The organism is Streptomyces sp. WMMC1477, from assembly GCF_027460245.1.
Lineage (GTDB): Bacteria > Actinomycetota > Actinomycetes > Streptomycetales > Streptomycetaceae > Streptomyces.
In genome coordinates, this window is sequence record NZ_JAPZBD010000003.1 from 1929541 (window position 1) to 2835161 (window position 905621).

A 905621-nucleotide genomic window follows, 5' to 3' on the forward strand; every position below is an offset into this window, starting at 1 on the left:
GCTGCCCGCCGTCGGCAACAGCGACGCCCACCGCGAACCCCAGGTCGTCGGCCTGCCGCAGACCGTCGTCCACGCCGACGACCTCAGCCGCCCCGCCGTCCTGGCGGCCCTGCGCGCCGGGCGCAGCTACCTCGCCGAGTCCGCCGCCGTCACCGTGCGGCTGAGCGCGGCGGACGAGCGCGGGCGGTACGCCGGCATCGGCGAACGGCTCCGCGTCCGCGACCCGGAAGCGCCCGTCACCGTGCGGCTCGACGTCGAGGGCGCGCCCGGGGACGCGACGGCGCGGCTCCTGACGGACCAGGGCGAGCTGCGCTCCGGCCCGGCCGGAACCCTGGAGTGGACGACGACGGCCTCCCTGGCCACCTATGTCCGCGCCGAGGTCCGCCGGCCCGGTCCCGGCGGCGGCCTGCCCGGCCCCATGGTCGCGATGACCAACCCGCTCTGGCTGACGGCCGACTGACGGCGTCCGCACGCCCCGCCCCCGCGTACGGATTCGGTCACGTCCACGCGGGGGCGGGGCAGCGCGGACGGGCAACTTCTTGTAACTTCGGTCAGTTGGGGTACCGCGTGCTCAGCCCATGCCACAGCGTGAGGAGTTCGAACCGGCCACGGCGGCTGGGACCGAACTGCCCATTCCGTGCCGGAGAAGGCACACTGTGGTTCCACGCGGCACCGAAGGACGGGAAACTGAGGGGGCACGCATGGTCGCCGACCCGGGCACGGGGCTGCGCTTCGCAGTGCTGGGGCCCATCCGCGCCTGGCGCGACGGAGAGGCGCTCGCCACCGGCTCACCGCAGCAGAAGGCGCTGCTCGCGGCGCTGCTGCTGCGCGGCGGACGTACGGCCACGGCCTCCGAGCTCGTGGACGCGATCTGGGGCGAGGAGCCGCCACAGCAGGCGCTGGCCGCGCTGCGCACCTACGCCTCGCGGCTGCGCAAGGTCCTCGGCGCGCAGACGCTGGTCAGCGAGTCCGGTGGCTACGCCATCCGTACCGGCCCCGCCGCCCGCGTCGACGCCGACGAGGCCGCACGGCTGGCCGCCGACGCGGAGAAGAGCGCCCACTCCGGGGACCGCCGGCGGGCCCGCGCCCTCTACGCCGGGGCGCTGGACCACTGGGACGGCGAGCCCCTCGCCCACGTCCCCGGGCCCTACGCCGCCACCGAGCGCACCCGGCTGGAGGAGTGGCGGCTCACCCTGCTCGAACACCGCCTCGACCTGGACCTGGAGACGGGCTGCCACACCGAGGCCGTATCCGAGCTGACGGCGCTCACCGCGGCCCACCCGCTGCGCGAACGGCTCCGCGAGCTGCTCATGCTCGCCCTCTACCGCAGCGGGCGGCAGGCCGAGGCGCTCGCCGTCTACGCCGACACCCGGCGGCTGCTCTCCGACGAGCTGGGCGTCGAGCCGCGCGCCGAGCTGGCCGAGCTCCAGCAGCGCATCCTGCGCGCCGACGAGTCCCTCACCGCCCCCGCCACGGAACCGGCCGCCCCGGCCTTCGTCCGCCCGCACCAGCTGCCCGCCACCGTGCCGGACTTCACCGGGCGCGCGGCCTTCGTCCAGGAGCTGGGCGCCCAACTGGGCAGCGCCGAGGGGCGGGTCATGGCCGTCTCCGCCGTGGCCGGCATCGGCGGCGTCGGCAAGACGACGCTCGCCATCCACCTCGCCCACGCCGCCCGCGAGCACTTCCCCGACGGCCAGCTCTACGTCGACCTCCAGGGCGCCAGCCCCACCCCCGCCGACCCCGAGGCCGTCCTCGGCGCGTTCCTCCGCGCCCTGGGCACGACGGACTCGGCGATACCCGAGGGCGTGGAGGAACGCGCGGCGCTGTTCCGCTCGACGCTCGCCGGACGGCGCGTCCTCGCCCTTCTCGACAACGCGCGCGACGCCGCGCAGATCCGGCCACTGCTGCCCGGCACGGAGGGCAGCGCGGCGCTGATCACCTCGCGCACCCGCATGATCGACCTGGCCGGTGCCCACCTGGTGGACCTGGACGTCATGAGCCCCGAGGAGGCCATGACGCTGTTCACCCGGATCGTCGGCGCGGAGCGCGTGGAGTCCGAGCGGGACGCGGCGCTGGACGTGGTGGCGGCCTGCGGCTTCCTGCCGCTGGCCATCCGCATCGCCGCCTCCCGGCTCGCCGCCCGCCGCACCTGGACCGTCAGCGTCCTCGCCCGCAAGCTCGGCGACGAACGCCGCCGTCTGGACGAGCTCCAGGCCGGGGACCTCGCCGTCAAGGCCACCTTCGAACTCGGCTACGGCCAGCTCGACCCCGAACAGGCCCGCGCCTTCCGGCTGCTGGGCCTCGCCGACGGCCCCGACATCTCCCTGGCGGCCGCGGCGGCCCTGGTCGACCGCGACGCGGACACCGCGGAGGAGCTGCTGGAGTCGCTGGTCGACATCAGCCTGCTGGAGTCCGCCGCCCCCGGTCGCTACCGCTACCACGACCTCGTCCGGCTCTACGCGCGTGACTGCGCCGAGCGCGACGCCCCGGCGGGCGAGGGCGAACCCGCCCTCGCCCGGCTGCTGGACTTCTACCTCGCCACCGCGACCAGCGTGTACCGCATCGGCCGGCCCGACGAACGCCTGGTGGACTTCCTGGAGAGGACCCGGTGCGACGGCCTGGACTTCCCGGACCGGAGCACGGCCATCGACTGGCTGTTCGCCGAGGCTCCCGGCATCCTGGCCTGCGCGCGCCAGACGGGGACGGGCGGCACCCTCCGCAGGGCGACGGACCTGCTGGTGGTGGCCCGCGACCTGGCCGAGTCGGGTTCGCACGTCCGCCAGTACGAGCTGGCGGCGCTGCTGCTGAACGGCCAGGCGGAGAAGCAGCGGGACGCCTGGGCGGCCGGCCGCTGCCACATGGTCCTCGCGGCGCTCCACATCCATTCCGGCCAGTTCGACACTGCGACGGAGCAGGCGCTGGCCGCCACCGAGCTCGGCCAGGCCGCCGACGACCCGCTCACCGTCTCCTACGGCCTGAACCTCTCCGGCATCTCCGCCAACTACCAGGGCCACTCCGACCTGGCCCGGAGCTACCTCAGGCCGGCCCTGACCGTCTTTCAGAGCTACGGCAACACCACCTCGGCCGCGAGCGCCATGTGCAACCTCGCCCGCGCCGAACTGAGCGCGGGGAACACGGACACCGCGGTGAAGCTCGCCCAGGACGCCGTGGCCATCTACCAGCGTTCGACGGGGTCGATGCGCCTGGCGAACGGCCATTACACGCTGGGGCTGGCACTCGCCGACGCCGGGCGCCTCGGCGGGGCGAGGGAGGAGTTCGCCGGGGCACTGACCATCTTCCAGGAGTTCCGCCAGCGCCTCTGGGTCGGCATGACGCACTACCGGCTGGCGGAGGTGAGCTTCCGGCTGGGAGAGGCACCGGCCGCCGCGGGACAGGCCGAGCAGGCTCTCGCCGTCCTACGGGGTATCGGCGGCGCCTGGCGCCGGGCCAACGTCCTGACTCTGCTGGGCCGTTCCCTGGAATGCATCGGCCAGCACGGCCGTGCGGCGGCCTGTTGGCGCGAGGCCCTCGCGACCTACGAGGCCGAAGGCAGCGCCGAGGCCGACGAGGTTCGTCGACTGCTGGCCTCGGTGGCTGCCTGACCACGGAGTTCGAGCGGACCGGGCCGCGCTGAAACGACGTTCATCGTTCGTTTATCGCCCCCCGCCATGCTGAGTGTGTCGATCCGGTCCGCGGGGGGCGGAGCGGATCACGGGGAAGGTCGCATCGAGACGGCGGGCATCCCTCGCCATCGGTCCAGCGGCCGGCGGGGGAGCCGCTGGACAGCGACCTTGAGCACCACCAACGGGAGGAACTGGTCATGGTCACCGACGAACAACAACAGGACCGGGGCGGCGCAAAGCTCCGGGATCACCATCAGACGGGGGAGCCGCTCCAGGTCAGCGAAGACCAGGAGAGCGGCGAGATGGTCGCCCTGGGTGACCACCACCAGACGGGCGAACCCGCCCGCTAGTCCAACCGCCTCGGGGGAGGCTGAGGGCCCGCACCGGCGACTGAGAGGGGGAGTTGCCGGCGCGGGCCCTCAGGCATGTGGACGGTACCGGTCATATTCGATCGCTGTTTCAGCCAAAAGGCCGTCAGGAAAACCAGCAAGGCCGTAACGTTTCTGTTGTTTTGTCCTCTCCGATGAAGGGCTGTTCATGACCTCCCTCAAGAAGCCGCTCGCCGCACTCGCCATAGCCGCCGGCGCGGTGGCGTTCTGCGCCTCACCCGCCCTGGCCGAAGACGTCCAGACGGCGCCGCCGGCCGAGGACGTCCAGACGGTCGTGCTCGCCGAGGACCACCAGACGGCGCCGCCGGCCGACAACCACATGACCGTCGCGCCCGCGGACAGCCACGTCGTATGACGTCTGCCCGTCCGGCGGGCTGAAGGAGAACGGGGGTGCCGTCACCACGGTCAACGTGGTGACGGCACCCCCGTTCTCGTTCGCCGTCAGGCGCTCTGCTGGCGGGTGCCGCGCTCGGCGTCCAGCGCGTAGACGCAGCGGTCCTTGCTGCACGCGTACACCACACCGCCGGAGACCAGCGGGGAGCCGGTGACCTCGCCGCCCGTCTCCAGCTTCCAGCGGAGCTGCCCGCCCACGGCGTCGAGGGTGTAGAGCGACTGGTCGACGGAGCCGAAGTGCACGCGCCCCTCGGCGGCCACCGGGGCACCCACGAGGTCGCCGTGCGCCTCGAAGCGCCAGCGGCCCGTGCCGGGGACGGCGTCGATGGTGTACAGGGCACTGCCGCTGGCCACGTGGACCAGACCGTCGGAGACGACGACGGGGTCGATGGAGTTGCGGGCCTGGGTGGGGATGCGCCAGCGGTCGTGCCCGGTGGCGGCGTCGATCGCGTAGACGACACCCCGGTAGTCGGCGACGTAGAGCCCGCCGCCGGCCACCGCGGCGCCGGGGGCGAAGGCGGGCGGGCTGAGGAACGCGTCCGGGGAGTGGAAGCGCCAGCGCTCGGTGCCGGTGGCCGCGTCGAGGGCCAGGATGCGGGCCCCGGCGCAGACGTAGACGGCGCCGTCGGGCGCGGGGAGCAACCGGAGGGGCACGCCGCCCGTGGCGGACGAGTCGCCCACGGGGTACGTCCAGCGCTCGGCGCCGGAACGGGCGTCCAGGGCGTACAGGAGCCCGTCGGCCCACAGGTAGACGGTGCCCTGGTGCAGGAGCGGCCCGGCGTCGGCCGTCTCGAAGTCCGCCTGGGCGCCGGTCAGTTCCCACAGCCGCTCGCCGTCGACCGCGGACCAGGACTGGACGGCGCCACCGCGGGTCGCGGTGACGACGACGCCGTCCCCGGCGCTCAGCGCGTACACCCAGGCGTCGACGGCGACCTTCCAGCGCTCGCCGCCGTCCCGGGCGTCGAGGGCGAAGAGGCTCGGGCCGTCGGAGGCGTGGACGCGGCCGTCGGCCACGGCCATGGACCAGGCCACGTCGCGGGTCTTGAAGCGGCGGCGTCCGGTGGTGGTGTCGAGGGCGTGCACCTCGAAGGACGTGACGTAGAGCAGGTCCCCGGCGACGACGGGGGTGCCCCACACGTCGTTGGACATCCGGAACCGCCAGGGCCGCCAGCGCCGGGGCTCGCCGGCGCCGCCCCCGGGCGCCGGGGACGGGGACGCGGACGGTGCGGAGGTGGGCGGGGGCGAGACGGCCGACGGGTGCGCGACGGGCGCCGAGGACGGCGCGGGCGGTGCCGCGACGGCCGAGGCGGAGGCGCCCGCCGGCGGGCTGACCCAGTGCGTGCCGGGGACCGGGGCCACGCCGTGGACGTCCCGGCGGCGTGGCCCGGGGCCGATGGGCGCCGGGGCCCCGGCGAGGCTCACGGGCGCGCCGTCCGCCGCGGGCGCGCCCGCGTGCACGGGGACCGGCGCGGGCTCGGGCGAGGGCGCGTGCGGACCGGGCGCGGGCCGCACGGGGACGGGCCCGGGCGCCTCCGAGGAGGGGGCCGGAGCGGGGGCGAAGGGCGCCGGGGCGGCGTGCGCGGGGGCGACGGACGCGGGAGCCATCGGGGCCGGGGCGGAGGGCGCCGCGGGGGCGGCGTGCGCGGGGCGTGCCGGGGGCCGGTTCCGCCCGCCCCGCTTGCGTTCGATCAGCTCGACCGCGCCGCCCGGGAGCCAGGCCGAGGCCGTGCCGCTGTCGTCGTTGCCGGAGGAGAACAGGTGCGGGGCGAGCTGGGCCTGCAGGTCGGCCGGGCTGGGCCGCAGCTCGGCCTCCATGTTCATGCAGGACTCGATGAGCGGGCGCAGCTCCTCGGGCAGCCCCTCCACGTCGGGGCCCTCACGCAGCAGCATGAACACCGTCTCGACGGGGTTGGCGCCGTGGTAGGGCGCGTGCCCGGTGGCGGCGTAGACGAGGGTGGAGCCGAGCGAGAACACGTCGCTGGCGCCGGTGACGCTGCGGGAGTCCCTGGCCTGCTCGGGGGACATGTAGGCGGGGGTGCCGACGGCGACGTTGGTCATGGTCAGCCGGGTGCTGGAGACGCCGGAGGCGATGCCGAAGTCGATGACCCGGGGGCCGTCCTCCACGACGAGCGCGTTGGACGGCTTGAGGTCGCGGTGGACCAGCTGGACGTTGTGGATGGACTGCAGGGCCTCGGCGATCCCGGCCGCGAGCCAGCGCACGGCCTGGGGAGGCAGCGGCCCGCACTCGGTGACGATCTCCTCCAGCGAGGGCGCCGGGACGTAGGCGGTGGCGAGCCACGGGATGGCGGCGCGCGGGTCCGCGTCGACGACGGCGGCGGTGTAGAAGCCGCTGACCGCCCGCGCCGCCTCCACCTCGCGGGTGAAGCGGACGCGGAAGAGCTGGTCCTCGGCCAGCTCGGTGCGCACCGTCTTGATCGCCACACGGCGGCCGGAGGCGGACCTGGCCAGGTAGACCAGCCCCATACCGCCCGCTCCCAGGCGTCCCAGGACCTCGAACGGACCGATCCGGCGCGGATCGTGTTGCGTCAACTGATCCACCATGCTCCTGCCACCTCCCCGTAGGGGCTCATCGTCTTCGCCGCCCCCCAGCACCTTCTCACCGTTGCCGTGTGGCACCGGTCCCCCGACAGATTCTTCCTGCCGGAGCCCTCCGAGGCGAACCCGGGGGCGGTTCGGCCGTGTCCGCGCGCGATCCGCACAGTCCGTCGACCCCTCCGTCGCCCGTGCACACCGGAGCCCCACACACCGCACCGGGCTCTCCCCACCCGGACGGCGCGGCTCCGGAGCGGGCCGTCCCGGACGCCCGGGCCGGACGGTGTGTCACTCCGGCTCGGGCCGTGCTGTGGGCTCCTCCGAGGCCGCGCGGGCGGGCTCCCCGGGGGCCTCCCGCGACGGCTCCTCCCCAGGGTCAAGGACCGCGAAATCGGCTCCCTGGTTGTCCGTGCACACCGCCCAGCGTCCGTAGGGGCCGAGCTCGGGCGCGCGGCGGAGGCGGCCGCCGAGCCGTCGCACGGTCTCGACCGCCGCCTCGCAGCCGTCCACGGCGAAGTAGACGAGGAAGTGCGCGGGCAGTTGGGGCGGGGTGCCCTCCTCCATCAGACAGCGGGCGACGACGGCGTGCGCCTCGTCGGCGGGGCGCCCACGCGGGGCCCAGACGAGGAGGGAGGGATCGTCCCCCTGCGCGTCGGGGTCCCGGACTGCGGCGGCGCTCAGCGGCCGGTAGCCGAAGACCTCGGGGTAGAAGGCGTCGACCTCGGCGGGGCTCCGGGTGTGCACCTCGGTCCAGATGTAGGAGCCGGGCTCGCCCCACCGCCCGAAGCCGGTGTGGGCCCGGGCCTCCCACAGCCCGAAGACGGCGCCGCCCGGGTCGGCGGCGATCCCCATGATCCCGGCCGGGCCGGAGCCGACGGGGCGCGGGGCCCCGATCACCTGACCGCCGGCGGCCGCGACCCGCCCGGCCGCCGCCCGGGCGTCGGAGACGGCCAGGTAGACCGTCCACACCGTCGGCATGCGGCCGTCCGTCTTGCGCATCAGCCCGGCCACCACACGGCCGCCGCTGCGGGCCGCCGTGTAGTGACCCTGGGCGGCGGGCGCGGGCTCGTCGAACGTCCAGCCGAAGAGCTCACCGTAGAACCGTTTCGCCGCCGCCAGGTCCGACACCATGACGTCGGCCCAGCAGGGTGTGCCCTCCGGCGGACCGCCGCTCGCCCCCTCGTCCGGGGGCACACCGACGGCTTCGTCCGGAGCCTCGCGCGGGGGCTCGCCCCGGGCCTCACCCCGGCTCTCGTCCGGGCTCTCGCTCCCACTCTCGTCCGGGCCCTGCCCCGGACCCTCACCCCGGCTCTCCGCCGGAGCCGCGCCGGGCTCCGGCTCCGGCGCCGTCCCCGCCCCGGTCGTCGCGCGGTCGGTTCCCCTTCCCCGCGCACCGCCTCGTGCGACCCGCTTCCACCCGTTCCGCACCCGCATCGGCCTCCCGGTTCGTACGCTTCACAGCGGCGTTCTGCCCATCTGCCCTGTTCACCGCATTTTCCACCCGCGTCCGGTTTCCCGCGCCCCGTGGAGCGGCCGGGAGTACCGGACGGGGAGCCACCAGAGGGCCCCTCAGAGGAGGCGACGTCAGGAATACACCGGGAACCGCCACCGACTCGATCACGGTGGTCCACAATGGACTAGACAACCCGTTTGCCCTTGGCCGGATGCATCCGCCCCCGACGTCGCTAAGCTGACGATATGGCAGGAAAAGTTCGAACTGTTGACGGCCGGGTGGCCGGACGGCGCGGACAGGCGACCCGTCTGAAGCTGCTCGACTGCCTCAGCGACATGCTCAGCTCGTCGCCCTACCGCGATGTCAAGGTCATCGACGTCGCCCGCAAGGCGGGGACCTCGCCGGCGACCTTCTACCAGTACTTCCCCGACGTCGAAGGCGCCGTCCTGGAACTCGCCGACTCCACGGCCAAGGAAGGCAGCGGCGAACTGAACGCGCTCGTCGCCGACCGGTCGTGGACGGGCAAGGCCGGTGCACAGACCGCCGAAGACCTGGTCGACGGGTTTCTGACGTTCTGGCGGCGCAACGAGGCGATCCTCCGCGTGATCGACCTGGCCGCCGCCGAGGGGGACAAGCGCTTCACCAGGCTGCGAACGAAGCTGCTCACCTCTGTCGTCGGCTCGCTCACCGAGTCGATCAAGGAGCAGCAGGCCAGGAAGCGCGTCGACCCCGACGTCAGCGCCGCCGCCCTCGCGGGCTCGCTGGTCACGATGATGACCGGCGTCGCCGGGCACCAGAAGAGCTTCTCGACCTGGGGCGCCAGACAGGCCGACCTCAAGCCCGGGCTCACGCTGCTGGTGCACCTCGGCGTCACCGGCCGCAAGCCCGCGGCCTGAACGGGGCCCGGGGCCGGAAGACCGGCCGCAGTCCCGCCGCGTCCGGACGCCGGACGCGGCGGAGCGGGCGCGCGTGCGCCGCGACGCGCCGGAGCGGTTCGGCGTGCGCCGGAGCGGGCCACGACGCCCGCTCCCGGCGGCCCGCGCGAGCACCCGCGAGCCGCTCCCGGAAGCCTCGGACGACGGAAGCCCCGGACGACGCCGGGCGCGTCCGCACGCGCCCGCACGGACACACGGCCGCCCGCGCCCGCCCCACCGGACCTGTCACCGGTCGGGGCGCGGCGCGGGCGGCCGGACGCCGTCAGGCGCCTCCCGCGGGGCGGGGCTCAGCCTCGGCTGTAGACGAGCCGGTCGGGCGAGCCCGCGAGGCCGGTGAGGACCCCGGTCGTCGCCGCGTCCAGGAGAGCCGTCGTCACCGTCGCGGGGCTCGCCGCCGGATGGTCGGCCAGGTACAGGGCCGCCGCGCCCGTGACGTGCGGCGCGGACATCGACGTCCCGCTCTTGGTCGCCGTCCCGGTGTCCGAGCTGTGGCTCGCGGAGGCGATCGAGCTGCCCGGGGCGAGGACGTCCACGCAGGAGCCCCAGTTGGACCAGCTCGTCCGGGCGTCCGTCCAGGTGCTGGCGGCGACCGTGATCACCGAGGGTTCGCGCGCGGGTGAGCGGGTGCAGGCGTCCTGGTCGCTGTTGCCCGCGGAGACGGCCACGGTGATGCCCGCCTCGACCATCTCCCGGACCGCCGCGTCCTTGGTGTCGCTCGCGCTGCCGCCGATGCTGACGTTCGCCACGGCCGGCAGGGTCGCGTTCTGGGCCACCCAGTCGTATCCGGCCAGGACGTCGGCGGTGGTGCCGAGGTTGTCGCAGTTCAGCACCTTGACGGCGACGAGCTCGACCCCCTTGGCCACCCCGTACGACGAGCCGCCGAGGGTCCCGGCGACGTGGGTGCCGTGGCCGTGGCAGTCGGAGGCGACCGTGTTGTCGTCCACGAAGTTGTAGCCGTAGGAGGCGCGGCCGCCGAAGTCGTCGTGGCTGATGCGGATGCCGGAGTCGATGACGTAGGCGGTGACGTTGGACGCCGTCGTGTCGTAGGTGTAGCTGGCGCTGAGCGGCAGCTCGCGCTGGTCGACCCGGTCGAGCCCCCATGCGGGGTCGACCTGGGTGCCGTCGCCCCGTTCGAGGCGGTTGGGCTCGACGTAGGCGACCGCCGGGTCGGCCGCGAGCCGACGGGCCGTCCGCTCGGAGGCGAGGACGGAGAAGCCCTCGACGGTGTCCGTGTAGGTGTGGTCCAGCCGTGCGCCGTGCTCCCGCGCGAGGTCCTCGGCCCGCTCCCGCACCTCGGCCGCCGGCTCGGCGCCCCGGTCCTCCATGACGACGATGTACTCGCCCCGGACCACGGGCCCGACGCCCGCGTCCCTGATCGTGCCCAGCGGTTCCGGCTCGACCGCGCCCGCGCTGCCGGCGGTCAACGTGACGACGGCCAGCAGGGCCACGCTCGCCGCACCCGCCCCCCGCCCTATCCGTATGCGCACGTCCATGTGCCCTTCTCTTGAAGTGAGAATCCCCTCAGTGGGTGTCGTGCCGAACCCGCACACGACGTGCGCACTTAGTGCTGATCGGGTGAACGGGACCCGGTTCGAACGGTGGACGAAGCGAATTGATCGTGTGTTACCGCCGTCGGGATCCGCCCACGGCACGCGCCGTACGGGGCTAAGCTCGTGGGCATGCCCATGTCCGATCACCGTATGACTTTCCCGGTGCACGTCGTCGGCGCCGGCCCCGCCGGGCTCGCGACGGCCGCCGCCCTCACGGCACGGGGCATCCACACCGTCGTCCTGGAGAAGTCGGACCGCGTCGGGGCGGCCTGGCGCGCCCACCGCCCCGGGCTCCGGCTGCACACCACCCGCCGCTGGTCCGCGCTGCCGGGCCTGGCCGTTCCGCGCTCGGCCGGCCGCTGGGCGAGCCGGGACGCGTACGTGAGCTATCTGGAGCGGTACGCCGAGCACCACCGGCTGGAGATCGCCACCGGCGTCGAGGTCAGCCGCATCGAGCGCCTCGACGAGGCCGGGGGCGCCGGGAACGGGGGCCGTTGGCTGCTGCGCGCCAACGGCGGACGCGAACTGCGCGCCGACGTCGTCGTGGTGGCGACCGGCCTGCACCACACGCCGCGCCTGCCCGAGTGGCCGGGGCGGGACGACTTCCCCGGCCCGCTGCGCCACTCCGCCGACTACCCGGGCCCGGAGCAGTGGGCCGGGCTGGACGTGCTCGTGGTCGGCGCGGGCAACACCGGAACCGAGATCGCCACGGAACTGGCCGCCGGCGGCGCCGCCCGCGTGCGGCTGGCGGTGCGGAGCGCGCCCCACCTCGTCCGGCGGTCGACGGCCGGCTGGCCCGCGCAGGCCGGCCACGTGCTGCTGCACCGGCTGCCGATCCCGGTGACGGACCGGGCCGCGGCCCTGTGGCGCCGGCTCACCGTGCCCGACCTCGCCGCCCAGGGCCTGCCGCAGCCGGACGCCGGGCTGTACACCCGGGCCAGGGAGGGCAGGCCGCCGGTGGTGGACTCGGGCTTCGTCCGGGCCGTGCGCCGGGGCGAGGTGGAGCCCGTGGCGGCCGTGGAGTCCTTCGAGGGGGAGAAGGTGCACCTGGCCGACGGCTCGACGATCGCGCCGCAGGCCGTCATCGCGGCGACGGGGTACCGGAACGGGCTGGAGGAGCTCGTGGCCCACCTGGGGGTGCTGGACGGCCGGGGCCGGCCGCTGCCGCCGGGGCGCGGCTCCACGGCCCCCGGGCTGCACTTCACCGGCTACACCGACCCCGTCGGCGGGCCGCTGCGGAGGCTGGCCAAGGAGGCCGGCCGCCTCGCCGCGACGGTGGCCGGGGACCGGTGAAACGGCGTCGGTGACACGGCACCCGGGACCATGATCCACTGAGGCCATGCAGGCACTCACGGCGATCATCGCGGTGCTCGGCACCCTCTTCGGCTCCTCGCTCACGTATCTCTTCCAGCGCCGCATCACCGAGCGGGCGCGGGAGTTGGAGGAGCGGACGCGCGTGCGGCAGGAGCGGCTGGACGCCTTCGCCGCCTACGCGGGCGCCCTGTTCAACTACCGGCGGCTCGCGGTCCACCGCTGGTTCGTGGTGAACGAGCGGCCCGGCTCGGAGGACGTCAACGCGCTGACCCGGGAGATGTACCAGCTGCGCACGGAGGCCGTGGAGGCCGAGTTCCGCGTCCAGTTGCTCACCGACGACGAGGGGATACGGCAGCGGGCGAGCGAGGCGATGCGGTCGATCACCGAGCTCCACGACGTCTGCAACAGCCGCGAGGTGATGGACGCCGGCCGGGGCAGCTCGCGCAGCGCGATCAACGCGTTCGTCACGACGGCCCGGCCGCTCGTGCGCGGCACCGTGCGCTGAGCCGCGCCGCCGACAACGCGTCAGCACACGCGGGTGACCGCGCACCGGGCGGAGCTGTCCGCCGGGCGGGGCTACGCGCTGAGCGGGCGGGCGGAGACGTCGGTGGCGGCGTCGAGGTCGGGATAGCAGGCGAAGAGGCGCCGCACGCCGAGCGCGGCGAGCACCCGGTTGACGTGCGAGCCGTCCACGGCGCCCTTGGCGGGCAGGATCAGCCGGAGGCTGCCGGTGCAGGCGTGCATGAGGCGACGGGCGGCGATGAGCACCCCCACCCCGCTGGAGTCGCAGAACTGGACGCTGGACAGGTCGAGCACCACGTTCAGTCTGCCGTCGGCCACGGCGTCGTGCACGTGCTGGCGGACCGCTGGAGAGGTCACGAGGTCGAGCTCGCCGGACACCCGGAAGACGGTCCACTCCCCCCGCTCTTCCTCCATCACCTTCAACGACACGTACTCGAAGCCCTTCCCTCGACCCGCCGGAATCGACCCTTCCACGGCTCGGCTGCCCTCGGTGACAGCCCATGAAACGAACTGGTTCTCCCCCGACCCTAAGCCCATGGCGGGCGACAGTGGCCGCACATGCCCGGCCGCTGTGCCCAACTCGACACCGGGACTCCCCACTTTCCGTCACATAAAGGACAGAATCTCACCCGACGTGGACACCGGTACGAGCGTACGGTGACACCGCGGCCACCCCGTGGAGTCGTGCGATGTTGACGCATTGCCGCAAAGAGCCGCACGCTGTCGGCGCCTTCACCTACATTCGACCTACGCGAAGGGCTGGGGGCGAGACCATGGCGCAGGACACACCACCGCGTTGGGACCGCAAGATGCAGCAGCGCCTCGTGCGCGGCGAGGCCGCGGCGCTGGGCGAGCTGTACGACCGGTTCGCGTCGCTGGTGTACGGGCTGGCCCACCGCGTACTGCAGGACGAGTCAGCCGCCGGCAGCGTGACGCGGGAGGTGTTCGCGCACGTCTGGGAGCATCCCGACACCTACCGGCCGAAAGAGGGCACGATGCGGTCGTGGATGGCCGGGCTCGCGCAGCGGCACGCGGTGCAGCAGCTCCGCAGGCGGCACCGGGAGGCGGACGACCCCGAGGAGCAACTCGAACAGCAGGTCCGCGCGGCCTCCGCCGCCGCCCGCGCCGACTACATCGTCACGGCCATGCCGACGTCCCTGCGGGCCGCCCTGGAACTGGCCCACCGGGAGCGGCGCACCTACCGCGAGGCGGCCCGGGATCTCGGCGTCACCGAGGACGAGGCGCGGCGCAGGCTGCGGCTGGGGCTCCAGCTCCTGTCCACCGCCACGCCCGCCACACCGCCGTCCCCCGGGCCCGCGGGGCAGGGCGGCGAGCTGTGAGCGGCCCCCGGCAGCCGGGCGCGGACGGCGTACCGGGAGACGGCCGCGAGGAACCGCCGCGCATACCGCCGCCCCGCAGCGCCGCGGACGACCAGGAGCCCGGCCCGCACGTGCCCGGCCCCCGGGACGGATCGGCCTGCCCGCCTCCGCCGCCCACGGGCCCGGACGCCGCCCGTCCCGTCCCCGTCACCGAGGATCCCGTGGCGCCACTCGACCACAGCACCCTGAAGTCCCTTCTCGGCGCCTGGGCGCTCTCAGCCTGCCCGCAGAACGAGACGACCGCCGTCGAGGAGCACCTGACCGACTGCGCGGCCTGCGCCGAGGAGGCGCTGCGCCTGCGCGACGCCGTGGGGCTGCTCCAGCACGAGGAGAACCTGGACCTCGACCCGCTGCTGCGCGCCCGCGTCCTGGAGGGCTGCCTGGACCGCCGCCCGGCCCGCATCCCCGTCCCGCTGTGGGCCGCGCCCTACGACGCCGAGACGGCCCGGCTGGACGCGCTCCTGCGCGACATGGGCTCGGGCGAGTGGGGTGCCGAGGTCAGATGGCGCTGGTTCGACGGCGAGCAGCAGCGTTCCCGGACGACGACGGTGGGCCGGGTCATCGGCCGGCTCACCGCCGTCGACGGGGTGCTGGCGGCCGCCCTGGGCCTGCCCGACCCCGTGCCGGGCGCACCCGCCGCCCCGGGCCTGGAGCGGGAGGAGGCGTACTGGCGCACCCTGGCCGGGCGCTCGCCGCGCGCGGTCCACACGCCCTGGCGCGAGCAGACGCACAGTCTGGTGCAGGCCGCGTCGTTCGCGTCCGGGCGCACCGGTCTCGTCGTCCCCGGGTCGGGGCGCCCGCTGCCCGACGCCTTCCTCGACCGCGCCTTCGCCTGCTGGGTGCACGCGACGGGCATCGCCGAGGCCGTCGACTACCCGGCCCAGCGGCCGGCCGCCGCCCATCTCCACCGGCTGATCGACCTCGCCGCCCGGACGCTGCCGACCGTGCTCGCCGACCGCCGCAGATCCGGCCTCGCGGCCCCGGCCCGCGGGCTCTCCCCTGCGGGCGCGGCCGGCCGCTCGCTGCACCTGGAGATCGAGGGCCCGGGCGGCGGCCACTGGCACATCCCGCTCGACTCACCCGGCACCGAGGGCACCGAGGAGACGTCGGTGGCTCATGTGGCGCTCGACGGGCTGGAGTTCTGCCAGCTCGCCGCGGGGCACGTGCCGCCGCTGGAGGCCGCCGCCGGGGCCGAGGGCGATCCGGAGGCCGTGCGCGACATCCTCCTCGCGACGGCCTCGCTCTCCCGTCCCTGAGCCCGTGAGCCCGTGAGTGGACTCCCGGCCCCGGGCCCCGGGCTCGGCCCCGGGCCCCGGGCTCGGGCTCAGGTGAAGACGACGGTGCGGTTGCCGTTGAGCAGGACGCGGTGCTCGCTGTGCCACTTGACGGCGCGGGCGAGCGCCTGGCACTCGACGTCCCGTCCGATCGCGACGAGCTGTTCGGGCGTGACCTCGTGCCCGACCCGCTCGACCTCCTGCTCGATGATCGGCCCCTCGTCGAGGTCGGCCGTCACGTAGTGGGCCGTCGCCCCGATGAGCTTCACGCCCCGCGCGTGCGCCTGGTGGTAGGGCTTGGCGCCCTTGAAGCTCGGCAGGAAGGAGTGGTGGATGTTGATGATCCGGCCCGAAAGCTCCTTGCAGAGGTCGTCGGAGAGAACCTGCATGTAGCGGGCCAGCACGACCAGCTCCACGCCCTCCTCGCGGACGATCCTGAGCAGCCGGGCCTCCGCCTCGGCCTTGGTGTCCTTCGTGACCGGGATGTGGTGGAAGGGGACGCCGTAGGAGCCCGCCAGCTCGGCGAAGTCGGTGTGGTTGGAGACGACGGCCGCGATCTCCACCGGGAGCGCCCCGATCCGCGCGCGGAACAACAGGTCGTTCAGGCAGTGGCCGAACTTGCTCACCAGGAGCACGATCCGCATCCTGGCCTCGGCCCGGTGCAGTTCCCAGTCCATCTGGAAGGAGTCACCGACGGCGGCGAAGCTGGCCCGCAGCTTCTCCAGGCTCACCGGCGGCTCCGCGCTGAAGTGCACGCGCATGAAGAACAGCCCGGTGTCGTGGTCCCCGAACTGCTGGCTGTCCTCGATGTTGCAGCCGGTCATGAAGAGATAGCTCGACACGGCGTGCACGATGCCCTGTTTGTCCGGGCAGGACAGCGTGAGGACGTACTGTTCGCGGGCGGCGGCGGGCGGCGACGGGCTCATGGCACCAGGGTGGCACACCGGTGGGAACCCTCAGACCGCTCGCAGCACGATGGCCAGCACATCGAGGGACTTCGGCGGTTCGTCCGCGTCCTCCCCGTCGTTGCCCGCGAGCAGGACGTGCGCGGCGCGGGCCGCGCCGCACGCCTCCGCCCAGCCCGGGTGCTCCAGGTAGGCGGCGACGGGGGCGTCCGCCCCGACCTGGTGCAGAATCCGCAGGACCCGCAGCACCGCGGCGTCGACGGCCGCGGCCTCCTCGGCATCCCGGAACACGGAGCCGACGTACTTGTCCGCCGACCAGTGATCGAGCCAGGTGTCCTCCACCAGGCGGTAGACGGCGTCCGTCACGTCCCCGTAGCCGGGGCGGGCCTCCAGCCAGTACGTCCGCTGGAAGACAGGGTCGGAGAGCATGTGCAGCGCCGAGCGCACGTTGGTGCGCCAGCGCCACCACGGCATGTCGTTGACCGGCATGCCGCCCATGGTGCGGGACCGACGGCCGCGACGGGAAGAGCTGTCCTGAGCTTGCACGGTTCACGATCGTACGTTCGCCCACCGACACCGCCGGTGCCGCCCCCGTTCTTCACCTGCACGATGCTCACCGTTAGGAGAGCATCACTCGGGTGTTACACGCGGCCCGCCAGGGTCGATGGTCATGACCGCCTCGCGCGTCCCCCGTACGCAAAGCCTCAGACCCCGATTCCGCTCCGTCGCCGCCGCGGCTCTCGCCGCCGCAGCGGTGGGCTCCTCTCTCACCGGCTGCGGCATCGCATCGGCGGAATCGAAGGGCCCGATCACCGTCATGACCTGGGCCCCCGCCGACACCAAGGCCACCAACATGCCCGGCATGACGGCCATCGCCTCCGCCTACGCCCGCTGGGTGAACGACAACGGAGGCGTCAACGGCCGCGAGTTGAAGGTCGTCACCTGCAACGAGGGTAACGACAGCGTGCGGGTCGCGGCCTGCGCGCGCAAGGCCCGGGACGTCGGCGCCGTCGCCGTCGTCGGCTCCTACACCACGCACGCACGCACCGCCCTCCCCTCCCTCGAGGTCCACGGCATTCCCTACCTGGGCGGCTACGGGCTCACCGAGGAGGAGTTCTCCAGCCCCTACTCCTTCCCCGTGAACGGCGGCCAGCCCGCGCTCGTGGCGGGAAGCGGACGGCAGCTCGCCGACCTGTGCGACGAGGTCGCCCTCGTGCGTCCCGACACCATCGCCGGGGACGAGCTCCCCGGCGTGTTCGACGCGGGCCTCGGGCGGAAGAGCGACACCGAAGCGGTGACCGACGTCCCCGCGCCGGAGGACTCCGCCGAGTACACCACCGAGGCACGCGCGGCCCTGAAGGCCGCCGGAGTCGGCCTCGCCCCGGAGGAGGACGCCGAGACGGGCCCGGCCACCGCCGAGGACGCCTACGCGACCGCCGACGGCAGCGCCGAGGACGCGCCCTGCGTGGCCGCCGCGCTCGGCGGGCGCACCGGCACCTTCCTCGACTCCTTCACGCGCCTGCGGGACCGGGGGGAGAGGGTGACCTTCGCCTCCGTGCTCGGCAGCGTCGAGCAGTCCCTGGTCAACCGCACCGGCGGCGCGGCCAGCATGCTGGAGGGCTCCTACGTCACGAGCTGGTACCCCGCCAGCCAGGAGCCGGAGTGGGACGAGATGCGCTCCGTCGTGCGGGAGTACGCCTTCGGCGACAACCGCATCGACCCGGCCGACCCCGGCGTGCAGACCACCTGGGTCGCCTACACCGTGCTCCGCTCCGTGCTGGAGGGCATGGACGGCCGGGAGATCAGCGCCCACAGCGTGTACAAGGCGCTCGACGACTCCGGCCCCATCAGCACCGGCGGCCTCACGCCCGACCTGAGCTGGCAGTACGAGGACCTCCTCGGCTTCCCGTCCTACCCGCGGATCGTCAACTCCATGGTCAACTTCCAGAAGGTCCGCGGCGGGCAGCTCGTCTCCGCGCGCGAGGAGCCGGTGGACATCGGCGAGACCCTCAACCGGCTGACGGACGGCTGACGGACACCGGGGGACGGCCGGCGGGGGACGGCAGGCCGTCCCCCGGCCCGGTCGCCGCCGGAACGGGACAGCGCGGGCAGGGCCCGGCCCTGCCCGCGCCGTCGCGCCTCAGAGCTGCGTCGGCTTGCGCTCCGTCAGCCCGTGCTCGCGCGCGACCGGGTTCCACAGCGCGGCCGCGTCCTCCTTCGCGGACGTCGCGTCGCCGCTGGCCCGGTGGCCCTTGCGCAGCGACTCGGTGGACTTCGCCTCACCGTCGTCGCAGCCGTCCTTCCCCGCGACCTGGTCGGCCCAGTCCGCGTAGTGCTCGTCGGCCTCGGCGGAGGCCTTCCAGGCATCCTCCAGCCGGCCGCTGAGCTTCTCGTGGTCCGGCAGCTTGTCGAGGCTCAGCTTGCCCAGGCGCTCCACCAGACCGTTGCGCTGTCCCGCGGCGTCCCGCAGGTCCTTGGCGGACTTGCCGAGCTTCTTGCACTGCTTGATGTTCTCGACCGAGCTGATGACGGAGTCCCGGCTGTTGTTGCTGTCCGCCAGCAGCTCGTCCAGCGCCTGGGCCTGCTCCTGTGCGGTGTCCCCACCGGCCGTCCCGCCGTCGGTGCCGGGCTCGGCCGAGGGCTCCGAGGTCTTCGCCTCCTCCGGCTGCGGCTCGTCACCCCCGCTGTTGAGCGCCGCCCCGCCGGCCAGGCCCGCGGCGACGATGGCCAGCGCGGCCACGGCGACGATCAGGACCGGGTTGCGGCGCCGGCCACCCGCGTCGTCCGGCTCCTCCGGCTCGTACCCGTAGCCGTCGTGACCCTCGTTCCCCTCATAGCCGCCATAACCGCCGTGGCTGCCATGGCCGTGCGGGGGGCCGGGGTCTCCGGGGTGGCCGCCCGGGTGCGGGGCATGCGCGGACCGCGCGGCCTGGGAGCCGTGCGGATAGCCGTAGCCGCCCTGGGCCGGCCCGGCACCCGCGTCGGGAGCGGGCCGGAAGAGGCTGTCGAACTCGGCCGGCGGCTGCCGCTTCTCCGGGGTGCCGGGCCGGATGTCGAACGGCTTCCCCTGCGGCTGCTGCGGCCGCCCGTCCTCCTGCGCTCCCGCGCGGCGCCTTCCCGGGACACGGCGCAGCTGCTGAGTGCTCTCGGGGTTTCCGTGGGTGGGGGGCGACGGCGGCATCCCCCCGGGCGCCGGGCCCGCCCCCTGGCCCCCCAGGGGCCCGGGCCCGGCCTGCGGCGGCAGGAGCTGCGTCTCGTCGGCCGACGCCCCGTGGTGCGGCGGCATCGGGCCGCCGTAGGGCTGCGGGGGCCCGGGCTGCTGGGGCGGGAGGAACTGCGTCTCGTCCGCGGCCCCGGGCAGCGGCGGTACCTGCGGAGGGCCCACGCCGGGCTGCTGGGGTGCCGCGTTCACGTGCGGGGGCGGCGGCTCGGACAGCGGGTGTGGCGGGAGGAGCTGCGTCTCGTCCGCGGGGGCCACGCCGGGCCCGGACGGCAGCCCCTGCACCGCCTGCGGGGGGAACGTCGGCTGAGCCTGCGGGGGCGGAGCGGCGGGCGCGGGCGGGGCCTGCGGCGGTGCGACGGCGGGAGGCGGCGGTGCCACGGCCGGGGGCTGCGGGGCCGAGGCCCCGAAGGCCGGGGGCTGGGGTGCCGGGGGCTGGGGTATCGGGGGCTGGGCGCCCGGGAGCTGAGCGGTCGGCGGCTGGGTGGCCGGCGGCTGCTGGGGGGCGGCCGTCGGCGGCTGGGGGGCGGTGGCCGGCCCCCAGGGCTGACCCCAGGGCTGACCACCGGCCGGCGGCGCGGACTGCTCCGCTTCCTCGGGCCGCTGCTCCCACGGCTCTCCGTTCGACGGCAGTACAACACCCTCGCGGGGCTCGTCGCCCTGCCCGCTGTGCGCTGTCACCGACGGACTCCTCACACCTCATGCGCCCTGCACCGAAAGCGCCACCCGGCCTAGGCGGATGGCCTGTTGACCGTCCTCCGCGCGGGGGACGGCAGCGGGCTCACGCTACCCGGTTGCCCGCGCGCCCGGCCACGACGTCCCCCGTTACCGGCCGCGGCCCTGATCAGCCCTGGTCCGAGTGGTCCGGGCGGGCCCCGCGGTCCTGGCGGCCCCGGCGGTCCGGGCCGTCCAGCCGCGCGGTGAACGCCCGCACACACGGTTCGGTGGCGAAGGGCTCGATCCGCTCCCGGAAGGCGGACAGATACTCCTGCCCGCGCCGGGAGCGGATCGTGTCGAGCAGTTCGACGGCCCGGCTGGCGGTGTGGCAGGCCGCCTCGACGTCCCGCTGCCCGGCCAGGGCCTCGGCGAGGAGCAGCAGATCGATCGCCCGTCGCCGGGTCCGGCCCTCCGGGTGCAGGGCGAGGGCCTCCTCGGCGTGCCGCCGGGCGGCGTCCGCCTGCCCCAGGTCCCGCTGGCAGTGGGCCAGTTCGTCGGCGAGGTAGGCGGCGTCGAAGTGCGCGATCCAGGGCGGGTCGTCGCCGCTGCCCCCGGACCCCGACTCGGCCCGTTCGAACGCGCCGAGCGCCCGCCCGGCCGCCAGCCGGCAGGCCGCCCGGTCGCCCTGGAGCGCGTGGCCGCGGGCCTCGGCGGCGTGGAACAGGGACTCCGTGCGCGGGGTGGCCCGCCCCCGGGCGCCCTCCTGCGCGGCCCGGGCGAGCTGGGCGACCTCGTGGGGGCTGCCCAGGGAGGCGGCCAGGTGGCTCATGCCGGCGGCCAGAACGTAGCCCCCGTAGGCGCGGTCGCCCGCGGCCTGCGCCAGCCGCAGGGCCCGCACATAGTGCCGCTGGGCCAGCGCCCGCTGCCCGGTGTCGACGGCGGTGTACCCGGCCAGTTCGGCCAGGCGAGCGGCGGCGGCGAACAGGGCGCGCCCGACCTCGTCCCGGTAGGAGCCGCCGAGCAGTCCGGACACGACGCCGGCGAGGTAGTGCACGAGGACGGGCCGGACGTGCCCGCTGCCGAAGCGGTGGTCGAGCTCGGCCAGGGCCCGGGTGGTGGCCCGCACCGCCGCCACGTCCGCCATCCCGACCCGTGGCCCGGCGGTGCGCGCGATCACCTCGTCGGGCGGGCTGATCAGCCAGTCGCGGCTGGGTTCGACGAGCGCCGTCGCCGTGACCGGGCGCCCGGCGAAGGCCTCGCGCCCCGCCGCGTCGCAGCGCCACAGCTCACCGGTCTGCTCCACGGCGTCGGCGACGTGCGGCTCGTAGCGCAGTCCCAGGTCGGCGGAGGGGCTGCGGGCGGCGGACATCCCCACGTCGTCCAGGCTGACGGGGTGGCCCAGCTTCCGGGCCAGCGCCTCCGCGATGAGGGCGGGGGCGCGGCCCCGGGGTTGCTGGCCGCGCAGCCAGCGGGCCACCGAGGTCTTGTCGTAGCGCAGGTCGAGGCCGTGTTCGGCGCCGATGTCGTTGACCCGGCGGGCGAGCCCGGCGTTGGAACAGCCGGCTTCCTCGATGAGCACGGCGAGCCGGTCGTTGGGGCGGCGCGGGGTCAGGTTGCGTGGGGGGTGCGGTGCGGCGGCTGCCATGGCGGTCCCCTCGGTCCGACGGCGGGCACCGCTGGTGGCTACCCAGGACCGGGGCCGGACCCGGCGTTGCGCCCCCGTCCGTGCTTCGGTGCGCCCCGCGGTACCGCCGCGTGCTCCGACCGGGCGGGGTGCTGTGACGATGCGCCGGCGGCAAGCGGACGACGAACCGTAACCGTTGCCGGACGGTGGAGTTGTGATCTGCGTGGAAGAGACGATCGCAGTGCCCTCGGCGGGTGAGAAGACCCCGCAGCCGTCCCGGCAGGTCCCCCGACAGTCGGCGCCGTCGAGCGGCGGCACGCTACTCGACCACGCGGTTCGCTACGCCGGGGAGCGGCACTGGGACGTCCTGCCGGGCACCTGGCTGGAGATCGTCGACGGGGTGCCGCGCTGTACGTGCGGCGTCCCGGACTGTCCCTCCCCTGGCGCACACCCCCGGGAGCCGGGCTGGGCCGCGCACGCCACCGGGAGCGGCACCGCGGCCCGACGGCTGTGGGAGCGCTCGCCGTTCGCGTCGGTGCTGCTGCCCACGGGGCGGACGTTCGACGCGGTCGACGTGCCGGAGGTCGCCGGGTGCCTGGCGCTGGCCCGCATGGAGCGGATGGACGTCCCGCTCGGCCCGGTCACGTGCACCCCGCAGGGCCGGATGGTGTTCTTCGTGCTGCCGGGCGCGGCGGCGAAGGCCCCCGACCTCATCCGGGGGCTCGGCTGGTCGCCCGGCGCGCTCGACCTGACGACGCACTCCGTCGGTTCCTGGGTGGCCGCCCCGCCCACCCGGATCGGGGTGCGCGGCTCGGTCCAGTGGGTGCGGCGTCCGACGCCCGTCAACCGCTGGCTGCCCGACGCCGACGAGTTGCTCCCGCAGTTGGCGTACTGCTGCGGCCAGGAGGCCGCCGCGGCCCGCCGGCGCTGAGGGCTTGCACCGCCTGACGCGCCACGCTGCCGACCCGCCTGACGGCGCGTCCGGTGTCCCCTGTGCGGGGTGCGCTCCGGCCCTCCGGCGGCTGCCTCAGGAGAGAGCCGAGGCGAGGAACGGCTCGACGGCGGCGCGCCAGGCCTCGGGCTGGTCGTAGTGGACGAGGTGGCCGGCGTCGGCGACCTCGGCGTACTGGCCGTTGGGCAGCACGCGCACCATCTCCTGCGCCTCCGCGCGCCCCAGTTCGCCGTCGATGCCGCGCACGACGAGGGCCGGGCAGCGCACCTGCGCCAGCTCCTCCCAGTGCGCGTCGAGCACCCACGCCTCGCGGGCCAGGAGCATCTGGCGGCGGGAGAAGACGGGCCGCCATCCGTCGGCCCGCTCGGCCATGACCTCGGCGTAGAACTCGCCACGGGAGCGGCTCGCCCGCTCCTGCGTCGGGTCGCCCTCGCTGAACCACGCGCGGACGTCCGCGAGGGTGGCGAAGGGCAGCGGCCACGAGCGGTACCAGGACTCCCACTCGCGCTGCGACCGTTCGCCGAGGGCGGACGCCCGCATGTCGCAGACGACGAGGGCGCGGACGAGGTCGGGGCGGCGGGCGGCCAGCTGCCACCCGGTGAGGGCGCCCATCGCGTGCCCGACGACCGCGACGGGGCCGAGGCCCAGCTGCTCGATGGCGGCGGCCGCGTCGGCCACGTACGCGTCCCGGTCGTACGGGCCGTCGGCGGGCTTGTCGCTGCGGCCGTGGCCGCGCTGGTCGAGCCCGACGGCGCGGTAACGGCCGGAGAGCCAGCGGGCGGTGGCCGCCCAGTGCGAGGCGCGGCCCATCAGCCCGTGGAGCAGCAACACCCCGGGCGGTGGCGCGGCTCCGGGCGGGACGGCTCCGGACGCCGGGGCCGGATGTGCGTCCGGGCCGACGGGCGGGGGCTTGGGCCCGTCGGCGAACTCCCAGGCCGCGAGTCTGAGCCCGCCCGTACCGGTGACGTCGATGCGTCGCACCATGTGACCCGACCCCCACATCCGGAAACTGGCTGGAAATCCGCTCTGTGTCGTGTGCCGCCTGCCGTGACGCCGCGTCGCGTCGCGGACCGGACCGCAGGCCGCCCCGCAGGCCGCCGCCCCTGTGCACCCGCGGCGGCCGGGCGGCCGACGTGGTGCCGCCCTGGCCCCGCCCGGCCGCGACCGGCTGATCCCCGCCACCGAAGACCGTCGGCCGATCCACCTCCACGGTATCGAACGACTATTCGAACACGCGGAGTTCCAGCGCAACTTCCCTCAATCGAGTGACAGCCGATCACGGTTGACGTTCTGTCCGCCGGGGAGAGTCGTACCGGGAGGCGGGCGCCGCACAGAAGCGGGAGGTATCGGGCGCCCGCGGAGGGCGGCCCGGAACGCTCGGGGATCCGGGCCGCACCACCCAGGGGGGCACGGGAAAGCGGGGCCCCGGTCGCACATGCCACCGGGGCTCTCGCGATGAGCCGATCCCGCACGGCGGCTACCCCCTTCGACGCGACAGCGTCAGCCCAGGGTGTCACGCCCCGCACCCGGTCGGATGCATTCCGGTCAACTCGAGGACGAGAACCCCTTGTCGACGCCGCGTCGGCAACCGTGCGGGGAGCCGCCACCGGAGGCTCGCAGCGGCCGGAACCGCCCGGCCGCGACGGCGCGACCACGACGGCGAGCGTCCGGCCACGGCCCCGACGGTCTCGCCCCGGCAATCCCGACGACCGCAGCGTCCCGACGGCTGCGGGCATCTCGACCGTCCCGGCATCCCGATGGCTGCGGGCATCTCGACCGTCCCGAGCAGCGCGTTCGGCCCGACCGGCCGTCAGGCCTCAGCGCTTGGCGACGAAGACGTGCGCCGCGATCTCCTGCTGCAGCTCGGCCGCCTCGCCGCCGCTGCCCACGTGGATGCCACCGCCCGGGCCCGGCGTCACCGTCACCACGGAGCCGGGCTGCACCCCGGCGCGGCGCAGGGTGTACATCAACTGGGCGTCCTTCTGGATGGGTTCGCCGATGCGGCGGACGACGACCGTCTTGCCGTCCGGCCCCGGCGCCAGGTCGGCCAGGCTCACCATCGCGTCGGCCAGGAACGGCTCGCCGTCGCCCGCGTCCCCCAGCTCGTCCAGGCCCGGGATCGGGTTCCCGTACGGGGACTCGGTGGGATGGCGCAGCAGCTCCAGCACCCGCCGCTCCACGGCCTCGCTCATCACGTGCTCCCAGCGGCAGGCCTCGGCGTGCACCTGCTCCCACTCCAGGCCGATGACGTCCACCAGCAGGCACTCGGCCAGCCGGTGCTTGCGCATGACCCGGGTCGCGAGCCTGCGCCCGTCGGCCGTCAGCTCCAGGTGGCGGTCCCCCGCGACGGTCAGCAGCCCGTCGCGCTCCATCCGGGCCACGGTCTGGCTGACCGTCGGCCCGCTCTGGTCCAGGCGCTCGGCGATGCGGGCACGCATGGGCACGACGCCCTCTTCCTCCAGCTCCAAAATGGTGCGGAGATACATCTCGGTGGTGTCGATGAGTCCTGACATCTGGTGTACGTGCCCCTCGTCAGCTGTGCGGTGGCCCTGCACCCAATTCTGACCCATCCCGAGGACAACCGTCGCACGCCGGGTTGACCCGGGCTTTACCCAGGGCCACCGCGTACGCCCTCTGGTCCAGACCACTCCTCTTCCTCTAGCGTGAGCGCCATGAGCGCGAGCGATCTTGCGGAACGGTTCCTCGACGGCGCGATCGGCCTGCTGGAGCAGGTCAGGGAGGGGGAAGCGGAGTCGATCACGGCGGCGGGCACGCTGCTGGCCGACGCCGTGGCCGAGGGCCGACGGCTCTTCGCGTTCGGCGCCGGCCACTCCGCCCTCGTCGCCCAGGACGTGGTCTACCGGGCCGGCGGGCTCGCGGTGGTCAACCTGCTGGCCGTGCCCGGGCTCGTCGGCGTCGACGTCCACCCCGCGCCGCTGGGCAGCGCCCTGGAGCGCGTGGACGGGCTGGCCACCGCCGCCCTGGACGCCTCACCCGCCCGCGCCGGGGACGTCCTCGTCGTCGTCTCGCTCTCCGGGCGCAACCCGCTGCCCGTCGAGATGGCCCGGCACGCCCGCTCCCTCGGGCTCGGCGTCATCGGGCTGACCTCGACGGCCTACGCCTGCGAGACGACCCCCCGGAACGCCTCCGGCACCTTCCTCAAGGACCACTGCGACGTCGTCCTCGACAACCGCGTCCCGGTGGGCGACGCGACCCTCACCCACCCCGACGTCCCGGCGCCCTTCGCCCCCGCCTCCACCGTCGTCTCCTGCGCCCTCATCCAGGCCGCCGTCGCGACCGCCGCCGGCGTCCTGGCCGACCGCGGGCTCACCCCGCCGCTCCTGCGCTCCGGCAACGTCGACGGTGGGCACGCCTGGAACGAGCGCGTCATGACCGAGTACGCGGACCGGATCTTCTACCGCCGCTGAGCGCCGCCCCGCACGGGCTCTCGGAGCCGCCCCGGGGGGCTACCGGCCCGTCGCGGGCGGCACTCCGCGACGGCGCTCGCCGCGCACCGCCTGCGCCAGGTCCACGGCGGCGGCGATCCGCACCGCGACGTCCTGGGCGTACACGGTGTCCGCCCGGTCGAAGTTCCGCCGCACCGGGCCCCGCAGGAACGTCACGACGCCCAGCGTGCGGCCCCGGCTGCGCAGCGCCGCGCACAACCCGTACGCCGTCCCCTCCGGCCAGGAGCGCGCCGCCGCCCACTCCGGGGACGTGCTCCCGCCCGCCCCCGCGCGCACCGGTCCGCCGTGCTCGAACGCCTGCAACGCCGGATGGTTCACCATGTACGGCACCGGCAGCCCGCTCTCCGGCGCCGGGTGCCAGGCCGAGCCCCCCGGCGCGTGCCCGGCCCGCACCAGCCGGGCCCCCGCGGCCAGGTCCAGCAGCGCGTGGTCCGCGAACCCGGCGAGCGCGAAGTCCAGATGGGCGGCGGCGGCCTCCATCGGGTCGTCGCACTCGGCCGCCGCCCGCGCCGCCCGGTGCAGCTGGCTGTCCCGGAACCGCAGCCGGGCCGCCTGCTGCTCGGTCAGCTTCGCGTCCGTGACGTCGTGGAAGACCCAGGCCACCCCCAGCGGCACCGGCTCCTCGGCCATCGGTGAGGACAGGCGCAGGAACCCGCTGCGCCAGCACCGCCGCAGCGGCGGGTCCACCGGGCCGTCCCCGCTGGGCCGCAGCGTCACCCACAGGTCGGCCGGGGCGGGCGGCGTGCCCTCGGCCAGCACGTGCTGCAGCGCACTCTCCAGCTCCTCCAGACCGTTGCTGATCACATCGCCCAGCGGGCGCCCCAGCAGCGTCGACCGCCGCACCCCGAGGGCCCGGGCCGCGTGCCGGTTGACGACAGCGGGGCGCAGGTCCGCGTCGATCAGCACGACGCCCCAGGAGGCGTCCTCGAACAGCGCCTCGCTGAGCGCGATCGAACGCTCCAGATCGATCTGGGTGTGCACCTCGCTGAACGCGCAGTACACCCCGGCCGACTCCCCGGCTGCGTCCCGCACCACCGAGGACTGCGTGCGCACCAGCACCCGCCCGCCGTCCTTCGTCACGAGCGCGAACTCGTGCACCTGACGCCCCGGCCCGGTCATCGCGCCCAGCAGCCGGCTCTGCACGTCCTCGGCGTCCGCCGGGCGCACGGCCCAGCCCGCCAGCCCCCGGCGCCCGACGGCCTCCCGTGGGCTCCAGCCGAGCATGCGCTCCGCCTCGCGGTTCCAGTGGGTGACGACGCCGTCCGCGTCCAGGGCGAAGAGCGCGGCGTCCATGCCGTCCAGCAGCGCCGCCAGCAGCGACTCACCACCGGGACGGTGCGCGGTCTGGGGGTCGCCCTCACCGCCGTCGGCCGTGGCTTCGGAGTGGGTATCGGGTTGAGCGGACATCTGCACCCCCGGGCGGCCGGGCTCGTGACCGTGCCGCTCTCTGCTGCGTCGAAGCGGTGTGTGCGCGTACGCACGCGATCCGTACGTTTACGTGCACGGTGCATGCACGCCTATTCAACTCCAGCGTGACGCAACGCACAGGAGCTTCGGCGAAATCGTTGCGGCCCCGAAATTTCGTTGCCCCGCCTCCGGGGGCGGAGTTAGCGTGCGAGGACACGAGAGAGGAGGTGATCCGGAGCATGTACGACCACCGGACGCGTGAGGTGACTGCGGCCTGACCAGGCCAGTCGTCGCTCAGCGAAGGCCGGTCTGACCGGCTCATATCCACGCAGTCACCCGGCCCGCGGGTCGCCGGTTCGTCCGACCGGCTCCCTCTCCGCCGCCGCGGAGGGGAAGACCCGCGGGCCGTTCCCGTGCCCGGGAGGCCCGTGCCGAAGACACGGGGCTCGGCAGGCCCGGGGCCTCTCTGGCCCCGGGCCGGGTCTCCGCGGGGCCGTCAGGGGCACAGGCGGTCGACCGCCCAGCCCTCCCCCGCCCGCCGGTACCTGAGCCGGTCGTGCAGCCGGTTCTCCCGGCCCTGCCAGAACTCCACCGTCTCCGGGACGACGCGGAAGCCGCCCCACTGCGGCGGCACCGGAACGTCCTCACCCTCCGGATAGCGTGCGGCCAGCCCCGCGTAGAGGGCGTCCAGCTCCTCCCGGGTGGCGAGCGTCGAGGACTGTTCGCTGGCCCAGGCGCCCAGCTGGGAGCCGTGCGGGCGCGTCCGGAAGTACGCCGCCGTCTCCGCCCGTCCCGTCCGCTCCGCCCGCCCCTCGATGATCACCTGACGGGCGACGCCGTGCCATGGGAAGAGCAGCGACACCCGCGGGTTTCCCGCGATCTCCCGGCCCTTGCGCGAGCCGTAGTTCGTGTAGAAGACGAAGCCCTGCGCGTCATACCCCTTGAGCAGCACCGTGCGCGAGCTGGGCCGGCCCTCGGCGTCCGTGGTGGAGAGGATCATCGCGTTCGGCTCATGCAGCCCGGCCTCCTCGGCCGCGTGGAACCAGCGGTCGAACTGCTCCACCGGGTCCTCGGCCAGGTCCCCCTCCGCCAGCCCCGCCTGCCGGTAGTGGGCGCGCATGACGGCCGGGTCCAGTGCGCGGCGAGCCCGGGAGGCGGCGGCCTCGGCGGCGTTCGCCGCGGCCTCGGCCGCACTCGCGGCGGCCTGCGCGGCGAAGGCGGCCTCGATGGACGGGTCGGTGCTGTGCGGGTGATCCTGGGCGTCAGTCACGCCTCCATCTTGCAGCAGCACCCGCCGGTGGTGGACGAGTGTTCCCCCTCTTCGGCGTTCGTACACCTGGGGGAACCCGATCGCGCTGTGTGCCACTTCTCACGCGTGTCCCGGAGGTGACGAACCGGCGGAAATCCCCGACTGTGAAGGTGTCGCGTGCATAAAGCGCGGCTATGGTGATCGATCGCGCCCGAGGCGGGGGGGACCACCCGCCCGCGCACCATCCTGATCTCGGCGACGGACCGCCGCCCCACGGGACAGTGGGCGACCCAGCCGTCCCGACCCATCGCGAGGAGCCGCCTGATGTCCGATTTCGTTCCTGGGCTCGAAGGAGTCGTCGCGTTCGAAACGGAGATCGCCGAACCCGACAAGGAGGGCGGCGCTCTCCGCTACCGCGGGGTCGACATCGAAGACCTGGTGGGGAACGTGTCCTTCGGCAAGGTCTGGGGCCTGCTGGTGGACGGCAGCTTCGCCCCCGGCCTGCCTCCGGCCGAGCCCTTCCCCATCCCCGTGCACTCCGGCGACATCCGGGTCGACGTCCAGTCCGCCCTGGCCATGCTCGCCCCGGTGTGGGGCCTGAAACCGCTGCTGGACATCGACGCCGAACAGGCCCGCGAGGACCTCGCCCGCGCCGCCGTCATGGCGCTCTCCTACGTCGCCCAGTCCGCCCGCGGCCAGGGCCTGCCCATGGTGCCGCAGCGCGAGATCGACAAGGCCGACACCGTCGTCGAGCGGTTCATGCGCCGCTGGCGCGGCGAGCCCGACCCCAAGCACGTCGCCGCCGTCGACGCCTACTGGACGTCCGCCGCCGAGCACGGCATGAACGCCTCCACCTTCACCGCCCGCGTCATCGCCTCCACCGGCGCCGATGTCGCCGCCGCCCTCTCCGGGGCCGTCGGCGCCATGTCCGGCCCCCTCCACGGCGGCGCCCCCTCGCGCGTCCTCGGCATGATCGAGGAGATCGAGCGCACCGGCGACGCCACCGCCTACGTCAAGCGGCAGCTCGACAAGGGCGAGCGCCTCATGGGCTTCGGCCACCGCGTCTACCGCGCCGAGGACCCCCGCGCCCGCGTCCTGCGCCGCACCGCCAAGGAGCTCGGCGCCCCCCGCTTCGAGGTCGCCGAGGCCCTGGAGAACGCCGCCCTGGCCGAGCTCAAGGCCCGCCGCCCCGACCGCGTCCTCGCGACCAACGTCGAGTTCTGGGCCGCGATCGTCCTGGACTTCGCCGAGGTCCCCGCGCACATGTTCACCTCGATGTTCACCTGCGCCCGCACCGCCGGCTGGTCCGCGCACATCCTGGAGCAGAAGCGCACCGGCCGCCTCGTGCGCCCCTCGGCCCGCTACACCGGCCCCGGCCGCCGCGGCGTCGAGGAGATCCCCGGCTTCTGACCCTCCCCGGGCCCGGGCGCTCGCGCCCCGGGCCGTGGGGAGGAGCCCCGCTCCTCCCCACGGCCCGGCGTTACGGGCTGTCCCTACTGGCCCACGCGGCCGTCGACGCGCTCCCGCAGGAGGTCGGCGTGCCCGCAGTGGCGTGCGTACTCCTCGACGCGGTGCACCCACAGCTCCCGGATCGACGTACCGTCCTTCCCCACCCGAGCGCCCAGGTCCGCGTACTCGGCCAGCACCGCGTCCGTTGCCGCCTGCTCCCGCTCCAGATCGGCGAACGCCCCCTCGACCAACGCCTGATCGGCCACGGCTCCGTCGAAGTCCGCGTCCCGCACTCCGTACAGCTTCGGCGCCGGGTTCTCCGGCACCACCCAGTTGCGCCAGTCCCGCTCGACCTCGGCCAGATGCCGGACCAGGCCCAGCAGCGACATGGTCGACGGCGGAACCGACCTGCGCGCCAGTTGCTCCGCGTCCAGCCCCTCACACTTCATCCGCAGGGTGAGGCGATAGTTCGTCAGGAAGTCCTGCACTGTCGCCAGCTCACCGTCCTGAGTGGTTCCCTCGCTCTCGCGCGGATCTTCGCCCGGGTCCGCCCACATGTCGGGATAGATGTTCGCCTGGGTCCACCGCTCGGGTACGTCGTTCATTCCGCGCACACTGCTGGCCCGACGGCCCCGAGCGCAAACGGATAACCCGGTGAGGCCGCCTGCTCCGCGCACCGGTCAGGCTGTGGCCGCGGTGCGGACGGCCGCATGAACGGCCCGGGCCAGACGAGCTCCCCACAGGGAGCGGGGTCCGGCGAACGCGTGCGGATCCTCGCCCCGGCGCGGGGTGTACGCGGCGATGCAGACGGCGTCGGTGGGCGTGCCGGAGCAGTCGAGGCCGACGTCCAGCAGTGCCTGCACCTTGGCCTCGGTGGCGGTGGCGACCGCGTTGACCAGTGCCGCGTCGGTCAACGCCACCGGCAGGGCGACGATGACGTTGATCGTGCCCGGCGCCGCCGCCCGGTCCGTACCCGGCGCGGGGGTGGCGGCCCAGCCGCGTACCCCGAGCCCTGCCGTGGCGACCGCCTCCACGCCGCTGTCACACGCGCGGGCATGGGCCCGGACGTCGGCGGCGGTCATGAGGCCGACCCCAGGTCCGTGGGCACCGGCGTCACGAGCGAGGTCCGCCAGGTGCTGGTCCGGGTCGGTGCGGCGGTAGCCGTGGGAGACCTGGGCGTTCAGTACCCAGGCCCGCTCTCCGATACCGCCGCCCAGCACGGCACTGCTGATCATCCGCCAGCCAGGCCCGGCACGCCACAGCAGCGCGTGCAGCCGCTCGCCGTCCTCCGCACGGGCCAGCGACTGAAGCGGCACCACGCTCGGGGGGCGGGACGGCGGTACGACGGTCACGGGGCAGAACACCTCTTGGTACGAGAACCCGGTGATCCTACACACGGCCTCCTCGGTGAACCGCCCCGCTTCCCGAACGCCCGAGACCGGAGCCGAACCAGCGCCGCACGTCGACCGGCGGCCGACCACGGTGGCTCGCCGCCCGCGTCCACGGCACGTCGCGGTGCCGTGGTGGCACCCCGCCCAGGCCGCGGACGAAGCCCGGTACGACGTCGCGGTTCCGGGGCGTCAGGTCCGGGCCCGAAGCCGCCGCGCCAACGGGACGAGGAAGCCCAGCCCGGCGGGGAGCGCGAGAGCCAGGTACAGCGTCGTCGGCACCGCCAGCTGACTGCCGGTGTCCGTTCGGCCCTCCCCGACCGCGAACACGTGGTCCCCGATCCACGGGTCCTCCACCAGCCGCGCCGGATCGAAGACCCGCCCCTCGTTACGGACGGGTTCCGCCCGCTTCACCTCCGGCGACCCGTCCTCTTCGTCCACGGCTACAACGGCAGCGGCGGCAACTGGGACGCCACGGCCGACCGCTTCAGGCCGACGGCTGGCCGGCTTCCCGCCTGCACCAGTGGTCCTACAACTCGTGGCAGTCCAACCGCACCACCGCCGAGGAGCTGTCCGCCGAGGTGGACCGTCTGCTCGCCGCGACGGGAGCCGCTCAGGTCGACATCGTCACCCACTCCATGGGCGGGCTCTCGTCGCGCTACTACCTCAAGAACCTCGGCGGGACCTCCAAGGTCGACTCCTGGGCCTCACTCGGTGGCCCGAACCACGGCACCGACATGGCCGAGGCCTGCTTCAACACGTCCTGCTTAGAGATGCGGGGGGCTCCGACTTCCTCACCGCCCTCAACTCGGGCGACGAGACCCCCGGAACCTCCCGCTACGCGACCTGGTGGTCCCCCTGTGACGCCGTGATCAGCCCCGACAGCTCCGTGTCGCTGTCCGGCGCCGACAACACCAGGACGTCCTGCCTCAGCCACTCGGACCTGCTCACCGACGCGACGGTGTACGCGGAGACCTGGGACATGGTCAACCGCTGACCCGCACCCCCGGTCGGAGGAGGCCACGCCCCCACGGTGGCCCCTCCGACCCGGCTCTGCTCCCGCACGACGTGGAATCCCCGAACCCGCCCTCGTCGCCATGGATCTGCACGCGGTGATGTGCTGTGCGCTGTGCACGGTGACCTGTACGCGTTGCTGGGCTGCACTGTCTGAGGGGAGTCGAACCCCGCGCTGCCCTTCGCGCGCCAGGAGTGAGCCGGATGAACCGCCGGCTCTCGGTGTGTGCACGCCTCCACGACGACTACCTGCTCCACATCCCGGCTCCTGCCCAGTCTCTCAGTCCAGCAGGTCGGTCCCTTCAGGTGCCCTTCCCACCGCCAGGAGATGGGAGCTCGCTGCCAGCAGCTCGGGATAGGGCTCCGCCAATCGCGCGGCCGTCAGAACCGAGTTGAACAAGTCGTCGGAGGGCGGTCTCCCCGACTGCTGCTCTACTGCCTTGAGAGCGGACCATGCCGGGCCCTCGATGCCGTAGACGTGCACGTCCACGAGCCCGGCGCCCCGGAGTTCTTCCGCAAGCTCTTCCGCACGGTGGAAGTACGCCAGAGTGAAACCGCGTTGCCCGTCGTACACGGCCGTGCGAAGGATGCCCGCAATCGAATCCTGCAGACGCTCGGTATGCAGATGCGCATAGGTGACATGCTCGAACAGTGACGCGTATCGGTTGATCGCCGCTGCGGCCACAAGCCCGCCGGGCTTCACCACACGAGCCGCCTCGGACAGCGCCGACTGCCGGTCCTTGGCATCGGGCAAGTGGTACAAAGGGCCGAGCACCTGGACCACGTCGTACGTGGCGTCCGGGGCGACGAGGTCCCGCGCGTCGCCGAGTGAGGCAGAACACAGCTCTGCCGCCTGTTCCACGTGCCGGGGCACGGGATCGATGAGGTCGACCTCATAGCCATCGGCGATCAACCATCGTGCATGCACCCCGGTGCCGCCGCCAATGTCCAAGACCCTGGCGGGCGCTGCCGGAAGGAACCGGCGCAGGAGCTCCTGCGTACGGAGCAGTTCGAGGCGGCCATCCGCCGACGCACTGAGCCGGGCGTTCTCGTCGACGACGTTGGAGTAGAAGTGCTCGACCTCAGGCGCGAACGGTGGCTTCGACATGGTCGAAGTATCCTGCGCACCGGTGGACCAGTCCAGCGACAGTGATCGAGCGCGGGGAGCCATGGCACTGCTCAAGTACGAGGAAATCGCCGAACATCTACGCTCTCGGATTGCCGCGGGAGAGTTCGGGCCCGGAGAACTTCTTCCGTCCGGTCGTGATCTTGCAGAACGGTGGTCCGTCTCCCGCGCTACGGCCATCAAGGCCATGGACGTTCTCCGTGCCGACGGCGTGGTGGAGGCCCGCCAGGGCACGGGGTTCGTAGTCACGGAAACTCCTGTCGCCAGGCCGGCCGGAGGACGTCACGCAGGAACAACGCGCGTCACCGGCAGCATGCCTTTCCTGCGCGTGGGAGTGCCTGAGTGGACAACCCCTCCGCCACATATCGCTGAGACGCTGAGGTTGGACGCCGGAGCTCAGGCGTTGCGTCGTGCACGTCTTTTGCAGCTACCAGACGGCGGCCAGCACAGCTATGTCGTCGCCTGGTTCCCGCCCGATGTAGCAGAAACATCACCGCGACTGGCACAGTCAGCCCCGATCGCGGAGGGCACAACGCGCTACGTCCGCCGTCAGACTGGCCGATTCCCTGTTGAAGGAGTTGATGTCACGGCCGTGCGCATGGCCACGGACGTGGAAGCGGACCAGTTGGGCCTAACGGAGAGAACCGCCGTAGTCGTCGTTCTGCACACGGCGTACGACCAGGCAGGACGCCCGCTGGTCTGCGAAGAAGGCGTCACTCCCGGTTCGATGTATGAGCGAGTGGACACCTACGCCATGTAGTCGCAGATGCTTCACCAAGCACTTCTCTCGCAATCCTCGACATGACATTCCGTCAACCAGGCGTGACCGTACGGGTTGACTGGACCGGTCCACCGGTCCAGTATGCCTACTGAGGAGATCGCCCTTCCGGCAGCCACTGCGCGGCTGAGCTGTCGTCGAGTACAGGCATGCGATCGGTGCTTCGACCCCGAAGCCCAGAAAAGCGAAGGAGAGAGCCATGAGCGGGTGTGTGGAGTGTGTGCGGTGGCGGCGGGGGGAGGAGGAGGCGAGGCGGCGCGGTGATCACTCGCGGGCGGCGGACTGCCGGGTGCTGCTGCGGCGTCACCGGGCCGCCGGGTGCCCCGGTGGGCGGGGCGCCGAGGGGCGGAGGAGTGGCCGGTGAGGGGGATCGGGGCCGGTGTGGCGCCTGCGCGGCGGGGCGTCCTCGGGGACGCGTGGGCCTGGGAGTTCACGGCGTCGGCGCGGGGGATCGCGCGGCGGCGGCGTGAGGTGGCAGAGGCCGTGCGGGCGTTGGGGGGTGACGTGGAGGCCGTGGCGGTGGCCCGGCTGGGGGTGTCGGAGCTGCTGAGCAACGTGGTGCGGCACGTGCCGGACACGCGGTGCCGGTTGGAGGTCGAGCGGGTCGCCGACGACGTGTGCGTGCGGGTCGTCGACCGGTCGGCGGAACCGCCCGTCGTCTCGGAGCCGGACTGGGACACCGAACGCGGCCGGGGGCTGTGGCTGCTGCGGGAGATGGTCACCGGGTTCGGGCACGCCCGGGCCGGGGGCGGCAAGGCGGTGTGGTTCCGGTGCCCGCTGGACGGAGGCCGGGCGTGAGGAGGGTGTGGGCGTACCGGGCGGAGCTGGTCGCCTACCAGAGCGGGCCGGAGGCGCGGATGTACCACCTGGGCGACGCGTTCGCCCTGCGCCCCGACGAGGTGCAGGGCTGGGCGCGCGAGCGTGCCCTGTGCGTCGCGGAGACGCTGGGCACGGGCGACGACGCCGAGGCCTTCCGGGCCTGGAGCGGTGAGGCGGTGCGGCAGGAGACGCGGCACCGGCTGGAGCGCGGCGAGCCGCTGTTCCGACACCACGTCGGCCGGGACTGTGCCTGGGAGTTGACGCTGCGGCCGGTTCCGGTCGCCGCACGCGAGAACGACGCGACACGGCACGGCACGACACGACGAGAAGGGACACGTCATGGCATGGGGAACGGGTAAGGGCGGCAGTGGCGGCGAGGGCCGGCATGCGGGAGGCAGGGACCCGGGGACGGGTGGAACGCGGGGCTGCTGGCTCACCGGCTGGGCTCGTCGCTGGTCACGTCGGTGGAGGTGGACGAAGGGCTGGCCGCGCGGGCGAGGGGCGCCCTGGCCTCGGTCGGCGTGGAGCCACGGGTCGTCACGGGGGACGGCTCCGTTGTGGTGACGGACGGTGTGGACCGGCTGCTGGCCACGTGCGCGGTGCGGCGCGTGCCGGAACGCTGGCTGTCGGCGGTGGCCCCCGGCGGGGTCGTCCTGACGCCCTGGGAGTCGCCGTGGCTCTGCTTCGGGCTGCTGCGGCTCACCGTACGAGGCGACGGTTCGGCCGACGGACGCTTCCACCCGCACGCGGCGTTCATGCTGATGCGGGGGCAGCGGACCGATCTGCGGATCTTCCGCGACGTCGTCCGCGACGGGCACGTCCCGGAGGAGTCCGCCACGCGCCTGGCGCAGTGGAGCGTGACGGGGGAGCACTGGGCGGCGCGGTTCGCCGTCGGGCTCCAGCTGCCGGACGTGTGGTGCGTCTGGCAGCACGACCCCGGCGTGCCGGGGGTGCGCTCCCGCCTGTGGGTGGCGACGACGGACGCGACGTCCTGGGCCGCGGTCGACGACGCGGGCGCGGCCGCGGGCCCGGCCGGGAGCGCGTTCACGGTCTGGGAGCACGGCTCCCGGCGCCTGTGGCGGGAGGTGGAGTCCGCCCACCGCTGGTGGAGGGAGGCGGGCGGGCCCGGGCCGGGGGATTTCGGCATGACCGTGACGCCGGACGGCCGCCACACCGCCTGGCTGGGTCGCCCCGGGCGGCGGGTGCCGCGTGCCGCGTGACGGGCGGCCGGGGCGGCGCGTTGGTCGGTTGGGCGATCCGGTCGGCGGAAGGAGCGGTGTGGTGGACGACGAGCCGTTGGAGGAGTGGGCGGAACGCCGGGACCGGCGCGTCGGGCGCCTGCGTGCCGTGCACGCTGTCACCGGGGAGGGCCCGCAGGGGGCGCACGTGGATCCCGAGGCGCCGCGCGTCATCGAGCGGTGGAACGGCTACGCGTGGGAGCCGCATCTGTTCGCGGCGAGCCTCGCCGAAGCGAAGGCCGTCCTGTATCCGCCGGCGCAGGAGGCGCCCTCGGGGCGGCCGGAGCGGGGGCCGGAGCGGCAGTCGGAGCGCGGGCCGGAGCCGGGAGGGAGGCCGCTGCGGCCCGGACGCGGAAGGCATCGCAAGCCCCGGCCCGGGGAAGCGGAGGGAGGGCGCTGAACGGGGGCGGAGGACGAGAAGGGCTCAGTAGGTCTTGATCGTCTTCATGGGCAGGTGGGATTCGAGGCGGAGGACGGCGGGGAGGCCGCTGAGCTTGCCGGTGAGGAAGGCCTCGTAGGCGGCGTGGTCGGCGACGGTGACGCGGATGAAGTAGTCGGGGCGGCCGTACATGCGGCGGAACTCGATGACCTCCTCGTAGGCGGCGACGGTGTCCTCGAACTCCTCGACCGTCTTGCGGTCGTTCGCGTAGATCTCGACATCGATGAGGACCTCCAGGCCGCGGCCCAGGGCGGCGGGGTCGATGACGGCGCGGTAGCCGGTGATCACACCGCTCTCCTCCAGCCGCTTGACGCGGCGCAGGCAGGGCGGGGGCGTGAGGCCGACGCGCTTGGCCAGCTCGACGTTGGTCAGCCGACCGTCCTGGCGGAGATGGAAGATAATTTCTCGGTCGATGGCATCGATGCTGATTTCCTTGCTCACATGGCCACCCTAGAGGCATTTTCGGTAACCATATGAGCCGAGATTTTTTCTAAAGTGTCGGCATGGGAGTAAGCACCGCTGTTGTCGACCCGCCGGCCGGTCTCAGCCCTGCGGCACCCGCGTCCCGGGGACGGTCGGAGGCACGGCGGGCGTTCGAGGAGTCCGCCGCCGTCGGCCTCGGGTTCATCCCGCTGGGGGTGGCCTTCGGGGCGCTCGTGACGCAGTCCGGGCTCGACTGGTGGTGGGCGGGCCTGTCGGCCGCGCTGATCTACGGCGGCTCGTTCGAGTTCCTGCTCATCGGCCTGGTCAGCGCCGTCGCACCGCTCACGACGGTCGCCGTCACCGCCTTCCTGGTGAACGTCCGGCACGTCTTCTACGCCCTCTCGTTCCCGCTGCACCGGGTGCGGGGGCGGCTGGGCAAGGCGTACAGCACGTTCGCGCTCACGGACGAGGCCTACGCGCTCACCGGCACGGCGGGGGCGCGCGCGTGGTCGGGGAAGCGGGTGCTGTGCGTGCAGCTGTTCCTGCACCTGTACTGGGTCGGGGGCGCCACGGCGGGCGCGCTGCTCGGGGCGCTCATCCCGGACGGCGTCGTCGGCCTGGAGTTCGCCCTGACGGCGCTGTTCACCGTGCTGGCCCTGGACGCCCTGCGGGAACGGCGGGGCGACCTGCCGACGCCGCTGCTGGCCCTGTCGAGCGCGCTGCTCGCATGGCTGGTCGCACCGGACCAACTGCTGCTCGTGGCCTTCGCGTTGTTCACCGCCGCCCTGCTGGCCCGCCGCGTCGCGCACCGCCGGGAGGCCGGCCGTGCCTGACACCGGATACGCCGTCGCGGCGGTGCTCGTCGCGGCAGCCGTGACCTGGGCCCTGCGCGCCCTGCCGTTCGCGGCCCTCGCTCCGCTTCGGGCGAGCGGCACCGTCCAGTACCTCAGCACCCGGATGCCCGCCGGGGTCATGGTGATCCTCGTCGTCTACTGCCTGCACGACGTCGAGGTCGCGCAGGCCCGCGCCCTCGCCCCGCTGACGGCCCTGGCCGTGACGGTCGCGCTGCACGTGCGGTGGCGCAACGCCCTGTTGAGCATCCTCGGCGGCACGGTCGTGCACGTCACCCTGGCGAGCACGCTGTTCGGCGCCTGACCCGTCTCCGACCGGGCGCGGGACGGCCTCGAAAGGGAGCGGGCACCGCGCGCCGAACGCGAACGCGACCGGGTGTTGCGCGAGGTCTTCCCGCCCTGATGACCGCGGTGACCTGGTCCTACGCGAGGCGTCACCGGACGCGGGGCGGGCCCATCCCGAAGCCGAGCTGACCCCGGCCCGGCCGGTGACAAAGCGATGGCGGGAGCGCGTCAGGGGCCGGTACGGTCCCGCCATGCCCCGAACAGCCGAGCCCGGCCTCTCCAGTACCCCTGTCACCGCCGACGACGTCGACCTCGTCGTACGACTGGCCGTAGCCGCCCTCCGCGACGTGGCCCCGACCGCGTGGGACGGCAAGGCGGGTTCGCTGGAGTGGGACTGCTGGGAGACGGTCGAGCACCTCAGCGACGACCTCTTCGCCTACGCCGTGCAACTGGGCCCGAGGACACCCCCCGTGGACAGCGAGGTGCCCATCGCGTGGGAGAGCCGACGACCAGGCGGCCCGGAGACGACGATTCGCGTGAACCGGGAGGCGGGAACCGCCGGCCTGCTCCAGGCGCTGGAGGCGAGCGGCGCGCTGCTGGCCGCCATGGTGCGCACGGCACCGCCGCAGACCCGCGCGTACCACGTGTTCGGCGTGTCCGACCCCGAGGGATTCGCGGCGATGGGCGTCGTGGAGACCCTCGCCCACGTCCACGACCTGGCGCAGGGGCTGGAACTGGCCTGGACGCCGCCGGCCGAGCTGTGCGAGCGCGTGCTCACCCGCTTGTTTCCCGAGGCGCCCCGGGACACGGAACCCTGGCCAACCCTGCTGTGGGCCACCGGTCGCGCCGAACTGCCCGGGCGGCCTCGCCTGACCAGCTGGCGCTGGAACGGAACGCCCCGCGCGTAGAAGGAGACGTCGCCACTCCGCCCGGTCTGGCCGAACTCGCCGTGCCTCTCTCCGAAACAGGGCCAATCCGTCGAAATCGCTAACATGGGCCGCATGACGGACAACCCATCGGAGAGGCCACGACTGCTGTCGGGCGGCAATCCGCAGATCCCCAAGGGTGACGGGGACGAGGTCGTGCGGAGCTATGTCGAGGCGATGCCGGGCTGGAAGCGCGGGGTCGGCCGCCGTCTGGACGAGCTCGTCGTCCGCACCGTGCCGGGCGTGCGGAAGGCGGTCCGGTGGAACTCACCGTTCTACGGTGTAGACGGCAACGGATGGTTCCTCAGCTTCCACTGCTTCACCCGCTATGTGAAGGTCACCTGGCTCAACGGCTCCTCTCTGGACCCGCTGCCCGCTGGCAGGTCCAGGCACGAGCACGTGCGTTACCTGGACATCCACGAGGACAGCGACATCGACGAGGGCCTGCTGACGAGCTGGATCCGCCAGGCCGCCGCCCTTCCCGGCGACGATCTGTTCTGAGCCGACCGGCCAGGCGTGGCGATGCGGCCCTACCCGCCTTCCCGGGGACGGCCGACGCTGCCTCGACCGGCGTCCCGGCCCCGCCGCCGGACGCCGGGACGACGACGGTGGCGTGGGCCTCGGGCACGATGACGGTCCAGGACATCGGTCCGCTCGCCCGGGCAGCGCCGGGCGCGCTCGCCCGGCCCCGGGGCCGGCGGGCCGCGAACGCACGGGCGAGGACGGGAAGACGCGCATGAACGCATTCACCCTGCATCCGATCGGGCATGTCGAGTCGGCGCTCAAGGACCGGGCGGCGGCGCCGCGTCAGCCCGACGAGGGCGCCCCGGACGCCTGGCTCGTCTTCGACGACGCCTACCTCCCCGCGCTGGACGGCCTCGTCCCGGGCACCGACGTGCTGCTGCTCACCTGGCTCCACGGCGCCGATCGCCACACGCTCACGGTCCGTCCACGCGACGAGGCCACCCGTCCGCTCACGGGGGTCTTCGCCACCCGTTCCCCCGACCGCCCCAACCCGATCGGCCTGCACCGAGTCCACATCCTGTCGGCGGCGGGTTCACGCGTCCACGTCCGGAACCTCGAAGCCATCGACGCGACCCCGATCCTGGACGTCAAGCCTCTCCTGACCCGCGACCGCTGAGACGTGCCCCAGGGGGCATGCCGCGGAGGACACAACTACGGCGTACCGGCCGGTAGAAGGTCCCGGCGTCAGTATGTTGAGCGGCGCTCCAGCTCAACACGCTGACAAACAGGGGACTTTCTTGCCCAAGCGCCACTGCCTCATAGCCGTTGCCGCCGTCCTCGGCCTGGCCGTCACCGCGTGCTCTCCCGAGGAGACCGACACGGGGCCGTCGTCCAGCCCGAGCGCCACGACGTCGGCCAGCCCCAGCCCGGTCGGCACGCCCGACCCGACGCCGTCACCCGCGTCGACGATGCCCAAGCTCATCGGTCTTGAGTTCGGGGAGGCCGAGGACCGGGTCGAGTCCCTTGTCAGTACCGCGCTCGAAGCCCACAGCGCCTACAGCGACGTCGATCTCCCGGCCGAGCACCAGGACTGGACGGTCTGTTTCCAGAGCCCGGAGGCCGACACGCCGCTGAACGCCGACTCCTCCAGCGCCGAGGTGCACCTGGTCGCGCCGGAGACGGACTGCCCCGGGGACAAGGGCACCAGGCTGCACTCCCCGACGCCCACTCCCGTCGAGAGCTCCCCGTCCTCCGACAGCTCGTCCACCGGTTCCTCCTCCGGCGGCTCCGGCGGCTCCGGCGGCTCCGGCGGCTCCGGCGGCTCCGGCGGCTCCGGCGGCTCCGGCGGCTCCGACAGCGCTTACTACCGGAACTGCGACGCCGTGCGCGCGGCGGGAGCCGCCCCGCTCCACCGGGGAAGCCCCGGCTACCGGGCGGGGCTCGACGCCGACGGGGACGGCGTCGCGTGCGAGCCGTACTGGTCCTCCTCCGGCGGCTCGACCTCCGGCGGCTCGACCTCCGGCTCCGGCGGGGGCGGCAGCGTGTACTACGAGAACTGCTCGGCCGCCCGGGCCGCGGGCGCGGCACCGGTGTACGCCGGACAGCCCGGGTACGGGCGCCACCTGGACCGGGACGGCGACGGCGTGGGCTGCGAGTAGCGGTCGGGCCGCCGCGTCGTCGCGTGACGGGAGCCGGTGCCCGGGGGCACGGCTCCCGTCAGCGCGCGGCCGGCTCGGCGGCCAGGGCTTGGTCGAGGAGGGTGGCCCACTGGGTGACGACACGGGCGCGGCGGGCGCTGTCGTCGGTCAGGAGGTTGGCGAGGCCCAGGCCGCGGGCCATGTCGAGGAGGCCCTGGACGGTCTCGCGGACGCCGGGGACGGACTCGTCGGCGCCGAGGACGTGCAGGGCCATGCGGTGGGTCTCGCGGCCGATGCGGGCTTCCAGATCGGTGACCCGGGGGCGGAGCTGGGGTTCGTTGGACGCGGCGACCCAGAGGTGGAGGGCGGCGCGGAAGAGGGGGCCGGTGTAGAGGCCGACGAGGGCGTCGACGGCGGCGTGGGTGCCGCCCCGGCCGGGGCGGTCGTCGTCGCCGTCGCCCGTCAGCGCGCGCAGTTCGGCGGAGCGCTGTTCGGCGACGTACTCGACGGCGGCGGTGAAGAGGTCCTCGCGGGTCGGGAAGTGGTGCTGGGCGGCGCCCCGGGAGACGCCGGCGTGCTCGGCGACGACGGTGACCGTGCTGCCCGACCAGCCGTGCTCGGCCAGGCAGGTCACGGCCGACTCCAGCAGGCGCTGCCGGGTGGCCCGGCTGCGGTCCTGCTTCGGTGTCGTCACTGCGCCCATTCCGGGTCCCGTCGTTCGAGGAATGCCGTCATGCCCTCGCGGGCCTCGGCCGAGCCGAACAGCCGCGCGGACAGCTCTGTGAGGCTACCGGCATCCCGGTCGAAGGCGCGCAGCACCTCGGCGGTGACCAGCTGTTTGGCGGCCGCGAGGCCCTGGGGGGAGCAGCGGCGCAGGGAGTCGAGGACGGGGGTGAGGGCGGCGTCGACGTCGTCGGCAGCCTGGGTGACCAGGCCCATGCGGGCGGCCTCGGCGGCGTCGAAGCGTTCCCCGGTGAGGTAGTACCGGGTGGCGGCACGGGGTTCGAGGCGGGGCAGGAGCGGGAGGGAGATGACGGCGGGGGCGACGCCGATGCGCACCTCGCTGAAGGCGAAGGAGGACGACGGGGTCGCGGCGCAGGAGATGTCGCAGGCGCCGAGGAGGCCGAGCCCGCCGCCGCGCACGTGCCCGGTGACGCGGCCGAGGACGGGCTTGGGCAGCTCGACCAGGGCGCGCAGCAGCGCGACGAGGTCCTCGGGGGTGCCGCCCCGGCCGCTGAGGTCGGCGCCGGAGCAGAAGGTGTTGCCGGTGTGCGTGAGGAGGACGGCGCGGACGGTGGCGTCGGCGGCGGCCCGCTCAAGGGCCTGGCGCAGCTCGGTCATCAGGGGGAGCGAGAGCGCGTTGCGGTTGTGGGGTGAGTCGAGGGTGAGGATGCGGACCCCGCGCTCGTCGGCGCTGAGCACGAGGTCCTTCTCGTCGGCCCGGGAGTTCATGGAAGGGGGCTCCTCAGTAGGACTTGGGCAGGCCGAGGGACTGGTGGGAGACGTAGTTGAGGATCATCTCCCGGCTGACCGGCGCGACGCGGGCGACGCGGGCGGCGTTGATGAGCGCGGCGAGGCCGAACTCGGTGCTGAGCCCGTTGCCGCCGAGGGTGTGGACGGCCTGGTCGACGGCCTTGATGTTGGCCTCGGCGGCGGCGTACTTGGCCATGTTGGCGGCCTCGCCGGCGCCGACGTCGTCGCCCGCGTCGTAGAGGGCGGCGGCCTTGGTCGTCATGAGGCGGGCGAGTTCGAGCTCGATGTGGGCCTGGGCGAGGGGGTGGGCGATGGCCTGGTGGGCGCCGATGGGCTGCTTCCAGACGCTGCGGCCCCGGGCGTACGCGACGGCCTGGTCGAGGGCGAAGCGGCCCATGCCGAGGGCGAAGGCGGCGGTCATGATGCGCTCGGGGTTGAGCCCGGCGAAGAGCTGGAGGAGCCCGGCGTCCTCGTCGCCGACGAGCGCGTGGGCGGGCAGCCGGACGTCGTCGAGGACGAGTTCGAACTGCTTCTCGGGCGCCTGGAGGTCCATGGGGATGAGGTTGCGCTGGAAGCCGGGGGTGTCGCGGGGGACGACGAAGAGGCAGGGCTTGAGCTTGCCGGTGCGGGCGTCCTCGGTGCGGCCGACGACGAGGGTGGACCCGGCGATGTCCACGCCGGAGACGAAGACCTTGCGGCCGGTGAGCAGCCAGTCGCCGGTGGCCTCGTCGCGGCGGGCGGTGGTGGTGATGCGGTGGCTGTTGGAGCCGGCGTCGGGCTCGGTGATGCCGAAGGCCATCTTGGCGCTGCCGTCGGCGAGTCCGGGCAGCCAGCGGCGCTTCTGCTCCTCGGTGCCGAAGCGGGCGATGACGGTGCCGCAGATGGCGGGCGAGACGACCATCATGAGCAGCGGGCAGCCCGCCGCGCCCAGTTCCTCCAGGACGGCCCACAGTTCGCGCATGCCGCGGCCCCCGCCGCCGTACTCCTCGGGAAGGTTGACGCCGAGGAACCCGAGCTTCCCCGCCTCGGCCCACAGTTCGTCGGTGTGCCGGCCCTCGCGGGTGACGGTCTCGAAGTACGTCCGGCCGTAGCTCCGTCCGAGGGCGGCTACGGCGGCTCGGAGGTCCGTCAGCTCCTGCGACTCGACCAGTGCGGTGTCCATCAGGGCTTCTCCTCGGGCTCATGGGGTGGCGCGGGCTCCGGTGCGTGGCGCTGTTCCTGGGGGTCCTGGGGCTCCTGGGTCTCCTCGGGGTCCTGGGGCTCCTGGGTGAGGACGGCGAGGAGCGCGCCGACGTCGACCTGGCGGCCGGGCTCGGCGTGCAGGGCGGTGAGCGTGCCGGGGGCGGGGGCGGTGACGAGGTGCTCCATCTTCATGGCCTCCAGCCACAGCAGCGGCTGCCCCTCGGCGACGGCGTCCCCGACGGCCAGGCCCTCGGCGACGCGGACGACGGTGCCGGGCATGGGCGCGAGGAGCGAGCCGGGCTCGGTGCGGGCCGTGGGCTCGGGGAAGCGGGGCAGGGCGGTGAAGGCGTGGGCGCCGAGCGGGGAGTCGACGTGGACGGTGTCCCCGTCGGTACCGGGGTAGGCCGCGACGTCGAAGGGCCGCCGGACGCCGTCGACGTCGAGCACGACCCGTCCGGGTTCGGCGTGCAGCAGCCGGACGCCGGGGAAGCCCTCGGCGCGCGGCCCGTCCCGGGTGGGCAGGTAGGCGATCTCGTGCTCGGTGCCGTCCGCGCCGACCCGGTAGGTCTTGCGCTGCGGCTGCGAGGGGACGTTGCGCCAGCCGCCGATGCCGAACCGGCCGCCGGCGCCGTCGGCGAGGGCGGCGGCGAGCGCGGCGAGGGCCTGGCCTGTGCCGTCGTCCTCGGGGGCCGTGAGCTCGGCGAGGTGGCGCTCGTAGAAGCCGGTGTCGAGGTGCCCGGCGGTGAACTCGGGATGGCGCAGGGAGCGGACGAGCAGCTCCCGGTTGGTGACGGGGCCGTGGACGCGGGCCCGGCCGAGGGCGTGGGCGAGAGCGCGGGTGGCCTCGGCGCGGGTGGGCGCCCAGGCGATCACCTTGGCGAGCATGGGGTCGTAGTGCGGGCTGACGACGTCGCCGTCCCGCACGCCGGTGTCGAGCCGCACGCCGGAGTCGCCGGGGCCGCCGGTTCCGCGCTGGGCGGCGCCGGGGACGGCGAGGCGGTGCAGGGTGCCGGTCTGGGGCTGCCAGCCGCGGGCCGGGTCCTCGGCGTAGAGGCGGGCCTCGACGGCGTGGCCGCGCGGGGCCGGGGGCTCCGGCTCCAGCGCGTGCCCTTCGGCGACGCGGAGCTGGAGGGCGACGAGGTCGACGCCGTGGACGGCCTCGGTGACGGGGTGCTCGACCTGGAGGCGGGTGTTCATCTCCAGGAAGCAGGGCCGCCCGTCGGGGGCGAGCAGGAACTCGACGGTGCCCGCGCCCACGTACGCCACGGCGCGGGCGGCCTCGACGGCGGCGGTGTGGAGGACGCCGCGCAGCTCCTCGGTGAGGCCGGGCGCCGGGGCCTCCTCGATGACCTTCTGGTGGCGGCGTTGCAGGGAGCAGTCCCGGGTGCCCAGCGCCCAGACGGTGCCGTGGGTGTCGGCGAGGATCTGCACCTCCACGTGCCGGCCGCGTTCGACGTACGGTTCGACGAAGACCTCGCCGTCCCCGAAGGCGGCCGCGGCCTCCGCGCGGGCGGCGGCGATCGCGCCGGGCAGGGCGTCGAGTTCGCGGACGACGCGCATGCCCCGGCCGCCGCCGCCCGCCGCGGCCTTGACGAGGACGGGCAGGTCCGCGGCGGTGACGGCGGCCGGGTCGAGGGGCTCCAGCAGCGGCACTCCGGCGGCCCGCATCAGCTCCTTGGCGCGGGTCTTGGAGGCCATGGCCTCGACGGCCTCCGGCGGCGGCCCGACCCACACCAGCCCGGCGTCCGTGACGGCGCGGGCGAAGTCGGCGTTCTCGGAGAGGAATCCGTAGCCGGGGTGGACGGCGTCGGCCCCGGCGGCGAGCGCGGCCTTGACCACCAGGTCGCCGCGCAGGTACGTCTCCGCCGGGGTGTCGCCGGGCAGCCGGACGGCGGCGTCGGCCTCGCTGACGTGCAGGGCTCCGGCGTCGGCGTCGGAGTGCACGGCGACGGTGGCGACGCCCAGCTCGCGGCAGGTGCGGAAGATCCGGCAGGCGATCTCGCCGCGGTTGGCGGCCAGCAGTGACGTGACGGTCATCGTCTTCTCCACAGCCCTCACACCCCTCACATCCGGAAGACGCCGAAGCCACCGCGCGCGCCCTCGACGGGCGCGGTGTGGATGGCGGACAGGCACAGCCCGAGGACGGTGCGGGTGTCCCGGGGGTCGATGACGCCGTCGTCGTAGAGGCGCCCGGACAGGAACATCGGCAGCGACTCGGACTCGATCTGCTGCTCGACCATGGCGCGCAGGGCCGCGTCACCCTCCTCGTCGTACGGCCTGCCCTTGGCCGCCGCCGACTCCCGCATGACGATCGACAGCACCCCGGCGAGCTGCTGCGGCCCCATGACGGCGGACTTGGCGCTGGGCCAGGCGAACAGGAACCGGGGGTCGTAGGCGCGGCCGCACATGCCGTAGTGCCCGGCGCCGTAGCTGGCCCCGAGGAGCACGGAGAGATGCGGGACCCGCGAGTTGGACACCGCGTTGATCATCATGGCCCCGTGCTTGATGATCCCGCCCTGCTCGTACTCCCTGCCGACCATGTAGCCGGTGGTGTTGTGGAGGAACAGCAGCGGGACGTCGCGCTGGTTGGCCAGCTGGATGAACTGGGCGGCCTTCTGGGACTCCTCGCTGAACAGCACGCCGCGCGCGTTGGCGAGGACGCCGACGGGGTAGCCGTGCACCCGCGCCCAGCCGGTGACGAGGCTCGGCCCGTAGCGGGGCTTGAACGCGTCGAAGTCGGAGCCGTCGACGACGCGGGCGATGACCTCGTGCGGGTCGAACGGCGCCTTGAGGTCGGCCGGGACGAGGCCGAGCAGCTCCTCCCCGTCGTACTTCGGCGGCTCGGCGGGCGGTGGGTCGGCGTGTGCCTTGCGGTGGTTGAGGCGGGCGACGACGCGCCGGGCCTGGCGGAGGGCGTCCGGCTCGTCCTCGGCGAAGTGGTCGGCGAGCCCGGAGACGCGGGCGTGCATGTCGGCGCCGCCCAGCTCCTCGTCGTCCGCGACCTCGCCGGTGGCCATCTTGACCAGCGGCGGCCCGCCGAGGAAGACCTTCGCCCGCTCCTTGACCATGATGACGTGGTCCGACATGCCGGGGATGTAGGCGCCGCCCGCCGTCGAGTTGCCGAACACGACGGCGACGGTGGGGATTCCGGCGGCGGACAGCCGGGTGAGGTCCCGGAACAGGGCCCCGCCGGGGATGAAGATCTCCTTCTGGCTGGGCAGGTCCGCGCCGCCGGACTCGACGAGGCTCACGCACGGCAGCCGGTTGGCGTGGGCGATCTCGTTGGCCCGCAGCGCCTTCCTCAGCGTCCACGGATTGCTGGCGCCACCGCGCACCGTCGGGTCGTTGGCGGTGATCAGGCACTCGACGCCCGCGATGACGCCGATGCCGGTGACGAGCGACGCGCCCACGGTGTAGTCGCTGCCCCAGGCGGCCAGCGGCGAGAGTTCGAGGAACGGTGTGTCGGGGTCGACGAGCAGCTCGACGCGCTCGCGGGCCGTCAGCTTGCCGCGCTCGCGGTGCCGGGCGACGTACTTCTCGCCGCCGCCCGCGACGGCCTTGGCGTGCTCGGCGTCCAGCTCCGCCAGCTTCTCCAGCATCGCCGCGCGGCGGGCGGCGTACTCGGGCGCGGCGGTGTCGAGCGCGGTGGGCAGGACGGTCACAGCAGCACCTCGGGTATCTCCAGGTGGCGGGCGCGCAGCCACTCCCCCACGGCCTTCGCCTGCGGGTCGAAGCGGGCCTGCGCGGCCACACCCTCCCCGAGCAGACCGTCGACGACGAAGTTGAGCGCCCGGAGGTTGGGCAGGACGTGACGGGTGACGGGCAGGCCGGCCGTCTCGGGCAGCAGGGCCCGGAGGCGTTCGACGGTCAGGGTGTGGGCGAGCCAGCGCCAGGCGTCCTCGTCCCGGGCCCACACACCGACGTTGGCGCTGCCGCCCTTGTCGCCGCTGCGGGCCCCGGCCACGGCGCCGAGCGGGGCCCGGCGGGTGGGCAGCCCGGGCGGCAGCGGCGCGGGTAGCGCGGGCTCCGCCACGGCGGCGGCCCGGTCCTCGCGCACCGGTGGCGCCGGGACCGCGACGCGGGAGCCGTCCGGCAGGACGGCGGTGTGCGGCACCTCGGCGGCGGGCAGGAAGGCTGCCTCGAAGACGCCGTAGGGCGCGCCCCTGCCGGGCGGGGCCGTCAGATGGAACCCGGGGACGCTGGCGAGGGCCAGCTCCACGGCCGCCCCGCTCACCGCCCGCCCGACCGCCTCCGGGCGGCGGTCCCGGAGCACCAGGCGCAGCAGCGCGCTCGCCTCCTCCTGGACGTCGGCGTCGGCCCGGTCCGTGCGGGCCAGGGTCCAGCTCACGTGCTCGGGGCGGGCCCCGGCCCGGTCGAGGGCTGCCTCCAACTGCTCGCGGACGGCGGCGGCCTTGGCCTCCACGTCGAGCCCGGTGAGCACGAAGACCACCTCGTTGCGGTGCCCGCCCAGCCGCGTCAGACCCACCTTGACGGTGTCGGGCGGGGCCTCGCCCCGTACCCCGTCGATGCGTACCCGGTCGGGGCCGTCCGCCGTGAGCCGTACCGTGTCGAGCCGCGCCGTGACGTCCGGGCCGAGGTAGCGCGGGCCCGCCGTCTCGTAAAGCAGCTGCGCGGTGACGGTGCCCACGGTGACGCCGCCCCCGGTGCCGGGGTGCTTGGTGATGACGCTGCCGCCGTCCGCCGCCACCTCGGCCAGCGGGAAGCCGTAGGGCGGTCCGCCCGGCAGTTCGCGCCAGAACGCGTAGTTGCCCCCGGTGGCCTGGGTGCCGCACTCCAGCACGTGCCCGGCGACCACGGCTCCGGCCAGCGCGTCCAGCTCCTTCGGGCCCCAGTTGTGGTACCAGGCCGCCGCCCCGCTGACCAGGGCCGCGTCCGTCACCCTCCCGGTGACGACGACGTCCGCTCCGGCCCGCAGGCACGCGGTGATCCCGGCCCCGCCCAGGTAGGCGTTGGCGGTGAGCACGCCCTCGCCCCACCCCCGGCCCAGGACGTCGTCCCCCTCGACGTGGGCGACCCGCGCGGGCACCCCCACCCGTTCCGCCAGCTCCCGTACGGCGCCGGCCAGCCCGGCCGGGTTGAGCCCGCCCGCGTTGACGACCAGCCTGACCCCGCGCTCCCGGGCCAGCCCGAGCCCGTTCTCCAGCTGCCGCAGGAACGTGCGGGCGTAACCCCGGTCCGGGTCCTTCAGCCGGTCCCGGCCGAGGATCAGCATCGTCAGCTCGGCCAGGTAGTCACCGGTGAGGACGTCGAGCGGGCCCCCGGTGAGCATCTCCTCGACCGCGTCGAACCGGTCCCCGTAGAAGCCCGAAGCATTGCCGATCCGCACCACGCGGCTCTCCCTCCCTGAAGGCATCGCCAGCGTGGCAGCCCGAGGAGAAACAAGCAAGCATGCTTGCTGGATTTTCTCACCGCCACCACCACGGAAATCGCGTTGCGGACCGGAACGGCACTCGGGTAGACCTGACGCCCGGAACCCCGCCACGCCACCAGGGCCGCGGGCACGACAGCGAGAGGAAGGGCGAACCGATGACCGCCATGACCATCACGCCCGTCTCTTCCCGGAGCACCGACCACCGCTGACAGGGGAGCGGACGGGCACCCTTCACCGGAGCATGCATGACCGTGGAACGCCACGAACTGACCCTGCGCCCGATCGCCGGACGCGAAGAGCTCGACCTCTTCAACCAGCTGCCCTACACCCTCAACACCGGGATCGCACACGACCTCACCCAGGGGCGCCGACGGCCAGGGTGGTTGTGGATCGCCGAGCGCGGCGGCCAGCTGCTCGCCAGGCTCGGCTGGTGGAGCCGTCCGGGAAACGACACCCCGTTCCTCCTGGACATCCTCGACGTCGACGACACCCTGCCCGGCCCGGAGCGCGTGGCCGTCGGCACGAAGCTGCTACGCACCGCGATGGCCGCCACCCTCCCGCCCGGGGCCACCCCGCCCGAGTACACCCGCTTCGTCCCACCGGGCTGGCAGGACGACCCCGCCGCCCGGCGGACCGTCCAGGACCGCATGGCCGTCGTGGCGGACACGGGCGGCCGGCTGTTCGTCGAGCGCATCCGCCTGGAGTGGCTCCCGGACGCCCCGCCTCCCGCCCCGCGCGGACGCCTCAACTTCCGCCAACTCCGGGACACCGAGGAACTGCTGACGCTGATGACCTCGGCGCTGGAGGGCACGCTCGACGCCCACAGCCGTGAAGACCTCACCCGGATGTCCGCCCGCGCGGCGGCCGTCAGCCACTACGAGGACGAGCTCGCGCGCTACGACAGCCCACGGGACTGGTGGCGCGTGGCCACCCTGCCCGACGGCACGCCCGTCGGCTTCGTCCTCCCCGCCCACAACGGCTACAACCCGATCATCGCCTACCTCGCCGTCCTGCCCGAGCACCGCGGCGACGGCTACATCGACGACGTCCTCGCCGAGGGCACCCGCGTCCTCGCCGGGCAGGGCGTCCCCCGCGTCAGGGCCTCCACCGACCTCGGCAACACGCCCATGGCGAAGGCCTTCCAACGCGCCGGATACGCCGCGTTCGAGCACGAGCTCAACATGACCTGGCGCTAACCACCCCCGGGGCGGGGCGCCCCCAGCGAGGGCGCCCCACCCCGGGAGGGGAGAACTCCTAGGCTGCCGCGCGTGATCGAACCCGAGACCGCAACTTTCCCCCAGCCCACCGACAGCGAGTACGCGGAGTGGCCCAACACCCGCCGATGGCTGGAGCGCAGCCTGCCTCCCGGCGACCGCATACGGTCCGCCACGGCGCTGCGCGGCGGGTGGACCTCCCGGATGCGCCGACTCGACATCGAGGGGCGCCGGGGCCCGTACGCGCTGGTCCTGCGCTCGTTCGTGAAGCCCTTCTTCGTGCGGCACGCACCGGGCCTGCTGACGCGCGAGGCCGACGTGCTCCGCCTGCTCGCGGACACGGATGTGCCCGCGGCGCGGTTGCACGCGATCGACGCCGCCGCGGAGCACTGTGACCACCCTTCCCTGGCGATGTCGCTGCTGCCCGGGGGCATCCGGCTGGACGAGGACGACGTCGACCTCCGAGTCACCCTCCTCACACAGCAGTTGGCCGCCGTGCACCGCGTGGACGTACCGGAGGGGGCCCGGCCTCGTCCGTACCAGGCGTGGACCAGCCCCGAAGGGGTCGCGGTCCCGGAGGACACCGCGCGGCCGGAGCTGTGGCGACGGGCCGTGGAGGTCATCCGCCGCGAACCCCCCGCCCACCGGCCCTGCTTCCTGCACCGCGACTTCCACCCGGGCAACGTCCTCTTCACCGGACACGGCCCCGACCTGAGGATTACCGGCGTCGTGGACTGGGTGGAGACGTCGTGGGGACCGGCCGACCTGGACGTGGCCCACTGCTCCACCGCCGTCGCCCTGCTGCACGGCGTGCCCGCGGGCCTGCGGCTCGCGGACCACTACCTCGCGGCCGGGGGCGCCCTCAGCGAGGACCCGGCCGACCACCTGTACTGGCGCCTTCTCGACGCCCTGGCCGTCGCCCCGGGCGCCGAGAAGGTCGCCGTCCCGTGGCGCGAGCTCGGGCGCGCCGACCTCACCCCGGCCGTCCTCACCCGGCGCCTGGAGGAGTACGTCGAGGCCCTGCTCCACCTCTACGCCTGAAGCGCGGGGACGCGTCGGGTGGACTTCGGAATATGTTCCGAAGTAATCTCGGCGTATGACGACTCCGACCGTGCCCTTCTCCGACCTGTCGAAGCACTCCAAGCGCGTGGCCGAGACGGTGGAACGCGCCCAGCGGGTACGGGTCACGCGACGCGACGGTGAGGGCCTCTACCTCACCACGGAGCGACACGACCAACAGCGGGAGGAGACCGCGGACGTCACGTCCCGCCTGTTCACGGCCCTGATGAGCCATGACGAGGGTGCTCGGGCCGTTCTGATGTCCCTGCCCAGCGTCTTTCCGTGGGTGCGGCATCTGTCGGCCGAGGAGGTGCGCGAGTTCGTGGTCGACCTCATAGACGCGACCCGCGACGCGGTGGAGCTGGACGTGCACACGAACGTCCACCGAGTCGTGACCGAGTGGCGGGCCACGGCGAGGATCCTGGCCGACCCCGACCTCGCCGCCCAGCTCACCACGCCCCTCCCCGACGAGGATCACGGAGAGGTGCCCGCACCGTGACACCGAAACGCGGTGACGATGTCCCCGCACCGCCCGTCGGCGACGAATGGCGGTTACGGTTCGCCACGAACGAGGCTGCCAAGGGGTGGGTGGACCTGTGCGCCTCGGCCGCGGCGAACACGCGTCGCTGTTACGAGGCGCTTCGCAGTGACCCCCGGCGCATGAGCGACCCCGACCGGCAGCACCGGCTGCGCGGCCGGCTCGCCACCGGCGCGATCGGCGGGAAGACGTATCCGCAGTGGGAGTACGAAGTGACGGCGGGCGGCAGGGTGCGGTATCTCGTGGACGAGGAGCGACGCACCGTGCACCACGTCCAGGCGTCCACCCGGCACCCCAAGGACACGGATACCTGACGCCTCGCCCCCGCCCGGGCGGAGTTGGCCGAATGGTGCTGGGGCCGGTCGCCGGGCTGGAGCCGGCCTAGGGCTCCTCGCTGAGGGCGGTGAGGGTCCCGTGAATGAGGGCGGGGCCTTCCCGGTGCCGGCCTGTGGCGAGCAGTTCACCCAGTCGCATGCTGGCGTCCGCGACCGCCCGGACGCGCGGGAGACGTCGCGCCTGGTAGGCGGCCAGGGCCTCGGCGACGTCGGCATGCTCGGCGGTGAGGGAGTCCGCGAGCACCTGGGCGTCCTCCAGGCACATCGCGGCGCCCTGGGCTAGCGTCGGAGGCATGCAGTGGGCGGCGTCCCCGGCGAGGGCGAGCCGTCCCGTGTGCCAGCGCCGGGCCACGTAGTGGGTGAAGCGCGTGTGGTGGATCTCGGCGCCCGCGAGGTGGCCGCGGATCTCCTTCCACACCGGACCGCCGTAGGCGGCGGCGAGCTCGTCCACGTGCCGCGCGTAGTCCTCGCGGCGCGGCTCGCTTGCGACGGGCGGGGCGTCGACGACGAACATCGTGTAGCCGGTGTCCGCTCCCATCGGGGCGAATCCGGCGATGTGGGCGACCCCGCCGTAGGCCAGACAGGTGCGAGTGACGTCGGCGGGACGGGGTATCAGGGCCCGCCAGACGGCCCACCCGGTGGGTTCGGGGACGCCCGGGTCGACGAGGCGGCGGAGGCCCGAGTGGGCGCCGTCGGCCGCGATGACGACGTCCGCGTGGAGTCGCCGACCGTCGGCGAGTGCGACGCGGACGCCCTCGGCGCCCTGCTCGACCTCCTCGACGCGCTGCCCGAGGTGGACGCGGACCCCTGCCTCGGTCACGGCCTGGGCCAGGATGCGCTGGAGCCTTGGGCGGGTGATGCCGCAGACGGGGGGCAGGTCCGGCCCGCCGCTGTGCAGGTCGGGCTGTTCGGTGAGGAGCGAGCCGTCGGGGCGCAGGATGCCCAGGGAGGCGAAGGGCGTGCCCGCCGCCAGGACGGTGTCGCAGACGCCGACCGCCCGCAGCACCCGCAGCGCGTTCCCGTGCAGCAGCACTCCGGCTCCGAGAGCACCGAAGTCCGGCCGGGCCTCGACGAGTTCGACGTGCACCCCGCGCCGCCGCAGCAGCACGGCCAGGGCGGTACCCGTCGTACCGCCGCCCACAATCGTCGCGCTGGAGATCTCCATGCCGAGAACCTATCGACGCGCGGCTGAGGCACGGTCGAATCCGGCTGGCGGAACGGTTCCGGAAGCGGTTCTTCTGGAATCGGTGCGGCGGTGCGGCGCGCCGTCGCACTGGCCTACAAAGGGACGCACCCGGGCGATGTGCTTCGCTCCTGGTCAGAGCGGAGGGGGCGGTGGGCGCACGGGTCGGCGTCCGGCGCGCCCGCTACGGAGGGGCGCGGACGCGGGGCTTCCGGTGGCCGGCTTGCGCGCTCGGCCACCGGAAGCCCGCACGGCGCCGCAGCGGCGGCACCGCGCATAACGGGCTACGGCCGGGGGCGGACGCCGAGGACGTCGAGGAGGGCGCGGGTGGCGGGGGTGGGGTTGAAGCGGCTCCAGGCCAGGCACTCGACGCGGCGCGGGCCGTCGACGACGGGGACGAGGGCCAGCTCCGGGTCGTCGGCGGCGAGGGGTCGGATGAACGCCGAGGGCAGGAGGCCGACGCCGAGCCCGCGGCCGATCAGCCGGGTGATGAGTTCGGCGACGCCCGCCTCGTAGGCGACGTCGCGGGTCAGGCCGGCGGCGGTGAAGGCCTGGTCGGACTGGGTGCGGGCGGGGGTTCCGTCCATGAAGTCCACGAACGTCTCCTCCGCGATCTCCTCCAGCGTGACCCGGGGCGCGCCCGCGAGCCGGTGGCCGGTGGGGACGACGAGGACGTGCTGGTCGTGATCGAGGGCGAGGGTCTCCACGCCGGTCGGCAGCTCGCCCTCGGGCAGGCCGAGGAAGGCGATGTCCAGTTCGCCCTTGCGGATCGCCGCGGCGAGCTCGTAGCTGCCGCCGGCGCGCAGGAGGACGCGGACGTCCGGGTAGCGGGCGCGGTAGCGCTGGAGCAGCTCGGGGACGTCGACGGCGGCCGTGGTGACGATGACGCCGACGGCGAGCCGGCCGCGGACGACGCCGGTCGCGGCGGCGGCGTCGACGACCGCCCGGTCGGCGGCGGCGAGGCACTCCCGCGCGCCGGTGAGGAACGCCTCGCCCGCGTCGGTGAGTTCGACGCGGCGGCTGGAGCGGGCGAACAGTTTGACACCCAGTTCGCGTTCGAGCGCGGCGATGCGGTGGCTGAGCGAGGACTGCACGACGAAGCAGCGCTCCGCCGCGCGCGTGAAGTTGCGCGTCTCGGCGACGGCGACGACGTAGCGGAGCTGTTGGAGGTCCATCCATTCATGGTTGCAGTTCATGGCTTGCATCGCAAACATGCGTTGGATTCATGGCCGTTTCCCGCCCAGACTTCACCCCATGCAGACCTTGACCACACGGCACGGGGCCACCGTCGCGCTGACCGCGATCGCTCCCGCGGCCTGGGGCACCACCTACGCCGTGACCACCGAACTGCTGCCGCCCGGGCACCCGTTGTTCGCCGGGCTGATGCGGGCGCTGCCCGCCGGGCTGCTCGCCCTGGCCATCACCCGCGTGCTGCCGCGCGGGGACTGGTGGTGGAAGGCCGCCGTGCTCGGCACGCTCAACATCGCCGCCTTCTTCCCGCTGCTGTTCCTGGCGGCCGAGCGGCTTCCGGGCGGTGTCGCGGCGACGCTCGGCGCCGCCCAGCCCCTGCTGGTCGCGGGGTTGGCCATGGCGGTCCTCCGCGACCGGCCCACCGGCTGGCGGTGGGCCTGGGGCGTGCTCGGCGTGCTCGGCGTCGGGCTCGTCGTCCTCGGGCCGGGGGCCGGGCTGAACGCCCTCGGCGTGCTCGCCGGGCTCGCCGGTACGGCCACCATGGCGACGGGACTCGTCCTCACCAAGCGCTGGGGCCGCCCCTCCGGGGCCGGCCCGCTGACCCTGGCCGGCTGGCAACTGGCCGCGGGCGGGCTGCTCCTGCTGCCGTTCACGCTCATCGTGGAGGGGGTGCCGCAGCGGCTCGACGCGGGTGCGGTCGGCGGCTACCTGTGGCTCGGCAGCGTCGGCGGGCTGATCGCGTACGCGCTGTGGTTCCGCGGCATAGGCCGGCTGCCGGTCGGTGCGTCGGCGCCGCTGGTCCTGCTGTCGCCCCTGGTCGCGGCCGTCGTCGGGATCGCGCTCGGCGAGTCGCTGAGCCTGCCGCAGGCCCTCGGCTTCGCCCTCGCCCTGGCGGCCATGCTCGCCGCGCAGCTCGATCCCCCGAACCTCTCCGGCCGCCTCGCCCGCAGCCGGGCCGCCTGACCACCGACATGCCGACGTCCAGGGAGGACACGCAGATGACGACGCAGACGGCTCAGCAGACGACGCCGCAGATGACGATCGCCGTGCTCGGTGCCACCGGGATGGTGGGCAGCCGGGTGGCCACCGAGGCGGCCGGACGCGGGCACCGGGTACTCGCCCTGTCGCGCAGGCCCGCGGGCGACGAGCCGGGCGTGACGCCGGTCGGCGTCGACGCGGCGGACGCCGGCGCCCTGCGCCGGGCCCTGTCCGGCGCCGCACCGGACGCCGTCGTGCTGGCGGTGCGCACCTTCCCCGCCGACCGGGAGTTCCTCGTCGGCGCGACCCGTACCGTGCTGGACGTCGCCGGTGAGGCGGGGGCCCGGGTCCTCGTCGTCGGCGGTGCCGGGGCGCTGCGCAGCCCCGGGGACGGCGGGCCGCTGGTCGCCGACGACCCCGCGTACGTGCCCACCGAGTGGCGGGACGTGGCCACCGCCGGGGTCGCCCAGCTGCGGACGTGCGAGGCCCACCCCGCCGCCGACTGGGCGTATCTGAGCCCGCCCGCCCTGCTGGCGCCCGGCGACCGGACCGGCCGCTACCGGCGCGGCGCCGACACCCTGCTGACCGCCGCCGACGGCCGCTCGTGGATCAGCGCCGAGGACCTGGCCGTCGCCACGGTCGACGCGCTGGAGGCGCCGGGCCCCGACCGCCACTTCACGGTCGTCCACGCCGACGGGATCCCGTCGGCGTGACGGCACAGGCCGGGCCGTCGGTGCGGGCCGGTGACGGCAGGTGCGCGGCCAGGACCTCGGCCAGGTGCTGGCCGCGGACGCCTGCGAGCTGGGTGAGCTGGGTGCGGCAGCTGTAGCCGTCGGCCAGGATCGCGGCGTCGGCGGGGGCCCGGCGGACGGCGGGGAGGAGCTGGTCCTCGGCGCAGGCGACGGAGACGTCGTGGTGTCCGGCCTCGAAGCCGAAGTTGCCGGCGAGGCCGCAGCAGCCGCCGGAGAGCTCGCCGGTGAGCCCGGCCCGGTCGCGCAGGCGCCGGTCGGCGGCGTCACCGAGGACGGCGTGCTGGTGGCAGTGGGTCTGCCCGGCGACGGGCTGGCCGACGACGGGCGGGGTCCAGGTGGGGGCGAGTTCCTCCAGGGTTTCGGCGAAGGTGCGGACGAGCCCGGCGAGCCGGGCGGCGCGCGGGTCCTCGGGCAGGAGCTCGGGCAGGTCGGTGCGCAGGGCGGCGGCGCAGGGGGGTTCGAGGACGGTGACGGGCAGCCCGGCGTCCAGAGCGGGGGCGACGACGTCGAGGGTGCGGCGCAGGACGGCGCGGGCCTGGTCGAGTTGGCCGGTGGAGACGTAGGTGAGGCCGCAGCACACGGGCCTGGGCGGGACGGCGAGCCGGAGCCCGGCGTCGTGGAGCACGGCGACGGCGGCGGTGCCGGCGGCCGGGGAGAGGTGGTTGGTGAAGGTGTCGGGCCACAGGACGGCGGTGGGGCCGGAGGGCTGGGCGGTGCGGTCCTGGCGGCGCCACCACCGGGTGAAGGGCTCGGGGGCGAGGGGCGGGATGTCGCGCTCGGGGGCGAGCCCGGCGAGCCGCTTCGCGGCCCGCGCCAACGGGCGGACGGAGGCCGCCGCGTTGAGCAGGGGCGCGGTGCGGGTGAGGGCGGCGAGGCGCAGCCACCGCGGCAGGCGGCCCATGGCGTAGTGGGCGGCGGGGCGGCGGCGTCCGGCGTAGTGGTGGTGGAGGAACTCGGCCTTGTAGGTGGCCATGTCGACGCCGACGGGGCAGTCGGTCTTGCAGCCCTTGCAGGACAGGCACAGGTCGAGCGCCTCGTGCACCTCCTCGGACTGCCAGCCGTCGGTGACGAGTTCACCGGCGAGCATCTCGTGCAGGAGCCGGGCCCGGCCCCGGGTGGAGTGCTGTTCCTGGCCGGTGGCGCGGTAGGAGGGGCACATGACGGTGGCGCCGGAGGCGGTGGTGTCGCGGCACTTGGCGACGCCGACGCAGCGGCGGACGGCGGCGCCGAAGTCGCCGTCGTCGTGCGGGTAGGCGAAGGCGGTGGGCACGGGTTCGCGGGGCAGGACGGCGAAGCGGAGGTTCTCGTCGAGCCGGTGCGGGCGGGCGAGCACGCCGGGGTTGAGGCCGCCGTCGGGGTCCCAGGCGTCCTTGAACCGCTCGAAGAGGGCGACGAGTTCGGGCCCGTACATGGCGGGGAGCAGCTCCGCGCGGGCCTGGCCGTCGCCGTGTTCACCGGAGAGCGAGCCGCCGTGCTGGACGACGAGCCGGGCGAGGTCCTCGGAGAAGGCGCGGAAGCGGGCGATGCCGGGCGGGCTGAGGAGGTCGAAGTCGATGCGGACGTGGATGCAGCCGTCGCCGAAGTGGCCGTAGGGCAGGCCGCGCAGTCCGTGGGCGCGCAGGAGGGCGCGGAAGTCGGCGAGGTAGGCGCCGAGGCGGGCGGGCGGGACGGCGCAGTCCTCCCAGCCGGGCCAGGCCTCGCTGCCGTCGGGCATGCGGGTGGCGGTGCCCGAGGCGTCCTCGCGGACCCGCCACAGGGCGCGCTGGGCGGCGGGATCGACGAGGAGGAGGTGGTCGGTGGTGCCGGTGGCGGCGGCCTGGCACAGCCGCCGGGCGGCGGCCTCGGCGTCGGCCGGGGTGTCGCCGCCCACTTCGGCGAAGAGCCAGGCCGCGCCGCGGGGCAGGGAGGCGCGGGCGGCGGGGGCGACGAGGTCGGCGGCCATGCCCTCGACGGTGAGGGGCGCGTGCGGCAGGAGGCCGACGGCGGCCTCGGCGGCGGCGCTCTCGTCGGGGTAGCCGAGGACGGCGAGCACCCGGGCGCCGGGCGCGGGGACGAGCCGGACGGTGGCCTGGGTGAGCACGCCGAGGGTGCCCTCGCCGCCGGTGAAGGCGCGGGCCCAGTCCTCGCCGTGCTCGGGCAGGAGGGCGTCGAGCGCGTAGCCGGAGATGCGCCGGGGCAGTTCGGGGAAGCCGGTGCGCAGGCGGGCCAGCTCGCCGTGGACGAGGGCCCGCACTGTGCTCCGCAGCGGCTCGGGTACGTCGTGGCCGCCCGGGGCGAGGTGGGCGGGGGTGCCGCGGTAGGTCAGCACGTCGAGGGCGTGGACGTTGTCGGCGGTGGTGCCCCAGGCGACGGAGTGGGAGCCGCAGGAGTTGTTGCCGATCATCCCGCCGAGGGTGCAGCGGCTGTGCGTCGAGGGGTCGGGACCGAACGTCAGCCCGTGCGGGGCGGCGTGGGCGCGGAGGGTGTCGCAGATGACACCGGGCTGGACGACGGCGGTGCGGGCCTCGGGATCGACGTCGAGCACGGCGTTCATGTGCCGCGTGAAGTCGAGGACGACACCGGTGCCGGTGGCCTGCCCGGCGATGCTCGTGCCCGCGCCCCGGGGGACGACGGGGACGCCGTGCTCACGGCAGACGGCGAGCGCCGCGGCGACGTCCTCGGCGTCCCTGGGCGCGATGACGCCCACGGGCACGCGGCGGTAGTTGGAGGCGTCCATCGTGGTCAACGCCCTGCTCGCGGCGTCGAACTCGACGTCTCCCCGTACGGCTTTCCGAAGCTGCCCTGCCAGTCCCATGCCCTCCAGCGTGCACCCCTCAGGCCTCCAAGGCGAAGACATCCGCCCCTCGCCGTTTCGGGGACGCACGAGTACGGAGGGCCCGCGGGGGACAGGCGTCGCCGGGGACGGTCCCGGGACGCCCCGGGGTCACGTCTCGACGTCGTCGTTCTCCGGTTCGGGCTCTGGCTCCTCGTCGAACTCCGCCGAGATGATGTTGAAGATCCTGGCGCTGAGCTCTTGGGCGAGCTTGTTCAACTGCTGGGCGTCGTCCTCGGACCCCAGCAGGCTGAGCGTTCCCGTGGCCGGGTCGTTGCGGATGTTCTGCAGAGCCTCCAGTGCCTGACGGGCGTCGGTCAGGTGACCGCGCAGCCTGCGCTGCTGTTGCGCGAGCAGTTCCGCCACGTCGGGCTCGCGCGAGCTGCGGCCGGCCTCCCGACGGTTCACCTCCTCCCGGGCGGCGCGCTCGGGGTCGGCGATCCGGGTGACCTCGTACTGGGTCAGAGGCCGTTCCGCGAGGCCCCCGGGATCGCGGCGTATCCGGTCCGGCTGGGCCAGGTCGACGTCGGGAATGACGTACATGCCCTTGGGTCCGACGGCCTTGAGCTGCTTGTCCGTGTAGGAGTTCTGCGCCTTGCCGTCGGCCTGGAAGCGCGCGGCCGCGAGCGCCAGCAGCCACAGTCCCTCCGGGTTGTCCCGCCGCCCCAAGTCGGCCACCACCGCGTTGACGTCGGCCCGGTAGGGGACGGTGCGGCCCACGGCGGAGCCCACGTTGCGGGTGAGTAGTTTGTCGGCGATCAGGGCGATGCCCCCGGCGGTCACGAGCGTCAGCCGGGCGTTGTCGTCCCCTTGGAGGGCGGGGCCGACGAGGGCGGTGAAGTCCTCGTGCGGCGTGGGTTGCCACTCGCCCCGTACTTCGTCCGTCAGGACTCCGCCGTTGGCCCATGCGTTGCGCGCCTGCCTCAGGAGGTTACGCTTGGCGGCCCGCCACGGCAGGTCCACCATGGGACCCAGCAGCTCCGCGTAACCGGCGTTCGTCATCCGTTTCGTGCCCTTGATGTGCTTGGCCTCGGCCTTGACCCTCCCGAAGACGGCGGGTCGCGTCAGGGCGTGCACGAGGTAGACGGCCCGCCACAGCGGCGTCGCGGGGATGTCGGTGTCGAACACGTCGGCGAGATCCCGGGGCCCTCTGCGTCCCAGGGCGAGGTCCACCACGTCGCTCAGGTCCGCGCCGACGCCGTGCCGTCCGGCCGAGCCGGCCCACTGAACACGCTTCAGCGCCCGGGAACCGACCTCGACGTTCTGGGCCGCGTCCTCCCAGGGAGAGAACTCCACGTGAACGGACGCGAGAATGCTGCGCACAGCATCGTCGAACACCTCTTTCGCGGGGAGCCCGTTCACCTCGTGAGAACGGACTCCCACGGTGATCTGAGCGGGGACCGTGAGAGTCTGCCCGAGCCGGACGGAACGGTCGGCCGGATGGTCCGACAGAACGCCCCGGGAGAACGCCTCGTGCATCTCCACCAGTTTTCCCTGCCGGCCCACCGCCATCTGCTGGCTCAGGGCTTTCGACGCGACGCCGCGGCGCGTGGGCTTCTGGGCCAGCAGCACCTCACAGGACGCCTCAGCGATGGTTTGCGCGTCCGCGCCGTCGGGAGCCAGCAAGGCCCATGAACTCGTCAGCCGCGTGATGCCGTCTCGCACCAGCATCACGTGGACGGGTTCGGTTCCGTCGTCGAACTCCAGTCGCCCGGGATGGGCGAGAACAGCCCGGGTGATGCGCCGGGCGAGGATGGAGTGATCGTACTTCTGGCGGTTCAGTTCCCGAGTCTGCGCGATGGTCTGCCGCAGATGGTCGCGCAGATGCTCCTGGCTTCTGTAGCGATACACCGTCGTAGCCGCGGGAACAGGTCCGTTCAGGGCGCCCTCGACCGTGGGGTCGGGCACCGGAAGGGCCTCCTGCCCCGTACGCGGCTGGAGGCCGGGGAAGAGTTCGGTCAACCAGGTCCTGGCGTAGAGGGAGAAGAGGGTGGCTCCGTTGACGTGTTCCTCGATCATCGCCGAGGGCAGCGTGGACTGTGATCGCAACTGCGTGGCCAGACCGGAAGGGGAGACAGCCGCTCGCGCCACCGCGTGCCAGGCGTCCTCGGTGAGGGAGGTGAAGCGGTCGGCCAGGCCCGCCCTGACGAGCTTCATCCGGTCTCCCGCCGAGGCGACAGACGGCAACCGCCGCTGAAATCCGCTGACCGTCACCTCTTCCGAATCATATCGGAAACTGACCGCCTCGGCGGGCATTCCCGTGGCGTCACGGTAATCGAGAGAACCGTGGAAATCCGGTTCGGAGAATTTCGATTCAGCAGGCACGGATTACCCTCTTCCTGGGGAAACGGATCAACGGAGAACGGGAATGATCGCCATTGCCTGACCAGGGCTCGGCGTGTAGCCTGGTGTCGCGGTCCGGGCCGTGCATCTCGCGCGTGCCAGGTCTGCTCTTCACGAGCCCCGGCTTCCGAGCCGGGGCCTCGTCATGAATCCACCCCTCCGTCACAGCCTCACCGGCTCTCCCGCCTTCGGCAGGTAGCGGGTGTACCAGCCCCACATGTGCTGACGAGCCGGCCGACGCGCTACGGCCTGAAACGCCGTGTAGGCGACGAGGTCGGCCATCTGGAGCCAGTCGCTGGACGCCGAGGACTCCTGGGTGAGCGGAATCGGCAGACGAGGAGGGGAGAGACTCTGCCAGGTGGCAGCGTAGAAGGCATCGGTTCCGTCACCGTCGACCACCACGTGCCCGTACTCACCGGACCGCGCCAGCCGCCGGTCGATCGCACGCAGAGCACCACCGAACGCGCGCTCGCGAGCCTCCCGCCACGCCCCGGGCTCGTGGGCGTACACCGTGATCACGTCAAGCGCGGACGCGGCGCCGATGACGTCGAGGGCTGCCTGCGCGAGGAGCCACCGCTCAATACGTGGAAGATTCCGGCCCCCGGGGCGACCACGGCCGGGAATCAGCTTGTTCGCATGGAGCTCGTAGTCGGCCGGAACACCGTGCTCGACTTCCCATGACCTGCGGTGTTCACGCCAATTCCCCTCGATCGCGGCCGTCTGGTCGCACGGCACACCGATGGCCGAGTAGAACACCATCCCATCGCCGGGGGTGCCGGAATCGTCGATGTAGTAGACCCGGCTCGGCGGGGGCGGATGCGGGTTCATGCGGGGAATCACTCTCCCTACAACTGGACAGGGCGGATTGCGGCTGCATCGCCGACTCGACCCCGACGCACATTGCGGGAAGTGCTGCGATACGCGCTGCGTCATTCCGGCGCCCCGTCGACCCGCCCCCTGGCTCGGCCGGACCGGAGTTCACGCTGAACCCGATCCACCAGCCACGGCCCATTCCTGGGAGCCGGGGCACTCCCCGGCCGCAGAGTTCCGGTGCACCGGAAGGCTCGTACGCGCCACAGCATAGGCCATTCAGCTGACACATCGTCATGTTCTCTGATTCTCCACTGATTACCGGCGGTGCGAAGCCTTCGAGAACGGCTTCGAGGGGTGTCGGCGGTCCGGGCGGAGACAGCGCCCACCAGCCCCTCACGCATACCGGCTCGGCCCTGACACGCGCGTGCCCGACTTCGCACTGGGCCACGCGGAACCGACGGGTGAGCAGGCCGATGAGGACGCCGGGGTGAACCGACCCAGGACCCCGCCTCTCGCGACGGAGCCGATGCGGGCGGAGCGATGGGCGTCGCCACGACGGCCTGCGGTTGCCGCCCTCTCGCGGCCGCGGGAGTGGCCGGGCTGGCGGCCGGCGAGGCCGGCGATGAGGCGGCGGGGCGTCAGCGGTGGCGCCCGTCGGCCTTCCCGGGGGAGTCCGCGGCCTCGCCCGGGGCCGGCGAGGGGTGCTGGGCGGGGCGCCCGGAGGGCTCCGGGGCTTCCGGGCCGGACGGCCGGGCGGCGCGGCGGATGGCGGCGTCCCGGGCGCGGACGTAGAGCAGGCCGACGAGGCCGAGGCCGCCCCCGGCGAGACAGCTCCACAGCCACCACGTGTGGCCGTTGTCGGCGAACCAGCCGTAGAAGGGGAGCTGCGCGAGGAAGAGCACGAACCACAGAGCCGTGCCGACGGCGACGGTCAGCACGACGTTGCCCTCCAGCGGCTCCGGTGCCTCCCGGTCGTCGTCCAGCCAGGTCCTCAGACGCATCACGTGGCCAGCCTATCGCTCGCCTACACGGCGGCGTGAGGTGAGTCGCACCGCAGCACGGGCGGGGGATTCGCGCTCACCGGATTCATTTGTTCATACTGCAACCACCCCCGTTGAGACGACGCAAGTCGTAGTTTCCTCCAAGAGGTATGTGCCTGATGTCCGCTCCGGCTGCCGCCGCCACCGTCGGCGATTCCCCCACGCCGCCCCCCCCCCGCCGGCCCGCTCGACCGCTTCTTCGGCGTCACCCGGCGCGGCTCGACCTACGGCCGCGAGATACGCGGCGGACTGGCCACGTTCTTCGCGATGGCCTACATCATCGTGCTGAACCCGATCATCCTCGGCGCCGGAACGGACAAGTACGAGCAGCAGCTCGACAACGCCCAGCTCGTCACCGCCACGGCCCTCATGGCCGGACTGACGACGATCCTCATGGGGGTGATCGGCAACGTCCCGATCGCCCTCGCGGCGGGACTCGGCATCAACGCCGTCGTCTCGCTCCAGCTCGCCCCGCGGATGAGCTGGCCGGACGCCATGGGCATGGTGTGCCTGGCCGGGCTGGCGCTGCTCATCCTGGTGGCCTCGGGGCTGCGGGAACGGGTCATGGACGCCATCCCCGGCGGGCTGCGTCGGGCCATCGCCATCGGCATCGGGCTGTTCATCACGCTCATCGGCCTGGTGGACTCCGGCTTCGTCACCCGCAACCCCGACGACGCGCACACCACCGTGCCGCTCGCCCTCGGGCAGGGCGGGCAGCTCCAGGGCTGGCCCGTCGTCGTCTTCGTCGCCGGACTCGCCCTGATGGCCGTGCTCGTGGTGCGCAGGGCCCGCGCTGCGATCCTGCTGAGCATCGCCGTGACGACGGTCCTGGCCGTGGCCCTCAACTCGGTGACCGCGATCCCCGACGAGGCGTGGGGCCTGGCCGTGCCGAGCCTGCCGGACCAGGTCGTGAGCATGCCGGACTTCGGGCTCGTCGGCGAGGTCAGCCTCTTCGGAGGCTTCGCCGAGGTCGGCGTCCTCACCGGCTGCCTGTTCGTCTTCACGGTCCTGCTGTCCGGGTTCTTCGACGCGATGGGCACGATCATCGGCGTCGGCGAGGAGGCGAAGCTGACGGACGAGGACGGCCGGCTGCCCGGTATGGGCCGCATCCTCATGACGGACGGCATCGGGGTCGTCGGCGGCGGCTTCGGCTCCTGCTCGGCCAACACCTGCTTCGTGGAGTCCACGGCCGGCGTCGGCGAGGGGGCCAGGACGGGCCTGGCCAACCTGGTCACCGGCGGGCTGTTCCTGCTGGCCCTGGTCTTCACGCCACTGGCCACGGTGGTGCCCTCGCAGGCGGCGACGCCGGCCCTCGTCGTCGTCGGCGTCCTGATCATGGCGGCGAACGTCAAGGAGATCGACTGGAACGACCTGACGGTCGCCGTCCCCGCCTTCCTGACCATGGTCGCGATGCCGTTCACCTACAGCATCACCAACGGCATCGGCATCGGCGTCCTGGCCTTCATCCTGCTGCGCGCCGGAACCGGGCGGCTGCGGGAGGTCCCGTGGCTGCTGAACGCCGTCGGGGCCTGCTTCCTCGTCTACTTCCTCCTCGACCCGATCGAGCAGCTCCTCGGCCTGCGCTGAGCCCGGCCCGCGGCCCCGGCCGCGGTCAGCGCAGCAGGTGCCGGCGGGCGAGGCGCATGACCTCTTCACGGCTGCGGCCCCGGTGCTCGGCGGCGACGAAGGAGGTGCCGATCCGCAGGGAGAACGTGATGAGGGAGCGCACCTCGGCCTCGTCCGCGTCGCCGCAGATCGCGTCGAACAGCGAGCGCAGGTAGTCCATGCGCCGGTTGTCGACGCGGCGCAGCCGTTCGGCGACGCTCTCGTCACGCCGGGCCCAGTCGCGGATCGCGAGTTCGACGGGCGCGCTCCTTCGTCGGGGCGTCGGCGGCACCCCGCGACGCCCCGACCTCGCCGACGCCCCCTTCACCTCGGTCTTCCAGACCCACGACGAGCGGGCCGCCGAGGTGGCCATCGCCCACAACGCGCGCATACTCCTCTGCCCGCTCCCCCTGCGCATGCCAGGGGCGTCCTCGACCCCTTCGCCTTCGTCGGCGACAGCGCCTCACCGGTGGCGCAGACGCGGGGCCCTCCCGCTGCTCACCTCCACCGCGTGCCGCCACGGCTACGGCGTCGACGTCCGCCGGTCGGCCGCCGTCGTCGTCAGGAGTTGGATGCCCTCCCTCCGGCCGCTGCCGCTGTGGGCGCGGTGAGTGACGCGTTGAGCCCGGCTCGGTCAGGTGCCGTAGAAACGTTCCGTCTTCTCGACGCAGACCCGGAAGCGCTGGTCGAAGTCGTCGCGGACCAGGGTGCGCAGGACGTAGTCCTGGAGGGTCATGCGGCGTCGGGCGGCGTGCTGGGCGAGACGCCCCAGGAGCTCGTCGTCTATGCGGAGGGTCAGGACGCGTGACGTCATGCCGACCACGGTCGGGCTTCGACCGATGTGATCGTCCGGCTTTCCTCGCCATCTCACCCGTTCGTGTGATGAAGGGAACGGCAAACCCACTACTTGTTAGTTCAGGTAATGAGTTAACCTAAACACCATGCCGGATCTGTCCAGCGGTGCCGACGCCGCAGCCGTGAACGCGCTCCGTTCCTCGGTCATGCGGCTCTCCCGCCGCCTGAAGCACCAGCGGGTCGACGAGTCGCTGAGCCCCACCGAGATGGCCGTCCTGGGCACCCTGGCCCGCTGCGGCTCGGCCAGCCCGGGCGAACTGGCCCGCCGTGAGCACGTCCAGCCGCCGTCCATGACCCGCATCGTGGCCATGCTGGAGGCCAAGGGCCTCGTCCGGCTGGACCCGCACCCGGAAGACCGGCGACAGAAGATCGTCACCCAGACCGAGCGGGCGGAGTCCATGCTGGAGGACGCCCGCACCCAGCGGAACCGCTGGCTGGCCGAGCTGGCCGGCGGGCTCGACGAAGACGACTGGGCGAAGCTGCGCGAGGCCGCGCCCGCACTGGAGAAGCTCGCGCATCTGTAGGACGCACACCCAGCGAGGAGGCGAAGCACCTTTGAGTACGGGACCCGGAGCAGACTCCGCACCCGCACCGAACGAACACCACCACCATCACACCACCGCCACCGGCGCCACTAACGCCACCACCGGTCACACCCCGAGAAGCGGACCGACCGGGGCGGCCGGGCCGACGCGGGAGGTCCCCGTCCCGGCCGAGACCGGCCGTACCGCCACCGGAGCCCGTACCGGGGCGGCGCCCCGCTCCGGCGCCGACGCCGAGCCCGACACCGAGCCCGCCGCCAAGCCCTCGATGTTCAGCTCCCTGCGGGTGCGCAACTACCGCCTGTTCGCCTCCGGCCAGCTCGTCTCCAACACCGGCACCTGGATGCAGCGCATCGCCCAGGACTGGCTGGTGCACAGCCTCACCGGCTCCGCCACGGCCGTCGGCCTCACCGTCGCCCTGCAGTTCCTGCCCATGCTGCTCTTCGGCCTCTACGGCGGCGTCATCGCCGACCGGTGCGCGAAGCGACGGCTGCTGCTCCTCACCCAGTCGACGATGTCCCTCACCGGGCTCGCGCTGGCCGCGCTCACGCTCAGCGGCTCGGTACAGGTCTGGCACGTGTACGCGCTCGCCTTCGCCCTCGGCCTCGTCACCGTCGTCGACAACCCGGCCCGGCAGACGTTCGTCGCCGAGATGGTCGGACCGGGCCAGCTACGCAACGCCGTCTCGCTGAACTCCGCGAACTTCCAGTCCGCGCGGCTCGTCGGGCCCGCCGTCGCCGGCGTCATGATCACCGCCGTCGGCAGCGGCTGGGCGTTCCTGATCAACGGCCTCTCCTTCCTCGCGCCGATCGCCGCCCTGCTGCTCATGCGCCAGGCCGAGCTGAGTCCCGTCGAGCCCGTCCCACGGGCGCGCGGGCAGCTCCGCGAGGGGCTGCGCTACGTCCGCGGCCGGCCCGAGCTGCTCTGGCCGATCATCCTCGTCGGCTCCATCGGCACCTTCGGCCTCAACTTCCCCATCTGGCTCACCGCCTTCACCGAGCACGTCTTCGACCAGGGCGCGGGCGTCTACGGCCTGCTCAACGTCCTGCTCGCCGCCGGCTCCCTGGCCGGTGCCCTGCTCGCCGCCCGCCGCACCACCTCCCGCATGCGGCTGCTCGTCGGCTCCGCCGCCGCCTTCGGAGCCCTGCTCGGCGTCGCCGCCCTCACCCCGTGGTTCTGGGTCTTCGCCGGGCTGATGGTGGCCGTGGGCATCATGGGACTGACGTTCAACGTCACCGCGAACTCCAGCATCCAGCTCGCCACCGACTCCGCGATGCGCGGGCGGGTGATGAGCCTGTTCATGATGGTGTTCGTCGGCGGCACCCCGATCGGAGGCCCCGTCATGGGCTGGATCACCGACACCTACGGGCCGCGCGTCGGGCTTCTGGCCGGCGGCCTCGTCTCCGTCCTCGCCGCCGGCCTCGTGGCGCTGGCCCTCGCCCGGACGGCCGGGCTGCGGCTGAGCATGAACCTGCGCCGGGGCAGCCGCCTGGTCGCCTTCGTCCCCCGGGCCCCCGAATCCGCGGCGCGGTCCGGCCCCGACGGGCGCGGCAGCGCCGGCCACGGCTCCGCCGGGGAACCGGTGGCCTCGACGCCCGCGGCCGCCCCGGCGAAGGCCTCGGCCACCGCCACGGCGGGAGCGGCGTCATGAGGCTCTTCGCCGCGCTGCTGCCGCCACCGGACGTCGTCACCGCGCTGAAGCGGCGGGTCGCGGAGCTGGCCGAGCTGCCCGAGGCCGAGGCCCTGCGCTGGACGAGGCCGCCCGGCTGGCACCTCACCCTCGCCTTCTACGGCGAGATCCCCGAGGACGTCGCACCCGAGCTGGCCCTCCGCCTGGAGCGCGCCGCGCACCGCCGCGCACCCCTGGCGCTGCGGCTGCGCGGCGGCGGGCACTTCGGCGATCGCGCCCTGTGGGCCGACGTCGCGTACGGGGACCCCGGCCACCGCACGCACCTGCGCCGGCTGGCCGGCTCCGCGGCGGCGGCGGGCCGGCGCGTGGGGGCACCCGAGGCCGAGCGCCCCTTCCACCCCCACCTCACCCTGGCCCGGGGCCGTCCCCGGCGGCCGACGCCGCTGGCCCCCTTCGTCGAGGCGCTCGCCGACTTCACCGCTCCCCCGTGGCCCGCGGAGCGCGTCAGCCTCGTCCGCAGCCACCCGCCGCGCTCCGGCGTGCCGGGTGAGCAACCCCACTACGAGGAGCTGGCCTCCTGGCCGCTGGGCGGATGAGCCGGGCCGCTACCGTGGACAGCGTGAACGCCAAGATCAGAACGCGTGTGGTGACGGTGGGCCTCCTGCTGATGTTCGCCGTGGTCGCGGTGGCCGCCGCCCTCGGCCGCTGACGTCCGCGCGGCGCCCGGGACGCCGGGGCGCCGGGGCGTCACCAGGACGCCGATGACGCCCCGGTGACGCCGCCGCCCCGCCCCGGGGGGCACACCGGCGCGGGACCACCGTCCGCCGTGCACCGGTCCCGGGTTCTCGTGTTCCCGCCTGTACCGGCACCTCGCGGACGGACGGCGGTGCGTGGTGCTCTTGCCTGGAGCGGACTCGAAGCAGTTGGCTGTTGTCCATGGAGTACACACAGCTCGGACGTACCGGACTCAAGGTCAGCCGACTCGTGCTCGGCACGATGAACTTCGGTCCGCAGACAGACGAAGCGACCAGCCACGGCATCCTGGACGCCGCCCTCGACGCGGGTCTGAACTTCGTGGACACGGCCAATGTGTATGGGTGGGGCGAGAACAAGGGCCGCACCGAAGAGATCATCGGGAGCTGGTTCGCCGGAGGTGGTGGCCGGCGCGACAGGACGGTGCTCGCCACCAAGGTCTTCGGGAACATGGCGGCGGACGGGGAGGTCTGGCCCAACCACGACAAGCTCTCCGCGGTGAACATCCGCCGAGCCGTCGACGCCTCGCTCAGGCGGTTGCAGACCGACTACATCGACGTCTACCAGTTCCATCACATCGACCGGTCGACGCCGTTCGAGGAGATCTGGCAGGCGATCGACGTCCTGGTCCAGCAGGGGAAGATCCTCTACGCGGGGTCCTCCAACTTCCCCGGCTACAAGATCGCCCAGGCCAACGAGACCGCCGCCCGGCACGGCCGCGTCGGCCTGGTGAGCGAACAGTGCCTCTACAACCTCGCCGAGCGCCGCGCCGAGATGGAGGTCATCCCCGCCGCGCGGGACTACGGCCTCGGCGTCATCCCGTGGTCCCCGCTGCACGGAGGGCTGCTCGGCGGCGTCCTGAAGAAGGAGGCCGCCCAGGGGCGCCGCGCGAGCGGCCGCGCCGCTGACGCGCTGAAGGACGCGAGGACGCGCGAGCAGATCCAGGCGTACGAGAACCTTCTCGACAAGCACGGCCTCGAGCCGGGCGAGGCGGCGCTCGCCTGGCTGCTCACCCGGCCCGGCGTGACCGGCCCGATCGTCGGCCCCCGCACGCCCGGGCAGCTGGATTCGGCGCTGCGCGCCCTGGAGCTGGAGCTGAGCGAGGAGCTGCTGGCGGCCCTCGACGAGATCTTCCCCGGCCCCGGGCCGTCTCCCGAAGCCTTCGCCTGGTGAGGTAGCGCGCCCGTGCCGAGGGGCCGTCGCCTTCCGCTCGCGTACGAGGCGAGTCGGAGGCGGCGGCCCGCGGCCGTCAGTCGCGGGAGAAGTCGTCCGTGGTGAGGATCAGGCCGACGGGGGTGTCCTTGAGGTTGATCTCCGTGCCGAAGTCGACCGTCAGCTCGCTCGCGGAGTCGCCGTCCCTGGGCAGCGTGAACACCCGGCACCGGCCGACGTAGGGGTCGACCACGAGGTAGACGGCGACCTTGGCGGTCGCGTAGGCGGCCTTCTCGGCATGGCGCTCCCCTCCGCCGACGCGGGGTCGCGGTCGGCCGCGCGGTACACAGATACGCACGGCGCGAGGTCACCTCAGGGGATCGCCGCGGGCTCGGCGGTGTCGGTCGGGGCGACGGCGTAGGGGGCGCCGAGGGCCCAGGCGCCGTGGAGGGCGGCGGCGAAGGCGGCGGCCAGCCGGTGCTCGCCGGGTGCGGCGGGGTGGGTGCCGTCGTACGTGTCGCGGGCCAGGTCCCAGTCGGCGGGGGCGGCGGCCAGGACGAGCGGGGAGGCCGGTGTCGACAGCTCGGCCGCGGCGACGGTCAGCAGGGCGTTGAAGCGGGCGACCTCGGCCGCGAACGGCGGGTCGTGCGCGGCCCGCACGTTGGGGATGACGGGCAGGAGCACGGCCCGTGTCGCGGGGTCGGCGCGGCGGGCCTCGGCGAGGAAGCGCCGGACGTTGGCCGCGGTCTGCCCGGCGTCGGTGTAGAAGCCGAGGTCGATGAGGCCGAGGGAGACGAGGAGGACGTCGGGGCGGTGGGCGTGGACGGCGTCGGCGATGACGTCGGCGTGGTGCAGCCAGCCCTCGCCCCAGCCCGCGAGGTGGCCGCGGTCGGCCGCCGGGAACGCCGGTTCGCCGTAGTCGTGGGAGCCCTCGTGGAGCGCGTCACGGGGACCGACGAACTCGGCGGGCACCGCGGCCGCGCGCAGATGGGCCCACAGCCGGTAGCGCCAGGTGTAGTCACCGGCGCTGCCGATCGTCATCGAGTCTCCGACGCACATGAAACGCACCGGCATATTCTGCCGGTAACCGACTCTGACCTGCGGCGTGATAACGCTCACGCCGTCGCGTGGGATGCCGGTACCGGGAGGGTCGAGCCCGCGCCCCGGGCCCGGGGCGTACATTCGGATCATGCTTCGACAGTCGCCGGGCCGGTGGTGGCAGATCATCGGCGTCGCCCACGCAGCCATCGGAATCCCCCCGCACCGCGAGGAGTTGCGCGGGATCGTGCGGGACGGGCTCGTCGACACCGTGCCGGGCCACGACTGATGCGGAAGCGGACGGCGGTCCTCGGCGCGCTGCTGGCCCTCGGCCTCACCCTCCCAGTCTCACCGCTCGGTGCCGGGCTCGCGACCGCCGCCGAGGAGCCGGGCTTCACCGTGCGGGACCCGCGGATCACGGAGGCGAGCGGGCTGGCGGCCAGCCGGGCGCACAAGGGCGTGTACTGGACGCACAACGACAGCGCCAACAGCGCCGAGCTGTTCGCGGTGGACGGCGAGACGGGCGAGACGCTGGCCACGATCACCCTGGCCGGAGTGGAGGGCCGGGACCTGGAGGCCGTCTCGGTGGGCCCGGACGGCGACGTCCACGTCGGGGACATCGGCGACAACCTCGGCGGCACCTGGCCGCACGTGTGGATCTACCGGTTCGCCGAGCCCGCCGAACTGGCGGACGCCACCGTCGAGCCCACCGTCTACCGGGTGCGGTACGCGGAGGGCGCGCGGGACGCCGAGTCACTGGCCGTGCACCCGGGCACCGGGCGGGTGTACATCGTGGGCAAGACGGAGGGCGGCGACGGCCTGTACGCCGGTCCCGAGGAGCTGTCGGCGGACGGCGTGAACACCTTCACGCGGATCGCCGACATCGAGCTGTGGGCCACGGACGCGGCCTTCTCCCCCGACGGCAGCCGGCTCGCCGTGCGCAGCTACTTCGGCGGGCGGATGTACGCCTGGGAGGACGGCGCGCCCCGGGAGGTCGGCCGACTCCCGGTGCCGATGCAGCGGCAGGGCGAGTCCCTTGCGTTCGCTCCCGACGGGCGGACGGTGCTGTTCGGGAGCGAGGGCGAGGGCGAGGAGGTCATCGCCCGGGAGCTGAGCGGCGAGCTGCTCCCCGAGAGCGCCCGGCAGGGTGACGACGGGAAGGACGGGTCCGGCTCCGCCGGCGGGCCGGAGCCGGGTGCCTCGGGCGACGGGGCCGGGCGGGACGTCGACGGGGACACGCTGGCGCTCGGCGGCGCGGGGATCGCCATCGCCCTCGCCGTGTGGCTGGCGTTCCGGGGCGGCCGCCGCCGGGCGTAGCACGGGTGCGGAACACGGGGACGGGCCCGGCCGCCTGGCGGCCGGGCCCGTCCGGTCCGTCACGTGCGGACTCGCCCAGGGATCAGAGGCGCTCGATGACGTGGTCGACGCACCGGGTCAGGGCCTCGACGTCCGTGGGCTCGACGGCCGGGAACATCGCCACCCGCAGCTGGTTGCGGCCCAGCTTCCGGTAGGGCTCGGTGTCCACGATGCCGTTGGCCCGCAGCACCTTCGCGACGGCGGCGGCGTCCACCTCGTCCGCGAAGTCGATGGTGCCGACGACCTGGGAGCGCTGCGCCGGGTCCACGACGAACGGGGAGGCGTACTTGGCGGCCTCGGCCCAGCCGTAGAGGGCGCGGGCGGAGGCCGCGGTGCGGCGCACGGCCCAGTCCAGGCCGCCCTGGCCGTTGATCCAGTCGAGCTGGTCGGCCAGGAGGAAGAGGGTGGCCAGCGCCGGGGTGTTGTACGTCTGGTTCTTGCGCGAGTTGTCGATCGCGGTGGCCAGGTCGAAGAAGGCCGGGATGTGGCGGTCGCTCGCGGCGATCCGCTCGGCGCGCTCCAGGGCGGCCGGGGAGAAGACGCCGAGCCACAGGCCACCGTCCGCCGCGAAGGACTTCTGCGGGGCGAAGTAGTAGACGTCGGTCTCGGCGATGTCCACCGGCAGACCGCCGGCGCCGGAGGTGGCGTCCACGACGACGAGCGCGCCCTCGTCGGCGCCCTCGACCCGCTTCAGCGGGGCCGCGACACCGGTGGAGGTCTCGTTGTGGGTGAGGGCGTAGACGTCGACGCCCGCCTCGGACCGCGCCTGCGGGTGCGTACCGGCCGGGGACTCGACGACGCTCGGCTCGGCCAGCCACGGCGCGAGCTTGGCGGCCTTGGCGAACTTCGAGGAGAACTCGCCGAAGGACAGGTGCTGCGACCTGGTGTCGATGAGCCCGTGGGTCGCGATGTCCCAGAAGGCGGTGGAGCCGCCGTTGCCGAGGACCACCTCGTAGCCCTCGGGCAGGGAGAACAGCTCGCGCACGCCCTCGCGGACCCGGCCGACGAGGTTCTTCACCGGAGCCTGGCGGTGCGAGGTGCCCAGCAGCGAGGTGCCGGTGGCGGCCAGGGCGCTGAGCGCCTCGGTCCGCACCTTGGAGGGACCCGATCCGAAGCGTCCGTCGGCGGGCTTGATGTCAGCGGGAATCTGGATCTCAGCCACGTGCCGAGCCTAACCGCTCGGTAGCCCGGCAACGGGGCTGTCCGGCCCGTGAGACGGCGTGCGTCTCACGGGCCGGGTGCGCGGCGTTTCCACGACCGGATCAGTCGAACCAGCGGTCGACCGTCAGCTCGTCCGCGCGCTCCGGGTCCTCCAGCAGCGCGGCGGCCTCGAAGCGCCGGGGCCAGGCCCCCGCCGCCCAGGCCAGCCCGGCGGCGAGGCCCTCCAGCGTGGCGGCGTGCAGGGCGCCGTCCGGCCCGAGCCGCCAGTCCAGCTCGACGCCCTCGACGACGAGTTCGTCATGCTCGGTGTACGACGTCGGCGTGTCGGGGCCGAGCAGGTCGCGGACCTCGCCGGGCACCTCGCGGAGGGCGCCGCCGCCGGGGGCGGGCGCGGGCACGGCCTCGCTCAGCAGGCCGACGTCCAGCACGGCGGCCAGCCGCGCGGCCCGCTCCGGGCGCACCGGCAGCAGGGCGCGCCCCGCCGCCAGCGGCAGCAGGTCCGGCGCGTCCGCGACGAGCGCGCCCTCGGCGTCGACCACGCGGACCCGGCCGTCCACGACGGCACGGACCTCGTCCGGAAGCGTCACCTCGTCCGGGTCGAGCTCGGCCAGCAGCGAGTAGAGCCCGTGGAGCTGGGCGGGGCCGACGGGTAGTTCGGCGTCGGCGAGCCGTCCCAGCAGCTCGGCGGCGCCCCCGGGCTCGTCGAGCAGGGCGGCCGCCGAGGTGCGCACGCCGAGGGCGTGCAGCAGCGCCGGGTCGTCGAACCCGCTCGCGTCGGCCTCCTCGTAGAGTCCCGCCAGCAGCGGGTCGCCGCCGGCGGCGCGCAGCCCGGCGGGCCGCCGGCCGTCCAGCACCGGATGGCCGCGCAGCCACCACGCGGTGTACGAGCGCACCGTCTCGGCCGTGCCGTCGGGCAGCAGAACCCGCACCGGCGTGGTCAGCGCGTCCCGCAGCGGGGGCCGGGCCAGCAGCGCGAGCGCCTGCGGCCAGCAGTCGTCGTCGACGAGGTCGAGGTCGCGGACGGCCAGCAGCTCGGTGGCCACCGGCGGCACCGGCGTGTCGGGGAGCTGGTCCAGGACGTCCTCGCACCACACGTCGACGGCGTCGAGCAGCCCGGCGTCGTCCGGCTCGGGGTAGTCGGTGTCCCGGGGTTCGAACTCGTCCGGGTCGAGGACGACGTCGGCGGCGCGCACCAGCGGGAAGTCAGCCAGCACGCCGACCGCCGTGAGCGTCTGCTCGCCCCAGCGCTCGGCCAGCTCCCGGTCGCACAGCGGCAGTTCACCCTCGCGCAGCACGGTGGCGAACGGGCTGCCGGGGTAGGCCAGCTCCCCGGCCGGCACCGGCTCCCCGTCCTCGTCGGGCAGAGCGAGCGCGGCCAGCCACGGTTCGTCGCCCGGCGCGAGCCCCGCGTCCCGGACGAGGCCGAGCACGAGGTCCGTCAGCTCCTCCGGGTCGAGCGCGGAGCCGTCCTCGTCCCACACCTCGTCGGCGTCCAGTGAGGCGGCCACGGCCCCCCGGACCTGTGGCGTCGTCAGGACGGCGCGCGGCGTGGCGGGGACGGCGCCCAGCTTCTCCAGCAGCGGGTGCGCGGCCTCGGTGTAGGCGACCTTCAGCCCCAGCCGGGCCAGCCGCTCCGCTCCGGCCAGGTCGGGCAGCGGCAGCAGGACGTGCCGCGGACCGATCGTCGTGCGGCCGTCCGCGAGCGGCACGGGCAGCCCCGTGAGCCGGTCGGGGTCCACTCCGGCCAGCGAGTCGTACAGCCGGCGCCACCACGCGGGATCGCGCTCGATCCCGGCGAGGCGGTCGATGACCTCGCCGAGCGGGATGCGCGGCACCTCCAGCGTGCGCAGCTCGGTGCGCCGCTCCAGCCCCGCGGGCAGCAGGCTCGGGAACAGCTCCGCCAGGACGGCCACCGTGGCCGAGCCCGCGCCCTCGGCGATCTCCGCGTCCCGTGGACGCAGCGCCAGCGGCCCGCCCTCGGCTCCCACGCGCCCGTCGGCCCCCTCGGCCCCGTCCGGCTCGTCGGCCGGGGCGGCGCTCGGCAGGAACGGCACGCCCGGCAGCCGCTCCAGCAGCCGCGCCCGCAGCGCCCCGTCCAGCTCGCCGCGCCCGAGCGGGCCGGGGACGAGGTCGATGACCCCCGGGCCCACCGGGTGCCAGTCGCGCAGCAGTTCCGTGTACGTGTCGGCGGCCCGGTCCAACAGGAAGTCCGTCAGCGGGCCCGGCGCGGTGTGCCGCCGCGTCGACTCCAGCGGGAAGCTCGCGATGAGCAGCGCGGGCACGCCCAGCGGCTCGTCCGTGGGCGTGGGCGCGTGCACCACGGACGCCGCCTCCGGCCGGACCGGTGCCCCGGAGCCGTCCACCGGCACCGCCCACGTCACCGTCCAGACCGGACGGCCCCGCTCCTCCACCGGACGGTCGGCCAGCAGCGCCGGATCGGTGACACCGTGCGCCGACGCCACCCGCCAGCGCCGGTCACCGATCACCGTCCACGGCCCGTCGGCCCGGCGCGTCAGCGTGCGCTCGCCCTCGGCCGTCTCCACCGTGACCTCGGACAGCCCCGGCAGGGCCAGCAGCAGCGCGTCGTCCACCCCGGCCAGCAGCCGGTCCGCCAACTCCCGCGCGGCCGCGTCCCGCAACGGCAGCACCACGGCCGTGTCGTACCCGGCGGGCGCGGCCCCCTCCGCGGCGAACGGCAACCGGAGCAACGGCACGTGGCCGTCCCGGCGCCGCAGCTCCTCCGCCAGCCCTGGCACCGCAGCGGCAAGCTCCCGAGCCTCCGCCAACGACCAACGCACACCTCCGCCATGGCTCACCACGGCCGGTTCGTCGCTCACCGTCAGCACGGCGGCGAACCCGACGCCGAACCGGCCGACCGTCGCGTCCTCGTCCCGCTTGGCCGAAGCCCGCAGCGTGGCCAACGACTCCACCCCGGCCGCGTCCAGGTGGGCCCCGGTGTTCGCGGCCACCAGCGTGCCGTCGCGCAACGTCAACCGCAGCCGCCCCGGCACCCCGGCCCGCGCCGCCGCGTCCGCCGCGTTCTGGGCCAGTTCCACGACGAGCCGGTCCCGGTAGCCCCCGAGGGCCAGCTCCTCCTCGGCGTTCGCGTCCTCCCGGAAGCGGGCAGGCGAGGCCGTCCACGCGTCCAACACTCGCCGTCGGAGTTCGCCGACTCCGAACACATCACCGTCCATGCGGCCGACGGTACCGCTCCCCCCGGGCTCCCCCACCACCGGAACGCCCCCGGGACGGCCCCGGGGCGGCCCCGCGGCGGCCCCGCGGCCGGCCTGCGTCACCCCCAGACCGGTCCACCGCCCCGTCCGGACCTTGGCGCGCCCGGCACCTGTCCGACCCGTTACCTGTCCGGCGACGGTGGGACGGTGGGGGCAGGCCCTTCCTCCTCGGCCGCGTCCCGGAAGTCCAGTTCGTTCCGGCACCCGAAGCCCTCAGCCGCTCTCTCTGCCGAAACACGGAGCAAAGACGCATGGCCGTACATGGCCATGAGATCCACCTGGTCCCGAACGCGACCCTCAACCGTGCGCGGCTCGTCTCGACCCGCCACCTCGCAGGGGAAACGGATCTTCATAGTGCCCGCCTCAGGTCCTCTCACCACGCCGATGAGCTCGTAATACTTCGAGCCCTCATAGAGAAACTCCGAGTCTGACCCTTGACTACTTCGGATTTCTGGCGGCCTGTACGCGTCTCCTGTGCCAGCCCAATCATAGTTGAGATCGAACTGCCGAGAATCCTCACCGGGCAGACGAAGACGACAGAAGTTTCCTGGGTATCGAGGGCTCGCTTCAGTTTCATCCACTATCCGCTCCGGCGGTGCAATCCCTTTGACTCCGGGCTCATGGAATTCTACCTCCGCGAACACTCCATGACAGAGCGCATCATAGTCGGCGGACTCACCTGCCTCCGAAACCCCTAGACCGCAACCAACGAGGGCACCGAGCAGGGCAGAAGTCACCAGCGCTCGCCTCACGTGTCAGTCTCCATCCGCGCTGTCAGTGATCTGCATCCCGCGCATGTAGGCGCTCGCAGCCCCTCCATCCATCGCCAAGTCCTTCACGCCGTGCAGCTCCTGGTACGCGTACCCGTTACTCCAGGACATTCTTTGACCGTGACTAATGATTTTCTCGGACTCGAGCCCCGCTTCGATCAAGTTGTTCTTCTCTCCCGCTTTGAGATCCTCGGACATCTCGTTCCCGAAATACGTGTCGAATGCCTTGGCACCTGCGTCCACGGCAACCGGAACGGCGACTGCGGCGGCAACCCCGGCGGCTGGGTTCGCCGTCGCCGCCGCCACCCCTAGGAATGCAGCTCCGCTCACTCCAACGCTGACGCCGTACTTCTTCCAGGACGCGGACTCCTCCCGGGCCCTGTTCACCTCGTCCGCCTTGCCCTTGAAGCCCTCTTCGATCTGCGACGTCCTCGCCTCGTCGAGGATTCCGTGGTTGTACGCACCTACGTTCTGAGCCTTACTCGCCATACGCACGTCGTCCCCCTGTGCCTCCATGAGAGTCGCGGTATAGGCGTGCTGAGCAGCCGAGAGAGTTTCGTAGCCGCCAGGGTGTTGACCGACGCTGAAGAGAAATCTCCGAGCCGCGTCTTCACCCAGTGAGATGTGGCCGCCACCCTCTCGGTCGAACATATTCCTGTGATCCTCAGCGTCCATTGGACCGGCGTATGGCGCAACACCCCACGACAGGTCGTCTATATACCCCGCTCCCATTTCGGCTAGGCTGTTGAGCACACCTGGCCGCTTGCCCGAGAAATCGGGATCATGGGCCACGGCGATAGCCACCTGCTCCATGACATTGGCCGTGACATCGTCACGCTGGAGGCCCACCTCGCGGTAGGGGACTCCCAGCGTGGCGGACTCCAGGGCACGGCCAAGCTCATCGTACGCAAACCCTCGCCTCGAGTCTTCGCCCTCCACCGGGTCATGAGGCCAGTCGCGCTCGAGAAGAAGGTACTTCAGATCTTTGTCAAGGTATTTATCCCATTCACCGGGATCGTAATTATCCCAATTGCCGGATTTAAAGAATCCCTTGGATGCTTCCGGGTTATTTCCCAGGGCCGTCAGGAAGCCCGCCATCGGGTCGTTGCCCTTGTCGGTACCGCCGATGTTCAGGTAGTGGGGCTCGACGCCCAGGGTCCAGATGTACCTGCTGCCCCCCTTCTTCTCGAAGTCGATGAGTTCCCGACCATAGGTCTGGAGGAAGTCGGGGTCGAAGTCTCCCTCGTGCAGGAGGCTGCTCAGGACCTGGAATCCGTACGGGGTCCGGGCCTTGACTGGCTCGGCACCCGGGTTGGTCGGGGCGACGACCCGCTCGCCACCGAGTTCGATGATCTCCTTCTTCCACTGCCGCATCTCCGGGCTCTGGGAGTGCGAGGCCGTGGCCAGGGTGTGGCCGAGTGAGTCCTGGAGTCGTGTCAGGATCGCTGTCTGCTTCTTGGTCCTGTCGTGGTCGGCGGTGACGCCCGCCCAGAACTCCAGGACGCCGTTCGGGCCGGCCTTGAGGGCGAACCGCTCGGCGAAGTACGGGTCGCCTTCGCGTCGGGCGAGCACCCTGTTGAGGGTCCGCAGGTCCGCGTAGTCCGCCCCGTGCCCCTTCGCGAGGATGCGGGTCGTGGTGTCGGCGTCCTCGGCGGCCTGCCGTCTGCCCTCCGCCGCGGCGTCGACGCTGGCGTACATGCCCGCGTTGAAACCCTGGTCGCGACCGTTCCTGTCCTGCGTCAGAGCCCACTTCAGGGCCTCGTCCGCGTCCGTGGCGTCGTTGACCGCGCTCCGGATCCGGGTGTTGTAGCCCGTGATCGTCTCGACGTAGAGCCTCTGCCTGCTGCCGTCCTCGTCATCGGTCGCGGAGAAGGTGACGACTCCCTCGGAGGAGATGCTGAGGTTGCGGTCCTCCTCGACCTCGGTGCGGACGGCCCGCGCGCGCTTCTGGGCGGACCGGAAGGCCTCCAGTGCGCTTTCGAGCAGGCGGTGGATCGCGCGTGCCTCGTCCTCGGCGGAGAGGAACTGGCGGACGACCGCGTCGAACTTCGTGAACGCCGCCTCGGCCGTCTCTCCCCTCCAGTCGGAACCGCGCAACCCCTTGATGACCTGGCTGTCGAAGTCGCGGCTGACCGTGTTGAACCGGCCCGGCAGGCTGCGCCACCTCACCACCGCCTCGTCCAGCGGGGTGAGGTCGGCGCTCATCAGGTTGTGGTACGTGACCATCTCCGGTCCCCCCGGTGAGTTACTTGACGTCCTTGGGCACGTCGATGTCCCTCGCCTTGTCCGCCTGGTCGAGGTCCTCGACGCGCAACAGCCCGGCGGCGTTGCGGAGGGACTGGGCCACTCCCCGGCCCAGCAGGCCGTCCATGAAGGTCATCTGTTCGCGCCAGCGCTCCTGGAACACCGCGAAGGCTCCGGCGGAGCCGAAGCCCGTGAGGCCCTTCGCGATCTCGCCGGTCTCCTTCATCGTCTCGTCGTCCGCCTTACGGAAGGCGGTGCGGACGGTCTCGGCCTCGCCTGCCCGGTTCTCCAGCAGGGAGGGGGTGACCTTCAGCTGCGGTCCGGGGATTCCGCCCCCACCGTCGATCGGCGCCACCCCCGCGAGCCGTAGCCCCGCCCGCTCCTTCAGCTGGGCCCACTCCTGGTCGAACGACACCGCTTCCCCACCCTCTCCATCCCCCCGTTCTCCGCGTGCGTGATCAGCCCGCTACACAACGTTCGAGCGTCACTGTAGCCCCGGAGGGCGAGCGCGTTCGGCGGAACGCGTCGCTTCGGTTGGGTGGGGGGTGAGGAGGGTCAGGAGGCGGGCTCGTCCGACTCCGGGTGGGCGGCCGGGGAGGGAGCCTCGGCGTCGTGGAGGGGGAGGGTGTCGACCTTGGTCTCGTCGATGACCGGAGGCGGGGGCTGCGGCGGCTGCGGCATGACGGCGGCCTCGGAGTGGGCGCCGCAGCCGTAGCCGAAGGAGACGACGCGGCCGTCGGCGGGGGCGTACTCGTTGGCGCAGACGCCGAAGGCCTGGCGGAGGGAGCCGGCGAGGGGGACGAGGAAGCCGCAGGTCTGGCAGGAGGCGGGGGCGGCCTGGGCCATCGGGGTGCGGGGGCCGAAGTCGTCCTCCCAGCGCTCGGCGGCGAGGTGGAGGCCGAGCCGGGACAGGACGCGGGGGCGGCGCATGCCGAGCTCGTCGGCGACGGCGCCGATCTCGCCGGTGCGGGGCAGCGGGCCGGGCTCGTGCTCGGCGTGGGCCTCGGGGGTGGCGGAGTTCGGGGGCGGGGCGTCCTCGCCGGAGAAGCCGGGTTCCAGGCGCAGGTCGTCGGGCTCGGTGGGCAGGAGGTCGCCGGTGCCGAGGTCGCCGGGGCGCAGGCGGTCGCTCCAGGGCACCCAGACGGGGGCGAGGACGGCCTCGGGGCCGGGCAGCAGCACCGTCTCGTCGAGGGTGACGACACGGGCGCGGGAGGCGCGGGCGACGGTGACGGCCCAGCGCCAGCCGCGGTAGCCGCGCTCCTGGCATTCGAAGAGGTGGGTCACCACGCGGTCGCCGTCGGCCACGGCTCCGAGGTAGTCGCCGACTGTGCCGGGGCGGGCCGCGTCGACGGCGGCCTCCCGGGCGAGTTCCACTGCCTCGGCGCACAGCCGGTCGGGGGTACGGCTTCGCATCGCAGCACTCACAGCAATCGTCTCTTCCCTACGCCATGTCGCGCCTGCGCGCACGACAGGTGGCCGGGTGGTCGCCGTGGGGGACGGAGCGGACCGTTGGACCGCTGCGACGTAACCCGCACCGGGAACACGGGGGACGATGCCGTACGGGGCGCGCTGTGCTCCCACGCTACCCCACGGCGACGTGCCGCAACCGACCGAGGCGGGTGCGGAAGGAGGAGTTCGGCTCGCGGCGGGTTCCGGTGCCGGTCGGGCTTCGATGCCGTTGAAACGGGTCAACCTGGGGCACACTGACGGGGTGACCGACGATGTGGAAGGCGGGCGCCTGACGGGCCCGTCGGGGCGCCCGGGGCGCGGCGGCGGCCGTATACGGCCGGGTGCCGCCACGCCGGGCGGCGCGGCGGTGTCCGGGGGCGTGGAGCCGTGGGACGAGGGTGTCGGCCGGCCGGGAGGACGCCCGGGGGTGGCGCGGCGTGTCGCGCGGGGCGTGGGGCGTGCCGTGCACCGGCCGCCGAGCGCGCTGGGACGGCGTATCCGCCGGGCCACGCACGCGCAGGGTGCCGGCGAGTCGGGGCTGGGCAAGCTCATCGAGCTGCACATGATCAACTCGGCCGGCGACATGCTCATCACGATCGCCCTGGCCTCGACCATCTTCTTCTCCGTCCCCACCGGTGAGGCGCGCGGCCGGGTGGCGCTGTACCTGGCGGTGACGCTGGCGCCGTTCGTCCTGCTGGCGCCGATCATCGGCCCGCTGCTGGACCGGATCCCGCACGGGCGGCGGGCCGCGATGGCGGGCGCGCTGCTCGCCCGGGCGCTGCTGGCACTGGCCCTCTCGGGCGCGGTGGGGGACGGCGGGCTGGAGCTGTATCCGGCGGCGCTGGGCGTGCTGGTGGCGTCGAAGGCGTACAACATCGTGCGCTCGGCCGTGGTGCCGCGGCTGCTGCCGCCACGCATCTCGCTGGTGAAGGCGAACTCGCGGATCACGCTGGCGGGTCTGCTGGCGACGGGTGCGGCGGCACCCGTCGGTGCCGGGCTGCATCAGATCGACCCGGAGTGGCCGCTCTACGGGGCGTTCGCGATCCAGATCGTCGGCATGTTCCTGGCGTTCAGCCTGCCGCACCAGGTGGACTCGGCGAAGGGCGAGCACCGGGCGCAGCTCGCGGCGGCGCGGGGTGAGCCGGAGCCGTGGGTGGCCAAGCACACCCCGGGGCACCAGCACCGCGCCGAGCACCGGCCGGGGCTGCGGACGGTCGGCGCGTCCGTGCTGAACGCGCTCATCGCGAACTCCTCGGTGCGGGCGCTGTCCGGGTTCCTGACCTTCTTCCTGGCGTTCCTGTTGCGCGAGCATCCGATGGACGGGCGCAGCGCCGCGTTCTCGCTCGCGCTGGTGGCGGTGGCGGCCGGTACGGGCAACGCGCTCGGCACGACGCTGGGGGCGTGGCTGAGGTCCCGCGCCCCGGAGTTGATCATCGCCACGGTGCTGGTGGTGATCTTCGGCGTCACGCTGGTGGCGGCCGTGCGGTTCGAGGCGGTGACGGTGACGGCGGTCGCCGGGTGCGCGGGCGTGTGCCAGGCGCTGGCGAAGCTGTCGATGGACGCGCTGATCCAGCGGGACGTGCCCGAGCAGGTGCGGACGTCGGCGTTCGCCCGCTCGGAGACACTGGTGCAGATGTCGTGGGTGGCGGGCGGCGCGGTGGGGATCGTGCTGCCGCTGTACGGAACGCTGGGCATGGCGGTGGGCGCCACGCTGATCGCGGCCGGTGCGCTGGCCTCGGTGCGGGGGCTGTTGGCGGCGGCCAGGCGCGGCACGCCGCACCCCCGCGTCGCCTGAGCGGACGGGGGCGATAGCCTGCCCCTCATGACCAGCATGCCCTCCCGGCTCCGGGGCCGTCACACCCGGGCCGCCGTTGCGGCCGGCACCGCCGTCGTCGCGCTGTTCACGCTGTCCGCGTGCGGCGAGAAGCCCACTCCGATGACGACGGTCACCGTCGGCTCGAACAGTGTCTTCGCGGAAGCCGCCTGCTACAACGACGGCGACAAGCTGAGCGACAAGACCCTCGAGAAGTGCGGGGACGAGGCGGACAAGGTCGACAAGGACCAGACCATCACCCTCGACCGCGACGAGAACCTCAGCGTCGGCGTCGAGCCGGAGGTCGCCGAGCGCGGCTGGTTCGTGCTGCTCGACGGCCGTCCGCTGGGCGAGTTCCGCAACTACCACGACACGACGTACCAGTCGTTCGAGGTCAGCGACATCTTCGACGGCGTCCAGCAGCTGGGCATGGAGCAGCGCGACAGCGTGACGCTGACGATCCTGGAGACGCCGGAGCCCAAGGCTGACCAGAAGGAGCAGCCGGGCGTCTTCGGCGTCTGGAACTTCAAGCTCAACCTCGACTGACCCACCGGTCCCCGTGCGCGTCCTGGTCGTCACCGCCGTCCCGCACGAGCGGGACGCGGTGACGGGTGCCGCCGGCTGGCCGCCGAGGCCGGTCGGGCTGCCCGGCACGGCGGAGGCGCACCGGGTCGTGCTGGACGGTCCGGAGGGCGCCGGCGCCGAGCTGGACGTCCTGGTCGCGGGTGTCGGCCCGGCCGCCGCCGCGGCCGGTGCGGCGACCGCGCTGACGGCGGCCGACCTCGCGGGGGCACCGTACGAGCTCGTCGTGTCGGCCGGTATCGGTGGCGGCATCGGTGTCGCACCGGGCCGGATCGTCGTGGCCACCGCGCTCGTCGCCGCCGACCTGGGCGCGGAGACGGCCGAGGGCTTCCGGCCCGTGACGGGGCTGGGCTTCGGCACGTCGGTGCACCGGCCGCCCCCCGAGCCCGTGCGGGAACTGGCCGAGGCCGTGGGCGGCGTGACCGGGCCCGTGCTGACCGTCTCCACCGTCACCGGCACCGCGCGGGGCGCCGCCGAGCTGGTCCGGCGTCACCCGGGGGCGGTGGCGGAGGCGATGGAGGGCTTCGGGGTCGCCGAGGCCGCGGCGGCCTTCGGCGTCCCGGCGCTGGAGGTGCGGGCCGTGTCGAACGCGGTCGGCCCGCGGGACCGCGCGGCCTGGCGGGTTCCCGAGGCGCTGGCCGCGCTCGGGGACGCGTTCCGGGCGGCGGCGCCGCTGCTGGAGACGTGGACGAGGTCCCGGACGAAGTGGAGGACCACTCATGGCTGACGTACCGCGGGGGGCCGGGGACGGCACCGTCTCGATCGCGTACTCGCCCTGCCCCAACGACACCTTCGTCTTCCACGCCTGGGCGCACGGGCTCGTGCCGGACGCGCCCCCGGTCGACGTCACCTTCGCCGACATCGACGTGACCAACGGGCTCGCCGAGCGCGGCGCCGACTGCCCGTTCGACGTCCTGAAGATCTCCTACGGGCAACTGCCCTACGTATTGGACGAGTTCGCGCTGCTGCCGTGCGGCGGGGCGCTGGGCACCGGCTGCGGCCCGCTGGTGCTGACCCGCGAGCCGGGGCTGTCGCTGACGGGCCGGACGGTGGCCGTGCCGAGCGAGCGCTCCACCGCCTACCTGCTGTTCCGGCTGTGGGCGGCGGCGGAGGTGCCCGGCGGGGTCGGGGAGATCGTCGTCCTGCCGTTCCACGAGATCATGCCCGCCGTGCGGGACGGCAAGGTGGACGCCGGTCTCGTCATCCACGAGGCGCGGTTCACCTACCGTGGGTTCGGCCTGCACCGGCTCGCGGACATGGGCGAGCACTGGGAGCGCACGACGCGGCTGCCGATCCCGCTCGGCGCGATCGTCGCGCGCCGCTCGCTGGGCGCGGAGCGGCTGACGGCGCTGGCCGGGGCCATCCGGGCCTCGGTGCGGATGGCCTGGGACGAGCCCGAGGCGTCCCGCGGGTACGTGCTGGAGCACGCGCAGGAGATGGACCGCGCGGTGGTGGACCAGCACATCGGCCTCTACGTCAACGAGTTCACCGCCGGTCTGGGCGAGGCGGGCTACGCGGCCGTGCGCGGTCTGCTCACCCGGGCCGCCGCCGAGGGCCTCGTGCCACCGCTGCCGCCGGACGCGCTGCGGCCCGTCTGAGCGCGCCCGGCCGGGGCTCCGGCCCGGTGCCGTCCGCGCGGACCTGCCAGACGCGTGCCCCCGCTCAGGCCAGCTGACGGCGGACCAGGTGGTGGAAGGGGCCCTCGGGGCGGGCCAGGAGCTCGGCGGGCGTCCCCTGCTCCACGATCCGCCCCGCGGACATCACCAGCACCCGGTCGGCGTCCATGATCGTGGAGAGCCGGTGCGCGATGACGAGCCGCGTGCAGCGCAGGGCCCGGGTGCTGTCGATGACGGCGCGCTGGGCCTCGTTGTCGAGGGCGCTGGTGGCCTCGTCGAAGAAGAGGACGCGCGGGCGGCGGATGAGGGCCTGCGCGATCATGAGCCGCTGCCGCTGGCCGCCGGAGATGGTGCCGCCGCCGGTGGACAGGATCGTGTGCATGCCCATCGGCATGGCCTCGATGTCCTCGGCGAGCCCCGCCATCCGGGCGGCTTCCCAGACCTCCTCCAGGGTGAACTCCTCGGCGCCGCGGATGGCGTCGAGGATGGAGCCGACGACGGGCTGCGCGTGCTGGAGGACGACGCCGCACTGGCGGCGGACGGCGGCCCGGTCGAGGGCGGCGAGGTCCTGGCCGTCGTAGAGGACGCTGCCGTGGTCGGGGGCGTCGAAGCCGATGAGCATGCGCAGCAGCGTCGACTTGCCGCAGCCGCTCGGTCCGACGACGGCGACGAACTCGCCGGGCGTCACCTCGACGGAGACGTCGTCGAGCACGAGGGGGCCGTCGTCGGTGTAACGGAAGGACAGGTTCCGGGCTTCGACGCGACCGGTGAGCACGCCGGGGTGCGCGCTGCCGCCGGGCACCTCGGGGAGTTCGTCCAGCACGGGCCGGATCTGCTCGAACAGCGGCAGCGCGGAGGCGGCGGAGATGAACGCGCCGGTGATCTGGGTGACCGAGGTCAGCAGCATCGTGACGGCGGTGTTGAAGGTGAGGAAGTCCCCGGCGGTGAGGGTGCCGCGCGCCGGACCGGCGAGCAGCATGAACATGATCAACGTGGTGAGGGGCAGGTAGACGGTGCTGAGCCCCGTGGTGACGTTCTTGATCCGCCCCACCCGCTGCTGGATCTCCCGGCTGCGGGCGAACTCCCGGGCCCAGGCGGCGTAGGCGAAGCTCTCCGCGGCGGCCACCCGCAGCTTGGGCAGCCCGCGCAGGGTCTGGAAGGCCCGGTTGTTGAGCCGGTGCGACAGCTTCGTCAGCCGCCGCTCCCAGCGCACCTGCCACAGGCCCAGCACCAGGAACGTGCCGCAGACGACGGTCAGCAGCCCGAGGGCGGCGAGGGTCAGGGGAACGCTGTACCACAGCAGCAGGACCAGGCTCATCGCCCCGACCGTGCTCGACTGCACCGCGACCGGGCCGACGCCGGACAGCACCCGCCGCATGTGGCTGACGCCCAGGGCCGCGCTGGCCAGCTCGCCGGTGGACCGGCGGGTGAAGAACCGGGTGGGCAGTCGTAGCAGCCGGTCCCACACGGCCGGCTGGAGCGTGCTCTCCACCCGCCCTTCGAGCCGCAGGACCGACAGGTTCTGCAGCAGCATGAACGCGGCCGCCACGATGCTGGAGACCATCACGGCCAGCGCCGCCTGGACGATGAGCCCCGTCTCCGCGGCCGGCACGTAGACGCCGAGGACCCGCCCGGTGGCGATGGGCACGAGGGCACCCAGCGCGACGGCGACGAGGCTGCCCAGGGCCAGCGTCCCCAGGTCGGGGCGGGTGCCGTGCAGGCAGAACCGGGCGAGCCGCCAGGCGCCCACCGGACGGTCCGGCAGCGGCCGGTAGAGCATGACGGCACGCGGCGCGAACCGGGCCGCGACTCCCGGCGTCCCGATCCGCGTGCGGCGCCCCTCCGCGTCCACCGCCTCGTACCGGCCGCGCCGCCACAGCAGCGCCACCGGGTGCCCGGTGAACGCCTGGCGGCCGACGAGCGGGCCCACGTTCTCCCGCCACCAGCGCCCGCGCAGCCCCACGCCCCGGGTGCGGATGCGGGAGGCCAGGGCGATGCGCTCGATCGGGTCGGTGCGTTCGTCCAGCGGTGACGCCCCGGCCGCCGGGGCGGTGAGCGTGATGCCGGCGGCGCGGGCCACCGTGCGGCAGACGGCGAGGGTCTCGTCGTCCGTCGCCTCGGCCTGGATCCCCGCGCCGCGCCCGCCGCGGGTGCGGATGGACGCCAGCAGCGCCTGCTCCGCCTGCGCCTTCACCGTCTCCCCCGCGGCGATGCCGGCGGCGGTGCGGTCCTCGTGCACCTGCTCCAGGTGGTCGATCCAGCGGTCGAGGGCGCAGGTCAGCCGGTACTGCTGGTTGACCAGCCGCTGCCACAGGGCACCGTCCACCAGCAGGTCGGCGGCGGCGTCCGCCCCGTACTCGGCCCCGTACCGGACGCTGCCCGGCGGCACCCGCACCCACAGGATCTCGTCGTCGTCCGGGGCCGCGAGCAGGTCCTCGGCCGAGGGCGGCGGCTCGGCGCCCCCGTGCCCCTGGCGCGGCGCCTCCGACAGCACCCGGAGGCCGTGGCCGACGCCGACCGCGAACGCGTGCTCCAGCGGGCTGGGCCCGTACGCCTGCTCGACTCCGTACCCGTACTCGTGCCCGCCGTGCCCGTGGCCGTAGGCGTCGTGGCCGTAGCCGTGGGCGTCGTCGGCGTAAGGGTCCCGGCCGTAGGGGCCGTGGCCGTAGCCCTGGTCGTACTCCGGCCCGTAGCCGGTGCCGTCCCCGGCGTGGGGCGGGGGCGTCTGCGGTTGCAGCTCGCGCAGCCAGACGCGCCGCAGCGCGCAGCCGCGCAGCGGGCGGCCGACGAGCGTGTGCCGCGGGCCCTCCACCGGGCCCAGCAGCAGGGCTCCGGGGCCCAGTCGGCCCAGGAAGTGCCAGTGGCCCTGCTGGGCGGCGTCGACGGCGAACAGGTCGAGCGCGCCGGCCTCGACGAGCCACAGCACGTGCGGCCCGTCCAGGGCCATGCTGCGCAGCCCCGTGCAGTCGACGGGCTCGCCCAGGGCGCCGACGGCGGCGAGGACGGGATCGTACGGCTGGTCGTCCGCCCCCGCCGCCGACGCGGTGCCGTGCGGCGCCGGGGCGGCGTCGTACGGCGCGAAGCCGGCGTCGTCGGGATGCGGGACGGCGTCGTGGAGGAAGGCCAACTCAGTGCTCCATGACCAGCTGTGCGTAGGCGCCCCCGGCAGCCATCAGCTCCTCGTGGCGGCCGCGCTCGACAACGGTGCCGCCGTCGAGGACGAGGATCTCGTCGCTGTCGCGCACGGTGCTCAGCCGGTGGGCGATGACGACGCAGGCGCAGCCGCGGCGGCGCAGGTTGTCGATGATGACCTGCTCCGTCTCCGCGTCCAGGGCGCTGGTCACCTCGTCCAGGACGAGGATGCTGGGCCGCCGCACGAGGGCGCGGGCGATCTCCAGCCGCTGCCGCTGGCCGCCGGAGAGGTTGCGGCCGTCCTGGTCGACGGGGCTGTGGACGCCTCCGGGCCGGCCGAGGAAGACGTCCTCCAGCGCGGCGTCCCGGAGCGCGGCCGCGACGGCCTCGTCGGTGATGGAGGGGTCCCACAGGGCCACGTTGTCGCGGACCGTGCCCTCGAAGAGGAAGACGTCCTGGTCGACGAAGGACACCGAGGAGGCGAGCGCCCCGCGCGGGATGTCGTCCAGCCGCTGGCCGTCGATGCGGATGACGCCCTCCCAGGGCGTGTAGAGCCCGGAGATGAGCCGGGACACGGTGGACTTGCCGCTCCCGGAAGGCCCGACGAGCGCCACCTGCTGCCCGGGGCCGACGGTCAGGGAGAACTCCCGCAGCAGCGGCTTGTCGAGCGGGCTGTACCCGAACGAGACGTTCTCCAGCGTCACGTGGCCCTTCAGCCGACGCGTGTCGGCCGGGGGTTCGCGGCGCGAGTAGAGCTGGTCGACGGGGAAGTTCTCGACGTCCTTCAGCCGTGCCACGTCGGCCGCGAAGTCCTGGACGCGGCCGACGACGCCGTTGAGCCGGGTGATCGGCGCGGTGAAGCGCACGACGAGGGCCTGGAACGCGACGAGCAGGCCGACGGAGATGTGTCCCTCGACGGCCCGGGTGCCGCCGATGAGCAGGATGGCGGCGCTGTTGAGCGTGGCGAGCGTGGGCGCGACGACGGCGAGCGCGGCGGTCGGCACGCCGAGCCGCTGCTGTTCGTCGAGGGTGATGGCGTGCTGCCCGGCCCAGCGGCGGAAGTAGCTGTTCTCGCCGCCGGTGGCCTTCATCGTCTCGATGAGCTGGAGCCCGCTGTAGGAGGTGTTGGTGAGGCGGGCGCTGTCGGCCCGCAGCTTCTGGGTGCGGGTGGCCCGCAGCCGGACGACGACGCGCAGCGCGACGACGTTGAGCAGCGCGATCCCCACCCCCACGAGCGTGAGCTGCGGGTCGTACGTCCACAGCAGCAGCGCGTAGAGGATGACGACGACGGCGTCCACTCCGGCGCTGGCCAGGTCGCGGGCCAGCGTCTCGGCCACCGTGTCGTTGGACTGGAGGCGCTGGACGAGGTCGGCCGGGCTGCGCTGGGTGAAGAACGTCACCGGCAGCCGCAGCAGGTGGCGCAGGAAGCGGGCGCTGCCGAGCGTCGAGGAGATGATGCGCCCGCGCAGCAGGTTGGCCTGCTGGACCCCGGTGAGGACGGCCGTGAGCACGACGGAGGCGGCCATGGCGGCGAAGAGCACGCCGAGCAGCGAGGACTGGCCGCCGATCAGGAACATGTCGATGTAGGTGCGGCTCAGCGCGGGGACGGCGGCGCCGACGCCGACGAGCAGCAGGCTGGCCAGCAGCGCGGCGAACATCGTGCCGGACATGCCGCGCAGCCGGGTCGGCAGCGAGCCCAGCACGCCCGGCCTGCGGCCACCGGCGCGGAAGCCGGGGCCGGGCTCGAAGGTGAGGACGACGCCGGTGAAGCTGGTGTCGAAGTCCTCCAGGCTGACGAAGCGGCGGCCCTTGTCCGGGTCGTTGACGTAGACGCCGCGGCGGCCGAAGCGCCGCCCGGGGCCGTCGTAGACGACGTAGTGGTTGAACTCCCAGAACAGGATGGCCGGGGCCGCCACCTCGGCGGCCAGCGCGGCGGGCTCCATCTGCATGCCCTTGGCGGTCAGCCCGTAACCGCGGGCCGCCTTCAGCAGGTTGCTGGCCCGGGAGCCGTCGCGGGAGACGCCGCAGGCGATGCGCAGCTCCTCCAGGGGCACGTGGCGCCCGTGGTGACCGAGCACCATGGCCAGCGCGGCGGCGCCGCACTCCACCGCCTCCATCTGGAGCACGGTGGGCGTGCGCACGGTCTTGTGCCGGCGTGCCGTGGGCACGGGCTCCCGTCGTGCCCGGGGGGCGGGCCCGGGCCGGTGCCGGCGCCGGGTCGCGCCGCCGCGTTGCGCACCACGCTGCGCCACGCGCCCGGCCTCGGGCCGCGCCCCGCGCTGGGCTGCCCGTCCGGCCCCGCGCTGGCCTCCGTGCTGCGGGGCTGGGGCGCGTCGGCGGCTCATGCGAACAGCCAGTCGACGGGACGCTGGTCGGGCAGGTGCACGGCCGCGTCGGTGAGCGTCATCGCCTCGACGGCGAAGGGCGGCCCCTCCGAGCGGGACCACCGGTAGCCGGACTCGCCCCGCGCGGACCGCTCCAGGGTGACGGTCACCGCCACCGGGCCGCCGAGTGCGGCGAACTGCTCGGCGAGCGTCGCGTCCCCGAGGAACCCGGCGAGCTGCTGCACGGTGCGCGGGGCCCGTCCGACGGCGGTGATCCGGCCGCGCAGCACTCCGAACTCCTCCCGGGGAACGGACCGTACGGCCAGGTCCACCCGGGCGCCGTCCGGAATGCCGGAGGCCTTCCCACCGGGCACGTAGAGGACGGCGACCAGCGGCTCGTCGGGGCTCTCGACGCGTTGCAGGGTCGCCACGTCCCGCCCCGGGGTGACGACGGCTCCGATCTCGGCGGTGACGGCCTGCACCCGGCCGGGCGCCACGGCGCGCACGACGTGCTCGCCCTCGGTCGTGCGGACCCGCAGCAACGGAGCGTCGCCCCGCAGCAGGTCGCCCTCCTCCGCCAGCACACCCGTCACCTGACCGCCGACCGGGCTCTGGAGCACGTAGGCGCCCCGGGCATGGGTGAGGACGCCGACCGCGTCCAGCTTCGCGGAGACACTCCCCGTCATGCCCCACACCGTCGCACCGACCATCATGGCGAGGGTCACCAGCAGCACGAGAAGGCCCTGCGGACGGGCGAAGCGCACCGGGAGGTCCAACGCCTCGGGCGCCTGGAACTTCGCATACGCCTTTTGCCTGAACTGCACGATCCAACCTCTCGCCGACCCGGCTCTCCCGATCCGGCCGAATTTCTTCTGCGGAAAGGCGTGCGCGGTGCGGGGCATCGGGTCCGGCAGCCGCGAATGAATAAGCGAATGCGCGGGCCACACCTTTCCGTGGCCACCCCCTGTAGGCCCCGGGACTGATGTCCCGGGGCCTACAGGGGGAATATTTCCGCGAGTCTCAGAGACCGGCGGACAGGCTGCCGGTGACGGCACCGGCGACGCCACCGGTCAGACCGGCGACCGGGGCGGCCAGACCGGCGACCGGAGCGGTCAGGCCCGCCACGGCACCGTCGACGTCGGCCATCGCGGTGACGTCCAGCACGCCACCGGCGTTGGCGGACACACCGGCGACGCCACCGGCGACGTTGTCCAGCTCGGCGTCGTCGATCTCGCGGGTCTCGACCTGGGGGGCGAAGTCCATGGTGGAACTTCCTTCCGTTAGCAAAAGGATCACTGATTGGGGGGACCGACTCAGCACACGCTGAACCAATCAATTCCACGGCCGTCCGGCAGTCGAGACTGGCGGCGACGACTGCCTGACTCCGCAGGGAGGACGATGACATCACATCGTTCTGTCATCACACCAATGAGCGCCCGCAGAGCGTCCCCGATACTTCGCCGTAGCGGCCGGGAATGTGCAGGGAATGTAACAAGAACCCCTTCCCCCTTCACAGGAGGCGGCGACCCACCGCCGGGAAGAAGACATCCTCTTGACCGTTTTTGCCGGACATGGCGAGAAAACCACGCGGCGCGGAATTGTGGAGAGGCCGTGAGCGGGTCAGGGGCAGGGACACCAGGGCGGGCCATGCTGTGAAGATTCCACGACGGAAGGTGACCTTCCGGCCCAACGCCCGCTTTGGCCCAGGCCAGCCTCGCCTGGACGGGGTTGAGCCTCCGTCACCCTCACACTCCGTCAGCACCCCGGCGGGCCCGGAGGCCGGGGGCCGGGGGCCGGGGAGGGCCGAGCAGGCCGAACAAGAAGTGCGGGCATAGCGAAGGGACCGGGCGCCGGAGAGCGGCGCACGGCCCCTTGGAGAAGAACCCCAGGAAGGGAGGGGACAAGGAGGCGGAAGCCTCGGGGAACGTCAGACGTCGAGCTGGTCGGCGACGGCCCGCAGCATCCCGGCGATCTTCGACCCGTGCTGCTTGTCGGGGTACCGGCCGCGCTCCAGTTGCTGGGAGACGCCGTCGAGCAGCGTGGTGAGGTCCTGCACGATGGAGGCGAGCTCGTCGGGCTTGCGGCGCTGGGCCGCGGCGACGGACGGCGCGGGGTCGAGCAGGGTGAGGGACAGCGCCTGGTCCCCCCGTTGCCCGGCCACGACTCCGAACTCCACTCGCTGGCCCGGCTTCAGCGCGCTGACGCCGCTCGGGAGCACGGAGGAATGGACGAAGACGTCACCGCCGTCGTCGCGGGAGAGGAAGCCGAAGCCCTTCTCGCTGTTGAACCACTTGACCTTGCCGGTAGGCACGTCTGTCCTGTCCTCGCACTCGTATGGTGGCCGGATAACACTCCGGCGGGCCGCTCTCGACCCGCCGTACCCAAGATTAATCTCCCCGGGCCCGGTGACAAGGGGCCACCGAACCGACGGAGGCGCCCAGGACCGCGCACCCGTTCACCCCGTCTTACCCTGGACGGGTGACCCCTACACCCACCCCCGCCGAGCAGTCCCCCGAGCCGGGCGCCGAGCCGGGCGCCGCCCCGGCCGAGGAGCCCCGCCCCGGCGACGTGCTGATCCGTATCGGGATGGTCGTCTTCACGCTGGGCGCACTGGCGACGGTCATCACGTTCGTGCCGCTGTTCCTGGGCACCGACCCGTTCCCGTCGGCCGCGTACTTCCTGTCCATGCTCATGGGCCTCGGCTTCGCCCTGGCCGGAGCGGGTTTCCTGCGGTCGGTGGCGGCCCAGCGCCGGGCCGTGCGGCGGCAGGCTCAGGCGGCGTCGGGGCGGTAGCCGGTGAGCCAGCCGGGGAAGGCCCGCAGGTCCCCCAGGACGACGTCGGCGCCCGCCGCCCGCAGCTCCCCGGCCGGGCACGGCCCGGTGGCGACGGCCACGGAGAGCGCACCGGCGGTCCGGGCGCCCCGGACGTCGCCGAGGTGGTCGCCGACGTAGACGGCGGCCCCGTGCTCCCGCAGCGCCTCCGCCTTGGCCTCGGCCCACAGCCCGCCGGCCAGTGCGTCGGGGACCAGCCCGAGGTGGTCGAGGTGGAGCTTGGCGTGCTGCTCGTTCTTCGCGGTGACGACGAGGGTGCGTCCGCCCGCCGCCCGGACGGCGGCCAGCGCCTCCACGGCGCCGGGCAGAGCCGCGCACGGGGCGATCGCGTGGTCGGGGTACAGCTCCCGGTAGCGGGCCGCGGCAGCAGGCACGGCGGCGGCCGGGAACCAGTTGGCCAGCTCCGTCTCCAGCGGGGGCCCGAGCCGGCTCACGGCGAGGGCGCTGTCGATGGGGACCCCGGTCTCGGCTGCGAGCAGATCGTAGGTGGCCTTGATGCCGGGGCGGGTGTCGATGAGCGTCATGTCGAGATCGAAACCGACCGTGAGCGAGGCGGGCGGCGAGGCGGGCGGCACGGCGGCCGGACGGGTTTCGGGCATGCGCACTATTGTGCGATGCCTCCCGGGGGTGCCCCGCAGGGACGCGGGGACCTGCGCGAGCGGCCACAGCGCGGCCACGGACCGCGACGCACAGCCGGGCGCACCCCGGGCCGGCCGGTGACCGGACCTGCGGGCGGCAGCGGAGGCGCGGGCGTCAGCGGACGCGCCGGGCCCGCCAGACCAGGAACAGCGCGGAGGCCAGGGCGGCGGCGCGGACGCACCAGGGGTAGGTGTCCTGGACCGCCTCGCCGAGCGCACCCTCGGGGATGGGCTCGCCCCAGTGCCCGGCGAGCCTGCCCCACAGCCAGGCCGTCCCCGCGCCGACGACGGCGCCTGGCACGCCGAGGACGGCCCACTTGCGCTCGGTCAGCGGCAGCCGGGGGGACCACCAGGCGAGCAGCCACCCGGCGGCCAGGGCGAGCAGGGAGCCGAAGACGGTTCCGGCGACGAGGGCGAGGGCGGCGAGCAGCTCGACGGGGCCGCCGACCCGGGCCAGTCCGGGCTCGCGGTGCCGGGGGCCGGCCAGCCGGCGGACGCGGGCCCAGCGCCCCGGGGGCGACGCCTCGGCCTCGGGGGCGGGCGCGTCCCCCTTGAGCGCGGCCCCGGCGCCAGCCCCGGCCCCGGCCCCCGCGCCGGCGCCGGCCGGCACCTCGGGCCCCTTCGTGAGGTCGACCGCCGCGCCGTCCTCCGCCGCGTTCCCGGCCCCGGACCCGGCGGGCTTCCCGTCGTCCTCCTCGGTCTCCGGGGGCGGCATCAGCATCTCGGGGATCTCGATGCCGCCGACGAACCCGGCCACCTGGCCGCCGGTGGGCTGGATGACCGGCCCGCCCTCGCCGCGCCACCACTCCGGGTCGGCGGCCTCGGGCGGCAGCTCGTCCATGCCGACGAGATGCGGCGGGGTGGGCCCGGGCGGCGGGCCGGGCTCCGGTTCGGGGGGCCGGCGGCGCCGTGGCCGGAGTCGCTCGCCGCGTCCCGGGCGCGGGCCCTCGCCGTCCCGCCCGGGTTCCGCGGGGCGGGGGACGGGAACCTCCGCACCGGAACCGGCGGCCTCGACGACGTCCTCCGGCCGGCCCAGCCGGCTCAGCAGCCGCCGAACCTCGGCCACCGACTCGGCGCCGCCCGTGGCCCGCGCGCGTTCGATCCCGGCCCGCAACTCGCCGATGAGGCGCGCGCGTTCGGCGGCCGTCATCGTCGTCCGGTGCGCCAGGTCGCCCACCCGGCTCAGATAGTCGAAAACGAGCTTCTCGCTGTCGATCCCCACGCCCCGACCGTACAGCGCCGAGCCCGGTACCGTGGGTGGGATGACCCGTGAGACCGCCGCGCCGCGCACCCTCGCCGAGGAGCTGCGCGCCAGGCCCGACGACGCACTCACCGAGCTGCTGCGGGCCCGTCCCGACCTTCTCTCACCGGTCCCCGGCGATGTGACGCAGCTGGCCACCCGCGCCGCGACCCGCGCCTCCGTCGTCCGGACCCTGGAGCGGCTGGACCGCTTCACCCTCCAGACCGCCCAGGCGCTGGCCGTGGCCCCCGATCCCTGCTCGCCGAAGGAGTTGGCCGCGCTGCTGCCCGGCGGGGAGGAGGCCCTGCCGGGCGCACTCGCGGCGCTGCGGACGCGGGCGCTGGTGTGGGGCCCCGACGAGCGGGTGCGCCTGGTGCGGACGGCCCGCGAACTGCTCTCCCCCTCGCCCACCGCGCCCTCCCCCACCGGTCTCGGGCCGACCCTCGCGGAGGCGGCGGCCGGGATGTCCCCGGGGCGCCTCCAGGAGATCCTGGCCAACGCCGGGCTGCCCACCACCCACGACCCGGTGAGCGCTCTCACCGCGCTGACCGGGCTGTTCACCGATCGCGCGCGGCTGGCCGCGCTGCTGGAGCAGGCGCCCGACGGGGCCCGCGCGGTGCTGGACAGGCTGACGTGGGGGCCGCCCTTCGGTACCGTCGGCGGCGGCCGGAGCGGCAGCTCGGACGGCGGCGCCCCGGGCCCGTCGGTGACGCCTCCGGTGCGCTGGCTGCTGGACCGGGGGCTGTTGCTGCCCACCGGCGCCCCGGCCGGACCCGACGGCGGGCGGACGGTCGTCCTGCCCCGCGAGGTGGCCCTGCACCTGCGCGACGGGCGGGCCCACCACGAGCTGGAGCCCAACGCGCCCGAGGTGGCCGCCCGGCGCACCCACGCCCCCGCCACGGTGGACGCCACCGCAGCCGGGCAGGCGTTCACGGCCCTGGGCACGGTCGACGAACTGCTGACGGCCTGGGAGGACGCGCCGCCGCCGGTCCTGCGCGCGGGCGGCCTCGGCATGCGGGACCTGAAGCGGACCGCCGTCAGTCTCGACCTGCCCGAGCCGCTGACCGCGTTCTGGCTCGAACTCGCCTACGCCGCCGGGTTGCTGGCCTCCGACGGGGAGCCCGACGAGCGCTACGCGCCCACGCCGGCCGCCGATCTGTGGCGCGACCTGCCGCCGCAGGAGCGCTGGGCGACGCTGGTAGCCGCCTGGCTGCCCGGCACCCGGGTACCGGGGCTGGCCGGGGCCCGGGACGCCAAGGGCCGGGCGCTGGCCGCGCTGGGCCCGGGGCTGGACCGGGCCCAGGCTCCCGAGGTGCGCCGCCGCGTGCTGGAGCTGCTGGCCGAGCTGCCCGAGGGCGGCGTCCCCGGCGAGGAGGACCTGCTCGCGCGGCTGCGCTGGGAGCGCCCCGCGCGCGGCGCCGAGGAGCTGCGCGAACGGCTGTGCGCGGCGGTGCTGCGGGAGGCCGAGCTGCTGGGGGTGACGGGCCGGGGCGCGCTGGCCGGGCCCGCCCGCGGGCTGACCGCGGCCCGGACGGCGGCGGAGGTCACGGCCGCCGCGGAAGCCGCGGCGGCCCGGCTGGCGCCGCTGCTCCCCGAGCCGCTGGACCACGTCCTGCTCCAGGCCGACCTGACCGCCGTCGCCCCCGGCCCGCTGGAGCGCCCGCTGGCGGAGGCGCTGGGCGTGCTGGCCGACGTCGAGTCCAAGGGCGGGGCGACGGTGTACCGCTTCACGCCGGACTCGGTGCGGCGGGCGCTGGACGCCGGGCGCACCGCCACCGATCTGCACGCCTTCCTCGCTGCGCACTCCCGCACCCCGGTGCCGCAGCCGCTGACGTATCTGATCGACGACGTGGCGCGGCGGCACGGCAGGCTCCGGGTGGGCGCGGCGTCCTGCTACGTACGCTGCGACGACGACACCCTGCTCGCGGAGATCCTGGCGGACAAGCGCTCGGCCCCCCTCGGCCTGCGGCTGCTCGCGCCGACCGTGCTGGCCGCCACCGCCGACCCCGGGCACCTGCTGGAGAAGCTCCGGGAGATGGGGCACGCCCCGGCGGCCGAGTCGGCGGAGGGGGACGTCCTGATCGCCCGGGCCGCCGCGCACCGCACCCCGCCGCGCAGCGCGCCCGAGCCCGTCCCCGACGGCCCGCCGCCGCCCGACGCGACGTTGCTCGCGGCGGCCGTGCGGGCGATCCGGGCTGGCGACCTGGCCGCCACCGTGCCGCACCGCGAGCGCGTCGGGGAGCCGGCGGCGCCGGGCGGCGGGCCGCCGCGCACGACCGCGGCCGACACGCTGGCCACGCTCCAGAGCGCGGTGCTGACGGGCACTCCGGTGTGGCTGGGCTATGTCAACGCGGACGGCGCGGCCAGCCAGCGCGTCATCGCGCCCGTGCGGGTGGAGGGCGGCTTCGTGTCCGCCTACGACCACACGGCCGAGGAGGTCCGCACGTTCGCCCTGCACCGGGTCACGGGCGTCGCCGAGCTCGACGAGGAGCTGCGCGACCGGTTCGCCGACGGCTGACGGAGCGCCGGGGGATCGCCGACGGGGAGCCGGCGGGCGCTCAGGACGTGCCGGTCAGCAGGTCGTAGCCGAGCGCGCCGAGCGGGCTGCGGCGGCTCCAGCTGCGCGCGGCCAGGACGGCGACGGCGGTGCGGGTGGCGGGGTTGAAGCCGAGGAACGCCTCGTGCCCGGGGGTGGCGCCCGGGTGGTAGAGGGCGTCGCCCTCCTGGAACCAGGTGAGGGTGTGGGTCTGGCGGGGCTTGGCACCGCGCCGCAGCACGGGACGGGTCACCTCGCGCAGGGCCGCCGCGAGCGGGGTGGCCCCGGGCGTCAGGTGGGCCTCCAGGAAGGCCAGCAGGTCGTGCGGGGTGGCGCGGACGGCCCCGGCCGGGGCGAAGGCCCGCATGACCAGGGGCGGCACGGGGGTGGAGCCGTCGCGGCGGTGCCCGGGGGCGTCGCGTCCGGGCACGCCGGGGTGGAGCCCGGTGTTGCCGAGGCCGAGCGGGCCGAGGACGTGGTCGGTGAGGAGGTCGGCGTAGGGCGTGCCGGTGGTGTGGGCGAGGGCCTGGCCGAGCAGGGCGGCGCCGAAGTTGGAGTACCACCAGCGTTGTCCCGGTGGACGGCGCGGCCGGGTGCGGGCGAAGGCGTACACGAGGCGCTCGGTGTCGTAGCGGGCGTAGGGGTTGGTGCGGTACGCGGCGGCGAGCTGGCGCAGGAACACCGGGTCGTGCGGCAGCCGGGGCAGGCCGGAGGTGTGGGTGGCGAGGTGGGCGAGGGTGATGGCGTCCCGGTGGCCGTCGGGCGGGGTGGCCGGGAGGTGGGCGGTGACGGGGTCGTGCAGGCCGACCGGGCCGAGCGCGGCCAGGCGGGCCGCGAGCAGCACGGTGTACGTCTTGGAGGCCGAGCCGATCTCGTACCGCAGGTGCTCGCGCTCGGCGGGCGGGGTGGGCCCGTCGCCCCCGGTGTGGACGTGCCGCTCGCCGTCCCGGCTGACGGCGACGACGGTGTCCGGCCCGTCGAGCGCCTCCGCCGCCTCCCGCACGGCGTCCCGCAGCCGGGGGCCGGTGGGGGCGGCGGCGTCCCGCAGCCCGGCCGTCACGCGGTGCTCCCCGGGAGGGCGGCCAGGGACCGGGAGGTGGCCATGACGGAGGCGAACGCGGCGACGAGGGTGGGGTGGTGGAGCTGGTCGAAGAGGGCGGCGTCGTCCGGGGCGTCGGGCATACCGCCCTCGACGGGCATGGCGCCGCCGCGGTCCTGGGCCGCCGCGTAGGACCGCCACGCCGCCTCGTCCAGCGTGGGCCGCGGCAGGCAGGCGTCGACGACGAGGAGCTCGCCGAGCAGGTCCCAGTGCCCGCGCTCGGCCCAGTCCTCCAGCCACGCGGGCAGCCACAGGTCGAGGTACGCGGCCAGGCCGGGCGGGAGCGCCTCGGGGCGGGCGCCCCAGCGGGTGAGGTGGAAGACGGCGTGGGTGACGTCGTAGGCGAGGTGGAAGCTCAGCGTCCACGGCTCGGGGGTCTGACCCAGCCAGGTGCGGCGGGTGGCCTCGGCGACGTCGAGGGAGGGCGGGTGGCCCGCGCGCTCCTCGGTGACGCTCAGGCCGAGCCGCCGCGTCGGCTGCACCTCCAGGGCGGCCCAGCTCGCCAGCGAGCGGGTGGCGGCGGCGCGGCGTTCGACCTCCGGGTTGCGCAGGCCCAGCTCCTTGAACGGTGTGTACACCTCCAGGGGCATCGGGCTGAGCGGTTCGTCGCGCTGGATGCGGGCCAGGGCCGCGCCGCCGTCGAGGACGTCGCGCCAGGCGAAGTCGAGGAGCTCCCGGGCCAGGGCGGACTGGCGGCTGCCGGCGACGCCCTCGCGGAACAGCGCGCTGCCGATGACCGCCAGTTCCCCGACCGGCTTGAGCCGGGCCAGGTCGAGGGCGTCGTCCTCCGTGAAGCGGAACCGGAAGTGGTCGCGGTGCGCGGCCAGCCACTCCAGGGCGCGGACGCCGACGTCGTGCGGGATCTGCGTGGGGATCACGGTTGGCCTCCCACGGCGGCCTCGAGGGGCGCCGGCCGGCGGTCGACGGTGAGCGCGGCGGCGAAGGCCGCGACGAGCGTGGGGTGATAGCAGGCGAGGAAGACGTCCTCACCGGTGCCCGTGGGCGCGGGCCCGCGCGGCGCCACGACGCCGTCCGGGCCCTGGGCGGCGGCGTAGTCCCGCCAGGCGGCGTCCGTGTCGCGGGACGGCTCCGGCAGGCACGCGGCGACGGCGAGCAGCTCCCCGGCCAGGTCCCAGGACTCCTCCTCCAGGCAGCTCCGCGTCCAGGCGGGCAGCCACGCCGCCAGATAGTGCCGGACGTCGGCGGACAGCAGCTCAGGCGCCTCCCCCCACCGGGTGACGTGGAAGACGTGGTGGGTGGCGGCGTACCCGGCGCGGGTCTCGAACGCCCACGGCTCGGGCAGCCCGCCCAGCCACGTCGCGGCCGTGGCCGCCCCCGGATCGGTGTGCGGGCCGAGACCGAGCCGCCGCTCGGCCTCCAGGACGGCGAGCGCGCGGGTCGGTTGGCACTCCGTCGACCGCCAGGCCCGGGTGCCCGCCCCGAACCGCGCGAACGCCTCGAAGCCGCGGTGCCTGCGGCCCGTCGCCGCGAAGGCCGCGTACATCTCCAGCGGATAGGTGGCGTGCGGCTCGGCGAGCGCGAGCGTGTGGAACAGCTCCCCGCGGCCTGCCGCCTGCCACGCGAACTCCAGCAGCTCGCCGGCGCGGGCGTGCTCCACGCTCCCCGGCTCCGTGCGCCGCCGCACCCGGGCCATGAGCTGCCCGAGCTCGCCCAGCGGCTTGACGACGCGATCCGGCGTCGCCCGCTCCCCGGCGTCGTCCGGCGGACGGAACGCCTCGCGGTGGGCGTCCAGCCAGGCGAGCGCGCGGCGCAGCACCGCGCGGGCGGGTGCCTCGGCGGTCATACGGTCGCTCCCCGCACCGGGGCCGTCACCCGGATGAGCTGCGCGGCCCGGACGTGCAGCGCCACCCGGGCGTCCTCGGCCGCGCCCAGGTGCCGCACGAACTCCAGCCCGGCGTCGAGGCCGAGGGAGGCGGGCACACCGGGGACGAGGGCCAGCCAGCGGCCGACCCCGGCGGCCTGGAGCCAGTCGCGGCGGCGGACGGCCCGCACGAAGCCCCGCCCGAGGTCCACCGGGCGCTTGGCGGCCCCGGTGGCGAGGGCCGAGTCCAGCCCCGGCGAGGCGAGCGGGGCGAGTTGCGCCATGCGGTGCGCCAGCCGGGGCCAGGGCTCTCCGGCGACCCAGTCGGCGTCCGGCTGCGTCTCGCGGACCCCGTGCCCGGTCAGCGTCCGCAGGGCCTCCGCCAGCCCCCAGTGGCTCCAGGCGGTGGCGGCCGGGGCGTCGGACTGCGGCGGGTAGCCGTCGCGCGCGGCCTCGGCAAGCGCCACGTCGGCCGGGGCGGGCCGGAGGTCGTACAGCAGGGCGGGGGCGAGCGCGTCGGCGCCGAGCACGCGCACGCAGGCGACGAGCAGCGGGTCGTCCGCGGACAGCGCGACGGACCCGGCGAGATCGGGTACGGACAGGCGACTGCCTCCGCCGTCGAGGGCGGAGGCAATCACCGAAGCGGTGTTCTGCACCGCGGCCGGGAGACCGGACGCGGGCCCTTGTGCTTCGGCCACGCCGGTCAGCTCACCCCTTCTTCGGACGCGGGGCCGGGGGCGCGAGCAGTGCCGCGCCGGCGAAGATCAGCAGGGCGGCGCACTCGCTGGTGTCGCGGAACGTACCGTCGGCCTCGGTCGCGTTCAGGGCGGCGTCCACGTCCTGGGCGAGCGCCTCCCGCGTGGCCTGCTCGGTCAGCGGTTCGTTGAGCGGCAGCATCGGATCATTCCCTTCCCTTTTTCCCATTTGCACCTTGACTCCATTTACGCCTCACGCGTCACTCCTCGCAACACGGCCACGGCGATCAGGGACCATAGGAGGGGCGCCCGGCCACTCCGGCGGGCCGCCACCGGAACCGTGGAGGGTGTACGTGTCCTGCCTGATCGTCCAGAGCGACAAGACGCTCCTGCTCGAAGTCGACCACGAGCAGGCCGACGCGTGCCGCGGCGCCATCGCCCCCTTCGCCGAACTGGAGCGGGCCCCCGAGCACATCCACACCTACCGGGTGACCCCGCTCGGCCTGTGGAACGCGCGCGCCGCCGGGCACGACGCCGAGCAGGTCGTCGACGCCCTGGTCACCTACTCGCGCTACCCCGTGCCGCACGCGCTGCTCGTGGACATCGCCGACACCATGGACCGCTACGGGCGGCTCACCCTCTCCAAACACCCCGCCCACGGGCTCGTCCTCCAGACCACCGACCGCCCGGTGCTGGAGGAGGTGCTGCGCTCCAAGCGGATCGCCCCGCTCGTCGGCGCCCGCATCGACGAGGACACCGTCGCCGTCCACCCCTCCGAGCGCGGCCAGATCAAGCAGGCCCTGCTCAAGCTCGGCTGGCCCGCCGAGGACCTGGCCGGGTACATCGACGGCGAGGCCCACCCCGTCGAGCTGGCCGAGGACGGCTGGGCCCTGCGGCCCTACCAGCGGCAGGCCGTCGAGGGCTTCTGGCACGGCGGCTCCGGCGTCGTCGTCCTGCCCTGCGGCGCCGGGAAGACGCTCGTCGGCGCCGGGGCCATGGCCCGCGCCAAGGCGACCACGCTCATCCTCGTCACCAACACCGTCTCCGCCCGGCAGTGGAAGCACGAGCTGGTGCGCCGCACCTCGCTCACCGAGGACGAGATCGGCGAGTACAGCGGCACGAAGAAGGAGATCCGCCCGGTCACCATCGCCACCTACCAGGTGCTGACGACCAAGCGGAAGGGCGTCTACCCCCACCTGGAGCTGTTCGACTCCCGCGACTGGGGACTCATCGTCTACGACGAGGTGCACCTGCTGCCCGCGCCCGTCTTCAAGTTCACCGCCGACCTCCAGGCCCGCCGCCGCCTCGGGCTGACGGCGACCCTCGTGCGCGAGGACGGCCGCGAGTCCGACGTCTTCTCCCTCATCGGCCCCAAGCGCTTCGACGCGCCCTGGAAGGAGATCGAGAACCAGGGCTACATCGCCCCCGCCGACTGCGTCGAGGTCCGCGTCAGCCTCACCGAGTCCGAGCGGCTCGCCTACGCCACGGCCGAGACGGAGGAGAAGTACCGTTACTGCGCGACGACCCCGTCCAAGCTCAAGGTCACCGAGGCCCTGGTGCGCCGCCACGCCGGCGACCAGACCCTCGTCATCGGCCAGTACATCGACCAGCTCGACGAGCTGGGCGAACGGCTCGACGCCCCCGTGATCAAGGGCGAGACGAGCAACGCCCGGCGCGAGAAGCTGTTCGACGCCTTCCGGCGCGGCGAGCTGTCCGTGCTCGTCGTCTCCAAGGTCGCGAACTTCTCCATCGACCTGCCCGAGGCCACCGTCGCCATCCAGGTCTCCGGCACCTTCGGCTCCCGGCAGGAGGAGGCCCAGCGCCTCGGCCGCGTCCTGCGCCCCAAGGCCGACGGCCACGAGGCCCGCTTCTACTCCGTCGTCGCCCGCGACACGGTCGACCAGGACTTCGCCGCGCACCGCCAGCGCTTCCTCGCCGAGCAGGGCTACGCCTACCGCATCGTCGACGCCTCCGACCTCCCGGACCCGGACGCCCCCGGGAAGGACGTCCCCGACGAGGTGTGACCTTCGGCCGTCGCCGGGGCCCCGCGTGTACACACCTGCGCGTACACTCGGTCTCATGGCTGACAACGTCTCCGTCCGTGACGCCCGGGCCCACCTCGCCGACCTCCTGGACAAGGCGGCACAGGGCGACCCGACAGTGATCACGCGCGCGGGTCTCCCCGTGGCGGCCGTCGTGTCGATAGAGGACCTCACAGCGCTCGAGGACGCCGCCGACGAACTCCTGGCCCGAGAGGCGACGCAGGCGCTGGCCGAGGAGGGCGACGGCCCGACGTACTCCATGGCCGAGGTCGTCGCGGACATCTTCGAGGGCCCCGACCGCAGCCGGGTGGCATGAAGTACGCCTTCCGCTGGCTGCCCCGGGCCCGGCGGCAGCTCCGTGCCATCGACCGCACGTCGGCCATGCGCATCCTGCAGGCGCTGACCGCTCTCGGAGACGATCCGTACCAGTGCGACGGCGACGTGAAGAAGCTGTCGGGGGAGCACGAGATCTACCGGCTTCGAGTCGGCAACTTCCGCATCGCCTACCGCATCGATGACGGCGAACTCATCATCCTCGTCGTCGCGGTCGGCAACCGCCGTGACGTCTACCGCAACCTGCGCGACTGACTCGGCGCCGACACGCGGTTCCGCGCGTGACGGCGGCCGGAGGGGGCGGAACCGGGCGGGAGGCGGGGGCGTCAGAGCGGCATGGGTCTCGCCAAGGCGTCTTCGACGGAACCGGGTTACTGGAGACGGGCCGCGTTCGGCCTGCTGATCGTGCCGCTGGCGTTGCCGCTCGCGGCCTGTGCGAAGGAGGCCGAGTCAGGCCCCGGGCGCGGCGAGCCGGAGTGGAGCGAGCCGTCGGACTACGCGTACACCCTGACGCAGTCGTGCGGCTTCAACGTCCTGGCGGGCACCTTCCGGGTCACCGTCACCGAGGGGCGCGCCACGGAGTGGGAGCCGGTCGGGGAGAACCCAGCCCCTGGGAACGTGGAGGTGCCGACGATCGGTGGGCTGCTGGAGAAGGCCGAGAAGGCCGAGCGGAACGGGGCGGACTCCGTCGAGGTCGAGCGGGCCGACGACGGGCGCCCGACCCTGATCGAGATCGACCGCTACGCCAACGGCATCGACGACGAGGTGTGCTACGAGATCACCGGCTTCGAGTCGGCGGGCTGACCACGGCCCCGGCCGCCGCCCGGAGGCGGTCGGCGGCCGGGGCCGGGCGTCAGGCGGGCTGCGCCAGCTCCGTGGGCAGCGGGGCGGCGTGGACGACGGTGAGGGCGGTGACGGCTCGGGTGAGGGTGACGTAGAGGCGGCGCAGACCGGTGCGCGGGTCGGGCTCGCCGTCGACGATGGCCGCGGGCTCGTCGAGGACGACGGAGTCGTACTCCAGGCCCTTGGCCAGCGAGGCGGGCACGAGGGTGAGGCGGACGTCGGGGCTCGTCTCCTCGCCCGGGGCCAGGCGGGGAAGCCCGGCGGCGTCGAGGGCGGCGGTGAGCTCGGGGAGGCGGGCGTCGGCCGCGATGAGGCCGACGGATCCCTCGCGTTCCAGGGCCTCGCGGCAGGCGGCGACGACGGCGTCCGTCAGCGTGCCGGGGGCGACCGGGCGGACGGCGAAGTCGCCCGGTGACTCGCGGATCGAGGTGGCGGGGGCCAGCTCGGGGGCGATGGCGGGCAGCAGCCGGGAGGCGTAGGCGATGACCTGCCGGGGAACGCGGAAGCCCCGGGTCAGCTCCTCGACGGCGGCCTCGGGCTTGCCCAGGTGGGCCAGGGCCTCGGCCCAGGACGCGGTGGACCAGGGGGTGGTGCCCTGGGCGATGTCGCCGAGGACGGTCGCGGAGCCGGTGGAGCAGCGGCGGCCGACGGCCCGGTACTGCATGGGCGAGAGGTCCTGCGCCTCGTCCAGGACGACGTGGCCGAGGGAGGGCGTCCGGGTGACGAGGTCCATCGTCTCGTCCACCAGGACGGCGTCCGCCGCCGTCCACGGCGCCGACTTCACTCCGCGCCCGGGCCTGGCCCACAGCACCGCCTTCTGTTCCTCCGGGTCGAGGACGCCGTCGGCGTGCTCGGCGAGGAAGTCGGCGTCGGAGAGGAGCCGCAGGACGAGCTTGGCCGGGTCCACGGGCGGCCAGACGGCCTTGACGGTGGCCTTGACGGCCGCGTTGCGGGCGACGGCGTCCTGCACCCGGTCGTCGGGGGCCTCGCCGCCGCGTTCCATCCGGACGAGGACGGCGTGCGCGATCCGCCGGGGCAGGGCCTCGCGGGCGGCGCCGTAGCGGACGCCGCGGGCCTTCAGCTCGGCCGCGAACCCGGCCACCTCGTGCGCGGGAACGCGCCAGCGCCGCGAGCCGCGGACGACGACACAGGGCTCTGTGGGCTCGGTGACCTGGGCCCACACGGCCCGGCGCAGCACTTCGGCCATGCGGGCGTCGCCCTTGACGGCCGCGGCCCGGGCGTCGTCCGTCGCGCGCACCGGGACATGGGCCACGAGCTCGTCGACGGTGGCCTGCTTGACCTCCAGCTCGCCCAGTGCGGGCAGCACCTGCTCGATGTAGCGCAGGAAGGACGCGTTCGGCCCGATGACGAGGGTGCCGGTGCGGGCCAGCCGCTCGCGGTGCGCGTAGAGCAGGTAGGCGACGCGGTGCAGTCCCACCGCCGTCTTCCCGGTGCCGGGCGCGCCCTGGACGCACACGCTGCCCTCGATCCCGGCGCGCACGATCTCGTCCTGCTCGGGCTGGATGGTGGCGACGATGTCGCGCATCGGGCCGACGCGGGGACGCTCGATCTCCCGCTGGAGGAGGGCTCCGGCCGGCTCGTCGGCGGCCTCGGGGTCGGTGAGGTGCTCGTCCTCGTAGGCGGTCAGCTCGCCGCCGGTGTAGCCGAAGCGGCGGCGGAGCCCGACGTGTTGGGGATCGTGCCGGGTGGCCCGGTAGAAGGGCTGCGAGACGGGGGCCCGCCAGTCGATGACCATGGGGTCGCCGACGGTGTCGTGGACGTGCCGCCGTCCGATGTAGTAGCGGCGGTCCGTGTGGTCGCCGCTGTCGTAGTCGAGGCGGCCGAAGAAGAGCGGGGTGTCGGCGAGGTCGGCGAGCGAGGTGATGCGCTGGTCGATCTGTGCCTGGAGGACTGCGGCGTTCACCCAGTTGGCGGTGACGTCGCGGATGTCGAGGGCTTCGACGTCCGCGCGCATGGCGCGCAGGGCGGAACGGGACGCGGCCAGGTGGGCGCGCTCGTCGTCGAGCGGTCCCCCGGCAGGGGCGGGCGCGGGCACGGCAGAGGCCTCCGGTGACTCTCGGCTGCGGGTCCGGCACCGGCGCGGCGCCGTCGGCGCACGTCGGCGCGGCGATGGCCGGGCCTGGGCGCGGGCGGACTCCCGGGCGTCGAGGCGCCGGGATGCCGTGGCGTCGGGATGCCGTGGCGCGTCGCGACGGACGGAGCGCGTCGGTGTCGGAGGAGGGCACAGGACGCCATGGGGCGCCCCTGAGCGGCCGGTTCCGACCGGCCGCGGTCCTCCCCGGTCCGGGAGGCGGCAAGGCGGGAGAGTGTACCCGCGCGTCACCGGGCGGTCGACCGGATTTCAGCCCGCCGTCGCCGCGGCCCGCGCGGGGGCCTTTCCGGTAGGGACGTCCGGCCCCTCGGCCCCTACTCCTCCGGGCGGACACGGGCCAGTCGGGAGACGGGCCTCTCGGCCGATGCGGGCCGCGCGCGGGGCCCGCATGCTGGGGGTATGAGTACCGCATCCGCGACTCCCGCGATGGGCGGACCGGGTGACGGCGGCGGACGGCCGTCCCGTGCGCCGGGCGCCACCGCGGTCGGCCCCGTCGGGCGGCACGGGCCGCACCGGCTCGGGAACGCCCTCCGCGCGGTGAAGGTCTTCGTGGTGACGGCGTTCCGGGTGACCGTCCTCGGTGACCCGGGCGACGGCCGGCCCGGCCGCCGTTCCCCGGGCGGGGAGCCCCGCCGCCGCGGCGACTGACACGCGCGCGAGCGCCGGGCGCCCCGCCCGGCGGCGGGCGCCCGCGCCCCGGAGCCCGTGCCGGTTCGGTTCGCGTCGGCCCGGAGCCCGCGTCGGCCCGGCACCCGTGCGCCAGGGCGTCCCCGGCCCGCTCAGGTGTCCAGAGCGGTACGCCACTCGCGGACGGCCGTCTCCGCGACGGGTGACGTCCAGCCGTCGAGCCGGGCGGCGCCGCCGATGTGGAAGGCGTCGATCCCGGCCGCGCGCAGCACCGGCACGTGTTCCAGCCGGAGCCCGCCGCCCGCCATGATCCGCGGCTCGTAGCCCGGCTCGCCCGCCGCCGCCCGCGCGGCCTCGTCGCGCAGCACGTACAGCCCCTCCCCCACGCCGGCCGCGGCCCCGGCCGTCAGATAGGTGTCGAGGCCGGGCAGTTCGCCGACCGCCTTGCGCAGGGCGGCCCGGTCGGGGGCGTGGTCGATGGCCCGGTGGAACGTCCAGCGACAGGTGTGCAGGACGTCGAGGAGGGAGCGGAGGGCGCCCAGGTCGGGGCCGGCGGTCGGATCGAGGAAGCCGAGGACGAACTCGTCGGCCCCGGCGGCCCGCAGGGCGGCGGCCCGGTCGCGCAGGGTGGCACGGGCGGCGGCGTCACCGGCCGCGAAGCCGTCGGCGGCCCGCAGCATCACCCGCACGGGAAGCCGGACGGCCTCGCGGACGGCGGTGAAGGTCTCCAGCGACGGCGTCAGCCCGTCCGAGGCCATGTCGGTGACCAGTTCGAGACGGTCGGCCCCACCCGCTTCCGCGGCCACCGCGTCGTCCACGCAGAGCGCGATCACCTCAAGGATTGGTCTAGACATATCCTCAGGGTGCCACATGACATGCGCGCGGCGTAACTCCCCTCCCGCCCTCGGTGGCGCGATCCGCAGCGACGCGTCGCCGTCCGCCCCGGCGGCGCAGCGGGTGCCGAACTCGCGGCCGGTCCGGTCGAGCAGCGCCCGCACCCAGGCCCGGTCCGCGGACGAGGCGTGCCACAGCCGGAGCCGCCGGGCCCGCAGCGGGACGATCCGCAGCTCCGTCAGGCGTCCCGTGGCCCGCGCGACGGAGGCCAGGTACAGCAGCCGCAGGTCGTCCCGGTACTCCTCGTAGCCGGTGATGCCCTCGTAGTCGTTGACGAAGTCGCCGCAGCCGTAGAGGACGAGCCGGCCCTCGTACACCTCGACGGGGCGCGGATGGTGCGAGGAGTGCCCGTGCACGACGTCGACGCCGCCGTCGATCAGCGCGTGGGCGAAGCGCCGCTGGTCGCGGGAGACGCGGTAGCCCCAGTTGGAGCCCCAGTGGACGGAGGCCACCACGATGTCGCCCGGCCGCCGGACCCGCCGGACACGCTCGGTGACGGCGCGCGCCTCAGCGTACGACGTGTCCGGGACGAGGTCGACCCCGGGGCGGTCGGCTGTCGCGGCCCAGCCCGGCGGGATGCCGCTGGTCGGCATCCCGAAGGAGACCACCAGGACCCGGCCGCCCGGCTCCTGGCCCGGCCGGGTGGGCCGGCCCCGGCCGGCGAGCGGGACGGCGGCGGGCCGCCGCGCCTCGTCCGCGTCCAGCCCCGCGCCCACCCCGCGCAGGCCCGCCGCCGCCAGGGAGTCCAGCGTCTCCCGCAGGCCGGACCGGCCGAAGTCCAGCACGTGGTTGTTGGCGAGGGCGCAGACGTCGGGCCGGACCGCCGCCAGGCACGGCAGGTTGGCCGGATTCATGCGGTAGTTCACGCCCTTGGCGAGGTCGAAGTCGTCGCTGCGGGTGACGCTCGTCTCCAGGTTCAGCACGCGCACGTCCGGGGCGGCCTCGTCGAGCACCTCCAGCGCGTCCCCCCACGGCCACGCGAAGTCCACGGGACGCGGTACGGCGCCGTTCGCCGTCTCCGCCAGCTCGACGTACGCCCCGGCGTCTCGCACGTACCGCTCGCGCAGCCCGGGGTCGCCGGGGTGCGGGAGGACGGCGTCGACGCCACGGCCGAGCATCACGTCGCCGCAGAGGAAGAGGGTCGCCACCTCGCCGCCCCGCACACCTCCAACGCTAGTCCGTCACCGGCGGGCGAGCCCGCCCACGTCCGGGGGCCGGGGCCGGGGCCGCCCGGCGACAATGGGGCCATGCCCGAGCCGCACCCCGCCCACGCCGACCTCCTCGCCCGCTGGAACACCCTGCTGGCCAGCGCCCGCGAGAACGCCCCGGGCCCCGATCCGGAGCCCTACGGCCGCGACCTGCTCGCCCGCTGGGCCGAGCCCCACCGCCGCTACCACACCACCGACCACCTCCTCGCCGTCCTCGGCCACCTCGACGCCCTGGCCGACCACGCCACCGACCCCGACGCCGTCCGCCTCGCCGCCTGGTTCCACGACGCCGTCTACCGGCCCGACCGCAGCGAGAACGAGGAACGCAGCGCCTCCCTCGCCGCCCGCGCCCTCCCCGAGGCGGGCGTCGGCCAGGCCCGCACCGACGAGGTCGTCCGCCTCGTCCGGCTCACCGTCGGCCACGACCCCGCCCCCGGCGACACCGACGGCGAGGCCCTGTGCGACGCCGACCTCGCCGTCCTCGCCGGCTCCCCCGAGGCCTACGCCGCCTACGCCGCCGCCGTCCGCGCCGAGTACGGCTTCGTCCCCGACGACGCCTTCATCGCGGGCCGCGCCGCCGTCCTGCGCCAACTCCTCAACCTGCCCCGGCTCTTCCGCACCCCGCACGGCGCCGCCCGCTGGGAGGCCCCCGCGCGCCACAACCTCACCACCGAACTCGCCCTCCTCGACGCCCGCTGAAGATCATTCGCCGCCCGGTGTCCGGGACATCTACGCTGAGCCGCAACGCGCTGTATGAATGCTGGAGGCAGTCCCCGATGCTCACCAGACTCGAGGTCCACGGGTTCAAGAACCTGATGAACCTGGCCATCGACTTCGGGCCGTTCACCTGCATCGCCGGGGAGAACGGCACGGGTAAGTCCAACGTGTTCGACGCCGTCCAGTTCCTCTCCCTCCTCGCGGACAAGTCGATGATGGAGGCGGCCCAGGAGGTGCGCGGTGTGCACGGCGAACGCCACGGGGACCCCCGCGACCTGTTCTGGAAGGGCTTCAGCGGCGCCCATTACCGCATGAGCCTCGCCGCCGAGATGATCGTCCCGCTGGAGGTCGAGGACGACTTCGGGCGCGTCACACATCCGACGACCTCGTTCCTCCGCTACGAGCTGGAGATCGGGTATCAGGAGCCTTCGGGCCTCGATCGCTTCGGCCGGCTGACGCTCCTGCGCGAGGACCTCCGGCATATCACCAAGGGCGCGGCGAAGAAGCACCTTCGCTTCCCCCACAGCGCGGGTCAGTTCCGCAATGCCGTGATCGTCGGTCACCGCAGTGGCGCGCCGTTCATTTCGACCGACACGGACACCAGCTCCGACGAGTCCATCGTCAAGGTCCACCAGGACGGCGGAAGCCGCGGCCAGCCCAAGCCCGCCGCCGCCTCCAGGGCACCGGCGACGGTCGTCTCCACCATCACGTCCAGCGACGACCAGACCATCCTGGCGGCCAGACGTGAGATGGAGTCGTGGCGGCGACTGGCCCTGGAGCCCTCGGCCCTGCGCAGCGCAGATCGTTTCATCGACCCGCCGACGATGGGCGTCGACGGCTCGCACCTGCCCGCCGCCCTGTACCGAGTGGCCCACACTCCCCCTGCCGAAGGCGAGCCGGACCCCGCCAGAGTCTTCGCCCGCGTCGCGGGGCGGCTCTCGGACCTGACCGGCGTGCAGATCCGCGACCTCGCCGTGGACCAGGACGAGGTGCGACAACTGCTCACCGTCCAGGTCCGAGAAGCCGACGGGATGATGCTCCCGGCTCGCAGCCTTTCCGAAGGAACCCTGCGCTTTCTGGCCCTCTGCGTTTTGCTCGAGGACCCCACCGTGCGCGGCATGGTCTGCATGGAGGAACCCGAGAACGGCATCCACCCCGCCAACCTCGTCCCCATGGTGGATCTCGTGAGGGACCTCGCCGTCGACCCCGCAGTAGCCCCGGCGCCGGACAACCCCTTCCGCCAGGTCCTGATCAACACCCACTCGCCCGGCGTCGTGCAGCTCGTGTCCCCCGAGGAACTGCTGTTCGCGGACACCGCCCTGCACCGGCTGAGCGACGGCTCCACCGTTCGCGCCCTGCGGCTCCGTCCGCTGGCAGACACCTGGCGGGAAGCCGGAGGCCGCCGCGACTACGTCACCAAGGCCGACATCCTGCCTTACCTGACCACGCCGCCAGGTGCGCAGACCACCCTGGACCTGGGGGTCGCGTGACACTCCGCATTCTGTTCACAGGCGAAGGCACCAGCGACGCGGGGCTCAAGCCGCACATTGAGGCGGTCGCGGCCCAGAGCGGCAGGTCCGTCACGGTCGCAGCGCCCGAGCTGGGACGACTCGGCGTGGGCTCGTGCCATTCCATTCCCGAGAAGCTACACGTGCTCAAGGAGCTCGGAGACGTGTACGACATCGTCATCGTGCACCGTGACGCCGACCGGGGGACACCGGCCGAGCGCGAGAACGAGATCGCGGAGGCAGTGGCAGCGCAGTGGCCCGGCCGGCCCCACGTGGCCGTAGTCCCTGTGCGCATGTTGGAGGCTTGGCTGCTTCTCGACGAGTCGGCGATCCGGCACGTCTCGGAGAACCCGAACGGGAGGGTCCGGCTCGGTCTGCCCAGGGGCAAGGCCGTGGAGACCGTGGCAGACCCGAAAAAGCTGCTGAAGGACACACTTGCCCGGTCCAGCGGATACCGGGGCCGACGGTTGGTCAATTTCCAGAAGCGTTTCCCGCAGCACCGGCACAAGCTGCTGGAACGACTCGATCCCTGTGGCCCGGTGGCCGCTCTCCCCTCATGGCAGGCGTTCACCCACGACCTTCGGAACGCGTTGAGCCGGGTGTGAGTCGCTTCCGGGCCGGGAGCCGACACGAGCGCCTTCGTCCCACCCTTCAAAGGAACCGGTGGCACGCTCGGGGCATGGAACTCCTCACCGCGTTCGACCGCGCCCTCCACACCTTCGACCAGCACGTCCACCAGGTGCGGGACGAGCAGTGGGCGGCCGGGACACCGTGCACCGCATGGTCCGTGCGGGACCTGCTCAACCACGTCACCAGTGAGCACCTCTGGGCGCCCTGGATGCTGCGCGGCGCCACCCTGGCCGAGGTCGGCGACCGGTTCGACGGCGACGTCCTCGGCTCCGACCCCGTCGGCGCGTGGGCCCGGGCCGCCGCCGCCTCGGGCACCGCCTTCCACCGCCCGGGCGCCCTCTCCGGGAACGTGCACACCTCGTCCGGGCCCACGCCCGCCGAGGAGTACGCCTGGCAGATGATCCTCGACCTGGCCATCCACGGCTGGGACCTCGCGCGCGGCATCGACGCCGACGCCCGCATGGACCCCGGGCTGGCCGCCACCCTCCACGACCGCCTGGCCGCCAGCATCGCCGCCTGGCAGGGCGTCGGCATCTTCGACCCGCCCGTCGACGTCCCCGCCGACGCCCCCGTGCAGGACCGCCTCGTCGCCCTCACCGGCCGCCGCCCCTGAGCCCGGGCAGCCCCGGAGGGGCCGTGGGTCATGCGTCGTAGTGGATCGTGCCGTCCTCGTCCATGGTCGGGTGCATCCGCATGGGGCCGTAGTCGTCCACGTCCGAAGGGCGTGCGGGCTCCGGCCCGTCGCGGCCCATGCGGACCATCCGCTCGGTGCGGCAGATGCGGAACAGCCGGTCGTCCACCCGGGCCTCGTCGGCCCGGTCGGCCGCCCTGAAGGCCTCGGCCGCCTCCACGTACCGCGCCTTCTTCTCGTCGTCGAACTGGTAGAGCAGCGGCCAGCTCTCGGTCATCGCCTCGTGGAGCATGCGGCGCGCCGCGTGCGGGGTCGGCCGCAGCCCGCCGCGCGGCCGCCAGCCCTTCCCGCCGCGCTCGACCACGCCGAACCCGACCGGTAGCAGCACGACCTGGGGATGGGTCTCGGCCGCCCGCCGGGACTCCGCGCACATCCGCTCGGGAAACCGGGGGCGGAGTAGACGAAGCCCCGCAGGGCCAGTTTCATGGCACCGGCCATCAACCCGTCGTCCCGGTCCGGCTCGAGGACGAAGCCCTCGTCCGACGACGTGTCCCGGTCCCGGCCCTCCCAGGAGCGCTCGGCCGGTTCCCGGTCCGTGGGCCGAGGCGGTTCCAGGGTCCCGTCCTCGTCGCTGCGCGCGAACTCCTCCCCGCGCACGACGCGGTACCGCACGCCGAGGGCCTCCACCTCGTTGACCGGCTCCTGTTCGAGCACGGCCACGGCCGCCAGCAGCTCGCGCCGCACCTCGGGGTCGTCGGTGCCGTCCTTCGCCGTGAACCACAGATGGGAGTTCAGCGCGTCGCGGGCCTGCTGCGGCATCCCGTCCACCAGCGGCTTCAGCAGCCGCCACCGCGGCCCGACGGCCGGGTCCTGTACGGCGATCCCGAAGACGGGGCCCCTGACCGCGACGTGCGGATAGCGTCGGGACGCCTCCACCGCGTCGGCTTCCGTCACCCAGGCTGTGGGGTCGTCACGGTGCACGAGCTCCGAATGGAGCGCGTCGAGTTGTCGCTTCCAGTCATCGGCCATGTGCACATTGTGGTCGTCGGCCGCGTGTCGTGTCGCCGTTTCACTCGATCAGGTGCCCTCGTCCGGGCGCAGGGCGTCGAGGACGAGGGCGAGGCCGAAGGTGAACTCCTCCGCGTAGTCGTAACCGGGCTTGAGGGCATGCTCGGTGACGAGTTCGGCGAGGTGCGGATAGGCGTCGACGGGCATCGCGCGCAGGATGGCCTCCCCGACCTCCTCCAGCTCCGCCGGGCCGCTGAACGGCAGGCTCGACTCCTGGATGACGAAGCCGTACACGTAGCTGTCGATCAGCGAGACGGCGTGCGCCGCCATCGGGACCGAGAACCCACCGGTGCGCAACGCCCCGAGGACGGCGTCGTGGTGACGCAGCGTCGCGGGCCCGGGCTGAGCCCGGGAGTCCAGCAGCGCGACCGCCCACGGGTGACCCCGGAGCACGGCGCGGGCCGAGGCCGCGCGGTGGCGCATGGCGCTCTTCCAGTCGGCGTCGCGCGGCGGCAGCTCGATCTCGCCGAACACCGCGTCCACCATGCCGTCGAGCATGTCCTCCCGGCCCGCGACGTGGTGGTACAGCGACATCGCCTCCACGCCGAGCTCCTTGGCCACGGCCCGCATGGTGAGCGCGGCCGTGCCCTTCTCGTCCGCCACGGCCATCGCCGTCCGGATCACCCGCTCGCGGCTGAGCGGGGTGCGTTCAGCCGCCCCGCGCCGGGTCCTGCCTCCCCCGGGCATCCGCTCTCCCTTCCCTCGCCTTGACCACCTTACGACGTAAGGCTACCGTGCCTTACATCGTAAGGTTGACACGGCGGTGAAAGGGCTGCGCCATGGGCACGGGTCAGAAGAAGAAGGTCTGCGTGATCGGAGCTTCCGGGAAGCTCGGGCAGTACATGGTCCGGCACGCGCTGGAACGCGGCCACGAGGTCGTCGGCGTGTGCCGGGAGAGCAGCGTGCCGAAACTCGCCGAGTTCGAGGGCCGCATGACGATCGTCCCCGGACCCACCAACGACCCCGGGGTGATCAAGCGCGCGGTCCAGGGCTGCGACGGCGTCCTGACCGTGCTCGTGCCCTGGGGTGTGCAGCAGTACGCGTCCGGCACCGCGCAGGCCGTGCTCGACCACGCCGAGCCGGACGCACGCCTGGTGTTCTCCTGCGGCTGGCACATCACCCGCGACGGCCAGGACACCTACCCCTGGACCTTCAGGGCGGGCCTCCGGCTCGCCACCCGGCTCGGCAAGCTCCTGCGCTACGTCGAGATCGACGACCAGGTCGAAGCCTGCCGCCGGATCTTCGCCAGCGACGCCCGGTGGACCGTGGTGCGCGGCAGCACGCTGGAGGAGGGCGGAAGCCAGGGCCTGCCCGTGTGGAGCCGGCACGTGGGCGACCCCGTTCTGGCCAGCGACCTCACGCGCCGTGTGGACTTCGCCCTGTTCATGGTCGAGGCCCTCACCGACGACACCCTCGTCCGCGAGACCCCCGCGATCGTCGGCCGCCTCACCCCCAGCGCCCTCGCCCACGCGGGCGCCCGCGCCGCCTGAGCCCGCCTACGGCGAGAACTGGCCGAGGACGAGCATGGTGAGGGACAGCGCGGCGAGGAGGCCGAGCCCGCAGGCCGCGACCCGCGCGCCCCGGCGCGACAGGACGGTGCCCAACGCCGTGGCCACCGACACGACCGGCACCACCGTCTGCGCGATGAAGACCAGGGCGTCCCCGAACCGCTGCGGCCGGACCACGTCCTGGCAGGACTCGCAGGATATGGCGAACAACGGCACCAGCACCATGACGAAGAACCCCACGAACAGGACCGCCACCGCGAGCAGGGCGAGGCCGAGGCGCCGCATCGGTCCGCGGAGGTCCTTCCGGTCACCGACCGAAGAGCCGGTGGCCTCGGGGGCAGGGGCGGGTGCGGTTTCGATGTCGCTCATGCCCCGCACGCTACGAACGGCGGTTCGCGGACGGTATCCGTTCCCGTACTCAGTGCGCTGAGCGCGAGAGCTCATGGTTGTGCCCCTGCGGTGTGACACCGCAGGGGCACGAGCATCGGCGCGATGACGTCAGCGACGCCCCTCGGAGGCGAAGCCGACGAACGCGGCCCAGGCGGCGGGAGCCATGGAGAGCGTGGGCCCGGACAGCCGCTTGGAGTCACGGACGTGCACCGTCCCCGGGCACTCCGCCACCTCCACGCACTCACCGCCTTCGCCACTGCTGTAGCTGCTCTTGTGCCAGCTCATCGCCACCTCGACACACTCTCCGCCAGCTCCCGTGCTGTAGCTGCTCTTGCGCCAGCTCATCGCCACCTCGACACACTCTCCGCCAGCACTCCCGCTGTAGCTGCTCTTGAACCATGCCAGCTCACATGGCGCAATGTTCCTCTTCGTCATGTCTCCCCTAGCAGCTTCTCGACCCGGGCCAAGGACTCACGCGGGCTCAGCGCTTGCGCCCGCAGAATCCCGTACTGCTCTTCATACTGCCGGACTTCCGACCTCTCCCTAAGGAGACGGCTCCGGGCGTGCGCCTCCAAGTAGGCGAACCGACGGCCTTCACGCGTCTCGATCAAGGTGAACGGGCCGTCAAGCGCGGGATGCTCCTCACACTGCGTCGGCATCACCTGGATCACCACGTTGCGGTTCTGCCCATACAGCAGGATCTGCTCAAGTTGCCCGCGCATGACGTGGCGCCCACCGAAGCGGCTACGCAGCACCGCTTCCTCGATGACAAAGCTGATGATGGGCGGGGGCTTCCGCGAGAAGATCCGCTGACGAGCGATGCGGGCTACGACTCGCTCCTCGACAGCGGGCTCATCAAGCAGAGGACGCGCCATGGCACAGACCGCGCGAGCGTACTCCTCTGTTTGCAGAAGCCCCGGCACAGCCTGGGTCGCGTAGACATGAAGCTCAACCGCTTCGGACTCCAGCTTCGCCGCACCGCGGAAGAAAGGGGGATACTGGGCTCGCTCAACCGCTCCCTTCATCTCCCGCAGAACACCCGCCGCGTCCAGGACGTCGTCCGCCTGGTCGATGAACGTCAGCGGCGGGATGCGGCGGCCCTGCTCGTAGGACGCGATGGTGGACGCGGAGTAGCCGGTCGCGTCGCCCAGTTCGGGGCGCTCCATCCCCGCTCTGACGCGGAAGCGCTTGAGTTGGCGACCGAAGACGGACACCGCGCCCGTGCTCGGTTCGCCGTCGGTGCGGACCGCGTCGTCTTCCGGGTGTTCGCTCATCTACGCCACCTCCACAGCCGCCAACGCGGCCCCGCGCGGCAGGTCACGCCGCACGTCTCGCACAGGAACCCCGTGTGCACGTACCGCCGCTCTCGGTAAGCGCGCCTCCACTCGCCAAACTAGGTGAAGCGGTCCGGGAATTCCCAAGAACCGGCAAAGTGGCCTGTTGAGGGGGTGGTTCCGGTTCCCTTCCGGCGCACGCGTGGGTACACGCGCCCGTGCCGCGCGTACCACTACCGACGGTGAGCGCGTCGGGCCTCGCCAACGCCAGCCCGAGACCGGAACGTTGACCGTATGGAGAACGCGAATGCCGCCGCGAGCACGGCGGTCGGGGAAGACGAAGGCCCGGCGCGGGGCCGGACGTTCGGGATGAGGTTCACCTCGACGCCGCGCGGGGCGCGGCTCGCCCGGCGGTTGGTGTCGCACCGGCTGGACGAGTGGGGGCACGACTACACGCACCCGGTCAACGAGGCGGTGACGGCGATCGCGGCGGAGCTGGTGAACAACGCGGTGCGGCACGGGCACGTGCCGGGGCGGGACTTCCACCTCCTGCTCCGCCGGGACGCGCGGGCCGTCCGGGTGGAGGTCACGGACGCACGGGGTGAGCGGGTGCCGGGGACGACGGACGTCGAGGAGCCGCCCGGAGACGCGGAGAGCGGCCGGGGACTGCTGCTCGTCTCGCGGCTGGCGACAGCGTGGGGCGTGACACCGCGCGTCGCCGCTCCGGGCAAGACGGTGTGGGCGGTGCTGGAGGTGGCGTGAGGGTGTGCCGGACCGGTGGTCGCCGGACCGGCACACCCTCAGGTGATGGGGTTACGCCTGCCTCACTGCGCGAAGCAGAAGGCGCTGGTGCCGAAGCCCCAGCACTGGATCTGCCGGGTGGCGGTGTCGCTGTTGCCCGCCGCGTCGGTCACCGTCAGCTGCGCGGTGTAGTTCTGCTGCGCGACCGGGTACGCGTGCGAGACCGTCACCCCGCCGCCCGTCCCGCCGTCACCGAACGACCAGGCGTAGGAGGCGACGTCACCGTCGGCGTCCGTGGAGCCCGAGGCGTCGAAGTCGCACACGTTCTGCATGCAGAACGCCGTGAACGCGGCCCGCGGCGCCTCACCGGCCGGCGGCGCACCCGCCCGCACCGAACGCGTCACACTGTCGCTGTTGCCCGCGTCGTCCGTCACCGTCAGCGTCACCTCGTAGGAACCCGCCGCCGCGTAGGTGTGACTCGGGTCCACCCCGGTGCCGGACTCACCGTCACCGAAGTCCCACGCGTAGCCGGCGATCTGTCCGTCCGGGTCCGAGGACCCCGAGGCGTCGAACGCGCACACCGGCTCCGTCTGCGAACAGTCCGCCGCGAACTCCGCCGACGGCCGCCCCGGCTCCGGAGCGTCCCCCAGCCCGGTGACGTTCAGCAGCAGGTTCGGCGAACCACTGCCCGGGTTCCCGACCACACCCTGCTCGGCCGCACCCACGACCGCGTCCCGCACCTCACCCGGAGACGCCGACGGGTTCCCCTCCAGGTACAGGGCCGCCGCACCCGCCGTGTGCGGGGTGGCCATGGAGGTGCCGCTCATGGTCTGCGAGCCGCCGCCGTTGCGGGTGGAGACGATGCTGCCGCCGGGGGCGAACAGGTCGAGGCAGCGGCCGTAGTTGGAGAAGCTGGAGCGGCCGTCGCCGGAGTCGGTGGAGCCGAGGGTGATGGCCTCGGCGACCCGGGCGGGGCTGGTGTTGCAGGCGTCCCTGCTGTCGTTGCCCGCGGCGACGGCGGTGGTGACGCCGGCGTAGATGAGCCCGCGGATGGCGTCGTCGACCGAGGAGTTGGCGCCGCCGCCGAGCGAGAAGTTGGCCACGGACGGGCCGCTGGCGTTCTCCGCGACCCAGTCGATGCCGGAGATGATCTGCGACCACTGGCCGGAGCCCTGGCAGTTCAGCACGCGCACGGCGACCATGTCGACGTCCTTGGCGACGCCGTAGTCCCGGCTGCCGACGGTGCCCGCGACGTGGGTGCCGTGGCCCTGGCAGTCGGAGGCGTCGCCGTCGTTGTCGATGAAGTCGTAGCCGCTGCTGACGCGGCCCTCGAAGTTGGGGTGGCTCATGTCGACGCCGGTGTCGACGATGTAGGCGGTGACGCCGGAGCCGGTGGCGGGGTAGGCGTAGACGTCGTCCAGGGCGCCGTCGACGCGGTCGATGCCCCAGGACGGCGGGTTGGGCTGCTCTCCGACGGGGCGGGCGACGCCGTCCGCCTCGACGTACCGCACGCCGGGTGCGGCGGCCAGGGCCTTGGCCTCGGCCTCCGTCGCGGTGACCGAGAAGCCCCGGAACGCCGCGGAGTACACCCGCTTGACCTCGGCGCCGTGCTTCCCGGCGAGATTCTCGGCCTGGGACCGGACCTCCGCCTTCGCTCCCGCCCGCACGGACGCTCCGCCGTTCAGGGCCACGATGTACTGGCCCTTGACGACGCCGGGCGCGTCCGCGTTGCGTATCGGGGCCTCGGCGGGGGCCTGGCCCGCCGGTGCCGCCGCGGCCGCCGCGGCCGGTCCGGCGAGGGCCAGGACCGTGGCCGTGGCCGTGGCCGTCGCCGCTCCGACGCACAGCGCGCCGAGCCGCCTTCTGCTTGTGCGCATACCTCTGCTCCTCCAGTGGGGGTGAACGGCCGGTGCCGGGGCCGCAGCCCCGGACCGGGCGGGCTCACCCTCCGTCGGAGCGGGGGCGCAAACAATCCGTGAATCGGTAGGTAGGACCTACGTATTCCTCCCGGGGCGGTCGCGCGCCGGGGGTCACGCGCCGTCGGCGGGGACCTCGTTGCGGGAGGCGACGCCGAGCTTGCGCAGCACCTTCGCGACGTGCTGCTCGATGGTGCGGGGGGAGAGGAACAGCACGTCCGCGATCTCCCGGTTGGTGTGCCCGAGGGCGACCAGCCGGGCCACCTCGCGTTCCCGGGGCGAGAGCGCGTCCCCGTAGCCGCGCCGGCCGCGCCGGGACGGCGTCACGACGCCGGTGCCGCGCAGCACCTGGCGGCAGCGGGCGGCGTCGCGGGTGGCGCCGAGGGCGGCGAACTCCTCGGCGACGTCGCCCATGCGGGCCGGGGCGTCCGCCGTACCGAGGGCCAGCGCGGCGCGGGCCGCGGCCTCGGCGGCGAGGGCCGCCGGGTAGGGGCGGGGCAGCTGCGCGTAGGCCGCGCGGGCCTCCTCGAAGGCGGCGAGGGCGCGGTCGTGACGTCGTCCGGCTGCCGCGAGGACACCCCGGCAGGCGGCGAGGGCGGCGGGGCCCAGGGGCACGTCGCCGTGGCCGAGCCCCGTCGCGAACTCCTCGGTCAGCGCCTCGGCTTCGGCTCCGAGGTCCGCCCGGACGAAGGCGACGACGGCCATCGGCACCAGCTCGGCGCCCCAGGCCCAGACGCCCTTGCGCCGGACGCGGGCCACCGCGCGCTCCGCCGTGGCGCGGGCGGCGCCCGGCTCGCCGCGGGCCAGCCGCAGCCTGACCATCGCCCCGCACGCCGAGGCCAGCACCGGGGCCGGGGCGTTGTCGGGGTCGGCGACCCCGGCCGCCTCCAGCCGGGCCGTCGCCTCCTCCCACTCCCCGCGCGCCAGGGCCAGCTGGCCCAGCACGAGCTGGGCGTCGGCGGCGACGGCGGCCACGCCGAGGGGTCCTTCCAGGAGCCTCGCCGACCGCTCGGCCAGGCCCTCCCAGCGGCCGCCGTGCCAGTCCAGCCGCAGCGCGGTGCCCGCGGCGATGCCCTCGACGAAGGTGGCCCCGTATTCGGTGGCCAGCCGTTCGGCCTCGCGGCGGTAGCGGTGCGCGAGCGCGTCGTGGCCGAGGTAGGTCGCGTAGTCGGCGAGGTTTCCGCAGCTGCGGGCCACGTGTACGCGCTGCTGGACCTCGCCCTGCTCGGCCCCGCGCACCAGCTCCTCGGCCTGCTCCCACACCGCCGGATCGCCCCGGCTGAGCCGCAGGGCCAGGTGGTTGCCGCGCACGGCGGTGCGCAGCCAGGCGTCGGCCCGGTCGTCCCCGACGAGCTCCTCGGCCCGCTCGATCCACTGCTCGTAGACCCGGTACGGCTGGTCGCTCCAGCTCGGCAGGGCCAGGGCGGCCATGCCGCGGGCGGCCAGCGCCGGGCGGTCCCGCAGCTCCTCCACGGCCAGCTCGGTGTCGACCCGGCCCTGCTCGTAGTCGCCCGCCTGGTTGTGCAGCAGCAGCCCGAGGTTGAGCCGGATCTCGCCGCGCAGCCCGTCGGGCAGCCGGTCGTCCTGCACGATGCGGCGCAGCAGTGCGGCGGCCCGCCGGTGCGAGACGGTGTTGACGGCCGCCCGGCTGAGACGGGTCGCCAGGCCGGCCCGCTTCAGCGGGGGCAGCGCCGGGTCCGAGAGCAGCTCCTCCAGCAGCTCGACGGCGAGCGCGAGGTCGCCCATGCGCTGGGCCGTCTCCGCCGCGCTCTCGCCGTAGTGGCGCCAGCGTTCCCGCTCCCCGGCCTCCCTGGCGTGGTAGGCGAGCTGGACGAGCGGTTGCGGCTCGGCCCCGCCCAGCGCCCCGACGGCCTCCCGGTGCAGGGCGCGGCGGGCCGGGCCCGGGATGCTGCGGTAGACGGCCTGCTGGGCGAGGGTGTGCCGGAAGCCGTAGCGGTCCGGGCCCAGTTCGTGCAGGACGCCCGCCCCGAGGGCCTCCCGGAGCGCGGCGCCGGCCCCCGGCACGTCGGTCCCGGCCACGGCGGCGATCAGCTCCTCCCCCGCCGGGATTCGCAGCACGGCGGAGGCCCGCACGCAGGCCGCCGCACGGGCGGACAGCAGCGCCATCCGGTCGGCCATCGCCTCGTGCAGGCGCGTCGGGACGCCGACGGCGTCCAGCGAGTCGGTGCCGCTCACCCCCTCGGGCAGCGCCCGCACGACCTCCTCCAGCACGAACGGGATGCCCGCCGTGCGGTCGTGCAGCGCCTCGGCCAGGGCCGCCGGGACGTCGGGGGTTCCGGTGAGGGCCGCCGTCATGCTGCGCACCGCGGTCACGTCCAGCGGCCCGAGCGGCACCAGCACGGCCGTCGTCCCCGGTGGCTGCCGGTAGGCCCGGCCCAGCGGCAGCCCGGCCCCCGGCAGCTCCTCGCGGCGGTAGCTCAGCACCGTGCTCAGCCCCTCGGGCGGGTCGTCCACGAGGAACCGGACCAGGTCGCGCGTTCCGTCGTCCGCCCAGTGCAGATCCTCGACGACGATGACGGCCGCCCCGACGCCGTCCAGCAGCGCCCGCACGGCGCGGAACAGCCGGTGCTGGTCGGCGCGCCGGTCCGCCAGGGGCTCGGGCGCGGGCGGGAGCCGGTCGGCCAGCTCCGGGAGGTAGGGCCGCAGGGCCCCGCACACCGGGTTCAGCTCCGTCGGCACCCGGCCCTCCAGCCGCCGCAGCAGCTCGAACACCGGCCCGTAGGGGAAGGGTTCGCGCAGCGGGTGGCAGCCGCCGACCAGCACCGTGGCGCCGCGGACCGAGGAGTGCCCCACCGCCTCCCGGATCAGGCGCGTCTTGCCGATGCCCGCCTCGCCCTCGACCAGCGCGACGGCCGGCGGATGCGTCACCGCGTCCAGCAGCGCGTGCAGCTCGCCCGTGCGTCCCACCAGCACCGGGGCCTCGGCGCGACGCAACACCGCATCCTTCATGCCCAACTCCGCGCTGTGGGGGGGGGTCGCGTGTGCCGCGAACCTAGCCCCGCGCCGGGTGCGGCGGCAATACCGGTGCGCCGGTCGCGTCCGCCGCCCGCCTCCGACCCCGCCACCAGGGCAGAAGCTGGGCGACGCAGGCCGAGGCCTCGACGGTGAGGAAGAACCACAGCACCCCGGTGGCGCCCTGCGTCAGCGCGTAGGCCTGCCACAGGGCGAACAGTGCGCGGGCGGCGCCGTCGAACAGCCCGTGCACCGGCAGCGGTCTGACGATCCGCAGCAGGGCCCAGACCACCACGACCGAGCCCAGCAGGTTCGCGTACAGCACCTGCATCGGGTCGGCCTCGGGCAGGCCGCCCACCCCGAGCGCCTCCCCCAGCGAGGTGAGGACGCCGTGCACCAGCGCGTAGGTCCACGGCGTGGCGAACCCCGCGGTGACGACCAGGTCGTACCAGGCGCTGGCACGGACGAGCCGCAGGTAGGAGGCGCGGCGGTAGGGCTCGGAGGGACGAGGGACACGGCTCACGGGAAGGCTCCTGCTGGTCGGTGGCAGCGGCGGACCTCACGCTAAACAGTGGAGTAAGCTCCAAGGTCAAGCCCACGAGCGACGGGGCACGTCCACGAGCGGCGGAGGGAAGCGTGCGTATCGGGGAGCTGGCCGCGCGGACGGGCCTGAGCAAGGACACCATCCGCTTCTACGAGAAGCTCGGTCTCGTCACCGGCGAGCGCCTGGCCAACGGCTACCGCGACTTCTCCCCGGAGACGGCGACCTGGCTCCACTACGTGCGTACCGCGCGGACGCTGGGCTTCTCCCTGGCCGAGATCGCCCAGCTCGGGGAGGAGCTGCGGGACGCGCCGGACACGGCGGAGGCCCTGTCCGCGCTGTTCGCGGAGAAGATCCAGCTCATCGACGCCCGCATGACCGAACTCGCCGAGCTGCGGGACGACCTCCGCGCCCGCGTCGGCACCGGCTGCCCCCTGCGCGCCGCCGCACCACCCGCCTGAGCCGCACCCCGCACCGGGCGCTCCGGGGGTTCCGGTAGAGATCACTTTCGCAACAACCCAGGTCGGGGCGCCGCCAGGAGCCCGGCCGGGCTATACGGTCGGCCCTGTCGAGGGACTGTGCACGCTGCGGGGGAATCTCATGGAGTTGGCTGACGACGTCCTGGCCCTCGTGCGGCTGGCCGGGCGTCCCGGTGCCGTCGGAGCCGTCCTCGCGCAACTCGCCCAGCGCGGCCGGGGGCCCGTCGCGATACTGGCCGAGGACGGCGACGTCCTGGCACAGCCGCCGGGCCGCGCACGCACCGGCATCCCGGCGTCGGCCGCGCGCGCGGTACCCGAACTGCACCGGCGCGCCGTCGCCTCCGCCATCCTGCCCGGAGAGCGGGACCAACGCGTACGCCTGCCGTCACTCGGCGACGGCGGCGGTGCGCCGTACCTCGCCGCCGTCGGGCCGGAGAAGCCGCAGGAACCGCAGGAACCCGACCTGCTGGCGCACGCCGCCGGAGTGCTGACGCTCAGCCGACGCCTGGAACGGGCGGAACGTGACTGCCGGCGACTCCGGGAGGCCGAGGCGCACAGCCGGGAGGCCGTGCTCCACCTGCTCATGGTGGGCGAGGTCGCCGCGGCCCACCGGATCGCCGCCACACTGCGGCCCCGGCTGGCCCCACGCGTCCGGGTCCTCATCGTGGAGTGCCCGAACGGACGGAGGGACGAGGTGGCCGAGCACGTCGTCGGGCTGACGCTCGGCTCGGCCTGGCTCGTCCCCTGCCCGGTGCAGCGCCGCCACCTCATCGCCCTGATACCGAGCGCCGCGCGGCAGCCCGCGGACTCCTGGGCCGAAACGCTGACGGCGGACCACCGCGTCCCGTGCCGGGTGGGCGTGAGCGGCGACGTGCCGCTGGAGCGGGTCCCGGCCGCCTACGAGGACGCCTTCCACGCCCTGGCCGTGGCCCGCGGAATGGCGGCCGGACTCGCGGCCCGCAGCGGCGGCCGGATCGGCGTCGAGCCGTTCCTGACCGCGCAGGGCCGCGCCTGGGCACGCCACCTGCTCGCCCCGTGCCGCCACCACACACCGCACCGCCGCGCAGACCCGGGCCCCTCGGAGCTCCTGGGGACCCTGTCCTCCTGGCTGACCTTCGGCAGCGCGGCCCACCGGCACCTCAAGGTCCACCGCAACACGCTCGCCGCCCGCCTCCGGCTGCTGGACACCCTCCTCGGCCTCGACCTCCACCGCGTCGCCGACCAGTCCGCGGCCTGGCTCGCCCTGCGGATCCAGGCGGCGGAGCCGCACCCCGACAACGCCTCCGAGACCCCGGCCCCCGGCGCGCTGGCCGACCTCCTGGCCACGCCCGCCGCGCGGGACTGGGCGCGCTCCCTCCTCGCCCCGCTGGAGCGAAGGCGGGGACCGGCGGCCGGCAGCACGACGGTCCGGGCCTGGCTGCGCGCCGACGCCCGCCTCACCGGTACGGCAGAGAGCCTGGGCATCTCCGTGGGCGCGGTGCGCAAGCGGCTGGTCAACGCGGAACAGGCCCTCGGGCTCTCCCTCCTGCACAGCCCCAGCGCCCGGCACGCCCTGTGGCTGGCGACGACGGCACTCGGCCACCGCTGACGTCCACCGTGCGAAGCGTCACCGGGCGGGCCCGTCAGTGTGCGGTCCGGCACTTCAACGGCGCCTCGACGGCGGGCCGGAACCGTGCACGCACGACGATACGAGCGGAGGCGGGGACTCCGCTCGCCGCGGGTCCCGACGTCAGCCTTCGGTGCGGGCCGTCCGGCTCACTCGGAGATCCAGCGGCGGATGGCGTCCAGCGTGCCGTCGGGCGCGGTGTTGAAGCACAGGCGGATCCCGGGGGCGGTCTCGGTGAGCACGTTGACCAGGCGCTCGAACGTGAGCGTGTGCTCGGGGAGCATGCGCACACCCCCGCCGATCACGGCCAGTCCGAACGACTGCTCGGCGAGGTGCTTGCGGACCGCGCTCTCGGCCGCCTCCGGCGAGGCGTCCTCCAGCAGACACAGGACGACGTCGTACCCCGCCTCGCGGAGCCCGGCGTTGCCCGCCTCGATGCGGGCGGTCAGGGTCTGCTCGTCGACGCCTTCCGGCATCCTGCCGAAGTCGAGGGCGCGCGGGTGGAACCCGATGGCCAGGACCCGGGTGTCGCGCGGCAGGGTGGCTGAGGGCTGAGTCTCGGGCATGGGCGGCTGCTCCTCGCTGCTCGGTCCGGTGTCCTTCCGGTGTACCACGGAACGGATATGTCACCGTTAAGTGAACGACCTTGTGCAGCTGGGCAGTTGAGGGGGCGGCGGGCCTTCCGCCGCACCACGGCCGCGCTGGCGGGGCGTGTCACACCCTCGCTTCCTACCGGCGAGTAGGGAATGATGACGGGCGACATCCCCGGCCGTGTGGAGGTAGCGAGATGAGCGGAACCCTGCCGACGACCGTGCACACCTTCGCGGACGACGCGCTGGGCGAGCACGACGCCGTCGGGCTGGCGGAGGCGATCCGGCGCGGAGAGGTGAGCTCGGCCGAGGTCGCGCGGGACGCGGCGGCGCGGGTGCGGGCGGCGGCGGCGCTGAACGCCGTCCAGGTGCACGTCGACGTGCCGCAGGACGGCACGGTGACGGGCGGCGCGTTCGCCGGGGTGCCGAGCTTCGTCAAGGACAACGTCGACTACCTGGGCCTGCCCACCGGACACGGCAGCGCGGCCTTCACGCCGCGCCCCGCGCTCCGGCACGCGCCCTTCGCCCGGCAGTTCCTCAGCACCGGCGTCACGGTGCTGGGCAAGACCCGGCTGCCGGAGTTCGGCTTCAACGCGACGACCGAGTTCGAGGACGCCGAACCGGTGCGGAACCCGTGGAACACCGCGTACTCGGCGGGCGGTTCCTCGGGCGGGAGCGCGGCGCTGGTCGCCGCCGGTGCCGTCCCCCTCGCCCACGCCAACGACGGCGGCGGCTCGATCCGCATCCCCGCCGCCTGCTGCGGGCTGTTCGGCCTCAAGCCGACGCGGGGCCGGACGGTAGCGAACGACATGAGCCGCAAGCTTCCGATCGACCTCGTCACGGACGGCGTCGTCAGCCGGACCGTGCGGGACTCGGCGGCGTTCCTCGCCGCTGCCGAGACGCACTGGCGCAACCCGAAGCTGCCCCCGCTGGGCCTGGTGGAGGGGCCGTCGGAGCGGCGGTTGCGCATCGGGCTGCTGCTGGAGTCGCCCACGGGTGTGCGGACGGACGAGGCCACCAAGGCCGCGGTGACGGAGACGGCCGCGGCGCTGGAGAAGCTGGGACACCGGGTGGAGCCGGTCCGGATTCCCGTCGACCCCCGGTTCACCGAGGACTTCCTGGACTACTGGGGCATGCTCGCCTTCCTCATCGGCCTCACCGGCCGCGGCCTCGGCGCCGGCTTCGACCGGCGCCGCATGGACGGCTTCAGCCGGGGCCTGCGCGAGCGCTACGTGCGGCACGTGCACCGCACCCCGGCCGTACTCCGCAGGCTGAAGCGCTCGCGGCTGGCCTACGCGACGGCCCTGCGCGGGCTGGACCTCGTCATGTCGCCGGTGCTCGCCCACACCACGCCCCGGCTCGGCCACCTGAGCCCGGACGTGCCGTTCGACCGGCTGCTGGAGCGGGTCGTCGACTACGTCGGCTTCACCCCGCTCGACAACGTCGTGGGGACGCCGTCCATGTCCGTGCCCGCCGCCGCGACGGCGGAGGGGCTGCCCGTCGGCGTGCTGTTCTCCGGCCGCCCGGGCGCCGAACGGACGCTGCTGGAGCTGGCGTTCGAACTGGAGGCGGAGCGGCCGTGGCGCCGCCTCCAGGACGCCGTCACCGACGCGGACGCGGAGCCGAGCGGCGCCTGACCGAGCGGCACGGAACCGAGCGGCACGGAGCCGGCGGTCAGGCCGCCCCGGCGGACCGGTCCACGTACTCGAACACGGAGCCGTCGGGGTGCCGGGCCACGAGCGCCCGGCCGATCGGCGTGGACTGCGGCCCGGCGACGACCTCGGCACCGACGGCGGCCAGCTCCGTCGCCGCCTCCTCCACGTCCTGCACGGCCAGGGTCGCGGTGATGCGGCGCAGCACGTCGATGTGCGCCTCGGGCCCGCTCATGAGGATGAACGGACCGACGGCGGCGGCCTCCACCGGTCCGTTGGCGAACCGCATGCCCTCGGCCCCGGTCAGCCGCTCGTACACCGGAACGGCGGCGTCCAGATCGTTCACGCAGACGCGCAGCGTCGTACCCAGAATCTCCATGCCACCGAGGCTAGGGCACACATACCGCCTACGTCGCACGGCAGTTGGTCATGGGCTGATGGCGCCGGTCCCGGGTCTGGGCGAGGTCTCCGGCACCGCACGGTGTGCAAGGCGACACCCTCCCCGCCGATCACCGTGCACATGGACACCTGCCGTCGCCGCGTTCGGTCACTACGTTGGTCGGCACGTGCCACGTCCAGTGGCGACCCCGGCGCCCCAGGGGGGCGGCGGCCGGGGTAGGGGGAACACAGGCCAGGGAGAGCGCGCCCGTCGGTTCAGGCACCGCGCATGCGGCAACCGCAGGCCGCTCCCCTGGCCCGTTGGGGCGGCCGACGCGACGGCCCGGCCCGCCCGCACAGCCCCGTACTCGCCATCTCCGGAACCCCCAGTCCGCCGGAGGTCTGGTCATCCAGGCGTCCCGCGTTGGCAGGCCAGTTGTCACGATCCGGCACCTGAGTACGCGTACTCATGAAATCCCCTGCCGGTGCGGGTCACACTGCTGCGCGGGCCACAGCCGGGGACCCGCTGGTCCACAGATCCGAAGGCTTGAGGTCCACAGCCTCGGCCACCCCTGACGGACGGAGGACGCATGACGTCAGACGCCATGCCGGACCCATGGCAGCCCCTCCTCGCCATGGCAGCCCCGTCGAGACCGGCAGCCGAGCCCGGGACCGACGGACTCGCCGCTCTGCAGCTCGCCTCGGCGAGCGGCGCGGGCCCCGAGCGGGACAAGCTCAAGCACTCCGCCGGCCCCTGGACCACCGCAGCGAACGATGCGGACGGGCTCAGGGACAGCATGCGCTCGGCCGTCGACAAGCTGGGCACCTCACATCAGCGCTTGGGTTCCGAAGGGGCGGGATTGGCCAGCGTCGTCCAGCTCGACTCCGTGCGTTCGACCTGGGAACGACGCCTGAAGGACGCCCGCGACGAGTGCGAGACGCTCGGCGACAGGCTGCGCAGGGTCGCGAAGGACCACGGCGAGAACGAGACGGCGACGGAAGCGCGACTCAGGCGCATGGGCGGTCGATGACCATGGAAAGCGGACTGACCTGGGGCGAGCTTCAGGATCTCGACCTGTCGGGAATCCGCGACGCGGCGGACGGCTGGGCCGAGGCGCGCGACCGGGCGGGCAACGCCCGCGACGACGTGGACAAGAAGATGGTCGCCTCGTTGCGGGACTCCCAGGAGGGGGAGTCGGAGAAGGCCGCCGTCGGGCGCCTCAAGCGGCTGGGCGAGAACTTCCACTACGTCTACGTCGAGTGCGGCCTGCTCAACACCGCACTCGACGGGCTGGCCACCGAGCTCACGCCCCACCAGCGTGCGGTACGGGAAGCGGCGGAGGACGCGCTCGCGCTCAAGTTCACCGTGCACGCGGACGGCTCTGTGACGTACCCGCCCGCTCCTCTGGTGCCGGGCGGGGAGGAGAACCCCGGGGGAACCGTGACGGGGGCGAACGGCTGGGCGGACGGCCTCCACGACTGGGGTCTGACCGCCCTGGACTTCAACCCGAACCGGCCGAAGGCCCAGGACATCGCCGACCGGATCAGTGATGCCGTCCGCAAGGCCAGGGCGATCGACAGCGCGTACGCCGAGGCCATCGCCCGCATGAAGACGAAGCCGGGCGTCGACGTGAGCGACGCCATGTGGACGGACGCCTACCGCGACTCCGAGGCGATGGGCACCGCCGCTGACGACTACCTGCCCGAGGGGCTCGGCCAATGCACCAGCCCGGAGCAGCGTAAGGTTTGGTGGGACGGACTGAGCGAGGACCAGCGCCAGCAGTACCTGACCCTGCATCCGGACGTCATCGGCAACCTCGACGGCATTCCGGCCGCGGTCCGGGACGAGGCCAACCGGAGTTACCTGCCCCTCTTGATGGGCAAGCTCGAAGCGACGGACACGGACGAGGCGCGCAACCAGCTGAAGGCACTCGAAGTCATCGACACGAAGCTTCGCGGAGAGAACGAAATCCCCATGTTCCTCCTCGGCATCGACGACGAGGGGAACGGCCGCGCGATCGTGAGCTACGGAAACCCGGACACCTCCAGAAACGTGTCCGCCTACGTGCCCGGGCTGGGCACCTCACTGGACGAGGCGTTCGCGAAGAACGACCTGCTGAGGGCGCAGCAGACCGCCGAAGGCGCCAGAGAGCTGGACCCGTCCAGCGCCTCGATCGTCTGGCTCGGCTATGACGCACCCCAACTGCCGGCAGAAGATCTCCTGGACAACGCGGACGTGATGAGCAACGATCATGCCGCAGCCGGCGCCCCCGCCTACAACAGCTTCATGAACGGGCTGGCCGCGACCAACGACCACGCTGACCCACACATCACGGCCATCGGGCACTCCTACGGATCACTCACGGTCGGCTTGGCGGCGCAGGAGCCCGGCGGGATTCCCGGCGCGGACGACATCATCCTGCTGGGCAGCCCGGGCGTGAACGCGGAGAAGGCGTCCGAGCTGGGGGTCGGAAGCGACCACGTCTACGTGGGGGCCGCCGAGAACGACCCCGTGACCCAGCTCCCGTCGAAGGGTGAGATCGCCGGCGGCGGAGGCGGCCTCGTCTTCGGCCCGCTCGGCTCCTACGTGGGGTACGAGCTCGGCGACATCGGCGATGACGACATCTGGTTCGGCAAGGACCCGGCGAGCGAAGCGTTCGGGGCCAACAGATTCGAGGTGGACGACGGCCCACGCCCCTTCGTCGACGGCGAAGGGGCCACCCCGGCACACTCGAACTACTTCAACCCGGAAAAGGACCACAAGTCCGCGGACAATATCGCCGCCGTTGTTGCTGGCCAACCCGAACTCGTCGTCCCTGAGGAGCACAGGTGAAGGCCCGCGCAGCAGCTCTCGCCCTCATGTCCATCCTTCTGACTGCCTGCAGCGTGATCGAGGGCAGCGGGGCAGGGGAACCGGAGATCAACGTGAACATGCAAGAGGCCGCAGATCAAGCGGACGCCATTCTGGACGAGACGCTGAACGCCATCAAACCCGAGGTCGAATGGGTTCACTTTCAGGGGAGCCACCAAGGGTGCACGGACTGGAAGAACGGCGAAACCGGAACCGGAGCCGTGTCACGGCGCCGTGCCGTGGTGACCGTCATCTCTGACCAGCGGCGTGGAAACTTCATCGGCAGCGTGGAGGACTACTGGAAGAAGCGCGGGTACACGATCTTGGACGTTGTGAACCGTGATCAGAACCCCGCCATCTACGCCGAGACGCCTGAAGGGTTTCGCGTCCGGATTCTCTTCGGGGCCTACGGCCAGGCGCACTTCAAGGCGTCGACGCCCTGCGCCATCGAGTCCGAGGTGTCGGACGTGGACTGGACGCGTTCCGAGGACGCGGTGCCGAGCGTGAAGTCCGAGTACTGGTCGGCGGGCGCTGACTGACCCGCCCTTACCCGCTCGGCTCACCGGCCCCGCGGGGCGGGGTGGGGCGGGCGGTGCTTGGGGCGGCGGAGGCCGGAGGCGGTGAGGAGGCGGACGATCTCGCGGCTGCCGACCTCGACGGCCCCGGCCCGGACGGCGTCGTCGTAACGGGAGGCGGGGACGTCGTAGTGGTCGCCGTCGAACGCGCGGGGCGGGCAGCCGACGGCGGCGGCGAAGGCGTGCAGCTCGGCGAAGGAGTCGTCGCTGATCAGGTGGGACCACATCCGGCCGTGGCCCGGCCACATGGGCGGGTCGATGTAGAGCGTCACGAGCGGCGCTCCCCCAGGCCGCCGACGGGGGCGACGAGGGCGCCCGTCTTGCCGCACGCCCAGTGCGGGTCCTCTCCGAGCGGCGGTTCGACGTCGAGGGCGTGCGGGTCGTCGTCCCCGCAGACGGGGCACAGGGGCCAGCGGCCGTACCGCTCCAGGAGGGCGTCCTGCACGTCCTGGGCGACGAGACCGGGAAGGTAGGCGGCGCCCTCCGGCCACTGCGCGACCCACCAGCGCCGGTGGACGACGGCGTCCTCGACCAGGGAGACGGTGTCGGCGCCGGTGACGTCGTGCGCCGCGAGATCGGCGAGGATGAGCGCTCGTGCCGTGTGGAGGGCTGCCTCGCCCTCGCCTGCGTCCTTGCTTGCCATGCCTCCATTGGACCGCATGGGAAGACGTGCTTCCTGCGGGGTTGACGCGACCCGGGTCCGAAAATATTTTCCGCCACATGAGAGGTGTCATGAAGGAAAATTTCGCCACTGCCCGGTCGACTCCCGGGCCCGGGCCCGGAAGCGGGAGCGGCAGCGGGGCGCGGAGAGCGGCGGGCCCACCGGCCGGCCGGACACAGAGGGCCCAGGGCACGCCGGGGCCCCAGAGCACACCGGGGGCGCAGGGCGCGCACCGGGCGCAGGGCCCCCCGCGCCCGGTGCAGCGCGAAGGTGCCGCTCCCCGCGGAGGCGCCACGCCCGGCGGGGGCCGTGCACCGGGCGGAGGCGGCGCACGCGGCGGGAGCCGGGCGGCGGGCCGGGGCGGGGACGCGCAGCGGCCCGATCCGGCGGCGCTCGCGGCGAAGGTGCGCACGCTGGGCCCGAGCATGACACGGTCCATGCAGCGCGTCGCCGAGGCGGTGGCCGGTGACCCGGCGGGCTGCGCCTCGCTGACGGTGACCGGGCTCGCCGAGCGGACGGGCACGAGCGAGGCGACCGTCGTGCGCACGTCCCGGGTGCTGGGCTATCCGGGGTACCGGGACCTGCGGCTCGCGCTCGCCGGGCTGGCGGCCCAGCAGGCCTCCGGGGCGGCGCCGGCCGTCACCGCGGACATCGCGGTGGACGACCCGATCGGCGACGTCATCGCCAAGCTCGCCCGCGAGGAGCAGCAGACCCTCGCCGACACCGCCGTCACGCTCGACCCGGCGCAGGTGGAGGCGGCGGTCACCGCGCTCGCCGACGCCCGCAGGATCGACGTCTACGGCAGCGGGGCATCCGGCCTCGTCGCCCAGGACCTGGTACAGAAGCTGCTGCGCATCGGGATGCTGGCCCACGCGCACGCCGACCCGCATCTCGCGGTCACCAACGCCGTGCAGCTCCGCCCCGGGGACGTGGCCATAGCCATCACGCACTCGGGCCGTACCGTCGACGTCATCGAGCCGCTGCGGGTCGCCTTCGAGCACGGGGCGACGACGGTGGCGATCACCGGGCGTCCGGACGCCGAGGCCACCCAGTACGCGGACCACGTGCTGACGACGTCCACCGCACGCGAGAGCGAGCTGCGCCCGGCGGCCATGTCGAGCCGCACGAGCCAGCTCCTCGTGGTGGACTGCCTGTTCGTGGGCGTCGCCCAGCGCACCTACGACACCGCGGCGCCCGCGCTGGCCGCCTCGTACGAGGCGCTGGCCCACCGTCACACGCCCCCGCACCGCTGATCCGAGGGCGTGTCAGCGCCCGCCGCCCCCCACACCCCCCACACACCCCCCACCCCGCGCCCGCCGTCCCGTCCGCCCTCGCACGGAAAGAGCCCTGAGCCGCATGACCTCCGACCGCGAGCTGCGCCGACAGCTCGACGTGCTCACCACCGAGGCGTTCCGCCCCGAGCTGGCCGAGATCGACAGGCTGCCGACCCTGGAGATCTGCGGTCTGATGAACGGCGAGGACGCCGGGATCCCCGCCGCGGTGGCCGCGAGCCTGCCGCAGCTCGCCGCCGCCATCGACGCCGTCGCCCTGCGCATGTCCGACGGCGGGCGCCTGGTGTACGCCGGGGCCGGTACCGCGGGGCGGCTCGGGGTGCTGGACGCGAGCGAGTGCCCGCCGACGTTCAACACCGCGCCCGGCCAGGTCGTCGGCCTGGTGGCCGGTGGCCTGGCCGCCTTCGCGACGCCGACCGAGGGCGCGGAGGACCGGCCCGAGCTGGCCGTCGCCGACCTGGACGGGCTGAAGCTCACGGCCGCGGACACCGTCGTCGGCGTCTCCGCCTCCGGCCGCACGCCGTACGCCCTCGGCGCCGTGGAACACGGCCGCGCCGTGGGAGCGCTGACGATCGGTCTGGCCTGCAACGCGGGCTCCCCGCTCGCCGTGGCGGCGGAGCACGGCATCGAGATCGTCACCGGGCCCGAACTCATCACCGGCTCCACCCGGTTGAAGGCGGGCACGGCGCAGAAGCTCGTGCTCAACATGATCTCGACGGTCACGATGATCCGGCTGGGCAAGACCTACGGGAACCTGATGGTCGACGTCAGGGCCTCGAACGCGAAGCTGCACGCCCGGTCCCGGCGCATCCTGGCTCTCGCGACGGGCGCCGACGACGAGGCCATCGAGGCCGCACTCGCCGCCACCTCCGGCGAGGTCAAGCCCGCCCTGCTCATGCTCCTGACCGGGGCCGACGCCGCGACGGCCGCCCGTCACCTGGCCGGCGCGCGGGGCCACCTCCGGCCCGCCGTCGACGCGGCCCGCCGCTGAGCCCCTCCGTCGGGCCATCAGCCGGTCCCGGTGCGCGGCTCGGTGGTGAGCAGACCGGCTCCTCCGCGCTCTCCGGCACCGGGCCTCGGCTCTGGCGGAGGCCCGGCTGCCCCTGGCGTCATGCCGACGGGTCGGGAAGCCACAGGTCGGGGCCGAAGACCTCGTAGCGGATCCGCTGTGCCGGAACACCGGAACGCAGCAGCCGCCCCCGGACATCGCGCATGAACGGCAGCGGCCCGCACAGGAACACCGTCGCATCGTCGGGCAGCTCGATGCCGTCGAGGTCCATCAGGCCCTCACGGGAGGCGGGTTCCTCACGGCTTGCCCTCTCGTACCAGAACACGGCCGTGGCCGCCGGCAGTCGGCGGGTCAGTTCGCTTGTCTCGGCGCGCAGCGCGTGGTCGGCCGGGGAGCGGTCGGCGTGTAGGACGAGGACCGGGCGGGTGGCGCCGATGCCGGCCAGATGGGCGAGGATGCCGCACATGGGGGTACCGCCGATGCCCGCCGAGACCAGGACCACGGGGGTGGAGGCGTCGGCGGGGTCATCGAGGAAGACGTCCCCGAAAGGGGCGGAGAGCGTCAGCTCGTCACCCTCGTGGACGTGGTCGTGCAGCAGGTTGGACACCTCGCCGTCCGGTGCCCCGGCAGTTCCCGTGACCCGCTTCACGGTGATGCGCCGGGCGGCGCCGCCTGGATCGGAGGACAGGCTGTACTGGCGCAGCTGGCGCACTCCGTCGGCCATCAGCACCCGCACGCTGACGTACTGGCCCGCCCGAGCCCGCGGCGCGGGGAGACCGTCGGCCGGCCGGAGTACGAAAGAGACCACGTCCGGTGTCTCGGCGTGGCGGTCGACCACCGTCCACGGCCGCCACACCTCGCCGGGTTCGACGCCGGCCTCCCGGTAGAGGCGGGCCTCACGGCTGATCAGGGCGTTGGCCATGAGCCAGTACACCTCGTCCCAGGCCGCGGCGACAGCCGGGGTGACGGCGTCGCCGAGTACCTCGGCCATGGCGCCGAACAGGTACTTGTGCACGATGGCGTACTGGTCGTCGGTGACCCCGACAGCGGCGTGCTTGTGGGCGATACGTTCCAGCAGCACATCCGGGCGGGTTTCCGGGTCGTCGAGCAGGGCCGCCGCGAACCCGGCGATCGAGCCGGCCAACGCGCGGCTCTGGGCACCGCTGGCCTGATTGCCGCGGTTGAACATCCCGTCGAGCAGTTCCGGCCTGTCGCGGAACATCTCGCGGTAGAAGACGGTCGTGATCTCGTCGAGCGCGCCGGATACGGCCGGCAGGGTGGTACGCACCACGGGGGCGGATTCCACGGACAGCATGAAGCCTCCCTGGCTGAGAGCGGGGGGTGGGTGCCGCAGCACGTCATGTCGGGCGGCGTCCCCTTGTGTAGCAGGCACGTCCGGCGTTTCGGCCCCGTTCCAGGGGCGCTGGGCGATGAGGGGACGAACGGCCCGGGTATCTGTGCCCCGACCGTCCCGGCCCGGGTGGCGTTCGGGGGACGCTCGGCGCCGCGAACGACCCGCGTCCGCCCCTGTCCGAACGGGGGTGCCGCGAGTTCGCCGCGACCGAGCGCGACCGCTCCCTCGGCGGCCGGTCGCGGTCCCGTCGCCGAGGGGGCGGCACCGGAGTGGGGCCGACCGGCCCTGGCCCTTCGGCCCTCGGTGGCGGAGCATCTCCGAGGGGGGACCGACCGGCCGCGCTTCCGTGGCCCGCGTCCGATGCCCCCGGAAGTGGCCAACGGAACAAGGAGCACTCGATGGCGGACGGCCAGCACCCCGGTCCCCACACCCCGGTCCGGGTCTTCCTGCTGGACGACCACGAGGTCGTACGGCGCGGCGTACACGACATGCTGGACGACGAACCCGACATCACCGTCGTGGGCGAGGCCGCCACGGTGGAACAGGCTCTGGCGCGGGTTCCCGCCCTGCGCCCGCACGTGGCCGTCCTGGACGTCCGACTGCCCGACGGCGACGGTGTGACGGTCTGCCGGGAGCTGCGCTCGCGGATGCCGGAGCTGGCCTGTCTGATGCTGACGTCGTTCGACGACGAGGAGGCGCTGCTGGATTCGGTCATGGCGGGGGCGGCCGGGTACGTCCTGAAGCAGATCCATGGTTCGGACCTGGTGTCGGCCGTCCGCACGATCGCCCGGGGGCAGTCCATGCTCGACCCCAGCGCGGCCGCCCGGCTGATGGCCCGGCTGCGCCAGGACCAGGAGCCCAATCCGGAACCGGAGGCGCTGCCGGGGCTTACGGACCGGGAGCGGGACATCCTGGATCTGATCGGTGAAGGGCTGACCAATCGCCAGATCGGTCAGCGGCTGTATCTGGCCGAGAAGACGGTCAAGAACCACATCTCCCGGCTGCTGGCGAAACTGGGGGTCGAACGCCGCGTCCAGGCCGCGGTGATCGCCACCCGGGCCCGGGACCGGCTCCGGCAGGAAGGCGCCTGAGCCACGCGGCCCGACCGTGCCGTGACCGGGCCCCGGGCTTGAGCGTTCGGTCCCCTGGTGGCCCTGCTGACCCCGGTCGACCAGGTCGGCTCGGTCACCGGCCTGGTCGGCGCCGCCGGAGGGCTGCGAGGGTTCCTTCCACCGCTGGTCATGGGTTCGCTGTACGGCGTGTACGGCACGTATGCGGCAAGCCTCGCCCTGCTGGCGCTCGTGGCCGCGGCCGCCCTGGCCCACACCTCACCTCGGTGCGCACCGCTCTCATCGTCATCCGACGGAACGGCGCCGTCCGCCACGGGCGGCTTCGCGCCCCGAGCCTCCGGTCGCCGCCCCCCTTCGGACCGAGCCGCTAACGTGACACGGGGCGGCACGACCGCCGGAAGGCGCGCGGGCATGGAGGATCAGCGGTGCGAAGCTCGGAGGGGACGGATGAGGAGGCCCGTGTACGGCTGCCCCAACTGCGGCTGGACGAACTGCTGGAGGAGTTGCAGGCCCGTCTGGACGCGGCACGCGGCACGCGGGACCGGGTGCACAGTCTGCTGGAGGCAGTGCTCTCCGTCGGGCGTGAGCTGAATCTGGAGGACGTGCTGCACAGCATCGTCGAAGCGGCGGCGGCCCTGGTGGACGCCGAGTACGCGGCGCTCGGGGTGATCGGCCCGGACGGCAAGCGCCTGTCGGCCTTCTACACGGTGGGCATCGACGAGGAACAGATCGAGCGCATAGGCCACTACCCCGAAGGACACGGCATCATCGGCGAGCTGATCCGCCGTCCCGAGCCGCTGCGCCTGCCGAAGCTCTCCGGGCACCCCGCCTCATACGGGTTTCCGCGGCACCATCCGCCGATGAACACCTTCCTCGGCGTGCCCATCCGGGTGCGCGACCACGTCTTCGGCAACCTGTACCTGACCGAGAAGCGGGACGGGCTCCAGTTCGACGAGGACGACGAGTCGGTGCTGGCCACCCTGGCCGTGGCGGCGGGTGTGGCCATCGACAACGCGCGGCTGTACGAGGAGTCACGGCTACGCGAACGCTGGCTCCAGGCGAACGCGGAGATCACACACACCCTGATGTCGGGCGCCGGGCAGCGCGACGTGCTGGCGCTGATCGCGGAGCGGGCGCGGGAGATCACGTCGGCCGCCCTCGGGGTGATCGCCGTGCCGGTGCCCGGCACCGACACGCTTGCCGTGGAGCTGGCGATCGGGCAGGGGGCCGAGACGCTCAGCGGCATGGTGCTGCCCGCACGGGGCAGCCTCGTCGGCCAGGTATTCGTCCAGGGCGCCCCCGTGAGCACACCGGACGTGTCCAGGGACGAGCGCGTAGCAGCCGGCTCGCCCGCCGGCCTGGAGGGCCTCGGCCCCGCGGTGGCCGCGCCCATCGGTTCAAGCGGGGGTGTGCGCGGCGTGGTCCTGCTGGCCAGCGAGGCGGGCCGGCACGAGTTCACCCAGCAGGAGACGGAGTCCCTCCAGGTCTTCGCCGCGCAGGCGGCCGTCGCCATGGAGCTGGCGGAGCGCCGCAAGGACGCCGAACAGATCGCGTTGCTGGAAGACCGCGACCGCATCGCCCGCGACCTGCACGACCTGGCGATCCAGCGGCTGTTCGCCACGGGGATGACGCTGCAGAGCGCCGGCCGCCTGATCGAGCACGAGGCGGCCTCCGCACGCGTGCTGCGGGCGGTGGGCGATCTCGACGAGACCATCAAGATCATCAGGTCGACGATCTTCGGCCTGCGCTCGCGGGGCGACGACATGGCGCCGGCCCTCCGGGCGCGGGTGGTGCGGGCGGTCGACGACGCGGCGCCTCTGCTGGGCTTCGCCCCCGGCGTCCGCATGGAGGGCCTGCTCGACACGCATGTCCCCCGGGCGACGGCCGACCACGTCATGGCCGTCCTGTCCGAGTCCCTGACCAACATCGCCCGCCACGCCCGCGCCGACCGAGCTGAGGTGGCGCTCGAGACCGACGGCAGGCTGGTCCGGCTCACCGTCACCGACAACGGCGCGGGCATCGCGCCCGGGGGCCGACGGAGCGGACTGCGCAACATGAAGGAACGCGCGCACCAGCTTGGTGGTGACATGCAGGACGGCAGCCGAGACGACGGGGGTACCCACCTCGTCTGGTGGGTACCCCTGGGGCAGTCCGGGCACGCGGAGCGAACGTGATCGCGGCGCGCCCCACCCCCGGAACCGGCACGTCGTCGGCGGCGGCCTGACTAGACGCTGACGGCCGGCTCCCGGACGACCGGCTCCTGGAGTTCGGTGACCCAGGTCGAGGGGTCGCCGTCGGCGGAGAGGTAGACCTCGCGGGGCGGGGCGGTCGTGCGGTAGCCGTTGGCCTCGATCCACCGGGCCAGGGCCTGCACGCTCGGCATGACGCCGTCCATCGAGCCGTGGTGCACGAGCGTGGCGGCGGACTCCAGCTCGGGCAGGGTGACGACGGTGAAGTCGTGGGCGTCGTCCGGCTCCACGGCCACCTGCACCCCGGCGTGCACGGTGACGGCACCGCCCTCCAGGGGCTCGTAGTAGGCCACCCCCGGACCGACGGGGGTGACCCCGGCGGCGGCGAGCCGCTGGAAGAGCTCGCGGTAGAGCGGCTGAATGACGGGGCTGATGTGGTCGGGTCCGAAGCCTTCGGCGGTGGCCGTCAGCTCCGCCACCCGGACGGCGGGCACCCGCTTGATCACGATGTCCTGGGACGACATGGTTCCCTCGCTCTCGATCGTCCGGAGCCTCGCCTCGACCTGCGTGAGCCGGGCCGCGTCCGCGGCCATGGCCGCCGCGAGCTCGGCGCGGCGCAGCCGCAGCATGCCGCGCAGCTCGCCCGGCTCGACCTCCTCGTCGAGCACCGCGCGGACCTGCTCCAGGGTGAAGCCGAGGTCCTTGAGCGCGATGATGCGGTTGAGGCGGGCCAGCTGGGCGGCGCCGTAGTAGCGGTAGCCGCTGTGCGGGTCGACGCGGGCGGGGCGCAGCAGCCCCACCGCGTCGTAGTGGCGCAGCATGCGTACCGACACGCTGCCGTGCTTGGCGAAGTCTCCGATGCTGAACATGTTGTCCTCAGCAGACGGCCTGACACCGTGTGAGGGTCAAGCGCCGGTGGCGGTGGCGGGTTCGGTGACGAGCAGCCCGGCGCGGCCGGTGCGGCGGGCCTCGGCCATGGCGGCGATGCGCCGGTAGCCGTCGGGCGGCATCAGGCGCTCCCAGGTGGCCCAGTCCTCGACGGCCCAGCGGTCGTGCTCGGCCGGGTCGAGTCGGATGCCGGCGATCTGGCGGTCGGTGAGGGTGCCGCCGTCGAAGCAGAAGCCGACCTTGGCCAGCGGCGCGTCCCGGGCCTCGGAGCGCACGTAGTGCATGAGCAGGAGCGGGCAGGGCCGGTCGACGCGCAGCCCGGTCTCCTCGTACGTCTCGCGGACGGCGGTCCTGAACGGGTCCTCCCCGGCGTCCATGTTGCCGCCGGGCAGCTGCCAGGGCCGGTCCCGGAAGACGGAGCGGAGCTGGACGACGCGGCCCCGCTCGTCGGTGAGGAAGACGCAGGCGTAGATGGTGGCCTTGGGGAGGGTGGCCAGGTAGTCGGCCTGCGGAAGCGGGAAGGGCGCTCCGGTGGCGGACTCGTCGCGTGTGGTCGTCATGGTCCCAGTCCTATATCGGGAACGGCCCGGCGCGCGCGCCGCTTCCCCATCCGTGCGATGGGGCGGACGCCCGCTGACGGCGGTGCGGGCGTTACGGGTTCGTTGTCGTGTCCACTGCGGTCCGTGTTCTCGATGATCTAGCGTTCGTGCAGTTCAGCACCGTGATCATCGAGGAAGACCGTATGACTGCCGCTCCGCCGCCCACCGACAACCCAGGCCACGAGGCCTCGCCGCCCGACGACGGGACGGCCTCGCCGCGGCGGCCCGGAGGCTGGCGGAACGGTCCCGCGTGGCGGGCCGGACGGTGGGTCGCCGGAGCGCTCGCGCTCGCCGCCCTCGGCACCGGATACGTCTGGCTGGACGGACAGGCCGGGCCTCCGGGCGACGGTGACGGCGCGTCGGCGCCGCTGGCCGCCGAGTCCGCGGCGCCCACGGCTGCCCCGAAGTACGGCTACCCGGAGCGTCCCACGCTGGACGACCCGTTCGCGGGCTCACCGGCGAAGCGATGGGCCGAGGGCGCCGAGGCGATCGTCCTGCCGGAGGCGGAGGCCGTCGGGAAGACGTCGAAGGAGACGGTCGCGTCGTCGCTGGTGCTGACCAAGGAGTTCCTCGTCGCCTCGCACCTCGACCGGGCGGTCCTCCGGGGCGGCCACCCCGAGGAGGCCCTCGCGCTGATCGACCCGCTGCAGGAGGACGTGCTCGACGGCATGCGCCGCGCTCTGGAGAACCCGACCGAGGAGGACAACCCCGTGTGGTGGTTCCCCCGGTTCGACCCGGAGAAGGTCGAGCTCGCCGGTGAGGTGATCAAGGTGCGCGGCCGGATGACCGTCGAGGAGGGGGACGACGGGTCCGCCGTGATCCGTGCCGACTACAGCTTCGTCTACCCGGTGACGAAGGCCGACCCCCCGCATGCCGTGGGCCGCTCGCTGGTCCGCCGGGTGCTGGAGGTGCACGTCGGCGAGCTGGACGAGTGGACCGGGACCGAGGGCAGACTGTGGATCCTGTACGACATCGCCGACATCACGAACACCAGGTGTGACGCCGCTCCCGGATACATCGAGCCGGAGTTCACCTGGTACGGCGAAGGCGACCAGGCCGAGCCGGGAGACGAGCTGACCGACCCCTACGACCGCCGCGGGGATCTCGAGGACCGGCCGGACGCGTGCGGGTTCGCCCGGCGCGTGTGACGCATCCGTGGACGACGGCGGCGGGCCTTCCCCGCCCGTCACGCGAACGGGCGGGGGGCGCCCCGCCGTGCGGGGTAGGCGGCGGGGTGGGCGGCGGCGCGCGGCGGGGCGGGCGGCGGTCCGGACCTATGGTGGTGGACCGCGCCAGAACCCGTGCTGTCGACGCTGATTCGGAGTGCACTGCTCGATGGGCCTGAACCCCGCACCCCCTCACGGTCGCCGCGGCGATGCCGCCCGGCTCGCGGCGGAGGTGGTGGAGCTGCTGGAGGTGGTGTGGGAGCGGGGCCGGGACGCGGTGTCGTCGTCACCGGTGTCCACCGCACAGCTGCGGGTGATGTACAGCCTGGACCGTGAGGAGGGCGTCAACCTGCGCACGCTGGGGACGCTGCTCGGGGCGGGTCCGTCGTCCGTGAGCCGGCTGTGCGACCGGCTGGAGGCGATCGGCTTCGTGGAGCGCTCGGTGAGCCAGGTGAGCCGACGGGAGCTGGAGCTGCGGCTGACGGGCGAGGGCAAGGCGTTCCTGCGCGATCTGCGGGTGCGCCGGGAGGAGGTGCTCTCGCGGGTGCTCGACGCGATGGCACCGGCGGCGCGCTCGGCGCTCGCGGAGGGGCTGCGCGGCTTCCGGGACGCGTTCGACGTGATCGACGCGTTCGGGGCCGTGGAGGCACCCGCGGCCCCCGCGCCGGGCGGGGCGGCGGGGAACGTCGGCGGGCGGGGCGTCTGAAGATGAGGGGCGGCCGGGATCGGGGCATGCTGGAACCGGGACGGTCGCGGGAAGCGGGGGTGTGGGGCGGGCGGGTACGGCACACTCCCGCGGACCGTCCGGGCCGTCCCCGTGACGGCCGGAGGCGGCTTCTCGGCGCCCGCGGCGATGTTTGCCGTCTTGCAACGGTTTACGATGAGTCCGACGGGCGAGGGCACGAGGGGAGGCGAAGAGCGGGATGTACAGCGACACGGACAGCATCAGCCTGACGGATGTCGCGCGGACCGAGGGCTGCGCGCTGGTGCGGGTCGCGGGCAAGCTCGACGTCTCCACCGAGCGGCAGCTCCAGGAGCACGCGGGGACGCTCGTCGACGCGGGCCACCACCACCTCGTGCTGGACCTGACGGCGCTCGGCTTCTGCGACTCGCGCGGGCTGAACTGCCTGCTGTCCCTCAACTGGCTGTGCCGCCGACTGGGCGGTCAGCTCCTGCTAGCGGCCGTCGGGAGCCGGGTGCTGCGCATGCTCACGCTGACCGGCACCCGCCACGTCTTCCACTGCTACCCCACGCCCGGCGCGGCGCTGGCGGCCGTCCCGTCGGAGCAGCGGCCGGTGTGGCCGCCCGCCGTCTGACCCCGGGCCCACGTCCGTCCCAGGCCCCGCCACCGGGCTCACGGAGCGACATACGCCCGGTAGTCCGGGCTGACCGACCGGTCCGGAAGCGGGTGCTCCGTCCAGGTCCGGGCGACGGACGGGGGCCGGCGGTCGCCGGCGACGAGCACGGCCACCGCGTGGCGGTCCGCCGCCTCGCGCAGTCCGGCGGGGGTGATGCTGCCGTCGTGCCCGGTGAGCTGGCGTGAGGCGCAGCCGGCCCGGTAGGCGACGCGGACGGCGTCGTGCCCCGAGACGACACAGGGCGGCCGGACGCCGAGACGGCGCAGCTCGGCGGCGACGCCGGCGATCTCCCGGGCGGCCCGCCCGCTGCGGTCCACGGCATCCCGCAGCACCCCGTACTGCACCGCCACGTGCCCCAGGAGCCCCACCACGACCAGCCCCGCGAGCAGTGGACGCCAGCGGGAGGGCCGGGTGCACAGCCGGACGAGGCACAGGGCGACGGGCAGGGCGAGCAGGGCGTAGGCGGGCAGCAGGAAGCGCGGGGCGGCGTAGTCGATGAGGAACAGGTAGGGCACGGCGACGGACAGCCCGGTGACGGTCGCGAGCAGCACGGGGGCCGACAGCCGCAGCCGTGCGGCGACGACGAGCCCGGCGATCAGCGGCAGCGGGAGCAGGAGGAACCAGAGGGCGGTCACCGGGTGCTCCCAGCCGATGGCGCACGGGCGGCACAGCGAACGGCCGGCGAGGGCGCGAACCTGGTCGTCGACGGCGAGGTTCCAGCCGAGCCCGCCCTGGATCTCCCCGGCCCGGTCCAGCCGGGCGAGGACGCCACCGTAGGAGAGGTGGGCCTCGACCAGCCACTGCGCCGCGCCGAGCACGGCGCCCGAGCCGAGCACGGCGACGGGCAGCGGGCGCCGCCAGCGCGGCACCACGAGCGCGGCGAGGACGAGCGGCAGGCCGAGCCAGGCGGCGTCCCCGGGACGGAGCAGGGCGACGCAGGCGATGCCGAGGCCGAGGCCGAGCAGGGCGCGGGGGTCGCGTCCCGGCTCGGCCTCGACGGCGCGCAGGAAGCAGCCGACGGTGGCCAGGGCCGCGAAGGCCACCCACAGGTTGGGCATGACCTGCGGGCCGTAGAAGAGGGTGATCCACAGCGAGGCGAACAGACCCCCGGCGAGGGCGAGCACCGGGGCGGGCAGGAGGATGCGCCAGACCCACAGGGCGAGGAACAGCGCGCCTCCGGCGAGGAGGGCCAGGTAGATCCGCAGCACCGTGACGGAGTCGGTCACCGCGGTGACGGGGGTGACGAGGTAGCTGATGCCGCGGGCCCGGGGCGCGCTGAAGAAAGCCCGGGTGGCGTCGGGGCCGCTCTGGCTGACGTAGACCGTCTCGTCCCAGCCGAGCCCGAGCCCCGGCACGACGAGGGCGAGCTGGACGGCGGTGAACGCGACGGCGACGAGGCCGAGCCACAGCGCGTGCCGTTCGGGCGCCGGGGCCTGGGCTCTCAGGGAGGCCAGGAAGTGGGCCTCCTGGCGGTCGGCCAGGGCGGGGGTGGATGTGCGCATGGGTGCCCTCACGCCTCGGGCGGGTGCGTTCCGTCCAGCGCACCCGGGTACGCCAACCCTCCGCGGAAGCGCCGGGCGCGGCCACACGGGTCCGCCGGACGGCGTACCCCGTGTCACCGCCCCCGGTGCACCTCACCGCGGCGCCCGGCCCGGACGCCGTGCGCCAGCAGGCGGTCGTCACGAACCGTGCAGACGACGCGGTGGTCACCGGCCCGCAGGCGCCGCTCCCCGCCATCCGAGCCGACCGGCGCCACGCAGCAGGTGTGGCCCGTGGGGATGGTGTACACCGTCCCCACGGGCCACACGATCGCTTCCCTCGGCCGGCCGGCCGTCTCAGCTCCGCGTGGCGGCGGACGCCTTCGCCGGAGCGGGCTGGTCCGCGGACCCGGAGCCGGGCTCGGGGGACCAGCACTCGACGCCGTGCAGGCCGGGGATCCGGTCGCGGGTGAAGACGGGGTCGAGCCCGGCCTGCCGCTGCTGCTGGTAGTCGCGCAGCAGCTTGAAGGCGACGGCGGACAGCGGCAGGATCGACAGCAGGTTGACCAGGGCCATCGCGCCCATGGTGATGTCGGCCAGGCTCCACACGATGCTGACCGAGCCCATGGCGCCGAGCACGGCGCAGCTCAGGACGACGACGCGGTAGCCGGTCATGACGGACCGGGAGCCGGTCATGAACTGGATGTTGGACTCGCCGTAGTAGTAGTTACCGATCATCGAGCTGAAGGCCAGCATGAAGACGATGAGGGTGAGGGCGTGCGCGCCCCAGTCGCCGAGGGTGGCGGCGAACGCGGACTGGGTGACGTCGGCCCCGCCGCGCTCGGCGAGGGACGGGTTGGCGCTCAGCACGACGAACGCGGTCATGGTGCAGACGACGAGGGTGTCGAAGTAGACGCCGAAGGTCTGCACGAGGCCCTGCTTGACGGGGTGCGAGGTCTCGGCGGAGGCGGCGGCGTTCGGAGCGGAGCCCATGCCGGCCTCGTTGGAGAACATGCCCCGGCGCACGCCCTGGAGGATCGCGGTGCCGATGGCGCCGCCGGCGGCCTCGCGGAGCCCGAAGGCGCCGCCGACGATGTCGCCCAGCATGCCGGGGATCTGGCCGGCGTTGAGGGCGACGATGACCGTGCCGAGGATCAGGTAGAGGACCGCCATCGCCGGGACGAGCGTGCTGGTGACCTTCGCCAGGCGCTTGACGCCGAAGAAGACGGCGAGGGCGAGCAGGCCGGCCAGGCCGAGGCCGAGCATCGGGGTGAACCAGCCGGACTCGACGCCGCCGAGCGAGCCCTCGACCGCGACGGCGATGGTGTTGGACTGCACGGCGGTCAGCACGAAGCCGAAGGTCAGGGTGACCAGGACGGCGAACAGGACGCCGAGCCAGCGCTTCCCGAGGGCGCGCTGCATGTAGTAGGCGGGGCCGCCGCGGTAGGTGCCGGGCTCCTTGCCGCGCGCCTTGTACAGCTGGGCGAGGACGGACTCGACGAACGCGGAGGCGGCGCCGACGAGGGCCATCATCCACATCCAGAAGACGGCGCCGGGCCCGCCGAGGGTGATGGCCGCGGCCACGCCGGCGACGTTGCCGGTGCCGATGCGGGCGGCGGCGGAGATGGTGAAGGCGCCGAAGGGGGTCACCCCGTCCGAGCGCTTGCCCTTGAAGACCCGCAGCATGTCCGGGACCAGGCGGAGCTGGGCACCCCGGGAGCGGAGGGTGAAGTAGAGGCCCGCGATCGCGATGAGCGGGACCAGCAGATACGTCCAGAAGACGTCGTTGACGTCGACGATGAGGGCGTCAAGCGAGCTCATGGGGGTGGTACGTCCCGTCCTCGTGAGTCGGGTGGAGCGGATGGTTCTGTTCCGACGGCGGCGGTACGGGTCGCGTACGTGGCCGTGCGGTTCACGGGAGGTTAACCAGCGTTCGCACGCACTGAACAGGGACGCCGGACGTGCTGATTCTCACAGGTATGACGTGGTATGCCCGATGCGGTCCGTCGCGCGGCAATCGCGGGCGGACGGGGGCGCGGTACGGCCACGAGGGCGGGCAAGCGGGCCGGGAGGAAGGGACAGGAAGAGGGACAGAGAAAGGGCGGCTCTCCCCGTGGAGGGGAGAGCCGCCCCGGGCCGGAGCGCTGGGCGCCCCGGCGGGAACCGCCGATCCGTCCGGATCAGAAGTCCATGCCGCCCATGCCACCGGTCGGGTCCGGCGCGCCACCGGCGGCGGCCTTCTCCGGCTTGTCGGCGATGACGGCCTCGGTGGTGAGGAACAGCGCGGCGATCGACGCGGCGTTCTGCAGCGCGGAACGGGTCACCTTGGCGGGGTCGATGATGCCCTCGGCGATCATGTCGACGTACTCGCCCGTGGCGGCGTTCAGGCCGTGGCCCACGGAGAGGTTGCGCACCTTCTCCACGATGACGCCGCCCTCGAGACCGGCGTTGACCGCGATCTGCTTGAGCGGGGCCTCCAGGGCCAGCTTGACGGCGGCGGCACCGGTGGCCTCGTCGCCCTCCAGCTCCAGCTTCTCGAAGACGCTGGAGGCCTGGAGCAGGGCCACGCCACCACCGGCGACGATGCCCTCCTCGACGGCGGCCTTGGCGTTGCGCACCGCGTCCTCGATGCGGTGCTTGCGCTCCTTGAGCTCCACCTCGGTGGCGGCGCCGGCCTTGATAACGGCCACGCCGCCGGCCAGCTTGGCGAGGCGCTCCTGGAGCTTCTCGCGGTCGTAGTCCGAGTCGGAGTTCTCGATCTCGGCGCGGATCTGGTTGACCCGGCCCTGGACCTGCTCGCTCTCGCCGGCACCGTCGACGATGGTGGTCTCGTCCTTGGTGACGACGACCTTGCGGGCGCGGCCGAGCAGCTCGAGACCGGCGTTCTCCAGCTTGAGGCCGACCTCCTCGGAGATGACCTGGCCACCGGTGAGGATGGCGATGTCGCCGAGCATGGCCTTGCGGCGGTCGCCGAAGCCCGGGGCCTTGACGGCGACGGACTTGAAGGTGCCGCGGATCTTGTTGACGATCAGCGTGGACAGGGCCTCGCCCTCGACGTCCTCGGCGATGATCAGCAGCGGCTTGCCCGACTGCATGACCTTCTCCAGGAGCGGCAGCAGCTCCTTGACGTTGCCGACCTTGGAGTTCGCGATCAGGATGTACGGGTCGTCGTAGACGGTCTCCATACGCTCCATGTCGGTCGCGAAGTACGCCGAGATGTAGCCCTTGTCGAAGCGCATACCCTCGGTGAGCTCCAGCTCCAGACCGAAGGTCTGGGACTCCTCGACGGTGATGACGCCTTCCTTGCCGACCTTGTCCATGGCCTCGGCGATCAGCTCGCCGATCTGGACGTCGGCGGCGGAGATGGAGGCGGTGGAGGCGATCTGCTCCTTCGTCTCCACGTCCTTGGCCTGCTCCAGCAGCGCGGCGGAGACGGCCTCGGTGGCGGCCTCGATACCGCGCTTCAGGGCCATCGGATTGGCACCGGCGGCCACGTTGCGCAGACCCTCGCGGACCAGCGCCTGGGCGAGGACGGTAGCGGTCGTCGTGCCGTCACCGGCGACGTCGTCCGTCTTCTTCGCGACCTCCTTGACGAGCTCGGCGCCGATCTTCTCGTAGGCGTCCTCGAGCTCGATCTCCTTGGCGATGGAGACACCGTCGTTGGTGATCGTGGGGGCGCCCCACTTCTTCTCCAGCACGACGTTGCGACCCTTGGGGCCAAGCGTGACCTTGACGGCGTCGGCGAGCTGGTTCATGCCGCGTTCGAGGCCGCGCCGCGCCTCCTCGTCGAACGCGATGATCTTGGCCATGTGAAGTGGTCCTCCCAGGACTGGGGTGGAGTGCTTCAGGACCGCGCTGGCGCCCGCGACGGACGGCCTGCACGACCTGGCGTTCCTTCCCGCCGGGCCGCGCGGACCTCACCGAACCGGTCCTACGTTGTCACTCTCATGTGCAGAGTGCTAAGCCCCATGATTAGCACTCGCCCCCTGTGAGTGCAAGCGCCCGGGCCCTGCCCCGGGCCGGATGTCCCGGCCTCCGCGACACCCGGGGCGACCGGGATCACGCGGCGGGACCGCCCACGGCGGAGCGCGGCGCACGCATGCGGAAAGCCCGAAGGGCCCGGCCATGGCCGGGCCCTTCGGGAGGTGGCGTGGACGGTCGTCGCTCAGGCGGTCAGGCGGACCATGTCCGCCTGCGGCCCCTTCTGACCCTGCGAGATCTCGAACTCGACCCGCTGCCCTTCCTCAAGGGTGCGGTAGCCGTCCATCTGGATCGCGCTGTAGTGGACGAACACGTCCGCACCACCGTCGACCGCGATGAAGCCGTAGCCCTTCTCCGCGTTGAACCACTTGACGGTGCCCTGAGCCATTCCTAACTCCCCTATTACTGGCCCTTTGCACGAGCCCGCACTCCGCGGACCCGGGTCAGAGTCCACCCCCTGGGTCGCGAGGGTGCTGTGCGCCGGAACGCGTCGACCGCCGCTGAATGTATCTGGACGAACGCCCTGTGCAACAGGTCAATCAGACGAGAAATCCACGGAGAACCGATCGCCCGATAGCGGCCATCCATCGATGAACCGGGACAGACCCGGCAGGACATAACAGGAGTCAACCGGACATAACTTTCTGCGCCACTTTCCGTGGCAGGCAGAACTTCCCGCATGAATCTCCGTCATGCGGGGTGCTGTCAGGGGGGTTTCGCATCTCACCCTACCGCTTCGCGGAAGCCGGAATGACCGCTTCCGCCTCTCTGGAGGGCCGCGAACACGCCGCGGCTCCGCCCCGGGGACGGGGCGGAGCCGCAACGAACTTACGCCGAGGGCGAAGTGACGGACCGTCAGTGCGTCCGTCGCAGGAACCGCCGACGCTCAGACCGCGCCGCCGGCCACGGCGGGGATGATGGAGACGCCCACACCGTCCGGGGTCGGCGTCGCGAGGCCCTCCGCGAAGCGGACGTCGTCGTCGTTGACGTACACGTTCACGAAACGGCGCAGCTTGCCCGTGTCGTCCAGCACCCGGGCGCTGATGCCGGCGTGGTTCTTCTCCAGGTCGGCCAGCACCTCCCCCAGGGTGGCGCCCTCGGCGGTGACCTCGGCCTGGCCGCCCGTGTAGGTGCGCAGGATGGTGGGAATGCGGACGTTGACGCTCATGGTGGGATCACTTTCGCGAGTCGTGGGTACCGGGTCCCGGGTACCCGAGTCGTAAGGGCGTGGGTCAGACGGGCCGCGGGACGCGGCTCACGCCAGGCCGGCGGCGCGGAAGGCGTCCAGCGAAGGGCGGATGACGGCGCTGGGGCCGGTCGTCGGCGCGACGGCGTCCAGCGTCTTCAGGCCGTCGCCGGTGTTGAGGACGACGGTGGTCAGCGCCGGGTCGAGCAGGCCGTTCTCGATCAGCTTGCGGGTGACGCCGACGGTCACGCCGCCCGCCGTCTCCGCGAAGACGCCCTCGGTGCGGGCCAGCAGCTTGATCGCGTCGACCACCTGCTCGTCCGTCACGTCCTCCACCGCGCCACCGGTGCGGCGGGCGATGTCGAGCACGTACGGGCCGTCGGCGGGGTTGCCGATGGCGAGCGACTTGGCGATGGTGTCCGGCCGCACCGGGCGGACGACGTCGCGGCCGCCCTTGAACGCCTGGGAGACCGGGGAGCAGCCCTCGGCCTGGGCGCCGAAGATCCTGTACGGCCGGTCCTCGACGAGGCCCAGCTCGACCAGCTCCCGCAGCCCCTTGTCGATCTTGGTGAGCTGGGAGCCGGAGGCGATCGGGACGACGATCTGGTCCGGCAGCCGCCAGCCGAGCTGCTCGCAGATCTCGTACGCGAGCGTCTTGGAGCCCTCGGCGTAGTAGGGGCGCAGATTGACGTTGACGAAGCCCCAGCCCTCACCGGCCGGGTCGCCGATCAGCTCGCTGCAGAACCGGTTGACGTCGTCGTAGGTGCCCTCGATGCCCACGAGGTCGCCCCCGTACACGGCGGCCATGACGACCTTGCCCTGCTCCAGGTCGTGCGGGATGAACACGCACGACCGCAGCCCGGCGCGGGCCGCCGCGGCACCGACCGCGCCGGCCAGGTTGCCGGTGGAGGAACAGGAGAGCGTGGTGAAGCCGAAGGCGCGGGCGGCCTCGACGGCGATGGCCACGACGCGGTCCTTGAAGGAGTGCGTGGGGTTGCCGGAGTCGTCCTTGACGTGCAGCTCACCGGTGACGCCCAGCTCCTTGGCCAGGTTGTCGGCGCGCACGAGCTTGGTGAAGCCCGGGTTCAGGTTCGGCTTGGCGGCGACGTCGGCGGGCACGGGCAGCAGCGGCGCGTACCGCCAGATGTTGTCGGGACCGGCCTCGATCCGCCGGCGCAGCGCCTCGGCGTCACCCCGGGGCAGCTCGTAGGCGATCTCCAGCGGGCCGAAACAGGCCACACAGGCGAAGCTGGGGCCCAGCGGGGTACGCTCGCCGCACTCGCGACAGGACAGCGCCACGGCGGGGCCGAGCGAGACGCCCGCGGCGGCGCTGCCGACAGCGGCGGCGGAGTTGGATTCGGTGCTTGAAACCGTGTTCACGGCCATGGAGGCGAGGCCCTTTCTCCTCATCTTCCCCACGACGGCTCTCGCCATGGGACGGAATTGGCACCTTCCCCACGGCGGCCTTCGCCTCCGGAATGAACCGGAATGACGCAATCGCGCGCGGGAGGGTTGCCGGGGCTTCTACGGGCCGTTCCCTCTGCCCCTCTGGATGAGCTCTATGACGCCGGGCGGCGTGTTTGTCGGTGGCGCCGGTGGGCGCCGGGTCCGTCCGCGACGTGCCCCGACATGCGGAGGTCACGTGCGCTGTTCAAGACTGTAACCGACGGCCGTGAGGGTGGATGGGGTCGTCCGAACCGCGAGACGCAGGCGTTCGCGGCTGATCGCTGGAGGCGGATACGTGCTGAACGAGGTCGAGAGCTGGCTGCACCGGCGCTCCTGGAGCGCATCGGACCGACCGCTCGCGCGGCTGCTCGCCGCAAAGCGGGCGGCGGGGGCGCACGGCAGCGTGAGCGTCGTGCTCCCCGCGCTCAACGAGGAGGCCACCGTCGGCGACATCGTGACCACGATCCGTGCCGAACTCATGACGCGGGAGGTCCCGCTCGTCGACGAGCTGGTGGTGCTCGACTCCGGCTCCAGCGACCGCACCGGGGACGTGGCGGCGGCGGCCGGGGCCAAGGTCGTCCACCGGGACTCGCTGCTGCCCCGGGTGCCGACCGTGCCCGGCAAGGGGGAGGTGCTGTGGCGCTCGCTCCTGGCCACCAGCGGCGAGATCGTCTGCTTCGTCGACGCCGATCTGCGGGACTTCCGCTCCACCTTCGTCTCCGGCATCGTCGGCCCACTGCTCACCGACCCGGAGCTGCACCTCGTCAAGGGGATGTACGACCGGCCGCTCGGGGACAGCCCGGCGGGCGGCGGCCGCGTCACCGAGTTGGTGGCACGGCCCGTGCTCAACCTGCACTGGCCCCGGCTGGCCGGGTTCGTCCAGCCGCTCGGCGGGGAGTACGCCGCCCGGCGCTCGCTCCTGGAGCGGCTGCCCTTCCCCGTCGGCTACGGCGTCGAGCTGGCGCTGCTGGTGGACTCCCTGCACGCCGTCGGGCTGGACGCCCTCGCCCAGGTCGACGTCGGCGTCCGCAAGCACCGCAACCAGGACGGCCAGGCCCTGGGCAGGATGGCGGCGGCCATCTACCGCACGGCGCAGCGGCGCATCGCGGGGGCGCCGCTCACCCACGCCGGGCTGACCCAGTTCGCCCGCGAGGAGGGCGGCGGCTTCGTCCCCCGCACGCATCCCGTGGACACCGAGGAGCGGCCGCCGATGAGCACGGTCCCGGAGTACACCGCCGCCCGCCACGCCGCGTAGGCCGCCCGTCGCCCGGTCGCGCAGCCCCCGGCACCGGGCCCGGCCCGGACACGGGGTGCCCCCGCACGCGCGTCGCGAACCGCGGGTCCGCCGCGGACGGTCGCGCGGTTCCCCGCGCCCCTCGCGGGGGCGGAACCGCACGGCCGTTTGAACGGCGGCCGATGCGGATACGCTCGCCGCATGGTCGCTGCGTCCCACGTGTCCCAGGTCCTGGTCGCCTCCAACCGTGGTCCGGTCTCCTACTCGTTCGCCGAGGACGGCTCGCTCGGCGCGAGACGCGGCGGCGGCGGCCTCGTCTCCGGGCTCTCGGCCGTCGGCCCCGGGACGGACGCCGTGTGGGTGTGCGCCGCGCTCGGCGAGGGCGACCGGGCGGCGGTCCGGCGCGCCGACGGGCTGCTGCCGGCGGAGGACACCGGCGGCCAGCGGGTGCGGATGCTCGACATCCCCGCCGAGACCTTCGCCCACGCCTACAACGGCATCGCCAACTCGGTGCTCTGGTTCGTCCACCACATGCTCTACCAGACGCCGCTGGAGCCGGTGTTCGACACCGGCTTCGAGGAGCGGTGGGCCGCCTACGAGGCCTACAACGCGGCCTTCGCCCGGGCGCTGGCCGACGAGGCGGCCGAGGGCGCCGTCGTCCTCGTCCAGGACTACCACCTGGCGCTCGTCCCCGAGTTGCTGCGCCGGCTACGGCCGGACCTGCGGACCGGCCACTTCTCGCACACCCCCTGGGCCCCCACCGCGTACTACCGGATACTCCCCGACGCGGCCGCCACGGCCGTGCTGCGCGGCATCCTCGGCGCCGACCGCGCCGCGTTCCTCACCCGGCGCTGGGCCGAGGCGTTCGCCGCCTGCTGCGCCGACGTCCTGGGCGCGACGGTGGAGCCGGCGGAAGCCTCTGCGGACGACGAGCTGCTGATCACCCACGAGGGCCGCACGACCCGCGTCGGCGTGCACGGGCTGGGCGCGGACGCCGCCTTCCTGCGCGAACGCGCCCACCGGGCGGACGTCGAGGAGCGGATGGCCGCGCTGCGCGAGCGGATCGGCGAGGGCCGCCGCACGATCGTCCGGGTGGACCGCACCGAGCTGTCGAAGAACATCGTGCGCGGCCTGCACGCCTACCGCAGGCTGCTGACCGATTTCCCGCACTGGCGGGAGCGGGTGGTGCACGTGGCCTTCGCCTACCCCTCCCGGCAGGACCTCGCCGTCTACCGCGACTACACGGCGGAGGTCTCCCGCCTCGCGGACGCGGTCAACGCCGAGTTCGGCACGGCCGGCTGGACGCCGGTGGTGCTGCACGTCGAGGACGACTTCGCCCGCTCGCTGGCCGCGTACCGGCTGGCGGACGTGGCCCTGGTCAACCCGATCCGGGACGGGATGAACCTCGTCGCCAAGGAGGTGCCCGTCGTCTCCGACCACGGCTGCGCGCTCGTCCTCTCCCGCGAGGCCGGGGCCGCCGCCGAACTGGGCGAGGACGCGCTGCTGGTGAACCCCTACGACGTCGGCGCCACGGCCCGGGCCCTGGACGAGGCCCTCTCCGTCGCGCCGGAGGCGCGCACGCAGGCCACCAAGCGGCTCGCCGCCGCCGCGACGGCGCTGCCGCCGCGCGCCTGGTTCCTCGCCCAACTCCGCGCGCTCAGCGAGGCGTAGGCGCCGCCCACGGCTCCGCGAGCGAGCGCAGCAGCGCGGCGACGCCCGCCGGCCCCGGGACGACGACGTCGGCCCGGGAGGCCAGCGCGGGCACCTCGGGGGCGGCGCTGACCAGGAGCACCGGCAGCCCCTCGGCGCGCCGCCGCTCCAGCGCGGCGAAGGCCGCCAGATCCCCCAGGTCGTCGCCGGCGTAGAGGGCGGGGCCCGCGCCCCGCTCCGCCAGATAGGCGGCGAGCGCCAGCCCCTTGTCCATGCCGCGCGGACGCAACTCCAGGACGCAGCGCCCCGGTTCGAGGTGCAGGCCGTGCCGCTCGGCCACGGCGGCCAGCGGCTCGCGCAGGACGGCCAGCGCGCCCTCCGGATCGGTGGACCGCCGGGTGTGGACGGCGACGGCCAGCCCCTTGTCCTCGACGGTGACGCCTTCGGGCAGGGCCAGGCTCCCGAGGAGGCCGGGGAGTTCGGCGCGGACGGCGGCCACCTCGGGGTCGGGGGGCGGCGTGGAGGCCTCGCCGGTGGCGGCGTCCCAGCGCTCGGCGCCGTAGCCGCCCAGGACGGTGAGGCCCTCCAGGCCCGGTACGTCGGCGAAGCCCCCGTACCGCACGGCGAGCTCGGCGGGCCGCCCGGTGACGACCGCGATCCCGGCCACATGGGGCGCGAGCCGCACCAGCGCGGGCAGCACGTCGGGGTGGGGGCGGGCGTCCGCCGGGTCGGGGACGATGGGGGCGAGGGTGCCGTCGAAGTCGAAGGCGACGACCGAGCGGCCCGGACCGGCCTGGATGGCCTCGAAGCCGGTGCGCCCGGCGGGCGTGATGGCGTGCGCGTCGAAGCGGACCATGCCCGTGACCCTACCGGCGCCGCCGCTGCGCGTCTCTGACGCGCCGGAGCCGGTTCACCGTCACCGGGTCGTGGGCGAGGGCCCGGGGGTCGTCGAGCAGGGCGTTGAGCACCTGGTAGTAGCGCGTCGGCGGCATGCCCAGCCGCTCGCGTATCGCCCGCTCCTTCGCGCCCGGCCCCGGCCAGCCCCGCCGCTCGACGGCGAGCACGGCCTCGTCCCGCGCGGACAGCTCCCGGGCGGGCCCGTCCCCGGGCCCGGCACCGGCCGTGCCCCTGGGCGCGCCCCGCGGCTCGTCCTCGGGCCCGTCCGTGCTCTCGCTCACCGTGTGCTCACCCCCGCCTCCGTCGCCCCGGCCAACGTAACGCGTGCCCCGGGGGCGGCCCCGACCCGGCCCCGGGTGCCCGGCTCAGCCCAGGGTGCGGTAGCGGCCCTGGAAGTAGGTGAGGGGGCCGCCGTCGGCTCCGGGCACGCCCGTCGTCAGGACGCGGGCCACGAGCAGCGTGTGGTCGCCGGCGGGGACGCGCTGCTCGGTGCGGCACTCCAGGTGGGCGAGTGCGCCGTGGACGAGGGGGGCCTCGGCGATGTCGCCCCGGGTGTGCGGCAGCTCCCGGAAGAGCAGCTCGTCGCTGAGCCGGCCCTTCATGGCGAAGCGCCCGGCCGTCTGCCGCTGGTTGTCGGCCAGCAGGTTGGCGGCCCACAGCTCGCGCCGGGCCAGCAGCTCGTCCATCCGGGAGCCGGTGCGGACGCTGAGGAGGACGAGCGGGGGGTCGAGGCTGACGGAGACGAAGGCCGTCGCCGTCATCCCGACGTAGGCGCCCCGGGCCCCCTCCTCGGGGTCGAAGGCCGTCACCAGGACCACCCCGGCGGCGAGCCGGGCCATGGCCGCTCGGAACTGCTCCTCGTTCACCCCTCCAGGATGGGGGACGGCGGCGGCGTCGGCGGGGTCGGCGGACGCCGTCCGCGCGGTGTCGGCGGCGGTATCGGTGCGGTGCGCTGCTGTCGGAAACACAGCGGCGACGCTAGCGAGCCGCCGGGCCGGGGCGCATCGGGCCCGGGAACCAGCCGGGTCCTAGGACCGGCACCAACCGCCCCGAACAGGGGTACGACGGCGCTCACCGGAGGGGAAATCCGCACCTCCAGAACCTCTTATTGTGACATGAGTCACAGATGAGATTTATTGCTGACCCTGTGTACCGGGGGTGGAGCAGCCTGTGATTCAGTGGCGGAAACACTCGGACGAGTGGCATTTCGGGCCGGCGACGAGCCACGAGGGGAGGGCGATGGACACCGATTCCGAGCCGTACGTCCGCCTCACCAGCCTGCGTCGCCTGCACCAGTCCGTGGCGCAGCTCAACACCGCCCGCAGCCTCGCCGACACCCTCCAGACGGTCGCCGACGGCATCGTCACCGGCCTCGGTTTCGAGATGGCCGCCGTCAACCTCGTGCGCCAGGACGGGGACCTCGTCGTCGCCGCCGTCGCGGGCAGCACCGGGGCCGAGGCGATGATGGCCGGCCGGGTCGGCTCCCGCGCCTCCTGGGAACGCCGGCTGGCCCTGGGCGAGGCCTGGGGAGAGCTGCGGTTCGTGCCCTACACCGAGGGCTGGGTGCTCGACGACGACGACGTCCCGCAGTGGCACTCGCCCGGTCCCGCGCCGCGCTTCCCCGACGAGTGGCACCCCATGGACCGGCTGTTCATCCCCATGTACACCTCCGACGGCGACCTCCTCGGCGTCATATCCGTCGACCGGCCGCGCAACGGCCGCCGCCCCGGCCCGTGGGGCTGCGAGGCCCTCCAGATGTACGGGTTCCAGGCCGCCATCGCCATCAGCAACGCCCGGCTGCGCGCCAACATGCAGCGCGCCCTCGTCCGGCTGGAGCGCGAGCAGCAGGCGCTGCGGGCGAGCGAGGAGAGCTTCCGCGCCGCGTTCGAGTACGCCCCCAGCGGCATGGCGATCGCCGAGATGGGCGGGGACCAGCACGGGCGGCTCATCAAGGCCAACGACGCGCTGTGCAGGCTGCTCGGGCGCTCGGCCTCGATGATGCGGCGCTATTCCTTCTCCGACCTCGTCCACCCCGAGGACATCGGCACCCTGCTGCGCACCGCCGCCGAGGGCGGGCGGGCCGAGCTGCGGATGAGCCGCCGCGACGGCTCCTACGTCTGGGTGTCCTTGCGGAACTCCGTCGTCGCGGACGTCGCCGACGGACCGCGCTTCCTCCTCACCCACGTCGAGGACATCGAGGAGCGCAAGCGCCACGAGCTCCAGCTCGCCCACCGCGCCAGCCACGACTCCCTGACCGGGCTGCCCAACAGCGCCGAGCTGCGGGCGCGGCTCAGTGCCCGGCTGTGCGAGCGCCCGGCGCTGACGTCGGTCCACGCGGGCGGGCACGCGAACGGGCACGGCGACGGCCACCGGGACGACCACGCGGGCGTGTACTCCGGCCACCCGGGCCCGGACGCGACCTGGGTCGACGCCTACGACTCGGGCGCCCTGTACCTCGACGACGCCCGCGCCCACGGCTTCAGCCCGGACGGGTACGACGTCGACGGCTTCAAGGCCGACGAGCCCGGAGCGGGCGTCCCAGCCGCGCCGCCCGCCGTGGGCGCCGGATTCGACCACCACGTCCACGTCACCGCGCCGCAGAGCGACGACCCGGCGGCCAAGGGGCTGGCGGTCCTCTTCTGCGACCTGGACGGCTTCAAGTCCATCAACGACCGCTTCGGCCACCACTGCGGCGACGCCGTCCTCGTGGAGGTCGCGCGGCGGCTCGCGGCGGGCGTGCGGGACAACGACACGGTGGCCAGGCTCGGCGGCGACGAGTTCGTCGTCCTCGCGGACGGGCTGGGCCTCGCCGACGCGGGCGACCTGGCGGTGCGGCTGCGCAACGCGATCGTCCCGCCGATCCGGGTCGAGGGGCGCCAGGTGCGGGTCGGGGCGAGCTTCGGCATCGGCTGGGCCTCCTGCGGCGAGTCGGTGGAGGAGATCCTCCAGTCCGCGGACCAGCGGATGTACGTCGAGAAGCGCTCCCGCTCGAAGGGCCACCGGCGGGCCGGGTAGCGGACCCGGGGGGGTATCCCACGCACAGGAGTACGCCTGCGCTGTCCCCCGAACGGGGTAGGCTGCCCGGGGTCAGCCGATGCCGTGTGAGGAGAACAGGGGATGACCGCCGGAAACAACGGTACGACGCCGCCGGAGGGGGACGACCCGTTCGGCTATCTGTACCGCCAGGAAGGCGGCGCGCCGGACCAGGCCCCGCAGCAGCAGGGCGTCCCCCGCACCTCGTACCAGCAGGTCCGCCCGGTGGGCGAGCGCCGCTACGGCGGCCAGCAGGCGCAGGCGGGCGGCTACGGCTACCCGCCCCAGGGCCCGCCGCCCCAGGCCCAGCCACCGCAGGGCCCGCAGGCCCCGCAGGGCGGCTACGGCTACCCGCCCCAGGCTCCCGCTGCCAACGCCTACCCCAACGCGCACTACGCGGCCCCGGAGACGCAGCCCGGCGGCCGTGCGGCCACCCGGGGGATGGCCGGCCCGGCGGGCGGCGGCCACGGCGCCCGCGGCTCCGGTCACGGCTCCGGCGGCGGACAGCGGCGCAACGGCCTGCTCATCGCGGCCCTGGCCGTGGTGGGCGCCGTCCTCATCGGCGTCGGCGCGGCCGTCGCCTTCTCCGGTGACGACGCCGGGGACCAGGCCCAGAACTCGGCGAGCAACGGCCAGTCCGGCGGCACCGACGGCACCGGCCAGAAGGACGACGAGCAGCAGGGCGAGGAGGAGAAGGACAAGGAGCCCGAGGACGTCGAGCTGCCCGGCGAGGACGCCTCCAGCCTCCGCCTCGACAACGGTCCCTTCGTCGCCGGGGACGTCCCCGGCTCCAAGGCCAAGGACGGCAAGTACGTGACGGGCATGAACAAGCCCGGCGCCACGGTCACCTGGACGACGAACGTCCCCGAGGCCGGCACCTACCGCCTGTACTTCGGCTACACCGTGCCGGGCAAGGACATGAAGCTCAGCCTCCTCGTCAACGAGGCGCCGAAGCCGCAGAACGTCAACTTCAAGAACTTCGCCAAGGGCCCCAAGAACGACTGGGAGAAGTCCTGGACGTACACCTACGGCCAGGTGACGGTCAAGGAGGGCGAGAACGTCTTCCGTCTGACCTGCGGCGCGGAGGACGCCTGCGACGTGGCCCTCGGCCGCGTGTGGCTCGCTCCGGCCGAGGGCTGAGACCCGGGCGGAGCCGGGCCCCGGCGGGGCCCGGACGGGCCGGTCTCAGGCGGGCCGGTCTCAGGCGGGACCGGGGGCGACGGCCCACGCGCCGCGGCGGAGTACGGCGCGGACGGTGAGGTCCGCGTCGAGGGCGACGAGGTCGGCGTCCAGCCCCGGACGGATCGCGCCGACGCGGTCGGAGCGGCCGAGCAGCCGCGCGGGGGTCGTCGACACGGCGCGCACGGCGTCCTCGATGCCGATGCCGTCCCGGGTGACGGCGCGGCGCAGCGCGGCGTCCAGGGTGAGCGTCGAGCCGGCGATCGAGCCGGGGCTGCCGTCGTCGGTGACGAGGCGGGCCACCCCGTCCACGACCTCCACGTCCAGCGGGCCGAGCCGGTAGCGGCCGTCGCCGAAGCCCGCGGCGTCCATGGCGTCGGTGATGAAGGCGACCCGGCCGGAGCCCGCGCGGTCGAAGGCCAGCCGCAGCGCGGCGGGGTGGAGGTGCGTGCCGTCGTCGATCAGCTCGACGGTGACGCCCTCGTCCTCCAGCAGGGCGGTGACGGGCCCGGGGGCCCGGTGGCCCAGCGCCGGCATCGCGTTGAACAGGTGGGTGGCCACGGAGGCCCCCGCGTCGATCGCCGCCCGCGTCTCCTCGTAGGTGGCGTCGGTGTGGCCGACGGCGGCGAGCACGCCCTCGTCGACGAGGAGGCGGACGGAGTCGAGCCCGCCCGGGCGCTCGGTCGCCAGCGTGCACATCACCGCGGTGCCCCGCGCGGCGTCGACGAGCTTGCGGACCTCGGCCGGGTCCGGGTCGCGCAGGAGCGCCTCGCTGTGCGCGCCCTTGCGGCAGGGGGAGATGAAGGGGCCCTCGAAGTGCACTCCGGCCAGCTCGCCCTGCTCGACCAGCTCGGACAGCAGCCCGGCCTGCCGCGCGAGCGTGTCGAGCTCGCCGGTGACGGTGGAGGCCACGAGGGTCGTCGTGCCGTGGACGCGGTGGGTGCGGACGGCCGTCAGCACGTCCTCGGCGGTGCCGGAGGTGAAGGAGGCCCCGCCGCCACCGTGGTTGTGGACGTCCACGAAGCCGGGCACCAGCCAGTGCCCGGCGAGGTCGACGTCGCCGGGGTGCGGTGCCGCGGGCTCCCCCGGCCCGGCCGCCGGCTCGACGGCGGCGATGCGGCCGCCCTCGACGGTCACCCGGCCACCGTCCAACACGCCGTCCGGCGTGACGACTTTGGCCCCGGCGAGGCTGAACTGCTGCGTCATCGGGTCGCGACCTCCGCGGTGAGTAGGTCCCAGGCGAGGAGCCCCGCGCCCAGGCAGCCGGCAGCGTCCCCGAGGGCGGCCGGAACGATCAGGGGCAACCGCTGGAACGTCACCTTGGCCCGGACGGCCTGACGCAGCGGCGCGAAGAGGGTGTCCCCGGCTTCGGCGAGGCCGCCGCCGACGATGAGCATGCGCGGGTCGAGCAGGGTGAGCGCGGTGACGAGGCCGGTGGCGAGGGCGTCCACCGCGTCCCGCCAGACGGCCTCGGCCCGGGGGTCGCCCGCGGCGACGGCGCGCGCCGCGTCGGCGGCCGTGCTCCGGGCGTCCCCGCTGGCCTCGGCCCAGGCGCGGCCCACGGCGGCGGCGGAGGCGAGCGTTTCGAGACAGCCGTGCTGGCCGCAGCCGCACGGCGGGCCGCCCGGCCGGACGACGATGTGGCCGATCTCCCCGGCGCCGCCGTGGGCTCCGGCCTCCACCCGGCCGTCGATGCCGATGGCCCCGGCGATGCCGGTGCCCAGGGGGACGAAGACGAAGCGGTCCACACCGGCGCCCGCGCCGATGCGCCCCTCGGCCAGGCCGCCGGTGCGCACGTCGTGGCCGAAGGCGACGGGCAGGCCCAGCCGCTCGGCGAGCAGCCTGCGGAGGGGGAGGTCGCTCCAGCCGAGGTTGGCGGCGAAGCGGACCACCCCCGCGGGCTCGTCGAGGATGCCCGGCACGGCGACTCCGGCCGCCCGGGGGCCGCGCCCGTACCGGTCGGCGCCGGTGCGGGCGAGGTCGGCCGCGAAGTCCAGGACGGCGGCGGTGACGGCGTCGGGACCCCGGCCGCGGCCGGTGGGACGACGGTCTTCGTGCAGGAGCGCACCGTCCGGGCCGACGAGGGCGGCCTTCATGCCGGTGCCGCCCACATCGAGGGCGATGACGTATTCCACGTCCACAGTCTCGCCCGAGATCCCCCAAGAGGTCTAGTCCACTGCCGGGGTTCGGCAGGAGTGTCCGGGACGACCCGGAGGAACCGTGAACATCGGGAAGAAACCACTCAGAGTGGCACGGAACCCTAGTCCCAGCCCTGCCCCCGACGGCCCCGCTTCACCTCGCCGCGCCGCTTCTTGTTGCGCAGCCGCCGCTCCACCACACCGCGCGGCACGCGCTTCTTCCTGCGCTCGGGCCGCGGCGGCGCCGTCGCCTCGGCCAGCAGCGAGGCCATCCGGACGGCCGCCGTCTCGCGGTTGCGCCACTGCGAGCGGTGCTCGCTCGCCCGCACCGTGAGGACGCCGTCGCGCAGCCGCTCGCCGAGACGGTCCAGCGCCCGCTCCTTCCACACCGGCGGCAGGGCGTCGGTGCGGGCCAGGTCGAAGCGCAGCTCCACCTGGCTGTCGCTGGTGTTGACGTGCTGCCCGCCCGGCCCGGACGAACGCGAGAACCGCCAGCTCAGCTCCGACTCGGGCAGGGCGACAGAACCACGGATGACGTAGGGACCGGACATGCGTCCATGATCTCCTCTCCCCCGGGCACCCGCACCGCCTTTTCCCCGGGCCCCCTCGGCGTCGGACCGCCCCGCAGCCACCCGGAAGCCGTCTCGGACGTGCGGCGAAAGGCGGGCCGAAACCGGGCCGAAACCCGTCGCCGGAACCTGCGCGTACCCGAGCAGCGTTGTGGGGAGTGAATGTACCGTCGTCGCATCTGACGAGAACCTTGAGAAAGGGACCCACCCCATGGCTGTGAGCCTGTCCAAGGGCGGCAATGTTTCGCTCTCCAAGGAGGCCCCTGGCCTCACCGCGGTGACCGTCGGCCTCGGCTGGGACGTCCGCACCACCACCGGCACCGACTTCGACCTGGACGCGAGCGCCATCGCGGTGAACGCCGCCGGCAAGGTGCACACCGACGGCCACTTCGTCTTCTTCAACAACACCGCCTCGCCGGACCAGGCCATCGTGCACACCGGTGACAACCGCACCGGCGAGGGCGGCGGTGACGACGAGCAGATCAACGTCAACCTGCAGACACTGCCCGCCGAGATCGACAAGATCGTGTTCCCGGTGTCCATCTACGACGCCGAGTCGCGCAGCCAGAACTTCGGCCAGGTGCGCAACGCGTTCATCCGCATCATCAACCAGGCCAACCAGCAGGAGATCGCCCGCTACGACCTCAGCGAGGACGCGGCGACGGAGACGGCCATGGTCTTCGGCGAGATCTACCGCAACGGCGCGGAGTGGAAGTTCCGGGCCGTGGGCCAGGGTTACGCGTCGGGGCTGGCGGGTATCGCTCAGGACTTCGGCGTTAACGTCTGAGACAGCCGTCGCGAAGGGGCCAGGCCATCGGGTCTGGCCCCTTCTGGTGCGCACGGCCGACCGAGACGTCCGGAACTGTCCGCTAACGAGGAGATAGACGTGCAGGGGAACGCAAGCGCCTGGGAAGCCTTCTGGCGGGACCGTCCGGTGGAGGACGGCGCGACGCTGTGGGACGTGGACCCGGCCGAGGCCGTGCACCGCCACCTGCCGCGGCTTCAGGAGTGGTACACGCCCGGGCTGCCGGTCGCGGACGTCGGCTGCGGGAACGGCCGTCAGACGGAGGCTCTGGCGGAACGTTTCGACAGGGTCGTCGGCTACGACGTCTCCGCCTCCGCGCTGGCCGCGGCGCGGCAGCTGCACCCCCGGGACAACATCGCCTACCGGCAGCTGGACCTGTCCGTGCCCGGCGAGGCGGACCGCCTCCACCAGGAGTTCGGGGACCAGAACGTCTACGTGCGCACCGTCATCCACCAGCTGCCCGAGGAGGCGCGGCAGTGGGCGGGCGACTCGCTCGCGACCCTGCTCGGCGAGCGCGGGCACGGCTACGTCATCGAGCTCGCCCCCGAGGCCGCCGTGCTGTTCGCCGCCTGGCCCCGGCAGGGCGGCCCGTCCAAGCTCGACGACATCATCCAGTCCGGGCTCGTACCGGCCCGGCTGGCCCCGGGCGAGCTGGAGGAGACCCTGGTCAACGCCGGCCTCGACGTCGTCGAGATGGGCAACTTCACCGGGCGCAGCGTCGAGACCGGGCTGGACGGCCCGCTGACGGTGCCGATGCAGTTCGCCCGCGTCCGGCGGGGGCGTTGACGATGCTCACGACGACGGTCGCGTACGGCTCCGTCGAGCAGATACGCGCCGTCCAGGCCGCCGACCCGCTGGGCGCCGACGAACTGTGCGCCAGGCTGCCGCGGATCAACCCCCGGGCCGATCTGTTCGCGCTGGCCACGGCACTGCGCCGCATCCTCCCCGATACGGCCGACGTCGGCGGCTTCTCCCGCGACGCGTGCCTGGCCGCCATGCGCGACATCGGGCTCTTCGCCGGCTCCATCAAGCGCCACGGCGCCGAGCCGGGCCGCGTGGTACCCGAACTCCTGCCCGTCCTGGAGGAGTTGGGGCGCCGCACCGACATGGTGCCGCGGGACACGGTGCTGCACTACTGCGTGTGGAACCCGACGGGCGAGCGGCGCCGCACCTACACCGGGGACGCGCAGGAGCGGGCCCTCCAGGACTCCGTGCGGCACGCGTTCCCCCGGCTGCACACGGCGCTGGAGCTGTGCGGGGAGCTCAGCCGCACCGAACCCTGGGAGCCGGGCTTCGCCCCGCTCGTGGCGGAGATCGGCGGGCACGCCCAGGTCATGGTGGAGTCGATCGACCGGGTGATAGCGGACGTCAGCCCCGAGTTCTTCGCCCGCGGCCTGCGCCCCTACTTCGAGGAGTTCACCGTCGACGGCACCGCCTACCTGGGTCCGGCGGCGGCCCAGGTGCCGCTGTGGCTCGTCGACGAGGTGGTGTGGCTCTCGGACGCCGGCGTCGACGCGTACGAGCGGTTCCTGCTCGACTCCGTGCCCTACGGCCTCCCGCGCTGGCGCGACCTGCACGCCGCCTGGCACGGCCGTCCGTCCGCCGTGGGCCGACTGCTGACGGCCGCCGGGGGGCCGCACGCGGGCGCCGTGCGGGCCGGGGCCGAGGCACTGGTGGAGCTGCTGCGCACCGTCACGACGTTCCGCGGCCGGCACCTGCGCATCGCCCGGCAGGCCTACCGCGAGGACGTGCGCCTCTACCCGCTCGGCAGCGGCGGCGGCAGCGTCGATCTCCTCCGGGAGGTCCTGCTGCTCACCCGGGAGAACGCCCGGATCGCGCGGGAGCGGGCCCACGCCTCCCCCACGCGGACACCAGCGGCGCGGAGAGCGTGACGAACCCGGGGTCGGCCAGGTCCGCCAGGACCTGGCCGAAGTCCTCCTCGCCGACCAGCCCGCCGGTCAGCAGCGGCTCCCGCAGCCGCCGGAAGGTGTGCCGGTAGAACTCGGCACCGGCGCTCCCCCCGCGCAGCGCCCCGCCGTCCACCACCGCGTCGACGCCGGTCAGCCCGCGCTCCGCGAGAGCGGACGGCAGCCGGTGCCCGAACCGGTTGTCGCAGCCCCGCCCGCCCAGCAGCGTCACGACCGCGTCGTGCACCCGCTGGAACCGCTCGGCCGCCGTGCGCGGCGCGGGCAGCGGCCCCGGCACGTCGATGTCGAACTCGGAGAGGACGACGAGCCCGCCCGGGGCGCAGTACCCGACGAGCCGGTCCAGCACCCTCGCACGCTCCGGCAGATGCGAGAGCACCATCCGCGCGTGCACGACGTCGAACGTCTCGCCCAGCGGCTCGTCGGCCAACAGGTCGTGCCGGCGTATCTCGACCCGCGACGGCAGCCCGGCCGCCTCCAGATGCCGGGTGTCGACGTCCAGCGCGACCACCCGGCCCGCGCCTTCCCCCACCATGCCGGCCAGCAGCCGGCTCACCGAACCGCCCCCGGCGCCGACGTCCAGGCAGGAGGCGCCCTCGGGCACGCCCGCCGCCACGAGCGCCCGGCGGGAGGCGGGCTCCCAGAACGCGCCCAGGTGTGCCAGCCGCGCCCGCTCCTCGTCCCACTCGGTCGCGAACGTGTAGCTCTCCCCGGTCACGAGCTCCCCGGTGCTGTGCTGCCCGGTCATGTCCTTCCCTCCCGGCGACGTCCCCATCCGCCCACCGGGAACCTATCGCGCGCCCCCGGGCCACTGCGCCGCACGTGGGAGCATGGACGCGTGATCGATCTGGGCTACTCGCTCTCCCGGAGGCTCCCCGACCCGCCGCAGACCGCCTACGCGCGGGCCGACGTGCGGGCCCTGCGGTACGACCTCTTCCGCGGCGACGTCTACCTCGCCGACGTGGACGCCGACCGGGAGCTGGCGACCGCCCTGGGCTGGGTGCCGGTGCTGGACTTCGCCTGGGCGCTGTGCGATGTCGTCGAGCACCTCGACCGCGACCCCCTGGGCAGCCGCGCGTCCCGGCCGCAGCGGGCCGAGCTGGACCTCACCGAGTCCGCCGACCGGCTGCGCTTCGTGCGCCGCTTCGGCTGGGTGGAGGTCACCGCCGACTGGGCGCCAGACGAACTCCCGCTCGCCTTCAGCCACTCCGCGCTGCGGCGGGAGGCCAGGGACTTCCTCCACGACCTGGTCGCCGACCTGGTGGACCTGCACGAGGACCTCGGCGACAACCCGCTGGTCTGGGACCTCCAGGCCCGCTTCCCCCGCGTCTAGGAGCCTGACCGGGTGCCCGGCCGGGTGTCCCCCCGGGCGCCCTGTCGCCCGGGCTCGTCGCCCGGCTCCCGGGACGCACCGCGACGCGGCCGGGCACGCACGTGCATCCGCTCCCCCTGGGAGCCGAAGAGGCTGAGGACCTCCACGGGCCCCTCGCCCGTGCTGCCGAACCAGTGCGGCAGCCGGGTGTCGAACTCCGCCGCCTCCCCCGGGCCCAGCACGAGGTCGTGCTCGGCCAGGACCAGGCGCAGCCGGCCGGCGAGCACGTACATCCACTCGTAGCCCTCGTGGCGCACCGGGTCCGGCGTCCGCTGTTCGGCGGACACCACCATCTTGTACGCCTGCAGCGGGCCCGGCTGGCGCGTCAGCGGCAGCACCGTGCGGCCCTCCAGGTGCCGGGGGACGAGGCGGACGCGCGGGTCTCCGACCTCGGGCGCGCCGACCAGCTCGTCCAGCGGCACCTGGTGCGCCTGGGCGATCGGCAGGAGCAGCTCCAGGCTCGGGCGGCGCTGGCCGGTCTCCAGCCTGGACAGGGTGCTCTTCGAGACCCCGGTGGCTTCCGACAGCGCCGCGAGCGTCACCCCGCGCCCGGTGCGCAGCCGTTTGAGCCGCGGGCCGACCTCGTCCAGGGCCCGGCTGATGGCAGTGGTGTCGTCCATGCGGCCCATTGCACCGCGACGTCCCGGAAACGGCAACAAAGTTTGCCGGAAATGCGAGGCAGCCCGCACCCTGGGCCTCCGCGGGGCGTGAACCCCGGACCGCACACCACGGAGGCGCACACCATGACGGGACACCACCACACGCAGGCCGGGCATCACCACGACCACGCGGACCTCGACTGGGACGCCATGGTCACCGAGCTGCTGCGCGAGGGCGAGCTGCACCTGCCGTACCTGGAGCGGGCGGCGGAGTGGCTCCGCGACCTGGCGTCCGCCGGAGCCCCCGTCGCTGCGTCCGCCGACGCGCCCGTCGGTGCGGGCGGCGACTCGGGCGGCGACTCGGGTGGCGCCCCGGAGCCGGCCGTCCGGCGCGTGCTGGACGTGGGCAGCGGCCCCGGGGTGGCGGCCTGCGTGCTCGCCCGGGCCTTCCCCGAGGCCGAGACGGTCGCCGCCGACCAGTCCGCAGCCCTGCTGGAGCACGCCGCCGAACGCGCGGCCGGGCAGGGCCTGAAGCTGACCACGCACCGCGCCGACCTGCCCGCCGAGTTCGGCACCCTGCCGCCGGCCGACCTCGTCTGGAGCAGCAACGTCGTCCACCACCTCGGCGACCAGCAGGCGGCACTCACCTCCCTCGCCGCCGCCCTCCGCCCCGGCGGCCTGCTCGCCGTCGCCGAACGCGGCCTGCCCCCGCGCTTCCTCCCGCGCGACATCGGGCTCGGGCGGCCCGGCCTCCAGGCCCGCCTGGACGCCGCCGAGGAGGAGGCGTTCGCGGCCATGCGCGCCGGGCTGAGCGGCACCGTGGACGTGGTCGAGGACTGGCCCGCCCTGCTCACCGCCGCCGGGCTCACCCCCACCGGGAGCCGGACGTTCCTCTCCGAGCACCCGGCGCCGCTGGCCCGGCCCGCGCGCGCACACCTGCGCGACCGGCTGGCCCGCAAGCGCGAGCGGCTGGCCGGGCTGCTGGACGCGGAGGACCTCGCGACGCTGGACCGCCTCCTCGACCCCGGGGCGGAGGCGGGTCTGCTGCACCGGCCCGACGCCTTCTACCTGCACGCCACCACCGTGCACACCGCCCGCGCGCTGCCCCGGGGGTAGGCACCGCCCGAGGAACGCCGCCGCGCCTCACGGCCGGACCCGGATGCCCAGGGAGGCGGCGAGCGCGGGAACGTGGTCGAGCAGCTGGGCCGGGGTGATCGTCGCCCCGGCCAGCCGCTCCACGCCCCGGCTGAGCGTGAACCCCGCCGTCTCCCGCAGATCGACGTCGACGAGGGTGGCGCCCGTCAGATCGGCACCGCGCAGGACGCAGTCCCGGAAGGCGACCCGGGTCAGCGTGGCGCCCGCGAGATCCGGCTCGACGAGGACGCAGCCCTCGAAGGCCACGTCGGTCAGCGTCGCCCCCCGCAGGTTGACGAAGTCCAGCTTGCCGCCCCGGAACAGGACGCGGGACAGGCTCGCCCCGTACGCCCGGACGCCGCCCAGCCGGACGTCCGCGCAGGTCACGTCCCGGAACCGGGCGTCGACGAGGTCGGTGCCCACGCCCCTGACCGCCTCCAGCGCGCAGTCGGCGAACCGGGCGCCGCGCAGCCCGGCCTCGTCCAGCGTGACGTCCCTCAGCGCGCAGTCGAGGAACCGCGCACTCGGCGCGTCCGCCCCCGTCAGGTCCAGGGAGGTGAACGCCAGGCCGTCGTAGTCCCCCTCGGGGGCGAGAGGGCCGGGGTGGGCGTCCAGCTCGGGCAGGGTGAACTCGGGGGGCCGGGGCGGCGCCGGACCCGCCGGCCGGGACGACGTCGGACGGGGTGGCCGGGGCGGCTGCGAAGGCGTGCGCGGTGTCATGACATCCAGCATGGGGGCCACCACTGACAGTCACCGACGCCGGGCGGTTGACTTGAACTTACATTCACGTTCGATGCTGGGTGCCCACCGCACCGCACGCGCCAGCCGCTGGGGGGGGAACCACCATGCACGCCGTACGACTGCACGCCTTCGGCCCCGCCGAGAACCTCACCTACGAACGGGTACCCGACCCGGTTCCCGGACCCGGCCAGGTCCTCGTCGACGTGGCCGCCGCGGGGGTCCACCTCGTGGACACCGCCCTGCGCTCGGGCCGGCAGCCCGGCCCGACGCCCACGGCCACCGAGCTGCCCACGATCCCCGGCCGGGAGGTGGCGGGCCGGGTCACGGCCCTCGGCGAGGGCGTCGGCCCCGAGTGGCTGGGCCGCCGCGTCGTCGCCCACCTGGGCATGGTCCCCGGCGGCTACGCGGAACGGGCCGTCACCGGCGTCGAACGGCTGCACGTCCTGCCCGGGGGCGTCGCCGCGCCCCAGGCCGTCGCCGTCATCGGCACCGGGCGCACCGCCATGGGCATCCTCCAGTTCATCGAACCGGGCCCGGGCGACACGGTGCTCGTCCTCGCCGCGGCCGGCGGCATCGGCTCACTCCTCGTGCAGTACGCCCGGCGGGCCGGAGCCCGGGTGATCGGCGCCGCCGGCGGCCCGGACAAGACGGCCGCCGTCCTCCGGCTCGGCGCGGACGCGGCCGTCGACTATCGCGAGCAGGGCTGGACGCGGCGGGTGCCCGGCCCCGTGACCCACGTGCTCGAGGGCGTCGGCGGCGACGTCGGCCGGGCCGCCGCCGACCTGCTCGCGCCCGGCGGCACCCACCTGTCCTACGGCTACGCCGCCACGTCCTTCGACCCCTCCGGGCAGGCCGTGCTCGACGAGGAGGAACAGCGCCGCCGCGGGGTGGTCTCCCGGTCGGTGCTCGGCAAGCCGATGTTCGACCGGATCGGCGGCGTGGAGAACCTGCGGGTGCTGGAGGAACGCGCCATGGCACGGCTCACCGACGGCACGTTCGACCCACTCGTGCACGCCTTCCCCCTGGCCGAGGCCGCCAAGGCCCACCGCGCCCTGGAGGAGCGCGCCACCACCGGCAAGGTCGTCCTCGTCCCGTAGCGGCCGTCCTCGTCCCGCGGGTGACGGTCCCGACGTCCGCCGGGCCGTCACCCACCGCCCGAGGCCCGGGCCGCGTGCTCCGTCCGCAGCCGGGCCACCCGCTCCCGCAGCCCGGGCAGGGCCTCGTAGAGCGCCTGGCCCGGGCAGTCCGTCGCATAGCCGTCCCGGTGCCCGGCGATCACGTCGAGCGTCACCTCCGCCCCCTTCGGGTACAGGCTCGCGTCGTTCGTCGACTCCATCCGCACCCGGCCCAGCGGGTCGGCCCCCGGGCTCAGCTTCCAGGCGGCCACGGCCGCGATCGCCGCCAGCATGCGGTCGGGCACCTCCTGGCCCGCGCCGAAGGTGCCGAGCGCCGCGATGCCGACACTCCGCTTGTTGAACCCCTTCGTGTGCGCCCCGAGCACCGTGCGCTCCTCGCTCCCGGCCCGGCCCTCGTAGATCGTTCCGCAGCGGTCGACGACGAAGTTGTAGCCCAGGTCGTCCCAGCCCCGCCCTTCGATGTGCTGCCGCTGCATCTCCCGCAACAGCCCCGGCACGTCCCGCTCGCAGTCGTAGGTGTTCGGGTGGTTGGTGTGGTGGACGAAGACCGCCTCGGCGGACGGCGTGCGCGCCGGGCCCTCCCGCACCGCCTCCTCGTCCGCGTGCCACACCGCCCGCCCCACCACCGGGGGCTTCGGCGCCGACGGGCGCGGCCCCGCTTCGGCCCCCGGCTCCACCACCGGGGGCCGCTCCGGGGCGCTCCAGGTCATCAGCAGTGCCAGCACCGGCACCGCCGCCCCCTGCGCCACCCTGCGCGGCCACATGCCTCCCACCCTGCGCCCGCCTCCGGCCCGCCCCCACCCGGTGACCCCCGTTCGGGTGACACCGCGCCCGTGGCACGCCCGGTGCCCGTCACCCGTCGGCCGGCCCCGGGCGCAGCAGGAGCAGGGCGATGTCGTCGATGCTCGGCGCGGACTCGCGGGCCCGGTCGACCAGGGTGTCGGCGAGTTCCTCCACGGGCCGGTCCCCCGCCCGTGCGAGATGGCCCGCGAGCTCGGCGGTGGCGTCCTCGATGTCGACGCCGGGAGTCTCGACGAGCCCGTCCGTGTAGAGGGCCAGCGTGGCTCCGGCCGGCAGGGGGAACTCCGCCGCCTCGTACTCGGCCGAGGGATCGATGCCGAGCAGGAGGCCCGGCGGCACGTCGAGCGTCTCGGTGCGCCCGTCGGGGTGGCGCAGCAGCGGGGGCGGATGCCCGGCGCTGGCCAGGCAGATCCGACGGCGCTCCAGATCGACGCGGACGTAGAGGCAGCTGGTGAACAACCCCGGGTCCAGGTCGGTGAGCAGGCGGTTGGTACTGGCGAGGACCTCGCCCGGCGGCGCGCCGGCGGTGGCGTGAACGGCGGTGCGGACCTGGCCCATGAGCGCGGCGGCCGTGACGCTGTGCCCCTGGACGTCGCCGATGGCCGCCGCGACCGCGGTGTCGTCCAGGCGGATGAGGTCGTAGAAGTCGCCGCCGATGTCCATGCCCGGGCCGGCGGGCTGGTAGCGCGCCGCCACGTCCAGCCCGGGGACCCGGGGCAGGGTGCGCGGCAGCAGGCCGGTCTGGAGGTGGTGGGCCAGCTCCTGTCTGGTGTCGTGGAGGCGGGCGCGGTCCAGCGCCTGGGCCACGAGCCCGGCGACGGAGACGAGGACGGCACGCTGCGTCGGCGGGAAAGGGCGGGGCCGGTCGTAGGAGAGCACCAGCGAGCCGACGGGACGGCCGGAGGCGATCAGCGGCAGGAACGCCCAGGAGGCCGTCCCCGGCAGCGCCGGACCGCCCGGGAACAGCCTCTCCATCTCCTCGGGGGCGGGGATGAAGCGGGGGACGCCGTCGCTGAGAACCTGCGCCGCCGGGCTCGGCGACGCCGACAGCCGGAGACCGTCCAGACGCTCCGCCGCCTCAGCGCTGTAACCACGCGAGCCCAGGATCCGCAGCCGGTCGTCCTCCGCCACGAAGAGGATCAGGCCCTGCGCCTCGAAGGCGGGCAGGATCTGGTCGGCGACCCCGTCGACCACGTCCCGGACCCCGACGGCCTCGGCCAGCGTGGCGGCCAGATGCGTCAGATGGGCCAGCACGCCGGCCCGGCTCGGCACGGCCGAGACCTCGGGACGCCGGCCTCCCGCCTCGTCCTCCGCCGGCTCCGGGTCCGTGGGGGCGATCCGGACGCTGATGCCGGTGGTGTCCGGGTGGAGCTGGAAGGAGAGCCACCGGTCCGGTGGGCGCAGCACGGTGAACGAGGTGGGCTGGTGGGTCACCACCGCGGACCGGTAGTGCTCCTCGACGAGCGGGTCGTCCAGCCACGGCAGCGTCTCCCACGGCAGCGTCCCCAGCAGCTCGGCGACCTCGGCGCCCAGGAGCTCGGCACCGGTGGCGGTGACGAAGGTGACCCTGCCGTCCAGGTCGAGTGCGCAGCTGCCGTCGGGCAGCCGTTCCGCGAAGTCGATCGCGGCCCGCTCCAGGTCCGGCCGGTGGGGCATGGTGCGGGACGGGGGCAGCACCCGCGGCTCGGAGCCGGGCAGCACCGGGTGCCCGGCCTCCTCGGCCCTGAGCAGCCGCAGCCCCAGGCGGCTGCGGGTGTGGTCGACCGCGTCGCGCTCGTGAGCGCTCAGCCGCGGCGTGTGCGCGCCCGGCCACAGCATCACCAGGCCGCCCCACACCGTCGTGTCGGTGGCGATCGGGGCGGCGGCCATCGTGAACGGGTAGGGCAGCACGAGCGCGATCCGCGGATAGCGGCGCGCCACCTCCTCCTGGCTGCCGAGCCACACCAGCCGGTTCCCCCGCAGGGCGTCGCTCACCGGGGTCGAGGCCCCCAGCTCCACCCGCGACCAGGGCACGGCGATCTCCTGCGACAGCCCGCTCAGCACGGCGAGGTACAGCGTCTCCTCGCCCGGCGGCAGCAGGTACACGGCGCCCGTGGTGGCGCCGGTGTCGCGCATGCCGTCGACCAGAGGACCGTCGAGCCACTCCAGGCCGGAGCCCGCCGCGGGCGCCGAGCCGCCGCCGTCCGCCACGCCCTCACTCCCTCCGGCCGGCCCCGACGGACGGGCGCCGAAGGCCCCGCCCACACGCCGACATATCCCTCATATACGGACGATACGTCCGACCCGCCGCCCCGCGCAGACCCGGCCGGGGCCCGGTCCGAGGGCCGGGCAGCCCTGGCCGGTCACCCTCCCGTCACACCCCCGGCTGCTGCCGGGAGCCGACGGCGGCAGATAGGGCGACCGGAGGCTCACGCTCGTCGCCCGGGTGCGCCAGGCCGTCGAAGGCCGGGCCCAGCTCGTGGTGGTCCGGGAACGCGTGGACCGAGGAGAGGACCGTGTCAGGCGGGCCGTCCAGCTGGACCCGCGCGGCGGCCGGCCGCTCCCGGGGCCGCCGCCAGCTCGCCGGAAGGGCCGCACGATCGTCGCTCACACCGACAGTCCGCCCCGCCCCGGCGGTCGCGCGGGGGCCGCGACGCGCGAGACCCCGGCCACCGCTGGGGTGGACCGGGGCCTCGCGTCGGAGCCGCCTGTCGGAGTCGAACCGACGACCTACGCATTACAAGTGCGTTGCTCTGGCCAGCTGAGCTAAGGCGGCGTGGACGCGGTCAACTCTACACAGCCGCCAACGGGCGGTCGCGAGTACTTCCGGCTACTGACAAAGCGGTCGGTCGCGGGTTAACGTTCGCGGAATGTCCACGGTCTCGTGGACGACTCCTCCCTTTACTCGGATCGTCCGGCACGTTCCTGCCGGTGAAGGAGACACAACAACATGGCCACGGTCACGTACGACAAGGCGACGCGGGTGTACCCGGGAAGCGAGAAGCCCGCCGTCGACCAGCTCGACATCGAGATCGAGGACGGCGAGTTCCTCGTCCTCGTCGGCCCCTCGGGGTGCGGGAAGTCCACGTCCCTGCGGATGCTCGCGGGGCTGGAGGACGTCAACGGGGGCGCCATCCGCATCGGCGAGCGGGACGTCACCCACCTTCCCCCGAAGGACCGGGACATCGCGATGGTGTTCCAGAACTACGCGCTCTACCCGCACATGACCGTCGCGCAGAACATGGGCTTCGCACTCAAGATCGCGGGCGTGCCGAAGGCCGAGATCCGCCAGAAGGTGGAGAACGCGGCCAAGATCCTCGACCTGACCGAGTACCTGGAGCGCAAGCCGAAGGCACTCTCCGGCGGTCAGCGGCAGCGGGTGGCGATGGGGCGCGCGATCGTCCGGGAGCCGCAGGTGTTCCTCATGGACGAGCCGCTGTCCAACCTCGACGCGAAGCTGCGCGTGCAGACCCGTACGCAGATCGCGAGCCTCCAGCGGCGGCTGGGCATCACCACCGTGTACGTCACGCACGACCAGGTCGAGGCCATGACGATGGGCGACCGGGTGGCGGTGCTGAAGGACGGCCTGCTCCAGCAGGTGGACTCGCCGCGCCGGATGTACGACAAGCCGGCGAACCTGTTCGTCGCGGGCTTCATCGGCTCCCCGGCCATGAACCTGGTCGAGGTGCCGATCACCGACGGCGGCGTGAAGTTCGGCAACAGCCTGGTGCCGGTCGAGCGGGAGGCCGTGGCGGAGGCCGCGTCCCAGGGCGACCGCACGGTGACCGTGGGCGTGCGGCCCGAGCACTTCGACCTGGTGAACGGGGACGGCGCGCGGGCGCTGGAGAAGGACGAGCCCGCCGGGCTCCCGGTGACGGTGAACGTCGTCGAGGAGCTCGGGGCCGACGCCTTCGTCTACGGCACGGCCCACGTGGGCGGGGAGGACAAGGACATCGTCGTGCGCGTGAGCGGCCGCGGTGTGCCGGAGAAGGGCTCCGAGATCCACGTCGTGCCGCGGGCCGGTGAGTCGCACGTGTTCGCGACCTCCTCGGGTGAGCGGCTCAGCGACTGACCGAGCGCACCGAGCGGAAGGGGCTCGCCCTCCGGGCGGGCCCCTTCCGCCGTCCGGGCGACGACGGCGCGGCAGGGACGGCCGCACTCGCGACGGCAACGGCAACGGCAACGGCAACGGCATGAGCGTGGGATGACTCGTCCGGGGCGCCAGGCGTCAACATCACGCCCGCGAAACCACTTTTTCTTCGCTCATCAGGGTGACCAATTGTCGCCATATCACTACCCCTCGCTACCATCGCTCCGGCAGCCCTTTTGTGGGCACCCGTTCCGCCCCTGGCGTCGCCGGGGAATCCCGTCGCGAGGAAGACACCAGTGAATCAGGCAGTGCGCCGTATCGGCAGAAGTCTCGCCCTTGTCCTTCCGGTCGTCCTGGTGCTGTCCGGGACGCTCGCCGTGGCCCGGGTGCCGTGGTCCGGGGCGCCCTCCGAGTCGCAGATGCTGACGGCGTCCACCGAGCGCGCGGCGTCCGGCCGTCAGGAGCCGCGGGCGCCGCACGAGGTGCTGCGCGACCGGCTGGTGGCGGAGCTGCAGGAGAAGGACCCGGGGGTCGCCCTCACCAGCCTCCAGCGCGCGGTGGACGAGAAGCCGTCGCTGGCCCGGCACTGCGTGGCGATCGCCCGGGCGCTCGGGCAGGCGGCCGTCCAGAAGTACGGCTCGCCGCAGCGGGCACAGCGCTTCGCGCGGCCGGTGTGCGACACCTCGTTCGCCTCGGGCGTGGCCGACTTCCGCTGAGCTTGCCGCGGATCGTCGGCCCCCGCCCGATAGCGTGCAGGCATGGCAGACGATCCGCGTGTTCAACCGACGCAGGCCGTGATCCTGGCCGGTGGCCAGGGCTCCCGGCTGCGGCCCTATACCGACGACCGGCCCAAGCCGATGATCGAGATCCCCGGGACGGGGACCCCGATCATCGGCTTTCAGCTGTCCTGGCTGGCGCACGAGGGCGTCACGGATGTCGTCGTGTCGTGCGGACACCTGGCGTCGGTGCTCCAGGAGTGGCTGGCGGCGGCGGAGCTGCCACTGGTCGGTGAGGGGCCGGAGGCCGGGCCGCTGCGGGTGACGACGGTGGTGGAGCCGGAGCCGCTCGGCCGCGGCGGCGGGCTGCGGTTCGCGGCGCAGGCGCTGCCGCGCACGGACGAGCCCTGGTACGCGACGAACGGCGACATCTGGACGCGCTTCCCGCTGCGGGAGATGGCGGCGTTCCACCACGAGCGGGCGGCGGTGGCGACGCTGGCGCTGGCCCGGCCGAGGATTCCCTGGGGCGCGGTCCGCACCGACGGCTTCGGGCGGGTGACGGACTTCATCGAGGCCCCGCCGACGACGTACGAGGTGAACGCGGGCGTCTACGTGTGCGCGCCCGAGTTCACGGACTTCCTGCCGGAGCGCGGGGACCACGAGCGGACGGCGTTCCCCCAGCTGGCGCGGGAGGGGCGATTGGCGGGGTTCCCGCTGCCGCAGGGGGCGTACTGGCGGGCCATCGACACGGCGAAGGACCTGTCGGAGGCCGCCCGGGAGCTGGCGGCCTCCGCCCAGGCCGAGCCGGAGCCGCCGGTGGAGACGCCGCAGTAGCGGGGGTGCCCCCGAGCGCGTCGTCTCCCTCTGACGGCGGCTCCGGCCCCGACGACCGGACCGACGACGGAACCGGCGACGGAACCGGCGACGGGACGGACCACGGCACCGATCACCGCGCCGCAGGGCACCCGGCGGCCCGGCGCGGGCGGGGAGACCACGCGCCAGGCCGGGCGGGCGGTGCCGCTAGCCGAGCAGGCCGCCGAGGGCGCCGCCGCCGGACGAGCCGTCCGTGGAGTCACCGGAGTCGTCGCCGGAGCCTCCCGTGGTGCCGCCGGTCGAGCCGTCCGGCGTGCCGCCGGAGGAGCCGTCGGTGGGCGGCTCCGGGGCGGGCGGCGGCGCGGGCGGTTCGGGGGCGGGGGGCGGCGCCGGGGCCTGGACGGTCTGGTCCTGGCTGGGGGCGTCGCCGGTGCCGTCGCTGCCGGTGGTCTCCTCGGCGGCGTCCGGGCTGGGCGTGGTGCTGGGCTCGGCGCTCGGCCCGGCGCTCGGGCCCGCCGTGGGGCCGGTGGTGACGCCCTGGCTGGGCCGGGAGGCCGGGTCCTGCGGGAGCGGAGAGCCGGGCTGGTGGTTGCGGAGGGGCTCGCCGGGTGCCGGGACGGTGGTCACCTGGGCGGAGCGGACGGCGCTGCCGAGCAGGGAGCCGACGAGCAGGGTGAGCCCGGCGACGACGGCCGCCATGAGGGCGCCGCGGCGCAGGACGCGACGGCGGAGGTCCCACAGGGCGACGCGGGGGCCGAGCCGCCGCCAGGCCTCGCTGGTGAGGCGGGCGTCGAGGGAGTAGACGGGGGCGCCCGCGATGACGAGGGGGGACCAGGCGGCGAGGTAGATGATGTCGGGCGCGTCGTAGACGGGGACGCTGCGCCAGCTCACGGTGACGAGCAGCGCGGCGGACAGGAGGGCACCGACGCCCGCGGCGAGCCGCTGCCACAGACCGCAGACGGTGAGGACGCCGACGAGCACCTGGAGGAACGCCACGGTCAGGCCCGCGCCGACGGGGTGGGCCACGGCGAAGCCGTGCAGGGGGGCGGCGATCGTCCAGGGCTCGAGGGATTCGAGCCAGTGGACCATCGAGCCGCGCTCGCCGCCCTCGAAGTAGACGGGGTCGGTGAGCTTGCCCATGCCGGCGTAGATGGAGATGAAGCCGAGGAAGATGCGCAGGGGCAGCAGGACGACGCCGAGGTTCATGCGCCGGCCGGGGTAGTAGGCGTGCCGTGCGCGGTCGGCGCCCTCGCGGGCGGGGCGGCGGTCGTCGCCGGCGAGCTCGTAGCGGCCGGCGTCGTAGCCCTCGTACCCGTCGCCGTCGGTGGCCGGGGTGCCGTGGGCGGGGGTGTCGTAGGCGCCCTCGGCGGGCCGTACGCCGTCCAGGAGCGGGCGCTCGTCCTGTGGGGGGCGCGGGCCCACGACGGACGGCGGGACGGTGAGGTCGGGGGTGACCCGCGGCAGGACCTGGGTCGAGCCGGCGGACCGGGAACGCTGCCCGTCCGCCTGCGGCGGCACGGTACCGAGGCCACCGGGGCGCACGGCGTCCAGCAGCCGGGTGGCCGCGGTGTCGCCGGGAGCGCTCTGGCCGCTCCACACCACGGGGGCGCGGCGCTTGACGGCGGTCGCCGCACCGGCCGCGGCGGCGGCCGGAACGGAGACGGCGGCGGGGGCGAGCGGGGCGGCTGCGCCGGCGGGGGCGCCCGGGAGCCGTTGGGCGGTGTCCGCCAGCGCGCGACTCTGCGGCGTCGGCGTGGCGAGCTTCACCCGGAAGCTCACGTTGTTGACAATCACCTGCGCCGGGTCGCTCGGCACCTTGACGGAGCTGAGGATCGGCTCATCGTCGAAGAAACCGCCCGGGCTTCCCCCGGTGGGCGTGCGGGGTGTTCTGGTGTCCACACTCATCTAACCGAGTGACGGACCGTTAGGACACTGCCTTGACCCCGCTGATCTGTCCGCGATCAGTCAAAGGGCGAGCCCGCGCCCCGGGGGCGCGCACCCCGGGCGCGCGCGGCCACCGTGCACGCCCCGGCACACCGCAGGGGCCTTTGGCCCGGGTTCAGCGGCGGCGCCGGGCCGCCTCGTAGAGCGCGACGCCGGCGGCGACACCGGCGTTGAGGGACTCCGCACCGCCCGGCATGGGGATGCGCACCCGGACGTCGCAGGATTCGCTGACGAGCCGCGAGAGGCCCTTGCCCTCACTGCCGATGACGATGGCGACGGGACCGTCGAGCAGATCGAGGTCGGTCAGCTCGGCCTCCCCGTCGGCGGCGAGCCCGACGACCATGAGCCCGGCCTTCTGGTAGGCCTGCAGCGCCCGCGTGAGGTTGGTGGCCCGGGCGACGGGGGTGCGGGCCGCGGTGCCGGCGGACGTCTTCCAGGCCCCGGCCGTCATCCCGGCGGCGCGGCGCTCGGGTACGACGACGCCGTGGCCCCCGAAGGCCGCGACGGAGCGGACGACGGCGCCGAGGTTGCGCGGGTCGGTGACGCCGTCGAGCGCGACGATCAGCGGGTCGTCGCCCTCGTCGAAGGCGGCGGCGGTCAGGTCCTCGGGGTGGGCGTACTCGTAGGGCGGGACCTGGAGCACGAGGCCCTGGTGGTTGAGGCCGTTGGTGATGCGGTCCAGCTCGGGCTTGGGCGCCTCCAGCAGGTGGATGCCGCCGCGGTCGGCGGCGAGCTTGAGCGCGTCGCGCACCCGGTCGTCACTGTCGATGAACTGCTGGACGTAGAGCGTGGTGGCGGGCACGCCGTCGCGCAGGGCCTCGAAGACGGGGTTGCGGCCGACGACGAGCTCCGCGGTGCCCTTCGGGCCACCGCGGCGGGGGGCGGGGCGCCCGGTGGCGCGGCGGGCCCGGGCCTGTGCCGCGCGCTGCTTGGCGTGCCCCTTGCGCATCTCGGCGGGCGGGGTCGGGCCCTTGCCCTCCAGGCCACGGCGACGCTGGCCGCCGCTGCCGACCTGCGCGCCCTTCTTGTTGGACGTGCGGCGGTTGCGCCGCTGGCTGTTGCCGGCCATGGGAGGGTCCTTCTTTCCGGTGGTACTGCGTGAGGTTCTGTGGTGTCGCCCGCGTCCATGGTGCGGGCGGCGTCGAGCGGCGGCACCGCGCCGGGGTGTTTGGCGCGCGGGCCCTGCCGCCCGGTCACCCGGCGCCGGGCCCCGCGCGGGGCCCGGCCTCAGTGCCCGGCGGCCGAGCCGAGCTCCCAGCGCGGGCCCTGCGGGGTGTCCTCGATGACGAGACCGGCCCGGGTGAGTTCGTCGCGGATGGCGTCGGCCGTCGCGTAGTCCTTGCGGGTGCGGGCGGCCTGGCGCTGGTCCAGGACGAGGCGGACGAGGGAGTCGACGACCTCGTGCAGCCGCTCGCCGCTCTCGTGGCCCGCGCCGTGCCAGTGGGCGTCCAGCGGGTCGAGCCCGAGGACGCCGAGCATGGCGCGCAGGTCGGCGAGGGCGGTGGCGGTGGCGTCCTTGTCGTCGGCGGTCAGGGCTGCGTTGCCGTGCCGGACGGTGCTGTGGACGACGGCGAGGGCCTGCGGCACGCCGAAGTCCTCGTCCATCGCCGCCGCGAACTCGGCGGGCACCTCGGCGGCGGGCTCGACCGGGCCGGTGCGCTCCACGGCCCGGTGGATGAAGCCCTCGATGCGGGCGAAGGCCGTCTCGGCCTCCCGCAGCGCCTCCTCGCTGTACTCGATGGTCGAGCGGTAGTGCGGGGTGCCGAGGTAGTAGCGCAGCACGATGGGCCGCCAGTGCCTGACCATCTCCGAGACGAGCACGGAGTTGCCGAGCGACTTGGACATCTTCTCGCCGCTCATCGTCACCCAGGCGTTGTGCAGCCAGTAGGTGGCGAACGCGTCCCCGTAGGCCGCGGACTGCGCGATCTCGTTCTCGTGGTGCGGGAAGACGAGGTCGACGCCGCCGCCGTGGATGTCGAACGCGGAGCCGAGGTACTTGTGCGCCATGGCCGAGCACTCCAGGTGCCAGCCGGGGCGGCCGGGGCCCCACGGCGTGTCCCAGTGGGGCTCGCCGGGCTTGACGGCCTTCCACATGGCGAAGTCGCGCTGGTCCCGCTTGCCGGTCTCGCCCTCGCCGGAGGGCTGGAGCAGGTGGTCGAGGTCCTGGTTGGACAGGGCCAGGTAGCGGTCGAAGGAGCGGACGTCGAAGTAGACGTTGCCGTCGGCCGCGTAGGCGTGGCCGCTGTCGATCAGGGCGCGCATCATCTCGATCATCTCCGGGACGTGCCCGGTGGCGCGCGGCTCGTAGGTGGGCGGGAGGCAGCCGAGGGCGCGGTAGCCGTCGTTGAAGGCCCGCTCGTTCTCGTAGCCGATCGCCCACCAGGGGCGGCCCTGCTCGGCGGCCTTGGTGATGATCTTGTCGTCGATGTCGGTGACGTTGCGGACGAAGGTGACGTCGTAGCCGCGGTAGGCGAACCAGCGACGCATGATGTCGAAGTTCAGGCCCGAGCGGATGTGCCCGATGTGCGGCGCGGCCTGCACCGTGGCACCGCACAGGTAGATCGAGACGCAGCCCGGGGTGAGGGGCTCGAAGTCACGGATCTGCCGGGCGCTGGTGTCGTACAGGCGAAGAGTCACCCGTCAAGGGTAGTAGAAGCCGGCGACTGCCCGGCGCGGTGCCGGGCGGTCGGGCCCGGCACCCCTGGGCGGGCGCGCACGGCGGGCGGGAGACGGACCGTGCGGCGGCGGCTCAGGCGAGGTTGCCCATGCCCACGACCCGCTCGGGCGTGATCCGGACGACCACGCGCTCCGGCTCCTGCGCGGAGGCCGGGTTGAACTCGCTGTACTTCTTGCCGACGTACTTCGTCGACAGCTCGTCGATCAGCTCCTGCCCGCCCTCGGTGGTCATGGTGGCGGTGCCGCGGATCTCGGCGTAGTTGTAGGGCGCGTCGGCGGGCTGGACGACGACGCTCACGCGGGGGTCGCGCCGCATGTTCTTCTCCTTGCGGCGGCCGACCGTGGTGGAGAACAGCACGTCGTCGCCGTCCCGCTTCACCCAGACGGGGGAGACCTGCGGCCTGCCGTCGGGCTGGACCGTCGCGACGACGATGAAGACCTTGCTGTCGAGGAGCTGCTTGAGGTTGTCGGACAGGGCGACTGCCACGGCGGGCCTCCCACGGGGGTGCGACGGATGGACGCGTTACCCGTACCCACCTCGATCACACCGCCAAGCCCGCCATCCGGGGCCCGGGCCGTGCCGGACGGCGGGTCGCGGCACGGGCCGCCCCGCTCGGGGCGGCCCGGCCGACGAACGGTGCCGGACGGTCGGGCTCGGGCACCGCCCGGCTCAGGGGCGCGGCGCCCAGACGAGGGCGGTGGCCATGGCGGCGAGGCCCTCGCCCCGCCCGGTGAGGCCGAGGCCGTCCGTCGTCGTGCCGGAGACCGAGACCGGTGCCCCGACCGCCTCGGAGAGCACCTTCCGCGCCTCCTCCCGGCGCTTGCCGATCTTCGGGCGCACCCCGATGACCTGGATCGCCACGTTGCCGACGACGAAGCCCTCGGCCCGCACGATGCGCGCGGCCTCGCCGAGCAGGCTGACGCCGGAGGCGCCGGACCACTCGGGCCGCGAGGTGCCGAAGTGAGCGCCCAGATCCCCCAGGCCTGCGGCGGAGAAGAGCGCGTCGCAGGCGGCGTGCGCGGCCACGTCGCCGTCGGAGTGGCCGGCGAGCCCGTCGCCCTCGTCCCACAGCAGACCGGCGCACCACAGCGGGCGCCCGGCCCCGAACGCGTGCACGTCGGTGCCGATCCCGACCCGGGGGATCGGCGGCGGTTCAGAAGCCATCGGTGGACCTCCGTCGGGCGAGTACGGCCTCGGCGAGCACGAGGTCCAGCGGACGGGTGACCTTGAACGCCTCCTCGTGGCCGGGCACGACGACGACGGGCCTGCCGAGCCGCTCCACCATCCCGGCGTCGTCCGTCGCGCCCTCGCCCTCGGTGGCGCTGGCGGCGTGGGCCTCGACCAGCAGCGCGCGGTCGAATCCCTGCGGCGTCTGGACGGCCCGCAGCAGGGCCCGCTCGGGGGTGCCGGTGACGGGCTCGGGCGTGCCGTCGTCGCGCGGCTCGACCTGCTTGACGGTGTCGGCCAGCGGCACGGCCGGGACGACGGCCGGTGCCCCCGCGCGGACGGCGGCGGCGACGGCGTCCACCGTCTCGGCCGGGACGAGCGGACGGGCAGCGTCGTGCACGAGGACGACCTCGATGCGCTCGGGCAGGGCCGCGAGGCCGAGGCGCACGGACTCCTGCCGGGTGGCGCCGCCGGGCACGACGACGACGTCCGTCGACTGCCCGGTGGACGGCAGCGGGTGCGCGTCGAGGAGGTGCCGGACCTCGGCCGCGCCGTCCGGCGGGGCGACGACCACGACGAGTGCGATGTCACGGGCCCGGGCCATGGCGCGGACGGCGTGGACCAGGATCGGGGTTCCGCCCAGCACGCGCAGCGCCTTGGGGGCCCCCGGCCCGAGCCGTATGCCCTTTCCGGCGGCGGGGATGACGACGGCCGTCCGGGCCTCGCGGGGCGCGGGACGCTCGTCGCCGGGCAGGTGATCAGACATTGGTTGCACGTTCAGGTTTGTGTCCTTGGCTGAGATGGGTATGGCCACAGCGTGCCGGGTGTGAGGCCTTGGTCGGTCCCTTCCGTGACAACCGACCAAGTCTGCCGCCCGGCCCGGCGTTCCGGCCTACGGGCGTGGAGCAAGGGCTGTGCCGGCCGTCCGGGGCGACGGAACACCGCTGCGCGGGGGCCGGAGGCCAGCGAAGCGCCCGGACGGCGACGCCGGCGGTCCTGGTGGTGACGCCGTCGGCAACAGCGGCTGACGCACAGCCGAACAACGTGAACAACGCACCCCTGAGCACCCGGGAAGCCGCGGGAGTCGGGGAGGCCGCGGGATACCCGGGAGACCGGGGCCCGCGAACAGCACAAATGCCGCAGCGCCCGAGCCGAGCGGCCCTCAGGCCGTCACTCGGGCACCGCGGCGTTTCGCACGTCATCGAGACGTCCGGCCCCTCCGGGATGACCCGTTCCGATACGCCGGAACGGGTGACGGAACGGTCAGGAGGCCAGGACCTCGTCGAGCAGGGCCTCCGCCTTGTCCTCGTTGGTGTTCTCGGCGAGCGCCAGCTCGCTCACCAGAATCTGCCGCGCCTTGGCGAGCATGCGCTTCTCGCCGGCCGAGAGTCCGCGCTCACGCTCCCGGCGCCACAGGTCGCGCACGACCTCGGCCACCTTGATGACGTCACCGGAGGCGAGCTTCTCCAGGTTCGCCTTGTAGCGACGGGACCAGTTGGTGGGCTCTTCCGCATACGGTGCACGCAGCACCTCGAAGACCCGGTCCAACCCATCCTGGCCGACCACATCACGCACGCCGACCAGCTCGGCGTTTTCCGCCGGCACACGAACTTCGAGGTCGCCCTGGGCGACCTTCAGAACCAAGTAGGTCTTGTCCACGCCTTTGATCTGACGAGTTTCGATGGCCTCGATCAGCGCGGCCCCGTGATGGGGATAGACCACGGTGTCGCCAACCTTGAACGTCATGTGACAGGTACCCCTTCCGTGGCTATCCAGGATAGCACGAGAGCGGGTCGTCCTGAATGGCATTTCCGCAGGTCAGGGCCCATCTCAGGGCTTGACAACAGCCCCCGCGCCGTGCTCGCCCCCCGCCACGCGAGCGGGTATTCGCAGGTGGGAGCCCCTCTGGCGGCACCCGGAAACACCGGCGAGACGGACGCGCAGACGTTTATCAGTGTCCGTTATGCCGGATTTTCTGGAAGGTCGTTCGACGCACGCCAATTGATCAACAGTTCCGTCCGAGTGTTGCGCCGACGCAACCGCGAACGGTCGGGAAGATCAATTCCCGACTTCGACCCGCATTCGGCGTCACGGAATCCGTGGAGACCGTCGGGACTCATTTCCTCCCCCGGACGGCTCCACACCCCGACCCGACCGCGAGGCGGGTCGGGTGCGGGGCCGTCACCTGGGGTGGGTACGCTGAGCCGCTGACAGACGCCTTCGTTCTTCACCGCTAGGAGATGCGCCGCCGTGAGCAGCAGCCGCAGCAGCCTTCGACGCGGCGCAGTCGCCGCCGCCGTTCTCGCGCTCTCGTCCCTCTCGCTGGCCGGGTGCGGGGCGGGGTTCGAGGCCGGGACGAGCCAGGTCCGCCCGGACACCCCCTCCGAGCAGGTCGGCGACATCGCGCTGCAGAACGTCCTCGTGATCACCTCGGAGGACGGCGAGGGCCCGGCCGGCGTGACGGCCACCATCTTCAACAACGGCGACAAGGCCGAGACGCTGCGCGGCATCACCTTCACCTCACCCAACGGCGACGGCTCCTTCGAGCTGTCCCCGGCCGAGGGTGACAGCCTCACCGTCCCGGCGGGCGGCCGGCTCGTGCTCGGCGGCGAGGGCCACGCGTCCGCCGTCGTCGAGAGCGAGGCCGCGCAGGAGATCCACGACGGCGAGGCGCAGCAGCTCACCTTCGAGCTGAGCTCCACGGGCGATATCGACATCAAGGCGCTCGTCTTCCCCTCGGGCCAGGACAACTACGCTCCCTGGGGCCCCTCGCCCGCGCCGGGCGCCGAGCAGGCCCCCGCCGGGGAGGAGACCCCCGCCGGGGAGGAGACCGAGGGCACCGAGGAGACGCCGGGAGGCGAGACCCCCGACGACTCCGAGGGCGAGCCCGCCGACGGCGAGGGCGAGGCGGGCACGCAGGACGAGGCGGAGTCCCCGGCCGTCGAGGGCGTCGAGGGCGTCGAGGGCAGCGAAGGCTCCGAGGGCGTCGCAGGGGTCGATGGCTCCGAGGGCACCGAGGACGTCGAGTCCGCACGCTGACCCGGTCGGTCCGTCGCGCCCGCCAGGCCGACGGCACCGCACACGCGTGGGACCCCCGGCCGTGCGGCCGGGGGTCCCACGCGTGTGTGCCCGCCGAGGGGAGCGCCCCGTGCGGGGGCGGGCCCGTCAGGGCTCGAACTTGTAGCCGAGGCCGCGGACCGTCACCAGGTACCGGGGGGCGCCCGGGTCCGGCTCGATCTTGGCGCGGAGCCGCTTGACGTGGACGTCGAGGGTCTTGGTGTCACCGACGTAGTCGGCGCCCCACACCCGGTCGATGAGCTGCATGCGGGTGAGGACGCGGCCCGCGTTGCGCAGCAGCATCTCCAGCAGGTCGAACTCCTTGAGCGGGAGGTCCACCTTGCCGCCCCCGACGGTGACGACGTGCCGGTCGACGTCCATCCGGACCGGACCGGCCTCCAGCGCGGCCGGGGCCGTCTCCTCCGGCTCCCCGCGGCGCCGCAGCACGGCGCGGATGCGGGCCACGAGCTCGCGCGAGGAGAACGGCTTGGTCACGTAGTCGTCGGCTCCTATCTCCAGCCCGACGACCTTGTCGATCTCGCTGTCCTTGGCCGTGACCATGATGACGGGGACGTTGCTCACGCTGCGGAGCTGACGGCAGACCTCGGTGCCGGGCAGCCCCGGCAGCATGAGGTCGAGCAGGACGAGGTCGGCGCCGTTGCGCTCGAACTCGTCGAGGCCGTCGGGTCCCGTGGTCGCCACGGCGACCTCGAAACCCTCCTTGCGCAGCATGTACGACAACGCGTCGCTGAACGATTCCTCGTCCTCGACGACGAGCACTCGGGTCACGGGAGGACCTCCGGGGCTGAGAGTTGATCCTGGGTGAAGGTCTCGTATGACCGTCCCCTGACGGTGCCTTCTGAACCGTCGGCGGTGTGGGGCCGCCGGGAACGGGGGCTGGGGGGAAGGGCCGCCCCGCCGCCGGGCCCGTCCATCGGGCTGACGGGCTTGGGTCGGCCGACCGGTTCGATCGGGCCGGTGGACTCCACGGGGTCGACGCTCTCGTCGCCCTCGGGGCCGTGGTAGTCCCCGGGCTCCTGGAGTGCGCCGCTGAGCCGGTTGCGGCTGCGGCGGTTCTCCTCGGCCCGCTCCCGGGCCTGCCCGGCCTCGGGAAGTCGCAGGGTGAACGTGGATCCCTGGCCTTCGGCGCTCCACACGGAGACCTCGCCGCCGTGGGAGGCGGCGACGTGCTTGACGATGGCCAGGCCCAGGCCGGTGCCGCCCGTCGCCCGGGAGCGGGCCGGGTCGACGCGGTAGAAACGCTCGAAGATGCGGTCGCGGTCCCGCTCGGAGATGCCGATGCCCTGGTCCGTGACGGCGATCTCGATCATGTCGCCGCCCGGCGCGGGCACCCGCCTCGCCGCGATGCCGACCCGGGTGCGCGGCGGCGAGTAGTTGACGGCGTTCTCGACCAGGTTGCCCAGCGCCGCAGCGAGCTGCCCGCGGTGCCCGAAGACGAACAGGCCCTCGATGCCGCCGGTGGCCATGGTGATCTGCTTGGCGGCCGCGCCCTGGCGGCTGCGGTCGACCGCCTCGGCGACCAGCTCCTCGACGGCGACCGGCTCGGAGTCCTCCATGGGGTCGTCGTTCTGCACCCGGGAGAGGTCGATCAGCTCCTGGACGAGGTTGGTGAGCCGGGTGGCCTCCTTCTGCATGCGCCCCGCGAAGCGCTCGACGGCCTCGGGGTCGTCGCTGGCGTCCATCACGGCCTCGGAGAGCAGGGAGAGCGCACCGACCGGCGTCTTCAGCTCGTGGCTCACGTTGGCCACGAAGTCACGGCGGATGGCCTCGATGCGACGCGCCTCGGTGAGGTCCTCCACCAGCAGCAGCACCAGCCGGGAGCCGAGCGGGGCGACGCGGGCGGAGACGGCGAGGGCGTCGCCCCTGCCTCTGCGGGCCAGCTCCAGTTCGACCTGCCGTATCTCGCCGTCCCGTCTGGTCTCGCGGGCCATCTGGAGCATCGGGTCCACGGCCAGCCGGCCTCCGCGCACCAAGCCCAGGGCGTACGCCGCCGAGCTGGCCTTGACGACGGCGTCGTCCTCGTCCAGAACGACCGCCGAGGACCGCAGCACCGACAGCACGGTGTCCACGCCCGGCGGCAGCACCGGCTCGGTGTGCAGGGAGGACCGAGTGGGCCGGGCCTGCTCGCGCTCGCTCCAGCGGAACGCGAGGACGGCGATGGCACCGGTGCAGACACCGGCGATCGCGGCCACTGCGGCAACCGCCGCGTTCACGTCCATGGCTTCAGACTAAGCGGGTCCGGGGAGCCCCTCCCAGACTTGCCCGGCCGGCTCGAACACTCGTCCCCCAGAGTTCACCGACAGGTCGGCACTGGTTCACTGAGGCGGGAACGAAAGCCGTGAACCGGCACACAACACCTGGCCGGCTCCCCGGACGAGGGCCGCGCCCCGCTCCTCCCCCGGCAGACTCCCAGAATTCACCCGAACGACCTGAGTGGTTCACTTGGCGGGGTCGACGCCGACGCATTCCCGGCGGACCGTGGCACCGTAGAACCCCGGCCGACACCCCGGGCGGCGGCACGGACAAGAGCGACGGAAGGACTGCCCCATGCGGGACGCTTACCACGAGGAGCTGGATGCGATAGGCGACAGCCTGGTCGAGATGGCCCGGCTCGTCGGCTCCGCGATCGGCCGCGCCACGACGGCCATACTCGACGCGGACCTGAAGCTCGCCGAGAGCGTCATCGCCAACGACGACAAGGTCGACGACCTCCAGCGCGGCCTGGAGACCCGCGCCATCCAGCTGCTCGCCCGCCAGCAGCCCGTCGCCACCGACCTCCGCATCGTGGTGACCTCGCTGCGGATGAGCGCGGACCTGGAGCGCTCCGGCGACCTGGCCCAGCACGTGGCCAAGGTGGCCCGGCTGCGCTTCCCCGCCTCCGCGGTCCCGGGCGACCTGCACGCGACCATCCTGGAGATGGGCCAGCTGGCGCAGCGCCTCATGGCGAAGGCGGCCGAGGTCATCATCACCAAGGACGTCGACCTCGCGCTCCAGCTGGAGACGGACGACGACAAGATGGACGACCTGCACCGCACGCTCTTCCAGCACCTCATGGACGACCGCTGGAAGCACGGCATCGAGACCGCCGTCGACGTGACGCTGCTGGGCCGCTACTACGAGCGGTTCGCCGACCACGCCGTCTCCGTCGCCCGCCGCGTGGTGTACCTCGTCACCGGGGACTACGCGGACGAGCTCGACCCGGCCGCCGTCGCCGCCGCCGCCGTCGTGGAGGAGCCGGCCTCCGACTGAGGCGTGCATCCACGCGCCGTTGATGCCCCCGCCCGCGCCGGGGTTTCCTGGATGGGCTGATGCTCAGCCCATCCTGAGGAGGGTGCCGTGCGCAACGTGCAGACCCCGGAGCCCGAGCGGAACTGCGGCTGCGGCCCCGGCTGCCAGTGCGGCTGCCAGGCCGGCGGCCCCTGCAACTGCGGCGGCGGCTGCGGCTGACCCCGCACCACCGCCCCGGCGGACACCGTGGCCCCGGCCCGCACCACGCGTGCGGACCGGGGCCACGCGCCGTACCGGCCTCCGGGGCTACTTCTTGCCCTGGTTCTTCACCGCTTCGATGGCGGCCTTGGCGGCCTCCGGGTCGAGGTAGGTGCCGCCGGGGTTGACCGGGCGGAACGCGGCGTCCAGCTCGTAGCTGAGCGGGATGCCCGTCGGGATGTTCAGGCCCGCGATGTCGGCGTCCGAGATGCCGTCCAGGTGCTTGACCAGGGCACGGAGGCTGTTGCCGTGCGCGGCGACCAGCACGACGCGGCCGGCGGCCAGGTCCGGCACGATGTTGTCGTACCAGTACGGCATCATCCGGTGGACGACGTCCTTCAGGCACTCGGTGCGCGGGCGCAGCTCCGGCGGGATCATCGCGTACCGCGGGTCCCCGCTCTGCGACCACTCGGCGCCGTCCTCCAGCACCGGCGGCGGGGTGTCGTAGGAGCGGCGCCACAGCATGAACTGCTCCTCGCCGAACTCGGCGAGGGTCTGCGCCTTGTCCTTGCCCTGCAGGGCGCCGTAGTGCCGCTCGTTCAGCCGCCACGAGCGGTGCACCGGGATCCAGTGCCGCTCGCAGGACTCCAGGGCCAGGTTGGCGGTGCGGATCGCGCGCTTCTGCACGGAGGTGTGGACGACGTCGGGGAGCAGGCCGGCGTCCGACAGCAGTTCGCCGCCGCGGATCGCCTCCGTCTCGCCCTTGTCGGTCAGGTTGACGTCCACCCACCCGGTGAACAGGTTCTTCGCGTTCCACTCGCTCTCGCCGTGGCGGAGGAGGATCAGCTTGTACGTCGCGTCGGCCATGGCGACCAGACTAATGCGTGCCCTCGCCGCCGCCGGATGAGCTTCCACCTGGCGGACCGCCCGCCGGCCCGCCCCGGGAAGCGCCGTGCGCGCCCCCGCCGGGCGCGGCGGTGAAGCGGGCGAAGAGGCCGGCGTCCAGGACGGCGGCGCCGCCGTGGTCGTTGTTGAAGTAGGCGAACACCTCGGCCCCCGGCGGCCAGGCGTCGGCGATCCGCTCGGCCCAGCTGCGCAGGGCCTGCGGGCCGTAGCGGGGCCAGGGCCGCGCCCGGCCGCCGTGGAAGCGGACGTAGCCCCAGTCGGCGGTGCGCCACAGCGGTGTCACGGGGCGGGAGGCGCGGTCGGCCCAGCACAGGGCGCACCCGTGGTCGGCGAGGACGGACCGGACCTCGGGCGTCCACCACGAGGAGTGCCGCGGTTCGACGGCCACCCGCACGTCCGGCGGGAAGGCGGCGAGGCAGGCGTCCAGGAGGGCCGGGTCGGCCCGCAGCGTGGGCGGAAGCTGGAGGAGGACGGGGCCGAGCTTGTCGCCCAGGGCCTCCGCGTGGGACAGCAGTCTGCGCACCGGTTCCTCGGGGTCTCTCAGCCGCCTGAGGTGCGTCAGGTACCGGCTGGCCTTGACGGCCATGACGAAGCCCTCGGGAGTGCGGTCGCGCCAGTCCGCGAAGGTCTCGGGCGCGGGGAGCCGGTAGAAGGCGTTGTTGCTCTCCACCGTGCGGAACTGCCGGGCGTACTCCTCCAGCCACAGCCGTCCGGGCAGCTCGCGCGGGTAGAGCACGCCGCGCCAGTCCCGGTACTGCCATCCGCAGGTCCCGACGACAACACCCATACCCCCAGCATGCGCTTCCCCCGCCGGACCGTGCCCGGGGTGGGGGTGAGCGGCATGTGCGACGGCGGAAGTATGGTGCGCGACCACATGGGCGCGTGACGTGGGGGTTCCTACGGTGTGGCCTGTCCCGTCCCCCCCCGCCCGGAAGTGGAGAACCATGGCTGCCGCGGCTTCCTCCCCGCCCGCCCCGCCCCCGCAAGGCCCGCTGAAGCGCATCGTCGCGGCGAGTCTGATCGGTACGACGATCGAGTGGTACGACTTCTTCCTGTACGGCGCCGCCGCCGCGCTGGTCTTCAACGAGCTGTTCTTCCCCGACTCCGATCCGCTCGTGGGCACGCTGCTGGCGTTCCTGACGTACGCCATCGGGTTCGCCGCGCGGCCGGTCGGCGCACTGGTGTTCGGCCACTACGGCGACCGCGTCGGCCGCAAGAAGCTGCTGGTGCTGAGCCTGCTGCTGATGGGCGGCGCCACGTTCGCCATCGGACTCCTGCCCACCCACGCCACCGTCGGCTCGCTCGCCCCCGTCCTGCTGACGACGCTGCGGCTCGTGCAGGGCTTCGCCCTGGGCGGGGAGTGGGGCGGCGCGGTGCTCCTCGTCTCGGAGCACGGTGACGCCCGACGGCGCGGCTTCTGGGCCTCCTGGCCGCAGACCGGCGCCCCGGCCGGCCAGCTGCTGGCCACCGGTGTGCTCGCGGCGCTGACGGCGACCTTGAGCGACGCCGCGTTCGAGTCCTGGGGCTGGCGGGTGCCGTTCCTGCTCTCGGGCCTGCTCGTCCTCGTCGGGCTCTGGATCCGCATCTCGGTGGACGAGTCGCCGGTGTTCAAGGCCGCGCTGGCCCGGGCGGAGGCCCGCAAGGCCGAGGACCGGAAGGCCGAGCAGCCGCCGCTGCTGGCCGTCCTGCGCCACCACTGGCGCGACGTGCTGGTGGCCATGGGCGCCCGGATGGCGGAGAACATCAGCTACTACGTGATCACCGCCTTCATCCTCGTCTACGTCACCGACCAGCTCGACCTGTCCAAGCAGAGCGCGCTGAACGCCGTGCTCATCGCCTCGGCCGTGCACTTCGCGACGATCCCGCTGTGGGGAGCCCTGTCCGACCGGCTGGGCCGACGGCCCGTGTACCTGATCGGCGCCGCCGGGGTGGGCCTGTGGATGTTCCCGTTCTTCGCGCTGATCGACACCCGGAACTTCGCGGCGCTGCTGCTCGCGGTCACGGTCGGGCTGGTCCTGCACGGGGCGATGTACGCGCCCCAGGCGGCGTTCTTCGCCGAGCTGTTCGCCACCCGCATGCGCTACTCCGGCGCGTCGATCGGCGCGCAGTTCTCCTCGGTGGCGGCGGGCGCGCCCGCGCCGATGATCGCCACCGCGCTGCTGGCCGACTTCGACAGCTCGGTGCCGGTCTCCCTGTACGTGATCGCCGCCGCCGCGCTGACCGTCGTGGCGATCCTGTGCGCGCGGGAGACGCGGATGCGGGACCTCTCGGACGGCGACGCACCCGCCCCGGGCGAGGACGGGGACGAGGGCGCGGGCGGGCCGGTCCCGCCGCGGCCCGCGCCGTCAGCGGCCGCCGGTGAAGGCGCCCGAGAGCCGGTGCAGCCGCAGCGCTAGCTGCACCTCCAGCACCCGCTCGGGAGACTGCCACTCGTCGCCCAGCAGCTTGGCCACCCGGTCGAGCCGCTGGGCGACCGTGTTGACGTGGACGTGCAGCAGGTCCTTGGCCCGCACCGGGCTCATGCCGCTGTCGAAGTAGGCGGCGAGGGTCTCGACGAGGTCCGTGCCGCGCCGCCGGTCGTAGGTGAGGACGGGGCCGAGGGTGCGCTCGACGAACCCGCCCACGTCGCGGGCGTCGGAGAGCAGCACCCCGAGGAAGCCGAAGTCCTGGGCCGCGCCGCCCTCGCCGCCCCGGCCCAGCAACAGCATGGCGTCCACGCAGCGGCGGGCCTCGGCGTAGGCGGCGGGGACACCCGACGGCCCGGCGACGACGGCCGAGGCGCCGACGGTGACGGGGGCGTGCACGGCGGCCCCGAGCTGGGCGGCGGCGCGGCGGGCCAGCTCCCCGGCGTCCGTCCCCTCGGGCAGCGGCAGCAGGAGCACGGTGCCGCCGTCGCGGGCGGCGGCCAGCCCGTGGGCGGTGGCGGCCAGGTGGGAGGCCGCGGCCCACAGCCGCCCGCGGCCGCTGCCGTGCCGGGCGGCGCCCTCGCTCTCGGGGGCGCCACCGCCGTCGGGGGCGTCGGCGTCCTCGGGAGCGTCCGCGTCGGCGGGGCCCAGGGCGGCCAGGACGACGTGCGGCGCGCCGAGGTCGGCGCCCAGCCGGGCGGCGCGCTGCCACAGCACCTCGGGGCTGCGTCCCGGGGTGTCCAGCAGGTCGTCGAGCAGCTCGCCGCGCACCCGCTGCTCGGCCTCGGCGGCGGAGCGTCGGGCAAGGAGCAGCAGCGAGGTGACCATGGCGGCGCGCTCCAGCGTGCGCTGGTCGACCGGGTCGAGCCGCGGCTGCCCGTGCAGGACGAGGGCGCCCAGCAGCTCCCCGCCCGCAGCGACCGCCGCCACCCAGGGCGCCCCGGCGTCCGCTCCCGCCCCGGCCCCGGTTCCCGCCCCGGCCCCGCCCGGCTGCCCCGCGGCCTCCCGGACGGCGTGGCCCGCGCGGGCCGAGCGCTCCACGGCCTTTGTCGCCGTCCCGGGCCCGGTGAACTCCACCCGGCCGCCGAGCACCTGGGACAGGGCGGCGGTCACGTCGTCGACGCCACCGCCGCGCAGCACCAGCGCGGTGAGCCGGTCGTGGACCTCTCCGGCCCGCTCGATGGTCTCGTTGGTGGCCTCCAGCGCGGCGAGCGCGCCGCGGGTCTCGGCGATGAGACGGGTCGTGTCGATCGCGACGGCGGCGTGCGCGGCGAAGGAGGAGAGCAGCGCGATCTGCTCGCGCTCGAAGACGCGGGCGCGCCGGTCTGCGGCGTAGATGACGCCGATGACCTCGCCGCCGAGCGTCAGCGGGACGCCGAGGATGGCGACGAGCCCTTCCTCCCGGACGCCGCCGTCGATGGGGGCGGTGTGCTGGAAGCGGGTGTCGCGGAAGTAGTCGTCGGTGACGTAGGGGCGGGCCGTCTGGGCGACCAGCCCGCCCAGCCCCTCCCCCATCCCCAGCCGCAGCTGCTGGAAGCGGGCGGAGACGGAGCCCTCGGTGACGCGCATGTAGGTGTCGCCGCGCTCGCGGTCGGTGAGCGTCAGGTAGGCGACCTCGGTGCCCAGCAGGGAGCGGGCGCGCTGCACGATGGCGCGCAGGACGGCGTCCAGGTCGCGCAGCCCGGCCAGGTCGTGGGCCGTCTCGATGAGGGCGGTCAGCTCTGCCTCGCGCCGCCGCCGTCCCTCCAGCTCGGCGCGCAGCCGCAGGGCGAGGACCCGTTCCGGCGTCGTCGGGCCGTCGAAGGCCTCGGCCGGCGCGCCGCTGACCAGGAGCTGGAGGTAGTCGGGCGGGGTGCGGGGCGGGTCGTACGAGGTGGCGGTCTCGTCGTGCATGGACGTCAGTGTGCCGTCCAGCCCCCGTCGAGCGGGAGGGAGCTGCCGGTGATCGCTCCGGCTGGCGGGGCGCACAGGTAGGCGACCGCCTCGGCGACCTCCTCCGGCTCGACCAGCCGCTTGACGGCCGAGTCGGCCAGCATGACCTCGCTGACGACCCGGTCCTCGGGGATGCCGTGGGCCCGGGCCTGGTCGGCGATCTGACGCTCGACGAGCGGGGTGCGGACGTAGGCGGGGCTGACGCAGTTCGACGTGACGCCGTGGGCCGCCCCCTCCAGGGCGGTGACCTTGGACAGGCCCTCCAGCCCGTGCTTGGCCGACACGTAGGCCGCCTTGTAGGCGGAGGCCCGCAGCCCGTGCACCGAGGAGACGTTGACGACGCGCCCCCAGCCCTGCCCGTACATGTGCGGCAGGGCGCCGCGGATCAGCCGGAAGGGCGCCTCCAGCATGACGGTGAGGATGAGCCGGAAGGCGTCCTGCGGGAAGCTCTCCAGGGGCCGGACGACCTGAAGCCCGGCGTTGTTGACGAGGACGTCGATCCCGGTGGCGGCCTGCTCGGCGGCGTCCAGGTCGGTGAGGTCGAGCCGGAGCGGCTCGACGGCGTCGGGGGCGGCCTCGGCGAGCGCGTCCAGCCCGGCCGCGTCGCGGTCCACGGCGCGCACCTTGGCTCCGGCGGCGGCCAGCCGCAGCGCGCAGGCCCGCCCGATTCCGCTGGCGGCACCGGTGACGAGCGCGGTGCGCCCGCCGAGGTCGAGGGTGACGGAGTGTGGCGTCATGTCCGCAGACTAGGCAGGGCCCGCGCCGCCCCCGATGTGTCAGCGGTCCACACTTGTCCGGCCGCCCGTGTATCCCTGGCACACCTCAACGTGGGCGCGGTGGACGGCGTCGGCGACGGCGGCCACGGCCGCCGGGGTGAGCACGGTCGAGTAGTGGTTGGTGTCCGGCAGCCGGTGCGCGGCGACCCGGCCGGGGTCGGGCCCGGCGGCGGCGAGCCGGGTCTCGTCGTAGAGGCCCTGCGGCTCGTCCAGCAGGCCGCGCTCCGCCCACAGCAGCGTCGCCCTGACGCCGGGCCGGTGGACGGCGGCCAGGACCTCGGGGCCGCGCAGCACGTCGGCGCCGTCGGCCCGCACGGCGTCGAGCACGCAGCTGCTGCGCAGGGCGGGCGGGTCGCCGACGAGGTCACGGTCGACGTACGCCTGGACGTGCGGGCCCCAGTGCGCGGTGAACGCGGGGTGCGAGCGGAAGAACGCGCGGTAGGCCGCCCGGTCGGGGAAGGTCATGCGCAGCCGCCGCATCGCCGGGCCTATGACGGCGTCGAGGAGGGCGTCGATGTCGGTGCCGTCCGGGGGCGGGAAGCCGAGCCCGCCGTCGACGAGGACGACGTGCGGGAAGCGCTCCGGGTGCCGGGCGGCGGCCAGGGCGGCGACGAAGGCACCCATCGAGTGCCCGACGAGCACGGCACGTTCACGGCCGAGGTGGCGCAGGAGCCCGAGCACGTCCTCGACGTGGGCGGCCAGCCCGTAGGGCCCGGGCAGGGCGGCGCTGTGCGCCCGGCCGCGCAGGTCGGGGGCGTGCAGGGGCAGCCGGGGGCTGAGCGCCTCCGCCAGCGCGGTGAAGGCGTGGCCGTTGGCGGTGATGCCGTGCAGCGCGAGAACGGGCACGTCGCCGGGGCCGGGGGCCTCGTCCGGAACGGGGGCCTCGCCGGGGACGTCGGCCGCCTCGCCGCGCCCGGGCCAGTGGGTGACGGCGAGGCGGCCGCCCCGCACCGGGACGGCGTACTCCCGGGCGGGGACGGGGGCGGGCTCGGTCACCGGGACCCCTTTCGGCGCGGGCGCAGCGAGCGCGGGCGCAGGGAGCGCGGGCGCAGGGAGGCGAGGCCGCCGGGGGCGGCGTAGACGGCGAGGACGAACAGAGTGCCCAGGATGAGCAGCGGTTCGACGACGTCGGCGACGGCGGCCAGCCGCTGGTCGAGGAAGGTGAACAGGGCGCCGCCCAGGACGGGCCCCCAGCGGGTGCCGCTGCCGCCGAGCACGACCATGACGAGCAGCGTGAGCGTGAACGTCGGGGTGCTGGAGTGCGGGGTGGCCCCGGCCGTGACGAGGAGGTGCACGGCGCCGCCGAGCACGGCGAGGGCGGAGGCGAGGACGAAGGCGCCCAGCTTGTACCGGAAGGGGTCGAGCCCGAGGACGGCGACGCGCGGCTCGTTGTCGCGTACGGCCTGCCACACCCGGCCGACGGGCCGCGCGGTGACCCACCAGACGACGGCGGCGACGAGCGTGAGGTAACCGAGCGCCAGCCAGTAGACGTTGACCGTGTTGGCGACGCCGAGGAAGGCGTCGGGCACCCCGGCGGTGTGCAGGGGCAGGCCCTCCTCACCGCCGGTGAGTCCGCCGGGGTTGCGGCCGACGAGGAGCGAACCGGCCTGGGCGAAGGCGAGGGTGACCATGGCGAAGCCGATGCCGCCGAGGGCGAGGGTGCGCAGCGAGACGGCACCGAGCACGACGGCGGCCAGCGTGCCCAGCACGAGGGTGACCAGCACGGCCGGGAGCAGGCCCAGTCCCCATTCCGTCATGGCCAGTTGGGTGCCGTAGGCGCCGCCGGCGATGTAGAGGGCGTGGCCGAAGGAGAGCAGCCCGGTGCGGCCGAACATCAGGTCGTAGCCGAGCGCGAGCCCTGCGAACACCAGGCACAGGGCGAAGAGTTGCAGCGAGCCGGGGGAGTTGACGGGGCCTTCCAGCAGGACCGGGATCTCCAGCGCCGAGTAGGGCAGGAGGGCGAGGACCAGCAGGACGGCGGCCGGGAGGGCGGCGGAGCGCAGTCCGCGGCGCCGGGCCGCGTCCCGGCCGCCGGAGGCGGCCGGGGGCGCGGTGGCGGCGGGCGGGGCGGACGTGACCGTCATGCGCGGCCTCCTTCGGTGCTGGCGGGGACGGCGGCGGACCCGGGAGCGGCGAGCCGCCGCAGCCGCTCCAAGGGGGTGGGCGCGCCGGGGACGGGGCGGGCCAGGACGACGACGGCGAGCAGCACGACGACGGCCAGGTCCCCGTAGCCGCCGGCGTAGTAGTCGGCGTACTGCTGGGTGAGGCCGACCGCGAGTGCGGCGAGCGAGACGCCGGTGATGGAGCCGAGCCCCCCGATGATGACGACGACGAACGCGAAGATCAGCAGCCCGGTGCCCTGGTGCGGGGAGAGGGAGCCGAAGTACAGCCCGCCGAGCACTCCGGCGAGCCCGGCGAGGGCGCCGCCGAGGGCGAAGACGACGGTGAAGGCCCGGGTGACGTCGATACCGAGGGCGGTGACCATGGCCCGGTCCTCGACCCCGGCCCGCACGACGAGCCCGTAGCGGGTGCGGTTGAGGAACAGCCGGACCGCGACGAGCACGGTCAGCGCCACGCCGATGAGCACGAAGCGGTTGACCGGCACGTTGGCGCCGAACACGCCGACCGTGCCGGCCAGCGACTCGGGCACGGGGAAGGTGCGGGCGTCCGCCCCGGCGAGGGTCTGCACGGCCGCCGGGACGGCGAGCGAGAGGCCGACGGTGACGAGGATCTGCTCCTTGGGCCGCCCGTACAGCCGCCGGATCAGCACGAACTCGACGACGACGGCGAGGGCGAGCCCGGTCGCGGTGCCGACGACGGCCGCGAGGAGCAGGCCGCCGAGGCCGGGCACGGCGTCGGCGGTGGCCCAGGCGGTGTAGGCGGCGACGGTGAGGAAGGCGCCGTGCGCGAAGTTGAGCACGTCCATCAGGCCGAAGATGAGGGCGAGCCCGGAGGCGATGAGGAAGTAGAGGGCGCCCAGGCCGAGTCCGGTGAGGGTGAGGAGGACGAACGTCTCCATGTCAGGCGGTTCCTCTCGGTGTGGCGGCCGGTGCGCCGTCGCCCGGCGCCGTGCTCGCGCCGCAACGCGCTCCGGGCTGCGGTCCGTTGTCCGGCCCGGCGTCCGGCCCGGGACCGGGTGGCCCGGGGCGGGCGCCGACGCCGAGCAGCGCGGTGGTCAGCTCCCGGTCGGCCAGGAGCGCCGCCGCGTCCCCGGTGTGCACGGTGCGGCCCGCGTCCAGGACGACGGCGTGCCGCGCGAGGCGCCGCACGACGGCCAGGTTCTGCTCGACGAGCAGCAGCGGCACACGCTCGGCGGCGCGTTCGAGCACCTCGGTCACCTCGGTGACGACGCGCGGCGCCAGCCCCTTCGTCGGCTCGTCCACGACGATGAGCCGGTTGTCGTTGAGGAGCGTGCGGGCGATGGCCACCATCTGCTGCTGCCCGCCGGAGAGCGAACCGGCGGGCTGGGCGCGCCGGTCGCGCAGTTCGGGGAACAGGTCGTGGACGAGGTCGTAGTGGTGGGCGGAGCCGGGCCGTTCGGCCAGGGAGAGGTTCTCGGCGACGGTGAGGTGCGCGAACACGCCTCGGTCCTCGGGGGCGTAGCCCACGCCGCGCCGCACGGTGCGGTGGGTGGGCTCGTCGGTGACGTCCGCGCCGTCCAGCGTGACGGTGCCCGCGGTGACGCGCCCGCCGTCCGGCAGCAGCCCGAGCACGGCCCGGACCGTCGTCGTCTTGCCCACGCCGTTGCGGCCGAGCAGCGCGGTGACGCCCTCGGCGGGGACGGCGAGGTCCACGCCCTGCACGATGCGGGAGCCGGCGATCTCGACGTGCAGCCCGCGCACGTCGAGCAGCGGGCTCGCCGCCTGCGGTCCGGGGGTCACAGCGCCTCCCCGACGTAGGCGTCCTGCACGGTCGCGTCCGCCATGACCGCGGCGGGGCTGCCGACGGCCAGCAGTCGGCCGTGGTGCATGACGGCGACCCGGTCGGCGAGGCCGAGCACGATGTCCATGTGGTGCTCGACCATGAGGACGGTCCGCCCCTCCTCGCGGTGCACCTCGCGGAGGACGGCGGTGAGTTCACCGGTCTCCTCGGCGGCGACCCCCGCCATCGGCTCGTCCAGCAGCAGCAGCCGCGGGCCCGCCCCGGCGAGGGTGGGTGCCAGCAGCATGGCCAGCTCCAGCTTGCGCTTGTCCCCGTGGCTGAGGCCGCCGGCCAGGGCGTCCGCCCGGTGTTCCAGCCGGACCCGGGCCAGCAGCCCGGCCACCCTGCGGCCGGTGACGCGGCGGGCCCCGGCCGCGCGGGCGGCCAGTTCCGCGTGCTCGGCGACGGTCATCGTGGGGAAGACGGACGAGGACTGGAAGGTGCGGGCGATCCCTCCCCGGGCCCGGCGGTGCGGGGGCAGGCGGGTCAGGTCGCGCCCGTCGAGCCTCACGGCCCCGGACGTCGCCCGCCGGACCCCGGAGACCAGGTTGAACAGGGAGGTCTTGCCCGCCCCGTTGGGGCCGATGACCGCCAGGAACTCGCCCTCGGTCACGGTGAGGCAGACCTCGTCCACGATGCGCACGGCGCCGACGTGCCAGCTCAGCCGGTCGAGTTCGAGGACGGTCCCGGCCGCGCCGCGGGCGACCCGCTCGCCGGTGGATCCCCCGCGGGCGGGCCCGCGCGCGGCCGCCGTCACGGCGCGACCCGGCCGGGCTCCAGCGTCCGGGTGACGGCGGGCAGGTCGCCGTCGAACCCGGCCTGGAACATGGGCTGGAGCAGCGCGTGGTCCTCGGCCCGCACCGTCTGCCGCCCCTTCACCCCGGAGAACGCGTAGCCCTCCAGCGCCTCGATCATGGCCTGGACGTCGCCGTCCGCGCCGCCCGCCTCGACGGCGCGCACCACCAGCTGGGCCGCGGTGAAGCCGTCCGGGCTGAACAGGTCCTCCTCCCAGCCCTTCTCCTCGAAGTAGGCGCGCATCGCCTTCGCCTCCGGCGTCCCCGTCGCGCCAGGCACGTAGTGGGCGAGCAGGGTGACGCGCTCGCGCGCCTTGCCGAACACCGGGTAACTGGCGCGGCTGTCCAGGCCGGTGACGACGGTGGCCTCGTCCAGGACGCCCTGCTGCTCCAGCGTGGCCCACATCGACCGGGCCGTGTCACCGGCCCAGGCCACGAAGACCATGTCCGGCTCGGCCGCCAGCACCTTGCGGGCGGTGGGCGTCAGGTCGGTGGCGCCGGGTGCGGCCAGGACGGACGTCACCGTGGTGCCGCCGGTGCCGAGCACCGACTCCACGGCGGCCACGTTGGCCTGCCCGAAGGCGTTGTCCTGGGCGAGCACGACGACCTTCCGGTCGCCCTCCCCGCCGCCCTCGGCCGCCAGGATCTCCCGGGCGGTCACCACGTCCTGGTAGGTCTGCCGGCCCGAGCGGAACGTGTGGTCGTTGATGCCGGTGAGGGCGTCGGTGGCGGCCGGCCCCGAGATGTAGAGGGTCTCGTTCTGCGCGGCGACGGGCGCGATCTGCGTGGCCACGCCCGAGGCCACCGTCCCGGCGACGATCGGAACGCCCTGGCCGATGCGCTTCTTGACCAGGGACACCCCCTTGGCCGGGTCGCCCGCGTCGTCGTCCTCCAGCACGGTGATGCGGACGCCGTCCACCTCGCCGGTGCCGTCCGTCGCGTAGTCGAGCCCGGCCTCGAAGCCGCGCAGGTACTGCTCGCCGTAGGAGGCGAGCGGGCCGCTGACGGAGGTGACGAGCGCGACCTTCACCTCGTCGGCGTCACCCCCGCCGTCCGCGGTGCTCCCCGGGCTCGCGCAGGAGGCGGTCAGCGCCGCGCAGGCCGCCAGCGCGGCGGCCGCGAGAACGGAACGGCGCCGGAGGGGCGCGGTGCCCCGGGCGGGTGCGGCGGACCGGATTCCGGCCCCGGGTACGGATCTGGGCATGGCGGCGGGCTCCTCGTGTGGTGCGGTGACTGCCCTGCTGCGGGCTTCGCTGAGACGGCAGCCTCCGCCCGCGGACGCCCCGCGGCAATGTGTCCCGCGGACACCAGCGGCGCGGGAGCGGTGTGCGCACGCCCTGTTCGGGCGGTCCGCGGCGCGGCCCTACCGTGCGGAACGTCCGGTCCCTCAGGCCAAAAGGACCCCACATGAGATCACCGCAACGGCTCCGCCGGGCGGCGGCGGCACTGACCGCCCTCGCCCTGCCCCTCCTCGCCCTGACCGGCCTCTCCCCCACGGCCGCCCACGCCGCGCCCCCCGCGCCCGCCGGTTCCTCCACCTCCCTGCCCGGTGACGTCACCGCCACGTCCGCCCTGGAGCGGATCACGGGCTTCGGCAGCAACCCCGGCGCCCTCACGATGTACCGCCACCTGCCGGACGGGCTCGCGTCCGGCTCGCCCGTCGTCCTCGTCCTGCACGGCTGCACCCAGGACGCGGCCGGGTACGTGGCGGGCTCCGGCTGGGCCGAGTACGCCGACGCCCGTGGCTTCGCGCTCGTCGCCGCCCAGCAGGAGACGGTCAACAACAGCTCGCGCTGCTTCAACTGGTTCGAGCCCGGCGACACCTCGCGCGGCCGGGGCGAGGTCCTGTCCCTGCGGCAGATGGTCGCCCACACGGTGGACGCCGCGGGCGCCGACCCGTCCCGCGTCTTCGTCGCCGGGTTCTCCGCCGGCGGCGCGATGGCCTCCAGCGTGCTCGCCGCCTACCCCGACGTCTTCGCGGGCGGCGCCGTCCTCGCCGGCGTCCCGCACGGCTGCGCGACGAACATGGTCGAGGCGTTCGGGTGCATGAACCCCGGCGAGACCCGGTCCGCCGACGCCTGGGGCGACCTCGTCCGCGCCGAGAACCCCGGTTACACGGGCCCCTGGCCCACCGTCTCCGTCTGGCACGGCACCTCGGACACCACCGTGCGCCCGGTCAACGCGACGGAGTCCGTCAAACAGTGGACCGACGTCCACGGCACCGACGCCTCACCCGACTCCTCCACCTCGCTGCCCGGCGGCGTCACCCGGACGACGTACGACGGCCCCTCGGGCACGGTCGTCCACCGGTACACGGCGACGGGCATGGGGCACGCCGTCCCCGTCCGCCCCGCCGAGGGCTGCGGGGCGTCAGGCAGCTACTTCGCCGACGTGCTGTGCTCCACGTCCGCCATCACCACCGACTGGGGCCTCGGCACCACCGAGCCCGGTGACCCCGGCGACCCGGGTGACCCGGACCCCGGCGACCCGACCTGCGTCACCGCCAGCAACTACGCCCACACCACGGCCGGCCGCGCCGTCGTCAGCTACGGCTACACCTACGCCGTCGGCTCCGGTGACGCGCTCGGCCTGTGGAACACCTACACCCACACGTCACTGGCCGAGACCTCCCCCGGCTGGTACGAACGCGTCGCGAGCTGCTGACCGCGCCCCGGCACCCGGCGCCCGCCCCCGACCCCCACCGGGCGGCGGGCGCCGCGCGCGGGCGGAGGCGCTCAGCCGAACGGCGGCCCGGAGCGGGCCACCTCGTGCTTGAACACCTCGGCGTGCCCGATCTCGACCGGTACCGACGGCTGCGGTGCCACCGCCCGCCAGGCGTCCAGCGTCTCCTGGGACTCCCAGTGCTCGAACAGGCGGACGCGCCCCGGGGCCGTGGGGTCCGCCGAGATCGCCAGGTCCAGACAGCCCGGCTGCCCTCGCCCCGCCACCACCAGTTCCCGGTGCGCCTCGACCAGCCGGTCTCGCTCCTGGGGGGCCACGTCCAGCCACCCCGCGATGATCACCGTCACGCCGCGTTCCTCCTTCTCCGCCGACGGCCTACGCGGGGTCAGACGGCCCCGTTCCCCGAAACTCATCGCTCCGGCCGTCCTGTCCACGCCAGGCCGCGCGTGGGCGAGGCCGTGGTCAGTTGGCTATCCTCACCGCGGTGATCTCAACGGCACGTCAGCGTCGGATGACTGACGGTGCCCTTCCTCTGGGGGACGCGGATATGCGGATACGGCAGGGTTGCGCGGCGGGGGCGGCGGCGGTCGCGGCGCTGGCCACGCTCAGCGGGTGCGGTGACGACGGCCCGATGTCGGGCATGGGCCTGCCCAAGGCGGGCGACATGGCGGCGATCGAGCAGTTCGTCAACGAGAACACCGGCTGCTACGGGCTGAAGGTCGGCTCTGGGGGCGGGACGATGGACGACGAGGCCCTGGACGCGTCGTGGGGGATCAAGGAGCGCGCGGTCTGCGAGGACCAGCAGGACCGCGACATCACCCTGCTGGCCATCGGGGACATGGAGAAGTTCCAGGCCGCGACGATGAAGGCCGAGGTCGAGGGCGACACCAAGCGCTTCCTGGTGGGGCAGGACTTCGCGGTCGTCCCGGAGGGCGACACCGCGGCGCGGGAACTGCACGTCGCCGGGCTGGTCCTCTTCACCTGCGAGAAGGGATTCGAGGTGCCGAGCGGCTACCAGCAGGAGAAGCCGCTCGTGGACGGCTGCACGCTGACCAACTTCGTCCCGTTCTGACGGGCGGCGGCCCGGATGATGTCGTCCCCGGTCGCCGTGGAGGCCGGCGTGGTGCTGCCCGAGCCCGCCCCGGGCGAGGTGTGGACCGTCGGCGCCGTCGTGGTGAACGGGCGCGGGGAGGCGTTCGCCCAGCGGCGGAGCGTCGACCGCCCGCTGTTCCCCGGCTGCTGGGACGTCGTGGGTGGCCACGTCGAGCCGGGCGAGACGCTGGTGGACGCCTTGGCCCGGGAGGTCCGCGAGGAGACCGGCTGGCGGCTCACCCGGCTGCGCAGGCTGCTGCGCGTGGACACCTGGGAGGGGGACGACGGACGCGGCGTCCGGCACGAGGCGGACTACCTCGTGGAGGTCGCCGGAGAGCCGAGTGCCCCGGCACAGCGGCCGGCCGAGCACTCCGGCCACCGCTGGTTCGCCCCGGCCGACCTCCCGGAACTGCTGGCGAGCGGCCACCCCGTGGACGCGTACGTCCACGGCCTGCTGGCCCTGGCGCTGGACGCCACGGCGGCAGCCTCGGAATAACCCCGGACGGGCCGGAGTTGGGCCGGATGCCGGCGCCCCGGCCCGCACGGGGGTCGGGCAGGGGACGCGTGGACGGAAGAGGGGGCCGGGCCGCGGTGCAGCGCGGCCCGGCCCCGGTGGGGGGTGGTTGTCGAGGTGTCAGGAGGACTGGGAGACGGCGGCCTCGGCCGGGTCCGGGGTGTTGGCCTCGCGGAGGAGGTCGCGGACGAGGCGGTTGGCCTCCTTCACCTCGTCCGTGCGCATCCGGATCTTGATCTTGCCGTTCTTCTTCAGCTCACCGGCGACCTCGTAGGTCTTCTCCTCGCCGGGGAGCGGGAGGCCCTGGCAGCCGGTGAAGCGGTCCCGCGGCGTGGTGCCGGTGAGGAAGTAGTCGATCACCGGGAGGTCGACGCAGGTGGTGCCGTAGGGGAAGAGGCCGTGGCTTCCCTCGTTGTCGACGCTGATCATCTTGGCGCCGGGGAGCTTCTTGCCCGTGGACAGGGCGCCCTCGTAGGCGGTGGCGGCGTCCAGCTCGGACTGGACGACGAGCAGCTCGGGGAACGTCTTCTGATACGCCTTGGGCATCCGGTTGCCGGTGGGCCAGTAGGCGCACAGCGGAGTGGAGTTGAAGGCCGCCAGCAGCGGGGCGTGGCGCTGCTGGCGTTGCAGCCACTCCTGCCAGTAGTTGAGGTTCTGGTTCCACTGGCCGTCCTGGCAGCGGATGGCCTCGAAGGCGGCGTCGAAGGTCGCCGTCTCGCCCGCGGCGCCCTGGCCCCGCTCCCTGGCCTCGATGGCCTCCAGCATGTCGGCCTTCGCGTCGGCGACGAAGGCACGCTGGTCGGCGTCGAGTCCGCCGTCGGCCAGGATGCCGTCGACCACCGTCTCGACGGCATCCTGGTCGGAGCCCTCCGCCGGGATGCCGGACTCGGCGATGACGGCGACGGCCGAGGCGGCGGTCGGGTACTGCGAGGTGTCGTACATGGCCGGGATGATGTAGTAGGCCATGAAGAGCTGGCCGATGAACTCCCGGGTGCCGCCGGCCCGTTCGAAGTGCTCGCGGATCTTCATCGGGTCGGTGCCGACGCCGTGGACGTCGTCGTGGCGGGCGACGTACGGGAGGAGGGCCTCCTGGAACTGCCGGTCACGGCTGGGCGGCTGGAGGTCCCAGGTGCGCTGGAGGGACTTCGTCGTGACGTCGGTGGAGGAATCCAGCAGGAAGCGGTGGGACTTGCCGGGGAAGGTGCCCGCGTACCAGGCGCCGAGCCAGGTGCCGTAGGAGTAGCCGATGTAGCTGGTCCGGTCCTCACCGAGCAGGACGCGGATGAAGTCCATGTCGTACGCGGTCTGCTCGGTGTTGATGTAGGGCGCGAGGCCGCCGTCCATGCAGCCCTTGACCTTGGCGCGGTTGACCGCGTCCGGGTCGTCCGGGTCGTCCGGGACGGTGTAGGTGCAGGTGAGCGGGGTGCTCTGGCCGACGCCGCGCGGGTCGAAGCCGATGAAGTCGTACTTCTCGGCCAGTTCGGGGGCGCGCTGGGCCATGGCCGCTCCCCAGGGCAGCCCGGAGCCGCCGGGCCCGCCGGGGTTGACGAGGGCGATGCCCTGACGCTCCGGGTCGCTCTTGTCGCTGGTGGCGGTGCGGGATATGCGCACGTCGATGGTCTTGCCGTTGCCCGGGTCGTGCCAGTCGAGCGGCATCGTGACGGTGGCACAGGCGAGGCCCTCGACGGTGCGGAGCCGGTCTGCCGTCTCCTGGGGCAGCCCCGGGAACGCGCAGGTCTCCCAGTCGATCTCCTGGTCGGCCAGGGCTCCGGCGAGCGCGGCCGTGTCGGGCTCGGCCGCGGCCCGGGACGTGGGCGCCGGTGCGGCGGACGCCTGGCTCGTGGCGAGCGGAGTGGCGAGCAGGGTGGCGGCGAGGGCGGTCGCGGTGGCGCCGAGCGCCCGGCGCGAGGCGAGACGTCTGGGAACAGACACGTGCGGGTCCTTCCGGTGACGAGGGGGGTCGCCCCGGCCCGGCAGCACGAACTGCCGGGCGGGAGCGTTGCATCACCCTGTCCGCCGGTGTCACCTGCGGGAAAGCCCGCGTACATGTCGGGTTCCCGTCATGGCGGGTTTCTGACAAAGGCCCCTGTCGTGTCAAAGCCAGCCCCGGCGCGCGGCCTGCACACCGAGCTGGAAGCGGGTTCGGGCGCCCAGGAGTTCCTGGAGCCGGCTGATCCGGCGGTGCACGGTGCGCTCGCTGACGCCCAGATCGCGGGCGATGGCCTCGTCCGTCGAGCCCGCGCTGAGCAGGGCCAGCAGCCGCTGGGTGTCGGGGCTGGGCTCGGTGCCGCCGGGCGCCCCGTCCCGCCCCGGCCCGGTGCCGACGGGGACGGCCAGCCGCCAGAAGGCCTCGAAGAGCCCGGTGATCGCGTCCAGCAGCATCGAGGGGTGGACGAGCAGCGCCATGACGCCGCCGCCCGATCGCTGCGGCACCGAGATGAGGGCCCGGGAGGCGTCGGCGATGACGAGCTTCATCGGGATGCCCGGGAAGACCCGGGCGTTCTCCCCGGCGCCGACGGCCGCCTGGAGGGAGCGCCGGCCGACGTCGGTCTGGAGGAAGGCCGCGTCGTAGATGACGTGGTAGGCCACGCCGCGTTCCATGGCGGGCAGCTGGGACGGGTTCGGGCCGACCTCCTCGGGCCGCAGGTAGGAGCCGCGCTCGAAGGCGCGGATGCGCTCCCGCGCCTCGGCCTGCATGGCCTCGAACGTCCCGACGACCGTCTCCCGGCCTTCGAGCACCTCGGCGATCTGCGCTCCCGCCCCCGAGTGGACGGCGTACAGGCGGGCGAGTTCGCCGGCGGTCTCCCGCGCCCGGACGGCCTCCAACTCGCGCTCGGCCGCCCAGCGCTCCAGGACGAGCCGGGGCGGCCTGGCACGCGGCACGCCCTCCGCGTCCCGCCCGACGAGGCCGAGCCGCTCCAGCTCCGCGAGCCGCCCGTCGTCCGGCCCGGCGGTATCCCGGGCGGCGGCGCCCTCCGCGACGCCGAGCAGCGCGCGGTACAGCGCTTCCGCTTCCGGCGTGAGCCCGGGCCCGTACGGGCCCGGTTCCGGCGCGTGGGACATGGGCAACCCCCGCGGTGTCTGGCGTCCTCCCGCGAGCCTACCGGCTGGCGGGCGCCGGGCCCCGGGCCCGCAGCACCGCCCGCCGCTCAGCGCCGCCCGCCCCGCCGGCGGGCGGCGACCAGGGTGCGGGTGACGAGGGGCGGCAGCAGGTCCACCGCGAGACGCCGGGCGACGCGGCGGGGGCGGCCGCCCGGGCGGGGCGCGGGCCTCGGCGCGGCGCGGACGGGCGTGGCGGCCGCGGGGTGCCGGGGGCGGGGTGCCGGGGCTCGGCCGCCCCGGGCCGCGGCTTGACGCGCAGCAGCCGGTGTCCGGCGACGGACTGCTCCTCGTGCCACAGCGCGGGGTTCCCGGTGAGCCACTCGGCCAGCTCCGCCCGCACCGGCTCGGGATCGCCCCAGGTGCCGTAGAACTTATTGCCGCTGACGCAGACGGGGTCCAGCCCGCCGTTCAACACGGCCTCCCAGGTGGCGGCGGCGACGCCGGGGCAGTGCTCGGAGCGGTAGTCGTCGAGGGCGACGATCCCGTGCGCGGCGAGCATGGCGCTGACGGCGTCGACGTCGCCGCGGCCCGGTCGCCGGCGGCCGCGAAGCTCTCGACGTCGGCTACCGGCTTCTCGTAGCAGACCTCTAGCCTCGATCTTGCGTGAGGGTCCGTCATCGAGTCCACCGGATCCCTCGCACCGATGTTGAGCTCGGATGCGGGTCCCTTCCGGCTGCCACTCCGCGGCCGGCTGCTGTTCAGGCGTACCGCGCGGTCGGGCTACCGGAGCCCCGGCGATGACGGCGGCCGGACGGCCGGGCGGCTACTCGCGGTCCTCGCCGGTCAGGCGGGTGAACGCGGCCAGGTTGCGGGTGGACTCGCCGCGCGAGGTGCGCCAGGCGTACTCCCGTTTGATGGCCCCGGCGAAGCCCAGCTCCAGCAGGTGGTTGAACGGTCCGTCCGCGTTCTCCAGGACGGTGCCGAGGATGCGGTCGATCTCGTCCGGGGTGACGGCGGCGAGCGGCAGCCGGCCCACGAGGTAGATGTCCCCGAGGTGGTCGATGGCGTAGCTGACCCCGTAGAGACGGGTGTTGCGTTCCAGGAGCCAGCGGTGGACGGCCTCGTGGTTCTCGTCCGGGTTGCGGATGACGAACGCGTTCACGGAGAGGGAGTGCGCGCCGACGATGAGCTGGCACGTGGTGGAGAGCTTGCGGGTGCCCGGAAGGGTGACGACGTAGGTGCCGGGCCCCGGCGACTCCCACTCCAGCTCGGCGTCGGCGAGCGTCTGCTCGATCACTGCGGCGGCGTCAGACATGCAGCGATCGTAGGCGACGGCGGCGCGCGGCGAGCGCGTCGGCGTAGACCTCCGCGGTGCGGCGGGCCGCCGTGGCCCAGCCGAAGCCGCGCGCGTGCTCGGCGGCGGCGGCACCCGTTCGGGTGACGAGGGCGGGGTCGGCGACGAAGCGGCGCAGCGCCCGGGCGTAGTCGGCCGGGTCGTGCCCGGCGACGAGGAAGCCCGTCACCCCGTCCCGGACGGCGACGGGCAGCCCGCCCACGGCGGAGGCCACCACGGGCGTGCCGCTGGCCTGCGCCTCGATGGCGACCAGCCCGAAGGACTCGCTGTGGGAGGGCATGACGAGCACGCTCGCCGCGCGGTACCAGTCGGCCAGGGTGTCCTGGTCCGCCGGGGGGCGGAACCGGACGACGTCGGCGATGCCCAGCTTGGCCGCGAGCTTCTGCAGGCCCTCGGGCTTGGCCAGCCCGGAGCCGGAGGGCCCGCCGACGACGGGGACGACGAGCCGGCCGCGCAGCCCCGGGTCCTCGTCGAGCAGGACGCGCACGGCGCGCAGCAGGACGTCGGGGGCCTTGAGCGGCTGGATGCGCCCGGCGAAGAGGGGAACGAAGGCGTCGTGGGGCAGGCCGAGGCGGGCGCGGGCGGCGGCCGGGCCGTCGCCCGGACGGAAGCGGGCCAGGTTGACGCCGGGGTGGACGACGGCGGTGCGGGCCGGATCGGCGTCGTAGTGCCGCTCCAGCTCGCCGGCCTCCTCGGCGGTGTTGGCCACGAGCCGGTCGGCGGCGCGCACGATCTGCGTCTCCCCGATGACCCGGGCGGCGGGCTCCGGCGTGTCTCCGGCGGCCAGGGCGGCGTTCTTGACCTTGGCCATCGTGTGCATGGCGTGCACCAACGGCACGCCCCAGCGCTGGGCGGCCAGCCAGCCGACGTGGCCGGAGAGCCAGTAGTGCGAGTGGACGAGGTCGTAGTGGCCGGGGCGGTGCCGGGCCCAGGCCCGCATGACGCCGTGGGTGAAGGCGCAGAGCTGTGCGGGCAGCTCCTCCTTCTTGAGGCCCTCGTACGGCCCGGCGTCCACGTGCCGCACCAGGACGCCCGGCGCCAGCTCCACCGTGGCGGGGAGCGCGGCGGAGGTGGCGCGGGTGAAGACCTCCACCTCGATGCCGAGCTCGGCGAGCTGGCGGGCCAGCTCCACGATGTAGACGTTCATGCCGCCCGCGTCCCCCGTGCCGGGCTGGTGCAGCGGCGACGTGTGGACGCTGAGCATCGCGACGCGGCGGGGCACCCTCCCGGGGAGACCCAGCCGCCGTCCGAGCCGCGTGACGTACGAGCTCACCTGTGCTCCCTTGGCCGGCGGTGTGTGCGGTGCGTGTCGTCTGGCGGTGTCCCCGGGCGGCAACGCCCTCCGCAGCCTCGCTCTTCCCGTCTTTGCCCAAACGTGACCTGTGCCTCGGCCCGTACGCTTGCCCTCATGCCCGCGTCGCCCCCCGCCCCCCGTGCCCGCCGCCCGGTGGGCGCGGTGACGCGGGGGACGACGAACCCGAACCGGCTGCGGCGCATGGACCGCTGGATCGCCGCCGCGCACGGGGCCGCGCTGCGCCGGGCCGACGACCCTCCGCTGGCGGTCGACCTGGGCTACGGCGCGGCGCCGTGGACGGCCGTCGAGCTGCTGACGCGGCTGCGCCGGGTGCGCCCGGACGTGCGGGTCACCGGGGTGGAGATCGATCCGGAGCGGGTGGCCGCGGCCCGCCCCTACGTCCGCGAGGGGCTGTCCTTCGTACGCGGCGGCTTCGAGATCCCGCTGACCGAGCGTCCGCTGCTGATCCGGGCCGCGAACGTGCTGCGCCAGTACGGCGAGGAGGAGGTCCCGGAGGTGTGGGCGCGGCTGTGCTCGCGGCTGGCGCCGGGCGGGCTGCTGGTGGAGGGCACCTGTGACGAGATCGGGCGCCGCCACGTGTGGGTGACGCTGGACTGGTCCGGCCCGCGCACGGTGACCTTCGCCGCCCGGCTGGCCACGCTGGAGCGGCCGTCCGGGCTGGCGGAGCGGCTGCCGAAGGCGCTGATCCACCGCAACGTGCCGGGCGAGCCGGTGCACGCGTTCCTGGCCGACTTCGACGCCGCCTGGGCGTCGGCGGCGCCGCTCGCGCCGCTGGGCGCACGGCAGCGCTGGGTCGCCGCCGTCCGGGCGCTCGCCGCGCGCTGGCCGGTGTCGGACGGCCCGCGGCGCTGGCGGCAGGGCGAGGTGACGGTGGCGTGGCCGGCCCTGGCCCCCCGGGCCTGAGCCGGATCGGCGCCCGCGGCGGAGCAGCCCGCGGGCGCCGATCCGGCTCAGCGGCCGAGGGCGGTGACGGCGGCGTCCAGCAGGTCGCGGTCGCGCGGGTGGGTCAACAGCAGCCGGGCGCGGCCGGGCGGCAGCCAGACGACGCGGTCCACCTCGCGGCTGGGCACGAAGCTCCCGGCGACGGCCTGGGCCACCCAGTAGTCGACCGTCTTCGGGCGCCCGGCCACCTCGTAGGTGAGCGTGGGCAGCCGGGCACCGAGCACGCACGTCATGCCCGTCTCCTCCAGCACCTCGCGCCGGGCCGCCTCGGCCGCGCTCTCCCCGGTGTGCAGCTTGCCCTTGGGATGCGACCAGTCGGCCCACTTCGGCCGGTGGACGAGCACGAAGGCGTAGGGGTCCGGCCGCCAGAGCACACAGCCGGCGGCGCGGATGACGCGCGCGGCGTCAGGCGTGGACGGGTGCATGGTCGGCACCTCCGGCCGGGTGCCAGACCCGGCAGAACGCGAGCCGGGCGGCTTCCACCTCGTGCCGCTGGTCGGCGTGCAGGACGCCGAGCGCGTAGGCCGTGGCCGGGGCGATGCGCGGGGTGCGCCCGGCGGTGGCGGCGGCCCCGGCTGCGTCGGCGGCCTCCCGGTGGCGCCGCAGGTGCCGGGCAGCGGTGCTGAGCGGCGGGCTCTCCTCTCCCAGCACCTCCTGGGCGTACCGGACGAAGCGCAGCAGCAGCCCGACCTGGTGCCAGGAGCCGTCGTAGCGGTCCTCGGCGGCGGTGAGGGTGTGGGCGAGGGCGCCGGGGCCGAAGGGCAGGGAGTCCACCGCGTCCACGAGCCTGCGATGGGCGTGCTCGGCGCTGGGCCGCAGCGCGGCGTGGGCGGGGCGGTGCCCGGCGGCGCCGGTGAGGGCGTCACCGGCGAGCGGCACCTCGGAGGCCAGGACGGCGACGGCGTCGGCGACGGCGTGGAAGCGGCCGGAGCCGAGGGCCTGGAGGGCTGCGGAGTGGGCCCGGGTGCGCAGGAGCGTGAGCTGGCGCTCCAGCAGGGCTCCGGCGCGGGCGGCGCCGACCCCGGGGCGTCCGGCGGCCCCCGCGCCGTCGGATTCCTCGGGCGCCGACGACAGCCGGTGCAGGGCGGACAGCAGCCGTTCGAGCCGGTTGGCGTAGTCGTACTCGCGGGTGAGCAGCTCGGAGAGCCAGTTCAGCTCGGCGGAGAGCTCGTCGGCCCAGGCGGGGTCGAGGAGCCGGCGGAAGGTGTGCAGGGTCGCGCTGATGCGGCGGGCCGCGCGGCGCAGCAGCCGGACGGCGTGGGCCGTCTCGGTGACGGCCTCCGGGCTGCCGGCCGTCTCCTCGTGCATCCGCAGGGCGCGCAGCAGCTCGGCGGCCTGGTGGTGCAGATATCCGGACAGCAGTTCGCCGGCGGTGCCGGCCACGGGTGCCGGTGGCGCTTTGTCTCCCCCCGTTCCGCCGGTGCCGAGCCGCGCCGAGCCGGCTCCGGCGGCGCGCGGCACCCTGGTGCGCGGTGCCGCGGCGGCCGACGGCCTGGAGCCGTCGGCCGTGAGGTCATGTCGTGGGGCCACGTCGGCGCCTCCGGGCGTCGATGAGCATTTCCTGTACGTTGCGCAACGGCCGGCCCTCGGGGTCGGTGGCCTGGCGGGTCCAGTCGCCGTCGGGGCCGAGGTGCCAGGAGGCGGTGCCGTCGTCGAGGCCCGTCTCCAGCAGCCGGTTGAGTGCCGCCCGGTGGGCGGGGTCGGTGACGCGCACCAGCGCCTCGATGCGCCGGTCGAGGTTGCGGTGCATGAGGTCGGCGCTGCCGAACCACACCTCGGGCTCTCCGCCGCCGCCGAAGGCGAAGATCCGGGAGTGTTCGAGGAAGCGGCCGAGGATGCTGCGGACGCGGATGTTCTCGCTGAGCCCGGGCACGCCGGGCCGGACGGCGCAGATGCCGCGGACCCACAGGTCGACGGGGACGCCGGCGCGGGAGGCCCGGTAGAGGGCGTCGACGACGGCCTCGTCGACGATCGAGTTGACCTTGATCCGCACGAAGGCGGGCCGCCCGGCACGGTGGTGGGCGATCTCCTGGCCGATGCGCGTGACGAGGCCGTCGCGCAGGGAGGTGGGGGCGACGAGGAGCCGCCGGTAGTTCTCGCGCCGCGAGTAGCCGGAGAGCCGGTTGAACAGGTCGGAGAGGTCCGCGCCGACCTGCGGGTCCGCGGTGAGCAGGCCGAGGTCCTCGTAGAGCCGGGCCGTCTTGGGGTGGTAGTTGCCGGTGCCGACGTGGGCGTAGCGGCGGAGCTGCTCGCCCTCCTGCCGGACGACGAGGGAGAGCTTGCAGTGCGTCTTGAGCCCGACGAGGCCGTAGACGACGTGACAGCCGGCCTCCTCCAGCTTGCGGGCCCACTTGATGTTGGCCTGCTCGTCGAAGCGCGCCTTGATCTCGACGAGGACGAGGACCTGCTTGCCGGACTCTGCGGCGTCGATGAGGGCGTCCACGATCGGGGAGTCGCCGGAGGTGCGGTAGAGGGTCTGTTTGATGGCGAGGACGTCGGGGTCGGCCGCGGCCTGTTCCAGGAACGCCTGCACGGAGGTGGAGAAGGAGTCGTAGGGGTGGTGCAGGAGGACGTCGCGCTCACGCAGGGCGGCGAAGACGTCGGGCGCGGACGCGGACTCCACCTCGGCGAGGTCGCGGTGGGTGCCGGCGATGAACTTGGGGTAGCGCAGCTCGGGCCGGTCGATCCGGGAGACGATGCCCGAGAGCCCGGAGAGGTCCAGCGGGCCGGGCAGCGGGTAGACCTCGGAGGCCGACACCTTCAGCTCGCGCACGAGCAGGTCCAGCACGTACGGGTCGATGGACTCCTCGACCTCCAGCCGGACGGGCGGGCCGAAGCGCCGCCGCATCAGCTCCTTCTCCAGGGCCTGGAGCAGGTTCTCGGCGTCGTCCTCCTCCACCTCCAGGTCCTCGTTCCGGGTGACGCGGAACATGTGGTGGGCCAGGACGTCCATCCCGGGGAAGAGCTCCTCCAGGTGGGCGGCTATCACGTCCTCCAGCGGCACGTACCGCTGCGGCGAGGCCTCCAGGAAGCGGGCCAGCAGCGGCGGCACCTTGACCCGGGCGAAGTGGTTGTGCCCGCTGACCGGGTTGCGGACGACGACGGCGAGGTTGAGCGAGAGGCCCGAGATGTAGGGGAAGGGGTGCGCCGGGTCGACGGCCAGCGGGGTGAGGACGGGGTAGATCTGCTGCCGGAAGAGCGTGAAGAGGCGGGCCTGCTCCTTCTCGGTGAGGTCGGCCCACCGGATGAGGTGGACGCCCTCGTCGGCCAGCGCGGGGGCGACGTCCTGCTGGTAGCAGGCGGCGTGCCGGGCCATGAGCTCGCGGGAGCGGGTCCAGATCAGCTCCAGCACCTCGCGGGGCTGGAGGCCGGAGGCCGAGCGGTTGGCGACGCCGGTGGCGATGCGCCGCTTGAGCCCGGCCACCCGGACCATGAAGAACTCGTCCAGGTTGCTGGCGAAGATCGCCAGGAAGTTCGCCCGTTCGAGGAGCGGGACGTTCGGGTCCTCGGCCAGTTCGAGGACGCGCTCGTTGAACGCCAGCCAACTGCGCTCCCGCTCCAGGAAGCGTCCCCGGGGGAGGTCACCGGCGTCCGACGCCGCGTCGTAGGAGTCCGGCTCGGAGTCGAGGCCCGGGTCCATGGTGGCGGACAGGGAGGCGCTGCCGAGCGGGTGGAGCTGCACGGCGTTCGGGCGGGACGCGGCGATGGCCCCCACGGACGGCTGCGCGGGCTCGGGCACACGCTGCGGGCCCCCGGAAGGGGTGCCGGACTGGGCGCCGGAGGGGGTACCGGACGGCTGGGTGGAATGCGCGGACTGGCTCATTCCCCCATTCTTCCGCTCTTCCGCCGCGGCGTGCCGCTCGGATGATCCGGACGATTCGGGCACACCGAGCCGAGCGGTCGACCGACCGGGGAAGCCCCCCGCGGCGACCGTCGGCCTTCGGTGCGGTTGCTGCATTCCGCGATGCTCGCAACCGAGTCTGAATCACTGGTTACGCCAACATGTCGGAGGAGCGTCCTCCGGGATGTCGGGCGCCGTGCGTCAGGTTTCCGTGCGGTACATCAGGTCGACGGCGTGGGTGCGGAAGCCGATGCGCTCGTAGACCGCGAGGGCCGGCGCGTTGTCGGCGTCGACGTACAGCATGGCCGCGGGCATGTGCCGCACGGCCGCCAGGTGCCGCAGGCCGGTCGTCGTCAGGGCCCGGCCCAGGCCGCCGCCCTGCGCCCCGGGGGCGACGCCGACGACGTACACCTCGCCGAGCTGCTCCTTCTCGTGCACCTTCGTCCAGTGGAACCCGACGATCTCCTCCGCCTCCACGGCGCCCTCGGAGCGGACGGCGAGGAAGAAGCCCTCCGGGTCGAACCACGGCTCGGCCTTGCGGTCGTCCAGGTCGCGCTGGGTCAGCGAGCCCTGCTCGGGGTGGTGCGCGAAAGCGGCGGCGTTGGCCTCCAGCCAGGCCGCGTCGTCCTTGCCCGGCACGAACGTCCGCATCGAGATCCCCGGCGGCAGCGCCACCTCGGGCAGGGACTCGGCCGAGAGCGGCATGCGCAGCTGCCGCAGCTCGCGGAAGAGCGTGAGGCCGAGGGTCTGGGCGAGGTGCCGGGCCGAGGCGTGGCCGCCGTGGGCCCACAGCCGCAGCCGCCGCCCCGAGGCCTCCAGCAGCGCGAGGCCGAGCGAACGCCCGTGGCCCTGCCCGCGGTGTGCGGGGTGGACGACGAGCTCGCCCGCCGGGGCCTCGACGGGGTCGGTCTCCTCCAGCTGCCCGTAGCCGACGAGCTCGCCGCCGGATCGGATCAGGAAGTGGGTGACGCCCGCCCGGTGGCCCCCGCGGAGCTGGAGCACTCCCTGCTCGGACACCGCGGACTGGCCGTCGGTACGGGCCGCCGCTTCGATGAGGGCCAGGGCCTCGCCCACCACTGCGTCGGACAGTCGGTCTGTCACCACCACGTCACTCATGTTTCCAGAGAGTACGCCCGCTGATGGCCACCGGGCCGTTACCGCACGGCTCCTGACACGCTACGCGCGTTGACCGTAGGCTGCCGCTTGCTCGGACACCCCGAGCCCCACCCACGTCGAACCTGACTCTCCGCGAAGGGGATACACCCATGTCCACACCCCCCGGCAGCACGTCCGGGCGCCGGTTCCCGCGCAGACTCGCCGCGACCGCGGCGGGCCTGGCCGCCGCCGTCGCCCTCGGCGCGGCCGCCCTGCCGTCCGCCCAGGCCGCGTCCGAGCGGCCCGGCGACCGCCCCGGCCACCCCGGCCACGGCCCCACCGTCGATCTCCAGGTGCTGGCGGTCAACGACTTCCACGGCCACCTGGAGCCGCCGTCGGGCTCCTCGGGCCGCGTCACCCGCGAGCACCCGGACGGCACGACGGAGCAGGTCGCCGCGGGCGGCGCCGAGTACCTGGCCACCGCGCTGCGCGAGGCCCGCGAAGGCGAGCGCTACACGATGACCGTCGCCCCCGGTGACGTCGTCGGCGCCAGCCCGCTGCTGTCCGGCCTCTTCCACGACGAGCCGACCATCGAGGCGATGAACGCCCTCGGCATGGACGTCGTCGGCGTCGGCAACCACGAGTTCGACGAGGGCCGGGAGGAACTGAAGCGCCTTCAGGACGGCGGCTGCCACCCCGTCGACGGCTGCTACGCCGACGGCCGGACGTTCGGGGGCGCCGACTTCCCGATCCTGGCCGCCAACGTGGTGCGCGAGGACACCGGCAAGCCGCTGCTGAAGCCCTACACCGTCAAGAAGATCCGCGGCGTCCGGGTCGGCTTCATCGGTGTCACGCTGGAGGGCACGCCGGACATCGTCTCCGCAGAGGGCATCAAGGGCCTGAAGTTCCTGGACGAGGCCGAGACCATCAACCGGTACACCGAGGAGCTGCGCGGCCGGGGCGTCAACGCGGTCATCGCCCTCGTCCACGAGGGCGGCTACCCGGCCAACCCCGCCTACAACGCGGACTGCGACGCCTCCGGCGGTGGCATATCCGGCCCGATCGTGGACATCGCCGCCCGCACGGACGCCGGCGTCGACGCCCTGGTCACCGGCCACACCCACCAGCCGTACGTGTGCAGCCTGCCGGACCCCGAGGGCAACGACCGCCTGGTGACCTCGGCCGCCTCCTACGGCCGGCTGTTCACCGAGCTGAACATGGCCTACGACCGGCGCACCCAGGACATCGTGCGCGCCTCCGTCACCGGCACGAACCACGTCGTGCACCGCGAGCAGGCCAGGGCGAAGGACCTCACCGAGCTCATCGCGGACTGGAAGGAGCTGGCCGCCCCCGTCGCCAACCGGCCGATCGGCCACATCTCCGAGGACATCACCGCGGACCGCTCGATCCCCGAGTCCCCCCTCGGCGACCTCATCGCCGACGCGCAGCTCGCCCACGCCCGCACCCAGGACGAGGGCACCGAGCTGGCTCTGATGAACCCCGGCGGCATCCGCGCCGACTTCACCTACGCGGCCTCCGGCTCCGAGGGCGACGGCGTGGTGACCTACTCCGAGGGCTACACCGTCCAGCCGTTCTCGAACACCGTCAACATCGTCTCCCTGACGGGCGACCAGCTCCTGGCCGTGCTGCGGGAGCAGGTCAGCGGCGCCAACGCGGAGTCGCCGAAGATTCTCCAGGTCTCCGAGGGCCTCACCTACACCCTCGACCTGACGCGCACGGGCGCGGACCGCGTCGTCGCGGACTCGGTGCGGCTGAACGGCGAGCCGCTGGCCGCCGACCGCGTCTACCGCGTCGCCGTCAACTCCTTCCTGGCCGGCGGCGGCGACGGCTTCGCCACCCTGGCCCGGGCCACGGACCCGCTGGTCGGCGGGGACGACCTGAAGGCGCTGGAGCAGTACCTGCTGGCCCACTCCTCCGCCGCGGCCCCGCTGAGCGCCCCGGCGGCGGACCGCATCACCGTCGTCCGCTGAGCGGCGGCCCGAGGTGACGAAGAGGGCGGCCCGGTTCTCCTGCGGGGAGCCGGGCCGCCCTCGGGCCGGGCGCCGCGCGCGCCCCGGCGCCGGACGCGGTCAGACCCCGTAGGGGCGGCGCTCGCGGGCCTCGCGCAACGCCTCGGCCCACCAGTCGAGCTGGCCCAGCAGCCCCTTGGCCGCCCGGGCCGACCCCTCGGCGTCCTTGGGCCGCCCGTCCTGCCCGAAGACGTCCCAGGCGTTGTGGAAGCTGAGCGCGTCCCGCACCGTCAGAGCGTGCATCTCCGCGAAGACCTGGCGCAGTTGCTCGGCCGCCCGGATGCCGCCGCTCTGGCCGCCGTAGGAGACCAGGCCGACCGGCTTGGCCTGCCACTCCTCCCGGAACCAGTCGATGGCGTTCTTGAGCGAGGCCGGGAAGCTGTGGTTGTACTCGGGGGTGACGACGGCGAAGGCGTCGGCCTCGGTCAGCCGCCGGGACAGCTCCCGCCGGTGCCGCACGGTCTCCGGGTCGGCCTCCCCGCCCCAGCCGGGCATGACCAGCGGCAGCGGGTGCTCGGCGAGGTCGACGACGTCCACCTCGAAGCCGCCGTGCTCCCGGGCCTCCTGTGCGAACCAGGAGGTCACGGTCGGGCCGAAGCGGCCCTCGCGGACGCTTCCGGTGATGACGGCGAGGCGCGGGGGCGCGGTGCTGGGCTTGGACATGACGGATCTCCCCGAAGTCGTCGGTGGCCGGTGGCGGCGTGTTCTCCGAACCGCTGCGTAGAGCCTCGTACTTCAACTTAAGTTGAGGTCAACTACTCTGTGGCGCATGACATCACCCTCGTGGAAGACACCGGAACTGAGCGTCGGTGAGGTGGCCGCCCGCAGCGGCGTGGCCACCTCCGCCCTGCGCTTCTACGAACGCAACGGCCTGATCCACAGCCGCCGCACGAGCGGCAACCAGCGCCGCTACACCCGCGACACCCTGCGCCGCGTCGCCTTCATCCGTGCCTCGCAGCGCGTCGGCATCTCCCTGGAGCGCATCCGCGCCGCGCTGGACCTGCTGCCGGAGAGCCGCACCCCCGGCCGGGCGGACTGGGCCAGGGTTTCCGAGTGCTGGCGCTCGGACCTCGACCAGCGCATCAAGCAGCTCCAGGAGCTCCGCGACGACCTGGACGACTGCATCGGCTGCGGCTGCCTCACCCTCGACCGCTGCGGGCTGGTCAACCCCAAGGACGTCGCCGCCGAGGCCGGCCCGGGCCCGCGCCGCTTCACCTACACGCCCTGCCCCTGACCCCGGCCCAGCACCGTGCCGGGCCCAGGGGGCCATGCTCGCCGGCCCCCGCCCCGGCGGGGGCCGCCCGGCCGCCGGCCCCACGGCGCCCCGGGTAGGCTGGAGGCTCCCCCCGCCAGCCCGATCCGAGCACAAGTTGGTCCGCATGCGGTTTCCGCCCAGACCCCGCCGGGCCCTCCTCCTCACCGCCCTCGGCATCGCCGTGCTCGCGCTCGGCGCCACGCTCGTCCTCGGCCGCCACTCCCCCGGGACGACCTACTCCGTCACCCCCGGGCCCTCCGCCGGGCACCCCCGCTGCGCGGACGTCCTCGCCGCGCTCCCGGACCCGCTCCTCGGCAAGGAGCGCGACCGGGCCAGCGGCACCGGGACCGCCGTCTGGGGCGACGCCTCGATCGTCCTCCAGTGCGGTGTGGAGCCGCCCCCGCCCACGACCGACCTGTGCCTGGACGTCGACGGCGTCGGCTGGGTGCTGGACGAGGACCGGATGAACGCCGACGGCACCCGCACCGTCACCACCTACGGCCGCGCCCCCGCCGTCGCGGTGACGTTCCACGGCCGCGCGGACGCCGTCGGGGACGCGCTGGTCGACCTGAACCGCGCGGTCAAGGACATCCCGCAGGACGGGGAGTGCCTCAGCGCCGAGGACGTGCCCCTGGCGGAGGACTGACGTCGGACGGCCGCCCGGGACTCACGGCGGACGGCCGCCGGCACGCGGTCAGCGGCAGCCGCAGCTGCGGCGGACGACCAGCGCCGAGGGGAACTGGCGCAGCCGCTCGCGCCGGTTGCCGAGCAGGCGGGGCGCCTCGTCCAGCACGAGGTCCACGGCGGCCCGGGCCATGCCGGAGCGGTCGGAGGCCACCGTCGTCAGCGGCGGATCGGTGAGCGCCGCCTCCTTGACGTCGTCGAACCCGGCGACGGCCAGCTCCCCCGGCACGTCGATCCGCAGCTCGCGCGCGGCGCGCAGCACCCCGATGGCCTGGTCGTCCGTCGCGCAGACGATCGCGGGCGGCCGGTCCGGCCCGGCCAGCAGCGTGAGGGCGACCTCGTAGGCGTCGTAGCGGTTGTAGGGCGCCTGGAAGAGGCGGCCCTCGGTGGAGCACCCGGCCTCCCGCATGGCGCGGCGCCAGCCCTCGACGTGGTCCGTGACCGGGTCGCCCACGACGGGCGTGGTCTCGACGCCGCCGAGGCAGGCCACGTACGGGTGACCGTGCTCCAGGAGATGCCGGGTGGCCAGGTGGGCGCCGCCCACGTCGTCGGTCACGACGGCGACGTCCTCGATCGCCTCGGGCCGCCGGTGCAGCAGCACGACCCGGGCGTCCCACGCCTCGATCTCGGCGGCGGCGTGCTCGCTGGGCCCCTGGCTGACCAGGATCAGCCCGGCCACCCGCATCCCGAGGAAGGCCCGCAGATAGTGGACCTCGCGCTCGTCCAGGTAGTCCGAGTTGCCGACGAGCACCATCTTGCCCCGCTCGGCCGCGGCCCGTTCGACGGCGTGCGCCATCTCCGCGAAGAAGGGCTGCCGGGCGTCCGGGACGATCATGCCTATGAGGTCGGTGCGGCGGGAGGCCATCGCCTGCGCGACCCGGTCGGGCCGGTACCCCAGCTCGTTGATCGCCGCGAGGACGCGCTCACGGGTGGCGGGCGCCACCGGACGGGGGCCGTTGTTGATCACGTAGCTGACGACCGCGGTCGACGTACCCGCCAGTCGTGCCACATCGTCCCGCGTCACCTTCGCCACGGCGGGCAGTCTACGCGGGGTGACCGGCTCTCCGGTCACCCCGTGTCCCGATCGTCACCGGGCGAGCACGGCGCCCTCACTTGGGCCCGGACCGCGCGGCGTCCTTCGCGACCCGCTCGGCCTCCTCCGCCACGCTGGACTCCCCGTCCCCGCCCTCGCGGCCGTGCTGCGGCTTCTTGTCGGTCTTCTCCGGGGTGACGAAGCGGTACCCCACGTTGCGCACGGTGCCGATCAGCGACTCGTGCTCGGGGCCGAGCTTCGCCCGCAGCCGCCGCACGTGGACGTCCACGGTCCGGGTGCCGCCGAAGTAGTCGTAGCCCCACACCTCCTGCAGGAGCTGGGCCCGGGTGAAGACGCGGCCGGGGTGCTGGGCCAGGTACTTCAGCAGCTCGAACTCCTTGAAGGTCAGGTCGAGCACCCGGCCCTTGAGCTTGGCGCTGTAGGTGGCCTCGTCGACCGAGAGATCGCCGTTGCGGATCTCCATCGGGCTGTCGTCCACCGTGAGCTGCATGCGGCCCAGCGCGAGCCGCAGCCGGGCCTCGACCTCGGCCGGTCCCGCCGTGTCCAGCAGGACGTCGTCCACCCCCCACTCCGCGGTCACGGCGGCGAGGCCGCCCTCGGTGACGATCAGCACCAGCGGGCAGCCCGGCCCGGTGGAGCGCAGGAGCTGGCACAGCGAGCGCACCTGGGGCAGGTCGCGGCGCCCGTCGACGAGGATGACGTCGGCCCCCGGGGTGTTGACCAGCGCGGGCCCCTCGGCGGGCGCGACGCGCACGTTGTGGAGGAGCAGCCCCAGGGCGGGCAGCACCTCCGTGGACGGCTGGAGGGCGTTGGTCAGGAGGAGAAGCGAGCTCATGAACGGTGAGTCCTTCCTCGGTCCCATCGACGGCGTGGAGCGGGGGCCCGAAAGCACGAAAAGGACCCGGAGGCGACGTTGCCCGAGTCCTTCTGCTCCGAAGAATAGCCCAAACCGACCCCGACGGCAGCGGTGTGTAGCGGATGCCACTTCGCGCGAACCAGGTGCGCTCCCGGTGCGCGGGATGCGCCTCCCCCGCCTCCGCGTGCGCCCCCACCCGCCCCGCGGGCCGTCGCGGGCCCCGGCGCGGTGGGCACTTCGCGGGGCCGGCCCCACGGCGGTGGCGGGCGCGGGAGCGCCCGTGACGTGCCCCATGATGGGGTGGCACATCACACACCGGGCCGGCACCGCTGGGAGTCACGACATGTCCGCACAGGGAACCATCCGCTACTGGGCGGCGGCGAAAGCCGCGGCCGGGCTCGCGGAGGAGGGATACGAGGCGGCCACCCTGGCCGAGGCACTGGACGCGGCCCGCGACCGGCACGCCGCCCGCCCCGAGTTCGCCCGCGTCCTGCGGCGCTGCTCGTTCCTCGTCGACGGCGACCCCGTGGGCACGCGTCCGCACGACGCCGTCCGGCTCACCCAGGGCGGCACCGTCGAGGTGCTGCCGCCGTTCGCCGGGGGGTCGCGGTGAGCCGGCCCAGCGACTCCCACGGCCACCGGCCCCCCCGGCCGCCCGCACGTCCCGCCCCCGCACCGGCCCCGGCCCCGGGGTCCACGACGGCCTGGGGCGTGCCCGCCCAGCCCGGCACCCCGGCCGCGGGGTACACGACTCCGGAGGCCGCGGCGCCGGAGGGCACGAGCGCGGAGGGCGCCGCACACCCCGCCCCGGCCCGGCCCGCGGGGAGCGGCGGGCGCGGACGGCGGCGCAGGCCCGGCTCCGGGCACGGGCCCGGCGGCGTCGCCGAGCGCACCGGAAACCCGATCATCGAGCCCGGCCTCCGCCCGGCCGCCCTCACCCTGGCCCTGGCCGTCCTGCTCGCCGTGGCCGCGCCGCTCGGCGAGTTCGCCGTCCTCGTCCCGCTGCTCCCGCTCCAGGCGCTCACGGCCGCCGGCTGGTACCGGCTCAACGGCATGTGGCCCGCACGGCAGGGCATCGCCCTCGCCTTCCTCGCCGGGGTCTCCGCCGACGCGGCCCTGCTCGCGGCCCGCGAGGAGCACACCGACACCGCGCTGCTGGGCACGCTCGGCATCTGGGTGCTGCTCGTCCTGCTGCTCCAGCTCCGCAACCGCAGCTCGGCCGACGAGCGGCTCCACGCCCTCACCGCCGGGGTCGCCGCCACCGTGCTCACCGTCTTCGCCGCGGGCTTCCTGGCCGCCGCCGACGTCCGCTGGGAGGCCGTGAGCATCGGTGCGGCCGCCGTCGCGGCGGCGGTCCCGCTGCGGGCGCTGCCGCTGCCCGGCCCGCCGTCGGCGGTCCTGGCGCTGCTCGCGGCGGTCGGCGCGGGGCTGGGCGCCGGCTGGCTCACGGACGTGGGCGACGCCGGGTTCGCCGCCCTCGTCGGCGGGGCGGCCGGGCTGTGCGCCCTGGTCGGGCTGCGCGCGGCCAGCTACGACTGGCCGTCGCGCTTCGTACACATGACGGCCGGGGTGAGCCTGCCGCTCGCGCTGGCCGCGCCCGCCGTGCACGTGCTGGCCTCCGTGCTGTGACCCGCCGTCCGGGCGTCCCCTGACGCCGCCGACGTGCGCCGACGCCGCCGACCGCGGCCGCGTGCCGCCCGACGGAGGGCACGCGGCCGCGGTTAGGATCGCGACAGTCGAACAGGGGGGCGTACGACCATGCCACGCGGACTGCGGATCACACTCATCGTGCTGCTCGTGCTGGGCGGCCTGTTCGTCGCCGTGGACCGGATCGCCGTCAACTACGTCGAGGGACGGATCGCGGACGAGGTGAAGGCCTCGCGGAACGCCGAGGAGGCCGAGGTCTCCGTGGGCGGCTTCCCCTTCCTGACACAGCTCGCGAGCCGGGAGCTGGACTCCGTCGACATCAGGCTGAGCGGCATGACGACCTCCAGCGGGGACCGCACGCTGGAGGTGCGGGAGTTCGACGCGCACGCCAGCGACATCGACCTCGCCGACGACTTCTCCGGGGGCGTGGCCGCCGAGACCACCGGCACCGCCCACCTCACCTACGAGGCCCTGAGCGCCGCCGCCGAGGAGGGCGTGACCATCGGCTACGGCGGCACGGCGGAGAACGGCGGCACCAAGGTGAAGGTGACGGGCTCGGTGACCGTACCGGTGCTGGGGCAGACGCTGGAGCACTCGACGACGAGCACGATCAGCGTCGAGAACGGTGACACCGTCCGGCTGCGCGCTGACGAGGTGCCCGGCGCGGACCTCCCGGGGGTGGAGGAGCTGGTCCGGCAGAAGATCGACTACACCCGGCAGCTCACCGGCCTGCCCTCGGGCGTCTCACTCACCGGCATCAAGGCGACGGAGGACGGCGTCGAGGTGACCTTCTCCGGTCGCCAGGTGAGCGTCACCGGCTGACCGGCCCGAACCGGCCGACGACCACGGGCCCCGGGAGGCCCCCGAACCCGGCGGACGCGCGGTTGTCACCCCGGATTCCGTGCCCCGGGGCGCCCGAAGCGGCCCGAGCGCGGACGAGGCGTCCAGCATGCGAGACGTCCACTGCGCGACGTCGAGACGGCGACCTCTCCCGCCCCTCGGGTCCCGCGCGGAGGCCGCTCGCGACCCGCACTTCATCCCACCAAGTGGTCGATCACGTCTCGCCATCCGGAACGCCGGTGACACGCGCCGCGCCCGTCCCTACGATCGTCCGCATGACCCGACAGGCGGACCTCACCAAGCGCCGGACAGTTGACCTGTGCCGCGTCGCCGCCATGCTCTGTCGCCCCACCGCCTGACGACCCGCCGTCGTCGGCCGGTTCCGGCCGACGGAGCGCGCGGCGTGCCGGACTCCGCCACCCCGCGCCGGGCCGTACCCGCCTTCCGAACCCGCACAGCGCCGTGCGACGCGCACCGGACCGCCGCCCGGCGAACGCGCCCGCACGCCCCGCCGCGCACCGCCACAGCCCCACGGCAGCACCGCCGCAGCGCGGCACATGCCCGCACCCGCTCACCGCACAGCAGCACCAACGCCCCGGAGGAGAACTTCATGAGCCGCAGTGACGTCCTGGTGGACGCCGACTGGGTCGAGGCCCGCATCGACGACCCGAAGGTGGTCATCGTCGAGGTCGACGAGGACACCTCGGCCTACGAGAAGAACCACATCAAGAACGCCGTCCGGATCGACTGGAAGCAGGACCTCCAGGACCCGGTCCGCCGCGACTTCGTCGACCAGGCCGGCTTCGAGAAGCTCCTGTCCGGGAAGGGCATCGCCAACGACGACACCGTCGTCCTCTACGGCGGCAACAACAACTGGTTCGCGGCCTACGCCTACTGGTACTTCAAGCTCTACGGCCACCAGGACGTCAAGCTCCTCGACGGCGGCCGGAAGAAGTGGGAGCTGGACTCCCGCGACCTCGTCGCCGAGGTGCCCACCCGCCCGGCGACCGAGTACCAGGCCAAGGCCCAGGACACCTCCATCCGCGCCTTCCGCGACGACGTCGTGGCCGCCATCGGCAGCCAGAACCTCGTCGACGTCCGCTCCCCCGACGAGTTCAGCGGCAAGCTGCTCGCCCCGGCGCACCTGCCGCAGGAGCAGTCGCAGCGTCCCGGCCACGTGCCGAGCGCCCGCAACATCCCGTGGTCGAAGTCGGCCAACGACGACGGCACCTTCAAGTCGGACGACGAGCTGAAGGAGCTGTACGAGGCCGAGGGCGTCGACCTGGGCAAGGACACCATCGCCTACTGCCGCATCGGCGAGCGCTCCGCCCACACCTGGTTCGTCCTGCACGAGCTGCTCGGCCAGGAGAACGTCAAGAACTACGACGGCTCCTGGACGGAGTACGGCTCGCTCGTCGGCGTGCCGATCGAGCTCGGCGCCGCCAAGTAACCCCCACCGTCTGACTTTCCCGATCCGAAAGAGGACATCCGACATGTGCGGAGCACAGGCAGGCGGCCCCGACGCCTCCACCATCAAGCCCGGCGAGACCACGATCCAGGGCCACGTGACGCGTGACGGCGAGCCCGTGACCGGCTACGTGCGGCTCCTGGACTCCACCGGCGAGTTCACCGCCGAGGTCCCCACGTCCGCGACCGGCCAGTTCCGGTTCTACGCGGCCGAGGGCACGTGGACCGTCCGCGCCCTCGTGCCGGGCGGCAGGGCCGACCGGACCGTCGTCGCCCAGCAGGGCGGTGTGGCCGAGGTCGCCATCGCCGTCTGACCTCTCCGCGTGCCCCTCGCGCTGGTCGGCCGCAGGCGGCCTCCCAGGCTTCGGGACACCGCGCCGGACTCCGTCCGGCGGTCGCGGGAGAGTCCGGTCGTACGAGACGGCCAAGGGCCGAAGGGCCGCACCCCGGGTTGGACGCCGAGGGGTGCGGCCCTTTGCCGTGCCCGTGACCTTGTGCCGTGCCCGGGGCACGTGGCCGACTCGTGCTCAGTACACGAGCGCCTGGGTGTTCGGCGCCATCGCCTCGGCCACGAAGACCTGGGCCCCGGCGATGCGCACGCCCTCCAGCACGTCCTCCTCCGTGATCTCCCGCCGCGCCGCGCACTGCGTGCACAGCGTGATCCGTCCACCGGCCTGGATACCCGCGATCAGGTCCGGCAGCGGGGCGGCGTGCGGCAGCTCGAACTCCGCCGCCCGCCCCGGCAGCGCGAACCACGCCGACTCGCCGGTCAGCCACAGCGAGACCTCCACCCCGCTGGCCGCCGCCACGGCCGCCACCGTGAACGCCTGCGAGCACCGCTCGGGGGCGTCCGCCCCCGCCGTCACCTTGATCACGAGCTTCTTCTCGTCCGTCATGCGCTCACCGTAGACCGGGCGGCACGCACCGGAGCGGCGGACCTCACAGCGCCGCCCCGCGCCGCGGCGACTAGACTCGGCTCCGGCCCACCGTCCACCGCCCAGCCGCGCAAGGAGCACCCCGTGCTTGAGGCAGCCTTCCTCTCCCTTATGGTCCTCGTCGTCATCGGGACCGGGGCATTCGCGCTCCTCACCGTCGCGAAGCTCTTCCAGGGCCAGCGCTGACCCCCGGCCCGCAGCAGCCCGACGCCCCCGAACCAGCGAGCGACTGAACCCTCCATGATCGAGATCCCCTCGGACCTGCACCCCGACCTCGTGCCCCTCGCCTTCCTCCTCGGCCGCTGGACGGGCGCGGGCGTGGCGGACTTCCCCGGCGCCGAGCAGTGCAACTTCGGCCAGGAAGTCGCCTTCACCCACGACGGCCGGGCCTTCCTGAGCTACACCTCGCACTCCTGGGTGCTCGACGCGGAGGGCAACAAGGTCCGCCCGCTGGAGTCCGAGACCGGCTACTGGCGCATCCACCCCGACCGCAAGGTCGAGGTCGTCATGGTCCGCGACCAGGGCGTCGCCGAGGTCTGGCACGGCGAGCTGGCGGACGGCAAGCCCCAGATCGACCTGGCCACCGACGCCATCGCCCGCCTCGCCTCCGCCGGCGAGTACAGCGGCGGCAAGCGGCTGTACGGCTACGTCAAGGGCGACCTCATGTGGGTCGGCGAGAAGGCCACCCCCGAGGTGCCCCTGCGCCCCTACATGTCGGCCCAGCTCAAGAAGGTCGTCGACCCGAGCGAGTGGGCCAAGGACATCAAGGACCTCCCCGACGACGGCATCGCCTTCTTCACGTAGGCCCCCCGAGCCCGTCGCCCCGGCCGCCGTCGGCCCGCGCGGGCTCAGCCGTCCTCCGGCAGCAGCCGAAAGGCCGTGTGCTGCGTCAGGGGCCGCATCACGCGGAAGTGACGGTCGGCCGTGAACAGATCCGCCGTACGGAAGTGAGCAGCCAGGGCGACGTTGCACCAGGTAGCCGCCGAGGAGATCGTTCACGACCAAGGCCGTCACCCCACACTGGCCACGCGCCGGATGATCCGGGCGCCAACGGCTCACGCCCTCCGGGGCGCACGTGCAAACACCCCAACTGACTCGCTGGACTGAGGGATCTCTGCTGCGTGCGGTGACAGTGACGTCACAGGGGAGTGCCCGCCCCATCCGCGCCGGGCTCGCGCACCTCGGCGATGAGCGCCGCGAACGCGGAACGGTTCACCCTCACCGCTCGCGCCGGGAACGCGCTGTCGCGCAGGGCTATCTGCCCGTCGCCACAGACGGCCACCTCAACGCAGTTGTTCCCGCCACCAGCGCAGTATGACGAGCGCTTCCATGCGTGAATCTCCACAGCCTTGCACCTCTCAGATCTCACGGGCGACTTCTCGGATGAAGCCCAGCGACTTGTCAGCCGACAGCGCCGACTGCTCCATAAGGTCCAGCAAAGCGCGGTAGTTGGTCAGAGGGGTTGGTGCATCCACGAAGTGAGCCCCGAACGATGTGTCGAGCTGGACAGTGTCGAGTTGTCGAACAGGGCCTTCCGCGTACAGGATCGACTGCCCTGCGCCATGGAATGCCCCAGCGCTGAAAGGAATCACCAGCAGGGTGACGTTCGGGCGTTCTGCTGCTTGGGCGAGGTACTCGAGCTGCTGACGGGCCACCTGGCGTCCGCCGAACTCGATCCGCAGGGCAGCCTCATGAATGATGCCCGTGTACGGAACCGCATGTTCCCCGTCGAGAACGGCCTTTCGACTCATCCTGTGCGCGACGCGTAGTTCCACGTCCAGGCGTGGCAGCTTCGGCACGGCCAGGTCGAAGATCGCTCGGGCGTGGTCCTCCGTTTGCAACAGGCCGGGAAGGTGCACGGTCTGCGCGGTTCGAATGCGACGGGCGTAGTGCTCCAGCTCCGAGACGTCCAGGTAGCCGTCCGGCAGCTTGCCTCGGTACTCGTTCCACCAGCGTGCGTCACGTCGGCTGCTCGCCACAGAGGCCAGCGCTTCGATCAGGTCTTCATCAGGGCAGTTGTAGTTGCATGCCAGTTGACGGATTCGCTCAGCGCTGACCGACGTGCGAGCCGCTTCGATGTTGGACACCATCGTCCGGTCACAGCCGAGCATCGCCGCGGCTTGCTGCACGGATACGCCTGCCTGCTCGCGCAAGCGGCGTAGCTCCATGGCCAGTCGGCGCTGCCGACCGGTAACTGGGCTCCGTGGCGCCATAGGTCCTCATCTCGTGTGCGCGCCGGTCAGTCTGACAGGCCGTAACTCCGCGGTCCAGTTACCCATGAAGTGATTCACCTCTTCGATAATATCGACTCACAGGTGAGTTGCAATGCTCTAATCTGTGAGCCGTACCACTCACCAGCCCGTGTCCGGACGGAAGCGCACCGGCGGCTCAACGCGGCCGCGCAACAGGGCCGTCGGCAAGGCCACCGTTGGACGTGAGAGCTGGTGAACGGCCTGACCAGCCGTACCGCACTGCGCAGGCACATCGACCGCCAACCTCCGCACCCTCTTGGAGTGCTGATGCAGCACGTGGACCCCGACCAACCGATCACCGACCCGTGTCCGCTCGCCTTCGGCGAACCCTGGTCGTACGAACTCCACTTCCCCCGCGACCCGCGTGGCCCTGCCATCGCCCGGACGACTCTGAAAGCCGTACTGTCGGCCCACGGGTTGGGCGATCTCATCGACCGGGCCGAGCTGCTCACGTCCGAGCTCACGTCCAACGCCGTGCGCTATTCGGAGGGCCCGGCGACGGTCCGCCTCCGGTGGGAGAACCCCGTACTGCGGGTCAGCGTGACCGACACGTGCCCTGACCTCCCGGTCAGGCAGCGGACCATCGGGCCGGATGCCGTACGCGGGCGCGGGCTCCTCATCCTCGACCTGTTCGCCGACGCCTGGGGCGGATGCGGCATCGGCGAAGCACTCTTCGGCGTCGGCGGCAAGAGCGTCTGGTTCGAGCTGGTCTTCGGGGACGGCCCACCGTTCCCATCAACCACGGCACTCGCTGCCTGACTGATGCCCCGCGACCCTCACCTCGCGCGTGCACGGGACGACCGGTGCCAGGTCCAGCCCGGCCGCTCCGCGCCCACACGGCTGCCGTTCCAGGGCCTCCCGCGCTTCCCCGGGGAGCGCGGGCGCTATCGGCCGCGCGGGAGGCGCTCCCGCCGCGAGGGGTCAGGTGTCACGCCGACCTCGCCGAGCCCCAGACGCCCGGTCTCCAGCCGAACGTAGGCGGGGAGCAGCTCACGCATCAGGTCGAGGTCCCCGACACGGTGCGACTCGATGACGAAGGCGACGTGATGGTGCGCATCCTGGTCCACGGAGACGAAGAACACGGACACATCGCCGCTGATCGATCCGTAGCCGGTCGGGTACCCGCCGTCGCTCCAGACCTTCGCCCCCGCGACCGATCGCCTCGAAGTAGATCCACACCAGGCGTGGATCTTCGATGGTGAGCCGGCACCACGGAGCGTCCGGGCCGTCACGTCCGGGCCAAGGCAGGGCTGAACCGGGCGATCCTCGACAAGGGATGGCACCGCCTCCAACTCGCACTCACCAGCGCAGCCCGGTCCACGGGCACGACGCTGGTGAAGGTCAATCCCGCATACACCTCGCAGCGTTGCCACGCCTGCGGGTTCGTCGCCGAAGGCAACCGCGAGAGCCAAGCGGTCTTCCGGTGCAAGAATCCCGAGTGCGGCAACATCGATCATGCGGACGTGAACGCGGCGAAGGACATCAAGGCGGCCGGGCAGGCCGTCTCAGCCGGTGGAGACCTCGGCGTCAGCCGGTCCGCGAAGCAGGAACCCGTAAGCCGGGCGACCGGCCGAACCCCTTCCCAGGGAAATCCCCGCTCACAGGCGGGGAGGAAGTCAAGTGAGCGGTTCAACACGCGTGCGACCTCCACGACGGCCCGTCTCCCGTGATGGACTCTGGCACGGGTCCGACGACGCACCCAGCGCTGGCCGTGCTGTGCGGCCCGCGGCGGGGTATGCGTGGTCAGGGCTCGTGCGTCACGTGAGCAACCCCCGGCCGTCCCGCACGCACGCGAGCCTCATGCCTTCACCCGACCGAAGGGACCGATGAGCCATGTTCCGCAAGGTGCTGGTCGCCAACCGCGGCGAGATCGCCATCCGCGCGTTCCGCGCCGGCTATGAACTCGGGGCGGGGACCGTCGCCGTGTTCCCGCACGAGGACCGCAACTCGCTGCACCGCCTCAAGGCCGACGAGGCCTACGAGATCGGCGAACCAGGGCACCCGGTACGGGCCTACCTCTCGGTCGAGGAGGTCGTCCGGGCGGCTCGCGACGCCGGGGCCGACGCCGTGTACCCGGGGTACGGCTTCCTCTCCGAGAACCCCGACCTGGCGCGGGCCTGCGAGGAGGCGGGCATCACCTTCGTCGGGCCGAGCGCGGAGACGCTGGAGCTGACCGGCAACAAGGCCCGCGCGGTGGCCGCCGCCCGGGCCGCGGGCGTGCCCGTCCTGGGCTCCTCCGAGCCGTCCACCGACGTGGACGAGCTGGTACGGGCCGCTGAGGAGCTGGGCTTCCCCGTCTTCGTCAAGGCCGTCGCGGGCGGCGGCGGTCGCGGCATGCGGCGCGTGGAGGACCCGGCCGCCCTGCGCGAGTCCATCAGGGCCGCCTCCCGGGAGGCCGAGTCCGCCTTCGGCGACCCGACGGTGTTCCTGGAGAAGGCCGTCGTCGAGCCGCGCCACATCGAGGTGCAGATCCTCGCCGACGGCGAGGGCAACGTCATCCACCTGTTCGAGCGGGACTGCTCGTTGCAGCGCCGCCACCAGAAGGTCATCGAGCTGGCTCCCGCCCCCGGCCTCGACCCCGAGCTGCGGGAGCGCATCTGCGGGGACGCCGTGCGCTTCGCCCGGCAGATCGGCTACCGCAACGCCGGCACCGTCGAGTTCCTGCTCGACCGCGACGGGAACCACGTCTTCATCGAGATGAACCCGCGCATCCAGGTCGAGCACACGGTGACCGAGGAGGTCACCGACGTCGACCTCGTGCAGTCGCAGCTCCGCATCGCCGCCGGTCAGACGCTCGCCGACCTCGGCCTGTCCCAGGACCGCGTCTACCTGCGCGGCGCCGCACTCCAGTGCCGCATCACCACCGAGGACCCGGCCAACGGCTTCCGGCCCGACACCGGCAAGATCAGCGCGTACCGCTCCCCCGGCGGCTCCGGCATCCGGCTGGACGGCGGCACCGCCCACGCCGGCACCGAGATCAGCGCCCACTTCGACTCGATGCTGGTCAAGCTGACCTGCCGCGGGCGCGACTTCGCCACCGCCGTCGGCCGCGCGCGCCGCGCCGTCGCCGAGTTCCGCATCCGCGGCGTCCAGACCAACATCCCCTTCCTCCAGGCCGTCCTGGACGACCCGGACTTCCAGGCCGGCCGCGTCACCACCTCGTTCATCGAGCAGCGCCCGCACCTGGTGACCGCCCGGCACTCCGCCGACCGCGGCACCCGGCTGCTGACCTACCTCGCCGACGTCACCGTCAACAAGCCGCACGGCCCGCGTCCCCAGACCGTCGACCCCGTGAGCAAGCTGCCCGGGCTGCCCGAGGGCGCGCCGCCCGCGGGTTCCAAGCAGAAGCTCACCGAGCTGGGCCCCGAGGGGTTCGCCCGCTGGCTGCGCGAGTCCCCGACGCTCGGCGTCACCGACACGACGTTCCGTGACGCCCACCAGTCGCTGCTCGCCACCCGGGTGCGCACGAAGGACCTCCTCGCCGTCGCCCCCGCCGTCGCGCACACCACGCCGCAGCTGCTCTCGCTGGAGTGCTGGGGCGGGGCCACCTACGACGTCGCCCTCCGCTTCCTCGCCGAGGACCCGTGGGAGCGGCTGGCCGCGCTGCGCGAGGCCGTCCCCAACATCTGCCTCCAGATGCTGCTGCGCGGCCGCAACACCGTCGGCTACACCCCGTACCCGACGGACGTGACCAACGCCTTCGTCCAGGAGGCCACCGCCACCGGCATCGACGTCTTCCGCGTCTTCGACGCGCTCAACGACGTCGGCCAGATGCGGCCGGCCATCGAGGCCGTGCGCGAGACGGGCAGCGCCGTCGCCGAGGTCGCCCTCTGCTACACCTCCGACCTCTCCGACCCCGCGGAGAAGCTCTACACACTCGACTACTACCTGCGGCTCGCCGAGCAGATCGTCGACGCCGGCGCCCACGTGCTGGCCGTCAAGGACATGGCCGGGCTGCTGCGGGCCCCCGCCGCCGAGAAGCTCGTCTCCGCGCTGCGCCGCGAGTTCGACCTGCCGGTGCACATCCACACCCACGACACCGCGGGCGGCCAGCTCGCCACCTACCTCGCCGCCGTCCGGGCGGGCGCGGACGCCGTCGACGGCGCCGTGGCCTCCATGGCGGGCACCACCTCCCAGCCCTCGCTGTCCGCGCTCGTCGCCGCCACGGACCACAGCGAGCGCCCCACCGGCCTCGACCTCCAGGCCATCGGCGACCTGGAGCCCTACTGGGAGAGCGTGCGCAAGGTCTACGCCCCCTTCGAGGCCGGTCTCGCCTCGCCCACCGGGCGCGTCTACCACCACGAGATCCCCGGCGGCCAGCTCTCCAACCTGCGCACCCAGGCCATCGCGCTCGGCCTCGGCGAGCGGTTCGAGGAGATCGAGTCCATGTACGCCGCCGCCGACCGCATCCTCGGCCACCTGGTGAAGGTGACGCCCTCCTCCAAGGTCGTCGGCGACCTCGCGCTGCACCTCGTCGGCGCCAGCGTCTCCCCCGAGGACTTCGAGGCCGAGCCGCACACCTTCGACATCCCCGACTCCGTCATCGGCTTCCTCCACGGCGAGCTGGGCAACCCGCCCGGCGGCTGGCCCGAGCCCTTCCGCACCAAGGCCCTCCAGGGCCGCTCCGCCGCCAAGCCCATGCGGGAGCTCACCGACGAGGACCGCGAGCTCCTCGACAAGGACCGCCGCGCCACCCTCAACCGCCTCCTCTTCCCGGGCCCGACGAAGGAGTTCGAGACCCACCGCGAGGCCTACGGCGACACCAGCGTCCTCGCCAGCAAGGACTTCTTCTACGGCCTGCGTCCGGGCCAGGAGTACGCCGTCGACCTGGAGCCCGGCGTCCGGCTGCTCATCGAGCTGGAGGCCATCGGCGAGGCCGATGAGCGCGGCCTGCGCACCGTGATGTCCACCCTCAACGGCCAGATCCGGCCCATCCAGGTCCGGGACCGCTCGGTGGCCTCCGACATCCCGGCCACCGAGAAGGCGGACAAGTCCGACTCCGGCCACGTCGCCGCGCCCTTCGCCGGCGTCGTCACCCTCGTCGCCAGCGAGGGCGACGCCGTCGAGGCGGGCGCCACGGTGGCCACGATCGAGGCCATGAAGATGGAGGCCGCCATCACCGCGCCCAGGGCGGGCACCGTATCCCGCATCGCCATCAACGCGATCCAGCAGGTGGAGGCCGGCGACCTGCTCGTCGAGCTGGCGTAACCCACCGCGCGGGACGACGAAGCCCCGGCCGGTCGAGCGTTCGACCGGCCGGGGCTTCGTCGTCCGCACCGTGAGGGGTCCGCACCGTGAGGGCGTCGGCGAAAGGCACGGCAAAAGAAAAGGCAAGGGGAAAACCCGCTCCTTGCCACTCTCAACGTATAGCGCACCGGGGGGCTTGCGGCAAGACCCCGGTTATGGCACAGAATCCCCACTCGAAGGCGGAACCCGCGGAAAGCGCGGATGAGCGAAGAACATGTGCTTTTACCCAGTGGGGGGATTCCATGACCGACGTGATCGTGGTCGGCGGCGGGCCGACCGGGCTGCTGCTGGCCTGCGAGCTGCGGCTGCACGACGTGGACGTGGTCGTGCTGGAGAAGCTGACCGAGCCGACGCGGGAGTCCCGCGGGCAGGGCCTCCACACGCGCAGCGTCGAGCTGATGGACCAGCGCGGCCTGCTGGGCCGGTTCCTCGACGTCAGCGAGACGTTCCGGGTGGGCGGCCTCTTCGGCGGCGTCATGAAGGCATGGCCCGAGCGGCTCGACACGGCCCACCCGTACGGCCTGGCCACGCCGCAGCCCGTCACGGAACGGCTGCTGAACGAGCGCGCCCGCGAGCTCGGCGCCGAGATCCGGCGCGGCCACGAGGTGGTCGGGCTGAGCCAGGACGAGGACGGGGTGACCGTCGAGCTCGCGGGGCGGGCGCCGCTGCGCGCCCGCTATGCCGTGGGGTGCGACGGCGGCCGGAGCCTGGTGCGCAAGCGGCTGGGGGTCGGCTTCCCCGGTGAGCCCGCGAGCGTCGAGACGTTGCTGGGGGAGATGGAGCTGACCGAGGACCCGGAGGCGGTGGCGGCGGTCGTCGCCGAGGTCCGCAGGAGCCAGCTGCGGTTCGGCGCCGCCCCCAGCGGGGACGGGGTGTTCCGGCTCGTCGTGCCCGCCGAGGGGGTGTCGGAGGACCGCACCGCCCCGCCGACGCTTGAGGAGTTCCGGCAGCGGCTCCGGGCCGTCGCGGGCACGGACTTCGGAGCGCACTCACCGCGCTGGCTCTCCCGCTTCGGCGACGCCACCCGGCAGGCCGAGCGCTACCGGGTCGGCCGGGTGCTGCTGGCCGGCGACGCGGCCCACGTCCACCCGCCCACCGGCGGCCAGGGCCTCAACCTCGGCATCCAGGACGCGTTCAACCTCGGCTGGAAGCTGGCCGCCGCGGTCGCGGGCTGGGCGCCGGAGGGCCTGCTGGACAGTTACCACGCCGAACGGCACCCGGTCGGTGCCCGGGTGCTGGAGAACACCCGGGCGCAGATCACGCTGCTCGGGACCGATCCGGGTGCGACCGCGCTGCGGGAGCTGTTCGCGCGGCTGATGGATCTGGAGGAGGTGAACCGCTACGTGACCGGCATGATCACGGCCGTCGACGTCCGCTACGACCTCGGAGAGGGCCACGCGCTGCTGGGCCGGCGGCTGCGCGACGTGCCGCTGAAGCGCGGACGCCTCTACGAGCTGACGCACCGGGGCCGGGGCCTCCTGCTCGACCAGACGGGCCGGCTCTCGGTGGACGGCTGGGCGGACCGGGTCGACCACGTCGTCGACGTCAGCGAGGAACTGGACGTGCCCGGGGTCCTGTTGCGCCCGGACGGCCACGTGGCCTGGGCCGGCGAGGACCAGCGGGAGCTGCACCCGCACCTCGCCCGCTGGTTCGGCTCCCCCGCCGGCTGAGCACGGGTACGCCGGTGCGGAGCCGTCCCCCACGCGTCGCCGGAGACGCGCTACGAGTCGCCGGAGACGCGGAGTGCGGCGGCGCGGAGGCGGGCGAGCAGGGGCAGGACGTCCTCGTCGGCCGCCCGGGAGACGGCCTGGATGAAGGCGATGACGCTGTGCGCCATGGCGTCCGAGGCCGCGTCGTCGGTGTGCGCCGCCCAGGCGGCCAGCGTCGCGGCGAGCACGTTGGAGACCCGCACGCTGGTCTCGTCCAGCCCGTGCGAGCCGGTCGTCATGCTGCTGATGACCTGCTGGCCGAAGACGGCGAGCAGGGCCGGCATCGGGCGCTCCGTCTCGTCGCGCCGGGCCAGCGCGCGCCGCGCGTCCTCGTCACCGCGCTGGGCGGCCTCCAGGTAGGCGACGGCCGCCAGCGCCTCGTCCGGCGTCAGCGGATCCTCGGTGTTCGCATCGCTCATGGGCACGTCCCCGACTCGGCGTTCCGGTCCCCGCACCGTAGTCCAACGGGGCCCGCCACGCCCGGCCGCGGCGAGCCCGGACCCGGACACGGCGGTCGGCGCGGCTCGCCGGGGGCGGGCGCGGTGTCAGCCGAGGAGGCGGACGTCGCGGACGGCGCCCTTGTCGGCGCTGGTGGCCATGGCGGCGTAGGCGCGCAGGGCCTGGCTGACCTTGCGCTCGCGGGCCTTGGGCGCGTAGACGCCGCCGAGAGCCTCGCGGCGGGCGGCCAGCTCGGCGTCGGACACCTTCAGCTCGATCGTGCGGTTCGGGATGTCGATGGCGATGCGGTCGCCGTCGTGGACGAGGGCGATGGTGCCGCCGGCCGCCGCCTCCGGGGAGGCGTGGCCGATGGACAGGCCGGAGGTGCCGCCGGAGAAGCGGCCGTCGGTGACCAGGGCGCACTTGGCGCCGAGGCCGCGGCCCTTGAGGAACGCCGTCGGGTAGAGCATCTCCTGCATGCCGGGGCCGCCCTTGGGGCCCTCGTAGCGGACAACGACGACGTCGCCCTCCTTGACGCGCTTGTTCAGGATGGCGTCGACGGCGTCCTCCTGGGACTCGACGACGACGGCGGGGCCCTCGAACGTCCATATGGACTCGTCCACGCCCGCCGTCTTCACGACGCAGCCGTCCTCGGCGAGGTTGCCGTGGAGGACGGCGAGGCCGCCGTCGGCGGAGTAGGCGTGGGCGGTGTCGCGGATGCAGCCGTTCGCCGCGTCCAGGTCCAGGGTCTCCCACTGCTCGGACTGCGAGAAGGCCGTGGCCGAGCGGACGCAGCCCGGGGCGGCGTAGAACATCTCGGTGGCCTCCGGGGAGGGGGCGCCTCCGCGGATGTCCCACTCCTTGAGCCAGTCGGCCAGGGAGGGGCTGTGGACGGCGTGGACGTCCTCGTGGAGGTGTCCGGCACGCTGGAGCTCACCCAGGATGGCGGGGATGCCGCCGGCCCGGTGGACGTCCTCCATGTGGTAGTTGCCGTTGGGGGCGACCTTGCAGACGCAGGGGACGCGGCGCGAGACGGCGTCGATGTCCGCCATGGTGAAGTCGAGCCCGGCCTCCTGGGCGGCGGCCAGCAGGTGGAGGACGGTGTTGGTGGAGCCGCCCATCGCGACGTCGAGGGCCATGGCGTTCTCGAAGGCGGCCCGGGAGGCGACGTTGCGCGGCAGGACCGTCTCGTCGCCCTCGTCGTAGTAGCGGCGGGCGACGTCGACGACGGTGCGGCCCGCGGCCTCGTACAGCTCCTTGCGGGCGGTGTGGGTCGCGAGGACGGAGCCGTTGCCGGGGAGGGCGAGGCCCAGGGCCTCGGTGAGGCAGTTCATGGAGTTGGCGGTGAACATGCCGGAGCAGGAGCCGCAGGTGGGGCAGGCGGCTTCCTCGATGCGCTCCAGGTCCTCGTCGGAGACGGTGTCGCTGACGGCCTCGGACATGGCGTGGACGAGGTCGAGATTGCTGCGCACGGTGCCGTCGACGAGCGTCGTCTTCCCGGCCTCCATGGGGCCGCCGGAGACGAACACGACGGGGATGTTGAGCCGCAGGGCCGCCATGAGCATGCCGGGCGTGATCTTGTCGCAGTTGGAGATGCAGATCAGTGCGTCGGCGCAGTGCGCCTCGGTCATGTACTCGACGGAGTCGGCGATCAGGTCGCGGGAGGGCAGCGAGTAGAGCATGCCGCCGTGGCCCATGGCGATGCCGTCGTCCACGGCGATGGTGTTGAACTCGCGCGGGACGCCGCCGGCGGCCTTGATGGCCTCGGAGACGATCCGGCCGACGGGCTGGAGGTGGGTGTGCCCGGGGACGAACTCGGTGAAGCTGTTGGCCACCGCGATGATGGGCTTGCCGAAGTCCTCGCGGGCTACGCCGGCGGCGCGGAGGAGGGCGCGGGCGCCCGCCATGTTGCGGCCGTGGGTGACGGTGCGGGACCTCAGCTCGGGCATTGGGCTCCACTCCCTGCGTCGGGTGATGGGTGACGGTGCCGGGTGACCCTGCGGTCACCGGCCTTCGAGCGTACGCCGCCCCGCCCATGATCCGGACACCGGCGTCACATGATGAGACGGTGCGCCGGGGCGGGACTCGGCCCCGCGGTGTCAGGGCCGGCGGGCGGCGGCGCCGAGGTGGAGACGGGTGAAGGCCAGCGCCTCCGCCAGGTCAGCCTCGCGTTCGGCGGAGGACATGGCCCGCCGCGTGTTGACCTCCACGACGACGTGACCGTCGAAACCGCTGGTCGCGAGGTGGTTCAGCACCTCGGCGCAGGGCTGCTCGCCCCGCCCGGGGACGAGGTGCTCGTCCTTGGCCGAGCCGGTGCCGTCAGCGATGTGGACGTGGCCGATCCGGTCCCCCATGCGGCCCAGCATGGCGAGGGTGTCGCTGCGGGCGGTGGCGGTGTGGGAGAGGTCGAGCGTGAAGTGCCGGTAGTCGTCGTTGGTGGGGTCCCAGTCGGGCGCGTAGGCGGCCATCTCGCGGTCGCGGTAGCGCCAGGGGTACATGTTCTCGACGGCGAAGCGGACGTCCGTCTCGTCGGCCATGCGCTCGATGCCCCGCACGAAGGCCCGCGCGTAGCCGCGCTGCCAGCGGAACGGCGGATGGACGACGACGGTGGAGGCGCCGAGCCGCTCGGCGGCCGCTCTGGCCCGCTGGAGCTTCGTCCACGGGTCGGTGGACCACACCCGCTGGGTGATCAGCAGGCAGGGGGCGTGGACGGCGAGCACCGGCACGCCGTGGTGGTCCTCCAGGCGGCGCAGGGCGTCCACGTCCTGGCTGACCGGGTCCGTCCAGACCATGATCTCGACGCCGTCGTAGCCCAGCCGTCCGGCCATCGCGAACGCCGCCGCCGTGGTCTCGGGATACACCGAGGCCGTCGACAGCGCGACCTTGATCCCGGCGCCGCCGGGTACGGCCTGATCGTCTCGCAGCACGCGCCCAGGGTACGGGGAGGCAGCCGGGGCGGGACGTGGCCTGGATCACGGTACCGCGCCGGGCCGCGGGCGGACGCGGCTCAGCCCCCACGGCGCGGGGCCGTGGGGGCTGAGCTCAGGGGTCACTCGCGGTGATCACCGCCGGGTGTCGCCGGGGCTGATCAGAACTGGAGGCTCCAGGCGTCGATGTAGCCCTGGTCCCACGAGTAGTTGTCGGTCACCCGGAGCTTCCAGGTGCCGTCCGCGGCCGAGGACGAGGCGTCCACGGTGTAGGTGGTGTTGATGTCGTTGCTGCTGCCACCCTCGCCGTGGTCCTTCAGGACGACGGCGGAGCCGTTCGGGGCGACGAGCTCGACCTTCAGGTCACCGATGTAGGTGTGCTTGATGTCCACGGCCACCTTCAGGTCGGCCGGGGCGTTGCCGCCGACACCGCTGACGGAGATCGGCGACTCGACCGTGCTGTGGTCGTTGATGTCGTAGTTGTTCGTGTTCTCGAAGCTGTCGCCCGGGTCACCGGGGTCGCCCGGGTCGCCCTCGCCGACCTGGAGCAGCAGGTTCGGGGTGCCCGACGGCACGCCGCTGAGCTTGTTCTGCGCGGCGGCGGACTCCAGCGCGGAGTCGACCTGCGTCGGGGTGTAGCCCGGGTTGTCACCGAGCAGCAGGGCGGCGGCACCGGCCACGTGCGGGGAGGCCATCGAGGTGCCGGAGATGGTGTTGGTGGCCGAGTCGCTGCCGATCCACGCTGAGGTGATGTTCGAGCCCGGGGCGAAGATGTCCAGGACCGACCCGTAGTTGGAGAACGAGGAGCGGGCGTCGCTGCTGGTCGACGAACCGACCGTCAGCGCCTCCGTCGTCCGCGCCGGGGAGTAGTTGGCGGCGTCGGCGTTGCTGTTGCCCGCCGCCACCGCGTAGGTCACACCCGCGGCGATCGAGTTGCGCACCGCGTCGTCGACGCTGGAGCTGGCGCCGCCACCGAGGCTCATGTTGGCCACGGCCGGAAGCTGCGCGTTGTCCGTCACCCAGTCCACACCGGCGATGACGCCCGAGTAGGAGCCCGAGCCGCCGTCGTCGAGGACGCGGACGGAGACGAGGTCGACGTTCTTGGCCACACCGTAGGTGGAGCCGCCGACGGTGCCGGCGACGTGGGTGCCGTGACCGTTGCCGTCCTCACCGTCCTCGCCGAAGGCGTCGAAGCCGAAGCTGGCGCGGCCGCCGAAGTCGTTGTGGCTGTGGTTGATGCCGGTGTCGATGATGTACGCCGTCACGCCGGAGCCGGCGGTGTTGGAGTACGTGTAGCTGTTGTCCAGCGGCAGGTCGGGCTGGTCGATGCGGTCCAGGCCCCAGGTGGGGTTGGTCTGGGTGTCCGCGAGCTGGACCTTGGCGTCCTGCTCGACCTTCGCGACGTGCGGGTTGGCCGCGAGCTTCTTCGCCTGCTTCTCGCCCAGCTCGACGACGAAGCCGTTGAGGGCCTCCTCGTAGACGTGCTCGATGTCGGCACCGTACTTCTTGGCGATGTCCTTGCCGGCCTTGGTCTCGGCGTCCGGCGCACCCGCCTTGAGGGTGACGATGTACTGGTCCTTGATCGCACCAGGGGCATCGGCGCCCATGATGACGCCCGTGGGCTCGTCGGCCGCGATCGCGGGGTAGGCGGCACCGACGCTGAGGGCGACGGCGGTCGCGGAGGTCACCGCGACCGCTGACCATCTGCGCTTGGGGGAACGCATGACTGTCATGAAGGGTCCTGTCCGTTCGAGGATGTAACGGGCCTGTCGACGCGGACATGTCATCCACGCAGCGCCGACCCTCCACCGGCGAACAGGCGTTAGGCAAGTGGTTCACATGAGTTTTTCCTCGCGGACACATGCCGCGAACCCGCCCCGCCGACCGCATCGCGGGGCCCTCGTTCCGATTTCCGGAGATCTGTTACTGCAGGTCATGCGGCGATCAAGTCGGCTTCACGCGCGGGAAGTTGACGCGCGTAGCGAGCCCCGCACGATCTTGAAGTTTTTTTCACCCCGAGCGGGCGCGAGGTGACGCCGCGTCAGCCGGAGCGGCACGCGGCGCACGCCCGCACGGCCCCGGCGGTGCGGGCGGCAGCCGTGCGGGCGGCGGCCCGGCGGGGGGGCGCGGCGGGCGGTGGGCGGCGTGGCCCGGCGGGCAGTGGGCAGCCGGGCGCGGCGGGCGGTCACACCGAGCGCAGCAGATCCAGCCGGCGCAGGATCACACCCTCGCGCAGCGCCCACGGACAGATCTCCAGCGTCTCCACCCCGAAGAGGTCCATCGCCCCCTCGGCGACGAGCGCCCCGGCCAGGAGCTGGCGGGCCCGGCCCTCCGAGACCCCGGGCAGCTCGGCGCGCTGCTCGGCCGTCATCGTGGCGAGCCGCGGCACCCACTCCTCCAGCGACGTGCGGCTCAGCTCCCGCTGGACGTACAGCCCCTCGCCCGAGCGGGCCGCCCCGCCGAGTCGGGCGAGCTGCCGGAACGTCTTCGACGTCGCCACGACGTGGTCGGGGGCGCCCAGGCGGCTGAAGGTGCCCACGACGCGGGCGATCTCGGTCCGGACGTGGCGGCGCAGCGCCCGCACGTCGTCCGGGTCCGGCGGGTCCCCCGGCAGCCAGGACGCGGTGAGCCGGCCGGCGCCCAGCGGCAGGGAGACGGCGGCGTCCGCCTCCTCGTCGAAGCCGCAGGCGATCTCCAGCGAGCCGCCGCCGATGTCGAGGACCAGCAGCCGCCCCGAGGACCAGCCGAACCAGCGGCGCACCGCGAGGAACGTCAGCCGCGCCTCGTCCGGGCCGGAGAGGACGCGCAGCCGGACTCCGGTCTCCTGCGCGACCCGCCCCAGCACGTCACCGTCGTTCGAGGCCTCCCGCACGGCGGAGGTCGCGAACGGCAGGAGGTCCTCCACCCCCATGTCCTCGGCGACCTCCAGCGCCTCCTTGACGGTGGCGACCAGCCGTTCCACGCCCTGCGGGGTGATGGCCCCGTCCTCGTCGAGCAGTTCGGCGAGCTTCAGCTCCGCCTTGTGCGAGTAGGCGGGCAGCGGACGGGCACCCCCGTGCGCGTCCACCACCAGGAGGTGAACGGTATTCGAACCCACATCGAGGACACCGAGTCTCATGAGGAAGAACGCTAACGCGCCGGCCCCGGTGGTCGCGCCCCGTGCCCGTACGCTGGAGTCGTGAGCAAGACGAACGCGAAGAAGTCGGGCAAAAGCCGGAAGGCCGGCGGGAACATCGGCGGCGAGCAGCGTCGGGCCATGGGCGAGGAGGTCGACCTCGACCACACGCGGGCCTGGGTGGAGTTCCCCGACCCGGCCGACGAGGATCAGGTCTTCCGCTGCGACCTGACCTGGCTCACCTCCCGCTGGGGCTGCATCTTCGGCAACGGCTGCCAGGGCATCCGGGCGGGGCGGGCCAGCGACGGCTGCTGCACGCTCGGCGCGCACTTCTCCGACGAGGACGACGAGCGCCGCGTCACCGAGCACGTCGAGCGGCTGACGCCGGAGGTGTGGCAGTTCCACGACGAGGGCATCCGCTCGGGCTGGACCGAGGTCGACGAGGACGGCGAGCGCAAGACCCGGCGCTACGGCGGGGCCTGCATCTTCAACAACCGCCCCGAGTTCCCCGGCGGCGGAGGCTGCGCCCTGCACCTGCTCGCGCTGCGCGAGGGGCGGGAGCCGCTGGAGACCAAGCCGGACGTCTGCTGGCAGCTCCCGATCCGCCGCGACTTCCAGTGGGTGGAGCTGCCGGACGGCGAGCAGAGACTCCAGGTCTCGATCGGCGAGTACGACCGGCGCGGCTGGGGCGCGGGCGGCCACGACCTGCACTGGTGGTGCACCGGGGCACCGGCGGCCCACCAGGGCGCGGACCCCGTCTACGTCTCCTACCGGGCCGAGCTGACCGAGCTGATGGGCAAGGACGCCTACGACCGGCTGGTGGAACTGTGCGAGACCCGGCTCGCCGCCCAGCTCCCCCTCGCCCCCCATCCCGCGGACCCGCCCCGCCCCTGACCGGCCCGAGCGGCCGGTCAGGCCGGGCCGCCGACCGCCGGGCCGCCGGCCCGGCGGTTCGGCACCGCGGGAGCCCGGCCACGGGAACCCGGCACGGGCGGAGCACCGAGCGGCACGAGAGGCGACGCCAGGCGCCATGCCCCCGGGGAGCGTCACGCGGAGCCGCCGGGGACCGGCGGGGTCTCGGCGAACCGCCGAGACCCCGCCGCCTCCCGCTCCCCATCCCTGCGAGCCATTCACCCCGAAAAAGCCTTGATGTCCGAATTAAAGCCATCGACTCCAGAGGCGGATGCCTGAATTCAAATGTCGGATTTGCCAGACTATGTGAATAGGCGTGGTGAGCGTCACACGGAAAGTCGACCGCTGGGCGCAACCACGTGGCGACCGCCATACGGCCTTCGACAACTCCCCGGAAAAAAGGCCCTCTTACACATCGCCCCTCACCTTCCCTCTCACACACGGAAAAGGCACAGACGCGTTCTGTTGCAGAATTCCTCATGATCGTCGGTTGGGCGCCAAATGTCGGTATCCCTGCTGCTTGTCCCCGGCGAAATCCCTGTGTTTATGTGTGTCCGCTCCCGACCCACCTGGGGGGAGTCCCGACCCGGACGCCGAATCCTGCCGCCCGGGCCATGGGGTAAAGCACCACGTCACCGCGGCAGGAGCGGGGGAACCAGGTAAGCCGCCGGACACGGGTTTCCGTGACCGGCTTGGGGTGAAGCCACGCCTCTCGAAGCGCCGTGCCACATACGGCACCAGCGGGCCCCGAGGGCCTTTCGAGGGAAATGGCCGGGCAACTCTCGCCCGAATCCGACAGCTCACCTCGCAGGCGTAGGAGAGGACACCCCTATGTCTCGTGGCCGCCACCGCCGCGCCCGCACCGCCCTCAACACCCGCAGCGTTTCCCGGCTTTCCCTCGCCCTGACGATCGGCACCGCGGGCTTCGCCATGCCGCTGGTCGCCGCCGGCACCGCGCAGGCCGCCCCCACCTCCGTCGTGCAGAAGCCCGCCGCCGCGCCGCAGGCCAAGGCCGAGGCCGAGAGCCACACCGTCGTGTCCGGCGACACCCTGCACGGCATCGCCACCGACCACGAGGTCGAGGGCGGCTGGGAGGCCCTGTACGAGGAGAACGAGGAGACGGTCGGCACCGACCCGAACCTGATCCTCCCCGGCCAGGAGCTGACCATCCCGCAGGCCGAGGCGCGCGGCACCGAGGACCGGGCCGACCGTTCCGCCGAGCGCACCGTCGCCGCCAAGAGCTACACGAACAACCTGGACGGCTGGATCCGCGAGGCCCTGGACATCATGGCCGAGCACGGCATCCCGGGCACCTACGAGGGCATCCACCGCAACATCATCCGGGAGTCCAGCGGCAACCCGAACGCCATCAACAACTGGGACATCAACGCCCAGCGCGGCACCCCGTCCATCGGGCTGCTCCAGGTCATCAAGCCGACCTTCGACGCCTACCACGTCGCGGGCACCCCGCACGACCAGTACGACCCGGTCGCGAACATCGTCGCCGCCTGCAACTACGCGGCCGACCGCTACGGTTCGATCGACAACGTCAACGGCCCGTACTGAGCCGACCGACGCGCACGCACGCTGCCGGCCACCGCCCCCGCGGTGGCCGGCAGCGGCCGTTTCCGGTCCCGTTGCCCGGCCGCGGCACCGGGCGTAGCGTCCAGACATGGTGGACGCCGTGCGCGAGACGGAACGCAAGTACGAGGCCGCCGACGACATCGAGCCCCCCGACATGCGGGTGCGCGGGGTCGGCTCCGTCGTCGACGCGGGGCGGCAGCGGCTCGACGCCGTGTACTACGACACCGCCGACGGACGGCTGGCAGCCGCCGGGATCACCCTGCGCCGCCGGACGGGCGGGTCGGACGACGGCTGGCACCTCAAGTTCCCGGTCGGGCCCGACGTCCGCGAGGAGATCCGGGCGCCGCTGGCCCCGGAGGTGCCGCGGGAGCTGATCGCGCTCGTGCACTCCCGGGTGCGGGAAGCGCCGCTCGTGCCGGTGATGGAGCTGGTCTCCGAGCGCCGGGCCCGCGGCCTGCGCGACGCCGAGGGCACGCCGCTCGCCGAGGTGTCGGTGGACCACGTCCGGGCCCGACGCCCCTCCGGGGCCGCCGGGCGCCCGGCGCGGTGGACCGAGGTCGAGGCGGAGCTTGCGGCGGACGGGCGGCCGAAGCTGCTGGACCGGATCGAGAAGCGGCTGCTGGCCGCCGGGCTGCGGCGGGCCCGGGCGGCCTCCAAGCTGGAGCGGGCCCTCGCGGAGACGGCCCCGGAAGAAGCGCCCTCCGGGAGCGCCCCCGAGCCTGCGGCGCCAGCGCCGGGGACGGCCGGGGCGTGCGTGCTCGACTACGTCCGGGAGCAGGTCGAGGCCCTGGTCGCGCTGGACCCGGCGGTGCGCCGCGACGTGCCCGACTCGGTGCACCGGATGCGGGTGGCCACCCGGCGGCTGCGGAGCTGCTTCCGCTCGGCCTCCCCCGTCCTCGACCGCGCCGTCACCGACCCGCTGGGCGAGGAGCTGCGCCGGCTCGCCGCCGGGCTCGCCCAGGACCGTGACCGCGAGGTGCTGGCGGAGCGGCTCTCCGGGCGGCTGGCCGAACTGCCGCCCGCGCTGCGGCTCGGTCCGGTCGCCGACCGCCTGCGGGCGGAGGACCGGGCACGGCGGGGCGGCTCACGGACCCGGGCGATCGAGGTCCTCGACGACCCGCACCACCTCGTCCTGCTGCGCGAGCTCGACGAGCTGCTGGCCGACCCGCCCTTGCGGCCGGCCGCCGAGCGCCCCGCACCCGAGGTCCTCGCCCGCGTCCTGCGGCGGGACGTCGAGCGGCTGGACGCCCGCGTCGGCCGGGCCCTGGAGCTCCCGCCGGGCGACGAGCGCGACCGCGCGCTGCACGAGGCCCGCAAGGCCGCCAAGCGGGCCCGCTACGCGGCCGAGGCGGCCCGTCCCGCGCTGGGCAGGCGGGCCAAGCGCGCCGCCCGGTCCCTGACGTCCGTGCAGAAGCTGCTCGGCGAGCACCAGGACAGCGTCGTGGCCCGGCGGGCACTGCGCGAGCTGGCCCTGCGGGCGCACACGGCCGGGGAGCCCTCGTTCACCTACGGCCTCCTCCACGCGCGGGAGGCGGCCCTCGCCGAGGGGTACGAGCGGGAGCTGCCACGGCTGTGGCGCTCGGTGCACGGGCGGCTGCCGGGCTGAGCCGCCCCAGCGCCCCGGCCGGGCTCGGCCCCGGCTCAGCCCGGGGTCGAGGAGGGTTCCGTCGAGGGCTCGCCGCTCGGGTCGCCGGAGGGCGGGGGGTCGCTCGGCCCGGGGTCCTGCGGGGGCTCGGAGGGCCCGGGGTCAGGTGCCGCGCCCTCCCCCTCGACGGTGACGACGGCGTCGGCCGGGGCGATGTGGATGCGGGCCGACCAGGTGCCGGCGGGCTCGGCGTCCCGGTCGACGGTCACCCTGACGGTGGCCGACTCACCCGGTCGCAGGGTTCCGGAGGTGTGGCTGAGCCGCAGCCAGGCGGCGTCGGTGGAGGCGGACCAGGAGACCGGGGAGCCGCCCGGGTTCCGCAGCGTGATCACCGTGGCCCCGTCCGCGGTGCCGGCCTCCACGGTGAGGCGGGAGGGCGCCGGGGCCGTCGTCGCACCGCCGTCCGGCCCCGGGGAGGGGGACGGCTCGGCGGGCGTGCCGCCCGGGTCAACGGGGTGGTCGGCGGCGTCCTCTCCGGGGTGCTCGCCCCGCTCGTCGGACGTCACGGTGACCGCGGGACGCCCGTCGCCGGAGCGGCCGCCCGGACCGAGGTCGCCGTGGGAGTGCTCCCCGTCCGGCGGGTAGCCGCGGGCGCCGTCCTCGTCCTCGGCCTCCACCGCCGTCACGGTGGCCTCCTCGCGGGCCTCGCCGGTCAGCGGGGCGCCGCGGTAGGCAGCCCACACGGCGAGCACGGGCGCGGCGATGACGGTCGCGACGACGGTGGTCGTGACGGCCCGGCTGCGCAGCTTCTCGCGGCGTGCGGTGCGGTCGCGGTCGGCGAGCGGGAAACCGCGGCGGTCGAAGCGGGGCGCGTGCAGCAGGCGGGCCCGCTGGGCGAGCAGCAGGGCGGCGTGGACGGCGGGACGCGGGGCCACCAGCAGCGGCAGGCTGCCGGTACCGGTGGGCGCGGTGCCGGGCCAGGGCCCATTGGCGGCGAGCCGTTCGGCGCTGCGGCGGCAGCCGGGGCACTCGTCGACGTGCCGGACGAGCTCCCGGCACAGGGCGGTGCTCAGGCGCAGCTCGCCCTGCCGGCTGCCGGCCGCGATCGCGGCGACGGTCGGGCAGCCGCCGGTGGCGACGACGGCGAGCGCGGCCCGGGTGCGCTCGACCTCGCAGGCCCCGCTGGACAGCAGCTCCCGGGTGACGGCGGTGGGGCGGGCGAGCACGGCGGCCACCTCGTGGACCGGCAGCCGGTGCCGGACGGCCAGCTCCAGCGCCTCGCGCTGCTCGGGTGCCGTGCCGGCGGCCTCCGGCCAGGCGAGCGCCCCCAGTTCGCGGCGCCGGCGCTCGGCGGCCCGGGGGGAGAGCGGCTCGGCCGGCACGGCGTGGGCGTTGGCGTTGAGCCGGCGCAGGCAGGACCAGCGGGCGAGGGCGTAGAGCCAGGGCCGGTGCTGCGCGGGGTCGGTGGGCGCGCGGTCGCGCAGCCGCTGGCGTTCGGCGACGGCGAGGGCCTCGCCGAGGGCGGCGGTGGCGGTGTCGTGCTCGCACATCACGGACAGGCAGTAGGTGAACAGCCCGTCCAGGTAGGCGTCGAAGTGCGCGGGCGGCCTGAGCCCCCTCCGCTCCCCGGATTCCCCGGGGTTCCCGGATTCCCCGGGCTTGCCGCGTTCCCGGGACTTCCCGCGCCCGCCGGGCCTTTCGGACCCCCCGGAGGCAGGGTCGGCAAAACGTTCGGCCGTACGCATCGGCATGGGCTCTCCCGTGCCCTCCCCGGCGCGTTTCCGCGCGGCCCGCTGCTCCCGCTGGGGGACGACGCGGTGGGCGCCCGTGCCGGGCCGTCCGGCGTGCCGGCCGGACGACGCGGCACGCCGGGCGCGCGGCGCGCTGCCGGTGTCGGGGTGCTGCTCGCGCCTGCTCGTCATCATCCGGCGACGGTAGGCGGCGCGCGGGGGCGCATTCCGCCCGCGCACCCGGGATTCGCCCGGACGAGTGACGATCTCACTCGAACGAGAACGGCCTCACCCGCCCGGGTCCCCCGCGTGCGGGACGCCTGGCCGGTCGGTCTGTCGGAACGCGCCGCTACGGTGAGCGCATGGCTGCCCGCAAGTCCTCCGCGAAGGACCGCCCCACCTACCGCTGCTCCGACTGCGGCTGGACGACGCCCAAGTGGCTCGGCCGCTGCCACGAGTGCCACGCGTGGAACACGATCGAGGAGACGGGCGCGGGCAGCGGCGGCGTCCGGACGACGGCTCCGGGCCGGGTGACGTCGCCGGCGCTGCCCATCGGCCGGGTGGACGCCCGCCAGGCGGCGGCCCGCTCCACCGGCGTGCCCGAGCTGGACCGGGTCCTGGGCGGCGGTCTGGTGCCGGGTGCGGTGGTGCTGCTCGCGGGCGAGCCCGGCGTCGGCAAGTCCACGCTGCTGCTGGACGTGGCGGCGAAGACGGCCTCGGAGGGCCGGCCCACGCTCTACGTCACCGGTGAGGAGTCCGCGGGCCAGGTGCGCATGCGGGCGGACCGCATCGGCGCGCTCGACGACCACCTCTACCTCGCCGCCGAGACGGACCTCTCCGCCGTGCTCGGCCACCTCGACGACGTCAAGCCCGGCCTGCTGATCATGGACTCGGTGCAGACGGTGGCCTCGCCGGAGATCGACGGCGCGCCCGGCGGCGTCGCCCAGGTGCGGGAGGTGGCCGGGGCGCTGATCCGGGCGTCGAAGGAGCGCGGCATGGCCACGCTGCTCGTCGGCCACGTGACGAAGGACGGCGCGATCGCCGGGCCCCGGCTGCTGGAGCACCTGGTCGACGTCGTCCTGCACTTCGAGGGGGACCGGCACGCCCGGCTGCGGCTCGTGCGCGGGGTGAAGAACCGGTACGGGGCGACGGACGAGGTGGGCTGCTTCGAGCTGCACGACGAGGGGATCACCGGGCTGGCGGACCCGTCGGGCCTCTTCCTCACCCGGCGCGACGAGCCCGTTCCCGGCACCTGCCTCACCGTGACGCTGGAGGGCCGCCGTCCGCTCGTCGCGGAGGTGCAGGCCCTCACCGTCGACTCGCAGATCCCCTCCCCGCGCCGCACGACATCGGGCCTGGAGAACTCCCGGGTGTCGATGATGCTGGCCGTGTTGGAGCAGCGCGGCCGGATCAACGCGCTGGGCAAGCGCGACATCTACAGCGCCACCGTCGGCGGAGTGCGGCTGTCCGAGCCCGCGGCCGACCTGGCGGTGGCCCTCGCGCTGGCCAGCGCCGCGATCGACACGCCGCTGCCGAAGAACCTGGTGGCCGTCGGGGAGGTCGGGCTCGCCGGGGAGGTGCGGCGCGTCACGGGAGTGCAGCGGCGGCTGTCCGAGGCCGCGCGGCTCGGCTTCACGCACGCCCTCGTTCCCTCGGACCCGGGCAAGGTGCCCTCCGGCATGCGGGTTCTGGAGGTCGCGGACATAGGCGAGGCACTGCGGGCGCTCCCCCCACGACGCTCCGAAGCCTGACGAACGGGGCCGCCGGTAGACTTTGCCCTGGTCTCGACCGCACGTACGCACGACCCGACGAAGGAACCGCCGGAACCAGGCACGACCGAAGGAGCGCCGTGGCACCCATCGACCGGGCCGGAGCGGCCGACAAGCTGCTGCGCGCCTCGCTGAGCGCGGTGGCGCCCGGCACCGCCCTGCGCGACGGCCTGGAGCGCGTCCTGCGCGGGAACACCGGCGGGCTCATCGTCCTCGGCATGGACAAGAAGGTCGAACCCCTGTGCAGCGGCGGCTTCGTGCTCGACGTCGAGTTCAGCGCGACCCGGCTGCGTGAGCTGTGCAAGCTCGACGGCGCGCTCGTGCTGGACAAGGACATCACCAAGATCGTGCGGGCCGGGGTGCAGCTCGTGCCGGACGCCTCGATCCCGACGGAGGAGACGGGCACCCGGCACCGCACCGCCCAGCGCGTGTCCATCCAGACGGGCTTCCCCGTGGTCTCCGTCAGCCAGTCCATGCGGCTCATCGCCCTCTACGTGGGCGGGCAGCGCCGCGTCCTGGAGGACTCCGCGGCCATCCTGTCCCGGGCGAACCAGGCGCTGGCCACCCTGGAGCGGTACAAGCTGCGGCTCGACGAGGTGGCGGGCACGCTCTCCGCGCTGGAGATCGAGGACCTGGTGACGGTCCGGGACGTCTCCGCCGTCGCCCAGCGGCTGGAGATGGTGCGCCGGATCGCCACGGAGATCGCCGAGTACGTCGTGGAGCTCGGCACGGACGGGCGGCTGCTGTCCCTCCAGCTCGACGAGCTGATCGCGGGCGTCGAGCCGGAGCGCGAGCTCGTCGCGCGGGACTACGTGCCCGAGCCCTCCGGCAAGCGCGTCCGCACCGTGGAGGGGGCGCTGACCGAGCTGGACAGGCTCACCCACTCCGAGCTGCTGGAGCTGCCCACCGTGGCCCGCGCACTGGGCTACAGCGGCGCCCCGGAGACGCTCGACTCCGCCGTCTCCCCGCGCGGCTTCCGCCTCCTGGCCAAGGTGCCGCGGCTGCCGGGCGCCGTCATCGAGCGGCTCGTCGAGCACTTCGGCGGGCTGCAGAAGCTGCTGGCCGCGAGCGTGGACGACCTCCAGACGGTCGAGGGCGTCGGCGAGGCCCGGGCCCGCTCCGTCCGCGAGGGCCTCTCGCGTCTGGCCGAGTCCTCCATCCTCGAGCGGTACGTCTGAGCCGTGGCCGAGCCGAACCCCGCCGGCCCCGCCTTCCTGCTCCTGCACGGCTGGCAGCACCACCGGCCCGAGGGCCACTGGCTGCGCCGGCTGGCGGACGAGCTGGCGGCCCTGGGCCACGACGTGGCCTTCCCCCAGCTCCCCGACCCGGACGCGCCCGACCCGGGCACGTGGCTCGCCGAGCTCGACCGGCACCTCGCCGCGGCGGCGGGCCGGGAGCGGGTCGTCGTCTGCCACAGCCTCGGCTGCCTGCTGTGGCTGCGGGCCGCCGCCCGCGGCCACGGCACGGCCCTGGCCCACCGGGTCCTCCTCGTCGCCCCGCCCGCCTCCGAGGTGGCCCTCGGCCACCCGGAGATCGCGGCCTTCGCCCACCCGGCGGTGACGGCGGACGCCGTGGCCGCCGCGGCCCCGCAGGGCACCCGCCTCGTGGGCTCCGACGACGACCCGTACTGCCCCGGCGGCGCCGCCGCCGTCTTCGGCGAGCCGCTCGGCATCGACACCGACACGCTGCCCGGCCAGGCCCACCTGGACCTCGACGCCGGCTACGGCCCCTGGCCCGACGCCCTGCGCTGGTGCCTGGACCCCACGGTCCGCCTCGGCCCCCGCCCGACCCCCTGACCGCCCACGACCGGACCGACCGCCCGGCACCAGCGCCGCCCCGCACCCGACCGGGCCGGGCACAGGATGTCGGGTGCGGCGCCCCGCGCCCTTCCTAGCGTGGTCGGCGCAAGGGAAGGAGATCGACGTGCTGGAGCGGCTGAACGAGGCGCTGGCGTACATCGAGTCGCGGCTCGGTGGGCGGATCGACACGGCGGAGGCCGCGCGGATCGCGCTGACGTCGGAGTACCACTTCCGGCGGCTGTTCTCGGCGCTCGCGGGCATGCCGCTGTCGGAGTACGTGCGCCGCAGGCGGCTCACCGTCGCGGGCGCCGAGGTGCTCGCCGGGGAGCGGACGCTGCTGGAGATCGCGGTGCGCTACGGCTACGGCTCGGGCGAGGCGTTCGCGCGGGCGTTCCGGGCCGTGCACGGCGTGGGCCCCGGTGAGGCCCGGCGGACCGGTGCGGCGCTGGCCGCCCAGCCACGGATGTCCTTCCGCCTCGTCGTCGAAGGGAGTGGCAGCATGCGCTATCGGATCGTGGAGAAGGACGGGTTCCGGGTCGTGGGCAGGAGGGCGCGGGTCCCCCTCGTGCACGAGGGGCCGAATCCGGCCATCGGCGCCTTCATCCGGAGCATCGGCCAGGAGACGCTGCGGGAGCTCGCCGCGCTGTCCGACCAGGAGCCGGCCGGGATCGTGGGCGTCAGCGACGGCCTGGACCCGACGCGGGCGGAGGGAACCGAACTCGACTACTACCACGGTGTGGTGACGGGGGCTCCGACTCCCGGGGGCTGCGAGGCGCTCACCGTACCGGCCGGGGCGTGGGCCGTCTTCGAGAGCTCCGGACCGTTCCCGCAGGCGCTGCAACACCTGTGGCGGGACGTGTTCACCCAGTGGTTCCCGTCCAACCCGTACCAGAGCCGTCCGGGGCCGGAGATCCTGCGCACGGAGCTGTCCCCGGACGCGGCACGGGCCGACGCCGAGCTGTGGGTTCCCGTCGAACGGGCGGCGGAGTGAGGCCGCGGGCTCAGTCCTTGGCGAGGACGAAGGAGGTCTGGGCGGTGCCCAGGCCGGGTGCCTTCACCTCGGCGAGGTAGGTGCCGGGGGTGGCGGCGTCGCGGGAGCTCTTCGGGCAGTCGGGGGCGCTTCCGCGGCGGTCCCACTCGATGGTGTGGTCGGCCTTGTCACGGGCAGGGACGCGTAGTTGGGCGGTGTCGCCGCCCTCGGCGCAGTGGTCGGAGGACCAGACCGTCTCGTCCTCGTCGCCCGCGAGCGTGATCGTGACCACGGCCTGCCCGGGGCCGACGGCGACGCGGCAGTCGGAGCCGCCGGAGTTGTCCACGGTGAGGCGCAGCCGGGGGCGCTCCCCGGGGGCGTAGGTGTTCTCGACGGCGACGAGGCTGAGCCGCACCTGGCCCGAGGTGCAGGCCGGGAGCCCGGCAGTGCCGCCGTTCCCGCCGCCCGAGGGGCCGCCGCCCGGCTCGTCGTCGCCGTTCTTGGCGCCGTCCCCGCCGGCGCCCCCCTCGTCGGGGCCCGCGCCCGAGCCGCCGTCGGAGCCCGAACTCTCCCCGTCGGAGCCGTCGTCGGCCTCGTCCCGGCCGCCGGGGCGGGTGTCGTCCCGGGACTCCGTGCTGCTCGGGCCCGGCGTGATGGAGCTGGCGGCGCGCTGGTCGTCCCGGCCGGTGTTCGCCTGGCCGCGGGTCTCGCCGTCGCCACCGCCCAGGTTGAACATCCACACGAGCAGCAGGAGGAGGAGCGCGACCACGGACGCCGCGACGACCCTCCGTCGCCAGTAGATGGAGGAGGGGAGCGGCCCGACCGGATTGCGCAGTGATCCCACGCCGGAAACCTTACGAGACATCAGCCGTCCGCCGGGACGCACCCGCCGCCCAGCACGTCAACTTTTCGTATCAAAGGTGGCCGGGCGCCCGTGTGCGCGCTCCCCCGCATGCCGCAAAGCGTTGCGCGGGTGGCGTCAACGCCGCGCGGCGTTTCCGGCACCGGGCCCGGCATGCCAGGATCGTGGGTGCCATGACTGCTACCACCGAGCACTCCGCGACCGTGCTGCACGGTCCCGTCATCGACTGGTTCGACGCCCACGCCCGGGATCTGCCCTGGCGGCGTCCGGAGGCGGGGGCATGGGGGGTGATGGTCAGCGAGTTCATGCTCCAGCAGACCCCCGTCAACCGGGTGCTGCCCGTGTACGAGCAGTGGATGGAGCGCTGGCCCCGCCCGGCCGACCTGGCGAGGGAGTCGCCGGGCGAGGCGGTGCGGGCCTGGGGGCGCCTGGGCTACCCGCGCCGGGCGCTGCGGCTGCACGGGGCCGCGTCGGCCATAGCGGAACGGCACGGCGGCGACGTCCCGTCCGAGCACGCGCAGCTCCTCGCGCTGCCCGGGGTGGGCGAGTACACGGCCGCCGCCGTGGCCTCCTTCGCGTACGGACGGCGGCACGCGGTGCTGGACACCAACGTGCGCCGCGTCTTCGCCCGCGCCATCAACGGCTCCCAGTACCCGCCGGGCGCGACGACGGCCGCCGAGCGGAAGCTGGCCCGGGCGGTTCTGCCGGAGAGCGAGGACGTCGCCGCGCGCTGGGCGGCGGCGACGATGGAGCTGGGCGCGCTCGTGTGCACCGCGCGCTCCCCGCGCTGCGAGCGGTGCCCGATCGCCGGGAACTGCACGTGGCGGCTGGCCGGTTCCCCGCCCCACGAGGGGCCGCCGCGCCGCGGGCAGACCTACGCGGGGACGGATCGCCAGGTCCGCGGCAAGCTGCTCGCCGTCCTGCGGGAGGCGCCGGGCGCGGTGCCGCAGGCGGCGCTGGACGCCGTGTGGGACGACGCCGTGCAGCGGGCCCGGGCCCTGGACGGGCTGGTGGCCGACGGGCTGGTCGAGCCCCTGCCCGGCCCGGCCTACCGGCTGCCGCGCGGGTGACCGACGGGGCCGCCGACGGGTGACCGACGGGCGGCGCCGGGGCCCGCTCCGGCGCTGTTACAGAACCGATGGGTGCCCGTGCGGCGGCCGTGCGGTCGTCAGCGGGGTGCCGCAACACCGTCTCCCTACCTTCGTGGCAGATCGGGGAAACCGATCGGCGAGCCGGCCACGAGGAGGCGACCCAGTGACGCTGCCCCCCGAGGAGACCTGCGAGTCCCCCGAGATCTCCGAGGTCCCCGAGTCCTTCGAGGCCTACGTGCGGTCCCGGCAGGAGGCGCTGCTGCGCAGTGCCCGCCGGCTGGTGCCCGATCCGGTGGACGCCCAGGACCTCCTGCAGACGGCCCTGGTGCGGACTCTGGGAAAATGGGACGGGATCGAGGACAAGTCGCTGGCCGACGCCTATCTTCGCCGTGTGATGATCAACACCCGGACCGAGTGGTGGCGGGCCAGGCGCCTGCAGGAGGTGCCGACGGACGCGCTGCCCGAGGTGGCCAGTGACGAGGACCGGTTCGGGCAGCACGCCGACCGCGCGCTGCTGATGGACATCCTGTCGGTGCTGGCGCCCAAGCAGCGCAGCGTCGTGGTCCTGCGGCACTGGGAGCAGATGAGCACGGAGGAGACGGCCGAGGCGCTCGGGATGTCCACGGGGACGGTGAAGAGCACGCTGCACCGGGCACTGGCCCGGCTGCGCGCGGAGCTGGAGAGCAGGGAGCAGGAGTGGCAGCGGGTTCGGGAGCCGCGCCCCGCGGTCTGCGCGGCCTGAGGGCGCCGGCCGCGTGGGCGGTCGTCACCCTGTTTCCGCTCGTCTTCGTCCTGAGCGGCTGCGCGGCCGGTGACGGGGTGCGGATCGAGGAGTCGGCCACGGCCCGGGAGGGCACGGAGGCGAAGGCCAGCCCGCTGCCCGCGGTGACGCCCCGGCCGAACGAGGCCGAGCCCGACGAGGCCTCACCGTCCGCACCGGACGCCACGCGGGACGGGGAGACGCCGACCGCCGGGGCGCCCGTCTCCCCGCCGGGGGCGCGGGGCGAGGTGGAGATCGTCTCGCTGCTGCGGGCGGACCCGGAGGTGAGCCACGACGTCAAGGCGGGGCTGGCGCCCTGCGTGGAGGACGCGTGGCCCATCCAGGTCACGTCCGCGGACCTGACCGACGGGGAGGCGGAGGACCTCGTCGTGAACGTCTCGGCCTGCGCCGACGGCAAGGGCGTGGGGGCGTACGTCTACCGGCAGGGGCGGGCCGGCGAGTGGGTCAACGTGTTCGCCGACGAGGAGCCGACCGTCTTCGCGGAGCCGACGAGGGAGGCGCTGCTCGTCCACACCCAGGTCTATCTGGACGTCGATCCGATGTGCTGCCCTTCCGGGGAGGACATCGCCACCTACGAGTGGCGCAAGGACGGCTTCGCCGAGCGGGACCGCACCTACAAGGAGTACCCGAGAGCCACCGAGAGCGGCGGCGACACGGGCGGAGAGGGCTGAGCGAGACGGTGGCCGAGACACACGTGCTGTTCGTCGAGGACGACGACGTCATCCGCGAGGCCCTGCAGCTGACGCTGGAGCGGGACGGCTTCGCGGTGACGGCGGTGCCCGACGGGCTGGCCGGGCTGGAGGCGTTCCGCACCAGGCGGCCGGACATCGCCCTGCTCGACGTCATGGTGCCGGGGCTGGACGGGGTGAGCCTGTGCCGCCGCATCCGCGACGAGTCCACCGTGCCGGTGATCATGCTGTCCGCCCGGGCCGACTCCATCGACGTCGTCCTCGGTCTGGAGGCGGGCGCGGACGACTACGTCACCAAGCCGTTCGACGGCGCCGTGCTGGTCGCCCGCATCCGCGCGGTGCTGCGCCGCTTCCAGCACTCCCGGGCCGCCGTCGGCGCCGCCGAGCCGCCCGCCGAGTCCGCGGACCCGGCCGGACCGGTGGACGGGATACTGCGCTTCGGCGACCTGGAGGTCGACACCGACGGCATGGAGGTCCGCCGGGACGGCGCACCCGTGCCGCTGACCCCCACCGAGATGCGGCTGCTGCTGGAGTTCTCCACCGCGCCGGGCTCCGTGCTGTCCCGGGACCGGCTGCTGGAGCGGGTGTGGGACTACGGCTGGGGCGGTGACACCCGCGTCGTCGACGTCCACGTACAGCGGCTGCGGGCGAAGATCGGCCAGGCCCGCATCGAGACCGTGCGCGGCTTCGGCTACAAGCTGAGGGGCTGACGGGCGGCCGTGCGTGCGTTCCGGGCCGGGCTGCGGTGGAAGCTGAGCGGCGCCATCGCCGCCGTCAGCGCGCTCGTGGCCCTGCTGCTCAGCCTCATCGTCCACAACGCCGCCCGGGTCACGATGATCAGCAACAGCCGGGACGTGCAGGACGAGCGGCTGCGCTCGGCGGAGCGCATCTACGAGCTCAACGAGCGGCTGGCGCTCGGCGCCCAGCTCAACGACCCGGAGCTGCCCGAGCCGCTGCGGCTCGCCGTCCAGGAGGGCGAGCGGGCCACGTACGTGAGCGACAACGGCGACGACGCCCCCGACGTGTGGGCGGCCACCGAGCTGCCCGGCGGCGGCGTCCTCTCGCTGCACTCCCGCTTCACCGACCGCTACTCGGTCCTGGCCGACCTCGACCGCACGCTGGTCGTGGGCGCCGGGACCGTCGTCGTCGGCAGCACGGCGCTGGGCGTGCTCGTCGGCGGCCAGCTCTCGCGGCGGCTGCGGAAGGCGGCCACCGCGGCGGGACGGGTCGCGGCCGGGGACGCGGAGGTGCGGGTGCGGGACGCCATCGGCGGCCGGGGCCAGGACGAGGCCGACGACCTGGCCCGGGCCATCGACGCCATGGCCGACGCCCTCCAGGCCCGGCTCGACGCCGAACGCCGCGTCACCGCCGACATCGCCCACGAGCTCCGCACCCCCGTGACCGGCCTGGTCACCGCGGCCGAGCTGCTGCCGCCCGGACGTCCCTCCGAACTGGTGCGCGACCGGGCCCAGGTCCTGCGCACGCTGGTGGAGGACATCCTGGAGGTGGCCCGGCTGGACGGTGCGGCGGAACGCGCCGAGCTGCAGGAGATCGCGCTCGGGGAGTTCGTCGGCCGCCGGGTGCGGGCGCTCGACCCCGAGGCCGTGGTCGAGGTCTTCGGGGACGCGGTGGTCACCACGGACCCGCGACGGCTCGAACGCATCCTGGGCAACCTGCTGGCCAACGCCGGGCGCCACGGGGCCCCGCCCGTCGAGGTCACCGTCGACGGGCGCCGGGTGCGGGTCCGTGACCACGGTCCCGGCTTCCCCGCCGAGCTGCTGGTGGAAGGGCCGAGCAGGTTCCGCACCGGTTCCACCGACCGGGCCGGACGGGGCCACGGGCTCGGGCTCACCATCGCCGTCGGCCAGGCCCGGGTGCTGGGCGCCCGGCTGACGTTCCGCAACGCCGAACCCGGCGCCTCCGCCACCCTGCACCTGCCCGCCAGCGCCCCCGTGGGCGGCGCCTGATGCGGCTACGCTGAGCTGGACCGGCCGAAGGCTCAAGGGAGTTGGCAAGGGGGTTGAGTGGAACCGACGACGCTCGGCATGCGGGTCGCCGCCGGTGCCGTCACACCGCTCGTGCGGAAACTGCTGGTGCGGCGCGGCCCGGGCGCGGGCCTCGTGGACCAGCCCGTCCGCATCGGCGGCTGGCTCTCCTTCCGCGGCGAGAAGCGCACCCTCGACCCCGGGGACCTGGCCCGGCTGGCCGAGGAGGTCGTCGCCCGGTACGCGAAGGCCGCGGGCCCGCACGACGCGCCCGCGCCGGAGGTGCGGCGGGAGGTCGCCGACGCCCTCGCCCACGCCCTGGGCCGCCTCGGCGAGCTGGACATGGACGACGTCCAGGCCGTCCGGCTCGGCCCCGGAGAGCTGGCCGCCCGCGTCGGCCGCCCGGAGCACCTCTCCGCCGGGGCCGACGCCCTGTTCGGGCCGCTCCTGCACACCGTGTGCCTGCACGTGCTGAACTTCTTCACCCAGAACTCCACGTTCGTCGCCCGCACCGCCGTCGAGCAGTCCGCCCGGCTCGACCGGATCGCCTCGACGCTGGAACTGCTCGCCGAACGCGTCCCCGACCGTACCGCCGCCGACGCGCGCTTCGAGGAGGAGTACGCCGCCCACGTCGCCCGTCGGCACAGCGAGCTGACGATCTACGGGCTCGACCTCCACCACACCCGCGAATGGCCCCTGGACACCGCCTACATCTCCCTGGAGGCCGAGGCGGGCGGCGCCCCGCTCCCGGCCGAGCGCGCCCTGCACGGCACCGAGCGGGTACTGCTGCGCGGCGCCGCCGGGTCCGGCAAGACGACGCTCCTGCAGTGGCTCGCCGTCACCACGGCCCGGCAGGACGGCGAACGGCTCGCCCGCCTCCCCCACCTCGTCGGCCGGGTGCCCTTCGTGCTGCCGCTGCGCCGCGTCCTACGCGACGGCCAGCCGCCCACCCCGGACCACTTCCTGCACGCGGCCGGCAGCAGCCTCGCCGGTGAGCAGCCCGACGGCTGGGCGGTCGGCGTGCTGCGCGCCGGGCGCGGCCTGCTCCTCGTCGACGGCATCGACGAGATCCCCGAGACCGAGCGCGGCGCCACCCGCCGCTGGCTGCGCGAGCTCCTGGCCGACTTCCCCGGCAACCTGTGGCTCGTCACCTCCCGCCCCTCGGCGGTGGAGAACGACTGGCTGGCCCGCGACGGCTTCGCGGAGCTGGCCCTCTCCCCCATGGGCCGCGCCGACGTCGCGGCCTTCGTCCAACGCTGGCACGAGGCCGCCGAGGCTCCGCCCGAGCTGGCCGACGCCCTGCTGGGCCTGGTCCGCACGACGTCCGACCTCGCCCGGCTCGCATCCAACCCGCTCATGTGCGGCCTGCTGTGCGCCCTGCACCGCGAGCGCCACGGCTTCCTCCCGCACAGCCGCAAGGACCTCTACGAGGCCGCGCTGTCCATGCTGCTGGAGCGGCGCGACGTCGAACGGGCCATCCGGGACGACGCGCTCAGGCTGTCCAAGGACTCCTCCGTCGTCCTGCTCCAGAAGCTGGCCCACTGGATGCTGCGCAACGGCCGCGCCGAGATGGACCGCGCCGACGTCGTCGCCCAGCTGGAGCGCACGCTTCCGCAGATGGCCCACATCACCGCCACGCCGGAGGGGGTCTACCGCCACCTGCGCGACCGCTCCGGGCTGCTGCGCGAGCCCGCCGCCGACCGCGTCGACTTCGTCCACCGCACCTTCCAGGACTACCTGGCGGCCAAGGCCGCCGTGGAGGAGGGCGACTTCCCCCTCCTGCTGGACAACGCGGACAAGACGCAGTGGGAGGACGTCCTGCGCATGGCCGTCGCCCACGCCCGCCCCGCCGAACGCGCCCGGCTGCTGCGGGGGCTGCTCAGCGGGCCACCGGACTCGGAGTACGCGGAAGATCACCACTACCGCGAGCTGCTCGCGGCGACCTGCCTCCAGGAGGCGACCGAGCTGGACCCAGCCGTGCGGGAGGAGGTCGAACGCCGCCTGCGTTCGCTCGTCCCCCCGCGCGACCTCGCCTTCGCCCACTGGCTGGCCGACGGGGTCGGCAGTCCGCTGGTGCTCGGGCTGCTGCCCGGCCCCGAGGGCCTGGACGACGAGACCGCGCTCAACGTCGTCATCACCGCTTCCAGCTTCACCGAGGACGCGGCACTCCCGGTGCTCGCCCGCTACCGGAGCCACCCGTCGCTGGGCGTGCGGCGCCAGCTCGCCTGGGCCTGGCACCGGTACGACACCCGGCAGTACGCGCGCGAGGTCATCGCGCACCTCGCCGAGGACGAGCTGTACTTCACGGTGGCCTCCGTCGAGCACCTCAAGGCCCTACGGGATCTCGGCGGCCGCTCCCGCGTCCATGCCGCGTACGTCCACGAGCCGGAAGACCTGGTGGCCCACGTTCCGGCGGAACGACTGACCCACCTGTGGCTCTCCACGGGGTGGTCCGCCGGGCTCGACATGTCCTGGCTGGGCGCCTTCCCCCGGCTGCGCACGCTGGTGGTGCCGGAATGGCCGCCGGAGGTCGTGGAGAGGACGCTCCCCTCAGCCCTCAAGGTGAAGGTGTCGCGCAACGTGGTCTCCCCGTAGAGCCCGCTCCCCGCGCCCCCAGGGGCGCGGGGAACTGCGCGAACGGCCACGACGCACCCGCAGCTGCGGTGCGCGTACAGGCGCGGGGTCCGGGGCGAGGCCCCGGGAAACGGCGAAAGGGTGGGGCTGGGGCCTGCACACCCGGCTCAACCGGACGAGGCGGCGGGAGCATAGGGGCGTAGCCCCGGGAACGCCGCGGCCCCGGCACGGGAACCGTGCCGGGGCCGGGCTGAGGAGCGCCGAGGCGGAGCCTCAGGTGTCCTTGGAGAGGTTGGGGCCGGCCTCGACCGGAGGCGCGTCCGGCAGCGGGGCCTTCTCCTCACCGCGGAAGGTGAACGTGGCGGTCTCGCCCTCGCCGTCCGTCTCCACGACCACGATGTGACCGGGGCGCAGCTCGCCGAAGAGGATCTTCTCCGAGAGCGCGTCCTCGATCTCCCGCTGGATCGTGCGACGCAGCGGACGGGCGCCCATGACCGGGTCGTAGCCGCGCTTGGCCAGCAGCTGCTTGGCCTCGCCGCTCAGCTCGATGCCCATGTCGCGGTCCTTCAGCCGCTCGTCCACCTGGGCGATCATCAGGTCGACGATCTCGATGATGTTCTCCTGCGTGAGCTGGTGGAACACCACGGTGTCGTCGACACGGTTGAGGAACTCGGGCCGGAAGTGCTGCTTGAGCTCCTCGTTGACCTTGGCCTTCATCCGCTCGTAGCCGGTCTTGACGTCGCCCCCGGCGGCGAAGCCGAGGTTGAAGCCCTTGGAGATGTCCCGGGTGCCGAGGTTCGTCGTCATGATGATGACGGTGTTCTTGAAGTCCACGACCCGGCCCTGGGAGTCGGTCAGGCGACCGTCCTCCAGGATCTGCAGGAGCGAGTTGAAGATGTCCGGGTGGGCCTTCTCCACCTCGTCGAACAGGACGACCGAGAACGGCTTGCGGCGCACCTTCTCGGTGAGCTGGCCGCCCTCCTCGTAGCCGACGTAGCCGGGAGGCGAGCCGAACAGCCGCGAGACGGTGTGCTTCTCGCTGAACTCCGACATGTCGAGGGAGATCAGCGCGTCCTCGTCGCCGAAGAGGAACTCGGCGAGCGTCTTGGACAGCTCCGTCTTACCGACGCCGGAGGGGCCGGCGAAGATGAACGAGCCGCCCGGACGCTTCGGGTCCTTCAGGCCCGCACGCGTGCGCCGGATGGCCTGCGAGAGCGCCTTGATGGCGTCCTCCTGGCCGATGACGCGCTTGTGCAGCTCGTCCTCCATGCGCAGCAGCCGCGAGGACTCCTCCTCGGTCAGCTTGAAGACCGGGATGCCGGTGGACGCGGCGAGTACCTCGGCGATCAGCTCCTCGTCGACCTCGGCGACGACGTCCATGTCGCCGGCCTTCCACTCCTTCTCCCGCTTGGCCTTCTGGGCCAGCAGCTGCTTCTCGCTGTCCCGCAGGTTGGCCGCCTTCTCGAAGTCCTGCGAGTCGATCGCGGACTCCTTCTCCCGGCGGACGTTCGCGATCTTCTCGTCGAACTCGCGCAGGTCCGGCGGGGCGGTCATGCGGCGGATGCGCATGCGGGAACCGGCCTCGTCGATGAGGTCGATGGCCTTGTCCGGCAGGAAGCGGTCGGAGATGTAGCGGTCGGCCAGGGTGGCCGCACCGACCAGGGCTGCGTCGGTGATGGAGACGCGGTGGTGGGCCTCGTAGCGGTCCCGCAGGCCCTTGAGGATCTCGATCGTGTGCGAGAGCGAGGGCTCGGCGACCTGGATCGGCTGGAAGCGGCGCTCCAGCGCGGCGTCCTTCTCCAGGTGCTTGCGGTACTCGTCCAGGGTCGTCGCACCGATCGTCTGCAGCTCGCCACGGGCCAGCATCGGCTTGAGGATGCTGGCGGCGTCGATGGCACCCTCGGCGGCGCCCGCGCCGACCAGGGTGTGCAGCTCGTCGATGAACAGGATGATGTCGCCGCGGGTGCGGATCTCCTTGAGCACCTTCTTCAGGCGCTCCTCGAAGTCACCGCGGTAGCGGGAGCCGGCGACCAGCGCGCCGAGGTCCAGGGTGTAGAGGTGCTTGTCCTTGAGGGTCTCGGGCACCTCGCCCTTGACGATCGCCTGGGCCAGGCCCTCGACGACGGCGGTCTTGCCGACACCGGGCTCGCCGATGAGCACCGGGTTGTTCTTCGTCCGACGGGACAGCACCTGCATGACCCGCTCGATCTCCTTCTCGCGCCCGATGACCGGGTCGAGCTTGGATTCGCGGGCGGCCTGGGTCAGGTTGCGGCCGAACTGGTCGAGAACGAGCGAGGTCGAGGGGGTGCCCTCGGCCGGACCGCCCGCCGTGGCCGTCTCCTTGCCACCCGAGTAGCCGGAGAGCAGCTGGATGACCTGCTGCCGCACCCGGTTCAGGTCGGCGCCGAGCTTCACCAGGACCTGGGCGGCGACGCCCTCGCCCTCGCGAATCAGGCCGAGCAGGATGTGCTCCGTGCCGATGTAGTTGTGGCCGAGCTGGAGGGCCTCGCGCAGCGAGAGCTCCAGCACCTTCTTGGCCCGGGGGGTGAAGGGGATGTGGCCGGACGGGGCCTGCTGGCCCTGGCCGATGATCTCCTCCACCTGCTGGCGGACCGCCTCGAGCGAAATCCCGAGGCTCTCCAGTGCCTTAGCGGCGACACCCTCACCCTCGTGGATCAGGCCCAGGAGAATGTGCTCGGTGCCGATGTAGTTGTGGTTGAGCATCCGGGCTTCTTCCTGAGCCAGGACGACAACCCGCCGCGCGCGGTCGGTGAACCTCTCGAACATCGTTAATCGCTCCTCAGAGCGGTCAGTCAGTTAGGGGTAGGTCCCCTCCCTGTCCTTCCGCAGCTTAGTCCCGCAACGGGGGACCGCTCATTCCAACTGCCGACACCCGCTCGCCGTCCCGTGCCACGGTGCGGGCGACACCAGTTCCAACCCGATGGTGCGAGACGATGTTCCCGCAGGCCAAGTCGATGCACCTGCATTCGCTACGCCGATGGCGAACGCCTCGTCCACGACACGTCGGGCCCCCCGGCGCCATCGCCCTTGCCACACCCCCGTCACCACTGGTGATGTCTTACCCCCCGCCGCCGCTGATCCATACCCCGGGGAGGGGGGTCATCCGCTACGGGCGAACACGGTTGCACCCCAGGTGGCCGACATGACAGTCACCCATTGCCATCTTTTCGTCACTTCCTGTGCCCGCATGCGCCGAGAGCAGTTGCTCACGGCAGACGCGGCGATCCCCCCGATGCCGACCGGGCCGCCGGGAACACGCGCCCCCGGCCCGCGCACCCCCGGGAGAGGGACGGCCCCCGCATGACGGACGCCGCCCCCACCGTCGCGACACGCACGGAAGGGGCGGCTCGTGTGGGGGTTGGCGCCGAACCGGGCCGGGAGGGCCCGGGACAGCACGGGAGAGGGCCGAGGGACTGCCTCCGCGGCCTCCGGGGGAGCACCCGGCGTGAAGCCGGGAGAACGGCGGCCCGGCACGGCGCCGGCGGGAACGCGCCCCGCCGTGCCGGCCCGGGCCCGGCCGTTCTCAGCCGTTGGCCTTCTCGTACGCCTCGCGGATCTCGGCCGGCACGCGGCCGCGGTCGTTGACGTTGTAGCCGTTCTCCTTGGCCCACGCGCGGATCTTGGCGGTGTCCTGCGAACCTCCGGACGAGCCCGTGCGGGCCTTTCCGCGACCGCCGGACCGGCCGCCGGTGCGGCGTCCCGCCTTGACGAATTCCGCCAGGGATTCCCGAAGCTTCTGCGCGTTGGCCTCGGTGAGGTCGATCTCGTAGGACTTGCCGTCCAGCGCGAACGTCACCGTCTCGTCGGCCTCGCCGCCCTCAAGGTCGTCAACAAGAAGGACCTGAACCTTCTGTGCCACCGGCTACTCCCATTCGTACTGCCTCCCCGTTCCCGAACAGGGGGCTATAAGCGAATACTGATATCGACAACCACAGCAAACCGCTTTTCTCCGGAAAACACAAACCCCGATCGAGGTTTGCGCGCGAACACACGACGCGGGGTCAGGATCTTTCGGACAAAGCAGCCCATGGTTGTGATGTCGCCGTGACAACGGTCAGAGATGCAAGAGCATGCGGCTGTTGCCCAAGGTGTTCGGCTTCACCCGCTCAAGGCCGAGGAACTCGGCGACGCCTTCGTCATACGAGCGCAGCAGCTCGCTGTACACATCGCCGTCGACGGGGGCATCCCCGATCTCCGTGAATCCGTGCTTGCCGAAGAACTCCACCTCGAACGTGAGGCAGAAAATGCGGCGAACCCCCAGTCGACGTGCGGTTTCCAGCAGCTTCTCCAGCAGCAGGTGCCCGACACCGGTGCCGCGGGCCACCGGGTCCACGGCCAGCGTGCGCACCTCGGCGAGGTCCTCCCACATCACGTGCAGGGCTCCGCAGCCGACGACCCGGCCGTCCGGGACGCGCTCGGCGACCCAGAACTCCTGGATGTCCTCGTAAAGCGTCACCGTCGCCTTGTCGAGCAGGATGCGGTCACGCGAGTAGGCGTCGATGAGGCGTCGCACGGTACGCACGTCCGACGTCCTCGCCCGACGGACCGTCACGGCGTTCCCGCTTATCTCTTCTGCCATGCCCGCACGCTATCGCTCGTCCGGGGCGGTCAGCCGCACCCCATTGAGTTGCACCACCCGCAGGGCGTCCCGCAGCGCATCGACCTGTTCCTGCGACATCATCCCGAAGAACGCGACGAGCGCGGCCGCGGCGTTGTCGCTGGCCGACCACGCCTCGTTCATCAGCGCGGCGGAGTACGCGGCCCGGGTCGAGACGGCCTCATATCGATAGGCCCGGCCCTCCTGCGTGCGGCGGAGCCAGCCCTTCTGATGCAGGTTGTCCATGACGGTCATGACCGTCGTGTAGGCGATCCGCCGTTCTTCCCGGAGGTCCTCGAGAACTTCCCGCACGGTGACCGGGCGGTTCCACCCCCATACCCGGGTCATAACCGCGTCTTCGAGCTCTCCCAAAGGTCGTGGCACAGGAAGAATGATAGGTCGCCGCCGCCCGGCCGCGCGGGCACCGGTTCCCGGGCCCGGCGGGAGCCGGGGCGGCCCGGGAACGGCAAAGGGCCTGCGGGAGAACCCGGTGGTTCTCCGCAGACCCTGGTCGTGCGCGCTTACCGACCCGTCAGGCGCGGGCCTCGCCTTCCGCGGTCGCCGCCTCGGCCTGGGCGTACGCCGCGTCGACGGCGGCGTCCTCCTTGGCCTTGTTGGCGCCGCCCTGACTCCGGACGATCGTCACGATGAGTGCGGTGAAGGCAACGGCCATCACCGCGGAAGGGGTGAGTGCGGCAATGTAGTCCATGGGCACGAGCGTAGGGCAGGCCCCCCGGCCCGCGCGGACCGACCCGGGCATGGCCTTCGCCACACCGCCCGATCGGGGGAGCCGCGCGGGGCGGCCCCCCGGCGCGGGGTCAGGCCGTGAGCAGCTCGCCCTCCGGCGGGCGGCTCTTGCGGCGCGGCGGGAAGACCTCGCCGGGCGTGGGGATGGGCCGGGAGGGCCGCTTCGGCTCCCCGGGGCGCTCCCGCTCCGGCTCGGGCTGCTGGGCGGGCTTCGGCTTCTCCTTGCCGGGCTGCTCCTCGCCGGGCTTGCCCGGCTCCTGCTTGCCCGGCTCCTGCTTCGCGGGCTGCTCCTTCGGCGCCCGGCGCTCCTCCTCGCCCTCGGCGGCGCGTCCCCCCGGGAGGGCCAGCAGGCGGGTGCGGGCGAGGGGCAGGGCGGCGCGGACGAGCAGCTCCGTGCGGCGGGCGGCCTCCCGGGGGCTGGCGGGCGCGGAGCAGAGCCGGCGGAGCGCGGCCACGTCCTCGTCCGTCGCGGTGTAGCCCGCGTCGAGCGCGTCGCGCAGGCGGCCGAGATAGCCGGTGGCCGAGCCGGGGAGGGCGGCCCGGTAGCGGTCCACCTCGGCGAAGAGGAACCGCCGGAGCCGTGCGGCTTCACGCGTCGCGTCGTCCACGGCCAGTGCGAGGTGGAGGCACTCCCTGATCTCCTGGGCCGGGAGCGCGGCGGACTGGAGGGCGGTGGCGAGGGCACGACGGAGCACGCTCAGCTCCTCCGTGCTGAAGGCCATACCGCCTCGGGAACCATGTGGCGTGGGCATAGTGTGACTTTAAGTGCTAAACGGACGAAATGCCCCCGTGACGCGCCCGCCGCCGCCCACCGGTCCCGCGCGTCACATCCGGGCCACGTTGCGCTCGTAGACCAGGCGCAGACCGATCAGGGTGAGCCACGGCTCGTGCTCGTCGATCACCGAGGACTCCCCCAGCACCATCGGCGCCAGCCCGCCCGTGGCGATGACGGTGACATCGTCCGGATCGCCGTCCGGGCCCGCCAGCTCCCGGGCCATCCGGTCCACGACGCCGTCCACCTGGCCGGCGAATCCGTAGAGGATGCCCGACTGCATGGCCTCGACCGTGTTCTTGCCGATGACCGAGCGGGGTCGGGCCAGCTCGATCTTGCGGAGCTGGGCCCCGCGCACGCCGAGCGCCTCGACGCTGATCTCGATACCGGGCGCGATCACGCCGCCGACGTACTCCCCGCGCGCGGAGATGGCGTCGAACGTGGTCGCCGTCCCGAAGTCGACGACGACGCAGGGGCCGCCGTACAGCTCGACCGCGCCGACCGCGTTGATGATCCGGTCGGCGCCGACCTCCTTCGGGTGGTCCATGAGGACGGGCACGCCCGTCTTCACCCCGGGCTCCACCAGCACGGCGGGGATGTCGCCGTAGTAGCGGCGGGTGACCTCGCGCAGTTCGTGCAGCACCGAGGGCACCGTCGAACAGATCGCGATGCCGTCGATGCCCTCGCCCAGCTCCACGCCGAGCAGCGGGTGCATGCCCATCAGGCCCTGGAGCAGCACGGCCAGCTCGTCGGCGGTGCGGCGGGCGTCGGTGGAGATCCGCCAGTGCTCGACGATCTCCTCGCCGTCGAAGAGGCCGAGGACGGTGTGGGTGTTTCCGACGTCGATGGTCAGCAGCATGACTCAGGCCTCGTCCCTCAGGTCCAGGCCGATGTCCAGGATCGGCGCGGAGTGGGTGAGCGCGCCGACGGCCAGGTAGTCGACGCCCGTCGCCGCGTACGCTGCGGCGTTCGCGAGCGTGAGCCGTCCGGAGGACTCCAGGGCCGCCCGCCCGGCGACGAGGCTGACCGCCTCGGCGGTCTCGGCCGGGGTGAAGTTGTCCAGGAGCAGCAGGTCGGCGCCCTCGGCCAGGACCGGCTCGATCTGGTCCAGGTCGTCCACCTCGACCTCGATCGGCAGCTCCGGGAACTCGTCCCGCACGGCCTTGAACGCCGCGGCCACGCCGCCCGCCGCGATCACGTGGTTGTCCTTGATCAGCGCGGCGTCCGAGAGGGAGAAGCGGTGGTTGACGCCCCCGCCGCAGCGCACCGCGTACTTCTCCAGCGCCCGCAGCCCCGGCGTCGTCTTGCGGGTGTCGCGGACCCGGGCCTTCGTGCCCGCGAGCGCGTCCGTCCAGGCGGCGGTCGCGGTGGCGATCCCGGACAGGTGACACAGCAGGTTGAGGGCGCTGCGCTCGCCGGTCAGCAGGTCGCGGGTGCGGGTGCGCACGCTCAGCAGGACGGTGCCGGGCGTCACCCGGTCGCCGTCCTCGACGTGCCGCTCGACCTCGAACTCGTCCGTGCACACCACCGAGAGCACCGCCTCGGCCACGCGCAGGCCCGCGATCGTCCCCGCCTCGCGGGCGGTGAAGTCGGCGGTGGCCACCGCGTCCTCCGGGACGGTGGCCACGGTCGTGACGTCCACGCCGTGGTCCAGGTCCTCCTCGATCGCCAAGTGGGCGACGTCCTCGACCTGGACGGGGTCGAGCCCGGCCTCGGCGAGGAGCTGGGCCAGCTCGGGGTCGAGGCCGCACTCCAGCGGATCGAGGTCCAGCTCCTCGTCCAGCTCGCCGCAGCCGCACGCGTCCCCGCAGCCGCCGGAGGCGGCCGTCGCGCCGGGGCCGCCGATCTGGAGCAGCGGCAGGTCCACCGGCTCGGGTCGGGTGCGGTCGTCAGGGGTCGTCACGGCTTCTCCTCGGATGCGGCGGGGATGACCGGCGGGAAGCCGGTGGTGTCGGTCGTGCGCAGGGTGAGCCGCGCCGCGTCGGCCGGCGCGTCGGGGTGCGGGGCGTCGGGGCGGCCCGGGCGCGGCTCGTCGGCCGCCGGGGAGGGGCCCAGGGTCACGACGAGGTGGCGGGCCCACCGGGCGTCGTCCCGGTCCGGGTGGTCCTCGCGCCAGTGGCAGCCGCGGGTCTCCGCCCGCCGCGCCGCGGCGGCGACGAGGACGGAGGCGACCAGGTGGAGGTTGGTGACCTCCCAGCTCTCGGTGCCCGGCTCGGCGGGCTTGCCCGCCGAGGAGCCCGCGGGCTCCTCGGCGGACCCGGCGTGGCGCAGGGCCGCCAGGGCGGCGGCCGTCGCGGCCAGGCCCTCGGCCGAGCGGAGCACTCCGGCGCCGCGGGTCATGATCCGCTGGATCTCGATCCGGGCCTCCGGCGGCAGCAGGGTCAGCTCGGGCGGCGGCTCGGCCGGGACCCTGGCCGGACGGGCCGCGGCGGCGACGTCGGCGGCGATGCGCTCGGCGAAGACCAGTCCCTCCAGCAGGGAGTTCGAGGCGAGGCGGTTGGCACCGTGGACGCCCGTGCAGGCCGTCTCGCCGCAGGCGTAGAGCCCGGGCACGGTGGTGCGGCCGTGCAGGTCGGTGCGCACGCCGCCGGAGGCGTAGTGGGCGGCCGGGGCCACCGGGACCGGCTCCCGCACCGGGTCGATGCCGTGCGAGCGGCAGGCGGCCAGGATCGTCGGGAAGCGCTCGGCCCACATCCGGGCGCCGAAGTGCCGGGTGTCCAGGTACATGTGGTCGGTGCCCTGCTCCCGGCAGCGCCGCATGATGCCCTTGGCCACGATGTCGCGCGGGGCCAGCTCGGCCAGCTCGTGGGCGCCGACCATGAACCGCACCCCGTCGGCGTCCACCAGGTGGGCGCCCTCGCCGCGCACCGCCTCGGAGATCAGCGGCTGCTGCCCCTCCGCCCCCGGGCCCAGGTAGAGCACCGTCGGATGGAACTGGACGAACTCCAGGTCGCTGACCTCGGCCCCGGCGCGCAGGGCGAGGGCGACGCCGTCCCCGGTGGAGACGGCCGGGTTCGTCGTCGCGGAGAAGACCTGTCCCATGCCGCCGGTGGCGAGCACGACGGCGGGCGCGTGGACGGCGCCGACGCCGTCGTGCTGGCCCTCGCCCATGACGTGCAGGGAGACACCGGCGGTGTGCCCCTCGGCGTCGCGCAGGAGGTCCAGCACGAGCGCGTGCTCGATGGTGCGGAGGCCGGCGCCGCGCACGGCCTCCACCAGGGCGCGGGAGATCTCCGCGCCGGTCGCGTCACCGCCCGCGTGGGCGATGCGGCGCCGGTGGTGGCCGCCCTCGCGGGTCAGCTCGATCTCGCCGGTCGCCGCGGCGGTGTCGAAGACGGCGCCGCTGGCGATCAGCCGCCGGACGGCGTCCGGCCCCTCGGTGACGAGCGTGCGCACGGCCTCCGCGTCGCACAGCCCGGCGCCGGCGACCAGGGTGTCGGCGAGGTGCTGGTCCGGGGTGTCGCCCTCGCCGAGCGCGGCGGCGATGCCGCCCTGCGCCCAGCGGGTGGAGCCGTCGTTCAGGTCGGCCTTGGTGACGATGACGGTGGCCAGGCCCGCCGCGACACAGCGCAGGGCCGCCGTCAGCCCGGCCACGCCGGAACCGACGACGACCACGTCGGCCTCGATGGCCCAGCTCGGGGCGGGCGCGGCGAGACGTATGCCGGTGGGCGCGGCGCCCCGGGCGCTCCCCGGGGTGGAGCCGGTCGCGGTGCTCATGCTGCGGCTCCGAACGGCAGGCGGATGTTGTCGATGAGGCGGGTGCCGCCGACGCGGGCGGCCACGGCCAGGACGGCCTCCCCCTCGAAGTCGTCGTCGACGTCGGTGAAGTCGGCCGGGTCGACGAGGGCGAGGTAGTCGACGTCCAGGCCGCGCGCCTCGTCCAGTACCAGGCGGGCGGCCGCCAGCGCGGCCGACGGACCGCGGGTGGCGTGGGCCAGCGCGTGCGCGTCGGCCGAGGCGCGGGACTCGCCCACCTTGGCGAGCGCCGCCGCCCGCCCTTCGCGGGCGGGGGCCGCCGCGGCCCGGGCGCGCAGCGCGGCCTCGGCCGTGAGCCGGTCCCGGGCGGCGAACAGCGCGCGGGAGAGGGCCAGCGCGACCCTGCGCTCGTACCGCGAGAGATAGCGGTTGCGGCTGGAGAGGGCGAGGCCGTCCGGCTCCCGCACGGTGGGCACGCCGACGATCTCCACCGGGAAGTTCAGGTCCCGCACCATGCGGGTGATGAGGGCGAGCTGCTGGGCGTCCTTCTCCCCGTAGAAGGCCACGTCGGGGGCGGTGAGGTGCAGCAGCTTCGCGACGACGGTGAGCATGCCGTCGAAGTGCCCGGGCCGGTGCTCGCCCTCCAGCCGCTCCCCCATGGGCCCGGCCGAGACGCGTACCTCGGGCTCCCCGCCCGGGTAGACCTCCTCGGTGGCGGGCGCGAACACCACGTCCGCCCCCGCCGCGGAGGCCACGACGCGGTCGGCGTCCAGGGTGCGCGGGTAGCGGTCGAGGTCCTCCCCCGCGCCGAACTGCAACGGGTTGACGAAGACGGTGACCACGACCTGCCCGCCCGGGCCCACCGCGGCCCGCGCCGTGCGGATCAGCTCCGCGTGCCCGTCGTGGAGGGCGCCCATGGTCATCACCACGCCCCGGCGCCCCTCGGCCGGGCGCAGCCGCCGCAGCTCGGCGGCCGTGTGCAGGAGGGTCATGGGCGTGCTCCGTCCGAGAGGACCTCCAGCAGGTCCTCCGCCAGCTCGGGCTTGAGGAGGCCGGCGGCCAGCGCCCGGTCGGCCGTGGTGCGGGCCATGGCCACGTAGCCGGACACCGCGCCCGGCGCGTGCCGCCGCAGCTCGGCGAGGTGCGCGGAGACGGTACCGGCGTCGCCACGCGCCACCGGGCCGGTCAGCGCCGCGTCGCCCGAGCGCAGGGCGTTGTCCAGGGCCGCCCCGAGCAGCGGCCCCAGCATCCGGTCCGGCGCGGCCACCCCGGCCGAGCGCAGGAGGTCCTGCGCCTGCGCGACGAGGGTGACGAGGTGGTTGGCGCCCAGGGCCAGGGCCGCGTGGTAGAGCGGGCGGGCCTCCTCGGGGATCCACTCGGGCTCGCCGCCCATCTCGATCACCAGGGCCTCGGCCGCCATCCGCAGCTCCTCGGGCGCGGTGACGCCGAAGGCGCAGCCCGCGAGCCGTTGGACGTCGACCGAGGTGCCGGTGAACGTCATCACCGGGTGCAGGGCGAGCGGCAGCGCCCCGGCCCGGAGCGCGGGCTCCAGCACGGCCGTGCCGTAGCGGCCGGAGGCGTGGACGAGGAGCTGGCCCGGGCGGACGGCGCCGGTCTCGACGAGGCCCGTCACCAGGTTCGGCAGCGCGTCGTCCGGCACGGTGAGCAGCACCAGCTCGGAGCGGGCCAGGACCTCGCGCGGCTCGACCAGCGGCACACCGGGCAGCAGCTCGGCCGCGCGGCGCAGGGAGGCGTCGGAGACCCCGGAGGCGGCCACCGTGCGGTGACCGGCGAGCCCGAGGGCCGCGGCGAGCACGGGCCCCACGCGCCCGGCACCGACCACGCCGACGCCCAGCCGGGCGGGCCGCTCGTGGGCGTGCCGGGCCGGCTGCGCGGACTGCGGGGAGGAGACCGGCCGAGGGGGCCGGGCGGGATCGTGTTCGTTCACGGGTTCGTTCACGCGGTTCGGGCCTTCCGTTCCAGTCCGCTGTATCCCGGTACCGGACGTCGGACCCATGCTACGCGCCGGGGCACGGCAGCGGGTTAATCGGTCGCGTCACACCCGGTGAGCGGTCGAGGATGCCCGTATGACGGACGACGACGAGCACCGGCCCGCGCGGGAGGTCACTCCGCAGGACGACCCGGGACGCGGCCGGGACGAGGCAGCCGACCGCGGCCCGCACGACGGACCGGAGGGCGGGTCCGGGGGCGTCGACCGGTGGCGGCGCCTGGTGGCCGCCGAGCGGGCCCGGCGCAAGCTGTCGACGGGGCCGGTGCGGCCGCTCGCCGAGCGCCTCGCCGAGGTCACCGGGGCCGTGGCCCGGTCCGGGGCCGAGTGGCCGGACTTCTACGGCGACGGCGTCGTCACCGAGCTGGAGGAACGCACCGCCGAGCTGCTGGGCATGCCCGCCGCCGTCTGGTTCCCCACCGGCACGATGGCCCAGCAGGCGGCCCTGCGCTGCTGGGCGGCCCGCACCGGGAACCCGCGCGTCGCACTGCACCCCGGGGCGCATCCGGTGCAGCACGAGCGGGACGCGCTGGAGCGGCTGAGCGGGCTCCAGCCGGTGCGGATCGGCGCCGCGCGCGCCCCGGTCACGGCCGAGGACGTGTACGGCCTCGACGAGCCCGTCGGCACCGTGATGCTGGAGCTGCCGCTGGTCGCGGCCGGGTACGCGCTGCCCACGTGGGAGGAGCTGAACCGGACCGTTGCGGCGGCCCGCGAGCGGGAGGCCGTCGTCCACGTCGACGGGGCACGGCTGTGGGAGTCCACCACCTGGTTCGGCCGCCCGCTGGCCGAGATCGCCGCCCTCGCGGACTCCGTCTACGTCTCGTTCTACAAGTCGCTGCGCGGGCTGTCCGGGGCCGCGCTCGCCGGTCCGGAGGACCTCGTCGAGGAGGCGCGGGCCTGGCGGCACCGCTACGGGGGCAACCTCGTCCAGCAGTGGCCGGCCGTGCTGACGGCCCTCGCCGGGCTCGACCGTGAGCTGCCCCGGCTGCCCTCCTACGTCACGCGGGCCCGGCTCGTCGCGGCGGAGCTGCGGGCCGCGTTCGACGCCGCGGAGCTGCCGTTCGCCGTGGTCCACCCGGAGGAGCCGCACACGCACCAGTTCGAGGTCTGGCTCGCGGGCGACCCGGACGCGCTGACGCTGGCCGCCGTGCGGCAGGCCGAGGAGACCGGCACCGCACTGTTCGGGCTCTGGTGGGCGGCGGGGCCGCCGGGCCTCGCGGCGACCGACGTCACCGTCGAGGCGCCCGGGCTCGACTGGACGGCCGAGGACGTCCGCGAGGCGGCCCGGACGTTCCTCGCCTACGCGGGCCGGGCTCGGGCGTAGGGGCGTGTCGTGCGGGTCAGCCGTGGCCCCCGGCGCGGACCAGGCCGTTCTCGTAGGCGTAGACGACGGCCTGGACGCGGTCGCGCAGCTCCAGCTTGGTGAGGATGCGGCCCACGTGTGTCTTCACGGTGGCCTCCGAGAGCACCAGGTGCGCGGCGATCTCCCCGTTGGACAGGCCCTGGGCCACGAGCAGCAGCACCTCGCGCTCCCGCTCCGTCAGCCGGCCCGCCTCCGGCGGCTCCTGCCCGCCCCCGGCCGCTCCGGGCAGCAGCGGCGAGAAGCGGTCGATGAGCCGCTTGGTCGTGGACGGCGCCACCACCGCGTCCCCGCTGTGCACCGCCCGGATCGCGTTCAGCAGCTCGGCCGGGGGGACGTCCTTGAGCAGGAAGCCGCCCGCCCCGGCCTTGAGCGCGGCGAAGGCGTACTCGTCCAGGTCGAAGGTGGTGAGGATGAGCACCTTCGGGTCGCCCGGCCCGCCCTGGCCCTCCTGGCAGATGCGCCGGGTGGCCTCGACGCCGTCCATCACCGGCATGCGGATGTCCATGAGGACCACGTCCACGGCCGTGGTGCGCAGGGCGTCCAGCGCCTCGACGCCGTTCGCCGCCTCGGCGGTGATCTCCATGTCCGGCTGGGCGGCCAGCACCATGCGGAAGCCGGTGCGCAGCAGCACCTGGTCGTCGACGAGCATCACGCGCACGGTCATGGGGCGGGTTCCTCTTCTGCGGGTTCTCTCGGGGCTGCTCGGGTCTCCGGGGCCGCTACCTCGCCCTCAGCCGTACGGCCAGCGTACGCAGCGAAACGCCCCACCGGGTCGGCCCAGAGGGGGACTCCCCGTCCCGCCCCGTACGGCGGAAGGTGGACAACCGTCCCCACGAGCAGCCCAGCCTGCCGCCCTCCCCGGCGGAGACGGGGCAGCCCGTGGGCCGCCACGACGCCCTATCCGGCCGCCGCCATGGGGAGACGTACGCCATGAATCACGTCCGGCCCGACATCGATACCGTCCAGGGCGAGAAGGAGCGCGTTCCGCCGCTGTGCCTTCACCTGGTCGAGCCAGGCGGCGGATTCGGCGATGACGACGTACCAACGGACGGGATTGGGCTCGCCTTCGACGACGTCTTGCGCGGAGCTCTCAGCGGCGTACGGGCTCCGGTGCGTGAGGGTGATCGGGGGCGGCTCGCCGGCGCCCTGCCACTCGCCCAGCGGCTCACAGGCCCACGTCGGCGGTCCCTCGTCGCCCCGGCGTCGGCGACCGGACGCGGGGAGGGTGAAGCGAAGCAGAGCATGAAGGCACGCCACGAAGGCGTGCGCGATAAGGTGGCGCACGTCGCCAGTCCTTCCAAGGGGTTGCTGGTGGCCATGCCCCGGGGCGTTGGCGCGCCGCCGGGGTCTTTCTTTGTGCGGTTGTGCCGCGAGATTAACACGGCACAACCGCCATGGAGTTGAATCCGTCAGATCGCGAATCGCCAGGCTCCGCCGGGTGCGACGAGGTGAGAGCCGTCCGGCGACAGTTCGGCGGTCATGGAGTGCAGTGGGAAGTGGTTCCCCTCTTCCCACTTCCGGCGTACGCGCTCCAGGTCGTCCCAGAGCCGACGGGCCCCGCCTTGATGGACCCGGCCCGGACCGGATTCCGGCTGCTCGGCGCGCGACCATGAGCCGTCAGCGGAGAGAAGCCAGACGCACCGCTGACCGTCGGGGTACGTCGCCGCGCGGGTTTCGACGCCGGGAGTGCCGAGTTCGTAGAGCCAACGAAGCGGCCATTCCTGCCAGAGATCCGGAAGAGGTCCGTCAGCCGCCCGGACCTCGTCCCCCTCGTCCTCACGGGCAGTCGCGAATACCTCATTCAGCTTCGGCGGATAGTCGGCTCCCCGGCGCGTCCCCATGAATGTTGCGGGGTCCGACTGGACGTTGCCGCGTGCGATGCCGTCGTCTCCCATGTCGGCGGTGATGAGAAGCGCCGTGTGGGCAATGGTGGTGACGAGCCGTCCCCCCGGGCGGAGGGCGTGAAGCCAGGTCTTCGGCACCGGACGGACGGAAACCGTTGCCATGATGCGGTCGTATCCCGGCTCCGGGAGTTCTCCGGTCGCGTCGATTGCTTCCATGCGCGGGTTCCTGCCGAACTCAGCGAGCCGGGCGCGGGCAGCCTGGACGAGATAGCCGTCCACGTCCACGCTCGTCACGTTCTCGTCTCCGAGTCGGTGTCCCATGAGCGCGGCGGAATAACCGGAGCCCGTTCCCACGTCCAGCACCTTGTGTCCAGGGCGCGCGTCAAGCCGGTGAAGCATGGACACAATGAGCCCCGGCAGGGTGGACGAGGACGTGGGACTACCGGTCGGCTTCTCGTCCGGCCGGGCTTCGTCGGCGTGCGTCGGGCCTACCCGGGTGACCAGGGTTTGGTCGCTGTAGGCGGCTGAGAGATGCGCCTTCGATGCGAAGTCCGGCGGTGCTCTGTTTTCCGCTTCTGCCGTCGTACTGCTTCTTTCGCGCCGACAGAGGCGGAGCTTTCCGCGGACATCCTCAGACTGCCGCGTGGACGAGTTCACCTGGCTTCCCGTCGGCCATGAAACCGACGGCGATGGGGCGCGCGGACAGCGAGTAGATGGCATCCACCCCTCCGGCGTTGACGCTGATGGGGCTGCCGGCTGCGAGGGTGGCCATCTGCCGTGCTTGATGGCGGGAATCTTCCGCCCACTCACGGAAGATCGATCCGGGGTTGGGGCTGTTCGGTTCGACTTCGTGAAGGCAGTCAGGCGGGAGGGGGCCGACGCCGGGCTTCGGGTCAAGGGCGTTGGCCAGGCGTACGGCCTGCCCACGGAACCAGCGAACGGCGAGCCGGGGAGAGCTCGCCCGGTATCCACCGAGCCACCATTCCCCGGACGCGTCGGGGCTTCGCGCGACAAGCTCGCACCAGTAGCCGTCTGCGGAAGACCTCATCGCCACTCCCCCGGGACAAGCCGGTAGGGAAGCCCCACCAGCATCCGGAACGTGCGGTGCTCACGTGCCTCTTTGTGATGGGCCTCCACCCACGAGCCCGCGACCTTCTGGGCTTCGAGCGCCGCCCTCCCCTGAGCTTCCGGGGTCTTCTCCTTCGTGGCTTCGACTGTGGGCCCCGTCTCGCCACACTCGACACAGTGAGCCTTTGCCAACCTGGGCTTTGAGCTGTCCAGTTGGCTCGACACAGGGGTGAAGCCCCTGGTAGACGGGTTCACGACCAAGATCGCCCGATACCCACCAGAGGCTTCACGTGCTTGTCTACCCGTGCGGGCTGGACGTGTCCAGTCGGTCCCTGACCTTCCTCGCCGCTCGTCTGCGCGAGCACCGTCGTCGGATCGGAAGCCGCTGGCGTCGGCTCACCGTCGGCCGTCAGGCCCTGCTGGTGCTGGCGCATCTACGCAACGGGACCACATATGCCCAGATCGCGGCGGGTTTCGAGATCGGCACGAGTACGGTCTACCGGTACATCAACGAGGCCGTCGAGCTGCTGGCCGCACTCGCACCGACCCTCGCCGAGGCGGTTCGGACCGCTTCGGGGAAGGCCTACGTCCTGCTCGACGGGACGCTCCTGCCGATCGACCGGATCGCAGCCGACCGGCCCTTCTTCTCCGGCAAGCACAAGAAACACGGGATGAATGTGCAGGTCCTCGCCGACCCCTTCGGCCGTCTGCTGTGGGCCTCACCGGCCCTGCCCGGCGCGGTCCACGACGTCCGCGCGGCCCGCGAACACGGCATCGTCGAAGCCCTCACCGAGGTCGGCGTCACGTGCTGGGCGGATAAGGGCTACCGGGGCGCCGGCGGCACAGTCCGCACCCCGTGCTGGGGACGGTGGGAGACCCTCTCCGCAGGTCAGAAAGCCGTGAACCGGTCCCAAGCGAAGATCCGGGCCCTCGTCGAGCAGGCCGTCGCCACTCTCAAGGCCTGGCGGCTCCTCCGCAGGCTCCGCTGCTCGACCATCCGCACCACCGGCCTCGTGCAGGCCGTCCTCGCCCTACATCTGGCCAGCTCAAAGTGAGGTTGGCAAAGGCTCAGTGCATCGTGGCCGTGATGGCTTCCGCGTCCGGCTCCCCGTCCGCCTCGACGTGGAATCGGCGGAACGCGTAGCTGTCGCGGGTCACTTCTTCCTCAGCCCTTCCAGATGCGCCGTGATCTCTTCCCCCAGCCGCGTAAGTCGGCTGTTCAGGTCATCCCCACCGGCTGCCTTCCCGCCGGGCTGCACCTCGGGCGCTTCCGGCCGCTCCTGGGGCTCGTCCGGCGGCCCTGGGGGCTCCGCGCTCACCGCTCCGCTCCCGTGGCCTCGTTGGCCCGGAGTGCGGCGACAAGGGCACGCGCCGTCTGGACGTGGCGGCGGCCCAGCTCGACCAACGCCAGCGGGTCAGGGCCGACGCACGACGGCACATCCAGCCCCAGTGACGGCAGGCGTACCCCGGCCCCCTTGAGAGCGTCGGCCAGCTCGCCACACGCCGACTCCGCGTCTCTGATCCTCTCGGCCGCCGCCCGCCGCCTGTCCGCTGTCGTCATGCTGGTTCTCCGTACACCGTTGCCTGTTCGCCCCTCGCGTGGGCGGGTACTTACGTTGTGTACTCCGAGCATCACCATGGGCGCTTACTCTCAACAGGTCTGGCGTCATTCCAACGGATATGGAATACCGAGGAGTTGAACGCGTGAGCGAATCCGGCGAGGTGCAGCGGCCCGTGAACGGCGCCACGTACTTCGGGGAGGAGGCGAAGGCGCTACGGGAGTCCCTGGGGCTGTCTCAGCCGAAGTTCGCTGACAGGCTGCACTACCAACAGGCGCAGGTCAGCAAGGTTGAGAACGGTACTGTGCTGGCCTCTGAGGCCTTCGCGGCAGCCATGGACCGTGTGGCAGGCACGCCGGGCGTATACGTGCGCCTCCGCGCGAAGCTGGGCAAGCAAGGGCACCCGGAATGGTTCATCCCGTACGTTGAGCTTGAGAAGAGTGCCGCCAAGGTTGAGGACTACTCGAACGCGTTCGTCATGGGCGCACTACAGACAGCGGAGTATGCCGATGCTGTCTACCGGGCAGCACACCCGCGTGAGACGGACGGGCAGATCAAGCGCCGCGTTGAGCTTCGGTTGCGTCGTAGCGAAGTACTCGAACGTGACCGTCCGCCGCTTCTGTGGGTGATCTTTCACGAGTCGGTCTTACGGACGGAAGTCGGTAGCCCTGCTGTCATGGTTGGGCAGCTTGAGCATCTGCTGAGGATGGCGAGCAGTCCTCATGTCTCCCTTCAAGTCCTACAGTTCACAGCAGGTGCCCCCGCTTCGGGGCTGCCGTTTACCCTGCTTACGCAAGCCGACGGGGCATCAGTCCTGTACTCGGAGACGACAGGGCAGGGGCATGTGAACGACTCCTTGACGGCCGTACGAAGCTGGACGGCCACGTACGAGCGGCTACGCGCTTCGGCCGAGTCTGAGGCCCGGTCACTGCGCCTTATCCACTCGATCATGAAGGAACACGCAGATGAGCAGCACACCAAACCCGGGTGAGACCCGCTGGGTCAGCAGCACATACAGCGACGGTCAGGGAGGCCAGTGCGTGCAGTGGGCTCCCGACCACGCGGCTACGCAAGGCGTTGTCCCCGTGCGTGACAGCAAGGATCCGAGCGGTCCGGCGCTTGCCTTCTCGGTGGACGGCTGGGGCGGCTTCGTGTCAGCCGTCAAGCGTGGGGAGCTGTCGGGCTGACCGGCTGGCCCTGCTGTTGCGGCGAGCCCGAAGCCCCGTCGCTCCGACCGGAGCGGCGGGGCGTTCTCGCGCTGAGGCCGGTCGCTCTGTGCAAGGCGCGGCTCTGATGTGTACGGGGCTGCCCGGGGCCGGGCCGCCGCGAGCGGCTCAGCTCTGGCCTGCCAGGGGGAGGCTGGCGCGGATGCGGAAGCCGCCGCCGGGGCGCGGGCCCGTCTCCAGCAGGCCGCCCACCATGCCCACACGCTCGCGCATGCCGATCAGGCCGTGACCCAGGCCGTCGGCCCCGCCCTCCTCGTACAGCTCCGCCTGGGCGCCGCGGCCGTCGTCCTCGGCGAGGAGGCTCAGCTCGTCGCTGCCGTAGGTGATCCGCACCGTCGCGCCCGCCTCGGGGCCGCCGTGCTTGCGGGTGTTGGTGAGGGCCTCCTGCACGATCCGGTACGCCGTCAGCTCCACCCCGCTCGGCAGCGGCCGGGGGGTGCCGTCCACCCGGAAGTCGACCGTCAGCCCGGTGCCGCGGACCTGCTCGACCAGCTCCGTGAGCTGCTCCACGCCCGGCTGCGGCACGTACTCGCCCGCCTCGCCGCGCTCGTCGTCCCGCAGGACGCCGAGCAGGCGGCGCATCTCGGCGAGCGCCTGCCGTCCGGTGCCGGAGATCGTCTCCAGCGCCTGCCGCGTCTGCTCGGGCGCGCTGTCCAGGACGTAGGCGGCGCCGTCGGCCTGGACGACCATGACGGACACGTTGTGCGCGACGACGTCGTGCAGCTCGCGGGCGATCCGCGCGCGCTCGGCCGCCACCGCGACCTTGGCCTGCGCCTCCCGCTCGCGCTCCAGCCGGGCCGCCCGCTCCTCCAGCTCGATGTAGTACGCCCGCCGGGTCCGCAGGGAGTCCCCCATGACCCAGGCCAGCAGGAAGCAGACGAGGAAGAAGACGAGCGCGGCGATGTCGCCGAACGTGCTGCCGTCCTCCTCCGCGAACCGCAGGGCGGCCAGCGGTGGCCCCACGAAGGCCCCCACCAGCGCGAGCCGGGACGCCCAGCGCACCTCTCGGCAGGCGACCGTGAAGACGATCACCAGCATCGCGAAGTCCGGCGGCACCGCGAAGACGTCGGTGGCGAGCTGGGCCAGGCCCGCGGCGACGGCGAGGAGCAGCATGGCCTCGGGCCAGCGGCGGCGCAGCCACACCACGACGGACAGCGCGACCGAGATGGGGACGGCCGCGAGGAGCTGCCAGTCCGAGAGCCGGCGGAACTCACCGGCCTCGGCCTCGGCCACCAGCCACACCGCAGCGATCAGCAGCAGGCAGACGGCCCAGAAGCCGTCCACCCACATGGGATGTCTGCGGAGGAACTCGTAGAGCCGATGCACGTCACCCAGCGTAAACACCGTGACAGCGGAACGGGTCAGCCGGAGGGCCGATCCCTGGGACCCCCGCCTACTCCCCAGGGTGGACACGTCCTGCGACCGCCGCGCCATGGCCCGCTGCCGCCGCTGCCGCGCGCGCCCTAGCGTGGTGCCGTGACCGAACATCCCGAACCCGAGCAGACCGAACCGGTCGAGGGCCACACCGGCTGGCGGGCCGCCGCCGAGCACGCGCTCTACGGCCCCGGGGGCTTCTTCCTCCGTGAGGCGCCCAGCGCCCACTTCCGCACCTCGGTGCACGCCTCCCCGCTGTACGCCGGGGCCGTGGCGGAGCTGCTGGGCCGGGTGGACGAGGAGCTGGGCCGCCCGGCCGAGCTGGCGCTCGTCGACGTCGGGGCCGGGCGGGGCGAGCTGCTCACCGGGGTGCTGGCCGCGCTGCCCGGTGAGCGCGTGCGGCGGCTGCGCCCGGTGGCGGTGGAGCGGGCCGCCCGCCCCGAGGGCCTCGACCCGCGCGTCGAGTGGCGGCCCGAGCTGCCGGAGGGCGGGCTGACGGGGCTGGTCTTCGCCAACGAGTGGCTGGACAACGTGCCGTGCGAGGTGGCCGAGACGGACGTGGCGGGGCGGTGGCGGCGGGTCCTGGTCCGGCCGGACGGGGCGGAGCGCCTCGGCCCGCCGGTGACGGGGGCGGACGCGGAGTGGCTGGCCCGGTGGTGGCCGTGCCCGGCGGGGCCGGACGGGCGCCCGGAGCCGGGCGGCCGCGCGGAGGTGGGCCGCCCCCGCGACGCCGCGTGGCGGGCCGCGGTGGGCGTGCTGGACCGCGGGCTGGCCGTCGCCGTCGACTACGGGCACGAGCGCGCCGCCCGGCCCCCGTTCGGCACGCTGACCGGCTACCGGGACGGGCGGGCGGTGCCGCCGGTGCCGGACGGGTCCTGCGATCTGACGGCCCACGTGGCCCTGGACGCCTGTGCGGGGCCGGGCGCCGAGCTCCTGCCCCAGCGGGAGGCGCTGACCCTGCTCGGGGTGCGGGCCGGCCGGCCGCCGCTGGGCCTGGCGTCCACCGACCCGGCGGGCTACGTGCGGGCGCTGGTCCGGGCCGGGGAGGCGGCCGAGCTGCTCGGCCCGGCGGGGCTGGGCGGGCACGTGTGGCTGGTGGAGCCGGTGGGGGTCCGCTGGGCGCGCCTTCCAGGGGTAGCTGGGGGAGTGCTGGGCTGACGGCCGGGGCGTCGGAGCCCGGGGGCGTCGGATCAGGTGAGCCAGCGCTCGGGGCGGGCGGTGCGCCGTCCGGTGCGGGATCGTTCCGCCTGCGCGGCGAGGATGTCCGTCGCCTCGTCGGCGTCCCGCAGCCTCGCCACGACGGCGGCGTTCGCGCCGTGGTCCACGTGGACGTCCGCGAGCCCGAGCCGGCGCGTCCACGGCCCCTGCGTCCGGCGCACGCTCTGCACCTTGGCGTGCGGCACCAGCTCCAGCACGCGCCGCAGCCGCCCGTGCCGGGTGACGAACACGGCGTCGGTGACCCCGTGGGCGTAGCCGCGCCACCACACCGGCACCGCGAACCGGGACCGCGGCGGCACGGGGCGGGCCGCGGCCACCGCCGCCGCCACGTCCACGCCGGGCAGCACCGTGGCCAGCACCCCGGCGGCCACCGCGCGCTCCGCCACGGGCAGCAGCACCGTGGGCGCCTCGCCCGCGGCGCCGCCCGCGACGGCCAGCTCCACCCGCACCCAGCCGCGACGCCGCCACAGCAGCGGTTCGAGGACGCGCACGGCCTGGACGCGGCCGGGCGGCACCGTCGCGTGCTCGCGGTTGAGCAGCCCGTGGTCCAGCCGGAGGCCGTCCGGGGACTCGGCGACCTTCCAGTCGTACTCGGTCAGATACCGGCCGACGGTGGACACCCACGCGCCGCCCAGCATCGGCAGCCCGGCCGCGATCGCCGCGGTGACGCTGCCGCTGAGCCACCACAGCGTCCCGGGGACGACGACGAGCGCGGCCAGCAGCCCCCAGCCGGTGCCCATGAGCAGCAGCGCGACGGTGAGCATGCCCGGTGGCACCCGCACCAGCTCGCGCTCCGGCGCCTCCCCGGCCTCCGGCGCCGCCTCCGGGGCGATCCCGGCGGCCCGGGCGAGCAGCTCGGCGCGCAGGGCGACGGCGTCGGACTCGCCGAGATAGGCCAGCTCGTCCTTCTCGTTCGTGCCGACGACGTCCAGCTTCAGCTTGGCCACCCCGGCGACTCGGGCCAACAGCGGCCGGGAGACGTCGACGGCCTGGATGCGGTCGAGCCGGATGTGCGCGACCCGGCGGAAGACGAGCCCGGTGCGGATGCGCAGCTCCGTGTCCGTCACCGTGTAGTGGGTGGCCCACCAGGACAGGAAGCCGTAGGCGGCGGCCGTCGGCACGACGACGGCGAAGGCCAGCACGAGCCAGCCCACCGTCAGCTCCTCGGCCCACGCCCGGGTGCGCTCGTAGTCCTGGACGGCGAAGACGACGATCGCCGCGATCGGCGCCCAGGCCCGCCGCCAGGGCGTGACGGGGTGCAGCCGCCGCCCCTTCCCGTCCACCGCGTCCGGCACCGCCCCGTCCGGAGCCGCCCCGTCCGGAGCCTCCCCGTCCGGAGCCTCCCCGTCCGGAGCCGTCTCGCCCTCGTCCGCCGCGCCCGGCGCCGCATCCGCCGCGTCCTCGCCCGGGCGTCGCTCGCTCGTCACAGTCCCGCCGATCGGGCCTCGCCCAGCTCGGTGAGCCGGTCGCGCAGCCGCTCCGCCTCGGCCGGGGTCAGCCCGGGGATCGCGGCGTCCGTGGTGGCGGCGGCCGTGTGGAGCTGCACCCGGGCGAGCCCGTAGCGGCGCTCCAGCGGCCCGGAGGTGACCTCGACGAGCTGCATCCGGCCGTAGGGCACCACCGTCGTCTCACGCCACAGCACGCCCCGGCTGATGAGCAGGTCGTCGGCGCGTTCCCGGTAGCGCCAGGACCGCCAGTTGCGGCCGAGCGCGTACCAGCCCCACAGGGCGAGCGCGGGCCACAGCAGCGCGGGCAGCGCCCACAGTGGGCCCACCAGGAGGAGGGGCACGGCCGTGGCGAGGGTCAGCACGGCGGCGGCCGTCAGCAGCACCGCGCGGCGCATGCGGAGCAGCCCCCGCTCCACGCCACGCCATCGCTCCGGCCGGTCCCGCGACGCGTCCCGTTGCCCCTGTTCCGCCCGCTGCTGCATGGCTCCAGCCTAGGCTCCGGCGCACACGGCGCGCCGGAGCTGTCAGACTTGGCCGCATGACGGAGACGACGGTCGGAATCGGAGGCGCGGCCGAGAGCACGGACATGGTGCTCAACATCGGCCCCCAGCACCCGTCCACCCACGGCGTGCTGCGGCTGCGCCTGGTGCTGGACGGCGAGCGCATCAGCGCGGCCGAGCCCGTCGTCGGCTACATGCACCGCGGGGCGGAGAAGCTGTTCGAGGCCCGCGACTACCGGCAGATCATCGTGCTGGCCAACCGGCACGACTGGCTGTCGGCGTTCTCCAACGAGCTGGGCGTCGTGCTCGCCGTCGAGCGCATGCTCGGCATGGAGGTGCCCGAGCGGGCCGTGTGGCTGCGCACGCTGCTGGCCGAGCTGAACCGGGTGCTGAACCACCTGATGTTCCTCGGCTCCTACCCGCTGGAGCTGGGCGGCATCACGCCGATCTTCTACGCCTTCCGGGAGCGGGAGGACCTCCAGCACGTGATGGAGGAGCTGTCCGGCGGGCGGATGCACTACATGTTCAACCGCGTCGGCGGCCTCAAGGAGGACCTGCCGGCCGGCTGGCCGGAGCGCGCCCGGGCCGCGGTGACGAGCCTGCGCTCGCGGATGGACGTCTACGACGACCTGGTGCTGGGTAACGAGATCTTCCGCGCCCGCACCAAGGGCGTCGGGGTGCTGCGTCCCGAGACGGTCCACGCGTACGGCGTCAGCGGGCCGATCGCCCGGGCCTCCGGGGTCGACTTCGACCTGCGCCGCGACGAGCCCTACCTTGCCTACGGCGAGCTCCAGGACACCCTGCGCGTCGTGACCCGCGACGACGGCGACTGCCTGTCCCGCTTCGAGGTGCTGCTGGCCCAGACGCACAACGCGCTGGAGCTGGCCGAGGTCTGCCTGGACCGGCTGGCCGAGCTGCCGCCGGGCCCCGTCAACCAGCGGCTGCCGAAGGTGCTGAAGGCGCCCGAGGGCGCGACGTACGCGTGGACGGAGAACCCGCTCGGCCTCAACGGCTACTACCTCGTCTCCAAGGGCGAGAAGACCCCGTACCGGCTGAAGCTGCGCTCGGCGTCCTACAACAACATCCAGGCGCTCACCGAGCTGCTGCCCGGCACGCTCGTCGCCGACATGGTGGCGATCCTGGGCTCGTTCTTCTTCGTCGTCGGCGACATCGACAAGTGAGCAACAACTCGGCCTCCGCCTGACGTCGCATCAGCGGCCGCTGGTCGCGACCTTCCTTGCGCGATGTCGAACGGGAGGGGACGCCGCGATGCGGGTCGGCCGCGAGCGGGGCCACCGGCCCACCGATGCGGGTGATCATCAGCCCGGTAGCCCCCGCCCGCGCACCGCAGTCGAAGCGGACGATCGCCTACCGCGTGGTCGGCTGAGGCCGCGCGCGCCGGTCGGCCGCGCGGCCGACCGGCGCGCGCTACGAGATGCGGCGGCGGCGCAGCCCCGACTCGACGGGGCGGGACTCCTCGGCACCGCGGTCGGCCAGGTCGATGACGTTGGCGGCCGGGCGCGGCGGAGCCGGCTCGGGGCAGCCCGCGGCGAAGTAGTCGAAGCCGCCGCCGGCGTCCGGGAGCCGGGCGCCCAGGGCAGCCTGAGCCTCCATCCGTTCCAGCACGGCGAAGGCCCGCTGGAAGGCCGCCGGGTCGAGCCGGGCGGCCGAGCGGCCCGGGGGCAGGGCCTTCGCCGGTTCGGCCGCGGTGATGGCCAGTTGACGGCGGCCCTCCAGCGCCGTGGCGCGGTCCGACTCGGCGTGGGCGTACCGGCGCAGGAGCGCGGCGTGCTCGGTGCGGAGCCGTTCGAACTCCGCCCGCTTGGCGCGCAGTTCCCGCGCCGACTCGGCGCGCAGCCGGCGGGACTCCTCCAGGTCCTCTTCGAGTTCGGCGCAGCGCTCCTCGACCTGCCACTCCATGCTGCGCCGCGCCGCCTGGGCCTCGGCAAGGCGGCGACCCGCCGTGCGGTCCCAGCGGCGCAGCAGCCCGACGCCGACGAGGGCGGTGGCGGCCGCCCCCGTGGCGAGGGCGCGCGGCAGCAGCCCGTCACCGGCGACCCAGGCACCGCCCGCGCAGGTCAGCGCGGTAGCGGCGAGGGCGGCCGGGGCGAGCATCCGGTGCAGGGGTGGGGCGTGCCGGTGACGTCCTCGTGGCATGGCCCGGAATTTACCCTGCGTGGCCTTCGTCCGGGAGGGCGCGTGGCGAATCGTTCCCAGGGGGTTATCCGACCGCGCACGCCCCCTTTGTCGCTTTGGCGCGGGGGCGCCGGGTTCCCGGCGCCCGTCCGCCCCACGATCCCTACAGCAGACCCTTGGACGTGAGGTAGTCGCGGGCGACGTCGGCGGGCTTGCGGCGCTCGGCGTCGACCTGACGGTTGAGTTCGGTGAGGTCCTCGGTGGTGAGCACCGCGGTCAGGGCGTTGAGCACGTCGGCGATGTCCTGGGCGCCGGCGTCCTCCGCGTTGACGACGGGCACGACGTTGTCGGCGTTCTGCAGCCCCTTGTCGTCCTCCAGCAGGACGAGGCCGAACTGCTCCAGCGTGGCGTCGGTGGTCGTGGTGAGCACCATGTCGTTGGTGCCGTCGGCGACCGACTGCTTGGCCTGCACCGTCCCGACGCCCTTGGGGTCGAGGGCGGCGATCTCGATGCCGTACGTCTTCTCCAGCCCCGGCTGGCAGAAGGGACGTTCGGGGCACTCGTCGCCGGCGGCGAGCTTGACCGCGAGGCCCTTCTCGCCGAGGTCGGTGAGCGTCGTCAGACCGTGCTCGTCGGCGAAGTCCGCGCTCACCGCGAAGGCGTTCTGGTCGACCGCGTCGCCGGCTTCGAGGACGGCGAGGCCGCGCTGCCCGGCGAGCTTCTCCAGCGCCGCCATCGTCGCGTCGACGTCGTTGCTCGCGACCGGCTTCGCGGTGGCCTTCTCGGCGCCGTTGACCTTGGCGTTCAGGAACTCCGCCAGGGTCGCCGCGTACTCGGGGACGACGTCGATGTCCCCCTTCTCCAGGGAGGGTTCGTACAGCTCGCGGTTGGCGACCTGCTGGACCCGGGTGTCGTAGCCGGCCTCCGCGAGGAGCTGGGCGTACATCCGGGCCATGATCTCGGACTCGGTGAAGCCCGCGGAGCCGACGACCAGGCTGCCCTTCTCCTGCTCGCCGGCCGTACCGCCCTCCTCCTCCAGGCTCTCGCCGCCACAGGCCGTCAGCCCGGCGGCGAGGACGGCCGCCACGAGGACGGCGGTGCCGCGCGCGGCACCTCGTCCGGTACGGGTGAATCTCACAGTGCTGCTCCTTCGGTCGGATCGGTGGCTGACTGTGTCGGGGGCGACGCGGGGGCCGCCCGGAGGGCCCGGCGGCGGCCGCGCATCGGGTCGAGGAGCCGGTCGGCGAGGACGAGCACGCCCTCCACGGCCAGCGCGAGGGCCGCGACGAGGAGCGCCCCGGCCACGACCTGCGGGGTGTCGTAGGTGCGGAAGCCCGCGGTGATGACGCGGCCGAGGCCGCCGCCGCCGGGCAGGGCTGCCAGCGTCGCCGTCGCCACGACCTGGACGGCGGCCGAGCGGACGCCCGTCATGACGAGTGGGTAGGCGAGGGGGAGTTCGGTGCGCCACAGCAGCTGCGGCCCCGACATGCCCATGCCGCGGGCCGCCTCGACCACGCCCCGGTCGGCCTCCCGCATGCCGACGTAGGCGTTGGTGAGCAGCGGCGGGACGGCGAACAGCACGAGGGCGATGACGGTGGGCCAGTCCCCGTGCCGCCCCAGCGGGGTGAGGCCGAGCAGGACCAGCACCGCGAAGGTGGGCACGGCCCGGCCGAAGTTGGAGATGTTGACGGCCAGGGCGCCGCCGCGCCCGATGTGGCCGAGCCACAGCGCGAGGGGCAGGGCGATGGCGCAGGCGAGCGCGAGGCACGCCACGGTGAGGAAGAGGTGCTCGCCGAGCCGCTCCCACACCCCGCCGGGGCCGCTCCAGTTGGCGCCGTCGGCCAGCCACGCCCAGGTGTCGGTCACGATGTTCCCCGCGGCCATGTCACACCACCCGCTCGGCTCGCCGGGCCCAGCGGACCGGACGACGGGGCCGGCGCTCACAGCCGGCGCGCTGCCAGGGCGTCAGCAGCCGCTGGACGCCGAGGAGGAGCACGTCGAGGAGGACGGCCAGGGCCACGCACAGCGCGGAGGCCGTCGCGACCTCGGCCTTGAAGAAGCTCTGCATGCCGCTGTAGACGAGGTTGCCCAGGCCGCCGTAGCCGACGATCGCGCCGACCGTCGTCAGGGACACGGTCGAGACGGTGGCGATCCGCACCCCGGCGAGCACCCCGGGCAGGGCCAGCGGCAGTTCGACGGCGAAGAGCAGCCGGACCGGCCCGTACCCCATGCCGCGTGCCGCCTCGCGGGTCTCCTCGGGCACGGAGGACAGCCCGGTGAGGATGTTCCGGACGAGGAGGGTGAGCGCGTACAGCACCAGACCGGTGACGACGACGGCGGCGGAGAGCCCGAGCAGCGGGAGCAGCAGGGCGAACATGGCCAGGGACGGGATGGTGTAGAGGACCGTCGTCAGGCCGAGGACGGGCCCGGCGGCGGCCCGCCAGCGACGCGCGACGAGCGCGAGCGGGAACGCGACGAGCAGCGCGATACCGACGGCGGCGAGGGTGATCCAGACGTGCTGCACCGTCGCATCGGTCAACTCCTGGCTCCGGGTGCGTACATACTCAGCACAGAACCAGTCGTTGGCGGCCAGACAGCTCTCCGTCCCGGTCGTCATCACCCCGAGACCCTAACCCGCACGAGTGACAGAAGGGTGGGAAGCGGTGACCGTAACGGGTGGCACAATGGCCGCCCCGACGGAAGGGTGGCCATGATCCGATTCGAACGGGTGACCAAGCGGTATCCGGACGGCACGGTCGCCGTGGACGAGCTGTCGTTCGAGGTGGCCGAGGGCGAGCTGGTAACCCTCGTCGGCCCGTCGGGGTGCGGCAAGACGACGACCATGAAGATGGTCAACCGTCTCATCGAGCCCACCTCCGGCCGCATCCTGCTCGACGGCGAGGACGTCGCCGCGACCGACCCCGTGAAGCTGCGGCGGCGCATCGGCTACGTCATCCAGCAGGTCGGCCTCTTCCCGCACAAGACGGTGCTGGACAACACCGCGACGGTGCCCGTGCTCCTCGGCGCCTCCCGGTCGGCCGCCCGGCGCCGCGCGGCGGAGCTGCTCGACCTCGTCGGCCTCGACCCGGCCGTCCACGGCGGCCGGTACCCCGAGCAGCTCTCCGGGGGTCAGCGGCAGCGCGTCGGCGTCGCCCGCGCCCTGGCCGCCGATCCTCCGGTACTGCTCATGGACGAGCCCTTCGGGGCCGTGGACCCGGTGGTCCGCGAGCATCTCCAGACCGAGTTCCTGCGCCTCCAGTCCGAGGTGCGCAAGACGGTCCTCTTCGTCACCCACGACATCGAGGAGGCCGTCCGCCTGGGCGACCGCATCGCCGTCTACGGGCACGGCCGGATCGAGCAGCTCGACAGCCCCGCCCGCCTGCTGGGCGCCCCCGCGACGCCGTACGTGGCCGAGTTCGTCGGGGCGGACCGCGGGCTGAAGCGGCTCTCGGTGACCCCCATCGAGCCCGGGGACCTGGAGCAGCCGCCCGTCGTCCGCCTCGGCGACCGGCTCGACCGGGCCACCGCGCGGCTGCGGGCCGAGGGCGCGCGCTGGGCCGTCGTCCTGGACGACGCCGGCGCCCTGCACGGCTGGGTCGCGGCCGAGGCGCTCGCCGAACCCGGCGCGACGGCGGACGGCACGGGGCCGGACGGAGCGACGGCGGACGGCGCGGCGGCGGACAGCGGGGCGGCGGACAGCGGGGCGGCGGACAGCGGGGCGGCGGACAGCGGGGCGGCGGACAGCGGGGCGGCGGACAGCGGGGCGGTACGGTCCCGGGCGCGCCGCATGGACGCCTGGCTGCCGCTGGGCGCCTCACTCAAGCAGGCCTTCGCCACGATGCTGCAGTACGACGCGGGCTGGATCGCCGTGCTGGACGGGGACCGGTTCGCCGGAGTGCTCACCCCGGCCCGGCTGCACGAGGCGCTGCGGCGGTCCGTCGCGACGGACTCCCCCGAGAACGCCGACGTGCCCCGCGACGCCGTCACGCTGGAGAGCGTCCACCGCTGAGCCCGACCGCCCACGACGGCGTCCGAAATCCGCCGGTCCGGGGTCGCGGGCCGACGCAGACTGGTGGTGTGAACACCTACGCGAACCGCACCCACACCGTGCTGGACTCTCCTCTCGGGCCCCTCACCCTCGTGGCCGAGGACGGCGTGCTGCGCGGCCTCTACATGACGGACCAGCGCCACCGGCCGCCCGAGGCGAGCTTCGGTGTGCCGGAACCGGAGGGTTTCGCGGACGTCACCGCCCAGCTCGGCGAGTACTTCGCGGGCGAGCGGACGGCGTTCTCCCTGCCGCTGGCCCTGGAGGGCACCCCGTTCCAGCGCACCGTGTGGGCAGCGCTGTGCGAGATCCCGTACGGCGAGACCGTCTCCTACGGCGAGCTGGCCGAGCACATCGGCCGCCCCACCGCCTCCCGGGCCGTCGGCATGGCCAACGGCCGCAACCCCGTCGGCATCATCGTGCCCTGCCACCGCGTCGTCGGGGCCTCGGGCAGCCTCACCGGCTACGGCGGCGGCCTGGACCGCAAGCTCCACCTGCTCGACTTCGAACGCCGTACCGCCGCCACCTGACCACCGGCCCCGCCCGACCGGGGCCCGGGCGGTTCAGGACGTGGGGGCGGGAGAGGCCGGGTCCTCGTCCTCCGGGAGGCGGCACACGTGCTGCAGCCACAGAGCGACGGCGACGATCGCGGCGGCCGCCACGACGGAGAGCCCGGCGTAGAGGGCCTGCTCGCGGCGGGCGCCGACCTGGAACAGGTCCGAGGTCAGCAGGTGGACGCCCATCCCCCCGTAGACCCCCGCGACCAAGGCGCCGACCAGCGCGCTCGCCTGGCCGAACAGCACGGCGCGGGCGGCCATCATCGGCTCCACCGCCTTGACGTCGGCCCGGCGCTCCCGCTGGCCCTTCAGCCGGCCACGCAGCGACAGCGTCGTGGCCAGGAGGATCGCCGCGATACCGGCCAGCACGATGGGCGCCGGCGCCGGAACGGCGGGCAGCGTGCCGAGGTTGTCCCACAGGCCGGACCCGGCCCAGGCGAGGACGCCGGTCAGGACGAAGACGCCGACCAGGGTGCGCAGGCGGAGCTGTTTGACCATGACTACTCGGGCAGGGCCAGCGTGAGGTCGGAGCGCAGCGTGACGCCCTCCCGCGGGACTCCGCGCAGCAGATCCGCCACGGTGCCCACGCCGGGGACCTCGGCCTCCGGGTCCACGTCGTGCCACGGCACGAGGACGAAGGCCCGCTCGTGCGCGCGCGGATGCGGCAGCGTCAGCCCCGGGTCGCCGGAGACGGTGTCCTGGTAGGACACGATGTCCACGTCGATCGTGCGCGGGCCCCAGCGCTCGGAGCGTTCCCGCTGGAACGCCTCCTCGATCGCCTGGCCGCGCTCCAGCAGGGAGGACGGCGGCAGTGTCGTCTTCACCAGGACGACGGCGTTGAAGTACGGCGGCTGGGACTCCGGGTCCACACCCCAGGGCTGGGTCTCGTAGACCGGGGAGACGGCCTTGACGCGGAGGCCCGGGGTCTCCTCCAGCGCGTCGACGGCACCCTGCAGGGTCTCCAGCCGGTTGCCGAGGTTGCTCCCGAGGGCGAGGACGGCGCGTTTCGGGTTGTGCAGCGTGGAATCGGCGGCGTCCACCTGGCGCACCACGGAAGCCGGTACCGGCTGCACGGTCGGGTCACTGTTCGGCGTCATGATCGGCTCCGCTTGATGGTGATGGTCACGTCGTCAAAGGGCACGGTGATCGGGGCCTCCGGCTTGTGGACGACCACCTCCACCTCGTGTACCGCCTCGTGAGTGAGGCACTGATCGGCGATCCGCTGGGCCAGTGTCTCGATGAGGTCCACCGGCTCCCCCGTGACGACGGCGTGAACCTCCTCGGCGACCACGCCGTAGTGCACCGTCTTGCCCAGCTCGTCCCCCGCGGCGGCGGCGCGGGTGTCCACCCCCATGTCCACGTCGACGACGAAGAGCTGGCCCTCGGCACGTTCGTGCGCGAAGACCCCGTGATACCCCCGTGCCCTCAGCCCGCGTACGGCTACGCGATCCACGCGTGCATCACCCCAATCGTCATGCGTGTCACGCCACCGTTCTGTGTCACTTCATCCGGTTCTGTCCTTTCGGCACAGCCGTCCCGGCCGCACCGGCGCCGCATCGAATCTACCCGCGCACACCGACAGCCCGTGCGCGCGGGGCCCGACCGCGCCGGACGGGGTGACGGATGACACGGACGGCGGCGGAGCGGCCCGAGGCGCGCCTACCCACAAGGCGCGGACCCGACGCCGGTATTCCCCCCGACGGCACTCCTGTGGGTGACGGGCGGACGCGCTCCCCGCGGCGCTCAGCCCTCCGGGCCCGTCGAACCCTCGCCGGCGTCGCCGTCCGGATCGGCGGCCGCAGCGTCGTCCGGCTCGTCGGTGTCCTCGGCGATGACGGGCGAGCCGTGGTGGGACCAGACCCGCCAGACGCCGTCGACGTCGCGACGGAAGACGTTGGTGGCCACCACCAGCCCGCCGATCAGCTCCCCCGCCGAGCCGTCGGCCTCGGAGGGGCCCCCGCTGAGGATGTTCTCCGTACACGTCACCAGCGCCGCGTCCCCGACGACGGAGACCTCCACGTCGGTCAGGAAGAACTGGATGTACTCCGTGTTGGCCATGATCAGCGCATACGACCGCAGCACCTCGCCGCGCCCGCGCAGCACCGGCCAGCCGGGGTGGACGACGCTCACGTCGCCGTCCAGCCAGAGCGCGGCCAGGGCCTCGTAGTCCCCCTGCTCCAGCGCGTCGTACAGCGCCCGGTTCGCCGCCTCGACCGCCGCGGCGGCGGCCTCGGTGTCGTCGCCGGAGCCGCCCGAGGTCATCGAGCGGCCTCCGCGACGGCCCGGGCGACCCGGACGGCGTCGGCGCTGGCCCGCACCTCGTGCACCCGCACGGCCCAGGCGCCGTCCCGCGCCGCCAGCGCGGAGACGGCCGCCGTGGCCGCGTCCCGCTCCCGGGCGGGCGGCGGGGCAGAGCCGGGCTCCCCTGCCAGCACGCGGCCCAGGAAACGTTTGCGGGAGGCCGCCACCAGCAGGGGGCGCCCCAGCTCGGCGTCGAGCTCTCGCAGCGCGGCGACCAGCGCGAGGTCGTGCTCGGCGTTCTTCGCGAAGCCCAGCCCGGGGTCGACCACGACGCGCTCGATCGCGATACCGCCCGCGACCGCCTGGTCCAGGGCGGACCGCAGCTCGTCGGTCACCTCGCGGACGACGTCCCCGTAGACGGCGCGGTCGTTCATGTCGACGGACTGCCCCCGCCAGTGCATGACCACGAACGGGACCTCGGCTTCCGCGACCACCGGCACCATGTCCGGGTCGGCCCGACCGCCGCTGACGTCGTTGACGAGCCGCGCCCCCGCGGCGACGGCCCGCTCGGCCACGGACGCGCGCATGGTGTCGACGCTGACGAGGACGCCCTCGCCGGCCAGCCCGCGGACGACCGGGAGGACGCGCCGCAGCTCCTCCTCCTCGTCCACCCGCAGGGCGCCGGGGCGCGTCGACTCACCGCCGACGTCCACCAGGTCGGCGCCCTCGGCCACCAGATCGAGGCCGTGTTTGACCGCCGCGGTGGTGTCGAACCAGCGGCCGCCGTCCGAGAAGGAGTCGGGCGTGACGTTGATCACCCCCATCACCCCGCAGCGCCCCCACTCCGGAAGGCCGTCAACGGTTCGCAAGGGACGATGGGTGGCGCTCATGCGTCCAGAGTAGGCCCCACCCGGGCCTCACTTCCCGGCCCGCCTCCGGTCTCCAGCGCAAGCCCGCCCCGCCTGGGCACGCCCGCCTCCGGCCTTGGGCAACCCCGACTCCGGCTCTGGGGGCACCTCCCGGCGTTAGCCGGGGGAGTCGACGACTGTCGACACCGCACCAAAGCGCCCGGCGGCGAACCGAGCACAAGAAGTCAGCGCGCCATGATGAGGCTCATGGCTTCGGAGCGGGTGGCGGCGTCGCGGAGCTGGCCGCGGACGGCGGAGGTCAGCGTCTTGGCACCCGGCTTCCGCACGCCCCGCATCGTCATGCACATGTGCTCGCACTCGATGACGACGATGACGCCGCGCGGCTCCAGGATGCGCATGAGCGAGTCGGCGATCTGCGTCGTGAGCCGCTCCTGCACCTGCGGGCGGCGGGCGAAGACGTCCACCAGCCGGGCGAGCTTGGACAGGCCGGTGATCTTGCCGCTGGTCGACGGGATGTAACCGACGTGGGCGAAGCCGACGAAGGGCACGAGGTGGTGCTCGCAGGAGCTGAGCACCTCGATGTCCTTGACCAGCACCATCTCGTCGTGGCCCAGGTCGAACGTCGTGGTCAGGACGTCCTCCGGGCGCTGCCGCAGCCCGGCGAATATCTCCTGGTAGGCCCGCGCGACCCGGGCGGGGGTCTCCCGCAGGCCCTCGCGGTCCGGGTCCTCTCCGACCGCGATGAGCAACTCGCGGATGGCGTTCTCGGCACGCTTCTCGTCGAATTCTCCGATGGCGTCGAACTCGCCGACCGCGCCCTCGCCTGCCAGACTCACCGGGTCGATCATGGGTTGCCTCGTTCCTTGCCTGTGCGCGTGCCTGCGGCCCGCGCCCACATCATCGCGGACCTCGCGTTCGAACAGCGTACGAAAGCGTCCGCGCCCCACAGGGTAGAACCCAGGGGGCGCGGACGGCATTCCGGGGCATGACGCCCCTCACAGGTCAGCTCTCGCCGCGCCGCTCGACGTCGACGGAGGCGTCGGCCGGGGAGTCCGCGGGGGCGTCCACCGGGCCGATCTCCTTGCCCTTCTCCAGCGACGGGGTGCCGGAGCCCGCGACGGCGAGCTCCTTCGGCGTGGATACCGGCGGACGGCTCGACGGCGTCCTGCGCGTCGACCCCGTCCACGCCGGGCGGGCCGGGCGCCGGACGACGTGCTTGAAGATCTCGGCGATCTCCTCCTTGCCCAGCGTCTCCTTCTCCAGCAGCTCCAGGACGAGGTTGTCGAGGATGTCGCGGTTCTCGACGAGGATCTCCCACGCCTCGTTGTGCGCGGTCTCGATCAGCTTCTTGACCTCTTCGTCCACCAGCCCGGCGACTTCCTCGGAGTAGTCCCGCTGGTGGGCCATCTCCTTGCCGAGGAAGGGCTCGGACTGGTCGGAGCCGAACTTGATCGCGCCGAGACGTTCCGTCATCCCGTACTTGGTGACCATCGCCCGGGCCGTCGCCGTCGCCTTCTCGATGTCGTTGGCGGCGCCGGTCGTCGGGTCGTGGAAGACCAGCTCCTCGGCGGCCCGGCCGCCGAGCATGTAGGCGAGCTGGTCGAGCATCTCGTTGCGCGTGGTGGAGTACTTGTCCTCGTCGGGCAGGACCATGGTGTAGCCGAGCGCGCGGCCCCGGGACAGGATCGTGATCTTGTGCACCGGGTCGGAGTTGGGCGAGGCCGCCGCGACCAGGGCGTGTCCGCCCTCGTGGTACGCGGTGATCTTCTTCTCCTTGTCGCTCATGATCCGGGTGCGCTTCTGCGGCCCGGCCACGACGCGGTCGATCGCCTCGTCCAGGAACTTGTTGTCGATCAGCTTGGCGTTCGAGCGGGCCGCGAGCAGCGCGGCCTCGTTCAGCACGTTGTTCAGGTCCGCACCGGTGAAGCCCGGCGTACGGCGGGCGACGGCCCCCAGGTCGACGTCCTGGGTGACCGGCTTGCCCTTCTGGTGAACCTTGAGGATCTCCAGGCGGCCCTGCATGTCCGGGCGGTCGACCGCGATCTGCCGGTCGAAACGGCCGGGACGCAGCAGCGCCGGGTCCAGGATGTCGGGGCGGTTGGTGGCGGCGATGAGGATGACGCCGCCCTTGACGTCGAAGCCGTCCATCTCGACGAGGAGCTGGTTCAGCGTCTGCTCGCGCTCGTCGTGGCCGCCGCCCATGCCGGCGCCGCGGTGGCGGCCGACGGCGTCGATCTCGTCGACGAAGACGATGGCCGGGGCGTTGGCCTTGGCCTGCTCGAACAGGTCGCGGACGCGGCTCGCGCCGACACCGACGAACATCTCGACGAAGTCCGAGCCGGAGATCGAGTAGAACGGCACGCCCGCCTCGCCCGCGACGGCGCGGGCCAGCAGCGTCTTACCGGTACCGGGCGGGCCGTAGAGCAGCACGCCCTTGGGGATCTTGGCGCCGACGGCCTGGAACTTGGCCGGCTCCTGGAGGAACTCCTTGATCTCCTGGAGCTCCTCGACGGCCTCGTCCGAACCGGCGACGTCCGAGAACGTGGTCTTCGGCGTGTCCTTGGTGATCAGCTTGGCCTTCGACTTCCCGAAGTTCATGACCCGGGAGCCGCCGCCCTGCATCTGGTTCATCAGGAACAGGAAGATCACGATGATCAGCAGGAACGGCAGGAAGGAGAAGAGCATGCCGACGAACGGGCTCTGCTCCTTCGGGGTGACGGTGTACCCCTCCGGAAGCTGGTCGTCCTGGAGCTTGGCCTGCAGCACCTGAGCGAGCTCATAGCCCTGCTCGTCGATGTAGCTGGCCTTGATCTTGTTGCTGTCCTCGATCTCGACCCCGTCCTTGAGGTCGAGCTCGACAGTCTGCTCGTCGCCCGTCGAGAGCTTGGCAGAGTCCACCTGGTTCTCGCGGATCGCATTGACGACCTGGCCGGTGTCGACAGTCTTGTAGCCCTCGGACGAGCCGACGAACTGCATAAACACGACCACAGCGAGGACGGCCAGCACGATCCACATGACCGGCCCACGGAAGTATCGCTTCACGTCCATCCATACGAGGCGGTGACGCCCCGTCCCTCCTGCCATCGTGAGTTGTAAAGACCGACCTTCGGACGGTACCCCAGCATTGTCCCCCGCCGCTCGCGGGCGTGGTAAAGAGAGCCGCCCTCACCTCTCCCAACGGAGACGGCGGCCCGCGTGTTCCCGCGGCCCGGAGGCTCAGCCGCCGTAGACGTGCGGAGCCAGCGTGCCGACGAACGGCAGGTTGCGGTACTTCTCGGCGTAGTCGAGCCCGTAGCCGACGACGAACTCGTTCGGGATGTCGAATCCGACCCACTTGACGTCGATCGACACCTTGGCCGCGTCCGGCTTGCGCAGCAGCGTGCACACGTTGAGCGAGGCGGGCCCGCGCGAGCCGAGGTTCGACAGCAGCCAGGAGAGCGTCAGCCCGGAGTCGATGATGTCCTCGACGATGAGCACGTGCTTGTCCTGGATGTCGGTGTCCAGGTCCTTGAGGATGCGCACCACGCCGGAGGACTGGGTGCCGGCCCCGTAGGACGACACCGCCATCCAGTCCATCGTGAGCGGGCTCGACAGCGCCCGTGCCAGGTCCGCCATGACCATGACGGCACCCTTGAGCACCCCGACGATCAGCAGGTCCTTGCCCGCGTACTCCGCGTCGATCTTCTCGGCCAGCTCCGCCAGCTTCGCGTCGATCTCTTCCTTGGTGATGAGCACCGACTTGAGGTCGGCGCCCATGTCCTTGTCGTCCACCCTGCTGCTCTCGCCTCGTCGTTCGCCAGTCACACGGCCGCCGTCGGGAATCTCCCGGCCCGGCCGGGGGAAACCGCTCGGCTCAGCTGTCGCTTCGCCGAATGACCAGTGTGCCACCCTGCCGCAGCGCCTCGACCCGGCCGGGCAGATTGAGGGCCCGCTGACCGCGCCAGCCGGTGATGAGCCGGTCCGTCTCCTCGACGTGCCGGGCGAACAGGGAACCGGCGGGCGCGCCGGCCTCGATGGCGGCCCGGCGCAGGACCCGGCGGCGCACCGCCGGTGGCAGCGCGGCCAGGCGTGTGACGTCCAGCACCACGGTCTGCCGCTGTCGCGTCGTGCCCGGCGGGCTGATCCGCGCCCGGCTCTCCGCCTCGGCGGCCCAGGCGTCCAGCGCGTCGGCGTCGTCGCGGGAGAGCTGGGCGGTGCGCGCCAGCGCCTCGGTGACGCCCTTGCCGAGCGCCTTCTCCAGGGTGGGCATGGCCTCGTGCCGCACCCGGGAGCGGGTGAAGGCCGGGTCGGCGTTGTGCGGGTCGTCCCACACGGGCAGGGACTGGACGAGGCACGCCTTGCGGGTCGTCTGCCGGTCGACCGCGAGGAACGGGCGGCGGTAGCGGCGCTCGGCCCCGGGCTCCCCGGTCAGCGAGCCGGAGACGGCGGCCATCCCGGACAGGGAGCGGGTGCCGGAGCCGCGGGCGAGGCCGAGCAGAACCGTCTCGGCCTGGTCGTCCCGGGTGTGGCCGAGCAGGACCGCGGCAGCCCCGGTGCGCACGGCGGCGGCGTCCAGGGCGGCGTAGCGGGCGTCGCGGGCGGCGGCCTCCGGGCCCGGGCCGCGGCCGACGGCGACCGCCACCGACTCGACGGGAGCGAGCCCGAGAGCGGCCAGGCGGTCGGCCACCTCACGGGCGCGGGCGGCGGAGCCGTCCTGCAGCCCGTGGTCGACGGTCACGGCCCCGGCGCGCAGGCCGAGCCGGGGTGCCTCGAAGGCGAGGGCGGAGGCCAGGGCCATGGAGTCGGCCCCGCCCGAGCAGGCCACCAGGACGAGGGGGGCGGGCCCGTCGGCCCGGAGGGACGGGGAACCGGGAACGGCGGCGGCGCCGTCCTGGTCGGGGGCGGGGCGTGCGGCCGAGTCGGCGAGCACGTCGTTCAGGGCGCGGCGGACCGCCAGGCGTATCGCGGCGACCGCGGGGTGAGGACCCATGTCCGTTCACTTCCTCAAGGCTCGTGGAGCGGCGGGACAGCGAGGTGCTGTCGAGCGTCGGAGACGTCCGCTTGTCACGCTGGGTGCGACGATGGTGACAGAAGCGGGCCGAGGCTCCGAGCATCGCACGCGGCCACACTCGGTCACGGTCCCTCGGACGGGTGATTTCCCGGCCGACCCGGCCTACGGGCGCCGCCCGTGTGCCGTCCGTCCGCCGCCCGGGGCGGCGTTCTCGCTGTTCAGGCGTCGGCCGAGCGGTGCACCCGGGCGATCCAGTCCGCCGGCTCGGCGATCTCGGACTTCGTCGGCAGCGTGTTCGGCGACGTCCACACCTTGTTGAGTCCGTCCATGCCCACCTGGTTCACCACCGTCCGCACGAAGCGGGCGCCGTCCCGGTACTGGCGCAGCTTGGCGTCCAGACCCAGCAGCCGTCGGAGCACGAGGTCGAGCCGCCCGGCCCCGGCCTGGCGGCGCTTCTGGAACTTCTCCCGGATCTCCCCGACGGCCGGCACGACGGCGGGCCCGACCCCGTCCATGACGTAGTCGGCGTGGCCCTCCAGCAGCGACATGACGGCCGTCAGCCGGTCCAGGACCTCCCGCTGGGCCGGGGTCTGCACCAGGTCGACGATGCTGCGTCCGCCGCCCCGGCCCGCGCCCTCCTCCTCGTCCCGGCTCCCGGCGAACGCCTGGCCCACCTCGCGCAGCCGTTCCAGCAGCGTCGAGGGGTCGACGTCGGTCTCGGCCATGAAGGCGTGGATCTCGCCTTCCAGGTGCTCGCGCAGCCACGGCACGGCGGTGAACTGGGTGCGGTGCGTCTCCTCGTGGAGGCTCACCCACAGCCGGAAGTCGTGCGGCGGGACGTCCAGCTCGCGTTCGACGTGGACGATGTTCGGGGCCACCAGCAGCAGCCGTCCCCCGCCCCCGCCGGGCGCGCCCGGCAGCTCGGCCGTCGGCGGCGCGAACGTCTCGTACTGGCCGAGCACCTTGGAGGCCATGAAGGACAGCAGCATGCCGACCTCGACGCCGGCGACCTTCCCGCCCACCGCGCCCAGGACCATGCCGCCGGGCGCCTTGGCCCGCCGCTCGTGCATCTTCTTCAGCAGCGGGACGAGCAGCTCGCGGAAGCCCGCGACGTTGGCCCGGATCCAGCCGGGGCGGTCCACGACGAGGACCGGGGTGTCGGCCTGCGGCCCCCGCGGCTCCAGGCCGGTGAAGGACCGCACGTGCTCCTCGGAGGCCTTCGCGTGCCGGCGCAGCTCGGCGACGACGGCGCGCGCCTCGTCCCGGCTCACCTCCGGCCCCTGGCGGACCAGGCGGGTGGCGGTCGCGGTCGCGAGGTTCCAGTCGACCATGCTGTCGGGGCTCAGCGGGTTCACAGGCTCTCCACCGTCCGGGGGCCGGGACTCGTCATGGTTTCACCGTACGGCGTCGGCGGTGACCGGCACAGTCCGATCCGGGACGCCGCCGGTCACCGGCAGCCGCAGCCCGCGAGGGCGGTGGCCAGACGGTCGAGGGCGGCGTGCGCGGCGCCGCGGCTCTCGGTGCCGTTGGTGAGGAAGGCGAACGCCAGCAGCCGCCCGTCGGCGTCCACCACGGTCCCGGCCAGGGCGTTCACCCCGGTGAGCGTGCCCGTCTTCGCACGCACGACGCCGGCCGCGTCCTCCGTCGCCTCCGTCCCGTACCGGCCGCCCAGGGTGCCCGTGAAGCCCGCCACGGGCATCCCGGTGAGGACGGGGCGCAGCTCCGGGTGGTCGGCGTGGGCGGCGGTGGCCAGGAGGGAGGCCAGAAGCGTCGCCGAGACCCGGCTGTCCCGGCTGAGGCCGCTGCCGTCCGCGAAGCGGGCGTGCCCGACGGGCAGGCCGAGGCCGCGCAGGACCTCCTGGGCCGCCGCCCGGGCGCCGTCGAAGTCGGCGGGCTCCCCGGTGGCGAGGGCGGTGTGCCGGGCCAGCGCCTCCGCGAGGTCGTTGTCGCTGTCGGTGAGCATGCGCTCCACCAGCCCGGCGAGCGGGGCCGAGCGGGTGGCGGCGAGCCGCCGGGCGTCCTTCGGCGCGCGGGCCCGCTCCGTCCGTCCGGCGGAGACCCCGTGCTCGTCGAGCAGTTCGGCGAAGCGGTCGGCCACCGCGGCGGCCGGGTCGGCCTCGCGCGGCGCCGGGCCCCGCCGCGAACCGTCCGTCCGGGCCGCGTTCAGCATGAGCGGGCTCAGCGGGGCGAGGTTGGGATTGACGCCGATGGGGTGCCGCAGGTCGCCGCTGAACCGCGAGACGTCGTACCCGAGCGCCTTCGGGTGCAGCCCCTGCTCCCGCAGCGCCTCGGCCGTGCCCTGGGCGAGGGCGGCGAGCCGGTCCTCGGTCAGCGTCGGGTCGCCGCCGCCGACGAGGAGGACCCGGCGCGAGCCGGGGTCCCAGACGGTACGCGTCTCCAGCCGGTGCTCGGGGCCGAGGGCGGTCAGCGCGGCGGTCGCGGTGGCCAGCTTGATGGTGGAGGCGGGAACGAGCGCCTTGTCCCCGCCCGACTCGTAGAGCACCCGCCCGGTGGCCACGTCCACGACGGCGACCCCGACCGTCCGGCCCAGGGCCTCGTCCTTCAGCCCGGCCCGCAGGGCCTGTGCGAGCCCGCCCCGGGTGGGGGCCTCGCCGGAGGCGTCGGCCGGGCGCAGCACGGGCGGGGCGCTCGGGGCTGGCTCCGGCGCCTCCCCGGGCTCGGGCCCGGCGGCGGAGCCGGGCCGGGCGTCGTCGGTGTGGCTCCCGCCACTGTCCGACTCCAGCGCGGCCGCCCGGGTGCGTTCGGCCGTACGCTGACCGTGGTCCCAGGGGCCCGCCGCGGCCACCGCGCCGAGGGACACCGCGAGGCCGACGGCGGCCGAACCCGCCGTCAGCCCGAGTGTCCGTCGCTGCGGGGGAAGCGTCCGCCAGCGCTGTCGGACGTGTCCGCTCCAGCGCGCTCCGGCCCGCCGGACCGTGTCACGGAACGTGTTGGTCGACCCGTCCCCGGCCGCATCGCGCACCTCGGACCAGCCCCTTTCGCGAGCACACATCTGCGTGGGGGACACTTAATCACCAGAGAATGTGTTGATCACGGAGGAGCCTCCCAGTGGAGTTCGACGTCACCATCGAGATCCCGAAGGGTTCGCGGAACAAGTACGAGGTGGACCACGAGACCGGGCGCATCCGCCTGGACCGCCACCTGTTCACTTCGACCGTCTACCCGGCCGACTACGGGTTCGTCGACGGCACCCTCGGCGAGGACGGTGACCCGCTGGACGCCCTCGTGCTGCTGGACGAGCCGACGTTCCCGGGCTGCATCATCAAGTGCCGCGCGATCGGCATGTTCCGGATGACGGACGAGGCCGGCGGCGACGACAAGCTGCTGTGCGTCCCCGCCTCCGACCCGCGGATGGAGCACCTGCGCGACATCCACCACGTCTCGGAGTTCGACCGGCTGGAGATCCAGCACTTCTTCGAGGTCTACAAGGACCTGGAGCCCGGCAAGTCCGTCGAGGGCGCCAACTGGGTCGGTCGCACCGAGGCCGAGGCCGAGGTCGAGGCCTCCGTCAAGCGGCTGGAGGCCAGCGGCGGCGCCCACTGAGGCCGCCCACGGCTCGTACGACGACGGGCGCACCCCGGGCCGGGGTGCGCCCGTCGTCGCGTCCGCGCAGGCGCCCCGCGCGGCTCAGAAGCCGCGGGTGCGCTTGGCGGCGCGCCGGCCCGGAAGCGGCGTCTCGACACCCGGCGAGCTGATGAACAGCCGTGCGAGCTCACCGCCGAGGTTCACCCCGATGGCGATGGCGAGCGCGAGCGCCACGGCCGTCGACAGGTTCGTGAGGCCGCCGTTGAGGTTGCCCTGCGCGATGTCGAGCAGTCCGTAGTAGGTGACGCTGCCCGGCAGCAGCGGCCCGATGGCCGCCGTCACGTAGGGCAGCGCGGACTCCCACTGGTAGCGGGACATCAGCTGCCCGAACAGGCCCACCAGCCCGGCCGCGACGACGGTGGCGAAGACGGGGTCGAAGTCGGCGGTGTCCGCGAGGGTCCCGTAGACGAGCCAGGCCACGCCCCCGTTGACCGTGGCCCACACGATCGTCGAGCGTTCCTGCTGGAGCAGCACGGTGAACGCCAGCGCGAGCAGGACGGCCGCCATGAGCTGCGTCGCGGGCCGTTCGACGCGGAACACGTCGACCGGCGGGAAGTTGCCCCCGAGCTGGTCGCCGATGTACAGGATGGTCAGCACGCCGCAGACGATGCCGACGACGAGGTACACCACTTCGAGCAGACGGGCCGAGGCGGTGATGTAGAAGCCCGTCAGCCCGTCGTGCACGGCCGCCACCAGCGCCCGTCCGGGGATCAGCGCGAAGAGGCCGCCGGTGACGACCGCCCCTTCCCGGACGTCGTCGAGCAGCGGGTGGTGGATCAGGACCACCGCGACGCCCATCGCCGCCGGGGGCATGGCGGCGGCCACGAACTGGTAGAACTCCGGCAGCCCCCGGCCGGAGGCGAACCAGGCGAGCCGGTCGCCGAGCATCGCGCCGATCGCCGCGAGGACGAACACCGTCGCGCCGCCGCCCACCAGCGTCGCCGCCGCCCCGGCCAGCACCCCGCTGGCCAGGGTGAGGGCGTTCTTGGAATAGGGGTGCCGGTTGCGGCGGATGTCGGCGAGCCGCCGGTAGGAATCCTCCAGGGACAGGTGGTCCGTCTCCGAGGTGATGTCGGCGACCAGCCGGTAGACGGCGCCCAGTCGTGTGTAGTCCGTCCCGCGGCGGCGCACGGTGCGGCTGAGCGTCACCGGGTCGTCCACGAGCGAGGGCTGGTGGGTGACGGAGATCAGCGTGAAGGTGACGGTGGGCTCGCAGCGGTCGAGCCCGTAGGCGTGGGAGATGCCGAACATCGCGGCCTCCACGTCCTCGGCGCCCTCACCGCCCGCGAGCAGCAGCTCCCCGATACGCAGCGTCAGGTCGAGCACGCGCGGCACCGGAACCGGCGCTTCCTCCTCGCCCCGGGGCCGGCGCTCGGGCGGCGCCGGACGCTCGGCGAGCGGGAGCCGCACCATGCTGCGCATCCGGTCCTGCCAGGGCGCGTTCCGCCGGGCCGCGATGCCGGGCACGGGAATCCCGGACGCCGGGGTGAACTGGCCGACGTCGGAGGGCCGCAACTCGCCGGGCTCGCTGAAGGCGCTGCCGGACGGCTCCTCGGCGGGCGGGCGGAACCCCTCGGGGAGGGCGAACTCGGAGGTGGGGTGCTCGCTCTCGGGCGGCACCGGGGGCAGCGGGACGCCGAGCGGCGGGGTGAAAGCGCTGTGCACCTCGTCCGGCCGGCCTCCGGAGCCCTCGGGCTCCTCGCCGTCGCCGGGGTGCCCGGCGTGCTCGTGCCTCCGGGAATCCGCGGCCACGTCCCTGTGTCTCCTCTGCTCCTTCCGGTCCTCCCCCAGCAGGATGGCACAGTCGGCCCGCGCGGTCCCCGGGGCCCCGCCCGCCGGGCCGGGTGAACCGGTGGGCGGCGACCGCCCGGCGGCGGTCCGACGCGGCGTCAGGCGGCCGGATACCCGTGCCGGGCCGCGTTGGCCACGATGGCGTCGCGAAGATAGGCCGCCATGCCGGGCCGGAACCGCTCCAGGTACGCGGTGAAGCGGGGGTCGGCGACGTACATCTCCCCCAGCCCGGTGTGGATCTCGAACGTGCAGTCGTAGCTCGTGCGGCACAGGAACCGCCGGTGCTCCTCGGCCAGCTCCATCGCCTCCGCCGTGCGGGGGTCACCGTCCTCGGCCATCCGCCCGGCGATGCGGCGGTGGATCGCGTCGAACTCGGCCATCGCGGCCTTCCACTCCTCCTTGGTCATGCTCGCGGCCCGGCGCTGGGACTCGGCCCAGGCGTCGCTGCCGCCCCAGCGGCGCTCGGCCTCCTCCGCGTACCGCTCCGGGTCGAAGTCCCCGAAGACCTCGAACTTCTCCTCGGGGGTGAGGTTGATGCCCATCTTCCGTGCCTCCATGGCGTGCTGGACGGCGGCGGCCATCTTCCGGAGCTGCTCCGCCCGATCGGTCAGCAGCGCGTACTGGCGCCGCAGATGCTCGTTCGGGTCGGCGTCCGGGTCGTCCAGCAGTACGGCGACCTCCTCCAGCGGGAAGCCCAGCCCCCGGTAGAAGAGGATCTGCTGCAGCCGGTCGAGATCCGCGTCGCTGTACCTGCGGTGCCCGGCGACGTTCCGTTCGCCGGGCACGAGCAGGCCGATCTCGTCGTAGTGGTGCAGCGTGCGCACGGTGACGCCCGCGAACCCGGCGACCTGACCGACGGAGTAGCTCACGTCCGCCTCCCTTGCTCGGTGTGTCGACGTCCACGCTGCCGCCTCACGTGACGTGAGGTGCAAGCCGATGGGCCGGGCGGAGGAGCCGAGCGCCGGAGGGGGTCAGGCGAAGGGGTTGGCGGTGCCCTCGGGGAGGACGGTGACCTCGCGTTCGCCCTCACCGGCCATCGTGTAGGCCCCCGCCTCCAGCCGGGCGACCAGGCCCCGGGTCCATTCGGCTCCGGCCGCCGCCGTGTGCACCCACAGCCCCATGATCTCGCCGATGTGGCCCTGCTCGCCGGGGGTGTCCCCCGGGGGCGTCCAGTGCGCGTCGACCTCCTCGCGCCATGTGTCCAGGGCCTCGACCCGCTGCTTCAGCAGGGCGACGGCCTCCGCCCGGGGCAGGTCCACGAGGAAGCCGACGCCGGAGGTGAGCAGGTCGGGCTTCTCGTCGACGGCGGTCAGGGCGTGCCGTAGCATCCGCAGGTACTCCGCGTCCCCCTCGGGCGTCAGCTCGTACTCGGTGCGCGGGGGGCCGCCCGCCGTGCTGGGGGCGGTGTCGTGCGCCCGCAGCAGGCCCTGTTTGGCGAGCTGTTTGAGCGCGTGGTAGATCGAGCCGGGCTTGGCGTTCGACCAGCGGTCGGCGCCCCAGAACTCCAGGTCGTTGCGGACCATGTACCCGTGGGCGCGGCCGTGCTGGCGGACGGCGCCCAGCACGAGGAGCCGGATGGCGGACACGTTCCCTCCCGGCCTGTTCCCCGACTGTCGTGACGCCGCCCAGCCTAGGCCCCAGCGTCAACTTTGACTACTCAGGGGACGGCTCCGTCGCGCCCCGTGCCGCGGCCTCCGCCACCAGCTCGAACGCGCCCTTGCCGTCGATCGTCTCCCGGATCACGTCGGCGTGCCCGGCGTGCCGGGCGACCTCCTCGACGAGGTGCAGCAGGGCCCAGCGCCACGAACGCGGCCCGCCGGCCGCCCAGGGGGCGTCGGGCAGGTGGAAGGTGTCGTCGAGCGAGGGCACCTCCCGGGCCGCCTTCTCCGTCGCCGCCGCGATCTCCTCGTACCGGGCCAGCACCGCCTCGACGGTGTCGCCCTCCTCCCGGTCGAAACTCCGGGCCCAGCTCGCCTGCACCGCCGGGTCGGCGAAGTCCTGCGGCCGGCCCGTCATCGTCCGCAGCCAGCCCTGCTCGGTCAGGGCGACGTGCTTGATGAGACCGGCCGTCGAACAGGCGCTCGCCGACGGCGCCGACCACGCCTGCTCCTCGGTGAGCCCGAGCACCGAGCGGCGGATGCCGCCGCGCTGGGCGTCGAGGTAGGCGAGGAGGGCGCCGCGCTCGTCACCGTGGGCCTCGGGAGCGACAGGAGTGGGCATGGCGTTCACCTTCCGCGGGGTTCACGGGCCAGCGGCCGAGCCCACCGCGAGGGGCACGGCCCTTCAACTCCCAGAAGCCTACGGGGCGTCACTGACAACGCCCCCGGCGCCGCAGCGGGGCGCCGGGGGCGTATGCCCTAGAACGGGAAGTCGCTGCGGCCGTGCTGGACGCCGACCCACTTCTCCACGGTGAACGCCTGCACGAAGTGGTCCCCGTTGAGCCGGCCGAGACCGGAGCTCTTCTCCCCGCCGAACGGGACGACGGGCTCGTCGGCCACCGTGCCGTCGTTCACGTGGATCATGCCGGTGTGGACGCGCCGCGCGACGCGCACGCCGCGTTCGAGGTCCGCCGTGTGCACGGCGCCGCTCAGCCCGTAGCGGGAGTCGTTCGCGACGCGGACGGCCTCGTCCTCGCCGTCCACCGTGATGATCACGGCCACCGGCCCGAACATCTCCTCGGTCAGCACCGGGGAGTCGGCCGGGACGTCGGTGAGGACGGTGGGGTGGAAGAGGTTGCCCTCGACCCGGCCGCGCACGAGGGCGGTGGCGCCGGCCTCGACGGCCTGCTCGACCAGCGCGGCGAGCCGGTCGGCGTGGCTGGCGTTGATCAGCGGGCCGACGACGGTCTCCGGCTCGCTCGGGTCGCCGACGGTGAGCGTGCGCACCTTGGCGGTGAACTTCTCGGTGAACTCCGCAGCGACCGAGCGGTCCACGATGATGCGGTTGGCGGCCATGCAGACCTGGCCCTGGTGGACGTACCGGCTGAAGACGGCGGCGTCGACGGCGTAGTCGACGTCGGCGTCGTCCAGGACGAGGAAGGCGCTGTTGCCGCCCAGCTCCAGGATGACGTGCTTGAGGTGGGCGGCGGCCACGGTGGCCACGTGCCGGCCGACGCGGTCCGAACCCGTGAAGGAGATGACGCGCGGGACGGGGTGCTCAAGGAACGCGTCGTCGACCTCGGCGAGGTCGGTGACGACGACGTTGAGCACGCCGCCGGGCAGCCCGGCTTCCTCGAAGATCTTCGCCAGGAGGGTGCCGCCGGTGATGGGCGCGTCCTCGTGTGGCTTCAGGACGACGCCGTTGCCCAGCGCCAGCGCTGGGGCGACGGACTTCATCGCGAGGAAGAGCGGGAAGTTGAAGGGTGCGATGACGCCGACGACGCCGACGGGCTCGCGGTAGAGGCGGTTCTCCTTGCCGTCCACGGGGGAGGCGAGGATACGCCCGTCGGCCCGGAGCGCGAGAGCGACGGCTCCCCGCAGGGCCTCCTTGGTGAGGTGCAGCTCGAAGGCCGCCTTGAGCCGGGTGCCCCCCAGCTCGGCGATGATGGCCTCCGTTATCTCTTCCTCACGGTCCTCGATGACGCGTATCGCCCGCTCGAAGACGAGCCGCCGCGTGTAGGGGTTGACGGCGGTCCAGCCCGGCTGGTGACGCTCGGCGGCGCGGTAGGCCTGATCGATCTCCGCGACGGTGGCCACGGTGATCGAGCAGAGCTTGTCACCGTTGTAGGGGTCGAGGTCGATGACGTCCCAGGAACCGCTCCCGGACCGCCATTCACCGTCGATGTACTGCTGCGCCAGGTCCGTGAAGTAGGGCATGTCGTTCCTTCGTGAGGTTCCTTACATGCTGAGGACATGCGGAGGGGGGAAAGCCTCTGATCTCACGTCATCGTACGTGCGGATCAAGCGAGTTGACGGATCTTGTGCAGATGGTCGCGGGTTTCCGCGGGTGAGAGGCTGCCGTCCTGGATCAGTCGGTCCAGGACACCGCCGTAAGCCGCGACCTCCTCGGGCTTGTCGAGGTAGAGGGAGCCGGTGAGCTGCTCCAGGTAGACGAGGTCGGGGATCTCGGGCTCGGGGAAGCGCAGCACCGTGAAGGCGCCGGACTCGGCGGGGTGCCCGCCCAGGTCGAAGGGGACGACCTGGAGGTGGATGTTGGGGCGCTCGGAGAGGTCGATGAGGTGCTGGAGCTGCTTGTCCATGACGGCGGCGCTGCCGAAGGGCCGGCGCAGCGCGGCGTCGTCCAGGACGCACCGCAGCTCGGTCGCGTCGTCCTGAAAGAGGATCTTCTGGCGCTCCACGCGCAGGGCGACGCGGCGCTCGATCTCCTCCTTCGACAGCCGCATGGACCTGTGCCCGCTGGCCACGACGGCGTGGGCGTACTCCTCCGTCTGCAGGAGGCCGTGGACGAACTGCACCTCGTAGGTGTCGATCTGGGATGCGGCGCCCTCCAGCCCGACGTAGGTCTGGAACCAGGACGGCAGGACGTCGCTGTAGCTGTGCCACCAGCCGGCGACGCTGGACGCCTTCGCCAGGTTCAGCAGGGGCTCGCGCTCCGCCTCGTCCGTCACGCCGTAGAGCGTTAGCAGGTCCGCGACGTCCCGCGCCTTGAAGCTCACCCGACCCAACTCCATCCGGCTGATCTTGGACTCGGAAGCGCGGATGGAATACCCGGCGTCCTCCCTGGTGACGCCCCGGGCCTCGCGCAGGCGCCGCAGCTGCGAGCCGAGCAGTATGCGGCGCACCATCGAGCCACTCGACCCACCCGTCCCATTTGTGACGCTTGCCACCGGAACACTCCTTATTTGATCAGACAAGCTCCCCGACCCAGGAGCCAGTCTGCCATCTTTGGGCTCCGTTGCGTGCCCAACTGGTTACACAGAATCGAAAGTTCCTCGTGCACGTGCATCTGCCCTTGCATCCGCCGCAAGCATTGGGAACCATGGGAGGAGCCCAAGTGCACTAAGTTCCAACAGATTTGGGTTCCCGCCGCCATCCGGGGACGCAATCGCCGTCACAGTCAGGGGGACCTCGTTCATGGGGACTGAAGGAACGACGGTTCTTGACCCGTTATGGCGAAGTCTTCCCCCACTCGACCCGGGGACACTGTCCGGATCGGCCTCCTGCGGCCTTCCACCGCACTTCGAAGCGGTGCGCACGGCGCGTGAGTTCACCCGTACCACCCTCGCCGGGTGGGAGCTCGACGACGCCTGCGAGAACGTCACCCTCGCCGTCTCGGAGCTGGTGACCAACGCCCTGCGGCACGGCCTGGCCCACACGGACGCCCCGCCGCTGGACCCGCCGGTGCGGCTGCACCTCATGCGCTGGGCCTCCCGGCTGGTCTGCGCGGTGCGCGACCCGAGCCGGGAGGCTCCCGTCTCCGGCAACCCGGACGCGTCCGGGTTCGACGAGAGCACGGCGGAGTCCGGGCGCGGGCTGTTCCTGGTCGACGCCTTCAGCGACAGCTGGGGCTGGCAGCCCCTGCACGGCACGCTGCCGGGCAAGGTCGTCTGGGCGCTCTTCCGCGTCGAGGTTCCCGCGTAGCCGCTGTGGCCGGCACCGCGAATCCCGCGGGGCCGGCCACAGCGGATCCCGGCACCGGGCGACGGGCCGCCCCCGTCCGCATGTCTGCGCGACCGGCCACGTCGTGACCGGTCGCGCGGTTCTCCCGCGCCTTTCCCGGGGCGCGGGCCCGTCAGTCCACTATCAGGTGGTCGAACTCGCCGTCCTTGACACCCAGGAGCATGGCCTCGACCTCGGCCGGGGTGTAGACGAGCGCCGGGCTGTCCGGAAAACGGGAGTTGCGCACGGCGATGTCGCCGCTGGGGAGTTTGGCGAACTCCACACACGTACCCTGGGAATTGCTGTGCTGGCTCTTCTGCCAGGTGACCCCCAGAAGGTCCGCTGCGGCCATGCCGTTGTACGCCTGCTGCATGAGGACTCTCCCGGGTCGGTCAATGCCGGTTCTGCGGTCAACTACCCCGGATCATAACGTCGTTCAATTGCACATGCATGTGCGGATGCACGTGCACGACAGTGGGTTGCGGCCCGGCTACCGGCTGATATACGAGGTGGGCACACTCTCCTCCGGCACACGCCCGGACGTGCGGGCGGACACCTCCCCCCACGCACCCGTAGACGCGTCGCGCGGCATTCGGGTTCCCCGCACCGGTCCGCACAAACCCGGCACTCAGCGCGAGCAGTAGGGCAACAGACCCATTTCCCGAGCGTTCTTGATGGCCCGGGCGAGCTGCCGCCGCTGCTGTGCGGTGACCCGCGTCACCCGGTGGCTGCGGATCTTTCCCCGGTCGGATACGAACTTTCTCAACAGGTCGGTGTCTTTGTAGTCGATATAGGTGATCCCGGCGGTGTCCAGCGGATTAGGGAGCGGACGGGCGGGCTTGCGCGCGTCCGCACGCCGACGGGGCATCAGCGGTCCTTCGGTCGGGATGGGCGGGGCCATCGGGGACGGGTTTCCAGGAGACCGGCGTTCACCGTGCGCTCGCGCGCGTCCCGGCACCTCGCGGCCCGGCACTCGCGGCCGGGGCGCATGGCCGGGGCTCGCGGTCGGGGCGACGCACGGCCCGGTGCTCGCGCGCGGTCAGCGCTCCTCGCGGAAGTCGACGTGACGTCCCACGACGGGGTCGTGCTTGCACAGCGTCAGCCGGTCCGGGTCGTTCCGCCGGTTCTTGCGCGTCACGTACGTGTAGCCGGTGCCGGCGGTGGACCTGAGCTTGATGACGTCGAGCTGGTAGCGGCCCGGCCGGCCGCACCGAACGTCGGGACGCGCGCGTACCGGGCCAAGGGGCCGAGCAGCCTCCCCACCCGGCCCCGGGGCCCTCGCCGTTCCGGCGAGTCCGCGGAAAAAGCTTGACCTCCAGCTTGGTTCACCTTCTAGCGTCGACCGTGTCGAGTCCGCCCGTCGCGCCGGAGGCCCCATGTCCATGCAGATGACCGCTTGGCACGCCCTGTACAACGCCCGCCACGCCGCCGAGGACCAACGCCCCTTCTCCAGAGCCACCCTCCGGCGCATCGCCCGGTTCGCCCGCCCCCACCGGCGGCTGATCGGGCTCTTCCTCGCCTTCAGCACCCTCGCCGCCGGGCTCGCGGTGGCCACGCCGCTGCTCGCGGGGCGGGTGGTCAACGTCATCGTCGAGGGGGAGGACCGCAGGGCCGTCGTGCTGCTGGCCGTTCTGATCGCGCTGATCGCCCTCACGGAGGCCGGGATCGGGCTGCTGACGCGCTGGCTGTCCGCCCGGATCGGCGAGGGCCTCATCCTCGACCTGCGCAGCGCGGTCTACGACCACGTCCAGCGCATGCCGGTCGCCTTCTTCACCCGCACCCGCACCGGCGCCCTGGTCAGCAGGCTCAACAACGACGTCATCGGCGCGCAGCGGGCCTTCAGCGACACCCTCTCCGGGCTGGTCTCCAACGTCGTCACCCTGCTGCTGACGCTCGGCGTGATGCTGCGGCTGTCCTGGCAGATCACGCTGCTCTCCCTCGTCCTGCTGCCCGTCTTCGTCCTCCCGGCCCGGCGCATGGGCACCCGGCTCGCCCGGCTCTCCCGGGAGGCGGCCGACCACAACGCGGTGATGAGCACGCAGATGACGGAACGGTTCTCCGCGCCCGGCGCCACGCTGGTGAAGCTCTTCGGCCGCCCCGAGGAGGAGTCCGCCGAGTTCCTGCGGCGGGCGGGGCGGGTGCGTGACATCGGGGTGCGGATCGCCATGCTCCAGATGTCCTTCGTCACCGCGCTGACCCTCGTCTCCGCGCTCGCGCTCGCCCTCGTCTACGGGGTCGGCGGCTGGCTCGCCGTCGGCGGCGGGCTCGCGGCCGGGACCGTCGTCTCGCTCGCTCTCCTCCTCACCCGCCTCTACGCCCCGCTCACCGCGCTGGCCGGCGCCCGGGTCGAGGTCATGACCGCGCTCGTCAGCTTCCAGCGCGTCTTCGAGGTGCTCGACCTCGAACCGCTGATCCAGGAGGCGCCCGACGCCGTCCCCGCGCCCGAGGGGCCCGCGTCCATCGAGTTCGACGCCGTCGACTTCTCCTACCCGGCCGCCGACGCCGTCTCCCTCGCCTCCCTGGAGGAGGTCGCGACGCTGGACTCCCGCGGCGGCGAGCGGGTCCTGCACGACGTCTCCTTCCGCGCCGAGCCCGGCCAGCTGGTGGCCCTGGTCGGCTCCTCCGGGGCCGGGAAGTCCACCATCGCCCAGCTGGCGGCCCGGCTGTACGACGTCGACGAGGGTGCCGTCCGCGTCGGCGGGGCGGACGTACGCGGGCTGACGGCCCGTTCGCTGCGACACACCGTCGGCATGGTGACCCAGGACGGCCACCTCTTCCACGACACCATCCGCGCCAACCTCCTCCTCCCCCGGCCCGAGGCGGCCGAGGACGAGCTGTGGGACGCGCTGCGCCGGGCGCGGCTGGACGAGCTGGTCGCCTCCCTGCCCGACGGCCTGGACACGGTCGTCGGCGAACGCGGCTACCGGCTCTCCGGCGGCGAACGGCAGCGCCTCACCATCGCCCGGCTGCTCCTCGCCCGGCCCCGCGTCGTGATCCTGGACGAGGCCACGGCTCACCTGGACACCACCTCCGAGGCCGCCGTGCAGGAAGCCCTCACCGAGGCGCTGGCCGGGCGCACCGCCGTCGTCATCGCCCACCGGCTGTCCACCATCCGGCAGGCCGACCAGATCCTCGTCCTCGAAGCGGGCCGCATCGTGGAGCGCGGCACCCACGACGAGCTGCTCGCCCGCTCCGGCCGCTACGCCGAGCTGCACCGCACCCAGTTCGGCGGCGGGGACCCGGGCGTGCCCGAGGCCCCGGGCACGCGGGAGACCCCGGACGCGCCGAAAGCATCCGGCACCCCGGCCGCCTTCGGCTCCTGACGGACCGGAGACACACACCCCGACGGCCGCGGCGGCGGCGCGAACCGACGCCTCGTCAGACCGCCGCTGGCCGATCGGGGTGGTGTCGTGATCCGTACGGCTCAGCCCCGCGCGCGGGGCCGCGGCGTCGCGCGGACGATAAGGGCACCTGTCACCTCGCGCGGGGAGAAAGAGCGCCGTGAACTTCAGCTACGAGCAACTGCGCCGCTGCACCGTCGCCGTCGACCTGGGCGCCGACCGGACCCGGGTCTACCTCCGGCAGTCCGGCGTCGTCGTGGACGAGCCCTCCGTCGTCGCCGTCGACACCCGTTCCGGCGCGCTCATGGCCGTGGGCACCCCGGCCCGGCGGATGCACGGCCGCACGCCCCCGCACATCCGGGTGGTCCGTCCCATCGCCGACGGGACGGTGCACGACGTCCGGATGGCGCAGCGCATGCTGCGGGCCATGGTCGGGGAGAAGGTCCGCCGGGCCTGGCGGCGTCGGCCGCTGCTGCGCGCCGCCATGTGCGTGCCGCACGACGCCGACCCGCTCGCCCAGCGCTCCGCGGTCGAGACCCTCACCGGGCTGGGCTGCCGGCGGGTGGAGCTGGTCGACACGCTCGTGGCCGCGGCCGTCGGCTGCGGGCTCCCCGCGGAGCAGCCCGAGGCGACGATGATCGTCCTGTGCTGCGCCGACACCACCCACGTCGCGGTGCTCTCGCTGGGCGCGATCGTCGCGGCGGGCCGGGTCGGCGTCGGCGGCGAGACCCTCTACACCGCCATCGGCCGCCACCTGCGCAACCACCACGGGATCACCGTCCCCTCGGAGACGGTGCGGACCCTGCACGCCGAGGCGGTGGCGGCGGAGACGGGCGGGCACTCGGGCGACGGGGACGGCCTCGTCGTCCACGGCCGCGACGCGGGCACGGGGCTGGCCCGGCTGATCCGCGTCGGTGCTCCGGACCTCCTCACCGCGACGCACGCCCCGCTCATGGCGGTCGTGGACACGATCCGGGGCATCCTGCACCGCTGCCCGCCCGACCTGGTGGCCGACCTCGCCGACCGCGGCATCATGCTGGCCGGCGACTACGCCGAGCTGCCCGGCCTCGCGGACCGGCTGCGCCAGTCGACATCCATGACCGTGGGCGTCGCCGAGGACCCGGCAGCCGGCGCGATCAACGGCGTGACGGCGATGATGGAGGGCGCCGCGCGCCCGCTCCTCATCCCCTCCCTGAACGCCCTGGACAGTCTCGACGGCCCGCGCTGACCACCGTCCCCGCCCGCTCGGGGCGGGGACGGGGCTCCCCGAGGCGGGGCTCCCCGAGGGCGGGGCTCCCCGGGGGCGGGGCTCCCCGGGGGCGGGCCTTCCCGGGAGTGGGCCGGGGCTTCCCCGGCGGGACGCCCGCGAACGGGCGGGCTATGACAGGGACCTGCTGCGGCTGAACCGTCGGCCGGCGAGCGCGGGCCGGGGCTGCGGCCCGATGGCCCCGGAGCCGGGGTCGAAGCCGACGTCCGCCGTCCCCTCGGTGCCGGTCAGCACCTCGTGGAGCCGCTGCACGTCCTCCGGCAGATCGCGGCGCCAGCCGAACGCCACCACCGGCCAGAGCGCGAGCATGCCTCCGGTGAGCCAGGACGTCACCTGCACGCCCACCCGGCAGCCCGCGCCCTGGGGCCAGAGGCGGAAGTCGTAGCGCGGGACCTGGCTGCCCAGGGGCGTCCACATGCGCTGCCCGAGGAAGCCGATCCTGCGGTACCGCTCGTAGGCGCAGCACTCGAGCCGGAAGTCGCGGTGCCGGCCGGGGAACCGGTAGCGGTACGCGCAGCCGTTCCCGTAGGCGGGGCCGAAGGGATCGGTACCGCGGATCTCGATGACGCCGGAGTGCCAGCGCGGCAGATTCCGCCCGTCGGCCAGGAAAACGAAGACCTCGTCGACGGGTAGCGGAATCGAGACGTAGACCTGCACCTGCGGCATCGCGGCACCTCCTGCGCACGGCACGCGCCGAAGGGACGCGCACCCGCTCCCGACCCGGGTGTACCTGTGTGCTTCCAGGCTGCGGTGCTACGGGTGCTGTGTCCCGTCTGGTTGACCCGTTCGGGCGACGCCCCCCGTGCCCCGCGTCCGGCCCCGTCCGCCGGTCCGCGCTCCCGCCCCGACGAGCACGCGAACGGCGGCACCGGGCCCGGCCCGGTGCCGCCGTTCGCGCGGGGGTGCGAGCGCCCCGCCCGGGCGCCCTGCCCGAGCGCCCCGCCTCAGCCTTCCGCCCCAGCTCTCCGCCTCAGCCCTCCGGCTCGGCCAGCAGGAGCGCGAAGCGCGACTCGGAGTCCGTCCACCAGTGGCGCAGGGCGAAGCCGGAGGCCGCCAGCTCCCGGGTCAGCTCCTCGCGGCGGAACTTCACCGAGATCTCCGTCCGCAGCTCCTCGCCCCGCTCGAACTCGACGGTCAGGTCCAGCGCGGGGACGGCGACCGACTGGGCGAAGCGGGAGCGCAGCCGCATCTCGATGCGAGACTCCTCCTCGTTCCACAGGGCTCGGTGGTCGAAGGCGTCCGTGTCGAACGTGGCTCCCAGCTCCCGGTTGAGGACCTCCAGGACGTTCTTGTTGAACTCGGCCGTGACGCCCTGCGCGTCGTCGTAGGCGGGGACGAGGACCTCGGCGGGCTTGACCAGGTCGGCGCCGAGCAGCAGCCCGTCTCCGGGGCCCAGTTGCGAGCGCAGCGTGGCGTAGAAGGCCCGGCGCCCGGCCGCGTCCAGGTTGCCGAGGGTGCCGCCGAGGAAGGCGACGAGCCGGGGGGCCTCGCCGGGCAGGGTGAGGTCCACCTCGTAGTCGGTGACGGCCGCCTCCACCGTCAGCTCCGGGTAGTCGACGGCGAGGACCTGCCCCGCCGCGGCCAGGGCGTCCTCGCTGACGTCCAGCGGCGCGTACAGCTCAAGGCCGCCGCGCGCGGTCAGGGCGTCCAGCAGGAGCCGCGTCTTGCTGGAGGAACCGGAGCCCAGCTCCACGAGCGTGCGCGCGGGCGCCGCGGCGGCGATCTCCTCGGCATGCTCCTCCAGGATCTCCTGCTCGGCGCGGGTGGGGTAGTACTCCGGCAACCGGGTGATCTGCTCGAAGAGTTCACTGCCGCGCCGGTCGTAGAACCACTTGGGCGGCAGCGTCTTCGGCCGGCCGGTGAGCCCCTTGAGGACGTCGGAGCGCAGGGCCTCGGTCTGGTGGTCGGCGGCGAGACGGCGGGTGAGGCTGAAGCCGTCGGGGCTGGTGGTCATGGCGTGCGTGTCCTCTCGAAGAGCTCCGGGGCGGCGACCGCGGTCTCCGGGACGCGGGCCGCGTCCCGTCCCGGCGCGGGGCCGACGGGCGGATCTGCGCTGAAGGGTCCGGTGAGGGAGGCCGCGCGGGCCTCGGCCAGCGGGGTCGTGCGGACCGCGGCGGGCGTGGCGACCAGCAGGGAGTCCTCCGGCACCTCGCACCAACCCTCGGCGGCGTCCGGCTCGGAGGCCACCGTCACGGCGTCCTCGCCCCGCCGGTACCACAGCGTGTCCCCGAAGCGGGTGGCCGTGACGGTGCGGCCGTCGGTGAGCAGGAAGTTGAGGCGTGCCGACGGACGGACGGCGGCCACGGCGAGGACCAGCTCCGCCAGGACGCGCCCGGCCGGCTGACCGGAGCGCAGCCGGGTGCGCGCCAGCGTCCACAGCAGTGCCGTGTCGCAGCGGGCCTCCATGGCGAGGAGGTCGGCGGGCGCCGGGCGCAGGGCGGGCTCGTCGGCGAGGCGGGTCCAGTCGGGGACGGAGCCGTTGTGGCTGAACAGCCAGGGGCCGTCCGCGTAGGGCGCCGCGGCGCTCTCGTCCTGCGTCGTCCCCGCGGTGGCGTCGCGCACGGCGGCGAGCACGGCGTGGCTGCGGATCGTCCGGGCCAGGTCCGGCAGGTTGCCGTCGGCCCAGATCGGGACGGCGCGGCGGTAGCGGGCGGGATGCGCCCCGTGCCCGCCTGGTCCGTCGGGGCCGCCCTCGCCGCCCGCGCAGTCCGGGCCGTCCGGGTACCAGCCCACGCCGAAGCCGTCGGCGTTGACGGTGCCGTGCCGCTGCCGGCGCGGCGCCCACGACTGCTCGTACAGGCCGTGCCTCGTCTCGGTGAGCAGCCGGGCCAGCGGCACCGGCGGTCCCAGATAGGCCAGATGACGGCACATCAGGAAGCTCCTTCCCCTGGCCCGGCGTCCCGCGCCGTGCGGAAGCCGGCGAAGATCTGCCGCCGCACCGGGTAGTCCCAGTTGCGGAACGTGGACCGGCAGGCGACGTGTGCGGTGCCGAACGAGCCGCCGCGCAGCACCTTGTACTCGGAACCGAAGAACACCTCCGAGTACTCACGGTAGGGGAAGGCCCGGAAACCCGGGTAGCCGGTGAAGTCCGAGGCCGTCCACTCCCAGACGTCACCGAGCAGTTGCCGGGCGCCGCAGGGCGCCTGCCCCGGCGGGTAGGCACCGGCCGGGGCAGGCTCCAGATGCCGCTGGCCCAGGTTGGCGTGGTCGGGGCCCGGGTCGGCGTCGCCCCACGGGTAGCGGTGCGAGCGGCCCGTGGCCGGGTCGTGGCGGGCGGCCTTCTCCCACTCGGCCTCCGTGGGCAGCCGACGCCCCGCCCAGCGGGCGTAGGCGTCGGCCTCGTACCAGCTCACGTGCACCACCGGGCGGTCCAGCGGCACCGGCTCGACGTGGCCGAAGCGGCGGCGCGTCCACCGGCCGTCCTCGTCGCGACGCCAGAACAGCGGGGCGCGCAGCCCCGTCCGGCGCACGTGGGCCCAGCCCTCGGGGTGCCACCAGCGCGGGTCCTCGTATCCGCCGTCGTCGATGAACGCGAGGTAGGCGGCGCCCGTGACGGGTGTGGTGTCCAGCCAGAAGGCGGGCGCGTCGACCCGGTGGGCGGGGCGCTCGTTGTCCAGGGCCCACGGCTCGTCGTCGGTGCCCATGGTGAACGGGCCGCCGGGGACGAGGACCTCGCCGGGCAGGCGCTCCCCGGCGGGCGCGGCCGGCGGCGGCTCGGCGTGCAGGACGGCGGGGCCGCGGCGCAGTTGGTGGGTGGCGAGCATCGTCTCGTCGTGCTGCTGCTCGTGCTGGGCGATCATCCCGAAGACGAACGCCGAGCGGGTCAGCGGCTCCGCCGCGTTCGGGTCGGCACCGGCGAGCACCGCGAGCGCCCGGTCGCGGACCTCGGCGACGTACGCGCGGGCCTGCTCCGGCGGCAGCATCGGCAGCGCCGGGCGGTCGGCGCGCGGGGTGCGAAAGGCGTCGTAGACGGGATCGAGGTCGGGCCTGATCCCCTGCCCGCCGCCCGCCTGGCGCAACAGCCACAGATCCTCCTGGTTGCCGATATGCGCCAGGTCCCACACGAGGGGGGACATGAGCGGGGAGTGCTGGGCGGTGAGCCCGGCCTCGTCCAGGCAGTCGACGAGGCCCAGCGTGCGGGAGCGGGCGGCCCCGAGCGCGTCGAGCGCGCGGCGGCGCAGGGCCTCGGGCCCCACGCCGGGTGGCGGCGCGGGGGCGACGGAGGCCCCCGGCGCGGGGGCGGTGCGCGGGCCCGTGCTCGCGGTGCCGGGGTTCGAGGGTGCGTGCGGCGTGGCGGACATCAGGCGGCTCCTCGGTGGACGTCGGCGGGGCAGCGGCCCCGGTCGGCGTAGCGCTCGGCGAACTCGGCGACGGCCCGGTGCGCGGCGCCGCCCGGCGCGCTCTTGGCGAGCGCGGCCTCGGCGGCGGCCACGCAGCCGCGCACCGCGGGCCCGAGCAGCGGGTCGGCCGGGCCGTGGCGGGCCGCTCGCAGCCACAGCCCCGGGCCGGGCGGCCGGGCGGCGAGCGGCTCGGTGACGGCCCGGGCCTCGGCCGCCGCGTCCGGGTCGTCGAGCAGCGTGGCGGCGACGGCGGTGGCCGCGATCCAGCCGTCCCCGGGCTGAGCGTCGATCATGCGCAGCTCCAGCCAGCCGCGCGGGCGCACCGGGGGGAAGAGGGTGCTGAGGTGGTAGTCCAGGTCGGCGCGGGTCGGGGGACGTTCGGCACAGTCGCCGCGCAGCCAGTCGCGGAACGTGAGGCGCGGTGGCGCCGTCCAGTCCGCGCCCGGCCCGTCGTGGCCCCGGCGCAGACACAGCAGGGGGGCGTCGAGCGCGTAGCGGGCCCACTCGGCACGTGGCGGGCGATGCGCGCTCGGCGGGCGGGTGCGCGGGGGGTCGGTGTGATACCAGATCCGCTGCCGGGTGGAGGCCCAGCCGGTGGGGCGGCCGTTCCAGCGCGGGGAGTTGGCGAAGGCGGCGACGAGGACGGGGCCGAGCCGGTGGACGAGCTCCCAGCGCTGCCGGTAGCCGGTGGGGCCGTCGCCGTCGTCGCCGGCGTCCAGGCTGATCTGGACGGCGGCGGTGCCGCGCATCATGGCCCGGCCCCAGGGACCGAGCCGGTCGAAGTGGGCCTCCATGGCCCGGTACCGCGGGTGGTCCAGCACCCGCGGTGGGGTGTGGTACGGGTTGACGCCGTGTCCGTGGAGGGTGGCGCCGGCGTCGTCGAGCGCCTCCCGGAGGACGGCGAGGTCGGTGGCGGTCAGGCTCACGCAGTCGGCCAGCGACTCCCCCGGTGGGCTGCTCAGTTCGAGCTGCCCGCCCGGCTCGCGGGTGAGGCGGCCGCCACCGGGCAGTCGTCCCGGGGTCCCGCCGGGCTGGAAGGGGGCGAGGGCTGCGTCGAGCAGCTCCGGGGGCGCGGCGCGGGCCGGGTCCTCCCGGTCGCGGACGTGCCACTCCAGCTCGACCCCGACGCGGCGGGGCGGGCCGGTCTTGAAGCAGATGCCGCGGACGTAGGCGTCGGCCTCGGCCTCGGTCAGCCCGGCGGTGTCGGAGGGCGGACGGCCCCCCGGTGGTTCGGTGTCGGCGCCCGCCCCCCGGGCGCGGTCCGCGGGCGGGGCCTCCGCGGTCGAGCCCGCCACGGGCGGGGACGCGAGGTTGGTCGGTGCGGCTGGGGTGGGACGGGGGTCAGGGCCGCTGTCGGCGTTCTGTACCACGGTGTCCACGGCAACTCCTCCCGGAACGGCGGACGATGGGGACCCACTGGGCACACAGTCACCCTTACTGCCCGCCGTGCCTGTCGGGTGAAACATCGGATACGCATGACCTGGGGTCGAAACGGGTAGGCACTCACGCCCGGCACCCGCCCGGCACGGCCGGGGGGCTCGCCGCCTAACCGGGCGGCGCACCGGCCCGGGTCTCGGCGTCGATGATCCCGAACACCGCGCCCTGCGGATCCGTGACGCTCGCCTGCCTGCCGTACGGGCTGTCCACCGGCCCCCGGCCCACCCGGCCGCCGAGCCGCTCCACCGTGGCCACGGCCTCGTCGACGTCGGCCACGGCGAAGTACACCTCCACCCGGGGGCCCGCCGCGGACGCCGCCGACGCGTCCTCGGCCACGCGGCGCCGCACGCCGACCGCCTCGCCCGCGACCTCCCACAGCAGCACGTCCTTCCCACCGTCCGCGCCGGCGCCCTCGGGACCCTGGGCACCCTCGGCGCCTGACCCGGCGTCGGGCGGGTGCCGGGGGGCGATGGGGAAGACGGCCGGGTAGAAGGCGTCGACCGCGGCGGGGTCCCGCGTACGGATCTCGCTCCAGGCGTACGCGCCCGGCACGCCCACCTTCGCGAAGCCGGGATGGATGCCGGCCTGCCATCCGCCGAAGACGGCACCGGCCGGGTCGCGCGCCACGAACATGCGGCCGTAGTCGGCGATGCTCGTGGGCTCCATCAGGATCTCGCCACCCTGTTCCCGCACCCGTGCCGCGGTCGCGTCCGCGTCCCGGACGGCGAAGTAGAGGCTCCACGCGACGGGCCACGCCTGCTGCCCGGGCAGTTGCGGCACGAGCGCGGCGACGACGTCGCCGTTCGACCGGGCCTGCGTGTAGTTGCCGAACTCGTCGGCGCTGCCCTCGAACGTCCAGCCGAACAGCGTGCCGTAGAAGTGCTCGGCCGCGTTCAGGTCGCTCACCATCGCATCGGCCCAGCAGGGGAAGCCCTCGGGACGTGCGGGCATGGTCCTGCCTTCCGCTCACCGGCCCCCGGGTGGAGAACCGCTTCCGGTCACGGTAACGGCGCCCCGGCGCGCCCGCAGGCCGACCGCCGTCGCCGCAGGGCCGTCCGGGTGTCCGCCCGCGCCGGGCACCCGCAGGGGTACGGCGCGCGCCCGCGCCGGTGCGCGCGGGCGCGCGCCTCTGGAGTGGGGGCAATCTTCCTGGTGTGTTCATGGAAATCGCGGGTATGCGACTCGCCGTCCACGAAGCGACCGGGGAGGGCATTCGTGAACATGAACGCAACCGCCTGGCAGTCGAAGAACGCGCGAGAAGGGTTCGTCGGGGTGGAACCGGCCCCGACACAGGAGATCGCGACGGCCGCAGCGGACGATCTTCCGCACTCGGGGGAGGCGCACGCCGTCGCCCCCGAGGACGCCCGAGCGCTCACCCGGCTGTTCGTCGAACGGCTGCGCACGCTGGATGAGGGTACGGCCGAACACCAGTACGTCCGCAACACGCTCATCGAGATCAACCTCTCGCTCGTCCGCTACGCCGCGCGCCGCTTCCGCAGCCGGGCCGGCGAGACGGAGGACATGATCCAGGTGGGCACGATCGGCCTGATCAAGGCCATCGACCGCTTCGATCCGTACCGCGGCGTGGAGTTCACCACCTTCGCCGTGCCCTACATCATGGGCGAGATCAAACGGTTCTTCCGTGACACGAGCTGGTCGGTCCGCGTCCCCCGCAGGCTTCAGGAACTGCGGATCGACCTCGCCAAGGCCGGGGACGAACTCACCCAGCGCCTCGGCCGGTCCCCCACGACGGCCGAGCTGGCCCGGCGACTCGGGCTGAGCGAGGAGGAGATCATCGAGGGCCTGGTGGCCAGCAACGGCTACACCGCGGGCTCCCTGGACGCCGGCGCCGAGGAACCCGGCGACCACCACGGCAACGGCCCGAGCATCGCCGACCGCATCGGGGAGCTCGACCCGGCGCTGGAGGGCATCGAGAACATCCAGGCGCTCCGGCCGCTCATCGCCCGGCTCGGCGAACGCGAGAAGCGCATCCTGTGCATGCGCTTCGGCGAGGAGATGACCCAGGCGCAGATCGGCGCCGAACTCGGCCTGTCCCAGATGCACATCTCCCGGCTGCTGTCCCGCACCCTCGCCACCCTGCGCAGAGGCCTCCTGACCGAGCGCTGACCGTCCCCCGGGGCCTGCGCCGACGTCCCGTCCCCCGTCCCCTGCCGGCGCCTGCAGCGCCGTAGTGCAGAACTGACACAGGGTCGGAACCTCCGCCCGTGTCGGGTCAACTACAGTAACTGCGCGGCCGGCAGGGGAACGGCTCGGGGGAGTTGGGGACGGCTCCACCTCAGAGAGGCACTTACGGGGGAGATTTGGACACCAGTCTCTACATCGGTCCTGAGTCGGCACCGGACCGCTACCGGCTTCTGCGCTCCATCGGACGCGGCGGCGAGGCCGTGCTGTACCTCGCCGAGATCCAGCTCGGCGGCGCCGCCGAACCGGTCGTGGTCAAGGTGCTCGACACCCAGGAGACCATGCGGCCGCAGGAGTTCGCGAAGATCAGCTCCCGCTGGAGCGAACAGGCCGAGCTGCTGCGCTTCGTCCACCGGCTCGGGGTCGTCGGCATCCGCGAGCACTTCGAGGGCATGCCGCCGCATCAGGCCGGGGAGGCCGGCACCCCGCCCGGGCGGGCGCTGTGCCTGGTCATGAACCACGTCGAGGGCCTCGACCTGCGGGACTGGCGCGCCGAGCACACCCTGGAGACCCCGGCCGAACGCCGCGACGCCCTGCGCTACCTGGAGCAGCTCGCCGAGGTCCTGGACTGGCTGCACCTGGGCAGGGGAACGCCCTCCGGGCGCGTCGTCGTGCACGGCGACCTCTCCCCCGGCAACGTCATGATCGACGCCAACGGGCAGGCCACGCTCGTCGACTTCGGGCTGAGCAAGCTCACCGCCGAGCACCGCACCGCCGAGGTCTGGTTCACCCCCGGCTTCGCGGCGCCCGAGGTGTTCGACGGGCGCCGCACCCCGGCCACCGACCGGTACGCGTTCGGCGCCATCGCCTACTTCCTGCTCTCCGGCGAGTCGCCCGCCAGCACCCCCGAGCAGCTACGGCGCCAGTTCCGGGACCTGCCCGCGCTGGCGGCACAGGACGACGAGGCCCGCGACGAGGTGCTCGCCGTCTTCTCCGCCGACCCGGCGGCGCGCCCCGACAGCCTCTCCACATGGATCAAGCGCCTCCGCCAGGCGGTGTTCTCCACCTCGGCCTCGTCCACGTCCCGCGCAGCGGCGGCCGGCGCGGCCACTGCGGGCGCTGCCGGTGCGGCGGGCGCCGGTGCGGCCGTCCCGGCCAGGCCCGCGGTTCCGCCGGCGCCGAGCGCCGCCCCCGCGCCGGCCAGGCCCGCGGCACCCCCGCCACCGGCCCACACGCCGGCACCCTCGGCCCCGCCCGCCGCCGCGGCCCCCGGCCCGGACGGCACCGGCGAGGTGCCCGCCGCCCCGCAGGACGCGGCACCGCAGCCGTCGGCACCGCAGCCGTCGGCACCGCAGGACGCGCCGCCCCCCGACGCCGCCTCCGAGAGCGCGGCGCTCCAGGACGCCCCGCCGGGCGGCCCCGCGTCCTCCCCCGCAGCACCGGCACCGGCCGCGCCGGCGGCTCCCACGGCGCCGGACCCGCACCCCGCCCCGGCCCCCGGTCCCGGACCGGCCGCCACCCCCGCGCCGGCGCCGCGCCCGGACAACCCGACCTTCGCCCTGGGGACGCCCGTCGCCCGGGAGAACGCCACGCACCCGGCCACCCGGCCCGACCCCGCGCAGCCACCGGCTCCCGGCTACGGCTATCCGGCGGGCGGCGCCGGGTACCAGCACGCGGGACCGTACTCCGGGGCGGCGCCCGCCCCGCAGCCCTACCCGTCCGGCTATGCGGCGACGGCGGCGCCGGCCCCCACCGCGCCGCAGCCGAAGAAGAAGCGCCGCCGCGGCGTCCTCATCACCGGTGTGGTCCTCGCCGTGGCGCTCGTGGCCGGGGCCGGCACGTACGCGGCGGGCCGCTTCCTGGACAACGGCGAGCCGACGACCGCTGCCGAGGACAAGCGCACCGGCGAGAGCGCGGAGCCGAAGCCGGACGAGAGCGACACGACGGACCCGGCCGAGGACCCGACCCCGATGCCCACACCGGCCCCTGACGAGAACCCCGCGCCGGACCTCCCGACGGACCCGTCCGGCAGCGAGGAGCCGCCCGTGATTCCGGAGGACCGCGACGAGATTCCGCTGACCCTCCTCCAGTCCGTCAAGAACGAGGGCGACTACAAGCAGGGCACGGCGACGATCGACACCACGTTCTACGCCGACGCCCTCGTCACCCAGGACTCGTGCGGCTCCGTCATCGAGTACGACCTCCAGCGGAAGTGGAAGACGCTGACCTTCGTCGCCGGCGTCACCGACACCTCCACCGCGGGCCGGGACATGCGGCTGACGATCAGCAACGCCCAGGGCAAGCAGCTCGCCACCCGCGCCGTCACGCTCGGGCGCCCGGCCGAGATGAGCGTCGACGTCACCAACGTGCTGCGCATCCGCATCCACATGGACCCGGACGGGTGTGACAGCTCGCTCGTCGGCGCCATCGCGGAGCCGACGCTGAAGAAGTAGCCCTCCACGTGCCGCACGGTGTGGTCCCACGGGTTTCGCGGGACCGCACCGTGTTACCCGGCCGGGTGAGTCCCGGAGCCGCCGGGGCGATCCGAAGGAGGCGAGATTCATGGCCACCCCGGCCAAGGACATGCTGGAGACGTACCCGGCGTCGCTCGGCGACGTCGACCGGGTCGCGCTCGTCCGCTGCATCGAGGAGTGCTTCGCCTGCGCCGAGGCGTGTACCTCCTGCGCGGACTCGTGTCTGTCCGAAGAGCGGGTCGCCGAGCTGCGGAAGTGCGTCCGCACCAACCTCGACTGCGCGGACGTCTGCGACACCACCGGGCGGGTGCTGTCCCGGCACACCGGCTACGACGCCAACATCACGCGCGCCGTGCTGGAAGCCTGCGCGACGGCCTGCAGGGCCTGCGCCGACGAGTGCGAGCGGCACGCCGCCGCGCACGCGCACTGCCGCGTGTGCGCCGACACCTGCCGTCGCTGCGAGACCGCCTGCCGCGAGCTGCTGGCCAAGATGGGCTGACGCTCGCCGAGGAGGAGTGGACGCACGTCCGCCCCGGGCCGGTGTTCGGCCCGGGGCGGACGTGTGGGCGGTGACGTCAGAAGTCGATGCAGACGTTCCCGCCGGACAGGTTGATCAGCCCTTCCTGCAGGCCGATCGAGTTGCAGGCGTTCACGACGGTCGTCGTCTCGTTGCCGTGCTTGTCGCCGCCCCGGTCACAGGCGGCGGCAGTCCCGGCGCTCGCCATGAGCCCGAGGGCGGCGATGGCAGCAGCGGCGGCCACGGTACGCATGCGCGTCATGCTCTCCTCCAAGGAGTGAGGGAAAAGTGATCGCATGACGTTTTTCACCTGATCTTTCTTTTCACACCTTTCCTGCTCCGAACGAGGGGCACGGGGCGAAGTGCCACCCCGTCGGGCCAGACGCGGCCGTCAGGCCCTATTCCCCGGGGCGGACGTAGGGCCGGGTCAGGATCTCCATGTTGTGGCCGTCGGGGTCGTCGAAGTAGGCGCCCCGGCCGCCGAACAGATCGTTGGTGCGGCCCGGTTCGGTGTGGCCCGGATCGGCGTAGTAGGTGACCCCGGCCGCCTCCAGCCGCGCGATCACGGCGTCGAAGCGGGCCTCGGGGACGAGGAAGGCGTAGTGCTGCGACTGGACGGGCTCGTGGCCTGCCTCGTAGTAGTCGAGCGTCACGCCGTTACTGAGGTCCACGGGCAGAAAGGGCCCGAACGGGGCGCCGACGCTCAGCCCGAGGATCTCGGCGAGGAACTCCGCCGACCGCCGCCGGTCACGGGCGTGGACGATGGTGTGGTTGAGCTCGACGGCGTCGGCGGGCCGTTCGGCGGCGTGCTGGTGCTGGGTTTCGTGCGGCATCGGTGACTGACTCCGGTCCCGGGTTCGTTGGAGGGGGCGCCACGCGCGGCGGGCGCCGGGGTCGCGGACACGGAGGACGCGGCGGGGCTCTGGCCCACCGGGCGGTCATGCCGGAGCCGGGCACCCGATACGTGAGCGGCGCACGCCGGACCCGGCAGTCACGCTCCCGACCGTAACCCGTGCCGCCGCCCGGCCCGAGGGTTCCGGGCCGGACGCCGCTTGGCCCACGAGGGTGAAGCGGGCGGGCCGGGGGCCGGACGCTCCCGGCGGCGGCGCCGGGCGGACGCCATGGTGGGGCTGGCGTGCCGGTACCCCCGCGGGGAGCGCCGGACCGCCGCCTCGGTGCCCGTCCCGGAAGGGGAAAGCGATGTCTGTGGCCCTGAACTTCCTCGTCGAGGTCCTCCACGAGACCTTCGGCCTGCCCCGGATGAACCTCCACCCGGACGCCACCTTCGCCGAGCTGGACATGGACTCGCTCACCCTCACCGAGCTGAGCACCGTCATCGAGGAACGCACGGGGCTGCGCATGGACCGCTTCCCCGTCACCTGCAACCTGACGGAGGCCGCCGACCTCCTCGACCGGGCGGCGGACGCCCTTGTCGAGGCACGCGAGGCACGCGAGGCCGGTGCGGCCCGCGAGAGCGCGTGACCGTGCCGCGGGCCGCGGGCAGACCCAGGGCACGGCGCGGCACACGGCACGGCTCGCGCACGGCGACCGTCACCGCGCGGGCATCGGCTCCGGCTTGAGGAGCACGAAGTCGGCGCCCGAGCCGTCCACGACGACGGCCAGCCGGCCCACGCCCTCGGCGTCCTCGGGGCCCATCTGGACCGTGCCGCCCTTCTCCCGGGCCCGGCCCAGGGCCGCGTCCACGTCCTCCACGGCGAACACCGGGTGCCAGTAGGCCCGGCCGCCCGTCAGCTCCAGGGCCTCGGCGGGCAGTTCCATCAGGCCGCCGTGCATCCGCTCCTCCGGCTGCCCGGCCGGGGTCAGCATGGTGTACGTCCCCTCCTGCCCGCCCGGCATCGGCATGTCGCTGAAGCTCCAGCCGAACAGCTCCCCGTAGAACGCTCTGGCCCCGGCGGCGTCCGGCGTCATCAGCTCCGTCCAGCACAGGCTGTTGGACTCGTCCACGAGCTGAAGGCCCGACGAGCCGTCCGCCCCCGGCTGGAAGACGGCGAACTGGCCGCCCTGCGGGTCGGTGTACTGCGCCATCCTGCCCTCCCCCGGAATTTCCGTCGGGGGGACGCGCACGGTGCCGCCCAGCCGCTCGACGGCCCGCGTCGTGGCCTCGGCGTCCGCGGTGTGGAAGTAGAGCATCCAGGCCGAACGGGCGTCCCTCTCCTCCAGCTTGCCGATGGCGCCGACGTACTTGCCGTCCTCCTTCAGCATCACGAACCCGACCTCCCCGTCGGGCCCCTCCATTCCCTCGGTGTCCCAGCCGAAAACGGCGGCGTAGAAGGCGGTGTCGGCCTCGATGTCGGGCGCGCCCAGGTCGAGCCAGCACGGCGAGCCGGGTACGTAGTCAGTCGTGATCATGGTGTGGTTTCCCTGTTCCTCTTCGTTCCTCTTCGCGTCGGTCCCCGCTCCCGCCAGGCTTCCACCGGGCACCGACAACCGCCTCCCGGCTCACCCGTCCGACGGAGGGCGGGCCGGGAGGCGTCGGTGCGAGCGCGGGCGGCTCGCGGCACCGCCGGTCAGGCGAGGATGTGGACCAGGAACCAGGCCGCGAAGCCCGTCCAGGCCACGGCGAAGAGCGCCCGGCCGGGCCGGGTGTGGACCCGGAACCACGCCCGGACCCGCTCGGAGAGGGTGTCCCCGCGTCGCGTGCTGCGCAGGGCGAGGATCTCGTAGACGAGGCCGGCCAGCAGGAGGCCGCCCCAGATCAGGTTGGCTGTCATCGCTCCGCCTTCCCTTTCCACGGTACGTACCCACGGCGCCATCACCCTGACCCTCCGTCAACCAGTCGCTCGCACAGCCGTGCAGCCGCGGAAGAACGGACGAGGCGAAGGAGATACGGGCGCGCCCGACCCCACCCGATCGGATGACGTCCCGCGCGTCGCGCCCGCCGCCGGACGCCTTCGGGTAGGAAGGCGTTCCCGCGGCGCTTCAGCAGGCCGGGACCGCACGTCAGGGATAGGTCGGACGCACCCATGCAGGCAGAGATCACCAACTCCACCGACACACCGTTCGCGCGTATCACGGGAGTCGGCGCGTACCGGCCGCGTCGCGTCGTCGACAACGCGGAGGCGTGCCGGTTCATCGACTCCTCCGATGCCTGGATCCGCTCCCGGACGGGCATCGTCACCCGGCGCTGGGCGGACCCCGGGGAGTCGCTCGGCGTCATGGGCGAGCAGGCCGCCGCCAAGGCCCTCGCCGCCGCCGGGCTCGACCCCGCGGACCTCGACTGCGTCATCGCGGCCACGTTCACCCACCTGCGGCAGACGCCCGCCGTGGCCGCGGAGATCGCCCACCGGGTCGGCGCGGTGAACGCGGCGGCGTTCGACCTCGCGGCGGGCTGCGCGGGCTTCGTGCACGGCGTCGTCCTCGCCGCCGACGCCGTCCGCGGCCGGGGCGGCCACGTGCTGGTCGTCGGCGTCGAGCGCATGACGGACCTCATCAACCCGGCCGACCGGGCCACGGCGTTCCTCTTCGGCGACGGTGCCGGAGCCGTCGTCGTGGGCCCCTCCGCCGCCCCCGGCATCGGACGCGCCGTGTGGGGCGCCGACGGCTCGCAGGCGGACGCGATCGCGCAGACCGAGCCGTGGAGCGTCCTGCGGGACGCGCCGGGCCGCGAGTTCCCGTGGATGCGGCAGGAGGGGCAGCGGGTCTTCCGGTGGGCCGTGTACGAAATGTCGCGCGTGGCGGAACGGGCGCTGGCCGCCTCGGGGGTGCCCGTCGAGGCGCTGGACGTCTTCCTGCCGCACCAGGCCAACGTCCGCATCATCGACGCCATGGCCAAGCGCATCGGGCTGACGGAGCGCACCGTCGTCGCCAAGGACATCGTGACCTCGGGCAACACGGCCGACGCCTCCATCCCGCTGGCCATGGACGCCGTCCTCGCCGCCGGTGAGGCGCGGCCCGGGGACACGGCCCTGCTCCTCGGCTACGGCGCCGGGCTCTCCTACGCGGGAGTCGTCGCCACGCTGCCCTGACGGCCGACGACGAGCCGGACGGCGCCGCCCGTGGGGCCGAGGCCCCCGCCCCTACGCCCCAGCCGCTCGCCACGGCTCCGGGCGATCCGGCGCACGTCCCGCGGCGCCTCCGCCGTCCGCTCGACGACGTGGCGCAGTTGCTCGGCCGTCGCCCGACGGTCGGCGAGCAGGTCGTCCACGGGGCCCAGCAGCTCGTCGGCCATGGCGAGCCGGACGCCCTCCACGTGGTCGGCCACCCGGCAGATACCCGTCCCCCACGACGCAGCAGGGCCGCCCCTCCGGCCCGCTCCACGGCAACAGCCGTGCGGGCCCGCCGGTGTGCCGCATCAGCCCCTCATCTCGGTCCCGTCCTGCGCCATGTCCCGTTCGTGCGCGACGGCATACGGCCGGACGAGGGCGCAGTCCTCACCCCGCAGACACACCTCCGGGGGCCGCTTGGGCCGCGGCGGCACCCTCAGCGCGGGCGCCACTCTGAAGTGGTCCGGGCTGCGCTGACCAGGGGTTCGGATGTGACAGCGCACTGGCCACAAGGGAGTTGACGATGAGCAACAACTACGGGGTGTGGTCGAAGGCGCGACGAGAAGCGTCGTCTCCCCGCCGCCTGGGCAGCGATCGTCGCAGCGATCCCGGGCGGGGACGCGGCGAACCCCGGGGCAGTGGGCTGACCCGGGGTTCGTGGGGACCGGACCGCGTCAGAGCGGGCTGGTCTGGAGTTGGCGGCAGGCGGTGACGAAGGAGATCAGCTCGTCCACCTTGTCCGACCTGGCGTCCACCGCCCGGTTGACGACCTTGACCAGGTGGTCGTACGCCTCGGTGTGGTCGTAGCGGGCGGTGTCGGCGATCTTCAGGGCCCAGCGCCAGTACCCGCGGATGGTGTCCGCGAGCGGCATGCGGAACTCGGCGATGACCTCACGGATGGGATCCACGACGGCGTCGCCGTAGCGTTCCAGGTACAGCCGGACCATGTCGGCGAAGAACGAGAAGTGCCGGGCCTCGTCCTTGCTGAGCCGGACCAGGATCTCCTTGAGCAGGGGATCACCGACCGCCTGGCGTAGGTGCTGGTAGTAGATCTGGGTGGCCTTCTCCTGGACCAGGGGGTAGGTGAAGAACTGCACCGCCTCGTCGTGGGGGAGCTGGAACTGCTTACGGCCCTCCTCGGCGAGGGAGTCCCACAGGGCGTCCCGCTCGGCCAGGCCCGCGGACAGCTGGTATCTGGCCAGGGCCCGGGCGTGGGTGTCCTCCTCCTGGGCCCAGCGGACGGTGAAGTGGTACAGCTCGCGGTTGTGGATGTAGGTCTCGCGGTCGACGCTGTCGTCCACGGGGAAGTTCTGCTCGTAGAGGGCGAAGTAGCCGGGCAGGTGGTCCTCGATGATGGTGATGAACTGCACCGCGGACCGTTCGCCCTCGGTGAGCCGGCCGGCGTCGGCCTGCGCCCAGTCGAAGCTGAAGTCGACGTCCCAGCGGAGCGTGGGCGGCGAGGTGCGCAGGAACGCGCCGACCGCCGTGTCCACGTCGGCGGCGGGCAGCAGCGGGCCGCCCACCTGGGCGATCCGCCGGGTCGGGGTGACGGAGTCGGTCATCGCTCCCCCTAACGCGACTTCTGCAGGGTGAGGGCGTAGTGCTTGGTGGTGAAGCCCCATCCCGCGTTGGCCGTCTTGAGATAGCGGGTCAGCTGGTCTGAGAGCCCCGGCTCGATCGCGTCCAGCCGCTCCGCGTTGCGGGCGACGTTGGCGAGCCAGTCCTCGATCGTCCGCCAGTAGTTCTCGGTCAGGTCGTCCACGGCGACGACGGTGAACCCGGCGTTCTCCGCACCGCGCACCAGGTCGGACAGGGGCCGCATGTCGCCCCAGCCGAAGATGGAGTCCCGGACGAAGACGGAGTTCTCCCGCTCGCCGAACTCGGCCCGCCGGGCGGCGTTGCGGTAGCAGCTCTCGGAGACGTACATCCGGCCGCGCGGCTTGAGCGCCGCGTAGGCCTTGCGGAAGACGCCGTCCAGGTCGGGCATGTGGACGATGGACCCGAGCATGCTGATGGCGTCGAAGGAGCGCGGTTCGGGTTCGTGCTCCTCGAACTCGCCGATCCGGGTGGACACCTGGTCCGAGAGGCCGGCCGCGGCGGCCTGCTCGGCGATGTAGGCGTGCTGGTTGGGCGCCGGGCTGATGCCCACCGTCGTCGCGTCGTACTCGGCGGCCATGAAGAGGATCAGCGAGCCCCAGCCGCAGCCGATGTCCAGGATCCGCTTGCCCGGCGCCGCGCCGAGCCGGTCGGCGACGTAATGCAGCTTGTTCTGCTGCGCCTGGTCGAGGGTGTCCTCGTCGGTGCGGTAGATCCCGGCGCTGTACTTGCGGGTCCGGTCGAGGTAGAGCTCGAAGACCCGCGGGTCCTGGTCGTAGTGCTGGTTGGTCCTCGCCTCGGCAGTCACGGGTCAGCCCCGCTCGGCGATCAGCTTCGCGACGGCGTCCGCCACGTGGTTGATCGTCTTGAAGCCGAAGACCTGGTCGTCCTCCAGCTCGATGTCGTAGGTGCGCTCGATGCGGGCGACGGACCGCAGCACCTTCACCGAGTCGGCGCCCTCCACCGCGCTCAGGTCGAGGTCGGGCGTCAGCTCCTCGACGGGGCGCCCGAACTCGGCGGCGACCAGTTCGGTCACGGTGCGGATGATCTCGTCGTTGCTCGTGCTCTCGGCCATGTCGGTGTCTCTCCTCGCTGGTGGCAGTGCGGTCGTGCGGTCAGTGGGAGCGGAGCTCGGCCAGCGCCTCGTCGACCAGCCGAGCCTCGCGCTCGGACATGGCCATGCGCTTCTTGGCCTGCTCCTCGGTCACGGGCTGGTACGCGCCCGTGGCGAAGACGACGGCGTTCCCCCCGGCGTCGGTGATCTCGGCCTGGGCGTGGTGCGGGCCCGCGTCCCCCGCCACCGCCTCGGTGCTCGCCGTGCAGCGGTAGGACGCGCCGATCGCCAGGGGCTCGACGTAGCGGGTGCGCATGCTGGTGGTGAAGACGGAGACGCCCAGGCGCAGCACGAGCAGGTTGCCCATGATCTCGTCGCAGATCGTCGTGGACATCCCGCCGTGCACGACGCCCGGATAGGACTCGAAGGCGCGGTCGAAGCTGAAGGCGCACTCGATGCCGCCGTCGGCGGTGTGGACGAACCGCAGCCGCAGGCCCTTGTCGTTGGCCGGCGAGCAGCCGAAGCACTGGTAGTCCGGCAGTACGCGCCAGGGCAGCTCGACCGGCTCGCCGAGAGGGCCGTCCGTCGCCTCGGTGCGGGCCGTCATGCGGCGATCACGTCGGCGAGGGCGTGGCGCACCTTGCCGTTGGTCGACAGGTCCATCTCGACGATGCCGCCGAAGACGCGGCGAATCTTGTGCTGGAGCTCCTTGAGCTCGTCGGCGTCCGCCACCTGCTCCAGGAACAGCTCGAAGGCGGTGTCGATGGTCTCGTGGTCCTCCAGCTCGGTCAGGTTGCTCTTGAACAGGCCGACGGGGTGCTTGATGCGGGAGTCGGAGGTGTAGACGTAGAGCGTCTCCAGGACCGAGGCCTTCTCCTCGGGGTGGCGGGCTAGCCGCTCCCGGCAGAAGTGGATGAACTCCCGGGCGTGCGCGGCCTCGTCCCGGCTGGCCTTCAGCAACAGGTCGTGGAGAACGGGCTCCTCGACGGCGTGGGCGACGCGGCGGTAGATGTGGTTGACCGTCAGCTCGGAGATGATGTTGGTGGCCAGCGTCGCCGAGGGGGTGGTGCCCGGGTCGTACGGGGCGCGCATGGCCGCCACCGCGCCGTCGTCCACCTTCTCCCCGACGGCGTCCAGCCACGCCTTGAACATGTAGTGGTGCTGGACCTCCTGGTTGCCCCAGACCACCGCGAAGGTGGAGAAGTCGTAGTCCTCCACGAACTCGTTGAGGAAGCCGTGCACCGCGGCGATCACGTTGGACTCGCCCATCACGGCGCTCTTGGCGATCGTGACGTACTCGGGCTGGACGAGATCCTTGCGGACCGCGGAGAAGTCGACGTCCGTCAGCTTCCAGTGGTTGCGTTCGTACTGCGTGAACACGTCGTAGGTGTGCATCAGTTGCCCCTTTCGGCCTGATCATCCGCGAAGGCCCGCTTCGCAGTGAGTCGTTGGAGCTTTCCGCTGGTCGTACGAGGGAGGGAGTCGGGAGCCGCGAGGACGACCCGCAGCTCGTCGAGCCCGAGCGCCGAGCGGACCCGGTGACGCAGCCGCGCCGCCAGTTCGGGGTGCTCGGCCTCGGGACGGCTGGTCTCCGCGACCAGCACCATGTACTCGTCGTGGCGGTCCCCTTCGTCCGCCTGGTGGACGAAGGCCACGCAGCGCCGCCGGTGCACGGCCTCGTCGGTGCGTACGGCGCTCTCCACGTCGTCCGGGTAGAAGTTGGTGCCCCGGAGGATGAGCATCTCCTTGCCGCGCCCGGTGATGTACAGCTCGCCCCCGGCCAGGTAGCCCAGGTCGCCGGTGCGCAGCCAACCGTCCGCGGTGAACGGCTGGTCCAGGGTTCCGGCGTCGTCCACGTACCCCGCCGTGACGGACGGGCCGCGCAGCTGCACCTCGCCGACCACCCGGTCCCCGGCCACGGCGCGCCCCTCGGCGTCGGCCACGCGCAGCCGCATCCCCAGCACGGGGCTGCCGACGCCGACCACCCCGCGCGCACCGGGCGCCGTCCGCTCCACCGGCACGGCGGCGCCGCGCTCGGCGAGCGCCGCCCGGTCCACCCAGTCCCAGCGCGGCTCCCGTTCCAGCGGCGGGAACGTCACCGCGAGGGTCGCCTCCGCCAGGCCGTAGACCGTCAGCATCGTGCGGGGGTCGAAGCGGGCCGGGGCGAAGCGCCGGAGGAAAGCCTCCAGCGAGTCCACGGCGATCGGCTCGGCGCCGTTGAACGCCACCCGCCAGCGGGACAGGTCGTAGGACGCGGCCTCCTCGGCCGGTACCGCGTCCACGAGGTAGTCGTAGGCGAAGTTGGGCATCGGGCTGATGGTGTAGCCGCCGTCGGCGAACTGCCGCAGCCAGCCCGCCGGGTCCTTGACGAACGCGGACGGGCGCCAGATCGTGCACGGGACCCCGGTGAGGATGCCGGTCAGCGTGCCGAACAGGCCCATGTCGTGGAAGAGCGGCAGCCAGCTGGAGTTCCGGTCGGCGGGCGTGAGCCTGATCCCGTCCCGGATCGCCCGCAGGCAGGCCAGCACGTTGGCGTGCGTCAGCCGGACGCCCTTCGGGTAGGAGGTGCTGCCCGAGGTGTACTGCAGGACGATCTCGCGGTCCGCGTCCACCTCGACGCCGTCCACCTCGGCGTCGCCCTCACCGTCGGTCAGGACGTCCGCGGCGCCGAGCACGCGGCGGCCCGGGACCGCCTCCTCGATGAACGGCAGCATCGGGGCCAGCCGCCCGGAGACCAGGACGTCCTTGATGCCCGCGTCGTCCAGGACGCTGACGAGCTTCGCGGTCTCGGCCTCCCGCGTGTTCATCGGCAGCGGGCAGACGCACGCCCCGAGCCGGCTGAGCGCGAAGAACAACAGGAGGAAGTCGGGTTCGTTGGTGGAAAGGGCGCCGACCCGGTCGCCCTCACGGATGCCCAGCCCGCGCAGGCGCGCCGCGATCCGGCGCGAGCGCGTGCTCAGGTCGTTCAGGGAGAGCGCGGTCCGCTCGGCGGGGAAGTCGACGGTGACCTCCCCGTGGTCGGCCACGACCTTGTCCAGCGAGCTGTGCAGTGTCGGTTCGTCCATGCGTTGGCCCCCATCGCGCTGTCAGTCGGACGTCGATATCTCCGGAAGTCCCGCCGTGGAGGCGGTCGGGTGCAGTGACCAGCGGCCGTCGGCGTGCCGGGGCGCCCACCGGGTCAGGCGGACGACCCGGGGCACGGCCTCGGCGGTGACCGCCAGGTGACGGTGGCCCAGGTCGACGGCGCGGGTGCGCAGCCCCGCCGCCGAGCCGCGCCAGGTGACCTCGGCCCAGGACCGGCCGGGGTGAGCGGTGAAGTGGATGGTGGCGAGCCCGGCGCGCAGCCCCAGGCCGAGCGCCTTGGCGACGCTCTCCTTGGCCGCCCACAGCAGCCTGGCCCCGCCCGGCCCGGCGAGCAGGGGCCGGTCCTCGGCCCCGCAGAAGCGGTGGGCGACCTCGCGCAGCTCGCCCTCCGGCGCGTCCTCGACGTCGACCCCGCAGCGGCCGGCCCCCTGGACGAGGGCGAGCAGCCCGGAGTCGTGGCTCACGTTGAGGTGCGCCCGCCCCGGGGCGCGCCGCCGGACGGCTCGGGCCAGGACCCGGGACGCCTCCGCCTGCGTGCGGCGGCGGCCCGGCGCGTACCGGCCGTGCAGCGCCGCACGCTCCGGCCCGGGCAACGCGGCCGGCAGCTGTTCCGCCGCCGCGTGCACGACGGACAGCTCGACCAGGTGTAGGTGAAGCTCAGCCCCCGTTGTCGTCTTCATGGACGCCCGGCTACGGTCTTCCGGTCGTCGCGGGCAGCGTGGCCAGGCCGCGGAACTGCAGGTTGTCCGCGCGCCACCGGTACGGACGCTCGGGGTCGAGCGCCAGCCCGGGGATGCGCCGGGTCAGCTCCCGCAGCGCGTAGGCCCCCTCGACCTTCGCCAGCCCGGCCCCGATGCAGTAGTGCACCCCGGTGCCGAGCGCGACGTGGCCCGTCTCCGTGCGGGTGACGTCGAGCCGGTCCGGGTCGGCGAACTGCGCCGGGTCGCGGTTGGCCGAGCCCCGCACGAGGTAGGCGAGCTGACCCTGCCGGATCGTCGTCCCGTGCAGCTCGACGTCCCGCGTCACCAGCCGGTGGGTGAGCTGCACCGGGCCGTCCCAGCGCAGGATCTCGTCCACGGCGGCCGGGATGCGGTCCGGCTCGGCCCGGAGCAGCTCCCACTGGTCGCGCTCGGCCAGCAGGCCGCGCAGGCCGTTGCCCAGCATGTCGACGCTGGTCTCGTACGTGGCCACCAGCAGCAGGAGCAGGTTCGAGCACAGCTCCTCGTCGTCGAGCCGCTCGCCGTTCTCCTCGGCCTGCGCCAGCCGGGATATCAGGTCGTCGCCCGGGGCCCGGCGCCGTTCGGCGATCACCTCGCCGAGGTACGCCATCATCTGCCGCAGCGACTGGGCCGCCGGACCGTGCGTGCCCAGCAGGTCGGGCGCGCCGCCGAGGAACAGCTTCATGGTGTCCGCCCACTCGGTGAGCATCGGCCCGTCCTCGTCCGGAAGGCCGTAGAGGGCGAGCAGCACCCCGATCGGCACCGCGCGGCTGAGGTCGGGGATGAGGTCGAAGCTGCCGCGCTCGATCAGCCCGTCGACCAGCCGGGCGACGATCCCCTCCACCCGGGGCTCCACCTGCCGCACGTCCCGGGGGCTGAAGCCCTGGGACATCAGCTTGCGCACCCGGGTGTGCTCCGGCGGGTCGAGCATCCACATCCACTGCGAGGCGAGCTGGATGAAGTGCCGCATCGCCGGGGACGGGTCCGCGCCGCCGCGGGCCGCGAGCAGGCCGATGCGCCGCGAGGAGAACGTCTCGTGATCGCGCAGGGCGCCGTACACGTCGTCGTACCGCGTCAGCAGGAACCCGTTGAGCTGGTCGTCCCAGTGCACGGGAGCGTGCTCGCGCAGCAGCGCGTACGTCGGGTAGGGGTCGACGAAGACTTCATGGCTGAGCAGCTTCAGCTCGCTCGTGGGGCCGGGTGTCGTCACGGCTCATCTCCCGTCTCTGGTCTGCTCGTCGAACAGCGCGCGGGGGACCTCGGCGACCCCCGTACCGGCCAGGACGGGCGCGCCCTCGGCGTTGACGACATTCACCTCGCAGTCGAGCAGGACGCGCCCGGCCGGCGCCTCCCCGCCCTCGGTGGCGGAGAGACTCGCGGTGACCGTGTCCCCGGCGAAGACCGGCGCGAGGAAGGTGAAGGAGAGCTCCCGCATGTGCACGCCCGGCTCGGCGAGCAGCGGCACCGCGGAGAGCGTGAGCGCGCCCTGGGCCATCCGGCGGTCCCCGAGGCCACCCATGTGGTGTGCGCCCAGGTCCCCGGTCAGGCGGGCGCAGACGTCGATCTCCTGTGAGTTGAACGTGTGCGTAGCGGTTCGGGTGATGCCCATGGCAGCCAATCTCCTCAGACGCCGACGATGAAACCCTTGCTGCGGCCGGTGATGACGACGTCGTCCCCGCACCGGATCCGGGCGTTGAACGCGATCTTCGTCATCCCCTCCGTCGGCTCCAGCCGGGTGACCTCCAGCTCGGCCGTGATCTCCTCACCCCGCCCGACCGGCCGGGCCACGGACCAGTCCATCTTCTGGGAGAGGTAGTCGAGGTCCCCGCCCAGCTTGGTCAGCGGTGCGACCGCCAGGATGTAGGGCAGCTCCTCCGGCAGCGGATCGACGGGGTTGCCGCTCAGCTCGAAGAAGTCGCGGACCTCCTGATCGGTGTACCGCTTGGTCCAGGACAGGACGGTACCGACGGAGATGTCCCCGTGAACGGCGTTCTTGACAGTGGTCGACAACAGCCCCTCCAGGACGGGAGATGCGGCGCGGGGGAAGACGGCGGCGTAACGGTCGACTTGCTACCTACTAACGGGTATCCGCTCGGAATCATGCCGCACGGGACCGCGGAAGGAACACAGGAGCACCAAGTGTGTCTCACGTCACAGTTCCATGCTCCCGTCACACACCTGCCGCCCCAACACCCGTGCAAAACAAGAGATGTGACGTGCATTCACTTCTTGACGTCGCCCGAAGCCAAGACCGTGCCACGCCTGCCGCACCGGCCTTCCGAGCTGACGGGCCGGCCTCGGCACGGGGCACGCCGTCACACGGCACCACCGGCTCTCCCTGACGCGTCGTTGCTGGTCAGTAACCTGGGACGTCCCGGCATCACCGTCAGCCGCAGCACCGTCACGTGCCACCTGCACCAGCTCAGCTCTTCCGCCGTCGCAGGGCCCCGCCCCGGTGTTTTCCACGGGCGCGGCAGCGAGAAGGGCCCGGCCGTCGGCGGCTTCTCCCGACTTCCCTGCGCCGAGGCGCTTCCGGACGAGAGGGCCGCCACCGCGATCGGGGTCTCCGCTCCCGAGCCTTCCTCGCCGCCCACGGCACTTCGGCCGTCGCCTTCACCCCACGACCGGCGTGCTGTGCGAGTGATTCCTCTGCGAGTACCTGGCCGGGGGGCCACGAACAGCGACGAGGCCATCGACGTGGTGCGGGTTCCCGGTAACGCGGTACCCCGCTTCATCTCCGTCGGTACCGTCTTCCCACCCGTTCCGGCCGTCCTGGAGGAACAGACGTGACGAACCGGAAGACGGACGAGCACCCGGGGTATCGCGGCGGACGAGGAGTAGCGTGGGAAGAGCAAGGCGATTCCGTGATCGTGTCGGATCCCGAACGGGTGATCCTCATGACCGACCCCGACGCACCCACCGGCTCGCGTCACCTGCCGACGGGCTCCCACTGGCGGATACGGCCGGGCGGAGCGCTGCTCCGGCTGGAGACGACAGCATCGCGTGAGGGCCGCCTGGACGGAGCCTGGTGGCCGAGGTCCCGGGACATCGGGGCGGAGTTGCCAGCGCTGTTGAGCGCCCTCACCGACCACCTCGGCCCCCTGACGCGCGTCGGCCTGGACGCTGCGGCCTGGGAGGAGCTGCCGACACGGGTCGTCGTCGACGGCATGGTGGTGCACGTCGACTCCTTCCCGGTGGGTGACGACACCGTCCTGATCACGCGAGGCGCCGAGGACCATTTCGCCCTGCTGGTGATTCCTCCGGACGCGACGCCGGAGGCAGCCCACGCGGCGATGGCCCAGGCCGTCCTGGCCGACAACCCCAGTACGGCCGAGCAGATCCTCATCGACACCGGAAGCGGCTCGGCGTCGTAGCGAGGACGGCCCCCTTGGCCGACCACGGGGCACCGGATCTCGCCCGGGCGTGCTCACCCGCGAAGTCGCCCGTCCATGGCGGAGCGTTGCGGCAGTCGGTGCGACAGACAGGAAAGCCCAGGCCAGAATTGACTGACCTGGGCTTCTCGCGGAGCCGCCTAAGGGAATCGAACCCTTGACCTACGCATTACGAGTGCCCCAAGATCATCTCGGCCACTGCCGGTCGGTGTCGCCACATCCCGTTTCCCTTGCTCAGCGACGTGCACCCTTGTCTGGCCATGCCGCCGAGTCCGCCTTGTGCCACCCCGTCCGCTCACGCATCGCTCACGCAGGCTCGTGAACCGAAGCTGCGTCGCCGCAACGAAGCTCGCGGCGATCCATGCCCACTCAGGCCCGACGGCATCGAAGCGCCTGCCGCTCCGGGAGGAGGCATGTGGGCGGTCGCCAAGGGGCCGGCCACGCGGACACTGGTCTGTGCGATGAGGGCAGCATGCCGCAACAGCAGTTGCACTTATTTCGACTGTTGCGGATAATGCACTTATGGCACCTTGAAGCGATCCTTGCCGCAGCACGAAGGGACGGTCACATCATGAGCGCCTCGACTGCTCCACCCACCCCCCCGTCGGGAGCCAGCGCCGATTTCGCGGCGCGAGCTCTGCCGCCCGTGAAGAAGTCCCTCGCTCGTTCGCCCGACGCTGAGCGGATCCACTTCCGAATCGAGGAAGGCGAAGCCGATCTCGAGCTGCCGCGCGAAGCAGTGGAACTGCTGGCCATAGTGCTGAGCCACATGGCGGCAGGCCGCGCCGTCTCCATCGTTCCTGAGCACGCCGAGCTCACCACACAGCAGGCAGCCGACATGCTCAACGTGTCCCGGCCGTTCCTGATCGGGCTTCTGGAGGCCGGTGAGATCGACTACCGGAAGGTCGGCACTCACCGCAGGATCAAGGCACAGTCACTCCTCGATTACCAGCGCCAGGACGACCAGAGGCGCCGGCAAGCAGCGGACGAGCTCACCGCCCTGAACCAGGAGATGGGACTGATCTGACCCCGTGGCGTTCACTGTCGTCTACGACGCCTGCGTCCTGTACCCCAGCACCCTGCGCGATCTGCTCATCCGCATAGCCCAGGCGGGACTCGTACAAGCGAAATGGACGGATCGGATCCTGGACGAGGTCTTCACGAACCTTCATACGAACCGCCCAGAGCTCAACCCGGCGAAGCTGGCCCGAACACGCGAGTTGATGATGCGCGCTGTGCGGGATTGCCTCGTCAAGGACCACGAACCTCTGGAGTCGGCGCTGCAACTGCCCGACACGGATGACCGCCACGTGCTCGCCGCCGCGATCAAGGCGCAAGCTCAGCTCATCGTGACCCACAACCTGAAAGACTTCCCTGAAGAGGCACTGGCGCTGTGGAACATCGAGGCCGTCTCCGCCGACGACTTCGTCCTCGCCCAGATCGATCTCGACCGGCAGCGCGTCTTCGCTGCCGTGCAACAGATCGCCGACTCCTGGAGGAACCCACCCGGCACCACGGGGGATGTGCTCGGCCGCTTGGAGCGAGACGGACTCCTCGAGGCCACCGCGGCCCTCCGCTCCGGCCAGTAGCCCGTGCTCTACTCCTGCACCGCGCCCGCTCACTGGTCAACCGCGTAGCCACCAACCCGATTCCAGCACGGCTGCCGTGGCAACCGGCCGACCGCAGGGTGTCATCGTCCGCTCACGCAGGCTCACACACGGCGCTGCCCAGCGAGAGAAGCGGACCCAAGTCAATGCCACCAACGTGGAAAAGCCCAGGCCAGAATTGACTGACCTGGGCTTCTCGCGGAGCCGCCTAAGGGAATCGAACCCTTGACCTACGCATTACGAGTGCGTCGCTCTGGCCGACTGAGCTAAGGCGGCGTGCCGTGGTGTGCAGCGCGGTTTAGTTTACACACCTCGGCGGGGTGCTCGCGCCGGGGTTCAGCAGCGCTTTCCGTCGGCGGGCACGGTGCCCTTGAGCAGGTAGGCGCCCACGGCGTCGTCCACGCAGGGCACGCCCTGGCCGTAGGCGGTGTGGCCGTCGCCGTCGTAGGTGAGCAGGCTCGCGGAGTCGAGCTGGGCGGCCAGGCCCTCGGCCCAGACGTAGGGGGTGGCCGGGTCCCGGGTGGTGCCGACGACGAGGATCGGGTCGGCACCCTCGGCCTCGATGCGGTTGGCCTCGCCGGTGGGCTCCGCGGGCCAGTCGGCGCAGACCAGCGTGTAGTAGGCGAAGTTCCGGCCGAAGACGGGCGAGGCCTTCTCGAAGGCGGGGAGCGCGGCCTTGACCTCCTTGGCGTCGGCGAAGGGGGCGGGCTGGTCGAGGCAGTTGACGGCCGCGTTGGCGTACATGAGGTTGCCGTACGAGCCGTCGGGCGAGCGTTCGTAGTAGGTGTCCGAGAGCGCGAGGAGGGCGGCCCCGTCGCCGTCCTGGGCGTCGGCGAGGGCGCGGCGCAGGCGGGGCCAGTACTGCTTGGTGTACATGGCGGTGATGACGCCGGTGGTGGCGAGCGACTCGGTCAGCTCGCGCTCCTCGCCGGTGGGCAGCGGCTCCTCGTCGATCGCCGAGAGGAGGGCACCGAGCGTGTCGCCCGCCTGGGCGGCGTCGGTGCCGAGAGGGCAGTCGGAGCGGTCGGCGCAGTCCTCGGCGAAGGCGGTGAAGGCCGTCTGGAAGCCGGCCGTCTGGTCGCGGTTGAGATCTTCGGCGGGCAGCGACGGGTCGATGGCGCCGTCCAGGACGAGGCGGCCCGAGCGGGAGGGGAAGAGGCCCGCGTAGGTGGCGCCGAGCAGGGTGCCGTAGGAGTAGCCGAGGTAGGTGAGCTTGTCGTCGCCGAGGGCCGCGCGCAGGACGTCCATGTCCCGGGCGGCCTCGATGGTGGAGACGTGGCCCAGCAGTTCCCCGGCGTCCTCGGCGCAGCCGTCGGCGAAGGAGTCGTTGGCCCGCTTGAGGGCGGCCGTCTCGGCGGCGTCGTCGGGGGTGACGTCGGCGCTGGTGTAGGCGTCCATGGCGGTGTCGGAGAGGCACTCGACCGGTTCGCTGCGGGCGACGCCGCGCGGGTCGAAGCCGACGACGTCGTACTCGGCCCGGACGGGCTCGGGCAGGCCGAGCCCGGCGAAGTCCTGCACGAAGTCCACCGCGGAGCCGCCCGGCCCGCCGGGGTTGACGACGAGGGAGCCCGCGGGCTCGCCCGAGCCGGCGGATCGGGAGCGGACGACGGCCAGCTCGAGGTCCTGGGCGGGGGCGGGGGCGGGGGCGGGGGCCGAGTAGTCGAGCGGGACGGTGAGCTCGGCGCACTGGAAGCCCTCGGGGCCGCAGTCGCGCCAGTCGAGCCGCTGGTCGTAGTAGGGGCGCAGGTCGTCGGGGATCTCGGCGGGGAGGGGCCGCAGGACGCGGTCGACGCCCCGGCCCGCCGCGTCGGACGCGTTGCCGGGCGGGGCCGACGACGCCCGGCCGTCCTCGGCCGTGCAGCTGGTGAGGAGCAGTGCGGCCACTGCCGTGAGCGTGCCGGAGGTGCGGAGCAGCCGCCTGGGGTCCATCGGTCACCTTCGCCGGGTCGAGTCCGTGGGTCCTGCCGTGGGGATCACCACGGAGCGTATATCCCCGGACGCCGTCAGCCCGCGCGCAGCGCCAGCGTCATCGCCTCGACGGCGAGGAGCGGGGCGACGTTCCGGTCGAGGGCCTCCCGGCACTCCAGGATGGCCTCCATGCGCCGCAGGGTCTGTTCCGGGCGCGAGGACGCGGCCAGCCGGCCGACGCTCTCCGCCGCGGAGAGGCCCAGGTCGGGGCCGGTGGGGGCGGAGGCGGCCCCGAGCTGCTGGGCCAGCACGTCGCGGTAGAAGGCGGCGAGGTCGGTGAGGGCGAGGTCCAGCGAATCCCGCTGCGTGCGGGTGGCACGGCGCTTCTGCCGGTCCTCCAGCTCCTTCATCGCCCCGGCGGTGCCGCGCGGCATCCGCTTGCCCTCGGTGCCGCCGAGCGCGGCACGCAGATCCTCCGTCTCCCGGGCGTCCAGCTCCTCGGCGACCTGCTTGGCGTCCTCGGTCGCGGCGTCGATCAGCTCCTGGGCGGCGCCGAGGCAGCCGCCGACCGTGTCCACCCGGGTCGGCAGCTTCAGGACGGCCATGCGCCGGGCCCGGGCCCGCTCGTCGGTGGCGAGGCGACGGCTGCGCTCGATGTGGCCGCCGGTGGCCCGGGCGCAGGCGGCGGCGAGGGCGGGCTCGATGCCGTCCCGCCGGACGAGGAGCTCGGCGACGGCGTCCACCGGCGGGGTGCGCAGGGACAGCAGGCGGCAGCGGGAACGGATGGTGGGCAGGACGTCCTCGGTGGAGGGAGCGCACAGCAGCCAGACGGTGCGCGGAGCGGGCTCCTCGACGGCTTTCAGCAGGACGTTGCCCGCGCCCTCGGTGAGGCGGTCGGCGTCCTCCAGGACGATGACCTGCCAGCGCCCCCCGGCCGGGGAGAGCTGGGCGCGCCGCACCAGCTCGCGGGTCTCCTTGACGCCGATCGTGAGTTGATCCGTACGGATGACGTCGACGTCGGCGTGGGTGCCGACGAGCGCGGTGTGGCAGCCGTCGCAGAAGCCGCAGCCGGGGACACCACCCGAGGCACGGTCGGGGCTGACGCACTGGAGTGCGGCGGCGAAGGCCCGGGCCGCCGTGGCCCGGCCGGCGCCGGGCGGGCCGGTGAACAGCCAGGCGTGCGTCATGGACGAGCCGGCGGCGATCGCCGACTCGGCGGCGGTGTCGGCCGGGGTGTGGGCGGCCTCGGCGGCGGTGCCGGCGGCGGCGTGGGCGGTGACGAAGGCGTCGGCGTCCCGGGCGGCGGCCGCGAGCTGGGCCACCACCCTCTCCTGGCCGACCAGGTCGTCCCACACCGCCATGGCTGCCCTTCCGCCGCCGTTCTCGTTCGGTCGATCCCGCTCGCCCGTCGGTACGTCCCACTCGACGTACCCCGGCCGTACTCCGGCGTCCATTGTCGTGGATGGCACCGACAGCGTCGGCACTGCGCCGGGCGGGTGAACTCCGGTGACGTTCCGGGGCTCGACCGGCGACGCCCGGCTCGCTCCGACTAGTCATATGACATGGTCACCATGCAGCCTCGGGCCGGCCCTTCCCCGACGGCCGGCCGGGAGCTCCCTCCTTGCCGGACTCCAAGGACGCAAGGGAACCGCCCGCACCGCCTCCGCTTCCGCGGAACGCGCGGGCACCGGCACCGCTCGTACCGGCCGTGGGCTGCGCGGCGTCTGGGCCGCGGGGGCGGCCCAGACGCCGATGACCGGCCAAGAGCCCCGGGCGCGCTCCCGACCGCAGCCGGATCAGCGGCGTCGGCCGCGCTCGCCGCCATGGGCCCCGTCGGCCTCGGCGTCCCCGTCCTCGCCCCCGTCTCCGTCCTTCGCGGCCGCGGGCTCCTCGTAGGGACCGAGCAGCTCGTCCGCCAGGGTCGGCAGGTCGTCCATCGGCGTCTCCTCGGCCCAGGCGGGACGGGGCCGGGCGCGGTCCGACGGCTCTGACGCCGGGGGAGCCGGAGGAACCGGGGGAGCCTCGGAGGCCGCGGGAGCGTCCGGCCGAAGCGGGAGCTCGCGCGTGACGTCGTCAGGGTCGCTCCCGCGCGGGGCGCCGCCCCCGGCCTCGCCCCGGGCCGCGTCGTCGGGGACCTGCGGCAGCACCTGCGTCTCCCCGTCGGACGCGCCGGCGGGAGGATCCTGCGGCACCCGGGGCACCTGCACGGTGTCCTCCTCGGAGCCGCCCACCGCGCGCTCCTGCTCGGCCTGCTGCGCCGCGCGGTTCCGCTCCGCCCGCAGCAGCGCCTCCTCGGCCTTGCGCTGCTTCTCCACGCGCCGGGCCGCCGCCTCCTCGCGCAGCCGCGTCTCCTCCTCGCGCTGGCGGGCGAGACGTTCCTCCTCCGCTCGCCGGGCGGCCTCCTCGGCCTCACGGCGCTCCCGCTCCTCCTCGGCGCGACGGCGCAGTTCCTCGGCCCGGCGCCGGGTCTCCTCGGCGAGCCGGGCCTCGGCCGCACGGCGAGCGGCCTCGGCCTCCTGGCGGCGCCGCTCCTGCTCCCTGGCCTCCTCCTCGGCCCGCAGCCGGGCCAACTCCTCCTGGCGCTCCCGCTCCTGCCGGGCGAGCTCCTCCTGGCGCTCCCGCTCCAGGCGCTCGGCCTCGGCCTTGCGAAGCTCCTCCTCCTCGCGGCGGGCGGCCTCCTCGGCCTCACGGCGCTTGCGCTCCTCCTCGGCGCGCCGCCGGGCCTCCTCGCGCTCCTGGATCTCCTGCTCCGAGAGCGGCAGCACCTGGTCGAGCCGGTGCCGGACGACGCCGGTGACCGACTCCGGCTCCTGGCCCGCGTCCACGACGAGGTAGCGGGCCGGGTCGGCGGCGGCGAGCGCGAGGAACCCGGCGCGCACCCGCTGGTGGAAGCCGGACGACTCCGACTCCAGCCGGTCCGGGGCCTCGGTGAAGCGCTCCCGGGCCGTCTCGGGCGAGATGTCCAGCAGGACGGTGAGGTGCGGGACGAGGCCGTCCGTCGCCCAGCGGGAGATGCGGGCGATCTCGGACGGCGACAGCTCGCGGCCCGCCCCCTGGTAGGCGACGGAGGAGTCGACGTAGCGGTCGGTGATGACGACGGCGCCGCGCTCCAGGGCCGGCCGGACGACGGTCTCCACGTGCTCCGCGCGGTCGGCCGCGTAGAGCAGCGCCTCTGTCCGGTCGGACAGCCCGGCCGAGGACACGTCCAGCACGATCGAGCGCAGCCGCTTGCCGAGCGGCGTGGCGCCCGGCTCCCGGGTGACGACGACCTCGTGTCCCTTGCCGCGTATCCACTCCGCGAGCGCCTCGGCCTGCGTGGACTTGCCCGCGCCGTCCCCGCCCTCCAGGGCGATGAAGAAGCCCGTCGTGGCCGTGGCCTGCTCCGGGTCGCCGCCACGGACGGCGTCCAGGAGGTCGCGGCGCAGCGGCACGCCCTGCCGGTCGTCCACGCGGGTGAGCACCAGCGCGGCGACGGGCAGGAGCAGCGCGCCCAGCAGCATGAGCACGAACGCGGCGCCGCCGTGAGCGAAGACGAACTTGCCGCTCTCCACCCGCTGGGTGCCGATGAGCGCCGCGAGCAGCGGGGCCAGGATGGCCGACAGCGCGATGCTCAGCCGGACGACGGCGCCGAGGTGCTCCGTCATCCGCGTGCGACGGGACTCCTCGGTCTCCTGGTCGAGCACGGTGTGGGCGGCGCGGGCGGCGACCCCGGCGCTGAGCCCGGTGAAGAGCCCGGCCGCCAGCATCGTCGCCGTGTCGGAGACGAGGCCCGTCAGCAGCAGGGCGGCCCCGGTGACGATCAGGGCCAGGGCCAGCACCCGGCGCCGGGAGAGCGAGGGCAGCACGTGCCCGGCTCCGCGGATGCCGCAGGCGGTGCCGCCGGTGAGGCCGAGGACGAGGAGGGCGAAGGTGACCGGCCCGCCGCCGAAGTCCGCCGCGTGCAGCACGCTCACCGCGACGGCGCCCCCGACCGCGCCGGCGACCGCGGCGGCGACCGTGACGAGCAGCGGGACGGCACCCGTCCGGCCCCGCTCGGGACCGGCGGCGGTGCGCGGCCTGCGCAGCCCCTCCAGCGGGGAGCGCGGGCGGGGCGTCGAGGTGGCGGGCAGGGTGAGGAAGACGAGCAGGGAGATCGACGCGGCGAACAGACCGGCCGCGACGTAGGACGCCAGGGCCGCCTGGTGGTCGGTGAACCACACGATGCCCGTGCCCAGCAGATTGCTGAGCAGGGTGACGACGAGCAGGACCGCTGCGGCGGCCGGGAAGGCGAGGAACGAGCCGCGCACCCACAGCCGGCGCAGGGCCTCGTGCTGGTCGGGCAGCGGGCGTATGGCGGCGCCCTCGGGCGGCGGCTCGGGCAGCAGGGCCGGGGCCGCGCTGTCCTTGGCGACCGTCCACAGCCGCTCGGCCGCGCCCGCGAGGAACACGGTGCCGAGGAGGAAGGCATAGGAGCTGTCCGGCGTCCACGTGATCCACAGCGGCGCGACGATCAGCAGCGCGGCCCGCAGGCCGTCGGCGCCGATCATCGTCCAGCGGCGGTCGAGCGGACCGCCCGGGGCCACGAGGGAGGAGACCGGGCCGAGCAGCACGGCACCGCAGAGCAGGGTGGCGAGCAGGCGGGTGGCGAAGACCGCCACGACGGCGAGGGCCACCCCGCGGTAGCCGCCGCCGAACAGCGTCTCACCGCCGGTCAGCGCCACGCCGATGACGGCCTGGACGGTGAGGAGGGTGAGCACGAGGAGCCCGAGGGCGTCCCCGATTCCGCTGACGTAGGTGGCGCTCCACAACCGTCGCAGCGGTGCGTAGCGCACCAGCGCGCGCACCGCGCGCTCGCGGGAGTCCGCGGCGAGGGCTTCGGAGGCGGAGTCGCCCGTCATTGGCTGCTCTGCTCGCGTCATACGGGCAGCGTATCGAGTGCGGCCGACACCGTCGGCCCGGACCCGGAGATCGGGCCGCGCGCGAGCGGATCCGGCAGCTCCGGTCCGGACGACGGACGGCCGGACGACGGACGGCCGGACGACGGACGGCCGGACGGCCAGGCGGCCGGACGGCCAGCCGGCCCTCCGGTCGGGAACGGCAGCCGGTACGCGTGATCCGCCTCGCCCGCCGCCCGGGAGCGCGAACGAGCGAGGCCGCCTCCCCCGGGCGGGGGCGGCGGCTCGTGCTCTCACTCGGTGGCGGGCCCCGGCTTCGCGGCGGCGGTCTTCTTGGCCGCCGACTTCTTCGCCGTGGTCTTCTTGGCCGTCGTCTTCTTGGCGGCCGTCTTCTTCGCCGTGGTCTTCTTCGCCGTCGTCTTCTTGGCGGCCGTCTTCTTCGCCGCCGCCTTCTTCGCCGTCTTCTTGGCCGGGCCCTTGGCGCGCTTCTCGGCGAGCAGCTCGAAGGCGCGCTCGGCGGTGATCGTCTCGACGTCGTCGTCGCGCCGCAGGGTGGCGTTGGTCTCGCCGTCCGTCACGTACGGGCCGAAACGACCGTCCTTGACGACGACCGGGCGGTCGTTGAAGGGGTCGGCGCCCAGCTCCTTCAGCGGGGGCTTGGCGGCGGCCCGGCCGCGCTGCTTCGGCTGTGCGTAGATGGCCTGCGCCTGCTCCAGCGTGATGCTGAAGATCTGGTCCTCGCTCTCCAGCGAGCGCGAGTCCGTGCCCTTCTTCAGGTACGGGCCGTAGCGGCCGTTCTGGGCGGTGACCTCCTGCTCCGACTCCGGGTCCACCCCGACGACGCGGGGCAGGGACAGCAGCCGGAGGGCGTCGTCCAGTGTGACCGTGTCCAGGTCCATCGACTTGAACAGGGACGCCGTGCGCGGCTTGACGGCGTTCTTCCCGGTCTTCGGGGTGCCCTCGGGCAGGACCTCGGTGACGTAGGGGCCGTAGCGGCCCGACTTCGCGACGACCGGGTTGCCGCTGCCCGGGTCGGTGCCCAGCTCCCGCTCGCCGCTGGGCTTGGCGAACAGCTCCTCGGCCAGCGCGACGGTCAGCTCGTCCGGCGGCAGGTCGTCGGGGACGTCGGCCCGCTGGCCCGTCTCGCCCTCGGGACCCGGCTTCTCGACGTACGGGCCGTAGCGGCCGACGCGCAGCACGATGCCCTCGCCGACGGGGAAGGAGGAGACGCCCTTCGCGTCGATGGCGCCCAGGTCGGAGACGAGTTCCTTCAGCCCGCCCAGGTGGTCGCCGTCGCCGTTGCCGGCCTCGGCGGCGCCGCCCGGTGTCTCGCCCTCGCCGTAGTAGAAGCGGCGCAGCCACGGCACGGATTCGGCGTCCCCGCGCGCGATGCGGTCGAGGTCGTCCTCCATCTGCGCGGTGAAGTCGTAGTCGACGAGCCGGCCGAAGTGCTTCTCCAGCAGCCCGACGACGGCGAAGGAGAGGAAGGACGGCACCAGGGCCGTGCCCTTCTTGAAGACGTACCGCCGGTCGAGGATGGTGCTGATGATCGACGCGTACGTCGACGGGCGGCCGATCTCCCGCTCCTCCAGCTCCTTGACCAGCGTGGCCTCGGTGTAGCGGGCGGGCGGCTTGGTCGCGTGGCCGTCGGCGGTGATCTCCCGGACGCCCAGCGCGTCGCCCTCGGCGACCTGCGGCAGCCGGCGCTCACGGTCGTCGAGCTCGGCGTTCGGGTCGTCGGAGCCCTCGACGTAGGCCTTGAGGAAGCCGTGGAAGGTGATGATCTTCCCGGTGGTCGAGAACTCGGCCTCCCGCCCGTCGGCCGCGCGTCCGCCGACCTTGACGGTGACGGACTGGCCCACGGCGTCCTTCATCTGCGAGGCGACGGTCCGCTTCCAGATGAGTTCGTAGAGCTTGAACTGCTCACCGGTGAGGCCCGTCTCGGCGGGGGTGCGGAAGCGGTCGCCGGAGGGGCGGATCGCCTCGTGCGCCTCCTGCGCGTTCTTGACCTTCCCGGCGTACGAGCGCGGCTTGTCCGGCAGGTAGTCCGCGCCGTAGAGCTGGGTGACCTGGGCACGGGCGGCGGTCACGGCCGTCTCGGACAGCGTCGTGCTGTCCGTACGCATATAGGTGATGAAGCCGTTCTCGTACAGGCGCTGCGCCACCTGCATCGTGACCTTGGCGCCCATGCCGAGCTTGCGCGAGGCCTCCTGCTGGAGCGTCGTCGTGCGGAAGGGCGCGTAGGGAGAGCGACGGTAGGGCTTGGAGTCGACCGAGCGGACGGAGAACGCGGCCTCCGCGAGGGCCGCGGCCAGGGAGCGGGCGGCCTGCTCGTCCAGGTGGAGCACCTGGTCGGCGCGCTTGAGCTGTCCGTCGGAGCCGAAGTCGCGGCCCTGGGCGACACGGCGGCCGTCGACGGCGGTCAGCCGGGCACCGAAGGTGTCGGACGCGGTGGTGCCCCCGGCCGAGAAGGTGCCGGTGAGGTCCCAGTACTCGGCGGCGCGGAACGCCATGCGCTCGCGCTCCCGCTCGACCACGAGCCGGGTGGCGACGGACTGCACGCGCCCCGCCGACAGCCGCGGCATGACCTTCTTCCACAGGACGGGCGAGACCTCGTACCCGTAGAGGCGGTCCAGGATGCGGCGGGTCTCCTGGGCGTCGACGAGCTTCTGGTCGAGGTCCCGGGTGTTGTTGACGGCGTCGCGGATGGCGTCCTTGGTGATCTCGTTGAAGACCATGCGGCGCACGGGGACCTTGGGCTTCAGCACCTCCTGGAGGTGCCAGGCGATGGCCTCGCCCTCGCGGTCCTCATCGGTGGCGAGGTAGAGCTCGTCGGACTCGGCCAGCAGCTGCTTGAGCTTCTTGACCTGGTCCTTCTTGTCGCTGTTGACGACATAGAGCGGCTCGAAGTCGTGGTCGACGTCCACCCCGAGACGGGCCCAGGGCTCACCCTTGTACTTGGCCGGCACCTCGGCGGCCCCGTTCGGCAGGTCGCGGATGTGCCCGACGCTCGCCTCGACGACGTAGCCAGGGCCGAGATAGCCCTTGATCGTCTTCGCCTTGGCGGGCGACTCGACGATCACGAGTCGACGACCGCCCGTTGCGGTATCGCTGGTCGGGGACAACTTCTCGCTCTTCTCTCCGGTTGGTGGTCAGCGGGTGCGCTGCGAGGTACTGCGGTGCCGGGGCGGGCCGGCTGACGTCGCACGGGTGCGCTGACCCGGCTCGCCGGCCCGGCGCGACGTCGGCGCGGTGGGATGTCGTGCGCCGCGCTGGTGGGTCGGAGTGTGACCGTACCTCCCGCTCTCCTGTCAAACGGGAAAAGTCAGCAACGCCACTCGAACGGTAACCCGACTAATCACCTCAGTGCGGTTCGACGACGCCCGGGGTGAGGCCGGCCGGGCCGCACCGGGCGGTCGATCGATACGGATACCACCCAGCATGCACGATATGCGCCGGTTACGGCGGCCCGATCGACCACCGTCCGGGCGCTCACTGTCGTGGACACCACACTCTGCGCCACGATGCCGTACCACAGGTGCAACCGCTCTGCGCCAAGGGCACGACCGCGGTTCCGACAACCGGGGGCGGGCTGGCAGTATGGCGACGTCAAGTGCCCACCTCTACGCTCCACCCGGGGGAAGAACGTGTCCGACCCGCAGCAGAATCCTTACAGCCAGCCCGGCCCGCAGCCCGGTCAGCCCGGCCCGTACGGCGCTCCGGGCCAGCCCGGCCAGCCCGGCTACGGCTACCCGCAGGCCCCGCCAGCCCCGGGCGGCGCCGCCCCCGGCCAGTACACCGGTGACCCGAACGCGCCGTACGGCTACGACCCCTACGGCCGTCCGTACTCCGACAAGTCCAAGATCACCGCGGGCCTGCTCACGCTGCTCGTCGGCACCTTCGGTATCGGCCGCTTCTACACCGGCCACATCGGCATCGGCATCGGCCAGCTGCTGACCCTCGGCGGCTGCGGCATCTGGTCGATGATCGACGGCATCATCACGCTGACCAAGAGCGACGCGACGGACGCCCAGGGCCGCATCCTGCGCAGCTGAGCCCCGCCGTGACCGTCTCCGCGCCGCGCACCCGCCGACCTCGCCATCCGGCCGTGGGGCCGCTGGCCGCCCTCGCGGCCGGCGGCGCGGGGGCGGCGTACCTGTACCGCACCGATCCGCACTCCCCCGGGCAGTTCCTCCCCCGCTGCCTCTTCAACTGGGCCACCGGCCTGGACTGCCCCGCCTGCGGCACCACGCGGATGGCGTACGACCTCCTGCACGGGGACGTCGCGGCGGCCTTCGCCGACAACGCGGCCATGCTCGTCCTCGGCGTTCCCGTCGTGGCCTACCTCGGCACCCGCTGGCTCGTCTCGGGCCTGCGCGGACGGCGGTACCGCCCCAAGGTCAGCACCCGTGCCGTCCTTCCCGCGGCGCTGCTGATGGTGACGTGGACGGTGGCCCGCAACCTCGTGGGCTGACGTGAACACCCCGGCGGACGCACACGTCTGACCGGTTTCACCCCGACACCCCGGAATACCCCACCGGGGTTCGTCACGCTTGCATTACGACTCATATTTTCCTGCAACCGGATGAACGGGTCGCGAGTCCAGATCATCGCCACCCCGGACTCTGTCACCCGGGCGGCTGTGACGCTACGGCTTGTCGCGTCCTGTTCAAACCGCTCAAAAGGAGCAACACCCCATGGCAAACGCCGACAACATCGCGCCCAACGGCCAGCCCTACTCCGAGAAGTCGAAGACCACCGCCGGTCTTCTGACCCTCCTTCTGGGCGGCCTGGGCGTCGGCCGGTTCTACACCGGCCACACCGGCATGGCGATCGGCCAGCTGCTGACCGCGGGCGGCTGCGGCATCTGGGCGCTGATCGACGGCATCATGTTCTTCACGAAGGACGACCGCACCGACGCGCAGGGCCGCATCCTGAAGCCGTGAACCGGTCTCGCACCCGCGCCGAGGGCCGGCGACCGTGACGGTCGCCGGCCCTCGGCGTCTGCGCTTCGAACGGCCCCGGCCGGGGCCTCACAGGCTGAGCAGCAGCCAGCAGCCCGTTCCCGCCAGCAACAACCCCGAGGCCGCGGCGATCAACGCGGCACCGGCGGGTGAGACCGGCCCCGACGGCACCGCGACGGGACGCCGCCGGCCCGCCCTGGCCACCGTCCACAACAACAGCGCGGCGCCGAACAGGGCGCAGACGCCACCGACGAATGCCGTGGGTGCACTTTCCATGCCGCCGAGCGTCCCACCGCCGGGCGGCGGCGAACGGAACGCCGGGTGAACGAACACCCGAACGGCCGCCCAACGGAGACCGGCGCCCAGGACCCGGCCGACGCCTTCCGTGGCGAGGACCGACACCTTCCGTGGAGGGGCGCGCACGCCCGTGAGGGACACGCCCGGGAAGGGGCGCGCACGCCCGTGGAGAGGCGACACCCGTGGAGGAGGCGACGCCTTCCCGTGGACGGCGGCGAGCTGCCGCGACGCCGAGCCGGACCTCAGCCCTCCTCGGGCAGCAGGAAGCCCTGCTCCACCAGGAGCCGGATCGCCTCCGGGGTCCGGGAGCGCAGCGCCTCGCGGTCCTCACCGACCAATTGGGCGATGGCGTCCAGGATGCGTCCCGCGGGCAGCGTCCCGTCGCACACCCCCGCGAAGCCGGCGCCCACGGTGTCCACCTGCGAGGCCCGGCGCATGCCCCGGCTCTGACGCAGCACCACATGCTCCGGGTCCTCGGCCCCGGGTGGGCCGATCTGCTCCTGGAGCACCCCCTCGGCCAGCCGGAACCTGGTCTCCAGCAGGGCCGCGTCGTCGTACGTCCGCAGGAAGTCCTGGCGCTCGAAGTGCTCCACGACCGTGCCTCCGAGCGGCTGCTCCACCGGGTGCGCCCACTCCTCGATCGTGACCGCCGGGTCCGCCGCCCCCGAGTTGCGCAGCGTGATCCAGCCGAAGCCGACGCCCTCGGTACCGGAACGCTCGAACTCCTCCAGCCAGGCGTCGTAGCGCGCCGCGTAGCCCGGCCCGTGGTGGTCCCCGGCGTCCCGTAGCCACAGCTCCGCGTACTGCGTGACATCCTGGACCTCCCGCTGCACCACCCAGGCGTCGCACCCGGCCGGGAGCCAGGAGCGCAGCCGGTCCCGCCAGTCCTCCCCCGCGACGTGCTGCCAGTTGGCCAGCATCTGGCAGTAGCCGCCCTCGGCGAGGTGGTCCGCGGCGTTCCGCACGAGGCTCCGGCAGACGTCGTCACCGCGCAGACCGCCCTCGCGGTACACCAGCCGCGCGCCCTCCTGTCCCGGCGGCGTGATGACGAAGGGCGGGTTCGAGACGATGAGGTCGAACGGCTCGTCGTCCGCGACCGGCGCGTAGAGCGAGCCCTGCCGCGCCTCGGGAGCCGGGGCCCCCGACAGCGCCAGCGTCAGCCCGGCACAACGCAGCGCCCGCGGGTTGACGTCCGTCGCGGTGACGTGGGCCGCGTGCTGGGCCGCGTGCAGTGCCTGGACACCGGAGCCCGTCCCCAGGTCCAGCGCCCGCCTGACCGGCGTGCGGACCGTGATGCCCGCCAGCGTCGTCGAAGCCCCGCCGACGCCCAGGACGACGTCCGACGCACGGTCACCGATGCCCCCGGCGCCGCCGACGCCGCAGCCGGCGTCCGAGACGATCCACCAGTCCTGCCCCGCCGGGCCGCTGTACGGGCGCACGTCCACCGAGGCACGCACCTCGTCGCCCTCGGCCGGCAGCAGCCAGCCGGCCTCCAGCGCCGCGGCCAGCGGCAGTGCGGCCCCGGCCTGGGGCCGGGGCACGGACCGCTGGAGCAGGAACAGCCGGACCAGCACCTCCAGCGTGGAGCCGCCGCGGGTCGCGCGCAGCGCGGGAACGGTCTCGTTGCGGGCGAGCGCCGCGTACGACGAGGCGCCCAGCAGCTCCAGCAGGCCGTCCGCGGTGAACTCGGCGGCCAGGAAGGCCTCCCGCAGCCGGCTGGTCGTGCCGCGGTCGTCAGAGGGCAGGGGATGCGTACTCACCGCTCCATTGTGCGGCGTCCGGCCCCGTCGGCGACCGGTGCCCCGTCGGCCCGGCGCGGCACGGGCTCCCCGACCGGGGGACGGCGGCCTCGGCACGGCCGGGCCCCGTCCCCCCGGGGGCGGGTTACGCCTCCCCGGAGGCCTCGGGCGATTCGGGCCGCTGGCAGCCGGGCTGCTCGGCCATCGCCTGGCCCAGCTCGCCGGTCTGGAGCTGGTCCAGCGCCTCGTCACCGCTCGTGCCGAGCTTCTTGAGGTCGTCGGCGATGTCGGCCAGGCCGTCGGCGAACGCGGACTGGTCCTGCGTGTCGAGACCGTCGACCCGCTTCTTGAGGTCCGTGTAGGCGGTGGAGATGTCGTTGAGCTCCTTCACCGCGTTGTCCCGCAGCTCCGCCCCGTCCTCCACCGGAGGGTCGCCGGCCTCGTCCACGGCGTCCGCCAGAGCGCCGTAGGCCTCCGAGAGCTGCTGAAACGCCTGGGAGTCGGCCTTCTGGACCTCCGCCGAGCTCTGGTCCGCCTCGCTGGCCTCGGCGATCGTGGAGTTCGCGTTCTGGATCTTCTCGACCTGCGGCCCGACCTCGCTGCAGACCGCCTCCGCCCACTCCCGCGTCTCGGCGTCGGTGTCGTCGTCACCGCAACCGGTCAGCGTCAGAGCGAGCACCGCGCCGGTGCTGAGCACCAAGGCAAGCTTCTTGTTCACCGGTCGACCCATCCCTTCGTGGCTACCGGGCCGGAAGATACACGTCGAAGGGGCGCCTACGGCGCGCTCGGCGTGCGATTCGTCCACTTCCGGCATTAAAGCAGCCGTTTCGTCCTCCGAAGGGTGGCGGCTCCGGCATGCCGAGGGCGGACGGCGCACCCCGGCACGCCGTCCGCCCTCGACCGGCCCCCGGCGCGGCTACGGGGCCGCCACCGGGTCCACCTGCGGGGCTGACTGACGCTCCGCCACCTCGCCGTCGTCCAGCGAGCCGCCACGCCGCTTGGAGACGTAGACGGAGGAGACGATCACGACCACGGCCAGGACCGCCACCACCGCCCGGGCACCGGCGCTGGCGTCGTCACCGTAGGAGAGCGTCACGATGGCCGGGGCGATCAGCAGGGCCACCAGGTTCATGACCTTGAGCAGCGGGTTGATCGCCGGTCCCGCGGTGTCCTTGAACGGATCGCCCACGGTGTCGCCGATGACCGTCGCCGCGTGCGCCTCGCTGCCCTTGCCACCGTGGTGGCCGTCCTCCACGAGCTTCTTGGCGTTGTCCCAGGCACCGCCGGAGTTGGCCAGGAAGACGGCCATGAGGATGCCGGTGCCGATGGCCCCCGCGAGGAACGACGCGAGCGCGCCGACGCCGAGCGTGAAGCCGACCGCGATCGGCGCCATCACGGCCAGCAGACCGGGCGTCGCCAGCTCGCGCAGGGCGTCCTTCGTGCAGATGTCCACGACCCGGCCGTACTCCGGCTTCTCCGTGTAGTCCATGATCCCCGGGCGCTCGCGGAACTGCCGGCGCACCTCGAAGACCACCGCGCCCGCGGAGCGGGAGACGGCGTTGATCGCGAGACCGGAGAACAGGAAGACGACCGAGGCACCGAGGATGAGGCCGACGAGGTTGTTGGGCTGGGCGATGTCCAGGCTGAGCCCCAACTCGTCCGCCGCCGCGCCGACCTTGGCCGCCTCGGTCTCGAAGGCCTCCCGGTAGGAGCCGAAGAGGGCGGCGGCGGCCAGGACCGCGGTGGCGATGGCGATGCCCTTGGTGATGGCCTTGGTGGTGTTGCCGACCGCGTCCAGGTCGGTGAGGACCTGGGCCCCCGCGCCCTCGACGTCGCCGGACATCTCCGCGATGCCCTGCGCGTTGTCCGAGACGGGGCCGAAGGTGTCCATGGCCACGATGACGCCCACCGTGGTCAGCAGACCGGTCCCGGCGAGGGCCACGGCGAACAGCGCCAGCATGATGGACGTGCCGCCCAGCAGGAACGCGCCGTAGACGCTGAGCCCGATGAGCAGCGCCGTGTAGACGGCGGACTCCAGACCGAGCGAGATGCCGGACAGGACGACGGTGGCCGGGCCGGTCAGGGAGGTCTTGCCGACGTCCTTCACCGGCTTGCGGGTGGTCTCCGTGAAGTAGCCCGTGAGCTGCTGGATGAGCGCGGCCAGCACGATGCCGATGGCCACCGCGACGAGCGCGATGAGCCGCGGGTCGCCGTCGTGCGCGGCGATCTCGCCGTCGCCGACGTTGTCCAGCTCGGCGAAGGTCGCCGGCAGGTAGGCGTAGGCGGCAGCGGCGACGAGCGCCAGGGAGATCACCGCGGAGATGAAGAAGCCGCGGTTGATGGCGGTCATGCCGCTGCGGTCCGTGCGGCGCGGGGAGACGACGAAGACGCCGATCATCGCCGTGATGACCCCGATCGCCGGCACCAGCAGCGGGAAGGCGAGGCCGGCGTCGCCGAAGGCGACGGTGCCCAGGATGAGGCTGGCCACGAGGACGACCGCGTAGGACTCGAAGAGGTCGGCCGCCATGCCCGCGCAGTCACCGACGTTGTCGCCCACGTTGTCCGCGATGGTCGCGGCGTTGCGCGGGTCGTCCTCGGGGATGCCCTGCTCGACCTTGCCCACGAGGTCCGCGCCCACGTCCGCGGCCTTGGTGAAGATGCCGCCGCCGACGCGCATGAACATCGCGATCAGGGCGGCCCCGAGACCGAAACCCTCCAGCACCTTCGGCGCGTCGGCGGCGTAGACGAGCACGACGCACGAGGCACCGAGCAGGCCCAGGCCGACGGTGAACATACCGACGACGCCACCGGTACGGAAAGCGATCTTCATCGCGTTGTGCGAAACCGCGACGAGATCCTTTTCCGCACCCCCGTCGCCGGAACTCGCCTCTCTGGCCGCAGCCGCCACTCGCACGTTACTGCGCACCGCGAGCCACATGCCGATATAGCCGGTGGCCGCCGAGAACAACGCACCGACCAGGAAGAACAGCGAACGGCCGAGGCGCTGGTTCATGTCGTCGGCGGGAAGGAGCATGAGCAGGAAGAACACGACGACGGCGAATACGCCGAGCGTGCGCAACTGCCGCGCGAGATAGGCGTTGGCGCCTTCCTGCACGGCCGCGGCGATCTTCTTCATGCTGTCCGTGCCCTCGCCGGCCGCGAGCACCTGGCGCAGCAGCACCACGGCGACGGCGAGGGCGGCTGCCGCGACGGCGGCGATCACCAGGACCAGGCCGCGGTTGCCGGACGTGAGCACGGCGTCGGCGGCCAGCTGATGATGGTTCTGCAGAGGGGGAAGTTGCCCCGCCATTCGTCCTCCTTGACGTGTGGCGCGAGAGCGCGCCCATGGCGTTTGCGGGAAAGATGTGGCGGATTCTAGGGATCACTGGCGCCGGGAAACAGAGCGCGGTAACGGGAATTCGCCTGCACCAGCGAAGACCGACAGAGACGAAGGCTTGAGAATTCACTCACAAGAAGGAATGCCGAGATATTCCTGACGCCGAGAAAATGATCTGTTTAATGATCTTCTCTTTGGCTTTCCGCAGGGCATACGGAGGGTGCGAGGACGACGGTCCGGGCACAGGTGCGGCCCGCCGCCGGTCCGGGGAGACCACGAGGGCCGGAAACGACGGCGGCGCACAGCCCGCGCCGCGGGTGTGCGCCGTGTCAGGGCAAACGCCGCCGAACGGCGGGAGCCGGGTACGGGTGAACCCCGCAGGCGAGGCGGGGCCCGGGTCGGAGCAGGACGGAGTGGGCCTCGGTGAGCGCCGGATCAGGGCAGGACGGCGTGGGCCGCAGCAGGCACCGCTCAGGGCAGGACGGCGTGGGCCGCGGTGGGCCACGACATGCGGATGAGCCCGCCGTGCTCGTCGGCGGTGACCTCGACGTCGTCCACGAGGCCGCTGATCACCGCGAGCCCCATGTCGCTCTCGGCGTCGGCGGCTTCGGCGCGGGGTGCGGCGCCCTCCGTCTCCCGGGCGCCGGGCACGAGCTGGGCCGGGGCGGTGGGGGCGTCGTCCCCCACCTCGATGGAGAACGACTTCTCGTCCTCGATCAGCGAGACCCGTACGGGCGACTCCAGGCCGCTGCTCTGGTGCAGGCCCACGGCCCGGCTGCACGCCTCACCCACGGCCAGCCGGACCTCGTCGAGCACCGCCTCGTCCACCCCGGCCCGACGGGCGACCGCCGCGGCGACCAGCCGGGCGGTGCGCACATGCTCCGGCAAAGCGCTGAAACGCAGTTCGACGGTGGCCATAGCCATCCCCCTGAAGGTGGTACGAGTGCTTCGCCCAGGGGGCGGGGGCAGCCGGAGCCGACACCCACTCCCCTGGAACGCGGCCCCGGGCGACACCGCCCGAGGCATCGGGTGAAGCCGCGTCAGTCGGTGGCCGAGACGGCCTCGTCGACGGAGCTGTGGATCGGGAACACCTTCGTGAGGCCCGTGATCCGGAAGATCTTCAGGATGCGCTCCTGGTTGCACACCAGACGCAGCGAACCCTCGTGGGCACGGACCCGCTTGAGCCCGCCGACCAGCACACCCAGGCCGGTGGAGTCGAGGAACTCGACCCGTTCCATATCCACGACCAGGTGGAAGTTTCCATCGTTCACCAGTTCCACGAGCTGCTCACGCAGCTTGGGCGCGGTGTACACATCGATCTCGCCGCCAACGTCGACGATCGTGCGATCACCGACAGTCCGGGTCGACAAGGACAGGTCCACGGATCTCCTCCAGCACCTTGCAAGCGAGCGGTCGCCCCCCATGGATCGGCAGCCGCAGGGGCATTCAATCACTTCAGTGCGATGGTGCACGACGCCTTGCCGCCAATGTCCGCCGCGCCGGTGACAGACTCGGTGCTGATGGCCCGACACCCAGGCGACCCACGCCACCCGGACGAAGCCGAGCGCCCCGACAGGCCCGGCGGCCTCGGCGAGCCCGCCGGGCGGCGCCCACACGGCGCGGGAGCCCGGCGGGCGGGCTCCTCACCCCGGTCGGCTCTCGCACTCCTCACCGCCGGGGCCGCACGCTCCGCACGCATCACTCATACGGAGCACCTGCCCGCCCGGCCGGGCCGCCATGCGGACTGGCCTGCCGCGATTCGGCCGGAAGTGATCGCCGCCGTCCGCGCCGCGGGCATCGACCGGCCCTGGGAGCACCAGAGCCAGACGGCCCGGCTCGCCCTGGCGGGCGAATCCGTGGTCGTCGCGACCGGCACGGCCTCGGGCAAGTCGCTCGCCTACGCTGTACCGGTGCTGAGCGCGCTGCTGGACGGCTCCGAGCGGCCCGGCGCGCGTGGCGCCACCGCGCTGTACCTGGCGCCGACCAAGGCCCTCGCCGCGGACCAGCGCCGCGCGGTGGCCGAGCTGGCAGCGCCCCTGGGCACCGCCGTCCGCCCGGCCGTCTACGACGGGGACACCCCGCCCGAGGAACGTGATTGGGTCCGCCAGTACGCCAACTACCTGCTGACCAACCCGGACATGCTCCACCGGGGCATCCTGCCCGGGCACGCCCGCTGGTCCTCCTTCCTGCGCAGCCTGCGCTACGTCGTGGTGGACGAGTGCCACACCTACCGCGGCGTCTTCGGCTCGCACGTCGCCCACGTGCTCAGGCGGCTGCGCCGCGTGGCCGCCCGGTACGGCGCCGAGCCCGCCTTCCTGCTGGCCTCCGCCACTGCGGCGGAACCCGGGCACGCCGCCTCCCGGCTGACCGGACTTCCGGTCGCCGAGATCACCGACGACGCCTCCCCGCGCGGTGACCTGGTCTTCGCCCTGTGGGAACCGCCGCTGACCGAACTGCGCGGCGAGCGCGGCGCGCCGGTGCGGCGTACCGCCACGGCCGAGACGGCGGAGCTGCTGACCGACCTGGCGGCCAACGGCACCCGTACCGTCGCCTTCGTCCGCTCCCGGCGCGGGGCCGAGCTGATCTCCGTGCTGGCCAAGGAGCGGCTGGCCGAGGTGGACAGCTCACTGCCGCGGCGTGTCGCCGCCTACCGGGGCGGCTATCTTCCAGAGGAGCGCCGGGCGCTGGAACGCGCGCTGCACACTGGTGAGCTGCTGGGCCTGGCCGCGACGAACGCGCTCGAACTCGGCATGGACATCTCCGGCCTGGACGCCGTCCTGCTGGCGGGCTATCCGGGCACCCGCGCCTCCCTGTGGCAGCAGGCCGGGCGCGCCGGACGCCGGGGGCAGGGCGCCCTCGCCGTCCTGGTGGCCCGGGACGACCCGCTGGACACCTACCTCGTCCACCACCCCGAGGCGATCTTCACCAAGCCCGTCGAGACGACCGTGCTCGACCCGGACAACCCCTACGTCCTCGCGCCGCACCTGTGCGCCGCGGCCGCCGAGCTGCCGCTGACGCGGGACGACCTCGCCCTGTTCTCCCCCGAGGCCGCCGAGCTGATTCCGCAGCTCGAACAGCGCAGGCTCCTGCGCCGCCGCGGCGGGGCCTGGTACTGGACGAGCCGGCGCCGGGCCGCGGACCTGGCCGACATCCGCGGGCAGGGCGGACGCCCCGTCCAGGTCGTCGAGAGCGGCACCGGACGGCTGCTGGGCACCGTCGACGCCGCGGCGGCTCACACCACCGTCCACGAGGGGGCCGTCCACCTGCACCAGGGGCGCACCTACGTCGTCCGGGAACTGCGCCTGGACGATCCGGACGGCGCCGTGGCGCTGGTCGAGGAGGCCAGCCCGCCCTGGACCACCATGGCCCGGGACACCACCGCGGTCACCGTCCTGGAGACGGACACCGAGGTGCCCTGGGGCGAGGGGCGCCTGTGCTTCGGCTCGGTGGAGGTCACCAACCAGGTCGTCTCGTATCTGCGCCGGAAGCTGATCACCGGTGAGGTGCTGGGCGAGACGAGGCTGGACCTGCCGCCGCGCACCCTGCGCACCCGGGCGGTGTGGTGGACCGTCACGGAGGACCAGCTGGAGACCGCGGACATCTCTCAGGAGCTCCTGGGCGGCGCGCTCCACGCCGCCGAGCACGCGTCGATCGGCATGCTGCCGCTGTTCGCCACCTGCGACCGCTGGGACATCGGCGGCGTCTCCGTACCCCTGCACCCCGACACGCTCCTGCCCACCGTCTTCGTCTACGACGGCCACCCCGGCGGCGCCGGCTTCGCCGAGCGCGCCTTCCACACCGCGCGGGAGTGGCTGACCGCCACCCGGGAGGCCATCGCGGCCTGCGAGTGCGAGAACGGCTGCCCCTCGTGCATCCAGTCCCCCAAGTGCGGCAACGGGAACGACCCCCTGGACAAGCAGGGCGCCGTCCGGCTGCTGACGGAGCTGCTGCGCGCCGCGGGCTGACGTCACGTCACCGCCGACGGGGTGAGCCGGCCCGGCCCGGGCCCTGACCTCGGGCGCGTAGGGGCCCCAGCTGACCGCGGCCGTCAGGTCGGCCACGGTGCCCCGCACCGCGCAGCGCACCACGGTCGCACCCTGTGCGGCGGCCACCCGCCCGGCCGCGGCACAGGCCGGGGCCTCACCGCGGAGGGCGTGATCGGCGGCGGCCAGCGCGGCGAGGTCGGCGGCGGCTCCGGCGCGGTGCCGGGCGGCCACCGCCTGTCCCATGGCGAGCAGACCCGTGAACAGGGCACACAGCAGCGCCGCGCAGGCCACCGCCCACACCGTCGCCGATCCCCGGTCGCCCCCGGCCGCAGCTGCCGGGCCGCCGCGGCCGGGAGGCTCAGCCCGCCTCCACATGGGCCACCGCCTCTCCGTCCACGTCGAGTCCGACCGCCCCAGGGCCGGCCAGGTGTGCCTGGACCCGCACCCGGACGAGGTCACCCTCGCGCCCCACGCTCACCTCGGCGTCCTCCGGGGCGGCCGAGCGGGCGGCGGCCAGCACCGCCTCCGCCGGCTCGGCGCGGGCCGCCGCGCGGGCACCGGCCCGCGCGGCGTCGAGGCATTGGATCTGCGCCGCCCCCGCCATCAGGCCCCAGACGAACAGGGCGGCCAGCAGGGCGAGTGAAGGCACCACCGCCGCCGTCTCGGCCGTGACCTGACCGCGGTCACCGCCGGCCCGCGCCCGGCCTGCCCGGCGGTGACCGGGCCGCGTGTGACCGGCCCGCGTGAAACCGGGCCGGGCGTCAGAAACCCGCATCGAGTGCCCTCTCGACGAGTTGCTGCATCGCCGAGCTGACCGGCTCGCTCGTGACGACCTTGTACAGCACCGCCGCGAAGCCACAGGCGGCGATCGTCCCGACGGCGTACTCGGCTGTGCTCATGCCCCGGTCCCGGTGCGCGCCCCGCAGGGCGCGGCGGATCTCCTGCACCTTCCGCTCCAGCATCGTGTCTCCACTTCTCGCTCGGTCGTGCTTGTCTCGGGTGATCTGTTGGCTCTGCTCGCTCGGGCCGTCGGCTCGGGGCCGCCCGCCCCGTGTTCGCGGATCCGTGGCGGGCTCAGAGCAGGGAGCGGCCCAGCCCGATGACGACGGGGGCCACCCCGGCCAGGAGGAACGCGGGCAGGAAGCACAGCGCCAGGGGCCCGGTGACGAGGACTCCCGCACGCCGTGCCCGGGCCTGGGCCCGGCGCGTCCGCCCCGCGCGGCTCTCCGCGGCCAGTCGTGCGACGGGGGCCACGGCGGGCGCGCCGGAGCTGTGGGCGCGTTCCAGGCAGCGGGCCAGGGCCGCCGCGCCCGGCAGTGCGGCCACCCGGCCCCACGCGGCTTGCGGATCGGCCCCCAGCCGCAGCTCCGCGCAGGCCCGGGCCAGCCGGTGGCCGAGGGGACCGCCGAGGCAGTCCCCCACGGCCCGGGCGGCCTCCAGAGGCGTGGCGCCGGCCGCCAGACAGGCCGCCAGGAGCTCGGCGGCCAGCGGCAACTGCTCGGCCACCGCCCGCTCCCGGGCCTGTTCGGCCGAGCGTCCGGAGCGCTCCGGACGCGTCCGCAGCCATCGCCAGAGGCCGAGGGCGAGGACGACGCCGACGGCCGTTCCGGCCGCTCCTCCCAGGAGCAGGAGGCCGAGGACGCCACCGCCCAGGGACAGGGCGGCGTCGCGCCTGGCCCCCGGTGCCACGGGGGAGGCCCGCGCCCGGTGCCGCCTGCGGGGTGGAGCCGCCCCGGTACCGTCCGGGTCGAGCAGGTCGGTCAGCCGCCGGGCCGCCCCCACCCGGCGCCGGGTGGCCGGGCGGAGGAGGGCGGGGAGGCCCGGCCCGGCGCGGGAGGACGTCGTCCACAGCCCGTGCACGACGTCACCGTCCTTCGGCCGGGGCGGGCCCGGTGGCCGGGAGGGCGGGGCGGGAGGGGCGTGCGCCGGCCGCCCGGACGATCCGTCGCGTCCAGACCAGGCCGGCCGCCTCCAGCAGCATAGCGCCCGCCAGCACGCCCCAGCCGGTCGGTGAGTGCAGCAGGAAGCGCAGCGGCTCGGCGCCCATCGCCGTGCCCAACAGCAGACCGAAGACGGGGAGCAGGGCGAGGGCGACCGCCGTCGTGCGTGGGCCGGCGAGCTGGGCGTCGATCTCCTCGCGCTCGTCGCGTTCCGCGCGCAGGGCGTCGGCCACGCGATCGAGCCCGTCGGCCAGGCCCGCGCCGCCGTCCACCGCGACCTGCCAGCAGGCGGCGACACCGGCCAGCCCCTCGGCACCGGACCGGCCGGACGCCCGCCGCAGGGCCGACGGAACGTCCCCGCCGAAGCGTGCGGCGGCCAGCACGGAGGCCCGGCTCTCGCCGAGGGCCGCACGCCCGGCCTCGGCCGCCTCGGGCAGGGCTGCGTCCGGCTGACGTCCGGCGCGCAGCTCGGCGGAGAGCGCGGTGCACAGCTCTACGACGGCGGCCTCCCGGCGCTGGGCCGCACGGCGCCGCTCCCGGGCGCGCAGCGACCGGCTCGCCAGCGGTACGGCGGCGACCCCGGCCAGGACCGGCAGCGGTGACGCGCCCAGGAGGCCGAGTAGCGCCCCGGCGGGCAGGCAGAGCCATTGCCGCCCGCACCGCGCGGCCGCACCCCGGAGCCGGGCGGCGGCCCGCGCGGCCGTGGAGCTCGGCGAGCCGGGGGGCGCCGCGCCGTCACCGGCCAGCAGGAGCCTCGGACGCCGGTCGCCCGCGCCCCGCCCGCCGGCCAGCCAGACGGCGGCCCCGGCGAGGGCCAGCGCGGCGTAGACGGTGTCCGGCGCTCCGCCAGGCGGCGTCACGACGCACCCCCACCGCGCTCGCACAGCTCCCGCAGCCGGGGCCAGCCCGCGGCCCGGACGAAGCCGTCCTCGGCCCACAGCACGGCGGGCACGGTGTGCACCAGCCCGTCGGCGTGCCGCCGCAGGACGTGGATCTCCGCGAGGCGGCGCTGCCCGGACCGGGTGCGGACGAGGTGGACGACGAGGGAGAGGGCGGCGGCCAACTGGCTGTGCAGCGCCGCGCGGTCGAGCCCGGCCGTCGTGCCCAGGGCCTCCAGGCGGGCGGGCACGTCGGCCGCGGCGTTGGCGTGGACGGTGCCGCAGCCCTCGTGCCCGGTGTTCAACGCGGCCAGCAGGTCGAGTACCTCGCCGCCCCGCACCTCCCCGACCACCAGCCGGTCGGGGCGCATCCGCAGCGCCTGGCGGACGAGATCCCGCAGGCTGACGCTTCCCGCGCCCTCCTGGTTGGCCGGGCGCGTCTCCAGCCGGACCACGTGCGGATGGTCGGGCCGCAGCTCGGCCGAGTCCTCGGCGAGGACGAGGCGCTCGTCGTGGGGGACGAGGCCGAGCAGAGCGCTCAGGAGCGTCGTCTTGCCGGAGCCGGTGCCGCCGGAGACGAGGAAGGACAGGCGGGCGTCGAACACGGCGCGCAGCAGCCCGTCCCCGCCCGGCGGCAGGGTGCCGGCGGCCACCAGCTCGCCGAGCCGGAACGCGCGCGGACGCACGACCCGCAGGGACAGGCAGGGGGCGTCCACGGCGACGGGCGGGAGGACCGCGTGGAGCCGGGTGCCGTCCGGCAGCCGGGCGTCCGCCCATGGCCTGGCGTCGTCGAGCCGCCGCCCGGAGGCGGAGGCGAGCCGCTGGGCCAGCCGCCGCACGGCGGCGGAGTCCGGGAACCGCACGGGCACCCGCTCCAGGCCGCGCCCTCGGTCCACCCAGACCTCGTCCGGGCCGTTGACCAGGACGTCGGTCACCGCGGCATCGGCGAGGAGGGGTTCGAGCGGGCCGCTGCCGACCAGCTCCGAGCGCAGCGCCGCGACGACGCCGAGCACCGCGCTGTCCCCCAGCAGCCGCCCCTGGGCCCGCAGCGCGGCGGCGACCCGGGCGGGGGTCGGTTCGGCTCCGGAGGCCGCGAGCCGCGTGCGCACGGCCTCCACCAGTTCGGGCGACGCCGTCATGCTGCGGCCCCCGCCTGCTCGCGGGCGGCCAGGGCCTGCTCCCAGAAGGCGGAGCAGAAGCGGGCCAACGGCCCGCCCCTGACGGCACCGGGTGGCACGCCCCGCTCGACGGCGCTCCGCAGGCCGTCCTCGGCCGGCAGTTCCCCGGCCAGCGGGAGCCGCAGCAGACGGGCCACCTCGCCGCCGGCCAGCCCGGAGCCGAAGGGGCCGCGGACCACCGCACGCAGATCGTTCAGCGCCGCGGACAGCCGCGCCGCCACCCGGCCGGACGCCGCGACTCCGCGCAGCTCCGCCGGAACGACGAGCAGCCCCAGGTCCACCTGGGCGAGCGCCTCGCACACGGCGCCGTCGCGTTCCGCCCCACGCGGCAGGTCGACGACGACCACGCCGCCCCGGCGCCGGGCCGCGGCGAGCACCGAGCGCATCGCCTCGGCTCCGGCGCCGGGTGCGTCGGCGCGTCCCCAGCTGAGCACGTGGACGCCGTGCAGCCGCGGCAGGGCGTCCTCCAGCGCGACGGCGCCGACCCGGCCCCGGGAACCGGCGAAGGCGGGCCAGCGCAGGCCCTCGGCCGTCTCGCCGCCGAGCAGGACGTCGAGGCCGCCGCCGAGCGGGTCGCCGTCGACCAGCACGGCGCGACGGCCCGAGCGCGCGGCCGTGACGGCCAGGGCACAGGCCAGGGTGGACGCCCCGGCGCCGCCGCGGCCGGCGGTCACGGAGATCGTCAGGGCCTGCTCGGCCGTGCCCTCCGCGGCATCGGCGATCCGGCCGGCCAGCCAGGGTTCGCCCTCGGGCAGGAAGACCACCTGCTCGGCTCCCGCACGGATGCCGCGCTCCCACACCTCGCGCCGCTCCGGATCGCGGCCGACGAGCAGGACACCGGGCCGGCGCGGAGGCACGCCCGCGGCGCCGTGCAGGTGGGCCGCCCGGTCCTCGCCGACGAGCACCAGCGGCGCGGCACGCCAGGCACTTTCGTTCACCGGTGCACCGTGTGCCACCTCCGCCTCGGCTCCGGCCGCCGCGCACAACCGCAGCAGATCGTCCAGGAGGCCCGTGTCCTCGGTGAGGATCAGGATGGGTTCCGTCGTGGTTTCGGCCATCGGGGCCTTCTCCTTCCGGCTTCGCACTCTCACATCCGCGAACGCCGCGGATGCCGTGCGCAATCACTCTGCGGAAGCCGGGAAAATCTCGGGGATCTCGGCCCATATCTGTGGAGAACTCGCCAGTTGTGAATAACTCCGCCACCCGTCTTGGTGACAACCGGAGAGCACGCCGACGACTACGTTCGGTTACGTGTTTGATGGGTGGCGGCCGAGTGGCACCACGACGTACCGAGCGACGGGAGGAACCGTGCGAGAACGCGAAAACCCCTCTGGACATGCGACGACCCCCGCCGGGGGGGGAGAGCGGGGGTCGTCTTCCTCGGTCGACTCGGGGGGGGGGAGGAGTCGAACCGGGTTAGCACGGTCGCGAACGATCCGTGACTTCCATGGTGTACCCGAGAGCCTTCTCAGGCAAACCCACGCGCCCCAGGGTACGCCGAATGGCGGGCCTTATCCTCTGTCTCGTGGATAACGCCTCCCTGCCGCGCACCGCCGCCTTCTTCGACCTGGACAAGACGGTCATTGCGAAGTCGAGCACGCTGACCTTCGGCCGGTCCTTCTACCGGGGTGGCCTGATGAATCGCCGGGCCGTCCTGCGCACCGCGTACTCGCAGTTCATCTTTCTCATCGGTCGCGCCGACCACGACCAGATCGAGCGGATGCGCGAGTACCTGTCGGCACTGTGCCGGGGCTGGAACGTCGAGCAGGTCAAGGAGATCGTCGCCGAGACGCTCCACGACATCATCGATCCCATCATCTACGACGAGGCCGCCTCGCTGATAGAGGAACACCACCTGGCCGGACGGGACGTCGTGATCGTCTCGACGTCGGGCGCCGAGGTGGTCGAACCCATCGGCGAGCTGCTCGGTGCGGACCGGGTGATCGCCACCCGGATGGTCATCGAGGAGGGCCGCTACACCGGCGAGGTGGAGTACTACGCCTACGGGCCGGCCAAGGCGGAGGCGATCACGGAGCTGGCCGCGTCCGAGGGCTACGACCTCTCCCGGTGCTACGCCTACTCCGACTCCGGGACGGACGTGCCCATGCTGGAGACGGTCGGGCATCCGCACGCCGTGAACCCCGACCGCGTGCTGCGGCGGGAGGCGGCCGAGCGGGGCTGGCCAACGCTCACCTTCACCCGGCCCGTGCGGCTCAGGCAGCGGCTTCCCCAGCTCTCCGTGCCGCCCACGCCGGTGCTGGCCGGGGCGGCGGTGGCCGCCGCGGCGGTGACGGCCGGGCTCGTCTGGTACACGCAGCGGCGCCGGCTGCGGGCCTGACCCGCGGACGGTGGCCCGGACCCGGAGTTGCGGCGACACCGCTCCGGGGAGCCGTGCCGCCGCTGGCATGTCCACCGAGTTACCAGTGCGTGCTCAAGTAGCCGCGCAGAGCGGGATCTTTGCCCGGCCTCTGATGCGGTAGGCCCGTAATCGACGGGTCGGCGTCGCGTGGGTGCTCGATCTTCATGCGTCGGTCCGTGGGGCCTTCAGTCTCTCGGTCATCCTTCCCGGATGGCCGTAGGTCTCGCGGGCCGTTAAGTCCTTTGTACCCCGTCACGGGATGAAGCGGAAGCCAGGGCGTGGAACTTTACTTTCCGCTTCAACCACCCATAACGGACGCCGGCAGCCGCGTCAGAGCCTATGCGGCACCGCGCTGCAGCGCCTCGCACACGGCCGTGGACTCGCGGGCGCCCAGCTCGGCGGCCCGGCCGCAGTGGGCGATCCACCCGGCCACGCCCTCGGCCGTGCCGGAGGCGTATCCGTCCAGCGCGGCGCGGTAGGCCTCCGGTCCGGCCTCCACGTGGCCGACCTCGGCCGGGCAGATCGACTTGGGGTCGAGGCCGCTCCCGACGAGCACGACACGCTCGGCGGCCCGGGCGATGAGACCGTTGTGGGAAACGAAGGGGCGCAGCGTCAGCAGTTCGCCGTGCACCACGGCCGCCGTCACGAGGGCGGGGGCCGAGGTTCCGGCCGCGATGAGCTCCGCCAGGCCCTCCAGCCGGGCGGCCACCTCGTCGGCGGCCGGAAGCGGCAGCGTCACGACCGGCTCGTCGACCCGCTCACCCGCGAGCCGGGGGCGGCCGACGGTCTCGTCCGCGCCGGCGCCCCCGGCCGCGACGAGGTGGAGCCTGGCCAGCACGCGCAGGGGCGACTGACGCCAGACCGGAAGCAACTGGCCCGCCTCGGCGGTGACGCGCAGCGCGGCACCGACCGTCCTGGCCTGCGGATCGGCCCCGAAATCCGTGCGTCGACGCACCTCTTCGAGCGCCCAGTCGGCACCGGCGAGGGCGGCGGAGGCGCGGGCACCGCGGAGTACGGCCTCGGAGGTCACCTCCGCGCTGCGGCGGCGCATGACGCGATGCCCGTAGATCCGGTCCACGGCCTTGCGCATCGACTCGACGGACGCGTCGACGCCGGGCAGGGCGCCGAGCGGGGCCAACGGATCAGGCTTCGCACTCATGGGCACGACCCTACGCACCCCCGCCCACCCCCAAGCCCCACGAACGAGTGGTCTTGTTCACTCGATCACCGAATCCGGCCCCGCACCCACCCGCGCACCCTACGCTGATGAACATGAAGATCGCTTTCGTTGGGAAGGGCGGCAGCGGGAAGACGACCCTGTCGTCCCTCTTCGTCCGCCACCTCACCGCCCGCCGGCTCCCCGTCATCGCCGTGGACGCGGACATCAACCAGCACCTCGGCGCGGCCCTGGGTCTCGACGAGGAGGAGGCGGCCGCCCTGCCCGCCATGGGCGCGCACCTCCCCCTCGTGAAGGAGTACCTGCGCGGCACGAACCCCCGCGTCACCGACGTCGCGACCATGATCAAGACGACGCCTCCGGGCGCGGGATCCCGACTGCTCGGCGTCGCCGAGGACAACCCCGTCTACGACGCCTGCGCCCGCGACGTCGCGTTGGACGGCGGCGCCGGCGGTGCCGTGCGGCTGCTGGTCACCGGGCCGTTCACCGAGGCGGACCTCGGAGTGGCCTGCTACCACTCGAAGGTGGGCGCGGTGGAGCTGTGTCTCAACCACCTCGTCGACGGACGGGACGAGTTCGTGGTCGTCGACATGACGGCGGGCTCCGACTCGTTCGCCTCCGGCATGTTCACCCGCTTCGACACGACGTTCCTGGTCGCCGAGCCCACCCGCAAGGGTGTGGCCGTCTACCGCCAGTACCGCGAGTACGCACGGGACTTCGGGGTCGAGCTGAAGGTCGTCGGCAACAAGGTGCAGGGGCCGGACGACCTGGCCTTCCTGCGGGACGCCGTCGGGGAGGACCTCCTCGTCACCGTCGGCCACTCGGAGTGGGTGCGCGCGATGGAGAAGGGCCGGCCGCTGCCGCTGTCCGCCCTGGAGGACGTCAACCGCGAGGCCCTCGACACGCTGTACGAGACGGCGGACGCCGCGTACGAGCGGCGGGACTGGGAGCGCTACACCCGCCAGATGGTGCACTTCCACCTGAAGAACGCGGAGAGCTGGGGCAACGCCCGGACGGGCGCCGACCTCGCGGCCCAGGTCGATCCGGACTTCGTCCTGCGCGAGAGCCTGCGCGCGGGCGCCGCGGAGGCGGCCGCCCAGCCCGTCTGACCCGGGATCAGGGCCCGCTCGCCGCCACCCGCGTCATGGCGCGGGTGACGGCGAGCCCGTCGGACGGCCGAGGGGGCGTCCGGCTCTCAGGACTCGCGCGGCCGTGCGGCGTCCCCGGCCGGCGCGGCGGTCGGCGTCATGAAGTCGCGCCAGCCCCGCGCGGGCTTCTCCCCCACACCGAGCGTCCGCAGCTGCTCCAGGACGGCCGGGTCCTGGGCGTCGAGCCAGTCGACGAGCTGCTCGAAGGAGACGCAGCGCACCTCGTCCCGCCCGCACACGGACGCGATGACGTCCTCGACGGCGTCCATGTAGATGCCGCCGTTCCAGCTGTTGAAGTGGTTGCCGATGATCATCGGGGCCCGGTTGCCCTGGTAGGCGCGCTCGAAGCCCTGCAGCAGCCCCTCGCGCATCTGCTGCTCCCAGTAGGGCCGCTTCGCCGGGTCGCCGTTGACGGTTCCGGACTGGTTGACCATGAAGTTGTAGTCCATGGAGAGGGTCTCGAAGCTACGCCCGGGCATCGGGACGAGCTGCAGCGGCAGGTTCCACAGCCCCTCCTCCCTCCCGGGCCAGACCTGGCGCCCGATGCCGCTGGAGTCGTAGCGGAAGCCGACGTCCCGGGCGGCCTTCAGCAGGTTCTCCCGGCCTTCGAGGCAGGGTGTGCGCCCGCCGATCAGCTCCTGCTCGTAGTCGAACGGCAGCGCCCGCTCCCCGTTCCAGCCCGTCGTCGTCTTCCAGTTCCGGACGAACCACTTGGCCTGCTCGATCTCGCTCTTCCAGTCCGCCGCGGACCAGGTGTCCACCCCGGTCGGGCCGCAGAAGTGCCCGTTGAAGTGGGTGCCGATCTCGCTGCCGTCCTGCCAGGCACCGCGCACCTGCTCCAGCGTCGCCCGGATGTTCTCGTCCTTCAGGTAGCCGATGTCGGAGGCGCCGGGCGAGTGGCCCGGCGGGCGGTAGCGGGCCCGCTCGTCCTCGGGCAGGAGGTAGATGCCGCTGAGGAAGTACGTCATATGGGCGTCGTGCTTCTTGGCGACCTCGCGGAAGTGGGAGAAGAGCTTCTTGCCGTCCTCACCGGCGCCGTCCCAGGAGAAGACGACGAACTGGGGCGGCCGCTCCCCCGGCTTCAGCCGCGCCACCTCCGGCTGGTTCGGCTGCCGCCCGGTGAAGGAGGTGGAGCCGTCGCCGATCATCCGCGGCAGCGACCGCTCCTTCGCCTGGGCGTCCATGCGGCTCATCCCGCCGCCGTCCTGCCCGGCGGTTCCACTGCCGCAGCCCGTAGCCAGCACCGTCATGGCCATCATCGCCGCGGCACCGCCGCAGCGCTTACGCAAGCCCGCCACCATTCGTCCACCTCGCCACTCGACGCCTTCGTGCGCGGGTGTCCGGAGGCGCTGCCGCCCTGCCGTTCCCCTCACACCGTGTACCAAGAAAGTCGCACGATGTGATTTTTAGATCAGTATGACAAACCGATGATCCGGTCCCTTTTCACCCATGAGAAGGAATGCGAGGCCAGGCGACCGCTGGTCGCTTTCGCCGCTCTTTACCTTGCCTTACGCTCCGTTTACCGAATCTTGAGCGTCACCAGACAGACACGCACCGTGACCCACGTCTGTGCTGCGCGTCGCCCGGCCGCCGCCGTGGCCGGGCGACGCGCAGCCGCGACCGAAGACGGAGAGGGATCGATGTCCGACCGCACCCACGCGCCCGGCCTCAGCACGCTTCCGGCCGCCCCACCTCCCCAACCGCCCGCCGCCTCCCCCCGCGGAGCCGACCTCTCGGCGTCCATCGCCGTCTTCCTGGTGGCCCTGCCGCTCTCCCTCGGCATCGCGCTCGCCACCGGCGCACCGCTCCAGGCCGGCCTGGTGGCCGCCGCCGTGGGAGGCATCGTCGCCGGGTGGCTGGGCGGAGCACCGCTCCAGGTCAGCGGCCCCGCCGCGGGGCTCACCGTCGTCACGGCCGAGCTGATCCAGGTGTACGGCTGGCGGACGACGTGCGCGATCACCGTGTTCGCCGGGCTCACCCAGTTCGCCCTGGCCCATCTGCGCGTGGCCAGGTCGGCGCTGATGGTCAGCCCCGCGATCGTGCACGGCATGCTCGCGGGCATCGGCGTGACGATCGCCATGGCCCAGCTCCACATCGTCCTCGGGGGCAGCCCGCAGAGCTCCGTCGTCGACAACCTCAGGCAACTGCCCGAGCAGCTGTCCGATCCCCACCCGGCCGCCCTGTCGGTCAGCGCGCTCACCATCGCCGTCCTGCTGGCCTGGCCCCGGCTGCGCGGGCGGTTCGGCCGGGTGCGGCGCATCGTCCCGGGACCGCTCGCCGCCGTCCTCCTCGCCACCGGCTTCGCCTTCCTCGCGCCGCTGGATCTGCCCCGGGTGGATCTGCCGTCCTGGCGCAGCCACGCCCTGCCCGAGCTGCCACAGGGTCCGGTGCTCGGCCTGCTGGCGGCGGTCCTCACCGTCACACTCGTGGGGAGCGTCGCCTCACTGCTCTCGGCCTGCGCCGCCGACAAGCTGGCCACCGCGCGCGTCCGGCGCACCGGCGAGCGTCCCCTGCCCCGCGCCGATCTCGACCGGGAACTGCGCGGCCAGGGTGCGGCCAACATCGTCTCCGGCGCCCTCGGCGGGCTGCCGGTCGCCGGCGTCGCCGTCCGCAGCACGGCCAACATCCAGGCCGGTGCCGTCAGCCGCAACTCCACCATCCTGCACGGCTGCTGGATCGCCCTGGCCGCCGCGTTCCTGGGCGGGCTGCTGGAGCCGATCCCGCTCGCCTCCCTGGCCGCGCTGGTCATGGTCGTCGGCGTGCAGATGGTGAACATCACGCATCTGCGCACCGTCACCCGGCACCGGGAGGTCGTCGTCTACCTCCCCACCGTGGCGGGGGTCGCGCTGCTCGGCGTCCTCGAGGGGGTGGGCATCGGCATCGCCGTGGCCGTCGGCGTCGCCCTCCACCGGCTGACGCGCACCCGGATCATCCACTCCGGCCCCGGCGTCCCGGAGGTCCCGGACGACGCGGCCCAGAACCACGACGGGGACGTGGGCGACGGCGGACGGGGCGGGGACGGAAGCGGCGCGTGCGGTGCCGCGCGGGGCTGCCGGGGCGAGGAGTCCGGCCGGACACACCGGATCACCGTCCGGGGCCAGCTGACGTTCCTCGCCGTCCCCCGGCTGAGCCGGACGCTGGCCCAGGTACCGCCGGGCGCCGACGTCCGGGTGGAGCTCGACGGCTCGTTCATGGACCACGCCGCCTACGAGGCCCTGCAGGACTGGCGGGCGAGCCACGAGGCGCACGGCGGAACGGTGGAGATCGCCGGCCGCGCCGGAGCCCGGATCGCCGAGCCGTCCGCAACCCACCACTGCACGCCGTGGACGCCGTGGCGCAACCACCAGTGCACCCGCCCCGGCCCGGAGCACCCGGAGGCGGGGGCCGCGCCCCAGCGGCACGGGCAGTTGCTGGGCGGCGTGCGCAACTTCCAGCGGACGACCGCCCCACTCGTCCGCGCGGAGCTGGCCCGGCTGGCCCGGGACGGTCAGCGCCCCTCCCAGCTGTTCCTGACCTGCGCCGACTCCCGTCTGGTCACCAGCATGATCACGTCCAGCGGTCCGGGTGACCTGTTCACCGTGCGGAACATCGGCAACCTCGTTCCGCTTCCCGGAACCGCGTCCCAGGGCGCGACCGGAGACCACTCGGTGGCCGCGGCCCTGGAGTACGCGGTCCACGTGCTCCGCGTCGGGGCCATCACCGTCTGCGGGCACTCCGGCTGCGGGGCCATGCAGGCGCTCCACACCGGCGCCGCCGCCGAGGACGCCGACACGCCGCCCGGCGCGCTCGCGCACTGGCTGCGGCACGGGCAGCCGAGCCTGGAGCGGCTGGCGGCGCAGAACGGTTCGGCCCCGCGCCTGGCGGACCGGCCGGTGGCGGACGAGCTGGAGTCCCTGTGCCTCACGAACATCGTCCAGCAGCTCCACCACCTGCTGGCTCACACATGCGTGGCGCAGCGCGTCGCCGAGGGGACGCTGGAGCTGCACGGCATGTACTTCCACGTCGGCGACGCCCAGGCCTACGTGCTGGACGCGACGGACGGCACGACGGGGCGGGCGGCGGTCTTCACGCCGGTGCGGGCGGAGTGAAGGGGCCGCCGTCATGCCGCCGGTCGACCGTCCGCGGACCGTTCGGCCGAGCTGCTCGACCACTTGGCGCAAGAGGTCTAAACCAATTTCCGGGAAACCCTTGTCACACCACCTGGCCACCTGCTGAGGTATGAGCTGGGACACAGCGCACACCCCGGGAAAGGGAGATGCCGTGAGCAACGAGAGCCTGGCGAATCTGCTCCACGAGAGGCGCCGATTCGAGCCCCCGGCCGAGCTGGCCGCAGCCGCGAACGTGACCGCAGAGGCCTACGAGCAGGCGCGGCGCGACCGGCTGGGGTTCTGGGCGGAGCAGGCCCGCAGGCTGAGCTGGGCCACCGAGCCGACCGAGACGCTCGACTGGTCGAACCCGCCGTTCGCGAAGTGGTTCAAGGACGGCGAGCTCAACGTCGCCTACAACTGCGTGGACCGGCACGTGGAGGCCGGGCACGGGGAACGCGTCGCCATCCACTTCGAGGGCGAGCCCGGGGACAGCCGCGCGATCACCTACGCCGAGCTCCAGCGCGAGGTCTCCAAGGCGGCCAACGCGCTCACCGGACTCGGCGTGCGCGCGGGCGACCGGGTCGCCATCTATCTGCCGATGATCCCGGAGGCCGTGTACGCGATGCTGGCCTGCGCCCGCATCGGCGCACCGCACTCCGTCGTGTTCGGCGGCTTCTCCGCCGACGCGCTGGCCACCCGCATCCAGGACGCCGACGCCCGGGTCGTCATCACCTCCGACGGCGGCTACCGCAAGGGCGCCGCCAGCGCGCTGAAGCCCGCCGTGGACGAGGCGCTGACGCGCCCCGGCACGGAGCGCGTCGAGCGGGTCGTCGTGGTCCGCCGCACCGGCCAGGACGTCGGCTGGACCGAAGGGCGCGACCTGTGGTGGCACGAGCTGGTGGACGGGCAGAGCGAGCAGCACACGCCCCAGCCGTTCAACGCCGAGCAGCCGCTGTTCATCCTCTACACCTCCGGCACCACGGGGAAGCCGAAGGGCATCCTGCACACCAGCGGTGGCTACCTCACCCAGACGGCGTACACCCACCACGCGGTGTTCGATCTCAAGCCCGAGACCGACGTCTTCTGGTGCACCGCCGACATCGGCTGGGTGACGGGCCACTCCTACATCGTCTACGGCCCGCTGGCGAACGGCGCCACGCAGGTGATGTACGAGGGCACCCCCGACTCCCCGCACAAGGGCCGCTGGTGGGAGATCGTGCAGAAGTACGGCGTCACGATCTTCTACACGGCCCCCACGGCGATCCGTGCCTGCATGAAGTGGGGCGACGACATCCCGGCCAAGTTCGACCTGTCCTCGCTCCGCATCCTCGGCTCGGTCGGTGAGCCGATCAACCCGGAGGCCTGGATCTGGTACCGCGAGCACATCGGCGCCGGCCGCACGCCGATCGTGGACACGTGGTGGCAGACGGAGACGGGCAGCATGATGATCAGCCCGCTCCCCGGGGTCACCGCCACGAAGCCGGGCTCCGCGCAGGTGCCGCTGCCGGGCATCGCGGCGACGGTCGTGGACGACGAGGCGGCCGAGGTGCCCGACGGCAGCGGCGGATACCTCGTGCTGACCGAGCCGTGGCCGTCGATGCTGCGCACGATCTGGGGCGACGACCAGCGCTATCTGGACACCTACTGGTCCCGCTTCGAGAACCGCTACTTCGCGGGCGACGGAGCGAAGAAGGACGAGGACGGCGACATCTGGCTGCTGGGCCGGGTGGACGACGTCATGCTCGTCTCCGGGCACAACATCTCCACCACCGAGGTGGAGTCGGCGCTCGTCTCGCACCCCGCGGTGGCCGAGGCCGCCGTCGTCGGAGCCACCGACCCGCAGACGACGCAGGCCATCTGCGCTTTCGTCATCCTGCGCGGCTCGGCGGCCGAGAGCGAGGGCCTCGTCGGCGAGCTGCGGGCCCACGTCGCCCACGAGCTCGGCCCGATCGCCAAGCCGAAGCGCATCATGGCCGTCGGCGAGCTGCCGAAGACCCGCTCCGGGAAGATCATGCGTCGGCTCCTGCGGGACATCGCGGAGGACCGGGACCTGGGGGACACCACCACGCTGACCGACCCTTCCGTCATGCAGCTCATCCAGTCGAAGCTGCCGGGCGCGGCCAGCGAGGACTGACCGCCGCGGCCACCGCGACCGCGCCGGGCCTCCCCGGCCGGGGGGCGGTACCGGCCGCGTCACCGGGGTGTCCGGGGTGTCCGCACTCCGGGCACCCCGCCCGCGTCCGCAGGCGTTTCGCCGGCGCTCCGCAAGCGTGCCGGACGAGCTCCGGAAGGGTTCCGGACTGACCGGTTTCCAGGCGGTACGGTCGGACGCGGGCCCCTCGGGCCGCCGTCCCGGCTTCGTCGGCGCGCCGAAACGCGGAGCCCGGACGCATCGGCCGGCGGCCCCGTCCGGCATGCTGATACCCGGGTACTGCACGGTAGCGGCGGGCCCGCCTGACGAGTCGACACGCTGAGAGAAGTCAGCCAGAGGGAGTGAGCGATGAGCGGTGCCCAGGACGAACGCAGCCTCGGTGAGTTGGTCGCCTCGGCCGCAACCGAGTTGTCGGCACTGGTGCACGAGGAGATCGCGCTGGCGAAGACGGAGATGAGGCAGTCCGTCTCGCGCGGCGTCGCGGGCAGCGGCGCGATCCTCGTCGCGGGCGTGCTGGCGCTCTTCTCGCTGCCGGTGTTCAGTTTCGCGCTCGCGTACTGGCTGGAGGCGTGGTGGAAGATCCCGCTGGCGGTGGCGATGGCCATCGTGGGCGGTCTGATGCTGCTGTTCGCCGTGGTGTGCGGGCTGGCGGCGAAGTCGCTGCTGAAGAAGATCCAGGCGCCGAAGCGGTCCATGGCCTCGGCCCGGGAGTCGGCGTCGGTGCTGAAGAAGGCCAGGCCGCACCCGCGGCCCGCGGGCGCGGCGCGGTCCTCGCGGGAGGCGGCGTCCCTCACCTCGGCCCAGCGGGAGCCGGAGCGGGAGTCCGCCCTTCCGGCCGGGGCGGGCGGGAAGTCGTCCGGGAAGTGACAGACTCGTCCCCATGACCGCCCCCGCCTCACCCGGCCCGTCCGTCCCAGCGCTCGACGGCCCCTGGACGCACCGGGACGTCGCCGCCAACGGCGCCCGCTTCCACATCGCCGAGCTGGGCGAGGGCCCGCTGGTGCTGTTCGTGCACGGCTTCCCCCAGTTCTGGTGGACCTGGCGCCACCAGCTGACCGCCGCGGCGGAGGCCGGGTACCGGGCCGTCGCGATGGACCTGCGGGGCGTGGGGGGCAGCGACCGCACGCCGCGCGGCTACGACCCGGCGAACCTCGCGCTCGACATCACCGGCGTCGTGCGGTCGCTCGGTGAGCCGGACGCGGCGCTGGTCGGCCACGATCTGGGCGGCTATCTGGGCTGGACGGCGGCGGCGATGCGGCCCAAGCTGATCCGGCGGCTCGCCGTCGTCTCGATGCCGCACCCCCGGCGCTGGCGGGCGGCGATGCTGCGCGACGTCAGGCAGAGCACCGCCGGTTCATACGTCTGGGGGTTCCAGCGGCCCTGGGTCCCGGAGCGGCAACTCGTCGCGGACGAGGGCGCGCTGGTGGCCCGGTTCGTGCGTGAGTGGTCCGGGCCCCGGGTCTTCGAAGCGTTCGACGACGAGGTCCTCGACGTCTACCGGCAGGCCATGTGCATCCCCTCGACCGCGCACTGCTCGGTGGAGCCGTACCGCTGGCTGGTACGTTCGCTGGCCCGGCCGGACGGCGTGCAGTTCTACCGCCGGATGAAGCGGCTCGTACGGGTGCCGACCCTGCACCTGCACGGCTCGCTCGACCCGGTGGTGCGGGCCAGAAGCGCGGCCGGTTCGGGCCAGTACGTGGAAGCGCCGTACCGCTGGCGGCTGTTCGACGGCTTGGGGCACTTCCCGCACGAGGAGGACCCGGCCGCCTTCAACACCGAGCTGATCGACTGGCTGAAGGATCCCGAGCCGGACCGCTAGCCGCCCCAGGCGGAGCGCTCCGGTGACGGCCGGACGACGCGTCCCGGCCCCGTTCTCCGACGCGCCCCGGTGGCCACGTGCGTCGCACATGTGCCCGGAGCATGAGCCGATTCGGTGGTCGTTCAGCGGTTACCGCCCTCCGGGCGCGGGCACAGTCCGGGGTATGGGCTGGACACAGGACCAACGCGACGTGTCTCGCAACATCCGCGGCAGGGCAGCCGGTTCGCGGCTGGCCGTGCGTTCCGCACACCATCCGCGCGAGTTCCGCGAGCCACGGTCCGGGCAGGCGCCTCGCATCGGGATTCCGCGCATCCTCGGGCGCCGCGCCCGCTGGGTCGGTGCCCGGCTGCGGCATCCGCGCACCTGATCACGCCCGAAGGGGCGCCCATGAGCCCGAGCACGCGGTAGGGCGCCCGAGCCGGCCGCACGGTGGCGTTCCACACCCACGCGCGGCGGGGCAGGAGCCCGGCGTCACATCGCGCAGCCCTGGCTGTCCACGGGCTTCTGCACGGCGCGCCCCCGGGTGATGTTCTCGCGCACCTCGTCGAGCGTGAGCGCGTAGCCGGTGTCCGGGTCGTCCAGCGACTTGGCGAAGACGACGCCGTACACCTCGCCCTCCGGAGTGAGCAGCGGGCCGCCGGAGTTGCCCTGCCGGACGACGGTGTAGAGGGAGTAGACGTCGCGGCGGACGGTGCCGCGGTGGTAGATGTCGGGGCCGTCGGCCTGGACCCGGCCGCGCACGCGGGCGGAGCGGGCGTCGAAGCCGCCGTTCTCGGGGAAGCCGGCGACGACGGCGCCGTCTCCGGTGGTGGCGTCGCCGTCGGCCAGCTCCAGCGCGGGGGCGTCGAGGCCGGGCACGTGGAGGACGGCGATGTCGCGCTCCCAGTCGTACAGGACGACGCGCGCGTCGTAGAGCCGCCCCTCACCGCCGACCTGCACGGTGGGGTCGTCGACGCCGCCGACGACGTGCGCGTTGGTCATCACCCGGTCGTCGTGGAAGACGAATCCGGTGCCCTCCAGGGACTTGCCGCAGCTCGGGGCCGTCCCGGTGATCTTGACGATGGACTCCTTCGCCTCGGCGACGGCGGGACCGGCGGCCAGCGCGGGGTCGGGTGAGGGGACGTTGGTGATCGGCTCGGCGGTGAAGGGCGAGAAGACCTGCGGGAAACCGTTCTGCGTGAGGACGGAGCCGAAGCCGGTGAACCAGGTGGTCGCCTGGCCGGGCATGGCGCGGGAGACGCCCTGGAGCACGGCGGAGCTGCGGACCTCGCGGCCGAGCGTGGGCAGGGACGTCGTCGCCAGGGCCGAGCCGAGCAGCCAGGCGACGAAGAGCATGGCCACGACGTTGACGAACGCGCCGCCCGTGGCGTCCAGGGCCCGCGCGGGGGACCAGGTGATGTGGCCGCGCAGCCGGTTGCCCAGGTGCGTGGTGAACGCCTGCCCGATGGACGCGCAGACGATGACGATGACGACGGCGGCGACGGCCTGCCAGGTGCCGGCGGCGCCGCCGCCGAGCTCGCTCCACAGCGGCGGCAGCGCGACGACGGCGACGAGCCCACCGCCGAGGAACCCGGCCACCGACAGCACGCCCACGACGAAGCCCTGGCGGTAGCCGATGACGGCGAACCACAGCGCCGCGAGCACCAGCAGGATGTCCAGCACGTTCACCGCATCACCCTCGCCTCGTTCGCCGTACCGGCCGGTTGCCGTTCGTCGGTGGTCTTCGCATGAGCAGCACCGTAAGCATCATCGGTCACCGCTGCATCGCGAGCCCCGGCCACCGTGCCCGGGGCCAGGGGCAGAGGCCGTGCCCGGGGTCAGGGGCCGGGGCCCGGGGACCGGACCGGGTGGCCAGGGCCCCGGGGGCCACGGCGGCCGAAGGCGGGCGTGCGGGTGCGGCGGACCGTTCAGGAGCGCCAGTCGAGCGGTATGCCGCGCGTGCGGTCCCAGGGGCGCTCCCATCCGGCGAAGTGGAGGATGCGGTCGATGACGCCCGCCGTGAAGCCCCACACGAGGCTGTCGCGCACCTGGAAACAGGGGCCACGGTAGCCGCTGGGGTGCAGGGCCGTGGCGCGGTTGGCCGGATCCACCAGCTCGGCGACGGGGACGGTGAACACCCGCGCCGTCTCGCCGACGTCCACCACCTGCACCGGGCTGCGCTCGCGCCACCAGCCGAGCACCGGGGTGACGACGAAGCCGCTGACCGGAATGTAGAGCTTGGGCAGCACCCCGAAGACCTGCACGCCCGCCGGGTCGAGCCCCGTCTCCTCCTCGGCCTCCCGCAAGGCGGCGCGCACGGGGCCGTCCCCCAGCGGATCGCCGTCCTCCGGATCGAGCGCGCCGCCGGGGAAGGACGGCTGGCCCGCGTGCGAGCGCAGGCTGCCGGCCCGCTCCATCAGCAGCAGTTCGGGGCCGGGCCGCCCGTCGGCGTCCGAGACCTCGCCGAACAGCACCAGCACGGCCGACTGCCGCCCTCCGGTGGGCGGCGGCAGGAAGCGGCTGAGCTGTTCGGGTCGCAGAGAGGCGGCGGCGTCCACGACGGGCGTGAGCCACCGCGGGACGCCGTCCGAGCTGACGACGACGGGCGCGCCGTCCGTGCCGGGTACCCTCACCGCGCCTCCCGCGGCCGGGCGGCCTGCTCGGCGGAGGGGCCGGGCGCGGGCTGCCCCGGGTAGTCGGCCGGGGGGCGCAGCCGCTGGCCGGGCTGGCCGCCGAGCTCGTACTTCAGCAGCTTCCGCGCCTTCTCCGGGTCCGTCTCGCCCTCGCCGTAGGCGGGGCACAGGGCGGTGATGGGGCAGACCCCGCAGGCGGGGCGCCGGGAGTGGCAGACGCGTCGGCCGTGGAAGATCGTACGGTGCGAGAAGTCCGTCCACTCCTTCTTCGGGATGATCTCGGCGATCTCGGCTTCGACGCGCTCCGGGTCGGTCTGCTCGGTGAGACCCCAGCGGCGCACGAGCCGCCCGAAGTGGGTGTCCACCGTGAGCCCGGGGACCCCGAAGGCGTTCCCGAGGACGACGAAGGCCGTCTTGCGGCCGACGCCGGGCAGGCTGACCAGGTCCTCCAGCCGGCCGGGGACCTCGCCGTCGAAGCGGTCCCGCAGGGCGGCGGAGAGGCCGATGAGGGACTTCGTCTTGTTCCGGAAGAAGCCGGTGGGGCGGACGAGCTCCTCGAGCATCTCTGGGTCGGCCGCCGCCATGTCCTCCGGAGTGGGGTAGGCGGCGAAGACGGCGGGCGTCGTCTGATTGACGCGCAGGTCGGTCGTCTGGGCGGAGAGCACGGTGGCCACGAGGAGCTGGAACGGGTTCTCGAAATCCAGCTCGGGGTGGGCGTAGTAGTAGACGTCGGCCAGCTCGCGGTTGATGCGACGCGCCCGGCGCACCATCCCGAGCCGCGTCTCCGGCTTCGTGCGGCGGCTCCCCGCCCTCCCCCGGTTGGCGGTGCCGCGTTCGCCCACGGCGGAATCACCGGAAGCGCTCACCCGTCCGGCCCCCTCTCCTGTGCTCTGGCTGGGCTGCTGACCACCCGGCCAGCCTACGGGGACGCGCCGACATCCGCCGGTGGCCCGGGTCGATCCCTGCCCGTTCACACCCCTGCCTCACACTGTGAAGGCCCGGTGCGTCAAACTTGTGATTGATCGCACTGTTTCAGACGTCCGGCATCATGGGCCCGTACCCTCATGCGCAGGTCGACAAGGAGAAAACTCGTGGACGACGTTCTGCGGCGCGCCCCGCTTTTCGCGGCGCTCGATGAGGAGCAGGCGGCTGAGCTGCGTGCCTCCATGACCGAGACGACGCTGGCCCGCGGAGAGGCCCTTTTCCACGAGGGCGACCCCGGTGACCGGCTCTACGTCGTCACCGAGGGCAAGGTGAAGCTGCACCGCAGCTCCCCCGACGGCCGGGAGAACATGCTCGCGGTCCTCGGGCCCGGCGAGCTGATCGGCGAGCTGTCCCTCTTCGACCCGGGCCCCCGCACGGCCACGGCCAGCGCCCTCACCGAGGTGAAGCTGCTCGGCCTGGGCCACGGTGACCTCCAGCCCTGGCTGAACGTGCGCCCCGAGGTCGCCTCCGCCCTGCTGCGCGCGGTGGCCCGCCGACTGCGGCGCACCAACGACTCCATGTCGGACCTCGTCTTCTCCGACGTGCCCGGCCGCGTCGCCAAGGCGCTGCTGGACCTCTCCCGGCGCTTCGGTGTGCAGTCCGAAGAGGGCATCCACGTCGTGCACGACCTCACGCAGGAGGAGCTGGCCCAGCTCGTCGGCGCCTCCCGGGAGACGGTCAACAAGGCCCTCGCCGACTTCGCCAGCCGTGGCTGGCTGCGACTGGAGGCCCGTGCGGTGATCCTGCTGGACGTCGAGCGGCTGGCCAAGCGCTCCCGCTGAGCCCCGGGACACGCCCGGCCCGCGCAACGGGCGGCGCGGTCAGATCAGCCCGTGCTCGGCCAGGTAGTCGAGCTGCGCCCGGACGGAGAGTTCGGCCGCGGGCCACAGGCTGCGGTCGACGTCCGCGTAGACCTGCGCGACGACCTCCGGCGCCGTGCGGAAACCGTTCTCCACGGCGGTCTCCACCTGTGCCAGCCGCTTCGCTCGGTGCACCAGGTAGTAGTCCACGGCCCCCTGCGCGTCCTCCAGGGCCGGGCCGTGCCCCGGCAGGATCGTCCTCACGCCGTCGTCCACGGTCAGGGAGCGCAGTCGGCGCAGCGAGTCGAGGTAGTCACCGAGCCGGCCGTCCGGGTGCGCGACGACCGTCGTCCCGCGGCCCAGCACGGTGTCGCCGGTGAGGACGGCCGCGTCGGCCGGCAGGTGGAAACTCAGCGAGTCCATCGTGTGCCCCGGCGTGGGCACGACGTGCAGCTCCAGGCCCCCGGTGGTCACGACGTCCCCGACGCCCAGCCCCTCGCCGCCCAGGCGCAGCGCCGGGTCGAGGGCGCGGACGTTCGTGCCGGTGAGCTCGGCGAAGCGGGCGGCGCCCTCCGCGTGGTCGGGGTGGCCGTGGGTCAGCAGAGTGAGCGCGACCCGCTTCCCGGCCCGCTCGGTCATGGCGACGACCTCGCGCAGATGCCCCTCGTCCAGCGGCCCCGGGTCGACGACGACGGCGTCGCGCGCGTCGGGCTCGGCGAGGATCCAGGTGTTCGTGCCGTCCAGCGTCATCGCGGAGGGGTTGGGCGCGAGCACGCAGGTCGCCCGTTCGGTGACGGGGCCGGTGACCACGGCTCCGCGCGGCTGCCCGGGAAGCTCGGCGGCGTTCGTCATACCCGGAAGATCCTCTTCTCGAACTCCTCGTGCCCCGGCCAGGAGAGCACGATCTCCTCCCCGTCCAGTGTGGCGCGGGCCAGCACCGGCGTCAGATCGCGTCCGGCGGCGGCGGGGAGGGCCTCGTCGGCCGAGCCGAGCACGTCCAGGTCGCGCAGGGTGGCGATGGTGGGCGGCATCATCAGCAGCTCGCCCCGGTCGTAGCCGGCCGCGGCCTCGGCGGGCGTAGTCCACACCGTCCGGTCGGCCTCGCTCGACGCGTTGCGGGTGCGCTGGCCCTTCGGCAGGACGGCGGCGAAGAACCAGGTGTCGTAGCGCCGCTCCTCGAACTCCGGCGTCACCCAGCGCGCCCAGGCGCCCAGCAGGTCGCCGCGCAGCACGAGGTCGCGGCGGGCCAGGAAGTCGGCGAAGGACAGCTCCCGGGCGACGAGGGCGCGGCGGTCGGCCTCCCAGTCCTCCCCGGTGGTGTCGGCGACGACGGACTCGGCGTCCGGGCCCGCCAGCAGTACGCCGGCCTCCTCGAACGTCTCCCGCACCGCCGCGCACACGATGGCCTGGGCCTCCGCCGGACTCACGCCCAGCCGCCCGGCCCACCACGCGCGGTCCGGGCCGCCCCAGCGGATCTCGGCCTCGTCCCGCGGGTCCACGGCGCCACCGGGGTAGGCGTAGGCGCCGCCCGCGAAGGCCATCGAGGTGCGGCGCCGGATCATGTGGACCTGCGGCCCCTCGGCCCCGTCCCGCAGCAGCATCACCGTCGCGGCCCGCTTCGGCTCGACGGGGGTGAGCTCGCCGCGCTGGTGGGCGCGGATGCGCTCCGGCCACGACGCCGGGTACCACTGGCCGTTCCGGCCGTTGTTCGCCATGGGCGGATCGTACGACCCCGGGGCCCGAAGATTCGAGCGTGCGAGCGAAATGGTCCGAGATGCCGGACTGCTCCGTTCGGGGGACAGTGGAGGGACGACGAGGAGGGGCAGGCCATGTCCAAGAAGCACCGGCAGAACCGCGACGGCTTCACCGAGCACGAGAACTCGAAGAACACCGCCTTCCAGCAGCGCACCCGGCAGGCGATGCGCGAGGCGGGGGGCGGCGGCAGCGCCAAGCACCACGGCAAGACGCAGAAGGCCACCGTCAAGCACCGCGGCACCCGTTGACCGTGCGCACCCGCACACCGCGGCACCCGCTGACCGCGCGCCCGCTCACCCCGCGCGTCCCGGCCGGTGCCCGCCGGGACCGTGCCCGCGGCGCTGCGGGGCCGTCCCCGCACCGGCCGCCCCGGGACGTTCAGCCGCCGAGGTGGGACAGCAGCCCCGGCGGTGTGGGGTACGGCCGCTCGTCGGGGAGCAGCGCCCGCGCGCCGTCCACGTCCCCGTGCCGCACCCGGGCGTGCACCTCCCGGGCGAGCGGGGTGACGTCGCGGATGCCGACGATCCACTCGTCCGCGTAGCGCCGCACCGCCTCCCCCGACAGGCCCAGCTGCAGCGAGCGGTACGGCAGCGGGCGCAGGTGGACATCGCGCTCCGGGTCCCACTGCACGCGCGTCGGTGCCGCCGCCACCGCGCGCCGCCAGGACGCCCGGTCGGCGTGCAGCCCGGCGGCGTAGTGCGACAGGCACGCCTCCCGCAGCGCCCACTCGAAACCCGCGCGCGTGATCTCGACCGCGAGCACGGTCTCCTGGCCCGCCTTGGCGCCCCAGCCGCAGCGGTACATCATCCACAGGAACGAGGGTTTGACCCACGTCATCCGGTCCCGCTTCCAGCTCGCCGGGAAGCGGCCGTCCCGCGCCGCCGGGACGCCGAGGTGTGGCGCGTACGCCTGGTGGACGGTGACGGTGTCGGCCGTGTGGACCGCCCGTATCTCACGCGTGGCCTCGCTCATGCGGCCACCCTTCCTCCGGCCGCCGCCGCGCCGCCACCGGTTTTCCCGGGCGTCAGCTGGGCGTGTCGGCGACGTACGGCGGGGCGGGGTCGTACTGGATGGCGCGACGCACGGCGCGGGCGTGCTCGCGCCCGTGGAGGTGCCCGACGAGCCACAGGGCGCTGTCGATGCCCGCGGACACGCCCTGGCTGGTGAGCACGTTGCCGTCCACGACGTAGCGGGCGTCCCGCACGACCGTCACGTCGCCGAGCGCCTCGAGTTCGTCCTCGTGCGCCCAGTGCGTGGCCACGCGGTGCCCCCGCGCCGGGCCCGCCGCGTGCAGCAGGAAGGCCCCGGTGCACACGCCGTGCACCCAGTCGGCCTGTTCGGCGGTCTTGGCGATCCACTCGGTGACGACGGGGTTGTGCGGCTGCGTCAGGCGCGCGCCCTCTCCGCCGGGGACGAGGAGGACGTCCAGCGGCGGGTGGTCGTCCAGGCTGTGGTCGGGCAGGATCCGCATGCCGCGCTTGCAGCGCACGGGGCCGGAGCCCTCGGCGACGAGCACCGCGTCGTCGCCCTGCCCGCGCAGGACGGCGGAGGTGTGGAAGACCTCCCAGGGGCCGGTGAAGTCCAGTTCCTCGGCATCGTCGAAGACGAGTACGCCGTACGTGGTCATGCGGAGGTCCTCTCGGTGGTGGGGTGGAGGGGTTCGGGGGCGAGGGTGGAGCCGAAGCGCTCCCGGTACTCGGAGGGCGCGACGCCGGTCCGGCGGTGGAACGCCCGGCGCAGGGTCTCGGCCGTGCCGAAGCCGTAGCGGCGGGCGATGGCCTCGACCGGTTCGTCGCTCTCGGCGAGGGCGCGCTGCGCCGCCTCGACGCGGATCCGCTCGACGTAGGTGCCGGGCGGAACGCCGAGCTCGGCGGTGAACCTGCGTTGCAGGTGACGGGGGCTCAGCCCGGCGACGGCGGCGAGCTCGGCGATGCCGTGCCGGGCGCCGGGGTCGGCGTGGACGGCGGCGACGGCGGCCCGCAGCGGTTCGGTGGCGGGCTGACGCGACCACAGGGCCAGGCTGAACTGGGACTGGCTGCCCGGGCGGCGCAGGAAGAGCACCAGCTCGCGGGCGGCGGCGTGGGCGGCGTCACGACCGAGGTCGTCCTCGACGAGGGCGAGGGCCAGGTCCATTCCGGCCGTGACCCCGGCGGACGTCCACACGTCGCCGTCCCGGACGAAGACGGGATCGCAGTCGACGCGGACGGCCGGGTACTCCCGGGTCAGCTGGTGCTCGCGGGCCCAGTGCGTGGTGGCGCGGCGCCCGTCGAGCAGACCCGCGGCGGCCAGCAGGAACGCCCCGCTGCACACCGAGGCGATCCGGCGGGCGCCGGCCGCGGCGGCGGCGGTCCAGCCGACCAGTGCCGCGTCCTCCCGCGCCCGGTCGACGCCCTCCCCGCCGACGACGACGAGCGTGTCCGTCCCGGCCGGGTCGAGGTCGTTTACCCCGTGCCCGGCGTGCAGGAGCAGGCCGCTGCTCGACCGCACGGCGCCGGCCCGGGCCGAGACGACCGCGCACGCGTACGCCCCCGACCGCGCGGCGGCGTGCTGGAACACCTCGTGCGGGCCCACGAGGTCGAGCGGCTGGAAGCCGTCGAAGATCACGAAGACGATGCGGCGCTGGTTCACCCCCCAACCGTCGCCCGCCCTGCCCGATGGCGTCAACGACAGGCATCCCACGGATCGCGCCATGCCGGCCGCCGTCACACCCGAGCCGTAGGCTGGCTCCGTGCCCACGGCGGGACCGGCCGCGGGGAGACCACGGGAGCGGACATGCGGGACGAGGAGCTGGCCGCGCGGCAGCGCGAGCACTGGCGGCGGACGTACGCCGACCACCCCGGCATGTACGGCGACGAGCCCTCCGCACCCGGCCGGTACGCCGCCGCCGTCTTCCGCGCCGCGGGCGCCCGGCGGGTGCTGGAGCTCGGCGCGGGCCACGGCCGCGACGCCCTCTTCCTCGCCCGGGAGGGGTTCGCCGTGCACGCCACGGACTTCAGCCCCACCGGCCTGGACCAGCTCGCGGGGGACGCCGCCGCCCTCGGCCCCGCAGGGTCGGTGACCACGCACGTCCACGACGTCCGCGACCGGCTGCCCCTCGCGGACGACGCGGTCGACGGCGTCTTCGCGCACATGCTGCTGTGCATGGCCCTGACCACGGGTGAACTCGTCCGGCTCGTAAGCGAGATCGGCCGCGTCCTGCGCCCCGGCGGCACGTTCGTGTACACCGTCCGGCACACCGGCGACGCGCACCACGGCACCGGCGTCGCCCATGGCGACGGCATCTTCGAGCACGGCGGTTTCGCGGTGCACTTCTTCGACCGGGCCCTGGTCGACGCCCTCGCCGAGGGCTGGCGGCTCGACGAGGTGCACGCCTTCGAGGAGGGCGAACTGCCCCGCCGCCTGTGGCGCGTCACCCAGACCCTGCCGGGCTGAGGGCACGGGGCGGAGGCCGCGCCCCCCGGCGTCCCACTCCCGACTCCTCCCGGTTCTCCGCTCCCTGGCCCGGAGGCGGCGGCACAGCGCCGCTGTCGGCGGGGGAGCCGATCGTGGACACTGGCAGGCGAGCGCGGCCCCCGACGGTCACCGGTCGTACCCGCACCCGGTCGCGGTCGCCGGGAGCCACGCGCACGTCCGGAGGCCGAGCCCCCGCGCGACGAGGGGCGAGCACGGCGAACCGGCTGTCGCACCATCCGAGAACGCCATCGCCCCGCTGAGGTTCCCGGCAGGAGCCCGCGGCCGGGGCCGCAGGAGCCGGAGGGGAGCGTCGTCTTCATCCACTGCCTCCTGCTCCACTACTCCTCGCCGAACCGGTCGGACCGGTTCCGCCGCGCCTTCCTGCCGGCCTACCGGGCCGCCGACGCCTACCCGATCTACTTCGGCCCCCACGCGAGCCACAACGAGCCCGGCGTGACGCTCCTGCGCGGTAACGTCTCCCACACGGTGCGCGTGGAGCCCGGGACGTGGCGCCTGCCGCTGGCGGAACGCCCCTTCGGCTCCCTCTTCCAGCTCCAGGAGGGCGCGCACCTCACGGAGAAGGGCGCCTCCACGGGCTACGCCACGCTGCCGGGCACAGAGAAGGGCAAGTGAGCACGACCGCACGGGACCGCGACGACGGGAGCCGCCGATGAGCGCGCCGCCCGAACCACCCGAGCCGCCCGAACCGCTCCAGCCGCCCGCCGCGCCCTCCGTGACGCTCGTGCACGCCTGTCTGCGCGACGGCGCGGGGGGGGGCAGCCCCACCGCCGTGGTGGTCGACGAGGAGGAGTGGCCGGACGGGGCGCGCCGCCGCGTTCCCGCGGACAGCGGTGCCTCGCACGCCGTCTTCCTCCGGGTGCGGCACGAGGCGTCCCGGGAGCCCACGGTGGACCTCCGCTTCTTCACCGCCGAGGGGGAGCTGCCCGCGTGCGGCCACGGAACGGTGGCCGCGCTGGCCTTCCTCGCCGACCGCGCCGGGTCCGGGGGACGCCTCCGGGCCACCGTCCGCACGGCGCAACGCGTGTTCGAGGGCTGGTCCGTACGGGACGGCGACCACGTCACCGCCGCCTTCGACCCGGGCCCGGTCGACCTGCGCGAGCCCACCGACGACGAGCGCGAACTCGCCCGGTCCGCGCTGGGTGTCCCGTCCGGGTGGCCGGGGCGGGACACGGCGCCGCAGGCGTCCCGGGAGCCGGGGCGGGGGATGCGGGTGGCCGGCGTGGGCCGCGAGCGGCTGCTGGTGCCGGTGCCCTCGCGTACGGCCCTGGCGGCCCTGCGACCGGATCTCGGCCGTCTCCGCGAGGGCTGCGACCGGCTCGGCCTGCTGGGCGCCTACGTGCACTCCCCGCCGTCCGGCGCGGGGCGGCTGGCCGCGCGCATGTTCGCGCCGTCGATCGGCGTGCCCGAGGACATCGCCAACGCCAACAGCACCGCCTGCCTCGCGGCCCACCTCGCCGGGCGGGGCGTCACCGAGATCGCCGTGGACATGGGTGACGCGCTCGGCAGCCCGGCCACGATCACGGCCTCGGCGGTGCCGGGGCGTCCGGGAGCGCGCGTGCGTCTGGGCGCGAGCGTTCGGATCGGCGAAACATCGCCGTCCGCCGGATGAACGGCCGGCGGTGTGCGCCAGTTCATTACACAGCACAACCCGTCGAATAGCAGCAGGGCGGCCGTGGGACCTTGGTCCCAGGGACCTTGGTCCTATTGTTCGGTCATTCACGTTCCTGACACGCTGTCCGACCATGGAGGCAGCCAAATCGGAAATTCTCTACGACCCGCGTGATCCGAGCCTGCGCAGCGATCCCTATCCGCAGTACGCGCGGCTGCGGGACACCGAACCGGTCCACCGGACGCCCTTCGGATTCTGGGTCGTATCCGGTTACGAGGAGACCGCCCAGCTCCTCCGGGATCCGCATCTCACCAGCGAATTCCACCGCGACGCGAAATGGGCGGAACACCGGGGCGGCTGGAACAGCCCCATCGTGACCGACACGCGCATGTGGATGCTCATGCTGGACGGCGGGGCGCACCGCCGCATCCGCGGGCTGGTCAACCCCGTGTTCAACGCGCGCGCCATCCAGGAGATGCGTCCGCGCATATCCGGGATCCTGAGCAGGGTCCTGGACGACATGGGGGCGGGCGCGGGCATCGACCTCATCGACGACCTGGCGCTCCCCCTGCCGGTGACCGTGATCTGCGGGCTGGTCGGTCTGCCCGTCGAGGACCGGGACCAGTGCCGCCGCTGGACCGAGGCCATCGGCCACGTGGTCGACCCCGCCCTGGACGAGGCCACCCAGGAGGCCATGAACACCTCGGTGCGCGAGTTCCGGGCCTACATCGCCGAGCACCTGGCCAAACGGCGCAGTGAGCCTTTGCCAACCTCACTTTGAGCTGGCCAGATGTAGGGCGAGGACGGCCTGCACGAGGCCGGTGGTGCGGATGGTCGAGCAGCGGAGCCTGCGGAGGAGCCGCCAGGCCTTGAGAGTGGCGACGGCCTGCTCGACGAGGGCCCGGATCTTCGCTTGGGACCGGTTCACGGCTTTCTGACCTGCGGAGAGGGTCTCCCACCGTCCCCAGCACGGGGTGCGGACTGTGCCGCCGGCGCCCCGGTAGCCCTTATCCGCCCAGCACGTGACGCCGACCTCGGTGAGGGCTTCGACGATGCCGTGTTCGCGGGCCGCGCGGACGTCGTGGACCGCGCCGGGCAGGGCCGGTGAGGCCCACAGCAGACGGCCGAAGGGGTCGGCGAGGACCTGCACATTCATCCCGTGTTTCTTGTGCTTGCCGGAGAAGAAGGGCCGGTCGGCTGCGATCCGGTCGATCGACAGCAGCGTCCCGTCGAGCAGGACGTAGGCCTTCCCCGAAGCGGTCCGAACCGCCTCGGCGAGGGTCGGTGCGAGTGCGGCCAACAGCTCGACGGCCTCGTTGATGTACCGGTAGACCGTACTCGTGCCGATCTCGAAACCCGCCGCGAGCTGGGCATATGTGGTCCCGTTGCGTAGATGCGCCAGCACCAGCAGGGCCTGACGGCCGACGGTGAGCCGACGCCAGCGGCTTCCGATCCGACGACGGTGCTCGCGCAGACGAGCGGCGAGGAAGGTCAGGGACCGACTGGACACGTCCAGCCCGCACGGGTAGACAAGCACGTGAAGCCTCTGGTGGGTATCGGGCGATCTTGGTCGTGAACCCGTCTACCAGGGGCTTCACCCCTGTGTCGAGCCAACTGGACAGCTCAAAGCCCAGGTTGGCAAAGGCTCAGTGACCCACAGGACGACATCCTGTCGCGGCTGGTGACGGCGGAGGTGGACGGCGAGCGGCTCTCCGAGGACGAGATCATCGCCAACGTGCTGCTGCTGTTCAACGCGGGTCACGAGACGACGGTCAACCTCATCGGCAACGGCACGCTGGCCCTCCTGCGGAACCCCGGCCAGCTGCGGGCGCTGCGCGAGAACCCGGATCTCATCGAGGAGGGGGTCGACGAGTTCGTCCGGTACGACGCCCCCGTCCAGCTCGTCGCCCGCATCGCCACGGCCGATGTCGAGGTCGGCGGAAAGACCATTCCGGCAGGTTCGAAACTGATGGTCCTGCTCGGCGCCGCCAACCGCGATCCGCGCAGATACGACCGGCCGGACGAACTCGACATGACCCGCAGCGACATCAAACCGCTTTCCTTCGGAGGCGGCCCGCATTACTGCATAGGCGCACTTCTCGGAAAGATCGAGGGCCGCATGGTGTTCCGGGAACTGCTGCGCCGCTACCGAAGCATCTCGCTCACCACCGAGGACGTCGTCTGGCGCCCGCACGTCAATTTCCGCGGCCTCAAGGAACTGCGGGTGGACCTCGTCCGCTGACGCCCCCGGGCACCGGCCCTCCCGGTTTTCCGCATTCCGTCGAGCGATGGAGAAGAAGGGCCGAGGAGCCGAAGGGCCGAGGAGCAGCCCGTGCGGCGACACCGCGGCCGATCCCGCCGGAACGCCCCGAAAGGACCCTGAAACCGTGCGTAGCCCCCTGTTGTCCGGTGACACCCTCACCGAGAGCTTTCTCCACCACACCCGGGTCTCCCCCGAGGCCGTGGTCGCCTTTCCCGGAAGCGAGGAACGGATCACCGGCGCCCAGCTCGCCGAGTCCTCGCTGCGCTGTGCCCACGGGCTGCTGGAGCACGGCGTCGGCCCCGGCACCGTCGTCGGCCTCCTCGTCCCGACGGACGCCCGGTTCCTGAGCCTCTTCTTCGGCGCCCAGCGGGCCGGGGCCGCGTGCAGCGTCCTGCCGCTGCCGGCCGGATTCGGCGACGAGGAGGGCACCGCCCGTCGGCTCGCCCGCATCCTGCGGGTGGCCGGCATCCGCCACCTCGTCCTCGGCGCGGCCTTCGAGTCGCTGGGCTCCCTCCTCGCCGAGCGGGTCCCCGGGCTCGTCCTGATCGACCCCGCCGTGTCCGCGCCCGGGGCCGAGAGCGGGCTGCCCGGCGTCGACCCGGACGCCCTGTCCGTCGTCCAGTTCACCTCCGGCAGCACCAGCGCGCCCAAGGGCGTGCAGCTCAGCCAGCGCACCATGGCCGCCGGGGTCCGGGCCTGCGTGGTCTCCGGCGGCTTCAGCCCGGACGACGTCTTCATGCAGTGGGTGCCCACCTTCCACGACATGGGCCTGGTCGGGCTCTTCTCGCACCTCCTCAACGGCGCCGAGGTGCACGTCTTCACCCCGACCGCGTTCCTGCGCCGTCCCGCCCAGCTCCTGGCCTACTTCGCCGAGCACCGCGGCACGATCATCACCGGCCCCAACTTCTCCTACGACCAGTTCGTGGACGCCGCCCCGCCCGAGCTGGTCAAGGAGCTCGACCTGTCCGCCTGGCGGCTGGCCTTCAACGGCGCCGAGCCGGTCAGCGCCCGGACCGTGGAGCGCTTCACGGACCACCTGGCGCCCGCGGGCCTGCGCGACACCGTCATGTACCCCGTCTACGGGATGGCGGAGGCCACCCTCGGCATCACCTTCCCCGAGCCGGGCAGCAAGCCCCGCGTGCTCGCCCTGGACCGGGAGGAGCTGGCGGCCACCGGCCGGGTCGTGCCCGTGCCCCGCGGTGCCCGGGGGGCCAAGGACGCGGTGGCGCTCGGCACTCCCGTGCACGGCCTCGACCTGCGGCTGGTCGCGGAGGACGGGCACGTGTGCGCGCCCGGCGAACTGGGCGAGGTGCAGATCGCCGGGCCGGCCGTCACGTCCGGCTACTACAACGCCCCCGAGGCGACGGCGGCCGCCTTCGACGGACGCTGGTTCCGCACCGGCGACATCGGCTTCCGCCACGGGGGCGAGCTGTTCGTGACCGGCCGCACGAAGGAGATGGTCATCGTCCGGGGCCAGAACTACTTCCCCGACGACATCGAGGCCGTCGCCCGCGAGGTGCCCGGCGTCTACCGCCAACGCTGCGTCGCCTTCTCCGACGCCACCGAGGAGGGCCACGAGGTCGTCCGCGTCGTGGCCGAGGCCGAACCGAAGCGGGCGGACGCCGGCCTCGAAGCGGAGATCGCTGCCCGCGTCGCCCGGGAGATGGACTTCACCGACGTGCGCGTGCACCTGGTCAAACCTCGCTGGATCTCCCGGACCACCAGCGGCAAGTGGCAGCGCGCCCGCACCCGGGAACGCCTGGCGGAGCTGACCGACGCCGGGGCCGCCTCGCCCGCCACCGGCACCGCCACCGCCACCACGACCGCCCGAACCGAACCGGAGGACACACCGTGACCACGCCGCACAAGCTCGAAACCGCCCGCGACCCGGACGCGGAACCGCTGCACAGCTACGACGTGTTCCCCGCCTACCAGAACGCGTCCTGGGAGATGAGCGACATCCCGTGGGACGAGTTCCGCGCCGACCTCGTGCGGCCGGAGTACGTCGCCTTCGCCATGGGCGCCGTCATGGGCGAGTCCAACTCGATCGCCGCCCAGCACGGCTTCTTCAACGAGTTCGTCGACGACTACGACTTCTCGGCCTTCGTGTGCCTGTGGGGCTACCAGGAGCTGCAGCACCACCTCGCGTTCAAGAAGTGGCTGCGGCTGGCCGGTACGGACGTCGGCTACGAGCAGATCAACGCCATGCGCGCCCCGTATCCGCCGGGCATCACACCCTCGGCCACGCTCGCGACCAACATCATCTCGGAGATCGCCACGAACCACATGTACAAGTGCGTGAGCCGGGTCGCGGAGGAGCCGGTCATCGCCAGGATCATGAAGCGGGCGAGCGGCGACGAGGCGCGCCACGCACGGGAGTTCATCCACTACACCGCGCGTCGCCTGGTCACCCATCCCGAGGAGCTGCCCTCGGTCCTGGAGACCTTCTACGTCTACATGGCCGACCCGGAGGGCCGCTACAACCACCCCGTCAGCAAGTTCAAGGGCAACCTCCCCGAGCTCGACGGCCACGTCACCATCGACGAGGTCTTCCGCTACTTCGGCGAGGTGGACGACGGCACCGAGTGGGAGCGCATCCACCGGCAGCTCTACCAGACCCTCGCCGAGCTCACCGGGCGGCCGGTCGAGCGGCTCCGCGACGTCCGGCGCATCCTCGCCGAACTGCCCCGCGCGGAGGACGGAACCGCATGACCGACCAGGCCACACCCGTCGAACTCCCCTGGCTCGAGGAACCGCTGTTCCGTTGCTTCGGCTGCTCGCCCCGCAACGAGATCGGCCTGGCCCTGCGGATGTTCCGGCTCGACGACGGCCGGCTCGGCACGGACATCACCTTCTCCGACGCGTACGCCTCCTACCCCGGCGTCGTCCACGGCGGCATCGTCAGCGTCCTCGTCGACGAGCTGATGGGCGACCTGATCGCCCTCGACCGGGGGCTGCTGGCCTTCTCGGCCACCCTGCGCACCAAGTTCCTCAGCCCCCTGCGCACCGGCACGCCCTACCGGGCCGTCGCCCGCATCGCCCGGGAGAGCGGCGGCGTCGTGCACGCGGAGGCCGACGTCCTCGACACCGGGGGCACCGTGCACGTGATGGCCAACTCCGCCTACCAACCCATCCGTTCGGAACAGGCCGAAGGTCACATGGGCCTGTCCGGAGCCGACCGCGACCGCCTCGCACACTACTTCGACCACGCGATTGGATGACCATGTCCCAGCAGACCGAAGCGGCTTCCGCCCCCCTGAAGAAGTCCGACGTCCTCGACGAGGTCCGCGCGCAGACCGCCAGGGAACTGGGCATCGGCGCCGACCGCATCGCCGAGGACACCGTCCTCAAGGAGCTTCCCGGCGCGGACTCCGTGCGGCTCCTGCGCGTCGTCGCCCAGGTCGAGCGCGTCTACGACGTGGAGTTCGAGGACGAGGACATCTTCGCCGTCCGCACCCCCGGCGAACTCACCGACCTCGTCCTCGCCCAGGCCGGCCGGGAGGGCTGATGACCACCACCGACACGCACACCGGAGCGCGCCCGGCGCCGCCGGAGGGGCGGGACGGCGGCCTCGCCCTCCCGCCGGAGGAGGCGCGGCAGGCCACCAACGAGCACTACGAGCTGCCGTCGGAGGTCTTCATGGCCTTCCTCGACGAGCGCGTCAAGTACAGCTCGGCGCTCTACCTCACCCCGGGCGCGACGCTCGAGGAGGCCCAGACGGCCAAGCTGCACTTCGTCGCCGAACGCCTCGGCCTGCGGGGCGGCGAGTGCCTGCTCGACGTCGGCTGCGGCTGGGGCAGCCTCACCCTCTTCATGGCCCAGGAGTACGGGTGCGAGGTCACCGGCGTCACGCCGTCCACCCCGCAGGCCGAGTACGTCCGGGAGCAGGCGCTGCGCCTGAGGATCGCCGACCGGGTCCACATCCGGGTCGGCTCCTACAGCGACCTGGACATCGACGGACGGTACGACGCGGCGACCATGCTCGGCTCGATCGTCCACATGCCCGACCGGGTGGCCGTGCTGCGCAAGGCGTACGCCTCGCTGCGCCGGGAGGGCCGCCTCTACCTCTCCGAGAGCTGCTTCCGCAGCGCGGAGGTCTACCGCGAGTTCGCCTCCCGGCCCGGCACCCGGCACGTCACCGAGACCATCTTCGGCTTCGCCGACATGGTGCCGTTCTCCCAGCTCATCGAGGCGGCCGAGTCGGCCGGCTTCAGCCTGGAGCGGCTGGACGACCTCACCGCCCATTACCACCGCACCATCGAGGAGTGGGAGCGGCGGGCTCAGGCCAACCGGGAGCGGATCGAGGCCGCCGCGCCCGGCATGGCCGAACCGCTCGTGCGCTACCTGCGCACCGCGAACGCCGGCTGGGGCTACACCTCCAAGCACTACGCGCTCACGGCCGCCAAGTCCCGGCTGGGCCCGAAGGCGGCGGTATGAACGCCACACCCGTACTCGACGACCTGCTCCCCTCCCTGGAGATGCACGACCTCGTCGACCAGGCCGTGACACGTGCGGGCGAGCGCTCCTGGACCCTGGCCGACCTGGACTGGGACTCCCTGCGCCCCGAGCGGCTCACCGAGACCGACCGCTCCGCCGTCCGGTTCATCACCTTCGTCGAGGACCACATACCCGGCTACCTCTCCCACTTCCTCGAAGCCTTCCCGGTGGCCGACGCCGAACAGGAGCTGGAACGCTTCGGGTTCAACCGCGAGTACTTCCGCTTCCTGGTCGCCTGGGCCGGAGACGAGGAACGGCACGCCTCCGCCCTGACGCGCTACCAGGTCGAGACCGGCATGGCGAGCAGGGAGGAGGTCCTCGCCACTCTCGCCGAGGAGGGGCGGAAGGAGTTCGCCCTCCCCTACGAGCACCCCGTCCAGTCCTTCACGTACACGCTGATCCAGGAGAAGGCGACACAGCTCTTCTACCAGCGCTTCCGGGAGACGGTCAGCGAACCGTTCCTGGCGGAGCTCCTCGGCCGGCTCGCCCGCGACGAGGCCCGCCACTTCGCCTTCTACAGCAACCTCGTCGGCGCCTACGTCGCCCGGGACGGCGCCGCGGCCGTTCCGGGCCTCAAGGACGTCATCGCGACCTTCCGGATGCCGCTCGCCGACACGATGAAGGGCTACTGGCGCTGGTCGCTGAAGGTCGCCGACGCCACCTCCTACGACCACACCGAGGCGTACGACGCGGTGGTCCGGCTCGTGCGCGGTTTCGTGGACACGCCGGGCGAGCCGAGCGTCGCGGACCTGGGCTCCTTCGTCCGGGCCATCCAGCGCGTCCGGTGAGCCGGGACGGCGCCCGGGTGCTGGTGGTGAGCTGCGCGTGGGCGGGCCGGGCCGCGCCCGAGGAGTTGCTCGGCCCCCGAGAGCGTGCCCGGGCCGCCGAACTCACCGGGCCGCGGCGCGCCGAGTGGGTCCGCACCCGGCTCACCGCCAAGGCCGCCGTGCTCTGGGCGACCGGAGGCCACGGAGCCCAGATCCCGCCCGGCCCGGACGGCGCTCCCCGGCTCCTGGGCGCGCCCCGGGGCACGGCTCTCTCGCTGACCCACACGGGAGAGCTGGCCGCCTGCGCCGTCAGCCGCGGCGGGCCCGCGGACCGGGTCGGGGTGGACGTCGAACCCGTCGACGCCCGCAACGACGTCCTGCTGCCGCGGCTGCTCGCCCCCGGTGAGCGGCCGGACGCCGCCACCGGGCCGCTCCCGCACACCGCGCCACCCGGCCTCCTCGCCACCGTGCTGGTGGCCTGCAAGGAGGCCGCGCTCAAGGCCTGTCGGCGCCCCTCTCCGGCACTGCGCGACTACGAGCTGCGGGCGGGAGCCGACGGGCGGCTACGGGTCCTGGTCCGGATCCGGGGACGGCGGCAGGAAGCGGCCGCCTCCGGGGTGCCCGATGCGCTGGAGGTGTGGTGGTCCTGCCGACGGGGCCGCGTGACGGCGGTGTGCGGCACGGGACGGCGGCCGCCCGAGCACCGCGACGTCCCGGCCGACCGCGTCCTCGCCGCGCTGGGGCCCCGGCGAGGGGGTCAGTGACGGATGACCCCCGAGCTGTCACCGCGGAGAACCGTCTCACCGTCCTGGTTGTGGATCTCGATGCCGAACTCCACCCGGGTGCCGGAACGGCCCTCGCGCAGGGCCGTCACGGTCACCTCGGCGGTGATGGTGTCGCCCGACCAGACCGGCCGGAGGAACTCCCAGCCCATGCGCCGTGCGATGAAGTCGAGTTGCCCTCCGATCTTCGTCGCCAGCGAGGCGGTGAGCAGCCCGTGGGCCATGGCCCGGCCCTGTGCCGCCACGTGGTGCTGGCCCCGGTCGCCGGCGAGGTCGGCGAAGGCGGCGATGTCCTCGTCGGTGATGACGCGCCGGTCGCGCAGGACCTGGCCGACCGTGAGCCCGGGGCCCGTACCGGACCGGGCGACGGTCGCGCCGGGCGCGTCAGTGGCCTGGGTGCCCGGCTCGGCGGCGGGCCGGGCGCCGGACGCGGCCGCGGAGTGGGCCGCGGACCCGTCGGCCCCCTGGCCGGCGCGTGGGCGGCTCATCGCCGCGGCTCCGCGCCGCCGGTGGCGTCCGCGGGCTGCGCGGGTTCGGCGGGCGCCTTGCTCCGTACCAGGCAGCTGCTCTTGCCGACGGCGCAGAGCCGGCCGTCCGCGTCGATCACCCGGCAGCTCGCCAGGCCACGGTTCCGCCCGAGGTGCACGACCTCGGCGTCGACGGTCACCAGGCCCTCCTCGCCGCGCACCGGGCGCAGGAAGTCCACGTTGAGGTCGAGGGTGACGATGTCCTTGTCCTCGGGAATCGCGGAAAGGATCGAGCATCCGAGAGCGGAGTCGACGAGTGTCGACAGGATGCCCCCGGCGAGCACACCGAGGTGATTCGTGAAGAAGTTCTTGACCGGCATGGTGAACTGCACCGCGCCGGGGTCGGCCTTGACGACGGAGATACCGAGAACCTGCGCGACGGGCGGCGCCACGACCTCCCCCGAGATGAGCCCCCGTAGATAGGAAAGACCGGATGCCGAGGAATTGGTGGCGAAAAGCGGGCCCTGGTCCTGCCACTCGATCGTGGCCGTGTGGGTGCGGGGGGAAAAATCCTGTGACACTTCGCTCCTCCATATGAGCGCGGGCACTGAGGACGTCAGTCTCGCACACGGCGGGTGATCCGCAACAGAGCCCGAGAGAAGCCCGATTACCAGCCAACATGGCCAGAAACAACCCCAGGACAAACGTCCCGCCAACCATTCCTTGACAGCGTTCGATTATCACGCGTCTGATGGAAAACAACACCCGTGCGCACTGCTCCGCGATGGGATTGATGACATCGATGAACATAGCCACCGGAAGCACTCCCAGACGCTTCTCCCGCATTCTGGGAGTGGGTTCCTACCGCCCCGGCCGCGTGGTGGACAACGAGGAAATCTGCCGACTCATCGATTCGGATCCGGAGTGGATAGAAGCCCGGTCGGGAATCTTCACACGACACTTCGCCGACGCCGGGGAAACGATTCCGGCCATGGGGGCCCGGGCCGCGGAGAAGGCACTGAGCGCCGCCGGAACGCACCCCGCGGACCTATCCTGCGTCGTCCTTGCCACGATGTCCTACCTGCACCAGGCCCCGCCCGCCGCGGCGGCCTGCGCCGCCGAGCTGGGGACCCACGGCGCCGCCGCCTTCGACCTCGGCGCGGCCTGCGCCGGCTTCTCCCACGGCCTGGCCGTCGCCAACAGCCTGGTGGCCTCCGGGCAGGCGGAGCACGTCCTCGTCGTCGGGTCCGAGCGGATGAGCGACATCGTCGACCCCCGCGACCGCTCGACGGCCTTCATCTTCGGCGACGGCGCGGGGGCGGCCGTCGTGGGCCCCGCCGACGAGCCCGGCATCGGACCCACCGTGTGGGGGACCGACACCGAGGGTCTGCACGCCATCGAGCAGAGCCGTTCCTTCACCGAGCTGCGCGACGACCCGCTGGCGCGCTGGCCCTTCCTGGAGATGGCCGGCGCGACGGTCTTCCGCTGGGCCATCGGCGCGGTCGCCGAGGTGTGCGCCCAGGCGGCGGAGGCGGCCGGCGTGCCCCTGCGGGACATCGCCGCTTTCGTGCCCCACCAGGCCAACGTGCGCATCATCGACGCGGCCGTGAAGACGATGGGGCTGTCCCCGTCCGTCGCGGTGGCGCGGACGGTCCGGGAGGACGGGAACGTCTCCGGCGCCTCGGTCCCCCTCGCCCTCGACACCCTGACCGCGGGCGGGCGGATCAGGCCCGGGGATCTCGTACTGACCGCGGGCTTCGGCTCCGGCCTCGGCTACTCGGCGCAGGTCCTCCTCGCGCCCTGACCGGACGCGGGCCCCGGGCCGTCGGCCTGTGGCGGAACCGCTCAGGCGTCCCCGCGCGGTCTCTCCCGCACGGAGCCGCTCCCGGCGCCTTCCGCCTCCTGGCCGGCCTCCGACCCCTGACCACCCTCCGACCCCGGGCCGTCTCCCCGTCCCCGGCCTTCCGGTCCCCGGCCGGCTCCGGGCGTCCGGGCTCCGTCCTCGCCCTGGGCGCCTTCCCCCGGGCCGAGCCCCTCCATCTCGCGCAACTGGTCCAGGACGGCCTTCGCGAATTCCAGCCCCTTGGGCGAGAGCCCCACCGCCCGCATCGCCACACCGGTGACGCCCGCACGCTCAAGGGAGCGCAGATCCTGCTGGGTCAGCCCGGCGTCCCGCCACGCCGCCAGCTCTTCCAGTCGCTTCTCGGTCCTGGCCGCGGAATCGCTGTCGAAGAAATAGGAGACCGGCACGCCGAAGAACTTGGCCAGCGCCTCGAGGTGATGAATGCGCGGATTGCCCCGTTCGCCCTTGCGGAGGTAGGCGATGTACTGCTTGGAAATGTCCCCGCCCTGTTCCCGTACGGCACGGGCCACCTCCTCGTTACTGAACGGCCCACGACCACGCGGGTGGACGGTCTCGAACAGGTGGTTCAACCGCTGAGCCAGCAATCCGTGCGACTCTGTCCCCATTTGTCCCAACTCCTCTACCCTCTCCACTGACAACTGGAGGCATGCGTGGGGGGTGACTGCGGCCATGCCAGTTGACGGGACCCCGGCGGCGACGTAGCGTCCGTGTAAGGCTGACGCAGACCCTTGAGGGTACATCTCGCAGAGGTTACTGCACGCCGTCTGACCCCCTCAATAATGCTCACTCGCAAAGGCGTTGAGCGTGCATCGAGTCAGGCCACCGCACGCACCCGGCGGTGTGCCCCGAGGAACCGAGCGGTTTTCGTCTCTCACTCGTGCGGGTATCGGCCCACCCCTTCTCCTACGGCCCGCCCGCATCACGGATTGCCTGTTCTCCCATGCCCCACAAAGGCAAGAAGGAGGCAACAGTGGAAGAAGCCCCGACGCTTAACCTCACCGGCCGGGAGTTGGGAGTTCTCCGATTACTGGCCCGCGGTCTCAGTAATCGGCTCATCGCCCGCAGCCTCGGCATCTCCGAGAAGACCGTGAAGAACCACCTCAGCGGCGTCTACCTCAAGATCGGCGCCACCGACCGCACCCAGGCCGCCCTCTACGCCCACCGCCTGGGCCTCACCCCCTGAGACGTACCCGGCGGTTCGACGGCCCGACGGCTCGGCCGGGGACACCCCAGCGCCAGGCGGGACCTTTCTTGGGGACCGACTCTGCCACATGATGGTTCCCAGGGCAGTTGCCGGTGAAGGGGGATTGCGATCCATGAAACACCGTCACATCCGCCGAAAAACACAGCACTTGATCAACAGCCTGGACCTGACCAGTCCGTTCTCCGTGGAGGATCTCTGCCACCAGATCACCGAACGCCGGGGGCGCAGAATACGGCTCGCGCCGCTGTCGTTCCCCGCCAGCGGCCCGGCCGGCCTCCTCGTCTCCACGTCCACCGTGGACTACGTGTTCTACGAGGCGCACACCACGACACCCCACCAGACCCACGTGATCGTGCACGAGTTGGGGCACCTCGTCTGGGAGCACACCTCCCCGGCCGCCGGCGGCGACGAGCCGCCCGAGACGGGCTTCCTCCTCGACGACGACATCGACCCGACCCTCATGCGGCACATGCTGGGGCGCACCCAGTACGGCCGTCCCGAGGAGTACGCCGCGGAGTACTTCGCCACCCAGGTCCTGCGGCTGGCCAGCGGACCGCTCCTCGCCACGACCGCCGTCCCGCCGGACATGAGCGAGCTCGTGGCCCGGCTGGAACGTTCACTCCAGCACGGCGGTGGTCACCGGAGGTGACCACCACCCTCGAGTACGTCTTCAGCTTCACCCACACCCTCTCCGGCCTCGTCAACCTGACCGCCTTCGCCTACAAGTGGCAGGACTTCCGGCGTGACCCGCGCAACCTCGCCTTACGCGCGCTGTGCGGTACGCGCCTGTTCAACGGCATCGCCTACCTGTTCCTCGCCCCCGTGACGTACGTGTGGCTCGGCCGCGTGACGGGGGTGCCCAACATCGGCACGTTGCTCGGCCACACCTCCATCGTCCTGGCCGCCCTGTCCGCGCACGTGATGGTGACCGGCTGGTTCCGCTCCCCCGGAACAGCCAGACGCCTCTTGCCGACCGTGACCCTGCCCTACCTCCTGGCCATCGTCGCCATGGCCGCGTTCTTCTTCGCCGCGCCCCTGCCGGGCTCCCACCCGGTCGACTTCGAGGTCCACTTCGCCACCCACCCCACGGCGGGCGTCTACGTGGTCGTCTTCCTCGCCACGTACGGCCTGAACCTCGCCAACACCGCCCGGCACACCTGGCCCTCCTCGCACGCGGTCGAGCGGCCGTGGCTGTCCCAGTCGCTGCGCCTGGCCGCCGTGGGGTCGGTCTTCGTGCTGGGGTTCATCGTGGGCAAGCTGCTCGGCGTCGTCGGACGCTGGTGCGGGACGACCGCGCTGGACCAGGCGGCCGTGCTGTGGAGCCCCCTGATGGCCACCGTCGGCTCCCTGGTGATCGTCGTCGGCTACACCCTGCCCGGCTGGGGCGCCGGCCTCTCCTCCCGGCTGGCGCAGCGCCGGTCGTACCGCACGCTGCACCCCCTGTGGTCCACGCTGTGCGAAGCCGCCCCGGGCATCGCCCTCTTCGAGCCCCGATCCCCGCGTCTGGCCCTGTACTCACGTGACCTGCAGACGCGGCTCTACCGCATGATCATCGAGATCAGGGACGGTCAGCGCCTGCTCCGCCCTTATGTGTGCGACGCCTGCGAGCAGCGGCTGCGGCAGGCGCTGCACGGCTCGGAGCCGCCCCGGTCCCGGGAAGGCGGCGGCCGCAAGGGCGGCCTCCGGGAGCACGATCCCGACCTCCTCCTGGAGGCGGCGGTGCTCGCCCTGGCCGTCCGCCGCAAGCGGGCCGGGCGGCAGCCCTCCGACCACCAGACGGGCCCCGGGTCGCGCCAGCCGGGCAGCGAGTTCGCCGACGAGCTGACCTGGCTCCGGCACGTGGCGGAGGCGTACCAGCGCGTGTCGGCGGACGGCCGGGCTCTCCCGCCACTCCCGCCCTGCCCCTGCACGGGGCCGCCCCCGGCCGCGCCGCACTGAGGCCGTCGGCCCGCCGCCCGTCAGGCCCCCGAGGCCCCGCGGAACGGCGCGAGGACGCCGCGGCCCCCGTCGACCTCCTCGGCCATCGCGTGGAAGGTGGTGGAGCAGCGGCCGAGGAGTTCGATCAGCAGGCCGCGTTCCTCGGCGGTGAAGGCGTCCCCGAGGCGGCGCTCGATGCGCACCGCGGCCGCGTCGGCGGTGGCGAGGGTCTCCTCGCCGGCCTCGGTGAGCCGGGTCTCGGTGGCGTTGCGGTGGTAGGGGTGCGGAGTCCGGACCACGAGCCCCTTGCCCTCCAGGTTGGTCAGGATCGTCGCGACCGTCTGCGGCGTGACGAGGCAGAGGCGGGCCAGAGCCGCCGCCGACGCGCCCGGGTTCTGCGCCAGCACCACCAGAACCGTGTACTGGGCGACCGTCAGCCCCGCGGGTTTCAGCGCCGCCTGCTTGAGCGCGATGAGCTCCTGCTCGACCCGTTTGACGTGGTGCCCCAGGCGTTCCGTGACTGGCATCTGCATGGCCGCATGGTACTCCCCGACACCTCAACCTTGACAGAGTATTGGCTTTAAGCAGAATACGACTTACTGTGTGAGTACTGCCCGCCCGCCGCGAATGCCGGGCGACCGTGAGACCTGTGGGGATGCTCTATGGCGTTACAGCACACGGAGAACTCGAACAGCCCGGCACACACGACGGATCCGCCACAGCCCGCGGAGACCACGGAGACCGCCGACAGGGGCTCCGCCCCGCCGCCGGAGGGCGTGGACCGCCGGACGGTCCTGGTCGCCGGGGCGTCCGTGGGCGCCGGCGTGGCCGGCGCCGCCGCGCTGCTCTCCCCGACGGAGGCCGCCGCCCGCGTCCGGGACGACGACGAGGAGCGCGGCGGCAGAGGCGAACCGCCCCGCACGGCCACGGTGGCCCTCACCGTCAACGGGCGCACCCGCGACGTCGACGTCGATGTCCACACCAGCCTGCTGGACGCACTGCGGGAACGGCTCAGGCTCACCGGTCCCAAGAAGGGCTGCGACCAGGGCGCCTGCGGAGCCTGCACCGTCCTCGTCGACGGCAGGCGGATCGTGTCCTGTCTGACCTTCGCCGTCATGTACGAGAGGCGCGAGATCACCACCGTCGAGGGCCTGGCCGCGAACGGCCGTCCGCACCCGCTGCAGAAGGCGTTCGTCGAACAGGACGGGTTCCAGTGCGGGTTCTGCACCCCGGGCCAGATCGTGTCGGCCGCGGGGCTGCTCGCCGAGTCCCCCGACGTCCCCGCCGAGCAGGTGCCCGAGCTGATGAGCGGCAACCTCTGCCGCTGCGCCGCCTACCCCCATATCGCCGACGCCATCGCCCAGGCGCGGAAGGAGATGTGACCGTGCGGCTGTTCCACTACTCCCGGCCACGCGACGTGGCGGAGGCGGTCACCCTCCTCTCCGCCGCATCCGACGCCCGCGTCGTCGCGGGCGGCACCGACCTCGTGACGCTCGTCCGGGACGGCGTCCGCGCCCCGTCCCACCTCGTCGACATCGGCGGCCTGCCCCTCGACAAGGCCGAGTGGCTGCCCGACGGCGGCGTCCGCATCGGCGCCCTCCACCCCAACGCGCCCCTCGACGCGGCACTGCGCGAGCGGTACCCGCTGCTGGCGCAGGCCCTCGCGTCCGGCGCCTCACCGCAGATCCGCACCATGGCCACCTTCGGCGGCAACCTCCTCCAGGGCGTTCGGTGCTCCTACTTCCGGCTGCCCGAATACGCCTGCAACCGGCGCGACCCGGGGTCCGGCTGCGCCGCCCTCGACGGCGACAGCTCCCACCACGCCGTCCTCGGCACCAGCTCCCGCTGCGTCGCCGTCCACCCCTCGGACCTCGCCGTCGCCCTCCAGGCGCTCGACGCCACCGTGCGCGTCGTCGGCCGCGGCGGACGGCGTCGCGGCATCCCCGTCGACGAGCTGCACCGGCTCCCCGGCACCACCCCGCACCGCGAACACACCCTGCGGCACGGCGAGCTGATCGAGGCCGTGGAGCTTCCCGCCCAGCCCGGGGGGCGGCGCTCGCACTACCTCAAGTTCCGCGACCGGGCCTCCTTCGCCTTCGCCCTCGTCTCCGTCGCCGCCGTCCTCGACGTCCGCGGCGGGACGGTGCGGCACGCCCGCGTCGCCCTGGGCGGCGTCGCGCCCAAACCCTGGCGCTCACGCGCCGCCGAACGCGAACTCACCGGCCGGCGGCTGACGGGCGCGGCCGTCACCGCCGCCGCCGAGGCCGCCGCCGCGGAGGCCCGGCCGCAACCCGACAACGCCTACAAAGTCGAACTGCTCCGCCGCTGCGTCCGGCGGGCCCTGACCGAGGCGGGAGGCCGCTGATGGCCACGTGGGAAGAGCCGCTCGGCGCGGCGCTCGACCGGGTCGAGGGACGCGACAAGGTCACCGGACGCGCCGTCTACTCCGGCGATGTCACCGTGCCCGGCATGGCCCACGCCGTCATGGTCACCAGCACCGAGTCCGCGGGCCGGATCCGTCGCATCGACACCCGAGCCGCCCTCGCCGCCGACGGCGTCCTCGCCGTCCTCACCCACAACGACCGGCCCGCGTGGAAGGGCACCCCCGACATCCCCTACGGCGCCGAGCCGCGCATGCCCCTGGCGGACGGCCGCGTCCTCCACGCCGGACAGCCCCTCGCCCTCGTCGTCGCCGAGAGCCTGGAGCAGGCCCGTCGCGCCGCCGCCCTCGTCCGCGTCCACTACCGCACCCAGAAGCCCGTCCCCACCCTCGACGACGCGCTCCCCGACGCCTACACGCCCACCGGCCCCTACCTCGTCCTCGGCGACCCCGACTCCCTGCGTGGCGAACCCGAGCGCGAACTCGCCGACGCCCAGGTCAAGGTGGCCGGCGAGTACCGGACGTCCACCATCTCGCACACCCCGATGGAGCCGTCCTCCACCCTCGCCGTCTGGGAGAAGCCCGACCGGCTCACCCTCTACGACTCCAGTCAGGGCGTCTTCCGCCACCGGCCCGCCCTCGCCGCCGCCTTCGGCCTCCCCCTCGACCGGGTCCGGCTCGTCTCCTCGTACATCGGCGGCGGCTTCGGCAACAAGTCCTTCGTCTGGGCGCACACCTACCTCGCGCCCCTCGCCGCCCGGGCCGTACGCCGCCCCGTCCGGCTCACCATCGACCGCAAGCAGGTCTTCACCGGCACCGGACACATGCCCGAGACCCGTCAGACCATCCGCATCGGCGCCGACCGCGACGGCCGCGTCCGCGCCCTCACCCACGACAGCGTCAACCCGACCTCCTTCGTCGTCGACCGCCACGAGACGACGACCGCCTGCACCCGTGTCATGTACCCCGTCCCTCACCTGCGGACGACGACCCGGGTCGCCAAGGTCAACACCAGCACCTCCGGCGCCATGCGCACCCCCGGCGACAGCCCCGGCATGTTCGCCCTCGAGTCCGCCATGGACGAACTGGCCCACGCCACCCGCCTCGACCCCGTCGAGCTGCGCCGCCGCAACTACGCCGAGGTCCGCCCGTCCGACGGCAAACCCTGGGCCGGCAACCGGCTCCTGGAGTGCTACGACCTCGGCGCCCGCGTCTTCGGCTGGGGCCGCCGCGACCCCCGCCCCCGCTCCATGCGCGACGGCGACGACCTCGTGGGCTGGGGCATGGCCTCCGCCATCCGCGTCGAGCACCGCGCCCGCGCCCGGGCCGTCGTCGAGCTCCGGCGCGACGGCACCGCCGAAGTCCGCGCCGGCACCGTCGAGATCGGCGGCGGCACCCTCACCACCCTCGTCCAGGTGGCCGCCTCCGGCCTCGGCATCGGCCCCGACCGCGTCAGCATCCGCGCCGGCGACACCGACCTCCCCGAAACCGCGCCCACCTTCGGCTCCCGCACCTCCGGCAGCACCGGCAGCGCCGTCCACCTCGCCGCCGCCGACGCCCGCCGCACCGCCGTCCGACTCGCCGTCGGCGACCCCCGCTCCCCGCTCCACGGCCTCGCCGAGGACGACGTCGACGCCGAGAGCGGCCGCCTCTTCCACCGCGACGACCGGGGCCGGGGCGAGACCTACGAGGCCCTCATGTCCCGCCACGGCAAGCGCACCCTCCGCGGCGAGGGCGACTACAACCCCGCCGCCGACTCCCCCCGCGCCCTGTCCACCTTCGGCGCCCACTTCACCGAGGTCCGCATCGACCGTGACCTCCCCCGCGTCCGCGTCACCCGCCACGTCGCCGTCTTCGACTGCGGCCTCGTCCTCAACGCCAAGACCGCCCGCAACCAGGCCCAGGGCGGCATCATCTACGCCCTCGGCGCCGCCCTCATGGAGAAGCTCACCCTCGACCCCGTCTCCGGCCGCATGGTCAACCCCGCACTCACCGACTACCACGTCCCCGTCCACGCCGACATCGGCCACGTCGACGCCCGCTTCGTCGGCCAGGCCGAAACCGACGTCAACCCGCTGGGCGCCAAGGGGCTCGGCGAGATCTGCGCCGTCGGCGTCGCCCCCGCCGTCGCCAACGCCGTCTTCCACGCCACCGGCCACCGCGTCCGCACCCTCCCCCTCACCCCGGACACGCTCCTCGCCGCCCGCTGATCCTCACGGCCCGGCCGCCGCGCGAAGACGCCCCTGTGCAGGCCAGCGCAGCGTCGGACCCGGTCGCCCCGGTGCCCGCGCTGTCGGGCGGCGTGAATCGACGTCTCGCGCTCACACGGCATAGTTGACGAGCCACACCCCACACCCGTCGAGAAGGCAGGATGAGGCACGTTATCGTCATCGGAACGTCAGGCGCGGGGAAAAGCACCCTGGCCAAGCGGCTGTCGCGTCGGCTCGGCGTGGTGCACGTGGAACTCGACGCCTTCGCCCACGGTCCCGGCTGGAAGCCCGTTCCACAGGAGGGCTTCCAGCGCGCCGTGGAAGAGCACCTGGCCTCGGGCGGCTGGGTGTGCGACGGCAACTACTTCGGCCGGACGGCGTGGCTCTGGGAGCAGGCGGACACGGTCATCTGGCTCGACATGCCCCTGCACCTCGTGCTCCCCCGCCTGGCCCGGCGGTCGCTCCGACGCATCCTGACACGCGAGCGGCTCTGGAACGGCAACCGCGAGAACTGGTCAGCTCTGCTAGGGAAGGAGTCGGTACTCACCTGGGCCGCCGCCTCGCACCGCCGGCACGCCGTCGACCTCCCACCCCGGCTGGCGGCATGGGAGCGGGACGGTATGACCGTAGTTCGCCTGCGGTCGCCCCGCGAGGTGAGGATCTGGTGGCGACGGACGTTCCCCGAGGCTCCCACCATGGACCACCAGGCCGAGAACGAAGAGGAAAACCCGTAGCCCTCGCTTCCGCACCAGCGAGCGTCGGGACCGCGGGAGTCGCGTCGTGGGGCTCTTCCACGCCAGAACGGCAGACAGCCACCCATACGCGGCCGCGCCCTCACCAACGGTAACTGCGATCACGTCGAACAGGCCGGCGGGCAACGTCGCCCGCCGGACCACCGTGCATGACTGCCCCGCGCAGCCAGGCCACTCCTCACGGGCGACTCCGTAGGAGACGGAGACATCGAGCGACTCTCGGGGATCTTCGGTTGCCGGGTTTACGTGCGTTGCCGCCACCAGCATTCCCAGTTCAGGCTGCGGGAGTCGAGGTACTTCTGGAAGGCCGTCGGGGGTCTGGGACTGTAGGCATGGATGGGTGCGCGTGAGGCGAGGCGCTCGATGTTGACGGCGACGCCGATCAGCACATGCTGGACGTGGGTTTCGCGGAGGCCGGGGCCGCGGCTGCGGCGGACCTGGTGGCCGTTGACGAGTTCGCAGATGGTCCTTCGACTCCGGGCCGGGTGGCGTAGAGCCGTTTCCACCGGCGGTCCTGCGGGTCGGTGCGGTTGCGGGCCTGGAGTTCGCGCAGGTGGCGGAGGAGGAAGTTCACCGTGCGCACTGAGGTTCCCCGTGTGCAGACAGGCCGGTCGGGGCACGGGTTGCACTGGGTGGGATGGAACCGGGCAGCCGTATAGAGGGCCATGACCGGGGGCTTCGGTCCAGTTTCTGCTGGTCTGACCGTTCGGGCAGGTGACTTGGCGCCGGTCGAAGTCGATGGTGAAGTCGTCCCTGGTGAAGCCGGTCTGTGTTTTGCGCTGCCAGGCCCGGCCATGGTGCCCATGGCCTTCGCGGTTAGCTCCTGGCGCTCAGGAAGGTGCATCACCGTGGTGGATCTCCTGCCGGTGTGCCCCATGCCATGGAGCGAAGCCCAGTATCCGTGACGGGCGAGGACTATCGAATCGGGCTGGTGGATCACCCAACGCCCGATATCGGGCGGAACGATGAGCATCGCAAGGTGCCCGGGAGCCGAGCGCTCCGGATCACGCAACTTGTCGTATGTCTCGATGTCCAAGTCGAAGCTGAAGCTGCTACGGACGGTGCGCGGGCTCTGCGTGCACTTGAGTTGGATGTCGACCATGAGACCGCGCGAGCGGAGAGTGACGTCCCCTCGTCCTTGTCCACGTTCCAGTCACAGATCGTGTATCCGCCCTGTGTGGCCAAGGCGTGCACGAAGGCACGACTGACTTGTTCCTTCTGCCAGCTCGTGGCCTCTGCGGCCATGCCACCCCCCTGGTCGCGTGATCGCGAGGATAGGCGGGCCCGTTGGGTGAGGGAAGAGGGCGTGGAACGGGCTCGATCCGGCATTCCTGACAGCGGTCAGGTCGGCGACCGCACGGGGTCCGTGGTCGGGCTGCACCACGCTGTGGTCGCGGAGACGGCAGCGTGTGGGAGAGCGCCGGCCAAGATCTTCTCCCGGACTTCTCCCACACGATCTCCAGAAACGACTCAGGGCCACCGACTCACGTGAGTCGGTGGCCCTGACCTGTGTTTCTTCAGTCGGGGTGGCGGGATTTGAACCCACGACCTCTTCGTCCCGAACGAAGCGCGCTGCCAAGCTGCGCCACACCCCGAAGCAACGGGGACTACTTTAGCCCACGCTCGCGTGAGCGCGAAATCCGGTTCCGCGAGGAGCAGCGGCGGTCAGCGGGACCGGGGGGTGAGGGTGAGGAGGGTGGCCTCGGGGGGGCAGGCGAAGCGGGCCGGGGTGTAGCGGTTGGCGCCGCAGCCGGCGGAGACGTGGAGGTAGGCGCGGCGGTCGTCGACGGTGTGGGTGGAGAGGCCGCGGGCGCGGGCGGTGTCGATGTCGCAGTTGGTGACGAGGGCGCCGTAGCCGGGGATGCGGAGCTGGCCGCCGTGGGTGTGGCCGGCGAGGATGAGGGGGTAGCCGTCGCCGGTGAAGGCGTCGAGGCTGCGCAGGTAGGGGGCGTGGACCACGGCGAGGCTGAGGTCGGCCCCGGGGTCGGGGCCGCCGGCGACCTGGTGGTAACGGTCGCGCTTGATGTGGGGGTCGTCGAGCCCGGTGAGGGCGAGGTCGCAGCCCTCGAGCTTGATGCGGCCGCGGGCGTTGGTGAGGTCGGCCCAGCCGGAGGCGTCGAAGGCGTCCCGCATGGGTTCCCAGGGGTTGTGGACGGCGCCGACGGCCGGGGGGTTGCCGTTGAGGCCGTGGCGGCCGCTGGCCTTCTCCATGAGGTAGCGGGCGGGGTTGCGCAGGCGGGGGCCGTAGTAGTCGTTGGAGCCGAAGACGTAGGCGCCGGGGTAGGCCATGAGGGGGCCGAGGGCGTCGAGGAGCTCGGGGACGGCCTCGGGGTCGGAGAGGTTGTCGCCGGTGTTGACGACGAGATCCGGGTGCAGGGCCGCGAGGGACTGGAGCCAGCGCCGCTTGCGCCGCTGGCCGCTGACCATGTGGATGTCGGAGACCTGGAGCAGCCGCAGGGGGCGCATTCCGGGGGGCAGGACGGGGACGCTGATCCGGCGCAGGCGGAAGGCGCGGGGCTCGATGCCCACCGCGTAGCCGACGCAGGCCGCTCCGAAGGCGGCCACACCCAGGGGTACTCCGTATCGCACGCGCATCCCTCCATCGTCTCAGAGGGATCGGAGGGCGGGACGATCAAGGGGAGGGGGACTGCTCGGCTCGGGGGACGTCGGTGGTTCCGGGGGCCGCGGGGCTCTCGGGTCAGGTGGTGGCCGTGGCCACCGCGGCGCCGTAGCCGGTGGGGGCGTGGACGTCGGTGATCGTCCAGCCGGGGAGGGCGGCGGCGGTGGGGCCGGAGCCGACGTAGTCGAGGCCGGGGTCGCGGGCGAGGCCGATGCCGAGGCCCTTGAGGTAGGCCTCCTTGCGGGTCCAGGTGCGGGTGAACGCGGTGGGGGCCTCGCGGGGCGGCAGGGCGCGCAGCTCGGCGGCCTCGCGGGGGTGGAGCGCCCGGATGACGTTGTCGACGGTGTCCGGGGACGGGAGGGCCTCGACGTCGGCGCCGACGGGAACGGTGGCGACGGCGACGAGGGCGAGGTCGCCGGTGTGGGAGAGCGAGAAGTGGAGGGGCGAGCCGGCGACGGCGGGACGGCCGTGGGGTTCGCCGCAGCCGGGGCAGGTGAGCCGGGTGAAGGGGACGGACTGGGGGGGCCGGTCGAGGTGGCCGGCGAGCAGCAGGCGCAGCGTCACGTGTGAGGTGACGTAGAGGGCGCGGTCGGCCTCGCGGCGGAAGGAGGCGGCTTGAGCGGTCTCGGTGGGGTCGAGGACGTCCCGGGCGAGCCGGGCGGCTTCGGGGCCCAGGGCGGCGACACGCGCCGTCCACAGGGCGGGTGTGCCGTCCTCGGCCAGCGGCGCGGGCCGCAACCGGGTCTGTAGGGACGTCAGTTCCGTCGGCTTGTACACAGGGCTCCCCTCCCGTGCCGGTGTGTCGTTCGTGATCGTACGGCCTGTAGGGCGGGCGGGTGTGGCGGTCGGGGGTTTATCCGGACGCGTGTGGGGGTGATTGCTGGCAGACTGACGGGCATGACCACCCTCAAGTCCCGGCTGCAGGATGATCTGACCGCAGCGATCAAGGAGCGCGACGAGCTGCGCTCCTCCACTCTCCGGATGGCCCTGTCCGAGATCAGTAAGGAGGAGGTGGCGGGCAAGGAGGCCCGCCAGCTCTCCGACGACGAGGTGCTGAAGGTCCTCACGCGCGAGACGAAGAAGCGCCGTGAGGCGGCCGAGGCATTCGACAAGGGCGGCCGGGCGGATTCGGCCGAGCGGGAGCGGGCCGAGGGCCGGGTGCTGGTCGAGTACCTGCCCGCGCAACTGACGGACCAGGAGCTCGACGCCCTGGTGGCCGCGGCGGTCGCGGAGACGGGCGCGGAGGGGCCGAAGGCGATGGGTCAGGTCATGAAGGCCGTGAACCCGAAGGTGGCGGGGCGCGCGGAGGGCGGCCGGGTGGCCGCCGCCGTGAAGAAGGCCCTCACGGGCTGAGCCGCCCTCGTGGAACCGACCCGCGTCCCCTCCGCCGTCCGCCCCCGTTGCCGTCCCACCGGGCGCCTCGGCTGACGGACGCCTCCGCGGCTGACGGACGCTTCCGGCCGCCTCGTCCGGGTGCCTTTCGGTCCGGTGAGAGCGTGACGGCTCCGGCGTGACGCGACGACGACGGGCCCGCTCCCGAGGAGCGGGCCCGTCGTCGTGGTGCCGTTACCGGGGGCTCGGCGGGTAGCCCGGCTCTCCGGTGGTGCCGCCCCAGCCGCCGTCGGTGGTGCCGCCGGTCGTGCCGCCGTCGGTGGTGCCTCCGTCCGTGGTGCCTCCGTCGGTCCAGCCACCGCTGCCGTTACCGCCGCCGTTGCCGTTGCCGCCGGTCAGCGGGTCCCAGGGGAACTCGGGCCATTCCGGGTCGCCGGGGGGCGGGGGCCCGCCGGGGCGGCCGTCGTCGCGGTCGTCGTCCTTGGGCTTCTTGTCCTTGTCCGGCTTGGCGCGCGGCACCTTGACCGGGTTGAAGGCGGAGGCGGGCACGCCCTCCAGGGCGCCGGACATGGCTGTCCGCCAGATGGGGCCGGGCAGGCCGCCGCCGCTGACCTTGGCGTAGTACTGGCCGCCGATGGTGATGTCGAACATCGACACCTTCTCGGCGCCGTCGCCGCCGACCCAGACGGCGGTGGAGAGCTCCGGCGTGTAGCCGACGAACCAGGCGTTGCGCCGTTCGTCGGTCGTGCCCGTCTTGCCCGCGGTCTCGCGGCCGGGCAGGCCGGCTGAGGTGCCGGTGCCGTCCTCGACGACGCCCTTGAGCATCTGGTTGATCGTGTCGGCCGTCTTCGGGGCCATGGCGGAGCTGCAGTTCGGGCCCGGGGGCCGCAGTTCGTTTCCTTCGGCGTCCGTCACGGACTCGATCGCCATCGGCTCGCAGTACGTGCCGCGGTTGGCGAAGGTGGCGTAGGCGGCGGCCATGGTCAGCGGGCTGCTGGGCTGGGCGCCGAGGGCCATGGAGGGCTGGATGTCCAGGGGCTTGCCCGAACCCTGGGTGATGCCCATGGCCTTGGCCATCTTGGCCGTCTGGCACATGCCGGTCTTCTGCAGGAGGTCGATGGCGTAGGTGTTGATGGACATGCCCAGCGCGCTGGTCATGTCCCAGGTGCCGCGCTCGGTCTTCAGCTCGTTGGGGACGTCGTACTTCTCCTGGTTGTACGGCTGTCCGTCGCACGTGGTGAACTTCGACAGGTCGAACTCGTGCTTGTAGTCGCTCTTGAACGTGTGGGCCGGGCTGATGCCCTTCTCCAGTGCGGCGGCGGCGACCACAGGCTTGAACGTGGAGCCGACCTGGAAACCGAACGTCGAGCCGCCCATGTCGTGGTTGACGGACAGGTTGAGCATGGTCTGGTGCTTCTCGGCGTTGAACCCGTACGGCCGGGACTGGGCCATGGCGACGATCTTGCCGGTGCCGGGTTCGATGGAGACGACGGCGGCGGCGACCTCGTCGTCGGGGTTGACCTTGCTCTTGGACGCGGCGGCCGCGGCGGCCTGGGCCTTGGGCTGGAGCGTGGTGCGGATGGTGAGGCCGCCGCGGTTCCAGCGGGCGAGCCGTTCCTTGTCCGTCTTGCCGAAGGCCGGGTTCCTGAGGAAGGCCTTGGCGACGTAGTCGCAGAAGAAGCCGGCCTCGTCGGCGGCGGTGATGCAGCCCTGGCGGGGGGCGCTGACGTCGAGGCCGAGCTCCTTGGCCTGGGCGGCCTCAAACTCCTCGGGCGTGATGTCGCCGACCTCGGCCATGCGCCGCAGCACCGTGTCGCGGCGCTCCTTGGCGTTCCCCGGGAAGCCGACCGGGTTGTACTTGCTCGGGTTCTGGACGATGCCGGCCAGCAGGGCGGCCTCGTGCAGTTCCAGGTCCTTGGCGGGCTTGGAGAAGTAGCGCTGGGCGGCGGCCTCGACGCCGTAGGCCTGCTCGGAGAAGTACGTGATGTTGAGGTAGTTCTCCAGGATCTGGTCCTTCGTCAGCTCCTGTTCCAGCGCGATGGCGTACTTCAGCTCGGTGATCTTGCGGCCGAGGGTCTTCCGGGTGGCGTACTCGAAGGCCTCTTCCTCGTTGCCCGCCTCCTCGACGAAGACGTTCTTCACGTACTGCTGGGTCAGGGTGGACCCGCCCTGGGTGACCTCGCCGCTCTGGGCGTTGCGGGTCAGGGCGCGCAGGAGGCCCTTGAGGTCGACGGCGCCGTGCTCGTAGAAGCGGGAGTCCTCGATGGCGACGATCCCCTTCCGCATCCACGGGGAGATGTCGTCCAGGGGGACGACGACCCGGTTGCGCGAGTAGACGTCGGCGATCAGCCCGCCCTCGGCGTCGAGGATGCGGGTCTTCTGGCTGAGCGGGGGCCGCTTGAGGTCGATCGGCAGTTCCTCGAAGCCCTGCGCCGTCTCCTTGGCCGTGAGGCCCGCGATGCCGACGGCGGGCAGGGCGATCCCGGCCGCGACCGCTCCGGCGAGGACGCTGACGCCGAGGAACTTGGCGGCCTGCTGCGTCGCGGACAGCCCACCGCCCGAGCGTTTGTTTGCCATGCGGGCAAGGGTAGCCCGACGCCCCGCCGCTCCCCCAGCGCCACAGGCTTCGCGGGCTGCCGCGCGACCGGGTTCGCGGGTCCTCCGGGTCGACCGGCGTCGACCGGCGTCGTCCGCACGTCCTCCGCGCGTGGGGGTCGTTCAACTGAGGGGCGAGAGAGGAAGTCGCCGAACATGCGTGGGAAAAGAGCGAACACGGGTGCGGGTGTTCGGCTAGGGTGGCCGCGCGCGGGGGCCGTAACGTCCGGAATCTCACTCCTGTGAGTGATGAGAGCCGTCCGGATGGGCGTCATATGACAGACGACTGGTCGCCCGGACGCGTGGCAAGCCGCCCGACGTGGGGTCACTCCGTTGGGTGATGTCCCGCGCACGCATAGTCCGTTCGGGCCATTCAAGATTGGGCCCGACGGGGGTGTTGTCGCTTGCTCGCCTTCCGTAACGTCCTCAACCGGCGACGGTGCATATGCCGTTTGTCGCCGTGGGGGAGCCTCGATTTCGGGAGAGGACGGCACCAGCATGAGTAGCTGGGCAACCGACTGGAGTACGCAGGCCGCCTGCCGTACGACTGATCCGGATGAACTGTTCGTGCAAGGCGCGGCCCAGAATCGAGCCAAGGCAGTGTGTACCGGATGTCCGGTACGCACCGAATGCCTGGCCGATGCCCTGGACAACCGCGTGGAGTTCGGCGTCTGGGGAGGCATGACCGAGCGGGAGCGGCGGGCGCTGCTGCGCCGACGCCCCACGGTCACGTCCTGGCGCCGGCTGCTGGAGACGGCCCGGGCGGAGTACGAGTCCTTCGGGCAGGGCTACGCGGAGTCGCCGCCCGGCCAGGCGGAGGTGCCGGTCGCGGCGGTCTGAAGGGTCGCCGCCGCCGCGCTGGTGAGGTCCGCGCCAGGGGGAGGCGCGGGGTCGGCCGGTGCGGCCGCGCGGCGCGGAGCACCGTGCGGGCAGAGGGTGGCCCCTGCCCGCAGGGTGCGGGGTGCGGGTGCTCGTGGCCGGTCGCGCGGTGCCCCGCGCCCTTGGCGGAGCGCCCGTTCAGGGGCGCTGGGCGGCGAGGCGCTCGCCGATGTCGCGCAGCCCCGCCAGGTTGTGGACGTCACCGGGCAGCGCGGCCACCTCGGCCACCGGCACCTCCGGGTGCAGCGTGGTGAAACGATCCCGCATCCGGCGCTCGCGGGCGATGACGCGCATCCGCTCGGCGTGCAGGGTCAGCAGCCCCGCCGCGAGTTCGTGGTGCTCGCCGTCACCGGCGGCGTCCTCCAGGGCCTCCGCCGCCGCCAGGGCGCGTTCGGCGCCCAGGGTGTCGGCGTCGCTGCCGTGGACGCGGTTGAGCAGCAGCCCGGCCAGGGGCATGCGGTCGGCGTGCAGCCGCTCGACGAAGTACGCCGCCTCCCGCAGGGCGTCCCGCTCGGGCGCGGCGACGACGAGGAACGCGGTGCCCGGGGCCTGGAGCAGCCGGTAGGTGGCATCCGCCCGGGTGCGGAAGCCGCCGAACATGGTGTCCATGGCCGCGACGAAGGTCTGGACGTCGCGCAGCATGCCGGCGCCCAGGAGCTTGCCGAGCGCCCCCGTGACCATCGACACGCCCGTCATGCCGAGACTGAACATCTTCAGCCCGGCCTTGCCGCCCGCCTTCGCCGGTGCGGACAGGAGCCGGATGAACCGGCCGTCGAGGAAGGACCCGAGGCGGCCGGGGGCGTCGAGGAAGTCCAGCGCGCTCCGGCTGGGCGGGGTGTCGACGATGACGAGGTCCCAGGTGTCGCGGGCCCGCAGCTGGCCGAGCTTCTCCATCGCCATGTACTCCTGCGTCCCGGCGAAGCCGGCCGACAGGGACTGGTAGAAGGGGTTCTCCAGGATCGCGCGGGCCCGCTGCGCGTCCGCGTGCGCCTCGACGATCTCGTCGAACGTGCGCTTCATGTCCAGCATCATCGCGTGCAGTTCGCCGCCCTTGGCGGTGTCGACACCGGGCACCCGCCGGGGCGTGTTGTCCAGCTCCGTCAGCCCCATGGACTGCGCCAGCCGACGCGCCGGGTCGATGGTCAGGACGACGACCTTCCGGCCGCGCTCCGCCGCCCGCACGCCCAGGGCGGCGGCGGACGTCGTCTTGCCGACGCCGCCCGCGCCGCAGCACACCACGATGCGGGTGTCCGGGTCGTCCAGCAGCGGGTCGGTCTCCAGTATCGGTACGTCCCGCAGGGTCTCCGGGCTCATGCTCCGGCTCCTTCCGGCTCGCCGCCGTCCGTCCGGTGGTCCTCGGAGAGGTTCCGGTGTGCCGCGTCGTCCGGGCGTCCGCGGCGGCCCGGGGCGCCGACGTGGTCCGCCGCGCCGAGGTCGCCCGCCGCGCCGAGGCGGCCCGCCGCGTCCAGGCCGCGGGTGCGCACCTGCGCGGCCAGCTCGTACAGGCCCGCGAGGTCGACGCCGTCCCACAGCAGCGGCAGTTCCAGCGTGGGCAGGCCCAGCGCGGCGATCTCCTCCCTCCGCAGCGCCTCCAGCCGTACCCGCTCGGCGTGCTCCCCGGCCTGCCGGAGCAGCGGCTCCACCAGGCGCCGGGCACCGACGCCGCTGCGCTCGCCGCCCAGCCCCGCCGCGGCGAACGCCTCGGCCAGGTCGGGGCGCAGGTCCTCGGCCGCGGCCAGGGCGGCGGCGTCCAGCACCGCGGGGCGCGCCAGGTTGACCACGACCGCGCCCACCGGCAGCCCGGCGCCGCGCAGTTCGGCGACCCCGTCGACCGTCTCCTGCACCGGCATCTCTTCCAGGAGCGTCACCAGGTGCACCGCGGTCTCCCGGGACTTGAGCACCCGCATGACGGCCTGGGCCTGGTTGTGCACGGGGCCGACGCGGGTGAGCCCGGCCACCTCGTCGTTGACGCCGAGGAACCGGGTGATGCGGCCCGTCGGCGGGGCGTCCATGACGACGGCGTCGTAGACGAAGGCGCCGTCCCGGTCGCGTCGGCGGACCGCCTCGCACGCCTTGCCGGTCAGCAGCACGTCGCGCACGCCGGGGGCGATGGTGGTGGCGAAGTCGATGGCGCCGATCTTCTTCAGCGCGCGGCCCGCGCCGCCGAGCTTGTAGAACATCTGGAGGTAGTCCAGCAGGGCCCGTTCGGCGTCGATGGCCAGGGCGTACACCTCACCGCCCCCGGCGGCCACGGCGATCTTGCGCTCCTCGTAGGGGAGCGCCTCGGTCTCGAAGAGCTGTGCGATGCCCTGTCGTCCCTCCACCTCCACGAGGAGTGTGCGCTTCCCGGCGTCCGCCAGGGCCAGCGCGAGTGCGGCGGCGACCGTCGTCTTGCCGGTACCGCCCTTGCCGGTGACCACATGCAGCCTGCTCACCCTGCGAGCGTAACGAGTGGGCCCCAGCCGTTACGCTCAGGCCCATGACGAAGTGGGAATACGCAACGGTGCCGCTCCTCGTGCACGCGACCAAGCAGATCCTGGACACCTGGGGCGAGGACGGCTGGGAGCTCGTCCAGGTCGTGCCGGGCCCGAACAACCCCGAGCAGCTCGTGGCCTACCTCAAGCGGGAGAAGGCGTGAGCGCGGGCCGCGTCGAGGCGAAGCTCGCCGAGCTGGGCCTGAAGCTGCCCGAGGTCGCGGCGCCGCTGGCCGCGTACGTTCCGGCCGTGCGAACGGGTCCGTACGTCTACACGGCCGGTCAGCTTCCCCTGGTGGACGGCTCGCTGCCGGCCACGGGCAAGGTGGGCAGCGAGGTCTCGCCGGAGCGGGCGAAGGAGCTGGCGGCCGTCTGCGCGCTGAACGCCCTGGCGGCCGTCAAGTCCGTCGCCGGTGACCTGGACCGGATCGTCCGGGTGGTGAAGGTCGTCGGCTTCGTCGCCTCCGCCCCGCACTTCACCGGCCAGCCCGGGGTCGTCAACGGCGCGAGCGAGCTGCTGGGCGAGGTGCTCGGCGACGCGGGCGTCCACGCGCGCAGCGCGGTCGGCGTCTCCGTCCTGCCCATCGACGCACCGGTGGAGATCGAGATCCAGGTCGAGCTGGGGTAAGCCTGGCCGGGGCGCCACCTGCGCTCGGGAGGTCTGCGCCAGAGGCGCAGGGCTGGCAAGCGCAGCCCCGGCACCGGGGGCGCCCCTGCCCGCGCGTCGCCGCCTGCCGGTGCGTCGTGGCCGCTCGCGCAGTTCCCCGCGCTCCTGCGGGGGCGCGGGCTAGAACGGACAGGTGAGGGTCTGGGCTGCGGCGCGCAGGCGGCCCTCGACGGCGGCGCAGACCGCCTCGACGGCCGGGCCGCCGTCGGCGGCCCGGCGGCCGGGCGGACGCCTGCGGACCGCACCCGACAGCGCCGCGAGCGCGTCCGCGTGGGGCCCGTGCGGCGGTGTCGGGGCCGGCGCGGTCGGCAGGCAGCGGCCGTACCGGGCGCCGAACCGGCCGCGCACGCACTCGAGCCGCCCCTCGGCCAGCAGCCGGGCGAGCACCGCCTCGTAGACGGACGGCGCCAGATGCTCGACGCAGCCCTCCAGGCAGCGGCCCCGCCCGGTCAGCAGCAGGGCGCCCAGCACCCCGTCGGCGACGGGGTCCTCGACGCGGGCGGCGGACCGGACGGTGACGCCGTCGGGCCGGACCGCCACGCGTCCGATGAACGCCAGGTCGACGAGGACGGCACCGGCGGCGCCCAGCCCCAGTTCGGTGCGCCACCGGTCCGGCCGCCCTCCGGTCGTCTCCGCCGCGTGCAGCAGCAGGGCGTCGGCGAGGCGGCCGGTCGCGGTGGGCGGCCGGATCACTCGGGGCGGTCCGTGCGGGTCGGGTATCCCTTGCGCTTCCAGTACTCCAGGCCGCCGATCATCTCCTTGACCCGGAACCCGAGCGCCGCGAGCTTGGCCGCCGCGCGGGTGGCGCCGTTGCAGGCCGGGTCCCAGCCGTAGACGACGTGGACGGCGTCCCGGTCGAGCCCGGCGACGGACTCGGCGTCGATGTGCTGGTGCGGGAGGCTGATCGCCCCGGGCAACCGCTCCTTCGCGTACGCCTCGGGCAGCCGGGCGTCGACGACGACCAGGCCCGCGACCTCGGCCTCGATGTCGTGGTGGAGGTCGAACGGGTCGGTCTCGCAGGCCAGCCGGGCGTCCCGGAAGTACTCCACCGCCCGCTCCGGCGCGGCCGGTTCGGTGCTCAGGACGCGGCTGGGGCGGTGGTAGCGGATGGGACGGTAGTCGGCGAGCCGCCGGAAGTCGCGGTAGGCGGCCTCGTAGTCCTTGTTGAGCACGAGGAAGGTGCCGCCGTTGGCGATGAGCGAGTTGCTCTTCTCGATCTCCTCGCCGACCTCCACCTTCCAGGTCATCTCGACGTCGCTCTCGAGCTCGGGCTCGATGAGCTCGGCGACGATGCCGTGGCTCTTGGGCACGACGCCGTCGTAGCAGTAGATCTGCTCGGCGTCCCAGGGGCGGCTGCGCACCCCGCTCTCGATCTGGAAGGCGAGGTTGACGAAGGCGATGGCGTAGTTGCGCTGCATGGCGGCAAGCCCGGCCATGCCCTTGAAGCGGGCGCCGACCTCCAGGAACACGAGTTCGTCGTCAGCCGTCCGGAACAGCTCCAGGTGGGAGGCCCCGTCGATGCGGCCCAGGGCGTCCATGGCCTGCTCGCCGAAGGCCACCATGCGGGCGACGCGCGGGTCGGAGTCGATGAGGTTGATGTCGGCGTTGACCTTGCCGCCGGGGATCTCCATCGAGTTGACGAGGTACTCGGTGACGCCGCCGAAGACGGTCTTCCCCTCCTCGGTGACGATGTTGACGCTGTACATCGCGCCCTCGACGAACTCCTCGTACTCGTAGTCCCGTCCGAAGTCGGCGGGCAGGCGCTCGAACTCCGCCGAGTCGGCGATCTTGAGGACGCCCTCCGAGCCGGCCGCGTCGGTCGGCTTGAGGATGAAGGGCAGGCCGACCTCGCCGACGATCTCCTTGAAGTATCCGGCGCGGTCCTCCGCGTGCCGCTGGGGGGAGAAGACGCCGAACAGCGGTACCCGGACGCCGGCGTCGAGGAGCCGCTGCTTCATGAGCACCTTGTCGCGGTACGGCAGGATGTCGTCCAGGCCGGGGCCGCGGATGCCGAAGTGGGAGCGGATGGCCGCCGCGACGATCATGTTCTGCTCGTCGTAGCAGTGCAGGGTCAGCTCGTCCAGCGAAGTGCCGTCCAGCTCCTCCTCGACGGCTTTGCGGGCCGCGTCCTCGTCGACGAGCGAGGCCAGCATGGCGCTGGGGTCGGGGAGCCCGCACGGCACCACGTGGATCCGCTCGAACCAGCCGCGCTGCTCCTCGGAGAGGTTGACGACGTCCAGGTCGGAGAAGACCCCGACGAACCGCACGGACTCCGGCGACTCCAGCAGGTCGTACCGGAAGGCGGCGAACCCCCGGGTCGAGACGATGACTGCTGTCTTCATGCGGTCGTTGCTCCGTTCGTGGTCAGGTCGTGCTGGTCTTTCTGGTCGTTCCGGCCGGCCGGAACGGCGGCCGCGGGGTGCAGCTCGGCCAGGGAGTCGATGAGGATGGTGAGCCCCGCCGACAGGGAGACCTGGCTGATGGTGAGGGGCGGCAGGATCTTGAGGACCTCGTCGGCGCGGCCGCAGACCTCCACCACGAGCCCCTTCTCGAAGCAGCGCCGCGAGACCTCCGCGGCGTTGAGTCCGGGCACGCCGCTGACGTCGACGGCCTGCATCAGGCCGAGGCCGCGGACGCGGACGCCCAGTGGCTCGACGACCCGGCGCTGGAGCAGCTCGGTGACCAGCTCGCCCTTGGTCCGCACCCGCTGGCAGAACGTGTCGTCGCTCCAGTAGTGCCGCAGGGCGGACGCCGCCGCGACGAAGGCGAGCTGGTTGCCCCGGAAGGTGCCGTTGTGCTGGCCGGGCTGCCAGATGTCCAGCTCCGGCTTGAGGAGCAGGACCGCGAGCGGCAGCCCGTAGCCGCCGATCGACTTGGACAGCGTGACGAGGTCGGGAACGATCTCCGCCCGCTCGAAGGAGAAGAACGTCCCCGTCCGGCCGCAGCCCGCCTGGATGTCGTCGACGACGAGCAGGATGCCGTGCTCGTCGCACAGCTCGCGCAGGCCCTGGAGGAACGGCACGGGGGCCACCCAGACGCCGCCCTCGCCCTGCACGGTCTCCAGCAGCACCGCGGCCGGTTTCTCCACCCCGGAGCTGGGATCCTCCACCATGCGGCGGAGGAGGTCCAGGCTGTCGAACTCCCCGAGGGGGGAGTCCGGGTAGGGGATGTGGGTGACGTGGTTGAGCGTGGCGTGCAGCCCCTGGCGGAAGTAGCCGGAGGCCGTCGCCGCGAGCGAACCCGCACTGACACCGTGGAAACCGCCGCTGAACGCCACCACGTTGGTCCGGCCGGTGGCCAGCCGGGCCAGCTTCAGGGCCGCCTCGACGGCGTTGGTGCCCGTGGGCGAGGTGAACTGCACCTTGTAGTCCAGCCCGCGCGGGGTCAGGACGAAGGTGCGCAACGCGTCGAGGAAGTCGGCCTTGGCCGAGGTGGACAGGTCGAGGCCGTGCATCAGCCCGTCCCGCTCCAGGTAGCCGATCAGCTCCCGCTTGATGCAGTCCGGGCTGTGGCCGTAGTTGAGCGTGCCCGCTCCGGAGAGGAAGTCGATGTACCGCTCCCCCGACTCGGTGAACAGCAGGTCGCCCTTGGCGCTGGTGAAGATGCCCGGGAAGGACCGCGCGTAGGAGCGGACCCCGGACTCGACGGTCTCGAAGAGCGTCGGCGTGATGGTGTCAGTGGCCACGTAACGTCTTACCTTCCGCTGTCCGCGACGGCCAGTTCCCCGTGCGCCTCGGTGAACTGGGTGGGGGGTGCCGCCTCGAAGGCGGCTCCGATGTCGGACCGGTACCGCATGCCGGGGAACGTGATCCGCTCGATGCGCCGGTAGGCGGCGGCGCGGGCCTCGGCGAGGGTGATGCCGGTACCGACGACGTGGAGCACCCGGCCGCCGCTGGAGACGGCGCGGCCGTCGGCCCCGGTGCGGACGTTGGCGTAGAACACCTGGCCGGCGTCCGGCGCCTCGGTCGTCGACTCCGTGATGGGCTGGCCGGTGACGAAGTCGCCGAAGGGCCAGCCCGGCGGTGTCGTCGGGTCGGAGAGGTCCAGGCAGCCCTGGGTGAGCGCGACGCTGCACCGCACGAGCCCGTCCGTCACGAGCGGGTGGCCCGCGACGTCCCGGCGCAGGACGGCCCGGCACAGCTCGGTGAAGTTGCTGTGGACGCCGGGCAGGACGGCCTCGGCCTCGGAGTCGCCGAAGCGGGTGTTGATCTCGATCACCCGCAGGCCCGTGCCGGTGATCATCGCGCCGATGTAGACGAACCCGGTGTAGGCGAGCCCTTCGGCGCGCAGGCCGCGCACCAGCGGGTCCACGAGGGTGCGCCGGATCTCCTCCATGAGGAGCGGGGACGCCTGCGGGTGCGGGGCGATGGAGCCCATGCCGTCGCAGTTCTTGCCGGCGTCGCGCTCCAGGGTGCGCTTGAAGTCGAGCGCGGTGGGGAAGAGCAGGTAGCCCGCGTCGTCGAGCAGGGCGAAGACGGAGATCTCCTGCCCGTACAGGCGCTCCTCGATGACGACGTGGAAGCTCTCGCCCTGGGCCGCGGCGAACGCCTCGAGGGCGGCCTCGGCCTCGGCCGCGGTGTCGCAGACGACCGAGCCGTCGCCGTCGGGGGTGAGCCCGTCCGTCTTGACGACGCAGGCGTAGGGCACGGTGCGGACGTGGGCGCGGGCCGCCTCGGCGTCGGTGAAGGAGGCGTAGCGCGCCGTGGGCAGCCCGTGCTCGTCGCAGAACCGCTTGCCGCGCTCCTTGCTGGCCTCCAGCGCCGCCGCCTCGCGGGACGGGCCGATCACCCGGTGTCCGTGCTCGGCGAGCACGTCGGCGTAGCCGATGGACAGGGCGTCGATGTTGGAGACGAAGACGAACTCGACCGGGTGCTCGGCGAGGAACTCCAGCGCGCTGTCGGGTGAGTCGAGCCGGATGGCGGGCACCGGGACGATGCGCTCGGCCTGGAGCGCGTCGCAGCCGGGGCCGTAGTACACCCGGGTGGCGGGGTCGGTGCGCACGAACAGGTCGCAGATCGCGTGCCCGCGCCCGGTGCCGTCGATGACCAGTACGTCCGTCATGAGGTGCCTCCCGATGCCTTGCTCACGGAGCCCGCGGGGGCGGCGACGACGCCCGTGAGGACGGGGACCGACTCCTCCCACGGCGTGGGCTCGGTGTCCTCGGGCAGGCCCGTGCGGTCGCCGTCGACCTGACCGGCGGCGCGCAGGTGGTCGGCGAGCGAGCCCCACACCTCGGTGTAGCGCTCGGGCCGGTTGTCCTGGTCGTCGGCGCGGATCCAGGGGGAGTTGGCCCAGTCGCAGGCGGGCATGACGTGGTGCAGGTCGTGCTGGACGGTGTCGCCGACGAGCACGAACATCCGGTAGGCGGAGTGCACGAGCAGCATCCGGTACGTCCAGTGGGTCCACGCGCCGAGCTTGCGCACGCCGCCCAGCGACGGGTCCGGCACCGGCTCACCGCAGAAGCGGCCGAAGGTCAGCAGGTCGCGCTTGTCCCGGCTGAGCCGCTCCTGGTTGCCGAACAGCCACCAGCGGTGCTCGGTCATGGTGTAGAGGAAGGTGCAGTTCTGGAAGACGTACGACACGGGGAAGACCCACAGCAGCAGCCACTCCAGCCACCAGCCGGTCAGGCCGACGAACGTGGCGGTGGCGGCGGCGTAGACGATCGACATGACCAGCCGGTACCGCGGCTTCACGCCGACGAAGTTGCCCTTGACCCGGCCGTAGAAGCCGAGGAGGTGGTGCCGGGGCGAGAACAGCGCCTTGCACAGGTACGTGCGGAACTGCGAGCGGGTCATGCCGGGCCGCATGCCGGTGCCCAGCAGGTAGAGGGTGTCGCTGTCCTTCATGGAGCAGGGGTAGGCGTGGTGCGCCAGGTGCTCCTCGCGGTTCTTGTCGTAGGGCGTGCGCCAGAACGCGGTGGTGATGATCTCCCCGACCACGCGGTTGACGCGCGCAGACTTGTGGAACATCCGGTGCAGCGTCTGGTGGACGACGACGACGTCGAGCCGCCGCATGCCGCCGCTGGTGAACAGCCACCCCAGGACGAGCAGGGGGATGGACCAGGCGGTGAAGGGGTGCAGCGCGAACGCGCCGAGCGTGATGCCCCCAGCCATCTGGAACAGGCCGAGCAGGCCGGCCCGGTTGGGGCTCCAGGGTATGAGCTGCTTGCCGCCCTTGAGGGGCACGCCGGTGATCCAGGTGAGGTAGGGCTGGACGAAGCCGGGGAAGAAGCGCATGCTCTCCCGCGGCTCCGCGTCGACCAGCTCCGCGACGTCCGAGGTGCTGCTGTGCCGGAGCTGCTCGGCGCCCTCCGGCGCCGCCTGTGCCGTCCGCTCCGTGTCCCGCAGCTTCTCCTGCTCCTGCGACTTAGGCACCGGTGCCTCCGAACAGCGCGTCGTTGGTCTCGTGGGTGATCTCACGGGTCAGGTCGGCGGCGCTGGCCAGCGTCATGTTCACGATCGTGCGGCTGGTCTCGCCGCGGATCGGGTAGACGCGGTGCATGGTGGTGTCGGTCTTGACTACGTAGGCGTCGCCCGCCTCCAGGTGGTACGAGCGGACCTGGCTCTTGAGCAGGGCGCCGTACACGTCGGGGTTCTTCTTGTCCCAGGAGGTGTGGGGCACGGCCTGGACGAACCCGCCGTCCCGGTACTCGGGGGCCTGGAGGACGAGGATGAAGCCGTAGGTGTAGTCGTCCCAGTGCCAGCCGTGGGTGTCGCCGTTCTTGCCCAGCCGGCTGATCACGTAGTGCTCGCCGGCGTAGGGGCAGGTGTACACCTCCTCGCCCACGATGGAGCCGAGCAGGCTCTTGACGGCCGGGGAGAAGTAGGTGGCGTGGATGAGGTGGCCCTCGTCCTTGATGACCGGCTGGCCCACCGTCGTCATCTGGCGGGGGGTGCCGTCGGTGATCTCGAAGGAGAACTTGCGGTCGACGCCGTGCTCGTCCATGATCCCGAACGCCTCGCGCTGCAACTCGCTCAGCAGGTCGGGCGGGCAGAACCCGCGGATGGGGACGATGTGCTCGTCGCGGAACCGCTCCTGCAGGCCGGTGAGTTCGGCACCGGTGAAGCGGTCGGCGAAGTGCTTCTCGTAACGGGCGTCGGTCTCCTGCATCTTGCTGGTCTGCGCCTGTGCACCGGACTCGGTAACCGTCATGGGGGATCGCTCCTAGGCAAGGGTTGCGGAGTGGTGGTACCTCGGGAACAAGAGCTGGTTGTTCGGGTTGTCGCCCAGCGGCCTGCCGTCGAAGAGGGTCTCCCTCCGCACGGTCAGGATCCTGTCGTGCAGTTCCTCGACGCTGTCGGCGGTCACGATGACCATGCCGACGACGTCGAGCTGGTCGGCACGCCCGGAGAGCGGCGTGCCGATCTCCTTCATGTGCCGTCCGTACTCGGTGCCCTCGGGGAAGCCCAGTTCGCACATCACGGTGGCTTCCGGGGGCGGCAGGAGGAGGATGTCGGCGGAGGCGCGGCGGGCGTTGCCGAGGAAGGCGAGGTCGGGCCGCTCGCCGCAGGCGATGTCGGTGAGCGGCACGGCGTACTCGATGCCGAAGGCGTTGCCCATGCACACCGCCATGGCCAGCCCGGCCATGCGGATGTTGAAGTCGATCAGCTCGATCGGGCCCTCGTCGGGGACCATGACCTCCAGGTGCGTGGGCCCGTGCCCGATGCCCAGCGCGGCGTGGAAGTCCCGGGCCGCCGACTCGATCTCCGCGCGTCGCGGATGGGGGTAGGGGAAGCACGCGGCCTGCTCGACGACGGGGTCCATCGCCGAGACGTACCGCCCGGTGAGCCCGACGACGTGCACCTCGCCCCGGTCCACGAGGGACTCCACGGAGAGCAGTTCGCCCTCGGCGCGCTCCTCCAGGACGAACTCGCCGTGGCTGAGGATGTACTCCTTCATCATCGGGTTCACCACGGCCGCCGCGGCGACCTGATCCGCGGCCTCACGCAGCTCGTCCATCGTGCCGACCATGAAGCACAGCGCACTGCCCGTGCCGTTGGCGGGCTTGAGCACCGCGGAGCGCTCGAACTCCCAGCTCTCCCAGGCCAGCGCCTCGGTGAGGGAGACCGAGCGCAGCGTGGAGAGCCCCTCGGCGTAGAGCTTCCGGCGCACCCGCGCCTTGTCCAGCACCTGGGTGACGCCGTGGAAGCCGCTGGTGGGCAGTCCGGCGCGGTGCCTGATCTCGGCCTCGAAGGGCAGCGTCGCCTCGAAGGCCGCGTAGGTGCCGACCACATCGTAGGTGGCGTGCACGGTGTCGACGATCTTGCCGACCTGCTCCGCGTCGGACCAGGAGGGCACCCGCACGAGCTCGTCGACGAGGCCGTCCGGCACCGCGAAGGGCCCCTTGTCCTGCAACGGCCCCTGGTTGAGGACGACGACGTGGTGGCCGCGGCGCTTGGCCTCCTGCGCGATCAGGAGCATGTGGTTCATCAGTTCGAGCAGGACGAAAGCCTGCTTCTTCTCGGACGCCGTCATGGCTGGTTCCTCCAAAGGGACTTACTGGGCGGCGGTCTGGGCGGGTGCCGGGTCGTCGACACCGGACGGCGTCGCCTGCTGCTGCTCACGTCGCTGGATCTTCCTGCGGAGGAGCTCCCAGCCGATGACGAGTCCGACGGTGAGCGCGACGTTGAGGTACACGGTGGTGTCGATGCCGAGGCTGCTGTCCAGGCCGCGGGCGAAGACGAAGGCGAAGACGGCCATGAGGCTGTACCCGATGGCGGTCTGGAGCCCCACCACGGAGGAGACCCGCGCGTCCGGCGTCGTGGCGATCATCAGCTTGAAGTGGTGCACCCAGATGACCTCGCCGCCGAGGACCATCAGGGAGAACACGGCGACCGCGAGGACGATGTTGTCGCTCGTCGCGGGCATCGCCAGATACAGGGCGGTGATGGCCGTGACGACGGACAGGTTGACTTTCTGCTTGTTCGAGTCGTTGATGAGGTCGCGGCGGCTGAACCACTGGTAGATGAAGGCGCCGGCCATGATGCTGATCGACTCGAAGGTGAAGAACAGCGCGATGCCGGACTCCCCGTAGCCGTACCAGATCTCCGGGATCACGGTGATCAGCGACTCGTAGGTGGCCTGGAACGCGGTGACCGACAGGACGATGTAGAAGACCGCGGTGCCGATCGTGTCGTTGCGCGACATCAGCGAGGACGCGTCCCGCACCCCGGCCAGGCTGGTGCGGCGGCCCTCGCCCCGCGAGCTCCTCAACGAGGCTTCCAGCCGCGTCTTGTTGGGCCGCACCAGCACCATCAGCCCGGCGGCGACGAGGAAGCAGGCGGCGTCGATCAGGACGACGGCGGCCATTCCGGCGATGTCGAGGATGACGATGCCCACCGCGCCCGCCAGCGCCATCGCGATCGGCAGGGCGGAGTTGAACAGCGGCGAGAAGGTGTTGGTCTCCTTCTCGCTGAAGAACTGCACGAGTCCCTTGACCCGGGCGTTCTGCACCGCGCTCTTCAGCAGCGCCCGCAGGAAGATGATGACGACCGCGTAGACGTACAGGTCCGGGTCGGTGAAGCCCAGGAACACCAGCGTGACGCCGGCGGTGACCAGGTTGAGCCAGATCAGCAGCTTTCTGGCGTCCTGCCGGTCGATGTACTGCGCGCCCAGGATGCCGATGAAGAGGTTCGCGATCCAGTCGGCGGCGAACACGATCGCGGCCAGCGTCGCACTTCCCTTTTCCGTGAAGACGTACGCGACGTACGAGATCATCAGCAGCTTCGAGCCGAACAGGGAGATGAACGACGCGAGGAAGCTGAGCAGGAAGTTGCGGTGCAGGTACACACTCATGTCACAGAGGATCTTTCTGTTCGTGAGGCATCACGGCGCTCGGTCGCGATCCCGTCGCATGGGCGCGTGGCGTGTTCGCGTCGCCAGGGGCGCGTGAGGTCGGCGCTCGACGTCGACGGGTCACCGACGCGGTCGCCGACGCGGTCATGGGCGCGGCATGGGCGTGGTGACGGGCGTGGTCACGGGCGCGGCACGAGCGGCCGGACCGGTCTCGTCCGGCCGGCTCGGCCTCCTTCCCGCTGTCGCGGGGCGCCGCGCGGGTGCCGGACGGTGCCGTCAGGACCTTCCGCGGACCGGCCGACGGCCGCGTCCCGGAAGCACACCGAACAGACCCCCGTTCTCTCCGCGGAGCACGGACGAGGCGACGGCCCGGAGGCCGGCGTCCCGTCCGCTCGCTCCCAGCACTCGGGTCAGCCCCACCCGGTGTCGTTCTGGAAACCTCCGGACTGCATGACGGCGGAGATCTGGCCGGGCCGCTGATCCGCCGCCACGTGCGCGGCCGGACCCGCGTCCTGTGTCAGGACTTCACCTGCCAGCACCAGACCCAACGCCAGTGCGGAGGCCGAAGCGGCGAGCGCTGCTCTCTTGGCCATGTCCCCGTATCCAATCCTGTGAAGATTGTTCTCTGAAGGTCGCCTGAGGTGGCGGCGAGCCCCACGGGAAGAGGTTGCCCCGGCGCCGTGTCGCGCGGCAACATAACGACATTGTCGTGATTGAGACAGGCGTAAGTAGGAAGGCTTGCGCAGCAGGCCAGCGCCGTTCCACGGCGGATCCCAGCCCTCCGCGCCCCCTCCGCCCGGCCGTGACGGGACGGATTTCACCGCCCCTCCGGGCAACGGAACACCCCCGGCGACGTCTTCCCCTCGGCACGGCGGCCAGCGTCCCGAAGGGGACGTCGTCCGGCCGGCACGACCGCTCCCGGCGCTCGGCGCCCGCCGGCGCCCGCACGTCGCGGGCCACCGGCTCGCGGTCCGCTCGCGGCCTGCTCGCGCAGTCTCGGAGGAAGACCCAACGCCTCTGTTTTACCCGGTACTTCGCGCGGAATGCTGTGGCAAGCTCAACCTGGCGTCGCAAACAAGACAGTCTCAAGAAGGACAGGCTCCGATGGTCAGCGAAGGCGCACGGACGATACCCCCCGTTCTCAGCCCCACGGCGATCCGTCTCTATCGCCACGTCGTCCGGCACACCGTCCTCCCCATCGAGGAGGCCACCCGCGCCGCCGCGGGCGACGAGGGCGAACCGGCCGACGCAGCCGTCGAGTCCCTGCTGCGGCTCGGGCTGCTGCGCCGCGTCGGACGGCAGCGCATCGCCGCCGTCGACCCGGCCCTGTCCTCCATGCGGGTCCTCCACACCCACGAGCAGCACCTCGCCGAGGAGAAGCGCCGCCTCGCCGCCCTGCGCGACCAGCTCCACCTGCTCGACTCCATCCACCGCGCCCAGGGGGAGCTGGACGCCCCCTCCCAGGAGCGGCTGACCTCCAACCGCGCCGTGCGGGAGACCCTCAACCAGCTCGCCACCTCCTGCGCCAAGGAGGTCCTGGCGGCCCAGCCCGGCGGCCCACGCCCCGCCGACGTCCTCGCCGAGGCCGCCGACCGCGACCTCGACCTGCTCAACCGCGGCGTCCAACTGCGCTCCCTCTACCAGCACTCGGCCCGCTTCGACAGCGCCACCCTCTGGCACGCCACCCAACTCACCTCCCACGGCGCCGAGATCCGCACCCTCAGCAGCGGCCTGACCCGCTTCCTCGTCTTCGACCGCGAGACCGTCGTCCTCCCCCTGCCGGACGCCCCCGAGGGCGCCCTCGTGCTGCGGGACCCCGACCTCAGCTCCTTCGCCGCCGACGTCTTCGAGGTCCTGTGGGCCCAGGGCCAGCCCATGGGCCGCTGCCAGGACAAGCCCTCCATCCAGGGCATCGGCAACCAGACCAAGCAGGCCATACTGCGGCTGCTCGTCCAGGGCTCCGACGACCGCGGCGTGGCCCGCGCCCTCGGCATCTCCGTGCGCACCTGCCAGCGCCACGTCTCCGAGATCATGGCCCGCGTCGGCGCCAAGAGCCGCCTGGAGCTGGGCTACCTCATCCGCGAGCGCAACCTGCTGGAGCCGTGACCGCGCCGCGCGCCCCGGTCGTGCCGGGGCGCCGCGCGTCCCGGTGGCGGGCCCACCCCCGTCGATCGGCTTACATAGAGCTCATGACCGACGCAGAGACCATGCCCGACTGGGAGAAGCGGTTCCGCGCCCCGCGCGTCTCCCTGCCCGACTGGGCCGAAGACGCCCCCGACCACGCGCTGTTCGTGTCGAACGCGACCGGCACCTACGAGCTGTACGCCTGGGACCGGACGACCGGCGAGACCCGCCAGGTCACCGACCGGCCGAACGGCACCACCGACGGCCTCCTCTCCCCCGACGGCCGCTGGGTCTGGTGGTTCGCCGACACCGACGGCGACGAGTTCGGCGTCTGGATGCGGCAGCCGTTCTCCGGCCCCGGCGGGGACGGCGAAGGCGGTGCGGGCGAAGGCGGTGCGGGCGGCGACGAGCCGGCCGTGCCCGGGCTCAAGGCCGCCTACTCGGCCGGGCTGGCCCTCGGCCGCGACGGCACCGCCGTCGTGGGCCGCTCCACCGACGAGGAGGGCACGACGATCCACGTCGTACCGCCGGGCGGGGAGCCGGCCGAGATCTACCGGCACCGGGAGTCCGCGGGCGTGGGCGACCTGAGCCACGACGGCCGCTACCTCGTCATCGAGCACACCGAGCACGGCGACGCCCTGCACGCGGCACTGCGCGTCGTCGACCGCGACGGCACGACCGTCGCCGAGCTGGACGACAGCGAGGGCGGCACCAAGGAGCTGGGGCTCGCCGTCCTCGGCTTCGTCCCGCGCGACGGCGACGCCCGGCTGCTCGTCGGGCACCAGCGGCGCGGCCGGTGGGAGCCGATGGTGTGGGACCCGGTCGCCGGCCAGACGCACGACCTCGCCCTCGACCTGCCCGGAGACGTCGGCGCCGAGTGGTACCCGGACGGCAGCGGGCTGCTCGTCGTCCACAGCTACCAGGCCCGCAGCGAGCTGTGGCGCTACGACCTGGCCGGGGGCGAGCTGACCCGGGTCGAGACGCCGCCGGGCACGGTGTCGGGGGCGACCGCCCGCCCGGACGGCACCGTGGAGTTCCTGTGGTCCTCCGCCGCCCATCCCCCGGCGCTGCGCTCGACCTCCGGCGCCGTCGTCCTGGACCCGCCGGGGCTCAGGGCGCCCGCCTCGCGGCCGGTCGAGGACGTCTGGGTCGAGGGGCCCGGCGGGCGCGTGCACGCCCTCGTCCAGCGGCCCGACGGCGAGGGCCCCTTCCCCACCGTCTTCGACATCCACGGCGGCCCGACCTGGCACGACTCCGACGCCTTCGCCGCCCAGCCCGCCGCCTGGGTCGACCACGGCTTCGCCGTCGTACGCGTCAACTACCGCGGCTCCACCGGCTACGGTCGCGCCTGGACGGACGCCCTCAAGCACCGCGTCGGGCTCATCGAGCTGGAGGACGTCGCAGCGGTGCGGGAGTGGGCCGTCACCTCCGGCCTGGCCGACCCCGAGCGGCTCGTCCTGACCGGCGGCTCCTGGGGCGGCTACCTCACCCTGCTCGGCCTCGGCGTGCAGCCCGAGGACTGGACGCTGGGCATCGCGGCCGTCCCGGTGGCCGACTACGTCACCGCCTACCACGACGAGATGGAGGCGCTGAAGTCCATGGACCGCACGCTCCTCGGCGGGACTCCCGAGGAGGTGCCCGAACGGTACGCGGCCTCGTCGCCCATCACCTACGTGGACGCCGTCCGGGCCCCGGTCTACATCTCGGCCGGCGTCAACGACCCGCGCTGCCCGATCCGGCAGGTGGAGAACTACCTCGAGCGCCTGGCCGCCCGGCGGCACCCGCACGAGGTGTACCGCTACGACGCCGGGCACGGCTCGCTGGTGGTGGAGGAGCGGATCAAGCAGGTCGGTCTGGAGCTGCGGTTCGCACTGCGGCACCTGGGTCTTCCCGAGTCTCCCGGCCTGGCGTCTGCCGATCCGGCGTCTGCCGGTCCGGAGTCCCGGGAATGAGGCCCAGCTCGGCATCGCGGGCCACCTCCACCTCACGGCGGAAGAAGCGGAACCACATGAACACCACGAACCCCGCGAAGACGAACCACTCGGCCGTGTAGCCCAGGTTCTGGAAGGCTTTCATGTCCAGCCCGCTGCCCTTCGCGGCGGCGGGCGGGACAGCCCTCAGCGGCTCGCGCGTCGACTGCACGGTGATCCAGGCGTCCTCGACGTCGTAGGGCACCAGGTTCACCAGCGAGGCCGCGCTGATCACCCCGAGCTGCCCGGCCGGCAGGCCCGTCCGGCCGCGGCTCTCAGACGCCTGGAGCGCGCCCGTCACCCGCACCTCGCCCGCCGGGGCCGGCGGGACCCGGGACGCGTCCGGCTCCCCCGGCAGCCAGCCGCGGACGACGGGCACGGCCGGCCGACCGCCGTCGGGACGCAGCGGCGTCAGCACGTAGAAGCCCCGCTCGCCGTCCAGCGAGCGGTCCGGCACCAGATACTCGTGCCCGGTGTCGTAGCGGCCCTCGACCCGCGCCATCCGGCCGGAGGTGTCACCGGTGACGGGGAGCAGCGCGGCCAGCGGCTCGGCCTCCTGGGCGGCGCCCTGCGCGGCCAGCCGGTCGTGGCGGCGCTGCGAGTCCACCCGGTCCTCGAACCGGCTCAGCTGCCAGGCGCCCATGACCACGCAGAACGGCACCGCCAGCACGAGGAAGACGTTGAGCATCCACCAGCGGGGAGTCAGCAGGAACCGGTACACACCCACCACGGTACGGGGGTGAAACCGGCACGCCGGACCCGCCCCCGCCCGTCGGGAGCGGGGGCTGCGGGGCTACGGGGCTGCGGGGCTGCGGGGCTGCGGGGCTGCGGGGCTGCGGGGCTGCGGCTCAGCTCACCGGCAGCACGCCGGTGCGGTACACCGTCCCGGCGCAGACCTCGCCGAGGAAGGCCGCCGGCGCCGACGGCTCCCCCGCGGCCGGGACGTAGCGCAGGATCACGGCCGTGGCCGCGCCCTCGCCCTCGTCCACCTGCTCACCGCTGCCCGTCCCGGTGTCGGAGAGCGTCGTCAGCCCGGACGGCTCACCCTGCTCCGGGCCCGACGCGCCGGACGTCGCCGTCTGCTCCCCGCCCTCGGTGCCACCGCCGCCGGTGGACCCGGACGTCGTCTCCTCGCCGCCCTCGGTGCCCCCGTCCCCGCTCTGGGCGCCGCCGTCGTCCCCGCCGGAGCCCGCTGTGCTCTCGCTCCCGCCCGAGGTGCCGCCCTCCGACGGCTCCGGTTCGGGCTCCGGCCCGGCGTCCGGCACCGGGCAGCCCCCGGGGCCGCGCTCGGCGTCCGGCATCCAGGCGAACCGCACCTGGAACGACTCTCCGGGGCGCAGGATCAGCTCCTTCACGACCTCCGGCGGTTCGGGCAGGCCGGGGGCCCGGCCGCCCGCGGTGTGGTCCAGGACGGTGATCGCGGTGGCGTCCGCCTCCCCGCGCGCCTTCGCCGAGAGCTGGTCCACGGCTCCGACCCGGCAGCTCTCACCGGAGACGTTGGTGAACCGGAAAGCGCCGTGGATCACCCCGTCCTCGTCCGGCTTGCCGACCTCGGCCGCGGGCTCGCCGAGCTGGTCGCGCAGGCAGCTCGGGGAGGACGGGCCCAGGCCCTCGGTGTCGTCCGGGCTCGGGGAGGCGCTGGGCCGCGACGCGGCGCCGTCGTCTCCCGTCCCCGCGTCGCCGGACGACTCGCCCTGCGCCCCGGTCGTGTCCCGGCCGCCGTAGGGCTTGCCGTTCCCGGCGTCCGTGCTGTGCGCCGCGTTCGCCCGGTCGTCCTCCGCGAGCGGCCCCGGCACCACGCCGGTCGTCATCAGCGGCACCGTCACCGCCGTGACCAGGACCGCCGTGGCGGCGCCGATCATCGCGTGCCGACGCCGGGCCCGGCGTACGGGCACGGCGTGCCGCAGGTGGTCCAGCGCGTCCCGGGACGGCTCGATGTCACGCACGGCGTCCTGGAGCAGCCGCCGCAGCTCGTCCTCGTCCTCGGGCAGCCCGGAGCTCTCGTCCGGCCCCCGGCCCCTGCCCGGCCCCGCCGTCATGCCGGTGCCTCCATCGCCACCCGGAGCGCGGCGATGCCGCGCGAGCCGTACGCCTTCACCGAGCCCCGGGAGATCCCGAGCGTCTGAGCCACCTGCTCCTCGGTCATGTCCGCGAAGTACCGCAGCACCAGGACCTCCCGCTGCCGCCGCTGGAGCCCGCGCAGGGCACGCTTCAGCTCGTCCCGCTCCAGCGCCTCGTAAGCGCCCTCCTCCGCGCTCGCCGCGTCCGGCATCGGCTTCGACAGCAGCTTCAGGCCGAGGATGCGGCGGCGCAGCGTGGAGCGCGAGAGGTTGACCACGGTCTGCCGCAGATACGCCAGCGTCCTCTCCGGGTCCTTCACCCGCCGGCGGGCGGAGTGCACGCGGATGAACGCCTCCTGCACGACGTCCTCGCAGGAGGCGGTGTCGTCCAGCAGCAGGGCCGCCAAGCCCAGCAGCGAACGGTAGTGGGTGCGGTAGGTCTCGGTCAGGTGGTCGACGCTGGTGCCCACGACAGCGGCACCGTCAGTCTCGCCGTACCGCGCGGGCGGGAGCCCCGTGGCCGTCGGAGGGGCCATGGCACCCCGCGATCCGGGCGCGCGCGCCGCCGCCGGACGCTGGGAAGCCGCCGACCACGGCGCCATCACGGGCACGCCGCCGATAGGCCGTGCCGTCGAAACGAGTACCTCTGCCACGCCTGTATGACACGCCGCCCCCCGTCAGGGTTGTACGCGCTCGGCGTCGCATCTGACGACGTCACGAACTCCCCCATGCGTACTCGCCTCATTCGTACTTCCCCTTCACCGGCGCCGTGGAGCTCGCGATGGCGCCCCGAGGACGCGCCGGAGTGCCCTGTGGTTCCAGGCACCGCGAGCATCTTCGACCACGGGATGACCCTGGGCAAGTCCATACCAAACACAGGTTGATCACGGCTGCTTCACATTTCCCGCCAACCCGGCCACCTCGGGACGGACCGGGAACGCCGAGGGGCGCCGGACCGCGTCCGACGCCCCTCGATCCCGCAGCCTGTGAGTCAGCGGCCGGTGCCGCCGTAGACCACGGCCTCCTCGGAGTCGCTGTCGAGCCCGAACGCGGTGTGCACCACCCGCACGGCCTCGTTCACGTCGTCCTGCCGGGTGACGACCGAGATCCGGATCTCCGAGGTGGAGATCAGCTCGATGTTCACGCCCGCGTTGGACAGCGCCTCGAAGAACGTGGCCGTGACGCCCGGATTCGTCTTCATCCCCGCGCCGACCAGCGAGATCTTCGCGACCTGGTCGTCGTAGCGCAGCGAGTCGAAACCGATCTGCACCTTGCGCCGCTCCAGCGCCTCGATCGCCCGCTTGCCGTCCGTCCTGGGCAACGTGAACGAGATGTCCGTCAGGCCCGTCGAGGCGGCGGAGACGTTCTGCACGACCATGTCGATGTTCAGCTCGGCGTCCGCGACGGCCCGGAAGATGGCGGCGGCCTCGCCCGGCTTGTCCGGCACGCCGACGATCGTCACCTTGGCCTCGGAGGTGTCGTGCGCGACACCCGAGATGAGCGCCTGCTCCATGGGCTCGTCCCCTACTCGCGGTTCGTTGCTGACCCACGTACCCGGCAGGCCAGAGAACGACGACCGGACGTGGATCGGGATGTTGTATCGGCGTGCGTACTCCACGCACCGGTGCAACAGCACCTTGGAGCCGGAACTCGCCAGCTCCAGCATGTCACCGAAGGAGATCCAGTCGATCTTCTTCGCCTTCTTGACGACCCGGGGGTCGGCGGTGAAGACGCCGTCGACATCGGTGTAGATCTCGCAGGCCTCGGCGTTCAGCGCGGCGGCCAGCGCCACGGCCGTGGTGTCGGACCCGCCACGGCCGAGCGTGGTGATGTCCTTGCTGTCCTGCGAGACGCCCTGGAAGCCGGCGACGATGGCGATGTTGCCCTCGTCCAGCGCGGCCTGGATCCGCCCCGGCGTCACGTCGATGATCCGCGCCTTGTTGTGCACGGCGTCGGTGATCACGCCGGCCTGGCTCCCGGTGAAGGACTGCGCCTCGTGGCCCAGCGATTTGATCGCCATGGCCAGCAGCGCCATGGAGATACGCTCTCCGGCGGTCAGCAGCATGTCGTACTCGCGACCGGAGGTGATCGGAGACACCTCACTGGCGAGATCGATCAACTCATCCGTCGTGTCACCCATCGCCGACACCACGACGACCACCTCGTGGCCACGCTTCTTGGCTTCGACGATCCGCTTGGCGACGCGCTTGATGCCCTCTGCGTCGGCAACGGAGGAGCCGCCGTACTTCTGCACGACTAGGCTCACGTGCGCTCCTCGTTTCTCAGTCTCACCGGACCCTTTCGCCGGGGCCCTCGGTCGGCTCATTTTATCGAGAGGTCGGATATCGGCCTCCCGAAACCGCATCCTGAGACGCGGCCACGGCCTCCCCTGCCCGCTCCCGGCGCCCCCACACGGAAACGTGCGATACCTCACACAATGCGTCACCGCCCCGGTGAGCCCCGGCCCGGGAACCCCTACGCGTAGTCCTTCAGCTTCTCGGTGTGCAGCGTGATCCCGACGGGCTCCGGCAGGCGGACCGTGTCGCCGTAGTAGTGGGTACGGCGGCTCTTGTACCGCCCCTTCTCCGGCTCCGCGTACACGACGACGGCGCCCGGCTCCCGGTCGACGAGCAGATACACCGGAATACCGGCAGCGGCGTATCCGTCCCGCTTCTCGGTCCGGTCACGGCGGTCGGTGTCCGCATCCGCGGAAGTGATCTCCACCGTCATGAGCGCACCATCCGGGTCCACCCACTCCCCGCTTCCCACGAAGTGATCCGCTGGAGCCAGACACCCGTCCGGGCGAGCCCTTCCCTTGCGGTACTCCTCGACGCGGAGACCCCTGTCCGGCAGCAGATCCAGTTCGGGACGCTGCTGCATGCACTGCCTCAGCAGCCACATGTAGATCGCACCGTGATCTCCGTCTGCGCGAGCCCGAGCCCCTCCGGCGTGACGCCCCGTTTCAGCCACCTTCCGGCGAGCGGCGCGAGCGCCGCGCAGGCCGCGGCGGACAGCGTCATGCGCGCGTCGCGCCGCCCCAGCCCGGCCAGCACCTCGAACGCGGGCTCCCGGCGGCGCGGGGGCTCCGCCTCCCTCACCCCGCGCGACGGCACGCCGCCGCCGCCCGCGCGAAAGGAGGCCCACCACGCGTCGTCCCGCGCGGTGCGGGTGAAGTACGTCCGCGTTACCCAGTGCTGCGTGCCATCCCCGAGCAGATGCTCGCGCACCCGCCGCAGATGCCCGGCCTCCGACAGCCGCCGCAGCGCCGCCCGCAGGGCGCACTGCCCGTAAGGCAGCACCTTGGCCAGCGTCTTGACGGAGACGTCCGCGCCGTCGGGCAAGCGGTCGAGGTAGGCGGCGATGGACGCCTCGCGGGCGGGCAGATGTACGAAATCTGAGGCGGTACGGGGAAGTTGTTCGGGCGCCGAGCGCTTTCCGTACCCCGGATTGGCGAGAGGGTGTGCGTCGGCGGCGGGCTCGGGGCTAAGGTCGTGAACAGCCACGGATCGTTGGTCTTTCTACTTGTGGACGATTCGTCGGTCAGACCCCGGCCCTGGTGCTGACGACACCAACCGGGGTCATTTCTTTGTTGCCGCGAACCTAAACCGCGCACACTCGGCGTGGCAACTTGACCACCGTTAGTCATATTTACGCCCTGAGCAGTCGCTCTCCCCGCGACCGGGCAGGGGCCGGGGGGCGGGTGGAACCCTCCACCCATTCCTTGCAAAGAACGCTCGAAGCCCGCGACTTGAGCCTCGGGGCTATCGCGCCTCGACGTCCCCGAGGTCGATCTCGACGTCGAACGGGACGCTGAGCTTCAGCACGTCGTGGACGCTTGCGGACTCACGAAAACGAGACTTCCGTCGATCAGCTCCGTGTGCGGGGGCAGATTCGGAAGCCGGTCGAGGTCCTCGGCGGTGTAACCGCCCTCGGGCGGGGTCGGCCGCTGGTACTCGGGCTCGGTGCTCATTACTGCTCCCATGGGCCGCATGTTCGCCGACCACAGCAGCGTACCCACGAGAAAGGGCGACAGCGTCACCAAAGCGAATGAGGAATCACAGCAGAAGAAACGATCGCCGGAATACACGTTCGGCCGCGACTCCGCGAGGCGGGATCAGCGCCCCGGGAAAGCGCGGTACCGAGGCCCGCCGAACGAACGGCGGGCCTCACGTCACGCCGTTCAGCGCACCGCGCAGCGCTTCCGCAGCGCGGCTCGTGCGGTGCGCAGCGTGAGCGCGGCGGAGCGCGGCTCGACGGTGACCCTCGGGCGACGGCCGAGGCCCCAGCCCCCGCCCGCGTCGGACACCCGCTCGTTCAGCTCCTCCGCGAACGGCTGACCGGAGCGGCGCAGGCACAGCAACTCGTAGTGATCCGGGTGCCCGGTGCCGGTGTGGTGCAGGCCGAGCCGCAGCCGTGCGTACCGACCCACCGTCGCGTGTGCCGACACCGACACGACCGCCTCGTACGGGATGCGGCTGACCGCCTTGCGGTCCTCCCACTCGATGCCGTCCTCCGAGAGCCGGACGGTCACCCCGCCGCAGCGCAGCACGGGCCCGGCCACCGCTGTCTTCGTTTCCCCCATCGTCGTCCCCCTTCCCCTGCGTACAAACCATGCCGCACCACGGCCACCGCCCGCCAGTCCATAGCCGGTCGTTTGTCGACGGCCCCCGTTGCCGGGATCCGGCAACGGACCGACGGCTCGGCCAGGTAGCCGGCGGAGTGCGCTACGACCAGGCCTCCGCGGCCCCCTCGGCGAACAGTCCGGCCAGCCGACTGAGTTGCGCGTCGCTGGTGTATGTACCGCCCGCTCCTTCCGTCATCCCCGTCACCTGCACCGTCAGCACGGTCGGGCCGACCCGCAGCTGGACCACGGCCGCGATGTCGCCCGTCCCGTTGGTGCCACGCAGGGCGTCCCGCTCGTCGCCCACGGCGTCGACGGAAGCCTTCTGCGGCGCGGTCAGGAATTCGCTGTTCTGCCGCCACCAGGCTGCGTACGCCGCCTCGGCCGCTTCCTCGTCCTCGTAGGAGACCATGACGAAGGTGGCGTTGGTGGGCTCCCCGTCACGCTTGAGGAACAGCGACGAACCCATGGACAGAGCGCCCTCGCACCGCTCCTCGTAGGGCCCCGCGCACAGGCTCTGGTAGGCGGGAAGCTCCCGGTCTCCGACGTCGTGCACCGACGGTTCGTACCCCGCCTTCCAGCCGAGCATCACCCCGGAGTTGGGCAGCGCGTCCACCACCCGCTGCTGCTCGGGCGTCTGGGGGCGGCCGAAGGGGTTGTCCTCGGGGTCGGGCCTCGGCGCCTCCGGGGAGGGGACGGCGATCACGTCGGGGCTCGGGCTCGGGCTCGCACTCGCGCCGCTCGTCGGCGCCGCGCTCCCGCCGCCGTCACCACTCCCGCCACACCCGGTGAGCAGTGCCACCGCCAGGCAGAGCATCGCCCCGCGCACGCGTCTGACGCCTTCCACGTTCCCGTCTCCCGCCGCCGTCGATCATTGGTCGTATGAGAGTAGATTCGATCGCTGACGCCATGAGCACCGGCCGGGGGGAGAACAGACGCATGGACTGGGGGACGCTCGTCGCGACCGTGAGCGGCGGCTCCATCGCCATAGCCGGAACCGTCCTGGCCGACTTCCTGAGCCACCGCCGTGAGAGCGGGCAGGGGCTGGGGGAACGTCGGCGGGCGGTGTACATCGAGTTCATCGGTGCCGCCGAGGCGTGCCACGCCCAGCTGCGCCGGATCGCCCAGTTCCCCGGCAGCGTCCCCGACCTGGACGAGGCGGCCCGTGCGGCCCTTGGCGACAGCGGGATCAACGAGGTCAGGGAGCGTCTGTTCATCGACGCCGACACCACCGTCGCCAGCGCGGGCCAGGCCATGTACCAGCGGCTCCGCGGCCTCCAGCGCGCCGTCGCCGCGGGCGCCGAGCCCTCGTCGGCCGCGTTCCACGACGCCTACCACCCCTACATCGGCGCCGTCTGGGCCTACCGTGTCGCGGTCCGCGAGGAGTTGGAGGGGCAGTCCCTCACGCCCAGGGCCTTCGGCTGGTCCCGCTGGGACGGCAAGGACCGTTGCCCGCAGTGCGAGGCCGCATGACACCGCGCGTCCGTTCCCTCGGGCCCGAGGGCTGGCCCGTCTGGCGCGAACTGCGCCTCAGGGCCCTGGCCGAGGCCCCTTACGCCTTCGGCTCCACCCTGGCCGAGTGACCGGGCGACGGCGACCGGGAGGCCCGGTGGCGGGCCCGCCTCGCCATCCCCGGCTCACGCTCCTTCATCGCCTCGCTGGGCGGGCAGGACGTCGGCATGGCCGGCGGCATCCCGGGCAGGACGGCCGGGGTGACGGAGCTGACCTCGTTCTGGGTCGCCCCCGAGGCCCGGGGCCGAGCCGTGGGCGACGCCCTCATCCGGGCCGTCGAGGACTTCGCCCGCGCATCCGGTTCCGCGCTCCTGGAGTTGGCGGTCCGGCCCGACAACGCGCCCGCCCTCGCCCTCTACCGCCGCAACGGCCTCACCGACACCGGCCCCCAGGGCGACCTCACCCCCGACGGCCGCCGCGAACACATCCTGCGCAAGCCCCTGGCCCGGGGATGACGTTCAGCGATCGTTCAGCTCCCCCTGGTAGCCTCCTTCCCCGACCGAACAGCTGACCACAGTGGGACGGAATCGGGCTGCATGAGTTTCGACGCGGAGTGGGCCGAGCTCAGGACGAACGCACAGGAGCGGCAGAACGCCACCAGGCTCAACGGCCTCGACGGCGAGGGCGGCTACGGCGGCGGCCAGCCCGATCTCGTCGTCCACCAGGACGACCTGGGCGTGGTGGGGAACGCCGCGTTCGACCTGCACAGCAGGTTCAAGAAGGCGGCGGACATCCAGGGCGCCGGCCGCGACGGCGAGGACCGTAGTTCAACAGCCCGCGCGGGCAGAAGCCTTGAGCGGCACAACTTCCTCTCCGGCCGCACGCTCAACATCTCCGAGACGACGTGGCGGACCAAGGTCGACACGCTGCTCCAGGCGTGCGCCCACATCAGCAACCACCTGGACTTCTCCAAGAAGCGCCACGCCGAGGACGAGGCACACGTCGAGGCCACGATGCGGCACCACCACAACAACGCCGTCTTCTCCGTCTCGGAGATCGACAAGCTGATCCGCTGAGGGAAGCAGAGGTCATGGGGAAGATCACCTTCGCGGATCTGCGCGACGTGGACCTGGGTGCCCTCGGCGAGGCGGTGGACGACTGGAAGACGATGGTCGACGCGCTCGACGACATCGCCGAGCATGCCAACACGCACAGCAGCGGCATGGTACGCCTCTCCGAAAGCGCCCGCTGGGCTGGGCTCAACGCGAGCGTGACCAGGGAGTTCGTCAAGAAGACCGGCAACGAGTTCAACGACGCCCACGCCGAGGCCCGCAGCGTCTGGAGCGTCCTGCGCGACGCCCACACGGAGCTGGAGGAGATCCAGAAGAGCCTGAGACGCGCCGTCGAGCACCGGGACACCCGGCTCGTCGTCATCGACAACGGCGACGGCACCGTCAAGGTCGGCTTCGCCACCTACCCCGGCGACTCCGGGCCCGTCCAACGCACCGACGCCGAGATCGAGGCCCGCGACGCCCTGGAGCGACGGCTCAACCGGCTGATCGAGAACGCCGAGGAGATCGACGCCTCCCTCAATCGCGCACTCGACAAGAGCCAGGGCCCCGACGCGCGGAACTTCGGCCACGCGACCTACGACTCGCTCGACGAAGCCCAGTCCGAACGAGCCACCCAACTCGCCGAGAAGAGCCTGAAGCTCACCCAGGAGGGCAAGCAGCTCAGCACGAAGGAACTCACCGAGTGGCAGCTCCTCATGGAGCACAACTCCAAGGACGACGCCTTCGCCACCAGCTTCTACCGCGCGCTCGGCCCGGAGGAGGCCCTCCGGCTCCACGCCCATCTCGGTGTCGACGCCTCGCTGGACGGGGACGAGGAGCGGCTCGACCTCGCCCACCACATCCAGAACAGCATGGGCGTCACCCTGGCCACCGCCACCGACCTCCCGCCGAACCACCAGCCCACGGCGGCCGGTGACAAGACCTACATCGGCGACCGCTGGATCGCCGACCTGAAGAAACTCGGCCGCGAGCCCCTCCTGCTCAACCACCCGGACACGACGTACACCCCTCGCGGCTACCAGGTCATGGCGAACATCTTCCGCCACGGCGAGTACGACAAGGAGTTCCTGAACCCCATCGCGCAGGACATGGTCCTGTTCGAGCGGGATAACGGCAACTACTACAGGACGTGGGAACACCCCGAGCCCGCGCCGGGGCAGTGGGGCCTCGACCTGAGCCTCGGTAAGCACGGAGGCGGCTTCGACCCCATGACGGGGCTCATGGAAGCGATGTCCCACAGCCCGGCAGCGGCCGAGGAGTTCTTCCACGGCTCGACCGGGGGCGGCGAGGGCAACCCGAAGAAGCTCAGCAACTTCGACTACTTCCTCGGCGACGAGAACGGCAAGGATGCCCGCCCGTGGCGTCCTGACTCCGCGGTCCACTGGGACGAGAAGGAGATCAACGGCGTCGATTCCCTCGGCCGCGCCCTCGAAGCCGCCACCTCGGGCCGTCCCTACGGCGACGAAGGCCCCTCGGTGAAGCACACCAAGGAGGGCGCCGAACTCGTCGAGAAGCTCGTCTCCCGCTTCGGTGGCGGCGAGCCCGCCGCCCTCATCCGCCCCGGCGGCGAGCTCGAAGCCCTCACCGACAGCCTCGGCAACGTCGCCGCCGAATACATGCACGACATCCAGGACGCGACGGCAGGCGGCGACAGTGCCAACCTGATCGAACCCCACGGAGCACAGGCGTACTTCGACAACCACAACAACTCCCTGGAGGGGTTCATCAAGAACGTCGCCACCGACCCGGACGGGTACGCCGCCGTCATCAACGCCCAGCAAGCCGTGAGTGCCGAGGTCATGCGAGAAGCGCTCCTCCGGGCCCCGGGCGGAGATCTTCAGAACGCAGCAGAACGCGCATCCTTCCCTGGCTCAGACGTTGCGGCCGCAGCATCGGCCGGACGAGCAGACGCCATCGTGGAAGCCGACGATGGCGCGAAGAAGGCCGAAGATTTCAATAAATCCCTAGAAACTGCAGACAAATGGGTCGGGCGCATCGCCGAGATGGGGCTTGAGCGAATTAAGGTGGGCGGCGAGGTGGCCGGATGGATTATTGAAGACCTCCGAGAAGCCACACTCGAACATTTCAAGCAAGACCCTGCCAAGGCGGCCGAACAGGCAGCCGAGAAGGGTAAAGACTTCCACACCGCCGAACGGGAGAAAACAGCCCAGGCGATGAAGGAGGCAGTATTCGCGGGAGCCCAGCAGGCCGGATACTCGCGCGACCATGAAGAGATCGGCTGGGCCGCTGATGCCGCTTATGAGAAAATCAAGGAATCATTCAAGATCGCTCGATAATACCGGAACCAGATCTCACATCGCCCCCAGTCAGCTCGCCATAACTCGAAGGAAGATCATGCGAGGGAAACGCTCGGCGGTCATCGCGGCATTCACCGCAGTCCTCGCACTGGGTATTACGCTCGGCGTTTATCAAGCATCGACACCAGAGAAGGTCAGCATTCCTGACAGCGTATGCAATGGCACCTTGAAGGGAGAACAGTTCAGAGATTTCTTCCCCCGAGAGGGGGAGAAGTTCACCGAAGAAGAGCATACCCGTAGCCGCTTTGGGTGGGCGGACGACAATTTCTCGAGCGCATCCTGCGTCCTGCGGGCCGGTGACAACGACGTCTGGCTCGAGTACATCTACAACGCCGGGAACAAATACCCCAGAGAAGACATGCAGAAGCGAGGTGAGCCAACAGAATGGGGTGAGGACTACGGCGCGTACAGGAATGGCGCATTCTTCATGTACGTAGCATGCCCGGGTTCAGTAAACGCCCAGGGAAAGATCCTCGTGAAAGTGGGTGCATCATCAGCTGAGGCAGACGAAAGAGACGTCGGCAAGGTAGTTCCTCAACTGGCTTCGCTCACTGCTTCCGTTGTGCGCACCCTGGTCACAGAGATGTTCGAGTGCCGCTCAGTCGACAGCCTTCCTGAAGGGCCGGTGGAGTTCAGCGACGGTCGTCCTTGAGGCACCCGGCGCGCCGAGATAGAGCGCCTGAGCGAGGCCGTGGCGACTGCGGCCGATGGACGTAGTGGGCGTTGTCACCGATCGTGCCGGCGAACCGCAGCCACGACGAGGTGATCCCGATCCAGCCGCCCCAGGTGCGGGCGGCCGCGACGTCGGCCAGTGCGGGAAAGCGGGTTTCGAAGCCGCGCGCGGTCAGCGACGACGGATCGAGGCGCCTGAGCGACGCCGACGCCTACCTCGCGTTCCTCACCGCCCAGCCCGAGGTCAGCGCCGGGCCGGTCGCGGTGACCGGCTACTGCGTCGGAGTCCTTCTGGCGGTGCGCACCGCCGTGGCCCACCCGGGCCAGGTGGCCGCCGACGCCGCGTTCCACGCCCCCGTGGCCGCCGACGGCCCCGAGAACCTGCGCCGAGTCACCGCCCGGGCCCACTTCGGCCACGCCGAGTCCGACCTGACGCCCGAGGGCCGCCTGGCAGAGCTCAACCAGAGCCTCGACGCCGCAGGCGTCGACCACACCTCCGAGATCTGTCCCGGCACCGTCCACGGTTTCACCATGGCCGACACCGACGCCTTCGACCCCGCCGCACCGGCGCGCCACTGGGACCGCCTGCTGCCCCTCCTCGACCGCACTCTCGCCCCTCGCTGAGGAATCGGGTGGGGCAGCGCCGGGCGGTGCCCCACCCGATCGCCTCGCACTCTCGGTCCGGGCTGGTCTCGGCGGGGGCGGTCTGGCCGGGAAGCGGGTGGTCGAGTCGCCGGCAGGAGATCCAGGAGAACCCGAGGCGCGCCGGCGAGCACCGGGGCACCGGGCTCGACGTCATCGACACGTCCTCATGCTCGCTTGCCCGAGGCACTTTTCCATAACCTGACCAACCGCCGGACAGCCCGCCTCATGAAAGCGCGAGGCCAGAGAACAAGCTCATGGCTGGGTGTCGAGCAGTCATCCGCAGACGCGCTGTCAAGCGGAACGTGAAGACGTCAGGACCGTCTTCCCCTCTTCCACCGCCCCGTGATGCTGCTCCGCCTCCTCGGGCGTGAGAACTTCCCGGTCGACGGCGCGATCAATGCTCTGGTGCTGGTACCCCTTGTGTGCGGTGACGGGATCCAGCTGCTCCTGGATCTTGTAGATCTCCTCCATTTTCCTCAGATAGTCCGGCGCCGCATCGTCGCCGATCTCCTGGCTGACGAGGTTGATCAGGACATCGATCGGCATCGCCGTGTGATCAACGACAGAGCGCCCGAAAGAGTAGCTGAAGACGTTCTGCGTGTTGCCGATCACGCCCCTGTCGGAGAAGTTATAGCGCCAGAACTTCACGTCCACGCGGACGATGGCGTTATGCTCCAGAGCGATGAAGGTCTTGTCATCGAGCTGCTCCCCCATGGAAGAATTTCCGAGGATTGCGTTCACCGCCGTGGTGACGAGCGAATGGATGCCACTCTTTACAGCCCCATCCTTTCCCGCGAAGAAGGTGTCGACGGCACTGGAGATCCCGGCGTCCGCACCTTCGTGTACATTTGCCAGATATCCGTGGTCGTAGTACGTGGGGACGCCCACGATCTTGATGAGCTGGGACTCGGGATCGGTGTAGGAAAGTCGAAGTTCGTTATCGAACACCTCCCCCTTGTTCTTCGCAGCGTTCAGCATGAAGTCGAGTTGTTCCTGCTGCCTCCTCTGGTCCGCGTCTGAACTGTTGAGCGCGTTACGCAGGGCGCTGATGACGGACATCGTCACTCCATTCTGTTCTGTGATGCCGTGCAGCAGGATCGCTGCTCATGCCTGCATCAGCGCAAACCAACCCCCCGCATACTCACCCCTTCCGGTTGCTTCCGGCGTAGAGGGATCTCCCCGTGGGTACGGAGAGACGCAGGAGCGACTTCGTCAGAAAAAACCTTTTCCCGTTGCCGTTGCCATTGCCATTGCCGTTGCCGTTGCCGTTGCCGTTGCCGCCCCAGGGTTCTCCCTGACCTGCGAGGCTCCTGTTTCGCAGCGAGAGTGAAGGTGCGCGGAGCCGTGTCCGGGATGTCCACGACAGGTATGTGGGTCCGCGCACGCGCACTCTTGGTGCACGCCTTGCGCACGCCCCAGAGCTGAGGGCGCTCGGGCCAGCGGCCTGCACGCACCGGCCATCACCTCTACCAGATGGGGTGGTTTAACTGGTCACTGGACGATCTCCCCGCGAGTACCGTGCATCATTGGCCCATCTCCCACATGTGCACCCGATTTCCGAGAGGTGGAAGATGACCCGCGGTTGGAACAGGGAACAGTTCATGGACGCCGCCATGGAGGCGCGGGGCGTGTACGACGACGCGGGCACGGCTGTGATCGACGGGAGAGACTCGTTCGAGACGCCGTGGGTGGACGTGGCTTGGTGGGTATACGACAGCACGCTCCGGGCGTGCCGGTCGAACGCCATCGAAGGTCTCATCGCGGGCGGTCTCCGGTCGGGGCGGCCCGGCGAGCCCGGAGGAGCTGGAATCGACGACATTCTGCGTGAGAACCTCAAGACCATCGATGAACGCATTCCGGGCGTCGATCAAGGTGCGATTCTCCACACCAGGAACTGGTCGATTCTCGTCAACGACTCCTGGCTGCTCGGCGGGGTCCACTCGCGTGCCCCCTTCTACCTCGCCTCTGAGCGACGCCAGGACAATCTCTACCTGGCACCCAAGCTCAAAGTCTTCGGGAGGGAACTGGCCAACCTCAGGTCCTTCGGCTACCAGATTGTCATGGGAGCTCAGGAAGTCACCGGAGAAGCAGCCGTCCTTCCTGACACGACAGACCCGAAAGCGGATTTCGTCCGCTGCCAGTCCAATGCCACCGAGTACCAGACGGGCGAGAACTGGCGCGTGCTGGAAGGAAGAATCGGCCAGCCCTGGGACTGAGAGATCGTCTCCTGTGGCGATGCCGTGAGGTGCGGCATCGTGACGGGGACCCGAAGTGCTCGCTCCGGTTCTAGTCCGGGCTGGTCTCGGTGGCGGTGGTCTGGCCGGGGAGCGGGTGGTCGAGGTCGCCGGCGCGCAGACGGTAGACCTGCAACCGCATCCCGTAGTACTTGTCGGTCTCCCCCACCCACTCCATGCCGATGCGCTTGGCCGTCGCCGCCCCCCGGGTGTTGCTGGGGCGGACGACGGCGAAGAGCTCGTCCACGTCCGCCTGGCTCAGCGCCCAGTGCGCGATGGCGTTGCCCGCCTCCGCGGCGTAACCGTGCCCCCACGCCTCGGGCACGAGCTGCCAGCCGAACTCCAGGTCCTCCCCCTCCGGAGGCATCGGCAGCACGACGACGCCGCCGATCACCCGCCGCTCAGCCGTCAGCTCCACGGCCCAGCGTCCCGTGGGGGGCGTGGCCCGGAAGTCCTCCGCGATCCACTGCTGGAGCAGCAGCCGCATGGCGTCCCGGTCACCGACGGTGTCCATCGCCGGGCTGAGCCAGCGCGCGACGTCCTCGTGGCCGTAGATCGCCAGCGCGGCGTCGACGTCGTCCAGCGTCCACGAGCGCAGCGTCAAGCGCTCTGAGGTGAGCGTCGTCCCCATGGCGTCCTCCTGCGGGCCCGGCTACACCCCCAGGTAACCCCACTCGACCGGGTGTACGCATCAGGAAGGGCGTTTCAGGGCCTTGATGAAGGACGTCCAACGGTCCGAACGTACGACCACGGGGCGACGGGCGGGAGCCTTCGCGTCACGGAAGGCGACGACGCCGGGATGCGCTCCAGAACTTCGCGGCAGTTCCCGCCGCTGCCGCCGCTCTAGGTCGACTTGCGCCGGTAGGCCCCACTGAGGTCGCACTCAGTCCGCATGGCCGTGATCCTCCTCCGCTGTCTCGATCATCGCGAGGGACGCTCGCGGTGACAGCGCAGCGGCCCCGGCCGGATCGGGGCCGGGAGGGGCGGCTGCCGTGGGCCGGCGGGCCGCCCGCCCCGGTCGGCGGTCAGGTGTTGTGCCAGAACTGGTCGAGGTCGGACGGGTTGCAGGCGGTTCCCTGGAGCCCGTAGGAGCTGTTGATGGTGAGGCAGGCCCCGTCGGCCACGTTCACGAGGCTGTGCCCGTTGGACGACGTGGTGCCGACGCGCCAGTGCTGGGCGTCCGAGCCGTCGCAGTCCTTGAGGGAGTAGCCCGCGTAGCTGACCGACTCCAGGCACTGGCGGGAGCTCTGGGCGACGAGGCGGAAGGTGCCGCCGCCCACGGAGGCGTACGTCCACTGGTAGTAGCGGATGGTGCCGTTGCTCGCCTGGGAGCCGCAGGCCGCGTTCTGGACGGAGGAGCCGCCGTACGGGTTGTCGGACTCGGCGACGCACCGGTTCATCGACGCGCTGCGGATCTGGTGACTCCCCGACGGCGCGGTCGGCGGCTCCGGGGTGCCGCCGGAGGAACCGCCGGACGTGGCGGAGCCGCCGGACGTGTTCGAACCACCGGAGGAGCCGCCCGACGAACCACCGGAGGAACCGCCCGAGGAACCGCCGGACGTGCCCGGGCTTCCAGTGCCGCCGGTGCCGCCGTCCGAGCCGTCCGGCCCTCCGGCGGCGCCGCCGTCGGAGCCTGCGGTGCCGCCCGAGCCGGTGCCGCCGTCCGTGCCCTCGGCCGGTCCGGGCGCCCCCGGTGACGGGCTGCCGGTGGGCTCCTCCCGGCTGCCCGAGGGGCTGGGCGAGGGGGAGTTCGGGTTCGGGGAGCCCTCGGCCGGCGTCTCGGTGGACGGTGGCGCGAGGGCCGACGGCGGCTCGGCGGCGTCGGCGTCGCCGTCCCGTGGCGGGAGCAGGTGAGGGGTGAGCGAGACGGTCAGGATCGTGCCGGCGGCGACCACGACGGGGGTGAGGAGGAGCGTCCGGCGACGCCTGCGTGGTGCGCTCGTGGGCTGGGGGTCGGCTTCGGCCCCGGGTTCCGACCGGGGGGCTGCCTTGGCGCCCGCCTCGGGTTCGGGGTCGGACACGGACTCGGACCGGGGCTCGGCCTCGGGCTCCGGCTCCGGCTCGGGAGGGGCCGGGGGCGGGGGCTGCGCGGCGAAGGCGGCCCGTTGCGTGATCCGATCCTCGACAGGCTGCGGCCACAGCGCCGTCGTCGCCGCCGGGACGTGCTCGTCCGCCAGGTCGACGAGTTCGGCGGCGGTGGGCCGGTCCGCGGGGTCCTTGGCGAGGCAGGACTCGACGACGGCCGCCAGCTCGGCGTCGGTCTCGGGCAGGCGGCCGAGGGAGGGCTCGGCGTGGACGACGCGGTAGAAGAGGTCGGGGCCGGAACCGTCGCCGAAGGGCGGCCGGCCGTTCACCGCGTAGAGAACGAGCCCGGCGAGGGCGAACACGTCTGCCGCGCCGGTGAGTTCCCGCTCGGCCACGGCCTGCTCCGGGGCCATGTAGGCGGGGGTGCCGATGACCATGCCGGTCCGGGTCAGCCGGCTCTGGTCGGCCGCGCGGGCGACGCCGAAGTCGATGAGCGTCACGCCGTCGAGGGTCAGCATGACGTTGGAGGGCTTGAGGTCGCGGTGGACCATGCCCGCCTCATGGACGGCGCTGAGCCCGGCCGCCGCGTCCCGGAGCAGCCTCCACAGGCTTGCGGGCGGCAGCGGGTCGCCGTTCCGCCGGACGGCGTCGCTGAGGGTGACGCCGGGGACGAACTCCGTGGCGAGCCAGGGCGGCTGGGCGTCCCGGTCGCTCTCCAGCAGGCGCGCGCTGACGCCGTGGGGCAGTCGGGCGAGGTTGTCGAGCTCGTGCCCGAAGTGGCGCAGGAAGTCCTGGTCCTCGGCCAGCGCCGGGAGGACCTGTTTGACGGCGACGTACGTCCCCGCCGAGTCCCCCAGGTAGACGCGGCCCATACCGCCCGCGCCGAGCATCCCGAGCAGTCGGAACGAGCCGATGCGCCGTGGGTCCCCCGGTTGGAGAGGCGTGGCGCCGCTACCGCTCAAACTAGAATTTTCTTCCAGTCCCCCATGCATGCGGCTCAGGCTAGCGGAGGCCGGCCGACGGCCCAAGGGGGAACCAATTGGGTTACGGACCTGATGCGTTGCCCCATCGTGTGCGGGCGTCGGCGTCAGGGCGCGGGGTGCCAGGGGCTGAGGGCGATGCGGCCGGTGGTACCGAGGTCAAGGCCGCCGTCGGGCGTGAGGGTGTGCCAGGGTTCCCCGGCGCCGGGGGCGACGTCGAGGTGGGGGGCGTGGACGACGTCACCGAACTCCACGGTGTTCCGCCAGACGACGCTGGCCTGCGCCGATTCGCCGGGCTGGAGCGTGACGCGGCGGACCGCGCCGTCCTCGCCACCGATGCCGGCGATGCGCCCGGTGCCGTCGAGCACCTGGACGTCGACGGGCCGACGCTCGGCGTCGAGGACGCGGGCTTCGGGGTAGCCCTCGACGGTGTACGGGGTGTCGCCGCAGTTGGTGAGGGTGAGGCCCATGGCGCGCAGGCCCATGGCGGCTTCGGGCGGCCACGGGGTGGTGATGCGCACGCCGGAGTCGGGGCAGGTGGTCGGCTCGGGTGAGGGCGTCGGGTCCAGCGGGAGCGGGTCCGCGGGGAGCGGGTTCGGGACGGAGGCCGGGGGCGGAGGCGGGGGCAGCGCCCGGTCACCGCCGGTCGGAGCATCAAAGCCGTCGCGGTGCAGTTCGTCCGCCTCGACGGAGTACTCACGGGTGGGCGGGCCGTCACCCGCGGGCGACGGCGTCACCGTCGGCTCGACGCCGCAGCCGGTCAGCAGGGCCGCGCAGGCCGCCAACGGCACGCAGAGACGACGTGCTGCCGGTCGCGCGGTCAGGCGTCGTCGTCTCACCGGGTTCCCCACCATCATCCGATCATCACACAGCTCGTAGCCGTCGACCGCCGAACTGGCCCGCCCGGCGCGGGAGGCGCAATCTGGAACAGGGGGCGACAGGCACAGGATCACGACAGGGGACGGACGGAAGAAGGAGAGACTCATGGGCACCGCGGCAGCAGGCTCCGCCTTCGACGCGGACGCGCTCAGGCGTGCCGTCGAGGGCCGGGACACCAGGACCATGCTGGAGCTCTACGCGGACGACGCCGAGTACCGCATGATCGACCGGAACACGCAGCCGAGCCACCCGATGGTCAGGCACGGCCGGGACGAGATCCGGGGCGTGCTGGAGGACGTGTTCTCACGGGACATGACGCACAAGCTGGAGGAATGCGTGGTGCAGGGCGACCACATCGCGTACGTGGAGTCCTGCGAGTACCCGGACGGGACGAGGGTCTTCGCCAGCTCGATGGCCACACTGCGGGACGGACGCATCACCGAGCAGACGACCGTGCAGGCCTGGGACGAGTGAACCGGTCGGCCGGGCGGCCGCCGTCTCAGCCGAGCGGCAGCTCGGCGCGCACCGTCGTACCGGCCGGAGTCAGCCGGACGGAGGTGGTGGTGGCGCAGGCCTCGACGAGGGCGAGGCCGCGCCCGCGCTCGGCGTAGCGCTGGTCGGCGTCCGGGGCGGGGACGGCGTGCGGGCGCCAGTGGCCCGCGTCCTCGACCTCGACGTGCAGCGCGCGGCGCGCGGGCACGCACCGCATGCGGAGGCTGACGTCGGCGCTGCCGCTGTGCAGGATGACGTTCGTGACCAGCTCGGTGACGACGAGGGCCAGGGCGTCGTGCAGTTCCTCGCACAGGTTCCAGCCGCGTGCGGTGGTCGTGGCGAAGTGGCGGAGAGCGGGTGCCGCGGCGCGCGTGACGGGAAGTGTGCACGCGGCCTGCTCCGGGGTGGGGGAGGGCTCGGCGAGCGTCGTCGTGACGGTCTGCTGGTGGTGTGCGCCGTGCTCTGCGGTGATCATGCGGCTCTCCTGCGCGCTTGTTCCGCTTGCCCGTAGCCGTCTCCCAGGGGTCCGGGATCTGGACTACTCGTGAAAACCACGCTGTCCGCTGTCCCCCTCTCCCCGCAATCAGGGCAAACTGAAGTACGGATACGCAAAGAACGCCGGCAGGCCCGGTGAGCAGCGCTCGGGAGCAGTGTGGTCACGGTAGGTGAGGAATTCTGGGTGCGTCGGCTGCGGCGGGCGCTGACGGAGGCGGATTCCGGGCCGACGCTCATCCTCGTCGAGGGCCTCGCGGGCACGGGCAAGAGCCGGCTGCTGCGGCGGATGGCCGAACTGCCGGAGGCGGCCCGGGTCACGACGGTGTCCTGGCGCTGCGGCGCGGCGGCCGGGCCGCCGCCCGAGGTGGCGGCGGGCGGGCCGGTGCTGCTGCTCGTGGACGACGTCCACCGCGCCGGCGCCGAGGAGCTGGCCCGGCTGCGGGGCACGCTGGAGAACCCGCGCCCCGGGCTGGCCGCGGTCGTGACGTACCGGCCCGAGGAGCTGGCCGTCGCCGGGCTGCCGTTCGGCGCGCCGCCGCCCCGGTACGGGGACGAGCTGACGGTGTTGCCCCACCGGGTGGCGCCGTGGACGCCTGAGCAGGTGCGGCAGGCCGCCGTGGAGGCGGTCGGGGAGGGATGCACACCGGAGGCGGTGGCCCGGCTGCACGAGCGAACCGGCGGCGTGGCGCAGGTCGTGGTGGACATGCTGGCGGCCCTGCGGGACAGCACCCGGCTGCGGTGCACGGCGGCGGATGTGGACGCCGTCGGCGTGCCGGTGCGGCTGCGGGACCTGGTGCTGGGCCGGACGGAGGCGCTCCCGTCGCGGGCCCGCCGTGTGGTGTGGGCGGCGGCGGTGCTGGGTGAACCGGTGAGCGGCCCGGAGCTGCTCGCAGTCGCCGGGCTCGACGGCGGCCCCGGCCACACCGGTGACGACACCGACACCGCCCGTGGGGGCGACGGCACCGCGCCGGGCCGTGCCGCCCTCGTCGCCGCGCTCACCGGTGCCGCGCTGGCGGAGGACGCCGAGGGCCGGTACGCCCTGCCCGTACCGCTGGCCGCGGACGCCGTCCACACGACGCTGCCCGGCCCCGTCCGGCAGGAGCTGCACGGACGGGCGGCGGACGTGCTCCAGCGCAGGCAGCCGGTGCCGTGGACGGCTCTGGCGCAGCACCGCAGGGCCAGCGGCCGGGTCCGGGGCTGGCTGCGGGCGGTGGAGCGGGCGGCCCGGGAACACGCGCGGGCGGGGCGACACCAGGAGGCCATCTGCCTGCTGGAGACGACGCTGGCCTCGTCCGCCGTCCCTCTGGAGACGCGGGCGCATCTGGCGGGGGTGCTGGCGAGCAGCGCGGTGGTGGGACTGCGCTCGGACCAGACGGTGGAGGTGCTGGCGCAGATCGTCGAGGACGAGCGGCTGCCCGCCGCCGTCCGCGGTGAGATGCGGCTCGACCTGGGGCTGCTGCTGTGCAACCAGGTCGGGATGAGCCACCAGGGCTGGGGCGAGCTGGAGCGGGCGGCGGGCGAACTGCGCGCCGCGCGGCCGGACCTGGCGGCGCGGGCCATGTCGGCCCTGGCCATGCCGTACTGGCCGGGCAGCTCGCTCGACGTCCACCACGCGTGGCTGCGGGAGGCCGAGGAGGCGGCGGAGGCCAGCGGCGACGACGTCGTGCGCGCGGCGGTCGCCGCCAACCGCGCCTCGCTGGCGCTGAGTTACGGCAACCCGGAGGGGTGGGAGCTGCTGGAGGCCCTGCCCATGGACAGCCCGGATCCCAAGCGGCGTCACCATGCCGCGCGCGGGCTGTGCAACGCCGCCAACGCGGCGGCCTGGCTGGGGCACTACGAACGGTCCGGGAAGCTGCTGGAACAGGGGCTGGAGCTGTCGACGAAGAGCGGCTCCCCCTACACCGAGCAGACGGGGCTGGGCACGCGGCTGCTGCTGGAGTGGACGGCGGGGCGGTGGGACGGCCTGGTCGAGCGGTGCGCGGAGTTCGTCCGCAAGACCTCCGACATGCCGGTCATCTCGGCGGACGCGCGGATGGTGGCGGGCCTGCTCTGCCTGGCACAGGGTGAGTGGAGCCGGGCGCTGTCCTGGCTGTCGGGCCCGGACGCCCCGACCGTCGAGCACGCGGCGGCGCCGCTGGCCTCGGCGGTCTCGGGCGCGCTCATCCGCCTCGCGCTGGCCCGGCAGGACATCCCGGCGGCGGCGGAGGAGGCCCGCGCGGCGTGGTCGAAGCTGGCGGAGAAGGGCGTGTGGGTGTGGGCCGTCGAGCTGGTCCCGTGGGCCGTGGAGGCGCTGGCCCGCGCGGGCGAGGCGGCCGAAGCGCACACCTTGACGGAGGAGTTCGCGGCCGGCCTCGACGGGCTGGACACCCCCGTGGCCTTCGCCACGCTGCGCTGGACGCGCGCGGTGCTCGCCGAGACGACGGGCCGGACGGCCGAGGCCGCGATCCTGTACCAGGAGGCCGAGGCGGCGTTCGCGGCACTCCCCCGCCCCTACGTCCAGGCCCTGACGGCCGAGGGCGCGGGACGCTGCCTGCTCGCCTCGGCCGCAGACGCGGACTCGGCCGCGGACGCGGACTCGGCCGCGGACGCGGACTCGGCCGCGGACGCGGCGGTCGGCCGCGGAGGCGAGGGCAACCCGAGCGACCTGGGCGGGGACGACGCGGGCAAGCGCGTCGACGCGGACGGGCACGGCAACACGGGCGAGCCGAACTCACGGAGCGAAAGGGGCAGTTCACCAGTTTCCGCCCCACGGCGTGTCGTGGCGCGTACCTCCCAGGAGGCGCGGGCGCAGGGCGTCGCGGAGCTGACGACGGCGGCGCAGCGGTTCGCCGAGCTCGGCGCCGCCTGGGACGCGGCCCGGGTGCGGGCCGCGCTGCGCACGCACCAGCCCGCCGAGGGGCGACGCCCGCCGGGGCGCCCGTCGTACGGAGACCAACTCTCCCCGCGCGAACGCGAGGTCGCGGAACTCGCGGCGACGGGGTTGACCAACCGGGAGATCGCGACAACGCTGCACCTCTCACCCCGGACCGTGGAGCAGCACGTCGCACGCGCGATGCGGAAGCTGGGCACGGCGTCCCGGCAGGACCTCGCGGAGGCCCGGGAGCCCGCCGATTCCCCCGAAAGCGCAGGTCAGGACTAGACCAGGCGTCCGACGGACGCTGGGGTTAATTGCGTATCCGTAGGTTGCGGCATCCGGATAGTCGTACAAGCTGTCCGTCCGTAGGTTCCTGGCCACCGGTTGGTCGAACGTTCACCCGCTGCGGGGGATTCGCTGCGACCGCGCTCGGCCAACCGGTGTCGTGCAAGGGCACCCCGGAGGGAGCGGGCGTGCGGGCGGGCACCGTTCACCAAGGCGGGGTCACCGGCACCCTGCGGTCCCGGCACCGAGCACGAGTGCGCGCACCCATCGCATTCGTGCCGGCGTTCCCTCCGTTGCCCGCGTCCACCCCCTTGGCCGCCACCCCCCACCCCAAACCCCCTACCCCACCCCCCACCGGGCGGCCGACGCAGCATGCGCGACTTGTCATGAACCGCACCATTCGCCGGTTCCGCTTTCCGGGACCGGCCCGTGAAAGGCAGCACCCCCTTGAACGGTTCCAGACATCTCCGCATATCCGTTCTGGCAGTAGCCACGGCCGCACTCCTGGGCACGGGAGTGACGACGTCCCTGGCCGCCCCCAGCGCCCAGCCCACCGCGGCAGGTGCGGAGGAGACCGCCGACAGCGCGGCCCAGCGCCTCATCGTCGGCTACAAGACGCAGGCAAGCGAAGCGAAGTCCAACACCGAGGCGAAGAAGGACGCCAAGGCCAAGGGCAAGAAGGCCGGCAAGTCCCTGGACTTCGAACGCCGGCTGGGCACCGGCGCCGCGCTCGTCGACCTCGGCGGCGAGCTGAAGGACGGCGCCCTCGAAGACGTCATCTCCGAGTACAAGGCCGACCCGGACGTCGCGTACGTCGTCCCGGAGACGCGCATGTACACGATGGCGGACCCCAACGACACGCTGTACAACCAGCAGTGGGACCTCTTCGAGGCCACCGCCGGCATGAACGTCGAGAACGCCTGGACCTCCGGGTCCACCGGCTCGGGCGTGAACGTCGCCGTCATCGACACCGGCTACGTCGCCCACTCCGACCTCGCCGCGAACGTCATCGACGGCTACGACTTCATCTCCGACACCTTCATGTCGCAGGACGGCGACGGCCGTGACGCCGACCCCTCCGACCCCGGCGACTGGATGAACAAGGGCGAGTGCGGCACCGACCAGTTCGGCCGCCCCATCCCCGCCCGTGACACCAACAACTCCTGGCACGGCACCCACGTCGCGGGCACCATCGCCGCCTCCGCGGACAACGGCCAGGGCATCGCGGGCATCGCCCACAACGCGGCCATCCAGCCCGTGCGCGTCCTCGGCAAGTGCGGCGGCACCACCGCCGACATCATCGACGCCATCATCTGGGCCTCCGGCGGCTCCGTCCAGGGCGTGCCGGACAACCCGAACCCCGCCGACGTCATCAACATGAGCCTCGGCGGCGGCGGCTCCTGCGACGCGGGCACCCAGAACGCCATCGACGGCGCCGTCAGCCGCGGCACCACCGTCGTCGTCGCGGCCGGCAACAGCAACGCCAACGCGGCCAACTACAACCCCGCCAGCTGCGACAACGTCATCACCGTCGCCGCCAGCGACCGCGAGGGCAACCGCGCCAGCTACTCCAACTACGGCAACGTCGTCGACATCGCCGCCCCCGGTGGCGAGACGGCCGTCTCCAGCGCCAACGGCATCCTCTCCACGCTGAACAGCGGCACCCGCAGCATCGGCAACGAGAACTACGTCGCCTACCAGGGCACCAGCATGGCCGCCCCGCACATCGCCGGCCTCGCCGCGCTGATGTACGAGACCAAGGCCGGCATCACGCCGGGCGAGGTCCAGACCGCCATCGAGAACAACGCCCGCACACTGCCCGGCTCGTGCAGCGGCGGCTGCGGCGCCGGCCTCGCCGACGCGGCCGCCACCCTCACCGCCATCGGCGGCGAGCCGACGGACCCGACCGACCCGACGGACCCGACCGACCCCGGCACCGGCGTGTTCACCAACGCGGACAACGTCAACATCCCGGACGCCGGAAACTCCGTCACCTCGGCCATCGCCGTCAGCGGCATCGGCGGCTACGCCCCGTCCGATCTGAAGATCGCCGTCGACATCAAGCACACCTACCGCGGTGACCTGAAGGTCGAGATCGTCGCTCCGAACGGCGCCTCCGCCGTCCTCAAGAGCAACGACTACTACGACGGTGCCGACAACGTCATCGCGACGTACACCGTCAACGCCTCGTCCGTCGCGGCCGACGGCACCTGGAAGCTCCGGGTGACCGACGTCTACAGCGGCGACACGGGTTACATCGACTCCTGGAGCCTGACCTTCTGACGGTCACGCCTCCAGGCCACGACAGGGCCTGCCGGTGCCGAGGGGGCATCGGCAGGCCCTGCTCCACGTACGGAACGCCGCCTCCCGGTGAGGGAGGCGGCGTTCCGTACGTGGTGGGCGGGCTTCCGCTGACAGGCTTCCGGGAACGGGCCTTCCGGGAGACGGCGGGGAAGGGAACGCGTCCGTCAGACGCTGCCGTCGCCGCTGGGCCTCATCCCCAGCGGCACACCGATCTCGGCGGCCATGACCGCCCCGGCCTCGCGCTCCAGCTCCCCGTCGTCGCCGTCCGCGCCCGAGTCGGTGTCCAGGCCGTCCAGCTCGCCCAGCGGCGTGTCCAGTCGGACGTGCGCCACCAGTGACTGCAGCGCACGCAGCGCAGCCGAGGCCGTGGAGCCCCAGTTCGACAGGTACGAGAACTGCCACCACCACAGCGCCTCCGACGTCCGGCCCGCGCGGTAGTGCGCCATGCCGTGCCGCAGATCCGTGATGACGTCCGCCATGTCGTCCGAGATCCGGCTCGTGACGGGCGCGTTGCGCGGGACGTACGGGTCGAAGACTTCCGAGTACACGTCCACCGGGTCGAGCAGGGTCGCCAGCCGCTCCCGCAGCTCGTCCACGTCGTCCGGTTCCGGACCCGTGTCCGGCTCGTACCGCTCGTCCGGCACGATGTCCTCGTGCGCGCCCAAGCGGCCCCCGGCCAGCAGCAGCTGGGAGACCTCCAGCAGCAGATACGGCACCGCGCTGCTCGGCTCGTCCCCCTTCGCCACCTCCGTGACGGCGAGGATGAAGCTCTCGACCTGGTCGGCGATCTGAACGGCGAAGTCGTCCGGGGCAGCCGCGTCGCTCAGCCGTGAAGCCACGCGCGAGCCCTCCGTGGTGACCGTGGCAGCATGCGTCGTATCAGACATCAAGCAACCTTCTCCCCTCGAAGGCCCGCCCCAGCGTGACCTCATCGGCGTACTCCAAGTCTCCCCCCACGGGGAGACCACTGGCCAGCCGCGTGACCTTCAAACCCATGGCCGACACCATCCGGGCCAGATACGTGGCGGTGGCCTCGCCCTCCAGATTCGGATCCGTGGCAAGGATCAGCTCGGTGACGGCGCCGTCGGCGAGGCGCGCCAACAGCTCCCGTATCCGCAGGTCATCCGGCCCGACGCCCTCGATCGGGCTGATCGCGCCACCCAGCACGTGGTAGCGGCCCCGGAACTCCCGCGTCCGCTCGATCGCGACGACGTCCTTGGGCTCCTCCACCACACAGATGACCGACGGGTCACGCCGCGGATCACGGCAGACGCGGCACTGCTCCTCCTCTGCCACGTTCCCGCAGACCTCGCAGAACCGCACCTTCGCCTTCACCTCGGACAGCGCGCTGGCCAGCCTCCGCACGTCGGCGGGGTCGGCCTGCAGGATGTGGAACGCGATCCGCTGGGCGCTCTTCGGCCCCACACCGGGCAACCGGCCCAGCTCGTCGATGAGGTCCTGAACAACGCCCTCGTACACCGCTGCTCCTCGTGCGCCTTGTTCTGGGGGTCCTGGGGGTCCTGGGAGTACCGGTGGCTCAGAAGGGCAGGCCGGGGATGCCGCCGCCCCCGCCACCCCCCAGACCCTGCGCCAACGGGCCCAGCTTCTCCTGCTGGAGCTTCTGCGCCTCGGCGTTCGCGTCCCGGACCGCGGCCAGCACGAGATCGGCCAGCGTCTCGGTGTCCTCCGGGTCCGCCGCCTTGGGGTCGATGTCGAGGGCCTTCAGCTCCCCGGACCCCGTCACCGTCGCCCTGACCAGGCCGCCGCCCGCGGAGCCCTCGACCGACGTCTCCGCCAGCTCCTGCTGCGCCGCGGCGAGATCCTGCTGCATCTTCTGGGCCTGCTGCAGCAGCTGCTGCATGTCGGGCTGACCACCACCGGGAAACACGGGCTCGCTCCTTCGTCCGCTTGGCTCGCCTGCTGGCGGGCACTGACACGTGCTCGTGTGCCGAGCCTACGTGCTCCGCGGTGCTCCCGTCCGGCTCACTCGTGGTTGATCTCCTCCACCACCGTGGCCCCGAGCTCGCGGATGATCAGGTCGTGGCCCGAGAGCGCCGACTCGTCCAGATCCGGGTCGTCGTCCTCCGGGATGTCGTCCTCGACGGAGACGGCGGGCGGCGGCGGACTCTCCGCCACCGGCGGCACGGGCGGGGCGGACGGCCCCGCCGACGGGCTTCCCTGCTGCTGGGACGGCTGAGGCGGCTGGTACCCCTGGGAGGCCTGAGGGCTCTGCGGAGCCTGGGGGGCTTGAGGAGCAGCCTGAGCGGACGACTGCCACGGCTGCTGGGGCTGCTGGGGCTGCTGCGACGCCTGTGATGGCTGTGACGCCTGGAACCCCGCGGACGGTGGCGGCGGCTGCGCGTACGACGGCCGCGCTGGCGCCGCGGACGCCGACCCCTCGCCACCGCCCGCGTCCACGACGGCCTCGATCTTCCACTGCACGCCGAAGCGCTCGCTCAGCACGGACCGCAGCACGTCCTCGCTGCCGCCGGAGGAGAAGTTGTCCCGCGCGCCGGCGTTCGGGAAGCCGAGCTGCAACGTCGTCCCGTCGAAGCCGCTCACCTGCGCGTTCTGGCTGAGCAGAATCCAGGTGAACCGACGCTTGCTCTTGACGGCCTCCAGCACGTCCGGCCACATCTGCCGCACCTGCGCGACACCGCCTCCACCACCCTGCGGAGCGGCACCCTGCGGGACCGGGGCCGGGGCCTGGCGAGCCGGGGCCTGCGGCACCGGCGCCTGGGGCGGCGCAGGCGCCTCCGCAGCCGCGGGACGTGCCCCCGCCGGGGAACCCGCCCCCGCGCCCGCCGTCGGCCACGCCCCGGGACGCCGCCCACCCTCGGCCTGTGGAGCCGGGGCCTGCGGGCCGGGAGCCTGGGTAGCCGGGGCCTGCGGGGCAGGCGCTTCCGGAGCCGCCGCGCCGGATGGCGCGGCCTGAACCGGCCCGGGCGCAGCCGTCCCGGCGACCGGCCCGGGCGCGGAAACGGGCGCAGAGGCTGAAACGGGGGCGGGGGCGGCAACGGGCGCGGGCGCGGCGGCAGCCGCACCGGGGGCCAACGCGACCCCCCGCTCCAACCGGTCCAGCCGGGCCTGAAGGGACCGCTCGTCCCCGTACGCGGCGGGCAGCAGCACCCGCGCGCAGATCAGCTCCAGCTGCAGCCGGGGCGACGTCGCGCCCCGCATCTCCGTCAGCCCGGTGTTGACCAGGTCCGCGGCGCGGCTCAGCTCCGCGGCCCCGTACGCCTCCGCCTGGGCCCGCATCCGCTCCAGCACGTCGGCCGGTGCGTCGATCAGCCCCTTCTCCACCGCGTCCGGCACGGCCGCCAGGATCACCAGGTCCCGCAGCCGCTCCAGCAGGTCCGTCACGAAGCGCCGCGGGTCGTGCCCGCCCTCGATCACCCGGTCCACGACGGTGAAGGCCGCCGCGCCGTCCGCCGTCGCGAAGGCGTCCACCACCTCGTCCAGCAGTGCCGAGTCCGTGTACCCGAGCAGCGCCGTCGCCATGGCGTACGTCACACCGCCCTCGTCGGCACCGGCGAGCAGCTGGTCCATCACGGACATCGAGTCCCGCACCGAGCCGGCCCCGGCCCGCACCACCAGGGGCAGCACGGCCTCGTCCACCGCGATGTCCTCCCGGCCGCACACCTCGCTCAGGTAGTCCCGCAGCGTGCCCGGCGGGACCAGCCGGAACGGATAGTGATGCGTCCGCGACCGGATGGTGCCGATGACCTTCTCCGGCTCCGTCGTCGCGAAGATGAACTTGAGATGCTCCGGAGGCTCCTCCACCACCTTCAGCAGGGCGTTGAACCCCGCCGAGGTGACCATGTGCGCCTCGTCGATGATGTAGATCTTGTACCGGCTGGCCGCGGGCCCGAAGAACGCCTTCTCCCGCAGCTCACGGGCGTCGTCCACACCACCGTGCGACGCGGCGTCGATCTCGATCACGTCGATCGAGCCCCCGCCCCCGCGGGCGAGGTCCACACAGGACCGGCACGCGCCGCACGGCGTCGGCGTCGGCCCCTGCTCGCAGTTGAGACAGCGCGCCAGGATCCGCGCGCTCGTCGTCTTTCCACAGCCACGCGGCCCGCTGAACAGGTACGCGTGGTTGACCCGGTTGTTGCGCAGCGCCTGCTGCAGCGGGTCGGTCACATGCTCCTGCCCGATGACCTCGGCGAAGGTCTCGGGGCGGTAGCGGCGGTACAGCGCGAGGGATGACACGTCTACGACGGTATCGGAGCCCGCCGACATGTGAGCCGCCGCACAAACGTCAACGCCCCCCACGCACCCGCCAGAGCCAACCTACCCTTGCTGCCTTCCGGCCCTGGGGGAGTTCAGTCAGATAGCGCCACGTGAGGGGCTGGCCCCAACCCTACCCGATCTCCGGACCAGGGATCGAGTTCGCAACCACCCCCATCGGTCTTGTATTGTTCACCGCGGAGGATTCGCCTAGAGGCCTAGGGCGCACGCTTGGAAAGCGTGTTGGGGGCAACCCCTCACGAGTTCGAATCTCGTATCCTCCGCCCAGCCTTCACCGGGCTGAACGAAGGCCCCGACCGCCCAGCGGCCGGGGCCTTCGTCGTCCCCTGGTCTCAGTTGTGGTCTCGGCTATATCCGACATTCGGAATATCTATGCCAGCACGCCAGAACCGTCCACGCTTCCGCCCGGTCAGCGCCTCGCCTCCAGCGGTGCACCCTCACGTACGCTGCCTGCGGGCCCGTGAGAGCGCCATCCTTGATCTGCGCAGGGTCCGGATCTGGCCGCTTGTGCGTTCCCGACCTCGCGAGGTGTCCGCTGTGACGTCCCCATTCACGCTGACGACCTGGCTGGCCGGCCTCGAAGCCCCGCAGTTGGGGCGTGTGCTCGCGCTGCGGAACGACATCTCGGCTCCCCCTGAGCCGCACTCGCTGGAGGAACTGGCGGTACGTCTTCTGCGACCGGGCTCGGTGGCGCTCGCCTTGCCGCAGCTCCCACTACCGTGCCTCCAAGTGGCCGAGGTCCTAGCCGCCTTGGGAACACCCCTGCCGCGTGATGTCCTGGCGAGAACCTTGGGAGTGACTGCGCCCGCCGCCACTCGGGAACTAGACGCCGTGCTGGGGACTCTGGCAGATCACGGGCTGGTCTGGCCGGACGGCGACGGGAAGCTCCACCTGGCCGCACCGTTGCGGCAGGCATGGGACGCGCCCTTGGGTCTTGACGCTCCGCTGGAGGTGCTGCTGGAAGGCATGACGTCCGAGGAGCTGCGCCGCCTGCTCGTGACGCTGGGCATCAAGCCACCCGGCACCAGGCAGCAGCGCACAGCCGCTCTTCGGGAACACCATCGCGATCCGGAACGCATCGCCTCCGTGGTGGCGAAGGCCCCGTCCTGTGCCCGCGAGCTGCTTGAGCACCGAGCGAGGTCCGCGCCACAACACACGGAGTTCATCGTGTTCGGGGCTCCCCAGGCCGATTCCCGGCAGGGCGAGCGATGGGCCCTGGACCGAGGCTTGCTGGTCCGGAACCGTCACGGATACGGACCGGCCCGCATGCCCGTCGAAGTGGCGCTCGCGCTCCGCGGGCCCGACTGGCACGCCCCGTTCGAGCCCGTACCGCCTGCCGCGGAGCTGGTGGCCGTCGCCGCCGGGCAGGTGGAACTGGAGACAGCAGCAGCCGCTACGGCCTTCGCGGCCCACACCGCCTCGGTCCTGTCGGTCTGCTCGTCAGCTCCCCCGGCCCGGCTGAAGTCCGGCGGGGTCGGCGCACGTGAGCTGGGCAGGATCCGCAAGGCCGCGCAGGCCGAGGACGTCGTGGTGCGCATCGTCTTGGAGACCGCGTACTCGGTCGGACTCCTGGCCAGGGACGGCCACCGCGTCGCGCCCACCGAGAAGTACGATGCCTGGGCGGCGCAGGAGCCTGCGGCGCAGTTCGCAACGCTGCTTCAAGCATGGTGGAACCTGCCGCTCACCCCGTCCCAGGCCCGCGACGAGGACGACAAGGCGCTCCCCGCCCTGGCCGGAGCACCTCCCTGCGACGGCTGCCTACAGGCTCGCAATGGGCTCCTCACCGCTGCGGCACGGCTGCCGGAGGGGCTGGGCGTGCGGGTCGCCACTGACCTGGGCCCGCTCGTGGAATGGCACCGTCCGCTCGCTCACCCAACAGTCCAGGATGAGTCACCCTTCGCTACCGCGGTCCGCGAGGCCGAACTGTTGGGCGTCATCGCCCGCGGCTCTCTCTCCCCGCTCGGCGCGGCTCTGCTGGCCAGCAACGCTGAGGAACTTGCCGCCGAGTGCCGGCGACTGCTGCCCGAGGCCACCAGCACAGCCCGGTTCGGCAGCGACCTCACGGCCGTCGTCAGCGGCACGCCCGCGGCGCGCCTCGCCGAGCTCCTGGATAGGACCGCGGACCGGGAGACCAGTGGCACGGCCTCCGTGTGGCGGTTCAGCACCAGCAGCATCCGACAGGCCCTGGACGCCGGCCTCACTCCGGACGAAGTCTCGGCCGAGCTGGCCGCCATTGCCGAGGGTCCCCTGCCACAGCCCCTGTCCTACCTCATCGCCGACACCGCACGCCGTCACGGCCGTGTGCGCGTGGCCCCCGCCGCCTGCGTCATCCACGGCGACGAGCCGTCCCTCCTGGCAGAACTGGCCGCTCACCGAGGACTCAACTCGCTCGGGCTGCGGCAGCTCGCCCCGACGGTGCTCGTCAGCGCCGGCACGCCTGACCAGACCCTTGCCGCACTCCGGAACCAGGGCTATGGCCCGGTCGCCGAGGCGGTGGATGGAACCGTACGCATCGAGAAGGTCCCACCTCGGCGGGTCACCGCTGTTCCGTCCCCACGGAAGTCCTCCGCAAAGGCGGGCCCAGGACTCCCGGCACACCAGGCGGCGGAGGCGTCGACAACCGTGGACACACGTGCTCTGGCTGCGCTGCTGCTGAACGCCCCGCCAACCGCCCCGGATCCCGATCCCCTTGGCACCGGAGTCCCCTTCGGCACAGACACCGAGGAGATCGTCGCAGGGTACGCGAAGCAGCTGACGTACGCGGACGTCCGCCAACTCAGCCACGCCCTCGACGCCGGCACCGCCATCAGGGTCGAATACGTCGCCGCCTCGGGCAGCCGCACCGTACGCACCCTCAGCCGCCTCGCACTCGACCCGCCCTACCTCGAAGCCTGGTGCCACCTGCGTGAAGCCGAACGTGTCTTCACTCTCTCCCGCGTCCACGGTGTCATGCCGGTGTAGACCAGGCCGCGCGCACAAGCTCAGCGCTGCAACCCGAGGATCAGACGGACGGAGTCCTCCACACGGTGCAGTTCACCCGGAGCGAGCAGCCCCAGCTTCCGTCGCAACCGCGGCTTCGCCAGTGTGTGAAGGTCCGCGCAGCGCACGTCCGACTCGTCGTACGTCGTCATTCCGGCATCCGGTCCGATGGGAACACGGGTGACCTGGGGACCGGATGTGCCGGTGATCAGCGCGACCGTCACGGAGGCGAGCGGCTCCGCCATCCGGTTGACGGTGAGGACGACGGCGGGGTTCGGCCTCGTCCTGCACAGGCTGTGGACAACGCGTCGAGCCCGGCCGGCGGGGCCGTTCTCCCGGGTGACTGCGGCCGGGTCGCCGTCGTGCGGGTGGTGGCGCAGGATGAAGGCAAGGCACACCCGTACGTCCAACGGGAGACGAGATGGACACCGTGCACCTGGCGTATGACTTTCCCCTCCTCAGCGCGCTGCTGACGACGGCCTGGATCTTCCTCTGGGTCATCTGGGTGATGCTGTTGTTCTGGGTGATCGCCGACATCTTCCGCGATCACGATCTGGGCGGCGGCGCCAAGGCCGGCTGGCTGCTCCTCGTGCTCGTGCTGCCGTTCCTCGGCGTCTTCGTGTACCTGGTGAGCCGCGGCAGGGGCATGGCCCATCGCGAGGCCGCGCGGCAGCGGAGCGCGCAGGCGGAGGTCGAGTCGTACATCCGCGAGACCGCCGGGGGCGGTGGCCCGAGCCGGGCGGACGAGCTGGCCAAGCTCTCGGACCTCCGGACGCGCGGCGAGATCACCGACGACGAGTTCCGGCGGGCGAAGGAGAAGATCCTCCACTGACGCCGGTACCGCACGAGTGAGGGAGAAGGGGTTCCCATGCCCGGGTCCAGCGGACAGCAGCCGCGCACGCCGGCCCGTTCGCGTCCGGCGGTCCGTCGGCTCATCGGATTCGCCCTGATCACCGCGATCGCCCTGGTGTTCATCTTCGAGAACACGACGAGCGTGGAGATCCGCCTGCTGATCCCCGAGGTGACCATGCCGCTGTGGGGCGCCCTGCTGATCGCCTGGGCGCTCGGCATCCTCGGCGGCATGTTCATGCTGCGGTACCGGCGCCGCCGCTGAGCGCCTCAGCCGTCGAGCGCCTCAGCCGTGGAGCGCGTCGAGGAGCATCGGTAGGGAGGCGCGCAGCTCGCGGGCCCAGTAGGGCGGGTCGTGGGTGCCGGCGTGGAAGTGCGTCGTGAGCCGGGCCCCGGCGGCGCGGAGCAGCGGGGCGAGGGCCTCGTTCTCCTCCCGCATGATGGCCTCGGTCGGGGAGAGGACGTCGTCGGGGAAGGGGTTGTCGGGGTCCTCCAGCCCGGGGATGTGGTCGTCGGGCTCGGTGTCGGGCGGGTCGAGCGGCCCGAGGCGGCCGTCGCCGCAGGACAGGTAGACGGGGACGCCCGCGTACCGGTGCGTGAGGCAGGCGGGGTCGTGTGCGGCCCAGAGGTGGCGCTGCCGGTCGGGGTGGCCCCACAGGGCGAGCCAGTCCATGCCGAGGTAGGTCATCCCGGCCCGCACGGCGTGCGGATGGAGGAGCGGGTGGACGAAGCCGCTGTAGCTGGCCGCGGCGCGGAAGAGGCCGGGGTGGCGGGCGGTGTAGGAGAGGGCGCCGAAGCCGCCCTGGGACTCGCCGGCCGCGGCGCGCCGGGGCCCGGCCCCGTAGTCCCGTTCCATGAGCGGGATCACTTCCCTCAGGTGGAAGGACTCCACGCGCGGCGGGCCTCCGGCACCGTGGTTCCACCAGTCGGTGTAGAAGCCGTACAGGGGCATCGCCGGCATGACGACGAGGGTGTCGTGGAGGGAGGCGAGGTCCTGGATGCGGTGGTGGTCGGTCCAGGAGAGGTGGTCGCCGCCGCCCTCGGGCAGGAGGTAGAGGGTGGGCCAGCACCGGCCGTGGGCGGGACGGGGGTGCCAGCCGCGGGGGGTGAGCAGCCGGACGGCGGCGTGTTCGCCGAGGGCGGGTGAGGCGAGGGTGAGGTCGGTGATGCGCTCGTCGACGCGGTTCTCCCGCACGACGCGCGCCCGCGCACCGGGCGGCGGCGTGCCGGGCGGGGTCCCGGTGGGCGCGCGGCCGGCGGTACGGGTGGGGGCCGCGTGGGCGGGGGCAGCGGCGGCGAGGGCCGCCGGGGTGGCGAGCCCCCAGGCGGCGGAAGCGAGCAGGAAGCGGCGGCGGGACGCGCCGGGCGTGGTTGGTGTCATGGGTTGAGTGTTGACACCGGGGCGTTCCGGCACATCAGGGATGTCCGGGAATCTCACCCGGCCGGGTCAGCTCCGGTTGCGCGGGGCCGGAGCCGACACCGGCTGCGTCACCCTCTGACCGCGACGGGGGGCGTCGCGGTCAGAGGGCGGCACAGCCCGGACACAGGCCGCGGTAGGTGACCTCGACGTCGGAGACGGTGAAGCCGAAGCGTTCCGTGGCGGGCAGGTCGGCGAGCGGGTCCCCGGCGGGGTGGACGTCGCGGATGGCGCCGCAGGACGAGCAGACCAGGTGGTGGTGGCGGAGGGCGTTGGGGTCGTAGCGCTTGGCGCGGCCGTCGGTCGACACCTCGAACACCTCGCCCAGCGCGACGAGTTCACCGAGGGTGTTGTACACCGTCGCCCGGGAGATCTCCGGGAGCCGGGCCGCGGCCCGGGCCAGCACCTCGTCCGCGGTGAGGTGGACGTGCTCGCCGTCGAGAACCTCGGCGACGACCCGGCGCTGCGCCGTCATGCGCCAGCCGCGTCCGCGAAGTCTTCCCAGCAGGTCACTCATAGTCACCAGCCTATAAGGGGCGTCATTGGACTCATGTATTGACTTGGATTTTGTCCATCGTAGGATCGGTTCCGGCGACGGCCAAGGGACGGGACAACAGCGGAGACGGGCACATGACGGTTCAGCGGACGGATGCGCCGCCCGGCGCCGGAGCCGGTTGCCCCGGTCGCACCCGGCGCGGCGGCCGGGCGCGTGCCCGCCTGCGACTCGGTGCCGGTGCCGGTAAGGCGCAGGTCAGGGCCACGGCCCGGCCGTGCGTCGTCCCGCCGCGACGCCGCAGCCCGGGCGGTGATCATCTCGACGTCGAGGCGACCCCCAGCACGTCGTGTGACGGTCGCGCGGAGTTTCCACCGCCATCCACCGCGCGGTCGGCCCCGGCACCCTGCTTGACCACGGTCGGCCCCCGGAGCCCCGCGCTCTGGTCGGCGGCCGCCCGCATTTGCCTGAGCACCGTGATCCGCTAGTCCGGAAGGATTTCCCATGGCTGAGAATCCCGACGCAATCGTCACCGACGCGAAGACCGAGGGCGGGGGTGGCTGCCCGGTCGCGCACGGGCGGGCGCCGCACCCGACGCAGGGCGGCGGCAACCGCCAGTGGTGGCCGGAGCAGCTGAACCTGAAGATCCTGGCCAAGAACCCCGCCGTGGCGAACCCGCTCGGCGAGGACTTCGACTACGCCGAGGCCTTCGCGTCGCTCGACCTCCCGGCCGTGAAGCGGGACATCGCCGAGGTGCTGACCACCTCGCAGGACTGGTGGCCCGCCGACTTCGGCCACTACGGCCCCTTCATCATCCGGATGGCCTGGCACAGCGCGGGCACCTACCGCATCAGCGACGGCCGCGGTGGCGCCGGGGCCGGCCAGCAGCGCTTCGCCCCGCTCAACAGCTGGCCGGACAACGGCAACCTCGACAAGGCCCGCCGTCTGCTGTGGCCGGTGAAGAAGAAGTACGGCCAGTCCCTGTCCTGGGCCGACCTGATGATCCTGGCCGGAAACGTGGCGCTGGAGTCGATGGGCTTCGAGACGTTCGGCTTCGCCGGCGGCCGCGAGGACGTCTGGGAGCCCGAGGAGGACGTGTACTGGGGCCCCGAGTCGACCTGGCTCGGTGACGAGCGCTACACCGGCGAGCGCGAGCTGGAGAACCCGCTCGGCGCCGTCCAGATGGGCCTGATCTACGTCAACCCGGAGGGCCCGAACGGCAACCCGGACCCGATCGCCGCCGCGCGCGACATCCGGGAGACCTTCCGCCGGATGGCGATGAACGACGAGGAGACCGTCGCCCTCATCGCGGGCGGCCACACCTTCGGCAAGACGCACGGCGCGGGCCCGGCCGAGGCCGTCGGCCCGGACCCGGAGGCCGCCCCGATCGAGCAGCAGGGCTTCGGCTGGAAGAACAGCCACGGCACCGGCAAGGGCGGCGACGCGATCACCAGCGGGCTGGAGGGCATCTGGACGCCCACCCCGGTCCAGTGGGACAACACCTTCTTCGACGTCCTCTTCGGCTACGAGTGGGAGCTGTTCCAGAGCCCCGCCGGGGCGAACCAGTGGCGGCCGAAGGAGGGCGCCGGGGCGGGCACCGTGCCCGACGCCCACGACGCGTCCAGGAGCCACGCCCCGACGATGCTCACGACCGACCTCTCGCTGCGGTTCGACCCGGCCTACGAGCAGATCTCGCGGCGCTTCCACGAGAACCCGCGGGAGTTCGCGGACGCCTTCGCCCGCGCCTGGTACAAGCTGACGCACCGCGACATGGGCCCGGTCGTGCGGTACCTCGGCCCGGAGGTCCCGGACGAGACGCTGCTGTGGCAGGACCCGCTGCCGGAGCGCGAGGGCGAGCTCGTCGAGGCCGCCGACATCGCCGACCTCAAGGGCCGCGTCCTCGCCTCGGACCTGACCGTGTCCCAGCTCGTGTCCGCCGCCTGGGCCTCCGCCTCGTCCTTCCGCGGCAGCGACAAGCGCGGCGGCGCCAACGGCGCGCGCATCCGCCTGGAGCCGCAGCGCGGCTGGGAGGTCAACGACCCGGACCAGCTCGCGAACGTGCTGCGCGTCCTGGAGGGCATCCAGGAGGCCTTCAACGGCGAGCAGAGCGGCGGCAAGCGGATCTCGCTGGCCGACCTGATCGTCCTCGCGGGCTGCGCGGCCGTCGAGAAGGCCGCCAAGGACGCCGGGTACGACGTCGAGGTGCCCTTCACCCCGGGCCGGGTGGACGCCACGCAGGACCAGACCGACGTGGAGTCCTTCGCCGCGCTGGAGCCGGTCGCCGACGGGTTCCGCAACTACCTCGGCAAGGGCAACCGCCTGCCGGCCGAGTACCTGCTCATCGACCGGGCGAACCTGCTCACCCTGAGCGCCCCCGAGATGACGACCCTCGTCGGCGGTCTGCGCGTCCTGGGCGCCAACCACCAGCAGTCCTCCCACGGTGTCCTCACGGACCGGCCGGGCGTGCTGACCAACGACTTCTTCGTCAACCTGCTCGACCTGGGCACGACGTGGAAGGCGACGTCCGAGGACGCCAACACCTTCGAGGGCACGGACGACGCCACCGGCGAGGTCACGTGGACCGGCACCCGCGCCGACCTCGTCTTCGGCTCCAACTCCGAGCTGCGGGCCCTCGCCGAGGTGTACGCGAGCGATGACGCGAAGGAGAAGTTCGTCAACGACTTCGTCGCGGCCTGGGACAAGGTCATGAACCTCGACCGGTTCGACCTCCGCTGACCCACCCACCGCCCCTCCAGGCCGACCCCCACGCGGGGTCGGCCTGGACCCGTTTCCGGCCAACGCCGCCCGCGGTCAGGACCTCGGGACACCGGCCAGGCCCTTCAGTGGTACGGGCCGGAGGTCGGCAAGTAGCTCCCCGGTACCCCCTACCGGCGGATGAGGCCGAGGTCGGTGGCGGTGGCGACGGCGGCGGTGCGGGAGGTGACGCCGAGCTTGGCGTAGACGCGGGCCAGGTGGGACTTGACGGTGCCCTCGGTGAGGTGGAGCCGGGCACTGATGGCCTGGTTGGACAGCCCCTCGGCGACGAGGGCCAGCACCTCCGTCTCCCGCCGGGTGAGCGTCGTGCCGGGGGTGCGCAGCCGGTGCAGGAGCCGGTCGGCGACGGAGGAGGCCAGCGTCGTACGGCCGGCCGCGGCGGTGCGCACGGCCGCGGCCAGCTCCTCCGGCGGCGCGTCCTTGAGCAGATAGCCGGTGGCACCGGCCTCGATCGCGGGCAGGGTGTCGGCGTCGGTCGCGTAGGTCGTGACGATCAGCACCCGCGGCGCGTCCGGCAGGGCGGTGATGGCGGCGGTGGCCTGGGCGCCGTTCATGCCGCCCTTGAACTGGAGGTCCATCACGACGACGTCGACGTCGCCCAGCGCCGCTCGCTCGACGGCCTCCTCGGCGGTGGCCGCCTCGGCCGCGACGACGAGGCCGGGTTCCGTCTCCAGCACCGCGCGCAGCCCGGCGCGGACGACGGGATGGTCGTCGGCCAGGAGCAGGCGGACGGGTGCCGGGCCGCCGGCCGGGGGGCCGCCGGTCATGGGCGGGCCTCCGGGGCGGGGCGGGGGAGGCGGGCGGCCAGGGCGGTGCCCTCGCCGGGGACGGACCGGACGGTGAGGGTGCCGCCCAAAGCCGTCATCCGGGCCCGCATGGCGGACAGCCCGTAGCCGCCGCCGACCGGGTCGGGGGCGCGCAGGGCGTCGGGGTCGAACCCGGTGCCGTCGTCGACGACGTCCACCGTGACCGCGTCACCCCGGTAGCCGAGGGTGACGTCGACCGTCCCGGCGTCGGCGTGCTGGACGGTGTTGGCCAGGGCCGACTGGACGACGCGGAGCAGCGCGACCTCGTGCGCGGTGGGCAGCCGCTCCGGGGTGCCGGTCACGAGCAGGCCCGCGGTGACGGGGTGCCGGGCCGAGGTGGTGGCGCAGAGGCGTTCCAGGGCCCCGGCGAGGGTGGTGCCGTCCAGGGTGGGCGAGGTGAGGGCTGCGATGAACCGGCGGGCCTCGGCGAGGTTGTCCACGGCGGCCTGGCGGGCCTGCCCCAGGTAGTCGGCGGCGCTCGTAGGCCGCCCGGGAAGGGCGCGCTCGGCCGCGGTGAGCAGCAGCTGGATGCTGGAGAACCCCTGGGCGAGGGTGTCGTGGATCTCCCGGGCCAGCCGCTCGCGTTCGGCCAGCACCCCGGCGGTGTGCTGGGCGGCGGCGAGGTCCGCCCGCGTGGCCGTGAGCCCCTCGATCAGCCGGCGGCGCTGCTCGCTCTCCCGGTACAGGGCCTGGTAGCCCCAGACGACGGCGACGGCCACCGCGGCGCCGAGGACCGGGCCGAGGGCCATGGCCACGGTGAAGCCGCCGCGGTGGGCGGCGAAGGCGGCGACGGCCGCGCACGCGGTGGCCGGTACGGCGACGAGCGCGGCCCGGCGCGGCAGCAGGTGGAGCTGGAGGAAGTAGAGCGGGAAGGCCACCCACACGCCGTCGGGGGACAGGGTCAGCAGGGCCAGCCACGCGGCACACACGGCGGCGAGCCACCAGATGGCGGCTCGCCGGGAGCCGCCTGCCCCGGCCTGGGCGCGGACGCGGCGGGCGAGCAGGGGACCCGCCGCGTAGCCGAGCCCGGCCGCGACCGCGACGGCGACCACCGCACCGGCCCGGGGGCCGCCCCCGGCCACGGCACGGGCGGCGGCCAGGCCGAGCAGCCCGAGGACGAGCAGGTGCAGGCACCAGCCCAGGGTTCTCGCGGTCGGCCCGGGCACGAGGACGGGCCCGGGCCCGGCAGCCGGACCAGCCGGGCCGGGAGCCGGACCGGCAGCCGGGCCGGGGCCGGCGGTGGGGGCAGCGGCGGGCGCTGAAGCGGAACCGGCGGCGGGCGCGGGGCCGGGAGCGGCGGGCGCGGGGCCGGGAGCGGGGGCGGCGGCGTTCACAGTGTCTCCAGCGTAGGGAACCGATCCGCGGGCGGCCTCTATCGATAGTGGGAGGCGTCCGGCGGTCTTCCGATCCGGGAAGTGCGGTCCTGCGCGCGATGCCGGGCCCCGGGTGGAGGAGCGACGGTGGTGGCACCCCCTTCCCCGTCGTGAGAGGCAGGCACCGCCGCCGTGTTCGTCGCCGTCAGAGACCTGAGGTTCGCCAGGGGACGCTTCGCCCTGATGGGAACCGTCATCGTCCTGATCACCCTGCTCGTCGGTCTGCTGTCGGGGCTGACGGCGGGGCTGGGCCGGGAGAACGTCTCCGCCATCACCGGGCTGCCCGCCGACCGGCTCGCCTTCGCGGCACCCGGCGAGGGGCAGGACCTCTCGTACGCGGAGTCGGTCGTGACGGCCGGGCAGTGGCGGCGCTGGGCGGAGGCCGAGGGCGTGGAGAGCGCCGAGCCGCTGGGCATCGCCATGACCTCGGCGACGGCGGGGGCCCGCACGGTGGGGGTGGCCGCGTTCGGGGTCCGGCCCGGCTCCGGGCTCGCCCCGGGCGGCGACCGGCTCGACGCCGGCACGGCGGTGCTGTCGACCGCCGCCGCCGAGGAGCTGGGGGCCGGCCCCGGCGCCACCGTCACCCTCGCCGGGCGGCGGCTGACCGTCGCTGCCGTGCGCGGCGACGCCTCCTTCAGCCACGCCCCGGTCGTGTGGCTCACCCTCGACGCCTGGCAGGGGGTGGCGCCCGACGGTTCGGCGGGGCACCCGACGGCCACCGTCATCGCCCTGGACACCGGCCCCGGCGCCGACCTCGGAGCCGTCGACGCGGCGGCCGGGACGCGGACCGTCACCCCGGACGACTCGCTGTCCGCGATCGGCTCCTACGCGGCCGAGAACGGCTCCCTGCAGCTGATGCGGGGCTTCCTGTTCGTCATCTCCGCCCTCGTCGTGGGCGCGTTCTTCGCGGTGTGGACCGTCCAGCGGGCGGGCGACGTCGCGGTGCTGAAGGCCCTGGGCGCCTCCACGGCCGGGCTGCTGCGCGACGCGCTCGGGCAGGCCCTCGTGCTGCTGGTAGGCGGCACGCTGCTGGGCACCGGGGGCGCGGTCGCCGTCGGCGCCCTCCTCGCCGGGAACGGCGCGGTGCCGTTCGTCCTCACCCCGGCCACCGTGCTGCCGCCCGCGGCCGTGCTGGTCGCGCTCGGCCTGCTCGGGGCGGCCGTGTCCGTCCGCCGCATCACCTCCGTCGACCCGCTGATCGCCCTGGGGAGCGCCCGATGAGCCTGCGCCTGACCGACGTCACCCTCAGCTACCCGGACGGCGACGCCCGGCTGACCGCGCTCGACCGGGTCTCGCTCGACGTGCCCGGGGGCGGCCTCACCGCCGTCGTCGGGCCGTCCGGCTCCGGGAAGTCGAGCCTGCTGGCCGTCGCGGCGACGCTCGTCACCCCGGACTCCGGCACCGTCACCGTCGACGGCGTCACCACGACGGACCTGCCCCGCCGCGAGCTCGCCCGGCTGCGGCGCCGCCGGCTCGGCCTCGTCTTCCAGCAGCCCAACCTCCTGCCCGCGCTCACGGCGCTCGAACAGCTCCAGGTCATGGCCGGGATCGACGGCCGCTCCCCCGCCCGGGCGCGCGGGCGGGCGCTGGAGCTGCTGGACGCGGTGGGCCTCGCCGAGCAGGCCGGGCGCCGTCCGCACCGGCTCTCCGGGGGCCAGCGGCAGCGGGTCGGCATCGCCCGGGCGCTCATGAACGAGCCCACCGTGCTGCTGGTCGACGAGCCCACCAGCGCGCTCGACCACGAGCGCGGGGCGGCCGTCGTCGCGCTGCTGGCCCGGCTCACCCGGGAGCGGGGCACGGCGACGGTCCTGGTGACGCACGACCGCACCCACCTGGCCTCCGCCGACCGGATCGCCCGCCTCCGCGACGGGCGCCTCACCCTCGGCGAGGCGGCCGTCGCGGAGAAAGCGGGCGGGGCGGTGTGAGAGAGCGGCGCTCGCGGGTACTGGGCATCAGGTAGGTGCCCGCGACGGGCGGGACACCAGCACAGCACGACGCGCCGACGCCGGTCGAGGCGCGGCGGCGGCCGGGAGCGGCGATGATCTCCGAGCCCCAGTACGAACACGTGTCCGTCCCCACCGACGGGTCCGCGATCCCCGGGGACCTGGTGGTGCCGCCGGGCGCCCCGAGTCTGGTGCTGTTCGCCCACGGCAGCGGCAGCTCCCGGCACAGCCCGCGCAACCGGGCGGTGGCCGCGGCGCTCCAGGGCGCCGGGCTCGGCACGCTGCTGATGGACCTGCTGACCGGGGCGGAGGAGCGGGTGGACGTGGTCACCGCGCGCCACCGGTTCGACATCCCGCTGCTGGGGCAGCGGCTCGTGGACGTCCTGGACTGGCTGGGCGGGCGCCCCGACACGGCGGCCCTCCCGGTGGGCCTGTTCGGCGCGAGCACCGGGGCCGGAGCGGCGCTGGTGGCCGCGGCCGAGCGGCCGGACCGGGTCCGCACCGTCGTCTCGCGCGGTGGCCGGCCGGATCTGGCCGGGGACGCGCTGGAGCGGGTGCGGGCGCCCGTACTGCTGATCGTCGGCGGCCGGGACCGGGAGGTGCTGCGGCTGAACCGGGAGGCGGCCGGGCGGCTGCGGGCCCCGCACCGCGAGCACGTCGTCCCCGGTGCCACGCATCTGTTCGAGGAGCCCGGGGCGTTGGACGAGGTGGCCGACGCGGCCCGGGACTGGTTCCTCGGCGCCGGAGTACCCGACTCCGGCGAGACCTGAGGCCCGGAGGACGGGTTCGAGGAGGACGAGGAGGGTGTGCGCATGCGGTTCCGCGATCGCCGGCACGCGGGGCGGGAACTGGCCGCCCGGCTGGTGAGCTGGGCGGACGACCTCAGGGTGACCGATGCCGTGGTGCTGGCTCTGCCGCGCGGGGGCGTTCCCGTGGCCGCGGAGGTCGCGGCGGCGCTGCGGGCGCCCCTGGACGTCGTCGTGGCCCGGAAGATCGGCGCGCCCGGCCACCGCGAGCTCGGCGTCGGGGCCATCGCCGGTGAGGGGGCTCCGCTGTACGACGGGGAGACGCTGGCGATGCTGGGCCTGAACCCGGACGGGCTCGCCCCCGTGGTGGCCCGCGAGCGGGTGGAGCTGCGCCGCCGGGAGGAGCTGTACCGGCGCGGGAGGCCCGCGTTGGACATCGCGGGCCGCACGGTGATCGTCGTCGACGACGGGCTCGCGACGGGGGTGACGGCACGAGCCGCCCTCCAGTTCCTGCGCGCGCTGGGCCCGGAGCGGCTGGTGCTGGCGGTGCCGGTGTGCGCCCCGCAGAGCGCCCCCGTGATCGAGCGGGAGGCCGACGACCTGGTGTGCCTGCACCAGCCGCAGTCGTTCCGGGCCGTCGGGCAGTGGTACGACGACTTCGCCCAGGTCACGGACGACGAGGTCATCGCCACCCTCGACCGCTTCTGACGCCGGCCCCCGCTTCCTCAGCGGCGGCTCCCTCCGCGTCCGCTCACGGGTACACCCAGCCGAACGAGCGGTATCGGCGGCGCTTGCGGCGGCGTGCGTACCACTGGGCGGCCAGCACTCCGGGGACGATCAGACTCACCCCGACGCAGAGCACCGTCACCTCGACGAGCGCCCCGAGGTTGTCGTAGGCGAGGTCCGCGTCGCCGTGGACCGTGTCCCCCACGGCGAGCCCCGCGCCCCGCACGACGTGCCCCTCACCGGTGCCGCCGCCCGGGAAGCGCCAGCTGGCCGCGCACAGGGACGGGGACACGGACGGCGGCTCCGCCGGGCAGTCCTCGACCCCGGTGACGACGGCCTCCTGGACGGTGAAGACCCGCACCGGAGCGCGGTCGAAGAGCGAGGAGACGGCCAGGGCGACCACGGCTCCGAAGAGGAGCATGGTGACGACGTACACCCGCCGGCCGGGCGGTGCGGGCAGGGGCGTGCTCGCGGCGTCCACGAACTCCTCCGCGGCGCCCACACGCCCCAGCGTGCCTTCCGTCATACGAAGTCCCCTCGCCCTCCACCTCGGTGGATCACGCTAGGAAGTCGGCAGACCGCTCACAAGGCGGCATGGAGGCACACGGCGCGCGTCGGCCCAGGTGGTGACCGGTGCCGGGGCGGAACCCGCGGGCCGCGGGCCGTACGGCCCGTACCGCCCCCCGCGACGGCGCGGACGCGGTGCCCGGGGGCGGACAGCACCGGGGGCCGCACCAACGGGCCCCGAAGGGACACGCCGATGCAGCTCCCGGAGGCTCCCCCGTGCCCCCTCTGCTACCCCCGTTGCGGGGAGGTCCACATCGAATCGCTGCGTCTCTCCCACACCTCAGATGGTGTCCCGGCCGGGGATTCGAGGAAACTGTGCTGGGCATGCACGATCTGGAAATGCGGAAACCCACAGGTGGTCGATATGTGCGAAGAAGCGGACGAAGAGGGCTCACCCGAGCCGGCGGCCCCCTGTGAGCGTGGGCTGACCGCCTACCGGGAGGCCCTCGCGGACGGAACGGTGTCCGGCGGCGTCCCCGGCTGTCTGCTGCGTCTCGGCCTTCTCGTGCCCCACGAGGAGAAGCCCGGCGCCTTCACACCCGTCCCGCCCTACCTGGCCGCCCACCGGCTCTCCCAGCCCGTCGAGCAGTCCATCACGAGCGGGCGGCAGCGGCTCGCCGCCCTCCAGGACTCCTTCGCCGACGTGCGCGCCCTGTGGGACCAGGAGGTGCGTGAATCGCTGGCCCCGGTACGAGTGTTGCACGGGCAGCAGGTGATCGTCGGCGTCGTGCGGCAGCGCGGGGAGTCCTGCCGCACCGAGTTCTGCTACGCGCAGCCGCAGGCGCCGCGCCCGCCCGAGGTCCTCAAGCGCAACCTCGCCCCGACGCTCGGGCTCCTCGAACGCGGCGTCCGGGTGCGCGGGCTGTACCAGCACTCGGTGCGCTCCCACGAGCCGACGCTGGAGTTCATGGACGAAGTGCAGCGCCACGGCGGCGAGTTCCGCACCCTCGATGAGCTGTTCGACCGCGTCTACCTCTTCGACCGGTCCTTCGCCCTCATCCCCGACCACACCGCCGAGCCGGGCGCCCGCGGCCTGGCCATCGAGCACGCCGGGGTCGTCGGCTTCGTCGGCGACGTCTTCGACCACGCCTGGCAGCGCGCCGAGCCCGTCGACTTCGACACCCCGCTGGGCCGCCCGGAGCCGCTGACCGACGCCAAGCAACTCACGGTGCTGCGGCTCATGGTGGAGGGCCACACGGACACGGCCGTCGCCGCCCGGCTGGGCATGAGCACCCGCACCGTCGCCAACTACGTGCGCCGCGCGGCCGAGGAGTACGGCAGCCGCAGCCGAGCCCAGCTCGCCTACCTGCTCGCCAAGTCCGGCCGCCTGTCCTGAGCACGCCCTACGCGGAGGGGCCGATCAGGTGCCCGTAGCAGACCGGCACTGCTGAGAGCCCGGAGGCGTCCGGCAGGTGCGCTCGCAGCGCTCAGGGCGAAGGGCCAGGCCGGTGGCTACCCGGAGAGCCAGGCGGCGGTCCGCCGGTGGACCCGGTGTGGGGGCCGCCGGAGACGTGGAGGAAGCCAGCGCCATCGCTCTCGGTCATTCGGCTGACCGGCTCAGCCCGGACGCCGCCCGTGCCCACGGAAAGCGTCCACGGGGAGTGGGTGAGAAGGAGGCGGGGGGTCATGGGCCTCCCGAGCCGCCTGGCCACCGCCCGGGCACGGCCCTTGGTCGTGCCTTCGCCTCGTTCGTCGAGTCGGGCGGCGGAAGTGAGAGCCGACCAGTGTCCCGTTCCGCCGCGCGCGTCGGACGGCTTCGCGGGGCCGTGCCCGGGATCATGATGCCCACCGAGAGAGCGACCGGGACCGTCACCGCCGGGCTCTCGCGTGGTGCGGTTCGCCGGGAACGGCTTCGCGCCGGAACGGAGCCAGACCACAGGGCGAGGAGGAGGGACATGGCACGGCGGGAGACCGATGGCGTGATCGTGGTGGGGGTGGACGGCTCGGAGTCCAGCAGGTCCGCCCTGCGCTGGGCGGCCCGTCACGCGGCGCTGACCGGCGCCGAGCTCCGTCCCGTACAGGCATGGCAGCCCCCTCTCGGCTACGGGATGCCCGTGGACTACTCCGGCATCGACTTCGCACAGCAGACCCGGCGAAGCCTTGACCAGAGTGTTGAGGAGGCCCTCGGGACGCATCCGGGGGTCCCGGTCCGCCCGCAGGCCGTCGAGGGCCATCCGGCGGCCGTGCTGGTCGAAGCGTCCCGGGACGCGGACCTGCTGGTGGTCGGCAGTCACGGGCGCGGTGCCTTCGCCGGGATGCTCCTCGGATCGGTGAGCGGTCACTGCGTGCACCACGCGAGCTGTCCGGTCCTGGTCGTACGGCCCGATCACCGTTGAACCGAGCAGAGGAGGCGACGAAGCACCAGGTCAGAGCGGCGGAGAAGGCGGAAAGGGAAGGTGAGTGAGGACGACGGCGGAACCGCGTGGCGGTATCCGGCTGCGCGGGGTGAGTAAGACCTACGGAAGTGGTGAGGCGGCCGTTCACGCCCTGCGCGACGTGGATCTGGACATCGAGCCGGGGGAACTGGTGGTGGTCCTGGGCCCGAGCGGTTCCGGCAAGACCACGCTGCTCAACGTGGTCGGCGGCATCGAGGCGGCCGACCACGGCCGCATTCGGGTGGCCGGCCAGGAGCTGACCGGGCGGTCCCCGGGCGTGTTGTCCGGATTCCGGAGGGAACACGTCGGCTTCGTCTTCCAGTTCTTCAACCTGATCCCGACTCTGACCGCCAGGGAGAACGTGGAGGTGGTCGCCGAACTGACCCGGCGGGGCGACCGGCGTCGGGCCGAGGAGTTGCTGGCGGCGGTCGGGCTCGGCGAACGGTCGGACGCGTTCCCCGCTCAGCTGTCGGGTGGCGAGCAGCAGCGGGTTGCCCTGGCCCGGTCGCTCGTCACCGACCCCGATCTGCTGCTCGCGGACGAACCGACCGGGGCTCTCGACATGGTCACCGGGCGGACCGTCCTGCGGCTTCTCCAGGACACCAGCCGGGACGGCGGCCTCGGAGTGCTGATGGTGACCCACAACGCCGCCGTGGCGTCGATGGCGCAACGGGTCGTGACGATGCGCGACGGACGCGTCCGGTCTGTGGAGCGTCAGGCCGAGCCCGTCGAGGCCGACCAGGTCAGCTGGTGACGGCGACATGCGGGACAGCCGGTGCAGGGCGGAGTCGCCGGTCGTGCCGGGTGCGCGGTGCGGGCAGAGCATCCGGGACGTGCGGGGGAGGGGATGCACGTGAACAGCGTGCTGCTCGTCAAGACAGGGCGTGACCTGCGCCGCCGCCTGCCCCAGTTCGCCGCGGTCGCGGTGACGGTTCTGCTCGGTGTCACCCTCTTCACCGCCAGTTACGACGCGTACCGCAACCTGAGCGCGTCCTACGACCGCACCTACGAGCGGCTGCACTTCGCCGATCTGACGGCGCGTTCCGACGACGCCACCCGGCTCGCCGAGGCGGTGGGCGGCCTGGACGGGGTGGCAGCCGTCACGTGCCGCACCGAAGCCGACCTGCCGGTCGAGATCGGTGACGGCAGGCTGCGGGGCCGGGTCATCGGGCTTCCCGCCGACGGCCGCCAGGCCGCGGTGAACCGTGTCGACGTGGTGAGGGGCTCCCGGCCGGCCCCGGGTGACCCGGAGGGCGTCCTGGTGGAGCGGCACGCCGCGAAGACCTTCGCTCTGGTCCCCGGCGACCGGGTGCGGGTGTTCGACGGCAGCGGCTGGCGCACACTCACGGTCCGGGGAGTGGCCGTGTCCCCCGAATACCTGTGGCCCGCGCCCAGCCGCCAGGAGCTGATCGTCGATCCGCGCTCCTTCGCCGTGTTCTTCGTCCCGGAGCCCACCGCACGCTCACTCGCCGGGCTCGACGCCCCTGACCAGGCGCTGGTCGAACTCACCGGCCCCGCCCGCGGTTCCGGGGCCGCCGCACACGTGACGAGGGCGCTGCGGGACGCGGGAGCCGTCGACGTGGTGACGCGGGCCGACCAGCCCTCCAACGCGGCCCTCGCCGAGGACCTGCGGGGATTCTCCGAGCTGGCCGTCGCCTTCCCGGTCCTGTTCCTGTCGGCCGCGGCCGTGGCCGCCTACATCCTGCTCACCCGTCTTGTCCTCGCGGAGCGTGCGGTGATCGGCACACTGCTGGCGGCCGGGGCCCGCCGGGGCGCCGTGGTCCGTCACTATCTGGGGCACGCCGTGCTCACCGGGACAGCCGGGGCCGTGGCCGGAACGGTGCTGGGCGCGTTCGCCACCTCGGCGGTCACTCGTGCCTACACCTCGGCCGTGGACGTTCCGGACACGGTGATCGGCCGCCATCCGGGGACCGTCGTCACCGGTCTGGCCTTCGGCGTGCTCGTGGGCGTGGTCGCGGGCGGAGCACCCGCCCTGTCCGCCGCCCGCACCCCGCCGGCCGAGGCGATGCGCGGGCCCGCCGCACCACCGTTCCGTCCACGGCGCTGGGGGCGGCTGCTCACGCGGCTCCGCCGCATTCCGCTGACCTGGCGCATGGCTCTGCGCGACCTCTCACGCAGCCCTCGGCGCACTTTCGCGACCATGACCGGGGGCGTCCTCGCTCTCATCCTGGTCCTGACGGCGGTGGGGATGATGACCTCCATGCGGGCGGCCCTCGCCGAACACTTCGACCGCGTTCAGCGGCAGGACGCCACGGTGCTCGCGGAAGCCGGAAACCCGGACCTCGCCCGGCGGCTCAGCACGATGCGGGGTGTGAGCGCCGTGGAGCCCGTCACCACGGTCCGCGTGACCGCCTCCGACGGCGGCCGTTCCTACACCACGAATCTCACGGGATTCCAGCCGGACACCGTCATGCACGGGTTCCGGACTCCGGCGGGCGACTGGCGGGACCTGCCGGACGACGGGGTACTCGCCGGGAGGGCCCTGGCGGACCGTCTGCACGTGCGGCCCGGCGACCAGATCACCGTCACGGCGCCCGGGCAGCCGGGCCGGAAGGTCGTGGTGGCGGGGCTGGTCGAGGAGCCGATGGGCACCGCCCTCTACGCCGTCCGGAGCACCGTCAGGGCGACCGCGGGCCGCGGTCACTCCGGCTACCTGCTGCGCTTCGCCGACGGCACGGCCCGTGACGGGGTGCGCGACGCGGTGCTGAGGCTGCCCGGGGTGCTCTCCTACACCGACGAGCAGGCCCTGCGCGACGAGGTCGACCGCTACCTCGGCCTGTTCTGGGTCTTCATCGGGAGCATGCTGGTTCTCGGCGGCACGCTCGCCTTCACCGTGATCTACGTGACGATGACCGTGAACCTCGCGGAGCGCACCACCGAGCTGGCCACCCTGCGCGCCGCCGGGGCGTCCCCTCGCCGCGTCGCGGGGACCCTTGCCGCCGAGAACCTCACCGCCGTGGCGCTGGCCCTGCCCGCCGGGCTGGCCCTGGGGACCACGGCCGCCTGGGCCTTCCTGCGGTCCTTCGACAGCGACCTCTTCACCCTGAGACTGTCGCTCGGCTGGCCCGCACTGACCCTCAGCGTGGCAGCGGTGCTGTCCGCCGCCGCGCTCTCCCAGCTTCCCGCAGCACGAGCCCTACGCCGACTGGACGTCGCCCGGGTCGTGCGGGAAAGGGCACGGTGACGGAACGGGCGGAACGGGTCGCGGTTCCGGCTTGCCTGTGCCGTCACCCGTGCAGGACACACCCGTAGCACCTGTTCTCCCGGGCACACCGAAGGCCGCTTCGGAGACCGGCTCGCATGCGTGGGCAGGTGCGTACCGATGGCCTTGCGGCGTGGGCGCGCCGGACGGTGGTGCGCGCGGGCGGCGCGCCGCGATACTCGCCAGCATGAACACACGAAGACCGCCACTGGGTCAGCGGCTGGCCGCGTGGAGGTGGGCGGCACCGGCCACGGGGGCCGGGCTCGTCCTCGGCACGACGGTCGCCACCTGGTGGGCCGTCGGCGACCTGAGCACCGGCGTGAGGTTCTCCTTCTCCTCGTCCCTCCTCGAGCCCCTCGTCACCAGCGCGGCGGCGCGGCACGCCCTGGGCGCGGCGGCCCTGGTCACGCTCGCCCTCTCGGTCGCGCTCCGCTCGGCGCTGGTGCGCTGGCGCGGGTACGACCCGTGCTGGTGGTCCGTCCTGACGCCGCTGCTGCTGGCCGGGCTGACCGGCGGGTGGAGCTGGCGCGTGCTGACGATGACGACCTCCAGCATCAACCTGCTGGTCGGGTTCGTCGTGTACCTGGTGCTGCCGTTCGTCGGCACCCTCGTCCTGGGGGCGGCGCTGCGCGCCGCGGTGCTGCTGCGCCGTCGTCACCGCGCGGCAGCGGCCCTGGCGGTGACGACGGGCACGTGAACCAGGCGGGGTGACGGCGACGGCGGGCGGCAGCGGCGCCGCCCGCCCGCCGCCGTCAGTCGTCAGACGCCAGTGGTCCGTGGTCCGCGGTCAGTCGTCAGTCGTCGGACTCCAGCTCGCCCTCGGCCTCCAGGAACGCCGTGCGCAGCGCCTCCAGGGTGGCCGCGTCCGGCTTGGCCCACAGGCCCCGGGACTCGGCCTCCAGCAGCCGCTCGGCGATGCCGTGCAGCGCCCAGGGGTTGGCGTCCTGGAGGAACGCGCGGTTCTCCGGGTCCAGGACGTACGTCTGCGCGAGCTTGTCGTACATCCAGTCGGCCACGACGCCCGTGGTCGCGTCGTAGCCGAACAGGTAGTCCACCGTCGCGGCGAGTTCGAAGGCGCCCTTGTAGCCGTGGCGGCGCATCGCCTCGATCCACTTCGGGTTGACGACACGGGCGCGGAAGACGCGGGAGGTCTCCTCGACCAGGCTGCGGGTGCGGACGGTCTCGGGGCGCGTCGAGTCGCCGATGTACGCGGCCGGGGCCGTGCCCTTGAGCGCCCGCACGGCGGCGACCATGCCGCCGTGGTACTGGAAGTAGTCGTCCGAGTCGGCGATGTCGTGCTCGCGGGTGTCGGTGTTCTTCGCCGCGACCTCGATGCGCCGGTAGGCGCTCTCCATCTCCTCGCGTGCCGCGCGGCCCTCGAGCCCGCGCCCGTAGGCGTAGCCGCCCCACACGGTGTAGACCTCGGCGAGGTCGGCGTCGGTGCGCCAGTCGCGGGAGTCGATGAGCTGGAGCAGGCCCGCGCCGTAGGTGCCGGGGCGGGAGCCGAAGATGCGGGTGGTGGCGCGGCGCTCGTCGCCGTGCTCGGCCAGGTCGGCCTGGGCGTGGGCGCGCACGTGGTTGTGCTCGTGCGGCTCGTCCAGCGACGCGGCCAGCCGGACGGCGTCGTCCAGCAGCCCGATGACGTGCGGGAACGCGTCGCGGAAGAAGCCCGAGATGCGCAGCGTCACGTCGATGCGGGGGCGGCCGAGCTCCTCCAGCGGCACCGGCTCCAGGCCGGTGACGCGGCGGGACGCCTCGTCCCACACCGGGCGGACGCCGAGCAGGGCCAGCGCCTCGGCGATGTCGTCACCGGCCGTGCGCATGGCGCTCGTCCCCCACAGGGACAGGCCGACGGACGTGGGCCAGGCGCCGGTCTCGTCCCGGTAGCGCTCCGCCAGGGACTCGGCGAGCGCCTGGCCGGTCTCCCAGGCGAGCCGCGAAGGCACGGCCTTGGGGTCGACCGAGTAGAAATTGCGGCCGGTCGGCAGGACGTTGACCAGGCCGCGCAGCGGCGATCCGGACGGGCCCGCGGGGACGAAGCCGCCGGCCAGCGCGTGGACGACGTGGTCCAGCTCGGCGGTCGTCCCGGCCAGCCGGGGCACGACCTCGCGGGCGGCGAACTCCAGGACGGCTGCGACCTGTTCACCGTGGCCCTCGGCCACCCGCGGCACGGCGGCGAGGTCCCAGCCGGCGTCCTCCATGGCCTGCACCAGGGCACGGGCCTGCTCCTCGGCGGAGTCGGCCGAGACGCGGGTGGCCGCGGACTCGTCCAGGCCGAGGGCCTCGCGCAGCCCGGGCAGGGCGGTGGTGCCGCCCCAGATCTGCCGCGCCCGCAGGACGGCGAGGACCAGGTTGACGCGCTCGGGGCCGGTCGGGGCGCCGCCCAGCACGTGCAGGCCGTCGCGGATCTGGGCGTCCTTCACCTCGCACAGCCAGCCGTCGACGTGCAGCAGGAAGTCGTCGAAGCCGTCGTCGTCCGGGCGCTCCTCCAGGCCGAGGTCGTGGTCGAGCCGGGCGGCCTGGATGAGGGTCCAGATCTGGGCGCGGATGGCGGGCAGCTTCGCCGGGTCCATGGCGGAGATCTGCGCGTACTCGTCCAGGTGCTGTTCGAGCCGCGCGATGTCGCCGTAGGAGTCGGCGCGGGCCATCGGCGGGACGAGGTGGTCGACGAGGGTGGCATGCACGCGGCGCTTGGCCTGGGTGCCCTCGCCCGGGTCGTTGACGAGGAACGGGTAGACCAGCGGCAGGTCGCCCAGGGCCGCGTCCGGGCCGCAGGCGGCGGACAGGCCCGCGTTCTTGCCCGGCAGCCACTCCAGGTTGCCGTGCTTGCCCAGGTGGACCATCGCGTGCGCGCCGAAGCCGCCGTCCTCGGCCGGCGAGGCCATCCAGCGGTAGGCGGCCAGGTAGTGGTGGGAGGGCGGCAGGTCGGGGTCGTGGTAGATCGCGACCGGGTTCTCGCCGAAGCCGCGCGGCGGCTGGATGACGATGAGCAGGTTGCCGCGGCGCAGCGCCGCCAGGACGATGTCGCCCTCCGGGTTGCGGCTCTCGTCGACGAACATCGTGCCCGGCGCCGGACCCCAGTGCTCCTCGACGGCCTCCCGCAGCTCGGCGGGGAGGGTGGCGAACCAGCGCTGGTAGTCGGCGGCCGGGATGCGCACCGGGTTGCGGGCGAGCTGCTCCTCGGTCAGCCAGTCCTGGTCGTGGCCGCCGGCCTCGATGAGCGCGCGGATCAGCTCGTCGCCGTCGCCCGACTCCAGGCCCGGCACCTCCTCGGTGCCGAAGTCGTAGCCCTCCTCGCGCAGGCGGCGCAGCAGCTCGACGGCGCTGGCCGGGGTGTCCAGGCCGACCGCGTTGCCGATCCGGGAGTGCTTGGTCGGGTAGGCGGACAGCACGAGCGCGAGTTTCTTCTCGGCCGGCGGCACGTGCCGCAGCCGCGCGTACCGGACGGCCGTCCCGGCCACCCGCGCCGCGCGCTCCGGGTCGGGGACGTAGGCGGGCAGGCCGTCGGCGTCGATCTCCTTGAAGGAGAACGGCACGGTGATGAGCCGCCCGTCGAACTCGGGCACCGCGATCTGGGTGGCGGCGTCGAGCGGGGAGACGCCCTCGTCGTTCTCCTCCCAGGCGGCCCGGGAGGAGGTCAGGCACAGCGCCTGGAGGACGGGAACGTCGAGCTGGGTGAGGGCGCCGGCGTCCCAGGACTCGTCGTCGCCGCCGGCCGAGGCCTCCGCCGGGCGGGTACCGCCCGCGGCCAGCACGGTGGTGAGGATGGCGTCGGCGCCGCGCAGGGCGTCGATCAGCTCCGGCTCGGGCGCGCGCAGCGAGGCCACGTACAGCGGCAGGGGGCGGCCTCCGGCGTCCTCGATCGCCCCGCACAGGGCGTCGACGAAGCCGGTGTTGCCGCTCATGTGGTGGGCGCGGTAGTAGAGGACGGCGACGGTGGGCCCGGTCACGTCGGCCCGGGCCTCCCGCTCCAGCGGGCCCCAGGTCGGGGCGGGCGCGGGCGGCTCGAAGCCGTGCCCGGTGAGCAGCACCGTGTCGGACAGGAAGCGGGCGAGCTGCTCCAGGTTCGCCGGGCCACCGTGCGCGAGGTAGGCGTGCGCCTCGGCGGCGATGCCGACGGGCACCGTGGAGGCGGCCATGAGCTGGGCGTCGGGCGCCTGTTCACCGGTGAGGACGACGACGGGCCGCCCCTCGGCGCGCAGCGCGTCCAGCCCGTCCTGCCAGGCCCGCACCCCGCCCAGCAGCCGGACGACGACGAGCTCGACGCCGTCGAGCAGCCCGGGCAGTTCGTCGAGGTGGAGCCGGGAGGGGTTGGCGAAGCGGAACGGCACCGGACCGCCGGCCGCCCGGGCGCTCAGCAGGTCGGTGTCCGACGTCGACAGGAGAAGCAGCATGCGGCGTCCGGCCTTCCTCGGGGTGTCCGCGCCCCGGGCGGTGTGGGGTGAATGACGGCGGGAGTTCCTGGCTCACCCGGGCCGGTGTGGCCGGGTTCACAGTGGCGGGACCGCGCCGGATTCTCACCGGGCTTCCTCCCCTGTCGCCGTCTTCGGCGATGACGGACCGGGTGGTCCGCCGAGGAGCATCCTAAGGGCCGACCGGTGTGCGGAGGCAGGCCGTCGGCGTCACAGCCGGGGCTCTGACCGGTCGGTATGCTCCCCCGCATGCCCAGGCCCCCCGCCCCGCCCCCGTCACCGGACGGGCCCCCTCCGCGCGAGGGCGGCGACGCCTGCCCGGGCACGTTGCGGCTGCACAGCGCGGACGACGGCCTGCTCGCCCGCGTCCGGCTGCCGGGCGGTGTGCTGACGGCCCCCCAGGCGCGGGCGCTCCAGGACGCCGCCGACCGCCTCGGCGACGGCTCGCTCCACATCACCTCCCGCGGCAACGTCCAGCTCCGCGGCCTGTCTTCGGACTGCTCCGGGCCGCTCGCGCAACGGCTCGACGCGGCCGGTCTGCTGCCCTCGGCCCGGCACGAGCGGGTCCGCAACGTCCTCGCCTCACCGCTCTCCGGCCTCGACGGCGACGGGCACCTGCCCGTCCGGCCCTGGCTGCGGGAGCTGGACACCCTGCTGTGCACCAGCGACGCCACGACCGCCCTCTCCGGCCGCTTCCTGTTCGCCCTCGACGACGGGCGCGGCGACGTCGCCGGGCTCGACGCCGATGTGACACTCCTCGCAGTATCGGCGGGCGAGGCGCTGCTGCTGGTGGCGGGCACGCCCGCCGCCGTCGTCCCGGCCGCCGAGGCCCCCCGGGCCGCCCTGTTCACCGCCACGGCCTTCCTCGGCCTGGCTGCCGGTGCGGGTGGGCGCGGGGCCGCCGGTGCGAGTGGCCGCGTTTGGCGGATCGCCGAACTGCCCGGCGGGCCCGGCCCCCTGGCGGACGCCCTGCCGGGGTTGCTGCGCGACGCGGGCGTCCCGGCCACGGGCCAGGACTCCTCGGCGGCCCCGCCCACCGCCCCCGGCCCGTCCCCCGGTGCCGTCTTTGGCCCCGGCGGCTCGGTGACGCTCTCCGCGCTCGCCCCGCTCGGCCTGCTCACCGGCTCCCGGTGGCGGGCCCTGCTGGACGCCGCCGAGCGGGACGGCTCCGGCGAGATCCTCCTCACCCCCTGGCGCGGCGTCCTCGTCCCGGGCGTGCCCCGGCACCGGGCGGCGGCGCTCCTGGCCTCGCTCGACGCCGCCGGTCTCGTCACCGACCCGGGCTCGCCCTGGATCGGGGTCGGCGCCTGCGTCGGCCGCCCCGGCTGCGCCAAGTCCCTGGCCGACGTGCGCGCCGACGCCGCCGCCTCACTGCCCCCGGCCCCCGGGCTCCCGGTGTACTGGTCCGGCTGCGAGCGGCGCTGCGGCCGGCCGCAGGGCACCCGGATCGACGTCCTGGCGACGGGCGAGGGCTACCGCGTCACCGCGCCCGGCGCCGGGCGCCCCCGGGACGTGGCCGCCCGCCCCGCCGACCTGGCCGCCGCCCTCGCCGCGGCCCGCGGCCACCCCGGCGAGGCCGACCGCACGGACCACCACTCCGACGACCGCAACGACAGCGACGCCGCAACGAGATGAGCGAGACAACCGTGTTCGACTACGAGAAGGACGGCGCCGAGATATACCGGCAGTCCTTTGCCACCATCCGCGCCGAGGCGGACCTCGCCGCCCTGCCGGCCGACGTCAGCAAGGTCGCCGTCCGGATGATCCACGCCTGCGGCATGGTCGACCTCGTCCGTGACATCGTCCACAGCGCCGACGTCGTGACCGCCGCCCGCGGCGCCCTGCGCGCCGGGGCGCCCATCCTCTGCGACGCGCGGATGGTCGCCAGCGGCGTCACCCGCAAGCGGCTGCCCGCCGACAACGAGGTTCTGTGCACCCTCTCCGACCCGGCCGTCCCCGAGCTGGCCGCGAAGCTGGGCACGACCCGCAGCGCCGCCGCCCTCGAGCTGTGGCGCGACAGGCTGGAGGGCTCCGTCGTCGCCGTCGGCAACGCGCCCACCGCGCTGTTCCGGCTGCTGGAGATGATCGAGGAGGGCGCGCCCCGCCCGGCCGCCGTCATCGGCGTACCCGTGGGCTTCATCGGCGCCGCCGAGTCCAAGGACGCGCTGGCCGCCCACGCCCCCGCCCTGCCCCATCTGGTGGTGCGCGGACGCCGGGGCGGCAGCGCCATGGCCGCCGCCGCGCTCAACGCGCTCGCGAGCGAGGAAGAGTAAGTCAGTGAGTGAGAACAGCAAGGGCCGGCTCTACGGCGTCGGACTCGGTCCCGGTGACCCGGAGCTGATGACGATGCGCGCGGCCCGGGCCATCGCCGAGGCCGACGTCGTCGCCTACCACAGCGCCCGGCACGGTCGGTCCATCGCCCGCTCGATCGCCGCCGAGCACATCCGGCCCGACCACGTCGAAGAGGCGCTGGTCTACCCCGTGACCACGGAGACCACCGACCATCCCGGCGGCTACCGCGGCGCGCTCGACGAGTTCTACGAAGAGGCCGCGGCCCGCCTCGCCGCCCACCTCGACGCGGGCCGCACGGTGGCCGTACTCGCCGAGGGCGACCCGCTGTTCTACGGCTCCTACATGCACATGCACAAGCGGCTCGCCGACCGCTACCCCACCGAGGTCATCCCCGGCGTGACGTCGGTGAGCGCCGCCGCGGCCCGCCTCGGCACCCCGCTCGCCGAGGCCGAGGAAGTGCTCACCATCCTGCCCGGCACCCTCCCGGAGGAGGAGCTGACGGCCCGGCTCGCCGGCACGGACTCGGCCGTCGTCATGAAGCTCGGCCGCACCTACCCCGCCGTCCGCCGCGCCCTCGACCGCAGCGGACGGCTCCCCGAGGCCCGCTACGTCGAGCGCGCCACCATGTCCGGGGAGCGCACGGCGCCGCTGGCCGAGGTCGACGCCGACAGCGTGCCGTACTTCTCGCTCGCCGTCGTGCCCAGCCGCATCGGCAACCCCCGGCCCCCGGCGCGCCCCGAGGGCGGCGAGGTCGGCGAGGTCGTCGTCGTCGGCACCGGCCCAGCGGGCCCGCTCTGGCTCACCCCGGAGACGCGCGGCGCGCTCGCCGCCGCGACCGACCTCGTCGGCTACACCACCTACCTCGACCGGGTGCCCACCCGGCCCGGGCAGTGCCGCCACGGCTCGGACAACAAGGTGGAGGCCGAGCGCGCCGAGTTCGCCCTCGACCTCGCCCGGCGCGGGCACCGGGTGGCCGTCGTCTCCGGCGGCGACCCCGGCGTCTTCGCCATGGCCACGGCCGTCCTGGAGGCCGCCGCCCAGGAGGAGTACGCCGACATCCCGGTGCGCGTTCTGCCCGGCGTGACGGCGGCCAACGCGGCGGCCGCCCGCGCCGGTGCGCCCCTCGGCCACGACTACGCCGCCATCTCCCTCTCCGACCGGCTCAAGCCCTGGGACGTCATCGCCGAACGGCTGCACGCCGCCGCCTCCGCCGACCTCGTCCTCGCCCTCTACAATCCCGGCTCGCGCAGCCGCACCTGGCAGGTCGGCAAGGCCCGTGAGCTGCTGCTGGAGCACCGGGCGCCCGACACCCCCGTCGTGCTCGGCCGCGACATCGGCGGCCCCGAGGAGAGCGTGCGCGTCGTCCGCCTCACCGACCTCGACCCGGCCGCCGTGGACATGCGCACGATCCTGCTCGTCGGCTCCTCCCAGACCCGCACCGTGCGGCGCGGCACCGGGGACGGCGGCTCCGAGGAGATCGTCTGGACCCCGCGCCGCTACCCCGAGGCCCCGGGGGCTTCCGGCGCTCCGGGGGCTGCGGAGACTCCGGGGGCGTGACGGGCCAGCAACCAGTCGCGGGCGGCCTCGACGCCGTCCGCGACCGGCACGCCCTCCGGCGTCGGCGGCCTGCGCACGACGACGACGGGCACGCCCAGCTCGCGGGCCGCGGCCAGCTTCGGCGCCGTCGCCGCCCCGCCGCTGTCCTTCGTCACCAGGACGTCGATCCGGTGGCGGCGCATGACGTCCAGCTCACCGTCGAGCGTGAACGGCCCCCGGTCGAGCAGGACCTCCATGCGGGGCGGGAACGGCGGCTCCGGCGGGTCCACGGACCGCACCAGGAACCAGGGTTCCGCCAGGGGGGCGAAGGCGGACAGACCCATCCGCCCGGTGGTCAGGAAGACCCGCGCTCCCAGGCTGCGGACGACCCGTGCCGCCTCCTCCAGCGAGCCGACCCCGTGCCACGCGTCACCCGCCTCGGGGACCCATCCGGGACGCCGCAGCGCCAACAGGGGAACATGGGCGGTGGCGGCCGCCTCGGCCGCGTTGAAGCTGATCGTCCGGGCGAAGGGATGGGTAGTGTCGATGACGGCGTCCACACGGTGTTCCCGCAGCCACTCCACCAGCCCTTCGACGCCCCCGAACCCGCCGACCCGCACCTCCCCCGGCGGCAGGACCGGCCGTCCGACCCGCCCGGCCAGCGAGGACGTCACCCGCAGACCGCGCTCCTCCGCCAGCGTCTCCGCGAGCCACCGCCCCTCCGTCGTCCCGCCGAGGATGAGCACATGCATGTGGACCGTCCATGAGTTCCGTGAGTGAGGCGAGCGGTGGGCGCGAGGCCCAACTCAAGCACACCGGGCTGCGGCCCGGATGGACGACCGGCGCCTGTGCGACGGCCGCCACCACCGCCGCCTACACCGCCCTGCTCACCGGCGACTTCCCCGACCCGGTGACGATCACCCTGCCCAAGGGCCAGACCCCCGCCTTCGCCCTGGCAGCCGAGTCGCTGGCCGACGGCACCGCGACGGCCGGGATCGTCAAGGACGCCGGCGACGACCCCGACGTCACCCATGGCGCCCTCGTCCGCGCCACCGTCCGCCCGCTGCCCGCCGGCTCCGGCGTCGTCTTCCGCGCGGGCCCCGGCGTCGGCACCGTCACGCGCCCCGGGCTGCCCCTGGACGTCGGCGAGCCCGCCGTCAACCCGGTGCCCCGGCAGATGATGCGCGAGCACATCGCGGCCGTCGCCGCCCGCCACGGCGGCACCGGCGACGTGGAGCTCACCCTCTCCATCGACGACGGCGAGGAGATCGCCCGTTCCACGTGGAACCCCCGCCTCGGCATCCTCGGCGGACTGTCCGTCCTCGGCACCACCGGCGTCGTCGTCCCCTACTCCTGCTCCGCGTGGATCGACTCCATCCGGCGCGGCGTCGATGTCGCCCGCGCGGCCGGGCGCACCCATGTCGCCGGGTGCACCGGCTCGACCTCCGAGAAAACCGTCGTCGCCGAGTACGGCCTCCCCGAGGACGCCCTCCTCGACATGGGCGACTTCGCGGGCGCGGTGCTCAAGTACGTCCGCCGCCACCCCGTCGACCGGCTCACCGTCTGCGGCGGGTTCGCCAAGCTCTCCAAGCTCGCCGCGGGCCACCTCGACCTCCACTCCGCCCGCTCCCAGGTCGACAAGGGCTTCCTCGCGGACCTGGCCCGGCAGGGCGGCGCCACCCCGGAACTGGCCGAGGCCGTCGCCGCCGCCAACACCGGCCTGGCCGCCCTCCAGCTCTGCACCGCCGCGGGCGTCCCCCTGGGCGACCTCGTCGCCGTCACCGCCCGCGACCAGGCCCTCGCCGTCCTCCGCGGCGCCCCCGTCACCGTCGACGTCCTCTGCATCGACCGCGCCGGCACCCTCGTCGGCCGCAGCCCGCTCGCCGGGCCCCGCGGCGGCTGAGGGGGAGCCCCGCCGCGGCCGGTCACGGCCAGGTGCGCTCGATCCGGTGCCCGCGGACCGCGTAGGCGGCGGGCCCGCCTAGCTCGACGGCCGGGTCGATGGCGTCCCGGTGACGGTGCAGCCGTTGCACCATGTCGGCGCTCCGAAGCTGCTGGTTGTCGAGGTAGAAAAGCACCGCGCCCCGGTCGAGGACAGGCCGGATCTCCACGTCGCGCGTCTTGATCCGGCCGTCCTTCGTCAGGGGCACCCCGGACTGCTCCAAGCCGTAGACGATCCAGTCCTCGTCGGCGATGTCCTGGCCATCAGACGGGAAGACGTCACCGATCCGATGGACCGTCCAGTCGAGGTCCCTCAGCCCTTCCGCCACACGTCGTCCGAGGTTGCGGTCAAGGGAGAACTCAGGCCGCAAGACGTACCACGGCCTCACACAGGTCGCTGACCTGTTCTGGCGTCATATCGAAGTCATAGGCGATGTCCTCGTACGTCTCCCCGGCCTCCCACAGGTCGGTGATGGTCTCGACCATCACCCGGTTCGCCTTCACCACGGGTTGACCGTGCGCGAATCTGGGGTCGATCACCACCGGAACGGAGTCCGGATACTGCCGGAGGCGCAGGCTCGTGGGAAAGTCGTCGTCGGCATCCCAGGACAGGTAACGGAGGTAGTCGGACACGACCTCCTTGATGGGCGCCTGGCCGTCGCGCGCCCTGCGCAGGTCCTCGCGTCCGTGCTCGACGAAGATGTCCACGCCATCCGTGGCGATACGCTTCGAGACGAGGCCGTACGGTGTGTGGAAGGCATCGCGAACAGCGGCCGCCGCTTCCCTGATCTCGCTCATCCTCAGCCCCAGGGCGCGGAGAGAGCGCAGTACGTGCGCTTCCGCCACAGCCACGAACGGCAACGAGGGCTGTCCCTTCCGGACCGGCTGCACGTGATGGACGAGCGGCACCCCGGCGGCTCTGCCCTTCAGCCACGAAGTGAGCGTCGATGACGGAATCTGCAGGTAGGCAGACGTGTCGGCAGGCGTCAGCAGTCCAGTCTCGAAACGGTCAACCATGCTGTGCCTCCCATGGGCGCTCTTCCCCTCGTCCCACAGCACAACTTCTCCCCTCTGGACACGCCACACACCCAGGTTCCGCTTGCTCACCCACCGCAGTCAGCCGAGTCGTCAACGGTCGCTGACGGTCCCACCGGGCGTGGGACCGGTCGGAGTGCCGAGGTCATCGCCAAGCTGGCCGCGCTGGCCCGGGAGGTGTCCGAGGAGGCCCGCCGCGGCGAGCGCTTCGATCCGCCTCTCAGCCACGCGGAGCTGGCCTTCTACGACGCCGTCGCCCAGCGCGACATGGCCGAGCTGGTGGCCGGGGGCAGCGACACGCTCGCGGACATCGCCCGGGCGCTGGTGAAGGACATCACCAGGAACCTGTCGGTCGACTGGCTCTCCCGTGAGCCCGTGCGCGCCAAGCTGCGCACCCGCATACGCCGCGTCCTGGCCAAGTTCGACTACCCGCCGGAGGAGGAGCGCGAGGCGATCGACCTCGTCCTGCGGCAGATGGAGACCCTGGCCGAGCTCTGGGCCCCCTCCGCGAAGTGTGCAAACCCGCCGTCGGGGTGGCCGTCCACCCCGACGGCGAGCTCCCAGCGTCTCCCCTCAGCACCGACGCTGCGGTCGAGTCCTCTTGCTGAGCGGCCGGGCGCTCTGCCACGGTGTCGCGCATGGAATCCGCGCAGTTCGACGGTTTCGTCCGAAAGGGCGCTGTGGACACCATCCCGATCCCCGCCGCAGCACGCCAACTGGAAGCCATCACCCACTACGTGGCCCAGACGCGGGCCGAACTGGCCGAGCAGGCGAAGGAGGGCACCCCGCCCGCACTCGATGGCGAGCGGGCCCTCGCATTCGCTCACGAGGCGAGGTCTCTGTCGCTGACCGACGGGAACGGCGAAACGGTGGCGGTCGTGGTGTCACCAGCGGTTCTCGAAGTGCTGGAGGATGCCCTCGGGCTGCTCCAGGGGAAGTTGGACGCCCTGCAGGGCATCGACGCGCCCCTGCCCACCGAGAAGCTCCGCGACCAGCTGAACGGACGGATGTCCTCGTGAGCGGGCACGTGGAGTGGGAGCGGGCCGCCAGGAACGCGCTGGCCCGCTATGCGAAGGACGACCCGGCCGGCGTTGACCAGGTGCTCGACAGCGTCAACGTCCTGGTGAACGATCCACGGCCACGGGGGCGCTCTGGACTGTGGGAGCGGAAAGTACCGGATGCACGCCGGCCGGTATCGCATCTGGTACACGATCAAGCAGCGCAAGCCCGTGGTCATCGCCGTCGACGTCGTGGGCCGCGTGCGGTGAGCGACTGCGCCGGACGGGTCGCGCGGCGTCCGGCGCAGAGTGCGTTCAGTTGTCGGTGGCCTTCAGGCCGGTGACGAAGGCGGTCCAGGACGCGGCCGGGAAGGCCAGGGCCGGGCCGTGCGGGGCCTTGCTGTCACGTACGGGGACGAGGCCGGGGAACCCGTCGGCCACCTCCACGCAGTTGCCGCCCTCCTGATTGCTGTAGCTGCTTTTGCGCCAGCTTGCGACGTGCGGCTCGGGACGGAACATTCGCTCCACGGTCGTCCTCCATCACGGCTCGGATCATGTCCAGTGACATGCGTGGGGGCAGGGCAGCCGCCCGGATCCGATCGTAAGCCAAGGCGAAGTTCCTTACGTCCTCCGGTTCTTCCGTCAAGTGGCCGTGATGAGCCCCTTCGCGATAGGCCACTTCGGCACCGTCCGGCAGGGTGAGAACGGTGAGGGAGCCGCCGAGCACATCGTGTTCCCCCGAACTGAAGGGCAGCACCTGCACGGTGACGTTCGGCTCCTGGGCGGCCCGCAGGAGCCGTTCGAGCTGTCGGCGCATCACCGTACGCCCGCCCACGGCCCGTCGCAGCACAGCCTCGTCGAGGACGACCCACAGGTCGGGGCGGTCCGAGGCGGTCAGCCGCTCCTGTCGGTCCAGCCGGGCCGCCAGGCGTTCCCGCAGATGCTCCTCGCCCCTGAGCGTGACGCCCACGCTCAGCACGGCCCGCGCGTAGTCCTTGGTCTGGAGCAGGCCGGGGACGACGCTCGCGGCGTACTCGCGGATTACCACGGCCTTTTCCGCGTAGGCCATGAAGGCGCGGGACCAGTCGGGGAAGGCCTCGCGGTAGACGAACGGCCACAGGTCGATCAGCAGCGATTCGGCGTTGAGCGCTTCGTCGAGGGCTCGGGCGAGCTGCCGTGACGGCTTCGCGCCACAGGCGCGCTCGATCTGCGCGATGCGTGAGCTGACGACGTGGATTTTCCGGGCCAGTTCGGCCTGCGTGAGCCCGGCGGCGTCACGCAGTCTGCGGACCCGGGAGCCGAAGAGGGCGGCCATCGAGGTGTCGGGATCAATTGCCTTGGCCATGGCGTCACTTCCCCGTACTTACGGTCAGGAGGGTAAGTCGCTTTCCCCTGTTGAGCGTAGGCACGGCGGTCGATCCTTGTGTGCGGAACGTAGTGATCCGCCCACTCAACGGATCATATGAGGATCGATGACCGGAATGGACCGCACCGTGCTGATCAAGACGACAACGCCCGACGAGGGGCCCGAGCCGGGCACGTCCCGCTCCGCGCCCGCCCCCGACGGCCTCACCCACGAAAGCCGATCGTTCGGCATGCGGTTCACCGCCTCGCCCCGAGGGGCACGGCTGGCGCGACGGCTCACCGCGCGGCGCCTGGACGAGTGGGGATACCCAGCGGCCTCGGACACCTCGTGCTCGGTGACCCTGATCGTGGCGGAGCTCTGCGCGAACGCCGTGCGCCACGGTCGGGTCCCGGGACGGGAGTTCCACCTCCGGGTGGAACTCGACCCCCGGGCCGGGCTCGTGCGGATCGAGGTCGCGGACGCCCATCCGGCACTGCCTCCGGCGACGGCGGTCCACCCCGGGCCCGACGAGGAGTCCGGGCGCGGCCTGCTGATCGTGGACGCCCTGGCCGCGCGGTGGGGATCCGAGCCCAGGGCTCCGCTGGGGAAGACCGTGTGGGCCGAGGTGTGCACCGACGCCCGGCGAGGGGCACCGCCTGAGGACTCCGTCCATCCGGCCGTACAGAGTCGCCACAACTCGCCGTGGTTGTAGGCGAGGACACCCACCGGCGCGCGGAGCTGCTGGAACGTGCCCCGGAGCACAGCCGCCGACACCGCGACGACGAGAGCAGCCCGGTGTGCGGGACGCGTTCGGTGCTCGATGCCGAGTGGGTGGAGCAGGCGGCGGAGGCCGTCGCCGAACTGCGGGAGACGGCGGCAGCGGCGATGGCAGCCCGCGACGAGCTGACCGCTGCGGTGGACGGAGTCCGGTTCCTGGTCACCCGGCCGCCCGGCTCAGCGGCCGCCGGCCGAAGCCCGTCGTGCCCCGGGCCGCCGTCGTCAGTCCGCGCGGACCGCGTGCCAGATGCGGTCGGGGAGGAGGCGGGCGGCCTGGGCGAGGTCGGCGTCGTAGGTGCTGGAGAGCCAGCGGCGGGCGGCCTCCGCGACCGGGCCGATCACCAGCACCTCGATGAGCGGCCCCGGCAGCGGGGCCACCTCACCCGCCTCGATCCTCGGCACCAGCCACTCCTCGATGGCCGCCAGCAGCGGCTCCTTCGCGGCGCGGACCTCCTCGGCGTGCGCGTCGAGGTAGCCCGCGTAGGCGGAGGCGTGGACGAACAGCGCCGCGTCCCGGTGCTCCTCGGTGTACCGCAGGTAGGCGCGGACGAGCGCGCGGATGCCCGTGCGCGCGGTGCGGGAGCGGGTGAGCGCGTCGGCCACCTCGGTGCACAGCCCCCGCATGCAGCGCGTGTACAGCGCGGCGGCGAGGCCGTCGAAGCTGCCGAAGTGGTGGTAGAGGCTGCCGAGGCTGACCCCGCTCGCCCGCGAGACGGCGTTCACCGTGAACCCCTGCTGGCCCGAGGCGGCGAAGACCTCCAGCGCGGCCGTCAGCAGGCGGTCGGCCGTCAGCTCACCACGCTGCTGTTTCCGAACCATGGCCCCGCCCCCGTCCGCGTCGCGTGGCGAGACAGCCTAGACGCGGATGGTCCCACCCGGTGGCCGGGCAACGCGATTCCGGGCGGCGACCGGGCGTCAGTCGGTGTCGCAGCGGTGGCGGTCGGCCGAGTAGAGGTGACTGTCGCGGAACTGGGTGGCCGCGAGCGTGCGGCCCACGATGATCACCGCCGTCCGGACGACGCCGGCCGCCCGCACCTGCTCGGCGATGTCCGCCAGCGTCCCGCGCAGCACCAGCTCGTCCGGACGGGAGGCCATCGCGACGACGGCCGCCGGGCAGTCGGCGCCGTAGTGCGGGGTCAGCTCGGCCACCACCCGCTCCGCGTACCGGGCGGCGAGGTGCAGCACCAGGAGCGCGCCGCTGCGGCCCAGGGTGGCGAGGTCCTCGCCCTCCGGCATGGGCGTCGCCTGCTGGGCGATCCGGGTCAGGATCACCGTCTGGCCGACCGTCGGCACGGTCAGCTCCCGCTTCAGCGCCGCGGCCGCCGCCGCGAACGCGGGCACGCCCGGCACCACCTCGTACGGCACCCCGGCCGCGTCGAGCCGCCGCATCTGCTCGGCCACCGCGCTGAACACCGACGGGTCGCCCGAGTGCAGCCGCGCCACGTCCAGCCCCGCCTCGTGCGCCCGGACCAGCTCGGCGGTGATCTCGTCCAGGTTGAGCCGCGCCGTGTCCACCAGCCTGGCGTCCGGCGGGCACTCGGACAGCAGCTCCTTGGGCACCAGGCTGCCCGCGTGCAGGCACACCCGGCAGGCGGCCAGCGTCCGCGCCCCGCGCAGGGTGATCAGGTCGGCGGCGCCCGGCCCGGCGCCGATGAAGTACACGGTCATGCGGTCACGTCTCCTGACGGCTCGGACTCGGGGAAGGGCTTCACGACGGCCCACTGGGTCACCGGCATCGCCTGCCGCCACCCCGTGAAGCCGCCCACGGGCACCGCGTGGGACACCGCCAACCGGACGAGGTCACCGCCGCGGCGCCGGTACCAGTCGGCGAGCAGGGCCTCGGACTCCAGCGTCACCGTGTTCGCCACCAGCCGCCCCCCGCCCGGCAGGGCGGCCCAGCACGCCTCCAGCAGGCCCGGCGACGTCAGCCCGCCGCCGACGAACACCGCGTCCGGCTCCGGCAGCCCGGCCAGCGCCTCCGGGGCCGCCCCCGTCACCACCCGCAGCCCCGGCACCCCGAGCCGCTCCGCGTTCCCGGCGATCCGCCCGGCCCGCACCGGGTCCCGCTCCACCGTCACGGCGCGGCAGGACGGGTGCGCCCGCATCCACTCCACCGCGATCGACCCGGAGCCGCCGCCGACGTCCCACAACAGCTCTCCGGGCGCCGGGGCCAGCGCCGCCAGCGTCGCCGCCCGCACCTGCCGCTTGGTGAGCTGCCCGTCACTGTCGTACGCCGCGTCTGGCAGGCCCGGCACCGAGCCCAGCCGCAGCGCCGAGGGCTCCCGACGGCACTCCACCGCCACCACGTTCAACGCCTCGCCCGGCGGCCACGCCCAGCCCGCCGCCGTCCCCTCGGCCCGGCGCTCCGCCGCCCCGCCGAGCTGCTCCAGCACCCACATCCGGCTCGGCCCGAACCCGCGCTCCCGCAACAGCTCCGCGACCTTGGCCGGCGTCCCGGCGCCCGCGCTCAGCACCAGCACCCGGCGCCCGTCGAACAGCGCCGCCGCCAGCCGCGCCACCGGCCGGCCCACCGCCGTGACGACCTCGACGTCCTCCACCGGCCAGCCCAGCCGCGCACAGGCGTACGCCACCGAGGACGAATGCGGCACCACCCGGAGCCCGGCCGCCCCCAGCTCCTCGGCGAGCGCCCGCCCGATGCCGTAGAACATCGGGTCCCCGCTGGCCAGCACGGCCACCCGGCGCCCCGCGTGCGCCGCCAGCAGCCCCGGCACCGCCGGGCGCAGCGGCGAGGGCCACGCCACCCGCTCCCCCGCGCACTCCGGCGGCAGCAGCCCGAGCTGCCGCGCCCCGCCGACGATCACCTCGGCGCCCCGCAGCACCTCCCGGGCCGCCCCGGTCAGGCCCGGCCAGCCGTCGGCCCCGATCCCCACGACCGTCACGCCGCCGGGGTGGGCGGATGCTGCGCAGGGTGCGGTGCTCACGTGCCGTTACCTTAGGCCTCGGGTCAAGGACCCCCGCACCTTATCCACCCCCCAGCCGCACCCCCACGACCAGGTCGTTCACCAACCCCCGGGCCCGGGCGGTCAGGGGGTGAGGTTGCGCCAGAGTTGGGTGGGGTCGGAGGCGTCGCAGGGGGAGGTGACGACGTTGGCGCCGGAGAGGACCAGACAGCGTCCGCCGCCGACGTTCTCGATCGTGCTGCCGCCGCCGGTCGTGGCGCCGATCCGCCAGGTCTGCGCCGTGCCGCCGCCGCAGCCCGCCAGCGTCGTGGAACCGGCCCAGGAACCGGTGGAGAGACACTGGCCGGATCCGCCGCTGACCAGGCGGAAGGTGCCGCCGGAGCGCTGGTCGTACGTCCACACGTAGTGGAGGGTGCCGCCGTTGCTGGCCTCCGCACCGCACTCCGATCCGTGCAGGGTGCTGAAGTTGGACCGGAACTCGGCGAGGCAGCGGCCGTCGGAGGCGTTCGCGAGCTGGTGGCGACCGGTCGGGGCCGCGGGCGGCGGCTCGGCCGGGGTGCTCCCGCCGTCGGAGCCGCCGTCGTCGGAACCGCCGGAGCCGCCGCTGCCCGTGGCGCCGGAGCCGCCGGAGGTGTCCTCGTCACGCGGGTCGTCGGGGCGCGGGCCCTCACCGGAGCCGCCGTCGCCGTCTTGGCGTGAGCCGTCCTCGGGGGCGCCCGGGGACTTGCCGTCCGGGTCCGGCTGCCCGTCGTCGTCCCGTGCGTCGTCGTCCTTCTCGTCGTCCGGCTCGCGGGACTGGGGGGAGGCGTCGGACGACCCGCCGCCGTTCGCGGCCGGGTCGGTGGTCGGGGGTGCGGTGACGCCCGGTTCCCTGCCCTGCGGCGACCCGTCGGCGTCGGGCAGGAGCAGGACCGTCGTCCCCGTGCCGCCCACCAGGACGACGGGGAGGAGGAGGGTGAGCACGCGCCTGCGTCGGTCCCGGGACGGGGACTTGGGCTCGGGCTGGGGCTCGGGCCGCGGCTCGGCGGGGTCGGGCTGCGGCTCGGCGGGGTCGGGCTGCGTGGGCGTGGGCGGGGGCTCGGCGACGTCGGGCACGGTGGCGGCGAAGGCCGACCGCCGGGCGACCGGCTCCGCGACGGCCGACGGCCACGCGGACCGCCCCGGCGCCACGTGGTCCGCGGCGAGCTCCACCAGCTCGGCGGCGCTCGGCCGCGCCTCCGGCTCCTTGGCGAGGCAGGACTCGACGACGGCGCGCAGCTCGGCGTCCGCCACGGGCAGGGCCCCGAGGTCGGGCTCGGCGTGCACGATGCGGTAGAGCAGTTCGAGCCCGGAGCCGTCCCCGAACGGCGGGCGGCCGTTGGCCGCGTAGAGGACGAGGCTGCCGAGGGCGAACACGTCGGCCGCGCCGGTGAGACGGCGGTCGGCGACGGCCTGCTCGGGGGCCATGTACGCCGGGGTGCCGATGACCATGCCCGTCTTGGTCAGGCGGCTCTGGTCCGCCGCCCGGGCCACCCCGAAGTCGATCAGGGTCACCCCGTCCTCGGTGAGCATGACGTTGGACGGCTTGAGGTCGCGGTGGACCATCTCGGCGGTGTGCACCGCGGCGAGGCCGGAGGCGGCGTCGCGCAGCAGCCGCCACAGGGCGTCGGCCGGCAGTGTGCCGCCGTTCAGCCGCACCGCGTCGCTCAGGGTGATGCCGGGCACGAACTCGGTGGCGAACCAGGGCGGCCGGGCGTCCCGGCCGCTGGCCAGCAGCCGCGCGCTGACGCCGTCCGGCAGCTTGGCGAGGTTGTCCAGCTCGTGGCCGAAGTGGCGCAGGAAGTCGCCGTCCTCGGCGAGGAGCGGCAGCACCCGCTTGACGGCGGCGTAACGCCCGTCCGCCGCCCCCAGGTAGACGCGCCCCATGCCCCCGGTGCCCAGCACCCCGAGCAGGGTGAACGAGCCGATGTGTGCCGGGTCGTCCGCGGCCAGAGGCCGGGCACCGCTACCGCTCAGTCGATCAGATCCCCCCGTCATGCGCCACAGGCTAGCGGAGCTGCCCGAACTCCCCTGCGGGGGAGCAGAGCCCGCCACGGAAAGGGCCGGATGACGGTGCGTCATGCCGGATCGGCGGACACGTGGGGGCCGAAGTGCCGGACATGTGTGCGATGTCTTTCAAACAGGATGTCACCGGGTATATCCGAGATGTCCGGTCGGCCGCTCAACGAGTTGTTCCAGGGCGCGTCGGGTCACTCCCCCGCGTCCCTTCGGCCGCGTCCCGATCCCGACCCCGTGGCGCGAAGCCTCCCGTTGCCGAGTCGCCGGTCACGCAACCCATGCAGAGCCATAGGCCCGGGCCGCCTGACCGCCGGGCCCGTGAGGAGGACGGATGGCGACACCACTGACAGCGGGCTCCTTCCTCGCAGCGCTGAGAGCGGAGGGCGTGCGCGTGGTCGAGGTCGGCGACTGGCGCACGCACAACCGCGACCACGTCGGCGCCTGGGGGCCCGTGCACGGTGTGATGATCCACCACACCGTGACGTCGGGAACGCAGCGCACGGTGGACATCTGCCGCCGCGGCTACTCGGGCCTGCCCGGACCGCTGTGCCACGGCGTCGTCGCGAAGGACGGCACGGTCCACCTGGTCGGCTACGGCCGCGCCAACCACGCCGGGAAGGGCGACGACGACGTACTCGCGGCCGTCATAGCCGAGCGCTCCCTCCCGCCGGACAACGAGGCCAACGTGGACGGCAACGCCCGCTTCTACGGCTTCGAGTGCGAGAACCTGGGCGACGGCAAGGACCCGTGGCCCGCGGCACAGGTGGAGGCGATCGTGCGGGCCTCCGCCGCGGTCTGCCGCGCACACCGCTGGGGCCGGGCCGGCGACACCAGCGTCATCGGCCACCACGAGTGGCAGCCGGGGAAGATCGACCCGCGCGGCCCCGGCGTCTCCATGCCGGACATCCGCCGCCGCGTGGTGGAACGGCTCCGGCACCCGGCCGACTGGTCACCCGACGACGACAAGGAGGAGGACATGGCCCTCTCGGACGCTGACATCGAGAAGATCGCGGAACGGGTCTGGAGACGGGACGGCCTCCCGGTGTCGTGGGGCACCGAGGAGAACCCGGCCTGGGCGGCCTACAGCATCCTGCACCACGCGACCGAGGTCGGCCGGGAGAACCGCGGCCGGATCAAGCACATGCAGGCCACCCTGGCCGGACTGTCGGCCGCGGTGTCCGAGCTCTCGCACGCACTGGCCGAGCACCATGAGGAGATCGACCCGGACGCCCTCGTGGCCCGCATCCAGGCCGCCATCGAGGCGACGACCATCCGCCTGGAGGTGGACGAGGGCGCGTGAGCGGGCCCGTACCGACCGGCCGGGACGGCCGCCGCCGGGCCCGAGCGGGGCCCGGCGGCGGACGGAAGACCGCGCGGAACCGGGCCGCGGGGCCCCGGGCCTCGCGGAACAGCGCCTCGGGGGCCGGGCGTCAGCCCTCGTCCCCGCCCTCGTCCTCGTCCTCGCCCTCGAAGGCGTCCCCGATCTCGTCGACGACCTCGGCCGCGACCATGCCGCCGACGACGCCTGCGGCCAGCCCGGCCGCGCCCGCCGCGACGGCCGCGCCCATGCCGGGGCCGGAACCGTGGTGCCCGCCGTGGTACCCGTCCTTGTGCCCGTGCGCGCCGTAGCCCCCGCCGCCGTGCCCGGCGTACGCGGCGCGGGCGTCGACGAGGGCGCGCACCCAGGCGTCCACCTCGGCCGTCCAGTCCCGGTGTTCGACATCCTCGTGCGCGACCACGTGACGGTTCACCGCGTCGCCGCCGCCGAACTGCCCGAACATCCCGGAGCCGCGCTTGTCGCCCTCCAGGACTACCTCCACTCCGGCGGGCGAGGCCAGGAACGTCACCTCCAACTCCCGCAGCACCTCGGCGTACTGCGGCGCCGGGCGCAGCTCGACCTCCTGGTAGAACGGCAACTGCTGGCCCGTCCCGTGGATGTGGCCCAGCTCCAGGTCCGCCGAGGCGAAGCCGAAGCCGAGTTGCCCCAGCGCCTCCAGGACCGCTTCCTGGGCGGGCAGCGGCGCCACCGAGAGCGCGTCGAGGTCGCCCTTGTCCTTCGCGCCCGCGACCTCCAGCTCCGTGCGGACGCCGAGGACGATGCCGAGCGACTGCCCGTGCAGCTCGGTGACGGGCGTCTCCCAGGGCAGCGTCACCGAGAACGGGACGCTCTGCTCGGCCTCCTCGCCCAGCCGGAAGCCGCCGCCGACCGTGAACCGGCCGAAGGCGACGCCGCCCTCAGCCTCACCGTCCTCGTACTCCGCCTCGACCCGCGCGACGAGTTCGAGCGTGATCTGCTCGATCTCGTAGTCCGCGTTGCCGCCCTTGAGGCGGACCTCGCCGCTCAGCGTGCCCCCGGGCACGACCGGGCCCGGCGCCAGCACCGTGTCCACGGTCGGTGCCCCTACACCCAGCGCCCCGAGCAGTCGTTTGAACACCATGGAACAGCCCGCTCCTTCGCTTTGTCCGGCACCCGAACCGTGTGCCGCGACCCGATCACGTCACGTACACGGTATAGGGGCCATGCCACAGGGCTCCACGCACGAGAGGGGCGGTGGCTCGCGCGTCCTCCCCGGCTCCACCACACCCATGTCACACTCACCACGCCCACGTCGTCCTGCCTGTATGACCTCCCCACACGAACAGCGGAAGCAACGGATCCTGGTGCTGGGCGCCGGGTACGCGGGCCTGATGGCGTCTCTGCGCCTCGCGCCCCATCACCACGTCACCCTCGTCTCTCCGGCGGCTCACTTCAGCGAACGCATCCGCTGGCACGAACGCGCCGCCGGCGGGCGCGAAACCACCGACCACCCCCTGACGAACCTCATCCGCGGCACGGGCATCGACCACGTCGCGGCCCACGCCACCGCCCTCGATCCCGACGCCCGCCACGTCACCGTCGACGACGGCCGCCGACTCCGCTACGACCGGCTCGTCTACACCCTCGGCAGCCGGACGCGGCCCCACGGCACCGGCGTCTACACCCCCGAGGACGCCGCCGGGTTGCGCAAGCGGCTGCTGGACGGCGCCGGCAGCCTCGCCGTCGTGGGCGGCGGCCTGACCGGCGTCGAGATGGCCGCTGAACTCGCCGAGTCCTACCCCGGCCCGCAGGTCCGGTTGATCACCGCCGGGCACGTCGGGACCGGGCTCTCCGACCGGGGCCGGGCCCATGTCCAGGCTGCGCTCAGCGCACTCGGCGTCCAGGTCGAGGAGGGCCGGCGCATCCCCTCCGGGGACGACGTCGACGCCGACGTCGTCGTCTGGACGGCGGCCCCGTCACCCAACACGGACCTGGCGGCGGCAGCGGGACTGGCGCTCGACGAGAAGGACCGCATCCGCGTCGACACGGCTCAGCGCTCCGTGTCGCACCCCGAGATCCTGGCCGCGGGCGACGCGGCGGCCGGACTGCGGATGTCCTGCGCCGCAGCGCTGCCCACCGGTTCCCGCGCCGCCTCCACCGTCCTCTCCGAGGCCCGCGGACGAGAACCGGGCGCCCTGAAGTACCGCTTCTTCGTGCAGTGCGTGAGCCTGGGGCGGCGGGAGGGGCTGGTGCAGTTCGTACACGGTGACGACACGCCCCGGAACCGTGTTCTCACGGGCCGCCAGGCGGCCTGGGCGAAGGAGCGGATCGTCCGCTCCACCTTCTCCGTCGTCAAGCTCGCGGCCCGCCGCCCGAACCTGCTGGGACACCTGCCAGGGACGAACTGACTCCGGGGGCCGCGCCGCACGCTCCTCGTCACCCGCCGGGTGGGGCGACCGTCCCACCCGGCGGCCGACCGTCGGCGCCCGGCGGCCGACTGCGGGCGGGGCTGTCAGCCGACGCAGATGACGCCCAGCAGACACAGCGGGTCCGTCTGCTGCGACTCGTTCCCGGAGGGTGCCGGCTCGGTCTCCTGCTGCGTCCCGCCCTGGTCCGTGCTCTCGGCCGGGGGCGGCGGGGCCGGCTCCGGAGCCGCGGACTCCTGGCCGGCGTCGGTCCCGCTCCCCGTCGGTTCGGAGGAGCGCGGAGCCGACACCTCCACCGACGCCTCCACGGCGGGCAGATCGACCGCGAGCCGCGCCTGCTCGGCCGCGGGCGCCTGACTCGGGGCCGCGGCCCTGGAGTCCGCCGCCCCGGTGTCGGCCGCGAGGGCCGCGCTCGGCTGTCGCTCGGCACCGCGGGTCGGGTTCGGAGTACCTCGCCCGTCATCCGCCAGGGACGGCTGCGGGGTGGACGGCTCTGCCTCCGCGATCTCCTCCATCCCCTCGCTCTGGGGCTGTGGGTCCAGCTGCGGCGCCGGGGCCGCCTGGGGCTGGCCCGCGGTCGGCTTGCCGCCCTGCATGGCCGCCGCGGACACGCTGCCGCCGACCATGGCGATCGCCGTGGCGACGAGGGCCCGCCGCTGGTACTTCTTCCGGCGCGTCAGCTGTCTGCGGCGAGCGGCCCGGCCGCCGGGTACGAGCGGGAGGGCGGACACGTCGTCCTCCGCGGCCTCCACCGCCTCGGCCGCCCCGACCGCCTCCGGGGCCGTCACCGCGTCCACCGCCGTCAGCGCGTCCGGGGCCGTTCCGCCCGCCGCCAAGCCGGGCATCGGGGCCACGCCGGGCGCCTGGGCGGCCGCGTCGTCCCATCCGCCGCCGACCGCCGTCTCCGTCCAGGGCTGTTCGGGGCCGTAGTACGGCGCCGTGGCGTAGGGCTCCGCCGCGTACCAGTCCTGCGCCGCCGACGCGCCGTAGTCCGCGCCATGCGCCGCGGCGGCGCCGTGGGCGGCCGGGGCGACGTCCGGCGCGCTCGCGCCGCAGCCGGGGCACACGAGGGCCCCGTTGAGATGCCGACGGCATAAGGAGCAGTAATCCATCTGCGATCTTTCTGTGTGCTGGCCGCGCCGCCAGGAGCCGCCCGGGACGTGTTCGGATGTTCGGGTGTTCGCGAGCAGGATCGATCGGACGGTCAGAGTAACGGCTCAACTCCGGTGTCTCGCACAGTCTTTGCGCCTCTTCCGTGGAGATCCCGTGACGGACGGCGCGCTGGCCGCCGCCGGGGCGGACATCCCGCCACCGACAGCCGACCGGCGCCCCGGGAGGCGGGGCCCCGGGGCGGCCCGGCCGCCCCGGGGCCCCGCCTCGCCTCATCCGCAGGAGGCCGGCGTCCCGTCGTAGAGGTTGGCGTCCGGCGTGCCGTCCGTGACGCTGCGCGTGTAGTAGCCGCAGTCGGGGCGGTCGGCGAAGTCGAAGGTGCTGCCCGCGCCCAGCCGCCAGATCTTGAAGTCCCGGTAGGTGAGGGGCACGCCGGGGTCGGCCCGCTCGGGGCGGTGGTCACCGAGGACGACGTAGGTGTCGGCGCCGTGGACCGTGGCCGTGCCGTGCCGGTCGAGGTGGAGCGATCCGCCCTCCTCGATGCCCACGCCCCAGGCCGTGCCGTCGGCGGTCAGCCCGTCCTCGACGGCACGGGCGACGAAGGCCATGGTGCGTCCCATGCGGTCGCGGGCGACGAAGTGGGAGTCGTTGACCGTGGAGTGGTAGTGCGGCCAGTCGAACATGCCGGTGGTGAAGGTCATCGAGCGCCGGTAGGGATCGTCCAGCGCCTCGGAGGAGGTGACGCTTCCGCCGCAGGCGTCGTAGACGACGTCGCTCTGGACGTGATGGCCGGCGCTGCCGCCGCCCGAACCGCCCCCCTTGGCCACGACGGACCGGACCGCGTCGCGCAGGGCCCTCGTCTTCCACGCCGCGTAGTCGCACTGGTCACCACCGGCGAAGTAAACGAACTCGGCGGTGCGGACGTCGGCTTCGACGTCCGGGTCGTCGGCGTCGCGGGCCCGGGTGAGGGTCCACGTCGTGCAGGAGTTGACCCCCGCCAACGGCATGATGTCGTCGCACTCCGGGGTGTCGCTTCCCGAGCTCGGGAAGCTTCCGGCCAGCACCACGACGTCCAACTGACCGCTTCCGCCGCGGATCTCGTCGAGCGCGGCCTGCATGCTGGCCGGCAGGACGCCGCCGGAGCCGTTCATGACGAACGAGGGGCCGCTCCACGAGGAGCGCGTCACGTCGGCTTCGGAGCCGAGGCGGATCCGGTCCGCCCGGGCGTGGGCGGGCTGTGCGGCCGCGAGCAGACCGGCGAGCAGCGCGATCAGGGCGGCGAAGGCGGCGGCGAGCGACAGGCGGCCGCGGGGGTCGCCACGGCGCGGGCCGTGGTCAAGGGGAGCGGACATCGTTCCTCCGGTCGTGTGCGCCACGCCGTCTCGGCGATCCGCCGACTGTCGAACGGCCCCGGACGTGACGTGCTCATGGAAAGTACAGATGAGCACGACAAGAGGGAACCCGTAACACACAGGAATCCACGAACAGGCCGAGACGACGCCAACTGACCTACCGCGAAACGGGTTTATCGCACCCCCAACGACCCCCGACAACGCGACTCCACGGGCGTGATCTCATCGTAACTGTCATTACATCTAGAGAATTCTTCATCGGATATGTAACGTCGCCGCTGTCAGAGCCCGACGCACTCGGACGTCGGTCACGCCCATCCGAAGGGACCCTGCGATGCCCCGCATCACCTCCCGCCGCACCACCGCGACCCTCCTGTCGCTCGCCTGCCTGGTCACCCTGGCCGCATGCGGAGGCGGCTCCTCGGGGACCGACGAGGCGAGCTCGCCTCCGAACACCGTTGCGGGCGTACACGTCGAGCGCGACGAGGCGCTGCACGCCGCGCTGCCCGCGTCGGTCAAGGACGCCGGCGTGGTCCGCGTCGCCACCGACGTCCCGTACCCGCCGTTCGAGATGTTCGTGCAGGAGGGCGACTCGCAGCTCACCGGCCTCGACTACGACCTCGGCCAGGCCCTGGGCGCCAAGCTGGGCGTGGAGTTCGAGTTCACCCCGCAGAAGTTCGACGGCATCGTGCCCGCGATCCAGGCCGGGAAGTTCGACGTCGCCATGTCCGCCATCACCGACACCGCGGAACGCCAGGAGGTCGTCGACTTCGTCGACTACTCGGTCTCCGGCTCCGGAATCCTCGTGGCCGAGGGCAACCCGCACAAGATCACTTCCCTCGACGACCTGTGCGGGAAGAAGGTCGGGGTCCAGGCGGCCACCAACCAGCTCGACCTGCTGAAGGGCCACCAGAGCGCCTGTGAGGAGGCCGGCCGGCCGAAGATCGACATCCGCGACTACCCCAAGGACTCCGACGCCCAGCTCGCCCTGCGTTCGGGACAGGTGGTGGCCGACATCCTCACCAAGCCCGCCGCCGGGTGGACCGCGAAGACCGCGGACGACGGAAAGGTCTTCGACGTCGTCGACGACCCCGCCGCCACGGGCGGGTACAACGCCACCCCGAACGGCATCGCCGTCAGCAAGGACCTGCCGGAGCTGACCGAGGCCATCCGCCAGGCCCTCCAGCAACTGATCGACGACGGCACGGTGAAGAAGATCTTCGACCAGTACGGGGTGGCCTCGATCGCCCTCGACCAGGCCACCGTCAACGCGGGGAAGGCGTGACGATGCCGCCCACCGCTCCCGCCGTCTCACCCTCCAGAACCGGCCCCGAAGGCTCGCCCGGCCCGGAGCTGACCGTCGTCACGCTCACGCACTGGGGACGGTGGCTGGCCGCCGCCCTGTCGCTGACCGCCCTCGCCGCGCTGGTCGGCTCACTGGCCCGCAACGACAACCTGCGCTGGGACATCGTCGGCGAGTACCTCTTCACCGACCTGGTGTTCGACGGCCTGCTCACGACCGTGTGGCTCACCGTCGGCGCGATGGCCCTCGGCCTGGTGCTCGGCGTCCTCCTCGCCGTGATGCGCCTCTCGCCCAACCCGGTGCTCTTCGGCCTCTCGGGCCTGTTCGTCTGGCTGTTCCGGGGCACGCCCCTGCTGGTGCAGATCATCTTCTGGGGCTACGCCGGCGCGCTGTACTCGCAGCTCACCATCGGACTCCCCTTCACCGACGTGGTCTTCTTCCAGGCCGACACCAACGCCCTGCTCACCCCCGTCGTCGCGGCGCTGCTGGCCCTCGCCCTGCACGAGGCCGCCTACGCGAGCGAGATCGTCCGGGCGGGCATCCAGTCGGTGGACACCGGGCAGACGGAGGCCGCCCACTCGCTGGGCATGCGGCCCGCCCTCACCATGCGCCGCATCGTGCTGCCACAGGCGATGCGCGTCATCATCCCGCCGATGGGCAACGAGACCATCAACATGCTGAAGATGACCGCGCTGGTCTCCGTCATCTCCGCGCATGACCTGATGTCCAACATCCAGGCCGTCTACGCGCAGAACTACCAGGTCATCCCCATGCTGGTCGTCGCCTCGCTGTGGTACCTGGCCCTGGTCACGCTGCTCAGCGTCCCCCAGTCCTGGCTGGAGCGGCGCTACGGCCGCGGCGTGGCCGGATCCGCCGCGCCGTCCGTGCTCCAGCGCGTGTTCCGCGGCGCCCGCCCGCGCCCCAGCGTCCACCGAGCGGACGCGCCCCCCACACCGACACCCGACGACGCGACGGAGGAGTCCGCCCAGTGAGCGTTCCGATGGTGCACGCCGAGGGCGTGCGCAAGCACTTCGGCCAGCTGGAGGTCCTCAAGGGCATCGACCTGGTCGTGCGGCGCGGCGAGGTGTGCTGCCTGCTGGGGCCCTCCGGGTCCGGCAAGTCGACCCTGCTCCGCTGCGTCAACCACCTGGAGAAGGTCGACGGAGGACGCCTGCGGGTGGACGGCGAGACGGTCGGCTACCGGCAGCAGGGCGACCGCCTGTACGAGCTGCGCGAGCGCGAGGTCGCCGGGCGCCGACGGGACATCGGCATGGTCTTCCAGCGCTTCAACCTGTTCCCGCACATGACCGCCCTGGAGAACGTCATGGAGGCGCCGGTACGGGTCGCCGGCGTCCTCCGGGCGGACGCCCGCGCGCAGGCACGGCAGTTGCTGGAGCGCGTGGGCATGGCCGACCGCGGAGGACACTACCCGCGCGAGCTCTCCGGGGGGCAGCAGCAGCGGGTGGCCATCGCGCGGGCCCTGGCCATGAAGCCCAAGCTGATGCTCTTCGACGAGCCCACGTCCGCACTCGACCCCGAACTCGTCGGCGACGTGCTGGAGGTGATGCGCGGGCTCGCGGCCGAAGGCATGACGATGCTCGTGGTCACACACGAGATCGGCTTCGCCCGCGAGGTCGCGGACACCGCCGTGTTCATGGACGAGGGCGTCGTGGTGGAGGCCGGGCCGCCGGCCGTCGTCCTCAACGATCCGACGCAGGAACGCACCCGCGCCTTCCTGTCCAAGGTCCTGTGAGCGCCCCCATCCGCCGCAGGCCGCCCGGCACCGGGGAACTGCTCGCCCTCGCCCGGCAGCGACAGGAACGGTTCCTCACGGACCTGGCCGAGCTCGTCGCCATCGACTCCGGCTCCTACTGCCCGCACGGCGTCAACCGCGTCGCCGACTGGACCGAGGCGCGGCTGCGGCGCACCGGGTTCGACGTCGAGCGCGTCACCCCGGCCGCGCACCCCGCCCGCACACCCGGCGAGGATCCGGACGGCGACCCGGGCACCGGCGACGTCCTCGTGGCCCGCAAGCCCGGCCGGCTCCCGCGGGCGGCGGGAGGGCGACGCCTGCTGCTCGCCGCGCACATGGACACCGTCTTCGCCGACGGCACCGCCGCCGCCCGCCCCTTCGAACAGGCCGGCGGCCTGGCCCTGGGCCCGGGCGTCAGCGACGACAAGGGCGGACTCCTCGCCGGGCTGACGGCCATCGACGTGCTCGCCGCCGCGGGCCACACGGAGTTCGGGGAACTCGTCTTCCTCGCCACCCCGGACGAGGAGATCGGCTCCCCGGCCAGTCGGCCGGTCTCCGAGCGCACCGCCCGCGACGCGGACTACGCCCTCGCCCTGGAGTGCGCCCGGGAGAACGGAGACGTGGTCATCGCCCGCAAGGGGGTGGCCGACTTCCGCATCACCGTCACCGGCCGCGCCGCCCACGCCGGCATCGAACCGGAACGGGGTGCCAACGCGGCCCTCGCCGCGGCGCACCTGGTGGTGGACCTGGAAGCGCTGAACCGGCGCTGGGAGGACGTCAGCCTCAACGTCGGAGTCGTACGCGCGGGCGACCGGACCAACATCGTCTGCCCTCGGGCGCACGTGGCGCTCGAAGTCCGCTCCCTGACGACATCGGGGCTGCGACGAGCCGCCGCCGCGATCCGGGAGACGGCGGCGCGGCTCCCCGTCCCGGGCACCCACGCGGAGGTCGAACAACTCGACCTCTGTCCTCCCATGGAGGCCACCCCCGCCTCCCACGCCGTCCTCGACCGCGCCCGGGCCCTGGGCCGTTCGCTCGGCCTGGAGCTGGGAGCGGCGACCACCGGCGGAGTCGGGGACGCCAACCTCTTCTCCGGCGTCGGGGTCCCGACCCTGGACGGGCTGGGCCCCGTCGGTGGCGCGGACCACACCCCCGACGAGTGGCTGCTGGTCAGCTCCGTCCCCGAACGCGTCGCCCTGCTGGCCGCCCTGATCGCCGACCTCGGCGACGCCCGGCCCGCCTGACCCGGTGCCTCCCGCCCCGGTCCCATGTCCGTCCCAACCGAAAGGTGGCCCATGACCTCCCCCTCCCTCCCCCGCCGCGGATTCGTCACCGCGGGCGCGGCCGGACTGCTCGCGCTGACCGCCCAGCCCGCCGCCCACGCCCTGACGGGCGGCCCGCCGTCGACCCGCCGCCCGGGCGGCAGCCTCGTCCTCGTCGGCGGCGCGCTCAGGCGCGACAACAGCCGCGTGCTGGGCGAGATCGTCGCCCGGGCCGGCGGGCCGCGCGCCCGCATCGGGGTGCTCACCGCCGCCTCGGTGCCCGCCAGCCAGGACCCGCACCGCGACGACCCCGAGCGGTGCAACAACAGCGAGTGCAACGGGGCTTACTACGTCGACCTGCTGACACGGCACGGAGCCGGCGAGGCCCGGTGGATCCCGGTGGACCTGGACCACGTCGCCAACGCCGACGACGAGGACATCGCGCACACGGTGGCGTCCATGACCGGGTTCTTCCTCGGCGGAGGCGACCAGTTCCGCTACGTGACGACCCTGCTGAACGGTGCCGAGCACACCGACACCAGGGTCATGGCGGCCCTGCGGAGACGCTTCGCCGAAGGCGCCGTCGTCGCGGGGACCAGCGCCGGCGCCCAGATCACCTCGGGGCCGCACATGGTCACCGGGGGCGAGTCCTACGAAGGACTGCGGGACGGCAGCGCACCGGGCTGGTTCGCGGACGCCACCGTCCTGGGCCACTGGCCGGCCGGCGGGTTCGGCTTCCTGGCCGCGGGCCTGATCGACACCCACTCCAGCGCCTACGGGCGCGAGGGCAGGGCCCTGCGCCTGGCCTCGGACACCGGCCACGACCGCGTCCTCTGCCTGGAGGAGAACACCGCGCTCGTCGTCGACCACGCCGGAACCGCCCGGGAACGCCTCCGCGTCGTCGGCGAGCACGGGGTCGCCGTCCTCGACCTGCGGCGGGCCCGCGCACACCAGGGGCCGGACGGCTGGTCCCTCGACGGCGCGCGCTACAGCTACCTCACCGACCGCGCCCGGTACCTCCCGGACCGGTGGCACGCGACACCCCCTCCCGGGGCCCGCCCCCTCAGGCCGACGGGCTCGGAACCCGTGCCCCCGAACGACGACGTCTTCTACTCCCGCGCCAACCCGGACGGCGAGCCGTACTCCTTCCTCGGCACCGCCCGCGCCCTCGCCCAGTCCCGCACCCACCGCAGCGCCACGGCCACGACCTGGGAGGACGACCCGCGCTTCACCGTCACCCTGAGCAAGGGGCCACGCTTCCGGGCATGGACCCACGACGGGTCGACGGCGCACACCCTCCTGGATCTCGACGTCGCCATCGCCCCACGGTGAGACGGACGGCCGCGGCGGCCACGACGGCCATGACGCCCGCCGCGGCCGCCCCGTCCACCCGGCTAAGCTCCAGTGCGGCCCGCCTCCGCTGCCCCCTTCCGAAAGGCATCACGCCATGACTTCAGGCGCCCTCGCCGACGAGATCAGGCGCAAACTCGGCGAGCTCAGCCCCGCCGAGCGGAAGGTCGCCCGCGTGCTGCTGGCCGGATACCCCTCGGCCGGCTTCGAGACGGTCGCCACACTCGCCGAGCGCGCGGCCGTCAGCGCGCCCACCGTGCTCCGGTTCGTCAACCGGCTCGGCTACCGGGGCTTCCCGGACTTCCAGACGGCGCTGCGATCCGAACTCGCCGAACGCATGGCCTCCCCCCTGTCCCTGTACGAGTCCACCGGCTTCGGGCAGCCGCGGACCCGCGCGGAAGCGGACGAGGAGCCGTCGATCACCCAGCGCGCCACCCGCGTCTTCAGCGAGGCCGTCAGCCGCACGCTGGCCGAGATCCCCCCGCACGACTTCGAGCACGCCGTGCGGCTGCTCACCGACCGCAAACGCCGCATCACCCTGGCCGGCGGTCGCTTCAGCCACCTGCTCGCCCAGTACCTGGGCCTGCACCTCATGCAGCTCCGCGACGACGTGCGTTTCCTGCCGGACCGGCAGGTCGAGCGCACCGCGCTCCTGACCTCCCTGCACCGCCGGGACGTCCTGGTCGTCTTCGACTACCGGCGCTACGAGGAGGACAAGCCACTCCTGGCCCAGCTCGTCCACGAGCAGGGCGGCCGGGTGATCGTGTTCACCGACACCTGGCTCTCCCCCACCGCGGCCCACGCCGACGTCGTCCTCCCCAGCCACGTCACCGCCCCCTCCCCCTACGACAGCCTCGTCCCCACCGTCGCGGTGATCGAGACCCTCGTCGCGGGGGTGCTGGCCGAGCTGGGCCAGGACGCCCACGACCACCTGCGCGACAGCGAGAACACCGCCCGCCACCTCGGCCTCTACTGACTCCCCCTCAACCCCGGCCGCGTGCCCGCACACCGCCGGAGACGCACCGCGCACGAGGAAGCGCCCCGACCGGTCGAAACCGGTCGGGGCGCTGCCAGCAGGACAGGGGCCACGGGGCCCGCCCGCACGCGGTAGGCCGTGTGGGACTCGAACCCACAACCAATGGATTAAAAGTCCACTGCTCTGCCAATTGAGCTAACGGCCCGGGGTTGTGCTGGGTTGAGCATAGCCGGAGGGGGCCGTGGGGGCCGAGCGGGTATCGGGCCCGGGCGCGCGGTGTCGCCCGGGCCCTGGCGCGTCAGCCGTTGTGCTTCCAGCGGGGCTTGTCGGCGCGGCGGCCGAAGGAGCGGTTGCCGGTGCCGGAGGCGCCGCGGTGGTCGTCGCGGCGGCCGTAGGGACGGCGGTCGTCGCCACGACGGTCGCGGTGGTCGCGGTTGAACGGGCGGTCGTCGCGGTTGAAGGGGCGGTCGTCGGAGCGGCGGAAGCCACCCCGGTCGTCCCGACGGTCGCGGTTGAAGCCGCCCTCGCGGCGGGGGTAGCCGCCCCGGTCGTCGCGGCGGCCGTACGGGCGGTCGTCCGAGCGGCGGAAGCCACCCCGCTCGCCACCGCGGTCGCCGCGGTCACGGTCGTCGGAGCGGCGGAAGCCGCCACGGTCGCCACCGCGGTCACGGTCGCGGTTGAAGCCGCCGCGGCGGTCGTCGCGGCGCTGGAAGCCGGAGCCCTCGCGCTTGCGGTCCTCGCGGGCCTGCTGGGCGGCCTTGCGCTCCTGCTCGGCCGCGCGGGCGGCGGCCCTGGCGAGCCGCTCGGCCTCCTCGGTGGCGACGCGGTCCATCTCCTCGGTGAGGTGAGCGACGGCCTCGTCCGCGTCGGCGCCGCGGTCGCGGGCGGCACGGGCGGTCAGGCGGCCGGCCTCGTCGCGGAGTTCCACGGCGCGGCGCTTGGCCTCCTCCAGCTTCCGGGCGAGCCCGGCGACCTCGCGCTCCGCCTGGCGGGCGGAGTTGGCCGCGGCCTCGGCCTGGACCTCGCTCAGGGAGCGGGCGCCGGTGATGGCGGCCACGTCGTCGTCGAAGACGTCACCGCGGCCGATGAGGTGGCGGGTCGCGTCGACGCCGGCGTCCTCCATGAGCCGGAACGTCTGCCGCCGCTGGTGCGGCAGGGCCAGCGAGACGACGGTGCCGGACTGGCCCGCGCGGGCGGTGCGGCCCGAGCGGTGCAGGTAGTCCTTGTGGTCCCCGGCCGGGTCGACGTTGAGGACGAGGTCGATGCCGTCGACGTGGATGCCGCGGGCGGCGACGTCGGTGGCGACGAGCACGTTGACGCGGCCGTCCTTGAAGTCGGCGAGCGTGCGGGTGCGGGAGCCCTGGGTCATGCCGCCGTGCAGCGCGTCGGCGCGCACCCCGGCCGCGCGGAGCTGCTCGGCGACGCGGTCCGCGCCCATCTGGGTGCGGACGAACGCGATGGTGCGGCCCTTGCGGGCGGCGATGGCGGCGGTGACGGGCGCCTTGTCCTGAGGCTTCACGATGAGGATGTGGTGCGTCATCGTCGTGACGGCGCCCTGGGCGGCGTCGACCTCGTGGCTGACCGGGTCGACGAGGTAGCGCTTGACCAGGGTGTCGATCTCGCGCTCCAGCGTGGCGGAGAACAGCATCCGCTGACCGCCGTCGGGAACGAGGTCGAGGATCTCGGTGACCTCGGGCAGGAAGCCGAGGTCGGCCATCTGGTCGGCCTCGTCGAGGACGGCGACCTCGACGTCGTCCAGCGAGCAGGCGCCACGGTTGATCAGGTCACGCAGACGGCCCGGGGTGGCGACGAGGATGTCCACGCCGCGCTCCAGTGCGCCGATCTGATTACCCATGGAGGTGCCGCCGCAGACGACCTTCAGCTTGAGGCCGAGGACGTCGCCGTAGGGCTGGAGGGCGTCGGAGACCTGCATGGCCAGCTCACGGGTCGGGGTGAGCAGGACCGCGCGGGGCCGGTGCCGGGCGGTGCGCCCGCCGGCGAGCCGGGTCAGGGTGGGCAGACCGAAGCTGAGGGTCTTGCCGGAGCCGGTACGGCCGCGGCCGAGGATGTCCTTGCCGGCCAGGGCGTCCGGGATCGTCGCGGCCTGGATGGGGAACGGGGTGGTGACGCCGTTCTGCGCGAGCTTGCGCACGACGGCATCGGCGAGGCCGAGGTCGGCGAACGTCGTCGTGGGCTCGTCCGCGACCGCCTCGGCCGTCTCGGTGAGCTCGGTCGTCTGGCTCGTCTCGACGGCCTCGGCCGTCTCGGTCATCTCGGGGGAACGCTCGACGTCGTCCGCGGTCACGGCGACGTTTTCGGGCGTGGAAACAGACATGCGGGTGCGAAACCTCTTCCGGAGTTCATCGGCACGCGCCACAAACTTCCGTGAATTCGCACACGACCGCCTTTGCGGTCAAGCCCACGGCTAAGCAACGGAACGCGCCACACGGCGCGCTTCGATCGGGCGCCGGGTCAAATGGGATCAAACGATCTACCACCATACGCACCCGGCGCCGCTTCGTGCAAACGCCTCCAGCCCGGAGGGAACGTGGGCTTCCCCACCCTCACACCCGGCGCCCGCCCCGCGCGCCCACCCGGTGACGCCCTACCCCTCGCCCGCGCCCCCCGCACCGCCGGACGCCCCCGGAGACGTGGTGGGCGCGGGGTCCGGGGCGGGGGACGAGGTCGGGGTGGCCGTTGGCGTGGGGGACGGGGTCGGGCTGGGCCCGGGGTCCTGGTCGCCCGGGCCGCCGGGGCCGCCGTGGCCGTCGTCCGGCTCGCCGGAGGGCTGCCCAGGGCCGGGGGCGCCCGACGGCTCCGGCCCCGACGTCCCCGAGGGGCCTGCCGTCGGCTCACCGGGGCCGGGCCGTTCCGTGGCCTCGCCGCTCGCCGGGGGGCCGGCGACCCCGGGTGAGGGGGTGCGGCCGTCCGCGTCACCGCCCGGCTCCCGCGCCCCCTCGACCGGGGGCCGCCGGCCGCTCTCTCCCGTACCCCCTGCCGCGACGGTGGCGGGCGGGGTCGCCGAGGACGAGTGGCCCACCGGTTCCGTGGCCGGCGGCCGGGCCTCACCGCCCACCGTCATGCAGCCGCCCACCCCGAGCAGGGCGCAGGCCGTCACCGTGATCCGGGCGGCGGCCGACCGCACGGTGCGGGTGGGGCGGGAGCGGGGGCGGGGACGGGAGGGGGCGGCGGGGTCGGGCAGCACGGGTCGGACACCTCCGGGCGCGGCGGCACGCTGGCCGGTGACGGGCGGACGGCACCCGGTCCGAGCGCTCCGCCGGGCGACGGCGCGAGCGGCGCCCCGGCAGCCGGAACCCGGCGACCGGCGTCCGGACGCGGTGTGGAGCCGGAGGTCGGCGTCGCCGGGGGCGGCGGAGGCTGGAGCCGGGCTGCGGACGGACGTCGGCCCACAGGACGAACGGCCGCGGGTGGCGGGGGGACGCCACGGACCGGTCGGCCGGTGGCGGGCGGGCCCCCTGCCCAACTCCCGGGACCGGCGCGAGGACACGCCCGGCCTCGCGCATCGCCGCGCCGGAGCCGAGCGGCACCGCCCCCGAAGCCGCGAACCGCCCTCCCGGAACGGCGTGCCGCCCTCCCGGCACCGCGAGGCGTGCGACTCAGCCCACCAGCCCCCGCGTCACCGTGAACCCGGCGGCCAACGCCGTCAGCCCCACGGCGAGCGTCCCGAGCACGTTGGCCAGGGCCAGTCCCGAGCGGCCGGTCTCGACCAGGCGCAGGCTCTCGTAGGAGAACGTGGAGTACGTGGTGAGGGCGCCGCAGAGCCCCGTCCCGAGGAGCGCCTCCGGCACCGGACCTGCCGCGCCGCCCCGCACCGCCCCCGCGAGGACGCCCAGCGCCACGCACCCGACGGCGTTCACGGCGAACGTGCCCCACGGGAACGCGGACGCGTGCCGGGCCTGCACCGCGCGGTCGAGCAGGTATCTCAGCGGGGCTCCCACGGCGGCGCCCAGCGCCACCATCAGCCACGTCACCGAGCCGCCCCCGCTTCCCCGGGGCCCGTGCGGGGCGTGCGGGGCGTGCGGGGCGTGTGGGGCGGGAACGCCCACCGCCCGGTCACGGCCCCGGCCCAGACGGCGGCCAGGGCGGCCGCCAGCGTCCCGCCGAGGTAGAGCACGGCCACCCCGGGCTCGTCGGCGTCGGCCAGCAGCGTCCCGTCGAGGGCGTACGCGGAGAAGCTGGTGAATCCGCCCAGCACGCCGACGCCCAGGAACGGCCGCAGCAGCGGCTGCGGCGCGTGCCGGGAGGCGATCCAGGCCATCAGCACCGCGATGAGCGCGCAGCCGAGAACGTTGACCGCGAACAGCGCGAACGGGAACCCCGCTTCGTCCGTCGGCCACAGCCGGGCGGCGCCGTGGCGTCCGAGCCCGCCGAGCACACCGCCCAGGGCGACGGCCGCGAGCACCCGCCACCGCCGCGGTGCGGACGCCTCCGCGCGGTCGGCGGCCAGCCGGAGATCGACGTCCGGGTCGACGGCCATGACGTCCGCCCCGAGCCCGGTGGCACCGCGCGAACCCGCACCCCGCGCGCCGCCGACACCGCCGCCTCCGCCGCCGTCCGCCGGGCGGTCCGTCGCGCCGCTCACCCGTAGCCCAGGGCGTGCAGCCGGTCGTCGTCGATGCCGAAATGGTGGGCGATCTCGTGCACGACGGTGATCTCCACCTCCTCGACGACCAGTTCACGCCCTCCGCCCTCGCGCTCGCACAGCCGCAGCGTGGGCCCCATGTAGACGGAGATGCGGTCGGGCAGGACGCCCGCGTACCACTCGCCGCGCTCGGTCAGCGGCGTGCCCTCGTACAGGCCCAGCAGTTCGGGGTCGTCGGGGGAGGGCTCGTCCTCGACGAAGACCGCCACGTTGTCCATCAGCCGGGTCAGCTCCGGCGGAATCCGGTCGAGCGCCTCGGCGACCAGTTCCTCGAACTCCTCGCGCGTCATCTCCAACACTGGGCCATTGTCGGGTATCGAACCTCCGGGCCGCATACTCGCGCCGCGGGCGGGCAGATGGGCGGCATGGCCCGTGCATCGCTCAGGCCCCTCGGCACCGCCGCCCGCAGCATCGGCACCGCCGCCCGCCGCCTCGGCGCCGCCGTCCGTGGCCTGCCCCGTCCCCGTCTCCGTCTCCATTCCCGAACCCGTCCCCGTTCCCGCATCCGGCTCCGGCTCCGGCGCCGCCCGGGTGGCCGCCCAGGCCAGGGTTCGGCCTTCGTCCCCGAGCTGGTCGCGGCCTCTGGTCAGCGCCGCTGGGTGCGCGCCCTCGGCCTGGTGCTCGTGACCGTGCTCGGCGCCTGGATCGGCCTGCTGACCGTCGGCAACGTGCACAAGCCCGTCGGTCCCATGGACACGACCATGACGCTGCGGCCCTCCCTCGACGGCGGCACCCGCATCAACGTCGCGCCGCTCGGTGCGCTGGAGCTGGAGAGCCACCGCGCCCCCCTGCGCCTCGACGTGGACGTCACCCGCCTCGACCCGGAGCGGGTCGGCGTCCTGGTGGACCGCCCCGAGCGCCTCAACGGTCTCCAGGACCAGGTGGCGGCCGACGTCCGCTCCGGCACCCGCGACCTGGCGCTGCGCTCCAGCCTCGCCGTCGTCCTCGGGGCGACGGTGCTGGGGCTCGCCGTCTACCGGCGCCCGCCCCGCGCCCTGGCGGCGGGCGGGCTCGCCCTCGTCCTGCTGGCCGGGTCCGCGGCCTCGGCGGCGGCCACCTGGAACCCGAAGTCCGTCCTGGAGCCGAAGTTCTCCGGGCTGCTCGCGGGCGCCCCCAGCCTCGTCGGCAACGCGCGCAACATCGCCTCCGACTTCGACGTCTACCAGAAGGAGCTGGCCCGCCTCGTTACCAACATGACCCGGCTCTACGAGGCCGTCTCCACCCTGCCGACGTACACACCCGACCCGGACACCATCCGCGTCCTGCACGTCTCCGACATCCATCTCAACCCGGCGTCCTGGCCGATCATCGACTCGCTCGTCGAGCAGTACGACATCGACGTCGTCATCGACACCGGCGACACCATGGACCACGGGACGGCCGCCGAGAACGGCTTCCTCGACCCGGCCTCCCGCCTGGACGCTCCCTTCCTCTGGGTGCGCGGCAACCACGACTCGCTCACCACCCAGGAGTACCTGCGCGGCCTGGACAACGTGCATGTCCTCGACAACGGGGAGCCGGTCGAGGTCGCGGGGCTGCGGATCGCCGGAATGGGGGACCCCCAGTTCACCCCGGACCGCTCCGTCGTGGCCGCCGGCGACCCGGCCGAGCGGGCCGCGGGCCGTGCCCTCGCCGACGTCCTGCGGGCCCGTGCCGCGGCCGGCGAGCCCGTCGACATCGCCGTCGCGCACAACCCCGTGCTGGCCGAGCAGACCGACGGCACCGTCCCGCTCGCCCTCGCCGGGCACACCCACGACCGCAAGCAGCACGACCTGCCGCGCGGGACCCGCCTCATGGTCGAGGGCTCCAGCGGCGGCGCCGGCCTACGCGCGGTCGAGGGCGAGGCCCCCGAGGAGGTCACCGCCTCCGTCCTGTACCTCGACCAGGAGACCCGGAAGCTGCAGGCCTGGGACGAGATCACCCTCGGCGGCCTAGGCCTGACCTCCGCCGAGATCAACCGCCAGTACGTGGACGCGCCCATGTCCGAGCCCTCGGGCAAGCCCACGTCCGAGCCCACGGACGAGCCCACGGACGCCTCCACGGGCCCTTCCGAAAGCCCCACGGAACCGACCGGGCCCGACGGCGACCCGGCGGGCGGCGCGGAGCCCCCGGAACCCGGCGAGCCCGCGGACACGCGGTCACCGCCGTCCTCCCCCGGCCCCGAAGCCAGCCCCACCCCCTCCGCGGCGGCCCGCTGACCGGCGGGCCGCAGGCCCCGGCCCGGGCTGCCCTGCGGCCCGCCGGATGACCGGCCCGTCACCGGCCCACCGACGACCACCGGAAATCCGTTTTGGCGAACCGTCGCGGTATCCCATATGCTTCTCACGTCCCCGACGCGCTGACGAAGCGCCCAGGTGGGCCATCAGCCCTCATCGTCTAGTGGCCCAGGACGCCGCCCTTTCAAGGCGGTAGCACGGGTTCGAATCCCGTTGGGGGCACGCAACACCCCGTGCGAGACTTGCTCTCGCACACGCTTGGTCCTGTGGAGCAGTTTGGAGTGCTCGCCACCCTGTCAAGGTGGAGGCCGCGGGTTCAAATCCCGTCAGGACCGCTGCAGCCCTTCCGGGTTGCGTGGCTGGGTAGCTCAGTTGGTACGAGCGTCCGCCTGAAAAGCGGAAGGTCGCCGGTTCGACCCCGGCCCCAGCCACCACGCTGAACAGCGAGTAGGCCCGAACAAGCATCTTGTTCGGGCCTACTCGCTGTTCCCGTGACGCCCCTGGCACCGATCAGCCGGAAAGGCCCGCGTTCAGTCGGCCTCGATCCGAACTCCACCCGGCCCGCTGCGCTCGGTTCTCGCGGCCGCCCCCCACTCGACCCTCTGTACGTTATCGTGTACATCATGAAGACGATGAGTGTCACCGAACTGCGTGCCAGTATCGCCGACGCCCTCGACGCAGTAGAGGACGACGCTGAGGAGCTGGTCATCACTCGGGCCGGGCACGAGCCGATGGTCATCGTTTCGCTCGCCGACTACGAGGCGCTGAAAGAGACCGACTACCTGCTGCGGTCGCCCGCGATGGCCGAGCGTCTGCGCAGGTCCATTGAGCAGGACCGGGCAGGCCGAGGCACCGTCCGCAGCCTGGTGGATCCCGACGACGAGGCCGCACAGGGTGCTGCGTGAAGGTCCTCTTCCTCGACGACGGTTGGAGCGACTACCTGTGGTGGCAGGCCAACGACCGCAAGTTGCTCAAACGAATCAACCAACTGATCGCCGACATCGATCGAAACGGCCACGAGGGGATCGGCAAGCCGGAACCGCTGCGCAACGACCTTTCCGGCTACTGGTCGCGCCGCATCAACTCCGAGCACCGTTTGGTATACCGAACCGATGAGGACGACGTCATCCACGTCGTGGCATGCCGCTTCCACTACGAACGTTGAGGGCGTCCCCCGGGTGGGCACGAGCCCCGGACATCGGGAGCTGCTCGGCGCGGCGACGACTTGGACGCGGACTGTTCCGCGCTCACCCTGCCAGCCCCCGCACGAGCCGGGCCCCGGGTACCGCGTAGGGCCAGGGGGCGGGGGCGCGAGTCCGCCGGGAAACCGGGCCGCCTCCACCGACCGCCGGATCGCCTCCAGAACCAGCTCCTCCGGCCTGCCGTAGTCCTCGCGGCAGGCTCGGCCGTCTCACAGGAGAAGCGCGGCGCCGCGCACCAGCCTGAGGCCGTCAGAACCTGGGCCCTCGCTGCCGACGCCGTCGTCTTGCCGGTCGGCCGGGGCGTGTTTACCACGAAGTACTGGCGCTCATCCACGATCTCGCGGGCCTCGGGCAGCCGTTCCTGGGCCGACACCATGTAGTGACGCGCGTGAGCGCATGGCCCCACCGCGTGAAGTAGCGCACGCCACAAGCTCTGTCCGACGGGACCGACGACGGAGGCCGACGAGCGGAAGCCGGCGAAGCGGTCTCCCCACCGCCCTCGAGCGGTCTCGCCCTCACCGGCGCCCGGAGCGCCCGGTGGAACTCGGTCGCGGGAAATCCGGCGCGGGTGGGATGCTGGAGGACGTATGTCCACTGCGCCTGACCTCACCCTGCCCGCCCTGCTGGAGCGGGTCTCCGAACTGATGCCGCGCGACGAGCGGCGGCTGGGCCGTCGTCTCGACGGTGTCCGGCGTATCCGCAAGCCGGAGGCGAGGGCGGCCGTGCTGGCCGAGATCGCCGGTGACGTCGAGCGTGCGGAGGCGCGGATCGCGGCGCGGCGGGCGGCGGTGCCGCGCGTGACGTACCCCGAGTCGCTGCCGGTCAGCCAGAAGAAGGACGAGATCCTGGCGGCCATCCGCGATCACCAGGTGGTGATCATCGCCGGTGAGACGGGGTCCGGCAAGACGACACAGATCCCGAAGATCTGTCTGGAGCTCGGGCGGGGCGTCAGGGGGCTGATCGGGCACACGCAGCCGCGGCGGATCGCGGCGCGCACGGTGGCCGAGCGGGTGGCGGAAGAGCTCGGGACGTCGCTGGGCGAGGCGGTGGGCTGGAAGGTCCGCTTCACCGATCAGGTCAGGGACACCACACTCGTCAAGCTGATGACGGACGGCATCCTGCTCGCCGAGATCCAGACGGACCGCGAGCTGCGGCAGTACGACACGATCATCATCGACGAGGCGCACGAGCGCAGCCTGAACATCGACTTCCTGCTCGGCTACCTGGCGCAGCTGCTGCCCCGGCGGCCGGACCTGAAGGTGATCATCACCTCCGCGACGATCGACCCGGAGCGGTTCTCGCGGCACTTCGGCCGCTTCGCCTCCCCCGGCCTCCCGGACGGCGACGCGAAGCGCGGCCCGGACGGCGACGCGAAGCGCGGCCCGGACGGCGACGCGAACGGGGCCGAGGACGCGGCCCAGGACGCGAGCCGGGGCGCGGTCGGGCGGGGTGCGCCGATCGTCGAGGTGAGCGGGCGGACGTACCCGGTGGAGGTGCGGTACCGGCCGCTGCTGGAGGAGGACGGCGACGAGGGCGACCGGGACCAGGTCACGGCCATCTGCGACGCGGTGGACGAGCTACAGGCCGAGGGGCCCGGCGACATCCTGGTGTTCCTCTCCGGCGAGCGGGAGATCCGGGACACGGCGGACGCGCTGACCAAGCAGAAGCTGCGGAACACGGAGGTGCTGCCGCTGTACGCACGGCTCTCGCACGCCGAGCAGCACCGGGTGTTCCAGCCGCACGCGGGCCGCCGGATCGTGCTGGCGACGAACGTGGCGGAGACGTCGCTGACGGTGCCGGGCATCAAGTACGTCATCGACCCGGGCACGGCCCGCATCTCGCGCTACAGCCACCGCACGAAGGTGCAGCGGCTGCCGATCGAACGGATCTCCCAGGCGAGCGCCAACCAGCGCAAGGGCCGTTGCGGCCGGACGTCGGACGGCATCTGCGTCCGGCTGTACTCGGAGGAGGACTTCCTCTCCCGGCCCGAGTTCACGGACGCGGAGATCCTGCGGACGAACTTGGCCTCGGTCATCCTCCAGATGACGGCGGCGGGGCTGGGCGACGTCGGGCGGTTCCCGTTCATCGACCCGCCGGACCAGCGCAGCGTCAAGGCGGGCGTGCAGCTCCTGGAGGAGCTGGGGGCGCTGGACACGGCGGCGAAGGACCCGAAGAAGCGGCTGACGGACACCGGCCGCAAGCTGGCGCAGCTGCCGGTGGACCCGCGCCTGGCGCGCATGGTGCTGGAGGCCGAGCGCAACGGCTGCGTCCGCGAGGTGATGGTGATCGCGGCGGCGCTGTCGATCCAGGACCCGCGCGAGCGTCCCGCGGAGAAGCAGCAGCAGGCGGACCAGCAGCACGCCCGGTTCCGCGACGAGAACAGCGACTTCCTCTCGTTCCTCAATCTGTGGACGTACGTCCGGGAGCGGCAGAAGGAGCTGTCCTCGTCCGCTTTCCGCCGTATGTGCCGCGCCGAGTACCTGAACTACCTGCGCATACGGGAGTGGCAGGACATCTACACGCAGGTGCGCCAGGTGGCCAAGTCGCTGGGCGTGACGATCGGGGAGGGCGAGTCGCATCCGGACGCCGTCCACCGCTCGCTGCTCGCGGGTCTGCTGTCGCACGTCGGGCTCAAGGAGGGCACGGCCGAGGGCGGCAAGCCCGCCGGGAAGACGGGCGGAAAGCCGGGCGCGAAGAACGAGTACCTGGGCGCGCGGAGCGCGAAGTTCGCCGTGTTCCCGGGTTCCGCGCTGTTCAGGAAGCCGCCGCGGTGGGTGATGTCGGCGGAGCTGGTGGAGACGTCGCGGCTGTGGGCGCGGGTCAACGCCAGGATCGACCCGGAGTGGATCGAGCCGCTGGCCGAGCACCTCGTCAAGCGCACCTACGGCGAGCCGCACTGGGAGCAGAAGCAGGCCGCGGTGATGGCGTACGAGAAGGTGACGCTGTACGGCGTGCCGATCGTCGCCGGGCGCAAGGTCAACTACGGCCGGATCGACCCCGAGACGTGCCGCGACCTGTTCATCCGCAACGCTCTCGTCGAGGGCGACTGGCGCACGCACCACCAGTTCTTCCACGACAACCGCAAGCTGCTCGGCGAGGTCGAGGAGCTGGAACACCGGGCGCGCCGCCGGGACATCCTCGTCGACGACGAGACCCTGTACGACTTCTACGACCAGCGGCTGCCCGAACACGTCGTCTCCGGCGCCCACTTCGACTCCTGGTGGAAGCACAAGCGGCGCGACGAACCGGATCTGCTGAGCTTCGAGAAGTCGATGCTCATCAACGAGCGGGCCGGTCGGATCACCAAGGCCGACTACCCCGACGTGTGGCGGCAGGGCGGGCTGCGGCTCAAGGTGACGTACCAGTTCGAGCCGGGGACGGACGCGGACGGCGTCACGGTCCACGTCCCGCTCCAGGTCCTCAACCAGGTGACCGCGGAGGGCTTCGACTGGCAGATCCCCGGTCTGCGGCTGGACGTCGTCACCGAGCTGGTCCGTTCGCTGCCGAAGCCGATCCGGCGCAACTGCGTGCCGGCGCCGAACTTCGCCGAGCGGTTCCTCGCCGAGTTCGCGACGCCGGCCGACGTCCCGCTGGGCCAGCCGCTCACCGCGGTCCTGGCCAAGGCCCTGCACCGGATGACGGCGGTACCGGTGGCGCCGGAGGACTTCGACTGGGACAAGGTGCCCGGCCACCTGCGGATCACGTTCCGGGTGGTGGACGAGCGCGGGCGGCCGGTGCGCGGGCAGGCGGCGGCCGAGGCCGAGGACAAGGACCTGGAGGTGCTGCGGCTGCGGTTCAAGCCGCAGGCGCGGGCGGCGCTTTCGCGGGCCTTCGAGGCCTCGGCGGGCGGCGGTGGCGGACGGCGCGGCGGGACGCCCGCCAGGACGGGACCGGGCACGGACCAGGGCGACGCCGAGGGCACGCCCAGGGCCGCCGCGACACAGCCACGCACGGGCCTGACGACCTGGACGATCGGCACGCTGGAGCGCACCTTCGAGACCCGCCGCTCGGGCCAGCCCGTCAAGGCGTACCCGGCGCTGGTGGACGACGGCACGTCGGTCTCCGTACGGCTCTTCGACACCGAGGCGGAGCAGCAGGAGGCCATGTGGCGCGGGACGCGACGTCTTATCCGGCTCAACCTGCCCTCCGACCCGGGGAAGTTCGCGCAGTCGAAGCTCTCCAACCAGCAGAAGCTGGCGCTGGCGGCCTCGCCGCACGGCAGCGTGCAGGAGCTCTTCGAGGACTGCGTGAGCGCCGCCACGGACCTGCTGATCGCCGCGCACGGTGGCCCGGCGTGGGACGAGGAGGGCTTCCGCAAGCTCTTCGACGCCGTGCGCACCGACGTCGTCGACGCGACGCTCAAGACGGTCCGGCAGGTGCAGGAGGTCCTCGTCGCGTGGCAGTCGTGTGAGCGGCGGATGAAGTCGCCGCAGCTGGCGCGGAGTGCGACGCTGCTGCCCTCGCTGACCGACGTCCGCGAGCAGCTCGGCGAGCTGGTGTGCCCGGGGTTCGTGACCCGGCACGGCGCGCGGCGGCTGCCGGACCTGCTGCGGTACCTGACGGCGGTGGACCGCCGGCTCCAGCAGCTGCCCACGAACGCGGAGCGCGACCGCAGCCGGACGGCCAAGGTGCGGGAGATGCGGGACGAGTACGCCTGGCTCCTGGAGCAGTTCCCGCCGGGGCGGCCGGTGCCGGCGGCGGCTCGCGAGATCCGCTGGATGATCGAGGAGCTGCGCGTGAGCTACTTCGCGCACGCCCTCGGCACAGCGTATCCGGTGTCGGACAAGCGGATCGTGAAGGCGGTCGACGCTGCCGCCCCGTAGGCCGTCCGCAGCCCGTCCGGTCCCGCCCCGACCAGGGGGCGTTGTGCTCCCTCGGGGAGCGATTCGCACACGTGGGCTGGGCTGCTGTAGAGTCTCGTCTCGCGCCGGTCGAACAGCCGGAGGCACTCCTGGTCCTGTGGAGCAGTTTGGAGTGCTCGCCACCCTGTCAAGGTGGAGGCCGCGGGTTCAAATCCCGTCAGGACCGCACGAGTCGAAGGGCCCGGATTCCCCACGGAATCCGGGCCCTTCGCCGTGTCCTGCGCCTGCCGTGCCGCCGGGTGCGACCGGCCTGATCCGTACGCGCCGTCTTGACGCCCCTACGGAGCGCGAGTACCCCTGCCTACAACGAAGGGGGGCTCTGATGGGGATGACGGAGGGAGGGCGGCGGCACGAGACGGCCGCACTGCTGCGCGCCCATCTGTCGGCCGCCGCCCGCCTGCCCACGGAGGCCCGCTACCGGCATGTGACGCGGCTCTGCCCCGTGTGCCACCGCATCCTGCTGCTCGCCCAGGAGGGGAGCAGCCAGCGGGCGTGGGAGGCCGTCCTGGTGACGAACGAGGCGCAGGCGCGGCAGCCGTCCCCGGCACCGGAGACGGACCCGCCAAGGGCAGCGGACGCCGCACGGGAGAGGGGCCTGCCGCAGAGCCCGGAGGGGCCACGAGCGGCGAACTGGCCGCAGAACCCACGGAACACGAACCGGCCGCAGAAGGAGGCCGAACCCCCGCCCGGCAACGACCTCCCCCGGAGGGCGGATCCGGTGGCGGACCCGACCGCGGCCCAGGCCGCGGCCCCGCCGGCCGGCCCGGCAGCCGTCCCCGCGCCCGACCCGGCGGCCGACAGCGTGCCGACGCCGGACGCGGGCCCGGCGCCGGGGTCACCCCGGGGACGGAACCCGACGCGGGGAGACGGGTGACGAAAGTCCCCGCACGACATGACCGAAGCCACCTCCGGTGAGGCGCCCGAGGTGCCATGGTGGGTGGTGGTGGATGAAGTCGGTCCCGCTCACGGCGAGGCGGACGCCCAAGTTCCACTACAGCACGCGGGCTTGAGGCGGCAAGGACACGGTCATGTGACGGGAGTCACCGAAATGACCACGCGTGGAGTCGACTTTATGCCGTCCCTACATCCACTCAATTTAATATATGCAATTGCACCTACCCCCGAGCAACCCCCACACCATCCTCACCAGGGGCCCCGCAGAGACCGGACGGAGTCCTGATCAGGGCCCGAACGCACGTATCGCGCCGGACCCGGCGGAGTCCGACGCGATACGTCGACGAGCGTGACCGGGCGTCAGGGGGTAGCAGCCCGGGGGGTTTCGTCAGAAGGGAACAGTGCCGGGGCTCAGCCCGGTACGTCCGCTATAGGGTAATTCAGACCTCGCTGCGCTGCTGCGGAATACCCGCGAGAAGCGCGCGCACCTCCGCCTCGCGATAGCGCCGGTGCCCGCCAAGCGTGCGGATCGACGTGAGCTTGCCCGCCTTTGCCCAGCGCGTGACCGTCTTGGGGTCGACACGGAACATGGTGGCGACCTCAGCCGGGGTCAGCAGCGGCTCGGCATCAGGGGTGCGAGCGGTCATGAGCGGCCTCCTCGGGAGAACCGAACCATCACGGTTCTTTCCTCTAAATTCTGCACCTTGACCCGCGTCGCCCGAAATGGCGCACGCGGGTCGAGTCGGTTATAGGACGAACGGCTTGTCCTCGGCACTACAACTACACCATCCGTCCAGCCACGACGGCCAAACCGATGGAATTGCCTTCTCGGGTACGCAACCCCAACGGATGGCAATGGACCATCCCATAACGGACAGTCACGCCCGCGTGACGATACGTCACAAGATGTCACGAGACACCACCGAGGCGAACAAGCAGCGCAGTACCGAAGTATCCGAAGTGTCCGTCCCCAGGAGGACGGAAGGAGACCGTCCCGGACTCCTTGTCCTATTTTGACACGAGGAGTGGGCTTGCGGGCAAGGGGCTCTTTACGCGGGCTTACGTGCTATCCGTCACGCTTGAGCCATTGGCCCGGTTCGGGACCTTGGTCCCCGGGCTTCGTCGGTTCGGACGGCCGCTCCGGCACCCGGCGCCCCCGCGCCCCGGGCAACCCGGGCGCCCCGACCAGGGCGTCAGCTCGCGAACTGGCGCTCCTGCACGGCACGCCAGCGTTCCGTGAGCCGCTCGAAGACCTCACCCGCACGCTCGGTGTCGCCCTCGCGCAGGGCGGCGACGCCCTCGGCCGCCTCCGCGGCGGAGTGGTCCGCCGCGAGGTCTTCCCGAGAGATCGTATGCACGAGGCCGCCATAGTCCAGCTCTACGAGTGAACGAGGGTGGAATTCCTCCAGCCATCGCCCCACATCCACCAGACCGTCGACGAGCGGCCCCTCCTGCACCTCGGCCCGCACGGCCCGCAGGCCGCGGGCGAGCCGGCGGCGGGCCTGGACCATCGGCGTGCGGTAGCGCAGCAGCGGCTCGCCGTCCCCCTCGCCGTACTCCCGCTCGTCCTCGGAGAAGAGCAGGAACCAGCGCACCGGCACGTGCCACAGGGCCGAGCGCAGCCACGGGCGGGCGTCGGGGTTGCGCTCCCGCCAGCGCTCGTAGTCGGCCTCGGCCTGCCGACGGACGACGGGCGGCATGGCGGCCTCCAGCACCGGCGACGGCAGCTCGCGGTCGGCCTCGGCCAGGGCCAGCCAGGCGCGCAGCCGGGTCCGCCACGGGCACACGCACAGCACGCCGCCCACCTCCGCCACGAAGGCGTCCCCGCTCTCCTGCTCCGGGACGGCCACCGGCGGCACCGGGAGCAGCCCGGCCAGGGCGCGGCGCAGCTCGTCCTGCGCACCGGGACGGCGTGCCCGCCGGGCGTAGCGGGCCCAGTACGTGCGCTCGGGTTCGGGGAAGGCCGCCAACGGCTCGTAGACGCGCAGATAGGCCGCGTACGGGACCGGCGGGCCCGTCATGTCACCCACGTTCGCCCTCCTGTCCCGCGCTCTCGACCCCTGCCGGGCGTCCGGCCGGACGGCCCGCGCGCACGGCCGCGCCGCCTCGCGCCCGGCCGGGTACCCGCCGCACGGCGGCCACGCACCGCGCGCGGCCCACTCGCACCGCGCACCGGCCGGTCCGTGCCACTCACGGCCCACCGCCGGTGCCGGAGACACCGACGCCGGAGACGCCGACGCCGACCCCGGTGCGCCATAGTGGCACTCCCCAAGATCGGACAGCCCCACACCCCCGGGGAGGTCGTAGTGTGCTGCACTACAGGCCCTCCCCACCCCCTGGAGGGCGTCCACCGCGACTACAGGAGTCACCACCGTGACTGACGTACGGAGCGCCGCCGTCAACGAGGACGGCGTGCCAGGACAGCAGACCGACGCCGTGCTGGCCGGTCTCTTCCGCTCGGAGCTGGGCGGCCACGAACAGGTCGTCTTCTGCCAGGACCCGACGACCGGCCTGAAGGCCGTCATCGCCCTGCACTCCACCACCCTGGGCCCGGCCCTCGGCGGCACCCGGTTCCACGCCTACGAGGACGCGGAGTTCCCCGAGGCCGCGGCGGCGCGGGACGCCCTGAACCTCGCCCGCGGGATGTCGTACAAGAACGCGCTGGCCGGGCTGGAGCACGGTGGCGGCAAGGCCGTCATCATCGGTGATCCGGAGAAGGTCAAGAGCGAGGAGCTGCTGCTCGCCTACGGTCGCTTCGTCGCCTCGCTCGGCGGTCGCTACGTGACGGCCTGCGACGTCGGCACGTACGTGCGGGACATGGACGTCGTCGCCCGCGAGTGCCGCTGGACGACGGGCCGCTCCCCCGAGAACGGCGGCGCGGGCGACTCCTCGGTGCTGACGGCCTTCGGCGTCTTCCAGGGCATGCGGGCCAGCGCCCAGCACCGCTGGGGCGCCCCGACCCTGCGCGGCCGGAGGGTCGGCATCGCCGGCGTCGGCAAGGTGGGCCACCACCTGGTGGAGCACCTGCTGGAGGACGGCGCCGAGGTCGTGATCACGGACGTGCGCGCGGAGGCCGTGACCCGGGTGCGCACGGCCCACCCGGAGGTCACCGCCGTGGCCGACGCGGACGCCCTCGTCCGGGTGCCGGAGCTGGACGTGTACGCGCCGTGCGCGCTCGGTGGCGCCCTCGACGACGAGACGGTGAAGACGCTCACGGCCTCGGTCGTCTGCGGAGCGGCCAACAACCAGCTCGCCCACCCGGGCGTCGAGAAGGCCCTCGCCGAACGCGGTGTCCTGTACGCACCGGACTACGTGGTGAACGCCGGTGGCGTCATCCAGGTCGCGGACGAGCTCCACGGTTTCAACTTCGCGCGTGCGAAGGCGAAGGCGGAGAAGATCTTCGACACCACGCTGGCGATCTTCGAGCGCGCCGACACGGACGGGGTGCCGCCCGCCGTCGCGGCCGACCGCATCGCCGAGCAGCGCATGGCGGCCGGGACCAGGCTGCCGGGCGCGACGGGCTGACCCGCCGCGCCGACGTCACGTTCCGTGACGGGTGGTGGGGGAGATTTCCCTCACCACCCCCCGGCGGGTCATCCGCTCAGAGCACGGTAAAATGCGCTCTGACCAGCGAAGAATCGGTCACCGGGCGTGCCGGTGACCTGCCCGGTCGCGCGGACGGCGTACCGTACGGGCGCGGAAGCAGGTACCGTTGAAGCTCTAAGAGCCGGTCTCTCGACAGAGAGTCCGCTCTCCACCATGAACGCGTGTCAAGACTCTGGGGCCGTCGAGCCCCGTCGTTGAGGGGGTCGAGCCATGGGGCGCGGCCGGGCCAAGGCCAAGCAGACGAAGGTCGCCCGCCAGCTGAAGTACAACAGCGGCGGTACCGATCTCTCACGTCTGGCCGAAGAGCTGGGTGCAACGCCGGCGCAGCAGCCGCCGAACGGTGAGCCGTTCGAGGACGACGAGGACGACGACCTGTACGCGCGGTACGCCGATCTGTACAACGACGACGAGGACGAGGAGTCCGAAGCGGACGAGTCCTCCAGCCGTCGTCGTGCGTGACACCGACCTTCGGTTAACCACCGCATAAGGGTTTTCGCCTGTGAAGGGCCCCGCATGTGAACGGGGCCCTCAGGCGTGCCCTCGTTCCGTGCGTGGAGCGCAGGCCGTTCCACGCGGACGGTACGGCGTACGGGCGTCTGAGACGTCGCGGCCGGTAGGGATCATCGATCCCGGCCGGCTCTTCGGCGTGCCCGGGCACCGTTCCCCGTGGGGCGTCCGGCGCCGCTCCACGCGGAGCCTGCGACACCGGGCCTGCGACGACCGGGCTTCCGGCAGCCGGGGCCTCCTGGCCCCCGCCGACAGCCGCCTCGGGCCCCGGGGCCCGAGGCACACGGGTGTCGTCAGCTCGCGTAGGAGCCGGTGAGCGTGACGGCGGCGTCCGTCTCGTTCGTGGCCGTGACCGCCGTGGAGACGCTCACGCGGTCCGTGATCTCGCCGGCCACCCAGGCGTCGACGCCGCGGTCGGCCAGCACGCTCAGGGCCGCGTCGGCGGCCTCCCGGGCCACGACGGCCACCATGCCGACGCCCATGTTCAGCGTCCGCTCCAGCTCCGGCCGGGCCACGCCGCCGACCTCGCCCACGGTGCCGAACACCGGGGCGGGCGCCCAGGTGCCGCGGTCCAGGGTGGCGTGCAGCTCGTCGGGGATGACGCGGGCGAGGTTGTTCGCCAGGCCGCCGCCGGTGATGTGCGCGAAGGCGTGCACGTCGACGGTGCGGGCCAGCGCCAGGCAGTCCAGGGAGTAGATGCGGGTGGGCTCGAGCAGTTCCTCGCCCAGCGTGCGGCCGAACTCCGGCACCTCGCGGTCGAGTGCCCAGCCCGCCCGCTCCAGGAAGACGTGGCGCACCAGGGAGTACCCGTTGGAGTGAAGGCCGGAGGCGGCCATGCCGATGACGACGTCACCCGATCGAATGCGTTCCGCGCCCAGCAGCCGGTCGGCCTCGACGACGCCGGTGGCGGCGCCCGCGACATCGTACTCGTCCGGGCCGAGCAGCCCCGGGTGCTCGGCCGTCTCGCCGCCCACCAGGGCGCAGCCGGCGAGCACGCAGCCCTCCGCGATGCCCTTGACGATGGCAGAGATCCGCTCGGGCACGACCTTGCCCGCGCAGATGTAGTCGGTGAGGAAGAGCGGCTCGGCGCCGCACACGACGATGTCGTCCACGACCATCGCGACCAGGTCCTGCCCGATCGTGTCGTGGACGTCCATCCGCTGGGCGACGGCGACCTTCGTGCCGACGCCGTCCGTCGCGGAGGCGAGCAGCGGACGCTCGTAGCGCTTGAGCGCCGAGGCGTCGAAGAGGCCGGCGAAGCCGCCGAGGCCGCCCAGCGACTCGGGGCGCTGCGCCTTGCCCACCCACTCCTTCATGAGCCGGACGGCGTGGTCCCCCGCCTCGATGTCCACCCCGGCGGTCTTGTAGGAAACGGGCTCGGTGGATGCGCTCTCGTGGGCGGCAGCCTCAGTCATGTCTCTCCGTACGCGGATTGCGCGAGGTCACGCGGGGTTGTGCGGACCCCGGGGGGCCGGGGGTGGTTCGGAAGCGGGTGGCCCGGAGCGGAGTCACCCGGGCGGTCAGGGACGGCGCAGGGCGTCGGAGGCGCCGGGGCCGGTCAGCAGGGTGCGGACGCCGTCGGCGTCCGGGCGCACCGTGGTCTCGGACTCGGACTCGAGGATCTGCTTGCCCAGCAGCTCCGGGTCGGGCAGCTCCATCGGGTACTCCCCGTCGAAGCAGGCCCGGCACAGGTTCGGCTTGGCGATCTTCGTGGCCTCGATCATGCCGTCGATGGAGATGTAGGAGAGCGAGTCGGCGCCGAGCGACGTCCCGATCTCCTCGACGCTGAGCCCGTTGGCGATCAGCTCGGCGCGCGTCGCGAAGTCGATGCCGAAGAAGCAGGGCCACTTGATGGGCGGCGAGGAGATGCGCACGTGCACCTCGGCGGCGCCCGCCTCGCGCAGCATCCGCACCAGGGCCCGCTGGGTGTTGCCGCGGACGATCGAGTCGTCCACGACGACCAGCCGCTTGCCGCGGATGACCTCCTTGAGCGGGTTGAGCTTCAGCCGGATGCCGAGCTGGCGGATCGTCTGCGAGGGCTGGATGAAGGTGCGCCCCACATAGGAGTTCTTGACCAGACCCGCGCCGAACGGGATGCCGCTGGCCTCCGCGTAGCCGATCGCGGCGGGGGTGCCGGACTCGGGCGTGGGTATGACCAGATCGGCCTCGGCCGGTGCCTCGGCGGCCAGGCGCCGGCCCATCTCGACCCGGGAGAGGTAGACGTTGCGGCCCGCGATGTCGGTGTCGGGGCGGGCCAGATAGACGTACTCGAAGACGCAGCCCTTGGGCTTCGCCTCGGCGAACCGGCTGCTGCGCAGCCCGTTCTCGTCGACCGCGATCAGCTCGCCGGGCTCGATCTCCCGGATGAAGGAGGCGCCGCAGATGTCCAGCGCGGCCGTCTCGCTGGCCACGACCCAGCCGCGCTCCAGCCGGCCGAGGACCAGCGGGCGGATGCCCTGCGGGTCGCGGGCGGCGTAGAGGGTGTGCTCGTCCATGAAGACGAAGGAGTAGGCGCCCTTGACGCGCGGCAGGACGCGCGGGGCCGCCTCCTCGACCGTGAGCGGCTTGCCGTCCTCGTCGGTCTGGCCCGCGAGGAGCGCGGTGACGAGGTCGGTGTCGTTGGTGGCCGCGACCTGGTTGGCCCGGCCGGAGCGGCCGTCGGCCAGCGCGGCGACCATCTCGGCCAGCTCGGCGGTGTTCACCAGGTTGCCGTTGTGGCCGAGGGCGATCGAGCCGTGGCCGGTGGCGCGGAAGGTGGGCTGGGCGTTCTCCCACACCGAGGCGCCCGTGGTGGAGTACCGGGCGTGCCCGACGGCGATGTGGCCGCGGAGCGACCCCAGCGACGTCTCGTCGAAGACCTGGGAGACCAGACCCATGTCCTTGAAGACGAGGATCTGCGAGCCGTTGCTCACCGCGATGCCCGCGGACTCCTGACCTCGGTGCTGTAGCGCGTACAGCCCGAAATAGCTCAGCTTGGCGACCTCTTCACCGGGTGCCCAGACACCGAAGACCCCGCAGGCGTCCTGCGGGCCCTTCTCGCCGGGGAGGAGATCGTGATTGAGTCGACCATCGCCACGTGCCACGACACCGAGTCTAGTGGCGTCGGCCGGCGGCGGAGAACCACACGACCGAGAAGCCGACGCTGACCTGCGCGGACTGCGAATCCTACGAGACGGATCTCACGGCCGGTCTGTCGCATCCTCCACGCCCGCGTCCGCAGGAGCCGCGCCCGCAGGGCCCCGGTCCCCCGCGCGGCCTCCCGGTCGCGCGGGAGGGTCAGGCCAGGACGGGCAGGTGGGCGGAGAGGTCGGCGCGGGCGCCGGTCGCGTTGACCGCGTGCGCGCCCACCGCGCGGCTCCACGCCAGCCGGCCGGTGGCCAGCCGCAGCCAGGTCAGCGGGTCCGTCTCGACGACGTTCGGCGGCGTGCCCCGGGTGTGCCGGGGGCCCTCCACGCACTGGACGACGGCGAACGGCGGCACCCGCAGCTCCACCGCCCCGCCGGGCACCTTCACGGCCAGGGCGTCGGCCAGCGCCCGGACGGTCGCGGCCAGGGCGTAGCGGTCGAGCGTGACGGGGGCGCCGAGGGCGCGGGCCAGGTCGTCGGAGTGGACGATCAGCTCGACGAGCCGGGTCACCGCGAAGTCCAGCGCCCTCATCGCCCCGAAGCGGTGCGGCAGGAGGACGTCCTCCCGGACGGCCATCTCCAGCACCGGCTCCAGCTCCTCGATGGCCGCGTCGATCGCGGCGGCGACGCCCTCCGGGGTGGTGATGGAGGCGGTGGCCTCCCGGGTGCGGGCGTCCAGCTGCCCGGAGATCCCGGCCGTGGACAGCGCCCAGGCGCTGAGGCTCGTCTCCGGCCGCCGGGCGGTCGGCGCGGGTTCGGCCAGCAGCCGCGGCACGGCGTCGATCTGGCCGGCCAGGTGGACGAGGAGGTGCCTGACGTCCCATCCAGACAGCGCGGTGGGGCGGGCGAGCTGTTCGGCCGTGACGCCGTGCGCTGCGGCGCGGACCGTCTCGGCCTGCGCGGCGAGCGCGTTGCGCACCCGGAGGGGATCGTAGGCGCGGGGCTTACGGGAGGCTGCTGACGGCATGGCAGGAGCGTAACGGCCACCGCCCCCGCTCCCCGGTCGCCATAGGCAGAGCCGGTGCCGTGTGCCAGGATTCCGGCATGGCAGGCATCGCGGAACGTCATCTGGCGGAAGACGAGGAACTGGTGCACGTCACCCGTCAGCACTGGACGGAGATGGTCAGCGAGTTCCTGCTGCTGTGCCTGGTGTGGCTGGTCGCGGGGCTGCTGCTGTGGGCCGTCCCCTCGGGGGAGGACTGGAGCGACGGCGCCGTCTACGTCGTCCTGGGCGCGGCGGTGCTCGCCTCGCTGTGGTGGTGGCTGATCCCGCTGCTGACATGGCGTTCGACGCTGTACATCCTGACGACGAAGCGGATGTACAAGCGCTCGGGGTTCCTGACCAAGTCCGGCCGTTCGATTCCACTGGTCCGGGTGAACGACGTGTCCTTCCGGGCGAACCTGTGGCAGCGGATCATGCGCTACGGGACGCTCACCATCCAATCCGCCTCGGAGCAGGGTCTGATGACCCTGCGGCACGTGCCGGACCCGGAGGGGCTGAAGGCGATGATCTACCGGCAGGTCGACGAGGAGCAGCGCGGCGGCACCGACGCGTTCCCGCCTCCCCTGCACTGAGCCGCCCCGCCGGGCCCCTCCAGCAGGGACGCCCTTCTCGCCGGGACGCTGCGGAGGGCCCGCCCGGACGCCGGGCGGGCCCTCCTGTGCGTGCGTCCGCGCGTTGGGGTCAGCCGAACAGCGCGGGGATGGTGGCCTCGTGCACCGCGCGCAGCTCGGCCAGCGGCAGGGTGAACTGTCCCTGGAGCTCGACCGCGTCGCCGTCGAGGACGCCGATCCGGAGCGCGGGCAGGCCGCGGGCGGCGCACATGTCGGTGAAGCGCAGCTCCTCGCTGCGCGGCACGGACACGACGGCCCGGCCGGCCGACTCCGAGAACAGGAACACGAACGGGTCCAGGCCGTCGGGCGTGACCAGTCGGGCGCCGGTGCCGCCGCGCAGGCAGGACTCGACCAGCGCCTGGATGAGCCCGCCGTCGCTCAGGTCGTGGGCGGCGTCGATCATGCCGTCCCGCGAGGCGGAGACGAGGATCTCGGCGAGCAGCCGCTCGCGCTCCAGGTCGACGGCCGGGGGCCGGCCGCCGAGGTGGTCGTGCACGACCTGCGACCAGGCGGAGCCGCCCAGCTCCTCGCGGGTGTCCCCGAGCAGGTAGACGAGCTGGCCCTCCTCGGTGAAGGCCATCGGGGTGCGCCGGGTGACGTCGTCGATGACGCCGAGCACGCCCACGACGGGCGTCGGGTGGATGGCGACGTCGCCCGTCTGGTTGTAGAGGGAGACGTTGCCGCCGGTGACCGGGGTGCCGAGGGTCTGGCAGGCGTCGGCGAGCCCGCGGCAGGCCTCGGCGAACTGCCACATGCCCGCCGGGTCCTCCGGTGAGGGGAAGTTGAGGCAGTCGGTGACGGCGAGCGGGGTGGCGCCCGTCGCGGCGACGTTGCGGTACGACTCGGCCAGGGCGAGCTGGGCGCCCGCGTAGGGGTCGAGCTTGGCGTAGCGGCCGTTGCCGTCGGTGGACACGGCCACGCCGAGGTTGGTCTCCTCGTCGACGCGGATCATGCCCGAGTCCTCGGGCTGGGCCAGGACGGTGTTGCCGAGCACGTACTTGTCGTACTGCGAGGTGATCCACGACTTGTCGGCCTGGTTGGGCGAGCCGACGAGCTTGAGGACCTGCTCGCGCAGTTCCTCGGCGTTGGCCGGGCGGGCGAGCGCCTCGGCCGCGTCGGCCCGCAGGGCGTCCAGCCACTCGGGGCGGGCCATCGGGCGCTCGTAGACCGGGCCGTCGTGGGCGACGGTGCGCGGCGGGACGTCGACGATCTGCTCGCCGTGCCAGAAGATCTCCAGCCGCTCGCCGTCGGTGACCTCGCCGATCACGGTGGCCGTCACGTCCCACTTCTCGCAGATCGCGAGGAAGCGCTCGACCTTCTCCGGCTCGACGACCGCGCACATGCGCTCCTGCGACTCGCTCATGAGGATCTCCTCGGGCGAGAGGGTCGCGTCGCGCAGCGGCACGTCGTCCAGCTCGACGCGCATGCCGCCGGTGCCGTTGGAGGCCAGCTCGGAGGTGGCGCAGGAGAGCCCGGCGGCACCGAGGTCCTGGATACCGACGACGAGCTTCTCGGCGAAGGCCTCCAGGGTGCACTCGATGAGGAGCTTCTCCTGGAACGGGTCGCCGACCTGGACGGCGGGCCGCTTGGAGGGCTTGGACGAGTCGAAGGTCTCCGAGGCCAGGATGGAGGCGCCGCCGATGCCGTCGCCGCCGGTGCGGGCACCGTAGAGGATGACCTTGTTGCCGACGCCGCTGGCCTTGGCCAGGTGGATGTCCTCGTGCTTCATCACGCCCACGCACAGGGCGTTGACCAGCGGGTTGCCCTGGTAGCAGGAGTCGAAGACGACCTCGCCGCCGATGTTGGGCAGGCCCAGGCAGTTGCCGTAGCCGCCGATGCCGGCGACGACGCCGGGCAGCACGCGCCGGGTGTCGGGGTGGTCGGCGGCGCCGAACCGCAGCGGGTCCATGACGGCGACGGGCCGGGCGCCCATGGCGATGATGTCGCGCACGATGCCGCCGATGCCGGTGGCGGCGCCCTGGTAGGGCTCGACGTAGGACGGGTGGTTGTGCGACTCGACCTTGAAGGTCACCGCGTAGCCCTCGCCGACGTCGACGACGCCCGCCTGTTCACCGATGCCGACGAGCAGCGCGTCGGAGTGCGGGGCCTTGTCGCCGAACTGCTTCAGGTGGACCTTGCTGCTCTTGTAGGAGCAGTGCTCGGACCACATCACCGAGTACATCGCCAGCTCGGCGCCGGTGGGGCGGCGGCCGAGGATCTCCCGGACGCGCTGGTACTCGTTCTCCTTGAGCCCCAGCTCGGCCCAGGGCTGGGCGGCCTCGGGGGTCTCGGTCGCGTGCTTGACGGTGTCGAGGGTCATCGTGCGTCCACCAGCGTCTTGAGGGCGGAGGTGAAGAAGCCGAGGCCGTCGGTCGTGGGGCCGGTGAGGGCCTCGACCGCGTGCTCGGGGTGCGGCATGAGGCCGACCACGTTCCCGGCCTCGTTGGTGATCCCGGCGATGTCGCGCCGCGAGCCGTTGGGGTTGCCGTCCAGGTAGCGGAAGACGACGCGGCCCTCCGCCTCCAGCGCGTCGAGCGTGCGCTCGTCGGCGACGTAGCCGCCCTCGCCGTTCTTCAGCGGGACGGTGATCTCCTGCCCGGCGGCGTAGTCGCGCGTCCAGGCGGTGTCCGCGTTCTCGACCCGGAGCCGCTGGTCACGGCAGATGAAGTGCAGGTGGTCGTTGCGGGTGAGCGCGCCGGGCAGCAGGTGCGACTCGCACAGCACCTGGAAGCCGTTGCAGATGCCGAGGACGGGCATACCGGCCCTGGCCTGCCCGATGACCGTCTCCATCACCGGCGAGAAGCGGGCGATGGCGCCGCAGCGCAGGTAGTCGCCATAGGAGAAGCCGCCCGGCAGGACGACGGCGTCGACCTGGTGCAGGCTCTTGTCGCGGTGCCACAGCTTCACCGGCTCGGCACCGGCGATGCGGACGGCCCGCAGCGCGTCGGTGTCGTCCAGGGAGCCGGGGAAGGTCACCACCCCGATCCGCGTCGTCATGCCGGGGCACCTTCCTCGGCGGGCTCCTCCACGCGGACGGTGAAGTCCTCGATCACGGTGTTGGCCAGGAAGGTCTCGGCCATTTCGCGGACCCGGGCGAGGACGGCGTCGTCCACCGGCCCTTCCACGTCCAGCTCGAAACGCTTCCCCTGACGCACGTCCGTGATGCCCTCGAATCCCAGCCGCGGCAGCGCGCGCTGCACGGCCTGTCCCTGGGGGTCGAGGATCTCCGGCTTGAGCATGACGTCGACTACGACGCGAGCCACAGGTACTCCCGGTGGTGTTGGTGCTTGGCTGCCCGGTGCCGCGTCCGCCGGGGGCGTCGGTGACCCCTCGGTTCCTGCGCGACCGCAGGTTCAGCGTACCGGGCGGGAGAATCTACGCGAGTAGATATCTCTGCCCATTTATCACGTTCACATCTCGGGACGCGGAAACCCTGCACGCGCCGAGCGGAGAAACGTAGGGTCCGATTGCGGCCGGACACGCGAAGCGAATTTCCCGGGCTTCTTTCCCGGCCCGCATAATGCGATGATGTCGGTCAGACAACGGAATAAGCGGTATCCACTCATCTCGCACGCGCGACGTCCCCGCATGTCAGCGCGGATTTGAACACCGCTCGCCGAACTCATGACGAGGAAGGACCCATATCCGTGGCACAGCGTGTTGTGGTCACACTCTCCGACGATCTGGGAGGCGGTGAAGCCGCTGAGACGGTCACCTTCGGGCTCGACGGGAAGTCGTACGAGATCGATCTCAACACGGCAAACGCCAAGAAACTGCGCGGCGCCCTCGCCCCCTATGTGCGGGCCGGCCGCAAGCGCTCGAAGTCGGGGAAGACGTACCAGCGCACGTCCGTCGCACCCAACCCGCAGACGGTCCGCGCCTGGGCCCGCTCCCACGGGTACGACGTCCCCGCGCGCGGCCGCATCCCGAAGAAGGTCTACGAGGCGTTCACGGCGGCGAGTTGAGCCGAGCCCCCGGCCGGCGCCGGACGGCGTCGGCCGGTACCGGACGTCCGGCCCGGGGAGCGGGAGCGCACTGCGGAGCCGGAGCCCGTCCTGGACTTGCACGATCCCCGGGGTGATCCGCTACAGTCTGGAGCACGCCGCGAGGGCGGGCCGGAAAGGCCCGAAATCGCAGGTCACGCGGGTGTAGCTCAGTAGTAGAGCGCCCTCTTTCCAAGAGGGAGGCGCAGTGTGCAATCCCTGTCACCCGCTCCGCGTACTCAAGTGGTCCAAGCGATCAGGTAGAGTAGCTGCTGCGCCACCCGGTGAAAGCCGAGTGGATGCGTGCGGACGTAGCTCAGTTGGTAGAGCGCAACCTTGCCAAGGTTGAGGTCGCGAGTTCGAGCCTCGTCGTCCGCTCCGGAGTGAGAAGCCCCGGCCCAGTTATCAGCTGGCCGGGGCTTCTCGCATTTCACGCCCTGCTTCACTTCTCTCTCCTCCCCGGCCCTCCCCGTCCCAGGTCCAGGTTTTCGGCGGGTGTGACCTCCGGCACTGCACACCCCCGCCGCCGACGGGGAGGCTGGCTCGATGCGAGCGGAACACGCGATCGAGGCGGAAGGGCTCTGGCGGCGCTACGGCCCCGGGGGAGCGGGCGGGTTCGACGCCGTGCGCGGGCTGGACCTTACGGTGGGGCACGGCGAGTTGTTCGCCCTGCTCGGAACCAACGGCGCGGGCAAGACGTCCACCGTCGAGCTGCTGGAGGGCCTCGAACGCCCGGCCCGGGGCCGCGTCCGCGTCCTCGGGCACGACCCCCACGCCGAGCGCCGGGCCGTCCGCCCGCGCATCGGCATCATGCTCCAGGAAGGCGGCTTCCCCGCGGAGCTGACCGTCCGGGAGACGGCCCGCATGTGGGCCGGCGTCACCACCGGAGCGCGCCCGCCGGCCGAGGCGCTGGAGCTCGTCGGGCTCCAGCAGCGCACGGGCGTGCGGATCAAGCAGCTCTCCGGCGGTGAACGGCGCCGCCTCGACCTCGCCCTCGCCCTGCTGGGCAGCCCCGAGGTGCTGTTCCTGGACGAGCCGACGACGGGCATGGACCCGGAGGGCCGCCGCGACACGTGGCGACTGGTGCGCGAGCTGCGAGCGGAGGGCACCACCGTCGTCCTCACCACCCACTACCTCGACGAGGCCGAGGAGTTGGCCGACCGGCTGGCGATCATGCGGGGCGGCCGCATCGTCGTCGCGGGCACCCCGGCCGAGGTCACCGCCGCCCGGCCTTCCCGCATCCGCTTCACCCTGCCCGAGGGGGTGGCGGCCGAGCGGCTGCCCCTGCCCGCGACCGCCACCGTCGAGGGCGCCCTGGTGGAGATCCGCACCCGGAACCTCCAGGGGGACCTGACCGAACTGCTGCTGCGGGCCCGGCGGGAGGACGTCGCCCTCCTTGGCCTGGACGCCCGGTCGGCCTCGCTGGAAGAGGCGTTCCTCGACATCGCCCGCGGCCGGGACGAGGACCCTCCCGCCAACGGTTCCGGACACGACGTCGAGCGGGAGAAGGCGGAGGTGACGGCGTGAACACGACCGTTCCGGGACGGATGCGCGCCCTCGGCCGGGCCGAGCTGACGCTGCTCCTGCGCAACCGCAGCGCGGTGTTCACCGCCCTGCTGGTGCCCCTCCTCCTCGTCCTCACGTTCCGGATGTCCCTGTCCGACTCCCTCGTGGAGGCGACCGCGCTCAGCGCGGGCGGGCTGGTGCTCTCCGGCGGCCTGGGCGTCGTCCTCGTCATCGCCGTCTACGCGAACCTGGTCTCCGCGTACGTCGCGCGGCGCGAGGAGCTGGTGCTCAAACGGCTGCGCACGGGCGAGTCCTCGGACGTGGAGATCCTCGGCGGCACCGCCCTGCCCTCGGTGCTCATCGGTCTCGTGCAGTGCCTGCTGCTGGTCGCCGCCGGGGTGGCGGTGGTCGACATGCCCCTGCCCGGACGCCCCGACGTGCTGCTCCTCGGGCTGCTGCTCGGGACGGTGATGATGACCGGTCTGGCCGCCGCGACCTCCACCCTGACCCGGAGCCCGGAGAGCGCCCAGATCACGGTCATGCCCCTGATGATGCTCTCCTTCGTCGGCTCCGGGCTCATGGTGCCGCTGGAGGCCATGCCGGACGCCGTCGCCGACGTCGCCCGGCTGCTGCCGCTCACCCCGGTCGTGGAGCTGATCCGGTACGGCTGGCTCGGCGAGGGCACCGGCGGCGACGTCGCGCTCGCGCTGGCCCTCGCGGTGGCCTGGACCGGGTTCGCGGCGTTCGCCGTCCGCCGCTGGTTCCGCTGGGAGCCGCGCCGCTGATCCCTCGCACCCCACGCGGAGGCGGCGCGTCCGGCCCTCGCCCGACCACCGGGAACGCGGCGGCACGGGGCGTGGCCGATGGCATATACTCGGCTCCGCGCCGTGGGGCGCAGGCGGACGTAGCTCAGTTGGTAGAGCGCAACCTTGCCAAGGTTGAGGTCGCGAGTTCGAGCCTCGTCGTCCGCTCCGCAGGTCAAGGGCTCCGGCTGTGCCGGGGCCCTTCGCCGTGATCGCCTTCGGCACTACCCTGGCGGGACGACGCCCGATGACACCGCGGACACCCGGCGTCACCGCATCTGAGCGCCCTTGGAGTCACCTTGGCCTGTGATCTCTGGTTGGTCCCCCTCGTCGACGTGCTGTGCCACAGCCCCGACAACCCGCTGGCCGAGGAGATCGCCGTCTTTGACCAGGCGCTGCACCGCGCCGGGCTGCCACCCGTACCGGTGCACGGGTACATGCCGGGGCTGTCCGGGGACGTGGCGCCCGTCGCCGGGTTCGACTACGACGCGCTGCACTTCCTGCGCCGTGCCTACCTGCTCCAGCTCCACGGGCTCCAGGTGACGCCCGTGGACTCCCTCGGCGGGGACTACGAGCAGCTGTTGGAGATGTTCGAGGACACGGCCCGCCGGTCGCACCTGGTGTGGCACTACGACCACGCGGGCGCCTACGTCCCCGTCGACTTCGCGGAGCCGCTGACCGGCGAGGAGCTGGAGGAGTCCGGCGGGCCGCTCGGGTCCAGCCAGGGGCTGCTGCGCGAACTGCACGCGGTGGCCCCGAGCCTCGGGCTCGACCCGGACAACCCGCCTCCCGCCCCGCCGGCGCCCACGGGCCCGACGGAGCTGAGCGAGCCCGCCGCCGCACCGCCCCCCGGCTCCGCGGACGGGCCTTTCGCCCGGGAGGTCCACGTCTGGCTCGGCCTGCACGCGGCGGCCACCCGCAGTCTCGCCCAGGGCTCGATGATCCTCTTCTCGTAGAAACGCCCCGGCACGGGGGCGTGTTCGGCCCGCCGCGCGGGGCCCGGGCGGGGTCAGCGGGGGTTTTCCGGGGGGCGCTGGCGGGGCATGTTGGGGCGGGCACCCGGGGGCGGCACCGGGAAGCGCGGGAGCCCGCCGGGGCCGGACGGCTCGCTGCGGGGGGCCGTCCACCCCGCCGGGGCCGGGCTCTGGGTGAACTGCGAGACCGGGCCGGGCCGGAACGTCACCATCCAGTCGACGGTCTCGACCCGGACGAGCTCCGTCACGTCCTCGGTGAAGCGGCGCAGCATGGTGAGGCAGCGCTCGGCCGCCTCGCCCGCCGAGCCCTCCGTCGGGCCGAGCACCTCGCGCACCGCCTCGGCCGCCCAGTCGTACTGGAGGGTCTCCAGCCTGCGCTGCACCGCCTGAGCAGCGCACAGGTCCCGCATCCAGCCGGCCGTGCAGCCGAACCAGCGGTCGGCGCCGAGGCAGAGCGCGGCCCCCAGCAGGGCGAGGAAGCCCCAGGCTCCCACCCCCGCGAAGACACCGCTCAGTTCCAGGACGGGCAGCACCCCGCCCGCCGCGGCGCCGAGCGCGGCGCCCGTCCGCAGCGCCCGCGCACCGCGGCGCTTCCACGCCCGGTCGGCCAGGTACCAGTCGACGACGGCGAGCGCGCCCTCCTCGACCCACTGGTACAGCTCGTCAAGCCGTTCGGCCGGCTCCCCCCAGTCCCCCAGTGGGAAGGTGCGCCCGAGCAGTTCGCCCCGGCCCTCCCGCCTGCCACCCCCGGGTTGCATTTCCGGCTGACTCACCCGCCACTCCCAACCACAGGACGCTCTCGCACCACACGAAGCACCCTTCCTATCGCGGGAGACAGGGCCAATCAGGGGCTTCGCGGCCGTTTCCGCCCGGAAGTGGCTTGCGGTCAGGTAAGGCATCCCCCGGCGCCTCACCCGAAAGGGTGGGTGACCCGGGGGCCGCCCACTTGCCGCCGGGCCCCGGAGGGGCGCGGGGAACTGCGCGACCGGCCAAGCGGACCGGCACGTCCGCTGTGTGGGACGGGGCACCACCTCGGTTCCGGCCGGTCCGCCGGAAGGCCTTAGGCTTCGGCCCGTGAAGGTCCTCGTCATCGGCGGCGGCGCCCGCGAACACGCCCTGTGCCGCTCCCTCTCCCTCGACCCCGACGTCACCGAACTGCACTGTGCTCCCGGCAACGCGGGCATCGCCGAGGTGGCGATGGCGCACACGGTCGACGTCCTCGACGGCACGGCCGTCGCCGAGCTGGCCGGGGCCCTCGGGCTCGGCTCCGGCGACCTGGTGGTGATCGGACCCGAGGCTCCGCTCGTCGCCGGGGTCGCGGACGCCGTGCGCCGCCGTGGCGTCCCCGTCTTCGGGCCCTCCGCCGAGGCGGCGGAGCTGGAGGGGTCCAAGGCCTTCGCGAAGGACGTCATGGCCGCGGCCGGGGTCCCGACCGCCCGGGCCTACGTGTGCACGACCGAGGCGGAGGTCGACGAGGCGCTGGACGCCTTCGGCCCGCCCTACGTGGTCAAGGACGACGGGCTGGCCGCGGGCAAGGGCGTCGTCGTCACCGAGGACCTGGCCGCCGCCCGGGCCCACGCGCTGGCCTGCGAGCGGGTCGTCATCGAGGAGTTCCTCGACGGTCCCGAGGTCTCGCTCTTCGCGGTGACCGACGGCGAGACGGTCGTCCCCCTCCAGCCCGCGCAGGACTTCAAGCGCGCCTACGACGCCGACGAGGGCCCCAACACCGGTGGCATGGGTGCCTACTCCCCCCTGCCCTGGGCCGCCCCGGGGCTCGTCGACGAGGTGCTGGAGACGGTGCTCCAGCCCACCGTGGACGAGCTGCGCCGCCGCGGCACCCCCTTCTCGGGCCTGCTCTACGCCGGTCTGGCGGTGACCTCGCGCGGTGTGCGGGTCATCGAGTTCAACGCCCGCTTCGGCGACCCGGAGACGCAAGCGGTCCTGGCCCGGCTGAGGACGCCGCTGTCCGGGCTGCTGTACGCCGCGGCCACCGGGGAGCTGGCGGCGTTCCCGCCGTTGGTCTGGAACGAGGGCGCGGCCGTCACCGTCGTCGTCGCGGCGAAGGACTACCCGGCCTCCCCGCGCACCGGGGACCCGATCGGCGGTCTGGACGAGGTGGCGGCCGAGGACGCGCCGGACGCCTATGTACTGCACGCCGGGACCCGGCGGTCGGAGGACGGCCGGGTGCTGAGCGCCGGCGGGCGTGTCCTGTCGGTGACGGCGACCGGCGCGGACCTGGCCGCCGCACGGGAGCGGGCCTACCGCGCGCTGGACCGGATCACTCTGGACGGTTCCCACCACCGCACGGACATCGCCCGGAAAGCGGCGGAGGAGGACATGCGGTAACGGGGCATTCGGGGCACCCACGGCACCTTCCGATGGGCAAGACCTCTCCCCAAAGCCATTCCATCGAGTGAGCGTCGCCCGGTACCTGCTGACGCCGGTACGCACCCCGCACTAGGGTTCCGCGCGGCGGGCACCGAGCGTCGCCGGCGCTCGGTCGTCATGTGGTCGGCGCGTGACCGCCACGCGGCCAGGAGCCTCGTGGTCGGCGCGTGGCCGCCGCCGCGCCGTGGGCGTCGCGACAGCGTCGCCGCACGTCGCGCCACGTCCGCACGCTCGACGACGTGGCACATCCACGTGGCGCCCGGGCCAGTCGATCGACTGGCCCACCGCACATTGCGATGTCGGAGCCCGGTGCGACAGTGGGTGCATACCGAGGTACCCAGGTCGTCCCGGCAGGGGGTGAGCGGTCCATGGCAGTTGTGGGAGCGGGCGGTGCCCGGTCGGCGCGGGAGCACGCGCTGGCCGTCCTGCGCATCCGGGGCGCGGCCTTCGCCGTCGCCCTGCTGCCCACCGCGGCGGCCGTCGTGCTGCTCGCCGCGGTGAGCACGGGCCACCTGGGCGGGAGCTGGGCCGGGCTGCGGCTGCCCGCCGTGCTGCTGGCCGGGGTGGTAGCGATCGCCGGGGCCGCGGTCACGGTGGTCATCGCGCGGGCGCGCACCGCCTCGGCGCCGGCCGTGCCCGTCGCCGAGTCCTCGGCGCCCGAGCTGTACCGCATGGTGCGGGAGCTGGCCGGGCGGCTCGACGTCCCGGTGCCCTCGGCCATCGCCCTCACGCCCGACTGCGACTGCTGGCTGGAGGAGCCCGGCCGTTCCGGGTCCGCCCCGCCCGTGCTGGTGATCGGCTCGCCGTTCCTGTGGTGGATGCGCATCTCCGAGCTGCGGGCGCTCCTCGCGCCCGTCGTCGCCGGCACCGGCCCGGCCGCGCATCCCGACATCGCCGCGGCCCGCCGCTTCGTCCGCGCGCTCGACGCCGCGGCGGTCCACCCCCGCATCGGGCGGCTCGCCCGCATGCTGCTGCGGGCGGCGGGCGGCCACGCGGCGGAGATGGAGCGCCTGGTGGCCGCGGCGGCGGCGGGCCGGGCGCAGGGCGTCGACCACGGGCTGCGGATGCTCGCCCAGGAGCAGGTGGGCCTGGCCTACGCGGGCTGGGACCGGCTGCTGACGCGGGTGGCGCTGCCCGCCTGGCGCACCGGCCGCTGGCCCTCGCGGCTGGACGTGGGCGTGGTCTCGGCGCTGACGGAGCTCTCCCGGCGGGACCGGATGGCGGAGGGCTTCGCCTCCCGGCTCGGCGAGCGTCCCGCGTGCGACCTGCTGGAGGAGCCCGGGGCGATCGACGAGCAGGTGTCGCTGCTGGCCGCCGAGCTGTTCTACGGCGCACCCGCCCCCGGGGGCCCCGGCTGGTCCCCGGTGGACTGGCCGGCCTACCCGCGCGAGGTGGTGGACCGCATCTGGCGCACCGAGTCCGCCCGGCTCTTCTCGGCGCTGGACGCCACGGAGGGCCCGGAGCCGGCCGAGCGGGCCCCGAGCGTCGTCCCGGCCGAGCGGTACGGGGCGCCGGGCCACCGGGCGGCCCTGGGCGCGGGTTCTCCGGGCCGGGAGGGACGGGCGCACGGCGGCGGGCGCGGCCCCGGGCGCGGGTCCACGCTGGAGCGGGTGCTGGACCGGCTGGCGGACGAGGAGTCGCGGGGGATGATCGCCGCCCGGATCACGGCGGAGGCGGCCCGCGCGGAGCGCCGCCCCCCGCCGCCGCCCCCGGGGACGGCGGGCCTGATACCGGACGCCACCGGTGACTCCGCCCCGCTGGGGCTGCCGGCCCCCGCCGTGCGCGGGGCCGGGGAGCTGCTGGCCGACCACGTGGTGGCCGCGGTGTGCTGCGCGGCCGTGGACAGCGGAAGCGGCGCCCCCGGGCTCGACTGGCTGGACGGCCCGGCCCTGCTCATCGAGGGGGAACGCCGCGCCGATCTGCGGCAGCCGGCGCTCGCGCTGGCCGAGGAGGGGGACGGCGCCCCGCTGCGGGGCTGGCTGACGGCGGCCGGCATCCCCACGGACGCCCCGGTCCGGCTGGGCTGAGCAACCGGCGTCCGAGCGGCTCGTGGCCGTGCCCGAGGGCTCGGGTCGAGGCCGCGGGCCCGGGCACAGAGCCGTGGAGGCGCCCGCCGGAGGCGCAGGGCCGCCCCTTGAAGCGGCCGCCGGGCGCACCAATCGCGACGAACGGTGACCGCACCGGTGCACGATGTGATGTGCTGGTGGCCGGAAGCCGGTGAGGGAGGGGATTCCCATGGCGGTGGAGCAGATCCGGCGGTGGGAGTCGGGCGCGCTCGCGCACGCGGTCACGGACCCCTTCGGCAGGGGGCCCCTGCCGTGGCTGCGGGAGGACGAGCACTACTTCGCCAACGGCCGGGTCGTGCCCTGGTACGTGGACCGCGAGACGCTGGACGCGAGGGGGCGCGTCCTGCCCGTCCAGCGGGGCTCCTCGGGGCGGGCCCCCCAGGGCGTCGACGACGTGGCGTGCCAGATCAAGGGCTTCGTGTCGACGGGCTCGGTGGTGCCCGGCGAGTCCGTCGACTTCCGGGTCACCGTCAACCCGCCGCAGCCGTTCGGCGTGGACGTCTACCGGATCGGTCACTACAGGGGCGCGGGCGCAACCAAGATCACCACCAGCCCGCGGCTGTCCGGGACGGTCCAGCCGCCGCCGCTCGTCGCCGAGCGGACGGTCTCGTGCCACCACTGGTGGCTGTCCTGGCGGCTGCCGATCCCGTCGGACTGGAGCACCGGCGCCCACGTCGCCGTCCTCACCACGGCCGACGGCCACCGCTCCCACATCCCGTTCACCGTGCGCGACACCCGCGCGGCCGAGCTGCTGCTCGTGCTGCCCGACATCACCTGGCAGGCGTACAACCTCTTCCCGGAGGACGGCCGCACCGGGGCGAGCCTCTACCACGCGTGGGACGAGCGGGGGCGGCTGCTCGGGGAGCGGGAGGCCGCCGTCACCGTCAGCTTCGACCGCCCCTACGCCGGGGCCGGGCTGCCGCTGCACGTGGGCCACTCCTACGACTTCGTCCGCTGGGCCGAGCGCCACGGCTACGACCTGGCGTACGCGGAGGCCCGGGACCTCCACGCGGGCCGGGTCGATCCGGCCCACTACCGGGGCGTCGTCTTCGCCGGGCGCGACGAGTACTGGACGGTGCCCATGCGCCGGGCCGTCGCCCGCGCCCGGGACTGCGGCACGTCCCTGGTGTTCCTGTCCGCCAACACCATGTACTGGCGGGCCGAGTTGGGCAGCCTGCCCTCCGGCGAGCCGGACCGGCTGCTGAGCTGCCGCAAGCGCCGGGGCCCGGGGCGGGCCTGGCTGTGGCGCGAGCAGGGCGAGCCCGAGCAGGGGCTGCTGGGCATCCAGTACGCGGGGGCGGTGCCCGCTCCGGCCCCGCTGGTCGTGCGGAACGCGGACCACTGGCTGTGGGACGGCACCGGGGCTGCCGAGGGCGAGGAGCTGGCGGGCCTGGTGGCGGGCGAGGTGGACCGCTACTTCCCGCGGGCCCCGCTGCCCGCCCACACCGACCGCATCCTGCTGGCGCACTCCCCCTACCGGGACGCCGGAGGGGCGCGCCGGCACCAGGAGACCTCGCTCTACCGGGCGCCGAGCGGGGCGCTGGTCTTCAGCTCGGGGACGTTCGCGTGGACGCCCGCGCTGGACCGCCCCGGCCATGTGGACCCGTGCGTCCAGCGGGCGACGGCGAACCTGCTGGACCGCATCTGCAAGCACGGCTGACATCCCCGGCGCCGGGTACCCGGTGGCCGTCGGCCGGGGGCACTCCCCGGCCCGGCCCACCCCCGCACGCCGGACGGCGCGGCGTACGGGAGAATCTCCGTGTTCGTCGCACACTCCATGGAGGACTGGTGTCCGGATTCGTCGAGAAGCCCGAACCCGTAGCGGTAGCGGGTCTGGAGCATCTGCACACCGGGAAGGTGCGCGATCTCTACCGTGACGGGGCGGGCAACCTCGTGATGGTGGCCAGCGACCGGATCTCCGCGTTCGACTGGGTGCTGCCGACGGAGATCCCCGACAAGGGCCGCATCCTCACCCAGCTCTCGATGTGGTGGTTCGATCAGCTCGCCGACCTGGTGCCGAACCACGTGCTCTCCACGGACGTCCCGCCCGGCGCCCCGGCGGACTGGGCGGGCCGGGTCATGGTGTGCCGCTCGCTGCGGATGGTTCCGGTGGAGTGCGTGGCGCGCGGCTATCTGACCGGATCGGGTCTCGTGGAGTACGAGGCCACCCGGACGGTGTGCGGGCTGGCGCTGCCCGAGGGCCTGGTCGACGGCTCCGAACTGCCGGCGCCGATCTTCACCCCCGCGACGAAGGCGGAGGTGGGCGAGCACGACGAGAACGTGTCGTACGAGGAGGTCGCGCACCGGGTGGGCGCGGAGACGGCGGCCCGGCTGCGGCAGCTGACCCTCGGCGTCTACGGCCGGGCCCGGGACACCGCGCGCGAGCGCGGGATCATCCTGGCAGACACCAAATTCGAGTTCGGCTTCACGGCGGACGGTGGCGGGGCGGACGGCGGGGACGGCGAGCTGGTGCTGGCCGACGAGGTGCTGACGCCGGACTCCTCGCGGTTCTGGCCGGCGGACGCCTGGCGCCCGGGGCAGACACAGCCCTCCTACGACAAGCAGTTCGTGCGGAACTGGCTCTCCTCCCCCGCCTCGGGGTGGGACCGGCGCGGCGAGCAGCCCCCGCCGCCGCTGCCGGAGGACGTCGTCGCACAGACGCGCGCCAAGTACGTCGAGGCGTACGAGCGCCTCACCGGCCTGCCCTGGTCGTAGCCGGTTCCGCCCCAGGCCGCGCCGCGGGGCGGGTCAGCGCGTCGTGGCCAGGGAGCGCCCGAGCTCCAGGGCGTGCGTGTTGTACTCGGCCAGGATGCGCCGCGCCGACACCGCGTCTCCCGCCTCCAGGGCCGCGACGAGGTCCAGGTGCCCGGCCCACAGCAGGCCGCGCAGCTCGCCGCGGGCACGCAGCAGCGGGACGGTGAAGACCCAGGTCTGGATACGCAGCCGGTCGAGGAAGTCGGCGACGTAGGGGTTGCCGACGAGGTCGCCCAGCTCACGCCAGAACCGCAGGTCGTAGCCGATCAGGATGTCGAGGTCGCCCGCGAGGGCGGCCCGGCGGGCCGCTTCCGCGCGGCGCCGGACGGAGGCGACGGCCTCGGCTGCGGCCTCGGTCCGAGTGAGGGAACCGTCCGCCACCGCGGCGCGGAAGACGCCCTCGATGACGAGGGTGCGGGCCTCGACCATGGCCGTGAAGTCGGCGAGCGTGATCTCCCGCACCCGGAAGCCGCGGTGGTGGTCGGTGTCCAGGAGGCCCTGGGCGGAGAGGTCCACCAGGGCCTCCCGTACCGGGGTCGCGGAGACGCCGTACTGCTCGGCGATCTCCTTGACGGTGAAGGACCGCCCGGCCGGGAGCCGCCCGGCGAGCACCTCGTCGCGCAGGGCTTCGGCGAGCTGCTCGCGCAGGGTGCTTCGGGTGATGGGGGCGGGCGGCATGGCGGACACCCTACGCGGCGGGCGCGGCCCCGGCCGTGGTGTGGGCGTCGGCGACGGCGAGGGCCTCGTCGAGGACGGCGAGCCCCTCCTTGACCTCGGCCTCGCTGATCGTGCAGGGCGGGACGACGTGCAGGCGGTTGCCCACGACCAGCGGCCACAGGCCGTTCCGCTTGCAGGCGGCGGTGAACTCGGCCATGGGGCGGCCGGCGTCGCCGGTCGGCTGGAAGGGGATGAGCGGTTCGCGCGTCTCGCGGTCGCGCACGAGCTCGACGGCCCAGAAGACGCCGGTGCCGCGCACCTCGCCGACGGCGGGGTGACGCTCGGCCAGCGCCCGCAGGCCGGGGCCGAGCGCGGTGGCGCCGATGCGGGCGGCGTGCTCGACGATGCCTTCCTCGGCCATCGCGTCGAGGGTGGCGACGGCTGCGGCGCAGGCGAGCGGGTGGCCGGAGTAGGTGAGGCCGCCGGGGTAGGGGCGGTCGTCGAAGTCGGCGGCGATCTTCGCGGAGATCGCCACACCGCCGAGCGGGACGTAGCCGGAGTTGACGCCCTTGGCGAAGGTGACGAGGTCGGGGGTGACGTCGTAGTGGTCGAGGGCGAGCCAGGCGCCGGCCCGGCCGAATCCGGCCATCACCTCGTCGAGGATGAGGACGATGCCGTGGCGGTCGCAGATCTCGCGGACTCCCGGGAGGTAGCCGGGCGGCGGGACGAGGACGCCGGAGCCGCCGGGGATCGTCTCCAGGATGACGGCGGCGATGGTCTGCGGCCCTTCGAGGGCGATCGTCTCCTCCAGGTGCGCGAGGGCGCGCTCGCACTCCTCCTGCTCGGTGGTGGCGTGGAAGGAGGAGCGGTAGAGGTAGGGGCCGCGGAAGTGGACGACGCCCGCGGTGCCGGTGTCGCTGGCCCATCGGCGCGGGTCGCCGGTGAGGTTGATCGCGGTGCTGGTGGCGCCGTGGTAGGAGCGGTAGGCGCTGAGCAGCTTGGGCCGCCCGGTGTGCAGGCGCGCCATGCGCACGGCGTTCTCGACGGCCTCGGCGCCGCCGTTGGTGAAGAAGATCTTGTCCAGGTCCCCCGGCATGCGTTCGGCGACGAGCCGGGCGGCCTCGGAGCGGACGTCGACGGCGAAACCCGGGGCGACGGTGCACAGGGTGGCCGCCTGCTCCTGGATGGCGGCGACGACCCTGGGGTGCTGGTGGCCGATGTTGGCGTTGACGAGCTGGGAGGCGAAGTCGAGGTAGCGGTGCTCGTCGTAGTCCCAGAAGTAGGAGCCGGCGGCGCGACGGACGGGCAGCGGGTCGAGCTTGGCCTGCGCGGACCACGAGTGGAAGACGTGCGCGCGGTCGGCCGCCTTCACGGTGGCCTTGTCAGCGGGCGTGTTGCTCATGGTCTGCGTACCTCACAGCTCGCGTCACCGGGTGTGGGGCCTCAGCGTATCCGGCCGGTCTTCCGGCATGCGGACGCCGCCGTCACCTCCGGGGTGGACGGCGGCGTCCGGGCCGGGCTCGCGGGCTCAGCCCTTGATGCTGGCGAAGGCGACGATATTCGCGTCATAGCCGTCCTTCTTCGTCCAGGTCCCGCCGCAGGTGATGAGGCGGAGCTGCGGGTTCTCGGTGGGGCCGTAGACGCGCTCGTTGGGGAAGTCGTCCTTCGGGTACTGCTCGACCGAGTCCACGGCGAAGATCACCGTGGAGCCGTCCTTGCGCTCGACGACGACCTCGGCTCCCGGTTCGAGCGAGCCGACCCCCGCGAAGGCGGCGGCGCCCTTCTTGCTGTCCAGGTGGCCGATGAGCAGCGCGGGCCCCCGTTCGCCGGGCGACGGCCCGCCGCGCCACCACGCGGCCCGGTCGGCGTCGTCCTTGTCCGGGACGGGCGGGGTGCCGTCCGGCTCGGCGTCGGCACCGAAGACCTCGATGTCGGCGCCGATCTGCGGAAGGTAGAGCCGGGTCGGTGCCGAGCGAGGCATGACGGGGTGGTCGGCCTCGGGCGACTCGGCGTCCACGGCCTCGGGACGCGAGACGCCCTCGGCGACCATCGTGATCCCGGAGGCGCGGGCGGCGTCCCGCTTCTCTCCGCCGCCCTCGGGCACGGCCGCGCACAGTGCTCCTGCCACGAGCACGGTCACGGCGGCGGCCACCGTCTCCAGACGGCGACCGCCCGCCGCGATCCGCTGCTGACGCGTCGTCATGGGTATCCGGGATATCCGGGGGCGGCTCACGCCTGGTCCCCGCCGGTGCGGCGACGCCAGACCAGGAAGTACCCGGCGGCTCCCGTGACGGCCAGGCCACCGGCGACGGCGGCGGCCGTCGTGGCGCCGGGAGCGGCGGACTTCGACTCGGCCGCGAGGCCGCCGAGGCCGGCGTTGGCCGCGCCGCCGACACCACCGGTGAAGGTGAAGGTGCCGGTGAGCCGCTTGTGGTTCTTGCAGTAGCCGGTCACCTCGTACTTCTTGCCCGGCGTCAGGCCCTCGTTCATGACCTTGGCGGTGGCGAAGACCCTGTGGCGGCGGTGGTCGCGGTGCGGGTCGCCGCCGGTGTTCTTGCCGTCGGCGCCGTTGAGCTCGACGTCGTTGTCGAGGTTGTTCTCGCCGTCGTGGTGACGCCGGTCGTGGTGGCGGCGGCCGTCGGTGTGGGCCTGGCTCCACTCGAAGGCGTCCGAGGCGACGGTGCCGTGCCCGCCGTCCCGGCACAGGGCCTTCACCTTGACGACCGTGCCCGGGCCGCCGGACGAGGGGTGGAGCTTGAGGCCGCCGTGGCCGCCGGTGTCGCCGCCGGCGAAGGCCGGGGCGGCCATCCCGAGGACGAGCGCGGTGGACGCGGCGGCTGTGGCGAGGGTTCGCATCTTCTGCATCAGGAGTGTGACCTCCGGTCTGAGGGCGCGCGTGCAGGGGCCGTTCCCGAGCGGTGACCGCGCGCCTGGTCCCCATGCGAACAGCGGCCCGGGCGCGTCGCACCCCGGATACCTCCCGCCGGGTGCCGCCTTGAGCCAACAGGGGGCGCGGCGTCCCGTGAAACCCGCCCGACGGCTCGTCAGTTCGGCCTGCCCCCCGAGGCCGCGCGGGAGGGCCGGGTGAGCGGACGGCGCGTCAGGTCGTCTCCACGTCCCGGCGCCGCAGCCCGGCGAGCCCGAGGGCGACGAGGACGGCGGCCAGCAGCGTCAGCACCAGCAGCGGGGTCCAGGAAACGGGGTCGGCGGGCAGGCTGGGCACGTGGCCGAACGGCGAGAGCCGGGCCAGCCAGTCGGGCAGCTGAAGGATCGGGCCGAGGTAGTCCACGACGAAGCCCCACAGCGGCACCGCCCACGCCAGCGGCAGGGCGCGCGGCAGCCAGCCGAACAGCACCGCACTGACGCCGACGGTCACCCACAGGGCGGGCGCGTAGGCCAGGGCCGCGCCGGTCAGCTCCGGCACCAACGCGGCGTCCCCGGCCGTGGCCGCGCCGAGCGCGCCGAAGCCCAGACCGGCCGCGAGCAGGACGAGGGTGCCGCCCGCCAGTGCGACGGCGAGGTGACCCCCGGCCCAGCGGGCGCGGGAGAGCGGCGTGGCCAGGAGGGGTTCTGCGCGCCGGCCGGTCTCCTCGGCCCGGGGCCGGGCGGCGGCCAGCACGGCGTACACGGCCGCGATCACGGCGAGCACGACCATGACCATCGCGGCGAAGGACTCCACGATGCTCGCGCCGCCGATCTCGGCCAGCACGTCCTCGAACGCGGCGATGTCGTCGAGCATGTCCTCGGCGTCCCCGAGGACGGAACCGTAGGAGGCGCCGAGCAGGAACAGCGCCACGCAGAAGCCGAGCAGCAGCCCGCGCTGCAGGCGCCAGGCGAGGCCGAGCGGGTGGAGGAGCGCGGCGCCCGCGCGCGGGGGCCCGCCGCGGGCGGGCCGCAGCCCCGCGCCCAGGTCGCGCCGCGTGCTGAGCCGGACCGCGAGGGCGGTGGTGGCGACGGCGACGGCCAGCGCGAGCAGCAGCGGCCACCAGCGGTCGTCGACGTACACGTAGGTGCGCTGGGCCCAGCCGATCGGCGAGAGCCAGGACAGCGCGCCGCCGCCCCCGTCGGCGCCGCTCACGTCGCCGACGGCCCGCAGGGCGTAGGCGAGGCCGAGCACCGCGAAGGCGAGCCCGGAGGCGCCCCGGGAGTGCGGCGTGACCTGCGCGGTGACGGCGGCGACGGCGGCCATGACGAGGCCGACGGCCGCGTGCGCGGCGCCGTACAGCAGGGAACCGCCCCAGCCGACGTCGGGGATGCCGGCCGTGCCGAGGACGAGGGCCAGGGCCGCGGCCAGGGCGACCATGGCCACGGTCGCGGTGCCCAGCGCGGCGGCCAGCGGCGCGTGCCGGCCGACGACGCCGGAGCGGACGAGTTCGGCGCGCCCGCTCTCCTCCTCGGCGCGGGAGTGCCGGGTGACGGTCAGGACGGCGAGCAGGGCGGCGAGGACGGCGGTGAACCCGAGCATCTGGTGCCCGAGCATGGCGCCGTAGGTGTAGTCGGTGAGGTAGTGCTCCGGCCCCGAGGTGGCCAGAGCCGCGGGGCTGCCCATCGTCTCGGCGGCCGAGCGGCGCGAGGCGGGCGTGGTGTAGAGGTCGCGGAGGCTGGTCGCGGTGAGGAGGGTGCCCAGGGACAGGGCGAGGATCCAGACCGGCAGCCGCACCCGGTCCCGGCGCAGCGCGAAGCGCAGCAGCCTGCGGGTGCCGGTGAGGGGGCCGGTGCGCTCGGGGCGGCCGGGTTCCGTGCGGGCGCCGGGGGCGGGACGGGTCGTCGTGTTCATCGTCCGCTCTCCGAGGGTTCGGCGGCGTCCGCGGCGGCGCCGTCCGCGTGGTCGCCGTAGTGGCGCAGCATCAGCTCCTCCAGCGTGGGCGGATGACTGACCAGGCTGCGGACCCCGGCGGCGGCGAGCAGCCGGACGACCTCGTCGAGCCGGCCGCCGTCGACGGCGCAGCGCACCCGGCCGTCCTCGACGCTCAGGTGGTGCACGCCCTCCAGGCCGTCGAGGCCGGGGACGGGGCGTTCCGTCTCCGCCTCGACGGTGGTGCGGGTGAGGTGGCGCAGCTCGCCGAGCGTCCCGGACTGCACGATCCGCCCGAGCCGGACGATGCTGACGCGGTCACACAACTTCTCGACCTGCGCCAGGATGTGACTGGAGAGCAGGACGGTGCGGCCGGCCGCCTTCGCCTCCCCGATGACCTCCTGGAAGACGGCCTCCATCAGCGGGTCCAGGCCGGCGGTGGGCTCGTCGAGCAGCAGCAGCTCGGCGTCGGAGGCGAGCGCGGCGACGAGGGCCACCTTCTGCCGGTTCCCCTTGGAGTAGCTGCGGCCCTTCTTGGTCGGGTCGAGGTCGAAGCGTTCGAGCAGCTCGTCGCGGCGCCGCCGGTCGACACCGCCGCGCAGCGAGGACAGCAGGTCGATCGCCTCTCCGCCGGTGAGGTTCGGCCACAGCTCGACGTCGCCGGGCACATAGGCCAGCCGGCGGTGCAGGGCCACGGCGTCCCGCCACGGGTCGCGGCCGAGCAGCTGGACGGCCCCGGCGTCGGCGCGCAGCAGCCCGAGCAGCACGCGGATCGTCGTGGACTTCCCGGCTCCGTTGGGCCCGAGGAAACCGTGCACCTCTCCGCTGGCCACGGTGAGGTCGAGACCGTCCAGCGCGCGGGTGCGGCCGAAGGTCTTGACGAGCCCGGATGTGGAGATCGCGTTCACCATGGCTGTGACGGTACGCTCGTTTCAGAAATTTGTGAAGTTAGGAGAGTGTCAAAAGGCACCCTCGCCCCCACCGCACTCACCTGCGAAGATGATCTACGTGTCCCCTGAAACCACTGATACCCCGAAGGACCCACACGAGGACCCGGGCAAGGGCCCGCGCAAGGACGCGCGGGAGGGCCCGCGCGAAGGCCCGGGCGAAGTCCCCCGCGCGGGCGCGGCCGAGGACGCGGCCGACGACGCGGCGCACGCCGAGTACTCCGCTCCGGTGGCCGCCTTCGTCGAGCGGCTGGCCGGCGACCTGACCGAGGCCGGCATGCAGCGCATGGCCGCCCGCGTCTTCGCCTGCCTGCTCGTCTCCGAGCAGGGCGCGCTCAGCTCCGCCGAGCTGGGCCGGCGGCTGCGGATCTCCCCGGCCGCCGTCTCCGGCGCCGTCCGCTACCTGGGGCAGATCCACATGCTCACCCGCGAGCGCGTCCCCGGCTCCCGCCGTGAGCGCTACCGGCTGCACGCCGACGTCTGGTACGAGTCGTTGACCAGCCGCGAAGCCATCATGAACCGCTGGCTGAGCACCTTCGAGAGCGGCCTCGCCGCCCTGGAGCCCGGCTCCCCCGCGGGCCGCCGCGTCGCCGAGACCGGCGAGTTCCTCGCCTATCTGCGGGACGAGCTGCACAGCGTCATGGAGCGGTGGCACGAGCGGCGCGAACAGCAGGACGCCGACCGTCCGGAGGCCGGTTCAGGACGCGGGGAGGGTGAGGTGGACGGCTGACGGCGACACCGTCCACGTCCGGGTGCGGAACTCCGGGCCCGAGACGGTCACGGCCCGCGCCCGAGCCCGCACCGGCGACTCCCCCGCCGGCACCCGGGCCGCGTTCGCCGGCCGCACCACGACCTCCGCCAGCCCGCCGCCCGCGCCACCCGGTTCCGTGCGCACCGAGACCTCCACCACGGGGCGCCCCGGATCGGCCAGCAGCACGCCGTCTGCCTCCACCCGGAGCCGGGGCAGCGGCACCGAGGCGCGCCGCCCCGGCCACATCCGCGCCGCCCGCCGCCCGAGCGGGCCCAGCACCCGCCCCGACCCCCCGGCCGCGACAGCCGTCTCCCCGGCCGGCTCCACCGGCGCCGCGGGGATGCGCACCCCGCCCAGGAGCACCGCGCCCGTTTCGTCGACCAGCAGGTCCAGTGCCCGGTCCGCGCCGGCCAGCACGGCCCGGGCCGCGGCCACCGCGTCCAGCGGCAGCCCGAGGCCCGCCGCCAGGCGCACCGCCGACGGCAGGCCCACCGGCACCACACCGAGCGCGGCATGCGGCCGAACGTCCCCCGTCGCGCCCACGCCCTCCTCGTCCGGCTCGCCCACGGCCTCCCGGTGAAGCTGCTCCACGGCGCGCAGGAGCGCCGCGTCGTCGCCGACGACGACCGGCCGACGGCGTCCCCGCCGCGCCACCGCCCGGCCGACCTCCTCCCGCGACTCCGGCAGGCACACCTTCACGTCCCCGGCGGCGCTCAGCACGTCCCGGGCGATGCGGACGGACTCCCCGTCGACGTTCCGGGCCACCGGATCGACGACCACGAGCAGGTCTGGAGCCGACACGTTCGTCCTTCCTCAGGTAATCTCTCGGTGCAAGAGCCCCTGCCGCTGTTGCGTCAGGGGCTTCGACTATCCGGGGCACCGATTCACGGCTCTTGGTGGCGGCGCGTGCGCCGCACGTCGCGCAAAGGCGCGCGACACCGCGGCAAGGACGCGGTTCTCCCACCGATCCGCACGATGGACATGCCCCGCCCGGAAGGGGTGTACGCCTGTGCCCGCACTCGTGCTGCTCGGCGCTCAGTGGGGTGACGAGGGGAAGGGGAAGGCCACCGACCTGCTCGGCGGTTCGGTGGACTACGTCGTCCGGTTCCAGGGCGGCAACAACGCCGGCCACACGGTCGTCGTCGGGGACCAGAAATACGCCCTCCACCTGCTGCCCTCCGGCATCCTCTCCCCGGGCTGCACCCCGGTCATCGGCAACGGCGTCGTCGTCGACCCGGCCGTGCTGCTGGAGGAGCTGCGCGGGCTGGACGAGCGCGGCGTCGACACGTCCAAGCTGCTGCTCAGCGGCAACGCGCACCTGATCACGCCGTACCACACCGAGATCGACAAGGTCACCGAGCGCTTCCTCGGCAAGCGCAAGATCGGCACGACCGGCCGGGGCATCGGCCCCACCTACGCGGACAAGATCAACCGCGTCGGCATCCGGGTGCAGGACCTGTTCGACGAGTCGATCCTGCGGCAGAAGGTCGAGGCCGCCCTGGACTTCAAGAACCAGGTGCTCGCCAAGCTGTACAACCGCCGCTCGGTCAGCACCGAGCAGGTCGTCGAGGAACTGCTGGGCTACGCCGACCGGCTCTCCGGCTACGTCTGCGACACCACCCTGGTGCTGAACGACGCCATCGACGAGGGCAAGGTCGTCCTCTTCGAGGGCGGTCAGGGAACGCTGCTCGACGTCGACCACGGCACGTACCCCTTCGTCACGTCCTCCAACCCGACGGCGGGCGGTGCCTGCACCGGGGCCGGAGTGGGGCCGACCCGCATCAGCCGCGTCATCGGCATCCTCAAGGCCTATACGACGCGTGTGGGCGCCGGACCGTTCCCCACCGAGCTGCTCGACGAGGACGGGGAGAAGCTGCGCACCATCGGTGGCGAGCGCGGCGTGACCACCGGACGCGACCGCCGCTGCGGCTGGTTCGACGCGGTCATCGCCCGGTACGCCACCCGCGTCAACGGGCTGACCGACTTCTTCCTCACCAAGCTCGACGTGCTCACCGGCTGGGAGGAGATCCCGGTGTGCGTGGCCTACGAGATCGACGGGAAGCGGGTCACCGAGCTGCCCTACAGCCAGAGTGACTTCCACCACGCCAAGCCGGTCTACGAGTACCTCCCCGGCTGGACGGAGGACATCACCAAGGCGAAGACCTTCGCCGACCTGCCGAAGAACGCGCAGGGCTACGTGAAGGCGCTGGAGGAGATGTCCGGGGCGCCGATCTCCGCGATCGGTGTCGGTCCCGGCCGCGACGAGACCATCCAGGTCCGCTCCTTCCTGGACTGACCCGGCCGCCCGGACCGACCCCGCGCGGGGGCGGGGCCCGCTGGTCACCCCGACCGGCGGACCCAGCCCCCGCCGCTGCCGTCAGCCGCGGCGGATCATGTCCAGCAGCACGCCGAACGCCGGCTTGTCCGGATGGAACGGCGCGTAGTGGCCGACCCCCGGCAGCAGATGCAGCCGGGCGCCCCAGTTCCCCGCGTACCGACGGGACAGCTCGACGGGCACCTCGGCGTCCTCGGTGCCGTGCAGCAGCTCCACCGGAACCCGGGGCAGCAGCCTCATCGGGTCGGCCTCCTCCAGCAGCCGCCGCACGTTCGGCTGGCCGCCGAGCAGCTCGGCGACGGCGCCGGCACTGAGGCCCAGGTCGTGGGCGCGGGCCAGGTCAGCCACCGCGGCGACCGCGAGCACCCGGTCGGCCGCGTGCTCCCGCCGCGCCGCCGCGCACAGCGCGAGATGCCCCCCGGCCGAGTGGCCCACCAGCGCCGCGGGCGGGCCGCCGAGGTACTCCAGGGCCGCCTCCACGTCCTCGACCGACGCCGGCCAGCCGCCGTCCCCGCCCACCCGCCGGTACTCGACCAGCTCGACGGCGAATCCGTGCCGGGCCAGCGCCGCGGCGAACGGGGTGAGATGGCCGCGGTCGTACCGCTCCCGCCAGAAGCCCCCGTGCAGCACGGTGACCCGGGGCCCGGTGCGCGGCCCGTAGAGGTCCACCACCTGGGAGGGGTGGCCCCCGTAGCGCTCCGAGGCGTCGGGCGCCACCGGGGCCAGGCCGAGGAGGTCGCGCTCCTCCGCGTACGTCACCCCGTCGCCTCCGCCACCTCGCCGAACACCCGGGCCGCCCGCTCGACGTCGGCGAAGGACGTGTAGAGCGGCGTGAAACCGAACCGCAGCACCCCGGGGCGCCGGAAGTCGCCGACGATCCCGCGGGCGACCAGACGCTCCATGACCTGCTCGGCGTCCGGGCACTCCAGCGCGATCTGGCTGCCCCGGCGCTCGTGCTCCGTCGGCGTGATCAGACGCACCCGGCCGGGCGGCAGACAGGTGTCCAGGGCCTGGAGGAAGAAGTCGGTCAGGGCGAGCGACTTGGCCCGCACCGCCGCGATGTCCACCCCGTCCCACACCGTCAGCGCCGCCTCAAGCGCCAGCATCGACAGCAGGTCCGGGGTGCCGACCCGGCCCCGCAGGACGCCCCCGGCCGGGACGAACTCCGGCGTCATGGCGAACGGCTCCCGGTGCCCGTGCCAGCCCGGCAGCGGGGAGTCGAAGCCCTCCTGGTGGCGCCGGGCGATGTAGAGGTAGGCCGGGGAACCCGGCCCGCCGTTCAGGTACTTGTAGGTGCAGCCGACGGCGAGGTCGACCCGGTGCTCGTCGAGCCCGACGGGCAGGGCCCCGGCGCTGTGGCACAGGTCCGCCACGACCAGCGCCCCCGCCGCGTGCGCCGCCGCGGTGACGCCGGGCAGGTCGTGCAGCTCACCGGTGCGGTAGTCCACGTGGTTGACCAGCACCGCGGCCGTCCGCGGCCCCACCTCCGCGGCCATCTCGTCCGGCCGCACGGCGCGCACGGCGCAGCCCGTCATCCGGGCCGCCGACTCGGCGATGTAGCCGTCCGTCGGGAAGGTGACCGCGTCCACCAGGACCTCGTCCCGGCCCTCCGGCGCCAGCCGCACGGCCCCCACGACCGCCTTGAAGACGTTCACCGAGGTGGAGTCGCCCACGACGATCTGCCCGGGGGCGGCGCCGACGAGCGGAGCTATGCGGTCGCCGACACGCTGGGGCGCCTCCCACCAGCCCGACTCCGTCCACGACCGGATGCGCAGCTCGCCCCACTCCCGGCCCACCACCTCGGCCAGCCGGCCCGGCACGGCGTGGGGCAGGGCGCCCAGCGAGTTGCCGTCCAGATAGACGACGCCCTCCGGGTGCTCGGGGTCCTCCAGCGCGAACAGCTTGCGCGAGGCCGCCAGCTCGTCGGCCTCGTCCAGGCGGGCGGCCCTGGCCCGCAGCTCCTGCTCAGACATGGCTCCGCGCCGTCCACAGCTCCGGGAACACGTTCTTCGTCGCCCTCTTCTCCAGCCAGGCCACCCCGGCCGACCCACCGGTGCCCACCTTCGAGCCCATGGACCGCCGGGTGGCGACCAGGTGATCGTTGCGCCAGCGCCACACCAGCTCCGCGACCTCCGTCAGCGCCTCGCCCAGCCGGGCCGTCGGCGCCTCCGGATCGCCCGAGTACACCCGCGCCCAGGCCGCCTCCACCTCCGGCGACGGCTCGTACCGCTCCTGCACGTCCCTGTTCAGCACCGCGTCCGGGACGTCCTCGCCCTGCCGGGCCAGGAACCGCAACACCTCGTCGTACAGGCTCGGCTCGTGCAGGGCCTTCTCCAGTTCGTCGTGCACCCGGGGCGCGCCGCGGTGCGGAACGAGCATGGACGCCGACTTCTCGCCCAGCAGGAACTCCATGCGCCGGTACATCGCCGACTGGAACCCGGAGCCCTCGCCCAGGGCGGCCCGGTAGGAGTTGAACTGCCCCGGGGTCAGATGCGCGAGCGGCTCCCAGGAGGCGTTCAGCGACTGGAGCTCGTAGGCCGAGCGCTTGAGCGCGTCCAGCGCCGTCCGCAGGTCGTCCTCCCGCAGCGCCTGCGCCGCCGTCTGCCACTCGTGGACGATCACGGTGAACCACAGCTCCATGACCTGGGTCGTGACCAGGAACACCATCTCGCCGGGATCGTCCGACAGCGGGTGCTGGAGGTGGGTGAGGACGTCGGCCTTCACATAGTCCTCGTACGGGGTCGTCCCTGCGAAGTCCAGGTTGGGCGTCGCGTCACTGTCCTGCATCGAAGGTCTCCTCGCCAATCCACCCGGGGTCACCGGGCCTGCCGCGATCATCTCCGGCCGAGGGGACGACGGCAAGGGCGGGGCTCAGGGCACACTGGTGAGCATGGCCATTCACGAGAACCTGCTCGGGGGTCCGCCCCCGACCCACCTGCCCGACGACCCGGGCCCGCGCGAGGCGCTGGCCGCCGGTACGGCGCCGACCGAGGTCGCCGCGCGGTACCCCGCCTCGTCCCTCGCCTGGGCCCAGCTCGCCGACGAGGCCTTCGAGGGCGGCCGGGTCGTCGAGTCCTACGCCTACGCCCGCACGGGCTACCACCGCGGCCTCGACGCGCTGCGCCGCAACGGCTGGAAGGGCCACGGCCCGGTGCCGTTCGAGCACGAGCCGAACCGCGGCTTCCTGCGCGCCCTGCACGCCCTGGCCCGCGCCGCCGGCGCGATCGGTGAGCAGGAGGAGCACGAGCGCTGCTCGGCCTTCCTCAAGGAGAGCAGCCCCACGGCAGCCGAAACCCTCAGATAACCCCCACCCCGCCCCCGCCGGGGGCGCGGGGAACCGCACGACCAGCCCCGACGCACCCGCGCCCGGCGACGCCCCCCGGGGCACCCCGGAGCCCGGAACCGGGGCCGGGGCCGAGGGCAGCGCCCCGGTTCCGGAAAGGTGGGGGCACCTCCCAGCTCCCCCAGCCCGGCGGCTGGGAGGTGCCCCCATGCCGGGGAAGGGGAGGGGCCAGAACCAACGGGACCCGGCCACAGGCCGGGTCCCGTACCAGGTGCCGGGGCGAAAACCCAGGCCCAGGTCCCGGGGCAGGCCCCGGGCAAGAGGTCAGCGGGTCGCGGCCCCGCCGCTCACTTCAGCTTGGTGCCGGTCGAGCGCAGGTTCGCGCAGGCCACCCGCACCCGCTCGGCCATGGACTTCTCCGCCGCCTTGCCCCAGCTCCGCGGGTCGTACAGCTTCTTGTCGCCGACCTCTCCGTCCACCTTCAGCACCGCGTCGTAGTTGCGGAACATGTGGTCCGCGACGGGCCGGGTGAAGGCGTACTGGGTGTCGGTGTCGAGGTTCATCTTCACGACGCCGTTCTCCAGCGCGGTGGTGATCTCGCCCTCGGTGGAGCCGGAGCCGCCGTGGAAGACGAAGTCGAACGGGCTCGCCGTACCGAACCGGGCGGCGACGCCCTCCTGGAGCTCCTTCAGCAGCTCGGGGCGGAGAACGACGTTGCCCGGCTTGTAGACGCCGTGCACGTTGCCGAAGGAGGCGGCCAGCAGGTAGCGGCCCTTCTCGCCCAGGCCCAGGGCCTCGGCGGTGCGGATGGCGTCGTCGACGGTCGTGTACAGCTCGTCGTTGATCTCGTGGGTGACGCCGTCCTCCTCGCCACCGGTCGGGGTGATCTCGACCTCAAGGATGATCTTGGCGGCCGCGGCCTGGGCGAGCAGCTCCTGCCCGATCGCCAGGTTGTCCGCGAGGGTCTCGGCCGAGCCGTCCCACATGTGGGACTGGAAGAGCGGGTTGCGCCCGGCGGCGACGCGCTCGCGCGAGAGCTCCAGCAGCGGACGGACGTAGCCGTCCAGCTTGTCCTTCGGGCAGTGGTCCGTGTGCAGGGCGATGTTCACCGGGTACTTCTCGGCGACGATGTGCGCGTACTCGGCGAGGGCGACCGCGCCCGTGACCATGTCCTTGCTGTACTGGCCGCCGAGGAACTCCGCGCCGCCGGTCGAGATCTGGACGATGCCGTCACTCTCGGCCTCGGCGAAGCCGCGCAGGGCCGCGTGCAGGGTCTGGCTGGAGGTGACGTTGATGGCCGGGTAGGCGAACTTGCCGGCCTTCGCCCGGTCGAGCATCTCGGTGTAGATCTCGGGGGTTGCGATGGGCATGCTGTCCGCTCCTTGGGAGATGTGCGGGTGTCGGGGTCCCTGACCGTGGGCGACATCGTCGTCGGACCCATCTTCCCAGACCCGGGCGGAACCTCCAGAGGGGCCGTCCGAACGGACCCGAGCCGGTGTGTACGGCCGGGGGGCGGGGTTTCACGTGAAACCCCGCCCCCCGGCCGCGCGCTGGGCTCAGCCCAGGCCCAAGTCCTCGCTGCGGTAGGCCTGGTAGTAGGGGAGCCCGGTCTTCTCGACGGCCGGAGCGGCGCCCCGCTCGACGATCACCGCCACGCCGACGACCTCGGCCCCGGCCTCCCGGAGCGCCTCGACCGCCGTGAGCACCGAGCCGCCGGTGGTGGAGGTGTCCTCCACGGCCAGGACCCGCCGCCCGGCCACGTCCGGCCCCTCCACCCGGCGCTGCAGGCCGTGCGCCTTTCCGGTCTTGCGCACGACGAAGGCGTCCAGCGTCCGGCCGCGCGCCGCGGCGGCGTGCAGCATGGCCGTCGCCACCGGGTCGGCGCCGAGGGTGAGCCCGCCCACGGCGTCGTAGTCGAGGTCGGCGGTGAGATCGAGCATGACCTGACCGACCAGCGGCGCCGTCTCGCCGTCGAGGGTGATCCGGCGCAGGTCGACGTAGTAGTCGGCCTCCTTCCCGGAGGAGAGGATCACCTTGCCGTGCACCACGGCCTTGTCCTTGATCTGCTGCAACAGCGCAGCACGCGCATCGGTCATGCTCCCGAGCCTATCCAGCGCCCGCCGTTCGTCGGCTCTCCGCCTCGACCCGCCGCCAGGCCCAGGTGGTCCTGACCTCCAGCGGCTCGATGGGGGTGACCAGGCGCGGCGCGGTGTTGAGCCCGTTCGGCGGGCCCGACTGCGGCTCCACGCAGACGGCGGCCTCCTGCTCGTCGTAGACGACGACCCACTCCGCCCGGCTCGTGACGGACAGCTTCAGCTCCCCCGGCCAGGTCAGGGTGACGTCGACGCCGTCCGGCATGCCGAAGCAGTCGTCCCACGGGCCGGGGCGCGGCTCGACGCGGCGGCCTGTGGGCAGGTGGTCGGGGCCCCGCTCCTCCTGCCAGGCAGGGTCGAAGTCCACCCGGACGTCGGAGCCACCCCGCCCGAGGTTGCGGCGCCACCACGGGTGCCAGCCCGCCTGGGCCGGGAAGGACTCCGCCGCCGTCTCCACCCCGAGCGTCAGGGTCAGCGAGCCGCCGTCCTCCGCCAGCTCCACCAGCTCCACCAGCTGCGTCACCGTGCCCGACCACGGCCAGGGCTCGCCCAGCTCCCAGGTGAACGCGGCGGACCGGCCGTCCGAGCCGACCGTGCGCCAGCGCCCGTCCCGGGCGAAGCCGTGCAGGGCGTGCGGCGGCGCGTCGACCGGCAGTTGGTACACCCGTCCACCGTTGCGGACGCGTCCGCGGTCCGTGCGCCCGCAGAAGGGCACCATCACGAAGGAGCCGTAGCCTTCGCCGCTCACCAGCAGCTCGGTGCCGCCGACGCGCAAGGAGGCGATCCGGCAACCGTGTTCGGGCTCGACGGCCACCTCGGCATCACCAGCCGCCAGCCGAACCATCGAGGTCTCAGTCGTCACCCTCCGAGCCTAGAGGGTGACATGACGGCGTCGCTCACGGCGGCGTCCGGGGAGGGTGGCGGCGTCCGGTCGTGGCGCCGTCCGGGGGGGGCGTCCGGCCGGATCCGCCGGGCGGGCCTCAGCGGCGACGGCGGAGGGCGCGGCCGACGAGGACGGCGGAGGCCACGACCAGGGCGGCCGCCGGGGCGGCCCAGCGCAGGGCGGCCTGAGTGCTGAAGGTCTCCGGGGCCGGGACGGGCGCGTACCGGCCGCGCGGCGGGGCGTGGTCCACCTCCTCCGCACTGCGCCCGATCATCGTCCGGCGGGCGTGGGCGGCCTCGGCCGGAACCGGCTCGGCTCCCTCGCGGTCCTCGTGCCCTCCGTAGCCCTCGTCGCTCAGCGGGTCCAGCGAGGGGGGCGGCACCTCGGTGTCGAAGACGGAGGGCCGCTCGGGCTCCGGAGCCTCGGGGCCGGGCTGCTCGGGCTGCTCTTCTTCCTCCGGCTCGGCCGGGGCCGCGGCCTGGGGCTCGTCCCTGGCACCGGCCGGCTGGTCCGGGGCGGGGATGCCGGGGATGACGCGCTCGTTGTCGTCGGCGGGCGGGTCGGCGGCCAGGCTCTCGGCCAGCGCCTGGCCGAACCGTTCCAGCAAGCGGCGGCCGAGAGCGGCGCGCTGGACGGGCTCGGCCTCGGTGAGCCGTCCCTTGCCGCGGACCGTGCCGGAACAGAGCAGCACCGTGCCCGTGTCCTCGTCGCCGGGCTCGCCGCGGCCCTCGGCGGGGCGGGGAGCGAGCGTCAGCGTGAGGCGGGCCGAGCCCTGGCCGCGGGCCTCGTCCCCCTTGCCGACGACACGGAACCCGTCGTCCTGCGCCGTGACCTCCAGGGAGCCGCGGTAGGTGATGGTGGAGCCACCGATCCGTACCCGGAGCCGGCCGGTGACGGTACCGTCGGCGTCCCGCCCCTCCTCGGCGTCGAGTTGCAGCCCGGGCACACAGCGGGCGACGCGCTCGGCCTCGGCGAGCGCCGCCCGTACCGGCCCGACGGGAAACGGGACGTACACCTCGTGCTCCATGCCCGCGAGCCTACCCGTGCGGACCGCCACCAAGGCCGTTGCGTGGCGATTCCATGTCGCGCTCGCGTCGTTTCGCCCGGGACCGCCCGCCCGGGCGTCTCGCTGCTCGGAACGTTTCGGCACCCGGCGTCGGCGGCCGTCAGCCGTAGCGCGGATGCAGCAGCGTGGAGGGGGGCAGGCCGGGGATCCGCAGCCGTTCGGCGCTGGCCGCCGCGCGGTCCAGGTCGGCCCGGGTGAGGGCGCCGGGGCCCGAAGCGCCGGCGCCCAGCCCGAGCGGGGGCACGGCGCCGGGGGAGGCCAGCAGGAAGCCCCAGTCGGCGGGGTGCGGCCCGACGGCGGCCTCCTGCTGGCCGCGGTCGGTGTCGGCCGGGAAGCCCGAGGTCCGGCCGTCGACGGCGTACGGCACGGGGTGGAGCCCGGCCGCCCGCAGGGTGGACTCCACCGTCCAGAAGGCGTGCCCGGCCCCGCCGACCGAGCCGGCGTGCACCGCGAAGCGGCCGTCGTCCGCGAGGGCCCGGGAGAGCAGCCCGTAGAACTCCTGGGAGTACAGCCGCACGCTCTCCGCCAGCCGGGCGTCGGGCAGGGCGGAGACGACGACGTCGTACGGCGGCTCCCCCTCCTGAGGCCAGGCGCGCAGCCAGCGGAACGCGTCCGCGATCACCACCCGCACCCGGGGGTCGTCGAGGGAGCCGTCGTTGAGCGCGCTGAGCCGCGCGTCGGTGCGGGCCAGGGAGACGACGCGGGAGTCGAGCTCGACGAGCGTGACCTCCTCGACGTCCGGGTGGCGCAGTACCTCCCGCAGCGCCAGCCCGTCGCCACCGCCGAGGACGAGCACCCGCTCGGCCCGTCCGGCCGCCATGGCCGGACGGACGAGGGCCTGGTGGTAGCGGGCCTCGTCCGTGCCGCAGACCCGCAGCCGCCCGTCCAGGTACAGTTCCAGCCCGCACGGGCCGTGTGCGGCGGCGCCGGGTTGCCGCCCGTGCCCGCCGCCGCCCTCCATGAGCACGATCTCCTGGACGTCGCTGTGTACGGCGACGCGTACCTCGCCGCCGTAGACCGCTCGCCGGGCGGCCTCCTCGAACGGCTCCGAGAAGACGGCGGCCCCGCCGAGCAGGGCGGGCACGACGGCGAAGACCGAGGCCAGAGCGGCCCGTTTCCTGGGCGTGAGGTCGTGCCGGAAGAGCCACAGGACGAGCAGCCCGCCCGCGGCCACGTTGACGACCCCGGCCAGCAGGGCCCCGACGAGCTGTCCGAACAGCGGCAGCAGCAGAAAGGGGAAGGCGAGCCCGCCGACGAGGGCGCCCACGTAGTCGGCGGCGAACAGGTCCGCGACGGCGTTGCTCGCGTCCTGGGCCCGGATGCGCTGGATGAGCGTCATCAGCAGCGGCATCTCGGCCCCGATGAGCACCCCGATGGCCAGGGAGAACGCGACCACCACGCCCCGGGACGCGCCGAACCAGGCGAACGCCGCGAACAGCGCCATGACCGAACCGCCGCCGACCAGCGCGAGCAGGCACTCGATCAGCCCGAAGCAGCAGACGGCCTGGCATCGGAGCCGCTTGGCCACCAGCGACCCCACGCCCATCGCGAAGACCATCACCGACAGCACGATGGACGCCTGGGCGACCGAGTCGCCCGTGAGGTACGAGGCCAGGGCGACGAGGGCGAGTTCGTACACCAGCCCGCAGGCGGCGCAGACGAACACCGAGCACAGGACGAGGAAGCGGCCGAGCCCCGGCCGCACGGGCAGCCGGACGGGTGTGTCCTCCGGAGCCCGCCGCGACACGTCGGGCTGTACCGCCCGCCCGGACACGGGCTGATCGATCATGCCGGGAACGCTACGTGACGCCAAACCTGCACAGCGTCACCCACACGAGTGCAATCCGACCGGTTCAGCCCGGCGCCGCTGCTCCCGCCGCCTCCCCCGCGCCCACGGTGACCCGGGTCCGCGTGGCCACGAGCCGCCCCTCCTGCGGGTACGCGTGCCAGGTACGCCAGGAGACCTGCCCGCCGTGGCGCTGGACGAGCAGCGCGGTGAAGGCGTAGGGGTCGCCGGGGAACGTCCCGGCCAGCCCGTTCGGGTGCTCGGCCACCAGGGCCAGCAGATCCTGCGCCCGCCCTGCGAACGAACCCCGGGAGAGGGTCTCGACCCGAGTCGCGAACGCGTACTCCCAGCGCCCCAGCCGCTTGGACACACCGAGCGGCAGGGGACTGCTGCTCCCCGGCATACAGGCCACCGTCTCCGAGCAGCTGCCGCTCTCGTCGTCGAGTAGCACTTGGTGGGAGGCGCCCAGCAGCCTCAACTGCGCCCGGATTCCGTCAAGTTCCAGATCGAGCGTGGCCAGGGCCGGGAGCGGCTCCCGCCCCAGGGCCCAGGCGAGGTCGCCGGCGCGGGTGTCGGTGTAGGCGGTCTTGAGCGTGGTGAGCATGGATCGGCTCCGCAAGCACGTGTGGAGTGATGGGCCGGTTGAGGGGTGGGCCGGCCACTGGGCGGGGATGCACCTCGAGTTCCTGAGATCGCCGGCTCGTGCCCGCATGGGCTCCTGATACGCCCTCACCGAATCACGCTCGACACCGAGTCCACAGCGGTTTTACCCAACTTCTGGACGTTTCCATACCGGAGGGGGCGGTAGTGGTCATCTGTTCAACGTTCGTGCGGTTTTCACCCCGCATATGCGCTTCTCACACCGGGGCCGGGTCTCGCCCGCACCCCCGTCGGGCGGGGCCGGACCGGACCCCGTTCAGCGACCTCCTCGCAGGTCAGCCGCAGTCACCACCGCCGCCGCCACCGCCACCGTCGAAGCCGCCGCCACCGCCACCACCGCAGCCGCCCGCGCTGCCGTCGAAGGACGAGCCCCCGTCGGAACCGCTGGAAGCGCCGTAGAGGGAGGCGCCCCCGCGGAGCGGCGCACGCCCCTGGCCGGGCCCGAACCCGATCCGACCCTCGCCACGAGCACCGCTACGACCGCGGCCACGACCGCGCACACCAGCACGACGACGACGAGCCCACCCATCTCGATCAGCCCCCTCCGAACTGCCCCGCCCCCCGACGGAGCAGGCCGTTGCCAGGCGGATGCCCGCACCCCGCGCCGCCCAAAGCCGACTTGAGCAAGCTCAGAGCTTGCGCCGCGCCGGGGGCGATCGGCGACCGACCACACCCCGCCCCTGCTGCTCGGCACTCCCCCACCCCTCACCGAGGCCGCGCTCACCGCTGCGGAACCCGGATGTGCTCACCGCCTACCACCGAGCCTTCAGCCTCATCGACGAGCTGGCCTCCCGCTACCAGGAGACAGCGCGCAAGGCGGTGGAACGGCTCCTGGTTTCCAAGATCGCGACGCTGCACACCCTGCGGGACACGCTCTTGGGAGACATCTCCGCCAAGGCCGGCGTTCTCCGTGAGCCGACCGTCGAGCAGGACGAGGCCGGGGCTCGTGGTCCTCGGCCCTCGAAGATCCCCGCACTCCGCGCGGGAAGGGCCGGCGATGAGTCAGGATGGCCCCCAAGAAGCGCGAGGGGTAACCGAGTGAGAACGGTGGAGACATGGGCACAAGGCCGTTGCTGAACCGCAGGCTGGACGGGCTCGGGACGACGATCTTCGCGGAGATGTCGGCCCTGGCGGCCACGACGGGCTCGATCAATCTGGGCCAGGGCTTCCCCGACACCGACGGCCCTGAGGCAGTGCGCGAGGCTGCCGTCCGCGCCCTGCGCGACGGCCGGGGCAACCAGTACCCGCCGGGACCGGGCGTCCCGGAGCTGCGTACCGCCATCGGCGACCACCAGCACCGCTTCTACGACCTGAGCCTCGACCCCGACACCGAGATCCTGGTCACGGCAGGGGCGACGGAGGCGATCGCCGCGACCATGCTCGCGTTGCTGGAACCCGGCGACGAGGTGATCGCCTTTGAGCCCTACTACGACTCCTACGCGGCCTGCATCGCGATGGCCGGCGCCCACCGCGTCCCGCTCACCCTGCGCGCCCCGTCCTTCCGGCCGGACCTGGACGAACTGCGCTCCAAGATCACCCCGCAGACGCGCCTCCTGCTCCTCAACACCCCGCACAATCCGACCGGCACGGTACTCACCGCCGAGGAGCAGAGCTCTATCGCCGCGCTGGCCGTCGAACACGACCTGCTGATCGTCACCGACGAGGTGTACGAGCACCTGGCGTTCGACGGCGCCGCCCACGTCCCGATCTCGACGCTCCCCGGTATGCGCGAGCGCACGGTCTCCATCTCCTCCGCCGGCAAGACCTTTTCCTTCACCGGGTGGAAGGTTGGCTGGGTGACGGCGAACGCCGCACTCATCGCCGCAGTGCGGACCGCCAAGCAGTACCTGACGTTCGTCAGCGCGGGCCCGTTCCAGTACGCGGTCGCAGAGGCCCTGCGCCTGCCGGGAACGTACTTCGAGGACTTCCGCGCGGACCTGCAGCGCAAGCGCGACCTGCTCGGCGAGGGCCTGCGGGCGGCCGGGTTCCGGGTCTACCAGCCCCAGGGCACGTACTTCATCACCACCGACATCGCCCCCTTCGGGGAGAAGGACGCCTACGCCTTCTGCCGAGCCCTCCCCGAACGCTGCGGCGTCGTCGCCGTCCCCAACTCCGTCTTCTACGACGACCCCAACGCGGGGCGCAGCCAGGTCCGCTTCACCTTCTGCAAGAAGGACGACGTCCTCCACGAGGCCGCGGCCCGTCTGCAACGCCTGGCGTCCTGATTTCGCCGGTTCGCCGGAGGGGGCCCGGCGAGGCCGGCCAGGTAAGCGACGATCGGTAAGGCCCGGCTGGAAGCGCCCGGGGCGGCAAGAAGGGCTCCTCGCCGGAGTGCGGGCCGCTATTCCGTGTCCTTCGGGTGTCGCGGGGAGGCGTACACCAGGATCACCGTGGAGGTCTCCCGGCTGACCAGGTACCGAACGCGGCCGCCACTGGTGATCTCGTACTCCCACTGCTCCAGCTCGGAGCCCTTCCACTGCCTGGTGGCGTGCCTGCCACGGAGCTGGTGCTGACGGCTCCAGTCGGCCCGCGACGTCGGCTCCGAACGAAGAGCCTCAAGACAACGGTGGGCACTCGGCAGCGCCACCCGGCACAGCTCTTCCCAGCCGGTCGCGGCTTCCGTCGTCCCGTGGATGACGTTCCAGCCGCTCAGCGGGGGGACGCTGACCCGGTCGCCCTTCTTCGGGCTCACTCGGGCACCTCGACCGGGCCTAGGTCGGCGTCACCAAGTGGGCGGAGCGCTTCCCTGAGCTGGTCAGGGTCGGCGTTGATGCGGGCCGTTGCCCGCCACGAAACGATCGTTCGGTGCACAGCCTCCCTGGCCCCCAGTTCAGCGGCGTCGGACAGTGCTTCCAGGAGCTCGACGGTGAATTCCCGGACCTCTTCGTCGTCCAAATGCCGTACCCACGGGAACACCTCGGGCAGCGCGAGCAGAAGCGACCTGGCGCCTCCGTCCTGCTTCATCAGGGCGAGGAACAGCCGGGACGCAGTGGTCAGGTTCTCCTCGCTGCGCTCTGCCTGTATGGCCGTGGTCAGCACCATGTCGGGCGCGTCCCGGTGCGTGACGCGCAGGCGCCCCAGGGCGGCGGCCCTCGCGGCGACCGCCTTCGGGTTCCGGGACAGATCGGTGAACGAGACGGATTCCGGTTCGGATGCCGAGCGCAAAATGGCCATACTCAGACTGTAATCTGACCAAGTTCTGATTTCCATCCACCGCGCTGAGGGCGTCGAGGGCGCGCCCTACGTGCGGTTCGCCTTCTGCAAGCGGTCCCCGTGCTGGAGGAGGCGGTCACACGGCTGAAGTCCGCGGCGGACGGCGGTCGGGGCTGAGCCCGGCGGGTCGGGGCTGAGCCCGGGCACGGCCGGGCTCAGCCCGGGTATGAGTGCGGCCCCGGACGCCTGGCGTCCGGGGCCGCGCCCCTGTCGAGTGGGGGCCGGTCAGCCCTCGGTGCTCTCCGGACCCTCGGGGCCGGACTCGGCGTCCTTCTCCAGCCCGAGCGACTCCACGAGCCACTTGTCGAACTCGATGGACGCCCGCACCCAGCTCACGGTGCTGGAGACGAAGTGCTCCAGCGACACACCGGTGCCGATCAGCATCTGGGCCTCGCCGATGAGGCGGACCGTGCCGTCGTCGTGGGTGTGCGTGTAGATCTTGGGCCACAGGGTGCGGCGGTTCCAGTCGTCGATCGACTCGAGGATCTTGATCTTGTCGTCGATCGAGTGCGGCCGGTCGTAGAACGTACGGACCGAGAAGACCCGCTGCTCCTTCTCGCCGCGGAACATGAAGTAGGTGCGGAATTGCTCCCACGGCGCCGCGAGGTCGCCCTCGTCGTCGACGACGTACTTCAGCTCCATCTGGTCGAGCAGCTGCTTGACCAGGTCCTGGTCGGGGATGATCGGCCCCTGCGGCTGACCCCCCTGCGGCTGCTGCGGCTCCTGGCCCCCGAAATTGGGAATCGAGGACGGGTCGATGCTCACGTAGGTGTTCCCTTCGTACGGCTGCGGCCATCCTCCCCCACGACGGCCCGGTCCCCGCAACCCCGGCCAGGTGGGCCGTCCGGCGGAAAACGCCGGGAGGACGTCGGCGGATGGCCCGCCGGACCGGGGGTCCGCGGGATTCAGCCGGTGGCCGGTCCGACGAGCAGACCGCCCCCGGCGACGTCGACCCGGACGGTGTCGCCGTCGCGCACCTCACCGCTCAGGATCTCCCGGGCCAACTGGTCACCGATCGCGGTCTGCACCAGTCGGCGCAGCGGACGCGCGCCGTACGCCGGGTCGTTGCCCTCAACCGCCAGCCAGTGCCGGGCGGCCTCGGTGACCTCCAGCCTAAGCCGCCGGTCGGCCAGGCGCCGCTGGAGCGCGTCGATCTGCAGCTGCGCGATCCGCTCCAGCTCGTCACCGCTCAGCGCGGAGAAGACGACCAGGTCGTCCAGCCGGTTGAGGAACTCGGGGCGGAAGGCCTGGCGAACCGCCGCCAGCACCTTCTCCCGCTGGTCCTCGGGCTTGGCCAGGGGGTCCATGAGGTGCTGGCTGCCGAGGTTGGAGGTGAGGACGAGGATGGTGTTGCGGAAGTCCACGGTGCGGCCCTGGCCGTCGGTGAGCCGGCCGTCGTCGAGCACCTGGAGCAGGATGTCGAAGACCTCGTGGTGCGCCTTCTCCACCTCGTCCAGCAGCACGACGGTGTACGGGCGCCGCCGCACCGCCTCCGTGAGCTGCCCGCCCTCCTCGTAGCCGACGTAGCCGGGCGGGGCGCCCACGAGCCGGGCCACCGAGTGCTTCTCGCTGTACTCGCTCATGTCGATGCGGACCATGGCCCGCTCGTCGTCGAAGAGGAAGTCGGCCAGCGCCTTCGCCAGCTCCGTCTTGCCGACGCCGGTGGGGCCGAGGAAGAGGAACGAGCCGGTGGGCCGGTCGGGGTCGGCGATGCCGGCGCGGGTGCGGCGCACCGCGTCCGAGACGGCCCGCACGGCCTCGCCCTGCCCGATCAGGCGGCGGCCGAGCTCCTCCTCCATCCGCAGCAGCTTCTGCGTCTCGCCCTCCAGCAGCCGCCCGGCCGGGATGCCCGTCCAGGAGGCGACGACGTCGGCGATGTCGTCCGGGCCGACCTCCTCCTTCACCATCGTGTCGGGGGCGGCCTCCTGCTCGGCCTCGGCCCGGGCGGCCTCCTCCAGCTGCCGCTCGACGGACGGGATCTCGCCGTAGAGCAGCTTGGAGGCGGTGTCGAAGTCGCCGTCGCGCTCGGCCCGCTCGGCCTGGCCTCGCAGCTCGTCCAGCCGCTCCTTCAGCTCACCGAGCGCGTTGAGCGCCTGCTTCTCCTTCTCCCAGCGCGCGGTGAGGCGGCGCAGCTCCTCCTCGCGGTCCGCCAGATCGCGGCGCAGCTTCTCCAGCCGCTCGACGGAGGCCGGGTCCGACTCGCCGGAGAGCGCCAGCTCCTCCATCCGCATCCGGTCCACGGAACGCTGGAGCTCATCGATCTCGACGGGTGAGGAGTCGATCTCCATGCGCAGCCGCGAGGCGGCCTCGTCCACCAGGTCGATCGCCTTGTCCGGCAGGAAGCGGGAGGTGATGTAGCGGTCGGAGAGCGCGGCCGCGGCCACCAGCGCGCTGTCGGCGATCTGCACCTTGTGGTGCGCCTCGTACCGGCCCTTCAGGCCGCGCAGGATCGCGATCGAGTCCTCGACGCTCGGCTCGGCCACCAGCACCTGCTGGAAGCGCCGCTCCAGCGCCGGGTCCTTCTCGATGCGCTCGCGGTACTCGTCCAGCGTCGTCGCGCCGACCATGCGCAGCTCGCCGCGCGCCAGCATGGGCTTGAGCATGTTGCCCGCGTCCATCGCCGAGTCCCCGCCGGCGCCCGCGCCGACGACGGTGTGCAGCTCGTCGATGAACGTGACGATCCGTCCCTCGCTCTCCTTGATCTCCGCGAGAACCGTCTTCAGCCGCTCCTCGAACTCACCGCGGTACTTGGCCCCGGCCACCATCGCGCCCAGGTCCAGGGCGACCAGCCGCTTGTCGCGCAGCGACTCCGGCACGTCTCCCTTCACGATCCGCTGGGCCAGCCCCTCGACGACGGCCGTCTTGCCCACGCCGGGCTCGCCGATCAGCACCGGGTTGTTCTTGGTCCGCCGGGACAGCACCTGCACGACGCGGCGGATCTCCTGGTCGCGCCCGATGACGGGGTCGAGCTTGCCGTCACGGGCCGCGGCCGTCAGGTCGGTGCCGAACTTCTCCAGCGCCTTGTACGTGCCCTCCGGGTCCGCCGTCGTCACCCGGCGGCCCCCGCGGGCCGCGGCGAATGCCTCCAGCAGCTTCCGGTCCGTCGCGCCCTGACCGCGCAGCAGCTCCCCGGCCTGCCCGCCCTTGGCCGCGACGCCGATGAGCAGATGCTCGGTGGACACGTACTGGTCCCCCAGCTCCTTCGCCCGCTGCGAGGCGTCCGCCACGGCGGCCAGGAGCTCCCGGCTGGCCTGCGGCTTGGCCACCGAGGCGCCCTGCACCACGGGGAGCGCGCCGAGGAGTCGCTCGGCCCCCGAGCGCAGGGCCGCCTGATCCGCCTCCACGGACGCCAGCAGGTCCTGGATGTTCTCGTTGTCCTGCCCCTCCAGCAGGGCGAGGAGCAGGTGGGCCGGGGTGATGTCGGCGTGCCCGCCGGTCAGGGCACGGCTGCCGGCCGCGCTGATCGCGTCCCGGCTCCTGTTCGTCAGCTCGGCGTCCACGGTCGACGTTCCTCCTCGTACTCCACACGGCAGATGCTGACCCTGATGGATACAGGGTACACAAAGTTGAGCGCATCAGGCTCAATAGCGGGGGCGGGGTGCTCCGTGATCGTTCGATCGGGTGAAGTGCCTGGTCAGAGCTTTCCCGCCGGCAGAGGACCCGACCACACCGGTAGCCGACCACACAGGGGGGCGCTATGACGGTTATGGCCACCACGCCGGAGCCGACGCCCACGCCGACGCAGGAAGAGTTCCTCCTGGAGAGCTTCCTGGCCCTGGAGACCCCCGAAGGCTTCAAGGCCGAGCTCATCGAGGGGAACATCGTCGTGACACCACCGCCGCTGCTGAGCGAGCCCGTCGAGGACGACTACACGCGCACCACGTCCGCGAGCTTCGGGAAGCCGCTCCCGCTGCCCGACCCGTTCGGCTTCGAGCTGGACACCTCGGACCTGCTCTGAGCCGGGCCGCGCATACCCTGCTCGGATGGGAGTCGACCCGAAGGCGCTGAGCCCCGCGTACCTGGCGTTCTGGCGTGAGCGGCACGTGTGCTCGTTCACCTCGATCCGGCCCGACGGCACGCCGCACGTCGTCCCCGTCGGGGTCACCTGGGCCCCCGAGGAGGGGATCGCCCGCGTCATCTCCGACGGGAACAGCCGGAAGGTGGCCCACGTCCGGGCCGCGGGGCCGGGTGGGGCGAGGGTCGCCGTCTGCCAGTTCGCGCCGCGCCGCTGGGCCACCCTGGAGGGGACGGCCGCCGTCCGTACCGATCCGGACGCCGTCGCCGACGCCGTGCGGCGGTACGCCGAGCGGTACGAGCGCACCCCGCGGCCCAACCCGGACCGCGTCGTCATCGAGATCACCGTCGACCGGGCGATGGGCCGCGCCTGAGGCACGGCTCAGGCTGCGTCGGCCTGCGCGAACAGGGCGCGGCCCGCCTTCGCCGGGAACGGGCGGCCGAGGACGCGTCCGTCCCCGCTGCCCACGGACATCACGCCCACCACGGTGCCCGCCCCGGCCCCGGCGTCGTAGTGCTGGAGCCAGGGCCCCCCGCTGGCCCCCCGCGTGAGCCGGCAGGGCTGGAGCAGCAGACCGCCGACGTTCGCCGCGTGTGCCGTCCCCGACGTCAGGAGCTCCGCGCGGCCCGCGCAGTGGGCGAGGGTCGCGCCGTCGTAGGGCGCGGCGGCCGGGTATCCCATCGGCTGCACCGGAACCGTGGCGTCGACCGGCGCGAAGTCGAGCGCGTTCGCCCCGAAGGCCTCCTGGATGCTGTGGCCGTCGCGTCGTTCCACCGTCACGAACGCGTAGTCGTGCGGGAGTATGTCCTCCAGGCCGCGGTTGACGTCCCACCCCGGCGGCGTGTGGTACGAGACGACCTTCCACCCGTGCTCCGCGACGTCACCGGGCCCGGCCTCACCGGCCGGCGGGCTGTGCCCGGAGACGCCGTAGCCGGGCGCGAACCAGGCGTTCCGAGGGCCTCGCGGGTGCGCGGGCGAGGTCAGGCAGTGCGCGGCCGTCGCGACGACGCTGCCGCTGGGCGAGTCCACTATCGCGCCCGAGCAGACCCCGAACCGCCCGTCCCCCAGCTCGGTCACCAGTTTGCCCACGGTGGCGACGCCCGGCCTCGTCCACGGCGCGCCCCGCACGTCGGCGCCCTCGGCCGCGCGACCGGCGCCGACGACCCCGGTCAGGTGCGCGGGGCCCGTCGTCCCGGCCACGGCGATGGCGGCGAAGACCGTGGCCAGCGCTGCCGACGCCGTCCGTATGTGCTCCATCACCACACCGTGCGAGCCGCCGGGCGGCACGGCCACCGCTGCCCGGCCGACCGGGTGACGCGGCGGTCGGCAGCGCGGCGGGCTCAGTGCGCCTCGGGAACCGTCACGCCGCCGTGCCGCACCCGCGCCGCGGGCACGTACCGGGTGCGCCCGGAGTCGTCCTCTACGGGCAGATATCCGGCCTTCCGCAGCCTCCGCCGGTACCCACGCCGACCCAGGAGGAACGCCAGGAACAGGTAGGGCACCGCGAAGAAGCAGCCCACCAGCAGGGGGAACCATCCTGGGAAGGGCAGGAACCCCGTGCCGTAGATCAGCCCCAGGAGCAGGACGATGTGGATGGGGGCGAACAGTGCCTCCACGCGGGCCAGCCCGTCCAGCTTGAGCCGGGCCACGATCACCTTGGCGGGCTCCAGTTCCGACGCGGGGAGGGCGGGCGGCAGGGCCATGAGCTCCTCGCCGCCCGCGCGCCGGTAGACGTCCAGCGCCTCGGCCGACCGCTGACGGACCTCGGGGTCGGCCACCTGCTCCAGGGTGAGCTTCGGCGGGCGCCGCGTGAACAGGCTGATGTCCAGTCCGACGTACCGGTAACCGAGCTGCTGGCCGAGCAGGACCAGCCTGGCCAGTGTCGAACCGGAGACGACGGCCCTGTTCACGTGGATGACGGGGCGGCCTTCGGCGGCCTGACGCAGCAGGGCCGCGGCCGCCTTGGAGCGCGGCGGACGTCTCAGGCGCATCTTCTGCTCACCGATCTCACCGGTCTTCCAGGTCTTACAGGTCTCACGCGTCTCGCGGGACTCACAGGACTCACGGGTCTCTTGTCGACGACGGTCACGTGGCCCGTGAGGGTACGGGAGCGGGCGCCCGGCCCCGCTTCCGGGGTGCGCGCCGACGGCCCGCGAACGCGACGTGTTTCGTGACGCGTCTCAAATCGGGACGCTCACCTCCGTGCGTAGACGAAGGGTGCCCGTACGGCGGATCCTCCGAACGACCTTACTGAACCGTAAGGTCGCCTTCAGGCCACATACACCCGGGAGTGTCCATGCACGCGCCCCACCCTCACCGACCGAGCCGGAGAACCCCGCCGGGGACGTCACGCGCCCCAAGGACATCACGCCTGCGGCGACGGGCCGCCGCCGCGCTCGTGCTCCTGGCGACCACGGCGTCGTTCGGGCTCGTCTCCTCCCCCGCCCAGGCGGCCTCCGACCGTCCGGAGTTCTACGAGCCGCCCGCCACGCTGCCCGCCGGCAACGGCGACGTCATCCGCGCGGAGCCGTCCGTCTTCCACCTCGACCCGTTCCGGCTGATCGAGGCGGACGCGGACGTCCACCGGATCATGTACCGCTCGACCGACGGGGCGGGCGAGCCCATCGCCGTCACCGGCACCGTCGTCACCCCGCGCGCCGCGTGGACCGGCGGGGGCGAACGGCCGCTCGTCGGCTACGCGGTCGGCACCCAGGGCCTCGGCGACCACTGCGCACCCTCGCGGCAGCTCGCCGCCGGCACCGAGTACGAGGGCCTCTTCGTCAAGGGGCTGCTCCTGCGCGGCTACGCCGTCGTCCTCACCGACTACGAGGGCCTGGGCACGCCCGGTGACCACACCTACGTGAACCGCGCCGTCTCCGGGCAGGCCGTGCTGGACTCCGTCCGCGCCGCCCAGCGGCTCCCGGAGGCCGGGATCGCGGACGACGGCCCGGTGGCGATCACCGGCTACTCACAGGGCGGCGGGGCCGCCGCCGCGGCCGCCGAGCTCGCCCCCGCGTACGCCCCCGAGCTGGACCTCCGGGGCGTCGCGGCCGGTGCCGTGCCCACCGACCTCAACGCCGTCGCCGAGACGCTGGACGGCTCGCTGTACGCGGGCTTCCTCGGCTACGCCGTATCGGGGCTCGCCGCGGGCGCCGGCATCGACCCCGCCCCGTACCTCAACGACCGGGGCGAGAGGTTCGTCGAGGAGGCGAAGCGCTACTGCACCATCGAGGCCGTGGCCCGGCACGCGTTCACCCGCTCCTCGCGCCTGACCGCGAGCGGCGAGCCGCTGTCCGAGTACCTCAGGCAGCCGCTGTGGAAGGCCGTCGTCGACGAGCAGCGGATCGGGGACCGCAGGCCGACCGTGCCGACGCTGGTCACCCACAGCCTGCTGGACGACGTCATCCCCTACCGCCTCGGCAGGAACCTGGCCTCCGACTGGTGCGCCCGGGGCGCCACCGTCGAGTTCTCCTGGAACCTCGGGCCGACGCACGTGGGCGGAGCCGTCGCCGCCTACCCGAAGGTGTTCACCTGGCTGGGCGAACGCTTCGCGGGCGAACGGCCACGCTCCACCTGCTGACGGCACCGCTCGACACGGCGCACCGCCCGGGCCCCGCGGCCCGGCCGGTGCGCCGGTGCGCGTCCGCACCGCCCGGACGGGGACCGCACGCGCCGGAGGCACCGCCTACCGGGAAGGAACCGTCCACCCGGCGGAAACGGGGGCCGCAAGGAACGTGCCGCTCCAGCGGCCGCGGAGGATGATGGGAGCACGAGAGCAGCGCCGGGGGCCACCAGGCGCCGCGTCCGCGCCCAGCGGGCGGAAGGAGGGCTGGGATGACTGCTGAGGGGCACCCGCACGCCGACGCGGCCGGTCACCTCAGGAAGCCGGGCCCCGGGCGCCGGGCCGAGCCCCACCCCTCCGAGCGCGGCGAGCTGCTCGACATCCTCGGCGTGGCCGCCATCGTCATGGACGACCGGGGCCGCATCGTCTTCTGGAGCCCCCAGGCCCAGGCGCTCCTGGGCTACACCCCCGAGGAGGCGCTCGGGCAGTACGCCGCCCGGCTGCTGGTGCACGAGGAGCAGTTCGACATGGTGCTCCAGCTCTTCGCCGACGTCATGGCCCGCGAGGAGGGGAGCTGGGCGGGGAGCTTCCCGGTACGGCACAAGGACGGCGGAACCCGGATCCTGGAGTTCCGCAACATGCGGCTCCTGGACGACCTCGGGGACGTCTACGCGCTCGCTCTGGCCACCGACCAGTCCGTCCTGCGCCGGGTGGAGCGCGACGTGGCGCTGTCGGTGCGGCTGGTCGAGCAGTCGCCCATCGGGCTGGGGGTCTTCGACAGCGACCTGCGCTACGTCAGCGTCAACCCGGCGCTGGCGAAGATCAACGGGCTGCCCCTCGACGAGCACGTAGGGCGCCGGGTCGCGGACGTCCTGCCCGGGGTGGACACCGCCGCGCTGGAGGGCGCCATGCGCCAGGTCCTCGACAGCGGCGTCCCGCTCATCGACCAGTACACGGTCGGCCGGACCCTGGCCGACCCCCAGCACGACCACGCCTGGTCCGTCTCCTTCCACCGCCTGGAGGACACCACCGGCCGCGTGCTGGGCCTGGCCGGCTCGGTCGTCGACGTCACCGACCGGCACCGGGCCGCGATCGAGGCCGATCGGGCGCGGCACCGGCTGGCCGTGGTGGCCGACGCCTCGATCCGCATCGGCACCACCCTCGACCTGGAGACCACCGCCCGCGAGCTCGCCGACGTCGCCGTCCCCGAGCTGGCCGACATCGCGGCCGTCGACGTGCTCGACTCCGCGCTCCAGGGGCGCCGCGCGACGAACCCCGAGGAGGCGGTGGTCTTCCGGGCCCTCGCCGTCTTCGCCGGCTACCCCACCGAGGCCATCCGGGCCGCCGACACCCCCGGCGAGCCGGCCCGCTACGGCCCCGACCGGCTCGTCACCCGCTGCGTCCGCTCCGGTCGGCCCATCCTCGTCCCCCATGTGGCGGAGTCGAACCTGCGCAACATCGCCCGCGACCCGGAGTCCGCCGCGCTGCTCGCCCGGGCCGGCATCCACTCCTACCTCGCCGTGCCGCTGATCGCCCGCGGCACGGTCCTCGGCGTCCTCGACCTCAAGCGCGGCCGCAACCCCCTGCCCTTCGACCACGACGACGTGGCCCTGGCCGTCGAGCTGGCCAACCGCGCGGCCGTGTGCATCGACAACGCCCGCTGGTACGAACGGCAGCGCGACACCGCCCTCACCCTGCAGCGCAGCCTGCTCCCGCAGCACCCGCCGCACCTGGTGGGCCTCGACGTCGCCTCCCGCTACCAGCCCGCGGGCTCCGCGAGCGAGGTCGGAGGCGACTGGTTCGACACCCTCCCCCTCACCGGGGGCAAGACGGCGCTCATCGTGGGCGACGTCATGGGCAGCGGCATCAACGCCGCGACGACGATGGGACGGCTGCGTACCGCCACGCAGACCCTCGCCGAGCTGGACCTCGACCCCGCGGACCTGCTGCGGCACCTGGACAAGATCACCGCGGGGATCGACAACTACATCGCCACCTGCGCCTACGCCCTCTACGACCCGCACCTCGGCGTCGTCTGCCTCGCCAACGCCGGACACCTCCCGCCCGTCCTGGTCCGGCAGGGCAAGGCGCCCGAGCTGCTGGACGTACCCACCGGCGCCCCCCTGGGCGTCGGCGGCGTGGGCGGCGTGAGCTTCCACAGCACGACGGTGCCCCTCAGCCCCGGCGACCGGCTCGTCCTCTACACGGACGGCCTCGTCGAGCGGCGGGACGAGGACATCGACGTGGGGCTGGGGCGGCTGCTGGGGCTCCTCGACGGCCCGCAGCGCGACCTGGAACAGACCTGCGACCGGCTGCTGCGCAACCTGCGCAGCACCGGCCTCCAGGACGACCACGACGACGCCGCCGTCCTCGTCGCCCACGTGCTCGACCCGCGGCGGAACGGCTGAGGACCCGCGCGGGCTGCTCCTCGGCCGGGTCCACTCCTCGGGCGGGGCCTATTCCTTGGGGCGGGGGCGCCAGACGACGAGCGCGCTGGACTGCTGCACGTCCTCGTAGCGCACCAGGTCCCGCCGGTAGGAGGCGTGCACCTGCGCCTCGCGCTGACGCATCGCCACCGCCGCGCCCTCGACGGCCTGCTGGAGCTCCGCGACGCGCGCCTGGAGCGCCGAGACCTGGTTCTCCAGCTCGATGATCCGCTTGATGCCGGCGAGGTTGATGCCCTCCACCTGGCTGAGCCGCTGCACCTCGCGCAGCAGTTCGATGTCCCGCGCCGAGTAGCGCCGGCCGCGCCCGGGCGTGCGGTCCGGCGAGACCAGCCCCAGGCGGTCGTACTGGCGCAGGGTCTGCGGGTGCAGCCCCGAGAGCTGGGCGGCGACCGAGATGACGTAGACCGGCGACTCGTCGGTCAGTTCATACGGGGGACCACCCCCGCGGAAGCGCGAAGCGGGGTTGCTCCTGCGTGCACCTCGGCCGTCCACCTCATTCTCCCTTCGCGGCCTCGAACAGCGCGGCCCGCGGGTCCTCGCCCTCCGTCGCGGCGCGGTAGGACTCCAGGGCCTCCCTGGCCTTCTTTCCCAGCTCCCTCGGTACCGTCACCTCCACCGTGACGAGAAGGTCCCCGCGGGTGCCGTCCTTGCGCACGGCCCCCTTGCCCCGGGCCCGCATCGTGCGCCCGCCGGGCGTACCGGCCGGGAGCTTGAGCGTCACCGGCGGGCCGCCGAGCGTGGGCACGCTGATCTCCGCACCCAGCGCCGCCTCCGCGAAGGTCACGGGCACGGTGACCGTCAGGTTGTCGCCGCGCCGCCCGAAGACGGGGTGCGCGTCCACGTGGACGACGACGTAGAGGTCGCCGTGGGGTCCGCCGCGCTCCCCGGGGGCGCCCTTGCCGCGCAGCCGGATGCGCTGCCCGTCCGAGACGCCCGCCGGAATGCGCACCTGCATGGTGCGGGAGCTGGTGGCCCGGCCGCTGCCCCGGCAGACCTCGCACGGGTCCTCGGCGATCAGGCCGCGGCCCTTGCAGTCCAGGCACGGGTCGGTCAGCGAGAAGCCGCCACCGCCGCCCCGGCTGACCTGCCCCGTCCCGACGCACGTCGGGCACACGCGCGGCGTGCCGTTCTTGTCCCCGGTGCCCGAACAGGCCTTGCAGGCGGCACTGCTGGACATCCGCAGCGGCACCGTGGCGCCGTCCACGGCCTCGGTGAAGCTGAGCGTCACCTCGGACTCGATGTCCTGGCCGCGCCGCGGCTGCGTCCGGGTACCGGCGCCGCCGCGGTTGAACAGGCCGCCGAAGACGTCGCCCAGGCCGCCGCCGAAGCCGCCGCCGGGGCTGCCGCCGCCCTGGGTGCCGCCGAAGAGGTCACCCAGGTCGAAGTTGAAGGAGCCGCCCCCGGCGCCGGGCCCGGGACGGAACCCGCCGGAGCCGAGCAGCGCGCGCGCCTCGTCGTACTCCTTGCGGGACTCGGCGTCGGACAGGACCTCGTTGGCCTCGCCGACCTCCTTGAACCGCTCCTCGGCGCGGGCGTCGCCCTTGTTGGCGTCCGGGTGGTACTCGCGGGCGAGCTTGCGGTACGCCTTCTTGATCTCCGCCTCGGTGGCGTCCTTGGGGACACCGAGAACCTTGTACAGGTCCTTCTCCAGCACTTCCCTGCTGAGGTTCATCCGCGGCGTCCCTCCTTCCCTCGTCCTGCGACGTCCCGGGCGGGCCACTCGCCGCGGCCCGCCCGGAGGCGCCCGTCCCCGTCAGCCCTCGTCCGGGCCACCGTTCTCCTTCTCCGCGGCCTGCGGCTCGTCGCCACCCTGCGCCGCCGGCTCCTCGCCGGAGGCGCCGGAGGTGCTTCCCGGCTGCGGCTCGGCGACACCGACCCGCGCGGGGCGGATGGTGCGCTCGCCGATGCGGTAGCCCGGCTGCAGGATCTGCACGCACGTCGTCTCGTTGACGTCGGGCGAGTAGGAGTGCATCAGGGCCTCGTGCACCGTCGGGTCGAAGGGCTCGCCCTCCTTGCCGAACTGCTGCAGCCCCATCTTGGCCGCCACCGTCTCCAGCGACTCGGCCACCGACTTGAAGCCGCCGACCAGCTCGCCGTGGTCCCGCGCGCGCCCGATGTCGTCGAGCACGGGCAGGAGTTCCGTGAGCAGGTTGGCGACCGCGATCTCCTTGACGGCGACGCGGTCCCGCTCCACGCGGCGGCGGTAGTTGGCGAACTCCGCCTGCAGCCGCTGCAGGTCCTGGGTGCGCTCGTTGAGCGCGGTCCGGGCCTGGTCGAGCTGCGCGGTGAGCGCCACTTCCTGAAGCTCCTTCGAGTCCCCGGCCCCGGCCGCCGGGCCCGCCTCCTCGGCGGACCCGGCGCCCTGGGCGGCACCCTCATCAGGCGATGCGGAGGCGTCGGCGGGGACGTCGGGCTTCTCGTCGTTGTCGAAACCCGGGGTCTCCTCCGTCACGCCGCACCACCCTTCGGCTTCTCGTCGTCCACGATCTCGGCGTCGACGACGTCGTCCTCGCCGCCCTGCGCCTGGGCGCCGTCACCCTGGGCACCGCCCGCGGCCTGCTGGGCGGCCTGGGCGTCGGCGTACAGGGCCTGGCCGAGCTTCTGGCTGGTCGCGGCAACCTTCTCGGTGGCCTCGCGGATGGCCGCTGTGTTGTCGCCCTCGGCGGACTCGCCCTTCAGCTTCTCCTTGAGGTCGCTGACGGCCTCCTCGACCTCCGCCTTGGTGTCGGCCGGGACCTTCTCCTCGTTCTCCTGGAGGAACTTCTCGGTCGTGTAGACGAGCTGCTCCGCCTGGTTGCGGGTCTCCGCGGCCTCGCGGCGCTTGGAGTCCTCCTCGGCGTACTGCTCGGCGTCCCGCATCATGCGCTCGATGTCGTCCTTGGGCAGGGCCGAGCCGCCGGTGACGGTCATGCGCTGCTCCTTGCCGGTACCGAGGTCCTTGGCGGAGACGTGCATGATGCCGTTGGCGTCGATGTCGAAGGTGACCTCGACCTGCGGGACGCCGCGCGGGGCGGGCGGCAGGCCGGTCAGCTCGAACATCCCGAGCTTCTTGTTGTACGCCGCGATCTCGCGCTCGCCCTGGTAGACCTGGATCTGCACCGACGGCTGGTTGTCCTCGGCCGTGGTGAAGATCTCAGAACGCTTCGTCGGGATCGTGGTGTTGCGCTCGATGAGCTTGGTCATGATGCCGCCCTTGGTCTCGATACCGAGGGACAGCGGGGTGACGTCGAGCAGCAGGACGTCCTTGACCTCGCCCTTGAGGACACCGGCCTGGAGCGAGGCGCCGATGGCGACGACCTCGTCCGGGTTGACGCCCTTGTTGGCCTCCTTGCCGCCGGTCAGGTCCTTGACCAGCTCGGCGACGGCCGGCATACGGGTCGAGCCACCGACCAGAACGACGTGGTCGATCTGGCTGAGCTGGATGCCCGCGTCCTTGATCACGTTGTGGAACGGGGTCTTGCAGCGGTCCAGCAGGTCCTGCGTGAGCTGCTGGAACTGCGCCCGGGTCAGCTTCTCGTCGAGGTGCAGCGGGCCCTCGGCGGAGGCGGTGATGTAGGGCAGGTTGATCGTCGTCTCGGTGGACGAGGACAGCTCGATCTTGGCCTTCTCGGCAGCCTCGCGCAGCCGCTGGAGGGCCATCTTGTCCTTGGCGAGGTCCACGCCGTGACCGGACTGGAACTGCTTGACCAGGTAGTCGACGATGCGCTGGTCCCAGTCGTCACCACCGAGGTGGTTGTCACCGTTGGTGGCCTTCACCTCGACGACGCCGTCGCCGATCTCCAGCAGCGAGACGTCGAAGGTGCCGCCGCCGAGGTCGAAGACCAGGATCGTCTGGTCTTCCTTCTCCATGCCGTAGGCGAGGGCCGCGGCCGTCGGCTCGTTCACGATGCGCAGGACGTTCAGGCCCGCGATCTCGCCGGCCTCCTTGGTGGCCTGGCGCTCGTGGTCGTTGAAGTACGCCGGAACGGTGATGACGGCGTCGGTGACCTTCTCGCCCAGGTAGGCCTCGGCGTCCCGCTTCAGCTTCTGCAGCACGAAGGCGCTGATCTGCTGCGGGTTGAAGTCCTTGCCGTCCAGGTTGATGTTCCAGTCGGTGCCCATGTGGCGCTTCACCGACCGGATCGTCCGGTCCACGTTGGTGACGGCCTGGCGCTTGGCGACCTCACCGACCAGCACTTCGCCGTTCTTCGCGAAGGCGACGACGGACGGCGTGGTCCGGGCACCCTCCGCGTTGGTGATGACGGTGGGCTCACCGCCTTCGAGGACACTGACGACGGAGTTCGTCGTACCCAGGTCGATGCCGACCGCACGTGCCATTTCGGGATCTCCTCCAGTTAAGCCTTGAGTGGAACTGACTCAAGCGTGCATGACGGGTGCACCGATGTCAATGCAGTTGAGTCAGACAGACTCAAGTAGCTTGACGCGTGCACGCGCAGAAGGAGAATCACCGCAGGTCACAAGCGTCGATGCCGAGGCTTCGCAACTCTTCAGACGGTTCGCGGACCCGGAGAGCGGCGAGAGCGGAGACCGCGGACACCGGCGCCCCACCCGCCGAGACGCCGACTACCCCTTCCGGGGTTCACGCCCCCTGACAAGAAGGATGTCGGCTCATCATCCTATTCCTGCCACTGATGGAAATATGTCGCCATTATCCCGGTTCGCGATTTAAGGATCACGCACCCAGGAGAAGGCAGCGAGTGACCCGTGAACACGCGTGACCCCCTGAACCCACCTGAACCCCCGTGCCCCTCGTGAACCCCCTTCCCCCGACGGGAGATGGTGTCCGTGCAGGCTCACCCGCAGCACCGGCGTGCGCGCTCCCTGCCCCTGCTCCTGGCCGGCACCGCACTGGCCGCCGCCCTCACCGGCGGCACCGCGACGGCCACCCCGCCCCGGCCCCCCGGCGACGACCCGGCCGGCATCCGGCCGCTGCGCTCCGCGCAGCACGCCACCGCCGACGCGGCCCGGATCTCCCGCCAGGCCGGCCGCGTCACCGAGCGGTACCGGCAGGCCCGGGCCGCCGCCGAGCGGCAGCGCCGCACCGTCGACGCGCTCACCGGACGGCTGGAGCGCAAGCGTGCCGAGTACGAACGGCTGCGCCAGGCCGTCGGCGCCGCCGCGGCCAGCGAGTACCGCACCGGCACCGCCCTCGCGGAGGCCCGGGTCGTGGTCGCCGACTCCCCCGAGGAGTTCCTCGCCGCCTCCGCCTACGTGAACCGCAGCCACCGGGCCGCGGCCCGGCTGGCGGAGACGACGCGGCAGGCCCGCGCCGACCTGGCCGGCCAGAAGGCGAAGGCCGACCGCGCCCTGAGCCGCCTGCGGGCCGAGGAGGCACGCCGCCACCGGCTCAAGCGCCAGGTGGACGCCCAGCTCCAGCGCGCCCGGGCCCGGGCCGCCCGGCTCCGCGAACGCGCCTCCGCCGCGCCGGCCCCCCGGAACCCCCGCGAGGGCTCCGGCCGCTGGGTGAGGCCCGTGGCGTCCTATGCGCTGACGGCGGGCTACGCGGCCCGGGGCGCCCGGTGGTTCCGCGGCCACACCGGCCAGGACTTCGCCGTACCCACCGGCACCCCGGTCCGCGCCGTCGGCCCCGACACGGTCGTGCGCGCCGGGTACGCGGGCGCCTACGGCAACGAGATCGTCGTCCGCCACGGCGACCGCTCCTACACGCACTACGCCCACCTGTCCGTCATCCAGGTCGGCGTCGGCCAGCGGCTCTGCGCGGGCCAGCAGATCGCCCTCTCGGGGTCCACGGGAAACTCCAGCGGCCCGCACCTGCACTTCGAGGTCCGCCGCTCCGCGCGGGACGGCTCCCACCTCGAGCCCGTCGGCTGGCTCCGCGCCCACGGCGTCGTGCTCTGAGCGCGCGGCCGCGCGTGCGCGGGGGCCGCGCCCGGGGCCGCCGTGCCCGGGGTCGCGCCGCGTGCGGGTTCGACCTCCCGGATCGGGGCCACTCGTCACGTAAGGTGCCATTCGAGGGCCTCGGGTCGCTCCCCACAGACGCCGCCTCCGTCTGCCCGGGCCCGAGGAGCCGCCATGCAACTCTTCGCGATCATCGTCACGCTGAGCCTGTCCGTGGTCGGGCTGGCGCTCATCGTGCGCGCCGTCGTCCAGCTCGTCCGCTTCATGAAGCTGGGCCAGCCCGTTCCGGCCGGCTCGCGCACCGACGACCCGAAGGCCCGCAGCGCCACACTGACCCGGGAGTTCCTGGGACACACGCGGATGAACCGGTGGGGCGTCGTCGGTGTCGCGCACTGGTTCGTGGCGATCGGCTTCCTCACCCTGCCGCCCACCATCGTCAACGCCTACGGCCAGCTCTTCGAGGCCGACTGGACGCTCCCGGTGATCGGCGACTGGACGCCGTACTCGATGTACATCGAGTTCATCGGGCTCATGACCACCCTCGGCATCGCCACTCTCATGGTGATCCGCCTGCTCGACCTGCCCTCCCGCCCGGGCCGCAAGTCCCGTTTCGCCGGTTCGACGTTCTGGCAGGCGTACTTCGTCGAGTACGTCATCTTCGTCATCGGGCTCGCGATCCTGATGCTGCGCGGCCTCGAGGGCGCCCTGCACGGCGTCGACCACTACGAGGCGGCGTACTTCGTCTCGTACCCGCTGGTCACCGCGTTCGGCGGGCTGGGGATCACGACCGTGCAGAACCTCGTCTACTTCTGGGCGATGGTGAAGCTGGGCACGACGATGATCTGGATGATCACGGTCGCGCTGAACATCGACATGGGTGTCGCCTGGCACCGGTTCCTGGCCTTCCCGAACATCTGGTTCAAGCGCAACGCCCGGGGACGTGACGCGCTGGGGCCGCTTCTGCCGATGACCTCGGGTGGTGAGCCGGTCGACTTCGAGACGGTCTTCGACGACGAGGGCGGCGAGGAGACACAGTTCGGCGTCTCGCAGGTCGAGCACTTCTCCTGGAAGGGCCTGCTGGACTTCTCCACCTGCACCGAGTGCGGCCGCTGCCAGTCCCAGTGCCCCGCCTGGAACACCGGCAAGCCCCTCTCCCCCAAACTGATGATCATGTCCCTGCGGGACCACTCACACGCCAAAGCGCCCTACCTCCTCGCAGGCGGCGGAAAGACCGCCGAAGGCGAGGAGAAAGCCACCGAGACCCAACTCAAGGACGTACCCGCAGCCGCACTGGCCGAGGCGGAACGCCCGCTGATCGGCACCCTCGAAGACAACGGCGTCATCGACCCCGACGTCCTGTGGTCCTGCACCACCTGCGGCGCCTGCGTCGAACAGTGCCCCGTCGACATCGAACACATCGACCACATCGTCGACATGCGCCGCTACCAGGTCATGATCGAATCCGCCTTCCCCTCCGAAGCCGGCACCATGCTCAAGAACCTGGAGAAAAAGGGCAACCCCTGGGGCCTGGCCAAGAAGCAACGCCTCGAATGGACCAAGGAAGTCGACTTCGACGTCCCCGTCGTCGGCAAGACCATCGACGACCTCACCGAAGTCGAATACCTCTACTGGGTCGGCTGCGCCGGCGCCCTCGAAGACCGCGCCAAGAAGACCACCAAAGCCTTCGCCGAACTCCTCCACATCGCCGGCGTCACCTTCGCCATCATGGGCGGCGACGAGAAGTGCACCGGCGACTCACCCCGCCGCCTGGGCAACGAGTTCCTCTTCCAACAGCTCGCCGAAGAGAACATCGCCACCCTCAACGCCGCCTTCGGCGAAGACGACGAGGACGAGACCACCCGACTCCCCACGGCGAAGAAGAAGATCGTCGCCACCTGCCCACACTGCTTCAACACCATCGCCAACGAGTACCCCCAACTCGGCGGCCACTACGAGGTCATCCACCACACCCAACTGCTCCAACACCTCATCGACGAGGGCAAACTCGTCCCCGTCACCCCGGTAGAGGGCCTCATCACCTACCACGACCCCTGCTACCTCGGCCGCCACAACAAGGTCTACACCCCACCCCGCGAGATCATCGGCAAGGTCCCCGGCCTCCGCAACGAGGAAATGCACCGCCACAAGGAACGCGGCTTCTGCTGCGGCGCCGGCGGCGCCCGCATGTGGATGGAAGAGCGCATCGGCAAACGCATCAACAACGAACGCGTCGACGAAGCACTCTCCCTCAACCCCGACATCGTCTCCACCGCCTGCCCCTTCTGCCTCGTCATGCTCACCGACTCCGTCAACGGCAAGAAGAACGAAGGCCAGGCCCAGGAAACCATCCAGGTCGTCGACGTCTCCCAACTCCTCCTGGAGTCGGTGAGCGTCGAGCGGGTGCCGGCCTCCGAGTCCGCTCCCCCGGCGTAACCCCGAGGATCGAACACTTTCGGTCGACAGTTGGTCGTTTTCGGTCAGGGAGTATGAGTTTCAAGACGGGCTGTGCACCGGTCTGTCGGCGACCGGCCACCCGCCCCTAGCCTCTCCCCTATGCCCGTTGACCAGGCGGCCCCCTCCCATCCAGGCCGGTCCGAACAGCAACTCCTCAAGCAGCGCTTCACCGCGCGCACACTCCCGCAGTTGCGCGTCGGGGTGGAGGTGTGCGCGGCCTCGGCCGGACTCACCGAGCCACGCCGGGGCGACTTCGTCCTGGCCGTGGACGAGGTCCTGACGAACGCCGTCGAGCACGCCGGGGGCCACGGCACCCTGCTGCTGCGCCGCGTCGGACAGGAGCTGGAGGCCCAGATCACCGACGCGGGCCCCGGCTTCACCGCCGACGTCATCCCCGAACTCCTGCCCGGCCTCGACGGGCGAGCCGACGGCCGGGGGCTGTGGCTGGCCCGGCTCACGACGGACCGGCTCACCATCGCCGCGGCCGACCCGGACGCCGCCGACCCGGGCACCGTCGTCACCCTGGCCGTGACCCTGCCCACCCCCGGCACGTCCCCCGCCGTGCGCTGACCGCCCACAGCCCCTCGGGGACGCCCCTACGGGATGTACCAACCCGGCCACACAAGGCCCCCCGCCCCGGCCCGGGGCCGCGCACGGCATCCGGACGCGGTACGTTCGACGACGTGGCTGGATTCAGGATCGGACGTGACCGGGGCTCGCACAACGCGCGGCAGGGGCAGGCCATGCCCCCGCACGGACGGCCCCCGCAGGCGCCTCCGCACGCGCCGCAGGGCTGGCCCACCGCGCCGGAGGGCCAGGCCGTGAACTGGGGTCGCCCCGCGGCCGCCCCGAACCCGGGCGCCGGGCGGGGCACCGGATACGGCTCCGGAGGTCCCGGGGCAGGTGGCCCCGTCGCCGGAGGACCGGTCGCCGGGGACCACGTGGCCGGCGAACCGGAGTACTTCGCGCCGCCCGCCGCCGACCCGTACGCCGCCGACCAGCCCGGCCACACCCGGCAGTTCAGCATCGGCGACGAATTCGGCGAGGCCTACGGCGACGGCGCCACCTACGCCGCCGGCGGCAGCGCCGCGCCTGCCGGGCCCAGGCTCCCGTGGAAGCAGCTGCTCTCCGGCATCGTGCTGCGCCCGAACGCGACCTTCCAGCAGATGCGCGACCACCAGGTGTGGCTCCCGGCCCTCCTCGTCACCTTCGTCTACGGCCTGCTGGCCGTCTTCGGCCTGGACGAGGCGCGCGAGGAGGTCCTCAGCGCGACGCTGTCGAACGCGGTGCCGTTCGTCCTCATGACCGGTGTCGCCGTCGTCCTCTCCGGGCTGGTGCTCGGTGCGGTGACGCACACGCTGGCCCGGCAGTTCGGCGGGGACGGCGCGTGGGCGCCCACGATCGGCCTGGCCATGCTCGTCATGTCGCTGACCGACGCGCCCCGGCTGCTGTTCGCCCTCTTCCTCGGCGGTGACGCGGCCTTCGTCCAGGTGCTGGCCTGGCTGACCTGGGGCGCGGCGGCGGCGCTGTTCACCTCGCTGGTCAGCCGCTCCCACGACCTGCCCTGGCCCAAGGCGCTGGGCGCCTCCGCGATCCAGCTCCTCGCCCTGCTGTTCCTGATGAAGCTCGGCACGCTCTGACGGCCACGCGCCGGCCGGGACGTCGAGTCCCGGCCGACGCACCCGGTGGGCTGGGTGGGCCCGGTGGGCCCGGTGGGCCGAGGGTTCGTCAGGCGAAACGCTGCGCCGCCGAACCGTCGCACCGCTGCAGCCGGACCTGCTCCGTGGCACCGCCGAGCGTCACACACAGCTCCGGGGCGGCGGCAGGACGGATGCTCGCCCCGGCACCGCGCACGAAGCGCTGGTTGTCGCCCGTGTGACAGTTCCAGAGGATGAGCCCGGCCCCGGCCTCGTACCGTCCGGCCGGCACGTCCAGGCAGCGGTCGTGCGTCAGCTCGGTGTGGAGGCGCTGCCCTTCCGGGTCGTGCCACCAGCCCTGGTTGCGCTCACCGTGGCAGCTCCAGCCGCGCACCGTCGTCCCGTCGCGGCTGCTCGCGCCGTCGGCGTCCAGGCAGGTTCCGGTGGCGGCGTTCCTCAGCGGCGCGAAGGCGTCGTCCCACGCGCCCGGGTACAGCTGGGGCTGCCCCCGGCCGTCCGGGTCGGCGCAGGACGCCTCGGCCAGACCGGAGGCGGCCAGCTGCGTCAGACAGGACGCGAAGGCCCCGTGCCCGGGCGCGTTCGGGTGGAACGACTGGCGGACCGAGTTCGAGTCCGGCGGGAACGGGTTGGACAGCTCGACGTACAGGCCGCGGGCGAACGGGTTCTCCATGCACACCTCGTGGCCGTGGAACAGCCGCGAGGTGTCCAGGTACGTCGCGCCCGTCTGCCGGGCCGCCGCGCGGATGCCCTGCTGGAAGAGCGGGACGGCCTCGTCGCGGCCCCACTGCGAGTCGGAGGTGTAGCCGGTGCAGCCGCCGGCGAGCTTGCCGGGGTAGTTCGGGTTGTCCTTGATGTCGGGGCCGATGGGGCTCGGGTAGCTCATGACGACCAACGCGTAGTCGTCCCGGGCGTATCCGGCGTCGCGCATGACGGTGCGCAGGTCGTCGATCGTGGCCGTCACCTTGGGCACGAGCCCGTCGACCCGGTCCTGCCAGCCGGGCCCGTAGCCGGGGGCGCAGGGCCCCTGCAGGAGGAACCACCGGGTGACGCAGTCCGTGATCACGGGCCCGAACTGGAGGTCGTCGTTGGCTCCCGCGACGAGCACGATCTGCTTCAGCCGGGTGTTCCGCGCCGTGATGGCGAGGCTGTCGCTCTGCACCAGTTCGTCGGCGTACTGCGGGGAGCCGCCGATGCGGATGTTGACGCTGGAGGCCCCGGAGCAGGCCGCGTTGTACGTGACGTCCGCGGCGATCCCGGTGCGGTGGATGGCCGCGTCCGGGGAGCGGTGGCACCAGTTGTCCGGCCCGTCGGTGCCGGGCTCGTAGGTGCCGACGCCCTCGCCGCTGATCTCGCTGTCGCCCAGGGAGATCAGCGAGGTCTTGCGCTCGGCGACGGGCCGGATCTCCGGAGAGCCGTACAGCTCGACGGCCTCCGCCGCCCGGATCTGCTCCAACTCGGGCCGCAGGGGTACGGACTGCGCCTGTTCCTCGGCGGCAGGACCGTCCACCGCGAGCGCCGGGACCGCCGGGGTTCCGAGGCCCAGCAGGGCCAGGGCCGCCGCCACGGCTCCCAGCGCTCTGATCGATCTGCCACGTGCCATGGGGGTCTCCGCTCATGCAGACGACAGGGTTACCGGAGGTTTTACTGTCAGGTAACCCGTCCGGGAAGCCCCCGGGCACAAGAAGTTGGACACTTGTCCATCAGTCGGTGCCCGGCTCGGCCGACGCCGTCTGCGCCCCGGGCTCCCGCAGCTCGACGCGGGCCGTCACCCCCTGGGCCGTCACGCTCGCCCGTGCGCCGCAGCCTTCCAGCAGCCGCCGGGCGCCCGCGTTGTCCGGCGTCGTGTGCGCGACGAGCTCCGCGAAGCCCGCCGCACGCGCCTCCGCCGTGAGGCCGGCGAGGACCGCGCGCCCCACCCCGGCGCCCCGCGCCGAACGCCCGAGCCACACCCCGGCCTCCACCGCACCCGGAGCCCCCGAAGCCCCCGGCTCCGGCACCGGCCCCGGGGGCTCGGGGGGCTTCGGGGACTCCGGGCACAGGCGCGCCGCTCCCACGACCCTCCAGCCCACCAGGACGGCGTACGTCGTCTCCACCGGGGCCGCCGCGAGCCCCCGGCTCCGGCTCCGGTGGAAGCGCAGGAAAGCCGCCCGGCGCTCCGCGGTCCAGCCCGGCGGCCCCGGCACCGGCGGCATGACCTCGACCGGATCGGCGTCCGCTACCGCGGCTTCGAGCAGGGCCGAAAGCAGCGTCTCGTCCAGGCGCCGCAGGATGACGTCTTCACGCATCCCCGTAGCCTGCCGCCCCACCGGCCCCCTCGGCACCCGGTTTACCGCGCTACACGCCGGAGTACGCCTCGCGCACGGCGGCGGCGAGCCGCACCGCGGAGGTGCCGATGCCCCTCGGCTCGGGCACGGCGAACGGCCGGTGCAGGTCCTCCTCCCGGTAGCGCCGGCAGTCGCGGTGCCAGACGAGGATGCCGGACAGCCAGTTCTCCAGGTCCCGCACGTACGCGTCCAGACCGGCGCGCTGCTCGTCGTCCAGCTCGAAGTCATCGCAGACGACCGGCAGTTCCTGCGCGACGATGTGCTGGAACTGGCTCATCCTGCCGCGCATCAGATCGTCCACGACGCGCAGGCCCGCCGCGTAGTCGCAGTCGAAGAAGTTCTGCACGACGAGGATCCCGTTGTGCACCTCGCCCTCGGCCTCGATCTCCTTCTGGTACGAGAAGCAGTCGTTCAGCAGACAGGCGTAGTCGGCCGCCGAGTTCTCCAGCGCCCGCACGGTCCCGCTGCGGTACACCTCGTCCGGAACGCTGTGCCCGCTGCGCAGCCGGCACAGGCTCATCGTCATGTCCGAGCCGAACGTCGACCTGCGCATCTCCAGGTAGTCGACGGGGTCCGGGATGCGGTTCTGGGCCTGGTTGGCCAGCTCCCACAGCCAGCTGTCGATCATCGTGTCGACGGCCTGGCGGAACACCCGCCGCTCCGCCTGCGCCATCGGCCCCGCCGTGCGGGCCCACAGGTCGGCGAGCCCGCGCTCCAACGCGGTCAGCGGCGCCTCCCCGGGGACGGCCGCGTCGTCCACCGGCATGAACAGCTTCAGCCGCTCCGTCGTGACCTTCGCCCCCGCCAGGTCGCGCGGGGCGCCGAAGACCACCGGGTAGTAGTCGTCGCCGTACGTTCCCCAGGTCAGCCAGCAGGAGGCGAGGTTCAGCTCCTCTGGCGTGGCGTCGGGGTCAAGCCCCGCGGCACAGAGCGGGAAGTCGAACCCGGCCAGCCGGTGGGCGTCCCAGACGTCCGAGCCCGGCACCCCGGGCTGCGGCTGGAGCAGGCCCATCCGCTCGGCCCACTCCAGGACGTGTGCCCGCGCCTCGTCCACGTGCGGGCTCAGCCCGGGGGTGAACGGCATGTCGAAGTCGGGCAGCCGGGACGGGCCGACCCGCTGGAAGGGCGTGTGCGTGAACGTCCGCCTGCGGCTCGCCTCGGCGCGCGGCGTCGTCAGCCGGACGTCGGCGGCCGAGGTGCCCAGCCCCGTCGGCCGGAGCCCCGTCGCACCGAGCCCCGTCGCACCGAGCCGCGTCGACCCGAGGAAGAGCTGCCCGCTGCCGGAGCCGTCCCCCGCACCGTTCATGTACCGGCTGGAGCGCATGTGCCACTCGTGGCCGCCCGACTGCCAGTCCTGCAGCCCCTTGACGTACGCCGCCGCCGCGGCGCACTGCTCGGGAGGGAGCCCGTACTCCACGCACAGCGCGGGCAGTTCGGTGAGCGCGGTGTTCTCGAACTGCTGGAGCCGCGAGGTCAGCAGATCGTTGACGGCCTCGGCTGCGTCCTGCGTCGAGCACTGCAGGAAGTGCTCGAGCACCAGCACACCGTTGCTCAACTCCCCCTCGTCCCGCGTCTCGCGCTCGTAGGAGAACAGGTCGTTGCGCAGGTGGACGGCGTCGGAGAACGCGTCCCGCAGCACCCGCAGCGGCCGCGAGTCCGCGACGGCATCCGGCACCTCCGCCCCGGCGGCGTACTCCACCAGCCCCGCCGACCACGGCGCACCGCCCACCTTGCGGCGCATCTCGATGTACTCGACCGGGTTCGGCACCCGGCCGATGTTGATGTTGGACAGCTCCCACAGGGACTCGTTGAGCAGGTGCTCCGTGTTCTCCGCGAACCGGGCCCGCCACCCCGCCGACATGGCCGGCACCGTGCGCGCCCACAGGTCCTTCAGCCCCGCCTCGACCGGGTTCGTCGGCTCCGGCGTGCCGGCGGCGGGGTCCATCGGCATGAACGCCGGCAGCCGGTCCAGGTACGCCTTGCCGCCGGCCCGGTCCTGGGTCCGCTTGAAGCACTCCAGGAAGTGGTCGTCGAAGAAGAAGACCCACACGTACCAGTCGGTGACGAGCGACAGCGCCGGCCCGTCGCAGTCCGGGTGGGTGTAGGCGCACAGCAGGCCGTAGTCGTGGGCGTCGAGGTCGCTCTGCTCCCAGATGCCCGACCCCTCCAGCATCCCCATCTCCCGGGCCCACCGCGCCGAGTGCGCCCGGGCCTCCTCCAGGTGGGGATTCAGCCGCGCGGGATACGGCGTGTAGAAATCGGGCAGGACGAAGGGCTGGGTCACGGAACCTCTCCCGACGGTTTCAGCGCAAGCCGGACGGCCCAGCCCTACCCCGCGCACCCCCCGGCATCCGCGCCGGGGCCGAAACCACCGGTACGGGTGAACTCCCTTACCGATTACCGCCGTTGGAACCCCATCACACCTGCGTACGGTGGAAGTTCAGATACGACCGCGAGGGCGTCGGCCCCCGCTGGTTCTGGTACCGCGAGCCGTACCGCTCCGAGCCGTACGGGTGCTCGGCGGGCGATGACAGCTGGAACATGCACAGCTGGCCGATCTTCATCCCCGGCCAGAGCTTGATCGGCAACGTCGCCACGTTGCTCAGCTCCAGCGTCACGTGCCCGGAGAACCCCGGGTCGATGAACCCCGCCGTCGAATGCGTCAGCAGGCCCAGCCGTCCCAGCGAGCTCTTCCCCTCCAGCCGGGACGCGATGTCGTCCGGCAGCGTCACCACCTCGAACGTGGACGCCAGCACGAACTCCCCCGGGTGCAGGATGAACGGCTCATCCCCCTCCGGCTCCACCAGCCGCGTCAGATCGGACTGCTCCACGGCCGGGTCGATGTGCGGATAGCGGTGATTCTCGAACACCCGGAAGTACCGATCCAGCCGGACGTCGATGCTCGACGGCTGCACGAGCTCCGCGTCATACGGCTCGATCCGCACCCGGCCGGTGTCGATCTCGGCCCGGATGTCCTTGTCTGAGAGAAGCACCCCCCGAGCCTACGCGCACGGGCGGGACCAGGCCCAATCACCCCCGGCCCCGCCCGCGCGTCCGGCTCACGACCGGCTCGGCCGGCTCAGCGCCGGCTCAGCGCCGGTACCGTGCCTTCACCGGGACCGCCTGCCGCAGCCGCGCGCACCGCGGACACCGCAGCAGCCGCCCGGGCCCGATCCGCGCGCTGCCGAGCTGCTGCATCGGAAACGTGTCGGTACTGAACACATGGCCTTCGGCACAGCGCACGACGGTGGACTCCATCGCTTCCCTCTCCCCAAGTACGTAGGCGACGCGAGGACGAAGGCCACCATAGGGGACGAATCGGGCCGCGCGACGACCGCCGCACCGATCCCACCGTACGCCCCAACTCCCCCTCCCCCACCCCGCCCGCACCCCCGCCCACAACGGCGAACGGACCCGCGGCCTGTGCGCCGGAGGTCCGTGATGAGGTACAGTGTCCCGCGTCGAGCAAGCCGCCGGATGGACATCAAATGGACGGCTTCCGCTTCGCGCGGGCGTAGTTTAATGGTAGAACATGAGCTTCCCAAGCTTATAGCGCGGGTTCGATTCCCGTCGCCCGCTCCACGACAAACCCCCAGGTCACCGACCCGGGGGTTGTTTGCTATCCAGACCTGTCGCGAACCGCCGAGCCCCGCGCTCGCCCGGGCGGGGCGGTGACGATGCCACGGAGGGCAGCACACCGCGTGGCCAGTGCCCCAGCCAGAAGGCAGCCGTGGACGGCTCGCCCTGGTCCGCGGTGGAGCCGTCGTGCGGGATCATCTCGGTGGGAGCGACGGCGCGGTGGTGCCGATGAGTGCGCGGAGGCGGTCGACCGAGGCGAGGACGAGGTCAGTCGCCGTGACCGGAGGCGTGGTCGCGGGCATGCTGGATGACTCCTCCCAAATGGGGCGATCTTGGCGGTGGTGCAGTACGACGTACGGGTGCCGTCCATCCGGCCCCGTGCTCGAAGTAGCGGATGGCTGCGTGACCGCCGCCGCAGAAGGCGAAGTGCGGGCACGTGTCCCGGCAGCCGTCCACGCCCTGCCAGAACTCCGGCAGCCAGGCGGTGCGCTGCTCGGCCTCGGCGACGAGTGTGGCCAGGCTGCAGTGAAGGACGTTGCCCGTGGTGAAGTCGCCGAAGCGTGGGCCGGTGAAACCGGCCAGCTCCGGCGACAGGAGCAGCACGCCGCCGTCGTACGCGACGGTCGGCACCGGCCACCACCCCGGGCAAGCAACTGCTCGAAGGCACGGTCCTCGACGAAACCTCTGCCCGCCTCGTCCTCGGCGGATGCCATAGACATAGGCCCAGTGCGCACCAGTAAGCACACAGGACGACACGTGCGACGCCCTGAACCGAGCCGCGGCCTGGTCGTCTGATTCGGCGCGATGCCAGCCCCTCAGGGCTGATGACGACGTGCCTGTCGTCCGTCCTTGGCCTCCTTCGCGTTGGGGCGATGACACATCTGGCCACAACCAGAGCCTGGATCGGCGCCGCCTGCTGCACGTCGGCGTGGTGAAGGGTGTCGCCGGTCCGAGGCTAACCGCGTTACCGATCTTCTGGGTTGACGGGCAACCGTGCCCGCCCAGCGCAATGGCGAGGACGCCGCTCTCGCCCACACAAGACGAAGCAGACTCAGCTCTGCGGAACCTCGCTGTGCCCATGCATGGAGGCGGGGAGGACAGCGATGCATGCACTGACCCACGTCACCGTGATCTGCGTACGTCCGTTCGACGTGAGAACTTCCGTGTCGCCCCGCAACCCTGGAGCGCTGTACCCCGATAGAATCTGCCACACGTGCGCCCTCTCCGAATCGTGCAAGCTGCACCCGAGTAGGGCTTTCCCCGCTACGCCGGGGGTGGTCCCTAGGAGGACCAATCGTCCACGTGCTCCCCGCGCCTGCGGGGGTCGGACCGCGTCGGACCGACACTGGCCGCCACAAATCGGAGCAAGACAGGAGCCAGTGCGAGGCTATGCACAACTAGGAAGACTACTCATCTACAGCACCGGATACCAACGAAAAGCACCGGAAGGAGATGAGGGACTGCTACTCTCTGACGTACCGTCAGCGCACGCGTCCGGGCACACAAAAGCCGGGCCCGTGCACCTCGCTTTGCCGCGCGAGGGACGGGCCCGGCATGTCCCACCATTCCATTAGCAAGACGAAGGAGATTCTACCCGTGAGTACCGAAGACGCACCCGCGCGCCCCCCTGCACGTCGACCCCAGCCCTTGGGGTACTGCCTGCTCATGGCGCTGGTTGCCGCCTGGCCGACCGACCCCTCCTCGCACGGACCCATGGCATGGGTTGCCGTCGTGGTGGTGCTCGTGGTGCTGACGCCGCTGAGGCGCTTGGCCTGAGTTGAGGTGGGCTTTCCGGCGCCGGCTTCGTCTGGTGCCGGAAAGCACCGCAGCGTGGCGAATGCGCTCGCCGCACAGCTTATTACCACTCCCGCCCAACGCCATGGGGACGTTTCCCCGAAGCACCTACCCAGAGGGAATCAGGCGTGTTCGATATGTCCGTGATCCCAGACTCCAGCGACGGCGAACAGGTGCCGTTCGCACAACTGTCGCTCGCGGCACGGGCAGCGTGGGCGAAACACGACCAGAAGACGCACGGTTGGCTTCCGCTCTGGCGGCACATGGCGGACAGCGAAGGGGTCGCCGAGAAGCTGTGGGAGTACTGGGTACCGCACGCGATCAAGGAGCTGGTGTCCGAGACGCTGCCCGGCGGGGAGGAGGACGCCGCCAAGCTTGTGCGCTTTCTGGCGGCAGCCCACGACAGCGGAAAGGCGTCTCCGGCCTTCGCCTGCCAGGTCGAACACTTGGCTGATCGCATGCGAGCCAACGGACTCGACATGCCCCTGAGTAAGGATTACGGGCTGGACCGGCGCCTGGCTCCCCACGGGCTAGTTGGCCAACTCCTGCTTCAGGAATGGATGGAGAACAGGTTCGGGCTGGCCAAGCGAGCGTCCGGGCAGTTCGCCGTCGTCGCAGGGGGCCATCACGGGGCGCCTCCCGAGCACCAGCAGATCCACGACCTCCAGTTGCGCCCGCACCTGATGCGGCACCCGGGGCCCAGTGAAGAAGTGTGGCGCCAAGTCCAGTACGAGTTGATGGACGGCTGCGCCGATCTGGCGGGGGTTGCGGAGCGTCTGCCGGAGTGGGGGAACGTACGGCTGCCTCAACCCGTACAGGTCATCCTCACCGCCTTGGTGATCACGTCCGACTGGATAGCCAGCGCACCGGAGCTCTTTCCCTACGATCCCGAGAGCTGGCAGCCCGTCGGGCCGATCGGCGAACGGCGTCGGCTGCGCGCGGCTTGGGATGGACTCGACCTGCCGAAGCCCTGGGCGCCGGGAATACCGCAGGAGTCGACCAGGGAACTGTTCGCGAAGCGATTCCCCAAGCTGAGGGGCGCGGAGGTGCGGCCGGTCCAGAACGAGGCGGTCGGCCTGGCTCGTTCCATGCCGACGGCCGGACTCCTGATGATCGAAGCCCCGATGGGCGAGGGGAAGACCGAGGCCGCTCTCGCCGCAGCAGAGGTCCTCGCCGCACGGACGGGTGCCGGGGGCCTGGTGGTGGCGCTTCCCACCCGGGCGACGAGTGACGCCATGTTCTCCCGGCTGATGGCCTGGGTGGAGCAGTTGCCGCAGGGTGATGGGCCTCGTTCCGTCGTCCTGGCCCACGCCAAGGCGGCGCTCAACGGTCTCTGGGCGGGACTGCTGCGGCAGGGGCGCCGATCCATCGCGGCCGTTGACCCGGATGGCGAGGAGCCCGTCGGAGAAGTACGGGGGACGCGCGCTCAGCCGGCCGAGCTGCACGCCCACCAGTGGCTGCGGGGGCGGAAGAAGCAGCTCTTGGCGTCATTCGCGGTGGGCACGATCGATCAGGTGCTGTTCGCCGGGTTGAAGAGCCGGCACTTGGCACTGCGGCATCTGGCGGTGGCGGGCAAGGTTGTCGTCATCGACGAAGTGCACGCCTATGACGCGTACATGGGCCGATATCTGGATCGGGTTCTGGAGTGGTTGGCGGCGTACCGGGTCCCGGTCGTGCTGCTTTCCGCAACCCTTCCGTCCGATCGCCGCCGCAGCCTGGCCGCCGCTTATGCGGGGGCGGCGGGGGCGGACGTGGAGGTGGCTGCGGACACCTACCCCCTGATCACAGCCGTCGCCCCGCATCAGCCGACTCTCACTGCTCGCCCTCCGTCCGACTCGGAGCGCCGGACGGAGGTGCTTATGGAGCGACTGGACGACGACGTGACGGCGTTGGCCGACCGGCTGACGGAGGAGCTGGCCGAGGGTGGTTGTGCCCTGGTCGTGCGCAACACGGTCGACCGCGTGCTGGAGGCCGCCGAGGTGTTGCGGAAGCGGTTCGGTGACGCTGCGGTGACGGTGGCGCACTCCCGTTTCCTGGCCGCCGACCGAGCCGCGAAGGACGATGAGTTGCTGCGACGGTTCGGCCCGGAAGACTGCCAGCGGCCGAGGAGACACGTGGTGGTGGCCAGCCAGGTTGTCGAGCAGTCCCTCGATGTCGACTTCGATCTGCTGGTCACCGATCTCGCTCCGGTGGACCTGGTGTTGCAGCGGATGGGGAGGCTGCACCGGCACCCAAGGCGGCGGCCACCACGCCTGGTCCAGGCGCGCTGCCTGGTGACCGGCGTGGACTGGCAGACCACGCCACCGTCCCCCGTCAGGGGGTCGCGCGCGGTCTACCAGGGCGATCACACCCTGCTGCGGTCCCTGGCCGTCCTCGGCCCCCACCTGGACGGAAGCCCGTTGCGGCTTCCCACCGACATCAGCCCCCTGGTGCAGAGGGCCTATGGCCAGGAAGAGGTTGGGCCGGAGACGTGGGCGGAGGAACTGAACGAGGCACGGGAGGAGCACCTCACGCTGCTCTCCGAGAAGCGGAGGAAGGCTGAAGGGTTTCTCCTCGACCCCGTGCGTCGGCCGGGGCGGCCGGTGTACGGGTGGTTGGAGGCGCACGCCGGTGACGCGGACGACAGCCCCGCGGGTCGTGCCCAGGTGCGGGACAGCGAGCAGACGCTGGAGGTGCTGGTCGTCCAGCGTCGAGCTGACGGGCGGCTCATCACCGTGCCGTGGCTGGACGGTGGCGAGGAGGGCGGGCGAGGAGGCTTGGAGCTGCCCACCGACTTCCCGCCGAGTCGACGCGCGGCCGAAGCGGTCGCCGCCAGCGCCCTCACGCTGCCCGGACGCTTCAGCAAGGAGTGGCTGGTCGACCGCACCATCGATGAGTTGGAGCGATCCCTGGTCCCGGCCTGGCAGGCGAAGGAGTGCCCCTGGCTGGCGGGAGAACTGCTGCTCGTTCTCGACGAACGGTGTCAGACCCGCCTGGCAGGCTTCGACCTCACATACAGCCCAGCCGACGGGCTGCGGGTGGCATCCCCCGGCGTTCCCGAGAACACCTCTGCGCCGGCCGAGGGTGACCACGGGCAGGAAGGAGCCGATCCACGTGAGCAGAGCAGGTCCGGGACGGAGTCTTCGGCGGTGGTACCGGCTAGCAGCATCCTTGCAAGCGGGGAGCCCCCGGAGGGAAGTCCGGTGAGCACGGGGCACGCGGCGGCCGCAGGACCCCCGTCCTTCGACCTGGTCTCCTCCCCGTGGCTGCCCGTGCAACGGCTTGACGGAGCAGTGGAGGAACTCTCCCTGCTCGACGTCTTCGCACACGCGGACGAACTGCGGCGGCTGGTGGGTGATGTGCCCACCCAGGAGATGGCCCTGTTGCGCCTGCTACTGGCGGTCGCGTACGACGCCCTGAACGGCCCTGCGGAGATCGAGGACTGGGAGGATCTCTGGCTTTCGGCTGATCCCTTCTCCGCCGTCCCGGGCTACCTCGACCATCACCGGCGCCGCTTCGACCTCCTCCACCTCGAGCAGCCGTTCTATCAGGTGGCTGGGTTGTCCACGGCGAAGGGCGAACTGGCCCCGCTCAGCCGCATCGTCGCTGACGTCCCCGTCGGCAACGCCCTCTTCTCCATGCGGCGGCCAGGAGTCGACCGACTCTCCTGCGCAGAGGCGGCACGGTGGTTGGTGCACACCCACGCCTACGACACCTCCGGTATCAAGCCCGCGATGGTGGGCGACGAGAAGCGGGCCAAGGCCGGGAAGGTCTACCCGCTGGGAGTGGGCTCGCTGGGAAACCTGGGAGGAGTGTGCGCGGAAGGCTCCACCCTTCGGGAGACCCTTCTGCTCAATCTCGTCGCCTTCGAGGACGCATACGGGAAGTCGGAGAACGACGGCGAGGATCTGCCCGTGTGGCGCCGTCCTCCGCTGGGTCCCGGGCCGCGCGAGGGCGGCCATGATGGTGCCCACCCGGCCGGTCTGCGGGACCTTTACACCTGGCAGTCCAGGAGGGTCAGATTGCACGCCGAGAACGGAATGGTGACCGGCGTGGTCCTCGGCTACGGTGATCCGCTCGCCCTGCCGGCCCCCTGGAGGGTTGAACCGATGTCGGGCTGGCGCCGCAGCCCGACCCAAGAGAAGAAGCAGGGCCGGGTTCCGGTGTACACGCCGCGGCCGCACGACCCGAGCCGGGCGGCGTGGCGCGGGCTGGCCGCCCTCCTGCCTGCCCGGCAGCAGGCGACGGACGCCGGAAAACGAGACGAGCCCGCGTCCGGGCTGCGCCCCGGAGTGGCCGGATGGCTCGCCCGAGTGATCACCTCCACTGAGATCACCGCAAGCACCTTGATCCGGCTTCGGCTGATTGGGGCGGAGTACGGCACCCAGCAGTCCGTGGTGGACGAGATCGTGGACGACTCCGTGGTCATGCCGGTGATCACCCTGCACGAAGGAAACCCGGTGTACGGCGCTGCGGCCGTGGATGCCGTCCATGAGGCGGAACTGGCCGTGGCCGCGCTGGGCCAGCTCGCAGGGAACCTCGCCCGCGCATCTGGCACGGACCCCCGCTCGCCCGTCGACGCAGCCCGTGTCCTGGGCTTCGGGACGTTGGACGGGCCGTACCGGGCCTGGCTCAAGAACCTGCTGGTCTACCCCGACCTGCCCACGGCACGTCAGGAGTGGCGGAGCGCTGCCCGTGGCCACATGCTTCGGCTCGGCCGCCAGCTTCTGGCGTCCGCGGGGCCAGCCGCCGACGAGGGACGGCTGACCGACGTTCCCGGCATGGGCACCCGCCTGGTGGACACCGGCCGCGCACACAACTGGTTCATCCAACGTCTGAACAAGGTGCTGGGGCCGGCCGGTGAACGGCCCACCGACGGAGAGCAGCCTTCCCGTTGAGCCGGCCCGGGCGCGGCCCGGGACAACCGTACGGAGAGCGCATCATGACCACGAGCACGCGTGACACCGAGAGCAGGAACGGCTCCGCTCGCCGCGGGACCGGCGATCGGCAGCCGCACCTTTTTCCCCGACAGGCCACGCTTCGCACCATTCCCCGGCTGCAGGCCGGATACCGACACGACGTTCCGGCTGCCGTGGCGGCGGTGGCCAGGCTACGGCGCGAAGCCGGGCGGGACGTGTACTCCTCACCCACGGGTTGGGGGCTCGACCACCTGGAAGCTCTGACCCATCTGCGGGAGGAGCAGCGCCAGAGAGACGAGAAGCAGCACGAAGGGCAGCCCGCACCACAGCATGTCTCGTCGACCTACCGCGAACGGGCCGAGCGAGAGGCGGAGAGCCAGGATCAGGCGGTCCACCTCGCCGTGACCCTCTGGGCCCTGCACCAGCAATCACTGCGCGACGAACCGATGCATGTCTCCGGCTGGCCTCTCGGCCGCGCGGTACGTCGGCTGGCCCACGGCAAGACAGGTGTGCAGGACCCTCCAACGGCGCCCAACGCCTCTAGGGAGGGGGCAGAAGACAAGCGCGGGGATTCCGAACCGGTGGAGGAAATCAGCGCGACCGTGCGCAAACGCTTCGTGCGGATCGGCACCTCGACGGATCTCGAGACCCTCGGCGTCCGCCTGCGCGAGATGGTGCTACTGCTACGCGCCTCACGAATCCCCCTGGACTACGGCCTTCTCGCGGACCAGCTCTACCTGTGGCAGGACGAGAACCGCCGCGACGACGCCCGGCGCGCGTGGGGACGCGAGTTCCACTTCACCTACGGCAAGAACGGGGGCCGGGGAAGCGACGAGGGCAGCACACCGCCCCTGAACGAGGTGCCGCTGGACTTCACGAGCGCCGACGCGGGTGACTAGCCCGACCGCCAGACGATCACGCAGACGGCAACGCCCCGGCGATTCGGACCGGCACCCCCACATCAACGAAATCACCAGATGACCAGCAGAACGGAACCACGGTGACCCGAACCATCCTCGACATCCACATCCTCCAGACCGTTCCGCCCAGCAATCTCAACCGCGACGACACCGGCACCCCCAAGTCGGCCTACTTCGGTGGCGTCAGGCGGGCGCGCGTCTCCAGCCAGGCATGGAAACGGGCCACGCGGAAGGCGTTCAACGAACTCCTCCCGCCCGAGGAGCTCGGCGTCCGGACGAAGAAGGTGGCCGAAGCGCTGGCCGAGCAGGTCATCGCCTTGGACGACACGCTGGCGCCAGTCGCGGTGGAACTGTCCGCCGAGATGCTGAAGGTAGCGACCGGCTCCGCCATCGACGTGCCCAAGCGCAAGGCGAAGAACGACGACGGCTCCACCGCACCGGAGTCCTCGTACCTGATGTTCCTGAGCAGGAGGCAATTGGACGCCCTTGCCGAGCTGACCGTCGCGGGCAGCGGCCCCAACGGTGACGTGAAGGCTCTCAAGGAGCACCTCAAGAACAAGGAGAACAAGGCCCGGGCCCGGCAGGCGGTCGACACCCGGCACTCGGTGGACATCGCCCTCTTCGGGCGGATGGTCGCGGACGCCGCCGATCTCAACGTCGAGGCGGCGACGCAGGTGGCCCACGCCCTCAGCGTCCACAAGTCGGATATCGAGTCCGACTACTACACCGCCGTCGACGACCTCAACACCGACCAGGAGACCGGCGCCGGCATGATCGGCACCATCGACTTCAACTCCGCGACTCTTTACCGGTACGCGGCCCTGGACGTCGACGAGTTGCAGCGCAACCTGGGCAGCGGGCTCCGGGAGAATGAGGCACCGAGCACTCCGGTGGAGAAGGCGGTCAGCGCTTTCCTCGAAGCCTTCATCACCTCCCTGCCAACGGGAAAGATCAACACCTTCGGCAACCACACGCTGCCCTCCGCGGTGATCGTGAAGCTGCGCGACCGCCGGCCGGTCAGCTTCGTGGGGGCCTTCGAGAGGCCGGTACAGAAGAGCCCAGAAGGTGGCTTCCTGCAGAAGAGCTGCCAACGCCTCGCAGAGCACGTGCCGCACCTGGAGAAGCAGTACGGGCTGGAGGCGAAGGACTGCGGTTGGGTCTTCCGCGTGGGCGAGGAGACCGCAGCCCTCGCCGGACTCGGCCCCGAGGTAACGCTGAACGAGCTGCTGCGGGAAGTCGGGGAAGCGGTAGCACGGCGAGTGGGGTCCGGCACATGACCGTGCTGCTGCTGCGTCTGGCGGGGCCCCTGCAGTCCTGGGGCTCGGCTGCCCGTTTCGCCCGCCGCGGCACGGAGAATGCGCCCACCAAGAGCGGAGTGCTCGGACTCCTGGCCGCCGCCGAGGGCCGTCGGCGGGACGCCGACCTCTCGGACCTGGCGACCCTGCGGTTCGGCGTCCGCATCGACCAGCCCGGTTCGCAGCTGCGGGACTTCCACACCGCTCACCACGCCGACTCGGGCAAACCGATGCCACTGTCCGAACGGTTCTACCTCGCCGACGCGATGTTCGTCGCCGGAGTGGAGGGAGACACGGAGCTTCTCCGCAGCCTGCACCGGGCGCTGCTCGAGCCGCGCTTCCTGCCGTACCTCGGCCGCCGTTCCTGCCCGCCCTCCCGGCCCATCGACATGGGCCCTCCGCAGGAGGGGGTCTCTCTGGAGGACGCTCTGCGAGGCGCCGAGTGGGAACCCTCCCCGTGGTACCTCGACCAGCTCGAACGAACCGCGAGGCAAGGCGGTGGCCCAGTCGGCCCCGAATCGCTCGATCTCCTGATCGACTGTCCGCCAGGCGAAACCCCGCATCTCTCCCTCCGGGACACGCCGGTCAGCTTCGACCCGCGCCACCGGCAGTACGGCTTGCGGGGCATGCTCACCGAGCGGACCTCCGTCCCCCCGCCCCACGATCCGACCGCTGCCCTCCGTCCCGTCGACCCGCCCACCGGTGGCACGCCGGGGAGCTTCCCTAGGACCTCCTGATGTACCTGACGCGTTTTCGCATCAACGCCGCCCGAAACGGGGCTCGTCGGCTTCTCGGGTCCCCTCATTTCATGCACGGCGCCGTGAACATGGCCTTCCCCGACCTCCCGCCACGGGGCAGCGACGCGCCACGCGTACTGTGGCGGGTGGATCACCACACGTCGGGGCGGGCCGACCTCATCATGGTCAGCCCCGCCCGCCCCGATCTCACGCACCTCGTCGAACAAGCCGGCTGGCCCACGCTCGAAGAACCGGGATGGACCACCTTCGCCTACGGCGCATTCCTGGACGACCTTGCGGTGGGTGAAGTCTGGGCGTTCCGCCTCACGGCGAACCCGGTGCACCACACCCGCAAGCCCGGGCAGTCCCGCGAGACCAGAACGAAGCGGACCGCGCACCTGACCGCACCGCACCAGGTCCGCTGGCTGCTGCAACGGCAGGAGAGGGCTGGCTTCGAAGTGACGCGGAAGCCTGCCGACCGGCAACCAACCGACAGCGGAGACGAACACGAGGTGATCGTGCACAACAAGGCCCCCCTCCAGTTCCGGAGGCAGGGAGACGGCGGCCCGCGCCGAGACGTCCGCCTCGTCAGCGTCACGTTCGACGGTCGCCTACGGATCACCGATGTCGACGCCTTCCGTCATACCCTCACCCACGGTCTGGGAAAGGCCAAGGCATACGGCTGCGGTCTGATGACTCTGGCCCCGGTGCGATGACCACCGTCAGCCGCCGAAACGCCACATCGCCCCGCGACCTCGCCCGGATCGGTGGCCGGCTCTCGTTCGTCTACCTGGAGCGGTGCACCGTGCACCGCGACGACAACGCGATCACCGCCACCGACGCCGACGGCGTGACCCACATCCCGTCCGCCACCATCGGGACCCTGCTCCTCGGCCCCGGTACCCGGGTGACCCACCAGGCCATGTCCGTCCTCGGCGAATGCGGAGCCGGGGTCGTATGGGTGGGTGAGCGGGGCGTGCGCTTCTACGCCGGCGGACGAGCCCTCACTCGCTCCTCCGGCCTGATCGAAGCACAAGCCACCGCATGGGCGAACCGCCGCACCCGGCTGGAAGTCGCCCGCGCGATGTACCGCCTGCGCTTCCCCGACGAGGATCCCGCCGGGCGGACGCGCCAGGAGCTCCTGAGTATGGAGGGCCGCCGCCTCAAGGAGTGCTACCGCAAAGAATCGGCCCGCACGGGCGTGCCCTGGCGTCGCCGCGAATACCACCGCGACGACTTCTCCGCCGGGGACGCGCCAAACCAGGGAATCACAGCAGCCGCCCAGTGCATGTACGGCATCGCCCACGCAGTGGTCACTGCCCTCGGCTGCTCACCGGGACTGGGTTTCGTGCACTCCGGGCACGAGCGGTCCTTCGTCCTGGACGTGGCCGATCTGTACAAGACCGATGTCGCGATCCCCGCGGCGTTCGACGCCGCGGCAGAAGGCACTGAGGACGTGGCCACGCGCACCCGGCGGGCGCTACGGGACCGCATCCACCAGACCGGCCTGCTCGATCGCTGCGTGCGGGACATCAAGGCGCTGCTGAGGTACGGCGGGACCCGCGACACGACGGACTCCCAGGACAACATGACCCTGCTGACCGACGGCGACCGGCACGTCGCGAGCGGCCGCAACCACGAGGAACCCATCTGGTGACCGTCATCGTCCTCGCCAACTGCCCTGCGGGCCTGCGGGGCTTCCTCACCCGCTGGCTGCTGGAGATCTCCCCTGGCGTCTTTCTGGGTTCTCCCTCGGCCCGCGTACGGGACGTCCTGTGGGCCGAAGTCCGTCAGTACTCGGGCAAGGGACGCGCCCTGCTCGCCTACCAGACCAACAACGAGCAGGGCTTCACATTCAAGAGCCACGAACACGCCTGGCATCCCAGCGACCACGAGGGCCTGACTCTGATACACCGCCCGGACTCGGAACGTCCGCGTGACGAAACGGGAACCAAACGAACTCCGCGCCAGGGCTGGAGCAAAGCCGCCAAGCGGCGACGCTTCGGGAACCGGTAGCAGCGAGAGTCCTCACCGGCTACGCAGTGAAGGGAGTACCACCGAGAGGCGACGGAGCCTTTGGCCTGCTGTGGGGCTCACCTTCTGCGTCCACATCTGTTACCCGATCCGTGGCCACTCTGGAGAAGCGTGGTGAACACCAATACAAGCCTTACGCCCGATAATTCAACACGGTCACTTATGTCCAAATCTCTGCTAGTGAACGAAACGAGGCATCTCCCAACCTGAATCCGCTGGTCAGGTCCTGTGCTCCCCGCGCCTGCGGGGGTGGTCCCGCGACGCCGACCACGGCCGACATTCGCACCGTGTGCTCCCCGCGCCTGCGGGGGTGGTCCCTCTCGCTGCGTGAGGCCGCGTCGCTTACGGATGTGCTCCCCGCGCCTGCGGGGGTGGTCCCGAGTTCGGGAGGCCGGTGGAGACAGCTGATGTGTGCTCCCCGCGCCTGCGGGGGTGGTCCCGCCGTCCAGCCGGTCAGGCCGTTCGTGAAGTCGTGCTCCCCGCGCCTGCGGGGGTGGTCCCCCGGCCGCCGCGGCCTTCGAGATCGCCGATCAGTGCTCCCCGCGCCTGCGGGGGTGGTCCCCCGGCCGCCGCGGCCTTCGAGATCGCCGATCAGTGCTCCCCGCGCCTGCGGGGGTGGTCCCGGCGCCCCAGCGGGCCCCCGGAAGCGCAGCTTGTGCTCCCCGCGCCTGCGGGGGTGGTCCCTGGCCGACAGGAACGCCGAGCACCACGAGCAGGTGCTCCCCGCGCCTGCGGGGGTGGTCCTTCTGCCGTCTGCGTCACAGGAATTCCCTCCGAGTGCTCCCCGCGCCTGCGGGGGTGGTCCTTCGCCGGATGCACTCCCGGGGATTCCGGCACGGTGCTCCCCGCGCCTGCGGGGGTGGTCCTGCACATCGTGCGGTCCTCCGCACGCACGTAAAGTGCTCCCCGCGCCTGCGGGGGTGGTCCCTGGGCCGGTTGGTGACCGTGTTCGCTCCGCGAGTGCTCCCCGCGCCTGCGGGGGTGGTCCCCAGGGGGTTGACAGGGCGCGTGCCAGCGGACCGTGCTCCCCGCGCCTGCGGGGGTGGTCCCGGTGCGCCATGGTCACCGAGATACGTCGGCAGGTGCTCCCCGCGCCTGCGGGGGTGGTCCCCCTGCGCACTTCCCGGAGCCCTCCCCGGCGTTGTGCTCCCCGCCCTGCGGGGGTGGTCCCCCGGACCGGGTCGGCTACGACCCGGGTGGGTTGTGCTCCCCGCGCTTGCGGGGGTGGTCCCAGACGCTTGTCGGCTGTTGGGACGGTACCGGGTGCTCCCCGCGCCTGCGGGGGTGGTCCCGGCGGGCCATCGCGCCGCATCTGGGCATCGTGCCCCGGCAAGCGGGCCCTGGCCAGCGACTGGCCGTCGAAGTACGAACGGTCGGCGAAGGAAGTGGCAACATCCACCTCACGTCACAGCCGCAATTTCGGTGACCTGCGCCGAAGTGGCCTCGTCTGAGATGTACGAACGGTGCCCCACTGCTTACCGTCGGCTGTGTCATAACTCTGCCTGGACCTCGGCGCGTGCCACAACGCGCCATGAAGGGCGGTGATATGCGGGCACCAAAGGCGTCTTGCGACACAGCCCCAGGGGCGCCTGCGGCACAAAACCCAGCAGGTCAGACCCTATGCGCCGTCAGGACGCCGGGTGATTCCCAAGCTTATAGCGCGGGTTCGATTCCCGTCGCCCGCTCCACACAGAAGGCCCAGGTCAGCGACCTGGGCCTTACGCGTTGTGCAGACCACCACTGCCTCGCCTTGCTCACGCTTCAGGTGCGACGCGAGCGGCGGGAAGCGGGACGCGCGTCAACTCCCCGGGCCCGGGCCCCTGGCGCCCAGCAGGTTCCGCACGAGGCGCTCGTCCTCGGCGGACAACGAGGTGACGAAGCTCGTCAGAACGGCTCCTCGGTCCAGCTCGCCGTCCAGCACGCGGCGCATCCGCAAGGCGGCGAGCCCCGCTCCGTCCAGCGTCGAGGTCCACACGAACGACCGGCCCGCCCGCTCCCGCGTCACGGCGTTCTTCGCCAGGAGCCGGCTGAGGATGGTGATCACCGTCGTATAGGCGAGATCACCGCACAGGCGCTCCTGCACCCACGCCGCGGTCACCGGCCCGGGGGCCTGGTCCAGCGCGGTGAGCACCTGGCCTTCCAGCTCCCCCCGGCCCCTTCGACGAGGACGCTTCCGTCCGTCCGACACCCCGTGTTCCTCCAGTCGCGCGGCCACCCCGTAGCCCGGAGAGAGTAGCCGTCGGCCACACGTGCCGCTCGGAGTCGGGCCCGAGGGGGCGGTGCGGCGCCGCGCGCCTGCGGGATGCCGTGGGCGATGGCGTCCGCGGGGTGGCCGATCCGATGACGGCGATCTGGTCGTCCTGTTTCTACAGTCCTGTAGATTCTGTGTCGTCCGCCGCGTCCGGGACACAGCTCGGGGCGGACGGCCACCGCCGGAAGGTACGGACGGGGTTCCGCACCGCAGGTCAGGGGTACGCCTCCGGCCTGGTCGGCGTCGCGGCTGACGTCGGCCCCGGCGTCGACGTCCGAAACGCACATCCCACACCGCACAGCAAGGAACCGGCATGACGGCATCGGGTAAGGGCGAACCGGAGAAGAGCTCCTCGTCGGCCAAGGTGACGCTCACGAAGAGCGCGCCACGCATCTCTCTGGACAAGCCGCAGGCCGGCGGCGAGCTGTCCGTCAACCTGAACTGGAACGCCCGGTCCGGCGGCCCCGGGCAGGGCGCCAAGCGGGGCTTCCTGGGCAAGCTGCAGGCCGCGCTCCAGCCGGACCAGGGAATCGACCTCGACCTGGGCTGCCTGTGGGAGTTCGCGGACGGGTCCAAGGGCGTCGTCCAGGCCCTCGGCAACGCCTTCACCGCTCGGGACTCCGCCGGCCACACGGTGCTGTCCCTGGACGGCGACGACCGCTCCGGCGCCGCCGTCGCCGGGGAGAACCTCCGCCTCGACCTCGCACGGGTCGACGCCGTCCGCCGGATCCTGGTCTTCGCGCTCATCTATCAGGGCACCCCCAACTGGGCGCAGGCCCAGGGCGTGGTCACGCTCACGTCGCCCACGCACCAGGGCCCCGTCGAGGTGGTGCTGGACGAGGCGGACGAGCAGGCGCGGATCTGCGCGATCGCGCTCATCGAGAACACCGGCCAGGGGCTGTCGGTGCAGCGCGAGGTCCGGTATGTGCGCGGGGCGCAGCGTGCGTTGGACCAGGCCTACGGGTGGGGCCTGGACTGGACCCCGGGGCGCAAGTAGGCCGCGTAGTGGGCGGGCGCGTGCGGCCGGGATGGACGACCATGCGCCGACCGCAGCCGGATCCCACGGAGTTGACGATGACGGACGGCGAAGGCTCCCGTCGAAGCCTCCGGGGTTGATGACGACCCGAGCGTGAGGGCGCTGGTCGGAGGCCGCTTCGCAAGGGCTTCTCGGATCGGGAGGACGGCTGCCTCCGTCGTCCCCTCGACACCCGCGACGACGGACCCATCGGGAGCGCCGGCGGGGGGACGGCGGGAGCGCCGGCAGGGGGGACGGCGGGGGGTGGCCGACCACAGGGCAATCCGGCGGGCGCGCGGCGTCGAAGGGAGGGTGACAGCCGCCCTGGATGTGGACGTTCGCAGCGCAGCATCCGGCGGAACCGAGCCCACGTGGTCTGCTTCGGGCCCGTGGCCACCGGAAGGGAAGCCACTGTGATATCCCGAAACGTCACCCGGATCGCCGCACTCGCCGCGCTCCCCGCCGCGCTCGTCCTCGGAGCGTCCGTGCCCGCGTCGGCCGCCGAGGACCAGACGTACCAGATCGACCTGGAGACCCTGAACGACTCGGGTGCCAGCGCAACCGCGCTGGTGAGTCTGGACGGCACGGAGCTGACGGTGAAGATCCGGGGCACCGGCCTGGTGCCGAACGCACCGCACGCGCAGCACATCCACGGGTCCACTCAGGGGCGGGACTTCCACTGCCCCGAGCCCAGCGCGGACCAGGACGGGGACGGCATCGTCAGCACGGCCGAGGGCGTGCCCGACTACGGCGACGTCAACATCTCGCTGACCACCGAGGGCGACACCTCCAAGGAGAGCGGCCTGGCCGTCGACCGGTTCCCGAAGGCCGACGAGGACGGCAACCTCTCCTACGAGCGGACCATCACCGTCTCGCAGGACGTCGCGGACCACTTCAAGGACCTTCACCTCGTGCAGCACGGCATCGATGTGAACGGCAACGGGAAGTACGACGGCGAGGCGGGCAAGAGCTCGCTGGACGAGAAGCTGCCGCTGGAGGCCACCGCCCCGGCCAACTGCGGGATGGTGAAGGGCGCGTCGATCGGGGAGATGCCCGAGGGCGGCGTGGAGACGGGCACCGGACCGGGCGCTGACGCCGGTCGGAACGGCTCGGAGACGATGCTGGCCGTGGGCGGCGCCGGGCTGCTGGCCGCGGCCGCTGCCACGACCGTCGCCGTGCGGAACCGGCGCGGCGAGCGCGCGTGACCCGCGCCCTCTCCCGGTGGCCCCGGCCCGGCCGACGAGCCGGGCCGGCGGCCGCCGGGGTCCTCGCGGCGGTCTCCGTGGCCCTGGTGGTCGCGGGGCTGCCGCGCGGCACGGACGGGCCGCAGGGGATGCCCGCTCCGCCGGGTCCGGCGCAGACCGTGCCCGCGCCGGACGACCCGGCCGAGACGAAGGGCCGACGGGACGGCACGACGGTGGCGCCCATGGCCCGCTCCGTGCCCGCCACCCTCTCCGTACCCTCGCTCGGTCTCTCGTCGCCCTTGGAGAAGCTCGGCCGCGATGCCGACGGAGCGATGCGGACTCCGCGGGACACCGACCTGGCCGGCTGGTACGAGCCGGGGCCCACGCCGGGTGAGCAGGGGCCGGCCGTGATCGCGGGGCACGTCACCTGGGACGGGGAGCCTTCCGTCTTCTTCCGCCTGGGGGAACTGCGTTCGGGCGACGACGTCCTCGTGGAGCGGGCGGACGGCAGTACGGCCGAGTTCACCGTGACCCGGGTCGAGCAGTACGCCAAGGACGCGTTTCCCACGGTCGAGGTCTACCGCAACCTCGATCACGCGGGGCTGCGCCTGATCACCTGCGGTGGCGCCTACTCCCGGGAGGACAACCGGTACGCGGACAACGTCGTCGTCTACGCCGAGCTCACGGGGTCAGGCGGGCCCTGACGACGAGGTTGGCCCGGTAGGTGCGGCGTTCGGGATCCCAGTCGGCGCAGGTGACGAGCGTCAGCCGCGGCTCGGTGGTGGGGCCGTAGACGGCGTGGGAGGGAAAGGCGTCACGGCCGTGCACCGCGGTGCCGGTGACGGTGAACTCGGCGGCGGGGCCGCGCTCACGGTCGACCAGGACGCGGTCCCCCGGACGCAGGGCCCCCAGGCCGTGGAAGGCGGCGGGGCCGCTCTCGGAGTCCACGTGCCCGACGACGACCGCGTTCCCGTTCTGGCCCGGCGTGGGTGTGTGCGTGAACCAGCCGGCGTGGTCGGGGTCGTCCGGGAGGGCGATGGAGCCGTCGTCGTCCAGACCGACCGGGCGCGTCTCCACGTCCAGGCCGACGGCGGGCACGCGGACGCGCTGCGGCTGGGCCTGTGGGAGGGCTCGCGCCGGGGAGGCCGGCGGCGCGGCGCGTGGTGCGGTGGCCGCCGGAGTCGGCGGGAGCCGGGACGAAGCGGCGGTGGGGAGCCCGGAGACGACGAGAGCACATCCGATGGTGGCGCAGGCGGTGGCCGCCGCGGTGCAGGCACCGCGGCGGCCACCGAGCCGGATTCGGGGCACAACCGGCTCTCGCCTCAGTCGGCTCGGCCGGTGCGGCGGCGCAGGTAGAGGGCGCCTCCGGCGGCTGCCAACAGGCCGGCGCCGCCGGCGAGGGCCATCGTGTTGGCGCCGTCGGTCCCCTGGCTGCCGCCGAGGCCGCCCTTGACGGGTCCCTTGGCGGCCTTCATGAGCGGCCCGCAGAGCGCCGGGTTGGTCGCCTCGGCCGGGAGCTTCGGGTCGAGGTCCGAGGGCCCGAGGACGTTGTCGTACTTGCCGTTGCCGTTGACGTCGGTGCCGTGGACGACGACGACGGCGGTGCCGTTGCGCAGGCTCTTGGCTGCCTCTGCGCTGACCTTGATGGTCCGGTGGTAGTTCACCTTCGGCCCGACGGGGAAGCGGTCCACGGCCAGGCCGGAGTCGGGACTGGTGTCGCCCTTGGTCGTGAGTGAGGTTCCGATACCACCGTAGAAGGGCACGCCGTCGGTCGTGAAGACGGACTTCATCCCGTTGACGGTGCGGGCGGCCGAGGCGGGCGGGCACTGGCCCTTCGCCGCGATGTGGATGTGCTGAGCGTGCGGAGCCTTGGCCAGCAGACCTCGCGCGGTGAGGCTGACGGTGGCTTTGTGGCCCCTGAGCTTGACGGTGGCGGTGCCCGAGCCCTTGACCTTGCTGAAGGGCACCGGCTCCAGATGGGCCTGCAGGTGCACCGTGTCGTGCTTGCCCCCGCCGTCCGCGGAGGCGGTCGGCGCCAGGGCGACGCCGGGTGCGACCACGGCCACGGTGGCCAGGGCTGTGGCAGTCGTGCGGTTCATCATGTCTCTTTCCGCCGAGGGGAATGCGGCGCGCGACGGCGAGGGGCTCATGGGCGCGTCGCGGGATGGTCTGCACGCCGTGGGTGTCTCGACCGTCAGCCTGGGTCGGCCCCTCGTCCCCCGCCACCGCAGCGTGCCGCCCGGAGCCGCCACGCCTTCGACGACGCGTCCCTGGGGCCAGGTCAACTCCCCGCTGTCTGAGTCGGTTTGTGCCGCCGCGCTCACGATGCGCAGGTCGGCTCCACCCGTCCGCCCTCATCGCCTAGGCGGGTGACCCCCGTGGACGCTGGCGGTGCCGGCTCCGTCGTGGGTCAGCGTCGACAGGGAGGCCGCCGCGAGGTCCATGCGGAACAGGGTGCGCGGCGGTGCCTGGAGGGCGAGGCGGAGCAGGGTTCTGAGCCGGCCGACGTGGGAGACGACCAGAACCGTGGCTCCGGCGTGCCGGGCCACGAGACCGTCCCGTACGGCGGTGACCCGGCGGATGACCTGCCGCATGGTCTCGCCCTCGCCCGCCGCGGCGGGCGAGGGCGTCCGCTGTCGCCTGGGCTTGGCGGCGCCCGGCGGGGGAGAGTCCCGGGTTGGTTCCCCCGCTGCCGGAGAGCCGCCGTCGCGGGGTGAGCAGCGTCTCGCCGTGCCGCAGCAGTACGAGCGTCGTCACGTCGCTCACCGCGCGGTCGTCGCGAAGTGGTCGCGGACGGCGTCGGTCTGCTTCTCCATGACGTCGATGATGGCCTCGACGACCTTCAGGTCGGCGTCCTCGGCGATCTCCAGGATCCGCGACCACTCGAAGAAGCTGCGGGCCGGGTCGTTGGTGATGGGGCGTACGCGGATGGTGGCCTCGTAGCTCTCGACGCCGCTGGTGGGGGCGACCGCCCGGTAGGACTGGCTCTTGTCGATCTCGCTCCGGGCGGCGATCTCCTGCTGGACGAGGCCGCCGTTGAGGGTGAGGTTGAAGTCGTAGCGGGCGGGCACCTTCTCGACGGAGCCCCCTTCCGTCCAGGTGACGTCGGTGTGGATGTCCAGGTCGCCCGGGGAGACGATCTCCAGGATCTTCATGGCGTCGCGGACGGTCGCCCAGACGGTGTCAGGGTCGGCGTCGAGGACGGTGGAGTGGTACATGGTGTGCTTGCGCTGGATCGGCACGGGGTGCTCCTTCTTCTGGTGGTTGTCGGGCTGTTCGGCCCAGGGGCGGCCGGGGCGGCGGGCCGTGGCGGCCGGGGCGGCGGGCCGTGGCGGCCGAGGCGGCTATCGCGTGGGCTCCGGGGTCCCGCTCTTGGCGACGAGGTGGTTCCCGAGGACCAGGTAGTCGATCTCGGTGCCCAGGAAGCAGTTCAGGGCGTCGGTCGGCGTGCAGACGATGGGTTCGCCGGCGACGTTGAACGAGGTGTTGATCAGGCACGGGGTGTCGGTGAGTTCGGTGAACCTCCGCAGCAGCGCGGTGAGCCGCGGGGTGCCCTCGTCCGTCAGGGTCTGGATGCGGGAGGTGCCGTCCACGTGGACGGCACCGGGGATGCGGTCCCGGTACGCGTCGCGGACGGGGAAGACGAACGTCATGTACGGGGAGCTGGTCTTGCGCCCCATGTCGAAGATCTTCGGCGCCTGTTCCTCGAGGACGAGGGGGGGCGAACGGGCGGAACGGCTCGCGGTGCTTGACCCGGGTGTTGATGATGTCCTTGATGTCGGCGAAGCCGGGGTTGGCGAGGATGCTGCGATGCCCGAGCGCGCGCGGCCCGTGCTCGACGCGGCCGTCGAACCAGCCGATGACGACCTTGTCCGTCAGCAGCTTCGCCACCCGCTCGACGACCTCGTCCTCGTCCAGACGCGAGACGACGACGCGGCCGGTGAAGCCCTCCAGGGCCTCCTCGATCGCGGCCTCCTCGTAGGCCGGGCCCAGGTAGGGGCTGACGGGAGCGGGGGCGGCGAGGGCTTCCGCGGGCTCGGTGCCGGCGTGGTCGAGCCAGGCGTGGGCGGCGGCCCCGATGGTGATGCCGGTGTCGGAGGCGCCGAAGCTGACCTGCATGTCCTCGAAGCGGGAACCCTCGAACAGCGGGGTGTTGTTGAGGCAGTTCAGGGCGACGCCGCCCTCGAACAGCAGCCGGTCGAGATCCGTCCGGCCCTCAAGGTGGCGCACCTGGTGGGCGGTGGCGACGTTCAGCATCTGCTGCGCCGCGGCGGCGACGCGCGCCGTGTACGCGAGGGTGTCCTCGAAGGGCCCGAAGTACTCCTCGAACAGGGCGTCGTGGCTGTGGAGGTCGTTGGCCCGAAGGGGCTTGGCGAAGGTGTAGCGGCCGCCGTCGTGCAGCCTCAGCAGGTGGTCGACGAACGGGTTGGGGGTCGGGGCGTCGGTGTAGCCGGCCAGGCCCATCACCTTGTACTCGTCGTTGTTCGGGACGAAGCCGAGGAAGCGGGTGATGGTGGAGAACAGGGTGCCCATGGAGTACTCGGCACCGGTGACGGTCTCGTCGAAGACGGTGATCCGGCCGCCGCGGATCTCGCCCATCAGGGTCGAGAAGCGTTCGGCGCGGCCGTCGCTGACGAGGAACGCGGAGTCCTGCATGCCGGCGAGGTAGTAGCCGGTCGTGGCGTGGGCCAGGTGGTGGGGGACGAAGCGGACCTTGGCCGGGTCGGGACGGTGTCCGGTGCGGGCCTCGAAGTCCGCGAGGATCGCCTCGTGGCTGACGATCTGGTCGAACAGGTCGGCCATGTCGCCCAGGAGCCTGGTCCTGGCCGCCTCCGGCGCCGACGAGGCGCGGATGCCGTCCAGGGTCTCGTCGAGGATCCGGGTGGACCAGTCCCAGGGGAAGGCGAAGAGGTCGACGTCGTCGAAGGTGACTCCGGCTTCCCCGAGGCACCAGTCGACGGCGTGCGTGGGGAAGTCGGTGGTCTTCTTCTCCCGGTTGAGACGTTCCTCCTCCACGGCGGCGACCAGGCGGCCGTCGATCAGGAGTGCCGCGGCGGCGTCGTGGCCCAGCAGGTAGTGCTTGTTGACGCCGGTCGAGCCGAGGCGTTCGGAGAAGAACTCCGAGACCCGGGTGAATCCATTACATCCAAGAACAATCACGGCGTTCTTTCCTGTTCTGGGGCTACTTGGCGATCAGCAGGTCGCGGAGCTTCTCCCCGGCCGCGGGGGCCTGGCACAGGCCCGCGCCGGCGAATCCGGCCGCGTACAGGAAGCGGCGGGTGGGGTGTTCGCCGATGAAGGCGGTGTTGTTGGGGCTGGCGTCGAAGTCGCCGGACCAGGCGCGGTGCAGGCCGATGCCGTCCAGGGCGGGGAACAGGCTGCCGAGATGGCCGGCGATGCGCCCGAGCCAGGCCTCGCGCGACTCGTCGGCCTGGGGCGCGCCCATGGCGAGGAGCACGCGGTCCTTCCACGAGCGGATGCGCAGGCCGGAGGCGGCGTGCATCGTCATGGGCACATCGCGTCGCGGGGCGGGCGGGACGTCGGTGAACAGCATCTCGATCGCGTGGGGGGTCATCGGCAGGTCGACGGAGGCCAGGGAGGCCACCTCGCCGGACCAGGGGCCCGCCGTGCACACGACGCTGTCCGCGGTGACGGCGCCCTGCGGGGTGTGGACCGTGTTGTCGTCGTCGATGCGTGTGACGGGTGTGTGCGTGAACAGGCGGGCGCCGTGGTTGCGTGCGGCGGCGGCGTAACCGCGGACGATGTCGAGGCCGTCCACGTGGTACGCCTCGGGAGACCACGCGGCGGCCAGGACGGCGCGCTCGTCGACCAGCGGGTTGACTGCGGACGCCTCGCGCGCGCTGATCAGGTCGACGTGGACGCCGGCGGCCCGCTGGGCCTGATGACCGGTCTCGAAGTCGGCGATCTGCTGTGCGTCCGTGAACAGCACCAGGAACCCGAGCCGCTTCAGGGCGAGCGGGGCCGCGGTGTGGCGCGCGAAGTCGTGGTAGGCGTTCAGGCTGCGCACGGCCAGGTGCCCGGCGCGGGGGTCGCCGGGGAAGTAGGTGCGGACCATGCCCGCCGTGTGCGCGGACGCTCCGCCGCCGAGGCTTCCGCGCTCCAGCAGCACGGTGTCCACGCCTGCTTCGGCGAGGTGGTAGGCGGCGGAGGTTCCGATGACTCCCCCGCCGATGACGACGGCGTCGGCGCGGGCAGGCAGGGCGCTCAAGGTCTTCCTTCTCCTGTGGTGTGGGGTTCGGGTGGCGGGAACGAGTGCCCGCGTCGCCGTGTCCTCGGTGGGCTCCGCTCCGCGCGGGGCTACGCGCGCTCGGTGGCGCTCCGCCGGCGCGGGTGGGCTCCTCGCTCCCGCGGGTACGGCCGGAGGCTTCCCCGGCGGTGGAGGACACCGAGAACGACACCGGGGAAGCGCTGGGTGGGCTTCCCCGGGATGTCGGCGAGCGCCGGATCGCGGTCGTCGGGGTCAGCGGTGGCCGTGGTTCCGAGGTCGGGCCGGGGCATCGCGCTCGGACGGCCGGACAGCTTCTCGGACAAGGCGTTACCCGTTCGTCGGCGCGGCTTCTCCAACGAGTAGATCGCCAACAGCCCTCTCGCAGAAAGGCGTTGAAAACATGAACCTCGGGCAGCCTGACGGCCGGGGTTCGTGCGTTTCTACGAGAACCTCGACGGGCCGCCGGGCGTCACGGGACCCGGCCGCACCCGACGGGCACCGCGCATCCGACGGTCGGCGCCGCCGGGCGGGCGCTCGACGCGGCCGGGACGGCGCGTCGGCTCCGGGGTGAGCGGCGGAGGGGCGGTACGCCACCCGGAGGGCTGGGCGAAGGGTTCGACGACACCATTCTGTTCACGATTTCCTGAATTCAGATATTCGTGTATCGTCCTGGCCATGCTGACCCTCGCCACCGGGCTCGACGCCCTGACGCGGTTCGGCCGCGCGCTGGCCGACCCGATCCGCTGCCGCATCCTGCTCGCGCTCCGGGACGCCCCCGCCTACCCGGCCGAGCTCGCCGAGACGCTCGGCGTCTCGCGCACCCGGCTGTCGAACCACCTGGCCTGCCTGCGCGACTGCGGCATGGTCGTCGCCGTCCCCGACGGGCGCCGCACCCGCTACGAACTCGCCGACGAGCGCCTCGGCCACGCCCTGGACGACGTGCGCACCGCCGTGGTGGCCGTAGCGGCGGACCGCAGCTGCCGGGACGCCGACGAGCGGGGCTGCTGCTGATGGCCGCCGGGACGTCGATACCCCTCGGCCCCTCGTCGGCCCGACGGGAGGCGCTCGCCCGCCGGATACGCCTGCTCGTCGCCGCCACGATCGCCTACAACGCCGTCGAGGCGGTCGTCGCCATCACCGCCGGCGCGATCGCCTCCTCCACCGCGCTGATCGGCTTCGGGCTGGACTCGGTCGTCGAGGTCTCCTCGGCCGCCGCGGTCGCCTGGCAGTTCTCCGCGCCCGACCACGCCGCGCGGGAGGCCCGGGAGAAGAGGACGCTGCGGATCATCGCACTCTCGTTCTTCGCACTCGCCGCGTACGTCACCCTCGACGCCGTCCGTGCCCTCGCCGGCGCCGGGGAGGCGGAACGGTCGGTCCCCGGGATCGTGCTGGCCGCCCTCTCCCTCGCCGTCATGCCGTTCCTGTCCGCCGCGCAGCGCCGCGCGGGGCGCGAGCTCGGCTCCGCCAGCGCCGTCGCCGACTCCAAGCAGACCCTGCTGTGCACGTACCTGTCCGCCGTGCTGCTGGTCGGCCTGCTGCTCAACGCGACGCTCGGCTGGACCTGGGCCGACCCGGTCGCCGCGCTCGTCATCGCCACGGTCGCCGTCCGGGAAGGCCGCGACGCCTGGCGGGGCGAGGGCTGTTGCGCGGCCCCGACGGCGACCACGGCACCGGCGACGACCCCGGCGACGGCCCCCGCCTCGACCCGGCCGGAGGCCGAGGCCTGCGGCTGCCGGCCCGGCTGCGACTGCTGCACGTGACGCCGCGTGGGCACGCGTGGACCCCGGCACCGGTACCGGTGCCGGGGTCCACGCGTGCCGCCCCGACCGGAGGGCGACGGGCGCTCAGCGCTGGGTGGTGCTGTTGCACAGCGAGCGCGACCAGACGTAGCCCACGAGGCCGATCCCGGCGCACCAGGCGAGCGAGGTCCAGCCGTCGGCGCCGATCTCCGAGCCGGTGAGCAGGCCCCGCAGGGTCTCGGTCATCGGGGTGAAGGGCTGGTGCTCGGCGAACCAGCGCAGGCCCGGTGCCATCGAGTCGGCCGGCACGAACGCGGAGCCCAGGAAGGGCAGGAACTGCACCAGCAGGGGCTTGTTGCTCGCGGACTCGACGGTCTTGGAGATCAGCCCGAGCGCCGCCGACAGCCAGGTCACCGCGAAGGCGACGGCACCGAGGAGGCCGGCCGCGGCCAGCCACTCCAGCGGGCTCGCGTCCGGCCGGAACCCGACGGCGAGCGCGACCGCCAGGACCAGGCACAGGCACAGCATCGTCTGGATGACGCTGCCGGTGACGTGCCCCGTCATGAACGACGACCGGGTGATGTTCATGGTGCGGAAGCGGTTGATGATGCCCTCGGTCATGTCGGAGCAGACCGCGATCGAGGTCGACATCGCGCCCGCGGCCACGCCCATGACGATGATGCCGGGGGTCAGGTACTCCAGGTAGGCGTCCCGGCCGCCGCCGCCCGTCCCGGCGCCGAGCGAGCTTCCGATCGAGTCGCCGAAGGCGTACACGAACAGGAGCAGCATCAGGATCGGCGTCATGGCGCTGCCGAGCCCCACGGCCGGGTAGCGGACGGCGTGCCTGAGGTTGCGCCGCAGCATGGTCGTCGAGTCGTGTACGGCATGGGTGAGCGTGAGCGTGCTCATCGCGGGGTCTCCTTGACGTGGGACGGGGTGACGCCGGTGCCGTCGCCGGTCAGGGCGAGGAACACGTCGTCCAGGTCGGGCGTGTGCACGGAGAGGTCGGCGGCCCGGATTCCGGCGGCGTCGAGCCGGTCGAGCAGCGTGCGCAGGGCGTCGAGCCCGCCGTCGCCCGCCACGCGCAGGGCGAGGTCCTCCTCGTCGCGGGCCGCGCCGGGGAAGGCGGCGGCCGCGCGCTCGTACTCGGTGGTGTGGGTGAACCGCAGCCGTACGTGGCGGCCGGGGATGCGCGCCTTCAGCTCGTCGGCGGTGCCCTCGGCGACGATCCGGCCGCCGTCGAGCACGGCGATCCGGTCGGCCAGCTGGTCGGCCTCCTCCAGGTACTGGGTGGTGAGGAAGACGGTGGTACCGCCCGCGACGAGCGAGCGCACCGTGTCCCACATGGTGCGTCGGCTGCGCGGGTCGAGCCCCGTCGTCGGCTCGTCCAGGAAGATCACCTGGGGGGCGCCGACCAGCGTCATGGCGATGTCGAGCCGACGCCGCATGCCGCCGGAGAACGTCGCGGCCCGTTTGTGCGCGACGTCCGCGATGTCGAACCGCTCCAGCAACTCCCTTGTGCGGGAGCGTCCTTCGCGCTTGCCGAGACGGAGCAGGTCGGCCATGAGGAGCAGGTTCTCCTCGGCGGTGAGCAGGTCGTCGAGGGCGGCGAACTGCCCCGTGACCCCGATCGCGGCGCGCACGCGGTCCGGTGACGTGGCGACGTCGTGGCCCGCGACCTGGGCCTGTCCGCCGTCGGCCGCGACGAGGGTGGACAGGATCTGCACGGTGGTGGTCTTGCCGGCGCCGTTCGGTCCCAGCAGCGCGAAGACCGAGCCGGCCGGGATGCGCAGGTCGATGCCGTCGAGGACGGTCTTGTCCCCGTAGGACTTGCGCAGGTCGGCGGTGGAGACGGCGGCGGGCACCGGGTGACCACCCTCTCGAATGGATGTGGACATGACAGACAAGGCTATAGGGCCCTCCGTGAGAAGGCTGACGTGGACGGAAGTGAGGGGTGCGTGGGGGGCGGGGAGAAGGAGCGCGGACCCCGGGGTTCCGCGGCGCTCAGGCCCTGGCGCGGAGGACGTCGATGTTGCCGTGGCGGGTGCGGGCGCGGACCGTGACGGTGTCCTCGGCCTTCCCGGGGTCCGCGGACTCGGTGAGCGTGTTGCGCACCTGGCCCGAGCCCGAGCTGACGTCGAGCCAGGCGGCCGTGCCCTCCCGGACGCCGACCTCGATGGCGCCGTACGCGGTCTCCAGCTGGACCGTGCCGCGGGCCACCTCGCCCACCCGCAGCGTGCCGTGCGCGGTGGTGGCGGTGACCGAGTCCTCGGCGCGCCGGATCTCGATGTCGCCGTTGGCGCCGCTGACCCGCAGCTCGCCCGTCGCGACGCCGACGGTCGTGGTGCCGTGCGAGTTCTTCAGCAGCGCGGCGCCGTCGACGAGCCCGACGCGCAGGCTGCCGGAGCTGGTGGTGATCTCGGCCGCGCCCTCGACCCGGTCCACGGTGATCGAGCCGTGCGACGCGGTCAGCCTGAGCGGGCCGGTGGTGTCGAGGCGGACGTCGCCGGACGAGGTCTTGACGCGGACCTCGCCGAGCCGGCCCTCACCGAGCACCTGGGTCCAGGCGCCGGTCGTGTCGACGGCCGAACCCGCGGGCAGCTCGACCGCCACGTCGACCGTGCCGGTACGGCCGAACAGGCCGGCCTTGGGCGTCCTGACGGTCAGCACGCCGCCCGCGAGGGCGACGTCGGTCTGGTCGGCCGCCCGCCGGTCCGCGTCCTTCTCCGGGTCGCGGGGGCGGACGTCGACGACGGTGTCGTGGCGCTCGTCGGCGGTGAACCGGATGGACCCGGCCTCCACGCACACCGTGGCCGTGATCGGTTCGGGGGTGTCGAAAGAAGGCATGACTGTCCCGTCCTCCTGGGTCTTCGGAACGTCCCCGCTGGTGGGACGTGGAATGGGTTGACGCGGTGCGGTGGCGTGGCGGGCCGACGCGGTGCGGTGACGTGGTGCCGTGAGGCGGCGGCGCGGACGGGCGCGGCTAGCGCACCCAGCCGGTGAAGCTCTGCCCGACGGTCTGGGCCCTCCGCGTCGCACGCGGCCGGGCGCCGCCCTCGACGGCGGCCGACACGGCCCGCACCAGCCAGGCGTTGACCGACAGCCCCTCGCGGCCGGCGGCCTCCTCGGCACGGGCCTTGAGATGGGCCGGCAGACGCAGGTTGACGCGGGCGGTGCCGCCCTCGTCCCCCTCGGCCGGGGCGGGGGCCCTGAGCGGCTCGGCGGGCGCGGACGGCGCCGGGTGGCCGTCCCCCTCTCCGGCACCGGGGGGCGGCGCCGTCACCACGAAGTCGGGGTCGAGCCCGCGCAGCCGCACGTCGACGGAGCCGGGGGCGAGCTCGCGGGTGATCTCGTCCATCGCGGCGGAGAGCACGTTGAGCATGGCCAGCCGGGTCGCCGACTCGAGGGGGGCGGTGAGCCGCTCGGCCAGTTCACGGGCGTCATCCCCGCCGGCTTCGGCGGCCACCGCGAGTTCACGGCGAAGGGCGTCGACGTAAGGGGTGAGATCCATGACGCCATCATGGCATCACATTGACACCATATGCAAGCTTGAGTGGCACCAGCAGTCGAACAGCCCGCAACAAAACCACCCTGAGCTGCTCAGACACAGGAGCATCCAGCTGTGCCACCGTGGCGCCCCGCACACCCCGTATCCCCGAGACACGCGAAATGGCGCCGGATGGCACCAGGTGGTGCCATCCGGCGCCACAGGGTGCGCCATGCCTGGCCCGCGGGCGAGAACCAGGGGAGAGGGGCCCGGGTCAGTGGGCTCCGGTGAGTTCGCCGGCGAGCTTGTCGTGCATCTCCGCGCTGGGGCGGTTGAGGCCGACGATGGTGACCTTCTTGCCGCGTGCCGCGTACTTGGTCTCGATGGCGTCGAGTGCCGCGACGGAGGAGGCGTCCCAGATGTGCGCGTCGGAGAGGTCGATGACGACGTCGTCGGGGTCGTTCGCGTAGTCGAACTGGTAGACGAGGTCGTTGGACGAGGCGAAGAACAGCTCGCCGGTGACGGCGTAGACGGCCTGCTTGCCGTCCGGGTCGACGACGCCGGAGACCTCGGCGAGGTGGGCGACCCGGCGGGCGAAGGCGACCATCGCGGTGATGACGCCGACGATGACGCCGATGGCCAGGTTGTGGGTGATGACGACGACGGTCACGGTGACGGCCATGACGACGGTCTCGCCGACCGGCATCCGCTTCAGCGTCTTGGGCCGGACGGAGTGCCAGTCGAAGGTGGCGAGGGACACGAAGATCATCACGGCTACGAGCGCGGCCATCGGCATGTCGGACACGACGGGGCCGGTCACGATGATGAGCACGAGGAGGAAGGCCCCGGCCAGGAACGTGGACAGCCGGGTTCGGGCGCCGGAGACCTTCACGTTGATCATGGTCTGGCCGATCATGGCGCAGCCGCCCATGCCGCCGAAGAAGCCGGTGACGATGTTGGCGATGCCCTGACCGATGGACTCGCGGGTCTTGTTGGAGTGCGTGTCGGTGATGTCGTCGACCAGCTTGGCCGTCATCAGCGACTCCATCAGCCCCACGAGCGCCAGGGCGAAGGCGTAGGGCGCGATGATCCCGAGCGCCTCCGGCGTGAACGGCATGTCCGGCAGGCCCGGCACCGGCAGGGAGGACGGCAGCTCGCCCTTGTCGCCGACGGTCGGGACGGCGATCCCGGCGCCGACGGTGATGAGCGTGAGGATGGCGATCGAGACGAGCGGGGCGGGAACGGCCTTGGTGAGCCGGGGGAAGAGCACGATGAGCGCCAGGCCGCCGAGGACGAGCGGGTAGACGGCGAACGGCACGTCCCGGAGCTCGGGCACCTGGGCGAGGAAGATCAGGATGGCCAGGGCGTTGACGAAGCCGACCATGACCGAGCGCGGCACGAACCGCATCAGCTTGGCCACGCCGACGGCGCCGAGGACGACCTGGATGGCGCCGCCGAGGATGACGGCACCGACGAGGTAGCCGAGCCCGTACTCCTGGTTGAGCGGGGCGATGACCAGGGCCACGGCCCCGGTCGCCGCGGAGATCATCGCCTTGCGGCCGCCCACGACCGAGATGACGACGGCCATCGTGAAGGAGGCGAACAGGCCGACGGCCGGGTCGACCCCGGCGATGATCGAGAAGGAGATCGCCTCGGGGATGAGTGCGAGGGCGACGACGAGGCCGGCCAGCACCTCGGTGCGCAGCACCTTCGGGGACGCCAGGAAGTCCGGGCGGGACAGGCGCGGCTTGCGGACTGCGGGCAGCGTCGAGGACATGCGACCGTTTCTGGCTCGGGACGCGCAGGAACGGCTGCGCGCGCGTCGTGCGTCGGCGGGCCGGCCCCCTTTCGGCGAGGACCGTGCCGGGCGGCCCCGGGGGCCGGTCGGGCATCATTGCCCGGAAGTCTGTGGGCGCCGCGGCGTCCCGGTCAGGGCCGCGTCAACGGCGACGGGGCCGCGACCGCCGGTGTACAGCGGTAGGAGCCACGCCAGGACTCTACCCTGACGTAAGGGCAGAGAGCCTTCCGGGAGCTGTGAATCCCAGGTGAACAGAGCTGCTCGCCTTGTGATTAATATCACTTGGGGTGGTTCGTTGGCCCGGCGGAAGGCGCCGGCACGAGGTCGAGGGAGAGCGGCAGACCATGGCGGAGCGGCAGATGCAGATCGGTGAGGTGGCCGAGCGGACCGGCCTGTCACTGCGCACCATCCGCCACTACGAGGAGGTGGGCCTCGTGACGCCCTCCGCCCGCAGCAAGGGCGGCTTCCGCCTCTACAACGAGGCCGACGTCGAACGGCTGATGGTCGTGCGGCGGATGAAACCGCTGGACTTCTCCCTGGAGGAGATGCGCGAGCTGCTGGCGGCCACCGACGCCCTCAACGCGGCCGAGGCCCCGCCGGGAGCCGAGCTGGAACGGCTCCGGGAGCGGGTCGAGAGCTACCACAAGGTGGCACAGGCGCGCTGCGAGAAGCTGCGCTCCCAGCTGCTGGCCGCCGAGGACTTCGCCCGCACCCTGCGCCACCAGCTCGACGAGGCCGACCGCCGCCCGGCCTGACCCGCACAGCAGGACCCGGCCCGTCCCGCACAGCGGAGCCCGGCAGGACCCGGGCCCGCCCAGGGCTCAGTCGTGGGCGGCGACGAGGGATTCGAGGCGGGCGTCGGGGAACTCCCGCACGAAGGAGTTGGCCTGCCACAGGTCGGGGAAGAGGGCGAGCAGGCCCTTGTCCCGCAGGCGGGTCATGGCCTCGCCCTTCACCAGACGCGAGCGGTTGAGCTGTTCGGCGCCGAGGGCGTCGGTGGCCCGGGCCAGCCGGTACGTGAGGGGCTCCAGCCGCACCGGGGCACCGAACTCCCCGGCCATCCGGTGCGTGACGACGTCGAACTGCATCGGGCCGACGGCCGCCAGCACCGGCGCCTGCTCGCCGCGCAGCTCGGAGACGAGCACCTGCACCACGCCCTCCTCGTCCAACTGCGCGATGCCGCGCCGGAACTGCTTGGAGCGGCTGACGTCGGCCGGGCGGACGACGGCGAAGTGCTCGGGCGCGAAGGTGGGCATGCCCGGGAAGACGGCGGGCCTGCCCGCGTACAGGGTGTCCCCCACCCGCAGGGCGGAGGCGTTGACGAGCCCGACGACGTCACCGGGGTAGGCGGTCTCGACGGCCGAGCGGTCCTGGCCGAAGACGCTGTGCGCGTACTTGGTCGCGAACGGCTTCCCCGTCGCGGCCCGGGTGACCGTCATGCCGCGCTCGAAGACGCCCGAGCACACGCGCACGAAGGCGACACGGTCCCGGTGGGCGCGGTCCATGTTCGCCTGCACCTTGAACACGAGCCCGGCGAACTCCTCCGTCACCGGACGGCTGCCGCCCCCCTCCAACCGCCGCTCTCCGGGCGCCGGTGCGAGGTCCACGATCGCGTCCAGGAGCAGCCGGACGCCGATGTTCGACAGCGCGGCCCCGAAGAAGACCGGCGTACTGCGCCCTGCCAGGAACGCCTCCTGGTCGTGCACGGCGCCGTCGGCCAGGAGCAGTTGCCGTTCCTCGGCCGCCTGCTCCCAGTCCTCGCCCTCCTCCCGCGCGGCGCGGTCGGCCGGCAGCACGTCCTCGACGGCCGCCTTCGCCCCGCCGGGCGCGCGGGTGTAGCGCAGCATGGCCTCCGGCTCGCGCACGTCCACCAGACCGCGCAGATGTCCGGCGATGCCGACCGGCCACGTCACCGGTGTCGGCTTCAGCCGGAACTCCCGCTCGATCTCGTCGAGCAGCTCCAGCGCCTCGCGCCCGGGCCGGTCCCACTTGTTGACGAAGGTGATGACGGGGACGCCCCGGTGCCGGCAGACGGCGAACAGCTTGCGCGTCTGCTCCTCCAGGCCCTTGGCCGCGTCGATCAGCATCACCGCGCAGTCCACCGCCGCGAGGACGCGGTAGGTGTCCTCGGAGAAGTCGGCGTGCCCCGGAGTGTCCAGCAGGTTGAGCACCTGCCCCCGGTGCGCGAACTGCAGCACCGCCGACGTCACCGAGATGCCGCGGGCCTGCTCCATCTCCATCCAGTCCGAGGCGACACCGCGTCGGCTGCCCTTGCCGTGCACGGCGCCGGCCGAGGTGATCGCCCGGGCGTGCAGGGCCAGCGCCTCCGTCAGCGTCGACTTGCCCGCGTCCGGGTGGCTGATCACCGCGAACGTCCGCCGCCTGCCCGCCTCCGCGGCGACCGGGGCCGCCGCGCTCATCGCGCGGCCTCCGTCCAGTACGTGCGCAATCTCGCCACCTGTCGCCGTCGAGCCGGAAACCCGGAGCCGCGCGTTCGCGCCCGGGACTCCCCCGGCCACAAAGCTACCCCCTCGTCAGGGTTGGCCCGCAAGCGGCGGAGGCCGGGGCACGCCGCCGCCCGCGGCGGGTCAGCCGGCCGGCGTGCGGGCGACGTAGACGGTGTTGGAGGACGTCCCGCCCCGCAGCGGGTTGTCGAAGGTGACGACGTGGGCCGCCGACTCCGCGAACACCCCGGCGAGGACCGCGCCGAACGCCTCGCTCGGCGGGTCGTCGGACCAGAGGGCGAAGACGCCGCCGGGGCGCAGCCGGGCCGCCAGTGCGCGGAGCCCGGCGGGCTCGTAGAAGGGCGCGTGGCTGGGGTGCAGCACCTGGTCCGGCGCGTGGTCGACGTCGAGGAGCACGGCGTCGAAGAGGCGGCCCGGCCGCTCGGGATCGAAGCCGTCGGCCTCGGTCATGGCGAAGAAGTCCCCGTGCACGAAGCGGCAGCGGGCGTCGGCGGTCAACTCCTCGCCCAGCGGCACCAGACCGCGTTCGTGCCACGCGATCACCTCGCCCAGGGCCTCCACCACCAGGAGGGAGCGCACCCGGTCGTCCCGCAGCACCGTCCGCGCCGTGTAGCCCAGCCCCAGGCCGCCGACCACGACGTCCAGTTCCGCCCCCGGAACCCGCACCGGCGCGAGACCGAGCCGCGCCAGCTCCTCCTCACCCACGGTGAACAGGCTCGACATCAGGAACTCGTCGCCGAGCTTCACCTCGTGGACGTCCTGCCCCGTCACCGGGTCGCGGCGGCGCCGCAGGCTGATGTCGCCCTTCGGCGTGGGACGCCAGTCGATCTCCTCGAAGCGTGCGCTCACGCAGCCCTCACTCTCGTCCCGCCCCCGGCTCTTTCCAGGGCGGCGATCCTACCCTCACGTCGGGTCAGGTTCCGCCGCCCCCGACGCCGCCTCGCCCACCGACTCGCCCACCGACTCGGCCGCGATCCGGTCGAACTGGGCGCCCATGGCCTCGGCCAGCGCCCTGGCGGCGGAGAGCGGGCGGACCATGACCTGGAAGTCGTCGATCCGGCCGTCGGCGTCGTAGTGCAGGAAGTCGCAGCCGTGGACGTCCAGGCCGCCGGGTACACGGGCCCGGAAGACCAGCGCCTGGTCACGGCCGTCGGGGCTGGTGATCTCGCGGACGTAGCGGAAGTCCTCGAAGACGCGGGAGACGCCGCGCAGGATGGCGGCGGTGATCGCCTTGCCCGGATAGGGCCTGAACGCGACCGGACTGGTGAACACCACGTCTTCGGCCAGCAGCGCCTCGACCGCCGCGTGGTCCCCGGCCTCCACGGCCTTGCGGAATGCGCCCACGAACCCTCAACCCCTTAGTCAACTATATGAATAGGTGCGCATGAGAGTAGGGGGGCGGCCCTCGGCCGTCCAGGGGTCCCGGTCTCTTGATACTCAAAAAGTTGGGTAATCACCTGCGCTAGCGTTGGCGCATGGCACTACGCAACGCGGTCCTCGCGGCTCTTCTGGAAGGCGAGGCGTCCGGGTACGACCTGGCCAAGGGCTTCGACGCCTCGATCGCCAACTTCTGGATGGCCACCCCCCAGCAGCTCTACCGCGAGCTCGCCCGCATGGAGGGCGAGGGCCTGCTCAGCGCCCGCGTCGTCCCGCAGGAGCGCCGTCCCGACAAGCGGCTCTTCTCGCTGACCGCGGCCGGACGCGCCGCCCTGCGGGAGTTCGCCGCCCGGCCTCCCAGGCCCGGCGCCATCCGCGACGAGCTGATGGTCACGGTCCAGGCCGTGGACGAGGTGGGGCCGGACGCCGTCCGGGAACACCTCGCCGAGCGCGCGCGGTGGGCGCGCGCGAAGCTCGACCGCTACCACCGGCTGCGCGAACGCCTCCTGGACGGCCGCACCGAGGAAGAGCACCTGCGCGGCGCCCCCCGCGTCGGCCCGTACCTCACTCTGCTGCGCGGCATCACCTTCGAGGAGGAGAACCTGCGCTGGTGCGAGCGCGTCCTGGCCGTCCTCGACGCCCGCGCCGGGCGGCCGGAGGAGCCCGGGCCGCCGCCGACGAGCCCGTGGACCGGAGCGCCCGGACGCGGGGGGTGATCCCCCGTGCGGGCCCGTCCCGGTGTCGCAGCGCGCGGCGCCACCGCACAGTGGTGCGTGAGGATCGGGCGAGCGAAGGGGCACCCATGGGGCTGCACCGGGTGAAAGGCGGGCCGAGCAGCCCGTTCGACGACGTCTACGCCATGCCGCTCAGCGAGCGCTCGCTGCCGAAGTACCGGATGCCGGACCAGACGTCCGACCCCCGCGCCGTGCGCGCGCTGATCGAGGACGAGCTCGCCCTCGACGGCAACGCCTCGCAGAACCTCGCCACCTTCTGCACCACCTGGGCGGAGCCCGAGGTGCACCGGCTGATGGACGTGTGCCTCGACAAGAACATGATCGACAAGGACGAGTACCCGCAGACCGCGGAGATCGAGAACCGCTGCGTCCACATCCTCGCCGATCTGTGGCACTCGCCCGCGGACCAGGCCACGACGGGCTGCTCCACCACCGGCTCCAGCGAGGCGGCCATGCTCGGCGGGCTGGCCCTGAAGTGGCGGTGGCGCGAGCGGCGACGGGCCGAGGGGAAGCCCACGGACCGGCCGAACCTGGTGTGCGGGCCGGTGCAGGTGTGCTGGGAGAAGTTCGCCCGCTACTTCGACGTGGAGCTGCGCCAGGTGCCGCTGGAGCCGGACGCGACCGGGCTCCGCCCGCACCAGCTGCGGGAGCACGTGGACGAGAACACCATCGGCGTCGTCGCGATCCTGGGCGTCACGTTCACCTGCGACTACGAGCCGGTCGCGGAGCTTTCCCGGGAACTGGACGCCATCCAGGACGCGACCGGGCTGGACGTGCCCATCCACGTCGACGCGGCCAGCGGCGGTTTCATCGCCCCGTTCCTCGAACCCGGCCTCCGGTGGGACTTCCGGGTGCCGCGGGTGGCGTCCGTCAACGCCTCCGGCCACAAGTACGGGATGGCGCCGCTCGGTGTCGGCTGGGTGGTGTGGCGCGCGGCCGACCTGCTGCCGGAGGACCTGGTCTTCCGGGTGGACTACCTGGGCGGGGAGATGCCCACCTTCGCGCTCAACTTCTCCCGCCCCGGCGGCGAGATCGTCGCCCAGTACTACAACCTGCTGCGACTCGGACGGGAGGGCTATCGCAAGGTGCACGCCGCGTGCCGGGAGACGGCACGCTGGCTGGCCGGCGAGATCGCCGCCATGGGCCCGTTCAGCCTCGTGTACGACGGCCACGGCGGGCTTCCCGCCGTCTCCTGGACGCTGAGCGACCCGGCGGCCCCGTTCACCCTGTACGACCTCAGCGACCGGCTGCGCCGGCGCGGCTGGCAGGTGCCCGCCTACCCGCTGCCGCCGGATCGGGAGCGGACGGTGGTCCAGCGGGTCCTGGTCCGGCACGGCGTCGGCCGCGACAAGATCGCACTGCTCGCCCGGGACCTGCGCGCCGCCGTGAAGGAGCTCGGCGCCGCCCACGTCGCCGCCCACGTCGCCGAGCGGCCGGGCTTCCACCACTGACACCCGCCCACCGGAGCGCCGAAGACCCGGGGGTGGCCCGGGCCTTCGGACGTCGGCGGGCGCTCAGGCCGGCTCGGGGGCCTGGCGGAGGGCGATCGCGTTCAGCCGGACGGTGAACTGGGCGGTGTCCTCGGCGGTCAGGGCCCGGGCCTTCGCACCGTCCAGGGCGACGCTCACGTCGACGCAGAGGGCGACGGCGTACACGTCGTCGCCGGTCTCCTCGTCCTGGAGGGTGAGCAGGAGGTTGTAGTAGTAGCTCGTGCGGCCTGGGGTGTCCTCGTAGAAGGAGAGGTGGGTGCCCTCCTGGCTGCCGAGGTCGACGAAGGCGCCGGTGAGCGCCTGCTCGGTCCGCTCCCAGAAGCGGGCGTTGGTGAACGGGTCCGTCAGGGCCTGGCGTACGGCCTCCCGGAGGGAGAGGACCATGACGGAGACCGGGGCCGTCTCCTGCAGGCCCCAGCCGCGGACGATCTTCACCGTCGAGCCGCCCCGGATACGGCTCGCGGCGCGGCTGATCTCCCCGAAGTCGAAGTTCACGGTCGCCGGAGCGATGGCGTGCTGGAACGTGTCCGCGATGCCCTGTGCCCGGTCCACGTGCGCCGGGTCCACCTCGAAGACGGTCGTGAAGGTCGTCTTCTCGGCGGCGGGCTGGTCGATCATGTCGGCTCCTCGGCGTTGGCGGTGATCGCGCCCATGAGGAAGCAGTATCCCCCCAACGCGGCCGGGCGGGCCCCCTGGTGGGTGACGGGGGAAGGAACTCACAGCCCGGGGGCGCCCCAGAGGGGGAACCAGCGGGTCAGGTCCTTCTCGATCCGCAGGTCGTTCTGGAGGGCGGCCCTGACCTGGAGTTCGAGCGGGTTGTCGCGCTTCTCGCCGGGCAGCGGTGCGAAGGGGTAGAACGTGCCGCGCTTGTAGAGGTAGACGAGCGCGAGGGGCCGCTGCCCGGCGTCGCGGAAGGTGACGAGGGAGCAGAGCAGCCGGGGCCCGAAGCCGTCGTCCTGCAACGCGGTGTTGACCGCGTGCAGGTCGTTGACCAGGGCCGGCAGGGCGTCGGGAGCCCGGCGGGAGAGCAGCCAGGTGTAGCCGTAGGCGTCACGGCTGAACTCCACGGGCGCGCCGCCGCGCTCCGTGTCCGCGTCGAGCAGGGCCCGCACGTCGCTCTGCATGCGGGCGAACGCGCCGCCCTCGACGGAGGCGAAGCAGACCGAGCCCGCTCCCGTGGGCGTGAACCCCACGGCCGCCTGCAGGGTGAGGGCCGCGGAGGGCAGGCCGAACAGCTGGTCGAGGTCGGGCTTGACCGGCTTGGTGCGGCCGAAGAGGACGTCGAGGAAGCCCATGGCGTCAGCTCACTCCGTCTCACCGGTCTCGCCGAGCTGGGCGGAGACCTCGGCGAGCCCCTCCAGCCGCCGCTCCAGGCTGGGGTGGGTGGAGAAGAGGCCGGCGAGCGCGCTGCCCGGGCCGAGCGCCGGGGTGAAGAAGAACGCGTTGAAGGCCTGGGCGGTGCGCAGGTCCTGGGTGGGGATGCGGGCGATATCACCGCTGATCTTGGTCAGGGCCGAGGCGAGGGCGGAGGGCCGTGCGGTGAGCAGCGCCGCGGCCCGGTCGGCGGCCAGCTCGCGGTAGCGGGAGAGCGCCCGGATGAGCAGGAAGCTGAGCGCGTAGACGAGGGCGGAGACGGCCATGACGCCGAGGATGAGGACGGCGGTGTTCTGGTCGCGGCTCCGGCCGCCGAAGATCTGGGAGTAGAACGCGAAGCGCACGACGAGCCCCGCGAGCACGCCGAGGAACGAGGCGATGGTGATCACCGCGACGTCGCGGTGCGCGACGTGGGAGAGCTCGTGGGCCAGGACGCCTTCGAGTTCCTCGGGCTCCAGCCGGCGTTGCAGGCCGGTGGTGACGCAGACGACGGCGTGGTCGGCGTTGCGGCCGGTCGCGAAGGCGTTGGGCAGGTCCATGTCGGCGACGGCGACCCGCGGCTTGGGCATGTCGGCGGTGGCACAGAGCCGGTCGACGGCGCCGTGGAGCTGCGGTTCCTGCTCCCGCGTCACGAGGCGCCCGCGCATGGCGTAGAGCGCGATCTTGTCCGAGTACCAGTACTGCGCGCCGAGCAGCGCCCCGGCGATGACGATCACCAGGACGACGGACTTGAGCAGCACGATCAGCGCGGCGACGAAGGCCACGTACAACAGGCCGAGCAGGAACATGGTGAAGACCATGCGGGCGGTCAGCTGCCGGTCGGGTTCGAAGCGGCTGTGCATCGCCCTCACCCCGGAACCGGCGGGCCCGCGGGGCTCGCCTCGGAAGGCCGGATGACCCGGACGACCCGGATGACCATGACATCGCCTCCTGGTCCGGCCGTGTGACGGACTCCGCGGGACCCGCCACGCGCCAGGCGTTCTCACTGACCCCCATTCTCGCTCGCCGCCGTCCGTTCGGGCCAATGCGCGGGCCCGCCCTTACCCCACACGGGTAGAGGCGGGGCCCGGCGCCGGACGCCCCGCGGACGCCGGGCGTTCAGCCCGGGGGCGTGGGGGCGGCGTGCGGGCGCCCGCTGACGAGGGAGCAGAGCTGGGTGCGGGAGCGCACGCCGAGCTTGCGGTAGATCCGGGTCAGGGTGCCCTCGACCGTCTTCGCGCTGAGGAACAGCCGGGCCGCCACCTCACGGTTGCTCGCACCGGCACCGACCAGCACGGCGATCCGGGTCTCGGCCTCGGTGAGCCCCGCGAGTCCGCCGGCGGCACCGGACGGGGGCGCCGCGGCGGTGCCCCGGCCGCCGCCCGTCTCGCAGCGGCGCACGGCGCCTTCGGCCTCCTCCGTCCAGGGCCCGGCCGCGCAGGCGGCCAGCAGCTCACGGGCCTCCTCGGCGGCCCGCTGAGCGGCGGCACGGCGACGGCGTCGGCGTTCCAGCCGCGAGACGAGAAGCAGGCACTGCGCCTCCTCCAACGGCTGTCCCAGGACGGCGAACCGGCGTCGGGCCGTCCCCAGCAGTTCCGTCGCACGCTGCGGGTCGCCCTCGACCGCCGTGGCCAGCGCCTCGGCGCGCAGGAGCTGGGCCGCCACGGCGCCCTCGGGCGCGGCCTCGCGGGCCAGCGCGGCCCGGGCCTCGGCGATCACCTCGGCGGCCTCGGCGGTACGGCCGAGCCGCGCGAGCCCCAGGGCCAGATCGCCGTGCCAGCGCAGGACCAGGGGTGCCGTCAGCCCCCTGCGGCGCTCGCCCGCACGGACCCGCTCCAGATTGCGTACCGCCTTCGCCGGGTCGCCCGCCAGGAGCTGGGCCTGTCCGAGGACGTGGAGGCAGCGGCCGAGGTGGATGGCGTCCTGCTCCTGCTCGGAGGCGCGGACGCCGCGCTCGGCGTAGGCGGTGGCGCGGCTCAGGCTGCCGCCGGCCAGCTCGGCGACGGCCCGGGTGTACCACGTCGGCCCGGGGCTCGTGCCGCACTCGCGGGCGACCCGGCCCGCACGGTGCGCGTAGTGCAGGGCGTCGCGGCAGCGCCCCATGCGGGCGCAGACCTCGGCCAGACAGCGCAGGACGAGGACGAGTTCGTCGCCCCGGCCGCGCTCCACCTGGCTCAGCATCCGCAGCAGCTCCGTGCGGGCGGCGGTGAGACGGTCGTCGAAGAAGGCGAAGCGGGCGGCGTAGAAGCGGGGCGAGAGCGGCAGCAGGCCCTCGGGGACGGGGGCGGGCGGGGCGAGGGCGGCGGCGAGGGCGCGCCGGGCCGCGTCGGGCCGGCCCGTCACCCGGTGGTTCACCGCCTGGACGGTGAGGGCGAGGGCCTCGGTGCCCCGGTCGGCGACGGAACGGGCGAGCCCGGCGGCGGCGACGGCCTCGTCCTGTGAGCCCGGGGTGTCCCCGCCGACCATCCGCGCCCAGGCCAGCCGCAGCCGCACCCGGGCGGTGAGCGCGGCATCGCCCTGCGCGTCCTCCAGCGCCCCGGCCAGGGTCTCGTCCATGCAGGCCAGGGCCTGGCTGGACAGATCGGCCAGGGCGAGCCGCACCCGCACCCGCTGGGCGCGGTGGGACTCCCCGGCCAGGACGGTGTCGGCGGCCCGGTGCACGATCTCGGGCAGGGACTCGGCGGCGCCCGCCTCGGCCGCGGCGGCGCACCACTCGAAGCGCTCGCGGGCCTCGGCGGTGGAGGTCCGGTCCGCGGCCAGGAGGAAGAGCTCGGCGGCCAGGGCGCGTGCCCCGCTGCGCAGGGCGGTCTCCGCGGCGGCGGCCAGTGAGCGGCCCTGGGTGCGTTCCGGGGAGGCCAGCGCCTCGTGCCGGACGCGCCCGGAAGCGTGGGGGACGGCGGTGGCCAGGGCCCGGTGGGAGCGGGCGCGCCGCTCGGCGTCGGCGGTGTGGACGAGGACGGCGGCGACCGCGGGCGGGGTGAAGCGGATGCCGCCGTGGACGAGGACGAGCAGCCCGGCGGCGGAGGCCGTGGCGACGTCCTGCTCCGCCGCGTCGTGCCCGGCGCGCTCCAGCAGGTCCACCGCGGGGTCGGCGGCCAGGGCCGCGGTGAGCAGGGTGGCGCGGGCCCGCTCGGGCAGCTCGCCCAGCCGCTGGGCGATCACCGCCTGCAGGGCCGGGGGCAGCGGCGTCGGGCGCGGGCCGCCGACGGGCCGGGAGCCCTCGGGCCGGTCCGTGACGGCGGCGGCGAGCGAGAGCGCCAGGTACGGGTTGCCGCCGGAGTCGGCGTGGACGGTATTGGCGGCGCGCGCCGGGAGGGCGAAGGGGGCGAGCAGGTCGGCGAGCTGCTCGGAGGAGAGCGCCGGTACCGGGACCTCCACGCCTCCGGGCAGCGGCCGGGCGCCGGGCGGTGCCGTGCAGACGCAGCCGAGCCCGGCGGCGGCGAGGCGGCGTACGGCGTAGGCGACGAGGGCGGCGGACTCGGCGTCGACGCGGGTGAGGTCGTCCACGAGCAGCAGTGCGGGCCCGGCCCGAAGGTGCCGGTGGAGGAGTTCGTGGAGGGCCAGCCGGGCCGCGTGCGGATCGGGCTCGGGGCCCCGGCCGCCGAGGCCCGCGGCGGGCTCGGGGGAGCTCGCGCGGGCGCCGTTGCGCAGGAGGATGGCGTCCACGGCCGCTCGGTGGGCGTACGCGAGGTCGGCGGTGCGGGCGGAGGGGAGCCGCCCGAGCAGGTCGGCGGCGGCGCTCCAGGATATCCACCGTTCGGAGTCGCTGCCGCCGATCCGCAGCACGCGGTCGTCGGGCAGTGGCGCCGCGCCGAGCGCGGTGAGCAGCGCGCTCTTGCCGATACCGCTCGGCCCGGTGAGGAGCACCGGCCGGCCGAGGTCCAGATGGGAACGGACGGTGGCGAGCAGAGCGTCCCTGCCGACCAGCGGACGGGCGGGTTCCGCGGATCGGGGGAGTCGGGGATCGGTGAGCGCGCTGATGTCCCCTCCAGTGCCGACGGGGCTGGTGCGCTCGCACGATAACCACAGGTGAGCGGCGTATCAATGGTCTCGCCAGAACGGCGGGAAGCCCGCCCGGGTGACGGGGAAGGCAGCGCCCCGGACCCGGACGGGCTTCGTTCACGGACGTCGTCCAGCCGCACCAGCGGACAACGTCCGCCCCGTCACACGGCGTTCAGTGTGACGTCGTCGAGGACGAAGGTCGTCTGCCAGATCCAGTCCTCCGCGTAGAGGAAGCGCAGGGTGATGTCCTGGCCCGCGAAGTCACCGAGCTCGAGGGAGCGCTGGACGTAGGCGCCCGTCCCGTAGCCGTCGGTGTTGTCGAAGGTCTCCAGGGTCTTCAGGACGCTGGTGCCCTCGGCGTTCAGCACCTGGACCTTGAGCGTGTCCCAGGGGCCGTCGCTGGACTCCTCCGTGTCGATCTGCAGCCAGAAGTCCAGGGCGTACTGGGCGCAGCCCTCGGGGAGCGTCACGCGCTGGCTCATCGAGTCTGTGGCCTGCGTTCCGGCGCCGCCCAGCACGGCGTTGGCCGAGCCGGAGCGCGCGGGCCACTCGGCGTGGGTTCCGATGACACCGTCAGAAGCCGTCCAGCCCGTCTGGACCGGCGGCTCCTCGTGCTTCTTCTTCCCCTTGCCCTTGCCCTTCTTCGTGTCGCCGCCCGTGTCCGGGGTGTCGCCCTCGAAGCCGGGGTCGACCAGGAGCTGGCCGTTCTGGCACTGGGCCGTGGAGACGAACAGCGTGTAGAACGCCTTGTGGGTGATGTCCGCGGTGGTGGCGGTCACCGTGATCTCGTGGATCCCCGCGGGCGTCGTCTCCGAGGTGGTCAGCGTCAGGGTGGTGCTTCCACCGGTGGTCAGGCTCGCCGGGTCGAACGCGGCCGTGGTGCCGGCCGGGAGACCGTCGGCGCTGAAGGTGATGTCCTGCGGGGTGCCCTTGACCAGCGTGGTGTCCACGGTGGTGGTGACCGAGGCCGCGTCCTTCACCGTGCCGGAGGACGAGGACAGCGCCATGCTGAAGTCGTTGGCGATCGTCGTGCCGGTGGCCCGCAGCAGCTTGTTCGGCGAACCGGTACCGGGGTTGACGACGGCGCCGTCGGTGGCGTCGGCCACCATCGCGTCGCGGATCTGCTCCGGGGTCCAGTCGGGGTTCGCCGAGGCGATCAGGGCGGCGTTGCCCGCGACGTGCGGGGACGCCATCGAGGTGCCGCTCATCGTCCGGACGTCCGCGTCGTGGCCGATGTAGGCGGAGGTGATGAAGCTGCCGGGCGCGAAGATGTCCAGGCAGGTGCCGTAGTTGGAGAACGACGAGCGGCTGTCGTCGGAGACGGACGACCCAACCGTGATGGCCGCCGGGACGCGGGCCGGGGAGGCGGTGCAGGCGTCGACGTTCGAGTTGCCGGCGGCGACGGCGTAGGTGACGCCGGAGGCGGAGGAGGCGGTGATCGCGTCGTCCATGGCCTGGCTGGCGGCGCCGCCCAGGCTCATGTTGGCCACCGCGGGCTTGACGGCGTTGGCGGTGACCCACTCCACTCCGGCGATGACGCCGGAGGTGGTGCCGCTGCCGTTGCAGCCCAGGACCTTGACGGCCACGAGCTGGGCGCTCTTGGCGACGCCGTAGGAGGTACCGGCGGTGGTCCCGGCGACGTGGGTCCCGTGCCCCTGGCAATCCGTGTTGACTCCGTCACCCGTGGTGTTGACGCCCCAGGTGGCCCGGCCGCCGAAGTCCTCGTGGGTGGTGCGGATGCCGGTGTCGAGGATGTAGGCGTGCACGTTGGAGGCCGTGCTGCCGTACTTGTAGGCGTCGTCCAGGGGCAGGCTCTCCTGGTCGATGCGGTCCAGGCCCCAGGACGGCGGGTCGGTCTGGGTCTCCGACAGGGAGACCTCCCGGTCCGCCTCGACGCGCAGGACGTCGGGGTGGTTGGCCAGGGCCCGGGCGGACGCCTCGTTCATGGCGACCGAGAAGCCGTTCAGGGTCTTGCCGTAGACGTGCTTGACCTTGCCGTCGTGCTGCTCGGCCAGCCGCTTCGCCCCCCTCGTGGCGGAGCGGCCGTCCTTGAGCGTGACGATGTAGCTGTCCTGGACGCGGTCGGGGGCGTTCGCACCGAGGATCGTCCCCGGGCCGTCGTCCGCGGGCTGGGCGAACGCGGGGGCGACGGCCATGGACGACATGGCGCCGGCGGCCAGGGCGGAGGCGAGGACCGCCCCCAGGGCACTACGGCGGAGGCGGGATGGGGGGCGTCGACGGGGACGTCTTGATGTAGGCATGACAGGTTCCATGGAACGACCTCACGGGGGAGAAGAACCGGACCCGCCCCGAACGGCAGGCCCGGTTGTCTTGCGCGGAACCACCGGTTCCGAACTGAAGGACCCGGTGATCCGCTCACCCTAGGAATCCGCCCCTCCCCTGTAACCGGGGAAACCCCCTGTCTTCCCGCGCTCCCCGGCGCCGTCGGCCGTCCCGCGGCTCTGCCATGCTGTCGGGCGAACCCGAGACGGCGAGCGAGGAAGTCGCGCATGGTGTCGCCCCCTGGAGACCATCTGGCCCGGGTCGGCCAGGTCGGGCCGTTCTTCCACATTCACCCGGGCCCACGGCCCGACCCCGAGGGGTTCCGGCCACTCGGCGAGCTGTACGGCGAGGGCCCGGCGCTGGCCTCGTACACCGCCTTCGTCGCCCGGCGGCTCGGCACCGACCAGACCCGCGTCGCCGCCTCGACCGTCCAGCTCGGCCTCGCCTCCCGGCTGTGGTCCGTCGCACTGGCCTCCGCCTCCCTCGCCGGTCGCGTCCCCGACCTCGATCCCGCCCGGGTGTGGTGGTGCCCGAACCCGGCCGGACCGCTGCGGCTCTGGCTGCCCGAACCCCGCGACCTGCCCGCCGACGGTCCCACCGGACTGGCCGGGGCGCTGCACGCGACCGTCGTGGAGGCCAACCTCCGGCCGCTGGGCGACGCCGTCCGCGAGCTGGCCCGCGTCTCCTGGCACTCCCTGCACGGCAACGCCGCCTCCGCCCTCGTCGGCGGGCTGCGGGTCCTGGCCGACGCCCGGCCCGACGTCCGCGCCACCGCCGTCACCCTGGCCGAAAAGGTCCTGCGCCACCCGCCCCTGGCCGACGCCGGTACCGTCTCGCCCGCCCCGGACGGGCTGGCCCTCGCCCGCCACAACTGCTGCCTCTACTACCGCGTCCCCGGGGGCGGTACCTGCGGCGACTGCGTCCTGCGCCACCGCTCCCGCACCGCGCACGCCGGCCGGTGAGGCCGCGTCGCCGGCCCCGCGCCGCCCGCGATCATGGCCGGAATCCGTTCTTCCGGGTGGGGTAGGGTACGCGCCACCCACGAGCGGAGGAGGGCAGGATGCAGCGCAGGGCCGCCGCGTACGCCCTCGCTCCGCTGTTGCTGCTGACGCTCGCCCTGAGCCACGGCCTCGGCGGAAGCGCCGCCCACGCGCCACGGCAGCACGACCACGCCTCCCTGAACGTGGCGTTCTCCTTCCGGGCGGAACCGCCCGTCCACGGCGCTCGCGAACCGTCCCCCGGCGCCGACGACGACCGGAACGACGAGAGGCCGCACCACCGCAACGCGCACGACGGCAGCGGCTGCGAGGGGCTTCCCGCCGGCGGTGAGCGCACACCGCCGCCGGACGACTCCGGCAGCGGTACCACGTCACGCGCACCGGCCGCAGAGCTGCTCGCCCCTCTCCCACCGCGCGGCTCCGGCACGAGGCCCCGGCCTCCACCACGCCCCACACCGACCCTGCTCTGCGTTTCGCGGGTCTAGCGAAGCCACCGCGTGCCGCCGCCGACGCATCCGGCAGCACGCGGCGCCGAGCGCTGCCGATCTCACACCCCGGAGAAACGAGAGGACCGATCATGGGAGCACGAGGGAAAGCCGGCGCGAGCACGTCGCCACGGCTGGGCACGGAGCTGGTCGTCGCGGCGTTCGCGTCGCTCGGCGCCGGGGCGATACACCTCGCCGCGGGCCCCGATCACTTCGCGGAGTGGCGTCTCGCGGGCGTCTTCTTCTACGCGCTGGGCGCGTTCCAGGTGATCTGGGCCGCCATGGCGCTGCGCGGTGGCGGGCGCTGGGCCGTGGCGTTCGGGCTCACCGGCGCGGTCGGGGCCCTGGGCACCTGGGCCGTGAGCCGCACCGTCGGCATGCCGGTGGGACCGGCCGCCGGCCAGGCCGAGGAGTTCGGCCGGGCGGGCCTCACCGCCGCGGTGCTTCAGGTCGTCGTCGTGCTCGCCCTGGTCAGCTGGTTGATCCGGCGCGGGCGCGGCTTCGGCTCCGCCCTGACGGCGGTCCTCGTGGCCGGCGTCATGGCGGCGGGGACGACGCAGGTCACCGTGCCCGCGGTGCGGGCGGCGCTGGAGCACAGCCACGCGCACGGCACGGACGGGGAGACCGAACCGCACGGCCACGACGAGGACGGCGACGAACCGCACGGCCACGACGAGGACACCGCCCCGGAGACACCGACGGACCCGGCCGGGTCCGACCCCGGCGCCGAGCCCGAACCCTCGACACCGCCGGCTTCCGAGAAGCCCCACGAGGACGACGGCCACGAGCACTGAAGGCCGCGGCCCCGGGACGGCCCGGGGCCCGGGCCGGTCGCGCCTTCCGCGGCCTCAGCCCAGTTCGCTGAAGCGTTCGGTCTGGTGGGTGCGGCCGGCGACGATGAGGGTGTCGTCCCGCTCCACGACGGTGTCCGGGGTGGCGTAGGTGAAGCCTTCGCCGGGACGCTTGATGGCGACGACGGTCAGGCCGTAGCGGGAGCGGACGGCGCTGTCGGCCAGCCGGAGCCCCACGACGTCGGCGGGTGCCCTCGTCTTGACCATGGCGAAGTCGTCCTCGAACTCGATGTAGTCGAGCATGCGGCCCCGCACGAGGTGGGCGACGCGCTGGCCCATGTCGTGTTCGGGATAGACGACGTGGTGCACGCCGAGCTGGGTGAGGATGCGGCCGTGCGCCTCGCTGATGGCCTTCGCCCACACGTCCTGGATCCCGAAGGAGATCAGCAGGGAGGCCGTGAGGATGCTGGCCTCCAGGTTGCCGCCGATGCCGACGACGGCACCGTCGAACTGGTGCACGCCGAGCTGACGCAGGGCGTCCTCCTTGGTGGAGTCGGCGCGCACGGCGTGCGTGAGGGATCCGGAGACGGCCTGCACGACCTCGGGGTCCGCGTCGATGCCCAGGACCTCGGTGTGCTCGTCCGCCAGTTCGAGGGCGAGGGCGCGGCCGAAACGGCCCAGCCCGATGACGACGACCGAGGAGGCCGTCGAACGGCGCTTGCTGGGACGGGACTTCCTATCCAATGACGGGTCGCTCCTCGGGCAGCTCGTACATGCGGACACGTTGGCGGAGGGCCAGCGCGGAGGCCACGGTGATGGGGCCAAGGCGGCCGACGAACATCAGCACGACCAACAGCACCTGCTCGACGGGGGGCAGTTGCGCGGTGACGCCGGTGGACAGGCCGACGGTGGCGAACGCGGAGACGACCTCGAACAGCGACTGGTCGAGGTTGATGTCGGTGAACACGATGAAGACCACCGTGGAGACGACGACGGCGGCCACCGAGAGCAGGGCTACGGTCAGGGCCTGGCGCTGTACCTCGCCGGACAGTCGGCGGTTGAGGATGTTCACCCCGGTGTCGCCGCGGATCTCGGCGTAGATCACGTAGAAGAGGACGGCGAACGTGGTGACCTTGATCCCGCCCGCCGTGCCCGCGCTCGCGCCTCCGACGAACATCAGCACGTCGATGCCCACCCAGCTCGCCGGGTTCATCTCGCCGGTGTCCACGGTGCTGAACCCGCCGCTGCGCGGCATGACGCCCTGGAAGAACCCGGCCAGCAGCTTGCCGTCCCATTCCAGGGGGCCCAGGGTGGCGGGATTGTTCCACTCGACGGCGGTGACGAACGCGGTGCCGCCGAGCAGGAAGGCCCCGGAGGCCCACAGCACGATCTTGGTGTGCAGGGACCAGCCGCGCGGCCTGCGCCACCGCCGCCGCAGCTCGAACAGGACGGGGAACCCCAGCCCGCCGGCGACGACCGCCAGGGCGACGGGCAGGCAGATCCACGGGTCGGTGACGAAGCCCACCAGGCTGTCCGAGTACAGCGCGAAACCGGCGTTGTTGAACGCCGAGACGGCGTGGAAGCCGCCCAGCCACAGCGCCTCGGGCCAGGGCTCGTCGTAGCCGAACCGGTAGCGCGGGATCAGCACCGCCGCCGTGACGGCCTCCAGCACCAGGCTCACCTTGGCCACATTGAGGACGACGGAACGTACCTCCCCCAGGCCGAGCGCCTTGGTCTCCGACGCGGCGGTCAGCCGGGCCCGCAGGTTGAGCCGGCGGGAGAGCAGCATCACCAGCAGGGAGGCGGACGTCATGATGCCGAAGCCGCCCACCTGGATGAGCCCGAGGATGACGGCCTGTCCGAAGCCGGACCAGTACGCGGGCGTGTCCACCACGATCAGCCCGGTGACGCAGACGGCCGAGGTGGAGGTGAACAGGGCCTCCAGCACGGGCGCGCCGCCACCCGGCTCCGCCTTGGCCGCGGGCAGCATGAGCAGCACCGTCCCCGCCGCGACCGCCGTGGCGAAGGCCGCGACGACCACCTGGGCGGGGTGCCCCGGCCGACGGCGCGTCACCATGACGTATCCCGGCAAAACGGTCTTTCTACGCAAACACGCACCGGACGACGATAGCCAGTCACCGGCACGACAGCGCTTCAGCTCACCCTCGCGCCGGGGCGCGGCGCGGCGGGACCGGCACTCATCCGCCGCCACGACAGGTGCGACCACGAGGCCGACCGGGCGGACGGCCGGGCCCACACGCTTGCGCCACATACCCCCCGAGGGTATAAAGAAGGCAGAGATTGATACCCCCGCTAGGTATCATGGGAAGCGGGGCGGTGGACGCCGCCGCCGGGCCGGACGAGAGACGCCGGACCCGGGGGCGCGACCGAGCCCCGCACACAGCCCGAGGAGCAGAGATGACAACGACGGCACCCGGCACGGCCGAGGTCGAACTCGCCATCGGCGGCATGACCTGCGCCTCGTGCGCCGCCCGGATCGAGAAGAAGCTGAACCGGATGGCCGGGGTCGAGGCCACCGTCAACTACGCCACCGAGAAGGCCAGGGTCACCTACGGCGACGCGGTGGCCGTCGAGGACCTGGTGGCCACCGTCGAGGCAACCGGCTACACCGCCACGCCCCCGGCCCCCGGGCCCCCCGCGGAGGAGGAGGGCGCGCAGGCGGCACCGGAGGAGGACGAGACGGCGCCGCTGCGGCAGCGGCTGCTCGTCTCGGCGCTGCTGTCGGTGCCGGTGATCGCGCTGGCGATGGTCCCGGCCTGGCAGTTCGATTACTGGCAGTGGCTGTCCCTGACGCTGGCTGCGCCGGTGGTGGTGTGGGGCGCGCTGCCCTTCCACCGGGCCGCCTGGACCAACGCCCGGCACGGCGCAGCCACGATGGACACGCTCATCTCGCTGGGCACCTCGGCGGCGTTCCTGTGGTCGCTGTGGGCGCTGTTCTTCGGCACCGCCGGCATGCCCGGCATGACGCACCCCTTCGAGCTGTCCATCCAGCGCACCGACGGCGCGGGCAACATCTATCTGGAGGCCGCCGCCGGGGTGACGACCTTCATCCTCGCGGGCCGGTACTTCGAGGCCCGCTCCAAGCGCCGCGCGGGCGCCGCGCTGCGGGCGCTGCTGGAGCTGGGCGCGAAGGAGGTCACCGTCCTGCGTGCGGACGGCCGGGAGGAGCGCGTCCCCACGGCGCGGCTCGCCGTCGGCGACCGGTTCGTCGTCCGGCCCGGAGAGAAGATCGCCACCGACGGCACCGTGGTGGAGGGCTCCTCGGCCGTGGACGCCTCGATGCTGACCGGTGAGTCGATGCCCGTCGAGGTCGGCGTGGGCGACGGCGTGACGGGTGCGACGCTCAACGCGGGCGGGCGCCTGGTGGTGGAGGCCAGCCGGGTGGGCGCCGACACCCAGCTCGCGCGGATGGCCAAGCTGGTCGAGGACGCGCAGAACGGCAAGGCCGCGGCCCAGCGCCTGGCCGACCGCATCTCGGCCGTCTTCGTGCCCGTCGTCATCGCCCTGGCCCTCGCCACGTTCGGCTTCTGGCTGGTCGACGGCGCGGGGCTGACCGCCGCGTTCACCGCCGCCGTCGCCGTCCTGATCATCGCCTGCCCCTGCGCCCTGGGGCTGGCCACGCCGACGGCGCTGATGGTCGGCACCGGGCGGGGCGCCCAGCTCGGCATCCTCATCAAGGGGCCCGAGGTGCTGGAGAACACCCGCAAGGCCGACACCGTCGTCCTGGACAAGACCGGCACCGTCACCACCGGCACGATGACGCTCCTGGCCGTGCACGTCGCCGAGAGCGAGAGCGAGGACGAGGAGCGGGTGCTGCGGCTGGCCGGGGCGCTGGAGCACGCCTCCGAGCACCCCATCGCCCGGGCCGTCGCCGCCGGTGCCGCCGAGCGCGTGGGCACGCTGCCCGCCCCCGAGGACTTCGCGAACCTCCCCGGCCTCGGCGTCCAGGGGGTCGTGGACGGGCACGCCGTGCTCGTCGGCCGGGAGAAGCTGCTGGCCATGGGGGTTCCCCCGGTCGAGCGGGGCCGAGAGCGGGGAAGGGCCCTCACGCTGCCCGGACCGCTGGCCGAGGCGAAGGCGGCGGCGGAGGCCCGGGGCAGCACGGCGATCGTGGTCGCCTGGGACGGGGCGGCCCGCGCCGTCCTGGAGGTGGCCGACGCGGTCAAGCCCACCAGCGCCGAGGCCGTCCGGCGGCTGCGCGCGCTCGGCCTGACTCCGGTCCTGCTCACCGGGGACAACGAGGCCGTCGCCCGCTCGGTGGCCGCCGAGGTCGGCATCGACGAGGTCATCGCCGAGGTGCTGCCGCAGGACAAGGTCGACGTCGTGAAGCGGCTCCAGGGCGAGGGCCGCACGGTGGCCATGGTGGGCGACGGGGTGAACGACGCCGCCGCGCTGGCCCAGGCCGACCTGGGACTGGCCATGGGTACCGGCACGGACGCCGCCATCGAGGCGGGCGACCTCACCCTCGTCCGCGGGGACCTGCGGGTGGCCGCCGACGCGATCCGCCTCTCGCGCCGGACGCTGAACACCATCAAGTCGAACCTCGTGTGGGCCTTCGGCTACAACGTCCTGGCGCTGCCGCTGGCCGCCGCCGGGCTGCTCAACCCCATGATCGCCGGGGCGGCCATGGCCTTCTCCTCCGTCTCCGTCGTCGCCAACAGCCTCCGCCTGCGCACCTTCACCGCCGCCGCGCGCTGAGCCCCGGGGCGCGGAGGGGCGGCCGGACGGGTACCGGCCGCCCCCTCGCCCGTGCGTCAGCGCGTCCCGGCGGCCGCCCGCCGCCAGGCGGACTCGCGCAGCAGCCGCAGGCCGTTGAGCCCGACGAGGACGGTGGAGCCCTCGTGCCCGGCGACGCCGAGCGGCAGCGGCAGGTGCCCGGCGAGGTCCCAGACGACGAGGACGGCGATGAGCGTCCCGGCGATCCACAGGTTCTGGACGACGAGCCGGCGGGCCCGGCGGGCGAGGGCGACGGCGGTGGGGACGGCGGCGAGCTCGTCGCGGACGACGATGGCGTCGGCCGTCTCCAGGGCGAGGTCGGAGCCGGCGCGGCCCATGGCGACGCCGGTGTGCGCGGCGGCCAGGGCGGGGGCGTCGTTGACGCCGTCGCCGACGACGAGCACCCTGCGCCCGGCCGCCTCCAGCTCCCGTACGGCGGCGACCTTGTCCTCGGGCAGCAGCCCGGCCCGGACGTCGTCGATCCCGGCCTCGGCGGCGACCCGCCGGGCGACGGCCGCGTTGTCCCCGGTGACCAGGAGCGGGGGTGTGCCGGTGAGGGCGGCGAGCGCGGCGACGGTGGGCGCGGCGTCGGGGCGGAGCCGGTCGGTGACGCCGAGGACGCCGACGGGCTCGCCGTCCCGGGTGACCAGGACGGCCGTGTGGCCCCGCTGCTCCAGCCCGGCGACGAGCCCGGCCGCCACCGTCCGGGCCTGGCGGTGCCCGGCGAGGACGGGGAGGCGGCGGGCGGGGCTGCCGACGGCGATCTCGGCGCCGCCGACCCGGGCGCTGACCCCGGAGCCGGGGGTGGCGGCGAAGCCCTCGGCGGTGGCCAGGCCGAGCCCCCGGCCGCGGGCGGCCTCGACGACGGCCCGGCCGAGCGGGTGCTCACTGCCCAGCTCCGCGGCGGCGGCCAGGGCGAGGACCCCGTCCTCGCCCAGCCCGCTCCCGGGCAGGGGGCACACCTCGGCCACGACGGGGGCACCCTCGGTGAGGGTGCCGGTCTTGTCCAGGGCGGCGGCGTCGACCTGGGCGAGCCGTTCCACGGCGACGGCCGACTTGACGAGGACCCCGTGGCGTCCCGCGTTGGCCAGGGCGGACAGCAGCGGCGGCATGGTGGCCAGCACGACGGCGCAGGGCGAGGCGACGATCATGAACGTCATCGCCCGCAGCAGTGTGGGCTCCAGCTCCGCCCCGAAGGCCAGGGGCACGGCGAACAGCGCGAGCGTGGCGGCGACCATGCCGAGGCTGTAGCGCTGCTCGATCTTCTCGATGAACAGCTGGGTGGGCGCCTTGGTGCCGGCGGCCTCCTCGACCATGGCCACGATGCGGGCGATGACGGAGTCGGCCGGGTCGCGGGCGACGCGGACCCGCAGCGCCCCAGTGCCGTTGAGCGTCCCGGCGAACACCTCGTCGCCCGGTCTTTTGGCCACGGGCAGCGGCTCCCCGGTGATGGTGGCCTGGTCGGCCTCGCTCTCCCCGTCCAGGACGTGGCCGTCGGCGCCGATGCGCTCGCCGGGGCGGACGAGGACGAGGTCGCCCACGGCCAGCTCCTCCACCGGGACCGGCTCCTCCGTGCCGTCCGGCCGCAGCCGGGTGGCCCGCGCCGGGGCGAGGTCGAGCAGACCGCGCACCGAGTCGGCGGTGCGGGCGGTCGCGACGGCCTCCAGCGCCCCGGAGGTGGCGAAGATGACGATGAGCAGCGCGCCGTCGAGGAACTGGCCGATGGCCGCCGCCCCGAGCGCCGCGACGACCATGAGCAGGTCGACGTCGAGCGTGCGCTCCCGCAGCGCCTTGAGCCCCTCCCAGCCCGGCTCCCAGCCGCCGGCCGCGTAGACGAGCGCGTACAGCGGGCCCCAGGCCCAGGCGGGGGCGCCGAGGAGGTCGAGCGGGAGCGCGGCCAGGAACAGCAGCAGGGCGGTGGCGGCCCAGCGCACCTCGGGCAGCGCGAGGACACGGGTGCGCCGGGCCCGCGGCGGCCGGTCGCCCGTCGCCGCCGGGGCCGGGCGGATGAGCGTGGACGTCATGGGGCCGCTCCTTCGGTTGCCCGTGGGTCAGTCGTCGGGACGTGACCTTACAGGAACGAATGAACAGCTATTCATGAATACTCCTCCGTAGGATGAGCGGATGGGCCATGGAGTCGCCAACCCCGCCAACCCCACCGGGACCACCGAGCACGCCGAGAACGCCGCGCGCGCCGAGTACGCCGATCACAACGCCGGGAACCCCGCGCCCAGCGCCCACCTGGACGCCGACAGCGCCGCGAAGGTCGCGGAGACCCTCCAGGCCCTCGCCACCCCCTCCCGGCTGCTGATCCTCGCCCGCCTCCGGGAGGGCCCCTGCGCCGCGACCGAGCTGGCGACGGCCGTCGGCATGGAGCAGTCCGCCTGCTCCCACCAGCTGCGCCTCCTGCGCAACCTCGGCCTCGTCACCGGCACGCGCAACGGCCGCTCGGTCGTCTACGCGCTCCACGACAACCACGTCGCCGCACTCCTCGACCAGGCCGTCTACCACGTCGAGCACCTCCGCCTCGGTCTGCCCGACCCGCCCGGGCAGGGCTGACCCGGGCCGCCGCAGCCGCCGCAGGAATTCGACACGTGTCAAAATGGGCGCATGACCAAGGTGAAGACAGCACCGGCCCCCGCACCGGCCCAGGCCGTCGTCCCCTGCTGCCCCCCGCTGAGTGAGCGCCCGCTGACCGCCGAGGAGGCCGAGGCGACGGCCGCGATGTTCAAGGCCCTCGGGGACCCGGTCCGGCTGCGCCTCTTCTCCCTCATCGCCTCACACGAGGGCGGGGAGGCCTGCGTCTGCGACATCTCCGACGTCGGCGTCTCCCAGCCGACCATCAGCCACCACCTCAAGAAGCTGCGCGAGGCCGGGCTGCTGACCTCCGAGCGGCGCGGCACCTGGGTCTACTACCGGGTCGCCCCCTCCGTCCTCGCCGCCATGTCCGGCACCCTGGCCCCCGGCACCCGCTGAGGCGCCGGCGCAGGCCGAAGCCCGGGGGCACGGGGGCGCCGAGGCCCCCGGGGCCGCCGGGGGGCACCGGCCGAGACCCCGCGCGGCGAGAAACACGTCACACGGCCCACGCCGACGCCGTCCCCCTGCCGTAGCATGCGGGTCCGTTCGACGTGTCCCGCCCCACCGAGGGCCGCCCAGCTCAGGAGTGCAGGTGCCCGCCTTCATCGCCAGACTCATCTCCACCCTGCGCTCGCGGGTGCGGGGCTGGCGGGCCGCCCTCACCGTCACGGTGTTCGTCTTTCTCACGAGCTGGCTGGCCATGTGGCTCGTCGAGCCCGATTCCAACGGGCTGACCGACCCGGGCACCTACTGGTGGTACTTCCTCATCACCGCCTCGACCGTCGGCTACGGCGACTACTTCCCCGAGACCGTGCTCGGGCGGCTCGTCGCCACCTACGTCATCATCGGCGGGATCGTCACCCTGACCATCCTGTTCACGGAGCTGGCGACGCACATCCAGTCGCTGCGGAGCAAGCGCTTGAAAGGCATGGTGGACGTGGACCTCGGCGACCACATCGTCCTGCTCGGCTACACCCCCGTCCGCACCGAACGGCTCGTGGACCAACTCCACCTGGAGGACGCGCACGACCTCGTCCTGTGCGCCTGGGAGGACACCCCCGAGCACCCGATGCCCGAACGGGACGGCGTCCGCTTCGTCCGGGGCGACCTCGCCCAGCTCGACGTGCTGCGCCGGGCCGGCGTCGAGCGCGCCCGCACCGTCGTCGTCGACGCGCGGGACGACAACGAGGCGCTCGTCCTCGCGCTCAGCATCGACCACCTGCGGCCCGACATCCACCTCGTCGTCGCCCTGCGCGACATGGACCACTGCGAGCGGCTCCGCTACGTCAACTCCAAGGCCCAGTGCGTGCAGTGGCACATGCCCAACCTCCTCAAGGAGGAGGCGCTCGACCCGGGCATCACCGAGGTCTACAGCGAGCTGATGGACAGCGCGGGCTGCGGCAACACCTACTCCGTCCGCCTGGCCGACGGGCAGGGCGGCCGCACCTTCGGCGACTGGCAGGCCCACTTCGGCCGCCGGTTCGCCGCCACCGTCGTCGCCGTCCGGCAGGACGGCCGCATGGCCGTCAGCCCGCCCTGGGCCGAGCCCGTCCACGCGGGCGCCGTCCTCTACTACGTCTCCCAGAAGCGCGTCGACGCCGCCGAGCTCGCCCCCGAGACCCCGACCACCCCCGCCCAGCGCACCGCCTGACCCCGCCCGGTGCGGCCGGGCCGGGCCGTCACGCCCGCCGGTCGGCGGCCCGCCGCACCTGCAGGTTGGTCAGCCGATGGACGACGGCGATGAACAGCGCCGCGCCCGGAACGCACAGCAGGTTCAGGAAGACGCCCCAACGGGTCGTCGTGAGCATCCGGTCGAAGTCGATGACGCCGTTCTCCCGATCCACGGCCCCCTCCAGCACCCCGGGGAGCAGGAAGAGGACGCCGAGGGCGACGCTCCAGACGACCGTGAACGTCCACCACCAGGCCAGCAGGGCGTGTCCGGGCTGCCGTTGGCCGGGCCGGGCCCGCTCGCGGCTCGGGATCGACGCGTCCCACACGTCGAACGTGATCTTCCCTGGGATGATCCACGCGGCGACCGGGATGAACCAGCTCCCCACCGCCATCCCGGGCGGGTACCGGTGCCCGCCCGGGGCGAACACCTCCGCGTTGGAGCGCACCCGCCAGAACCAGCAGAGCGTCGGAACGACCACCGCGAGGCCCACCAGCGCCTCCACGGTGGACAGCGTGTTCGCGTCCGCCACCAGCCCGTCGACGTCGGTCCACAGCGCGAAGTCGGCCCGGGCCCAGGTGTCGATCTCCTCGGCGAAGCCGAGGTGCACCACGACCGCGACGCACTTGAACACGATGTAGAGGCCGTAGAGCCAGTACAGCGCGACGGCCAGGCCCTCGGGGGAGCGCAGCGCGACCTGGTGGGCACCCCAGGGCGACGAGGACGGCGCCCCCGCCCCGCCGGTCGCGCCGGTGCACCGGCAGGCCGGGAGAAACGCGGCGGGTTGGCGGGTATCGGCTGCCGACGGACGTAGTGGGGCCGCTCGGGCCGGGGAGCCCTGGGCCCGGCGGCGGGCCGCCGGACGGGAGGCGGCGTCGGCCGGGGCGAGGCCGGAGAGGCCGGAGGCGGGGGGCACCCGCGGCGCGGACCCCGGCGCCGCGGTGACCGTCGGAGCCTGCGCGAGACCACCGCCCGGCGGGGGCGGGGGCGGGACGACGGGGGCGGCCGGCCCGTCGCCGTCGCCTCCGAACGCGCCGGCCGCGTCACCGGCGCCACCGGACGGCTCCGCCACGTCACCGGCGCCACCGGACGCGTCCGCGGCACCGCCGCCGTCCTCCCGGCGCCACTCCCCCTGGGCGATCGCACGGCCCGATATACGGGCCACCTCGGCGAGGGCGCGCGGGCAGCCAGGGGTCCGCGCCCGACGGCCAGGCGCCCTCGGCAGACCCGTCGGCGTACTCTCCCAGCCGCTCGGCCAGGGCGGATGCGTCGGGGCGCTCGGCGGGGTCCTTGGCCAGGCACGCGGCGACGGTGGCCCGCAACTCGGCCGGAACACGGCCCAGATCCGGGTCCCGCTGGACCACGGCGAACATCAACGCGTGGGGGTTGCCGGTGTCCTCGACGGGGAAGGGCAGCTCGCCGGTGGTCGCGAAGACCAGCACACCGCCGAGGCCGAAGACGTCGCTCGCCGCCGAAAGGGTACGGCCCAGCACCTGCTCCGGAGACATGTACCCCGGCGACCCCACGGACGCGCCGGTACGGGTCAGCCCGCCGTCGGTCGAGACGTCCACGAGCCGCGCCACCCCGAAGTCGATCAGCCGCGGCCCGTCGACGGTGAGCAGGATGTTCGACGGCTTGACGTCGCGGTGCACCAGCCCGGCCGCGTGCACCGCCCGGAGCGCCCGGACGAGCCCGGCGGCGAGGGCATCCGCGCTGCGGGCGGGCCGCGGGCCCTGCGTGGCGACCAGCCGCTGCAGCGACAGACCGGGCACGAACTCGGTGGCCACCCAGGGCCGTTGCCCGCCCTCTCCCGGCTCCGAGTCCACGACCTGGGCGATGCCCTCCGCCCGCACCATGCTCGCGGTCCTGATCTCCCGTGCGAAGCGGGCGCGGAACCCCGGCTCGTCGGCGTAGCCGTGCCGGATGGACTTCAGGGCGACCCGCTCACCCCGGCCGCCCTCCGCGAGGAACACCGTCCCCATGCCGCCCTCGCCCAGCCGCGTGAGCAACCGGTACGGCCCGATACGGCCAGGGTCCGTCCGTTCCAACGGCCATACGCGCGATCTCCCCCTGCCATCCCCGCCGTTCAGTGATCGCGAGCGTAGTACGCCCGACTGGGCCGGTCACACCGGCCAGGAGCGGTCCGGGTCGTCCAGGTACGCCCGGTACCCCTCCGCCCTCACGGTGAGCCCGAACCGGGTGTGCTCCGGCCGCCCGTGCTCCAGCCACCACCGGTGCGCCGCCTCCGCCTCGTCCCAGAGCCGACGGCGCCCGGACTGCCAGACCCGCGCCCCGCCCTCGTCTTGGAACAGCACACAGGCCCAGGACCGGTCGTCGAGCCCGTAGAACCACACCGGCCGGGCGCCGTTCTCCTTCGACGCCACGACGTGATGGCACCCCGGCATCCGGAGCCCCAGGGCGAAACGGTGGGCGCTGAACCGTCTCCGGACGAACTCGGCCTCCGTCACGTCTGTGGACGTCTCGTCGCCGTCGGCCACGCCGGCGGTGACGTACTCGGCGTGGACGATGCGCGGGAGGCGCTGAGCCCGCAGCTTCATGAACTCCACGGCGCCCGTGAACGTCCCGGACGCCTCCGCCCCGTCTGGTGACACGGTGAGCCTGGCCACGGCGTCATCGTTGCCGTAGTGCGTGCCCCACGGCGCCACGATCACGCCGCCGGGACGACACTGGCGCACCCAGGCCAGGGGGATCGCCCGTACCCCGCACGTCGCGATGACCCGGTCGTACGGCGCCGCCTCGGGGTAACCCGCGAGGCCGTCACCGTGCACGACGTTCACCGGTGCCCCGAAGGCGCCCAGAGCCCGGCGAGCGGCCTCGGCAACGGCCCCGTCCACCTCCACGGTGTACACGCTCCCCGCCCCCAGCCGGTGGGCCAGCAACGCCGCGTTCCAGCCCGTGCCCGTGCCGATCTCCAGCACCCGGTGCCCGGCCGCCACGTCCAGGTCGCGGAGCATCGAGAACACCACCGACGGCATCGACGCCGAGGAGGTGGACACCCTTCCCGGCCCCTCACCGCCGTGCCGACCGTCGTCCCACTGCGTGACGATCGGCGCGTCGGCGTCCGCGTGCCGGTGCCACTCGGCGGGCTCGTCCGTCCTGGACACCGGCACGCTTCTGCCCGACGCCATGTCGAACGGCCACATCAGCTCGGGGAGGAAGGCGGAACGCGGCACGGCGGCGTACGCGGGTGCCCAGTCCGAGGTCAGGGCGCCCCCTGCCATCAGGGCACGCCCCAGCTCGTCCCGGACGGGGCGCCCCTGGTGTGCGTCAGCGGTCACGGAACCGGGACCCCCTTGGGCGGGTTGGGAACGCCGGGCCCACCGTCGGGCGTCGGCGGCTGGTGCGGCCCGGGATACGGCTCGCCGGGCAGCTTGTCTCCGCCGTTCGACTCGACACTGCGCATGGTTTCTTCCCTTCTCTGGCTGACTTTCCTTCTCCGCTCCGGCTCTCAGCCTGTGCCGTTGGCTCGGGCTGAGCCGGACGTCCTGGCGGCTATCTGCCGCCCTGCGTCGCGAGCAGGTACACGGGATGCGCGAATCCACCGACCCGGTGCGGTGACCCGTGCGGCTCAGGGCGGCCGGGCACCCGCACCGGCCACACAGCGAGCGTGTAGGTGCAGTCCACGTCCGGCACGACGACGGACAGCGGGAACCCGGCCTTGAGGTGCGTGCGGGCCGCCCGCTCCTCAGCGGGGTCCGTGTCGGCGCCCCAGGCGCGCAGTTCGGTCGGAGCGTCGGGGCGCGACACGGGCACCCTGTTCAAGCTCGACCGACTCCACCGCGAGCAGTCCGGATCGGGGTCCAACCGGTCGGCGATCCTGTTCGCCTCCCCACGCACCCACCGCAGAGCGAGCACAGGCGAGATCGTCTCGAACGTCCCCAGGACACACCGCGCGATCGCGCCCGTGCCGTACACAGGCCCCTCAGCGACCACTTCGCACCAGTACCCGGGCGGCTCCGCCTTACCGATCACGCCGGTCCCTCCCACCACATCGCCCAGGGGCGTTCGATCACTTCGGCGTAGCTGGTGTGCTCAGGGTGCTCGCGCAGATGACCGAACGCCCACTCCTGCGGATCGCACGGGTCCTCGCTCGTGGGCGACATCGCCGCACACTCGCTGTCGTCTTCCGTGAGCGTGAGGCAGCGGTACGCATACGTGACTGGCGGAGAGTCATCGTCATGGTCGGGCCGCAGCGTCCAGTTGAAGAACCCGAACCTGCGGCGGATCGGGACACTCACAGCAGCTCACCCCGGCTTCGGGCGTTCACCCGGGCCACCTCCGCCCGGAGCCGCTCCTCAGGGCTCGGCCGCCGGACGTCCTCGGGCGCCACGCTCCACTCCGTCCCGCCCGTGACGGGACGGAGGTACCAGCGTCCGCACCACTCCGCGCGGAACTCACCGACCCGGTCCCTCGCGTCCACCATGAGCGTGCCAAGGGGTGGTGGTTCGTCCTGATGTCGAGCCGGACCGTCGTCGTCGGACACAGACCGCTCCTCTCCGTAGTGGTTCCACTACCAAGGAGGTTCAGCGTGACCTACAGTCGAAGGGTCTTCAACTTGCAGTAATCGTACAGATAGTTGGGCGGTGGGCCGATGAACCGCAAAGAGCTGGACCCCGCAGTGTCGCCAAGTGCGGCCTTCGGGCACCGTCTCCGCACGTTGCGAGACGAACGCGGCTGGACACAGGACGAACTGGCCGCACGGATGGGGTGCTCAGCCACGCATGTTTCCGCTGTCGAAACTGGCCGCCGAACTCCAACTCTCCGCTTTGCGAAGAGTGCTGACCGCGCCCTCGGTACTGGTGACCGCCTCCAACGCCAGAGCCAAGCAGTCCGGCACACAGCGTTGCTTGAGGGATTCCCGGAGTACGTGAAGCACGAGGCGCGGGCGGCGGAGGTCAGGCTCTACGAGGTCGGTGTAATGCCCGGCATCCTGCAAACGCCGGAGTACGCCTCGGCACTCACTGCCCGGGCTGTCGAGCGGGGCGCGATCACGCCCGAGCAGGGCGACGAACGCATCGCACTGATCGCCGAGCGCCAAGCGGCTTTCGTCCGAACGCCGCCGCCCCTGGTGTTCGTGGTACTGGACGAAAGCTGCCTCAGGCGTCCCGTCGGGAACCCGGCCGTGATGGGCGAACAGTTGGCTCGATTGGTCGAGTTCGCAGCCCTGCCGAACACCGTGCTCCAGGTAGCCCCGTTTGAGATGGGTGCTCTCCGCCCGTTCGACTTGCCCATCTACATCCTGACGCTGCCCGACCGCTCACTCCTCTCCTACGCCGAGTCCGCCCAGCGCGGGCATCTCGAACGCGACAGCGCGTCTGTGCTACCCATGCTGACCGCCTACCATCAACTACAGGCAGAGGCCGAATCTCAGGCTGCCTCCGTCGCCATAATCGAGACGTTGCGAAAGGGCACGCCGTGACGACCGAATCCCCCTGTTGGTTCACGTCCTCGTACAGCAACAACGGCGGTGCCTGCGTTGAGGTCGCCGTCAATCTTGCCGCCACGCGTGGCGTCGTCCCCGTCCGGGATTCCAAAAGCCCGGACGGCCCGGTCCTGGACCTCCACGCCGAGGCGTTCTCCGCGTTCGTGGCGGGCGTCAAGGCCGGGGCGCTCGGAGCCGGCTGACGGCGACGGCGCGGCGCTGCCGGCCTACCGGGGGTACTCGGCCGGGGTGTGGCGGAAGGCGGCGAGGAAGGTGACCGCGGTGCCGGCCACGGCCCAGGCGGCCAGGACGACCAGGGGGCCGGTGATGGCGGCGCCGTCGAAGTAGGCGATCGAGCGTGCCGTCCAGGTGCCGGCGCCGGGCGGGAACGCGGGGCCGACGGCGCGCCAGAACTCGGGCAGCAGCGGGGCCGGGTAGGCGCCGCCGGCGCTGGGGTTGCCGATGACGACGACGAGCCCGATGGCGAGCCCGATGCCGATGACGCCGAACAGGCCCTGGAGGGCGAAGGTGAGGGCGCCGACGGCGTAGACGAGCAGGGCGCCGAGGCCGCTGAGAGCCCAGAAACCGCCGGGCAGGGCGTCCAGGACGGGTCCGACGAGGGCGGCGCCGCCGATCCCGGCCGCGACGGCGTAGAGGCCGAGGGCACCCAGCCGGGCGACGGCGCGGGCCGGGGTGCCGGGGCGGGCGCCGTAGCTCATGGCGAGGATGGCGGCGCAGAGGTAGCCGCCCACCGTCCAGCCGACGACCAGGTAGAACGAGGTGAGGGCGCGGGCGTCCCCGGAGGCGGCGGGGATGGTGTCGCGGACGGTCAGCCCGCGGTCCCGCTCACGCTGGACGTCCTCGAACACCGACTCGATCGCCTGGGCGAGTGCTCCTCCGGCGGCGCCGGCCACCAGCAGGGTGTCGGCGTCCTCGCCGGGCTCGGCGAGGAAGACGCCGTCGACGTCCCGGTCCTCCAGGGCGTCGCGCGCTTCGGCGGGGTCGGCGGTGCTGATCTCGACGTCGAGGGGGTCGCCGGGGAGGCCGTCCAGGTTGTCCGTGAGCTCGGCCCGCGCGGCGTCGGGGGCCACGACGGCGACCGGCACGCGCTCGGGCCCCGGCTCGTGGAACGCGCCGACGTAGGACGCGATGAAGCCCATCTGGAGCGCCAGCACGCCCAGCAGGAGTGCCGCCGCGCGCAGCGAGACGGCACTCCTGACCTGGCCGAAGAAGCTCTCGGACCCTCCGGCGTGCAGTGTTGCCATGCGCCCAGCCTCCGCACCGGGGAGGCCGGGCGCACGCGGCGGCGGACCGATCGGATGACCGGAGCCGCCGCACGGCGGACGTCAGCGGCCGATGGCGCCACCGTCCTCGCGCCAGACGGCGACGACGGCGGGACGGTTGAGACGGCCGGGGCCGTCGGGCCACTGGGAGAGCGGCTGCTCGGCGGTGGCGCCGTCGATCTCGCCCGGGTGCTGGACGGCGACGAGGACGCGGCGGTCCTGGACGATCGGGCCGCAGGTCTCGGCGCCGGCCGGGACGGTCAGGAACTGCTTGACCTCACCGCGCTTGCGGCCGTACGTGGCGACGCCGAACAGGCCGTCGTGGCTGCCCAGCTTGTTGCCGTCGGTGGAGATCCACAGGTTGCCGTAGTCGTCGAAGGTGAGGTTGTCCGGGCAGGAGATCGGGCTGACGCTCTCCTTGGGGAAGCCACCGTAGTAGGTCGACTCGTCCTCGGGGTCGCCGCAGACGAGGAAGAGGCGCCAGGTGAAGGTCTCCGCGGCGGGGTGGTTCCAGCGCTCGGTGAGCTCCAGCACCTGGCCGTGCTTGTTGAGGTTGCGGGGGTTGGCCTCGTCGGCGCCGGGGTAGCCGGGCTTGCCGCGGTTGGTGTTGTTCGTCAGCGCGACGTAGACGCGGCCGGTGCGCGGGCTGGGCTCGACGTCCTCGGGACGGTCCATCTTGGTGGCGCCGACCTTGTCGGCGGCGATGCGGGTGAAGACGTAGACCTCTTCGGCCGTCATGCCCTCGACGTGGGAGCGGTCGCCGGAGGCGAGCTTGATCCACTGGCCGTGGCCGTCGAACTCGCCGTCGCGCGGCAGACCGCCCTCGCCGTCGATCTCGCCGGGGCTGTCGCCGGTGAGCCGGGCGACGTAGAGGGTGCCCTCGTCGAGCAGGGTCATGTTGTGCTCACGGGCCCAGCGGCTGTTGCCGTGGCGCATGCGCCGGCTGGAGACGAACTTGTACATGTAGTCGAAGCGCTCGTCGTCACCCATGTAGACGACGACGCGGCCGTCGGCGGTGAGCCGGGGCTGTGCGCCCTCGTGCTTGAAGCGGCCCAGCGCGGTGCGCTTGCGCGGGGTGGACTCCGGGTCGTACGGGTCGACCTCGACGATCCAGCCGAAACGGTTCGGCTCGTTCGGCTCCTTGGCCAGGTCGAAGCGGTCGTCGAAGCGCTCCCACTTGCGGCTGGTGGCGCCGCCGCGCATGCCGTAGCGGGCCAGCCGCTCGCTGGTCCGCGGGTCGGTGACGGACTCGGCGTTGGCGAAGTACTGGTTGAAGTTCTCCTCGGCGGTGAGCACCGTGCCCCACGGCGTGGTGCCGCCGGCGCAGTTGTTCAGCGTGCCGTAGGCGGTGCGGCCGGCCGGGTCGGCGGAGGTCTTCACCAGGTCGCTGCCGGCGGCGGGGCCGGTCAGCTCGAAGGGGGTGCCGTTGTGGAAGCGGCGGTTGAGGCGGTGGCGGCGCACGGGGGTGAGCCGGCCGCTGCGCCGCTCCTCCTCCACGACGACGACGGACAGGCCGTGGGCCGCCCAGGCGATCTCGGCCTGCTCACGGGTCGGGTTGTCCGCGTCGTACCCGTAGAACATGAGCTGCTCGTCGGTGTACTCGTGGTTGGCGAAGAGCACCTGCCGGTGCGGCTCGCCGCGCAGCGGCAGCAGGGCGAGGAAGTCGTTGTTGTAGCCGAACTGCCCGGCCTGGGCGCGGGCGCTCTGGCGCTGCGGGTCGAAGGCGGGGGCACCGGGGAGAATCGGTTCGCCCCAGCCGATGACGATGTCCTGCTCGTAGCCCCGCGCCACGGTGACGGCGTCGTTGGTGTTGGGCTCGACGGGCTCGAAGCGCAGCCCCTTCGCGGCCCGGTCCCGGCCGTGGCCCGGGCCGTGGGCACCCGGCGCGGCGGGGCGGCCGTGCGCCGCCGCCTCGGGCGCGCCGCCGACCATCGCGGTCCCGGCCGCGGCGGCGACCGTCGCCACGGCACCCGCGCGCAGCATGGAGCGGCGGGACATGCCCGCGACGACGTCGCCGAAGTAGGCGTTGTCGCTCCGGTTCGGGACCTCCTGGAAGCAGGCGTCACCACAGCGGTAGTGGCAGGTCAGGGCGGACCGGCCGCCGGGGTGGGTGTCGAGCAGCGGCAGTTGCTTGCGCATGGAGTCCTCCGTCATCAAGCCTTACTTCGCCGGAACCTAGAACCCCACACCTACCCGTGAGCGATCTTCCGGTGAACCTGCCGTGAACCGGAACCGGCCACACCGGGGACCGCCCCCGAAGGGGCGCGGGGACCTGCGCGAACGGCCACCGCGCACCCGCGGACCGCCACGCACGGGGAGCCGCGCCCCGGGCCGGGGGCCCGGGGCGGAACACCGAGCCCGGAGCCGCACGGGCGCCCGGAGAGCTCGCCTGCCAGCCCGGCGCCTCCGGCGCAGACCTCCCAAGCGCCGGGCGCCCCCGGCGGGGCGCGGGGCGGGGGCCCGCGGGCCGATAGGATTTCGCCCATGGCGGCCACTGGAACTGAAGCGCAGGGGAAGGCGTACTACGTCTCGACCCCGATCTACTACGTGAACGACGCTCCCCACCTGGGCCACGCCTATACGACCGTCGCAGGCGACGTGCTCTCCCGCTGGCACCGCCAGCGGGGCGAGAAGGTGTGGTACCTCACCGGCACGGACGAGCACGGTCAGAAGATCATGCGCACCGCCGAGGCGAACGGCGTTTCGCCTCAGGAGTGGTGCGACAAGCTGGTGGAGGAGGCGTGGAAGCCCCTCTGGCAGCACCTGGACATCGCGAACGACGACTTCATCCGCACCACCGAGCCGCGGCACACGGCCCGCGTGCAGGAGTTCGTGCAGGACCTGTACGACAAGGGCGAGATCTACCGCGGCGGCTACGAGGGCCCGTACTGCGTCGGGTGCGAGGAGTACAAGGCCCCCGGCGACCTGCTGGAGGGGGAGGACGGGGCGAAGCTGTGCCCCATCCACAAGAAGCCGGTGGAGATGCTCCAGGAGGAGAACTACTTCTTCAAGCTCTCCGAGTACGGCCCGAAGCTGCTGGAGCACTACGAGAAGAACCCGGGCTTCATCCAGCCCGAGTCGGCGCGCAACGAGGTCGTGCAGTTCGTCCGGCAGGGCCTGCAGGACCTGTCGATCTCCCGCTCGACGTTCGACTGGGGCGTGCGCGTCCCGTGGGACGAGAAGCACGTCATCTACGTGTGGATCGACGCCCTCCTCAACTACGCGACGGCCGTCGGCTACGGCTCCGACCAGCAGAAGTTCGAGAGCACCTTCCCGGCGAACGTCCACCTCGTCGGCAAGGACATCCTCCGCTTCCACGCCGTCATCTGGCCCGCGATGCTGATGGCCAACGGGCTGCCGCTCCCGCACAAGATCGCCGCCAACGGCTGGCTGATGGTGGGCGGCGAGAAGATGAGCAAGTCCAACCTCACGGGCATCTCCCCCCGCCAGCTCACCGACCACTTCGGCGTCGACGCCTACCGCTGGTACTTCCTGCGGGCCATCGCCTTCGGCAACGACGGCAGCTTCTCCTGGGAGGACTTCTCCGCCCGCTACACCTCGGAGCTGGCGAACGACTACGGCAACCTGGCCTCGCGCGTCGCGGCCATGGTCGGCAAGTACTTCGGCGGCACGCTGCCCGAGGCGACGGCGCGGGGTGCGGCGGAGCAGCCGATCGTGGACGCCCTCGCCCGCGCGGTGGAGGAGGCCGACCGGCGCATCGGCGAGGAGCTGGACTTCGCCGGGGGCATCGCGGCGATCTTCGACTTCGTCAAGCTGGTCAACGGCTACCTGACCGAGCAGGAGCCGTGGAAGGTCGCCAAGGACGACTCTCCGGGGGCCCGGGCCCGCCTGGCCACGATCCTCTACACGGCGGCCGAGTCCCTGCGGGCGACGGCGGTCCTGCTGAACGCCGTCATGCCCGAGACCTCGCAGAAGCTGTGGGACTCCCTCGGCGCCGGGCCGCACCTCGGCCCGCTGGCCGAACAGCACGTCCAGGACGCCGGGCGCTGGGGCCTGCTGCCCGCAGGGGCCACCGTCACCAAGGGCGCCGTGCTGTTCCCCCGGCTGGAGGAGCCGGCCAAGGGGTGACCGGCCACGGGCCGACGCCCACGGCCCCCGCTCGGGGTGTCCACCGACCTCGGTGGACACCCCGAGCGCTTCGGCAGCGTGCCGCCGGGCGCCACCGGGGGCTGTGGGCCGGGTGGGGCCTCAGTCGGCGTCGACGCGGACGTGTGCCAGCTTCTCCGGGTTGAAGACGGCGTCGACCGTGGTGACGCGTCCGTCCCGCACGGTGAACGCCAGGACGGCGCGCGGCTCCCCGGTCGCCTGTTCCACCGCGACGACGCCGGGCGCACCGTTGACCTCCCGCAGCACGAGGGCGAGGCTGCCGCCGTCGTACCGCTCGGAGATCCGCCGGGCGAACGTCGCCACCTTCTCCCGGCCGACGACGGGCAGCCGGGCGACCAGCACCCTGCCGCCGCCGTCCGACGTCCACACCACGTCCGGGTCCAGGACGCTCAGCAGGCTGCCGAAATCCGCCTCGGAGACGGCGGCGAAGAAGGCCTCCACGGCCCTGCGGTGCTCCGCCCGGCCCACGGGTCGTCCGGGAGCCTCCGCCCGCACCCGCCGCCGGGCCCGGGAGGCGAGCTGGCGCACCGCCTCGGGGGTGCGGCCGAGGACCTCGGCGACCTCGGGGAACGGGACGGCGAACACGTCGTGCAGCACGAAGGCGGTGCGCTCGGCCGCGCTCAGTCGCTCCAGCACGGTGAGCAGGGCCATCCCGACGGACTCGTCAAGGGTCACGCGGTCGTCCGCGCCCGGCTCGGTGACGACGGGCTCCGGCAGCCACGACCCGACGTAGGTCTCGCGCCGGACGTGCGCGGAGCCCAGGTGGTCGTAGCAGATCCGGCTGACCACCGTCGTCAGGTACGAGCGCGGGTGCTCCGCGGTGCCCTCCGGCACGGCCTGCCAGCGCAGCCACGCCTCCTGCACCGCGTCGTCGGCGTCCGCGACCGATCCGGTGATCCGGTACGCCACGCCCCACAGCCGCGAGCGCTCCTGCTCGAAGACGGCCAGCTCCGCCACGCCGCTCTCCCCTTCCGTCCGGTCTCCCGCCGCGGTCCGCCCGCGGCGGGCCCGCGGTGACCCGCGGTACTCACCAGGGGGGACGGCGCGGCGGGGTGAAGTGTGACAACGCCCGCGGGGGCCGGGTCGAGGGCGGTGCGCTCGACCCGGCCCCCGCGGGGCTTGCGTCCCTTACTTCTGCGGCGGCTTGCGCAGCGAGAGGTGCAGTTCCTTCAGCCGTGCCTCGTCCACCTCGCTGGGCGCGCCCATCAGCAGGTCCTGGGCGTTGCCGTTGAGCGGGAAGGCGATGGTCTCGCGGATGTTCGGCTCGTCCGCGAGCAGCATGACGATCCGGTCGATGCCGGGAGCGATGCCGCCGTGCGGCGGGGCGCCGAAGGTGAAGGCGCGCAGCATGCCGCCGAACTCGCGCTCGACGTCGTCCTTGGAGTAGCCCGCGATCTCGAAGGCCTCGTACATGATCTCCGGCTCGTGGTTCCGGATCGCACCGGAGGACAGCTCGACGCCGTTGCAGACGATGTCGTACTGCCAGGCCAGGATGTCCAGCGGGTCCTTCGTGCGCAGCGCCTCCAGGCCGCCCTGGGGCATGGAGAACGGGTTGTGCGAGAACTCGATCTGGCCGGTGTCCTCGTTCCGCTCGAACATCGGGAAGTCGACGATCCAGCAGAACCGGAACACGTCCTCCTCGAAGTGGCCGGCCCGGCGGGCGGCCTCGACGCGCACGGCGCCCATGATCCGGGAGACCTCGTCGAACTCGCCGGCGCCGAAGAAGATCGCCGTGCCCGGCTTGGCGCCGAGCGTGTCGAGCAGCGCCTTCACGTTCTCCTCGGTGAGGAACTTCGCGATCGGGCCCGTCAGCGCCGAGTCCTCGCCGACGCGCACCCAGGCGAGGCCCTTCGCGCCCTGCTCGACGGCGAACTCACCCATCTGGTCGAAGAACTTCCGCGGCTGGTCCGCGGTGTCCGGCACGGCCAGGGCCCGGACGTGCTTCCCGGCGAAGGCCTTGAACTCCGAGCCGGCGAACACGTCGGTGACGTCGACGAGCTCCAGCTTGGCCCGCAGGTCCGGCTTGTCCGAGCCGTACTTGAGCATGGCCTCGCGGAACGGGACGCGCGGGAACGGCGACGTCACGTGCCGCCCGTCGCCGAACTCCTCGAACAGCTCGGTCATCACCTTCTCGATGACCTGGAAGACGTCCTCCTGCTCGACGAAGCTCATCTCCATGTCGAGCTGGTAGAACTCGCCCGGCGAGCGGTCAGCGCGGGCGTCCTCGTCCCGGAAGCACGGCGCGATCTGGAAGTACCGGTCGAAGCCGGCGATCATCAGGAGCTGCTTGAACTGCTGCGGCGCCTGCGGGAGGGCGTAGAACTTGCCCGCGTGCAGGCGGGAGGGGACGAGGAAGTCCCGCGCGCCCTCCGGCGAGGTGGCCGACAGGATGGGCGTGGCCATCTCGTTGAAGCCGAGCGCCGTCATCTTCTGCCGGATGGCGGAGATCACGGCGGTGCGCAGCAGGATGTTGCGGTGCATGCGCTCGCGCCGCAGGTCGAGGAAGCGGTACTCCAGCCGCCGCTCCTCGTTGACGCCGTCCTCGGTGTTGATCGTGAACGGGATCTGCTCGGCCGCCCCGAGGACCTCGACCTCGGAGACCTCGACCTCGATCTCGCCCGTCGGCAGCTCAGGGTTCACGTTGTCCGCGCCGCGCGAGGCCACCGTGCCGTCGATGCGGACGACCGTCTCCTTGGTGAGGTGGCTCAGCGCCTCGTTCGCCGACGTGCCCGGGCGGGCGACGAGCTGCACCAGCCCGTAGTGGTCGCGCAGATCGATGAAGAGGATGCCGCCCAGGTCACGACGATTGTGCAGCCAGCCGCTCAGCCGGACGTCCTTGCCGACGTCCTGCGATCGGAGCTCGCCGCAGTGGTGGGACCGGTACCGATGCATCATTCATCCAAGTCGTCAGAGCCGGGTTCGTACGGGTTCGGGGCAGGCCGCTGCGGTGCGGGCCTCCCGGCGCCCTTCAGGGTACCGCCCGCGTCCAGCCGCCCACCGCCGCCGGATCGCCCCGGGCCCGCACGGACGGACGCCGGGCCCGCCCCCTGCGGGGCCACGGGCGGACGCCGGGCCCGGGGGCCACCGGGCGGCGGAGGCCGCCGGGCGCCGGGCGCCGCCTCTTCCCACAGTGGGGCACATGCGCATCGACCAGGGCTCCGCCGGGCCGAGGGTGGACGAGGTGCTCGACGCCACCGGCACCGGCGTGTGGCGCTGGGACCGCAAGGCCGGGCTGGTGACCCTGGACACCCGGGCGGCCCGGCTGCTGGGTCTGCCGCGGGAGTCGTCCACGGTGCCCACGTCCGTCGTCCGGGCGCGGCTGCACGTGGCGGACTTCATCGAGCTCACCGGCATCATCACCCTGGCCGCCGCCGAGGGGGGCATCGCCGAGGGCCGACTCCGGGTCGTCGGGGAGGATGGCCGGGTGAAGCGGACGGTCCGGGCCCGCCTGCGCTACCTGGACGCGGGCACCCCCGCCGGCCATCCGGCCGCCCGAGCCGCCGCCGAGGTGCTCGGCGGCACCGACGGCACCGCCGAGGGCACCGGCCGCACCGACGGCACCGGTGCCACGACGACCGCCGCCGACGCGCCCACCGCACCCCTCCCGCCCGGCTCGCTGCTGCTGGGCACGCTCGTCGAGGCCCCCGAGACCGCCCCGGGCCCGGCCACCGTCACCGGTGACTGGCAGCGGGCCCGCGAGGCGTTCCTGCTGGACGCCGGCCGGGCGCTGGCCGAGGCCCGCTCCACGGCCGAGGTGCTGCGGGTCGCCGCCACGCTCTCCATGCCCGGCTTCTCCCCCGACGGCCTGGCCGTCTTCACCGTCCACGGCGACCGGCTGACGGTCATCGGGCACCACGGGCACGGCTCCTTCACCGAGGCCCCCTTCACCGACCTGCCGATGAGCACGCCCTACCCGGCCACCGAGGTCGTCCGCACCGGCCGCGCCATCTACCTCGCCGACCGCGCCGAGTACCGGCAGCGCTTCCCCGTCACGTGGCCGCTGGCCGCGCGCTTCGACGGGCACTCCTGGGCCTTCCTGCCGCTCATCGCGGGCGGCCGCACCATCGGGGCCTGGATGGCGGCCTTCTCCTCCCCGGTCGCCTTCACCCCCGACGAGCGGTCCGTGCTGACGACCGTCGCGCGGATGCTGGCCCAGGCCCTGTCCCGGGCCCACGTCCACGAGTCCGAGCAGGAGCTGTCCGCCGGGCTCCAGCGCACCATGCGCCCCGCCCACGCCCCGCAGGTCAAGGGCATGACCGTCGCCACCCGCTACATCCCCACCGGCGGCGGCCTCCAGATCGGCGGCGACTGGTACGACGTCATCCCCCTGCACTCCGGGCGGACGGCGCTGGTCATCGGCGACGTCCAGGGGCACGACGTCCGCGCCGCCGGGCTCATGGCCCAGCTCCGCGTCGCCCTGCGCGCCTACGCCTCCGAGGGCCACAGCCCGGAGGCCGTGCTCTCCCGCGCCTCCCGCTTCATGGCCGGCATGACCCGCGACCCCCTCGACGACGCCGAGGCGTCCCCGGGCCCCGAGGACGCGGACGACCCCCGGTTCGCCACCTGCCTCTACGTCGAGGCCGACCCCGTGGCCGGTACCCTGGACATCGTCCGCGCCGGACACCCCGATCCCGCGATCCGGCTCCCCGACGGCACCCTCATGGTCCGGCCCACGGCGGGCGGCCTGCCGCTCGGCGTCGACCCGGACCCCGACTACCCCACCACCCGCCTCGTGCTCGGCTCCGGCGAGACGCTGCTCATGTGCACCGACGGCCTCATCGAGACCGGCGGGCACGACGTCGACACCGGCTGGGCCCGCATCCGCTCCGTCTTCGCCGAGCACCCCCACGCGGACCTGGAGGAGCTGGCCGACGCCCTCGTGCAGACGGTCCACGGCCCGCCGTCCCACCACTTCACCGGCCCGCTCGCCGACCGCCGCGACGACGACATCGCCCTGCTGCTGCTCAGCCGCGAACCGGTCACCGGCCACGTCCCCGGCGCCGGGCGCCGCACCGTGCTGAGCGTCGCCCAGACCGACGCCTCCCGCATCGCCGACGCCCGCGGCCAGCTCCGCGACCTGCTCTACGACTGGACGGCCCCCGACCAGGTGGACGGCGCCGTCCTGATGCTCTCCGAGATGCTCACCAACGTCCTCGTCCACACCGACGGCGACGCCCTCATGCTGGCCGAGGTGACCGGCGAACAGGGCTTCCGGCGTCTCCGCGTCGAGGTCGCCGACCAGAGCGACGAACTCCCCCACCGCCGCCACCCCGGCGAGCTGGCCTCCTCCGGGCGCGGCCTGATCCTCATGGACCTCCTCGCCGAGAACTGGGGCGTGGACCCGAGAGGCGAGGGCAAGGCCATCTGGTTCGAGGTCGGCGAGGACTCCCCGCCCATGGACTGGGGCTGACCGGTGCACCGGGGCTGACCGGCTGGGAGGCGCCCCCACCCCCGGCCGTCGTCCGGGCGCGGCGGGGAGCCGAACTGCGGGGGCGGGGCGGAGAAACAGCCGTTACCCTCGGCGCACTGCACGCGAGGGGGCCTGACGACGCTCCCACGACACCACCGTCCGCTGGCCCGTCCGAGGGTTCCGCCGCAGGGCGGAGACGGTCAGGCCGTGTCGGCCGCCGCGCGGGCGCGCTGGAAGATGACGGCGACGAGCGCGAGGCCGACGGCCGCGCCGACGAGCTGGGCCAGGACGAAGCCGGGCACCGAGGCCGGGGCGATGCCCGCGAAGGTGTCGGAGAAGGCGCGGCCGACCGTCACCGCCGGGTTGGCGAACGAGGTGGACGCGGTGAACCAGTACGCCGCGCCGATGTAGGAGGCCACGGCGACGGGCGCGAAGCGCAGCCGGTCGGTGCGGGCCAGGCCGAAGATGAGCAGGACCAGCCCGGCCGTGGCCACGACCTCGGCGAGCAGCAGGTGCCCGGCGGAGCGCTCGTGCGTGGACCACTTCACCAGCGGCTCGGCGAACATCGCGTCGGCGAGGACGGCTCCCGCTATCCCGCCCGCGATCTGCGCGGGCACGTACGCCGCGGCCTCCCGGGCCCCGACGCCCTCGCCGCCGCGCCGGGCGCTCCACCACTCGGCCAGCGTGACGGCCGGGTTGAAGTGCGCCCCGGAGACCGGCCCGAACAGGGCGATCAGCACCCCGAGCCCGAAGACCGTGGCCAGGGAGTTCGCGAGCAACTGCAGCGCGACGTCATCGGTCAGCAGCGTCGCCTGGATGCCGGAGCCGACGACGACGGCCACCAGGCCGGCCGTCCCCACGAACTCCGCCGCCAGCCGGGGCAGCAGAGGCGCCGGGGGCGGCCCGGCCTCCGGCACCACCGCTCTCATGGGGTCGACGGACGTGGACTCGACGGTACTCAACGGAACTCCTCGGTCAGGCGGTCGGGCGCTGCGCGGGTCGGACGGTCAGGGGCAGGCGCGCTTGCGGTCCGCCGCGCCGGTGGCCCGGGCGGCGGCGGCCAGCTCGGCGAAGCGACCCGCCACCGCCTCCAGCGCCTCGGGCTTGAGGCGGTAGTAGGTGAAGCGACCGCAGGGCTCGGTCTCCACGACCCCGGCCTCCCGCAGCACCCGCAGGTGGTTGGAGAGATTGGTCTGCCGCGCCCCCGTCTCCTCGACCAGGTGCGTGGTGCACAGCGTCTCCCGCGCGAGCAGCTGGACGATCTGGAGCCGGAGCGGGTCGGCCAGCACCCGCAGCACCTCAGTCTCGACTGATGTCAGCATGCGCTGATACTGTCACATCATCCAGGGCTGACACCAGCCTGTGCTGACCCGTCGGCCGCTCATCCGCCCGAGGCACCCGCCCGAGGAAAGAACGGAACAGATGCCCTCCACCCCCGTCGCGTCCGTCCTCTTCGTCTGCGTCCACAACGCCGGGCGCTCCCAGATGGCCGCCGGATTCCTCGCGCACCTCGCGGGCGACCGCGTCGAGGTGCGTTCGGCCGGCTCCCTCCCCGCCGACGAGGTCAACCCGGCCGCCGTCGAGGCCATGAAGGAGATCGGCGTCGACATCGCCGACGCCCGGCCGAAGGTCCTGACCACCGAGGCCGTCCAGGCATCCGACTACGTCATCACCATGGGCTGCGGCGACGCCTGCCCGGTCTTCCCCGGCAAGCGCTACCTCGACTGGGCGCTGGACGACCCGGCCGGACAGGGCGTCGAGGCCGTGCGCCCCATCCGGGACGCGATCAAGGCGCGCGTCGAGGAACTCGTCGCCGAGATCGACGCCCGGCCCTGAGGCCGGCGGCACGCCACGGGGCGGTCGCGGGTCCCCGGCCCGCGACCGCCCCGCGCCGTCGCCCGGCCGTTCCGTCCCGCCGTCAGGCGGCGCCGGCCGGGATCGTGCCCAGCCGCCCCGCCTGGAAGTCGTCGAAGGCCTGGGCCAGTTCGGCGTGGCTGTTCATGACGAAGGGGCCGTAGTGCGCCATCGGCTCGCGGATCGGCAGCCCGCCCAGCAGGACCACCTCGAAGTTCGCGCTCCGCGAGTCCTGCGCCGCGTCGGCCCGGATCGTCAGCGACTCTCCGTCACCGAAGACGACCGACTGGCCCATCCGGAACGGACGGCGCTCCGCCCCCGCCGAGCCGCTGCCCGCGAGGCCGTAGGCGAGGGCGTTGAAGTCCGCCCGCCAGGGCAGAGTGACCTCCGCCCCCGGACTCACCGAGGCGTGGATCATCGTGATCGGGGTGTGGGTGGCCCCGGGCCCGGCATGGCCGCCGAGGTCGCCCGCGATCAGCCGCAGCAGCCCGCCGCCGTCCTGCGAGGCGAGCAGCTTCACCGTGCCGCCGCGGATGTCCTGGTACTTGGGCACGATCATCTTGTCCCGGGCGGGCAGGTTGACCCAGAGCTGGAGGCCGTGGAAGAGGCCACCGGACATCACCAGCTCCTCGGGCGGGGACTCGATGTGCAGCAGCCCGCTCCCCGCGGTCATCCACTGGGTGTCGCCGTCGGTGATGATCCCGCCGCCACCGTGCGAGTCCTGGTGGACGAAGGTGCCGTCGATGATGTACGTGACGGTCTCGAAGCCGCGGTGGGGGTGCCAGGGGGTCCCCTTCGGCTCTCCCGCCTCGTAGTCCACCTCGCCCATCTGGTCCATCATGATGAACGGGTCGAGGTAGTCGTACGTGATCCCGGCGAAGGCGCGGCGCACGGGGAAGCCCTCGCCTTCGAGGCCGCTGGGTGCCGTGGTGACGGCGAGCACGGGTCGGCCCGCGGCCCGGTCCGGGGACGCGGCGACGCGTGGCAGGGCGAGCGGGTTCTCGGCGGTGATCGCAGGCATGGCTGACCTCCTCGGTCGACGCCTCCAATGTAGTTGAACATTGAACGGGAACCAAGGGCCGGCTATTCCGGACCACAGCACGAGGACGGCACAGGGGAGCACGGGAGGGCACACGACCCGGGGGCACGAGCAAGGAGGCGTTCGAGGACCCTGGCGGCCACCGGGCGGCAGCGGGCGCCGCCATACCGACGGGGAGGACCGGGGTGTCCGTCACCCCCGGCTCAGCGGGCACGCAGCACCACTCCGGCGACCGAGAACCACCCGGAGGAAGCCCACCGGCCGCCAGCCAAGACGCCGCACCACCTCGACCCGCGCTCAGTAGTACATGCGCTGCATGGCGAAATCCACCATCTCCTCGACCGCCTTGGCGTCGAAGACGACGCGGTGGTCACCCTCCATGTCGAGGACGAACCCGTAGCCGGTCGGCAGGAGGTCCAGCACCTCGGCACCGGTGATCACGAAATAGCGGGACTCCTTGCCGGCGTACGAGCGCAGCTCCTTCAGCGAGGTGAACATGGGGATCACGGGCTGCTGGGCGTTGTGCAGCGCCAGGAAGCCCGGGGTCTCGCCGCGCGGGCAGTAGACGCGGGCGCCGTGGAAGATGCCCTGGAACTCCTCCGGCGAGAGGGCTCCGGTGGCGAAGCCGCGGACGGCGTCGGCCAGGGAGGGCGGAGAGGGCTCCGGGTAGTGCTGCGGCGGAGGCGGCTGCTGGACCCCGGGCGGGGGCTGGCCGCCGGGGGGCGGAGCAGTGTGCGGGGGCGGCCCACCGTGCTGGTGGGGTACCCCGTGGGGCGGCGCCCCGGGCGGAGGCCCGTACCCCGGCGGCGGAGGCGGCGCGCCGTACGCGTTCTGCTCGTAGCCGTACATGGGTAGAAGCGTATCGAGTCACATCTGGGCGGGTTGGGGTTGCTTCTTATTACCCGCCGGTAGCATGATGGGGCTACTAACTGGTACGCATCCGGAGGACTCTGCCCTCCCCGTCCCTACGGAGCCTGCGCCCATGGGCCACTACAAGTCGAATCTGCGCGACATCGAGTTCAACCTGTTCGAGGTCCTCGGCCGCGAGTCCGTGTACGGCAACGGGCCGTTCGCCGAGATGGACGTGGAGACCGCCAAGAGCGTGCTCTCCGAGATCGCACGCCTGTCGGAGAACGAGCTGGCCGCGTCCTTCGAGGACGCCGACCGCAACCCGCCGGTCTTCGACCCCGAGACGAACACCGCTCCCGTCCCGGCCTCCTTCAAGAAGAGCTACCAGGCGTACATGGACGCCGAGTGGTGGCGGCTGGGCATCCCGGAGGAGATCGGCGGCACCACGGCCCCGCGCTCGCTCCTGTGGGGCTTCGCCGAGACGATCCTCGGGGCCAACCCGGCCGTGTGGATGTACTCCTCCGGCCCGGCCTTCGCGGGCATCCTCTTCGAGGAGGGCACCGAGGAGCAGGCCAAGATCGCGCAGGTCGCGGTCGACCGTCAGTGGGGCTCCACCATGGTGCTCACCGAGCCGGACGCCGGTTCGGACGTCGGCGCGGGCCGCACGAAGGCCGTCCGCCAGGAGGACGGCAGCTGGCACATCGAGGGCGTGAAGCGCTTCATCACCTCCGGTGAGCACGACATGTCCGAGAACATCATCCACTACGTGCTCGCCCGCCCCGAGGGCGCCGGCCCGGGCACCAAGGGCCTGTCCCTGTTCGTCGTGCCGAAGTACGAGTTCGACTGGGAGACCGGCGAGCTGGGCGAGCGCAACGGCGTCTACGCCACGAACGTCGAGCACAAGATGGGCCTCAAGGCCTCCAACACCTGCGAGATGACCTTCGGCGACAAGCACCCGGCCAAGGGCTGGCTGCTGGGCGAGAAGCACGACGGCATCCGCCAGATGTTCAAGATCATCGAGTTCGCGCGGATGATGGTCGGCACGAAGGCCATCGCCACCCTCTCCACCGGCTACCTCAACGCGCTGGAGTACGCCAAGGAGCGCGTCCAGGGCGCCGACCTGACCCAGTTCACGGACAAGACGGCCCCGCGCGTCACCATCACGCACCACCCGGACGTGCGCCGCTCGCTGATGACGCAGAAGGCGTACGCCGAGGGCATGCGCGCCCTGGTGCTCTACACCGCCTCCGTGCAGGACGAGATCCTGGTCAAGGAGGCTGCCGGTGAGGACGCCTCCGCCGAGCACCGCCTGAACGACCTGCTGCTGCCGATCGTCAAGGGCTACGGCTCGGAGAAGTCCTACGAGCAGCTCGCGCAGTCGCTCCAGACCTTCGGCGGCTCCGGGTACCTGCAGGAGTACCCGATCGAGCAGTACATCCGGGACGCCAAGATCGACACCCTCTACGAGGGCACGACGGCGATCCAGGGTCAGGACTTCTTCTTCCGCAAGATCGTCCGCGACCAGGGCCAGGCCCTGACCGCGCTCTCCGAGGACATCAAGAAGTTCCTGGCCGAGGCCGCGGGCGGCGAGGAGCTGGCGGGAGCGCGCGAGCACCTGGCGAAGGCCGCCGCCGACCTGGAGGCCATGGTCGGCACCCTGCTGACCGACCTGGCGGCCACCGAGAAGGACGTCAAGTCGCTCTACAAGGTGGGCCTGAACACCACCCGCTTCCTGATGGCCTCCGGCGACGTGGTCGTCGGCTACCTGCTGCTGCGCGGTGCCGCCGTGGCCGCCGCGAAGCTGGCGGACGCCCCGGCGAAGGACAAGGCGTTCTACACGGGCAAGATCGCCGCGGCGAAGTTCTTCGCCGCGAACGTCCTGCCGGGCGTCGGCGTCGAGCGCGAGATGGCCGAGGCCGTCGACCTCTCCATCATGGAGCTGGACGAGGACGCGTTCTGAGCACCGCGTCGGTGAACCGACGCGCGCGCTGACGCCCTGGGCCGAACGCCCCGGGCCGACGCGCGACCTGGACGGCGGCGGTCCCACACCCGGTCGGGGGGTGTGGGACCGCCGCCTTCGTCTGACGCACAGCCCCGGGCCGCCGCCCCGGCCGCCCCGCGTCCGACGCCGCCCGACCTGTGCGTTCGACCCACGGCCGAGCGGGCCGGGAGGGACGCATCCGTATGCTGGACCGCATGCAGCAGCACCACGGCCGGTTCGACCGTCGCCACACCGACGACCTCCTGTCCTTCCTGGCCGCCTCGCCCACCCCCTACCACGCGGTGGCGAACGCGGCTGAGCGCCTGGAGAAGGCGGGCTTCCGCGCCGTGTCCGAGACGGACACCTGGGACGGCGCGACGGGCGGGCGCTACGTCGTCCGCGGCGGCGCCCTGATCGCCTGGTACGTGCCGGAGGGCGCGACACCGGCCACCCCGTTCCGGATCGTCGGCGCCCACACCGACTCGCCCAACCTCCGCGTCAAGCCCGAGCCCGACACCGGGGCCCACGGCTGGCGGCAGCTCGCCGTCGAGATCTACGGCGGCACGCTGCTCAACACCTGGCTCGACCGGGACCTCGGCCTGGCCGGACGGCTCGCCCTGCGCGACGGCGGCAGCCGGCTCGTCAACGTCGACCGGCCCCTCCTGCGCGTCCCACAGCTCGCCATCCACCTCGACCGCGGCGTCAACGACGGGCTCAAGCTCGACCGGCAGCGCCACATGACGCCCGTCTGGGGCCTGGGCGCGGCCCAGGAGGGCGACCTCCTGGAGTTCCTCGCCGAGGAGGCGGGGCTGGACCGGTCGGACATCACCGGCTGGGACCTGATGCTGCACAGCGTCGAGGCGCCCGCCCACCTCGGGCGCGACCGGGAGCTGATCGCCGCCCCCCGGATGGACAACCTCCTCTCGGTCCACGCCGGCACGGCGGCCCTGACCGCCGCCGCGGGGAGCTCGCCGCCGTACATCCCGGTGCTCGCGGCCTTCGACCACGAGGAGAACGGCAGCCAGTCGGACACCGGCGCCGAGGGCCCGCTGCTCGGCAACGTACTGGAACGTTCCGTCTTCGCCCGCGGCGGCGGCTACGAGGACCGGGCGCGCGCCTACGCGGGCACCGTCTGTCTGTCCTCCGACACCGGCCACGCGGTGCACCCGAACTACGCCGAGCGGCACGACCCGACGCACCACCCCAAGCCGAACGGCGGGCCGATCCTCAAGGTCAACGTCAACCAGCGCTACGCGACCGACGCGGGCGGACGGGCCGTCTTCACCGCCGCCTGCGAGCGGGCCGGGGTGCCGTGGCAGACGTTCGTGTCCAACAACGCGGTGCCCTGCGGCACCACCATCGGACCGATCACCGCGGCCCGGCACGGCATCGCCACCGTGGACATCGGCGTCGCCATCCTGTCCATGCACTCGGCCCGCGAGCTGGCCGGCGCGGAGGACCCGCACCTGCTGGCGGCCACGCTCGCCGCGTTCCTGGAGAGCTGACGCGGAAGGCGGCCCCCGCCGGGGCCCGCTCCGGCCGCGGGGGCCGCGCCCGCCGGCCACGCGCCGTCGCGCGGAATTCCCCCGCGCGGAGGGCGGGACACGGCCTCACAGCCACGCTGTGGTGCCGGGCGGCGTGAGGAGCTGCTCGGTCCAGATGGTCTTGCCGCGCCGCGTGTACCGGCTGCCCCAGCGGTGGGTGAGCTGGGCGACGAGGTACAGCCCGCGCCCGCCCTCGTCCGTCGCCCGGGCCCGGCGCATCCGCGGCTGGGTGCTGCTCAGGTCGGAGACCTCGCAGATCAGCGTGTCGGCACGGGTCAGCCGCAGCTCCACCGGGCCCCCGCCGCCGTAGCGCACGGCGTTGGTGATCAGCTCGCTCGTCACCAGCTCGGTGGTGAACGTCAGCGCCTCCAGCCCCCAGACGCCCAGCTGGGCCGTCGCCAGTTCCCGGGCCTCGGGGACGGACGCCGGGTCGGCGGCCAGCGTCCAGGCCGCCGTGTCCTCGTGGGCGACGCCCCGCGTCCGCGCCAGCAGCAGGGTGACGTCGTCGGACAGCGGCTCGTCCGGGAGGCCGCCGACGATGCGCTCGGCCGTCCGCACGAGCGGCTGCCGCACCGGGTCCGCCTCCCGCAGGTACCGCGCCAGCTGCGCCATGCCCTCGCCGATGTCGCCCCGCGCCAGCTCCACCAGGCCGTCGGTGTACAGCGCGAGGACACTGCCCTGCGGCACGTTCAGCTCGACCGGCTCGAACGGCAGCGCGCTCACTCCCAGCGGCGGCCCCGGCTGCACGTCCACATAGGTGACCTCGCCGTCCCCCGTGACCAGCGCGGGCGGAGGATGCCCGGCGCTGGCGCACACACAGCGCCGCGTGACCGGGTCGTACACCGCGTACAGACAGGTCGCGCCCAGCGACTCCCGCGTCTGCTGCCGTCCCTCGTCGCTGGAGGCCACGTCGAGCTGTGTGACGAGGTCGTCGAGGTGGGAGAGCAGCTCCTCCGGGTCCAGGTCGAGGTCCGCGAGCGTACGCACGGCCGTGCGCAGGCGGCCCATCGTGACGGTGGCCTGGAGGCCGTGCCCCACGACGTCCCCGACCACCAGCCCCACCCGCGCCGAGGACAGCGGGATGACGTCGAACCAGTCGCCGCTGACCCCGCCGCCCCCGGCCCCGGCCGGCAGGTACAGGCTCGCCGTCTCCACCGCCGCCATCGACGCCGTCGAGGGCGGCAGCAGACTCCTCTGGAGGCTCACCGCGGCCCGGTGCTCGCGGGTGTAGCGCCGGGCGTTGTCGACCGCCAGCCCCGCGCGGGCGGCGATCTCCTCCAGCAGTGCCAGCTCCTCGGCCGTGAACGGCGACGGGCTGCCCGTACGCCACAGCGTGACGTTGCCCAGGAAGGCGCCCCGGGCCCGCAGCGGCGCGCTCAGCGCGCTGTGCGCCCCCGGCACGCGCGGCGCCCAGTAGTGCGGGGCCGTCTCCTCCCCCTCCGCCCGCGGCTCCGTCTCCCGCCCCGGCCCGGTCACCGACGGGCGCGGCAGGTCGCCGAGGATGACACCGCCCGCCGAGTCCCCGGACTGCGGGCGCACGGTGACGAGGGCGCTCGTGGGCAGCGTGTCCGGGTCGACGTCACCGGCCACCGCCGTACGCCTCAGCGTCAGCTCCCCGTTGCGGTTCGGCACCGGCTCGTCACCGCCCAGCACCTCCTCCGCCAGCCCGACCACGACGCAGTCGGCCATGGCGGGCGCCAGGACGCCGGCCAGGTCCTCCGTCGTCCGGGTCACCGACAGCTCCGAGCCGAGCACCGCCGTCGCCCGGTGCAACAGATCCAGCCGCCGACCGGCCTCCTCGTGCTCGGTGACGTCGGTGAAGGCCGCCGCGGCGCCCATGAGCCGACCGCTCGTACTGCGCAGCCGGAAGCCCGACACCGACAGCAGCCGGCCCACGCGGGGGTCCACCAGGGTCCGCAGCCGCAGGTTCGCCCCCAGGACGGGCTCACCCGTCGTCATGATGATCTGGAGCCACTCCTCCAGGGCCGCCGCGTCGGACGGCTGAAGCAGTGCCTTGAGCCGCAGTCCGGCCACGTCCCCCGGCAGCCCGGTGTACGGGAGAAGGGGAAGGTTCGTGCGGACGATGCGCAGCTCCGGATCGAACAGCGCCAGCCCGATCCGCTCCTGCGCGAACAGGCCCTCGACCAGCGAGTAGTTCTGCCGCCAGCGCGACAGGTGCTCCGCCCGGGCCGCGAACACCAGATGGCTCGGCGCCGCGCCCGCCGCCCGCAGCAGGATCACGCGCACGCCGACGGGCAGCTCGTGGCCGGCCGCGTGGCGCAGCACGACCTCGCCCTCCCAGGACGTCCCCACGCACTGCTCCCGCACCCGCGCCCAGTCCTCCGGGTCCGCGAGGAGCTCACGCACCGGCCTGCCGCAGACCTCCTCCGCCGTCCAGCCGAGCAGCTCGCGCGCCGTCTCGCTCCAGCTCTCCACCGTGTGGCCCTCCGCCACCACCGCCGCGGCGAGGCTGGACAGCGAGAACTGCTGGGCGGACACAGGGTCGGCAGGCGCCATCGCGGTGCACCTCGCTCGGGGACGCGACTACGCCCATGGTCTCCCAGGCCCCGGCCCCCCGCACGGCATCGGAGCCGTCCGAACGGTCCGCCGTCCGTCGCGTCCTCCGCCCGCCGCGTGGCACCGGCTGTGACGCGAAGGGACCCCGGCCATGACACGGCCGTGAAACTCCCGTACGAGAGTTACTTCCCACGGGGGAAACGGGGGTAACGGGGGCAGAGGGGCGCACCGCCCGGCGGTGCGCCCCTCTGTGTGTCGCTCAGCCCTCCGGCGTACGGCCTCAGCCCCGGTCGCCGCCGTCGACCCCGCCGTTGCCGCCCCCGACCCCGGCCTCGCCGCCGGTCTCGACGCCGGTCTCGACGTCGGTCTCGACGCCGGTCTCGACGCCGGTCTCGTCCATGCCCGCCAGCACCAGCGGCAGCCGCCCCGCGCCCGAGGCCGTCTGCCGCACGGGCACGCCCCAGTCCTGCTGGTGCATGTGGCAGGCCGGGTAGGGGTTCTCCGGGTCATCGTCACAGGACGCGGCCATCGCCGACACGTGCAGGACCCCCTCGCCCACGCCCGGGTCCAACACCAGCTCGCGGCCCAGGTCGGTGCCCTGCCCCGCACCCTCCACCAGCAGCTCCGGCGGCGTCGCGCCCACCAGCAGCCTGCTCGCGGGCCCGTACCGGGTGTCCAGCTTCTGCCCCGGCGGCGGGCTGAACACCACGTCCAGCGTCAGCGCCCCCTCCGCCACCTCCGTGGCCTCCCGCCGCGTGCGGTGCGCCACCGCCGCGACCGCCACCGCCTCCTCCGGCAGCCGCAGCCGGGTCAGCCGGTGCCGCGCCGACTCCACGACGACGATCTCGCCGCTGCCGCCGCCGTCACCGGCCGGCAGCACGGCGGCCGAGGGCTCCCGCAGATCCGTCGCCACCGTGCCGAGCTCGTCCGTCACCGGGTCGTAGCGGCGCAGGGCGTGGTTGTAGGTGTCGCTGACCGCCACCGAACCGTCCGGCAGCGCGGTGACGCCCAGCGGGTGCTGGAGCAGCGCCTGTCCCGCCGGACCGTCCCGGTGACCGAAGTCGAAGAGCCCGGCCCCCACCGCCGTGTGCACCACCCGCTCCCGGTCCAGCCAGCGCAGCGCCGACGTCTCCGAGTCCGCGATCCACAGCCGTTCCTCCGTGGCCGCAAGCCCCGAGGGCTGCGCGAACCACGCCTCCGCCGCCGGGCCGTCCACCAGGCCCTCGTTCGTCGTCCCCGCCGCCGCCGCGACCACGCCCGCCTCCGGGTCGTACGTCCACAGCTGGTGGACACCCGCCATCGCGATCCACAGCACACCGTCGAACCACGCCACGTCCCACGGGGAGGACAGCGCCACCTCGCGCGCGGGGCCCTCGGTGGCCGAGCCCTGCCACCACTGCCGGCCCGTACCGGCCAGCGTCCGCACCTCACCGGTGACCAGGTCCAGCTCCCGCAGCGCGTGGTTCACCGTGTCCGCGACGACCACCGCGCCCCCGGGCAGGAACGCGAGCCCCTGCGGCTCGCTGAACCGCGCCACGTCGGCCGGGCCGTCGACGAGACCCCGCTCCCCGGTGCCGATGCGCCGGACCACGGTCTCCCCGTCCGCCGCCAGCTCCACCAGGGCGTGCCGGGTGGAGTCCGAGACCAGGAAGCCGCCGCCCGGCAGGGCCAGCGCCTTGCCCGGGAACCGCAGATCCGTGGCGACGGGCTCGGGCGGAACGTACGGCCCGTCCCCGCGTCGCAGCGTCCCCTTCGCCGCATGCTCGGCCTCCAGCTCGCCCACCAGCGCCTCGATGGCGTGCGCGTGCCCCTCACCGGCGTGCTGCGCGACGACGTACCCCTCCGGGTCGATGACGACCAGCGTCGGCCAGGCCCGCACCGCGTACTGCTTCCACGTCGCGAGCTCGGGGTCGTCCAGCACCGGGTGCGCCACCTCGTACCGCTCGACGGCGTCCACCAGCGCCTGGTGTTCGGCCTCGTGCGCGAACTTCGGCGAGTGCACGCCGACGATCACCACGCTGTCCCGGTGCTTCTCCTCCAGCTCCCGCAGCTCGTCCAGCACGTGGAGGCAGTTGATACAGCAGAAGGTCCAGAAATCGAGGATCACCGTCCGTCCGCGCAGGTCGGCGAGGGACAGTTCCTTGCCCCCGGTGTTGAGCCAGGATCGGCCGGTCAACTCGGGGGCACGCACACGGGCACGTTTCGTCATGCCGCCCAGGGTGCCACTCCCCGTGGCAGCTCCCTCCGGACCCCGTCGCCGGGGGACGCCCTGCTCGCGATTCCCCAGCTCGCGGACGGACACCCCTCGGGCGACGGGGCCTGGCTCCGGGCGGGACGGCGGGCGGTGCCGCCGCGGCACCTCCCGGGCGGCGGCTCCAGCGACGCAGATCACCGCCAGAGCGGGTACTACGCCGCCGTCCGAGTGGATACGCTTGTACAGACTCGATAAGTTACCGCTTAGTAGATTGGCCGGCCGCCCGTCGGCCAGCCCGGTGCACCCTGCCGGGCAGCCAGCCCACAGTCCAACGTCCATCAGCCCCACCAGGACGGTTCGAGGAGCCCCCATGCAACTCGCCGCGATCGTCGTTTCGCTGGTCCTCAGCGTGGTCGGCATTGCACTGTTCGCGCGCGCCTTTGCACACTTCGTGCGCTTCTTCCGGCTCGGCCAGCCCGTTCCCGCCGGCAGCCGCACGAACGACCCATGGCAGCGCGCGGTCACCGTGGTCAAGGAGTTCCTCGGCCACACCCGGATGAACCAGTGGGGCGTGGTGGGCTTTGCCCACTGGTTCGTCGCGCTGGGCTTCTACACCCTTGTCCTGACCATCGTGAACGCCTACGGCCAGCTGTTCCAGGCGGACTGGATGCTGCCGGTCATCGGAGGCTGGCTGCCGTACGAGTTCTACATCGAGTTCATCGGCACCGGCACGACGCTCGGCATCGTGGCGCTGTTCGTGATCCGGCAGCTCAGCCGCCCGGACAAGCCCGGCCGCAAGTCCCGCTTCGCGGGCTCCAACACGGCCCAGGCGTACTTCGTCGACAGCATCATCTTCACCATCGGTCTGTCGGTGATGGTGCTGCGCGGTCTGGAGGGCGTGCTCCACCACGCGGACTACGGCCCCGACAACTACGTCTCCTACGGCTTCACGCTGCTCTTCGAGGGGCTCGGCACCGGCACGGTCGAGAACCTCGTCTACTTCTTCGCGATGCTCAAGCTGGGCGCGTCCTTCATCTGGATGATCACGGTCAGCCTGAACCTCGACATGAGCATCGCCTGGCACCGCATCCTCGGCTTCCCCAACATCTTCTTCAAGCGCGAGTCCTCCGGCCGCACGGCCCTGGGCGCGCTTCTGCCGATGACCTCGGGTGGTGAGCCGGTCGACTTCGAGACGGTCTTCGACGACGAGGGCGGCGAGGAGACACAGTTCGGCGTCTCGCAGGTCGAGCACTTCTCCTGGAAGGGCCTGCTGGACTTCTCCACCTGCACCGAGTGCGGCCGCTGCCAGTCCCAGTGCCCCGCCTGGAACACCGGCAAGCCCCTCTCCCCCAAACTGATGATCATGTCCCTGCGGGACCACTCACACGCCAAAGCGCCCTACCTCCTCGCAGGCGGCGGAAAGACCGCCGAAGGCGAGGAGAAAGCCACCGAGACCCAACTCAAGGACGTACCCGCAGCCGCACTGGCCGAGGCGGAACGCCCGCTGATCGGCACCCTCGAAGACAACGGCGTCATCGACCCCGACGTCCTGTGGTCCTGCACCACCTGCGGCGCCTGCGTCGAACAGTGCCCCGTCGACATCGAACACATCGACCACATCGTCGACATGCGCCGCTACCAGGTCATGATCGAATCCGCCTTCCCCTCCGAAGCCGGCACCATGCTCAAGAACCTGGAGAAAAAGGGCAACCCCTGGGGCCTGGCCAAGAAGCAACGCCTCGAATGGACCAAGGAAGTCGACTTCGACGTCCCCGTCGTCGGCAAGACCATCGACGACCTCACCGAAGTCGAATACCTCTACTGGGTCGGCTGCGCCGGCGCCCTCGAAGACCGCGCCAAGAAGACCACCAAAGCCTTCGCCGAACTCCTCCACATCGCCGGCGTCACCTTCGCCATCATGGGCGGCGACGAGAAGTGCACCGGCGACTCACCCCGCCGCCTGGGCAACGAGTTCCTCTTCCAACAGCTCGCCGAAGAGAACATCGCCACCCTCAACGCCGCCTTCGGCGAAGACGACGAGGACGAGACCACCCGACTCCCCACGGCGAAGAAGAAGATCGTCGCCACCTGCCCACACTGCTTCAACACCATCGCCAACGAGTACCCCCAACTCGGCGGCCACTACGAGGTCATCCACCACACCCAACTGCTCCAACACCTCATCGACGAGGGCAAACTCGTCCCCGTCACCCCGGTAGAGGGCCTCATCACCTACCACGACCCCTGCTACCTCGGCCGCCACAACAAGGTCTACACCCCACCCCGCGAGATCATCGGCAAGGTCCCCGGCCTCCGCAACGAGGAAATGCACCGCCACAAGGAACGCGGCTTCTGCTGCGGCGCCGGCGGCGCCCGCATGTGGATGGAAGAGCGCATCGGCAAACGCATCAACAACGAACGCGTCGACGAAGCACTCTCCCTCAACCCCGACATCGTCTCCACCGCCTGCCCCTTCTGCCTCGTCATGCTCACCGACTCCGTCAACGGCAAGAAGAACGAAGGCCAGGCCCAGGAAACCATCCAGGTCGTCGACGTCTCCCAACTCCTCCTGGAGTCGGTGAAGACGCCAGCCGACCCGGCGGCCGGGGAGACGGATGCCGAGGGCGCCGTGGAACCCGAGCCCGCCTCCTGAGGCAGCCGGACCACCCGGGCACCGTGGGCCGTCCGCCCCCGTCCGCCACGGCACGGGGACGGACGGCGACACTCCGCCCCACGGCACACGAGAGGGCCGGAACCGCGAACAGCGGTTCCGGCCCTCTCGCCGTCTCACGGTCCCGTGGCGTCCGTCCGGATCACCGGGCGGACGCCACGGGCCGGGCGTCAGGCGTCGAAGTCCAGCCGGACGTGCTCCGACACCGGCAGCGCCCGGCACGCCAGGGTGTACCCGGCGTCCTGCTCCTCCCGAGTGAGCGCGTAGTGCCGGTCCAGTCGCACGCTGCCGCCCACCACCCGGGCCCGGCAGGAACCGCACAGCCCGTCACGGCAGGAGTACGGCGTCTCCGGGCGGTGCCGCAGCACGGCCGCGAGGAGCGAGTCGTCCCGCGGTGTCATCTCGGCTTCGGTGCTGCGGCCGTGCAGCGTGGCCGTGATCCGTGCCCCGCCGCCCGGTGTCGCGGCCTCGTCCGGGCGCCCCTCGCGGTCCTGTGCCTCCGGACCCGTGGTGAACAGCTCCCTGCGGACCCGGGACGGATCGGCGCCCTGTTCGCGCAGCACCTCGTCCACGGCCTCCACCAGCCCCCAGGGCCCGCACAGATAGAAGTGCGTCCGGGCGTCGCCCGCGTCCGCGCCGAGTCCCGCCAGCAGGCGCGGCAGCTTGGTGGCGTCCACCCGGCCGGACAGCACCTCCGACTCCCGCTCCTCGCCGGAGAGCACGTGCAGCACGGTGAACCGCCCCGGGTGCCGGTCCTTGAGGTCGGCCACCTCCTCCGCCAGCAGCGTCGAGCGCGCCGTCCGGTTGGCGTAGACGAGGGAGACCCGGCACCCGGGATCGTCACGCAGCGCGGCGACCGCCATGCTCAGCAGCGGCGTGATCCCGCTGCCGCCGCCGATCAGCACGTGGTGTGCGCCCGGCCGTTCGGCGAGCGTGAAGCTGCCCTTGGGCGGGCCGACCTCCAGGGTGTCCCCGACCGCCAGCCGGGTGAGCGCGTGGTCGCCGAAGCCGCCGGGCCCGAGCCGCTTGACGACGATGCGCAGGGTTCCCGGCGGCGGGGACACGAGCGGCTGGCAGACCGAGTAGCTGCGCCGGATCTCTCCGTCTCCCGCCTCTCCGGGAACGGTGGCCCTCCCCGGGAGGCGGTGGCGCACCGTGACGTGCTGGCCGGGACGGGGGGCGAAGGTGGCGGCCAGGTGGTCCGGGACGCCGAGCGTGATGGCGACGGACGTGTCGGTGAGTCGTTCCAGACGGCACACCGGCAGCGCGTGGAAGCCCGGACCGGGCGGGACGGCCCGTCCCCGCTCCTCGCCCCGCGGCGGCTCCGGGTCCCGCGGCGGCTCCAGGCTCGGCGTTCGTTCCATGAGGGTACGGACACCTCCGTCTCGTGGTGTCATATCGCCTTCATATGGCCGAAGGACTCCCCGCAACCGGTGCAGGCCAGCAGGGACTGACAGCGCGTCACACCGAACGGGCTCTGCGGCCGGGTGGCCGTCGACCCGCAGTGCGGGCACGCCGCGCCGGTGCCGATCCGCACCTCCAGCGGTGCCGACCGGCTGCCCGGGGGTGAGATGCCGTTCTCCGCGAGCTTCCGTCTGCCCTCCGCCGTGATCCGGTCGGTGGTCCAGGCCGGTGACAGGACGCTCCGGACCCGTCCGTCCGCATGCCCGCAGCGGGCGAGCTCGGCCCGGATCTCCGCCTCGATGACGTCCAGAGCGGGGCATCCGGTGTAGGTGGGCGTGACGGTGACCTCGACGGCTCCGTCAGGAGCCTCGGTCACCGCGCGTACCACACCCAGGTCCCCGAGCGTGATCAGCGGGAGCTCCGGATCGGGCACGGCGTCCACGCGCTCCCGCACCCGTTCGAGGGTCAGCCGCTCGTGCACCGCCGTCACCAGTTGCCTCCGGGGTACTGCCGGTGCACCGCCTGGAGTTCGGCCAGCAGCGGCCCGAACGCCTCGGTGTGCAGGCCGTCCCGGCCGCCGCGCGCGTGCCAGGAGGGTTCCGGCCGGGGGAGCCCCGCCCGGGTGAGCACGTCGCCGACGGCCGTGTCCCACTCCTCCCGCAGCCCCGCGGGGTCGACGGCCACACCGGACGCGGCGAGCCGCGCCGTCGCCTCGTCCGTCTCGAACAGTTCGGCGGTGTACGGCCAGACCTGCTCCAGACCCGCCCGCATCCGGCGGCGGCTCTCCTCGGTGCCGGTGCCGAGCCGCACCGTCCACTGCCCGGCGTGTGTGCAGTGGTAGGCGGACTCCTGGACGGCCTTCCCGGCGAACCCCGCGAGCACGGGGTCCCGGGATGCGGAGAGCGCGGTGTACAGCAGCCTGGCGTGGTGCGCCAGGCAGAGCTGCCGCGCGATGGTGACGGCGAAGTCCCCGTTCGGGATCTCGGCCAGCAGCACGTTGCGGAACTGCCGGTCCGTGCGGGTGAACGCGAGCGTGTCCTCGTCGCCCCGGCCCGTCAGTTCGGCGCAGTACGACAGCAGGGTGCGGGCGTGACCCAGCAGATCGAGCGCGATGTTCGACAGCGCCAGGTCCTCCTCGATGGACGGCGCCCGGGTCACCCATGCGGAGAGCCGCTGGCAGAGGATCAGGGCGTCGTCGCCGAGGGCCAGCGCGTACCGGGCGGTGTCGCTCTCCGGAGAGCCGACGGCGGGGCCGGCAGCGGTGATCTCAGTCGCCGTGGTCATGGTCACCCCCGCCGGCCGGGACCGCGTACTGCTCGGAGAGCCGGTAGGGCTTGCCCACGCCGTTGCTGAACATCGGCTCCTTCTCGTCCGGCGAGGTGGCGTGGACGTCCGTGGAGCGGACCACCCAGATCGACGCCGGCTCCCCACGCCGGGTGTACAGATCGCGGGCGTTGGCCATGGCCAGCTCCGCGTCGGCGCCCAGCACCGAGCCGACGTGCTGGTGTCCCAGACCGCGGCGGCTTCTGAGGAAGACCTCCCACGGCGTCTCCGCCGCGGTGGTCGGGTGTGTGCTCATTCCGCTCTCCCCCTGCTCTGCTTCTTCGCGTCGCCGGCGGCGGCGGCCTCCCGCACCCAGGCGCCGTCCTCGTGCGCGGCGACCCGGTGGGCCAGCCGCTGCCGGGAGCACTGGGAGTTCTCCGCGAGGACATCGCGGTACTGCCCCCAGTCGACGGGCGTGAAGTCGTGGTGCCCGCGCTCCGGGTTCCAGCGGATGGCGGGATCGGGCAGGCTCAGCCCCAGCTCCTCGGCCTGCGGCACACAGATGTCGACGAAGCGCTGCCGCAGTTCGTCGTTGGGGTGCCGCTTGATCCCCCAGGCGATGGCCCGGCGGGTGTGCGCCGCGCCGAAGGCGGCGGTGCGGTCCCCGCTCCCCGGTGTGTCGGGCGGGCCGAACATCAGCGCCACGGCGGGCAGCCACCAGCGGTTCACCGCGTCCTGGGCCATCTGCCGCTGCTCGGGCGTGCCCTCGCACAGCGCGCGCAGGGAGTCGTAGCCCTGGCGCACGTGGAAGGTCTCCTCCTGGCAGATGCGCAGCATGGCCCGGGCGTAGGGCCCGTAGGAGGCGCGGCACAGCGGCACCTGGTTGACGACGGCGGCGCCGTCCGTCAGCCAGGCGATGGCTCCGGTGTCCGCCCAGGTGAGCGCCGGGTGGTTGAACGTCCCCGAGTAGCGCTGACGGCCGCTGTGCAGGGCCTCCAGCAGCTCGGCGCGGCTGACGCCCAGGGTCTGGGCGGCGGCGTAGAGGTAGAGCCCGTGGCCGGCCTCGTCCTGCACCTTGGCCAGCAGTACGGCCTTGCGCCGCAGTGAGGGGGCACGGGTGATCCAGGAGCCCTCCGGCTGCATGCCGATGATCTCGGAGTGGGCGTGCTGCGCGATCTGCCGTACGAGCATCCGCCGGTAGCCGTCGGGCATCCAGTCGTGCGGCTCGATCCGTTCGTCGTCGCGCAGCAGCTCCTCGAAGCGGCGCTCCAGACGTTCGACGAGCCCGGGACCGACGGCGTCCGTCGTGGCCGAAGCGGCCGGGATGTCGGCGGCCGGTCCGGCCGAGGCGGCGGTCACCGGCCGGTCCCCTGCCCGGCGGCGGCCGGCTCCCGGCCGTCCTCGGTGGGCCCGGCGGCAGGCGCGGCCGGCTCGTCACGCTCCTGGAGACCGCTCAGGAACCGCTCGTGGAAGCGGCGCAGCGGCCCGGGCGCCCACCAGTTGGCCTTGCCGAACAGCGCCATCAGCGAGGGCACCAGCAGCGCGCGCACCAGCGTGGCGTCGATGATGACGGAGGCGGCCGTGCCGAAGCCCAGCTGCTTGATGAAGATCAGCCGGGAGAGGACCAGCGCGCCCATGGGGATGCAGAAGAGGACGGCGGCCAGGGTGACCGTGCGGCCGACCTTCTCCAGGCCGGAGGCGATGGCCTCGCGGTCCGGCAGTCCGCTGTCCACGCCCTCCTTGATCCGGGAGAACAGGAAGACGGTGTAGTCGGTGGACATGGCGAGGGCGACGGCCAGCAGGATGATGAGCATCGTCGGCTGGAGCGCGCCCTGGCTGGTGAAGTCGAACAGGCCCTCCAGGTGGCCGTCCTGGAAGACGAAGATCAGCAGACCGAAGGTGCTGGCGAGGGTGAGCAGGTTGGTGACGACGGCCTTGAGGGGGAGCACCACCGAGCCGGTCATCGCGAACAGGATGAGCAGCGTGGTGATCGACATCAGGGCGATGCTCAGCGGGAGATGGTCACCCAGGCTGGCCATCATCGCGTCGTAGAGCGCGGTGTTGCCGGTCGGCACCGTCGGGAAGGGTGCGTCGACGCCCTTGATCGCCTCCAGGGTGTCCTGGGCCTCCAGCGAGAGCGGCGCGTCCTCGAGCGCCACCTGGGTCTCCCACAGCCCCTCGCCGAGCGCGCGCGGCGGGGTGACGGCGGCGACGCCGTCGAGCCGGGCCAGCTCCTCGCCGTAACCGGTGAGCCGCTCGCCCGCGTCCTGGGGCGCCTCGGAGATGAGGTGGACGGGCGACTGCAACGAGCCGGGGAAGTCCTGCTCCAGCGTGGCGTACACCCGGCCGGCGTCGGAGTCCTCGGGCATCGAGGCGGAGTCGATGCCGGTGAAGTTGATGCCGAGGACGGGCAGCGCCATGACGACGAGCACCGCGCCCGCGCCGAACGCTGCGCTGATCGGGCGGCGCATCACGCCGTGCGAGAAGCGGTACCAGCGACCGCCGGACGCGTTGGCCGCGCCCTGCTCCTGGGACCGCTGCCAGCTCTTGGGGGCCCACTTGTTGATGCGCCCGCCCAGTACGGCGAGCAGGGCCGGCAGCCCGACCAGCGCGAAGAGCAGCGCGCCCAGGGAGGTGGCGATGCCGGCGACGCCCATGGTGTAGAGGAACCGCTGCGGGAAGACGAGCAGCGAGGCGAGCGCGACCGCGACGGTGAGACCGCTGTACAGGACGGTGCGGCCGGCGGTGCGCAGGGTCCGGCCGAGGGCCTCCTGCGTGCCGTGGCCGCCCCGGAGCTCCTCGCGGAAGCGGGAGATGATCAGCAGGCTGAAGTCGATGGAGAGGCCGATACCGAGCGCCATCACCAGGTTGAGGGCGAAGACCGAGAGGTCGACGACGGTCATCACCGCGCCCAGGGTGCCCAGGGCGATGGCGATGGAGACGAGGGCGCCGCCCAGGGGGATGAGTGCCGCGATCACGCCGCGGAAGATGAAGAGCAGCAGGATCAGCAGGATCGGGAAGGCCACGGCCTCGGCCATGCCCAGGTCCTCGCTGGAGATGGCGCTGGCCTCGACGTTCGAGGTGGTCGGGCCGCCGAGGGTGATGCTGTCGGCCAGCGCCTCGTCGGCCTCGATGGCGTCCTGGGTCGCGGTGACGGCCTTGGTGACCGCGTCACCCGGCTCGAACCCGCCGACGGTGGCGACGAAGTAGGTGCTCCGGCCGTCCTCCCGCACCATCGCGGGGTTCTGCGCCGAGGCGAAGTCCATGACCTCGGCGACCTCGGGCCGGCTCTCGATCAGTTCGACCGCGCGCTCCAGCCGCTCGGGGCGCTGGGCGCTCGCCGGGTCCACGGGCTCGTCCAGCTCGACGAGGACGACGTAGCCCTGTTCGAGGTTGGCCCCGGTGGCCTGCTCCACGTCCTCCAGAACCCGGACGGCCGCGGACTCGGCGTCGTCGTAGTCGTCCACACCCATGGTCATGGAGGTCATCTGGGCCCCGCCGCCCGCCAGGCAGACGAGCGCGAGAAGTCCGACCGTCCACAGCAGACGCCGCGGGCCCCTCTCCAGCAGGTGCAACAGTCTTGCGAACACTTCGCGAACTTCCTTTCGCGCGGGGGCTGATGACGAGACTGAGGGAGTGACACCCCCGTGGGTGAGGAGGTCGCGGGAGGCCCGCCCAATCCCCGGCGCGGCTGTGGAGTACGCCACACCGCGTTTTCGTGCGGCGAGGGATTGCCGGGGCCGTCCTCGCACTCTCTTCTGGGTGCGCGCCGCTTCGGCGCAGCGGCCCCGGGCCGTCTTTGAACCACCATGAACACCAACCACACCTCAGCAGCACTCACCGACGTACCACCCACCTCCGCCGCACCGGATTCCGTGCCGCCCGAGCGCCGTCGACATGGCGCCGATGCGGCCAGCCACCCGATGTCCCGCCAGGAAGGACCGCGCCACCATGGCTTCTGACGTCCGCGCACGCGCCGCCGCGCCGCCCCGGGAGGGGGAGAGCGCCGAGGGCAACGGGGCGGAGTCCGCCGAGGACCGCAGGCTGCGGCCCTGGCTGGCGGCGCTGCGCGACCTGGTGCCGATGCCGGACCGGTACCGGGAGCTGTGCGTGGGCCGGGACGAGGCGCGCGCCCTTCTCGGCTGCGCGAACGAGCTGCTCGACGAGCTGGCGGCGCACGGTCTGACCCACGCGGGCTCCGGCGAGGACCTGCGCTTCGACTACCACGACCTGGCGAACGTGGCGCTCTACTCCGGGGCCGCCACCAGCGTCCCGCTGGCCGGGCAGCGCATGATGCTCCGTTTCGCCTCGGGCAGCCCCGACACGTGGACCCCGACGCGGCACTGGACGCTGGACTGGCGGCTGCGCTGCCGTGAGCCGGAGTGTCCCGGCGGCACCTGGCGCGTCACCGTGCCCACGCCGGAGGTCTTCGGCGGCAGGCTGGACGAGCTGGAGTGCGAGCAGCCCGCCGTCCGCGAGGACGGCGATCTCGTGGTGCGCGGTGCCGCGTCGGTGCGGCTGACCGGCCGCGTCACCACCTCCGGATCGCGCTCGCGGCTGCTGTCGGCCACCGCCCGGCGGCACTTCGAGGACCTGCGGGAGGAGCTGCGCGGCACGCGCTACCGCTTCCAGTGGATGCACCCGCGGCTGCGGACGGACCGGGCCGAGACCGAGCGGCTGGGAATCATGGACTGCACGGTCTGCGCCCTGGAACTCCAGCGCCGCGCGGAGGCGGACGGGCTCACCACCCGCACCCGCCGCGGCCGGTATCTGGGCGTGCTGGACGCGGAGCACGCCTGGTGCGAGGTGCTGGACGAGGACGGCGTCTTCAAGCCCGTCGATCCGGTCTTCGCGGTCCTCTCGGAGCGGCACCGGCCGCCCCACGAGGAGTTCGACGACTTCTGTGCCGGTTCCGTCCCGAGCCGGTTCCTGCCCTGGTCCGTGCCGGCGGGCAGCCCGCTGGCCACGCACGACTGCCCCGTCGGAGACGGGTCCTGGGACAACACCTTCAGCGGCACCACAGCGAAAGGCAACGCATGAGCACCGTACGGGAAATGCTCGTCGAACTGACCGGCGTGGCGGAGTTCGGCGGGGAGATCGCGGACGACGCCGACCTCAGCGCGAGCGGCGTCGACTCGGGGGACCTGGTCCGCCTCGTCCTGCTCATCGAGGAGCGCACCGGCGTCGAGGTCACGGCGGAGGACATGGACGAGCTGTCCTCCATCTCCGACTACGAACGCCTCATCGCCACCCGCGGCGCGGCAGAGGGAGCCGCCTGATGTGGCTCACCCAGATCCTGCACCGCAACCGGCAGTGCTTCCCCGACCGCACGGCCGTCATCGACGCCGAACGCTCGGTGACCTGGGCGGAGTTCGATGACCGCACGGCACGCCTGGCCCGCGGCCTCGCCGCGCTCGGCGTCTCCCGGGGCGACCGTGTCGCCGTACTCTCCGTGGACCGGATCGAGGTGCTGGAGGCGTACTTCGCACTGGCCCGCCTCGGCGCGCTGTTCGTGCCGCTCAACCACAGCCTGACGGCCGACGAGGTGGGCGGCATGGTGCGGCGCACCGGCGTCGGCGTGATCCTCGGTGAGGCCGCGCTGCTGGAGCGCCACCCCGAGCTGCCCGTGCGGCTGCGCATCGCGGTGGACGGAGCGGAGTACGCGGAGCTGACGGCACCGGCGGCGGACGGCGAGGCGGCGGGCGCGGATGGCGGGGACGCCTTCCGGTTCCCGGACGTGGCCGACAGCGACCTCGCCGCGATCCTGCACACGTCGGCCACCACCGGGCGGGCGAAGGGCGTGACCGTCGACCACGGCTCGTTCCGCGGGATCTCGCTCGGCTGGCTGGCCTCCTCGGCGGCACCGGACGGCATGGTGCTGCTCAACTGCTGCCCGCTCTACCACGGCAGCATGACGATCAGCCTCACGTACATGGCCGCGGGCGCCACCATCGTGCTGCTGCCGGGCTTCACCCCGCAGCGGGCACTCGCGGCGGTCGAGGAGCATCGCGCCACGCACCTCTGGCTCGTCCCGCAGATGCTGCGGTTCCTGCTGCGCAGCAAGGGCGTGACGAGCACCGACCTCTCCTCCGTGCGGGAGGTGCTGTACGGGGCGGCGCCGATGCCCGTCGAGCTGTACGCGGAGGCCGCGGAGCGGCTCGGGTGCGGCTTCCGGCACGTGTACGGCATGACGGAGGTGGGCGGCCCGTTCGTCACCCTCGGCCCGGACGAGCACCCCGTGCCCGGCGACGGCCCGGAGCTGCCCGAGGTGCTGCCCGCCGGGCGGGTCATCCCCGGCATGTCGGCGCGGGTGCTCGACCCGGAGGGCGGCGAGCTGCCGCGTGGCGCCGTCGGCGAGGTCACCGTGCGCGGTCCAGGGCTGATGCGCGGCTACTGGAACAACCCGGCCGCCACCGAGGAGATCACCACCGAGGGCTGGATCCGCACCGGCGACCTCGGCTTCGTCGACGACGAGGGGCGCATCCACCTCGTCGACCGGTGCAAGGACCTGATCCTGCGCGCCGGGCAGAACGTCTACCCCGCCGAGATCGAGCGCGCGCTGCGCACCCATCCGCTGGTGCGGGACGCGGCGGTGATCGGCGTCCCGGACCCGGACTACGGCGAGGTGCCGCTCGCCTACGTCGTCACCGGGCCGGAGGGCGCCACGGACGGCGCCGGCGCCGGGAGCGGCAGCGAGGCCGGGGGACAGCGCGTCACCCGTGCCGAGCTGACGGCCCATCTCGCCGAGCGCCTGGCGCCCTACAAGCGCCCCCGGCACGTGGAGTTCATCGACGAGGTGCCCCGCAACCCCGCCGGAAAGATCCTCAAGAAGCTCCTGCGTGCCTGAACCGGAAGGAAGGCTATGACCAGCGCACCGACCCTCGACCTGCGCTATACGGCGGAGCGCACGCTCCGTGTCTCCGACGACGTCGAGCTGTACTACGAGATCCAGGGCGAGGAGGGACCGCACCTCACCCTGGTCAACAACTTCTTCATCATCGCGCCGATGTGGCGGAACTTCACCGCCGAGCTGGCGAAGCGGAACCGGGTCCTCACCTACGATCTCCGGAACCAGGGCGCTTCCTCGGTGTGCCCGGACATGACCTGGGACGATCACGTCGAGGATCTGCGCGCGCTGCTCGACGGCCTCGGCATCGAGCGCACCCACCTCGTCGGCACCTCCGCCTCCGGCTTCATCTGCAGGGACTTCGCCGCCCGCTACCCCGAGCGCGTCGACGGGCTGATCCTCACCGGCCCCTCCTGCACACCGTCCGACGGCATCCGGCGCCGCGCCACCGAGCGGGCCTGCATCAACTCCCTGGAGCTGGGCGGCACCCAGGCGCTGTGGGACCACCTGTACTCCGTCGTCTTCAGCGAGGCGGCGATGCGCGAGATGGGCGCGCCCGGCTACCTCGGCCTGCGGTCGGCCTTCACGGCCATCCACCCGCCGGACCCGATGCTCACCAACCTCAGGTGCGCCACCCAGGTCGTCGACGGTCCCGAGGAGCTGGCCCGCATCAAGCAGCCGACTCTGCTGCTGCTCGGTGACAAGGACGAGATGTGGAACGAGGCCTACGCCGAGGAGGCCGGACGCCTCATCGAGGACTCCGAGGTCGTGTGGCTGCGCGACGTCGGCCATCTCCCGTACATGGAGGACGGCGACGGCTTCCAGGCCCGCGTCCAGCGCTTCCTCGACGAGCTGGCGGCCAGGGAGGCCACCGTCGCGCCGCAGACCGGTGCCGCGCCCTCGGGGCCCGGCACTCCCGGGGCCACGTCCGCCACCGGCGGCGACGCCGCCCCGGCGCCGTCCGACGGCGATGACGACCCGCTGCTCGCCGAACTCTGCGCGCTGCTGCGCGAAGTCGTCGCCGACCGGGCCGACCTGCCCGCGACGGGGCTCGCCGAAACGCCGCTGAACAGCATCGGGCTGGAGTCCTGGGCGTTCACCCTGCTCCTCGGCCGGATCGAGGAGCGGCTCTCCGTCGAGTGGGACATGGACGTTCCGCCGGACGTCTTCGAGAGCCTGCGCACCATCGCCGACCACCTGCGCGCCGACCACGACCCCGTGCTCACCACCGCCACCCAGGAGACCGCACCGTGACCTCCACGACCGCGCCCGCGACCCACGTCATCACCGGCGCGACCGGCTTCGTCGGTGGCGCCCTCGCGCTGGAACTGCTCCAGCGGACCTCCGACCGCCTGGTGTGCCTCGTGCGCGGCGAGGACGACGCCGCCGCCACGCGCCGGCTACACGACGCCCTCGGCCACGCGGCCGAGCTGTACGGCGTCCCCGACCTGCTGCCCTCCATCCTGGAGCGGTCCCGTGCCGTCGCCGGGGACATGACGGACGACGCGCTGCCCGAGGCCGCCGACCGGTTCCGGGACGCCGCCGACGGCACCGCTCCCGGTACCGTCTGGCACGTCGCCGCCTCCCTCAAGTACGAGGACCGGCACGCCGAAGAGATCAACCTCATGAACGTGACCGGCACCCGCAACGTGCTGGCGCTCGCCAAGGCCCTCGGCCGGCCGGTGTTCAACCACGTCAGCACCGCCTACGTGGCGGGCAAGCGCACCGGCCTGATGCGGGAGGAGTTCCCCGGCGACACCGAGTCGGCCAACAACGTCTACGAGTTCACGAAGACCATCGGCGAACAGGAGGTCGCCGCCTCCGGGCTGCCGTGGCGCGTCCTGCGCCCGTCCATCGTCATCGGCCACGGCGGGACCGGAGCCGCCACCAGCTTCACCGGCATGTACGGCTTCGTCTCCTCCGTGCTGCGCTTCCGCCGCGCCGTGGAGAAGGAGTTCGGGAACCTGCTGCAGCACCGGCAGGTGCCGATCATCGCCGACCCGCAGATCGAGTGCGATCTCGTCCCCGTCGACCTGGTGGCCCGGAACGCCGTCGCCATCGGGCTCGAGGGTGCGCTGAGCACCGTCTACCACCTCAACAACGGAGGTTCGCCGACCGTCGGCGAGGTCATCGAGGAGATCTTCGAACTCACCGGACTGCGCACGCCGCGCTTCGTCTCCAACCGGGGTCTGCTGACCGCGATCGACCTGAAGCTCGACGAGGGCATCCAGTTCTACGCCTCCTACATGATCAACGGGAAGACCTTCGACCAGACGAACACCGAGTCCGTCTGCGGCGAGGGCAGCCAGCGCTTCCCCATCGACCGCGCGGAGATCCGCCGGTTCGTCCGGTGGTACCTGGACCGCATCGAGGCGGACGGCCGCAGCTCCGCGCCCGCCCGCGCCGCCTTCGCCTACCAGCCCGCCCGCCAGGAGAAGGCCGCCACCCACGGCTGAGCCCGCACCGGCCGGGCGCCGGCGGCCCACCCGTCGCCGTCGGCGCCCGGCCCCCGCACCGGCCCGCACAGCACGCCCGGCCGCCGCACACCCGGCGCAGCCCCGCCGCACACCCGGCCGGAACCGGCCGAAGGCCCGTCGCGGACCGGCCGTCACCGACCGAGACGCACCGTCTCCCGTCCCCTCCCGGAGAGGAGACCGCACATGCCCCTGCCCGACGATCTGCCGAAGCCCGGGAAGCTGTTCTCGCTCGGCCTGATCACCCAGCAGGCCGCCAAGCGGTACCCCGAGTCGCTGTTCTACCTCGACCGGCCCTTCGACGTCGCACCCGAGCTGGGCCTGCGTCCGACCTACCAGCAGGTCGCCGAACTCGTGGAGGAGTACGCCGCACGGCTGTACGCCGCGGGGGTGCGCCCCGGCGACACCGTCGCCGTCTTCAAGAGCCACAACGCCGACATCCTCTTCCTCGCCTGCGCCATCGGGCGCGTCGGCGCCGTGCCCGCCATGCTCGCGCCCTTCCTGGAGTGGCCGACCGTGGTGACGATGATGAGCCGGCTGAAGCCCGCCCACTTCCTCACCGACCCGGACACCCGGGCCCGCGCCGGAGAGCACTTCGACGCGCTGCGCGCCCACGCTCCGTCCGTGCTGCTCACCCACGGCGAGGCCGCCGGCCTGCCCGCCGTGTCCCGGACCGCACCGGGCGAGGCCCCGCCCTACCCGGACCTCCCGGAAGACATGCCGGCGCTGATCACGCACACCTCCGGCACCACCGGCGTGCCCAAACTCGTCGCCGCCGCGCGCCGCGGCACTCAGCTGCCCATCAACACCCAGGCGCAGATGGCGAAGCTGCTGCGCTACCGCGAGACGTTCGCCATGTGCATCTCCTTCGTGCACGCGCGCACCTACGCGGCCCTGGCCACCGCCCTCCAGCTCGGCATCGGCATCGCGCCGCTGGCCGACGCCGACGTGGACAGCGTGCGCGAGGTGCTCTCGGAGTGCCGGCCGGGGTGCGTGGAGGCCCACCCCAACATGTACATGCACTGGGAGGAGCTGGCCGGCATCCCCGACGGCCCCTTCGAGCGGGTGCGCATCTTCATGAGCACCTTCGACGCCATCCACCCGCGCAGCATCCGCGCGCTGCTCGGGGCGAGCAAGCGGCGCCTCCCGCTGTTCATCCAGTCCTACGGGCAGACCGAGACCGGCCCGGTCACCATGCGCATCTACACCCGACGCAACCTCCGCAAGGCGGACGGCCGCTGCGTCGGCTTCGTCTTCCCCGGTATGACGCGGGCCCGCATCCGGCCCCGCCCGCAGGACAAGGGCACCCGCAACGGCTACATCCAGGCCAGGTCCTCCGGCGTCGCCCTCACCTACGTCGGCCAGCAGGAGCTGTACGACGAGCGGTCCGAGGACGGCTGGTGGAACCTCCAGGACATCGGCTACCGCACCCGCTGGGGCTGTGTGCACCTGCTGGACCGGGAGTTCGACCAGACGGACGAGCTGGAGAGCCTGCTCTCCGCCGAGGACACCGTCCTGGAGGCCATGACGGAGCTGACCGAGGCCGTCTTCGTCCGCGTCGGCGAGACCATGCGGCCCGTCGTCTGCACCCGCCGGGACCGGCCGCTGGACCTCGCCGCCTGGAAGGCGGCCGTCGCGGACCTGCCCCCGCTGCCCGACCCCGTGCACGTCGCCTGGGAGCACATGCCGCACACCGCCACCTGGAAGGTGAAGCGGAACGTGCTCGCCGCGGGGCTCACCGACGGCTCGATCCCCGCGCTGAACGGGGTGCTGAACTGAGATGACGACCCATCCGCTGCCCGTCCCGCTGCCCCGCGAGTGGACCACGGACGCGGGGGTGCGGATCGAGTGCGTCCGCACCCCCGTCGACGGCGCGTCCGCCATGCGGGAACTGGAGGACGCGCTGGACACCCGCAGGGGCGCCGTCCTCCGCTCCGACTACGAGTCCCCCGACCGCTACCGGCGGCACGCCGTCGGCTACACCGATCCCCCCGTCGAGATCGTGGTGCGCGGGCTGCGCACGGTCGAGGTGCGGGCGCTCAACGCACGCGGCGAGGTGCTGCTGCCCGTCCTGCGCGCGGCGGCCCGGCGCCCCCTGCGCGACATCGCCGGCCTCGGCGGCCCCGGCGACACCCCGGGCTTCACCGGACAGGTGCGCACGACACCCGGCCAGGACCTGCTCAGCGAGGAGGACCGGCCGCGGCGGCCCGGCGCCTTCGACTTCGTCCGCGCCGTACGCGACGCCTTCTCCGGCCCCGCGGGCGACTTCCTCGGGCTGTACGGCGCCTTCGGCTACGACCTCGTGCTCGCCTTCGACCCCGTGCCGCCGCGGCAGAGCGGGCGCTCCGTGCGGGACCGCGATCTGGTGCTGCATCTCCCGGACGCCGTGACCGTCACCGATCCGGTGGCGGGCACCGCCTGGCGGCACACCTACGAGTTCACGGCGGAGGGCCGCGGCACCCACGGACTGCCGCGGCTGACGCCCGCAGCCCCGTTCCGGATGTGGGGGGAGCACCCGGCGGACGGGAACGGCCCGGTAGCGGACGGCGGGCACGGCTCCGACCACGCACCCGGCGAGTACGCGGACCTGGTGCGCACCGCCCGGGAACGGTTCCGGGCCGGCGACCTGTTCGAGGTGGTGCCCAGCCGCACCTTCGACCGGCCCGTGCGCTGCCTGCCCTCGGACCTGTTCCGGGCCCTGCGCACCCGCAACCCGTCGCCGTACCAGATGCTGATGAACCTCGGCGAGGGCGAGCATCTGGTCGGCACCTCACCGGAGATGTTCGTCCGGGTCCACCCCCGCCCGACGGCCGACGGCACCGGCTGGCGCGTCGAGTCGGCCCCCATCAGCGGCACCGCCGCCCGGGGCCGGGACGCGCTGGAGGACGCCGAACAGGTCAAGGCGCTGCTCGCCTCCGAGAAGGAGGAGGCGGAGCTGACCATGTGCACGGACGTGGACCGCAACGACAAGTCACGCGTGTGCGAGCCCGGTTCCGTCCGCGTCATCGGACGGCGTCAGCTGGAGATGTACGCGACCCTCATCCACACCGTCGACCACGTCGAGGGGGTGCTGCGGCACGGACGCGACGCGCTGGACGCCTTCCTCAGCCACATGTGGGCCGTGACCGTCACCGGCGCGCCCAAGCACGCGGCGATCGCCTTCCTGGAGGAGCACGAGCGCTCCCCGCGCCGCTGGTACGGCGGTGCCGTCGGCCGGGTCGGCTTCGACGGGAGCCTCGACACCGGGCTCACGCTGCGCACGGTGCAGCTCCGTGACGGCCGCGCCCGGGTCCGCACCGGGGCCACGCTGCTGTACGAGTCGGTTCCCGAGGCCGAGGAGCGGGAAACCGAGCTGAAGGCGCTGGCGCTACTTGAGGTGCTCGGCACCACCGCCGTCGACGGAGCCGCCCCCGGGGCGGCCACCGCACCGGACACCCTGCCCGGCGGGACCGCCCGCCGGAGCCCGGCCGGGACGCGCCGCACCGCCGCCGCAGCGGGCGCGGACGGCTCCGGGTACCGGCCCCGGGTGCTGCTCGTGGACCACCAGGACTCCTTCGTGCACACCCTGGCCGCGTATCTCCGGCAGGCCGGTGCCCGGGTCTCGACCTACCGCAGCGGCTTCGACCCCTCCCTCGTGGAGGACGTCGCTCCCGATCTGCTGGTCCTGTCGCCCGGCCCCGGCCGGCCCGAGGACCACGACACCGCCCGCACTCTGCGTCTCGCCGAGGACCGCGGCATCCCGGTGTTCGGCGTCTGTCTCGGGATGCAGGCCATCGTGGAGCACCTCGGCGGGCGGCTCGCCGTACTGGACCGCCCGTTCCACGGCAGGTCCTCGACGGTCTCGCTCGTGGACGACGGCGGGGCACTGCTGCGCGGCCTGCCGCCACGGTTCTCCGTCGGCCGGTACCACTCGCTGATCGCCGACGCCACGACCCTGCCGCCCGAGCTGCGGGTGACCGCCCGCTGCCCGGACGGCGCGGCGATGGCCCTCGAGCATCACACCCGGCCGCTCGCGGGCGTGCAGTTCCACCCCGAGTCCCTGATGACGCAGTTCGACGACCACGGACAGACGCTGATCGGCAATGTCCTGGCCCGGCTCGCCCGGCGGCCCCAGCCCGCCGGCAGCGCGCCCGCGCCCGATGGAGAGAGGTTTGGCAACCATGACTGACACCGCTGCCCCGGTCCGGCGGACCTGGACGGCTCCCGGTGAGCTGCACCCGGACGACCGCCGCGAGTTCAGCGCGATGCTCCGGTACTGCCTGGACGGCACCGGCGAGGGCCGGATCAGCCTGGAGGCCGTGCCCAGCATCGAGTTCGACGCCGACGACGACGGGCACGCCGACCGCGTCGAGCGGCTGCTCGGCGAGGCGTTCCGCCGGTTCGCGGGCGCCGCGCAGCGGCCCGCGCGCACCCGTCTGGACCGTTGGGACCTGGCGGCCCGGCCCTCGGGGCCCGCCCCCACCGGGCCGCTCGGCGACACTCCCGCGGACGGCCGCATCGGCCCGGGGCTGTTCGTCAGCGGCCCCCGGAACGCCCTGCTGATCCGGGCCCTGGAACGGCTGCTGGGGCAGACCGCCGCGCGGCTCGGCGCCGACGAGTACACGGTGCCCGCGCTGCTGCCCTGGTCCACGCTGGAGAAGGCGGGCTACACCGGCAACTTCCCGCAGCACATCACCGCCGCCGGTATCGTACGCCCCGACCTGGACGCACTCGACCGCTTCGGCACGGCCACCGATCTGCCCGGCCGTGCGGCGGAACTGGAGTTCGGCCCGGTCGCGTTGGCGCCCGCCGTGTGCATGGGGCTCTTCGAACGGTTCCAGGGCGCTCGGCTGGAGGAGCCGCTGACCGTCACGGCGACCGGCCAGTGCAGCCGCTACGAGGGCAAGGCCGTCGCGGACACCTCGCCGACCCGCCGCTGGTCGTTCAGCATGCGCGAGATCGTGTACATCGGTGACCGGCCGAGCGCCCGGGCCTTCCACGCACAGACGCTGGACGAGCTGATCGCCCTCGCCGAGGGCCTGGGTCTGCCCTGCAAGGTGCAGCCCGCCTCGGACCCGTTCTTCACCAAGGCCCGCCCGCAGATGGCCCAGTATCAGGCGGCCATGGACGTCAAGTACGAGCTGGTGGGCCGGATGGCCGGGGACGGCTCGGGTGTCGCGATCTCCTCGCTCAACTACCACAACCAGCACTTCGGCAAGGGCTTCGACATCGCTTTCGGCGGGCAGCCGGGCTTCTCCGTCTGCTGGGCCTTCGGGCTGGAGCGCTGGGCCGAGTGGCTGGGCGGCTACCTCGGCGACGACCCGTCCGACTGGCCCGACGCCCTGCGCGAGCAGTGCTGAACGGCCTGAACGGCGCCGCCGCCGTCGGACCGGCGAAGCCATGGTCCGACGACGGCTCGGGCGTGCTGCGGGCGCTGCGCGCACTGCGCCCGGCCGTCGAGGCCGCCCCGCCCGGCCTGGGCGGGGCGGAGCCAGGCCACCCCGGGTCCGGCCGCCCGGGGCCCGGCGCGCCCCGGGTCACGCTGGGTCTCGCCGGGGCGGCCGAGCCGGGGCTACGCCCCGCCGGCCCGGCCGAGGACCGGCTGTGGGCCGCCCTGCCGCGGGCCAGGGCCGCGGAGTTCCTCGCGGGCCGGGCCGCCGCGCGGCGGGCCCTGAACCGGGCCGGGTGGCCCGGCGGCGACACCATCGAGCTCCCCCGCGCGGCCGACGGCGTCCGGCCCCGGCTGCCCGACGGCGCGGTCGGGTCGATCTCCCACTCCGGTGGTGTCGCCGTCGCGCTGGCCGCCCCGGCCGAGCACTGCGCCGCGCTCGGCGTGGACCTGGAGCGCCGTCCGATGCCCCCGGCGGCGGGCCGCCTCGTGCTCCGGGGCGAGGAACTGCGCTGTCTCACCTCGGAACACGGGGACGGAACGGACCCGGCGTCCGAGCCCCGGCTGCGGGAGCTCTTCTCCGCGAAGGAGTCCGCGTTCAAGGCGCTGTACGGACTGATCCCGCCGCCCCTGCGTCCCACCACACTGCTCGGGATAGCGATCCGGCCCGTCCCCGGCGGCTTCCACGCCTGGGCCCACCGCGCGCCGGAGCCGGTGCTCCACGTCCACACCCGCTGGGCGGAGGACGCCGTCCTGACCTGGACCGCGGTCCCGCGGGAACACGGTCCGGATCAGGCCGGGACAGCCGGAGTTCAGCGCCAGGCGTCCTGAAAGCTGCGCCGGGCGCGGTGCAGCCGGGACCGCACCGTGCCGACCGGCAACGACAGCACCCGGGCCGTCTCCCGCTCCTCCAGCCCGTAGACCGCCCGCAGGGTGAGGACGTCCCGCTGGTGCGAGGGCAGCCGCTCCAGCACGTCGGCGATCGCGACGCCGAGCGAGGGATCCGCCGAACACGGCCGGTCGACCAGCTCGGCCGTCGGGGCCTGTCCCGCGCGTCGCGCGGTGCGCGCGGCCTCCCGCACCGTCACGGCACGCACCCAGCCGTAGAAGGCCGCGGGCTCCTTGAGGGTGTGCAGACCACGGAACACGGCCAGCAGCGACTCCTGGACCGCCTCGGCCCGGTGCCCGGACTCGACCGAGGAGCACAGGCGCCGCACGAACGGCGTGATGTGCAACAGGAGATCGTTCAGCGCGCGGCGGTCCCCCGCCTGCGCGCCCAGTATCAGCTTGGTGACGGACTGGGCCGTACCTGTCTCGTTCATTCCCCCGCCTTGCCTGTCCGATTTACCTCTGGTGAACCGCAGGGGGTATATGCATGGCGGCCGGATTCCCGACCCACCGCACAGCCCCCCGTACCCCTCACGCTAGTGAGGGCGAATGACGCGATGGATAACTCGCCGTGGCTGGATTCGGCCATGGCGCGTTCTCGCCAGACGCACCGACGACACCTCCCGGGTGCCGGAACGGTTGCGATCGTCACAACTTCCTTGCATTCACGGGGGCATGGCTCACAAACCCGAGCGTTCCAGGGGCCGCTGCCGTACTCTGAGCCCGCACACGACGAGTTCAGCGACACCGCTTCACAGCACATTCAACGGGGGATTGCACTGTGAGACAGGTTGAAGCCGGCACGGAAGCCAGAGTGTCCGAGGCCTCACGGCTCGCGGTTTACATGGAGCTACGAGACCGGGGGGACTCCCACCCGGAGGAACTGACGAAGAGTTTCGGCCTGTCCCCTGCCGAGGCGACCGCGACCTGGGACTCCCTCCGACGGCTGGGACTGGTCAACTGGCCGGAAGGGGTGGACGACCGCGTCGTCCCGGTGAATCCGGAGTTCGCGCTGATGCGCATGCTCCGTCGGCAGCAGGACATCACGCGCCGCAGCCTGGAGGAGTCGCGGCGGCTCCACGAGGCGATGGAGTCCCTGCTGGAGGTCTACCTTCCGGCGGCCGGCACCTCGCGCTCCCGCGTCGAGGTCACCGCGCTCAGCAGCAGCGACGAGATGGTGCAGGCGCTGTACGACGTCGCCGACTCGGTACGCTCCACCCTGCGCACCGCCTACACGGAGAGTGTGCTGCCCGCCCGGGTACGCCGCCGGCTCGCCCCGCTCCGGCAGCGGATGTTCGACCGTGACGTCCGGATCCACTCCATCCGGCTCCGCCGCGAGATCGGATCACCCGCCGTTCAAGACGACTTCGACCAGCTCTCGGCGGCGGGCGTGGACCTGCGGATCGCTTCGGTCATCCCGCTCAACGTGATGATCATCGACTCCGACTTCGCCGTGCTGCCCGCCCCGGACGAGGAGGAACCGCTCAGCCGCCCGCTCGTCATCCGCGGCGCACCGCTCGTGGCCGCGTTCTCCGCGGTGTTCGAGCACACCTGGCGCGAAGCGGCCCCCTACACCCCGGAGGCGGGTCTTCCCCCGTCCGGGCTGTCCGACGAACACCACGTCCTGGCACGACTGCTGGCCGACGGCATGAAGGACGAGGCCATCGCGCGCACCCTCGGGGTGTCACCGCGCACCGCGAGCCGATTGATCGCCGACCTGATGCAACGGCTCGGCGCCACCAGCCGCTTCGCGGCCGGTGCCCGCGCCGCCCATCACGGGATGCTGCCGGTCACGCCCCGCCCCCGGCACCTCACCCAGCTGCCGGAGCCACGCCAGGCGCCGGGGCACGGCACCGGCGCCCCCTCAACGGCCGACCGCCCCCTCTTCCGCTCCGCCCAGGCGTAGCCCGACCCGACCTCGCGCCCGGAGAGCCTCGGGCCCTCCGGGCCAACCGGTCACCGCCCCGGCGCCGCCGAACAGCCGAGGGACGGCCGCGCCGCGGCCAGGAAATCCTGGTACAGCTCCTCCTTCGGCTTCAGCCGCGTCTCGGCAAGCTTCTGACCCTGCTTCATCTCAGGCGCCGGGTCATCGGCCCGGACGGCCCCGAAGGCCATGATCGCCAGATACTCCTTCCCGGCACACGTCACCAGCTCCGCCCGGGTGTTCTCGTTGTCGCGATGCGTTGCGCGGTCATACCTGTCGAGGGCCTGCTGGTGTGTGGTGAGAACGAACGCGACGGCGGACTCGGGCTGCTCGCCATCGAGTTCCCGGCCCACGACACAGCTCCAACTGTCTGAGGCGCTGCCCACCACTGTCTGTTCCAGTTCCAGGCCGCTGTCCACAGGCCGGGTCGCGACAAATCCAGGCAGTGTGCAGTGGTCTTCGTTCGGGAGAAACTCTGGCGAAGGGTTATCCGGAACCTCGCCAGTCAACCGGAAGTCCTCCGTGCCGCAGCCGCCAAGATCTGCCATGGTGGAGGCGTAGGCCATAAGAGCTTTTGCCATGTCCTGGCGCGTCCGCATACTGGGGCCACCCGGGTAGGTTGCTCTCTGCAACTCGAGCGTCACCTGTACGGGTTCGCCCTTCGTTGGAAACGCCTTCGAGCACTCATCAGGCAGCAGAACCACACCACGCCTCAGCTCCGTCCAACCGCTGAGGCCGGGCCCGATAGGGGTCGTCCCGCTGTACCAATTGGCGTCCATAGATTTTGGCCGGTACGGACCAAAATCCCAGGCCACGGAAGCCTCGAACTCTGCGATAGTCCCGTCGGGGAGAGTCAGTGCACAACGGGAGAGGTCTCCTCGCTCCACGTGGGACGGATAGTCGGAGCCACCCGTGGGGCCGACATACTCCGTCCAGGAGGGCTTTCCTTCGAAGGGATCACCAGTACCAAGAGGGAGAACAGCTTCTTCCGTCAGGTAGCCCGCACACCATTCCGGTTCCGGCTCTTCGCCGCCCGTCGCCCAATAAACGACCCCTCCGGCCACAACGCAGAGTGACGCAACAAGGAGGCCGATGACCAGGAGCCGACGCACAAGCGGCCGCCGGGGCGCTCCTTTGTCGCTCACACCCGCCCCCCGGTGGAACCTTCCGAATCGCCTATACCAAAGGCATAAGCGGAGGAAGATTCGTCAAGAATGATCTGCTGGAACGGCTTCTTTTCGTTGCTCATCTCCTCCACGCTCAGGCCGACCTGCCTCCCGCGCTCCTTGAATAGTTCCTCAAGACGCGGATACCCTTCTTCCCGATAATAAGAGATCAACTCACCCCTAGTCCTGTCAGCAAGTTCATTGTTCAAATTCTCGGCATGCTGACCAGCCGCGATATCGATCAGGCGCTGGAGGGAGTCACCGACGATCGGGATTGCCGTCACCGGAGCACCGGCAGCGTGATAGGTATAAGTCTTGCTCCAGTTGTTCACAGATATCTGAGCGTCCCGGTCAGAGCCGAGGACGTCGGCCCGGATATAATCGAGAGCCCCCATAGTCCGCCCCCCCTTCTCGGCCACCGCAATCACGTCAGCGTTCCCTGTTCTCAGGTCTTGAGCATCGAGCGCCGAAACGTTGCCTACGATGACTTCCATCTGGGAGTCGTGGACTGTACGGAAGGCAGCCCCGTCTTCCGCCACTCCTCGGATGAATTGCTGCATCTCCTGGCGGTCAACATCCACACCGTTCATGTCAGAGGGGAAGCTGCCGAGCCTGCCGAGAATGTCGTTGACGTCCTGCGGGTAGAAGGCGAGGGCGTTGGCGAAGTTCTGGCGCATGTTCTCGGGGATGGCGCCCTTGTCGACCTTCGCGGCCTCCGCGTATTCCGTGACGACGTGCTCCAGCACCCGGATCTCGGCGGGGCTGTGCCTGGCGAAGTCCTCCGCCCCCTCGGTGCCGGGGGCATTGCCGGTCATCGCGGCTTCGAGAGCCGCGCCGAAGCCTGTACGTGCATCTTCGTCGGGTACGTCAGGCCCCACGTGCGAGTACTTGCCGCCCGGCTTGCTGGTCTCCACGATGTCCCAGTCGCGCTTGTTCTCCAAGTAGTCCAGGCGGTCCCTGCCGTCCTCGGAAGCCGGGTCGAAGTAGGCTGTCGCGGCCTCTGGGTCCCTGCTCATGATCCCGAGCACGCCGTCGAGGGGATCGTTCTTGAACCAGCCACTCCCTGAATCGTCGAACGTGCCGTCCTTCTGTTGTTCCCCTGCGAACCTTCTCGACATGTCCCAGATGTCGGGTTCCCCGCCCTTGCTCTTGTCCTCGGCTGCTCGGATGTCATCGGCAAGGTCGTGTAGGAACTGCTGGTCGTAACCGCTGCCCCGGTCCATGAGCGTCACGAGACTCTGGTAGCCGAGGACGTCGTCCTCCTGCCAGCGCATCATGTCGGTGTCGTACTTCTTTACGCCCGCTTCACGCAGGTCGGAACGCCACTGCTCGTAGAACCTCTTGTCCGCCGCCGTGTCCTTGCCGTCGACTGTTGTCGCGGTGCGCAGGACGTTGGCCAGATGCGTATCGAGGGCTAGGTGTCGCTTCTTGTTTCCCGTGTCGTCGTGGTAAGCCCGGTCAGCCAGTTCGTTGTGCACGCGGATCGTGCCCTCGGGTCCGCCCAGGGAGGTGAGGAGAGTGCGGCTGAACTCCGGGTCGTTCTCGTTGGCCACCATGATGCGGTTGAGCTCCGCGCGCTCCTTGTCGCTGAGCTTCTCGCCGTCCTGGATCTTGTCGTACAGCTCGCCAGCCCGGCCCGCGCGCGTCTCGCCGATGTCGCCCTTGAGCGAGCTGTTGAAGCCGCCGTTGAAGGCCGAAAGATCTCCCCCTTCGGACATCAGGGCCTTCTTGATGTTGGCGTCGGCCGTCTGCACCGCCTCGACCGCCTTGGCTATCTTCCCGTTCCAGAGGTCTTCGCGGGCAGTGCGCAGGCGGTCGTCCTTGCTGTACTCCTCCTGGTGCTCCGGGGGGACCTTGTCGAAGTCGATCGTGCACCGGCCGTCGGGGCTGACGTTCAGCCAGGACTGTTGGGCGTCCTCCGCGGTGTCGATGACGGCCTGGCGCAGTGGCTTGAGGATCTCGTAGGCGTCCTGGAGCGTCCCACCGACGGCCTTGGCCTCGTCGCGGGCGGCGGCGTACTCGCCCTGGGTGATCGTGGCCTGGTTGAGGAAGACGTTGGCGCCCTGGCCGGACCAGGCGCGGGTCGTGTCCGCCCAGACGGCGTCGTGGACGTGGTCGCGGTAGTTGTCGTGCAGCTCGCCGAACCGTTTCCCCATGTTCTTCCACGCCGTCGCGGCATCGTGGAGGGAGGACAGGTCGGTACTGATGATCTTCTCGTAGTCAACGGGCATGTCCGCCGCTCTTCCTCACAGGTCCGCGATGGGGCTGGTCGCGCGGGGCGCGGCGTAGGGCGGTCTCCAGCGGTTGTCGCCGGCCGCCCCGGCCTCCAGTTCGGGCGTGATGAGGCCGCGGAGCGCGGACTCCGTCTCCAGCTCGTTGTTCGAGAAGAGGATTCCGGTGTTGCGCAGGCCTTGCAGCTCCGCCTCGATGCGGCCCTTGAGCTGCCGGAGGGCCGTCTCCCACTCGTCCCTGCGGTGGGTGAGGCCGGCTTCCAGGTCCCAGCCCCGCAGCGCGCCCGGACTGATCGCACTCGGCACGTTGGGGTCGCCCGTCATGGCGTTGTTGTCCGTATCGGCCATGACGCCGGCCTTGTTGGTGTCCGGGCCGAGGTGCTTCTCGACGTACTCGGCCGCGGCCTTCTGCTGCGGAACCGACCACCCCACGTCGGGCCCGACGGGCCCCAGCGGGCCGGTCGAGCCGTCGAGTTGGTTGAGCCGCGTGCCGTTCCTGTCGGACATCCGTACCCCCGTCGATCCATGCCGCGGCGGCACGCGAGGCGCCACACAGCTTCGAGCATAGCCAGGGCAGCGGCGAAGGCTACAACACACGGTCCTTGAGAACGGGGAACTCCGACCGACAACACGACTTCGACCAGTCCGGGCTGTCCGACGAACACCACGTCCTGGCACGACTGCTGGCCGACGGCATGAAGGACGAGGCCATCGCGCGCACCCTCGGGGTGTCACCGCGCACCGCGAGCCGATTGATCGCCGACCTGATGCAACGGCTCGGCGCCACCAGCCGCTTCGCGGCCGGTGCCCGCGCCGCCCATCACGGGATGCTGCCGGTCACGCCCCGCCCCCGGCACCTCACCCAGGTGCCGGAGCCACGCCAGGCGCCGGGGCACGGCACCGGCGCCCCCTCGACGGCCGACCGCCCCCTCTTCCGCTCCGCCCAGGCGTAGCCCGACCCGACCTCGCGCCCGGAGAGCCTCGGGCCCTCCGGGCCGGCCGGTCACCGCCCCGGCGCCGCCGGACAGCCGAGGGAGGTCTTCGCGGCGGCCAGAAAATCCTGGTACAGCTCCTCCTTCGACTTCAACCGCGTCTCGGCAAGCTTCTGACCCTGCTCCATGTGCGGTGACGGGTCCTCGGCGTCCTCGGCACCGAATACCAAGATCGCCAGATACTCCTTCCCGGCACACGTCACCAGCTCCGCCCGGGTGTTCTCGTTGTCGCGGTGCGTGGCGGGGTCGTACCTGTCGAGGGCCTGCTGGTGGGTGGAGAGGGCGAACGCGACGGCGGGCTGAGGCTCTTCGCCGTCGAGTTCCCGTCCCACCACACAGCTCCAGCTGTCCCCGGCGCTGCCCACGACCGTCTGCTCCAACGCCGGGCCGCTGTCCTGAGGCCGGGGCACGATGAATCCGGGCAGCGCACAGTGGTCGCCGTCGGGGAGGGGCTGCGGCGACGGCTTCTCCGGAGCGTCGCCGGTCAACCGGAAGTCCTTCGCGCCGCACCCCTCGAGCTCGGCCATGGTCGAGGCGTACGAGACCAGCGCCTTCGCCAGATCCGACTGCGGAGGCGCGGGCAGGTTGCCCCAGTACGCCTGCCGCAGCTTGAGGGCCACCTGAACGGGTTCTCCTTGGGAGGGGAACTTCTCGGCACACGCGTCGGGAAGCAGTACCACGCCGTACCCCTGCTCCGTCCAGCCGCTGACGCCGGAGCCGAGGGGGGTGGCATCGTTGTACCAGTTGGCGCCGATCGGTGCCGGTCGATACGGGCCCTCCTCCCATGCCGTCGAGGTCCTGAACTCCGCGACGTCCCCGTTAGGCAGGGAGACGCCACAGCGGGAGAGATCTCCCCGTTCCTTGGCGGCCGGGTACTTGGAGCCACCGGTGGCATCCACGTAGGTGGTCCAGGAAGGTTCGTAGTCGCCTGGGTCCCCTCCGGCTAGGAGGGAGATGGCTTCGCGTTTCAAGTAGCCCTCGCAGTGCTTCTGCACCGGCTCTTCCTCGCCCATGGCCCAGTAGGCGCCGCCACCGATCACGGCGCCGAGCGAGACGAGGACGACGGCTATGACGGGGAGCCGGGTCAGCGGGTGCCGCCGGGACTTGTCGGAGTCGCTCAATCCCGGTCCCCCGTCGAACCCTCGGAGTCGTGGATGGCCGACGAGTAGTTAGTGGAGGCCCTCTCCAGGATCTCCTCCTGAAACTGCGCGTCGCGCATGTCCTTATTGCTCAGGCCCTGCTCTTCGGCCTGGGCCGTGAACATTTCCTCCAGGCGGGGGTAGCCCTTGTCTCGGTAGTAGTCGATGAGATCCTCCGTGGTCTTGTCCGTGATCTCATTGTTGAGGTTCTCCGCGTGCTGCCCGGCGCCGATGTCGATGAGGCGCTGAATCGTGTCCCCGAGGATCGGGGTTCCAGTCACCAAGGCGCCGGCGGCATGGTATTGGTACGTCTTGTTCTAGTTGTTCTGGCTGATCTGGTCGTCCCGGTGCGAACCGAGCACGTCAGCGCGGATGTGGTCGAGGGCCCCCATGACCTGGCCACTCTCGCGGGCCACTTCTCTCGCGCCCTAGCTGCCTGTTCGGAGGTCCTCCCCGCTGAGTGCGTGGACGTCCCCGGCGATGACCTCCATCTGGGAGTCATGGATGGTGCGGAACGCGGTGCCGTCCTCGGCAACGCCTCGGATGAACTGGTTCATCGTGGAGCGGTCGATCTCGATGTCGTTCATCTCGGTGGGCAGGTTGCCGCGCACGCCGAGGACATCGTGGACGTCCTGCGGGTAGAAGGCGAGGGCGTTGGCGAAGTTCTGACGCATGTTCTCGGGGATGGCGCTCTTGTCGATCTTCGCGGCCTCCGCGTATTCCGTGACGACGTGCTCCAGAACCCGGATCTCGGCGGGGCTGTGTTTGGCGAAGTCCTCCGACCCCTCGGTGCCGGGGACGTTGCCGGTCATCGCGGCTTCCAGGGCGGCGCCGAAGCCGGTACGGATGTCGGTGTCGGTCTTGTCGTCACCGGACATCTCCCCGTTGTGAAGCTGCTTGTACGTGTCGACGACGTTCCAGTCGCGGTCGTGTTCCAGGTAGTGGAGGCCGGTCCTTGCCCGCTTCGGTTCCGGGGTCGAGGTAGGCGGTCGCGGCAGCCGGGTCCTTGCTCATGATACCGAGCACGCCGTCGAGGGGGTCGTTGGCGAACCAGCCCTTGCCGCTGTCGTCGAACGTGCCGTCCTTCTGCTGCTCGCCCGTGAAGGTTCCTCGCAGGTCCCAGATGTCCTTGTCCCCGCCCTTGTCCTCGTCCTCGACCGCGCGGATGTCGTCGGCGAGGTCGTGGAGGAATTGGTCGTCGTAGCCGCTGCCCTGCTGCATGAGCGTGACCAGACTCTGGTAGCCGCAGACGTCCTGCGGCTTGTCGTAGTCGGTCTCCGTGAGGTCGACCCTGTACTCCTTGACGCCGGCTTCCTTGAGGTCGGCGCGCCACTGCTCGTAGAACCTCTTGTCCGCCGCCGTGTCCTTGCCGTCGACCGTGGTGGCGGTGCGCAGGACGTTGGCGAGGTGGCCGTCCAGCGCGAGGTGTCGCTTCTTGTTACCCGTGTCGTCGACGTAAGCCCGCTCGGCGAGCTCGTTGTGCACGCGGATCGTGCCCTCGGGTCCGCCCAGGGAGGTGAGGAGGGTGCGGCTGAACTCCGGGTCGTTCTCGTTGGCCACCATGATGCGGTTGAGCTCCGTACTCGGCCGCGGCCTTCTGCTGCGGAACCGACCACCCCACGTCGGGCCCGACGTGCCCCAGCGGGCCGGTCGAGCCGTCGAGTTGGTTGAGCCGCGTGCCGTTCCTGTCGGACATCCGTACCCTCGTCGATCCATGCCGCGGCGGCGCGCGAGGCGCCACACAGCTTCGAGCATAGCCAGGGGAGCGGCGAAAGCTACAGCACACGGTCCTTGAGAACGGGGAACTCCGACCGACAACACGACTTCGACCAGCTCTCGGCGGCGGGCGTGGACCTGCGGATCGCTTCGGTCATCCCGCTCAACGTGATGATCATCGACTCCGACTTCGCCGTGCTGCCCGCCCCGGACGAGGAGGAACCGCTCAGCCGCCCGCTCGTCATCCGCGGCGCACCGCTCGTGGCCGCGTTCTCCGCGGTGTTCGAGCACACCTGGCGCGAAGCGGCCCCCTACACCCCGGAGGCGGGTCTTCCCCCGTCCGGGCTGTCCGACGAACACCACGTCCTGGCACGACTGCTGGCCGACGGCATGAAGGACGAGGCCATCGCGCGCACCCTCGGGGTGTCACCGCGCACCGCGAGCCGATTGATCGCCGACCTGATGCAACGGCTCGGCGCCACCAGCCGCTTCGCGGCCGGTGCCCGCGCCGCCCATCACGGGATGCTGCCGGTCACGCCCCGCCCCCGGCACCTCACCCAGCTGCCGGAGCCACGCCAGGCGCCGGGGCACGGCACCGGCGCCCCCTCAACGGCCGACCGCCCCCTCTTCCGCTCCGCCCAGGCGTAGCCCGACCCGACCTCGCGCCCGGAGAGCCTCGGGCCCTCCGGGCCAACCGGTCACCGCCCCGGCGCCGCCGAACAGCCGAGGGAGGTCTTCGCGGCGGCCAGGAAATCCTGGTACAGCTCCTCCTTCGGCTTCAGCCGCGTCTCGGCAAGCTTCTGACCCTGCTCCATGTGCGGTGGCGGGTCCTCGGCGTCCTCGGCACCGAATACCAAGATCGCCAGGTACTCCTTCCCGGCACAGGTCACCAGCTCCGCCCGGGTGTTCTCGTTGTCGCGATGCGTTGCGCGGTCATACCGCTCGATGATCTGCTGGTGTGTGGTGAGAACGAACGCGGCGGCGGCCTGGGGCTCCTCGCCGTCTAGCTCGCGGCCCACAACACAGCTCCAACTGTCCCCGGCGCTGCCCACAACCGCCTGGTCCAGCGCCGGCCCCGCACTCTGCGGCCGCGTCGCGACGAATCCGGGGAGTCCGCAGCCGTCCCTGTCCGGGAGAGACTCCGGCGATGCCGCCTCCGGAACGACACCGGACAACCGGAAGCCCTTGGTGCCGCACCCCTTGAGCTCGGCCATGGTCGAGGCGTAGGAGACGAGCGCTCCCGCGAGTTCGGGGCGCGATGGCGCTGGTACGTCGCCGATGTAAGCGTGCCGCAACTTGAGCGTCACCTGCACCGGCTTCCCCTGTGAGGGGAACTTCTTCGTACACGCGTCGGGCAGGAGTACCGCACCACGCCCTCGCTCCGTCCAGCCACCGAGGGCCGATCCCAGGGGAGCGGCGTGGCCGTACCAACTCGCGTCCAGAGGAGCCGATTGATACGGACCGACATCCCAGACGGTGGAAGTCGTGAACTCCGCGATGTCACCGTTGGGCAGGATCACGCCGCAGCGCGACAGGTCTCCGAGGACCTCGGCAGCATGGGACTCGAAGGCACCCGAGTCGTCCACGTACTGCGTCCAGGACGGGTCATCGTCTACCTCCTTCCCCCCGGCGAGGAAGGAGATCGCCTCGTCGGTCAGGTAACCCTGGCAGGCATGCGGCTCCGGGGCGGCCTCGTCCCGCGTCGCCCAGAGGAGAACGCCGCCAATCGAGGCGCACACCAAAGCCAGGGCGAGGATGATCACAACGGCCCGTCGGTTCGTCCGTCGCTCCGGATCGCTCACTCCTGCACTCCCGTCGAACCCTCTGCGTCGTCGATACCGAACGAATAGCCGTCGGAGGCCTCGCCCAAGACCTGATTCTGGAACGGTTCCTTGCGCATGTCCGGAGTATCCAGTCCCACTTGGTCGGCACGCTCGACGAACATCTGTTCCAGTCGAGGGTATCCATTCTTCGAATAGTGAGCGATCAGTTCTTCGGTGGTCTTGTCCGTGACCTCGTTGTTGAGGTTCTCCGCGTGCTGGCCGGCGCCGATGTCGATGAGGCGCTGGATGGTGTCGCCAAGGATCGGAGTGCCGGTCACCAGCGCTCCGGCGGCGTGGTACTGGTACGTCTTGTTCCAGTTGTTCCGGTTGATCTCGTCGTCCCGGTCCGAGCCGAGGACGTCGGCGCGGATGTGGTCCAACGCGCCCATGACCTGGCCGCCCTCCCGGGCCACCTTCCCCGCGTCAGCGCTCCCCTTCTCAAAGTCCTCCGCGCCGAGCGAGTGGACGTCCCCGGCGATGACCTCCATCTGGGAGTCGTGAATCGTGCGGAAGGCGGTGCCGTCCTCGGCGACGCCGCGGATGAACTGGTTCATCGTGAGTCGGTCGATGTCGACGTCGTTCATCTCCGACGGCAGATTGCCGCGCATACCGAGAATGTCGTTGACGTCCTGCGGGTAGAAGGCGAGGGCGTTGGCGAAGTTCTGGCGCATGTTCTCGGGGATGGCGCCCTTGTCGACCTTCGCGGCCTCCGCGTATTCCGTGACGACGTGCTCCAGCACCCGGATCTCGGCGGGGCTGTGCCTGGCGAAGTCCTCCGAGCCCTCGGTGCCGGGAACGTTGCCGGTCATCGCGGCCTCCAGGGCGGCGCCGAAGCCGGTACGGGTGTCGGCGTCCTCGATGTCGGGGCCGCCGGGGATCTCGTGGGTCTTGCCATAGCCCTTGGACGTGTCGACGTTCTCCCAGTCACGGTCGTGCTCCAGATACTGGAGGCGGTCCTTGCCCGCCTCGGTACCGGGATCGAGGTAGGCGGTCGCGGCACCCGGGTCCTTGCTCATGATCCCGAGCACACCGTCGAGGGGGTCGTTCGCGAACCAGCCCTTGCGGCTGTCGTCGAACGTTCCGTCCTTCTGCTGCTCACCCGCGAAGGTGCCCCGCAGGTCCCAGATGTCCTTGTCCCCGCCCTTGTCCTCGTCCTCCGCGGCGCGGATGTCGTCAGCGAGGTCGTGGAGGAACTGATCGTCGTAGCCGCCGCCCTGCTGCATGAGGGTGACGATGCTCTGGTAGCCACGGACGTCCTGGGCGTCGGTGTGGTCGTAGTCCGTGAAGTCGACCTCGTACTTCTTGACACCGGCCTCCTTGAGGTCCTCGCGCCACTGCTCGTAGAACCTCTTGTCCGCAGCCGTGTCCTTGCCGTCGACGGTGGTGGCGGTGCGCAGGACGTTGGCCAGGTGGGCGTCGAGCGTGAGGTGGCGCTTCTTGTTGCCGGTGTCGTCGGCGTAAGCCCGCTCGGCGAGCTCGTTGTGCACGCGGATCGTGCCCTCGGGTCCGCCCAGGGAGGTGAGGAGGGTGCGGCTGAACTCCGGGTCGTTCTCGTTGGCCACCATGATGCGGTTGAGCTCCGCGCGCTCCTTGTCGCTGAGCTTCTCGCCGTCCTGGATCTTGTCGTACAGCTCGCCAGCCCGGCCCGCGCGCGTCTCGCCGATGTCGCCCTTGAGCGAGCTGTTGAAGCCGCCGTTGAAGGCCGAAAGATCTCCCCCTTCGGACATCAGGGCCTTCTTGATGTTGGCGTCGGCCGTCTGCACCGCCTCGACCGCCTTGGCTATCTTCCCGTTCCAGAGGTCTTCGCGGGCAGTGCGCAGGGTGGCGTCGTGGCGGTACTGCTGCTGGTACTCCGCCGGGACCTTGTCGAAGTCGATGGCGCAGCGGCCCTCGGGGCTGACGTTCAGCCAGGACTGTTCGGCGTCCTCCGCGGTGTCGATGACGGCCTGGCGCAGTGGCTTGAGGATCTCGTAGGCGTCCTGGAGCATCCCACCGACGGCCTTGGCCTCGTCGCGGGCGGCGGCGTACTCGCCCTGGGTGATCGTGGCCTGGTTGAGGAAGACGTTGGCGCCCTGGCCGGACCAGGCGCGGGTCGTGTCCGCCCAGACGGCGTCGTGGACGTGGTCGCGGTAGTTGTCGTGCAGCTCGCCGAACCGTTTCCCCATGTTCTTCCACGCCGTCGCGGCATCGTGGAGGGAGGACAGGTCGGTACTGATGATCTTCTCGTAGTCAACGGGCATGTCCGCCGCTCTTCCTCACAGGTCCGCGATGGGGCTGGTCGCGCGGGGCGCGGCGTAGGGCGGTCTCCAGCGGTTGTCGCCGGCCGCCCCGGCCTCCAGTTCGGGCGTGATGAGGCCGCGGAGCGCGGACTCCGTCTCCAGCTCGTTGTTCGAGAAGAGGATTCCGGTGTTGCGCAGGCCTTGCAGCTCCGCCTCGATGCGGCCCTTGAGCTGCCGGAGGGCCGTCTCCCACTCGTCCCTGCGGTGGGTGAGGCCGGCTTCCAGGTCCCAGCCCCGCAGCGCGCCCGGACTGATCGCACTCGGCACGTTGGGGTCGCCCGTCATGGCGTTGTTGTCCGTATCGGCCATGACGCCGGCCTTGTTGGTGTCCGGGCCGAGGTGCTTCTCGACGTACTCGGCCGCGGCCTTCTGCTGCGGAACCGACCACCCCACGTCGGGCCCGACGGGCCCCAGCGGGCCGGTAGAGCCGTCGAGTTGGTTGAGCCGCGTGCCGTTCCTGTCGGACATCCGTACCCCCGTCGATCCATGCCGCGGCGGCGCGCGAGGCGCCACACAGCTTCGAGCATAGCCAGGGCAGCGGCGAAGGCTACAGCACACGGTCCTTGAGGACGGGGAACTCCGACCGAACCGTGCCGACTTGGCCGAGATCGAGCTCCGCGGTGAGGACGCCCGGCTCGTCGTGGGGGAGCTCGGCGACGGTCTCGCCCCACGGGTCGAACACGGCGCTGTGGCCGAACTGCGGGACTCCCGCATGGGTTCCGGCGGTGCCACAGGCCAGGACGTGGCACTGGTTCTCCACGGCGCGGGCGCGGGCGAGGAGCGTCCAGTGGGCGCCTCGGGCGGCGGGCCAGCCGGCCGGGAGGACGATGACCTGGGCGCCCGCGTCGGTGAGGGCCCGGAACAGCTCGGGGAAGCGCAGGTCGTAGCAGGTGGCCAGGCCCAGCGTGGTGTCGGCGGCGTGCAGGGTGACGGGCGCGGTGCCGGCGGAGAGCAGGGTGGCCTCGCCGCGGTCGAAGCCGAAGCGGTGGATCTTGCGGTAGGTGGCGGCGAGGGTGCCGTCGGGGGCGAAGACGAGGGCGGTGTTGTAGAGGGCGCCGTCGGGGGCGCGCTCGATGACGGAGCCGGCGTGCAGCCAGACGGCGGCGTCACGGGCGGCGGCGGACATCACCTGGGCGGTGGGGCCCTCGGCGGCGGGCTCGGCGGCCTCCTCGAAGGAGCGGAAGGAGAAGGCGCCGACGGGCCACAGCTCGGGGAGGACGACGAGGTCGGCGCCGGACTGTTCGCGGACGAGCGCGGCGGCCTTGGTGCGGCGGGCGTCGACCGAGTCGTCCGGATCGACGTGGAATTGGATGAGCGCGGTACGCATGGTCGGGTGCTCCCTCGGGTCGCAGGTCCACGCCGGGCGCCGGGCCACGCCTCGAAGCGCCTACGATCGTCACGCAAAAGCGGTGCCCGGGTGCCCGTCCGCAGACTAACTTGAAGGACATCCGCCCGCGAACAGATCCGTACCGTTGCCACGAGGGGCCCAGTGACCGAGCACCCGAGCCTTCAACCCTACGTCGACGCCTGGACTCATTCTGTCGAAGCCATATCCGAGCTGGTGCAGCCGCTCGTCGAGGGCGAGTGGAACCGCGCCACGTCTGTTCCGGGGTGGTCGGTGCGGGACATCGTCTCGCACGTGATCGGCCTCGAGTGCGAGCTGCTGGGCGACCCGCGCCCGATCCACACGCTGCCCCGCGACCTGTACCACGTCAAGGACGAAACCAGCCGCCGCATGGAGGTGCAGGTCGACGTCCGGCGGCACCACACCGGGCCGGAGATGACCAGCGAGCTCGAGTACACGGTCATCCGGCGGTCCCGGCAGCTGAGGAACGACAAGCGCGCGCCCGACGCGGTGCTGCGGCATCCGCTGGGGCACGAGATCGCGTTCGTGGATCTGCTGCGGGAGCGCGCCTTCGACGTGTGGGCGCACGAGCAGGACCTGCGGCGTGCGCTGGGGAAGCCGGGGAACCTGGACGCGCCGGGCGCGCAGGTGGCGCGGGACGTGTTCTTCGAGGCGCTGCCGGACGTCGTCGCGCGGCGGGCCTCGGCGCCGAAGAACTCGGCGGTGGTGTTCGACGTGACGGGTCCGGTGGAGTTCATGCGGACCGTTCGGGTGGACCGGGAGGGCAAGGCGACGATCAACGGCAGCCCCTCCCTCGGACCGGCGGTGACGTTCGCGCTGGACTGGGAGACGTACGTGCGGCTGGCGTGTGGCCGGGTGCGTCCGCAGGCGGTGGCGGAGCAGGTCAAGGTCGAGGGCGACCAGCGGCTGGCGGACGCGATCCTGGCCAGCTTCGCGGTGACGGCGTGAGGGAGCCGCACGGCACGACGGTGCCGCAGGGCGTGAGGGAGCCCGGCGGCCAGGGCGCGCGGAGGGGTTGACGGCGCGGAGGGCGTGACGTCGTGACGGCGTAGCCGGCCGTGGGCGTCACGTCTGCGCGGGGACGTGCACGGCCTCCACACGGCTGGTGACGGTCCGTTCCCGCTCCCTGCGCTGCGCCCGTCCACGCAGCCGGAGGACCTGGCTGACCCCGAGGGCCTGGAGGACGAAGACGGCGGAGAACGCGACGCGGTAGTCGTCGCCGGTGAGGTCGAGGAGCACCCCGATGGCGAGCAGTGTCGTCATGGAGGCGGTGAAACCACCCATGTTGACGATTCCGGAAGCCGTGCCCTGACGCTCGGGCGGGTTGGCGGGCCGCGCGAAGTCGAAGCCGATCATGGACGCGGGCCCGCAGGCGCCGAGGACGAGGCACAGCGTCACCAGGACCTCCGTCGGGGCCCGCCCCGGCCAGGCGAGGACGACGGCCCACAGCAGCGCGGTGGCGCCGACGGTGCCCAGGGCGAGCGGCGCCCTGGCCCGGTGGTGCCGGGCGATGGTCTGCCCGTAGACGAGGCCGACGACCATGTTGGACAGCACGACGACGGTGAGCAGGATGCCCGCGGTCCCGACGTCGAGCCCCTGCGCCTCGACGAGGAAGGGCAGCCCCCACAGCAGCATGAACACCATGGCCGGGAACTGCGCGGTGAAGTGCACCCACATGCCCAGCCGGGTGCCGGGCTCGGCCCAGGCCGCGGCGATCTGCCGGCGCACGTAGCCGGTTTGGCCGTGGTGGGCGGTGTCGGGCTGGTGTCCGGGGGGCGCGTCACGGAGCAGGGAGAGGACGAGGAGCAGCGCGAGGAGCCCGCCGAGGGCGCTGCCCGCGAAGGTGGGCGTCCAGCCGAAGGCGGCCAGGACGCGGGCGAGGACGAGCGTGGTGACGAGGTTGCCGGCCATACCGATGAGCCCGGCGAGCTGGGCGACGAGCGGGCCGCGGCGGGCCGGGAACCAGCGGGCGCCGAGCCGCAGCACGCTGATGAACGTCATGGCGTCGCCGCAGCCGAGGAGGGCGCGGCAGCCGAGGGCCAGGGGGTAGGAGTCGGCGAGGGCGAAGCCGAACTGGCCGGTGGTGAACAGGACGATGCCGAGGCTGAGCACCTTGCGCGTGCCCCAGCGGTCCACCAGGAGGCCGACGGGGATCTGCATGCCCGCGTAGACCATGAGCTGGAGGAGGGAGAAGGTGGACAGCACGGAGGCGTTGACGTCGAAGCGCTCGGCGGCCTCGATGCCCGCGACGCCGAGGCTGGTGCGGTAGGTGACGGCGAGGAAGTAGACGGCGACGCCGATGCTCCACATGGCCACGGCGCGGGAACCGCCGGGCGGGTCGCCCGGGAGCCGGGGCGGCGGGGCCTTCGCGGGGGTGCCCGCCGTCATCGGACGTCGCCCCGGAGCAGGGCGCGCACGGAGCCGACGTGCCGGTGGACGGCGGCCACGGCGGCGTCGGCGTCCCCGGCCCGCAGGGCGTCGAGGATCTCGGTGTGTTCGGCGAGGTTCTGGGCGATGCGGCCGGGGTGGGCGTGCATGACGGCGACGCCCATGCGCAGTTGGCGGTCGCGGAGCTGGTCGTAGAGCCGGGTGAGGATCTGGTTGCCGGTGCCGCGGACGATGGCGGCGTGGAAGCACCGGTCGACGACGGCGACCTGGGCGAGGTCGCCGGCCCGTGCGAGCTCCCGCTGCCGCTCCAGCAGCTCCTCCAGCTCGGCGACGAGTGCGGGGGTGGCGGGGCGCCGGGCGGCGTGCTCCTCGACGAGCAGCCGGGTCTCGACGACGTCGCCGATCTCCTGGGCGGAGACGGGCAGGACGAGGGCGCCCTTCTTCGGGTAGAGCCGCAGGAGCCCCTCGGCCTCCAGCCGCAGGAGGGCCTCGCGGACAGGGGTGCGGGAGACACCGACGGCCTCCGCCAGTTCGCCCTCGGTGAGCAGCATGCCGCCCTCGTACCGGCGGTCCAGGACGGCCTGCTTGACGTGGGCGTAGACGCGTTCGGCGGCGGGCGGTGCTTTGCCGGGGGACGTGTTGCCGGAAGAGGGGCCGGGGGGAGCACCCGGGGAGGAGCCGGGGGAGGGAGCGGGCGCGGTGGGCGTGGCGGCGGGACCCCGGGACGTCGACATGGGCACACCATAGATACAACAGCGCCCCGCGTGGGTCCGCTTCCGCGATGTGGACCCGCCCGGGAACGCGCGAAGGCGGCCCGCCGCGAACGACGGGCCGCCTTCGGGAAAGAGCGGGGAGGCTCAGCCTTCCTTGCCGGTGGAGACGGTCAGCTCGACCTTGTCCTCCTCCGGGTCGAAGGGCCGCCATGCCTCGGGCTTCTGCTCCAGGACGGTGTTCTTGCCGTAGATGGCCTCGTCCTCGTAGGTGATGTCGGTCTCGAGCGTCCAGCCCGCCAGGCGGATGCAGTCCTTCACCGAGTCGATGTGCTTGAAGGTGAGGTCCGGCATGGAGACCGGGGCGTCCTCACCCTCCTCGTCGTCGATCGAGTAGTCCCGGGCCTCGGTGCACTTCTCGGCGTCGATCGTGCGGGACTTGTCCTCGTCCTTGAACTTCGGCTTGTCGTCGGTGGGCTCCGGCTCCGGCTCCGGCTCCGGGTCCGTCGGCGTCTTCCCCGTGGGCTCCGGCACGGCGGACGGGGACGTCCTCGCCTCGGGCTCCTCGTCGTCACCGCCGGACAGCTGGCCGACGAGGACGAGGCCGACGATGATCACGACGGCGGTGACGGCCGCGACGGCGACGATGAGCAGGTTGCGGTTGCCGCCGCCGCTCGTGCCGCCGCCGGAGGCCGGGACGGGGGTGACGGGGCCGCCCGGCTGCATGGAGTAGGCGGGGGTCGCGTACCCCTGCGGCTGGCCGGGCGGCGGGGTCGAGGGGCCGAAGCCCTGCTGCGGCGGGTAGGCGTAGCCGCCCTGCGGCATGGGCTGGGTGGACGGCGGCGGGGTGCCGGTGGAGCTGACGGGCGGGAAGACGGACTGGGCGACGCCCGCGCCGCTGTTCTGGCCGGGGCCGCCGGCGATGATGACCGGGGCCACACCCGTCGTCGCCCCCGAGCCGCTGATGCGCAGGGTCTCGGTGCGCATGGCCTGGGCGCTCGGGAACCGCTCGTTCGGGTTCTTCCGCAGCGCGCGGGCGACGAGCGCGTCGACCGCCGGAGGCAGCGCCTGGTTGATGGAGGACGGCGGGACCGGCTCCTCCTGGACGTGCGCGTAGGCGATGGCCAGGGGGGAGTCGGCGTCGAAGGGCAGCCGGCCGGTCAGCAGCTCGAAAAGCATGATGCCGGTGGTATAGAGGTCCGAGCGGGCGTCCACGCCACGGCCGAGCGCCTGCTCCGGGGAGAGGTACTGGGGCGTGCCGACGACCATGCCCGTCTGGGTCATCGACGTCACACCGGACTGCATGGCGCGGGCGATGCCGAAGTCCATGACCTTGACCACGCCACGCTTGGTGAGCATGACGTTGCCGGGTTTGATGTCGCGGTGGACGAGGCCCATCTCATGGCTGACGTCCAGGGCGGCCAGCACGTCGGCGGTGACCTGGAGCGCCTTCTCGGGGGGCATCGCGCCGTACTGGCGGATGTCGTCGTCGAGTTCGTTGCGCAGCGGCTTGCCGTCGACGTACTCCATGACGATGAACGGCACGGGCGCGCCGTCGATCGTGTCCTCGCCCGAGTCGAAGACGGAGACGATGTTGGTGTGCGTGAGCTTCGCGACGGCCTGGGCCTCGCGGCGGAACCGCTCGCGGAACGCGGCCTCGCGGCCCAGCTCCGAGTGCAGCGTCTTGACCGCGACCTGGCGGTCGAGCACCCCGTCGTAGGCGAGGTAGACGGAGGCCATGCCACCCGCGCCGAGGAGTTCCCGCACCTGGTAGCGGTTACCGACGGTGCGGCCTTCGAAGTTCGTCGGCTGCCCGCCACCGGCATCGGTCATCTGGCTGCTCCCCCTCGGCGCCGCAGCCCGCGGCCGGGCCAGTCTCGCGCATGTACGGTTGCTACTGCGGGGATTCTCCCCCCGGATACCAGCCAAGTCTGCCTCAGGGGTGCGGCGAGTCAAGCCGCGTGCCCGTTCCGTGATCCGATGCACGGATGGTCGGGCGCCGGGCGGACGGCGGGGCGGACCCCGGCCACCGGACGGACGCGACTTGCCAGCGCCAACCCGAAGCGGATTGGATGGCCCTTCCTTCCCCCACACGCGCGCCCGCACCCGGCGGGTTCCAGACACGGCGAGGACTGATGGGACAGACGCACTCCCCGGGAGGCTCCCAGGGCCCCGACGAGGCCGACGACGGCGCGTCGGGCGCCCCTTCCGGATCGTCGGATCCCACCGGTCCCCCCGGCGGGGCGCAGTCCGCCAAGGGCGCCGAGGCGTGGGGCAAGGGCGGGCTGGTCGGTGACGGCCGGTACCGGCTGCTGCGCCGGCTCGGCCGCGGCGGCATGGCCGAGGTCTTCGCCGCCGAGGACGTGCGACTGGGTCGCACGGTCGCCGTCAAGCTGCTGCGCACCGACCTCGCCGAGGACCCGGTCTCCAAGGCCCGCTTCACGCGCGAGGCCCAGTCCGTGGCCGGTCTCAACCACCACGCCGTCGTCGCCGTCTACGACTCGGGCGAGGACACGGTGGACGGCAACACCGTGCCGTACATCGTCATGGAGCTGGTCGAGGGCCGCACGATCCGCGACCTCCTCTTCGCCGCCGACGCACCCCCGCCGGACCAGGCCCTGATCATCGTCTCCGGGGTCCTGGAGGCGCTGGCCTACAGCCACCAGCACGGCATCGTCCACCGCGACATCAAGCCGGCCAACGTGATCATCACCGACACCGGCGCGGTGAAGGTGATGGACTTCGGCATCGCGCGGGCCCTGCACGGCGCGTCCCAGACCATGACGCAGACCGGCATGGTCATGGGCACACCGCAGTACCTCTCCCCCGAGCAGGCGCTCGGCCAGACGGTGGACACGCGCTCGGACCTGTACGCCACCGGCTGCCTGCTCTACGAGCTGCTGACCCGCCGTCCTCCGTTCACCGGCGAGACCCCGCTGTCGGTCGTCTACCAGCACGTCCAGGACGAGCCGGTGCGGCCGTCCGAGGCGGCGGACGGCGTGCCGCCGGAGCTCGACGGGCTGGTGCTGCGCTCCCTCGCCAAGGACCCGGACGACCGGTTCCAGTCGGCCGAGGAGATGCGCGGCCTCATCCAGTACGCCCTGCGCCAGCTGCAGGAGCAGGGCGGGCACACCGGCGGCCTGTGGAACACCGGCCCCGTGACGTCGACGGGCGCCACCCCCGCGATGGGCGCCCCGGCGCCGATGGGCCGCGGCCCGGCCGGCCGCAACTCCGACACCCTCGGTCAGCCCGCGCCGCCGATGCTGCTCGGCCACCCGAACCCGGAGGACGGGGGGTACGACGGCAGGGGGTACGACGACGGAGGCTACGAGGAGCGGCGCGGCGGCGGCCTGAAGTACGCGCTGATCTCGTTCTTCGCGGTGCTGGCGGTCGCGGCGGGCGTGTTGTTCGCGTTGCAGAACGTGAACAAGGACCAGGGCAAGACGCCCGCGCCGACGGAGTCGACCCAGTCGCCGACGGACGAGGAGACCACGCCGGACGAGAAGCCGGACGAGACGCCGACGGACGACCCGACGCAGGACGGCACCGGCAGCGGAGGCGTCGAGCCCCCGGACGACGACGACACCTTCTCCCCGCCGCCCACCGACGAGGACCCGACGGACGACCCCAGCACCCCGACCGAGGACCCGGACGACCCGACGGGCGCCACGACGGGTGACACCGAGGGCGGTACGGACGGGACGACGGACGGCACCACCGACGGCACCACCGACGGGACGACCGACGGGACGACGGACGGCACCACCGACGGCACCACCGACGGAGCCGAGGGGGGCACCTCCGAGGGTGGATCAGGGGACCCGGGCACGTCCGAGGGCAGCACGGGAGACTCGGGCGGCTCGGGCGGCGGCACCGCCTCGGGTGGCCCCGACGACATCGCGCCCTGACCCGTTCGGCCCAGCGCGGACCCGGGGGGCTCAGCGGCGGTCGGCGCGGGCGTGGTGGCGGGCGACGTAGGCGGCGGCCTGGGAGCGGCGGGCCATGCCGAGCTTGCCCAGGAGCGCGGAGACGTAGTTCTTGACCGTCTTCTCGGCCAGGTGCAGCCGGTCGCCGATGGCCCGGTTGGTCAGGCCCTCCCCGATGAGGTCGAGGATGCGCCGTTCCTGGTCGGTGAGGCCCGCGAGCAGCGGGTCGGTGCCCGGTCCCCGTCCGGCGGCGGCCGGGGTGCCCGGAGGCGCGCCGGGGGACGCGGCGGCCGCGGAGGCGCCGCGGAGCCGGGCCAGGACCCGTGCGGTGGCGACGGGGTCGAGCAGGGAGCGGCCGGCGGCGACGTCCCGGACGGCGGCGACGAGGTCGGTGCCCCGGATGGCCTTGAGGACGTAGCCGGAGGCGCCGGCCATGATCGCTTCGAAGAGCGCCTCGTCGTCCGCGTAGGACGTCAGCATGAGGCAGGCGACGTCCTCGTCCCGTGAGCGGACCTCGCGGCAGACCTCGACGCCGCTGCCGTCGGGGAGCCGGACGTCCAGGACGGCGACGTCGGGACGGGTGGCCGGGACGCGGGCCAGGGCCTCGGCGGCGGTGGCCGCCTCGCCGACGACGTCGAGGTCGGCCTCGGCCTCCAGGAGCTCGCGCACGCCCCGCCGGACGACCTCGTGATCGTCAAGGAGGAACACCCGGATTCGTCCACTTTCGGACACGATGCCAGTCTCACATATTGACCTCCGTTTGCTCTTCCCGAAGGCGCACCCTCCGGGTTAACGTGCGTTAGTCCTTCGAGGCTGCAAGGCTGTGACCAGTGACGCTCCCGGCCACCGCGGAGACCCCGGCGATTTACTTGGAAATCCAAGGAAAATCGCAGGTCAGGGGTGTTTCGCGGCCCTGCCGTGTTACTGGGTAACGTGCCCTGTGCGGGCCGTCGAACGGGACACCTGTCACCGCTCGGTCCAACCGCGCCGCACCCACCCCGTGCGCCGTAGCGACACCGGGCGAGCCGCACTGGCTCTTCCGGAGACCCCGGGGGCCGGACAGACGGAGGAGCACTCGTGACCGTGGAAAGCACTGCCGCGCGCGGAACGTCGCGCAGCGGCGGAAAGCGGACGGCGGCGGCCAAGCCGGCCGCCAAGAAGACGGCGGCCAAGAAGGCCCCCGCACGCGCCAAGGGCGCGTCCGCACCCGAGCAGCCGGAGCTCGTCCAGCTGCTCACCCCGCAGGGTGAGCGCGTCGAGCACCCGGATTACGGCATCGACCTGAGCGCCGAGGAGCTGCGCGGCCTGTACCGCGACATGGTCCTGACCCGGCGTTTCGACGCCGAGGCGACGTCGCTGCAGCGCCAGGGCGAGCTGGGCCTGTGGGCCTCGCTGCTCGGCCAGGAGGCGGCGCAGATCGGCTCCGGCCGGGCGCTGCGGGACGACGACTACGTCTTCCCCACCTACCGGGAGCACGGCGTGGCCTGGTGCCGCGGCGTGGACCCGTCGAACCTGCTCGGGATGTTCCGCGGTGTGAACAACGGCGGCTGGGACCCCAACAGCAACAACTTCCACCTGTACACGATCGTGATCGGCTCGCAGGCCCTGCACGCGACGGGCTACGCGATGGGCATCACGAAGGACGGCGCCGACTCGGCCGTCATCGCGTACTTCGGTGACGGTGCCTCCAGCCAAGGCGACGTCGCGGAGGCCTTCACCTTCTCCGCGGTCTACAACGCGCCGGTGGTCTTCTTCTGCCAGAACAACCAGTGGGCCATCTCCGAGCCCACCGAGAAGCAGTCCCGGGTGCCGATCTACCAGCGCGCCGCCGGCTACGGCTTCCCCGGCGTGCGGGTGGACGGTAACGACGTGCTGGCCGTCCTGGCCGTGACGCGGGCCGCGCTGGAGCACGCCCGCTCCGGGCAGGGCCCGATGCTGGTCGAGGCGTTCACATACCGCATGGGCGCCCACACCACCTCCGACGACCCGACCCGCTACCGCACGGACGACGAGCGGGCGGCCTGGGAGGCCAAGGACCCGATCCTGCGGCTGCGCACCTACCTGGAGAAGGAGGGCCTGGCCGACGAGGCGTTCTTCGCCGAGCTGGAGAAGGAGAGCGAGGAGCTGGGCGTCAGCGTGCGCGAGAAGATCCGCACCATGCCCGACCCGGACACCATGGCGATCTTCGAGAACGTCTACGCCGACGGGCACGCGCTGATCGACGAGGAGCGCGCCCAGTTCTCCGAGTACCTCGCGTCCTTCGCGGACGCCGACGAGACCGCCGGAAAGGGCCACTGACATGGCTGCCAAGAGTTCGGGCCAGCTGCCCGTCGCCAAGGCGATCAACGAGTCGCTGCGCGCCTCGCTGGAGGCCGACCCCAAGGTTCTGATCATGGGAGAGGACGTCGGCAAGCTCGGCGGCGTCTTCCGAGTCACCGACGGCCTCCAGAAGGACTTCGGCGAGGACCGGGTCATCGACACTCCGCTGGCCGAGTCGGGCATCATCGGCACCGCGATCGGTCTGGCCCTGCGCGGCTACCGCCCGGTCTGCGAGATCCAGTTCGACGGGTTCGTCTTCCCCGCCTACGACCAGATCGTCACCCAGCTGGCCAAGATGCACGCCCGCGCACTCGGCAAGGTGAAGCTGCCGGTCGTCATCCGCATCCCCTACGGCGGCGGCATCGGCGCCGTCGAGCACCACAGCGAGTCGCCCGAGGCGCTGTTCGCGCACGTCGCGGGCCTCAAGTGCGTCTCGCCGTCGAACGCGAACGACGCCTACTGGATGATGCGCCAGGCCATCGAGTCCGACGACCCGGTGATCTTCTTCGAGCCGAAGCGGCGCTACTGGGACAAGGGCGTCGTCGACAGCGCCTCCATCCCCGCCCCGCTGCACAGGGCCCAGGTGGTCCGCACCGGCACCGACATCACCCTGGCGGCCTACGGCCCCATGGTGAAGACGTGCCTGGAGTCCGCCGCGGCCGCCGAGGAGGAGGGCCGCTCGGTCGAGGTCGTGGACCTGCGCTCGATGTCGCCGATCGACTTCGACACCGTCCAGCAGTCGGTCGAGAAGACGGGCCGGCTCGTGGTCGTCCACGAGGCACCGGTGTTCTACGGTTCCGGTGCGGAGGTCGCGGCCCGGATCACCGAGCGCTGCTTCTACCACCTGGAGGCGCCGGTGCTGCGCGTCGGCGGCTTCCACGCGCCGTACCCGCCCGCCCGCCTGGAAGAGGAGTACCTGCCGGGTCTGGACCGGGTGCTCGACGCCGTCGACCGCGCCCTGGCGTACTGAGCAGGGACGAGGAGAATCGTGACGATGACTGCGAACGCGCAGCGCTTCCGCGAGTTCAAGATGCCCGACGTGGGCGAGGGTCTCACCGAGGCGGAGATCCTGTCCTGGCACGTCAAGCCGGGTGACTCGGTGACCGACGGCCAGATCGTGTGCGAGGTCGAGACGGCCAAGGCCGCCGTCGAGCTGCCGATCCCCTTCACCGGGACGGTCAGCGAGCTCCACTTCGACGAGGGCACGACGGTGGACGTCGGTACGGCGATCATCACCGTCGACACCGCCCCCGGCGAGGGCGCCGCCGAGCCCGTCGCCCCGGAGCCCGCCGCCGAGGCCTCCCCGGCCCCGGCGGAGCCCGCCGCCCCGTCGGCCGAGCCCGAGGCCCCGGAGGAGGGCAAGCGGCAGCCGGTGCTCGTCGGCTACGGCGTGTCCGCCACCTCCACCAAGCGCCGGCCCCGCAAGCAGGCGGCCCCGATGCCCGAGCGCGGTGCCGCCGAGGCGCTCCAGGCCGAGATGAACGGCACCGTCCCCGGCGCCCCGGCCCCGGCCGCGCCCACCGGGGAGGCCGCCACCCGGCCGCTGGCCAAGCCGCCGGTGCGCAAGCTGGCCAAGGACCTCGGTGTGGATCTGGCCCGGGTCACCCCGACCGGCCCGGACGGGATCATCACCCGTGAGGACGTCCACGCGGCCGCCGCCCCGGCGCCCGCCCCCGCGGCCGCTCCGGCGGAGCCCTCCCCCGGGCTCCGTCCGGGGGGACCCCCAGCCCCGTCGGTCGCCGCCGTCGAGCCGCAGTCCATGGCGGCCATCCGCGAGCGCAGGGTGCCGGTCAAGGGCGTCCGCAAGGCGACGGCCGCGGCGATGGTCTCCAGCGCCTTCACGGCCCCGCACGTCACGGAGTTCGTCACCGTCGACGTGACGCGCACGATGCGGCTCGTGGAGGAGCTCAAGCAGGACCGGGACATGGCCGGCCTGCGCGTCAACCCGCTGCTGCTCGTGGCCAAGGCGCTCCTCACGGCGATCCGCCGCAACCCGGACGTCAACGCGTCCTGGGACGAGGAGAACCAGGAGATCGTCTACAAGGACTACGTCAACCTGGGCATCGCGGCGGCCACCCCGCGCGGTCTGATCGTGCCGAACATCAAGGACGCGGACGCCAAGACCCTGCCGGAGCTGTCCCAGGCCCTGGGCGAGCTGATCGCCACGGCCCGCGAGGGCAAGACGTCCCCCGCGGACATGCAGGGCGGCACGGTGACGATCACCAACGTCGGCGTGTTCGGCGTCGACACGGGCACCCCGATCCTGAACCCGGGAGAGTCCGCGATCCTCGCCGTCGGCGCGATCAAGGAGCAGCCCTGGGTCCACAAGGGCAAGGTGAAGCCGCGTCACGTCACCACGCTGGCGCTGTCGTTCGACCACCGGCTGGTCGACGGCGAGCTGGGCTCGAAGGTGCTGGCGGACACAGCGGCGGTCCTGGAACGCCCCAAGCGCCTGATCACCTGGAGCTGAGCGGCTCCGCCCGCTCGTGGCCACGCTCGGCGGGCCGTGGCCGGATCTCTGTCCGGCCACGGCCCGCTCGCGTTTCCGGGGCCGCCCCGGCCGGCCATATCGACGCTGGGGGCCGGTGCCAGGGGCTGGGGGCTGCGCTTGCCAGCCCTGCGCCTTTGGCGCAGACCTCCCAAGCGCAGGGCGGGGCGGTTACAGGTAGGGGCCCGAGCGGCCGGGGGCGCGACCTTCGGTCTCCTCGGCGTTCATCCCCGGCGGGAGCGCCCGGCGCATCTGCTCCAGCTGGGCCCGCGCGGCCATCTGCTGGGCGAACAGCGCGGTCTGGATGCCGTGGAAGAGCCCTTCGAGCCACCCCACGAGCTGGGCCTGCGCGATCCGCAGCTCCGCCTCGCTGGGTACGGCGTCGTCCATGAAGGGCAGGGAGATGCGTTCGAGCTCCTCGATGAGCTCGGGCGCGAGGCCGTCCTCCAGCTCCTTGACGGAGCTGTGGTGGATCTCCTTCAGCCGGGCGCGGCTGGCCTCGTCGAGCGGGGCCGCCTTCACCTCCTCGAGGAGCTGCTTGATCATGCTGCCGATGCGCATGACCTTGGCGGGCTGCTCCACCATCTCGGTGACCGGGACCTCGTGCGACTCCTCGTCGCCCTCCCCGCCGCCGGGCGTGCCCAGCGCCATGCCGTCCGGGCCGACCACGAGGACATGTGAACGGTCTTGCGGCTGTTCGTTCGTCGGCTGTGTCATGCGTCCATTCTGCACACCCGCAGCACCCGGCCGGACGCTCAGCTCCGCCGCAACCGCAGCCCGAGGAAGGCCAGGCCGAGGCCGACGGAGGCGAACCCGGCGCCGAGGGAGAGGACGGGCAGGACGGGGCCGACGACGGGCTCGGCGGCGGCCTGCCCGGAGTGCCGCGCGGTGTCGGCCGGGTCCGCGTAGTCGGCGTAGAGGTCGTAGCTGCCGAAGGTCTCCACCGGGCGGTCGGGCAGCGGTACCCACTGGTGGGCCGGGGCCTGCGGCCTGCGGGGCGCGGGGTTCGCCGCGGGGGCGGACCGGTCGGAGGCGGTGGGCGAGGGCGAGCCGGAGGGTTCGGGGGTGGGGCCCGTGGGGGAGGGCGAGGGGCTCGGCGAGCCGCTCGGGGGTTCCGGCGGCTCGGGGGTCCACGTCCAGCTGGGCCGGGTGCCGTCCGGGCCGAAGCCCGGCTCGGGGGAGATCCGGAAGCCGTCGTCGCGGTACCAGACGGGCGGCCCGGTGGGCTCCTGGGAGGGCTCGGGTCCGGTGGCGACGGCCGGTGTGGGCACCAGGACGGCGACGCTGACGAGTAGCCCGATGGCGGACCTTCTCACGGTCTCACGCCCCTTCCACCCCTCGTGACCCTGCGGCTCTCACGGCCCTGTGGCCCCTTGCGGCCCCGCGGGCGCTCGCGCCCCTTGCGGGCCCTCACGGCTGTGTCGGATCTGGTGGGCCCGGTCGCTCTCGGGGCCCTGTCGGCTCGGTCGGCTCCGGCCGACCCTGTGGGTGCCACGTGACCCGGTCGGTCCCGCGTGGCCCTGTCGGCTCTCCGGACCCGTGGTGCACACTGACCAGTGACCAGGGTCACACAGTCGCTCATACCCGGCATCTCGGGTATGAACTCATACGCTCGGTAACCATCCCGCCCCACTGGGCCGGTTTCATCGCACCAGCACGACCTTCCCCACGTGTCCGCCCTCCTCCAGCGCCCGATGGCCCTCGGCGGCGTCGCGCAGCGGGAGCGTGCGGTCCACGACGGGCCGCACCCGCCCGCTCTCGACGAGCGGCCACACGTGCTCGCGCACGGCGGCGACGATGGCGGACTTCTCGTCGATTGGCCGGCCGCGCAGCGTCGTCGCCGCGATGGCGCCACGCTTGGCGAGCAGCGCGCCGAGGTTCAGCTCGCCCTTGACGCCGCCCTGCATGCCGATGACGACGATCCGTCCGTTGACCGCGAGCGCCGCCACGTTGGGCTTCAGGTACGTGGCGCCCATGATGTCCAGGATCACGTCGGCGCCGTGGCCGTCCGTCGCGGCTTTCACCTCTTCGGCGAAGTCCTGCTCCCGGTAGTTGACGAGGATGTCGGCCCCCAGTTCGGCACAGCGCGCCAGTTTCCCGCGGCTGCCCGCGGTGACGGCGACCCGGGCCCCGACGGCCTTGGCGAGCTGGACGGCCATGGTGCCGATGCCGCTGGCGCCGCCGTGTACGAGCACGGTCTCGCCCGGCCGCAGGTTGCCCACCATGAAGACGTTGGACCACACCGTCGCGGTGACCTCGGGCAGGGCGGCGGCCGTCACGAGATCGACGCCCTGCGGCACGGGCAGCACCTGACCGGCGGGCACGGTGACGCGTTCGGCGTATCCCCCACCGCTGAGCAGCGCGCACACCTCGTCCCCGACGGACCAGCCGGAGACGCCGGGACCGAGGGCCGCGATCCGCCCGGAGCACTCCAGACCCGGATAGGGTGACGCCCCGTCGGGCGGCGGGTAGAAGCCCTGACGCTGCAACAGGTCCGCGCGGTTGACGGCCGTCGCGGCGACGTCGATCAGCACCTCGCCCTCCCCGGGCTCGGGGTCGGGCACCTCGGCCCACACCAGCGCATCGGGTCCACCGGGTTCGGGAATCGTGATCGCGTGCATGCTCCGACGCTACCGGTTGCGTGAGACGGTCCGGTGATCGCGACGTGTCGGGTCTCCGACGATCGAGTGGGTCCTGCGGGCCGGTTGGCGCCCCGGAGCCTCCCCGCTCACTGCCCGAGGTCGTCCCGGGGGGCCTGCCAGTCGCGCTTGGGGGGCTGCATGCGCGGCGGGTTGCGCAGTTCGCCGGTGTCGTCCTCGTCGCCCTTGCGCAGCTTGGGCACCAACTGCTCGTCGTGGGCGCGCCGGATGACGACGACCCGGTCCAGCGGCTGGAGCGTCGCCGCCGCGGGGTCGTCGAAGTGCAGCAGCCGGTGCCCCCTGATGACGGCGAGGACGAGGTCGGGGCACTCGCGCGGGGACCGCCCGGCCTCGGCCTTGGTGACCGGCCGTTCGGCGAGCGTCATGCCGATGCCGGTCTGGATGAGGTCCTCCATGATCTGGCCCGCGCTGGGGCTGATCAGGGACAGCCCGAGGAGCCGGCCGGCCGCGCCGGAGCTGGTGACCACGGAGTCGGCGCCGGACTGCCGCAGCAGGGGCACGTTCTCCTCCTCCCGCACCGAGGCGACGATGTTGAGCTTCCGGTTGAGCTGCCGGGCGGTGAGGGTCACCAGCACGGCCGTGTCGTCGCGCTGGGTGGCGATGATGATGCGCCGGGCCCGGTCGATGCGGGCCCGCTCCAGCACGCTGGAGCGGGTGGCGTCGCCGACGACCCCGGCGAAGCCGTCGGCGTTGGCCGCGTCGATGACCTTCGCGCTCGGGTCGACGACGACGATCTGCTCCTTGGTGGCGCCCGCCGAGAGCAGCGTCTCGGCGGCCGAGCGGCCCTTCGTCCCGAAGCCGACGATGACCGTGTGGTCGCGCACGGTGGACCTCCAGTGGGACAGCCGCCACTGCTGGCGGGTGCGCTCGGTCAGCACCTCCAGGGAGGTGCCGACCAGGATGATCAGGAACAGGATGCGCAGCGGCGTGATGGCGAAGGTCGTCAGCAGCCGGGCGGCCTCCGAGGCCGGGTAGATGTCGCCGTAGCCGGTGGTGGAGAGCGACACCGTCACGTAGTAGATCGCGTCGAGGAGGGAGATCCCGTCCCCCACGTTGTCCACGTAGCCGTCGCGGTCGAGGTAGACGATCAGCACGGCGACCAGCAGCACGACGTGCGCCATGAGGAGCCGCTTGGCGACCTGGATCAGCGGGCCGGTGAGCTGCCGCGGGAGCTGCACCCGGAAGGTGTAGTCGTCGGCGTAGGTCAGCTTGTGCCGACGCGTGACGATCGGGTTGCGGAGCTTCATGCGGAGGTCACCGGTCAGTTCCGGGGCAGGCCGAGCAGATGGACGGAGGCGCCCGCGCCGGCGCCGCCGGGCGGGATGACCGCCAGTGCCGTGGCGGAGGCGATCCCCCGGAGCATAGCGGGGCCGTGGTAACGCAGCGGAGCCGCGGTCCCCGAACGGTGGGCGACGGGCACGAGCCGGGTGTCGGTGGGGTGCCCGGGCACACGTTCGCGCAGCCGCGCGGTGCCGGGCCCCTCGTCCGGGTCCCGGTCGGCCAGGGCGCGCAGCAGCGGCTCGGCCAGGGTCAGCAGCGCGGAGACGGCGGCCAGCGGGTTGCCCGGCAGCCCCACCACGTGCCGCCCGTCGGGGAGGGTGGCGAGCAGCATGGGGTGGCCGGGCCGCACGGCGACGCCGTCCACGACGAACGTGGCCCCGGCCGCCGTCAGGGCGGGCCGCAGGTGGTCCACGGGGCCCGCGGCCGTCGACCCGGTGGTGACGAGGACGTCGGCCCCGCCCTCCGCCCCCGTCTCGGCGAGCGCCTGGCGCAGGGCGGCGGCGCTGTCCCCCAGGTGCCGGGTGGCGACGACGTCGGCGCCCAGGCCAGCCAGCCAGGGGCCGACGAGGGGGCCGAGGGCGTCGCGGATGCGCCCCTCGCCGGGCACGCCCTCGGTCAGCAGCTCATCCCCGAGGACGAGCACCTCGGCGCTTGGCCGGCGGGTCAGCGGCAGCGTGTCGTACCCGGCGGCGGCGGCCAGCCCCAGCACGGCGGGGGTCACGGCCGTTCCGGCGGGCAGCAGCAGGTCGCCGGTGCGGCACTCCTGGCCGCGGGGCCGGATGTCCGCGCCGTGCGCCGGGGTGTCGGGCGCGGTGAGCCTGCCGCCGCCCGCGAAGCCGTGTTCGCTGCGCAGGACGGCCGTGGCGTTCTCGGGGACGCGGGCGCCGGTGGCGATGGCCACGGCGTGCCCGTCGGGCAGCCGCCCGGGGTCGTCTCCGGCGAGGATGCCGGGGCCGGCCTCGTCCAGCTCCCAGGGGCCCGGGCCGGCCACGGCCCAGCCGTCCATGGCGGAGGTGTCGAAGGCGGGCAGGTCGGTGAGGGCGGGCAGCGGCGCGGCGAGCGTGTGGTCCAGCGCCTCGCTCAGGGGCCGCTCGACGGCCTCGCCCGCCCGGCCCGCGGCCCGCGCCGCGGCCCGTGCGTCGGCCCAGGACACGGCCGCCGCGCCGTCCGGCGTCTCCGGGCCGGGGCGGCGCGGCGGGGGCGCGGGGGCCAGGCCAGCCGCGCCGTTGGCCAGGGCCAGGGCGTCGTCGAACTCGTCGTTCATCGGCGGGTTGGGGGGTGTGGGGTTCATCGGCCTTGTTCCCTCGGCGTGTTCTCGGCGGTCAGCCGACGGCGGGTGGGGCGGCGTCCGGGCCGCCCGACGCCTCCTGGCTCCAGCGGTCGGCCAGGGCGGCGGCCTTGCGGAGGGCGACGGTGACGTCCTGCGGGGAGCCGCCCTGGAGGGCGGCGGCGTAGCCGACCAGGAACGTGGTCAGCGGCGCCGCCGGGCGGGCCACGCCGTGCGCGGCGTCACGCGCGAGATCGAGTACGGCGTTGATGTCGACGTCGAGATCGAGGCCGAGTTCCGCCTTGACTGCGGTGGTCCATTCTTCCAGCACACGCCCATGCTCCCTGATGCGCGCGCGGGCCGCCGCGATGTCGTCCCAGGTGTCGCAGTCGGCGGCGGTCCCGGCGGCGAGCGGCACCCGGCGCACGGCGAGCTCGGCGGTGAGCAGCCGCAGCGGCAGATGGTCCAGGCGGCCGTGCTCGGCGGCCAGCAGCGCCAGCTCGCGGCGCAGCGGCTCGGCCCGGTGGACGGCCAGGAGCGGCTGGTCGCGCCCGCCGTGGGTGGCGAGCACGCACTCGGCCTCCGGGGCCCGCGCCAGCTCGGCGTGGAGCAGGCCGACGGCGTCGGGGCCGAGGAAGGGCAGGTCGGCGGAGAGCACGAGCACGGTCTCGGCGGTGACGTGGTCGAGCCCGGCGGCCAGTGCGGCCAGCGGCCCGGCGCCGGGCCGGGCCTCGCGCGCCCAGGTCACCGGGCGGGCGGTGGGCCTGCGGGGACCGACGACGACGGCCCGCCCGGCGTCCGGGCAGGCCGCGAGCGTGCGGTCCAGCAGCGTGCGCCCGCCCACGGTGACGGCGGGCTTGTCGGTGCCGCCGAGCCGCCGGGCGGCCCCGCCGGCCAGCACGACGGCGTCGTATGGGGCGTACCGGCCGTACCGGCCGTGCGCGCCGCCCGCGTCATCCGTGTCCGTCACGCGGTAGAGCGTACGGCCCGGGCGGCCCGGCGGTGCGGGCCACCCGGCCGCGCGGGCTACAGGGTGCGCAGCAGGACCGCGGGGTGCTCGACGCAGTCGGCCACGTAGCGCAGGAAGCCGCCCGCCGTGCCGCCGTCGCAGACCCGGTGGTCGAAGGTGAGGGACAGCTGCACGACGTGCCGCACCGCCAACTCGCCCTCGTGCACCCACGGCTTGGGCACGATGCGGCCGACGCCGAGCATCGCCGCCTCCGGGTGGTTGATGATCGGCGTGGAGCCGTCGACGCCGAAGACCCCGTAGTTGTTGAGCGTGAACGTGCCGCCGGTCAGCTCGGCCGGGCCGAGCCTGCCCTCCCGCGCCACGTCGGTGAGCCGCTGCAACTCGGCGCTGAGGTCCTGGGCGTTGCGTCGGTGGGCGTCCTTGACGACGGGCACCATCAGGCCCCGGTCCGTCTGCGCGGCGACGCCCAGGTGCACGGCGGGCAGCCGCACGATCTCGCGCCGCTCGGTGTCCACCGTCGAGTTGAGCTCGGGGTGGCGCTCCAGGGCGGCGACGCAGATGCGGCCGAGCAGGGCCAGCAGCGAGATCTTGGGCTCCGCCGCGTTCATGGCCCGGCGGGCGGCCAGGAGTTCGGTGGCGTCGGCGTCCACCCAGCAGGTGGCGTCGGGGATCTCGCCACGGCTGCGGGAGAGCTTGTCCGCGACGGCGCCGCGCAGGCCCTTGAGCGGCAGCCGCTCGCCCTCGCCCGCAGCGGGGGCGGCCAAAGCGGGCGCGACGGGCTCGGGGGAGGGCGCGGCGGCACGTTCGACGTCGGCCCGCAGGATGAGGCCCTGCGGGCCCGTCCCGGAGACGGTGCGCAGGTCGATGCCGCGTTCCCGGGCGATGCGGCGCACGAGCGGTGAGATGACGGCGAGCGCGGTGCCGTTGGCCGCCGGGACGGGCGCCGGTGCCGGTGCCGGTGCCGGTGCCGGTGGGGCCTGGGGAGCCGCGGGGGCGGACGGGGTCGGGCGGTAGGCGCTGCGGCGGCGCCTGCGCGGGGCGGCGGCCGTGCCGTAGCCGACGAGGACGTTCCCGGAGCCCTCCTGCTCGGCGGCGGGCTGCTCGGCGGCGTCGTCCCCCACCGGGCCGTCCGCGGACGGCGGTGAGGAGGCGACGGTGACCAGGGGCGCGCCGACGGGGATCTCGTCCCCCTCGGCGCCGAAGCGGGCGGTGACCACACCGCCGTAGGGGCACGGCACCTCGACCATGGCCTTGGCCGTCTCGACCTCGACGACCGGCTGGTCCACGGCGACGACGTCGCCGACCTCCACCAGCCAGCGGGTGATCTCGGCCTCGGTGAGGCCCTCGCCCAGATCCGGCAGCGTGAACTCGCGTACCTCGGGCATCAGCGCACGTCCCCTTCCGTCCACCGCGACTCCCACTGGAGCCGGTCCACGGCGTCCAGGATGCGGTCCACACCGGGCAGATGGTGGCGTTCCAGCATCGGCGGCGGATAGGGGAGGTCGAAACCGGCCACGCGGAGCACCGGCGCCTCCAGGTGGTGGAAGCAGCGCTCGGTGACGCGGGCGGCGATCTCGCCGCCGGGCCCGCCGAAGCCGGTGGCCTCGTGGACGACGACGGCCCGCCCGGTGCGCCGCACGGACGCGGTGACCGTCTCGTCGTCGAAGGGCACCAGCGAGCGCAGGTCCACGACCTCCAGGTCCCAGCCCTCGGCCCGGGCGGCCTCGGCGGCCTCCAGGCACACGGGCACGGACGGTCCGTAGGTGAGCAGTGTCGCGGAGGTGCCGGTGCGGCGGACGACGGCGCGGCCGATGGGCTCGACGGCCGTCGGCGCCTTGGGGTCCCAGGCGTCCTTGGACCAGTAGAGCCGCTTGGGCTCCAGGAAGATCACCGGGTCGTCCGAGGCGATGGCCTCGCGCAGCATGCCGTAGGCGTCGGCCACGGTCGCCGGGGTGACGACGTGCAGGCCGGGGGTGGCGATGTAGTACGCCTCGGAGGAGTCGCTGTGGTGCTCGACGCCGCCGATGCCGCCGCCGTAGGGCACCCGGACGGTGATGGGCATGGGCAGCGCGCCGCGCGTGCGGTTGCGCATGCGGGACACGTGGGAGACGAGCTGCTCGAAGGCCGGGTAGGCGAACGCGTCGAACTGCATCTCCACGACCGGCCGCAGCCCGTACATCGCCATGCCCACGGCGGCGCCGAGGATGCCGGCCTCGGCCAGCGGGGTGTCGGTGCAGCGGTCCTCGCCGAACTCCTTGGCCAGGCCGTCGGTGACGCGGAAGACGCCGCCGAGGGTGCCGACGTCCTCGCCGAGCACGTGGACCGTCGGGTCCTCGGCCATGGCGTCCCGCATGGCGCGGTTGAGCGCCTGGCCGAGCGGGGTGGGCTGGGGGGCGGCGGCCGTCGTCGGGCCGCCCGGTCGGCTGGTGGCCGCCGTGCTCATCGGGGGTCCTCCTCGTGCCGCGCCGCGTCCTGTTCCCCGGCCGCGGCCAGCTCGGCCCGCAGCTGGTCGGCCTGCTCGCGCAGCTGGCTCGTCTTCCGGGCGTAGACATGGTCGAACAGGCTCATCGGGTCCAGCTCGGCGTCCGCGTTCATGCTGTCCCGCAGCTTCGCGGCCATGGCCTCGGCGGCCTCCCGGGCCGCGGCGACGCCCGCCTCGTCCAGCAGGCCGCGCTGGGTCAGCTCGGCCTCCAGCAGGGCGACCGGGTCGTGCTCGCGCCACTCGTCCACCTCGGCGTCGCCCCGGTAGCGGGTGGCGTCGTCGGCGTTGGTGTGCGCGTCCATCCGGTACGTCACCGCCTCGATGAGCGTCGGCCCGGCACCGCGCCGGGCCCGCTCGACGGCCTCCGACAGCACCTCGTACATCGCCGGGGCGTCGTTCCCGTCCACCAGCCGGCCGGGCATGCCGTAGCCGACGGCCTTGTGGGCGAGCGTCGGAGCGGCGGTCTGCTTGGACAGCGGTACGGAGATCGCGAAGCCGTTGTTCTGCACCAGGAAGACGACGGGCGCCTGCCAGACGGCGGCGAAGTTCAGCGCCTCGTGGAAGTCGCCCTCGCTGGTGCCGCCGTCGCCGACCATGGCGAGCGCCACGACGTCGTCCCCGCGCAGCCGGGCCGCGTGGGCGAGGCCGACGGCGTGCGGCAGCTGGGTGGCCAGCGGCGTACTCAGCGGCGCGACGCGGCACGCCCGCGGGTCGTAGCCCGAGTGCCAGTCACCGCGCAGCAGCGTGAGGGCCTGCGCCGGCTCCACCCCGCGGGCGACGACGGCGAGGGTGTCGCGGTAGGAGGGGAACAGCCAGTCCTGCTCCTTGAGGGCGAGCGCGGCGGCGACCTCGCACGCCTCCTGCCCCGTGGTGGACGGGTACACGGCCAGCCTGCCCTGCTTGGTCAGGGCGGTGGCCTGCTGGTTGTAGCGGCGGCCCTTGACGAGCTGCGTGTACAGCTCGGCCATCAGCTGCGGGTCGAGCTCGGCACCGGTGCCCAGCAGGCGGTACGGCTCCTCGTCCGGCAGCAGCGGCGCCGCGTCGGTACGCGGGCGCCAGGCGGGCGGCGGGGCGGGGCGATACGCGCCGGTCTGCGCGACGACCGTCATGTCGGGCACACCTCCGGGTGGGCGGCGGGCGGACGGGTGGGCGGGGGGGGTGGCGAGCCTCGGGGTGACCGGGGTCTCTCCCCTACCGATTGTTCGGTCTGGCGTGCATTCTGGCTACAGGTGGTGCGCTGCTGTGGACGAATGGCCGTTCACACCCGGGGTCGCGCGCCAGACGTCCAACGAGGGAGGGCTGCACGCCATGGCGGATGAACAGATGGCCGAATCGGGCCTCACGCCCCGGCCGCTGGACGCGGTCGACCGGCAGATCCTCGGCATCCTCCAGGCGGACGGCCGGGCCTCCGTCCGCTCGGTCGCCGACCGCGTCCACATCTCCCGGGCCAGCGCCTACGCGCGCATCAACCGGCTCGTCGAGGACGGCGTCATCCGCGGCTTCAGCGCCCGCGTCGACCACGAGCGGGCGGGTCAGGGCGCCTCCGCCTACGTGACGCTCAAGATCGTGCAGAACACGTGGCGCACCGTGCGCGAGCAGCTCCAGCAGTTGCCGGGCGCCACCCACATCGCGCTGGTCAGCGGCGACTTCGACGTGCTCCTCCTCGTCCACACGCCCGACAACCGGGCCCTGCGCGAGTTGGTGCTCACCCGCATCCAGTCCATCCCCGAGGTGCTGAGCACCCGCACCCTCCTCGTCTTCGAGGAGACCGACCTCCACCCGACTCCCTGAGGGCGCGGGGAACCGCGCGACCAGCCACGACGCGTCCGCGGGCGGCGACGGCCCGCCGGCCCCGCGCCTCAGCGCGAGCCTGCCGGGGGCGTGGGGCCGTGCCTCGCCGGGGTCCGCAGGGCCAGGATCGCCATGTCGTCGTGGCCGTCGCTGGGGTGGTGGTCGGCGAGGGCGCACACGAGCTCGTCCAGCGGCCGTCCGACCTGGGCGGCGGCGCGCTCGGCCAGCACGTCCAGCCGGTCGTCGATGGCGTGCCCGGGGTGTTCCACCAGGCCGTCGGTGAACAGCAGCACGGTGGCGTCGGCCGGCAGCACGTGGGTGTGGTCGGGGCGGTGGATGTCGGGGTCGACACCGAGGGGGACGCCGGGGTCGGTTTCCAGGTAGCGCACCGAGCCGTCGGGGGTGAGGACCAGGGGCGGCAGGTGGCCGGCGCTGCTCCAGTGGAGCGTCCAGCCGTCCGCGGCGGGTTCGATCCGGGCGAGGCACGCGGTGGTCACCGGCAGGTCGGTGATGGCGTGCACGGTGCGGTCGAGCTGCGTCAGCACCGAGCTGGGCGGCGACCGGCGGTCGTAGAGGAGGGCCCGGAGCATGTTGCGGGCCTGCGCCATCGCGGCGGCCGCGTGCAGGTCGTGGCCCACCACGTCGCCGATGACCGCCGCGCAGGCGTCGTCGGGCAGGACGACGGCGTCGTACCAGTCGCCGCCGACGCTGGCCGGCTCGGCCGCGGTCCGGTAGACCGCGGCCCCCGTGAACGGGGCGAGGTCCGGCAGGACGGGCAGCAGCAGCCGCTGGAACTGCGCGGCGCTCTCGCGCATGTACCCGAACAGCCGGGCGTTGTCGATCGCGATGCCGGCGGCTCCGGCCAGCGCGCGGACCACGTCCTCGTCGTCCTGGTCGAAGGGCCTGCCGTCGCGCCGCTCCGAGAGGTACAGGTCGCCGTAGATCTCGCCGCGGACGGTGATCGCGACGCCCAGGAGGCTCCGCATGGGCGGGTGGCCGGGCGGGAAGCCGACCGAGGAGGGGTGGGAGGGGATGTCGTCCACGCGCAGGGGCTCGGGGTGGTGGATCAGCTGGCCGAGGACGCCACGGCCGTGCGGGAAGTCCACCCCGCTCAGGGCCGCGTACTCCTCGTCCGAGAGCCCGGCGGTGATGAACTCCTCCAGGTGGTCACCCGACGCGTGCAGGACGCCCAGCGCGCCGTAGCGGGCGCCGACCAGGTCCATGGCGGTCGTGACGATGCGGTGCAGGACCACACGCAGGTCCAGCTCGCTCCCGATGGCCAGGACGGCGTCGAGCAGCCCCTGCAACCGGTCCTTCGCCGCGGCCAGGGCGCGCAGCTGCGCGGCGATGTCCTCCACCTGCTCGTCCAGCCGCAGCCTCGGCGGGCTCTGCTCGGCCTCGCCGCCGGTCGGCGGCCCGTCCGCGTGGGGCATGGCATCACATCGTTCGTCACGGTGGGGGCTACGGGGGTCGACCATCTGAGCCCGCAGTACCCGCGGAGACCCGCCCCACGCGTGGCAAGCGGGTGCGGGGTCCGGGGCGGAGCCCCGGAAAAAGAGCCGCCGCGACGGCGGCGAACCCCTACGGGGAGGGTCCCGGCGGAATCGCCGGGCGCCCCAGCCGCGACGTGGGAAGCCGACCCCTAGGTCACCCGGAGGCCGGCGAAGGCCATGCGGACGACGGCGGCGGCGACCTCGGGCGCGGCCGAGCCGCGCTCGGGCCGGTACCACTCAACGATCGAGTTGATCATGCCGAAGAGGAGCCGGGTGGCCAGCCGCACGTCGATGTCGGTGCGCAGGTCGCCCTCGGCCGCCGCCTGCTTGAGCAGCTCGGCGACCTGCTGGTCGAACTCCCGGCGGCGGGCCAGCGCCCACCGCTCGGTGTCCGTGTTGCCGTGTACCCGCAGCAGCAGCGTCACGTACGGCAGCTCGGCCATCAGCACCTCGGCCGTGCGCCGCGTGACGTACTCCAGCCGCTCGATCGCCCGCCCGCCGCGCGCGCCCGGCTCGGCGAGGATGCCGAAGAGGCCGTCCAGCGCCCGGCTGACGGCCCGGCGCAGCAGCTCCTCCTTGCCGCGCACGTGGTGGTAGATGGACGACTTGGAGATCCCGGCGGCCTTCGACAGGTGCTCCATGCTCGTGCCGTCGTAGCCACGCTCGTTGAACACGCGCACCGCAACGGCCAGCAGGGTGTCCGGGGTGTAGGTGTCGCGGCGTGCCATGGTCACGATTGTCCCCCGATCGGCCCACAGCGGCGCAGCAGGCCCTGGGACGGGGCGTAGCGGCCGGTGGGGTAGGCGGCGTGCAGGGCGCGCAGGACGCCCACGGCCCAGCCGCTGCCGAGCGCGTCGCACCACTCCAGCGGGCCGCGCGGGTAGTTCACCCCGAGCCGCATCGCGGTGTCGACGTCGGCCTCGGTGGCCACGCCGCGGGCGACGGCGTCGGCGGCGAAGTCGGCCAGCATCGCCACCGTGCGGGCCACGACCAGGCCGGGGACGGGCTCGACGAGGCTGACCCGCTTGCCCAGAGCTTGGAAGAGCCCGGCCGCGGCCGCGCGGTCGGTCTCGGGGACGTCGTCGGCGCAGCCGAGGGCGACCCGCTCCGCGGTGCGGTAGTCGAGGGCGAGGTCGAGGTGGATCTCCCCGGGGGCGGGCGCGTGGCCGTTCGCGGGGCACAGCTTCGAGCCGCCGGGCAGGACGAGGTGCCCGGCGGAACCGGGCTCCGCCTCCCCGGCCTCCGTCCGGACGACGCCGATCCCGGCCTTCTCCAGCAGCGCGGGCAGCACGGCGGCCGGGCCGAGCGAGCCGTGCACCGTCACCTGGCGCGGGGCCGGGTGCGGGGGCATCGTGTGCGGTTCGGCGCCCGCCGCCCCGTCCCCGTGGGGGAACCAGCCGTGCCCGGACTTGCGGCCCAGCCGCCCGGACTGCACCAGCCGCTGCTGGGCGAGGGACGGGGTGAACTTCGGGTCCTGGAAGAAGGACGACCAGACACTGCGCGTGACGGCCTCGTTGACGTCCTGCCCGATGAGGTCGGTGAGCTCGAACGGGCCCATCCGGAAGCCGCCGCTCTCCCGCAGGACGGCATCCAGCGTGGCCGGGGCCGCGGCGCGCTCCTCCAGCAGCCGGAAGGACTCCGCGTAGAACGGCCTGGCCACCCGGTTGACGATGAACCCCGGGGTGTCGGTGCAGCGCACCGGTGTCTTGCCCCAGGCCGCGGCCAGGTCGCGGGCCCGGACGGCGGCGGCCTCGTCCGTCGCGTGGCCGCTGACCACCTCCACGAGAGGCAGCAGCGGCGCCGGGTTGAAGAAGTGCAGGCCGAGGAAGCGCCCGGGGCGGCGCAGCGCGCCCGCGATGGCCGTCACGGAGAGGGAGGAGGTGTTCGTGGCCAGCAGGCAGTCCCCGCCGACGACCGACTCCAGGGCCTCGAAGAGCAGCTGCTTGGCGCCCAGCTCCTCCAGCACGGCCTCGATGACGATCTCCGCGTCGGCCAGCTCGCCCAGCTCGGCCGCGGCGTGCAGCCGGGAGACGGCGGCCTCGCGGGCCCCGGCCGTCATCCGGCCCTTCTCCACCAGCCGGTCGAGCCGCCCGGTGATGGCCGCGGCGGCCTGCTCGGCCCGCCCGGGCGCCACGTCGTGCAGCCGTACCCGGTGCCCGGCGACCAGCGCCACCTGGGCGATGCCCTGCCCCATCGTGCCCGTCCCGACCACGGCGACCGTGCCGAACGCCCCGTCCGACCGTGCGGTCTGCGGTGCCTTGTCCTCGCTGGCCATTTCCACCCCTTGTCCCGACCGATCGTTCGGTTACTCTAGCCGTTGTCCGCAAGCTCGCGCACAGCCCGACGAGGAGTTGGTCTTCGATGACCACAGCGCTCAGCGCCAGGAAGCTGATCGACCAGCACCGCCCCACGCTCGACCAGGCCCTGGAGACCATCCGCAGCCGGGCCTACTGGTCGCCCTTCCCGGAGCACCCCAAGGCCTACGGGGAGAACGGCTCGCTGAGCGCGGCCGAGGGGCAGGCCGCCTTCGACGCGCTGCGCGGCGCCCGCTTCGAGCTGGACCAGCCGGGCACCGACGGCTGGACGGGCGGCGAGCGCTCCCCCTACGGCGTCGACCTCGGCATCGAGTACCCGCACGCCGACGCGGACGTCCTGCTGCCCGCCATGCGCGCGGCCGTCCCGGGCTGGCGGGACGCCGGGCCCGAGACACGGGCGGCCGTCTGCCTGGAGATCCTCAGCCGGATCAACGCGCGCACCCACGAGTTCGCCCAGGCCGTCATGCACACCAGCGGGCAGGCCTACATGATGGCGATGCAGGCCGGCGGCCCGCACGCCCAGGACCGCGGCCTGGAGGCCGTCGCCTACGCCTACGCCGAGCAGACCCGCACCCCCGACGCCGCCGTCCGCTGGACCAAGCCGCAGGGCAAGCGGGACCCGCTGGAACTGACGAAGGAGTTCACCGCCGTCCCGCGCGGCGTCGCCCTCGTCATCGGCTGCAACACCTTCCCCACCTGGAACGGCTACCCGGGCGTCTTCGCCTCCCTGGCCACCGGCAACGCCGTCCTCGTCAAGCCGCACCCGCGCGCCGTGCTGCCGCTCGCGCTCACCGTGCGCATCGCCCGCGAGACCCTCGCCGAGGCCGGCTTCGACCCCAACCTCGTCGCCCTGGCCGCCGAGCGGGACGGCGAGGGCATCGCCAAGACGCTCGCCACCCGCCCCGAGATCCGCATCGTCGACTACACCGGCGGCTCCGCCTTCGGCGACTGGCTGGAGGCCAACGCCCGCCAGGCGCAGGTCTTCACCGAGAAGGCCGGGGTCAACACGATCGTGTTCGACTCCACCGACGACTACCGCGGCATGCTCGCCAACGTCGCCTTCTCGCTGTCCCTCTACAGCGGCCAGATGTGCACCACCCCGCAGAACCTGCTCATCCCGCGCCAGGGCATCGAGACCGACGCCGGGCACAAGACGTACGACGAGCTCGTGGCCGACCTCGCGGGCGCCGTGGACAAGCTCCTGGGCGACGACGCCCGCGCCACCGCGCTGCTCGGCGCCATCGTCAACCCGGGCGTCGGCGAGCGGCTCGACGCCGCGCCCTCGCTCGGCGAGCTCGCCCTCGCCTCCCGCACTGTCGAGCACCCCGAGTTCCCCGACGCCACCGTGCGCACCCCGGCCATCGTCAAGCTCGACGCCGCCGCGCCGGAGGCCGAGTCCGCCTACCTCAGCGAGTGCTTCGGCCCGGTCTCCTTCGCCGTCGCCGTCGACTCCACGGCCGACGCCGTCGCGCTGCTGCGCCGCACCGTGCGCGAGCAGGGTGCCATGACGGTCGGCGCCTACACGACCGACGCCGAGGCCGAGCGGCTCATCGAGGACGCCTGCCTGGAGGAGTGCGCCCAGCTCTCCCTCAACCTCACCGGCGGCGTCTACGTGAACCAGACGGCCGCGTTCTCCGACTTCCACGGCTCCGGCGGCAACCCCGCCGCCAACGCCGCCCTGTGCGACGCGGCCTTCGTCGCACCGCGCTTCCGCATGGTCGAGGTCCGCCGCCAGGCCTGACCCTGACGTCTGATCCCGCCGTCGGCCCCCGCGCACCGTCACCGCGCGGGGGCCGACGGCGAGCCGGGCGCTCAGGGGACGTCGTAGACCGGAAGACAACCGGTGTCGAGCACGATGCCCAACGGCTCCGGCAGCGGCACGTCGTCCCCGAACTCCCCGTGCAGCACGCCCTGGTACTCGCCCGCCTTCGGCCTGCTGTGGAGCGTCCACACGCCGCGCCGAGGGTCGACGCTGAGCAGCAGGCGGACGCCGGCCGCCGCGTACCACTCCCCCTTGCCCGCGATGTCCTTCGTACGCTCGGACTTGGAGATGACCTCCACCGCGAGCTCCACATCCCGTGGGTCGGCCAGCCAGTCGTCGTCCTCGTCCCACTCCTCGGGGAGGATCACGAGATCAGGGGTGCAGTAGTCGTCCGGGTCGTCCGGCATCGCGATCGACGACACCTCGTACGCCCCGAGCCCGTCGGCCAGCACCGGCTCGATCTGCTTGCGCAGCCGCCGGATCACGCCCGCGTGCTTGCCCCGCGGGGTCGGGGACATGACGAGCTTCCCTCCCAGAATCTCGACACGCAGACCGGTCGCCCGCTCGATCTCCTCGGCGACGGAACGCAGGTTTCCGGGACGCGCGCTCATGGCGGGCATCGTCACGTCTTCGCCTCCGCTCCGGTCGGGGAGAGCCCGGCTGGTACTCACCGTACGCGGGAAACGGGCGGGCGGTCAGCCGTTCCGGGGGCGCAGGACCAGTGGTAGAGGGTCATCGCGACGCTCGTGGCGAGGTTGTAGCTGGAGACGTTCGGACGCATCGGCAGCGCCAGCAGGTGGTCGGCCCGCCCCTTCAGCTCCGCCGAGACCCCGTGCCGCTCCGTGCCGAAGGCCAGCACCGCGTCATCGGGGACGACGGACCCGCGCAGGTCGGTGCCCTCCGGATCCAGCACGCACAGCGGCCCCGGCGGCAGCTCCTCCGGCGTCACCCGCTCTACGACCGTCGCGTAGTGCAGCCCCGCCCCGCCCCGCACGGCCGCCGGATGCCACGGGTCGGCCGGCCCCGTCGTGACGACGCCGGTGGCGCCCAGCCCCGCCGCGAGCCGGACGACGGCACCCACGTTGCCCAGGTTGCGCGGGTCCTCCAGCAGCACCACGGGCGCGCTCCGGTGCCGGGCCCGCAGAGCCGCCAGACTGACGTCCCGGCTCCGGCGGGCGGCCAGCGCCGCCACCCCGGTCGGATGCAGCCGGGGCACCAGCTCCCGCAGCACCTCGCCGTCCACCTCGACCACCCGCCCCGCCAGCTCCCCCGCCACGTCCGGCGCCAGCTCCTCGGCGAGCACGCGCACGGCCGCAGCGTCCCGGGCGAGGACGACGCCGACGTCCGCCCCGAACCGCAGCGCGTGCTTCACCGCGTGGAAGCCGTCCAGCAGCACGGCCCCGCCCGCCGCCGAGGCCCGCCACGCCCGCACGGCCCGCACGGCGTCCTGGGTACTTCCTGTGTTCTCCCTGGTCACCGGGCCAGGTTACTGAGCACCATCCCGCTGCGCGGCCGGGTGGGAATCCGGCCCAGCGGGATCGTCAGGTCCTGCGACGGCACCGCGTAGGACAGCTCCGCCAGCCGGGCCGCCAACGCGGCGATCAGCGAGCGCGTCGCCGACTCACCCGGACAGCGGTGGCCCGACTCCGGATCGCCGCCGCCCTGCGGCACCAGCAGCCGCGGGTCGACGCCGCCGTCCAGGAAACGGTCCGGGCGGAAGATGTACGGGTCCCCCCACAGCGCCCGGTCGTGGTTCTGCCCGTACAGGTCCAGCAGCAGCAGCGAGCCGTACGGAATCGGCTCCCCGTGCCACGTCAGGTCCGTCACCGCCCGCCCCGCCACGAACGGCGCGAACGGATAGAAGCGCCGCACCTCGTCCGCGAAGGCATACGCGTACGCCGCGTCCCCCAGCAGCTCCCGGTGCCGCGGCCACCGGTGCAGGGCGTGCGCCGCGAACGCCGCGTACCAGGCCACGGCCGCCGTCGGCCGCAGCACGTTCAGCACCTCCACTGCCGCCACATGCGGCTCCAGCAGCTCCCCGTCCGCGTTGCGGTGCGTCGCGATCCGCTCCAGCGCCGAGCCCCGCGGCGTCTCCACCCCACCCGAACGGACGCCCTCGACCAGCTCCACCAGCCACGCCTCCCGCTCCACCCGCGCCTTCCGCCCGCGCCAGTGCCGGGGCCCGGCCGTCGCGAAACCGTCCACCATGGCCAGCAGGTCCGCCGCCAGCGGCCGCGCCTCGTGCCCGGCCAGCGGCACCCCCGCCCACCGGGCCACGGCCAGCGTGAGCACCACCCCCGCCTCGTCGAACAGCACGATCCTGCCGTCCCCCAGCCACCCCGGCAGCGCCTCCTCCCAGGCCGCCGCGAAGCCCTCCGCCAGCGCCTCCACCCGCTCCGGCGGGGAGACCACGTCCATCAGCAGCGCCTTGCGCTCCCGGTGCGCCTCCCCGTCCAGCGACTGCACCCCGCCACGCCCGAACAACGTGGCCATCACCGGCTCCGGGAGCGCCGCCCGCCGCGCCACGTGCCGGTCGTCGTAGAAGAACCGCACCGCCTCCGGGCCCCGCAGCCCCACGGCCGGGTGCCCCAGCAGCCGGGTGCGGACGACGGGGCCGGTGTGGGTCCGCCACCGGTCCGGCAACCATGCGTAACCTTCGGCGGCGAGGGCGAGAGTGCTGTCCATGGCGCCTTCGGTTGCCCGCACCGTCCCCTTCCGAAACGGCAACCGCGATGAGTTTCCGCCGCCCGGGGCGTCCAAACCGCCAGGAATCCGCGTCACCCCGCGTCCGGAGGACACCCCCAGCGATGACCCACACCACCCACACCACCGGCCACGTCGCCGCGCCCCGCCGCGAGGTCTACCGAGCCCTGCTCGACCCCGAGGCCGTCCCCCGCTGGCGCGTCCCGGCGGGCATGAGCTGCCGCGTCCACACCTTCGAGCCCCACGAGGGCGGCGCCTTCCGCGTCTCCCTCACCTACGACGACCCGGCGAGCACCTCCGGCAAGTCGACCTCGCACACCGACACCTACCACGGCCGCTTCACCCGGCTCGTGCCGGACGCGGAGGTCGTGGAGGAGATGGAGTTCGAGTCCCCGGACCCGGCGTTCCAGGGCCTGATGACCATCACGACGACGCTCACCGACGCCCCCGGCGGCGGCACCGACGTCACCGTGCTGCACACCGACCTCCCCGAGGCCGTCGCCCCCGCCGACAACGAGACCGGCATGCGCATGGCCCTCGACAACCTCGCCCGGCTCCTGGAACACCCCGCGTGAGGCACGCACCTCCGCCCGGTCAGAGGTCGGCCAGCAGGCCGTCGAGCGGGGCGGGCACGCCGTCGGGGTCGAGCGCCTCGACGAGGACCCGGCCGTAGTGGATCTTGCGGCCCTTCTTCGTCCCGAGGAAACGCCGCAGCCGCTGCTCCCGCGAGCGGTCCCGCTGCGCGGGCTGGCTCAGGAAGCTCCGCAGCGGGCGCACCTCGCCCGCCGCCCGGACGGGGTCGGCGATCCGGACGGGGAAGTGGGCATCGGGCTGACGTCCGGTGCGTCCGGGACGCTGATGGCTCTGCTCGGCCTGGTGCTGCTGAGGAAGGGCCTCACGGGTCCCGCAGCCCGGCTCAGACGGCCATGATCTGCACGTCGTACTTCGGAATCCACTTGCCCCGGGTGACCAGGGTCAGCCCTTCGACCTGCGCCTGGGCGATCAGCACCCGGTCGAAGGGGTCCCTGTGGTGCACCGGCAGCTTCCCCGCCCGGACACCGTGCCCCGCAGTGATGGGCAGGCTACGGAACTGGCTGTCACGGACCCGCTCCGCAAGGTCGTCCGGACCGATCAACTTGCCCAGCGACAGCTTGATCGCGATCTCCCAGGGCGTCACGGCGCTGACGTACACGCTGGGCTCGACCTCAAGCAGATCCTTCACGTCCCCGGCGAGCTCGGGAGAGTCCTCAAGCCACCACAGGACGACGTGTGTGTCCAGCAGCAGCCTCATCAGCGCATCCCGAAAGCGTCGGCAAGATCGTCGGGGAGCTCGTCGAAATCGTCCCGGATCTCGATCAGCCCGCGCAGCGAACCGCGCCCGCTCCGCCTCACGCTGGAACGCAGTGGAACGACCTTGGCGACAGGCTCCCCTGCCTTGCTGATCACGACTTCCTCACCACCGGCGACCTGTTCCAAGATGCGCGAGAGGTGTGTCTTGGCTTCGTGCACGTTGTACTGACGGGCTTCTTCCATCGCTGCCTCGCATAGAGATCCGCCCACTGGACTAAGCGCTGGACTAAGCATAGCGCCGCCCTCGCCCACGCGTGCCGGATGCGGCGCGGGCCGCCTCGAAGGCGGCGCGGGCCTTGGCGGCACCGGGTGGGAGTCCGGGGCCCGGGTCCGGCGGCGGGATGAGGCCCGCGCAGCGGCGGCAGATCCCGGAGACCTGCCCTCGGGGCAGCGGGTCGCAGCATTCGGCACACTCCGCGAGCGGCGGCGACGCCGAGGGCTTGGACGGTTCCGGCGGGGCGACGGGCGGGGGCAGCTTCTCCCGCAACCGGTGCGCCAGCAGCTTCGCCGGTGCGTACACCCGGCCGGGCAGGCCGGCCGTCATCGCCTCCCGGAACTCCGCCAGGCTCACGCCTCTGGCCAGCCACTCCCGCGCCAGCGGCGCCAGCCGCGCCGCCTCGGCAAGGCCCAGCCGCAGCCGGGGCTCAGCCCGGCCCACGTCGACCAACGCCCGCACGGCGGCCCCGTCCGGTTCCGGGCCGGGGGACGGTTCCGGCGCCTCGTCCCGCGCGGCGTCCCGCCCCGCGCCGGGCGCCGCGTCGGGCGCCGCGTCGGGCTCGGGCGTGGGCTCGGGGCGGGGAGGGTGGTGGGTGTTCTCCCCGTTGTTCTCAAGGGGTTGCTCGCCGAGCGCCTGCTCCGGCGGCGGGCCGACCGGCGGGTCCTGGTCAGTCGGCGGATGCCCAACAGTGCAGGCGGCGAACGCGGCGTCCACCTCCTCCGGCGTCCTCAGCGCGGTGTTGGACACCAGCACGACCGTCCTCCACCGCCCGCTCTCCGCGCACTGGAGGTGCCGGGTGTGCACGTACCCCTCTTCGGTGAGCTGACCGCGCGCCTTGCGGACGGCCATCCGCCCCTCGGGCATCTTCTCCGCGAGCGAGGTCAACGTCTCGCGGGACTCCGCGGGCAGCGACAACGCCCAGCTCAGCAGACGGACGGCCGTCCCGTTCAGACGCGGGTTGCGGATGAGTTCGTTGGGAATCTGTGAGTAGAAGCGCGTCGGCGCGCTAACATGCCGGAACATCTCGGGTCTCCTTGTGACCTTGACGATGGAGGCCCTCAACCGGTGTGGCTAGCACCGTTGTTGAGGGCCGTCTTCTTTGCGGACGGAACGTAATACTGACGTCACGTTATTCCACACAGTGACCTGCATGTGCCACTCGGTCACGAGCGGTCAAATATCGCCCCTACTGCGACGGTTCAGCTCGCGAAGGCGAGCAGAAAGCCGCTCGTCCGGTGTCGCCGCCCGGAGGAGATCCGGTGGGCAGTCCCACTCCCGTCCGCCCAGCAGCGGCCGGAGCTGGACATACGCCCCGCCCTGGGCCATGACCTCCCCGACCCGGCCGTCCCGCGTGTCCACCGCGCACGCCCCGCGCGGCGGCGGCGCCGTCACAGCCCCTCCCGCTGCCGCAGGACGACGACGAGCCGGCGCACCGTCTCCAGGTTGCACCGCCCCAGGTCGATCAACGGCGACGGCTCGCTCCCCGCCGCCGACACCGGGTCGATCCGCAGCGACGGCAACACCACCGCCGACTTGCGCAGTTGCTCCCGGAGATCGTTCGCCGCCTCCTCCGCCTCCCGCAGCCGCGCCAGCGCGTTCCGGCGTCCGTCGGTCATCGCCATGTGTCTCTTCGCCTTTCACGTTGGGTATCCCCGTTCAGCACACAGCGTGGCGCCTCGAATCTACGATGTGCAGTGTCAAGCCCTTCAGGACCAGAAGGCTGAAACGAGGCGAACGCATGCCTGCTGCAAAGCCACTTGACCCCCGCGCGTCCATGGCCGCCTACCTCGGCTCCCGCGTCCGCAAGCGCCGCGAGGCGCTGGGCTGGACGCAGCGGGAACTGGGCTGCCAGGTCCACGTCACCCACAACCGCATCGCCCAGATCGAGCTGGCGACGGACCCGCCACCGAGAGCACTCGCCGAAGCCATCGACCTCGCGCTCGACGCCGACGGCGAGATCACCGACCTCTGGTGGCACATGACCCGCGAGACCTACGTCGACTGGGCTCGCGCGTACATGGAGAAGGAGGCCCGCGCAGTCAAGATGCTCACGTACGCCGCACACTCGGTGCCCGGACTTCTCCAGACGGCTGCCTACGCACGAGTCAGCCTTCGTGAGGGGCTTCCCAACCTGAGCGAGGAAGAGTTGGATCGCCAGGTAGAGGCACGCATCGCCCGTCACCTGCTGTTGGAAGGGGGTGACCCACCATTTCTCTGGGCCGTCCTCGATCAATCGGCTCTACGCCGGGTCGTCGGCGAGAAGGCCACAATGCACGAGCAGTTGAACTACCTGCTGGAGATGGCGCAGCGGCCTAACGTCACCCTTCAAGTGTTGCCCTTTGAAGCAGAACAACACCCGGTGACCGGCGGATCACTCACGCTTCTCTCACTGCCAGACGGTCCAGACGTTGCCTACCTGGAGGGCTACGGCTGCGGCGAATTGGTAGAGGTCCCCGATCGAGTGACCCGATACGCTCATGCCTACGACCTCTTGCAGGTCCACGCACTCCCACCGGCCGCTTCGGAGCGCCTGATCCGGGACACGATGAAGGAGCACTACGCATGAGCCACGGGCCGCTCGACCTGAGCACTGCCATCTGGTGCAAGTCCAGTCAAAGCGACAACACCGGCGGTGCCTGCGTCGAGGTGGCCCGTGACTTCCCCGGGGCCGCGAGGTGGCGCAAGTCCAGCCACAGCGACAAGTCCTATGGAGGCTGCGTCGAGGTGGCGGACGGGTGTGAGGGGGTCGTCCCGGTCCGGGACAGCAAGCGTGCCGAGGGGGACGTGCTCGTGTTCCCCGCCGTCGCGTGGACCGCGTTCATCGCCGACGTCTCCACATGACCTCGTACCGCATACGCGCGGCCGCGCTCGTGCTCCTCGCCGTCCTGGTCTCCGGGTGCGGCTCCGAGGACGCCCCGGAGTGGACGCCGCCGCAGAGCAGGCAGGAGGCCGAGGCGCTGCTTGAGCGTGTCTCGCTCGAACCCGACGACTGGGGTGAGGAGTTCGCGCCCAGCGAAGACTTCTACGAGCACGGACGCGTGACCCGGTGAAACGGCTGGCGGCGTGGGCCTGGCACGCGATGCGCGGGTCGGTGCAGTGGCGGCTGCTGTGGTGGGCCAACGCGACGTTCATGGTGGGCGTGACCGGCGTCGTCCGGGACGAGGCGGGACGGGTCCTGCTGCTGAAGCACCGGCTGTGGCCGGAGGGGCGGCAGTGGGGGCTGCCGTCGGGCTTCGCGGTGCGGGGCGAGGAGTTCGGCCGCACCGTCGAGCGCGAGGTGAAGGAGGAGACCGGGCTGGACGTGCGGGCCGGTGAGCTGATCCACCTCAGGAGCGGCTTCCGGCTGCGGGTGGAAGTGGCGTACGAGGCCGAGTTCGTCGGCGGGACGCTCGAGCTCGACGCGTTCGAGATCCTCGACGCCGGGTGGTTCGCGCCCGACGCCCTCCCCGAGGCCCTCCAGCCCGCCCACCTCCCGCTGATCCACCGCACCGGGCCTCACAGGACCTGAGCGCATCCCGGGTTCCCCGGGGGCGAGGGCCGGGTCGTACCCGGCACGTGCGCTTCCATGATCACAGACCGTGATGTTTCCGTGATGTGAACCACAAGCTACGTGTGAGTAATCTAACCGGCGGAAGCACTGGCCTGCTTCTGCCGTGGGACGCGCGCTCCCTGAAACCTCCCCCACCTCGCAGCTCCGGCTGCGTGACTGACAGGAGTACAGATGCGCCTGCGTCATGCCCTCGCGTCCTTCAGCGCCCTGCTGGCCGCTGCTCTGGTCGTCCCCCTCACCTCAGCCCCCGCACAGGCCAACACCGCCGATCCCGTCGTGTTCGTCCACGGCTTCGCCGGGAAGAGCGGGCAGTTCTCCACGATGACCGAGGACTTCAAGGCGAACGGTTACAGCGACGACCAGCTCCACGTCTTCGGGTACAACTCGTTCCGCTCGAACGCCACCATCGCCGGGCAGCTGTCCGACTACATCGACGGCGTCCTCGCACAGACCGGCGCCAGCAAGGTCGACATCGTCACCCACTCGATGGGCGGCCTCTCCTCGCGCTACTACCTCAAGAACCTCGGCGGCACGGCCCACGTCGACGACTGGGTGTCGCTCGGCGGGCCGAACAACGGTACCGCGATCGCCGGGTTCTGTAGCTTCCTCATCACCTCCTGCAAGGAGATGCGCGCCGGGTCGAGCTTCCTGGACCAGCTCAACGCCGGAGACCCGACCCCGGGCAACGTCCAGTACACGACCTTCCGTTCGCCCTGCGATCTCGTCATCAACCCGATCAGCAGCACGATCCTGTCCGGCGCCGACAACCGGAAGACCTCCTGCCTCGGGCACATCGGGATGATCTCGAACGACGGCGTCGTCGACGCCGTCCGCAACGTGGTCCGCTGACCCGCGCACGCCCCGTGGCCGGGCCCGCGCCGGCGTCCCCCGATGCCGGCGCGGGCCCGGTGCGTGCGGCGGGTGCGCGGAGCGGTGCCCGCGGGAACGCCGCCCGCAGCCGGAGCGCGCCCGCGCCGGGGCATCAGGCCGGTCACCTGCGCCACGCAGGACATCCACGTGCGGCAGGGCCACCGCCGACGGGGCCCCGGGAGCCGGGGTCAGCGGTAGTCGGGGTTGGGGAAGTCGAAGCGGCAGCCCGCGTCCCACCGGGAGCGCTGGTTGCCGTGGGCGGGGAAGCCGCCCGCGTCCTTGAGCAGCCGGGCCATGTGCAGGAGGTTCCAGCTCATGAAGGTGGTGTTGCGGTTGGTGAAGTCGTTCTCGGGCCCCCCGGAGCCGGGGTCGAGGTAGGAGGGGCCGGGCCCGGCCGCGCCGACCCAGCCGGAGTCGGCCTGGGGCGGGATGGCGTAGCCGAGGTGCTGGAGGGAGTAGAGGACGTTCATGGCGCAGTGCTTGGCGCCGTCCTCGTTGCCGGTGATCAGGCAGCCTCCGGCCCGACCGTAGTACGCGTACTGCCCGGCGTCGTTGAGAACGGCGGAGCAGGCGTAGAGGCGCTCGATGACGCGCTTCATCACCGAACTGTTGTCGCCGAGCCAGATCGGTCCGGCGAGGACGAGGATGTCGGCGTCCATGACGCGCGGGTAGAGCACGGGCCACGCGTCGCTCGCGGCACCGTGCTCGGTCATGTCCGGATAGACGCCGGGGGCGAGGTCGTGGTCGACGGCGCGGATCTGGTCCACGCGCACGCCCTGGGCCTCCATGACCCCGCGGCTGATGTCGATGAGGCCCTGGGTGTGGCTCTGCTCGGGCGAGGGCTTGAGCGTGCAGTTGACGAACAGGGCGCGCAGGTCGTCGTAGCGGCGCTCGGGCGGGGCGGGTGCGGTGTCGGCCACGGGAGCTCCTTGGCGGGGGGGCGGGTGCTCCTCTCATCCAACCCGCGCGGGCACCCGGTGACGGCCGACCGCCTCCGCGCACCCGCCCAGGTTCACCCGTCCGGGAGACCCGGCGTCCCCATCGTCACGGGTTGCGGACGACGCGGGCCCTGCCGTCCGACGGGTGCGAGGACCGGGCCCCCGGGTCGGCCGACCGGTCGGGCCCCGCGGTGTGGGCACCCTCACAGAGGGGCGGGCGCGGGGGCGGCTAGCGTGCGGTCGAGGGGCGGTGTTGCCGTGCCGTCCGCCGCTGTCGGCGATCCGGGTCCGGGCCCGGGCGTTCCAGAAGGGAACTCCTCTATGTCCAGGGGTACTGCGCGTCTCCGTACTACTGCCGCCGCCGCTGCCTGCGTCGTGGCGCTGGCCACCCTGACCGCCGCGTGCGGCGACGACGGGGACGGCGGCACCGGGCCGGCCGCAACCGACGGCGCGTCCGGCCGGGATACGGCGGAGAAGGACCCGGGCGCGGACGCCGGAGGGGACGGCGGAGAGGACGGCACGGTGCCGAAGGAGCTGCGGTTCACCGCCACCACCCTCGACGGCTCCGGGTTCGACGGCGCCTCCCTGGCCGGGGAGAGCGCCGTGTTCTGGTTCTGGGCGCCGTGGTGCACGGTGTGCGCCGCCGAGGCCCCGCACGTCAAGGAGGCGGCCGAGGAGTACGGCGAGGACGTGACGTTCGTCGGCGTTCCCGGCAAGGGCGGCACCGCGGACATGGAGAAGTTCGTCTCCGCCCACCAGCTCGACGGGTTCCAGCACGCCGTGGACGCGGACGGCACGGTGTGGTCCCGCTTCGGCGTGGCCGCCCAGCCCGCCCTGGCGTTCGTGGACAAGACCGGCAAGGTGGAGGTCGTGCCCGGGACGATGAGCGCGGACCAGCTGAGCCAGCGCGTCGCGGAGCTGGCCGGTCCGTGAGCTCCGTGCCCTACTCCCTCGCGGTGACGGCGGGCATGCTCGCCGCCGTCAATCCGTGCGGTTTCGCCCTGCTCCCCGCCTACCTCGGGCTGTTCGTGGGCAGCGGGGCGGGCGAGCGGGGCGGCCGTGCGGCCGCCCTGCGCCGGGCCGGGGTGGCCACGGCGGCGATGACCGGGGGTTTCACCCTCGTCTTCGGTGCCTTCGGACTCGTCGTCTCGCCGCTCGCGCTCTCCGTCGAGCGGTGGCTGCCGTGGGTCACGGTGTTCATCGGCCTCGTCCTCCTGCTGACCGGCGGCTGGCTGCTCGGCGGGCGCGAACTGCGGCTGCCGGTGCCGCGACTCACGCCGCGCGGTGACGGGCGTCCGTCGGACTCCGCGCGCTCGATGGGCCTGTACGGCGTCTCCTACGCCGTCGCCTCGCTCTCCTGCACGGTCGGGCCGTTCCTGGCCCTGACGTCGACGGCCTTCCGGGGCGGCAGCGTCCCCGGCGTGATCGGCGTCTTCCTGGCCTACGCGGCCGGCATGGGGGTGGTCGTCGGCGTCCTGACCCTGGCCGTCGCGCTGTCCCGGCAGGCACTGATCGCCCGTATCCGCGGCGCCCTGCCGTACGTCACCCGGGCCAGCGGCATCCTGCTGATCCTGGCCGGGGCCTATGTGGCGTACTACGGGTGGTACGAGCTGCGGGTGCTGAGCGGCGAGGGCGCGGACGACCCGGTGGTCACGACCGCCACCGAGTGGCAGGGCGAGATCACCCGCTGGCTGAACGACCTGGGCTTCTGGCCGGTCGCGGGCGCGGCAGCGGTGCTGCTGGCGGTCCTGGCCGCGGTCGGTTCGCTGCGCCGTCGGCGTACAGACCGGCCGACGGCGCCGTCCGGGGTCCGCGGCCGGGCGGGGGAGTGAGGCCCGGCGTCCGGGATCACGCCGGTGGGTCCTCCCCCCGGCCGGGCCGGTCGGAGCCGGCGCGGTGGGGGAAGACGGACGCGGGCTCGGGAGCCGTCGGCGCCGCGGCCGGGGCCGCGGCGTCCGGGGCGGGGGCGTGTTCGGGGGAGGTGCGGGGGGCGGGGACGGGAACCGGAGGGCCTGGGCGGCGGCGGGGCCGGAGGCGGGCCGTCAGGCCGGAGGCGCGGGCGCCGAGCCAGAGCAGGAAGACGGTGGGCAGGAAGACGGCGTCGGCCGCGATCATCGCCATGGAGAAGAAGGGCAGGCCCAGGATCACGGCGATCGAGAGGTGCTCGACGATCATGGCGGCTAGCAGGACGTTCTTGACCCGTCGGTTGAACAGCGTGAACGGGAAGGCGACCTGGACGATCACCGTGCCGTAGCTGATCAGCATCACCATGACCCCGTTACTCCCCAGCAGCTCGGAGAGGGCGGGCCAGGGGGAGAAGTAGTCGAGGTGCATCGGGTAGTAGACCGCGGTGCCGTCCTGCCAGCGCGAGCCCTGCACCTTGTACCAGCCGGCGGTCGCGTAGATGAGGCAGACCTCGGCCATGATCACGAGCAGGGCGCTGTTGTGCAGCAGGTTGGTCAGGCCGTCGAACGTCGTACGGACCGCCGCGGAGCCGAAGCGGCGGACGGCCCACCAGGCTGCCTGGGCGAGCCAGAGCGCGCAGAAGACGAGGATCCAGCCGATGGACAGCAGACCGAGGGCGATGCTCGTGACCAGGGCGATCCCGGTGACGGCGGCGAGCACGATCCCGGTGACGTCCGGGCCGTCGTCGGCCTGCCGGCGACGGCGGGCGCGCCGGGCGTCGAGGGACCACACCTGGCCGCAGCGGGTCAGGACGAGGTAGATCGCCATCAGGTGGATGACGTTGTCGCCGCCGTCGCCCATGAAGACGCTGCGGTTCTGCAGCGACAGCACGCCGATCATGAAGAAGACGGACGCCGTGCGCGTGCGCCAGCCGACGAGGAGGGCCGCGCTGGCGGCGATCGCGAGGAGATAGACGGCCTCGAACCAGAGCGTGCCGTCCGACCACAGCAGGACGGTGAAGGCGTCGTTGCGGTCGATCAGCCGCTCGGCGAGCGTGAAGCTCCACGGGGAGTCGGGGCCGTACAGCTCGTGGCGGTGGGGGATCTCGCGCAGGAGGAAGAACAGCCAGGTCGCGGCGAAGCCGATGCGGACGATCGCCGTCTGGTACGGGCCCAGCGCGGAGCCGGTGACGCGCAGGAAGCCGGTCAGCAGGGCGCGGTCGAAGCGGATGGCGAGGGGCTGCCGGCGGGCGGGATCGGCGCCAGGCGCGGGCGCGGACCCGGGACCGGGCGGGGGCGGGGTGGCGGAGGCCGGGTGGTGCGTCATCGGGCGGCCTCCGGGATGTCGGCGCTGGCGACGGGCCACCACGGCAGGACGCGGTAGCGGGTGCTGGTGTCCACGGACTCGTTGCTCCACTTCGGGCGCTCGACGGTCGTGCGGGCGGAGCGCAGCTGGAGCTTGGTGACGCGGTCGACGTCGAGGCGGTCCGCGAGGCGCAGCATCGCGATGCGCTTCACGTACGTCTCGGACATCTCGCCGCGCGGGCCGGTGGGCCGGTTGTCGTCGTCGTGGGAGCCCTTGAAGAAGTCCCAGGCGCGGCGCAGTTCGTTCTGGTCGGTGTGGCTGGGGAACGGGTTGCCGCGGATGTTCCCGGCGTCGATCGCGGTGAGGTCGACCCAGCCGGTGCGCCGCAGGGTGCCGTCCTCGTCGCGGATCTCGGCGCGCGCGTGCACGGCGATGTTCTGCTGCAGCGGGTTGGGGGCGAAGAGCCGCCAGTTCTGCTCGAACTCCGGGTAGATGTAATCGTCCAGCGTCTCGTCGTGCTGCCGGCTGACGGTGTTGGACGGTGCGACGTGGAGGAAGACGGCGGCGAGGTGCGCGGCGACCACGACGGCGAGCACGGCCGCGGCCACGACGAGGACCAGCTTCGAGGCCAGCGGCAGGGATATGACGCCGCCGGCCGCGTCCCCGGGAGGCGGCCCGGCGGGCCCCGGGGGCGCGGGGAGGGTCAGGGCCTGGTCGGAGCCCTGCGCCGCACCGCGGTCGGGGTCGGTGCCGATGTCGGTGCCGGTGCCGGGACGGGGTGACGCGGCCTGGTCGGGGCCGTCGTCGGTGTCGGAGACCTCGCGGGGCTCAGGGGGCCCGGGGACCCCGGGGACCCCGGGGGCTTCGGGGACCTCGGGGGCTTCGGGGACCTCGGGGGCTTCGGGGACCTCGGGGACCTCGGGGGCCTCGGCGGACCCGGGGGCGGCCTCCGCCGGGCCCGTCGGCCCGTCCGCGCCGGTGGCCTGCGGCGACGCGGCGTCCCGCGCCCAGGAGGGCGCGGTGGGCCGCCGCGTGGGCGGCTGCTCGTTCGACTCCATGCGTTCCCCGTCTTCCTCGGTGCGTCCCCCCAGAGGTTAGCCACTCCTTGACAGCCGGGACGGGTCGCGCCAATGATTGAACCGAACGATCGGTCGGTCGGTTCGACTACGGAGGGGCTCAGCATGACGACAGTGCTGCCGGAGCAGGACCCGGGCGCGTCCGGGCGGGGGTCCGAGGAGGCGTTCCAGGCGGCCTTCGACGCCGCCGTCGCGGCGGACGAGCGCATCGAGCCGCGGGACTGGATGCCGGACGCCTACCGGGCCACGCTGGTGCGCCAGATCGCCCAGCACGCGCACTCCGAGATCATCGGCATGCAGCCCGAGGCGAACTGGATCAGCCGCGCCCCCTCGCTGCGCCGCAAGGCCATCCTGCTCGCGAAGGTGCAGGACGAGGCCGGGCACGGCCTCTACCTCTACAGCGCCGCCGAGACGCTCGGCGCCAGCCGGGACGAGCTGCTGGACAAGCTGCACACGGGCCGCCAGAAGTACTCGTCGATCTTCAACTACCCCACCCTCACCTGGGCCGACGTCGGCGCGATCGGCTGGCTGGTGGACGGCGCGGCGATCACCAACCAGGTGCCGCTGTGCCGCTGCTCCTACGGGCCGTACGCGCGGGCGATGATCCGCGTCTGCAAGGAGGAGTCCTTCCACCAGCGGCAGGGCTACGAGCTGCTGCTCGCCCTCAGCCGCGGCACCGAGGCGCAGAAGGCCATGGCGCAGGACGCGGTGGACCGCTGGTGGTGGCCGTCCCTGATGATGTTCGGCCCGCCGGACGACGAGTCCGCGCACTCCGCCCAGTCGATGGCCTGGAAGATCAAGCGCCACTCCAATGACGAGCTGCGCCAGCGCTTCGTGGACATCTGCGTGCCGCAGGCCGAGTCGCTGGGCCTGACCCTGCCGGACCCGGAGCTGCGGTGGAACGAGGAGCGGGGCCACCACGACTTCGGCCCGATCGACTGGTCGGAGTTCCAGCAGGTGCTCAAGGGCAACGGCCCGTGCAACGAGCAGCGGATCAGCCAGCGCCGCGGGGCGCACGAGAACGGTTCATGGGTGCGCGAGGCCGCCGCGGCCTACGCGGCCAAGCGCGGCGGCGCCCAGGGGCCCCAGGGGAAGGGAGAGGCAGCGTGAACGCAGCACGGACGGACTGGCCACTGTGGGAGGTCTTCGTGCGCGGCCGGCGCGGCCTGTCCCACACCCACGCGGGGAGCCTGCACGCTCCGGACGCCGAGATGGCCCTGCGCAACGCGCGGGACCTCTACACCCGGCGCAACGAGGGCGTCTCCATCTGGGTCGTGCCCTCGGCCGGGATCACCGCCTCGTCGCCGGACGAGAAGGACCCGTTCTTCGAGCCCTCGGCGGACAAGCCGTACCGGCACCCCACGTTCTACGAGGTCCCGGAAGGGGTGCAGAACCTGTGAGCGGCACCGCGGCCCGTCCGGGCAGCCCCGGCAACATGGCGGCCCTGGCCCTGGGGGACGACGCGCTGGTCCTCGCCCAGCGGCTCGGCGAGTGGGCAGGGCACGCGCCCGAGCTGGAGGAGGAGGTCGCGCTCGCCAACATCGCGCTGGACCTCCTCGGCCAGGCCCGCACCCTCCTCTCCCTCGCCGGGGACGAGGACGAGCTGGCGTTCCTGCGCGAGGAGCGCGAGTTCCGCAACGTCCAGCTCGTCGAGCAGCCCAACGGCGACTTCGCGCACACCATCGCGCGTCAGCTCTACTTCTCCACCTACCAGGAGCTGCTGTACGGGCAGCTGGCGGGCGGCACCGAGCCGCTGTCGGCGCTGGCGGCCAAGGCCGTCAAGGAGTGCGCCTACCACCGGGACCACGCCGAGCAGTGGACGCTGCGACTCGGCGACGGCACCGGGGAGAGCCACGCCCGCACGCAGCAGGCGGTGGACGCCCTGTGGCGGTACACCGGCGAGCTGTTCCAGCCGGTCGAGGGCCTCGACGTCGAGTGGGACGCCCTGGAGGCCACCTGGCGCTCCAGCGTCACCGGCATCCTCACCCAGGCCACGCTGACGGTGCCGGAGGGCCCGCAGACGTCGCCGTGGGCGGCCGGAGCCGGGCGGCAGGGCGTCCACACCGAGCCGTTCGGGCGGCTGCTCGCCGAGATGCAGCACCTGCACCGCAGCCACCCGGGGGCGTCGTGGTGAGCGCCCCGGCGCCCGAGGCCGGGTGCGGGACGCCGCTGGAGGCCGAGCTGCGCGCCCTGGCCGGTGCCGTGCCGGATCCGGAGCTGCCGCAGGTCAGCCTGGCCGAGCTGGGCGTCCTGCGCGGGCTGCACCTGACCGGCCCCGGCCGGGTCGAGGTCGAGCTGACGCCGACGTACACGGGCTGCCCCGCCATCGAGACCATGGCCGCCGACGTCGAGCGGGTCCTGCACGAGCGCGGGATACCGCACGTGGCGGTGCGCACGGTGCTCGCCCCGGCCTGGTCCACGGACGACATCACGGCCGAGGGGCGCCGCAAGCTCGCCGAGGCCGGGATCGCCCCGCCCCGCCCGGGCCGGGCGGAGGACGGCGGCCCCGTCCCGCTCACCCTGGGCATCCGCTGCCCCAACTGCGGCTCCACCGACACCGAGCTCCTGAGCCGGTTCTCGTCCACCGCCTGCAAGGCGCTGCGCCGCTGCACCGCCTGCCAGGAGCCGTTCGACCACTTCAAGGAGCTGTGATGATCTTCCATGCGCTCCGCGTCGCCGCCGTGGACCGGCTCACGGACGACGCCGTGGCCGTCACCCTCGCGGTGCCGCCCGAGCTGCGGGAGACCTACCGGCACGTCCCCGGCCAGCACATCACCCTGCGCCGCGTCATCGACGGCGCCGAGGTCCGGCGCACCTACTCGATCTGCGCTCCCGCCACCGCCGAGCCGGTGCTGCGGGTCGGTATCCGGCACGTGGAGGCGGGCGCGTTCTCGTCCTTCGCGCTCAAGGAACTGGCCGTCGGGGACGAGGTGGACGTCATGCCGCCCACCGGCCGCTTCGTGCTGGAGCCCCGCCCCGGCCACTTCGCGGCCGTCGTCGGCGGCAGCGGCATCACCCCGGTGCTGTCCATCGCCGCGACACTGCTGGAGCGGGAGCCGTCCGCGCGGTTCTGCCTGGTCCGCACCGACCGCACCGCCGCCTCCGCGATGTTCCTGGAGGAGACGGCCGAGCTCAAGGACCGCTTCCCCGAGCGCTTCCACCTCGTCCACACCCTCTCCCGCGAGGAGCGGCAGACGGGCCTGCCCAGCGGGCGGCTGGACGCCGAGCGGCTCACGGAGCTGCTGCCCGCCCTGCTGCCCGTCGCGGACGTCGACGGCTGGTTCCTGTGCGGCCCGCACGGCCTCGTGGACGGCGCCGAGCAGGCCCTGCTCGGCCTCGGCGTCCCCCGGAGCCGGGTGCACCAGGAGATCTTCCACGTCGAGGAGAACGTCGGGGAGAACGCCAGGGGGAACGCCGCCGCGCGCCCGGCCGCTCCCGCCGCGGGCGGCTCCGGGCCGGAGGCCACCGTCACCGCCACGCTGGACGGACGGCAGGGCAGCTGGGCCGCCCAGCCGGCCGAAACGGTGCTGGAGACGGTGCTGCGCCACCGCGCCGACGCGCCCTACGCCTGCAAGGGCGGCGTGTGCGGCACCTGCCGGGTGCGGCTGCTGGACGGCGAGGTGCGCATGGACGTCAACTACGCCCTGGAGGACGACGAGGTGGACGCCGGCTACGTCCTGGCCTGCCAGTCCCACCCGGCGACCCCCGCGGTCACGGTGGACTTCGACGCCTGAGGCCGGTGGCGCCGGGGCGCCGGGTTCCGGCGGGCCCGGCGGCCTCGGCGGCACCGGTCACAGGACGAAGGCGTCCTCGCCGTCTCCGGTGAGGGGGCGACCGGCGGCGGCCCAGCTCTGCATGCCGCCGTCCACGTTGACGGCGTCCACGCCCTGGGCGACGAGGAACTGGGTGACCTGTGCCGAGCGGCCGCCGACCCGGCACACCACGTGCACCCGGACGTCCCCGGCCTGCTCGGTGACCTCGCCCACCCGGGCGACGATCTCCCCGATCGGGATGTGCAGGGCGCCCTGTGCGCGCCCGGCGGCCCACTCGTCCGGCTCCCGCACGTCGAGCAGGAAGGCGTCGGCGGGTACGTCGCGGGCGTCCACGGACGGGATCTGGCCGTAGTGCATGGTGTTCTGCGTCCTCTCAGTGCTCCGGCTCGGGTCGGTGCTCCGGCTCGGGGAGCCGGGTCGGGCTCCGATTCAGGGCTGCCGCTGGAGCTCGGCGAGCCGCTGCTCGCGCTCGGCCACCTGGGCCGCGAGCTGCTCGGCGATCTCCTCCAGCAGCCCGTCCGGGTCGTTCTGCGCCAGCTTCAGCATGCTGCCGACGGCGCCGTCCTCCAACTCCGCCACGACCTGGCTGAGCCAGTCCTTGCGGGCGGCCAGCCACTCCAGCCGCGCGTACAGCTCCTCGCCCCGGCTCAGCGGCTCCGGCTCCGGGCGCGGGCCGGCGGCCCACTCCTCGGCGAGGGCGTCGAGCGCGGCCTCGTCGCCCTCGGCATAGGCCCGGTTGACCCGCACGACGAACTCCTCGCGGCGGCGCCGCTCGTCCTCGTCCGTGACGAGGTCGGGGTGCGCCTTGCGCATCAGCTCGCGGTAGCGGCGGCGGGCCTCCTCGCTGGGGCGGACCCGCTCCGGCGGGGTCACGGCCCGCTCGGTCAGCATGGCCTGCGCCTCGGGCGAGATGCCCTCGGCCTGCACCCAGCCACCCAGGAGGGCGTCGACTCCGGGCAGCGGCGCGACGGCCGCGCGGGCCTCACGGGCCCGCGCGATGTCGTCCGGGTCCCGGGTGCGGGCGGCGATCGCCTCGGCGATGGCCGCGTCCAGCTCGTCCAGCCGCAGGTAGACGGGGCCCAGGCGCTGCTGGTGCAGGCGGGAGAAGTTCTCGATCTCGATGCGGAAGCTCTCGACCGCGATCTCGTACTCGATCAGCGCCGACTCCGCAGCGCGGACCGCGCGCTCCAACCGGTCCGTGGGGGGCTCCGGCTGCTCCGGTTCGTCCGGCTGGGCCTGCGTGGGCTGCTGCGGCGTACTCATCCACGCCACCCTACGTGCGCGCCGCTCAGGGCTGGAACTGCTGCGGGCAGGAGGCGCCGCCCTCGGGCAGGTGGGCGTCGGCCCAGCGGGTCAGCTCGACCAGCGCTGGGCGCAGCGCCGTGCCCGCCTCCGTCAGCCGGTAGGTGACGCGCAGGGGCGGGCCCTCGTCCACGCTGCGCAGGACGAGGCCCAGGTGCGCCAGCTCGCCGAGGCGGTCGGAGAGCATGCGCTCGCTGATGCCGGGCACGGCGCGGCGCAGCTCGGCGAAGTGGCCGGGGCCGCTCATCAGCGCGGCGATGATCAGCCCCGTCCAGCGCTTGCCCAGCAGCTCGAAGACGCGGGTGATGCCGTCCGTGGGCGAGGAGCAGCCGGACGGAGAGCCGGCGGACGCCGGGGGCGCCGTCGCCTCGGTCTGTACTCGTTGCTCGGCCATGCCCTCAGAGTACCGCACAGGCCACTAGGAACTTTCAAAAAGTAAGTGACTGTGTTATCAATAGGTGCAGACGGAACTGCACCTACTTATCCCCCCGAGGAGAACCGTCATGGCCACTCTGCTGCACGTCGACACCTCCCTGAACGGCGACAACAGCGCCTCCCGCGCCGTCACCGCGGCCTTCCGCGCCGAGTGGGAGGCCACGCACCCGGAGGGCACGGTGATCTACCGCGATCTCTCCGCCGAGCCCGTCCCGCACCTGGACGGCGCCGGCTTCGGCTCCGAGCTGCGGGAGACCCTCGTCCGCGAGCTGGAGACCGCCGACGCCGTGCTGATCGGCGCGCCGATGTACAACTACACGATCCCCTCCACGCTCAAGGCCTGGATAGACCACGTGCTGATCATGGGCCGCACCGCGGGCGGCTCGGACCAGAGCGCCGCCGGCACGCCCGCCACGGTCGTCGCCAGCCGCGGCGGCTCCTACGGTCCCGGCACCCCGCAGGAGGGCAACGACTACGTGCAGAACTACCTGCAGTACGTCCTCGGCACCCAGATGGGCCTGGACGTCGAGTTCATCGTGCCCGAGCTGACCATGGCGCCGTCCGTGCCCGCCATGAAGGACCTGATCCCGCTGTTCGAGCAGTCCCGGGACGCCGCGGACGCCGCCGCCCGCCAGCGCGCCAAGGTCCTGGCCGCCACCCACGCCTGAGCCGCGTAGCGGCCCCGGCCCTCCCGCACGACACAGCCCGCGGGCGGCCCGGGGCCGCTACGTCCCGCGCCCTACGGGGCTTCGGGGCCGGTGAAGGCGGTGAGGATGCGGTCCGCGGCGAGGGAGGCGGTAAGCTTGCCGGCGCGGACGTCGGCCTCCAGGCCGGGGGCCAGGGCCCGGACCTCGGGGTGGTGGGTCAGGCGGTCGAGCAGCTGGTCCCGCACCATCGACCAGACCCACTCCACCTGCTGCTCGCTGCGCTTCGCCGCCAGCGCCCCCGTTCCGGCGAGCAGGGCGCGGTGCTGCTCGACGCGCTCCCAGAGGGCTTCGAGCCCGGTGCCCTCGCGAGCGCTGCATGTCAGCACCGGCGGGTTCCACTCGGCGTTCGGCGGCTGCAACAGCCGCAGCGCGCCGGCCAGTTCCCGGGCGGCGGCCTTCGCGTCCCGCTCGTGCGGCCCGTCCGCCTTGTTGATGGCGACGAGGTCGGCCAGCTCCAGCACGCCCTTCTTGATGCCCTGGAGCTGGTCCCCGGTGCGGGCGAGGGACAGCAACAGGAAGGTGTCCGTCATCGCCGCGACCGTCGTCTCCGACTGCCCGACGCCGACGGTCTCCACGAGCACGACGTCGTACCCGGCGGCCTCCATGACGACCATGGACTCCCGGGTCGCCCGCGCGACCCCGCCCAGCGTGCCCGCGGAGGGCGAGGGCCGCACGAACGCGTTCGGGTCCACGGCGAGCCGGGCCATGCGCGTCTTGTCGCCGAGGATCGAGCCACCGGTACGGCCCGAGGACGGGTCGACGGCGAGGACGGCCACGCGGTGACCGAGCCCGGTCAGCAGGGTGCCGAGCGCGTCGATGAACGTCGACTTGCCCACGCCGGGCACCCCGCTGATGCCCACGCGCCGCGCCTTGCCGGCGTGCGGCAGCAGCTCGGTGAGGAGCTGCTGCGCCAGCCTGCGGTGGTCGGGACGGCTGGACTCGACGAGCGTGATCGCCCGGGCGACCCAGGCCCGCGAGCCCTCCAGGACGCCCTGTACGTACGTGTCGAGATCCGGCTTCCCCATACGGCCAGCCATGCCCACCCGTCTACGGTCCGTGCCTTCAGTGCCAGTGTCGTGCGTGGTCCTACAGTTCGTGGCCGAGGTCGGCGGCGAGGGTGCGCACGAGGTCGTGCGCGGCCTCCGGGATGACCGTGCCCGGCAGGAAGACCGCGGCGGCACCCATCTCCCGCAGCGGCTCCACGTCCGCGGGCGGGATGACCCCGCCCACCACGATCATGATGTCCTCCCGGCCCTGCGCCCTCAGCTCGTCCCGCAGCGCGGGCACGAGCGTGAGGTGCCCGGCGGCCAGCGAGGAGACGCCGATGATGTGCACGTCGGCCTCCACCGCCTGCCGCGCCACCTCGTCCGGCGTCTGGAACAGCGGGCCGACGTCGACGTCGAAGCCCAGGTCGGCGAAGGCGGTGGCGATGACCTTCTGGCCACGGTCGTGCCCGTCCTGGCCCATCTTGGCGACCAGGATGCGCGGACGGCGGCCCTCGGCCCGCTCGAAGTCGCCCACCAGCTCGCGGGTGCCCGCCAACGCGGAGGACTGCCCTGCCTCTTCTCGGTACACACCGGAAATCGTACGGATCTGACCGGCGTGCCGTCCGTACACCTTCTCCAGTGCGTCGGAGATCTCGCCGACGGTCGCCTTGGCCCGGGCGGCGCCCACCGCCAGGTGCAGCAGGTTGCCGTCCAGCGAGCCACCGTCCTGGTGGCCCTTCTCGGCCGCGGCGGTCAGCGCCCGCAGCGCGTCCTGCGTGACGGCCTCGTCCCGCTCCTCGCGCAGCCGCCGCAGCTTGTCGATCTGCTGGGCGCGCACGGCCGAGTTGTCGACCTTGAGCACCTCGATCTGCTCGTCGCTCGCGACGCGGTACTTGTTGACGCCGATGACCGGCTGGCGCCCGGAGTCGATCCGCGCCTGGGTGCGGGCCGCGGCCTCCTCCACCCGGAGCTTGGGGATGCCCGCGTCGATGGCCTTCGCCATGCCGCCGGCCTCCTCGACCTCCTGGATGTGGCTCCACGCCCGGCGCGCCAGGTCGTACGTCAGCCGCTCGACGTAGGCGCTGCCGCCCCAGGGGTCGATGGTCCGGCAGGTGCCCGACTCCTGCTGCAGCAGCAGCTGGGTGTTGCGGGCGATGCGCGCTGAGAAGTCGGTGGGCAGGGCCAGCGCCTCGTCCAGCGCGTTCGTGTGCAGCGACTGGGTGTGGCCCTGGGTGGCCGCCATCGCCTCGACGCAGGTGCGCGTCACGTTGTTGAACACGTCCTGCGCCGTCAGCGACCAGCCGGAGGTCTGCGAATGCGTGCGCAGCGACAGCGACTTGGGGTTCTTCGGGTCGAATTCCCGCACCAGCTTCGCCCACAGCAGCCGCGCCGCGCGCAGCTTGGCGACCTCCATGAAGAAGTTCATGCCGATCGCCCAGAAGAACGACAGCCGCGGCGCGAACGCGTCCACGTCCAGGCCCGCTCCGAGCCCGGCGCGCAGGTACTCCACGCCGTCCGCCAGCGTGTAGGCCAGCTCCAGGTCGGCCGTGGCCCCGGCCTCCTGGATGTGGTAGCCGGAGATGGAGATCGAGTTGTAACGGGGCATCTTCTGCGAGGTGTACGCGAAGATGTCCGAGATGATCCGCATCGAGGGCTGCGGCGGATAGATGTAGGTGTTGCGGACCATGAACTCCTTCAGAATGTCGTTCTGAATGGTTCCGGCCAGCTTCTCGGGCGGGACGCCCTGCTCCTCGGCGGCGACGATGTACAGCGCCAGGACGGGCAGCACCGCCCCGTTCATCGTCATCGACACGCTCATGCGGTCCAGCGGGATGCCGTCGAACAGCTGCCGCATGTCGTAGATCGAGTCGATCGCGACGCCCGCCATGCCGACGTCGCCGGTCACCCGCGGGTGGTCGGAGTCGTAGCCGCGGTGCGTGGGCAGGTCGAACGCGACGGACAGGCCCTTCTGCCCGGCCGCCAGGTTCCGCCGGTAGAAGGCGTTGGACTCCTCGGCCGTCGAGAACCCCGCGTACTGGCGGATCGTCCACGGCTGGTTGACGTACATCGTCGGGTACGGCCCGCGCAGGTAGGGCGCGGCGCCCGGGAAGGTGTCCAGGAAGTCCAGGCCCGCCACGTCCTCGGCGGTGTACAGCGGCTTGACGCCGATGCCCTCCGGCGTCTCCCAGACGCTCTCCTGCGGGCCCCGCCCGTCCGCCGCCGCCGCGAACGCGGCCCGCCACGCCTCGGCGTCGCCCGTCGGGGCGGCGCCCCCCAGCTCGACTCCGGTGAAGTCGGGGATGTGGCTCATCACTTCACTCCCAGCTCGTCCAGGACGCCGGCCAGCAGGCCCACCGCGTCCCCGCCGGCGGCGACGTACCCGCTCACCCCGGCTGCCTCCAGCGTCTCGCGCAGCTCGCCGGGGCGCCCGGCGAGGAACACCGTGCGCGCGCCCGCGCCCCGGACCGCCTCGGCCACCGCGGCGGCCTCCTCGGCGTAGACCTTGTCGCTGGAGCACAGGCACACCACCGCGGCCCCGGTCTCCCGCACCGCGTCGGCCGCGCTCCCCGCGTCCACCGGCACCGTCACGGGCTCGACGCCGCCCGCCTGGAACAGGTTCGCGGCGAAGGTCACCCGCCCGGTGTGGGCGGCGGCCGAACCCAGCGCGGCCAGCAGCACCCTCGGCCGCGCGCCCGTGGCCTCCCGGTGCGCGTCCGAGCGCGCCCGCAGCGCCTCGTACGCGTCGTCCCGGCGCACCCGCGGCAGCCCCCCGGACAGCGGCTCCGGCGCCGGGTCCCGGCGCACCGGCTCCTCGTCCAGCAGCGGGAACTCGCTCACGCCCGTCACCGGCTCGCGGCGGTGCGCCAGCGCCTCGCGGCGCCGCGCCCAGGTGGCCGCGACGCGCTCGCCGACCAGGCCGGAGCCCAGCGCGGCCCGCTGGCCGCCCGCGCCCTCGATCTCCTGGAACCACGACCAGGCCGCCCGCGCCAGCTCCTCCGTCAGCCGCTCCACGTAGTAGGAGCCGCCGGCCGGGTCGACGACCCGCGCGCAGTGCGACTCCTCGATCAGGATCGTCGAGGTGTTGCGGGCGATACGGCGCGCGAAGGCGTCGGGCAGCCCCGCCGCGTCGTCGAAGGGCAGCACCGTGACGGCGTCCGCCCCGCCGACCCCGGCCGCGAGCGTCGCGACCGTCGTGCGCAGCATGTTCACCCACGGGTCGCGGCGGGTCATCATCACCGGCGACGTCACGGCGTGCTGGCGCTGCGCCGCGGCATCCGAAGCGGCGGCGGTGACGCCGCACGCCTCGGCGACCCGCGCCCACAGCCGCCTGGCCGCGCGCAGCTTGGCGATCGTCGTGAACTGGTCGGCCGTCGCCGCGTACCGGAACTCCAGCTGACGGCAGGCCGCTTCGGCGCTCAGCCCGGCCTCCGTCAGGCTCCGCAGGTACGCCACCGCCGTCGCCAGGGAGCATCCCAGCTCCTCGGCGGGCGAGGCTCCGGCCTCGTGGTACGGCAGCGCGTCGACCGTCATGGCCCGCAGCCCCGGGTGGGTGCCGCCGACGCGGCCCGCCCACCGGGCGGCGTCCGCCAGCAGCCCGTCCACCGGCGCGTCGTCCCCGGTGCGGGCCAGCAGCCCGAGCGGGTCACCGCCCAGGTTGCCGCGCACCTCGGAGGGTGCGACGCCGCGCCGCTCGTGGACGTCGAAGAGCGCCCGGGCCGCGGCGTCGAACTCCTCGCCCGGCTCCAGCACGACGGGGGCGAGATCCAGGTAGACGCCCTCCAGCGCGGCCGGGAGCGCGCGCACCGGCAGCCCGGCCCGGCCGAGTACCAGCCACAGCGAGCTGACGCCGTTCTCCAGGTCGCCCAGGACCTCCTCGTGGGTGCGGGCGGCGTCCGAGCACCGGAACCGCTGGCGCACGTCCCAGCCCGCGGGCGAGGCACCGCCCGCGGTGCCACCCCGTACGTAGGGCGCGAAACCCGGATATCCGGCGCCGCCCTCGGGGGCGTCGTCGGAGGTGTACAGCGGGCGGGTGCTGAGCCCGTCCTCTAGCGCGGTGGAGAGCGCCTCCTCGGCTCCTGCCCCGGTGGCGTCACTCGCGCCGGACTTCCGCAGCACACCCTCGACGAGGTGCTGCCACTGCGCGCGCGTGACTTCCGGGAACTCGGCGGCCAGAGAGAGCCCGTCATCAGGCAGGACCGTCATAGCGGCAGGCTAGGCCGTCCGCACCCGCCAGCGCAGCGCCGCACCGCTGTGACCTTGGACTCTCGGATGAGCATGAGGGGTGCCCGAGGAAGCTTTCAGGGGGGCGCGAACGCGTGGAGGGGCCACTGTTCCCCGTCCGGCCCGCGCCGAATCCATGACCTCGGTCACGGAACGTGGCCTTCCGGTTCGCCCTCCGGACCCCCGGCCGGGTGCAGCGGGCGCACGTGGGCGTCCGGGCCGGGGAAGACGAGGGTGACGCGCCCGGTGTCGGACCAGCGCACGTCGTAGGGAGGCGTGCCGTCCGCGTGGTGCAGTCCGACGATCTCACCGTCCCGCCGGGCCACACCGTCACTCGGGGTCCGCACGATGAGCTGGTCTCCGACCCGCGCCCGCATCGCCATCACCGTCCCGTTCGCACCCGCACCGCTCGCCCGCTCCTGACCACCGTGGCACCGCGGACGCCCGGGGACAGGGGGCGAACGGCCCCCGCGCCGGGCCGTTCGCCCCCTTGCCGGGCGTCAGGCGGCGGCCACGGGTCAGGCGGCCGGGAGGTCGACGACGAGTGAGGAGCCGGGGGCGACGGCGTAGGCGCGGCCGGCGACGGTCAGCGGCAGGGGCGCTTCGGCGGAGGCCGGGACGGCCACCTCCAGCCGCCGGCCCTGGAGCCGCAGCCGCACACCCCAGTGGCCCCGGTAGCGCACCGAGACGTCGAAGGGGGAGAGCTGCGGCAGCGGCGCGGGGTCGAGCCGCAGGCCCTCGCCGTCCCCGTCGGCCTCCAGGCCCGTGAGGCCGCGCTGCACGAGGTCGAGCGTGCCGGCCATCGCGCCCAGGTGGATGCCCTCGGGCGTGGTGCCGCCCTGGAGGTCGGCGGCGTCGCCGAGGAGCGCCTCCCGGCAGAACGCCCAGCTGTCCGGCCTGCGGGCGCGGGCCAGCACCCAGGCGTGGACGACGCTGGAGAGGGTGGAGCCGTGGCTCGTGCGGCGCAGGTAGTAGTCGACGGTCGCACGCCACAGCTCGTCGTCCATCCGGTAGCCCAGTCGCCGGAAGAGGGCCGCGAGCCGGTCCGGCGGGAAGAGGTAGCCGAGCATGAGCACGTCCGCCTGCTTCGACGCCTGGTAGCGGTTGACGCTGTCCCCCTCCGCCTCCAGGACGCGGTCCAGCCGGCGGAACTCGCCGTAGCGCTCGCGGTAGGCCGCCCAGTCGAGCTCGGCCAGGTCGCCGTACCCCTCGAACTGGCTGATCACGCCACGGTGCCAGGGCACGTACAGCTTCCGGGACACCTCCTCCCACCGTCGGGTCTCCTCCCCGTCCAGGGCGAGGTGCTCGGCCAGCTCGCCCCGCCGCGGCTCGGGCAGTTCGCGCAGCAGCTCCAGGGCGCGGGCCAGTACCCAGGCGGCGGTGACGTTGGTGTAGGCGTTGTCGTCGATCCCCGGCCGGGCGGCCCCGGGATAGGCGTCGTGGTACTCGTCGGGCCCCAGCACCCCGCGGATGCGGTAGCGGCCCAGCGCCCCGTCCCACACGGCCGCGTCGCCCCACAGGCGGGCGATCTGCAGCAGCATCTCCGCCCCGGGGCCGTGCAGGAATCCGAGGTCGCCCGTCGTCCGGCCGTAGTGCCACACGTTGTAGGCCACCGCCGAGCCGACGTGGTGCTGGAGGTGGGAGTGGTCCGGCAGCCAGCGCCCGGAGCGCGGGTTGAGGTGCAGCCGCTGGGTCTCCTCGCGGCCGTCGCTGCCGCTCTGCCACGGGTACAGCGCCCCGCGCCGCCCGGCCGCCACGGCCGACTGCACCGCCCGGGGCAGCCGCCGGTACCGGTAGAGCAGCAGCGCGCGGGAGACCTCGGGGAGGTGCAGGTTCAGGTACGGGAGCACGAACAGCTCGTCCCAGAAGACGTGCCCGCGGTATGCCTCGCCGTGCAGTCCCCGCGCCGGCACGCCGACGTCGAGCTCCGCGGTGTGCGGGGAGAGCGTCTGGAGCACGTGGAAGAGGTGCAGCCGCAGCAGGCGGCCCGGCTCGCCGGGCGCCGTCAGCTCCGCCCGCCGCCACAGCCGCGCCCACGCGGCCCGGTGCGTGGCGCGCAAGCGCTCGAACTGCGGCGCGTCGCACACCCGGCAGTCACACGCGTACACCAGATCGCTGACGGCCGCGTCCAGCGACGTGTGCAGCGCGACGACCTTGTCCACGGCGACCGTGCGCCCCTCGGCCAGCGGTACGTTCAGCGTCTGCGCGACGGCGCGCTCCGCCGTCCGCGCCCGCACCGGCTCCGGGTCGGGCGCGGACGACCGGGTCCGCGCCGCCAGCGCCACCCGGACGCCGGAGGAACGGGTGCGGCACTCCAGCCACAGCACGCCCCGCGGGGTCTCCCCCGTGCGCCAGCCCGTCAGGTGCCCCCCGCGCAGCGCCCGGTACCGCTCGACGCCCTCGTTGCGCACGTCGCCGTCGAGCGCCGACTCCACCTCCAGCGTGCCCGCCCAGTTCTCCGCCGTGAACTCGGTGCGCAGCGCGGCCAGGTGCGGGTCGACCAGGTGCACGAGCCGCTGCTGCCGCACCCCGAGCACCCGGCCCGCCCCGTCGCGCAGCCGCATCCGGCGCGTGAGGGTGCCCCCGGCCAGGTCGAGGCTCTGCCGATACGCCAGCACCTCGGCATCGTCCGGCGACAGCCACGGGCCGGCGGCGCCGTCCCCCGGCTCGCGGACGCGGAAGCGCAACGGCAGCCAGTTCGGCAGGTTGACCATGTCCTCGTTCTCGACCGTGTGCCCGGCGACCCGCGAGGTCAGGCGGTTGTAGCAGCCGGCGCGATAGGTGCCCGGGTAGTGGGCGGGCCCCGCCACGGCCTCGGGCGCGGCGCCCCGGGTGGCGAAGTAGCCGTTGCCCAGGGTGCACAGCGCCTCGCGCAGCCGCTCCTGGCCGGGGTCGTACCCCTCGTACTCCCACCGGTGGCCGTCTCCGTGCGCGGGCGCACTCATGTCCGTCTCCTCTCGGCCGCGTCCAGCAGTTCGGCCGGGCCGGAGACGACGACGCCCGCACCGTGGGTCCGCAGTGCGCCTTCCTGGGCCCCGGTATCGCTGCCGCCGGACGCCCGGTCCACGCCGACGACGGCCTTGAAGCCGCCGCGCCGGGCGGCCTCGACGCCCGCCACCGCGTCCTCCACGGCCACACACTCCGCCGGGGGCACCCCCAGCCGGGCGGCCGCCTCCAGGAACAGCGCCGGGTCCGGCTTGCCGGGCAGGCCCAGCCGTGCCGCCTCGGTGCCGTCCACGACCACGGCGAACCACTCCAGCAGGCCCGCGCGGCGCAGCAGTTCACGAGCGTGCCGGGAGGCGGAGACGGCCGCGCACGCCACGCCCGCGTCCCCCAGCGCCCGCAGCAGCCGAGGGGCCCCGAGCAGCGCGGGCACGTCCCGCTCGGCCAGACCCCGGACGAACGCCGCCTCCTTGGCCGCGGCGAGCGCGTGGACGCTGCCGCTGCCCGGCCCGTCCGCCGGGTCGCCCAGCGGCAGCCGGAGCCCGCGGGCGGCCGGCAGGGCGGCGGCACCGTCCAGCCGGGACCGGCCGTCCACCCAGCGCCGGTACTCCGCCTCCGGGTCGAAGGGCGGCTGCCCGGCCGCCGCGAGGCAGGGGTCGAAGGCGGCCTTCCAGGCCGCGGCGTGCAGCCCCGCCGAGTCGAGCAGGACGCCGTCGGTGTCGAACACGACGGCACGGGCCCCGCGCAGCGGCGGAGCGAGCGGGGGCGGTGACGTCGTCATCAGCGCCTCTTCCGGGCCCGGGGAACGGGTCGGTCGGGTCGATCGCGTCGACCCGGCCGGCGGTGGGGTCGGTGGGCGGCCGTCGGCGGTGCCGGTGGCGGGGGCCGACGTCCCCATCGTGGGCCATGACGACGGCCGCCGCGACCCGCGGCGGGGGCGCGGCGAGGCCCGGGAGGGCCGAGGCCGGTCGGCGGCGGGGCGGGGCCGGGTGGCCCCTGCCCCGGGGAACCGGGCGCCCGCAGGCTGACGGTGGAAGGTGCCGGCACCCGCCCGCGGGAGGACGCGATGGACACCTCGCCCCACACCGTCAGCGACGTGATGACCCGGACCGTCGTCGCCGTCAGCCCGGACGCGCCGTTCAAGGAGGTCGCCCAGACCCTGCGGCAGTGGGGGATCAGCGCGATGCCGGTGCTGGCGGGCGACGGGCGGGTCGTCGGCGTGATCTCCGAGGCGGACCTGCTGTTCAAGGAGGAGTTCCGCGACAGCGACACCTCCGCCTTCGAGCGCTACCGCCGGCTGGAGGAGCTGGCCAAGGCCGGGGGCCTGGTGGCCCGGGACCTGATGTCGAGCCCGGCGGTCTCCGTGTTCGCCAGCGCCACCCTCGCCCAGGCGGCCCGCACGATGGCCGTACGGCACGTCAAACGGCTGCCCGTGGTGGACGGCGAGGGCCGGCTCGCGGGCATCGTCAGCCGGGCGGACCTGCTGAAGGTGTTCCTCCGTCCGGACGAGGAGCTGGCCGAGGAGGTGCGCCGGCAGGTCGTCGAACCGCTGTTCCCGCACCGGAAGCCCGCTGTCGGGGTCCGGGTGGAGGAGGGCGTGGTGACCTTCACCGGGGCCTTCGGCGACCCCGCTCTGGTGCCCATGGCCACCCGGATGGCCCGCGCCGTCGAGGGCGTGGTGGACGTCCGCTTCGACCGCGGCGACATCGCGACGGCGCGGCACACCGGGCAGGAGCCCGTCGGTTCGGCGCGATGACGACGGCCCGCACGGCCGCCCCGCGGGGCCGGTCGGCCTATGGCGGCGCCCGCCCGCGCCCCGCACGATGGAATCCGCGGGACGCTCCCACGAGCAGCCGAGGACGGAATGATGAACCGGACACCAGAGGGCACGGCAGAGCGGCAGATCGGGGTCTTCCTCCTGGACGACCACGAGGTGGTCCGGCGCGGCCTGCACGACCTGCTGGACGCCGAGAGCGACATCGTCATCGTGGGAGAGGCCGGTACCGCCGAACAGGCGCTGGCCCGCGTCCCCGCGCTGCGGCCCGACGTGGCGGTCCTGGACGTGCGGCTGCCGGACGGCGACGGGGTGGCCGTCTGCCGCGAACTGCGCTCGCGCATGCCGGACCTCGCCTGCCTGATGCTGACCTCCTTCGACGACGACGACGCGCTGCTCGACGCGATCCTCGCGGGCGCGGCCGGGTACGTGCTCAAGCAGATCAAGGGCTCCGACCTGGTGGCCGCCGTGCGGACGGTGGCCTCGGGCCGGTCGATGCTGGACCCGGCGACCACCGCACGGCTGCTGGACAACCTGCGCCGGGAGCAGAACGCCCCCGCGGAGGACTCCGCGCTGGCCGACCTGTCCCCCCGGGAGCGGGAGATCCTGGACCTCATCGGGGAGGGCCTGACGAACCGGCAGATCGGCCGACGGCTCTACCTGTCGGAGAAGACGGTCAAGAACAACATCTCGCGGCTGCTGGCCAAGCTGGGCGTCGAGCGCCGCGTCCAGGCGGCGGTCCTGGCCACCCACGCCCCGCCCGCCACCGCGCCACGCCGCCACCGCTGACCGGCGTCCGCCTATCCGTCCCGCGGCGGCCCGGCGGCCCGGAGCGGCCCGGAGTCCCGCGGCGGCCCGGCATCCAGCGACCCCCCGGTGCCGCCCAGGGGCACCGACCAGACGAGCCGGGTGCCGCCGGCCTCCGGCGCCTCGACGGTCAGCCCGCCGCCGAGCCGCTCGGCGCGCTCCGCCAGGTTGAGCAGCCCACTGCGCCGTCCGGCGGCCGGGATGCCGACGCCGTCGTCCCGCACGGTCAGAGCCACCCGGCCGCCGCCGACGACCAGGGCCACGTCGGCGGCGGTCGCGTGGGCGTGCCGGGCGACGTTCGTCAGCGCCTCCGCCAGCACGGTGACCACCTCGTCCCCCACCTCGGCGGGGACGTCCGTGTCCACCAGACCCTCGGTGTGCAGCGACGGGGTGAAGCCCAGCGCCCGCGCCGCCTCCTCGGCCGCCTCCGCCACCCGCACCCGCAGCCCGTGCCGGCGGACTCCCGGCTCCCGGCGGCGCAGGCCGAAGATGGTGGAGCGGATGATGCGCACCGTCTCGTCCAGGTCGTCCACGGCGTGCAGGAGCCGGTGCTCGGCCTCGGGGTGATCGACGAAGCGCAGGGCCGACTGGAGTGAGATGCCGGTGGCGAAGAGCCGCTGGATGGCCAGGTCGTGGAGGTCGCGGGCGATGCGGTCGCGGTCCTCCAGCAGTGCGACCTGCTCCGCGTCGCGGCGCCGGTCGGCCAGCTCCATGGCGAGCGCGGCCTGACCGGCGTAGGTCAGCAGCGGCGCGGTCTCGTGCTCCCCGAACGCCGGGGGCTCCCCGCGGGCCAGCAGCAGCACCCCGCGCACGTCCTCCCGGGACTCCATGGGCACCGCGACCGCGGGCCCCAGCCCCTGCCAGCGCCGCGGCCCCTCGGTGACGCGGGGGTCGTGGGCGATGTCGGGGCTGGTGATGGGCTTCCCCGCGCGCACCGCCGCGCCCACGAACGAGCCCTCGGCCGGCACCACCAGACCCTGGTGGCCCTCCCACCGCGCACCGGAGACACGCACGAAGCGCAGGTCGGCGCCCTCGTGGACGGGCACGGCCAGGGCGCCCAGCTCCGCGTGGAGTATGTGGCGGGCGTGCCGGACGATCAGCTCGACGACGGCGGACTCGTCGGCCCCCGACAGCAGGCTGGCCGTGACCTCGGCGTTGGCCTCCAGCCACCGCTGACGGTTGCGGGCCTGCTCGTACAGCCGGGCGTTCTCGACGGCGACCCCCGCCGCCACGGCCAGCGTCGAGAGCACGGACTCGTCCTCGGCGTCGAACTCCCGGCCGTCGCGCTTCTCGGTGAGGTAGAGGTTGCCGAAGACCTCGTCCCGCACGCGGACGGGCACGCCGAGGAACGTGTGCATCGGCGGATGGCCTTCGGGGAAACCCCGCGAGGCGGGATGCGCGGCGAGGTCGGGCAGCCGCAGCGGCCTCGGGTGGCGGATCAGCTCACCGAGCAGGCCGTGGCCGGTGGGCAGGTGGCCGATCTCCGCGTACTGCTCCTCGCTGATGCCCACGGGTACGAAGCGCGCCAGCATGCCGTCCTCGCCGATGACGCCCAGCGCCCCGTACTCGGCGTCGACCAGCACCGTCGCCGCCTCCACGATGCGGCGCAGCACCTGCGGCAGATCCAGTTCGCTGCCCACCGTCAGCACGGCTTCGAGCAGGCTGTGCACCCGGTCCCGGGTCCGGCGCATCTCGTCGACGCGGGCCTGCAGCTCGTCCACGAGTTCGTCCAGCGGCAGCCGTGGCAGGCCCTCGGACGATCCGCCCCACTCCGTGGTCACGGGGCCTCCTACGGCTGTCCGAAGGTGCGGCGGCTCCCCCCGCTTCACGGTACCGGCAGGCCCGTGCCCGCCGCACGGCGCGACGTGCAGGGATCGGCCGGACGGCGGGTTCAGCGCCCCGGGAGGCCCAACGCCCCAGGAGGCTCGGAGGGCGCAGGAGGACGGGGGAGCGCTGTGGCTCAGCGGAGGCTGCCCTCCGGCCACTGCCCGCTGCCGTAGGGCCCGTACAGGTCGAGCAGCCGGGTGCGGGCGTGCTGCAGCCGGTGCCCGACGATCTCCGCCACCCGCACGGCCAGCGCGTAGCCCAGCCGCGGATCCTCCTCGGCCAGCTCGCGCACCCTGACGGCGTCGAACTCCCACGCCCGGACGTGGCTGCGGGCCTCGGCCCCCAGGTGCCAGACATGCGGCGGCACCAGCCACGACCACCCGACGAGGTCACCCGAGTGGAGCACCTCGACGACGGCGGGGCGGCGGCCGGGCACCCGCAGGTCGATGGCCACGGAACCGCTGCGGATGATCCAGAACCGGTCGGCCCGCTGCCCCTCGCGGAAGATCCTCGTCCCGGCGGGGTACTCCATCGGGTGCGACAGGGCGAGCAGCCGTTCCCGGCCCTCCTCCGGCAGCGAACTCAGCAGGCTGTTCGCAGTGATGATCATGATGCCTCCCGGGCCGCCGCCGAGCCTGAACCGTTCCCTCCATCGTGGCGCCGGACCGCCCGGCCGGGGCAGGCCCGAAGGGCCCCGCGGGCGGACCCGCCCGGCCCTCGTGGCCGTGCCGGACGGGGCGGAGGCTGGAGGGGTCGCCGACGGCGAGCCGGACGAACGGAGAGTGGATCATGCACCATCGCACCGTGCGGGACCTCATGACGCGGAACGTGGTCCGGGCCCCGCGTGAGCTGCCGTTCAAGGAGATCGTGGAGCTGCTCTCCGACTCCGGGGTGACGGCCGTGCCAGTCGTGGACGCCGCCGGGCGCCCGATGGGCGTCGTCTCCGAGGCGGACCTCCTGCGCAAGGCGAGCGACCAGCCCGACGCCTCCGGGCTGACCGTCGTGCCGCACCTGGAGGCGTGGCAGCGGGCCAAGGCCGAGGGCGCGCGGGCGGAGGAGCTGATGTCCGCACCGGCGGTCTGCGCCCGGCCGGACTGGACGGTGGTCGAGGCGGCCCGGCTCATGGAGGTCCAGGGCGTCAAGCGGCTGCCCGTGGTGGACGCGACGGACCGGCTCGTCGGCATCGTCAGCCGCTCCGACCTGCTGCGGGTCTTCCTGCGCCAGGACCAGGCGATCCACGACGAGATCGAGCTCGACGTCATGCAGCACACCCTCGGGCTGGCCCCGCACCAGCTGGCCGTCGACGTGCGGGCGGGGCGGGTCACCCTGCGGGGCACGGTCGAGTCGCGGAGCACAGTGCCGCTCGTCGTACGGCTGTGCCGGGCCGTGGACGGCGTCGTGGCCGTCGACGAGCACCTCGCGTTCGACCGCGACGACACCGCCAGCGACGCGGAGAGCACGCACGCCGGCTGACCGCGGGGGACACACGAAGGCGGAAAGGGCCCATCCGCTTCTCGCGGACCCTGATTACGCGGTGCGCGGGCCTCTAACCGCTTCCCCGCGTCTCTCGTATCGGACCCTTTCCGTCACCTCCAGGAAAACACCGGGGGCCGGTCGGCGCCAGGGCCGACCGGCCCCCGCCCCGGCCCGGGACCCACGCGGGCCGTTCGGCCCTGCCGAGGCCCGTTCCCCGCGCGGTTCACTGAAGGCGGAGGGCGTCACCACGTCGCCCCGGGAGACGAGAGTGAGGAGGAGACCTGGTCATGGCCACACTCGCACGCAGGCAGCGGTTCCCCTTCGCGGAGCTGCCCGACTGGTTCGAGGACTTCCCGACCCGCTTCGCCATGCCGGGCATGGCGGACCTGTACACCATGCGGGTGGAGGAGTACACGGAGGAGGGTCGGTACGTCATCCGCGCGGAGCTGCCCGGCATCGACGTCGAGGACCTGGACGTCACCGTCGAGGACGGCGTCCTCACCGTCAAGGCCGAGCGGACCGAGCGCGAGGTCGACAAGCACCGCAGCGAGATCCGCTACGGGTCGCTGACCCGCAGCCTCACCCTGCCCAAGGGCGCCAACGACGAAGACGTCCGCGCCGACTACACGGACGGCATGCTCACCGTGAGCGTGGGTCTCGGCGAGGAGAAGGCGAGGCCGAAGCACATCGAGATCAAGCACACCATCTGAGACCCGGTGTGTCGCGGGCCTCCGGGCGGACCGACGGCCGCACGTCCGGGGGCCCGCGATCGTCGGATGTCGGCCTTCAGGTGCCGGGTGCCCCCGTGGTCCGCTCGACGTCCAGCTCCAGGAAGTGCGCCGAGCAGGAGATGCACGGATCGTGGTTGCGCACCGCCCGCTCGCACAGGGCGGTCAGCGCCTCGTCGGACGCCTCCCCCCGGTGCAGCGCGGCCTGGACGAGGCGGCGCAGGTCCTCCTCGATGGCCCCCTGGTTCTGCGCGGTCGGCGGCACGATGCGGGCGTCCGCGACCCGGCCCGCGTCGTCGAGCACATAGCGGTGGTAGAGCAGGCCCCGGGGCGCCTCCGTCGCGCCGTGCCCGACGCCCGCACGGGCCGGTACCTCCGTGTACGGCCGCTCGGGCGGCTCGTACTCCCCGATGATCCGCAGCGCCTCCTCGACGGCGTAGAGGACCTCCACCGCCCGGACGAGGATGCTCCGGTACGGGTTCCGGCAGACCTCGCCGGGGCCGCCCTCCGCCTCCGGGCGCAGCGGCGGCTCGCTCAGCCCGGCCTCCCGGGCCGCCTGCCGGGCCACCGGTGAGAGCAGGTGGCCGCTGACGGCGTAGCGGGCGAGGGAGCCGGTGAGGTGGCGCCGGCCGTCCAGCCGGGAGTGGAGCGCCGTGGAGTGGGGGACCTGCTCCTCGGCGACGTGCTCGGGGAACGCGTGGAGGGGGAAGGCGCGGGACGAGGGCGGGGAGCCCGGCTCCGGGTAGGGGAGCACGGTGGGGACGCCCGACTCGATGGCGTAGGTGCCGGGCTCGGCGAGCGCGAGCAGGTCGGCCTCGCACTCGGCCTCGGGGAAGTCGAAGCCCGCGACCCAGCGCACCGTGTCCCAGGCGTCGTCCAGCGCGGTGCGCAGCCGCTCGGCGAGCGGCCGCAGCTCGCCGCGTGTGGGCGCCCGGTGGAAGCCGCCGAGGCGCACGTTGACCGGGTGGATGGCGCGGCCCCCGAGCAGCTCGACGACGGCGTTCCCGGCCTGCTTGAGCCGCAGCCCGCGTTCGACGTGTGGCCGGTGCTCGCGCGAGAGGCCGACGACGTCGGCGTGGCCGAGGAAGTCCGGCGCGTGCAGGAGGTGGACGTGCAGCGTCTGGCTCTCGATCCACTCCCCGCAGTACAGCAGACGGCGCAGGGCCGCGACGGGCCCCTCGACGCGGACGCCGCACGCCTCCTCGACGGCCCGGCAGGCGCTCAGCTGGTAGGCGACGGGGCAGATCCCGCAGATGCGCGAGGTGAGGTCGGGCGGTTCGGTGTGGGCGCGGCCCCGCAGGAAGGCCTCGAAGAACCGGGGCGGTTCGTAGATCGCGAGCCGCGCCTCGGTGACGGTGCCGTCGTGGACGCGCAGGTGCAGCGCGGTCTCGCCCTCGACGCGGGCGAGGGCCGGGACGCGCAGCGTCCGGGTGCCGGGTGCGGGCTCGTTCATGCGGGACCGTGCTCCTCCACGTCCGTGAACGCGGTGACGTTGAAGGTGTGCAGGAGTCTGCCGACGTCCTCCTCGCTCATGCCGTCGCGGTGCATGAGCGGGACGAGGGCGGGGAGGTTGGTCGTCCCGGCGGGGCCGAAGCAGCCGTAGCAACCGCGCCCGTAGGCCGGGCAGATGGCCCCGCAGCCCGCGTGGGTCGCGGGGCCGAGGCACGGCGTGCCGTGGGCGACGGTCACGCAGACCGTGCCCCGTCGCTTGCAGGAGAAGCAGACGCTGTGGTTCGGGACGTCCGGCTTGCGGCCAGCGAGGAAGGCGGTGATGACCTCCAGCAGCTGGGTCCGGTCGATGGGGCACCCGCGCAGCTCGAAGTCGACGGGCACGTGGGCGGAGACGGGGGTGGAGGTGGCGAGGGACTCGATGTAGTCGGGGCGGGCGTAGACGGCTTCCAGGTACTCGCCGGCGTCGGCGTAGTTGCGCAGGGCCTGGACGCCGCCGGCGGTGGCGCAGGCGCCGATGGTGACGAGGCGCCGGGACGCGGCCCGCACGCGCCGGATGCGCGCGGCGTCCTCGGGGGTGCTGACCGAACCCTCGACGAGGGACAGGTCGTAGGGGCCCGGCCCGATGTCGCTCGACGCTTCCAGGAAGTGGGCGATCTCCAGCTCGGCGGCGATGCCGAGGAGTTCGTCCTCGCAGTCGAGCAGGGTGAGCTGGCAGCCGTCGCAGGACGCGAACTTGAACACCCCGAGCCGGGGGCGGGCGTCCGGTGCGGTGTGCGTGCTCATCTCACGGCTCCTCTCACGCCTTCCACGGCTGCTCTCACGGTCCCTCCACGGCTCCTCTCGACAGCTACCCCCGTCACAGCTCCCGGACGGCGAGCAGGGGTTCGGCCTCGTCGTAACCGACGACCGGGCCGTCCCGGCAGAGCAGCAGCGGCCCGAGCTGGCAGTGGCCGCAGTGCCCGGTGGCGCAGCGCATGTTGCGCTCCAGCGACACCCGCACCCGCCCGGGCGGCACCCCGTGGCCGAGCAGCGCGCGGGCGGTGGCACGGATCATGACCTCGGGGCCGCAGACGAACGCCGTGGTGCCTCCGGGAGCGAACCGCGCCTCGCCGAGCAGCGTCGTGACGACGCCGACCCGACCGGCCCAGCCGACGCTCGGCCGGTCGACGGTGGCGACGGCGAACGGGCGCCGCCAGTCGGGGAACTCGTCCTGGTAGAGCAGGTCTTGGGGGGACCGGGCCCCGGCCAGGACGTTCAGCCGCCCGTACGCCCGCGGCTCGGCCAGGACGGCGTGGACGAGGGGGCGCAGCGGGGCGAGCCCGATACCCCCGGCGATGACGAGCACGTCCCGGCCCCGGGCCGCGGCGAGGTCCCAGCGGGTGCCGAACGGCCCGCGCACCCCCACCGAGGCGCCCACCCGCAGTCCGCACAGCGCGCGGGAGACGGCTCCGACGGCGCGCACCGTGTGGGTGAGGCGCGGCCCCTCGGCGAGACGCGACACCGACACCGGGATCTCGCCGACGCCGAACGCGTACAGCATCGCGAACTGGCCCGGCGCGAAGGGCTCCAGAGCCCGGCCGACCGGCTCCAGCACGAGCGTGACCGTGTCGCCGGTGTCTTCGCGGCGGGCCACCAGGCGGTAGGGGAGCGGAACGAGCGTCATGGCGGCGGAGCACTCCCCTGCGGCGGCCCGTACAGGTCGAGCAGCCGGGTCCGCGTGGCGCGCAGCCGCTCCCCGATGGTGGCGGCCACCGCGGTGACCAGCGGCAGCCCCAGGGCCGGGTCCGCGGCGCACAGCGCGCGCACCGCGTCCGCGTCGAACTCCCAGGCGCGCACAGTCTCCAGGGTCTCGGCTCCGAGGTGCCAGCGGCGGGGCGGGAACAGCCACGACCAGCCGAGCAGTCCCCCGGCGCCGATCGTCTCGACGACGGCCCGCCCGGGGCCGGGGAGCTGCACGTCGAGCGCCACGACACCGCCGCGCAGCAGCCAGAAGCGGTCGGCGTCCTCACCCTCCTCGAAGATCCGGGTGGTGCCGGGGAGGGTGACGTCGCGGGCGAGCGCCAGCAGCCGCTCGCGGTGCTCGGGGGACAGCGCCGCGAACGTGCCGGTCACCGCGTCCGCGTCGGCCGGCGGAGTCACGTCCGGCCCTCCTTCCGCGTGGCCTCCTCGTGCAGGGCGTGGGCCTCCTCGGTGAGGTCGATGCCGGTGGGGCACCAGACGATGCACCGGCCGCAGCCCACGCACCCCGAGCTGCCGAACTGGTCGTGCCACGTGCCCAGCTTGTGGGTGAGCCACTGGCGGTAGCGGCTGCGCGGGCTGGCCCGCACCGGCCCGCCGCCCAGGAGCGAGAAGTCCAGGTCGTAGCAGGAGTCCCAGCGGCGCCAGCGCTCGGCGTGGTCGCCGGTCAGGTCGGTGACGTCCTCGGTGGTCGTGCAGAAGCAGGTGGGGCACACCATCGTGCAGTTGCCGCAGCTCAGGCAGCGCGCCGTGACGTCGTCCCAGCGCTCGGCCTCCAGGTTGTCCCGCATCAGGGTCCGCAGGTCCACCGGCGGCATGGAGCGGCCCATGCGGTCGGCGGCGTCGCGCACGGCGTCGGCCGCGGCGCGCCGGGTGGTGCCGTCGGCGGTGCGGCGGGGCAGCTCCGCGAGCACCTCCGCCCCCTCCGCGCTTCCACTGCGGCACAGGAAGCGGTGGCCCTCGCCGTCCACGACCTCGGTGAGCGCGAGGTCGTATCCCGCGTCGACGGCCGGGCCCGAGCCCATGGAGACACAGAAGCAGGTGGCCCCCGGCTCGGTGCACTCCACCGCGATGAGGAACGCGCCGGCGCGCCGGGAGCGGTAGGCCGGGTCCCGGTGCCGGCCGCCGGTCATCACCCGGTCCAGGACGCGGATGGCCCGCAGGTCGCAGGGCCGCACCCCGAGAAAGGCGTACGCGACGTCCCGGGGCCGGTCCTCGCGCACGGTCATCCCGCCGTCGGGCTCCCGGTCGGCCGTCCACTGGCGCACCCGCTCCGGGTGCAGGAACGTCTTCCACGACTGCGGCCCCGCGCTGTGGGCGAAGGCCGCCCCGTCCTCCCGGCGGCGCAGCCGGTACCGCCCCGCCTCCAGCTCGACGCCCCAGCCCCAGGGCAGTGCTCCGGCGGAGTCCAGCTCGTCCAGCACGATCGCGCCGTCGCGGACCGTCGGGCCGACCACCGTGCGGCCACGGCGCGCGAGGACGCGCACGAGCGCCTCCAGGCCGTCCCGGTCGAGCACCGCTCCGGCCCCGTCCTCCCGGCCCGCTCCGGCCGCTTCCGTCTCCGCGGGGTCCGTCATCCTCTGCCCTCGCCCTCCACGCGCGACACCCTGTGCTGCCAGGTCAACTACAGAGTGTCAGGAGGGTGGGGGCTTCCGGGCCGAAGCCGCCGGGTGTGTCCCCGTGCGGTCGCGGTGCGCGACGTCCGCCTCGATCAGCTCGGCCAGGCGCAGCACCACACGGGCCACCGCCGGGCTGAGCCCCCGGCCGAGCCCGTGATCCGCCCCCTCGACCGCGTAGCCGACCAGGCGTCCCGGAGCCCGCCCGAGGCCGTCGGCCAGCCGCAGCGCCTCGGCGACGCCGAGCCCGTGCGTGCTGTGCCGCCCCGCGGCCACGACGAGCGGTGCGTCCCTGGGGGCCGAACACCACCGGTGGATCCGCCCGGGGCGGGGCACAGGAGGGAAGCAGGCGTCGACGACCACCGTGAGCGCGGTGCCCTCCCAGAGGCCGATCAGCCGGCCCGGGTCCCCGTCGCACTCCGCGAACGCCGTACCCGGGGGCGGCGGACACCGCTCGGCCCGCTCCCGCAGCAGCGCGACGACGGCCCACCCGAGGCCGTCGTCACCCCGGAACGCGTTGCCCACCCCGATGACGGCCGTACCGGCGAGCGGCTCCATCGATCCGTACGTCCTCATCCTCGCGCGTCCCGGACAGCCCCCGTTCCGACCATCGTCGGCGCCCCGGCCCCGCGGGAGCCGCAGCGACGCACCGGGCGCGCGATCGGCGGTACGCGGACGGCGGTACGCGGGGGCGCGGTCAGCGGCCGGAGCCGGACCAGCGCGGCTCCACCACGTCCCACTCGCCCGCCCAGTCCGCGTCCGCGCGGCGGTCCAAGGCGTACAGACGGAGCTTGAGGAGTCCCAGGGAGGCCAGCGAGACGCCGCCGGCCACGGCGAGCCCGGCGTGCGCGGCGGCCAGGGCGACGTCCGCGTCCGAGCGGGGCGCGGCGGCCGGGTTCCCGGTGTCGTCGACCCACAGCGGCACGGTGCTCCCCGCGTCGGTTCCGCTGGACACCACCACGGTGCCCCGGTGCTCCTCGGCCTGCGGGAAGCGCCAGACCGCCGGCGCCGTCGCGTCACCGCCGCCACCCCGGTACGGGGACTCCCTCGGCTCCGCCTCGGCCAGCGTCCGCGCGCTCACCGAGTGCCGGTGCCGGGCCTCCTGCTCGGCCGTCCGGCTCTCGCCGTCCAGGATGGCCAGCCCGGCGGCCGAGCCCAGGACCACGGCCAGCGGCAGCGCGGCGGCGAAGCCGACGACCGCCCGGCTGCGCGCCCGGTCGAGATCGCGGCACAGCGGGCCGGTGTCCCGGCCCCTCGCCCGCCGCCAGTGCGCGCGCAGCGGCGTGCGGGGCGGGCCACTCCCGGGGGTCACGAAGTTCCGTCGGGACACGGGGCACCTCCTCCACCACGCGTACGCGCCCGGTCACCCGGAGTCGTCCACGGCGTCGTGGTCGACCTCGGGGTGCACGATCCTGCGGCCGGTGACCCGGGACGGGGTGATCGCCAGCCACCGTCGACGCAGCCCGCCGGGCCACGGCTCCGAGGCGGTCCGCTCGTCCAGCCGCCCGACGGTGTCCGGGTCGGTGACGGCCCACCCCTCGCCCACGGCCAGCACGCTCCAGCCCTCGCTGAGCACCTCGTCGATACGGTCCACCTCGAAGGCCACCTCGGCCCCCTCGACCGCCGCCGGAACGGTCTCCTCGGCCGTGCGGAACGCGATGTCCCCGGCGGACACCACGTAGTTGACGGGGACCACGGCCGGGCCCTCGGGAGTGATGACCGCCACCCGCCCAACGCCGTGCGAGCCGAGCAGCCCGCGGCACTCCGCTTCGTCCAGCTCCAGCAGCCGGGCGCCCCGGAACGCGGTGCCCCCGCCGGGCGGCCGGTCCGCCGCGCTCCCCGTCAGCTCCGCCAGCGTCGTCCGCAGGGCGTCGGCGAGCCGCAGCAGCACCCCGACACCGGGCGTGGCGGACCGCTCCTCGACGTAGCGGATGTACGTGGTCGCGGCGCCGGTGCGCTCGGCGAGCTCCTCGCGGCTCAGCCCCAGCTCCTCGCGCCGGGCGGCCACCCGCCGCCCGAGGTCGGTCCCGTGCCCGGCTCCGGTGCGCTGGTCCGCGGTGTTCGGCATCTCCCTCACGTCCCTCCGGACGACGGCTCACCGGCCACCGGCTCCGGCGCGAGCGTCCCGAGGGTGAGCGTGATCTCCGGCGGGTCGGTGAGCGTGTTCTTCACGGTGCAGTGCGAGACGACGGCCCTCAGGGCCGCGGCGCGCTCCGGTGGCAGCCCGGGCGCGTCGACCCGCAGGGCGAGCGTCGTGACGTGGGCCGGGGCGTGCGCGGCCAGGGTGTGCTCGGCGGTGACGCGCAGGCCGCGGCGGTCGAGTCCGTGCCGGTCGAGGAAGCGTCCGGCGTAGTGCGCGACGCAGGTGGCCACGGAGGCCACGAACAGTTCCACCGGCGAGGGGGCGGTGTCCCCGCCGCCCGCGGACTCCGGCTGATCGACGGTCAGGACGTGCCCGCGCACGCTCGCCTCGTACGCGTCACCGCCGAGCGGCACGACCTCCACGCGTCCCGGACGCCCGGAGTGCTGCTCGACGGCCGCCGCCTGGGCGAGCAGCAGCGCCGCGATGCGCCGGGCCTCCCGCGGGGTGAGCGACGCCCACACCTCGCTGTCGTCGTACGGCTCGCGCGCGGTGTCCAGGACCACCCGGCCCATCCCGGCGGGCAGCCCCGGCAGCGTGAACCGGGTGACGTTGACGTCCCGCCCGCAGCGCGTCCGCACGTGATCGCCGTGCTCCGCGTTCCGCTTCTCGTCCACAGGCCCACCATCCGCCCGCCGGCCGCCCGGCCTCCAGAGCCGAACGGCCCCCGCCCGGGGCTGATGGCCCCGGGCGGGCCAGCGCCCGCTCAGTGCGGCGTCAGGCCCTTGTAGAGCCCAGGGGGCAGGAGGCAGGGGCACGGCTTCACCGGCCGGAGGGTCAGGGGCGACGTGTCAGTCGTCGCGTCGTCGGCCACCGCGGTTCCCCGCCGCCGGGCACAACGAAAAAGGCGCCTTCCCCAGTGACGTTCGTCACCGCGAGAAGACACCTCAGTCGCTACTGCTGAGTGCGCGAGGGGGGAGTTGAACCCCCACGCCCTTTCGGGCACTGGAACCTGAATCCAGCGCGTCTGCCTATTCCGCCACCCGCGCATGGGTGCGTCGTCAGGATAGCCAACCATTCCGGGGCCCGTATCTCTCAGGTGGCCTCCAGGGCCTCCCCGGTGGGCTGCTCCCTGCCGACATCCAGAAGACTAGCACGCTGCCGAGGGTGCCCTCACATCCCTTGCGACCGCCCCCACGGCACCGCCGGGTGGGGGACACTGGGCGGAAGTCACCTCTACGATCCGTGTGAGAGGTGACACCCACGCGGCGGAGCGGGAAGCGGAACCAGCTCTTTCCCTCGCGCGTGGATACGATCAGTAAGCAGTACCGGTTGTTGCACCCTGGACGGACGCACGAGAACGCCGGAACGTGGGAAGGAGGTGCACCGTGGGAGTTCTGAAACGCTTCGAGCAGCGTCTCGAAGGCCTCGTCAACGGCACCTTCGCCAAGGTGTTCAAGTCCGAAGTGCAGCCCGTCGAGATCGCCGGCGCCCTCCAGCGCGAGTGCGACAACAACGCGACGATCTGGAACCGCGAGCGGACGGTCGTCCCGAACGACTTCATCGTGGAGCTCAGCGCCCCCGACCACGACCGGCTCTCCCCCTACTCCGCGCAGCTCGGCGACGAGCTGGCGGGCATGGTGCGGGACTACGCGAAGCAGCAGCGCTACACCTTCATGGGCTCGGTCAAGGTCCATCTGGAGAAGGCGACGGACCTGGACACCGGGCTCTACCGGGTCCGCAGCCGCACGATGGCCGCCAGCTCCTCGCAGCCGGGGCCCGCCTCACCCGCGCAGTACAGCGCCCCCGCCCCGCAGCACGGCGTCCCGCCGAGGCCCCCGGGCGCGCCGCGGATGCCGTCGACGCCGCCCCCGGGCGCCCCGCCCACGGTCGGCCACGTCCGGCGCTGGGTGGAGATCAACGGCAACCGTCACCAGATCTCCCGGACGACCCTCGTGCTAGGCCGCTCCACCGAGGCCGACGTGCGGATCGACGACCCCGGTGTATCCCGCAAGCACTGCGAGATCCGCACCGGCCCGACGGTCGTCGTCCAGGACCTCGGCTCGACGAACGGCATCGTGGTGGACGGACAGCGGACCACACACGCTACGCTCCGCGACGGCTCACGGATCGTCGTGGGCAGCACCACGATCATTTACCGGCAAGCCGAAGGGTGAAGCGGGGGCAATGTCAGAGCTGACCCTGACGGTCATGCGGCTGGGCTTTCTCGCCGTACTGTGGCTGTTCGTCATCGTGGCCGTGCAGGTCATCCGAAGTGATCTGTTCGGCACCCGGGTCACCCAACGGTCCGGGTCCGCGCCGCGCCGCGCGCCGGACCGCCAGCCGGCCCGGCCGCCGCAACAGGCGTCCGGCGGGGGCCGCGGAGGTGGCCGCAGCCGTCGGGGCGCCCCGACGAAACTCGTGGTGACCGAGGGGTCGCTCACCGGAACCACCGTCGCCCTCCAGGGGCAGACGATCACTCTCGGCCGGGCCCACGACTCCACGATCGTGCTGGACGACGACTACGCGTCCAGCCGGCATGCCAGGATCTACCCGGATCGCGACGGCCAGTGGATCGTGGAGGACCTCGGCTCGACCAACGGCACGTACCTGGACCGCAACCGACTCACCACGCCGACGCCGATCCCGCCCGGTGCGCCGATCCGCATCGGCAAGACGGTCATCGAGCTGCGGAAGTAGACGAACATGACGACCGGAGGGTGGGCACCGTGCGGATGTACCCGGAGCCGACAGGCGAGGTGCGCATGAGTCTGTCACTGCGTTTCGCCGCCGGATCGCACGACGGCATGATCCGCGACCACAACGAGGACTCCGGCTACGCCGGGCCGCGTCTGCTGGCCGTCGCCGACGGCATGGGCGGCCAGGCGGCCGGCGAGGTCGCCAGCTCCGAGGTGATCTCGACGATCGTGGAGCTGGACGAGGACGTGCCGGGCTCGGACGTCCTGACCTCGCTCGGTGAGGCCGTGCAGCGCGCCAACGACCAGTTGCGCGTCATGGTCGAGGAGGACCCGCAACTGGAGGGCATGGGCACGACGCTCACTGCCCTGCTGTGGACCGGGCAGCGGCTCGGCCTCGTCCACGTCGGCGACTCCCGCGCCTACCTGCTGCGCGACGGCGTCCTCAGCCAGATCACCCAGGACCACACCTGGGTGCAGCGGCTCGTCGACGAGGGCCGCATCACCGAGGAGGAGGCCACCACCCACCCGCAGCGCTCGCTGCTGATGCGCGCGCTGGGCAGCGGGGACCGGGTGGAGCCCGACCTCTCGATCCGCGAGGTGCGCGCGGGCGACCGCTACCTCATCTGCTCCGACGGCCTGTCCGGCGTGGTCAGCCACCAGACGATGGAGGAGACCCTCGCCAGCTACCAGGGCCCCCACGAGACGGTGGACGAGCTGATCCAGCTCGCCCTGCGCGGCGGCGGCCCGGACAACATCACCGTCATCGTCGCCGACGTCCTCGACGTGGACGGCAACGACACCCTGGCGGGCCAGCTCAACGACACCCCGGTCGTCGTCGGCGCCGTCGCCGAGACGCAGAACGACATCGGCGGCGGCCCCGGCGCCCAGGCCACCCCGGCCTCCCGCGCCGCGGCGCTCAGCCGCTCGGTGCCGCAGCAGTCGGCCGCCGAAGGCCCGCCGGAGGGCTTCGGCCCGCCCGGCAGCGGCCCGGCCATGGGCACCCCGCCCCCGGCCGGCGGGTTCGGCGACCCGGTGGACCCCCCCGAGGCCGAGGGAGAAGCGCCCCGCAGACGCGGCGGCTGGGTCAAGCGGACGCTGTTCATCGTGCTCGCGCTCGCCCTGCTGGGCGGCGGCCTGTACGCGGCCTGGAAGTGGTCCAGGGGTCAGTACTACGTCGGCGCCGAGGGCGACAAGGTCGCGCTCTACCAGGGGCTGAACCAGAAGCTGGGCCCGCTGGAGCTGGGCGAGGTCAAGAAGAACACCTCGATCGAACTCAAGTACCTGCCGGTCTACCAGCGCAACCAGGTCAAGGACACCATCTCCATGGGCAGCCTCGGCCAGGCCGAGGACAAGATCACGGAGCTGGCGGACCAGGCCGAGGTCTGCGAGATCGTGGCCCAGCAGAAGGCCTCCGCCGAGCAGGCCAAGCAGGAAGCCGACGACGCGCAGCCCGGCGGTGACGGCGGCGGCGGGTCCGTGGCCGACGACCCCGCCCCCGGACCCTCGCTGACGGCGGAGCAGCAGCGCCTCGCCAAGCAGTGCCGGACGCCGTGAGGGGCAGCGAATCCATATGAGCGCCAACACCACCACCGGGAGTACCAGCACGGTCTCGGCGGGCGGTCCCCCCAGCCGCCGCAACACCGAGCTGGGGCTCCTGATCTTCGCCGTCGTCATCCCCGTCTTCGCCTACGCCAACGTGGGGCTGGCCAAGAACGGGACGCTCCCGGCCGGGATGATCGGCTACGGGCTCGGCCTCGGCCTGCTCGCCGGCGTCGCCCACCTGCTGGTGCGGAAGTTCGCCCCCTACGCGGACCCGCTCATCCTGCCGATCTGCACCCTGCTCAACGGGCTCGGCCTGGTGCTGATCTGGCGGCTCGACCAGGAGCCCGGCGTCGAGCCGGAGAACGCCGCGCCCGGCCAGCTCATGTGGTCGGCCGTGGGCGTCGCCCTGTTCCTCGCGGTGCTCGTCTTCCTCAAGGACCACCGCATCCTGCAGCGCTACACCTACATCTCCATGGCCGTCGCCCTGGTGCTGCTGGCGCTGCCGATGTTCTTCCCCGGCGTCAACGGCGCCAAGATCTGGGTGACCATCCCCGGCGTCGGCTCGCTGCAGCCCGGCGAGTTCGCGAAGATCATCATCACGGTCTTCTTCGCCGGCTACCTCATGGTCAAGCGGGACGCGCTGGCCCTGGCCAGCCGCCGCTTCATGGGCCTCTACCTGCCCCGCGGGCGCGACCTCGGGCCGATCCTGGTCATCTGGGCGCTCAGCCTGCTCATCCTCGTCTTCGAGACCGACCTCGGCACCTCGCTGCTGTTCTTCGGCATGTTCGTGGTGATGCTGTACGTCGCCACCGAGCGCACGAGCTGGATCATCTTCGGGCTGCTGCTCTCCGCGGCCGGGGCCACGTTCGTCGCCTCCTTCAACGGCCACGTCGCCGGCCGCGTGCACAACTGGCTCAACCCGCTGGAGCCGGGGAGCAACGGCGGCACCACCGAGACCGCCCAGGTCATGTACTCCTTCGGCTCGGGCGGGCTCTTCGGCTCCGGGCTCGGTGAGGGCTTCACCCGGCTCATCGGCGGCATCGCCGTCAAGAGCGACTACATCCTCGCCACCGTCGGCGAGGAACTCGGCCTCACCGGCATGATGGCCATCCTGCTGCTCTACGGACTGCTCATCGAGCGCGGCATCCGCACGGCCCTGGCCGCGCGCGACCCGTTCGGCAAGCTGCTCGCCGTCGGGCTGTCCGGCGCGTTCGCGATCCAGGTCTTCGTCGTCGCGGGCGGCGTCACCGCGCTCATCCCGCTCACCGGCATGACCATGCCATTCCTCGCCCAGGGCGGCTCGTCCGTCATCGCGAACTGGGCGCTGTTCGCCATCCTGCTGCGGATCAGCGACACCGCCCGCCGTCCCGCCCCGGCCCCGGCCCCCAACCCCGACATCGAGATGACCCAGGTGGTGAGGACGTGAACAAGCCGCTCCGCAGGATCGCGATCTTCTGCGGCATCCTCATCATGGCCCTGCTCGTGCGGGTCAACTGGGTACAGTTCGTGCAGGCCGAGGAGCTGCGCACGGACGAGGCCAACCGACGGGTGCTGATCGAGCGCTACGCCCACCCCCGGGGCGACATCATCGTCGAGGGCAAGGCCGTCACCGACTCCGTCGAGACCGACGACCGGGACTTCCGGTTCAAGCGCTCCTACACGGACGGCCCCATGTGGGCGCCGGTGACCGGGAACGCGTCGCTGTTCAAGGCGACGCTCCTCGAAGGCGTCCACGACGAGATCCTCACCGGCACCGACGACCGGCTGTTCTTCAACCGCACCATCGACATGCTCACCGGCAAGCCGATGGAGGGCGGCAACGTCGTCACGACGCTGAACGCCGCCGCCCAGCGGGCCGCCTTCGAGGGGCTGGGCGACAAGAAGGGCGCCGTCGCCGCCATCGACCCGCAGACCGGCGCGGTCCTCGCGCTGGCCAGCACGCCTTCCTTCGACCCCAACTCGATCGTGGGGAACACCACGGAGGCCAGCAAGAACTGGGTCGCCCTCGAGGAGGACCCGGACAAGCCCATGCTCAACCGTGCCCTGCGCGAGACGTACCCGCCGGGCTCGACCTTCAAGGTCGTCACCGCCGCCGCGGCCCTGGAGAGCGGCCAGTACGACATCGACGAGCCGACGGGCATCAAGGACCCGTTCAAGCTCCCGAAGTCGAGCCGGGAGCTGAGCAACTTCGGCAACCCGCCCTGTGACGACGCCACCCTGCGCGTCGCCCTCCAGTGGTCCTGCAACGCCACCTTCGCCGGCATCAGCCACGAGCTCGGCAACGAGCAGATGATCGAGATCGCGGAGAAGTTCGGCTACAACGAGGACCGCCTCGACATCCCGGTCCGCGCCGCCGAAAGCGTCTACCCCGAGGACAACCAGCCGCAGAACGCCATGGCCGGCATCGGGCAGGCGTCCAACCGCGCCACCCCGCTCCAGATGGCCATGGTCACCGCGGCCATCGCCAACGACGGCGTGCTGATGAAGCCCTACCTGGTGGACCGCCTGGAGGGCCCGCGCAGCGTCGTCCAGCAGAACGAGCCCGAGGAGCTGAGCAAGCCCCTCTCTCCGGAGAACGCCAAGAAGCTCCAGCAGATGATGGAGACGGTGGTCGAGGAGGGCACTGGCACCAACGGGCAGCTCGACGGCTTCCCCGAGGTCAGCGTCGGCGGCAAGACCGGCACCGCGCAGCGTGGCGTGGAGAACAGCGAGAAGCCGTACGCGTGGTTCATCTCATACGCGATGACGGACACGGGCTCGCCGGTCGCCGTCGCCGTGGTGGTGGAGGACAGCAACGCCGAGCGTGACGAGGTCTCCGGCGGCGGCCAGGCGGCCCCGATCGCCCGGGCGGTCATGGAGGCCGTGCTGGAGAACCGCCGGTGAGCCTCGCGACGTCAGTGACGGCAGTGACTCCTGTGGCAACGGTGACGTGGAGCACGGGTGTCCAGGCGGCAGACGGCGTTCCGGTGCTCGGCAACCGTCCGGGTACCGTATGCCGAGCAGCACGCCGCCGGACCACACACCGGTGCGGTCCGGACGAACGGAGAGGGCTGGAGATATGGACGAGCCGCGTCGCCTAGGCGGGCGGTACGAGCTGGGGCAGGTGCTCGGCCGCGGCGGCATGGCCGAGGTGTACCTGGCCCACGACACGCGTCTGGGCCGCACCGTCGCCGTCAAGACGCTGCGGGCCGACCTCGCGCGTGACCCCACGTTCCAGGCCCGGTTCCGGCGCGAGGCGCAGTCCGCGGCCTCGCTGAACCACCCCGCCATCGTCGCCGTGTACGACACCGGCGAGGACTACGTCGACGGCATCTCCATCCCGTACATCGTCATGGAGTACGTGGACGGCTCGACGCTGCGCGAGCTCCTGCACTCCGGGCGCAAGCTGCTGCCCGAGCGCGCCCTGGAGATGACCGCCGGCATCCTCCAGGCCCTGGAGTACAGCCACCGCAACGGCATCGTCCACCGCGACATCAAGCCGGCCAACGTCATGCTCACGCGCGGCGGCCAGGTCAAGGTGATGGACTTCGGCATCGCCCGCGCCATGGGCGACTCCGGCATGACGATGACCCAGACCGCCGCCGTCATCGGCACCGCCCAGTACCTCTCCCCGGAGCAGGCCAAGGGCGAGACCGTGGACGCGCGCAGCGACCTCTACTCCACCGGCTGCCTGCTCTACGAGCTGCTGACCGTGCGCCCGCCCTTCGTCGGCGACTCCCCCGTCGCCGTCGCCTACCAGCACGTTCGGGAGGAGGCGCAGCCGCCCAGCGCCTTCGACCCCGAGGTCACCCCGGAGCAGGACGCCATCGTCCTCAAGGCGCTCGCCAAGGACCCGGACTACCGCTACCAGAGCGCCGACGAGATGCGGGCCGACATCGAGGCCAGCCTCGACGGCCAGCCGGTCGGCGCGACGGCCGCGCTGGGCGTGGCCGGCTACGGCGCGGGCTACGGCGGCCACGCCCCGGTCGAGGACCGGCCCACGCAGGCCCTGCGCACCGCGGGCGGCGGCCACACCTCGATGCTTCCGCCGATACGCGAGGACGACGGCGGCTACGGCTACGACGAGCCGCGCGGCCGGCGCCGGGAGCAGAAGGGCAGCCAGCTCTCGACGATTCTGCTCGTCGCGGCGGGCATCCTCGTGCTGATCGGCGCGATCTTCATCGGCAAGGCGCTCTTCGGCGGCGGCGGCTCGGACACCGTGGCGGTGCCGAAGCTGGCCGGGCTTTCCCTGGAGGAGGCCACGCAGCGCGCCGAGAACGCCGGCGTGACCGTGACCGAGGGCGCGAGCGAGCACTGCGCGGAGGAGAAGGACACCGTCTGCCGCACCGATCCCGAGGCCGAGACGGAGGTGCAGCGCAACGAGGCCGTCACGCTGATCATGTCCGAGGGCCCGGAGCCGGTGGCCGTGCCCGACGTCGTCGGGGACACCTTCGAGGACGCCCAGAGCGAGCTCCAGGACGCCGGCTTCAACGTGACGCAGGAGGCCGTCTCGTCCTCCACCGAGCCCGAGGGCACGGTGATCGAGCAGGACCCGGGCAGCGGTCAGAAGGTCGACCCCGGCACGCGCATCACGCTCTCCGTCGTGCGCACCGAGACGCGGCAGGTGCCGCCGGTGACGGACAAGAGCCTCGCCGAGGCCCGGCAGCAGCTGGAGGCCATCGGCTTCGTCGTCGCGGTCACGGAGAAGGAGGACGGCTCCAAGCCGCCGAACACCGTGCTGTCGCAGGACCCGGCCGCCAACTCCCAGGCCCCGAAGGGCGACACGATCACCCTGACGGTCGCCAAGGCGCCGAAGCAGGAGATGGTGAAGATCCCGAAGGTGACCGGCGAGCGCGTCCAGCCCGCGCTCAAGAAGCTGCAGGAGGCCGAGTTCCAGATCCAGCTCCACGGCCCGGACCGCAACGCCACCGTGCAGCGCGTCAACCCGCAGGAGGAGCAGGAGGTGCCGAAGGGCTCCATCGTCCAGGTCTTCACCGTGCCCGCCACGGGCGACGACGGTGGCAACGGGGACGACGACCCGCTCGGCGGCATCTTCCCGAACCAGGACGAGGCCCGCAGGGACGACTGAAACAGCCGCCCCCTCCGGTGACGGCCTCGGCCGGCGAACGAGCGAAGGGCCGGTGCCCCACGGTTGGTGGGACGCCGGCCCTTCGGCGTGCCGTGGCCCGGCCCGGGGCGTCAGCCCGGCTGCTCGCCGCCCTCGGAGACGTCGGTGGGGGCCGGGGGCTCGACCAGCCAGTCCGGGTTGGACTGCTGGTCCCACCAGCGCCAGGCGGCGTACGCGGCGCCGGCGACGAGGCCCAGCATCAGCAGCCGCTTGCTCCCGCGGCCGCAGGCGGCCCGGCGGGCGCGCTTCTTCCGGAGCCGCTCGACGTCCTTGGCCGAGATCTCGCCGCGCAGGGCGGCCACGGCGACGGCCGAGCGGGCGGCGGCCTCCTCGCGGGCGGGGACGGCGGCGGCGCGGGCGGCCTCGATGCGCGGCTGGGCCTGGACGGCCGCCTCCCGCGCGTAGTCGCGGGCGTACTCCCCGGCCTCCTGGGCGGCCTCGCGGCTGCGCTGCATCGCGCGCTGGGCCGCCTGGTCCATGGCGGGAGGCAGGGTGGTGCGGGCGTGCGCGATCCGCGGGGCCAGCACGCTCTCGTACTGCTCGCGGGCGGTGTGCTGGGCCTGGCGCGCGGCCAAGGTCATCTTGGGCCCCACCACCTCTGCCGCATGCCGCACGCTTTCCTTCGCGGTGCCGGTCGCGGCGCGCATGCTGTCCTTCCGGGTCACGGGTTCCTCCTCCTGGTGGCAACGGTGGCACGCGGTCCGGCCGTGGGCGTCGCCCGGTCGGCCCGTCTCTTGTTCGCCTTTACGCCCGCTTCGAGATCATGCCTGTGGACATGGGGTTCGGCATGTGCTGGCGGGCGTTCGGGGCACCGGTCGCGCATGCCTCGACGCCGGGCGTCGTGAGCGACCCGAGGGCGACAATGCCACGAACCGGACGCAGGTGGGCCGATTCGGGCGCTACGCGCGACCGACTTCGCCCGATCGTCACTCCGATGCGAGCCTGCGGCCCGGCCCGATGCGGTCCATGGGAGGATCGGAGACCGTCAGTAAGGACTATGGAAGGTAGATCGTGGCCGAGAAGCTCTACGCCACCCTGAAGACGAACCACGGCGACATCGAGGTCGAGCTCTTCCCCAACCACGCGCCGGAGACGGTCAAGAACTTCGTGGAGCTCGCCCAGGGCGACCGGGAGTGGACGCACCCGCAGACGGGCAAGAAGTCGACGGACAAGCTCTACGACGGCACCGTCTTCCACCGCGTGATCAGCGGGTTCATGATCCAGGGCGGTGACCCGCTGGGCAACGGCACCGGCGGCCCTGGCTACGAGTTCCGGGACGAGATCCACCCGGACCTGGCCTTCACCAAGCCGTACCTGCTGGCCATGGCCAACGCCGGCCCGGGCACGAACGGCTCGCAGTTCTTCATCACCGTCTCGGCGACGAGCTGGCTGACGGGCAAGCACACGATCTTCGGCGAGGTCACCGGCGAGGCCGGCAAGAAGGTCGTCGACGAGATCGCCGCCACCCAGACCAACCCGCGCACCGACCGTCCGGTCCAGGACGTCGTGATCGAGTCGGTCGTCATCGAGCGCCGCTGAACCGCCCCCGCGGCGGCCGAACCGAGAGCCGCCGCGCGGGAACGCTCCGCTCCGGCCGTCCGTCGTACAGGTGGAGCGGTTCACACGGCTGAGCCGCCGTACGCGACGCGCCGTCGGGGCGTCGCGTCGCGGCAGGCGCGGGAGCGAAAGGGCGACACGATGGAACACCAGCAGGGCGGGCTGGGGCCCCAGCACACCCTGCCGGGGTGTTACCGGCACCCGGGCCGGGAGACGGGCATCAGCTGCACCCGATGCGACCGGCCGATCTGCCCGGAGTGCATGATCGCCGCCGCCGTGGGCTACCAGTGCCCGGACTGCGTCCGCGGCACCGGCCCCGGCGGCTCGGGGCCCGCGGTGCGGCCGCGGACGCTGGCGGGCGGCGCGGTGGTCCAGGACACCCGGCTCGTCACCAAGGTGCTGCTCGGGGTCAACGCCGCCGTCTTCCTCCTGGCCCTCGCCCTGGGCCCGGCGTTCGTCGACGACCTGGAGATGATCGGCTACGCGCTGGGCGGGCGGGAGGCGCCGGAGATCGTCGGCGTCGCCGACGGCGAGTGGTACCGGCTGCTGACGTCGGCGTTCCTGCACGACCAGTTCTGGCACATCGGCGTGAACATGATGGCGCTGTGGTTCCTCGGGCCGCCGCTGGAGGCGGCGCTCGGCCGGGTGCGCTACGTCGCCCTGTACCTGCTGTCCGCGCTGGCCGGCAGCGCGGTGTCGTACGTGCTCGCGGCGCAGAACCAGCCCTCGCTGGGCGCCTCGGGCGCGGTCTTCGGGCTGTTCGGTGCGACGGCGGTGCTGATGCGTCGGCTGAACTACGACATGCGGCCGATCCTCGTCCTGCTGGCGATCAATCTGGTGATCGGTTTCGTACCGGGGCTGCGGATCGCCTGGGAGGCGCACCTGGGCGGGCTGGTCGTCGGCGCGGCGTTCGCCTACGCGCTCATCCACGCGCCGCGCAAGGGGCGGGCACTGGTGCAGTGGGGTACGGCCGCGGTGCTCCTCGCCGGCCTGGTGATCGTCTGCCTGGTGCGGACGTCGGTCCTGCTCGGCTGAGCTTCGACGCCTCCGGGCGGGCAGTTATCCACAGGCGGTAGCCGATCTTGTGCATGACGCCCGGCGAGTCGCACACAGGTACGTTTCCGTGCGAGATCAAGGGAGAACGCTTGTCCGGGCGACCGGAACGGCGTCAACCCGATGCGGGTTATCCACAGATCGTCTGAACTTTTCCCAGCCCTGTGGACAGCCTGTGGATAACCCCGGCGGGCGCCGCGGCGCCGGAGGCTACTTCCACTGGGTGGAGACGACGAACCCGAGGGCGATGAAGCCGAAGCCGACCACGATGTTCCAGTTGCCCAGCGGGTCGACCGGCAGCGTGCCCTCGGTCAGATAGAAGACGACGATCCAGGCCAGCCCGATCGCGAACATCGCCAGCATGAGCGGCGCGACCCAACGACGCCCGGAGCTGAGGTCGATCTTGTTGGACCGCTTCGCCTCAGGCGGGGTGTAACCGTCCTTCTTCTTGCGAATCCGAGACTTCGGCACGAGGGGGTCTCCTGTCGATGCGCTGTAACCGCGCGCTGAACGGATGTGCTGTGGTCCGTTAGCGTAGTGGTTCCCGGCGGTGGAAGGAGACAAGGGTACGGTGACCTCTTCGTCGACGCCTCCCCCGGGGCCGGATCGGACCCCGGACACGGTGGCGGACACCACGGCGGACGCAGCCGCACACGCCGCACAGGCGAGCCCGGACACCGCGGCGCGCCCGGGCCACGCCGCCCGCGTGCTGCGCTCCCGCCTGCTGCGGCTGGCCAGCCTGTGCGTCTTCGCCCTGGCCGGCCTGCTCTTCTGGGTCAGCTTCGAGACCTCCCAGGGCATCGACCTGCGCAGCGACGACCCCATGCTCCGGCTGCCCGACCTCATCGCCGAGCGGAGCCGGGAGAACGGCAAACTGGAGTCCTCCACCGCGGAGCTGCGCGAGGAGGTCAAGACCCTCACCGAGGAGCGGGACGCGGGCCGCAGCCCGGCCGAGCGCAGGGCCGCAGAGGAGCTGGAGGCGGCGGCCGAGGCCACGGAGGTATCCGGCGAGGGGCTGACGGTGACGCTCACCGACGCCCCGCCCGACGCCACGGCCCGGGTGCCCGGCTGGCCCGAGCCCGAGCCGGACTTCCTCGTCATCCACCAGCAGGACCTCCAGGCCGTCGTCAACGCGCTGTGGGCCGGGGGAGCCGAGGGCATCCAGGTCATGGACCAGCGCCTCATCTCCACCAGCGCCGTCCGCTGCGTGGGCAACACCCTCATCCTCCAGGGCCGCCTCTACTCGCCGCCCTACGAGGTCACCGCCGTCGGCGACCCGGACGAGCTGCGCGCGGCACTCGACCGGGCCCCGGCCATCGGCGCGTACAAGGAGTACGTGAAGGCGTACGGCCTCGGCTGGGACGTCGAGGAGCACGACGAGACGACGCTCCCCGGCTACTCGGGCACCGTCGACCTCCAGTACGCGAAGCCCGTGGACTGACCTCCCCGCGCCACCGGCGCCACGTACTCTGGTGACCGCACGACGCGCGCGGGCCCCGGCGCGCCGCGCGCGCGACGACAGGGCGGGGAACGGAAGGGACGGCACCACGGCATGTACGGCTGGATCTGGCGGCATCTGCCGGGCAACACCCTCGTGCGGGCGCTGATCTCGGGCGTGCTCGTCCTCGGTGCGGTGTTCCTCCTCTTCCAGTACGTGTTCCCGTGGGCCGAGCCACTGCTGCCGTTCGGCGACGTGACGGTCGACGAGAACTGACCCGGATCGACGACAAGGGCTGACGCGGACCGATGAACGCACGCATTCTCGTGGTGGACAACTACGACAGCTTCGTCTTCAACCTCGTCCAGTACCTCTACCAGCTCGGCGCCGAGTGCGAGGTCCTGCGCAACGACGAGGTGCGACCCGAGCACGCCCAGGACGGCTTCGACGGCGTCCTGCTCTCCCCCGGCCCCGGCACGCCCGAGGAGGCCGGGGTGTGCGTGGACATGGTGCGGCACTGCGCCGACACCGGGGTGCCGGTCTTCGGGGTGTGCCTGGGCATGCAGTCCATGGCCGTCGCCTACGGCGGTGTCGTCGGCCGCGCCCCGGAGCTGCTCCACGGCAAGACGTCGGTCGTCACGCACGAGGGCGAGGGCGTCTTCGCCGGGCTGCCCTCGCCGTTCACCGCGACCCGGTACCACTCGCTGGCCGCCGAGCCCGCCACCGTTCCCGACCTCCTCCAGGTCACCGCGCGCACCGGGTCGGGCGTGATCATGGGCCTGCGGCACCGGGAACTCCCGGTGGAGGGCGTCCAGTTCCACCCGGAGTCCGTGCTCACCGAGTGGGGCCACCGGCTCCTGGCCAACTGGCTCACCGTGTGCGGTGACCCGGGCGCCGTCGAGCGTTCCCGGGGCCTCGCCCCGGTGGTCGGCGGGTGACGACGCCCGAGGACCCGTACGCCGACCCGCAGGACCTGATGGCGGCGGTCGGCCGTCTCGACGACCCGCTCAACGATCCCCTGCCCGGCCGGGACGCACCCGCGGGCCCCGGACAGCGGCAGCCTCGGGCGTACCACGGGGCATCCGGGCCGCAGTCACCGCAAGGGGCGCAGGCGCCGCAGGGGGCACCCGGGTCGCACGGGTCCCCGTGGTTCCGGCCGCACGCAGCTCCCACGGCCGGACCCACGGCCCCTTACGGGCCGCAGGGGCAGGAGCCGCCCGGGGCCGCGGGGCGGCACCGGCGTCGGACGCGGCCCGCGCCCGCGCCCGGGGCGGGGCACGAGTCCGCACCCGGGGCCGGGCCGACGGGCGAGCCGGTTCCGGGGCCGCGCGCCGAGGCCGAGCCCGCGCCCGGGACCGCCGTCGCCCCCGGGGAGCGCCCCCCGGCGCCGTCCGCCGCCGGGCCGGAGGCCGCGCGGCCGGACCCGGAGACGGTGGCGCTGCGTCGGGCGCGGCCGCGGGCGCGCGCCGCGTCCGGGACAGCGGCCGAGGGCCGGGTCGCCCGGCGCCGGGCCGCGGCCGAGGCCGCGCGGGCCCGGCGCGAGCAGACGGCCGTCGTGGTCAGCCGGGGCGTGGGGGAGGTGTTCATCACCTGCGGCATGCTGCTCCTCCTCTTCGTCGTCTACCAGCTGTGGTGGACGAACATCCAGGCCGGCTTCCAGACCGAGCGGGCGGCGAACCGGCTGGAGGAGAAGTGGCGGTCCGAGGACGAGGCGCGCCGCCCGGACGCCTTCGAGCCGGGCGAGGGCTTCGCCATCATGTACATCCCCAAGCTCGACGTGGCCGTCCCCGTGGCCGAGGGCATCGACAAGGACAGCGTCCTGGACAAGGGCCTGGTCGGGCACTACGACGCGAAGTCCGGGCTGAAGACGGCGATGCCGTGGGACGAGCAGGGCAACTTCGCGGTGGCCGGGCACCGCAACACCCACGGCGAGCCGTTCCGCTACATCAACCGCCTCGAACCCGGTGACGCGATCATCGTCGAGACGGCCGACACCTACTACGTCTACGAGATGACGAGCAGGCTGCCCTCGACCCCACCGGCGAACGTGGACGTCGTCTCCCCCGTCCCGGTGCAGTCCGGCTTCACCGAGCCGGGGCGCTACGTGACGCTGACCACCTGCACGCCCGAGTTCACCTCGAAGTACCGTCTCATCGTCTGGGGGAATATGGTCGAGGAGCGCCCGCGGAGCGAGGGGAAGCCGGACGCGCTCCTCTGACGACCGGCCCGAGGGCGCACGAGCGAGCGGACGAGACGGTGGGACACGTGGCACTGACCGAGCACGACGAGGCGGAGACCGCCGAGGACCCGCCTCGGCCGGCACCGCCACGACGCCCCCGGGGGCGCGTCGCCGCGGCCGTGAGCGTCGTCGGCGAGCTGCTCATCACCGCCGGGCTCGTGCTCGCCCTGTTCGTCGCCTACTCCCTGTGGTGGACGAACGTCGTGGCGGACCGTCAGGCGGCCCAGGAGAGTTCGGAGCTGCGCGACCAGTGGGCGGCGCAGGAGGAGCGCGGCGAGGACGCGGGGGAGGACGCCGAACCGGTCGGTTTCGACCCGCGCGACGGCATCGGCTTCCTGCACGCGCCGACGATGAGCGGCGACGACATCCTCGTCATGCCCGGTACCGATCCGGACAAGCTCAACCGGGGCATCGCCGGGTACTACGAGAAGCCCGTCGAGGCCGCCATGCCGTGGGACGAGTCGGGGAACTTCTCGCTCGCCGCGCACCGGGACGGGCACGGCGCCAAGTTCCACAACATCCACAAGATGGACGAGGGTGACGCGGTCGTCTTCGAGACCAAGGACACCTGGTACGTCTACACGGTCTTCGCGAAGCTGCCGGAGACCTCGAAGTACGACGTGGGCGTCCTCGCCGACGTCCCGCAGGGTTCGGGCCGTTCGGAGAAGGGCCGCTACCTCACGCTGACGACGTGCACACCCATGTTCACCTCGACGTACCGCTACGTCGTGTGGGCCGAGCTGGAGCGCACCGAGCCCGTGGACGAGCAGCGCACGCCGCCGCAGGAGCTCGCCGGGAGCTGAGCGGGGTGACCGGCCCTCCGCCCGGCCCCCGCCCGGCCCTCCGCGCGGTCAGCCGGCCGCGGGACGGGTCGAGTCGGTGCGGAAGGGCGGCATGCCCGTCCCCGTCACCCGGTAGCGGCCCCACAGGTCGGGGTCGGCCGCCTCGCCGGCGGCCCGCCCCTGCGGAGTGCTGAGCGTGACGGCCGCCTTGCGGCCCCCGAGCAGCTCGGTCACCTCAGGGTCGGCCGTGATCCGGCCGTACCAGCGGTAGTGGCCGTCGATGGGCTGGAAGTGGCCCCGCAGCCGCACGGTGACGGCCAGCTCGCCGTCGGCCGCGAGCAGCGTGGCGGGCCCCTGGTAGCCCTCGTCCTGGCCTTCGGAGCCGGGCTCGGTCACGGGGGGGCTCGGTCGGGGTTCCGGGCATCACGGGCTCCTCACCTGTCGGTTCGCGGTGCGCGCCGGCCGGCTCACGGACCGGCGGTGGTTTCGGTGCGGGCGACGAGGACGTCGTCGGGGCTCAGCGGCGTGTCCGGGGGCAACACGACGCCGCGGCGGCGCAGATAGCCGTCGAGGCAGTCCCACACGGAGTCGCTCAGGTGGGCGACGACGTCGGCCCGGCTCAGGGCGGGCTTCTGCATCCACCAGTCGGCGGTGCTGTGGACCATGCCGACGATCGAGTGCGCGAGCGGCTCGGCCCCCCGGGGGTCGAGGCCGTAGGCGTGCAGGTACTCGTCGAAGATCTGGGCCAGGGTCTTGGCCGCCATCTCCTTGCTCGCGCGCACCCCCTGCCCCTCGCTCGCGGGCCCGGCGGGATCGCTCCGGCTGACCAGCCGGTAGAGGTTGGGGTGGTCCTCAAGCAGGGAGAAGAAGGCGTCGACGGCTCCGCTGATCTGCGTCCGGGGAGCGGCGGCGGGGTCGAGCGCCGGTTCCAGGCGCTCCATGAGCATCACCGTCACCCGGTCGTGCAGGGCGGCGAGCAGGTGCGCCTTGTCGGTGAAGTGCCGGTAGAGGACCGGCTTGCTGACGCCGGCCTCGGCGGCGACGCGCTCGACGCGCAGCTCGGGGCCGTGGGCGGCCAGCGCCCGCAGCGCGGCGTCCACGAACTCCTCGCGGCGCGCGGCGCGATGCGTGCTCCACCGTTCCCTGCGTCCGTCCACGGGCTGCACGGCTTCTCCGCTCTTGACTCGCACGCTTGCGCGGCTCATGCTACCCGAAGTATATGCTACTTCAGGTAACGGGTACTTGAGGTAACAAGTACTGGAGGTAGCAGGTACTGAGAAGGAGCAGGTAATCGTCAGGCCGGAGGCGCGGGGCCGCCTCCCGAAGGAGTGAGCCGCGATGGCACGTGCACGGAACGGAACGACCGTCGGAGACCGGGAGAAGACCGCGAGCCGCCTGCTGGCCTCCTCGGCCCGGAAGTCCTACGACCCCGAGATCGACGTCGACTGGGACGCACCGCTCGACGAGGACAAGCACTACCTGCTGCCCCACCGCGTCTCCCTCTACGGGACGCCGACGTGGGAGCGGATGACCGAGGAGCAGCGCCGCGAGCTGGGCCGGCACGAGATGGCCACCATCGCGAGCGTCGGCCTGTGGTTCGAGCTGCTCCTGATGAAGATGCTGGTCAAGGCCTCCTACAACGGGGACGCCACCACGCGGCACATCCAGTACGCGCTGACCGAGGTCGCCGACGAGTGCCGCCACGTCACGATGTTCGCCCGCCTCGTCGAGCGCATCGGCTGCCCCGCCTACGGGCCGCCGCGCTTCCTCCACGAGGCCGCCAAGGTGCTGCCCGCCATCTCCTACGGCCCGGCGCTCTACGGCTCCGTCCTCGTCGCCGAGGAGATCACCGACCGCCTCCAGCGCGAGATGGTCGGCGAGGAGACGGTCCAGCCGCTCGTGCGGATGGTCAACCACATCCACATCGTCGAGGAGGCCCGGCACGTCACCTTCGCCCGCGAGGAGGTGGTCCGCGGCATGACCGCGGGCCTCGGCCGCGCCGAACTGCGCTACCAGCAGGCCCTCATCGCCACCGTGGCCTTCGCGATCTCCCGCAGCCTGCTCAACCCGAGGGCCTACGCGGCCGTCGGCCTGGACCCGAAGGCGGCCTGGCGGGCCGCCCACGCCAACCCCCACTACCGGCGCACCATGCGGTACTCCGGCGAGAAGATCATGCCCTTCCTCCAGGAACACGGCCTCGTCGGCGGGCCCGCCCGGCACCTGTGGCGCAGGGCCTACCTGCTCCCCTGAGCCCCCACCGCGCTCACCCCGCCCCTCAGCACGCGACACCCGGCGCGCCCGGCGGCGTCGAAAGGACAACCCCATGGCCAACACGGCAACCTCCCACCACGTCCCCGCCGCCCAACGCGCCTACCGGGCCCTGCTCTACAGCCTCCTGGAGGTCCGCGCCGTCGGCTTCAACAACAACACCAGGCTGCTGAAGGCCGCGGAACTCATCGCCCGACGGCACATCCGCAAGCAGATCCGGGACCCCGGGCTCCGCCGCAGGGTCACCCCCGACTACACCATGGGCTGCAAGCGGGCGCTGATCTCCAACGACTACTACCCCGCGCTGGACCGGCCCGACGTCCACGTCGTCACCGACGGCGTCCGGGAGGTGCGGGAGGACGGCATCGTCGACGAGGCCGGGGTCGAGCGGCCCGTCGACGCCATCATCTACGGCACCGGCTTCCACGTCACCGACGCCTTCGACCACCTCGACATCACCGGCACCGGCGGCTGCACCAGCTGGTACCTCGACGCACAGGGCGTGAACCGCACCATCTGGCCCGGCTTCACCTGGCGCTACTGGCTGCGCACCCGCAGGTTCCGCACCGACGAGTTCACGCTCACCAGACAGGACTGACGCCCCGGAGGACCGACCGCGAAGGCCATGAACCCCCCGTCCAGCCCGGCCGCCCCCCGGCACCGACCGGAGCGGGCATGCTGACCAGAACGGTGGCCATCCACCACGTGCGCGCGGCGCTCCACGGCGCCCGCCGCCGCGGGCTGGCCGCGGGGCCGCTCCTGGAACGCGCCGGCATCGCGCCCGAGCTGCTGCACGAGGACCTCGCCCGCGTCTCCTCCCAGCAGTTCGCCCGGCTCGTCCGGGAGCTCTGGCACACCCTCGACGACGAACTCCTCGGCCTGGGCCACCGCCCCTGCAAGATGGGCACCTTCGCGACGATGTGCCGACTCGCCGTCTACGGCGGACGGGACCTGCGCACCGCCCTGCGACGCGCCGCGGACTTCTACGACCTCTTCCCGTCCGGCCCGCGGCTGCGCCTCGTCGAGCCCGGCGGTTCGTCGGGCGGTGCGGGCGGCAGGGCTGGCGGGGCGGGAGACGGGGTGGGCGAGGACGCGGAGCTGGAGCTCGACGCCACCGACTTCGACGGGCCCCGCCACTTCGGCACCGAGACGACCGCCGTCGTGGCCCACCGGTTCGCCGGCTGGCTCGTCCGCCGCCCCGTCCCCCTGCGCCGGGCCGAGTTCGCCCACCCGGCCCCCGGCCACCTCCTGGAGTACGACCTGATGTTCGGGGCACCCTGCACCTTCGGCACCGGCCGCACGGCGCTCGTCTTCCCCCGGGCCCTGCTCGACGCGCCCGTGCTCCAGGACGAGGCCGGGCTCCGGGCGTTCCTCCGCCGCGCCCCCGACGCCATCCTCGCCCGCTCGGACTTCGCCGGCACCGCCTCGTCCCAGGTGCGACGGCTCCTCGGCCACGCCCTCCCCGGCCCCCTGCCCAGCCCCGAGCGGATCGCCGAGCTGATGGCCGTCAGCCCGCAGACCCTGCGCCGACGGCTGGCCGCCGAGGGAACCTCGTTCCAGCAGGTGCGCGACCGCACGCGGCGCGACCACGCCATCGCCGTCCTCGCCGGTGGGCGCAGTTCGATCGAGCAGCTCTCCCAGGAGCTCGGCTTCTCCGAGCCCAGCGCCTTCCACCGGGCCTTCCGGCGCTGGACCGGCTCCACCCCGCGCGCCTACCAGCGGGGCGAGAGCCACTCGAACTGCGCTCGGTAGACGCGAAGTCAACAAACCTGAGCGGTACGGTCACGGAAGGCGCACGGCTCGCTCCCTACGGTCCGTTCATGACCACAGCGCAGAAGCCGGAACCTCAGCGCTCGCCCGGCGGAACCGCCCGATGAGTCCGCGCCGCGTCCTCGCCGTCGCCCTCGCCGTCTCCGCCCTCCTGAGCGGCGGCACGGCCGTGGGCGTGACCGCGATGAGCGTCCGCGTCGACGGGGCCAGCATGGAACCGACCCTGCGCGAGGGCCAGCGGCTCCTCGGCACCCCCGGCTCGGCAGACGACGTCCGCAGACTCGACGTCGCCCTGTTCCACCGGCCCGGCACCGAAGTCCTCGTCGTCAAGCGGGTGATCGGCCTGCCCGGTGACCGCGTGGGCATCGTCTCCACCCCGCAGGACCCCTATCAGGTCCTGCTGCGGAAGGCCGGAGAGGACACCGTGTACCGGGTCACCGCACCCGCCTGGACCCAACGGGCCCGCCACACCGGCAACTGCTGCGCCGCCGACGGCACCCGGTCGGCCCGGCCCCGGATGCGCACCGTTCCCCCGGGCCGGTTCTTCTTCCTCGGCGACAACCCCGACGCGTCCGACGACTCCCGCGACCACGGCTGGGGCCGCCTCGACGACGTCACCGGCCGGGTCGGCGTCCGGATCTGGCCGCCCTCCGCACCCCGGGACCTCGGCGACCGCCCCATCCTCACCCCCACCTCCGGACCCGTCCCCGGAAACGTCCGGCCCCACCCGACCCCGGGAGGCCGGCACCGCACGGCCGCGACACATCCGCACCCACGCGACAACGCGCGGAACACACGGTTGGAGAACCCATGCGAGACGACAGAACCGACGAGGCCGGCCCCGAGGGCCCGGGGGAGCGGCAGGAGACGGCCGCCGAGCCCAGGGGCGTGACCCGCTGGCGCCGGTCCGCCCTGCTCGCCCTGCCGGCCACCGCCGCCATCGGCGGCATGACGATGGCCATGGTGCAGGGCGCCCTCGCGGCGAACCTCTCCCTGACCAGCGTCCCCTTCACGCTGAGCTCCAAGACGGTCGCGGCGCCCGACGGCATCGCCGCCGTCATGAGCACCGTCGACGCGGGCGGCCCCACCTCCACCGCGGAGGTCGGCATCCCGAAGGCCGGACTGGACGGCATCTGCGTCCACGCCACCCAGTCCGTCAACCTGCCCGTCGTCGGCGACCTGGGCACCTGGTCCCTCAACATCTCCTCACCGGAGTCGCCGACCCCGCTCACCCCCGAGCAACTCGCCGCGGGCGAGGGCCTCCAGGCCAACCGGCTCGTCCTGGACGCCCAGTCCGTACAGGCCGCTACGGCCACCCTCAACGCCAGCCCGACCTCGCCCAACGTCATCGGCGCCGCCGCCGACAGCGACAACATCAAGGCCGCCGGCATCACCGACGGCACCCCCGGCCAGTTCGGTCTGGACGCCACCGGCGGCCAGACCAACCTGGCCAGCCTCGACGCCGACGCCAACGGCGCCACGCTCTCCGGCGCCATCACCCTGCCGAACCTCTCCATCGGCATCAAGCACGGCGACGTGGGCTGCTGAACCGTTCCACCCGCGCCCCGAACGCGCCGGGCGGGGCCCCGCACCCGGCCCCGCCCGGCGCCACCGTCCGCGCGATCGCGTCCGCACCCGAGCACCCAGGGAGGCCAGCCATGACGACGGGCCCGGAACCCACCCCACCCGGAGCGCTGACCCGTGGACGGAGCGCCTTCCGCCGCTGGCGCCGCACCCGGCCCTTCTGGTCCGCCGTGTGGACCGGCCTGGGCGGGTTCGTCATCTTCTTCCTGCCCATGGCCCCCCTCGGGAAGATCCTCCAGGTCGGCATCGGCGGCGTCGCCGGAATGGCCGGCGGCGTCGTCCTGATGGCCATGGCCCTGCTCATGCTCGCGCTGCCCGGCCAGCGGCACACCGCCGGAGTCATCGCCGTCATCGCCGGAGTCGCCTCGTTCCCGCTCTCCAACCTCGGCGGCTTCTTCGTCGGCATGTTCCTCGCCGTGCTCGGCGGCTCCATGGCCTTCGGCTGGCTGCCGGAGAAGCCCGCCCGCGGGTGGCGGCGGTTCCGGCGCGTCCCCGTGGTCGGCGAGCCCGCCGAGGAACCGGACGAGGAACCGGGCGAGGACGCTCCCCCCACCGACGCCTCCACCGAGGACCGGGCGGCCGAGCAGCGCGCCCGTCCCAGCGCCGGCCCCTCGTCCCGACACGTCTGAGACCGCCCCACTGGTATGGAGAACCCGGGCATGAAGATTCCAGCTCACCCCCGCCGGGCCCTGCGGGCCCTTCGCCGGCTGCGGGACGCCTCCGTCGACGGCATGACCTCCTGGAACCGGCGCATGCTGGACGAGGCCGACGACGACACCCGGCGCGGCACCCGGTGGGGGCGTGGCGCCCTCGCCCTCGTCCCCACCGCACTCGCCGTCGGAGCGCTCGGCGCCGCCATCTCGCAGGGCGCGCTCGCCGCGAGCTTCAACGTCACCGACAAGCCCTTCACCCTGACCTCCAACGGCATCGACGGACTGGGCTTCGGCGCCATCGTCAACACGCCGTCGGTCGGCCACGGCGACGGCAGCACCAGCACGGACGTCGGCATGACTCGCATGGGCTTCGCCAGCGCCGACCTCGCCGGGCTGTGCGGCATCGTCCACCAGTCCGTCGCCGGCGTCCCCTACTCGCTCCTGCTGACGGCCGGGCAGGAGGTGACGGCCGAGCCGCCCGCGCAGTTCACCACCGACATCGACGCCTCGAACCTCTTCCTCCAGGCCACCGACATCAAGTCCGCGGGGACGACGACCCTGGAGAACGCCGTCATCGGCCAGTCCGCCGACCAGGTCCTCGTCGACGGCCGGCCCCTGACCGGCGCCGTCCCCGGGGCCTTCGGGCTCGGCTCCACCGGTGAGAACGGCGGCAGCTCCATCAAGCTGTACGGTCTCGACGCCACCGCCTACGACGCGGAGATCGCCGGCTCCCTGGTGCTGCCCCAGCTCACCCTCCGCGTCGTCGCGGGAACGGCCACGTCATGCTGAGCCGCGCCCCGGCTCTCGGCCGCGCCGCCTGGCGGTGGTTCCGCGCCTTCCGCCGCACCCGCCCCTTCTGGGGCGCCGCGTGGCTCGTCCTGGGCGGCTGGACCGTGATCAAGTTCTCCCTGGGTTCGCTCCAGTTGGTCGTCGAGACGGGCTTCGGCGCCGTGGCCGGCTACCTCACCGGCGGCGGCATGATCCTGTGCGGGCTCATCCCGCTCGTCGACCCCCGGCAGCGCTACACCTTCGGGCTGATCGGCGCCGTCCTCGCCGTCGTGTCCCTGGTCGTCTCCAACCTCGGCGGCTTCGTCGTCGGCATGCTCCTCGGCGTCCTGGGCTCCTCGATGATGGTCGGCTGGGGCCCCAAGCGGCCACGCCGCCGGGAGCGCCGGGCGGACGCGGGCGGTGGCACCGGGGCGGGCGGTGGCACGGGGGCGGCCCTCGCGGAACCCGCGCTCGCGGAGGCCGACTGATGGGGGCGGCGCACGGCAGCCTCCGCCGCCCCTGGCGCCGGGCCCTGGCCGTCACCGCCGTCCTGCTGCTCTCCGTCGTCACCGCCGTCCTGCCCCAGCGGGGCAGCTCCGCCGCCGGGCCCGTCGCCGCCGAGGCGACCCCGCTGGGCATGCCGTTCCTGCCCTCGGCCGACCCCATGCACGTCACCATCAACAGCCTCGTCGCCGTCTCGCTGACCGTGGACACCGGCGTCACCATCCGGCTGTCCGACGGCACGACCCGCACCACGAACAAGTACACCTTCACCAAGCTCAAGATCCGCGAGCACCTCAACATGACGCAGCGCGCCGACGGCCACACCGTCGTCCTCGACGTCCCCGACACCGGCTCCCTCGGCGGCTACGACACCCAGGGCAACCCCGAGACCACCGAGATGTGGGGCGACATCGACAACATCTGCGTCCGTGTCCTGATCAAGATCTGCGGCGTCCAGGGGCTGCTGGACTTCTTCGGCTCGATCATCCCGCTCACCGCCGGGGCCGAGGACTTCGACGCCACCGTCTACGCCATCCGCACGACGGACGACCACGCCGCGCTCGACTCCACCGACAACCCCGTCCACCTCCCCGGAACGATCACGGTGACCTCGCCATGAGCCTCCGAGCCCGACTCCGCGCCGCCGTCCGGCCGCCCACGTCCGAGCCGCGGACCGAGTGCCCGCCCGAGGGCCGCACCCACTGGCGGCGCGGAGCCCTCGTCGCCCTCCCCGCCCTGCTGGCGTCCGGCGGCCTCGGCGCCGCCCTGTCCGCCGGCGCGCTCGCCCTCGACCTCCGGATCCAGGACCGTCCCCTCGCCCTCGCCACCAGCAGCGTCTACGGCACCACGTACGGCGCCGCCGTCGTCGACGTCCCCTACACCCGCCCCGACGGCACCACCGGCACCGTCCGCGTCCTGCGCATGGGCTTCGCCGACGGCGTCATCAACGGGCTCTGCCTCAGCCAGCGGCAGGACATCATGGGCGTCACCTACACCCTGCTGTTCACCCTCGGCGACGAGGACCCTGGCTCGTGGGAGATCCGGACCGCGAACACCGTGCTCGACGTGCGCGAGGCCACCGGCGTCCTCGACATGGACGGCATCGTCGACCTCAACGTCAACGGCGCCGACGTCAGGACCATCGAGGACGACGCCGGCGACCCCGTGGACAACCCCCTCGGCGCCCCGGAACACCGCTTCGGCATCCAGGCCCGCTACGCCAAGTTCGACACGATCACCGGGACCGTCCAGGACATCCAGATCCCCGGCCTGCTGACGACGCCCCAGCTCGACCTCAGCGTGCGGCGCGGCGCCGTCGACTGCCCCGCCCCACCGCCGCCGACGGGCACCCCCGGTACTCCCTAGCCTCCGCTACGGTGCCCCCCATGGCGCCGGAACCGAAGCCCCTGCCCCGGCTCGTGGCCCTCACCGCGGACCAGCTCACCCTCTCCGTCGCCGCCCCGCCCACCACCCCGGCCGAGGCCGAGTCCGTGGCCGCCGAGCACCTCGCCTTCGGCCCCCAAGCGGTGATCCGGCACCGCCCGGCCACGCCGCGCGCGTACGCCGCCGCCGCGGTACGCGCCCGCCGCGTCTGGACCTTCCGCTGGGACTGACGAGGCCCTGACGGACCGTCGATCCGGCGGCGGGCCGTCTCGACGGCGCCACCCGGCCCACGTCCCGCCCCCGGATCGTCCTACTTGCTGACGGCGAAGCGCATCAGGGAGTGCTCGTCACCCTGCTTGATCTTCCCGGTCTCGTTGATCACCTGAAGCTTCCAACTGTTTCCGGACCGCATGGCCTTGGCCACGGCGCAGCCGTTGTCCTGGGTGAGCATGCTGGGCCAGATGTCGGCCACCTGCTGCGTGCTGCCGCCCGTCGCGTCGTACACCTTGAAACTGACGTTGCGTGCCTTCTGGAAGGCGCTGCCCTTCTTGTACGCGGCCGCGACGAACACGATGGACGTGATGTGGGCCGGGATCTGCGCGAACTCGACGGTCACGGTCTCGTCGTCGCCGTCCCCGTGACCGGTCTGGTTGTCGCCGCTGTGCAGCAGGGAGCCGTTGCCCATAGGGTCCAGGGAGTCGATCCCCGCCAGGCGCACCGGGTCCTCCCCGTGCATCGCGATGGCGATCAAGTCGAGGTCGGTGCCCTTCTTACGGCGGAGCTGACCGAGCACCCCGCCGCTGCTCCCGGCCGTCGGGTCCCAGGACACGCCGATGGACATGTGGGTCACGCCGTCCAGATCGGCCGGGCCGTCTTCCTTGGTGAGCGTAATCATGCGTGCGCATCTCCGTCTCTTCGGGACTACTACAGTCACAGCGTGCCTCGGGTCCCGAAGGTTCCCCGCGCCGGCCTCCCGGCTCGGAGACCCGGCCGTGCGAGGTCTGCGGGCCGGTGTCAACGCGTGGCCGGTTCCGAGGAGCGCGGGACGCGGCGCGTCCCGCGGGACGGAGACGGCCTGCCCTGGGCGGTACGCCGTACCGGGGCCACGGACCGCCCGCGGGCCGCCCGTCCGAGGGCGGCCAGGGACGCGGCGCGATGGCCGGCCGTCGGCGCGGTGACGGCGTCGGCGCGGTGACGGCGTCGGCGCAGCGCGAAAAAGACCCCTCTGACTGCGATGTCCGCAGGTCGGAGGGGTCTGCCGGGTGGCGGCCTAGGGGGGTCGAACCCGAAACCGGCGATACCCTGACCTGCTACCGAGACGGGCGTGTCGTTCCCGGAAGCGCCTACCTCTCACTGGCCGACCTCCCGGCGGTGCCGGTCGGACGCCTGCGTCGAACCGCGTCATGCTCCGCAACCTCAGCCGCGCCCGATCCAGGCCGAAGGACGGACGGGCACGTCAACACCTGTGGATGGCCGGGGAGCTAGGTGGCTGCGCATAGTTCGTCGAGCCACCGGCTGCAGAATTCGCGGGTGATCGGCTCGAAGAGAAGCGGGCACTGTCGCGGACGAGGGCGAGGAGGCGGGGCGCGTGATCGCGCGCCAACGGGCCTGGGCGGACTCGGCGAGCTTGAACACCATCGCCAGGGCCGCGGCCGGGCCGGCCGTGGACGTTCAGCATGGCGGACGGCGCGGCGAGAGCGGCTCGTCCAGGGTCGTCCGCGCCGAGTACTTCTGCCTCACCCTCTTCGTCGTCCTCGACCTGGCCGCAGTCGACGTCGTCGAGGACGCCTCCCCCACCGCACCCGCCTGCTGTCCTGCCTGGACGTCACCGGCCCGCCCCTCCGCCGCCGTGTTCCTCCTCTGAGCAGCAGGGACACAGGCGCCGACGGCGGACCGTCAGAGCTGTGGAATCACACCCCGTAGAGGGTAGGCAGGTCGACCAGGAGAAGGTCGTCACGGCGATCGGCCAGTTCGATCAGATCGGGGTAGAAGCCGTGCAGGGAGTACAGAGCCAGCATGGTGCCACTGGTGTCGTACCCCTGGTCGGCGAGCAAGGCCCGGATGTGCTCGAGCCGTTGCAGGTCGCCGGTTCCCCGGCGGGCGGCGGTCGCCTTGGCCTCACCCAGGAGCGCGATGCTCCCGCGCGGGGCCTGCGGGCGTTCACCCGCGGCCAGCGCAATGACGTCGACCTCGTGTTTGGTCCGGGCTGCCTGGTCGGCGACCTCAGTGGTGCCGACGGGACCAGGCAGTCCGCCGGGCAGGAAGGCGTGCGCGTAGCGGCGGGTGAAGTCGCGGGCCAGGTCCTCGAAGTGCGGGCCGAGGATCTTGGAGTTGAAGGTCGGGGCGGCCTGCTGCCACACCTGCTCGGCAAAGCCCTGCTCCACGGCGGCGGCCTGCGGGAGGGTGATGAGCTGGTTGAAGCGGATGACGGGGTCGGTGAGGGTGATGACGGGGTGCCGGGAGCGCAGGATGTCCTGTTCCCGCCGGATGTATCCGGTGGATTCCAGCACTCCGAGGGGGTGGGCGACGGCGTTGCGCGGGCGTTCCAGGGCGGCACCGATCTTGCTGGGGGTGCTGGCGCCCTGGGCGATCGCGGTGAGGATGTCGTAGTACAGCGTGTGTTGGGTGATGCGCGGGTCCTCGCGCAGCAGATATTCGGTCTCGGTACGCGAGTACACAGCCCGGCCCGGGTCGAGGAGCGTCCGGGTCAGCCAGGCGTCGAAGCCATCGTCCGGATGCGGACGACCGGCCACCGGCCGGTAGCCGGGTGCCCCGCCGAGGACCGCGTGCACCTTCAGCGCGGTCAGCGGGTCGGTGATCTGCCAAAAGGCCCGACTGTCCCGGTAGTCGAAGGCCCCGAGCCGTAGATCGACCACGGCACGCCCCCTCAACGGCTTCGTCCCCGACAGCAGTTCGTGCATGACACTCATCGCCGAGCCGCACAGGATCAGCCGCGGGCCGGACCCGGCCTCGGGCCGGGCGCCGCGCTGGCGCTCGTCGTAGAGCTGCTGCAGCAGCCCCGGGATCTCGGGTGAATGCTGAAGCAGGTACGGCAGCTCGTCGATCACCAGGAGCGGGTGAGGTGAACGGGCGGTCACGTCAAGGGCGTTGGACAGCACGTCACGCCAGTCAGTGAGACGCAGACTCCCTGGCCGCAGGCCGGCGTGGGCGGCGACGGCATCACTGAACCGCTGGATCGCGGGCAGCCGCCCCTCTTCCCGGACCGCAGTCACGTACAGGCCACCGACCTGCTCGGACAGAGCCTGGAGGAGGTACGACTTCCCGTGCCGTCGACGCCCGGACACGATCCCGAGCCGCATCGCGGGGTCCGGATCAGTGAGGAACTCCGCGAGCAGACCCCACTCCCGGTCCCGATCAACCACGTCGTCCGGCTTGACCAACAGGCTCTTCTCCATCAGGTCTCCCACACGTCGACGGCGACGGATTACGTCGAATTCTACTTCGACGCAATACGTCACACTCGGATTCACTTGGCTGCATCAGTGACAGGTTCCAGGGGATCAGCGAGGGGAGGAGATGACCAAGCAAACCCCGGAATCAAGGGCCTTCCCCGCCTCCGATGGGCACCGACGCGCCCACCGATGGGCACGAAAAATGCCCCCTGAAATTGCGTTTCCGCAGTTCAGAGGGCATCTATGGGTGGAGCCTAGGGGAGTCGAACCCCTGACATCTGCCATGCAAAGACAGCGCTCTACCAACTGAGCTAAGGCCCCGTCGGCCACAAGAGTACCCGCTCCGGCAGCTCGATTCCGACCGGGTATCGCACCGGAGGGCCCGGCTCCGTAGGATGCACGGCAAGTTCGCTGGCGCGAAGCGAACAGGGGAGACTCAGGGGAGACACATGGACGCAGCACAGCAGGACCCCACGGCCAAGGCCCGGGAGCTGCAGAGCGCTTGGTACGGCGAGCCGTTGGGCACGCTGTTCCGGCGGCTCATCGACGACCTGGGGCTCAACCAGGCACGGCTGGCCTCCGTGCTCGGCCTGTCGGCCCCGATGCTGTCGCAGCTCATGAGCGGGCAGCGGGCCAAGATCGGCAACCCGGCCGTCGTCCAGCGCGTGCAGGCGCTCCAGGAGCTGTCCGGTGAGGTGGCGGACGGGCAGGTCAGCGCCGCCGACGCCACCCGGCGCATGGAGGAGATCCGCCGCTCGGCCGGACAGAGCGTGCTGGGAGGCGGCACGAACCACACCGCTTCCGGGCAGCAGAACACCGTCAAGCGTGTCGTCCGCGAGATCCAGTCCCTGCTGCGGGCGGTCTCGGACGCGCAGGAGATCCTGGACGCCTCCGCGGCGCTCGCCACGAGCCACCCGGAGCTCGCGGAGTTCCTGCGGGTCTACGGGGCGGGGAAGACGGCGGACGCCGTCAAGCACTACGAGTCCCACCAGAGCTGAGCCGCGGGAACGGAGAGGGCGGGAGTCCGGGATGGGCGAGGTCTTCGCGGGCCGGTACGAGCTGGTCGACCCCATCGGCCGCGGCGGCGCCGGCGCCGTCTGGCGGGCCTGGGACCACCGCAGGAAGCGGTACGTGGCGGCGAAGGTCCTCCAGCAGAGCGACGCCCACTCCCTGCTGCGGTTCGTCCGCGAGCAGGCGCTGCGGATCGACCACCCGCACGTGCTGGCCCCGACGAGCTGGGCCGCCGACGACGACAAGGTCATGTTCGCCATGGACCTCGTCCGCGGCGGCTCCCTCGCCCACCTCATCGGGGACTACGGCGCCCTGCCGCCCCGCCTCGTGTGCGTCCTGCTCGACCAGCTGCTGGCGGCCCTCGTCGCCGTGCACGCCGAGGACGTGGTGCACCGGGACATCAAGCCCGCCAACATCCTCCTCGACGCCACCGGGCGCGGGCGTCCGCACCTGCGCCTGTCCGACTTCGGCATCTCCATGCGCAAGGGCGAGCCCCGGCTCACCGAGACGGCCTACGTCGTCGGCACCCCCGGCTACTTCGCCCCCGAGCAGATGCTCGGCGCCGAGCCGGACTTCCCCGCCGACCTCTACGCCGTCGGCCTCCTCGGGCTCTACCTGCTCACCGGGCGCAAGCCCGACTCCCGGGCCCTCGTCGAGGCGTACGAGCACGGTGTGCCGCCCGCCCCCGACGGCGTACCCGAGCCGCTGTGGCAGGTCCTCGGCGGGCTGCTCCAGCCCGATCCGCACGCCCGGTTCCGCACGGCCACCGGAGTCCGCAAGGCACTGACGGGAGCCCTGGAGCTGCTGGACGACGGCGCCACGGTGGCCCTGGGGGCGGCGGAGGCGGTCGAGGTCTTCGACCAGCTCGGGCCACTGCCGCAGGGCTACGGGCCCGACGGCCCCCTCGGCGCCGGGCACGGCGGCCCCGCTCGCGGCACGGCGGCGGCACCGGCCGACGGCTTCTCGGCGGCGGCCGCGGCCTCGGCGACCGGCAGCTTCCACCTGGCGCCGCCCGGCCCGACGCCCGAGATCACCCCCGCCACCGCCCCTCCCGGCCCGGGCGGCCAGGCGGGCCAGGTGGGGCCGGTGAGTGCCGGGGTGCCGACGGAGGCGGGGACGCCCGGCCCCACGCCGCTCCAGCCCATGCCGGGCGCCCAGGCGCCCGGCGGATACGGCGCGGGCGCCACTCCGACAGCGGTCCCGGCTCCGACGGCGCCCGTGGCCCCGGCCCGGCGGGCGGGGCCGGCCGCGGCCGTCGCCGTCCCGGTGATCGCGCTCGCGCTGCTGTGCTACGCCGTGGGCGTCTGGGCCCTCACCCAGTCCTGACGGCCGCCCCGAGGCCCCCACGGCTCACCGGTACGGCGCGCCGTGGCCCTGCCGGGGGTAGCCGTATCCCGTCGGCACGGCGGCCGCCGACGACCCGGGAGGCCCGGCCGGGCGCCGCCGGGCCACCAGCCACCACACGGCGAGGCCCGCCAGCAGCAGGGTGCCCGCGCCGAAGCCCGTGTACGCGACGAGCCGCATGGTCTCGCCGTCGGCCGCGGCCTCGGTCACCTCCGCCGCCGTCAACCCGTCCGCCGCCGCCTCGCGGTCCTCGTCCGTGACGCCGAACCCGGCCTCGACGGCGTCACCGTCGTACGCGGGCGCCGCCTTCGGCTCCCCGGTCAGCACCACGCGCAGCGTGACGTCCGTGCCGTCCGGGAAGTAGGCGGCCAGCTCCTTGTGCAGGGTCACCTGGAGGTAGTACCAGCCGGCCATGCTCGTGCCCCGGCCCTTGTCCGCGAACCGGCTGCCGTACTGGACGACGCCGGTGGACAGCTCGCCGGAGGCCTGCTCGCCGGTGTAGGACTCGAAGGTGTTGTCGTACAGGCCGGCCCGCGCCGGGTTGTGCAGCTGGAGGGCGAACGCGTCCGAGAGGAAGCCAAGCGAAGCCTCGTCGTCCTCCGGGGCGTTGGGCATCTCCAGACGGGCGAACAGCCGCTGCCCCCAGTCGACCGGAACCCGGTAGAACCGCGACTCCCCCGGCCGCAGCCGGTCCTGCCACACCCCGGCCCCGACGCCTCCGGCGTCGTTGAAGCCCGTGCCGCCCCGGGCCTTCCTCGGCGTGCCCGACGGCAGCGTGGGAACTTCTTCGTCCTCGTCGGGGACGGTGGACGGCGGCCCCGGGATCGTGCCCTTCAGCCCGGGCTCGACCAGGTGGCTGATCTCGATGGGCCACCGGGACTGGTCGGAGTCCTCCGGGCTCTCACGCACCACCTCGAACAGGTAGGGACCGGCCCGCTGGCACTCCTCGATGCCGCCGCCGATGCGCCGGGCCGCGTAGTCGCTGACGGGGTGGGCCGAACCCGCGGCGTCGAACGTCGTCCGGCCGCGCGTCTCGCACTCCTCGCCGTCCGTCGTCAGCAGGCGCATGGACAGGCCGTCGCCGTAGCCCTTCACCTCGGCGCCGGGCCTGGGGGCCGCCGTGGCGGCGAGATAGACGGTGGAGGAGGCGTCGAGGGTGACGCTGTAGAACTTCTCCTCACCCGGGCCGATGCTGTCCGTGTACCGGCCGGGGGCCAGCTCCGGACCGCCGGCGCTGCTCGCCGCGCCCTTCACCGGCTCGGCGTCCTCGGCCATGGCGTACTCGGGCAGCTCCGCCGCCACCGCCGTCTCCGGGACGCTCCCGGCCACGCAGAGCGCCGCCGCAGCGGCGGCGATCCCCGCCCTCGTCCCACGCCGTCTCACCATGCGCCGCCCCTCCTCCGTGTCCGACGTGCCACCCGACGCCCCGCGCGGTGCGCCGTTCGACGCCGACCATCCTGCCCCGCCCCCGCGGACCGCCCGACACCCGCCCGCCGCACCGCCCGCACCGCGTCGCCTTCGCTAACCCCTGGCGCCCGCGGGGGAGGCCGCCCGCTCCCACCGATACGTTGATCATTCCGCTGATCTGACGCACCATCAGCTCCGCCGACGGACCACCGGGCCGCCGGAAGCACCCCAGAAGTATTTGCTATCGCAAAAACCTGCGGGAGATCAGACCCCGGGAACAGTGAGAGCCCCGGCCTCGTGGCCGGGGCTCTCACCGAACTCGTGTCGGACTGCGGAGCTGCTCACACCCCGGTGCCCGCGGGCACGGAGTCGGTGGCCTCCGTCCACAGGTCCTGCTCCGCACGGTCCGCCTGAATCTGGCGGTACACGAGGAGTCCGCCGATGGCGGCAAGCGCGAACAGGAGAAGCTTCTTCACGGCGTTACCTCGTCCTTCAACGACGTCAGACCCTACTGGCGCCCGATGATACAACCCCCCAGTAGGAAACCGGTGGGGCCGGACTCGGACCCGCGCCGTCACGGCGCGGCGATCCGCTTCTCGAACCAGTGATGGGCGTACGGCTCGTCGTTGAACGCGGGCACCTCCCGGAAGCCGTACGCGTGGTACAGACCGATCGCTGCGTCGAGGGCCCTGTTGGTGTCCAGACGCAGCAGCTCGCGGCCGTGCCGGGCCGCCCGCGCCTCCAGCTCGGCCAGAAACCGGCGGCCCAGCCCGAGGCCCCGCGCCCGCGGGGCGACCCACATGCGCTTGATCTCGGCCGGAGCCCCCGCCGGCAGCTTCAGCCCCGCACAGCCGACGGGCTCACCGTGCAGCCGGGCCACCAGGAACTCACCGCGCGGCGGACGGAGTTCCCCGGCGTCGGGCAGCAGGCTCCGCTCCGGGTCGAAGCCCGTCTCGAAGCGCTCCCGCAGCTCGGTGAAGTACGCGCGCAGGCAGTGCTCGGCGTCCGGGTGACCGGGGTCGACGACGTCCAGCGCGACGGTGGCCGCCGTCAGCAGCCGCTCGACCTCGGCCATGGCCTCGACCAGCCGGGCCCGCTGAGCACCGCTCAGCGGCTCCAGCAGCGATGCGGCCAGCTCGTCGCTGCGGCCGTCGAGCACCGCGCGCTCCGCCCGCCCCGCGTCGGTGGGCCGGACGGTCCGCACCCGCCGGTCCGCGGGGTGCGGCTCGACGGTCACCAGGCCGTCGTCCGCCAGGGAGCGCAGCAGCCTGCTGACGTACCCGGAGTCGAGCCCGAGCCGCTCGCGCAGCTCCCGCACGTCCCGCCCGCGCTCACCGATCTCCCAGAGCAGCCGGGCCTCACCGAAGGGCCGGTCGCGGCCCAGGAACTGGTCGTGGAGCACACCCACGCGGTCGGTCACGGCACGCTGGAACCGCCGCACCTGCTCGATCTCTGTCACGTCCATCCTCTGACTTTAGTCAGATAACTCTCCCGAGCCCAGAGGTACGGGCCCGGTGGCGGTGCCCGACGCGGAGACGTACCCCGAGCCCCCGCCCGGGAGCTTCCCCGGCGGACCGCTCGCCTGCCGTGCGGTCCCCACACTCCGGGGGACCGCGCCCCGCGAAGAACCACGCCCGGAAACGCGGAACGCCCGGCGCCTCCGAGGAGGATCCGGGCGTTCCGCGTTCTGCTTCTGTGGGGCTAACAGGACTTGAACCTGTGGCCTCTTCCTTATCAGGGAAGCGCTCTAACCGTCTGAGCTATAGCCCCGCGCTGCACCGAAAGATTAGCGCATTCCCGCGCTGGCCCAAAATCGGTTCCCCGCCGGGGGCCCGCCGCACGTGCGAGCCCCCGGCCTGGGCTTACTCGTCCTCCGCGAGGGTGAGCTCGACACCGCCGACGAAACCGGCCGACAGGTTGTAGACGAAGGCCCCCAGCGTCGCGAGCGCCGTCGCCAGCACAACGTCGATCACCGCGATGAGGCTGGTGAACATCAACACCCTCGGCAACGACAGAAACGCCTCCACGTCGAAGCCCGATCCCTCCGGCGAGGCCGTGGCGTCGGTGACCGTGTCGCCGATGGTGGCGAAGACGCCCATGGCGTCCATGACCATCCACAACACCGCCACGGCCACGATCGTGCAGATGCCCAGGGCGATGGACAGCAGGAAGCTGACCTTCATCACCGACCACGGGTCCGCCTTGGCCACCCGCAGCCGCGCCTTGCGGGTGCGCGGCACCGTGCGCGCCCCGGTGCGGGGCAGCCGCACGGCGGACGGCTCCGAGGACGAACGGGGAGCGCCCGGGCCGTGGCCGGGCGCCGGGTAGGCGTGCGGCGGGTGGTGCGGCTCGGCCGCGCTCGTCATCGTCGTCCCGCCGTCGGCCAGGACGTCGCCGGGCTGACCCGGATAACGCGCCCGACCGGCCGAGGGCCCGGGGCTACCGCCGGGGACCGCGCCCTGGCCCGCCCCGCCCGAGGTACCGCTCACGCCTCACTCCTCGCTGTCCGTGGCCTGCCCGGCCACCGGCTCACCCGCCGCGGAACCGGCCTCGGCGTCGGACGCGGCGCCCGGCTCGGCGGCGTCCTGCCCGGCCAACGCCTCGTCGACCACCGCCTCGACCTCTTCCGCCTCGCGGCCGGCCTCGGCGTTCCGGGCGATACCGACGACGGCGTCCCGCTTGCCCAGGTTGATCAGTTGGACGCCCATGGTGTCACGGCCCGTCTCCCGCACACCGCTGACCCGCGTGCGAATCACGCCGCCGCCCAGTGTGATGGCCAGGATCTCGTCCGTCTCCTCCACCACGAGCGCGCCGACGAGCTCGCCGCGATCCTCGACGATCTTGGCCGCCTTGATGCCGAGACCGCCGCGCCCCTGCACACGGTAGTCGTCCACGGCGGTGCGCTTGGCGTAGCCACCGTCCGTCGCGGTGAAGACGAACGTACCGGGCCGGACGACGTTCATCGAGAGCAGTTCGTCGCCCTCGCGGAAGCTCATGCCCTTCACACCGGAGGTCGCGCGCCCCATCGGGCGCAGCGCCTCGTCGGTGGCCGTGAACCGGATCGACTGGGCCTTCTTGCTGATCAGCAGCAGGTCGTCCTCGGCCGAGGCCAGCTCCGCGCCGATCAGCTCGTCGTCCCGGCCGTCCTCCATCTGCCGGAGGTTGATCGCGATGACGCCGCCGGAGCGCGGCGAGTCGTAGTCCTTCAGCGGCGTCTTCTTCACCAGGCCCGACTTCGTGGCCAGCACGAGATACGGCGTCGCCTCGTAGTCGCGGATGGCGAGGATCTCGGCGATCTGCTCGTCCGGTTGGAAGGCCAGCAGGTTCGCCACGTGCTGCCCGCGCGCCTCGCGGCCCGCGTCCGGCAGCTCGTAGGCCTTCGCGCGGTAGACCCGGCCCTTGTTGGTGAAGAACAGCAGCCAGTGGTGCGTCGTCGACACGAAGAAGTGGTCGACGATGTCGTCCTCCTTCAGCTTCGTGCCGCGCACGCCCTTGCCGCCGCGCTTCTGCGCCCGGTAGTCGACGGTCTTCGTGCGCTTGACGTAGCCGCCACGGGTGATCGTGACGACGATGTCCTCCTCGGCGATCAGGTCCTCGATGGACATGTCGCCCTCGAAGGGCACCAGCTTGCTGCGCCGGTCGTCGCCGAACTTCTGGACCAGCGCCGCCAGCTCCTCGCTGATGATGCCGCGCTGGCGCACCGGCGAGGCGAGGATCGCGTTGTACTCGTCGATCTTCGCCTGGAGGTCGTCGTGCTCGGCGGTGATCTTCTGCCGCTCCAGGGCGGCCAGCCGGCGGAGCTGCATCTCCAGGATGGCGTTGGCCTGGATCTCGTCGATCTCCAGGAGCCCCATCAGGCCGGTGCGCGCCACGTCGACCGTTTCGCTGCGCCGGATCAGCGCGATGACCTCGTCGATCGCGTCCAGCGCCTTGAGCAGACCGCGCAGGATGTGGGCGCGCTCCTCGGCCTTGCGCAGCCGGAAGCGGGTGCGGCGGACGACGACGTCGATCTGGTGCGTGACCCAGTTGCGGATGAACGCGTCCAGCGACAGGGTGCGCGGCACCCCGTCGACCAGCGCGAGCATGTTCGCGCCGAAGTTCGTCTGCAGGTCGGTGTGCTTGTACAGGTTGTTGAGGACGACCTTGGCCACCGCGTCCCGCTTGAGGACGACGACGAGCCGCTGGCCCGTACGGGAGCTCGTCTCGTCCCGGACGTCGGCGATGCCGCCGATCCGGCCGTCCTTCACCAGCTCCGCAATCTTCAGCGCCAGGTTGTCGGGGTTCACCTGGTAGGGCAGCTCGGTGACGACCAGGCACTGCCGGCCCTGGATCTCCTCGACCTCGACCACGGCCCGCATGGTGATGGAGCCGCGGCCGGTGCGGTACGCGTCCTCGATGCCCCGGCGGCCGACGACCAGCGCGCCGGACGGGAAGTCCGGCCCCTTGATCCGCTCCAGCAGGGCGTCCAGCAGCTCCTCGTTGGAGGCCTCGGGGTTCTCCAGGTACCACTGGGCCCCGGCCGCGACCTCGCGCAGGTTGTGCGGCGGGATGTTGGTCGCCATCCCGACCGCGATCCCCGCCGAGCCGTTGACCAGCAGGTTCGGGAAGCGCGCCGGCAGGACCGTCGGCTCCTGGTTGCGGCCGTCGTAGTTGTCCTGGAAGTCGACGGTCTCCTCGTCGATGTCCCGGAGCATCTCCATGGCCAGCGGGGCCATCTTGCACTCGGTGTACCGCATGGCCGCGGCCGGGTCGTTGCCCGGTGAGCCGAAGTTGCCGTTCGAGTCGACCAGCGGCATCCGCATCGACCACGACTGGGCGAGGCGCACCAGCGCGTCGTAGATGGAGGAGTCACCGTGCGGGTGGTACGTGCCCATGACGTCGCCGACCACGCGGGCGCACTTGTAGAAGCCCCGCTCCGGTCGGTACCCGCCGTCGTACATGGCGTACAGGACGCGCCGGTGCACCGGCTTGAGACCGTCCCGGACGTCGGGCAGGGCGCGGGAGACGATGACGCTCATCGCGTAGTCGAGATACGAGCGCTGCATCTCGGTCTCGAGCGTCACCGGCTCGATGCGCAGGACGCCCTCCTCGTCGCCAGGCGGCGCCGTCACCGGAACCTCGTCCGGCTGGTCCGGGTTTCCCACGGTCATGTCGTCGGCCATTGCTGTTCAAAGTCCCTTTCTGGCGGCCATCGTGCCTGTGGCGGGCCGACTCAGATGTCGAGGAAACGGACGTCCTTGGCGTTGCGCTGGATGAAGGAGCGCCGCGACTCCACGTCCTCACCCATGAGGATGGAGAAGAGGTCGTCGGCGGCCGCGGCGTCGTCGATGGTCACCTGGCGCAGCACCCGGTGCTCGGTGTCCATCGTCGTGACGCGCAGCTCCTCGGCGTTCATCTCGCCCAGACCCTTGAAGCGCTGGACCGAGTCGTCCCGGATGCGCTTGCTCTGCTCCCGGCCGAGGGCGATGAGCTGGTCGCGCTCACGGTCGGAGTAGGCGTACTGGTGGTCGTCGCGGCCCCACTTGATCTTGTAGAGCGGCGGCTGGGAGAGGTACACGTGCCCGGCTTCCACCAGGGGACGCATGAAGCGGAAGAGGAGCGTGAGCAGCAGCGTGTTGATGTGCTGACCGTCGACGTCGGCGTCCGCCATCAAGATGATCTTGTGGTAGCGGAGCTTGTCGATGTCGAAGTCCTCGTGGATGCCCGTGCCGAAGGCGGAGATCAGCGCCTGCACCTCGGCGTTCTGCAGCACCTTGTCGATGCGCGCCTTCTCCACGTTCAGGATCTTGCCTCGGATCGGCAGGATGGCCTGGTACTGCGGGTCACGGCCGGACTTGGCCGAGCCGCCCGCGGAGTCACCCTCGACGATGAAGATCTCACACTTGCTGGCGTCGTTGGACTGGCAGTCGGACAGCTTGCCCGGCAGCGAGGCCGTCTCCAGCAGGCCCTTGCGACGGGTGAGGTCGCGGGCCTTGCGCGCGGCGACCCGGGCCGTGGCCGCCTGGATGCCCTTGCGGATGATGTCCGCGGCCTCGTTGGGGTTGCGGTCGAACCAGTCGGTGACGTGCTCGTGGACGATCTTCTGGACGAAGGTCTTCACCTCCGTGTTGCCCAGCTTCGTCTTCGTCTGGCCCTCGAACTGCGGCTCGCCGAGCTTGACGGAGATGATCGCCGTCAGACCCTCGCGGATGTCCTCGCCGGTGAGGTTGTCGTCCTTCTCCCGAAGCAGCTTCTTGTCCCGCGCGTAGCGGTTGACCAGGCCCGTCAGCGCTGCCCGGAACCCCTCCTCGTGGGTACCGCCCTCATGGGTGTGGATGATGTTGGCGAAGCTGTAGACACCCTCGCTGTACTGGGTGTTCCACTGCATCGCGATCTCCGCCGAGAGGCTGCGCTCCGGGTCCTCCGCGTCGAAGTACACGATCGTCGGGTGCACCGGATCGCCCTTGCGGGAGTTCAGGTGCCGGACGAAGTCCGAGATGCCGCCGTCGTAGTGGTAGGTGACCGAGCGGGCCTGGTCGTCGTCGGCGGAGTCGGTGGTGTCGGCGCCGGCCGTCTGCTTGGCCGCCGCACGCTCGTCCGTCAGCGAGATCGTCAGGCCCCGGTTGAGGAAGGCCATCTCCTGGAAGCGGCGCGAGAGCGTCTCGAAGGAGTAGTCCGTGGTGTCGAAGATGTCGCCGTCGGCCCAGAAGGTGACGCTGGTGCCCGTCTCCTCGGTGGCCTCGTTCTGCTGCAGCGGAGCCGTGGGCACGCCCAGCTTGTAGTCCTGCGTCCAGCGGTGGCCGTCCGTCTTGACCTCGACGGACACCCGCTGCGAGAGGGCGTTGACGACGGAGACGCCGACGCCGTGCAGACCGCCGGAGACGGCGTAGCCTCCACCGCCGAACTTGCCGCCCGCGTGCAGCACGGTGAGGACGACCTCGACGGCCGGCTTGCCCTCCGAGGGGACGATGCCCACCGGGATGCCTCGGCCGTTGTCCACCACCCGCACGCCGCCGTCGGCCAGCAGGGTGACGTCGACCCGGTCCGCGAAGCCGGCGAGCGCCTCGTCGACGGAGTTGTCCACGACCTCCTGCACCAGGTGGTGCAGGCCCCGCTCACCGGTCGAACCGATGTACATGCCGGGACGCTTGCGGACCGCGTCCAGCCCCTCCAGGACGGTGATCGCGCTGGCGTCATACGACGGCTCACCCAGGGGTACGGAGGCAGCGGCGGCGTCCTCGACGGGGGACAGGGGATTCTCGATGGAATTGCCGGAGTCGGCCACGAAGCGCCCTTTCTGGCACAGCAGACAGCGTCTCCCGATCCGACGGGAGCGACTGCGTCGTTCGACTTGATCCGCGGTACGGCGGCTGTAGCTCAGTCTACCGGTAGCGCCGACATGAATGGGGGTTTGCCGCCGCCTGAGTCCCCATGTGGCGCCCTGAGGGAGCGACCACCGACTCCCCATATACGACTGGGGGCTTCAAGAGGCTCACGGGCGCCCTCAGCGCTTCGGACTGTCAACCTACCGTTACCGTGACCGGGATCACGTCGAGGTGTCCGTTTCACGTGAAACGTCCGGCATCGCGAGGACGCCCGAGGCCGGGATCAGCGCACGCGCAGCCGGCCGTAGCGCGGTGGCGGCCCTCCGGGGCCCAGCACCTTGATGACGGAGACGGTGCCGTGCCCCAGGTCCTCGTTGAGACGCCGCACCAGCTGGGGCGCCAGACGGCGCAGCTCCGTGGCCCACGCCGTCGAGTCACAGCGGACGTGGAGAACCCGGCGTTCCTCGTCGTACCGCTCCGGACGACAGTGCTCGGCGTTCTTCTCCCCGACGATGAGCGGCCAGCGCCCCATGACCCCGCCGACCGCGATCGGCATCTCCCAGCCGCGCTCCGTCTTCAGCCGCTCCAGCGCGGCACCCAGCGGCATCGGGTCACGCCCGTCCCGCCGCGCCCCCGAGCGCAGCCCGCCGCGTCGCGCCTGCTGCTTCTGCCGCGTAGCCTCGCCGCGCGCCCGGGCCTGCTCCTTGGCCGCCCGCAGCGCGACACGGGCCAGATCGACACCCGACACCGGTGGGGCCGGGGCCTCCGCCCGCCCGTCCGACGGGACGTCGCCCTCCGGCAGCTCCTGATCACTCATACCGCCGTGACCTCCCCCTCCGCGACGGAGAACCGCGCCCCCGCGAGTGTCTTGGGCACATCCTCCTCGACCGCGGCCGTCACCAGGACCTGCTCTGCCGACGCCACCGAGGCCGCGAGCCGCTCCCGCCGACGGGCGTCCAGCTCGGCGAACACGTCGTCCAGGATCAACACCGGCTCGTTGCCCTCGGCACGCAGCAGCTCGTACGAGGCCAGGCGCAGGGCCAGCGCGTACGACCACGACTCCCCATGGCTCGCGTAGCCCTTCGCGGGCATCCCCCCGAGGTTCAGCAGCAGATCGTCCCGGTGCGGACCCACCAGCGTCACCCCGCGCTCGATCTCCTGCCGCCGGGCCTCCCCCAGGGCGGTGAGGAGCTGCGCGTACAGCTCCTCGCGCCCGCCGCCCTCCACCGGGCTGCGGTAGGAGAGCACCAACGGGCCACCGCCCGGAGCGAGTTCCTCATACGATCGATTCGCCAGCGGTTCCAGATCGGCAACCAGCGCGAAGCGCTGCGCCAGCACCTCCGCACCCGCCCGGGCCAGATGCTGATCCCACACGTCCAGCGTCGACAGGTCCAGCGACCTGCCACCGTGCCGCCGTGCCATCGCGGCCGACTTCAGCAGCGTGTTGCGCTGCTTGAGCACCCGCTCGTAATCCGAGCGCACCCCCGCCATCCGCGGCGAGCGGGCGGTGACCAGCTCGTCCAGGAACCGACGCCGCTCCCCCGGATCGCCCTTGACCAGGCTCAGATCCTCCGGGGCGAACAGCACGGTGCGCAGGATGCCGAGCACGTCCCGCGGCCGGACCTGGGAGGACCGGTTGATCCGCGCCCGGTTCGCCCGCCCCGGATTGATCTCCAGCTCGACGAGCTGCTGGCGCTCTCCCTGCACCACCGCGGCCCGCACCACCGCCCGGTCGGCCCCCATCCGCACCAGCGGAGCGTCCGACGCGACCCGGTGGCTGCCGAGGGTCGCCAGATAGCCGACCGCCTCGACGAGGTTCGTCTTGCCCTGGCCGTTGGGCCCGACGAACGCCGTCGGGCCCGGGCCGAGCGGAACCTCAGCCCGGGCGTACGACCGGAAGTCGGCTAGGGAGAGGTGCGCGACATGCATCCGTGACCGTGACCGTCAGCCCCGTCAGCCACCGACCGGCGGCTCGACGTCGGCGCCCGGGGCGTCTGCGCCGAGTGTGTCACTCTTCGCCGTGACGGCGTGTCCGCCGAACTGGTTGCGCAGCGCCGCGATCATCTTCATCTGCGGAGAGTCCTCCTGCCGCGAGGCGAACCGCGCGAACAACGAGGCCGTGATCGCGGGCAGCGGCACCGCGTGGTCGATCGCGGCCTCCACCGTCCACCGGCCCTCGCCAGAGTCCTGCGCGTAGCCGCGCAGCTTCTCCAGGTGCTGGTCGTCGTCCAACGCGTTCACCGCGAGGTCCAGCAGCCAAGAGCGGATCACGGTGCCCTGCTGCCAGGAGCGGAAGATCTCCCGCACGTCCGTCACCGAGTCGACGGCCTCCAGCAGCTCCCAGCCCTCGGCGAAGGCCTGCATCATGGCGTACTCGATGCCGTTGTGGACCATCTTCGCGAAGTGCCCGGCGCCGACGTCGCCCGCGTGCACCGAGCCGAACTCGCCGTCCGGCTTCAGCGCGTCGAACACCGGCCGCACCCGCGCCACGTGCTCGGCCGCACCGCCGTACATCAGGGCGTAGCCGTTCTCCAGGCCCCACACCCCACCGGAGACGCCGCAGTCGACGAAGCCGATGCCGCGCTCCGCCAGCTCCGCGGCGTGCTTCTCGTCCTCCGTCCAGCGGGAGTTCCCGCCGTCCACGACGACGTCACCGGGGGAGAGCAGCCCGGCCAGCTCGTCGATCGTCGCCTGGGTCGGCCCACCGGCCGGCACCATCACCCACACCACACGCGGGCTCGGCAGCGCGTCCACCAGCTCCCTCAGGCTGTGGACGTCGGCGAGCTCCGGGTTGCGGTCGTAGCCGATGACGGTGTGGCCTGCGCGGCGGATGCGCTCGCGCATGTTGCCGCCCATCTTGCCGAGGCCGATGAGACCGAGCTCCATCTGTGGGCTCTCCTTGACGTTTCTCGCAGTGCGTGGGGGCGCGGATTCCGGGTCCGGGCGTGCACGGGCACGCCCCGCCCGGCTCCGAGCCTACGCCCGGAGCCCCGCCCGGCTTCGACCTCGGCCCCCGGATCAGCCGCTGAGCCGGACCGGCATGATCAGGTACTTGTACGCGTCGTCCACCTCTGCGTCGACCGCGGGCTTGCCCCGCAGCAGCGCCGGCTTGGTGGAGGTGGTGAAGGAGAGCTGGGCGACCTGGGAGTCGATCGCGCTCAGCCCCTCCAGCAGGAAGCCCGGGTTGAACGCGATGGAGATGTCGTCGCCCTCCAGCGTGCAGTCCACCCGCTCCACAGCCTGTGCGTCGTCGCTCGAACCGGCCTCCAGCGTCAGCACGCCCTGCTCGAAGCTGAGCCGCACCGGGGTGTTCCGCTCGGCCACCAGCGCCACGCGCTTCACGGCCTCGACGAACGGCGCCGTCTCGATCGTCGCGAGCGAGTTGAACTCCGTGGGGAACAGGGTGCGGTACTTCGGCAGGTCACCCTCCAGCAGCCGCGTCGTCGTCCGCCGGCCGGCGCCCTCGAAACCGATCAGGCCCTCGCCCGCGCCCGAGCCCGACAGCGCCAGCGTCACCTGGTCGCCGCCGCTCAGCGACTTCGCGGTGTCCAGCAGCGTCTTCGCGGGGACCAGGGCGACGGCGGACGCGTCCGGCGTCTCCGGCTTCCACAGGAACTCACGGACGGCGAAGCGGTAGCGGTCCGTCGAGGCGAGAGTGACGGTGTCGCCCTCGATCTCGATCCGCACACCCGTAAGCACCGGCAGCGTGTCGTCACGGCCGGCGGCGATGGCCACCTGGGAGACGGCGGAGGCGAAGACCTCGCCCGGCACGGTGCCGGTGGCCGAGGGCATCTCCGGCAGCGCGGGGTACTCCTCCACCGGCAGGGTGTGGAGCGTGAACCGCGAGGAGCCGCAGACCACGGTGACCCGTACACCGTCTGTGGAGATCTCCACGGGGCGGTTGGGGAGCGCACGGCTGATGTCCGCCAGCAGCTTGCCGGAGACGAGGACCGTGCCCTCCTCCTCGACCTCGGCGTCCACGGAGACCCGGGCGGACACCTCGTAGTCGAACCCGGAGAGGCTGAGCAGACCCTCCTCTGCCTTCAGCAGCAGGCCGGCGAGGACCGGCACCGGCGGACGGGCCGGAAGGCTCTTGGCCGCCCATGCCACCGCCTCCGCCAGGACATCGCGCTCTACCCGGATCTTCACCTTCAGCCGCCTCCTGCTGTTGCTGGTTGCCGGGCACCAGTCTGACGCACGTCGCTGACAGCCGTGAGCGCTCGGGTCAACTCGGCGGGGAGGCCGGGACGAGGCGGAGAGCCGAGTTGTGCACAGAACCCGCTTCGACACGAGTTTCCCGGCTTATCTCTGTGGTCGTAGTAGTAGGTGCTGTGGATTCCGGGGATAACTCGATATCCGCAGGTCAGACACCACTTTTTGTCCACCGGGCCTGTGGGCGCGACGGTGGACGGACCGGGGGGTGCTGTGGACGGGAGAGGTCTGTGCACACGCGGTTCACAGGTAGCGGCTACTTGCCCACAGCGGCGTCCCCAGTTTTACCCAGGTTCTCAACAGCCCAATCCGCCCCGCCCATGTGACTGCTTTCACTCCGAACGGTGAGCGACCGCGTCGCGTTGTCGAACAGTGGACAGCGGTGTGGAGAACCCCCTTCGTCCTGGGGACAACCGCGGTCCGGCTGTGGGCGGCGCGTGGACAACCCTGGACGGGGGTTGACGTGCGGTTTTCCGTCCACAGCCTGTGGAGGCCGCGCGTGCACATGTCCCCAACCGCCCGACCTGCCATGATGCCGTCCGCGCTGCTTCCGCTGTGGACACGGTCGGGACAACTCACCGGTCCCCAGGCTGTGGACGTGGAGAAGCAGCCGTGGTTGTGGACGCCCGGGGCTCATTCGAACAGCGACGGCCCCCGCCCGGCATCCCGGTCGGCGTGCGGCGGCCCGGGACCCTGGAGAGGGCCGCGGACAGGGGACGCGATCCGGCGGCGGAGCGGGCATGACCAAGCCCGTGAGGCCGGACGACCGGGCTGCCGCCCGGTGCGCGCCCGGAGAAGCGGGCGGGCGGCAGCGGGGCGGGAGCGGTTACGGGAAGGGCGAGGGGGAGGGAGGGAGAAGCGGCGGCACGGGCCCGGAAGGCTCAGCCGTTCTTGATCCGGTTCGTCAGCTCCGTCACCTGGTTGTAGATGGACCGCCGCTCGGCCATGAGTGCCCGGATCTTCCGGTCGGCGTGCATGACGGTCGTGTGGTCCCGGCCGCCGAACTGCGCGCCGATCTTCGGCAGCGACAGATCCGTCAGCTCACGGCACAGGTACATCGCGATCTGCCGCGCGGTCACGAGGACGCGGCTGCGCGAGGAGCCGCACAGGTCGTCCACCGTCAGCCCGAAGTAGTCGGCGGTCGAGGCCATGATGTTGGCCGCGGTGATCTCCGGAGAGGCGTCCTCGCCGCCCGGGATGAGGTCCTTCAGGACGATCTCCGTCAGCCCGAGGTCCACCGGCTGACGGTTCAGGCTCGCGAAGGCCGTGACCCTGATGAGCGCGCCCTCCAGCTCCCGGATGTTCCGCGAGATGCGCGAGGCGATGAACTCCAGCACCTCCGGCGGTGCGTTGAGCTGCTCCTGGACGGCCTTCTTCCGCAGGATCGCGATGCGCGTCTCCAGCTCGGGGGGCTGGACGTCGGTGATCAGGCCCCACTCGAAGCGGTTGCGGAGGCGGTCCTCCAGGGTGACGAGCTGCTTGGGCGGCCGGTCGCTGGACAGCACGATCTGCTTGTTCGCGTTGTGCAGCGTGTTGAAGGTGTGGAAGAACTCCTCCTGCGTCGACTCCTTGCTCGCGAGGAACTGGATGTCGTCCACGAGCAGGATGTCCATGTCCCGGTAGCGCTTGCGGAACGCGTCCGCCTTGCCGTCCCGGATGGAGTTGATGAACTCGTTCGTGAACTCCTCGGAGCTCACGTAGCGCACCCGCGTGCCGGGATAGAGGCTGCGGGCGTAGTGGCCGATGGCGTGCAGGAGGTGCGTCTTTCCGAGGCCGGACTCGCCGTAGATGAAGAGCGGGTTGTACGCCTTGGCGGGGGCCTCGGCCACCGCGACCGCGGCGGCGTGGGCGAACCGGTTCGACGCGCCGATCACGAAGGTGTCGAAGAGGTACTTGGGGTTGAGGCGGGCCGTGGGCTCGCCCGGGCCCGTCGCCGGCGCGGGCTGAGCGGCCAGGGGGCCGGGGGCGCCGCTGGGAGCCGGCAGCTGCGGAGGCTCGTCGAACCGCTGCGGGGGCGGCTGGTGCTGCGGGTCGTACGCGGACAGGCCCGGCCGCCCGCCGTAGCCGTGCTGCTGCGGCGGCGGGTACGGGTCCCGCGGCGGTGCCCAGCTCTCGGGCTCCGCCTGGCGGGGCCAGGCCCCGGGTTGGTGCTGCCGCCCGGGCTGCGGGGCGTGTGGGTAGTTCGGGTACGCCGGTCGGACGGCGGGCAGCTCGCGCGTGTCGTCGTAGCGCGGGAGCTCCTCGTACCGGGGCTCCTCGTACCGCGTCTCGTCGTAGCGCGGGGGTTCGTCGTACCGCGCCTCGTCGTACCGGGACGGCTCCTCGTAGCGGGCCTCTTCGTAGGGCCGCTTGTCGTACCGGGCGGCGTCCTCGTACCGGTTGTCGTCATAGCGCGGCTGCTCGTCGTAGCGGTGCTGCGGCGTGCGTTGCTCGGGCACGGGGGCCTGGGCCTGTCCAGGGGCCGGCTGCCCCGCCGTGGGCGGGCCCGGGGCGGGCGGTGGTCCGGGGTCGGGCGCCGGGCCCGTGACGGTGATCGCCAGCCGGATCGGCTGCTGGCACTCGCGGCTCAGGGCCTCGCTGATCATGGGGGCGAGGCGGCCTTCGAGGACTCCCTTGGCGTACTCGTTCGGCACCCCGAGCAGAGCCGTGCCGGAGACGAGGACGAGGGGCTGGCAGTCGCGCAGCCAGCGCTGGTCCTTCGCCTCGATGCCCTGTCCGTCACCCAGGAGGTGCTCGAGAACGTGTGGCCACACTGCGGCAAGATCGGCAGGTACGTCAGCCACAGGGCACGCTCTCTCACTCGCTGGGGGACACTTTCCGCGAAAGTGTGGCTCTTGGGACGGCTGGGAAGGAATCGGAGTCCGGCTACGGTAGTCGGCCCGGCTGGCGCTGCTCAAGTTGTTGTCCACAGGGTGTGCACAACTGTGCCATGCGTCGGCGGCTGCTCCTCCCCGCGCCCGTCCGGTCGGGCGCGGAATGGCTGTGTCAGTCTGTGGAGGGGCGTGATCATGTCCCCCGAACAACCCCGGTTTGACCGGATGGCTCGGCCGCGCGTACCGTAACCAGGTCGAGTTGTCGATGGCTGCTGCCGCCTGCCTCCGATGGGCACGATCCCGACGCTCCGGTCCGCCGGAGATCGGGAAGAAGAAGCGGTGCACTCGGGCGTTGCGAGCTACTCGTGGGCGCACGGTGACAGCCAGTCGGCGCCCCACATCGTCTCAGCGAGACACAAGCATTTCTGGAGCCCCCGAGTGAGCAAGCGCACCTTCCAGCCGAACAACCGCCGCCGCGCGAAGACCCACGGCTTCCGGCTGCGCATGCGGACCCGCGCCGGCCGCGCCATCGTCGCGAACCGGCGCAGCAAGGGCCGCGCCCGCCTGTCGGCCTGAGCCCCGGCCGCAGGTCCATGACGTGCTGCCTACCGAGCACCGGCTGAGGCGGCGCGAGGACTTCTCGGCCGCGGTACGACGAGGAAGGCGGGCCGGCCGCCCGCTACTCGTCGTCCATCTGCGCAGCGGAACGGACCCGCACGGGGTGGGGGAGAACGCTCCCCCGCCGCGTGCGGGTTTCGTCGTGAGCCGGGCCGTGGGCAACGCCGTCGTCCGGAATCGGGTGAAGCGGCGCCTGCGGCATCTCATGCGCGAGCGGCTGAGCCTGCTGGCCCCCGGTAGCCTGGTTGTCGTACGGGCGCTGCCCGGCGCGGGGGACGCGGGTCATGACTCGCTGGCCCGTGACCTCGACTCCGCGCTGCAGCGGCTGCTTGGAGGGCCGCCGACGTGAAGTACCCGCTCCTGTGGCTGATCAAGCTGTATCAGTGGACCATCAGCCCGATGCTCGGGCCGGTGTGCCGGTACTACCCGTCGTGCTCGCACTACGGCTATGAGGCCATTCGCCTGCACGGCGCGGTGAAGGGCACGGCACTGACCGCCTGGCGCATCCTGCGCTGCAACCCCTGGTCGCCCGGTGGCGTCGACCATGTTCCTGCCCGGAAGCACCCGGTCTGGCATCAGCGGCTGCGAAGCCGCTGGCAGCATCGGACCCAGTCCCACGCCCAAGGAGCCTGATTCGTGGACACGATCCTCGGTCCTCTCTATACCGCAGTTTCCTGGATCATCGTCCAGTTCCACTCGCTGTTCAGCCTGGTCGTCGACGAGGACAGCGGTTGGGCCTGGGGTCTGTCCATCGTCTTCCTGGTGGTGGTCATCCGGATCGCCCTGATCCCGCTGTTCGTCAAGCAGATCAAGGCGACGCGGAACATGCAGGCGCTCCAGCCGAGGATGAAGGCGATCCAGGAGCGCTACAAGAGCGACAAGCAGCGCCAGTCCGAAGAGATGATGAAGCTGTACAAGGAGACGGGAACCAACCCGCTCTCCAGCTGCCTTCCCATCCTGGCGCAGTCCCCGTTCTTCCTGGCGCTCTTCCAGGTGCTGAACAAGATCGCCAACAATCAGACGGTCGGTGTACTCGATGCCGACCAGGTCGAGTCCGCCCGGTCGGCGACGATCTTCGGCGCCCCGATCGCGGCGAAGTTCATGGACAGCGCCGGCACCGTCGAGGCCCTCCAGGCTTCGCTCACGGATGTCCGGGTCGTCACCGTCATCATGATCGTCCTGATGTCGCTGTCGCAGTTCTACACGCAGCGCCAGCTGATGACGAAGAACGTCGATCTGACGGTCAAGACGCCGTTCATGCAGCAGCAGAAGCTGCTGATGTACATCTTCCCGATCATGTTCGCCGTCTTCGGCATCAACTTCCCGGTCGGTGTCCTCGTGTACTGGCTGACCACCAACGTGTGGACGCTCGGCCAGCAGATGTACGTGATCAAGCGCAACCCGACGCCGGGGTCCCTGGCCTACAAGCAGCGGCAGGAGAAGCTGCGGGCGAAGGGCAAGATCAAGGAGGACCCGGTCGAGGTCGCGGCCAAGGAGGCCGTGGAGCAGGCGCGGGCCAACCGCACCCAGCCCAAGCGACAGTCCAAGTCACAGCGCCAGACGGCCGCCGCCCACGGCGGCACCAAGCAGGCCCCGGGCAAGCCCGCAGAGCCGAAGACGGAGCAGGCCAAGCCGAACCGTCCGCAGCAGGGCAGGAAGCCCCAGCAGGGCAAGAAGAAGCCGCAGTCCGCGAAGTCGAAGAAGTGAGAGGGAGTCCATCAGTGACGGACACCACCGAAGCCGCTGAGGGCACCGACACCCTTTCCCGCCTGGAGCAGGAAGGGGAGATCGCGGCCGACTACCTGGAGGGTCTGCTCGACATCGCGGACCTGGACGGCGACATCGACATGGACGTCGAGGGTGACCGTGCCGCCGTCTCGATCATCAGCGACGCCGGCAGCCACGACCTGCAGAAGCTCGTCGGCCGGGACGGCGAGGTTCTGGAGGCCCTGCAGGAGCTGACCCGGCTCGCCGTGCACCGGGAGACCGGCGACCGCAGTCGGCTCATGCTCGACATCGCCGGATTCCGCGCACGCAAGCGCGAGGAGCTGACCAAACTCGCCACCGAGGCCGCGGAGCAGGCGCAGAGCAGCGGCGAGGCCGTGAAGCTCAAGCCGATGTCCCCCTTCGAGCGCAAGGTCGTCCACGACGCCGTCAAGACGGCGGGGCTGCGGAGCGAGTCGGAGGGTGAGGAACCGCAGCGCTGTGTGGTCGTCCTGCCGTGACGGCGGAGGGCGGCGTCAGGGGTGAGGGCGAGAACGGCGAGGCCCCGGTCTCGCAGGAGCTCGCTCCTCCCCCGGAGAATGCGGAGGCGGTCTTCGGGGACCGCCTGCCCGACGCGATTCGCTACGCCGAGCTGCTGGCGGACGCGGGAGTGCGCCGCGGGCTGATCGGCCCGCGTGAGGTTCCCAGGCTGTGGGGCCGCCACCTGCTGAACTGCGCGGTGCTGTCCGAGATCGTTCCGGACGGCGTGACCGTCTGCGACGTGGGGTCCGGCGCCGGCCTGCCCGGGATCCCGTTGGCGCTGGTGCGTCCGGATCTGCGGATCACTCTGCTGGAGCCGCTGCTGCGGCGGACGACGTTCCTCCAGGAGGCCGTGGAGCTGCTCGGCCTGGACCACGTCACCGTGGTGCGGGGCCGGGCCGAGGAGGTCCTGGGCACCCTGGCCCCGGTGCATGTCGTCACCGCCCGTGCGGTGGCTCCGCTGGATCGGCTCGCCGGCTGGGGCGTGCCCCTCCTGCGGCCCTACGGCGAGATGCTCGCGCTGAAGGGCGACACCGCGGAGGAGGAGCTGAAGGGCGCCCGCTCGGCGCTGCAGAAGCTCGGCGTGGTCAAGGCCTCGGTCGTCCAGGTAGGAGCCGGTGTGGTCGATCCCCTGTCGACCGTGGTGCGTGCCGAGGTGGGCGAGAGCCCCGGGGGTGTGCGGTTCGCGGCCAAGCGCGCCAAGGCGGCGCGGGCGGGCCGTTCCGGACGTCGGCGACGTTAGGTTTCTGGGTCTACCGGTCTGGGTCTACCGGTCTGGGCCCGCTGGCTTCGGCCGCGGTGTGGGCCTGGACCCTGGCCGGTCGGCAGGGCGCGGAAGTCGGCGCGGCTCTGGACCGCTTACTCCATAAAAGCGGCAAAACTGCCCAATTGCGGAGTGTCGGCGAAGGTGATCCGCGCCGCGAGGGCATCGTGTTTCACGTGAAACGCCGCTCCCTTCTGCATGGAATCATCAGTCGGGGTCGTGCTGCCGCCGAGCCGCAGGCCCGTACCAAGCGTTCTTCCCGCCCGGAAAACTTGTCCACAACTGGCGAGTTGTCCACAGAACAGCGGGGCTCAGTGGTTCACCGCTCGGAAAGCATGGCAGTCTTTGACTCTGCGAAGGTGCCTTCCGAGGAGAGTGAACCGTTGCGGTCCGACGCTGATACCGCGGGACCGATGGCCGACCCGGTCCCTGGTCCCCGCGCTGAATTGGCGGATGTTTCACGTGAAACGCGTGAGACGCTGCCTCCCATGGACGACACTCCCATCGGCCGTGCCGCCCAGCAGGCCGTTGAGGCGATGCACCGCGCCGGTGAGGGGCTTCCCAGGCCCGCTCAGACCCGCGTGATGGTCGTCGCCAATCAGAAGGGCGGCGTGGGGAAGACCACGACGACGGTGAACCTGGCTGCCTCGCTGGCCTTGCATGGCGCCCGGGTTCTCGTGGTCGACCTGGACCCACAGGGCAACGCGTCCACCGCGCTGGGCATCGATCACCACGCGGAAGTGCCTTCGATCTACGACGTCCTCGTGGAAAGCAAGCCGCTGTCCGAGGTGGTCCAGCCCGTCCGGGACGTGGAGGGTCTCTTCTGTGCGCCCGCCACGATCGATCTCGCCGGTGCGGAGATCGAACTCGTGTCACTGGTCGCGCGGGAAAGCAGGCTGCAGCGCGCGGTCTCCGCCTATGAACAGCCGCTGGACTACATCCTGATCGACTGCCCGCCATCGCTGGGTCTGCTGACCGTCAATGCGCTCGTGGCGAGCACCGAGGTCATCATCCCGATCCAGTGCGAGTACTACGCGCTGGAAGGGCTCGGGCAGTTGCTGCGGAACGTGGACCTGGTCAAGGGGCACCTCAACCCCGCGCTCCACGTCTCCACCATTCTGCTCACGATGTATGACGGGCGGACCCGGCTGGCTTCCCAGGTGGCCGACGAAGTCCGGGGACACTTCCAGAACGAGGTCCTGCGCACCAACATCCCGCGCTCCGTCCGGATCTCCGAGGCACCCAGCTATGGGCAGACCGTGCTCACATACGACCCGGGCTCCAGCGGTGCGCTCTCCTACCTGGAAGCGGCCCGGGAAATCGCTTTGCGTAACACCGAGGCGCATCAGAACCACCAGCACAGTACGGCGGAGGGGATCCAGTGAGCGAACGACGTAGGGGACTGGGCCGCGGGCTCGCCGCGCTGATTCCCGAGGCTCCCAAGAGCCAGGACGACAATGCCCCGGTGCCCACGATCGGGATCAACGGTGCCACGTCGCCCACAGCGGTTCCGGTCATCAACTCCGAGCGGGGTGTCGCCGCCGCTGCCGTGACCGCCCTGCCGGATGTGGCCGAGGAGGGCCACGCCGTCGCGGGGCGCGGTGGTGCACCAGCCCAGGCCCTGGAGGCTCCGGGCGGGCCGGAGCTCGCGGAGGTGGCGGGGGCACACTTCGCCGAGGTCCCACTCGACGCGATCACGCCCAACCCTCGTCAGCCCCGTGAGGTCTTCGACGAGGACGCCTTGGCCGAGCTGGTCACCTCCATCAAGGAGGTGGGTCTGCTCCAGCCCGTCGTCGTGCGGCAACTCGGAGCGGAGCGCTACGAGCTCATCATGGGTGAGCGCCGCTGGCGCGCTTGCCGTGAAGCCGGTCTGGAGGCGATCCCGGCCATCGTCCGCGCCACGGGTGATGACCAACTCCTCCTGGACGCCCTGCTGGAGAACCTGCACCGAGCACAGCTCAATCCGCTGGAAGAGGCAGCGGCCTACGACCAGCTGCTGAAGGACTTCGAGTGCACGCATGACCAGCTTGCCGACCGGATCGGCCGTTCGCGGCCCCAGGTGTCCAACACCCTTCGGCTGCTGCGTCTGTCGCCTTCCGTGCAGCGTCGGGTGGCCGCCGGGGTGCTCTCGGCGGGCCACGCGCGGGCCCTGCTCTCCGTCGACGACTCGGAGGAGCAGGACCGCCTGGCCCATCGCATCGTGGCCGAGGGGCTCTCGGTGCGGGCTGTCGAAGAGATCGTCACCCTGATGAACGACAAGCCCGGCCGGTCAGCCAAGGCCAAGTCGCCAAGAGCCGGCAAGCGGCTCTCCCCCGCCCTGGACCATCTGGCCCACCGGCTCTCCGACCGCTTCGAGACCCGGGTGAAGGTCGACCTCGGGCAGAAGAAGGGAAAGATCGTCGTCGAGTTCGCCTCGATAGAGGATCTGGAGCGGATTCTGGGCTCTTTTGCGCCCGGTGAGGGGCGCGTGCTGGAGCAGCGGCTCGCAGCCGAGGAGGACGAGGACGCCGCCAGGTAGAAGGAGCCGCTGGTCCTGAGCTGTTCCGCCGGGAAGCAGCGGCTGAGCGACCCCGTTGACGCCCCATGGATACGATGGATCCATGGGGCGTCAACTCGTTCCGCTGACCCTGGACCGCCTGTCCGACCTGCCACCGACCTGCCGTCGCTGTGTTTTCTGGGAGCTGGACCCTGTGCGCGGCGGGCGAGCGGAGCGTGCCGGGGAAGCCGAGGCGGAGAAAGAGGCCTGGGTCTCCGCCGTGCTCCTGGAGTGGGGTTCCTGCGGCCGGGTCGTCCTGGTGGACGGAAGGCCCGTGGGATTCGCGCTGTATGCCCCGCCCGCCTTCGTGCCCCGGGCCACGGCCTTTCCCACCGGCCCTGTGTCCCCCGACGCGGTGCAGCTCATGACGGCCGCCCTGCTCCCCGAGTTCCGTGGGCAGGGGCTCGGCCGAGTGATGGTGCAGACCGTGGCGAAGGATGCTCTGCAGCGTCGATTCCGGGCGCTTGAGGTGATCGCGGATGCTCGGGGAAAGGAGCCGCGCTGCATGCTCCCGGCTGAGCCGCTGCGGGCGGTGGGATTCAAGACGGTGCGACAGCACCAGCGCTATCCCCGCCTCCGGCTGGAGCTGCGCACGACGTTGTCCTGGAAGGCCGATGTTGAGCGGGCGCTCGACCAGCTTCTCGGGGCCGTTCACAAGGATCCGGTGCCACGACCGCTGTAGGCCGTGCGTGCCACGAGCCGGTCCCATGAACCCGGCGTATGGAGGGGGGGTCCATGAATCGGGCGACGCATCCGGTGGGGACCCGCGGCGGGGACGGCAGTGGAGAACAAGGAAACGGCCCGGCCCTTGATCGGGCCGGGCCGTTTCACGTGAAACGCCGCGCGACGAGCCGGGGACGACCTCGGCGTCAGGGTCAGGCGAGGAAGTCGGCCAGCTCGCGCTCAAGCGCGGCCTTCGGCTTCGCACCGACGATCGTCTGCGCGACCTTGCCACCCTGGTAGACGTTCATCGTCGGGATGGACATGATCCCGTACTTGGCGGCCGTCTCCGGGTTCTCGTCGATGTTCAGCTTCACGACGGTGATCTTCTCAGCGTGCTCCTCGGAGATCGCCTCCAGGGAGGGGGCGATCTGACGGCACGGGCCGCACCACGCCGCCCAGAAGTCGACGAGCACAGGCTTGTCGCTCTTCAGCACGACCTGCTCGAAGTCGGCGTCGGTAACGGTCAGGGTGGCCATGGGGTCTCCTCAGGTTGTCCGTGTGGGGAAGCTTCGATGCCGTGGCTCAGGCGGTGGTGGCGGCCGGAGCGGCCTCCGCCGTCTTCTCGGGCTCGGCAGGCTCGCTGTCCGACAGGGCGGCGAGGAAGCGCTCGGCATCCAGCGCCGCGGAGCAGCCGGTGCCTGCGGCGGTGATCGCCTGGCGGTAGGTGTGGTCGACGACATCGCCGGCGGCGAAGACGCCGGGGACGTTCGTCCGGGTGGAGGGGGCGTCCACGCGGAGGTAGCCCTCGTCGTCGAGGTCGAGGGTGTCCTGGAAGAGCTCGGTGCGCGGGTCGTGGCCGATGGCGACGAACAGGCCGGTGACGGGCAGCTCCGAGGTCTCCGCGTTCTTGGTGGAGCGCAGGGTGAGCGAGGACAGCTTGCCATCGGTGGCGTGGATCTCGGCGACCTCGCTGTCCCAGGCGAAGCGGATCTTGGGGTCGGCGAAGGCACGGTCCTGCATCGCCTTGGAGGCCCGCAGTGCGTCGCGGCGGTGGACGATGGTGACGGACTTGGCGAAGCGGGAGAGGAAGGTGGCCTCTTCCATGGCCGTGTCACCACCGCCGACGACGGCGATGTCCTGGTCGCGGAAGAAGAAGCCGTCGCAGGTGGCGCAGTAGGACACGCCGCGGCCGGAGAGTTCGTCCTCGCCGCGCAGGCCGAGCTTGCGGTGCTGCGAGCCGGTGGCGACGATGATGGTCCGGGCGCGGTGGACGGTGCCGGCGGAGTCGGTGACGCTCTTGATGTCGCCGGTCAGTTCGACGGCGGTGACGTCGTCCGGAATCAGCTCCGCGCCGAAGCGCTCGGCCTGGGCGCGCATCTGGTCCATCAGCTCCGGGCCCATGATGCCGTCGCGGAAGCCCGGGAAGTTCTCGACCTCGGTGGTGTTCATCAGGGCGCCGCCCGCCGTGACCGAGCCCTCGAAGATCAGGGGACGCAGCGAGGCACGCGCGGTGTAGAGGGCGGCGGTGTAGCCCGTAGGCCCGGAACCGATGATGATCACATTGCGGACGTCACTCACGGATGTCTTCCTTGTCTGCCGACGGTTTCCGGTTCCTCTGACGAGGCTCACACCCCGCCCAACGGATACTACGGGCCGGGCATTCCCGAGGGGCCTCGCCCCGAGGTTGCTGCCCACGGACGGGTGGTCCGGGCAGCCGCAGTGTTCTGCCGTGTGCTGGGACCCGACGCCGCCCTGCCCGCCCCGCCCCCTCCTGTCGGGCGCGGGACGCGCCGCCGAGGCAGTGACTCAGGGCCGGTCGAGCGTGCGGAAGGCGAGCCGTTCGCCCTGCGACTCGGGCGCCTGTGTGACGCACGCCGCGTCGATGACGTAGGCGTCGACGCGGCTGGTGTCGCCGGGGTGGGGCAGGACCACCAGATAGGAGGCCGTCCCCTGGTAGTCCTCCTGGCCCACCGCGATCGGTGTTTCCTCGCGGTCGACACCCCGTGCGATGCACTGTGGCAGGGCAGGGTCGGCCGTCTCCACCGTGAAGGGGTTCTGTGGCTGCTGCTGCGGTCCCGGACCCTCGGGCACCTTCTCCGGCTGAGCGGTATCGCTCTCCGGAACCTTCGACGCGGGCGCCAGCAAGGTGTGCACCTGCTCTTCCAGCCGGTCGACCGCGGCGTCCTGCTGCTTGCCAGCGATCTGGTTGGCGCCGCTGTCGCCTCTGTCGGTGAGCATTCCTGCGGCGAAGAGCCCACCGATGGCGACGGCCGCGATCCCCGCCGCCCCCAGCAGGACGGTGTGGCGTCGGGAACGCCTGCGTGCTCCGGGGCGAGGGGCTCGGCCGGGGCCCGTCGTTCCCCCCGCCCCTGCCGACGGTCGCCGTGTTTCACGTGAAACAGCGCGTGGACCCGGTGGCGTCGTGACGCTCGGACCCGGTGGGGTGGAGCGCTGCGCAGCCTCGGCGGCGAGCGCCGCGTCGATCCGGTCCGCCACCTCTCCGGGCATTGGCCCGGGGTCGGTCAGCGTGCCGAGGGCGCCGTGGACCTCGTCCAGGGCCGCCCGGATGTCGCGGCACGGACCGCACTCCGCGAGGTGGGCGCGGAGCCGCTCGGCGTCATGCGGAGCAAGCAGCTCCTCTGCCAGGTCGGCGATCTCCTCGGTCTCGGGATGTCCGTCGCCGGATGTCGCGAAAGACGCGGTCATGCTGCCCCACCTCCGCCCCTCACAGCTCCGGTTTCCTCGATGCCCTGCTTCGGTGGGACGGACGCCCTCGACGTCCGGTTCCGTCTTCCGTCGCCGGATGTACCACGGGCCGCGGGGGAGCCGTTCGCGGCCGAGCCACCCGCGGACACGCCGTCCGCCCGAAGATGGCTGAGCAGGGGCAGCAGACGGGCGCGGCCTCGGGCGCAGCGGCTCTTCACGGTGCCGACCGCGACGTCGAGCACTTCGGCCGCCTCCGCAACGGGGTAGCCCTGCATGTCCACCAGCACCAGCGCGGCGCGTTGCTCGGCGGGGAGCCGGGCCAGCGCCGCGAGAACCTGACGGTGGACGTCGGCCCGCTCGGCCGGCGCCGAAGCGGACTCCTCGGGCTCCAGCAGGCGGTCGAGGCGCTCGGTGTCGTCGGTGAGCGCGGTCCGGCGGGACGCCGCCTTCCGGATGCGGTCGAGACAGGCGTTGACGGTGATGCGGTGCAGCCAGGTGGTCACCGCCGACTGTCCGCGAAAGGTCTCGGCCCGACGGTAGGCGGACACGAGGGCGTCCTGCACCGCGTCCGCCGCCTCCTCGCGGTCCCCCAGCGTGCGCAGCGCCACGGCCCACAGTCGGTCCCGGTGGCGCCGGACGAGCTCCCCGAAGGCCTCGGGGTCCCCCGCCACGTGCCGGGCGAGCAGCTCGCCGTCCTTGATCGAAGTCACGTCGTCGCCGTCCGGGGTGTGCCTCATGGCGTCGTCGCCCACCGCAAGGCCCTCCCTTGGCCGAGTGCCGATCAGCTCCTGACGCCGATCTCCGTGATGCGGCCACGGTATTCGTCGTCCTCGGTGAGCGGTAGTTCCGTGAGCCACACCAGAACGTAGCGGGTCATGATCGGCTTCTTGGCCTGGAGGGACACTTCGCTGCCACTCCCGCTGTCGACCTTGCTGAAGTCGCCCAGGGAGTCCGGCTCCGCCCCGGCCGAGGCCGGGGCGGCGAGGAAGTCGACCGAGGTGTCGCCACGGAAGCGGAGGTCGAGTGTGCTGACCTGCTGCACCGAGCCGAGATCCAGCACGAGCCCCACACCCGGCTTGAGGTTTCCGAAGGTGGCGTTCGCGTAGTAGAGGGTCTGCCAGTAACTGTCGGGATCGCCGTCGAAGGCCCGCTCGGCATGCTGCGCACTCTCCCGGCCGGTACCGCCGGGGTCGAGGATGCGGGCCGAGGCGATGTCGACCGGCTTGCCGGTCTCCGGCTTGGCCACGGGCGACTGCTCGCTCTGCTTCTCCGTGCCGCCCTGCCCCTGGGAAGCCGAATCCGTCTGACGCTCCCCGCGCAGCAGGGCGTCGGCGATCTGCCAGCTCCCCAGGCCGAGCGCGGCGACCAGCAGAGCGGAGACCCCCCACTTGAGGACCTTGCCCGTCCGGCCCGGCAGGGTGGGCGGCGCGTCGCCCACGGCGCCCGGGCGGGCCCGGACGCCGGCCGGCGCGATGTCGGGGGAGAGCACGCCCTGCTGGTAGGTGGTGCGCTCGTATGGCGCCGGATTCAGGAAGCCCTGCTCCGGGGGACGGATACGCGGCAGCTCGGACGCCGCACGGGCCAGCTCCTCCGGAGTCGTGCACGGGGGGTTCTCGCCGGACGCGGTGGCACCGGCGTTGACCAGCGCCCGCATGGCCAGCTCGGAGAGCCCACGGTGGACGCCGGCCCGGACCTGGTCGGGCGGCATGACAGTACCGCCCGAGAGCCGGGCGACACCGCTGAGCCCGTAGGCGTCGTCCTCGTAGGGCCAGCGCTGGGTGAGCGCCGCGTAGAGCAGTGCGCCGATCGCCTCGGTGTCGGTGCGCTGAGGGGTGTGCGTCGTGATGCCGCGCAGCGCCGCGTTCACGGCCAGGCCGCGAATGCGGTACTGGCCCGTTCCGGTGCGCAGCACGGCCCCGGGGGTGAGCCGCAGATGGGCCAGCCCCTCGCGGTGGGCGGCCGCCATGGCCTGGGAGAGATGGCGCACCAGCTCATACGCCTCGTGCGCGGGCAGCGGTCCGGCCGCGAGGAGTGCGGTGAGCGGGGTGGCGTCCGGAAGCCACTCGTGGACGACGTAGACCAGCTCGCCGTCCTCGACCGCGTCCAGCACCTGTACGAAGCGGGGGTCGCCCAGGAGGGCGGCGGAGCGGGCCGCCGCCAGCACGGGGCGCACGCGGCGGTGGTGCGCCGGAAGGACATGGACGCCCACGGCCCGGCGGAGCTTCTCGTCCACGGCACGCCAGCTGCTGAACCCGTCCAGCCGGGTGACGCACTCCTCCAGCCGGTAGCGTCGAGCGAGCTTGTGTCCGCTGTGCAGCTCCGGCGCGGATCCGGATCGTCCCGCAGCCCCGTCGTCCTCCGTGGTGTCCTCACCCTCGTCGCGGGCTTCGTGAGTGTCCCCGCCGCCGCCGCCGTCGGCGGGCGGGCCGGTTCGTCCTCGCTCGGCCCCGGCCGTCGCCGCGCGGTACCGCACGCCGCGGCGTGGGCGGCTCTCGGGCGCGGACGCTGCGCCGGTGTTCTCGCCGGAGGCGCCGTCCGCGCCCTCCCGGCCCTCCCGGCCCTCCTGGGACGTGCTGCCGTCGGCCGCTGCTCCGCCGGACCGGGCCGACCGGGGCTTGTCGGCCCCACCGCCCTTACCGCCCGAGTACGCCTCGACGGCAGTGCTCCGTTCCGCCACCGTCGCTCCCGCCTCCCCGTTGTCGCATCCCCTCGGCCGGTACGCTCAGCCGGCGTGGTGGCCGGCCGTGGGACCGGCCACAGACAATTGTGCCCGCAGCTCGCTGTGGTGCACGACACGAGTCGGCGGTACGGGTGGTCTCAGCGGCCGAGCTTCGCCCGGACCATGCCGATCATGGCCGTCATCTCCTGGATGCGCAGCCGCTTGGCGGTGACCACGAACATCGCGCCCAGTACCAGCGAGCCGACGACCAGTGCCGTCAGTCCCCCGGTGAAGCCGTCACCGAGGGCGCGGATCACACCGTAGGCGGCGGCGCCGGCCAGCAGGGCACCGGGCACGCTGGCGAGGCACAGCCGGGCGTAGGTACGGGCGATACGCGAACCGTCCAGATCGCCGTCGAGCTTTCTGCGCAGCCGACGCCATGCCACGCCCACGCCCACGGCGTAGGCCGCGCCGTAGGCCGCCGCCATTCCGGCGACCGCGTAGCGGCTGGGCAGCAGCAGGTAGCAGAGCCCGGCACCCGCGGCGTTGCCGGTGGCGACGATCACGGTGTTGTAGAAGGGCGTCCGGGTGTCCTCGTAGGCGTAGAAGGCGCGCAGGACGACGTACTGCACCGAGTACGGGATGAGACCGATCCCGAAGGCCATGAGGATGAAGCCCATGGAGGCGGCGGCGTCCGCTCCGGCGGAGGCGTAGAGCATCAGACACATCGGCACGCCGAGCGCGAGGAACGAGAACGAGATCGGCACGATGGCGACCGCCGAGGTGCGCAGTCCGTGGGAGAGGTCCTCGCGGACGGCGTCGCGGTCCTCGTCGTGCGCGGACCGGGAGAGCCGGGGCAGCAGGGCCGCCATGACGGAGACGGTGATGATGGCCTGCGGCATCTGCCAGATCAGCAGGGCGTTCTGGTAGCCGAGGATGCCCGCGCCCTCGATGTCCTCAGCGGCGGCGTCCGCACCGGCCGCGGTGGCGAGCTGGGTGACGACGAGCAGGCCGGCCTGGTTGGCGAGCACGAACAGGAACGTCCACTTGGCGAGCTTGGCCGCCTTGCCCAGCCCGTGGCCCTTCCAGTCGAAACGAGGCCGGAAGTGGAAGCCGGCCGCCCGGAGGAAGGGGAGCATGGCCAGCGCCTGGACCACGAGGCCGAGGAGGGTGCCCACGCCCAGCAGCCGGACCCCCTCGGGGGGGATCGTCGCCACTCCCAGGTCGGAGCTGGCCGAGGTGCCGTAGACCCAGATGAACGAGCCGAACGCGAAGATGATGACGAGGTTGTTGAGGACGGGTGTCCACATCATCGCACCGAAGCGGCCGCGGGCGTTGAGGATCTGTCCCATCACGACGTGCACGCCCATGAAGAAGATCGTGGGCAGGCAGTAGCGTGCGAAGGTCACGGCCACGTTGTTGGCGTCCGGATCGTCCGCGATGGACACCGAGAGCATCCGCACGAGCAGGGGGGCGGCGACCACGGTGAGCAGCGTCAGAGCGCCGAGGATGACCATGACCAGGGTCAGGAGCCGGTTGGCGTAGGCCTCGCCGCCGTCCTCGTCGTTCTTCATCGCCCGCACGAGCTGCGGTACGAAGACGGAGTTGAGGCCGCCGCCGATCGACAGCATGTAGACCATCGTGGGCAGCGTGTAGGCGACGGTGTAGGCGTCACCGAGGACGGCGACGCCGAGCGCTGCGGCGATCACGAGGCTGCGGACGAATCCGGTGACGCGGGAGACCAGCGTGCCGGCGGCCATCACGGCGCTGGACCGCAGCAGTCCGCCGCCCCGTCCGCCGGGTTGCTCCGCTGCGGGCGCCTGCGGGGTGGCGCCCGGGCCCTGCGGTGGCGTGCCCGCCGCGCCGACGGGCCCGGCCTCGGGGGCGAGCGGTGCGGCCGGTGGCTGCTCGGCGGAGGCCGGCGGCTGTGGATACGGCTGCGGTGCGGGCGTCGGTGCTTCGTACCGGGCGGCCTGGGGCTGCTGCGGGTACGGATAAGGCTGCTGCGGGTGAGGCTGCTGGTAGTGCGGGCCGGGCTGCGGATACGCACCGTCCTGCGGGTGCGGGGGCGGCCCCGCGGCGTCGAGCCGGGGCTGCGGCTGCTGCTGCGGGATCTGCTGCTGGTCCCGGAAGAGGTACTCGAAGGCGTCGTCGGGCTGTGTGGGGTGCACGGCCGAAGGGTGCCCGTCGTGTCCGGGGCCCCGAGCGGTCAGCCCGTCGGCCCCGGGGTGCTGGGCGTGCGCGGGTTCGGCCCCGTAGGCGGCATGCGGGGAGGGCGCGTGGGGCCCGGCGGGGGGCGGTGCGGGCCAGTGGTGGGGCTCGGCGGCATGGCGCGGTGCGGGCGGCTGCTGGTGCGGCGGCTGCGGGCCGGGCGGTGGGTACGGGGTGCGCCCGTACCCCGCCTCGTCCACCGGGGGCTGCGCGGCCGGGTCCGGGTAGCCGTAAGGGGCACCGCCGTGGGCGCCCCGCTGACGTGCGTCCTGCCCCTCGCCCTCGGGCGTGGACGGCCCCCGCTCGCCGCGGTCGCGGTCGTACGGCACATTCACTGCGTACCCCACCTCATCATTCGCGCCGGCGTTCGGCCCGCTGCCTCGCTCAACAGTCCACTTTCTCACCTGGCCCCGAGGACTCCCCGCTTTCGGGCCGGGTGTCATCGTGAGCGTCACGGACCGGGCGTGGGGAGGCTTCGGTGTCCGTGTCCGCCGTCGCGCTGTTCCGCGCACCGTTCTCCGCGCCGTCCTCTGCCGCGGCTTCCGGCCCGGCCTCGGACTCGTCCCGCCGGGAGGCCAGCGGGGCGTCCGGGTCGGGCTGCGGGCCGCGGCGCTTGCGCTGCGTGTACATCCGTACTCCGGCCAGGACGACGAGCAGGACGCCGCCGGCGATGACCAGCAGCACGGTGGACGTGATCTCGGTGACGTCCACCTGGAAGGTCATCGGCTCACCGTAGGGGTCGCCGTCCTTCGTGTAGAGCCGTGCCGTCAGGAAGGTCCGTCCGTTGGCGTTGGCCGTCGTGTCGAACGTGATCGACTGGCTGTGACCACCCTCGACCACCAGCGGCTTGACGTCGTCGTCGACCGTCAGGCCGATCCGGCGCCCGGAGGTCAGCCGCAGCTCCAGCCCGTCGACCTCCTGGACCAGGTTGTTCTGCACCGTCACCGGGATGGTCGCGCTGCGGCCGGAGAGCGTCATGGGGGACTTGGGCACGAGACGCACCTGGTCGGTGAGTCCGACGAGGTACTCCTGCACGGAGTCACGGTAGTCCGCGGAGTCATCGGCCCGGCCGCGCCACGACGTGGACATCTCCCGGCGAATGGCGTTGCCGAACGGCGTCACGACCCGGTCCTCCTGGCTGAGGATGACCGTGAAGTCGTTGAGCGTGCTCTGCGTCCTGCGCATCGACTCGAACGCGGCGGTCGGCAGCTCCTGCTCGCGCAGGTGCTGGGGATAGGCGGAACGGCCGGGCACCTGGCGCTTCGCCTTCGGGTCGGGTTTGGCCTTCGCCGTCTCACCGAGGTCCACGAAGCGCGCCCAGCCGCCGTCGTCGGCCACGGCCTCGATGGCCGTGGCCATGGTGGCGGCCTGGCTGGCCGTCGGCATGCGCTGGGGAGTGACGAGGATGCTGCGCTGCTTCGTGGGGTTCTGCTCGGTGATCGCCAGGGTGTGGGCGAGGAAGCGCTGAACGGCTGAGGTGGAGCTGTCTGCCCGCGTCATGTCGCCCTGGAACAGGGTGGACAGGGTGGCGTCCGCCGACACCGCCGTGATGCCACCGCCGACGGGACGGGCGGCGTTCGGGGTGTACGGGAGGCTGCGGTCCTCCCGCAGGCTGTCGCTGCGGGCGATGACGTTGCGGGCTCCGGCCGAGGTGGCGACGGAGACGACCGACGGGTCGATGGCCCCCTCCACCGGCCAGGCGTAGTCGGTGCTCGGCGCCGTGTTGAGGATGGTCTCCACCGTGACCTGGGCGGCCTCGGTGGCCGACTGCAGATGGCCCAGTGCGCCGGAGACGTCGCGCCCACGGTGCGCGAGCGAGGCCACGTCGGGGTCACCGAAGGGCAGGGCGACGACTTCCTCGTCCTCGACCGCCCGCTGCAGCTCGTTGAGCCATCGGTTCGCCGCGTCGCGTCCGGTCCCGGCGACCGGACCGTCGGGTGTCTGTACCTGGTACGGCTCGGTCATGGCGTTGACCGACGCCAGCAGGTCCGGGTCCACGACCCAGGTGACCGGGAGATCGGAGCCGTGGCGGACGAGCTCGTAGAGCCGGCCGCCCGGGGAGATCTCGTCCACGAGGTCGTCGTCCCGGAACACCGGCGTCTGCTGCTCGTCCGAGGCCGTGCGGGCGGTGAGGTGCGGGGTGGAGACGAGCGGCCAGAGGAAGGTGACGTCGGTACGGGTCGACGCGGGGTCGGTCTGCCAGGGCAGGAAGGTCCGCCCCATGCCCAGCACCTGCTCCCCGGAGCCGCCGCCGCGGCCGGAGACGGCCACACCGAGTTGGTACACGCCGCTCGCGTCCAGCTCCAGCTCCTCCACCGGGACCCTGAGGGTGAAGGGACGCGTGCCGCCCGGGGTGATGTCGTCGAGGGTGAACGCCGAATCCTCGTCGGTGACCTCCCTGCCGTCCTGCGCGTAGGAGAAGCCCTCACGGCCGGCGGCCCGGTCGATGGCGCTGCGGGTCGACAGCCGTGGGCCGCCGCGCAGGTTCACCTCCAGGCCGGTGATCGTCTCCCGGGACCGGTTGGTCACGGAGCCCTTGACCGTGAGGGTCTCCTCCTCACCGGGGATCACGGGCGTCACTCCGGTGATCGCGATCTCCGCCGTGCGGGAGCCGGTGGCCGACTCGCTGGTGGCGGACTCCCGGGCGGCCACGTCGCTCGTTCCGCCGACGGGGCCGACGCGGGGCGCGGTGGTATGTGGGGCGGCCGTGGCGGCACCGGCGTGGGGGGAGCCCGCGAGCAGCAGCGGCAGGGGCATGATCAGGGCCGCGGCGGCACGGCGGAGTCGGCGTCCGGGCACAGCCGGGGTGTGGCTCCCCTGGATTTTCGGCGCTTCGGCCACGCGATGGTCCGTCCCGTCTGGTCGCCCTGCCGCTGCAGGTCTGCCGCTGGTGATCTGCCGCTTCCCCGATGCTAACGAGCCCCGCGCGTCGCGGGTGCCGCGGTGTACGTCCGACGACGCCCGCCACCGGCTCCCGGCGGCTCCCGGCGGCGGGAGCCGCCCGGAACGGGTGAGCGCGAGTGGGGAGACGGCACGTACCCTGTGCTGTTGTGCCGAACGCCAAGACTGACAGCAACGTCCAGCAGCCGAACCAGGAGCTCAGCACCGCGCAGCGCCGTGCGGTGAGTGAGCTGCTGAGGGTGTCTCCCGTGGCCGACGACTTGGCCCGCCGCTTCCGGGAGGCGGGCTTCTCGCTCGCGCTCGTCGGTGGCTCGGTGCGGGACGCCCTGCTGGGGCGGCTCGGCAACGATCTCGACTTCACCACGGACGCGCGTCCCCAGGACGTGCTGAAGATCGTCCGCCCCTGGGCAGACGCCGTGTGGGAGGTGGGCATCGCCTTCGGCACCGTCGGTTGCATCAAGGCCGCGGAGGGCACCGGCGCGGACCAGCCGGGGCCCCAGGAGTACCAGATCGAGATCACGACGTACCGGTCCGAGGTCTACGACCGCACCTCCCGCAAGCCCGAGGTCTCCTATGGGAACTCCATCGAGGAGGATCTGGTCCGGCGCGACTTCACGGTGAACGCCATGGCGGTCGCCCTGCCGGAGAAGGAGTTCATCGACCCGCACCAGGGCCTGGAGGACCTCGCACGCCGTGTGCTGCGCACCCCGGGCACACCCGAGGCCTCCTTCTCGGACGACCCGCTGCGGATGATGCGGGCCGCCCGGTTCGCCGCCCAGCTGGACTTCTCCCTGGACGCGCCCGTACGTGCGGCCATGCGGGACATGGCGGAGCGCATCGACATCGTGTCCGCTGAGCGGGTGCGGGACGAGCTGAACAAGCTGGTTCTCTCCGACCACCCCCGGCAGGGTCTGGAGATCCTGGTGGAGACGGGGCTCGCCGAGCGGGTGGTACCGGAGCTTCCGGCCCTGCGGCTGGAGCGTGACGAGCACCACCGGCACAAGGACGTCTACGAGCACTCGTTGACGGTGCTGGAGCAGGCGATGGACCTGGAGCAGGGCGGGCCCGACCTCACCCTGCGCCTCGCCGCCCTGTTGCACGACATCGGCAAGCCGCGGACGCGCCGTTTCGAGAAGGACGGCCGGGTCTCCTTCCACCACCACGAGGTGGTGGGCGCCAAGATGACCCGCAAGCGGATGACCGCCCTGAAGTACTCCAACGAGCTGGTGAAGGACGTCTCCCGGCTGGTGGAGCTGCATCTGCGCTTCCACGGCTACGGATCCGGCGAGTGGACGGACTCGGCCGTGCGGCGCTATGTGCGCGATGCCGGGCCGCTGCTGGACCGCCTGCACCAGCTGACCCGTTCCGACTGCACCACTCGGAACAAGCGCAAGGCCAACGCGCTGGCACGGGCCTACGACGGCTTGGAGGAGCGCATCGCCCAGCTTCAGGAGCAGGAGGAGCTGGACGCCATCCGTCCCGATCTCAACGGCAACGAGATCATGGAGGTGCTGGGGCTGAAGCCCGGCCCGGAGATTGGTGCGGCCTACCGCTTCCTGCTGGACCAGCGTCTTGAGCACGGTCCCATGGAGCGAGAGGCCGCGGTGGCCGCCCTCAAGAAGTGGTGGGCGTCCCGCGAGGACTGAGAGCCCGGCGCGCCGGTGAGCCGAGCCGAGCGGGGGGGGCGTTTCACGTGAAACACCCCCCCGCGCTCGGCTCCCGGTACCTCCGTTGATCCGCCCCCGTCGTCCTTCCGGAGAGCTGCGGTTCAGAGCGACGGTGACGCCGATGAGCGGAGGCGGAACACGCTCAGCGCGGTGAGGCCGTAGAGGAGAGCGACGGCCACCACGAGCGGGGCGGAGCGGCCATCGGGAGGCAGGACGAGGGCCGCGACCGAGGCAGCGGCGACGAAGGCGACGTTGTACTGCATGTCGTAGAGGGAGAACACCCGACCGCGGTAGCCGTCGTCGACGGTCGTCTGGACCACCGTGTCCGTGATGATCTTCGCCCCCTGAGATGCCGCGCCCAGCAGAAACGCGGCGACGAGCATGGGCCCGGGCCGGAACCACAGGCCGAGCACCGGGAGGAGCACGGCCGCCACGGTGGCACACCAGGCCATCCAGCCCAGCCGGCCCAGGCGCCGCGCACCCCAGGGGGTGATCACCGCGGCGGTGAAGAACCCGAGGCCGGAGACGGCCAGGGCCAGCCCGAGCAGAGCCACCCCGTGGTCGACGTCGTCGCTCCAGGCATGGCGGGCCAGGATCAGCAGCATGACCGTGAGTGCCCCGTAGCAGAAGCGCAGCACTCCGATAGCGATGAGCGTCTGGGCGGCTGTACGACGGTGGGCGAGGTGCCGGAGGCCGTCCAACAGGCCGCGAGCAGTGCTGACGATCGCCGCGAGGATGTGGGGTTGCCGTTGGCCTGGCTCGGGGCCGAGGAGTTCGCGTCCCATCCGCAGCGCGGAGAGCCCGGCCGTGGCGTACACCGCGGCAGCACAGAGGACCACCCAGGCGTCGGCGCTGGCGCCGTTGGGAAGGACGGCCCGCAGGCCCAGGGCGAGGCCGCCGCCGAGGGTGGCCGCGAGGGTGCCGGCGGTAGGGGACACGGAGTTGGCCATGACCAGCCGCTCGCCGTCCACGACCCGGGGCAGGGCGGCGGAGAGACCGGCGAGGATGAAGCGGTTGACGGCGGTGACGGAGAGGGCGGAGAGGTAGAAGAGCCAGGTCGGCACGGACACCAACACCAGAGCGCAGGTGCCCAGCGAGAGCAGGGAGCGCAGGAGGTTGCCGTACAGCAGGACCTGACGGCGCCGCCACCGGTCCAACAGGACGCCGGCGAACGGCCCGAGGAGTGAGTAGGGGAGCAGGAGTACGGCGAGCGCGCCGGCGATGGCACCCGCCGAGGCCTGTCGCTCGGGCGAGAAGACGACGTAGGTGGCCAGTGCCACCTGGAAGACTCCGTCGGCCAGCTGGGAGAGCAGGCGGACGGCCAACAGGCGGCGGAAATCCCGGAAACGGATCAGCACTCGCGCGTCGTGGATCAGTCCGCCACGTCCGGCAGGCATCGGGCCTCGGTTCCCGTCGCCCGTCATGTTTCACGTGAAACAGCGGTCGACAGTGATCGGTCAGCGTCTCGGGGTACCCCAGCGTACGGTGCCGCCTTCGGACGAGATCGGCGGCTCCGGGAAGACCGGCTCCAGGACATGCGACGTGAAGGCGTCCGGGGCGCCGTCGAGCACACCGCCGGACGGATCGTCGGAGCCATCCCGGCGCACACGGTCGTGCTCGGGCCTGAGCGCGTCGCGCACCACCATGCCGCACAGGTACAGCGTCCCCAGCAGGTGCACGGCGATGGCGAGGTGGTAGCCCTCCTGCGGCAGCCCCTGGTTGTTCTCGCTGGAGGTGTACGCGAGATACATCCAGATGCCGAGGAAGTAGGCGACCTCGCAGGCCTGCCAGATCAGCATGTCCCGCCACCGGGGCCTGGCGAGGGCGGCCAGTGGGATGAGCCACAGCACGTACTGCGGGGAGTAGACCTTGTTCGTGAGGATGAACAGGGCGACGACGAGGAACGCGACCTGTGCGAAGCGTGGACGCCGCGGTGCGAACAGGATCAACATCGCGATGCCCGCACAGCCCAGGAGCATCAGGACGATGCCGGCGATGTTCGCGGTCTCCGTGGGGAAGCTCGTGCGCTGCGCGATGATGAGCCACAGGGAGCCGAAGTCCACCGGCCGTTCCCGGGAGAAGCTGTAGAACTTCCCCCAGCCCTCGGTCGCGATGAGCATGACCGGCAGATTGACCGCGAGCCAGGTGCCCACGGTACCGCCGAGTGCCGCCCCGAAGGCGCGCCAGCGGTCGGCCCGCCAGCAGAGCACGAGCAGGGGGCCGAGCAGCAGGACGGGATAGAGCTTGGCCGCCGTGGCCAGACCCAACAGCACGCCGAACGCGAGGGGGCGGCTGCGTGACCACATGAGCATGGCGGCTGCCGTCAGGCTCACTGCCAGCAGGTCCCAGTTGATCGTGGCCGTCAGCGCGAACGCCGGAGCGAGCGCCACCAGCAGCGCGTCCCAGGGGCGACGACGATGGGTGCGGGCCACGCACACCACGAGGACGGCGGTGCAGATCATCAGCATCCCGGCGTTGACCAGCCAGTACGCCTGCTGCTCCTGCATCGTCTGGGCGAAGTCCGGGGTCAACCAGGACGCGATCTGCATGAAGGCCCCGGTGAGCACGGGGTACTCCAGGAACTCCATCCCGCCGGAGAACTGCGTGATGCGGTCGACGTAGGGCGTCATTCCCGCCTCGAAGCCGCGGCCGGTGTAGAGGTGGGGGATGTCCGAGTAGCACGCGTGGGTGTACTGCGCGCCCCGGCCGAAGAACCAGCCGCCCTCGTAGCAGGGGAGCTTCTGCACCATGCCCAGGGCGAAGAGTCCGAGGGCGCACAGCACGACGATCCGCACCGGTGACCACCAGTGGTGTCCGACCAGCGCACGCTTGCCGAGAGGTCCGCCGATCGCCTCGCTGCCCGCGGCGGCGACCTCGTCCTCGACGGTGGGTCGCACGACCCCGTCGTCACGCACGCTCGTCATGCCCCACATCCTGCCCTACGCCCCGCGGCGCCTCCCGGGTCCTCCACCGCGATTCCGGTCACGGTGACCGGAATCGCGGTGGAGGGCTGTTCAGGCTCATCACGGACGGGGACGGAACCAGGCCCCGTTCGCTGGTCCTCAGTCGAGGCAGAACTCGTTGCCCTCGATGTCCAGCATCGGGATGCACGCGTCGTTGCCGTCATACAGTGTGCGGACGAGTACCGCGCCGAGCGGGACCGTCCGTGCGCACTCGGCCTCAAGCATGTCGAGGCGCTCTGCGCCCACGAGCCCGGTGGCGCCCCGCACATCAAGGTGCAGTCGGTTCTTGGCCGCCTTTCCTTCGGTCAGGTCTGGGCCATGTCGACGAAGCGCGAGTAGTGGCCCTGGAAGGCGACGGTGATGGTGGCGGTGGGGCCGTTGCGGTGCTTGGCCACGATGAGGTCGGCCTCCCCGGCGCGGGGCGACTCCTTCTCGTAGGCGTCCTCGCGGTGCAGGAGGATCACCATGTCGGCGTCCTGCTCGATGGAGCCGGACTCACGCAGGTCGGAGACCATCGGCTTCTTGTCGGTGCGCTGCTCGGGGCCTCGGTTGAGCTGGGAGAGGGCGATCACGGGAACCTCGAGCTCCTTGGCCAGGAGCTTGAGGTTCCGGGACATCTCCGAGACCTCCTGCTGCCGGGACTCGGGGCGGCGGGCGCCACCGGACTGCATGAGCTGGAGGTAGTCGATGACGATGAGCTGGAGGTCGTTGCGCTGCTTGAGGCGCCTGCACTTGGCCCGGATCTCCATCATCGTCAGGTTGGGCGAGTCGTCGATGTAGAGGGGCGCCTCGGTGACCTGCGGCATCTGCCGGGCGATCTTGTTCCAGTCCTCGTCGGTCATGCTGCCGGAGCGCATGTGGTGGAGGGCGACGCGGGCCTCGGCGGACAGCAGGCGCATCGCGATCTCGTTGCGGCCCATCTCCAGGGAGAAGATGACGCTCGGCAGGTTGTTGCGGATGGAACAGGCCCGGGCGAAGTCGAGGGCCAGGGTGGACTTGCCCATGGCGGGACGGGCCGCGATGACGATCATCTGGCCGGGGTGGAGACCGTTGGTCAGGGAGTCCAGATCGGTGAAGCCGGTGGGGACGCCGGTCATCTGGCCGCTGCGGGAGCCGATGGCCTCGATCTCGTCGAGCGCGCCCTCCATGATCGCGTTGAGGGGCAGGTAGTCCTCGGAGGTGCGCTGCTCGGTGACGGCGTAGATCTCGGCCTGTGCCGAGTTGACGATCTCGTCCACGTCGCCGTCGGCGGCGTATCCCATCTGGGTGATGCGGGTGCCCGCCTCGACGAGACGGCGCAGGACGGCACGTTCGTGCACGATCTCCGCGTAGTACTCGGCGTTGGCGGCGGTGGGGACCGTCTGGACGAGTGAGTGCAGGTAGCCGTTTCCACCGACCTTGGCCAGCTCGCCGCGCCGGGTGAGCTCCGCGGCGACGGTGATCGGGTCGGCCGGCTCACCCTTGGCGTAGAGGTCGAGGACGGCCTGGTAGATCGTCTCGTGGGCCGGCCGGTAGAAGTCCTGCCCTTGGAGGACCTCCACGACGTCGGCGATGGCCTCCTTCGACAGGAGCATGCCGCCGAGCACGGACTGCTCGGCGGTGAGGTCCTGCGGGGGGACGCGCTCGAAGGTGTTGCCGGAGAAGGTGTCCTGGCCCCGGTCGTGCTGCTCGCCCTCGGGCTCCGTGCCACGGCGCTGCCGGGAGACGGGGAGGTGTTCGGCCGGGCGGGCCGCCGGTGTGGCGGCCCAGGGGTCCTCCAGGTGCTCGGGCTGGGTCACCCTGCCACCTCCTCCCGTGCGAGCCGCAGTGCACAGCTTCTCTGGCTTTCTACGGCACAGCTCTGACAACTGAGGCGCCCTACTCCGGTTACGGCGCATCGGTCGCGCGGCGAAGAAAAGGGGAACGGAAGGCGGGCGCCGCACAACGGTAGAGCCGGGGGCGGGCCGGGCCAATTCGGTTATCCACAGGGCTCTGTGGGTGACGGGGCACATCCTGTGGAGAACCCGGGGCTTCCTGTGCACGACCCGGGGGACAGCGCTGTGGAGAAGCCCGCGCCGTCCCTGGGATTCATGCGCCCACCTGCGGATTCTCCGTCCACCGGCTGTGCAGGAGAAAAAGTGGCCGACAAGTGGGGAGATCCGTGGACGACGGCGGCCAGGGCGATGCACAGAGCGAGAAATGTAAGGACCTCATGCCGGTTGTGAATGTTACCTGTGGATGTTTCAATCACCGCATGCCCTCCTCGCGCCCCGCAACCGACCGCAGCGCTGCCGAGGAACGTCCGGAGACGGTCGCAGTCGGCCCGCGGCGTTCGGCGATGCGCCGCCACGACCGGGAGATCCTCGCCCTGGCCGTACCGGCCTTCGGCGCTCTCGTCGCCGAACCGCTCTTCCGGCTGGCGGACAGTGCGATCGTGGGGCACCTCGGCACCCCGCAGCTCGCCGGGCTCGGCATCGCGGCGGCGATCCTCACCACCGGGGTCAACGTCTTCGTCTTCCTCGCCTATGCCACCACCGCCGCCGTGGCCCGCCGGGTAGGCGCGAACGAGCTCCCCGCGGCGATCCGGCAGGGTATGGACGGCATCTGGCTCGCCCTCCTCCTCGGGCTGTCCGTCCTCGCCGCCGGCTACCCGTTCGCCCCCGCGCTCGTGGACTTCTTCGGGGCCTCCGCCACCGCAGCCCCGCACGCGGTGACCTATCTGCGGATCAGCCTCTTCGGTATTCCCGCGATGCTCACCGTCCTCGCCGCCACGGGCGTCCTGCGCGGTCTCCAGGACACCCGCACGCCGCTCTACGTGGCCGTCGGCGGCTTCACGGCGAACGCCGGGCTCAACGTGCTGCTCGTGTACGGGGCGGGCCTCGGGATCGCCGGGTCCGCCTGGGGCACGGTACTCGCGCAGTGGGGCATGGCCGCCGTCTATCTCACCGTCGTCGTCCGCGGCGCCCGGCGGCACGGGGCCTCGCTCCGCCCCGACCCGTCGGGGATCCGGACCTGCGCCCAGGCGGGCGCTCCCCTGCTGGTCCGCACGCTGTCCCTGCGCGCGGTGTTGCTGATCGGCACCTCCGTCGCCGCCCGGCTGGGCGACGCCTCCGTCGCCGCCCACCAGATCACCCTCACCCTGTGGGCCCTCCTCGCCTTCGCCCTGGACGCCATCGCCATCGCGGGTCAGGCGATCATCGGCCGCTACCTGGGCGCCGACGACGCCGCCGGGGCCAGGGCGGCCTGTCGTCGGATGGTGCAGTGGGGCGTGCTCTCGGGCGTCGTGCTCGGGGTGCTGGTCCTGCTGGCCCGCCCGCTGATCCTGCCGCTGTTCACCGGTGACCCGGCCGTGCACGACGCCCTGTTCCCGGCGCTGCTCGTCGTCGCCGTCACCCAGCCCGTCGCGGGCGTCGTCTTCGTGCTGGACGGCGTGCTCATGGGAGCCGGTGACGGGCCCTATCTCGCCGGGGCGATGCTCGCGGTCCTGGCCGTCTTCGCTCCGGTGGCCCTCGCCGTGCCGACGCTCGGCGGCGGACTGACGGCGCTGTGGTGGACGATCGCGGGGCTGATGATGACGACGCGACTGGCCACTCTGTGGTGGCGGGCCCGCTCCGGGCGCTGGCTCGTCACCGGCGCCGTCCGCGGCTGAGGGCTCCCCGGGGCTCCTGCGGGGCGCACGGACACGGAAAGCGGGCCGCACCCCGTGCAGGGCGCGGCCCGCTCCCGAGCCGTTGGCAGCGTGTGCCTTACGCGGCCTGGACCTCGACGCCGACCTTGGCGACGACGTCGGTGTGCAGCCGGACCGAGACCTCGTGCGAGCCGAGGGTCTTGATCGGCGAGCCCAGCTCGACGCGGCGCTTGTCCACGTCCGGACCGCCGGCCGACTTCACCGCTGTGGCGATGTCGGCGGGGGTGACGGAGCCGAAGAGACGGCCGCCCTCACCCGCGCGGACCTTGAGGCGCACCTTGGTGCCCTCGAGCTGCGCCCGGACGTCGTTGGCCTGCTCGATCGTGGCGATCTCGCGGATCTTGCGGGCGCGACGGATCTGCTCGACGTCCTTCTCGCCACCGCGGGTCCAGCGGATCGCGAAACCACGGGGGAGCAGGTAGTTGCGGGCGTACCCGTCACGCACGTCCACGACATCGCCGGCGATGCCGAGACCGGAAACCTCGTTGGTAAGGATGATCTTCATGATGCGGTCACCCTTCCTCAGCGAGCGGTCGACGTGTAGGGCAGCAGCGCCATCTCACGGCTGTTCTTCACAGCCGTGGCGACGTCACGCTGGTGCTGGGTGCAGTTGCCGGTGACCCGGCGGGCACGGATCTTGCCGCGGTCGGAAATGAACTTCCGCAGCAGGTTCGTGTCCTTGTAGTCGACGTAGGAGATCTTCTCCTTGCAGAACACGCAAACCTTCTTCTTCGGCTTGCGAGCAGGCGGCTTCGCCATGGTCTCTCTCCAGTGAGTTCAAGAAGTTGCGGGAGAGCCCGCCCTCGAACCGGTCACGGACCGGTCAGAAGGGAGGCTCGTCCGAGTAGCCGCCGCCGGAGCCGCCGCCCCAGCCGCCACCGCCACCGCCCTGCTGGCCACCGCCGGCCGGGGCGCCGGTCGCCCACGGGTCGCCCGCGGGGGCGCCGCCCCCGCCCTGCTGACCACCGGGGCCGCCGGGGCCGCCGGGGCCGCCGCCCCAGCCGCCGCCACCCTGCTGGCTGCCGCGGCCGCTGGTCTTGGTGACCTTCGCGGTCGCGTTACGCAGGCTGGCGCCGACCTCGTCGACGTCCAGCTCGTAGACCGTGCGCTTGATCCCTTCACGGTCCTCGTACGACCGCTGCTTCAACCGGCCCTGCACGATGACCCGGGTGCCCCGGGTGAGGGACTCGGCGACGTTCTCCGCCGCCTGACGCCAGACCGAGCAGGTCAGGAACAGGCTGTCGCCGTCCTTCCACTCGTTGGTCTGCCGGTCGAAGGTGCGCGGGGTGGACGCGACGCGGAACTTCGCGACCGCCGCACCGGAAGGGGTGAAGCGCAGCTCGGGGTCGTCGACCAGATTGCCGACGACCGTGATGACGGTCTCGCCTGCCATGGGGGTACCTCTCGGCGTGCTGCTGCTGCTGGCTGCTTGGGCTGCGTGGCGCTACTCGGAACCTTCGTTCGCTGGCCGGGGCTCAGCGAGCGGAGGGACGGAGCACCTTGGTCCGGAGGACCGACTCGTTCAGGTTCATCTGGCGGTCGAGCTCCTTCACGACCGCAGGCTCGGCCTGCAGGTCGATGACCGAGTAGATGCCCTCGGGCTTCTTGTTGATCTCGTAGGAGAGACGACGACGGCCCCAGGTGTCGACCTTCTCGACCTTCCCCTTGCCCTCACGGACGACGGAAAGGAAGTTCTCGATCAGCGGTGCGACGGAGCGCTCCTCGAGATCGGGGTCGAGGATCACCATCACCTCGTAGTGACGCATGTGGAACCCACCTCCTCTGGACTCAGCGGCCACGGTCGTTCCGTGGCAGGAGGGTCATATGCGTGTCAGCCACGGTCCCTGCCGTTGTACAGGCCGCCTCTGACAGCGCCGGACGTCGCCGGAGCGGATCAGGGGTGGCCGGGCAGGCACCGGTGCAGACGGTACAGCGTACCCGTGCTCGTCCTTCCGGTTGAAATCCGGCCCGAGTACCCCGCAATCTGGACACAACGGGTGTGAGCGGCGCCACGGCTCGCCGCCTTCCGCTGGGAGGTGCCACATGGCACAGGCAGTCCGACCTCAGGGCCACAGACACGGCCTCTTCGACCTCCTCAACACCGACGGCAGGCCCCATCCCGTGGAGAACGCCTTCACGGCGGCGACGCTGGTCCTGGGGCTTGTCGCGTTCGTGACGTCCTTCTTCGACGGGCTCCACGTGCTCGCGTCCTGGGTCGGCCTCGTGGGTGTCCTCACCGGGCTGCGGGGGCAGATGATCTCCGCCACGACGGCCGAGCGTTTCGTGCTGATCATCGGCCTCGGCGCGGCGGCCTTCGGGCTCTATCTGGGGATGGCCAACGGCGGCTTCTTCGTCGGGTTCTTCGACTAGGCCCGCTCGGGGCCCACCCGCGACGGTCCTGCCGAGCAGGGGCCGGCTGGTCCGCCGCACGGGGCGTCGGTGCCGGGTACCGACGGGTCTGGTGAGGGTGACTGTGCCCGTACGGGGTGCTGCTCCGCGCAGTAGGCTTCGCGCCAGACCCTGCGAAGTACGCCGGAGGAGCGCCCCCGAATGAGCCTGACCCTGAGGACCATCAGCCGCGAAGAGCATCTGGCGTACATCCGGAGCCTGCCCTCGGCCAGCCACTGCCAGATCCCGGCGTGGGCCGACGTGAAGACCGAGTGGCGCCCGGAGAACCTGGGCTGGTTCGACGAGCGCACGGGGGAGCAGGTCGGCGCCGGGCTGGTGCTCTACCGGCAGCTGCCCAAAGTCAAGCGCTATCTCGCGTACCTGCCCGAGGGCCCCGTCATCAATTGGCACGCGCCCAACCTGGAGGAGTGGCTCAAGCCGATGCTGGCGCATCTCAAGCGCCAGGGCGCCTTCTCGGTGAAGATGGGCCCGCCGGTCGTCATCCGGCGCTGGGACGCCCCCGCCATCAAGAAGGGCATCCAGGACCCGGAGGTCAAGCGGCTGCGGGACGTCGAGGCCACGTTCATCGAGCCCCGGGCGTTCGAGGTGGCGGACAAGCTGCGCCGGATGGGCTGGCAGCAGGGCGAGGACGGCGGTGCCGGCTTCGGGGACGTCCAGCCGCGCTACGTGTTCCAGGTGCCGTTGGAGCAGCGCAGCCTGGAGGACGTGCACAAGGGCTTCAACCAGCTGTGGCGGCGCAACATCAAGAAGGCGGAGAAGGCCGGGGTCGAGGTCGTGCAGGGCGGCTTCGACGATCTGCCGCAGTGGCAGCAGCTGTACGAGGTGACGGCCGAGCGCGACCGGTTCCGGCCGCGCCCGCTCGGCTACTTCCAGCAGATGTGGAAGGCCCTCAACAACGAGGACCCCAACCGGATGCGGCTGTACTTCGCGGTGCACGAGGGTGAGCCGGTGGCCGCAGCGACGATGCTCGTCGTCGGCGGCCACGTCTGGTACTCCTACGGCGCGTCCGCCAACCACAAGCGCGAGGTGCGCCCGTCGAACGCGATGCAGTGGCGCATGCTCCAGGACGCGTACGCGCTCGGCGCGAGCGTCTACGACCTGCGGGGCATCTCGGACTCGCTGGACGACAGCGACCACCTGTTCGGCCTGATCCAGTTCAAGGTGGGCACCGGCGGCGAGGCGGCCGAGTACCTGGGCGAATGGGACTTCCCGCTGAATAAGCTGCTGCACAAGGCGCTCGACATCTACATGTCCCGCCGCTGACCCGTTTCCGCCCACGGTCCGGTCACCGCCCACGAGAAAGGACCCCCACCGGCATGGCGCTCTCCCTCTACGTCAACACGTCCGGCTGGCGAGCGCACCAGCAGACGGTGTTGCAGCAGTTTCCGGGCATCGTGCCTGTCTGCAAGGGCAACGGCTACGGCTTCGGACACCCGCGTCTGGCCGAGGAGGTCACCCGCTTCGGCTCCGACATCCTGGCCGTGGGCACGACCTACGAGGCCGCCCGGATGAAGGACTGGTTCAGCGGCGATCTGCTGGTGCTCACTCCCTTCCGGCGGGGCGAGGAGCCGGTGCCGCTGCCGGACCGGGCGATCCGTTCGGTGTCCTCGGTGGACGGCGTCGGGGCGCTCGTCGGCGCCCGCGTCGTCATCGAGGTCATGAGCTCGATGAAGCGGCACGGGGTGCGTGAGGAGGAACTCGGCAAGCTCCGGTCGTCGATCGAGGACGTTCGCCTGGAGGGCTTCGCGATCCACCTGCCGCTCGACCGGACGGACGGTTCCGACGCGGTGGAGGAGGTCATCGGCTGGATGGACCGGCTGCGCGCCGCCCGGCTGCCGCTGGACACCATGTTCGTGAGCCATCTGCGGCCCGAGGAGTTCCGCCGGCTCCAGCAGCAGTTCCCGCAGACCCGCTTCCGGGCGCGGATCGGGACGAAGCTGTGGCTCGGGGACCACGCGGCCACCGAGTACAAGGGCTCGATCCTCGACGTCACGCGGGTGGCGCGGGGGGACCGGTTCGGTTACCGGCAGCAGAAAGCCCCGGGGGACGGCTGGCTGGCCGTCGTGGCCGGCGGCACCTCGCACGGCGTGGGGCTGGAGGCCCCCAAGGCGCTCCACGGAATGACCTCCCGGGCCAAGGGGGTCGCCCGGGCGGGGCTGGCGACGGTGAACCGCAACCTGTCGCCGTTCGTCTGGGACGGCAAGCAGCGCTGGTTCGCCGAGCCCCCGCACATGCAGGTCTCCATTCTCTTCATCCCTGCCGAAGCGGCTGAGCCGCGTGTCGGCGACGAGCTGGTGGCCCACCTGCGCCACACCACGACGCAGTACGACCGACTGGTCGAGCGCTAAGCCTCTCCGGCGGACTTCGCCGCGGCACGCCCGGGGCGGGGCGCACGGGGACGTCCGGTGAGTGCGAGCAGCGGACAGGAGGAACGGCGAAGGGTCGTGTTTCACGTGAAACACGACCCTTCGCCGTTGGCTCAGCCGGGAGCGGTTCAGCGCTCGACGTCACCCTTGATGAACTTCTCGACGTTCTCGCGGGCCACGTCGTCGAAGTACTGCACGGGCGGGGACTTCATGAAGTACGAGGACGCCGAGAGGATCGGGCCACCGATACCCCGGTCCTTGGCGATCTTCGCCGCGCGCAGCGCGTCGATGATGACGCCGGCGGAGTTCGGGGAGTCCCAGACCTCGAGCTTGTACTCCAGGTTCAGCGGAACGTCACCGAAGGCACGGCCCTCCAGACGGACGTAGGCCCACTTGCGGTCGTCCAGCCAGGCCACGAAGTCCGACGGGCCGATGTGCACGTTGTGCTCGCCCAGCTCGCGGTCGGGGATCTGGGAGGTGACCGCCTGCGTCTTGGAGATCTTCTTCGACTCCAGCCGCTCGCGCTCCAGCATGTTCTTGAAGTCCATGTTGCCGCCGACGTTGAGCTGCATCGTGCGGTCCAGGATGACGCCGCGGTCCTCGAAGAGCTTGGCCATCACGCGGTGCGTGATGGTGGCGCCCACCTGGGACTTGATGTCGTCGCCGACGATCGGCACGCCGGCCTCGGTGAACTTGTCCGCCCACTCCTTGGTGCCGGCGATGAACACCGGGAGGGCGTTGACGAACGCGACCTTGGCGTCGATCGCCACCTGGGCGTAGTACTCGACGGCGCTCTGGGAGCCCACGGGCAGATAGCAGACGAGGACGTCGGCCTGCGCGTCCTTGAGTGCCTTGACCATGTCGACCGGCTCGTCGGCCGACTCCTCGATGGTCAGGCGGTAGTACTTGCCCAGGCCGTCGTAGGTGTGGCCGCGCTGCACCGTGACTCCGGTGCTGGGCACGTCGCAGATCTTGATGGTGTTGTTCTCGCTGGCGCCGATGGCGTCGGCCAGGTCGAGGCCGACCTTCTTGGCGTCCACGTCGAAGGCTGCCACGAACTCGATGTCCGAGACGTGGTAGTCGCCGAACTGGACGTGCATCAGACCCGGGACGCGGCTGTCCGGGTCGGCGTCCTTGTAGTACTCGACGCCCTGCACCAGCGAGGCGGCGCAGTTACCCACACCGACGATGGCTACGCGAACCGAACCCATTCCGGTTGCTCCCCTTGTGTACTCGAAGAATTCCGCACGGTGCGGAACTCAGGTGGTGTCGTCGGACGAATCCGGCCGGGTATCGCCCCGATGCCGGGGCAGATCGCCCGTATCTCCTGACTGTCGTTGATCGCGTCGATCGCGCCCCGCGCGTTCGCTCTCGATCAACTCGTTGAGCCAGCGGACCTCGCGCTCCACGGACTCCATGCCGTGGCGCTGCAGTTCGAGGGTGTAGTCGTCCAGCCGCTCGCGGGTGCGGGCCAGGGAGGCCCGCATTTTGTCGAGGCGTTCCTCAAGGCGGCTGCGGCGCCCTTCCAGCACCCGCATGCGCACGTCCCGGGAGGTCTGGCCGAAGAAGGCGAAACGCACGCCGAAGTGCTCGTCCTCCCAGGCATCGGGTCCGGTCTGCGCGAGCAGCTCCTCGAAGTGCTCCTTGCCTTCCGCTGTGAGCCGGTAGACGATCTTGGCCCGCCGGCCGGTCAGCGCTGCCCCGCGGGCGTCGTTCGCGAGCTGGGCCTCTTCCTCGGTGATCCATCCCTGCTGGACGAGCGTCTTGAGGCAGGGGTAGAGCGATCCGTAGCTGAAGGCCCGGAAGACCCCGAGCGAGGTGTTGAGCCGCTTGCGCAGCTCGTAACCGTGCATCGGGGCCTCGCGCAGCAGCCCCAGAACGGCGAACTCGAGGATGCCGGACCGTCTGCTCATGGACGCCCCTCCCCTTCTCGTCCCACCGCTCCGTGCGCTGACCGTTCGATGTACCGCCGCGATGTGCCAGAGCGGCGTCCCGGAGTCGTGTGCCGGAGTGATGTACCGCTGTGATGTATCGCTTCGATACATCCCGACGATAGAACGGCCCGAGGCATGCGGCAAGGCCGGGATGAGAGTGTTCGCGGTCACTTCCGTGATTCGCAGGTGTTGTTCCGTCCTCTTTCAGATGAATGTCTGGAAAAAAAGGTTTTGACCTTCCGTACGCTGGCGCTGTGCAGGAGACCTCCAGGAACCACAGGACGCGCGCGCGCGTCTTCGTCCTGGATGCAGTGCGCCCAATGAGGCCAACGGGACGCACGTGGGGGGACCGGAAGTACACTGCCGCCTTCAGGCGCGGGTGCCTGACCGAGGAGTAGCTGTTCCCATGAGCGAGCACCGCCGCAAGCCGCCGCAGCAACGCGGCCGACGCGCAGCGCAGCCGTCGACGTCCGGACGTCGGGCCGCGGCGCCGCCCACTGGTCCCACCACCAGCTCCTACGGCACGCCGGCGGCGTCCTCCGGAGCGCCGGGCGGCCGGGCCGAGGCCCGGCGCGCGGCCCAGCGCTCCGGAGGACGCCGCCGCGCGCCGGCCGCCGGAGCGGGGGCCGGCGCCGGAGCGGGGGTCGCGATGGGTGCCGGCCGCGCGGGTCGCCGTGCGGCCCGGCCGACGCCGGCGGCGAAGAAGCGGTTCATCGACTACCCGCGCTCGGACCAGCAGGGTTTCCGCCGCTGGACGCCGTCCTTCAAGCAGATCTCCGCGATGTGCGTGATGGGCTTCGGCATGCTCGTGGGCCTCTTCGCCATCGGCTATGCCATGGTCGGTGTGCCCAACGAGGCGAACGCCGCGGCCCGGCAGCAGAACAACGTCTACTACTGGGCCGACGGCACCGTTCTCGGCCGCGAGGGCTCGACGAACCGGCAGAACGTCGACCTGAAGGACATTCCCAAGTCGATGCAGAACGCGGTGATCGCCGCCGAGAACGAGACGTTCTGGACCGACAGCGGCGTGGACCCGAAGGGCATCGCCCGTGCCGTCGTCAACATGGCGAAGGGCGGGGACACCCAGGGCGGTTCGACGATCACTCAGCAGTTCGTCAAGAACAACTTCCTGTCCCAGGAGCAGACCCTCGACCGGAAGTTCAAGGAGCTCTTCATCTCCATCAAGGTGGGGACGACGTTGGAGAAAGAGGAGATCCTCCAGGGCTACCTGAACACCGCCTACTACGGGCGCAACGCCTACGGCATCCAGGCCGCCGCGCAGGCTTACTACGGCAAGGACGCGGTGGACCTGGAGCCGGACGAGAGCGCCTTCCTGGCCACCGTCCTCAAGGGCCCCGACCTCTTCGACCCCGCCGGCGGCCTCAGCGAGGCGGCGACCCCCGAGGCCAACACCGAGAACGCCAAGGACCGCTACTTCTGGATCCTGGACCGTCAGCTCGAGCTGGGCCTGATGACGCAGAAGGAGCACGCCCAGTACTCGAAGGAATTCCCCATGCCGCAGGACCCGAAGCCGGTCCGCGGTGACTCCGCACAGGCGAGCTACATGATGGAGACCGCCAAGCGGTACGTCATGGCCAAGACGGGGCTCACGCGCGACGACTTCGAGCTCGGGGGCTTCCAGATCTACACCACCTTCGAGAAGGGCAAGACCAAGCAGCTGGAGAAGGCCGTCAAGTCGGCGCGGGAGAAGCACCTCAAGCCGGAGGAGCGGGAGAAGGACCAGTTCGTCCAGTTCGGCGCGGCCTCCGTCACGCCGAACGACGGCGCCATCGTCGCCATCTACGGCGGCGAGGGTGTGGACAAGGGGCACTACAACAACAACGCCGACACCAGCGGTATCCAGGTCGGTTCGACGTGGAAGCCCTTCGTCCTCGCCGCGGCGATGGAGCACGGCACGTACCTCAGCGATGGGCAGGGCATCTCGCCGGAGAGCAAGTACGACGGCGACAACGGCATCGTCATCAAGACGCAGGACGGCTCCCCGTACCTGACCAAGGACCACGAGCCCTTCCGTCAGGTGAACGAGGGGGACGCCGACTACGGCATCGTCACCCTGCGGCAGGCCATGGAGGTCTCCGCCAACAGCCCGTACGTGCAGCTCGGCATGGACGTCGGGATGCAGAGGGTGCGGGACACGGCCGCGGCGGCGGGCATCAGCGACCACAGCTTCGACGCCCTGAACCCCTCCTTCGCGCTCGGCACCTCCACCCCGTCCGCGATCCGCATGGCCGACGCCTACGCGACGTTCGCGGCCTCCGGCATCCAGACCGAGCCGTATTCGGTCACCAAGGTGCTCCGGGGCGGCGACGACGTGTCCGGCTTCGAGAAGCCCAAGAAGAAGCAGGCCATCGACCCGAACGTGGCCAACACCGTGACCGACGTCCTGGAGGGCGTCGTCAAGAACGGAACCGGTAAGCAGGCCCTGGAGCTGAACCGCGCGGTCGCGGGGAAGACGGGTACGACCGACGACAACAAGTCGGCCTGGTGGGTCGGGTACACCCCGCAGCTCTCCACCGCGGTCACGATGTTCCGGGAGGACCCGAAGAACCCGGGTCTGCTGTCCATGAACGGCACCGGCGGGCTGGACTCCATCCACGGTGGTGACATCCCGACCCGGGTCTGGGTGGACTACATGAAGGAGGCGCTCAAGGAGACGCCCTCCGAGGCGTTCCCCGAGCCGCGTCCGATCAACAACGTCGTCAACGGCGGCAACGTGCCCGAGGAGAAGCCGGAGGAGCCCGAGGAGAAGCCGGAGGAAGAGGAGACCGAGGAGCCGACCGACGAGCCCACGGACGAGCCGACCGACGAGCCGACCGACGAGCCCACGGACAAGCCCACCGGCAAGCCGTCCTGTGGCCCGCTCGACTGGAACTGCGACGACTCGGGCGGCCAGGACTCCGGCCAGACGGGGGAGACCACCGGCGAGACGACCGGTGACGCGACCGGGGACACCACCGGTGACGCGACCGGGGACACCACCGGTGACACGACCGGGGACACCACGGGTGACTCGGGCGGCGGCAACGGCAACGGGAACGGCGGCAACGACAGCGGCGGCTGGTTCGGCGGTACGGGCGCCGACGGCTAGGGACCGCCGTGACGGCGCGGGGCGCCACCGGCCTGCGGGCTGGTGGCGCCCCGCGCCCCGTTGTTCACAGGGCGAGCTTGAAGCCCACGTGGGAGGCCGTGAAGCCGAGGCGATCGTAGAAGCGGTGCGCGTCCGTGCGGGAGGCGTCGGAGGTGAGCTGCACGAGCAGGCAGCCCAGCCGCCGGGACTCCTGCACGGCCCAGCGGATCAGGTCGGAGCCGAGGCCGCTGCCGCGTTCGTCGGCGTGCACCCGCACGGCCTCGATGAGGGCCCGGGAGGCGCCCTGCCGGGACAGCCCGGGGATGACCGTCAGCTGGAGCGTCCCCACCGTCCGCCCGTTGCGCTCCGCGACGACGAGGTGCTGCTGCGGGTCGGCGGCGATGGCGGCGAACGCGGTGCGGTACGGGGTGAGGTCGTCGGGGGACTCGCGCTGGGCACCCAGCTCGTCGTCGGCCAGCATGGCCACGATGTCCGCTATGTCCTCCGCCGTGGCGGGCCGGATGGTGAGATCGTTCATGGCCCGAAGCCTACGGCTCCGGGCTCGGTGAACCTCGTGTGGACTACGGACGGTGATTTCCCCACGGGGTCTGCAGAATCGTGGAATTGCTGCGCCCTCAACGACTCTTGTGCATTCATGAGGTAACGGTATGGTCGGGTGCGCATCACGCCGCAATGCTCGGTCGGACGTCTGACCTGCCCATGAACGCGGTGACATATCCGTGTCAGATAGGGACAAGACGAGTCGCTTCCCGTCCACAGAAGTGCACGAACCGACCTAAGACGTAGAGGACGAGGCACACATGACCACCATGTCGGCCGACAACGGGATACCCGGCCCCGAATCCGGCAGCGATGGTGACTGGGGCTGGTTCTCCCGGACCAGCCGCAGCGAACCCGGGTCGCAGACCTCGGACGGGTCCTCCCCGTCAGGGCCGGGCGGTGATGAGGGCGGCCACCCGGGCGTCGTCCCGCCGCAGTACACCCCCGGCCCGGCGCAGCACCAGCAGGCCCAGCCGCACCCCGGCGGCCCGCAGCATCCGCAGCACTCCGGCGGACCCCAGGCCCGGCAGCACCCGCAGCCCGGGTACCCCGCCCAGGGCCAGCACCCCCAACAGGCCCAGGGACCGCAGCCGGGCGCGCCGCCCACCGCCGACGCCACGCTCATCCGCCGCACGATGGAGGAGGTCGAGCCGGCCGCCGAGGCCGTCACCGCCTACTTCTACGCCATGCTCTTCGTGCGCCACCCGCAGCTGCGGGACCTGTTCCCCGCCTCTATGGACGCCCAGCGCGACCGGCTGTTCAAGGCGCTGCTCACCGCCGCCCAGCACGTCGACAACACGCCCGTGCTGACGGAGTACCTGTCCGCCCTCGGCCGCGGCCACCGCAAGTACGGCACCCGGCCCGAGCACTACCCGGCGGTCGGCGAGAGCCTGATCGCCGCGTTGACGCGGTACGCGCACCACACGTGGTCGCCGCAGACGGAGGCGGCGTGGGTCCGCGCGTACACCGCCATCTCCCAGATCATGATCGACGCCGCGGCCGAGGACGAGGCGCACGCTCCGGCCTGGTGGCACGCGGAGATCGTCGCCCACGAGCGGCGGACGGACGACATCGCCGTCCTCACCCTCCGCCCGGACCAGCCCTACCCCTTCCTCGCCGGGCAGTACACGACGGTGGAGACGCCGTGGTGGCCGCGGGTGTGGCGCAGCTACTCGCTCGCCGCGGCGCCCCGGCCCGACGGGCTGCTGAGCATCCACGTCAAGGCCGTCCCGGCCGGCTGGGTCTCCGGGGCGCTGGTGCGCCGGGCCCGCACCGGGGACGTCCTCCGGCTCGGTCCGGCCGCCGGGAACATGACGGTGGACCACGGAACCGACAACGGGCTGCTGTGCCTCGGCGGCGGCACGGGGATCGCTCCCATCAAGGCGCTCGTGGAGGACGTCGCCGAGCACGGCAGGCCCCGCCCGGTGGAGGTCTTCTACGGCGCCCGCAGCGACCACGACCTGTACGACCTGGAGACGATGCTGAAGCTGGGGTCGCTGCACCCGTGGCTGGCGGTGCGCCCGGTCGTGGCGGACGGCTGCCCCGTGCGCGCCGCGGGCCTGGCGGGCCAACTGCCCGACGCCGTCCGGGGAGCGGGCCGCTGGGGCACCTACGACGGCTATCTGTCCGGGCCGCCGGGGATGATCCGCAGCGGCATCGACGCCCTCGTGGGCGTGGGCATACCCGCCAGCCGCATACGGCACGACTCCCTGGACGAGCTCGTGTCGCAGGCCGCAGGAGACTGAGACCTTTGGGAGCACACGACGTGGAAGAGCGCGGAGACAGCGGCAGCCGGCCGGGCAGTGCGGGCGAGCACGAGATTCAGGCCCAGCTCGGATCCGAGCGGCGTGCGGACCGTTTCTACGCCGATCACCTGCTCGACCACCTCAATGAGCGCATGCGGGAGTTCGCCTCCCGGCAGGAGATGTTCTTTCTCTCCACGGCGGATCGCGAAGGCCACTGCGACAGTACGTTCCGGGCCGGCCCGCAGGGCTTTCTGCAGGTTCTGGACGAACGAACGCTCGCCTATCCCGAGTACCGCGGGAACGGCGTTCACGCCAGCCTGGGGAATATCCGGGAGAATCCCCATCTGGGCATTCTGCTGATTGATTTCGTCCGGGCCCGGATCGGGCTGCACATCAATGGCTCGGCGGAGATTCTGGAGGACGCGGACATACGGGCCGAACACCCGCACCTTCCGCAGGACCCGGTGCCCGGCCGCCGCGCGGAGCTGTGGGTGCGGGTGACGGTGGACGAGGCCTACATCCATTGCGCCAAGCACATACCGCACCTCCAGTACGCCCCCAAGCGGACGAGGCGTGACTGGGGCACCGACGACCACAAGCGCAAGGGCGGCGACTTCTTCGGCACCGCCCGCGACCGGGCCGTGCGGGAGGAGGCCCGCTCACTCCGGAGCGGTCACCGTCCGGCCGGCGGGACGTCGCCCCGGCCCACGGCTCCCGGGCCCGTTCCCACCACTCCGGCTCCGGCTTCGGCTCCCGTTCCGCCCTCCGCTCCCGGGGCCGCCGCTCCCGGGGCCGTGCCGGGGCCGCGGGAGCCCGGCGGCGTCCCGGCCCCCGGGCCGGTGCCGAGCGCGGAGACGTTTCCGCCGCCGCTCGTGCCGCCGCTCGTGACGCCGCCGGGCGGGGCCGTCCCGCCGCCGCCCGAGCACCCGCCCGTGCCCGCCCGGCCCGAGCCCGACCCGCTGTCGGGCCCCATGACGGCCGGCGTGCCGTCCGAAGCCGTGGAGCCGCCCGGGACCGTGGAACGGCACGAGGCCGCGGAGCCGTCCGAGCAGCTGGCGTCGTTGGCCGCGTCGCGGGCCTGGCGGGAGCGGGCCGAGCGGTTGCTGGCCGAGGCACACGCCCGGCGGGACGAGAGGGACCGCGCGTCCTACGCCGAGTGGTTCAGCCCGCCCCGGAGCTGACCGCCCGCCGGGTCAGCCGAGGTCGTCCGCGAGCAGCGCCCGCACGCCCTCGATGTTGCGCCGGAGGTAGGACCGCAGGGCCGGTGGGACGACGTTCACCGAGTCGACTCCGGCCGGGGTGAAGGGCAGCCGGACGACCTCGTACTCACCGGAGGGCTCCTCGACCTCCGGGCCGTGCCGCCGGCTGAGGTCCATCGACGCCAGTCGGCAGACGAAGAAGTGCTGGACCTTCACGCCGCCCTCGTCGCCCTCGGGCACGGTGTCCACGAAGGCGGGGACGGCCTGGGTCACCTCGGCGCCGAGCTCCTCGTCCAGCTCGCGGTGGAGCGCGGCCGTGACGGACGCGTCCTCCGGCTCCATCCCTCCGCCGGGGGTGATCCAGTAGGGCTCCTCGCCGGGCTTGGTGCGCTTGATGACGATCAGCGCGTCGCGGTCGAGCAGGATGGCACGGGCGGTGCGTTTGACGACGGGGCGGCCGGAGGACATGCCAGGGGTCTCCCGCGCCGGAACGCGACCGAAACCTCACCCGCCCCAGCGCGTGCGCAGCGTCCACTGGACATTGACGGAGAGTCAACTACCCTGTGCCCCGAACCGCTCCGACGGGGCGCGGGCGGCGGTTTGGGACACGAGGGGGAGTCCCAAACCGCCCGCGGGCCGTCACTCCGGCGGCGTCGGTGAGCCCCCGGCCTCCGCCAGCGCCCGCAGGACGTCGGCGACGAGGTCCCGCGTGTCCTCGACGCCCACGGAGAGCCGCACGAAGCCGTCGGCCACGGCGTCCCCGCCCCAGCGGCCCCGCCGCTCCGCCGTGCTGCGCACGCCGCCGAAGCTCGTGGCCTGGTGCACGAGGCGGAGCCGGGCCAGAAACCGTTCGGCGAACGCCCGGTCGGGCAGGGTGAACGACACCACGCAGCCGAAGCCGCGCATCTGCCGGACCGCCAGCGGATGCGCCGGGTCCTGCGGCAGCCCGGGGTGCCGCACCCCGGCGACCTCCGGCCGCCCGGCGAGGGCCCGCGCCACGGCCAGCGCGGACTCCGCCTGCCGCGCCACCCGGAGCTCCAGCGTCGCCAGGCTGCGGTGCGCGAGCCACGCCTCCATCGGCCCCGGGATCGCACCCACCGTCTTGCGCCACAGCCGGACGTCCTCGGCGACGGCGGCGTCGCGGCAGGCGACGTAGCCGAGCAGCACGTCGCCGTGGCCGGTCAGCGCCTTGGTGCCGCTGGCGACGGACACGTCGGCGCCCAGCAGCAGCGGACGCTGGCCGAGCGGCGTGGCCAGCGTGTTGTCGACGACGACGAGGGCGCCCTCGGCGTGGGCCGCCTCGGACAGGCGGCGGATGTCGCACACGTCGAGCCCCGGGTTCGACGGCGTCTCCAGCCACAGCAGGGACGCGCCCGCCAGGGCCTCGTACTGCTCCGGCCCCCCGGTCGGCACCGTGCGCACCCGGGCGCCGTAGGACTCCAACCGCTCCCGCAGCAGGGCCAGCAGGTTGTAGCCGTCCTCGGGGAGGACGACGACGTCGCCGGGGCGCACCCGGGAGAGCAGCACGGCGGACATGGCGGCCATGCCCGAGGCGAAGGTCACCGCCTGGGCCGTGCCGCCGGGATCCTCCAGCTCGGCGACGGCGCGCTCCAGCGCCGTCCACGTGGGGTTGCCGTCCCGGCCGTAGGTGTACGGGGCGTCGGCCGGGTCGCCGGGCAGGTGGTAGTGCGCGGCGAAGGCCGGTCCGGGCAGCGGAGGCGCGTAAGGCTCCTCGGGCGGCAGCCCGGCGCGCACGGCCCGCGTGCTCTCCCCGGGCGTCTGGTGGCTGTCGGGTGTCATCGTCGGGTCAGCTCCTCCGTGATCGCGTCGAGCAGCCGCGGCATCGCGGACTCGATCATCTCCAGTACCTCGTCGAAGCCCTCGGGGCCGCCGTAGTAGGGGTCGGGGACGTCGGCGTCCTCACCGGCCGGGGAACCGCCGTCGGCCCAGCCGGGCTCGTACGAGCGCAGCAGCCGCACCCTGGCGGCGTCCGCCGGGCTGGGGGCGAGCCGACGCAGCTCGCGGGCGTGACCGCGGTCGAGGGCGAGGACGAGGTCCCGCTCGGCGAACCACGCGGGCCGGAAGCGCCGGGCGGTGTGCTCCGTCGCGTACCCGGCTCCGGCCAGGACGGCGACCGTGCGGGGGTCGGCGCCGTTCCCCTCGTGCCAGCCGCCGGTACCCGCGCTGTCGACCAGCACGCGGTCGGCCAGCCCCGCCTGCGCGAGGCGGGAGCGCAGGACGGACTCGGCGACGGGGGACCGGCAGATGTTGCCGGTGCACACGAAGCACACGCGGTAGGGGGCCGCGGGGCGGGCGGTGGACGGGTTCCGGTCGAGGAGGGACATGCCCCCATCATCGATGACCGGTCTCCACCGGGTCCGCCGAGGAGCCTCAGGGAGCCCGGAGGTGCCCCGAGGCGACCGGGCCGCCTCGGGGCGTGGACGGGCGGGGAAGGCGTGGGATCCGGGGTCAGTCGGGCAGCACCAGCTCGACGGCCCACGCGACGATCGAGATGATCAGACCGCCCAGCAGCGCGGTGCCGAAGCCCTCGACGTGGAACGGGACGTCGAGCCCGTCGGCGATCCAGGAGGTGAGCAGCAGCATCAGCGCGTTGATGACCAGCATGAACAGGCCGAGCGTGAGGATCAGCGCCGGCAGGGACAGCAGGTTCACGATCGGCTTGACCACGAGGTTGACGACGCCGAAGATCAGAGCGACCACGACGAGCGTGAGCGCCTTGTCTCCCGTGCTGTCACCGGTGAGCGTGATGTCGCCCACCAACCAGACGGCGACGGCCAGAGCGACCGCGTTGGCGAGGGTCTTGACAAGAAGATTCATCATGCTGGGGATGGTCTCCCAGAACCGCCCGGCGAAACGAGGGGTCCACACGGTGAAGTCGTTCCACTTGGCGGAGCTGGAGGCCGAGCGGGCCGCCAACGACGGCGCATACCTGCAGTTCCTGCGGGAACGCAACATGTCGGTCGGCCTGTACGCCCTCGACCGGGGCTCCCAGGACCCCCAGAAGCCGCACGACCAGGACGAGGTCTACTTCGTCGTCAGCGGCCGGGCCGCCCTGACCGTCGGCGACGACACGACGAGCGTCGCGCGCGGCAGCGTCGTCTACGTGCCCGCCGGAGTGCCGCACCGCTTCCACCACATCAGCGAGGACCTGCGGGTCATGGTCGTGTTCTCTCCCCCGGAAGGATGACGGCGGCCGGCCTGCCGCCCCCGCGCCCCTAAGGGGCCGCTCAGGGGCGGGCCCGGGTCGGCGCCACTCCCGCCGCGGTCCGCCGGTGCCTAGCATCGAAGGCAGCCGGAGGACACGCCGGCACGGACTCGGCTCGGAGAACAGGGAGCGGACATGAGCGCGAAGAGCACCCTCGCGGGGCTGCCCACATGGATCAAGTGGGTCGGAATCCTCGTCGTCGCGATGATCGTCTTCAAGGCGGTCGTCTGGCTGGTGACGGCGGTGGTCGGACTGCTGTTCAACCTGCTGCTGTTCGCGGCCGTCGTCGCCGTCGTCGTCTTCCTCGCACGGAAGTTCCTGTCGTCGTCCTCCGGTAGCTCCTCCGGAGGCTGGTGAACCGCCACCCGGAGCGCTGACCTGGGCCCCTCCCGCCGACGGAGGGACATGAACGCACCAACTCCGTTGTCAATCGGGTGACTTTGAAGCACGCGCATTGTGGAACTTCTCGATCTTGGTGGACGATGCCCCCAGGGGCCTCTGAGCCCCCAAATCCACAGCGAGGTCCACAGCAGCCCTGCCGAGACGCGGCCGGGCACGAGTCGCCGGGGGCGCGGATGAACGGCAGGGTTCAGGCGCAGGTCATGATGAGCTTCCTCGCCTCGGAGGAGCTCTCCTTCCGGATTCCGGTGGAGCTCGTCTACGAGGCGGCCGACCCGTACGCGCTCCGCTTCACCTTCGGCCTTCCCGGCGACGCGCCGGTGACCTGGGTCTTCGGCCGTGAGCTGCTGGTGGACGGCATCACCCGCCCGGCCGGGGAGGGCGACGTCCATATCAGCCCGGTCGCCGACGAGGCCTTGGCCGATCTGCACATCCGGCTCCAGGTCGGCCCCGAGAGCGCCCTGCTACGGGTGAGCGCGCCGCCGCTCGTGGCGTTCCTCGACCGCACCGACCGCATCGTCCCCCTGGGCCAGGAGCCCGCCTGCGCGGACTTCGACGCCGAGCTGGACAAGATCCTCGCCGGGCGCCCGTAGCCCCGCATCCCGGCCGGGGCCCGGCCGGTGCCGTCACTTCGCGCGCCGCCGCCGGCCGCCGCGCGGGCGCCGCAGCCCGGCATCCCCGCGGCCCAGCCCGGCGGATACGACGAGCGCGGCCAGCCCCGTCGTCACCGGCACCGAGGCGACCAGGCCGATCGAGCCCACCAGCGTGCGGACGATCTCCTCCGCCACCAGCTCGCTCGTGGCCACCCGTCCCACCCCGGCCTCCGCGACCGAGAACAGCAGCAACAGCGGCAGCGCCGCGCCCGCGTAGGCGAGGACGAGGGTGTTGACCACCGAGGCGATGTGGTCCCGCCCGATGCGCATGGCCGCGCCGTACAGCCGCCGCCGGCTCGCCGTCGGATCGGCCTGCTTCAGCTCCCACACGGCCGAGGTCTGGGTGACGGTGACGTCGTCGAGCACGCCGAGGGAACCGATCAGCACCCCGGCCAGCAGCAGCCCCCGGATCTCGATGTCCGGGTAGAGGCTGTGCACCAGGGCGGTCTGGTCGTCGGTGTTGCCCGACAGATCGGCCCATCCGATGAACAGTGAGCCGAGCAGGCCGATGAGCACGAGCGAGATCAGCGTGCCCAGCACGGCGACCGACGTCCGCGCGGTCAGCCCGTGGCACAGGTACAGCGTCACCAGCATGACCGCGCTGCCGCCCACCACGGCCACCAGCAGCGGATTCGCCCCCTGCAGGATCGCGGGCAGGATGAACAGCGTCAGCACCGCGAACGTCGTCGCCAGCCCCACCAGGGCCAGCACCCCGCGCAGCCGGCCGACCGCGACGACGACCAGCGCGAACAACCCGGCCAGCAGGATCATCGGAACGTCGCGCTCGATGTCGACGATGCTGTACTGCAACTCCTCCGGTGCCTGCGGCGCGTAGGCCACCACGACCGTCTGCCCGGTGTCCGGTCGGCGGGTGGCGTCGGGGGTGAGCACCTCCGTGAACGTGCGTCCGGCATGCGGACCCGTCGTCACCTCCACCGTCAGCAGGCGGCAGTTCCCCGCCGCGGCCGGGTCGCCGTCCTGCTGCTGGGCGTTGACCTCCGCGCAGTCCACCACCTCGGACTTCGTGATCCGCGCCTCGCGCAGCTGGCGGTCGAACCCCACACCGGAACGCCCGTCCTCGCCCTCGGGGGCGCCACCCGGCCACAGGACGACGAGCCCCGCGAGCACCGCCGTGGCGAAGGGGATGAGCACCGCCGCGATGACCGTGCGCAGATGCCGGGACACGGGCGCGGCGGGGCCGTGATGGTGTGCGTGCTGGTGGCCCTGTTCGGGAGCGTGGGAATCGGTCACGGACCGATCATCGCAAGACCCACTGGCGCGGTGCCGGGGCGAACCGCTAGCGTATGCGTGCTTTTGCACATCGCGGGAGCTCCGAGCACGGGGCTGAGAGGGCGCTGACCTCCGTACGTCGGCACGTCGGGCACACCGAACGCGTCGGGACGGGGAAGGCTGCGTCGACCGCCGAACCTGGTACCGGGTAATGCCGGCGTAGGGAGTGGGTCTCATGACCATGCACGATGCACACACGCGCGCGGACGACGGCGATCAGAGCGCCGCCGACAACGCCGCCGGGAACCCGGCGGAGCCGCGCATCGGCTGGCACAAGGGTTACGTCGACGGCTCGCGCCCCGACATCCGGGTGCCCGTGCGTCGGGTTCACCTCACCAACGGCAAGGACGTGACGCTCTACGACACGTCCGGGCCGTACACCGACCCCCAGATCGACACCGACGTCCGTCGCGGCCTGCCGCCGCTGCGGGAGAACTGGATCATCAGCCGCGGCGACACCGAGGAGTACGCCGGCCGCGAGCTGCGGCCCGAGGACGACGGCATCAAGCACACCGCGCCGCGCGGCGGGCTGCGCAACCTCGACGCCGTCTTCCCGGGCCGCCCGCGGCAGCCCCGGCGCGGGCGGAACGGCGCCGCCGTCACCCAGCTCGCCTACGCGCGCCGCGGGGAGATCACCCCGGAGATGGAGTACGTCGCCGTCCGGGAGAACCGTTCCCCCGGGTTCGTGCGGGACGAGATCGCGGCCGGCCGCGCCGTCCTCCCGGCCAACGTCAACCACCCGGAGACCGAGCCGATGATCATCGGCAAGAACTTCCTGGTGAAGGTCAACGCCAACATCGGCAACTCCGCCGTCACCTCCTCCATCGAGGAGGAGGTGGAGAAGATGACGTGGGCGACGCGCTGGGGCGCCGACACCGTCATGGACCTCTCCACCGGCCGCAACATCCACACCACCCGCGAGTGGGTGCTGCGCAACTCCCCCGTCCCCATCGGCACCGTCCCCCTCTACCAGGCGCTGGAGAAGGTCGACGGCCAGGCGGAGGAGCTGAGCTGGGAGGTCTACAAGGACACCATCATCGAGCAGGCCGAGCAGGGCGTGGACTACATGACCGTCCACGCGGGCGTGCTGCTGCGCTACGTCCCGCTCACCGCCCGCCGCAAGACCGGCATCGTCTCGCGCGGCGGTTCCATCATGGCCGCCTGGTGCCTGGCCCATCACCAGGAGAGCTTCCTCTACACGCACTTCGAGGAGCTCTGCGAGATCCTGCGGGCCTACGACATCACCTTCTCCCTCGGTGACGGCCTGCGCCCCGGCTCCATCGCCGACGCCAACGACGAGGCGCAGTTCGCCGAGCTGAGGACGCTGGGCGAGCTGAACAGCATCGCCAAGTCGCACGACGTGCAGACGATGATCGAGGGCCCCGGCCACGTCCCGATGCACAAGATCAAGGAGAACATCGACCTCCAGCAGGAGATCTGCGAGGAGGCGCCGTTCTACACGCTCGGCCCGCTGACGACGGACGTGGCACCCGGCTACGACCACATCACCTCGGGCATCGGCGCGGCGATGATCGGCTGGTGGGGCACGGCGATGCTCTGCTACGTCACGCCGAAGGAGCACCTGGGCCTGCCCAACCGGGACGACGTCAAGACCGGCGTCATCACCTACAAGATCGCCGCCCACGCGGCGGACCTCGCCAAGGGCCACCCCGGTGTCCAGGAGTGGGACGACGCCCTGTCCGACGCCCGCTTCGAGTTCCGCTGGGAGGACCAGTTCAACCTGGCCCTCGACCCGGACACCGCCCGTGAGTTCCACGACGAGACGCTCCCGGCCGAGCCCGCCAAGACCGCGCACTTCTGCTCCATGTGCGGTCCGAAGTTCTGCTCCATGAAGATCAGCCAGGACATCCGCCGCCAGCACGGCGGCGACCTGACGACGGAGGAGATCGAGGAGGGCATGGCGGAGAAGTCCAAGGAGTTCGCCGCCTCCGGCAACCGCGTCTACCTGCCGATGGCCGACTGAAGCGGCCGAACGGGACCGGCCGGCGGCTGCCTTCGGGACGTCGCCGGCCGTCCGCGGTCAGGTGCGCTGAGCGTTCCGCAGGCGTTCGACCTGCTGGCTGATCAGCTCGTCGGGGCAGGGCGAGCTGGCCCCCACGTTCAGCCTGCTGAACGTGGCGATGGTGTCACCGGCGCGCAGCTGGGCGACCGTCAGCGGCCGGGGGCTCGGTTCGGTGGACGCAGCCGGGCTCGGCGGTGCCGACACGGTACCGGCGCCCTGCTGTGGCGAGCAGCCACACACCGTGAGGGCACCCACCGCGAGAACCGTGTACGTCGCCTTGCGCAAGCCAGTCTGGATGAGCCGGTCGTTCCGCCATCCGCCGTGTGCATGTGCGGTCGTCGGGAACGTGCGGGCGCAGAGCCGGCCGGGCGTGCGCGGAGCCGAGGCCGGTCGCGACATCCACGGCCGGGAACCAGTGGCCGCCGTCGGGGCGTGTCGGGCGTCGGGCGTGCTGCGTCAGTCCGACGGCTGGTCCGGGCCGGTGAAGTCCGGGCTGCTGAAGTCGGGGCTGGAGTAGCGGGGGCGGGTGCGCGTGTCCTCGGTGGCGGCGGGGCTGGTGAACCCGGGGTGGGAGTAGCCCAGCCGCGGTGTGCGGGACTGCTCGGGCGCGGTGGTGGCGGGCTCGGCGTTGGCCAGGGCCTCGCGCAGGAAGGGCAGGACGCCGCGGTCGAGGAGCGCGCTGCGCCAGGCTTCCCGCGCGCGGTCCACCTCGGCTTCGAGCGTGCCGTCTCCGCGGCGCGCGGTGGCCCCGGGACCCGTGCCCGCCCGTACGGAACTGGCCGAGTTGCGTAGGGCGGTGAGAACGAGGCTGATACAGGCGGCGAGCAGCCCGGCCGCGGCGAGCGCGGCGAAGACCCAGCCGACGCTCCGCATCGGGCCGGCCAGGGTGAGGTCGGGGGAGACGGCGGCGAGGGTGTAGCCGACGGCGAGGAAGATGACGGCGGCGGCCCCGGCGAGGATGGGCATGAGGACGGACACCATCGCGAACAGCCCGGCGCCGCCGGTCTCCCCGGCGCCGCCGTCCGGCCCGGAGGAGCCTCTGGAGGCCCGGCGCAGCTCCTCGCGCAGGGTGGTGAAGCGCTCGTACTCCGCCGCCGCGCAGGGGGCGATGGCGGCGGTGGCGGCCAGGGCCATGGCGCGCAGCTGCTCGCTGCCGAGGCGTCGGCCGATGCCGTCGAGGCCGGGCCGGCCCGAGGCGGTGTGCAGTGCGTCGTCGAGGACCCGCTCGAACTCGTGCCGGTCCTCGAACCGCAGATGCGGTGCGCTGTTCATGTGCATCCCCCGATGCTCCGTAGGGCCGTGGCGTCGGCCGGCTTCCGGGCAGGTGGAAGGGCGGATGGAAGAGCCTTGATGGTAGAGCGCTTCCGGGGTGCGGTGACAGGGTGTTTCCGGAATTGCCCTCCGGTCCGCTGTGGCTACGTCTGCCCGCTTCAGCGGCAGGTCAAGCGGCTCTGGCCGGATCTTTGGGGTCAGTCACCCAGGGGAAGTCGGCTCACCAGTAGCTTTCCGGCCATCGTGACGCCGCCGTCCATGGCGATGGCGAGCCGGTCCGCGTACACGTGGGGACCGGCGACCTGGGGCCCCTCGTCGCCGTCCTCGGAGCCCTCGGCTGACGCGACGTCACCGAGCAGGTAGGGGATCGGGCTGTGGCCGTGCACGATGCGCCGCCCGCCGTAGGTGGCGAGCAGCTCGCGGGCGGTCTGCGGTCCGGCGTCCTCGTCGCGGAAGGCGAAGCGCTTGGTGAACTTGCGGAACAGGTCCCAGGTCTCGTCCGCGTCGCGCCGTTCGAGGGCCTCGGTGATGGCGTCGTTGACGGCTCCGATCGTCTCGCCGTACTCGAGGTAGGCGGTGGTGTCGGAGTGGATGAGGAGGTGGTCGTCGGCGAGCGTCATGGCGTCGAGCCGGCTCATCCACTGGAGGTGGTGCTCCTGCAGGCGCTCCATGTCGCCGCGCTGCCCGCCGTTGAGCAGCCAGGCCGCCTGGAAGGAGGCGGTTCCCGCGCCGGAGTCGACGGGGGTGTCGCCGAAGCGCCGGGCGCCGATGATGAGCAGCTCGTGGTTGCCGAGGAGCGCCTTGCAGTAGCCGCCGGCCGCGGCGGCCTCGGCGGAGAGCCGCATGACGAGCTCGATGACGCCGACCCCGTCGGGCCCGCGGTCGGTGAAGTCCCCGAGGAACCACAGCCGGGTGTTGCCGGCGGCCCAGCGGTCCTCGGCGTCGGTGAGCCCGGCCTCGCGCAGGGCGACGCGGAGCTCGTCGAGGTAGCCGTGGACGTCCCCGACGACGTAGAGCGGCCCGGGCGGGTCCTGGGGCTCGGCCGCGGGGACCGGGGTCTCGACGAGGGTCGGGGTGGGCTGGGCGGCGGCGGCCCCGGTGCCGATGACGGGGAGGTCGCGCTGGGTGGGGGTGTAGCCGTCGTCCTCGGGGAACGCGTGCTCGTTCACGGGAGGCTGGGCGGGCATGGGGGGGTGGGGCGTGTGGGCGGGCGGGACGTGCGCGATGCGCGGCGTGTGCGGCACGGTCGCGCCGCTGCTCGTGTTCGTCGGCTGCCACATCACGGGTCCCTGACCGGCCCCCTGAGTCATCGACCCCTCCACCCATACGCGCGCTGTGCACCTGCCGGACCGTGCTGTCGTGGGCGTTCCTGGTCGGAGGCCGGGCCGGTGCCGTGCGCCCCATCATAGGAACGCAGGTCGGGGCTTGTGACGCACCTGGGGGGTGCCAATTGCCGACGGGTGGTCGGGGAGCCGGGATTCCTCAGCATTCCTCCGCTTTTCTCCTGGGCCGGTTCCGTGGCCGGGAGCCGCCGGGTCAGTCGGTGGACGAGGGCCCGCGGCGCGGGGAGATGATCGTCGCGCGGGGCGGGCGGCGCTGGGAGGAGGCGCGCACGATGAGCTCGGTGGGCATGACCTGCTGGACGGTCTGGCCCGTGGCGCCGACGCCCTCGATGGCGTCGATGAGGAGCTGGATGACGGCGGTGCCGATGCGTCCGGGCTTGAGGGAGAGCGTGGTGATGGGCGGCTCGGTGGTGGCATAGACGGTGGACTCGCTGCAGCACACCAGCAGCAGGTCCTCCGGGACACGGAGCCCGTAGCGGCGGGCGGCGGCGAGGAGGTCGGTGCCGTTGGGGTCGAACAGGCCGTAGACGGCGTCGGGTCGGTCGGGACGGGCGAGCAGCCGGTCGGCTGCGACGGCACCGGCGCAGGGGTCGTGGGCGGGGTAGGTCTCGTAGACGGGGGGCTGGCCGACGCGCTCGCACCACCGGAGGTAGGCGGTGGTGGAGAGCCGGGTGTAGGTGTCGGTGCTGGTGCCGGTGAGCAGGCCGATGCGGCGGGCGCCGGACTCGGCGAGGTGGTCGAGGAGGCCGGTGACGGCGGCCTCGTGGTCGTTGTCCACCCAGGCGGTGACGGGGAGGGTGGCTCCGGGGCGGCCGTCGGAGACGACGGGGATGCCCTGGCGGACGAGCTCGGTGACGACGGGGTCGTGGTCGGCCGGGTCGATGACGACGGTGCCGTCGAGCGCGACGTTGGCCCAGACGTCGAAGGTGCTGTGACGGGCGGGGGCGGGGAGGATGACGAGGGCGTAGCCGCGGGCGAGGGCGGCGGAGGTGGCCGCGCGCACCATGTCGGCGAAGTAGGCGAACTCGGTGAAGGTGAACGGTTCTTCGCCGTACGTGGTGACGGTCAGCCCGATGAGCCCGGATTTTCCGGTGCGCAGGGTGCGGGCGGCGGCGGAGGGGCGGTACCCGAGCCGGTCGGCCACTTCGCGGACGTGACGGCGTGTGGCGTCGGGGAGGCGGCCCTTGCCGTTGAGCGCGTCGGAGACGGTCGTGATGGAGACGCCGGCGGCGGCGGCGACATCTCGGATGCCCGCACGTGCCAGCCGACGGCCGCTGTTCCGGCTCACCTGGTGCTTCCCTGCTGCTGTCATGGCGTGCCGATAGTAGGGCTGTGGGGTGTTACTCGCGGGGGCGTTCACCCATGGGGTGACAGGCACGATTCTGCAAGATCGTTATGGGGTAACTGCCTTTGAATGCTGGGTAGTTGCAGGTCATAGCTATAGCTCCAGGAGGTATGTGGGGGCCTGACCCCTCACTTCCCCGGATGTTGCGAAGAGGTCTCAACTCACCTTCACGAGTGAAGCGCGCCACGGAGCGCGCCTCCCGCGCGCGGCCTGCGCCGCGCGCCCCCGCCCCTGGGGCCGCGAGGTGCCCCGACCGTCGCCCCGTGGCGGGACCGGCGAGCGGCCGATGAGCGAGCGGTGAATGATCGGGGAGCCTGGGGCGGAGAGACCCTGGGGACCCGTCGACATTCCTCTTAGGGTGTGCAGTATTGGCGGACGGGCTCCGGGGCGGACGAACCGGGACCCGCCGAGGCTGTCAAGGAGGACGCGATGACCGACAAAACCCCGAAACTGCGCGAGGCGCTGGGCGGCATTCCCACGTACAAGCCCGGAAAGCCGGGTGCCGCTTCCGCCGGGGCCGTGTCCTACAAGCTGTCGTCCAACGAGAACCCCTACCCGCCGCTGCCGGGCGTGCTGGAGTCGGCCGTGGCGGCGGCCGGTTCCTTCAACCGGTACCCCGACATGGCCTGCACCGGCCTGCTGGCGGCTCTGGCGGAGCGTTTCGACGTTCCCGTCTCGCACCTGGCGACCGGAACCGGTTCGGTGGGCATCGCCCAGCAGCTCCTGCAGGCCACGGCCGGGCCGGGGGACGAGGTGATCTTCGCCTGGCGCTCCTTCGAGGCGTACCCGATCATCACGCAGATCTCCGGGGCGACGGCGGTGAAGGTGCCGCTCACGGAGACCGAGGAGCACGACCTCGACGCGATGGCGGCCGCCGTCACCGAGCGCACCCGGCTCATCTTCGTCTGCAACCCGAACAACCCCACGGGAGCGGCGATCGGCCGGGAGGCCCTGGAGCGCTTCCTCGACCGGGTGCCGGCCGACGTGCTGGTGGTCCTGGACGAGGCGTACCGCGAGTTCGTGCGCGACGAGGACGTGCCGGACGGCCTGGAGCTCTACGGGGACCGGCCGAACGTGTGCGTGCTGCGGACGTTCTCCAAGGCCTACGGCCTGGCCGGGCTGCGGGTGGGCTTCGCGGTGGCGCACGAGCCCGTGGCCGCGGCCCTGCGCAAGACGGCCGTGCCCTTCGGCGTCAGCCAGGTCGCCCAGGACGCCGCCGTCGCCTCGCTGGGCAACGAGCAGGCGCTGCTGGAGCGCGTGGAGTCCCTGGTGGCCGAGCGGGCCCGGGTCAGCCGCGAGCTGGTGGTGCAGGGCTGGACGGTTCCGCCGACGCAGGCCAACTTCGTGTGGCTACGGCTGGGCGAGCACACCGTGGACTTCGCCGCCCGGGCGGAGCGGGCGGGCGTGGTGGTCCGGCCGTTCCCCGGCGAGGGCGTGCGCGTGACGATCGGTGAGCCCGAGGCCAACGACATCTTCCTCCAGGCGGCGGCGGTGTTCCGCAAGGAGCTGGAGGCGTAGGCCGCGCCGCGGGAGTCCGGCCCACCCCGGAGCCGGGTGGGCCGGACGCTGGTGAGCCCAGCGCTCGTGGGCCGCGCGTTCGCGGGCCGCGCGCTCGTGGGCACGGCGGGCGTACGGCCGCCGAGAGCCCGGGCATGGGTGCGACGGGCACGGCCGCGACGGCCGCGCCTGGCGCAACGCGTGCACCGGCCGCTGGTGGAGCAGGTGCGTGCGCCGGGCCTTGCGGGGGCGCCGCGGGGGCGCCGCGGGTCAGGCGCGTTCGACGCGGATCGGGTCGCCGCTGCGGACCGTCGCGAGCCGCCGGGCGTCGCCGTCGACGCTGCCGAGGACGTTGCAGGGGCTGGCGAGGCGGCACTCGTCGCCGCGGGAGACCGGGGTCGGGCCGTAGGGGAGGGCCAGGGCGTCCCCCTCCGTCCAGAAGGCGACGGTGCCGGGGTCGACGACCTGCCGGGCGCCGCTCTCCAGTGGCAGGCTGAGCCCGGTGTCGAAGTAGACCTCCTCGCCCCAGGTGGCGGCCCGGGACTCCACCGGGAGGGCGGCCAGCAGCTTCCCGGCGGCCGGGGTGTCGTCGAGGGTCGCGGTGAGCTGACCCGCGGGCCAGACGATGCGGATGGTGCGGCGGGGGGTGCCGGTTCGGGGCGTCTCACCCATGAGCTGATTTCAACATTTTGTTGACGTTCGCGGGAAGGGGGACCCCCTGATTCGCTGCGTGGACTCGTGCGACATAATGCTTGTGATTGTGAACGCATTCACGATCCCCTCCCTTTCGGGTGAGATCGTGCGTTCATGATCGGAAAACGTCAGACATCAGCAATGCCTGGATAAGACCGGAAAGGGAGAGCCGGGCGAGAAGGGCAGCAGCCGTGCGCGTTCCCGCGCTCGCGGCGACGTGAAGGAGACAGCGACGTGCACGTGGACCTCGCCCTGGCGCCGGAGACGCTGGCGCGCTGGCAGTTCGGCATCACGACCGTCTACCACTTCCTCTTCGTCCCCCTGACGATCTCGCTCGCCTCGCTCACCGCGGGCCTGCAGACCGCCTGGGTGCGAACCGGCCGGGAGAAGTACCTCAGGGCGACCAAGTTCTGGGGCAAGCTCTTCCTGATCAACATCGCCATGGGCGTCGTCACCGGCATCCTGCAGGAGTTCCAGTTCGGCATGAACTGGTCGGACTACTCCCGCTTCGTCGGCGACGTCTTCGGGGCACCCCTCGCCTTCGAGGCCCTGATCGCCTTCTTCTTCGAGTCCACCTTCATCGGCCTGTGGATCTTCGGCTGGGACAAGCTGCCCCAGCGCATCCACCTCGCCTGCATGTGGATGGTCGCGATCGGCACCGTCCTGTCCGCCTACTTCATCCTGGCCGCCAACTCCTGGATGCAGCACCCCGTCGGCTACCGCATCAACCCGGAGTCCGGCCGGGCGGAGCTGACCGACTTCTGGCACGTGCTCACCCAGAACACCGCCGTCGCGCAGTTCTCCCACACCATCACCGCGGCCTTCCTCACCGGAGGCGCCTTCATGGTGGGCATCGCCGCCTACCACCTGATCCGCCGGCGGCACGTCGCCGTCATGCGCACCTCCCTGCGGCTGGGCCTGGTCACCATGGCGATCAGCGGGCTGCTCGTCGCCGTCAGCGGCGACCGGCTCGCCAAGATCATGTACGACCAGCAGCCGATGAAGATGGCGGCCGCCGAAGCGCTGTGGGACGAGGAAGGGCCCGCGCCCTTCTCCGTGTTCGCCTACGGCGACGTGGACGAGGGGCACAACGAGGTCGCGATCGAGATCCCCGGCCTGCTCTCCTTCCTCGCCCACGACGACTTCAGCACGCCCGTGCCCGGCATCAACGACACCAACGAGGAGCTCAAGGAGCGGTTCGACGAGGAACTCGGCCTCGGCGACTACCGTCCCAACATCCCCGTCGCCTACTGGGGCTTCCGCTGGATGATCGGGTTCGGGATGACGTCCTTCGCCCTCGGCGCCCTCGGCCTCTACCTCACCCGCAGGAAGCGCTGGCTCGCCCCCGCACTGCGCACCGGTGAGGACGAGGTGCCGCGCCTCGCCCTCACCCGCGGCCGCGAGCTCGGCCCCACCCTCACCCGCTGGTCCTGGCGCGTCGCCCTGCTCACCATGGCCTTCCCGCTCATCGCGAACGCCTGGGGCTGGATCTTCACCGAGATGGGACGCCAGCCCTGGGCCGTGTACGGCGTCCTGCCGACGTCCGCGTCCGTCTCGCCCAGCGTCTCCCAGGGGGAGGTGATCGCCTCCATGTCCGTCTACACCCTGCTGTACGCGGTGCTCGCGGTGGTGGAGGTCCGGCTGCTGGCCAAGTACGCCAAGGCCGGGCCGCCGGAGCTCACCGACGCCGACCGCAACCCGCCCACCCGCATCGGCGGGGGCCCGTCCTCCGGCTCGGGCGCCCCCGACGAGGACCGGCCGATGGCCTTCTCCTACTGACCGAAGCCGACCGGGCGACAGCGCGGAAAGGAGCATCATGGAACTCCCCACCCTCTGGTTCATCGTCATCGCCGTTCTGTGGACCGGCTACTTCTTCCTCGAGGGATTCGACTTCGGCGTCGGCGTCCTCACCAAGGCCCTCGCGCGCGACCGGTCCGAGCGTCGCGTGCTCATCAACACCATCGGCCCCGTCTGGGACGGCAACGAGGTGTGGCTGCTCGCCGCGGCCGGCGGCACCTTCGCCGCCTTCCCCGACTGGTACGCCACCCTCTTCTCCGGCTTCTACCTCCTCCTGCTGACCGTCCTGGTCAGCCTCATCGTGCGCGGCGTGGCCTTCGAGTACCGGGCCAAGCGCCCGGAGGAGCGCTGGCAGCGCAACTGGGAGCACGCGATCTTCTGGTGCTCCGCGCTGCCCGCCTTCCTCTGGGGTGTCATCTTCGCCAACATCGTCCGCGGCGTCCCGATAGACGCCGACCAGGAGTACGCGGGCACACTGCTGGACCTGCTCAACCCGTACGCTCTGCTCGGCGGCCTGCTCACGCTGGCCCTGTTCACCTTCCACGGCGCCGTGTTCACCGCGCTCAAGACGGTGGGCGACATCCGGACCCGCGCTCGCCGCCTCGCCACCGGGCTCGGCGTGTGCACGGCCGTGCTGGCCGGCGGCTTCCTCGGCGCCACCCAGGCCGACGGGGGCGGCACCGCCTCGCTGGTGGCCCTCGCCGTCGCCGTGGCGGGACTGATCGCGGCCATGGTGGCCAACCTGCGCGGCCGGGAGGGCTGGGCCTTCGGCCTCTCCGGCGTGACCGTCGTGGCCGCGGTCGCCATGCTCTTCCTCGTGCTGTTCCCCGACGTCATGCCCTCCTCGCTGAACGCCGAGTGGAGCCTGACCGTGGACGAGGCCGCGTCCAGCCCCTACACCCTCACCATCATGTCCTGGTGCGCGCTGATCGCCACGCCGCTGGTGCTGCTCTACCAGGGCTGGACGTACTGGGTGTTCCGCAAGCGGATCGGCACCCAGCACATCGCTCCCGATCCCCACGGGCCCGCGGCCACCGGCTGACGTCATGCGGCCCATCGACCCGCGGCTCCTCCGGCACGCCCGCACCACCCGGCTGTTCCTGCTGGCCGCGGTGGTGCTCGGGCTCGCCGGGGCGGGGCTCGTCATCGCCCAGGCCATGCTGCTCGCCGAGCTCGTCGTCCGCGCCTTCCAGCAGGGCGCGGACGCCGGTGAGCTCACCCGGCCGCTCCTGCTGCTCCTGGCCGTCACGGCCGGGCGGGCCTCGGTGGCCTGGCTGACCGAGCTCGCCGCCCACCGCTCCAGCGCCGCGGTGAAGTCCGAGCTGCGGACGCGACTGCTCACCCATGCGGCCACGCTCGGGCCCGCCTGGCTGGGCGGACGGCGCACCGGTGAACTCACCACCCTCGCCACCCGGGGTGTGGACGCCCTCGACGACTACTTCGCCCGCTACCTTCCGCAGCTGGGGCTGGCGGTCGTGGTGCCGGCGGCGGTGCTCGCCCGCATCGTGTGGTCGGACTGGATCGCCGCCGCCACCATCGCGGTGACCCTGCCGCTCATCCCGGTGTTCATGGTGCTCATCGGCTGGGCCACCCAGTCCCGGATGGACCGTCAGTGGCGGCTGCTCGCCCGGCTCTCCCACCACTTCCTCGACGTGGTGGGCGGGCTGCCGACGCTGAAGGTCTTCGGCCGGGCGAAGGTCCAGGCCGAGAACATCCGGGCCATCACGGGCGACTACCGGCGGGCCACGATGCGGACCCTGCGCATCGCGTTCCTGTCCTCCTTCGCGCTCGAACTGCTGGCCACCATCTCGGTGGCGCTGGTGGCGGTGGGCATCGGCATGCGGCTCGTCCACGGCGAGCTGGACCTCTACACCGGGCTCGTCGTGCTCGTCCTGGCGCCCGAGGCCTATCTGCCGCTGCGGCAGGTCGGCGCGCAGTACCACGCCGCGGCCGAGGGCCTGTCCGCCGCGGACGAGGCGTTCACCGTGCTGGAGACCCCCCTTCCGCCCGGCGGCGAGCAGCCGGTGGGCCCGGTGGGCCGCATCGGACTGGAGGGCGTCACCGTGCGGCACGAGGGCCGCGGCACCGCCTCCCTGCCGGCCACCGACCTCACGCTGCGGGCCGGGGAGGTGGTGGCCCTCGTCGGACCGTCCGGCGCGGGGAAGTCCACGCTGCTCAGCACGGTGCTCGGCTTCACCCGCCCCGACACCGGCCGGGTCCGGGTCGACGGCGTGGACCTGGCCGAGCTGGATCTCGCGGACTGGCACAGCAAGATCGCCTGGGTGTCCCAGCAGCCGTATCTGTGCGCCGGGACGATCGCGGACAACGTACGGCTGGCGCGCCCCGAGGCGGGGGACGAGGCCGTCCGCACGGCGCTGCGGGACGCGGGGGCGCCGGAGCTGGACCCCGCCACCGAGCTGGGGGAGGGCGGTGCCGGCCTCTCCGCGGGCCAGCGGCAGCGGGTGGCGCTGGCCCGGGCGTTCCTGGCCGACCGGCCGGTGCTGCTGCTGGACGAACCGACGGCCGCGCTGGACGGGGCGACCGAGGCGGCCGTAGTCGAGGCGGTCCGTCGCCTCGCACGGGGCCGTACCGTGCTGATGGTCGTGCATCGCCCGGCCCTGCTCGGCGTCGTGGACCGGGTGGTGCGGCTGGACGGGCCGTCGGCGGCGGCGGACGGGCCGTCGAAGGAAGGAGACGGGCCCTCGACGGAGGCGGCCGCTGCCATGCAGGCGGAGACCACGTCGGGCCCGGGCGGCGTAGGCGCCTCCTTCCCCGCTGACCACATCGCGGTCGAACGGGCCGACGAGGGCTCCGACGAGACCGTGTTTCACGTGAAACCTGACCTCTCCGCCACAGCGGACCCCTTCTCTCAGGCTCCGGACGCACCGCGGTCCTCCGCCCACCCCGCCCTCGACGGCGGAACCATGCTCCACCCCGGCCCCCCAGGGGCGGCCGACCCGCTGGCACGGGTGCGGGAGGCGGGGCGAGCGCTGCGCGGACGGTTCGCGCTGGCCACCGTCCTCGGAGCGCTGGCCCTGGCGAGCGCGGTGGGCCTGATGGCGGTCTCCGGCTGGCTCATCTCCCGGGCCTCGGAACAGCCGCCGGTCCTCTATCTGCTGATGGCCGTCACGGCGACGCGGGCCTTCGGTATCGGGCGCGCCGTCTTCCGCTACGCCGAGCGGCTGGTCTCCCATGACGCCGTGCTGCGCGTCCTGGCCGAGCTGCGGGTCGGCGTCTTCACCCGGTGGGAGCGCCTCGCACCGGCCGCCCTGCACCGCAGCCGCCGGGGAGATCTGCTGGCCCGACTCGTCGGGGACGTCGAAGCGCTCCAGGACTACTTCCTGCGCTGGTTCCTGCCCGTGGCCGCCGCGGTCACGGTGGCCCTCGGGACGACCGGGTTCACGGCCTGGCTGCTGCCCGAGGCCGGGGCGGCCCTGGCCGTGGGGCTGGCCCTCGCGGGCATCGGGGTGCCCGCGCTGACCGCCGTGGTGGCACGCCGGGCCGGGCGCCGCCTCGCCCCGGCCCGCGGCACGCTGAGCGCCCGCACCGTGGACCTGCTCACCGGCGCCGGGGAGCTGACCGTGGCCGGCGCGCTGCCGTCCCGCCTCGCCGCCGTCCGCCGCGCCGATGCGGAGCTGACCGGCGTCGCGGCGCGCGGGGCCTGGGCCACGGCCCTGGCAGGCGCCGCAACGGCACTGATCACCGGGGCGACCGTGGCCGCTGCGGCGGCCCTCGGAGCCCAGGCCGTGCAGGCCGGGCGGCTCGACGGGGTCAGCCTGGCCGTCGTCGTCCTCACCCCGCTGGCCGCCTTCGAGGCGGTGCTGGGCCTGCCCTCCGCCGTCCAGTACCGGCAGCGGGTGCGCCGCAGCGCCGAACGGCTGTACGAGACGACGGACATGCCCGATCCGGTGCGGGAGCCGGCCGAGCCGCTGCCCGCCCCCGCCGATCCGTTCCCCCTGGAACTGCGCGGCCTGACGGTGCGCCATACCGGCCAGCGGCGGCCCGCGTTGAGCGGGCTGGACCTCCGACTGGCCCCGGGGCGACGGGTCGCGGTCGTCGGCCCCTCCGGTGCGGGGAAGACGACGCTCGCGCACACCCTCCTGCGCTTCCTGGAACCGGAGGCGGGCAGCTACACGTACGGCGGTGCGGACGCCCGCGCCTACGCGTCGGACACCGTGCGGCGCGGGGTGGGCCTGTGTGCCCAGGACGCCCACCTGTTCGACTCCACGCTGCGGGAGAACCTGCGCCTCGCCAGCCCCGGCGCGTCCGACGCCGCGTTGCGCCGAGCCCTCGCCCGGGCGCGGCTGCTCGACTGGGCGGAGACCCTGCCCGAGGGCCTGGACACCCCGGTGGGCGAACACGGGGCACGGCTCTCCGGCGGCCAGCGGCAGCGGCTCGCCCTGGCCCGGGCGCTGCTGGCCGACTTCCCCGTCCTCGTCCTGGACGAGCCGGCCGAGCATCTGGACCTGGAGACGGCGGACGCGCTGACCGCGGATCTCCTCGCCGCCACCGAGGGCCGGACGACGGTCCTCATCACCCACCGGCTCGCCGGACTGGAGGCGGTGGACGAGGTGCTCGTCCTGGACCGGGGTCGCTGCGTGCAGCGCGGCCCCTTCGCGCGGCTCGCGGCCGTCGAGGGGCCGTTGCGCGACCTGCTCGCCCGGGAGGCGGAAGCCGACGCCCTGAAGTCCACTAGAGGGAGAGACGCACCCCAGGACACCCCGGCGCCCGCCCCGGCCCCCGCGTCCTGAGTCGGGTGTCGCGAGCCGCGTGACCGCGTCCGAAGGGAGGGGGCTATGGCACCGCACCGCCCGGACGCGGGTTCCCTCGCCGAGCAGTTGGCCGCCGAGTCGCTGCAGAGCCTCACCCCCGAGCTGGTCCGCAGGCTGCCCCAGGTGCTGGAGGCCATGGTGGCGATCGGCGCCGACGTCGATCTGCGGACCGTCCTCGACCGCATCGTCCGCACGGCGGCGGCGCTCACCGACGCCCGGCACGCGGCGATCGGCGTCCTGGGCGCGGAGGAGAGCGCCCACGTCGAGGACTTCATCACCCATGGTGACGCTGCCCTCATGCGGCGACGCGTCCGGGACCGCCCGGACGCACACCTCCTCAGCGTGCCGATCCGGGTGCAGAGCGAACCGTTCGGACACCTCTACCTCAGCGACAAGTCGGGCGGGCAGCCGTTCACGGACGCCGACCTCCACCTGGTCCGCGTCGTGGCCACCGAGGCGGGCATCGCCATCGGCCACGCCCGCCTGCTGGAGTCGGCCCGGCAGCGGGCCCGCTGGATCGACGGCAGCGCCGCCCTCACCACCGCCCTCCTGAGGGGCACGGGGGACGCCCTCTCCGTGGTGGCCGAGCAGGCCCGCCGGCTCGCGGACGCCGCGGCCGGGCTCGTCTTCACGCCCACCGAGGAGGGCGGCCTGCGGATCGTCGCCGCCGCCGCGGACGACCCCGACGAACTGCTGGGCCTGCGGCTCCCGCCGCACAGCCCGCTGGTGGGCGCTCTCCTGCTGGGCGAGCCGGTGTTCGTGGAGGACTGCGCGACCGATCCCCGGCTGATGACCCGGGCCGCCGCCCGGTACGGGCCGAGCATGATGCTGCCGCTGGGCAGCGAGGGCCGGATCCTGGGCATGCTCGCCGTCCCTCGGAGTCCGGACGCTCCCCTGTTCACCGCCACCGAGCGCACCCTCGCCCAGCGCTTCGCCTCCCAGGCCGCGCTGGCCCTGCTGCTGGCCGAGGCCGGAGGGGACCGGGAACGGCTGGCCGTCTACGAGGACCGCGACCGGATCGCCCGGGATCTGCACGACCTCGTGATCCAGCGGCTCTTCGCCACGGGCATGATGCTGGAGGGCGCCCAGCGCAGCGCCGACCGGGCGGGCGCGCCCGAACCGCGGGGCGAGGTGCGGCAGCGGATCACCCAGGCCGTCGACGAGCTGGACGCGACCGTCCGGGAGATCCGCACCGCGATCTACGCGCTCCAGCAGGGTCCCGTGGAGCGCCCCGACGACTCCCTGCGCTCCCGTGTCCTGCGGGAGGTCCGCACCGCCGCGGAGGCCGCGGGCTTCCCGCCCTCGGCGACGTTCACCGGGATGGTGGACTCCCTGGTCGGCGAGCAGACGGCGCGGAACCTGGTGGCCGCGGCCCGCGAGGCGCTGTCCAACGCGGTGCGGCACGCCGCGGCCGGCCGCATCGAGGTGACGGTGGACGCCGCCGCGACGCTCCCCGACGGCCGCCCCGCCGTGCGGCTGGCCGTCGCCGACGACGGCGCCGGGCTGCCGCCCGGCTCGGCGGGCCGACGCCACAGCGGACTGGCGAACCTGCACCGCCGGGCCCAGGAGCTGGGCGGCACGACCCGGACCGGCCCGGGGTTGGACGGCGCGGGCACCACCTTCGTCTGGGAGGTGCCCCTGTGAAGCACTGCGGGGGAGGCGCCTCGAAGCGGGTTGCAGAAACGTTCTAGCGCAAGGTGAGCAGGGCTTCGATGGCCACCGCGACGCCGTCATCGTTGTTGCTCAGCGTCTGGAACGTCGTGGCCGCCCGCACTTCCGGATGCGCGTTGGCCATCGCGTACGAGGTGCCCGCCCACGTCAGCATCTCCAGGTCGTTCGGCATGTCCCCGAACGCCACGACCTCCTCCGGGGCGATGCCCCGCTCGGCACAGCAGTGCGCCAGCGTGCCCGCCTTGCTCACCCCGCGCCCGCTGACCTCCAGCAGGGCGGTCGGGCTGGAGCGCGTGAACTCCGCGAACTCCCCGGCGGCCCGCCGTGCGAGCTGGAGGAAGGCGTCCGGGTCCAGCTCCGGGTGGTGGGCCAGGAGCTTCAGGACGGGTTGCTCCGCGTCGCGCCCACCCTCCCCGAGCAGTTTCCCGACCGGCGCCACCTCCGCGCCCGGGTCCTCGAAGAACGGCGGATACGCCGGCTCGTGGTGGAAGCCGCCCACCCGTTCCACGGCGAACGCCACCCCGGGCGCGACGTCGCGCAGCGCCCCGACCACGGCCAGCGCGGCCCGCGGGCTCAGCTCCCGCACCTCGACGATCTCCCGCCCCCGGTGCAGATCGACCACGGCGGCGCCGTTCGCGCAGATGGCCAGCCCGTGGCCGTGTACGTGCTCGCTGACGACGTCCATCCAGCGTGCCGGGCGCCCGGTGACGAAGAAGACCTCGATCCCCGCCTTCTCCGCGGCGGCCAACGCCGCGACGGTGCGCTCGGACACCGACCTGTCGTCGTGCAGGAGCGTTCCGTCCAGGTCCGTCGCGATGAGCCGGGGCGCGCGAGGGGGCAGCGGAAGACGACGGAACGTAGCGGCAGCATCAGTCACGGTGACCATCATCCCGCACCGGCCGCACATTCGGGCACCGCCCTGCCCGTTCGAGCTCCGAGCCGTCGGTGGGGCACGAACCGGCACCTCTCCCGGCACGCGTCCCGCGGCACCCTCAACCTGGTTCAGGCGCCCCGCTCACGGCACGTGCACCGAGAGCACTGTGCCGTCCGCGAAGGTGACGAACAGTGCACCGCCAGACACCATGGCGGTGGTGGGGCGCATGGCCACCGAGCCGCCGGACGTGTTCTCGCGGGGCCAGCCGGAGTAGGTCCGGTGGACCATTCCCTCCCCGCTGTCGAGCTCAAGGCTCCGCACTCCGCCGCCGTCCATCGTCAGTACCCGGCCGCCGGCCACCAGCACAGCCGGGTCCTCGGCCGTCGTCACGGACCACTGTTCCCGTCCGGTCCGCAGGTCCACCGCCCGCAGGTAGGGAAGGCCGCGCCGACGGCCGGGACCCTGGGCGATCGCCAGACCGGCACGGCTCACGGCCGCAGGCGGGACGGTGCGGACGTCGCTCACCCGCCGCAGCGTTCTGGCGTCCAGCACGCCGTCCGGACAGATGGTGTGCCGCGCGCCCCGCGCGGGCAGTGGGCAGAACTCCGGGAACCTGGCCAGGGTGTCCCCAGTCGCCGGGTCCAGCGTGAGGGTCTCGACGGGGCCATGTACCCAGACCCGGTCGCCCACGATGTCCAGGGAGTTCGGGAACGCGCTGTTGATCACCCGCTCCCACTGCAACCGGCGGTCGTCGGCCGAGTAGGCGCGGAACAGCATGTTGAGCGCCGTCCCCGCCCCGCCGCTGCCCGTGTAGGAGACGAAGACGCGGCCCTCGTGGACCCGGGCGGTGGACGGCCGGTAGCCGGTCTCACCGGGGATCTTGCCCACGACTTCGCCGTCGTCGAGGCTCAGGATCGCGAATCCGTCCCCGTCCGCAGAGGTGACGTAGGCATGGTCCGCGTCCAGATCGAGGCCCGCCACGCCGGAGTTGCCGGCCGTCCCGTCCTCGGCCGGGTACCGCCACAGCGGAGATCCGTCGGACGCGTTGAGCGCCTCGAGCCACAGCGCGTCGCTGTCCTCGTTGTGCAGTCGGCAGACGAGAGCGGTCCCGCCGAGTGCACAGTCCAGCGGCTCTCCCGAGCCCTCGAAGGAGGCGGTCCACGGCGACCACGCCTCGGGAAGCCGGGAGCGGTCCAACGCGTCCGGGCCGAAATCCCGCATGGTGGAGGCGACGACCGGGACAGCGGACTCGCCGGTTCCCTCGCTTCCCGCGTCGTCCGCGGGACCGAGTGACGGGCGCTCAGCCCGGCCTGCCCCCGCGCCGTCCGCGTCGCTGAGCAGCGGCAGCAGCACGGCGGTGAGGGCGCCGGCCAGCAGCATGGCACCCCCGGCCACGGCCCACCTCAGCCGCCTGCGGCGCGGTGCGACGGCGGGAGGGAGCGCCGTGGCGATGTCGGACGCCGGTGGTGCGGCGGCTGCGATGGGCGGCCTCTGCGGCGACGGCGGTGCGTTCAGGACCCTGCCGACCGCTGTCTCGTACTCGCCGATCACCTCGCGAACGCCGTCCGGCCAGGGAAAAGGCGCGGCACGAGGGGAGGAGGCGACCGGACGGGCGGCGGCCTCGGCAGCGGGGTCGAGCCGCCGGACCAGCTCGGCCGGTGTGGGCCGCTGGTCCGGGTCGCGGTGCAGACACGCCGTGACGATGTCCCGCAACTGTTCCGGCAGCCGGGACAGGTCGGCGTCCCCTTGGGCGATGCGGTGCACGATGGCGGCGAACTCGCTGTCCTGGAATGGCCCCTGCCCGGTGGCCGCGAAGCACAGGACGGCGCCGAGGCAGAAGACGTCGGACCCGGACGTCACCGACCCGTCGCCGGCGATGTGCTCCGGCGACATGAAGCCCGGGGAGCCGACCAGGACGCCCGTCGCGGTGAGTGCCGTCACGTCGTGGGCCTTGGCGATACCGAAGTCGATGAGCCGCGGGCCGCGGCTGTCCAGGACGACGTTGGCGGGCTTCAGATCGCGGTGCACGAGCCGCGCGCCGTGCACGGCCGCCAGCCCCCGGGCCAGGTCCGCTCCCATCTCCCGGACGACGGGCACCGGCAGCGCGCCCGCACGGGCGACCGCCTCGTCGAGCGAGGGGCCGACGACGTACTCGGTGGCGAGCCAGGGCCGCTCGGCGTCCGGGTCGGTGTCGACGAGCGCGGAGACGTACGGACTGCGCACCGCGCGGGCCGCCCGCGCCTCCCGGCGGAAGCGGAGCCGGAAGTCGCCCTCCAGCTCCGGGGCCAGGTCTGAACGGATCGTCTTCAACGCGACGAGCTCGTCGGGGCCGCCGTCGGGCGGCAGGGCGAGGTGAACGCTTCCCATGCCCCCGGCCCCGAGACCGGCCAGCAGCCGGTACGGGCCGACGTCGTAGGGGGCGTGGGCGTCGAGTGGGCGTAGCACGGGGCGCGACTCCAGGATGATCGGATGTCCGGGGAGAGACGGTCTGCGTGGGGGTGCCGGAAGCGTCAGGCGGGAAGCTGCACGGAACGGACGGTTCCGTCGTGGTAGGCGATGAAGAGCACCCCACCGACCGAGAGCAGCTCCGGACCCCACACGTACGCGTCGACATCGCCGTTGACGCCGCCGCCTGCGCGGTTGCCCGGGGCGCCCTCGATCTCGGTCCGCCCGCGCTCACCGCCTTCCAGCGGCAGCGTGTAGAGGTACCGGTTGTCCACGAACAGCGCGGTGGCGCCGACGATCGTCGCCTCGGAGTGGACGTACCCGTCGGGACCGCCGTCGGCCGGCCCTTCGCCCACGTCCTCCAGCCGGGTGGGAAACACCCCGACGGTGCGGGGCGTTCCCGGGGAAGCCGTTCCGGCCAGGGCGGTGAGGACGAACTTGGTACGGTCCCGCTCCAGGCTGTACTCGCCGGCGCCTGCCGCGATCACGCCCTCCGCGGGAACCACGACGGCGCCGTCGTCCGGGACGCCGGTGGCCACCGGCTCAAGAGTCACGGCGTCCAGGGTCAGCGTCCTGCCCCCGTCGACGTCGCACAGGACCCCGCCTCCGTGTGCCCGGACCGCTCTGCAGTCGCCCTCCCCCGGCACGGCCAGATGGGTCGGTTCGCCGCCCCTCGCCTCGAACGCGGTCAGTCCGCCCTCGGTCACGGCGACGAAGCGCCCCGCCACGAACGACTCGCCCACGAACACCCCGAAGGCCGTCGCGGGACGCTCGGACGTGGCCAGCTGCCGAGTCCAGAGCGGCTCGCCTGTCACGGCGTCGAACGCGTGGGCCGTGGCCCGCTCCCCGTCCGCGGTGACGAGGACGACGCCGTCGCCCAGGAGAAGGTCACCGACGACCTGCCCCGCCCCCTCGGCAGCCAACGGCCGCTCCCAGCGGACGGCCCCATCGTCCGCGGCGCGGCCCCGCACCGTCTCCCCCTCGGCGGATACGACGGTGTCCCCGTGGATCACCGGGCCGCTCGGATTTCCCGGAAGCTGCAGACCACGCGAGCCGGAGAGGCCGGGTGACGCCTCGGGGGCGGCCGAAGGGGCCTTCCAGAGCGGCCTCCCATCCGCCGCGCGGACGGCCTCCAGCCCGCCGTTCAGCGTCCGGCACACCAGGAGCTCGCTGTTCAGCGCGCACCGCCAGGGCCGCTCGGTCAGCTTCGTGCTCCACGGCGTCCAGCTCTCCGGGCGGGCGCCGGGATCGACAGGAAAATAGCGGGTGAGCTCAGCCCCGTAGCGGTCGACTCCCGCCGTCGGCTCGGCGCCTCGGGACGGTGACGGCGATGCTCCGGGCTTCGCTGAATGCTCCGGCGGTTCGCCGTCCTTGGTCGGCCACAGCTCCACCACTCCGAGCACTCCCACGACGAGCGCTCCCGCCAGCACGGCAGCGAGGGTGCCCCGACGACGCCGGCGGACCGGTGCCGACGGCGGGGCGAGAGGTCTCGGGGGCGGGCCGGATATGGTCGGCGCGCTGTGCACCGGAGAGGCACCGGGCATCGTCGGGACCGCACCACCCGTCGGCCCGGCGGCGGCGACAGCCCGGGCCAGCTCATCCTGGTGCGCCGTCACCATGGCCCGTACCGCGGGCGGCCAGACGGCGGGACCGTCAGGGGAGCCGACGGCCGCCCCGAAACGGGCGTCCAACTCGGCGGCGTCGGGCCGGGACGAGGGGTCGGTGACGAGACAGTCCTCGATCAGCGAACGCACCTCAGCCGGCACCGAGGCCAGATCGGCGTCGGCTTGGGAGATGCGGTACAGCACGCCGGCCACCGGTCCGTCCCCGAAGGGGTTCTCACCCGTCGCGGCGAAGCAGAGCACGGAGGCCAGACAGAAGACGTCGGACGCGGCGACCACATGCCGCCCGCCCAGGACGTGCTCCGGCGACATGTAGCCCGGGGAGCCGACCAACGCACCGGTCGCCGTCAACGTGCTGGCACCGAAGGCGCGGGCGACGCCGAAGTCGATGACCTTGGGCCCTTCGGCACCCAGCAGGACGTTCGCCGGTTTCAGGTCCCGGTGCTGGACGCGGGCGTAATGGATACCGCGCAGTGCCCGGGCGAGACCGAGACCGAGGTGCCGTACCGCCTCGACGGGCAGCGGCCCCGCCGTGCGCACCGCACGCTCCAGCGTGGGCCCGGCGACGTACTCGGTGGCCATCCAGGGCTCGGCGACGTCGGCCTGTCCCGCCAGCAGACGAGCAGTGGCACGCCCCTTGACCTCCCGGGCTGTTGCCATCTCCCTGCGGAAGCGGTCACGGAACGCCGGATCGTCGCTCAGCTCCGCCCGGATCGTCTTGACGGCGACGAGGTGCGGCTCGCCGCCCGCGGGGGACGGGCGCGTGTCCATGCCCAGATACACCTCGCCCATGCCGCCCGCGCCCAGGCGGGCGAGGAGCCGGTACGGACCGACCTGCCGCGGGGACCGGCCGTGGAGCTCACCGAACACGCCGCCCCCTGCCGCTCACGCGAGGGCAGACCGCGGAGTAGGCCGCGACGAGCGCGGCGTTGCGAACGCGCATGTATGTTCCCCCTGTTGCCGGTGCCGGCCGACGATCAACTGTATCGGCCGCGGGGGAGGGAAACACTGCTGGTGCCCTGCCCGGCACCCTGTGTGGACGCCCGGCCCCGCAGGTCCGGCAGCCCCCCGGGGGGAGCCGCACATGGCGTCGGTGTCGTCGTAGGCTCGGGCCCATGAGCCTGCGTCTGAGCACCGCGATCCTGCCCGTCGACCGCTGGCACGAGGCGGGGGGCGCGAAGTGGCGGCGGGCCGAGGAGCTCGGTTTCCACACCGCCTACACCTACGACCACCTCTCCTGGCGGGTGCCGTTCCGGGACGGGCCCTGGTTCGGGGCGGTGCCCACGCTCACCGCCGCGGCGACGGCCACCGAGCGGCTGCGCCTGGGAACCCTCGTGACCTCGCCCAACTTCCGGCACCCGGTGACCCTCGCCAAGGAGCTCATCTCGCTCGACGACGTCTCCGGAGGCCGGATCACCCTGGGCATCGGCGCCGGGACCAACGGCTTCGACGCGACGGCGCTGGGACAGGAGCCCTGGTCCCCCCGGGAACGCGCCGACCGCTTCGCCGAGTTCGTCGGGCTCCTCGACCGGCTGCTCACGGAGGACGCCGTGTCCGTCGACGGGGCCCGCTACGCCGCCCACGAGGCCCGGAACATCCCCGGCTGCGTGCAGCGGCCCCGGCTGCCGTTCGCGGTGGCGGCGACCGGCCCGCGCGGCCTGCGCCTGGCCGCCCGGCACGGCCAGGCCTGGGTGACCACCGGCGACCCCCGGCTGTTCGAGGACGGCACGCCGGAGCAGTCGCTGGAGGCACTGCGCGGACAGCTCGACCGGCTCGCCGAGGCCTGCGCCGGGGCGGGACGGGACGCGGCGGAGCTGGACAAGGTACTGCTCACCGGCTTCACCCCGGAGCACAACACGCCCTTCGAGTCCGTGGACGCCTTCGTGGACTTCGCCGGGCGCCATGCGCGGCTCGGCTTCACCGAGCTCGTCCTCCACTGGCCGATCCCCGACTCCCCGTTCGCCGTGGAGCAGGCCGTTTTCGAGAAGATCGCCACCGAGGCCCTCCACCAGCTCGGCTGAGGGCTCGGCCGAGGGGCCGTCCGGACCCCGGGGAGAGGGGCGGCGTCGGTGAGAGGATGCGCGCATGACAGGCGGCTACCTCCGGTTCCAGTGCACGACGCCCAACGCCCGGGGCGTCCTCCCGGGCATCTTCGTCACGGTGAACGGGCTGGCCCGCGAAGGCCGACTCACGGCCGAGCAGGACGAGTTCCGGCGGACGACGAACGCCTGGTACGACGCCGCCTACACCAATCCGACCCATGTCGATCCCACTGTGTACGACCACGCGGTGAACCCCGGCGCCGTGGCCTGGTTCAAGCCCACCGCCGGCCATCTGCTGGCCCGGATCGACGGCTATCTCGACATCCTCGCCGCGCACGGCGTGCCCTACGTCCACCTGGAGTCCGCCGACCCCGGGCGCGTCGTGTACGAGGACGCGCACCAGATCGTCGTCGTCCCGCGTCCGGAGGTCTGAGCCTCGCGCCGCCCGGGCGGTCCGGGGCGGTCAGCCGGGGAGGTTCAGGCGGGCGGCGGCGCGCAGGAGGCGCGGGGAGAGGCGTGAGAGGGCCCGCACCACCCTGGCCTCCGGGGTGACCGGAACGACCGCCCGGTTGCGGACGACGGCCTTCAGGACGGTGTCGGCCACCTTCTCCGGGGCGTAGTCACGCCGGGCGTACAGCCGGGCGGCCTTCTCCCGGCGGCGCCGCTGCTCCTCCTCGCCCACGCCGACGAACCGGGACGTGGCCGTGATGTTGGTGTTGACGACGCCGGGGCATATGGCGGTGACGCCGATGCCCCGGCCGGCCAGCTCGGCGCGCAGGGACTCCGTCAGCATGAGGACGGCGGCCTTGGAGGTGCTGTAGGCGGGCAGCGCGGTGGAGGGCAGGAACGCGGCGGCGGAGGCGGTGTTGACGATGTGTCCGCCCTGCCCGCGCTCGGCCATCTGCCGGCCGAAGAGCCGGCAGCCGTGGATGACGCCCCACAGGTTGACGTCGAGCAGCCGCCGCCAGTCCTCCGTGGTGGTGTCCAGCAGGGGGCCGGTGACGCCCACGCCCGCGTTGTTGACCAGGACGTCGACGATCCCGTGCTCGGCTGCGACCCGGGTGGCCAGCTTCTCCATGGCGTGCTCGTCGGCGACGTCCACCTCCTCGGGCCACGCCTCCTGGGCGCCGACCAGCCTTGCCGTCTCGGCGGTGCGGGCGGCGCCTTCGGCGTCCCGGTCCACCGCGATGACCCGGGCGCCCGCCTCGGCGAAGGACAGCGCGACCGCGCGCCCGATGCCGCTGGCCGCACCCGTGACCAGCACGAGCTGCCCCCCGAAGCGATCCGCGTAGGGCCCCCGGGCCCGCGCCTCGTGGCCCGGGCCCGCGGTGGAACCCTCGTGCTCGGCGACGAACGCGGCGATCCAGGAGGCCAGTTGGTCGGGACGAGTGCGGGGGACCCAGTGCCGGACGGGGAGGGTGCGCCGGGTGAGCCGCGGCACCCACAGCTCCAGCCCGTCGTAGAGGGCGGGGGAGAGATAGGGGTCGCGGGTGGGCACGACGAGCTGTACCGGCACGTGGGCGTAGGCGTCGGTGCGCGGGCGGCGGACCCGGTGGCCGTTGTCCCGGTAGAGCCAGATGCCGTGGACGGCGTCCTGGCGGAGGGAGGCCGAGGGGAAGTCGGCGTCGGTGAGGCCTTCCGCGCGGCGCACCATGGTGGGCCAGCGCGTGCCCAGAGGGCCGCGCCAGGCCGGCTCGGCCAGGCGTGTGAGCAGGAAGTGGACGTACCAGGACTTGGCCTGTTGCCGCAGGAGCTGGCCGACGTGCCGGGGCGTGGGGCGGGCGCGCCGCTGCCTGATCCAGTGGCCGAGGTGGTCGAGCGACGGGCCGGAGACGGAGGTGAAGGAGGCGACGCGGCCCCGGGTGCGCCGCGCCGTCGCGAACTCCCAGCCCTGGACCGAGCCCCAGTCGTGCCCGACGAGGTGCACGGGGGCGTCGGGGCTCACGGCGTCGGCCACGGCCAGGAAGTCCGCCGTGAGCTTCTCCAGGGTGAATCCCCCGTGCAGGGGCCGGGGCGCGGTGGACCGGCCGTGCCCGCGGACGTCGTAGGCGACGACGTGGAAGCGGCCGGCCAGCCGCCGGGCGACGGGCCACCACAGCTCCTTGCTGTCCGGGTAGCCGTGCACGAGCACGATCGTCGGCCGTTCGGGGCTGCCCAGCTCGACGAGACTCAGCCGCACCCCCTCGGCCGTGGTGACCTGGCGCTCGCGCGCCCCCGCCGGCAGCTCGGCGCCTCCGCCGTTGCTCATGTGGCCGCTCCTCCCCGTTCCCCGTCCGACCTTTGCCGTCCGACGTTCCCCGCACGACGTTCGCCGTCCGATGCCAGGACAGCCTATG

The 905621-nt window shown here is 73.0% G+C and carries 827 protein-coding genes, 16 tRNA genes, 1 other RNA gene, 19 pseudogenes, 1 CRISPR repeat array and 3 riboswitches (1 of these 867 running past the window's edge); of the genes and pseudogenes, 372 read left to right on the forward strand and 491 right to left on the reverse strand.

Annotated features, from left to right (window positions below):
- The 4 genes from O7609_RS08770 to O7609_RS08785 all read left to right on the forward strand — a co-directional run.
- Positions 1–460: the end of a CehA/McbA family metallohydrolase gene (locus O7609_RS08770; protein WP_269744328.1), read on the forward strand. 1022 nt of this gene lie to the left of the window's left edge; only the last 460 of its 1482 coding nucleotides appear in the window; its start codon lies beyond the left edge, outside the window; its stop codon occupies positions 458–460.
- 241 nt (positions 461–701) lie between these two features.
- Positions 702–3602 carry an AfsR/SARP family transcriptional regulator gene (locus tag O7609_RS08775; protein WP_269743381.1) on the forward strand — a complete coding sequence of 967 codons (2901 nt, stop codon included), beginning with the start codon at positions 702–704 and terminating at the stop codon, positions 3600–3602.
- A gap of 218 nt (positions 3603–3820) precedes the next feature.
- Complete coding sequence (locus O7609_RS08780) at positions 3821–3973, forward strand: hypothetical protein (protein WP_269734382.1); 153 nt, start codon at positions 3821–3823, stop codon at positions 3971–3973.
- 187 nt (positions 3974–4160) lie between these two features.
- Positions 4161–4367: a hypothetical protein gene (locus O7609_RS08785; RefSeq protein WP_269734383.1), complete on the forward strand. Its 207-nt coding sequence runs from the start codon at positions 4161–4163 to the stop codon at positions 4365–4367.
- A gap of 86 nt (positions 4368–4453) precedes the next feature.
- Here O7609_RS08785 and O7609_RS08790 read toward each other — a convergent pair whose 3' ends face one another.
- Together O7609_RS08790 and O7609_RS08795 are read right to left on the reverse strand one after the other, a co-directional pair.
- Positions 4454–6967 carry an outer membrane protein assembly factor BamB family protein gene (locus O7609_RS08790; RefSeq protein WP_269743382.1) on the reverse strand — a complete coding sequence of 838 codons (2514 nt, stop codon included), beginning with the start codon at positions 6965–6967 and terminating at the stop codon, positions 4454–4456.
- Between the two features lie 279 nt (positions 6968–7246).
- A complete protein-coding gene (locus tag O7609_RS08795; protein ID WP_269734385.1) occupies positions 7247–8152 on the reverse strand; it encodes a VOC family protein in 906 nt (301 codons plus the stop codon).
- 504 nt (positions 8153–8656) lie between these two features.
- On the opposite strand from O7609_RS08795, the gene O7609_RS08800 reads away from it, so the two are divergent.
- The gene (locus O7609_RS08800; protein WP_269734386.1) at positions 8657–9307 is read left to right on the forward strand and encodes a TetR family transcriptional regulator; all 651 of its coding nucleotides are present in this window, start codon (positions 8657–8659) and stop codon (positions 9305–9307) included.
- A gap of 326 nt (positions 9308–9633) precedes the next feature.
- Here the strand turns inward: O7609_RS08800 and O7609_RS08805 are convergent, their stop codons facing one another.
- Positions 9634–10839, reverse strand: a complete 1206-nt coding sequence (locus O7609_RS08805) for a S8 family peptidase (RefSeq protein WP_269734387.1) — start codon at positions 10837–10839, stop codon at positions 9634–9636.
- Positions 10840–11046: 207 nt separating this feature from the next.
- On the opposite strand from O7609_RS08805, the gene O7609_RS08810 reads away from it, so the two are divergent.
- Entirely contained in the window at positions 11047–12189 is a 1143-nt protein-coding gene (locus O7609_RS08810) for a flavin-containing monooxygenase (RefSeq protein WP_269743383.1), read from the forward strand.
- Between the two features lie 46 nt (positions 12190–12235).
- Positions 12236–12715, forward strand: a complete 480-nt coding sequence (locus tag O7609_RS08815) for a hypothetical protein (RefSeq protein ID WP_269734388.1) — start codon at positions 12236–12238, stop codon at positions 12713–12715.
- Positions 12716–12786: 71 nt separating this feature from the next.
- Here O7609_RS08815 and O7609_RS08820 read toward each other — a convergent pair whose 3' ends face one another.
- A complete protein-coding gene (locus tag O7609_RS08820) occupies positions 12787–13146 on the reverse strand; it encodes an STAS domain-containing protein (protein ID WP_219094288.1) in 360 nt (119 codons plus the stop codon).
- Between the two features lie 359 nt (positions 13147–13505).
- On the opposite strand from O7609_RS08820, the gene O7609_RS08825 reads away from it, so the two are divergent.
- Together O7609_RS08825 and O7609_RS08830 are read left to right on the forward strand one after the other, a co-directional pair.
- Complete coding sequence (locus tag O7609_RS08825; RefSeq protein ID WP_269734389.1) at positions 13506–14072, forward strand: RNA polymerase sigma factor; 567 nt, start codon at positions 13506–13508, stop codon at positions 14070–14072.
- Positions 14069–15367, forward strand: coding sequence for a zf-HC2 domain-containing protein (locus O7609_RS08830; protein ID WP_269743384.1), 1299 nt, complete (start codon positions 14069–14071; stop codon positions 15365–15367). The genes O7609_RS08825 and O7609_RS08830 overlap by 4 nt, the downstream gene beginning before the upstream one ends.
- Positions 15368–15435: 68 nt before the next feature.
- Here O7609_RS08830 and purU read toward each other — a convergent pair whose 3' ends face one another.
- On the reverse strand, positions 15436–16311 hold the full coding sequence (gene purU, locus O7609_RS08835; protein WP_269734391.1) for a formyltetrahydrofolate deformylase: 876 nt from the start codon (positions 16309–16311) through the stop codon (positions 15436–15438).
- A gap of 30 nt (positions 16312–16341) precedes the next feature.
- Entirely contained in the window at positions 16342–16788 is a 447-nt protein-coding gene (locus O7609_RS08840) for an SCO4402 family protein (protein WP_269737076.1), read from the reverse strand.
- A 319-nt stretch (positions 16789–17107) separates the two neighbouring features.
- Here O7609_RS08840 and O7609_RS08845 point away from each other — a divergent pair, with 319 nt between their 5' ends.
- A complete protein-coding gene (locus tag O7609_RS08845) occupies positions 17108–18322 on the forward strand; it encodes an ABC transporter substrate-binding protein (RefSeq protein WP_269743385.1) in 1215 nt (404 codons plus the stop codon).
- Positions 18323–18430: 108 nt separating this feature from the next.
- Here O7609_RS08845 and O7609_RS08850 read toward each other — a convergent pair whose 3' ends face one another.
- Positions 18431–20191, reverse strand: coding sequence for a hypothetical protein (locus O7609_RS08850; RefSeq protein ID WP_269743386.1), 1761 nt, complete (start codon positions 20189–20191; stop codon positions 18431–18433).
- 163 nt (positions 20192–20354) lie between these two features.
- Positions 20355–21812: a transcriptional regulator gene (locus tag O7609_RS08855; RefSeq protein ID WP_269734394.1), complete on the reverse strand. Its 1458-nt coding sequence runs from the start codon at positions 21810–21812 to the stop codon at positions 20355–20357.
- A gap of 193 nt (positions 21813–22005) precedes the next feature.
- Between O7609_RS08855 and O7609_RS08860 the strand changes: the two genes are divergently transcribed.
- Positions 22006–22722: a bifunctional DNA primase/polymerase gene (locus O7609_RS08860; RefSeq protein WP_443072083.1), complete on the forward strand. Its 717-nt coding sequence runs from the start codon at positions 22006–22008 to the stop codon at positions 22720–22722.
- Between the two features lie 96 nt (positions 22723–22818).
- Here the strand turns inward: O7609_RS08860 and O7609_RS08865 are convergent, their stop codons facing one another.
- Together O7609_RS08865 and O7609_RS08870 are read right to left on the reverse strand one after the other, a co-directional pair.
- Positions 22819–23727, reverse strand: a complete 909-nt coding sequence (locus tag O7609_RS08865; protein WP_269734396.1) for an alpha/beta fold hydrolase — start codon at positions 23725–23727, stop codon at positions 22819–22821.
- Between the two features lie 833 nt (positions 23728–24560).
- Entirely contained in the window at positions 24561–25256 is a 696-nt protein-coding gene (locus O7609_RS08870; RefSeq protein WP_269734397.1) for a metal-dependent transcriptional regulator, read from the reverse strand.
- 159 nt (positions 25257–25415) lie between these two features.
- Here O7609_RS08870 and O7609_RS08875 point away from each other — a divergent pair, with 159 nt between their 5' ends.
- On the forward strand, positions 25416–26171 hold the full coding sequence (locus O7609_RS08875; protein ID WP_269743387.1) for an SIS domain-containing protein: 756 nt from the start codon (positions 25416–25418) through the stop codon (positions 26169–26171).
- Positions 26172–26210: 39 nt separating this feature from the next.
- On the opposite strand, the gene O7609_RS08880 is transcribed toward O7609_RS08875, so the two are convergent.
- Both O7609_RS08880 and pdxH read right to left on the reverse strand, forming a co-directional pair.
- Positions 26211–27617 (reverse strand): PAS domain-containing protein, encoded by a 1407-nt coding sequence (locus O7609_RS08880; protein ID WP_269743388.1) that lies wholly within the window; start codon positions 27615–27617, stop codon positions 26211–26213.
- Between the two features lie 496 nt (positions 27618–28113).
- Positions 28114–28737, reverse strand: a complete 624-nt coding sequence (gene pdxH / locus O7609_RS08885) for a pyridoxamine 5'-phosphate oxidase (RefSeq protein ID WP_269737077.1) — start codon at positions 28735–28737, stop codon at positions 28114–28116.
- 453 nt (positions 28738–29190) lie between these two features.
- Between pdxH and O7609_RS08890 the strand changes: the two genes are divergently transcribed.
- The gene (locus O7609_RS08890; protein ID WP_269734400.1) at positions 29191–30276 is read left to right on the forward strand and encodes a citrate synthase 2; all 1086 of its coding nucleotides are present in this window, start codon (positions 29191–29193) and stop codon (positions 30274–30276) included.
- 83 nt (positions 30277–30359) lie between these two features.
- Here O7609_RS08890 and O7609_RS08895 read toward each other — a convergent pair whose 3' ends face one another.
- The 3 genes from O7609_RS08895 to O7609_RS08905 all read right to left on the reverse strand — a co-directional run bounded on the left by O7609_RS08895 (position 30360) and on the right by O7609_RS08905 (position 32144).
- The gene (locus O7609_RS08895; RefSeq protein WP_269734401.1) at positions 30360–30920 is read right to left on the reverse strand and encodes a DinB family protein; all 561 of its coding nucleotides are present in this window, start codon (positions 30918–30920) and stop codon (positions 30360–30362) included.
- Positions 30921–30995: 75 nt separating this feature from the next.
- Positions 30996–31667, reverse strand: coding sequence for an adenosylcobinamide amidohydrolase (locus tag O7609_RS08900; protein WP_443072084.1), 672 nt, complete (start codon positions 31665–31667; stop codon positions 30996–30998).
- A gap of 228 nt (positions 31668–31895) precedes the next feature.
- Entirely contained in the window at positions 31896–32144 is a 249-nt protein-coding gene (locus O7609_RS08905) for a hypothetical protein (RefSeq protein ID WP_269734402.1), read from the reverse strand.
- Positions 32145–32341: 197 nt separating this feature from the next.
- Between O7609_RS08905 and O7609_RS08910 the strand changes: the two genes are divergently transcribed.
- Positions 32342–32575 carry an esterase/lipase family protein gene (locus tag O7609_RS08910; protein ID WP_269737079.1) on the forward strand — a complete coding sequence of 78 codons (234 nt, stop codon included), beginning with the start codon at positions 32342–32344 and terminating at the stop codon, positions 32573–32575.
- Positions 32572–32700, forward strand: coding sequence for a hypothetical protein (locus tag O7609_RS08915; protein ID WP_269734403.1), 129 nt, complete (start codon positions 32572–32574; stop codon positions 32698–32700). Before O7609_RS08910 ends, O7609_RS08915 begins: the two co-directional genes overlap by 4 nt.
- A 297-nt stretch (positions 32701–32997) precedes the next feature.
- On the opposite strand, the gene O7609_RS08920 is transcribed toward O7609_RS08915, so the two are convergent.
- The gene (locus tag O7609_RS08920; RefSeq protein WP_269734404.1) at positions 32998–33825 is read right to left on the reverse strand and encodes a class I SAM-dependent methyltransferase; all 828 of its coding nucleotides are present in this window, start codon (positions 33823–33825) and stop codon (positions 32998–33000) included.
- Positions 33826–33886: 61 nt separating this feature from the next.
- On the opposite strand from O7609_RS08920, the gene O7609_RS08925 reads away from it, so the two are divergent.
- From O7609_RS08925 to O7609_RS08945, 5 genes and pseudogenes are all read left to right on the forward strand, one after another.
- Positions 33887–34603 (forward strand): GntR family transcriptional regulator, encoded by a 717-nt coding sequence (locus O7609_RS08925; protein ID WP_269734405.1) that lies wholly within the window; start codon positions 33887–33889, stop codon positions 34601–34603.
- Between the two features lie 399 nt (positions 34604–35002).
- On the forward strand, positions 35003–35419 hold the full coding sequence (locus tag O7609_RS08930; protein ID WP_269743389.1) for an ATP-binding protein: 417 nt from the start codon (positions 35003–35005) through the stop codon (positions 35417–35419).
- Complete coding sequence (locus O7609_RS08935; protein WP_269734407.1) at positions 35416–35799, forward strand: hypothetical protein; 384 nt, start codon at positions 35416–35418, stop codon at positions 35797–35799. The genes O7609_RS08930 and O7609_RS08935 overlap by 4 nt, the downstream gene beginning before the upstream one ends.
- A 51-nt stretch (positions 35800–35850) precedes the next feature.
- Positions 35851–36660 (forward strand): annotated as a pseudogene (locus tag O7609_RS08940) (methyltransferase domain-containing protein); the annotation flags it as partial.
- 61 nt (positions 36661–36721) lie between these two features.
- Complete coding sequence (locus O7609_RS08945) at positions 36722–37078, forward strand: DUF6087 family protein (protein WP_269743390.1); 357 nt, start codon at positions 36722–36724, stop codon at positions 37076–37078.
- A 24-nt stretch (positions 37079–37102) separates the two neighbouring features.
- Here the strand turns inward: O7609_RS08945 and O7609_RS08950 are convergent, their stop codons facing one another.
- Positions 37103–37558 (reverse strand): Lrp/AsnC family transcriptional regulator, encoded by a 456-nt coding sequence (locus tag O7609_RS08950; RefSeq protein ID WP_269734410.1) that lies wholly within the window; start codon positions 37556–37558, stop codon positions 37103–37105.
- 62 nt (positions 37559–37620) lie between these two features.
- On the opposite strand from O7609_RS08950, the gene O7609_RS08955 reads away from it, so the two are divergent.
- From O7609_RS08955 to O7609_RS24600, 6 genes are all read left to right on the forward strand, one after another.
- Positions 37621–38373: an AzlC family ABC transporter permease gene (locus tag O7609_RS08955; RefSeq protein ID WP_269743391.1), complete on the forward strand. Its 753-nt coding sequence runs from the start codon at positions 37621–37623 to the stop codon at positions 38371–38373.
- Positions 38366–38695 carry a branched-chain amino acid transporter permease gene (locus O7609_RS08960; protein WP_269734412.1) on the forward strand — a complete coding sequence of 110 codons (330 nt, stop codon included), beginning with the start codon at positions 38366–38368 and terminating at the stop codon, positions 38693–38695. Before O7609_RS08955 ends, O7609_RS08960 begins: the two co-directional genes overlap by 8 nt.
- A 232-nt stretch (positions 38696–38927) precedes the next feature.
- Positions 38928–39584, forward strand: a complete 657-nt coding sequence (locus O7609_RS08965) for a hypothetical protein (RefSeq protein WP_269743392.1) — start codon at positions 38928–38930, stop codon at positions 39582–39584.
- Between the two features lie 93 nt (positions 39585–39677).
- Positions 39678–40103 (forward strand): DUF1801 domain-containing protein, encoded by a 426-nt coding sequence (locus O7609_RS08970; protein ID WP_269734414.1) that lies wholly within the window; start codon positions 39678–39680, stop codon positions 40101–40103.
- Positions 40104–40338: 235 nt separating this feature from the next.
- On the forward strand, positions 40339–40743 hold the full coding sequence (tsaA, locus tag O7609_RS08975; protein ID WP_269734415.1) for a tRNA (N6-threonylcarbamoyladenosine(37)-N6)-methyltransferase TrmO: 405 nt from the start codon (positions 40339–40341) through the stop codon (positions 40741–40743).
- Between the two features lie 121 nt (positions 40744–40864).
- Complete coding sequence (locus O7609_RS24600) at positions 40865–41725, forward strand: excalibur calcium-binding domain-containing protein (RefSeq protein ID WP_332330042.1); 861 nt, start codon at positions 40865–40867, stop codon at positions 41723–41725.
- A gap of 58 nt (positions 41726–41783) precedes the next feature.
- Here O7609_RS24600 and O7609_RS08990 read toward each other — a convergent pair whose 3' ends face one another.
- Genes O7609_RS08990 through O7609_RS09015 form a run of 6 tightly spaced genes read right to left on the reverse strand, consistent with a single transcriptional unit; the run spans position 41784 to position 49733 of the window.
- Positions 41784–42407 carry a TetR/AcrR family transcriptional regulator gene (locus O7609_RS08990; protein ID WP_269743393.1) on the reverse strand — a complete coding sequence of 208 codons (624 nt, stop codon included), beginning with the start codon at positions 42405–42407 and terminating at the stop codon, positions 41784–41786.
- A complete protein-coding gene (locus tag O7609_RS08995) occupies positions 42395–43156 on the reverse strand; it encodes an enoyl-CoA hydratase family protein (RefSeq protein WP_269743394.1) in 762 nt (253 codons plus the stop codon). The genes O7609_RS08990 and O7609_RS08995 overlap by 13 nt, the downstream gene beginning before the upstream one ends.
- A gap of 13 nt (positions 43157–43169) precedes the next feature.
- On the reverse strand, positions 43170–44339 hold the full coding sequence (locus O7609_RS09000; protein WP_269734419.1) for an acyl-CoA dehydrogenase family protein: 1170 nt from the start codon (positions 44337–44339) through the stop codon (positions 43170–43172).
- Positions 44339–46396 (reverse strand): acetyl/propionyl/methylcrotonyl-CoA carboxylase subunit alpha, encoded by a 2058-nt coding sequence (locus O7609_RS09005; protein ID WP_269743395.1) that lies wholly within the window; start codon positions 46394–46396, stop codon positions 44339–44341. Before O7609_RS09005 ends, O7609_RS09000 begins: the two co-directional genes overlap by 1 nt.
- Positions 46397–46422: 26 nt before the next feature.
- Entirely contained in the window at positions 46423–48021 is a 1599-nt protein-coding gene (locus O7609_RS09010) for an acyl-CoA carboxylase subunit beta (protein WP_269734421.1), read from the reverse strand.
- Complete coding sequence (locus O7609_RS09015; protein ID WP_269743396.1) at positions 48018–49733, reverse strand: acyclic terpene utilization AtuA family protein; 1716 nt, start codon at positions 49731–49733, stop codon at positions 48018–48020. Before O7609_RS09015 ends, O7609_RS09010 begins: the two co-directional genes overlap by 4 nt.
- A gap of 263 nt (positions 49734–49996) precedes the next feature.
- Between O7609_RS09015 and O7609_RS09020 the strand changes: the two genes are divergently transcribed.
- The 4 genes from O7609_RS09020 to O7609_RS09035 all read left to right on the forward strand — a co-directional run bounded on the left by O7609_RS09020 (position 49997) and on the right by O7609_RS09035 (position 52876).
- Positions 49997–50947: a GNAT family N-acetyltransferase gene (locus O7609_RS09020; protein WP_269743397.1), complete on the forward strand. Its 951-nt coding sequence runs from the start codon at positions 49997–49999 to the stop codon at positions 50945–50947.
- A gap of 75 nt (positions 50948–51022) precedes the next feature.
- Positions 51023–52006, forward strand: a complete 984-nt coding sequence (locus tag O7609_RS09025; protein ID WP_443072238.1) for a phosphotransferase family protein — start codon at positions 51023–51025, stop codon at positions 52004–52006.
- Between the two features lie 55 nt (positions 52007–52061).
- On the forward strand, positions 52062–52523 hold the full coding sequence (locus tag O7609_RS09030; protein ID WP_269734424.1) for a prevent-host-death family protein: 462 nt from the start codon (positions 52062–52064) through the stop codon (positions 52521–52523).
- Between the two features lie 161 nt (positions 52524–52684).
- Positions 52685–52876 (forward strand): hypothetical protein, encoded by a 192-nt coding sequence (locus O7609_RS09035; RefSeq protein WP_269734425.1) that lies wholly within the window; start codon positions 52685–52687, stop codon positions 52874–52876.
- A 67-nt stretch (positions 52877–52943) separates the two neighbouring features.
- On the opposite strand, the gene O7609_RS09040 is transcribed toward O7609_RS09035, so the two are convergent.
- Positions 52944–54062, reverse strand: a complete 1119-nt coding sequence (locus O7609_RS09040; protein ID WP_269734426.1) for an FAD-dependent monooxygenase — start codon at positions 54060–54062, stop codon at positions 52944–52946.
- Positions 54063–54364: 302 nt separating this feature from the next.
- Entirely contained in the window at positions 54365–55255 is an 891-nt protein-coding gene (locus O7609_RS09045) for a LysR family transcriptional regulator (protein WP_269744330.1), read from the reverse strand.
- Between the two features lie 79 nt (positions 55256–55334).
- Here O7609_RS09045 and O7609_RS09050 point away from each other — a divergent pair, with 79 nt between their 5' ends.
- Positions 55335–56234: an EamA family transporter gene (locus O7609_RS09050; RefSeq protein ID WP_269734427.1), complete on the forward strand. Its 900-nt coding sequence runs from the start codon at positions 55335–55337 to the stop codon at positions 56232–56234.
- A 35-nt stretch (positions 56235–56269) separates the two neighbouring features.
- On the forward strand, positions 56270–56962 hold the full coding sequence (locus tag O7609_RS09055; RefSeq protein ID WP_443072085.1) for an NAD(P)-dependent oxidoreductase: 693 nt from the start codon (positions 56270–56272) through the stop codon (positions 56960–56962).
- Here O7609_RS09055 and O7609_RS09060 read toward each other — a convergent pair.
- The 4 genes from O7609_RS09060 to O7609_RS09075 form a co-directional block, all read right to left on the reverse strand.
- Positions 56925–59795 carry an FAD-binding and (Fe-S)-binding domain-containing protein gene (locus O7609_RS09060; RefSeq protein ID WP_269734428.1) on the reverse strand — a complete coding sequence of 957 codons (2871 nt, stop codon included), beginning with the start codon at positions 59793–59795 and terminating at the stop codon, positions 56925–56927. The genes O7609_RS09055 and O7609_RS09060 overlap by 38 nt on opposite strands.
- 129 nt (positions 59796–59924) lie before the next feature.
- Positions 59925–61970 carry a hypothetical protein gene (locus O7609_RS09065; protein WP_269734429.1) on the reverse strand — a complete coding sequence of 682 codons (2046 nt, stop codon included), beginning with the start codon at positions 61968–61970 and terminating at the stop codon, positions 59925–59927.
- A 348-nt stretch (positions 61971–62318) separates the two neighbouring features.
- Positions 62319–62984: a DUF3800 domain-containing protein gene (locus O7609_RS09070; RefSeq protein WP_269734430.1), complete on the reverse strand. Its 666-nt coding sequence runs from the start codon at positions 62982–62984 to the stop codon at positions 62319–62321.
- A gap of 623 nt (positions 62985–63607) precedes the next feature.
- Complete coding sequence (locus O7609_RS09075) at positions 63608–63970, reverse strand: DUF2530 domain-containing protein (protein WP_269737083.1); 363 nt, start codon at positions 63968–63970, stop codon at positions 63608–63610.
- A gap of 192 nt (positions 63971–64162) precedes the next feature.
- Between O7609_RS09075 and O7609_RS09080 the strand changes: the two genes are divergently transcribed.
- Positions 64163–65596, forward strand: coding sequence for an NCS2 family permease (locus tag O7609_RS09080; protein WP_443072239.1), 1434 nt, complete (start codon positions 64163–64165; stop codon positions 65594–65596).
- A 25-nt stretch (positions 65597–65621) separates the two neighbouring features.
- Here the strand turns inward: O7609_RS09080 and O7609_RS09085 are convergent, their stop codons facing one another.
- Both O7609_RS09085 and O7609_RS09090 read right to left on the reverse strand, forming a co-directional pair.
- On the reverse strand, positions 65622–66005 hold the full coding sequence (locus tag O7609_RS09085; protein ID WP_269734431.1) for a hypothetical protein: 384 nt from the start codon (positions 66003–66005) through the stop codon (positions 65622–65624).
- A 243-nt stretch (positions 66006–66248) separates the two neighbouring features.
- Complete coding sequence (locus tag O7609_RS09090; RefSeq protein WP_269734432.1) at positions 66249–66428, reverse strand: ribbon-helix-helix protein, CopG family; 180 nt, start codon at positions 66426–66428, stop codon at positions 66249–66251.
- 127 nt (positions 66429–66555) lie between these two features.
- On the opposite strand from O7609_RS09090, the gene O7609_RS09095 reads away from it, so the two are divergent.
- From O7609_RS09095 to O7609_RS09110, 4 genes are all read left to right on the forward strand, one after another.
- Positions 66556–66993, forward strand: a complete 438-nt coding sequence (locus O7609_RS09095) for a MarR family winged helix-turn-helix transcriptional regulator (RefSeq protein WP_219090316.1) — start codon at positions 66556–66558, stop codon at positions 66991–66993.
- A 31-nt stretch (positions 66994–67024) separates the two neighbouring features.
- On the forward strand, positions 67025–68662 hold the full coding sequence (locus tag O7609_RS09100) for an MFS transporter (protein ID WP_269734433.1): 1638 nt from the start codon (positions 67025–67027) through the stop codon (positions 68660–68662).
- On the forward strand, positions 68659–69237 hold the full coding sequence (gene thpR, locus O7609_RS09105) for an RNA 2',3'-cyclic phosphodiesterase (RefSeq protein ID WP_269734434.1): 579 nt from the start codon (positions 68659–68661) through the stop codon (positions 69235–69237). Before O7609_RS09100 ends, thpR begins: the two co-directional genes overlap by 4 nt.
- Before the next feature lie 340 nt (positions 69238–69577).
- Positions 69578–70567 carry an aldo/keto reductase gene (locus O7609_RS09110; protein WP_269734435.1) on the forward strand — a complete coding sequence of 330 codons (990 nt, stop codon included), beginning with the start codon at positions 69578–69580 and terminating at the stop codon, positions 70565–70567.
- 76 nt (positions 70568–70643) lie between these two features.
- On the opposite strand, the gene O7609_RS09115 is transcribed toward O7609_RS09110, so the two are convergent.
- Together O7609_RS09115 and O7609_RS09120 are read right to left on the reverse strand one after the other, a co-directional pair.
- Positions 70644–70904, reverse strand: coding sequence for a Uma2 family endonuclease (locus tag O7609_RS09115; RefSeq protein ID WP_269734436.1), 261 nt, complete (start codon positions 70902–70904; stop codon positions 70644–70646).
- Between the two features lie 14 nt (positions 70905–70918).
- Entirely contained in the window at positions 70919–71614 is a 696-nt protein-coding gene (locus O7609_RS09120) for a GDSL-type esterase/lipase family protein (RefSeq protein ID WP_332328055.1), read from the reverse strand.
- 121 nt (positions 71615–71735) lie between these two features.
- Between O7609_RS09120 and O7609_RS09125 the strand changes: the two genes are divergently transcribed.
- Both O7609_RS09125 and O7609_RS09130 read left to right on the forward strand, forming a co-directional pair.
- Positions 71736–71873 carry a hypothetical protein gene (locus O7609_RS09125; protein WP_269734438.1) on the forward strand — a complete coding sequence of 46 codons (138 nt, stop codon included), beginning with the start codon at positions 71736–71738 and terminating at the stop codon, positions 71871–71873.
- On the forward strand, positions 71873–72901 hold the full coding sequence (locus O7609_RS09130; protein WP_269734439.1) for a hypothetical protein: 1029 nt from the start codon (positions 71873–71875) through the stop codon (positions 72899–72901). Before O7609_RS09125 ends, O7609_RS09130 begins: the two co-directional genes overlap by 1 nt.
- A gap of 82 nt (positions 72902–72983) precedes the next feature.
- On the opposite strand, the gene serC is transcribed toward O7609_RS09130, so the two are convergent.
- From serC to O7609_RS09155, 5 genes are all read right to left on the reverse strand, one after another.
- Positions 72984–74102, reverse strand: coding sequence for a phosphoserine transaminase (gene serC, locus O7609_RS09135; RefSeq protein WP_269734440.1), 1119 nt, complete (start codon positions 74100–74102; stop codon positions 72984–72986).
- A gap of 100 nt (positions 74103–74202) precedes the next feature.
- Positions 74203–77295, reverse strand: coding sequence for a sacsin N-terminal ATP-binding-like domain-containing protein (locus tag O7609_RS09140; protein ID WP_269734441.1), 3093 nt, complete (start codon positions 77293–77295; stop codon positions 74203–74205).
- 794 nt (positions 77296–78089) lie between these two features.
- Positions 78090–80309 carry a DUF6571 family protein gene (locus O7609_RS09145; protein ID WP_269734442.1) on the reverse strand — a complete coding sequence of 740 codons (2220 nt, stop codon included), beginning with the start codon at positions 80307–80309 and terminating at the stop codon, positions 78090–78092.
- A 40-nt stretch (positions 80310–80349) separates the two neighbouring features.
- Entirely contained in the window at positions 80350–80763 is a 414-nt protein-coding gene (locus tag O7609_RS09150; protein WP_269734443.1) for a hypothetical protein, read from the reverse strand.
- Positions 80764–80903: 140 nt separating this feature from the next.
- Positions 80904–81761, reverse strand: coding sequence for a DUF3027 domain-containing protein (locus O7609_RS09155; protein WP_269734444.1), 858 nt, complete (start codon positions 81759–81761; stop codon positions 80904–80906).
- A 415-nt stretch (positions 81762–82176) separates the two neighbouring features.
- On the opposite strand from O7609_RS09155, the gene O7609_RS09160 reads away from it, so the two are divergent.
- The 4 genes from O7609_RS09160 to O7609_RS09175 are packed head-to-tail and all read left to right on the forward strand — an operon-like array spanning position 82177 to position 85790.
- The gene (locus tag O7609_RS09160; RefSeq protein ID WP_443072240.1) at positions 82177–83592 is read left to right on the forward strand and encodes an MFS transporter; all 1416 of its coding nucleotides are present in this window, start codon (positions 82177–82179) and stop codon (positions 83590–83592) included.
- Between the two features lie 27 nt (positions 83593–83619).
- Positions 83620–84156: a DUF2771 domain-containing protein gene (locus O7609_RS09165; protein ID WP_269734445.1), complete on the forward strand. Its 537-nt coding sequence runs from the start codon at positions 83620–83622 to the stop codon at positions 84154–84156.
- Positions 84157–84169: 13 nt separating this feature from the next.
- On the forward strand, positions 84170–84919 hold the full coding sequence (locus O7609_RS09170) for a futalosine hydrolase (RefSeq protein ID WP_269734446.1): 750 nt from the start codon (positions 84170–84172) through the stop codon (positions 84917–84919).
- Complete coding sequence (locus O7609_RS09175) at positions 84912–85790, forward strand: 1,4-dihydroxy-6-naphthoate synthase (RefSeq protein WP_269734447.1); 879 nt, start codon at positions 84912–84914, stop codon at positions 85788–85790. Before O7609_RS09170 ends, O7609_RS09175 begins: the two co-directional genes overlap by 8 nt.
- Before the next feature lie 64 nt (positions 85791–85854).
- Here the strand turns inward: O7609_RS09175 and O7609_RS09180 are convergent, their stop codons facing one another.
- The 5 genes from O7609_RS09180 to O7609_RS09200 form a co-directional block, all read right to left on the reverse strand.
- Positions 85855–88755, reverse strand: a complete 2901-nt coding sequence (locus O7609_RS09180; protein ID WP_443072241.1) for an NHLP bacteriocin export ABC transporter permease/ATPase subunit — start codon at positions 88753–88755, stop codon at positions 85855–85857.
- Positions 88756–88936: 181 nt separating this feature from the next.
- Positions 88937–91066, reverse strand: coding sequence for an NHLP family bacteriocin export ABC transporter peptidase/permease/ATPase subunit (locus tag O7609_RS09185; protein WP_269737087.1), 2130 nt, complete (start codon positions 91064–91066; stop codon positions 88937–88939).
- A gap of 215 nt (positions 91067–91281) precedes the next feature.
- Positions 91282–92088 carry an HlyD family efflux transporter periplasmic adaptor subunit gene (locus tag O7609_RS09190; RefSeq protein ID WP_269734448.1) on the reverse strand — a complete coding sequence of 269 codons (807 nt, stop codon included), beginning with the start codon at positions 92086–92088 and terminating at the stop codon, positions 91282–91284.
- Between the two features lie 196 nt (positions 92089–92284).
- Positions 92285–92527 carry a type A2 lantipeptide gene (locus O7609_RS09195; protein ID WP_269734449.1) on the reverse strand — a complete coding sequence of 81 codons (243 nt, stop codon included), beginning with the start codon at positions 92525–92527 and terminating at the stop codon, positions 92285–92287.
- Between the two features lie 664 nt (positions 92528–93191).
- The gene (locus O7609_RS09200) at positions 93192–93575 is read right to left on the reverse strand and encodes a cold-shock protein (protein WP_269734450.1); all 384 of its coding nucleotides are present in this window, start codon (positions 93573–93575) and stop codon (positions 93192–93194) included.
- Between the two features lie 257 nt (positions 93576–93832).
- On the opposite strand from O7609_RS09200, the gene O7609_RS09205 reads away from it, so the two are divergent.
- The gene (locus tag O7609_RS09205) at positions 93833–94057 is read left to right on the forward strand and encodes a hypothetical protein (RefSeq protein WP_269737088.1); all 225 of its coding nucleotides are present in this window, start codon (positions 93833–93835) and stop codon (positions 94055–94057) included.
- On the opposite strand, the gene O7609_RS09210 is transcribed toward O7609_RS09205, so the two are convergent.
- Together O7609_RS09210 and O7609_RS09215 are read right to left on the reverse strand one after the other, a co-directional pair.
- A complete protein-coding gene (locus tag O7609_RS09210) occupies positions 94036–94695 on the reverse strand; it encodes an HAD family hydrolase (protein ID WP_269734451.1) in 660 nt (219 codons plus the stop codon). The two genes, O7609_RS09205 and O7609_RS09210, sit on opposite strands and share 22 nt — an antisense overlap.
- A 154-nt stretch (positions 94696–94849) precedes the next feature.
- Positions 94850–95956: a hypothetical protein gene (locus O7609_RS09215; protein ID WP_269734452.1), complete on the reverse strand. Its 1107-nt coding sequence runs from the start codon at positions 95954–95956 to the stop codon at positions 94850–94852.
- A 40-nt stretch (positions 95957–95996) separates the two neighbouring features.
- Between O7609_RS09215 and O7609_RS09220 the strand changes: the two genes are divergently transcribed.
- Complete coding sequence (locus O7609_RS09220) at positions 95997–98492, forward strand: helicase-associated domain-containing protein (protein ID WP_269743398.1); 2496 nt, start codon at positions 95997–95999, stop codon at positions 98490–98492.
- Positions 98493–98532: 40 nt separating this feature from the next.
- Here the strand turns inward: O7609_RS09220 and O7609_RS09225 are convergent, their stop codons facing one another.
- From O7609_RS09225 to O7609_RS09245, 5 genes are read right to left on the reverse strand one after another with little or no spacing between them, the layout of a single operon-like run.
- Positions 98533–99570: a serine hydrolase domain-containing protein gene (locus O7609_RS09225; protein WP_269734454.1), complete on the reverse strand. Its 1038-nt coding sequence runs from the start codon at positions 99568–99570 to the stop codon at positions 98533–98535.
- Positions 99567–100487, reverse strand: a complete 921-nt coding sequence (locus O7609_RS09230) for a DUF6895 family protein (RefSeq protein WP_269734455.1) — start codon at positions 100485–100487, stop codon at positions 99567–99569. Before O7609_RS09230 ends, O7609_RS09225 begins: the two co-directional genes overlap by 4 nt.
- Positions 100484–101413: a DUF6895 family protein gene (locus tag O7609_RS09235; protein WP_269734456.1), complete on the reverse strand. Its 930-nt coding sequence runs from the start codon at positions 101411–101413 to the stop codon at positions 100484–100486. The genes O7609_RS09230 and O7609_RS09235 overlap by 4 nt, the downstream gene beginning before the upstream one ends.
- Positions 101410–102129 carry a hypothetical protein gene (locus O7609_RS09240; RefSeq protein WP_269734457.1) on the reverse strand — a complete coding sequence of 240 codons (720 nt, stop codon included), beginning with the start codon at positions 102127–102129 and terminating at the stop codon, positions 101410–101412. The genes O7609_RS09235 and O7609_RS09240 overlap by 4 nt, the downstream gene beginning before the upstream one ends.
- Positions 102130–102139: 10 nt before the next feature.
- Positions 102140–102328 (reverse strand): hypothetical protein, encoded by a 189-nt coding sequence (locus O7609_RS09245; protein WP_269734458.1) that lies wholly within the window; start codon positions 102326–102328, stop codon positions 102140–102142.
- Between the two features lie 151 nt (positions 102329–102479).
- On the opposite strand from O7609_RS09245, the gene O7609_RS09250 reads away from it, so the two are divergent.
- The 4 genes from O7609_RS09250 (at position 102480) to O7609_RS09265 (ending at position 105305) form a co-directional block, all read left to right on the forward strand.
- Positions 102480–104150 (forward strand): DNA repair helicase XPB, encoded by a 1671-nt coding sequence (locus O7609_RS09250; RefSeq protein ID WP_269734459.1) that lies wholly within the window; start codon positions 102480–102482, stop codon positions 104148–104150.
- 55 nt (positions 104151–104205) lie between these two features.
- Entirely contained in the window at positions 104206–104484 is a 279-nt protein-coding gene (locus O7609_RS09255) for a type II toxin-antitoxin system Phd/YefM family antitoxin (protein ID WP_269734460.1), read from the forward strand.
- On the forward strand, positions 104481–104756 hold the full coding sequence (locus O7609_RS09260; protein WP_269734461.1) for a type II toxin-antitoxin system RelE family toxin: 276 nt from the start codon (positions 104481–104483) through the stop codon (positions 104754–104756). The genes O7609_RS09255 and O7609_RS09260 overlap by 4 nt, the downstream gene beginning before the upstream one ends.
- A gap of 81 nt (positions 104757–104837) precedes the next feature.
- Positions 104838–105305 (forward strand): DUF6174 domain-containing protein, encoded by a 468-nt coding sequence (locus O7609_RS09265; protein ID WP_269734462.1) that lies wholly within the window; start codon positions 104838–104840, stop codon positions 105303–105305.
- Positions 105306–105354: 49 nt separating this feature from the next.
- On the opposite strand, the gene O7609_RS09270 is transcribed toward O7609_RS09265, so the two are convergent.
- Entirely contained in the window at positions 105355–107400 is a 2046-nt protein-coding gene (locus tag O7609_RS09270; RefSeq protein WP_269734463.1) for a HelD family protein, read from the reverse strand.
- Positions 107401–107856: 456 nt separating this feature from the next.
- Here O7609_RS09270 and O7609_RS09275 point away from each other — a divergent pair, with 456 nt between their 5' ends.
- Positions 107857–108105 (forward strand): hypothetical protein, encoded by a 249-nt coding sequence (locus tag O7609_RS09275; protein WP_443072086.1) that lies wholly within the window; start codon positions 107857–107859, stop codon positions 108103–108105.
- A gap of 131 nt (positions 108106–108236) precedes the next feature.
- Here the strand turns inward: O7609_RS09275 and O7609_RS09280 are convergent, their stop codons facing one another.
- Together O7609_RS09280 and O7609_RS09285 are read right to left on the reverse strand one after the other, a co-directional pair.
- Positions 108237–108938, reverse strand: coding sequence for a copper homeostasis protein CutC (locus tag O7609_RS09280; RefSeq protein ID WP_269737090.1), 702 nt, complete (start codon positions 108936–108938; stop codon positions 108237–108239).
- Positions 108939–109001: 63 nt separating this feature from the next.
- Positions 109002–110141: pseudogene (locus tag O7609_RS09285) on the reverse strand (CapA family protein); the annotation flags it as partial.
- An 84-nt stretch (positions 110142–110225) separates the two neighbouring features.
- Between O7609_RS09285 and O7609_RS09290 the strand changes: the two are divergent.
- From O7609_RS09290 to O7609_RS09305, 4 genes are all read left to right on the forward strand, one after another.
- On the forward strand, positions 110226–110885 hold the full coding sequence (locus O7609_RS09290) for an HD domain-containing protein (RefSeq protein WP_269734464.1): 660 nt from the start codon (positions 110226–110228) through the stop codon (positions 110883–110885).
- 77 nt (positions 110886–110962) lie between these two features.
- The gene (locus O7609_RS09295; protein WP_269734465.1) at positions 110963–112393 is read left to right on the forward strand and encodes an AAA family ATPase; all 1431 of its coding nucleotides are present in this window, start codon (positions 110963–110965) and stop codon (positions 112391–112393) included.
- Complete coding sequence (locus tag O7609_RS09300; protein ID WP_269734466.1) at positions 112390–113016, forward strand: DUF4276 family protein; 627 nt, start codon at positions 112390–112392, stop codon at positions 113014–113016. Before O7609_RS09295 ends, O7609_RS09300 begins: the two co-directional genes overlap by 4 nt.
- A 74-nt stretch (positions 113017–113090) precedes the next feature.
- Entirely contained in the window at positions 113091–113654 is a 564-nt protein-coding gene (locus O7609_RS09305; RefSeq protein ID WP_269734467.1) for a TIGR03086 family metal-binding protein, read from the forward strand.
- Positions 113655–113682: 28 nt separating this feature from the next.
- On the opposite strand, the pseudogene O7609_RS09310 reads toward O7609_RS09305, so the two are convergent.
- Both O7609_RS09310 and O7609_RS09315 read right to left on the reverse strand, forming a co-directional pair.
- A pseudogene (locus O7609_RS09310) lies at positions 113683–114701 on the reverse strand (DUF5954 family protein).
- Between the two features lie 48 nt (positions 114702–114749).
- A complete protein-coding gene (locus O7609_RS09315; RefSeq protein ID WP_269734468.1) occupies positions 114750–115427 on the reverse strand; it encodes a TetR/AcrR family transcriptional regulator in 678 nt (225 codons plus the stop codon).
- A 92-nt stretch (positions 115428–115519) separates the two neighbouring features.
- Here O7609_RS09315 and O7609_RS09320 point away from each other — a divergent pair, with 92 nt between their 5' ends.
- Entirely contained in the window at positions 115520–116230 is a 711-nt protein-coding gene (locus O7609_RS09320) for an NAD(P)-dependent oxidoreductase (protein WP_269734469.1), read from the forward strand.
- Positions 116231–116236: 6 nt separating this feature from the next.
- On the opposite strand, the gene O7609_RS09325 is transcribed toward O7609_RS09320, so the two are convergent.
- The 3 genes from O7609_RS09325 to O7609_RS09335 all read right to left on the reverse strand — a co-directional run bounded on the left by O7609_RS09325 (position 116237) and on the right by O7609_RS09335 (position 117912).
- On the reverse strand, positions 116237–116617 hold the full coding sequence (locus tag O7609_RS09325) for a hypothetical protein (protein ID WP_269734470.1): 381 nt from the start codon (positions 116615–116617) through the stop codon (positions 116237–116239).
- A 129-nt stretch (positions 116618–116746) separates the two neighbouring features.
- Positions 116747–117073 (reverse strand): DUF397 domain-containing protein, encoded by a 327-nt coding sequence (locus O7609_RS09330; protein ID WP_269734471.1) that lies wholly within the window; start codon positions 117071–117073, stop codon positions 116747–116749.
- Positions 117070–117912 (reverse strand): helix-turn-helix domain-containing protein, encoded by an 843-nt coding sequence (locus tag O7609_RS09335; RefSeq protein WP_269734472.1) that lies wholly within the window; start codon positions 117910–117912, stop codon positions 117070–117072. Before O7609_RS09335 ends, O7609_RS09330 begins: the two co-directional genes overlap by 4 nt.
- Positions 117913–118206: 294 nt before the next feature.
- Between O7609_RS09335 and O7609_RS09340 the strand changes: the two genes are divergently transcribed.
- Positions 118207–118674 (forward strand): ATP-binding protein, encoded by a 468-nt coding sequence (locus O7609_RS09340; protein WP_269734473.1) that lies wholly within the window; start codon positions 118207–118209, stop codon positions 118672–118674.
- 62 nt (positions 118675–118736) lie between these two features.
- On the opposite strand, the gene O7609_RS09345 is transcribed toward O7609_RS09340, so the two are convergent.
- The 3 genes from O7609_RS09345 to O7609_RS09355 all read right to left on the reverse strand — a co-directional run bounded on the left by O7609_RS09345 (position 118737) and on the right by O7609_RS09355 (position 124065).
- A complete protein-coding gene (locus O7609_RS09345) occupies positions 118737–120530 on the reverse strand; it encodes a S8 family serine peptidase (protein ID WP_269734474.1) in 1794 nt (597 codons plus the stop codon).
- Between the two features lie 153 nt (positions 120531–120683).
- Positions 120684–123539, reverse strand: a complete 2856-nt coding sequence (locus tag O7609_RS09350; protein WP_269743399.1) for a helix-turn-helix transcriptional regulator — start codon at positions 123537–123539, stop codon at positions 120684–120686.
- A 43-nt stretch (positions 123540–123582) separates the two neighbouring features.
- The gene (locus O7609_RS09355; RefSeq protein ID WP_269734476.1) at positions 123583–124065 is read right to left on the reverse strand and encodes a hypothetical protein; all 483 of its coding nucleotides are present in this window, start codon (positions 124063–124065) and stop codon (positions 123583–123585) included.
- 113 nt (positions 124066–124178) lie between these two features.
- On the opposite strand from O7609_RS09355, the gene O7609_RS09360 reads away from it, so the two are divergent.
- Together O7609_RS09360 and O7609_RS09365 are read left to right on the forward strand one after the other, a co-directional pair.
- On the forward strand, positions 124179–124544 hold the full coding sequence (locus O7609_RS09360; RefSeq protein ID WP_269734477.1) for a MerR family transcriptional regulator: 366 nt from the start codon (positions 124179–124181) through the stop codon (positions 124542–124544).
- Positions 124545–124683: 139 nt separating this feature from the next.
- Complete coding sequence (locus O7609_RS09365; protein ID WP_269734478.1) at positions 124684–126150, forward strand: helix-turn-helix domain-containing protein; 1467 nt, start codon at positions 124684–124686, stop codon at positions 126148–126150.
- 167 nt (positions 126151–126317) lie between these two features.
- Here O7609_RS09365 and O7609_RS09370 read toward each other — a convergent pair whose 3' ends face one another.
- On the reverse strand, positions 126318–126734 hold the full coding sequence (locus tag O7609_RS09370) for a hypothetical protein (protein ID WP_269734479.1): 417 nt from the start codon (positions 126732–126734) through the stop codon (positions 126318–126320).
- 221 nt (positions 126735–126955) lie between these two features.
- On the opposite strand from O7609_RS09370, the gene O7609_RS09375 reads away from it, so the two are divergent.
- Complete coding sequence (locus O7609_RS09375; RefSeq protein ID WP_269734480.1) at positions 126956–128395, forward strand: amidase; 1440 nt, start codon at positions 126956–126958, stop codon at positions 128393–128395.
- A gap of 37 nt (positions 128396–128432) precedes the next feature.
- Here the strand turns inward: O7609_RS09375 and O7609_RS09380 are convergent, their stop codons facing one another.
- The gene (locus O7609_RS09380; RefSeq protein ID WP_219093962.1) at positions 128433–128789 is read right to left on the reverse strand and encodes a VOC family protein; all 357 of its coding nucleotides are present in this window, start codon (positions 128787–128789) and stop codon (positions 128433–128435) included.
- Positions 128790–129378: 589 nt separating this feature from the next.
- On the opposite strand from O7609_RS09380, the gene O7609_RS09385 reads away from it, so the two are divergent.
- From O7609_RS09385 to O7609_RS09395, 3 genes are read left to right on the forward strand one after another with little or no spacing between them, the layout of a single operon-like run.
- Positions 129379–129819: a hypothetical protein gene (locus tag O7609_RS09385; protein ID WP_269734482.1), complete on the forward strand. Its 441-nt coding sequence runs from the start codon at positions 129379–129381 to the stop codon at positions 129817–129819.
- A gap of 2 nt (positions 129820–129821) precedes the next feature.
- Positions 129822–131621 (forward strand): alpha/beta hydrolase, encoded by a 1800-nt coding sequence (locus O7609_RS09390; RefSeq protein ID WP_269734483.1) that lies wholly within the window; start codon positions 129822–129824, stop codon positions 131619–131621.
- Positions 131618–132178, forward strand: coding sequence for a hypothetical protein (locus O7609_RS09395; protein WP_269734484.1), 561 nt, complete (start codon positions 131618–131620; stop codon positions 132176–132178). The genes O7609_RS09390 and O7609_RS09395 overlap by 4 nt, the downstream gene beginning before the upstream one ends.
- Positions 132179–132198: 20 nt before the next feature.
- Here the strand turns inward: O7609_RS09395 and O7609_RS09400 are convergent, their stop codons facing one another.
- Positions 132199–132486 (reverse strand): DUF4031 domain-containing protein, encoded by a 288-nt coding sequence (locus O7609_RS09400; protein WP_269734485.1) that lies wholly within the window; start codon positions 132484–132486, stop codon positions 132199–132201.
- Positions 132483–132857, reverse strand: coding sequence for a hypothetical protein (locus tag O7609_RS09405; protein ID WP_269734486.1), 375 nt, complete (start codon positions 132855–132857; stop codon positions 132483–132485). The genes O7609_RS09400 and O7609_RS09405 overlap by 4 nt, the downstream gene beginning before the upstream one ends.
- Positions 132858–133132: 275 nt before the next feature.
- Here O7609_RS09405 and O7609_RS09410 point away from each other — a divergent pair, with 275 nt between their 5' ends.
- Complete coding sequence (locus O7609_RS09410) at positions 133133–134128, forward strand: MurR/RpiR family transcriptional regulator (RefSeq protein WP_443072087.1); 996 nt, start codon at positions 133133–133135, stop codon at positions 134126–134128.
- A 103-nt stretch (positions 134129–134231) separates the two neighbouring features.
- Positions 134232–135158, forward strand: coding sequence for an N-acetylmuramic acid 6-phosphate etherase (murQ, locus tag O7609_RS09415; RefSeq protein WP_269743400.1), 927 nt, complete (start codon positions 134232–134234; stop codon positions 135156–135158).
- Between the two features lie 118 nt (positions 135159–135276).
- Here the strand turns inward: murQ and O7609_RS09420 are convergent, their stop codons facing one another.
- A complete protein-coding gene (locus O7609_RS09420; RefSeq protein WP_269743401.1) occupies positions 135277–136491 on the reverse strand; it encodes a globin domain-containing protein in 1215 nt (404 codons plus the stop codon).
- A 437-nt stretch (positions 136492–136928) separates the two neighbouring features.
- Between O7609_RS09420 and O7609_RS09425 the strand changes: the two genes are divergently transcribed.
- Together O7609_RS09425 and O7609_RS09430 are read left to right on the forward strand one after the other, a co-directional pair.
- Positions 136929–137621: a response regulator gene (locus O7609_RS09425; RefSeq protein WP_269734489.1), complete on the forward strand. Its 693-nt coding sequence runs from the start codon at positions 136929–136931 to the stop codon at positions 137619–137621.
- 404 nt (positions 137622–138025) lie between these two features.
- On the forward strand, positions 138026–139774 hold the full coding sequence (locus tag O7609_RS09430; RefSeq protein WP_269743402.1) for a GAF domain-containing sensor histidine kinase: 1749 nt from the start codon (positions 138026–138028) through the stop codon (positions 139772–139774).
- A gap of 50 nt (positions 139775–139824) precedes the next feature.
- Here O7609_RS09430 and O7609_RS09435 read toward each other — a convergent pair whose 3' ends face one another.
- Complete coding sequence (locus O7609_RS09435) at positions 139825–140658, reverse strand: MerR family transcriptional regulator (RefSeq protein ID WP_269734491.1); 834 nt, start codon at positions 140656–140658, stop codon at positions 139825–139827.
- A 36-nt stretch (positions 140659–140694) separates the two neighbouring features.
- On the reverse strand, positions 140695–141237 hold the full coding sequence (locus tag O7609_RS09440) for an NUDIX domain-containing protein (RefSeq protein ID WP_269734492.1): 543 nt from the start codon (positions 141235–141237) through the stop codon (positions 140695–140697).
- Positions 141238–141419: 182 nt separating this feature from the next.
- Between O7609_RS09440 and O7609_RS09445 the strand changes: the two genes are divergently transcribed.
- The 3 genes from O7609_RS09445 (at position 141420) to O7609_RS09455 (ending at position 143758) form a co-directional block, all read left to right on the forward strand.
- Positions 141420–142424, forward strand: a complete 1005-nt coding sequence (locus O7609_RS09445) for a hypothetical protein (protein ID WP_269734493.1) — start codon at positions 141420–141422, stop codon at positions 142422–142424.
- A gap of 187 nt (positions 142425–142611) precedes the next feature.
- Complete coding sequence (locus O7609_RS09450) at positions 142612–143148, forward strand: MarR family winged helix-turn-helix transcriptional regulator (RefSeq protein WP_269734494.1); 537 nt, start codon at positions 142612–142614, stop codon at positions 143146–143148.
- A 217-nt stretch (positions 143149–143365) separates the two neighbouring features.
- Positions 143366–143758, forward strand: a complete 393-nt coding sequence (locus O7609_RS09455; RefSeq protein ID WP_269734495.1) for an STAS domain-containing protein — start codon at positions 143366–143368, stop codon at positions 143756–143758.
- A gap of 38 nt (positions 143759–143796) precedes the next feature.
- Here the strand turns inward: O7609_RS09455 and O7609_RS09460 are convergent, their stop codons facing one another.
- The 7 genes from O7609_RS09460 to thrC form a co-directional block, all read right to left on the reverse strand.
- Positions 143797–145302, reverse strand: a complete 1506-nt coding sequence (locus O7609_RS09460; protein ID WP_269743403.1) for a hypothetical protein — start codon at positions 145300–145302, stop codon at positions 143797–143799.
- A gap of 113 nt (positions 145303–145415) precedes the next feature.
- Positions 145416–145598 (reverse strand): type II toxin-antitoxin system RelE family toxin, encoded by a 183-nt coding sequence (locus O7609_RS09465; protein WP_269743404.1) that lies wholly within the window; start codon positions 145596–145598, stop codon positions 145416–145418.
- Between the two features lie 37 nt (positions 145599–145635).
- Positions 145636–147099 carry an alanine/glycine:cation symporter family protein gene (locus O7609_RS09470; protein ID WP_269743405.1) on the reverse strand — a complete coding sequence of 488 codons (1464 nt, stop codon included), beginning with the start codon at positions 147097–147099 and terminating at the stop codon, positions 145636–145638.
- A gap of 359 nt (positions 147100–147458) precedes the next feature.
- Entirely contained in the window at positions 147459–149087 is a 1629-nt protein-coding gene (gene groL, locus O7609_RS09475; protein WP_269743406.1) for a chaperonin GroEL, read from the reverse strand.
- A 356-nt stretch (positions 149088–149443) separates the two neighbouring features.
- Complete coding sequence (locus O7609_RS09480; RefSeq protein ID WP_219092312.1) at positions 149444–149647, reverse strand: cold-shock protein; 204 nt, start codon at positions 149645–149647, stop codon at positions 149444–149446.
- Positions 149648–150145: 498 nt separating this feature from the next.
- Positions 150146–150427: a MoaD/ThiS family protein gene (locus O7609_RS09485; RefSeq protein WP_219092313.1), complete on the reverse strand. Its 282-nt coding sequence runs from the start codon at positions 150425–150427 to the stop codon at positions 150146–150148.
- An 87-nt stretch (positions 150428–150514) separates the two neighbouring features.
- Entirely contained in the window at positions 150515–151831 is a 1317-nt protein-coding gene (gene thrC / locus O7609_RS09490; protein ID WP_269734500.1) for a threonine synthase, read from the reverse strand.
- Between the two features lie 17 nt (positions 151832–151848).
- Positions 151849–152004: riboswitch (SAM riboswitch) on the reverse strand.
- 182 nt (positions 152005–152186) lie between these two features.
- Between thrC and O7609_RS09495 the strand changes: the two genes are divergently transcribed.
- Together O7609_RS09495 and O7609_RS09500 are read left to right on the forward strand one after the other, a co-directional pair.
- Positions 152187–153146 carry a glucosyl-3-phosphoglycerate synthase gene (locus O7609_RS09495; protein ID WP_269734501.1) on the forward strand — a complete coding sequence of 320 codons (960 nt, stop codon included), beginning with the start codon at positions 152187–152189 and terminating at the stop codon, positions 153144–153146.
- Between the two features lie 180 nt (positions 153147–153326).
- A complete protein-coding gene (locus O7609_RS09500; protein ID WP_269743407.1) occupies positions 153327–154796 on the forward strand; it encodes an alpha,alpha-trehalose-phosphate synthase (UDP-forming) in 1470 nt (489 codons plus the stop codon).
- Here the strand turns inward: O7609_RS09500 and otsB are convergent.
- The 3 genes from otsB to O7609_RS09515 all read right to left on the reverse strand — a co-directional run bounded on the left by otsB (position 154783) and on the right by O7609_RS09515 (position 156640).
- Positions 154783–155631 carry a trehalose-phosphatase gene (otsB, locus tag O7609_RS09505; protein ID WP_269743408.1) on the reverse strand — a complete coding sequence of 283 codons (849 nt, stop codon included), beginning with the start codon at positions 155629–155631 and terminating at the stop codon, positions 154783–154785. The two genes, O7609_RS09500 and otsB, sit on opposite strands and share 14 nt — an antisense overlap.
- 10 nt (positions 155632–155641) lie before the next feature.
- Positions 155642–155953 (reverse strand): DUF3263 domain-containing protein, encoded by a 312-nt coding sequence (locus O7609_RS09510; RefSeq protein ID WP_443072088.1) that lies wholly within the window; start codon positions 155951–155953, stop codon positions 155642–155644.
- 84 nt (positions 155954–156037) lie between these two features.
- A complete protein-coding gene (locus O7609_RS09515; RefSeq protein WP_443072089.1) occupies positions 156038–156640 on the reverse strand; it encodes a flavin reductase family protein in 603 nt (200 codons plus the stop codon).
- Positions 156641–156911: 271 nt separating this feature from the next.
- Here O7609_RS09515 and cdgB point away from each other — a divergent pair, with 271 nt between their 5' ends.
- Both cdgB and O7609_RS09525 read left to right on the forward strand, forming a co-directional pair.
- The gene (gene cdgB, locus O7609_RS09520; RefSeq protein WP_269743409.1) at positions 156912–158687 is read left to right on the forward strand and encodes a diguanylate cyclase CdgB; all 1776 of its coding nucleotides are present in this window, start codon (positions 156912–156914) and stop codon (positions 158685–158687) included.
- Between the two features lie 102 nt (positions 158688–158789).
- Entirely contained in the window at positions 158790–159845 is a 1056-nt protein-coding gene (locus tag O7609_RS09525; protein WP_269743410.1) for a hypothetical protein, read from the forward strand.
- 60 nt (positions 159846–159905) lie between these two features.
- On the opposite strand, the gene nagA is transcribed toward O7609_RS09525, so the two are convergent.
- The 3 genes from nagA to arfB form a co-directional block, all read right to left on the reverse strand.
- Positions 159906–161090: an N-acetylglucosamine-6-phosphate deacetylase gene (nagA, locus tag O7609_RS09530; RefSeq protein WP_269734506.1), complete on the reverse strand. Its 1185-nt coding sequence runs from the start codon at positions 161088–161090 to the stop codon at positions 159906–159908.
- The gene (locus O7609_RS09535) at positions 161087–162019 is read right to left on the reverse strand and encodes an ROK family protein (protein ID WP_219092321.1); all 933 of its coding nucleotides are present in this window, start codon (positions 162017–162019) and stop codon (positions 161087–161089) included. The genes nagA and O7609_RS09535 overlap by 4 nt, the downstream gene beginning before the upstream one ends.
- Before the next feature lie 125 nt (positions 162020–162144).
- Positions 162145–162573, reverse strand: a complete 429-nt coding sequence (arfB, locus tag O7609_RS09540) for an alternative ribosome rescue aminoacyl-tRNA hydrolase ArfB (protein WP_269734507.1) — start codon at positions 162571–162573, stop codon at positions 162145–162147.
- Positions 162574–162802: 229 nt separating this feature from the next.
- Here arfB and O7609_RS09545 point away from each other — a divergent pair, with 229 nt between their 5' ends.
- The 3 genes from O7609_RS09545 to O7609_RS09555 all read left to right on the forward strand — a co-directional run bounded on the left by O7609_RS09545 (position 162803) and on the right by O7609_RS09555 (position 165288).
- Complete coding sequence (locus tag O7609_RS09545) at positions 162803–163378, forward strand: TerD family protein (protein ID WP_269734508.1); 576 nt, start codon at positions 162803–162805, stop codon at positions 163376–163378.
- 99 nt (positions 163379–163477) lie between these two features.
- Positions 163478–164182, forward strand: coding sequence for a class I SAM-dependent methyltransferase (locus O7609_RS09550; RefSeq protein WP_269743411.1), 705 nt, complete (start codon positions 163478–163480; stop codon positions 164180–164182).
- Positions 164183–164184: 2 nt separating this feature from the next.
- Entirely contained in the window at positions 164185–165288 is a 1104-nt protein-coding gene (locus O7609_RS09555) for a monodechloroaminopyrrolnitrin synthase PrnB family protein (RefSeq protein ID WP_269743412.1), read from the forward strand.
- Here O7609_RS09555 and O7609_RS09560 read toward each other — a convergent pair.
- Positions 165209–166069, reverse strand: coding sequence for a class I SAM-dependent methyltransferase (locus O7609_RS09560; protein WP_269734511.1), 861 nt, complete (start codon positions 166067–166069; stop codon positions 165209–165211). The genes O7609_RS09555 and O7609_RS09560 overlap by 80 nt on opposite strands.
- Positions 166070–166159: 90 nt before the next feature.
- Here O7609_RS09560 and O7609_RS09565 point away from each other — a divergent pair, with 90 nt between their 5' ends.
- Positions 166160–166654: a hypothetical protein gene (locus tag O7609_RS09565; protein WP_269734512.1), complete on the forward strand. Its 495-nt coding sequence runs from the start codon at positions 166160–166162 to the stop codon at positions 166652–166654.
- On the opposite strand, the gene O7609_RS09570 is transcribed toward O7609_RS09565, so the two are convergent.
- Positions 166651–167313, reverse strand: coding sequence for a helix-turn-helix domain-containing protein (locus O7609_RS09570; RefSeq protein WP_269734513.1), 663 nt, complete (start codon positions 167311–167313; stop codon positions 166651–166653). The genes O7609_RS09565 and O7609_RS09570 overlap by 4 nt on opposite strands.
- 123 nt (positions 167314–167436) lie before the next feature.
- On the opposite strand from O7609_RS09570, the gene O7609_RS09575 reads away from it, so the two are divergent.
- Complete coding sequence (locus O7609_RS09575) at positions 167437–168408, forward strand: class I SAM-dependent methyltransferase (RefSeq protein ID WP_269734514.1); 972 nt, start codon at positions 167437–167439, stop codon at positions 168406–168408.
- A gap of 27 nt (positions 168409–168435) precedes the next feature.
- Here O7609_RS09575 and O7609_RS09580 read toward each other — a convergent pair whose 3' ends face one another.
- Positions 168436–169146: a pentapeptide repeat-containing protein gene (locus O7609_RS09580; protein ID WP_269734515.1), complete on the reverse strand. Its 711-nt coding sequence runs from the start codon at positions 169144–169146 to the stop codon at positions 168436–168438.
- Positions 169147–169271: 125 nt separating this feature from the next.
- Between O7609_RS09580 and O7609_RS09585 the strand changes: the two genes are divergently transcribed.
- The gene (locus O7609_RS09585; RefSeq protein ID WP_269734516.1) at positions 169272–170264 is read left to right on the forward strand and encodes a zinc-binding dehydrogenase; all 993 of its coding nucleotides are present in this window, start codon (positions 169272–169274) and stop codon (positions 170262–170264) included.
- Between the two features lie 47 nt (positions 170265–170311).
- Here the strand turns inward: O7609_RS09585 and O7609_RS09590 are convergent, their stop codons facing one another.
- The 4 genes from O7609_RS09590 to O7609_RS09605 all read right to left on the reverse strand — a co-directional run bounded on the left by O7609_RS09590 (position 170312) and on the right by O7609_RS09605 (position 173859).
- Entirely contained in the window at positions 170312–171067 is a 756-nt protein-coding gene (locus tag O7609_RS09590; RefSeq protein ID WP_269734517.1) for an N-acetylmuramoyl-L-alanine amidase, read from the reverse strand.
- 88 nt (positions 171068–171155) lie between these two features.
- Complete coding sequence (locus O7609_RS09595) at positions 171156–173294, reverse strand: SpoIIE family protein phosphatase (RefSeq protein WP_269734518.1); 2139 nt, start codon at positions 173292–173294, stop codon at positions 171156–171158.
- 163 nt (positions 173295–173457) lie between these two features.
- Entirely contained in the window at positions 173458–173694 is a 237-nt protein-coding gene (locus tag O7609_RS09600; protein WP_269734519.1) for a hypothetical protein, read from the reverse strand.
- Between the two features lie 91 nt (positions 173695–173785).
- Positions 173786–173859, reverse strand: a tRNA-Thr gene (locus tag O7609_RS09605).
- A gap of 174 nt (positions 173860–174033) precedes the next feature.
- On the opposite strand from O7609_RS09605, the gene O7609_RS09610 reads away from it, so the two are divergent.
- The 3 genes from O7609_RS09610 to O7609_RS09620 all read left to right on the forward strand — a co-directional run bounded on the left by O7609_RS09610 (position 174034) and on the right by O7609_RS09620 (position 176723).
- Positions 174034–175155, forward strand: a complete 1122-nt coding sequence (locus O7609_RS09610; RefSeq protein ID WP_269734520.1) for an ABC transporter ATP-binding protein — start codon at positions 174034–174036, stop codon at positions 175153–175155.
- Positions 175156–175469: 314 nt separating this feature from the next.
- Positions 175470–175889 (forward strand): hypothetical protein, encoded by a 420-nt coding sequence (locus tag O7609_RS09615; RefSeq protein ID WP_269734521.1) that lies wholly within the window; start codon positions 175470–175472, stop codon positions 175887–175889.
- A 42-nt stretch (positions 175890–175931) separates the two neighbouring features.
- On the forward strand, positions 175932–176723 hold the full coding sequence (locus O7609_RS09620; RefSeq protein ID WP_269734522.1) for a nucleotidyltransferase family protein: 792 nt from the start codon (positions 175932–175934) through the stop codon (positions 176721–176723).
- 186 nt (positions 176724–176909) lie between these two features.
- Here the strand turns inward: O7609_RS09620 and O7609_RS09625 are convergent, their stop codons facing one another.
- From O7609_RS09625 to O7609_RS09655, 7 genes are all read right to left on the reverse strand, one after another.
- Positions 176910–178607, reverse strand: coding sequence for a DoxX family protein (locus O7609_RS09625; protein ID WP_269743413.1), 1698 nt, complete (start codon positions 178605–178607; stop codon positions 176910–176912).
- Between the two features lie 154 nt (positions 178608–178761).
- Positions 178762–179715, reverse strand: a complete 954-nt coding sequence (rlmB, locus tag O7609_RS09630; RefSeq protein ID WP_269743414.1) for a 23S rRNA (guanosine(2251)-2'-O)-methyltransferase RlmB — start codon at positions 179713–179715, stop codon at positions 178762–178764.
- 158 nt (positions 179716–179873) lie between these two features.
- Positions 179874–181283 carry a cysteine--tRNA ligase gene (cysS, locus tag O7609_RS09635; protein ID WP_269734525.1) on the reverse strand — a complete coding sequence of 470 codons (1410 nt, stop codon included), beginning with the start codon at positions 181281–181283 and terminating at the stop codon, positions 179874–179876.
- A 112-nt stretch (positions 181284–181395) separates the two neighbouring features.
- On the reverse strand, positions 181396–181809 hold the full coding sequence (locus O7609_RS09640) for a PPOX class F420-dependent oxidoreductase (RefSeq protein ID WP_269734526.1): 414 nt from the start codon (positions 181807–181809) through the stop codon (positions 181396–181398).
- Positions 181810–181992: 183 nt separating this feature from the next.
- Complete coding sequence (ispF, locus tag O7609_RS09645; RefSeq protein ID WP_269743415.1) at positions 181993–182487, reverse strand: 2-C-methyl-D-erythritol 2,4-cyclodiphosphate synthase; 495 nt, start codon at positions 182485–182487, stop codon at positions 181993–181995.
- Positions 182477–183256 (reverse strand): 2-C-methyl-D-erythritol 4-phosphate cytidylyltransferase, encoded by a 780-nt coding sequence (gene ispD / locus O7609_RS09650; RefSeq protein ID WP_269734528.1) that lies wholly within the window; start codon positions 183254–183256, stop codon positions 182477–182479. Before ispD ends, ispF begins: the two co-directional genes overlap by 11 nt.
- A gap of 497 nt (positions 183257–183753) precedes the next feature.
- On the reverse strand, positions 183754–184236 hold the full coding sequence (locus O7609_RS09655; protein WP_031508181.1) for a CarD family transcriptional regulator: 483 nt from the start codon (positions 184234–184236) through the stop codon (positions 183754–183756).
- A 504-nt stretch (positions 184237–184740) separates the two neighbouring features.
- On the opposite strand from O7609_RS09655, the gene O7609_RS09660 reads away from it, so the two are divergent.
- Positions 184741–185529, forward strand: a complete 789-nt coding sequence (locus O7609_RS09660) for a DUF461 domain-containing protein (protein WP_269743416.1) — start codon at positions 184741–184743, stop codon at positions 185527–185529.
- Between the two features lie 126 nt (positions 185530–185655).
- Here the strand turns inward: O7609_RS09660 and O7609_RS09665 are convergent, their stop codons facing one another.
- Positions 185656–186336 (reverse strand): response regulator transcription factor, encoded by a 681-nt coding sequence (locus O7609_RS09665; protein WP_269734530.1) that lies wholly within the window; start codon positions 186334–186336, stop codon positions 185656–185658.
- Positions 186333–187787 (reverse strand): sensor histidine kinase, encoded by a 1455-nt coding sequence (locus O7609_RS09670; RefSeq protein WP_269734531.1) that lies wholly within the window; start codon positions 187785–187787, stop codon positions 186333–186335. The genes O7609_RS09665 and O7609_RS09670 overlap by 4 nt, the downstream gene beginning before the upstream one ends.
- A gap of 328 nt (positions 187788–188115) precedes the next feature.
- On the opposite strand from O7609_RS09670, the gene phoU reads away from it, so the two are divergent.
- Positions 188116–188817, forward strand: a complete 702-nt coding sequence (phoU, locus tag O7609_RS09675) for a phosphate signaling complex protein PhoU (protein ID WP_269743417.1) — start codon at positions 188116–188118, stop codon at positions 188815–188817.
- A gap of 285 nt (positions 188818–189102) precedes the next feature.
- Here phoU and O7609_RS09680 read toward each other — a convergent pair whose 3' ends face one another.
- Both O7609_RS09680 and O7609_RS09685 read right to left on the reverse strand, forming a co-directional pair.
- Positions 189103–189861, reverse strand: coding sequence for a phosphoglyceromutase (locus O7609_RS09680; RefSeq protein ID WP_269734533.1), 759 nt, complete (start codon positions 189859–189861; stop codon positions 189103–189105).
- Between the two features lie 10 nt (positions 189862–189871).
- On the reverse strand, positions 189872–190687 hold the full coding sequence (locus tag O7609_RS09685) for a DUF72 domain-containing protein (RefSeq protein WP_269734534.1): 816 nt from the start codon (positions 190685–190687) through the stop codon (positions 189872–189874).
- A 157-nt stretch (positions 190688–190844) separates the two neighbouring features.
- Between O7609_RS09685 and O7609_RS09690 the strand changes: the two genes are divergently transcribed.
- Positions 190845–192296, forward strand: coding sequence for an MFS transporter (locus O7609_RS09690; protein ID WP_269734535.1), 1452 nt, complete (start codon positions 190845–190847; stop codon positions 192294–192296).
- On the opposite strand, the gene O7609_RS09695 is transcribed toward O7609_RS09690, so the two are convergent.
- The 8 genes from O7609_RS09695 to O7609_RS09730 all read right to left on the reverse strand — a co-directional run bounded on the left by O7609_RS09695 (position 192246) and on the right by O7609_RS09730 (position 200932).
- Complete coding sequence (locus O7609_RS09695) at positions 192246–194198, reverse strand: helix-turn-helix domain-containing protein (protein WP_269734536.1); 1953 nt, start codon at positions 194196–194198, stop codon at positions 192246–192248. The two genes, O7609_RS09690 and O7609_RS09695, sit on opposite strands and share 51 nt — an antisense overlap.
- 5 nt (positions 194199–194203) lie before the next feature.
- Complete coding sequence (locus tag O7609_RS09700) at positions 194204–194974, reverse strand: 3-hydroxybutyrate dehydrogenase (RefSeq protein ID WP_269734537.1); 771 nt, start codon at positions 194972–194974, stop codon at positions 194204–194206.
- Positions 194975–195013: 39 nt separating this feature from the next.
- A complete protein-coding gene (locus tag O7609_RS09705) occupies positions 195014–196009 on the reverse strand; it encodes an alpha/beta fold hydrolase (RefSeq protein ID WP_269743418.1) in 996 nt (331 codons plus the stop codon).
- Positions 196006–197097 carry a branched-chain amino acid ABC transporter permease gene (locus O7609_RS09710; protein WP_269743419.1) on the reverse strand — a complete coding sequence of 364 codons (1092 nt, stop codon included), beginning with the start codon at positions 197095–197097 and terminating at the stop codon, positions 196006–196008. The genes O7609_RS09705 and O7609_RS09710 overlap by 4 nt, the downstream gene beginning before the upstream one ends.
- Positions 197094–198032 carry a branched-chain amino acid ABC transporter permease gene (locus O7609_RS09715; protein WP_269734540.1) on the reverse strand — a complete coding sequence of 313 codons (939 nt, stop codon included), beginning with the start codon at positions 198030–198032 and terminating at the stop codon, positions 197094–197096. Before O7609_RS09715 ends, O7609_RS09710 begins: the two co-directional genes overlap by 4 nt.
- Position 198033: 1 nt before the next feature.
- Complete coding sequence (locus O7609_RS09720) at positions 198034–198894, reverse strand: ABC transporter ATP-binding protein (protein WP_269743420.1); 861 nt, start codon at positions 198892–198894, stop codon at positions 198034–198036.
- Positions 198891–199598, reverse strand: a complete 708-nt coding sequence (locus tag O7609_RS09725) for an ABC transporter ATP-binding protein (RefSeq protein WP_269744333.1) — start codon at positions 199596–199598, stop codon at positions 198891–198893. The genes O7609_RS09720 and O7609_RS09725 overlap by 4 nt, the downstream gene beginning before the upstream one ends.
- Before the next feature lie 89 nt (positions 199599–199687).
- The gene (locus O7609_RS09730; protein ID WP_269734542.1) at positions 199688–200932 is read right to left on the reverse strand and encodes a substrate-binding domain-containing protein; all 1245 of its coding nucleotides are present in this window, start codon (positions 200930–200932) and stop codon (positions 199688–199690) included.
- A 203-nt stretch (positions 200933–201135) separates the two neighbouring features.
- Here O7609_RS09730 and O7609_RS09735 point away from each other — a divergent pair, with 203 nt between their 5' ends.
- Positions 201136–202392 (forward strand): extracellular catalytic domain type 1 short-chain-length polyhydroxyalkanoate depolymerase, encoded by a 1257-nt coding sequence (locus O7609_RS09735; protein ID WP_269743421.1) that lies wholly within the window; start codon positions 201136–201138, stop codon positions 202390–202392.
- Between the two features lie 71 nt (positions 202393–202463).
- Here O7609_RS09735 and O7609_RS09740 read toward each other — a convergent pair whose 3' ends face one another.
- Positions 202464–202757 carry a putative quinol monooxygenase gene (locus tag O7609_RS09740; RefSeq protein WP_269734544.1) on the reverse strand — a complete coding sequence of 98 codons (294 nt, stop codon included), beginning with the start codon at positions 202755–202757 and terminating at the stop codon, positions 202464–202466.
- 200 nt (positions 202758–202957) lie between these two features.
- Between O7609_RS09740 and O7609_RS09745 the strand changes: the two genes are divergently transcribed.
- Complete coding sequence (locus O7609_RS09745; protein WP_269734545.1) at positions 202958–203482, forward strand: hypothetical protein; 525 nt, start codon at positions 202958–202960, stop codon at positions 203480–203482.
- A 15-nt stretch (positions 203483–203497) separates the two neighbouring features.
- Entirely contained in the window at positions 203498–203998 is a 501-nt protein-coding gene (locus tag O7609_RS09750; RefSeq protein WP_332330043.1) for an NUDIX hydrolase, read from the forward strand.
- Between the two features lie 138 nt (positions 203999–204136).
- Here the strand turns inward: O7609_RS09750 and O7609_RS09755 are convergent, their stop codons facing one another.
- From O7609_RS09755 to mshA, 5 genes are all read right to left on the reverse strand, one after another.
- Positions 204137–205948 carry an alpha/beta hydrolase gene (locus O7609_RS09755; protein WP_269743422.1) on the reverse strand — a complete coding sequence of 604 codons (1812 nt, stop codon included), beginning with the start codon at positions 205946–205948 and terminating at the stop codon, positions 204137–204139.
- A 162-nt stretch (positions 205949–206110) separates the two neighbouring features.
- Positions 206111–207079 carry a helix-turn-helix transcriptional regulator gene (locus O7609_RS09760; RefSeq protein WP_269743423.1) on the reverse strand — a complete coding sequence of 323 codons (969 nt, stop codon included), beginning with the start codon at positions 207077–207079 and terminating at the stop codon, positions 206111–206113.
- Positions 207080–207116: 37 nt separating this feature from the next.
- On the reverse strand, positions 207117–207617 hold the full coding sequence (locus tag O7609_RS09765) for a hypothetical protein (protein WP_269743424.1): 501 nt from the start codon (positions 207615–207617) through the stop codon (positions 207117–207119).
- 264 nt (positions 207618–207881) lie between these two features.
- Positions 207882–208373 carry a YbjN domain-containing protein gene (locus O7609_RS09770; RefSeq protein ID WP_269734548.1) on the reverse strand — a complete coding sequence of 164 codons (492 nt, stop codon included), beginning with the start codon at positions 208371–208373 and terminating at the stop codon, positions 207882–207884.
- Positions 208366–209685, reverse strand: coding sequence for a D-inositol-3-phosphate glycosyltransferase (mshA, locus tag O7609_RS09775; RefSeq protein ID WP_269734549.1), 1320 nt, complete (start codon positions 209683–209685; stop codon positions 208366–208368). The genes O7609_RS09770 and mshA overlap by 8 nt, the downstream gene beginning before the upstream one ends.
- A 135-nt stretch (positions 209686–209820) precedes the next feature.
- On the opposite strand from mshA, the gene O7609_RS09780 reads away from it, so the two are divergent.
- The gene (locus O7609_RS09780) at positions 209821–210630 is read left to right on the forward strand and encodes a class I SAM-dependent methyltransferase (RefSeq protein WP_269743425.1); all 810 of its coding nucleotides are present in this window, start codon (positions 209821–209823) and stop codon (positions 210628–210630) included.
- Between the two features lie 47 nt (positions 210631–210677).
- On the opposite strand, the gene O7609_RS09785 is transcribed toward O7609_RS09780, so the two are convergent.
- From O7609_RS09785 to mshD, 4 genes are all read right to left on the reverse strand, one after another.
- Entirely contained in the window at positions 210678–211094 is a 417-nt protein-coding gene (locus O7609_RS09785; protein ID WP_269743426.1) for an NUDIX hydrolase, read from the reverse strand.
- Positions 211075–212199 carry a CHAD domain-containing protein gene (locus O7609_RS09790; protein WP_269743427.1) on the reverse strand — a complete coding sequence of 375 codons (1125 nt, stop codon included), beginning with the start codon at positions 212197–212199 and terminating at the stop codon, positions 211075–211077. The genes O7609_RS09785 and O7609_RS09790 overlap by 20 nt, the downstream gene beginning before the upstream one ends.
- Positions 212183–214492, reverse strand: coding sequence for an RNA degradosome polyphosphate kinase (locus O7609_RS09795; protein WP_269734553.1), 2310 nt, complete (start codon positions 214490–214492; stop codon positions 212183–212185). Before O7609_RS09795 ends, O7609_RS09790 begins: the two co-directional genes overlap by 17 nt.
- Positions 214493–214711: 219 nt before the next feature.
- Positions 214712–215626 (reverse strand): mycothiol synthase, encoded by a 915-nt coding sequence (mshD, locus tag O7609_RS09800; protein WP_269734554.1) that lies wholly within the window; start codon positions 215624–215626, stop codon positions 214712–214714.
- Between the two features lie 149 nt (positions 215627–215775).
- Here mshD and O7609_RS09805 point away from each other — a divergent pair, with 149 nt between their 5' ends.
- Entirely contained in the window at positions 215776–217596 is a 1821-nt protein-coding gene (locus O7609_RS09805; RefSeq protein WP_269734555.1) for a bifunctional metallophosphatase/5'-nucleotidase, read from the forward strand.
- A gap of 99 nt (positions 217597–217695) precedes the next feature.
- Here O7609_RS09805 and O7609_RS09810 read toward each other — a convergent pair whose 3' ends face one another.
- The gene (locus O7609_RS09810) at positions 217696–218298 is read right to left on the reverse strand and encodes an NADPH-dependent FMN reductase (protein ID WP_269743428.1); all 603 of its coding nucleotides are present in this window, start codon (positions 218296–218298) and stop codon (positions 217696–217698) included.
- Positions 218299–218404: 106 nt separating this feature from the next.
- Between O7609_RS09810 and soxR the strand changes: the two genes are divergently transcribed.
- Together soxR and O7609_RS09820 are read left to right on the forward strand one after the other, a co-directional pair.
- A complete protein-coding gene (gene soxR, locus O7609_RS09815; protein WP_269734557.1) occupies positions 218405–218869 on the forward strand; it encodes a redox-sensitive transcriptional activator SoxR in 465 nt (154 codons plus the stop codon).
- 145 nt (positions 218870–219014) lie between these two features.
- On the forward strand, positions 219015–219536 hold the full coding sequence (locus tag O7609_RS09820) for a DUF3515 domain-containing protein (protein ID WP_269734558.1): 522 nt from the start codon (positions 219015–219017) through the stop codon (positions 219534–219536).
- A gap of 48 nt (positions 219537–219584) precedes the next feature.
- Here the strand turns inward: O7609_RS09820 and O7609_RS09825 are convergent, their stop codons facing one another.
- Both O7609_RS09825 and O7609_RS09830 read right to left on the reverse strand, forming a co-directional pair.
- The gene (locus O7609_RS09825) at positions 219585–220607 is read right to left on the reverse strand and encodes a LacI family DNA-binding transcriptional regulator (RefSeq protein WP_269743429.1); all 1023 of its coding nucleotides are present in this window, start codon (positions 220605–220607) and stop codon (positions 219585–219587) included.
- 76 nt (positions 220608–220683) lie between these two features.
- Entirely contained in the window at positions 220684–221463 is a 780-nt protein-coding gene (locus O7609_RS09830) for a response regulator transcription factor (RefSeq protein WP_269734560.1), read from the reverse strand.
- Between the two features lie 364 nt (positions 221464–221827).
- On the opposite strand from O7609_RS09830, the gene O7609_RS09835 reads away from it, so the two are divergent.
- The 5 genes from O7609_RS09835 (at position 221828) to O7609_RS09855 (ending at position 225752) form a co-directional block, all read left to right on the forward strand.
- Entirely contained in the window at positions 221828–222097 is a 270-nt protein-coding gene (locus tag O7609_RS09835) for a MoaD/ThiS family protein (RefSeq protein WP_219092381.1), read from the forward strand.
- A gap of 98 nt (positions 222098–222195) precedes the next feature.
- Complete coding sequence (locus O7609_RS09840) at positions 222196–223113, forward strand: hypothetical protein (protein ID WP_332330044.1); 918 nt, start codon at positions 222196–222198, stop codon at positions 223111–223113.
- A gap of 129 nt (positions 223114–223242) precedes the next feature.
- On the forward strand, positions 223243–223953 hold the full coding sequence (locus tag O7609_RS09845) for an LmeA family phospholipid-binding protein (protein ID WP_269734562.1): 711 nt from the start codon (positions 223243–223245) through the stop codon (positions 223951–223953).
- A 628-nt stretch (positions 223954–224581) separates the two neighbouring features.
- Positions 224582–225421 (forward strand): sulfurtransferase, encoded by an 840-nt coding sequence (locus O7609_RS09850; RefSeq protein ID WP_269734563.1) that lies wholly within the window; start codon positions 224582–224584, stop codon positions 225419–225421.
- A 43-nt stretch (positions 225422–225464) separates the two neighbouring features.
- Complete coding sequence (locus O7609_RS09855; protein WP_269734564.1) at positions 225465–225752, forward strand: DUF1416 domain-containing protein; 288 nt, start codon at positions 225465–225467, stop codon at positions 225750–225752.
- Positions 225753–225965: 213 nt separating this feature from the next.
- Here O7609_RS09855 and O7609_RS09860 read toward each other — a convergent pair whose 3' ends face one another.
- Positions 225966–226334, reverse strand: a complete 369-nt coding sequence (locus O7609_RS09860) for a DsrE family protein (protein WP_269744335.1) — start codon at positions 226332–226334, stop codon at positions 225966–225968.
- Positions 226335–226613: 279 nt separating this feature from the next.
- Here O7609_RS09860 and O7609_RS09865 point away from each other — a divergent pair, with 279 nt between their 5' ends.
- Positions 226614–227177 carry an FABP family protein gene (locus O7609_RS09865; protein ID WP_269743430.1) on the forward strand — a complete coding sequence of 188 codons (564 nt, stop codon included), beginning with the start codon at positions 226614–226616 and terminating at the stop codon, positions 227175–227177.
- Between the two features lie 222 nt (positions 227178–227399).
- Here O7609_RS09865 and O7609_RS09875 read toward each other — a convergent pair.
- From O7609_RS09875 to O7609_RS09885, 3 genes and pseudogenes are all read right to left on the reverse strand, one after another.
- A pseudogene (locus O7609_RS09875) lies at positions 227400–227534 on the reverse strand (hypothetical protein); the annotation flags it as partial.
- The gene (locus tag O7609_RS09880; RefSeq protein WP_269734566.1) at positions 227512–227718 is read right to left on the reverse strand and encodes a DUF397 domain-containing protein; all 207 of its coding nucleotides are present in this window, start codon (positions 227716–227718) and stop codon (positions 227512–227514) included. The pseudogene O7609_RS09875 and the gene O7609_RS09880, both read right to left, overlap by 23 nt.
- A 13-nt stretch (positions 227719–227731) precedes the next feature.
- A complete protein-coding gene (locus O7609_RS09885; protein ID WP_269734567.1) occupies positions 227732–228586 on the reverse strand; it encodes a helix-turn-helix domain-containing protein in 855 nt (284 codons plus the stop codon).
- Positions 228587–228892: 306 nt separating this feature from the next.
- Between O7609_RS09885 and O7609_RS09890 the strand changes: the two genes are divergently transcribed.
- Positions 228893–229384 carry an ATP-binding protein gene (locus tag O7609_RS09890; RefSeq protein ID WP_269737097.1) on the forward strand — a complete coding sequence of 164 codons (492 nt, stop codon included), beginning with the start codon at positions 228893–228895 and terminating at the stop codon, positions 229382–229384.
- Positions 229385–229509: 125 nt separating this feature from the next.
- Here the strand turns inward: O7609_RS09890 and O7609_RS09895 are convergent, their stop codons facing one another.
- The gene (locus O7609_RS09895; RefSeq protein ID WP_269743431.1) at positions 229510–229707 is read right to left on the reverse strand and encodes a hypothetical protein; all 198 of its coding nucleotides are present in this window, start codon (positions 229705–229707) and stop codon (positions 229510–229512) included.
- A gap of 180 nt (positions 229708–229887) precedes the next feature.
- On the opposite strand from O7609_RS09895, the gene O7609_RS09900 reads away from it, so the two are divergent.
- From O7609_RS09900 to rox, 3 genes are all read left to right on the forward strand, one after another.
- On the forward strand, positions 229888–230295 hold the full coding sequence (locus O7609_RS09900) for a transposase (protein WP_269737098.1): 408 nt from the start codon (positions 229888–229890) through the stop codon (positions 230293–230295).
- Positions 230296–230458: 163 nt separating this feature from the next.
- A complete protein-coding gene (locus tag O7609_RS09905) occupies positions 230459–233833 on the forward strand; it encodes a pyruvate carboxylase (RefSeq protein WP_269743432.1) in 3375 nt (1124 codons plus the stop codon).
- 281 nt (positions 233834–234114) lie between these two features.
- Positions 234115–235542, forward strand: coding sequence for a rifampin monooxygenase (gene rox / locus O7609_RS09910; protein WP_269743433.1), 1428 nt, complete (start codon positions 234115–234117; stop codon positions 235540–235542).
- Positions 235543–235592: 50 nt separating this feature from the next.
- Here rox and O7609_RS09915 read toward each other — a convergent pair whose 3' ends face one another.
- The 5 genes from O7609_RS09915 to O7609_RS09935 all read right to left on the reverse strand — a co-directional run bounded on the left by O7609_RS09915 (position 235593) and on the right by O7609_RS09935 (position 242064).
- Positions 235593–236000: a hypothetical protein gene (locus O7609_RS09915; RefSeq protein WP_269734571.1), complete on the reverse strand. Its 408-nt coding sequence runs from the start codon at positions 235998–236000 to the stop codon at positions 235593–235595.
- 126 nt (positions 236001–236126) lie between these two features.
- On the reverse strand, positions 236127–237968 hold the full coding sequence (gene ilvD, locus O7609_RS09920; protein ID WP_269743434.1) for a dihydroxy-acid dehydratase: 1842 nt from the start codon (positions 237966–237968) through the stop codon (positions 236127–236129).
- 150 nt (positions 237969–238118) lie between these two features.
- Positions 238119–238943, reverse strand: a complete 825-nt coding sequence (locus O7609_RS09925) for a sugar phosphate isomerase/epimerase family protein (RefSeq protein WP_269737099.1) — start codon at positions 238941–238943, stop codon at positions 238119–238121.
- Positions 238944–239107: 164 nt separating this feature from the next.
- Entirely contained in the window at positions 239108–240679 is a 1572-nt protein-coding gene (locus tag O7609_RS09930; protein WP_269743435.1) for a S8 family peptidase, read from the reverse strand.
- A gap of 452 nt (positions 240680–241131) precedes the next feature.
- Complete coding sequence (locus tag O7609_RS09935; protein WP_269743436.1) at positions 241132–242064, reverse strand: Ppx/GppA phosphatase family protein; 933 nt, start codon at positions 242062–242064, stop codon at positions 241132–241134.
- 138 nt (positions 242065–242202) lie between these two features.
- Between O7609_RS09935 and O7609_RS09940 the strand changes: the two genes are divergently transcribed.
- The 3 genes from O7609_RS09940 (at position 242203) to O7609_RS09950 (ending at position 246163) form a co-directional block, all read left to right on the forward strand.
- Positions 242203–242955: a hypothetical protein gene (locus O7609_RS09940; protein WP_269744336.1), complete on the forward strand. Its 753-nt coding sequence runs from the start codon at positions 242203–242205 to the stop codon at positions 242953–242955.
- A 633-nt stretch (positions 242956–243588) separates the two neighbouring features.
- A riboswitch (cyclic di-AMP (ydaO/yuaA leader) is annotated at positions 243589–243800 on the forward strand.
- Positions 243801–243804: 4 nt separating this feature from the next.
- On the forward strand, positions 243805–244539 hold the full coding sequence (locus O7609_RS09945) for a LysM peptidoglycan-binding domain-containing protein (RefSeq protein ID WP_269743437.1): 735 nt from the start codon (positions 243805–243807) through the stop codon (positions 244537–244539).
- 106 nt (positions 244540–244645) lie between these two features.
- Positions 244646–246163: a CYTH and CHAD domain-containing protein gene (locus O7609_RS09950; protein ID WP_269743438.1), complete on the forward strand. Its 1518-nt coding sequence runs from the start codon at positions 244646–244648 to the stop codon at positions 246161–246163.
- Between the two features lie 35 nt (positions 246164–246198).
- Here the strand turns inward: O7609_RS09950 and O7609_RS09955 are convergent, their stop codons facing one another.
- Positions 246199–248067 carry a BACON domain-containing protein gene (locus O7609_RS09955; protein WP_269734578.1) on the reverse strand — a complete coding sequence of 623 codons (1869 nt, stop codon included), beginning with the start codon at positions 248065–248067 and terminating at the stop codon, positions 246199–246201.
- A gap of 167 nt (positions 248068–248234) precedes the next feature.
- Between O7609_RS09955 and radA the strand changes: the two genes are divergently transcribed.
- From radA to O7609_RS09975, 4 genes are all read left to right on the forward strand, one after another.
- Positions 248235–249623, forward strand: a complete 1389-nt coding sequence (gene radA, locus O7609_RS09960; RefSeq protein WP_269743439.1) for a DNA repair protein RadA — start codon at positions 248235–248237, stop codon at positions 249621–249623.
- A 137-nt stretch (positions 249624–249760) separates the two neighbouring features.
- Positions 249761–250819, forward strand: coding sequence for a DNA integrity scanning diadenylate cyclase DisA (gene disA, locus O7609_RS09965; RefSeq protein ID WP_269737100.1), 1059 nt, complete (start codon positions 249761–249763; stop codon positions 250817–250819).
- 3 nt (positions 250820–250822) lie between these two features.
- Entirely contained in the window at positions 250823–251437 is a 615-nt protein-coding gene (locus O7609_RS09970; protein WP_269734580.1) for an RBBP9/YdeN family alpha/beta hydrolase, read from the forward strand.
- Between the two features lie 127 nt (positions 251438–251564).
- Positions 251565–252431, forward strand: a complete 867-nt coding sequence (locus O7609_RS09975) for an AraC family transcriptional regulator (protein ID WP_269734581.1) — start codon at positions 251565–251567, stop codon at positions 252429–252431.
- Between the two features lie 10 nt (positions 252432–252441).
- Here O7609_RS09975 and O7609_RS09980 read toward each other — a convergent pair whose 3' ends face one another.
- Positions 252442–253254 (reverse strand): hypothetical protein, encoded by an 813-nt coding sequence (locus O7609_RS09980; RefSeq protein WP_269743440.1) that lies wholly within the window; start codon positions 253252–253254, stop codon positions 252442–252444.
- A gap of 191 nt (positions 253255–253445) precedes the next feature.
- On the opposite strand from O7609_RS09980, the gene O7609_RS09985 reads away from it, so the two are divergent.
- From O7609_RS09985 to O7609_RS10010, 6 genes are all read left to right on the forward strand, one after another.
- Complete coding sequence (locus O7609_RS09985; protein ID WP_269734583.1) at positions 253446–254342, forward strand: A/G-specific adenine glycosylase; 897 nt, start codon at positions 253446–253448, stop codon at positions 254340–254342.
- A 184-nt stretch (positions 254343–254526) separates the two neighbouring features.
- The gene (locus O7609_RS09990) at positions 254527–255105 is read left to right on the forward strand and encodes a SigE family RNA polymerase sigma factor (protein ID WP_269734584.1); all 579 of its coding nucleotides are present in this window, start codon (positions 254527–254529) and stop codon (positions 255103–255105) included.
- Entirely contained in the window at positions 255060–255815 is a 756-nt protein-coding gene (locus tag O7609_RS09995) for a hypothetical protein (protein WP_269734585.1), read from the forward strand. The genes O7609_RS09990 and O7609_RS09995 overlap by 46 nt, the downstream gene beginning before the upstream one ends.
- 8 nt (positions 255816–255823) lie before the next feature.
- Entirely contained in the window at positions 255824–256543 is a 720-nt protein-coding gene (gene cseB / locus O7609_RS10000; protein ID WP_269734586.1) for a two-component system response regulator CseB, read from the forward strand.
- Positions 256544–256552: 9 nt separating this feature from the next.
- Positions 256553–257800 (forward strand): sensor histidine kinase, encoded by a 1248-nt coding sequence (locus tag O7609_RS10005; RefSeq protein WP_269734587.1) that lies wholly within the window; start codon positions 256553–256555, stop codon positions 257798–257800.
- A gap of 57 nt (positions 257801–257857) precedes the next feature.
- Positions 257858–260413, forward strand: coding sequence for an NACHT domain-containing protein (locus O7609_RS10010; RefSeq protein ID WP_269743441.1), 2556 nt, complete (start codon positions 257858–257860; stop codon positions 260411–260413).
- Between the two features lie 252 nt (positions 260414–260665).
- Here O7609_RS10010 and O7609_RS10015 read toward each other — a convergent pair whose 3' ends face one another.
- The 11 genes from O7609_RS10015 to O7609_RS10065 all read right to left on the reverse strand — a co-directional run bounded on the left by O7609_RS10015 (position 260666) and on the right by O7609_RS10065 (position 272185).
- Complete coding sequence (locus O7609_RS10015) at positions 260666–263179, reverse strand: ATP-dependent Clp protease ATP-binding subunit (RefSeq protein ID WP_269734589.1); 2514 nt, start codon at positions 263177–263179, stop codon at positions 260666–260668.
- A gap of 757 nt (positions 263180–263936) precedes the next feature.
- Entirely contained in the window at positions 263937–264272 is a 336-nt protein-coding gene (locus O7609_RS10020) for a histone-like nucleoid-structuring protein Lsr2 (RefSeq protein ID WP_269734590.1), read from the reverse strand.
- A 195-nt stretch (positions 264273–264467) separates the two neighbouring features.
- Complete coding sequence (locus tag O7609_RS10025) at positions 264468–264992, reverse strand: amino-acid N-acetyltransferase (protein ID WP_269734591.1); 525 nt, start codon at positions 264990–264992, stop codon at positions 264468–264470.
- Positions 264993–265001: 9 nt separating this feature from the next.
- Entirely contained in the window at positions 265002–265394 is a 393-nt protein-coding gene (locus O7609_RS10030; protein WP_269734592.1) for a BlaI/MecI/CopY family transcriptional regulator, read from the reverse strand.
- 148 nt (positions 265395–265542) lie between these two features.
- Positions 265543–265719 (reverse strand): hypothetical protein, encoded by a 177-nt coding sequence (locus O7609_RS10035; RefSeq protein WP_269734593.1) that lies wholly within the window; start codon positions 265717–265719, stop codon positions 265543–265545.
- Positions 265720–265828: 109 nt separating this feature from the next.
- The gene (locus O7609_RS10040; protein WP_269734594.1) at positions 265829–266479 is read right to left on the reverse strand and encodes a hypothetical protein; all 651 of its coding nucleotides are present in this window, start codon (positions 266477–266479) and stop codon (positions 265829–265831) included.
- Between the two features lie 102 nt (positions 266480–266581).
- Positions 266582–267388 (reverse strand): type III pantothenate kinase, encoded by an 807-nt coding sequence (locus tag O7609_RS10045; RefSeq protein ID WP_219092197.1) that lies wholly within the window; start codon positions 267386–267388, stop codon positions 266582–266584.
- A gap of 3 nt (positions 267389–267391) precedes the next feature.
- Positions 267392–268432 carry a carboxylating nicotinate-nucleotide diphosphorylase gene (gene nadC, locus O7609_RS10050; protein ID WP_269734595.1) on the reverse strand — a complete coding sequence of 347 codons (1041 nt, stop codon included), beginning with the start codon at positions 268430–268432 and terminating at the stop codon, positions 267392–267394.
- Complete coding sequence (locus tag O7609_RS10055; RefSeq protein WP_269743442.1) at positions 268429–270246, reverse strand: L-aspartate oxidase; 1818 nt, start codon at positions 270244–270246, stop codon at positions 268429–268431. The genes nadC and O7609_RS10055 overlap by 4 nt, the downstream gene beginning before the upstream one ends.
- Positions 270243–271217, reverse strand: coding sequence for a pantoate--beta-alanine ligase (panC, locus tag O7609_RS10060; RefSeq protein ID WP_269734597.1), 975 nt, complete (start codon positions 271215–271217; stop codon positions 270243–270245). The genes O7609_RS10055 and panC overlap by 4 nt, the downstream gene beginning before the upstream one ends.
- Positions 271214–272185, reverse strand: coding sequence for a Rossmann-like and DUF2520 domain-containing protein (locus O7609_RS10065; RefSeq protein ID WP_443072090.1), 972 nt, complete (start codon positions 272183–272185; stop codon positions 271214–271216). The genes panC and O7609_RS10065 overlap by 4 nt, the downstream gene beginning before the upstream one ends.
- Before the next feature lie 127 nt (positions 272186–272312).
- Between O7609_RS10065 and O7609_RS10070 the strand changes: the two genes are divergently transcribed.
- Positions 272313–273557 (forward strand): threonine aldolase family protein, encoded by a 1245-nt coding sequence (locus tag O7609_RS10070; RefSeq protein ID WP_269734598.1) that lies wholly within the window; start codon positions 272313–272315, stop codon positions 273555–273557.
- Positions 273558–273573: 16 nt separating this feature from the next.
- On the opposite strand, the gene O7609_RS10075 is transcribed toward O7609_RS10070, so the two are convergent.
- The 5 genes from O7609_RS10075 to O7609_RS24715 all read right to left on the reverse strand — a co-directional run bounded on the left by O7609_RS10075 (position 273574) and on the right by O7609_RS24715 (position 276763).
- Positions 273574–274260: a response regulator gene (locus tag O7609_RS10075; protein WP_269734599.1), complete on the reverse strand. Its 687-nt coding sequence runs from the start codon at positions 274258–274260 to the stop codon at positions 273574–273576.
- Positions 274261–274493: 233 nt separating this feature from the next.
- Positions 274494–274880: a hypothetical protein gene (locus O7609_RS10080; protein ID WP_269734600.1), complete on the reverse strand. Its 387-nt coding sequence runs from the start codon at positions 274878–274880 to the stop codon at positions 274494–274496.
- 125 nt (positions 274881–275005) lie between these two features.
- Entirely contained in the window at positions 275006–276097 is a 1092-nt protein-coding gene (locus tag O7609_RS10085; RefSeq protein WP_269734601.1) for a methyltransferase domain-containing protein, read from the reverse strand.
- The gene (locus tag O7609_RS10090) at positions 276072–276212 is read right to left on the reverse strand and encodes a hypothetical protein (RefSeq protein WP_269734602.1); all 141 of its coding nucleotides are present in this window, start codon (positions 276210–276212) and stop codon (positions 276072–276074) included. The genes O7609_RS10085 and O7609_RS10090 overlap by 26 nt, the downstream gene beginning before the upstream one ends.
- A gap of 272 nt (positions 276213–276484) precedes the next feature.
- Positions 276485–276763, reverse strand: a complete 279-nt coding sequence (locus tag O7609_RS24715) for a DUF7848 domain-containing protein (RefSeq protein WP_443072242.1) — start codon at positions 276761–276763, stop codon at positions 276485–276487.
- Between the two features lie 35 nt (positions 276764–276798).
- On the opposite strand from O7609_RS24715, the gene O7609_RS10095 reads away from it, so the two are divergent.
- Entirely contained in the window at positions 276799–277563 is a 765-nt protein-coding gene (locus O7609_RS10095) for an IS5 family transposase (RefSeq protein ID WP_269743367.1), read from the forward strand.
- Positions 277564–277823: 260 nt separating this feature from the next.
- Here O7609_RS10095 and O7609_RS10100 read toward each other — a convergent pair whose 3' ends face one another.
- Positions 277824–278069 (reverse strand): hypothetical protein, encoded by a 246-nt coding sequence (locus tag O7609_RS10100; RefSeq protein ID WP_269734604.1) that lies wholly within the window; start codon positions 278067–278069, stop codon positions 277824–277826.
- Between the two features lie 143 nt (positions 278070–278212).
- On the opposite strand from O7609_RS10100, the gene O7609_RS10105 reads away from it, so the two are divergent.
- Both O7609_RS10105 and O7609_RS10110 read left to right on the forward strand, forming a co-directional pair.
- A complete protein-coding gene (locus O7609_RS10105) occupies positions 278213–279058 on the forward strand; it encodes a helix-turn-helix domain-containing protein (RefSeq protein WP_269734605.1) in 846 nt (281 codons plus the stop codon).
- Complete coding sequence (locus O7609_RS10110) at positions 279033–279254, forward strand: DUF397 domain-containing protein (protein WP_269734606.1); 222 nt, start codon at positions 279033–279035, stop codon at positions 279252–279254. Before O7609_RS10105 ends, O7609_RS10110 begins: the two co-directional genes overlap by 26 nt.
- Before the next feature lie 147 nt (positions 279255–279401).
- Here O7609_RS10110 and O7609_RS10115 read toward each other — a convergent pair whose 3' ends face one another.
- On the reverse strand, positions 279402–280619 hold the full coding sequence (locus tag O7609_RS10115) for a sensor histidine kinase (protein ID WP_269734607.1): 1218 nt from the start codon (positions 280617–280619) through the stop codon (positions 279402–279404).
- 150 nt (positions 280620–280769) lie between these two features.
- Here O7609_RS10115 and O7609_RS10120 point away from each other — a divergent pair, with 150 nt between their 5' ends.
- The gene (locus O7609_RS10120; protein ID WP_269734608.1) at positions 280770–281825 is read left to right on the forward strand and encodes an SAM-dependent methyltransferase; all 1056 of its coding nucleotides are present in this window, start codon (positions 280770–280772) and stop codon (positions 281823–281825) included.
- Between the two features lie 32 nt (positions 281826–281857).
- Here the strand turns inward: O7609_RS10120 and O7609_RS10125 are convergent, their stop codons facing one another.
- Together O7609_RS10125 and O7609_RS10130 are read right to left on the reverse strand one after the other, a co-directional pair.
- Complete coding sequence (locus tag O7609_RS10125) at positions 281858–283312, reverse strand: PH domain-containing protein (RefSeq protein WP_269734609.1); 1455 nt, start codon at positions 283310–283312, stop codon at positions 281858–281860.
- Positions 283309–283815 (reverse strand): PH domain-containing protein, encoded by a 507-nt coding sequence (locus O7609_RS10130; RefSeq protein ID WP_269734610.1) that lies wholly within the window; start codon positions 283813–283815, stop codon positions 283309–283311. Before O7609_RS10130 ends, O7609_RS10125 begins: the two co-directional genes overlap by 4 nt.
- Before the next feature lie 56 nt (positions 283816–283871).
- On the opposite strand from O7609_RS10130, the gene O7609_RS10135 reads away from it, so the two are divergent.
- On the forward strand, positions 283872–285014 hold the full coding sequence (locus tag O7609_RS10135) for an NADH-quinone oxidoreductase subunit D (protein WP_269743443.1): 1143 nt from the start codon (positions 283872–283874) through the stop codon (positions 285012–285014).
- Positions 285015–285261: 247 nt separating this feature from the next.
- On the opposite strand, the gene O7609_RS10140 is transcribed toward O7609_RS10135, so the two are convergent.
- From O7609_RS10140 to O7609_RS10155, 4 genes are all read right to left on the reverse strand, one after another.
- A complete protein-coding gene (locus O7609_RS10140) occupies positions 285262–285990 on the reverse strand; it encodes a hypothetical protein (RefSeq protein ID WP_269734612.1) in 729 nt (242 codons plus the stop codon).
- 142 nt (positions 285991–286132) lie between these two features.
- On the reverse strand, positions 286133–287107 hold the full coding sequence (locus O7609_RS10145) for an ABC transporter substrate-binding protein (RefSeq protein ID WP_443072091.1): 975 nt from the start codon (positions 287105–287107) through the stop codon (positions 286133–286135).
- Positions 287104–287853 (reverse strand): ABC transporter permease, encoded by a 750-nt coding sequence (locus O7609_RS10150; RefSeq protein WP_269734613.1) that lies wholly within the window; start codon positions 287851–287853, stop codon positions 287104–287106. The genes O7609_RS10145 and O7609_RS10150 overlap by 4 nt, the downstream gene beginning before the upstream one ends.
- 1 nt (position 287854) lies before the next feature.
- Positions 287855–288586: an ABC transporter permease gene (locus tag O7609_RS10155; protein ID WP_269734614.1), complete on the reverse strand. Its 732-nt coding sequence runs from the start codon at positions 288584–288586 to the stop codon at positions 287855–287857.
- Between the two features lie 93 nt (positions 288587–288679).
- On the opposite strand from O7609_RS10155, the gene O7609_RS10160 reads away from it, so the two are divergent.
- A complete protein-coding gene (locus O7609_RS10160; RefSeq protein ID WP_269734615.1) occupies positions 288680–289978 on the forward strand; it encodes an ABC transporter ATP-binding protein in 1299 nt (432 codons plus the stop codon).
- Between the two features lie 68 nt (positions 289979–290046).
- The gene (locus O7609_RS10165) at positions 290047–290544 is read left to right on the forward strand and encodes a methylated-DNA--[protein]-cysteine S-methyltransferase (protein ID WP_269734616.1); all 498 of its coding nucleotides are present in this window, start codon (positions 290047–290049) and stop codon (positions 290542–290544) included.
- A gap of 33 nt (positions 290545–290577) precedes the next feature.
- Here O7609_RS10165 and O7609_RS10170 read toward each other — a convergent pair whose 3' ends face one another.
- From O7609_RS10170 to dacB, 11 genes are all read right to left on the reverse strand, one after another.
- A complete protein-coding gene (locus tag O7609_RS10170; protein ID WP_269734617.1) occupies positions 290578–291069 on the reverse strand; it encodes a DUF3180 domain-containing protein in 492 nt (163 codons plus the stop codon).
- A gap of 2 nt (positions 291070–291071) precedes the next feature.
- Positions 291072–291668 carry a 2-amino-4-hydroxy-6-hydroxymethyldihydropteridine diphosphokinase gene (gene folK, locus O7609_RS10175; protein ID WP_269734618.1) on the reverse strand — a complete coding sequence of 199 codons (597 nt, stop codon included), beginning with the start codon at positions 291666–291668 and terminating at the stop codon, positions 291072–291074.
- Positions 291665–292024: a dihydroneopterin aldolase gene (gene folB / locus O7609_RS10180; protein ID WP_269734619.1), complete on the reverse strand. Its 360-nt coding sequence runs from the start codon at positions 292022–292024 to the stop codon at positions 291665–291667. Before folB ends, folK begins: the two co-directional genes overlap by 4 nt.
- A 290-nt stretch (positions 292025–292314) precedes the next feature.
- Positions 292315–292833: a nuclear transport factor 2 family protein gene (locus O7609_RS10185; protein WP_269743444.1), complete on the reverse strand. Its 519-nt coding sequence runs from the start codon at positions 292831–292833 to the stop codon at positions 292315–292317.
- On the reverse strand, positions 292830–293702 hold the full coding sequence (gene folP / locus O7609_RS10190; RefSeq protein WP_269734621.1) for a dihydropteroate synthase: 873 nt from the start codon (positions 293700–293702) through the stop codon (positions 292830–292832). Before folP ends, O7609_RS10185 begins: the two co-directional genes overlap by 4 nt.
- A gap of 203 nt (positions 293703–293905) precedes the next feature.
- Positions 293906–294529, reverse strand: coding sequence for a GTP cyclohydrolase I FolE (folE, locus tag O7609_RS10195; RefSeq protein ID WP_219092175.1), 624 nt, complete (start codon positions 294527–294529; stop codon positions 293906–293908).
- 154 nt (positions 294530–294683) lie between these two features.
- On the reverse strand, positions 294684–296729 hold the full coding sequence (gene ftsH / locus O7609_RS10200; protein WP_269734622.1) for an ATP-dependent zinc metalloprotease FtsH: 2046 nt from the start codon (positions 296727–296729) through the stop codon (positions 294684–294686).
- A 168-nt stretch (positions 296730–296897) separates the two neighbouring features.
- Positions 296898–297437, reverse strand: a complete 540-nt coding sequence (gene hpt, locus O7609_RS10205) for a hypoxanthine phosphoribosyltransferase (RefSeq protein WP_269737103.1) — start codon at positions 297435–297437, stop codon at positions 296898–296900.
- A gap of 97 nt (positions 297438–297534) precedes the next feature.
- Entirely contained in the window at positions 297535–298650 is a 1116-nt protein-coding gene (gene tilS, locus O7609_RS10210; RefSeq protein ID WP_269734623.1) for a tRNA lysidine(34) synthetase TilS, read from the reverse strand.
- Positions 298651–298889: 239 nt separating this feature from the next.
- Positions 298890–300002 (reverse strand): zinc-dependent metalloprotease, encoded by a 1113-nt coding sequence (locus O7609_RS10215; RefSeq protein ID WP_269737104.1) that lies wholly within the window; start codon positions 300000–300002, stop codon positions 298890–298892.
- Positions 300003–300118: 116 nt separating this feature from the next.
- Positions 300119–301654: a D-alanyl-D-alanine carboxypeptidase/D-alanyl-D-alanine endopeptidase gene (gene dacB / locus O7609_RS10220; RefSeq protein WP_269734624.1), complete on the reverse strand. Its 1536-nt coding sequence runs from the start codon at positions 301652–301654 to the stop codon at positions 300119–300121.
- Between the two features lie 86 nt (positions 301655–301740).
- On the opposite strand from dacB, the gene O7609_RS10225 reads away from it, so the two are divergent.
- Positions 301741–302235: an inorganic diphosphatase gene (locus tag O7609_RS10225; RefSeq protein WP_269734625.1), complete on the forward strand. Its 495-nt coding sequence runs from the start codon at positions 301741–301743 to the stop codon at positions 302233–302235.
- Positions 302236–302319: 84 nt separating this feature from the next.
- Here O7609_RS10225 and O7609_RS10230 read toward each other — a convergent pair whose 3' ends face one another.
- The 6 genes from O7609_RS10230 to O7609_RS10255 all read right to left on the reverse strand — a co-directional run bounded on the left by O7609_RS10230 (position 302320) and on the right by O7609_RS10255 (position 308812).
- The gene (locus O7609_RS10230; RefSeq protein WP_443072092.1) at positions 302320–304029 is read right to left on the reverse strand and encodes a threonine/serine ThrE exporter family protein; all 1710 of its coding nucleotides are present in this window, start codon (positions 304027–304029) and stop codon (positions 302320–302322) included.
- A 137-nt stretch (positions 304030–304166) separates the two neighbouring features.
- Positions 304167–304937 (reverse strand): MerR family transcriptional regulator, encoded by a 771-nt coding sequence (locus tag O7609_RS10235; RefSeq protein ID WP_269734626.1) that lies wholly within the window; start codon positions 304935–304937, stop codon positions 304167–304169.
- 102 nt (positions 304938–305039) lie between these two features.
- Positions 305040–305654 (reverse strand): PadR family transcriptional regulator, encoded by a 615-nt coding sequence (locus O7609_RS10240; protein ID WP_269734627.1) that lies wholly within the window; start codon positions 305652–305654, stop codon positions 305040–305042.
- A 67-nt stretch (positions 305655–305721) separates the two neighbouring features.
- Positions 305722–306288, reverse strand: a complete 567-nt coding sequence (locus tag O7609_RS10245; RefSeq protein WP_269734628.1) for a DinB family protein — start codon at positions 306286–306288, stop codon at positions 305722–305724.
- Positions 306289–306425: 137 nt separating this feature from the next.
- A complete protein-coding gene (locus O7609_RS10250; RefSeq protein ID WP_269734629.1) occupies positions 306426–307883 on the reverse strand; it encodes an aldehyde dehydrogenase family protein in 1458 nt (485 codons plus the stop codon).
- Positions 307884–307966: 83 nt separating this feature from the next.
- Complete coding sequence (locus O7609_RS10255) at positions 307967–308812, reverse strand: helix-turn-helix domain-containing protein (protein ID WP_269737106.1); 846 nt, start codon at positions 308810–308812, stop codon at positions 307967–307969.
- A 289-nt stretch (positions 308813–309101) separates the two neighbouring features.
- Here O7609_RS10255 and O7609_RS10260 point away from each other — a divergent pair, with 289 nt between their 5' ends.
- A complete protein-coding gene (locus O7609_RS10260) occupies positions 309102–309608 on the forward strand; it encodes an ATP-binding protein (RefSeq protein ID WP_269734630.1) in 507 nt (168 codons plus the stop codon).
- Between the two features lie 151 nt (positions 309609–309759).
- Here O7609_RS10260 and O7609_RS10265 read toward each other — a convergent pair whose 3' ends face one another.
- The 3 genes from O7609_RS10265 to rpmG form a co-directional block, all read right to left on the reverse strand.
- A complete protein-coding gene (locus O7609_RS10265) occupies positions 309760–309999 on the reverse strand; it encodes a DUF397 domain-containing protein (protein WP_269734631.1) in 240 nt (79 codons plus the stop codon).
- Between the two features lie 255 nt (positions 310000–310254).
- Positions 310255–310494: a 30S ribosomal protein S18 gene (gene rpsR, locus O7609_RS10270; protein ID WP_269737107.1), complete on the reverse strand. Its 240-nt coding sequence runs from the start codon at positions 310492–310494 to the stop codon at positions 310255–310257.
- Between the two features lie 171 nt (positions 310495–310665).
- Entirely contained in the window at positions 310666–310803 is a 138-nt protein-coding gene (rpmG, locus tag O7609_RS10275; RefSeq protein WP_269737108.1) for a 50S ribosomal protein L33, read from the reverse strand.
- A gap of 199 nt (positions 310804–311002) precedes the next feature.
- Between rpmG and O7609_RS10280 the strand changes: the two genes are divergently transcribed.
- Positions 311003–312949, forward strand: a complete 1947-nt coding sequence (locus tag O7609_RS10280) for an ABC transporter ATP-binding protein (protein WP_269734632.1) — start codon at positions 311003–311005, stop codon at positions 312947–312949.
- Between the two features lie 178 nt (positions 312950–313127).
- The gene (locus O7609_RS10285; RefSeq protein ID WP_269734633.1) at positions 313128–314195 is read left to right on the forward strand and encodes a rod shape-determining protein; all 1068 of its coding nucleotides are present in this window, start codon (positions 313128–313130) and stop codon (positions 314193–314195) included.
- A gap of 150 nt (positions 314196–314345) precedes the next feature.
- On the opposite strand, the gene O7609_RS10290 is transcribed toward O7609_RS10285, so the two are convergent.
- The 6 genes from O7609_RS10290 to O7609_RS10315 form a co-directional block, all read right to left on the reverse strand.
- Positions 314346–314900 (reverse strand): SRPBCC family protein, encoded by a 555-nt coding sequence (locus tag O7609_RS10290; protein WP_269734634.1) that lies wholly within the window; start codon positions 314898–314900, stop codon positions 314346–314348.
- Between the two features lie 304 nt (positions 314901–315204).
- Positions 315205–316188 (reverse strand): L-histidine N(alpha)-methyltransferase, encoded by a 984-nt coding sequence (gene egtD / locus O7609_RS10295; RefSeq protein WP_269734635.1) that lies wholly within the window; start codon positions 316186–316188, stop codon positions 315205–315207.
- Positions 316185–317105 (reverse strand): ergothioneine biosynthesis protein EgtC, encoded by a 921-nt coding sequence (gene egtC / locus O7609_RS10300; protein ID WP_269743445.1) that lies wholly within the window; start codon positions 317103–317105, stop codon positions 316185–316187. The genes egtD and egtC overlap by 4 nt, the downstream gene beginning before the upstream one ends.
- Positions 317105–318535, reverse strand: coding sequence for an ergothioneine biosynthesis protein EgtB (gene egtB / locus O7609_RS10305; protein ID WP_269743446.1), 1431 nt, complete (start codon positions 318533–318535; stop codon positions 317105–317107). Before egtB ends, egtC begins: the two co-directional genes overlap by 1 nt.
- On the reverse strand, positions 318535–319953 hold the full coding sequence (egtA, locus tag O7609_RS10310) for an ergothioneine biosynthesis glutamate--cysteine ligase EgtA (RefSeq protein ID WP_269743447.1): 1419 nt from the start codon (positions 319951–319953) through the stop codon (positions 318535–318537). The genes egtB and egtA overlap by 1 nt, the downstream gene beginning before the upstream one ends.
- 166 nt (positions 319954–320119) lie before the next feature.
- Complete coding sequence (locus tag O7609_RS10315) at positions 320120–320962, reverse strand: VOC family protein (protein WP_269734639.1); 843 nt, start codon at positions 320960–320962, stop codon at positions 320120–320122.
- A gap of 270 nt (positions 320963–321232) precedes the next feature.
- On the opposite strand from O7609_RS10315, the gene O7609_RS10320 reads away from it, so the two are divergent.
- The 3 genes from O7609_RS10320 to O7609_RS10330 all read left to right on the forward strand — a co-directional run bounded on the left by O7609_RS10320 (position 321233) and on the right by O7609_RS10330 (position 325126).
- Positions 321233–322138, forward strand: a complete 906-nt coding sequence (locus O7609_RS10320) for an RNA polymerase sigma factor SigF (RefSeq protein ID WP_269737109.1) — start codon at positions 321233–321235, stop codon at positions 322136–322138.
- Between the two features lie 194 nt (positions 322139–322332).
- Positions 322333–324606, forward strand: coding sequence for a protein kinase domain-containing protein (locus O7609_RS10325; protein WP_269734640.1), 2274 nt, complete (start codon positions 322333–322335; stop codon positions 324604–324606).
- Between the two features lie 109 nt (positions 324607–324715).
- Positions 324716–325126 carry a four-helix bundle copper-binding protein gene (locus tag O7609_RS10330; RefSeq protein ID WP_269734641.1) on the forward strand — a complete coding sequence of 137 codons (411 nt, stop codon included), beginning with the start codon at positions 324716–324718 and terminating at the stop codon, positions 325124–325126.
- 76 nt (positions 325127–325202) lie between these two features.
- Here O7609_RS10330 and O7609_RS10335 read toward each other — a convergent pair whose 3' ends face one another.
- Both O7609_RS10335 and O7609_RS10340 read right to left on the reverse strand, forming a co-directional pair.
- Positions 325203–325406 carry a hypothetical protein gene (locus O7609_RS10335; protein WP_269734642.1) on the reverse strand — a complete coding sequence of 68 codons (204 nt, stop codon included), beginning with the start codon at positions 325404–325406 and terminating at the stop codon, positions 325203–325205.
- Between the two features lie 136 nt (positions 325407–325542).
- On the reverse strand, positions 325543–325977 hold the full coding sequence (locus tag O7609_RS10340; RefSeq protein WP_269734643.1) for a VOC family protein: 435 nt from the start codon (positions 325975–325977) through the stop codon (positions 325543–325545).
- A gap of 367 nt (positions 325978–326344) precedes the next feature.
- Between O7609_RS10340 and O7609_RS10345 the strand changes: the two genes are divergently transcribed.
- Positions 326345–326626, forward strand: a complete 282-nt coding sequence (locus O7609_RS10345) for an acyl carrier protein (protein WP_269743448.1) — start codon at positions 326345–326347, stop codon at positions 326624–326626.
- A gap of 69 nt (positions 326627–326695) precedes the next feature.
- On the opposite strand, the gene O7609_RS10350 is transcribed toward O7609_RS10345, so the two are convergent.
- Both O7609_RS10350 and O7609_RS10355 read right to left on the reverse strand, forming a co-directional pair.
- Positions 326696–327514, reverse strand: a complete 819-nt coding sequence (locus O7609_RS10350; RefSeq protein ID WP_269734645.1) for a VOC family protein — start codon at positions 327512–327514, stop codon at positions 326696–326698.
- Positions 327515–327672: 158 nt separating this feature from the next.
- Positions 327673–327876: a hypothetical protein gene (locus O7609_RS10355; protein ID WP_269734646.1), complete on the reverse strand. Its 204-nt coding sequence runs from the start codon at positions 327874–327876 to the stop codon at positions 327673–327675.
- A gap of 252 nt (positions 327877–328128) precedes the next feature.
- On the opposite strand from O7609_RS10355, the gene O7609_RS10360 reads away from it, so the two are divergent.
- Entirely contained in the window at positions 328129–329130 is a 1002-nt protein-coding gene (locus tag O7609_RS10360; RefSeq protein ID WP_269734647.1) for a beta-ketoacyl-ACP synthase III, read from the forward strand.
- On the opposite strand, the gene O7609_RS10365 is transcribed toward O7609_RS10360, so the two are convergent.
- The 11 genes from O7609_RS10365 to O7609_RS10415 all read right to left on the reverse strand — a co-directional run bounded on the left by O7609_RS10365 (position 329100) and on the right by O7609_RS10415 (position 337611).
- The gene (locus O7609_RS10365) at positions 329100–329366 is read right to left on the reverse strand and encodes a hypothetical protein (protein ID WP_332330045.1); all 267 of its coding nucleotides are present in this window, start codon (positions 329364–329366) and stop codon (positions 329100–329102) included. The two genes, O7609_RS10360 and O7609_RS10365, sit on opposite strands and share 31 nt — an antisense overlap.
- A gap of 456 nt (positions 329367–329822) precedes the next feature.
- Complete coding sequence (locus tag O7609_RS10370) at positions 329823–330710, reverse strand: acyl-ACP desaturase (protein WP_269743449.1); 888 nt, start codon at positions 330708–330710, stop codon at positions 329823–329825.
- 8 nt (positions 330711–330718) lie between these two features.
- Positions 330719–331552 (reverse strand): SAM-dependent methyltransferase, encoded by an 834-nt coding sequence (locus O7609_RS10375; RefSeq protein ID WP_269734649.1) that lies wholly within the window; start codon positions 331550–331552, stop codon positions 330719–330721.
- Between the two features lie 3 nt (positions 331553–331555).
- Positions 331556–331819, reverse strand: a complete 264-nt coding sequence (locus O7609_RS10380; RefSeq protein ID WP_269734650.1) for an acyl carrier protein — start codon at positions 331817–331819, stop codon at positions 331556–331558.
- A gap of 40 nt (positions 331820–331859) precedes the next feature.
- Positions 331860–332405: a PaaI family thioesterase gene (locus O7609_RS10385; protein WP_269734651.1), complete on the reverse strand. Its 546-nt coding sequence runs from the start codon at positions 332403–332405 to the stop codon at positions 331860–331862.
- Positions 332402–333193 (reverse strand): ferritin-like domain-containing protein, encoded by a 792-nt coding sequence (locus O7609_RS10390; protein WP_269734652.1) that lies wholly within the window; start codon positions 333191–333193, stop codon positions 332402–332404. The genes O7609_RS10385 and O7609_RS10390 overlap by 4 nt, the downstream gene beginning before the upstream one ends.
- Complete coding sequence (locus O7609_RS10395; RefSeq protein ID WP_269743450.1) at positions 333193–334863, reverse strand: AMP-binding protein; 1671 nt, start codon at positions 334861–334863, stop codon at positions 333193–333195. Before O7609_RS10395 ends, O7609_RS10390 begins: the two co-directional genes overlap by 1 nt.
- A 21-nt stretch (positions 334864–334884) precedes the next feature.
- Complete coding sequence (locus tag O7609_RS10400; protein WP_269734654.1) at positions 334885–335562, reverse strand: 4'-phosphopantetheinyl transferase family protein; 678 nt, start codon at positions 335560–335562, stop codon at positions 334885–334887.
- A 10-nt stretch (positions 335563–335572) separates the two neighbouring features.
- Positions 335573–336811: a cytochrome P450 gene (locus O7609_RS10405; protein ID WP_269734655.1), complete on the reverse strand. Its 1239-nt coding sequence runs from the start codon at positions 336809–336811 to the stop codon at positions 335573–335575.
- 3 nt (positions 336812–336814) lie between these two features.
- On the reverse strand, positions 336815–337210 hold the full coding sequence (locus O7609_RS10410) for a MaoC family dehydratase (RefSeq protein ID WP_269734656.1): 396 nt from the start codon (positions 337208–337210) through the stop codon (positions 336815–336817).
- A 14-nt stretch (positions 337211–337224) separates the two neighbouring features.
- Entirely contained in the window at positions 337225–337611 is a 387-nt protein-coding gene (locus O7609_RS10415) for a hypothetical protein (protein WP_269734657.1), read from the reverse strand.
- A 583-nt stretch (positions 337612–338194) separates the two neighbouring features.
- Here O7609_RS10415 and O7609_RS10420 point away from each other — a divergent pair.
- The 4 genes and pseudogenes from O7609_RS10420 to O7609_RS10435 all read left to right on the forward strand — a co-directional run.
- Positions 338195–338391: pseudogene (locus O7609_RS10420) on the forward strand (NUDIX hydrolase); the annotation flags it as partial.
- A gap of 107 nt (positions 338392–338498) precedes the next feature.
- Positions 338499–338975: a DUF5994 family protein gene (locus O7609_RS10425; protein WP_269744339.1), complete on the forward strand. Its 477-nt coding sequence runs from the start codon at positions 338499–338501 to the stop codon at positions 338973–338975.
- A 490-nt stretch (positions 338976–339465) separates the two neighbouring features.
- Positions 339466–340020: a helix-turn-helix domain-containing protein gene (locus tag O7609_RS10430; protein ID WP_269734658.1), complete on the forward strand. Its 555-nt coding sequence runs from the start codon at positions 339466–339468 to the stop codon at positions 340018–340020.
- A gap of 4 nt (positions 340021–340024) precedes the next feature.
- On the forward strand, positions 340025–340582 hold the full coding sequence (locus tag O7609_RS10435; protein WP_269743451.1) for a PIN domain-containing protein: 558 nt from the start codon (positions 340025–340027) through the stop codon (positions 340580–340582).
- A gap of 220 nt (positions 340583–340802) precedes the next feature.
- Here the strand turns inward: O7609_RS10435 and O7609_RS10440 are convergent.
- The 5 genes from O7609_RS10440 to topA form a co-directional block, all read right to left on the reverse strand.
- Positions 340803–340876: transfer RNA gene (locus O7609_RS10440), tRNA-Thr, on the reverse strand.
- 60 nt (positions 340877–340936) lie between these two features.
- On the reverse strand, positions 340937–342529 hold the full coding sequence (locus tag O7609_RS10445; RefSeq protein ID WP_269734660.1) for an alpha/beta hydrolase: 1593 nt from the start codon (positions 342527–342529) through the stop codon (positions 340937–340939).
- A 74-nt stretch (positions 342530–342603) separates the two neighbouring features.
- A complete protein-coding gene (locus O7609_RS10450) occupies positions 342604–343869 on the reverse strand; it encodes a DNA polymerase III subunit delta' (RefSeq protein ID WP_269737111.1) in 1266 nt (421 codons plus the stop codon).
- 435 nt (positions 343870–344304) lie between these two features.
- Positions 344305–347406 carry a dTMP kinase gene (gene tmk, locus O7609_RS10455; RefSeq protein ID WP_269734661.1) on the reverse strand — a complete coding sequence of 1034 codons (3102 nt, stop codon included), beginning with the start codon at positions 347404–347406 and terminating at the stop codon, positions 344305–344307.
- Positions 347407–347675: 269 nt separating this feature from the next.
- Positions 347676–350507: a type I DNA topoisomerase gene (topA, locus tag O7609_RS10460; protein WP_269734662.1), complete on the reverse strand. Its 2832-nt coding sequence runs from the start codon at positions 350505–350507 to the stop codon at positions 347676–347678.
- A gap of 522 nt (positions 350508–351029) precedes the next feature.
- Between topA and O7609_RS10465 the strand changes: the two genes are divergently transcribed.
- The 3 genes from O7609_RS10465 (at position 351030) to O7609_RS10475 (ending at position 352328) form a co-directional block, all read left to right on the forward strand.
- Positions 351030–351437 (forward strand): TM2 domain-containing protein, encoded by a 408-nt coding sequence (locus tag O7609_RS10465; RefSeq protein ID WP_269743452.1) that lies wholly within the window; start codon positions 351030–351032, stop codon positions 351435–351437.
- An 8-nt stretch (positions 351438–351445) separates the two neighbouring features.
- Positions 351446–351856 (forward strand): DUF2752 domain-containing protein, encoded by a 411-nt coding sequence (locus O7609_RS10470; RefSeq protein ID WP_269734664.1) that lies wholly within the window; start codon positions 351446–351448, stop codon positions 351854–351856.
- A gap of 223 nt (positions 351857–352079) precedes the next feature.
- Entirely contained in the window at positions 352080–352328 is a 249-nt protein-coding gene (locus O7609_RS10475) for a TM2 domain-containing protein (protein WP_269734665.1), read from the forward strand.
- 87 nt (positions 352329–352415) lie between these two features.
- On the opposite strand, the gene O7609_RS10480 is transcribed toward O7609_RS10475, so the two are convergent.
- The 6 genes from O7609_RS10480 to O7609_RS10505 all read right to left on the reverse strand — a co-directional run bounded on the left by O7609_RS10480 (position 352416) and on the right by O7609_RS10505 (position 359101).
- A complete protein-coding gene (locus tag O7609_RS10480; RefSeq protein WP_269734666.1) occupies positions 352416–352622 on the reverse strand; it encodes a hypothetical protein in 207 nt (68 codons plus the stop codon).
- Between the two features lie 263 nt (positions 352623–352885).
- A complete protein-coding gene (locus O7609_RS10485) occupies positions 352886–354403 on the reverse strand; it encodes a DUF7059 domain-containing protein (RefSeq protein ID WP_269743453.1) in 1518 nt (505 codons plus the stop codon).
- A 124-nt stretch (positions 354404–354527) separates the two neighbouring features.
- Positions 354528–355100: a small secreted protein gene (locus O7609_RS10490; protein WP_269734668.1), complete on the reverse strand. Its 573-nt coding sequence runs from the start codon at positions 355098–355100 to the stop codon at positions 354528–354530.
- 198 nt (positions 355101–355298) lie between these two features.
- The gene (locus O7609_RS10495; protein ID WP_269743454.1) at positions 355299–357692 is read right to left on the reverse strand and encodes a sodium-translocating pyrophosphatase; all 2394 of its coding nucleotides are present in this window, start codon (positions 357690–357692) and stop codon (positions 355299–355301) included.
- 498 nt (positions 357693–358190) lie between these two features.
- The gene (locus O7609_RS10500) at positions 358191–358637 is read right to left on the reverse strand and encodes an ATP-binding protein (protein WP_269737112.1); all 447 of its coding nucleotides are present in this window, start codon (positions 358635–358637) and stop codon (positions 358191–358193) included.
- Between the two features lie 122 nt (positions 358638–358759).
- A complete protein-coding gene (locus O7609_RS10505) occupies positions 358760–359101 on the reverse strand; it encodes an STAS domain-containing protein (RefSeq protein WP_219091240.1) in 342 nt (113 codons plus the stop codon).
- Positions 359102–359182: 81 nt separating this feature from the next.
- On the opposite strand from O7609_RS10505, the gene O7609_RS10510 reads away from it, so the two are divergent.
- Positions 359183–361684, forward strand: coding sequence for a DEAD/DEAH box helicase (locus O7609_RS10510; RefSeq protein ID WP_269743455.1), 2502 nt, complete (start codon positions 359183–359185; stop codon positions 361682–361684).
- A gap of 87 nt (positions 361685–361771) precedes the next feature.
- Here the strand turns inward: O7609_RS10510 and O7609_RS10515 are convergent.
- The 7 genes and pseudogenes from O7609_RS10515 to ssd all read right to left on the reverse strand — a co-directional run.
- Positions 361772–362080, reverse strand: a pseudogene (locus O7609_RS10515) (Rv3654c family TadE-like protein); the annotation flags it as partial.
- Positions 362064–362354 (reverse strand): TadE family type IV pilus minor pilin, encoded by a 291-nt coding sequence (locus O7609_RS10520; RefSeq protein WP_443072093.1) that lies wholly within the window; start codon positions 362352–362354, stop codon positions 362064–362066. The gene O7609_RS10520 and the pseudogene O7609_RS10515, both read right to left, overlap by 17 nt.
- Positions 362355–362466: 112 nt before the next feature.
- Positions 362467–362667 carry a DUF4244 domain-containing protein gene (locus O7609_RS10525; RefSeq protein ID WP_219091238.1) on the reverse strand — a complete coding sequence of 67 codons (201 nt, stop codon included), beginning with the start codon at positions 362665–362667 and terminating at the stop codon, positions 362467–362469.
- Positions 362668–362779: 112 nt separating this feature from the next.
- Positions 362780–363565: a type II secretion system F family protein gene (locus O7609_RS10530; protein ID WP_269743456.1), complete on the reverse strand. Its 786-nt coding sequence runs from the start codon at positions 363563–363565 to the stop codon at positions 362780–362782.
- Between the two features lie 4 nt (positions 363566–363569).
- Positions 363570–364505 carry a type II secretion system F family protein gene (locus O7609_RS10535; protein WP_269743457.1) on the reverse strand — a complete coding sequence of 312 codons (936 nt, stop codon included), beginning with the start codon at positions 364503–364505 and terminating at the stop codon, positions 363570–363572.
- Positions 364502–365662, reverse strand: a complete 1161-nt coding sequence (locus O7609_RS10540; RefSeq protein ID WP_269743458.1) for a TadA family conjugal transfer-associated ATPase — start codon at positions 365660–365662, stop codon at positions 364502–364504. Before O7609_RS10540 ends, O7609_RS10535 begins: the two co-directional genes overlap by 4 nt.
- A complete protein-coding gene (gene ssd / locus O7609_RS10545) occupies positions 365659–366759 on the reverse strand; it encodes a septum site-determining protein Ssd (protein ID WP_269734675.1) in 1101 nt (366 codons plus the stop codon). The genes O7609_RS10540 and ssd overlap by 4 nt, the downstream gene beginning before the upstream one ends.
- 455 nt (positions 366760–367214) lie before the next feature.
- On the opposite strand from ssd, the gene O7609_RS10550 reads away from it, so the two are divergent.
- A complete protein-coding gene (locus tag O7609_RS10550; protein ID WP_269737113.1) occupies positions 367215–368039 on the forward strand; it encodes an HAD family hydrolase in 825 nt (274 codons plus the stop codon).
- A gap of 358 nt (positions 368040–368397) precedes the next feature.
- Here O7609_RS10550 and O7609_RS10555 read toward each other — a convergent pair whose 3' ends face one another.
- Positions 368398–369219: a Fic family protein gene (locus tag O7609_RS10555; RefSeq protein WP_269734676.1), complete on the reverse strand. Its 822-nt coding sequence runs from the start codon at positions 369217–369219 to the stop codon at positions 368398–368400.
- 113 nt (positions 369220–369332) lie between these two features.
- Between O7609_RS10555 and O7609_RS10560 the strand changes: the two genes are divergently transcribed.
- A complete protein-coding gene (locus O7609_RS10560; protein ID WP_269743459.1) occupies positions 369333–370346 on the forward strand; it encodes an ATP-binding protein in 1014 nt (337 codons plus the stop codon).
- 86 nt (positions 370347–370432) lie between these two features.
- Here the strand turns inward: O7609_RS10560 and O7609_RS10565 are convergent, their stop codons facing one another.
- Positions 370433–371686 carry a hypothetical protein gene (locus O7609_RS10565; RefSeq protein ID WP_269734678.1) on the reverse strand — a complete coding sequence of 418 codons (1254 nt, stop codon included), beginning with the start codon at positions 371684–371686 and terminating at the stop codon, positions 370433–370435.
- Positions 371687–372025: 339 nt separating this feature from the next.
- Here O7609_RS10565 and O7609_RS10570 point away from each other — a divergent pair, with 339 nt between their 5' ends.
- The 4 genes from O7609_RS10570 (at position 372026) to O7609_RS10585 (ending at position 378444) form a co-directional block, all read left to right on the forward strand.
- Entirely contained in the window at positions 372026–374473 is a 2448-nt protein-coding gene (locus tag O7609_RS10570; RefSeq protein ID WP_269743460.1) for a bifunctional SulP family inorganic anion transporter/carbonic anhydrase, read from the forward strand.
- Positions 374474–374645: 172 nt separating this feature from the next.
- Positions 374646–376607, forward strand: coding sequence for an acetate--CoA ligase (gene acs / locus O7609_RS10575; protein ID WP_269743461.1), 1962 nt, complete (start codon positions 374646–374648; stop codon positions 376605–376607).
- 366 nt (positions 376608–376973) lie between these two features.
- Entirely contained in the window at positions 376974–377492 is a 519-nt protein-coding gene (locus O7609_RS10580; protein WP_269734681.1) for a phage holin family protein, read from the forward strand.
- A gap of 13 nt (positions 377493–377505) precedes the next feature.
- Positions 377506–378444, forward strand: a complete 939-nt coding sequence (locus O7609_RS10585) for an alpha/beta fold hydrolase (protein WP_269734682.1) — start codon at positions 377506–377508, stop codon at positions 378442–378444.
- A 471-nt stretch (positions 378445–378915) separates the two neighbouring features.
- On the opposite strand, the gene O7609_RS10595 is transcribed toward O7609_RS10585, so the two are convergent.
- The 3 genes from O7609_RS10595 to nth form a co-directional block, all read right to left on the reverse strand.
- Entirely contained in the window at positions 378916–380112 is a 1197-nt protein-coding gene (locus O7609_RS10595; protein ID WP_269734684.1) for a MarP family serine protease, read from the reverse strand.
- 239 nt (positions 380113–380351) lie between these two features.
- Complete coding sequence (locus O7609_RS10600) at positions 380352–381056, reverse strand: NUDIX hydrolase (protein ID WP_269734685.1); 705 nt, start codon at positions 381054–381056, stop codon at positions 380352–380354.
- Positions 381053–381826, reverse strand: coding sequence for an endonuclease III (nth, locus tag O7609_RS10605; RefSeq protein WP_443072243.1), 774 nt, complete (start codon positions 381824–381826; stop codon positions 381053–381055). The genes O7609_RS10600 and nth overlap by 4 nt, the downstream gene beginning before the upstream one ends.
- A 321-nt stretch (positions 381827–382147) precedes the next feature.
- Between nth and O7609_RS10610 the strand changes: the two genes are divergently transcribed.
- The gene (locus tag O7609_RS10610; protein WP_219048882.1) at positions 382148–382822 is read left to right on the forward strand and encodes a Crp/Fnr family transcriptional regulator; all 675 of its coding nucleotides are present in this window, start codon (positions 382148–382150) and stop codon (positions 382820–382822) included.
- Positions 382823–382861: 39 nt separating this feature from the next.
- Here the strand turns inward: O7609_RS10610 and O7609_RS10615 are convergent, their stop codons facing one another.
- Positions 382862–383692, reverse strand: coding sequence for an MBL fold metallo-hydrolase (locus O7609_RS10615; RefSeq protein WP_269743462.1), 831 nt, complete (start codon positions 383690–383692; stop codon positions 382862–382864).
- On the reverse strand, positions 383689–384555 hold the full coding sequence (locus O7609_RS10620; protein WP_269734687.1) for an NUDIX hydrolase: 867 nt from the start codon (positions 384553–384555) through the stop codon (positions 383689–383691). Before O7609_RS10620 ends, O7609_RS10615 begins: the two co-directional genes overlap by 4 nt.
- Before the next feature lie 114 nt (positions 384556–384669).
- Between O7609_RS10620 and O7609_RS10625 the strand changes: the two genes are divergently transcribed.
- Entirely contained in the window at positions 384670–384843 is a 174-nt protein-coding gene (locus O7609_RS10625) for a hypothetical protein (RefSeq protein ID WP_269734688.1), read from the forward strand.
- A gap of 130 nt (positions 384844–384973) precedes the next feature.
- On the opposite strand, the gene O7609_RS10630 is transcribed toward O7609_RS10625, so the two are convergent.
- From O7609_RS10630 to O7609_RS10640, 3 genes are read right to left on the reverse strand one after another with little or no spacing between them, the layout of a single operon-like run.
- Complete coding sequence (locus O7609_RS10630) at positions 384974–385567, reverse strand: DUF4291 domain-containing protein (protein ID WP_269743463.1); 594 nt, start codon at positions 385565–385567, stop codon at positions 384974–384976.
- Between the two features lie 52 nt (positions 385568–385619).
- Positions 385620–386222: a DJ-1/PfpI family protein gene (locus O7609_RS10635; RefSeq protein WP_269743464.1), complete on the reverse strand. Its 603-nt coding sequence runs from the start codon at positions 386220–386222 to the stop codon at positions 385620–385622.
- Entirely contained in the window at positions 386219–387223 is a 1005-nt protein-coding gene (locus O7609_RS10640) for a GlxA family transcriptional regulator (protein ID WP_269743465.1), read from the reverse strand. The genes O7609_RS10635 and O7609_RS10640 overlap by 4 nt, the downstream gene beginning before the upstream one ends.
- A 144-nt stretch (positions 387224–387367) precedes the next feature.
- On the opposite strand from O7609_RS10640, the gene O7609_RS10645 reads away from it, so the two are divergent.
- The 5 genes and pseudogenes from O7609_RS10645 to O7609_RS10660 all read left to right on the forward strand — a co-directional run bounded on the left by O7609_RS10645 (position 387368) and on the right by O7609_RS10660 (position 390459).
- A complete protein-coding gene (locus O7609_RS10645; RefSeq protein ID WP_269743466.1) occupies positions 387368–388027 on the forward strand; it encodes a class I SAM-dependent methyltransferase in 660 nt (219 codons plus the stop codon).
- Positions 388028–388282: 255 nt separating this feature from the next.
- Positions 388283–388414 (forward strand): annotated as a pseudogene (locus O7609_RS24720) (phytanoyl-CoA dioxygenase family protein); the annotation flags it as partial.
- 87 nt (positions 388415–388501) lie between these two features.
- Entirely contained in the window at positions 388502–388681 is a 180-nt protein-coding gene (locus O7609_RS10650) for a hypothetical protein (RefSeq protein WP_269734693.1), read from the forward strand.
- A 37-nt stretch (positions 388682–388718) separates the two neighbouring features.
- Complete coding sequence (locus tag O7609_RS10655; protein WP_269743467.1) at positions 388719–389678, forward strand: PhzF family phenazine biosynthesis protein; 960 nt, start codon at positions 388719–388721, stop codon at positions 389676–389678.
- A gap of 133 nt (positions 389679–389811) precedes the next feature.
- Complete coding sequence (locus tag O7609_RS10660; RefSeq protein WP_269743468.1) at positions 389812–390459, forward strand: hypothetical protein; 648 nt, start codon at positions 389812–389814, stop codon at positions 390457–390459.
- Here O7609_RS10660 and O7609_RS10665 read toward each other — a convergent pair.
- Positions 390451–391215: an IS5 family transposase gene (locus O7609_RS10665; RefSeq protein WP_269743469.1), complete on the reverse strand. Its 765-nt coding sequence runs from the start codon at positions 391213–391215 to the stop codon at positions 390451–390453. The two genes, O7609_RS10660 and O7609_RS10665, sit on opposite strands and share 9 nt — an antisense overlap.
- A gap of 132 nt (positions 391216–391347) precedes the next feature.
- On the opposite strand from O7609_RS10665, the gene O7609_RS10670 reads away from it, so the two are divergent.
- The 8 genes from O7609_RS10670 (at position 391348) to O7609_RS10705 (ending at position 397969) form a co-directional block, all read left to right on the forward strand.
- A complete protein-coding gene (locus O7609_RS10670; protein ID WP_269744340.1) occupies positions 391348–391920 on the forward strand; it encodes a cytochrome P450 in 573 nt (190 codons plus the stop codon).
- A 145-nt stretch (positions 391921–392065) separates the two neighbouring features.
- Positions 392066–393796, forward strand: coding sequence for an AMP-binding protein (locus O7609_RS10675; protein ID WP_269743470.1), 1731 nt, complete (start codon positions 392066–392068; stop codon positions 393794–393796).
- Positions 393793–394653: a ferritin-like domain-containing protein gene (locus tag O7609_RS10680; RefSeq protein WP_269734697.1), complete on the forward strand. Its 861-nt coding sequence runs from the start codon at positions 393793–393795 to the stop codon at positions 394651–394653. The genes O7609_RS10675 and O7609_RS10680 overlap by 4 nt, the downstream gene beginning before the upstream one ends.
- Complete coding sequence (locus O7609_RS10685; protein ID WP_269734698.1) at positions 394650–395162, forward strand: PaaI family thioesterase; 513 nt, start codon at positions 394650–394652, stop codon at positions 395160–395162. The genes O7609_RS10680 and O7609_RS10685 overlap by 4 nt, the downstream gene beginning before the upstream one ends.
- Positions 395163–395164: 2 nt before the next feature.
- The gene (locus tag O7609_RS10690; RefSeq protein ID WP_269743471.1) at positions 395165–395449 is read left to right on the forward strand and encodes an acyl carrier protein; all 285 of its coding nucleotides are present in this window, start codon (positions 395165–395167) and stop codon (positions 395447–395449) included.
- The gene (locus tag O7609_RS10695) at positions 395449–396378 is read left to right on the forward strand and encodes an SAM-dependent methyltransferase (protein WP_269743472.1); all 930 of its coding nucleotides are present in this window, start codon (positions 395449–395451) and stop codon (positions 396376–396378) included. The genes O7609_RS10690 and O7609_RS10695 overlap by 1 nt, the downstream gene beginning before the upstream one ends.
- Complete coding sequence (locus O7609_RS10700; protein ID WP_269743473.1) at positions 396375–397226, forward strand: acyl-ACP desaturase; 852 nt, start codon at positions 396375–396377, stop codon at positions 397224–397226. Before O7609_RS10695 ends, O7609_RS10700 begins: the two co-directional genes overlap by 4 nt.
- The gene (locus O7609_RS10705; RefSeq protein WP_269743474.1) at positions 397223–397969 is read left to right on the forward strand and encodes a 4'-phosphopantetheinyl transferase family protein; all 747 of its coding nucleotides are present in this window, start codon (positions 397223–397225) and stop codon (positions 397967–397969) included. The genes O7609_RS10700 and O7609_RS10705 overlap by 4 nt, the downstream gene beginning before the upstream one ends.
- Here the strand turns inward: O7609_RS10705 and O7609_RS10710 are convergent.
- Together O7609_RS10710 and O7609_RS10715 are read right to left on the reverse strand one after the other, a co-directional pair.
- Positions 397963–398475, reverse strand: coding sequence for a hotdog domain-containing protein (locus O7609_RS10710; RefSeq protein ID WP_269743475.1), 513 nt, complete (start codon positions 398473–398475; stop codon positions 397963–397965). The two genes, O7609_RS10705 and O7609_RS10710, sit on opposite strands and share 7 nt — an antisense overlap.
- Entirely contained in the window at positions 398472–399035 is a 564-nt protein-coding gene (locus O7609_RS10715) for a PaaI family thioesterase (protein WP_269734704.1), read from the reverse strand. Before O7609_RS10715 ends, O7609_RS10710 begins: the two co-directional genes overlap by 4 nt.
- Before the next feature lie 212 nt (positions 399036–399247).
- Between O7609_RS10715 and O7609_RS10720 the strand changes: the two genes are divergently transcribed.
- A complete protein-coding gene (locus O7609_RS10720; RefSeq protein ID WP_443072094.1) occupies positions 399248–400258 on the forward strand; it encodes a beta-ketoacyl-ACP synthase 3 in 1011 nt (336 codons plus the stop codon).
- A gap of 41 nt (positions 400259–400299) precedes the next feature.
- Here O7609_RS10720 and O7609_RS10725 read toward each other — a convergent pair whose 3' ends face one another.
- Complete coding sequence (locus O7609_RS10725) at positions 400300–400923, reverse strand: helix-turn-helix domain-containing protein (RefSeq protein ID WP_269734706.1); 624 nt, start codon at positions 400921–400923, stop codon at positions 400300–400302.
- A 335-nt stretch (positions 400924–401258) separates the two neighbouring features.
- On the opposite strand from O7609_RS10725, the gene O7609_RS10730 reads away from it, so the two are divergent.
- The 3 genes from O7609_RS10730 (at position 401259) to O7609_RS10740 (ending at position 403460) form a co-directional block, all read left to right on the forward strand.
- A complete protein-coding gene (locus O7609_RS10730; RefSeq protein WP_332330046.1) occupies positions 401259–401501 on the forward strand; it encodes a response regulator transcription factor in 243 nt (80 codons plus the stop codon).
- 169 nt (positions 401502–401670) lie between these two features.
- On the forward strand, positions 401671–402171 hold the full coding sequence (locus tag O7609_RS10735) for a hypothetical protein (protein ID WP_269743477.1): 501 nt from the start codon (positions 401671–401673) through the stop codon (positions 402169–402171).
- The gene (locus O7609_RS10740; RefSeq protein WP_269743478.1) at positions 402168–403460 is read left to right on the forward strand and encodes an MAB_1171c family putative transporter; all 1293 of its coding nucleotides are present in this window, start codon (positions 402168–402170) and stop codon (positions 403458–403460) included. Before O7609_RS10735 ends, O7609_RS10740 begins: the two co-directional genes overlap by 4 nt.
- Positions 403461–403480: 20 nt before the next feature.
- Here O7609_RS10740 and O7609_RS10745 read toward each other — a convergent pair whose 3' ends face one another.
- Positions 403481–403972 carry a MarR family winged helix-turn-helix transcriptional regulator gene (locus O7609_RS10745; protein ID WP_269743479.1) on the reverse strand — a complete coding sequence of 164 codons (492 nt, stop codon included), beginning with the start codon at positions 403970–403972 and terminating at the stop codon, positions 403481–403483.
- 129 nt (positions 403973–404101) lie between these two features.
- On the opposite strand from O7609_RS10745, the gene O7609_RS10750 reads away from it, so the two are divergent.
- The 4 genes from O7609_RS10750 to O7609_RS10765 all read left to right on the forward strand — a co-directional run bounded on the left by O7609_RS10750 (position 404102) and on the right by O7609_RS10765 (position 408763).
- Positions 404102–404821: a (2Fe-2S)-binding protein gene (locus tag O7609_RS10750; protein ID WP_269743480.1), complete on the forward strand. Its 720-nt coding sequence runs from the start codon at positions 404102–404104 to the stop codon at positions 404819–404821.
- Positions 404822–404823: 2 nt separating this feature from the next.
- Positions 404824–405804, forward strand: a complete 981-nt coding sequence (locus O7609_RS10755) for an FAD binding domain-containing protein (RefSeq protein WP_269734711.1) — start codon at positions 404824–404826, stop codon at positions 405802–405804.
- Positions 405804–408029 carry a xanthine dehydrogenase family protein molybdopterin-binding subunit gene (locus O7609_RS10760; protein WP_269743481.1) on the forward strand — a complete coding sequence of 742 codons (2226 nt, stop codon included), beginning with the start codon at positions 405804–405806 and terminating at the stop codon, positions 408027–408029. Before O7609_RS10755 ends, O7609_RS10760 begins: the two co-directional genes overlap by 1 nt.
- A 161-nt stretch (positions 408030–408190) precedes the next feature.
- Positions 408191–408763, forward strand: coding sequence for an AAA family ATPase (locus O7609_RS10765; protein ID WP_269743482.1), 573 nt, complete (start codon positions 408191–408193; stop codon positions 408761–408763).
- 260 nt (positions 408764–409023) lie between these two features.
- On the opposite strand, the gene O7609_RS10770 is transcribed toward O7609_RS10765, so the two are convergent.
- From O7609_RS10770 to O7609_RS10790, 5 genes and pseudogenes are all read right to left on the reverse strand, one after another.
- Entirely contained in the window at positions 409024–409287 is a 264-nt protein-coding gene (locus O7609_RS10770) for a hypothetical protein (protein WP_269744407.1), read from the reverse strand.
- Positions 409287–409883, reverse strand: a pseudogene (locus tag O7609_RS24725) (DUF4365 domain-containing protein); the annotation flags it as partial. The pseudogene O7609_RS24725 and the gene O7609_RS10770, both read right to left, overlap by 1 nt.
- Before the next feature lie 419 nt (positions 409884–410302).
- A tRNA-Pro gene (locus O7609_RS10780) sits at positions 410303–410376 on the reverse strand.
- Positions 410377–410446: 70 nt separating this feature from the next.
- On the reverse strand, positions 410447–411376 hold the full coding sequence (locus tag O7609_RS10785) for a metallophosphoesterase (protein WP_269743483.1): 930 nt from the start codon (positions 411374–411376) through the stop codon (positions 410447–410449).
- A gap of 103 nt (positions 411377–411479) precedes the next feature.
- A complete protein-coding gene (locus O7609_RS10790) occupies positions 411480–412178 on the reverse strand; it encodes a 4'-phosphopantetheinyl transferase family protein (protein WP_269743484.1) in 699 nt (232 codons plus the stop codon).
- 120 nt (positions 412179–412298) lie between these two features.
- Here O7609_RS10790 and O7609_RS10795 point away from each other — a divergent pair, with 120 nt between their 5' ends.
- Positions 412299–412754, forward strand: a complete 456-nt coding sequence (locus O7609_RS10795) for a GatB/YqeY domain-containing protein (protein ID WP_269734716.1) — start codon at positions 412299–412301, stop codon at positions 412752–412754.
- 213 nt (positions 412755–412967) lie between these two features.
- Here the strand turns inward: O7609_RS10795 and O7609_RS10800 are convergent, their stop codons facing one another.
- Positions 412968–415310 carry a transglycosylase domain-containing protein gene (locus O7609_RS10800; protein WP_269743485.1) on the reverse strand — a complete coding sequence of 781 codons (2343 nt, stop codon included), beginning with the start codon at positions 415308–415310 and terminating at the stop codon, positions 412968–412970.
- A 516-nt stretch (positions 415311–415826) separates the two neighbouring features.
- Between O7609_RS10800 and O7609_RS10805 the strand changes: the two genes are divergently transcribed.
- Positions 415827–416168 (forward strand): WhiB family transcriptional regulator, encoded by a 342-nt coding sequence (locus tag O7609_RS10805; protein WP_269734718.1) that lies wholly within the window; start codon positions 415827–415829, stop codon positions 416166–416168.
- 177 nt (positions 416169–416345) lie between these two features.
- On the opposite strand, the gene O7609_RS10810 is transcribed toward O7609_RS10805, so the two are convergent.
- Both O7609_RS10810 and O7609_RS10815 read right to left on the reverse strand, forming a co-directional pair.
- Positions 416346–417521 carry an ArsA family ATPase gene (locus O7609_RS10810; RefSeq protein WP_269743486.1) on the reverse strand — a complete coding sequence of 392 codons (1176 nt, stop codon included), beginning with the start codon at positions 417519–417521 and terminating at the stop codon, positions 416346–416348.
- A 152-nt stretch (positions 417522–417673) separates the two neighbouring features.
- A pseudogene (locus O7609_RS10815) lies at positions 417674–418642 on the reverse strand (ArsA-related P-loop ATPase); the annotation flags it as partial.
- 44 nt (positions 418643–418686) lie between these two features.
- Here O7609_RS10815 and O7609_RS10820 point away from each other — a divergent pair.
- Both O7609_RS10820 and O7609_RS10825 read left to right on the forward strand, forming a co-directional pair.
- On the forward strand, positions 418687–418845 hold the full coding sequence (locus O7609_RS10820; RefSeq protein ID WP_003967454.1) for a DUF4177 domain-containing protein: 159 nt from the start codon (positions 418687–418689) through the stop codon (positions 418843–418845).
- Complete coding sequence (locus O7609_RS10825) at positions 418842–419309, forward strand: RidA family protein (protein ID WP_269734721.1); 468 nt, start codon at positions 418842–418844, stop codon at positions 419307–419309. The genes O7609_RS10820 and O7609_RS10825 overlap by 4 nt, the downstream gene beginning before the upstream one ends.
- Positions 419310–419468: 159 nt before the next feature.
- On the opposite strand, the gene O7609_RS10830 is transcribed toward O7609_RS10825, so the two are convergent.
- The 9 genes from O7609_RS10830 to O7609_RS10870 form a co-directional block, all read right to left on the reverse strand.
- Positions 419469–420041: a GOLPH3/VPS74 family protein gene (locus O7609_RS10830; protein ID WP_269743487.1), complete on the reverse strand. Its 573-nt coding sequence runs from the start codon at positions 420039–420041 to the stop codon at positions 419469–419471.
- Complete coding sequence (locus O7609_RS10835; protein ID WP_269743488.1) at positions 420038–421690, reverse strand: rhodanese-like domain-containing protein; 1653 nt, start codon at positions 421688–421690, stop codon at positions 420038–420040. Before O7609_RS10835 ends, O7609_RS10830 begins: the two co-directional genes overlap by 4 nt.
- Entirely contained in the window at positions 421687–423033 is a 1347-nt protein-coding gene (gene ectB / locus O7609_RS10840) for a diaminobutyrate--2-oxoglutarate transaminase (protein ID WP_269734724.1), read from the reverse strand. Before ectB ends, O7609_RS10835 begins: the two co-directional genes overlap by 4 nt.
- An 8-nt stretch (positions 423034–423041) precedes the next feature.
- Positions 423042–424409 carry a phosphoribosylamine--glycine ligase gene (purD, locus tag O7609_RS10845; RefSeq protein ID WP_269743489.1) on the reverse strand — a complete coding sequence of 456 codons (1368 nt, stop codon included), beginning with the start codon at positions 424407–424409 and terminating at the stop codon, positions 423042–423044.
- Positions 424406–425722, reverse strand: a complete 1317-nt coding sequence (locus O7609_RS10850; RefSeq protein WP_269734726.1) for a fatty acid desaturase — start codon at positions 425720–425722, stop codon at positions 424406–424408. Before O7609_RS10850 ends, purD (O7609_RS10845) begins: the two co-directional genes overlap by 4 nt.
- Complete coding sequence (locus tag O7609_RS10855; protein WP_269734727.1) at positions 425715–426500, reverse strand: HalD/BesD family halogenase; 786 nt, start codon at positions 426498–426500, stop codon at positions 425715–425717. Before O7609_RS10855 ends, O7609_RS10850 begins: the two co-directional genes overlap by 8 nt.
- 12 nt (positions 426501–426512) lie before the next feature.
- Positions 426513–427823 carry an ATP-grasp domain-containing protein gene (locus O7609_RS10860; RefSeq protein ID WP_269734728.1) on the reverse strand — a complete coding sequence of 437 codons (1311 nt, stop codon included), beginning with the start codon at positions 427821–427823 and terminating at the stop codon, positions 426513–426515.
- Between the two features lie 21 nt (positions 427824–427844).
- Positions 427845–429143 carry an MFS transporter gene (locus O7609_RS10865; protein WP_269734729.1) on the reverse strand — a complete coding sequence of 433 codons (1299 nt, stop codon included), beginning with the start codon at positions 429141–429143 and terminating at the stop codon, positions 427845–427847.
- A 410-nt stretch (positions 429144–429553) separates the two neighbouring features.
- Positions 429554–429736: a hypothetical protein gene (locus O7609_RS10870; protein WP_269734730.1), complete on the reverse strand. Its 183-nt coding sequence runs from the start codon at positions 429734–429736 to the stop codon at positions 429554–429556.
- Between the two features lie 511 nt (positions 429737–430247).
- Between O7609_RS10870 and O7609_RS10875 the strand changes: the two genes are divergently transcribed.
- Positions 430248–431249 carry a helix-turn-helix domain-containing protein gene (locus O7609_RS10875; RefSeq protein ID WP_269734731.1) on the forward strand — a complete coding sequence of 334 codons (1002 nt, stop codon included), beginning with the start codon at positions 430248–430250 and terminating at the stop codon, positions 431247–431249.
- Positions 431250–431332: 83 nt separating this feature from the next.
- A complete protein-coding gene (locus O7609_RS10880) occupies positions 431333–433219 on the forward strand; it encodes a S9 family peptidase (RefSeq protein WP_269743490.1) in 1887 nt (628 codons plus the stop codon).
- Here the strand turns inward: O7609_RS10880 and O7609_RS10885 are convergent.
- From O7609_RS10885 to O7609_RS10925, 9 genes and pseudogenes are all read right to left on the reverse strand, one after another.
- Positions 433107–433958 carry an SURF1 family protein gene (locus O7609_RS10885; RefSeq protein WP_269734733.1) on the reverse strand — a complete coding sequence of 284 codons (852 nt, stop codon included), beginning with the start codon at positions 433956–433958 and terminating at the stop codon, positions 433107–433109. The two genes, O7609_RS10880 and O7609_RS10885, sit on opposite strands and share 113 nt — an antisense overlap.
- A 127-nt stretch (positions 433959–434085) precedes the next feature.
- Positions 434086–435276 carry a hypothetical protein gene (locus O7609_RS10890; RefSeq protein WP_269734734.1) on the reverse strand — a complete coding sequence of 397 codons (1191 nt, stop codon included), beginning with the start codon at positions 435274–435276 and terminating at the stop codon, positions 434086–434088.
- A complete protein-coding gene (locus O7609_RS10895; RefSeq protein ID WP_269744341.1) occupies positions 435273–435899 on the reverse strand; it encodes a SigE family RNA polymerase sigma factor in 627 nt (208 codons plus the stop codon). Before O7609_RS10895 ends, O7609_RS10890 begins: the two co-directional genes overlap by 4 nt.
- A 389-nt stretch (positions 435900–436288) precedes the next feature.
- Positions 436289–437563 (reverse strand): aspartate kinase, encoded by a 1275-nt coding sequence (locus O7609_RS10900; RefSeq protein ID WP_269734735.1) that lies wholly within the window; start codon positions 437561–437563, stop codon positions 436289–436291.
- A 209-nt stretch (positions 437564–437772) separates the two neighbouring features.
- On the reverse strand, positions 437773–438297 hold the full coding sequence (locus O7609_RS10905) for a Uma2 family endonuclease (RefSeq protein WP_443072245.1): 525 nt from the start codon (positions 438295–438297) through the stop codon (positions 437773–437775).
- Positions 438186–438800 (reverse strand): hypothetical protein, encoded by a 615-nt coding sequence (locus tag O7609_RS10910; protein ID WP_332330065.1) that lies wholly within the window; start codon positions 438798–438800, stop codon positions 438186–438188. The genes O7609_RS10905 and O7609_RS10910 overlap by 112 nt, the downstream gene beginning before the upstream one ends.
- Positions 438801–439132: 332 nt before the next feature.
- Positions 439133–439279: pseudogene (locus O7609_RS10915) on the reverse strand (Uma2 family endonuclease); the annotation flags it as partial.
- Between the two features lie 198 nt (positions 439280–439477).
- The gene (locus O7609_RS10920; protein WP_269734736.1) at positions 439478–439879 is read right to left on the reverse strand and encodes a hypothetical protein; all 402 of its coding nucleotides are present in this window, start codon (positions 439877–439879) and stop codon (positions 439478–439480) included.
- A gap of 142 nt (positions 439880–440021) precedes the next feature.
- Positions 440022–440765 (reverse strand): hypothetical protein, encoded by a 744-nt coding sequence (locus O7609_RS10925; protein ID WP_269743491.1) that lies wholly within the window; start codon positions 440763–440765, stop codon positions 440022–440024.
- A gap of 35 nt (positions 440766–440800) precedes the next feature.
- Between O7609_RS10925 and O7609_RS10930 the strand changes: the two genes are divergently transcribed.
- The 6 genes and pseudogenes from O7609_RS10930 to O7609_RS10955 form a co-directional block, all read left to right on the forward strand.
- Positions 440801–441391, forward strand: coding sequence for a CchlQ (locus O7609_RS10930; protein ID WP_269743492.1), 591 nt, complete (start codon positions 440801–440803; stop codon positions 441389–441391).
- Positions 441392–441534: 143 nt separating this feature from the next.
- Positions 441535–441885 (forward strand): annotated as a pseudogene (locus O7609_RS10935) (GNAT family N-acetyltransferase); the annotation flags it as partial.
- Between the two features lie 81 nt (positions 441886–441966).
- On the forward strand, positions 441967–442446 hold the full coding sequence (locus O7609_RS10940; protein WP_269734740.1) for a hypothetical protein: 480 nt from the start codon (positions 441967–441969) through the stop codon (positions 442444–442446).
- A gap of 14 nt (positions 442447–442460) precedes the next feature.
- Entirely contained in the window at positions 442461–444740 is a 2280-nt protein-coding gene (locus O7609_RS10945; RefSeq protein WP_269734741.1) for a DUF6571 family protein, read from the forward strand.
- A gap of 58 nt (positions 444741–444798) precedes the next feature.
- Complete coding sequence (locus tag O7609_RS10950; protein WP_269743493.1) at positions 444799–445413, forward strand: hypothetical protein; 615 nt, start codon at positions 444799–444801, stop codon at positions 445411–445413.
- Between the two features lie 209 nt (positions 445414–445622).
- Positions 445623–446057 (forward strand): annotated as a pseudogene (locus tag O7609_RS10955) (dienelactone hydrolase family protein); the annotation flags it as partial.
- A gap of 312 nt (positions 446058–446369) precedes the next feature.
- Here O7609_RS10955 and O7609_RS10960 read toward each other — a convergent pair.
- A complete protein-coding gene (locus tag O7609_RS10960) occupies positions 446370–447137 on the reverse strand; it encodes a hypothetical protein (protein WP_269734744.1) in 768 nt (255 codons plus the stop codon).
- Positions 447138–447679: 542 nt separating this feature from the next.
- On the opposite strand from O7609_RS10960, the gene O7609_RS10965 reads away from it, so the two are divergent.
- Complete coding sequence (locus O7609_RS10965; RefSeq protein WP_269743494.1) at positions 447680–448294, forward strand: hypothetical protein; 615 nt, start codon at positions 447680–447682, stop codon at positions 448292–448294.
- 70 nt (positions 448295–448364) lie between these two features.
- On the opposite strand, the gene O7609_RS10970 is transcribed toward O7609_RS10965, so the two are convergent.
- From O7609_RS10970 to O7609_RS10985, 3 genes are all read right to left on the reverse strand, one after another.
- Entirely contained in the window at positions 448365–448943 is a 579-nt protein-coding gene (locus O7609_RS10970) for a GNAT family N-acetyltransferase (protein ID WP_269734746.1), read from the reverse strand.
- A gap of 394 nt (positions 448944–449337) precedes the next feature.
- Entirely contained in the window at positions 449338–451329 is a 1992-nt protein-coding gene (locus O7609_RS10980; RefSeq protein WP_269743495.1) for a serine/threonine-protein kinase, read from the reverse strand.
- Between the two features lie 95 nt (positions 451330–451424).
- Positions 451425–452156: a DUF4232 domain-containing protein gene (locus O7609_RS10985; RefSeq protein WP_269743496.1), complete on the reverse strand. Its 732-nt coding sequence runs from the start codon at positions 452154–452156 to the stop codon at positions 451425–451427.
- 145 nt (positions 452157–452301) lie between these two features.
- Between O7609_RS10985 and O7609_RS10990 the strand changes: the two genes are divergently transcribed.
- Entirely contained in the window at positions 452302–452670 is a 369-nt protein-coding gene (locus tag O7609_RS10990) for a nuclear transport factor 2 family protein (protein ID WP_269743497.1), read from the forward strand.
- A gap of 25 nt (positions 452671–452695) precedes the next feature.
- On the opposite strand, the gene O7609_RS10995 is transcribed toward O7609_RS10990, so the two are convergent.
- Entirely contained in the window at positions 452696–453163 is a 468-nt protein-coding gene (locus O7609_RS10995; protein ID WP_269734751.1) for an ATP-binding protein, read from the reverse strand.
- A gap of 204 nt (positions 453164–453367) precedes the next feature.
- On the opposite strand from O7609_RS10995, the gene O7609_RS11000 reads away from it, so the two are divergent.
- Positions 453368–456322, forward strand: coding sequence for a helix-turn-helix transcriptional regulator (locus O7609_RS11000; protein ID WP_269743498.1), 2955 nt, complete (start codon positions 453368–453370; stop codon positions 456320–456322).
- 447 nt (positions 456323–456769) lie between these two features.
- Positions 456770–458605, forward strand: coding sequence for a S8 family peptidase (locus O7609_RS11005; protein ID WP_269734753.1), 1836 nt, complete (start codon positions 456770–456772; stop codon positions 458603–458605).
- Positions 458606–458790: 185 nt separating this feature from the next.
- On the opposite strand, the gene O7609_RS11010 is transcribed toward O7609_RS11005, so the two are convergent.
- From O7609_RS11010 to ffs, 5 genes are all read right to left on the reverse strand, one after another.
- Entirely contained in the window at positions 458791–459513 is a 723-nt protein-coding gene (locus O7609_RS11010; protein WP_332328059.1) for a DUF5063 domain-containing protein, read from the reverse strand.
- The gene (gene recR, locus O7609_RS11015) at positions 459506–460105 is read right to left on the reverse strand and encodes a recombination mediator RecR (protein ID WP_219091129.1); all 600 of its coding nucleotides are present in this window, start codon (positions 460103–460105) and stop codon (positions 459506–459508) included. The genes O7609_RS11010 and recR overlap by 8 nt, the downstream gene beginning before the upstream one ends.
- A 58-nt stretch (positions 460106–460163) precedes the next feature.
- Positions 460164–460514, reverse strand: a complete 351-nt coding sequence (locus O7609_RS11020) for a YbaB/EbfC family nucleoid-associated protein (protein ID WP_269743499.1) — start codon at positions 460512–460514, stop codon at positions 460164–460166.
- A gap of 95 nt (positions 460515–460609) precedes the next feature.
- Entirely contained in the window at positions 460610–462841 is a 2232-nt protein-coding gene (locus tag O7609_RS11025; protein WP_269743500.1) for a DNA polymerase III subunit gamma and tau, read from the reverse strand.
- A gap of 45 nt (positions 462842–462886) precedes the next feature.
- Positions 462887–462985: signal recognition particle sRNA small type (ffs, locus tag O7609_RS11030), an RNA gene on the reverse strand.
- 73 nt (positions 462986–463058) lie between these two features.
- Between ffs and O7609_RS11035 the strand changes: the two genes are divergently transcribed.
- Both O7609_RS11035 and O7609_RS11040 read left to right on the forward strand, forming a co-directional pair.
- Positions 463059–463143, forward strand: a tRNA-Ser gene (locus O7609_RS11035).
- Positions 463144–463417: 274 nt separating this feature from the next.
- Positions 463418–465841: a helicase-associated domain-containing protein gene (locus O7609_RS11040; protein ID WP_269744342.1), complete on the forward strand. Its 2424-nt coding sequence runs from the start codon at positions 463418–463420 to the stop codon at positions 465839–465841.
- Positions 465842–465861: 20 nt separating this feature from the next.
- Here O7609_RS11040 and O7609_RS11045 read toward each other — a convergent pair whose 3' ends face one another.
- Positions 465862–466269, reverse strand: a complete 408-nt coding sequence (locus O7609_RS11045) for a type II toxin-antitoxin system PemK/MazF family toxin (protein ID WP_269743501.1) — start codon at positions 466267–466269, stop codon at positions 465862–465864.
- Between the two features lie 11 nt (positions 466270–466280).
- Here O7609_RS11045 and O7609_RS11050 point away from each other — a divergent pair, with 11 nt between their 5' ends.
- Positions 466281–466691, forward strand: coding sequence for an SHOCT domain-containing protein (locus tag O7609_RS11050; RefSeq protein ID WP_269734759.1), 411 nt, complete (start codon positions 466281–466283; stop codon positions 466689–466691).
- Between the two features lie 36 nt (positions 466692–466727).
- Positions 466728–466973 (forward strand): LapA family protein, encoded by a 246-nt coding sequence (locus O7609_RS11055; protein WP_269734760.1) that lies wholly within the window; start codon positions 466728–466730, stop codon positions 466971–466973.
- Positions 466974–466994: 21 nt separating this feature from the next.
- On the opposite strand, the gene O7609_RS11060 is transcribed toward O7609_RS11055, so the two are convergent.
- Complete coding sequence (locus tag O7609_RS11060) at positions 466995–468089, reverse strand: alpha/beta hydrolase (protein WP_269743502.1); 1095 nt, start codon at positions 468087–468089, stop codon at positions 466995–466997.
- 139 nt (positions 468090–468228) lie between these two features.
- On the reverse strand, positions 468229–468642 hold the full coding sequence (locus O7609_RS11065; RefSeq protein ID WP_269734762.1) for a Fur family transcriptional regulator: 414 nt from the start codon (positions 468640–468642) through the stop codon (positions 468229–468231).
- A 480-nt stretch (positions 468643–469122) separates the two neighbouring features.
- Here O7609_RS11065 and katG point away from each other — a divergent pair, with 480 nt between their 5' ends.
- A complete protein-coding gene (gene katG, locus O7609_RS11070) occupies positions 469123–471354 on the forward strand; it encodes a catalase/peroxidase HPI (protein ID WP_269734763.1) in 2232 nt (743 codons plus the stop codon).
- 149 nt (positions 471355–471503) lie between these two features.
- On the opposite strand, the gene O7609_RS11075 is transcribed toward katG, so the two are convergent.
- The gene (locus O7609_RS11075) at positions 471504–472160 is read right to left on the reverse strand and encodes a response regulator (RefSeq protein WP_269734764.1); all 657 of its coding nucleotides are present in this window, start codon (positions 472158–472160) and stop codon (positions 471504–471506) included.
- A complete protein-coding gene (locus O7609_RS11080) occupies positions 472157–473365 on the reverse strand; it encodes a sensor histidine kinase (RefSeq protein WP_269743503.1) in 1209 nt (402 codons plus the stop codon). The genes O7609_RS11075 and O7609_RS11080 overlap by 4 nt, the downstream gene beginning before the upstream one ends.
- A gap of 339 nt (positions 473366–473704) precedes the next feature.
- On the opposite strand from O7609_RS11080, the gene O7609_RS11085 reads away from it, so the two are divergent.
- The 4 genes from O7609_RS11085 (at position 473705) to O7609_RS11100 (ending at position 476969) form a co-directional block, all read left to right on the forward strand.
- Positions 473705–474793 carry an ABC transporter permease gene (locus O7609_RS11085; RefSeq protein WP_269734766.1) on the forward strand — a complete coding sequence of 363 codons (1089 nt, stop codon included), beginning with the start codon at positions 473705–473707 and terminating at the stop codon, positions 474791–474793.
- The gene (locus O7609_RS11090; protein WP_269743504.1) at positions 474790–475497 is read left to right on the forward strand and encodes an ABC transporter ATP-binding protein; all 708 of its coding nucleotides are present in this window, start codon (positions 474790–474792) and stop codon (positions 475495–475497) included. The genes O7609_RS11085 and O7609_RS11090 overlap by 4 nt, the downstream gene beginning before the upstream one ends.
- Positions 475498–475610: 113 nt before the next feature.
- The gene (locus O7609_RS11095) at positions 475611–476285 is read left to right on the forward strand and encodes a dienelactone hydrolase family protein (protein ID WP_269743505.1); all 675 of its coding nucleotides are present in this window, start codon (positions 475611–475613) and stop codon (positions 476283–476285) included.
- A 42-nt stretch (positions 476286–476327) separates the two neighbouring features.
- Entirely contained in the window at positions 476328–476969 is a 642-nt protein-coding gene (locus O7609_RS11100) for a phosphoribosyltransferase (protein ID WP_269743506.1), read from the forward strand.
- A gap of 43 nt (positions 476970–477012) precedes the next feature.
- On the opposite strand, the gene O7609_RS11105 is transcribed toward O7609_RS11100, so the two are convergent.
- The gene (locus O7609_RS11105; protein ID WP_269734770.1) at positions 477013–477513 is read right to left on the reverse strand and encodes a hypothetical protein; all 501 of its coding nucleotides are present in this window, start codon (positions 477511–477513) and stop codon (positions 477013–477015) included.
- Between the two features lie 405 nt (positions 477514–477918).
- On the opposite strand from O7609_RS11105, the gene O7609_RS11110 reads away from it, so the two are divergent.
- The 5 genes from O7609_RS11110 to O7609_RS11130 all read left to right on the forward strand — a co-directional run bounded on the left by O7609_RS11110 (position 477919) and on the right by O7609_RS11130 (position 483849).
- Positions 477919–478890: a helix-turn-helix domain-containing protein gene (locus tag O7609_RS11110; RefSeq protein WP_269743507.1), complete on the forward strand. Its 972-nt coding sequence runs from the start codon at positions 477919–477921 to the stop codon at positions 478888–478890.
- Between the two features lie 559 nt (positions 478891–479449).
- Positions 479450–479890 carry a universal stress protein gene (locus O7609_RS11115; RefSeq protein WP_269734772.1) on the forward strand — a complete coding sequence of 147 codons (441 nt, stop codon included), beginning with the start codon at positions 479450–479452 and terminating at the stop codon, positions 479888–479890.
- 64 nt (positions 479891–479954) lie between these two features.
- Complete coding sequence (locus tag O7609_RS11120) at positions 479955–480683, forward strand: ABC transporter ATP-binding protein (RefSeq protein WP_269734773.1); 729 nt, start codon at positions 479955–479957, stop codon at positions 480681–480683.
- A 93-nt stretch (positions 480684–480776) separates the two neighbouring features.
- Positions 480777–483134 (forward strand): FtsX-like permease family protein, encoded by a 2358-nt coding sequence (locus O7609_RS11125; RefSeq protein ID WP_269743508.1) that lies wholly within the window; start codon positions 480777–480779, stop codon positions 483132–483134.
- A gap of 205 nt (positions 483135–483339) precedes the next feature.
- Positions 483340–483849 carry a hypothetical protein gene (locus O7609_RS11130; protein WP_269743509.1) on the forward strand — a complete coding sequence of 170 codons (510 nt, stop codon included), beginning with the start codon at positions 483340–483342 and terminating at the stop codon, positions 483847–483849.
- Between the two features lie 97 nt (positions 483850–483946).
- On the opposite strand, the gene cobN is transcribed toward O7609_RS11130, so the two are convergent.
- On the reverse strand, positions 483947–487546 hold the full coding sequence (cobN, locus tag O7609_RS11135; RefSeq protein WP_269734776.1) for a cobaltochelatase subunit CobN: 3600 nt from the start codon (positions 487544–487546) through the stop codon (positions 483947–483949).
- Positions 487547–487607: 61 nt separating this feature from the next.
- Positions 487608–487705: riboswitch (cobalamin riboswitch) on the reverse strand.
- A gap of 108 nt (positions 487706–487813) precedes the next feature.
- On the opposite strand from cobN, the gene cobG reads away from it, so the two are divergent.
- From cobG to O7609_RS11150, 3 genes are read left to right on the forward strand one after another with little or no spacing between them, the layout of a single operon-like run.
- A complete protein-coding gene (cobG, locus tag O7609_RS11140; protein ID WP_269734777.1) occupies positions 487814–489199 on the forward strand; it encodes a precorrin-3B synthase in 1386 nt (461 codons plus the stop codon).
- Positions 489196–489837 (forward strand): precorrin-8X methylmutase, encoded by a 642-nt coding sequence (locus O7609_RS11145; RefSeq protein WP_269743510.1) that lies wholly within the window; start codon positions 489196–489198, stop codon positions 489835–489837. The genes cobG and O7609_RS11145 overlap by 4 nt, the downstream gene beginning before the upstream one ends.
- A 4-nt stretch (positions 489838–489841) precedes the next feature.
- Positions 489842–491413 (forward strand): precorrin-2 C(20)-methyltransferase, encoded by a 1572-nt coding sequence (locus O7609_RS11150; RefSeq protein WP_269743511.1) that lies wholly within the window; start codon positions 489842–489844, stop codon positions 491411–491413.
- On the opposite strand, the gene O7609_RS11155 is transcribed toward O7609_RS11150, so the two are convergent.
- Positions 491353–492144, reverse strand: coding sequence for a cobalt-precorrin-6A reductase (locus O7609_RS11155; protein WP_269734780.1), 792 nt, complete (start codon positions 492142–492144; stop codon positions 491353–491355). The genes O7609_RS11150 and O7609_RS11155 overlap by 61 nt on opposite strands.
- A gap of 11 nt (positions 492145–492155) precedes the next feature.
- Between O7609_RS11155 and O7609_RS11160 the strand changes: the two genes are divergently transcribed.
- Positions 492156–493295 carry a cobalt-precorrin-5B (C(1))-methyltransferase gene (locus O7609_RS11160; RefSeq protein WP_269734781.1) on the forward strand — a complete coding sequence of 380 codons (1140 nt, stop codon included), beginning with the start codon at positions 492156–492158 and terminating at the stop codon, positions 493293–493295.
- 22 nt (positions 493296–493317) lie between these two features.
- Here the strand turns inward: O7609_RS11160 and O7609_RS11165 are convergent, their stop codons facing one another.
- Positions 493318–493662 carry a toxin-antitoxin system, toxin component, PIN family protein gene (locus O7609_RS11165; protein ID WP_269743512.1) on the reverse strand — a complete coding sequence of 115 codons (345 nt, stop codon included), beginning with the start codon at positions 493660–493662 and terminating at the stop codon, positions 493318–493320.
- 31 nt (positions 493663–493693) lie between these two features.
- On the reverse strand, positions 493694–494350 hold the full coding sequence (locus tag O7609_RS11170) for a DUF433 domain-containing protein (protein ID WP_269734783.1): 657 nt from the start codon (positions 494348–494350) through the stop codon (positions 493694–493696).
- Positions 494351–494362: 12 nt separating this feature from the next.
- Here O7609_RS11170 and O7609_RS11175 point away from each other — a divergent pair, with 12 nt between their 5' ends.
- Complete coding sequence (locus tag O7609_RS11175; protein ID WP_269734784.1) at positions 494363–495217, forward strand: type I restriction enzyme endonuclease domain-containing protein; 855 nt, start codon at positions 494363–494365, stop codon at positions 495215–495217.
- Positions 495106–495387 (forward strand): hypothetical protein, encoded by a 282-nt coding sequence (locus tag O7609_RS11180; RefSeq protein WP_269734785.1) that lies wholly within the window; start codon positions 495106–495108, stop codon positions 495385–495387. Before O7609_RS11175 ends, O7609_RS11180 begins: the two co-directional genes overlap by 112 nt.
- A 294-nt stretch (positions 495388–495681) precedes the next feature.
- Here the strand turns inward: O7609_RS11180 and O7609_RS11185 are convergent, their stop codons facing one another.
- Together O7609_RS11185 and O7609_RS11190 are read right to left on the reverse strand one after the other, a co-directional pair.
- Positions 495682–495813, reverse strand: coding sequence for a DUF397 domain-containing protein (locus O7609_RS11185; RefSeq protein ID WP_269734786.1), 132 nt, complete (start codon positions 495811–495813; stop codon positions 495682–495684).
- Entirely contained in the window at positions 495770–496681 is a 912-nt protein-coding gene (locus O7609_RS11190; protein ID WP_269737116.1) for a helix-turn-helix domain-containing protein, read from the reverse strand. The genes O7609_RS11185 and O7609_RS11190 overlap by 44 nt, the downstream gene beginning before the upstream one ends.
- Positions 496682–496847: 166 nt before the next feature.
- Between O7609_RS11190 and O7609_RS11195 the strand changes: the two genes are divergently transcribed.
- Complete coding sequence (locus O7609_RS11195; RefSeq protein WP_332328085.1) at positions 496848–497423, forward strand: ATP-binding protein; 576 nt, start codon at positions 496848–496850, stop codon at positions 497421–497423.
- A 287-nt stretch (positions 497424–497710) separates the two neighbouring features.
- Here the strand turns inward: O7609_RS11195 and O7609_RS11200 are convergent, their stop codons facing one another.
- The 4 genes from O7609_RS11200 to O7609_RS11215 form a co-directional block, all read right to left on the reverse strand.
- Positions 497711–498307, reverse strand: coding sequence for a TetR/AcrR family transcriptional regulator (locus O7609_RS11200; protein ID WP_269734787.1), 597 nt, complete (start codon positions 498305–498307; stop codon positions 497711–497713).
- Positions 498308–498403: 96 nt separating this feature from the next.
- On the reverse strand, positions 498404–499156 hold the full coding sequence (gene cobM, locus O7609_RS11205) for a precorrin-4 C(11)-methyltransferase (protein WP_269743513.1): 753 nt from the start codon (positions 499154–499156) through the stop codon (positions 498404–498406).
- Complete coding sequence (cbiE, locus tag O7609_RS11210) at positions 499153–500430, reverse strand: precorrin-6y C5,15-methyltransferase (decarboxylating) subunit CbiE (RefSeq protein ID WP_269743514.1); 1278 nt, start codon at positions 500428–500430, stop codon at positions 499153–499155. Before cbiE ends, cobM begins: the two co-directional genes overlap by 4 nt.
- Positions 500431–500532: 102 nt before the next feature.
- Entirely contained in the window at positions 500533–502425 is a 1893-nt protein-coding gene (locus O7609_RS11215; protein WP_269743515.1) for a serine/threonine-protein kinase, read from the reverse strand.
- 352 nt (positions 502426–502777) lie between these two features.
- On the opposite strand from O7609_RS11215, the gene O7609_RS11220 reads away from it, so the two are divergent.
- Complete coding sequence (locus O7609_RS11220; RefSeq protein WP_269734792.1) at positions 502778–503746, forward strand: peptidoglycan recognition protein family protein; 969 nt, start codon at positions 502778–502780, stop codon at positions 503744–503746.
- Between the two features lie 130 nt (positions 503747–503876).
- Here the strand turns inward: O7609_RS11220 and O7609_RS11225 are convergent, their stop codons facing one another.
- A complete protein-coding gene (locus O7609_RS11225; protein ID WP_269743516.1) occupies positions 503877–504884 on the reverse strand; it encodes a sporulation protein in 1008 nt (335 codons plus the stop codon).
- A 184-nt stretch (positions 504885–505068) separates the two neighbouring features.
- Here O7609_RS11225 and O7609_RS11230 point away from each other — a divergent pair, with 184 nt between their 5' ends.
- Positions 505069–506151: an NAD(P)/FAD-dependent oxidoreductase gene (locus O7609_RS11230; RefSeq protein ID WP_269743517.1), complete on the forward strand. Its 1083-nt coding sequence runs from the start codon at positions 505069–505071 to the stop codon at positions 506149–506151.
- Positions 506152–506255: 104 nt separating this feature from the next.
- On the opposite strand, the gene O7609_RS11235 is transcribed toward O7609_RS11230, so the two are convergent.
- Both O7609_RS11235 and O7609_RS11240 read right to left on the reverse strand, forming a co-directional pair.
- Positions 506256–507281, reverse strand: a complete 1026-nt coding sequence (locus O7609_RS11235) for an SCO2400 family protein (RefSeq protein WP_269734795.1) — start codon at positions 507279–507281, stop codon at positions 506256–506258.
- A gap of 270 nt (positions 507282–507551) precedes the next feature.
- Entirely contained in the window at positions 507552–508631 is a 1080-nt protein-coding gene (locus tag O7609_RS11240) for a hypothetical protein (RefSeq protein ID WP_269743518.1), read from the reverse strand.
- Positions 508632–508965: 334 nt separating this feature from the next.
- Here O7609_RS11240 and O7609_RS11245 point away from each other — a divergent pair, with 334 nt between their 5' ends.
- The 6 genes from O7609_RS11245 (at position 508966) to O7609_RS11270 (ending at position 515275) form a co-directional block, all read left to right on the forward strand.
- Positions 508966–509916 carry an ABC transporter substrate-binding protein gene (locus O7609_RS11245; protein WP_269734797.1) on the forward strand — a complete coding sequence of 317 codons (951 nt, stop codon included), beginning with the start codon at positions 508966–508968 and terminating at the stop codon, positions 509914–509916.
- A 2-nt stretch (positions 509917–509918) separates the two neighbouring features.
- Complete coding sequence (locus O7609_RS11250; protein ID WP_269743519.1) at positions 509919–510926, forward strand: amino acid ABC transporter permease; 1008 nt, start codon at positions 509919–509921, stop codon at positions 510924–510926.
- Between the two features lie 8 nt (positions 510927–510934).
- Positions 510935–511687 (forward strand): amino acid ABC transporter ATP-binding protein, encoded by a 753-nt coding sequence (locus O7609_RS11255; protein ID WP_269737118.1) that lies wholly within the window; start codon positions 510935–510937, stop codon positions 511685–511687.
- On the forward strand, positions 511684–512931 hold the full coding sequence (locus tag O7609_RS11260; RefSeq protein WP_269743520.1) for a M20/M25/M40 family metallo-hydrolase: 1248 nt from the start codon (positions 511684–511686) through the stop codon (positions 512929–512931). Before O7609_RS11255 ends, O7609_RS11260 begins: the two co-directional genes overlap by 4 nt.
- 51 nt (positions 512932–512982) lie before the next feature.
- Positions 512983–514281 (forward strand): cyanophycinase, encoded by a 1299-nt coding sequence (locus O7609_RS11265; protein WP_269734800.1) that lies wholly within the window; start codon positions 512983–512985, stop codon positions 514279–514281.
- A 115-nt stretch (positions 514282–514396) separates the two neighbouring features.
- Positions 514397–515275 (forward strand): MurR/RpiR family transcriptional regulator, encoded by an 879-nt coding sequence (locus O7609_RS11270; RefSeq protein ID WP_269743521.1) that lies wholly within the window; start codon positions 514397–514399, stop codon positions 515273–515275.
- Between the two features lie 132 nt (positions 515276–515407).
- On the opposite strand, the gene O7609_RS11275 is transcribed toward O7609_RS11270, so the two are convergent.
- The 6 genes from O7609_RS11275 to O7609_RS11300 all read right to left on the reverse strand — a co-directional run bounded on the left by O7609_RS11275 (position 515408) and on the right by O7609_RS11300 (position 520228).
- A tRNA-Lys gene (locus O7609_RS11275) sits at positions 515408–515480 on the reverse strand.
- Positions 515481–515573: 93 nt separating this feature from the next.
- Entirely contained in the window at positions 515574–517610 is a 2037-nt protein-coding gene (locus tag O7609_RS11280) for a DEAD/DEAH box helicase (RefSeq protein WP_269743522.1), read from the reverse strand.
- Between the two features lie 270 nt (positions 517611–517880).
- Complete coding sequence (locus O7609_RS11285; RefSeq protein ID WP_269743523.1) at positions 517881–518480, reverse strand: hypothetical protein; 600 nt, start codon at positions 518478–518480, stop codon at positions 517881–517883.
- Positions 518481–518892: 412 nt separating this feature from the next.
- Positions 518893–519267, reverse strand: coding sequence for a fluoride efflux transporter CrcB (gene crcB / locus O7609_RS11290; RefSeq protein WP_269734804.1), 375 nt, complete (start codon positions 519265–519267; stop codon positions 518893–518895).
- A complete protein-coding gene (locus O7609_RS11295) occupies positions 519264–519878 on the reverse strand; it encodes a FluC/FEX family fluoride channel (RefSeq protein ID WP_269743524.1) in 615 nt (204 codons plus the stop codon). The genes crcB and O7609_RS11295 overlap by 4 nt, the downstream gene beginning before the upstream one ends.
- Positions 519875–520228 carry a metallopeptidase family protein gene (locus O7609_RS11300; RefSeq protein ID WP_219094185.1) on the reverse strand — a complete coding sequence of 118 codons (354 nt, stop codon included), beginning with the start codon at positions 520226–520228 and terminating at the stop codon, positions 519875–519877. The genes O7609_RS11295 and O7609_RS11300 overlap by 4 nt, the downstream gene beginning before the upstream one ends.
- A 75-nt stretch (positions 520229–520303) precedes the next feature.
- Here O7609_RS11300 and O7609_RS11305 point away from each other — a divergent pair, with 75 nt between their 5' ends.
- From O7609_RS11305 to O7609_RS11345, 9 genes are all read left to right on the forward strand, one after another.
- A complete protein-coding gene (locus O7609_RS11305) occupies positions 520304–522136 on the forward strand; it encodes a metallophosphoesterase (RefSeq protein ID WP_269743525.1) in 1833 nt (610 codons plus the stop codon).
- 167 nt (positions 522137–522303) lie between these two features.
- Positions 522304–522376, forward strand: a tRNA-Glu gene (locus tag O7609_RS11310).
- 38 nt (positions 522377–522414) lie between these two features.
- A tRNA-Asp gene (locus tag O7609_RS11315) sits at positions 522415–522489 on the forward strand.
- A gap of 22 nt (positions 522490–522511) precedes the next feature.
- Positions 522512–522588: transfer RNA gene (locus O7609_RS11320), tRNA-Phe, on the forward strand.
- A gap of 189 nt (positions 522589–522777) precedes the next feature.
- A complete protein-coding gene (locus O7609_RS11325; protein WP_269743526.1) occupies positions 522778–523059 on the forward strand; it encodes a type II toxin-antitoxin system Phd/YefM family antitoxin in 282 nt (93 codons plus the stop codon).
- On the forward strand, positions 523056–523319 hold the full coding sequence (locus O7609_RS11330; protein WP_269734822.1) for a Txe/YoeB family addiction module toxin: 264 nt from the start codon (positions 523056–523058) through the stop codon (positions 523317–523319). The genes O7609_RS11325 and O7609_RS11330 overlap by 4 nt, the downstream gene beginning before the upstream one ends.
- Before the next feature lie 624 nt (positions 523320–523943).
- Positions 523944–528179: an ATP-dependent RNA helicase HrpA gene (gene hrpA / locus O7609_RS11335; protein WP_269743527.1), complete on the forward strand. Its 4236-nt coding sequence runs from the start codon at positions 523944–523946 to the stop codon at positions 528177–528179.
- A gap of 130 nt (positions 528180–528309) precedes the next feature.
- Positions 528310–528384 (forward strand) — tRNA-Asp (locus O7609_RS11340).
- A 156-nt stretch (positions 528385–528540) separates the two neighbouring features.
- Positions 528541–529092, forward strand: coding sequence for a DUF6274 family protein (locus O7609_RS11345; RefSeq protein ID WP_269743528.1), 552 nt, complete (start codon positions 528541–528543; stop codon positions 529090–529092).
- A gap of 460 nt (positions 529093–529552) precedes the next feature.
- Here O7609_RS11345 and bldC read toward each other — a convergent pair whose 3' ends face one another.
- Both bldC and O7609_RS11355 read right to left on the reverse strand, forming a co-directional pair.
- Complete coding sequence (bldC, locus tag O7609_RS11350; protein WP_027749187.1) at positions 529553–529759, reverse strand: developmental transcriptional regulator BldC; 207 nt, start codon at positions 529757–529759, stop codon at positions 529553–529555.
- Positions 529760–530305: 546 nt separating this feature from the next.
- Entirely contained in the window at positions 530306–531133 is an 828-nt protein-coding gene (locus tag O7609_RS11355; protein WP_269737121.1) for a hypothetical protein, read from the reverse strand.
- Between the two features lie 352 nt (positions 531134–531485).
- Between O7609_RS11355 and O7609_RS11360 the strand changes: the two genes are divergently transcribed.
- Together O7609_RS11360 and O7609_RS11365 are read left to right on the forward strand one after the other, a co-directional pair.
- On the forward strand, positions 531486–532637 hold the full coding sequence (locus O7609_RS11360; protein WP_443072095.1) for a Leu/Phe/Val dehydrogenase: 1152 nt from the start codon (positions 531486–531488) through the stop codon (positions 532635–532637).
- Positions 532638–532928: 291 nt separating this feature from the next.
- Positions 532929–533177 (forward strand): DUF3073 domain-containing protein, encoded by a 249-nt coding sequence (locus O7609_RS11365; protein ID WP_219094153.1) that lies wholly within the window; start codon positions 532929–532931, stop codon positions 533175–533177.
- Positions 533178–533518: 341 nt separating this feature from the next.
- On the opposite strand, the gene purM is transcribed toward O7609_RS11365, so the two are convergent.
- From purM to O7609_RS11380, 3 genes are all read right to left on the reverse strand, one after another.
- Positions 533519–534640 (reverse strand): phosphoribosylformylglycinamidine cyclo-ligase, encoded by a 1122-nt coding sequence (gene purM, locus O7609_RS11370; RefSeq protein WP_269734825.1) that lies wholly within the window; start codon positions 534638–534640, stop codon positions 533519–533521.
- Between the two features lie 105 nt (positions 534641–534745).
- On the reverse strand, positions 534746–536308 hold the full coding sequence (gene purF, locus O7609_RS11375) for an amidophosphoribosyltransferase (protein WP_269734826.1): 1563 nt from the start codon (positions 536306–536308) through the stop codon (positions 534746–534748).
- Between the two features lie 193 nt (positions 536309–536501).
- Positions 536502–537317 (reverse strand): maleylpyruvate isomerase family mycothiol-dependent enzyme, encoded by an 816-nt coding sequence (locus O7609_RS11380; RefSeq protein WP_269734827.1) that lies wholly within the window; start codon positions 537315–537317, stop codon positions 536502–536504.
- A gap of 77 nt (positions 537318–537394) precedes the next feature.
- Here O7609_RS11380 and O7609_RS11385 point away from each other — a divergent pair, with 77 nt between their 5' ends.
- Positions 537395–537925 carry a PH domain-containing protein gene (locus O7609_RS11385; protein ID WP_269734828.1) on the forward strand — a complete coding sequence of 177 codons (531 nt, stop codon included), beginning with the start codon at positions 537395–537397 and terminating at the stop codon, positions 537923–537925.
- A gap of 109 nt (positions 537926–538034) precedes the next feature.
- On the opposite strand, the gene purL is transcribed toward O7609_RS11385, so the two are convergent.
- From purL to purS, 3 genes are read right to left on the reverse strand one after another with little or no spacing between them, the layout of a single operon-like run.
- Positions 538035–540284, reverse strand: coding sequence for a phosphoribosylformylglycinamidine synthase subunit PurL (purL, locus tag O7609_RS11390; RefSeq protein WP_269734829.1), 2250 nt, complete (start codon positions 540282–540284; stop codon positions 538035–538037).
- Positions 540281–540961, reverse strand: coding sequence for a phosphoribosylformylglycinamidine synthase subunit PurQ (gene purQ / locus O7609_RS11395; RefSeq protein ID WP_269734830.1), 681 nt, complete (start codon positions 540959–540961; stop codon positions 540281–540283). Before purQ ends, purL begins: the two co-directional genes overlap by 4 nt.
- Complete coding sequence (gene purS / locus O7609_RS11400) at positions 540958–541227, reverse strand: phosphoribosylformylglycinamidine synthase subunit PurS (protein WP_219094141.1); 270 nt, start codon at positions 541225–541227, stop codon at positions 540958–540960. The genes purQ and purS overlap by 4 nt, the downstream gene beginning before the upstream one ends.
- Positions 541228–541611: 384 nt before the next feature.
- On the opposite strand from purS, the gene O7609_RS11405 reads away from it, so the two are divergent.
- From O7609_RS11405 to O7609_RS11435, 7 genes are all read left to right on the forward strand, one after another.
- On the forward strand, positions 541612–541929 hold the full coding sequence (locus O7609_RS11405; RefSeq protein ID WP_269734831.1) for a histone-like nucleoid-structuring protein Lsr2: 318 nt from the start codon (positions 541612–541614) through the stop codon (positions 541927–541929).
- 177 nt (positions 541930–542106) lie between these two features.
- Positions 542107–542178 (forward strand) — tRNA-Gly (locus tag O7609_RS11410).
- 74 nt (positions 542179–542252) lie between these two features.
- Positions 542253–542325: transfer RNA gene (locus O7609_RS11415), tRNA-Gly, on the forward strand.
- Positions 542326–542493: 168 nt separating this feature from the next.
- Entirely contained in the window at positions 542494–543474 is a 981-nt protein-coding gene (locus O7609_RS11420) for an ABC transporter ATP-binding protein (RefSeq protein ID WP_269734832.1), read from the forward strand.
- Positions 543471–544238 (forward strand): ABC transporter permease, encoded by a 768-nt coding sequence (locus O7609_RS11425; RefSeq protein WP_269734833.1) that lies wholly within the window; start codon positions 543471–543473, stop codon positions 544236–544238. The genes O7609_RS11420 and O7609_RS11425 overlap by 4 nt, the downstream gene beginning before the upstream one ends.
- Before the next feature lie 113 nt (positions 544239–544351).
- Positions 544352–544424: transfer RNA gene (locus O7609_RS11430), tRNA-Gly, on the forward strand.
- A gap of 131 nt (positions 544425–544555) precedes the next feature.
- Positions 544556–545212, forward strand: coding sequence for a hypothetical protein (locus tag O7609_RS11435; protein WP_269734834.1), 657 nt, complete (start codon positions 544556–544558; stop codon positions 545210–545212).
- Between the two features lie 53 nt (positions 545213–545265).
- Here the strand turns inward: O7609_RS11435 and O7609_RS11440 are convergent, their stop codons facing one another.
- Positions 545266–546003 carry an SLATT domain-containing protein gene (locus tag O7609_RS11440; RefSeq protein WP_269734835.1) on the reverse strand — a complete coding sequence of 246 codons (738 nt, stop codon included), beginning with the start codon at positions 546001–546003 and terminating at the stop codon, positions 545266–545268.
- A 301-nt stretch (positions 546004–546304) separates the two neighbouring features.
- Between O7609_RS11440 and purD (O7609_RS11445) the strand changes: the two genes are divergently transcribed.
- From purD (O7609_RS11445) to O7609_RS11460, 4 genes are all read left to right on the forward strand, one after another.
- Entirely contained in the window at positions 546305–547576 is a 1272-nt protein-coding gene (purD, locus tag O7609_RS11445; protein ID WP_269743529.1) for a phosphoribosylamine--glycine ligase, read from the forward strand.
- A gap of 410 nt (positions 547577–547986) precedes the next feature.
- Positions 547987–549645, forward strand: coding sequence for a hypothetical protein (locus tag O7609_RS11450; protein WP_269743530.1), 1659 nt, complete (start codon positions 547987–547989; stop codon positions 549643–549645).
- 208 nt (positions 549646–549853) lie between these two features.
- Positions 549854–551344 carry a N,N-dimethylformamidase beta subunit family domain-containing protein gene (locus O7609_RS11455; protein WP_269734838.1) on the forward strand — a complete coding sequence of 497 codons (1491 nt, stop codon included), beginning with the start codon at positions 549854–549856 and terminating at the stop codon, positions 551342–551344.
- Positions 551345–551472: 128 nt separating this feature from the next.
- On the forward strand, positions 551473–552399 hold the full coding sequence (locus tag O7609_RS11460; protein ID WP_269743531.1) for a phosphoribosylaminoimidazolesuccinocarboxamide synthase: 927 nt from the start codon (positions 551473–551475) through the stop codon (positions 552397–552399).
- Between the two features lie 33 nt (positions 552400–552432).
- Here the strand turns inward: O7609_RS11460 and O7609_RS11465 are convergent, their stop codons facing one another.
- The 6 genes from O7609_RS11465 to O7609_RS11490 form a co-directional block, all read right to left on the reverse strand.
- On the reverse strand, positions 552433–553116 hold the full coding sequence (locus O7609_RS11465) for a GntR family transcriptional regulator (protein WP_269743532.1): 684 nt from the start codon (positions 553114–553116) through the stop codon (positions 552433–552435).
- Between the two features lie 10 nt (positions 553117–553126).
- Positions 553127–554497 carry an aspartate aminotransferase family protein gene (locus O7609_RS11470; RefSeq protein ID WP_269734841.1) on the reverse strand — a complete coding sequence of 457 codons (1371 nt, stop codon included), beginning with the start codon at positions 554495–554497 and terminating at the stop codon, positions 553127–553129.
- A 126-nt stretch (positions 554498–554623) separates the two neighbouring features.
- Complete coding sequence (locus O7609_RS11475; protein WP_269734842.1) at positions 554624–555298, reverse strand: class F sortase; 675 nt, start codon at positions 555296–555298, stop codon at positions 554624–554626.
- 26 nt (positions 555299–555324) lie between these two features.
- Positions 555325–555960 carry a hypothetical protein gene (locus O7609_RS11480; RefSeq protein ID WP_269734843.1) on the reverse strand — a complete coding sequence of 212 codons (636 nt, stop codon included), beginning with the start codon at positions 555958–555960 and terminating at the stop codon, positions 555325–555327.
- 235 nt (positions 555961–556195) lie between these two features.
- The gene (locus tag O7609_RS11485) at positions 556196–557872 is read right to left on the reverse strand and encodes an ABC transporter permease (protein WP_269743533.1); all 1677 of its coding nucleotides are present in this window, start codon (positions 557870–557872) and stop codon (positions 556196–556198) included.
- Complete coding sequence (locus tag O7609_RS11490; RefSeq protein ID WP_269734845.1) at positions 557869–558801, reverse strand: ABC transporter ATP-binding protein; 933 nt, start codon at positions 558799–558801, stop codon at positions 557869–557871. Before O7609_RS11490 ends, O7609_RS11485 begins: the two co-directional genes overlap by 4 nt.
- Positions 558802–558898: 97 nt before the next feature.
- On the opposite strand from O7609_RS11490, the gene O7609_RS11495 reads away from it, so the two are divergent.
- A complete protein-coding gene (locus tag O7609_RS11495; RefSeq protein WP_332328061.1) occupies positions 558899–559567 on the forward strand; it encodes a GbsR/MarR family transcriptional regulator in 669 nt (222 codons plus the stop codon).
- Here O7609_RS11495 and O7609_RS11500 read toward each other — a convergent pair.
- Positions 559535–560389 (reverse strand): diacylglycerol kinase, encoded by an 855-nt coding sequence (locus tag O7609_RS11500; protein ID WP_269734846.1) that lies wholly within the window; start codon positions 560387–560389, stop codon positions 559535–559537. The genes O7609_RS11495 and O7609_RS11500 overlap by 33 nt on opposite strands.
- 208 nt (positions 560390–560597) lie before the next feature.
- Between O7609_RS11500 and O7609_RS11505 the strand changes: the two genes are divergently transcribed.
- Positions 560598–561884, forward strand: a complete 1287-nt coding sequence (locus O7609_RS11505; protein WP_269734847.1) for an adenylosuccinate synthase — start codon at positions 560598–560600, stop codon at positions 561882–561884.
- Positions 561885–561965: 81 nt separating this feature from the next.
- On the opposite strand, the gene O7609_RS11510 is transcribed toward O7609_RS11505, so the two are convergent.
- Genes O7609_RS11510 through O7609_RS11520 form a run of 3 tightly spaced genes read right to left on the reverse strand, consistent with a single transcriptional unit; the run spans position 561966 to position 564710 of the window.
- Positions 561966–562682 (reverse strand): alpha/beta hydrolase, encoded by a 717-nt coding sequence (locus O7609_RS11510; RefSeq protein WP_269734848.1) that lies wholly within the window; start codon positions 562680–562682, stop codon positions 561966–561968.
- The gene (kynU, locus tag O7609_RS11515; RefSeq protein ID WP_269734849.1) at positions 562679–563896 is read right to left on the reverse strand and encodes a kynureninase; all 1218 of its coding nucleotides are present in this window, start codon (positions 563894–563896) and stop codon (positions 562679–562681) included. The genes O7609_RS11510 and kynU overlap by 4 nt, the downstream gene beginning before the upstream one ends.
- A complete protein-coding gene (locus O7609_RS11520; protein WP_269734850.1) occupies positions 563889–564710 on the reverse strand; it encodes a tryptophan 2,3-dioxygenase family protein in 822 nt (273 codons plus the stop codon). The genes kynU and O7609_RS11520 overlap by 8 nt, the downstream gene beginning before the upstream one ends.
- Positions 564711–564813: 103 nt before the next feature.
- On the opposite strand from O7609_RS11520, the gene O7609_RS11525 reads away from it, so the two are divergent.
- On the forward strand, positions 564814–565227 hold the full coding sequence (locus tag O7609_RS11525; protein WP_269734851.1) for a DUF3151 domain-containing protein: 414 nt from the start codon (positions 564814–564816) through the stop codon (positions 565225–565227).
- 326 nt (positions 565228–565553) lie between these two features.
- Here O7609_RS11525 and fbaA read toward each other — a convergent pair whose 3' ends face one another.
- From fbaA to O7609_RS11555, 6 genes are all read right to left on the reverse strand, one after another.
- Positions 565554–566576 (reverse strand): class II fructose-bisphosphate aldolase, encoded by a 1023-nt coding sequence (gene fbaA / locus O7609_RS11530; protein WP_269743534.1) that lies wholly within the window; start codon positions 566574–566576, stop codon positions 565554–565556.
- Between the two features lie 186 nt (positions 566577–566762).
- Positions 566763–567302 carry an orotate phosphoribosyltransferase gene (gene pyrE / locus O7609_RS11535; RefSeq protein ID WP_269734853.1) on the reverse strand — a complete coding sequence of 180 codons (540 nt, stop codon included), beginning with the start codon at positions 567300–567302 and terminating at the stop codon, positions 566763–566765.
- A 10-nt stretch (positions 567303–567312) separates the two neighbouring features.
- A complete protein-coding gene (locus tag O7609_RS11540) occupies positions 567313–568143 on the reverse strand; it encodes an aldose epimerase family protein (RefSeq protein ID WP_269744344.1) in 831 nt (276 codons plus the stop codon).
- Between the two features lie 136 nt (positions 568144–568279).
- Positions 568280–569209, reverse strand: coding sequence for a hypothetical protein (locus O7609_RS11545; RefSeq protein WP_269743535.1), 930 nt, complete (start codon positions 569207–569209; stop codon positions 568280–568282).
- Between the two features lie 139 nt (positions 569210–569348).
- Positions 569349–571037, reverse strand: coding sequence for a polyamine aminopropyltransferase (locus O7609_RS11550; RefSeq protein ID WP_269743536.1), 1689 nt, complete (start codon positions 571035–571037; stop codon positions 569349–569351).
- Between the two features lie 64 nt (positions 571038–571101).
- Positions 571102–571638 (reverse strand): DUF2617 family protein, encoded by a 537-nt coding sequence (locus O7609_RS11555; RefSeq protein ID WP_269734856.1) that lies wholly within the window; start codon positions 571636–571638, stop codon positions 571102–571104.
- A 1111-nt stretch (positions 571639–572749) separates the two neighbouring features.
- Here O7609_RS11555 and O7609_RS11560 point away from each other — a divergent pair.
- A complete protein-coding gene (locus O7609_RS11560; RefSeq protein ID WP_269743537.1) occupies positions 572750–573919 on the forward strand; it encodes a pyridoxal phosphate-dependent aminotransferase in 1170 nt (389 codons plus the stop codon).
- A 116-nt stretch (positions 573920–574035) separates the two neighbouring features.
- Here the strand turns inward: O7609_RS11560 and O7609_RS11565 are convergent, their stop codons facing one another.
- The 4 genes from O7609_RS11565 to clpB form a co-directional block, all read right to left on the reverse strand.
- On the reverse strand, positions 574036–574386 hold the full coding sequence (locus O7609_RS11565) for a hypothetical protein (RefSeq protein ID WP_269743538.1): 351 nt from the start codon (positions 574384–574386) through the stop codon (positions 574036–574038).
- Positions 574383–574868 (reverse strand): prevent-host-death family protein, encoded by a 486-nt coding sequence (locus O7609_RS11570; protein ID WP_269743539.1) that lies wholly within the window; start codon positions 574866–574868, stop codon positions 574383–574385. The genes O7609_RS11565 and O7609_RS11570 overlap by 4 nt, the downstream gene beginning before the upstream one ends.
- Before the next feature lie 264 nt (positions 574869–575132).
- Positions 575133–575672 (reverse strand): YbjN domain-containing protein, encoded by a 540-nt coding sequence (locus O7609_RS11575; protein ID WP_269734861.1) that lies wholly within the window; start codon positions 575670–575672, stop codon positions 575133–575135.
- A gap of 140 nt (positions 575673–575812) precedes the next feature.
- Entirely contained in the window at positions 575813–578407 is a 2595-nt protein-coding gene (clpB, locus tag O7609_RS11580; RefSeq protein ID WP_269734862.1) for an ATP-dependent chaperone ClpB, read from the reverse strand.
- A 206-nt stretch (positions 578408–578613) separates the two neighbouring features.
- Here clpB and O7609_RS11585 point away from each other — a divergent pair, with 206 nt between their 5' ends.
- Positions 578614–578865, forward strand: a complete 252-nt coding sequence (locus O7609_RS11585) for a hypothetical protein (RefSeq protein WP_269734863.1) — start codon at positions 578614–578616, stop codon at positions 578863–578865.
- Between the two features lie 25 nt (positions 578866–578890).
- Positions 578891–579295, forward strand: a complete 405-nt coding sequence (locus tag O7609_RS11590; protein WP_269734864.1) for a pyridoxamine 5'-phosphate oxidase family protein — start codon at positions 578891–578893, stop codon at positions 579293–579295.
- Between the two features lie 8 nt (positions 579296–579303).
- Here O7609_RS11590 and O7609_RS11595 read toward each other — a convergent pair whose 3' ends face one another.
- Together O7609_RS11595 and O7609_RS11600 are read right to left on the reverse strand one after the other, a co-directional pair.
- A complete protein-coding gene (locus tag O7609_RS11595; RefSeq protein ID WP_269734865.1) occupies positions 579304–580179 on the reverse strand; it encodes a hypothetical protein in 876 nt (291 codons plus the stop codon).
- 83 nt (positions 580180–580262) lie between these two features.
- Positions 580263–580913, reverse strand: a complete 651-nt coding sequence (locus O7609_RS11600) for a hypothetical protein (protein ID WP_269734866.1) — start codon at positions 580911–580913, stop codon at positions 580263–580265.
- Between the two features lie 407 nt (positions 580914–581320).
- Here O7609_RS11600 and O7609_RS11605 point away from each other — a divergent pair, with 407 nt between their 5' ends.
- Together O7609_RS11605 and O7609_RS11610 are read left to right on the forward strand one after the other, a co-directional pair.
- Positions 581321–582502, forward strand: a complete 1182-nt coding sequence (locus tag O7609_RS11605) for a lipase family protein (RefSeq protein ID WP_269734867.1) — start codon at positions 581321–581323, stop codon at positions 582500–582502.
- 254 nt (positions 582503–582756) lie between these two features.
- Positions 582757–584892, forward strand: a complete 2136-nt coding sequence (locus O7609_RS11610; RefSeq protein ID WP_269734868.1) for a SpoIIE family protein phosphatase — start codon at positions 582757–582759, stop codon at positions 584890–584892.
- A gap of 48 nt (positions 584893–584940) precedes the next feature.
- On the opposite strand, the gene O7609_RS11615 is transcribed toward O7609_RS11610, so the two are convergent.
- The 4 genes from O7609_RS11615 to dnaK all read right to left on the reverse strand — a co-directional run bounded on the left by O7609_RS11615 (position 584941) and on the right by dnaK (position 589248).
- Positions 584941–585423: a heat shock protein transcriptional repressor HspR gene (locus tag O7609_RS11615; RefSeq protein ID WP_269734869.1), complete on the reverse strand. Its 483-nt coding sequence runs from the start codon at positions 585421–585423 to the stop codon at positions 584941–584943.
- A 1-nt stretch (position 585424) separates the two neighbouring features.
- Positions 585425–586603 (reverse strand): molecular chaperone DnaJ, encoded by a 1179-nt coding sequence (gene dnaJ, locus O7609_RS11620; protein ID WP_269734870.1) that lies wholly within the window; start codon positions 586601–586603, stop codon positions 585425–585427.
- An 81-nt stretch (positions 586604–586684) separates the two neighbouring features.
- Positions 586685–587383: a nucleotide exchange factor GrpE gene (gene grpE, locus O7609_RS11625; protein ID WP_269734871.1), complete on the reverse strand. Its 699-nt coding sequence runs from the start codon at positions 587381–587383 to the stop codon at positions 586685–586687.
- Positions 587380–589248 carry a molecular chaperone DnaK gene (gene dnaK / locus O7609_RS11630; RefSeq protein ID WP_269743540.1) on the reverse strand — a complete coding sequence of 623 codons (1869 nt, stop codon included), beginning with the start codon at positions 589246–589248 and terminating at the stop codon, positions 587380–587382. The genes grpE and dnaK overlap by 4 nt, the downstream gene beginning before the upstream one ends.
- A gap of 468 nt (positions 589249–589716) precedes the next feature.
- On the opposite strand from dnaK, the gene O7609_RS11635 reads away from it, so the two are divergent.
- From O7609_RS11635 to O7609_RS11650, 4 genes are all read left to right on the forward strand, one after another.
- Positions 589717–590790, forward strand: coding sequence for a M23 family metallopeptidase (locus tag O7609_RS11635; RefSeq protein WP_269743541.1), 1074 nt, complete (start codon positions 589717–589719; stop codon positions 590788–590790).
- Positions 590791–590964: 174 nt separating this feature from the next.
- Positions 590965–593223 (forward strand): (Fe-S)-binding protein, encoded by a 2259-nt coding sequence (locus O7609_RS11640; RefSeq protein ID WP_269743542.1) that lies wholly within the window; start codon positions 590965–590967, stop codon positions 593221–593223.
- Between the two features lie 120 nt (positions 593224–593343).
- Complete coding sequence (locus tag O7609_RS11645) at positions 593344–593814, forward strand: ATP-binding protein (protein WP_269734875.1); 471 nt, start codon at positions 593344–593346, stop codon at positions 593812–593814.
- A gap of 113 nt (positions 593815–593927) precedes the next feature.
- The gene (locus O7609_RS11650) at positions 593928–594884 is read left to right on the forward strand and encodes a Yip1 family protein (protein WP_269734876.1); all 957 of its coding nucleotides are present in this window, start codon (positions 593928–593930) and stop codon (positions 594882–594884) included.
- An 88-nt stretch (positions 594885–594972) separates the two neighbouring features.
- On the opposite strand, the gene O7609_RS11655 is transcribed toward O7609_RS11650, so the two are convergent.
- From O7609_RS11655 to O7609_RS11675, 5 genes are all read right to left on the reverse strand, one after another.
- Positions 594973–596502: a ricin-type beta-trefoil lectin domain protein gene (locus O7609_RS11655; RefSeq protein WP_269734877.1), complete on the reverse strand. Its 1530-nt coding sequence runs from the start codon at positions 596500–596502 to the stop codon at positions 594973–594975.
- Between the two features lie 100 nt (positions 596503–596602).
- Entirely contained in the window at positions 596603–597187 is a 585-nt protein-coding gene (locus O7609_RS11660) for a GNAT family N-acetyltransferase (protein ID WP_269734878.1), read from the reverse strand.
- A gap of 49 nt (positions 597188–597236) precedes the next feature.
- Complete coding sequence (locus tag O7609_RS11665) at positions 597237–599510, reverse strand: terpene synthase family protein (RefSeq protein WP_269734879.1); 2274 nt, start codon at positions 599508–599510, stop codon at positions 597237–597239.
- 133 nt (positions 599511–599643) lie between these two features.
- Positions 599644–600219, reverse strand: coding sequence for a dCTP deaminase (dcd, locus tag O7609_RS11670; protein WP_269743543.1), 576 nt, complete (start codon positions 600217–600219; stop codon positions 599644–599646).
- A 97-nt stretch (positions 600220–600316) separates the two neighbouring features.
- A complete protein-coding gene (locus O7609_RS11675; RefSeq protein ID WP_219089413.1) occupies positions 600317–600484 on the reverse strand; it encodes a hypothetical protein in 168 nt (55 codons plus the stop codon).
- 250 nt (positions 600485–600734) lie between these two features.
- On the opposite strand from O7609_RS11675, the gene O7609_RS11680 reads away from it, so the two are divergent.
- A tRNA-Gly gene (locus tag O7609_RS11680) sits at positions 600735–600808 on the forward strand.
- A gap of 264 nt (positions 600809–601072) precedes the next feature.
- Here the strand turns inward: O7609_RS11680 and O7609_RS11685 are convergent.
- Positions 601073–601435 carry a hypothetical protein gene (locus O7609_RS11685; protein ID WP_269743544.1) on the reverse strand — a complete coding sequence of 121 codons (363 nt, stop codon included), beginning with the start codon at positions 601433–601435 and terminating at the stop codon, positions 601073–601075.
- A 1301-nt stretch (positions 601436–602736) separates the two neighbouring features.
- Here O7609_RS11685 and casA point away from each other — a divergent pair.
- The 7 genes from casA (at position 602737) to cas2e (ending at position 612465) form a co-directional block, all read left to right on the forward strand.
- Complete coding sequence (casA, locus tag O7609_RS11690) at positions 602737–607476, forward strand: type I-E CRISPR-associated protein Cse1/CasA (RefSeq protein ID WP_269744345.1); 4740 nt, start codon at positions 602737–602739, stop codon at positions 607474–607476.
- A 44-nt stretch (positions 607477–607520) separates the two neighbouring features.
- Positions 607521–608396, forward strand: coding sequence for a type I-E CRISPR-associated protein Cse2/CasB (casB, locus tag O7609_RS11695; RefSeq protein ID WP_269743545.1), 876 nt, complete (start codon positions 607521–607523; stop codon positions 608394–608396).
- 101 nt (positions 608397–608497) lie between these two features.
- On the forward strand, positions 608498–609694 hold the full coding sequence (cas7e, locus tag O7609_RS11700; RefSeq protein WP_269743546.1) for a type I-E CRISPR-associated protein Cas7/Cse4/CasC: 1197 nt from the start codon (positions 608498–608500) through the stop codon (positions 609692–609694).
- Positions 609691–610449 (forward strand): type I-E CRISPR-associated protein Cas5/CasD, encoded by a 759-nt coding sequence (gene cas5e, locus O7609_RS11705; protein WP_269743547.1) that lies wholly within the window; start codon positions 609691–609693, stop codon positions 610447–610449. Before cas7e ends, cas5e begins: the two co-directional genes overlap by 4 nt.
- On the forward strand, positions 610449–611165 hold the full coding sequence (gene cas6e, locus O7609_RS11710) for a type I-E CRISPR-associated protein Cas6/Cse3/CasE (RefSeq protein ID WP_269743548.1): 717 nt from the start codon (positions 610449–610451) through the stop codon (positions 611163–611165). The genes cas5e and cas6e overlap by 1 nt, the downstream gene beginning before the upstream one ends.
- Positions 611162–612106, forward strand: a complete 945-nt coding sequence (cas1e, locus tag O7609_RS11715; protein WP_269743549.1) for a type I-E CRISPR-associated endonuclease Cas1e — start codon at positions 611162–611164, stop codon at positions 612104–612106. Before cas6e ends, cas1e begins: the two co-directional genes overlap by 4 nt.
- Positions 612103–612465: a type I-E CRISPR-associated endoribonuclease Cas2e gene (gene cas2e / locus O7609_RS11720; protein ID WP_269743550.1), complete on the forward strand. Its 363-nt coding sequence runs from the start codon at positions 612103–612105 to the stop codon at positions 612463–612465. The genes cas1e and cas2e overlap by 4 nt, the downstream gene beginning before the upstream one ends.
- 246 nt (positions 612466–612711) lie before the next feature.
- Positions 612712–613595: direct repeats of the CRISPR family, unit length 29 nt; unit sequence GTGCTCCCCGCGCCTGCGGGGGTGGTCCC.
- A gap of 686 nt (positions 613596–614281) precedes the next feature.
- Here the strand turns inward: cas2e and O7609_RS11725 are convergent.
- Positions 614282–614671, reverse strand: coding sequence for a BlaI/MecI/CopY family transcriptional regulator (locus O7609_RS11725; protein WP_269734880.1), 390 nt, complete (start codon positions 614669–614671; stop codon positions 614282–614284).
- 376 nt (positions 614672–615047) lie between these two features.
- On the opposite strand from O7609_RS11725, the gene O7609_RS11730 reads away from it, so the two are divergent.
- From O7609_RS11730 to O7609_RS11740, 3 genes are all read left to right on the forward strand, one after another.
- Positions 615048–615731, forward strand: coding sequence for a hypothetical protein (locus O7609_RS11730; protein ID WP_269743551.1), 684 nt, complete (start codon positions 615048–615050; stop codon positions 615729–615731).
- Positions 615732–616162: 431 nt separating this feature from the next.
- Complete coding sequence (locus O7609_RS11735; protein ID WP_269734882.1) at positions 616163–616954, forward strand: hypothetical protein; 792 nt, start codon at positions 616163–616165, stop codon at positions 616952–616954.
- On the forward strand, positions 616951–617637 hold the full coding sequence (locus O7609_RS11740; protein WP_269734883.1) for a class F sortase: 687 nt from the start codon (positions 616951–616953) through the stop codon (positions 617635–617637). The genes O7609_RS11735 and O7609_RS11740 overlap by 4 nt, the downstream gene beginning before the upstream one ends.
- Here the strand turns inward: O7609_RS11740 and O7609_RS11745 are convergent.
- The 8 genes and pseudogenes from O7609_RS11745 to O7609_RS11770 form a co-directional block, all read right to left on the reverse strand.
- Complete coding sequence (locus tag O7609_RS11745; protein ID WP_269743552.1) at positions 617615–618241, reverse strand: sortase domain-containing protein; 627 nt, start codon at positions 618239–618241, stop codon at positions 617615–617617. The genes O7609_RS11740 and O7609_RS11745 overlap by 23 nt on opposite strands.
- Before the next feature lie 14 nt (positions 618242–618255).
- Positions 618256–619032 (reverse strand): hypothetical protein, encoded by a 777-nt coding sequence (locus tag O7609_RS11750; protein WP_269743553.1) that lies wholly within the window; start codon positions 619030–619032, stop codon positions 618256–618258.
- 255 nt (positions 619033–619287) lie between these two features.
- Positions 619288–619527, reverse strand: coding sequence for a histidine phosphatase family protein (locus tag O7609_RS24730; RefSeq protein WP_443072096.1), 240 nt, complete (start codon positions 619525–619527; stop codon positions 619288–619290).
- Between the two features lie 79 nt (positions 619528–619606).
- A pseudogene (locus O7609_RS24735) lies at positions 619607–619699 on the reverse strand (histidine phosphatase family protein); the annotation flags it as partial.
- Positions 619696–620175: an SRPBCC family protein gene (locus tag O7609_RS11760; protein ID WP_269743554.1), complete on the reverse strand. Its 480-nt coding sequence runs from the start codon at positions 620173–620175 to the stop codon at positions 619696–619698. The pseudogene O7609_RS24735 and the gene O7609_RS11760, both read right to left, overlap by 4 nt.
- 102 nt (positions 620176–620277) lie before the next feature.
- Positions 620278–620613: a carbamoyltransferase C-terminal domain-containing protein gene (locus tag O7609_RS24610; protein WP_332330061.1), complete on the reverse strand. Its 336-nt coding sequence runs from the start codon at positions 620611–620613 to the stop codon at positions 620278–620280.
- 94 nt (positions 620614–620707) lie between these two features.
- A pseudogene (locus tag O7609_RS11765) lies at positions 620708–622093 on the reverse strand (carbamoyltransferase N-terminal domain-containing protein); the annotation flags it as partial.
- A 22-nt stretch (positions 622094–622115) separates the two neighbouring features.
- Complete coding sequence (locus O7609_RS11770) at positions 622116–623162, reverse strand: NAD(P)/FAD-dependent oxidoreductase (RefSeq protein WP_269734888.1); 1047 nt, start codon at positions 623160–623162, stop codon at positions 622116–622118.
- 675 nt (positions 623163–623837) lie between these two features.
- Here O7609_RS11770 and O7609_RS11775 point away from each other — a divergent pair.
- Together O7609_RS11775 and O7609_RS11780 are read left to right on the forward strand one after the other, a co-directional pair.
- Positions 623838–624173: an ArsR/SmtB family transcription factor gene (locus O7609_RS11775; RefSeq protein ID WP_269734889.1), complete on the forward strand. Its 336-nt coding sequence runs from the start codon at positions 623838–623840 to the stop codon at positions 624171–624173.
- Positions 624173–624922 carry a cation transporter gene (locus tag O7609_RS11780; protein WP_269743555.1) on the forward strand — a complete coding sequence of 250 codons (750 nt, stop codon included), beginning with the start codon at positions 624173–624175 and terminating at the stop codon, positions 624920–624922. The genes O7609_RS11775 and O7609_RS11780 overlap by 1 nt, the downstream gene beginning before the upstream one ends.
- A gap of 84 nt (positions 624923–625006) precedes the next feature.
- Here O7609_RS11780 and O7609_RS11785 read toward each other — a convergent pair whose 3' ends face one another.
- The 5 genes from O7609_RS11785 to O7609_RS11805 all read right to left on the reverse strand — a co-directional run bounded on the left by O7609_RS11785 (position 625007) and on the right by O7609_RS11805 (position 630165).
- Entirely contained in the window at positions 625007–625810 is an 804-nt protein-coding gene (locus O7609_RS11785) for an ABC transporter permease (RefSeq protein ID WP_269743556.1), read from the reverse strand.
- Positions 625807–626799, reverse strand: coding sequence for an ATP-binding cassette domain-containing protein (locus O7609_RS11790; protein ID WP_269743557.1), 993 nt, complete (start codon positions 626797–626799; stop codon positions 625807–625809). The genes O7609_RS11785 and O7609_RS11790 overlap by 4 nt, the downstream gene beginning before the upstream one ends.
- A 106-nt stretch (positions 626800–626905) precedes the next feature.
- A complete protein-coding gene (locus O7609_RS11795; RefSeq protein WP_269743558.1) occupies positions 626906–627748 on the reverse strand; it encodes a DUF4097 family beta strand repeat-containing protein in 843 nt (280 codons plus the stop codon).
- 136 nt (positions 627749–627884) lie between these two features.
- Entirely contained in the window at positions 627885–628412 is a 528-nt protein-coding gene (locus O7609_RS11800) for a hypothetical protein (RefSeq protein WP_269734894.1), read from the reverse strand.
- Between the two features lie 250 nt (positions 628413–628662).
- Entirely contained in the window at positions 628663–630165 is a 1503-nt protein-coding gene (locus O7609_RS11805) for a SulP family inorganic anion transporter (protein ID WP_269734895.1), read from the reverse strand.
- A gap of 365 nt (positions 630166–630530) precedes the next feature.
- On the opposite strand from O7609_RS11805, the gene O7609_RS11810 reads away from it, so the two are divergent.
- On the forward strand, positions 630531–630941 hold the full coding sequence (locus tag O7609_RS11810) for a MerR family transcriptional regulator (protein ID WP_269743559.1): 411 nt from the start codon (positions 630531–630533) through the stop codon (positions 630939–630941).
- A gap of 66 nt (positions 630942–631007) precedes the next feature.
- Here the strand turns inward: O7609_RS11810 and O7609_RS11815 are convergent, their stop codons facing one another.
- The 3 genes from O7609_RS11815 to O7609_RS11825 all read right to left on the reverse strand — a co-directional run bounded on the left by O7609_RS11815 (position 631008) and on the right by O7609_RS11825 (position 633995).
- Complete coding sequence (locus O7609_RS11815; protein WP_269734897.1) at positions 631008–632606, reverse strand: peptide chain release factor 3; 1599 nt, start codon at positions 632604–632606, stop codon at positions 631008–631010.
- Between the two features lie 168 nt (positions 632607–632774).
- Complete coding sequence (locus tag O7609_RS11820) at positions 632775–633500, reverse strand: spermidine synthase (RefSeq protein WP_269734898.1); 726 nt, start codon at positions 633498–633500, stop codon at positions 632775–632777.
- A 54-nt stretch (positions 633501–633554) separates the two neighbouring features.
- Positions 633555–633995, reverse strand: coding sequence for a nuclear transport factor 2 family protein (locus tag O7609_RS11825; RefSeq protein ID WP_269734899.1), 441 nt, complete (start codon positions 633993–633995; stop codon positions 633555–633557).
- Positions 633996–634126: 131 nt separating this feature from the next.
- Between O7609_RS11825 and O7609_RS11830 the strand changes: the two genes are divergently transcribed.
- Both O7609_RS11830 and O7609_RS11835 read left to right on the forward strand, forming a co-directional pair.
- Positions 634127–634744: a PadR family transcriptional regulator gene (locus O7609_RS11830; protein WP_269734900.1), complete on the forward strand. Its 618-nt coding sequence runs from the start codon at positions 634127–634129 to the stop codon at positions 634742–634744.
- Between the two features lie 86 nt (positions 634745–634830).
- Positions 634831–636213, forward strand: coding sequence for a glutamate decarboxylase (locus O7609_RS11835; protein ID WP_269734901.1), 1383 nt, complete (start codon positions 634831–634833; stop codon positions 636211–636213).
- A gap of 63 nt (positions 636214–636276) precedes the next feature.
- Here the strand turns inward: O7609_RS11835 and O7609_RS11840 are convergent, their stop codons facing one another.
- The 5 genes from O7609_RS11840 to O7609_RS11860 all read right to left on the reverse strand — a co-directional run bounded on the left by O7609_RS11840 (position 636277) and on the right by O7609_RS11860 (position 643763).
- Positions 636277–636870 (reverse strand): Type-2Aa cytolytic delta-endotoxin, encoded by a 594-nt coding sequence (locus O7609_RS11840; protein WP_269734902.1) that lies wholly within the window; start codon positions 636868–636870, stop codon positions 636277–636279.
- Between the two features lie 98 nt (positions 636871–636968).
- Entirely contained in the window at positions 636969–637547 is a 579-nt protein-coding gene (pspAB, locus tag O7609_RS11845) for a PspA-associated protein PspAB (protein ID WP_269734903.1), read from the reverse strand.
- 9 nt (positions 637548–637556) lie between these two features.
- Positions 637557–638468: a zinc metalloprotease HtpX gene (htpX, locus tag O7609_RS11850; protein ID WP_269734904.1), complete on the reverse strand. Its 912-nt coding sequence runs from the start codon at positions 638466–638468 to the stop codon at positions 637557–637559.
- A gap of 256 nt (positions 638469–638724) precedes the next feature.
- Positions 638725–641634: a LuxR family transcriptional regulator gene (locus tag O7609_RS11855; protein ID WP_332330062.1), complete on the reverse strand. Its 2910-nt coding sequence runs from the start codon at positions 641632–641634 to the stop codon at positions 638725–638727.
- Between the two features lie 134 nt (positions 641635–641768).
- Positions 641769–643763 (reverse strand): S8 family serine peptidase, encoded by a 1995-nt coding sequence (locus O7609_RS11860; RefSeq protein WP_269743560.1) that lies wholly within the window; start codon positions 643761–643763, stop codon positions 641769–641771.
- 354 nt (positions 643764–644117) lie between these two features.
- Between O7609_RS11860 and O7609_RS11865 the strand changes: the two genes are divergently transcribed.
- The 3 genes from O7609_RS11865 (at position 644118) to O7609_RS11875 (ending at position 646167) form a co-directional block, all read left to right on the forward strand.
- The gene (locus O7609_RS11865) at positions 644118–644852 is read left to right on the forward strand and encodes a (2Fe-2S)-binding protein (RefSeq protein WP_269734906.1); all 735 of its coding nucleotides are present in this window, start codon (positions 644118–644120) and stop codon (positions 644850–644852) included.
- Between the two features lie 98 nt (positions 644853–644950).
- Positions 644951–645373 (forward strand): hypothetical protein, encoded by a 423-nt coding sequence (locus O7609_RS11870; protein ID WP_269734907.1) that lies wholly within the window; start codon positions 644951–644953, stop codon positions 645371–645373.
- A 92-nt stretch (positions 645374–645465) separates the two neighbouring features.
- Complete coding sequence (locus O7609_RS11875) at positions 645466–646167, forward strand: hypothetical protein (protein WP_269734908.1); 702 nt, start codon at positions 645466–645468, stop codon at positions 646165–646167.
- A gap of 54 nt (positions 646168–646221) precedes the next feature.
- Here O7609_RS11875 and O7609_RS11880 read toward each other — a convergent pair whose 3' ends face one another.
- Entirely contained in the window at positions 646222–646908 is a 687-nt protein-coding gene (locus O7609_RS11880) for a potassium channel family protein (protein ID WP_269734909.1), read from the reverse strand.
- The gene (locus O7609_RS11885; protein WP_269734910.1) at positions 646901–648241 is read right to left on the reverse strand and encodes a TrkH family potassium uptake protein; all 1341 of its coding nucleotides are present in this window, start codon (positions 648239–648241) and stop codon (positions 646901–646903) included. Before O7609_RS11885 ends, O7609_RS11880 begins: the two co-directional genes overlap by 8 nt.
- A 341-nt stretch (positions 648242–648582) precedes the next feature.
- Between O7609_RS11885 and O7609_RS11890 the strand changes: the two genes are divergently transcribed.
- Positions 648583–650883 (forward strand): heavy metal translocating P-type ATPase, encoded by a 2301-nt coding sequence (locus O7609_RS11890; protein ID WP_269734911.1) that lies wholly within the window; start codon positions 648583–648585, stop codon positions 650881–650883.
- A 56-nt stretch (positions 650884–650939) separates the two neighbouring features.
- Here O7609_RS11890 and O7609_RS11895 read toward each other — a convergent pair whose 3' ends face one another.
- Complete coding sequence (locus tag O7609_RS11895; protein WP_269734912.1) at positions 650940–652925, reverse strand: heavy metal translocating P-type ATPase; 1986 nt, start codon at positions 652923–652925, stop codon at positions 650940–650942.
- A 100-nt stretch (positions 652926–653025) separates the two neighbouring features.
- Between O7609_RS11895 and O7609_RS11900 the strand changes: the two genes are divergently transcribed.
- From O7609_RS11900 to O7609_RS11910, 3 genes are all read left to right on the forward strand, one after another.
- Positions 653026–653460, forward strand: coding sequence for an ArsR/SmtB family transcription factor (locus O7609_RS11900; RefSeq protein ID WP_269734913.1), 435 nt, complete (start codon positions 653026–653028; stop codon positions 653458–653460).
- A 51-nt stretch (positions 653461–653511) separates the two neighbouring features.
- Entirely contained in the window at positions 653512–653877 is a 366-nt protein-coding gene (locus tag O7609_RS11905; protein WP_269734914.1) for an ArsR/SmtB family transcription factor, read from the forward strand.
- Between the two features lie 193 nt (positions 653878–654070).
- Positions 654071–655129 (forward strand): ion channel, encoded by a 1059-nt coding sequence (locus O7609_RS11910; protein ID WP_269743561.1) that lies wholly within the window; start codon positions 654071–654073, stop codon positions 655127–655129.
- A gap of 28 nt (positions 655130–655157) precedes the next feature.
- On the opposite strand, the gene O7609_RS11915 is transcribed toward O7609_RS11910, so the two are convergent.
- The 6 genes from O7609_RS11915 to O7609_RS11940 all read right to left on the reverse strand — a co-directional run bounded on the left by O7609_RS11915 (position 655158) and on the right by O7609_RS11940 (position 659651).
- Positions 655158–656312, reverse strand: coding sequence for a DUF4328 domain-containing protein (locus tag O7609_RS11915; RefSeq protein WP_269743562.1), 1155 nt, complete (start codon positions 656310–656312; stop codon positions 655158–655160).
- Positions 656221–657129 (reverse strand): serine/threonine-protein kinase, encoded by a 909-nt coding sequence (locus O7609_RS11920; protein WP_443072097.1) that lies wholly within the window; start codon positions 657127–657129, stop codon positions 656221–656223. The genes O7609_RS11915 and O7609_RS11920 overlap by 92 nt, the downstream gene beginning before the upstream one ends.
- Positions 657130–657270: 141 nt before the next feature.
- Positions 657271–658446 carry a methyltransferase domain-containing protein gene (locus tag O7609_RS11925; protein WP_269734918.1) on the reverse strand — a complete coding sequence of 392 codons (1176 nt, stop codon included), beginning with the start codon at positions 658444–658446 and terminating at the stop codon, positions 657271–657273.
- 214 nt (positions 658447–658660) lie between these two features.
- The gene (locus O7609_RS11930) at positions 658661–658930 is read right to left on the reverse strand and encodes a hypothetical protein (protein ID WP_269734919.1); all 270 of its coding nucleotides are present in this window, start codon (positions 658928–658930) and stop codon (positions 658661–658663) included.
- A gap of 206 nt (positions 658931–659136) precedes the next feature.
- Positions 659137–659406, reverse strand: coding sequence for a DUF7848 domain-containing protein (locus O7609_RS24740; RefSeq protein ID WP_443072098.1), 270 nt, complete (start codon positions 659404–659406; stop codon positions 659137–659139).
- Entirely contained in the window at positions 659403–659651 is a 249-nt protein-coding gene (locus O7609_RS11940; protein ID WP_443072099.1) for a hypothetical protein, read from the reverse strand. Before O7609_RS11940 ends, O7609_RS24740 begins: the two co-directional genes overlap by 4 nt.
- Before the next feature lie 108 nt (positions 659652–659759).
- Here O7609_RS11940 and O7609_RS11945 point away from each other — a divergent pair, with 108 nt between their 5' ends.
- Entirely contained in the window at positions 659760–660587 is an 828-nt protein-coding gene (locus O7609_RS11945) for a helix-turn-helix domain-containing protein (RefSeq protein WP_269734921.1), read from the forward strand.
- On the forward strand, positions 660584–660793 hold the full coding sequence (locus tag O7609_RS11950; RefSeq protein ID WP_269734922.1) for a DUF397 domain-containing protein: 210 nt from the start codon (positions 660584–660586) through the stop codon (positions 660791–660793). The genes O7609_RS11945 and O7609_RS11950 overlap by 4 nt, the downstream gene beginning before the upstream one ends.
- 24 nt (positions 660794–660817) lie before the next feature.
- On the opposite strand, the gene O7609_RS11955 is transcribed toward O7609_RS11950, so the two are convergent.
- Both O7609_RS11955 and O7609_RS11960 read right to left on the reverse strand, forming a co-directional pair.
- Complete coding sequence (locus tag O7609_RS11955) at positions 660818–661855, reverse strand: DUF3533 domain-containing protein (protein WP_269743563.1); 1038 nt, start codon at positions 661853–661855, stop codon at positions 660818–660820.
- 81 nt (positions 661856–661936) lie between these two features.
- On the reverse strand, positions 661937–664012 hold the full coding sequence (locus tag O7609_RS11960) for a PhoX family protein (RefSeq protein WP_269736949.1): 2076 nt from the start codon (positions 664010–664012) through the stop codon (positions 661937–661939).
- Between the two features lie 345 nt (positions 664013–664357).
- On the opposite strand from O7609_RS11960, the gene metG reads away from it, so the two are divergent.
- Positions 664358–665962, forward strand: coding sequence for a methionine--tRNA ligase (metG, locus tag O7609_RS11965; protein ID WP_269743564.1), 1605 nt, complete (start codon positions 664358–664360; stop codon positions 665960–665962).
- Positions 665963–666082: 120 nt separating this feature from the next.
- Here the strand turns inward: metG and sigJ are convergent, their stop codons facing one another.
- Both sigJ and aspS read right to left on the reverse strand, forming a co-directional pair.
- Positions 666083–666958, reverse strand: a complete 876-nt coding sequence (gene sigJ / locus O7609_RS11970; RefSeq protein ID WP_269743565.1) for an RNA polymerase sigma factor SigJ — start codon at positions 666956–666958, stop codon at positions 666083–666085.
- Between the two features lie 171 nt (positions 666959–667129).
- Positions 667130–668893, reverse strand: a complete 1764-nt coding sequence (gene aspS / locus O7609_RS11975) for an aspartate--tRNA ligase (protein WP_269743566.1) — start codon at positions 668891–668893, stop codon at positions 667130–667132.
- Positions 668894–669140: 247 nt separating this feature from the next.
- On the opposite strand from aspS, the gene O7609_RS11980 reads away from it, so the two are divergent.
- Positions 669141–671411 carry a SpoIIE family protein phosphatase gene (locus O7609_RS11980; protein ID WP_269743567.1) on the forward strand — a complete coding sequence of 757 codons (2271 nt, stop codon included), beginning with the start codon at positions 669141–669143 and terminating at the stop codon, positions 671409–671411.
- Positions 671412–671611: 200 nt separating this feature from the next.
- Here the strand turns inward: O7609_RS11980 and O7609_RS11985 are convergent, their stop codons facing one another.
- Positions 671612–672340, reverse strand: coding sequence for an aquaporin (locus O7609_RS11985; protein WP_269737299.1), 729 nt, complete (start codon positions 672338–672340; stop codon positions 671612–671614).
- Positions 672341–672418: 78 nt separating this feature from the next.
- Positions 672419–672733, reverse strand: a complete 315-nt coding sequence (locus O7609_RS11990) for an ArsR/SmtB family transcription factor (RefSeq protein WP_269736944.1) — start codon at positions 672731–672733, stop codon at positions 672419–672421.
- A gap of 100 nt (positions 672734–672833) precedes the next feature.
- Here O7609_RS11990 and O7609_RS11995 point away from each other — a divergent pair, with 100 nt between their 5' ends.
- Positions 672834–673247, forward strand: a complete 414-nt coding sequence (locus tag O7609_RS11995) for an arsenate reductase ArsC (protein ID WP_269743568.1) — start codon at positions 672834–672836, stop codon at positions 673245–673247.
- An 82-nt stretch (positions 673248–673329) separates the two neighbouring features.
- Here the strand turns inward: O7609_RS11995 and O7609_RS12000 are convergent, their stop codons facing one another.
- Both O7609_RS12000 and O7609_RS12005 read right to left on the reverse strand, forming a co-directional pair.
- Positions 673330–674286 (reverse strand): pirin family protein, encoded by a 957-nt coding sequence (locus tag O7609_RS12000; RefSeq protein WP_269743569.1) that lies wholly within the window; start codon positions 674284–674286, stop codon positions 673330–673332.
- A gap of 315 nt (positions 674287–674601) precedes the next feature.
- The gene (locus O7609_RS12005; protein WP_269736941.1) at positions 674602–675153 is read right to left on the reverse strand and encodes an SseB family protein; all 552 of its coding nucleotides are present in this window, start codon (positions 675151–675153) and stop codon (positions 674602–674604) included.
- A 133-nt stretch (positions 675154–675286) separates the two neighbouring features.
- Here O7609_RS12005 and O7609_RS12010 point away from each other — a divergent pair, with 133 nt between their 5' ends.
- Both O7609_RS12010 and O7609_RS12015 read left to right on the forward strand, forming a co-directional pair.
- Positions 675287–677113: an acyl-CoA dehydrogenase gene (locus O7609_RS12010; RefSeq protein ID WP_269736940.1), complete on the forward strand. Its 1827-nt coding sequence runs from the start codon at positions 675287–675289 to the stop codon at positions 677111–677113.
- A 236-nt stretch (positions 677114–677349) separates the two neighbouring features.
- A complete protein-coding gene (locus tag O7609_RS12015; RefSeq protein ID WP_269736939.1) occupies positions 677350–678639 on the forward strand; it encodes a M18 family aminopeptidase in 1290 nt (429 codons plus the stop codon).
- A gap of 105 nt (positions 678640–678744) precedes the next feature.
- On the opposite strand, the gene O7609_RS12020 is transcribed toward O7609_RS12015, so the two are convergent.
- Both O7609_RS12020 and O7609_RS12025 read right to left on the reverse strand, forming a co-directional pair.
- Positions 678745–681195, reverse strand: coding sequence for a SpoIIE family protein phosphatase (locus O7609_RS12020; protein ID WP_269736938.1), 2451 nt, complete (start codon positions 681193–681195; stop codon positions 678745–678747).
- A 280-nt stretch (positions 681196–681475) separates the two neighbouring features.
- Positions 681476–683404, reverse strand: coding sequence for an NHL domain-containing thioredoxin family protein (locus tag O7609_RS12025; protein WP_269743570.1), 1929 nt, complete (start codon positions 683402–683404; stop codon positions 681476–681478).
- Between the two features lie 355 nt (positions 683405–683759).
- Between O7609_RS12025 and O7609_RS12030 the strand changes: the two genes are divergently transcribed.
- The gene (locus O7609_RS12030) at positions 683760–686042 is read left to right on the forward strand and encodes a (Fe-S)-binding protein (RefSeq protein WP_269736936.1); all 2283 of its coding nucleotides are present in this window, start codon (positions 683760–683762) and stop codon (positions 686040–686042) included.
- A gap of 188 nt (positions 686043–686230) precedes the next feature.
- Here the strand turns inward: O7609_RS12030 and O7609_RS12035 are convergent, their stop codons facing one another.
- Genes O7609_RS12035 through O7609_RS12060 form a run of 6 tightly spaced genes read right to left on the reverse strand, consistent with a single transcriptional unit; the run spans position 686231 to position 692317 of the window.
- Positions 686231–687424 carry a 2Fe-2S iron-sulfur cluster-binding protein gene (locus tag O7609_RS12035; protein ID WP_269736935.1) on the reverse strand — a complete coding sequence of 398 codons (1194 nt, stop codon included), beginning with the start codon at positions 687422–687424 and terminating at the stop codon, positions 686231–686233.
- 29 nt (positions 687425–687453) lie between these two features.
- Positions 687454–687954: a 1,2-phenylacetyl-CoA epoxidase subunit PaaD gene (paaD, locus tag O7609_RS12040; protein ID WP_269736934.1), complete on the reverse strand. Its 501-nt coding sequence runs from the start codon at positions 687952–687954 to the stop codon at positions 687454–687456.
- Positions 687951–688748: a 1,2-phenylacetyl-CoA epoxidase subunit PaaC gene (gene paaC, locus O7609_RS12045; protein WP_269736933.1), complete on the reverse strand. Its 798-nt coding sequence runs from the start codon at positions 688746–688748 to the stop codon at positions 687951–687953. Before paaC (O7609_RS12045) ends, paaD (O7609_RS12040) begins: the two co-directional genes overlap by 4 nt.
- Positions 688732–689043 carry a 1,2-phenylacetyl-CoA epoxidase subunit PaaB gene (gene paaB, locus O7609_RS12050; RefSeq protein ID WP_269736932.1) on the reverse strand — a complete coding sequence of 104 codons (312 nt, stop codon included), beginning with the start codon at positions 689041–689043 and terminating at the stop codon, positions 688732–688734. The genes paaC (O7609_RS12045) and paaB (O7609_RS12050) overlap by 17 nt, the downstream gene beginning before the upstream one ends.
- Complete coding sequence (paaA, locus tag O7609_RS12055; protein WP_443072247.1) at positions 689040–690053, reverse strand: 1,2-phenylacetyl-CoA epoxidase subunit PaaA; 1014 nt, start codon at positions 690051–690053, stop codon at positions 689040–689042. The genes paaB (O7609_RS12050) and paaA (O7609_RS12055) overlap by 4 nt, the downstream gene beginning before the upstream one ends.
- 29 nt (positions 690054–690082) lie before the next feature.
- Complete coding sequence (locus tag O7609_RS12060) at positions 690083–692317, reverse strand: MMPL family transporter (RefSeq protein ID WP_269736931.1); 2235 nt, start codon at positions 692315–692317, stop codon at positions 690083–690085.
- Positions 692318–692678: 361 nt separating this feature from the next.
- On the opposite strand from O7609_RS12060, the gene O7609_RS12065 reads away from it, so the two are divergent.
- From O7609_RS12065 to O7609_RS12105, 9 genes are all read left to right on the forward strand, one after another.
- The gene (locus tag O7609_RS12065) at positions 692679–693767 is read left to right on the forward strand and encodes a hypothetical protein (RefSeq protein ID WP_269736930.1); all 1089 of its coding nucleotides are present in this window, start codon (positions 692679–692681) and stop codon (positions 693765–693767) included.
- Positions 693764–694006, forward strand: a complete 243-nt coding sequence (locus O7609_RS12070; RefSeq protein ID WP_269736929.1) for an acyl carrier protein — start codon at positions 693764–693766, stop codon at positions 694004–694006. The genes O7609_RS12065 and O7609_RS12070 overlap by 4 nt, the downstream gene beginning before the upstream one ends.
- Entirely contained in the window at positions 694006–695574 is a 1569-nt protein-coding gene (locus O7609_RS12075; protein WP_269736928.1) for a class I adenylate-forming enzyme family protein, read from the forward strand. The genes O7609_RS12070 and O7609_RS12075 overlap by 1 nt, the downstream gene beginning before the upstream one ends.
- A 15-nt stretch (positions 695575–695589) precedes the next feature.
- Positions 695590–696828, forward strand: a complete 1239-nt coding sequence (locus O7609_RS12080) for an alpha/beta fold hydrolase (RefSeq protein WP_269736927.1) — start codon at positions 695590–695592, stop codon at positions 696826–696828.
- Positions 696825–698030, forward strand: coding sequence for an SDR family oxidoreductase (locus O7609_RS12085; protein ID WP_269743571.1), 1206 nt, complete (start codon positions 696825–696827; stop codon positions 698028–698030). Before O7609_RS12080 ends, O7609_RS12085 begins: the two co-directional genes overlap by 4 nt.
- A gap of 204 nt (positions 698031–698234) precedes the next feature.
- Positions 698235–699827 carry an AMP-binding protein gene (locus O7609_RS12090; RefSeq protein ID WP_269736925.1) on the forward strand — a complete coding sequence of 531 codons (1593 nt, stop codon included), beginning with the start codon at positions 698235–698237 and terminating at the stop codon, positions 699825–699827.
- A gap of 1 nt (position 699828) precedes the next feature.
- On the forward strand, positions 699829–702216 hold the full coding sequence (locus O7609_RS12095; RefSeq protein ID WP_269743572.1) for an anthranilate synthase component I: 2388 nt from the start codon (positions 699829–699831) through the stop codon (positions 702214–702216).
- On the forward strand, positions 702209–703387 hold the full coding sequence (locus O7609_RS12100; RefSeq protein ID WP_269743573.1) for a hypothetical protein: 1179 nt from the start codon (positions 702209–702211) through the stop codon (positions 703385–703387). The genes O7609_RS12095 and O7609_RS12100 overlap by 8 nt, the downstream gene beginning before the upstream one ends.
- Positions 703381–704247, forward strand: a complete 867-nt coding sequence (locus O7609_RS12105) for a 4'-phosphopantetheinyl transferase superfamily protein (RefSeq protein ID WP_269736922.1) — start codon at positions 703381–703383, stop codon at positions 704245–704247. Before O7609_RS12100 ends, O7609_RS12105 begins: the two co-directional genes overlap by 7 nt.
- Here O7609_RS12105 and O7609_RS12110 read toward each other — a convergent pair.
- Positions 704229–704738, reverse strand: a complete 510-nt coding sequence (locus tag O7609_RS12110) for an RNA polymerase sigma factor (RefSeq protein WP_269736921.1) — start codon at positions 704736–704738, stop codon at positions 704229–704231. The two genes, O7609_RS12105 and O7609_RS12110, sit on opposite strands and share 19 nt — an antisense overlap.
- Before the next feature lie 410 nt (positions 704739–705148).
- Between O7609_RS12110 and O7609_RS12115 the strand changes: the two genes are divergently transcribed.
- Entirely contained in the window at positions 705149–706210 is a 1062-nt protein-coding gene (locus O7609_RS12115; protein WP_269736920.1) for a helix-turn-helix transcriptional regulator, read from the forward strand.
- Positions 706211–706260: 50 nt separating this feature from the next.
- Here the strand turns inward: O7609_RS12115 and O7609_RS12120 are convergent, their stop codons facing one another.
- From O7609_RS12120 to O7609_RS12130, 3 genes are all read right to left on the reverse strand, one after another.
- The gene (locus O7609_RS12120; protein WP_269743574.1) at positions 706261–706932 is read right to left on the reverse strand and encodes a hypothetical protein; all 672 of its coding nucleotides are present in this window, start codon (positions 706930–706932) and stop codon (positions 706261–706263) included.
- A gap of 437 nt (positions 706933–707369) precedes the next feature.
- The gene (locus tag O7609_RS12125) at positions 707370–709625 is read right to left on the reverse strand and encodes a DUF6571 family protein (RefSeq protein ID WP_269743575.1); all 2256 of its coding nucleotides are present in this window, start codon (positions 709623–709625) and stop codon (positions 707370–707372) included.
- 15 nt (positions 709626–709640) lie between these two features.
- Positions 709641–710132 (reverse strand): hypothetical protein, encoded by a 492-nt coding sequence (locus O7609_RS12130; RefSeq protein WP_269732916.1) that lies wholly within the window; start codon positions 710130–710132, stop codon positions 709641–709643.
- Positions 710133–710227: 95 nt separating this feature from the next.
- On the opposite strand from O7609_RS12130, the gene O7609_RS12135 reads away from it, so the two are divergent.
- Positions 710228–710578 (forward strand): helix-turn-helix domain-containing protein, encoded by a 351-nt coding sequence (locus tag O7609_RS12135; RefSeq protein ID WP_269743576.1) that lies wholly within the window; start codon positions 710228–710230, stop codon positions 710576–710578.
- Between the two features lie 50 nt (positions 710579–710628).
- On the opposite strand, the gene O7609_RS12140 is transcribed toward O7609_RS12135, so the two are convergent.
- The 4 genes from O7609_RS12140 to O7609_RS12155 all read right to left on the reverse strand — a co-directional run bounded on the left by O7609_RS12140 (position 710629) and on the right by O7609_RS12155 (position 713319).
- The gene (locus O7609_RS12140) at positions 710629–711738 is read right to left on the reverse strand and encodes a hypothetical protein (RefSeq protein ID WP_269743577.1); all 1110 of its coding nucleotides are present in this window, start codon (positions 711736–711738) and stop codon (positions 710629–710631) included.
- A complete protein-coding gene (locus O7609_RS12145; protein WP_269743578.1) occupies positions 711735–712040 on the reverse strand; it encodes a hypothetical protein in 306 nt (101 codons plus the stop codon). Before O7609_RS12145 ends, O7609_RS12140 begins: the two co-directional genes overlap by 4 nt.
- A 144-nt stretch (positions 712041–712184) precedes the next feature.
- Entirely contained in the window at positions 712185–712634 is a 450-nt protein-coding gene (locus O7609_RS12150; RefSeq protein ID WP_269743579.1) for a hypothetical protein, read from the reverse strand.
- Positions 712624–713319: a DUF6571 family protein gene (locus O7609_RS12155; protein WP_269743580.1), complete on the reverse strand. Its 696-nt coding sequence runs from the start codon at positions 713317–713319 to the stop codon at positions 712624–712626. Before O7609_RS12155 ends, O7609_RS12150 begins: the two co-directional genes overlap by 11 nt.
- A gap of 228 nt (positions 713320–713547) precedes the next feature.
- Here O7609_RS12155 and O7609_RS12160 point away from each other — a divergent pair, with 228 nt between their 5' ends.
- The gene (locus O7609_RS12160) at positions 713548–714120 is read left to right on the forward strand and encodes a helix-turn-helix transcriptional regulator (protein WP_269743581.1); all 573 of its coding nucleotides are present in this window, start codon (positions 713548–713550) and stop codon (positions 714118–714120) included.
- Between the two features lie 50 nt (positions 714121–714170).
- Here the strand turns inward: O7609_RS12160 and O7609_RS12165 are convergent, their stop codons facing one another.
- From O7609_RS12165 to O7609_RS12180, 4 genes are all read right to left on the reverse strand, one after another.
- Positions 714171–715274 carry a hypothetical protein gene (locus tag O7609_RS12165; protein WP_269743582.1) on the reverse strand — a complete coding sequence of 368 codons (1104 nt, stop codon included), beginning with the start codon at positions 715272–715274 and terminating at the stop codon, positions 714171–714173.
- On the reverse strand, positions 715271–717535 hold the full coding sequence (locus O7609_RS12170) for a DUF6571 family protein (RefSeq protein WP_269743583.1): 2265 nt from the start codon (positions 717533–717535) through the stop codon (positions 715271–715273). The genes O7609_RS12165 and O7609_RS12170 overlap by 4 nt, the downstream gene beginning before the upstream one ends.
- A gap of 15 nt (positions 717536–717550) precedes the next feature.
- A complete protein-coding gene (locus O7609_RS12175; RefSeq protein ID WP_269732916.1) occupies positions 717551–718042 on the reverse strand; it encodes a hypothetical protein in 492 nt (163 codons plus the stop codon).
- 79 nt (positions 718043–718121) lie between these two features.
- The gene (locus tag O7609_RS12180) at positions 718122–718901 is read right to left on the reverse strand and encodes a carbon-nitrogen family hydrolase (protein ID WP_269732917.1); all 780 of its coding nucleotides are present in this window, start codon (positions 718899–718901) and stop codon (positions 718122–718124) included.
- A gap of 162 nt (positions 718902–719063) precedes the next feature.
- Here O7609_RS12180 and O7609_RS12185 point away from each other — a divergent pair, with 162 nt between their 5' ends.
- Positions 719064–719888: a maleylpyruvate isomerase family mycothiol-dependent enzyme gene (locus O7609_RS12185; protein WP_269732918.1), complete on the forward strand. Its 825-nt coding sequence runs from the start codon at positions 719064–719066 to the stop codon at positions 719886–719888.
- Positions 719889–720005: 117 nt separating this feature from the next.
- Here the strand turns inward: O7609_RS12185 and O7609_RS12190 are convergent, their stop codons facing one another.
- The 3 genes from O7609_RS12190 to O7609_RS12200 all read right to left on the reverse strand — a co-directional run bounded on the left by O7609_RS12190 (position 720006) and on the right by O7609_RS12200 (position 723871).
- Positions 720006–721328, reverse strand: a complete 1323-nt coding sequence (locus tag O7609_RS12190; RefSeq protein WP_269743584.1) for an MFS transporter — start codon at positions 721326–721328, stop codon at positions 720006–720008.
- Positions 721325–722062 carry a GntR family transcriptional regulator gene (locus O7609_RS12195; protein WP_269732920.1) on the reverse strand — a complete coding sequence of 246 codons (738 nt, stop codon included), beginning with the start codon at positions 722060–722062 and terminating at the stop codon, positions 721325–721327. The genes O7609_RS12190 and O7609_RS12195 overlap by 4 nt, the downstream gene beginning before the upstream one ends.
- Before the next feature lie 123 nt (positions 722063–722185).
- On the reverse strand, positions 722186–723871 hold the full coding sequence (locus tag O7609_RS12200; RefSeq protein WP_269732921.1) for a protein kinase domain-containing protein: 1686 nt from the start codon (positions 723869–723871) through the stop codon (positions 722186–722188).
- A 302-nt stretch (positions 723872–724173) separates the two neighbouring features.
- On the opposite strand from O7609_RS12200, the gene O7609_RS12205 reads away from it, so the two are divergent.
- Positions 724174–725946 carry a protein kinase domain-containing protein gene (locus O7609_RS12205; RefSeq protein ID WP_269732922.1) on the forward strand — a complete coding sequence of 591 codons (1773 nt, stop codon included), beginning with the start codon at positions 724174–724176 and terminating at the stop codon, positions 725944–725946.
- Positions 725947–725976: 30 nt separating this feature from the next.
- Here the strand turns inward: O7609_RS12205 and O7609_RS12210 are convergent, their stop codons facing one another.
- Positions 725977–726696 (reverse strand): response regulator, encoded by a 720-nt coding sequence (locus O7609_RS12210; RefSeq protein WP_443072100.1) that lies wholly within the window; start codon positions 726694–726696, stop codon positions 725977–725979.
- Between the two features lie 345 nt (positions 726697–727041).
- Here O7609_RS12210 and pdhA (O7609_RS12215) point away from each other — a divergent pair, with 345 nt between their 5' ends.
- From pdhA (O7609_RS12215) to O7609_RS12225, 3 genes are read left to right on the forward strand one after another with little or no spacing between them, the layout of a single operon-like run.
- Positions 727042–728262: a pyruvate dehydrogenase (acetyl-transferring) E1 component subunit alpha gene (gene pdhA / locus O7609_RS12215; RefSeq protein ID WP_269732923.1), complete on the forward strand. Its 1221-nt coding sequence runs from the start codon at positions 727042–727044 to the stop codon at positions 728260–728262.
- A 1-nt stretch (position 728263) separates the two neighbouring features.
- Positions 728264–729253, forward strand: a complete 990-nt coding sequence (locus O7609_RS12220; protein WP_269732924.1) for an alpha-ketoacid dehydrogenase subunit beta — start codon at positions 728264–728266, stop codon at positions 729251–729253.
- Positions 729254–729277: 24 nt separating this feature from the next.
- The gene (locus O7609_RS12225) at positions 729278–730753 is read left to right on the forward strand and encodes a dihydrolipoamide acetyltransferase family protein (RefSeq protein WP_269732925.1); all 1476 of its coding nucleotides are present in this window, start codon (positions 729278–729280) and stop codon (positions 730751–730753) included.
- Positions 730754–730942: 189 nt separating this feature from the next.
- Here the strand turns inward: O7609_RS12225 and O7609_RS12230 are convergent, their stop codons facing one another.
- The 9 genes from O7609_RS12230 to pdhA (O7609_RS12270) form a co-directional block, all read right to left on the reverse strand.
- Positions 730943–731488, reverse strand: a complete 546-nt coding sequence (locus tag O7609_RS12230; RefSeq protein WP_269732926.1) for a bacterial proteasome activator family protein — start codon at positions 731486–731488, stop codon at positions 730943–730945.
- Positions 731489–731526: 38 nt separating this feature from the next.
- Positions 731527–732087 carry a hypothetical protein gene (locus tag O7609_RS12235; RefSeq protein WP_269732927.1) on the reverse strand — a complete coding sequence of 187 codons (561 nt, stop codon included), beginning with the start codon at positions 732085–732087 and terminating at the stop codon, positions 731527–731529.
- Between the two features lie 327 nt (positions 732088–732414).
- Positions 732415–733392 (reverse strand): NAD(P)H-quinone oxidoreductase, encoded by a 978-nt coding sequence (locus tag O7609_RS12240; protein ID WP_269732928.1) that lies wholly within the window; start codon positions 733390–733392, stop codon positions 732415–732417.
- 107 nt (positions 733393–733499) lie between these two features.
- Positions 733500–734678: a potassium channel family protein gene (locus O7609_RS12245; RefSeq protein ID WP_269732929.1), complete on the reverse strand. Its 1179-nt coding sequence runs from the start codon at positions 734676–734678 to the stop codon at positions 733500–733502.
- 14 nt (positions 734679–734692) lie between these two features.
- A complete protein-coding gene (locus O7609_RS12250) occupies positions 734693–736003 on the reverse strand; it encodes a molybdopterin molybdotransferase MoeA (protein WP_269732930.1) in 1311 nt (436 codons plus the stop codon).
- A gap of 31 nt (positions 736004–736034) precedes the next feature.
- Positions 736035–736949: an NTP transferase domain-containing protein gene (locus O7609_RS12255; protein ID WP_269732931.1), complete on the reverse strand. Its 915-nt coding sequence runs from the start codon at positions 736947–736949 to the stop codon at positions 736035–736037.
- 56 nt (positions 736950–737005) lie between these two features.
- A complete protein-coding gene (locus O7609_RS12260) occupies positions 737006–738334 on the reverse strand; it encodes a dihydrolipoamide acetyltransferase family protein (RefSeq protein ID WP_269732932.1) in 1329 nt (442 codons plus the stop codon).
- Entirely contained in the window at positions 738334–739392 is a 1059-nt protein-coding gene (locus O7609_RS12265) for an alpha-ketoacid dehydrogenase subunit beta (RefSeq protein ID WP_269732933.1), read from the reverse strand. The genes O7609_RS12260 and O7609_RS12265 overlap by 1 nt, the downstream gene beginning before the upstream one ends.
- A complete protein-coding gene (gene pdhA, locus O7609_RS12270) occupies positions 739389–740540 on the reverse strand; it encodes a pyruvate dehydrogenase (acetyl-transferring) E1 component subunit alpha (RefSeq protein WP_269732934.1) in 1152 nt (383 codons plus the stop codon). The genes O7609_RS12265 and pdhA (O7609_RS12270) overlap by 4 nt, the downstream gene beginning before the upstream one ends.
- A 199-nt stretch (positions 740541–740739) precedes the next feature.
- Between pdhA (O7609_RS12270) and O7609_RS12275 the strand changes: the two genes are divergently transcribed.
- Complete coding sequence (locus O7609_RS12275; RefSeq protein WP_269732935.1) at positions 740740–741222, forward strand: Lrp/AsnC family transcriptional regulator; 483 nt, start codon at positions 740740–740742, stop codon at positions 741220–741222.
- 68 nt (positions 741223–741290) lie between these two features.
- Here the strand turns inward: O7609_RS12275 and O7609_RS12280 are convergent, their stop codons facing one another.
- The 3 genes from O7609_RS12280 to O7609_RS12290 all read right to left on the reverse strand — a co-directional run bounded on the left by O7609_RS12280 (position 741291) and on the right by O7609_RS12290 (position 744990).
- Positions 741291–742655, reverse strand: a complete 1365-nt coding sequence (locus O7609_RS12280) for a PP2C family protein-serine/threonine phosphatase (RefSeq protein ID WP_269732936.1) — start codon at positions 742653–742655, stop codon at positions 741291–741293.
- A 209-nt stretch (positions 742656–742864) separates the two neighbouring features.
- The gene (locus O7609_RS12285; protein ID WP_269732937.1) at positions 742865–743449 is read right to left on the reverse strand and encodes a TetR/AcrR family transcriptional regulator; all 585 of its coding nucleotides are present in this window, start codon (positions 743447–743449) and stop codon (positions 742865–742867) included.
- Positions 743446–744990: a 3-hydroxyacyl-CoA dehydrogenase gene (locus O7609_RS12290; protein WP_269732938.1), complete on the reverse strand. Its 1545-nt coding sequence runs from the start codon at positions 744988–744990 to the stop codon at positions 743446–743448. Before O7609_RS12290 ends, O7609_RS12285 begins: the two co-directional genes overlap by 4 nt.
- Before the next feature lie 86 nt (positions 744991–745076).
- Between O7609_RS12290 and paaN the strand changes: the two genes are divergently transcribed.
- Positions 745077–746771 carry a phenylacetic acid degradation protein PaaN gene (gene paaN, locus O7609_RS12295; protein ID WP_269732939.1) on the forward strand — a complete coding sequence of 565 codons (1695 nt, stop codon included), beginning with the start codon at positions 745077–745079 and terminating at the stop codon, positions 746769–746771.
- Positions 746772–746842: 71 nt separating this feature from the next.
- Here the strand turns inward: paaN and O7609_RS12300 are convergent, their stop codons facing one another.
- Genes O7609_RS12300 through O7609_RS12310 form a run of 3 tightly spaced genes read right to left on the reverse strand, consistent with a single transcriptional unit; the run spans position 746843 to position 749477 of the window.
- Entirely contained in the window at positions 746843–747403 is a 561-nt protein-coding gene (locus O7609_RS12300) for a Uma2 family endonuclease (RefSeq protein WP_269732940.1), read from the reverse strand.
- A gap of 56 nt (positions 747404–747459) precedes the next feature.
- Complete coding sequence (locus O7609_RS12305; protein WP_269736917.1) at positions 747460–748269, reverse strand: TrmH family RNA methyltransferase; 810 nt, start codon at positions 748267–748269, stop codon at positions 747460–747462.
- Positions 748266–749477, reverse strand: a complete 1212-nt coding sequence (locus tag O7609_RS12310) for a cytochrome P450 (RefSeq protein WP_269736916.1) — start codon at positions 749475–749477, stop codon at positions 748266–748268. The genes O7609_RS12305 and O7609_RS12310 overlap by 4 nt, the downstream gene beginning before the upstream one ends.
- Before the next feature lie 122 nt (positions 749478–749599).
- On the opposite strand from O7609_RS12310, the gene O7609_RS12315 reads away from it, so the two are divergent.
- Positions 749600–750070, forward strand: coding sequence for an SRPBCC domain-containing protein (locus O7609_RS12315; protein WP_269736915.1), 471 nt, complete (start codon positions 749600–749602; stop codon positions 750068–750070).
- A gap of 19 nt (positions 750071–750089) precedes the next feature.
- Here O7609_RS12315 and O7609_RS12320 read toward each other — a convergent pair.
- The 5 genes and pseudogenes from O7609_RS12320 to O7609_RS12345 all read right to left on the reverse strand — a co-directional run.
- Positions 750090–750287 (reverse strand): annotated as a pseudogene (locus tag O7609_RS12320) (ATP-dependent endonuclease); the annotation flags it as partial.
- A 124-nt stretch (positions 750288–750411) separates the two neighbouring features.
- The gene (locus tag O7609_RS12325; RefSeq protein WP_269736914.1) at positions 750412–750786 is read right to left on the reverse strand and encodes a type II toxin-antitoxin system VapC family toxin; all 375 of its coding nucleotides are present in this window, start codon (positions 750784–750786) and stop codon (positions 750412–750414) included.
- A complete protein-coding gene (locus tag O7609_RS12330) occupies positions 750786–751028 on the reverse strand; it encodes a type II toxin-antitoxin system Phd/YefM family antitoxin (protein WP_269736913.1) in 243 nt (80 codons plus the stop codon). Before O7609_RS12330 ends, O7609_RS12325 begins: the two co-directional genes overlap by 1 nt.
- 43 nt (positions 751029–751071) lie before the next feature.
- Complete coding sequence (locus tag O7609_RS12335; RefSeq protein ID WP_269736912.1) at positions 751072–752085, reverse strand: hypothetical protein; 1014 nt, start codon at positions 752083–752085, stop codon at positions 751072–751074.
- 365 nt (positions 752086–752450) lie between these two features.
- Positions 752451–752684 (reverse strand): hypothetical protein, encoded by a 234-nt coding sequence (locus O7609_RS12345; protein WP_269736910.1) that lies wholly within the window; start codon positions 752682–752684, stop codon positions 752451–752453.
- Positions 752685–752800: 116 nt separating this feature from the next.
- Between O7609_RS12345 and O7609_RS12350 the strand changes: the two genes are divergently transcribed.
- The 5 genes from O7609_RS12350 to O7609_RS12370 all read left to right on the forward strand — a co-directional run bounded on the left by O7609_RS12350 (position 752801) and on the right by O7609_RS12370 (position 755461).
- On the forward strand, positions 752801–753628 hold the full coding sequence (locus O7609_RS12350) for a helix-turn-helix domain-containing protein (RefSeq protein ID WP_269736909.1): 828 nt from the start codon (positions 752801–752803) through the stop codon (positions 753626–753628).
- A complete protein-coding gene (locus O7609_RS12355; protein ID WP_269736908.1) occupies positions 753625–753903 on the forward strand; it encodes a DUF397 domain-containing protein in 279 nt (92 codons plus the stop codon). The genes O7609_RS12350 and O7609_RS12355 overlap by 4 nt, the downstream gene beginning before the upstream one ends.
- Complete coding sequence (locus tag O7609_RS12360) at positions 753900–754112, forward strand: hypothetical protein (RefSeq protein ID WP_269736907.1); 213 nt, start codon at positions 753900–753902, stop codon at positions 754110–754112. The genes O7609_RS12355 and O7609_RS12360 overlap by 4 nt, the downstream gene beginning before the upstream one ends.
- Complete coding sequence (locus O7609_RS12365) at positions 754109–754570, forward strand: NUDIX domain-containing protein (RefSeq protein ID WP_269743585.1); 462 nt, start codon at positions 754109–754111, stop codon at positions 754568–754570. Before O7609_RS12360 ends, O7609_RS12365 begins: the two co-directional genes overlap by 4 nt.
- A 213-nt stretch (positions 754571–754783) precedes the next feature.
- A complete protein-coding gene (locus O7609_RS12370; protein WP_269736905.1) occupies positions 754784–755461 on the forward strand; it encodes an esterase/lipase family protein in 678 nt (225 codons plus the stop codon).
- 209 nt (positions 755462–755670) lie between these two features.
- Here the strand turns inward: O7609_RS12370 and O7609_RS12375 are convergent, their stop codons facing one another.
- The gene (locus O7609_RS12375) at positions 755671–756402 is read right to left on the reverse strand and encodes a flavodoxin family protein (RefSeq protein WP_269736904.1); all 732 of its coding nucleotides are present in this window, start codon (positions 756400–756402) and stop codon (positions 755671–755673) included.
- Between the two features lie 339 nt (positions 756403–756741).
- Here O7609_RS12375 and O7609_RS12380 point away from each other — a divergent pair, with 339 nt between their 5' ends.
- Positions 756742–757353 carry a redoxin domain-containing protein gene (locus O7609_RS12380; protein ID WP_269743586.1) on the forward strand — a complete coding sequence of 204 codons (612 nt, stop codon included), beginning with the start codon at positions 756742–756744 and terminating at the stop codon, positions 757351–757353.
- Entirely contained in the window at positions 757350–758252 is a 903-nt protein-coding gene (locus O7609_RS12385) for a cytochrome c biogenesis CcdA family protein (RefSeq protein WP_269736902.1), read from the forward strand. Before O7609_RS12380 ends, O7609_RS12385 begins: the two co-directional genes overlap by 4 nt.
- 16 nt (positions 758253–758268) lie before the next feature.
- Here the strand turns inward: O7609_RS12385 and O7609_RS12390 are convergent, their stop codons facing one another.
- On the reverse strand, positions 758269–759651 hold the full coding sequence (locus tag O7609_RS12390) for an HTTM domain-containing protein (protein ID WP_269743587.1): 1383 nt from the start codon (positions 759649–759651) through the stop codon (positions 758269–758271).
- Positions 759648–760688 (reverse strand): DUF5819 family protein, encoded by a 1041-nt coding sequence (locus tag O7609_RS12395; RefSeq protein WP_269736900.1) that lies wholly within the window; start codon positions 760686–760688, stop codon positions 759648–759650. The genes O7609_RS12390 and O7609_RS12395 overlap by 4 nt, the downstream gene beginning before the upstream one ends.
- A 123-nt stretch (positions 760689–760811) precedes the next feature.
- Between O7609_RS12395 and paaA (O7609_RS12400) the strand changes: the two genes are divergently transcribed.
- The 5 genes from paaA (O7609_RS12400) to O7609_RS12420 are packed head-to-tail and all read left to right on the forward strand — an operon-like array spanning position 760812 to position 764440.
- Entirely contained in the window at positions 760812–761816 is a 1005-nt protein-coding gene (gene paaA / locus O7609_RS12400) for a 1,2-phenylacetyl-CoA epoxidase subunit PaaA (protein ID WP_269736899.1), read from the forward strand.
- Positions 761813–762106, forward strand: a complete 294-nt coding sequence (paaB, locus tag O7609_RS12405; RefSeq protein ID WP_269736898.1) for a 1,2-phenylacetyl-CoA epoxidase subunit PaaB — start codon at positions 761813–761815, stop codon at positions 762104–762106. The genes paaA (O7609_RS12400) and paaB (O7609_RS12405) overlap by 4 nt, the downstream gene beginning before the upstream one ends.
- 35 nt (positions 762107–762141) lie before the next feature.
- The gene (gene paaC, locus O7609_RS12410; protein ID WP_269744347.1) at positions 762142–762840 is read left to right on the forward strand and encodes a 1,2-phenylacetyl-CoA epoxidase subunit PaaC; all 699 of its coding nucleotides are present in this window, start codon (positions 762142–762144) and stop codon (positions 762838–762840) included.
- Positions 762837–763358: a 1,2-phenylacetyl-CoA epoxidase subunit PaaD gene (paaD, locus tag O7609_RS12415; RefSeq protein WP_269736897.1), complete on the forward strand. Its 522-nt coding sequence runs from the start codon at positions 762837–762839 to the stop codon at positions 763356–763358. The genes paaC (O7609_RS12410) and paaD (O7609_RS12415) overlap by 4 nt, the downstream gene beginning before the upstream one ends.
- A 2-nt stretch (positions 763359–763360) precedes the next feature.
- Positions 763361–764440 carry a 2Fe-2S iron-sulfur cluster-binding protein gene (locus O7609_RS12420; protein ID WP_269737296.1) on the forward strand — a complete coding sequence of 360 codons (1080 nt, stop codon included), beginning with the start codon at positions 763361–763363 and terminating at the stop codon, positions 764438–764440.
- Between the two features lie 57 nt (positions 764441–764497).
- Here O7609_RS12420 and O7609_RS12425 read toward each other — a convergent pair whose 3' ends face one another.
- The 3 genes from O7609_RS12425 to O7609_RS12435 all read right to left on the reverse strand — a co-directional run bounded on the left by O7609_RS12425 (position 764498) and on the right by O7609_RS12435 (position 766175).
- Positions 764498–764836, reverse strand: a complete 339-nt coding sequence (locus tag O7609_RS12425; RefSeq protein WP_269736896.1) for a rhodanese-like domain-containing protein — start codon at positions 764834–764836, stop codon at positions 764498–764500.
- Between the two features lie 72 nt (positions 764837–764908).
- A complete protein-coding gene (locus O7609_RS12430; protein ID WP_269736895.1) occupies positions 764909–765742 on the reverse strand; it encodes a hypothetical protein in 834 nt (277 codons plus the stop codon).
- Positions 765743–765767: 25 nt separating this feature from the next.
- A complete protein-coding gene (locus tag O7609_RS12435; RefSeq protein ID WP_269736894.1) occupies positions 765768–766175 on the reverse strand; it encodes a winged helix-turn-helix transcriptional regulator in 408 nt (135 codons plus the stop codon).
- A gap of 109 nt (positions 766176–766284) precedes the next feature.
- Here O7609_RS12435 and O7609_RS12440 point away from each other — a divergent pair, with 109 nt between their 5' ends.
- Positions 766285–766884: an FMN-dependent NADH-azoreductase gene (locus O7609_RS12440; RefSeq protein ID WP_269736893.1), complete on the forward strand. Its 600-nt coding sequence runs from the start codon at positions 766285–766287 to the stop codon at positions 766882–766884.
- Between the two features lie 71 nt (positions 766885–766955).
- On the opposite strand, the gene meaB is transcribed toward O7609_RS12440, so the two are convergent.
- The 6 genes and pseudogenes from meaB to O7609_RS12470 all read right to left on the reverse strand — a co-directional run bounded on the left by meaB (position 766956) and on the right by O7609_RS12470 (position 775854).
- A complete protein-coding gene (gene meaB / locus O7609_RS12445) occupies positions 766956–767948 on the reverse strand; it encodes a methylmalonyl Co-A mutase-associated GTPase MeaB (RefSeq protein ID WP_443072248.1) in 993 nt (330 codons plus the stop codon).
- Between the two features lie 61 nt (positions 767949–768009).
- Entirely contained in the window at positions 768010–770220 is a 2211-nt protein-coding gene (scpA, locus tag O7609_RS12450; protein WP_269736891.1) for a methylmalonyl-CoA mutase, read from the reverse strand.
- Positions 770220–772112: a methylmalonyl-CoA mutase family protein gene (locus O7609_RS12455; RefSeq protein WP_269736890.1), complete on the reverse strand. Its 1893-nt coding sequence runs from the start codon at positions 772110–772112 to the stop codon at positions 770220–770222. The genes scpA and O7609_RS12455 overlap by 1 nt, the downstream gene beginning before the upstream one ends.
- 188 nt (positions 772113–772300) lie before the next feature.
- Positions 772301–772507 (reverse strand): annotated as a pseudogene (locus tag O7609_RS12460) (DUF1918 domain-containing protein); the annotation flags it as partial.
- Between the two features lie 141 nt (positions 772508–772648).
- A complete protein-coding gene (locus O7609_RS12465; protein WP_269743588.1) occupies positions 772649–775075 on the reverse strand; it encodes a glycoside hydrolase family 65 protein in 2427 nt (808 codons plus the stop codon).
- The gene (locus tag O7609_RS12470) at positions 775072–775854 is read right to left on the reverse strand and encodes an HAD family hydrolase (RefSeq protein WP_269743589.1); all 783 of its coding nucleotides are present in this window, start codon (positions 775852–775854) and stop codon (positions 775072–775074) included. Before O7609_RS12470 ends, O7609_RS12465 begins: the two co-directional genes overlap by 4 nt.
- Positions 775855–776139: 285 nt before the next feature.
- On the opposite strand from O7609_RS12470, the gene O7609_RS12475 reads away from it, so the two are divergent.
- Both O7609_RS12475 and O7609_RS12480 read left to right on the forward strand, forming a co-directional pair.
- A complete protein-coding gene (locus tag O7609_RS12475) occupies positions 776140–776829 on the forward strand; it encodes a CBS domain-containing protein (protein ID WP_269736887.1) in 690 nt (229 codons plus the stop codon).
- Between the two features lie 111 nt (positions 776830–776940).
- Positions 776941–777636: a response regulator gene (locus O7609_RS12480; RefSeq protein WP_269736886.1), complete on the forward strand. Its 696-nt coding sequence runs from the start codon at positions 776941–776943 to the stop codon at positions 777634–777636.
- Positions 777637–777647: 11 nt separating this feature from the next.
- Here the strand turns inward: O7609_RS12480 and O7609_RS12485 are convergent, their stop codons facing one another.
- Together O7609_RS12485 and O7609_RS12490 are read right to left on the reverse strand one after the other, a co-directional pair.
- Positions 777648–779435 carry a sensor histidine kinase gene (locus O7609_RS12485; protein ID WP_443072101.1) on the reverse strand — a complete coding sequence of 596 codons (1788 nt, stop codon included), beginning with the start codon at positions 779433–779435 and terminating at the stop codon, positions 777648–777650.
- Positions 779436–779614: 179 nt separating this feature from the next.
- A complete protein-coding gene (locus O7609_RS12490) occupies positions 779615–780091 on the reverse strand; it encodes a cyclic nucleotide-binding domain-containing protein (RefSeq protein ID WP_269736885.1) in 477 nt (158 codons plus the stop codon).
- A gap of 179 nt (positions 780092–780270) precedes the next feature.
- Between O7609_RS12490 and O7609_RS12495 the strand changes: the two genes are divergently transcribed.
- Together O7609_RS12495 and O7609_RS12500 are read left to right on the forward strand one after the other, a co-directional pair.
- Positions 780271–780954 (forward strand): CBS domain-containing protein, encoded by a 684-nt coding sequence (locus tag O7609_RS12495; protein WP_269736884.1) that lies wholly within the window; start codon positions 780271–780273, stop codon positions 780952–780954.
- A 290-nt stretch (positions 780955–781244) separates the two neighbouring features.
- Entirely contained in the window at positions 781245–781667 is a 423-nt protein-coding gene (locus O7609_RS12500) for an Hsp20/alpha crystallin family protein (protein WP_269736883.1), read from the forward strand.
- A gap of 76 nt (positions 781668–781743) precedes the next feature.
- On the opposite strand, the gene O7609_RS12505 is transcribed toward O7609_RS12500, so the two are convergent.
- The 10 genes from O7609_RS12505 to O7609_RS12550 all read right to left on the reverse strand — a co-directional run bounded on the left by O7609_RS12505 (position 781744) and on the right by O7609_RS12550 (position 789619).
- On the reverse strand, positions 781744–783138 hold the full coding sequence (locus O7609_RS12505) for a Ni/Fe hydrogenase subunit alpha (protein WP_269736882.1): 1395 nt from the start codon (positions 783136–783138) through the stop codon (positions 781744–781746).
- Positions 783135–783920, reverse strand: a complete 786-nt coding sequence (locus tag O7609_RS12510; RefSeq protein ID WP_269736881.1) for an oxidoreductase — start codon at positions 783918–783920, stop codon at positions 783135–783137. Before O7609_RS12510 ends, O7609_RS12505 begins: the two co-directional genes overlap by 4 nt.
- A 73-nt stretch (positions 783921–783993) precedes the next feature.
- Positions 783994–784800 carry an FAD/NAD(P)-binding protein gene (locus O7609_RS12515; protein WP_269736880.1) on the reverse strand — a complete coding sequence of 269 codons (807 nt, stop codon included), beginning with the start codon at positions 784798–784800 and terminating at the stop codon, positions 783994–783996.
- Positions 784797–785276 (reverse strand): Crp/Fnr family transcriptional regulator, encoded by a 480-nt coding sequence (locus O7609_RS12520; protein WP_269736879.1) that lies wholly within the window; start codon positions 785274–785276, stop codon positions 784797–784799. Before O7609_RS12520 ends, O7609_RS12515 begins: the two co-directional genes overlap by 4 nt.
- The gene (locus O7609_RS12525) at positions 785273–786451 is read right to left on the reverse strand and encodes a 4Fe-4S dicluster domain-containing protein (protein ID WP_269736878.1); all 1179 of its coding nucleotides are present in this window, start codon (positions 786449–786451) and stop codon (positions 785273–785275) included. The genes O7609_RS12520 and O7609_RS12525 overlap by 4 nt, the downstream gene beginning before the upstream one ends.
- A gap of 57 nt (positions 786452–786508) precedes the next feature.
- The gene (locus tag O7609_RS12530) at positions 786509–787066 is read right to left on the reverse strand and encodes a hydrogenase maturation protease (RefSeq protein ID WP_443072102.1); all 558 of its coding nucleotides are present in this window, start codon (positions 787064–787066) and stop codon (positions 786509–786511) included.
- 121 nt (positions 787067–787187) lie between these two features.
- Complete coding sequence (locus tag O7609_RS12535) at positions 787188–787820, reverse strand: Rv1733c family protein (protein WP_269736877.1); 633 nt, start codon at positions 787818–787820, stop codon at positions 787188–787190.
- A gap of 33 nt (positions 787821–787853) precedes the next feature.
- Positions 787854–788558 carry a helix-turn-helix domain-containing protein gene (locus O7609_RS12540; RefSeq protein WP_269736876.1) on the reverse strand — a complete coding sequence of 235 codons (705 nt, stop codon included), beginning with the start codon at positions 788556–788558 and terminating at the stop codon, positions 787854–787856.
- A gap of 5 nt (positions 788559–788563) precedes the next feature.
- Positions 788564–789247 carry an OsmC family protein gene (locus O7609_RS12545; RefSeq protein ID WP_269736875.1) on the reverse strand — a complete coding sequence of 228 codons (684 nt, stop codon included), beginning with the start codon at positions 789245–789247 and terminating at the stop codon, positions 788564–788566.
- A 288-nt stretch (positions 789248–789535) separates the two neighbouring features.
- Positions 789536–789619: transfer RNA gene (locus O7609_RS12550), tRNA-Leu, on the reverse strand.
- 339 nt (positions 789620–789958) lie between these two features.
- Here O7609_RS12550 and O7609_RS12555 point away from each other — a divergent pair.
- The 6 genes from O7609_RS12555 to pknB all read left to right on the forward strand — a co-directional run bounded on the left by O7609_RS12555 (position 789959) and on the right by pknB (position 797879).
- Positions 789959–790747: an FhaA domain-containing protein gene (locus tag O7609_RS12555; protein WP_269743590.1), complete on the forward strand. Its 789-nt coding sequence runs from the start codon at positions 789959–789961 to the stop codon at positions 790745–790747.
- A 10-nt stretch (positions 790748–790757) separates the two neighbouring features.
- A complete protein-coding gene (locus O7609_RS12560; protein ID WP_269736873.1) occupies positions 790758–791270 on the forward strand; it encodes an FHA domain-containing protein FhaB/FipA in 513 nt (170 codons plus the stop codon).
- 20 nt (positions 791271–791290) lie between these two features.
- Positions 791291–792823 carry a Stp1/IreP family PP2C-type Ser/Thr phosphatase gene (locus O7609_RS12565; RefSeq protein ID WP_269743591.1) on the forward strand — a complete coding sequence of 511 codons (1533 nt, stop codon included), beginning with the start codon at positions 791291–791293 and terminating at the stop codon, positions 792821–792823.
- Between the two features lie 16 nt (positions 792824–792839).
- Entirely contained in the window at positions 792840–794237 is a 1398-nt protein-coding gene (locus tag O7609_RS12570; protein ID WP_269736869.1) for an FtsW/RodA/SpoVE family cell cycle protein, read from the forward strand.
- Positions 794234–795694 (forward strand): peptidoglycan D,D-transpeptidase FtsI family protein, encoded by a 1461-nt coding sequence (locus O7609_RS12575; RefSeq protein WP_269736868.1) that lies wholly within the window; start codon positions 794234–794236, stop codon positions 795692–795694. The genes O7609_RS12570 and O7609_RS12575 overlap by 4 nt, the downstream gene beginning before the upstream one ends.
- Before the next feature lie 175 nt (positions 795695–795869).
- The gene (gene pknB / locus O7609_RS12580) at positions 795870–797879 is read left to right on the forward strand and encodes a Stk1 family PASTA domain-containing Ser/Thr kinase (protein WP_269736867.1); all 2010 of its coding nucleotides are present in this window, start codon (positions 795870–795872) and stop codon (positions 797877–797879) included.
- A gap of 110 nt (positions 797880–797989) precedes the next feature.
- On the opposite strand, the gene O7609_RS12585 is transcribed toward pknB, so the two are convergent.
- The gene (locus tag O7609_RS12585; protein WP_269736866.1) at positions 797990–798583 is read right to left on the reverse strand and encodes a DUF5324 family protein; all 594 of its coding nucleotides are present in this window, start codon (positions 798581–798583) and stop codon (positions 797990–797992) included.
- A 346-nt stretch (positions 798584–798929) separates the two neighbouring features.
- Between O7609_RS12585 and O7609_RS12590 the strand changes: the two genes are divergently transcribed.
- Positions 798930–799457 carry a peptidylprolyl isomerase gene (locus O7609_RS12590; RefSeq protein ID WP_269736865.1) on the forward strand — a complete coding sequence of 176 codons (528 nt, stop codon included), beginning with the start codon at positions 798930–798932 and terminating at the stop codon, positions 799455–799457.
- A 159-nt stretch (positions 799458–799616) separates the two neighbouring features.
- Entirely contained in the window at positions 799617–800510 is an 894-nt protein-coding gene (locus tag O7609_RS12595; RefSeq protein WP_269736864.1) for a rhomboid family intramembrane serine protease, read from the forward strand.
- Positions 800511–800738: 228 nt separating this feature from the next.
- Here O7609_RS12595 and crgA read toward each other — a convergent pair whose 3' ends face one another.
- Positions 800739–800999, reverse strand: coding sequence for a cell division protein CrgA (gene crgA / locus O7609_RS12600; protein ID WP_269736863.1), 261 nt, complete (start codon positions 800997–800999; stop codon positions 800739–800741).
- A 235-nt stretch (positions 801000–801234) separates the two neighbouring features.
- On the opposite strand from crgA, the gene O7609_RS12605 reads away from it, so the two are divergent.
- The 5 genes from O7609_RS12605 (at position 801235) to O7609_RS12625 (ending at position 805008) form a co-directional block, all read left to right on the forward strand.
- Positions 801235–801969, forward strand: a complete 735-nt coding sequence (locus tag O7609_RS12605; protein WP_269737293.1) for a DUF881 domain-containing protein — start codon at positions 801235–801237, stop codon at positions 801967–801969.
- A 111-nt stretch (positions 801970–802080) separates the two neighbouring features.
- Positions 802081–802242 (forward strand): hypothetical protein, encoded by a 162-nt coding sequence (locus O7609_RS12610; RefSeq protein WP_269736862.1) that lies wholly within the window; start codon positions 802081–802083, stop codon positions 802240–802242.
- A 32-nt stretch (positions 802243–802274) separates the two neighbouring features.
- Positions 802275–802904, forward strand: coding sequence for an aminodeoxychorismate/anthranilate synthase component II (locus O7609_RS12615; RefSeq protein ID WP_269736861.1), 630 nt, complete (start codon positions 802275–802277; stop codon positions 802902–802904).
- The gene (locus O7609_RS12620; protein WP_269743592.1) at positions 802901–804184 is read left to right on the forward strand and encodes a class E sortase; all 1284 of its coding nucleotides are present in this window, start codon (positions 802901–802903) and stop codon (positions 804182–804184) included. The genes O7609_RS12615 and O7609_RS12620 overlap by 4 nt, the downstream gene beginning before the upstream one ends.
- A gap of 47 nt (positions 804185–804231) precedes the next feature.
- Positions 804232–805008, forward strand: a complete 777-nt coding sequence (locus tag O7609_RS12625; RefSeq protein ID WP_269736859.1) for a class E sortase — start codon at positions 804232–804234, stop codon at positions 805006–805008.
- Positions 805009–805056: 48 nt separating this feature from the next.
- Here the strand turns inward: O7609_RS12625 and O7609_RS12630 are convergent, their stop codons facing one another.
- A complete protein-coding gene (locus O7609_RS12630) occupies positions 805057–805383 on the reverse strand; it encodes a DUF4873 domain-containing protein (protein ID WP_269743593.1) in 327 nt (108 codons plus the stop codon).
- A gap of 71 nt (positions 805384–805454) precedes the next feature.
- A complete protein-coding gene (locus O7609_RS12635) occupies positions 805455–806192 on the reverse strand; it encodes a TetR/AcrR family transcriptional regulator (protein ID WP_269736857.1) in 738 nt (245 codons plus the stop codon).
- A 133-nt stretch (positions 806193–806325) separates the two neighbouring features.
- On the opposite strand from O7609_RS12635, the gene O7609_RS12640 reads away from it, so the two are divergent.
- The 11 genes from O7609_RS12640 to O7609_RS12690 all read left to right on the forward strand — a co-directional run bounded on the left by O7609_RS12640 (position 806326) and on the right by O7609_RS12690 (position 814147).
- Complete coding sequence (locus tag O7609_RS12640) at positions 806326–807237, forward strand: AurF N-oxygenase family protein (protein ID WP_269736856.1); 912 nt, start codon at positions 806326–806328, stop codon at positions 807235–807237.
- Positions 807238–807310: 73 nt separating this feature from the next.
- A complete protein-coding gene (locus O7609_RS12645; protein ID WP_269736855.1) occupies positions 807311–807853 on the forward strand; it encodes a hypothetical protein in 543 nt (180 codons plus the stop codon).
- Positions 807854–807930: 77 nt separating this feature from the next.
- A complete protein-coding gene (locus O7609_RS12650; RefSeq protein WP_269743594.1) occupies positions 807931–809007 on the forward strand; it encodes an AraC family transcriptional regulator in 1077 nt (358 codons plus the stop codon).
- A gap of 121 nt (positions 809008–809128) precedes the next feature.
- The gene (lepB, locus tag O7609_RS12655) at positions 809129–809917 is read left to right on the forward strand and encodes a signal peptidase I (protein WP_269743595.1); all 789 of its coding nucleotides are present in this window, start codon (positions 809129–809131) and stop codon (positions 809915–809917) included.
- A complete protein-coding gene (locus tag O7609_RS12660; protein WP_269743596.1) occupies positions 809836–810573 on the forward strand; it encodes a DUF6230 family protein in 738 nt (245 codons plus the stop codon). Before lepB ends, O7609_RS12660 begins: the two co-directional genes overlap by 82 nt.
- A gap of 110 nt (positions 810574–810683) precedes the next feature.
- The gene (locus tag O7609_RS12665) at positions 810684–811238 is read left to right on the forward strand and encodes a DUF6114 domain-containing protein (RefSeq protein WP_269743597.1); all 555 of its coding nucleotides are present in this window, start codon (positions 810684–810686) and stop codon (positions 811236–811238) included.
- 30 nt (positions 811239–811268) lie between these two features.
- Positions 811269–812051, forward strand: coding sequence for a DUF6230 family protein (locus O7609_RS12670; RefSeq protein WP_269736850.1), 783 nt, complete (start codon positions 811269–811271; stop codon positions 812049–812051).
- Positions 812045–812518, forward strand: a complete 474-nt coding sequence (locus tag O7609_RS12675) for a DUF6114 domain-containing protein (protein ID WP_269743598.1) — start codon at positions 812045–812047, stop codon at positions 812516–812518. The genes O7609_RS12670 and O7609_RS12675 overlap by 7 nt, the downstream gene beginning before the upstream one ends.
- The gene (locus O7609_RS12680) at positions 812518–813153 is read left to right on the forward strand and encodes a hypothetical protein (RefSeq protein WP_269736848.1); all 636 of its coding nucleotides are present in this window, start codon (positions 812518–812520) and stop codon (positions 813151–813153) included. Before O7609_RS12675 ends, O7609_RS12680 begins: the two co-directional genes overlap by 1 nt.
- Positions 813150–813899 (forward strand): DUF6230 family protein, encoded by a 750-nt coding sequence (locus O7609_RS12685; RefSeq protein WP_269736847.1) that lies wholly within the window; start codon positions 813150–813152, stop codon positions 813897–813899. Before O7609_RS12680 ends, O7609_RS12685 begins: the two co-directional genes overlap by 4 nt.
- A 20-nt stretch (positions 813900–813919) precedes the next feature.
- Positions 813920–814147 carry a DUF4253 domain-containing protein gene (locus O7609_RS12690; protein ID WP_269736846.1) on the forward strand — a complete coding sequence of 76 codons (228 nt, stop codon included), beginning with the start codon at positions 813920–813922 and terminating at the stop codon, positions 814145–814147.
- Between the two features lie 80 nt (positions 814148–814227).
- On the opposite strand, the gene O7609_RS12695 is transcribed toward O7609_RS12690, so the two are convergent.
- Positions 814228–814812, reverse strand: a complete 585-nt coding sequence (locus O7609_RS12695) for a TerD family protein (protein ID WP_269736845.1) — start codon at positions 814810–814812, stop codon at positions 814228–814230.
- A gap of 561 nt (positions 814813–815373) precedes the next feature.
- Positions 815374–815570: pseudogene (locus O7609_RS12700) on the reverse strand (hypothetical protein); the annotation flags it as partial.
- Here O7609_RS12700 and O7609_RS12705 point away from each other — a divergent pair.
- Complete coding sequence (locus tag O7609_RS12705) at positions 815545–815781, forward strand: hypothetical protein (protein ID WP_443072103.1); 237 nt, start codon at positions 815545–815547, stop codon at positions 815779–815781. The pseudogene O7609_RS12700 and the gene O7609_RS12705 sit on opposite strands and share 26 nt — an antisense overlap.
- Before the next feature lie 46 nt (positions 815782–815827).
- Here the strand turns inward: O7609_RS12705 and O7609_RS12710 are convergent, their stop codons facing one another.
- Both O7609_RS12710 and O7609_RS12715 read right to left on the reverse strand, forming a co-directional pair.
- On the reverse strand, positions 815828–817333 hold the full coding sequence (locus O7609_RS12710) for an AAA family ATPase (protein WP_269743600.1): 1506 nt from the start codon (positions 817331–817333) through the stop codon (positions 815828–815830).
- Positions 817334–817578: 245 nt separating this feature from the next.
- Positions 817579–817651, reverse strand: a tRNA-Ala gene (locus tag O7609_RS12715).
- Between the two features lie 128 nt (positions 817652–817779).
- Here O7609_RS12715 and O7609_RS12720 point away from each other — a divergent pair.
- Entirely contained in the window at positions 817780–818328 is a 549-nt protein-coding gene (locus tag O7609_RS12720) for a helix-turn-helix domain-containing protein (protein WP_269736842.1), read from the forward strand.
- A gap of 31 nt (positions 818329–818359) precedes the next feature.
- The gene (locus tag O7609_RS12725; RefSeq protein WP_269743601.1) at positions 818360–819667 is read left to right on the forward strand and encodes a serine/threonine-protein kinase; all 1308 of its coding nucleotides are present in this window, start codon (positions 818360–818362) and stop codon (positions 819665–819667) included.
- 24 nt (positions 819668–819691) lie between these two features.
- Here the strand turns inward: O7609_RS12725 and O7609_RS12730 are convergent, their stop codons facing one another.
- The 12 genes and pseudogenes from O7609_RS12730 to dnaA all read right to left on the reverse strand — a co-directional run bounded on the left by O7609_RS12730 (position 819692) and on the right by dnaA (position 835391).
- Positions 819692–821071: a hypothetical protein gene (locus O7609_RS12730; RefSeq protein WP_269743602.1), complete on the reverse strand. Its 1380-nt coding sequence runs from the start codon at positions 821069–821071 to the stop codon at positions 819692–819694.
- A gap of 362 nt (positions 821072–821433) precedes the next feature.
- Positions 821434–821568, reverse strand: a complete 135-nt coding sequence (locus O7609_RS12735; RefSeq protein ID WP_219092078.1) for a DLW-39 family protein — start codon at positions 821566–821568, stop codon at positions 821434–821436.
- 98 nt (positions 821569–821666) lie between these two features.
- The gene (locus tag O7609_RS12740; RefSeq protein ID WP_269736839.1) at positions 821667–822557 is read right to left on the reverse strand and encodes a bifunctional helix-turn-helix transcriptional regulator/GNAT family N-acetyltransferase; all 891 of its coding nucleotides are present in this window, start codon (positions 822555–822557) and stop codon (positions 821667–821669) included.
- A 231-nt stretch (positions 822558–822788) separates the two neighbouring features.
- Positions 822789–822862, reverse strand: a tRNA-Ile gene (locus O7609_RS12745).
- A 92-nt stretch (positions 822863–822954) separates the two neighbouring features.
- Positions 822955–823581 carry a DUF3566 domain-containing protein gene (locus O7609_RS12750; protein ID WP_269736823.1) on the reverse strand — a complete coding sequence of 209 codons (627 nt, stop codon included), beginning with the start codon at positions 823579–823581 and terminating at the stop codon, positions 822955–822957.
- A gap of 3 nt (positions 823582–823584) precedes the next feature.
- Positions 823585–826254: a DNA gyrase subunit A gene (gyrA, locus tag O7609_RS12755; protein ID WP_269743603.1), complete on the reverse strand. Its 2670-nt coding sequence runs from the start codon at positions 826252–826254 to the stop codon at positions 823585–823587.
- Positions 826255–826304: 50 nt separating this feature from the next.
- Positions 826305–828380, reverse strand: a complete 2076-nt coding sequence (gene gyrB / locus O7609_RS12760) for a DNA topoisomerase (ATP-hydrolyzing) subunit B (RefSeq protein WP_269744350.1) — start codon at positions 828378–828380, stop codon at positions 826305–826307.
- Positions 828381–828679: 299 nt separating this feature from the next.
- Positions 828680–829213 carry a DUF721 domain-containing protein gene (locus tag O7609_RS12765; RefSeq protein ID WP_269736821.1) on the reverse strand — a complete coding sequence of 178 codons (534 nt, stop codon included), beginning with the start codon at positions 829211–829213 and terminating at the stop codon, positions 828680–828682.
- Positions 829210–830325: a DNA replication/repair protein RecF gene (recF, locus tag O7609_RS12770; protein WP_269736820.1), complete on the reverse strand. Its 1116-nt coding sequence runs from the start codon at positions 830323–830325 to the stop codon at positions 829210–829212. Before recF ends, O7609_RS12765 begins: the two co-directional genes overlap by 4 nt.
- Before the next feature lie 24 nt (positions 830326–830349).
- Positions 830350–831300: pseudogene (gene gnd / locus O7609_RS12775) on the reverse strand (phosphogluconate dehydrogenase (NAD(+)-dependent, decarboxylating)); the annotation flags it as partial.
- A gap of 114 nt (positions 831301–831414) precedes the next feature.
- Positions 831415–832545 carry a DNA polymerase III subunit beta gene (gene dnaN, locus O7609_RS12780; protein WP_269736819.1) on the reverse strand — a complete coding sequence of 377 codons (1131 nt, stop codon included), beginning with the start codon at positions 832543–832545 and terminating at the stop codon, positions 831415–831417.
- Positions 832546–833489: 944 nt separating this feature from the next.
- Positions 833490–835391 (reverse strand): chromosomal replication initiator protein DnaA, encoded by a 1902-nt coding sequence (dnaA, locus tag O7609_RS12785; RefSeq protein ID WP_269736818.1) that lies wholly within the window; start codon positions 835389–835391, stop codon positions 833490–833492.
- A gap of 468 nt (positions 835392–835859) precedes the next feature.
- On the opposite strand from dnaA, the gene rpmH reads away from it, so the two are divergent.
- The 9 genes from rpmH to O7609_RS12830 all read left to right on the forward strand — a co-directional run bounded on the left by rpmH (position 835860) and on the right by O7609_RS12830 (position 842264).
- Entirely contained in the window at positions 835860–835997 is a 138-nt protein-coding gene (gene rpmH / locus O7609_RS12790) for a 50S ribosomal protein L34 (RefSeq protein ID WP_016906158.1), read from the forward strand.
- A 22-nt stretch (positions 835998–836019) separates the two neighbouring features.
- Positions 836020–836388, forward strand: coding sequence for a ribonuclease P protein component (gene rnpA / locus O7609_RS12795; protein WP_269736817.1), 369 nt, complete (start codon positions 836020–836022; stop codon positions 836386–836388).
- Entirely contained in the window at positions 836385–836672 is a 288-nt protein-coding gene (gene yidD / locus O7609_RS12800; RefSeq protein WP_219092069.1) for a membrane protein insertion efficiency factor YidD, read from the forward strand. Before rnpA ends, yidD begins: the two co-directional genes overlap by 4 nt.
- Positions 836673–836675: 3 nt before the next feature.
- Positions 836676–837746 (forward strand): membrane protein insertase YidC, encoded by a 1071-nt coding sequence (gene yidC / locus O7609_RS12805; protein WP_269736816.1) that lies wholly within the window; start codon positions 836676–836678, stop codon positions 837744–837746.
- 14 nt (positions 837747–837760) lie between these two features.
- Positions 837761–838264: a Jag family protein gene (locus tag O7609_RS12810; RefSeq protein WP_269736815.1), complete on the forward strand. Its 504-nt coding sequence runs from the start codon at positions 837761–837763 to the stop codon at positions 838262–838264.
- Positions 838261–839025: a 16S rRNA (guanine(527)-N(7))-methyltransferase RsmG gene (gene rsmG, locus O7609_RS12815; RefSeq protein ID WP_269736814.1), complete on the forward strand. Its 765-nt coding sequence runs from the start codon at positions 838261–838263 to the stop codon at positions 839023–839025. Before O7609_RS12810 ends, rsmG begins: the two co-directional genes overlap by 4 nt.
- A 356-nt stretch (positions 839026–839381) precedes the next feature.
- Entirely contained in the window at positions 839382–840431 is a 1050-nt protein-coding gene (locus tag O7609_RS12820) for a ParA family protein (protein ID WP_269737291.1), read from the forward strand.
- Entirely contained in the window at positions 840428–841564 is a 1137-nt protein-coding gene (locus O7609_RS12825) for a ParB/RepB/Spo0J family partition protein (protein WP_269736813.1), read from the forward strand. The genes O7609_RS12820 and O7609_RS12825 overlap by 4 nt, the downstream gene beginning before the upstream one ends.
- An 82-nt stretch (positions 841565–841646) precedes the next feature.
- Entirely contained in the window at positions 841647–842264 is a 618-nt protein-coding gene (locus O7609_RS12830; protein WP_269736812.1) for a GNAT family N-acetyltransferase, read from the forward strand.
- Positions 842265–842457: 193 nt separating this feature from the next.
- On the opposite strand, the gene trxA is transcribed toward O7609_RS12830, so the two are convergent.
- The 7 genes from trxA to O7609_RS12865 form a co-directional block, all read right to left on the reverse strand.
- Positions 842458–842781, reverse strand: a complete 324-nt coding sequence (trxA, locus tag O7609_RS12835; RefSeq protein WP_269736811.1) for a thioredoxin — start codon at positions 842779–842781, stop codon at positions 842458–842460.
- A 46-nt stretch (positions 842782–842827) separates the two neighbouring features.
- A complete protein-coding gene (gene trxB / locus O7609_RS12840) occupies positions 842828–843823 on the reverse strand; it encodes a thioredoxin-disulfide reductase (RefSeq protein WP_269743604.1) in 996 nt (331 codons plus the stop codon).
- A gap of 228 nt (positions 843824–844051) precedes the next feature.
- Complete coding sequence (locus O7609_RS12845; RefSeq protein ID WP_269743605.1) at positions 844052–844951, reverse strand: zf-HC2 domain-containing protein; 900 nt, start codon at positions 844949–844951, stop codon at positions 844052–844054.
- On the reverse strand, positions 844948–845688 hold the full coding sequence (gene sigM, locus O7609_RS12850) for an RNA polymerase sigma factor SigM (protein WP_269744351.1): 741 nt from the start codon (positions 845686–845688) through the stop codon (positions 844948–844950). Before sigM ends, O7609_RS12845 begins: the two co-directional genes overlap by 4 nt.
- A 44-nt stretch (positions 845689–845732) precedes the next feature.
- On the reverse strand, positions 845733–847628 hold the full coding sequence (locus tag O7609_RS12855) for a protein kinase family protein (protein WP_269743606.1): 1896 nt from the start codon (positions 847626–847628) through the stop codon (positions 845733–845735).
- Positions 847629–847768: 140 nt separating this feature from the next.
- Positions 847769–850150: a murein biosynthesis integral membrane protein MurJ gene (murJ, locus tag O7609_RS12860; protein ID WP_443072104.1), complete on the reverse strand. Its 2382-nt coding sequence runs from the start codon at positions 850148–850150 to the stop codon at positions 847769–847771.
- 55 nt (positions 850151–850205) lie between these two features.
- Positions 850206–852662, reverse strand: coding sequence for a DUF6049 family protein (locus O7609_RS12865; protein WP_443072105.1), 2457 nt, complete (start codon positions 852660–852662; stop codon positions 850206–850208).
- Between the two features lie 209 nt (positions 852663–852871).
- Between O7609_RS12865 and O7609_RS12870 the strand changes: the two genes are divergently transcribed.
- On the forward strand, positions 852872–854368 hold the full coding sequence (locus O7609_RS12870) for a CCA tRNA nucleotidyltransferase (protein WP_269736806.1): 1497 nt from the start codon (positions 852872–852874) through the stop codon (positions 854366–854368).
- Between the two features lie 122 nt (positions 854369–854490).
- Here the strand turns inward: O7609_RS12870 and O7609_RS12875 are convergent, their stop codons facing one another.
- From O7609_RS12875 to dnaB, 4 genes and pseudogenes are all read right to left on the reverse strand, one after another.
- Complete coding sequence (locus O7609_RS12875; RefSeq protein ID WP_269743607.1) at positions 854491–855786, reverse strand: MFS transporter; 1296 nt, start codon at positions 855784–855786, stop codon at positions 854491–854493.
- Between the two features lie 60 nt (positions 855787–855846).
- A complete protein-coding gene (locus O7609_RS12880; protein WP_269743608.1) occupies positions 855847–857313 on the reverse strand; it encodes a glycosyltransferase family 87 protein in 1467 nt (488 codons plus the stop codon).
- Between the two features lie 138 nt (positions 857314–857451).
- Positions 857452–857679 (reverse strand): annotated as a pseudogene (locus tag O7609_RS12885) (VOC family protein); the annotation flags it as partial.
- The gene (dnaB, locus tag O7609_RS12890) at positions 857658–859130 is read right to left on the reverse strand and encodes a replicative DNA helicase (protein WP_269736803.1); all 1473 of its coding nucleotides are present in this window, start codon (positions 859128–859130) and stop codon (positions 857658–857660) included. The gene dnaB and the pseudogene O7609_RS12885, both read right to left, overlap by 22 nt.
- Positions 859131–859669: 539 nt before the next feature.
- On the opposite strand from dnaB, the gene O7609_RS12895 reads away from it, so the two are divergent.
- Entirely contained in the window at positions 859670–860980 is a 1311-nt protein-coding gene (locus O7609_RS12895) for an MATE family efflux transporter (RefSeq protein ID WP_269744353.1), read from the forward strand.
- A 97-nt stretch (positions 860981–861077) separates the two neighbouring features.
- Here O7609_RS12895 and rplI read toward each other — a convergent pair whose 3' ends face one another.
- From rplI to rpsF, 4 genes are all read right to left on the reverse strand, one after another.
- Positions 861078–861524 carry a 50S ribosomal protein L9 gene (rplI, locus tag O7609_RS12900; RefSeq protein ID WP_269743609.1) on the reverse strand — a complete coding sequence of 149 codons (447 nt, stop codon included), beginning with the start codon at positions 861522–861524 and terminating at the stop codon, positions 861078–861080.
- A 17-nt stretch (positions 861525–861541) separates the two neighbouring features.
- Positions 861542–861778 (reverse strand): 30S ribosomal protein S18, encoded by a 237-nt coding sequence (gene rpsR / locus O7609_RS12905; protein ID WP_003978893.1) that lies wholly within the window; start codon positions 861776–861778, stop codon positions 861542–861544.
- A 64-nt stretch (positions 861779–861842) separates the two neighbouring features.
- Positions 861843–862412 (reverse strand): single-stranded DNA-binding protein, encoded by a 570-nt coding sequence (locus tag O7609_RS12910; protein ID WP_269743610.1) that lies wholly within the window; start codon positions 862410–862412, stop codon positions 861843–861845.
- Positions 862413–862494: 82 nt separating this feature from the next.
- Complete coding sequence (gene rpsF, locus O7609_RS12915; protein ID WP_219092052.1) at positions 862495–862785, reverse strand: 30S ribosomal protein S6; 291 nt, start codon at positions 862783–862785, stop codon at positions 862495–862497.
- A gap of 277 nt (positions 862786–863062) precedes the next feature.
- Between rpsF and O7609_RS12920 the strand changes: the two genes are divergently transcribed.
- The 3 genes from O7609_RS12920 (at position 863063) to O7609_RS12930 (ending at position 865776) form a co-directional block, all read left to right on the forward strand.
- Positions 863063–863389: a hypothetical protein gene (locus O7609_RS12920; protein WP_269736800.1), complete on the forward strand. Its 327-nt coding sequence runs from the start codon at positions 863063–863065 to the stop codon at positions 863387–863389.
- A gap of 180 nt (positions 863390–863569) precedes the next feature.
- The gene (locus tag O7609_RS12925; RefSeq protein ID WP_269736799.1) at positions 863570–864691 is read left to right on the forward strand and encodes a lipid II:glycine glycyltransferase FemX; all 1122 of its coding nucleotides are present in this window, start codon (positions 863570–863572) and stop codon (positions 864689–864691) included.
- A gap of 53 nt (positions 864692–864744) precedes the next feature.
- Positions 864745–865776 carry an alanine racemase gene (locus O7609_RS12930; protein WP_269736798.1) on the forward strand — a complete coding sequence of 344 codons (1032 nt, stop codon included), beginning with the start codon at positions 864745–864747 and terminating at the stop codon, positions 865774–865776.
- 146 nt (positions 865777–865922) lie between these two features.
- Here O7609_RS12930 and O7609_RS12935 read toward each other — a convergent pair whose 3' ends face one another.
- Positions 865923–867005 (reverse strand): inositol-3-phosphate synthase, encoded by a 1083-nt coding sequence (locus O7609_RS12935; protein WP_269736797.1) that lies wholly within the window; start codon positions 867003–867005, stop codon positions 865923–865925.
- A 48-nt stretch (positions 867006–867053) separates the two neighbouring features.
- Entirely contained in the window at positions 867054–867707 is a 654-nt protein-coding gene (locus O7609_RS12940) for a PadR family transcriptional regulator (protein ID WP_269736796.1), read from the reverse strand.
- A 427-nt stretch (positions 867708–868134) separates the two neighbouring features.
- Here O7609_RS12940 and O7609_RS12945 point away from each other — a divergent pair, with 427 nt between their 5' ends.
- Positions 868135–870837 (forward strand): transglycosylase domain-containing protein, encoded by a 2703-nt coding sequence (locus tag O7609_RS12945; protein WP_269743611.1) that lies wholly within the window; start codon positions 868135–868137, stop codon positions 870835–870837.
- A gap of 64 nt (positions 870838–870901) precedes the next feature.
- Here the strand turns inward: O7609_RS12945 and O7609_RS12950 are convergent, their stop codons facing one another.
- Positions 870902–871354 (reverse strand): GNAT family N-acetyltransferase, encoded by a 453-nt coding sequence (locus O7609_RS12950; RefSeq protein ID WP_269736794.1) that lies wholly within the window; start codon positions 871352–871354, stop codon positions 870902–870904.
- Between the two features lie 283 nt (positions 871355–871637).
- On the opposite strand from O7609_RS12950, the gene O7609_RS12955 reads away from it, so the two are divergent.
- Together O7609_RS12955 and O7609_RS24745 are read left to right on the forward strand one after the other, a co-directional pair.
- Positions 871638–873122 (forward strand): globin domain-containing protein, encoded by a 1485-nt coding sequence (locus O7609_RS12955; protein ID WP_443072106.1) that lies wholly within the window; start codon positions 871638–871640, stop codon positions 873120–873122.
- A gap of 20 nt (positions 873123–873142) precedes the next feature.
- Entirely contained in the window at positions 873143–874303 is a 1161-nt protein-coding gene (locus O7609_RS24745) for a pyridoxamine 5'-phosphate oxidase family protein (protein ID WP_269743612.1), read from the forward strand.
- 12 nt (positions 874304–874315) lie between these two features.
- Here the strand turns inward: O7609_RS24745 and O7609_RS12965 are convergent, their stop codons facing one another.
- The 4 genes from O7609_RS12965 to O7609_RS12980 form a co-directional block, all read right to left on the reverse strand.
- On the reverse strand, positions 874316–874789 hold the full coding sequence (locus O7609_RS12965) for an NUDIX domain-containing protein (protein ID WP_269736793.1): 474 nt from the start codon (positions 874787–874789) through the stop codon (positions 874316–874318).
- A gap of 171 nt (positions 874790–874960) precedes the next feature.
- The gene (locus O7609_RS12970; protein WP_269736792.1) at positions 874961–876121 is read right to left on the reverse strand and encodes a cystathionine gamma-lyase; all 1161 of its coding nucleotides are present in this window, start codon (positions 876119–876121) and stop codon (positions 874961–874963) included.
- Positions 876118–876666 carry a low molecular weight protein-tyrosine-phosphatase gene (locus O7609_RS12975; protein ID WP_269736791.1) on the reverse strand — a complete coding sequence of 183 codons (549 nt, stop codon included), beginning with the start codon at positions 876664–876666 and terminating at the stop codon, positions 876118–876120. Before O7609_RS12975 ends, O7609_RS12970 begins: the two co-directional genes overlap by 4 nt.
- A gap of 124 nt (positions 876667–876790) precedes the next feature.
- Positions 876791–877162, reverse strand: a complete 372-nt coding sequence (locus O7609_RS12980) for a phage holin family protein (protein WP_269736790.1) — start codon at positions 877160–877162, stop codon at positions 876791–876793.
- A gap of 49 nt (positions 877163–877211) precedes the next feature.
- On the opposite strand from O7609_RS12980, the gene O7609_RS12985 reads away from it, so the two are divergent.
- The 3 genes from O7609_RS12985 (at position 877212) to O7609_RS12995 (ending at position 878539) form a co-directional block, all read left to right on the forward strand.
- On the forward strand, positions 877212–877529 hold the full coding sequence (locus O7609_RS12985; RefSeq protein WP_269737285.1) for a cupin domain-containing protein: 318 nt from the start codon (positions 877212–877214) through the stop codon (positions 877527–877529).
- A gap of 153 nt (positions 877530–877682) precedes the next feature.
- The gene (locus O7609_RS12990; RefSeq protein WP_269736789.1) at positions 877683–877904 is read left to right on the forward strand and encodes a DUF5326 family protein; all 222 of its coding nucleotides are present in this window, start codon (positions 877683–877685) and stop codon (positions 877902–877904) included.
- A 218-nt stretch (positions 877905–878122) separates the two neighbouring features.
- Positions 878123–878539 (forward strand): SsgA family sporulation/cell division regulator, encoded by a 417-nt coding sequence (locus O7609_RS12995; protein ID WP_269736788.1) that lies wholly within the window; start codon positions 878123–878125, stop codon positions 878537–878539.
- Between the two features lie 33 nt (positions 878540–878572).
- Here the strand turns inward: O7609_RS12995 and O7609_RS13000 are convergent, their stop codons facing one another.
- Complete coding sequence (locus O7609_RS13000) at positions 878573–879919, reverse strand: YibE/F family protein (RefSeq protein ID WP_443072107.1); 1347 nt, start codon at positions 879917–879919, stop codon at positions 878573–878575.
- A 145-nt stretch (positions 879920–880064) separates the two neighbouring features.
- On the opposite strand from O7609_RS13000, the gene thiC reads away from it, so the two are divergent.
- Positions 880065–881873 (forward strand): phosphomethylpyrimidine synthase ThiC, encoded by a 1809-nt coding sequence (gene thiC / locus O7609_RS13005; protein WP_269736786.1) that lies wholly within the window; start codon positions 880065–880067, stop codon positions 881871–881873.
- A gap of 57 nt (positions 881874–881930) precedes the next feature.
- Here the strand turns inward: thiC and O7609_RS13010 are convergent, their stop codons facing one another.
- The 4 genes from O7609_RS13010 to O7609_RS13025 all read right to left on the reverse strand — a co-directional run bounded on the left by O7609_RS13010 (position 881931) and on the right by O7609_RS13025 (position 885839).
- Positions 881931–882197, reverse strand: coding sequence for a hypothetical protein (locus tag O7609_RS13010; protein WP_269736785.1), 267 nt, complete (start codon positions 882195–882197; stop codon positions 881931–881933).
- A 171-nt stretch (positions 882198–882368) separates the two neighbouring features.
- The gene (locus O7609_RS13015) at positions 882369–883190 is read right to left on the reverse strand and encodes a hypothetical protein (protein WP_443072108.1); all 822 of its coding nucleotides are present in this window, start codon (positions 883188–883190) and stop codon (positions 882369–882371) included.
- A 191-nt stretch (positions 883191–883381) separates the two neighbouring features.
- A complete protein-coding gene (locus O7609_RS13020; protein ID WP_269736783.1) occupies positions 883382–884464 on the reverse strand; it encodes a metallophosphoesterase in 1083 nt (360 codons plus the stop codon).
- 256 nt (positions 884465–884720) lie between these two features.
- A complete protein-coding gene (locus tag O7609_RS13025) occupies positions 884721–885839 on the reverse strand; it encodes a LacI family DNA-binding transcriptional regulator (protein ID WP_269736782.1) in 1119 nt (372 codons plus the stop codon).
- A 462-nt stretch (positions 885840–886301) separates the two neighbouring features.
- On the opposite strand from O7609_RS13025, the gene hisC reads away from it, so the two are divergent.
- A complete protein-coding gene (gene hisC / locus O7609_RS13030; RefSeq protein ID WP_269736781.1) occupies positions 886302–887390 on the forward strand; it encodes a histidinol-phosphate transaminase in 1089 nt (362 codons plus the stop codon).
- A gap of 249 nt (positions 887391–887639) precedes the next feature.
- On the opposite strand, the gene O7609_RS13035 is transcribed toward hisC, so the two are convergent.
- Positions 887640–888041: a cyclophilin-like fold protein gene (locus O7609_RS13035; RefSeq protein WP_269736780.1), complete on the reverse strand. Its 402-nt coding sequence runs from the start codon at positions 888039–888041 to the stop codon at positions 887640–887642.
- A gap of 261 nt (positions 888042–888302) precedes the next feature.
- Here O7609_RS13035 and O7609_RS13040 point away from each other — a divergent pair, with 261 nt between their 5' ends.
- From O7609_RS13040 to O7609_RS13055, 4 genes are read left to right on the forward strand one after another with little or no spacing between them, the layout of a single operon-like run.
- Positions 888303–889841, forward strand: coding sequence for a cytochrome ubiquinol oxidase subunit I (locus O7609_RS13040; RefSeq protein ID WP_269744354.1), 1539 nt, complete (start codon positions 888303–888305; stop codon positions 889839–889841).
- 37 nt (positions 889842–889878) lie between these two features.
- Entirely contained in the window at positions 889879–890901 is a 1023-nt protein-coding gene (gene cydB / locus O7609_RS13045) for a cytochrome d ubiquinol oxidase subunit II (RefSeq protein WP_269736779.1), read from the forward strand.
- Positions 890902–890905: 4 nt separating this feature from the next.
- Entirely contained in the window at positions 890906–894610 is a 3705-nt protein-coding gene (gene cydD, locus O7609_RS13050) for a thiol reductant ABC exporter subunit CydD (protein ID WP_269736778.1), read from the forward strand.
- A gap of 45 nt (positions 894611–894655) precedes the next feature.
- Positions 894656–896275, forward strand: a complete 1620-nt coding sequence (locus O7609_RS13055) for a sensor histidine kinase (RefSeq protein ID WP_269743613.1) — start codon at positions 894656–894658, stop codon at positions 896273–896275.
- Between the two features lie 43 nt (positions 896276–896318).
- Here O7609_RS13055 and O7609_RS13060 read toward each other — a convergent pair whose 3' ends face one another.
- From O7609_RS13060 to O7609_RS13070, 3 genes are all read right to left on the reverse strand, one after another.
- A complete protein-coding gene (locus tag O7609_RS13060) occupies positions 896319–897188 on the reverse strand; it encodes a Cof-type HAD-IIB family hydrolase (RefSeq protein WP_269736776.1) in 870 nt (289 codons plus the stop codon).
- A 129-nt stretch (positions 897189–897317) separates the two neighbouring features.
- Complete coding sequence (locus O7609_RS13065) at positions 897318–899621, reverse strand: protein kinase domain-containing protein (protein WP_269743614.1); 2304 nt, start codon at positions 899619–899621, stop codon at positions 897318–897320.
- Between the two features lie 65 nt (positions 899622–899686).
- Positions 899687–902113, reverse strand: coding sequence for a protein kinase domain-containing protein (locus O7609_RS13070; RefSeq protein ID WP_269743615.1), 2427 nt, complete (start codon positions 902111–902113; stop codon positions 899687–899689).
- A 245-nt stretch (positions 902114–902358) separates the two neighbouring features.
- Here O7609_RS13070 and O7609_RS13075 point away from each other — a divergent pair, with 245 nt between their 5' ends.
- Both O7609_RS13075 and O7609_RS13080 read left to right on the forward strand, forming a co-directional pair.
- Positions 902359–903264, forward strand: a complete 906-nt coding sequence (locus O7609_RS13075; RefSeq protein ID WP_269736773.1) for an LLM class flavin-dependent oxidoreductase — start codon at positions 902359–902361, stop codon at positions 903262–903264.
- Positions 903265–903328: 64 nt separating this feature from the next.
- Positions 903329–903718 (forward strand): hypothetical protein, encoded by a 390-nt coding sequence (locus O7609_RS13080; protein ID WP_269736772.1) that lies wholly within the window; start codon positions 903329–903331, stop codon positions 903716–903718.
- A gap of 30 nt (positions 903719–903748) precedes the next feature.
- Here O7609_RS13080 and O7609_RS13085 read toward each other — a convergent pair whose 3' ends face one another.
- Positions 903749–905533 (reverse strand): SDR family oxidoreductase, encoded by a 1785-nt coding sequence (locus tag O7609_RS13085; protein WP_269743616.1) that lies wholly within the window; start codon positions 905531–905533, stop codon positions 903749–903751.
- Positions 905534–905621 lie beyond the last annotated feature (88 nt).

What these genes read in the sequence shown, in the direction of transcription:
- O7609_RS08775 (WP_269743381.1), top strand. Translation starts at nt 702, where the DNA reads ATGGTCGCCGACCCGGGCACGGGGCTGCGCTTCGCAGTGCTGGGGCCC.
- O7609_RS08780 (WP_269734382.1), top strand. Translation starts at nt 3,821, where the DNA reads ATGGTCACCGACGAACAACAACAGGACCGGGGCGGCGCAAAGCTCCGG.
- O7609_RS08785 (WP_269734383.1), top strand. Translation starts at nt 4,161, where the DNA reads ATGACCTCCCTCAAGAAGCCGCTCGCCGCACTCGCCATAGCCGCCGGC.
- O7609_RS08790 (WP_269743382.1), bottom strand. Translation starts at nt 6,967, where the DNA reads ATGGTGGATCAGTTGACGCAACACGATCCGCGCCGGATCGGTCCGTTC.
- O7609_RS08800 (WP_269734386.1), top strand. Translation starts at nt 8,657, where the DNA reads ATGGCAGGAAAAGTTCGAACTGTTGACGGCCGGGTGGCCGGACGGCGC.
- O7609_RS08805 (WP_269734387.1), bottom strand. Translation starts at nt 10,839, where the DNA reads ATGGACGTGCGCATACGGATAGGGCGGGGGGCGGGTGCGGCGAGCGTG.
- O7609_RS08810 (WP_269743383.1), top strand. Translation starts at nt 11,047, where the DNA reads ATGACTTTCCCGGTGCACGTCGTCGGCGCCGGCCCCGCCGGGCTCGCG.
- O7609_RS08815 (WP_269734388.1), top strand. Translation starts at nt 12,236, where the DNA reads ATGCAGGCACTCACGGCGATCATCGCGGTGCTCGGCACCCTCTTCGGC.
- O7609_RS08820 (WP_219094288.1), bottom strand. Translation starts at nt 13,146, where the DNA reads ATGGAGGAAGAGCGGGGGGAGTGGACCGTCTTCCGGGTGTCCGGCGAG.
- O7609_RS08825 (WP_269734389.1), top strand. Translation starts at nt 13,506, where the DNA reads ATGGCGCAGGACACACCACCGCGTTGGGACCGCAAGATGCAGCAGCGC.
- purU (WP_269734391.1), bottom strand. Translation starts at nt 16,311, where the DNA reads ATGAGCCCGTCGCCGCCCGCCGCCGCCCGCGAACAGTACGTCCTCACG.
- O7609_RS08840 (WP_269737076.1), bottom strand. Translation starts at nt 16,788, where the DNA reads ATGGGCGGCATGCCGGTCAACGACATGCCGTGGTGGCGCTGGCGCACC.
- O7609_RS08845 (WP_269743385.1), top strand. Translation starts at nt 17,108, where the DNA reads ATGACCTGGGCCCCCGCCGACACCAAGGCCACCAACATGCCCGGCATG.
- O7609_RS08855 (WP_269734394.1), bottom strand. Translation starts at nt 21,812, where the DNA reads ATGGCAGCCGCCGCACCGCACCCCCCACGCAACCTGACCCCGCGCCGC.
- O7609_RS08865 (WP_269734396.1), bottom strand. Translation starts at nt 23,727, where the DNA reads ATGGTGCGACGCATCGACGTCACCGGTACGGGCGGGCTCAGACTCGCG.
- O7609_RS08870 (WP_269734397.1), bottom strand. Translation starts at nt 25,256, where the DNA reads ATGTCAGGACTCATCGACACCACCGAGATGTATCTCCGCACCATTTTG.
- O7609_RS08875 (WP_269743387.1), top strand. Translation starts at nt 25,416, where the DNA reads ATGAGCGCGAGCGATCTTGCGGAACGGTTCCTCGACGGCGCGATCGGC.
- O7609_RS08880 (WP_269743388.1), bottom strand. Translation starts at nt 27,617, where the DNA reads ATGTCCGCTCAACCCGATACCCACTCCGAAGCCACGGCCGACGGCGGT.
- pdxH (WP_269737077.1), bottom strand. Translation starts at nt 28,737, where the DNA reads ATGCGCGCCCACTACCGGCAGGCGGGGCTGGCGGAGGGGGACCTGGCC.
- O7609_RS08890 (WP_269734400.1), top strand. Translation starts at nt 29,191, where the DNA reads ATGTCCGATTTCGTTCCTGGGCTCGAAGGAGTCGTCGCGTTCGAAACG.
- O7609_RS08895 (WP_269734401.1), bottom strand. Translation starts at nt 30,920, where the DNA reads ATGAACGACGTACCCGAGCGGTGGACCCAGGCGAACATCTATCCCGAC.
- O7609_RS08910 (WP_269737079.1), top strand. Translation starts at nt 32,342, where the DNA reads ATGGGCGGGCTCTCGTCGCGCTACTACCTCAAGAACCTCGGCGGGACC.
- O7609_RS08920 (WP_269734404.1), bottom strand. Translation starts at nt 33,825, where the DNA reads ATGTCGAAGCCACCGTTCGCGCCTGAGGTCGAGCACTTCTACTCCAAC.
- O7609_RS08925 (WP_269734405.1), top strand. Translation starts at nt 33,887, where the DNA reads ATGGCACTGCTCAAGTACGAGGAAATCGCCGAACATCTACGCTCTCGG.
- O7609_RS08955 (WP_269743391.1), top strand. Translation starts at nt 37,621, where the DNA reads ATGGGAGTAAGCACCGCTGTTGTCGACCCGCCGGCCGGTCTCAGCCCT.
- O7609_RS08965 (WP_269743392.1), top strand. Translation starts at nt 38,928, where the DNA reads ATGCCCCGAACAGCCGAGCCCGGCCTCTCCAGTACCCCTGTCACCGCC.
- O7609_RS08970 (WP_269734414.1), top strand. Translation starts at nt 39,678, where the DNA reads ATGACGGACAACCCATCGGAGAGGCCACGACTGCTGTCGGGCGGCAAT.
- tsaA (WP_269734415.1), top strand. Translation starts at nt 40,339, where the DNA reads ATGAACGCATTCACCCTGCATCCGATCGGGCATGTCGAGTCGGCGCTC.
- O7609_RS08990 (WP_269743393.1), bottom strand. Translation starts at nt 42,407, where the DNA reads ATGGGCGCAGTGACGACACCGAAGCAGGACCGCAGCCGGGCCACCCGG.
- O7609_RS08995 (WP_269743394.1), bottom strand. Translation starts at nt 43,156, where the DNA reads ATGAACTCCCGGGCCGACGAGAAGGACCTCGTGCTCAGCGCCGACGAG.
- O7609_RS09000 (WP_269734419.1), bottom strand. Translation starts at nt 44,339, where the DNA reads ATGGACACCGCACTGGTCGAGTCGCAGGAGCTGACGGACCTCCGAGCC.
- O7609_RS09005 (WP_269743395.1), bottom strand. Translation starts at nt 46,396, where the DNA reads ATGACCGTCACGTCACTGCTGGCCGCCAACCGCGGCGAGATCGCCTGC.
- O7609_RS09015 (WP_269743396.1), bottom strand. Translation starts at nt 49,733, where the DNA reads ATGCCTTCAGGGAGGGAGAGCCGCGTGGTGCGGATCGGCAATGCTTCG.
- O7609_RS09020 (WP_269743397.1), top strand. Translation starts at nt 49,997, where the DNA reads ATGACCGTGGAACGCCACGAACTGACCCTGCGCCCGATCGCCGGACGC.
- O7609_RS09030 (WP_269734424.1), top strand. Translation starts at nt 52,062, where the DNA reads ATGACGACTCCGACCGTGCCCTTCTCCGACCTGTCGAAGCACTCCAAG.
- O7609_RS09035 (WP_269734425.1), top strand. Translation starts at nt 52,685, where the DNA reads ATGAGCGACCCCGACCGGCAGCACCGGCTGCGCGGCCGGCTCGCCACC.
- O7609_RS09040 (WP_269734426.1), bottom strand. Translation starts at nt 54,062, where the DNA reads ATGGAGATCTCCAGCGCGACGATTGTGGGCGGCGGTACGACGGGTACC.
- O7609_RS09045 (WP_269744330.1), bottom strand. Translation starts at nt 55,255, where the DNA reads ATGGACCTCCAACAGCTCCGCTACGTCGTCGCCGTCGCCGAGACGCGC.
- O7609_RS09050 (WP_269734427.1), top strand. Translation starts at nt 55,335, where the DNA reads ATGCAGACCTTGACCACACGGCACGGGGCCACCGTCGCGCTGACCGCG.
- O7609_RS09055 (WP_443072085.1), top strand. Translation starts at nt 56,270, where the DNA reads ATGACGACGCAGACGGCTCAGCAGACGACGCCGCAGATGACGATCGCC.
- O7609_RS09060 (WP_269734428.1), bottom strand. Translation starts at nt 59,795, where the DNA reads ATGGGACTGGCAGGGCAGCTTCGGAAAGCCGTACGGGGAGACGTCGAG.
- O7609_RS09065 (WP_269734429.1), bottom strand. Translation starts at nt 61,970, where the DNA reads ATGAAGCTCGTCAGGGCGGGCCTGGCCGACCGCTTCACCTCCCTCACC.
- O7609_RS09070 (WP_269734430.1), bottom strand. Translation starts at nt 62,984, where the DNA reads ATGAACCCGCATCCGCCCCCGCCGAGCCGGGTCTACTACATCGACGAT.
- O7609_RS09075 (WP_269737083.1), bottom strand. Translation starts at nt 63,970, where the DNA reads ATGCGTCTGAGGACCTGGCTGGACGACGACCGGGAGGCACCGGAGCCG.
- O7609_RS09085 (WP_269734431.1), bottom strand. Translation starts at nt 66,005, where the DNA reads ATGCGCGCGTTGTGGGCGATGGCCACCTCGGCGGCCCGCTCGTCGTGG.
- O7609_RS09090 (WP_269734432.1), bottom strand. Translation starts at nt 66,428, where the DNA reads ATGACGTCACGCGTCCTGACCCTCCGCATAGACGACGAGCTCCTGGGG.
- O7609_RS09095 (WP_219090316.1), top strand. Translation starts at nt 66,556, where the DNA reads ATGCCGGATCTGTCCAGCGGTGCCGACGCCGCAGCCGTGAACGCGCTC.
- thpR (WP_269734434.1), top strand. Translation starts at nt 68,659, where the DNA reads ATGAGGCTCTTCGCCGCGCTGCTGCCGCCACCGGACGTCGTCACCGCG.
- O7609_RS09110 (WP_269734435.1), top strand. Translation starts at nt 69,578, where the DNA reads ATGGAGTACACACAGCTCGGACGTACCGGACTCAAGGTCAGCCGACTC.
- O7609_RS09125 (WP_269734438.1), top strand. Translation starts at nt 71,736, where the DNA reads ATGCTTCGACAGTCGCCGGGCCGGTGGTGGCAGATCATCGGCGTCGCC.
- O7609_RS09130 (WP_269734439.1), top strand. Translation starts at nt 71,873, where the DNA reads ATGCGGAAGCGGACGGCGGTCCTCGGCGCGCTGCTGGCCCTCGGCCTC.
- O7609_RS09140 (WP_269734441.1), bottom strand. Translation starts at nt 77,295, where the DNA reads ATGGACGGTGATGTGTTCGGAGTCGGCGAACTCCGACGGCGAGTGTTG.
- O7609_RS09145 (WP_269734442.1), bottom strand. Translation starts at nt 80,309, where the DNA reads ATGAGCGCCGACCTCACCCCGCTGGACGAGGCGGTGGTGAGGTGGCGC.
- O7609_RS09155 (WP_269734444.1), bottom strand. Translation starts at nt 81,761, where the DNA reads ATGCGAAGCCGTACCCCCGACCGGCTGTGCGCCGAGGCAGTGGAACTC.
- O7609_RS09165 (WP_269734445.1), top strand. Translation starts at nt 83,620, where the DNA reads ATGACCAGCATGCCCTCCCGGCTCCGGGGCCGTCACACCCGGGCCGCC.
- O7609_RS09175 (WP_269734447.1), top strand. Translation starts at nt 84,912, where the DNA reads ATGGCTGACGTACCGCGGGGGGCCGGGGACGGCACCGTCTCGATCGCG.
- O7609_RS09180 (WP_443072241.1), bottom strand. Translation starts at nt 88,755, where the DNA reads ATGGCCCTGGACGGGCCGCACGTGCTGTGGCTCGTCGAGGCCGGCGCG.
- O7609_RS09195 (WP_269734449.1), bottom strand. Translation starts at nt 92,527, where the DNA reads ATGGACTTCGCCCCCCAGGTCGAGACCCGCGAGATCGACGACGCCGAG.
- O7609_RS09210 (WP_269734451.1), bottom strand. Translation starts at nt 94,695, where the DNA reads ATGCCCGAAACCCGTCCGGCCGCCGTGCCGCCCGCCTCGCCGCCCGCC.
- O7609_RS09220 (WP_269743398.1), top strand. Translation starts at nt 95,997, where the DNA reads ATGACCCGTGAGACCGCCGCGCCGCGCACCCTCGCCGAGGAGCTGCGC.
- O7609_RS09235 (WP_269734456.1), bottom strand. Translation starts at nt 101,413, where the DNA reads ATGACCGCCGAGGCACCCGCCCGCGCGGTGCTGCGCCGCGCGCTCGCC.
- O7609_RS09245 (WP_269734458.1), bottom strand. Translation starts at nt 102,328, where the DNA reads ATGCTGCCGCTCAACGAACCGCTGACCGAGCAGGCCACGCGGGAGGCG.
- O7609_RS09255 (WP_269734460.1), top strand. Translation starts at nt 104,206, where the DNA reads ATGGCTGACAACGTCTCCGTCCGTGACGCCCGGGCCCACCTCGCCGAC.
- O7609_RS09260 (WP_269734461.1), top strand. Translation starts at nt 104,481, where the DNA reads ATGAAGTACGCCTTCCGCTGGCTGCCCCGGGCCCGGCGGCAGCTCCGT.
- O7609_RS09265 (WP_269734462.1), top strand. Translation starts at nt 104,838, where the DNA reads ATGGGTCTCGCCAAGGCGTCTTCGACGGAACCGGGTTACTGGAGACGG.
- O7609_RS09275 (WP_443072086.1), top strand. Translation starts at nt 107,857, where the DNA reads ATGAGTACCGCATCCGCGACTCCCGCGATGGGCGGACCGGGTGACGGC.
- O7609_RS09280 (WP_269737090.1), bottom strand. Translation starts at nt 108,938, where the DNA reads ATGTCTAGACCAATCCTTGAGGTGATCGCGCTCTGCGTGGACGACGCG.
- O7609_RS09290 (WP_269734464.1), top strand. Translation starts at nt 110,226, where the DNA reads ATGCCCGAGCCGCACCCCGCCCACGCCGACCTCCTCGCCCGCTGGAAC.
- O7609_RS09295 (WP_269734465.1), top strand. Translation starts at nt 110,963, where the DNA reads ATGCTCACCAGACTCGAGGTCCACGGGTTCAAGAACCTGATGAACCTG.
- O7609_RS09305 (WP_269734467.1), top strand. Translation starts at nt 113,091, where the DNA reads ATGGAACTCCTCACCGCGTTCGACCGCGCCCTCCACACCTTCGACCAG.
- O7609_RS09315 (WP_269734468.1), bottom strand. Translation starts at nt 115,427, where the DNA reads ATGCCCGGGGGAGGCAGGACCCGGCGCGGGGCGGCTGAACGCACCCCG.
- O7609_RS09320 (WP_269734469.1), top strand. Translation starts at nt 115,520, where the DNA reads ATGGGCACGGGTCAGAAGAAGAAGGTCTGCGTGATCGGAGCTTCCGGG.
- O7609_RS09325 (WP_269734470.1), bottom strand. Translation starts at nt 116,617, where the DNA reads ATGAGCGACATCGAAACCGCACCCGCCCCTGCCCCCGAGGCCACCGGC.
- O7609_RS09330 (WP_269734471.1), bottom strand. Translation starts at nt 117,073, where the DNA reads ATGACGAAGAGGAACATTGCGCCATGTGAGCTGGCATGGTTCAAGAGC.
- O7609_RS09335 (WP_269734472.1), bottom strand. Translation starts at nt 117,912, where the DNA reads ATGAGCGAACACCCGGAAGACGACGCGGTCCGCACCGACGGCGAACCG.
- O7609_RS09340 (WP_269734473.1), top strand. Translation starts at nt 118,207, where the DNA reads ATGGAGAACGCGAATGCCGCCGCGAGCACGGCGGTCGGGGAAGACGAA.
- O7609_RS09345 (WP_269734474.1), bottom strand. Translation starts at nt 120,530, where the DNA reads ATGCGCACAAGCAGAAGGCGGCTCGGCGCGCTGTGCGTCGGAGCGGCG.
- O7609_RS09350 (WP_269743399.1), bottom strand. Translation starts at nt 123,539, where the DNA reads ATGAAGGATGCGGTGTTGCGTCGCGCCGAGGCCCCGGTGCTGGTGGGA.
- O7609_RS09365 (WP_269734478.1), top strand. Translation starts at nt 124,684, where the DNA reads ATGGAGTTGGCTGACGACGTCCTGGCCCTCGTGCGGCTGGCCGGGCGT.
- O7609_RS09370 (WP_269734479.1), bottom strand. Translation starts at nt 126,734, where the DNA reads ATGCCCGAGACTCAGCCCTCAGCCACCCTGCCGCGCGACACCCGGGTC.
- O7609_RS09375 (WP_269734480.1), top strand. Translation starts at nt 126,956, where the DNA reads ATGAGCGGAACCCTGCCGACGACCGTGCACACCTTCGCGGACGACGCG.
- O7609_RS09380 (WP_219093962.1), bottom strand. Translation starts at nt 128,789, where the DNA reads ATGGAGATTCTGGGTACGACGCTGCGCGTCTGCGTGAACGATCTGGAC.
- O7609_RS09385 (WP_269734482.1), top strand. Translation starts at nt 129,379, where the DNA reads ATGACGTCAGACGCCATGCCGGACCCATGGCAGCCCCTCCTCGCCATG.
- O7609_RS09390 (WP_269734483.1), top strand. Translation starts at nt 129,822, where the DNA reads ATGGAAAGCGGACTGACCTGGGGCGAGCTTCAGGATCTCGACCTGTCG.
- O7609_RS09405 (WP_269734486.1), bottom strand. Translation starts at nt 132,857, where the DNA reads ATGGCAAGCAAGGACGCAGGCGAGGGCGAGGCAGCCCTCCACACGGCA.
- murQ (WP_269743400.1), top strand. Translation starts at nt 134,232, where the DNA reads ATGACCTCCGACCGCGAGCTGCGCCGACAGCTCGACGTGCTCACCACC.
- O7609_RS09420 (WP_269743401.1), bottom strand. Translation starts at nt 136,491, where the DNA reads ATGCTGTCCGTGGAATCCGCCCCCGTGGTGCGTACCACCCTGCCGGCC.
- O7609_RS09425 (WP_269734489.1), top strand. Translation starts at nt 136,929, where the DNA reads ATGGCGGACGGCCAGCACCCCGGTCCCCACACCCCGGTCCGGGTCTTC.
- O7609_RS09435 (WP_269734491.1), bottom strand. Translation starts at nt 140,658, where the DNA reads ATGTTCAGCATCGGAGACTTCGCCAAGCACGGCAGCGTGTCGGTACGC.
- O7609_RS09440 (WP_269734492.1), bottom strand. Translation starts at nt 141,237, where the DNA reads ATGACGACCACACGCGACGAGTCCGCCACCGGAGCGCCCTTCCCGCTT.
- O7609_RS09445 (WP_269734493.1), top strand. Translation starts at nt 141,420, where the DNA reads ATGACTGCCGCTCCGCCGCCCACCGACAACCCAGGCCACGAGGCCTCG.
- O7609_RS09450 (WP_269734494.1), top strand. Translation starts at nt 142,612, where the DNA reads ATGGGCCTGAACCCCGCACCCCCTCACGGTCGCCGCGGCGATGCCGCC.
- O7609_RS09455 (WP_269734495.1), top strand. Translation starts at nt 143,366, where the DNA reads ATGTACAGCGACACGGACAGCATCAGCCTGACGGATGTCGCGCGGACC.
- O7609_RS09460 (WP_269743403.1), bottom strand. Translation starts at nt 145,302, where the DNA reads ATGCGCACATCCACCCCCGCCCTGGCCGACCGCCAGGAGGCCCACTTC.
- O7609_RS09470 (WP_269743405.1), bottom strand. Translation starts at nt 147,099, where the DNA reads ATGAGCTCGCTTGACGCCCTCATCGTCGACGTCAACGACGTCTTCTGG.
- groL (WP_269743406.1), bottom strand. Translation starts at nt 149,087, where the DNA reads ATGGCCAAGATCATCGCGTTCGACGAGGAGGCGCGGCGCGGCCTCGAA.
- O7609_RS09480 (WP_219092312.1), bottom strand. Translation starts at nt 149,647, where the DNA reads ATGGCTCAGGGCACCGTCAAGTGGTTCAACGCGGAGAAGGGCTACGGC.
- O7609_RS09485 (WP_219092313.1), bottom strand. Translation starts at nt 150,427, where the DNA reads ATGAGCGTCAACGTCCGCATTCCCACCATCCTGCGCACCTACACGGGC.
- thrC (WP_269734500.1), bottom strand. Translation starts at nt 151,831, where the DNA reads ATGGCCGTGAACACGGTTTCAAGCACCGAATCCAACTCCGCCGCCGCT.
- O7609_RS09500 (WP_269743407.1), top strand. Translation starts at nt 153,327, where the DNA reads ATGGTCGCTGCGTCCCACGTGTCCCAGGTCCTGGTCGCCTCCAACCGT.
- otsB (WP_269743408.1), bottom strand. Translation starts at nt 155,631, where the DNA reads ATGGTCCGCTTCGACGCGCACGCCATCACGCCCGCCGGGCGCACCGGC.
- cdgB (WP_269743409.1), top strand. Translation starts at nt 156,912, where the DNA reads ATGGACACCGATTCCGAGCCGTACGTCCGCCTCACCAGCCTGCGTCGC.
- O7609_RS09525 (WP_269743410.1), top strand. Translation starts at nt 158,790, where the DNA reads ATGACCGCCGGAAACAACGGTACGACGCCGCCGGAGGGGGACGACCCG.
- nagA (WP_269734506.1), bottom strand. Translation starts at nt 161,090, where the DNA reads ATGACGCAGCAGTTCAGCCTCGCCGGGGCCAAAGTCGTCACGCCGGAC.
- arfB (WP_269734507.1), bottom strand. Translation starts at nt 162,573, where the DNA reads ATGTCCGGTCCCTACGTCATCCGTGGTTCTGTCGCCCTGCCCGAGTCG.
- O7609_RS09545 (WP_269734508.1), top strand. Translation starts at nt 162,803, where the DNA reads ATGGCTGTGAGCCTGTCCAAGGGCGGCAATGTTTCGCTCTCCAAGGAG.
- O7609_RS09555 (WP_269743412.1), top strand. Translation starts at nt 164,185, where the DNA reads ATGCTCACGACGACGGTCGCGTACGGCTCCGTCGAGCAGATACGCGCC.
- O7609_RS09560 (WP_269734511.1), bottom strand. Translation starts at nt 166,069, where the DNA reads ATGACCGGGCAGCACAGCACCGGGGAGCTCGTGACCGGGGAGAGCTAC.
- O7609_RS09570 (WP_269734513.1), bottom strand. Translation starts at nt 167,313, where the DNA reads ATGGACGACACCACTGCCATCAGCCGGGCCCTGGACGAGGTCGGCCCG.
- O7609_RS09575 (WP_269734514.1), top strand. Translation starts at nt 167,437, where the DNA reads ATGACGGGACACCACCACACGCAGGCCGGGCATCACCACGACCACGCG.
- O7609_RS09580 (WP_269734515.1), bottom strand. Translation starts at nt 169,146, where the DNA reads ATGACACCGCGCACGCCTTCGCAGCCGCCCCGGCCACCCCGTCCGACG.
- O7609_RS09585 (WP_269734516.1), top strand. Translation starts at nt 169,272, where the DNA reads ATGCACGCCGTACGACTGCACGCCTTCGGCCCCGCCGAGAACCTCACC.
- O7609_RS09590 (WP_269734517.1), bottom strand. Translation starts at nt 171,067, where the DNA reads ATGTGGCCGCGCAGGGTGGCGCAGGGGGCGGCGGTGCCGGTGCTGGCA.
- O7609_RS09610 (WP_269734520.1), top strand. Translation starts at nt 174,034, where the DNA reads ATGGCCACGGTCACGTACGACAAGGCGACGCGGGTGTACCCGGGAAGC.
- O7609_RS09620 (WP_269734522.1), top strand. Translation starts at nt 175,932, where the DNA reads ATGGCAGACGATCCGCGTGTTCAACCGACGCAGGCCGTGATCCTGGCC.
- O7609_RS09625 (WP_269743413.1), bottom strand. Translation starts at nt 178,607, where the DNA reads ATGAGTGTGGACACCAGAACACCCCGCACGCCCACCGGGGGAAGCCCG.
- rlmB (WP_269743414.1), bottom strand. Translation starts at nt 179,715, where the DNA reads ATGGCCGGCAACAGCCAGCGGCGCAACCGCCGCACGTCCAACAAGAAG.
- ispF (WP_269743415.1), bottom strand. Translation starts at nt 182,487, where the DNA reads ATGGCTTCTGAACCGCCGCCGATCCCCCGGGTCGGGATCGGCACCGAC.
- ispD (WP_269734528.1), bottom strand. Translation starts at nt 183,256, where the DNA reads ATGTCTGATCACCTGCCCGGCGACGAGCGTCCCGCGCCCCGCGAGGCC.
- O7609_RS09655 (WP_031508181.1), bottom strand. Translation starts at nt 184,236, where the DNA reads ATGACGTTCAAGGTTGGCGACACCGTGGTCTATCCCCATCACGGGGCC.
- O7609_RS09670 (WP_269734531.1), bottom strand. Translation starts at nt 187,787, where the DNA reads ATGGACGTGAACGCGGCGGTTGCCGCAGTGGCCGCGATCGCCGGTGTC.
- phoU (WP_269743417.1), top strand. Translation starts at nt 188,116, where the DNA reads ATGCGGGACGCTTACCACGAGGAGCTGGATGCGATAGGCGACAGCCTG.
- O7609_RS09680 (WP_269734533.1), bottom strand. Translation starts at nt 189,861, where the DNA reads ATGGCCGACGCGACGTACAAGCTGATCCTCCTCCGCCACGGCGAGAGC.
- O7609_RS09685 (WP_269734534.1), bottom strand. Translation starts at nt 190,687, where the DNA reads ATGGGTGTTGTCGTCGGGACCTGCGGATGGCAGTACCGGGACTGGCGC.
- O7609_RS09690 (WP_269734535.1), top strand. Translation starts at nt 190,845, where the DNA reads ATGGCTGCCGCGGCTTCCTCCCCGCCCGCCCCGCCCCCGCAAGGCCCG.
- O7609_RS09695 (WP_269734536.1), bottom strand. Translation starts at nt 194,198, where the DNA reads ATGCACGACGAGACCGCCACCTCGTACGACCCGCCCCGCACCCCGCCC.
- O7609_RS09700 (WP_269734537.1), bottom strand. Translation starts at nt 194,974, where the DNA reads ATGACGCCACACTCCGTCACCCTCGACCTCGGCGGGCGCACCGCGCTC.
- O7609_RS09710 (WP_269743419.1), bottom strand. Translation starts at nt 197,097, where the DNA reads ATGACGGTCACGTCCGCCCCGCCCGCCGCCACCGCGCCCCCGGCCGCC.
- O7609_RS09715 (WP_269734540.1), bottom strand. Translation starts at nt 198,032, where the DNA reads ATGGAGACGTTCGTCCTCCTCACCCTCACCGGACTCGGCCTGGGCGCC.
- O7609_RS09730 (WP_269734542.1), bottom strand. Translation starts at nt 200,932, where the DNA reads ATGCCCAGATCCGTACCCGGGGCCGGAATCCGGTCCGCCGCACCCGCC.
- O7609_RS09735 (WP_269743421.1), top strand. Translation starts at nt 201,136, where the DNA reads ATGAGATCACCGCAACGGCTCCGCCGGGCGGCGGCGGCACTGACCGCC.
- O7609_RS09745 (WP_269734545.1), top strand. Translation starts at nt 202,958, where the DNA reads ATGCGGATACGGCAGGGTTGCGCGGCGGGGGCGGCGGCGGTCGCGGCG.
- O7609_RS09750 (WP_332330043.1), top strand. Translation starts at nt 203,498, where the DNA reads ATGATGTCGTCCCCGGTCGCCGTGGAGGCCGGCGTGGTGCTGCCCGAG.
- O7609_RS09760 (WP_269743423.1), bottom strand. Translation starts at nt 207,079, where the DNA reads ATGTCCCACGCGCCGGAACCGGGCCCGTACGGGCCCGGGCTCACGCCG.
- O7609_RS09765 (WP_269743424.1), bottom strand. Translation starts at nt 207,617, where the DNA reads ATGCTCGCCGCGCACGGGATCGTCGCCCTCGACGACTACCGCTCCGAG.
- O7609_RS09770 (WP_269734548.1), bottom strand. Translation starts at nt 208,373, where the DNA reads ATGTCTGACGCCGCCGCAGTGATCGAGCAGACGCTCGCCGACGCCGAG.
- O7609_RS09780 (WP_269743425.1), top strand. Translation starts at nt 209,821, where the DNA reads ATGCCCGCGTCGCCCCCCGCCCCCCGTGCCCGCCGCCCGGTGGGCGCG.
- O7609_RS09785 (WP_269743426.1), bottom strand. Translation starts at nt 211,094, where the DNA reads ATGCACCCGTCCACGCCTGACGCCGCGCGCGTCATCCGCGCCGCCGGC.
- O7609_RS09795 (WP_269734553.1), bottom strand. Translation starts at nt 214,492, where the DNA reads ATGAGCCAGTCCGCGCATTCCACCCAGCCGTCCGGTACCCCCTCCGGC.
- mshD (WP_269734554.1), bottom strand. Translation starts at nt 215,626, where the DNA reads ATGAGTGACGTGGTGGTGACAGACCGACTGTCCGACGCAGTGGTGGGC.
- O7609_RS09805 (WP_269734555.1), top strand. Translation starts at nt 215,776, where the DNA reads ATGTCCACACCCCCCGGCAGCACGTCCGGGCGCCGGTTCCCGCGCAGA.
- O7609_RS09810 (WP_269743428.1), bottom strand. Translation starts at nt 218,298, where the DNA reads ATGTCCAAGCCCAGCACCGCGCCCCCGCGCCTCGCCGTCATCACCGGA.
- soxR (WP_269734557.1), top strand. Translation starts at nt 218,405, where the DNA reads ATGACATCACCCTCGTGGAAGACACCGGAACTGAGCGTCGGTGAGGTG.
- O7609_RS09820 (WP_269734558.1), top strand. Translation starts at nt 219,015, where the DNA reads ATGCGGTTTCCGCCCAGACCCCGCCGGGCCCTCCTCCTCACCGCCCTC.
- O7609_RS09830 (WP_269734560.1), bottom strand. Translation starts at nt 221,463, where the DNA reads ATGAGCTCGCTTCTCCTCCTGACCAACGCCCTCCAGCCGTCCACGGAG.
- O7609_RS09835 (WP_219092381.1), top strand. Translation starts at nt 221,828, where the DNA reads ATGTCCGCACAGGGAACCATCCGCTACTGGGCGGCGGCGAAAGCCGCG.
- O7609_RS09845 (WP_269734562.1), top strand. Translation starts at nt 223,243, where the DNA reads ATGCCACGCGGACTGCGGATCACACTCATCGTGCTGCTCGTGCTGGGC.
- O7609_RS09850 (WP_269734563.1), top strand. Translation starts at nt 224,582, where the DNA reads ATGAGCCGCAGTGACGTCCTGGTGGACGCCGACTGGGTCGAGGCCCGC.
- O7609_RS09855 (WP_269734564.1), top strand. Translation starts at nt 225,465, where the DNA reads ATGTGCGGAGCACAGGCAGGCGGCCCCGACGCCTCCACCATCAAGCCC.
- O7609_RS09860 (WP_269744335.1), bottom strand. Translation starts at nt 226,334, where the DNA reads ATGACGGACGAGAAGAAGCTCGTGATCAAGGTGACGGCGGGGGCGGAC.
- O7609_RS09865 (WP_269743430.1), top strand. Translation starts at nt 226,614, where the DNA reads ATGATCGAGATCCCCTCGGACCTGCACCCCGACCTCGTGCCCCTCGCC.
- O7609_RS09885 (WP_269734567.1), bottom strand. Translation starts at nt 228,586, where the DNA reads ATGGCGCCACGGAGCCCAGTTACCGGTCGGCAGCGCCGACTGGCCATG.
- O7609_RS09890 (WP_269737097.1), top strand. Translation starts at nt 228,893, where the DNA reads ATGCAGCACGTGGACCCCGACCAACCGATCACCGACCCGTGTCCGCTC.
- O7609_RS09905 (WP_269743432.1), top strand. Translation starts at nt 230,459, where the DNA reads ATGTTCCGCAAGGTGCTGGTCGCCAACCGCGGCGAGATCGCCATCCGC.
- rox (WP_269743433.1), top strand. Translation starts at nt 234,115, where the DNA reads ATGACCGACGTGATCGTGGTCGGCGGCGGGCCGACCGGGCTGCTGCTG.
- O7609_RS09915 (WP_269734571.1), bottom strand. Translation starts at nt 236,000, where the DNA reads ATGAGCGATGCGAACACCGAGGATCCGCTGACGCCGGACGAGGCGCTG.
- ilvD (WP_269743434.1), bottom strand. Translation starts at nt 237,968, where the DNA reads ATGCCCGAGCTGAGGTCCCGCACCGTCACCCACGGCCGCAACATGGCG.
- O7609_RS09930 (WP_269743435.1), bottom strand. Translation starts at nt 240,679, where the DNA reads ATGACAGTCATGCGTTCCCCCAAGCGCAGATGGTCAGCGGTCGCGGTG.
- O7609_RS09935 (WP_269743436.1), bottom strand. Translation starts at nt 242,064, where the DNA reads ATGAGACTCGGTGTCCTCGATGTGGGTTCGAATACCGTTCACCTCCTG.
- O7609_RS09940 (WP_269744336.1), top strand. Translation starts at nt 242,203, where the DNA reads ATGGGCGAGGAGGTCGACCTCGACCACACGCGGGCCTGGGTGGAGTTC.
- O7609_RS09945 (WP_269743437.1), top strand. Translation starts at nt 243,805, where the DNA reads ATGTCTCGTGGCCGCCACCGCCGCGCCCGCACCGCCCTCAACACCCGC.
- O7609_RS09950 (WP_269743438.1), top strand. Translation starts at nt 244,646, where the DNA reads ATGGTGGACGCCGTGCGCGAGACGGAACGCAAGTACGAGGCCGCCGAC.
- O7609_RS09955 (WP_269734578.1), bottom strand. Translation starts at nt 248,067, where the DNA reads ATGATGACGAGCAGGCGCGAGCAGCACCCCGACACCGGCAGCGCGCCG.
- radA (WP_269743439.1), top strand. Translation starts at nt 248,235, where the DNA reads ATGGCTGCCCGCAAGTCCTCCGCGAAGGACCGCCCCACCTACCGCTGC.
- O7609_RS09985 (WP_269734583.1), top strand. Translation starts at nt 253,446, where the DNA reads ATGACTGCTACCACCGAGCACTCCGCGACCGTGCTGCACGGTCCCGTC.
- O7609_RS10015 (WP_269734589.1), bottom strand. Translation starts at nt 263,179, where the DNA reads ATGTTCGAGAGGTTCACCGACCGCGCGCGGCGGGTTGTCGTCCTGGCT.
- O7609_RS10025 (WP_269734591.1), bottom strand. Translation starts at nt 264,992, where the DNA reads ATGGCAGAAGAGATAAGCGGGAACGCCGTGACGGTCCGTCGGGCGAGG.
- O7609_RS10035 (WP_269734593.1), bottom strand. Translation starts at nt 265,719, where the DNA reads ATGGACTACATTGCCGCACTCACCCCTTCCGCGGTGATGGCCGTTGCC.
- O7609_RS10040 (WP_269734594.1), bottom strand. Translation starts at nt 266,479, where the DNA reads ATGGCCTTCAGCACGGAGGAGCTGAGCGTGCTCCGTCGTGCCCTCGCC.
- O7609_RS10045 (WP_219092197.1), bottom strand. Translation starts at nt 267,388, where the DNA reads ATGCTGCTGACCATCGACGTCGGAAACACCCACACCGTCCTCGGCCTC.
- O7609_RS10055 (WP_269743442.1), bottom strand. Translation starts at nt 270,246, where the DNA reads ATGAGCACCGCGACCGGCTCCACCCCGGGGAGCGCCCGGGGCGCCGCG.
- panC (WP_269734597.1), bottom strand. Translation starts at nt 271,217, where the DNA reads ATGACCCTCCTGCACACGGCCGCCGAGCTGCGGCGGCTGCGCCCGGCC.
- O7609_RS10070 (WP_269734598.1), top strand. Translation starts at nt 272,313, where the DNA reads ATGACGGACGACGACGAGCACCGGCCCGCGCGGGAGGTCACTCCGCAG.
- O7609_RS10075 (WP_269734599.1), bottom strand. Translation starts at nt 274,260, where the DNA reads ATGACCGTGCGCGTGATGCTCGTCGACGACCAGGTGCTGCTGCGCACC.
- O7609_RS10090 (WP_269734602.1), bottom strand. Translation starts at nt 276,212, where the DNA reads ATGGCCACCCTCGCAGCCGGCAGCCCCATCAGCGTCAACGCCGGAGGG.
- O7609_RS10100 (WP_269734604.1), bottom strand. Translation starts at nt 278,069, where the DNA reads ATGACGACAGCGGACAGGCGGCGGGCGGCGGCCGAGAGGATCAGAGAC.
- O7609_RS10110 (WP_269734606.1), top strand. Translation starts at nt 279,033, where the DNA reads ATGAGCAGCACACCAAACCCGGGTGAGACCCGCTGGGTCAGCAGCACA.
- O7609_RS10130 (WP_269734610.1), bottom strand. Translation starts at nt 283,815, where the DNA reads ATGCAGCAGCGGGCGGAACAGGGGCAACGGGACGCGTCGCGGGACCGG.
- O7609_RS10135 (WP_269743443.1), top strand. Translation starts at nt 283,872, where the DNA reads ATGACGGAGACGACGGTCGGAATCGGAGGCGCGGCCGAGAGCACGGAC.
- O7609_RS10140 (WP_269734612.1), bottom strand. Translation starts at nt 285,990, where the DNA reads ATGCCACGAGGACGTCACCGGCACGCCCCACCCCTGCACCGGATGCTC.
- O7609_RS10150 (WP_269734613.1), bottom strand. Translation starts at nt 287,853, where the DNA reads ATGGCCGCGGGGAACATCGTGACCGACACCTGGGCGTGGCTGGCCGAC.
- O7609_RS10155 (WP_269734614.1), bottom strand. Translation starts at nt 288,586, where the DNA reads ATGACGACCGGGACGGAGAGCTGTCTGGCCGCCAACGACTGGTTCTGT.
- O7609_RS10160 (WP_269734615.1), top strand. Translation starts at nt 288,680, where the DNA reads ATGATCCGATTCGAACGGGTGACCAAGCGGTATCCGGACGGCACGGTC.
- O7609_RS10170 (WP_269734617.1), bottom strand. Translation starts at nt 291,069, where the DNA reads ATGGTCAAACAGCTCCGCCTGCGCACCCTGGTCGGCGTCTTCGTCCTG.
- folK (WP_269734618.1), bottom strand. Translation starts at nt 291,668, where the DNA reads ATGACGCCGAACAGTGACCCGACCGTGCAGCCGGTACCGGCTTCCGTG.
- O7609_RS10185 (WP_269743444.1), bottom strand. Translation starts at nt 292,833, where the DNA reads ATGACCTCGGGCGGCTCCGGCGACGACACCGAGGCCGCCGCCGCGGCG.
- folP (WP_269734621.1), bottom strand. Translation starts at nt 293,702, where the DNA reads ATGAGCGCCACCCATCGTCCCTTGCGAACCGTTGACGGCCTTCCGGAG.
- folE (WP_219092175.1), bottom strand. Translation starts at nt 294,529, where the DNA reads ATGATCGACCCGGTGAGTCTGGCAGGCGAGGGCGCGGTCGGCGAGTTC.
- ftsH (WP_269734622.1), bottom strand. Translation starts at nt 296,729, where the DNA reads ATGGACGTGAAGCGATACTTCCGTGGGCCGGTCATGTGGATCGTGCTG.
- hpt (WP_269737103.1), bottom strand. Translation starts at nt 297,437, where the DNA reads ATGGGCGCCGACCTCAAGTCGGTGCTCATCACCAAGGAAGAGATCGAC.
- tilS (WP_269734623.1), bottom strand. Translation starts at nt 298,650, where the DNA reads ATGGGTCCTCACCCCGCGGTCGCCGCGATACGCCTGGCGGTCCGCCGC.
- O7609_RS10215 (WP_269737104.1), bottom strand. Translation starts at nt 300,002, where the DNA reads ATGGTCGACTGGAACCTCGCGACCGCGACCGCCACCCGCCTGGTCCGC.
- O7609_RS10245 (WP_269734628.1), bottom strand. Translation starts at nt 306,288, where the DNA reads ATGCCCACTCCTGTCGCTCCCGAGGCCCACGGTGACGAGCGCGGCGCC.
- O7609_RS10250 (WP_269734629.1), bottom strand. Translation starts at nt 307,883, where the DNA reads ATGCCCTACTTCACGGACCTGGCGCAGCAGTACATCGACGGTGAATGG.
- O7609_RS10255 (WP_269737106.1), bottom strand. Translation starts at nt 308,812, where the DNA reads ATGGTGCGCCGCATACTGCTCGGCTCGCAGCTGCGGCGCCTGCGCGAG.
- O7609_RS10260 (WP_269734630.1), top strand. Translation starts at nt 309,102, where the DNA reads ATGGGGACTGAAGGAACGACGGTTCTTGACCCGTTATGGCGAAGTCTT.
- O7609_RS10265 (WP_269734631.1), bottom strand. Translation starts at nt 309,999, where the DNA reads ATGCAGCAGGCGTACAACGGCATGGCCGCAGCGGACCTTCTGGGGGTC.
- rpsR (WP_269737107.1), bottom strand. Translation starts at nt 310,494, where the DNA reads ATGCCCCGTCGGCGTGCGGACGCGCGCAAGCCCGCCCGTCCGCTCCCT.
- O7609_RS10280 (WP_269734632.1), top strand. Translation starts at nt 311,003, where the DNA reads ATGTCCATGCAGATGACCGCTTGGCACGCCCTGTACAACGCCCGCCAC.
- O7609_RS10290 (WP_269734634.1), bottom strand. Translation starts at nt 314,900, where the DNA reads ATGCCGCAGGTGCAGGTCTACGTCTCGATTCCGCTACCCGTCGACGAG.
- egtD (WP_269734635.1), bottom strand. Translation starts at nt 316,188, where the DNA reads ATGACCACCAGCCCCGACGGCTTCAGCCTCACCCGCCGTCTCGCCGCC.
- egtC (WP_269743445.1), bottom strand. Translation starts at nt 317,105, where the DNA reads ATGTGCCGTCATCTGGCCTATCTGGGACCGCCGGTGCCGCTGGCCCGG.
- egtB (WP_269743446.1), bottom strand. Translation starts at nt 318,535, where the DNA reads ATGTCCGCCACGCCGCACGCACCCTCGAACCCCGGCACCGCGAGCACG.
- O7609_RS10315 (WP_269734639.1), bottom strand. Translation starts at nt 320,962, where the DNA reads ATGCCCGCACGTCCCGAGGGCTTCCCCTGCTGGGCCGATGCGATGGTG.
- O7609_RS10320 (WP_269737109.1), top strand. Translation starts at nt 321,233, where the DNA reads ATGAACGCAACCGCCTGGCAGTCGAAGAACGCGCGAGAAGGGTTCGTC.
- O7609_RS10330 (WP_269734641.1), top strand. Translation starts at nt 324,716, where the DNA reads ATGGCCACCCCGGCCAAGGACATGCTGGAGACGTACCCGGCGTCGCTC.
- O7609_RS10335 (WP_269734642.1), bottom strand. Translation starts at nt 325,406, where the DNA reads ATGACGCGCATGCGTACCGTGGCCGCCGCTGCTGCCATCGCCGCCCTC.
- O7609_RS10340 (WP_269734643.1), bottom strand. Translation starts at nt 325,977, where the DNA reads ATGCCGCACGAAACCCAGCACCAGCACGCCGCCGAACGGCCCGCCGAC.
- O7609_RS10345 (WP_269743448.1), top strand. Translation starts at nt 326,345, where the DNA reads ATGTCTGTGGCCCTGAACTTCCTCGTCGAGGTCCTCCACGAGACCTTC.
- O7609_RS10350 (WP_269734645.1), bottom strand. Translation starts at nt 327,514, where the DNA reads ATGATCACGACTGACTACGTACCCGGCTCGCCGTGCTGGCTCGACCTG.
- O7609_RS10355 (WP_269734646.1), bottom strand. Translation starts at nt 327,876, where the DNA reads ATGACAGCCAACCTGATCTGGGGCGGCCTCCTGCTGGCCGGCCTCGTC.
- O7609_RS10360 (WP_269734647.1), top strand. Translation starts at nt 328,129, where the DNA reads ATGCAGGCAGAGATCACCAACTCCACCGACACACCGTTCGCGCGTATC.
- O7609_RS10370 (WP_269743449.1), bottom strand. Translation starts at nt 330,710, where the DNA reads ATGACCGACTCCGTCACCCCGACCCGGCGGATCGCCCAGGTGGGCGGC.
- O7609_RS10380 (WP_269734650.1), bottom strand. Translation starts at nt 331,819, where the DNA reads ATGGCCGAGAGCACGAGCAACGACGAGATCATCCGCACCGTGACCGAA.
- O7609_RS10385 (WP_269734651.1), bottom strand. Translation starts at nt 332,405, where the DNA reads ATGACGGCCCGCACCGAGGCGACGGACGGCCCTCTCGGCGAGCCGGTC.
- O7609_RS10390 (WP_269734652.1), bottom strand. Translation starts at nt 333,193, where the DNA reads ATGCACACCTACGACGTGTTCACGCAGTACGAACGCAACCACTGGAAG.
- O7609_RS10395 (WP_269743450.1), bottom strand. Translation starts at nt 334,863, where the DNA reads ATGGACGAACCGACACTGCACAGCTCGCTGGACAAGGTCGTGGCCGAC.
- O7609_RS10400 (WP_269734654.1), bottom strand. Translation starts at nt 335,562, where the DNA reads ATGAAGACGACAACGGGGGCTGAGCTTCACCTACACCTGGTCGAGCTG.
- O7609_RS10410 (WP_269734656.1), bottom strand. Translation starts at nt 337,210, where the DNA reads ATGGGCATCACCCGAACCGCTACGCACACGTTCAACTCACAGGAGATC.
- O7609_RS10425 (WP_269744339.1), top strand. Translation starts at nt 338,499, where the DNA reads ATGACCGACCCCGACGCACCCACCGGCTCGCGTCACCTGCCGACGGGC.
- O7609_RS10430 (WP_269734658.1), top strand. Translation starts at nt 339,466, where the DNA reads ATGCCGCAACAGCAGTTGCACTTATTTCGACTGTTGCGGATAATGCAC.
- O7609_RS10445 (WP_269734660.1), bottom strand. Translation starts at nt 342,529, where the DNA reads ATGGACCCCAGGCGGCTGCTCCGCACCTCCGGCACGCTCACGGCAGTG.
- O7609_RS10450 (WP_269737111.1), bottom strand. Translation starts at nt 343,869, where the DNA reads ATGGCGGTGTGGGACGACCTGGTCGGCCAGGAGAGGGTGGTGGCCCAG.
- tmk (WP_269734661.1), bottom strand. Translation starts at nt 347,406, where the DNA reads ATGACGCGAGCAGAGCAGCCAATGACGGGCGACTCCGCCTCCGAAGCC.
- O7609_RS10475 (WP_269734665.1), top strand. Translation starts at nt 352,080, where the DNA reads ATGGCAAACGCCGACAACATCGCGCCCAACGGCCAGCCCTACTCCGAG.
- O7609_RS10480 (WP_269734666.1), bottom strand. Translation starts at nt 352,622, where the DNA reads ATGGAAAGTGCACCCACGGCATTCGTCGGTGGCGTCTGCGCCCTGTTC.
- O7609_RS10495 (WP_269743454.1), bottom strand. Translation starts at nt 357,692, where the DNA reads ATGGCGGGGCAACTTCCCCCTCTGCAGAACCATCATCAGCTGGCCGCC.
- O7609_RS10500 (WP_269737112.1), bottom strand. Translation starts at nt 358,637, where the DNA reads ATGGCCACCGTCGAACTGCGTTTCAGCGCTTTGCCGGAGCATGTGCGC.
- O7609_RS10510 (WP_269743455.1), top strand. Translation starts at nt 359,183, where the DNA reads ATGGTGCACGACGCCTTGCCGCCAATGTCCGCCGCGCCGGTGACAGAC.
- O7609_RS10525 (WP_219091238.1), bottom strand. Translation starts at nt 362,667, where the DNA reads ATGCTGGAGCGGAAGGTGCAGGAGATCCGCCGCGCCCTGCGGGGCGCG.
- O7609_RS10540 (WP_269743458.1), bottom strand. Translation starts at nt 365,662, where the DNA reads ATGACGGCGTCGCCCGAACTGGTGGAGGCCGTGCGCACGCGGCTCGCG.
- ssd (WP_269734675.1), bottom strand. Translation starts at nt 366,759, where the DNA reads ATGGCCGAAACCACGACGGAACCCATCCTGATCCTCACCGAGGACACG.
- O7609_RS10555 (WP_269734676.1), bottom strand. Translation starts at nt 369,219, where the DNA reads ATGAGTGCGAAGCCTGATCCGTTGGCCCCGCTCGGCGCCCTGCCCGGC.
- O7609_RS10560 (WP_269743459.1), top strand. Translation starts at nt 369,333, where the DNA reads ATGAAGATCGCTTTCGTTGGGAAGGGCGGCAGCGGGAAGACGACCCTG.
- O7609_RS10565 (WP_269734678.1), bottom strand. Translation starts at nt 371,686, where the DNA reads ATGGTGGCGGGCTTGCGTAAGCGCTGCGGCGGTGCCGCGGCGATGATG.
- O7609_RS10570 (WP_269743460.1), top strand. Translation starts at nt 372,026, where the DNA reads ATGTCCGACCGCACCCACGCGCCCGGCCTCAGCACGCTTCCGGCCGCC.
- O7609_RS10580 (WP_269734681.1), top strand. Translation starts at nt 376,974, where the DNA reads ATGAGCGGTGCCCAGGACGAACGCAGCCTCGGTGAGTTGGTCGCCTCG.
- O7609_RS10585 (WP_269734682.1), top strand. Translation starts at nt 377,506, where the DNA reads ATGACCGCCCCCGCCTCACCCGGCCCGTCCGTCCCAGCGCTCGACGGC.
- nth (WP_443072243.1), bottom strand. Translation starts at nt 381,826, where the DNA reads ATGGTGCGCCGGGCGCGTCGCATCAACCGCGAGCTGGCCGACGTCTAC.
- O7609_RS10615 (WP_269743462.1), bottom strand. Translation starts at nt 383,692, where the DNA reads ATGACGAACGCCGCCGAGCTTCCCGGGCAGCCGCGCGGAGCCGTGGTC.
- O7609_RS10620 (WP_269734687.1), bottom strand. Translation starts at nt 384,555, where the DNA reads ATGGCGAACAACGGCCGGAACGGCCAGTGGTACCCGGCGTCGTGGCCG.
- O7609_RS10625 (WP_269734688.1), top strand. Translation starts at nt 384,670, where the DNA reads ATGTCCAAGAAGCACCGGCAGAACCGCGACGGCTTCACCGAGCACGAG.
- O7609_RS10630 (WP_269743463.1), bottom strand. Translation starts at nt 385,567, where the DNA reads ATGAGCGAGGCCACGCGTGAGATACGGGCGGTCCACACGGCCGACACC.
- O7609_RS10635 (WP_269743464.1), bottom strand. Translation starts at nt 386,222, where the DNA reads ATGACCACGTACGGCGTACTCGTCTTCGACGATGCCGAGGAACTGGAC.
- O7609_RS10645 (WP_269743466.1), top strand. Translation starts at nt 387,368, where the DNA reads ATGCGGGACGAGGAGCTGGCCGCGCGGCAGCGCGAGCACTGGCGGCGG.
- O7609_RS10655 (WP_269743467.1), top strand. Translation starts at nt 388,719, where the DNA reads ATGAGCGCGCCGCCCGAACCACCCGAGCCGCCCGAACCGCTCCAGCCG.
- O7609_RS10660 (WP_269743468.1), top strand. Translation starts at nt 389,812, where the DNA reads ATGGAGGCAGCCAAATCGGAAATTCTCTACGACCCGCGTGATCCGAGC.
- O7609_RS10685 (WP_269734698.1), top strand. Translation starts at nt 394,650, where the DNA reads ATGACCGACCAGGCCACACCCGTCGAACTCCCCTGGCTCGAGGAACCG.
- O7609_RS10690 (WP_269743471.1), top strand. Translation starts at nt 395,165, where the DNA reads ATGTCCCAGCAGACCGAAGCGGCTTCCGCCCCCCTGAAGAAGTCCGAC.
- O7609_RS10695 (WP_269743472.1), top strand. Translation starts at nt 395,449, where the DNA reads ATGACCACCACCGACACGCACACCGGAGCGCGCCCGGCGCCGCCGGAG.
- O7609_RS10700 (WP_269743473.1), top strand. Translation starts at nt 396,375, where the DNA reads ATGAACGCCACACCCGTACTCGACGACCTGCTCCCCTCCCTGGAGATG.
- O7609_RS10710 (WP_269743475.1), bottom strand. Translation starts at nt 398,475, where the DNA reads ATGAGCCGCCCACGCGCCGGCCAGGGGGCCGACGGGTCCGCGGCCCAC.
- O7609_RS10720 (WP_443072094.1), top strand. Translation starts at nt 399,248, where the DNA reads ATGACATCGATGAACATAGCCACCGGAAGCACTCCCAGACGCTTCTCC.
- O7609_RS10725 (WP_269734706.1), bottom strand. Translation starts at nt 400,923, where the DNA reads ATGGGGACAGAGTCGCACGGATTGCTGGCTCAGCGGTTGAACCACCTG.
- O7609_RS10730 (WP_332330046.1), top strand. Translation starts at nt 401,259, where the DNA reads ATGCCCCACAAAGGCAAGAAGGAGGCAACAGTGGAAGAAGCCCCGACG.
- O7609_RS10745 (WP_269743479.1), bottom strand. Translation starts at nt 403,972, where the DNA reads ATGCAGATGCCAGTCACGGAACGCCTGGGGCACCACGTCAAACGGGTC.
- O7609_RS10750 (WP_269743480.1), top strand. Translation starts at nt 404,102, where the DNA reads ATGGCGTTACAGCACACGGAGAACTCGAACAGCCCGGCACACACGACG.
- O7609_RS10760 (WP_269743481.1), top strand. Translation starts at nt 405,804, where the DNA reads ATGGCCACGTGGGAAGAGCCGCTCGGCGCGGCGCTCGACCGGGTCGAG.
- O7609_RS10765 (WP_269743482.1), top strand. Translation starts at nt 408,191, where the DNA reads ATGAGGCACGTTATCGTCATCGGAACGTCAGGCGCGGGGAAAAGCACC.
- O7609_RS10785 (WP_269743483.1), bottom strand. Translation starts at nt 411,376, where the DNA reads ATGCGCGTGCGATACGGAGTACCCCTGGGTGTGGCCGCCTTCGGAGCG.
- O7609_RS10795 (WP_269734716.1), top strand. Translation starts at nt 412,299, where the DNA reads ATGACCACCCTCAAGTCCCGGCTGCAGGATGATCTGACCGCAGCGATC.
- O7609_RS10800 (WP_269743485.1), bottom strand. Translation starts at nt 415,310, where the DNA reads ATGGCAAACAAACGCTCGGGCGGTGGGCTGTCCGCGACGCAGCAGGCC.
- O7609_RS10805 (WP_269734718.1), top strand. Translation starts at nt 415,827, where the DNA reads ATGAGTAGCTGGGCAACCGACTGGAGTACGCAGGCCGCCTGCCGTACG.
- O7609_RS10810 (WP_269743486.1), bottom strand. Translation starts at nt 417,521, where the DNA reads ATGAGCCCGGAGACCCTGCGGGACGTACCGATACTGGAGACCGACCCG.
- O7609_RS10820 (WP_003967454.1), top strand. Translation starts at nt 418,687, where the DNA reads ATGACGAAGTGGGAATACGCAACGGTGCCGCTCCTCGTGCACGCGACC.
- O7609_RS10835 (WP_269743488.1), bottom strand. Translation starts at nt 421,690, where the DNA reads ATGAAGACAGCAGTCATCGTCTCGACCCGGGGGTTCGCCGCCTTCCGG.
- purD (WP_269743489.1), bottom strand. Translation starts at nt 424,409, where the DNA reads ATGACGGACGTACTGGTCATCGACGGCACCGGGCGCGGGCACGCGATC.
- O7609_RS10855 (WP_269734727.1), bottom strand. Translation starts at nt 426,500, where the DNA reads ATGACGGTTACCGAGTCCGGTGCACAGGCGCAGACCAGCAAGATGCAG.
- O7609_RS10860 (WP_269734728.1), bottom strand. Translation starts at nt 427,823, where the DNA reads ATGACGGCGTCCGAGAAGAAGCAGGCTTTCGTCCTGCTCGAACTGATG.
- O7609_RS10865 (WP_269734729.1), bottom strand. Translation starts at nt 429,143, where the DNA reads ATGAGTGTGTACCTGCACCGCAACTTCCTGCTCAGCTTCCTCGCGTCG.
- O7609_RS10870 (WP_269734730.1), bottom strand. Translation starts at nt 429,736, where the DNA reads ATGGCCAAGAGAGCAGCGCTCGCCGCTTCGGCCTCCGCACTGGCGTTG.
- O7609_RS10875 (WP_269734731.1), top strand. Translation starts at nt 430,248, where the DNA reads ATGGTCAGCGAAGGCGCACGGACGATACCCCCCGTTCTCAGCCCCACG.
- O7609_RS10880 (WP_269743490.1), top strand. Translation starts at nt 431,333, where the DNA reads ATGACCGACGCAGAGACCATGCCCGACTGGGAGAAGCGGTTCCGCGCC.
- O7609_RS10890 (WP_269734734.1), bottom strand. Translation starts at nt 435,276, where the DNA reads ATGACGGCGGGGCCGGGCAGGGGCCGGGGGCCGGACGAGAGCTCCGGG.
- O7609_RS10895 (WP_269744341.1), bottom strand. Translation starts at nt 435,899, where the DNA reads ATGGCGCCGTGGTCGGCGGCTTCCCAGCGTCCGGCGGCGGCGCGCGCG.
- O7609_RS10920 (WP_269734736.1), bottom strand. Translation starts at nt 439,879, where the DNA reads ATGGGGGAAACGAAGACAGCGGTGGCCGGGCCCGTGCTGCGCTGCGGC.
- O7609_RS10930 (WP_269743492.1), top strand. Translation starts at nt 440,801, where the DNA reads ATGAGAGTAGATTCGATCGCTGACGCCATGAGCACCGGCCGGGGGGAG.
- O7609_RS10940 (WP_269734740.1), top strand. Translation starts at nt 441,967, where the DNA reads ATGAGTTTCGACGCGGAGTGGGCCGAGCTCAGGACGAACGCACAGGAG.
- O7609_RS10945 (WP_269734741.1), top strand. Translation starts at nt 442,461, where the DNA reads ATGGGGAAGATCACCTTCGCGGATCTGCGCGACGTGGACCTGGGTGCC.
- O7609_RS10950 (WP_269743493.1), top strand. Translation starts at nt 444,799, where the DNA reads ATGCGAGGGAAACGCTCGGCGGTCATCGCGGCATTCACCGCAGTCCTC.
- O7609_RS10960 (WP_269734744.1), bottom strand. Translation starts at nt 447,137, where the DNA reads ATGTCCGTCATCAGCGCCCTGCGTAACGCGCTCAACAGTTCAGACGCG.
- O7609_RS10965 (WP_269743494.1), top strand. Translation starts at nt 447,680, where the DNA reads ATGGACGCCGCCATGGAGGCGCGGGGCGTGTACGACGACGCGGGCACG.
- O7609_RS10970 (WP_269734746.1), bottom strand. Translation starts at nt 448,943, where the DNA reads ATGGGGACGACGCTCACCTCAGAGCGCTTGACGCTGCGCTCGTGGACG.
- O7609_RS10980 (WP_269743495.1), bottom strand. Translation starts at nt 451,329, where the DNA reads ATGCATGGGGGACTGGAAGAAAATTCTAGTTTGAGCGGTAGCGGCGCC.
- O7609_RS10990 (WP_269743497.1), top strand. Translation starts at nt 452,302, where the DNA reads ATGGGCACCGCGGCAGCAGGCTCCGCCTTCGACGCGGACGCGCTCAGG.
- O7609_RS10995 (WP_269734751.1), bottom strand. Translation starts at nt 453,163, where the DNA reads ATGATCACCGCAGAGCACGGCGCACACCACCAGCAGACCGTCACGACG.
- O7609_RS11010 (WP_332328059.1), bottom strand. Translation starts at nt 459,513, where the DNA reads ATGTCTGATACGACGCATGCTGCCACGGTCACCACGGAGGGCTCGCGC.
- O7609_RS11050 (WP_269734759.1), top strand. Translation starts at nt 466,281, where the DNA reads ATGGACACCGTGCACCTGGCGTATGACTTTCCCCTCCTCAGCGCGCTG.
- O7609_RS11055 (WP_269734760.1), top strand. Translation starts at nt 466,728, where the DNA reads ATGCCCGGGTCCAGCGGACAGCAGCCGCGCACGCCGGCCCGTTCGCGT.
- O7609_RS11060 (WP_269743502.1), bottom strand. Translation starts at nt 468,089, where the DNA reads ATGACACCAACCACGCCCGGCGCGTCCCGCCGCCGCTTCCTGCTCGCT.
- O7609_RS11065 (WP_269734762.1), bottom strand. Translation starts at nt 468,642, where the DNA reads ATGAGTGACCTGCTGGGAAGACTTCGCGGACGCGGCTGGCGCATGACG.
- katG (WP_269734763.1), top strand. Translation starts at nt 469,123, where the DNA reads ATGGCTGAGAATCCCGACGCAATCGTCACCGACGCGAAGACCGAGGGC.
- O7609_RS11075 (WP_269734764.1), bottom strand. Translation starts at nt 472,160, where the DNA reads ATGACCGGCGGCCCCCCGGCCGGCGGCCCGGCACCCGTCCGCCTGCTC.
- O7609_RS11090 (WP_269743504.1), top strand. Translation starts at nt 474,790, where the DNA reads ATGAGCCTGCGCCTGACCGACGTCACCCTCAGCTACCCGGACGGCGAC.
- O7609_RS11095 (WP_269743505.1), top strand. Translation starts at nt 475,611, where the DNA reads ATGATCTCCGAGCCCCAGTACGAACACGTGTCCGTCCCCACCGACGGG.
- O7609_RS11100 (WP_269743506.1), top strand. Translation starts at nt 476,328, where the DNA reads ATGCGGTTCCGCGATCGCCGGCACGCGGGGCGGGAACTGGCCGCCCGG.
- O7609_RS11105 (WP_269734770.1), bottom strand. Translation starts at nt 477,513, where the DNA reads ATGACGGAAGGCACGCTGGGGCGTGTGGGCGCCGCGGAGGAGTTCGTG.
- O7609_RS11110 (WP_269743507.1), top strand. Translation starts at nt 477,919, where the DNA reads ATGTGCGAAGAAGCGGACGAAGAGGGCTCACCCGAGCCGGCGGCCCCC.
- O7609_RS11115 (WP_269734772.1), top strand. Translation starts at nt 479,450, where the DNA reads ATGGCACGGCGGGAGACCGATGGCGTGATCGTGGTGGGGGTGGACGGC.
- O7609_RS11125 (WP_269743508.1), top strand. Translation starts at nt 480,777, where the DNA reads ATGCACGTGAACAGCGTGCTGCTCGTCAAGACAGGGCGTGACCTGCGC.
- O7609_RS11130 (WP_269743509.1), top strand. Translation starts at nt 483,340, where the DNA reads ATGAACACACGAAGACCGCCACTGGGTCAGCGGCTGGCCGCGTGGAGG.
- cobN (WP_269734776.1), bottom strand. Translation starts at nt 487,546, where the DNA reads ATGCTGCTTCTCCTGTCGACGTCGGACACCGACCTGCTGAGCGCCCGG.
- cobG (WP_269734777.1), top strand. Translation starts at nt 487,814, where the DNA reads ATGCCCAGGCCCCCCGCCCCGCCCCCGTCACCGGACGGGCCCCCTCCG.
- O7609_RS11145 (WP_269743510.1), top strand. Translation starts at nt 489,196, where the DNA reads ATGAGCGAGACAACCGTGTTCGACTACGAGAAGGACGGCGCCGAGATA.
- O7609_RS11155 (WP_269734780.1), bottom strand. Translation starts at nt 492,144, where the DNA reads ATGCATGTGCTCATCCTCGGCGGGACGACGGAGGGGCGGTGGCTCGCG.
- O7609_RS11160 (WP_269734781.1), top strand. Translation starts at nt 492,156, where the DNA reads ATGAGTTCCGTGAGTGAGGCGAGCGGTGGGCGCGAGGCCCAACTCAAG.
- O7609_RS11170 (WP_269734783.1), bottom strand. Translation starts at nt 494,350, where the DNA reads ATGGTTGACCGTTTCGAGACTGGACTGCTGACGCCTGCCGACACGTCT.
- O7609_RS11175 (WP_269734784.1), top strand. Translation starts at nt 494,363, where the DNA reads ATGGGCGCTCTTCCCCTCGTCCCACAGCACAACTTCTCCCCTCTGGAC.
- O7609_RS11190 (WP_269737116.1), bottom strand. Translation starts at nt 496,681, where the DNA reads ATGGCCGCCCTCTTCGGCTCCCGGGTCCGCAGACTGCGTGACGCCGCC.
- O7609_RS11195 (WP_332328085.1), top strand. Translation starts at nt 496,848, where the DNA reads ATGGACCGCACCGTGCTGATCAAGACGACAACGCCCGACGAGGGGCCC.
- O7609_RS11200 (WP_269734787.1), bottom strand. Translation starts at nt 498,307, where the DNA reads ATGGTTCGGAAACAGCAGCGTGGTGAGCTGACGGCCGACCGCCTGCTG.
- cobM (WP_269743513.1), bottom strand. Translation starts at nt 499,156, where the DNA reads ATGACCGTGTACTTCATCGGCGCCGGGCCGGGCGCCGCCGACCTGATC.
- O7609_RS11215 (WP_269743515.1), bottom strand. Translation starts at nt 502,425, where the DNA reads ATGACGGGGGGATCTGATCGACTGAGCGGTAGCGGTGCCCGGCCTCTG.
- O7609_RS11220 (WP_269734792.1), top strand. Translation starts at nt 502,778, where the DNA reads ATGGCGACACCACTGACAGCGGGCTCCTTCCTCGCAGCGCTGAGAGCG.
- O7609_RS11225 (WP_269743516.1), bottom strand. Translation starts at nt 504,884, where the DNA reads ATGGTGTTCAAACGACTGCTCGGGGCGCTGGGTGTAGGGGCACCGACC.
- O7609_RS11230 (WP_269743517.1), top strand. Translation starts at nt 505,069, where the DNA reads ATGACCTCCCCACACGAACAGCGGAAGCAACGGATCCTGGTGCTGGGC.
- O7609_RS11235 (WP_269734795.1), bottom strand. Translation starts at nt 507,281, where the DNA reads ATGGATTACTGCTCCTTATGCCGTCGGCATCTCAACGGGGCCCTCGTG.
- O7609_RS11240 (WP_269743518.1), bottom strand. Translation starts at nt 508,631, where the DNA reads ATGTCCGCTCCCCTTGACCACGGCCCGCGCCGTGGCGACCCCCGCGGC.
- O7609_RS11245 (WP_269734797.1), top strand. Translation starts at nt 508,966, where the DNA reads ATGCCCCGCATCACCTCCCGCCGCACCACCGCGACCCTCCTGTCGCTC.
- O7609_RS11250 (WP_269743519.1), top strand. Translation starts at nt 509,919, where the DNA reads ATGCCGCCCACCGCTCCCGCCGTCTCACCCTCCAGAACCGGCCCCGAA.
- O7609_RS11255 (WP_269737118.1), top strand. Translation starts at nt 510,935, where the DNA reads ATGGTGCACGCCGAGGGCGTGCGCAAGCACTTCGGCCAGCTGGAGGTC.
- O7609_RS11265 (WP_269734800.1), top strand. Translation starts at nt 512,983, where the DNA reads ATGACCTCCCCCTCCCTCCCCCGCCGCGGATTCGTCACCGCGGGCGCG.
- O7609_RS11270 (WP_269743521.1), top strand. Translation starts at nt 514,397, where the DNA reads ATGACTTCAGGCGCCCTCGCCGACGAGATCAGGCGCAAACTCGGCGAG.
- O7609_RS11280 (WP_269743522.1), bottom strand. Translation starts at nt 517,610, where the DNA reads ATGTCTGTTTCCACGCCCGAAAACGTCGCCGTGACCGCGGACGACGTC.
- O7609_RS11300 (WP_219094185.1), bottom strand. Translation starts at nt 520,228, where the DNA reads ATGACGCGCGAGGAGTTCGAGGAACTGGTCGCCGAGGCGCTCGACCGG.
- O7609_RS11305 (WP_269743525.1), top strand. Translation starts at nt 520,304, where the DNA reads ATGGCCCGTGCATCGCTCAGGCCCCTCGGCACCGCCGCCCGCAGCATC.
- O7609_RS11325 (WP_269743526.1), top strand. Translation starts at nt 522,778, where the DNA reads ATGAAGACGATGAGTGTCACCGAACTGCGTGCCAGTATCGCCGACGCC.
- hrpA (WP_269743527.1), top strand. Translation starts at nt 523,944, where the DNA reads ATGTCCACTGCGCCTGACCTCACCCTGCCCGCCCTGCTGGAGCGGGTC.
- O7609_RS11345 (WP_269743528.1), top strand. Translation starts at nt 528,541, where the DNA reads ATGGGGATGACGGAGGGAGGGCGGCGGCACGAGACGGCCGCACTGCTG.
- bldC (WP_027749187.1), bottom strand. Translation starts at nt 529,759, where the DNA reads ATGACCGCTCGCACCCCTGATGCCGAGCCGCTGCTGACCCCGGCTGAG.
- O7609_RS11355 (WP_269737121.1), bottom strand. Translation starts at nt 531,133, where the DNA reads ATGACGGGCCCGCCGGTCCCGTACGCGGCCTATCTGCGCGTCTACGAG.
- O7609_RS11365 (WP_219094153.1), top strand. Translation starts at nt 532,929, where the DNA reads ATGGGGCGCGGCCGGGCCAAGGCCAAGCAGACGAAGGTCGCCCGCCAG.
- purM (WP_269734825.1), bottom strand. Translation starts at nt 534,640, where the DNA reads ATGACTGAGGCTGCCGCCCACGAGAGCGCATCCACCGAGCCCGTTTCC.
- O7609_RS11380 (WP_269734827.1), bottom strand. Translation starts at nt 537,317, where the DNA reads ATGCCGTCAGCAGCCTCCCGTAAGCCCCGCGCCTACGATCCCCTCCGG.
- O7609_RS11385 (WP_269734828.1), top strand. Translation starts at nt 537,395, where the DNA reads ATGGCAGGCATCGCGGAACGTCATCTGGCGGAAGACGAGGAACTGGTG.
- purL (WP_269734829.1), bottom strand. Translation starts at nt 540,284, where the DNA reads ATGACCCTCGACACCGTCAAGCACGCGACCGAGACCCCCGAGGCCGCC.
- purQ (WP_269734830.1), bottom strand. Translation starts at nt 540,961, where the DNA reads ATGACGACGCGGATCGGGGTGGTGACCTTCCCCGGCTCCCTGGACGAC.
- O7609_RS11420 (WP_269734832.1), top strand. Translation starts at nt 542,494, where the DNA reads ATGCGAGCGGAACACGCGATCGAGGCGGAAGGGCTCTGGCGGCGCTAC.
- O7609_RS11450 (WP_269743530.1), top strand. Translation starts at nt 547,987, where the DNA reads ATGGCAGTTGTGGGAGCGGGCGGTGCCCGGTCGGCGCGGGAGCACGCG.
- O7609_RS11455 (WP_269734838.1), top strand. Translation starts at nt 549,854, where the DNA reads ATGGCGGTGGAGCAGATCCGGCGGTGGGAGTCGGGCGCGCTCGCGCAC.
- O7609_RS11465 (WP_269743532.1), bottom strand. Translation starts at nt 553,116, where the DNA reads ATGCCGCCCGCCCCCATCACCCGAAGCACCCTGCGCGAGCAGCTCGCC.
- O7609_RS11470 (WP_269734841.1), bottom strand. Translation starts at nt 554,497, where the DNA reads ATGAGCAACACGCCCGCTGACAAGGCCACCGTGAAGGCGGCCGACCGC.
- O7609_RS11475 (WP_269734842.1), bottom strand. Translation starts at nt 555,298, where the DNA reads ATGACGACGCGTCAGCAGCGGATCGCGGCGGGCGGTCGCCGTCTGGAG.
- O7609_RS11480 (WP_269734843.1), bottom strand. Translation starts at nt 555,960, where the DNA reads ATGCAGAAGATGCGAACCCTCGCCACAGCCGCCGCGTCCACCGCGCTC.
- O7609_RS11485 (WP_269743533.1), bottom strand. Translation starts at nt 557,872, where the DNA reads ATGAACACGACGACCCGTCCCGCCCCCGGCGCCCGCACGGAACCCGGC.
- O7609_RS11490 (WP_269734845.1), bottom strand. Translation starts at nt 558,801, where the DNA reads ATGGTGAACGCGATCTCCACATCCGGGCTCGTCAAGACCTTCGGCCGC.
- kynU (WP_269734849.1), bottom strand. Translation starts at nt 563,896, where the DNA reads ATGTCTGAGCAGGAGCTGCGGGCCAGGGCCGCCCGCCTGGACGAGGCC.
- O7609_RS11520 (WP_269734850.1), bottom strand. Translation starts at nt 564,710, where the DNA reads ATGCAGGACAGTGACGCGACGCCCAACCTGGACTTCGCAGGGACGACC.
- O7609_RS11525 (WP_269734851.1), top strand. Translation starts at nt 564,814, where the DNA reads ATGGCCATTCACGAGAACCTGCTCGGGGGTCCGCCCCCGACCCACCTG.
- fbaA (WP_269743534.1), bottom strand. Translation starts at nt 566,576, where the DNA reads ATGCCCATCGCAACCCCCGAGATCTACACCGAGATGCTCGACCGGGCG.
- pyrE (WP_269734853.1), bottom strand. Translation starts at nt 567,302, where the DNA reads ATGACCGATGCGCGTGCTGCGCTGTTGCAGCAGATCAAGGACAAGGCC.
- O7609_RS11540 (WP_269744344.1), bottom strand. Translation starts at nt 568,143, where the DNA reads ATGGTTCGGCTGGCGGCTGGTGATGCCGAGGTGGCCGTCGAGCCCGAA.
- O7609_RS11545 (WP_269743535.1), bottom strand. Translation starts at nt 569,209, where the DNA reads ATGGAGCACGAGGTGTACGTCCCGTTTCCCGTCGGGCCGGTACGGGCG.
- O7609_RS11550 (WP_269743536.1), bottom strand. Translation starts at nt 571,037, where the DNA reads ATGATCGATCAGCCCGTGTCCGGGCGGGCGGTACAGCCCGACGTGTCG.
- O7609_RS11555 (WP_269734856.1), bottom strand. Translation starts at nt 571,638, where the DNA reads ATGCTCACCACGCTCAAGACCGCCTACACCGACACCCGCGCCGGCGAC.
- O7609_RS11560 (WP_269743537.1), top strand. Translation starts at nt 572,750, where the DNA reads ATGGGCACAAGGCCGTTGCTGAACCGCAGGCTGGACGGGCTCGGGACG.
- O7609_RS11570 (WP_269743539.1), bottom strand. Translation starts at nt 574,868, where the DNA reads ATGGCCATTTTGCGCTCGGCATCCGAACCGGAATCCGTCTCGTTCACC.
- O7609_RS11585 (WP_269734863.1), top strand. Translation starts at nt 578,614, where the DNA reads ATGGCCACCACGCCGGAGCCGACGCCCACGCCGACGCAGGAAGAGTTC.
- O7609_RS11590 (WP_269734864.1), top strand. Translation starts at nt 578,891, where the DNA reads ATGGGAGTCGACCCGAAGGCGCTGAGCCCCGCGTACCTGGCGTTCTGG.
- O7609_RS11595 (WP_269734865.1), bottom strand. Translation starts at nt 580,179, where the DNA reads ATGGAGCACATACGGACGGCGTCGGCAGCGCTGGCCACGGTCTTCGCC.
- O7609_RS11600 (WP_269734866.1), bottom strand. Translation starts at nt 580,913, where the DNA reads ATGCGCCTGAGACGTCCGCCGCGCTCCAAGGCGGCCGCGGCCCTGCTG.
- O7609_RS11610 (WP_269734868.1), top strand. Translation starts at nt 582,757, where the DNA reads ATGACTGCTGAGGGGCACCCGCACGCCGACGCGGCCGGTCACCTCAGG.
- dnaJ (WP_269734870.1), bottom strand. Translation starts at nt 586,603, where the DNA reads ATGAACCTCAGCAGGGAAGTGCTGGAGAAGGACCTGTACAAGGTTCTC.
- dnaK (WP_269743540.1), bottom strand. Translation starts at nt 589,248, where the DNA reads ATGGCACGTGCGGTCGGCATCGACCTGGGTACGACGAACTCCGTCGTC.
- O7609_RS11640 (WP_269743542.1), top strand. Translation starts at nt 590,965, where the DNA reads ATGCAACTCTTCGCGATCATCGTCACGCTGAGCCTGTCCGTGGTCGGG.
- O7609_RS11645 (WP_269734875.1), top strand. Translation starts at nt 593,344, where the DNA reads ATGCCCGTTGACCAGGCGGCCCCCTCCCATCCAGGCCGGTCCGAACAG.
- O7609_RS11655 (WP_269734877.1), bottom strand. Translation starts at nt 596,502, where the DNA reads ATGGCACGTGGCAGATCGATCAGAGCGCTGGGAGCCGTGGCGGCGGCC.
- O7609_RS11660 (WP_269734878.1), bottom strand. Translation starts at nt 597,187, where the DNA reads ATGCGTGAAGACGTCATCCTGCGGCGCCTGGACGAGACGCTGCTTTCG.
- O7609_RS11675 (WP_219089413.1), bottom strand. Translation starts at nt 600,484, where the DNA reads ATGGAGTCCACCGTCGTGCGCTGTGCCGAAGGCCATGTGTTCAGTACC.
- casA (WP_269744345.1), top strand. Translation starts at nt 602,737, where the DNA reads ATGTCCGTGATCCCAGACTCCAGCGACGGCGAACAGGTGCCGTTCGCA.
- casB (WP_269743545.1), top strand. Translation starts at nt 607,521, where the DNA reads ATGACCACGAGCACGCGTGACACCGAGAGCAGGAACGGCTCCGCTCGC.
- cas5e (WP_269743547.1), top strand. Translation starts at nt 609,691, where the DNA reads ATGACCGTGCTGCTGCTGCGTCTGGCGGGGCCCCTGCAGTCCTGGGGC.
- cas6e (WP_269743548.1), top strand. Translation starts at nt 610,449, where the DNA reads ATGTACCTGACGCGTTTTCGCATCAACGCCGCCCGAAACGGGGCTCGT.
- cas1e (WP_269743549.1), top strand. Translation starts at nt 611,162, where the DNA reads ATGACCACCGTCAGCCGCCGAAACGCCACATCGCCCCGCGACCTCGCC.
- O7609_RS11730 (WP_269743551.1), top strand. Translation starts at nt 615,048, where the DNA reads ATGACGGCATCGGGTAAGGGCGAACCGGAGAAGAGCTCCTCGTCGGCC.
- O7609_RS11750 (WP_269743553.1), bottom strand. Translation starts at nt 619,032, where the DNA reads ATGAACCGCACGACTGCCACAGCCCTGGCCACCGTGGCCGTGGTCGCA.
- O7609_RS24730 (WP_443072096.1), bottom strand. Translation starts at nt 619,527, where the DNA reads ATGCGGCAGGTCATCCGCCGGGTCACCGCCGTACGGGACGGTCTCGTG.
- O7609_RS24610 (WP_332330061.1), bottom strand. Translation starts at nt 620,613, where the DNA reads ATGGGGCGCAAGACCAGCTCCCCGTACATGACGTTCGTCTTCCCCGTC.
- O7609_RS11775 (WP_269734889.1), top strand. Translation starts at nt 623,838, where the DNA reads ATGCTGACCCTCGCCACCGGGCTCGACGCCCTGACGCGGTTCGGCCGC.
- O7609_RS11780 (WP_269743555.1), top strand. Translation starts at nt 624,173, where the DNA reads ATGGCCGCCGGGACGTCGATACCCCTCGGCCCCTCGTCGGCCCGACGG.
- O7609_RS11785 (WP_269743556.1), bottom strand. Translation starts at nt 625,810, where the DNA reads ATGAGCACGCTCACGCTCACCCATGCCGTACACGACTCGACGACCATG.
- O7609_RS11790 (WP_269743557.1), bottom strand. Translation starts at nt 626,799, where the DNA reads ATGTCCACATCCATTCGAGAGGGTGGTCACCCGGTGCCCGCCGCCGTC.
- O7609_RS11795 (WP_269743558.1), bottom strand. Translation starts at nt 627,748, where the DNA reads ATGCCTTCTTTCGACACCCCCGAACCGATCACGGCCACGGTGTGCGTG.
- O7609_RS11800 (WP_269734894.1), bottom strand. Translation starts at nt 628,412, where the DNA reads ATGGATCTCACCCCTTACGTCGACGCCCTTCGCCGTGAACTCGCGGTG.
- O7609_RS11805 (WP_269734895.1), bottom strand. Translation starts at nt 630,165, where the DNA reads ATGTCCTCGACGCTGCCCGCAGTCCGCAAGCCGCGCCTGTCCCGCCCG.
- O7609_RS11810 (WP_269743559.1), top strand. Translation starts at nt 630,531, where the DNA reads ATGGCGGAGCGGCAGATGCAGATCGGTGAGGTGGCCGAGCGGACCGGC.
- O7609_RS11815 (WP_269734897.1), bottom strand. Translation starts at nt 632,606, where the DNA reads ATGAGCGCGGCGGCCCCGGTCGCCGCGGAGGCGGGCAGGCGGCGGACG.
- O7609_RS11830 (WP_269734900.1), top strand. Translation starts at nt 634,127, where the DNA reads ATGGCACTACGCAACGCGGTCCTCGCGGCTCTTCTGGAAGGCGAGGCG.
- O7609_RS11835 (WP_269734901.1), top strand. Translation starts at nt 634,831, where the DNA reads ATGGGGCTGCACCGGGTGAAAGGCGGGCCGAGCAGCCCGTTCGACGAC.
- O7609_RS11840 (WP_269734902.1), bottom strand. Translation starts at nt 636,870, where the DNA reads ATGATCGACCAGCCCGCCGCCGAGAAGACGACCTTCACGACCGTCTTC.
- pspAB (WP_269734903.1), bottom strand. Translation starts at nt 637,547, where the DNA reads ATGGGCTTCCTCGACGTCCTCTTCGGCCGCACCAAGCCGGTCAAGCCC.
- htpX (WP_269734904.1), bottom strand. Translation starts at nt 638,468, where the DNA reads ATGCACAGCCGCTTCGAACCCGACCGGCAGCTGACCGCCCGCATGGTC.
- O7609_RS11860 (WP_269743560.1), bottom strand. Translation starts at nt 643,763, where the DNA reads ATGGCCGTCGCCCCCGCGTTCGCCCAGCCCGCGGACGACGGCCCGGGG.
- O7609_RS11865 (WP_269734906.1), top strand. Translation starts at nt 644,118, where the DNA reads ATGGTGTCGCCCCCTGGAGACCATCTGGCCCGGGTCGGCCAGGTCGGG.
- O7609_RS11870 (WP_269734907.1), top strand. Translation starts at nt 644,951, where the DNA reads ATGCAGCGCAGGGCCGCCGCGTACGCCCTCGCTCCGCTGTTGCTGCTG.
- O7609_RS11875 (WP_269734908.1), top strand. Translation starts at nt 645,466, where the DNA reads ATGGGAGCACGAGGGAAAGCCGGCGCGAGCACGTCGCCACGGCTGGGC.
- O7609_RS11885 (WP_269734910.1), bottom strand. Translation starts at nt 648,241, where the DNA reads ATGGTGACGCGCCGTCGGCCGGGGCACCCCGCCCAGGTGGTCGTCGCG.
- O7609_RS11890 (WP_269734911.1), top strand. Translation starts at nt 648,583, where the DNA reads ATGACAACGACGGCACCCGGCACGGCCGAGGTCGAACTCGCCATCGGC.
- O7609_RS11895 (WP_269734912.1), bottom strand. Translation starts at nt 652,925, where the DNA reads ATGACGTCCACGCTCATCCGCCCGGCCCCGGCGGCGACGGGCGACCGG.
- O7609_RS11900 (WP_269734913.1), top strand. Translation starts at nt 653,026, where the DNA reads ATGGGCCATGGAGTCGCCAACCCCGCCAACCCCACCGGGACCACCGAG.
- O7609_RS11905 (WP_269734914.1), top strand. Translation starts at nt 653,512, where the DNA reads ATGACCAAGGTGAAGACAGCACCGGCCCCCGCACCGGCCCAGGCCGTC.
- O7609_RS11920 (WP_443072097.1), bottom strand. Translation starts at nt 657,129, where the DNA reads ATGGGGACGGTGTTCCTCGCGGAGGGCGGCCGGGGTGAGCGGGTCGCC.
- O7609_RS11945 (WP_269734921.1), top strand. Translation starts at nt 659,760, where the DNA reads ATGAACCGCAAAGAGCTGGACCCCGCAGTGTCGCCAAGTGCGGCCTTC.
- O7609_RS11955 (WP_269743563.1), bottom strand. Translation starts at nt 661,855, where the DNA reads ATGGCAACACTGCACGCCGGAGGGTCCGAGAGCTTCTTCGGCCAGGTC.
- O7609_RS11960 (WP_269736949.1), bottom strand. Translation starts at nt 664,012, where the DNA reads ATGCGCAAGCAACTGCCGCTGCTCGACACCCACCCCGGCGGCCGGTCC.
- metG (WP_269743564.1), top strand. Translation starts at nt 664,358, where the DNA reads ATGGCGGCCACTGGAACTGAAGCGCAGGGGAAGGCGTACTACGTCTCG.
- aspS (WP_269743566.1), bottom strand. Translation starts at nt 668,893, where the DNA reads ATGCATCGGTACCGGTCCCACCACTGCGGCGAGCTCCGATCGCAGGAC.
- O7609_RS11980 (WP_269743567.1), top strand. Translation starts at nt 669,141, where the DNA reads ATGCGCATCGACCAGGGCTCCGCCGGGCCGAGGGTGGACGAGGTGCTC.
- O7609_RS11985 (WP_269737299.1), bottom strand. Translation starts at nt 672,340, where the DNA reads ATGAGAGCGGTGGTGCCGGAGGCCGGGCCGCCCCCGGCGCCTCTGCTG.
- O7609_RS11990 (WP_269736944.1), bottom strand. Translation starts at nt 672,733, where the DNA reads ATGCTGACATCAGTCGAGACTGAGGTGCTGCGGGTGCTGGCCGACCCG.
- O7609_RS11995 (WP_269743568.1), top strand. Translation starts at nt 672,834, where the DNA reads ATGCCCTCCACCCCCGTCGCGTCCGTCCTCTTCGTCTGCGTCCACAAC.
- O7609_RS12000 (WP_269743569.1), bottom strand. Translation starts at nt 674,286, where the DNA reads ATGCCTGCGATCACCGCCGAGAACCCGCTCGCCCTGCCACGCGTCGCC.
- O7609_RS12005 (WP_269736941.1), bottom strand. Translation starts at nt 675,153, where the DNA reads ATGTACGGCTACGAGCAGAACGCGTACGGCGCGCCGCCTCCGCCGCCG.
- O7609_RS12010 (WP_269736940.1), top strand. Translation starts at nt 675,287, where the DNA reads ATGGGCCACTACAAGTCGAATCTGCGCGACATCGAGTTCAACCTGTTC.
- O7609_RS12015 (WP_269736939.1), top strand. Translation starts at nt 677,350, where the DNA reads ATGCAGCAGCACCACGGCCGGTTCGACCGTCGCCACACCGACGACCTC.
- O7609_RS12020 (WP_269736938.1), bottom strand. Translation starts at nt 681,195, where the DNA reads ATGGCGCCTGCCGACCCTGTGTCCGCCCAGCAGTTCTCGCTGTCCAGC.
- O7609_RS12025 (WP_269743570.1), bottom strand. Translation starts at nt 683,404, where the DNA reads ATGACGAAACGTGCCCGTGTGCGTGCCCCCGAGTTGACCGGCCGATCC.
- O7609_RS12030 (WP_269736936.1), top strand. Translation starts at nt 683,760, where the DNA reads ATGCAACTCGCCGCGATCGTCGTTTCGCTGGTCCTCAGCGTGGTCGGC.
- O7609_RS12035 (WP_269736935.1), bottom strand. Translation starts at nt 687,424, where the DNA reads ATGGAACGAACGCCGAGCCTGGAGCCGCCGCGGGACCCGGAGCCGCCG.
- paaC (WP_269736933.1), bottom strand. Translation starts at nt 688,748, where the DNA reads ATGACCACGGCGACTGAGATCACCGCTGCCGGCCCCGCCGTCGGCTCT.
- paaB (WP_269736932.1), bottom strand. Translation starts at nt 689,043, where the DNA reads ATGAGCACACACCCGACCACCGCGGCGGAGACGCCGTGGGAGGTCTTC.
- O7609_RS12065 (WP_269736930.1), top strand. Translation starts at nt 692,679, where the DNA reads ATGGCTTCTGACGTCCGCGCACGCGCCGCCGCGCCGCCCCGGGAGGGG.
- O7609_RS12070 (WP_269736929.1), top strand. Translation starts at nt 693,764, where the DNA reads ATGAGCACCGTACGGGAAATGCTCGTCGAACTGACCGGCGTGGCGGAG.
- O7609_RS12075 (WP_269736928.1), top strand. Translation starts at nt 694,006, where the DNA reads ATGTGGCTCACCCAGATCCTGCACCGCAACCGGCAGTGCTTCCCCGAC.
- O7609_RS12080 (WP_269736927.1), top strand. Translation starts at nt 695,590, where the DNA reads ATGACCAGCGCACCGACCCTCGACCTGCGCTATACGGCGGAGCGCACG.
- O7609_RS12090 (WP_269736925.1), top strand. Translation starts at nt 698,235, where the DNA reads ATGCCCCTGCCCGACGATCTGCCGAAGCCCGGGAAGCTGTTCTCGCTC.
- O7609_RS12095 (WP_269743572.1), top strand. Translation starts at nt 699,829, where the DNA reads ATGACGACCCATCCGCTGCCCGTCCCGCTGCCCCGCGAGTGGACCACG.
- O7609_RS12100 (WP_269743573.1), top strand. Translation starts at nt 702,209, where the DNA reads ATGACTGACACCGCTGCCCCGGTCCGGCGGACCTGGACGGCTCCCGGT.
- O7609_RS12110 (WP_269736921.1), bottom strand. Translation starts at nt 704,738, where the DNA reads ATGAACGAGACAGGTACGGCCCAGTCCGTCACCAAGCTGATACTGGGC.
- O7609_RS12115 (WP_269736920.1), top strand. Translation starts at nt 705,149, where the DNA reads ATGGAGCTACGAGACCGGGGGGACTCCCACCCGGAGGAACTGACGAAG.
- O7609_RS12125 (WP_269743575.1), bottom strand. Translation starts at nt 709,625, where the DNA reads ATGCCCGTTGACTACGAGAAGATCATCAGTACCGACCTGTCCTCCCTC.
- O7609_RS12130 (WP_269732916.1), bottom strand. Translation starts at nt 710,132, where the DNA reads ATGTCCGACAGGAACGGCACGCGGCTCAACCAACTCGACGGCTCGACC.
- O7609_RS12150 (WP_269743579.1), bottom strand. Translation starts at nt 712,634, where the DNA reads ATGTCCGGTGACGACAAGACCGACACCGACATCCGTACCGGCTTCGGC.
- O7609_RS12155 (WP_269743580.1), bottom strand. Translation starts at nt 713,319, where the DNA reads ATGGTGGCCAACGAGAACGACCCGGAGTTCAGCCGCACCCTCCTCACC.
- O7609_RS12170 (WP_269743583.1), bottom strand. Translation starts at nt 717,535, where the DNA reads ATGCCCGTTGACTACGAGAAGATCATCAGTACCGACCTGTCCTCCCTC.
- O7609_RS12175 (WP_269732916.1), bottom strand. Translation starts at nt 718,042, where the DNA reads ATGTCCGACAGGAACGGCACGCGGCTCAACCAACTCGACGGCTCTACC.
- O7609_RS12180 (WP_269732917.1), bottom strand. Translation starts at nt 718,901, where the DNA reads ATGCGTACCGCGCTCATCCAATTCCACGTCGATCCGGACGACTCGGTC.
- O7609_RS12190 (WP_269743584.1), bottom strand. Translation starts at nt 721,328, where the DNA reads ATGACGGCGGGCACCCCCGCGAAGGCCCCGCCGCCCCGGCTCCCGGGC.
- O7609_RS12195 (WP_269732920.1), bottom strand. Translation starts at nt 722,062, where the DNA reads ATGTCGACGTCCCGGGGTCCCGCCGCCACGCCCACCGCGCCCGCTCCC.
- O7609_RS12200 (WP_269732921.1), bottom strand. Translation starts at nt 723,871, where the DNA reads ATGACCGATGCCGGTGGCGGGCAGCCGACGAACTTCGAAGGCCGCACC.
- O7609_RS12205 (WP_269732922.1), top strand. Translation starts at nt 724,174, where the DNA reads ATGGGACAGACGCACTCCCCGGGAGGCTCCCAGGGCCCCGACGAGGCC.
- O7609_RS12220 (WP_269732924.1), top strand. Translation starts at nt 728,264, where the DNA reads ATGGCTGCCAAGAGTTCGGGCCAGCTGCCCGTCGCCAAGGCGATCAAC.
- O7609_RS12225 (WP_269732925.1), top strand. Translation starts at nt 729,278, where the DNA reads ATGACTGCGAACGCGCAGCGCTTCCGCGAGTTCAAGATGCCCGACGTG.
- O7609_RS12230 (WP_269732926.1), bottom strand. Translation starts at nt 731,488, where the DNA reads ATGACACAGCCGACGAACGAACAGCCGCAAGACCGTTCACATGTCCTC.
- O7609_RS12240 (WP_269732928.1), bottom strand. Translation starts at nt 733,392, where the DNA reads ATGCACGCGATCACGATTCCCGAACCCGGTGGACCCGATGCGCTGGTG.
- O7609_RS12245 (WP_269732929.1), bottom strand. Translation starts at nt 734,678, where the DNA reads ATGAAGCTCCGCAACCCGATCGTCACGCGTCGGCACAAGCTGACCTAC.
- O7609_RS12250 (WP_269732930.1), bottom strand. Translation starts at nt 736,003, where the DNA reads ATGAACCCCACACCCCCCAACCCGCCGATGAACGACGAGTTCGACGAC.
- O7609_RS12260 (WP_269732932.1), bottom strand. Translation starts at nt 738,334, where the DNA reads ATGCCCGAGGTACGCGAGTTCACGCTGCCGGATCTGGGCGAGGGCCTC.
- O7609_RS12265 (WP_269732933.1), bottom strand. Translation starts at nt 739,392, where the DNA reads ATGAGCACGGCGGCCACCAGCCGACCGGGCGGCCCGACGACGGCCGCC.
- pdhA (WP_269732934.1), bottom strand. Translation starts at nt 740,540, where the DNA reads ATGACGGTCGTCGCGCAGACCGGCGCGTATCGCCCCGCCCCGCCGCCC.
- O7609_RS12275 (WP_269732935.1), top strand. Translation starts at nt 740,740, where the DNA reads ATGGCGGATGAACAGATGGCCGAATCGGGCCTCACGCCCCGGCCGCTG.
- O7609_RS12280 (WP_269732936.1), bottom strand. Translation starts at nt 742,655, where the DNA reads ATGCCCCACGCGGACGGGCCGCCGACCGGCGGCGAGGCCGAGCAGAGC.
- O7609_RS12290 (WP_269732938.1), bottom strand. Translation starts at nt 744,990, where the DNA reads ATGGCCAGCGAGGACAAGGCACCGCAGACCGCACGGTCGGACGGGGCG.
- paaN (WP_269732939.1), top strand. Translation starts at nt 745,077, where the DNA reads ATGACCACAGCGCTCAGCGCCAGGAAGCTGATCGACCAGCACCGCCCC.
- O7609_RS12300 (WP_269732940.1), bottom strand. Translation starts at nt 747,403, where the DNA reads ATGAGCGCGCGTCCCGGAAACCTGCGTTCCGTCGCCGAGGAGATCGAG.
- O7609_RS12310 (WP_269736916.1), bottom strand. Translation starts at nt 749,477, where the DNA reads ATGGACAGCACTCTCGCCCTCGCCGCCGAAGGTTACGCATGGTTGCCG.
- O7609_RS12315 (WP_269736915.1), top strand. Translation starts at nt 749,600, where the DNA reads ATGACCCACACCACCCACACCACCGGCCACGTCGCCGCGCCCCGCCGC.
- O7609_RS12325 (WP_269736914.1), bottom strand. Translation starts at nt 750,786, where the DNA reads ATGAGGCTGCTGCTGGACACACACGTCGTCCTGTGGTGGCTTGAGGAC.
- O7609_RS12330 (WP_269736913.1), bottom strand. Translation starts at nt 751,028, where the DNA reads ATGGAAGAAGCCCGTCAGTACAACGTGCACGAAGCCAAGACACACCTC.
- O7609_RS12335 (WP_269736912.1), bottom strand. Translation starts at nt 752,085, where the DNA reads ATGTTCCGGCATGTTAGCGCGCCGACGCGCTTCTACTCACAGATTCCC.
- O7609_RS12345 (WP_269736910.1), bottom strand. Translation starts at nt 752,684, where the DNA reads ATGGCGATGACCGACGGACGCCGGAACGCGCTGGCGCGGCTGCGGGAG.
- O7609_RS12350 (WP_269736909.1), top strand. Translation starts at nt 752,801, where the DNA reads ATGCCTGCTGCAAAGCCACTTGACCCCCGCGCGTCCATGGCCGCCTAC.
- O7609_RS12355 (WP_269736908.1), top strand. Translation starts at nt 753,625, where the DNA reads ATGAGCCACGGGCCGCTCGACCTGAGCACTGCCATCTGGTGCAAGTCC.
- O7609_RS12360 (WP_269736907.1), top strand. Translation starts at nt 753,900, where the DNA reads ATGACCTCGTACCGCATACGCGCGGCCGCGCTCGTGCTCCTCGCCGTC.
- O7609_RS12370 (WP_269736905.1), top strand. Translation starts at nt 754,784, where the DNA reads ATGCGCCTGCGTCATGCCCTCGCGTCCTTCAGCGCCCTGCTGGCCGCT.
- O7609_RS12380 (WP_269743586.1), top strand. Translation starts at nt 756,742, where the DNA reads ATGTCCAGGGGTACTGCGCGTCTCCGTACTACTGCCGCCGCCGCTGCC.
- O7609_RS12390 (WP_269743587.1), bottom strand. Translation starts at nt 759,651, where the DNA reads ATGACGCACCACCCGGCCTCCGCCACCCCGCCCCCGCCCGGTCCCGGG.
- O7609_RS12395 (WP_269736900.1), bottom strand. Translation starts at nt 760,688, where the DNA reads ATGGAGTCGAACGAGCAGCCGCCCACGCGGCGGCCCACCGCGCCCTCC.
- paaA (WP_269736899.1), top strand. Translation starts at nt 760,812, where the DNA reads ATGACGACAGTGCTGCCGGAGCAGGACCCGGGCGCGTCCGGGCGGGGG.
- paaC (WP_269744347.1), top strand. Translation starts at nt 762,142, where the DNA reads ATGGCGGCCCTGGCCCTGGGGGACGACGCGCTGGTCCTCGCCCAGCGG.
- O7609_RS12425 (WP_269736896.1), bottom strand. Translation starts at nt 764,836, where the DNA reads ATGCACTACGGCCAGATCCCGTCCGTGGACGCCCGCGACGTACCCGCC.
- O7609_RS12430 (WP_269736895.1), bottom strand. Translation starts at nt 765,742, where the DNA reads ATGAGTACGCCGCAGCAGCCCACGCAGGCCCAGCCGGACGAACCGGAG.
- O7609_RS12435 (WP_269736894.1), bottom strand. Translation starts at nt 766,175, where the DNA reads ATGGCCGAGCAACGAGTACAGACCGAGGCGACGGCGCCCCCGGCGTCC.
- O7609_RS12440 (WP_269736893.1), top strand. Translation starts at nt 766,285, where the DNA reads ATGGCCACTCTGCTGCACGTCGACACCTCCCTGAACGGCGACAACAGC.
- meaB (WP_443072248.1), bottom strand. Translation starts at nt 767,948, where the DNA reads ATGGGGAAGCCGGATCTCGACACGTACGTACAGGGCGTCCTGGAGGGC.
- scpA (WP_269736891.1), bottom strand. Translation starts at nt 770,220, where the DNA reads ATGAGCCACATCCCCGACTTCACCGGAGTCGAGCTGGGGGGCGCCGCC.
- O7609_RS12455 (WP_269736890.1), bottom strand. Translation starts at nt 772,112, where the DNA reads ATGACGGTCCTGCCTGATGACGGGCTCTCTCTGGCCGCCGAGTTCCCG.
- O7609_RS12465 (WP_269743588.1), bottom strand. Translation starts at nt 775,075, where the DNA reads ATGAGTGCGCCCGCGCACGGAGACGGCCACCGGTGGGAGTACGAGGGG.
- O7609_RS12470 (WP_269743589.1), bottom strand. Translation starts at nt 775,854, where the DNA reads ATGACGACGTCACCGCCCCCGCTCGCTCCGCCGCTGCGCGGGGCCCGT.
- O7609_RS12475 (WP_269736887.1), top strand. Translation starts at nt 776,140, where the DNA reads ATGGACACCTCGCCCCACACCGTCAGCGACGTGATGACCCGGACCGTC.
- O7609_RS12480 (WP_269736886.1), top strand. Translation starts at nt 776,941, where the DNA reads ATGAACCGGACACCAGAGGGCACGGCAGAGCGGCAGATCGGGGTCTTC.
- O7609_RS12490 (WP_269736885.1), bottom strand. Translation starts at nt 780,091, where the DNA reads ATGATCATCACTGCGAACAGCCTGCTGAGTTCGCTGCCGGAGGAGGGC.
- O7609_RS12495 (WP_269736884.1), top strand. Translation starts at nt 780,271, where the DNA reads ATGCACCATCGCACCGTGCGGGACCTCATGACGCGGAACGTGGTCCGG.
- O7609_RS12500 (WP_269736883.1), top strand. Translation starts at nt 781,245, where the DNA reads ATGGCCACACTCGCACGCAGGCAGCGGTTCCCCTTCGCGGAGCTGCCC.
- O7609_RS12505 (WP_269736882.1), bottom strand. Translation starts at nt 783,138, where the DNA reads ATGAACGAGCCCGCACCCGGCACCCGGACGCTGCGCGTCCCGGCCCTC.
- O7609_RS12510 (WP_269736881.1), bottom strand. Translation starts at nt 783,920, where the DNA reads ATGAGCACGCACACCGCACCGGACGCCCGCCCCCGGCTCGGGGTGTTC.
- O7609_RS12515 (WP_269736880.1), bottom strand. Translation starts at nt 784,800, where the DNA reads ATGACGCTCGTTCCGCTCCCCTACCGCCTGGTGGCCCGCCGCGAAGAC.
- O7609_RS12525 (WP_269736878.1), bottom strand. Translation starts at nt 786,451, where the DNA reads ATGACGGACCCCGCGGAGACGGAAGCGGCCGGAGCGGGCCGGGAGGAC.
- O7609_RS12530 (WP_443072102.1), bottom strand. Translation starts at nt 787,066, where the DNA reads ATGAGGACGTACGGATCGATGGAGCCGCTCGCCGGTACGGCCGTCATC.
- O7609_RS12540 (WP_269736876.1), bottom strand. Translation starts at nt 788,558, where the DNA reads ATGCCGAACACCGCGGACCAGCGCACCGGAGCCGGGCACGGGACCGAC.
- O7609_RS12560 (WP_269736873.1), top strand. Translation starts at nt 790,758, where the DNA reads ATGTCAGAGCTGACCCTGACGGTCATGCGGCTGGGCTTTCTCGCCGTA.
- O7609_RS12570 (WP_269736869.1), top strand. Translation starts at nt 792,840, where the DNA reads ATGAGCGCCAACACCACCACCGGGAGTACCAGCACGGTCTCGGCGGGC.
- pknB (WP_269736867.1), top strand. Translation starts at nt 795,870, where the DNA reads ATGGACGAGCCGCGTCGCCTAGGCGGGCGGTACGAGCTGGGGCAGGTG.
- O7609_RS12595 (WP_269736864.1), top strand. Translation starts at nt 799,617, where the DNA reads ATGGAACACCAGCAGGGCGGGCTGGGGCCCCAGCACACCCTGCCGGGG.
- O7609_RS12610 (WP_269736862.1), top strand. Translation starts at nt 802,081, where the DNA reads ATGTACGGCTGGATCTGGCGGCATCTGCCGGGCAACACCCTCGTGCGG.
- O7609_RS12615 (WP_269736861.1), top strand. Translation starts at nt 802,275, where the DNA reads ATGAACGCACGCATTCTCGTGGTGGACAACTACGACAGCTTCGTCTTC.
- O7609_RS12635 (WP_269736857.1), bottom strand. Translation starts at nt 806,192, where the DNA reads ATGAGCCGCGCAAGCGTGCGAGTCAAGAGCGGAGAAGCCGTGCAGCCC.
- O7609_RS12640 (WP_269736856.1), top strand. Translation starts at nt 806,326, where the DNA reads ATGGCACGTGCACGGAACGGAACGACCGTCGGAGACCGGGAGAAGACC.
- O7609_RS12645 (WP_269736855.1), top strand. Translation starts at nt 807,311, where the DNA reads ATGGCCAACACGGCAACCTCCCACCACGTCCCCGCCGCCCAACGCGCC.
- O7609_RS12650 (WP_269743594.1), top strand. Translation starts at nt 807,931, where the DNA reads ATGCTGACCAGAACGGTGGCCATCCACCACGTGCGCGCGGCGCTCCAC.
- lepB (WP_269743595.1), top strand. Translation starts at nt 809,129, where the DNA reads ATGAGTCCGCGCCGCGTCCTCGCCGTCGCCCTCGCCGTCTCCGCCCTC.
- O7609_RS12660 (WP_269743596.1), top strand. Translation starts at nt 809,836, where the DNA reads ATGCGAGACGACAGAACCGACGAGGCCGGCCCCGAGGGCCCGGGGGAG.
- O7609_RS12665 (WP_269743597.1), top strand. Translation starts at nt 810,684, where the DNA reads ATGACGACGGGCCCGGAACCCACCCCACCCGGAGCGCTGACCCGTGGA.
- O7609_RS12670 (WP_269736850.1), top strand. Translation starts at nt 811,269, where the DNA reads ATGAAGATTCCAGCTCACCCCCGCCGGGCCCTGCGGGCCCTTCGCCGG.
- O7609_RS12675 (WP_269743598.1), top strand. Translation starts at nt 812,045, where the DNA reads ATGCTGAGCCGCGCCCCGGCTCTCGGCCGCGCCGCCTGGCGGTGGTTC.
- O7609_RS12680 (WP_269736848.1), top strand. Translation starts at nt 812,518, where the DNA reads ATGGGGGCGGCGCACGGCAGCCTCCGCCGCCCCTGGCGCCGGGCCCTG.
- O7609_RS12685 (WP_269736847.1), top strand. Translation starts at nt 813,150, where the DNA reads ATGAGCCTCCGAGCCCGACTCCGCGCCGCCGTCCGGCCGCCCACGTCC.
- O7609_RS12690 (WP_269736846.1), top strand. Translation starts at nt 813,920, where the DNA reads ATGGCGCCGGAACCGAAGCCCCTGCCCCGGCTCGTGGCCCTCACCGCG.
- O7609_RS12695 (WP_269736845.1), bottom strand. Translation starts at nt 814,812, where the DNA reads ATGATTACGCTCACCAAGGAAGACGGCCCGGCCGATCTGGACGGCGTG.
- O7609_RS12710 (WP_269743600.1), bottom strand. Translation starts at nt 817,333, where the DNA reads ATGGAGAAGAGCCTGTTGGTCAAGCCGGACGACGTGGTTGATCGGGAC.
- O7609_RS12720 (WP_269736842.1), top strand. Translation starts at nt 817,780, where the DNA reads ATGGACGCAGCACAGCAGGACCCCACGGCCAAGGCCCGGGAGCTGCAG.
- O7609_RS12725 (WP_269743601.1), top strand. Translation starts at nt 818,360, where the DNA reads ATGGGCGAGGTCTTCGCGGGCCGGTACGAGCTGGTCGACCCCATCGGC.
- O7609_RS12730 (WP_269743602.1), bottom strand. Translation starts at nt 821,071, where the DNA reads ATGGTGAGACGGCGTGGGACGAGGGCGGGGATCGCCGCCGCTGCGGCG.
- O7609_RS12740 (WP_269736839.1), bottom strand. Translation starts at nt 822,557, where the DNA reads ATGGACGTGACAGAGATCGAGCAGGTGCGGCGGTTCCAGCGTGCCGTG.
- gyrA (WP_269743603.1), bottom strand. Translation starts at nt 826,254, where the DNA reads ATGGCCGACGACATGACCGTGGGAAACCCGGACCAGCCGGACGAGGTT.
- O7609_RS12765 (WP_269736821.1), bottom strand. Translation starts at nt 829,213, where the DNA reads ATGAGTGATCAGGAGCTGCCGGAGGGCGACGTCCCGTCGGACGGGCGG.
- recF (WP_269736820.1), bottom strand. Translation starts at nt 830,325, where the DNA reads ATGCATGTCGCGCACCTCTCCCTAGCCGACTTCCGGTCGTACGCCCGG.
- O7609_RS12820 (WP_269737291.1), top strand. Translation starts at nt 839,382, where the DNA reads ATGGCAGTCTTTGACTCTGCGAAGGTGCCTTCCGAGGAGAGTGAACCG.
- O7609_RS12830 (WP_269736812.1), top strand. Translation starts at nt 841,647, where the DNA reads ATGGGGCGTCAACTCGTTCCGCTGACCCTGGACCGCCTGTCCGACCTG.
- trxA (WP_269736811.1), bottom strand. Translation starts at nt 842,781, where the DNA reads ATGGCCACCCTGACCGTTACCGACGCCGACTTCGAGCAGGTCGTGCTG.
- O7609_RS12845 (WP_269743605.1), bottom strand. Translation starts at nt 844,951, where the DNA reads ATGACCGCGTCTTTCGCGACATCCGGCGACGGACATCCCGAGACCGAG.
- sigM (WP_269744351.1), bottom strand. Translation starts at nt 845,688, where the DNA reads ATGAGGCACACCCCGGACGGCGACGACGTGACTTCGATCAAGGACGGC.
- O7609_RS12875 (WP_269743607.1), bottom strand. Translation starts at nt 855,786, where the DNA reads ATGCCTGCCGGACGTGGCGGACTGATCCACGACGCGCGAGTGCTGATC.
- O7609_RS12880 (WP_269743608.1), bottom strand. Translation starts at nt 857,313, where the DNA reads ATGACGAGCGTGCGTGACGACGGGGTCGTGCGACCCACCGTCGAGGAC.
- O7609_RS12895 (WP_269744353.1), top strand. Translation starts at nt 859,670, where the DNA reads ATGCGCCGCCACGACCGGGAGATCCTCGCCCTGGCCGTACCGGCCTTC.
- rplI (WP_269743609.1), bottom strand. Translation starts at nt 861,524, where the DNA reads ATGAAGATCATCCTTACCAACGAGGTTTCCGGTCTCGGCATCGCCGGC.
- rpsR (WP_003978893.1), bottom strand. Translation starts at nt 861,778, where the DNA reads ATGGCGAAGCCGCCTGCTCGCAAGCCGAAGAAGAAGGTTTGCGTGTTC.
- O7609_RS12910 (WP_269743610.1), bottom strand. Translation starts at nt 862,412, where the DNA reads ATGGCAGGCGAGACCGTCATCACGGTCGTCGGCAATCTGGTCGACGAC.
- rpsF (WP_219092052.1), bottom strand. Translation starts at nt 862,785, where the DNA reads ATGCGTCACTACGAGGTGATGGTGATCCTCGACCCCGATCTCGAGGAG.
- O7609_RS12920 (WP_269736800.1), top strand. Translation starts at nt 863,063, where the DNA reads ATGGCACAGGCAGTCCGACCTCAGGGCCACAGACACGGCCTCTTCGAC.
- O7609_RS12925 (WP_269736799.1), top strand. Translation starts at nt 863,570, where the DNA reads ATGAGCCTGACCCTGAGGACCATCAGCCGCGAAGAGCATCTGGCGTAC.
- O7609_RS12930 (WP_269736798.1), top strand. Translation starts at nt 864,745, where the DNA reads ATGGCGCTCTCCCTCTACGTCAACACGTCCGGCTGGCGAGCGCACCAG.
- O7609_RS12935 (WP_269736797.1), bottom strand. Translation starts at nt 867,005, where the DNA reads ATGGGTTCGGTTCGCGTAGCCATCGTCGGTGTGGGTAACTGCGCCGCC.
- O7609_RS12940 (WP_269736796.1), bottom strand. Translation starts at nt 867,707, where the DNA reads ATGAGCAGACGGTCCGGCATCCTCGAGTTCGCCGTTCTGGGGCTGCTG.
- O7609_RS12945 (WP_269743611.1), top strand. Translation starts at nt 868,135, where the DNA reads ATGAGCGAGCACCGCCGCAAGCCGCCGCAGCAACGCGGCCGACGCGCA.
- O7609_RS12950 (WP_269736794.1), bottom strand. Translation starts at nt 871,354, where the DNA reads ATGAACGATCTCACCATCCGGCCCGCCACGGCGGAGGACATAGCGGAC.
- O7609_RS12955 (WP_443072106.1), top strand. Translation starts at nt 871,638, where the DNA reads ATGACCACCATGTCGGCCGACAACGGGATACCCGGCCCCGAATCCGGC.
- O7609_RS12965 (WP_269736793.1), bottom strand. Translation starts at nt 874,789, where the DNA reads ATGTCCTCCGGCCGCCCCGTCGTCAAACGCACCGCCCGTGCCATCCTG.
- O7609_RS12970 (WP_269736792.1), bottom strand. Translation starts at nt 876,121, where the DNA reads ATGACACCCGACAGCCACCAGACGCCCGGGGAGAGCACGCGGGCCGTG.
- O7609_RS12975 (WP_269736791.1), bottom strand. Translation starts at nt 876,666, where the DNA reads ATGTCCCTCCTCGACCGGAACCCGTCCACCGCCCGCCCCGCGGCCCCC.
- O7609_RS12980 (WP_269736790.1), bottom strand. Translation starts at nt 877,162, where the DNA reads ATGATGAATCTTCTTGTCAAGACCCTCGCCAACGCGGTCGCTCTGGCC.
- O7609_RS12990 (WP_269736789.1), top strand. Translation starts at nt 877,683, where the DNA reads ATGAGCGCGAAGAGCACCCTCGCGGGGCTGCCCACATGGATCAAGTGG.
- O7609_RS12995 (WP_269736788.1), top strand. Translation starts at nt 878,123, where the DNA reads ATGAACGGCAGGGTTCAGGCGCAGGTCATGATGAGCTTCCTCGCCTCG.
- thiC (WP_269736786.1), top strand. Translation starts at nt 880,065, where the DNA reads ATGACCATGCACGATGCACACACGCGCGCGGACGACGGCGATCAGAGC.
- O7609_RS13015 (WP_443072108.1), bottom strand. Translation starts at nt 883,190, where the DNA reads ATGCACATGAACAGCGCACCGCATCTGCGGTTCGAGGACCGGCACGAG.
- O7609_RS13020 (WP_269736783.1), bottom strand. Translation starts at nt 884,464, where the DNA reads ATGTGGCAGCCGACGAACACGAGCAGCGGCGCGACCGTGCCGCACACG.
- O7609_RS13025 (WP_269736782.1), bottom strand. Translation starts at nt 885,839, where the DNA reads ATGACAGCAGCAGGGAAGCACCAGGTGAGCCGGAACAGCGGCCGTCGG.
- hisC (WP_269736781.1), top strand. Translation starts at nt 886,302, where the DNA reads ATGACCGACAAAACCCCGAAACTGCGCGAGGCGCTGGGCGGCATTCCC.
- O7609_RS13035 (WP_269736780.1), bottom strand. Translation starts at nt 888,041, where the DNA reads ATGGGTGAGACGCCCCGAACCGGCACCCCCCGCCGCACCATCCGCATC.
- cydB (WP_269736779.1), top strand. Translation starts at nt 889,879, where the DNA reads ATGGAACTCCCCACCCTCTGGTTCATCGTCATCGCCGTTCTGTGGACC.
- cydD (WP_269736778.1), top strand. Translation starts at nt 890,906, where the DNA reads ATGCGGCCCATCGACCCGCGGCTCCTCCGGCACGCCCGCACCACCCGG.
- O7609_RS13055 (WP_269743613.1), top strand. Translation starts at nt 894,656, where the DNA reads ATGGCACCGCACCGCCCGGACGCGGGTTCCCTCGCCGAGCAGTTGGCC.
- O7609_RS13060 (WP_269736776.1), bottom strand. Translation starts at nt 897,188, where the DNA reads ATGGTCACCGTGACTGATGCTGCCGCTACGTTCCGTCGTCTTCCGCTG.
- O7609_RS13075 (WP_269736773.1), top strand. Translation starts at nt 902,359, where the DNA reads ATGAGCCTGCGTCTGAGCACCGCGATCCTGCCCGTCGACCGCTGGCAC.
- O7609_RS13080 (WP_269736772.1), top strand. Translation starts at nt 903,329, where the DNA reads ATGACAGGCGGCTACCTCCGGTTCCAGTGCACGACGCCCAACGCCCGG.
- O7609_RS13085 (WP_269743616.1), bottom strand. Translation starts at nt 905,533, where the DNA reads ATGAGCAACGGCGGAGGCGCCGAGCTGCCGGCGGGGGCGCGCGAGCGC.